The 670,628-nt window shown below is 73.2% G+C and carries 599 protein-coding genes, 13 tRNA genes, 1 other RNA gene and 2 pseudogenes; 379 read left to right on the top strand and 236 right to left on the bottom strand.

Annotated elements, in window-relative coordinates; translation table 11 throughout:
• Nucleotides 1-99: 99 nt before the first annotated feature.
• Entirely contained in the window at nucleotides 100-3,621 is a 3,522-nt protein-coding gene (locus ACLWS4_RS09270) for a PAS domain-containing protein (RefSeq protein ID WP_416873748.1), read from the bottom strand.
• A gap of 177 nt (nucleotides 3,622-3,798) precedes the next feature.
• Here ACLWS4_RS09270 and ACLWS4_RS09265 point away from each other — a divergent pair.
• The 6 genes from ACLWS4_RS09265 (at nucleotide 3,799) to ACLWS4_RS09240 (ending at nucleotide 9,382) form a co-directional block, all read left to right on the top strand.
• Nucleotides 3,799-3,892: transfer RNA gene (locus ACLWS4_RS09265), tRNA-Ser, on the top strand.
• 217 nt (nucleotides 3,893-4,109) lie between these two features.
• Nucleotides 4,110-4,182: transfer RNA gene (locus ACLWS4_RS09260), tRNA-Arg, on the top strand.
• Nucleotides 4,183-4,216: 34 nt separating this feature from the next.
• Nucleotides 4,217-4,292 (top strand) — tRNA-Arg (locus ACLWS4_RS09255).
• Nucleotides 4,293-4,644: 352 nt separating this feature from the next.
• Nucleotides 4,645-6,921 carry an Ig-like domain-containing protein gene (locus ACLWS4_RS09250; protein WP_416873747.1) on the top strand — a complete coding sequence of 759 codons (2,277 nt, stop codon included), beginning with the start codon at nucleotides 4,645-4,647 and terminating at the stop codon, nucleotides 6,919-6,921.
• Between the two features lie 194 nt (nucleotides 6,922-7,115).
• Nucleotides 7,116-8,390, top strand: coding sequence for an SPFH domain-containing protein (locus tag ACLWS4_RS09245; protein ID WP_416873746.1), 1,275 nt, complete (start codon nucleotides 7,116-7,118; stop codon nucleotides 8,388-8,390).
• On the top strand, nucleotides 8,387-9,382 hold the full coding sequence (locus ACLWS4_RS09240) for a C40 family peptidase (RefSeq protein ID WP_416873745.1): 996 nt from the start codon (nucleotides 8,387-8,389) through the stop codon (nucleotides 9,380-9,382). The genes ACLWS4_RS09245 and ACLWS4_RS09240 overlap by 4 nt, the downstream gene beginning before the upstream one ends.
• 98 nt (nucleotides 9,383-9,480) lie before the next feature.
• Here the strand turns inward: ACLWS4_RS09240 and ACLWS4_RS09235 are convergent, their stop codons facing one another.
• Entirely contained in the window at nucleotides 9,481-10,434 is a 954-nt protein-coding gene (locus tag ACLWS4_RS09235; RefSeq protein ID WP_049650145.1) for an aldo/keto reductase, read from the bottom strand.
• 143 nt (nucleotides 10,435-10,577) lie between these two features.
• Between ACLWS4_RS09235 and ACLWS4_RS09230 the strand changes: the two genes are divergently transcribed.
• Nucleotides 10,578-10,778: a hypothetical protein gene (locus tag ACLWS4_RS09230; protein WP_049650146.1), complete on the top strand. Its 201-nt coding sequence runs from the start codon at nucleotides 10,578-10,580 to the stop codon at nucleotides 10,776-10,778.
• A 54-nt stretch (nucleotides 10,779-10,832) separates the two neighbouring features.
• On the opposite strand, the gene ACLWS4_RS09225 is transcribed toward ACLWS4_RS09230, so the two are convergent.
• From ACLWS4_RS09225 to ACLWS4_RS09190, 8 genes and pseudogenes are all read right to left on the bottom strand, one after another.
• Nucleotides 10,833-11,855 (bottom strand): endo alpha-1,4 polygalactosaminidase, encoded by a 1,023-nt coding sequence (locus tag ACLWS4_RS09225; protein ID WP_049650147.1) that lies wholly within the window; start codon nucleotides 11,853-11,855, stop codon nucleotides 10,833-10,835.
• A gap of 22 nt (nucleotides 11,856-11,877) precedes the next feature.
• On the bottom strand, nucleotides 11,878-12,573 hold the full coding sequence (locus ACLWS4_RS09220; RefSeq protein ID WP_074001827.1) for a spherulation-specific family 4 protein: 696 nt from the start codon (nucleotides 12,571-12,573) through the stop codon (nucleotides 11,878-11,880).
• Complete coding sequence (locus ACLWS4_RS09215) at nucleotides 12,570-13,487, bottom strand: NAD-dependent epimerase/dehydratase family protein (RefSeq protein WP_416873744.1); 918 nt, start codon at nucleotides 13,485-13,487, stop codon at nucleotides 12,570-12,572. Before ACLWS4_RS09215 ends, ACLWS4_RS09220 begins: the two co-directional genes overlap by 4 nt.
• Before the next feature lie 125 nt (nucleotides 13,488-13,612).
• A pseudogene (locus ACLWS4_RS09210) lies at nucleotides 13,613-14,314 on the bottom strand (nucleotidyltransferase family protein); the annotation flags it as partial.
• Between the two features lie 75 nt (nucleotides 14,315-14,389).
• Nucleotides 14,390-15,382 (bottom strand): SDR family NAD(P)-dependent oxidoreductase, encoded by a 993-nt coding sequence (locus ACLWS4_RS09205; RefSeq protein ID WP_074001825.1) that lies wholly within the window; start codon nucleotides 15,380-15,382, stop codon nucleotides 14,390-14,392.
• A gap of 159 nt (nucleotides 15,383-15,541) precedes the next feature.
• Entirely contained in the window at nucleotides 15,542-17,074 is a 1,533-nt protein-coding gene (locus ACLWS4_RS09200; protein ID WP_416873743.1) for a hypothetical protein, read from the bottom strand.
• Between the two features lie 73 nt (nucleotides 17,075-17,147).
• Nucleotides 17,148-18,662: a GT4 family glycosyltransferase PelF gene (gene pelF, locus ACLWS4_RS09195; protein WP_049650152.1), complete on the bottom strand. Its 1,515-nt coding sequence runs from the start codon at nucleotides 18,660-18,662 to the stop codon at nucleotides 17,148-17,150.
• An 82-nt stretch (nucleotides 18,663-18,744) separates the two neighbouring features.
• The gene (locus tag ACLWS4_RS09190) at nucleotides 18,745-21,105 is read right to left on the bottom strand and encodes a hypothetical protein (RefSeq protein WP_416873742.1); all 2,361 of its coding nucleotides are present in this window, start codon (nucleotides 21,103-21,105) and stop codon (nucleotides 18,745-18,747) included.
• Between the two features lie 354 nt (nucleotides 21,106-21,459).
• Here ACLWS4_RS09190 and ACLWS4_RS09185 point away from each other — a divergent pair, with 354 nt between their 5' ends.
• On the top strand, nucleotides 21,460-22,449 hold the full coding sequence (locus tag ACLWS4_RS09185) for a tyrosine-protein phosphatase (protein ID WP_082345351.1): 990 nt from the start codon (nucleotides 21,460-21,462) through the stop codon (nucleotides 22,447-22,449).
• On the opposite strand, the gene ACLWS4_RS09180 is transcribed toward ACLWS4_RS09185, so the two are convergent.
• The 8 genes from ACLWS4_RS09180 to ACLWS4_RS09145 all read right to left on the bottom strand — a co-directional run bounded on the left by ACLWS4_RS09180 (nucleotide 22,436) and on the right by ACLWS4_RS09145 (nucleotide 27,543).
• Complete coding sequence (locus ACLWS4_RS09180) at nucleotides 22,436-23,344, bottom strand: RNA polymerase sigma factor SigF (RefSeq protein WP_049650154.1); 909 nt, start codon at nucleotides 23,342-23,344, stop codon at nucleotides 22,436-22,438. The two genes, ACLWS4_RS09185 and ACLWS4_RS09180, sit on opposite strands and share 14 nt — an antisense overlap.
• A gap of 144 nt (nucleotides 23,345-23,488) precedes the next feature.
• Nucleotides 23,489-24,334 carry an RNA polymerase sigma factor SigF gene (locus ACLWS4_RS09175; protein WP_375876738.1) on the bottom strand — a complete coding sequence of 282 codons (846 nt, stop codon included), beginning with the start codon at nucleotides 24,332-24,334 and terminating at the stop codon, nucleotides 23,489-23,491.
• Nucleotides 24,335-24,648: 314 nt separating this feature from the next.
• A complete protein-coding gene (locus ACLWS4_RS09170; RefSeq protein WP_049650156.1) occupies nucleotides 24,649-24,942 on the bottom strand; it encodes a Dabb family protein in 294 nt (97 codons plus the stop codon).
• A 94-nt stretch (nucleotides 24,943-25,036) separates the two neighbouring features.
• On the bottom strand, nucleotides 25,037-25,201 hold the full coding sequence (locus ACLWS4_RS09165; RefSeq protein ID WP_181970620.1) for a hypothetical protein: 165 nt from the start codon (nucleotides 25,199-25,201) through the stop codon (nucleotides 25,037-25,039).
• 487 nt (nucleotides 25,202-25,688) lie between these two features.
• Nucleotides 25,689-25,775: transfer RNA gene (locus ACLWS4_RS09160), tRNA-Ser, on the bottom strand.
• 67 nt (nucleotides 25,776-25,842) lie between these two features.
• On the bottom strand, nucleotides 25,843-26,370 hold the full coding sequence (tadA, locus tag ACLWS4_RS09155; RefSeq protein ID WP_416873741.1) for a tRNA adenosine(34) deaminase TadA: 528 nt from the start codon (nucleotides 26,368-26,370) through the stop codon (nucleotides 25,843-25,845).
• A gap of 50 nt (nucleotides 26,371-26,420) precedes the next feature.
• On the bottom strand, nucleotides 26,421-26,978 hold the full coding sequence (locus tag ACLWS4_RS09150) for a tRNA adenosine deaminase-associated protein (RefSeq protein WP_049650157.1): 558 nt from the start codon (nucleotides 26,976-26,978) through the stop codon (nucleotides 26,421-26,423).
• A 361-nt stretch (nucleotides 26,979-27,339) separates the two neighbouring features.
• Nucleotides 27,340-27,543 carry a hypothetical protein gene (locus ACLWS4_RS09145; protein WP_049650158.1) on the bottom strand — a complete coding sequence of 68 codons (204 nt, stop codon included), beginning with the start codon at nucleotides 27,541-27,543 and terminating at the stop codon, nucleotides 27,340-27,342.
• 195 nt (nucleotides 27,544-27,738) lie between these two features.
• Between ACLWS4_RS09145 and upp the strand changes: the two genes are divergently transcribed.
• Nucleotides 27,739-28,374, top strand: coding sequence for a uracil phosphoribosyltransferase (gene upp / locus ACLWS4_RS09140; RefSeq protein WP_049650159.1), 636 nt, complete (start codon nucleotides 27,739-27,741; stop codon nucleotides 28,372-28,374).
• A gap of 99 nt (nucleotides 28,375-28,473) precedes the next feature.
• Here upp and ACLWS4_RS09135 read toward each other — a convergent pair whose 3' ends face one another.
• On the bottom strand, nucleotides 28,474-29,157 hold the full coding sequence (locus ACLWS4_RS09135; RefSeq protein WP_049650160.1) for a LytR C-terminal domain-containing protein: 684 nt from the start codon (nucleotides 29,155-29,157) through the stop codon (nucleotides 28,474-28,476).
• A 271-nt stretch (nucleotides 29,158-29,428) separates the two neighbouring features.
• Complete coding sequence (locus ACLWS4_RS09130; protein WP_030061387.1) at nucleotides 29,429-29,725, bottom strand: type II toxin-antitoxin system VapB family antitoxin; 297 nt, start codon at nucleotides 29,723-29,725, stop codon at nucleotides 29,429-29,431.
• A gap of 192 nt (nucleotides 29,726-29,917) precedes the next feature.
• Here ACLWS4_RS09130 and ACLWS4_RS09125 point away from each other — a divergent pair, with 192 nt between their 5' ends.
• Nucleotides 29,918-31,498 (top strand): helicase HerA-like domain-containing protein, encoded by a 1,581-nt coding sequence (locus ACLWS4_RS09125; protein ID WP_074001822.1) that lies wholly within the window; start codon nucleotides 29,918-29,920, stop codon nucleotides 31,496-31,498.
• 28 nt (nucleotides 31,499-31,526) lie between these two features.
• Here ACLWS4_RS09125 and ACLWS4_RS09120 read toward each other — a convergent pair whose 3' ends face one another.
• Both ACLWS4_RS09120 and ACLWS4_RS09115 read right to left on the bottom strand, forming a co-directional pair.
• The gene (locus tag ACLWS4_RS09120) at nucleotides 31,527-32,693 is read right to left on the bottom strand and encodes a hypothetical protein (protein ID WP_074001821.1); all 1,167 of its coding nucleotides are present in this window, start codon (nucleotides 32,691-32,693) and stop codon (nucleotides 31,527-31,529) included.
• Between the two features lie 115 nt (nucleotides 32,694-32,808).
• Complete coding sequence (locus ACLWS4_RS09115; protein WP_416873740.1) at nucleotides 32,809-33,468, bottom strand: rhomboid family intramembrane serine protease; 660 nt, start codon at nucleotides 33,466-33,468, stop codon at nucleotides 32,809-32,811.
• A gap of 99 nt (nucleotides 33,469-33,567) precedes the next feature.
• On the opposite strand from ACLWS4_RS09115, the gene ACLWS4_RS09110 reads away from it, so the two are divergent.
• Both ACLWS4_RS09110 and ACLWS4_RS09105 read left to right on the top strand, forming a co-directional pair.
• Nucleotides 33,568-34,086, top strand: coding sequence for a YbhB/YbcL family Raf kinase inhibitor-like protein (locus tag ACLWS4_RS09110; protein ID WP_416873739.1), 519 nt, complete (start codon nucleotides 33,568-33,570; stop codon nucleotides 34,084-34,086).
• Between the two features lie 26 nt (nucleotides 34,087-34,112).
• Nucleotides 34,113-34,997: a hypothetical protein gene (locus ACLWS4_RS09105; RefSeq protein ID WP_416873738.1), complete on the top strand. Its 885-nt coding sequence runs from the start codon at nucleotides 34,113-34,115 to the stop codon at nucleotides 34,995-34,997.
• Between the two features lie 23 nt (nucleotides 34,998-35,020).
• On the opposite strand, the gene ACLWS4_RS09100 is transcribed toward ACLWS4_RS09105, so the two are convergent.
• The gene (locus ACLWS4_RS09100; RefSeq protein ID WP_380779886.1) at nucleotides 35,021-36,019 is read right to left on the bottom strand and encodes a helix-turn-helix transcriptional regulator; all 999 of its coding nucleotides are present in this window, start codon (nucleotides 36,017-36,019) and stop codon (nucleotides 35,021-35,023) included.
• 129 nt (nucleotides 36,020-36,148) lie between these two features.
• Here ACLWS4_RS09100 and ACLWS4_RS09095 point away from each other — a divergent pair, with 129 nt between their 5' ends.
• Entirely contained in the window at nucleotides 36,149-37,657 is a 1,509-nt protein-coding gene (locus ACLWS4_RS09095) for an MFS transporter (RefSeq protein WP_375876733.1), read from the top strand.
• 107 nt (nucleotides 37,658-37,764) lie between these two features.
• Here ACLWS4_RS09095 and ACLWS4_RS09090 read toward each other — a convergent pair whose 3' ends face one another.
• Nucleotides 37,765-38,409 (bottom strand): HhH-GPD-type base excision DNA repair protein, encoded by a 645-nt coding sequence (locus ACLWS4_RS09090; RefSeq protein ID WP_049660490.1) that lies wholly within the window; start codon nucleotides 38,407-38,409, stop codon nucleotides 37,765-37,767.
• A gap of 412 nt (nucleotides 38,410-38,821) precedes the next feature.
• Here ACLWS4_RS09090 and ACLWS4_RS09085 point away from each other — a divergent pair, with 412 nt between their 5' ends.
• The 3 genes from ACLWS4_RS09085 (at nucleotide 38,822) to ACLWS4_RS09075 (ending at nucleotide 42,790) form a co-directional block, all read left to right on the top strand.
• A complete protein-coding gene (locus ACLWS4_RS09085) occupies nucleotides 38,822-41,326 on the top strand; it encodes a terpene synthase family protein (protein ID WP_416873737.1) in 2,505 nt (834 codons plus the stop codon).
• Between the two features lie 126 nt (nucleotides 41,327-41,452).
• The gene (locus ACLWS4_RS09080; RefSeq protein ID WP_416873736.1) at nucleotides 41,453-42,250 is read left to right on the top strand and encodes a VOC family protein; all 798 of its coding nucleotides are present in this window, start codon (nucleotides 41,453-41,455) and stop codon (nucleotides 42,248-42,250) included.
• Between the two features lie 36 nt (nucleotides 42,251-42,286).
• Nucleotides 42,287-42,790, top strand: a complete 504-nt coding sequence (locus ACLWS4_RS09075; protein WP_049660190.1) for a DinB family protein — start codon at nucleotides 42,287-42,289, stop codon at nucleotides 42,788-42,790.
• 24 nt (nucleotides 42,791-42,814) lie between these two features.
• Here the strand turns inward: ACLWS4_RS09075 and ACLWS4_RS09070 are convergent, their stop codons facing one another.
• The gene (locus ACLWS4_RS09070; protein WP_074001816.1) at nucleotides 42,815-43,510 is read right to left on the bottom strand and encodes an ArsR/SmtB family transcription factor; all 696 of its coding nucleotides are present in this window, start codon (nucleotides 43,508-43,510) and stop codon (nucleotides 42,815-42,817) included.
• A gap of 163 nt (nucleotides 43,511-43,673) precedes the next feature.
• Between ACLWS4_RS09070 and ACLWS4_RS09065 the strand changes: the two genes are divergently transcribed.
• Nucleotides 43,674-45,140: a hypothetical protein gene (locus tag ACLWS4_RS09065; RefSeq protein ID WP_416873735.1), complete on the top strand. Its 1,467-nt coding sequence runs from the start codon at nucleotides 43,674-43,676 to the stop codon at nucleotides 45,138-45,140.
• A complete protein-coding gene (locus ACLWS4_RS09060; protein WP_416873734.1) occupies nucleotides 45,137-45,910 on the top strand; it encodes an isocitrate lyase/PEP mutase family protein in 774 nt (257 codons plus the stop codon). Before ACLWS4_RS09065 ends, ACLWS4_RS09060 begins: the two co-directional genes overlap by 4 nt.
• Before the next feature lie 102 nt (nucleotides 45,911-46,012).
• Here the strand turns inward: ACLWS4_RS09060 and ACLWS4_RS09055 are convergent, their stop codons facing one another.
• On the bottom strand, nucleotides 46,013-46,777 hold the full coding sequence (locus ACLWS4_RS09055) for a TetR/AcrR family transcriptional regulator C-terminal domain-containing protein (RefSeq protein WP_416873733.1): 765 nt from the start codon (nucleotides 46,775-46,777) through the stop codon (nucleotides 46,013-46,015).
• A gap of 310 nt (nucleotides 46,778-47,087) precedes the next feature.
• Here ACLWS4_RS09055 and ACLWS4_RS09050 point away from each other — a divergent pair, with 310 nt between their 5' ends.
• The gene (locus ACLWS4_RS09050; protein ID WP_074001812.1) at nucleotides 47,088-48,602 is read left to right on the top strand and encodes an MFS transporter; all 1,515 of its coding nucleotides are present in this window, start codon (nucleotides 47,088-47,090) and stop codon (nucleotides 48,600-48,602) included.
• A 125-nt stretch (nucleotides 48,603-48,727) separates the two neighbouring features.
• Nucleotides 48,728-49,468, top strand: coding sequence for a helix-turn-helix domain-containing protein (locus ACLWS4_RS09045; RefSeq protein WP_416873732.1), 741 nt, complete (start codon nucleotides 48,728-48,730; stop codon nucleotides 49,466-49,468).
• On the opposite strand, the gene ACLWS4_RS09040 is transcribed toward ACLWS4_RS09045, so the two are convergent.
• The 4 genes from ACLWS4_RS09040 to ACLWS4_RS09025 form a co-directional block, all read right to left on the bottom strand.
• Nucleotides 49,465-49,878 carry a VOC family protein gene (locus tag ACLWS4_RS09040; RefSeq protein ID WP_416873731.1) on the bottom strand — a complete coding sequence of 138 codons (414 nt, stop codon included), beginning with the start codon at nucleotides 49,876-49,878 and terminating at the stop codon, nucleotides 49,465-49,467. The genes ACLWS4_RS09045 and ACLWS4_RS09040 overlap by 4 nt on opposite strands.
• A 69-nt stretch (nucleotides 49,879-49,947) precedes the next feature.
• Nucleotides 49,948-52,398 (bottom strand): helicase C-terminal domain-containing protein, encoded by a 2,451-nt coding sequence (locus tag ACLWS4_RS09035; protein WP_416873730.1) that lies wholly within the window; start codon nucleotides 52,396-52,398, stop codon nucleotides 49,948-49,950.
• Between the two features lie 209 nt (nucleotides 52,399-52,607).
• Nucleotides 52,608-53,717, bottom strand: coding sequence for a hypothetical protein (locus ACLWS4_RS09030; protein WP_416873729.1), 1,110 nt, complete (start codon nucleotides 53,715-53,717; stop codon nucleotides 52,608-52,610).
• A gap of 127 nt (nucleotides 53,718-53,844) precedes the next feature.
• Nucleotides 53,845-54,471 carry a TetR/AcrR family transcriptional regulator gene (locus ACLWS4_RS09025; protein WP_416873728.1) on the bottom strand — a complete coding sequence of 209 codons (627 nt, stop codon included), beginning with the start codon at nucleotides 54,469-54,471 and terminating at the stop codon, nucleotides 53,845-53,847.
• A 108-nt stretch (nucleotides 54,472-54,579) separates the two neighbouring features.
• Between ACLWS4_RS09025 and ACLWS4_RS09020 the strand changes: the two genes are divergently transcribed.
• On the top strand, nucleotides 54,580-55,263 hold the full coding sequence (locus tag ACLWS4_RS09020) for a hypothetical protein (RefSeq protein ID WP_387973487.1): 684 nt from the start codon (nucleotides 54,580-54,582) through the stop codon (nucleotides 55,261-55,263).
• Nucleotides 55,264-55,535: 272 nt separating this feature from the next.
• On the opposite strand, the gene ACLWS4_RS09015 is transcribed toward ACLWS4_RS09020, so the two are convergent.
• The 6 genes from ACLWS4_RS09015 to ACLWS4_RS08990 all read right to left on the bottom strand — a co-directional run bounded on the left by ACLWS4_RS09015 (nucleotide 55,536) and on the right by ACLWS4_RS08990 (nucleotide 62,043).
• Nucleotides 55,536-55,952, bottom strand: a complete 417-nt coding sequence (locus ACLWS4_RS09015; protein ID WP_416873727.1) for a hypothetical protein — start codon at nucleotides 55,950-55,952, stop codon at nucleotides 55,536-55,538.
• A gap of 235 nt (nucleotides 55,953-56,187) precedes the next feature.
• Nucleotides 56,188-57,456, bottom strand: coding sequence for a hypothetical protein (locus tag ACLWS4_RS09010; RefSeq protein ID WP_416873726.1), 1,269 nt, complete (start codon nucleotides 57,454-57,456; stop codon nucleotides 56,188-56,190).
• A complete protein-coding gene (locus ACLWS4_RS09005) occupies nucleotides 57,453-58,202 on the bottom strand; it encodes an ABC transporter ATP-binding protein (RefSeq protein WP_375876716.1) in 750 nt (249 codons plus the stop codon). Before ACLWS4_RS09005 ends, ACLWS4_RS09010 begins: the two co-directional genes overlap by 4 nt.
• A gap of 103 nt (nucleotides 58,203-58,305) precedes the next feature.
• Nucleotides 58,306-58,659 carry a hypothetical protein gene (locus ACLWS4_RS09000; protein ID WP_049652311.1) on the bottom strand — a complete coding sequence of 118 codons (354 nt, stop codon included), beginning with the start codon at nucleotides 58,657-58,659 and terminating at the stop codon, nucleotides 58,306-58,308.
• Between the two features lie 1,203 nt (nucleotides 58,660-59,862).
• Nucleotides 59,863-60,813 (bottom strand): hypothetical protein, encoded by a 951-nt coding sequence (locus ACLWS4_RS08995; RefSeq protein WP_416873725.1) that lies wholly within the window; start codon nucleotides 60,811-60,813, stop codon nucleotides 59,863-59,865.
• 1,145 nt (nucleotides 60,814-61,958) lie between these two features.
• Nucleotides 61,959-62,043 (bottom strand) — tRNA-Ser (locus tag ACLWS4_RS08990).
• A 111-nt stretch (nucleotides 62,044-62,154) separates the two neighbouring features.
• On the opposite strand from ACLWS4_RS08990, the gene ffs reads away from it, so the two are divergent.
• The 10 genes from ffs (at nucleotide 62,155) to ACLWS4_RS08940 (ending at nucleotide 72,545) form a co-directional block, all read left to right on the top strand.
• Nucleotides 62,155-62,245: signal recognition particle sRNA small type (gene ffs / locus ACLWS4_RS08985), an RNA gene on the top strand.
• 80 nt (nucleotides 62,246-62,325) lie between these two features.
• Complete coding sequence (locus tag ACLWS4_RS08980; protein ID WP_416873724.1) at nucleotides 62,326-64,539, top strand: DNA polymerase III subunit gamma and tau; 2,214 nt, start codon at nucleotides 62,326-62,328, stop codon at nucleotides 64,537-64,539.
• A gap of 159 nt (nucleotides 64,540-64,698) precedes the next feature.
• The gene (locus ACLWS4_RS08975) at nucleotides 64,699-65,040 is read left to right on the top strand and encodes a YbaB/EbfC family nucleoid-associated protein (RefSeq protein ID WP_074001802.1); all 342 of its coding nucleotides are present in this window, start codon (nucleotides 64,699-64,701) and stop codon (nucleotides 65,038-65,040) included.
• Nucleotides 65,041-65,306: 266 nt separating this feature from the next.
• Nucleotides 65,307-65,906, top strand: a complete 600-nt coding sequence (gene recR / locus ACLWS4_RS08970; RefSeq protein ID WP_049658152.1) for a recombination mediator RecR — start codon at nucleotides 65,307-65,309, stop codon at nucleotides 65,904-65,906.
• Nucleotides 65,899-66,612: a DUF5063 domain-containing protein gene (locus ACLWS4_RS08965; protein ID WP_241852803.1), complete on the top strand. Its 714-nt coding sequence runs from the start codon at nucleotides 65,899-65,901 to the stop codon at nucleotides 66,610-66,612. Before recR ends, ACLWS4_RS08965 begins: the two co-directional genes overlap by 8 nt.
• Before the next feature lie 342 nt (nucleotides 66,613-66,954).
• On the top strand, nucleotides 66,955-68,235 hold the full coding sequence (locus ACLWS4_RS08960) for an aspartate kinase (protein WP_074001801.1): 1,281 nt from the start codon (nucleotides 66,955-66,957) through the stop codon (nucleotides 68,233-68,235).
• A 60-nt stretch (nucleotides 68,236-68,295) separates the two neighbouring features.
• Nucleotides 68,296-69,363 carry an aspartate-semialdehyde dehydrogenase gene (locus ACLWS4_RS08955; RefSeq protein ID WP_117488551.1) on the top strand — a complete coding sequence of 356 codons (1,068 nt, stop codon included), beginning with the start codon at nucleotides 68,296-68,298 and terminating at the stop codon, nucleotides 69,361-69,363.
• Nucleotides 69,364-69,817: 454 nt separating this feature from the next.
• Complete coding sequence (locus ACLWS4_RS08950) at nucleotides 69,818-70,363, top strand: SigE family RNA polymerase sigma factor (protein ID WP_049658157.1); 546 nt, start codon at nucleotides 69,818-69,820, stop codon at nucleotides 70,361-70,363.
• A 184-nt stretch (nucleotides 70,364-70,547) separates the two neighbouring features.
• Nucleotides 70,548-71,639, top strand: coding sequence for a hypothetical protein (locus tag ACLWS4_RS08945; protein ID WP_416873723.1), 1,092 nt, complete (start codon nucleotides 70,548-70,550; stop codon nucleotides 71,637-71,639).
• A gap of 126 nt (nucleotides 71,640-71,765) precedes the next feature.
• Nucleotides 71,766-72,545 carry an SURF1 family protein gene (locus ACLWS4_RS08940; protein WP_049661142.1) on the top strand — a complete coding sequence of 260 codons (780 nt, stop codon included), beginning with the start codon at nucleotides 71,766-71,768 and terminating at the stop codon, nucleotides 72,543-72,545.
• 70 nt (nucleotides 72,546-72,615) lie between these two features.
• Here the strand turns inward: ACLWS4_RS08940 and ACLWS4_RS08935 are convergent, their stop codons facing one another.
• From ACLWS4_RS08935 to ACLWS4_RS08920, 4 genes are all read right to left on the bottom strand, one after another.
• The gene (locus tag ACLWS4_RS08935) at nucleotides 72,616-73,227 is read right to left on the bottom strand and encodes a hypothetical protein (RefSeq protein WP_117488547.1); all 612 of its coding nucleotides are present in this window, start codon (nucleotides 73,225-73,227) and stop codon (nucleotides 72,616-72,618) included.
• Entirely contained in the window at nucleotides 73,224-75,080 is a 1,857-nt protein-coding gene (locus ACLWS4_RS08930; protein WP_375877592.1) for a S9 family peptidase, read from the bottom strand. Before ACLWS4_RS08930 ends, ACLWS4_RS08935 begins: the two co-directional genes overlap by 4 nt.
• 195 nt (nucleotides 75,081-75,275) lie before the next feature.
• Entirely contained in the window at nucleotides 75,276-76,793 is a 1,518-nt protein-coding gene (locus tag ACLWS4_RS08925) for an MFS transporter (RefSeq protein ID WP_416873722.1), read from the bottom strand.
• A 112-nt stretch (nucleotides 76,794-76,905) separates the two neighbouring features.
• Nucleotides 76,906-77,283, bottom strand: a complete 378-nt coding sequence (locus ACLWS4_RS08920; protein ID WP_117491817.1) for a nuclear transport factor 2 family protein — start codon at nucleotides 77,281-77,283, stop codon at nucleotides 76,906-76,908.
• Nucleotides 77,284-77,462: 179 nt separating this feature from the next.
• Here ACLWS4_RS08920 and ACLWS4_RS08915 point away from each other — a divergent pair, with 179 nt between their 5' ends.
• Entirely contained in the window at nucleotides 77,463-80,288 is a 2,826-nt protein-coding gene (locus ACLWS4_RS08915; RefSeq protein WP_416873721.1) for an AAA family ATPase, read from the top strand.
• A 59-nt stretch (nucleotides 80,289-80,347) separates the two neighbouring features.
• On the opposite strand, the gene ACLWS4_RS08910 is transcribed toward ACLWS4_RS08915, so the two are convergent.
• Entirely contained in the window at nucleotides 80,348-81,289 is a 942-nt protein-coding gene (locus tag ACLWS4_RS08910; protein WP_416873720.1) for a YDG/SRA domain-containing protein, read from the bottom strand.
• A 213-nt stretch (nucleotides 81,290-81,502) separates the two neighbouring features.
• Between ACLWS4_RS08910 and ACLWS4_RS08905 the strand changes: the two genes are divergently transcribed.
• Complete coding sequence (locus tag ACLWS4_RS08905; RefSeq protein ID WP_416873719.1) at nucleotides 81,503-82,603, top strand: MrcB family domain-containing protein; 1,101 nt, start codon at nucleotides 81,503-81,505, stop codon at nucleotides 82,601-82,603.
• Between the two features lie 279 nt (nucleotides 82,604-82,882).
• Here ACLWS4_RS08905 and ACLWS4_RS08900 read toward each other — a convergent pair.
• The 4 genes from ACLWS4_RS08900 to ACLWS4_RS08885 all read right to left on the bottom strand — a co-directional run bounded on the left by ACLWS4_RS08900 (nucleotide 82,883) and on the right by ACLWS4_RS08885 (nucleotide 86,145).
• Nucleotides 82,883-82,956, bottom strand: a tRNA-Pro gene (locus tag ACLWS4_RS08900).
• A 100-nt stretch (nucleotides 82,957-83,056) separates the two neighbouring features.
• A complete protein-coding gene (locus ACLWS4_RS08895) occupies nucleotides 83,057-84,001 on the bottom strand; it encodes a metallophosphoesterase (protein WP_049658238.1) in 945 nt (314 codons plus the stop codon).
• Nucleotides 84,001-84,711 (bottom strand): CGNR zinc finger domain-containing protein, encoded by a 711-nt coding sequence (locus ACLWS4_RS08890; protein ID WP_388044976.1) that lies wholly within the window; start codon nucleotides 84,709-84,711, stop codon nucleotides 84,001-84,003. Before ACLWS4_RS08890 ends, ACLWS4_RS08895 begins: the two co-directional genes overlap by 1 nt.
• A gap of 168 nt (nucleotides 84,712-84,879) precedes the next feature.
• Nucleotides 84,880-86,145: a helix-turn-helix domain-containing protein gene (locus tag ACLWS4_RS08885; protein WP_255357465.1), complete on the bottom strand. Its 1,266-nt coding sequence runs from the start codon at nucleotides 86,143-86,145 to the stop codon at nucleotides 84,880-84,882.
• Between the two features lie 816 nt (nucleotides 86,146-86,961).
• Here ACLWS4_RS08885 and ACLWS4_RS08880 point away from each other — a divergent pair.
• Nucleotides 86,962-87,414, top strand: a complete 453-nt coding sequence (locus ACLWS4_RS08880; protein ID WP_049658244.1) for a GatB/YqeY domain-containing protein — start codon at nucleotides 86,962-86,964, stop codon at nucleotides 87,412-87,414.
• Nucleotides 87,415-87,581: 167 nt separating this feature from the next.
• Here ACLWS4_RS08880 and ACLWS4_RS08875 read toward each other — a convergent pair whose 3' ends face one another.
• On the bottom strand, nucleotides 87,582-89,873 hold the full coding sequence (locus ACLWS4_RS08875) for a transglycosylase domain-containing protein (protein WP_416873718.1): 2,292 nt from the start codon (nucleotides 89,871-89,873) through the stop codon (nucleotides 87,582-87,584).
• 501 nt (nucleotides 89,874-90,374) lie between these two features.
• Between ACLWS4_RS08875 and ACLWS4_RS08870 the strand changes: the two genes are divergently transcribed.
• Nucleotides 90,375-90,698, top strand: a complete 324-nt coding sequence (locus ACLWS4_RS08870) for a WhiB family transcriptional regulator (RefSeq protein ID WP_030240986.1) — start codon at nucleotides 90,375-90,377, stop codon at nucleotides 90,696-90,698.
• A 112-nt stretch (nucleotides 90,699-90,810) separates the two neighbouring features.
• Here ACLWS4_RS08870 and ACLWS4_RS08865 read toward each other — a convergent pair whose 3' ends face one another.
• Both ACLWS4_RS08865 and ACLWS4_RS08860 read right to left on the bottom strand, forming a co-directional pair.
• Nucleotides 90,811-91,980: an ArsA family ATPase gene (locus tag ACLWS4_RS08865; RefSeq protein ID WP_388044974.1), complete on the bottom strand. Its 1,170-nt coding sequence runs from the start codon at nucleotides 91,978-91,980 to the stop codon at nucleotides 90,811-90,813.
• Entirely contained in the window at nucleotides 91,977-93,050 is a 1,074-nt protein-coding gene (locus tag ACLWS4_RS08860) for an ArsA-related P-loop ATPase (RefSeq protein ID WP_416873717.1), read from the bottom strand. The genes ACLWS4_RS08865 and ACLWS4_RS08860 overlap by 4 nt, the downstream gene beginning before the upstream one ends.
• 212 nt (nucleotides 93,051-93,262) lie before the next feature.
• On the opposite strand from ACLWS4_RS08860, the gene ACLWS4_RS08855 reads away from it, so the two are divergent.
• The 5 genes from ACLWS4_RS08855 to ACLWS4_RS08835 all read left to right on the top strand — a co-directional run bounded on the left by ACLWS4_RS08855 (nucleotide 93,263) and on the right by ACLWS4_RS08835 (nucleotide 95,997).
• Nucleotides 93,263-93,421: a DUF4177 domain-containing protein gene (locus ACLWS4_RS08855; protein ID WP_158835332.1), complete on the top strand. Its 159-nt coding sequence runs from the start codon at nucleotides 93,263-93,265 to the stop codon at nucleotides 93,419-93,421.
• Nucleotides 93,418-93,885 (top strand): RidA family protein, encoded by a 468-nt coding sequence (locus ACLWS4_RS08850; RefSeq protein ID WP_049656835.1) that lies wholly within the window; start codon nucleotides 93,418-93,420, stop codon nucleotides 93,883-93,885. Before ACLWS4_RS08855 ends, ACLWS4_RS08850 begins: the two co-directional genes overlap by 4 nt.
• Before the next feature lie 115 nt (nucleotides 93,886-94,000).
• Nucleotides 94,001-94,867: an NUDIX hydrolase gene (locus tag ACLWS4_RS08845; protein WP_074001790.1), complete on the top strand. Its 867-nt coding sequence runs from the start codon at nucleotides 94,001-94,003 to the stop codon at nucleotides 94,865-94,867.
• 126 nt (nucleotides 94,868-94,993) lie between these two features.
• Nucleotides 94,994-95,167, top strand: coding sequence for a hypothetical protein (locus ACLWS4_RS08840; RefSeq protein WP_158077682.1), 174 nt, complete (start codon nucleotides 94,994-94,996; stop codon nucleotides 95,165-95,167).
• A complete protein-coding gene (locus ACLWS4_RS08835) occupies nucleotides 95,164-95,997 on the top strand; it encodes an MBL fold metallo-hydrolase (RefSeq protein WP_049656840.1) in 834 nt (277 codons plus the stop codon). The genes ACLWS4_RS08840 and ACLWS4_RS08835 overlap by 4 nt, the downstream gene beginning before the upstream one ends.
• A 103-nt stretch (nucleotides 95,998-96,100) precedes the next feature.
• Here ACLWS4_RS08835 and ACLWS4_RS08830 read toward each other — a convergent pair whose 3' ends face one another.
• On the bottom strand, nucleotides 96,101-96,775 hold the full coding sequence (locus tag ACLWS4_RS08830) for a Crp/Fnr family transcriptional regulator (RefSeq protein WP_030288117.1): 675 nt from the start codon (nucleotides 96,773-96,775) through the stop codon (nucleotides 96,101-96,103).
• 309 nt (nucleotides 96,776-97,084) lie between these two features.
• Between ACLWS4_RS08830 and ACLWS4_RS08825 the strand changes: the two genes are divergently transcribed.
• The 3 genes from ACLWS4_RS08825 (at nucleotide 97,085) to ACLWS4_RS08815 (ending at nucleotide 100,677) form a co-directional block, all read left to right on the top strand.
• Nucleotides 97,085-98,725, top strand: a complete 1,641-nt coding sequence (locus ACLWS4_RS08825) for an FUSC family protein (protein ID WP_416873716.1) — start codon at nucleotides 97,085-97,087, stop codon at nucleotides 98,723-98,725.
• Between the two features lie 51 nt (nucleotides 98,726-98,776).
• Nucleotides 98,777-99,277, top strand: a complete 501-nt coding sequence (locus ACLWS4_RS08820; protein ID WP_049659810.1) for a MarR family winged helix-turn-helix transcriptional regulator — start codon at nucleotides 98,777-98,779, stop codon at nucleotides 99,275-99,277.
• A 266-nt stretch (nucleotides 99,278-99,543) separates the two neighbouring features.
• Complete coding sequence (locus ACLWS4_RS08815) at nucleotides 99,544-100,677, top strand: sensor histidine kinase (protein WP_416873715.1); 1,134 nt, start codon at nucleotides 99,544-99,546, stop codon at nucleotides 100,675-100,677.
• Nucleotides 100,678-100,723: 46 nt separating this feature from the next.
• Here ACLWS4_RS08815 and ACLWS4_RS08810 read toward each other — a convergent pair whose 3' ends face one another.
• A complete protein-coding gene (locus ACLWS4_RS08810) occupies nucleotides 100,724-103,264 on the bottom strand; it encodes an ABC transporter permease (RefSeq protein WP_416873714.1) in 2,541 nt (846 codons plus the stop codon).
• Nucleotides 103,265-103,474: 210 nt separating this feature from the next.
• Entirely contained in the window at nucleotides 103,475-104,107 is a 633-nt protein-coding gene (locus tag ACLWS4_RS08805; protein ID WP_380778627.1) for a response regulator transcription factor, read from the bottom strand.
• A 123-nt stretch (nucleotides 104,108-104,230) separates the two neighbouring features.
• Between ACLWS4_RS08805 and nth the strand changes: the two genes are divergently transcribed.
• From nth to ACLWS4_RS08785, 4 genes are all read left to right on the top strand, one after another.
• Nucleotides 104,231-105,124, top strand: a complete 894-nt coding sequence (gene nth / locus ACLWS4_RS08800; RefSeq protein WP_082345768.1) for an endonuclease III — start codon at nucleotides 104,231-104,233, stop codon at nucleotides 105,122-105,124.
• Entirely contained in the window at nucleotides 105,121-105,894 is a 774-nt protein-coding gene (locus ACLWS4_RS08795) for an NUDIX hydrolase (protein ID WP_049652149.1), read from the top strand. Before nth ends, ACLWS4_RS08795 begins: the two co-directional genes overlap by 4 nt.
• A gap of 46 nt (nucleotides 105,895-105,940) precedes the next feature.
• Nucleotides 105,941-107,128, top strand: a complete 1,188-nt coding sequence (locus tag ACLWS4_RS08790) for a MarP family serine protease (RefSeq protein ID WP_049652148.1) — start codon at nucleotides 105,941-105,943, stop codon at nucleotides 107,126-107,128.
• 153 nt (nucleotides 107,129-107,281) lie between these two features.
• Entirely contained in the window at nucleotides 107,282-107,983 is a 702-nt protein-coding gene (locus ACLWS4_RS08785) for a metal-dependent hydrolase (protein WP_049652147.1), read from the top strand.
• A 103-nt stretch (nucleotides 107,984-108,086) separates the two neighbouring features.
• On the opposite strand, the gene ACLWS4_RS08780 is transcribed toward ACLWS4_RS08785, so the two are convergent.
• The 7 genes from ACLWS4_RS08780 to ACLWS4_RS08750 form a co-directional block, all read right to left on the bottom strand.
• The gene (locus tag ACLWS4_RS08780; protein ID WP_159028462.1) at nucleotides 108,087-108,296 is read right to left on the bottom strand and encodes a hypothetical protein; all 210 of its coding nucleotides are present in this window, start codon (nucleotides 108,294-108,296) and stop codon (nucleotides 108,087-108,089) included.
• 222 nt (nucleotides 108,297-108,518) lie between these two features.
• Nucleotides 108,519-109,598 carry an alpha/beta fold hydrolase gene (locus tag ACLWS4_RS08775; RefSeq protein WP_416873713.1) on the bottom strand — a complete coding sequence of 360 codons (1,080 nt, stop codon included), beginning with the start codon at nucleotides 109,596-109,598 and terminating at the stop codon, nucleotides 108,519-108,521.
• Nucleotides 109,599-109,808: 210 nt separating this feature from the next.
• Nucleotides 109,809-110,285, bottom strand: a complete 477-nt coding sequence (locus ACLWS4_RS08770; RefSeq protein WP_049652144.1) for a phage holin family protein — start codon at nucleotides 110,283-110,285, stop codon at nucleotides 109,809-109,811.
• 249 nt (nucleotides 110,286-110,534) lie between these two features.
• A complete protein-coding gene (gene nhaA / locus ACLWS4_RS08765) occupies nucleotides 110,535-111,941 on the bottom strand; it encodes a Na+/H+ antiporter NhaA (protein WP_416873712.1) in 1,407 nt (468 codons plus the stop codon).
• 430 nt (nucleotides 111,942-112,371) lie between these two features.
• On the bottom strand, nucleotides 112,372-114,330 hold the full coding sequence (gene acs, locus ACLWS4_RS08760; protein WP_387822486.1) for an acetate--CoA ligase: 1,959 nt from the start codon (nucleotides 114,328-114,330) through the stop codon (nucleotides 112,372-112,374).
• 264 nt (nucleotides 114,331-114,594) lie between these two features.
• Nucleotides 114,595-117,027 carry a SulP family inorganic anion transporter gene (locus ACLWS4_RS08755; protein ID WP_416873711.1) on the bottom strand — a complete coding sequence of 811 codons (2,433 nt, stop codon included), beginning with the start codon at nucleotides 117,025-117,027 and terminating at the stop codon, nucleotides 114,595-114,597.
• Nucleotides 117,028-117,480: 453 nt separating this feature from the next.
• Nucleotides 117,481-118,488: an ATP-binding protein gene (locus tag ACLWS4_RS08750; protein WP_049652142.1), complete on the bottom strand. Its 1,008-nt coding sequence runs from the start codon at nucleotides 118,486-118,488 to the stop codon at nucleotides 117,481-117,483.
• A gap of 216 nt (nucleotides 118,489-118,704) precedes the next feature.
• Here ACLWS4_RS08750 and ACLWS4_RS08745 point away from each other — a divergent pair, with 216 nt between their 5' ends.
• The gene (locus ACLWS4_RS08745) at nucleotides 118,705-119,595 is read left to right on the top strand and encodes an oxidoreductase (protein ID WP_074001781.1); all 891 of its coding nucleotides are present in this window, start codon (nucleotides 118,705-118,707) and stop codon (nucleotides 119,593-119,595) included.
• Nucleotides 119,596-119,975: 380 nt separating this feature from the next.
• Here the strand turns inward: ACLWS4_RS08745 and ACLWS4_RS08740 are convergent, their stop codons facing one another.
• A complete protein-coding gene (locus ACLWS4_RS08740; RefSeq protein ID WP_049660070.1) occupies nucleotides 119,976-120,773 on the bottom strand; it encodes an HAD family hydrolase in 798 nt (265 codons plus the stop codon).
• 840 nt (nucleotides 120,774-121,613) lie between these two features.
• Between ACLWS4_RS08740 and ssd the strand changes: the two genes are divergently transcribed.
• The 7 genes from ssd to ACLWS4_RS08705 all read left to right on the top strand — a co-directional run bounded on the left by ssd (nucleotide 121,614) and on the right by ACLWS4_RS08705 (nucleotide 127,513).
• The gene (ssd, locus tag ACLWS4_RS08735; protein ID WP_074001780.1) at nucleotides 121,614-122,738 is read left to right on the top strand and encodes a septum site-determining protein Ssd; all 1,125 of its coding nucleotides are present in this window, start codon (nucleotides 121,614-121,616) and stop codon (nucleotides 122,736-122,738) included.
• The gene (locus tag ACLWS4_RS08730; RefSeq protein ID WP_117488511.1) at nucleotides 122,738-124,075 is read left to right on the top strand and encodes a TadA family conjugal transfer-associated ATPase; all 1,338 of its coding nucleotides are present in this window, start codon (nucleotides 122,738-122,740) and stop codon (nucleotides 124,073-124,075) included. Before ssd ends, ACLWS4_RS08730 begins: the two co-directional genes overlap by 1 nt.
• Before the next feature lie 151 nt (nucleotides 124,076-124,226).
• Complete coding sequence (locus tag ACLWS4_RS08725; protein WP_416873757.1) at nucleotides 124,227-125,261, top strand: type II secretion system F family protein; 1,035 nt, start codon at nucleotides 124,227-124,229, stop codon at nucleotides 125,259-125,261.
• A gap of 137 nt (nucleotides 125,262-125,398) precedes the next feature.
• Nucleotides 125,399-126,034: a type II secretion system F family protein gene (locus tag ACLWS4_RS08720; RefSeq protein WP_416873710.1), complete on the top strand. Its 636-nt coding sequence runs from the start codon at nucleotides 125,399-125,401 to the stop codon at nucleotides 126,032-126,034.
• 54 nt (nucleotides 126,035-126,088) lie between these two features.
• Nucleotides 126,089-126,382, top strand: coding sequence for a DUF4244 domain-containing protein (locus ACLWS4_RS08715; RefSeq protein WP_416873709.1), 294 nt, complete (start codon nucleotides 126,089-126,091; stop codon nucleotides 126,380-126,382).
• Nucleotides 126,383-126,548: 166 nt separating this feature from the next.
• A complete protein-coding gene (locus tag ACLWS4_RS08710; protein ID WP_416873708.1) occupies nucleotides 126,549-126,998 on the top strand; it encodes a TadE family type IV pilus minor pilin in 450 nt (149 codons plus the stop codon).
• A complete protein-coding gene (locus ACLWS4_RS08705) occupies nucleotides 126,986-127,513 on the top strand; it encodes an Rv3654c family TadE-like protein (protein WP_416873707.1) in 528 nt (175 codons plus the stop codon). Before ACLWS4_RS08710 ends, ACLWS4_RS08705 begins: the two co-directional genes overlap by 13 nt.
• Here the strand turns inward: ACLWS4_RS08705 and ACLWS4_RS08700 are convergent.
• Entirely contained in the window at nucleotides 127,508-129,928 is a 2,421-nt protein-coding gene (locus tag ACLWS4_RS08700; RefSeq protein WP_416873706.1) for a DEAD/DEAH box helicase, read from the bottom strand. The genes ACLWS4_RS08705 and ACLWS4_RS08700 overlap by 6 nt on opposite strands.
• Before the next feature lie 221 nt (nucleotides 129,929-130,149).
• On the opposite strand from ACLWS4_RS08700, the gene bldG reads away from it, so the two are divergent.
• The 13 genes from bldG to ACLWS4_RS08635 all read left to right on the top strand — a co-directional run bounded on the left by bldG (nucleotide 130,150) and on the right by ACLWS4_RS08635 (nucleotide 148,871).
• Nucleotides 130,150-130,491: an anti-sigma factor antagonist BldG gene (gene bldG / locus ACLWS4_RS08695; RefSeq protein WP_049659132.1), complete on the top strand. Its 342-nt coding sequence runs from the start codon at nucleotides 130,150-130,152 to the stop codon at nucleotides 130,489-130,491.
• Nucleotides 130,492-130,651: 160 nt separating this feature from the next.
• Nucleotides 130,652-131,071, top strand: a complete 420-nt coding sequence (locus ACLWS4_RS08690) for an ATP-binding protein (RefSeq protein WP_049659131.1) — start codon at nucleotides 130,652-130,654, stop codon at nucleotides 131,069-131,071.
• Nucleotides 131,072-131,457: 386 nt separating this feature from the next.
• On the top strand, nucleotides 131,458-132,234 hold the full coding sequence (locus ACLWS4_RS08685; RefSeq protein ID WP_416873705.1) for a hypothetical protein: 777 nt from the start codon (nucleotides 131,458-131,460) through the stop codon (nucleotides 132,232-132,234).
• Nucleotides 132,235-132,512: 278 nt separating this feature from the next.
• The gene (locus ACLWS4_RS08680) at nucleotides 132,513-134,045 is read left to right on the top strand and encodes a methyltransferase (protein ID WP_416873704.1); all 1,533 of its coding nucleotides are present in this window, start codon (nucleotides 132,513-132,515) and stop codon (nucleotides 134,043-134,045) included.
• 260 nt (nucleotides 134,046-134,305) lie between these two features.
• On the top strand, nucleotides 134,306-134,764 hold the full coding sequence (locus tag ACLWS4_RS08675; RefSeq protein ID WP_387973403.1) for a DUF3592 domain-containing protein: 459 nt from the start codon (nucleotides 134,306-134,308) through the stop codon (nucleotides 134,762-134,764).
• Nucleotides 134,765-135,153: 389 nt separating this feature from the next.
• The gene (gene topA / locus ACLWS4_RS08670; protein WP_074001774.1) at nucleotides 135,154-138,036 is read left to right on the top strand and encodes a type I DNA topoisomerase; all 2,883 of its coding nucleotides are present in this window, start codon (nucleotides 135,154-135,156) and stop codon (nucleotides 138,034-138,036) included.
• Between the two features lie 157 nt (nucleotides 138,037-138,193).
• Nucleotides 138,194-141,712 carry a dTMP kinase gene (gene tmk, locus ACLWS4_RS08665; RefSeq protein ID WP_416873703.1) on the top strand — a complete coding sequence of 1,173 codons (3,519 nt, stop codon included), beginning with the start codon at nucleotides 138,194-138,196 and terminating at the stop codon, nucleotides 141,710-141,712.
• A gap of 270 nt (nucleotides 141,713-141,982) precedes the next feature.
• Nucleotides 141,983-143,194: a DNA polymerase III subunit delta' gene (locus tag ACLWS4_RS08660; protein ID WP_049660729.1), complete on the top strand. Its 1,212-nt coding sequence runs from the start codon at nucleotides 141,983-141,985 to the stop codon at nucleotides 143,192-143,194.
• A gap of 235 nt (nucleotides 143,195-143,429) precedes the next feature.
• Complete coding sequence (locus tag ACLWS4_RS08655; RefSeq protein ID WP_416873702.1) at nucleotides 143,430-144,677, top strand: hypothetical protein; 1,248 nt, start codon at nucleotides 143,430-143,432, stop codon at nucleotides 144,675-144,677.
• 132 nt (nucleotides 144,678-144,809) lie between these two features.
• Entirely contained in the window at nucleotides 144,810-146,495 is a 1,686-nt protein-coding gene (locus ACLWS4_RS08650) for an alpha/beta hydrolase (RefSeq protein ID WP_416873701.1), read from the top strand.
• Nucleotides 146,496-146,604: 109 nt separating this feature from the next.
• Complete coding sequence (leuE, locus tag ACLWS4_RS08645; RefSeq protein ID WP_049654420.1) at nucleotides 146,605-147,255, top strand: leucine efflux protein LeuE; 651 nt, start codon at nucleotides 146,605-146,607, stop codon at nucleotides 147,253-147,255.
• A gap of 81 nt (nucleotides 147,256-147,336) precedes the next feature.
• Nucleotides 147,337-147,410, top strand: a tRNA-Thr gene (locus ACLWS4_RS08640).
• 303 nt (nucleotides 147,411-147,713) lie between these two features.
• Nucleotides 147,714-148,871 (top strand): SEFIR domain-containing protein, encoded by a 1,158-nt coding sequence (locus ACLWS4_RS08635; RefSeq protein WP_416873700.1) that lies wholly within the window; start codon nucleotides 147,714-147,716, stop codon nucleotides 148,869-148,871.
• A gap of 2 nt (nucleotides 148,872-148,873) precedes the next feature.
• On the opposite strand, the gene ACLWS4_RS08630 is transcribed toward ACLWS4_RS08635, so the two are convergent.
• From ACLWS4_RS08630 to ACLWS4_RS08615, 4 genes are read right to left on the bottom strand one after another with little or no spacing between them, the layout of a single operon-like run.
• The gene (locus ACLWS4_RS08630) at nucleotides 148,874-151,366 is read right to left on the bottom strand and encodes an RNaseH domain-containing protein (protein WP_416873699.1); all 2,493 of its coding nucleotides are present in this window, start codon (nucleotides 151,364-151,366) and stop codon (nucleotides 148,874-148,876) included.
• The gene (locus tag ACLWS4_RS08625; RefSeq protein ID WP_416873698.1) at nucleotides 151,360-154,647 is read right to left on the bottom strand and encodes a hypothetical protein; all 3,288 of its coding nucleotides are present in this window, start codon (nucleotides 154,645-154,647) and stop codon (nucleotides 151,360-151,362) included. The genes ACLWS4_RS08630 and ACLWS4_RS08625 overlap by 7 nt, the downstream gene beginning before the upstream one ends.
• On the bottom strand, nucleotides 154,644-155,801 hold the full coding sequence (locus ACLWS4_RS08620) for a hypothetical protein (RefSeq protein WP_416873697.1): 1,158 nt from the start codon (nucleotides 155,799-155,801) through the stop codon (nucleotides 154,644-154,646). The genes ACLWS4_RS08625 and ACLWS4_RS08620 overlap by 4 nt, the downstream gene beginning before the upstream one ends.
• Nucleotides 155,798-157,441: a PD-(D/E)XK nuclease family protein gene (locus ACLWS4_RS08615; protein ID WP_416873696.1), complete on the bottom strand. Its 1,644-nt coding sequence runs from the start codon at nucleotides 157,439-157,441 to the stop codon at nucleotides 155,798-155,800. The genes ACLWS4_RS08620 and ACLWS4_RS08615 overlap by 4 nt, the downstream gene beginning before the upstream one ends.
• A gap of 150 nt (nucleotides 157,442-157,591) precedes the next feature.
• Here ACLWS4_RS08615 and ACLWS4_RS08610 point away from each other — a divergent pair, with 150 nt between their 5' ends.
• Nucleotides 157,592-160,726: a DEAD/DEAH box helicase gene (locus ACLWS4_RS08610; RefSeq protein ID WP_416873695.1), complete on the top strand. Its 3,135-nt coding sequence runs from the start codon at nucleotides 157,592-157,594 to the stop codon at nucleotides 160,724-160,726.
• Nucleotides 160,727-161,282: 556 nt separating this feature from the next.
• Here the strand turns inward: ACLWS4_RS08610 and ACLWS4_RS08605 are convergent.
• From ACLWS4_RS08605 to ACLWS4_RS08595, 3 genes are all read right to left on the bottom strand, one after another.
• Nucleotides 161,283-163,496: a tetratricopeptide repeat protein gene (locus ACLWS4_RS08605; protein WP_416873694.1), complete on the bottom strand. Its 2,214-nt coding sequence runs from the start codon at nucleotides 163,494-163,496 to the stop codon at nucleotides 161,283-161,285.
• Nucleotides 163,497-163,655: 159 nt separating this feature from the next.
• Nucleotides 163,656-164,300: a LuxR C-terminal-related transcriptional regulator gene (locus tag ACLWS4_RS08600; RefSeq protein ID WP_416873693.1), complete on the bottom strand. Its 645-nt coding sequence runs from the start codon at nucleotides 164,298-164,300 to the stop codon at nucleotides 163,656-163,658.
• Nucleotides 164,252-165,604 carry a sensor histidine kinase gene (locus ACLWS4_RS08595; RefSeq protein ID WP_234348490.1) on the bottom strand — a complete coding sequence of 451 codons (1,353 nt, stop codon included), beginning with the start codon at nucleotides 165,602-165,604 and terminating at the stop codon, nucleotides 164,252-164,254. The genes ACLWS4_RS08600 and ACLWS4_RS08595 overlap by 49 nt, the downstream gene beginning before the upstream one ends.
• A 240-nt stretch (nucleotides 165,605-165,844) precedes the next feature.
• On the opposite strand from ACLWS4_RS08595, the gene ACLWS4_RS08590 reads away from it, so the two are divergent.
• From ACLWS4_RS08590 to ACLWS4_RS08580, 3 genes are all read left to right on the top strand, one after another.
• Nucleotides 165,845-166,228, top strand: a complete 384-nt coding sequence (locus ACLWS4_RS08590; RefSeq protein WP_049654416.1) for a hypothetical protein — start codon at nucleotides 165,845-165,847, stop codon at nucleotides 166,226-166,228.
• Nucleotides 166,229-166,260: 32 nt separating this feature from the next.
• Entirely contained in the window at nucleotides 166,261-167,163 is a 903-nt protein-coding gene (locus ACLWS4_RS08585; RefSeq protein WP_117488493.1) for an ABC transporter ATP-binding protein, read from the top strand.
• A gap of 71 nt (nucleotides 167,164-167,234) precedes the next feature.
• Nucleotides 167,235-168,881, top strand: a complete 1,647-nt coding sequence (locus ACLWS4_RS08580) for a hypothetical protein (RefSeq protein WP_416873692.1) — start codon at nucleotides 167,235-167,237, stop codon at nucleotides 168,879-168,881.
• Nucleotides 168,882-169,004: 123 nt separating this feature from the next.
• Here ACLWS4_RS08580 and ACLWS4_RS08575 read toward each other — a convergent pair whose 3' ends face one another.
• From ACLWS4_RS08575 to ACLWS4_RS08565, 3 genes are all read right to left on the bottom strand, one after another.
• Nucleotides 169,005-169,589 (bottom strand): TrmH family RNA methyltransferase, encoded by a 585-nt coding sequence (locus ACLWS4_RS08575; RefSeq protein WP_416873691.1) that lies wholly within the window; start codon nucleotides 169,587-169,589, stop codon nucleotides 169,005-169,007.
• Nucleotides 169,586-170,230, bottom strand: coding sequence for a class I SAM-dependent methyltransferase (locus ACLWS4_RS08570; protein WP_049654410.1), 645 nt, complete (start codon nucleotides 170,228-170,230; stop codon nucleotides 169,586-169,588). Before ACLWS4_RS08570 ends, ACLWS4_RS08575 begins: the two co-directional genes overlap by 4 nt.
• Nucleotides 170,231-170,449: 219 nt before the next feature.
• Nucleotides 170,450-170,962 (bottom strand): carboxymuconolactone decarboxylase family protein, encoded by a 513-nt coding sequence (locus ACLWS4_RS08565; protein WP_416873690.1) that lies wholly within the window; start codon nucleotides 170,960-170,962, stop codon nucleotides 170,450-170,452.
• Between the two features lie 228 nt (nucleotides 170,963-171,190).
• Here ACLWS4_RS08565 and ACLWS4_RS08560 point away from each other — a divergent pair, with 228 nt between their 5' ends.
• Complete coding sequence (locus tag ACLWS4_RS08560; RefSeq protein WP_049654408.1) at nucleotides 171,191-171,391, top strand: hypothetical protein; 201 nt, start codon at nucleotides 171,191-171,193, stop codon at nucleotides 171,389-171,391.
• Between the two features lie 43 nt (nucleotides 171,392-171,434).
• Here ACLWS4_RS08560 and ACLWS4_RS08555 read toward each other — a convergent pair whose 3' ends face one another.
• The gene (locus ACLWS4_RS08555; protein WP_416873689.1) at nucleotides 171,435-174,203 is read right to left on the bottom strand and encodes a lysylphosphatidylglycerol synthase domain-containing protein; all 2,769 of its coding nucleotides are present in this window, start codon (nucleotides 174,201-174,203) and stop codon (nucleotides 171,435-171,437) included.
• A gap of 68 nt (nucleotides 174,204-174,271) precedes the next feature.
• Nucleotides 174,272-175,033 carry an SDR family oxidoreductase gene (locus ACLWS4_RS08550; RefSeq protein ID WP_416873688.1) on the bottom strand — a complete coding sequence of 254 codons (762 nt, stop codon included), beginning with the start codon at nucleotides 175,031-175,033 and terminating at the stop codon, nucleotides 174,272-174,274.
• A 195-nt stretch (nucleotides 175,034-175,228) separates the two neighbouring features.
• Between ACLWS4_RS08550 and ACLWS4_RS08545 the strand changes: the two genes are divergently transcribed.
• From ACLWS4_RS08545 to ACLWS4_RS08525, 5 genes are all read left to right on the top strand, one after another.
• Nucleotides 175,229-176,161: a helix-turn-helix transcriptional regulator gene (locus tag ACLWS4_RS08545; RefSeq protein ID WP_416873687.1), complete on the top strand. Its 933-nt coding sequence runs from the start codon at nucleotides 175,229-175,231 to the stop codon at nucleotides 176,159-176,161.
• A gap of 38 nt (nucleotides 176,162-176,199) precedes the next feature.
• Nucleotides 176,200-176,466 carry a UBP-type zinc finger domain-containing protein gene (locus ACLWS4_RS08540; protein WP_049660172.1) on the top strand — a complete coding sequence of 89 codons (267 nt, stop codon included), beginning with the start codon at nucleotides 176,200-176,202 and terminating at the stop codon, nucleotides 176,464-176,466.
• 190 nt (nucleotides 176,467-176,656) lie between these two features.
• The gene (locus ACLWS4_RS08535; protein WP_049660170.1) at nucleotides 176,657-176,929 is read left to right on the top strand and encodes a hypothetical protein; all 273 of its coding nucleotides are present in this window, start codon (nucleotides 176,657-176,659) and stop codon (nucleotides 176,927-176,929) included.
• A gap of 275 nt (nucleotides 176,930-177,204) precedes the next feature.
• Nucleotides 177,205-178,482, top strand: a complete 1,278-nt coding sequence (locus ACLWS4_RS08530; protein ID WP_416873686.1) for a serine hydrolase domain-containing protein — start codon at nucleotides 177,205-177,207, stop codon at nucleotides 178,480-178,482.
• A gap of 122 nt (nucleotides 178,483-178,604) precedes the next feature.
• A complete protein-coding gene (locus tag ACLWS4_RS08525) occupies nucleotides 178,605-179,582 on the top strand; it encodes a sigma-70 family RNA polymerase sigma factor (RefSeq protein WP_416873685.1) in 978 nt (325 codons plus the stop codon).
• Here ACLWS4_RS08525 and ACLWS4_RS08520 read toward each other — a convergent pair.
• Nucleotides 179,490-179,891: a hypothetical protein gene (locus ACLWS4_RS08520; RefSeq protein WP_416873684.1), complete on the bottom strand. Its 402-nt coding sequence runs from the start codon at nucleotides 179,889-179,891 to the stop codon at nucleotides 179,490-179,492. The genes ACLWS4_RS08525 and ACLWS4_RS08520 overlap by 93 nt on opposite strands.
• A 118-nt stretch (nucleotides 179,892-180,009) precedes the next feature.
• On the opposite strand from ACLWS4_RS08520, the gene ACLWS4_RS08515 reads away from it, so the two are divergent.
• Nucleotides 180,010-180,501, top strand: coding sequence for an NUDIX domain-containing protein (locus tag ACLWS4_RS08515; protein WP_380780593.1), 492 nt, complete (start codon nucleotides 180,010-180,012; stop codon nucleotides 180,499-180,501).
• Nucleotides 180,502-180,615: 114 nt separating this feature from the next.
• Here ACLWS4_RS08515 and ACLWS4_RS08510 read toward each other — a convergent pair whose 3' ends face one another.
• From ACLWS4_RS08510 to ACLWS4_RS08495, 4 genes are all read right to left on the bottom strand, one after another.
• Nucleotides 180,616-181,374, bottom strand: a complete 759-nt coding sequence (locus tag ACLWS4_RS08510) for a Clp protease N-terminal domain-containing protein (RefSeq protein ID WP_117488476.1) — start codon at nucleotides 181,372-181,374, stop codon at nucleotides 180,616-180,618.
• 76 nt (nucleotides 181,375-181,450) lie between these two features.
• Nucleotides 181,451-182,194, bottom strand: coding sequence for a tyrosine-protein phosphatase (locus ACLWS4_RS08505; RefSeq protein WP_416873683.1), 744 nt, complete (start codon nucleotides 182,192-182,194; stop codon nucleotides 181,451-181,453).
• Between the two features lie 138 nt (nucleotides 182,195-182,332).
• The gene (locus ACLWS4_RS08500; RefSeq protein ID WP_416873682.1) at nucleotides 182,333-183,091 is read right to left on the bottom strand and encodes a VC0807 family protein; all 759 of its coding nucleotides are present in this window, start codon (nucleotides 183,089-183,091) and stop codon (nucleotides 182,333-182,335) included.
• Nucleotides 183,092-183,254: 163 nt separating this feature from the next.
• Nucleotides 183,255-183,956: a hypothetical protein gene (locus ACLWS4_RS08495; RefSeq protein ID WP_416873681.1), complete on the bottom strand. Its 702-nt coding sequence runs from the start codon at nucleotides 183,954-183,956 to the stop codon at nucleotides 183,255-183,257.
• Between the two features lie 374 nt (nucleotides 183,957-184,330).
• On the opposite strand from ACLWS4_RS08495, the gene ACLWS4_RS08490 reads away from it, so the two are divergent.
• The 4 genes from ACLWS4_RS08490 to ACLWS4_RS08475 all read left to right on the top strand — a co-directional run bounded on the left by ACLWS4_RS08490 (nucleotide 184,331) and on the right by ACLWS4_RS08475 (nucleotide 188,612).
• Nucleotides 184,331-185,224: an RNA polymerase sigma factor gene (locus ACLWS4_RS08490; protein WP_416873680.1), complete on the top strand. Its 894-nt coding sequence runs from the start codon at nucleotides 184,331-184,333 to the stop codon at nucleotides 185,222-185,224.
• On the top strand, nucleotides 185,221-186,330 hold the full coding sequence (locus ACLWS4_RS08485) for a hypothetical protein (RefSeq protein WP_416873679.1): 1,110 nt from the start codon (nucleotides 185,221-185,223) through the stop codon (nucleotides 186,328-186,330). Before ACLWS4_RS08490 ends, ACLWS4_RS08485 begins: the two co-directional genes overlap by 4 nt.
• A 474-nt stretch (nucleotides 186,331-186,804) precedes the next feature.
• On the top strand, nucleotides 186,805-188,457 hold the full coding sequence (locus ACLWS4_RS08480) for a protein kinase domain-containing protein (RefSeq protein WP_416873678.1): 1,653 nt from the start codon (nucleotides 186,805-186,807) through the stop codon (nucleotides 188,455-188,457).
• Nucleotides 188,458-188,477: 20 nt separating this feature from the next.
• Nucleotides 188,478-188,612, top strand: coding sequence for a hypothetical protein (locus ACLWS4_RS08475; protein ID WP_416873677.1), 135 nt, complete (start codon nucleotides 188,478-188,480; stop codon nucleotides 188,610-188,612).
• Between the two features lie 66 nt (nucleotides 188,613-188,678).
• On the opposite strand, the gene ACLWS4_RS08470 is transcribed toward ACLWS4_RS08475, so the two are convergent.
• From ACLWS4_RS08470 to ACLWS4_RS08450, 5 genes are all read right to left on the bottom strand, one after another.
• Complete coding sequence (locus tag ACLWS4_RS08470) at nucleotides 188,679-189,203, bottom strand: ion channel (protein ID WP_053112473.1); 525 nt, start codon at nucleotides 189,201-189,203, stop codon at nucleotides 188,679-188,681.
• Nucleotides 189,204-189,290: 87 nt separating this feature from the next.
• Complete coding sequence (locus ACLWS4_RS08465; protein WP_416873676.1) at nucleotides 189,291-190,628, bottom strand: hypothetical protein; 1,338 nt, start codon at nucleotides 190,626-190,628, stop codon at nucleotides 189,291-189,293.
• A gap of 184 nt (nucleotides 190,629-190,812) precedes the next feature.
• A complete protein-coding gene (gene tatA, locus ACLWS4_RS08460; protein ID WP_049659292.1) occupies nucleotides 190,813-191,103 on the bottom strand; it encodes a Sec-independent protein translocase subunit TatA in 291 nt (96 codons plus the stop codon).
• A gap of 221 nt (nucleotides 191,104-191,324) precedes the next feature.
• The gene (locus ACLWS4_RS08455; RefSeq protein ID WP_380744322.1) at nucleotides 191,325-191,894 is read right to left on the bottom strand and encodes a methyltransferase family protein; all 570 of its coding nucleotides are present in this window, start codon (nucleotides 191,892-191,894) and stop codon (nucleotides 191,325-191,327) included.
• Nucleotides 191,895-192,126: 232 nt separating this feature from the next.
• Nucleotides 192,127-193,677 carry an MFS transporter gene (locus ACLWS4_RS08450; protein WP_416873675.1) on the bottom strand — a complete coding sequence of 517 codons (1,551 nt, stop codon included), beginning with the start codon at nucleotides 193,675-193,677 and terminating at the stop codon, nucleotides 192,127-192,129.
• Between the two features lie 83 nt (nucleotides 193,678-193,760).
• On the opposite strand from ACLWS4_RS08450, the gene ACLWS4_RS08445 reads away from it, so the two are divergent.
• Nucleotides 193,761-194,351 (top strand): TetR/AcrR family transcriptional regulator, encoded by a 591-nt coding sequence (locus ACLWS4_RS08445; RefSeq protein ID WP_049659214.1) that lies wholly within the window; start codon nucleotides 193,761-193,763, stop codon nucleotides 194,349-194,351.
• Between the two features lie 76 nt (nucleotides 194,352-194,427).
• Here ACLWS4_RS08445 and ACLWS4_RS08440 read toward each other — a convergent pair whose 3' ends face one another.
• Nucleotides 194,428-194,745: a hypothetical protein gene (locus ACLWS4_RS08440; protein WP_049659213.1), complete on the bottom strand. Its 318-nt coding sequence runs from the start codon at nucleotides 194,743-194,745 to the stop codon at nucleotides 194,428-194,430.
• Nucleotides 194,746-194,880: 135 nt separating this feature from the next.
• On the opposite strand from ACLWS4_RS08440, the gene ACLWS4_RS08435 reads away from it, so the two are divergent.
• Nucleotides 194,881-195,144, top strand: coding sequence for a hypothetical protein (locus tag ACLWS4_RS08435; protein ID WP_049659212.1), 264 nt, complete (start codon nucleotides 194,881-194,883; stop codon nucleotides 195,142-195,144).
• 82 nt (nucleotides 195,145-195,226) lie between these two features.
• Here ACLWS4_RS08435 and ACLWS4_RS08430 read toward each other — a convergent pair whose 3' ends face one another.
• On the bottom strand, nucleotides 195,227-196,384 hold the full coding sequence (locus ACLWS4_RS08430) for an acyl-CoA dehydrogenase family protein (protein ID WP_049659211.1): 1,158 nt from the start codon (nucleotides 196,382-196,384) through the stop codon (nucleotides 195,227-195,229).
• A gap of 197 nt (nucleotides 196,385-196,581) precedes the next feature.
• Between ACLWS4_RS08430 and ACLWS4_RS08425 the strand changes: the two genes are divergently transcribed.
• The gene (locus tag ACLWS4_RS08425; RefSeq protein ID WP_416873674.1) at nucleotides 196,582-197,742 is read left to right on the top strand and encodes a TetR/AcrR family transcriptional regulator; all 1,161 of its coding nucleotides are present in this window, start codon (nucleotides 196,582-196,584) and stop codon (nucleotides 197,740-197,742) included.
• Nucleotides 197,743-197,775: 33 nt separating this feature from the next.
• Here ACLWS4_RS08425 and ACLWS4_RS08420 read toward each other — a convergent pair whose 3' ends face one another.
• The gene (locus ACLWS4_RS08420; protein WP_074001750.1) at nucleotides 197,776-198,150 is read right to left on the bottom strand and encodes a hypothetical protein; all 375 of its coding nucleotides are present in this window, start codon (nucleotides 198,148-198,150) and stop codon (nucleotides 197,776-197,778) included.
• Nucleotides 198,151-198,405: 255 nt separating this feature from the next.
• Here ACLWS4_RS08420 and ACLWS4_RS08415 point away from each other — a divergent pair, with 255 nt between their 5' ends.
• The 6 genes from ACLWS4_RS08415 to ACLWS4_RS08390 all read left to right on the top strand — a co-directional run bounded on the left by ACLWS4_RS08415 (nucleotide 198,406) and on the right by ACLWS4_RS08390 (nucleotide 208,295).
• On the top strand, nucleotides 198,406-200,310 hold the full coding sequence (locus ACLWS4_RS08415; protein ID WP_416873673.1) for an ATP-binding protein: 1,905 nt from the start codon (nucleotides 198,406-198,408) through the stop codon (nucleotides 200,308-200,310).
• A 61-nt stretch (nucleotides 200,311-200,371) separates the two neighbouring features.
• Nucleotides 200,372-202,732 carry a hypothetical protein gene (locus ACLWS4_RS08410; RefSeq protein WP_074001748.1) on the top strand — a complete coding sequence of 787 codons (2,361 nt, stop codon included), beginning with the start codon at nucleotides 200,372-200,374 and terminating at the stop codon, nucleotides 202,730-202,732.
• 205 nt (nucleotides 202,733-202,937) lie between these two features.
• Complete coding sequence (locus tag ACLWS4_RS08405) at nucleotides 202,938-203,591, top strand: DedA family protein (protein WP_049659017.1); 654 nt, start codon at nucleotides 202,938-202,940, stop codon at nucleotides 203,589-203,591.
• 119 nt (nucleotides 203,592-203,710) lie between these two features.
• Nucleotides 203,711-205,537, top strand: coding sequence for a threonine/serine ThrE exporter family protein (locus tag ACLWS4_RS08400; protein WP_259316639.1), 1,827 nt, complete (start codon nucleotides 203,711-203,713; stop codon nucleotides 205,535-205,537).
• 89 nt (nucleotides 205,538-205,626) lie between these two features.
• Entirely contained in the window at nucleotides 205,627-206,700 is a 1,074-nt protein-coding gene (locus ACLWS4_RS08395; RefSeq protein ID WP_181970613.1) for a hypothetical protein, read from the top strand.
• 296 nt (nucleotides 206,701-206,996) lie between these two features.
• Nucleotides 206,997-208,295 (top strand): C40 family peptidase, encoded by a 1,299-nt coding sequence (locus ACLWS4_RS08390; RefSeq protein ID WP_416873672.1) that lies wholly within the window; start codon nucleotides 206,997-206,999, stop codon nucleotides 208,293-208,295.
• Here ACLWS4_RS08390 and ACLWS4_RS08385 read toward each other — a convergent pair.
• Together ACLWS4_RS08385 and ACLWS4_RS08380 are read right to left on the bottom strand one after the other, a co-directional pair.
• Entirely contained in the window at nucleotides 208,280-208,708 is a 429-nt protein-coding gene (locus ACLWS4_RS08385; protein ID WP_375876615.1) for a type II toxin-antitoxin system VapC family toxin, read from the bottom strand. The genes ACLWS4_RS08390 and ACLWS4_RS08385 overlap by 16 nt on opposite strands.
• Before the next feature lie 122 nt (nucleotides 208,709-208,830).
• Nucleotides 208,831-209,154: a hypothetical protein gene (locus ACLWS4_RS08380; RefSeq protein WP_387822594.1), complete on the bottom strand. Its 324-nt coding sequence runs from the start codon at nucleotides 209,152-209,154 to the stop codon at nucleotides 208,831-208,833.
• Between the two features lie 124 nt (nucleotides 209,155-209,278).
• Between ACLWS4_RS08380 and ACLWS4_RS08375 the strand changes: the two genes are divergently transcribed.
• Both ACLWS4_RS08375 and ACLWS4_RS08370 read left to right on the top strand, forming a co-directional pair.
• Nucleotides 209,279-209,800, top strand: coding sequence for a GNAT family N-acetyltransferase (locus ACLWS4_RS08375; RefSeq protein WP_380745196.1), 522 nt, complete (start codon nucleotides 209,279-209,281; stop codon nucleotides 209,798-209,800).
• A gap of 40 nt (nucleotides 209,801-209,840) precedes the next feature.
• Nucleotides 209,841-211,121: a GNAT family N-acetyltransferase gene (locus ACLWS4_RS08370; RefSeq protein ID WP_416873671.1), complete on the top strand. Its 1,281-nt coding sequence runs from the start codon at nucleotides 209,841-209,843 to the stop codon at nucleotides 211,119-211,121.
• A 79-nt stretch (nucleotides 211,122-211,200) separates the two neighbouring features.
• Here the strand turns inward: ACLWS4_RS08370 and ACLWS4_RS08365 are convergent, their stop codons facing one another.
• Both ACLWS4_RS08365 and ACLWS4_RS08360 read right to left on the bottom strand, forming a co-directional pair.
• Nucleotides 211,201-211,662: a hypothetical protein gene (locus ACLWS4_RS08365; protein WP_416873670.1), complete on the bottom strand. Its 462-nt coding sequence runs from the start codon at nucleotides 211,660-211,662 to the stop codon at nucleotides 211,201-211,203.
• Between the two features lie 250 nt (nucleotides 211,663-211,912).
• On the bottom strand, nucleotides 211,913-212,713 hold the full coding sequence (locus tag ACLWS4_RS08360; RefSeq protein WP_416873669.1) for a TetR family transcriptional regulator: 801 nt from the start codon (nucleotides 212,711-212,713) through the stop codon (nucleotides 211,913-211,915).
• Nucleotides 212,714-212,893: 180 nt separating this feature from the next.
• On the opposite strand from ACLWS4_RS08360, the gene ACLWS4_RS08355 reads away from it, so the two are divergent.
• Nucleotides 212,894-213,466: a GNAT family N-acetyltransferase gene (locus tag ACLWS4_RS08355; protein WP_416873668.1), complete on the top strand. Its 573-nt coding sequence runs from the start codon at nucleotides 212,894-212,896 to the stop codon at nucleotides 213,464-213,466.
• 98 nt (nucleotides 213,467-213,564) lie between these two features.
• On the opposite strand, the gene ACLWS4_RS08350 is transcribed toward ACLWS4_RS08355, so the two are convergent.
• Nucleotides 213,565-214,044 carry a macro domain-containing protein gene (locus tag ACLWS4_RS08350; protein ID WP_074001740.1) on the bottom strand — a complete coding sequence of 160 codons (480 nt, stop codon included), beginning with the start codon at nucleotides 214,042-214,044 and terminating at the stop codon, nucleotides 213,565-213,567.
• Nucleotides 214,045-214,053: 9 nt separating this feature from the next.
• Nucleotides 214,054-215,385 carry an MFS transporter gene (locus tag ACLWS4_RS08345; protein WP_416873667.1) on the bottom strand — a complete coding sequence of 444 codons (1,332 nt, stop codon included), beginning with the start codon at nucleotides 215,383-215,385 and terminating at the stop codon, nucleotides 214,054-214,056.
• A gap of 114 nt (nucleotides 215,386-215,499) precedes the next feature.
• Here ACLWS4_RS08345 and ACLWS4_RS08340 point away from each other — a divergent pair, with 114 nt between their 5' ends.
• Nucleotides 215,500-216,486 (top strand): LysR family transcriptional regulator, encoded by a 987-nt coding sequence (locus ACLWS4_RS08340; RefSeq protein WP_416873666.1) that lies wholly within the window; start codon nucleotides 215,500-215,502, stop codon nucleotides 216,484-216,486.
• Nucleotides 216,487-216,598: 112 nt separating this feature from the next.
• Here ACLWS4_RS08340 and ACLWS4_RS08335 read toward each other — a convergent pair whose 3' ends face one another.
• A complete protein-coding gene (locus tag ACLWS4_RS08335; RefSeq protein ID WP_074001737.1) occupies nucleotides 216,599-217,213 on the bottom strand; it encodes a YceI family protein in 615 nt (204 codons plus the stop codon).
• 184 nt (nucleotides 217,214-217,397) lie between these two features.
• Here ACLWS4_RS08335 and ACLWS4_RS08330 point away from each other — a divergent pair, with 184 nt between their 5' ends.
• The 8 genes from ACLWS4_RS08330 (at nucleotide 217,398) to ACLWS4_RS08295 (ending at nucleotide 225,425) form a co-directional block, all read left to right on the top strand.
• The gene (locus ACLWS4_RS08330; protein WP_416873665.1) at nucleotides 217,398-220,613 is read left to right on the top strand and encodes an SNF2-related protein; all 3,216 of its coding nucleotides are present in this window, start codon (nucleotides 217,398-217,400) and stop codon (nucleotides 220,611-220,613) included.
• Between the two features lie 25 nt (nucleotides 220,614-220,638).
• Nucleotides 220,639-220,839, top strand: coding sequence for a hypothetical protein (locus tag ACLWS4_RS08325; protein ID WP_375876607.1), 201 nt, complete (start codon nucleotides 220,639-220,641; stop codon nucleotides 220,837-220,839).
• Between the two features lie 33 nt (nucleotides 220,840-220,872).
• The gene (locus ACLWS4_RS08320) at nucleotides 220,873-221,859 is read left to right on the top strand and encodes an RNA polymerase sigma-70 factor (protein WP_380777193.1); all 987 of its coding nucleotides are present in this window, start codon (nucleotides 220,873-220,875) and stop codon (nucleotides 221,857-221,859) included.
• A 34-nt stretch (nucleotides 221,860-221,893) separates the two neighbouring features.
• Entirely contained in the window at nucleotides 221,894-222,991 is a 1,098-nt protein-coding gene (locus ACLWS4_RS08315) for a MerR family transcriptional regulator (protein WP_416873664.1), read from the top strand.
• 82 nt (nucleotides 222,992-223,073) lie between these two features.
• Nucleotides 223,074-223,877 carry an alpha/beta fold hydrolase gene (locus tag ACLWS4_RS08310; RefSeq protein ID WP_416873663.1) on the top strand — a complete coding sequence of 268 codons (804 nt, stop codon included), beginning with the start codon at nucleotides 223,074-223,076 and terminating at the stop codon, nucleotides 223,875-223,877.
• Nucleotides 223,878-223,980: 103 nt separating this feature from the next.
• Nucleotides 223,981-224,388 carry a helix-turn-helix domain-containing protein gene (locus ACLWS4_RS08305; protein ID WP_416873662.1) on the top strand — a complete coding sequence of 136 codons (408 nt, stop codon included), beginning with the start codon at nucleotides 223,981-223,983 and terminating at the stop codon, nucleotides 224,386-224,388.
• Between the two features lie 2 nt (nucleotides 224,389-224,390).
• Nucleotides 224,391-224,933 (top strand): hypothetical protein, encoded by a 543-nt coding sequence (locus ACLWS4_RS08300; RefSeq protein ID WP_117488427.1) that lies wholly within the window; start codon nucleotides 224,391-224,393, stop codon nucleotides 224,931-224,933.
• 138 nt (nucleotides 224,934-225,071) lie between these two features.
• On the top strand, nucleotides 225,072-225,425 hold the full coding sequence (locus tag ACLWS4_RS08295; RefSeq protein WP_049654152.1) for a DUF2516 family protein: 354 nt from the start codon (nucleotides 225,072-225,074) through the stop codon (nucleotides 225,423-225,425).
• 121 nt (nucleotides 225,426-225,546) lie between these two features.
• Here ACLWS4_RS08295 and ACLWS4_RS08290 read toward each other — a convergent pair whose 3' ends face one another.
• Nucleotides 225,547-227,040 (bottom strand): PP2C family protein-serine/threonine phosphatase, encoded by a 1,494-nt coding sequence (locus tag ACLWS4_RS08290; protein ID WP_416873661.1) that lies wholly within the window; start codon nucleotides 227,038-227,040, stop codon nucleotides 225,547-225,549.
• Between the two features lie 248 nt (nucleotides 227,041-227,288).
• Between ACLWS4_RS08290 and ACLWS4_RS08285 the strand changes: the two genes are divergently transcribed.
• Nucleotides 227,289-227,852, top strand: a complete 564-nt coding sequence (locus ACLWS4_RS08285) for an O-acetyl-ADP-ribose deacetylase (RefSeq protein WP_049654154.1) — start codon at nucleotides 227,289-227,291, stop codon at nucleotides 227,850-227,852.
• 148 nt (nucleotides 227,853-228,000) lie between these two features.
• On the opposite strand, the gene ACLWS4_RS08280 is transcribed toward ACLWS4_RS08285, so the two are convergent.
• Nucleotides 228,001-228,834: a class I SAM-dependent methyltransferase gene (locus ACLWS4_RS08280; protein ID WP_416873660.1), complete on the bottom strand. Its 834-nt coding sequence runs from the start codon at nucleotides 228,832-228,834 to the stop codon at nucleotides 228,001-228,003.
• 216 nt (nucleotides 228,835-229,050) lie between these two features.
• Here ACLWS4_RS08280 and mshA point away from each other — a divergent pair, with 216 nt between their 5' ends.
• Nucleotides 229,051-230,421, top strand: a complete 1,371-nt coding sequence (gene mshA / locus ACLWS4_RS08275) for a D-inositol-3-phosphate glycosyltransferase (protein ID WP_369808316.1) — start codon at nucleotides 229,051-229,053, stop codon at nucleotides 230,419-230,421.
• Between the two features lie 79 nt (nucleotides 230,422-230,500).
• The gene (locus ACLWS4_RS08270) at nucleotides 230,501-231,055 is read left to right on the top strand and encodes a YbjN domain-containing protein (protein ID WP_416873659.1); all 555 of its coding nucleotides are present in this window, start codon (nucleotides 230,501-230,503) and stop codon (nucleotides 231,053-231,055) included.
• 12 nt (nucleotides 231,056-231,067) lie between these two features.
• On the opposite strand, the gene ACLWS4_RS08265 is transcribed toward ACLWS4_RS08270, so the two are convergent.
• Nucleotides 231,068-232,408, bottom strand: coding sequence for an MDR family MFS transporter (locus ACLWS4_RS08265; RefSeq protein WP_416873658.1), 1,341 nt, complete (start codon nucleotides 232,406-232,408; stop codon nucleotides 231,068-231,070).
• Between the two features lie 149 nt (nucleotides 232,409-232,557).
• Here ACLWS4_RS08265 and ACLWS4_RS08260 point away from each other — a divergent pair, with 149 nt between their 5' ends.
• The gene (locus tag ACLWS4_RS08260) at nucleotides 232,558-233,316 is read left to right on the top strand and encodes a phosphoglyceromutase (RefSeq protein WP_049657900.1); all 759 of its coding nucleotides are present in this window, start codon (nucleotides 232,558-232,560) and stop codon (nucleotides 233,314-233,316) included.
• Nucleotides 233,317-233,592: 276 nt separating this feature from the next.
• Nucleotides 233,593-234,189, top strand: a complete 597-nt coding sequence (locus tag ACLWS4_RS08255) for a lytic polysaccharide monooxygenase auxiliary activity family 9 protein (protein WP_416873657.1) — start codon at nucleotides 233,593-233,595, stop codon at nucleotides 234,187-234,189.
• Nucleotides 234,190-234,297: 108 nt separating this feature from the next.
• Here ACLWS4_RS08255 and ACLWS4_RS08250 read toward each other — a convergent pair whose 3' ends face one another.
• On the bottom strand, nucleotides 234,298-234,477 hold the full coding sequence (locus ACLWS4_RS08250) for a hypothetical protein (protein ID WP_074001727.1): 180 nt from the start codon (nucleotides 234,475-234,477) through the stop codon (nucleotides 234,298-234,300).
• A 194-nt stretch (nucleotides 234,478-234,671) separates the two neighbouring features.
• Nucleotides 234,672-235,361, bottom strand: a complete 690-nt coding sequence (phoU, locus tag ACLWS4_RS08245) for a phosphate signaling complex protein PhoU (protein WP_049657907.1) — start codon at nucleotides 235,359-235,361, stop codon at nucleotides 234,672-234,674.
• A gap of 306 nt (nucleotides 235,362-235,667) precedes the next feature.
• Between phoU and ACLWS4_RS08240 the strand changes: the two genes are divergently transcribed.
• On the top strand, nucleotides 235,668-237,104 hold the full coding sequence (locus tag ACLWS4_RS08240; protein WP_375876597.1) for a sensor histidine kinase: 1,437 nt from the start codon (nucleotides 235,668-235,670) through the stop codon (nucleotides 237,102-237,104).
• Nucleotides 237,105-237,106: 2 nt separating this feature from the next.
• The gene (locus ACLWS4_RS08235) at nucleotides 237,107-237,802 is read left to right on the top strand and encodes a response regulator transcription factor (protein ID WP_031069385.1); all 696 of its coding nucleotides are present in this window, start codon (nucleotides 237,107-237,109) and stop codon (nucleotides 237,800-237,802) included.
• Nucleotides 237,803-237,904: 102 nt separating this feature from the next.
• Here ACLWS4_RS08235 and ACLWS4_RS08230 read toward each other — a convergent pair whose 3' ends face one another.
• Nucleotides 237,905-238,588 (bottom strand): DUF461 domain-containing protein, encoded by a 684-nt coding sequence (locus ACLWS4_RS08230; protein ID WP_416873656.1) that lies wholly within the window; start codon nucleotides 238,586-238,588, stop codon nucleotides 237,905-237,907.
• A gap of 450 nt (nucleotides 238,589-239,038) precedes the next feature.
• Between ACLWS4_RS08230 and ACLWS4_RS08225 the strand changes: the two genes are divergently transcribed.
• The 7 genes from ACLWS4_RS08225 (at nucleotide 239,039) to ACLWS4_RS08195 (ending at nucleotide 246,062) form a co-directional block, all read left to right on the top strand.
• A complete protein-coding gene (locus ACLWS4_RS08225) occupies nucleotides 239,039-239,521 on the top strand; it encodes a CarD family transcriptional regulator (RefSeq protein ID WP_014136563.1) in 483 nt (160 codons plus the stop codon).
• 308 nt (nucleotides 239,522-239,829) lie between these two features.
• A complete protein-coding gene (ispD, locus tag ACLWS4_RS08220) occupies nucleotides 239,830-240,585 on the top strand; it encodes a 2-C-methyl-D-erythritol 4-phosphate cytidylyltransferase (RefSeq protein WP_074001725.1) in 756 nt (251 codons plus the stop codon).
• Nucleotides 240,575-241,075 (top strand): 2-C-methyl-D-erythritol 2,4-cyclodiphosphate synthase, encoded by a 501-nt coding sequence (ispF, locus tag ACLWS4_RS08215; RefSeq protein ID WP_049657183.1) that lies wholly within the window; start codon nucleotides 240,575-240,577, stop codon nucleotides 241,073-241,075. The genes ispD and ispF overlap by 11 nt, the downstream gene beginning before the upstream one ends.
• A gap of 141 nt (nucleotides 241,076-241,216) precedes the next feature.
• Complete coding sequence (locus tag ACLWS4_RS08210) at nucleotides 241,217-241,609, top strand: PPOX class F420-dependent oxidoreductase (RefSeq protein WP_049657181.1); 393 nt, start codon at nucleotides 241,217-241,219, stop codon at nucleotides 241,607-241,609.
• Between the two features lie 95 nt (nucleotides 241,610-241,704).
• Nucleotides 241,705-243,099 (top strand): cysteine--tRNA ligase, encoded by a 1,395-nt coding sequence (gene cysS / locus ACLWS4_RS08205; protein ID WP_049657179.1) that lies wholly within the window; start codon nucleotides 241,705-241,707, stop codon nucleotides 243,097-243,099.
• A gap of 137 nt (nucleotides 243,100-243,236) precedes the next feature.
• Nucleotides 243,237-244,229 (top strand): 23S rRNA (guanosine(2251)-2'-O)-methyltransferase RlmB, encoded by a 993-nt coding sequence (rlmB, locus tag ACLWS4_RS08200; RefSeq protein ID WP_049657177.1) that lies wholly within the window; start codon nucleotides 243,237-243,239, stop codon nucleotides 244,227-244,229.
• 168 nt (nucleotides 244,230-244,397) lie between these two features.
• The gene (locus ACLWS4_RS08195; RefSeq protein WP_117488413.1) at nucleotides 244,398-246,062 is read left to right on the top strand and encodes a DoxX family membrane protein; all 1,665 of its coding nucleotides are present in this window, start codon (nucleotides 244,398-244,400) and stop codon (nucleotides 246,060-246,062) included.
• A 91-nt stretch (nucleotides 246,063-246,153) separates the two neighbouring features.
• Here ACLWS4_RS08195 and ACLWS4_RS08190 read toward each other — a convergent pair whose 3' ends face one another.
• The 3 genes from ACLWS4_RS08190 to ACLWS4_RS08180 all read right to left on the bottom strand — a co-directional run bounded on the left by ACLWS4_RS08190 (nucleotide 246,154) and on the right by ACLWS4_RS08180 (nucleotide 248,798).
• On the bottom strand, nucleotides 246,154-246,954 hold the full coding sequence (locus ACLWS4_RS08190) for a nucleotidyltransferase family protein (RefSeq protein ID WP_107086556.1): 801 nt from the start codon (nucleotides 246,952-246,954) through the stop codon (nucleotides 246,154-246,156).
• Nucleotides 246,955-247,042: 88 nt separating this feature from the next.
• On the bottom strand, nucleotides 247,043-247,498 hold the full coding sequence (locus ACLWS4_RS08185; RefSeq protein WP_416873655.1) for a hypothetical protein: 456 nt from the start codon (nucleotides 247,496-247,498) through the stop codon (nucleotides 247,043-247,045).
• Nucleotides 247,499-247,706: 208 nt separating this feature from the next.
• A complete protein-coding gene (locus ACLWS4_RS08180; RefSeq protein ID WP_049656383.1) occupies nucleotides 247,707-248,798 on the bottom strand; it encodes an ABC transporter ATP-binding protein in 1,092 nt (363 codons plus the stop codon).
• A gap of 284 nt (nucleotides 248,799-249,082) precedes the next feature.
• On the opposite strand from ACLWS4_RS08180, the gene ACLWS4_RS08175 reads away from it, so the two are divergent.
• Nucleotides 249,083-249,156, top strand: a tRNA-Thr gene (locus ACLWS4_RS08175).
• Between the two features lie 362 nt (nucleotides 249,157-249,518).
• Nucleotides 249,519-249,695 carry a hypothetical protein gene (locus ACLWS4_RS08170; protein ID WP_158077680.1) on the top strand — a complete coding sequence of 59 codons (177 nt, stop codon included), beginning with the start codon at nucleotides 249,519-249,521 and terminating at the stop codon, nucleotides 249,693-249,695.
• Nucleotides 249,696-249,792: 97 nt separating this feature from the next.
• On the opposite strand, the gene ACLWS4_RS08165 is transcribed toward ACLWS4_RS08170, so the two are convergent.
• The 6 genes from ACLWS4_RS08165 to ACLWS4_RS08140 form a co-directional block, all read right to left on the bottom strand.
• Nucleotides 249,793-251,001 carry a sensor histidine kinase gene (locus ACLWS4_RS08165; protein ID WP_375876595.1) on the bottom strand — a complete coding sequence of 403 codons (1,209 nt, stop codon included), beginning with the start codon at nucleotides 250,999-251,001 and terminating at the stop codon, nucleotides 249,793-249,795.
• On the bottom strand, nucleotides 250,998-251,780 hold the full coding sequence (locus ACLWS4_RS08160) for a response regulator (protein ID WP_416873654.1): 783 nt from the start codon (nucleotides 251,778-251,780) through the stop codon (nucleotides 250,998-251,000). The genes ACLWS4_RS08165 and ACLWS4_RS08160 overlap by 4 nt, the downstream gene beginning before the upstream one ends.
• Nucleotides 251,777-252,670, bottom strand: a complete 894-nt coding sequence (locus tag ACLWS4_RS08155; protein WP_416873653.1) for a hypothetical protein — start codon at nucleotides 252,668-252,670, stop codon at nucleotides 251,777-251,779. Before ACLWS4_RS08155 ends, ACLWS4_RS08160 begins: the two co-directional genes overlap by 4 nt.
• Before the next feature lie 165 nt (nucleotides 252,671-252,835).
• On the bottom strand, nucleotides 252,836-253,564 hold the full coding sequence (locus tag ACLWS4_RS08150) for a class F sortase (protein ID WP_416873652.1): 729 nt from the start codon (nucleotides 253,562-253,564) through the stop codon (nucleotides 252,836-252,838).
• Nucleotides 253,565-253,646: 82 nt separating this feature from the next.
• Complete coding sequence (locus ACLWS4_RS08145; RefSeq protein ID WP_416873651.1) at nucleotides 253,647-254,093, bottom strand: sortase-dependent protein; 447 nt, start codon at nucleotides 254,091-254,093, stop codon at nucleotides 253,647-253,649.
• Nucleotides 254,094-254,423: 330 nt separating this feature from the next.
• On the bottom strand, nucleotides 254,424-255,233 hold the full coding sequence (locus tag ACLWS4_RS08140) for a hypothetical protein (RefSeq protein ID WP_416873650.1): 810 nt from the start codon (nucleotides 255,231-255,233) through the stop codon (nucleotides 254,424-254,426).
• Nucleotides 255,234-255,448: 215 nt separating this feature from the next.
• Between ACLWS4_RS08140 and ACLWS4_RS08135 the strand changes: the two genes are divergently transcribed.
• The 3 genes from ACLWS4_RS08135 (at nucleotide 255,449) to ACLWS4_RS08125 (ending at nucleotide 257,904) form a co-directional block, all read left to right on the top strand.
• Nucleotides 255,449-256,735, top strand: a complete 1,287-nt coding sequence (locus ACLWS4_RS08135) for an MFS transporter (RefSeq protein ID WP_416873649.1) — start codon at nucleotides 255,449-255,451, stop codon at nucleotides 256,733-256,735.
• 168 nt (nucleotides 256,736-256,903) lie between these two features.
• Nucleotides 256,904-257,137, top strand: a complete 234-nt coding sequence (locus ACLWS4_RS08130; protein WP_049661653.1) for a hypothetical protein — start codon at nucleotides 256,904-256,906, stop codon at nucleotides 257,135-257,137.
• Between the two features lie 218 nt (nucleotides 257,138-257,355).
• Nucleotides 257,356-257,904, top strand: coding sequence for a methylated-DNA--[protein]-cysteine S-methyltransferase (locus ACLWS4_RS08125; RefSeq protein ID WP_304414273.1), 549 nt, complete (start codon nucleotides 257,356-257,358; stop codon nucleotides 257,902-257,904).
• 12 nt (nucleotides 257,905-257,916) lie between these two features.
• Here the strand turns inward: ACLWS4_RS08125 and ACLWS4_RS08120 are convergent, their stop codons facing one another.
• Complete coding sequence (locus tag ACLWS4_RS08120; RefSeq protein WP_117488360.1) at nucleotides 257,917-258,990, bottom strand: ATP-grasp domain-containing protein; 1,074 nt, start codon at nucleotides 258,988-258,990, stop codon at nucleotides 257,917-257,919.
• Nucleotides 258,991-259,319: 329 nt separating this feature from the next.
• Between ACLWS4_RS08120 and ACLWS4_RS08115 the strand changes: the two genes are divergently transcribed.
• A complete protein-coding gene (locus ACLWS4_RS08115) occupies nucleotides 259,320-260,738 on the top strand; it encodes a family 2B encapsulin nanocompartment shell protein (RefSeq protein WP_074001715.1) in 1,419 nt (472 codons plus the stop codon).
• 271 nt (nucleotides 260,739-261,009) lie between these two features.
• Nucleotides 261,010-262,059: a family 2 encapsulin nanocompartment cargo protein polyprenyl transferase gene (locus ACLWS4_RS08110; RefSeq protein ID WP_049657139.1), complete on the top strand. Its 1,050-nt coding sequence runs from the start codon at nucleotides 261,010-261,012 to the stop codon at nucleotides 262,057-262,059.
• Between the two features lie 119 nt (nucleotides 262,060-262,178).
• Here the strand turns inward: ACLWS4_RS08110 and ACLWS4_RS08105 are convergent, their stop codons facing one another.
• Nucleotides 262,179-263,219 (bottom strand): NAD-dependent epimerase/dehydratase family protein, encoded by a 1,041-nt coding sequence (locus ACLWS4_RS08105; protein ID WP_416873648.1) that lies wholly within the window; start codon nucleotides 263,217-263,219, stop codon nucleotides 262,179-262,181.
• 293 nt (nucleotides 263,220-263,512) lie between these two features.
• On the opposite strand from ACLWS4_RS08105, the gene ACLWS4_RS08100 reads away from it, so the two are divergent.
• Nucleotides 263,513-264,847 carry a DUF1254 domain-containing protein gene (locus tag ACLWS4_RS08100; protein ID WP_117488356.1) on the top strand — a complete coding sequence of 445 codons (1,335 nt, stop codon included), beginning with the start codon at nucleotides 263,513-263,515 and terminating at the stop codon, nucleotides 264,845-264,847.
• A gap of 715 nt (nucleotides 264,848-265,562) precedes the next feature.
• Here the strand turns inward: ACLWS4_RS08100 and ACLWS4_RS08095 are convergent.
• Nucleotides 265,563-267,386: a BACON domain-containing protein gene (locus ACLWS4_RS08095; protein WP_416873647.1), complete on the bottom strand. Its 1,824-nt coding sequence runs from the start codon at nucleotides 267,384-267,386 to the stop codon at nucleotides 265,563-265,565.
• Nucleotides 267,387-267,692: 306 nt separating this feature from the next.
• Here ACLWS4_RS08095 and radA point away from each other — a divergent pair, with 306 nt between their 5' ends.
• Together radA and disA are read left to right on the top strand one after the other, a co-directional pair.
• Complete coding sequence (radA, locus tag ACLWS4_RS08090) at nucleotides 267,693-269,216, top strand: DNA repair protein RadA (protein WP_074002122.1); 1,524 nt, start codon at nucleotides 267,693-267,695, stop codon at nucleotides 269,214-269,216.
• A 200-nt stretch (nucleotides 269,217-269,416) separates the two neighbouring features.
• Nucleotides 269,417-270,475: a DNA integrity scanning diadenylate cyclase DisA gene (gene disA, locus ACLWS4_RS08085; protein WP_049659060.1), complete on the top strand. Its 1,059-nt coding sequence runs from the start codon at nucleotides 269,417-269,419 to the stop codon at nucleotides 270,473-270,475.
• A 204-nt stretch (nucleotides 270,476-270,679) separates the two neighbouring features.
• On the opposite strand, the gene ACLWS4_RS08080 is transcribed toward disA, so the two are convergent.
• Nucleotides 270,680-271,543 (bottom strand): hypothetical protein, encoded by an 864-nt coding sequence (locus ACLWS4_RS08080; protein ID WP_074001711.1) that lies wholly within the window; start codon nucleotides 271,541-271,543, stop codon nucleotides 270,680-270,682.
• A gap of 193 nt (nucleotides 271,544-271,736) precedes the next feature.
• Here ACLWS4_RS08080 and ACLWS4_RS08075 point away from each other — a divergent pair, with 193 nt between their 5' ends.
• Nucleotides 271,737-272,663 carry an A/G-specific adenine glycosylase gene (locus ACLWS4_RS08075; RefSeq protein WP_416873646.1) on the top strand — a complete coding sequence of 309 codons (927 nt, stop codon included), beginning with the start codon at nucleotides 271,737-271,739 and terminating at the stop codon, nucleotides 272,661-272,663.
• Nucleotides 272,664-272,728: 65 nt separating this feature from the next.
• On the opposite strand, the gene ACLWS4_RS08070 is transcribed toward ACLWS4_RS08075, so the two are convergent.
• Entirely contained in the window at nucleotides 272,729-274,321 is a 1,593-nt protein-coding gene (locus ACLWS4_RS08070) for an MDR family MFS transporter (protein WP_074001710.1), read from the bottom strand.
• A 222-nt stretch (nucleotides 274,322-274,543) separates the two neighbouring features.
• Between ACLWS4_RS08070 and ACLWS4_RS08065 the strand changes: the two genes are divergently transcribed.
• Nucleotides 274,544-275,176 (top strand): TetR/AcrR family transcriptional regulator, encoded by a 633-nt coding sequence (locus tag ACLWS4_RS08065; RefSeq protein WP_053112112.1) that lies wholly within the window; start codon nucleotides 274,544-274,546, stop codon nucleotides 275,174-275,176.
• 37 nt (nucleotides 275,177-275,213) lie between these two features.
• Here ACLWS4_RS08065 and ACLWS4_RS08060 read toward each other — a convergent pair whose 3' ends face one another.
• Nucleotides 275,214-276,146, bottom strand: a complete 933-nt coding sequence (locus ACLWS4_RS08060) for a M23 family metallopeptidase (protein WP_416873645.1) — start codon at nucleotides 276,144-276,146, stop codon at nucleotides 275,214-275,216.
• A 354-nt stretch (nucleotides 276,147-276,500) separates the two neighbouring features.
• Here ACLWS4_RS08060 and ACLWS4_RS08055 point away from each other — a divergent pair, with 354 nt between their 5' ends.
• Nucleotides 276,501-277,742 carry a threonine aldolase family protein gene (locus ACLWS4_RS08055; RefSeq protein ID WP_416873644.1) on the top strand — a complete coding sequence of 414 codons (1,242 nt, stop codon included), beginning with the start codon at nucleotides 276,501-276,503 and terminating at the stop codon, nucleotides 277,740-277,742.
• Nucleotides 277,743-277,842: 100 nt separating this feature from the next.
• Here ACLWS4_RS08055 and ACLWS4_RS08050 read toward each other — a convergent pair whose 3' ends face one another.
• The 7 genes from ACLWS4_RS08050 to ACLWS4_RS08020 form a co-directional block, all read right to left on the bottom strand.
• Entirely contained in the window at nucleotides 277,843-280,191 is a 2,349-nt protein-coding gene (locus tag ACLWS4_RS08050; protein ID WP_416873756.1) for an immune inhibitor A domain-containing protein, read from the bottom strand.
• 344 nt (nucleotides 280,192-280,535) lie between these two features.
• Nucleotides 280,536-283,055, bottom strand: coding sequence for an ATP-dependent Clp protease ATP-binding subunit (locus ACLWS4_RS08045; RefSeq protein WP_049652522.1), 2,520 nt, complete (start codon nucleotides 283,053-283,055; stop codon nucleotides 280,536-280,538).
• 677 nt (nucleotides 283,056-283,732) lie between these two features.
• Nucleotides 283,733-284,086 carry a histone-like nucleoid-structuring protein Lsr2 gene (locus ACLWS4_RS08040; RefSeq protein ID WP_049652521.1) on the bottom strand — a complete coding sequence of 118 codons (354 nt, stop codon included), beginning with the start codon at nucleotides 284,084-284,086 and terminating at the stop codon, nucleotides 283,733-283,735.
• Between the two features lie 91 nt (nucleotides 284,087-284,177).
• Entirely contained in the window at nucleotides 284,178-284,714 is a 537-nt protein-coding gene (locus ACLWS4_RS08035) for an amino-acid N-acetyltransferase (protein ID WP_049652520.1), read from the bottom strand.
• Nucleotides 284,715-284,724: 10 nt separating this feature from the next.
• Nucleotides 284,725-285,162, bottom strand: coding sequence for a BlaI/MecI/CopY family transcriptional regulator (locus tag ACLWS4_RS08030; protein WP_074001706.1), 438 nt, complete (start codon nucleotides 285,160-285,162; stop codon nucleotides 284,725-284,727).
• Between the two features lie 243 nt (nucleotides 285,163-285,405).
• Nucleotides 285,406-286,962: a bifunctional lysylphosphatidylglycerol synthetase/lysine--tRNA ligase LysX gene (gene lysX / locus ACLWS4_RS08025; RefSeq protein ID WP_074001705.1), complete on the bottom strand. Its 1,557-nt coding sequence runs from the start codon at nucleotides 286,960-286,962 to the stop codon at nucleotides 285,406-285,408.
• Between the two features lie 95 nt (nucleotides 286,963-287,057).
• Nucleotides 287,058-287,798, bottom strand: a complete 741-nt coding sequence (locus ACLWS4_RS08020; RefSeq protein ID WP_074001704.1) for a hypothetical protein — start codon at nucleotides 287,796-287,798, stop codon at nucleotides 287,058-287,060.
• Between the two features lie 162 nt (nucleotides 287,799-287,960).
• On the opposite strand from ACLWS4_RS08020, the gene ACLWS4_RS08015 reads away from it, so the two are divergent.
• Entirely contained in the window at nucleotides 287,961-288,515 is a 555-nt protein-coding gene (locus ACLWS4_RS08015) for a SigE family RNA polymerase sigma factor (protein WP_049661170.1), read from the top strand.
• 50 nt (nucleotides 288,516-288,565) lie between these two features.
• Nucleotides 288,566-289,429 carry a hypothetical protein gene (locus tag ACLWS4_RS08010; RefSeq protein ID WP_416873643.1) on the top strand — a complete coding sequence of 288 codons (864 nt, stop codon included), beginning with the start codon at nucleotides 288,566-288,568 and terminating at the stop codon, nucleotides 289,427-289,429.
• A 7-nt stretch (nucleotides 289,430-289,436) separates the two neighbouring features.
• Here the strand turns inward: ACLWS4_RS08010 and ACLWS4_RS08005 are convergent, their stop codons facing one another.
• The 8 genes from ACLWS4_RS08005 to ACLWS4_RS07970 form a co-directional block, all read right to left on the bottom strand.
• The gene (locus ACLWS4_RS08005; RefSeq protein ID WP_074001702.1) at nucleotides 289,437-290,225 is read right to left on the bottom strand and encodes a type III pantothenate kinase; all 789 of its coding nucleotides are present in this window, start codon (nucleotides 290,223-290,225) and stop codon (nucleotides 289,437-289,439) included.
• Between the two features lie 47 nt (nucleotides 290,226-290,272).
• Complete coding sequence (nadC, locus tag ACLWS4_RS08000) at nucleotides 290,273-291,241, bottom strand: carboxylating nicotinate-nucleotide diphosphorylase (RefSeq protein WP_049660205.1); 969 nt, start codon at nucleotides 291,239-291,241, stop codon at nucleotides 290,273-290,275.
• A gap of 4 nt (nucleotides 291,242-291,245) precedes the next feature.
• Nucleotides 291,246-292,916 carry an L-aspartate oxidase gene (locus ACLWS4_RS07995; protein ID WP_416873642.1) on the bottom strand — a complete coding sequence of 557 codons (1,671 nt, stop codon included), beginning with the start codon at nucleotides 292,914-292,916 and terminating at the stop codon, nucleotides 291,246-291,248.
• A gap of 15 nt (nucleotides 292,917-292,931) precedes the next feature.
• Nucleotides 292,932-293,381, bottom strand: coding sequence for an aspartate 1-decarboxylase (gene panD / locus ACLWS4_RS07990; RefSeq protein WP_416873641.1), 450 nt, complete (start codon nucleotides 293,379-293,381; stop codon nucleotides 292,932-292,934).
• A gap of 53 nt (nucleotides 293,382-293,434) precedes the next feature.
• Nucleotides 293,435-294,340 carry a pantoate--beta-alanine ligase gene (panC, locus tag ACLWS4_RS07985; protein WP_074001699.1) on the bottom strand — a complete coding sequence of 302 codons (906 nt, stop codon included), beginning with the start codon at nucleotides 294,338-294,340 and terminating at the stop codon, nucleotides 293,435-293,437.
• A complete protein-coding gene (locus tag ACLWS4_RS07980; RefSeq protein ID WP_074002121.1) occupies nucleotides 294,327-295,271 on the bottom strand; it encodes a Rossmann-like and DUF2520 domain-containing protein in 945 nt (314 codons plus the stop codon). Before ACLWS4_RS07980 ends, panC begins: the two co-directional genes overlap by 14 nt.
• 103 nt (nucleotides 295,272-295,374) lie before the next feature.
• The gene (locus ACLWS4_RS07975) at nucleotides 295,375-296,064 is read right to left on the bottom strand and encodes a response regulator (RefSeq protein ID WP_074001698.1); all 690 of its coding nucleotides are present in this window, start codon (nucleotides 296,062-296,064) and stop codon (nucleotides 295,375-295,377) included.
• A 37-nt stretch (nucleotides 296,065-296,101) separates the two neighbouring features.
• Entirely contained in the window at nucleotides 296,102-297,298 is a 1,197-nt protein-coding gene (locus tag ACLWS4_RS07970; RefSeq protein ID WP_380739296.1) for a sensor histidine kinase, read from the bottom strand.
• A gap of 165 nt (nucleotides 297,299-297,463) precedes the next feature.
• Between ACLWS4_RS07970 and ACLWS4_RS07965 the strand changes: the two genes are divergently transcribed.
• On the top strand, nucleotides 297,464-298,480 hold the full coding sequence (locus ACLWS4_RS07965) for an SAM-dependent methyltransferase (RefSeq protein ID WP_074001696.1): 1,017 nt from the start codon (nucleotides 297,464-297,466) through the stop codon (nucleotides 298,478-298,480).
• The gene (locus tag ACLWS4_RS07960; RefSeq protein WP_074001695.1) at nucleotides 298,477-299,646 is read left to right on the top strand and encodes an NADH-quinone oxidoreductase subunit D; all 1,170 of its coding nucleotides are present in this window, start codon (nucleotides 298,477-298,479) and stop codon (nucleotides 299,644-299,646) included. The genes ACLWS4_RS07965 and ACLWS4_RS07960 overlap by 4 nt, the downstream gene beginning before the upstream one ends.
• A gap of 68 nt (nucleotides 299,647-299,714) precedes the next feature.
• On the opposite strand, the gene ACLWS4_RS07955 is transcribed toward ACLWS4_RS07960, so the two are convergent.
• Nucleotides 299,715-300,611, bottom strand: a complete 897-nt coding sequence (locus ACLWS4_RS07955; RefSeq protein ID WP_074001694.1) for a hypothetical protein — start codon at nucleotides 300,609-300,611, stop codon at nucleotides 299,715-299,717.
• A gap of 252 nt (nucleotides 300,612-300,863) precedes the next feature.
• On the opposite strand from ACLWS4_RS07955, the gene ACLWS4_RS07950 reads away from it, so the two are divergent.
• The 8 genes from ACLWS4_RS07950 (at nucleotide 300,864) to ACLWS4_RS07915 (ending at nucleotide 312,743) form a co-directional block, all read left to right on the top strand.
• Nucleotides 300,864-301,334, top strand: a complete 471-nt coding sequence (locus ACLWS4_RS07950) for a hypothetical protein (RefSeq protein WP_416873640.1) — start codon at nucleotides 300,864-300,866, stop codon at nucleotides 301,332-301,334.
• Between the two features lie 38 nt (nucleotides 301,335-301,372).
• Nucleotides 301,373-304,180: a toxin glutamine deamidase domain-containing protein gene (locus tag ACLWS4_RS07945; RefSeq protein WP_416873639.1), complete on the top strand. Its 2,808-nt coding sequence runs from the start codon at nucleotides 301,373-301,375 to the stop codon at nucleotides 304,178-304,180.
• Between the two features lie 1,163 nt (nucleotides 304,181-305,343).
• Nucleotides 305,344-306,654: an SUKH-4 family immunity protein gene (locus ACLWS4_RS07940; RefSeq protein WP_416873638.1), complete on the top strand. Its 1,311-nt coding sequence runs from the start codon at nucleotides 305,344-305,346 to the stop codon at nucleotides 306,652-306,654.
• A 130-nt stretch (nucleotides 306,655-306,784) separates the two neighbouring features.
• The gene (locus ACLWS4_RS07935; protein ID WP_049652204.1) at nucleotides 306,785-307,747 is read left to right on the top strand and encodes a Ppx/GppA phosphatase family protein; all 963 of its coding nucleotides are present in this window, start codon (nucleotides 306,785-306,787) and stop codon (nucleotides 307,745-307,747) included.
• 602 nt (nucleotides 307,748-308,349) lie between these two features.
• Nucleotides 308,350-309,177, top strand: coding sequence for a sugar phosphate isomerase/epimerase family protein (locus ACLWS4_RS07930; RefSeq protein ID WP_079272395.1), 828 nt, complete (start codon nucleotides 308,350-308,352; stop codon nucleotides 309,175-309,177).
• Between the two features lie 46 nt (nucleotides 309,178-309,223).
• Nucleotides 309,224-309,994: a class I SAM-dependent methyltransferase gene (locus ACLWS4_RS07925; RefSeq protein WP_117488324.1), complete on the top strand. Its 771-nt coding sequence runs from the start codon at nucleotides 309,224-309,226 to the stop codon at nucleotides 309,992-309,994.
• A 224-nt stretch (nucleotides 309,995-310,218) separates the two neighbouring features.
• Nucleotides 310,219-312,063 carry a dihydroxy-acid dehydratase gene (gene ilvD / locus ACLWS4_RS07920; RefSeq protein WP_074004027.1) on the top strand — a complete coding sequence of 615 codons (1,845 nt, stop codon included), beginning with the start codon at nucleotides 310,219-310,221 and terminating at the stop codon, nucleotides 312,061-312,063.
• Between the two features lie 149 nt (nucleotides 312,064-312,212).
• Entirely contained in the window at nucleotides 312,213-312,743 is a 531-nt protein-coding gene (locus tag ACLWS4_RS07915) for a hypothetical protein (RefSeq protein ID WP_117491793.1), read from the top strand.
• Between the two features lie 6 nt (nucleotides 312,744-312,749).
• Here ACLWS4_RS07915 and ACLWS4_RS07910 read toward each other — a convergent pair whose 3' ends face one another.
• The 3 genes from ACLWS4_RS07910 to ACLWS4_RS07900 form a co-directional block, all read right to left on the bottom strand.
• Nucleotides 312,750-313,979 carry a hypothetical protein gene (locus tag ACLWS4_RS07910; protein ID WP_416873637.1) on the bottom strand — a complete coding sequence of 410 codons (1,230 nt, stop codon included), beginning with the start codon at nucleotides 313,977-313,979 and terminating at the stop codon, nucleotides 312,750-312,752.
• A 124-nt stretch (nucleotides 313,980-314,103) separates the two neighbouring features.
• A complete protein-coding gene (locus ACLWS4_RS07905) occupies nucleotides 314,104-314,553 on the bottom strand; it encodes a hypothetical protein (RefSeq protein WP_416873636.1) in 450 nt (149 codons plus the stop codon).
• A 60-nt stretch (nucleotides 314,554-314,613) separates the two neighbouring features.
• Complete coding sequence (locus ACLWS4_RS07900) at nucleotides 314,614-314,757, bottom strand: hypothetical protein (protein ID WP_416873635.1); 144 nt, start codon at nucleotides 314,755-314,757, stop codon at nucleotides 314,614-314,616.
• A gap of 78 nt (nucleotides 314,758-314,835) precedes the next feature.
• Here ACLWS4_RS07900 and proC point away from each other — a divergent pair, with 78 nt between their 5' ends.
• Nucleotides 314,836-315,663, top strand: a complete 828-nt coding sequence (gene proC / locus ACLWS4_RS07895; RefSeq protein ID WP_049652199.1) for a pyrroline-5-carboxylate reductase — start codon at nucleotides 314,836-314,838, stop codon at nucleotides 315,661-315,663.
• 175 nt (nucleotides 315,664-315,838) lie between these two features.
• Nucleotides 315,839-317,014, top strand: coding sequence for an MFS transporter (locus ACLWS4_RS07890; RefSeq protein ID WP_416873755.1), 1,176 nt, complete (start codon nucleotides 315,839-315,841; stop codon nucleotides 317,012-317,014).
• A 53-nt stretch (nucleotides 317,015-317,067) separates the two neighbouring features.
• Here the strand turns inward: ACLWS4_RS07890 and ACLWS4_RS07885 are convergent, their stop codons facing one another.
• Both ACLWS4_RS07885 and ACLWS4_RS07880 read right to left on the bottom strand, forming a co-directional pair.
• Complete coding sequence (locus tag ACLWS4_RS07885; protein ID WP_107418826.1) at nucleotides 317,068-317,601, bottom strand: hypothetical protein; 534 nt, start codon at nucleotides 317,599-317,601, stop codon at nucleotides 317,068-317,070.
• 124 nt (nucleotides 317,602-317,725) lie between these two features.
• Nucleotides 317,726-318,190 (bottom strand): DUF11 domain-containing protein, encoded by a 465-nt coding sequence (locus ACLWS4_RS07880; protein WP_049652197.1) that lies wholly within the window; start codon nucleotides 318,188-318,190, stop codon nucleotides 317,726-317,728.
• Between the two features lie 238 nt (nucleotides 318,191-318,428).
• On the opposite strand from ACLWS4_RS07880, the gene ACLWS4_RS07875 reads away from it, so the two are divergent.
• The 5 genes from ACLWS4_RS07875 (at nucleotide 318,429) to ACLWS4_RS07855 (ending at nucleotide 322,637) form a co-directional block, all read left to right on the top strand.
• On the top strand, nucleotides 318,429-319,625 hold the full coding sequence (locus ACLWS4_RS07875; RefSeq protein WP_049652196.1) for an acetoin utilization protein AcuC: 1,197 nt from the start codon (nucleotides 318,429-318,431) through the stop codon (nucleotides 319,623-319,625).
• Nucleotides 319,626-319,850: 225 nt separating this feature from the next.
• A complete protein-coding gene (locus ACLWS4_RS07870) occupies nucleotides 319,851-320,060 on the top strand; it encodes a helix-turn-helix domain-containing protein (RefSeq protein ID WP_045699258.1) in 210 nt (69 codons plus the stop codon).
• A gap of 189 nt (nucleotides 320,061-320,249) precedes the next feature.
• Nucleotides 320,250-320,348 (top strand): 30S ribosomal protein bS22, encoded by a 99-nt coding sequence (locus tag ACLWS4_RS07865; RefSeq protein WP_003948845.1) that lies wholly within the window; start codon nucleotides 320,250-320,252, stop codon nucleotides 320,346-320,348.
• A 152-nt stretch (nucleotides 320,349-320,500) separates the two neighbouring features.
• Entirely contained in the window at nucleotides 320,501-321,622 is a 1,122-nt protein-coding gene (locus ACLWS4_RS07860) for an NAD-dependent epimerase/dehydratase family protein (protein WP_049652195.1), read from the top strand.
• Between the two features lie 7 nt (nucleotides 321,623-321,629).
• Nucleotides 321,630-322,637, top strand: a complete 1,008-nt coding sequence (locus ACLWS4_RS07855) for a lysophospholipid acyltransferase family protein (RefSeq protein ID WP_416873634.1) — start codon at nucleotides 321,630-321,632, stop codon at nucleotides 322,635-322,637.
• Between the two features lie 103 nt (nucleotides 322,638-322,740).
• Here the strand turns inward: ACLWS4_RS07855 and ACLWS4_RS07850 are convergent, their stop codons facing one another.
• From ACLWS4_RS07850 to ACLWS4_RS07840, 3 genes are all read right to left on the bottom strand, one after another.
• Nucleotides 322,741-324,036 (bottom strand): DUF5667 domain-containing protein, encoded by a 1,296-nt coding sequence (locus tag ACLWS4_RS07850; protein ID WP_074004022.1) that lies wholly within the window; start codon nucleotides 324,034-324,036, stop codon nucleotides 322,741-322,743.
• Between the two features lie 280 nt (nucleotides 324,037-324,316).
• Nucleotides 324,317-325,090, bottom strand: coding sequence for an ECF subfamily RNA polymerase sigma factor, BldN family (locus ACLWS4_RS07845; RefSeq protein WP_049660260.1), 774 nt, complete (start codon nucleotides 325,088-325,090; stop codon nucleotides 324,317-324,319).
• Nucleotides 325,091-325,797: 707 nt separating this feature from the next.
• The gene (locus ACLWS4_RS07840) at nucleotides 325,798-326,829 is read right to left on the bottom strand and encodes an HAD family hydrolase (RefSeq protein WP_416873633.1); all 1,032 of its coding nucleotides are present in this window, start codon (nucleotides 326,827-326,829) and stop codon (nucleotides 325,798-325,800) included.
• Between the two features lie 102 nt (nucleotides 326,830-326,931).
• Here ACLWS4_RS07840 and ACLWS4_RS07835 point away from each other — a divergent pair, with 102 nt between their 5' ends.
• The 7 genes from ACLWS4_RS07835 to hemB all read left to right on the top strand — a co-directional run bounded on the left by ACLWS4_RS07835 (nucleotide 326,932) and on the right by hemB (nucleotide 334,309).
• A complete protein-coding gene (locus tag ACLWS4_RS07835) occupies nucleotides 326,932-327,225 on the top strand; it encodes a glutaredoxin family protein (protein ID WP_049650473.1) in 294 nt (97 codons plus the stop codon).
• A 205-nt stretch (nucleotides 327,226-327,430) separates the two neighbouring features.
• On the top strand, nucleotides 327,431-328,186 hold the full coding sequence (locus ACLWS4_RS07830; RefSeq protein ID WP_416873632.1) for an exonuclease domain-containing protein: 756 nt from the start codon (nucleotides 327,431-327,433) through the stop codon (nucleotides 328,184-328,186).
• Nucleotides 328,187-328,293: 107 nt separating this feature from the next.
• Nucleotides 328,294-329,190: a redox-sensing transcriptional repressor Rex gene (locus tag ACLWS4_RS07825; protein WP_049650497.1), complete on the top strand. Its 897-nt coding sequence runs from the start codon at nucleotides 328,294-328,296 to the stop codon at nucleotides 329,188-329,190.
• Nucleotides 329,191-329,215: 25 nt separating this feature from the next.
• Nucleotides 329,216-330,556, top strand: coding sequence for a glutamyl-tRNA reductase (locus tag ACLWS4_RS07820; RefSeq protein WP_375877607.1), 1,341 nt, complete (start codon nucleotides 329,216-329,218; stop codon nucleotides 330,554-330,556).
• Between the two features lie 41 nt (nucleotides 330,557-330,597).
• On the top strand, nucleotides 330,598-331,605 hold the full coding sequence (gene hemC, locus ACLWS4_RS07815; RefSeq protein ID WP_049650476.1) for a hydroxymethylbilane synthase: 1,008 nt from the start codon (nucleotides 330,598-330,600) through the stop codon (nucleotides 331,603-331,605).
• A complete protein-coding gene (locus tag ACLWS4_RS07810; protein ID WP_049650477.1) occupies nucleotides 331,602-333,254 on the top strand; it encodes a uroporphyrinogen-III synthase in 1,653 nt (550 codons plus the stop codon). Before hemC ends, ACLWS4_RS07810 begins: the two co-directional genes overlap by 4 nt.
• 74 nt (nucleotides 333,255-333,328) lie before the next feature.
• Nucleotides 333,329-334,309: a porphobilinogen synthase gene (hemB, locus tag ACLWS4_RS07805; RefSeq protein ID WP_416873631.1), complete on the top strand. Its 981-nt coding sequence runs from the start codon at nucleotides 333,329-333,331 to the stop codon at nucleotides 334,307-334,309.
• 87 nt (nucleotides 334,310-334,396) lie between these two features.
• Here hemB and ACLWS4_RS07800 read toward each other — a convergent pair whose 3' ends face one another.
• The 3 genes from ACLWS4_RS07800 to ACLWS4_RS07790 form a co-directional block, all read right to left on the bottom strand.
• Entirely contained in the window at nucleotides 334,397-334,666 is a 270-nt protein-coding gene (locus ACLWS4_RS07800; protein ID WP_049650479.1) for a hypothetical protein, read from the bottom strand.
• A 191-nt stretch (nucleotides 334,667-334,857) separates the two neighbouring features.
• Complete coding sequence (locus ACLWS4_RS07795) at nucleotides 334,858-335,202, bottom strand: rodlet layer protein (RefSeq protein WP_074004017.1); 345 nt, start codon at nucleotides 335,200-335,202, stop codon at nucleotides 334,858-334,860.
• Between the two features lie 84 nt (nucleotides 335,203-335,286).
• The gene (locus ACLWS4_RS07790) at nucleotides 335,287-335,631 is read right to left on the bottom strand and encodes a hypothetical protein (RefSeq protein WP_049650481.1); all 345 of its coding nucleotides are present in this window, start codon (nucleotides 335,629-335,631) and stop codon (nucleotides 335,287-335,289) included.
• A gap of 298 nt (nucleotides 335,632-335,929) precedes the next feature.
• On the opposite strand from ACLWS4_RS07790, the gene ACLWS4_RS07785 reads away from it, so the two are divergent.
• Entirely contained in the window at nucleotides 335,930-336,595 is a 666-nt protein-coding gene (locus ACLWS4_RS07785) for a hypothetical protein (RefSeq protein WP_049650482.1), read from the top strand.
• A 93-nt stretch (nucleotides 336,596-336,688) separates the two neighbouring features.
• On the opposite strand, the gene ACLWS4_RS07780 is transcribed toward ACLWS4_RS07785, so the two are convergent.
• The 3 genes from ACLWS4_RS07780 to ACLWS4_RS07770 all read right to left on the bottom strand — a co-directional run bounded on the left by ACLWS4_RS07780 (nucleotide 336,689) and on the right by ACLWS4_RS07770 (nucleotide 337,801).
• A complete protein-coding gene (locus ACLWS4_RS07780) occupies nucleotides 336,689-337,066 on the bottom strand; it encodes a hypothetical protein (RefSeq protein WP_079272386.1) in 378 nt (125 codons plus the stop codon).
• Nucleotides 337,067-337,178: 112 nt separating this feature from the next.
• Entirely contained in the window at nucleotides 337,179-337,448 is a 270-nt protein-coding gene (locus ACLWS4_RS07775) for a chaplin (RefSeq protein ID WP_049650484.1), read from the bottom strand.
• Between the two features lie 110 nt (nucleotides 337,449-337,558).
• Nucleotides 337,559-337,801, bottom strand: a complete 243-nt coding sequence (locus ACLWS4_RS07770; protein WP_416873630.1) for a chaplin — start codon at nucleotides 337,799-337,801, stop codon at nucleotides 337,559-337,561.
• A 571-nt stretch (nucleotides 337,802-338,372) separates the two neighbouring features.
• On the opposite strand from ACLWS4_RS07770, the gene ACLWS4_RS07765 reads away from it, so the two are divergent.
• The 4 genes from ACLWS4_RS07765 to ACLWS4_RS07750 all read left to right on the top strand — a co-directional run bounded on the left by ACLWS4_RS07765 (nucleotide 338,373) and on the right by ACLWS4_RS07750 (nucleotide 342,592).
• Nucleotides 338,373-338,612, top strand: coding sequence for a chaplin (locus ACLWS4_RS07765; RefSeq protein WP_049650486.1), 240 nt, complete (start codon nucleotides 338,373-338,375; stop codon nucleotides 338,610-338,612).
• 243 nt (nucleotides 338,613-338,855) lie between these two features.
• Nucleotides 338,856-340,529 (top strand): RICIN domain-containing protein, encoded by a 1,674-nt coding sequence (locus ACLWS4_RS07760; RefSeq protein WP_416873629.1) that lies wholly within the window; start codon nucleotides 338,856-338,858, stop codon nucleotides 340,527-340,529.
• A gap of 227 nt (nucleotides 340,530-340,756) precedes the next feature.
• Complete coding sequence (locus ACLWS4_RS07755; RefSeq protein ID WP_117488307.1) at nucleotides 340,757-342,037, top strand: glycosyltransferase family 39 protein; 1,281 nt, start codon at nucleotides 340,757-340,759, stop codon at nucleotides 342,035-342,037.
• 63 nt (nucleotides 342,038-342,100) lie between these two features.
• Entirely contained in the window at nucleotides 342,101-342,592 is a 492-nt protein-coding gene (locus tag ACLWS4_RS07750; RefSeq protein ID WP_049650488.1) for a MarR family winged helix-turn-helix transcriptional regulator, read from the top strand.
• 166 nt (nucleotides 342,593-342,758) lie between these two features.
• On the opposite strand, the gene ACLWS4_RS07745 is transcribed toward ACLWS4_RS07750, so the two are convergent.
• Nucleotides 342,759-343,241: a hypothetical protein gene (locus tag ACLWS4_RS07745; protein WP_074004012.1), complete on the bottom strand. Its 483-nt coding sequence runs from the start codon at nucleotides 343,239-343,241 to the stop codon at nucleotides 342,759-342,761.
• A 439-nt stretch (nucleotides 343,242-343,680) separates the two neighbouring features.
• Between ACLWS4_RS07745 and hemL the strand changes: the two genes are divergently transcribed.
• The 7 genes from hemL (at nucleotide 343,681) to ACLWS4_RS07710 (ending at nucleotide 350,772) form a co-directional block, all read left to right on the top strand.
• Complete coding sequence (hemL, locus tag ACLWS4_RS07740) at nucleotides 343,681-345,009, top strand: glutamate-1-semialdehyde 2,1-aminomutase (protein ID WP_063780097.1); 1,329 nt, start codon at nucleotides 343,681-343,683, stop codon at nucleotides 345,007-345,009.
• Nucleotides 345,010-345,083: 74 nt separating this feature from the next.
• Nucleotides 345,084-345,734, top strand: coding sequence for a histidine phosphatase family protein (locus ACLWS4_RS07735; protein WP_049650499.1), 651 nt, complete (start codon nucleotides 345,084-345,086; stop codon nucleotides 345,732-345,734).
• A gap of 143 nt (nucleotides 345,735-345,877) precedes the next feature.
• On the top strand, nucleotides 345,878-346,495 hold the full coding sequence (locus ACLWS4_RS07730) for a TlpA family protein disulfide reductase (RefSeq protein ID WP_049650491.1): 618 nt from the start codon (nucleotides 345,878-345,880) through the stop codon (nucleotides 346,493-346,495).
• Entirely contained in the window at nucleotides 346,492-347,265 is a 774-nt protein-coding gene (locus ACLWS4_RS07725; RefSeq protein ID WP_234348286.1) for a cytochrome c biogenesis CcdA family protein, read from the top strand. The genes ACLWS4_RS07730 and ACLWS4_RS07725 overlap by 4 nt, the downstream gene beginning before the upstream one ends.
• A 2-nt stretch (nucleotides 347,266-347,267) precedes the next feature.
• Nucleotides 347,268-349,109, top strand: coding sequence for a cytochrome c biogenesis protein ResB (locus tag ACLWS4_RS07720; protein ID WP_074004011.1), 1,842 nt, complete (start codon nucleotides 347,268-347,270; stop codon nucleotides 349,107-349,109).
• A 3-nt stretch (nucleotides 349,110-349,112) separates the two neighbouring features.
• Entirely contained in the window at nucleotides 349,113-350,243 is a 1,131-nt protein-coding gene (gene ccsB, locus ACLWS4_RS07715) for a c-type cytochrome biogenesis protein CcsB (RefSeq protein WP_049650493.1), read from the top strand.
• 142 nt (nucleotides 350,244-350,385) lie between these two features.
• Nucleotides 350,386-350,772, top strand: a complete 387-nt coding sequence (locus ACLWS4_RS07710; RefSeq protein WP_143204614.1) for a hypothetical protein — start codon at nucleotides 350,386-350,388, stop codon at nucleotides 350,770-350,772.
• A 16-nt stretch (nucleotides 350,773-350,788) separates the two neighbouring features.
• On the opposite strand, the gene ACLWS4_RS07705 is transcribed toward ACLWS4_RS07710, so the two are convergent.
• Nucleotides 350,789-352,000, bottom strand: coding sequence for a ScbA/BarX family gamma-butyrolactone biosynthesis protein (locus ACLWS4_RS07705; RefSeq protein WP_416873628.1), 1,212 nt, complete (start codon nucleotides 351,998-352,000; stop codon nucleotides 350,789-350,791).
• 348 nt (nucleotides 352,001-352,348) lie between these two features.
• Here ACLWS4_RS07705 and ACLWS4_RS07700 point away from each other — a divergent pair, with 348 nt between their 5' ends.
• Nucleotides 352,349-352,987, top strand: a complete 639-nt coding sequence (locus ACLWS4_RS07700; RefSeq protein ID WP_074004008.1) for a ScbR family autoregulator-binding transcription factor — start codon at nucleotides 352,349-352,351, stop codon at nucleotides 352,985-352,987.
• 32 nt (nucleotides 352,988-353,019) lie between these two features.
• Here ACLWS4_RS07700 and ACLWS4_RS07695 read toward each other — a convergent pair whose 3' ends face one another.
• The 4 genes from ACLWS4_RS07695 to ACLWS4_RS07680 form a co-directional block, all read right to left on the bottom strand.
• The gene (locus ACLWS4_RS07695) at nucleotides 353,020-353,631 is read right to left on the bottom strand and encodes a ScbR family autoregulator-binding transcription factor (RefSeq protein ID WP_049661418.1); all 612 of its coding nucleotides are present in this window, start codon (nucleotides 353,629-353,631) and stop codon (nucleotides 353,020-353,022) included.
• A 263-nt stretch (nucleotides 353,632-353,894) separates the two neighbouring features.
• Nucleotides 353,895-354,104, bottom strand: a complete 210-nt coding sequence (locus tag ACLWS4_RS07690) for an acyl-CoA carboxylase epsilon subunit (protein WP_049651530.1) — start codon at nucleotides 354,102-354,104, stop codon at nucleotides 353,895-353,897.
• 95 nt (nucleotides 354,105-354,199) lie between these two features.
• Nucleotides 354,200-355,801 (bottom strand): acyl-CoA carboxylase subunit beta, encoded by a 1,602-nt coding sequence (locus ACLWS4_RS07685; RefSeq protein ID WP_049651531.1) that lies wholly within the window; start codon nucleotides 355,799-355,801, stop codon nucleotides 354,200-354,202.
• 452 nt (nucleotides 355,802-356,253) lie between these two features.
• Nucleotides 356,254-356,676, bottom strand: coding sequence for a PLD nuclease N-terminal domain-containing protein (locus ACLWS4_RS07680; RefSeq protein WP_049651532.1), 423 nt, complete (start codon nucleotides 356,674-356,676; stop codon nucleotides 356,254-356,256).
• 92 nt (nucleotides 356,677-356,768) lie between these two features.
• Here ACLWS4_RS07680 and ACLWS4_RS07675 point away from each other — a divergent pair, with 92 nt between their 5' ends.
• Both ACLWS4_RS07675 and mqnP read left to right on the top strand, forming a co-directional pair.
• Complete coding sequence (locus ACLWS4_RS07675; protein ID WP_049651533.1) at nucleotides 356,769-358,226, top strand: menaquinone biosynthesis decarboxylase; 1,458 nt, start codon at nucleotides 356,769-356,771, stop codon at nucleotides 358,224-358,226.
• Nucleotides 358,223-359,119: a menaquinone biosynthesis prenyltransferase MqnP gene (mqnP, locus tag ACLWS4_RS07670; RefSeq protein ID WP_369808292.1), complete on the top strand. Its 897-nt coding sequence runs from the start codon at nucleotides 358,223-358,225 to the stop codon at nucleotides 359,117-359,119. Before ACLWS4_RS07675 ends, mqnP begins: the two co-directional genes overlap by 4 nt.
• A gap of 75 nt (nucleotides 359,120-359,194) precedes the next feature.
• On the opposite strand, the gene ACLWS4_RS07665 is transcribed toward mqnP, so the two are convergent.
• The 4 genes from ACLWS4_RS07665 to ACLWS4_RS07650 form a co-directional block, all read right to left on the bottom strand.
• Nucleotides 359,195-359,989, bottom strand: coding sequence for a nucleoside-diphosphate sugar epimerase (locus tag ACLWS4_RS07665; RefSeq protein WP_387822771.1), 795 nt, complete (start codon nucleotides 359,987-359,989; stop codon nucleotides 359,195-359,197).
• Between the two features lie 180 nt (nucleotides 359,990-360,169).
• On the bottom strand, nucleotides 360,170-360,808 hold the full coding sequence (locus ACLWS4_RS07660) for a hypothetical protein (RefSeq protein WP_416873627.1): 639 nt from the start codon (nucleotides 360,806-360,808) through the stop codon (nucleotides 360,170-360,172).
• A 38-nt stretch (nucleotides 360,809-360,846) separates the two neighbouring features.
• Nucleotides 360,847-361,602, bottom strand: a complete 756-nt coding sequence (locus ACLWS4_RS07655) for an alpha/beta fold hydrolase (RefSeq protein WP_375876946.1) — start codon at nucleotides 361,600-361,602, stop codon at nucleotides 360,847-360,849.
• Between the two features lie 79 nt (nucleotides 361,603-361,681).
• Nucleotides 361,682-362,905, bottom strand: a complete 1,224-nt coding sequence (locus ACLWS4_RS07650; RefSeq protein ID WP_416873626.1) for an FAD-dependent oxidoreductase — start codon at nucleotides 362,903-362,905, stop codon at nucleotides 361,682-361,684.
• Nucleotides 362,906-363,006: 101 nt separating this feature from the next.
• Here ACLWS4_RS07650 and ACLWS4_RS07645 point away from each other — a divergent pair, with 101 nt between their 5' ends.
• Nucleotides 363,007-363,813 carry a TetR/AcrR family transcriptional regulator gene (locus ACLWS4_RS07645; protein ID WP_049651539.1) on the top strand — a complete coding sequence of 269 codons (807 nt, stop codon included), beginning with the start codon at nucleotides 363,007-363,009 and terminating at the stop codon, nucleotides 363,811-363,813.
• 104 nt (nucleotides 363,814-363,917) lie between these two features.
• Here ACLWS4_RS07645 and ACLWS4_RS07640 read toward each other — a convergent pair whose 3' ends face one another.
• Nucleotides 363,918-364,634: an MOSC domain-containing protein gene (locus ACLWS4_RS07640; protein ID WP_387967165.1), complete on the bottom strand. Its 717-nt coding sequence runs from the start codon at nucleotides 364,632-364,634 to the stop codon at nucleotides 363,918-363,920.
• Nucleotides 364,635-364,705: 71 nt separating this feature from the next.
• Complete coding sequence (locus ACLWS4_RS07635; RefSeq protein WP_416873625.1) at nucleotides 364,706-365,458, bottom strand: cyclase family protein; 753 nt, start codon at nucleotides 365,456-365,458, stop codon at nucleotides 364,706-364,708.
• 89 nt (nucleotides 365,459-365,547) lie between these two features.
• Here ACLWS4_RS07635 and ACLWS4_RS07630 point away from each other — a divergent pair, with 89 nt between their 5' ends.
• From ACLWS4_RS07630 to ACLWS4_RS07605, 6 genes are all read left to right on the top strand, one after another.
• Complete coding sequence (locus tag ACLWS4_RS07630; RefSeq protein ID WP_049651542.1) at nucleotides 365,548-366,222, top strand: UbiX family flavin prenyltransferase; 675 nt, start codon at nucleotides 365,548-365,550, stop codon at nucleotides 366,220-366,222.
• Between the two features lie 119 nt (nucleotides 366,223-366,341).
• On the top strand, nucleotides 366,342-366,800 hold the full coding sequence (locus tag ACLWS4_RS07625) for an Lrp/AsnC family transcriptional regulator (protein ID WP_049651543.1): 459 nt from the start codon (nucleotides 366,342-366,344) through the stop codon (nucleotides 366,798-366,800).
• A gap of 3 nt (nucleotides 366,801-366,803) precedes the next feature.
• Nucleotides 366,804-367,766: a threonine ammonia-lyase gene (locus ACLWS4_RS07620; protein ID WP_049651544.1), complete on the top strand. Its 963-nt coding sequence runs from the start codon at nucleotides 366,804-366,806 to the stop codon at nucleotides 367,764-367,766.
• Between the two features lie 52 nt (nucleotides 367,767-367,818).
• Nucleotides 367,819-368,982: an aminofutalosine synthase MqnE gene (gene mqnE / locus ACLWS4_RS07615; RefSeq protein WP_049651548.1), complete on the top strand. Its 1,164-nt coding sequence runs from the start codon at nucleotides 367,819-367,821 to the stop codon at nucleotides 368,980-368,982.
• A gap of 116 nt (nucleotides 368,983-369,098) precedes the next feature.
• Nucleotides 369,099-370,313: a L,D-transpeptidase family protein gene (locus ACLWS4_RS07610; RefSeq protein WP_338016324.1), complete on the top strand. Its 1,215-nt coding sequence runs from the start codon at nucleotides 369,099-369,101 to the stop codon at nucleotides 370,311-370,313.
• A gap of 135 nt (nucleotides 370,314-370,448) precedes the next feature.
• Nucleotides 370,449-371,396, top strand: a complete 948-nt coding sequence (locus ACLWS4_RS07605; RefSeq protein WP_049651545.1) for a beta-ketoacyl-ACP synthase III — start codon at nucleotides 370,449-370,451, stop codon at nucleotides 371,394-371,396.
• Nucleotides 371,397-371,644: 248 nt separating this feature from the next.
• On the opposite strand, the gene ACLWS4_RS07600 is transcribed toward ACLWS4_RS07605, so the two are convergent.
• Nucleotides 371,645-372,292, bottom strand: coding sequence for a TetR family transcriptional regulator (locus tag ACLWS4_RS07600; RefSeq protein WP_049651546.1), 648 nt, complete (start codon nucleotides 372,290-372,292; stop codon nucleotides 371,645-371,647).
• A 449-nt stretch (nucleotides 372,293-372,741) separates the two neighbouring features.
• Here ACLWS4_RS07600 and ACLWS4_RS07595 point away from each other — a divergent pair, with 449 nt between their 5' ends.
• Nucleotides 372,742-375,114 (top strand): PQQ-binding-like beta-propeller repeat protein, encoded by a 2,373-nt coding sequence (locus tag ACLWS4_RS07595; RefSeq protein ID WP_074003998.1) that lies wholly within the window; start codon nucleotides 372,742-372,744, stop codon nucleotides 375,112-375,114.
• A 37-nt stretch (nucleotides 375,115-375,151) separates the two neighbouring features.
• On the opposite strand, the gene galE is transcribed toward ACLWS4_RS07595, so the two are convergent.
• Nucleotides 375,152-376,138 carry a UDP-glucose 4-epimerase GalE gene (gene galE / locus ACLWS4_RS07590; protein WP_416873624.1) on the bottom strand — a complete coding sequence of 329 codons (987 nt, stop codon included), beginning with the start codon at nucleotides 376,136-376,138 and terminating at the stop codon, nucleotides 375,152-375,154.
• Between the two features lie 204 nt (nucleotides 376,139-376,342).
• On the opposite strand from galE, the gene ACLWS4_RS07585 reads away from it, so the two are divergent.
• Entirely contained in the window at nucleotides 376,343-377,458 is a 1,116-nt protein-coding gene (locus tag ACLWS4_RS07585; RefSeq protein WP_074004053.1) for a S1C family serine protease, read from the top strand.
• Between the two features lie 135 nt (nucleotides 377,459-377,593).
• On the opposite strand, the gene ACLWS4_RS07580 is transcribed toward ACLWS4_RS07585, so the two are convergent.
• Nucleotides 377,594-378,763 (bottom strand): sensor histidine kinase, encoded by a 1,170-nt coding sequence (locus ACLWS4_RS07580; protein WP_049657675.1) that lies wholly within the window; start codon nucleotides 378,761-378,763, stop codon nucleotides 377,594-377,596.
• Nucleotides 378,764-379,104: 341 nt separating this feature from the next.
• Here ACLWS4_RS07580 and ACLWS4_RS07575 point away from each other — a divergent pair, with 341 nt between their 5' ends.
• The 11 genes from ACLWS4_RS07575 (at nucleotide 379,105) to htpX (ending at nucleotide 390,269) form a co-directional block, all read left to right on the top strand.
• A complete protein-coding gene (locus ACLWS4_RS07575; RefSeq protein WP_049657666.1) occupies nucleotides 379,105-379,521 on the top strand; it encodes an NADH-quinone oxidoreductase subunit A in 417 nt (138 codons plus the stop codon).
• Nucleotides 379,512-380,240 (top strand): NADH-quinone oxidoreductase subunit B, encoded by a 729-nt coding sequence (locus tag ACLWS4_RS07570; protein WP_416873623.1) that lies wholly within the window; start codon nucleotides 379,512-379,514, stop codon nucleotides 380,238-380,240. Before ACLWS4_RS07575 ends, ACLWS4_RS07570 begins: the two co-directional genes overlap by 10 nt.
• Nucleotides 380,237-381,280 carry an NADH-quinone oxidoreductase subunit C gene (locus ACLWS4_RS07565; protein WP_416873622.1) on the top strand — a complete coding sequence of 348 codons (1,044 nt, stop codon included), beginning with the start codon at nucleotides 380,237-380,239 and terminating at the stop codon, nucleotides 381,278-381,280. The genes ACLWS4_RS07570 and ACLWS4_RS07565 overlap by 4 nt, the downstream gene beginning before the upstream one ends.
• Nucleotides 381,277-382,236, top strand: coding sequence for an NADH-quinone oxidoreductase subunit NuoH (nuoH, locus tag ACLWS4_RS07560; RefSeq protein ID WP_375876941.1), 960 nt, complete (start codon nucleotides 381,277-381,279; stop codon nucleotides 382,234-382,236). Before ACLWS4_RS07565 ends, nuoH begins: the two co-directional genes overlap by 4 nt.
• On the top strand, nucleotides 382,233-382,790 hold the full coding sequence (locus ACLWS4_RS07555) for a NuoI/complex I 23 kDa subunit family protein (protein ID WP_049660446.1): 558 nt from the start codon (nucleotides 382,233-382,235) through the stop codon (nucleotides 382,788-382,790). The genes nuoH and ACLWS4_RS07555 overlap by 4 nt, the downstream gene beginning before the upstream one ends.
• Nucleotides 382,787-383,515, top strand: a complete 729-nt coding sequence (locus tag ACLWS4_RS07550) for an NADH-quinone oxidoreductase subunit J (RefSeq protein ID WP_074003993.1) — start codon at nucleotides 382,787-382,789, stop codon at nucleotides 383,513-383,515. Before ACLWS4_RS07555 ends, ACLWS4_RS07550 begins: the two co-directional genes overlap by 4 nt.
• Complete coding sequence (gene nuoK / locus ACLWS4_RS07545) at nucleotides 383,515-383,907, top strand: NADH-quinone oxidoreductase subunit NuoK (protein ID WP_049660586.1); 393 nt, start codon at nucleotides 383,515-383,517, stop codon at nucleotides 383,905-383,907. The genes ACLWS4_RS07550 and nuoK overlap by 1 nt, the downstream gene beginning before the upstream one ends.
• On the top strand, nucleotides 383,904-385,973 hold the full coding sequence (locus tag ACLWS4_RS07540) for an NADH-quinone oxidoreductase subunit L (protein WP_416873621.1): 2,070 nt from the start codon (nucleotides 383,904-383,906) through the stop codon (nucleotides 385,971-385,973). The genes nuoK and ACLWS4_RS07540 overlap by 4 nt, the downstream gene beginning before the upstream one ends.
• Nucleotides 385,974-386,026: 53 nt before the next feature.
• Entirely contained in the window at nucleotides 386,027-387,583 is a 1,557-nt protein-coding gene (locus ACLWS4_RS07535) for a complex I subunit 4 family protein (protein ID WP_049656601.1), read from the top strand.
• Nucleotides 387,584-387,639: 56 nt separating this feature from the next.
• Complete coding sequence (locus tag ACLWS4_RS07530; RefSeq protein ID WP_416873620.1) at nucleotides 387,640-389,184, top strand: NADH-quinone oxidoreductase subunit N; 1,545 nt, start codon at nucleotides 387,640-387,642, stop codon at nucleotides 389,182-389,184.
• Nucleotides 389,185-389,405: 221 nt separating this feature from the next.
• Nucleotides 389,406-390,269 (top strand): zinc metalloprotease HtpX, encoded by an 864-nt coding sequence (htpX, locus tag ACLWS4_RS07525; RefSeq protein ID WP_380776514.1) that lies wholly within the window; start codon nucleotides 389,406-389,408, stop codon nucleotides 390,267-390,269.
• Between the two features lie 12 nt (nucleotides 390,270-390,281).
• On the opposite strand, the gene ACLWS4_RS07520 is transcribed toward htpX, so the two are convergent.
• Nucleotides 390,282-391,736 carry a PLP-dependent aminotransferase family protein gene (locus tag ACLWS4_RS07520; protein ID WP_049656596.1) on the bottom strand — a complete coding sequence of 485 codons (1,455 nt, stop codon included), beginning with the start codon at nucleotides 391,734-391,736 and terminating at the stop codon, nucleotides 390,282-390,284.
• Between ACLWS4_RS07520 and ACLWS4_RS07515 the strand changes: the two genes are divergently transcribed.
• The 3 genes from ACLWS4_RS07515 to ACLWS4_RS07505 all read left to right on the top strand — a co-directional run bounded on the left by ACLWS4_RS07515 (nucleotide 391,735) and on the right by ACLWS4_RS07505 (nucleotide 394,243).
• Nucleotides 391,735-392,643, top strand: coding sequence for a DMT family transporter (locus tag ACLWS4_RS07515; RefSeq protein WP_074003988.1), 909 nt, complete (start codon nucleotides 391,735-391,737; stop codon nucleotides 392,641-392,643). The genes ACLWS4_RS07520 and ACLWS4_RS07515 overlap by 2 nt on opposite strands.
• 205 nt (nucleotides 392,644-392,848) lie before the next feature.
• Nucleotides 392,849-393,274 carry a BlaI/MecI/CopY family transcriptional regulator gene (locus tag ACLWS4_RS07510; RefSeq protein ID WP_049656591.1) on the top strand — a complete coding sequence of 142 codons (426 nt, stop codon included), beginning with the start codon at nucleotides 392,849-392,851 and terminating at the stop codon, nucleotides 393,272-393,274.
• A gap of 3 nt (nucleotides 393,275-393,277) precedes the next feature.
• Nucleotides 393,278-394,243, top strand: coding sequence for a M48 family metalloprotease (locus ACLWS4_RS07505; protein ID WP_416873619.1), 966 nt, complete (start codon nucleotides 393,278-393,280; stop codon nucleotides 394,241-394,243).
• Between the two features lie 30 nt (nucleotides 394,244-394,273).
• Here the strand turns inward: ACLWS4_RS07505 and ACLWS4_RS07500 are convergent, their stop codons facing one another.
• On the bottom strand, nucleotides 394,274-394,969 hold the full coding sequence (locus ACLWS4_RS07500; RefSeq protein WP_416873618.1) for an FMN-dependent NADH-azoreductase: 696 nt from the start codon (nucleotides 394,967-394,969) through the stop codon (nucleotides 394,274-394,276).
• An 89-nt stretch (nucleotides 394,970-395,058) separates the two neighbouring features.
• Between ACLWS4_RS07500 and ACLWS4_RS07495 the strand changes: the two genes are divergently transcribed.
• Nucleotides 395,059-395,976, top strand: coding sequence for a sigma-70 family RNA polymerase sigma factor (locus tag ACLWS4_RS07495; protein WP_416873754.1), 918 nt, complete (start codon nucleotides 395,059-395,061; stop codon nucleotides 395,974-395,976).
• 39 nt (nucleotides 395,977-396,015) lie between these two features.
• On the opposite strand, the gene ACLWS4_RS07490 is transcribed toward ACLWS4_RS07495, so the two are convergent.
• A complete protein-coding gene (locus tag ACLWS4_RS07490; protein ID WP_117488268.1) occupies nucleotides 396,016-397,020 on the bottom strand; it encodes an NADP-dependent oxidoreductase in 1,005 nt (334 codons plus the stop codon).
• 149 nt (nucleotides 397,021-397,169) lie between these two features.
• Here ACLWS4_RS07490 and ACLWS4_RS07485 point away from each other — a divergent pair, with 149 nt between their 5' ends.
• Nucleotides 397,170-398,195: a LysR family transcriptional regulator gene (locus ACLWS4_RS07485; RefSeq protein WP_416873617.1), complete on the top strand. Its 1,026-nt coding sequence runs from the start codon at nucleotides 397,170-397,172 to the stop codon at nucleotides 398,193-398,195.
• On the opposite strand, the gene mug is transcribed toward ACLWS4_RS07485, so the two are convergent.
• The 3 genes from mug to ACLWS4_RS07470 all read right to left on the bottom strand — a co-directional run bounded on the left by mug (nucleotide 398,135) and on the right by ACLWS4_RS07470 (nucleotide 401,089).
• Nucleotides 398,135-398,677 (bottom strand): G/U mismatch-specific DNA glycosylase, encoded by a 543-nt coding sequence (mug, locus tag ACLWS4_RS07480; protein ID WP_416873753.1) that lies wholly within the window; start codon nucleotides 398,675-398,677, stop codon nucleotides 398,135-398,137. The two genes, ACLWS4_RS07485 and mug, sit on opposite strands and share 61 nt — an antisense overlap.
• Nucleotides 398,678-398,691: 14 nt before the next feature.
• Nucleotides 398,692-399,840: a phosphatase PAP2 family protein gene (locus ACLWS4_RS07475; protein ID WP_416873616.1), complete on the bottom strand. Its 1,149-nt coding sequence runs from the start codon at nucleotides 399,838-399,840 to the stop codon at nucleotides 398,692-398,694.
• A 169-nt stretch (nucleotides 399,841-400,009) separates the two neighbouring features.
• The gene (locus tag ACLWS4_RS07470) at nucleotides 400,010-401,089 is read right to left on the bottom strand and encodes a M24 family metallopeptidase (RefSeq protein WP_375876952.1); all 1,080 of its coding nucleotides are present in this window, start codon (nucleotides 401,087-401,089) and stop codon (nucleotides 400,010-400,012) included.
• A gap of 693 nt (nucleotides 401,090-401,782) precedes the next feature.
• Here ACLWS4_RS07470 and ACLWS4_RS07465 point away from each other — a divergent pair.
• Nucleotides 401,783-402,277 carry a hypothetical protein gene (locus tag ACLWS4_RS07465; RefSeq protein ID WP_416873615.1) on the top strand — a complete coding sequence of 165 codons (495 nt, stop codon included), beginning with the start codon at nucleotides 401,783-401,785 and terminating at the stop codon, nucleotides 402,275-402,277.
• Nucleotides 402,278-402,404: 127 nt separating this feature from the next.
• On the opposite strand, the gene ACLWS4_RS07460 is transcribed toward ACLWS4_RS07465, so the two are convergent.
• On the bottom strand, nucleotides 402,405-402,893 hold the full coding sequence (locus tag ACLWS4_RS07460) for a YajQ family cyclic di-GMP-binding protein (protein WP_049652087.1): 489 nt from the start codon (nucleotides 402,891-402,893) through the stop codon (nucleotides 402,405-402,407).
• A 220-nt stretch (nucleotides 402,894-403,113) separates the two neighbouring features.
• Between ACLWS4_RS07460 and ACLWS4_RS07455 the strand changes: the two genes are divergently transcribed.
• A tRNA-Tyr gene (locus ACLWS4_RS07455) sits at nucleotides 403,114-403,194 on the top strand.
• A gap of 153 nt (nucleotides 403,195-403,347) precedes the next feature.
• Here ACLWS4_RS07455 and ACLWS4_RS07450 read toward each other — a convergent pair.
• Entirely contained in the window at nucleotides 403,348-404,673 is a 1,326-nt protein-coding gene (locus ACLWS4_RS07450; RefSeq protein WP_416873614.1) for a tyrosine-type recombinase/integrase, read from the bottom strand.
• A 388-nt stretch (nucleotides 404,674-405,061) separates the two neighbouring features.
• Here ACLWS4_RS07450 and ACLWS4_RS07445 point away from each other — a divergent pair, with 388 nt between their 5' ends.
• The 13 genes from ACLWS4_RS07445 (at nucleotide 405,062) to ACLWS4_RS07385 (ending at nucleotide 421,298) form a co-directional block, all read left to right on the top strand.
• Nucleotides 405,062-405,910 (top strand): GntR family transcriptional regulator, encoded by an 849-nt coding sequence (locus ACLWS4_RS07445; protein WP_416873613.1) that lies wholly within the window; start codon nucleotides 405,062-405,064, stop codon nucleotides 405,908-405,910.
• On the top strand, nucleotides 405,907-406,593 hold the full coding sequence (locus ACLWS4_RS07440) for an HAD family hydrolase (RefSeq protein ID WP_416873612.1): 687 nt from the start codon (nucleotides 405,907-405,909) through the stop codon (nucleotides 406,591-406,593). Before ACLWS4_RS07445 ends, ACLWS4_RS07440 begins: the two co-directional genes overlap by 4 nt.
• Nucleotides 406,594-406,937: 344 nt before the next feature.
• On the top strand, nucleotides 406,938-407,504 hold the full coding sequence (locus ACLWS4_RS07435) for an HNH endonuclease (protein WP_416873611.1): 567 nt from the start codon (nucleotides 406,938-406,940) through the stop codon (nucleotides 407,502-407,504).
• Nucleotides 407,501-408,166: a hypothetical protein gene (locus ACLWS4_RS07430; protein WP_416873610.1), complete on the top strand. Its 666-nt coding sequence runs from the start codon at nucleotides 407,501-407,503 to the stop codon at nucleotides 408,164-408,166. Before ACLWS4_RS07435 ends, ACLWS4_RS07430 begins: the two co-directional genes overlap by 4 nt.
• 452 nt (nucleotides 408,167-408,618) lie before the next feature.
• Nucleotides 408,619-409,032: a hypothetical protein gene (locus tag ACLWS4_RS07425; RefSeq protein WP_416873609.1), complete on the top strand. Its 414-nt coding sequence runs from the start codon at nucleotides 408,619-408,621 to the stop codon at nucleotides 409,030-409,032.
• An 810-nt stretch (nucleotides 409,033-409,842) separates the two neighbouring features.
• Nucleotides 409,843-410,313 carry a hypothetical protein gene (locus ACLWS4_RS07420; RefSeq protein ID WP_416873608.1) on the top strand — a complete coding sequence of 157 codons (471 nt, stop codon included), beginning with the start codon at nucleotides 409,843-409,845 and terminating at the stop codon, nucleotides 410,311-410,313.
• 719 nt (nucleotides 410,314-411,032) lie between these two features.
• Nucleotides 411,033-412,865, top strand: a complete 1,833-nt coding sequence (locus ACLWS4_RS07415; RefSeq protein WP_074003983.1) for an APC family permease — start codon at nucleotides 411,033-411,035, stop codon at nucleotides 412,863-412,865.
• Between the two features lie 399 nt (nucleotides 412,866-413,264).
• Nucleotides 413,265-413,354 (top strand): K(+)-transporting ATPase subunit F, encoded by a 90-nt coding sequence (gene kdpF / locus ACLWS4_RS07410; RefSeq protein WP_045693083.1) that lies wholly within the window; start codon nucleotides 413,265-413,267, stop codon nucleotides 413,352-413,354.
• 1 nt (nucleotide 413,355) lies between these two features.
• Nucleotides 413,356-415,020 (top strand): potassium-transporting ATPase subunit KdpA, encoded by a 1,665-nt coding sequence (gene kdpA, locus ACLWS4_RS07405; protein WP_117488258.1) that lies wholly within the window; start codon nucleotides 413,356-413,358, stop codon nucleotides 415,018-415,020.
• Nucleotides 415,020-417,185: a potassium-transporting ATPase subunit KdpB gene (gene kdpB, locus ACLWS4_RS07400; protein ID WP_416873607.1), complete on the top strand. Its 2,166-nt coding sequence runs from the start codon at nucleotides 415,020-415,022 to the stop codon at nucleotides 417,183-417,185. The genes kdpA and kdpB overlap by 1 nt, the downstream gene beginning before the upstream one ends.
• Nucleotides 417,186-417,205: 20 nt before the next feature.
• Nucleotides 417,206-417,841, top strand: a complete 636-nt coding sequence (gene kdpC, locus ACLWS4_RS07395) for a potassium-transporting ATPase subunit KdpC (protein WP_416873606.1) — start codon at nucleotides 417,206-417,208, stop codon at nucleotides 417,839-417,841.
• 121 nt (nucleotides 417,842-417,962) lie between these two features.
• A complete protein-coding gene (locus ACLWS4_RS07390; protein WP_416873605.1) occupies nucleotides 417,963-420,554 on the top strand; it encodes an ATP-binding protein in 2,592 nt (863 codons plus the stop codon).
• Between the two features lie 69 nt (nucleotides 420,555-420,623).
• Nucleotides 420,624-421,298 carry a response regulator gene (locus ACLWS4_RS07385; RefSeq protein ID WP_049652081.1) on the top strand — a complete coding sequence of 225 codons (675 nt, stop codon included), beginning with the start codon at nucleotides 420,624-420,626 and terminating at the stop codon, nucleotides 421,296-421,298.
• Nucleotides 421,299-421,567: 269 nt separating this feature from the next.
• Here ACLWS4_RS07385 and ACLWS4_RS07380 read toward each other — a convergent pair whose 3' ends face one another.
• Nucleotides 421,568-422,836 carry a hydrolase gene (locus tag ACLWS4_RS07380; RefSeq protein WP_074003979.1) on the bottom strand — a complete coding sequence of 423 codons (1,269 nt, stop codon included), beginning with the start codon at nucleotides 422,834-422,836 and terminating at the stop codon, nucleotides 421,568-421,570.
• Nucleotides 422,837-423,116: 280 nt separating this feature from the next.
• On the opposite strand from ACLWS4_RS07380, the gene ACLWS4_RS07375 reads away from it, so the two are divergent.
• The 8 genes from ACLWS4_RS07375 to ACLWS4_RS07340 all read left to right on the top strand — a co-directional run bounded on the left by ACLWS4_RS07375 (nucleotide 423,117) and on the right by ACLWS4_RS07340 (nucleotide 427,889).
• Nucleotides 423,117-423,189: transfer RNA gene (locus ACLWS4_RS07375), tRNA-Thr, on the top strand.
• A 43-nt stretch (nucleotides 423,190-423,232) separates the two neighbouring features.
• Nucleotides 423,233-423,305: transfer RNA gene (locus ACLWS4_RS07370), tRNA-Met, on the top strand.
• An 83-nt stretch (nucleotides 423,306-423,388) separates the two neighbouring features.
• Nucleotides 423,389-423,553 (top strand): 50S ribosomal protein L33, encoded by a 165-nt coding sequence (gene rpmG, locus ACLWS4_RS07365; protein WP_006604855.1) that lies wholly within the window; start codon nucleotides 423,389-423,391, stop codon nucleotides 423,551-423,553.
• A 117-nt stretch (nucleotides 423,554-423,670) separates the two neighbouring features.
• Nucleotides 423,671-424,129: a MaoC family dehydratase N-terminal domain-containing protein gene (locus tag ACLWS4_RS07360; RefSeq protein ID WP_049651991.1), complete on the top strand. Its 459-nt coding sequence runs from the start codon at nucleotides 423,671-423,673 to the stop codon at nucleotides 424,127-424,129.
• Nucleotides 424,130-424,134: 5 nt separating this feature from the next.
• Complete coding sequence (locus ACLWS4_RS07355) at nucleotides 424,135-424,557, top strand: MaoC family dehydratase (protein ID WP_049651990.1); 423 nt, start codon at nucleotides 424,135-424,137, stop codon at nucleotides 424,555-424,557.
• Nucleotides 424,558-424,655: 98 nt separating this feature from the next.
• Nucleotides 424,656-425,219: a TetR/AcrR family transcriptional regulator gene (locus tag ACLWS4_RS07350; protein WP_234348396.1), complete on the top strand. Its 564-nt coding sequence runs from the start codon at nucleotides 424,656-424,658 to the stop codon at nucleotides 425,217-425,219.
• A gap of 103 nt (nucleotides 425,220-425,322) precedes the next feature.
• Nucleotides 425,323-426,768: an MFS transporter gene (locus ACLWS4_RS07345; protein WP_416873604.1), complete on the top strand. Its 1,446-nt coding sequence runs from the start codon at nucleotides 425,323-425,325 to the stop codon at nucleotides 426,766-426,768.
• A 77-nt stretch (nucleotides 426,769-426,845) separates the two neighbouring features.
• The gene (locus ACLWS4_RS07340; protein ID WP_049651994.1) at nucleotides 426,846-427,889 is read left to right on the top strand and encodes a UDP-N-acetylmuramate dehydrogenase; all 1,044 of its coding nucleotides are present in this window, start codon (nucleotides 426,846-426,848) and stop codon (nucleotides 427,887-427,889) included.
• Nucleotides 427,890-427,897: 8 nt separating this feature from the next.
• On the opposite strand, the gene ACLWS4_RS07335 is transcribed toward ACLWS4_RS07340, so the two are convergent.
• Entirely contained in the window at nucleotides 427,898-428,962 is a 1,065-nt protein-coding gene (locus ACLWS4_RS07335) for an adenosine deaminase (RefSeq protein ID WP_049651987.1), read from the bottom strand.
• 128 nt (nucleotides 428,963-429,090) lie between these two features.
• Nucleotides 429,091-430,338 (bottom strand): pyridoxal phosphate-dependent aminotransferase, encoded by a 1,248-nt coding sequence (locus ACLWS4_RS07330; protein ID WP_375876145.1) that lies wholly within the window; start codon nucleotides 430,336-430,338, stop codon nucleotides 429,091-429,093.
• 291 nt (nucleotides 430,339-430,629) lie between these two features.
• On the opposite strand from ACLWS4_RS07330, the gene ACLWS4_RS07325 reads away from it, so the two are divergent.
• The 17 genes from ACLWS4_RS07325 (at nucleotide 430,630) to ACLWS4_RS07245 (ending at nucleotide 451,184) form a co-directional block, all read left to right on the top strand.
• Nucleotides 430,630-430,702 (top strand) — tRNA-Trp (locus ACLWS4_RS07325).
• Between the two features lie 145 nt (nucleotides 430,703-430,847).
• Entirely contained in the window at nucleotides 430,848-431,174 is a 327-nt protein-coding gene (secE, locus tag ACLWS4_RS07320) for a preprotein translocase subunit SecE (protein ID WP_049651985.1), read from the top strand.
• Nucleotides 431,175-431,383: 209 nt separating this feature from the next.
• Entirely contained in the window at nucleotides 431,384-432,277 is an 894-nt protein-coding gene (gene nusG, locus ACLWS4_RS07315) for a transcription termination/antitermination protein NusG (protein ID WP_416873603.1), read from the top strand.
• 167 nt (nucleotides 432,278-432,444) lie between these two features.
• Nucleotides 432,445-432,879, top strand: a complete 435-nt coding sequence (rplK, locus tag ACLWS4_RS07310; RefSeq protein ID WP_049651984.1) for a 50S ribosomal protein L11 — start codon at nucleotides 432,445-432,447, stop codon at nucleotides 432,877-432,879.
• Between the two features lie 77 nt (nucleotides 432,880-432,956).
• A complete protein-coding gene (rplA, locus tag ACLWS4_RS07305; RefSeq protein WP_049651983.1) occupies nucleotides 432,957-433,679 on the top strand; it encodes a 50S ribosomal protein L1 in 723 nt (240 codons plus the stop codon).
• 234 nt (nucleotides 433,680-433,913) lie between these two features.
• Entirely contained in the window at nucleotides 433,914-434,693 is a 780-nt protein-coding gene (locus ACLWS4_RS07300) for a hypothetical protein (protein ID WP_049651982.1), read from the top strand.
• Nucleotides 434,694-434,797: 104 nt separating this feature from the next.
• The gene (locus ACLWS4_RS07295; RefSeq protein ID WP_049651981.1) at nucleotides 434,798-435,715 is read left to right on the top strand and encodes a hypothetical protein; all 918 of its coding nucleotides are present in this window, start codon (nucleotides 434,798-434,800) and stop codon (nucleotides 435,713-435,715) included.
• A gap of 163 nt (nucleotides 435,716-435,878) precedes the next feature.
• On the top strand, nucleotides 435,879-436,757 hold the full coding sequence (locus tag ACLWS4_RS07290; protein WP_117488240.1) for a hypothetical protein: 879 nt from the start codon (nucleotides 435,879-435,881) through the stop codon (nucleotides 436,755-436,757).
• Between the two features lie 399 nt (nucleotides 436,758-437,156).
• The gene (rplJ, locus tag ACLWS4_RS07285; RefSeq protein WP_045693068.1) at nucleotides 437,157-437,720 is read left to right on the top strand and encodes a 50S ribosomal protein L10; all 564 of its coding nucleotides are present in this window, start codon (nucleotides 437,157-437,159) and stop codon (nucleotides 437,718-437,720) included.
• A gap of 85 nt (nucleotides 437,721-437,805) precedes the next feature.
• Complete coding sequence (rplL, locus tag ACLWS4_RS07280; protein ID WP_198959424.1) at nucleotides 437,806-438,189, top strand: 50S ribosomal protein L7/L12; 384 nt, start codon at nucleotides 437,806-437,808, stop codon at nucleotides 438,187-438,189.
• 699 nt (nucleotides 438,190-438,888) lie between these two features.
• Entirely contained in the window at nucleotides 438,889-442,365 is a 3,477-nt protein-coding gene (gene rpoB, locus ACLWS4_RS07275; RefSeq protein WP_074003975.1) for a DNA-directed RNA polymerase subunit beta, read from the top strand.
• Between the two features lie 98 nt (nucleotides 442,366-442,463).
• On the top strand, nucleotides 442,464-446,357 hold the full coding sequence (locus ACLWS4_RS07270; protein ID WP_074003974.1) for a DNA-directed RNA polymerase subunit beta': 3,894 nt from the start codon (nucleotides 442,464-442,466) through the stop codon (nucleotides 446,355-446,357).
• Nucleotides 446,358-446,547: 190 nt separating this feature from the next.
• Nucleotides 446,548-446,621: transfer RNA gene (locus ACLWS4_RS07265), tRNA-Met, on the top strand.
• Between the two features lie 131 nt (nucleotides 446,622-446,752).
• Complete coding sequence (locus tag ACLWS4_RS07260) at nucleotides 446,753-447,493, top strand: SIR2 family NAD-dependent protein deacylase (RefSeq protein ID WP_375876148.1); 741 nt, start codon at nucleotides 446,753-446,755, stop codon at nucleotides 447,491-447,493.
• Between the two features lie 90 nt (nucleotides 447,494-447,583).
• Entirely contained in the window at nucleotides 447,584-448,798 is a 1,215-nt protein-coding gene (locus tag ACLWS4_RS07255) for a cytochrome P450 (protein ID WP_387829476.1), read from the top strand.
• Nucleotides 448,795-449,817, top strand: coding sequence for an ADP-ribosylglycohydrolase family protein (locus ACLWS4_RS07250; RefSeq protein WP_416873752.1), 1,023 nt, complete (start codon nucleotides 448,795-448,797; stop codon nucleotides 449,815-449,817). The genes ACLWS4_RS07255 and ACLWS4_RS07250 overlap by 4 nt, the downstream gene beginning before the upstream one ends.
• 47 nt (nucleotides 449,818-449,864) lie before the next feature.
• Nucleotides 449,865-451,184: a serpin family protein gene (locus tag ACLWS4_RS07245; RefSeq protein WP_416873602.1), complete on the top strand. Its 1,320-nt coding sequence runs from the start codon at nucleotides 449,865-449,867 to the stop codon at nucleotides 451,182-451,184.
• Nucleotides 451,185-451,220: 36 nt separating this feature from the next.
• Here the strand turns inward: ACLWS4_RS07245 and ACLWS4_RS07240 are convergent, their stop codons facing one another.
• Nucleotides 451,221-452,333: an ADP-ribosylglycohydrolase family protein gene (locus tag ACLWS4_RS07240; protein WP_416873601.1), complete on the bottom strand. Its 1,113-nt coding sequence runs from the start codon at nucleotides 452,331-452,333 to the stop codon at nucleotides 451,221-451,223.
• 113 nt (nucleotides 452,334-452,446) lie between these two features.
• The gene (locus ACLWS4_RS07235) at nucleotides 452,447-453,718 is read right to left on the bottom strand and encodes a DUF2786 domain-containing protein (protein ID WP_074003970.1); all 1,272 of its coding nucleotides are present in this window, start codon (nucleotides 453,716-453,718) and stop codon (nucleotides 452,447-452,449) included.
• A gap of 509 nt (nucleotides 453,719-454,227) precedes the next feature.
• Here ACLWS4_RS07235 and ACLWS4_RS07230 point away from each other — a divergent pair.
• Nucleotides 454,228-454,884 carry a DUF3800 domain-containing protein gene (locus ACLWS4_RS07230; RefSeq protein ID WP_416873600.1) on the top strand — a complete coding sequence of 219 codons (657 nt, stop codon included), beginning with the start codon at nucleotides 454,228-454,230 and terminating at the stop codon, nucleotides 454,882-454,884.
• A 177-nt stretch (nucleotides 454,885-455,061) separates the two neighbouring features.
• Complete coding sequence (locus ACLWS4_RS07225) at nucleotides 455,062-457,293, top strand: hypothetical protein (protein ID WP_416873599.1); 2,232 nt, start codon at nucleotides 455,062-455,064, stop codon at nucleotides 457,291-457,293.
• A 50-nt stretch (nucleotides 457,294-457,343) separates the two neighbouring features.
• On the opposite strand, the gene ACLWS4_RS07220 is transcribed toward ACLWS4_RS07225, so the two are convergent.
• Together ACLWS4_RS07220 and ACLWS4_RS07215 are read right to left on the bottom strand one after the other, a co-directional pair.
• The gene (locus ACLWS4_RS07220; protein ID WP_375876151.1) at nucleotides 457,344-458,942 is read right to left on the bottom strand and encodes a transporter; all 1,599 of its coding nucleotides are present in this window, start codon (nucleotides 458,940-458,942) and stop codon (nucleotides 457,344-457,346) included.
• Nucleotides 458,943-458,953: 11 nt separating this feature from the next.
• Complete coding sequence (locus ACLWS4_RS07215) at nucleotides 458,954-459,775, bottom strand: ABC transporter ATP-binding protein (protein WP_416873598.1); 822 nt, start codon at nucleotides 459,773-459,775, stop codon at nucleotides 458,954-458,956.
• A 259-nt stretch (nucleotides 459,776-460,034) separates the two neighbouring features.
• Between ACLWS4_RS07215 and ACLWS4_RS07210 the strand changes: the two genes are divergently transcribed.
• From ACLWS4_RS07210 to ACLWS4_RS07170, 9 genes are all read left to right on the top strand, one after another.
• The gene (locus ACLWS4_RS07210) at nucleotides 460,035-460,586 is read left to right on the top strand and encodes a DUF1707 and DUF4190 domain-containing protein (RefSeq protein ID WP_375876152.1); all 552 of its coding nucleotides are present in this window, start codon (nucleotides 460,035-460,037) and stop codon (nucleotides 460,584-460,586) included.
• A gap of 186 nt (nucleotides 460,587-460,772) precedes the next feature.
• Nucleotides 460,773-462,461 carry a hypothetical protein gene (locus ACLWS4_RS07205; RefSeq protein ID WP_049649028.1) on the top strand — a complete coding sequence of 563 codons (1,689 nt, stop codon included), beginning with the start codon at nucleotides 460,773-460,775 and terminating at the stop codon, nucleotides 462,459-462,461.
• Nucleotides 462,462-462,508: 47 nt separating this feature from the next.
• Complete coding sequence (locus ACLWS4_RS07200; protein WP_049649029.1) at nucleotides 462,509-464,110, top strand: DUF2142 domain-containing protein; 1,602 nt, start codon at nucleotides 462,509-462,511, stop codon at nucleotides 464,108-464,110.
• Nucleotides 464,111-464,487: 377 nt separating this feature from the next.
• A complete protein-coding gene (gene rpsL / locus ACLWS4_RS07195; protein ID WP_014144289.1) occupies nucleotides 464,488-464,859 on the top strand; it encodes a 30S ribosomal protein S12 in 372 nt (123 codons plus the stop codon).
• A gap of 2 nt (nucleotides 464,860-464,861) precedes the next feature.
• Nucleotides 464,862-465,332, top strand: a complete 471-nt coding sequence (gene rpsG / locus ACLWS4_RS07190; RefSeq protein WP_030055803.1) for a 30S ribosomal protein S7 — start codon at nucleotides 464,862-464,864, stop codon at nucleotides 465,330-465,332.
• Between the two features lie 39 nt (nucleotides 465,333-465,371).
• A complete protein-coding gene (fusA, locus tag ACLWS4_RS07185) occupies nucleotides 465,372-467,477 on the top strand; it encodes an elongation factor G (protein ID WP_049649030.1) in 2,106 nt (701 codons plus the stop codon).
• A 200-nt stretch (nucleotides 467,478-467,677) separates the two neighbouring features.
• Nucleotides 467,678-468,871, top strand: a complete 1,194-nt coding sequence (tuf, locus tag ACLWS4_RS07180) for an elongation factor Tu (protein WP_049649031.1) — start codon at nucleotides 467,678-467,680, stop codon at nucleotides 468,869-468,871.
• 188 nt (nucleotides 468,872-469,059) lie between these two features.
• On the top strand, nucleotides 469,060-470,022 hold the full coding sequence (locus ACLWS4_RS07175) for a glycosyltransferase family 2 protein (protein ID WP_049649032.1): 963 nt from the start codon (nucleotides 469,060-469,062) through the stop codon (nucleotides 470,020-470,022).
• Nucleotides 470,019-470,468 carry a GtrA family protein gene (locus ACLWS4_RS07170; RefSeq protein WP_416873597.1) on the top strand — a complete coding sequence of 150 codons (450 nt, stop codon included), beginning with the start codon at nucleotides 470,019-470,021 and terminating at the stop codon, nucleotides 470,466-470,468. The genes ACLWS4_RS07175 and ACLWS4_RS07170 overlap by 4 nt, the downstream gene beginning before the upstream one ends.
• An 85-nt stretch (nucleotides 470,469-470,553) precedes the next feature.
• Here ACLWS4_RS07170 and rfbC read toward each other — a convergent pair whose 3' ends face one another.
• Both rfbC and rfbA read right to left on the bottom strand, forming a co-directional pair.
• The gene (gene rfbC, locus ACLWS4_RS07165; RefSeq protein WP_049649033.1) at nucleotides 470,554-471,153 is read right to left on the bottom strand and encodes a dTDP-4-dehydrorhamnose 3,5-epimerase; all 600 of its coding nucleotides are present in this window, start codon (nucleotides 471,151-471,153) and stop codon (nucleotides 470,554-470,556) included.
• Complete coding sequence (gene rfbA / locus ACLWS4_RS07160) at nucleotides 471,150-472,025, bottom strand: glucose-1-phosphate thymidylyltransferase RfbA (RefSeq protein WP_049649034.1); 876 nt, start codon at nucleotides 472,023-472,025, stop codon at nucleotides 471,150-471,152. Before rfbA ends, rfbC begins: the two co-directional genes overlap by 4 nt.
• Before the next feature lie 81 nt (nucleotides 472,026-472,106).
• On the opposite strand from rfbA, the gene rfbB reads away from it, so the two are divergent.
• From rfbB to ACLWS4_RS07130, 6 genes are all read left to right on the top strand, one after another.
• Entirely contained in the window at nucleotides 472,107-473,084 is a 978-nt protein-coding gene (gene rfbB, locus ACLWS4_RS07155; protein ID WP_117488227.1) for a dTDP-glucose 4,6-dehydratase, read from the top strand.
• A complete protein-coding gene (gene rfbD / locus ACLWS4_RS07150; RefSeq protein WP_074003961.1) occupies nucleotides 473,081-474,016 on the top strand; it encodes a dTDP-4-dehydrorhamnose reductase in 936 nt (311 codons plus the stop codon). The genes rfbB and rfbD overlap by 4 nt, the downstream gene beginning before the upstream one ends.
• A complete protein-coding gene (locus tag ACLWS4_RS07145; protein WP_181970608.1) occupies nucleotides 474,013-475,350 on the top strand; it encodes a lipopolysaccharide biosynthesis protein in 1,338 nt (445 codons plus the stop codon). Before rfbD ends, ACLWS4_RS07145 begins: the two co-directional genes overlap by 4 nt.
• A gap of 68 nt (nucleotides 475,351-475,418) precedes the next feature.
• A complete protein-coding gene (locus tag ACLWS4_RS07140) occupies nucleotides 475,419-476,108 on the top strand; it encodes a glycosyltransferase family 2 protein (RefSeq protein WP_049649036.1) in 690 nt (229 codons plus the stop codon).
• Nucleotides 476,105-476,503 carry a DUF2304 domain-containing protein gene (locus tag ACLWS4_RS07135; RefSeq protein WP_049649037.1) on the top strand — a complete coding sequence of 133 codons (399 nt, stop codon included), beginning with the start codon at nucleotides 476,105-476,107 and terminating at the stop codon, nucleotides 476,501-476,503. Before ACLWS4_RS07140 ends, ACLWS4_RS07135 begins: the two co-directional genes overlap by 4 nt.
• Nucleotides 476,504-476,507: 4 nt before the next feature.
• Entirely contained in the window at nucleotides 476,508-477,413 is a 906-nt protein-coding gene (locus tag ACLWS4_RS07130; RefSeq protein ID WP_220450048.1) for a glycosyltransferase family 2 protein, read from the top strand.
• An 87-nt stretch (nucleotides 477,414-477,500) separates the two neighbouring features.
• Here ACLWS4_RS07130 and ACLWS4_RS07125 read toward each other — a convergent pair whose 3' ends face one another.
• Entirely contained in the window at nucleotides 477,501-479,261 is a 1,761-nt protein-coding gene (locus ACLWS4_RS07125; protein WP_159028300.1) for a hypothetical protein, read from the bottom strand.
• Nucleotides 479,262-479,548: 287 nt separating this feature from the next.
• Between ACLWS4_RS07125 and ACLWS4_RS07120 the strand changes: the two genes are divergently transcribed.
• From ACLWS4_RS07120 to glmM, 37 genes are all read left to right on the top strand, one after another.
• Nucleotides 479,549-481,360 (top strand): hypothetical protein, encoded by a 1,812-nt coding sequence (locus ACLWS4_RS07120; protein WP_416873596.1) that lies wholly within the window; start codon nucleotides 479,549-479,551, stop codon nucleotides 481,358-481,360.
• Between the two features lie 393 nt (nucleotides 481,361-481,753).
• A complete protein-coding gene (rpsJ, locus tag ACLWS4_RS07115; RefSeq protein WP_012785157.1) occupies nucleotides 481,754-482,062 on the top strand; it encodes a 30S ribosomal protein S10 in 309 nt (102 codons plus the stop codon).
• A gap of 14 nt (nucleotides 482,063-482,076) precedes the next feature.
• Nucleotides 482,077-482,724: a 50S ribosomal protein L3 gene (rplC, locus tag ACLWS4_RS07110; protein ID WP_030055817.1), complete on the top strand. Its 648-nt coding sequence runs from the start codon at nucleotides 482,077-482,079 to the stop codon at nucleotides 482,722-482,724.
• A gap of 4 nt (nucleotides 482,725-482,728) precedes the next feature.
• A complete protein-coding gene (gene rplD / locus ACLWS4_RS07105; RefSeq protein ID WP_049649040.1) occupies nucleotides 482,729-483,406 on the top strand; it encodes a 50S ribosomal protein L4 in 678 nt (225 codons plus the stop codon).
• The gene (gene rplW, locus ACLWS4_RS07100; RefSeq protein WP_030280768.1) at nucleotides 483,406-483,723 is read left to right on the top strand and encodes a 50S ribosomal protein L23; all 318 of its coding nucleotides are present in this window, start codon (nucleotides 483,406-483,408) and stop codon (nucleotides 483,721-483,723) included. Before rplD ends, rplW begins: the two co-directional genes overlap by 1 nt.
• 43 nt (nucleotides 483,724-483,766) lie before the next feature.
• Nucleotides 483,767-484,603: a 50S ribosomal protein L2 gene (gene rplB / locus ACLWS4_RS07095; RefSeq protein ID WP_030393297.1), complete on the top strand. Its 837-nt coding sequence runs from the start codon at nucleotides 483,767-483,769 to the stop codon at nucleotides 484,601-484,603.
• An 11-nt stretch (nucleotides 484,604-484,614) separates the two neighbouring features.
• The gene (rpsS, locus tag ACLWS4_RS07090) at nucleotides 484,615-484,896 is read left to right on the top strand and encodes a 30S ribosomal protein S19 (protein WP_030055821.1); all 282 of its coding nucleotides are present in this window, start codon (nucleotides 484,615-484,617) and stop codon (nucleotides 484,894-484,896) included.
• A gap of 57 nt (nucleotides 484,897-484,953) precedes the next feature.
• Nucleotides 484,954-485,301 carry a 50S ribosomal protein L22 gene (gene rplV, locus ACLWS4_RS07085; protein ID WP_030055822.1) on the top strand — a complete coding sequence of 116 codons (348 nt, stop codon included), beginning with the start codon at nucleotides 484,954-484,956 and terminating at the stop codon, nucleotides 485,299-485,301.
• Complete coding sequence (gene rpsC, locus ACLWS4_RS07080; protein WP_049649041.1) at nucleotides 485,301-486,125, top strand: 30S ribosomal protein S3; 825 nt, start codon at nucleotides 485,301-485,303, stop codon at nucleotides 486,123-486,125. Before rplV ends, rpsC begins: the two co-directional genes overlap by 1 nt.
• Before the next feature lie 5 nt (nucleotides 486,126-486,130).
• Nucleotides 486,131-486,550: a 50S ribosomal protein L16 gene (gene rplP, locus ACLWS4_RS07075; protein WP_030055824.1), complete on the top strand. Its 420-nt coding sequence runs from the start codon at nucleotides 486,131-486,133 to the stop codon at nucleotides 486,548-486,550.
• Complete coding sequence (gene rpmC, locus ACLWS4_RS07070) at nucleotides 486,550-486,774, top strand: 50S ribosomal protein L29 (protein ID WP_049649042.1); 225 nt, start codon at nucleotides 486,550-486,552, stop codon at nucleotides 486,772-486,774. Before rplP ends, rpmC begins: the two co-directional genes overlap by 1 nt.
• A complete protein-coding gene (rpsQ, locus tag ACLWS4_RS07065; protein WP_030055826.1) occupies nucleotides 486,774-487,046 on the top strand; it encodes a 30S ribosomal protein S17 in 273 nt (90 codons plus the stop codon). Before rpmC ends, rpsQ begins: the two co-directional genes overlap by 1 nt.
• 102 nt (nucleotides 487,047-487,148) lie before the next feature.
• Entirely contained in the window at nucleotides 487,149-487,520 is a 372-nt protein-coding gene (gene rplN / locus ACLWS4_RS07060) for a 50S ribosomal protein L14 (RefSeq protein ID WP_030393301.1), read from the top strand.
• A gap of 15 nt (nucleotides 487,521-487,535) precedes the next feature.
• Nucleotides 487,536-487,847 (top strand): 50S ribosomal protein L24, encoded by a 312-nt coding sequence (rplX, locus tag ACLWS4_RS07055; RefSeq protein ID WP_030055828.1) that lies wholly within the window; start codon nucleotides 487,536-487,538, stop codon nucleotides 487,845-487,847.
• Complete coding sequence (rplE, locus tag ACLWS4_RS07050) at nucleotides 487,847-488,416, top strand: 50S ribosomal protein L5 (RefSeq protein ID WP_030393302.1); 570 nt, start codon at nucleotides 487,847-487,849, stop codon at nucleotides 488,414-488,416. Before rplX ends, rplE begins: the two co-directional genes overlap by 1 nt.
• A gap of 3 nt (nucleotides 488,417-488,419) precedes the next feature.
• Nucleotides 488,420-488,605 carry a type Z 30S ribosomal protein S14 gene (locus tag ACLWS4_RS07045; protein ID WP_030055830.1) on the top strand — a complete coding sequence of 62 codons (186 nt, stop codon included), beginning with the start codon at nucleotides 488,420-488,422 and terminating at the stop codon, nucleotides 488,603-488,605.
• A 283-nt stretch (nucleotides 488,606-488,888) separates the two neighbouring features.
• The gene (gene rpsH / locus ACLWS4_RS07040) at nucleotides 488,889-489,296 is read left to right on the top strand and encodes a 30S ribosomal protein S8 (RefSeq protein ID WP_030055831.1); all 408 of its coding nucleotides are present in this window, start codon (nucleotides 488,889-488,891) and stop codon (nucleotides 489,294-489,296) included.
• 22 nt (nucleotides 489,297-489,318) lie between these two features.
• Nucleotides 489,319-489,858 carry a 50S ribosomal protein L6 gene (gene rplF, locus ACLWS4_RS07035; protein WP_049649043.1) on the top strand — a complete coding sequence of 180 codons (540 nt, stop codon included), beginning with the start codon at nucleotides 489,319-489,321 and terminating at the stop codon, nucleotides 489,856-489,858.
• 3 nt (nucleotides 489,859-489,861) lie between these two features.
• Nucleotides 489,862-490,245: a 50S ribosomal protein L18 gene (gene rplR / locus ACLWS4_RS07030; protein ID WP_030280785.1), complete on the top strand. Its 384-nt coding sequence runs from the start codon at nucleotides 489,862-489,864 to the stop codon at nucleotides 490,243-490,245.
• 48 nt (nucleotides 490,246-490,293) lie between these two features.
• Nucleotides 490,294-490,917, top strand: coding sequence for a 30S ribosomal protein S5 (gene rpsE, locus ACLWS4_RS07025; RefSeq protein ID WP_030055834.1), 624 nt, complete (start codon nucleotides 490,294-490,296; stop codon nucleotides 490,915-490,917).
• On the top strand, nucleotides 490,917-491,099 hold the full coding sequence (gene rpmD, locus ACLWS4_RS07020) for a 50S ribosomal protein L30 (protein ID WP_049649044.1): 183 nt from the start codon (nucleotides 490,917-490,919) through the stop codon (nucleotides 491,097-491,099). The genes rpsE and rpmD overlap by 1 nt, the downstream gene beginning before the upstream one ends.
• A gap of 2 nt (nucleotides 491,100-491,101) precedes the next feature.
• Nucleotides 491,102-491,554: a 50S ribosomal protein L15 gene (gene rplO / locus ACLWS4_RS07015; RefSeq protein ID WP_030280790.1), complete on the top strand. Its 453-nt coding sequence runs from the start codon at nucleotides 491,102-491,104 to the stop codon at nucleotides 491,552-491,554.
• A gap of 309 nt (nucleotides 491,555-491,863) precedes the next feature.
• A complete protein-coding gene (gene secY, locus ACLWS4_RS07010; RefSeq protein ID WP_030055837.1) occupies nucleotides 491,864-493,174 on the top strand; it encodes a preprotein translocase subunit SecY in 1,311 nt (436 codons plus the stop codon).
• Nucleotides 493,174-493,827, top strand: a complete 654-nt coding sequence (locus ACLWS4_RS07005; protein WP_049649045.1) for an adenylate kinase — start codon at nucleotides 493,174-493,176, stop codon at nucleotides 493,825-493,827. Before secY ends, ACLWS4_RS07005 begins: the two co-directional genes overlap by 1 nt.
• A gap of 117 nt (nucleotides 493,828-493,944) precedes the next feature.
• The gene (gene map, locus ACLWS4_RS07000) at nucleotides 493,945-494,784 is read left to right on the top strand and encodes a type I methionyl aminopeptidase (protein WP_380775138.1); all 840 of its coding nucleotides are present in this window, start codon (nucleotides 493,945-493,947) and stop codon (nucleotides 494,782-494,784) included.
• A 141-nt stretch (nucleotides 494,785-494,925) separates the two neighbouring features.
• Complete coding sequence (gene mscL / locus ACLWS4_RS06995) at nucleotides 494,926-495,351, top strand: large conductance mechanosensitive channel protein MscL (RefSeq protein ID WP_049649047.1); 426 nt, start codon at nucleotides 494,926-494,928, stop codon at nucleotides 495,349-495,351.
• A gap of 194 nt (nucleotides 495,352-495,545) precedes the next feature.
• Nucleotides 495,546-495,767 carry a translation initiation factor IF-1 gene (infA, locus tag ACLWS4_RS06990; protein WP_003956442.1) on the top strand — a complete coding sequence of 74 codons (222 nt, stop codon included), beginning with the start codon at nucleotides 495,546-495,548 and terminating at the stop codon, nucleotides 495,765-495,767.
• A 33-nt stretch (nucleotides 495,768-495,800) separates the two neighbouring features.
• The gene (gene rpmJ / locus ACLWS4_RS06985) at nucleotides 495,801-495,914 is read left to right on the top strand and encodes a 50S ribosomal protein L36 (RefSeq protein WP_003956441.1); all 114 of its coding nucleotides are present in this window, start codon (nucleotides 495,801-495,803) and stop codon (nucleotides 495,912-495,914) included.
• A 176-nt stretch (nucleotides 495,915-496,090) separates the two neighbouring features.
• Entirely contained in the window at nucleotides 496,091-496,471 is a 381-nt protein-coding gene (gene rpsM, locus ACLWS4_RS06980) for a 30S ribosomal protein S13 (RefSeq protein WP_049649048.1), read from the top strand.
• 72 nt (nucleotides 496,472-496,543) lie between these two features.
• Complete coding sequence (gene rpsK, locus ACLWS4_RS06975; protein ID WP_030232513.1) at nucleotides 496,544-496,951, top strand: 30S ribosomal protein S11; 408 nt, start codon at nucleotides 496,544-496,546, stop codon at nucleotides 496,949-496,951.
• 144 nt (nucleotides 496,952-497,095) lie between these two features.
• Nucleotides 497,096-498,118 (top strand): DNA-directed RNA polymerase subunit alpha, encoded by a 1,023-nt coding sequence (locus ACLWS4_RS06970; RefSeq protein ID WP_049649049.1) that lies wholly within the window; start codon nucleotides 497,096-497,098, stop codon nucleotides 498,116-498,118.
• Between the two features lie 126 nt (nucleotides 498,119-498,244).
• Nucleotides 498,245-498,718: a 50S ribosomal protein L17 gene (gene rplQ / locus ACLWS4_RS06965; RefSeq protein ID WP_049649050.1), complete on the top strand. Its 474-nt coding sequence runs from the start codon at nucleotides 498,245-498,247 to the stop codon at nucleotides 498,716-498,718.
• An 89-nt stretch (nucleotides 498,719-498,807) separates the two neighbouring features.
• Nucleotides 498,808-499,719: a tRNA pseudouridine(38-40) synthase TruA gene (gene truA / locus ACLWS4_RS06960; RefSeq protein WP_416873595.1), complete on the top strand. Its 912-nt coding sequence runs from the start codon at nucleotides 498,808-498,810 to the stop codon at nucleotides 499,717-499,719.
• 41 nt (nucleotides 499,720-499,760) lie between these two features.
• Nucleotides 499,761-501,419, top strand: a complete 1,659-nt coding sequence (locus ACLWS4_RS06955; RefSeq protein ID WP_074003956.1) for an ABC-F family ATP-binding cassette domain-containing protein — start codon at nucleotides 499,761-499,763, stop codon at nucleotides 501,417-501,419.
• 243 nt (nucleotides 501,420-501,662) lie between these two features.
• Nucleotides 501,663-502,106: a 50S ribosomal protein L13 gene (gene rplM / locus ACLWS4_RS06950; protein ID WP_030055846.1), complete on the top strand. Its 444-nt coding sequence runs from the start codon at nucleotides 501,663-501,665 to the stop codon at nucleotides 502,104-502,106.
• Between the two features lie 45 nt (nucleotides 502,107-502,151).
• Nucleotides 502,152-502,661, top strand: a complete 510-nt coding sequence (rpsI, locus tag ACLWS4_RS06945) for a 30S ribosomal protein S9 (protein WP_049649053.1) — start codon at nucleotides 502,152-502,154, stop codon at nucleotides 502,659-502,661.
• 169 nt (nucleotides 502,662-502,830) lie between these two features.
• On the top strand, nucleotides 502,831-504,195 hold the full coding sequence (gene glmM, locus ACLWS4_RS06940) for a phosphoglucosamine mutase (RefSeq protein ID WP_049649054.1): 1,365 nt from the start codon (nucleotides 502,831-502,833) through the stop codon (nucleotides 504,193-504,195).
• A gap of 142 nt (nucleotides 504,196-504,337) precedes the next feature.
• On the opposite strand, the gene coaA is transcribed toward glmM, so the two are convergent.
• Nucleotides 504,338-505,333 (bottom strand): type I pantothenate kinase, encoded by a 996-nt coding sequence (coaA, locus tag ACLWS4_RS06935; RefSeq protein ID WP_049649055.1) that lies wholly within the window; start codon nucleotides 505,331-505,333, stop codon nucleotides 504,338-504,340.
• A gap of 99 nt (nucleotides 505,334-505,432) precedes the next feature.
• Here coaA and glmS point away from each other — a divergent pair, with 99 nt between their 5' ends.
• Entirely contained in the window at nucleotides 505,433-507,289 is a 1,857-nt protein-coding gene (gene glmS / locus ACLWS4_RS06930) for a glutamine--fructose-6-phosphate transaminase (isomerizing) (RefSeq protein WP_416873594.1), read from the top strand.
• Nucleotides 507,290-507,326: 37 nt separating this feature from the next.
• Here the strand turns inward: glmS and ACLWS4_RS06925 are convergent, their stop codons facing one another.
• Nucleotides 507,327-507,851, bottom strand: a complete 525-nt coding sequence (locus ACLWS4_RS06925) for a Uma2 family endonuclease (RefSeq protein WP_259316627.1) — start codon at nucleotides 507,849-507,851, stop codon at nucleotides 507,327-507,329.
• 107 nt (nucleotides 507,852-507,958) lie between these two features.
• Here ACLWS4_RS06925 and ACLWS4_RS06920 point away from each other — a divergent pair, with 107 nt between their 5' ends.
• From ACLWS4_RS06920 to ACLWS4_RS06900, 5 genes are all read left to right on the top strand, one after another.
• On the top strand, nucleotides 507,959-509,434 hold the full coding sequence (locus ACLWS4_RS06920; RefSeq protein ID WP_416873593.1) for an NAD(P)H-hydrate dehydratase: 1,476 nt from the start codon (nucleotides 507,959-507,961) through the stop codon (nucleotides 509,432-509,434).
• Between the two features lie 186 nt (nucleotides 509,435-509,620).
• Nucleotides 509,621-510,820 (top strand): alanine racemase, encoded by a 1,200-nt coding sequence (gene alr, locus ACLWS4_RS06915; protein ID WP_049655958.1) that lies wholly within the window; start codon nucleotides 509,621-509,623, stop codon nucleotides 510,818-510,820.
• Nucleotides 510,817-512,049: an alpha/beta fold hydrolase gene (locus tag ACLWS4_RS06910; protein WP_117488211.1), complete on the top strand. Its 1,233-nt coding sequence runs from the start codon at nucleotides 510,817-510,819 to the stop codon at nucleotides 512,047-512,049. Before alr ends, ACLWS4_RS06910 begins: the two co-directional genes overlap by 4 nt.
• Nucleotides 512,050-512,165: 116 nt before the next feature.
• Nucleotides 512,166-512,663, top strand: coding sequence for a tRNA (adenosine(37)-N6)-threonylcarbamoyltransferase complex ATPase subunit type 1 TsaE (gene tsaE, locus ACLWS4_RS06905; protein WP_049655956.1), 498 nt, complete (start codon nucleotides 512,166-512,168; stop codon nucleotides 512,661-512,663).
• Between the two features lie 145 nt (nucleotides 512,664-512,808).
• A complete protein-coding gene (locus ACLWS4_RS06900) occupies nucleotides 512,809-513,024 on the top strand; it encodes a hypothetical protein (protein WP_049655953.1) in 216 nt (71 codons plus the stop codon).
• Between the two features lie 72 nt (nucleotides 513,025-513,096).
• Here the strand turns inward: ACLWS4_RS06900 and ACLWS4_RS06895 are convergent, their stop codons facing one another.
• Nucleotides 513,097-513,663, bottom strand: coding sequence for a hypothetical protein (locus ACLWS4_RS06895; protein ID WP_049655963.1), 567 nt, complete (start codon nucleotides 513,661-513,663; stop codon nucleotides 513,097-513,099).
• Nucleotides 513,664-513,817: 154 nt separating this feature from the next.
• Here ACLWS4_RS06895 and tsaB point away from each other — a divergent pair, with 154 nt between their 5' ends.
• The 5 genes from tsaB to ACLWS4_RS06870 all read left to right on the top strand — a co-directional run bounded on the left by tsaB (nucleotide 513,818) and on the right by ACLWS4_RS06870 (nucleotide 517,310).
• Nucleotides 513,818-514,474 (top strand): tRNA (adenosine(37)-N6)-threonylcarbamoyltransferase complex dimerization subunit type 1 TsaB, encoded by a 657-nt coding sequence (gene tsaB / locus ACLWS4_RS06890; RefSeq protein ID WP_074003951.1) that lies wholly within the window; start codon nucleotides 513,818-513,820, stop codon nucleotides 514,472-514,474.
• 23 nt (nucleotides 514,475-514,497) lie between these two features.
• Nucleotides 514,498-514,986 carry a ribosomal protein S18-alanine N-acetyltransferase gene (rimI, locus tag ACLWS4_RS06885; protein ID WP_049655961.1) on the top strand — a complete coding sequence of 163 codons (489 nt, stop codon included), beginning with the start codon at nucleotides 514,498-514,500 and terminating at the stop codon, nucleotides 514,984-514,986.
• Complete coding sequence (gene tsaD / locus ACLWS4_RS06880; protein ID WP_049655951.1) at nucleotides 514,979-516,070, top strand: tRNA (adenosine(37)-N6)-threonylcarbamoyltransferase complex transferase subunit TsaD; 1,092 nt, start codon at nucleotides 514,979-514,981, stop codon at nucleotides 516,068-516,070. The genes rimI and tsaD overlap by 8 nt, the downstream gene beginning before the upstream one ends.
• The gene (locus tag ACLWS4_RS06875) at nucleotides 516,067-516,327 is read left to right on the top strand and encodes a hypothetical protein (protein ID WP_074003950.1); all 261 of its coding nucleotides are present in this window, start codon (nucleotides 516,067-516,069) and stop codon (nucleotides 516,325-516,327) included. The genes tsaD and ACLWS4_RS06875 overlap by 4 nt, the downstream gene beginning before the upstream one ends.
• Before the next feature lie 80 nt (nucleotides 516,328-516,407).
• Nucleotides 516,408-517,310 (top strand): polysaccharide deacetylase family protein, encoded by a 903-nt coding sequence (locus ACLWS4_RS06870; RefSeq protein WP_107418825.1) that lies wholly within the window; start codon nucleotides 516,408-516,410, stop codon nucleotides 517,308-517,310.
• 34 nt (nucleotides 517,311-517,344) lie between these two features.
• Here ACLWS4_RS06870 and ACLWS4_RS06865 read toward each other — a convergent pair whose 3' ends face one another.
• Genes ACLWS4_RS06865 through ACLWS4_RS06850 form a run of 4 tightly spaced genes read right to left on the bottom strand, consistent with a single transcriptional unit; the run spans nucleotide 517,345 to nucleotide 519,547 of the window.
• Nucleotides 517,345-518,511 (bottom strand): THUMP-like domain-containing protein, encoded by a 1,167-nt coding sequence (locus ACLWS4_RS06865; RefSeq protein ID WP_416873592.1) that lies wholly within the window; start codon nucleotides 518,509-518,511, stop codon nucleotides 517,345-517,347.
• A 57-nt stretch (nucleotides 518,512-518,568) separates the two neighbouring features.
• Nucleotides 518,569-518,898 (bottom strand): hypothetical protein, encoded by a 330-nt coding sequence (locus ACLWS4_RS06860; protein ID WP_117488207.1) that lies wholly within the window; start codon nucleotides 518,896-518,898, stop codon nucleotides 518,569-518,571.
• Nucleotides 518,895-519,215 carry a hypothetical protein gene (locus tag ACLWS4_RS06855; protein ID WP_375876165.1) on the bottom strand — a complete coding sequence of 107 codons (321 nt, stop codon included), beginning with the start codon at nucleotides 519,213-519,215 and terminating at the stop codon, nucleotides 518,895-518,897. The genes ACLWS4_RS06860 and ACLWS4_RS06855 overlap by 4 nt, the downstream gene beginning before the upstream one ends.
• Entirely contained in the window at nucleotides 519,212-519,547 is a 336-nt protein-coding gene (locus ACLWS4_RS06850) for a hypothetical protein (protein WP_380775149.1), read from the bottom strand. Before ACLWS4_RS06850 ends, ACLWS4_RS06855 begins: the two co-directional genes overlap by 4 nt.
• A gap of 250 nt (nucleotides 519,548-519,797) precedes the next feature.
• On the opposite strand from ACLWS4_RS06850, the gene groES reads away from it, so the two are divergent.
• From groES to ACLWS4_RS06835, 3 genes are all read left to right on the top strand, one after another.
• On the top strand, nucleotides 519,798-520,103 hold the full coding sequence (gene groES / locus ACLWS4_RS06845) for a co-chaperone GroES (protein ID WP_049654366.1): 306 nt from the start codon (nucleotides 519,798-519,800) through the stop codon (nucleotides 520,101-520,103).
• 115 nt (nucleotides 520,104-520,218) lie between these two features.
• Nucleotides 520,219-521,844, top strand: coding sequence for a chaperonin GroEL (gene groL / locus ACLWS4_RS06840; RefSeq protein ID WP_049654364.1), 1,626 nt, complete (start codon nucleotides 520,219-520,221; stop codon nucleotides 521,842-521,844).
• Between the two features lie 141 nt (nucleotides 521,845-521,985).
• Nucleotides 521,986-522,984, top strand: a complete 999-nt coding sequence (locus ACLWS4_RS06835; protein WP_375877209.1) for a LysR family transcriptional regulator — start codon at nucleotides 521,986-521,988, stop codon at nucleotides 522,982-522,984.
• A gap of 99 nt (nucleotides 522,985-523,083) precedes the next feature.
• Here ACLWS4_RS06835 and ACLWS4_RS06830 read toward each other — a convergent pair whose 3' ends face one another.
• Nucleotides 523,084-523,410 carry a WhiB family transcriptional regulator gene (locus ACLWS4_RS06830; RefSeq protein ID WP_049654358.1) on the bottom strand — a complete coding sequence of 109 codons (327 nt, stop codon included), beginning with the start codon at nucleotides 523,408-523,410 and terminating at the stop codon, nucleotides 523,084-523,086.
• A 563-nt stretch (nucleotides 523,411-523,973) separates the two neighbouring features.
• Here ACLWS4_RS06830 and ACLWS4_RS06825 point away from each other — a divergent pair.
• The 4 genes from ACLWS4_RS06825 to ACLWS4_RS06810 all read left to right on the top strand — a co-directional run bounded on the left by ACLWS4_RS06825 (nucleotide 523,974) and on the right by ACLWS4_RS06810 (nucleotide 528,706).
• Nucleotides 523,974-524,585: a response regulator transcription factor gene (locus tag ACLWS4_RS06825; RefSeq protein WP_014136228.1), complete on the top strand. Its 612-nt coding sequence runs from the start codon at nucleotides 523,974-523,976 to the stop codon at nucleotides 524,583-524,585.
• Nucleotides 524,586-524,920: 335 nt separating this feature from the next.
• On the top strand, nucleotides 524,921-525,637 hold the full coding sequence (gene shbA / locus ACLWS4_RS06820; RefSeq protein ID WP_074003945.1) for an RNA polymerase sigma factor ShbA: 717 nt from the start codon (nucleotides 524,921-524,923) through the stop codon (nucleotides 525,635-525,637).
• Nucleotides 525,638-525,915: 278 nt separating this feature from the next.
• Nucleotides 525,916-527,418 (top strand): IMP dehydrogenase, encoded by a 1,503-nt coding sequence (gene guaB / locus ACLWS4_RS06815; RefSeq protein WP_074003944.1) that lies wholly within the window; start codon nucleotides 525,916-525,918, stop codon nucleotides 527,416-527,418.
• A 160-nt stretch (nucleotides 527,419-527,578) separates the two neighbouring features.
• Entirely contained in the window at nucleotides 527,579-528,706 is a 1,128-nt protein-coding gene (locus ACLWS4_RS06810; protein ID WP_049654353.1) for a GuaB3 family IMP dehydrogenase-related protein, read from the top strand.
• A gap of 113 nt (nucleotides 528,707-528,819) precedes the next feature.
• Here the strand turns inward: ACLWS4_RS06810 and ACLWS4_RS06805 are convergent, their stop codons facing one another.
• Nucleotides 528,820-529,383 (bottom strand): hypothetical protein, encoded by a 564-nt coding sequence (locus ACLWS4_RS06805; RefSeq protein WP_117488203.1) that lies wholly within the window; start codon nucleotides 529,381-529,383, stop codon nucleotides 528,820-528,822.
• A gap of 252 nt (nucleotides 529,384-529,635) precedes the next feature.
• On the opposite strand from ACLWS4_RS06805, the gene ACLWS4_RS06800 reads away from it, so the two are divergent.
• A complete protein-coding gene (locus ACLWS4_RS06800) occupies nucleotides 529,636-531,642 on the top strand; it encodes a serine/threonine-protein kinase (RefSeq protein ID WP_416873591.1) in 2,007 nt (668 codons plus the stop codon).
• An 11-nt stretch (nucleotides 531,643-531,653) separates the two neighbouring features.
• Here ACLWS4_RS06800 and ACLWS4_RS06795 read toward each other — a convergent pair whose 3' ends face one another.
• On the bottom strand, nucleotides 531,654-532,187 hold the full coding sequence (locus ACLWS4_RS06795) for an SHOCT domain-containing protein (RefSeq protein WP_053112601.1): 534 nt from the start codon (nucleotides 532,185-532,187) through the stop codon (nucleotides 531,654-531,656).
• 57 nt (nucleotides 532,188-532,244) lie between these two features.
• Between ACLWS4_RS06795 and ACLWS4_RS06790 the strand changes: the two genes are divergently transcribed.
• The 7 genes from ACLWS4_RS06790 (at nucleotide 532,245) to ACLWS4_RS06760 (ending at nucleotide 544,873) form a co-directional block, all read left to right on the top strand.
• Complete coding sequence (locus ACLWS4_RS06790) at nucleotides 532,245-533,375, top strand: protein kinase domain-containing protein (RefSeq protein ID WP_079272376.1); 1,131 nt, start codon at nucleotides 532,245-532,247, stop codon at nucleotides 533,373-533,375.
• A 161-nt stretch (nucleotides 533,376-533,536) separates the two neighbouring features.
• Nucleotides 533,537-535,348 (top strand): serine/threonine-protein kinase, encoded by a 1,812-nt coding sequence (locus ACLWS4_RS06785; protein ID WP_416873590.1) that lies wholly within the window; start codon nucleotides 533,537-533,539, stop codon nucleotides 535,346-535,348.
• A 96-nt stretch (nucleotides 535,349-535,444) separates the two neighbouring features.
• Nucleotides 535,445-537,076 (top strand): succinic semialdehyde dehydrogenase, encoded by a 1,632-nt coding sequence (locus ACLWS4_RS06780; RefSeq protein WP_380778607.1) that lies wholly within the window; start codon nucleotides 535,445-535,447, stop codon nucleotides 537,074-537,076.
• A 93-nt stretch (nucleotides 537,077-537,169) separates the two neighbouring features.
• The gene (locus tag ACLWS4_RS06775) at nucleotides 537,170-538,975 is read left to right on the top strand and encodes a GMC family oxidoreductase (RefSeq protein ID WP_049657027.1); all 1,806 of its coding nucleotides are present in this window, start codon (nucleotides 537,170-537,172) and stop codon (nucleotides 538,973-538,975) included.
• Nucleotides 538,976-539,305: 330 nt separating this feature from the next.
• On the top strand, nucleotides 539,306-540,991 hold the full coding sequence (locus ACLWS4_RS06770; RefSeq protein ID WP_416873589.1) for a proline-rich domain-containing protein: 1,686 nt from the start codon (nucleotides 539,306-539,308) through the stop codon (nucleotides 540,989-540,991).
• Nucleotides 540,992-542,018: 1,027 nt separating this feature from the next.
• Entirely contained in the window at nucleotides 542,019-543,614 is a 1,596-nt protein-coding gene (guaA, locus tag ACLWS4_RS06765) for a glutamine-hydrolyzing GMP synthase (RefSeq protein WP_049659666.1), read from the top strand.
• A 215-nt stretch (nucleotides 543,615-543,829) separates the two neighbouring features.
• Nucleotides 543,830-544,873: a Rieske 2Fe-2S domain-containing protein gene (locus tag ACLWS4_RS06760; protein ID WP_074003935.1), complete on the top strand. Its 1,044-nt coding sequence runs from the start codon at nucleotides 543,830-543,832 to the stop codon at nucleotides 544,871-544,873.
• Between the two features lie 27 nt (nucleotides 544,874-544,900).
• On the opposite strand, the gene ACLWS4_RS06755 is transcribed toward ACLWS4_RS06760, so the two are convergent.
• Both ACLWS4_RS06755 and ACLWS4_RS06750 read right to left on the bottom strand, forming a co-directional pair.
• Complete coding sequence (locus ACLWS4_RS06755; protein WP_049661234.1) at nucleotides 544,901-545,110, bottom strand: hypothetical protein; 210 nt, start codon at nucleotides 545,108-545,110, stop codon at nucleotides 544,901-544,903.
• Nucleotides 545,107-546,558 carry a PspC domain-containing protein gene (locus tag ACLWS4_RS06750; RefSeq protein WP_416873588.1) on the bottom strand — a complete coding sequence of 484 codons (1,452 nt, stop codon included), beginning with the start codon at nucleotides 546,556-546,558 and terminating at the stop codon, nucleotides 545,107-545,109. The genes ACLWS4_RS06755 and ACLWS4_RS06750 overlap by 4 nt, the downstream gene beginning before the upstream one ends.
• Nucleotides 546,559-546,692: 134 nt before the next feature.
• Between ACLWS4_RS06750 and ACLWS4_RS06745 the strand changes: the two genes are divergently transcribed.
• The 3 genes from ACLWS4_RS06745 to pcrA all read left to right on the top strand — a co-directional run bounded on the left by ACLWS4_RS06745 (nucleotide 546,693) and on the right by pcrA (nucleotide 551,553).
• Nucleotides 546,693-548,156, top strand: coding sequence for a PspC domain-containing protein (locus ACLWS4_RS06745; protein WP_380717728.1), 1,464 nt, complete (start codon nucleotides 546,693-546,695; stop codon nucleotides 548,154-548,156).
• The gene (locus ACLWS4_RS06740) at nucleotides 548,149-548,826 is read left to right on the top strand and encodes a LuxR C-terminal-related transcriptional regulator (RefSeq protein ID WP_049658372.1); all 678 of its coding nucleotides are present in this window, start codon (nucleotides 548,149-548,151) and stop codon (nucleotides 548,824-548,826) included. Before ACLWS4_RS06745 ends, ACLWS4_RS06740 begins: the two co-directional genes overlap by 8 nt.
• A 99-nt stretch (nucleotides 548,827-548,925) precedes the next feature.
• Nucleotides 548,926-551,553, top strand: a complete 2,628-nt coding sequence (pcrA, locus tag ACLWS4_RS06735) for a DNA helicase PcrA (protein WP_049658374.1) — start codon at nucleotides 548,926-548,928, stop codon at nucleotides 551,551-551,553.
• Between the two features lie 40 nt (nucleotides 551,554-551,593).
• Here pcrA and ACLWS4_RS06730 read toward each other — a convergent pair whose 3' ends face one another.
• Nucleotides 551,594-552,385 (bottom strand): M23 family metallopeptidase, encoded by a 792-nt coding sequence (locus ACLWS4_RS06730; RefSeq protein WP_074003933.1) that lies wholly within the window; start codon nucleotides 552,383-552,385, stop codon nucleotides 551,594-551,596.
• 347 nt (nucleotides 552,386-552,732) lie between these two features.
• Here ACLWS4_RS06730 and ACLWS4_RS06725 point away from each other — a divergent pair, with 347 nt between their 5' ends.
• Entirely contained in the window at nucleotides 552,733-553,137 is a 405-nt protein-coding gene (locus tag ACLWS4_RS06725; RefSeq protein WP_049660544.1) for a cobalamin B12-binding domain-containing protein, read from the top strand.
• Nucleotides 553,138-553,249: 112 nt separating this feature from the next.
• Here ACLWS4_RS06725 and ACLWS4_RS06720 read toward each other — a convergent pair whose 3' ends face one another.
• Entirely contained in the window at nucleotides 553,250-554,845 is a 1,596-nt protein-coding gene (locus tag ACLWS4_RS06720) for a DUF5691 domain-containing protein (RefSeq protein ID WP_380740831.1), read from the bottom strand.
• 11 nt (nucleotides 554,846-554,856) lie between these two features.
• On the bottom strand, nucleotides 554,857-556,152 hold the full coding sequence (locus ACLWS4_RS06715; RefSeq protein ID WP_049659199.1) for an SWIM zinc finger family protein: 1,296 nt from the start codon (nucleotides 556,150-556,152) through the stop codon (nucleotides 554,857-554,859).
• A 179-nt stretch (nucleotides 556,153-556,331) separates the two neighbouring features.
• Here ACLWS4_RS06715 and ACLWS4_RS06710 point away from each other — a divergent pair, with 179 nt between their 5' ends.
• From ACLWS4_RS06710 to sucD, 5 genes are all read left to right on the top strand, one after another.
• Entirely contained in the window at nucleotides 556,332-557,414 is a 1,083-nt protein-coding gene (locus ACLWS4_RS06710; protein ID WP_049659200.1) for an ATP-binding protein, read from the top strand.
• Nucleotides 557,411-559,816, top strand: a complete 2,406-nt coding sequence (locus ACLWS4_RS06705) for a DUF5682 family protein (protein ID WP_416873587.1) — start codon at nucleotides 557,411-557,413, stop codon at nucleotides 559,814-559,816. Before ACLWS4_RS06710 ends, ACLWS4_RS06705 begins: the two co-directional genes overlap by 4 nt.
• A gap of 97 nt (nucleotides 559,817-559,913) precedes the next feature.
• Nucleotides 559,914-561,095 (top strand): VWA domain-containing protein, encoded by a 1,182-nt coding sequence (locus ACLWS4_RS06700; RefSeq protein WP_049659290.1) that lies wholly within the window; start codon nucleotides 559,914-559,916, stop codon nucleotides 561,093-561,095.
• 302 nt (nucleotides 561,096-561,397) lie between these two features.
• Nucleotides 561,398-562,570 (top strand): ADP-forming succinate--CoA ligase subunit beta, encoded by a 1,173-nt coding sequence (sucC, locus tag ACLWS4_RS06695; protein WP_049659288.1) that lies wholly within the window; start codon nucleotides 561,398-561,400, stop codon nucleotides 562,568-562,570.
• Nucleotides 562,571-562,588: 18 nt separating this feature from the next.
• Nucleotides 562,589-563,479, top strand: coding sequence for a succinate--CoA ligase subunit alpha (sucD, locus tag ACLWS4_RS06690; RefSeq protein WP_074003930.1), 891 nt, complete (start codon nucleotides 562,589-562,591; stop codon nucleotides 563,477-563,479).
• A gap of 76 nt (nucleotides 563,480-563,555) precedes the next feature.
• Here sucD and ACLWS4_RS06685 read toward each other — a convergent pair whose 3' ends face one another.
• Nucleotides 563,556-565,631 carry a sigma factor-like helix-turn-helix DNA-binding protein gene (locus ACLWS4_RS06685; RefSeq protein ID WP_416873586.1) on the bottom strand — a complete coding sequence of 692 codons (2,076 nt, stop codon included), beginning with the start codon at nucleotides 565,629-565,631 and terminating at the stop codon, nucleotides 563,556-563,558.
• 132 nt (nucleotides 565,632-565,763) lie between these two features.
• On the opposite strand from ACLWS4_RS06685, the gene ACLWS4_RS06680 reads away from it, so the two are divergent.
• Complete coding sequence (locus tag ACLWS4_RS06680) at nucleotides 565,764-567,257, top strand: DUF6350 family protein (protein WP_416873585.1); 1,494 nt, start codon at nucleotides 565,764-565,766, stop codon at nucleotides 567,255-567,257.
• A gap of 36 nt (nucleotides 567,258-567,293) precedes the next feature.
• On the opposite strand, the gene ACLWS4_RS06675 is transcribed toward ACLWS4_RS06680, so the two are convergent.
• The gene (locus ACLWS4_RS06675; protein WP_416873584.1) at nucleotides 567,294-567,947 is read right to left on the bottom strand and encodes a hypothetical protein; all 654 of its coding nucleotides are present in this window, start codon (nucleotides 567,945-567,947) and stop codon (nucleotides 567,294-567,296) included.
• Nucleotides 567,948-568,363: 416 nt separating this feature from the next.
• Here ACLWS4_RS06675 and purN point away from each other — a divergent pair, with 416 nt between their 5' ends.
• Nucleotides 568,364-569,023 carry a phosphoribosylglycinamide formyltransferase gene (gene purN, locus ACLWS4_RS06670; RefSeq protein ID WP_387829541.1) on the top strand — a complete coding sequence of 220 codons (660 nt, stop codon included), beginning with the start codon at nucleotides 568,364-568,366 and terminating at the stop codon, nucleotides 569,021-569,023.
• The gene (purH, locus tag ACLWS4_RS06665; RefSeq protein WP_380744980.1) at nucleotides 569,020-570,594 is read left to right on the top strand and encodes a bifunctional phosphoribosylaminoimidazolecarboxamide formyltransferase/IMP cyclohydrolase; all 1,575 of its coding nucleotides are present in this window, start codon (nucleotides 569,020-569,022) and stop codon (nucleotides 570,592-570,594) included. Before purN ends, purH begins: the two co-directional genes overlap by 4 nt.
• A 96-nt stretch (nucleotides 570,595-570,690) precedes the next feature.
• Here the strand turns inward: purH and ACLWS4_RS06660 are convergent, their stop codons facing one another.
• Nucleotides 570,691-571,302: a hypothetical protein gene (locus tag ACLWS4_RS06660; RefSeq protein WP_049654791.1), complete on the bottom strand. Its 612-nt coding sequence runs from the start codon at nucleotides 571,300-571,302 to the stop codon at nucleotides 570,691-570,693.
• A gap of 555 nt (nucleotides 571,303-571,857) precedes the next feature.
• Between ACLWS4_RS06660 and ACLWS4_RS06655 the strand changes: the two genes are divergently transcribed.
• From ACLWS4_RS06655 to ACLWS4_RS06630, 6 genes are all read left to right on the top strand, one after another.
• On the top strand, nucleotides 571,858-572,712 hold the full coding sequence (locus ACLWS4_RS06655) for a bifunctional methylenetetrahydrofolate dehydrogenase/methenyltetrahydrofolate cyclohydrolase (protein WP_049654792.1): 855 nt from the start codon (nucleotides 571,858-571,860) through the stop codon (nucleotides 572,710-572,712).
• 19 nt (nucleotides 572,713-572,731) lie between these two features.
• Nucleotides 572,732-573,157: a DUF3017 domain-containing protein gene (locus ACLWS4_RS06650; RefSeq protein WP_049654793.1), complete on the top strand. Its 426-nt coding sequence runs from the start codon at nucleotides 572,732-572,734 to the stop codon at nucleotides 573,155-573,157.
• Between the two features lie 215 nt (nucleotides 573,158-573,372).
• Nucleotides 573,373-574,365, top strand: a complete 993-nt coding sequence (locus tag ACLWS4_RS06645; RefSeq protein ID WP_049654798.1) for a malate dehydrogenase — start codon at nucleotides 573,373-573,375, stop codon at nucleotides 574,363-574,365.
• A 180-nt stretch (nucleotides 574,366-574,545) separates the two neighbouring features.
• Nucleotides 574,546-575,871 carry a hemolysin family protein gene (locus ACLWS4_RS06640; RefSeq protein WP_049654801.1) on the top strand — a complete coding sequence of 442 codons (1,326 nt, stop codon included), beginning with the start codon at nucleotides 574,546-574,548 and terminating at the stop codon, nucleotides 575,869-575,871.
• Nucleotides 575,872-575,901: 30 nt separating this feature from the next.
• On the top strand, nucleotides 575,902-576,942 hold the full coding sequence (gene trpS, locus ACLWS4_RS06635) for a tryptophan--tRNA ligase (RefSeq protein ID WP_049654802.1): 1,041 nt from the start codon (nucleotides 575,902-575,904) through the stop codon (nucleotides 576,940-576,942).
• A gap of 62 nt (nucleotides 576,943-577,004) precedes the next feature.
• Nucleotides 577,005-577,493 carry a 2'-5' RNA ligase family protein gene (locus ACLWS4_RS06630; protein WP_375877443.1) on the top strand — a complete coding sequence of 163 codons (489 nt, stop codon included), beginning with the start codon at nucleotides 577,005-577,007 and terminating at the stop codon, nucleotides 577,491-577,493.
• Here the strand turns inward: ACLWS4_RS06630 and ACLWS4_RS06625 are convergent.
• Together ACLWS4_RS06625 and ACLWS4_RS06620 are read right to left on the bottom strand one after the other, a co-directional pair.
• On the bottom strand, nucleotides 577,478-580,039 hold the full coding sequence (locus ACLWS4_RS06625; protein ID WP_416873583.1) for a CDP-glycerol glycerophosphotransferase family protein: 2,562 nt from the start codon (nucleotides 580,037-580,039) through the stop codon (nucleotides 577,478-577,480). The genes ACLWS4_RS06630 and ACLWS4_RS06625 overlap by 16 nt on opposite strands.
• 218 nt (nucleotides 580,040-580,257) lie before the next feature.
• Nucleotides 580,258-583,830, bottom strand: coding sequence for a bifunctional glycosyltransferase/CDP-glycerol:glycerophosphate glycerophosphotransferase (locus ACLWS4_RS06620; RefSeq protein WP_416873582.1), 3,573 nt, complete (start codon nucleotides 583,828-583,830; stop codon nucleotides 580,258-580,260).
• A gap of 134 nt (nucleotides 583,831-583,964) precedes the next feature.
• Here ACLWS4_RS06620 and ACLWS4_RS06615 point away from each other — a divergent pair, with 134 nt between their 5' ends.
• Both ACLWS4_RS06615 and ACLWS4_RS06610 read left to right on the top strand, forming a co-directional pair.
• The gene (locus ACLWS4_RS06615) at nucleotides 583,965-584,963 is read left to right on the top strand and encodes a glycosyltransferase family 2 protein (protein WP_117488177.1); all 999 of its coding nucleotides are present in this window, start codon (nucleotides 583,965-583,967) and stop codon (nucleotides 584,961-584,963) included.
• Nucleotides 584,964-585,010: 47 nt separating this feature from the next.
• Nucleotides 585,011-586,024 carry a YihY/virulence factor BrkB family protein gene (locus ACLWS4_RS06610; protein WP_416873581.1) on the top strand — a complete coding sequence of 338 codons (1,014 nt, stop codon included), beginning with the start codon at nucleotides 585,011-585,013 and terminating at the stop codon, nucleotides 586,022-586,024.
• A gap of 27 nt (nucleotides 586,025-586,051) precedes the next feature.
• Here ACLWS4_RS06610 and ACLWS4_RS06605 read toward each other — a convergent pair whose 3' ends face one another.
• Nucleotides 586,052-587,239: a D-alanyl-D-alanine carboxypeptidase family protein gene (locus ACLWS4_RS06605; RefSeq protein ID WP_380781448.1), complete on the bottom strand. Its 1,188-nt coding sequence runs from the start codon at nucleotides 587,237-587,239 to the stop codon at nucleotides 586,052-586,054.
• 136 nt (nucleotides 587,240-587,375) lie between these two features.
• Between ACLWS4_RS06605 and ACLWS4_RS06600 the strand changes: the two genes are divergently transcribed.
• Nucleotides 587,376-587,633 (top strand): SCO4848 family membrane protein, encoded by a 258-nt coding sequence (locus ACLWS4_RS06600; protein WP_049649180.1) that lies wholly within the window; start codon nucleotides 587,376-587,378, stop codon nucleotides 587,631-587,633.
• Nucleotides 587,634-587,707: 74 nt separating this feature from the next.
• Here the strand turns inward: ACLWS4_RS06600 and ACLWS4_RS06595 are convergent, their stop codons facing one another.
• From ACLWS4_RS06595 to ACLWS4_RS06570, 6 genes are all read right to left on the bottom strand, one after another.
• A complete protein-coding gene (locus tag ACLWS4_RS06595; RefSeq protein ID WP_049649181.1) occupies nucleotides 587,708-588,481 on the bottom strand; it encodes a succinate dehydrogenase iron-sulfur subunit in 774 nt (257 codons plus the stop codon).
• A complete protein-coding gene (sdhA, locus tag ACLWS4_RS06590) occupies nucleotides 588,481-590,223 on the bottom strand; it encodes a succinate dehydrogenase flavoprotein subunit (protein WP_049649182.1) in 1,743 nt (580 codons plus the stop codon). Before sdhA ends, ACLWS4_RS06595 begins: the two co-directional genes overlap by 1 nt.
• 51 nt (nucleotides 590,224-590,274) lie before the next feature.
• Complete coding sequence (gene sdhD / locus ACLWS4_RS06585; protein ID WP_049649183.1) at nucleotides 590,275-590,766, bottom strand: succinate dehydrogenase, hydrophobic membrane anchor protein; 492 nt, start codon at nucleotides 590,764-590,766, stop codon at nucleotides 590,275-590,277.
• Between the two features lie 8 nt (nucleotides 590,767-590,774).
• The gene (gene sdhC / locus ACLWS4_RS06580; protein ID WP_074003919.1) at nucleotides 590,775-591,155 is read right to left on the bottom strand and encodes a succinate dehydrogenase, cytochrome b556 subunit; all 381 of its coding nucleotides are present in this window, start codon (nucleotides 591,153-591,155) and stop codon (nucleotides 590,775-590,777) included.
• Nucleotides 591,156-591,482: 327 nt separating this feature from the next.
• Nucleotides 591,483-591,968: a 2-oxo-4-hydroxy-4-carboxy-5-ureidoimidazoline decarboxylase gene (locus ACLWS4_RS06575; protein ID WP_049649185.1), complete on the bottom strand. Its 486-nt coding sequence runs from the start codon at nucleotides 591,966-591,968 to the stop codon at nucleotides 591,483-591,485.
• A gap of 280 nt (nucleotides 591,969-592,248) precedes the next feature.
• On the bottom strand, nucleotides 592,249-593,004 hold the full coding sequence (locus tag ACLWS4_RS06570; RefSeq protein WP_387830571.1) for an SDR family oxidoreductase: 756 nt from the start codon (nucleotides 593,002-593,004) through the stop codon (nucleotides 592,249-592,251).
• A gap of 136 nt (nucleotides 593,005-593,140) precedes the next feature.
• Between ACLWS4_RS06570 and ACLWS4_RS06565 the strand changes: the two genes are divergently transcribed.
• The 8 genes from ACLWS4_RS06565 (at nucleotide 593,141) to ACLWS4_RS06530 (ending at nucleotide 603,646) form a co-directional block, all read left to right on the top strand.
• Complete coding sequence (locus ACLWS4_RS06565; RefSeq protein ID WP_416873580.1) at nucleotides 593,141-594,730, top strand: acyl-CoA mutase large subunit family protein; 1,590 nt, start codon at nucleotides 593,141-593,143, stop codon at nucleotides 594,728-594,730.
• A gap of 213 nt (nucleotides 594,731-594,943) precedes the next feature.
• Nucleotides 594,944-596,197, top strand: coding sequence for an amidohydrolase (locus ACLWS4_RS06560; RefSeq protein ID WP_079272373.1), 1,254 nt, complete (start codon nucleotides 594,944-594,946; stop codon nucleotides 596,195-596,197).
• Between the two features lie 276 nt (nucleotides 596,198-596,473).
• The gene (locus tag ACLWS4_RS06555; RefSeq protein ID WP_380744362.1) at nucleotides 596,474-597,538 is read left to right on the top strand and encodes a BMP family lipoprotein; all 1,065 of its coding nucleotides are present in this window, start codon (nucleotides 596,474-596,476) and stop codon (nucleotides 597,536-597,538) included.
• A 350-nt stretch (nucleotides 597,539-597,888) separates the two neighbouring features.
• On the top strand, nucleotides 597,889-599,415 hold the full coding sequence (locus ACLWS4_RS06550; RefSeq protein ID WP_375877444.1) for an ABC transporter ATP-binding protein: 1,527 nt from the start codon (nucleotides 597,889-597,891) through the stop codon (nucleotides 599,413-599,415).
• Nucleotides 599,416-599,418: 3 nt separating this feature from the next.
• Nucleotides 599,419-600,576, top strand: a complete 1,158-nt coding sequence (locus ACLWS4_RS06545; RefSeq protein ID WP_375877438.1) for an ABC transporter permease — start codon at nucleotides 599,419-599,421, stop codon at nucleotides 600,574-600,576.
• Complete coding sequence (locus tag ACLWS4_RS06540) at nucleotides 600,573-601,865, top strand: ABC transporter permease (RefSeq protein ID WP_049649191.1); 1,293 nt, start codon at nucleotides 600,573-600,575, stop codon at nucleotides 601,863-601,865. Before ACLWS4_RS06545 ends, ACLWS4_RS06540 begins: the two co-directional genes overlap by 4 nt.
• Nucleotides 601,862-602,272, top strand: a complete 411-nt coding sequence (locus ACLWS4_RS06535; protein ID WP_049649192.1) for a cytidine deaminase — start codon at nucleotides 601,862-601,864, stop codon at nucleotides 602,270-602,272. The genes ACLWS4_RS06540 and ACLWS4_RS06535 overlap by 4 nt, the downstream gene beginning before the upstream one ends.
• 96 nt (nucleotides 602,273-602,368) lie before the next feature.
• Nucleotides 602,369-603,646 carry a thymidine phosphorylase gene (locus ACLWS4_RS06530; RefSeq protein ID WP_049649193.1) on the top strand — a complete coding sequence of 426 codons (1,278 nt, stop codon included), beginning with the start codon at nucleotides 602,369-602,371 and terminating at the stop codon, nucleotides 603,644-603,646.
• Nucleotides 603,647-603,823: 177 nt separating this feature from the next.
• On the opposite strand, the gene ACLWS4_RS06525 is transcribed toward ACLWS4_RS06530, so the two are convergent.
• Together ACLWS4_RS06525 and ACLWS4_RS06520 are read right to left on the bottom strand one after the other, a co-directional pair.
• Complete coding sequence (locus ACLWS4_RS06525; RefSeq protein ID WP_063780018.1) at nucleotides 603,824-604,378, bottom strand: Uma2 family endonuclease; 555 nt, start codon at nucleotides 604,376-604,378, stop codon at nucleotides 603,824-603,826.
• Between the two features lie 26 nt (nucleotides 604,379-604,404).
• On the bottom strand, nucleotides 604,405-605,685 hold the full coding sequence (locus ACLWS4_RS06520; protein WP_416873579.1) for an MFS transporter: 1,281 nt from the start codon (nucleotides 605,683-605,685) through the stop codon (nucleotides 604,405-604,407).
• 92 nt (nucleotides 605,686-605,777) lie between these two features.
• Between ACLWS4_RS06520 and ACLWS4_RS06515 the strand changes: the two genes are divergently transcribed.
• From ACLWS4_RS06515 to ACLWS4_RS06505, 3 genes are all read left to right on the top strand, one after another.
• On the top strand, nucleotides 605,778-606,746 hold the full coding sequence (locus tag ACLWS4_RS06515) for a LysR family transcriptional regulator (RefSeq protein WP_082345153.1): 969 nt from the start codon (nucleotides 605,778-605,780) through the stop codon (nucleotides 606,744-606,746).
• A gap of 199 nt (nucleotides 606,747-606,945) precedes the next feature.
• The gene (locus ACLWS4_RS06510) at nucleotides 606,946-608,103 is read left to right on the top strand and encodes an adenosine deaminase (RefSeq protein WP_049649196.1); all 1,158 of its coding nucleotides are present in this window, start codon (nucleotides 606,946-606,948) and stop codon (nucleotides 608,101-608,103) included.
• 230 nt (nucleotides 608,104-608,333) lie between these two features.
• Nucleotides 608,334-608,720, top strand: a complete 387-nt coding sequence (locus tag ACLWS4_RS06505; RefSeq protein ID WP_049649197.1) for a hypothetical protein — start codon at nucleotides 608,334-608,336, stop codon at nucleotides 608,718-608,720.
• Between the two features lie 129 nt (nucleotides 608,721-608,849).
• On the opposite strand, the gene ACLWS4_RS06500 is transcribed toward ACLWS4_RS06505, so the two are convergent.
• Nucleotides 608,850-609,035 (bottom strand): PspC domain-containing protein, encoded by a 186-nt coding sequence (locus tag ACLWS4_RS06500; protein WP_049649198.1) that lies wholly within the window; start codon nucleotides 609,033-609,035, stop codon nucleotides 608,850-608,852.
• Nucleotides 609,036-609,370: 335 nt separating this feature from the next.
• Here ACLWS4_RS06500 and ACLWS4_RS06495 point away from each other — a divergent pair, with 335 nt between their 5' ends.
• Nucleotides 609,371-610,771 carry a hypothetical protein gene (locus tag ACLWS4_RS06495; RefSeq protein ID WP_416873578.1) on the top strand — a complete coding sequence of 467 codons (1,401 nt, stop codon included), beginning with the start codon at nucleotides 609,371-609,373 and terminating at the stop codon, nucleotides 610,769-610,771.
• A 92-nt stretch (nucleotides 610,772-610,863) separates the two neighbouring features.
• Here the strand turns inward: ACLWS4_RS06495 and ACLWS4_RS06490 are convergent, their stop codons facing one another.
• Nucleotides 610,864-611,439 carry a hypothetical protein gene (locus ACLWS4_RS06490; RefSeq protein ID WP_416873577.1) on the bottom strand — a complete coding sequence of 192 codons (576 nt, stop codon included), beginning with the start codon at nucleotides 611,437-611,439 and terminating at the stop codon, nucleotides 610,864-610,866.
• Between the two features lie 149 nt (nucleotides 611,440-611,588).
• On the opposite strand from ACLWS4_RS06490, the gene ACLWS4_RS06485 reads away from it, so the two are divergent.
• Nucleotides 611,589-612,269, top strand: a complete 681-nt coding sequence (locus tag ACLWS4_RS06485) for a PhzF family phenazine biosynthesis protein (RefSeq protein ID WP_380779931.1) — start codon at nucleotides 611,589-611,591, stop codon at nucleotides 612,267-612,269.
• Here the strand turns inward: ACLWS4_RS06485 and ACLWS4_RS06480 are convergent.
• From ACLWS4_RS06480 to ACLWS4_RS06465, 4 genes are all read right to left on the bottom strand, one after another.
• Nucleotides 612,239-612,787 carry a VanZ family protein gene (locus ACLWS4_RS06480; protein ID WP_074003908.1) on the bottom strand — a complete coding sequence of 183 codons (549 nt, stop codon included), beginning with the start codon at nucleotides 612,785-612,787 and terminating at the stop codon, nucleotides 612,239-612,241. The two genes, ACLWS4_RS06485 and ACLWS4_RS06480, sit on opposite strands and share 31 nt — an antisense overlap.
• Before the next feature lie 247 nt (nucleotides 612,788-613,034).
• Entirely contained in the window at nucleotides 613,035-613,367 is a 333-nt protein-coding gene (locus ACLWS4_RS06475) for a hypothetical protein (protein WP_416873576.1), read from the bottom strand.
• Nucleotides 613,364-614,908 (bottom strand): sensor histidine kinase, encoded by a 1,545-nt coding sequence (locus tag ACLWS4_RS06470; protein ID WP_049654103.1) that lies wholly within the window; start codon nucleotides 614,906-614,908, stop codon nucleotides 613,364-613,366. Before ACLWS4_RS06470 ends, ACLWS4_RS06475 begins: the two co-directional genes overlap by 4 nt.
• A 63-nt stretch (nucleotides 614,909-614,971) precedes the next feature.
• Complete coding sequence (locus ACLWS4_RS06465; RefSeq protein WP_049654100.1) at nucleotides 614,972-615,649, bottom strand: response regulator transcription factor; 678 nt, start codon at nucleotides 615,647-615,649, stop codon at nucleotides 614,972-614,974.
• Nucleotides 615,650-616,029: 380 nt separating this feature from the next.
• Between ACLWS4_RS06465 and ACLWS4_RS06460 the strand changes: the two genes are divergently transcribed.
• Nucleotides 616,030-616,902, top strand: coding sequence for a SigE family RNA polymerase sigma factor (locus ACLWS4_RS06460; RefSeq protein WP_416873751.1), 873 nt, complete (start codon nucleotides 616,030-616,032; stop codon nucleotides 616,900-616,902).
• Nucleotides 616,903-617,087: 185 nt separating this feature from the next.
• Here ACLWS4_RS06460 and ACLWS4_RS06455 read toward each other — a convergent pair whose 3' ends face one another.
• The 5 genes from ACLWS4_RS06455 to deoC form a co-directional block, all read right to left on the bottom strand.
• The gene (locus ACLWS4_RS06455; protein WP_375876652.1) at nucleotides 617,088-617,726 is read right to left on the bottom strand and encodes an ATP-binding protein; all 639 of its coding nucleotides are present in this window, start codon (nucleotides 617,724-617,726) and stop codon (nucleotides 617,088-617,090) included.
• 56 nt (nucleotides 617,727-617,782) lie between these two features.
• Nucleotides 617,783-618,199: a hypothetical protein gene (locus ACLWS4_RS06450; protein WP_416873575.1), complete on the bottom strand. Its 417-nt coding sequence runs from the start codon at nucleotides 618,197-618,199 to the stop codon at nucleotides 617,783-617,785.
• A gap of 258 nt (nucleotides 618,200-618,457) precedes the next feature.
• Nucleotides 618,458-619,360 (bottom strand): aldehyde dehydrogenase family protein, encoded by a 903-nt coding sequence (locus ACLWS4_RS06445; RefSeq protein WP_416873574.1) that lies wholly within the window; start codon nucleotides 619,358-619,360, stop codon nucleotides 618,458-618,460.
• Entirely contained in the window at nucleotides 619,353-620,849 is a 1,497-nt protein-coding gene (locus ACLWS4_RS06440; protein ID WP_416873573.1) for an aldehyde dehydrogenase family protein, read from the bottom strand. Before ACLWS4_RS06440 ends, ACLWS4_RS06445 begins: the two co-directional genes overlap by 8 nt.
• Nucleotides 620,850-620,854: 5 nt before the next feature.
• Nucleotides 620,855-621,841: a deoxyribose-phosphate aldolase gene (gene deoC, locus ACLWS4_RS06435; RefSeq protein WP_079272367.1), complete on the bottom strand. Its 987-nt coding sequence runs from the start codon at nucleotides 621,839-621,841 to the stop codon at nucleotides 620,855-620,857.
• A 106-nt stretch (nucleotides 621,842-621,947) separates the two neighbouring features.
• Between deoC and ACLWS4_RS06430 the strand changes: the two genes are divergently transcribed.
• Nucleotides 621,948-622,628, top strand: a complete 681-nt coding sequence (locus ACLWS4_RS06430; RefSeq protein ID WP_049654090.1) for a PH domain-containing protein — start codon at nucleotides 621,948-621,950, stop codon at nucleotides 622,626-622,628.
• Nucleotides 622,629-622,699: 71 nt separating this feature from the next.
• Here ACLWS4_RS06430 and ACLWS4_RS06425 read toward each other — a convergent pair whose 3' ends face one another.
• Both ACLWS4_RS06425 and ACLWS4_RS06420 read right to left on the bottom strand, forming a co-directional pair.
• Nucleotides 622,700-624,424, bottom strand: coding sequence for a phospho-sugar mutase (locus ACLWS4_RS06425; protein WP_049654088.1), 1,725 nt, complete (start codon nucleotides 624,422-624,424; stop codon nucleotides 622,700-622,702).
• 190 nt (nucleotides 624,425-624,614) lie between these two features.
• On the bottom strand, nucleotides 624,615-625,436 hold the full coding sequence (locus ACLWS4_RS06420; protein WP_049654087.1) for a purine-nucleoside phosphorylase: 822 nt from the start codon (nucleotides 625,434-625,436) through the stop codon (nucleotides 624,615-624,617).
• Nucleotides 625,437-625,764: 328 nt separating this feature from the next.
• Here ACLWS4_RS06420 and ACLWS4_RS06415 point away from each other — a divergent pair, with 328 nt between their 5' ends.
• A complete protein-coding gene (locus ACLWS4_RS06415) occupies nucleotides 625,765-626,685 on the top strand; it encodes a hypothetical protein (RefSeq protein WP_416873572.1) in 921 nt (306 codons plus the stop codon).
• Here the strand turns inward: ACLWS4_RS06415 and ACLWS4_RS06410 are convergent.
• Nucleotides 626,652-627,089 carry a gamma-glutamylcyclotransferase gene (locus ACLWS4_RS06410; RefSeq protein ID WP_049660023.1) on the bottom strand — a complete coding sequence of 146 codons (438 nt, stop codon included), beginning with the start codon at nucleotides 627,087-627,089 and terminating at the stop codon, nucleotides 626,652-626,654. The two genes, ACLWS4_RS06415 and ACLWS4_RS06410, sit on opposite strands and share 34 nt — an antisense overlap.
• Before the next feature lie 99 nt (nucleotides 627,090-627,188).
• Here ACLWS4_RS06410 and ACLWS4_RS06405 point away from each other — a divergent pair, with 99 nt between their 5' ends.
• On the top strand, nucleotides 627,189-628,643 hold the full coding sequence (locus tag ACLWS4_RS06405; RefSeq protein WP_049660024.1) for an NAD(P)H-quinone dehydrogenase: 1,455 nt from the start codon (nucleotides 627,189-627,191) through the stop codon (nucleotides 628,641-628,643).
• 236 nt (nucleotides 628,644-628,879) lie between these two features.
• On the top strand, nucleotides 628,880-629,836 hold the full coding sequence (locus tag ACLWS4_RS06400; RefSeq protein WP_241853005.1) for a DeoR/GlpR family DNA-binding transcription regulator: 957 nt from the start codon (nucleotides 628,880-628,882) through the stop codon (nucleotides 629,834-629,836).
• 85 nt (nucleotides 629,837-629,921) lie between these two features.
• On the opposite strand, the gene ACLWS4_RS06395 is transcribed toward ACLWS4_RS06400, so the two are convergent.
• From ACLWS4_RS06395 to ACLWS4_RS06370, 6 genes are all read right to left on the bottom strand, one after another.
• Nucleotides 629,922-631,697, bottom strand: coding sequence for an acetyl/propionyl/methylcrotonyl-CoA carboxylase subunit alpha (locus ACLWS4_RS06395; protein ID WP_049655764.1), 1,776 nt, complete (start codon nucleotides 631,695-631,697; stop codon nucleotides 629,922-629,924).
• 236 nt (nucleotides 631,698-631,933) lie between these two features.
• Entirely contained in the window at nucleotides 631,934-632,668 is a 735-nt protein-coding gene (locus ACLWS4_RS06390) for a hypothetical protein (RefSeq protein ID WP_049655766.1), read from the bottom strand.
• Between the two features lie 65 nt (nucleotides 632,669-632,733).
• Nucleotides 632,734-633,336, bottom strand: a complete 603-nt coding sequence (locus tag ACLWS4_RS06385; protein ID WP_074003898.1) for a nucleoside triphosphate pyrophosphatase — start codon at nucleotides 633,334-633,336, stop codon at nucleotides 632,734-632,736.
• 47 nt (nucleotides 633,337-633,383) lie between these two features.
• Nucleotides 633,384-633,524: a morphogenic membrane protein MmpB gene (gene mmpB, locus ACLWS4_RS06380; RefSeq protein ID WP_181970605.1), complete on the bottom strand. Its 141-nt coding sequence runs from the start codon at nucleotides 633,522-633,524 to the stop codon at nucleotides 633,384-633,386.
• Between the two features lie 138 nt (nucleotides 633,525-633,662).
• The gene (locus tag ACLWS4_RS06375) at nucleotides 633,663-633,881 is read right to left on the bottom strand and encodes an acyl-CoA carboxylase epsilon subunit (RefSeq protein ID WP_049655770.1); all 219 of its coding nucleotides are present in this window, start codon (nucleotides 633,879-633,881) and stop codon (nucleotides 633,663-633,665) included.
• A 29-nt stretch (nucleotides 633,882-633,910) separates the two neighbouring features.
• Nucleotides 633,911-635,500 carry an acyl-CoA carboxylase subunit beta gene (locus ACLWS4_RS06370; protein ID WP_416873571.1) on the bottom strand — a complete coding sequence of 530 codons (1,590 nt, stop codon included), beginning with the start codon at nucleotides 635,498-635,500 and terminating at the stop codon, nucleotides 633,911-633,913.
• A gap of 233 nt (nucleotides 635,501-635,733) precedes the next feature.
• Here ACLWS4_RS06370 and ACLWS4_RS06365 point away from each other — a divergent pair, with 233 nt between their 5' ends.
• From ACLWS4_RS06365 to ACLWS4_RS06355, 3 genes and pseudogenes are all read left to right on the top strand, one after another.
• Nucleotides 635,734-636,627: a biotin--[acetyl-CoA-carboxylase] ligase gene (locus ACLWS4_RS06365; protein WP_074003897.1), complete on the top strand. Its 894-nt coding sequence runs from the start codon at nucleotides 635,734-635,736 to the stop codon at nucleotides 636,625-636,627.
• A 173-nt stretch (nucleotides 636,628-636,800) separates the two neighbouring features.
• Nucleotides 636,801-637,925 carry an adenylate/guanylate cyclase domain-containing protein gene (locus tag ACLWS4_RS06360; RefSeq protein ID WP_049655773.1) on the top strand — a complete coding sequence of 375 codons (1,125 nt, stop codon included), beginning with the start codon at nucleotides 636,801-636,803 and terminating at the stop codon, nucleotides 637,923-637,925.
• Between the two features lie 376 nt (nucleotides 637,926-638,301).
• Nucleotides 638,302-639,528, top strand: a pseudogene (locus ACLWS4_RS06355) (diguanylate cyclase domain-containing protein); the annotation flags it as partial.
• A gap of 623 nt (nucleotides 639,529-640,151) precedes the next feature.
• Here ACLWS4_RS06355 and ACLWS4_RS06350 read toward each other — a convergent pair.
• A complete protein-coding gene (locus tag ACLWS4_RS06350; RefSeq protein ID WP_049659404.1) occupies nucleotides 640,152-640,772 on the bottom strand; it encodes a TetR/AcrR family transcriptional regulator in 621 nt (206 codons plus the stop codon).
• 128 nt (nucleotides 640,773-640,900) lie between these two features.
• Here ACLWS4_RS06350 and ACLWS4_RS06345 point away from each other — a divergent pair, with 128 nt between their 5' ends.
• Both ACLWS4_RS06345 and hutH read left to right on the top strand, forming a co-directional pair.
• Nucleotides 640,901-642,070 carry a macrolide family glycosyltransferase gene (locus ACLWS4_RS06345; protein ID WP_416873750.1) on the top strand — a complete coding sequence of 390 codons (1,170 nt, stop codon included), beginning with the start codon at nucleotides 640,901-640,903 and terminating at the stop codon, nucleotides 642,068-642,070.
• Nucleotides 642,071-642,202: 132 nt separating this feature from the next.
• Nucleotides 642,203-643,780, top strand: coding sequence for a histidine ammonia-lyase (gene hutH / locus ACLWS4_RS06340; RefSeq protein ID WP_107418822.1), 1,578 nt, complete (start codon nucleotides 642,203-642,205; stop codon nucleotides 643,778-643,780).
• Between the two features lie 46 nt (nucleotides 643,781-643,826).
• Here the strand turns inward: hutH and ACLWS4_RS06335 are convergent, their stop codons facing one another.
• Nucleotides 643,827-644,252, bottom strand: a complete 426-nt coding sequence (locus tag ACLWS4_RS06335) for a hypothetical protein (protein WP_049650040.1) — start codon at nucleotides 644,250-644,252, stop codon at nucleotides 643,827-643,829.
• Nucleotides 644,253-644,572: 320 nt separating this feature from the next.
• On the opposite strand from ACLWS4_RS06335, the gene ACLWS4_RS06330 reads away from it, so the two are divergent.
• Together ACLWS4_RS06330 and ACLWS4_RS06325 are read left to right on the top strand one after the other, a co-directional pair.
• Nucleotides 644,573-645,442, top strand: a complete 870-nt coding sequence (locus ACLWS4_RS06330) for a MurR/RpiR family transcriptional regulator (RefSeq protein ID WP_074003893.1) — start codon at nucleotides 644,573-644,575, stop codon at nucleotides 645,440-645,442.
• A 69-nt stretch (nucleotides 645,443-645,511) separates the two neighbouring features.
• Nucleotides 645,512-645,835, top strand: coding sequence for a hypothetical protein (locus ACLWS4_RS06325; protein WP_074003892.1), 324 nt, complete (start codon nucleotides 645,512-645,514; stop codon nucleotides 645,833-645,835).
• A 1-nt stretch (nucleotide 645,836) separates the two neighbouring features.
• Here ACLWS4_RS06325 and ACLWS4_RS06320 read toward each other — a convergent pair whose 3' ends face one another.
• The gene (locus ACLWS4_RS06320) at nucleotides 645,837-646,409 is read right to left on the bottom strand and encodes a Uma2 family endonuclease (RefSeq protein ID WP_074003891.1); all 573 of its coding nucleotides are present in this window, start codon (nucleotides 646,407-646,409) and stop codon (nucleotides 645,837-645,839) included.
• Between the two features lie 182 nt (nucleotides 646,410-646,591).
• On the opposite strand from ACLWS4_RS06320, the gene hutU reads away from it, so the two are divergent.
• The 9 genes from hutU to ACLWS4_RS06275 all read left to right on the top strand — a co-directional run bounded on the left by hutU (nucleotide 646,592) and on the right by ACLWS4_RS06275 (nucleotide 655,606).
• A complete protein-coding gene (gene hutU, locus ACLWS4_RS06315) occupies nucleotides 646,592-648,262 on the top strand; it encodes a urocanate hydratase (RefSeq protein WP_049650036.1) in 1,671 nt (556 codons plus the stop codon).
• A gap of 20 nt (nucleotides 648,263-648,282) precedes the next feature.
• Nucleotides 648,283-649,464: an allantoate amidohydrolase gene (locus tag ACLWS4_RS06310; RefSeq protein WP_416873749.1), complete on the top strand. Its 1,182-nt coding sequence runs from the start codon at nucleotides 648,283-648,285 to the stop codon at nucleotides 649,462-649,464.
• Nucleotides 649,455-650,822 (top strand): formimidoylglutamate deiminase, encoded by a 1,368-nt coding sequence (locus ACLWS4_RS06305; RefSeq protein ID WP_416873570.1) that lies wholly within the window; start codon nucleotides 649,455-649,457, stop codon nucleotides 650,820-650,822. Before ACLWS4_RS06310 ends, ACLWS4_RS06305 begins: the two co-directional genes overlap by 10 nt.
• Before the next feature lie 32 nt (nucleotides 650,823-650,854).
• Complete coding sequence (gene hutI / locus ACLWS4_RS06300) at nucleotides 650,855-652,030, top strand: imidazolonepropionase (protein ID WP_416873569.1); 1,176 nt, start codon at nucleotides 650,855-650,857, stop codon at nucleotides 652,028-652,030.
• 345 nt (nucleotides 652,031-652,375) lie between these two features.
• Complete coding sequence (locus ACLWS4_RS06295) at nucleotides 652,376-652,573, top strand: hypothetical protein (RefSeq protein ID WP_117488133.1); 198 nt, start codon at nucleotides 652,376-652,378, stop codon at nucleotides 652,571-652,573.
• Nucleotides 652,557-653,081 carry a DUF6879 family protein gene (locus ACLWS4_RS06290; RefSeq protein ID WP_416873568.1) on the top strand — a complete coding sequence of 175 codons (525 nt, stop codon included), beginning with the start codon at nucleotides 652,557-652,559 and terminating at the stop codon, nucleotides 653,079-653,081. Before ACLWS4_RS06295 ends, ACLWS4_RS06290 begins: the two co-directional genes overlap by 17 nt.
• A complete protein-coding gene (locus ACLWS4_RS06285; protein WP_117488129.1) occupies nucleotides 653,072-653,911 on the top strand; it encodes a helix-turn-helix domain-containing protein in 840 nt (279 codons plus the stop codon). Before ACLWS4_RS06290 ends, ACLWS4_RS06285 begins: the two co-directional genes overlap by 10 nt.
• 211 nt (nucleotides 653,912-654,122) lie before the next feature.
• Nucleotides 654,123-654,575 (top strand): NUDIX domain-containing protein, encoded by a 453-nt coding sequence (locus ACLWS4_RS06280; protein WP_117488127.1) that lies wholly within the window; start codon nucleotides 654,123-654,125, stop codon nucleotides 654,573-654,575.
• 77 nt (nucleotides 654,576-654,652) lie between these two features.
• Nucleotides 654,653-655,606, top strand: coding sequence for a hypothetical protein (locus tag ACLWS4_RS06275; RefSeq protein ID WP_416873567.1), 954 nt, complete (start codon nucleotides 654,653-654,655; stop codon nucleotides 655,604-655,606).
• A 302-nt stretch (nucleotides 655,607-655,908) separates the two neighbouring features.
• Here the strand turns inward: ACLWS4_RS06275 and ACLWS4_RS06270 are convergent, their stop codons facing one another.
• Both ACLWS4_RS06270 and ACLWS4_RS06265 read right to left on the bottom strand, forming a co-directional pair.
• Nucleotides 655,909-656,109 (bottom strand): DUF397 domain-containing protein, encoded by a 201-nt coding sequence (locus ACLWS4_RS06270; RefSeq protein WP_049650029.1) that lies wholly within the window; start codon nucleotides 656,107-656,109, stop codon nucleotides 655,909-655,911.
• On the bottom strand, nucleotides 656,102-656,962 hold the full coding sequence (locus ACLWS4_RS06265) for a helix-turn-helix domain-containing protein (RefSeq protein ID WP_416873566.1): 861 nt from the start codon (nucleotides 656,960-656,962) through the stop codon (nucleotides 656,102-656,104). Before ACLWS4_RS06265 ends, ACLWS4_RS06270 begins: the two co-directional genes overlap by 8 nt.
• 293 nt (nucleotides 656,963-657,255) lie before the next feature.
• Between ACLWS4_RS06265 and ACLWS4_RS06260 the strand changes: the two genes are divergently transcribed.
• On the top strand, nucleotides 657,256-657,621 hold the full coding sequence (locus ACLWS4_RS06260) for an ATP-binding protein (RefSeq protein WP_416873565.1): 366 nt from the start codon (nucleotides 657,256-657,258) through the stop codon (nucleotides 657,619-657,621).
• On the top strand, nucleotides 657,618-657,872 hold the full coding sequence (locus ACLWS4_RS06255) for a hypothetical protein (protein ID WP_416873564.1): 255 nt from the start codon (nucleotides 657,618-657,620) through the stop codon (nucleotides 657,870-657,872). The genes ACLWS4_RS06260 and ACLWS4_RS06255 overlap by 4 nt, the downstream gene beginning before the upstream one ends.
• Before the next feature lie 150 nt (nucleotides 657,873-658,022).
• Here ACLWS4_RS06255 and ACLWS4_RS06250 read toward each other — a convergent pair whose 3' ends face one another.
• From ACLWS4_RS06250 to ACLWS4_RS06240, 3 genes are all read right to left on the bottom strand, one after another.
• Complete coding sequence (locus ACLWS4_RS06250) at nucleotides 658,023-658,538, bottom strand: DUF6879 family protein (RefSeq protein WP_416873563.1); 516 nt, start codon at nucleotides 658,536-658,538, stop codon at nucleotides 658,023-658,025.
• A gap of 66 nt (nucleotides 658,539-658,604) precedes the next feature.
• Nucleotides 658,605-660,632 carry a prolyl oligopeptidase family serine peptidase gene (locus ACLWS4_RS06245; protein ID WP_416873562.1) on the bottom strand — a complete coding sequence of 676 codons (2,028 nt, stop codon included), beginning with the start codon at nucleotides 660,630-660,632 and terminating at the stop codon, nucleotides 658,605-658,607.
• A 109-nt stretch (nucleotides 660,633-660,741) separates the two neighbouring features.
• Nucleotides 660,742-662,265 (bottom strand): peptide MFS transporter, encoded by a 1,524-nt coding sequence (locus tag ACLWS4_RS06240; RefSeq protein ID WP_074003878.1) that lies wholly within the window; start codon nucleotides 662,263-662,265, stop codon nucleotides 660,742-660,744.
• Between the two features lie 330 nt (nucleotides 662,266-662,595).
• Here ACLWS4_RS06240 and ACLWS4_RS06235 point away from each other — a divergent pair, with 330 nt between their 5' ends.
• Both ACLWS4_RS06235 and ACLWS4_RS06230 read left to right on the top strand, forming a co-directional pair.
• Nucleotides 662,596-663,270 (top strand): response regulator transcription factor, encoded by a 675-nt coding sequence (locus ACLWS4_RS06235; protein WP_030058577.1) that lies wholly within the window; start codon nucleotides 662,596-662,598, stop codon nucleotides 663,268-663,270.
• Between the two features lie 58 nt (nucleotides 663,271-663,328).
• A complete protein-coding gene (locus tag ACLWS4_RS06230; RefSeq protein WP_049650022.1) occupies nucleotides 663,329-664,573 on the top strand; it encodes an ATP-binding protein in 1,245 nt (414 codons plus the stop codon).
• A gap of 131 nt (nucleotides 664,574-664,704) precedes the next feature.
• Here ACLWS4_RS06230 and ACLWS4_RS06225 read toward each other — a convergent pair whose 3' ends face one another.
• Nucleotides 664,705-665,265, bottom strand: a complete 561-nt coding sequence (locus ACLWS4_RS06225; protein ID WP_049650021.1) for a GtrA family protein — start codon at nucleotides 665,263-665,265, stop codon at nucleotides 664,705-664,707.
• Nucleotides 665,266-665,524: 259 nt separating this feature from the next.
• Here ACLWS4_RS06225 and ACLWS4_RS06220 point away from each other — a divergent pair, with 259 nt between their 5' ends.
• The 3 genes from ACLWS4_RS06220 to ACLWS4_RS06210 are packed head-to-tail and all read left to right on the top strand — an operon-like array spanning nucleotide 665,525 to nucleotide 668,436.
• Nucleotides 665,525-666,664 (top strand): 5-(carboxyamino)imidazole ribonucleotide synthase, encoded by a 1,140-nt coding sequence (locus ACLWS4_RS06220; RefSeq protein WP_049650020.1) that lies wholly within the window; start codon nucleotides 665,525-665,527, stop codon nucleotides 666,662-666,664.
• Nucleotides 666,661-667,185, top strand: a complete 525-nt coding sequence (gene purE, locus ACLWS4_RS06215; RefSeq protein ID WP_416873561.1) for a 5-(carboxyamino)imidazole ribonucleotide mutase — start codon at nucleotides 666,661-666,663, stop codon at nucleotides 667,183-667,185. Before ACLWS4_RS06220 ends, purE begins: the two co-directional genes overlap by 4 nt.
• A gap of 36 nt (nucleotides 667,186-667,221) precedes the next feature.
• Entirely contained in the window at nucleotides 667,222-668,436 is a 1,215-nt protein-coding gene (locus ACLWS4_RS06210; RefSeq protein WP_117488111.1) for a dipeptidase, read from the top strand.
• A gap of 11 nt (nucleotides 668,437-668,447) precedes the next feature.
• Here ACLWS4_RS06210 and ACLWS4_RS06205 read toward each other — a convergent pair whose 3' ends face one another.
• A complete protein-coding gene (locus ACLWS4_RS06205) occupies nucleotides 668,448-668,861 on the bottom strand; it encodes a CoA-binding protein (RefSeq protein WP_049650017.1) in 414 nt (137 codons plus the stop codon).
• Nucleotides 668,862-668,903: 42 nt separating this feature from the next.
• The gene (locus tag ACLWS4_RS06200) at nucleotides 668,904-670,241 is read right to left on the bottom strand and encodes a UDP-glucose dehydrogenase family protein (protein ID WP_416873560.1); all 1,338 of its coding nucleotides are present in this window, start codon (nucleotides 670,239-670,241) and stop codon (nucleotides 668,904-668,906) included.
• Between the last annotated feature and the right edge of the window lie 387 nt (nucleotides 670,242-670,628).

Raw genomic sequence — 670,628 nt, 5'->3', positions numbered from 1 at the left:
GGCTGCCCGACACGGCCCGCGCCACCCCGACACCGCCCCACGGCCCGCCCGCCCCCCCCCCCCCGGGGGCGGCCGGCCCTTCCACGTGTGCGGCGCGCTTCAGCCGGCGGCGGCGACGCCCGCCTCGCCCATCGCGCCGATCCGCCCGAGCAGGTCGACGATCCGGGACTGGACGTCCTCGCTGGTCGAGCGCTCGGCGAGGAACAGCACCGTCTCGCCGGTGCGCAGCCGGGGCAGTTCGCGCGGGTCGAGGTCCACCGAGGTGTAGACCACCAGCGGGGTGCGGTGCAGCCGGTCGTTGGCGCGCAGCCAGTCCAGCAGGCCGACCCGGCGGCGGCGGATCTGCAGCAGGTCCATCACCACCAGGTTGGGCTGCACGCTGCTGGCCCGGGCCACCGCGTCGTTCTCGTCCACCGCGTGCTCGACGTGCATGCCGCGCCGCTCCAGGCTGCTGATCATGGCGGCGGCGATGTCCGGGTCGCCCTCGACCAGCAGCACCCGCGGGGCGTGCTGCTCGCCGTCGCGCGGCGCGAGGGCGCGCAGCAGGACGGCCGGGTCGGCCCCGTACGCGGCGTCCCGGGTGGCCTGGCCGAGGCCGGCGGTGACCAGCACCGGGACTCTGCGGTTGAGCGCCGCGGTGCGCAGTGACTGGAGCGCGGTGCGGGTGATCGGGCCGGTCAGCGGGTCGACGAAGAGGGCGGCGGGGAAGCCGGGGACCTGGGCGTCCACCTCCTCGCGGGAGCGGACGATCACCGGCAGGTAGCCGCGCGCCTGGAGGGCCTGCTTGGTGGCCGGGTCGGGTTCGGGCCAGACCAGCAGCCGGCGGGTGTTGGCCAGCTCGCCGGTCGGGGCCGACGGCTGCTCGGGTGCGGGCCGCTCCTCGGCGGGCGGGAGCTCGGCCATCGGGCGCGGCGCGGTCCGGGCGGCGTCGGCCGGGACGGGCGGCTGCGGCGCGGCGGCGGGCACCGGGCCGAGCTGGCGCGGCGGGGCGAGCTCGCCCAGTCCGGTGCCGACCGGGCGCGGGCCGGACGGCTCCTCGGCGGCGGGCAGCGCGGCCCGGGCGGGCGCCAGCGCGGTGCCGGGGGAGGGCTGCGCCTGGCCGGCCTGGCCTCCTTGGCCTCCCTGTCCGGACGGGCCGGAGGCGTTCACCAGGGCGTCCGGGCCGGGCCCCGGCGGGACGGCCAGCCGGCGGCGGCGCCCGGTCGGGGCGGCGGCCGGTTCGGGCGGCGCGGGCGCGGGGCCGGCCGGCAGGGCGTGCTCCAGACCGGGGTAGACCGGGGTGTCGGCCGCCCCGGGCAGGGCGAAGCCGCCGGAGGACTCCTCGGCCGAGGGCAGCGCGCGGCGGCGGCGGTGCCTGGTCTCGCCGGAGGCCTGCTCCTGGGCCGCCTCGGCGGTCGGGGTGCCGCCGGGCGGGGTGCCGTCCGGGGCGGTGGGCGCGGGTGCGGGGGCCGGACCGAGGGCGAGCGGCTCGCGCCCGCCGGGGCGGTTCGGCTGCGCCCGGTGGCCCTCGACGGGCACGGCGTAGGCGGGGCCGGAGCGGCCGTCGTCCTTGCCCCACGGGTCGCTCTGGGCGCCGTTCGGCCCGGCCAGGCCCTGGCGGCCGTACGCGGGGTCGTTGCCGGTGCCGTTCCACTGCTCGGGGACGGCCCGCTCGACCCGGGCGGGGGCGTTCGGCCACTGGTCGGCCGGGATGTCGGGGTTGCCGGGAGCACCGGGGACGCCGGGGGCACCGGGGGCGTCGGACGCCGGGGTCTCGGCGGCCGGGCGGCCGCGGCGGCCGCGCCGCTCGGCGGGCGGCTCCTCGGCGGGCGCCCGTTCCGCGGCGGGGGCCGCGGCGGCCTCGGGGGTCTCGGAAGCGGGCTGCTCGTCGGCCGCCGCGGGCTCGGCGCCCTCGCCGCTGCTGGGCAGCTGCGGGATGCCCGGGAGCTCCGGCAGGACGGCGCTGTCGCTCTCCTTGGGCCGGTCGGAGCGGCCTTCGGCGGCGGCGCGCTCGGCGGCGGCCTTCGCGGCGACCGGGTCCAGCGGCAGCTCGACGACGTACGTGGTGCCGGCCTTGCCGGGCAGCTCGTGCGGCTGGAGCACGCCGCCGTGGCGCTCGACCACCGCGCGGGCTATCGGCAGGTGGACGGGGCTGCCGCCGACGCCGGGGCCGCGGATCTCGACCCGGGCGACCTCGCCGCGCTGGGCGGCGGCCAGCACGACGGTCGGCGGCTCGGGGGCGGGCGGCAGCGCGGGCGCGGCGGCGCCGTTCAGCCCGGGCACGGTCAGACCGGGGGAGGGGGCGACGGGGGCGTCCAGGGAGAGTCCGACGCCGCTGACGTCGGCGACCAGGTGGGCCAGCGCCTGGGCCAGCCGCCGCTCGTCGGCGATCACCTCGACCGCGGCGGCGTGCACCGAGAACCGCACCCGGCCGGGGCCGACCAGCTCGCCGGCCTCCTCGACGGCCCGGCGGACCACCTTGTCCAGGCCGACCGGGACCCGGGACGCGGCCTTCGGCCCGTCCTTGCCGTCCTTGGCGCCGGCCTTGGGCTCCTTGCCGTCCTTGCCGTCCTTGGCCTCGGCGGCGCCGCTCTCGCCGGCCTCGCAGCGCTGGTGGTCGAGCACCCCGTCGATCAGCTTCCCGTACCGGCGGCACTCGGCGGCCAGCCGGCGCAGCGTCCAGTTGGCCTCCGGCCAGAGCTGGCCGGCCGGGTCGGCGGCGAGCGCGTCCAGCCGCTCGTTCAGTGCGTTCAGGGCACTGCCCAGCTCGCTCTCCAGGACGGCGGTGAGGTGCTCGTTGCGGGCGACCAGGGCGAGTTCGCGGCTGCGGTCGGTGAAGGTCATCACCGCGCCGACCAGCTGGTCGCCGTCCCGGACCGGGGCGGTGGTGAGGTCGACGGTGACCGGCCGGCCGTCCTTGCGCCACAGCACGGTGCCGCGCACCCGGTGCTTGCGCCCGGAGGTGAGGGTGTCCAGCAGCGCCGACTCCTCCAGCGCCAGCGGGGTGCCGTCGGCCCGGGAGTGCTGGATCAGCGGGTGCAGCTCGCGCCCGCCCAGCTCGCTCGCCCGGTACTCCAGGATGTGCGCGGCGGCCGGGTTGACCAGCACACAGCGGCCTTCGAGGTCCACACCGAGCACGCCCTCGGCGGCGGCCCGCAGGATCATCTCGGTCTGCTTGTGCTGGCGGCGCAGCTCGGCCTCGACGCCCAGCCGGCCGGAGAGGTCGCGGACCAGCAGCAGGAGCAGGTCGGAGGAGGAGGGCGAGTTCTCGCGGTACGAGTCGTACGGGGAGCGCGCGTAGCCGCGGCCGTCGCCGTCGTCGGCGAAGTCGTTGCCGGAGACCTCGACCGGGAAGGTGGTGCCGTCGGTGCGGTGGGCGGTCATCCGGACCGGGCGGTCGAGGGCGTCGCCGTCGCGGGTGGCCGGTCGCATCGAGCCGGGGATGCGGCTGGGGTCGAACTCGGGCAGCAGACCCAGCACGCCCATGCCGACCAGTGAGGTGCCCGGCGCCTGCAACGCCTGGACCGCCGCGCTGTTGGCGTCCACGACGGTGCCGTTGCTGTTCACCAGCAGCAACGCGTCGGGCAGGGCGTCGAGTATGGCGGCGAGGCGAGCAGCGCCTCGGATCGGCCTGCTGCTCACGTCGACAGGTCTCCTCGGCTCGGGGCAGCTCCTCCGGAGACGGCAGTATCTCATTCTTCTTTGCGGCGGAGTCGACCCGCCTAGTAACGTTGGCGGCGGTTGGTGCCGAGCCCCACGGTTGTGGCATCATCACTGACACACGGAACGGCTCCGCTCGCGCGGGTACGATCCCTGTGGGGAGGCTTCGCCTAGTCCGGTCTATGGCGCCGCACTGCTAATGCGGTTTCGGGGTTATTCCTGATCGAGGGTTCAAATCCCTCAGCCTCCGCCAGTCGGGAGCCCCCGTCGACGATCTCGTCGGCGGGGGCTCTTCGCGTTCCCGGCTGCGGTCCGGCTGCGGTCCGGGACGGCCCGGAGCGCGGCCTCGGCGGGGCCGGGAGGAGGTCGGGAGGGGTCGGGCGGGGCCCGGAACAACCGATTTCGTCCTACGCCGCAGGTCATGTAATGTTGTCCCCGCAACGCCCCGGCGGCAACGTTCACCAGGGCGAGCGCTCATAGCTCAACGGATAGAGCACTTGACTACGGATCAAGAGGTTGCAGGTTCGAATCCTGCTGAGCGCACTCAACTCCGCAAGATCGGGTTCGCCCGTTCCTTGCGCTCATAGCTCAACGGATAGAGCACTTGACTACGGATCAAGAGGTTGCAGGTTCGAATCCTGCTGAGCGCACCATCGAGAAGCCCCCGGCCACCGGCCGGGGGCTTCTCCGTTTCCCCGGCGTACCCGACGAGTGATTCGAACACAGGCCACGGGTGGGTGGCCGCGTCCCGGAGGCCGGTGCCCGCCGAATGGGCCTGGAGGTGCCATTCCCGCGTCCGTTCGGGTGGCGCCGATTGCCGCCTAATGGATGAAATGCAGCCGTTTCGGGTACATCCCGTCCTGCCGCCCGGATGACCGCCGAACGGGTGGGACACGGCCAAAAGCACCGGTGTCGCAGTATGACCGGCCCAGGATCGTGATTCCTTTTTGTCGGATCTTGTGCAGACTGCCCACCCCCCGGCAGCCGACCGCGAAGGAGAGCCGGATGAGCCGACAGTTTCCCCGTACGGCTGTCGCCCTGGCCGTCCTCGCGAGCGGGCTGCTGACCGCGTGGAACGTCCCGCTCGCGGCGGCCTTGCAGTCCCCCGACACCCGGTCCGCCGAACACCGGGCGGTGCCGCCCTCCGGGCTCCCGGCCCGGGTCGACCTCGACGCCGCCCCGCAGGAGTACGGCATCGCCACGCACGTGGCCTCCGACCTCCTCCTGGGCGCCGGCGCGACCGCCCCGGCGCGCACCGGCCGCAGCGGCGCCGACGTGTCGATCGCCCTCCCCTTCCCCACCGAGGCGGCGATCGGCCGCTACTACCGGCTCACCGTCCCGGTCGCGGTCGGCGACCGGCCCGCCACCCTGGCCGGCTGGATCGACTTCGGCCGCACCGGCCGGTTCGACCCCGCCCAGCGGGTGCAGACCGAGATCCCGGCCGGCGCCGCCACTGCGACCCTGGAGTGGACCGTCCCGCCCGGCGCGGCCTCGGGCGAGACCTGGGCCCGGCTGCGGATCGGCCGCGACGCCGGACAGCTCGTCTCCTCCGGCGGCTTCGCCGACTCCGGACAGGCCGCCGACCAGCGGATCGAGCTGACCGTCGGCGCCGCCCGGCCGGAGATCGCCGAGCCGGTCGCCGGTGCCGTCCTCGCCGACGCCCGCCCGCAGGTCAGCGGCCACGGCGCGGTCGCCGGCGCCACGGTGGAGGTCCGGGAGGGCGACACGGTCCTCTGCCGGACCGAGGTCGGGAGCGGCGGTGACTGGTCCTGCCGCCCCGGCACGGAGCTGGCCGTCGGTCCGCACGCCCTCACCCCGGTGGAGACCACCGGCGGCGGCGTGGTGCTGCGCGGCGATCCGGTCACGGTCGACGTGAAGACCGTGCCGCCGGGCGCTCCCACGCTCACCGTCCCCGCGTACACCAACGACCCGGGGCTCCGGCTCACCGGCACCGGCGAGGCGGGCAGCACCGTCTCGGTCCTCGACGAGGGCTCCAGCGACGAACTGTGCATCACCGGGGTGCCGGCGGGCGGCGCGTGGTCCTGCCTGCCGGTCGAGGACCTGACGGACGGGAAGCACTTGCTCACCCCGGTCGCGGTCGACCGGGCGGGCAACCGGACGGCCGGGCTGCCGGTCTCGCTGGTCGTCTCCACCGCCCTGCCGGGCCGGCCGGTGCTCACCTCGCCGGCCCCGGGGGAGACCGTGCGGGTCAGCCGGCCGAAGCTGGCCGGCCGGGCGGATCCGGGCACGGACGTGCTGGTCACGACGGGGGCCGACGCGGGCGCGGAGCCGGAACGGCGGACGGTGCTCTGCGGGGCGACGACGGCGTTCGACGGGAGCTGGAGCTGCACGGCCAACCGGGACCTGGCGGCCGGGGAGCAGTGGCTGACCGTCACGGCGACCGACCGGGCGGGGAACGCGGCCTCGGCGGAGCCGGTGCCGGTACGGGTCGCCACGACAGAGGCGGCGCCCGCTCCGGGGGCATCGAGCCCGGCGGTGCCGAGTGCGGCGGCGCAGAGTTCGGTACTGCCGAGCCTGGTGCTGCCGAGCGCGGCGGCTCCGAGTGCGACGGCAACGGCAACGGCGACGGCTTCGGGTCCGGGGGCGTCGAGCCCGACGGCGGCGGTGTCGGCGTCGAGTTCGGCAGCGAGCCCGGTGGCGGCGAGGCCGGGGTCGCCGACTCCGGTGGCGTCCGGTGCGGCGGCGGTGCCCTCGGGCCCCGCCAAGCCGAGCCCGAGCGCCCAGGGTGCGGCGGTGGCCTCGCCGACTCCGTCCGTCGTGGCGGCGCCAGCGGAGGTGCCGGTCGCCGTTCCGCCGTTGGGCGCACGGCCGGTGACGGCGAGTCCGGTGGGCTCCGGTCCGTCGGCGGGCCCGTCGGCGGGGCCGTCGAGGGCGACTCCCGGGCCCGCGAAGACCGTGGCGGCCGCGTCCGCCGCTTCCACCAGGCCCGTCGTCCCGACCCTTTCGACCGCCGAGGCCTTCTCCCCGAGCCTGACGCCGGCCCCCGCTACCGGCCACGGCGCCCCGGCCGCGGCGGTCGTCGCGGTGCGGCCCGGGCCCTCACCGGCCGGAGCCGCCGACCCGGTCGACTCCGCCGGGCCCGCCGGGGACGCGGTTCCGCCGTTGGCGGCGCCGCCGGTGGAGACCGCGCAGGGCGCGTCCGGGCGGTCCGGGGCGACCGGCTGGCGCGGTGGAATCGCCGGATTCCTGCTGGTGCTCACCGGCCTCGGGCTGATCACCCGTCGGGTGTTCGCCCGCAGGCCAGGTGCTCCTCGGCGCTGAACTGCGCCGAACTGTCCCGACCATCAGTTCATGTGCCTGCGCGTCAGGTCGGCTTTGGATGATTCGTCAGTAAATGTCGACACACCTCGGCTCAAATGTCGCATTTGATGACGTATGAACTTAGCCTGACCCTGGCACTGCCCGTCAGATCCGGGCCGCCCGTTGCGCGACACACCGACCCAGAGGATCCGTGCATGGACGTCACCCGCGATTCTTCGCAGCGACCCGACAACCTGCCCAAGGCACTCCCGCCGGCCCTGCCGGAACGTTCCGCCGTCGGCTCCGGCCCGCTGGCCGGGACCACCGCCGTCAAGACCCTCAAGCTGGGCGGCCCGGCCGACAGCGGTCCGGCGACCACCCCGCTGGCCGTCGTCCCGAGCCCCTCCCACGGCGGCTCGGCGGACCTGCGGGACCCGCTGGAGTCGGCCGCCCCGGAGACCATCGAACTCCCGGACCCCACGGTGGCCGGGGCCCTGACCGCCACCACCTCCCGGCGCCCGCCGCGCGCCGACCAGGCGCTGCGCGAGCAGCGCGCCACCGCGCTGCCCGGCTGGCTGGCCCTGCTGGCGGTGCTGATCGGCGTGGGCGGCGTGCTGCTCGTGCTGCTGCGCACCGGCGTCATCCCGTACTGGGACGCGCTGCCCGACCTGCGCGGCAGCGCCGCGCGGGAGAGCGGCCGGGTGGAGGTGGACGCGCCGTGGATCGCCGCGGTGGCCGCCGCCGGCCTGCTGGTGGTGTTCACGCTCGCCGGGCTGCTGGCCAACGCGGGCGGCGAGACCCGGGTGCTGACCCGCTGGGGCCGCTACCGGGGCACCGTCCGCCGGACCGGCCTGGTCTGGGTCAACCCGCTGCTGCGCCGCCGCCGGGTGGACGTGCGGCTGCGGCACTGGCGCAGCGAGCCGGTCAAGGTGGTGGACCGCACCGGCACGCCGATCGTGGTCCGGCTGCTGATCGTCTGGCGGGTCAAGGACACCGCGCGGGCGCTGCTCGCGATCGAGGACCACGAGAGCTACCTGCGCGAGCAGGTCCAGGCCGTGCTCACCCGCACCGCGTCCACCCTGCCCTGCGACAGCAACGCCGCGCCCGGCCCCGCGCTGCGCGACGGGCAGTGGTTCGCCGACGAGATGACCAGGGCGCTGGCCGCCGAGGTCGCCCCGGCCGGCCTGGAGGTCTACTCGGTGCAGCCGCTGGCCCTGGACTACGCGCCCGAGGTGGCCGAGTCGATGCGCCGGCGCAGACTGGCCGACCTGGACGCGGGCCTGCGCACGGTGCTGGTGGACGACGCGGTCGAGGCCGCGGCGCTCGCCGTCCGCCGGCTGGAGCGGGCCACCGCGCACGAACTGGACGAGGCCGCCCGCAGCGCGCTGATGGAGCAGCTGCTGGTCGCCTTCGTCGCCCCGGCCGGAGTGGCCGCCTCGGTACCGTCCCCGGCCGCCCGTGCCGGGCGGAAGGAAGGACGACCCGCATGAGGATAGCCACCGGCGCGTACGCCGAGTCCGGTATCGGCCCCGACGGCGATCCCGGACTGATCGGCTTCGAGGAGCGCCTCGGCAGCATCCCCGCGCTCGCGGGCTGCGGCTGCCCGAACTGCGTCGTCCGGCCGCGCACCGCCCGCTCCGCGGCGGCGGCCGGCGGCAGCCGAATACACCGGGCCGTGCGGGGCACCTGCCTGGCCACCACCGTGCTGGCGGGCGCCGGCGTCGTCGGCCTGACGGCCGGCGCCGGATCCGCGCACGCCGCGGCCGGGAAGCAGGGCTGGGACGGCTCGAAGTACTGGTTCAAGAACGGCTCCGGCGAGTGGCGTTGGACCAGCCACTACGACGTCTACGCGAGCCGCACCGGGCAGTCCGGCGGCTCCGCCGGTTCCTCTGGTTCCTCCGCTCAGGCCGTCTCCAACGGCTCGGCCTCCTCCGCCGGGGTGCGCCAGGGCTGGGACGGCTCGAAGTACTGGTTCAAGAACGGCAGCGGCGAGTGGCGTTGGACCAGCCACTACGACGTCTACGCGAGCCGCACCGGGCAGTCCGGCGGCTCCGCCCGGACCCCCGCGCAGCCCGCGCCTTCCGCGAGCCGTCCGTCGGCGAACCCCGCACCGGCCTCCGGGAGCATGGAGTCGGCCATCGACTACGCGCTCGCCCAGCTGGGCAAGCCGTACGTCTGGGGCGGCAACGGCCCGTCCGGCTACGACTGCTCGGGGCTGGTCCAGCAGGCCTACCGGCGCGCGGGGATCAGCCTGCCGCGGGTGGCCGACGACCAGTACGCGGCGACCACGCCGATCAGCGCCGGGCAGCTGCGCCGCGGCGACCTGGTGTTCTGGTCCGACAGCGGCCGGGCCTCGGGGATCCACCACGTGGGGATCTACCTCGGTGGCAACAAGTTCGTGGAGGCTCCCCGGCCGGGCACGACCGTCCGGATCTCGACCCTCAGCCAGGGCTACTACCCCACCCACTTCGGGCGGCCGTGACCGCGCGGCCATGACGGCGAAGGCCGTACCGGGCCCCGACAGCGCGCCGCTGTCGGGGCCCGGACCGCGTTCGGAGCGGCCGCGGTGCCGGATCCGGCTCAGGCGGAGGCGGCGTCCAGCAGGGCGGTCTGCTCCGGGGTGAGCTGCAGGGTGGCGCCGACCAGCAGCGGCGGGAGCTGCTCGACGGTGCGGGCGCTGGCGATCGGGGCGGCGACCGTCGGACGGGCGGCGAGCCAGGCCAGGGCGACGGAGGCGGGCTCCACCCCCTGCTCGGCGGCGACGGTGTCCAGCGCCTCCAGCACCTTGGGGCCGCGCGGCTCGGCCAGGTAGCGGGCGGCGCCCTCGGCGCGGGCGCTGGCCACGCCGTCGGCGCCCGGACGGTACTTGCCGGTCAGGAAGCCGGAGGCCAGCGCGTAGTACGGGACGGTGGCCAGGCCGTGCTCGGCGACCACGTCGGCCAGCGGGCCCTCGAAGGTGCCGCGCGAGACCAGGTTGTAGTGCGGCTGGACGGCGACGTACTTCGCCAGGCCCTCGCGCTCGGCGAAGGCCAGCGCCTCGGTGAGCCGCTCGGCGGAGATGTTGGAGGCGGCGACCGCCCGGACCTTGCCCTCGCGGACCAGCTCGTCCAGCGCGGTGACGAACTCCTCGACCGGGGTGTCGTCGTCCCGGTGGGTGTAGTAGAGGTCGATCCGCTCGACGCCCAGGCGGCGCAGCGAGTCCTCGGCCGCGGCCTTGATGTTGGCGGCGCCCAGGCCACCGCGCTCGGCGAGCATGCCGACCTTGGTGGCGATCACGACGTCCTCGCGGTTGCCGCGGCTGCGCAGCCAGTTGCCGAGGACGGTCTCGGACTCGCCGCCGGTGTTGCCCGGGGCCCAGGAGGAGTAGACGTCGGCGGTGTCGACGAAGTTTCCGCCGGCCGCCGCGTAGGCGTCCAGGACGGCGAAGGACTGCTGTTCGTCGGCCGTCCAGCCGAAGACGTTGCCGCCGAGGGAGAGCGGGAAGACGGACAGGTCGGAGGTGCCGAGGCTCACCCGGCTGTGGTTTCCGGTCATGAAGGCAGTCAACCCCATGGCCCGGCCCGGCATTCCGGGAACCCCGCGGTCTTCACGAGGCTGTTGCACGGAAGGGTGGTGTGGTCCGCGCGACGGGGGTCCGGGGTGTGCCCGAGGTGGGCCGATTCGTTAGAGTCCGTGCCATGGCTGACAACGACTACGACCCCGCCGGCAGCACCCAGATGTTCCGGGCGTTCGTCGACGAGAGCCCGGCGCCCCAGGCCCCGGGCAACGTTTCCACCTACGGCAGCAGCAAGAGCAGCGGCCGCACCGGCGTGATCGCGCTGGTCGCCGTCGTCGTGCTGGTCGTCCTGGGCGCCGTCGTCTGGCTGGCGGTCAAGTGACCTTCGCGCGGGTGGCCCTCGTCCGGGTCACCCGCGCGACGGAAGACGAACACCTCAGCAGGGCTTGCGCCAGGCGTTCAGTTCGAGCTTCTTCCGCATCGAACTGAAGCCCAGCGACTTGGCCTTGCCGCAGAACTGGTCCGTGTCGAGCTTGTACTCGACGTGGAAGACCGCCTTGCCCGCCTTGACGAAGGGCGCGACCCGGTCGCACTCGTCGAACTGCGCGCACTCCTCGTTGACCGCGAAGTCGAAGTCCGGGAGCAGGGCCGGGATCTGGTCCAGGTCGTTCTTCAGGCCGATGGCCAGGCCGCGTTCGTGGGCGAGCTGGGCCAGCATCCGGTTGTACTTGAGCTGGTCGTCCGGGGTCAGCGGGAAGCCGCTGTTCTGGTTGTACGCCTCGATGGTGTCCGGCTCGACGGCGTCGAAGCCCTTGCTCCGGCACATGTCGAAGCGGGCGGCCATCAGCGGCTTCAGCTGGTCGAGCTTGCGGATGTCGAACCACTTCTCGCCCTTCCAGCCGGTGTCCGAGCCCTGGAGGGACTTGGCGAAGGCGGCGGAGTCGGGGCGGAAGTCCTCCCAGGAGCCGGCGTTGATGTAGCAGATCACCTTGCGGCCCTTGGCGTGCAGCGCGGCCACCACCGAGGCGTCGTTCTCGAAGCCGTCGATGTCGTAGACCGGGACGTCCACCGACTGGTCGACGCCGCCGCCGAGTTGCCACTGCCAGGCGAGGCCCGGGGCGGGCTGCCAGCGGGCGCCGGCCGGTGGTGCCGGGTTGCCCGGCGGGGTGCCGGTGCCCTGCGGGGTGCCGGGAGGCGTGCTGCTGCCGGGCGTGCCCGGGGCGGGCGCGGTGGTGCCGGGAGCGGTGGGCGCGGGGGTCGGCGTGCCCGGCTCGGTGGTGCTCGGGTCGGGGGTGCCGGGGGTGCTCGGCGCGGTGGCCGCGGGGGAGTTGCTCGGGGTGCCGTCGGCCGAGTCCTGGTCGTCCTCCGATCCCGAGCTGCTGCACGAGCTGACCAGCAGGGCGGTGGCGGTGGCGAGGGCCAGGGCGGCCGGGAGGTGCCGGTGGTTGCGGCGGTTCACGGTAGTCGGACTCCGGATCGGGTCAGGTCAGTTCGGCGGCGTTCAGGCCGTACGGCAGGGTGCGCCAGGGGTTCTCCCCGGCCCCCGGTACGGCGCAGCCGACGCCGGCTCGCCGGGCGGCGATCAGGGCGGCGGCGTCCTGGGCGTGCTCGGAAGGGACGTCGTAGACCAGGTGGCAGAAGCGGGAGGCCGCGTGCCGGCCGGTCCACAGCGGCAGCGTCATGGCGCGGTAGGCGTCCCAGTCGCCCTCGAAGGTCACCAGCAGGTCGGCCAGGCCGACTTCGGCGTAGCCCGGGTCCGGGTGCTCGCCGTGGCCGAACACCACGGTGCCGCAGCCGGCCGCGCGGGCGGCCGTGGCCAGCCGCCGGTAGTGCGCGAGCGCACCCGGGTGGGTGGAGACCTGATCGAGGTAGACGCCGGTGATGCCGTGGCGCTGACGGTACGTCAGGATGTCGGCCACCACGGCCGCGTGCGGCCGGCGGCCGTAGTCGGTGTCGGTGTAGCCGACCAACGGCAGTCCGGCGGCGCGGAGTTCGTCGGCGGCCTCGGCGAAGACGTGGTCCGGGAACTCGCCCGGACCGTCGGCGAGGTTGAGCACGACGGCGGCGATCCGGGCGGGGTCGGCGGCGGCGACCGCCTGCCAGGCCGCCGGGTCCACCGCGGGGTGGACGTACAGCGGCACCAGCAGGCGGCCGTCGGGGGTGTGCCCGGCGGTCATGCGACCACCGGGTCGGGCGTGGGCCCGGCGGTGCCGAGCCACAGGTCGCGCAGGGTGTCGGCGAGGTCCGTCTCCGGCCGCCAGCCGAGCTCCCGGTCGGCGGCCGACACGTCGGCCTGCTGCCAGGAGACCGCGGCCGAGCGCTCGGAGCCCGCCCCGCTCTCGTCGATCCGGCCGGTGAAGCCGGCCGCGGCGACCAGCCCGTCCGCGATCGCCCGGACCTGCCGGGCGTGCCCGGAGGCCAGGTTGAGCACCCGGGGGAGCGGACGGTCGGCGGTGACGGCCAGGCCGACCGCCTTCGCCACGTCCCGGGCGTCGACGAAGTCGCGGTAGGCGGAGAGGTCGCCGACCGTGATCACGCCGTCGGCGCCCTCGGGCGCCACCCGGCGCAGCTCGGCGGCCAGCCGCCCGGGCAGCGAGCCCGCCGGGGCGCCGGGGCCGACCGGGTTGAACACCCGCAGCACCACGGCGTCCAGCGGCGAGCCGGCCACCGCGAGGGAGCCGGCCAGCTTGGTCGCGCCGTACACACCGACCGGGCGGGCGTCGGCGTCCTCGGCGAGGGACTCGCCCCGCGCGCAGACGCCGTACTCGCCGGCCGAACCGATGTGCACCAGGCGGGCCTTCGGGGCGCCGAGGGAGAGCGCCTCGCAGAGCACCGCCGGGCCGCGGGCGTTCACCTCGGCGAGCTTGACCGCGCTGCCGGCCACCGCGCCGGCGAAGTTGACCACCGCGTCGGGGGCCAGCGTGGACAGTTCCTCGCCGAGCGGGCCGGCCTGGGCGGTGGCCAGGTCCAGCCGGAGGTCGTGGGCGGGCCGCCGGCCCGCGGTCAGCACGGTGGCACCGGGCACTGACCGCAGGACGGCGGTGGCGTGACGGCCGAGGAAGCCGTCGCCGCCGAGGAGCAGAATTCTCACGCGGCCCGTCCGTCGCTCTCGGCGCCCGCGGTGGCGGGCTCGGTGGTCGCGTCGTCCGGGGCGGTGCGGGCGGCCGGGATCGGCAGCTCCGCGACACCCGGTGTGATGCCGCTCGACTCGAAGGGCATCAGGACCGGACGGATGGTGGAGAACTCGGCGTTGGCCCGGTCGTAGTCGTCGGGCCGGCCGATGTCCAGCCAGTAGCCGCCGAACTCGTACGCGGCGGGCGGGGTCTCGGCGGCCAGCAGGTCGAGCACCAGCTCGTCGAAGCCCAGCGGCAGGCCGGGGGTGTACTTGGCCAGCGCCGAGCGGGAGACGCCGTACACGCCCATCGAGACGCGGTAGTCGATGCTGGGCTTCTCCTGGAAGCCGGTGATGGTGCCCTCTTCGGAGGTCAGCACGCCGAAGTCGATCTTGACCTGGCGGGCGTAGGTGGCGATGGTCAGCGGGGCGCCGGACGCCTCGTGGTGCTTGAGCACCCCGGCGAAGTCCAGGTCGGTCAGGATGTCGCCGTTCATCACCAGGAAGTGCTCGGGCAGGCGCTCCTGCATGGTGAGCAGCGGGCCCATGGTGCCGAGCGGGCTGTCCTCGACGGCGTAGCCGACCCGCAGGCCCCACTGCGAGCCGTTGCCGACGTAGGCGCGGATGATGTGGCCGAGGTGGCCGATGGCCAGGGTGACGCTCTGGAAGCCCGCGGCGGCGAGCTGGCGCATCACGATCTCCAGGATCGCGTGCTGGTCGCCGATCGGGACGAGCGGCTTGGGAAGCGCGGTGGTGTACGGGCGGAGACGGACGCCCTTACCGCCGGCCAGGATCACTGCGTGCATGGTGTTTCCCCCACGGAAAGGATGTGCAGGACACGAACCTTGGTTACCAGGACGAGCAAGATCGGTCGGGGCGGGTCAGACGTTGTAGATGTCGGTCTTGTAGCGGGCCAGGTTGGCCGGGTCGCGGAAGAACTCGATGGTCTGCTCCAGGCCCTGCTCCAGGCTGAAGTTCGGGGCCCAGCCGGTGGCCTCGCGCAGCCGGGTCGCGTCCGCGACCAGGCGCATGACCTCGGAGTTGGTCGGACGGATGCGCTGCTCGTCCTCCTTCACCACCAGGTCCACGCCCATCAGCTTGCCGACCAGGGTGACCAGGTCGCCGACCGAGATCTCGCCGCCGGTGCCGGCGTTGAAGGTCCGGCCGACCACCGTGTCGGCGGGCGCGGAGCCCACCGTGCGGAAGGCGTTGGCGGTGTCCTTGACGAACGTGAAGTCGCGGGTCGGGCGCAGGTCGCCGAGGGTGATCTCGGTCTGGCCGGCCGCGACCTGGGCGATCACGGTCGGGATGACGGCGCGCATCGACTGGCGCGGGCCGAAGGTGTTGAACGGGCGCAGGGTGACGACCGGGGTCTCGAAGCTGGCGTGGTAGCTGTCGGCCAGCCGGTCCCCGCCGGCCTTGGAGGCGGCGTACGGGGACTGGGTGTTGATCGGGTGGTCCTCGGTGATCGGCACGGTCTGCGCGGTGCCGTAGGTCTCGCTGGTGGAGGTGTGCACCAGGCGGGGGATCTCCTGGTGGCGCACCGCCTCCAGCACGTTCAGGGTGCCGGTGACGTTGGTGTCCACGTACGAGTGGGGGGCGCGGTAGGAGTACGGGATCGCGATCAGGGCGGCCAGGTGGTAGACCGCCTCGGTGCCCTTGACCAGGCCGTTGACCGAGCCCGGGTCCCGGACGTCGCCGAGGACGATCTCGACCGAGTCCAGCACCTCCTCGGACAGGGTCTCCAGCCAGCCGAAGGACGAGAACGAGTTGTACTGGACCATCGCGCGGACGTGGTGCCCGTCGGCGACCAGGGTCTCGACGAGGTGGGAGCCGATGAAGCCCTCGGCTCCGGTAACCGCAACGCTGCTCATGCGGATGTCGCTTTCTCGATCTGCCGGGGCGGCCGGACGCACTGGGGTGGCCGGCCGCCGTTGGCCCGGTGGGTGTCTCAGGTGGAACGGGTACGGCGGTGCACGCGAAGGAGGCGTGCGGGATATTCGATGTGTTCAGCGGTGCTGGGTGGTGCGTTTTCAGCGGTGCTGGGTGGTGCGGCCGAGCGCGGGCCCGGCCAGTGCGGTGAGGACGAAGGCGGCCGTCCCGCAGCCGATCAGCTGCAGGACGATCGGGTCCGCACCCGCCAGCAGCCCGGCGCTCTCGGCGACCGCGGCGGCCAGACAGACGAGGGCGGTGCTCCAGCTGAACCCGAAGGCGTTCAGCAGCAGCGCCAGCCAGAGCGAGCCGCCGAGGAGCAGCATCGCGCCGAGCTGCGGCACGCCGAGCGCGGGGGCGCCGGGCCACAGCACGGTCGCGGCGGCGTCCAGCGCGGCCACGGTGGTGAGGTAGATGAAGAGGCAGCCGAGCAGGATCCCGCCGGTGCGGCGGGTGAACTGGCCGCTGGTGTGGCTGGTGCGCAACGCGGCCACCGCCATCGCCCGGTAGCGGAAGAGCAGCCACTCGGCGAGGCCCAGGCTGAGCGTCAGCGCGATCATGGCCGGCCCGGTCGGGGTGGTCGACGTGGCCTGCGCGGGGAGGCCGCCGGACTGCACGGCCTGGTGGATCGTCCCGCCGAGGCCGGCGATCAGCGTGAGCGCGCCGCAGGCCAGGCCGAACAGCAGGTGCGGGACCTCCTGGCGGACCGGCAGCCTCAGCTCGACGGACTCGCGTTCGCCGCCGCGGATGCAGACCAGCAGCTCCCGGACGGCCAGTCCGACCGCCAGCACCAGCGACACGAGCAGCACGACCGTACGGACCGGCTGCGGGACGTCCGCCGCCAGCACCACGCCCGCGCCGACCGAGGCCGGGGCCAGCGCCAGCAGCAGGAACTTCTCCCGCCCGAGCACCAGCAGCACGGTCGCCGCGCCCAGGTAGCAGGACTGCCCGGCGGCGAAGCACAGCGCGCCCAGCGGCCCGCCGACCACGTACGCGGCGGCCGCCGCGACCAGCGCGCCGACCGGGGCGCCGACGGCCAGGCAGACCGCGGCCTCGCGGCGGCGCAGCCGGCCCAGCCAGCGGTAGGAGCGGTGCGCCAGCGCCTGGTTGAAGCCCCAGCTGACCAGCGTGGCGACGGACAGCGCGAGCATGCCCGAGGGCAGGCCGAAGCGCATCCGGGTGGTCGCGAACAGGTTGGCGCCGAGCAGGTAGCCGAGCCCCGGCAGGGCGAACACCAGGCCGCGCACCACGCAGCGCCAGGGGTCGGCCCGCCAGGGGTTGGCGAACTCGGAGCTCGGGCCGGGGTAGCGGCGCTCGACCTTCTCGAACAGTTCCTCGGCGACGGTGAACGCGTCGGGGCGGCCGTACAGCAGGGCGGCCTGCTCGTCCGACAGGCCGTCGGACTCCAGGAAGGCCGCGATCTCGTACGGGTGGACGGCGTCGGCGCAGACGTCGCGCAGGCGCTCGGCGAGCTCGTCCAGCGGGTCCGCGGGGAGGTAGAGCGAGTCATCCTGCTCCGGCTCCGGCTCCTGCTCCGACGGGGCGGGACGGCGGCGCTTGAGCGGCAGGGCGCGCAGCTGCACGGTCTGGTCGGGGCCGGCCTCGCCCGGAATCAGTCGCAACGGACCGCTCATGCGTCCACCTCGCTGTGCTCGGCGGCCGCTGAGCGGGACACGCGCCTCTCGATGGTTCTGTCGCCGTGCCCGTTCACGCGCCGACCTCGCTCGGCTCGGGGCGGGCGGCGGCCAGCTGCTGGTCCCAGTCGGGGCTGGGGACCTGGTCGGTGACGGCGACCATGCCGCCGGGCATCCAGCGGGCGGTGCCCAGGAGCTCGGTGTAGATGCCGCGGAAGCCGTCGATGTTCTGGCGGAGGGTGAACTGCTCGATCACCCGCAGCCGGGCGCCCTCGCCGAGCCGGGCGCGCCGTTCGGCGTCGCGCAGCAGCTCGATCGCGGCGGCCGCCATCGGTTCGGGTTCGCGCGGCGGGACGACCAGTCCGGTGTCGCCGACGGCCTCGCGCACGCCGCCGACGTCGGTCGAGACGGTCGCGCGGCCGCAGGACATCGCCTCGATCAGGGTGAACGGGAAGCCCTCGCTGATGCTGGAGAGCATGACCACGTTGCCCGCCGCGTACGCGTCGGTGATGTCGGCGACGCGGCCCTCGAAGGCCACCGAGTCGGCTATGCCGAGCTCGGCGGCCAGGGCTATGCAGCCGTCCCGGTACGCCTCGCCGCCCTTGGGGGTGCCGCCGAAGAGCCGCAGACGCGCCTCGGGGATCTCCCGCTGGACGATGGCGAAGGCCCGGATCAGCGTCTCCAGGTCCTTGATCGGGTCGACCCGGCCGGCCCAGCTGAGGGTCGGCGTCTCGGGCTCGGGGCCGGCCGGCGGGAAGGCCGCCGGGTCCACCCCGTTGTAGACGGTGCGGATGTGCGAGGACGGCGTGCCGCCGCGCTCCTCCCAGCGCCGGTTGTACCGGTTGCCGGGGGTGACGAGGGCGGCCTGCCGGTAGCTCTCCTCGGCGAGCATCCGGTAGAAGCCGAGCAGCAGCGCCTTGACCGGCCAGCGGTAGGGGCCGGTGCGGTAGCCGAGGTAGCGCTCGCGCAGGTAGATGCCGTGCTCGGTGAGCAGAAACGGTACGCCGTACTGCTGGGCGGCGATCAGCCCCGGCAGGGTGGCGAGGCCGCCGCTGGCCGCGTGCGCGACGCCGTCCTTGGGCGGCTCGACCGAGAGCGGCCGCAGGGCGTGCTCCAGCAGGTCGGTGGCGTTCAGGGCGTCGTGCAGGGTGGGCCGGGAGACGGCGGTCGGCAGGTAGTCGCGGGTCCAGACCTGCTGGAGGGTGCGCAGCGCGCGCTCGCTGCGCAGCGCCGGGCTGAGCAGCCCGTGCCGGGCGAGGTCGGCGAAGTTGTACAGCTCGGTGCCGAAGTGGGTGGTGTAGACCGGGTCGAGGATGGAGTGCAGGAAGCGCTCGTACGCGTTGAGGAAGCGCCGCATCTCCTTGCCGCGGGGCGCTCGGCCCTCCGAGGCGGGCCCCCACAGCGGCGCGGTGGTGACCGACCGTACGTTGGCGGGCAGTTCCCAGGCCAGTGGCTCGTGGCCGGTTCCGGTGACGGCGATGACGTCGAACTCGACGTCCGGCATGCCCTGAACGAGCTGGTCGCACCAGACGCTCACGCCGCCGTGCTGGTGCGGATACGTCCCCTCGGTGAGCAGGGTGACGCGCATTCCTGTCCCCCCTCCTGTTCTTGCGTAGGTTCCGGCCTGGATGACCGGAACGGGAGCCGTGGCGGGTGGTGCTGGTTACCGGTTACCGGTTGCCGGAGCGTCCGGTGGTGCTGCTCGGCGTGGCCGTCCCCCCAGAGGCCTTGCCGTTCTTCGTCGCAGCCTTGTCGTCGTGGCCGTTGCCGCCCTGACCGATGGTGCCAGCGAGGACATCCTTGCCGGGCACCGGGGTTCCGCTACCCGGGACCAGGGACGGAGCGGGCTTGCGGGTGGTGTCGCTCGGCCCCACCGGGACCGGGGTGGCGACACCCTGCGGCACGACCTTCTTGTCCGCCGGCGCCGGGGCCGGGACGGACTTGGCCGCGACGCCCGGCGCGACGGGGGCCGGGGCGGCCGGCGCGGACGGCAGCTGCAGGGTGACGCTGCTCTGCAGCGCGCCCGGGGACACCCAACCCGAGAGGGTACCGGCGTAGGACGAACCGAACCCGCCCGTTCCGATGGCCAGCTTCTGAGCGGTTCCGGTCGGCATGGTGGCCTGGACCTGAACGCCGGACGGCGCGTTGACGGTGACGGTGCTGCCGACCCGGTAGGCGGTGACCTGGCCGGAGGCGAGGGCGGTGTTCCAGGCCGCGCGGCGCTGGAACTCCTGGCCGATCTCGCGCTGGCTCAGGTTCACGATCGGGGCGCTGTCCGCGTGCAGCGAGCGGTAGGTGCCGAGGATCTTCTCCAGCACCGGGTACAGGATGCGGTCCTCGGACAGGTTCGACTGGTGCACGAAGTGCGGCCGCGGGTCGTTGCTCAGCACGTGGCCGAGGTCGATCCGGGCCTCCAGCGGCACGATGTACGACTGGTAGCCGGTGGTGGTGTCCAGCGGCTGGGGCAGGCAGGTGGAGTTGGCGTTGTTCTCGCAGACGCCGCTGCCGCCGTTGGCCTTGCTGGTGTAGATCCAGTTGTACTCGTCGGCCTCCTCCTTCGCCGTACCGGCGTTGTAGAAGACGTTCATCGGGTACCGCGGCACGGTCAGGGCGGCGCCGACGGGCCGCTGGCCGGTCTCGCGGGAGGCGTCGCTGGCGGTGAACTTGATGCCGTTGGCGGCCAGCGCCGGCGCCAGGTTCGGGTTGTCGCTGGTCTCCTGCGGGGCGGTCAGCAGGCCGGAGTGCTCGCCGGTGACCAGGGACTGCGGGTCGAAGCCCAGGCCGTTCGCGGTGGCCCAGTCGGCGTTGGTCTTGATCTGGGATGAGATGGTGTTCTGGTCGACCCAGACGGTGGCGCCCGCGGTGTTCTTGGCGCAGACCCACGGCACCACGGTGACGTTCTGCTCGCAGCCCAGGTACGGGTGGGTGTAGGTGTGGTTGACCCACCGGTAGTTGCTCTGGTCGGCGATCATCTGGTTCGCCGTGGGGTCCACCGTGGTCTGGTGGTCGGCCTTCCAGTCCTCGCTGCCGCCGCCGTTGAACACCATGTCCAGGGTGAAGTTGTTGGCGGCCTGCCACTGCTTGAGGTGGTTGGCGTCGTCGACGGTCATCCGGATCGGGTTGGCGGTGTCCGGGGTGCCGGGCGGGCAGGTGACGTCGCCGGGGGTGCACTTGAGCACGGTGTCCCAGCGGTCGTCGGCCAGGAAGACGTCGTCCACGTGGGTGGCGAAGTAGTTGCGGTCGTAGCCGAGGTGGACGCCCTGGGTGAGCCAGTCGACCATGCCGCGGGCCAGCAGCCGGTACTGCTGCTGGTACTGGTTGTAGACGAACGTGACGACCAGTTCCTTGCGGCCGTCGTGGGTGTACTCGCCGACCAGCGAACCGCGGCTGGCCGTGTTGGGTATCGGCGCGTCGACCAGCGGGACGAACGAGGCGCCGGCCGGCAGGCTGGCGAGCGGAGTGGCCAGGTAGCCGTAGCTCTCGCCGACGTTCGGGTCGTTGTCCTCGAACGGGACGCTGCCCTTGAGGTACCCGAACGGGCCCGAAGTTCCGGCCGCGGTGGTGGCGCCCTGGAATCCGTCGAGAGTGCCCACGAATCCGGGATTCTGGGCGTAGTTCAGCCCCACCGCCGGGTTGGCCCACGTGTACGCGTCGATCTGGCGGACGTTGAATGCGGCTTCGTAGGTCGCGATCGCCGTCATCTCGGTGGCACTGTTGGGGAAGGGGTTTTCGTTGGGCAGCACGATGCCCTGGAACTTCCCGCGGGGCTGGCCGTTCAGCGTGTCGCTCAGGAAAGCGGAGTTGATGACGGGGCGGTTGGGGTCATTGAGGCTGATGACCTTGTAGGGCGTGCCCTGGCTCTTCAACTCGGCGGTGATGGCAGCGACGGACGGGCCGCCGTCGTCGACGACCAGGACGGTGAGGTCGATCCTGGGCGGCGCCGCGTCGGCGTGGGCCAGGGTGGTCTGCAAGCCGCTGGCCAGCAGGACTGCCGCCGCGCACGCGGCGACTCTTCGGGTCGCTCGACCCATGGTGATCCTCCCCTTGGTGCAGGCGTCACGCTGCTCGGCGCTCGCCTGCCCGTGTAGCTGTTCGCGGGCAGCAGGCTGCCCGGGCCCATCCTGGTCGAGGGACGGTGGTGCGAGGGACCAATTGGGCGAGAGTGCAGCGAACCTGTTACCAACGTTCATGGCGAAGCCATGAAGGCGCTGATTGTGACCGGAACCGGACCGGCGGCGCAAATAGTGAATTGAAAATGAAAAACCGGAAGCTGACTGCTACACGTGGTTACCGACGGTGCGGCCCAGTGGGGCGGGCGGGACACCTACACTGTCGTCGTTGCGCATGACACTCTTGCACATCTCGCCGCCCAGTTGGGCAGGTTCATGCAATATCGGGCACGGCTGTGCCATGTGACAGTCCGAATATGCAATGGAGGTGCTCACATGGTCGATCAGCATACCGAGTCCGGGGGATTCCCGAGCGTACGGAATGCGTCACCGGAGGCGGGCGGAACGCCGCTGGTCGGACGCAGTCTCGGTTTGCGCGGTGCGCTGAATGCCCGTGATCTGGGCGGGTACCGGACGGCTGACGGGCGGATTCTCCGGCCCGGGGTGGCACTGCGCAGCGATGGCCTGAACCGTGTCACCGCCGAGGACCTCGGCCCGCTCGGCGCGCTCGGCCTGCATAGCGTGGTGGACCTGCGGAGCATGGCCGAAGTCCGCGAGACCGGTCTGGACCATCTGCCCGGCGGTGTGACGCTCCACCATCTCCCGCTGCTGGCACCGGACTTCGACATCGTCCTGCTGGTCCGCGACGCGCTGGCGGACCACGACCCGGAGCGCCAGCGGGCGCTGCTCGGCGACGGCCGGGCGGCCGCCCGGATGGCCGGCCTCTACCGGTGGTTCGTCACGGACCGGGTGGCGCGCGAGCGATTCGCCGCCCTGCTACGGCTGCTGGCGGATCCTCAGGGGCCGCCGCTGCTGTTCCACTGCTCGGCGGGCAAGGACCGCACCGGCTGGGCCGCGGCCCTCCTGCTGACCGCCCTGGGGGTGGACCGGGAGACCGTCCTGGCCGACTACCTGCTCACCAACGAGCGCTCCGCCCCGGTCGTACGGCGGGTGCTGGACGACTTCGGGGCCCGCGGCCTGATGCGCGAGCCCGAGCTGCTCCTGCCGGTCTTCCGCGCCGACGGCGGCTACCTGGACGCGGCCTTCGCCGAGGTCGCGGCCGGCTGGGGCGGCTTCGACGCCTACTGGCGGGACGGACTCGGACTGGACGGGGAGGTGCTGGCCGGGCTGCGCGCCAACCTGCTGGACGACCCGGGAGCCGAGCGGGGCGGCCCGGCTCCCGGCGGTCGGCTCAGCCCTCGTTGATCAGCCCCTCGCGCAGCTGGGTGAGCGTCCGGGTGAGCAGCCGCGAGACGTGCATCTGGGAGATCCCGATCTCCTCGCCGATCTGCGACTGGGTGAGGTTGCCGAAGAACCGCAGCATGATGATCCGGCGCTCGCGCGGCGGCAGCTTGGCCAGCAGCGGCTTGAGCGACTCCCGGTACTCGACGCCCTCCAGCGCGAGGTCCTCGTAGCCGAGCCGGTCGGCCAGCGGGCCGTCGCTGTCCTCCTCGCCGGTGCTGGAGTCGAGCGAGCTGGCGGTGTACGCGTTGCCGACCGCGAGGCCCTCGACCACGTCCTCCTCGCTGACCCCCAGGCAGGCCGCCAGCTCGGCGACGGTGGGGGAGCGGTCCAGCCGCTGGGAGAGCTCGTCGCCGGCCTTGGTGAGCGCCAGCCGCAGCTCCTGGAGCCGGCGCGGAACGCGGACCGACCAGCTGGTGTCCCGGAAGAAGCGCTTGATCTCGCCGACCACGGTGGGCATCGCGAAGGTGGGGAACTCCACCCCGCGCTCCGGGTCGAACCGGTCGATCGCCTTGATCAGGCCGATCGTGCCGACCTGGACGATGTCCTCCATCGGCTCGTTGCGGCTGCGGAAGCGCGCCGAGGCGTACCGGACCAGCGGCAGGTTGAGCTCGATCAGGGTGTCGCGGACGTAGGTGTGCTCGGCGCTGCCCGGGTCCAGCGCGGCCAGCCGCAGGAACAGCGAGCGGGAGAGCGTCCGGGTGTCCAGCACCGAGCCGGGCGGCGTCTCCGGTCCCGTGTCGGGGCCGGGCGGCCGGGCCGGTTCGACCCGCTGCCGCGGGACCAGGTCCTCGACGACGGCCGTGCCGTTGGCCTGGCCGCCAGCGTGGATCTCCGCAGTGCCCAGCTCTCCGGACATGCACCCACCCCCTTGTGACTGTCAGTTGAACGGGGGCCGTCGCGCGGTGGTTCCCGGCGAGGGCCTTCCCCCTGCATACCGGAACACGGTCCACGGCAAACCCGAACGTCGCAAGATGTCACGCCGGGGTAACTCGCTGCAATCTCACTCTTCCCAGGAGTTGCCGGTCCGAAGCCTGGTCAGGATCCGGGAGAGCAGCCGGGACACGTGCATCTGGGACATCCCCAGCTCGGTGCTGATCTGGGACTGGGTCAGGTTGGCGAAGAACCGCAGCATCACGATCCGCCGCTCCCGCTCGGGGAGCTGGACCAGCAGGTGGCGGACCATGTCCCGGTGCTCGACCTCGGCCAGCGCGGAGTCCTCGTAGCCGAGCCGGTCGAGCAGGGCGAGCCCGCCCTCGTGCTCCTGCGCGGCCTCCAGGGACGCCGCGTTGTACGCCCGCCCGGCGTCCAGGCAGGCCCGTACGTCCTCCTCGGGGATCCGCAGGCTGGCGGCGATCTCGGGCACCTTGGGCACCCGGCCGTGCAGCACCGTCAGCTCCTCCATCGCGCCGCTGACCTGGACCCACAGCTCCTGGAGCCGGCGCGGGACGTGCATGGTGCGGACGTTGTCCCGGAAGTAGCGCTTGATCTCGCCCAGGATGGTCGGCAGCGCGTAGGTGGGGAACTGGACGCCGCGGCCGGGGTCGAAGCGGTCGATCGCGTTGATCAGGCCGATGGTGCCGACCTGGACGACGTCCTCCATCGGCTCGCTGCGGCTGCGGAAGCGGGTGGCGGCGTAGCGGACCAGCGGGATGTTCACCTCGATCAGGGCGGCCCGGACCCGCTCCCGCTCGGGGGCGTCCGGGGGCAGCTCGGCGAGCCGTTCGAACAGCACCCGGGTCAGCGTCCGGACGTCCACGGCGGGGCGGCCGCCGGGGCCGCGCAGCCGGTCCGGTCGGAGCTCGCCGGCCGGGCTGGTGATCGCAGCCAGCACTTCGTCCACGGACACCTCACCCCTCCCAAAGTCGTCAACGGCGGGCCCTGCGGAGCGGGTGCCACGGCGGGTTCACGACCTCGCCATGTCCGGCAAAACCGGTCATAGCATCACAAGGTGGGCACAGGTCGGGCAAGCACCCGATGGAGGTGTGTTGGTGGGCCGTTCAACCTTTCCCGGGCCGGCCGGCGAACGGCCGCGCGGATCGTTCCGGGACGGAGCAAGGCGCCCCGCCCGGAAGCCGGACGGGGCGCCGCGGTCCGTCCGGGGGAAGCACCGGGGTCGGGCTTCGGGTGGTCCGGGTCGGACGGGTGGGGCCGGACGGGTGCTCAGACCTCGACGTCGGCGATCACCCAGGTGGCGAACTCGCGCCAGAGGCCGGCCGCGGCCTGGTGGTCCGGGTGGGTCAGGTAGGCCTGGAGGGCGTCGCGGTCCTCGACCAGGCTGTTGATCGCGTAGTCGTACGCGATGTCGCGCTCGGTGGTGTTCCAGCCGCACTCCCACTCGCGCAGCTCGGGGATCACCGAGCCGAGCGCGTCGAAGGCCTTGGCGCCGGCGAGCACGCGCTCTTCGTCCTTGCTGACGCCTTCGTTGAGCTTGAACAGGACCAGGTGGCGGATCACGATTGCCGCTCCTCGCGGACGGGGACAGAGGGTCCCGCTCACCGTAGCCGGTGCCAGGGGGCCGACCGCTACCCGAATGGGTGCGGGCCGTCCGTCACTTGATCAGACCGGTCATGAAGGTGCCGACGGCCTTGGCCGCGTTCGAGATCCCCTCGAAGCCGAGCTGGACCAGCTCGGCGGACCGGGAGGGTGAGGTGATGATCGAGTAGAGCACGAAGATGAGCAGGAGGGCCATGCCGATCTTCTTCGCCTGCGCCATCGGGTGACCTCTTCCTCCCAGCTGTGGGCCGCCGTCATCCGGTCCCCGAGCGGCCTGCAGGGGGCAGCTTATCCACCCGGACGGGCTATCAAGTGTGCGACGCGTTCGGCCGGCGGGACGAAGGTCCCCGCGAGTGGGGCCTTTCTCCGGATGCCCGCTCGCGGACCGGACGGCAGGATGGAAGACGTACCGAGGATCTGGCAGGAATCCCCGGTGCATGGATCCGGAGCTCCCCGCTGTGGGACCGGTCGCCGCGGCTTCCCCCCGACGCGGCGCCGGTTGTGGGACTCCGCCGGGGGAGCGGTCAGTCCCCCCGAACCGCTCCCCCTCCAGGCTCCGTACGGACCGGGCACCGGTGGTCATCGGCCCGGGGTACGGAGCCGTTCCCATGTCCGGGGCCGTTCCGGAGATGCCCCGCGGCTCCCGCGACGTGGGCGGACAAACGCCGAGGGCCCGTCCGGATCGGACGGGCCCTCGGGCTTTCGAGCGGTAGCGGTGGGATTCGAACCCACGGTGGAGTTGCCCCCACACACGCTTTCGAGGCGTGCTCCTTTGGCCGCTCGGACACGCTACCGAGAGGAACTCTACCGGAGGGGTGGCGCAGTCACGAAATCCGTATCACCGCGGTGCCCGGCGGGCCCTCAGCGGTGGGTGTCGAAGAAGGCGCGCAGCTGCGCGCCGCACTCCTCGGCGAGGACGCCCGGGATCACCTCGGGCCGGTGGTTGAGCCGGCGGTCGCGCATCACGTCGAAGAGCGAGCCGGCCGCGCCGGCCTTCTCGTCGAGGGCGCCGTAGACCACCCGGTCGATCCGGGAGAGCACGATGGCGCCGGCGCACATGGTGCACGGCTCCAGCGTGACGACCAGCGTGCAGCCGCTCAGCCGCCACTCCCCGGTCTTCTCCGCGGCCTGCCGGACCGCGACCACCTCGGCGTGCGCGGTCGGGTCGCCGACCGCCTCGCGCTCGTTGTGGCCGCGTCCGATCACCTCGCCGTCCGGGTCCAGGACGAGCGCCCCGACCGGTACGTCCCCGGTGGCCGGCGCCAGCGCGGCCTCGGCCATGGCGAGGCGCATCGGCGCCGCCCAGCGGTCGCGGACCGGGTCGGGGCGGACGGGGGCGGGCAGCGGGGGGACGTGCGGGACGGTCAGCGGAGTGGATGCGGGCTGCATGGCATCCAGTGTCGGGTATCCGGTGGTGGACACCGGCATGGCCGACGCCGCTACCGGACGGCCTCCAGGACCTCGCCGCAGCCCAGGGCCTCGGCGATCTCCTCCAGGGCGTCGCCCGGGACCGCGCCCTCGCCGCTGAGCGCCAGCAGCTCGTCGGCGGCGAGGCCGAACTCGGTGAGCAGGTGGGCGTCGCCGAGCGGGCCGACCGGGACGCCGCCGCGGGCGTCGGCGTCCTCCTCGTCCTGCTCCTCGGCCTCCTCGGCCTCGTCCAGCAGGTGGTCCAGGTCGCCGAACTCGCTCTCGCCGGCCTGGTCGACCAACTCGTCGGTGAGGACGGAGCCGTAGGAGCTGCGGGCGGCCGCGGCGCCGTCCGACACGAAGATCCGCGGGTCCTCCTCGCCGTCCACGCGGACGACGGCGAACCAGGCGTCCTCCTGTTCGATGAAGATCAGGACGCTGTCGTCGTCCTGGGCGGATCCGCGGGCCAGGTCGGCCAGATCGGCGAGGGTTTCGACGTCGTCGAGCTCCGTCTCGCTCACATCCCACCCGTCCTCGGTGCGAGCAAGCACTGCAGCGAAGTACGCCACCAGGGACACTCCCAAGATCATCGGTCTCGGCTGTCGGCGCGCACGGGCAACGCGGAAATCTGGCCGCCCCCGCGCCAGAGGCGGTCCGCTTGTTCGGACCGTCCCATCGGAATCGTGACAGAAAGCCCGCCCTTGCGGGGGGTGTTCTGCAGCGCGTCTTTGCAGGTCGTGTCGGAAGGACCGGGTGGCGGACGGCGAAGCCGGGCCGGGGCGGTCCGAGGCCGGTCGAAATTTGCTCCGAACGCCCGGCGGGGCCGTTCGGGTCCCTTCCCGGGGCCGTCCGGGTGTCGCGCCGGACGGGCGCCAGGGTGGCATCAGGGTGGTCCGGGGGTGCCACCCGAGGCGGTTCCCGAGGCGGTTCCGGGGGCGGTCCCGGGCCCGGTCAGATCCGGAAGGTCCGCATCCGCATCGCCTCGCGCATCCGCCGCTCCTTGGTCCGCCGCGGCTGGACCCGCTCCCGCAGCTCGCGCGCCTCGGTGAGCTCGCGCAGGAAGACGGCCCGCCGCTTGCGGCGCTCCGCTTCCGTCTCGGGGTGGTCGTACGGCGGGCCCGGGCTCCGGCCCACCCCGTCGACGGGCTCGTCCATCGAGCCGTCCCCAGGGTTCGGGTTGCTCGTCATAAGAGGTGACATTCCCAGAACGGCCCGGTTGATACCACAGGAGGCACTTCCGTCCGGACGACCGCGCCGGGTCACGGCGGGTCACGGGAGCGTCACCCGGACCGGCGCCCCGGTGGGCACGGCGAGTCGTACACCCGTCCAGGACCGGGCTAACCTCGATACATGCGTCTCCACGTTGTTGACCACCCCCTGGTCGCCCACAAGCTCTCCACCCTGCGCGACGAGCGCACCGACTCGCCGACCTTCCGTCGCCTGACCGACGAGCTGGTGACCCTCCTCGCCTACGAGGCCACCCGGGACGTCCGCACCGACGAGGTGGAGATCACCACCCCCGTGGCGGTCACGCTGGGTACCCGCCTCAGCTACCCGCGCCCGCTGGTGGTCCCGATCCTGCGGGCCGGCCTCGGCATGCTGGACGGGATGACCCGGCTGCTGCCGACCGCCGAGGTGGGTTTCCTCGGCATGGTCCGCAACGAGGAGACCCTGGAGGCCTCCACCTACGCCACCCGGATGCCGGACGACCTCTCCGGCCGCCAGGTCTACGTGCTCGACCCGATGCTGGCCACCGGCGGCACCCTGGTCGCCGCGATCAGGATGCTGATCGAGCGCGGTGCCACCGACGTCACCGCCGTGGTGCTGCTGGCCGCCCCCGAGGGCGTCGAGGTGATGGAGCGGGAGCTGGCAGGCCTGCCGGTCACCGTCGTCACCGCCGCCGTGGACGAGCGGCTCAACGAGAACGGCTACATCGTCCCGGGCCTCGGCGACGCGGGCGACCGGCTGTACGGCACGGCCGGCTGAGCCTCCCCACCCGAACCACCGAACACCGAGAGCCCCCGGCACTGCGTCTGCCGGGGGCTCTCGGTGTTCGGTGGTGCCGCGCGTCCGGTCGGTGCCGTCTCAGCAGCTGCCGGTGGCGGTCGGGGCGGGGGAGGGCTTGGTGGCCAGCGCGAGGGCGGCGGCCGCCTGGGTCTCGTCCAGCAGGGCGTTGTAGCTGTCGCCGATCACGAAGTCCACGGTGGTGTCGGTGCGGGCGTCGGCGGTGACGGCGGCCCCGGCGATCTGCGAGCCGACCAGGGTGCCCGCGCCGGCGCCGGCCGGACCGGCGATCACCTGGGCGGTGCCGGGCACCTTCTTGTCCAGCTCGGCCGGGGCGTTGCCGACCTTGCCGATGACGAAGCCGCGCTTCTTGAACTCCTCGGCCGTCCGGCCGGCCAGCCCGGCCTTGGTGGTGGCGTTGTAGACGTTCACGGTGACGGCGGAGGCCTGCGGGACGGCGTGCGGGTCGCCCTGCGCGGCGGCGGGCGCACCGGAGGCGGCGGGGGTGCCCGGGGCGGCCCCCGGCGTCGGGGCGGCCAGCGGCTTGCCGGACGGGTCCGCGCAGGCCTGGGCCGAGGCGTTCTTGTTCCTGCCGGTGAAGATGTCGTACAGCTGCACGCCGCCGAGCGCGACCAGGGCCAGGGCGAGCAGGCCGGCGAGTGCGGCGATCACCTTGCGGCTCTTCTTCGGAGGCCGGCCCAGGCGCGGGTAGGTGTTGCCGGTGACGCGGTACTGCTTCCCCTTGAGGCCTTGGGGAGTCAACATGCTCACGGTTTGTCTCCCCCTCGTACCAGGGCGGGGTCGGGATGACGGATCGGCCGGGTGGGGGCTTCCCCCGGTGCGGGCGGAATCCCCTGGTCGCGGCCGTAGTCAGCAGCGTAGTGCCGGACAGCCTCGAAGGTACTAAACGATCATCATCTGGCGTACCCCGGTACCCGAAAGGGGGTACCGGGGTACGCGCGGACCGCCCTCCGCCGGGTGGCGAGGGGGCGGTCCGGAAAGCCCGTGGGGGTCCGACGGCCCGGTCGGGGGTCCGTCACTCCATTTCGAGGACGCGGGCGTGCAGCACCTGGCGCTGCTGCAACGCCGCCCGGACGGCCCGGTGCAGGCCGTCCTCCAGGTAGAGGTCGCCGTGCCACTTCACCACGTGGGCGAAGAGGTCCCCGTAGAACGTCGAGTCCTCGGCCAGGAGGGTTTCGAGGTCGAGTTGGCCCTTGGTGGTCACCAGCTGGTCGAGTCGCACCGGGCGCGGGGCGACGTCAGCCCACTGGCGGGTGCTCGTCCGGCCGTGATCCGGGTACGGCCGCCCATTGCCGATGCGCTTGAAGATCACACGGAAAGCCTACCGTTCGGACGGCGGATGGCGCAGCAGCCGAGGCTCCGCCACGCGCGCCGGTGTGAACTGCGCATGGACGAATGCCGCTGTTTGATGGGAAATGTCGCGAACATCGCCCGGTGCCGATCGGGTTCCGTGCCGATGCCGAAGCGTTCCGAAGCGTTCCGATCCGCTCAGGAGTGTGCACCGATGGACTCCGACCTCACCCCGCAGGCCGTCCGGGAGATCGCCGCCGGGTACGCCTTCACCGGCCCTGCCCTCGACCTCGGCGCGGTGCTGCTGGACGGCACCGCGTACCCGGACGCCCAGGTGCGCATCCCGCTGGGCGTGCTCAACCGGCACGGGCTGGTCGCCGGGGCCACCGGCACCGGCAAGACCAAGACCCTCCAGCTGATCGCCGAACAGCTCTCCGCGCAGGGCGTGCCGGTGTTCCTGGCCGACATCAAGGGGGACGTCTCCGGTGTCGCCGCGCCCGGGACGCCGAGCGAGCGGACCGGTGCCCGGGCCGCCGAGGTCGGGCAGCAGTGGGAGCCGCGCGGCTGCCCCGCCGAGTTCTACGCGCTCGGCGGACAGGGCGCGGGCATCCCGATCCGGGCCACCGTCACCAGCTTCGGGCCGCTGCTGCTGGCCAAGGTGCTCGACCTGAACGAGACCCAGGAGTCCTCGCTCACCCTGGTGTTCCACTACGCCGACGCCAAGGGCCTGGAGCTCTACGACCTCAAGGACCTCACCGCGGTGATCGCCTTCCTCGCCTCGCCCGAGGGCAAGGAGGAGCTGCGGACCATCGGCGGGCTCTCGGCGGCCACCGCCGGGGTGATCCTGCGGGCGCTCACCGTGCTGGAGAACGAGGGCGCCGGGGCGTTCTTCGGCGAGCCCGAGTTCGACACCGCCGAACTGCTGCGGACGGCCCCGGACGGCCGGGGCGTGGTCTCGGTGCTGGAACTGCCCGCCGTACAGGACCGGCCGCGGCTGTTCTCCACCTTCCTGATGTGGCTGCTCGCCGACCTCTACCAGGAGCTGCCCGAGGTGGGCGACCCGGACAAGCCCAAGCTGGTGTTCTTCTTCGACGAGGCGCACCTGCTGTTCAAGGGCGCCTCCAAGGCCTTCCTGGAGGCGATCACCCAGACCGTGCGGCTGATCCGCTCCAAGGGCGTCGGCATCTTCTTCGTGACCCAGACGCCGCGGGACGTCCCGTCCGACGTGCTGGCGCAGTTGGGCAACCGGGTGCAGCACGCGCTGCGCGCCTTCACCCCCGACGACGCCAAGGCGCTGAAGGCCACCGTCTCGACCTTCCCGCGCTCCTCGTACGACCTCGGCGCGGTGCTGACCTCGCTGGGCACCGGCGAGGCCGTGGTCACCGTCCTCTCCGAGAAGGGCGCGCCGACCCCGGTCGCGGCGACCAGGCTGCGGGCGCCGCAGTCGCTGATGGGGCCGATCGAGGCGGCGGACCTGCGGGCGGTGGTGGACGCCTCGCCGCTGACGGCGCGCTACCGGGACGCGATCGACCGGGAGTCGGCGTACGAGAAGCTGGCGGCGCGCGCCCCCCGGCCGGAGGCGGCGCCGGCCGGGCCTCCCGCGTCGGCTCCTCCCGAGCCGGCGGCGCGGCGGGAGGAGCGGGAGGGGAAGGCGCGGGAGCAGGCGGGCGTGGGCGGGCTGCTCGGGTCGCTGCTGAACAACCCGAGCGTCAAGTCCTTCGCGCGCTCGGCCGGGAAGCAGCTCGGGCAGGAGATCTCGCGCAGCCTGTTCGGGACGTCCAAGCGGCGGCGGTGACCGGTTCCGGGGCGGGCGGCGGCCGGCCTCAGGAGGAGAGCGCGGCGCCGATCCGGTCCAGGGAGGACAGCCGCATCAGGCCGTAGTGGTAGAACTCGACCTCGGGGACGCCGAGTTCGCGCAGGGTGGCGATCTTGGCGGCGAGGTTCTCCGGGCCGTCGCAGTCGGAGGACATCGGGCGCAGGATCACCGCCATGGACTTCGGGTGGACGCCGTGCAGGGCGAAGGCGGCGAGCTTCTCCCGGACGGCCTCCGGGGTCTTCGCGTAGCCGAGGGTCTCGATCTGGTCGGCGGCTCCGGCGAGGGCGGGCAGGTCGATGCCGGCCAGCCAGCCGGTGCCCGGGCCGCCGCCGTCCATGAAGCTCAGCCGCATGCCGTGCCGGCGGGCCTGCTCGGAGAGGTCGGCGGCCAGCGAGGTGACGGTGGCGGCGGAGGCGTCCACGTAGGCGGCGAAGGCGCCGTCGGCGAGGGCGCTGAGGTCGGCGGGCCGGGCGGCGGCGGACTCGTCGGCCAGCCGGTGGCGCAGCTCGGCGCGGACCGCCTCGGCCACCTCCTCGGCCGGGACCCCGGCGGCGGTGGCGGCGGCGCGGCAGTGCGGGCAGAAGCAGACCCCGAGCAGGGCCTCGGCGGTCGGGCCCAGCTCCTCGAAGTAGCGCTCGTGGTGGTAGCCGTGGCGCAGCCCGTGGAAGTGCAGGGACTCGGCGCGGACCGCGTCCACGCCGTACCGGGCCAGCTCGGCCACCAGGGTCAGCGCGTACTCCCGGACCTCCGGGTTCGCCGGGCAGAGCTCGGTGAGGTGGCGGTCGCCGAAGGCGTTGGCCGGGGCGCAGTCGGGGTGGGCGAAGCCGAGCCGGTCGTTGTGGCAGAAGACCGTCCAGGCGTGCAGCTTCAGGCCGCGGCGGCGGGCCTCCTCGCCGGCCTCGGCGAAGGGGTCGCGGTCGCCGATCGCGGTGGACGGCGCCGGGGCCAGCCGGCGGCCCCGCCAGGCGGCCGGGTCGGGGCGGAAGTACGCCGCGCCCGGCTCCAGGTAGCGGACCACCCGGCGGGGGTTGTGCGGGAAGACGTCGCGGGCCTCGTGGTAGACGGAGGCGAGGGTGACGCCGCCGACCCCGGCGCGGTCGGTGAGGTTGCCGAAGAAGGTGTCGGCGCCCTCGTCGAGCAGGTCGGTGGCGAAGGCGAGGACGGACGACTCCACGGTGCGGCTCCGGAGCTGGGGGAGGGTGAGCCGTCCACGCTAGCCGCAGGGGTGGGATTGGTCTATACCTGATGGCCCGGGTGGGCTACCGGGCCGACAGCCGCCGGGCCGGGGGCTACAGGCCCAGGTCGTCCAGCTGCTTGAGCAGGGCGGATCCGGGGCTGTCTGGGGCGGCGGCGGGCTTCGGGGCCCGCTGCTCGGCCGGCCGGCTGCGGAGCAGGAAGGCGGCGGCCAGCCCGCCGATCAGTCCGCCCAGGTGGCCCAGCCAGCTGACGCCCGGGGTGACCGGCAGCACGCCGATCAGGATGGTCGAGTAGACCGCCGCGATGACGATGCCGACCGCCGCGTCCAGCACGTTGCGGTCCAGGACGCCGCGCAGCACCACGTAGCCGAGGTAGCCGTAGACCAGGCCGCTCGCCCCGGCCGTCACGGTGTTTGGGCTCTCCAGCAGCCAGACCAGCAGCCCGTCGGACATCGTGATCACCAGGCTGGCCAGCAGGAACTTCTTCATGCCCCGGTAGGCGGACAGGAAGCCGAGCAGGAACAGCGGCCAGGCATTGGCCGCGATGTGGTCCCAACTGAAGTGCAGGAACGGCGAGGTGAAGATCTCCGGCAGGTCGCCGATCCGCTCCGAGCGCAGGCCGAACTCCTGCGACAGCCCGTAGTCGTCCAGCCAGTTGACCACCTGGACGGACCAGATGACGGCCTGGAGGCCGATCATGGTGAACAGCGCGTCGCGCGAGTCGGAGAGCAGACGGGTCATTCTGGAGGCCATGCCGTCGACTCTAGGGGCGGCGGGATCGCACACGCACCCGATTACGGCGAGCCGTTTAGAGTGACCTGTGTCATTCCGACCGTGAGAGGTGACCAGCCCATGAGCAAGCGCGCGCCGCTGCCGTACGAGTTCCTTCCGCAGGTGCCGTCCTTCCCGCTGAGCAGCGAGGACATCACCGAAGGCGGCACGCTGGGCCCGGAGTTCGTCCACGCCGACGGCAACCTCTCGCCGCAGCTGGCCTGGTCGGGCCTGCCGGAGGGCACCCGGAGCATCGCGGTCACCTGCTACGACCCGGACGCGCCGACCGGCTCCGGCTGGTGGCACTGGCTCGCCCTGAACCTGCCCGCCGACACCTCCGGCCTGCCGCGCGGCGCCGGCTCCTCGGACGCCGGCCTGCCCGGCGAGGCCTCCTTCCACGGCCGCAACGACTTCCCGGGCAACCGGTACGACGGCGCCGCCCCGCCGCCCGGCGCCCCGCACCGCTACGTCTTCGCGGTGCACGCGCTGGACGTGGAGAAGCTGGACGTCGCCGCCGACACCCCGCCGGCCCAGGTGGGCTTCAACCTCACCTTCCACACCCTGGGCCGGGCGCTGCTGACCGCCGAGTACGGGGTCTGAGCGGGGCCCGATCGATGTCGATACCGGTGTCCGACCGTCCGGTCGAGGTCTGGCGGCTGCCCGCGGAGGACGTCCGGGCCGGCCACCGGGCCCTGACCTGGACGGTCGGGCCGCAGGGGGAGCTGGCCGTCCTGGTGGTGCCGGAGCGGTACGCGGCACCGGCCGGTTCGTGGCCGTGCGCCCGGCTGCCGTTCGACGGCGAGGTGGTGGTGCGCGGCCCGCGGGGCGAGTGGCGGGTGCCGCTCACCGGGGTCGGGGTCCCGCCGGACTTCCTGGCGCTGCTGCCGGGCGGCCGGGTGCTGCTGGTCGGAGGCAGGGCCGAGGAGTCGGCGGACGGCTGGGAGCGCAACGGCCAGGTCTTCGGGCCGGACGGCCGGCTGACCCGGGAGCTGCAACTCGGCGACGCCGTCCAGGCGTTGACCACCGACCGGGACGGCCGGATCTGGCTCGCCTTCGGGGACGAGGGCAACTACGGGGACAACCCGCTCGGCCAGTACGGCCTGCTCGGGCTGGACACCGCCGGACGGATCGTCTGGCGGCCGGACTTCGGGCAGCTGGGCGACCAGCCGCTGGAGGGCCTCGCCGCCGCCACCGAGGGACGGCGGGCCTGGCTGGCCTGGTACGGGGACAGGAGCCACCTCACCGGGATCGACCCGGGCGGGGGCGAGCCCGTCGTCATGCGGCTGCCGGCCCGCCAGCCGGTGGGCTTCGCGATCGCCGGGGACCGGGCCGTGTTCCTCCAGCCCGGCGGCGAGCTGATCCGGTGCGAACGGGAGAGCCGGAAGGGCTGGCGGGAGGTGCGCCGCGAGCGGGTCGGCGTCCCCGGCGGCCTCGACCGGGGGCGCGCGCACGGCCGGGACGGGGCGCTCTGGTTCCGCTCCGGCAACGGCTGGTTCCGGGTCGAGGCCTAGGTTCCGGCCCTCAGGTCGCGGCCTCAGGTGCCGGCCTTCAGGGCGGGGCCTGGGGTCCGAGCCTCCGGGCCGGCCGCGTGGTGGGCGCGGTCGGCGAGCCGGCGCAGGTGCTCGCGCAGCGCCGGCGGCTCGTGCACCTCGAAGGGGCAGTCCAGCGACAGCAGCCGCATCGCCGTCCACTCCAGCGAGTCGGAACGGGAGCGGAGCCGGCAGCTGTGCCCGTCGATCGGTTCGACCTCGGAGTCGCCCGGCCGGAGGCTGTCGCGGACCCGCTCGGCGGGGGCGTGCACGGTGGCGACCACGGTGCCGCTCGGTGACGGGCGGCGCAGCTTGCCCGCCACGTACGCGGCGGCGTCCTCGGCGGGGAGCGGGCGCGGGGTGAAGCGGACGCCGGTGGCGGCCGGGCCGCTCAGCCGGTCGACCCGGAACAGCCGCCAGTCCGCGCGGTCCAGGTCGTAGCCGACCAGGTACCAGCGGCGGCCGACCGAGACCAGCCGCTCGGGCTCGACCTGCCGACTGGTCTCGGCGCCGTCGTACGCCCGGTAGCCGAAGCGCAGCCGCTCCCGGGCGGTGACGGCGCGGGCGAGCACGGTGAGGTCCTCCGGGTCGACGGTCGGGCCGTCCCCGGCGAGCAGCGGCACGGTCGCGGAGTTGAGCGTCCCGACCTGGTGCCGCAGTCGGCCCGGCAGCACCTGGAGCAGCTTGCCGAGCGCCCGTACCGAGGCCTCCTCGATGCCGACCACGGCGTGCCCGGCCGCCGCGCGGAGCCCGACCGCGATGGCCACCGCCTCCTCGTCGTCCAGCAGCAGCGGGGGCATCGCGGTGCCCGCGACCAGCCGGTAGCCGCCCTCCGCGCCCATGCTGGCCCGCACCGGGTAGCCGAGCTCGCGCAGCCGGTCGATGTCGCGCCGGATGGTGCGGGGGCTGACGCCGAGCCGTTCGGCGAGCTCGCTGCCGGGCCACTCGCGCGGGGTCTGGAGCAGCGAGAGGAGGTTCAACAGCCGTGCCGGGGTGTCGCTCATGTGCGCCTCTCGATGCTTCGCTCGCTCGTGCCGTCGCTCGTGCCGTCCAGAATGCCGGACCAACTGGGACAGATTCTGACCTAGATGCCCGCTACTGTCGTGGACGTGGAAAAGGTAGAGGAGTACGGAATGGGCACCGCGGCAGCGGAGCGCCGGAGGTGGATCGCGCTGACGATCGTGATGGTCGCCTCCTTCATGGACCTGGTGGACGTGACCATCGTCAACATCGCCATCCCGAGCATCCAGCAGGACACCGGCGCCTCGTTCAGCGCCGTCCAGTGGGTCACCGGGGGCTACGCGCTGGCCTTCGCGATCGGGCTGATCACCGGCGGCCGGCTGGGTGACATCCACGGCCGCAAGCGGGTGTTCCTGATCGGGATCGGCGGCTTCACGCTGGCCTCGGCGCTGTGCGGGCTGGCCTCCAGCCCCGAGATGCTGATCGCGACCCGGGTGCTCCAGGGCGGCACGGCCGCGCTGATGGTGCCGCAGGTGCTGTCGATCATCCACGCGACCTTCCCGGCGGAGGAGCGCGGCAAGGTGTTCGGCCTGTTCGGCGCGGTGGTCGGGCTGGGCGCGGTCTCCGGTCCGATGATCGGTGCGCTGCTCACCGAGTGGGACCTGTTCGGCCTGGCCTGGCGGCCGATCTTCCTGATCAACCTGCCGGTCGGCATCGCCGGACTGCTGCTGGGCCGCCGCTTCATCGACGAGTCCAAGGCCGACCAGGCGCTGAAGCTGGACCTGGTGGGCGTGGCGCTGGCCAGCCTCGGCCTGCTGATGCTGATCTACCCGCTGACGCACGGCCGGGAGGCCGGCTGGCCGCTGTGGGGCTACCTGTCGATGGCCGGGAGCCTGCCGGTGTTCGCGCTGTTCGTGGCGTACGAGAAGGTCAAGACGCGGCGGGACGGCTCTCCCCTGGTGGAGCTGGCGCTGTTCCGGGTGAAGTCCTTCGCGGCCGGGATCTGCGTGCAGCTGGCCTTCGGCGTGGCACTCGGCATCTACTTCCTGGTCTGGACCCTCTACATGCAGATCGGGCTGGGCTGGAGCCCGCTCAAGGCCGGCGCGACCGGCATCCCGTTCTCGATCGCGGTCTCCACGGCGGCCGGACTGTCGGTGCAGAAGCTGGTGCCGCGGTTCGGGCGGAAGGTGCTGCAGACCGGCGCGCTGGTGATGGCGGCGGGCGTGCTCGTCTACATCTGGGAGGCGGACCGGTACGGGACGACGATCACCGCCTGGCAGATGGCGCTGCCGCTGGTGGTGATGGGCCTCGGGATGGGGCTGATCGTCGCGCCGATCACCGACGCGGTGCTGGCCGAGGTGCCGCGTGAGCACGCCGGTTCGGCGTCCGGGCTGATCAACACCGTGCAGCAGGTGGGCAACGCGCTCGGGCTCGGCCTGGTGTCGGTGGCCTTCTTCGGGGCGATGGACGACGTGGTCGCGCCGGAGGCGGTCGGGACGGCGTTCGGCGGGGCCTTCGTGCACGCGATGTGGTGGGTCGCCGGGGTGCTGCTCGCGGTCTTCCTGCTGATGTTCGCGCTGCCGCGGCGGCGCAAGGCGCTCGGGGCGGTGGCCGGTTCCGGGGGCGCGGGTGGCTCCGCGGACGGTTCCACCGCGGAGCAGCAGGCGCCCGTCGTGGCCTGACGGAGCGCTCCCGTTCACGGGCCCGGTCGCGCGGCGCGGCCGGGGCCCGCGTCGCGCTCTGGGCGGGGCCGGCCCCGGTACGGCCGGCCGGGTGGGTCAGCGGGTGCTCAGCGCACACCGGTCGGGGTGGGGGCGGCGGACGCGCGGGTGGTGGTGCGCGGCTTGGCGGCGGCCTTGGCCTCCTTCGCGGCGCGCTTCACCTCCTGCTTGAACTCCCGCACCAGGGTGAGCGATTCGGGGCCGGTGATGTCGGCCACCGAGCGGTGCGCGCCCTCCTCGCCGTACACCCCGGCCGCCTCGCGCCAGCCCTCCGGCCGTACCCCGTACTGCTTGCCGAGCAGGGCCAGGAAGATCTGCGACTTCTGCTTGCCGAAGCCGGGCAGGGCGTTGAGCCGGCTGAGCAGCTCCTTGCCGGTGCGGACGTTCTTCCACAGCGCGGCCGCGTCGCCGTCGTACTGCGCGACGAGGAACTGGCAGAGCTGCTGCACCCGTTTGGCCATCGCGGCCGGGTAGCGGTGGACCGCCGGTTTGGCGGAGAGGAGCGCGACGAACTCCTCCGGGTTGTAGGTGGCGATCTCGTGGGCGTCCAGGTCGTCGTGGCCGAGGCGCTGGGCGATGGTCAGCGGGCCGGTGAACGCCCACTCCATCGGGACCTGCTGGTCCAGCAGCATGCCGACGAGTGCGGCGAGCGCGCTGCGTCCGAGCAGTTCGTCGGCCTCGGGCTGCTGTGCGAGCCGGACGGTGACGTTCATGGGCTTGCCCTCCTCGGAGTTGACGTCGGGTCGGCGCCCAGTCTGGTGGAAGCGGCGTTGGCGTACGCGGTCAACACGCCCGTAGCCGGGGAAGTCTTGTCTGTTCAAGGCCTTGCCAGAGCTGCATTGTTCGTTGGCGGAGCGGTTGCCGGGGGTGCCGGCGGGGGCGCGAGGGATATTTTTTGCCCGCGCCTGTCGCATCCGCCGGGGGTCCAGGGTCGGGGGCGGTGCGGCGTCCGTGGGGCGGCGGGCGCGGGGGCGTGGGGGGTTGGGGAGGGCGCTCGGCCGGGTGGGTGGTTCTGGACGGGGGGAACGAGTCATTTCATATGACTGTTTCTGTTGTGACGGTGCGGCGAGCTGACGGCGGGTCATTCTTGGTCCAATTCGACACGTCCAGAAAGGCCCGCCCGCCGTGACCCAGCCGTTCGAACTGCCGTCCTTCTACGTGCCGCACCCGGCACGCCTCAACCCGCATCTGGACGAGGCACGGGCCCACTCCACCGGCTGGGCCCGGGAGATGGGGATGCTGGAGGGGTCGGGGATCTGGGACCAGGCCGACCTGGAGGCCCACGACTACGGACTGCTCTGCGCGTACACCCACCCCGACGCCTCCGCCGAGGCGCTGTCCCTGGTCACCGACTGGTACGTGTGGGTCTTCTTCTTCGACGACCACTTCCTCGACATGTACAAGCGCACCAACGACCGCGGGGCGGGCAAGGCCCACCTCGACCGGCTGCCGCTGTTCATGCCGGCCGACCCGGCCGCCGAGCTGCCGGAACCGGAGAACCCGGTCGAGGCGGGACTGGCCGACCTGTGGCGGCGCACCGTGCCGGTGATGGGTGAGGACTGGCGGCTCCGGTTCGCCGCGAGCACCCGGAACCTGCTCAACGAGTCGCTGTGGGAGCTCGCCAACATCAACGAGGGCCGGGTGGCCAACCCGGTCGAGTACATCGAGATGCGCCGCAAGGTCGGCGGCGCGCCCTGGTCCGCGCAGCTGGTCGAGTACGCGGCCGGTGCCGAGGTGCCGAAGGAGGTGTCGGGTTCGCGGGCGCTGCGGGTGCTGATGGACGCCTTCTCCGACGGGGTGCACCTGCGCAACGACATCTTCTCGTACCAGCGGGAGGTGGAGGACGAGGGCGAGCTGAGCAACGGCATCCTGGTGCTGGAGCGGTTCCTGGAGTGCTCCACCCAGGAGGCCGCCGAGGCGGTCAACGACCTGCTCACCTCGCGGCTGCAGCAGTTCGAGAACACCGTGTTCACCGAACTGCCGGTGCTGTTCGCGGAGACCGGGCTGGACCCGGCGGGCCGTGCCCGGGTGATGGCGTACGTCAAGGGCCTCCAGGACTGGCAGTCCGGCGGGCACGAGTGGCACCTGCGCTCCAGCCGGTACATGAACGGCGGTGGGGCGGCCGCGAGTTCGTCCGGTTCGGCGGCCTCGGGCGGCGAGGTGGCGCCCGGTTCGGGCGGTGGGCTGCCGGGGCTGCCGGGTGGGCCCGGTGGCGGCAACTGGTGGGACCAGTACGCGATCGGCGGCATCGGGACCTCGGCGCTGGACATCCTGCGTAGCACGGCCGCCGGGGCCTCGACGGCCGCGGCGGAGGCGGCAGCGGCGGAGGCGAGCCCGGCGGAGGCGAGCCCAACGGGTGCGGCCGAGGGTGCGGCGGGCCCGGCAGTGCGGCGGGCGCGGTCGCACGGCCACGTGCCGCACCAGGCCGTCGGGCCGTCCCTGCTGCCCGAGTTCGAGCTGCCGTACGAGCTCCGGCTGAGCCCGCACCTGGACGGCGCCCGGGAGCGCGTGATCGAGTGGGCCGGGCGGATGGGGCTGCTGGCGGCGGAGCCGGGCGTCCCCGCGTCCGGCATCTGGGACGCCGAGTCGATGCGCGACTACGACCTCCCGCTCTGCGCGGCCGGCCTCCACCCGGACGCCACCGCCGACCAACTCGACATCGCCTCCGCCTGGTTGGCCTGGGGCACCTGGGCCGACGACTACTACCCCCGGGCCTTCGGACGCACCCGCGACCTGGGCGGCGCCAAGGCCGCCAACGCGCGGCTGTCCCTGTTCATGCCGGTGGACGGCACCCCCGCGCCGGAGCCCGTCAACGCGCTGGAGCGCGGCCTCGCCGACATCTGGGAGCGCACCGCCGGCCCGATGGCCGTCGAGGCCAGGGGCCGGTTCCGGGTGGCCGTCGAGGTGATGCTGGACAGCTGGATCTGGGAGCTGGCCAACCAGATCCAGAACCGGATCCCGGACCCGGTGGACTACCTGGAGATGCGCCGCTCCACCTTCGGCTCCGAGCTCACCACGAGCCTCTCCCGCCTCGGCCACGGGCAGACCGTGCCGCAGGAGGTGTACGACCACGGCTCGATGCGCGCGCTGGAGAACTCCGCGATGGACTACGCGTGCATGATGAACGACCTCTTCTCGTACCAGAAGGAGGTCGAGTACGAGGGCGAGCTGCACAACGCCGTCCTGGTGGTGCAGAACTTCTTCGGCTGCGACTACCCGTCTGGGGTCCGGATCGTCGACGACCTGATGCACTCGCGGCTGGGCCAGTTCCAGCACGTCGCGCAGAAGGAACTCCCGGTCATGTACGAGGACTTCGGGCTGGAGCAGGCGGCCAGGGAACTGCTCGACGGGTACGTGGGGGAGCTGGAGAACTGGCTCGCGGGCATCCTCAACTGGCACGGGGGCTGCCTCCGGTACGGCACGGCCGATTTGGAGCGGCACTTCGGCGCCGAACGGGACCTGGTGGAGGCCTCGCAGGCCCGTCGGGCGGCCACGGCGGCGGCCGCCGAGGCTCCGGCGGCGAGCACCGCCCCGGTGGTTCCGAGCGTGCCGGTGCCCTCGGCGCCCCCGGTGCCGCTCGGGCCGACCGGCCTGGGCACGGCCTCGCTGCGCCTGTCGGCGGGCGGCTGACCTCGGAGGTCCGCACCCGCGCGGGTTCCAGCCCGCGCGGGTGCGGCGCGTCGTGGCTAGGCTGACGAACCGGGGGCCGGCGTGCGCCCTCCCGGCGCGCGCTTCGCCACACACGAGGGCAGAGAGATGGCTGCGCTACCTGAGGGCACACCCTGTTGGGCCGACGCGATGTTCACCGACCTGGAGGGCGCCAAGGCCTTCTACGGCGACGTGCTCGGCTGGACCTTCGGCGAGAGCTCGTCGGAGTTCGGCAACTACACCCAGGCGTACTCGGACGGCAAGGCCGTCGCCGCGGTCGTGCCGCCGATGCCCGGCGCGGAGGCCCAGTCCGCCTGGTGCCTGTACCTGGCCTCACCGGACGCCGGCGCCACCGCGGCGCGGATCCGCGCCAACGGCGGCGAGGTGGTCATGGGGCCGATGCAGGTCGACGACTTCGGCACGCTGGTGATCGCCAGGGACCCGGGCGGCGTGGTGTTCGGCGTCTGGCAGGCCGGGCGGCACGAGGGCTTCGAGAAGCAGGGCGAGCCCGGCGCGTACAGCTGGGCCGAGGTGGTGACCCGCGAGCCCGCGAAGGCGGACGCCTTCTTCCCGGCGGTCTTCCCGTACGGCGTGCAGAAGATGGTGGGCGGGGACTTCGACTACCGGATGTTCCAGGTCGGCGGCCGGCCGGTGCTGGGCCGGATGGGAGCGGAGGGCGACTTCCTGCCGCCCGAGGCCCCCTCGTACATCAGCGTCTACTTCGCGGTGGACGACACCGACGCCGCGATCGGGCGGCTGACGGCGCGCGGCGGCACGGTGTACTTCGGGCCGATGGACAGCCCGTTCGGCCGGTTCGCGGCGGTCGGCGACCCGCAGGGCGCGGCCTTCGGGTTGATCGACCTCGACCGGCGGGTAGGGGAGCAGCCGGAGACGGAGGACGTCTGATGCGTCCGACGGGACGACGAGCGACAGGGGTGGCCGATGGGTGAGCGCGAGGAACTCGTCGAGACGCTGGACAAGCACCGCGGACTGCTGCGGCACACCGTACGGGACCTCACCGACGCGCAGGCGGCCGAGCGCACCACCGTCAGCGAGCTGAGCCTCGGCGGCCTGATCAAGCACGTGGCGGGGGTCGAGGCGCGCTGGGCGCGGTTCATCACCGGCGGTGCGGAGGCGATGCGGAGCGGGGACGCGGGCGCCGCCGACCCGGACGCCTGGGCGGCCCAGTTCCGGATGGCGGAGGGCGACACCCTGGCCGGGCTGCTCGCCGAGTACGAGCGGACGGCGCGCGGAACGGACGAGCTGGTCCGGAGCCTGCCCGACCTCGACGCCGCCCACGACCTGCCGCCCGCGCCCTGGTTCCCGCCGGGCACGGCCTGGTCGGCCCGGCGGGTGCTGCTGCACCTGATCGCCGAGACCGCGCAGCACGCCGGGCACGCGGACATCATCCGGGAGGCGCTGGACGGGGCGAAGTCGATGGGCTGAGCGGGAGCGGCGCCGGGGCGGCCGTCAGGGCAGCTCCACGCCGAGGAGTTCGCGCAGCGCCCGGCCGCCGTCCGGGGTGACCCGGAGGGCCCGGCCGGAGCCGATCCGCTCCACCCAGGCGCGGTCCAGGGCGGCCCGGCAGAGGGCCGCGCCCAGCGCCCCGCCCAGGTGGCCGCGGCGCTCCGTCCAGTCCAGGCAGCTGCGCACCACCGGGCGTCCGCCACGGCGGCCCGCGCCCGGCGGCAGCTCGATCGCCTGCGCGGCCAGCCAGTCCCGGCCGCGTCCGGTGAGGGCCAGCCCGTCCTCCTCGGTGACCAGGCCGCGCGCGAACAGCGCGTCCGACACGGCCACGCCGAGGCGTCCGGCCAGGTGGTCGTAGCAGGTGCGGGCGCGGGCCTCGGCGCTCAGCCGGGTGGCCTCGGTCAGGTTGCGGGGCGCGGTCGCGGGGCCGGGACCGGACTCCGCGAAGACGGTGAGGTCCTCGATCAGCGTGGCCACCGCGGGCGAGGCCAGCCGGACATACCGGTGCCGGCCCTGCCGCTCCTCGGCCAGCAGCCCGCCCGCGATCAGCCGGGACAGGTGCTCGCTGGCCGTGGACGGCGCGACGCGCGCGTGCCGGGCCAGCTCACCGGCCGTCCAGGCGCGGCCGTCGAGCAGGGCGGAGCAGATGGCGGCCCGGGTGGGGTCGGCGAGCAGGGCGGCGAGGGCGGCGAGCGTCATGCCTCCATGGTCGGGGCACGGCGGTGCGTGGACGCCCTGGTGCGGGGGACGGGGCGGTCGCGGCGGCGGGGCCGCGTGGGGGAGCGGAGCCGGGGACATGCCTCCAGAGTCGCCCCGGCACGGTTCGGCCGGGGCCGAAACGACCCGGGGCCACGATGACGGCATGAGCGAAACCACGGTGGTCCCCGGGGCGGCGACCACGACCTTCTCCCGCTACGACGATGTGACGGCGGCCCTGGCCGATCCCGCGCTGGTGCCGCTGCCCGCGGCGGCCCCCGCGCCTGGTGTGCCGGGCGGTGCCCCCGGCACGGTGGCCTGGCTGCGGTCCGCCGTCGCCCGGTTCAGCTCCGGGGAACCGCACGCCCGGCGCCGGGCGCTGGTGCTGGCCGACCTGGAGCGGCTGGACCCGGACCGGCTGCGGGTGGCCGCGGCCGGCGGCTTCGAGTCCGACGTCCGGCTGCGGGTCGTCCGGGTGCTCGCGGCGGAGCTCGGCCTGGCCGACCCGGAGGCCGTGGCGCGGGACGTCGCGACGGTGTCCCGGGCTTACTTCACCGACGCGCCGGCCTGTTCGGCGCTGGACGGCCCGGTGGCGGACCCGGCCGTGGACCCGGCGGTGGACGGCGCGTCGGCCGACCCGGTGGCCGATGCGGCGGTGGCCCGGCTGCTGCCCGCGATGGGGGACCGGGACGAGGAGACCGCCGCGAACCGGATCGGCCTGCTGGTCCAGGCCTGCGACGCCACCGCCGCGCTGGTCGAGGGCGCCCGCCGGCACGAGGACGGGTTGGCCGGCGTGCTGCGCACGGACCCGCCGGTCCGGACGATGCGGCGGATCGCCGTCCGGGCGACCGAGGTCGGCGGGGTCGCGGTGCCGGTCGGGACGCGGGTCCTGCTCGACATCGCCGCCGCCCAGGCCGGGGCGCCGGCCGGGGTCGCGCTCACCTTCGGCGCCCCGCCCCGGAGTTGCCCGGGCCGCTCGCAGGCCCTGGTGATCGCCGAGGGCATCCTGTACGGCGCCTCCGATCCGGCGGACACCGGGACGCCGCCGTCGACCCCGGACCTCGACAAGGCCGAACTGGCCGCCCTGGTGCCGGAGATGGTCACGTACGTGCTCGCCCTGGCGGTCGGCTGGACGGCCTGGGACGGCCGTCCGATCGTCAACACCGACGGCCGAACCTACGCGCCGCACAAGGCCGTTCGCCGCATCACCGACCATCTCGTCGACCACCTCGCCGAGGTGGAGGCCCGGCTGGTCGGCGAACCGACCGAGCCCGACCGCTGGCACGCCTCCAACGCCACCACCCCGGCCGACCTGGCGCCGTTCACCACCGCCGACCTGGACGAGGCCCGCAGCCGGCTGACCCGGCTGGCCGGGATCTGGTCCCGGCGGGTCGCGGCGCTGCCGGACGAACGGCTGGACGACTCCCCGGGGACGGGCTGGAGCTTCCGGCAGATCGTCTGCCACGTCTCCGAGGCCGGGTACTACTACGCGGACTCGGTCGGGAGCCTGGCGGGTGCGAGGGGCGGCGCCGCGGATCCGGCGTGGGTCGCCGACGGCCCGACGTGTGCGACCGACAGTCCGGCGGACCCGTCCGGACACCGTGCGAACGAGCCGATGGAGACGACCCGATGACCCCCTTCGCCGCCCTGCACCACCGCCCCGGGCGCCCGCTGCTGCTCCCCAACGCCTGGGACCACGCCTCGGCCGTCGCCCTCGCCGCCCAGGGCCACCCCGCGATCGGCACCACCAGCCTGGGTGTGGCGGCCGTCGCCGGCCTCCCCGACGGCGCCGCCGCCACCCGCGCGGAGACCGTACGGCTGGCGCGCCGGCTCGGGCGCGACGGCTTCCTGCTCAGCGTCGACGCGGAGTCCGGGTTCAGCGACGACCCGGACGAAGTCGCCGAGCTGGCCGTTGAGTTGGTCGAGGCCGGCGCGGTCGGCATCAACCTGGAGGACGGCCGGGCGGACGGCACGCTGGCCCCGTCCGCCCGCCACGCCGCGAAGATCGCCGCGGTGAAGGCGGCCGCCCCGGAGCTGTTCGTCAACGCCCGTACCGACACCTACTGGTGTGGGCAGGACGCCCCCGAGGCGGAGACGCTCCGCCGCCTGGACGCCTACCAACAGGCGGGCGCGGACGGCGTGTTCGTCCCCGGGCTGACCGGTCCGGCGGCGATCGGCCGGCTGGTCGGCGCGCTCGCCGTCCCGCTCAACATCCTCTGGACGCCGACCGGCCCGGGCCTCGCCGAGCTGGCCGCGCTCGGGGTGGCCCGGGTCAGCCTCGGGTCGCTGCTGTACCGCGCGGCACTGGCGGCGGCGGTGGCCACGGCGGCGGCCGTCGCGGCGGGGGAGCCGGTCGGTCCGGTGCCGGGGTACGCGGAGGTGCAGGCGCTCAGCGGGAGCTGAGCCGCGCGGTCGGGGCGGCGCCGGGCCGGGCGGCCGGGACGGCGCTGTACCGTGCGGCCGGGCGGGAGGCGGCACGTCGGGCGGGGGCGGCCCCCGGAGGGCTCAGTGCTGTCCGCGGGCCGTCCTGGCCGCTTCGATCCCGTCCAGGATGACGTTGACGCCCCGGGCGAAGGTGCTGTCCCGGCCTCCGGCGACCTCGTCCGGAACCGAGGTGGTGTACAGCCGGTGCAGCCGCGGGAAGTCCTTGGTGGCCTCCGTGACGACGGGCAGCAGCTGGTTCATCCACTCCTGCTCGTCCTGGCCGCTGCGGGCCAGCGCGGCCAGCCAGGCGGCTTCCACGCAGGCGGTCCCGATGGTGTAGCCCATGACCGCGTTCATCGCGTCGTTCGCCTCGACGATCTCGAAGCCGGCCGCCTCCAGGACGTCCAACAGGGCTTCGGAGAGCCGCATCCAGTTGGGGCCGAGGTAGATCATCCCGACGTCTCCGATCACCCCGACCATCCACGGGTGGCGGATGATGGCCGTGCGCATGCTCTCGGCGCACTCCGCGATCTTCGCGCGCCAGACCTTCGGCTCCTCGGACCCCTCGGCCGAGGGGTGCGGGAGGGTGCCGAAGACCTGGTCGACGACCAGGGCGAGCAGCTCGTCCTTGTTGGCGACGTGGGTGTAGAGCGAGGTGGCGCCGGCGTTCAGCCGGGCGGCGAGCTTGCGCATGCTCAGCGCCTCGATGCCGCCGGAGTCCAGCAGCGCGAAGGCCTCGGCGACGATCTGTTCGCGGCTGAGGGCGGGCTGTTCCCGCCGTCGCTCGGGGCGGTTCCACGGCATGGGGATGCCCGGGGTCGTGCCGTCCTCTGTCCTGGCCGCCATCGGGCCCTCCTCACCAATCGTCCGGATCCGGTCCGGTTCGGCGCTGCTCGCCACGGGTTGATACGAACAGTGTACGGCGCGACGAACAGCGTGCGGAGATCGAACGGTGTGCGGCGTTGCGAACAGTGTGCGGTGTCCGTACAGTGTTCGGAGCGGCGCACACCGTTCCCCTGGGGACGGAGGACGGTGTGCCCGCGACGACTTCCGCGCGGCTCCGGCGTCACAGCCCGGCCCGCGCGCCCGTTCCGACGCTCGACGCCCGAGCTCGGAACCCGACGCTCGAAGCCCGAAGTTCGAAGGGGGAAACGCCGTGGAACGTCATCCGCAGCGCTGGCTCATCCTGGTCGTGCTCTGTCTCAGCAGCCTGGTGCTGGTGATCGACAACATGGTGCTCACGGTGTCCATCCCGCCGATCGCGGAGGACCTCAAGGCCGGGGCGCAGGACATCCAGTGGATCATCGACTCGTACATCCTGGTCTTCGCCGGCCTGCTGCTCACCTCCGGCAGCCTCTCCGACCGCTTCGGACGACGGAAGGTGATGATCGTCGGGCTGGCGCTGTTCGGCGCCGCCTCACTGGTCGCGGCGTACGCCGGCAGCCCCGGTGAGCTGATAGCCGGGCGCGTCCTGATGGGCGTCGGCGGCGCGCTGGTCATGCCGAGCACGCTCTCCATCCTGATCACCGTCTTCGACGACGAGGAGCGCCCGAAGGCGATCGCCGCGTGGACCGCGGTGGCCATGGTCGGCCTGGTCGGCGGTCCGGTGCTGGGCGGCGCGCTGATCGCGCACTTCTGGTGGGGCGCGGTCTTCCTGCTCAACGTGCCGATCGCGGCCGTCGCCATCGTCGCCGCGGTGCTGCTGATGCCGGAGTCCAAGGGACCGTGGCGCCGCCCCGACCTGCTCGGCATGGTGCTGTCGATGGTCGGCATGACGGCGTTGGTGTGGTCGATCATCGTGCTGCCCCAGGACGGCTTCACCAGCGTGAGCACCCTCGGCGCACTCGCCCTCGCGGTGGCCTCGCTGGTCGGCTTCGCCGTCCGGCAGGTCCGCACCGACTCGCCGATGGTCCCGATCAAGCTGTTTCGCAACCGGGTCTTCACCGGCGCCAGCTTCTCGCTCATCCTGCTGACCTTCGCGACCGGCGGGCTGATGCTGGTCCTCACCCAGTACCTCCAGTTCGTGCTGGAGTTCTCGCCCACCGACACCGGCCTCGCCTTCATCCCGCTGGCCATCGCCTCGCTGGTGTTCAACGCGCTGGGCGCGGTGCTCGGCAAGAAGGTCCCGGCGCGGGTGTTCACCTCGATCGGCATGCTGATCATCGCGGGCGGCTTCGGACTGCTCGCCACCCTCTCGGTCGGGGACGGCTTCACCAAGGTCTCCCTGGCCATGCTGGTGCTCGGCATCGGCTCCGGCCTCGCCATGCCGGCCGCCTCCAACGCGCTGATGAGCGCCATCCCCAGTGAGCACGCCGGCGTCGGCTCCGCGCTCAACGACACCATCCAGCAGTCCGGTGCGGCGCTCGGCGTGGCCATCCTCGGCACCGTGCTCTCCAGCACCTACACCGGCGCGATGCCCGCGGCCGCCCCCGCCGCCGCCCGCCACGACATCACCGGCGCGCTCGCGGTGGCCGGCTCCACCGGGGACGGCGGCCTGGTCGCGGCCGCCCGGGAGGCGTTCAACACCGCCACCTCCACCACCTTCACGGCGGGCGGCATCGCGGTCGTCGCGGCGGCGGCGCTCACCCTGGTGCTGATGCGCGACGGCCGGAAGACCGCCGGTACGGGGGCCGAGCCCCCGGCGGTGCCGGAGGCCGAGCCGGTCGCCTGACCGGCCCTTCTCCCCGGGCAGATCGCCCCGGCCGCCTCGTGCGGCCGGGGCCGTCGGCGTCCGCCCGCCGTCCTGCAGCCGTCTGCCCGCCCGCCGGGTCCCTGCGGGGCGCGTAGCCTCGGATCATGGAACCGTCCACCTCGTACCAGGAACGCGCGTGCCGGCTGCCCGGCGCGGTCCTGTGGACGAAGCCGGCCCTCGGGCGTACGGGCGGGCATGCGCGTGCCGGGCATACGGGCGCCGCGCGGGCCGGGCTCGTCCTGCCCGACGGCTGCATGGACCTGCTGTGGACGGAGGGCCGGCTGCTGGTCGCCGGACCGGACACCCGCGCCTTCCACCCCGGCCCCGGACTGCGCGGCCCCTGGGCGGGCGTACGCTTCCGGCCCGGCGCCGCCCCCGCCCTGCTCGGCGTCCCCGCACACGAACTGCGGGACCGCCGCGTCGAGTTGGCCGACCTGCGGCCAGCCGCCGAGGTCCGGCGGCTGACCGGACACATCGACGCGGCCCCCGACCCGGCCGTCGCCCTGGAGGCCCTGGCCCTGCGGCTGTCCGCCGACGCCCAGCCCGAGGACCGCCTGATCCGGGCCGTGGCCGCCTCGCTCGCCGCCGGCCGCTCCGTCGCCGCGACGGCTGAGACGGTCGGCCTCGGCGCCCGCCAACTGCACCGCCGCTCCCTGGCCGCCTTCGGCTACGGGCCCAAGACCCTCGCCCGGATCCTGCGCCTCCAGCGCGCCCTGGCCCTCGCCCGCTCCGGCGTCCCGCAGGCCGAGACGGCGGCCCGGACCGGCTACGCGGACCAGGCCCACCTGGCCCGCGACGTACGGGAGTTGGCGGGCCTGCCGCTGACCGCGCTGCTCTCCTCCTAGGGCCTGTCCTCGAGCGGCGCGAGCAGGTCCACCCCGTTGCCGTCCGGATCGTGCACCACGGCGTACCGCTGCCCCCAGAAGGCGTCCCACGGCTCCAACTCCCCGTGGTACCCGGCGCCGGTCAACTCCCCGTACACCGCGTCCACCTGCGCGGGACTCGCGCAGCGGAACGCCAGCGCGGACCGGCTACCGCCGCTCGGCGGCCGCCAGGCGGGATGGAACGACCGGATGGTGGCCTCGGAATCGAGCACCAGAAGCGGCCCGCCCGGCACCTCGCCCTCGACGTGCGGGTCCCCCTCCGCCCCCTCGGGAAACCCCACCCCCAGCCGCCGGTAGAAGCCGACCGAGGCGGCCACATCCGCAACGGCCAGCCCGACGAACGCGAACTGCGGTACACCTGTGCTGTTCATGCCCCCACGCTAGGCACCCCCGCCCCACCCGGTCTTGAACGAATCGGACACCGGCCGGCCGGGGCCCGGCTACGAGGGCATCACCCCGTGGATGCGGGAGAGGGTGAAGACCCGTTCGGCGTCGCGCAGGTGGCACCAGGCGTGGAGGTAGGGCGCGTCGAGTTCGAGGCGGCTCAGGGTGCGGACGGTCGTGTTGCCCGAGGTGGCGGTGTACTCGACGGTGATCGGCTGCTTCTCGTTGACGGCGTGGGCCAGTTGGCGGACGTCGGTGAAGGACAGGTTGCGCGCGTACCCGGCGATGATCTCCTCGGTGTCGCTGGCGTAGGGGCGGCCGTCGTCGGGGTCGGGCTCCGGAGCCTCCTGCGGGGCCACCAGTAGCCGGGCGGCGACGGCTGCCAGGTCGGTGGCGGTCCGGGCGCCCGCGACGTGGACGGCCTTCCGCCGCGTGCCGGCGGGTCGGCGCGGGGTCGGGAGCGGGTTCGTTGCCCGGTGTCGCCGGGTCCGCTCGATGCGGACGGATCCGTCCTGCTCCTCGGCGACGGGGGCGTAGCCCGCCGACCGCAGGGCCGCGAGCGTCTCGTCCGGTGAGGTCCGGCTGATCAGCACCGTCGGTGCCAACTGCCGTAGGCCGAGCGGGGCGAGCCTGCGGTGGGCGGCCAGTTCGGCGAGGAGGGCGGGCTCCGCGCCGTGGATCACGCAGGCCGCGGAGACGACGCGCACCCGGCCGTGGCCGCGCGCGGTGTCGCGGATCAGGTACGCGAGCGGTTGTGGCAGCGGTTCCGTGGTGGTGGTGGCGGCGGTGGCGACGGCGACGGCGGCGAGGTCGGCCGTCAGCGTGTCGGCGGTGTGGCCGGCGTCGAGGGCGCGGCGGACGCTGTCCGGGCTGAACCGCCACACCGACGCCGTACCGGTGGCCTCCCGGTCGGCGACGGAGTCCAGCAGGGTGACGAGGGGCGTCGAGGGCGTGCCGGCGACCACGGCCGTGAGATCGCTGCCGAAGCGGGCGGACCCGGTGGAGGCGGGCAGCAGCCGTCGACAGGCGGCGGCCACCGCGTCCGGGCCGTCGGCGTCCAGGGCCGCCCCGAGCGGGGACAGGGCGCCGAGGGCGAGGACGCCGAGCAGCTCCGATTCGCCGACCAGGGTGGCGAACGGGCTGGCGTCCTGGGCGAGTTGGTCGACGAGCGGGCGCTGCCACGCGATCAGCGCCCCCAGGTCCGCCGGGTCGGTCGCCCCCTCACCCGCCGGGAGCCGCGCCGCGGACGCGAGCAGTCCGTGCCGGGCCTGGACGCAGCCCCCGCGGGGCGGGGCTCCGGCGAGGGCGGGCAGTGCCTTCCCCTCCTCGTCGCGGCTCCCGCCGGGGGTCAGCGGCAGTGTCCACCAGGCGCGGAGGAGCACGGCGAGCCGGTCGGCGGGTTCCCCCTCCGCCCAGCCGTCGTAGGCCTCGGTCGCCGCGACCCGGTCGCCGTCCCGGGCCAGCAGCCCGGCCGCGGCGGCCGACTCCAGCGCGATGCGCACCACGGTGTCGTCGCACTTCGCGGCCTTGCCGAGCCGGGACAGCTCGCGGGCTCCGATCCCGCCGGACTTCAGCCGGGCCGGGGGAGCGGCGGCGCACGCCGCGAGGACGGAGGAGGCGTGGGCGGCGAACGCCATCGCCGCGGCGGCGGCCTCCCGGTCGACCGCCGATCCGGTGACGGGCCGCGTCCGGACCGCGGGCGGGACGGGCGTGAACGGGGCGTGCCAGCCGGTGCCGCGCAGCGCGAGGGCCACCTCCGAGGGCATCCGGTCAGGCCCGTACCAGCGCCCGTCCCGGATCAGCAACCCCCGTTCCAGCGCCCACCGTTCGCCCGGCCCGGGATCCGGCCGCGGGAGGCCGTACAGGATGCGGGCCGACCGCTCCGGTGCCTGCCGCGCACGTTGCTCCAGGAGTTTCCGAGTAGCCGCGGGGGCCTTGGCGACCAGCGCGGTGACCCGGTCCGGATCGCCGTGGTGGTCGATCAGCGCGGCCAGCCGCTTCTGCTTGGTACCCGTCGACGTGATGCCGACGGCGGCGAGCATGCGGCCCAGATCGGTGGAGGTCGTGTCCGCGAGCAGCCGTGCCAGTGGCGCGTCCAACCCGAGGGGTGCGGCCCACACCTGCCGCAGCGGCGCCGCCACGTGCAGCCGCCCGTCGCCGCCCGGCCACACCAGCGCGCGATCGGCCAACTCCCGTAGTACCGCTTCCAGTTGGTGAGCGAGCTCCCCGTCCGTCGCGTCGAGGAGGTTCGCCAGTACGTCCCGGGCGGCAGGCGCCAGCGCGGCGGCGCCCTCCGCCACCTGGAGCTCGGGCAGCGTGAGTCGGGGGATCGCCAGCGCGACCGAGGCCGGGCGCTGGAGCCGGTCCGCCAGTTCGCCGACCGATCGCGGCTCCGGCTCCACCGCGGCGTCCGGGCGCGAGGCCAGGACCCGTACGACCTGTGCCGCGTCGGCGCCGCGCAGCCACGCGACCAGGGTCGATCCACTTGTCTTGCCGATGGGGAACACCTCACCACAGAGGACGGACGCCGTCCCAGGTCGGAACCGGCCGGGGCTCAAGCATGGCAAACACGGTGTGCCGGCGGGCGGTTCGGGCCGCACGGCGAAGCGACCGGCGGGCGGTTCGGGAGACAGCGAGGGCCCGGGCCGCGGTCGGTGGTCGCGGTCCGGGCCCTCGGGGGCGGGAGCGTACGGGAGCAGCACCCGCGGCAGGGCGGTCAGTGCAGGACGTTCAAGGAGTTGGTGGCGTCGTCGACGAAGTACACGGCGTCGCGGTCGAGGTCGACCGCGAGCCCGAACAGGGCGCCGGCGCCGGGCGGGGTGCCGCTGTCGTCGAGCGTGCGGACGGCGACCTGGTCGCCGGCGGGGGTGGTCTCGACCAGGTTGCCGTCGCCGGAGTTCACCGTGAGGACGTCGCCGCCGGGGGCGACGGCCAGGCCGAGCGGCCCGTTGAGGTTGCCGCCGGTGCTGACGGTGGTACCGGTGCCGGCGTCGGAGACGCGGTGGACGGCGTCGGGGATCGCGGCGATCCGGTTGGCGAGGGTGTCCGCCACGTAGAGCGTGTCGTCGTGGCCCAGGCCGACGCCGGTCGGGCCGATCACCAGGGCGGCCGGGTCGGTGCGCTGGCCGAAGCCCGAACCGATCCGGGTGGTCGCGATCCGCTGCGGCGGCGCGCCGCCCGGCCGGCGCAGGGTGATCCGCAGGACGGTGCCCTGGTCGACCTCGGCCCCGCCGCCCGCGACCGTGCCGTTCAGCAGGTTGGTCACGAACAGCTCGTCGCGGTCGCCGGAGCTGACGGCCGTCATGTCCCACGGGCCGTTGATGCCGTCGCCCGCGATGGTCTCGCGGACCGTTCCGTTGCTGTCCAGCACCAGCAGGCAGCCGGCCTGGACGGTGGCGGAGGTGCCGTCCGTGGTGGGCGTGCTGCCGACCAGGACCCAGCCGCCCGGCAGGACGGTCAGCGCCGTCGAGAGCCCGACTCCGCCGGGGCACGGCCCGGGCAGGTGCGCCGGGTCGATCTGGGCGAACGTGCTGACGGCGCCGTCCGGACTCACCTGGACCAGGGTGGTCCCGGTGCCCTGCTGGTTCTGCGCGTTGTTGAAGTTGCTGATCAGGACGTTGCCGCGGTGCAGCCTGCCCGTGCTGTGCCGGATCACGAACGTGCCGTACGGGTTCACGTCCCCGTTCGCGGGCACGGTCGAGGCGACCGGGGACACGGTGTTCAGCGGCCCGAGGAACGGTGCTCGGCCGACGGCGCCCCCCGCCGCCGTGGCGCCGAGCACCACCACGGCGGCGGCGACCACGCCGGCCTGCCCCCAGAACCTCATGCGCGAAGAGTGAAGTCTCATAACGCGAAGTTATGTCGCGGTCGAATCGCCTGGCGCGCGGAGTTCACCCAGCGGGGTCCCGCGAGGACGCCAGGGGTCCGGATCCGCCTCGCCCGGGAGGGCGCCGCTAGGAGAGCGCCGCGAAGCCGGTGCAGAGCAGGCGGACGCTCCGGGTGAACTTCTCGTCCTGGCCCACGCGCGGGATCAACGGGCCCATGAGCAGGGGGAACCGCTCGCACAGCTCGGCGTACTGCTCCGCGGTGACGGGCGGTGGCGCCGCCGGCTGGTTCTGCTCCTGGAGCACGAAGCCGGTGACGTGGCTGAGCAGGGTGTCGGCGGCGATGCCGCAGTGCTCGGCGGGGAGGCCGGCGTCGAGGAGGGTGCGCAGCAGGCGTTCCATCAGGGAGAGGGCACCGGGGCTGAGCACGCCGGGGCTCTCGGCGAGGAGCTGGGCGCCGCCGGGGTGCTGTCTGAGGCTCAGGCGCAGGGCGGCGGCCTGGGCCTCGACGCGGTCCTGCCAGGTGGCGGTGGGCGGGAGGGCGGCGAGGGCCTCGGTGCCGGCGTCGTACGCGCTGCGGCAGACCCGGTCGGCCATCAGGGCGAGCAACTCGTCCTTGCCGCGCACGTGGTAGTAGAGGCTGCCCGCGTGAGCGTCCAGGCGGTCGGCGACCTGGCGCATGGACAGGTTCTGGTAGCCGACCTCCGCGAAGACGGCCATGCCCGCATCGACGATGCGCTCCTTGGTGAGCTTCATGCGGTCCACCGTACAACGTTTTCCAACACTGTTCGAAAACTGTGCTAGCTTGGCGTCATCAGGTTTTCGAACGGCGTTGGAAAACGTCGGAACCGGGGGGAGCCAGACATGGGAGCGATCGTCTTCAACGTGACCACGGCCGCGCTGATGGTCATGATGGTCAACTGCGGGCTCGGCGTCGTCGGCCGCGACACCCTGCGCGGACGGCCGCTCCCATGGACGGCGGTCGCCCTGACCGCGCTCGCCGTCGGCGGCGTCCTGCTCCAGCTGCTCTGGTCCGGCGCCATGGACGCGCTCGACGCGGACCCCGCCAAGTCCGGCTGGTGGCGCGAGCTCACCTCGGTGTTCATGCAGAACGGCGGCCTCTTCGGCGGCCTGTGGAACCTCGTCACCCTCGCCGCCGTCGCCGCCCTCGCCCAGTGGTACTGGGGCGGCCCGCTCACCCTCGGCTTCTTCCTCGCCGGCATCCTGCTGCCCGGCCGCGTCGACAGCCTGCTCGGCCTCGGCGGCGGCCCCAGCACCGACCCCCGCAACTTCGCCGGCAGCTCCGGCGCCACCTACTTCCTCGGCGCCACCCTCGCCCTGGCCTTCCTCACCCGCACCCGCCTCCCCAAGGAGCTCGCCCTGGCGGCCGGCGTCCCCGCCCTCGGCCTCGCCATGTGGATCGCCCAGGAGAACGGCCACGGACTCGTCTCCGTCTACGGCTTCGCCCTCGCGGCAGCCGCCTGGGCCGTCCGCCGCCGACTCCGCCCGGCCGGCGCGTCCCACCCGGCCCCCGGCCGGGCGGCCTGACCCGCGGCCCTCCGGCGTCTGTCCGGTGCCCACTCGCGGCACGACGGCAAGCGGCGCACGACTGCGACCCCGAGGAACGCCGAAGGCCCGGACCGCTCAGCGGTCCGGGCCTTCGGCCAGGCGGAGGAGATTCGAACTCGCGAGTGGTTGCTCCGATACGCTGTCCAGCTCTCCTCGGCAGTGCCCGTCCGGGACCGGGCGAGTCCTGACCGGCCTTGCGCGCTGTCGGCGCCCGCGCGTCGGGCCGCGCCTCGAGCGCTTGCAGATTCGCGTCAGACGGCGCCGCGCCGTCGTGGTGACCTACGTCGCCGGCGCCACGGAGTGGACAGCAGACCGACCACCACCAGCAGGACCGCGGCGACCGCCATCAGGTTCGCGGCCGTGTCGCCGGGCGCGCCCCTGCTCCAGTCCCACCACTGCGGATCGGCGCTGCTGCCGAAATAACTCAGCGGAAAGACCGTCGCGAGGGGCAGGACCCAGCCGAGGGCCCAGCCCATGCAGAGGCCGGAGAGCACGGCGATCCCGAGCCAGACCACCAGGGCCCGTACCGCCACCACACCGACCGCCACGCCACCGTGCCTGCCCTCCAGCACACCGACCACCACCCCGGACAGCACTGCGGCGGTGATGAGGTGGAGTGCCCGCATCCGCTGCAGCGACCCGGCCGCCACGGCCTCGAGGCCCTCCATCGGACCGTGAAGGCTGCTGACTGCCAACGCCGCGTAAGCGAGTGGTAGTTCACGGCGGAACGGCACGTCCACATCGCCCGTCCGGGCCGTTGGAAGTACCAGTCCGATCGATCCCCACATGGCCTCCATCACCGCGAGCGCCAGCAGGCTCAGCGCCAGCACGTGCAGGCGGCGACTGCGCGCATAGCGCAGTGCGTGGGCGAACCGGAGGTACCTTCCACCCGAATGGCGGGGCTCATGCACAGGGCATCTCCCGCAGGACGCTCAGGCGTTCATTCACCCAGGAGATCTGCTCGGCCTGCGGCGCACCTGCCAGCTGGTCGATCGAGGCCGTGTCGAGGCCCGGCGGGCCACCGTGAACGTCGTCCGGCTGCGGCCCGCCCGTGATGGTCACGTTCAGCCACCTCCCGAGCTCCCACGAGGCCTTCACCATGCGTTCGGTGTTCGCCTCCGTCAGGTTCTTGCACCGTGGAGGGGCAGTCGCGCTGAGGATCTGAATCGAGATGCTCTCGGCCACGGTCCACACCGAGCCCTCACTGATGGGGAAGTCCGTGTACTGGTGGGCCGGTCCGCGCAGCCCTTGTTCGTAGAAGGTGTCGGGCACGACGAACAGTCCGGCGGGCAGCAGGGCGATCCGGTCCGATAGCGAGGCGAGCTTCGGAAGGTATTTGCGCTCCTCGGGCCAGATGCACAGCTTCGGCGTTGTGGTGGTGCACAGCGGCTGCGCGGGCGCGCTCCGTGACACCTGCACCCTGCCCGCCTGCGGTGCCGCTGCCACCAGTGCCACCAAGAGGGCGCCGAAGCCGACTGCGGCGAGGCCTGACCGTGCCTGGAACAGGACCGACCGTCGAGCCTGCCACCAGTCCGGCAGTGTCAATGCCAGTCCTGCCGCCGCCAGCGCGAGCCCCACACGAAGTGCGACCGCGGCCGGCGCAGCCTGCGCCTGAGGGCTCCCGGAGAGCACGAAGAGCCCGAAGGCGTGTGGGCTGCCGACCCACGCGAGGACAGCCAGGCTGCCGAGGCCGGCCACCGAGGGTGCAAGGAAGGTGGAACGAATCGTCTTGCCCACCAGTTGTCCTGCGGCAGCGCACCCGGTCATCACGGTCAGGCCGATGACCAGATATCCCGGCCACAGGAATCCGGGACCCGCCTCCGACCAGCTGACGGCGGCCGCGACCAGGGCTCCGCACGCGTACACAGCGGTGCCGTACACCAGGGTTGCGGTCAGCAGGAGCAGCTCGGGCAGGAAGCGGGGCCTGGTCGACGTGGGGGTGGCGGGCATCGCGCCGCCGCGGCCCTCGCGGCCGGCCGCCCAAGCCGCAGCCGCGGCCAGCGCGGGGCCGAAGTAGAAGGAGGGTACCTGGGCGGCGACGCTGGTTTCGGGCCAAACCCCGATCCAGGACCGACTCCGGCCGAAGAGGGCGGCGAGGTCGATCAGCAGGAGTGCCGGCAGCCACCAACGCAGCGGGGAGCGACGCAGTTCCATGAGCAGGACGCGGATCATGCGCCGACCTCACTCCGTAGCACGGCCATGTAACCGCGTTCGAACTCACTGTCCCCGGGCGCATCCGCGCTGGCCTGGCCCGCCAGATCTTCGGGGGTGCCGTCGTACACGAAACGGCCGTCCTGCATCACCACGACGCGGTCGCACACCGCGGCCACGTCCTCCACCAGGTGGGTGGAGAGCACGATCGCGGTGTCCGGCAGCGACCGCAGCAGGGTGCGGAACTCCAGACGCTGGGCGGGGTCGAGGCCGACCGTGGGTTCATCGAGGAGCAGCACCGCGGGCTCGCCCACGACGGCGGCGGCGATGCCCGCCCGGCGCAGCATGCCTCCGGAGAGCGACTTCATCTTGGCGCCGGCCCGGTCGGCCAGCCCGACGGCTTCGATGGCTCGTCTGGTGGCGTCGCGGGCCTCGCCGCGCGCGACGCCGCGCAGCCAGGCGCAGTACTCCACGAAGTCCTGCACCGTGAATGACGGGTAGAAGCCGAAGTCCTGTGGAAGGTAGCCGACCTGACGGCGAACCACGCGGGCTTCGCGTTCGCTGGTCACCGTCGTCCCGGATACGGTGACGCTGCCCGAGCGCGGCGGCGTCGCGGTGGCCAGGGTGCGGAGCAGGGTGCTCTTGCCCGCGCCATTCGGGCCGAGCAGTCCCAGCACCCCCTGGTGTACCGCGAGGTCGATTCCTGACAGTACGGTGCGGCTGCCGTATCCCTGAATCACTGATGACAAGCTGGCGATGGGCGCCATGTTCGCCTTCCACGTACGGGAAGGGCGCTCCCGGCACACCGGGAGCGCCCACGGTTCACTGACGGCGCGACCCGGACCGGGGCCCGCTCCGCGCCGGTTCGACTCAGCCGCCGGAGTACTCCACCCACGAGCTGTTGATCTTGAAGGTGCAGTCGTACTGACCGAAGCCGCCGATGTTGGCGTTCTTGTAGAAGTAGCTCCAGCCGCTGGAGCCATCGGGCTCGAGGTTGCAGTCGGCCGAGACTCGGAAGTTGCCGTCGGCCGTGACGGGGTAGCAGTGCCCGTTGGTCCCCGTGGTTCCCCAGGTGCTGTAGCATCCATTCGTCTTGCCACTGGTGCCGCTGGCGCTGGCCAGCGGGGCCACACCGAGGGCCACAACGGTGGCCAGGCCTGCGACCGCAGCCACCTTGGTCGCCAGGCTGTGAGCCCGTGCGGGCGCGCCGAAGAGCTTCGCCATCAGTTTCCTCCTGAGCTGGGATGCGATGGTGGCGAGGAGGGGCCCCGGTGTGACAGCACTGGGGCCCGATCGCCTTGAGCGGGAGAAGTGCTGACGCGGAACTCTTGATGCGCATGTGACGTCTTCCCCCGGCTCAGATTCTGACAGTGCCTCAAGAGCGGCCGCAAGAGCGGTCGATCGGCACCGTCGGGATGCCTATGAGCGAGTCGCTCTGTGTGACGACATGAAGTTCGCATCGGAGCTATATGAAGCTCACTTGTCCAGGTTGATCACTCATCGGCATGCTCGTTGTGTCACGTAACAGTTGCGTAACGTGGTGTCATGAACTCCGTTGAATGGGCCGTGAAGCCCTCTCGAATGGGTGTACGCCTCGTCCACTTGATGTGATGAAGCGTCATATACGTTGCTGTGTACCAATTGGGGACAAGGTCCCGAGCGTGAGTGCGCCGAGCAGTTCTGCCTCCCGGGTCGGGGTGGCGAACGGTGTGGCGTCCTGGGGGAGTTCGTCGACAAGAGGGCAGATCCACACGAGTAGCACTCCCGGGTCCGCGGAGTTTGCTGCGTCTTCCTTGCCTGAGGGGCGGTTGAGATGGTCGGCAGCGAAGGCCAGGCGCTCCGAGGTGTGGACTGAGAGGTCGGTCTCCTTGGGGAAGTGCCGCCGTAGCAGGCCGTTCGTGTTCTCGTCGGAGTCGGCGTTGCCAAGGGCCGGCCATGTCGCAGAAGTAGATCGGGGTTGTCGGCGGCGAGGGTGAACTCCCGGTGGCGGTCCATCTCGCCGCCCTGATCTCAGGTCAGGGGTCAGGGACAGCCTCAGCTGTGTCGGAAGAGTTCGGGCAGTGGTCATCTGGCGTCACGGACGGCCTCGGCGTCATGGTCGCCGGTCGGGAGCTGTGCCCGCTGACCGTGGCGTAGCCGCTCCGGGCTCCACTTCTCGTCCGGCATCGCCTGGACGGCATCCCGAAAACTCCGGCTTCGACAGGATCCTGCGGGCGCCGTCGGTGCGGTTGCGGCGGATCGCCTGGCTGATCGTAGAGGGGCTGTGGGCTGGGCTCGGCGGCGATGCCCGGGCTGTGCTGGTGCCTGGGCCATCCGGCGCTCGTGGATCCCGAAGTCCAATGCATCCCCTGAACTGGGGCGTTGTAACGACTCCTGGAGCCCAAGTCCGCACCGGCTGGTCCAGGCCCTTTGGCGGGGTGGCCGTGCTCAGTCCGTACCGCCGCCCCTGAGCCACGTGTCACTGACGTCGAGCGTCTGCGGAACGACGTCCGGGTACCGGTCTGCGAGGTACTCCTGCTCGATCTCCTCGCCGGTTCGCCGATCCATGACGGTCTTCACGCCACCCATCTTCATCTTCTTCAGGGTGCCGATGGACTCGCCCGTGACGAGGGCATTGAAGGCCTTGATGGCCTGGGCCGACTGCTGCACGCTGTCCCGGCTGACAACCCCGCGGTTCACGTTGGTCATGGTGTTCGTGTAGAGGGCCCGGGGGTCCTTGCCGACGAACTCTTGACTGGCTTCACCGATGCCGTCGAAGAACGAGTTCGCCACGGGTTCCGGCCATTCCTCGGTGATGATCTTGTAGGCGACGACCAGCCCGGTCGCGCTGGCGTGACACTGCTTGCCCTTCCCCACCATGCGGATGATCAGGTCTTCCTCGATCGGCCATTTGACCACCAGCTCCTGCAGCTTTTCCGCCGTCAGTCGGCCGGTGGTCCAGCGGGTCCAGTGGAGCTGTGCGCTGCGGTTGGCGAGGACCTTCAAGGCGGCCGCGTACACGTTGGAGTTGGCCTGCTTCATCTCGGTGATCTGCGCGACGAAGTCCCCCGCGGTGCGGATGCGGCCGCCGTCGATCGCGGCGAACGTGTCCGGGTTGAGGTTGTACGTCACCTGGGCGGTCACGGTGGCACCGGTCTCGATGATCGCGGCGGCGCGGTGCTGCCCGTCGATCAGGCAGCCATGCCAGTCGAGCGCGAATCCCTGGTGCGTGGTGCGGTACTGGCCGTTGCGCAGAATGGTCTTGAATTTGTCCACATTGGATCGCTTCAGGGGGACACGGTTGCATGTCCTCTTGCTCATCCAGCTGCTGCACTTGTCGGGATTCACTTCGGTGATCTCGGTGTAGACGGGCGGGCTGGTGCGGACTTCATCGGCCATCGTGCTATTTCCTTCTCGGAGCGTGGTGAAGAGATCTACGCGACTCGAAGGCGCTCGTCGGCCGTTCGTCTCGCTTCCCTCGGGGCGAGGCTAGAGGCAGATGTCGTCAGATAGTGAATTAAGTCAACTCTTGCAAAGAGACGATCGATCTCAATGGGTGCCCTGTCGTAAGTGCTGCGAACTCTGATCGACTGTGATCGCAGGTGGGTGCTTATTTCGGAAGGGGCGGGAATCACGGCAGTCTGACACCTGCGGGCGGCGTCATCTGGCGGGCGGCCCGCGCCGCCGGGGTCGAGGCTGAATCCATGGCAGCTGGTCCTGAAGGCCTTGGAACCGGCGTGATGGTCCGGGTCGCACCAAGCCAGACCAGGAATCCTCCGGCCATTTCCCTTCGATTGTGCATCGCTCGGAATCGAGATCGCTTGTTGTTCCGGGTGGATCGCCGGTGCAGGCATCGAAAGGTTGGGGCAGGTGATGCCGCGACCCTGGGGGTGGATTCGTTCGGAGCCCCGCTCTTCCTCTACGCTAAAGTTATTGCAAGACCCCATTCCTGGCGGGCACATGAGTGTCTATCGGCTCTCTCGGTCGCAAACTGCGGGCGGAGTCACGGCGTCCGCTCTGGCGGACGCCGCGATCCCGGCCGCAATGCGCGGGCGGGTATAGCGGGAGAGGGGAGGAGCATGACCGCGCTCGATCAGCAGCGCCCGGCCGAAGATAGGGCTGGGGCGGAGCCGGAGAGTTGTTCGATGGGCGTTGGTCTGCGCTGTTCCACTCGAATTCGGGCAAGGTATCGGTGATGGGCCGCGTGGAGTCCAGGGGAATCACGGCTCTGGTGACGGCAGGCTCGGTGCTCTTTCCCGGCTGCTTGTAGTACCCCGGCTGGCGCTCGCGCATGTGCCCGCCTGTTCGAGCCGAATCGATCAGGGTGGGTCGAGCAACGGCTTGCTCCGGCCGGCCTGTCGGACGTTCGAGAGTTTGTGCAGCGACTCGGTGGCCCGCCCGGGGTCGACCGGATCAAGGGAGGGGTTCGGGTACTGCTGCCGGAGGAGCCCGGTGAAGGGGCCTGGGGAGGACAGCTGGGCCGGAGGCCGTGGAGGGACAACGACGAAGGCCCGGGCCGCTGAGCGGTCCGGGCCTTCTGCCGGCGGAGGATACGAGATTCGAACTCGTGAGGGGTTGCCCCCAACACGCTTTCCAAGCGTGCGCCCTAGGCCTCTAGGCGAATCCTCCGTGGGAGAGCTTAGTACATGTTTCGGGGTGCTCGCGACCACCTGTCCCGCAGGCGGGAGGGTGGGGGTGGCCTGTGGATCGTTGGGGCGGGGATCCGGTACTGTGGGGGCCAGCCCCTCGTGTGGCGTCATCTCTCTGAACCCCCCCAGGGCCGGAAGGCAGCAAGGGTAAGAGGGCTCTGGCGGGTGCGCGAGGGGTCTTTGCGTTCCCGGGGCCGGTCGGGGACGGTCGGCGGGGTGAGGGGCGACGCGTTTGTCGGTCCGTCCCGATATCGTCGGGGGTGTGTCCCTAGCCCTGTACCGCCGCTACCGCCCCGAGACCTTCGCGGAGGTCATCGGGCAGGAGCACGTGACCGCTCCGCTCCAGCAGGCCCTGCGCAACAACAGGGTCAACCACGCGTACCTGTTCAGCGGGCCGCGCGGCTGTGGCAAGACGACGAGCGCGCGCATCCTGGCCCGTTGCCTCAACTGCGAACAGGGGCCGACGCCGACGCCCTGCGGGGAGTGCCAGTCCTGTCGGGACCTCGCGACCGGCGGGCCCGGGTCGATCGACGTGATCGAGATCGACGCCGCCTCGCACGGTGGTGTGGACGACGCGCGCGAGCTGCGCGAGCGGGCGTTCTTCGCGCCGGTGCACAGCCGGTACAAGATCTTCATCCTGGACGAGGCCCACATGGTGACCTCGGCCGGCTTCAACGCGCTGCTGAAGGTGGTCGAGGAGCCGCCGGAGCACCTCAAGTTCATCTTCGCGACCACCGAGCCGGAGAAGGTGATCGGGACGATCCGGTCCCGGACGCACCACTACCCGTTCCGGCTGGTCCCGCCCGGCACGCTGCGCGACTACCTGGCGGAGGTGTGCGGCCGGGAGGGGATCCAGGTCGAGGACACCGTGTTCCCGCTGGTGGTGCGGGCGGGGGCCGGGTCGGTGCGTGACTCGATGTCGGTCATGGACCAGCTGCTGGCCGGGGCCGGCGAGGGCGGCGTGACGTACCAGATGGCCACGGCGCTGCTCGGGTACACCGACTCCGCGCTGCTGGACGAGGTGGTGGACGCCTTCGCCGCGCACGACGGGGCGACGGTGTTCCAGGTGATCGACCGGGTGGTCGAGGGCGGGCACGACCCGCGCCGCTTCGTCACCGACCTGCTGGAGCGGCTGCGCGACCTGGTGATCCTGGCCACCGTGCCGGACGCGGGGGAGAAGGGGCTGATCGACGCCCCGGCCGACCGGGTCGCGGTGATGCAGGCACAGGCGGACGCGTTCGGCGCGGCCGAGCTGAGCCGGGCCGCCGACCTCGTCAACACCGGGCTGACCGAGATGCGCGGCAACGCGGCGCCCCGGCTGCAGCTGGAGCTGATCTGCGCCCGGGTGATGCTGCCTGGCGCGTACAGCGACGAGCTGTCGTTGCAGGCGCGGATGGACAAGCTGGAGCGACGGGCGTCCGCAGGCGGGTTCGCCGCGCCGATGGCGGTGCCCGGGGGCATGCCGATGGCGGCTCCGACGGCGACGCCTCCGATGGCGGTGGCGCCGGTGGCCGAGGTGCCGGTGGCGCCCGCGCCGGTCCAGCCCGCCGCCGTACCGGCCGCGCAGGCCCCCCAGCCCGTACAGGCCGTGCCGCCCGCCGCCGCGCCCGCCGGGCCGGCGCCGGGTGCCTGGCCGATCCCGCGCAGCTTCCCGCCCGCCGGCGGGGCCCCCGCCGCGGCTCCCGCGGCGCCCCCCGTGGCGCAGCCGCAGGCCGCCCCGGCTCCGGCCCCGGCCCCGGCGCCGGCCGCCGCTCCCGTGCCCGCCCCGGCCCCCGCCCCGGTGGCGGCTCCCGGTGGGCAGCCGTCGGCGTCCGCGCAGCAGGGTGCCGCGCAGGTGCGGCAGCTGTGGCCGCAGATCCTGGAGGCGGTGAAGAACCGCCGACGCTTCACCTGGATCCTGCTCAGCCAGAACGGCCAGGTGGCCGGGTTCGACGGCAGTGTGCTCCAGGTGTCCTTCATCAACGCCGGCGCCCGGGACAGCTTCGTCGGCAGCAACAGCGACGACGTGCTGCGCTCCGCGCTGGCCGACGCGCTGGGCGTGGACTGGCGGATCGAGTGCATCATCGACCCGTCCGGCGGCGTCGGCGGCCCGTCCGGCGGCGGCCTGTCCGGCGGTGGCCAGGGCGGCGGCGCACCGGGTGGCGGTGCCCAGGCCGGTGGCGGCTGGGGAGCCCCGGCGGCGCGTCCGGCGGCCGCCGCGCCGTCGATGCCCGCGCCCGCCCCGGCGCCCGTGCAGGCTCCGCCGGTCCAGGCCGCGCCGGCGCCCGTCCAGGCCCCGCCCGTGCAGCCCGCGCCGGTGCAGGCCCCGCCGCCGGTGGCGGCGCAGGCCCGTCCGGTGCGGTCGGTGGCTCCGGAGGACGACGTCCCGGAGGCGGACGACCCGGACCTCAAGGAGGACGTGTTCTCCGGCCAGGAGCTGATCATCCGCGAGTTGGGGGCGACGGTGCTGGAGGAGATCCACCACCAGGGCTCCTGAACCGGCCCCCGGGTCCTCCGGCCCAGGTCTCCGGGCCTACGGGCCCCTGAGCGGACCCTGATCCGGGCCCGATCCGGGGCCCGGACCGGCGGGCAGCACGTAGGCTCGGCGGTGACGGACGAAGCGCCGTACGACAGCCGTGACAGCAAGGAGACAGCCGTGTTCCCCGGTGGTGGCCAGCCCAACATGCAGCAGCTGCTGAAGCAGGCGCAGAAGATGCAGCAGGATCTCGCGAACGCCCAGCAGGAGCTGGCCGAGGCGAAGGTGAGCGGTTCGGCGGGCGGCGGCCTGGTCGAGGCGACGGTGACCGGTGCCGGTGAGCTGGTGGCGCTGAGCATCTCCCCGGCCGCCGTGGACCCGGATGACACCGAGACCCTGGCCGACCTGGTCCTGGCGGCCGTTCGGGACGCCAACCAGACCGCGCAGAAGCTGCAGGCCGAGCGCATGGGCCCGCTGACCCAGGGCCTGGGCGGCGGCGGCATCCCCGGCCTGCCGTTCTGACGTCGTCCAACGGCGGCTTCCAAGGCCAGAAGGTCTGAAGTTCAGACGACAGACCCATGTGATTTATGTGGGAGTCGGGCGTCGGGCGCTGTGTCCGACGCCCGATTCGTTGGATGATGGCACCGGAGCACCACCGGCCGTCCGGCACCACCGGCCCCGGCCGTCCGGCTCCACCAGCTTTCCGGCTCCACGGGCCACCAAGCCCCACCAGCCACCCGGCTCCACCGGCCGTCCGGCACACCGACCATCCGAGGGAAGGCGCGACGTTGTACGAGGGCGTGGTTCAGGACCTGATCGACGAACTGGGCAGGCTGCCCGGCGTCGGGCCCAAGAGCGCGCAGCGGATCGCCTTCCACGTGCTGCAGTCCGACCCGACGGACGTGCGCCGGCTGGCGCACGCGCTGCTGGAGGTCAAGGACAAGGTCCGCTTCTGCGCGGTCTGCGGCAACGTCGCGGAGGCCGAGCGGTGCCGGGTCTGCCTGGACCCGCGCCGCGACCTCGCCGTCATCTGCGTGGTCGAGGAGCCGAAGGACGTCGTCGCCATCGAGCGCACCCGTGAGTTCCGCGGCCGCTACCACGTGCTGGGCGGCGCGATCAGCCCCATCGAGGGCGTCGGCCCGGACGACCTGCGGATCCGCGAGCTGCTGTCGCGCCTCGCGGACGGCACGGTCACCGAGCTGATCCTGGCCACCGACCCCAACCTGGAGGGGGAGGCGACCGCCACCTACCTGGCCCGGCTCTGCAAGCCGATGGGCCTGAAGGTGACCCGTCTGGCGAGCGGCCTGCCCGTCGGCGGGGATCTGGAGTACGCGGACGAGGTCACCCTCGGCCGCGCCTTCGAAGGGAGACGACTGCTCGATGTCTGACCGGACGATCAACCAGCAGCCCCACACCCCCCACCAGCAGTCCCACGGGGAACCGGGGGCGCACGCCCCGCACGTCCACGGCCACGGCTCGGAGCCGGACGACTTCGCCGTGCAGATCGCCGACTCGGTGGAGAGCTTCGTGCTCGCCGTCACCGAGGTCGCCAAGGGCGACGAGCCCGGCAGCGCGGTCTCGCTGCTGCTCCTGGAGGTCTCGCAGCTGCTGCTGGCCGGCGGCCGGCTGGGCGCGATCGAGGACGTCGTCCCGGAGGACCGGTTCGAGCCGGACACCGGCCCCGAGCCGGACGGCGAGCAGCTGCGCGAGCGCCTCGCCGAGCTGCTCGCGCCGATCGACGTCTACCACGAGGTCTTCGACCCGTACGGTCCGCCGGAGAAGCCCAATGCCTTCCGGATCTCGGACGACCTGGCCGGCGTGGTCAGCGAGCTCCAGCACGGCCTGACCCACTACCGCGAGGGCCGGGTCAGCGAGGCGCTGTGGTGGTGGCAGTTCTCGTACCTCTCCAACTGGGGCACGACCTGCACGGCGGTGCTGCGGGCCCTGCAGTCGCTGATCGCCCACGTCCGGCTGGACAGCCCGATCGGCGCGGCGCCGGACGGCGCGGACACCGACGACGACGGGCTCACCGACGAGCAGCTGGAGCAGCAGGCGGGCGACCTGATGGCGGCCGAGCTCGGCCTCGGGCGGTAGTTTCCCAGGCGGAAATCCGGCAGATCCCGGCACGGATCGCGGGCTGATCGAATGCGCCCTCGGATTGTGACGAATGCCTCAGCGCCCCGGCCGGAAAAGAAATCCGGCCGGATCGCCGTCCCCCGGTCGGGCGATTCTTCGGAGCGGTACCGAATCGCCCGCAGACCTGACGGCGGAGCCGCCCGTACGGCCGCTCACGTGCTGAAACTACCGTCTCACGATATGGAAAGCGCCGGTCGGAGCACCCCTGCTCGGTAGACTGACGACGACCGCACCCCCCTCTCCCCCGGGGGGTACGGGGGCCCGTAGCCCCCGGAAAAGACTTCGAGTCGAGGAGCGCACGTGGGCCTTGTCGTGCAGAAGTACGGCGGCTCATCCGTTGCGGATGCCGAAGGCATCAAGCGCGTGGCCCGCCGAATCGTTGACGCCAAGAAGGCCGGCCATGAGGTCGTCGTCGTGGTGTCCGCGATGGGCGACACGACGGACGAGCTCATCGAACTCGCGGAGCAGGTGTCACCGCTGCCTGCCGGCCGTGAGTTCGACATGCTGCTGACCGCTGGAGAGCGCATCTCCATGGCGCTGCTCGCCATGGCGATCAAATCCCTGGGGCACGAGGCGCAGTCCTTCACGGGCAGCCAGGCCGGTGTCATCACCGACTCCGTGCACAACAAGGCGCGCATCATCGACGTGACGCCCGGTCGCATCCGCACCGCCCTGGACCAGGGCAACATCGCGATCGTGGCCGGCTTCCAGGGCGTCTCCCAGACCAGCAAGGACATCACCACGCTGGGCCGGGGCGGCTCGGACACCACCGCCGTGGCGCTCGCCGCCGCGCTGAAGGCCGAGGTCTGCGAGATCTACACCGACGTGGACGGCGTGTTCACCGCCGACCCGCGCGTGGTGAAGAAGGCCCGCAAGATCGACTGGATCGCCTACGAGGACATGCTGGAGCTGGCCTCGTCGGGTTCCAAGGTGCTGCTCGATCGGTGTGTCGAGTACGCCCGTCGCTACAACATCCCGATTCACGTACGCTCGTCCTTCTCGGGTCTTCCCGGGACGATCGTCAGCAACGACAACCCGAACAAGCCCGAAGGGGGCGAGATGGAGCAGGCCATCATCTCCGGAGTCGCCCACGACACCTCCGAGGCCAAGGTCACCGTCGTCGGCGTGCCCGACAAGCCGGGCGAGGCGGCGCGCATCTTCCGCGCCATCGCCGACGCCGAGGTCAACATCGACATGGTGGTGCAGAACGTCTCCGCCGCGTCGACCGGCCTGACCGACATCTCCTTCACCCTGCCCAAGACCGAGGGCCAGAAGGCCATCGACGCGCTGGGCCGGGTCAAGCAGGGCATCGGCTACGAGTCGCTCCGCTACGACGACGCGATCGGCAAGATCTCGCTGGTCGGCGCCGGCATGCGCTCCAACCCGGGCGTCACGGCGACCTTCTTCGAGGCGCTGTCCGCCGCGGGCGTCAACATCGAGCTGATCTCCACCTCGGAGATCCGCATCTCGGTGGTCACCCGCGCCGACGACGTGCCGGAGGCCGTCCGTGCCGTGCACAGCGCCTTCGGCCTGGACAGCGAGAGCGACGAGGCCGTCGTCTACGGCGGCACCGGGCGATGACCCGGGAACGGAGCGGGAGCACCGGGCGATGACCCGGGCACCGGGCCGGGACGCCGGGCGATGACCCGGCGTCCCAACCTCGCCGTCGTCGGAGCCACCGGCGCGGTCGGCGAGGTGCTGCTCGGGCTGCTCTCCCTCCGCCAGGACGTCTGGGGCGAGGTCCGACTCGTCGCCTCCCCGCGCTCGGCCGGCCGTACGGCGGTGGTGCGCGGGGAGACCGTCGGGGTCGTCCCGCTGGCCGAGGAGGCCTTCGCGGGGATCGACGTCGCGGTCTTCGCCGTCCCCGACCAGGTCTCCGCCCAGTGGGCGCCGATCGCGGCGGCCAAGGGCGTCGTGGTGGTCGACGACTCGGCCGCCTTCCGCACCGCGGAGGACGTACCGCTGGTCGTCCCGGAGGTCAACGCGGCCGCGCTGCGGATCCGCCCGCGCGGCATCGTCGCCAGTCCGGCCGGCACCACCCTCGCGATGATCGCCGCGGTCGGCGCGCTGCACGCCGAGTACGGGCTGGCGCAGCTCGTGGTCGCCTCCTACCAGGCCGCCGGCGGCGAGGGCCGCGACGGCGAGGCGGCGCTGCGCGCGCAGACCGGGCTGGTGGCGGGCACCGCGGTCGGCCGGCAGACCGGCGACCTGCGCGCGCTGATCGCCGATCAGGGGCCGTTCGCCGCCCCGCTCGCGCTCAACGCCGTGCCCTGGACCGGCGGGCTGCGCGACGGCGGCTGGTCCGCCGAGGAGATGGGCATCCGCGACGAGTCCCGCAAGGTCCTCGGCCTGCCCGCCCTGAAGGTCTCGGCGACCTGCGTCCACATCCCCGTCGTCCGCACCCACGCGCTGGCCGTGCACGCGCGGTTCGAACGCGAGGTCACCCAGGAGCACGCGCAGGAGATCCTGCGGGACGCGCCCGGCGTGGTCCTCTACGACGACCCGGCGGCGGGCGAGTTCCCGACGCCGAACGACGTGGTCGGGACGGACCCGGTCTGGGTCGGGCGGGTCCGGCGGGCGCTGGACGAGCCGGAGGCGCTGGACCTCTTCCTCTGCGGGGACAACCTGCGCAAGGGCGCGGCGCTCAACCTGGTGCAGCTGGCCGAGCTGGTGGCGGCGGAGCTGACGGCGGGAACGCCGACGGATTAGGTCCTCTCTTTCGGATCACGTCGGATCAGCGCGCGGCGTTGGAGTGCGTGCATCGCAAGGCGGAGGAGGGAGTCCATGCGGAGCATCGGCGACCGACGACAACGCGGCGAGGTGCGTGCTCCGGCGTCGTGCGCCCGGCATGATCCGAAAGAGAGGGCCCCGGTCCTGACGGGCTCTCACGGGTTCCGATGTGCCCGCTTGTGTCCACACCTGTGTCCATACCTGTGTTCGCTCCTCGACACAATCTGTCCGGAATCCCGTGGGAATCCCCTGGAGGCCTCTTCAGCCGATGCGGAAGAATGGGCCCCGGGCTGGGCAACCATGACAGGGGATCGAGTGTCCAACGTGCGTGGCGAACGTGATGGTGGGGGCAAGGGCGGGCATCCCGGCAAGAGCCGCGGTGTCCTTCCCCTCGCGCGCCCCGAGGCCTGCGAGTAGGCCGGAAGAAGACCAGATGACGGCGGCCGCACCCGGTGCGGCGGACTCCGGTGCCGGTACCGACGCGGGTACCAGCGAGGACCTGCTCACCGCGACCTACCAGGCGCACTACCGCTCGCTGCTGCGGCTCGCCGCGCTGCTCCTCGACGACCTCTCGACCTGCGAGGACGTCGTCCAGGAGGCGTTCATCCGGGTGCACGCCGCCCGGCGCCGGGTGCGCGAGCCCGAGAAGACCCTGGCGTACCTGCGGCAGACGGTCGTCAACCTGTCCCGCTCCACGCTGCGCCGCCGCATCCTCGGGCTGCGACTGCTGCCGAAGCCCATGCCTGACATGGCCAGTGCAGAAGAAGGTGCTTACGATGCCCTGGAGCGCGACCAGTTGAAGGCCGCGCTGCGTGGTCTGCAACGCCGTCAGCGGGAGGTTCTGGTGCTGCGTTACTTCGTGGACATGACGGAGGCGCAGGTCGCCGAGACCCTGGGCATCTCGCTCGGCTCGGTGAAGGCCTACGGCTCGCGCGGGCTCGCCGCCCTGCGCGTCCAGATGGCGGCCGGACATGGCTGAGGCGGACGGCGACCGACGGCGGCCGGCGGACGGCACTCCGGAGGCGGGCGGGCCTGAGGTGAACGGACCCGGGACGCCCGGGGCGACCGGGCCCGGGGCGACCGGGCCCGGCGCTTCCAGAGCGAGCAGGCCCGGGGCCGAGGCCCCGGAGGAGCTGCTGTCCCTGTCCACCGAGGAACGGGCGGTGCGCGAGCTCCTGCACGGCGCCGTCTCCGGCATCCAGCCCGCGGCCGGCGGGCTGCCGCGGATCCGGCGGGCGGTGCCCCGCCGCCGGGCCGCCCGGCGCGGTGCCTGGACCGGGGCGGCCGCGCTCGCCTTCGTCGTCGCGATCGGCCTGCCCGTCCTGCACGAGGGGGAGCACCTCGGGCTCTCCGGCGGCCCCGGCTCGGCCGACGCCAAGAGCCCGGCCGCCACCTCGCCCAGCGGCACCGCCGGGACGACCGGCGGCACCGGGGCGGCCTCGCACGCGAACCCGAGCGGCCCCGGCGACACCACCCCGCCGCCCGGTACGGCCTCGGCCCCGCACAGCCCCGGCGGCGGGCAGGCGAGCACCGACGGCGGCGTCGCGCCCAGCGGGACCTCCGGCGCCGGTGACGGCGGCATCGTCCCGCTCTGCACCCGGACGGACCTCGGTGAGGGACTCGCCCAGGTCGGCACGGCCGACGGCGACGGGCGGATCTACGGCTCGTTCACCGTCTACAACGTGTCCGGGCGCAGCTGTCGGCTCGGCGGGCCGGGCTCGGTGGCGGTCACCGCCGTCAGCGGCGGCGACCGCGGCCGCATCCGCACCGCCGACCACGCCCCGGGCGACCCGGCCGCCGGCCTGCCCGCGATGGACGGGGAGCCGCCGGTGCTCGCGCCGCGGGCCGGGTACCGGGTGCCGTTCGCCTGGGTCCCCGACCAGACCTGTACCGGCTCGGGCACCCTGAGCACCCCGTCGAACAGCGTCAACCAGGTGGCCCTGCGCTCGGACGTCCCCGCCGCCGAGTCCGGCGCCCCGGCCTCCGTCCCCACCAGTGAGGTCAGCGCCAACCCGCCGGCCTCCTCGTCCCCGTCGGCGGGCCCCACCACGGCCCCCAGCCCGACCGCGACGCCGACCGGCAACCCGACCACCGCGCCGCCCGCCGTGACCATCGCCCACACCCCCGCCCCCGGCAGCCCGGCGGCCGCCACGGCGACCCTGCCGGTGGCGTGCAGCGGCACCGTCTACCGCGGCGGCGTCCAGGGGCTGGGCGGCCCGGCGCCGCAGCCGTCGGGCTCGCCGACGGCTCGGTGACGGCTCGGTGACGACGGCCTGAGCGTGGCCGCCGATGTAGAGGAGAGGCCGGGGCGACCGCCCGGAGGCGGCCGTGTGCGGGGCCCGGGGGACGGGGCGGGTGTGAGGAGTGGATACCGTGGGGGTGTGTACCGGTTCCTCCTGACTCCGCGCTGGCTCGGCGGCACCGTCGTGGCCGTGGCGGCCGTGGCGGTCTGCCTGTGGCTGGGTTCCTGGCAGCTCGGCCGCTTCGAGGACCGGGTGTCCACGCACCAGGAGGCCAAGCAGGCGGTCACCGCTTCGGGTGACGCCCGGCCGATCGACGCGCTGCTCAACCAGGCGACCCCGCAGGTGAGCACGGAAACCGTCGGCAGGACCGTCACGGTGACCGGCAGCTACGACGGCGAGCACCAACTGCTCGTCCCCAACCGGGTGGTGGACGGCAAGCAGGGCTACTACGTGCTCACCCCGCTGCGCACCGCCGACGGACACGCCGTCGCCGTGGTGCGCGGCTGGTCGGCCGGGGACCCGGCCGTCGCCGGGCCGCCGCCGGGCGGAGAGGTGACGGTGACCGGGCGCCTCCAGGCCAACGAGTCGGTGGGCAGCAACGGCGCGGTGGCGGGCGGTCTGCCCGCCGGGCAGCTCGGCATGATCAACCGGGCCTCGCTGCTGAACGTGCTGGAGTACGACGGCTGGTACGACGGCTGGGTGGCCGCCGACGACGCGCCCGCCGGGCTGGCCTCCGTACCGACCGTGCAGCCCCAGGGCGGCGACGGGCTCACCCTGCGCGCGTTCCAGAACCTGGGCTACACCCTGGAGTGGTTCGTCTTCGGCGGGTTCGTGGTCTTCATGTGGTACCGCCTGGTGCGCCGGGAGGCGGAGGCGGAGCAGGACCGGGCCCTCGGGCTGGACCCGGTCCTGGACTGACCGGCGGCGCCTTGACGCCGACGCCGGCTCGGCGTTCGGCCGCCCCGGCTCGGCGTTCGGCCGCCCCGGCTCAGCGCTTGGTCGGCAGGGCCGGTGCCGGTGTCGGCTTGACCGCCGGCGGGGGCGTCGTCGGCGTCGGCGTCTGCGGGGGGAGCAGCGGCTGGGTCGGGGTCGACGAGCCGGTGGGCAGCGGCGTCGGGTCGCTGTGACAGTGGCCGTTGCCGTTGCCGCCGCTGCCGTTGTGGTCGTCGGAGTCGTAGTGGTCGATGTGGTGGTGCACGCTGCGACCGGTCTTGGAGCCCTTGGACCCCGACCCCTTCGAACCGGACGAGCCGCTCTTGCCACCCCCCTTGGCGAGCTGGACCGGGTCGCCCCCGTCCGCGGGCGGCGTGTACACCGCCCGTGCGACGGCCGCCCCCGGACCCGCCGCGCCCGCCTTGGTCGCGGTGCCGGCGTGCGGAGTGACGGGCGGCGCGGCGGGCGGTGTGGCGCCGGCGGGCGGCGTCGCGGCGGCGGTCGGTGACGCGGGCACGGCCGGCGCGGGCGCGACGGCCGAGGAGCTCGGTACCGGCGGGCCGGTCGGGGGCGGGCAGGACGCGGTGTTCCGCTGTGAGCCCGAGCAGCCGGTGAGCACCAGGGCTCCGGCGACCGCCACCCCCGCGAGCATCAGCAGGCGTCTCACGCAGCCCCTCCGTCTCCGTCACGCCCGGCCGTGCCCAGGTGCCGCCGCACGAAGTCGATCTCCAGTCGCAGCTGCTTGATCCGCTCCTCCACCACCAGCGAGCCGTGCCCGGCGTCGAAGCGGTACACCTCGTGCGGCTTGCCGAGCCGCTCCAGCCGCTCGACGTAGTTGTCGATCTGCCGGATCGGGCAGCGCGGGTCGTTGACCCCGGCGCTGATGTAGACCGGCACCCGCACCCGCTCGACGTAGGTCAGCGGCGAGGAGGCGGTGAAGCGCTCCGGGACCTCCTCCGGGGTGCCGCCGAAGAGCGTGCGGTCCAGCGACTTGAGCGCCTCCATCTCGTCGGCGTACGCGGTGTGGTAGTCCGCGACCGGGACGGCGGCGAGGCCGAGGGCCCAGTCGTCGGGCTGGACGCCGAGGCCGAGCAGGGTCAGGTAGCCGCCCCAGCTGCCGCCGGTGAGGACCAGCCGGGCCGGGTCGGCGAGGCCGCTGTCGACAGCCCAGGCGCGGACCGCCGCGATGTCCTCCAGCTCGATCAGGCCGACCCGCTCGTGCAGCGCGTCCGTCCAGGCCTGTCCGTAGCCGGTCGAGCCGCGGTAGTTGACCCGGACCACCGCGAAGCCGTGGTCCAGCCAGGCGGCCGGACCGGCGGCGAAGGAGTCGCTGTCGTGGTGCGTCGGGCCGCCGTGGATCTCGAACACGGTCGGGTACGGGCCCTGCGCGGGCGTCGCCGGCCGCTGCACCAGGGCGTGCACCCGCCCGCCGGGCCCGTCCACCCAGACGTCCTCGACCGGCACCGAACCGGGCGGCACCGCGCCGGGCGCCCGCAGCACGACCGTCCCTGCGGTGGAGCGGACGGCGGAGGGCTCGGCGGCGGAGGACCACAGGTACTCGACGGTGCCGTCCGGACGGGCGGTGGCGCCGCTGACGGTGCCGCGCGGGGTCTCCAGGCGGGTCAGCCGGCCGTCGGCGAGCGCGTACGAGAACAGCTCGCTGCGCGCCTCGTACTCGTGCTCCACCAGCAGCGCCTCGGCGCCGGGGCGCCACTGCGCGGAGACGTCGCCGGGCAGCTCGCGGCCCTGCTCGTCGCGCAGCGGGAGGGCGGTCTCGGCACCGGTGGCGACGTCCCAGATCATCGGCTCCCAGCGGCCGGTGCGCTGGTGGGCGACCAGCAGGCGGGTGTCGCCCTCGACCGGGGCGAAGCCCAGGCAGGCGACGCCGCGCGGCTCGTCCCGGCCGGTGACCTCGTCCAGCTCGGCGACGGTCTCGACGCCGCCGTCGGCGGTGATGCGCACGACCCGGATCGCGGAGTGCATCGCGTCGCCGTGCTCGGTGTGGTCGATGGCGAGCAGGGTGCTGTCGTGGCTGAGGTCGCCGATGCCGCCGTACTCCTCGTGCCGGTAGACCTCGACCGGCACGGCGGCGCCGGGGCGGCGCAGGTGCAGGGTGGTGCCGTCCTCGTCGGTCGAGCGGCCGACCACCACGGTGCCGTCGCGGCCCAGGGCCAGGCCGGCCGAGTAGGAGGCGGCGAGGCCGGGCACGGCCTCCTCGTCGGGGCCGCCCGCGAACGGCTGGCGGCGCCAGACGCCGAACTCGTCGCCGTCGTGGTCGTCGAACCACCAGACCCAGTCGCCGTCGGGGGACAGCTCGGCGTCGGTGGTGCCGTTCGGACGGTCGGTGACCCGACGGTGGGCGCCGGTGGTGCGGTCCCAGGCGTAGACCTCGTAGGTGCCGGTCGCGTTGGACACGTACAGCGACCGGTCGGGGGCGTCCTCGGCCCAGTCGGGCAGCGACACCCGGGCCGCCCTGAACCGCTGCTCCCACGCCGGTACGGCGCTCTTCTCCTCGCTCATCCGACCATCCAACCCGATCGGGGGGAGGGAAGGGAACGGGCGGGTGGGCTTCGGCCCACCCGCCCCGTGCCGCCGGGGTGGCGGCGGGGTGCCGGCGCAGGTGTCGCCGTGCGCGGTGGCCGGGGCGTCCACGAACGCCCGGCCCGGGGCCCGGGTTCCGTGGGGCCGGGGCGGGTGCCCGGGGCCATGCCGGGGTCAGCCCTCGTGCGGTGCTTCGTGCGCTCGGTGCGCTTCGGCCGCTCCGGGGGCCCCGTGTGCTCCGCGCGGCAGGAACCGGACCAGGCCCACGAGCACCAGCTCCAGCACCGCCAGGGCCAGGACGCTGCGGCCGAAGGCGGCGGCCGGGTCGCCGGCGCCGTAGTAGACCAGGCCGATCAGCGCGATCCCGAGCGCCCCGCCGACCTGCTGCACGGTGGACACCACCCCGGCCGCGGAGCCGGCCAGCCGCGGCTCGACGCCGGCCAGGACCACCGAGGTCACCGGGGCGATCACCAGGCCCATGCCGAGGCCGTCCACGAACAGCCCGGGCGCCAGCCACCGGACGCCGCCGTCCGCGGCGCCGTACGCGGTGAGGGCCAGCAGGCCGAGCCCGAGGGCCATCAGCAGCCCGCCGAGGGCGATGGTGCGGCGCTCGCCGAGGCGGGCGGTGACGCGGTGGGTGGTGTTGGAGGTGATCAGGTAGCCCAGGCCGATCGCGGTGAATACCAGTCCGGCGCCCAGCGCGTCCAGGCCGCGGCCGAACTGGAGGTGCAGGGCGAGCACCAGGAAGAAGGAGCCCTGGCCGAGCCAGAAGGCGAGTTGGGCGAGCAGGCCGGCGCTGAAGGCGCGGTCGCGGAAGAGCCGGGTGTCGACCAGCGGGGTGGTCGCGGTGGTGGCCGTGGCGGCGGCGGTGGTGGCGGTGGCGGCGGCGGTGGTGCGGTGCTGGTGCACGGCGAAGACGGCCAGCAGGGCGAGCGAGCCGCCCAGGCAGAGCCCGGTCCACAGCGGCCAGTGCAGCTGCGGGCCCTGGATCAGCGGCAGCACCAGGCCGGTCAGCGCGGTGGTGACCAGCAGCACGCCCACCGGGTCCAGGCCGGGCCGCTGCGGGGCGCGGGACTCCGGCAGGCTGCGGCGGACCAGCGGGAGGGCGGCCAGTCCGATCGGCAGGTTGATCAGGAAGCAGCTGCGCCAGCCGAGGCCGAAGAGGTCCGCGCGGATCAGCAGCCCCCCGATCAGCTGGCCGAACACCGCGCCGACGCCCATGGTCAGCCCGTACCGGGCGAAGGCCCGAGCCTGGGCGGCGCCGCTGAACGCGGTCCGCAGGATCGCCAGCACCTGCGGACCCATCAGCGCCGCCGACAGGCCCTGCGCCACCCGGGCGCCGACCAGCGCGGCCGCCGTGGGGGCGAGGCCGCAGGCGGCGGAGGCGAGGGTGAAGAGGGCCAGGCCGAGCCCGAACACCCGGCGGCGGCCGTACCGGTCGCCGAGGCGGCCGGCGGTGACCAGGCCGGCCGCGAGGGCCAGGCTGAAGCCGGCCATCACCCACTGGACGGCGGCCGGGCCGGTGCCGAGGTCGCCCTGGAGGGAGGGGAGGGCGACGTTGACGACGAAGATGTCGAGGGCGGTCATGAAGGTGGCGGTCAGGACGACCGGCAGCAGCCCCTTGGGGGCCGTCGGCGCCGTTGCCTCGGTCTCGGCCGGGGCGGGCCGCCGGGCGTTCAGGGCGGTGCTCATCTCGGGCTCTCCTCAAGGGGGTTGGCGACTCAAGCGGGTCGGCGGCCGGTGCCGAGGGGCGGGAGCGGTGGGGAGCGCCCCGCCCCTCGGCCGGAGTGGCGGTCTGAGGGGGTCAGGCGCCCGGCACGCGGTCGAGGAAGCCGTACACCGCGCCGATCCGGCCGTCCGGGGTGGCCGCCAGCACGTCGAAGCCGATCACCACCGGCTCCGCGCCGGCCGGACCCAGGTTCCAGGTGAAGCGGGCGACGTCGTGGTGCGCGTCGACCGGGCCGAGGGTGAACTCCAGCCCCGGGAACTGGGCCTGGGCGGCGCCGATCAGCGCGTCGATCGCGTCCCGGCCGGTGACGGCGGCCAGCGGGTCGGTGTAGCGGCCGTCCTCGGCCCACACCTCGTCGACCAGCTTGCGGCGGGCCGCCGGGTCGGTCTCGTTCCACACCGCGAGGTAGCGCTCGGCGAGCTGCTGGAGGGCGGCGGTGGTGATCTCGGTCATCGTCATCTCCCGTGTTCCGGTGGGTGGTTGGCCGGGTCGTTCCCGGTGCTCACCACGGTAGGGACGGGCGGCCGACGGCGAATCCGTCACGTATGGGTATGGGGGTACGTAGCCTCCGCGGAGGTGTACCGGTGCGCTGGCCGGCAGTGGTGCGCGGCCCCGCTGGGTAGGGTCGGGGCATGCTGTACGGGAGGGAAGGCGAACAGGCCGCCGTGGACGGGCTGTTGGACGGGGCGCGGGCCGGACGCAGCGGAGTGCTGCTGCTCCGGGGCGAGGCCGGCATCGGCAAGACCGCGCTGCTGGACGACGCCGTCGCGCGGGCGGGGGAGGCGTTCCGGGTCGTCCGGGCGGCCGGCGTCGAGTACGAGGCCGAGCTGCCGTACGCCGGGCTGAGCCTGCTGCTCGCGCCCGGCCTGGATCGGCTGGACGTCCTGCCGGACCCGCAACGGCGGGCGCTGGAGGCGGCGTTCGGGCTCTCCGACGACGAGCGGACGGGCGACGGCCGGGCGGGCAACCGGGCAGGCGACGGCGGTGGGGCGGGCGGCGGTGGGGCGGGCGCCGACCGGCTGCTGGTCGGGCTCGCCACGCTCGGCCTGCTCGCCGAACTCGCCGCCGACCGGCCGCTGTTGTGCGTCATCGACGACGTGCAGTGGCTGGACCGGGCCTCCCTGGACGCCCTGCTGCTGGCCGCCCGGAGGCTCCAGGCCGAGGGGGTCGCCCTGCTGCTCGCCGCCCGCACCGGCGGCCCGTCCGGGGCCGACGGCAGCCCGGCGGAACGCCCGCTGGGCCTGCCCGAACGGCAGGTGACCGGCCTGCCCGAGGCCGACGCCACCCGGCTGCTGGCCCGGCGGGTCGGCCCCGACCTGCCGTCCACCGTCCGCGACCGGCTGCTCGCCGAGGCGGCCGGCAACCCGCTCGCGCTCACCGAACTCCCGGTCGCCGCCGGGCCGCAGCCGCCGGCACCGGGCGGCCTGCCGCTCACCAGCCGGCTGCTGATCGCCTTCCACGGCCAGGTCACCGGCCTGCCCGCGGCCACCCAGACACTGCTGCTGGTCGCCGCCACCGAGGAGGGCGGGGCACTGGACGTCGTCCTGCCCGCCGCGGCCGCCCTCGGCGTCACCGCCGAACACCTCGCGCCCGCCGAGGCGTCCGGCCTGGTGACGGTCACGGCCGACTGCCGGATCGCCTTCCGGCACCCGCTGCTGCGCTCCGCGATCCTCCAACGGGCGCCGTACCACCAGAAGACGGCGGTCCACCGGGCCGTCGCCGGCGCGCTGCCGGACGGCGACCGCCGCACCTGGCACCTCGCCCTCGCCGCCACCGCCCCCGACGCCGGCCTCGCCGACGCGCTGGAGCGCACCGCCGTCCGCGCCGGCCGCCGCGGCGGCCACGGCGGCGCCGCCGCGTACGAGCGCGCAGCCCGCCTCACCCCGGACCGCGACGGCGCCACCCGCCGGCTCGTCCTGGCCGCCGAAGCCGCCACCGAGGAAGGCGAGTTGGTACGGGCCGAGGCGCTCGCCGACGAGGCCTCCGGCCGTACCGACAACGTCCTGGCGCACGCCCTGCTCGACCAGGTCCGGGCCACCGCCCACTTCTGGCGCGGCTCCTACCCGACCGCCCACCGGCTGCTGCTCGACGCCGCCGGCACCGACATCGACCCGCCGTACGCCGCCCGGATGCTGCTCCAGGCCTTCCATGCCGCCTGGTACGCGGGGGAGGAGCCGGTGGCCGCCGTCCTGGACCGCCTGGCGGTCCTGCCGCTCGCCGCCGAGGACCCCCTCGCCCCGCTCGCCCGCCACCTGCCCGCGGCGGTCCTGCCCGCGCTCGGCCGCCCCGCCAGCCCGCTGCCGCCCGTCCGGGAGGCCGCCGAGGCCGCCCGCCGGGCCGGGGCCGAGAGCCCGGTCGACCTCGTCCAGCTGTGCGGCGCCACCCTGGTCCTCGGACGCGACGAGGAGACCGCCGAACTCGCCGCCGAACTCGTCGCCGAGGCCCGCGCCAAGGGCACCGTCGGCGTGATGCCCACCCTGCAGTTCTTCCTCGCCGAGGCCGAACTCTTCCACGGCCGCCACCGCGACGCCGAACTCACCGCCACCGAAGGCCTCGGCCTCGCCCGGGACACCGGCCAGCACCAGTGGGTCAGCCAACTCACCGCGCTGCTCGCCCACCTGGCCGCGCTCGACGGCCGCACCGACCACTGCGCCGAACTCGCCGCCACCGCCCTCGCCACCACCGGCCCGCAGACCGCCGCCCCCGCCGCCGGCCAGGCCTGGGCCCAGTGGGCGCTCGCCCTGCGCGACCTCGGCCAGGGCCGCGCCGGCGACGCCGCCGACCGGCTCCACACCCTCACCACCGGTCCGCACCGCCACCACGTCAGCGCCACCCGGGCCGTCCCCGACCTCGTCGAGGCCGCCGTCCGCCTCGGCACCCCCGAACGCGCCGCCGAAGCCTACGAACGCTTCGCCCGCTGGACGGCCGCCGCCGACCGCCCCTGGGCCGAGGCCCTCCGCCTGCGCTGCCAGGCCCTGCTCGGCCCCGACGAACTCGCCGAGACCACCTACCGCGCCGCCCTCTCCCGGCACGAAACGGCCCACCGCCCCTTCGAACAGGCCCGCACCGCCCTCCTCTACGGTGAATGGCTCCGCCGCACCCGCCGCCGCACCGACGCCCGCCCCCACCTGCGCGCCGCCCTGGAGACCTTCGACCGCCTCGCCGCCCACCCCTGGGCCGCCCGCGCCCGCACCGAACTCTCCGCCACCGGCACCCCGGCCCCCACCCCGGCCACCCCCACCGGCACCCCGCAGTCCCCCCTCACCCCCCAGGAACTCCAGATCGCCCCCCTCACCCCCCAGGAACTCCAGATCGCCCGCCTCGCCGCCCAGGGCCTCACCAACCGCGACATCGCCGCCCAGCTCTTCCTCAGCCCCCGCACCGTCGCCCACCACCTCTACAAGGCCTACCCCAAGCTCAACATCACCTCCCGCACCGAACTCCCCACCGCCCTCTGACCCGCCCCCGAAACCCCGGGGGCCCTGCCGAGGAGTTCGGCAGGGCCCCAGAGACTTCTCTATTTGTCGGAGTCTGGAGAGTGCTTCCAGCCTTCGGAGTAGTGGTCCCGGTGATAGGCCAGGTGCGCCTGGTCCACCCGATGGCCGGGAGCTTCCCGCAGCCTCCCGATCTCCGCACCCGTGGCGCGGTCGGTGATGGTCAGGTCCTCCGCAATGGCCAACGTGCCGAAGTCGAAGAGCGTGTGGTGGTTGGGGCAGAGACAGAGCACATTGCTCGCGACATCGGGCCCGTTGTGCGGCTGCCCCAGCCCCCGGATGTGAGCCGCCTCGGCGTATGCACCCGTGGGCGTGCGAAGCCGCTCGCCGCAGACCTGACAGGCGAAGTCGTGGGCCCGCTTCACGAAGTTCGCCACCTTGGTGCTGCGAACGATTCGGCGGACCTTGGCTTCAAGTCGTGTGGGAGTGTCCCGACCGGCCGGTTCCTGCAGTGTCGGCTCCCGGTGGGCCGGCACGTAGCCAGAAAGACTCACGAGACGGTAGCGCCAGATCCGGAATCCGGATCGGCCGATGTCGTGCCAGGAGTCTTCAACCCGGAAGAGTCCGTCATAGCGGTAGCTAGGGTTGGCGGACCGCTTGGTACTGTGTGGCACCGCACGGACCACGCGGACCGGCGAGTCGATGGTCCGGCTGGTTACCAGGGCGGCATTGCCAAGGGTGAGCTCTTGGTCCCGCACCTGTCGACCCGATTCCGGATCGCGCCCACCCTGCCCGGTGTAGACGATGACGTCACCGTCGTCCTCGTCGTCCTCGTAACCTCCGGAGACGACGATGGACTCGGCTCCGAGTTCCGCCGTGCCACAGATTCCGGCCTGAAACGGCCGGTGCACCTTGGCTGCTGCCAGTTCCCGTCGGCTGGCGAAGGAGCGTCCGACTTCTATACCTGGCACCTCTCCATAGCCGTCGAAGTCGATGGGTGTGATGGTGGGGACTTGTTCCTGCAAAGTTCGGACCTCTCGACGTCAGAGGATCGATGGACTCATCGATGGACCAGGGGTTGAGCTTCGTATCGCGAACGTTCACGCGTACCGCACGGTTCCACATCCTTCGGTGACGCCTGCCATGGCGAGGTCGTTGGGCTAACTGGCCAACGGCCAGATCGAATTGGATGAGAGCGAGCGGAGCCGATGTCGTGGCTGCGGCCTACGATGCCCTCCATGGCGCTTCGAGATTTCTTGCATGAGGTTGGCACGACGTACGACCGTCTTAAGGGGACCAGCACACCAACTGCACGTCTCCTCAGAGATGCACCGTCCCACTTTGCCGGTTATGTGCAGGGCGAATACATCATCAAGGGGAGTGCGGGCGCCGGTGCAGCCGCCTTCTGCCCGTGGGTTGCGTTCTTCGACCCTGACGAGACCACCACGGCTCGGCACGGCATGTACGTGGTGTACCTCTTCGCCGAGAACATGGAGACGGTGTCGCTCAGTCTCAACCACGGTGTCACTGAACTTCTTGAGAAGTACAAAACCGCAGAGGCGAATCGCAAGCTCGCGGTGGAAGCGGGCGCCATCCGTGGAGCATTGTCCGAAGGCAGCGGCCAGGACCTGGACGCCGGCATCGATCTCGGCGGTCGCCCGGGGCTGCCCCAGTCGTATGAGCGCGGGAACGTCCTTGCCCGCACCTACAGGGTTGACGATCTACCTGATGAAGACGTGCTGTGCGATGACCTCCGGCGGTTCATCGCGCTCTACCAAGATGCCCTGGCCGCCCGGGAGTACCTGCGGCAGACGACGCGCGACGTCATCTTCACGGTTCGGGCAGAAGGCACGTGGCCGCACGAGCAGAGCGAGGACACGCTGCTCCACTTCGCTCCCAAGAGCGACGAAGACTACGTGCAGACCATCAAGAGCCGCGAGATCGTGAAGACCAGGAAGCACGAAACCCTGGTCAGGGACTACGGAACTCACCTTCGCAGCAACGGATTCGAGGTGGGAACCAACGTGCATCCGAGAGACATCGTCGCACGCAATGGGTCTGCGCACTGGTTGATCGAGGCCAAGGTCGTGAAACAGGGGAATGCCACCCACGCTGTGCGAGAAGCACTCGGGCAGTTGGCGACGTACTCCTTCCTGCTCTATCCGCCTGAGGAGCAGCCCAGGCAGCTGGCACTCTTCACCGAGGGGATCGGCGACGTCTACGTCCGCCTTCTGGAACACCACGGCATCGCTTCCGTTTGGCGTTCTGCAGCCGGATGGTCGGGGTCGCCCAGTGCAGTCGTAGCGGGACTGGTCGAACCGTCGGTAGCCGGCGCATAGGCCTGCTCTGTGGATCACCCAACCTTGGTCGATGGGTGTCGTTGGCCCGCCACTAGTGCATGGAGGTCCCGGACCGGTCCGACGCCGAGGGTGACCTGGGCAGGGCCGTCACCGCTGGTCCGATGATCTTGCCTGTCCGAGTGGGAGGGAGGAGGTGGCGTGTGAGCTGCGCCACGCCTGCGAATCTCTTCTTCCCAGCTCGGGGTTGGCTGGTGATCTGCAGTCACGCACAACGACAGAGGGCCTGCCGGATTTCTCCGGCAGGCCCTCTGTACTGGGTCGGGGTGGCGGGATTTGAACCCACGGCCTCTTCGTCCCGAACGAAGCGCGCTACCAAGCTGCGCCACACCCCGGTCTTGCGGTTTGTCGCTCCGTCTCCTTCGCGACGAGTAGAACTCTACCGGACGCTCGCCGAGACACGAAATCCGGTTTCGAGCGGGCGTCCGGTGGGGGTCAGCGGGCTGCCGGGACGAGGGTGAGGAGGGTGGCCTCGGGGGGGCAGGCGAAGCGGACGGGGGTGTAGCGGTTGGTGCCGCAGCCGGCCGAGACGTGGAGGTGGGAGCGGTGGCCGCCGGCGGTGTGGGTGGAGAGGCCCTTGACCCGGCGGGTGTCGATGTCGCAGTTGGTGACCAGGGCGCCGTAGAAGGGGATGCAGAGCTGGCCGCCGTGGGTGTGGCCGGCCAGGATCAGCGGGTAGCGGTCGGCGGTGAAGGCGTCGAGGACGCGCAGGTAGGGCGCGTGGACGACGGCGAGGGAGAGGTCGGCGTCGGGGGACGGGCCGCCGGCGACCTCGCTGTAGCGGTCGCGCCGGATGTGCGGGTCGTCGAGGCCGGTGAACTCCAGGTCGAGCCCGTTCACGGTGAGCCGGCCGCGGGTGTTGGTGAGGTCGAGCCAGCCGGCCGCGTCGAAGCCGTCGCGGAGCTTCTCCCAGGGGTTGTGGACGGCGCCGGTGATGCCGCGGCGGGCGGTGCCGTCGGGGTTGTTCATGCCGTGGGCGCCGCTGCGCATGGCCTGGAGGTAGCGGGCGGGGTTCTTGCGGGCCGGGCCGTAGTAGTCGTTGGAGCCGAAGACGTAGACGCCGGGGAACTCCATGAGCGGTCCGAGCGCGTCGAGGGTGGCCGGGACGCCGAGCGGGTCGGAGAGGTTGTCGCCGGTGTTGACCACCAGGTCGGGGCGCAGGCCGGCCAGGCTCTTCAGCCAGCGCTGCTTCTTGCCCTGCCCGCTCACCATGTGGATGTCGGACACCTGGAGGACCCGGATCGGGCGGGCGCCGCGCGGGAGGACGGGGACCTCGATCCGGCGGAGGCGGAAGGCCCGGACCTCGTACCCGACGGAGTAGGCGAGACAGGCGGCGCCGGTGGCGGCGATGCCGAGGGGAACGGAGTACAGCGGTCGCATCAGCCCATGCTCTCAGACGGTCGATCAGCCTGTGTACGCCCGGAGTCGGGGGTGGGGGCGGAGGTCGGCGGGGCCTCCTCGGAGTCCCGGCGGGCGCGTAGCGCGCGGACCTTGTGGCGGTTGCCGCAGCGCTCCATGGAGCACCAGCGGCGCCGGCCCGGCCGCGAGGTGTCGACGAAGATCAGTTGGCAGTTGTCGGCGCCGCATTCCCGGACCCGGTCCGCGTACGGGCCGGTGAGCAGGGCGATGGCGTCCCGGGCGAGGGTGGAGACCAGCTGGGCCCCGTCGGCGGGCAGCGGGGCGGCCGCGGTGCCGTCGGGGGCGATCCGGGGGACCAGCGGCGGGTGCTCGGCGGCCCGGTTGAGGACGGCGTGGTCCGCGGGCGTGCCCCGGCCGCCGTGGGCGCGGGCGGCGGCCAGGCGCCAGAGGGCGTCGCGCAGGGTGCGGGCGGCGGCGAGCTGGGCGGGGGAGATCCGTACGGCGTCGGCGGGCAGTCGCAGCCGGGACGGCGGGAGCCAGGCGGCGAGGTCGGCGGGCCGGTGCAGCACCTCGTACCGGGCGTACGGGCCGGGGCCGCCGGTGGTGAGCAGTTCCAGGCAGAGGGCGCCGGGGTCGAAGTGGAAGCGGCCGCCCCCGGGGGTGGTGAGGAGCAGCCCGGGCGGGGTGGCGGGCGGTCCGTCGGCGGCGCTGCGGTCGGCTGCGTCGGTCATGCGGCCCAGGATAGGTGTAACCGGGATGAAGGGTTACGGGCCGGGAGGGCGGGCTATCAGGCGGGGGCGGCGGTCCGGTCCGACCGCGGCGAGCTGACCCGCGCTCAGAAAGCCCGTGCCGCCCGTGCCAGGAGCAGTGCTCCAGCACGGGCGGCACGGGGCCGGCCCTCAGGCCGGGATGGCGTTGACGTACTCGCGCATCATCCGGGGAACCCGGTACGCGTACTGGTGGCCGCGCTTCACCTGGACGACGGAGAAGTCGACCAGCTCGGCCAGCACGTCGAGGTTGCGGGAGGGCTCCCGGCCGCCGTCGACCGGCTGCTGCCGGACGTCGTCGATGGAGAACTCCTCGGGGAACCGGGAGAACCGTCTGAGCGCCCGGCGCTGCCGTTCGTCGAGGAGCCCGTACGCCCAGGCGAGGCTGCGGTGCAGCGAGCGGTGGTGGGAGAGCCCGCCGACCTCCTCCTGGCCGAGGATCGGGAGCACCCGGCACTCGTCCACCAGGACGTGCAGGGGCACCGAGCGCATCCGGACGGCGGCGTTCTCGATCGCGAGCGCCAGGCCGCCGAGGCGTCGGCAGAGCTCGACCACCTGCGGCATCTGGTCGCCGAGGTCGAGCGTCGGGACGACCGAGTGCACCCGGCGGCAGAACAGTTCGGCGGCGGGCGGGCAGCCGTAGGGGCCGTCCGGGTGGTCGACCGACAGCGGCGCCACCTCCCACAGGTCGGCCGGGACCCCGGCGGGCGCCCGCAGCGAGGTGATCATGATGTGGAGCGCCGGGTGCCGCGCCAGCAGTGCCCTGACCTGCCGGGCCACCGTGTCGATGACGTGCTCGGCGTTGTCGACGACCAGCAGCAGCTGCGGCTCGGGGTCGGTCCGCGGGTCGCGGCCGACGCCCCGCAGGAGGGTGTCGAGCGCGCGCTGGGCCTGGGCCGAGGCGGCGGCGGGGTCGACGGCCTCGGGGGTGACCGAGCCGAGCTCCAGGACCGCGACACCGTCCCGGAAGCGGTCCAGCAGGTGGGCGGCGGAGTCCAGCGCCAGCCGGGTCTTGCCGACCCCGGCCGGTCCGGTGAGCACCAGCGGGCGGCCCGGCCGCAGGGCGGTCACGACGTGCAGCAGGTCGGCCTGGCGGCCGACGGTGACGTCCGTCTTGGGCCGCAGCCCCTGCCAGCGCGCGTTGTCCGGGAGTTCGGCGACGCGGACCGGCGGTCCGGGCTCCGGCCGGGCGGGCAGCAGCCCGGCCGGGGCGCCCGCCTGGACGGCGTGGGAGAGCAGGGGGTCGTCCCGGTTGGTCGCCGCGGAGAACAGCGCGCCCACCAGGAGTTCCACGGAACTGCGCCGCGGATTCCTGATGGCGCCGGTTTCCAGATTACGAATGGTGCGGACGCTGACGGTGGAGTGTTCGGCTAATTGCTCCTGGCTCCATCCGACCATCTTCCGTTGGGTTACCAACATCGAGCGAAGCTGATTGTTGTCCATTCCCCCGCGCTTCCTGCTGTCGTGAGCAGAATAAAAGTCAGAAATCAGTGCGCCGTGCTGCGGCGCCAATCACTCCGAAAAACGATCGCCGTCGGCCGTCCGGTGGAGCGCAGGCGTGAGCGCCCGCGCCGACCGGGACCGCAGGGCGCCCGGGCCGCAAGGTGTCAGGGTTGCAGGGCGCCTGGCCGGCAGTGTGTCAGTGCCGTGGAATAATGAATCGGGGACGTGGTGACGGTTTGTCGCGGCTGATCGTGGCGGCCTTCGGCGATGATTCGGGGATGATTCGACGGTGAGGTGACCGCCGCCTTCGGGCTGCTCGGGCGACGCGCGAACGAGTGTACTACGCGGACTATTTTCGGCGAAGCGGTCGCAGTGTTCGATGTACCCCTGCGGAACCGGCAACTTCGCTCCGGAACAGGCAGTTCTCGGCATTTCGGCCGAGAATGTGCGGGCATTATCGGCCACCTTGGCCGAATCCCGTCGTCCGTTCCCGACCGGGGGCATCGATTGTTCACGGACTCGACCGCCGCCCGTTCCCGGGCCGGACCGTTTCCCTGACCGTTTCCCGGGCTGCTTCCCCGGCTGCTTCCCGGGTCGGCCGGCTACCGCCCGCCCCGCCGCGCCCACAGCCGTCAGCGGGGCGGCAGCGGCGCGCCGACGGGCGACGGTCGGCCGTACTTGTCGGGGATACTCGTTCAACTGCGGAAACCCCGGTGGATGCCCACGGGAAACCGGTTGAGCCCACCCACAGCCGAAGGATAAGAAGAGGAAATGACAACGCTCAAGGAGCAGCTGCACGAGGACCTCACGGCTGCCATCAGGGAACGGGACGAACTGCGCTCGTCCACCATCCGGCTCACGCTGTCCGCCGTCACCAGCGAGGAGGTGGCGGGCAAGCAGAAGCGCGAGCTGTCCGACGCCGACGTGCTGAAGGTGATCGGTCGCGAGGCGAAGAAGCGCCGGGAGGCGGCCGAGGCCTTCGGGAACGCCGGCCGGACGGAGCAGGCGGCCCGGGAGCTGGCCGAGGGCGAGGTGCTGGCGGGCTACCTGCCCAAGCAGCTCTCCGACGAGGAGCTGGCCGCGATCGTGGCGGCCGCCGTGGCCGAGAGCGGCGCGACCGGCCCCCAGGCGATGGGCGCCGTCATGAAGCTGGTGAAGCCCAAGGTCGACGGCCTGGCCGAGGGCAGCCGGGTCGCCGCCGCCGTGAAGGCCGCCCTGGTCTGAGCCGCGGCTCAGACCAGGGCCCGCCCCGGGCCGTCCAGGGTCGAACCCTGGGCGGCCCCGGCCCCGCCCCCTGGTGCCCCGGCAGCACGCCGAAGGGGCGCCCTCCGCACTGGAGGGCGCCCCTTCGTCATGTTCCGCGGCGCGGGTCGCCCCGCCGGGAGGGCGGGTCAGCCGTTCCCGTTGCCGCCGCCGTGGCGGCCGCCGTTCCCGTTCCCGGGGCCGGGCGGGAAGGTGAACCCGCCGGGGAAGCCGCCGGGCAGCCCGCCGGGCAGACCGCCGGCCTGGTTGCCGGGCAGCCCGCCGGGCTGGCCCGGGTTGCCGCCCTGCTGCGGCGGCGGGGGGTTGCCGGCCGGCGGCTGCTGGGCGTTCGGGTCGGTGGCCGGCGGGGTGGTGCCCGGCGGGGGAGTGGCCGGCTGCGGGTCCGGGATGTTGGCGGTCTGGATCGGCTCCACGGGCGTGCCCTTGAGCGCCTGGTTCATCGCCAGCTGCCAGATCGGGCCGGGGCCGTCGGCGCCGAAGACCTCGGGGAAGTACTTGCCGCCGATGGTGATGTTCTTCATCTTGACGCCGCCGGCCGGGCCGCCGAGCCAGACCGAGGTGGCCAGCGACGGGGTGTAGCCGCTGAACCAGGCGGCCTTCTTCTCGTCGGTGGTCCCGGTCTTGCCGGCGATCTTGCGGCCGTCGTCGAGGCCGAGGGAGGCCGCGGTGCCCTTCTCGGTGACGTTGAGCAGGACGGCGTTGAGCGAGTCGGCGGTCTGCTCGGAGAAGGCCTGGCTGCACTGGGACTGCGGGACGGGGACGTCCTTGCCGTCGACCGTGGTGATCTTGTTGATCGCGATCGGGGTGCAGTACTTGCCGCGCGCGGCGAAGGTCGCGTAGACGTTCGCCATGGTCAGCGGGGAGAGCTCCAGGGTGCCGAGGACCATCGAGGGCACCTCCTGGAAGGCGTCGCCCTTGGCGGACTGGGTGATGCCCAGCTTGTTCGCCATCTGCTTCATCGCGCAGAGGCCGACCTGCTGCTCCATCTGCACGAAGTAGGTGTTGACCGAGCGGGCCATCGCCTCCTTCAGCTGGTACGGCCCGACCTCGCTGTCCTGCTCGTTCTTCACCGTCTCCTTGGGCTTGACGGTGTTCTTCCAGGTGCCCGAGCAGGTGGACATCTGCGGGTACTCGATCTTGTTCTCGGACGGGAACGCCTGGGTGTTCGACATGCCCGACTCCAGCGCCGCCGCGGCCAGGATCGGCTTGAAGGTCGAACCGGTCTGGAAGCCGTTGCCGCCGCCCATGGCCGCGTCCACGTTGAGGTTGACGACGGTCTGGTTCTTGTTCGGGTCCAGGCCGTACGGGCGGGTCTGGGCCATCGCCAGGATCTTGCCGCTGCCCGGCTCCATCATGGTCACGGCGGCCGACACCGGGTCGGTCACGTTGACCTTCTTGGTGACGGCGTTCTGGGCGGCGGCCTGCTTGTCCGGGTCCAGCGTGGTGTAGATGTTCAGGCCGCCGGTGTTCCACAGCTTCTTGCGCTCGTCGGCGCTCTTGCCGAAGGCCGGGTCCTGCTTGACCACGTGGCGCACGTAGTCGCAGAAGAAGCCCATGCCGGCCTGGGCGGTGATGCAGCCGTTCTGCGGGTCCTTGTACTTCAGACCCAGCGGGGCGGCCTTCGCCTCCTTCGCCTGGTCGGCGGTGATGTGCTTGTTCTCCAGCATCTTGTCGATCACGACGTTGCGGCGCTTGAGCGTGTTCTCGGGGTAGCGCACCGGGTCGTACTGCGACGGGTTCTGGACCACGCCGGCCAGGGTGGCGGCCTCGGCGACGGTGAGGTCCTTGTTGCTCTTGCTGAAGTAGCGCTGGGAGGCGGCCTCGACCCCGTAGGCCTGGTGGCCGTAGAAGGTGATGTTGAGGTAGTTGGTGAGGATCTGATCCTTGCTCAGGTCCTCCTCCAGCTTGATGGCGACCTTGAGCTCCTGGATCTTGCGGCCCAGGGTCTTGCGCTGGGCCTCCAGGACGGCCGCCTGGTCGTCGCCGGCCTTCTCCACGTTGACGTTCTTCACGTACTGCTGGGTCAGCGTGGAGGCGCCCTGGGAGGCGGTGCCGCTCTCCGCGTTCTTGCTGATCGCCCGGAGGACGCCCTTGAGGTCGACGGCGCCGTGCTCGTAGAAGCGGGCGTCCTCGATGTCGACCTGGGCGTGCCGCATGAACGGCGACATCTGGTCCGCGGTGATGACGGTGCGGTCGCGCTCGTAGACCTTGGCGATCAGGCCGCCCTTGGCGTCGAAGATCTGGGTCGCCTGGGTGAGCGGCGGGGTCTTGAAGTCGTCGGGGATGTTGGCGAAGCTCTCCGCCGTGTCCTTGGCGGTCAGCCCGATGGCGCCGACGGCGGGCAGGGCGAGGCCTGCCAGCAGGACTCCGGAGAGCACGCTGACGCCCAGGAACTTCACGCCGTTGCCGGCGTGCTCCATCGGGGATCCGCCGGTCCGGCCGCGCGGAGCTCCGGTGTTGCCTGGGGGCTGGGTTGCCTGGGGGCGCTTCGGTGCCATGGGGAGAACCCTACGTCGCGGATTCCCGCACACCGGGGCAGGTGTTCGCCTAGGCTTGTCACAAGCTTGCGACAGCTTCGGTGCGTCAACATCGTTCACTCTTGTGGGCGAGAAGACTTGCCCGAATTACCCGCTGATGTCCGGGTTTTGAGGCAGCTGTGGCCTGCTGTGCCGGTGTGGTCGGTCGCACTCAGTGACGACTCCTGTGGCGAGAGTGGGGGTTCCGCTCTTGGCAAGGTGTGCGACCTGCGATCACTCCAACGAGTGAGCTGATCGCCACCCATAGTCCAATTGGGTCATTCGAGATTGAGCCCGAAGGGGCTGTTGCAAGCTGTCGTTCTTCCGTAACGTCCTCAACTGGCAACGGTGAATATGCCGTTGCCGCCGTGGGGGAGCCTCGATACGGGAGAGGACGGCGCCGGCATGGGCTGGGTTGACGACTGGAGTGCGCAGGCCGCCTGCCGCACGAGTGATCCGGACGAACTGTTCGTCCAGGGGGCGGCACAGAACCGCGCGAAGGCGGTGTGCAGCGGCTGCCCCGTCCGGACCGAGTGCCTCGCGGACGCCCTGGACAACCGGGTGGAGTTCGGGGTGTGGGGCGGGATGACGGAGCGCGAGCGCCGGGCGCTGCTGCGCCGCCGTCCGACCGTCATCTCGTGGCGGAGGCTGCTGGAGACGGCGCGCACCGAGTACGAGGAGTCCCTCGCGACCGGGGTGATACTGACGGACTACGCCCAGGCGGGCTGAGCCCGGCCGCACCACGCGGCCCGGGCCGGTCGGCCCCGCGGACGGGGGGCCGAGCCGCGCAGGGCCGGTGACCGCGCCGGGTTGTACCGCGCGGGGTCGGTGACCGCGCGGGCTAGACCGCGCCGTTGAGCCGGTCCCCGATGGCCCGCAGCCCGTCCAGGTCGTGCACGTCGCCCGGCAGCGCCGGCACCTCCACGATCGGCACGTCCGGGTACACCGAGACGAAGCGGTCGCGGGTACGGCGCTCGCGCCCCATGATCTGCATCCGCTCGGCGTGCAGCCGCAGCAGCCCGGCCGCGAGCAGCTCGGCCTCGGGCGAGGCGTGCTCCGAGCCGTTCTCCTCCAGGGCCTCGGCGGCCGCCAGCGCCCGTTCCGCGGTGAGCTGCGGTGCGCCCGTGCCGTGCACCCGGTTGAGCACCAGCCCGGCCAGCGGCATCCGGTCCGCGGCCAGCCGGTCCACGAAGTACGCCGCCTCGCGCAGCGCGTCCCGCTCCGGCGCCGCCACCACCAGGAACGCCGTACCCGGCGCCTTGAGCAGCTGGTACGTGCGGTCCGCGCGCTCCCGGAAGCCGCCGAACATCGAGTCCATCGCGCTGACGAAGGTCTGCACGTCGGTGAGCAGCTGGGCACCGAAGATCTTGCCCAGGGTGCCGGTGAGCAGGCCCATCCCGGCGTTCAGGAAGCGCATCGCGCTGCGGCCGCCGACCTTGGCCGGGGCGGTGAGGATCCGGATCACCCGGCCGTCCAGGAAGGACCCGAGCCGGTTGGGCGCGTCCAGGAAGTCCAGCGCCGAGCGGGACGGCGGGGTGTCCACGACGATCAGGTCCCACTCCTCGGCGGCGCGCAGCTGCCCGAGCTTCTCCATCGCCATGTACTCCTGGGTGCCGGCGAAGCCGGCCGACAGGGACTGGTAGAAGGGGTTCTCCATGATCGCCCGGGCCCGTTCGGGCTCGGCGTGGGCCAGCACGACCTCGTCGAAGGTCCGCTTCATGTCCAGCATCATGGCCTGGAGCTCGCCGGTCCCGTTCACCCCCTTGACCACCCGGGGGGTGTTGTCGAGCTCGGTCAGGCCCATCGACTGGGCGAGCCGGCGGGCCGGGTCGATGGTCAGCACCACGACCTTGCGGCCGCGCTCGGCCGCCCGCAGGCCGAGGGCCGCGGCGGTGGTGGTCTTGCCGACGCCGCCGGAGCCGCAGCAGACGATGATCCTGGTCCCCGGGTCGTCGATCAGCTCGTCCACCGCGAGCCGCCGTCCGGTGCTCCGCACCCCGTTCGAGGTCATGCCGCCCCCTGCCGCTTCAGTTCGCCCGCCAGCCGGTACAGCCCGCCGAGGTCCACGCCCTCGCCCAGCAGCGGCAGTTCGTACGTCGGGAGCCGCAGCTGCTGGATGTCGGCGCGCTGCGCGCGCTCCAGCTCGACCCGCTCGGAGTGCTCCCTGGCCTGTTCCAGCAGCGGGTCGAGCAGCGGCTCCACCGCCGCCCGGACCCTCTCCCCGGTGCGGGTGCGGCCGCCGAGCCCGGCCTCGCCGAGCGCCAGGGCGACCTCCTCGCGGTGGTCCCCGTCCACCGCGGCCACCGCCGCCGCGTCCAGCACCGGCGGCCGGACCATGTTGACCATCACCCCGCCCACCGGGAGCCGCGCCTCGCGCAGCTCCTCGATGCCGTCGACCGTCTCCTGCACCGGCATCTCCTCCAGCAGGGTGACCAGGTGCACCGCGGTCTCCGGCGACTTCAGCACCCGCATCACGGCCTGCGCCTGGGTGTGTATCGGGCCGATCCGGGCCAGCCCGGCGACCTCGGCGTTGACGTTCAGGAAGCGGGTCAGCCGCCCGGTCGGCGGGGCGTCCATCACCACCGCGTCGTAGCGCCGCCGGCCGTCCGGGTCCTTGCGCCTGGTCGCCTCGCAGGCCTTGCCGGTGAGCAGGACGTCCCGTACGCCGGGCGCGATGGTGGTGGCGAAGTCGACGAATCCGACCTTCTGGAGCGCCTTCCCGGCCCGGCCGAGCTTGTAGAACATCTCCAGGTACTCCAGCAGCGCCAGCTCGGTGTCGATCGCCAGCGCGAAGACCTCGCCGGGCCCGCCCTCCGCGGCCGGCAGCCCGAGCTGGGCGCGGGAGACCGAGGCGATCCGGCGCTCCTCGTACGGGAGCGCGGCGATCCCGAAGAGCTCGGCGACGCCCTGCCGGCCCTCGACCTCGATCAGCAGCACCCGTCCGCCGTCGGCGGCGAGGGCCAGGGCCAGTGCCGCGGCCAGCGTGGTCTTCCCGGTGCCGCCCTTGCCGCTGACCACGTGCAGCCGGACGCCCTCCCAGTCGGGGTCGCGCCGGGCCGCCTGGCCGGGGGTGCGTGCCACGCTCCGTCTCCGTCCGTCTCCGTCCTACGGGCGTCCCCTCCTGACGAGGGTGCCCCTCGCCAGGGTGCCCTCCCGCGAGGGTAACCAGGGAGCGCACCGGATGCCCGGAGCACCTGGGCCGTCAGGCCGGATCATGCCCTGTTTGTGCCCCACCTCACACGCCTCGCGGCGGGCGGCGCGGATCGCCGCGACGGCTCGTCTAGAGTCTGGCCATGACCAAGTGGGAATACATGACGGCGCCCCTGCTGGTGCACGCGACCAAGCAGATCCTGGACAACTTCGGCGAGGACGGCTGGGAGCTCGTCCAGGTCGTGCCCGGCCCGAACCCGGAGCAGCTGGTGGCCTACTTCAAGCGGGAGAAGAGCGCATGAGCAAGGTCGAGTCGAAGCTCGCCGAGCTGGGCCTGACCCTGCCGGAGGTGGCCGCCCCGGTCGCCGCCTACGTCCCGGCCCTGCGGACCGGCGACCTCGTGTTCACCTCCGGCCAGCTCCCGGTCGTCGGCGGCAAGCTGCCGAGCACCGGCAAGGTCGGTGCCGAGGTGTCCCCGGAGGAGGCCAAGGACCTCGCGCGGATCTGCGCGCTGAACGCCCTGGCCGCCGTGAAGTCGGTGATCGGCGACCTCGACCAGGTCGAGCAGGTCGTCAAGGTCGTCGGCTTCGTCGCCGCCGCCCCCGACTTCATCGGCGTCCCGGCCGTCGTCAACGGCGCCAGCGAGCTGCTCGGCGCGGTGCTCGGCGAGGCGGGCGTGCACGCCCGCAGCGCCGTCGGCGTCGCGGTGCTGCCGCTGGACTCCCCGGTCGAGGTCGAGATCCTGGTGCGGGTCAAGAGCGCCTGAGCGTGATCGCGGAGGCGGGGCCGGGCTCGTCCGGCCCCGCCTCCGTGGTGCCCGGGTGGGCCCGATCCACTCGTGAGCCTGGCGGGAATCGTCGGGCACGCCCTAGCATCCGGGCATGGACCATCGAGCGACGACGCTGCCGATGCCGCCCGGCTGGCCCGCCCGGATCCGGGCGGTCGAATCCGGCGCGGTGACCCCGCCGGTGCCCAGGGCCGCCGCGACCGTCGTGCTGCTGCGCGACGCCGCCGAGGGGCCGGAGGCCTACCTGCTGCGCAGGCGCACCTCGATGGCCTTCGCGGCCGGGATGTACGCCTACCCGGGCGGCGGGGTGGACCCGCGGGACGCCGAGGTCGAGCCGGGCTGGGCCGGTCCGTCGCCCGAGGAGTGGGCCCGGCGGCTCGGGGTGGACGCCCGGACGGCGCGGGCGGTGGTCTGCGCGGCCGTCCGCGAGACCTTCGAGGAGGCCGGCGTGCTGCTGGCCGGCCCGGACGCCGACAGCGTCGCCGCGCCGCGCGACTGGTCCGCCGAGCGGGCCGCGCTGGAGGCCCACGAGCTGTCCTTCGCCGAGTTCCTCCGCGACCACGGGCTGGTGCTGCGCAGCGACCTGCTGGGCGGCTGGGCCCGCTGGATCACCCCGGAGTTCGAGGAACGGCGCTACGACACCTGGTTCTTCGTCGCCGCGCTGCCGGCCGGCCAGCGCGCGGCCCTGGAGGTCGGCGAGGCCGACCGGGTCGCCTGGCTGACCCCGGCCGAGGCGGTGCGGGGCCACCGGGAGGGCCGGTTCGGCATGCTGCCGCCGACCGTGACGGTGTTGCGCGAGCTGTCGTCGGTACGGACCGCCGCCGAGGCCCTGGCCGCGGCCGCCGACCGCCCGCTGGCGCCGGTCCTGGGCCGGGCCGAGGTCCGCGGCGACCGTCTGACGGTCCGCTGGCCCGGCTACGAGGAACTGACCATCGACGGGGAGTTCCCCGAGGGGTCCTGAGCGTTCCACCGACGGGGACCGGTCGTACGAGCCGTACGGCCGGCGCGCTCCGCACGACCCGCACGACCCGCACGACCCGCACGACCCGCACTTGCCGTACCGACGCAGAGAAAGGACCGACGCCCGATGACCCACGACGACGTGGCTCGCCGGACGGCACCCGAGCTGCCCGCCCGCCGCCTGAACCCCCGTGACCTCGCCTGCGACAGCCAGGTCCCGTTCGTCGAGGTGGCGCAGCGCGCCCTCGTCCGGGCGCTGCCGCTGCGGGCCCTGCACCGGCACGTCGGAGGCGGTCGGTGAGCGGACTCCTGCCGGGCGACCCCGCCGCCGCCGTCGGCGGCGAGGCCACCCCTCGGGCGCTGTGCGTGCTGGCACCGAACCCGTCGCCGATGACGCTGGACGGCACCAACACCTGGCTGCTCTCCGAGCCGGGCTCGGACCTCGCGGTGGTGATCGACCCGGGCCCGCTGCACGAGGGGCACCTGCGCCGGGTGGTCGACCTCGCGGAGGAACGGGGCAAGCGGATCGCGCTGACCCTGCTCACCCACGGCCACGCCGACCACTCCGAGGGCGCGGCCCGCTTCGCCGAGCTGACCGGGAGCGAGGTACGGGCCCTGGACCCGGCGCACCGGCTGGGCTCGGAGGGCCTGGTCGGCGGCCAGCGCCTGGACGTCGGCGGCCTGGACCTGCGGGTGGTGGCCACCCCGGGGCACACCTCGGACTCGCTGACCTTCCACCTGCCGGACGACGGCGCGGTGCTCACCGGCGACACCGTGCTCGGCCGCGGCACCACGATGGTCGCGCACCCCGACGGCCGGCTCGGCGACTACCTGGACTCGCTGCGCCACCTGCACACCATGGCCTCCCAGCACGGCGTGCGGACCGTGCTGCCGGGCCACGGCCCGGTGCTCGCGGACGCGCTCGGCGCCGTCGACTACTACCTGGCCCACCGGGCGTCGCGGCTCGCCCAGGTGGAGACCGCGGTCGAGGCGGGCTGCCGGAGCGCCTCCGAGGTGGTCGCCCGGGTCTACGCCGACGTGGACCGGGCGCTCTGGCCGGCCGCCGAGCTGTCGGTGCGGGCCCAGCTGGACTACCTGGAGGAGCACGGGCTGATCCAGGGCGCCGACTGATTCGGTGGACGCGTAGGGCCCGGTGAACGCGTAGGGCCCGGTGAACGCGGAAGGGCCCGTCCGGATTCGGACGGGCCCTTCCGCGTTCGCGGGTTCGCTGGTGTCAGCGCGAGCGGCGCGACAGCCGCTCGACGTCCAGCAGGACCACCGCGCGGGCCTCCAGCTTCAGCCAGCCGCGGCCGGCGAAGTCGGCGAGCGCCTTGTTGACCGTCTCGCGGGAGGCGCCGACCAGCTGGGCCAGCTCCTCCTGGGTGAGGTCGTGGGCGACGTGGATGCCCTCCTCGGACTGCACACCGAACCGGCGGGAGAGGTCCAGCAGGGCCTTGGCGACGCGGCCGGGCACGTCGGAGAAGACCAGGTCGGACATCACGTCGTTGGTGCGGCGCAGGCGGCGGGCGATGGCCCGCAGCAGTGCGATGGAGACCTCGGGGCGGGCGTGCAGCCAGGGCTGGAGGTCGCCGTGGCCGAGGCCCAGCAGCTTGACCTCGGTCAGCGCGCTGGCGGTCGCGGTGCGCGGGCCCGGGTCGAACAGCGACAGCTCGCCGATCATCTCGCTGGGGCCGAGCACGGCGAGCATGTTCTCGCGGCCGTCCGGGGAGGCGCGGTGCAGCTTGACCTTGCCCTCCGCCACGACGTACAGCCGGTCGCCCGGGTCGCCCTCGTGGAACAGCGACTCCCCACGGGCGAGGGTGACCTCGGTCATGGAAGCGCGCAGCTCGCCGGCCTGTTCGTCGTCGAGTGCCGCGAAGAGTGCGGCGCGCCGCAGAACGTCGTCCACGTGCTTCCTCCTTCTCGGCCGTACGGCGGGTGGGCCGTCCGGCGCAAGTTCCGTTCAGTGTTCTGCATCACCAAGCATGGCGCATGTCGCTCCGATCATATGAGGAGGGGGTGTGTCGGGGTGTGCCGTGCGGGGCCATTCGTACCGGCGGACCACTGGTCGGGCCCGGGAACGGGAGGCCTCCGGCGGCTGTCGGTCGAACTCTTGTCCGTCCGACTCGAACAGGGAATCGCCCTCACCGTGCGGGTGTCCGGTGCGCGGCACCGCGGACATATGTTTCACGGATAAATTACCTGTTAATCTTTTTGCATGGTCACCACCGCCCAGTTCCGCCAGGCACTTCGGGTCGGTCCGGCCGGGGACGGCTGGCACAAGCCCGCGCTCAGCGCCGTGGTCACCCTCGGCGCGCTCAACCTCACCCTGCTCGGCCTCGGCCGGCTCGACCTCGCCCTCTACACCTCGGCCGGTGGCCTGGGCGCGCTGTACGGGCACGGCCTGCCGTACCGGGCCCGGGCCCGGATGCTGGTCGGCGTGTTGCTCGGGACCGTGCTCAGCACCGGTGCCGCCCTCACCGCCGCCGCGCTGACCCGCGACGCCGCCGTCCTGGTCGCGGTCGCGGCGGTGCTCGCCGCCCTGCACAAGCTGCTCTGCGACGCTGCCCGGGTCGGCCCGCCCGGCAGTCTGATCATCACCTTCACCTCCTCCAGCTGCGCCTTCGTCCCGCAGCGGCTCGGCGAGGTCCCGCCGCACCTGGCGCTCACCGCGCTCGGCGCCGCACTGGCCTGGCTGGTCTGCATGGCCCCGGCCCTGGTGCGCCCGTACGGGCCCGAGCGGATCGCCGCCGCCCGCGCCCTGGAGGCCGCGGCCCGGCTGCTGCGGACCGATCCAGGCCGGCCGGACGCTGCCGCCCGTACCGCCCTGGTCGGCGCGGTCGAGGCGGCCCGGCAGAGCCTCGCGCTCTCCGCCCCGGCCCGGCGGCGTGCCCTCGGCGACGCGCCCGAGCGGCTGCTGGTCCGCGCGGAGGCCGCGCTCGTTGGACCGGCCCGGCCCGAGGACGCCGGGTGGTACCTCGACCGGGCCCGCGAGCTCCGACGCGGCTGGCCGCTGCCGTCGCCCGACCTCACCGAGGCGGAGGCGGCGGAGACGGAGGCCGCGGCCGCCCGCCGGCCCGGCCCCCGGCCGCCGCTGCGGCATGCGCTGCGACCCGGCTCGGCGCTGCTGCCGATCGCGCTGCGGGTCGCGGTCGGCTGCGCCGCCGCCGGGTGGCTCTCGCTGGCGCTCGGCGTCGGCCGGCCGTACTGGGCGGTGGTCACCGCCGCCTCGGTGTTCCAGGCCAACAGCACGCTGTCCTGGCAGCGCGCGCTGCAGCGGGTGCTGGGCAACCTGCTCGGCCTGCTGCTGTTCACCGCCGCGCTGCCCGTCGCCCACTCGGGCCCGGTGGCGCTGATCGGGCTCGGGCTGCTCTGCCAGTTCGGGGCCGAGGCGACGATCGCCCGCAGCTACTGGCTGGCGACGGTCTTCGTGACCCCGATGGCGCTGCTGATGACGGAGTTCGCGGGCCCGCAGCCAGCCGGGACGCTGGTCGCCGACCGCTGGCTGGACACCTGCGTCGGCGCGCTCACCGGCCTCGCGGCCTGCCTGCTGGGCACCAACCGCCGCACCGCCACCCGGCTGACCCACGCCCTGGCCGGAGCCGAGGCCGCCGGCCACCGGGCCCTGGCCGCCGTCTCCGCCGTCTCCGCCGCGAGCGCCCCGGAAGCGCGCGCCGCCCGCACCGGCCTCGCCGCCGCCCTGCTGGAACTGCGCGAGGCCACCGACACCGCCGCCGGAGAGTGGCGCCGCCCCGCCCTCCCGCACCAGCGCGCCGCCGCCACCGAGCAGCGGTCCCACCACCTGCTGGCCGCCCTGCTGGAACGCCGCGGCCGAGGGGACCAACCGGACACGCCCTAGGATCGACAGGGTCGAAGCCGACCGGCAGGCCGCAGAACGGGAGCAGCACGCGTGGAGGACGTCGTCGCAGGTGTGCTGCGCCAGTGGGAGCGGGCCTACCCGGGGCTGGACACCGGTCCGATCGCCGTCCTCGGCCGGATCAACCGCTGCGCCGCCCTGCTCCAGCAGACCCCCGACCCGCTCACCCGGGCCGGCCTCACCCGCGCCGAGTTCGACATCCTCGGCGCCCTGCTCCGCCTCGACCGCGAGCTGACCCCCACCCAGCTCGCCCGGGAGAGCTTCGCCTCCGGCGCGGCCGTCACCAAGCGGCTGCGGCTGCTGGAGGAGCGAGGCCTGGTCAGCCGCCGCACCGACGACCGGGACCGCCGGGTCGCCCACCTCGCGCTCACCGAGCAGGGCCGCACCCTGGTGGACGGGCTGATCCAGGAGCTGGTCGCCCACGACCGCGCCCTGCTGGCCGGCCTCACCCCCGCCGAGCAGGACCGGCTCGCCGAGGCCCTCAGCGGCCTGCTGAACAGCCTGGAGGGGACGATCGGCCGCACCCCGGGCTGAGCCGACGGGCCCCGGCTGCCGGCTCGACGGACTCCGACGAAGCGTCAACGGCGCTGCTCCGGTGGGAACGTATGCTCGCGGTGCGGTGTACGGGGGCGCGTCGGGTACGAAGCGGGCTCCGTACGTCGCGTGCGGCGTGTCGAGTCGTCTACCGGGAGCTCCCCTTGGGCCACAGCGCGGACCGAACCGGCGGCGATCGTCTCCGGCCGAAGCGCCCGGACGGCTCGGCCGACCCCCTCACGCGGCTCACCCGGGGCATCGTGGTCATGACCGCCGTCGGCTTCTGTGCCGCCTCGGCGGTGGCCACGGTCCGCAACCACGACGGTCTGGCCTACCAACTGCCCGCCGTCGCCCTCCTGTTGGTCCTGCTCGGCTTCCAGATCGGGCACGCCGGCCCGTGGTGCCTGGCGCGGCGCTGGTGGCCGTGGAGCCTGGTCGCCCACGGGGTGCTCACCTACCTGCCCTTCCTGCTCCTCGACGGGACGTGGGTCGGCATCCCGGGTTCGTTCGCCGGATCGGTGCTGCTGACCGTCGCGGCGCCGCGTTCCTGGGCGCTGGCCGCCGCGCTGGTGGTCGCCCAGTACCCGCTCTGCGCGGCGCTGGGCGGGAACACCGGCCAGTGCGTCAACGCGTCGGTGTCCATCGTCGTGGGTGGCATCGTGGTGTACGGGATGGCCCGACTCGCCGACCTGATCACCGAGTTGCGGGCGGCCCGGACCGAGCTGGCCGAGCTCGCGGTGGACCGGGAGCGGCTGCGCTTCGCGCGCGACCTGCACGACCTGCTCGGCTCCAGCCTCTCGGTGGCGGCGCTGAAGTGCCAGCTCGTCGAGCGGCTGGCCGCGGAGCACCCGGAGCGGGCCCGCGCGGAGCTCGCCGAGGTGCTGGCGCTGGTGCGGCAGGCGATGGCGGACACCCGCCGGCTCTCCAGCGGCGACGTCCGGATGTCCCTGGCGCGGGAGGCGCGTTCGGCGGTCGCGGCGCTGCGGGCGGCCGGGATCGAGGTCGAGGCCGACCTGGACTGCGAGGGGCTGCGGCCCGAACTCGACGCGGTGCTGGCCACCGTGCTGCGCGAGGCGGTCACCAACCTGCTCCGGCACAGCACGGCCCGGCGCTGCGGGATCCGGGCCGGCCGGGACGACCTCGGTACGGTGCGCCTGGTGGTCTCCAACGACGGCGTTCCGGACGAAACCGGCGACGTGCAAGGCGAGTTGGGCGAAGGTCCGGACGAGCCCGGCGGCGTAGCGCGCGAACCGGGCGGCGGGCGCGGCATCGGGAACCTCACCGAGCGGCTGCGGTCGGTCGGCGGCCGGCTGACCGCCGAGCGGGACGGAGCGGGCTGGTTCCGCCTCGCGGCCGTCGTCGAGGCCGCGCCCGCCCGGCCGGCCGCCCGCGCCGCCTGACCGCGGTCCGCCTGCCCGGTACGGCCGACAGGTCCACGCGGCCCGGCTATTCGCGCATCCCCATCGCCTCGGTCGGCTCCCGCCGCAGCGCCAGCCAGGTGGTCAGCAGGACGGTGCCCGCCCCCAGCAGCGCCGCCCCGCCCAGCACCGCGGCCACCCAACTCCCGGGCGGCGCGGGCCAGGCCGGGCCGCCGAGCGCCAGGCCGACCGGGACCAGGACGGCGGCGGTGACCGCCGCGCCGAGGAGGAGCGCCACGGCGACCGTGATCCCGCCCTCCCAGGCCATCATCCGCAGCACCTGGCGGCGCGTGGTCCCCACCATCCGCAGCAGCGCGAACTCGCGCAGCCGTTCGGACGTGGCCATCACCATGGTGTTGACGACGGAGATGGCGGTGAACAGGCTGATGACGCCGAGCAGCAGCCGGGCCACCGCGGTGGCCGCCTCCTGCTGGTGCCGGCGTGCCGCGTCGTAGTCGGCCCGGTCGCTGATCCGGGCCATCGGGTAGGCCGGGGCGAGCCCCTGGAGTTCCCGGGTCACCTGCCCGGGGTCGGTACCGGGGGCCGTGCGGACCAGTACGGTCGCCGCGAGCAGGTGCGGCAGGTGGGCGGCGGCGAATCCGGTGGGCAGCAACGCGTCGGCGAAGCGGTCCTCGCGCTCGTAGACGGCCGCCACCGTGGCGGTGCTGGCACTGCCGTCATCCCAGCGGATCCGGACCGGGGCGCCGACGCCGACCTTGAGGCGGGAGGCCGTCCGCCGCCCCAGGGCGATGCTCTCGCCGCGCAGCCGGTCCAGCGAGCCGGCCGTCACCCCGGGGTCGAGCAGCTGTTCCAGTCCCTGCGGGTCCACGATCCGGGCGTCCGCCCCGGCGACGCCGCCGCCGTCCGCCGCGGAGCCCGAGGACACCATGACGAAGCCGGGGACCAGTCCGCCGGCCGCCGCGACGCCGGGCAACCCGCGGACGGCTTCCGTGAATTCCGTCGGCAGTCCGATGCCCCTCGCCTGGGCAACGTGGTCGGCCAGCAGCCGCCGGCCCTCCTCGGCGGCGCCGGCCTGCGCCTTGACGACCGGGACGAGCAGCATGCTGCCGTTGAAGGCCACCGCCAGCACCAGCGGGGTGACGGCGGCCGCGAAGCGGCGGGGCTGGGCCCGCAGGGAGGCGGAGGCGAGGAACCCGGCGACCGGGAAGAGCAGGCCCACCGGCCCGCCGATCACCACACCGGCGACCCGGCCGATCAGCGGCCCGAGCAGGGCCACCCCGAGCAGTAGCGGCACCACCATGCCCTCGGCCGTACCGGCCCCGTCGCGGCCGCCCGTCGAGTGGGCCAGCACCACGCCGCAGACGGCGAGCGTCGCCAGCCCGAGGCAGGCACGGAGCCGGCCGATCCGCGGCGGCGGCGCCGAGGCGTCGCGCAGCGCCCGGGTGGGTTCGACCCGGGAGGCCCGGCGCGCGGCGGCCCGGACGGCCAGCTGGGCGGTGACGACGGTGCCGCCGAGGACGACCAGTGGGGCGGTCGGCCCGATGTGCAGCGGCAGGTCCGGGCCGACCACCCCGCGGTCGACCAGTACGCCCCGCAGCAGTGCGGCGAGGCCGGTCCCGGCCGGGAGGCCGACGACCGCGGCCGCGAGGGTCAGCAGCAGCGTCTCCAGCGCGATCATCCGCCGCACCTGCCCGGTGGTGGCGCCGACCGCCCGCAGCAGGGCCATCTCGCGCAGCCGCTGCTGGACGGAGAGCGCGAGCGCCCCGGCCACCACGAAGGTCGAGACGAGCAGCGACAGGACGCCCATCGTCCCGGCGAGCGAGGAGAGGCCGTCCCCGGGCCCGGACGTGCCGGTGAGCTCCAGCTCGCCGCGCTCGTCGCCGGTGTGCACCCGGGGCCCGGACCAGTCCGCCTCGCCGTCGCGGGCCCGCGCCTCGGCGAGCGCCCGCCGGGCCTGCCCGGCCAGCGCCCGCAGGTCGGTCCCCTCCGTGACGGTGATGCCGATCGCGTCCGCGCCGGTCGTCGTCCCGGCGAGCCGGGCGGCCTGCCCGGGGCTGAAGAAGAGCGCGCTCTGGCGGGACAACTCCCGTGGCGGCGCGGCCAGTCCGGACACGGTGTAGTCGCGCGGCGCCCCGGTGGTGGCCAGCCGTACGGTGCCGCCGGGCGCGATCCCGGCGCGGGCGGCCGTCGCGGTGTCGAGGACCACCTCGTCCGGTCCGGCCGGGGCGCGGCCGGAGGCCAGCCGGAACGGGGCGAGGGCGGCGCTCGTCCAGGAGTGCCCGAGCGAGGGGCCGCCCTGCGGTCCGGACAGGACCCGCCCGTCGGCGGTGGCCACGGCCGCCGGGAAGGAGAGCTCGGGGAGGGCGGCCGAGACGCCGGGCAGTTCGGCGAGTGCGCCGGTCAGCGGTCCGGCGTCCGGGAGGCGATGGCCGTGGCCGATCACGAGCGGGGCCGCGGCGTACCGTTCGGTCGGCGTGCCCGCGCGCAGGCCGGACTCCAGCAGGACCCCGCAGGCGGTGGTCAGGACCAGGGCGCAGAGGAGCGCGGTGAAGGCTCCGGCGAAGCCCGCCTTCCGGGCCCGTACCGTCCGCCAGGCCAGCTTCAACACGTGGCTCAGCCCCCCGCCGGTACGCCCTCGATGACATCGCGAGCCTAGCTCCGGGCGCTTCGGACGGAATTCCCTTCGTCGACGAAGGAAGGCCTCGGTGAGCCGCGCCGTGGGCCGTCCACGGCCGGATCCATGGGAAACGCACGGTCCGTCGCCCCGTCGCCCCGTCGCCCCGTGGATCCGGTGCCCCGGCGCCTCCGGGTCGGCGGATCACCGGGAACGATCCGGACCCACCGTCGGCAGCCAGCCCATCTCCTCGGCGATCCGGATCGCGTCGACCCGGCCGCGGCCCCCGGTCTTGGCCACCGCGGCGGCCAGGTGGTTGCGCGCTGTGCCCGTCGAGACGAACAGCCGGGCGGCGATCTCGCTGACGGAGTCCCCCCGCGCCGCGAGTCGCAGGACCTCCGACTCCCGGGGCGTCAGCGGGTTCTCCCGGGTGTCCAGGGCGGCCAGCGCCAGCTCCGGGTCGACGACGCGCTCACCGGCGGCCACCTTGCGGATCGCCGCGGCCAGCTCCCGGGCCGGGGCGTCCTTCCCGAGGAACCCGAGCGCACGGGCGGAGAGCGCGGCGCGCAGGTGGGCGGGTCGCACCAGTCCGGTGAGGACCAGCGTCCGGCAGCCGGGGAGCTTCTCGTACAGTTCGGCGGCCGCCCGCAGCCCGTCCAGTCCGGGCAGGTCGATGTCGAGCACCGCGACGTCCGGGCGCACCTCCAGGGCGGTCGGCACCACCTGGTCCCCGCGCTCCACGTCGGCGACGACCTCCAGGTCCTCCTCGTACGCGAGGAGGGCCATCAGCGCGCCGCGCACCATGCTCATGTCCTCTGCCAGCAGGACCCTGATCATCCGCACACTCCCCCTGTCAGGTGACGGCCACGGGCGGAGTTCATTAGACAACAGGCCTTGCCAGGGCGGGTTTCCGTGCTTGATCGGCCCCGAGCGGTCCTCCGGTCGGCGTAGCCTTCGTGCATGGCAGAGAGCAAGGTCCGGAAGGCCGCGGCGAAGAAGCCGGTGGCGGGGACGGCGGCGGTGAAGACGGCGGCGGTGAAGCCGAGGAAGCCGGAATCGCACCTGGCGATGGTGCGGCGGGCCCGGCGGATCAACCGCGAGCTGGCGGAGCTGTACCCGTACGCGCACCCGGAGCTGGACTTCGAGAACCCCTTCCAACTGCTGGTGGCCACCGTGCTGTCGGCGCAGACCACCGACCTCCGGGTGAACCAGACCACCCCGGCGCTGTTCGCGAAGTACCCGACGCCGGAGGACATGGCGGCGGCGAACCCGGAGGAGCTGGAGGAGGTCATCCGCCCGACCGGATTCTTCCGGAACAAGGCGAAGTCGCTCATCGGCCTGTCGATAGCGCTGCGCGACGAGTTCGGCGGCGAGGTCCCCGGTCGGCTGGCCGACCTGGTGACCCTGCCCGGCGTCGGCCGCAAGACCGCCAACGTCGTCCTCGGCAACGCCTTCGGGGTCCCCGGCATCACCGTGGACACCCACTTCGGGCGGCTGGCCCGCCGGTTCGCCTGGACCACCGAGGACGACCCGGTGAAGGTCGAGGCGGCCGTCGCCGAGATCTTCCCGAAGTCGGAGTGGACGATGCTCTCGCACCGGGTGGTCTTCCACGGCCGCCGGATCTGCCACTCCCAGAAGCCCGCCTGCGGCGCCTGCCCGATCGCGCCGCTCTGCCCCTCGTACGGTGAGGGGGAGACCGACCCGGAGAAGGCACGCAAGCTGTTGAAGTACGAGATGGGCGGCCAGCCCGGGCAGCGGCTGCGGCCGCCGGCCGACTTCCCCGGGGAGGCGGCCGCCCGTGCGGACGCCGCCGTCCACCACGGACAGGTCGCGGACCTGGCGGTGGACGCGTGAGCGGGCGGTGCGGGCACCCCGGGCCGGAGGCCGGGGGAGTCGCGCGGGGCATCGAGCTGGACGGGCTGCCGGCCTGGCTGGAGCCGGTCCGGGAGGCGGCCGAGCGGGTGATGCCGGAGCAGCTGAGCCGGTTCCTGCCGCCGGCCGAGGGCGGCCGTCCGGCGGCCGTGCTGATGCTGTTCGGCGAGGGGCCGCAGGGCCCGGACCTGCTGCTGATCGAGCGGGCCCGCTCGCTGCGCTCGCACGCCGGGCAGCCGTCCTTCCCGGGCGGCGCGCTGGATCCGGAGGACGGCGACCCGAACGGCCCGGGCCCGATCGCGGCGGCGCTGCGCGAGGCCTGGGAGGAGACCGGCCTGGACCCGGCCGGGGTGCAGGTGTTCGCCGAGCTGCCCCGGCTGTACATCCCGGTGAGCAGCTTCGTGGTGACCCCGGTGCTCGGCTGGTGGCGCGAGGAGTCGCCGGTGCGCCCGGTGGACGCGGCGGAGACCGGCGCGGTGTTCCGGGTCACCGTCGCGGAGCTGGCGGACCCGGAGAACCGGGTGCGGCTGCGCCATCCGTCCGGGCACGTCGGGCCCGCCTTCGCGGTCGCCGGGCGGCTGGTCTGGGGCTTCACCGCCGGGGTGATCGACCGGGTGCTGCACCACAGCGGCCTGGAGCTGCCCTGGGACCCGTCCAAGGTCGTCGACCTGTCGGACGAGGCGCTGGCCCTGGTCCAGGGCGACCTCGAACACTCCCGGGTGCTGCCGGGCGGCGACGCCGACGCTTCGTGACGGGCCGCCGGCGCGTCCGGCGCGCGGGCCGTGGGAGGGTGTCCGAGTGAACGTCCTGGATGTGCTGCTGATCGCCGCGGCCGTGGCATTCGCCGTGTCGGGCTACCGGCAGGGCTTCGTGGTCGGCGTGCTCTCACTGGTCGGCTTCCTCGGCGGCGGCCTGCTCGCCGTCGAGCTGCTGCCGCTGCTGCTGCTCGACCACATCGGCCCCGGCACGACGGCCTCGGTGGTGGCCGTGGTGGTGGTGATCGTCCTCGCCGCGATCGGCCAGGCGGTCACCGCGCACTTCGGCTGGAAGCTGCGCGGGCACATCGGGCGCCGCCCGGCCCGGGTGCTGGACGCGAGCGGCGGCGCGGTGGTGAACGTCGTCTCGATGCTGCTGGTGGCCTGGCTGATCGGTTCGGCGCTGGCCGGGGCGTCGCTCCCGACGGTCTCCAAGCAGGTCCGGTCCTCGGCGGTCCTCGGCGGGGTGCAGAACGCGCTGCCCGACGACGCGCCGAACTGGTTCTCGGACTTCTCCAAGGTGCTCGCCCGCAACGGCTTCCCGCAGGTCTTCAACCCCTTCGAGCACGAGCCGATCACCCAGGTCGACAGCCCCGACCCCGCGCTGGCCGGCAGCCCGGCGGTGGCGCGGGCCCGGCAGAGCCTGGTCAAGGTGGTCGGCACGGCGACCTCCTGCGGCAAGACCCTGGAGGGCAGCGGCTTCGTCTTCGCCCCGCACCGGGTGATGACCAACGCCCACGTGGTCGGCGGGGTCAACGAGCCGACCGTGCAGATCGGCGGCGTCGGCCAGCTGTACGACGCGACGGTGGTCCGCTACGACTGGCAGCGCGACATCGCCGTCCTGGACGTGCCCAAGCTGAACGCGCCCCCGCTGGCCTTCGCGGGCGAGGCCAGGACCAACGACAGCGCGATCGTGGCCGGCTTCCCGGAGAACGGCGCCTTCAACGTCCAGCCGGCCCGCATCCGCGGCCGGATCCAGGCCAACGGCCCGGACATCTACCACCGCGGCCAGGTGGTCCGCGACGTCTACTCGGTGCGTTCGCTGGTCCGGCAGGGCAACAGCGGCGGACCGCTGCTCACCCCGGACGGCGAGGTGTACGGCGTGGTCTTCGCCAAGTCCCTGGACAGCGCGGACACCGGCTACGTGCTGACCGCGGCCGAGGTGCGCGAGGACGCCGTGCAGGGCGGCGCCGCGACCGCCCGGGTGGACACCCAGGGCTGCGCGCTCTGACCGGGGGCCGGAGCCCGGGGGAGTCGCGCCGGGCCGGAGCGGCCGATATCCGTCGCTCCGTCAGACGGCACTGGTAGCCTCGGCCGCGCTCACCCGTTCGGCTCAACCGGGCGCCGTCCCGGGGTGGGCCCGACAGGAGGTCGTGGCAGTCCGATGATGGGTCACTCGCACGCGGTGAGCGGGGCGATGCTGTACGCGGCCTCGGCCCCCTTCCTGCCCCCGCTGCTGCTGCACACCACCCTGCAGCCCGCGGACATACTGATGGGCACGGTGCTGTGCGCGGGCGCGGCCCTGCTGCCGGACCTCGACCACCACGACGGCTCGATCGCCAACTTCCTCGGTCCGGTCTCCAAGATGCTCTGCCGCTTCGTGGCCTGGATCTCCGGCGGCCACCGGCACGCCACCCACTCGCTGCTGTTCGTCGCGCTGATGGGCGCCGGCACCTGGGCCGGGGTCACCTACCTGGGCCGCTACTTCACCCTCGGGCTGACCTTCTTCCTGCTGGCGCTCGCGATCCGGGCACTGCGGCTCTGCCCGCCGGGCGACGGCCCGGAGGCGTGGATCACCGTCATCGGCCTGGCCGCGCTCGGCACCTTCGGGATGAACACCTGGATGCCCAACTCGCCCGGCTGGCTGCCGTACGCGGTGGCCCTGGGCACGCTGGCGCACCTGCTCGGCGACTGCCTGACCAAGAAGGGCGCGCCGCTGCTCTGGCCGCACAAGGAGCGCTACGAGGTCGTGCTGATCAAGCGCAGCGGGAACAGCGTCGAGACCAAGGTGCTGGTGCCGATCATGTCGGTGGCGACCTTCGTCCTGCTCTGGTTCACCGCGCTGTCGCCGACGATCGTGAACTGAGGCGACGGTGTCTGTGACGACGGTGAACTGAACGGGCCCGCCGGGCCCGCCGGGCGCTTCCGGCGCCCGGCGCACCGGCCGATGGTGGACGCGGCGCGAGGCCTCAGGTCTCGCGCCGCAGTCGTGCGCCCACCCAGCGGGCGCGCCGGCCGAGGATGCGGGGGATGCCGAGCTGCCGCCGCTCCGTGCGCTGACGGCCGTCGGGGCCGTCGAAACCGAGGTCGTCCGCCCGGTCGGGCCGGTGGGCGGAGCGCTGGGGGCTGTTGTGACGTCGGCCGCGCGGGGCGCCGCCGCTTTCGGGCATCCAACTCATACCGGAAGGGATGCCCCTGGGCCGGTGGAGGTAACCGCCCGGGCCTCGCCGAAATTGGCCTATGCGGTTGTCATATGAGCGTAAAGATAGGGGAGTTGGGGCCGAGAGCCCGCCCCGTGGACCGCACGTACGGCCGCGTCCCCGCCCGGTGCGACCGTGCCCCCCGTTCCGTACGGCCGTGCCCCCGGTTCGTGCGGCCGCACCGGGCGGGACCGTACCGGGTCACTCCTTGTGGCGGCCGATCCAGTCCATCAGCTCGGCGGTGAACTCCTCCGGCGCCTCCTCGTGCGGGAAGTGCCCGACCCCCGGCAGCAGCCGCCAGCGGTACGGCGCCGCGACGTACTCGCCGCCGCCGAGCGCGGTGTGCGACAGCAGCACCGGGTCCGCGGCGCCCTGGACGTGCAGGGTCGGCGCGGTGATCGGCTTCTTCATCCGCCGGGCGAACTGGATGCCGTCCGGCCGGGCCATCGAGCGCAGCAGCCAGCGGTACGGCTCGATCGAGCAGTGGGCGGTGCTGGGGATCTGGATCGCCTGCCGGTACGCGTGCAGCGCGGCCTCGTCCAGGCCGTTCGGACCGGTCCAGGAGGTCAGGTAGCGGCCGACCAGCTCGGCGTCGTCGGCCACCAGGCGGCGTTCCGGTATCCACGGCCGCTGGAAGCCCAGCACGTGGTCGAAGGCGGCGAACTGCCGGCGGTCGGTCAGCAGCGCGCGGCGCAGGTCCCGCGGGTGCGCGGCGGAGACCACGGTGAGGCTCTGGATGACGGACGGCCGCATCACCGCCGCCACCCAGGCCAGGGTGCCGCCGGAGGCGTGCCCGACCAGGTGCGCCCGGCGCTCGCCGAGCGAGCGGATCACCCCGGTGATGTCCAGGGCGAGGTTGCCCGGGTCGTACCCCCGCGGGGTGCGGTCGCTGCCGCCTATGCCGCGCAGGTCGAGCGCCACCGCCCGGTAGCCGGCCTCGGCGAGCGCGGTCAGCTGGTGGCGCCAGGCCCACCAGTACTCGGGCCAGCCGTGCACCAGCAGCACCAGCGGGCCGGAGCCCAGCTCGGCGATGTGGAAGCGGGCGCCGTTGGCCGCGAGGTCGCGGTGCGTCCACGGGCCGGGCTGCCGGACGTTCCAGGCCTCGCCGCTCTCCGCCGAGATCCCGGCGGAGGTCGGACTGTTGTCCTCGGGGCCGGTGTCCTCGGAGGCGGCACCGGGGCCGCCGGGGCCTTCGGGGCCTTCGGGAGTGAGCCCGGCGCCGGAGTCAGGACCGGAGTCGGCGGACGGCTGCGCGGGCACGGGCGTCTGGTCAAGCGGCATACCGAGAGCGTGTCACATCCGCGCGTCGGACACGTGCCCGGCACTCGTTGTCGGCCGGTCCGGCGCCCGTCGACGCGGCGCCGTCCGCCCCCTGCCGTTGCCCTGCTGCTGCCCTGGCGTCCTCCTGCCGCAGCCCCGGCGGCGCCTGGTCGGTGACGGGACGCCGGTTATGGGGCGCCGGTTACCGGGCGCCGGTTGTGGGACGCCGGTTTACGGGATGCGGCCGAAGGCCCGGTCGATCTCCTCCTGGGTGGCCGGGCGCGGCCGGGCGTTCTTCAGCACGTCGGCGGTCTTCTGGGCGCCCTCGATGGTGCGCACCGGCTTCTCGATCTTCTTGAACGAGCGCCAGGCCAGCATCCCGAGCAGCACCGCGAGCAGCAGGTAGGCGCCCGCCACGATCAGGAAGGACCAGCCCAGCGACAGGCCCAGCGCGTGGATGCCGAAGGCCGCCGCGGCGCTCAGCATCGGGATGGAGAACAGCGCCACCACGCCGGCGACGATCAGCGAGACGCCGCCCGAGACGCCGCGCTTGACGTCCGCCCGGATCTCGGACTTGGCGAGCGCGATCTCGTCGTGGACCAGCGCGGACAGGTCGGCGGTGGCCGCCGCGAACAGCTGCCCCACCGAACGCTCGCCCTCGTAGGGCGCCCGGCCGTTGCTGGACGGGTCTGCGGCTCCTGCGGGCATCAGCGGTTCTCCTCTGCGGCTGTACGGCGTGACGCCGCCGCGGGTGTGCGGTTCCGGGGGCCGGTGGGGGGTCCGGAGGCGTCTGTGGGTTGTCGACAGCTCAGAATCATGCCCCTACCGGTCAGTCGGACACCACTCCGGGGCCCCGCCGGAGGGACGTGTCCCGGCGGCCGGGGCGCTCCGGAGGCATCCCGGAGGGGTTTGCGGGGCGCTTTTCCGGAGGGGTTCTCCAGGGGGCTCCCAGGTGCCTCAGCCGGGCTGGCCGGGCCGGTCGCGGGGGCCGGGGGCGGGGTCCTGCCCCTCGTCGGTCGTCGGGCGGGCCGCCTCGCCGACCCGTGCCCGCCAGGCCGGGTCGTCCTCCTGGTAGACGTCCGGGACACCGTCCCCGTCCAGGTCCCGGTCCTCCTCCTCGCACAGCTCGCGGTAGTGCCGGTTGCGCAGCTTCAGCAGGACCGTGGCGACCGCCGCGGCGAGCACCGAGCCGACCAGCACGGCGGTCTTGGCCCGGGCGGCGAGCGCCGGGTCGTCCGGGAAGGCCAGCTCGCTGATCAGCAGCGAGACGGTGAAACCTATGCCCGCGAGCACCGAGACCGCGACCATGTCGGCCCACTTGAGCCGCGGGTTCAGCTCGGCCCTGGTGAACCGGGCGGTCAGCCAGGCGCCGCCCAGCACGCCCACCGACTTGCCGACCAGCAGACCGATCACGATGCCGAGCGGTGCGGCCTGGGTGAACACCTCGCGCAGCTTCGGGCCGGAGACGGCCACGCCGGCCGAGAACAGGGCGAACACCGGGACGGCCAGGCCGGCCGAGAACGGGCGGACCAGGTGCTCGATGTGCTCGCCGGGGGAGTGCTGCTCGTCGCCCTCCCGGTGGCAGCGGAGCATCAGGCCCATCGCGACGCCCGCCACCGTGGCGTGGATGCCGCTCTCGTGCATCAGCGCCCAGTTCACGACGGCCAGCGGCACGAAGAGGTACCAGCCGTGGACACCGCGCCGGTGCAGGAACCAGAACAGCACCAGCCCGGCGAAGGCGAGGCCGAGCGCCCAGAACTTGATGCCGTGGCTGTAGAAGATCGCGATGATCAGGATCGCGATCAGGTCGTCGACGACCGCCAGGGTGAGCAGGAAGGCGCGCAGCGCGGACGGCAGGTGGCTGCCGACCACGGCCAGCACGCCGAGCGCGAAGGCGATGTCGGTGGCGGTCGGGATCGCCCAGCCGCCGGGGTGCCCGCCGGGGCCGGAGTTCACCAGGGCGAAGAGGATCGCGGGCAGCGCCACCCCGCAGACGGCGGCGACCACGGGCAGCAGCGCGGCACTGGGCGTGCGCAGCTCACCCGCGACGAACTCGCGCTTGAGCTCGATCCCGGCGACGAAGAAGAAGATCGTCAGCAGGCCGTCCTTGGCCCAGGTGGCCAGGGAGAGGTCGAGGTGGAGCGGGGCGGAGGGGCCGACGGTGTAGTCGAGCACGCTCTGGTAGGCCTGCGGCCAGACGTTGGCCCAGATCAGCGCGATGACGGCGGCGCCCAGCAGCAGCATGCCGCCGACGGTCTCGGTGCGCAGGGCGTCGGTGATGAAGGTGCGCTCGGGCAGTGACAGCCGGCCGAGGAACTGCCGGCGGCGGTTCGTCGGCTCGTGGACGGGCGGCTGGTCGGTCACGGGGACCTCCTGGGGCTGGGAGCGGCAACGGATGCACGGGTGGTGCAGTTGCCGACCAGACTTCCCGGCGCGCCCTGTGACGCCCGCGACTCCCGTCAGGGATCTTGATGCGTCCTTAATAGTCTAGCGGGACGTTTGGGTGACATCCGGATTGTCCTATCCAAGGACTTAAGCCCTACGGGCCGGTTCTGCACTCCGGAGGAGCAGCGACCCGGCACCCGAACGGCCGCTCTGTACCCGAACGGGTGCGGAAGCGGCGGTTGACGGAACGACCGGCGGAACGACCGGCGAGACGGTTGTCGTACGGCTGACGAAGCGGATGGCGAAACGGCTGTGCCCCGGACGGTGATCACCGTCCGGGGCACAGCCGTTGTCTCAGTGGGTCAGCCGTCGCGGACCCGGAGGGTCAGCGGCCGCCGGCCCGGTGGGCTCAGCCGTTGCCGTTGTCCGAGGACGGCAGCTGGGCCTGGATCTGGCTCATCACCGTGCTGTCCGCCAGGGTGGTGGTGTCACCGACCTCGCGGCCCTCGGCGATGTCGCGCAGCAGGCGGCGCATGATCTTGCCGGAGCGGGTCTTCGGCAGCTCGCCGACCACCTTGATCTGCTTCGGCTTGGCGATCGGGCCGAGCGTGCGGCCGACGTGGGCCCGCAGCTCCTCGACCAGCTCGGGGCTCTCGGTGGCACCGCCGCGCAGGATCACGAAGGCGACGATGGCCTGGCCGGTGGTGGCGTCGGTCGCGCCGACCACGGCGGACTCGGCCACGGACGGGTGGCCGACCAGGGCCGACTCGACCTCGGTGGTCGAGATGTTGTGGCCCGAGACGAGCATGACGTCGTCCACCCGGCCGAGCAGCCAGATGTCCCCGTCCTCGTCCTTCTTGGCACCGTCACCGGCGAAGTAGCGGCCCTCGAAGCGCGACCAGTAGGTGTCGATGTAGCGCTGGTCGTCGCCCCAGATGGTGCGCAGCATGGACGGCCACGGCTCGGTGAGCACCAGGTAGCCGCCGGAGCCGTTCGGCACCTCGGCGGCGTTGTCGTCCACCACGGTGGCCGCGATGCCCGGCAGGGCGCGCTGGGCCGAGCCCGGCTTGGTCTCGGTGACGCCCGGCAGCGGGCTGATCATGATGGCGCCCGTCTCGGTCTGCCACCAGGTGTCCACGATCGGACACGTGCCGCCGCCGATGTGCTCCCGGTACCAGATCCAGGCCTCGGGGTTGATCGGCTCGCCGACGCTGCCCAGCACCCGCAGCGAGGACAGGTCGAACTTCGCGGGGATGTCGTCGCCCCACTTCATGAAGGTGCGGATCGCGGTCGGCGCGGTGTAGAGGATGGTCACGCCGTACTTCTGGACGATCTCCCAGAACCGGCCCTGGTGCGGGGTGTCCGGGGTGCCCTCGTAGATGACCTGGGTGGCGCCGTTGGAGAGCGGCCCGTAGACGATGTACGAGTGGCCGGTGACCCAGCCGATGTCGGCGGTGCACCAGTAGACGTCGGTCTCCGGCTTGAGGTCGAAGACCGCGTGGTGGGTGTAGCTGGCCTGGGTGAGGTAGCCCCCCGAGGTGTGCAGGATGCCCTTGGGCTTACCGGTGGTGCCCGAGGTGTAGAGGATGAACAGCGGGTGCTCGGCGTCGTGCGCCTCGGGGGTGTGCTCGGTGGACTGGCGCGCGGTGATCTCGTGCCACCAGACGTCGCGGCCCTCGGTCCACGGGATGTCCTGCCCGGTGCGGCGGACCACCAGGACGTGCTCGACGCCGTCGACCTTGGTGAGCGCCTCGTCGATGGCCGGCTTGAGAGCGGAGGGCTTGCCGCGCCGGTAGCCGCCGTCGGCGGTGATGACGAGCTTGGCCTCGGCGTCCTGGATGCGGGAGGCGACGGCGTCGGAGGAGAAGCCGCCGAAGACCACCGAGTGGGTGGCGCCGATCCGGGCACAGGCGAGCATCGCGACGACCGCCTCGGCGATCATCGGCAGGTAGACGGCGACCCGGTCGCCCTTGCGGACGCCGAGCTCCAGCAGCGCGTTCGCGGCCTGCGAGACCTCGTCCTTGAGCTGGGCGTACGTGATCGAACGGCCGTCGCCGGGCTCGCCCTCGAAGTGGATGGCGACCCGGTCGCCCAGGCCGTTCTCCACGTGGCGGTCGACGCAGTTGTACGCGACATTGAGCTTGCCGTCGGCGAACCACTTGGCGAAGGGAGGGTTGGACCAGTCGAGGGTCTCGGTCGGCTCGACGGCCCAGGTGAGGCGACGGGCCTGCTCGGCCCAGAAGCCCAGACGGTCCTCGGAGGCCTGCGCGTACGCGGCCACGGTGACGTTGGCGGCGGCGGCGAGCTCTGCCGGAGGGGCGAAGCGCCGCTCCTCCTTGAGCAGGTTGGCCAGGCTCTCGTTGCTCAACGCGCACTCCTCATCGAGTCATGATCGGGGGCGATCCCGTGCGTGGGGATTGTCCCGTGTGTCCCAGCGCACAGCTCACCAGGCGAACGGGGCAGTTGACAAGAGGCTCCTGTGAATTGGTGTAGACCTTTGACCGACGGCCGGGCGGCGGCCGACCGGCGACCGGCCGGCCTCGCGTCCGGTCCGCCGCGGAGGACCGGACGGCCGTTCGGGGGTGGGTGGGCCCGTGCCCCGGCCCGCCCGGCGGGGACACGGACCCGGCTCTCAGGCGGCCAGCCGGGGGCCCTCCTCGCCGCCCTCGACCGGAACCCGATCATCCTCCCTCACCCGTTCGGCCGATGCTGTGTTCGGCCGGACATCGGGGCCGGTTCCGATGGGGGCCTCGGTGTGGTGTTCGATTCCGTTCGCGTCCTTCCCGGTGCGGGCCTCGACCGGGCTGAACGTCCCGGCGGCCCGGTCGAGGACGTAGGCCTGGGCCGTCGCGAGGTCGAAGTACATCCCGACCAGCCGCAGGGTGCCCTCCTCGACCCGGCGCTCCACCGCCGGGTTGGCCAGCAACTGGTCCAGCTGCTGGACCACGTTGGTGATGCAGAGCTGCTCCACGACGTCCACCGCGGGCCGGGCGGCGAACTCCGCCGGGACCCGTCGGAGCCGGTCCAGCGAGCCGCGGCCGTTGCGCAGCCAGCGGGCCAGCGGGGTGGGCGGCCCGGGGCGCTCGTGCACGCCGTCCAGCAGGGCCTGCATCGCGCCGCAGCCGGAGTGGCCGCAGACCGTGATCGAGCGCACCTCCAGCACCTCGACCGCGTACTGCACCGCGGCGGCCACCGAGTCGTCCGCCGCGCCGGGTTCGTGCGGGGCCGGCACCAGGTTGCCCACGTTCCGCACGGTGAACAGGTCCCCCGGACCGCTGTTGGTGATCATGCTGGTGACCATCCGGGAGTCCGCGCAGGTCAGGAAGAGCTGGGAGGGCGTCTGCCCCTCGCGCGCCAGCCGGGCGAGTTCCGGCCGGACCAGCGGGGCGGTGTGCAGCTGGAACACCCGGACGCCGTCCAGCAGTCGGCCGTGCGGGTCCTCCTGCTGCTCGATGCAGTGGTGGCCGACCCAGGGCGTCCAGGCCCGGCAGCGGTGCGGGCCCGGTGAACTGCCCGCACGCACGGTGCCGTCCGGGTCGAGCACCTCGTCGTCCTGGCGGCGCGTCACCATCGAGACCAGGCCGCCCGCCTCCTGGTGCCCGGCCCGCCAGGTGTGCAGCGTCTCGTACGCGGCGTGGTCCAGGAAGGAGCCGTCGTGGACCACGGTGACCTCGGCCCCGGCCGGGATGCCGGCCAGTGCCCGACCGAGCCGGGGCACGGTGGTGAAGGTGAGCGGGCCGTGCGTCCGGACGGTGACCGCGCCACCGGGGCCGGTCTCCACGTCCACATGGGCGCGGGTCAGCCGGTAGAGGGCGAGCAGGACGGCGGTGCCGGCGCCGATCGCGACACCCCACAGCACGCCGCCGGCCACCACGCCGAGCACGGTGATCAGGTAGACCGGGAACTCGCGGTGCCGGTGCACCTTGCGGATGTGCGCGAAGCTCACCATCTGCAGCCCGACCACCAGCACCAGCGCGGCGAGCGCGGCCAGGGGGATCCGGCGCAGTCCGCCGGTCAGCGCCAGCGCGGCGGCCAGCACCCAGACGCCGTGCAGCACCGAGGCCCACCTGGTCTGGCCGCCGGCCCGCACGTTGGCGGTGCTGCGCACCGCGCCCCCGGCGACCGGCAGCCCGCCGACCAGTCCGCTCACCAGGTTGGCGAGGCCCTGCCCGCGCAGTTCGCGGTCGAGGTCGCCGGTGCGGCGGGACATCCGGTCGGTCGCGACGGCGGACAGCAGCGACTCCACGCTGGCCACGGCGGTGACGGTGAGGACGGCGGCGAGCAGCCCGAGGACCGGGCCGTGCGGCAGCGCGGGCAGGAGCGCCTGCGGCCGCCAGGCGGGCAGCTCGATGTGGGCGAGCCGCAGGTCCAAGGCGAACACGAGGGCGGTGGCCAGTGCGACCCCGGCCAGCGGGCCGGGGACCCTGGCCAGCCGGGCGCCGAACTCGCCCGCTCGGCCGGGCAGTCGGCCGAGCCGGGGCCAGCCGACCAGGACGGCCACGGTCACCGCGCCGGCCAGCAGCGCGGGTGGGTGCGGGCCGGCCAACTGGCCGGGAAGGGCCAGGATGTCGGCGATCGCGGAGCTCTGCGGCGAGCCGCCGAGGACGACGTGCAGCTGCGCGATGGCGATGGTGATCCCGACCCCCGCCAGCATGCCGTGCACGATCGCGGGCGAGACGGCGAGCGCGGTCCGGGCCACCCGGCGTGCGCCGAGCAGGAGTTGGAGCAGTCCGGCGGCGACGGTGATGGCGCAGGTGGCCCGCCAGCCGTACTGGGCGATCAGTCCGGCGGTGATCACCGTCAGTGCCGCCGAGGGGCCGCTGACCTGGAGCGGTGTGCCGCCGAACAGCCCGACCACGATGCCGCCCACGGCCGCGGCGGCCAGGCCGGCGGTGAGCGGGGCGCCGGTGGCGAGCGCGATGCCGAGGGAGAACGGCACGGCGATCAGGAAGACCACGAGGGACGCGGAGAGGTCCTGGGCCCACCGGATGCGGGGGCCCGCGCCCGGCGGCGCGTGGTCGGTGGTGTCGGAGGCGATGGGGGCACTGGAGATGTCGAGGGTCATTGTCTTCCCGTCTGTCCGGGGGAGCGAACGCAGTCAGGTCCGGCGGTGAATCCGGGGTGGGGCTCCGGGGCGGATCGGCTGTCGTGGGCGCGACGGTGTGGCGGGATGGCGTGGGCGCGGCGGGGGAGTGCGGGTGTCACCGGCCGGCGTTGACCATCAGGCCCGCCAGGGCTTCGGGCGAGGTGCGGGACGTCTCACCGGGGGCCACCGGGCGAACCATCAAGACTCGGTAAACCGAGGGTAATGAAAGCTTTGCACAGCGTGGTTCCGGGAGGGAAGCGGAAAACCCCCTGATTCACCCCAATGGGTGGTGGCCTAACGGTCGGGAATCTGCTGGTCGCAGCGGTCGTGGCTCCCGTCCGCCGGGGTCGGCTCCGGGGTCGGGCGCGGCGAACGGGCCGCGACCTCCCGGAGCGGGGGAGGTCGCGGCCCGTTCGGCGGCGGTGGTGGGGGTCAGGCGCGGGCGCCCGCCGGGGCGGTGCGCGTGTCGCCGTCCGCGAACCCGCCCAGGACGAAGTCCTCGTCCACCTGGGTCGCGAGGTCGATGCCGACCTTGGAGTTGGCCCAACTCTCCGCGTTGCGGCGGTGGAAGAGCACCGCCTGCTCGGTGTAGCGGCGCGCGTCCCGCCGCCCGTACGCCGCGTCGGCCTCGATCCGCAGCTCCTCCAGCACGGCCCGGTCGGCCGTCTCCAGGGACTTCAGCGGCGGTTCGGCGCCCTGCTCCAGGCGGCGCACCCAGTCCGACTGCCGGAAGGTGGTGAGCAGGTCGTCGCCGACCTCGCGGCGCAGGAAGGCCAGGTCGTCCGGCCCCTGCACCTTGTTGCCGACCACCCGCAGCCGCACGCCGAAGTCGCGGGCGTAGTCCTTGTACTGGCGGTAGACGGAGACGCCCTTGCGGGTCGGTTCGGCGACCAGGAAGGTCAGGTCGAAGCGGGTGAACAGGCCGGAGGCGAAGGAGTCCGAGCCCGCGGTCATGTCGGTCACCAGGTACTCGCCCGGGCCGTCCAACAGGTGGTTGAGCAGCAGTTCCACCGCGCCGACCTTGGAGTGGTAGCAGGCCACCCCGAGGTCCTCCTCGGTGAACGCGCCGGTCGCCAGCAGCCGGACCGAGCCCTCGTCCAGCGCGATCGGGCGGGCGCAGGCGGCGTAGACCGGGTTCTCCTCGACGATCCGCAGCAGCCGCGAACCGCGGCCGGGCGGCGTGGTTTTGATCATCTCGTCGGATGAGCGGATGAGCGGGTTGCTGCCGCGCAGGTACTCCTTGATCTCCGGCAGGTGCCCGCCCAGTGAGGGCAGGGCAGCGGCCTGATCGTCCGTCAGGCCCAGCGCGGGGCCCAGGTGCTGGTTGATGTCGGCGTCCACGGCGACGACCGGCCGGCCCAGGGCTGCCAGGTGGCGGATGAACAGCGCGGACAGCGTGGTCTTCCCGCTGCCGCCCTTGCCGACGAAGGCGATCTTCATCTGGGGACTCCGGCTCTCGCTCAGGGCCCTCGCTGCGGGCCGTCCGCCCAGGGGCCGCGCGACGCCGCCCCTAGTTGGAAATCGTTATCGTCTCCGATAGCGGCCATGCTAGCCGGGGTTTGGGCGTCGCCGGGGGCGGGAAGTGAGGATTGCCTCTAACGGGTGATGCGGGGTTGCTGTTCCGGGAGGGGCGGCCCGTTCATTACTCTCGGGTAGGTGAGCACTGGAACTGATCCCCTCGCCCCGCTGGCCCAGCTCCCCGGGGTGCCCGACGCGGTCGCCGAGGTGCGCAAGGCCGTCGACCGGCTCTACGGCCACCGGGTGATGCGCCGCCGCGCGGCCGAGGTCACCTCCGAGTCCGCGCTGCGCGGCGCCCGCGCGTCGGCGGCCCTGGCCGGGGCCGACTGGCCGCTGGAGGAGGTCCGCCGCCGCAGCGACTTCGGCGCGGACCCCGAGGCCCGGACGGTCGGCGCGGCCCTGCGGATCGCCGCCGAGGCCGGCCAGCTGCTCAGCATCTGGCGGCACTCGCCGCTCCAGGTGCTGGCCCGGCTGCACCTGCTCGCGGTCGGCGACGGCGATCCGGCCGCCGGTCGCCCGCGGCGGGCCGGGGAGGGCGCGGAGGTGCTGTTCCCGCAGGAGCTGGAGCCGGTGGAGAGCGTCGAGGTCGAGGCCGTCGACGGGCCGCCGCCCGTGCTGCCGCCCGCTCCGGGCGCGGAGGAGGTCGCGGCCCGGCTCGACCAGCTCTCCCGGCTGCTGGTGGCGCGTGCGGAGGGCCAGGGCGTGGGCACGCCGGCCCTCGTCGTGGCCTCGGTGGTGCACGGCGAACTGCTCGCGCTGCGGCCGTTCGGCGCCCACAACGGCGTGATCGCGCGGGCCGCCCAGCGGATCGTGCTGATCGCCGAGGGGCTCGACCCGAAGTCGATCTGCCCGGCCGAGGTCGGCCTGGCCGAGCTGGGCACCGCCGCCCACCGCCGAGCCCTGGCCGGCTACCTGGCGGGAACCCCCGAGGGGATGGCGGCCTGGATCGCGTACAGCGGTCGGGCGCTGCGGCTCGGGGTGCGGGAGAGCACGGCGGTCTGCGAGGCGATGCAGCGCGGGATGGTCTGAGCGCCCCGCTCGGGACGGCGCGCGCGGCCCCGAGGGGGCGCGCGGAGACGAGGATGCGGCGGCACCTGCTCCTGCCGGGTGCCGCCGCTGGTGCAGATACCGGGTGACCATGCATGCACCGGAAGTGCCGATCAGACGGGGATCCTGCCCGTTCGTCTGGTCCGGCGGCCCGACAGCGGGTCGGCTGCATGTGGGTGCCCGGATATCTGTACGTGCGGTCCGTGGGGCCTGAACTGCGTTGTCGGTTTGACCTCTTAAGGTCCTGACCGGGTCTCGCGGGCCGTGCTTCATTTGTATCGCGTTTCGGGGGAAAGGGGAACCCGAAAAGAGAAGTCTGTCCCGATTGACCGTTTTGTCCAAGGGCTGCCGGGCCGCCCGCCTCAGGCGAGGGGGCGCCTCCGGCGGGCCAGGTACCAGATCACCCCGGCGGTCACCACGGCCGTCCCGACCGCCACCGCGGTCAGCACCGAGCCGCTCGGGGCCGAGAACTCGGGCAGTCGGCGCCGCAGTTCCACCGGCTTGTCGAAGACCAGCACCGGCCACTCCCGGGCCTGCGCCTCCTTCCGCAGCGCGCGGTCCGGGTTGACCGCCGACGGATGGCCGACCGCCTCCAGTAGCGGCAGGTCGGTGGAGGAGTCGCTGTAGGCGAAGGAGGCGGCCAGGTCGTAGCCCTCGGTCGCGGCCAACTCCCGAATGGCCGCGGCCTTGTTCTCGGCGTAGGCGTAGTACTCGATCTCGCCGGTGTAGCAGCCGTCCTCGACCTGGAGCCGGGTGGCGATCACGTGGTCCGCGCCGAGCAGCCGGCCGATCGGCTCGACCACCTCGGAGCCGGAGCTGCTGACGATCACCACGTCCCGGCCGGCCGCGTGGTGCTGCTCGATCAGCGAGGCCGCCTCGTCGTAGATGATCGGGTCGATCAGGTTGTGCAGGGTCTCGGCGACGATCTCGCGGACCTGCTGGACGTTCCAGCCCCGGGTGAGCGCGGAGAGGTACTGGCGCATCTTCTCCATCTGGTCGTGGTCCGCGCCGCCGACCAGGAAGACGAACTGGGCGTACGCGCTGCGCAGTACGGCCCGACGGTTGATCAGTCCGCCCTGGTAGAAGGGGCGGCTGAAGGCCAGTGCGCTCGACTTGGCGATGATGGTCTTGTCGAGGTCGAAGAAGGCCGCGGTGCGCAGCCCGCCGGGTCGGGGGCGAACGGGCGGGCGGAGCTCTTCGGGCCCGGTGGCGTCGCCCTGGGACTCGTCGGCGTAGTCGTCGGCGTTCTCGGTGGTGTCCACGGGAACCGAGGATAGAGGGAGCCGCAAAAGACCCCGCCATTCGGCGTACTCGCGGGCGTGCGGGTTTGTGTTTCTGGCCGCTCGGGTACACCATGGAAGTCACGGATCGTTCGCGACCGTGCTAACCCGGTCCGGCTCCTCCCCCCCGAGCCGGGCTGTGGATAGACGACCCCCGCTCTCCCCCCCGGCGGGGGTCGTCGCACGTCCGGGGCCATTTTCAGGGCTTGAACGCCCCTCGCCGCGGGTGCGCCGCCGTCGTGTCGACGGCTTACAGGGGGTGTCGCCACTCCGGCCCGTCGATCGACTTTCGTCACTCTGTGTCGCCATTTGCTCATGCCCGTCGAGGATCGAACGGCTGGTTCCGATCGGTGGTGCGAGCCCGTTCGGAAGCCGTTCGGAAGCGCTGTCCGGAAGGCGGCGGGTGGAGGTCGGGAGAACGGCTGAACGGGACGGGGCGGGTCGCCGGTTCATCTCGGTGACCCCCTTTCGTCAATTCTTCGCCGAATAGCCCCCCGCCCGGGTGAACGTTTTCCTCCACAGCACACGAGTTATCCACAGGCAATCGGAACCCGGATGACGAAATCCGGATCTCCCCCCACCGTGATGACCGGCGGCGGTCGCCGGGCAGGGCCTCACCCCCTTCCTCCCTCAGAGGCCTGTCGGGCGGCCGTCCGCCGGAACCGTCCGACGTGCGCCGTCGGCCACCTCCGGTGGTCGGCGGCGCGGAGGGGAGCAACCATGTCGACGCCGATCGCCGACCACATCACCGCCGAGGGCCCCGCGGTCGCCGGGCCGCTCGTCGTCACCGAGGACGAGGGCCTGGCCGAGCACCTGCTGCGGATCTGCGCGGCGGCGGGCACCGAGCCGAGGCTGGTCCGGGGCGCGCCGCCGACGCGGGACCTCTGGGAAGGGGCCTCGCTGGTCCTGGTCGGGGACGACCAGGCCGTCCGCTGCTCCGGGCTGGGGCGGCGCGGCGGGGTGCTGCTGCTCGGGCTGGACCTGGACGACCCCGGGGTGTGGGTCAGAGCCGTCCAACTCGGGGCCGAGCACGTGCTGTTCCTGCCCGACGCCGAGGCCTGGCTGCTCGACCGGATCGCCGACGCGGCCGAGGGCGTCGGCTGCCCGGCAGTCACCGTCGCGGTGCTCGGCGGGTCCGGCGGGGCCGGGGCCTCGACCCTGGCCTGCGCGCTGGCGGTCACGGCCGCGCGGGCGGGCCGGCGGACGATGCTCCTGGACGGCGATCCGCTGGGCGGGGGCCTCGACATCCTGCTCGGCGGCGAGCGGGTCAGCGGGCTGCGCTGGCCCGATCTGGCCGGCTCCCGCGGGCGGGTCAGCGGGGCCGAGCTGGCTCGGGCGCTGCCCGCGCTCAAACGGCTCTCCGCGCTGTCCTGCCTGTCCTGGGACCGCGGCGACACCCTGACGGTGCCGCCGGAGGCCATGCGCAGCGTGCTGGCCGCCTCCAGACGGCGCGGCGGGCTGGTGGTGGTCGACGTGCCCCGGCACCTCGACGCGGCCGCCGGGCAGGCGCTGGAGCAGTCCGACCTGGCGCTCCTGGTGGTGTCGGCCGAGCTGCGCGCGGTCGCCGCCGCCGACCGGGTCGCGGCGGCGGCCCGGATGCGGCTCGGGGACGTCCGGGCCGTGGTGCGGCCGGTGCGGGCCGGCGGGCTCCCGGCCCGGCAGATCGTCCGCGGGCTGCGCTTGCCGCTGGCGGGGGAGCTGGAGCCGGAGCCGGGCCTGGCCCAGGACGTCGTGAAGGGCGTCCCGCCCGGAAGCCGGGAGGGCGGCCCGCTCGCGCGCTTCTGCGCGAGCTTCCTGACCGAGGTGCTGCCGCCGGTGCCGGTGGCCGGAGGAGGTGTGTACTGATGGTCCGTCTGCGCAGAACGGTCCTTCGGAGCGGATCGCCCGGTCCGGGCGGCGGTGCGCGGGAGCACCGGCCGCTGCGGAGCGTGCCGCCGCCCGGCGGGCCGCCGGAGCCCGGGCACGGGCCCTGTCCGTACGGTCGTACGGCCCGCGAGCAGCGGGCGGCGGCCCTGGTGGACGCGGTCCGGCTGCGGCTGGCCGAGTCGGGGGCCGCCCCGACGGCAGGCTCGGTCGCGGCCGCGCTGCGGGCCACCCGCCCGCCGCTCGGCGGGGACGAGGTCCTGGACACCGTGCGCTCGCTGCGCGCCGAACTGGTGGGTGCGGGCCCGCTGGACCGGCTGCTGGCGGCGCCCGACGTCACGGACGTCCTGGTGAACGGTCCGGACGAGGTGTGGGTCGACCGTGGCGGCGGCCTGCAGCGAACCACCGGAGTCCGTTTCGCCGACGCCGAGGCGGTGCGGCGGCTGGCCCACCGGCTGGCCACGGCGGCCGGCCGGCGGCTGGACGACGCCCGCCCGTGGGTGGACGCCCGGCTGCCGGACGGCACCCGGCTGCACGCCGTACTGCCGCCGATCGCGGCCGGCTGCACGCACATCTCGCTCCGGGTCTGCCGCCCCCGGCCCTTCACGCTCGACGAGCTGGTGGCGGGCGGGTCGCTGCCACCGGAGGGTGCGGAGCTGCTCGCGGGCATCGTGCGGGCCCGGCTGTCGCTGCTCGTGTCCGGCGGGACGGGCTCGGGGAAGACCACGCTCCTGTCGGCCCTGCTCGGTCTGGTCGGGCCGGACGAGCGGATCGTGCTCGCCGAGGACTCCGCCGAGCTGCAACCGGCCCACCCGCACGTGGTCCGGTTGCAGAGCCGGCCGCCAAATCAGGAGGGGCTGGGCGAGTTCACCCTGCGGGACCTCGTCCGCCAGGCGCTGCGGATGCGTCCGGACCGGCTGGTGATCGGCGAGGTCCGCGGGCCCGAGGTGTCGGACCTGCTGGCCGCGCTGAACACGGGGCACGAAGGCGGTTGCGGCACGGTCCACGCCAACACGGCGGCGGACGTGCCGGTCCGACTGGAGGCCCTGGGCGCGCTCGCGGGCCTCGACCGGACGGCGCTGCACGGCCAACTGCGGGCCGCGCTCGACGTGGTGGTGCACCTGGTCCGCGATCCGGGCTCGGGGCGGCGCCGGGTGGCGGAGATCCACACGCTGGCCGGGGCCGGTGACGGGTCGGCCGTGACCACACCCGCGGTGGCCTTCCCGGCGTCCGGTGGCCTGAGTCCCGGTGCGGGGTGGGAGCGGCTGGTCGGACTGCTGGCGGCGCGCGGGGTGTCGCTCGGGCGGGGGCGCCCGTGATCGCCGTGACGGTGGCCGGGCCGGTGGGCGCGGACGTGCGGGTGGTGGAAGTCGCCTTCGCCCTGTTGGTGGGCGGGTGCGCCGTGGGAGCTCTGGTGCTGCTCGGCGGCGCGGGCCGGAAAGACCGAGGTCAACGGAGGTGGGTGAAGTGATGCAGAGTCAGCTCGCGTTCTGCTGGGTGCTGGCGTTGTTCCTGGTGGCCGTCGTCGCGTGGCGTGCGGTGCAGGGGCAGTTGCCGGGCGGGCAGCGCTCCAGGCTGGTGTTGGCGGGCAGCGGGCCTCCGGTGCGGGGGCCCGGCCCGGAGATCGCGGTGCGGTCCTGGGCCGGGGGGCGGCTGCCGGGCTTCCTGGTTCCCGAACTGCTGCTCCTTCCACTGGGGTTGGCCGCTGGGCAGGCCACCGCCTCGCCGGTGCCGGTGCTCGCGTCCGCGCTGGCCGTCCTACCGCTGCGCAGGTGGCGGCTGCGGCGACGCCTGGTGGTGGAGGCCCGGCACCGGGCCGCGGCCGTGGTGGAGCTCTGCGCGGGCCTGGCAGGGGAGTTGCGTGGTGGTGCGACGCCGGAGCAGGCGCTGCACCTGGTCACCGCGCGGCTCGCCGCCGACCCGGAGGGGCTGCGCAGGCTCGGCGAGGAGCCGGTGGCCCGACTGGCGGCGGGCCGTTACGGCGGGGACGTACCCGCCGCGCTGCACCTGCTGGCCGAACTTCCGGGCGGCAGTGGGGCCGCGGCCGTCGCGGCCTGCTGGCGGGTGGCCGAGGGCAGCGGGTCGGGGTCGGCCGATGCGCTGGATCGGGTCGCGGAGGCGCTGCGCGGCGAGCGGGCGCTCGCGGAGGAGATCGCCGGGGAACTGGCAGGGCCGCGCGCGACGATCGCCGTCCTGGCCGCGCTGCCGGGCGTCGGGCTGCTCCTCGGTGCGGCGCTCGGGGCGCACCCGCTGGAGGTCCTGCTGCACACCCCGGCCGGGCTGGGCTGCCTCGTGGCGGGGGCGGTCCTGGAGGGGCTGGGCGTGCTCTGGACGGCACGCATCGTCCGGGCGGCGGCCCACGGCGCGCTGGAGGCGCCGGCTGGGCGGGGTGGGCGGTGTGCGGCCCCAGGTCGTGCGGGGCCCGCTCTTCGGCCGGGCGAGCGGAACCGCGGGCTGTCGCGGGTGCGCGCACGGGCGCTCGGGGTGGAAGCGGGGGCGAGGTGATGCGGGGCATCGAGTGGGCGGCTTTCGCCCTCACGGCAGGCGTGGTTGCTGCGGGGTGGGCGTCGGTGCGCGGCCGGGTGAGACGCCGACGGGTACTCGTCCGGGCCCGGGGCGGAGAGGGGATCGGAAGGCGAACCATGGCTGCTGCCTTGGTGGTTGAGCGTCGCCGACGACTGGTGGTGGCGGGCGTCGCCGGGATCACGGCGGCGGTGCTGCTCGGTGGCGGCCCCGGGCTGGCCGTCGGGGTGCTGCTCGCGGTGGGCGTCCATCGCTGGTCGGCCCGGGTACGCTCGCCGGCCGATCGCAGGGCGGCCCGCGAGGAGGAGCTGCTGACCAGGCAACTCCCGCTGGGTGCTGAGCTGTTGGCGGCCTGCCTCGGCTCGGCGGCGCTCCCCTCGGAGGCCGTGTCGGCGGTGGGTCGGAGCGTGGGGGCGCCGCTGGGGCCCCGGCTGGCGGCGATCGGGGCCGAACTGGCGCTGGGCGCACCGCCGGAGCTGTGCTGGCACCGCCTGGGCGAGCAGCACCCGTCGCTGGCGCCGCTGGCCCGCTGTCTGGAGCGCAGCAGCCTCGGCGGCGTCCCCGCCGCCGGCCCGCTGATCGGGTTGGCGCAGGGGCAGCGCACGGCGGCCGCCCGCGCGGCCCACGCCCGGGTCCGCCGGGCCGCGGTGCTCGCCACCGCGCCGCTGGGGCTCTGCTTCCTCCCGGCCTTCGTCCTGATCGGCGTGGTGCCGGTGGTCGTCGGCCTCACCAGCCGCTTCGCCGAGGCGATGTGAAGGATCGTCGGCCGCACGAGCGGCCGTCGTACGTCGAGTGACAGGAGAGTTTTCATGACCGCAGTGATCGCGATTCGGCCCAGTGCCGGGCGTCCGCTCCGCCCGTTGGCCGAGGAGTGGCAGCGGAGGAGCCACCGGTCGGCCTGTCGGGTGCGCTGGGCAGCCCGCCGGGTCCGCCGGGTGGCGCGACTCCGAGGCCGCTCGGACGCCGGGATGACCACGGCCGAGTACGCCGTCGGGACGCTGGGCGCGTGCGCCCTCGCGGCCGGGCTGTACAAGGTGGTGACCAGCGACGCCATCACCGGTGCGCTGACCGACATGCTGGTACGGGCGCTCCATGCGACCTGAGGCCGGCTGCCGAACTCCCGCCGGTGGGCCGCCTTCGGCCGGTGGACCCCTGGGGGCGGGCGCGCCCCGTGGGGCTGCCTCCGGTCGTCGGCGGCCCCCGGCCGGGCGGTCGGGAGGAGGTTCTGTCCCCGCCTCGCGAGGCACGCGCCCCGGCATCGCCCCGCCCGTGCTCAGGGCGGGCGGCAGGGGCCTGAGAACGGACCCGGACCGGGCGTGGTCGCTGCGCCCGGGGCGGCGCGGCGACGCGGGCTTCGTGACGGCGGAGACGGCGGTGGCACTGCCGGCGCTCCTCCTGCTCGCGGCGATGCTCATCTGGGGCGTGCTCGCGGCGGCCGCGCAGATCCGCTGTGTGGACGCCGCCCGGGTCGGCGCCAGGGCGGCCGCTCGCGGGGAGGCGGACGCCGCCGGGCTCGCCCGCGCGGCGGCCCCGCCGGGCGCACAGGTCCGGGTCGCCCTGGCGGCCGACACGGTCCGGGTCGAGGTGGAGGCGCCGTGCGCTGGGCCGGGCAGGCTCGGCGGGCTGCTCGCCGTCCGGCTCACTGCGGCGGCCGTGGCGGCCCGGGAGGACGTCCTGGTGGCGGGCGCGGAGGCAGGTGGTGGCCCGTGGCCGTCCTGACCGGGCTGCGGGAGGCGGCGGAGCGGCTGGCACGCGCCCGTGCGGCCCGAGCGGTCGCGGTAGGCGGCCGGGGGCCGGACGCCGGCTCAGCGACGGTCTGGCTGCTCGCCCTGGCGATGCTGGGCACGGCGGTGTTCGCCGGGACGATCGCGGTCGGCTCGGTGGTGGCCGCTCGGCACCGGGCCGAGTCGGCGGCCGACCTCGCGGCCCTCGCCGCGGCGGACCGACTGCTGCTGGACCGGGACGGCGGCTGCGCCCGGGCCGCCGGGATCGCCGCCGTCCAGGGCGCCGGGCTGGTGTCCTGTGCGGTCGACCGGTCGGCGGACGCCGTGGAGGTGGTGGCCGAGGTGGAGGTCCGCGGGCTCCCGGCCCGACTGCCGGTCGGCCCGGCGCGGGCGAGGGCTCGGGCCGGGCCGGTACGGGCCCCGGTCACCGGCCCCGAGGACGCGTCGGAGGGCGGGCCGGGCGGAGCTCCGGGCGGAGCCCCGAGCGCGGCTGCGGGGGCGGCCTCATGAACCGGCTGGTGCCCCACCGTCCGGTCCCGGGACCGCTTCCGGTCCGTCCGGTGTCTCCGACCCGCCCGCCCCCGGCCCGTCGTCCGGTGCCTCCGTGGCTTCGGGTGCCCCGGCCAGCAGGACGCCCAGGAGCCGGATGGCGGCGGCCTTGTCCAGCGGGTCGTTCCCGTTGCCGCACTTGGGCGACTGGACGCAGGACGGGCAGCCGCGCTCGCACTCGCAGGAGGCGATCGCCGTCCGGGTGGCCGTCAGCCACTGGACCGCCCGCTGGAAGCCGCGTTCGGCGAAGCCGGCCCCACCGGGGTGGCCGTCGTAGACGAACACGGTCGGCAGGCCGGTGTCCGGGTGCAGCGGGACGGAGACGCCGCCGATGTCCCACCGGTCGCAGGTGGCGAACAGCGGCAGCAGCCCGATCGAGGCGTGCTCGGCGGCGTGGGCGGCGCCGGGCAGCTGGTCGGGCGGGATGTCCGCGTCGAGCAGCTGGTCCTCGGTGACGGTCCACCAGACCGCCCGGGTGCGCAGTGTGCGGGGCGGCAGGTCGAGCTTGGTCTCGCCCATGATCTCCCCGGTGGAGATCCGCTTGCGGAGGTAGCCGACCACCTGGTTGACCACCTCCACCGAGCCGAAGCTGAGCCGGCCCTCGCCCCAGTCCACGGTGGTGTCGGTGTCGAGGACGGAGATGGAGGTGATGTCGCGGGCGGCCGTGGTGTACGGCGGGTCGGCCGGTTCGACCAGGGCGACGGAGTTCTCCAGGTCGAACTCCCGGACCAGGTAGGTGCGGCCCTGGTGCAGGTGGACGGCGCCGGTGTGGACGGTGGTGTGCGCGGCCGCGGCGTCCACCGTGCCGAGCAGCCGGCCGGTGTCGGCCTCGACGATCTGCACCGGGCTGCCGCCGCTGCCGCGCAGGTCCACCGCGTCGGCCGCGCGCTCGCGACGGGTCCAGTACCAGGAGCCGTCACTGCGCCGGCGCAGCAGGCCGCGCCGCTCCAGGACCGGCAGCAGTGGTGCGGTGGACGGCCCGAACAGCTCCAGGTCGGCATCGGTGAGCGGGAGTTCGGCGGCGGCCGCGCACAGGTGCGGGGCGAGCACGTGCGGGTTGTCGGGGTCGAGCACGGTGGCCTCGACGGGGGCCGCGAACAGCGCCTCCGGGTGGTGCACCAGGTAGGTGTCCAGCGGGTCGTCCCGGGCGATCAGGACGGCCAGCGCGCCCTGGGCCTCCCGCCCCGCGCGGCCCGCCTGCTGCCAGAGCGAGGCCCGGGTGCCGGGGTAGCCGGCCATCAGGACGGCGTCGAGGCCGGAGATGTCGACGCCGAGTTCGAGAGCGGAGGTGGAGGCGAGGCCGAGCAGTCGTCCGGAGTGCAAGTCGCGTTCCAAGGCCCGGCGTTCGTCGGCGAGGTAACCGCCGCGGTAGGCGGCCACCCGTCCGGCGAGCGGGCGGCCGAGCTGGTCCTGGGCTTGGAGCGCGACGAGCTCGGCGGCGCGCCGGGAGCGCACGAAGACGACGGTGCGGGTCTCCCGTTCGACCAGCTCGGTCAGCAGGTGGGCCGCCTCGGCGGTCGCGGTGCGGCGCACGGGCGCGCCGTGCTCGCCGACGTTCTCGGTCAGCGGCGGCTCCCAGAGGCCGAAGACCATCGGCCCGCGCGGCGAGGCGTCCTCGGTGACGGCCACGGCGGGCAGGCCGGTCAGCCGCCGGGCGGTCGCGGCCGGGTCGGCGGTGGTGGCGGAGGCCAGCAGGAAGGCGGGTGACGAACCGTAACGGGCGCAGATGCGGCGCAGCCGCCGCAGCACCTGGGCGACGTGCGAGCCGAACACGCCCCGGTAGCTGTGGCACTCGTCCACGACCACGTAGCGCAGCGCCTTGAGGAAGGAGGACCAGCGGGCATGGCCGGGCAGGATGCCCCGGTGCAGCATGTCCGGGTTGGTGAGCACGTAGGAGGCGTACTGGCGGACCCACTCGCGCTCCTCGGGCGGGGTGTCGCCGTCGTAGAGGGCGGCGCGCACCCTCGGCGGGGCGAGTTCGGCGGCCCGGCGCCGCTGGTCGGCGGCGAGCGCCTTGGTCGGGGCCAGGTAGAGCGCGGTGGCGCCGCGGCCGTTGCGGGCCTCGGTGCCGTCCAGCAGGTCGCTGAGCACCGGGGCCAGGTAGCCCAGCGACTTGCCCGAGGCGGTGCCTGTGGCGATCACCACAGTCTGGCCGCTTTTGGCCAGATTCATCGCTTCTGCCTGGTGCGCCCACGGCTGTTCGACCCCGACGGCACGAGCCGCGGCCACGACCTCCGGACGGATCGAGTCCGGCCATGGTGAATAACGCGCAGGTCGGGCGGGAAGGTGCTCCGTATGGGTGAGTCGGTCGGACCGCCCCCGGCCGGCGGCCAGGGTCGTGAGCAGTGCCTCGGGCGGGCTGTGTCGGGGCGGCATGAGGACCCAGTGTGTCACCGGCGTGACGGAGAATCGTCGTAAGCCATCGTGCGGGCATGGTCGCAGGTGGTTGAATGTGGCCGTGACGGCCGTATGGCCGTGGGTCGCAGCGCCGAGGCTTGCCACGCGTGGCTGGGCGCGCCCGGGCTCGCGACCATGCGGTGGCGGCCGTCCGGCCGAGGATCGCACATGACGTAGCAAGGCAAGGTGCTGGAGGTTCCGTGGACCTGTCCCTGTCGACCCGTTCAGTCGGCGATCGTACGGTCGTCGAGGTTGGCGGCGAGATCGATGTGTACACCGCCCCGAAGCTGCGGGAGCAGCTGGTCGAGCTCGTCAACGACGGCAAGTACCACCTCGTCGTCGACATGGAAGGCGTTGACTTCCTCGACTCGACCGGCCTCGGTGTGCTGGTGGGCGGTCTGAAGCGAGTGCGTGCCCACGAGGGCTCGCTGCGCCTCGTCTGCAACCAGGAGCGCATCCTGAAGATCTTCCGCATCACCGGCCTGACCAAGGTCTTCCCGATCCACACCTCGGTGGACGACGCGGTCAACGCGACCGACTGACGCGGCCGGGCCGGCCCGTGCGGCCGGCCCCGCTCGTTCTTCGCGTCCGGGTGCCCGGGTCCGTGTGGCCCGGTGCGTCCCCCGGGCGCCCCTGGGCCGGTTCCGCCGGCCCGCAGGGGCCGGGTCTCCGGCCCCGGTCGGAGCACCCCGAGGGGGAGAGATGGCAACCGTCGAACTTCGATTCAGCGCGCTTCCCGAGCACGTGCGGACGGCCAGGCTGGTCGCCGCGGCCGTCGCCAGACGGGCCGGGGTCGACGAGTCGGTGCTCGACGAGGTACGGCTCGCGGTCGGCGAGGCGTGCTCCCGCGCGGTCGGACTGCACCAGCGCGGCGGCATCGGCGGCGCGGTCCGGGTCGCGTTGACCGATCAGGAGAAGCGTTTCCTCATCGAGGTCGAGGACGAGGCCGGCCCCGCCGCCGTCCCGGCCTCCGGCGACGCCGAGGGCGGCGAGCCGGACGAGGACACCCTGGGCCTCGCCGTGATCACCGGCCTGGTCGAGGACCTGGAGGTCACCAACGGCGCGGCCGGTGGCCTGATCCGGATGAGCTGGCCGGTTTCGGTCGCCTCCATCGCGGTCTGAGGCGCTGCCTCGACGTCTCCTCGCGTCCCCGCCGCCTCGCGGGCGCTTCCTCGCGCCCGAGAGCGGCCGGGGTCCTGTTCCCGGGCATGCGGTGACACACCGCTGATCCCGGCGGTTCGCCGCGTCGCGGACGAGGACGTCCACGCGGATCCGCGCCGTGCGGCCGACCTGGCCGCTCGCGCGGACCACCCCACCGCCGAAGCACCCCACCGCCGAAACACCCGGGCCGGGACGAGTGCGAGCGGGCCTGACCCGGGCCGGGGCGTCGAGAGGGCGGCCCCTGGAGGGCGGGGGAGCCGGGAATCGGGGGACGGACGAATCGGGGGACGGACATCGGCCGTGTAGGTTCGACGACCGATGACGACCGAACCGAAAGGCTTCTCCCGGTGAACAAGCGACTGCTGGCCGTACCCGCCCTCGGCGTGCTGCTCGCGTTCGGCGCCGTCGGCTGCGGCGGCGACGACAACAACAGCAAGCAGCTGGAGTCCTGGGCGTCGAACGTCTGCGGCGCTGCCAAGGACCCGATCGCCCAGGCGCAGACCGCGCTGGCCGACACCGGACAGGTGAAGACCGGCGAGGCCCCGGCCGACCTCCAGAAGCGGCTCTCCACGGACATCGGGCGGCTGGCCAAGACCAACCAGGACATAGCCGCCGCCATCGACGCGGCCGGGGCGCCCAAGGTGCAGGACGGCGCGGCCCTCCAGAAGGACACCGTCGAGGAGCTGAAGAAGGCGGCCGACGGGTACGTGGAGGTCCAGAAGAAGGTGGACGCGCTGCCCAACAACGACCAGGCCAAGTTCGCCGACGGGCTGCGCAGCGTGGCCGACCAGGTGCAGCAGCTGGCCTCGCTCTCCACCCAGGCGCAGAGCAAGCTCCAGCGTGGTGAGCTCGGCGCGGCGATGGCCAAGCAGGAGGGCTGCAAGCCGTCCCCGACCACCGCCTCGAGCGGCGGCGCCACCGGCGGTGCGGGGGCCGGCGCGAGCGGCACCCCGGCCCCGGGCGGCACGACCCCGGCGCCGGGCGCCACCGACACCCCGAGCGCCCCGGCCACCACCCCGGCGCCCGGCGCGACCGACGGCACGAGCCCGGCCGCGGCCGGTGCGACCACCGCTCCGGCCGCCCCGCCCACCACCCCGGCGAACCCGGCCCCCAGCGCGAGCTGAGCCCGGGCGGACCGGACGGTCCGACGCGCCCGTCCCCGGTACCGGGGACGGGCCCGGTGACGGGGACGGCGAGCCGCCGCCCCCGGAGTCGCCGTCCCGCGAGTCGCCGTCCCGTGATCCGGCGCCCCTGTCACAGGCCCGCCGCTGAACGACTCGGTGCCCCCGGCAGGGCGGCGCGTGGTGGCTTCCAGGGGGCGCGCGGGGTGGTGCGGGCTTCCGTCCGCCGGCCGCGGGGCGCAGCGGCGGCCACCGGGTGGGAGGCGGGGGACAATGGAGGGGTGATCAGTAGCCCCGTTCTCGACCCGACCCGCCTCGCCAAGTTCCGCGAGGCGCTGCTCGCCGCCTCGTTCACCGCCGACGGCTGCCTGGACCTGCTCGGGCCCACCGGCTATTCGGCGTTGGCCCGCAGCGAGGCGGTCCCGGCGCTGCGGGCGACCCGCGGTGGCAGCCCGCTGGAGACGCTGGTGCGGCTGTTCCTGCTGCAGCAGCCGGTCCTGTACCGGGCGGCCGCCGCCGCACTGCCGGTGGAGGACTGCCTGGCGGACGGCTGGCTGCGCCCCGACGGCGATCTGGTGCGCGCCACCGTCGACGTCCGGCCGTACGCCAACGAGGTGGCCGGGATGCCCAGTTCGGACGCCTGGGTGGTCTCCGACCTGGGCTGCGCGGTGGGCGGTGCGGGCGGCATCGGCTCCGGTGAGACCGCGCACGGGGTGGCCCGCAAGGACCTGGTGCTGGGCGTCGGCGGCGCCTCCACCACGCTGGCCAACATCACCGTGCGCCGCCCCGTCCGGGCCGCGCTGGACCTCGGTTCGGGCTCCGGCGTGCAGGCGCTGCACGCGGCCCGGCACGCCGGGACCGTGACCGCCACCGACCTCAACCCGCGCGCGCTGCGCTTCACCGAGCTGACCCTGGCGCTGTCCGGTTTCGACAGCACCGAGGTGTCCGCCGGAAGCCTCTTCGAGCCGGTCGGGGAGCGGAAGTTCGACCTGATCGTCTCCAACCCGCCGTTCGTGATCTCTCCGGGCGGCCGGTTCACCTACCGCGACGGCGGCATGGCCGGCGACGACCTGTGCCGCGGCCTGGTCCGCTCGGCCGCCGACCACCTGGAGCCCGGCGGCTACTGCCAGCTGCTCGCCAACTGGCAGCACGTCAAGGGCGAGGACTGGCACGAGCGGCTGGCCGGCTGGGTCGCGGGCACCGGACTGGACGCCTGGGTCGTCCAGCGCGAGGTCCAGGACGTGGCCCAGTACGCCGAGTTGTGGCTGCGCGACGGCGGCGACCACCGCGGCCCCGGCGGCGACTACCAGGCCCGGTACGGCGAGTGGCTGGACGCCTTCGAGGCGGGCCGGGTCGAGGGCATCGGCATGGGCTGGATCACCCTGCGGGCGAGCGGCGCCGAGCGTCCGACCGTCCGGGTGGAGGAGTGGCCGCACCCGGTGGAGCAGCCGCTCGGCCCGCACATCGAGGCCTGGTTCGACCGGCAGGACTTCCTCCGCTCGCACGACGACGCGGGCCTGCTCGCGGCCCGTTACGTGCTGGCCGACGAGGTGGTCCAGGAGCAGGTCGGCGCGCCCGGTGCGGAGGACCCGGAGCATGTGATCCTGCGTCACAACCGCGGCATGCGGCGGGCCACCAAGGTGGACACCGTGGGCGCCGGCTTCGTCGGGGTCTGCGATGGGACGCTGTCGGCGGGCGAGATCGTGGACGCCATCGCGCGGCTGCTCGGCGAGGACCGGGTGGTCCTGCGGGACCGGGTGCCGGAGTCGCTGCGCCTGCTGACCGAGCAGGGGTTCATCGACCCGGTCCGCTGAGACCTGGTCCGCTGAGACCCGGTCCGCTGAGACCGGAGCCGCTGAGACCGGAGCCGCCGAGGCCCGCCCCGCCCGGGCCTGCCCCGCCGGGACCGGAGCCGCTGATCGCGGCGGGACCGGTTCCGCCGCGACGCGGCCGGTTCACCGGTCCGTACCCCCTGGTTCGTCCGACCGCCGCCGGGCGGCTGTCTCCCGTTGGCCCTCCGCTGTGAAGCTCTGTCCACAGGCTGTGGACAGAGCTGGGGAGCCGGGGGCCAGAGGTGGACACGACGACGGCGATGGTGGGCGGGTCGGTGCTCGCCCTCTTCGGTGGCGTGCTGCTGCTCTGGTGCGCCGCCGAAGTGGGCCTGCGCCTGCGGGTGCGCCGCCGGGGGGCGTCGGCGGTGGCCACCGTGGTGGCCGAGGACGACGTGCACGGCCAGCTGGACAGCGCGCCGCTGCTGTCCTTCTCGGTGCCGCCCTCGGTGGGCGGCTCCGGCGCGTGCGGGATCGCGGGGCTCGTGATCGCCCGCCCGCGCGGGCACACCCCGCTGCGCCGTCCGGACCGTTTCGCGCCAGGTGCCTCGGTGCGGATCTGTTACGACCCGCAGCGCCCGAGCCGGGTGGTGCTGGCGCCCGGGGAGGTCGGCCGGGCGGCCGTCGTCGACCTGTTGTGGAGCGTCCTGGGCGTGGGGTGCCTGGCGGCGGGCGCCGGGCTCCTGGTCGCGGTCGGCGGCTGAGCCCCGCGCCCCGCGAGGGATCCGGGAGAGGCCGGCAGCAGATCCGGGGGCGGGCGCCCAGGGCGGATTCACGCCATCCCGCGCCGACCTGTCGATTTTCCGTTGACAGATCTTGAAATCCGTCATTCCATCCTCCGGAACCTGCCGAAGGCCCCCCTCCACGGGGCGCGAACCTCCGTCATCGGGTTACCGTTCGAGTGGCGTCGGTGAGGCCGGCAAGTGAAAAAGCGGGATCCGTCCGTTTGACAAGGGTGGCCGGGGTACGGTCACACTCCGCTGGTGGGGGTGTCGTGCCGCGGCAGCCCCGGGACGGTGGAGGGGTCGGGCGGAGCGCAGCCCGTGCGGCCGGCGCCGACCAGCCACATAAGGACCGGGAGAGAAGAGCGAAGGTGTCCCCGAGCAGCGAGACCGCGCACGGACAGCGACTCGTCATTGTCGAGTCGCCGGCCAAGGCGAAGACGATCAAGGGCTACCTTGGCCCCGGCTACATCGTCGAGGCGAGCGTCGGGCACATCCGCGACCTCCCCAGCACCGCGGCCGAGGTGCCGGACAAGTACACCGGCGAGGTGCGCCGCCTCGGGGTGGACGTCGATCACGACTTCGCGCCCATCTACGTGGTCAACGCGGACAAGAAGTCCCAGGTCAGCAAGTTGAAGTCGCTGCTCGCGGAGTCCGACGAGCTCTTCCTCGCCACCGATGAGGACCGCGAGGGCGAGGCCATCGCGTGGCACCTCCAGCAGGTGCTCAAGCCCAAGGTGCCGGTGCACCGCATGGTGTTCCACGAGATCACCAAGTCGGCGATCCAGGAGGCCGTGGCCAACCCGCGCGAGCTCAACCAGCGCCTGGTCGACGCCCAGGAGACCCGCCGCATCCTCGACCGCCTGTACGGCTTCGAGGTCTCGCCGGTGCTGTGGAAGAAGGTCATGCCGAAGCTGTCGGCGGGCCGCGTGCAGTCCGTCGCGACCCGCCTGGTGGTCGAGCGCGAGCGCGAGCGGATGGCCTTCCACACCGCCTCGTACTGGGACCTGGTCGGCACCTTCGGCACCGGCCGCACCCCGGCCGACGCGGCCAACCCGGAGACCTTCGGCGCCCGGCTGGCCGCCGTCGACGGCAAGCGGATCGCCAGCGGCCGCGACTTCGGCCAGGACGGCCGGCTGAAGGCCGCCAGCGCGAACACCCTGCACCTGGACGAGCAGGCGGTCCGTCAGCTGGCCGCCGCCCTGGAGCAGACGGCGTTCGCCGTCCGCAGCGTCGAGTCCAAGCCCTACCGCCGCTCGCCGTACGCGCCGTTCCGCACCACGACGCTCCAGCAGGAGGCCAGCCGCAAGCTGGGCTTCGGCGCGAAGCGGACCATGCAGGTGGCCCAGAAGCTGTACGAGAACGGCTTCATCACCTATATGCGTACCGACTCCACCACGCTGTCGGACACCGCGGTCTCGGCCGCCCGGGCGCAGGTCACCCAGCTGTACGGGGCCGACTACCTGCCGGACGCGCCGCGCACCTACGCCAGCAAGGTCAAGAACGCGCAGGAGGCGCACGAGGCCGTCCGCCCGTCCGGCGACCGCTTCCGCACCCCCGCCGAGACCGGTCTGACCGGTGACGACTTCAGGCTCTACGAGCTGATCTGGATGCGCACCGTCGCGTCCCAGATGAAGGACGCGGTCGGCCAGTCCGTCACCGTCCGGGTCGGCGGCACCTCCGCCGACGGCCGGGACGTCGAGTTCTCCGCCTCCGGCAAGATCATCACCTTCCACGGCTTCCTCAAGGCCTACGTCGAGGGCGCCGACGACCCGAACGCCGAGCTCGACGACCGCGAGCGCCGGCTGCCGCAGGTCGCCCAGGGCGACCCGCTGGCCGCCGACCGGATCACCCCGGAGGGCCACGCCACCAAGCCGCCGGCCCGCTACACCGAGGCCTCGCTGGTCAAGGAGCTGGAGGACCGGGAGATCGGCCGCCCCTCCACCTACGCGTCGATCATCGACACGATCATCCAGCGCCGCTACGTCTTCAAGAAGGGGACGGCGCTCGTCCCGTCGTTCCTCTCCTTCGCCGTGGTCAACCTGCTGGAGAAGCACTTCGGCCGGCTGGTCGACTACGACTTCACCGCCAAGATGGAGGACGACCTCGACCGGATCGCCGCCGGTGAGGCGAAGTCCGTGCCATGGCTGAAGCGCTTCTACTTCGGCGAGGGCGAGGGCAGCGCCGCGGGCGGCGCCGCCGAGGCCGGCAACGGCGACGGCGACCACCTGGGCGGCCTGAAGGAACTGGTCACCGACCTCGGCGCGATCGACGCCCGGGAGATCAGCTCGTTCCGGGTCAGCGACGACATCACCCTGCGGGTCGGCCGCTACGGCCCGTACGTCGAGCGCGCCTCGACGGTCGAGGGCGAGCCCGGCCAGCGTGCCGACATCCCGGACGAGCTGCCGCCGGACGAGCTCACCGTCGAGCTGGCCGAGGAGCTGCTGGCCAAGCCCAGCGGCGACTTCGAGCTCGGCGCGGACCCGGTCAGCGGCAACATGCTGGTCGCCAAGGACGGCCGCTACGGCCCGTACGTGACCGAGATCCTGCCCGAGGGTACGCCGAAGACCGGCAAGAACGCGGTCAAGCCGCGCACCGCCTCGCTGTTCAAGACGATGTCGCTGGACACCGTCACGCTGGAGGACGCGCTGCGGCTGCTCTCGCTGCCGCGGGTGGTCGGCACCGACGCCGAGGGCGCGGAGATCACCGCGCAGAACGGCCGCTACGGCCCGTACCTCAAGCGCGGCACCGACTCCCGCTCGCTCACCGACGAGGACCAGCTCTTCACGATCACCCTCGACGAGGCGCTGGCGATCTACGCCCAGCCCAAGCAGCGCGGCCGGGCCGCCGCCGCCCCGCCGCTCAAGGAGCTGGGCAACGACCCGGTCAGCGAGCGCCCGGTGGTGGTCAAGGACGGCCGCTTCGGCCCGTACGTGACCGACGGCGAGACCAACGCCACGCTCCGCAAGGACGACGAGGTCGAGACCATCACGCCGGAGCGCGGGTACGAGCTGCTCGCCGAGAAGCGGGCGCGCGGACCGGTGAAGAAGGCGGCGAAGAAGGCCCCGGCGAAGAAGGCCGCGGCCAAGAAGACGACCACCGCCAAGACCGCGGCGACCAAGACCGCCGCGAAGAAGACCGCGGCGAAGAAGACCACCACCACCAAGACGGCGGCGGCGAAGAAGACGGCGGCAAAGAAGACCACCGCGAGCAAGACGGCGGCCGGCCAGGCCACCGCCACCGACGAGGGCTGATCCCAGGTCACGGCAGCCGGGCCCGTGCCCCCGATCCCGGGGGTGCGGGCCCGAGGTCCGTCGGGTCCGTGCGGGCTACGTCACAACCCGGTGATGAGCGCGATCCGGAAGCCCGTTCGCAGCGTTCCGGCCAGGCCCCGCCCGCTACGCTGACCGTATGACGAGCGAGGAGCAGCCCACCCCCAGCGCCGTCCCGGCCGCCAGAGCCCGGGCGTTCGACCTGCCCGAGGTCGCGCCCGCCGGGAGCCCGGCGGACCGGGCCAGGGCCCTGCTGCGGACACGCGCCTACCGGCGCCTGTGGACCACCCAGCTGATCGGCGGCACCGCCGACCGGCTCGGTCTGCTGGTGCTGCTCGCGCTCACCGTGATCGCCGCCGCCCAGGGCGGACAGTTCGGCAGCCTGCCGCGCAGCCTCGCCTTCGCCCTCGCCGCGGTCCTCGCCGTCCGGGTGCTGGCCACCGGGCTGGTCGGCGTCGCGCTGCTCGGCCCGGTGCACCGGCTGGTCACCGGCCGGCTGGACCGGCGCTGGACGCTGTTCGGCGCCGACGTGCTGCGCGCCCTGCTGATCGGCCTCGCGCCCTGGTGGAGCGTCTGGCTGGGTTCCGCCGCCAAGCCCTCCGGGGCCGCCGTCTACGTCCTGCTCGCCACCGTGTTCGTGACCGGTGCCGCCGAGCGGGTCTGGGGGATCGCCAAGTCCGCCGCCGTCCCGGGCCTGCTGCCGCCGGCCAACCCGCACCTGCCGGCCGCCGAGCAGCGCCCGGCCGCGGCCAACCTGGACAGCGTCCGGAGCATCGACCGCTTCACCGGCTGGGTGACCGTGCCGCTCGGCGCCGTCGGCCTGGTCGCCTTCACTCTGCTCAACAACATCGGCGCGGCCGTCGGCTCCGACTGGCTCCGCGCCCACCAGCTCACCTTCGCGGCGCTCGGCGCGGCCGGGCTGTTCGCCGCCTCGGCGGTCCGCGGCTACCTCCAGCAGCTGCCCGGCGGCCCGGTGACCGTCGCCCCGGTCTCCCCGTTCCAGGGCCTGCGCGCCCCGACCGACGCGACCCCCGGCCCCGCGCTCGGCAAGGGCCGCACCGGCAGCGCCCCGTACTTCACCTTCGCCGTCGCGGCCGGCTACGCCTCGATGGCGGGCGTCGCCGCGCTCGCGCTGCTGACCGCCGCCGAGCACCGCGCCGGGCCGATCGGCTACGGCCTGCTGGTGCTCGCCGCCGCCGGGACGCCCGCCCTGGGCACCCGGCTCACCCGGGCCACGCTGCCCTCGCTGTCCCGCCGCCGACTGCTCGCGCTGGCGCTGCTCACCCAGGGCGTCGCGCTGATCCTGGCCGGCCTGGTGCTCGACTTCGTGCTGGTCCTGCTGCTCACGGTGCTGGCCGGCCTGGCCGCCGGGATCGTGGTTTCGGCCGGGCGCACCCTGCTCGCCCAGGAGGTCGAGGAGGCCCGGCTGCCGAAGGTCACCGAGCACCTGTTCGCGGTGCTCCGGGCCGTGGTCGCCGCCGCGCTGGTCGTCGTCCCGCTGATCGCCGCCGCCTACGGGGACGTCGAGTACGGCACCGTCGAGCCCGGCTCCTTCACCTTCATCCACGGCGGCGCGGCCCTGGCCGTCGCCACCTCCGGGCTGCTCACCCTGGTGCTCGCCGCGGTCGTGCTGCTGCGCACCGACGACCGGCGCGGCACCGCGCCGTTCGTCCGGGACCTGGTGGACTCGGTGCGCGGCGCGGGCGGCCCGGTGCCGCACCAGGGTGCGGGCACCGGCTTCTTCATCGCCCTGGAGGGCGGCGACGGCGCCGGCAAGTCCACCCAGGCCCAGGCGCTCGCCGAGTGGATCCGTGGCAAGGGGCACGAGGTCGTGCTCACCCGCGAGCCCGGCGGCAGCCCCGTCGGCCAGCGGCTGCGCGGCCTCGTCCTGGACGTCGGCAACACCGGCCTGTCGCACCGCGCCGAGGCGCTGATCTACGCCGCGGACCGCGCCGAGCACGTCGAGAACGTCATCCGGCCGGCCCTCGCCCGCGGCGCCGTGGTCATCACCGACCGGTACATGGACTCCTCCATCGCCTACCAGGGCGCCGGGCGCGACCTGGCCGCGACCGAGGTCTCCCGGATCTCCCGCTGGGCCACCGGCGGGCTGCTGCCCGACCTGACCGTCGTCCTGGACGTCGACCCGACCAGGGCCCGCGAGCGCTTCACCGAGGCGCTGGACCGGCTGGAGTCCGAGCCCACCGAGTTCCACCAGCGGGTCCGGGCCGGCTTCCTCTCCCTCGCCGCCGCCGACCCGGCGCGCTACCTGGTCGTGGACGGCAGCCAGGCCCCCGACTTCGTCACCACCGCCATCCGGCACCGGCTCGACCGCGAGCTGCCGCTCTCCGAGCAGGAGAAGGCCGCCCGCGCCGAGCAGGAGCGGCTGGCCAAGGAGGAGGCCGAGCGCCGCGCCGCCGAGGAGGCCCGCAAGAAGGCCGAGGAGGAGGCCGCCGAGCGCAAGCGGCAGGAGGTGCTGGCGCAGCTGCGGGCCGAGCAGGCGGAGAAGGAGCGGCTGGCCAAGGAGGAGGCCGAGCGGGCCGCCGCCGAGGCCCGGCGCAAGGCCGAGGAGGAGGCGCGCCGACGGGCCGCGGAGGAGGCCGAGCGCCGCGCCGCGGAGGAGGCCAAGCTCCGCGCGGCCGAGGAGGCCCGGCTGGCCGCGGAGGCCGTCGAGCGCAAGCGGATCGCCGACGAGGCGGCCGCCCAGGCCGAGCTCCAGCGGCAGCGCGAGCTCGCCCGCGAGGAGCAGCGGCGCCGGGCGGAGGAGGCGCTCCAGCGGGCCGAGGAGGCGCGGCTGGCGCAGGCCGCCGCGCTCGCGGCTGCGGCCGCTGCGGCGGAGTCGGCGGAGGGCCGGGCCGAGGGGCGGCCGGGGTCGGGTTCTGGCTCGGCGGGTTCGGGTTCGGCGGCGGGTTCGGGCTCGGGTTCGGCGTCGGGGGAGGCGACCACGGAGCTGCGGGCGGTCCGGGACATCCCGAAGGACGCTCCGCGGGACGCGGCTCAGGCCTCGTCGGGCGGGCTCGGGGACGAGGCGACGCGCGAGCTGTCGCCGCGGGACCGGCAGGCCGCCGTTCGGGCGGCCGAAGCCGCAGAGGCGCGCAAGGCTGCCGAGGCGCGTCGGGCCGCCGGTGCGGTCGACGAGACCACCAGGCTGCCGGTGGTACCGGCCTCGGCGGTGGACGAGACGGCCGTGCTGCCGAAGGTCCCGGCGGAGGCCGATCGGACCGCGGTGCTGCCGCGGATCGAGCCCGGGCGCGTTGAGGGCCGTACGGACGGCCGCGGCGAAGGGCGGGCCGAGGGCCGGGCGGCGCAGGCGCCGAGGCGCGCGGAGCCGGTCGACAGCACCCGTGAGCTGCCGGTGGTCGGCGCGGAGCCGGCTTCCGGGCTGCAGTCGCCGTCGCAGCCGCAGCCGGCCGCCGAGCGGCCGCGGCCGGAGTGGGCCGAGGAGACGCCGATGGACGACCTGCCGAGCCTCACTGACACCCTGCTCGGCTCGCACGACGAGTGGGCGCGCTGGGAGCACGGCGGCCCGGGCCAGGGCGGTTCGTACGGCGGCCCGCAGAGCGGCGCCCAGGGCGGTGCGGAGCGGCCCGAGGGCCGTGGGAACGCCCAGGGCGAGGGTGACGGCAAGGGCAAGGGCCGTCGCTGGGGCCGCCGGGGCTGACCGGACACGCGTGCGCGGCGCCGTCGGGGCGGGTCCCCGGCGGCGCCGCCGCGTTCCGTCGGGCGGTCGCCGGTGGGGCCGCGGTCCGTCGCGTGTCGGTTCGGCGGGTGTCGGTCCGTCGCCCGCGGAACCGGCCTTCCCGTCCACCTTCCCGTCCGCCGTGTCCTCCGCCGTCCCCCGGACGGAGCAGTGGGTGTCGGAGCGGAGACGTATGCTCGACGGCGGGGAAGAGGCGCCACCGGCGCTGCCGTACGGAGCTTGGGAGCAGCAGTGGCCGTCTGGGACGACCTGGTGGGCCAGGAGCGGGTGGTCGAGCAGCTGACCGCCGCAGCCCGGGCGGCCGGGGCGACGATCGAGGCCGGTCGCGGGGCCGCCCCGGTCGAGGGCGTGAACGCCTCCCTGATGACGCACGCCTGGCTGTTCACCGGCCCGCCCGGCGCCGGGCAGGTCACCGCCGCGCGCGCCTTCGCCGCCGCCCTCCAGTGCACCAGTCCGGACCTCGCGCTCGGCGGCACGCCCGGCTGCGGGTTCTGCGACGGCTGCCACACCGTGCTGGCCGGCAGCCACGCCGACGTCAAGTACGTCCGGACCGACGGCCTCTCCATCGGCGTCGGCGACATGCGCGACCTGGTCATGCGCGCCTCCAGCTACCCGACCGGCGGCCGCTGGTCGGTGATCCTGGTGGACGCCGCCCACCGCCTCACCGAGGCCGCCGCGAACGCGCTGCTCAAGGGCGTGGAGGAGCCCTCCCCGCGCACCGTCTGGCTGCTCTGCGCCCCCTCCGTCCAGGACGTGCTGCCGACCATCCGTTCGCGCTGCCGCCTGCTGGTGCTGCGCACCCCCGCGGCCGAGGCGGTCGCCGACACCCTGGTCCGCCGCGACGGCGTCGACCCGGAGACGGCCCGGCTCGCCGCGCTCGCCGGTCAAGGCGACATCGAGCGCTCGCGCCGCCTCGCCGTCGACGAGCAGGCCCGGACGCGCCGGACGGAGGTGCTGCGCATCCCGCTGGAGGTCGGCGACATCGGCGGCTGCCTGACCGCCGCCCAGCGCCTGGTCGACACCGCCAAGGCCGATGCCGAGGCGCTTGCCGAGACCCAGGACGCCAAGGAGACCGACGACCTCAAGGCCGCCTACGGCGCCTCCGAGGGCAGCAAGGCGCCGCGCGGCATGGCCGGCGCGGTCAAGGAGCTGGAGAAGCGGCAGAAGAGCCGGGCCACCCGCACCCGCCGGGAGACCCTGGGCGTCGCCCTGCTCGACCTGCTCGGCTTCTACCGGGACGTGCTCGCCATCCAGCTCGGCTCCACCGGCGCGCTCGCCAACGAGGACCAGCGGCAGGCGCTGAACCGGGTGGCCCAGGCCGGGCCCGCGGAGGGCACGCTGCGCCGGATCGAGGCGGTGCTGGCCTGCCGCCAGGCGCTGGACCGCAACGTGGACCCGCTGCTCGCGGTCGAGGCGATGACGGTGGCGCTGCGCGCGGGCTGAGGGCCGGGCGTGGCCGTTCTTCCTGGATTGCTCCGGCGGGCGGTACCCGTACGCCTCCCGGGGCGATACGCCGTCCCACCTTCGAGTGAACGAGCGACACTCGCCGGGCACACCGTCGTGTGACGGTCCGCCCGTTGTGCACGCTGGGGGCCGACTGCGCCCGCTGCCGGGGCGGTCGCCTCCCGTACGCGCCGGTTCCGGTTCGGTGCGGCCCCCTCCAGAGGTGGTGCGTCCCGTGGTTCGTTCGCTCCTCGTCATTCCCCTGCTGGCCGCCGCCCTCGGCGGGATCTGGCTGGCCCGGGGTGCCCAACAGCGCTGGCGCGACCTGCGCGCCGCCGAGACCTACGAGCTGGCCGGCGACCGCCTGCCGATGCTGGTGCGGGCGGCCGGGGCGATGGTCTGCGGGGTGTGCGTCACCGCCCTGACGGTGCTCACCACGCTCGGCGCCTTCGGCGGCCTCGGCCGGGACGTCCAGGCGCCGGACCGGGCGGAGCCGGTGGTGGACGCGGGGAGCGCGGGCGCGGGCTCGGGGTCGGGGGCAGGGTCGGGGTCGGGCGGCGGGACCGGTGCGGGGGCGGCGGCCCGGCCGCAGCAGGCGGCGCCGCCGGTGGCCGCCGAGTCGGCCGCTGCTGCCGGTGCCGGCGCCGCCCCGGTCGCCCCTGCCGCCGTCGGAGCGGCCGGAGCTGTCGGAGCGGCTGGACCCGCTGCGGCTCCCGCCGTGGCCAGCCGCTTCGACAGCGTCGGCCACCCCGGCGGCGGCGAGCTGCTCCAGTCCGCCGTGCTCGGCCCCGACGGCCACCCCCGCAACGTCCGGGTCTGGCTCCCGCCGCAGTACGCCAAGGAGCCGAACACCCACTTCCCGGTCGTCGTGATGCACGCGGCCGCGCCCCAGAAGACCGCCGACGCCGAGGTCCCGGACGTCTTCGAGGGCATCGGTTCGGCCCTCCAGGCCGGCAGGACCCGCCCGTTCATCCTGGTCGCCCCCGAGGCGCCGAACGGCACCGCGCACCCCTGCGAGCTGGTCGCCGCCGCCCCGGCCGCCGTCGCCGACGACGCGACGCTGCGCGGCACCATCGCGGCCTCCTTCCGCACCCTGCCGCCCGGCCCGGCCTCCTGGGGCGCCCTCGGCGTCGACGGCGGCGCGCCCTGCGCGGCCGCCGCCGGACTGTCCCGGCCCGACCTGTACGGCGCGGCCGCGGCGGTCTCCGGCCGCTACGACGCCATCGCACTCACCCAGACCGGCGCCGAGGCCCCGGCCGGCAGCTCCGCCAAGCTGCTGCTGGCCGCCGCCAAGGCCGACTCCGCCGGGCTGGACGCGGCCCGCAAGCTCCAGTCCGCGCTGAAGGCCGGTCCCGGAGCGGCGGCCAAGGCCGACGTGCGGATCTCGGACAACGTGCAGGACTTCACCCCCGACCGGGAGCGGCTGCGGCTGGTCCGGCAGGCGGCGCAGTTCCTGGCCGAGGCGCTGGCCAAGCCGTCCTGAGTGCCCGTCCGGCGGCGCTACGCTGCCCGGTACCCCGGGGAGGGGTGCCGGGCAGCGGCGTTTCCTCCGGGGTGCTCCACTGGTTGTTCCACGGGTTGTTTTACGTGCTGGTCGATTGCGGAGTGGTGGCGGATGAGGGCCTTCGGGCGGGCGCCGGTACGGGCGTGGGCACGGACGCGGGCACGGACGCGGGCACTGGCCGCGGCGCTGGTCGTCGCCGGGCTGCTGGCGGGCGGGTGCGGCGCCGATCCGTCCGAGGCGCCGGGAGCGTCCCCCTCGGACCCGGCCGGCTCCGGCAGGCCCTCCGCCCAGGCGGCCGCGGCGGCGTCCGGGGCTGCCGGGGATGCCGGGGCGACCCCGTTGGAGCCGCTGCCCGCCGCCGTCCCGGCCGCGCTCGCGCCGTACTACGCGCAACACCTGGCCTGGCAGCCCTGCGACAGCGGGTTCGAGTGCACCACGTTCCGGGTGCCGCTGGACTACGACCACCCGGGGGACGGCGATCTCACCCTGGCGGCCGCCCGCGCGGCGGCGGAAACCGCCCCCTCCGCCTCCCCTTCCGCCTCCCCGGGCGCGCGGCTCGGCTCCCTGCTGCTCAACCCGGGCGGGCCCGGCGGCTCGGCGATCGAGTACCTGGAGGCCGCCGCCCGGACGTACGACCACGGGGTGCGCGCCCGGTACGACCTGGTCGGCCTCGACCCGCGCGGGGTGGGCCGCAGCAGCCCCGTCAGCTGCCTGAGCGGCGACCGGATGGACGCCTACACCGCCGTCGACCTGACCCCCGGCGACCAGCACGGGATCGACGCGCTGATCGCGGCCGACAAGGAGTTCGCCGAGGGCTGCCGGAAGCAGGCCGGGGCGGCGCTCGGCCACCTCGGCACCGTCGAGGGCGCCCGCGACATGGACGTGCTGCGCGCCCTGCTCGGCGACGAGAAGCTGAACTACGTCGGCAAGTCCTACGGCACCTTCCTCGGCGCCACCTACGCCGGGCTGTTCCCGAGCCGGGCCGGACGGCTGGTGCTGGACGGCGCGATGGACCCGGCGCTCGACTCCGCCACCGGCAACCGCACCCAGGCGGGCGGCTTCGAGACCGCCTGGGCCGCCTTCGCCCGGGACTGCGCCACGCGCGAGGACTGCCCGCTCGGCCGCACCGAGCAGCAGGTCGGCGAGCAGCTCACCGCCCTGCTGGAGGGCGTCCGAGCCGCCGCGCTGTCCACCACCGAGGGCGGCCGCCGGCTCACCGGGTCCCAGGCGACCACCGGCGTCATCCAGGCCATGTACGCCGACTTCCTCTGGCCCAAGCTGCGCGCCGCGCTCGCCGACGCCAAGGCGGGCGACGGCACCGGTCTGCTGAAGCTCTCCGACGACTACTACGGGCGCGAGGCGGACGGCTCGTACCCCAACCTGATGTTCGCCAACACAGCGGTGAACTGCCTCGACCTGCCCGCCCCGTTCCGCGGGCCGGAGGACGTCCAGCGGGCCGTGCCGGAGTTCGAGCGGGTCTCGCCGCACTTCGGGCGCGACATGGCCTGGATGGCCCTGACCTGCGCGTACTGGCCGGTCCGGGCCACCGGTACGGCGCACACCATCCGCGCGGCCGGCGCCGCCCCGATCGTCGTCATCGGCACCACCCGCGACCCGGCCACCCCGTACGCCTGGGCCCGGTCGCTGGCCGACCAGCTGGAGTCAGGCCGCCTGCTCACCTTCGACGGCGACGGCCACACCGCGTACGGCCGGCACAGCACCTGCGTGGACGGAGCGGTGAACCGCTTCCTGCTGACCGGGGAGGCCCCGGAACAGGGCAAGCGCTGCGACCGGTAGGGCGTGCCCGGAGCCGGGAGACCGACAGGTGGTTCTCACTTCAACCGATTACCGGTACGACGTTACGATGAGCGCCCCCCTGCCACCCTCCCCTGCACCGGAGCTCATCGTGCTCGGAGTCAACGACCTGGCGACGTACGTCCTCGGCGCCCTCGTCATCATCCTGCTGCCCGGCCCCAACTCCCTGTACGTGCTGTCCGTCGCGGCCCGCAAGGGCATCCGCACCGGCTACCGAGCCGCGGCCGGCGTCTTCATCGGCGACCTCACCCTGATCAGCCTCACCTCGCTGGGCGCGGCCTCCCTGCTCAAGGCCAACCCGGCCGTCTTCGCCGTGGTCAAGTTCGGCGGCGCCGCCTACCTGCTCTGGATCGGCTACGGCATGCTCCGCGCCGCCCGCCAACTCTGGCGCGACCGTCGGGCCGCGGCCGACCCCACCGCCGAACCGGCCCCCGAATCCACCGAGAACCCCTTCCGCCGGGCCCTGGTGATCAGCCTCCTCAACCCGAAGGCCATCCTCTTCCTGCTCTCCTTCTTCACCCAGTTCGTCGACCCCGCCTACGGACAGCCCGCCCTCTCCTTCGCCCTCCTCGGCGGCATCCTCCAGACCTTCAGCTTCCTCTACCTCTCCCTCCTCATCTTCGCGGGCACCACCCTCGCCACCGCCTTCAGCCGCCGCAAGCGCCTCTCCGCCACCCTCACCAGCGGCGTCGCCGTCCTCTTCGCCGGCTTCGCCGCCAAACTCGCCGTCTCCTCCGCCTGACCACCGCCCCCGGATACCGGGTACGGATCACCCGCGAACCTGTGTAGACTGGCCCGCGTTGCCGCCACACACGGCAGCGGTGCCGCCTTAGCTCAGTTGGCCAGAGCAACGCACTCGTAATGCGTAGGTCGCGGGTTCGAATCCCGCAGGCGGCTCCGAGATGAAACCCCAGGTCGGAATTCCGACCTGGGGTTTCGTGTTTTCGGCGGCCAGGGGAGTCCGTCGGGGCCTCGCGGCGGGCCTCGTGTGTTCAGGGGCGAGGAAAGGTGACAGATTGCTGGCAGCTGATCGCTAGTGGCCCCAGGGCTCTGGGGGCGCGTCTAGGGTGTCGCTACCGCAGTGGAACACCGAAAGGCGCGTCAGTGGAATCACGGAACGACGTCCGCATCGACCTCACCCTTGTTCGGGATGGGGGGCGAAGGATGGACTCGGCGCCGAATGGTGCCAGGGTCGGTGCAGTGCTCCTGCGGAACTGGCAGATCGACCGCATTGATGCGCGCGAAGGAATGTTCGACGGGTGTGCCACTTACCTTGTGAAGATCAACTACGAGCTGGAGTTGGAACTCGCATCACCTCCGATGCCCTGGTTCGAAATCGCCTTCGATTTCCTTTCCGGTGATGAGGAGGCCGACTCCGTCGTCATCGACGCGCTTCCGATCTCCGCGACATCCGTGGACGGTCCCACGGCCTACGTGCTCAACCGGTTCCTGAACTTCATGCCGACGGAGGACGGTGCGTCGGCGCACGCGCTGCTCCTTGCGTCCAGGGACAGGATCGACCGGTTCGGAACCGGCAGTCAGGGCGTGCGGTGGCGGCACGTCTCGCCCGACGGAGCCGGTGTCCTTCCCGGTTCGTACGCCGCCTGGGTCGCCCTGCAGGTGCCCGCCGGCCGGTCGGAGCAGCGTGTGGAATTCTCGGCCCGGTACGACCTCGATCTGGGGGCCGTGGGGATTTCCGGCCGACCGGCGCAGGCGCCCACGGAATTCCACCTGGGCCTCTCCGGGCCAGCGGAGGCACCGAGGGCCGTCGCCCCTTCGCTTTCCGCCGCACAGTCCGGCCGGAGCGTGGTGGACCACCCGTCGGCCTTCATCTGCTACGCGCACGATTCAGACCGGCACAAGGAATACGCCAGGGAATTCGGGAACCTCCTCGTCCGGAACGGGGTCGACGCCCATATGGACCAGTGGGACGATGATCGCCGAAAGGACTGGGGGGCCTGGTCCCGTGCGCTCATCGGCAACGTCGACTACGTCATCGTCCTTGCCTCCTCCGTCTGCCGCCGGGCATTCGACAAGGAACTCACCGGACCCGACCACCCGGGTATCAGGAGTGAGGCCGTTTTCATCAATGAGTTTCTGCACAGCAAGCGCGAGCAGTGGACGCCCAAGGTTCTACCCGTCGTCCTGCCGCACGAGGTGGTGGAGCACATTCCCGACGCCCTGCTGCCGTGGACGACGGACCACTATGAGGTCGAGCAGCTGACGTCCGAGGGCATCGAGGGGCTCCTGAGGGCGATGACCGGAGTCCCCAGGCATACTCGGCCGCCGCTCGGGAAGCTGCCGTCGAGCGTCGTCGAGCCGCTGGGCGACGCTGGGCCGGGCGACCGGACCGGGTGACGTCAGGCCTCCTCGCCGGAGACCCGGTAGTCGGGGTGGTCCTCGTCGATGACGGTCGCGATGTGCAGCGGGACGGGCATCTGCGTCCGGTCGTCCCAGGAGACGGCCTGCTCGCAGAGGCCCGCCGTCAGGCCCGCCAGCTGTTCCGGGGTCCATGATCCAGGGTCCACCACCACGATTTCCTTGGCGGTGTACGAGTGCCAGGGCACGGTGAGTTCGGAGCGGGCCGGCTCCGGTACGGTCCAGCGCGTGTAGAGCGCGCCCCGATCACCTCCCTTGGCCTTGATCGACGCAGATCGACCTGCGAAGAGCCAGCAGTTCGGGTCGTCGCCCGAGAGCCGGTACACCTTCCGGTCCGGTGCGGCAGGTTTGTTCGGATCGGCCGGCATGTTTGCCTTCTCACGGCGCGTGACGGGGCGTCCGATCTCGCCGATCGCGGTGTTCAGCCGGACGATCGCGACATCGGCGCCTGCTTCGCGCAGGGTGTCCGCAGGGAGAGGGCCGTTGCCCAGCAGCGTGTTCTGCAGTCCGGGCCAGATGGTCCTGGTCTCCTGAGTGTCGACGAAGATCACCATCGGGGTGCCGACGGGCATCCGGTCCATCAGTTCGGCGAGCCGGGCTTCGACCACGGCGCGGGTCAGTTCGGCCTTCTCACCGGTGCGGCCGAAGCGGGTGGTTCCGATGGGACCGGCGTGGAAGTCCGCGATGCCTCGGGCACCAGGGAGCCACGCCTGCTGTCGATCGCCGTACACCAGCAGGCGGCAGTTCCCGAGTTCTTCCGGGTCGACGTAGAGCGCGACCATGGTGAGGACCAACGGCGAGCTTTCCGTGTGGGTCTGCTGCCTACGGGCGTGGATGCCGACCAGCAGCGTGCCCCTGGTCAGTCCGTGGGGCCGACCGCCCGCGATCACGGCCTCCAAGAGGCGGTCGTCCAGGACACCGGCGGCCCTCAACAGGTCCCGCAGGGCGGCTCTGGCGGCATGCTCCTTGGTCTCGGGACTGCTCGGGGTGGCCTTCTCCGGCAGGACCGCGGGCTCGGTGGCCAGGAACTGCGTCGGTACCCCCAGGTGGGCCAGCAGCCGTCGCAGGTGAGGCTTGGCGTCGAGTTCGGGGCGAGGGGCACTGGGGTGGTACTCGGTTTCCAGCCAGGCGGCGACCAGATGGTCCTCGCCGGAGGGCAGGTCCATCGAGTGCAGTGAGGCCGCGCGGTTCGCGGTGTCGTGGGCAAGCAGGTCGGGACAGTGACGGGCGATGATGTCCAGACGGGCATTGACGGGAACGGCGGGCCCACCCGCCACCGGGTCTACCGTTCGGCCGGTCAGCTTCGCGAGTTCGGCGAGCATGCGCTCGCGCCCCGAGGGGGTGCGGTAGAGGCAGGCCAGGGTGACCCGCCCGAAGCCGCTCGGTCCGACGGCTGCGGACGGCAGACCGTCGGCGGCATAGCTCTTGATGCGGCGTGCCAGCCTGATCCGCTTGTCGACTTCGTAGGACAGCGGAACGAGCGCCGGCAGGGTGCGCACGATGTGGTCGTGCAGCCGCAGCATGAACCGGGGCCCCGGCCCGCTTCCCAAGGCGTGGAACCGAGTGCTCGCCAGCTGGGGCCTGATCTCTCCGGGCACGTCCGGGAGTTCGTCGGGGACCTCCAGCGCGGACAACTGGCACGCTTCGAGGATCTTTGCGATAGCGGGGTCGAGGTGGCTGCGCCATGTGCCGGCGGCCTTGTCGTGGCGGTGCCGGAGCGGAAGCCTGAGAAGCGGTGCACCGTCCTCGCCGCGATCGATCCACACGTGTTTGGCCCAGGCTCCTTGGACCGAGATCCTGGACAGGTGGGCGTCGAAGCAGATGACCGGGTCCTCGACACCGACCCGCGTGGTCAGCCGCGCCGTCACCCGGTGCATGCTGAAGGCCGTGCCGGAGCGGTTGACGATGAGGTCGTCCGGGTTCCAGGCCAGCAGCGATCCATCGGTGTCCATCGTCAGCGCAACGGGGGAGCGGCCGTCCACCAGGAGTGGGGCCGCGGCCAGTTGCCGCATGACCTGCCATTCCGCGGTACGGAACACCCAACCGGGCATCACCGGCACCTGCCCCGGCCGGAACCGCACGAAGTCGGCGAAGGCTCGCGGCCGTTCGGGGTCGGGAAGCAGACCGGAGAGCACGGCTGTTCCTTTCCCGTCCCGGATCTGCCCCTCCCAGGCCCGCACGGCGATCCTCAGCCGGGCGTCGAAGGCACCGTCGCTGGTGAGGAGCAGCATCCGGCTGCCGGCGCGCTGCTCCTCCTCCGCCAGGTCGTGCTCACCGAAGAGCTTGACAGGTCGGCCGGTGGCGGCGACGAGTCCGGTGGCCAGGGCGGAGTAGCGCGGGCGACGCTGGGACCCACGCTTCGGCAGGCCCTCCCAGGCGGCTTTGAACTCCTCGGTGAGCGGGTAGGCGGTGACGGTTCCCAGCAGGGCCTCCATGTCCTGCTGTCGGACGCGGTAGGCGAGCGTGATCAGCATGGGGTGCCCTTCCTGGTGGCCTGTTCCGCGTACCGCAGGAACGCTTCGAGCGTGGTGCCGTAGTACTGCTGCATGGCGGGCAGGACCCCTTCGCGCTTCCACTTGTCGCGCAATCCGATGATGAGGGTCGCCAGGTCGGTACCGCCCGTGGGGTCGAGCATGGCCCCGTCCACGAGGTGCAGGGTCGCGCTGGTGCCTCCTCGCCGGGCCCGGCCGATGAGTTGGACGGCTCCGTTGATGATCTCGGCGACCACCCCGAGCTTGACGTCGACGGGCTGGGCCTGGAAGTAGGCCGGTCGGCGGACGATCTCGTCGAGGTACTGGCCGGCCAGCGTACGGCGGTCCGCGAGCAGGGCCCGCGGGTTACTGGACGGGCCGCGGTGTTCGGCCAGCGCCCGGGCCTGGATGTGCGCGACGAGCTCTTCGGGTTCGTCGATCAGCGGGATCGGACGCACGATCAGCCACACGGAGCCCAGCGCGGACTTGTCGTTCTCGCCGATGATGTTGACTCCTCGCTGGACCCGTGCCAGCGGAGCGATCAGGATGTCGGCGTCCGCGATGGCGGGAAAGCTCTCCAGCCGGTCGGCCGGCAGTTCCCGCCACCGGTTCACGTCGACGGCCGACTCCTGGTCGGTGACGTGGGCGCCCGGTCGCACCGCCAGGCAGATGCGGGCGGCGTCGACGCCGGCGGCGGACAGCCCCTCCGCCACGAGCCGGGCCGCCTCGTAGGACGTGGTGGCAAGGAGGACGCGCTTCCGGTCGGGCTCCTCCTTCCCCAACCGCGCCAGCTCGGGCTGGAGGTACCTGTCCCACATGGTCGCCGCGATCCGTCGGATCGCCTCGGCGCGTTCGAGTCCGTCCAATCCGGAGATTCGCTGCGGCCGGTCGTCCTGGCCCTCGATCGGCGCGGGCAGGACCCGGACCGCATCGGGATTGTTGTCCGCGACCCACCATTTCGGAGTGGTGTGGATGTGATGGTGCGGCGCGCCCGGGAAGAACGAGGTGGCGGACAGCCCGATCACGATGCGACGGACCCCGGCGTGCGCCAGGGCGGTGATGTCGCCGAGTCCCACGGTGTAGGTGTGCGGGTCGCCGCCGAACGCCGACGTCGACAGGCGTGCCGGTTCGCCACCGGTGTCGTCGTAGTGCTCGGTGAACGCGAAGACCAGTCGCCCCAGGGGCCCGGTCGGGGTGACGCGCCAGTGGCCGTAGCTTCCCAGTGCTTCCGCGATCTCACGGGCGGATTCGATGCCGATGTCGACGAGTTGGGCGTTGTTCGCCATCAGCTGGTGCAGGAACCGCCGGATGCGTTCCAGGATGGCTCGACGCAGCATCCGGTTGACGACCTTGGTCCGGTTCTCCTCGGACACGCCCTTGGCGAGCCGTTCGAGGGCGGCACGGGCCGGAGGGATGGACCGCCCGCCGGAACCGCCGGTAACCACCGACGCGAGGTGTTGACGCGCGTCCCTGAAGGCGTGGGCGTTTTTCGCGAAGGCTTCGGGTACGTCGTCGCCGGACGTCCCCTCGTCGAGGAAGAGCGAGCGGAAGGCTTCCAGCTGCTCCGGCTCGACGCTTTCGCTTTCCACTCCGAGCAGGCGGGCGGTCAACCAGTTGTCCCAACGCTGGGGAACCACCCAGTAGCGGCCCGGGCCGCGGGGACGCCGCCCCTTGGCCGGCGTTGTGGCGCCCAGCCGTGAGTAGGTCAGGTGGCTCACGTAGTTCTCGGACAGGTAGCGGAGGGTGAAGTAGGCGTCGCGGACGCCGGCGTCCACCTCGTCCTGGAGCCGACCGAACGCCGTTGCGAAGTCCTGGTCGAACTTGCGCAACGGGGTGTTGGTCCGTCCCGCGTGGTCGAGGACCAGGTTGCGGCCCGCGTGACTGATGGCCGTGCTCTGGAAGACGTCCACCTCGTCGATGACGACGATCTGGCAACGTCGCAGGATCAGTTCCTCGACGGGCAGACGATCATTCCTGCCGTATCCGTCCTCCACCGGGGTCTGGAGGACACCCAGCAACAGGTTCGCGTGCGAGGTGACGATGACGTCGGCCGCGCAGGCTTGTCGGGCGGCCCGGTAGCGTCCGCAGGTGGTCCGCCAGGGGCAGGAGACCGTATGGCTCCTGCGGCTCCGGGAAGGCTTCCGCAGCTTCGCGCACGGCTCGTTGCCCGGCTGCCACTGCTCGGCGCCCTCCTCGGACTCGGCCACCGCGGCGAGTGCGCAGCCGTACCCGAAGCGGCGCCAGATCCAGTCCGCGTCCGGGCCGTCCTCGGTGACGCGGGCCGCTGCGGTCTCGGCCGTCTTGATCAGTGCTCGGGGAGAGATCAACGGAACGACTCCGCCCTTTGACTCCACCGCGCACAGTTCCAGGGCCCGTTCGATGTCGTGGACGGTCCGGACGACGTTGGCGTTGGTCGGCAGAACGAAGGCCACGGGGATGTCGTTGCGGACCGCCCAGCAGGCGAAGGTCTCGACGAGGACGACCGACTTCCCGAAGCCGGTGTAGGCGAGGAGCTCGTTGAGGTCGCCCGCGGTCAGGTCCAGCCCGTCGATGCGCTGACCGCTCCGGGAGCGGATCTGCTCGGCGAACCGCCTCACCGCCTTCGCGCGGTAGGCGCTTCCGCCCCGCCGCTGGTGGCCCCGGTCGATCTGGGTCGCGATCGCCTCCAACTCGGCGAAGGGGACCACGCGGTCGAGGAGCGCGGGGGCGTCCCGGACGTCGGGGACCTGGTGTCCGCTTTCGACGTGGTGCGAGCGGATGTCGTAGTGGAAGTCGACGAAGGTCTGCTGACGGCCGTTCGGGGCGGGGATCCTCGTCGTGGTGGTGTGCAGGCCGACCCCGGCCGGCGGGAGCGAGCGGTCCTTCGCCCGGTGCAGTTCGTCGAGTTCACGCAGGAAACCATCGACGAAGTCGGCCAGCGGCATGCCGGGGTCGACGGTGATCCGGTCGGCCTCCGCCGTTCCGTCGTCAACCGCACTGCACCCAGGGATCAGGCCGTCCCGCAGCAGGCCGTCCAGGACCGAGTCGGCCGCCTCCGCGTTGGCGAGTTGGTTCGGGCGTCGACGCAGCAGCTTGGCGAACCGGCGTGCGTCCGGCTCGGAGAGGCCGCGCCAACCGGTCCAGTCCGTGACGTGGCCGTCCAGCACGAAGTGGACGGCATCGCGGGTGGTCGTACGCCTGAACCCACCACTGTCCTCGATGGGAAAGAAGTCGGCAGCCAGCCCGATCGCGGCCCCCATGATGCGGGGGAAGACCCGGTCGGATCCCTGCGCAGAGGTGTTCATACCGTCCTCAGTGCTCGTCGTACCTCGGTGCAGAATTTCGTCTCGGTGGTGACCCGGAGCGAGGGCAGAGCGGTCCTCAAGGTCTCCAGCTGGTGCTCGTGCGTCTTCGGGAGGAGGATCCGGACCTCCGGCGGGCGGGATCTCAGATCGGCGATCAGCCGGTGCGCGGAGTGGTACTCCTTCAGGTCGACCGTGAACTCCTCGTCGGCGGCCCGTACGTGCAGGTCGTAGCGGTCGAGCCGGGGCCAGAGCTCGACGGTCGCCCCGAGCTCCTCGAGGCTGCGCTTGACCCTGAGCTCGCTCACGCCGGGCACCACCACGGACCGCCAGATGCCGGAGTCCACGCACAAGGAGTCGGCCGTGGGTCGAGCGACCGGTCTGGCCAGGCGCGGACGGCCCTCGTCGATCCGGCTCAGCGAGGGCCGTGAAGCGGCTGTCGTGGCCTCGGTCAGTCGGTAGACGGCGGAATGCGGCCGGTGTCGACAGCGCACGGTCGTCCCTGCCACCGCCATCGGCCAGTGGCAGACCGCGCAGGGCCACCACCAGCTCCGGCCGTCGGGTGAGCGATGGACGTGCCCGGACGGGATCGCGGTGTACCCACGGGGAGGCGGGCGCACCCCCGATTCGGCGATCAGCTCACCCAGTTCGGAGCGCAGCCCCGCAGGGTTCTCCACGAGGAAGCGCCGGGAAGCGACGTACCTCTCCTGGTCCCTGCCGTCCATCAACGTCTTGAAGGTGTGGCGCCGGATCTGGTCCGCGTGCATCCAGGTCCAGGTCGGCATCCACTGCGGGGCGTCGGGCGCGCCGTGGACCGGAAGCGCGTACTCGCAGGCGAGGTCGTACGCGTCAGGGGTGAGCCGGTCGTCACTGCCGAGGAGTACGACCTGGGAGATCTCCGTGTTCCTTCCCCCGGCAAGTGCCGGCAGCAGGCCGAGCCGCCGCCGAAGACAGCTGATGAGCCCGATCGGGGTTGTGGGCCCATGGCCGGGGCCGTGGGCCTCCATGACGACGCCGGTCATGCGCGCGACCTCCCGCATGGCGTCGTGGTGTTCATGCCGGACGGTCCATGCGTAGGCGGCGCGCAGGGCGGCCGGCACCACACGGTGCGCGCGCTCGGCCGGGTCGTCCCGCGCTCCGGTCAGCCAGCGGGTCATGCGCCGGTCCTCTCCACTGCGTCGGGGCACCACCGCGTGAAGGGGCAGTCCGCGCACGCCTCACCCGCCCTGGTCGGGTAGCGGGTGTCGGTGTGCCACGGGGCGACGTACGTCTCGAGGACACGCTGCGCCCGGGTGGCAACGTCCGCCGCGGTGACATCGAGTTCGCTCATGACCGACCCGCTGGCGGTCAGCCGTTCCAATTCCACCCGGAAGCGTCCGGCCCCGGGCAGTACTTGCGCGCGGGCGAGCAGGACGGCCAGGGCCAACTGAGGGTGGCGCTCCAGGGGATCCGCCTCGCCCGCTGTCCGGGCGGTCTTCGTCTCGCGCACGGTCCACCGGTCGGCCGAGCGGTAGAGCAGGTCGGTCTTGGCGATGACCACCACGTCGGCATCGGGGTCGTACACGACGACCGGTTGCTCCGGATGGACCTCGATGTCGTCGGACGGTCCCCGCAGGGGGCAGACGAGGGAATGGTCACCGATCATCTGGAGGCCGAGCCGGGCCTCGAACCCGCTCACTGCCAGCCCTTCGTACTGCCACGCGTCAGGCCGGCCGGGGGTGTCGTCCGGCGTACAGGCCTGCGGTGGGACGCGGCGGTGCCGGCTCTCGATCCATGCGTGCACGGCCCGCCCGCGCACGGTTGCCGCGGTGTCTTCGGACGAGTTCTCCCTCGGCAGGAAGAGGTCCGCCATGTGGGCACGGGCCGGGCACGAGCGATGGGCACGTCCCGTTGTCATCGACCAGGAGCGACGCGGCAGTTCGGACCCGCTGATCCCGAGGAGGCCCGGGCGTGACGGGACCGCGGGGCACTCGGCCACGGTCGGGCACCTGCCACAGTCCTGCCCGGGGCGGTACGAGCCGTCCGTGATCACCTCGGCGATCCGGGCCTCGACGGCGGAGTCGTAGAGCGCGTACGCCTCGTCCGGAGTCCCCTCGAAGAGGACCCGGTGGGAGGCATCGACGCAGCCGATCTCCACGAGGCGCACCAGGCGGGCAGGTTCGTACGCACCGAGCCGGAACGGGCTCTTGCTCCACCTGGAGCTCAGGACCGGGCTGCCACCCGCCAGGACCCCCGCGGCCACCGCGATCTCCGCTTCGTCCCGGGGGCGGTCGTGCACCGATCCCGTTCGCACGATGCGCAGCTCGCGGACACCCTGTCCGGCGTAGCGCCGGTCGGTCACCATCTCCTCGTAGACCTGGGGATCGCCGGGCTTCGACGGGCCGCGCTGGCGGGCCCACAGCCGTGACACCGGGGCTGGGGGCTCACCGCTCGGCACTCCGGGCGGCGTTGGGATCGTCGCGCAGGCCGAGAGGTAGCCGTGGACGGCGTGCTCGGTCCATCGGCCGAGCGCGGGATGGAAGGGCCGTCCGGGCGCGGATCGCCACTTCGTCAGGGCGTCCTCGACGGACAACCCCGAGAACTCGACGAGATCGAGTACGTCGTGCAGCGGGCCGGACGCCCACGTGGTCAGGGTGCGGCTGGGCGCCGCCGATCGGTACGGGCGCGGTGTGGCGGGACGCGCCTTCGTCGCCCAGTGCCGAGGGCAACGGTTTTTCCTGCTTCGAACGTCCGTTGGACTGATCCGCACCGGGCCGCCGTGATCCGGCAATGTGCCGATGATGTGCGTGCTATTCATGGCGCTCCCCCTCGAAATGCTCCGAATACGTCCGTGGGTCCCGAAATCACACTTCCCCTCCCTGGTCGCGCTGCTCTAACATACCGTTCTCCCCGGTAATCATCCGGAGGCATGGGATATTTCTTGGTCCGCAGAACCCCGGGAAGTGGAATGACGTTTTACGGACTCTTCGTCGGTATCGACCGATACGAAGCGGAGTTCGATCGCCTGCGCTTCGCAAAGCGAGACGCAACGGTCCTCGCTGCTCTGTTCGATGACAACCTCGAAGGGAGCTCGACACTACTCCTCGACGGCGACGCCACCAAGGGGAAATTCGTGACAGAAGTGCGGCGTCTCGCCGAGGTGAGCACGGGCGAGGACGTCGTCGTGATCGCCTTCTCCGGCCACGGCATCGCCGGCGGGGCGCTGGCCACGTACGACACCATGCCGGAACGGATGGCCGAAACCTCTTTGTCGTTGGACGAACTGGCCGACCTGACGCGTGGAATCCGTGCGGGCACCCTGCTCCTGGTGCTGGATTGCTGTTTCTCGGGTCACGCCGTGGACAAGGTCCTGCGTGTTCCGCAAGGCGGATACACCAGTCGGGAGGTCTCCACGTCGGTGACGGACAGGCTCAACGGACTGCGCGAAGCGGGATGGGCTGTCATCGCCGCGTCCGGCAGGGACCAGCAGGCCTTCGAGGAACAGGTTCTGCGCCATGGTCTGCTCACCCACTACCTCATCCAGGGACTGCTGGGCCACTCCGATGCCGTCGACGACGGCAAGGTCTACCTCATCAAGCTGATCCACTACGTTTTCAAGAATGTCGGAGCCCATGGGCGGTCCAAGCCCGAGCGAGCCCAGGATCCGGTTCTGGGCGGAAATATCTCGAACATTTCTCTGGAAATCTTCAAGCGGGGACCGAACTACCTGGCGACCGTCGACGGCGTCCGACCACAGCCGGCCACCGCAGAGCTCTCGTCGCTCGCGGAGCACAAGATCCCGCACTCGGTCCTGGAAGCGTGGCAGGGCCGTATCAGAAAGCTGAACAAGGTCCAGCTCGAGGCCATCAACGCCGGTGCCCTGTTGGAGGGCATGAACGTCTTGGTCAGCGCGCCGACGTCGACGGGAAAGACCATGGTGGGCGAACTGGCCGCCATGCGCGCGGTGGCCGAGGGGAAGAAGGCGGTCTTCCTGCTCCCCACGCGGGCTCTGGTGTACGAGCAGTACGAGAGGTTCCGGTCCCTCTACGAACCCCTCGGGTTCATCACGGTCCGTGCCACCGGCGAACTGCGGGACCAGATGGCGGACCTGGTCACTCGCAAGTTCGATCTCGCAGTTCTCACCTACGAGAAGTTCATCGGCTTGATGTCCAGGCGTCCGGACCTGCTGGGCGTGGGCGTCCTGGTCATCGACGAGATCCAGTCCCTCATGCAGTCCGACCGGGGGCCGTTGCTGGAGACGCTGCTCACCCGGCTGAGGCTGCGAGCCGACTCCGCCGGGACACCCCAGATCGTCGGGCTGTCCGCCGTGCTCGGGCAACCGGAACAGCTCGCCCGGTGGCTCGGAGCGAACCTGGTGGAGGTCGACCGCCGCTCCGTTCCGCTCCTTGAAGGCGTCCTGGGGCCGGACGGCTGCTACCGGTACCGGGACCACCAGGGACACGAGGCGTCCGAGCAACTGTTGGAACCCGAGAACGCCAACGAGCCCGGCGGGGAGGAGCGGTTGGTCGTGCGCCTGGTGGAGAGGTTGGTCGCGGAGGGGCAGCAGGTCATCGTCTTCCGAGGCACTCGCGGCGAAGCCCGCCGACTGGCGGAGAGCCTCGCCCGCACCTTGGGCCTTCCCGCCGCCGAGAGCACCCGCGCAGCGCTGTCGGACGAGGACGGCGGGCGGGCCACGGATCTGCTGCGCGGCTGCCTGGAAGGCGGAGTCGCCTTTCACGTGTCGGACCTGACGCTCGAGGAACGCGGCCTGCTGGAAGGCTCCTTCAGGAGGCCGGGTAGCGAGCTGAGGGTGCTCGTGGCCACAACCACCCTGGCGCAGGGCGTCAACCTGCCCGCGGACGTCGTCGTCATCTGTGAACTGGAGCACCCCGAAGGCAGGGGCCCGTACTCGGTGGCCGAATACAAGAACATGGCGGGACGGGCCGGCCGCTCCGGGCTGGTGAAACGGGGCCGCGCCGTCATCCGGGCCCGAGGGGCGGCCGATGCGGACCGACGATGGCAGCGGTACGTCCAGGCGGAGCCCGAGGAGGTGCGCTCCGCCCTGTCGGAACCCACCACAGACGTACGGGCCGTGATCCTCGCGGCCCTCGCCGGACCCGCGGTCCTCGCCCACAACGGGTCGGGCTCGGAGATCGAACGGTTCCTGGCTGCCACCTTCGCGGCACACCTGTGCAGGGCGACCGGCTCGGCCGGTCCCTTTCCCCCGGAAGTGGTTCGGAGCGCAGTGGACCGGCTCATCAGTGACGGCTTCCTCGCCCGCGTGTCGAACGGATCGACGGTACTGCCAGGCGGACTCGTCCTCACGGACCTGGGCAAGATCACGGTGCGCAGCGGACTCGGTGTCGATTCCGTCACCGCAGTGGCAGCGGCGCTGCAGGCCGTACCGGGCGACAGGATCAACGGGTCCACCCTGGTCTGCGCGGCCCAGCTCGCTTCCGAGCTGGACGATCCCCGGTTCGTCCAGCACTCCCAGCGGCTGCGCGAGGAGCACGTACGGCTCGCCGGACGGCTCGGGGCGCGGACCGTCGCCGAACCGGTCCTCGCCAGGCTCATGGGCACGATGTCCAGGAACGACGTCGGGGCCGGTATCGGTCGCGCCCGTCGCGGCCTGGCCTGCGTGATGTGGATCGAGGGGATCAAGATCGCCAACATCGAGAACGAGATCCGCAGGTGGAGCAGAGCCACGGGCCAACTGCTTCCGGGGCCGGTTCAGCACGCGGTGCGGCGGACGGCCGATGTGATCGCGACGGTCGTCGACATCGCCTACCACCTTCACCCGGACGCCGACCTGGCCGGCTTGGCCGATGTTCTTCCCGCTCAGCTCGAACTCGGTATTGTCGCCGGTCTGGTTCCCATTGCCTGGAAGGCGGAAGCTCCGCTCGGGCGGCCGGTCTACCTCGCCCTGGCCCGGGCTGGCCTGACCTCGCCCGGAGCCGTCGTCGCAGCTGGTCACGACCACCTCCTCGCATGCGTCGGGGGTGACCTCGAGCAGCACCGCGTCGTCCGGGCAGCCGCGGTCGCCGCACAGGAAGAGATCGACGGGCTCGACCCCGGGGATCAGGCGTCGCCGTCGGGGGACTGACGTCCGGCGGCAATCGGATCGGCGTGCGCCAGGAGACCCGTTCTGCGGGCGGAGAACGGGTCGGCGGGACCGAGGGGCAGAGCATCGGCCACGGGACGGGGAGATCTCCGCCCCAGCCGCTGAGTTCACCTGGTCACCGGTCGGGGCCGGACGCGCTGATGCGGTCATCACGGCCCGCTCCGCCAATCGTTCGAGCGCTGCGTCCACGCGTCGGCGGGCGGTGCGCGGATCACGGTCAAGCTGTGCTGCGATCTGCGTCAGCCGTTGTCCGAAGCGTTCTGTGCCCGAGCCGTCCAGGGCAAGCGCCCGTCGACCGATCGAGGCTGTCTCTGGCGGCAGGGCCTCGAGGAGCTCCAGCAAGCGTGCGGCGAGTTCCGAGCGCTGCACCGCTGGACCGTCGTCGTCGGCCACGCCGACCGCCCGGAGCAGATCGTGGCCGGCCCGGGACAGGGCGCTGGGGTCGTCGATGCCGAAGCCTCTGCGGACGGCCTTGAGCCCCGCGAGCACTTCGGCCACGGTCGACTCCCGGTCCCGCGCAGGAGGGGAACGCGTGAGGTCAGGATGCCAGGCGGACACGCGCTTCCCCGAGCATGACCGGTTCGAGTCCGCCGTACAGGGAGTCGGCCCTCGCCCACAGCTCGGCCGCCCGCTCCCCGTGTCCGGCAGCGTGGCTGATGTTGCCGAGGCCGGTCAGGGCGCGTGCCTTCTCGTACCGGCTCCCGCAGTTGTCGGCCAGCGTGACGGCCTCCTCGTAGACGTCACCGGCAGCCCGGTGGTTTCCCGACCGGAAGTGCACCCACGCGGCGCAGTTGACCGACATCACGACGTCGAGTTCGAGCCCCAGGGAGTGGAACTCCGCGCGGGCCTCCTGCGCGTGTTCCACGGCTGCGAGGCAGAGACCCAGCTCGGCTTCCAGCAGCGCCATCCCCCGGAGTGTGATGGCGGAGTTGCGCCTGTTCCCGAGTCGCCGGTAGTGGTCCAACGCCGTGCGCAGACCATCCAGGGACCTGCCGTAATCGCCCAGGTAGAGTTCGGTCCAGGCGAGGTTGGAGATGGTGTTGACCACCCCGTGTTCGTCGCCGAGCTGTTGGTACAAGGACAGGGACCGCTGGAAGCAGTCGACCGCCATGGTCAGGTCCCCTCGGTCTGAGTGGGCGATGCCGAGGTTTCCCAGGCTGATGGCCTGCCAGGCGCGGGCGCCTGCCACGCGTGCGGCTTCGGCCGCGATCACATGGGTTTCGATCCAGGGGCCCCAGAGTTTCGTCAGGAAGAAGTAGTCCCGCAGCGCGAACGCCAACTGCCAGCACAGGGAATGCAGTTTGAGTGCGGCGGCCTCGCGGCACAGCGCCACGAGGGAACGCCACTCGGATTCGAACCACGCGATCCCTGCTGTGCGGTCATCGAACGGAGCCGGCCTCGGTGGAAAGTCGTCGAGGATGACGGGCGGTCGGTACCGTTGGGGCGTGATGACGGTGTCCGCCGCCACGGCGAGGTCGAGGCAGGATTCGAGCAGGCGTCGGACGGCGCTGTGCTGCTCCCTGATCGTGACCTCCGGAAGGAGCAGCTGACGGGCGAACTGGCGAACCAGACCGTGCATCATGATCCGGCCGGACGCATCGTGCTCCACGAGGTGCATGTCCGCGAGGCGGTCAACCAGCATTCTGGCGCGCGGCAGGACGATGTTTGCCAGGGCCGCAACTGCGCGGGGTTCGACGCTCACCCCGGGGTGCAAGGCCAATAGTGCGAGCAGCCTGCGCATTTCCGCGGTCAGCCCGTTGCAGGAGATCGCCAGTGCGGAGGCGATGCTGCGATCCCCGTCATCGAGCAACTCGAGGCGGTGGGCTTCGTGCGACAACAGTTCCTCGAGTTCCGCCACGGTTCGGATCGAACCGCTGCAGATGCGGGCGGCGGTGATCCGTACCGCCAGAGGAAGCCGGCCACAGTGCTCGACGACCGAGCGGACCTTCTCGTCCGCCGCACGCGCCGCTCGTTCCCCGCCGACTGCGCGGAACAGGGCGTCGGCGTCTTGCGGGCCCGGCACGCCGACGGGAAGGTGCACCGCATCGTCGAGGGCACTCAGCCGCTTCTGGCTGGTCACCAGGAACCTGCACCCGGGCTCGGCCGTCAACAGCGGCGCGATGTCCGAGGCGTGACGGACGTTGTCGAGGACGAGCAGCACACGCCTGCCGCGAAGGGTGCTGCGCCAGAGGTTGGCCAGCGCGTCCGGCCGGGACGGCAGGTCCTCCGCAGGCACGCCGAGCAGCCTGAGCAAGGAGTCGAGTACCTCTCGCGGGCTGCCGGGTGACTCGTTCCCGAAGTCGAAGAAGAAGCAGCCGTCGGGGAAGGACTCGGCGCTGTCCCAAGCCCCTTGGAGGGCCAGCGCGGTCTTGCCCACGCCCGCCAGGCCGCTGAGCACACACACGGTGGCGCGGGATTCGCCGGCGAGATGGTCGGCGATGCGGGCCAGTTCCTCCGAGCGTCCGACGAAATGGGTGGGCGCATCGGGAAGTCCGAAAAGAGTGTCCATGGTGCTGAGCCCCGTTTCCCTGGATTCTTCATCGCTGAAGAGGGCCACTAGTTCGCCGCGTGCTTCCAGCGCCATATCGCAGGCTTCGGCGAACTTCCGAGAGGCCCTTTTTCCGTTCGTTTCCACTCTGCTGATGTGGCCCCTGCTGTACGCGACTCGGCGGGACAGTTGGGCCAGGCTGAATCCCCGCTCGCCACGTCGCCGGCGGAGCTCGCTGCCGAAATCACTACTGGTCTCTTCCATGGCTCCGAGTGCCTCTGCAGGGTGGTCCGTCGAGAGTGAAGGCAGCATCCCATACGAGGGGATGCAGACGGCAGGTGTTGTCTGTTGTCAACGAGAATTGGAAACAGACAACACCTGGGGCCGGATTCTTCTACGGATGGCTTCGACTGCCGGGCGGGGTTACTGGTCGAGGTAGGTGAGGACGGCCAGGATGCGGCGGTTGGCGGTGTCGGTGGGGTGGAGGCCGAGCTTGGTGAAGATGTTGGTGATGTGCTTGGCGACGGCCTTCTCGGTGATGAAGAGGGATTGGGCGATGCCGGTGTTGGAGCGGCCCTGGGCGAGGGATTCGAGGACTTCGCGTTCGCGGGGGGTGAGGGTGACGAGGGCGGTGTCGCGGTCCTTGCGGACCAGGAGTTGGGTGACGACCTGGGGGTCCATGGCGGTGCCGCCGGCGGCGACGCGGTGGATGGCGTCGAGGAACTGGGTGCCGTTGGTGACGCGGTCCTTGAGCAGGTAGCCGACGGCGTGGCCGCCGGTGGCGAGGAGTTCGCGGGCGTAGAGGGGTTCGACGTACTGGGAGAGGAGCAGGACGGGGAGGTCGGGGGTGGCGCGGCGGGCGGTGAGGGCGGCGCGCAGGCCCTCGTCGGTGAAGGTCGGCGGCAGCCGGACGTCGACGATCGAGACGTCCGGCCGCTGCTCGGTGAGGGCCCGGAGGAGGTCGGGGCCGTTGTCCACGGCGGCCGCCACCTCGTGGCCGTGGGCCTGGAGGAGGCGGATCAGGCCGTCCCGGAGGAGGAAGTGGTCTTCGGCGAGGACAATGCGCACGGAAGCTCCAGGGTCACCGTGGTCGGACCGTCGGGGGGACTGCTGACGGCGACGACCCCGTCGAAGGTGGCGAGCCGCCGTTCGACGCCGCGCAGGCCGGTGCCGCGGCGGGCGTCCGCGCCGCCCCGCCCGTTGTCGGAGACGGTGATGCGCAGTACGCCGCGATCGTAGCGGAGTTCGATTCCGGCGCGGCCGGCGTCGGAGTGCTTGACGACGTTGGTGAGGAGCTCCGAGACGGCGAAGTAGGCGGCGGACTCGACGGGCATCTCGGGGCGTCCGGGGAGGTCCGCCGAGACCTCGGTGGGGACCGGGCAGACCATGGCCAACGCCCGTACCGCGTCGGTGAGTCCGCGGTCGGCGAGGACCGGCGGGTGGATGCCGCGGACCAGGTCGCGGAGCTCCTCCAGGGCCTTCGCGGAGGACTGGCGGGCCTCGACCAGCAGGGCGCGGACGGCCTTCGGGTCGGTCTCCAGGAGGTGTTCGGCGGCGTCCAGGGTCATGCCCATCGCGACCAGTCGGGCCTGGGCGCCGTCGTGCAGGTCGCGCTCGATCCGGCGGATCTCGGCCATCCGGGTGTCGACGGCGGTGCTGCGGGTGGCGGTCAGGTGGGCGATCCGGCCGGCCAGCAGCTCCTGCTCGCCCGGGGCGAGCATCGAGCGGATGTGGCGGGCGTGCCGGCGGACCGTGCGGGGCGCGAGCCAGAGCGCGAGCGGGAATTGGAGCAGTCCGAGGACGCCGGCGAGGACGGCGGTGGCGGTGCCCTCGATCGGGATGAACTGGTACCAGAGGCCGTCCCACTCGGTGGACAGCTGGACGCCGAAGAAGGCCAGGAAGACGCCCCAGAGGCCGTTGAGCAGGACGGCGACCGGCAGGAAGGCGAGCAGGCTGCCGACGAACGGCTCGGCGAAGACCCAGCAGAACTCCCGACGGGTCTGCGGGTCGCGGGTGATCCAGCGGTAGCGGGCGAGGATGCCGGAGGCCCACTCGGGCACCGGCGGCAGCGGGCCGGGCGGTCCGGGGAACCGGACGTCGGACCACTCGGCGGCCAGGGCGCGCTGACGGTCGGCCAGGTCGCGCACCCCGGCCATGGCGCGGGGGACCAGGCCGAGGCCCGGCCCGACGAGGGAGATCGCGCACGTGACGCCGAGGGAGTGGACGAGGGCGAGGGCGGAGAGCCGACTGAGGGTCAGGGACCGCCGGAGGGCGGTGAGTCCGGTGGACACCGAGAAGCCCGTGGCCCTGTTCGGTGTGGTGCCCTCCTCGCTCGGCGCCGGGCCCTCCCCGTTGTGCATCGTGCTGTTCACGGACGCGATCCCCTCCCGGTGGTGCCGTTGTGCGGCCCGGTCGCGCCGGCCCGTGAGGCCATTCTGACGACTGCGGGGAGGCCTTGTCGGTGGGAGAAACTCCCCCTTTGGTCATACGGGATATCTGCCGAACGGCAGATGGCAGAAGCCCGCGGACCGGCCAGGCTTACGAGCGTGCTCACGTGCCCCAGGAAACGCGCCCGGAGCGGCGCATCCGACCCCGACCGCAAGGAGGACGACGTGGACCGACGTACGAGAACCGGATACGGGCCGGTCGTTCTCGTGGTGGCCGCGCTGCTGTCGCTCGCCGGCTGCGCCGACGCGATGGACGCCGCGCCCGAGGACAGGACCTTCGAGTTCGCCGCCCAGAGGCTGAACGTCGTGTCGCACGGCGCCCCCGCCGACCTCGTCGCGGTCGACCGGAAGGACGTCAAGGTCACCCGCTGGTTCGAGACCAGCGGCAAGGTCGGCAGCGCCAAGGCCTCCTGGGAGCTGAAGGACGGGGTCCTCGACCTCCGGGCGGGGTGCTCGGGGATCGCCAACTGCGACACGAAGTACCGGGTCGAGGTGCCCAAGGGCGTGGCGGTCCTGCGGGACGGGCGCGAGACGGAGCTCAAGGGGTGAAGGCGATGACTCCTGGCGGAGGGACGGGGAACATGCTCGAACTGGTTGATGTCACCAAGGTCTACAAGGGCGGCAAGCGGGCCGTCGACGGCGTCACGATGCGCCTCGGGCCGGGAATGGTCGGGCTGTTGGGGCCGAACGGCGCCGGGAAGTCGTCGCTGATGCGCATCGTGGCGACGGTCACCCGGCCCACGGGCGGGCAGGTCCGGTACCAGGGCGCCGACGTGGTGGCCGAGCCGGACCGGTTGCGCCGGGAACTCGGATACCTGCCACAGGACTTCGGGGTCTACCCGAACCTGACCTCGCGGGAGTTCCTGTCCTACCTGGCGGCCGCCAAGGGGATCGGAGCCCGTTCCGCCCGGGCCCGGATCGACGAGCTGATCCAGCTGGTCAACCTGACCGAGGCGGTCAGGCGCCCGCTCGGCACCTACTCGGGCGGCATGCTCCGCCGGGTCGGCATCGCGCAGGCCCTGCTGGCCGACCCCAGGGTGATCGTGGTCGACGAGCCGACCGCCGGCCTGGACCCGGAGGAGCGGGTGCGCTTCCGCAACCTGCTCAGCGAACTCGCGGCGGAGCGGGTCGTGATGCTCTCGACCCACATCGTCTCCGACGTCGAGTCGGTGGCCTCCGACATCGCCGTGGTCGCGCACGGCCGGCTGCTGCGCCGGGGCGCGCCCGACGAGCTGCTCCGGGAGATCGACGGGCAGGTCTGGGAGGCGGTGGTCGCACCGGCGGACCTCCTGGAGGTCCAGGCCCGCCACGTGGTCAGCCGGATGGTGCGGACCGGGAACGGCGTGCGGGTGCGGCTGCTCGCCGCCGAGCCGCCGCGGCCCGACGCGGTCCGGGTCGTGCCCGATCTGGAGGACGCCTACCTGGGCGTCATCCACCGGCCCGGCGGCTCGGCCCGGACCGAGCAGCGGGCGGTGCGGCGATGAGGGCGACGGTGACGGTGACGGGTCCGGCGGTCGGGTCGGCTTCGGGGTCGGGGTCGGGGCTCGGGTCGGCGTTGGCCAGGCTGGCGGTCGGCGACTTCCGGGACCGGGTGCGCCGACCGGTGTACGCGGTGACGCTGCTCGCCGCGGTCGGGCTCGGCTACCTGGCCGTACCGGACGCCGGCGGCCACTGGACGATCATGGACGTGGGCGGCCACCGGGGCATCTACAACAGCGCCTACGTCGGCGCGGTCACGGCCCTGGCCGGTGCGCTCTGGCTCACCTTCGGCGGCTTCTACGTGGTGCGCAGCGGCATCGCGCGGGACGAGGCGAGCGGGGTCGGCCAGGTCCTCGCCGCCACCCCGCTGCGCAACTCCCGCTACCTCCTGGCCAAGTTCCTGAGCAACCTGCTGGTGCTCGCCTCCATGGTCGGCGTGCTGGCCGTCACCGCGCTGCTGATGCAGCTCGCCCGCGGCGAGGACCGCGCGGTCGACCCGATAGCCCTGGTGGTGCCGTTCCTGCTGCTCGCGCTGCCCCTGATGGCGCTCACCGCGGCGGCGGCGCTGCTGTTCGAGACGGTGCCGCCACTGCGGGGCGGCTTCGGGAACGTCGTCTGGTTCGTGCTGGCCATGGTGCTCGCGCTCGGCGGGCAGTCGGCCTCCGCGCCGCTGGACGGCCTCGGCGTGCACCAGGTCGCGCGGTCGATGGGCGCGGCGCTGGAGGCCCGGCACGAGTCGGTCGGCGACGGCGGGTTCAGCCTCGGGCTGACCAAGGTCGACAAGCCGCTGGGCACCTTCCTCTGGGACGGCTTCGACCCGTCCGCCGGGTTCGTCCTCGGGCGGCTGGCCCTGGTGCTGCTGGCGATCTGCCTGGCGCTGCTGCCGGCCCTGTGGTTCGGCAGGTTCGATCCGGCGCGTGCCGCCGGCGGTGCGACCGGGGGCGCGGCTGCCGCCGGGGCCGTGGCCGGGGCCGTCGCGGAGGTGGTGGCCGGGGAGTCGTCCGGGGCCGAGGGGACGGAGACGGCGGGGGCGCGCTGGCCGACCGTACCGGGCGCTCGGCTACGGGCCGAGCCGCAGCGGACCGCCCTGCCGCAGGCCGAAGCGCGGCGGGCCGGGGCGTTCGGGCGGCTGCTGGCGGGGGAGGCCCGGATCCTGGTGCAGGGCGTCTCCCGCTGGTGGTGGCTGGTCGCCGCCGGGCTGACGGTGGCCGGGTTCGTGCTGCCGATGGACGCCGTCACCGGCCTGCTCCTGCCCCTGGCGTGGCTGTGGCCGGTCCTGATCTGGTCCCGGCTCGGCAGTCAGCAGGTCGAGAACGGTCTGGAGGTGCTGCTCGGCGCCTACCCGTCGGCCCGGCGCAGGCTGCTCGCCGAATGGGCGTCCGGGCTGGTGCTCACCGCGGTGACGGGTGCCGCCCCGCTGATACGCATGCTGGCGGCGGGCGACGGCGCGGGGACGGCCAGTTGGCTCGGAGGCGCGCTGTTCGTCCCCTCGCTGGCCATGGCGCTCGGGGTGGTGAGCCGGAGCCACCGGCTCTTCCAGGTGGTCTACCTGCCGCTCTGGTGGGTCCTCGTCAACAACGTCGCCGCCGTCGACTTCATGGGGGCCGTGCGCGTGAACGGCAGCCCGGGCGGTCCGGGGCCGCTGCTGGTCGGGGCGCTGTCCGCGGCCATGCTCGCGGTGGTGTTCCTGGTCGGCGCCGCCCGACGGAACGTCAAGGGCTGACCGGAGACGGGAGCCCGGGCCGTCGGCGGACGGTCCGGGCTGCCCTCGGGCTTCGGGGCACACCCAGGGGGTGTCGCCCGCCTGCCCGTCGTCTCCTTCTCGCCGTCTCCTGCGCGCCGTCTACTACTCGTCGTCGCCGAGGTCGCCCGCGAGGTCACCCGAGAGGTCGCCGTCCGGGGTGCCGCTGATCGCGTAGCCCTGCCGGCGCGCCTCGTAGCAGGCCACCGTCGCGGCCGCCGAGACGTTCAGCGAGCCGACCCGGCCCAGCTGCGGCACGAACACGACCAGGTCGCAGAGCGCCAGCGCCTCGGGGGTGATCCCGCGGTCCTCGTGCCCGAGCATGAAGGCCACCGCCGGGGTCAGCTCGGCGGCGAACATCGGCACCGCCTCGTCCGCCAGCTCCAGGCCGACGACCTTGAAGCCGTCCGCCTTGGCCGCCGCGACCGCCTCGGCGATGGTCGGGAAGTGCTCCACCTTCAGGTACTTGTCGGTGCCCATCGCGGCCTTCTGCGCGCCGGAGGAGCGCACCGACGGGGTGTCCCCGACCAGGTACAGCTTCTCGGCGCCCATCGCCGCGCCGGTGCGGACCACCGAGCCGACGTTGAACGGCGACTGGAGGTTCTCCAGGATCATCGCGAGCCGGAACTCGTTGCTGCGCCGCCACGAGCGGTGCAGACGCTTCAGTTCGGTCCCGCGCAGCTGCTTCACGTCGTCGTACCTCGTCCACTCTCGGAGCCCTCGCCCACCTCGGGGCGGGGCCGCGCTTCCAGAATCCGGCACCCGTTGACCGACGTGACCCGACTGGTCGGGTAGCCCTGCTCGTTCAGCCACTTCTGGAGCGAGTCCGAGCCCAGGTGCTTCTGCACCACCAGGAACGCCGAGCCGTCCGGGGTCAGCCGGTCGAGCCAGTGCGTGAGCAGGCGGCGCAGCGCGGCCTTGCCGATCCGGATCGGAGGGTTGGAGTAGATGGTGGCGAAGCGGACGTCCTCGGGGACGTCGTCGGGCAGGGAGGCCTGGACGTTGCCGAGCCCCAGCGCCTCGGCGTTCAGCCGGACCAGCTCCAGGGCGCGCTCGTTGACGTCCACCGCCCAGACCGGGAGGCGCTTGCGGCGGCTCGCCCAGGTCAGCGCGATCGGACCGTAGCCGCAGCCGATGTCCAGGATCGGGCCGCGCACCCGCGGCTGCGGGGCGTGCTCCAGCAGGATCCGGGTGCACGGGTCGAGCCGGGTGCGGGAGAACACCCCGGTGTCGGTGGTCAGTTCCAGGGTGAGGTCCGGCAGGGAGACCGTGATCGGCCGGCGGTCGCTGGCGACCTCGGGTGCACCGGTGAAGTAGTGCGAGCCGGACATGATTTCCCCGTCGTTCGTATGGGCCTCGGGGCCACCGGGTGGGTGTGGGTTAGCCCTTTGTACGGCACCGATCGTACCCCCGGTGGCCCGGACGGCGTTCCGGCCGCCGCCCGGGACGGGTGCTCCCACCGGTGCACTCGCCGTCGCCCGGGACGCGGCTCGGGAACGGCGGTGCGGACGGCGGTGCGGACGGTCGTGCGGCGCGGACGGTGGGCGCGGTCAGGCGGTGCCGGGGGTCTTGCGGGTGGCCACGTTGACGCGGTTCCAGGCGTTGATGGTGAAGCAGACCGAGATCAGCTGCGCCAGCTCGGCCTCCGCGAAGTGTGCGGCGGCCCGGGCGTACACCGCGTCCGAGACGCCGCCGTCGATCCGGGCGACCTCCTCGGCCAGGGCCAGGGCGGCCCGCTCGCGCTCGGTGTACACCCCGGCGGGGGCGTCCGGCCAGACCGGCAGCAGGTAGATCCGCTCGTCGGTCTCGCCGGCCTTGCGGGCGTCCTTGGCGTGCATGTCCAGGCAGTACGCGCAGCCGTTCAGCTGGGAGGTGCGCATCTGGACGAGCTCGACCAGGGCCGGGTCGAGGCCCTCGCGGGCGGCGGCGTCCAGGGCGATCATCGCGCGGAACACCTTGGGGGCGGTGCGGGCGTAGTCGAGGCGGGCGGTGCCCGCGAGGGCCTCGGTGGTCCGGGCGGTCCGGGTGGCTTCGGTGGCCCGGGTGCTCTCGTTCGTCGTCATGGCTACGACCCTAGGAGCGGAATGCACCCGTCCCTGGGTCATTCACGATGCTGTTTCGTGGGTCAATCAGGCCGGTCGGCCGGGGGTCCGCCGGAGTCCTGGCAACGCCGGAGCGTCGTCGGCGCGTCGCGTCCCGGCGCCGGGCGGCGGATACTGCGAGTACGCCAGCCGGGCCCGTGAAGGCCTCCGAACGCCCGTGAAGGCCTCCGAACAGTGAGGACGGATGCCATGCCGCAGGAACAGCACGAGGAATACCTGATCGACGAGACCGCCGAGACCGTCGAGCCCGACGAGCAGGCACCCGAGGGCGACACGTACGACGAGGTGGCCGAACGCCGGGCCGTCGGCGCGGACCCGGCGACCAACGTCGCGGACGTCGTGGAACAGACCCAGCCGGTCCGGCACGACGAGGAGGAGTACCGGGAGTAGCGGGGCCCCCGGGAGCGGAGCGGGAGCAGAGGGCCCGGAGCGGCTACAGGGCCCGGCGCCGTTGCAGCCAGGCCAGGGCCGCCCAGCCCGGCAGCACCGGGAGGATCAGCGTCAGCAGGCGGAACAGCGCCACCGCGGCCAGCTCGCCGCCCGGCTCCATCGACGTGGTCTGCTGGAGCAGCGTGAGCAGCATCCCGTCCACCGCACCGGCCCCGCCCGGGGTCGGCGCCGCGCTGCCCACCGCGTTGCCCACCAGGAACACCACCGCGACCGCGGCGAAGGACGGCTCCCGGCCGATCGCCCGGACACAGCAGTACAGGCAGGTGATCAGGCAGATCGACACCAGCAGCTGCCCGGTCACCCCCACCGCCAGTTTGGACGGGCTGCGCAGCAGGTCCAGCAGGCGCGGCACCACCTCGGCCGTCAGCGGCCGCAGCCGCGTCGCCAGCCACCGCCGGGCCGCCGGGATCGCCGACACCACCGCGAGCAGCGCCGCCGCCCCCGCCAGCCCGCCGACCACCGCGGGCAGCGCGTCCAGCTCGGAGCTGCCCGGGACGAAGTCCAGGAGGTAGACGAAGGCGCCGAGCTGCAACAGGTGCAGCACCAGCCCGATCAGGTTCCCGACGCCGACGCTGGACAGCGCCTGCGCGGTCGGGATCCCGGCCCGCTGCAACAGGCGGGTGTTCAGCGCGATCCCGCCGACGCCGCCGGGCGACACCAGCTTCACGAACGACCCGGCCACCTGCGCCAGTACCGCGTTGCGGAAGTCCAGCCGCTCCGGGACGAAGCCCACGAAGCCCATCGCCGCCGCGACGTGGCTGGCCGCCGCCGCGGCCAGCGCCAGCAGCAGCCACCAGGGATCGGCGTCCGCCAGCGCGGAGACCGGGTTGTCCTCCGCCGCGAACAGCTGCGGGATCAGCAGCCAGCCGGCCACCACCCCGCCCACGACGACCAGCAGGGTCCGCGGCCGCAGCCGCTCCAGCCGCACCGGCCGGCCCACCACCCGCGGGCGGGTGCGCAGGACCTCGGCGCGGATCTCGTCGAGCAGACCGCTGGGGGCGGGGGTGTGGTGCTCGGGGGCCGGCTCGGTGGTGGTGGCCTCCGGGGGCGCCGGGGAAGCGGTGGTGGCGACGGGCCCGTTGCCGCCGGTGGGGGAGCCGGCCTCGGCCGCAACGTCGACACCGGGAGCACCGCCCGACGGCTCGGCGGCCCGGGCGCCGGTGTGCTTCGCGTGCTGCTTGAGGGCGCGGCGGGTGGTGTGGGTGAGGGCGATGGGCTGGAGCAGGGGGAGCGCGGCGCCGACGGGGTCGGGGCCGAGGACGGCGGTGGCCGTGCGGACGGAGCGGGCGGCGCCGGCGCGCAGGGCGAGGGTGGTGAGGAGCTGGGCGAGGTCGCAGTGGAGGACGAGTTCGGTGGCGGCGATGTCGCCGTCGGCGAAGTCGACCAGGTGCACCGCGCCCGAGTCGTCGATCAGCAGGGAGGAGGGGACGAGCGCGCGGTGGGCGATCTCGCGGCGCTGGAGCAGGGCGAGCTGCCGCCAGGCGTCGGTGAGCAGCTCGTCGGTGATCTCCTCGTCGGGGAGCTCGTCCAGGGTGCGCCCGGCCAACCGCTCGTACGCGATGAGGGCGGTGTCCTGGCCGATGCCGGCGGTGGCGGCGATGCGGCGGGTGCGGACGCCGGCCGCGAGGGCCGCGTACGCGACCAGGGCCTCGTGCTCCAGCCCGGTGCGGGGGGAGCGCAGGACGCGCGGGTCGGGGGCGGTGCGCAGCCGCAGCCGGCGCCAGGCGCGCTGGACGGCGGCGGCGGTGACGGCCTGCCGGTCGAGGAGCTGGACGTCGAGGTCGGGGCGGTCGTCGGCCTGTCGGACCAGGTAGCGGTCGGGGCCGGCCGGCTGGGCCTCGACCGGGCGCAGGCCGCTGTCGCGCAGGGCGCGCAGGACCTCGCCGGGCCGGGGGCAGGGGTCGGGGGTGCCGACCGCGTACAGGGTGCCGTGGGCGCCGGTCCAGCCGATCAGCAGCCCGAGCAGGAGCGCGGTGGGGGTGGCGTACCCGCCGGTCAGTCCGGCGAGGCCGGAGAGGGCGAGGACGGTCCAGGGCAGGCGGCGTTCCCGGCTGCCGGAGGCGGTCATGAAGGCGAGGACCGGCGCGAGGTAGCCGTAGACGGGCTCGGTGTGCCCGAGTCCGCCGTCGGGCAGCGCGTGGGTGAGCGCGGTGAGCAGCGAGAGCGGGGCGAGGTCGTCGGCCCACAGGTCCAGGCCGAGGGTGGCGCCGTACGCGAGGACGGCGGCGAGCAGTCCGTCGGAGACCTGCTGGACGGCGCGCCGCCGGTCGGGGCCCAGCAGCCGGCGGACGGCGAGGCCCACCGGGAGCAGCAGGACGGCGGCGGTGGTGAGCCCGCCGGCCAGGCTCGCCAGCGGGCGCGGCACCAGCGCGGCCGCCTCGGCGACGTCGGCGGCGATGCCGCCGGTGGTGGCGCGGGCGTAGTCGGCGAGCAGCAGGGTGAGGGCGATGGCGAACAGGCCGCCGATCAGCCGGATCAGGGCGACGGGCTGCCGGACCCGGTCGGTGGCGGGCAGCGGGCGGGCCCGGAACCGGCCGGGTCCGGGGCCGGTCTGCTCGGGTATCCGGGCGGTGGCCGTTCCGGTGCCGCCGTCGGCCGGTACCCCGGTCCGTTCGTCGCCGCCGTCGGCCGGTACCCCGGTCCGTTCGTCGTCGCGGGCGCTGTCACCGCTGCCGCGCTTCCGCCGCGCGGGCGCACCGCCCGGGTCGCCCCCGCCGGTGTCGCCGTCCGTTCTCCCCGTCACGATCGCCACGGATGGCATGCTCCCATGCCACCCGTGGGCGAGGAGTGGGGATTGCGCAGTGCCGCTACGACGGGGCCTTAGGCCTGGCGGGTCGGCAGGACGACCAGGTGGCGCAGGTTGACGTGCCGGGGGCGGCTGACGGTGTACGCGATGAGGTCGGCGACGTCCTCGGCCGCGAGTGCCGGGATGGCGTCGAACATGCCGCCGAGCTGTTCGCGCAGCACCGGGTTGTCGATGTGCCCGGCGAGTTCGGTGTCGGTCAGTCCGGGCTCGATCGCGCTGACCCGGACGTCGCGCGGGCCGAACTCGCTGCGCAGGGCGGCGGACAGCTGGGTGAGCGCGGCCTTGGTGGCCCCGTACACCGCGTAGTCGGGGAAGACCACGTGCGAGGCGATCGAGGAGACGTTGACCAGGTCGGCGGTGCGGCCCTCGGCGGCGGCCGCGGTGAGGTCGGAGCCGAAGGCGCGGACGATCCGCAGCGCGCCGGTGAGGTTGGTGTCCACCATGCGGGTCCACTCGTCGATCCGGCCGTCGGCGAGCGGGTTGGGCAGCATCACCCCGGCGTTGTTGACCACCAGGTCGACCGGGCCGTAGGCGTCGTGGACGGCCTTCGCGGCGGCGTCCACCGAGGCCTGGCCGGTGACGTCGGCGGTGACGGCGAGGGCCTGCCCGCCCGCGGCGGCGATCTCCTCGGCGAGGGAGTCCAGCCGCTCGGTGCGGCGGGCGAGCAGGGCGACCCGGGCGCCGGAGGCGGCGAGCAGCCGGGCGGTGGCGGCGCCCATGCCGCTGGCGGCCCCGGTGACGACGGCGGTGCGGGCGGCGAGGGACGGGTGGCTCATCGGGGGCTCCAGAGGGTTCGGCCGGGCTGACGCCGATCACTCTGCGCGGGCCGCGACCGGCTACCCAGGGGTGCGTTCCTCCCGGGCACCGCCGTCCTGGGACGGGCCTACCCGGGACGGGCCATCCCGGGACCGGGGAGCCTGGGAAAACCGGTGCCACCCTCGGGACGCCCCTCCGCGGCTAACCTGCCCGGCATGGAGAACACCCTGGGGGACTTCCTCCGCTCGCGCCGGGCTCGCATCCTGCCGGAGGAGGTGGGCCTGCCGTCGCACGGCCGCCGCCGGGTGCGGGGCCTGCGCCGGGAGGAGGTGGCGCAGCTCGCGGGCGTCAGCGTCGACTACTACGTCCGGCTGGAGCAGGGTCGGGGCGGCAGCGCCTCGGACGCCGTGCTGGACGCGGTGGCCCGGGTGCTGCGGCTGGACGGGGTGGAGGCCGCGCACCTGCGCTCGCTGGTCCGTCCGCCCAAGGCGCCGGCCGCCTTCGCCGCCCGGGTGCGGGGGCGGGGGCGGCAGCGGGTCCGGCCGGGGACGCGGCTGTTGCTGGACCTGATGACCGGGGTGCCGGCCTTCGTGCTGGGCCGCCGGATGGACGTGCTGGCGTGGAACGCGCTGGGCGACGCGGTGAACGGTTTCTCCACGCGTTCCGACGCCGGCCCGGACGGCCTGCCCAACCAGGCCCGGCACGCCTTCCTCGACCCGTCCGCCCGGGAGTACTACGGGCAGTGGGACGCGGTCGCCGCCGAGACCGTCGCCTTTCTGCGCCGGGACGCCGGACTGCACCCGGAGGACCCGGAGCTGGCCGCCCTGGTGGGCGAACTGTCGCTGCGCAGCGCGGAGTTCGTCCGGCTCTGGGCGGACCACCTGGTGCGGGAGAAGACCCACGGGGTCAAGCAGGTGAACCACCCGCTGGTCGGCGGACTCGACTTCGGCTACGAGACCCTGGGCGTCAACGGCTCGCCGGAGCAGCTGCTGGTCGTCTACACCGCCCCGGCGGACTCGCCCACCGCCCAGAAGCTGGCCCTGCTGGCGAGTTGGACGGCTCCGGGAGCGGCGACCGGGGGCGCGGGAGCGGTGACCGAGGGTGCGGGAGCGGACGGGGCGGCCGCCGAGGGGGCGGAAGCGCCCTGAGCGGGCGATCCGCGCCGGGGCGGCATAGCCTTTCAGTCATGAGCGCCTGCGAAGACCTCGCTCTGGCTCCTCAGGACATCGAGCCCCGGCCGCCCGCCGACGGTTGCGCCGACTGCCTGGCGCAGGGCCGCCGGGACTGGGTGCACCTGCGGATCTGCCTGGACTGCGGTCACATCGGCTGCTGCGACTTCTCGCCGCAGCGGCACGCGACCGCGCACTTCCACAACTCCTCCCACCCGGTGATCCGCTCGTACGAGCCGGGGGAGGACTGGCGCTGGTGCTTCGTCCACGAGGTCATGGGCTGAGGCGGCCGGCCCCGTACGGCGCCTCCGCCTGCCCCCGCGCGTACGGTGCCCACCCCTGCCCCCGTAGCGGCAGGTCGGCTTCTCCGCGGTGGCACGGGCCCGCAAGCCGGATAAAATCCGGACATAACGCCCGTGCGGCCCCTCCGGCCGGCATCCGTCCGGTCCGGAGGCCGACGAAGGGAGGCCGACGATGACCAAGCGAACGCCCGGCAGCACCGCCAAGCTCCGCCAGGGCACCCAGGACCTGCTGGAGCGCCGGGGCATGGCGAGCCCGCCCACCCGGCTCGCGCCGGAGCCGAGCGCCGGCTCGATGTCCTACGCCGCCGCCGGGTACGGCGTCGGCGAGGCCTTCCGGCACGGCGGCCGGGACGCGGCAGGCGCGACGGCGCACGCGGCCCCGGCGATGCACGCCGAGCTCAAGGGGCACCGGCACCGTGGCGCGGAGAAGCACTCCGCCCACTGAGTCGCGACGCGTGCGGGGGCGGGTGGCCGGATCGCGGCCGCCCGCCCCCGCCGCGTGATCCCCCTGCGCATGTCCCCGATGCGCGATCCCTTGACCCCTGACGCGTGGTCAGGGGTGCGCTCGGGGAAGGTTCGGGGCCGTTCCCGGATGTCGCGGCCCGAGGCCGTCCCGAAGACTCTCTCCTGTCCGAGTGCCCGAGCCGCCGTCGGCCGGGCGGGCCGCCGACCAGGGCGGCCCGATACCCGCCGGGCGAGCCGCCGTTGGAGAGACCCCCCATGAACAGCCCTGCCCGTACCGGTCGTTGGTCCGTCCTCGTGGCGACCGGCGCGCTGCTCGCCGCCGCCACCGTCGGCGTCGCCACGATCGGCGCCGCGACCCCGGCCCTGGCCGCGGCCGCCTCCCCGACTACCTCCCCGGCCACCTCTTCGAGTGCCGTCGACACCACCGCCTCCGCCACGGCCCGACCCGGTCCGCTGGACCGGGAGTCGCTCGCCGAGACCCTCCACTCGCTGCCCGCCGGCGTCACCGGCGCGCTGGTCCGGGTCGGCGGCCAGGACGCCCGGTGGCGCGGCACCTCGGGGGAGGACGTGCCGGCGAACGCCCGGTTCCGGATCGGCAGCGTCACCAAGGTGTTCACCGCGACGGTGCTGCTCCAGCTCGCCGGCGAGGGCAGGGTGGACCTGGACGGCACCGTCCAGCAGTACCTGCCCGGACTGCTGCCGGCCGGCTACCCGCCGGTCGCCGTACGGCAGTTGCTCAACCACACCAGCGGCCTGCCCGGGGGCGGCGGGATGACCTCCGGGGACGGCAGCACGGCGTGGTTCGCCGCGCACAAGGCGGTCTCCTACAGCCCGCAGCAGGTGGTGGCGGACATGCTCACCCAGCCGAGGAGCTTCGAGCCCGGCGCCGCCCAGCAGTACAACGGCAACAACTACTTCGTCGCCGCGCTGGTGATCGAGAAGGTCACCGGCGACGACTACGCCGACCAGGTGCGGCGGCGCATCACCGGCCCGCTCGGCCTGCACGCCACCTACGTCCCGGCCGCCGACGACCTGACCATCCGCGGTCCGCACGCCACCGGCTACGTGGACGTCCGGAACGCCGACGGCAGCACCGCCCGGGTGGACGTCACCGAGCAGAGCCCGTACCCGTGGGCCGAGGGCGGCATGATCTCCTCCGCCGCCGACCTGGAGCGGTTCTTCGAGGCGCTCTACCGCGGCCGGCTGCTGCGGCCCGCCCAGCAGGCCGAGGCGTTCGCCGTCCCGGACCTGCCGAACGACCACAACAAGAACTGCGAGATCGGCCCGACCGCCGGGCACGCCTGCTACAGCACGGCCGGCCTGCTGCGCACCGTCCTGCCGAACGGCACCGAGGTCTGGGGCAAGAACGGCTCCCGGCCCGGCTACACCACCGGCGTCTTCGCCACCCGCGACTTCTCCCGCAGCGTGGTCATCGGGCTCAACCCGACCGGCATCACCGGCGAGGAGTTCCCCACCCTGTGGAAGCTGGTGACCACCGGTTTCGGCTCCGGCCAGGCGTACGGGCAGCACTGAGCCCCGCCGCTCCCGGGCGACCGGAGCGGCCGAACCCGGTCGCGAGCGCCGCTGTCAGTGGGGTGCGCTACGTTCGTCGCGTTCACCAGGGCACACGGCAGGACGACGGGGGCGGGCGCACGATGGCCGACGTGATGACGGAGGAGCCGGTCGAGCTCCAACTGGAGCGGTACCGCACCGAGCTGACCGGCTACTGCTACCGCATGCTCGGCTCGGTCTTCGAGGCCGAGGACGCGGTGCAGGAGACCATGGTCCGCGCCTGGCGCGGGCACCGGGGCTTCGAAGGGCGGGCCGCGCTGCGCTCCTGGCTGTACCGAATAGCCACCAACGTCTGCCTGGACGCGCTGAACGGCCGCAACGGCCGGGCCCGGCCGATGGACCTGGCCGGCCCGGTCACGGTGGCCGCCGCGCACGGCACCCAGCTGCCCGAGGTGACGTGGATCGGCCCGGCGCCGGACGGCCGGGTGCTGCCCGAGACGGGGGATCCGGCCGAGGTGGCCGCCCAGCGGGAGTCGGTGAAGCTGGCCTTCGTCGCCGTGCTCCAGCGGCTCGCGCCCCGGCAGCGGGCGGTGCTGATCCTGCGCGAGGTGCTCGGCTGGAAGGCCGCCGAGGTGGCCGAACTGCTCGGCGTCACGGTGGCCTCGGTCAACAGCGCGCTCCAGCGCGCCCGGGCGGTGCTCGCCACCGACGCCCCGGCGGTCCGGCCGGCCCCCGCGCTGGACGAGGACCACCGCGCGCTGCTGGACCGCTACGTCCGCGCCTTCGAGGCGTACGACATGGACGGCCTCGCCGCGCTGCTGCACGAGGACGTCACGCTCAACATGCCGCCGTTCTCGATGTGGCTGCGCGGGCAGGAGGAGATCCGCGACTGGATGCTGGGCCCCGGGCACGGCTGCCGCGGTTCCCGGCTGCTCCCGGTGACGGCCAACGGCGCCCGGGCCTTCGGCCAGTACCGGCCGAGCCCGGCGGGCGGGTACGAACCGTGGTCGCTGATCACGCTGGAGGTGTCAGGGGGCCGGATCACCGGGGTCACCAACTTCCTGGACACCGAGGCGCTCTTCCCGCTCTTCGGCCTCCCGCCCCGGCTGGCGGCCGAGTAGCTCCACCAGGGCCGCGTCGTCCAGCGGGTCGTCGCCCAGCGGGTCGTCGGCCATCGGGTCGTCGTCCAGCGGGGTGCCGTTCAGCGGGTCGTCGGCCAGTGGACCGTCCGGCCCCGGGAACAGCGCCGCGAGCCCGCTGAACACGAGCAGCTCCCGCAGCGGGCCGCTCGCGTTCAGCAGCACCACGCCCACCCGGTGCCGGGCGGCGGCCAGCCGGAGCCGGGCGAGGGCGTCGACGAGGGCGAGGTCGGGGGCGGTCAGCGCGCCCAGGTCACAGGTCAGTACGGCGTCGTACGGTGTGGTCCTCATGCGGGTTGGACCGTCGCGGCGCCGCCGACTCATCGGTCCGGGGGCGAATCCGCCGCTCGGGTCCGGCGTCCGGTGGCAGAGTGGGACGACCGAACCGCCCTGCCCCAGGAGAAGCACCGTGACGGCTGAGCCCTTGAAGTCCCGTGAGGAATGGCTGGCGTCCCTGCCCCGGATCTACGCGGCGGCGGGCTGCCTGCTGCGGGACGAGTCCGGCCGGATCCTGATCGTGAAGGCCGGGTACCGCGAGCACTGGCAGTTCCCGGGCGGCACGATCGACCTCGGCGAGGGCCCGGTCGAGTGCGCCGTGCGGGAACTGGAGGAGGAGACCGGGATCGTCCAGGAGGCGGGCGACCTGCTGGCCATCTCCTGGACCCACGCCTCGGCCGAACTCGACCACCCCGCCCAGCACTTCATGTTCGACTTCGGCACCGTTCCGGACGGCACCCCCGTGACCGTCCCGGCCGGTGAGCTGGACGACTACCGCTGGGCCGCCGTCGAGGAGGCGCTGGACCTGCTCGGCCCGGCCCGTTCGGCCCGGCTGCGGGCGGCGCTGGAGGCGGCGGCCGACGGTCGGGTCCGTATCGTCACCACCCACGTCTCCGGCTTCTGATCCGACGGCCGACCCGGGTTCCGAGCCGGGTTCTGCGCCGGGGTCCGAGCCGGGTGCTGGGCGGAAGTGCCCTGCGCCGGACGGGAGTTCCGTCCGGCGCAGGGCTCCGGCGGCTCACTGCTGAGGATCGGACTCCGTGTTCCGGGCGGCGATGACGGCGGCGATCGCCTCCGCGACGAAGGTCTCCGCCTCCGACTTGTCGACCTTCAGCCCGGCCAGCACGCCCTGGCCGTTCTCCTGCTCCAGCAGCGCGAGCAGGATGTGCTCGGTGCCGACGTAGTTGTGCCCGAGCTTGAGCGCCTCGCGGAAGGTCAGTTCCAGCGCCTTCTTGCTCTCGGCGTCGAACGGGATCAGCGCGGGCAGTTCGTCGGCGGCGGCCGGCAGGGCGGCGCCGGCCACCGCCCGCAGGGCCTCTGGGGTGACGCCCTGGGCGGCGAGCGCCTTCGCGCCGATGCCCTCGGGTTCGGTGATCAGGCCGAGCAGCAGGTGCTCCGTGGTGATCTCGGGGTTGCCCGCCTTGCGGGCCTCCTCCTGTGAGGCCACCACGACCTTGCGGGCCCGGGGGGTGAACCGGCTGAAGCCCTGGCTGGGGTCGAGGTCGTTGGGGGTGCCCGGGTCCTTGGGGACGAACCGCTTCTGGGCGGCCTGCTTGCTGACGCCCATGCTGCGGCCGATGTCGGTCCAGGACGCGCCGGAGCGGCGGGCCTGGTCGACGAAGTGGCCGATGAGGTGGTCGGCGAGGTCGCCGAGGTGGTCGGCGGCGATGACCGCGTCGGAGAGCTGGTCGAGCGCGTCGGGGTGGACCTTCTTGATCGCGGCGATCAGGTCGTCGAGGCGCAGCGGAGTGCTGTTGGGAACAACGGGATTCTCCATGCGTCAACCGTAGGTTGTCGATCCGGGGATCGTCAACCATCGGTTGACGCTATTCGCGGGCGGTGTTCCGGCGTCCTCAGGCGTCCGGCAGCAGTCGCTGTCGGACGGCGGCGATCCGCTCGGGCGCGACACCCGCCGCGAGCAGGTAGCCGTCCGGGTCGAACCCGTCGAGCGCCGCCGCCAGCGCGGCCTCGGCGGTGGTCCCGGCCTCGGCGAGCGCCGCGTCGATCCGGCGGAACGGGTCCGGCAGGCCCAGCATCCCGTACAGCGGGCGGATGTTGGGGCCGCTCAGCAGGTAGTCCCCGGCGATCGCGTCCCGGTCGACCCCGGCCAGGGCGAGCAGCAGCAGGGCGGCCAGGCCGGTGCGGTCACGGCCGGCGCCGCAGTGCACGACCACGCCGCCGGGGCGGGCGCCGGCGATCGCGGAGACCAGCGCGGCGGCGGCGTGCGGGCAGTGGTCCAGGTATGGGCGGAGCGCGAGCGGGGTGCCGTCCAGCTGTCCGTGGGCCTCCCACCAGGCGGGGCCGGCCAGCTCGTCCAGCGGGACGCGGATCAGCTCGACGTCGTCGGGGAGCGGGAGGAGCGGCTTGTACTCCTCGGCGTTGCGCAGGTCGACCACGGTGCGGACGCCGTGGTCGAGGAGGGCGTCCCAGCCCTCGGCGGTGAGGCGGTCCAGGTTGTCCGCCCGGACTATCGCGCCCCGGGCGGTGGGCCGGCCGGAGGCGGTGGGCAGTCCGCCCAGGTCGCGGACGTTCAGGCAGCCGTCCCAGACGAGCGTGCGGTCCTCGGTACTGCTCGGCGCGTGCGTCGTCCGGTTCATGGGGCTCCCCGTTTCCTCGTCGGGGGTCCCGTTACCCCCTCGTTATGAACGACTCCCGGGAGATCCGGATGGTTCCTCGCTGTTCGAGTCCTCGGAACCGGCTGTTCAGAGAAGGAGGCGGGAGGAGCGGCCGCCCGCTCAGGCGGCGGTCGGGGCCTCGGCCTCGGCGCCGACCAGCCGCTCCATCGGCTCGACCGCGATCTGACCGAGCATCGAACCGCCCACGATCGCGCCGATCAGGAAGACGGTGGACAGCCAGGCCATGGTCGACACCGGCAGGGTGAAGGCGCCGACCACCCGGGCCGCGCACTCGGCCAGCAGCGCGGTGCCCCAGATGGCCGAGAACAGGCGCTCGTGGCGGTGGAAGGCCCGCGACCCGGCCGCCCGGCCCTCGACCAGGCGCTGCCAGGCGGCGGCGCGCTCCCGTCGGCCCTTGGTGACGAAGGGCATCAGCATCGGGGTCATCACCGGCCGGCCGATCAGCGCGGAGACCAGGATCGCCACTGCCACGGTGCCGCTCAGCCCGCCGTCCTTGGCGATCATCATCCGGGCGTCGCCGGTGACGAAGGTCAGCGCCAGGCCAGCCAGGTTGACGGCCAGCATCAGGGAAGCCCACAGGTTGAGCCTGCGCTCGGACAGCAGGCCGAGGACGGTCCGGGCGGCCGGGAAGGCCGTGCTCCAGGCCAGTGCGGCGAACTCGCTCAGGCCGAGGGCCGAGTGCAGCAGGTAGTAGCCGGCCAGCGGGGCGACCACGTCGAGGGCGAGCGGGCGGAGCCCGGAGACCAGCGGGTTGGGGGCCTTGGCGTGGGCGGCGCCGGTAGCGGCGGTTCCGATGGCGGGGGCGACCGGGGAGGCGACGGTGCTGGTGACGGCGGCGGCACTGACGGTCTGGCTCACGGTGGGTTCCTCCCCGGCTGGTGGCCGCGGGCCACTGCCCGCGTCGTGCCTCCAGTCTTTCCGTCCGACCCTCCGTCAGAGCAGTGCCGTCCGTTGCGTCATCCGCGTGACAGTTGTCATGGTGAGCGCCGTGACACCGCCTCCGACCTGCGGATTTCCGACCCTAGTCCTCGGCGGGGAAGGTCCACAGCTCGCGGCCCAGGGTGTCCAGGCAGCGGACGGTGCGGAAGCGCTCGTCCCCGGCGGACAGGAAGCCCCGCGCGACACCCGCCAGGACGGTCCGGGCGACACCGTCGCCCCGGGTCCAGGCGCCGGTCAGCAGCAGGGCCTTGTCGGCCAGCTCGGCGCGCCGCACCCGGGCCACCGAGGCGGCCTCCAGCGCGGCGTTGACCGTCTCCAGCTCGGCGGGGAGGAGGTACGTCTCGCCGGTGGGAGCGCGGTCCGCCTCGGCCCGGCGCCGCAGTTCGGGCAGGCCGTAGTGGCGGACGGCGGCGACGGCGTCGTCCAGCGGGAGCTGCCAGCGCGGCCCGGGCAGCACCTCCCACCAGACGTCCTCGCCGACCGGCAGCACCTCGCCGATCCTGGCCCGCCAGGCCTCGAAGCCGTACCGGGTGCGCGGGTCGGGCCGGTGGCCGGGGAGGTCCGCGACGGTCCAGTCGGTGCGGCGGACCACGCTGAGGTCGAAGGTGAAGGGCACCCGGTCGGCGGTGGGGCGCTCGACCAGGCCGAGCAGCAGCCAGTGGGTCTCGTCCGGCAGGCTGAAGGTCCGGCGCCACCCGGTGAGGCCCAGGGCGCGCAGGGCGGGGGCGAGGTGCTCGCACAGGCCCTTCGCGTGGAGCTCGCGGAGCTCGTGGGCGGTCGTCATCGCGGTCTTTCCCTGCTGGTCGGGCTGCCGGTGGAGGGCGTCGGCGGTGCCGGCTCCCCGCCCCTGCCGGGCCGGCCGGTGGCGGTCCCCGGCGCGACGGCTCGTACCGCCGGGGAGGGGCGTGCGACCGGGGCCCGCACGGGTCGTGCGTGCGCCCTCGGGCACGGCGGGGCCGGGTGGCGGGCCGGGTGCGTCGGCGGACCCGGCGTCCGGGGCGTCGGCGGCCCGGACTGCTTCGCCTACCGACAACGTAGGCCGGGCGGGCCCCTTCGGGCCGTGGGCGAACGGCAGCAGTCCTCGGGACCTTGGCCCCGGCCGGACCGGTCCTTCGGCCGGAGCCGAAGTGTTCGCCCGAATGGCGCATCATGTGGCGGGTGCAGAGTGCAGAGCGCCCCGGAGCGGGCACCGACGGCCCCGTCGGCCGGTCCGGACCAGTACCACCCGCCGGCCTGCCACCGGGCCCGGCGGCCGCCGCTCCCCCCGATCTGACGGAGGCGGTGCGGGCCGCGCAGGGAGGGGACGAGGAGGCGTTCCGGCTGCTGTTCCGGACCGTCCAGCCGGGCCTGCTGCGCTACCTGCGGGTGCTGGTCGGCGGTCGGCCGGAGGGTGCCCAGGACGCCGAGGACATCGCCTCCGAGGCCTGGCTGCAGATCGCCCGCGACCTGCGCGGCTTCTCCGGCGACGGGGACGGCTTCCGCGGCTGGGCCGCCACCATCGCCCGCCACCGCGCCCTCGACCACCTGCGCGCCCGGCGCCGCCGTCCGGTCGCCGACCTGCCCTTCGAGCAGCTGGTCGAGCTGGCGGCGGGGGACGACACGGCGCGGGCGGCGCTGGCCACGGTCGGCACCGCCGACGCGCTGGCCCTGATCTCCCGGCTGCCGCGCGACCAGGCCGAGGCCGTGCTGCTGCGGGTGGTCATGGAGCTGGACGCGGAGAGCGCCGCCCGGGTGCTCGGCAAGCGGGCCGGCAGCGTCCGGATGGCCGCCCACCGGGGGCTGCGGCGGCTGGCCAAGCTGGTCGAGCCGCTCGCGTCCGGGGGCGGCATCCCGGCGGCCCGGAGCGGCGAGGCGGCGACCCGGGGCGGCGGGGTGACGGGCGGCGCCGGAGCCGGAACGGCCGAGGGAACGGTGGACGGAACGGCGGACACGGCGGCGGCTGGAGTGGGCGCGGGCGAGGCCGCCGGGCGACCTGCGGGGAAACCCGCGAAAAAAAGTTCTCCGCAGGGTGTGACAGAACGCCGGGCCGCGACGCTGAAGGACATGAGATGAGCACCAACCGATCCCGTCGGATCGACCGTGATGCCGCCGAGCAGCTGCTCGGTGGTGCCGTGGGCGGCCCGTCGGCCGGGCAGGACGCCTCGCTCACCGGACCGGACGGCGGTCCCGGGCAGCTCGCCCGGGTGCTCGCCGCGGCCGCCGCCCCCGCGACGGCCGGCGAACTGGCCGGGGAGGAGGCCGCCCTGGCCGCGTTCCGGGAGGCGAGTCTCACGCCCGACCCGACAGTGACCCCCGTCCGGAGACGATCGATGGCAACCGCCGCGCTGGCCAGGGCCTTCAGCACGAAGGCCACCGCCGTCGTGCTCGGCGCCACCGCGCTGTGCGGTGTCGCCGTCGCCGCCGGCACCGGCAACCTGCCGTCCGCCCTGGGCGGTGGCCCGTCCGCGCCGGAGCACACGCTCGCCGGCCAGGACGCGGCCACCGGTCCCGCGGCGGGCTCGCCCGCTGCCGGACCGTCCGCGGGTGCGGCCCCGTACGGTGCCGTGGCGTCCGGCTCCGCCCGTCCGTCCGGCAGTGCCTCCGCTGGACCGCAGGCGGTCGTCCCGTCCGACCCCGCGACGCCCGGCACCCCCTCCGCCGAGAGGCGCGGCGGCCGTTCGGCCGTCCCGCCCGCACTGCTCGGCCTCTGCACCGGCTTCACCGACCGTACGGCCAAGGGCGACCGCCCGGCCCGGCTGGTCGGCGATCCGCTGTACGGCCCGCTGGTCACGGCGGCCGGCGGCGCGGACCGGGTGGCGGACTACTGCGAGGCCGCGCTCGACGACGAGGACGGCGACCACCAGGGCGCCGGCACCCCGACGGGCGACCCCGGCCGCGGCGGCACCGGCAAGGGGAACGGCAGCGCCAACAGCGGCGGCAACGGCAACGCCAACGGCAACGCCAACAGCGGTGGCAACGGAGGCAATGCCGACGGCAACGCCAACGGCAATGCCAACGGAGGCCGTGGCAACGCCACCAGCGGCGGCAACGGCGAGGACGGCGGCGGCAGCGGGACCAGACCGGGCAAGCCCGGCGTGACCGTGCCCCCGCCACCGGGCGCCGTCCCCCCGTCGGACGTCCGCCCGAGCAGGTCCGCCCGGCCCGGGAACGAGCAGTAGGCCGGGAGGCCCCCAGGACTCCGGGTGGGCGGCGAGCGACTCCCCCCGGGCTCGCCGCCCACCCGGAACAGCACCACCCGAAGTACCGCACCACCCGCAGGAAGCAGTACCACCCGAAGACCCCGGGTGGCCGGTCGGCTCCCCCGTGCCAACCGGCCGCCCGGCCGGCTCCGGCCGGACCGGTCGGCGCACCCCGGACGCGCCACCGGCCCGGCCGGCCCGGAAACGTGGCGGCCCCCCCCGGCCCGGCCCCGGGGCCCCCCCCCCGCTTCCCTAAGGCCCCGCCCCGGCGCCCCCCCCCCCCCCGCGGGGGGGGGGCCCCCCACCCCCGTGCCGGCGGCCGGGGGACCGCTGCCCGGTCCCCCGACCGCCACCCTCCGCCCCCGGCGGACCCGCTCGGCGGTGCGGCTATCGTGCACGGGTGCACGAGGCGGCCCGGGACCCCGGGGCCAGGGCACGTGAGGGGAGCTCCAGGTGATCGGACGGGCGCTGAACGGGCGTTACGAACTCGTCGGGATACTCGGCGTCGGCGGCATGGCGACCGTCTGGCGCGGGGTGGACCGGGTGCTGGGCCGTCAGGTGGCCGTCAAGGTCCTCAACGGCGGCCTCGCCGACGACCCCCGCTTCGCCGAGCGCTTCAGCCGCGAGGCCCAGCACGCGGCCATGCTGGTGCACCCGAGGATCGTCATGGTCTTCGACTCGGGCGTGGACCAGGGCACCCCGTTCATCGTCATGGAGCTGGTCACCGGCCGTTCGCTGGCCGCCCTGCTGGCGGAGCAGCAGGTCCTGCCGGTGGAGCGCGCGGTCGGCATCGCGGCGGCGGTCTGCGAGGCGCTGTCGGTCGCGCACGCGGCCGGGCTGGTGCACCGGGACATCAAGCCCGGGAACATCATGATCACCGACGACGGCGGGGTGAAGGTCGTCGACTTCGGCATCGCCCGGGCCGGCTCCTCCAGCAACCTGACCCAGACCGCGAGCGTGCTCGGCACGGCCGCCTACCTCTCGCCCGAGCAGGCCACCGCCTCGGCGCTGGACGGCCGGACCGACCTGTACGCGGTCGGCTGCGTGCTCATCGAGATGCTCACCGGCGCGACCCCGTTCACCGCCGAGACCCCGGTGGCGATCGCCTTCAAGCACGTCAGCGAGCAGCCGCTGCCGCCCTCCGTCCGGCGCCCCGGCCTGCCGCCCGCGCTGGACGCGGCGGTGCTGCGGCTGCTGGCCAAGAACCCGGCGGACCGCCCGGCCGACGCGACCGCCGCCCGGGCCGAACTCCTCGGCACGGTACCGGGACTGATGGTCGGGGACCCGACGGCGGAACTGCTCGCGAACACCGCCGGCGCCGCCACCCAGCTGCTGCCGCCCGTGCCCTTCTCCCCGCCGCCGAACCAGCCGTACCAGCCGAACCAGCCGTACCAGCCGAACCAGCTGGGCCAGCCGGACCAGCAGCACACCACCCTGCTGCCGCCCCAACCCCCGGCCGCCACCTCGGTGATGGCGCCCATTCCCGGCCCGGTCCCCGCCCCGATGCGCGCCCCGGCGCCCGCCCCCGCCGCCAGGCCCGCGCCCGCCCGCGGCCGCCGAAAGCCGCTGGTGCTCGGGGCGTTGGGCGTGGCGGGCCTGGCCGGCGTCACGGCGCTGGCCCTGACCGCCTTCGACGAACCGGCCGGCAACGCGGCCGCCGCCAAACCGGCCGGGGCCGCCGCCCCCACCACCCCCGCTGGTTCGGCCGCGACGCCCACCCAGAAGGCCTCCCCGACCGCGACCTCGGCGGCCCCCACCACCCCCTCGGCGCCCCCGTCCGCGCCCCCGGCCCCCACCCAGGCCGTCCCGCGCAACCAGCCCGCCGCGCTGCAGATCCAGGCCTTCCGCCAGGCCGTCGCCCAGGCCCAGGTCGGCAAGGAGCGGGACAAGCAGGCGGAACTGCTCAGGATCCTCGACACCACCGCCGCCCGCCTCAACGAGGGCAACCCGGACGACGCCGCGCAGGAGCTCAAGGACGCCCAGAAGGTGATCCGGGACATGGGCAAGAAGCACGCCGTCGACGTCCCCACCTACGCCAACTGGAACGCCCGCCTCTCCGCCCTGTACGCCACCCTCCACACCACCGCCGACTTCCAGGACGACTGACGGGCCGCCACGATGGCGGTGTGCCGACGCTCGGTACCGTCGCCCTCGGCGCCGAGCGCGTCGACTGGAAGCGCTACCCCGAGGACCCGGACTTCGTGGTCCTGGCCGACACCGAGGGCAATCGCTTCCGCGTGATCGACGCCAGCCGATCCTGAGCCCACAGTGTTGTCCACAGGCTGTGGACAACACTGTGCGGCAACCGGTCCGTACGTCGGGCCGGTTCAGCCCCGCTCGCGGATCCTGCGTTCGACGTTGCCGCGGATCGCCCGGGAGGCCGTTCCGGCGGCCGCCGCGAGGAAGACGAAGTTGTACCCGATCTGGAGCACCACCACGAGCCGTGCCGTCTGCCCGGCCGGGGTGATGTCGCCGTAGCCCACCGTCGCCATCGTCACGACGGTGAAGTAGAGCGCGTCCAGCCGGGTCTCCAGTCCGGCGAACTCCGCCTTGTGGGCGCCCAGGACGTAGTACGTGGCGGCGAAGATGGTCAGCGCCAGGAAGATCAGGAAGGCCAGCCAGAGCACCGGCTGCCTGGCCGTCCCCCGCATCACCCCGACGATCTTGGCGAGCATCAGCCAGGTCAGCCCGACCAGCGCCCCCGCGAACACCAGCCAGCTCAGCAGCGGCCGGCGCTCACCCAGCAACTGCAGCGGCAGCAGGAAGTACCCGAGCATCAGCAGCGTGGACGCGCCGAGCAGCCAGGACCAGGCCCGCAGGTCGGCGGGCGGCGGCAGCGGGTTCTCGGACATCCCGCTCAGCCTCGGCCACCGCACCCTCCGGCGCGCGTCGGACTGCTCCGCTCAGGCCAAGCCCGGTGCCCGGGCGGGCCGGCCCGCTCAGGCCGGGGCCTGGGTTCCTTCCCCGGGCTGCCCCGGCTCGTCCAGCAGCTCCAGCACCGCCAGGACGGCGACCAGCCCGAGCGCCAGACAGAGCGTCACCAGCACCGTCGGGTAGCTCCACAGGACGAAGGCCAGCGCCGCGAGCGCCACCGCCAGCCAGCCCAGCGGGGCCTTCCAGCGGTGGACGAACCGGCCGACCGGCCCGAGTCGCAGCCCGGACCGTCCGGCCACCCGCCGTACCGCGCCCAGTCCGGCGCGCCAGCCGCCCCGGACGGCGCGTGCCCAGCGCCCGGGGCCGATGACCCAGGCGCCGAGCGCGACCAGCAGCCCGAGGGTGACCACCACCCGGACGGCCGAGCGCAGGTACCGCACCAGGGAGTCGTACACCGCCTGGGCGACGGCCTGGTCGACGTCGGCGGGGAGCCGGTCCAGGTAGACGGCCCGGAACACGCTCAGCCCGATGCCCAGCAGCAGCGCACCGCCCGCCATGCCGAGGGCCGTCGTCACCACCGCCTGGCGTCGCCGGGCCGCGAGCAGCACCCCGCCGAGCGCGCAGGCGCCGGCCAGCACCGGGACCCAGAAGCCGGCCAGGTCCAGCACCCGCAGGGCGGTGCGGACCTTGGGGATGGCGTCGGACTGCACCAGCGGGTAGGAGGTGTGGATCTCCGGGATCCGGGAGGCCAGCGGGACGCCCTGGTCGACCAGCGCGGACTTCACCCGGGCGATCACCGGGGCGAGGTCCAGCACCACGGTGTCGTTGCGGACCTCGACGGCGCCGCCGCCCTGTCCGGTCACCATCTTTTCCAGGGCGGCGTGCGCGTTCCGGTTGACCTCCGTCCAGAGGGCGACGAAGGCGTCGCTGTCCACGAGCCGGGCGACCTGGGTGTGGACGAGGCCGCTGAGTCCGTCGGTCAGGGCCTGGCCGATGCCGCCCAGCAGGGCGCCGAGCTGGGGCCGGTCGGCCGGGGCGAGGCCGTCGAGCAGCGAGTCGAGCGGGAGCTGCTTCACGATCTCGGCGGTCACCCGGTCGGTGATGGCCGTCTTGATCCGGGGGTCCCTGGCCAGCGGGGCCATCGTCGCGAGGTAGCGGTCGGTGTCGCTGATCTGGGACCTCGCCCAGAAGGCGAGGGCGCTGAGCGGGGTGAGCACGCAGGCCAGCACGATCAGCAGGGCGGCGAGGAAGGAGCGCACCCGGTGCCGGGGCGGCGGACGGTCCGTCGGGTGCGGCGCCGGGCCGGTCGCCAACTGTCGGGCGAGCCGTGCCTCCTGGGCCTCGACGGCGCTCAGCCGGGCCCGCAGCTCGGCCAGCTCGTCGCCGGGCCGGTCGGTCGGCATGCCGGGACTCCGTTCCTCCGGGGGTGCAATCCAGGAGACAACGGATCAGATCGGACGGCCAGTCGGGAGGCGCGGTGGCGCGAACGGCCCCGCGACCAGCACGTGAGCGGCCCTGCGCACGGCCCCGGAACGGCGGAAAGCCCCTGGTGGGGTCACCAGGGGCTTTCCGGAGGAGAAAGGAGGATCAGGCGGTCGTCTCGGGCCGCTTGGTCTCGGTGGCCTTGGTCACGTTGGTCGGCGTGACGGCCGGGCGGTCGGCGCTCTGCTGGGGAGCGGCGGTGCTCTGCGCGGTACCGGCGGCAGCGGCGTCCGCCGGGGTGTCGTCCTCGCGCATGGCCTTCGTCTCGGCCTTCAGGATGCGCATGGACTTGCCCAGACCGCGGGCCATCTCGGGCAGCTTCTTCGATCCGAACAGCAGGATGACGACCGCCAGCACCACGAGAATGTGCCAGGGCTCAAGACCGTTCCGCAGCATCCCTGGCCACCGGTCCCTTCTTGTCTAGAGTCGTGGCGGGCGCCAGCGCCCGTGTTGGCCAGTATGCCTGGCCATGACGGAGAACGGATACACCAGCTGGGAAACGCTGGCCAAAAACCAGGTGCCGTTCGAGCGGATCGCGAGCGCCGCGCCGTCCACCTGGCCGAATGCGGGTGCCGAAGCTCACACCCGCCGACCGCTCCGGTCCGATCGGTATCCGATCAGTAGATGAACGGCACCAGACGCTTCGACACCCGGCGGTACTCCGCGTACTCGCTCCCGAGGGCGTCCAGCAGCAGCCGCTCCTCGGCGGAGATCCGCCAGCCGTACGCGGCGAGCAGCAGGGCCGCGACCACCAGGGCGGCGGCCCAGCTGCCGGTGCCGACCGCGTAGCCGACCCAGACCAGCAGGCTGCCGGCGTAGCCGGGGTGCCGGATCAGCCGGTACGGGCCGGTGCGGACCACGCGCTGGGTGTCCACGGTGCGCAGGGTGCGGGTGTAGTAGCGGCCCAGGGTGCGCATGCCCCAGGCCCGCAGCGCCAGCCCGGCGGCGACCGCGGCCACCCCGAACCAGCGGGCCCAGGTGGGCAGTTCGCCGACCGCGGCGCGGTCGAACAGCACCACGGCCAGGACGGAGAGGGCGTAGCAGCCGAGCAGCAGCCGGGTCGACCCGCGGTCGCCGCGGTCGGCGTGCCAGCTGCCGGCGGAGGCGTCCTCGCGCCGGCGCAGCAGCAGCTCGTAGGCGATCCAGCAGAGGAGGCCGAGGAGGGAGAGGAGGGCGGGCAGGGACATGAGGGGCTCCCGGCGGTCGGGTCCGAGGTGTGCCTCCACGGTCCTCCCCGGCGGGCGGCCGGGGCACGCACCCGGGGGTGGACCCACCGCGGTCCACCCCCGGGTGGAGGTCCGGCGCGGGCGGCACGCGGGGATCGGCGCCCGGTGCGGGGTTCGGAGCGCGGAACGGCGGAGAGCCCCCGCCCGGGTGGGCGGGGGCTCTCGATGACTCGCGTGGATCGGGCCGGCCGGGTCAGACGGTGACGGGCTCCGGGGCGGGGGCGGGGGCGGCGGCCGGGAGGTGGCGCATCAGGCGGTAGGCCAGGGCCGCGGCGCCCAGGGCGAAGAGCAGGCCGACCACGGCGGCGACGTGCAGGCCGTCGGTGAAGGCGGTGCGGGCGGTCTCCAGCAGGTCGGCGCCGAGCCGGTCGGGCAGGTGGGCGGCGACGGTGGCCGCGCCGCCGAGGGTGTCCTGGGCGGTCCGGGCGGCCTCGCCGTCGACGCCGGCCGGGAGGGCGCCGTCCAGCCGGTGGTGGTAGACGGCGGCGCCGGCCGCGCCGAGCAGGGCGATGCCGAGGGAGCTGCCGAGTTCGACGGCGGTCTCGGAGGTGGCGGAGGCGGCGCCGGCCTGCTCGACCGGGGCGGCGGAGACGACCATCTCGGCGGTCATCGTCATGGTGCCGACCGTCCCGGCGGCCAGCACGCCGGCCGCGGTGAGGACGAGTGCCAGCGGGGAGTGCGGGCCGACCTGGGTCATCATCGCGAAGCCCGCCGAGCCGACCAGGAAGCCGCCGCCCATCAGCACCGCCGGGCGGACCCGGCCGGCCAGCGCCGAGCTGACGCCGACCGCCGCGCCGACGCCCAGGCTCGGCACCAGCGACCAGAGCGAGGCGGTCAGCGGGCTCATGCCCTTGACCAGCTGGAGGTACTGGGAGGTGAAGAGCGCGAAGCCCATCATCGCGAACATCGCGATGCTGTTGACGCTGATCGCGCCGCTGAAGGTGCGGATCCGGAACAGGCCGAGGTCGAGCAGCGGGTTCGCGGCGGTGCGCTGGCGCTGGACGAAGGCGCCGGCCAGCAGGAGTCCGGCGGCGACGGCGAGCCCGGGCAGGAGGCTCCAGCCCTCGACGGCGATCGTCTTGACGCCGTAGACCAGCGGCAGGATCGCGGCCAGCGACAGCGCGGCGCCGAGCAGGTCGAAACGGCCGGTGCGGCGGGTGGAGCGGTACTCGGGGAGCAGGACGGGCGCGGTCAGCAGCACCAGGGCCATGACCGGGACGGCGAGCAGGAAGGCCGAGCCCCACCAGAAGTGCTCCAGCAGCAGGCCGCCGGCGACCGGGCCGAGGGTGGCCCCGGCGGTGAGGATGCCGCCCCAGGCGCCGAGCGCGACCTGCCGCTGCCTGGGGTCGTGGAACATCGTGCGGATCAGCGCGAGGGTCGAGGGCATCACGGTGGCCCCGGCGGCGCCGAGCACGGCGCGGGCCGCGATGAGCTGGCCGGCGTCGTGCGACCAGGCGGCCAGCAGCGAGGCGCCCGCGAAGCCGGCGGCGCCGATCATCAGCAGCCGGCGGCGGCCGATCCGGTCGCCCAGCGCGCCCATCGTGATCAGCAGCCCGGCCAGCAGGAACGAGTACATGTCCATGATCCACAGCTGCTGGGTGCCGCTCGGCGCCAGCGTGGTGGAGATGTACGGGACGGCGAAGAAGAGCACGCCCATGTCCATGGTGAGGACGAGGGTCGGGAGCAGGAGGACGGCCAGGCCGATCCATTCGCGACGGCCTGCGCGGCCGGTGGTTGCGGTCATGGGGAAGACGGTACGGATGTGTCAGACGCTTGTCTAGTACATATGTGCAAGACATCTGTTCAGTTCTTCCGTAGGATCGGGGCATGGGAAACCGCGAAGACCTGATGGCCGGCGCCAAGCGCTGCCTGTACGAGAAGGGCTACGGGCGCACCACCGCCCGTGACATCGCGACCGCCTCCGGCGTCAGCCTGGCCGCGATCGGCTACCACTTCGGCTCGAAGGAGACGCTGCTCAACGCGGCGATGATCGAGGCGATCGGGGAGATGGGGGAGGCGCTCGGCGCGGTGGTGATCGCCGCCAACCAGGTGTCGGACGACCCGGAGGTGCGCTTCGCGGCCGTCTGGGACGGGCTGCGGGACGTCTTCGTCGAGCACCGCGGGCTCTGGGCGGCCCAGTTCGAGGCGCTCGCCCAGGCCGGGCACGCCCCCGAGCTGGCGCAGGCCTTCGCGGCGGCGCAGAAGGAGGGCCGGCTGGGCCTCGCCGCGGTGTTCCGGGGGCTGCCGGAGGTGCCGGACACCGAGGAGGAGGTCGCCCGCGGGAGCTTCTACCAGACCCTGCTGGCCGGTTACTGCGCCCAGTGGCTGGCCGCGCCCGAACTCGCGCCCAGTGGGCAGGACTTCCTGCGCGGGCTGCGGCTGGTCAGCGACAGTGTGTTCAACCCCGTGCGGCCGTAGGGAACGTCCCGCCCGTAGGGTGCGCCCCGCCCGCGGGGAGCGCCCCGCGCGCCCGTAGCGGGTGTTCCGCCGCCCGCTACGCGGTGACGGCGGTCAGCAGCACCACCGAGTCGACGTGCGCCAGCAGCCCGTGCCGCTCCTGCGGGACGGGCTCCAGGCGGCCGGCCGCCAGTTCCAGCCGCCGGCCGGCGATGGTCAGCGAGACCCGGCCGCGCAGCACCTGGACGCTGCCCGCGGTGGGCGGGTTGTGCTCGTCCAGCGCGGTGCCGGCGGTCAGCGCGATCACGGTCTGCCGCAGGATCCCGTCGTGCAGGACCAGGTGGGCGCTGCGCCCGTGCGGGCTCTCGGCCGCCCGGGCGGCGTGCTCCACGGCGAGCTGTTCGAGATCGGGCATCGCGCCTCCTCCTCGCTCCGGGCGCACTCCGTGTGCCCAGGGTCGCGGACGCCCGGGGGCCCCGCACCCGGAAGCGCTCCGCACCCCGGAGCGGCCCGAGGTGCAGCCCCCGCCGACTGCCCGCATCGTGGAGGCATGGCGACCAACCAGATCTTCAACGGGCTTCAGGTCAACCGCTCGCTGCTGGCCGGCGGCGTGGTGCTCACCGGCGTCGGTTCGCTGCTCGGCGCGGCCGGCGCGGCGATGGTGTGCGCCGCGCTGTTCACCGCCGGCCGCGGCTGGCTGCGGAACCTGGAGACCGCTCCGACCGCGCTCGCCCAGCGGGCCCTGCACGACGCGAAGGTGGCGTCCTCGGCCGGCTGGGACGCCTGGCGTGCCCAGCACGGCTCGCCCAACTGAGCCGGTGCGGTTGTCGGTCCGGCTGCGGCGGGTCACGCCTCCGGGTGGCCCGCCGCACCCGGCCCGAACGACCCGAACGGCCCTACAGCCCGAGCGACTTGGCGATGATGCTGCGCATGACCTCGCTGGTGCCGCCGTAGATCCGGAACACCCGGTTGTCGGTGTAGAGCCGGGCGATCGGGTACTCCAGGATGTAGCCGTAACCGCCGTGCAGCTGGAGGCACTTGTCGATCACGGTGGAGGCCGACTCGGTGCAGAACAGCTTCGCCGCGGCCGCGTCCGCGACGGTCAGCTCGCCGTCCTGGTACAGCTCCAGCGCCCGGTCCACCATCGACTGCTGCGCCACCACCTGGGCCTCGCAGTCGGCCAGGGTGAACTTGGTGTTCTGGAACTCGGCCACCGCCTTGCCGAACACCTTGCGGTCCTTGACGTACTGCACCGCGAACCGCACCGCCGCCGCGGACGCCGCGTAGGCGCCGACGGCGATCGCCAGCCGCTCCTGCACCAGGTTGTGGGTCAGGTAGGAGAACGCCCGGCCCTCCTCGCCGAGCAGGTTCTCCACCGGCACCCGGACGTCGCTGAACGCCAGCTCGGCGGTGTCCGAGGTGCGCAGGCCGATCTTCTGGAGCTTGCGGCCGACGGTGTAGCCCGCGGAGGAGGTGTCCACGCAGAGGATGGACAGCCCGGCCCGGCGGTTCTCCGGGTCGTACGGGGCGGTGCGGCAGACCACCAGGACGAGGTCGGCCAGCACGCCGCCGGTGATGAAGGTCTTGGCGCCGTTCAGGACGTAGTGGGTGCCGTCCTCGGAGAGCCGCGCGGTGGTGGTGATGCCCGCGAGGTCGGAGCCGGCGCCCGGCTCGGTCATCGCGATCGCGGTCATGATGTCGCCGGAGACGAAGCCGGGCAGCCAGCGCCGCTTCTGCTCCTCGGTGGCGTACTCCAGCAGGTACGGCAGCACCAGGCCGGTGTGCACGCCGGAGGAGCCGAAGCTGACGCCCGCCCGGGCGGTCTCCTCGGCGACCACCGCCTGGTACTTGAACCCGCTCTCGCCCGCGCCGCCGTACTCCTCCGGCACCTCGATGCCGTAGACGCCGAGCGCGCCGAGCTGCCGGTAGAAGTCGCGCGGCGGGTGGCCCTCGGCCTCCCAGCTCTCGTAGACCGGGACGACCTCGTTGGCGATGAAGTCCCGGATGGTCTCCCGGAAGGCCTCGTGGTCCTCGTTGAACACGGTGCGGCGCACGGCGGCGCTCCCTTCGACGGCACCGGCCGGGGCTGCCGGCCGGGGCGGAACGTGCCTGGTGATGGCCCCACAAGTTAATCCGGGGTAGCTTCGACTGTCCAGCGTCCGAAGGCTATTGGAGCACGGGCGGCGGGGGCGGCAAGTGAATCCTTGCTAGCCTGCCGGGAGTGTCCGGGGAGACAGCGGGGAGGCGCGCCATGGTGGTCCGACGGCCGCCCGGGCGGCGCGCCCAGATCCTGGCCGTGGCCGCCGACCGCTTCCACCGCAGCGGCTACCACCAGGTCTCGATGACCGAGGTCGCCGCCGGTGTCGGCATCACCGCGCCCGCGCTCTACCGGCACTTCCGCGGCAAGCCCGAACTGCTCGACCGCGCCGTCCGGTTGGGCCTGGACGCGCTCGCCGAGGGCCTGCGCCCGGCCCGCACCACCGCCGACCTCGGGGCCGCGCTGGCCGCCGTCGCGGTCGGCCACCGTGCGCTCGGCACCCTGGTGCAGCGCGACGCCCGGCTGCTGCCGCCGGCCCGGCGGGCGGCGCTGCGCCGCGAGCTGCGCGCGGACGTCGCCCTGATGGTCGCCGTGCTGCGCGCGGAACGGCCGGAACTCGCCGTCGGGGACGCCGAGTTGCTCTGCTGGTCGGCGCTCTCGGCCTGCGCCGGGCTCTCCTACCAGTCGGCGGCGCCGCAGCCCCGACGGGCCGAGGCGCTGCTGCGCGAGGTGGTCGCGGCCGTCCTCGCGGTCTCCCCGGGCGGTACGGCCGCGGGGCCCGCCGCCGTGGCCGGGCCGCGGCCGACGCCGGAGCCCGGGGCGCGGGCGCGCCGGGAGGAACTGCTCGCGGCGGCCGTACGGCTGTTCCACCAGCGCGGCTTCGACAACGTCAGCACCGACCAGCTCGGCGCCGCCGTCGGCATCTCCGGCCCCAGTGTGTACCGGCACTTCGACAGCAAGGCCGAGCTGCTCGCCGCCTCGCTGGTGCGCAGCCGCGAGCGGCTCTGGCACGAGGTGGACGGCGCGATCGCGGCCGCCGCCGGGCCCGGGGCGGCGCTCGACGCCGGGCTGGGCGCGTACGTCGACTTCGCGCTGCGCAACGGGGACTACCTGGGCGCGATGCTCAGCGAGACGGAGCGGCTGGCCCCGCCCGACCGCCGGGCCGCGGTGGACTTCCGGCGGGACTTCCTGCGCACCTGGGTCGGACTGCTGCGGCAGGTGCGTCCCGGGTACGACGCGGCGGCCGCCCGGATCCGGGTGCACGCGCTGTTCGCGCTGGTCAACGACGGGGTGCGGAACCGTCCGCACAACGCCCGGCCGGACCTCGGGGACTGCCTGCTGCGGCTCGGCCGGGCGGTGCTGGGGCTCTCCTGACCGAGGCTCCCCGGGGCGAGTCGGCGGCGGGGCCTAGTAGAGGACGTGCGGGTAGTAGACCTGCGCGTCGACGCCGCGGTCGCGCCGGGGAGCGTCGCGCCGGAGGGACTTGTGCTGGACGGTGTTGCCCTGGTCGGCGCTGACCGTCCCGCCGTTGCCCGTCACCGCGACGCCGTTGTTCTGGTTGCCCGCACCCGAACCGGTGGCCGTCTGCTGGGTGTTGACCACATTGCCGTGGACGGTGCCGATGATGTTGCCGGAGCCGGAGTCGCTCACCACGCTGCCGTTGGAACGGTCGCCCGCACCGGCGCCGGAGCCGCTGTCGGCGTGCGCGGTGGCGGCACCGAGGCCGACGAGGAGGAGTGCCCCGAGGGCGGTGACGGCGGCGGCTGCGCGAATACGGGACACGCTGGTCTCCCTGGCGAGAAGCGAATGGTGGTGCCGCCCGGAGCGGCCGCCCCGGGGCGCCGGGACCTGGCGTCGCGCCTTCAGCATTCACCAGTGGGGTGGACGAACTCCACCGAACGGGTGGCAATTCCCCCGATGGTGGAGGGGTGGTCAATTCGACGTTGTCGAAGTTGACCGCATTCCGTCATTCCATCGGGAAGGCGTCAAGAAGAAAGAAATGGTCGCCAGATAGTCGCACTGGCACACTGAGGACCCATGTCTGATGGTGCCCCGCCCGAGTTCACCCCCGCCGAGGAGCTGCGCACGACCGAGGTCGATCTCGGCGGCCTGGTGAACGTCCTCGCCACCCACCTCTACTCCACCCCGCTGGTCGCCCTGCGCGAACTCGTCCAGAACGCCCACGACTCGCACACCCGCCGGCTCCTGGAGGACCCGGACGGCGACCACCGCCCGCTGATCCGGGTGCGCGCCGACGCCGCCCGGCGGACCGTCGCCATCGAGGACACCGGCGCCGGCCTCACCGAACCCGAGATCCACTCCTACCTGGCCACCGTCGGCACCGGCTACACCCGGATGCTGCGCGACCTGACCGGCAACCAGGAGCTGATCGGCGCCTTCGGCCTGGGCTTCCTCTCCGCCTTCTCGGTCGCCGACGAGGTCACCGTCACCACCACCTCGCACCGCGAGCCGGGGCTCGGCCACCGCTACCGCAGCCGCGGCGGCGAGCAGTACCAGGTCGAGCCGGTGCCCGCCCGGCCCCGGCCGGGCACGGTAGTCGAGCTGGCGCTCAAGGCCGAGCACGGCCACCTCGCCGACGAGGACGTCCTGCGCGACGTGCTCGGCCGCTACTGCGTGCTGCTGTCGGTCCCGGTCCACGTCGGCGAGGACGAGCGGCCGGTCAACTCCGTCGAGGTGCCCTGGCGCGGGCGTCCGGAGGGCGACCCGTACGCCGCCCGGATGCGCTTCGCCGCCGCCTTCGGCCGCCGCTTCGAGCCGCTCACCGCCTTCCCGGTCGAGCCGGTCGAGGGCGCCACCGACGCGGTCGGCCTGCTCTGGGTCCAGGACGGCGGCAGCTACGGCAGCAGCGACAACCGCGACCTCGCCGTCTACCTGCGCGGCATGCTGCTCGCCGAGGACGCCCGCGACCTGCTGCCCCGCTGGGCCGGGTTCATCGGCGGCGTGGTCGAGTCCGACCGGCTCACCCCCACCGCCAGCCGCGAGGACCTCCAGCGCGACGAGCACTACCACGCGCTCCGGAAGGCCCTCGCCGACGCCATCGTGGACGGCCTGTACGAGACCGCCCGGCTGCGGCCCGCCGCCTGGCGCCGCATCCTCACCCGGCACGGCAACGACCTGCTCGGCGCCGCGCTCTGCGACGAGCGGCTGTTCACCCTGCTCGCCGACGACGTCCCGGTGCCCACCTCCCAGGGCGACCTCACGGCCGGCGCGCTGCGCGCGGCGGGCGGCGGCGCGGTGCACGTCGCGCTCGGCAGCGGCGGCGGCTTCGAGGAGATGCTGTACCGGGCGATGCGGGTGCCGATCGCGCGCGGCGACCGCTACGCCGTCCTGCCGTTCCTGCACCGCTACGCCGAACTGCGCGGCTGCCGGGTGGTCGAGCTGGGCAGCGAACGCGGCAACCGCGAGCTGTTCCGCGACCCGGAGCGCCCGCTGCCGGAGCACGAGGCGGCCTGGCTGGCCGGCGCCCTCGCCGACCCGGGCGAGCAGCTCGTCCCGGCCCGCTTCGACCCGCCCGGCCTGCCGCTGGTGCTGGTGCCGGACCGCGAGGCCGAGCTGAAGGCCCGGATCGAGGACGACCAGGCGGACGCCCGGATACCGTCCGCCGCCCTGCGGCTGGCCCGCGCCTTCACCGCCCGCACCGACGGCGGGATTCGGGCCCGGCTCTACCTCAACCTCGCCAGCCCGGCGGTCCGGGACCTGCTCGCCGCCTACCGCGCCGGGCACACCGGCAGCGCGACCGCGGCCGGGCTGCTCCGCTCGATCAAGGTGATCATGGCCGCGGCCTCGTCCGGCCCGTCCGAGGGCGACCTCACCGCCGCGCTGGCCGGCATCGGCACGGCGGTCTCCGCGCTGACCGCCGCCGTCCCGGCCGGGCTGCCGGAGGTCCCGGACAGCCCCGGCGCGCTCACGGAGGAGCCGTGACGGACGGACTGTCAGTGGGGTGCGGTAGACAACTCATCAGCACGACGCAGGGGGAACAGCCATGACCACCGACATCTGGGCCTGGGTGCGGGACACCCACCGGCAGCTGGCCGAGGCCGGCCACCACCGGCTGGCCGACGCCATCGTCGAGCTGCCCGAGCACGCCACCGAGGGGCGCAACGAGCAGCTGGACGCGCTCTACCCGGAGGCGGTGGCCGCCGCCCGGGCGCTCGGCCTGCCCTGGGTCGAGGTCTACCTGCGGCACTGGCGGATGCAGAACCTGCTGAACAAGCGCCAGCAGGGCGAGGCGGTGCTGCCCGAGGCGGTCGACCTGCTGGAGTTCGCCCACCGGGAGGACACCGAGGGCTGCCCGCAGTCCGTCTGCGTGGTGCAGGACTTCGCGATCTGCCACGCCCGGGTCGACGGGCCGGGGTACGTGGCCGAGCGCCTCGCCGTGGTCGGCGAGACGCTCGACCGGATCGAGCCCGACCGGGCCTGCTACGACTGCCTCTCCCGCGAGTACTCCGACGCCCTGGAGGACGACGGCCGGGCGGCCGAGGCGCTGGACCACCTGGACTCCGCGGCCAACCGGATGCGGGCGGCCGGCCAGCCGGTCTCGCTCCGCTTCCACCAGGCCCGGGCCGGCACCCTGCACCTGCTGGGCCGGCACGAGGAGGTGCTGGAGCTGCTGGCGACGGCCGAGCGGGCCGAGCAGACGCAGGGGCGCCGGCTGGACGAGCGGGACCAGCGCTGGGGCGCCCTGCTGCGGGCCCGCGCGCTCGCCGCGCTCGGCCGCACCGAGGAGTCGCTCGCCCTGCTGCCCGAGCGGGCCGAGGCCGAACGCCACGCCGACCTGCGCGGTACCTGGGCGGAGACGGCCGAGCTGCTGGTCGCGGCCGGCGCCCGGGAGAACGACGCCGAGCTGGGCGCCGTCCTGGCCGGCTGGGTCGGCTACCTGGACGGCGTCGGCGCGCACCGCCCCTGTGTGGACCTGCTGCTGGCGGCGGGCCGGCTCGCGCTCGCCCGCGGCGCCCGCACGGTGGCCCTGACCCTCGCCGCGACCGGAGAGCGCAAGCTCACCCGGCTGCGGCGCACCGACGGCGTGTCGGAGCAGGTCGCGGCCCTGCGCGCGGCCGCCGAGGCACTGCCGGAGCCCGAGCTGCCCGTCCCGCCGGGCGAGCTGGCGGCGCACCTGGCCGAGGTCGGGGTGCCCTACGAGACCGGCGCCGACCTGCTCTCCGTCGCCCTGGACCGGTACCGGGGTGAGCAGGCCGGCGCCACCGAACTGGCGGTGCTCCTGGCCACCGTGCTGGGCGGCCTCGGCCACGCCCGCGCCGCGGCCGACCTGCTGTGGCGGCACCTGGAGGACGACCCGGCCGACCGTGAGCTGACCGGCGCGCTCGGCGAGATGCTGATCGACGCCCGGGACGCCGAGGGCATCCGCCGCCTCGCCGACCGGGTGGCCGTCACCGCCCCGGCCGACGGGCACTGGATACGGGCCCGCTGGGCCGCCGCCGAGGGCCGCTGGGACGAGGCGCTGGAGCGGTGCCAGGAGATCCTGGCGCTGGACGACGAGGTGCTCAACACCCGCCGCCTCGCCGCCCACGCCGCCACCGAACTGGGCGACCACGCCACCGCCCAGCGGATGTACCTGGAGCTGCTGGAGCGCGCGGCGCCGGCCGACGGCGCCGCCGAGGAGGAGGACGGCCACCGGACGGTCCAGGAGCCGGACCTCTGGCACCTGATCACCGCCGCCACCGCCAACCGGGACTGGGCCGTGGTCCGCTCCACCGGCGCGCTGCTCGACATCGAGTTCGACGAGCCCGAGGGCCCGGTGGACGAGGAGTGGCAGCTGGTCACCGTCCGCGCCACCCGCACCAACGGCGCGACGTCCGACCTGCCCGCGCTCCGGACGGGCCCGGCCACCGCCCGCATCCTGCCGGTGCTCGGCGACGACCTGACGCTCAACCACGGCGACGTGGTGGTCTTCGCCCCGGCCCTGCTGGAGCGCCCGCCGGCCGAGGACGCCCCCGAGGAGGAGCGGCAGCGCTGGCGCCCGGTGTTCGAGCTGCTCACCCTGCTCGACCCGGCCGGGTACACCACGTACTGGATCGACGGCGGCTGGCCCGGCGACGAGCCGTGGTCGGCGCTGCGCGAGGAGCTGCACGAGGCCGGGTGCGCGGTCTGGGTGTACAGCGGCGACGAGTACCGGATCACCGACCCGGCGGAGGGCGGCGACACCCTGCCCGGCGTCTACGCGGCCCTCGGCGTGCCGCCGACCGCCTCGGCCGCTGAGGCCGACGCCCTGCTGCTGCGGCTGACCGGCGGCTGGGCGCACCCGCTCGCCTGGCCGGAGCTGGCCAAGGCGGCCGGCGCGGACCTCGCCCGGCACGAGGAGACGGTCGAGCGCTACGGGCTCTGACCGCCCCCGACCGTACGGCCCCGGCGGGCCGGCCCTCCCGGGCCCCGCCGGGGCCGCACGCGTTCCCGGGCTCTTACCGCGTGCGGCCCGCTCCCTGCCCGCGCCGCGTCCGTCCGTCCGACGGGAACCATCCGGTGCCGCCCCGAGTCTTTGTCAATGCTTTACCATTCCATTGCCAAGACCCGACCTTCGGAGTGCCCGCACCGTGACCAGCCTCGCCCTCGGCCCGTCCTGGCTCGATCCGACCACCCTGATCTCCACCTTCGGCCTGATCGGCATCCTGGCCATCGTCTTCGCCGAGTCCGGCCTGCTGATCGGCTTCTTCCTGCCGGGTGACTCGCTGCTGTTCACCACCGGCCTGCTGGTGGCCGGCGGCACCTACCTGCACCAGCCGCTCTGGCTGGTCTGCGCGCTGATCGTGGTCGCCGCGGTGGCCGGGGACCAGGTCGGCTACCTCTTCGGCCGCAAGGTCGGCCCGAGCCTGTTCCGCCGCCCCGACTCCCGGGTCTTCAAGCAGGAGAACGTGGAGAAGGCCGCCGCCTTCTTCGACCGGCACGGGCCCAAGGCGATCGTGCTGGCCCGCTTCGTGCCGATCGTGCGCACCTTCACCCCGATCGTGGCCGGGGTGAGCAGGATGAACTACCGCGGCTTCGTGGTGTTCAACCTGGTCGGCGGCGTGCTGTGGGGCGGCGGGGTCACCGTGCTCGGCTACTTCCTGGGGCAGATCCCGTTCGTCCGGGACAACATCGAGGCCATCCTGGTCGGCATCGTGCTGGTCTCGGTGATCCCGGTGGCGGTCGAGCTGCTGCGGGCACGCCGCTCCGGTGCGGCCGCCGCCGACCGGCACCGCGCCGGGTAGGCGTCCGCCGCTCCGGCCACGGGACGCCGCGTACATGTGCGTCGGGCTGTTCGATCAGGCAAGGTGTAACCCGAGATCGAGCGGTGGCCGGCGGCCGCCAGGGGCGGCAAGGAGTGGAAGTGCCTAAGCGGGGCCGACCGGGTGCGGGCAAGCGGGCGAGGGGAGGCCGGGCGGCCCGACAGCCGCGGCAGGCGTCCCCGAAGCCGGTGCACCCCGCCGACGCCCCGCCCACCGAGGGCCTGCTCGGCCACCCCGCCCCGGTGGTCGAGCCCACCACCGTCGTGCCGCTCGTGCCGCCCGTCCCGGAGACCAGGGGCCTGCTGGCCCCGGAGCCCGAGCGGGTGTCCGAGCCGGTGCCCGCGTCCGTGGCCGGGCGGGTCGAGGCCGGGCGGGTCGAGGACGAGCGCCCGGTCCGCCGCCGCTCGGTCGCCGAGGACACCCTCACCCCCGAGGAGTGGCGGGCGGCCGGCTACACCCCGCCCACCGGCATCCCGGTCCCGGACCTGACCGCCGGCGCCCCCGGCGAGGCGCCCTGGCCGGACCGGATGCGCACCCTGCTGCGCACCCCGATGTCCGAGCGCCCCGCGTTCGAGCGCACCGCCCGCGAGATGCACCCCTCCGCGGCCGTCACCCGCAACGTCCCGCGCATCCTCGACCTGACGCTGCGCATCGGCGAGCTGCTGCTGGCCAGCGGCGAGGCCGCCGAGGACGTCGAGGCGGCGATGCTCGGCATCGCGCACGCCTACCGGCTGGACCGCTGCGAGCCGCAGGTCACCTTCACCCTGATCGGCATCTCGTACCAGCCCTCGCTGGTCGAGCCGCCGGTCACCGCCGACCGCGTGGTGCGCCGCCGTACCTCCGACTACACCCGGCTCGACGCGGTGTACGCGCTGGTCGCGGACATCACCGCGGAGCAGGTGACGGTCAACGACGCCTACCGCCGGCTCGCGGCGATGCGCCGCAACCGGCACCCGTACCCGGCCTGGTTCCTCGCCCTGACCACCGGCCTGCTGGCCGGCGCGGCGACCTTCCTGGTCGGCGGGAAGATCGACGACAAGGCCTGGCTGGTGTTCGCGAGCGCCTTCGTCGCGGCCGTCCTCGGCGACCGGCTGGCCTCCGCCCTGGCCAAGCGCCGGCTGCCGGAGTTCTACCAGTTCGTGGCGGCCGCGATGCCGGCCGCGGCCTCCGGCATCATCCTCTCGCTCAACGACTGGGGCCTGCGCGGCTCGGTCGTGATCACCGGTGGCCTGTTCGCCCTGCTGCCCGGGCGCGCCCTGGTCGCCGCCGTGCAGGACGGCCTGACCGGCTTCTACATCACCGCCGCGGCCCGTCTGCTGGAAGTGGTCTACCTGGTCGCGGGCATCGTGATCGGGGTGATGGTGATCCTCTACCTGGGGGTCGGCTTCGAGGCGAACCTGCGCCCGGACGAGAGCCTGGTGGGCGTCAACTACCCGCCGGTCCAGATGGTCGCCGCGATGCTGCTGACCCTGGCCTTCGCGACGCTGCTCCAGACCGACCGCCGGACGCTGGCCCTGGTCACCGTCAACAGCGGCATCGGCTGGGCCAGCTACGGCGCGCTGGTGTACAACGCGGGCGTCAACCCGATCGCGGCGACCGGTGTGGCGGCCGGCCTGGTCGGCCTGTTCGGACAGCTGATGGCGCGCTACCGCAACGGTTCGGCGCTGCCGTACGTGACCGCCGCGATCGGCCCGCTGATGCCCGGTTCGGCGCTCTACCTCGGGATGCTCGCCTTCGCCCAGGGGCACTCCAGTGCCGGTCTGGTGTCGGTCTTCCGGGCGGCGGCGATCGCGATGGCGCTGGCGGTCGGGGTGAACCTCGGTGGGGAGATCGCCCGGCTGTTCCTGAAGCTGCCGGTCGGCGCCGAGCGCCCGTCGCTCTACCCGGTCATGCCCCGCCGGGCGGCCAAGCGCACCCGGGGCTTCTGACCGGACGGCGACCCGGTGTTGGGGGAGACGTGGGCCCCGGGCCACGTCACGGCAGGCAGGACGCAGGACCAGGAACGAAGGTAAGACCCATGACGACACTGCTGGACGGCTACCGCGAGCACATCGTCGCCGCGCACAAGCAACCGCTGTTCCTGCTGCTGGTCGGATTCATCACCTCCTTCGTCTTCATCCGGTTCAGCGTCCGGATGATCCGCGCCCAGGTGCGCTGGTGGCCGGGCAACGTGACCCCGGGCGGCCTGCACATCCACCACATGGTGTTCGGCCTGGGCTTCCTGCTGCTCGGCGGCATCGGGGTGTTCGCCACCTACGGCGGGCACCCGTGGATCGACTGGTTCGGGCTGGCCTTCGGCATCGGCTGCGGCCTGGTGCTGGACGAGTTCGCGCTGATCCTGCACCTGGACGACGTGTACTGGAGCGAACAGGGCCGCAAGTCGGTGGACGCGGTGATCTTCGGCATCCTGTTCACCTCCCTGCTGCTGGTCGGGTACGTGCCGCTCGGCGTGGTGCCCGGCGAGGAGACCAGGTGGGGGCTGATCACGATCATCTCGGTGAACTCGCTGGCCTCGGTGGTCACCCTGCTCAAGGGCAAGGTGTGGACCGGCCTGCTCGGGATCATGGTCCCCGGCCTGTCCTGGATCGGGGCGATCCGGCTGGCCCGCCCGAGCAGCCCCTGGGCCCGCTGGCGGTACGCCACGCGCCCCCGGCGCCGGGCGCGTGCGCTGCGGCGTGAGCGCCTGCTGCACCGGCGCGCGGACCGGGCCCGCACCTGGCTCTTCGACCTGATCGCCGGGGCCCCCGACAAGGTGCCCGCCAACCACCCGGCCGCGCACCGGGTGGCCGAGCGGATGGCCGCCCGGGCCAGCGCCCACCTCGACGCGCACGCCGCCCGGGCGCTGGCCCGCCGTCAGGCCCGCCTGGCCGACCGCCGCTCGGCGGCCGCCGCCGGGACGGCGGGGCGGGCCCCGGGTGCGGCGGACCCGGCGGTCGGGCCCGGTCCGGACCGCTCCCGCCTGGCGCAGCAGCGTCGCCGTACGGTTCGGGCGGGGCGCAGCCGGGCCTTCGCCGTCGGTCCGACCGGGCTGGAGAGCCGGCCCGCGCGGCACCCCAGGCTGCGGACGCACACCCGCCGGATCGGCCGGTAGTCCGTCCGCCCGGTCGGCCCGCTCTCGTCCGCCCTGCTCGGCCCGCCTCGGGCGCCCGGTCGGAGCCGACATTTGGTCAGATCATCTGATCGTCACCCGACCGGCGGAGCACTTTTCCAGGTGTGAAGCCTGCCGGAATTGAGAACATGAGCGTCATGTGACCGTTCTGTCACGTGATGGGATGATTCATCGGACTCCCCGCCACCACCGGGCCGCCGGGCCGTCGCCCGCCCGCCCCGATGCCGCGCACCGTCCGACGCCGTCCCCTCCGGACCCGTCAGAAGGGATGATGTCGCGTGGCTCGCAGGCTCCTGCCGACCCTCCTGTTGTCCCTCACCGCACTGCTCGGACTGCTCCCCGCCGCCCAGGCCGCCCCCGCGCTCGGCGAACCCGTCACGGGTGTACCGGCGGTCGGCCGGCCCGCGGACGAGGAGCCGTACCCGACCACCGAGGAGATCGACCGGGCCCGGACCGAGGCCGAGGGCAAGGCCTCCTCGGCCGCCGCCCTGGAGGCCGCCCTCACCGCCGCCCGGGCCGAGCTGGACCGGGCCGGGCGCACCGCCGAACAGGCCGTCGAGGCCTACAACGGCGCCCAGCTGGCCCTCGCCCGGGCCCGCGCCGAGGAGGCCGCCGCCGCACAGCGCGCCGCGGCCGCCGAGACCGAGCGGGTGGCCGCCGCCGAGGACGCGGCCCGGCTCGCGGCCGAGACCTACCGGCAGGGCGCGGGCGCCGAACTGTCCGCCCTCAACGCCCTGCTCGGCGCCCACGGCCCGCGCGAGGCGGGCGAGCGCGCCGCCGCGGTCGGCCAGGTCAGCGAACGCACCCGGCAGATCCTGGACGCCGCCACCTCCACGGCCGCCGCCGCCCGCCGCGCCTCCGCCGAGGCCCGGGCCGCCACCGGGGCCGCCGGGAAGGCCGCCGCCGAGGTCGGCGCGGCCAAGGCCCGGGCCGAACAGCGGCTGGCCGCCCAGCAGAGCGAGGTGGCCGCCGCCGGGCAGCGCCGCGAGCAGCTGCTCGTCGAACTGGCCGCCGCCCGGAACACCACCGTCGAGCTGGAACGCCGGCGCCGCGAGGCCCTGGAGGCGATCGCCGCCCGCGAGGCCGAGGCCGCCGCCCGCGCCGCCGCCGAACAGGCCGCCCGGGAAGCCGAGGCCGCGGCGGCGGCAGAGGCAGCGGCGGCGGCCGCCGCTGCCAGGGCCCAGGCCCCGCCCCCCGCCCGTCCGTGGTCCGCCGAGGGCGCGGCCGCCGCCATCGCCTTCGCCAAGTCCAAGATCGGCCTGCCCTACGTCTGGGGCGGCGAGGGCCCGGGCGGCTACGACTGCTCCGGGCTGACGATGATGGCCTGGCGCGAGGGCGGCCGGCAGCTCAACCACTTCGCCGCCGACCAGTACGCCCAGAGCACCCCGATCGGCTACCGCCAGCTGCGCCCGGGCGACCTGGTCTTCTGGACCGACACCGGCCGCGCCGCCGACATCTACCACGTCGGGCTCTACATCGGCGACGACCAGATGATCGAGGCCCCGCGGGCCGGCATGCCGGTCAAGCAGGCCAGCCTCTGGATCATGGGCACCCCGAACTTCTACGCCCGCCCCTGACCCCCGGGCCGGCGAGCCGCGGTCAGCACCTCGACGGGGGCGGTCGGCACCACCCCCTCGGCGGCGGCCGCGAGGGCGGGGTCGAGGGTGACCAGGGCGTCCGCCTGGAGCCGGGTCAGCGCGAGGTACTCGGCGTCCGGGGTGTCCGGCAGGCCGAGCCGCTCGGCGATCCGCCAGGCGGTGGCCTGCAGGACGCGGTCGCCGAGCAGCCGGATCCGCAGTGCCCGCACCGCGTCGAGCGCGCGTTCGGCGTCCCGCTCGGCCAACTCGCCCCGCCGGACGGCCCCGTAGAGGAGCGACAGCAGCTGTGAGCGCAGCAGGGTCGGGGCCGGCAGCTGGTGCCCGGCGGGGGCCGCGGCCCCGTCCCGGACCAGGTGGAGGGCCACCTCCGGAGTGATCACGTACGTGGCCATGGCGGTGGCGGCCTCCTCGGGGCGCGGGGATCGCCGACCAGTCAACTCCGGCGGGCGCCGCCCGTGGTGGACGCCACGAGGACCGCCGTGAAGGCCGTCATGAAGGCCGCCGCTCCGGCGGGCTACCGGTCGGCCAGGTCGGCCAGGGCCTGGCGGCTGTCGCGCAGCCGCACGACGGTCCAGCCCCAGGCGGCGGCGAACGGGAGCGACACGAGGAACACGGCGAGCGCGCCGCCGATCCGGCCGATCATCTCGGAGTCGCAGGCCTCCGCCATGTGGAAGCCGGTCGGCTCGTAGAAGGCCGGTGTGCCGCAGATCCCCGCGGCCGGGAGGAAGACCAGCCACAGTGCCCAGAGCCAGCCGGCCACGGTCAGCCCGCCGACCAGCTTCGCCGCCAGCGACCAGCTCTCGTAGTCCTTCAGCCGGCGGACGTACTGGTCCTCCATGGTTCCCCCCGAAAACGGATCGTTTGTGCCTGAACCGGCACGAGGATGCCAGGTCGGGCCGCCGGGACGCCACTGTCGGCGGGTCGCGCTAGCGTGGCCGCCGGACCGGCACTGAGGAGGCGTCATGCGGCTGCGGGATGTTCGGGCGGGGGACGTCGAGGCGTACGTCCGGATGCGGTGCGACCCGGTGATGATGGCCGAGCTGGGCGGGCCGCTGCCCCGGGAGAAGGTGGAGGCGCGGCTGCGCAAGGACCTGGCCGAGGTGGCCGCGGACGGCGCCTGGATCAGGATGATCGTGCCGGACGGCGCCGGGGGCGACGAGGCCGCGGGCGTCGTCACGCTCTGGTCGGACGAGGAGGACGGCGTGCCGGTCTCCGAGATCGGCTGGATGGTGCTGCCCGAGTACCAGGGCCGCGGCCTCGCCAAGGCGGCCGTCCGCCTGGTGCTGGACGCCGCCGCCGAGGACGGCCGCTGGGGCGAGGTGCACGCCAACCCGGGGACGGCCAACGGGCCGTCCAACGGGATCTGCCGGGCGCTCGGCTTCCGGCTGCTCGGCGAGCGGGACCTGGACTTCGCGGACCGCGTCCTGCGGACCAACCACTGGGTCGTGGTGCCGGGCGAGCACACCGGGTCGCGCACGGAATAAATCGGATGCCGCCCCCGAAAGGCCGCCGTACGGTGGCCCCATGGGCAACAGCAACGATCACGCGGCCGTCGACACCGTGAGCGGGCTCCAGGTCCGGGCCGTCTCGGTGGACGAGGTCGCGGAGTGGAACCGGGCGCTCAACTTCGGCTTCCTGCGCCCCGAGGTGGCCGTCGCGGAGGACCTGCGCCGTCGCTACTGGGAGCCCGGCCGGATGCTGGCCGGCTTCGACGGCGAGCGCCAGATCGCCACCTTCCGCAGCTTCGACACCGAACTGACCGTCCCGGGCGGGGCCGTCGTGCCGGCCGACGCCATCACCAACGTCGCGGTCACCGCCACCCACCGCCGCCGCGGCCTGCTCAGCGCGATGATGCGGCGGAACCTCGCGGCCGCCGCCGAGCGCGGCAGCGCGGTCGCGATCCTGGCCGCCGCCGAGTACAACATCTACGGCCGCTTCGGCTTCGGCCCGGCCACCCAGGGCGCCGGCTGGAACATCGAGCTGCGCCGCACCCGCGGTCTGCGCGAGGGCCTGCCGGGCGTCCCCGGCGGCCGGACCGACTTCGTGACCATGGCGGAGCTGCGCGAGCTGGGAGCAGACCTGCACGAGCGCTGGCGGCGCACCCAGCCGGGGGCGATCGAGCGCGACACGCTCTGGTGGGAGCGCACCTCCGGCGAGGTGCGGGCGCCGGGCGACGAGTTCAAGGAGCCCTTCGCCGCCGTCCACCGGGACGCCGCCGGGGAGGTCACCGGCCTGGTGCTCTACCGGATCGCCAACAAGTGGGACGGCGCCTACCCCGACTGCAAGCTCACCGTGAGCGAGTTCATCGCCCTCGACCTGCCCACCGCCGTCGAACTGTGGCGCCTGGTGCTGTCGGTCGACTGGGTGTCCCGGGTCGAGGTGCCCAAGCTCGCCCCGGACGACCCGCTGCCGCTGCTGCTCCAGGACCCGCGCGCGGCCACCCCGCACGAGGACAACGGGGACCTCGTGTGGCTGCGGGTGCTGGACGTCGAGGCCGCGTTCGGCGCCCGGAGCTACGGCGCCCCCGGCCGGGTGGTGCTGGAGGTCGACGACAGGCTCGGCTACGCCTCCGGCCGTTGGGCGCTGGAGACGGCCGAGGACGGCACCGGCCGCTGCGTCCGGACCACGGACGACGCCGACCTCGCGCTCGGCGCCTCGGAGTTGGGCTCGCTCTACCTGGGCGCGGAGACGGCGTCGAGGCTGGCCGCGGCCGCCCTGCTCACCGAACTGCGCCCGGGCGCGGCCGCCGCCGCCGACCTGCTGCTGCGCACCCCGCTGCGGGCCTGGACGCCGACCGAGTTCTGATCCCGTGCGCACGCCGGAGGCCGACCCGTTCGCGGGCCGGCCCTCCGGCATGGCGGCGGACGCAACAGCCGCGCGGGGCTCAGGAGATGGTGTAGACCTGCTTGGCGCTCGCCCGGTAGGCGTCGATCGCCCAGGCACGCCAGGAGCTGACGCGCAGCTCCAGCTTCTTGCCCTTGTTCAAGGTCCCGGAGACCTTCACGTCGGTCGTGATCGGCGTCTTCGTGCAGTCCGCCTCGGCGGACTTCTTCCAGCTCTCGCCGGCGCCTCCGTACTCGAGCCACGCGGTGACCCGGGTGGCCACGTCGCAGGTCGCCCTGGCGGTTCCTTCGAAGGTGTATCCGCCCTCGCCGTCCCAGGACAGCGTGCCCTTGACCGTGCCCACACCCTGGGCGTTCTGCACGAGGAGATCGACGGCGGTGGAGCCGGGTGCCACCGAGTTCGGGGCCGCCACCGCGTGGGGCGCGGCCAGGGCCGTCGTGCAGGCGGCGAGCAACACCACGGGAGCCATACGGGACTTGAGAGTCGAGGCCAGGGAACGCATGTGAACTGATCTCCTTGTCTTCCTGTCGGATTTGCATGTTCACGCTAGATCGCTGCGGTGGGCGTTTCCATCCCTCGAACGGGTGAATGATCTTCGGCCACATCGAATCCCGGGCCGTCTCGATCCGGCGAGGGAGGGGCGATTGACGATGAGTCAGGACATGGAGGGCGGGCCCCCGAACGCATCCGGCCGGGCACTCCCGGTGGGGGAGTGCCCGGCCGGAGCGTTCCGTCCGTGGCCGGGGCGGGCGCTACTTGACCGCCGCCTTGCCGATGGTGGGCAGGATGAAGTCCTGGATCAGGCCCTTGGCGTCGCGGACGATCGGCCGGAAGACCCGGTAGCGGGACAGGTTGATCATCCGCGCCGCGAGCGGCGTCGAGCGCCGGACGAACTCCCTGGTCCGCTCGGTGTCCGGGGTGCGGTCGAAGACCCAGTACAGCACCACGATCATCAGGTAGAGCCAGAGCACGTCCGGCAGCAGCTCGACCAGTTCGGCGTCCAGCTTGGGCGCCAGCTCCGAGCCCTGGAGGACGTCGCGGAACAGCTCGACCGCCGTCGCCCGGGCCGGGTGGGACTCGTTGGAGAACGGGCTCAGCGAGCTGGTCGGGTCGGCGGCGGTGCGGAAGAACTGCGCGGAGAACTCGTGGTACGGCGCGGCCGTGTCGAGCCAGGAGTCCAGCGCGATCCGCAGCCGCTCGGAGAAGTCCCGGGTGTGGGCCATCCGGCGCCTGGCGTCGGCCGCGTGCTCGTAGGTCATCCGGTCGTAGAACCCCTGGATCAGGAATTCCTTCGCCGAGAAGTAGTAGTAGGCGTTGCCCACCGAGACGCCGGCCTCGGTGGCGATGGCGCGCATGGTGGTCTTCTCGTAGCCCCGTTCCTGGAACAGCCGCATGGCCGTCTCCAGGATCAGGGCACGGGTCGCCTCACTCTTGTCGGTCTTCGGCTGGGCCCGGCCGCCGGGCAGGGGCCCGCCCTCCGGTGCGGGCACGGCCGGAGCCCCGGCCGTGCCGTTCCCGCCGTCCGTTCGGTTCGTCGCTGCCAGGTCGTCCACGAGGACGAGCCTAGCCGGAGACGACGTTCCATCCGGTGTCGGTGTTCGTGGCACCGGATGCCCCCTCCGCACCCGGTACCACGATGACCCCCCGAATTTCGAACGCGTTCAAAAGCTGAGTGGAACTGTAGACGCTTCGGTTGAACATGTTCAACTCCATCTCTGTGGGAGGCTGGTCACATGATCAGTTCAGGACAGATCGTCATTCGGCGCGGCGGAGTGCGGGACGCCGAGGCCGTCGCCGAGCTGCACGCCCACAGCTGGCGCACCACCTACCGGGGGATCGTCCCGGCGGAGGGGCTGGGCGACGGGATGGCGGCCCAGCGGCGCGAGCTGTGGGAACTGCGCCTGGACGCCGACTACGGGGAGCCGGAGAACACGCCCGAGCTCCTGATCGCCGAACGGGCCGGTGCGGTGGTCGGGTTCATCTACCTCGTCCCGCAGCTGGACGGCGGGGTGCTGATCGACAACCTGCACGTGCGCCCCGGCCTGAACGGTGGCGGCATCGGCCGCGAGCTGCTGACCGCAGGCCGCGCCCATGTCGCCGAGCGGCACCCCGGGGCCGCACTCTCCCTGGAGGTGCTGCGGGACAACACCCGCGCGATCGCCTTCTACGAGCGCGAGGGCGCCGAGCGGGTCCGGGCGCAGGAGGGGGAGTTCCCCGGCGGATTCCTGCTGCCCGAGTACGTGTACGCCTGGCCGGCCGAGCGCGTGGCGACCGGGGCCGACCGGCCGGAGCCGGCGGACCGGTAGGAACGGACCGATGGGAACGGATCAGTAGGAACGGATCAGTAGGAACGGATCAGTAGGAACGGATCGGTGGACGTGGAAGCGGCGCCGGAGCGGCCCGGTCAGTCGAAGTCGTAGACCGTCACCGGGACGCCCCGGTCCGTCAGCCGGGCGGTGACCAGCGGCTCGACCCGCTCCCAGCGCCCGCCCGCCAGACCGCAGCCGATCCGCGGCATGTGGACGGAGGCGCCGAGCCGGAGCGCGTGCCCGCCCAGCGCGTCCAGCCCGGTGTCGATCGCCTCGTACCGCACGGGCACCCCGGTGGAGCGCCCCGTCCGGATGCCGCGCTGGCCGACCAGGTTGGCCACCCAGACGTGCGGATCGACCTGCACCAGCTGGACGGCGCCGAGCCCGAAGTCGTTCGTCGCCCGCTCCCGGTGCCAGCGCCGGTACGCCGCCTCCGGCTCGGGCCAGCGTCTGGAGAGCGCGAGCACGAAGCCCTTGCCCCAGCCGCCGAGGTCGTTGCAGACGTGCGCGATCACCTTCACGCCCTTGCCGTGCGGCGTGGTGGCATCGCCTCGGACGTAGGTGATTTCCTCCATGCCTCGACGTTAGAGGGAGGCACTGACAATCCGCTCGGAATTATCCGCCGCAGCCGAACCCGCCGAGGCCGCCGCACGTGACGCACCGTCCGAGCCGGGGCCCGAGGCGCCGCCCGGCGTCGCCAGGTGCCGCCGCCCCGCCAGCGCGATCAGCAGCGCGAGCCCGGCGGCCGCGGCGGGCAGGGCGTAGCCGGTGCCCGGAGCGGCCCGCTCGGCGACCGCCCCGGCGAGCGCCGCCCCCGCCGAGATGCCGACCACGATGCCGGACACCGCCATCGCCATCCCCTCGTTGAACTGCCGCCGCGGCAGCAGCTCCTGGACCAGCGTCATTCCCGTCACCATGGTCGGCGCGGTCGCGGTGCCGGCCGCGAACAGCGCCACGCCGAGCAGTCCGAGCCCGGCCCCGCCCAGTCCGGCGGCGAGCGGCAGCAGCAGCACCGCGACCATCGCCGTGGCGCCGAGCAGGAAGCGCGGGCCCGGCGCCCGACGCGGGGCCAGCAGTCCGAACAGCAGCCCCGCCAGGCAGGAGCCGGCCGCGACCAGGGCCAGCAGCAGGCCGGCCGACGCCTTGTGGCCGAGCGCGTCGGCGTACGCCACGGTGGTGATCTCGGTCGCGCCGAAGACCATGCCGGTCGCCAGGAAGGTCAGCACCAGCACCCGCAGCCCGGGCACCCGCAGCGGGGAACCGGCTGGGTCGGCCGAGCCGACAGAGCCGGCCGAGACGGGCGGCGGCAGCGGCGGTTCGGTGCGCCGCTGGGCGGCGAACAGCAGGGCGCCGGTGGTGCCGAGGGCGCCGGCGGTGACCAGTCCGGCCTCCGGGGCGAACGTGGTGCAGAGCACCATCGCGAGCACCGGTCCGGCCATGAAGCAGAGTTCGTCCAGCGCCTGCTCGAAGGAGTTGGCCAGGTGCCGGGCGGCCGGGTCGTCCCGGTGCAGGTGCGCCCAGCGGGAGCGGGCCATGCCGCCGAGGTTGGGTGCCGCCGCCCAGGCCGCGGAGCAGAGGAGGAGCGTCCAGTCGGGTGCGCCGAGCCGGACGCAGAGCAGCAGGCCGGTCAGCGGAACGGCGTTGTACAGCGCGGCCGGTACCGTCACCCGCGCCTGCCCGTACCGGTCCACCAGCCGTCCGATCAGCGGCATCCCGATCGCGCCGGTGACCAGCCCGGTCGCCGAGACCGCCCCGACCAGCCCGTACGAGCCGCGCCGTTCGGAGAGCAGCACCACCAGTGCGACGCCGTTCATCGACAGCGCCAGCCGGCCGAGCAGTCCGGTCAGGGTGAAGGCGACGGCACCGGGGGCCGCGAACAGCCGCCGGTAGGAGGTGAGGAGGGCGCGCGAGGGCATCGGGCTCCTGTGAGCAGGTGGGAAGGGGGTGCCCCCAGCCTGGTGCCGGCGGCGGGCGGCCGTCCAACACCTGTTTCGCCGCACTCACAACACCCTGTTGTTAATCTGCCGCCCATGCCCCGTGACCTGCACCCCCGTCTGCTCCGCGGCTTCGTCGCGACCGCCGAGACCCTGCACTTCGGCCGGGCCGCCGAGCGGCTGCACACCGCCCAGCAGGCGCTCAGCCGGGACGTCCGGACCCTGGAGGGGCTGCTCGGCGACGCGCTGTTCACCCGCACCACCCGCAGCGTCGAACTCACCCCGGCCGGGCGGCGGTTGCTGCCCCGGGCGCGCCGGTTGCTCGCCCTGCACGACGAGATCCTCGCCGAGGCGGCGACCGGGGCCGGGGCCGCGGCCCGGCCGCTGCTGCTCGACCTCAACAGCGACGTCAACGGCCCGGACCTCGCCGCCGACCGGGTGCTCGAACGGGCCCGCGCCGCCTGGCCGGAGGGCGAACTGCTGGCCCGCTTCCACGGTGGGCTGGCCGCGGCCGCCGCCGAGCTCCTGGCCCACCGGCTGGACGCCTCCTTCGGGCGCTTCGCCGGACTGCCCGCCCTGGTGCGCGGTCAACTCGTCCAGCTGCCGGTGCGGTTGGAGCGGGTCTCGGTGATGATGGCGGACACCCATCCGCTGGCCGACCGCGCCGCGCTGCGCCTGTCGGACCTGGTCGGGCACCCCGTCGACGTCTGCGTGGGCAACCCGGCCACCACCGAGTGGGCCGACCTCGGCACCCGGCTGCTGCGCGAGCACGGCCTGACGGCGGCCGCGCCGTACGCGCCGCCGGTCGGCGTGGACGAGACCGCCCGCTACCTGGTCCGGCACGGCGATCCGATGCTGACCACGGTCGGCGGTCCGCGGATGCCGGGGACGGTGAACGTGCCGCTGGTGGAGCCGGTGCCGCTGACCCTGGTCAGCCTGGTGCACCGGCCCGGCGAGCGTCACCCGGGGCTGCGGGCGCTGGCCGCGGCGGCGGACGAGCTCGGCGCGGCCGAGGGCTGGCTGCGCCGCCCGCCGGGCAGCTGGCTCCCCGCGGCGGACGCGGCGCTGCTGCCCCCGGGGTAGGCGAAAACCGCCCCTGCCCCCGGGGGGAGGGGCAGGGACGGTGCTCAGGGGGCGGCCCGCGACGGGGCGAGGCCGGCCGCGACGGGGGCGACCCGCGACGGGGACGGCCGGCTCAGGCCGCCTTGACGGCGGAGATCTCGAAGCTGAGCTTGACCTTCTCGCCGATCAGCACGCCACCGGTCTCCAGCGCGGCGTTGTAGGTCAGGCCGAACTCGGTGCGGTCGAGGACGGCCTTGCCCTCGAAGCCGACCCGGTCGGCGCCGTACGCGTCGGTGGCGCTGCCGGTGTACTCCAGGTCGAGCACGACCGGGCGGGTGGTGCCCTTGATGGTGAGGTCGCCGGTCATCCGGTACGAGTCGCCGCCGACCAGCTGGGCGGAGGTGCTGCGGAAGCGGATCTCCGGGTGGGCGTCGGCGGCGAAGAAGTCGCCGGTGCGCAGGTGCTCGTCGCGCTGGGCCTGGTTGGTATCGACGCTCGCGACCTTGATCACCAGCTCGGCCGTGGAGTTGCCCGGGTGGGTCCCGTCCAGGTGCAGCGCGCCGTCGTACTCGGTGAAGCGGCCCTTGACGTTGGTGACCATCGCGTGGCGGACCGAGAAGCCGATCTCGCTGTGCGTGGTGTCGATCGTCCAGTCGCCGGTCAGGTGGGCGAGGTCCGGGCCGGCCGGGGTCCGGACGGTGGCCGCGGCGGGGGCGGTGACGGTCTTGGTGCGGTTGAACAGGCCCATGGCTTCCTCCTTGGTTCGAAGCCAGTTGTTTAGGCTTCAACTTGTTGGCTCCAGCGTAGGACAACTTCGTTCAACTTTCAACCATGGCGTCCGGGCTTCCCCCGAACGGCTCAGCGGACCGGTCCTGTCGGCCCTCCCGGTTAGGCTGCGAAGGACGGTTCCCACCCCGCCCGGAAGGCCCCCGATGTTCGTCCTGCACGCGCTCTGGCGGGCGGACGGGCGGCTGGCGCTCTGGGCCGAGGACGCCCGCGCCCACCCCGGCGCCCCCGAGCCGCACCCCGACCGGCCCGCCCCGCGCGCCCACCCCTACGCCTGCCCGGCCGGCGAGCTGGCCGCCGTGCTCGGCGGCATCGGCCCGGGCCTCGGCTGGCTCGCCGGCCAGGCCCCCGAGCGCTGGGCCACCCTGCTGCTGCCCACCGTCGGCACCGCCCCCGCGCCCTCGCCCGACCTGCCGGTCACCCCGCCGCGCGGCGGCGCCGTGCTCACCCCCTGGCGCGTGCCGGCACTGCTCTTCGACGCCGGGGCCGCCGCCCAGCTGCTCGGCGAGGTCTTCGACCCGGTCTGGGCCGTCACCGGCACCGACCTGCCCGGCGCCGGACGGGTCGAGGTGGTCCACGGCCCCTCGCTGCGCTGGCTCACCGGGGTGCACGACCTCGCCTGGCGGACGGTCGGCCGGGGCCGGGTGCTGCCGCTGCCCGTGACCGCCGCCGACGGCCGGCCGCGGGCCCGGTGGCGGCCCGACCCCACCCCGGCCGGGCGCCGCGAGGCCGCCGCCCTGGCCGCCGGCTGCCCGCCCGTCCTGCTGGGGGAGTGGCCGCACGGCCCCGGCGGCGGCGAGGCGCTGCTGGGCGCCGCCCTGGGCGCGCTGGTGGACGCCGAGGCCCGCGCCGCACTGGCGGACACCCCCTTCCCCGCGCCGGGGGAGGCCGTCGCCGAGCGCTGGCTGCACGCCCTCACAACCCCCGACGGCGCGATCGACGGCGCCCCGGCCGGGGAGGTCGCCGAACTGCGCCGCCGGCTCGGCGCCTGGTACGCCGCCGCCGAGCCCGTCGACCCGGCGCTGCGGCTCTGCTTCCGCCTGGTCGAGCCGCTCGGCCCCGACGCGGACGACCCCGAGGGCCGCCCCTCCGACGACGCCTGGCGGCTGGAGTTCCTGCTCCAGGCCGTGGACGAGCCCTCCCTGCTGGTCCGCGCCGCCGACCTGCACGAGGGCGGCGCCGCCCACGCCGCGCTCGCCCGCAAGGCCGCCGACCCGGTCGACGTCCTGGTCGCCGAACTCGCCCGCGCCGCCCACCGCTGGCCCGCCCTGGACGGGCTGCGCCACCGCTCCCGCCCGTCCGCCCTGCCGCTCGACCGGGCCGGTGCGCTGGACTTCCTGCGCACCGCCGCGCCCGCCCTCGCCGAGGGCGGTTTCGGGGTGCTGCTGCCCGCCTGGTGGCGCCGCCGCCCCCGGCTCGGGCTCGCCCTGCGCGCCACCACCCCGCCCGCGCCCGGCACCCTCGCGGTCACCAGCCAGGTGGACCGGGATACCGTGGTCGCCTTCCGGTGGCAGGCCGCGCTCGGCCCGGAGGGGGAGCCGCTCACCGAGCGCGAACTGGCCGAACTCGCCGCCGCCAAGCAGGGGTTGGTCCGGGTGCGCGGCACCTGGCTGGAGGCCGACCCGGCCCAGATCGCCGCCGCCCTCGCCTTCCTCGCCGACCGGCGCGACGGCGTGCTCGCCGCCACCGAACTGCTCCGGCTCGCCCTCGACCCGGACGCGACGGTCGCCGGGCTGCCGGTCACCTCGGTGCGCGCGGACGGCCCGCTCGGCGACCTGCTCGCCGGGCGGGGCGGCGCCGCGGTGGCGCCGGAGCTGCCGCCGGACTTCCGGGCCGAGCTGCGCCCGTACCAGGAGCGCGGGCTGGCCTGGCTGCGGACCATGTCCGGGCTCGGCCTCGGCGCCGTGCTGGCGGACGACATGGGCCTCGGCAAGACCGTCCAGACGCTCGCCCTGCTGGCCGCGGAGAAGGCCTCCGAGAAGGTCCCCGAGCAGGCCTCCGGGAGGGCCCCCGGGAGGGCCTCCGGGAGGGCCTCCGGGAAGGCCTCCGAACGGCCCGGTGACGCCGCCGGCCCGACCCTGCTGGTCTGCCCGATGTCCCTGGTCGGCAACTGGCAGCGCGAGGCCGAGCGCTTCGCCCCCGGCCTGCGGCGGTACGTCCACCACGGGGCCGGCCGCCTCGGCGCGGAGCAACTCGCCGAAGCCGTACGGGGCGTGGACCTGGTCATCACCACCTACGGGCTGGTCCAGCGTGACCTCGCCGCCCTGCGCGCGATCCGCTGGCGCCGGGTGGTCGCCGACGAGGCCCAGCACATCAAGAACACCGGCACCGCGCAGTCCCGGGCGATCCGGTCGCTGCCCGTCACCCGGCACCGGATCGCCCTCACCGGCACCCCGGTGGAGAACCGGCTCGCCGAACTGCACGCCGTCCTGGACTTCGCCAACCCCGGCCTGCTCGGCCCGGCCGAGCGCTTCAAGGAGCGCTACGCGATCCCGGTCGAGCTGCACCGCAACCCCGAGCGCACCGCCGAACTCCTGCGCCGCACCGCCCCGTTCGTGCTGCGCCGGGTCAAGTCCGACCCGGCGGTGGCGGCCGAGCTGCCCGCCAAGCAGGAGATGACCGTCTGGTGCAACCTCACCGCGGAGCAGGCCGGCCTCTACCAGGCCGTGGTCGCCGACCTGCTGCGGCGGGTCGAGGGCATCCGGGGCGTGGAGCGGCGCGGCACGGTGCTGGCCTCGATCGGCAAGCTCAAGCAGGTCTGCAACCACCCGGCCCAACTGCTGCACGACGGTTCGGCGGTGGCCGGGCGTTCGGGCAAGGTCGCCCGGCTGGCCGAACTGCTGGAGGAGGCGCTGGCCGAGGGCGACCGGACGCTGGTCTTCACCCAGTACGCCGAGTTCGGCGCGATGCTCCGCCCGTACCTGGAGCGCCGGCTCGGCGAGGAGGTGCTCTACCTGCACGGCGGCCTGGCCCGGGCGCGCCGCGAGGAGCTGGTCGACCGCTTCCAGTCCCCGGACGGGCCACGGGTGTTCCTGCTCTCGCTGCGGGCCGGCGGCACCGGCCTCAACCTGACCGCAGCCAACCAGGTGATCCACCTGGACCGCTGGTGGAACCCGGCGGTCGAGGAGCAGGCCACCGACCGCGCCTTCCGGATCGGCCAGCGCCGGGACGTCCAGGTCCGCCGACTGGTCTGCGTCGGCACCGTCGAGGAGCGGATCGACGAACTTCTCACCGCCAAACGCTCGTTGGCCGAGGCGGTGGTGGGGGAGGGGGAGCGCTGGCTCACCGACCTGCCGGTCGACGCACTGCGCGAACTGGTCGCCCTCACCCGGGAGGACGCCGTGGCCGAGGAGGACCTATGACCGGTTCCGGCACCGAGGAGGACGTGTGACCGACGAACCGAGACCGCCCGTGGTCAACGTCGCCGCCTACTGGCGCGGCGACTTCACCCTGAGCCCCGCCCCGGCGGAGGAGGAGGACGGCCCGGAGGAGCCCTCGCTGCGCCGCCTCGGCCGCTCCGGCATCACCGCGTACGGCCGCGACCTCTCCGCCGTGCTGGCCCCCGCCTACGAGGCCTTCCGGAGCTGAGCGCGACGACTACCGTGCGGTAGCGTCGCGCGGGTGACCGACACCCACGAGACCGGGCCGGCCGGTGAAGCCGGGCAGACCAGCGCGACCGGGCCGACCGACCCCCGGCTGGCCGACTTCGAGCGGCACCGGCGGACGGTCTTCGGCATCGCCTACCGGATGCTCGGCAGCGTCGCCGACGCCGAGGACCTGGTCCAGGACACCTGGCTGCGCTGGAGCGGCGTCACCGGCCCGGTCGCCAGTCCCGGCGGTTTCCTGGCCCGTACGGTCACCAACCTCGCCCTCAACAAGCTGGACTCGGCCGCCGTCCGCCGCGAGTCCTACGTCGGCCCCTGGCTGCCCGAGCCGCTGGTCGCCGAGCCGGACGCGACCGACGGCGTCGAGCGGGCCGAGACCGTCTCGGTCGCCCTGCTGGTGGTGCTGGAGAGCCTGTCCCCGCTGGAGCGGGCGGTGTTCGTGCTCAAGGAGGCCTTCGGCTTCTCCTACCAGGAGATCGCCGAGGCCCTGGACCGCACCGAGGCCGCCTGCCGCCAGGTCGGCAGCCGGGCCCGGGCGCACGTGCGCGCCCGCCGGCCGCGCTACGACGCCCCGCCCGAGCTGCGCCGCCGCGCCACCGACGAGTTCCTGGCGGCCTGCGTCGGCGGCGACCTCAACCGGATGCTGGAACTGCTCGCCCCCGACGTCACCAGTTGGACGGACGGCGGCGGGGTGATCAGCGCCGCGCTGCGGCCGGTCACCGGCGCCGACAACGTCGCCCGCTTCGTCCTCGGGGTGCTCCGCCGGCTGGGCGAGGGGGCCGGTGTCCGTCCGGTGCTGGTCAACGGCGTGCCCGGCGTGCTGGTCACCGTGGACGGCGCGGTCGACTCCGTCACCGTCTTCGAGTTCGCCGAGCAGCCCGACGGCGCCGTGCGGATCTCCGAGATCCGGGCGGTCCGCAACCCGCGCAAGCTGGCCCACCTGGCCGGCCCGGCCCCCGCTCCCGGCGCCGACGGCAGCGCCGACCGCTCCGGCCCGGCTTGACCCTCGACCAGGTCGAGCCCGCAGAGTCACCGGCATGGAGAGCGAGCTGCACAGCATCGGCGAACTGGCCCACGCCAGCGGCCTGGGCGTCGGCACCCTGCGCTACTACGACGGCGCCGAGGTGCTCACCCCCGCCTGGGTGGACCCGCAGACCGGCTACCGCTGGTACCGGCCCGGCCAGCTCGCCGACGCCCGGCTGCTGGCCCGGCTGCGCCGGGTCGGCCTGCCGCTGGCCGGCATCCGCGCCGTGCTCGGCGCCGCGCCCGGCAGCGGCGAGGCCCGGCAGGTGCTCGACGCACACCTGCGCCGGCTGGAGGACGGCCTCGCCGACGCCCGCCGCGAGCTCTCCCTGATCCACGCGATGATCGACCAGAGGGAGCAGCCGATGACCACCACCCCCGCCGGACTCCGGCTCACCGTCCCGGCCGAGGAGCTCGCGGCCGCCCTGGACGCGGTCCGCTTCGCGGTCTGCGGGCGCCCGGAGCTGCCCTCGCTCGCCGGCGTGCTCTTCGAACCGGACGGACCGGTGCTGCGCCTGGTCGCCACCGACCGCTACCGGATGGCCCTCGCCGAGGTGCCGGCCACCGGCGACACGCCCGAGCAGCCGGTGGCCGGCACCGTCGTCCCGACCGCGCTGGTGGACGCGCTGCGCGCACTGCTCGGCGCGGGCCCGGCCGAGGTGGCGCTCACCCTCGGGGACGGACCGGTCCGGGCCGAGGTCGGGGAGCACCGCATCGAGGGCGTCGCGTTGGACGTCGACTACCCCGACCACCGGGCCGTCACCCGGCTCGAACCGGAGCACCGGATCACCCTGTCCGCCGCCGCACTGCGCGCCGCCGTCGAGACCGGCGCCACCCGCACCCTGCCCTCCGGCCCGGACGGCGCCGACTGCGAGGTCACCGTCCTGACCCTGGCCGGGGACGGAAGCCTGACGGTCGCCGACGACCCGGCCCCCGAGGGCTACCGACTGGCCGTCAACCGGGACTTCCTGCTCGACGCCCTCGACGCCGGGCGGCCCGGACAGCTGCTCCTCGAACTCGGCGGCCCGATCGCCCCGTTGGCCGTCCGCACCCCCGGGCGGGCGGGCACCTTCTCGGTCCTGATGCCCGTCCGGCTGCCCGAGTCCGCCTGACCGCCTCGGCCTGACCGCTTGACGGCCGCGGCCTGACCGGCCTGACCGGCCGGGCCTGCGCGGGCTCTGGAAGGATCACCGCATGAGCCCGCACACCGACCCCCGCGCCTCCGAGGTCCACGTCCCGGCCCCCGGCAGCGGCCGACTGTGGGCGGAGCGCCGCGGGACCGGCAGCCCGGTGGTCCTGCTGCACGGCTCCGGCATGGACTCCCGGCTGTGGGACGCCGTCGCCCCGGCGCTGTCCCGGCACCACGACGTGATCCGCTACGACGCCCGCGGCCTCGGCCGGTCCGCCGCGCCGGAGCGGGCCTTCGACGACGTCGCGGACCTGCTCGCCGTCCTGGACCACTTCGGTCTGCGCCGCGCCGCGCTGGTCGGCCTGAGCATGGGCGGGGAGACCGTGCTGGACTTCGCCCTCGCCCACCCTGGCCGGGTCGCCGCGCTCGGCCTGGTCGGCGCCTCGGTCAGCGGCCACGACTGGCCGCCGTCCCCGGAGACCACCGCCTACGCCGAGGCCCGGCGCCGGGGCGACACGGCGGCGCTGGCCGCGCTGGAGCTCTCCGTCTGGGCCGCCATGGGCCGCGACGCGCCGGGCGGCGAGCTGGTCGCGACGATGGTCGAGGAGAACGCGGCCCGCCGGATCGTCAGCGAGCACCACCTCGCGGGCGCGCCGGCCCGGGCGGCCGAACCGCTCCTCGGCACCGTCGCCGCGCCCGCCCTGGTCGTCCACGGCGACCGCGACCACCCGGAGATCGCGGCGATCGCCCGGCGGCTCGCCGCCGACATCCCCGGCGCCCGCGGCCACCTCGTCCCGGACGCCGACCACTACCTCCCGCTGCGCACCCCCGAACGGCTCACCGAGCTCCTCCTCGCCCACCTGGCCTGACCCCCGGCCCCGGCCCGCCCACCCGGTCGGCCTCCCGGCAGGCCCGTTTGCTGCCGCTAGCACCCTGCTTGCATTTGCAAGCAGGGTGTTGCAGGCTGTCCGCATGGCCTCACTGAACGTCGGCTCGCTGGGCGAGTACATCCGCGAGCAGCGCCGCAGCGCCCAGTACTCGCTGCGGCAGCTGGCGGAGGCCGCCGGCGTGTCCAACCCGTACCTCAGCCAGATCGAGCGCGGGCTGCGCAAGCCGAGCGCGGAGATCCTCCAGCAGATCGCCAAGGCGCTGCGGATCTCGGCGGAGACGCTGTACGTCCAGGCCGGGATCCTGGAGGAGCGGCGGGGCGAGGGCCTGGAGCTGCGGGCCTCGATCCTGGCCGATCCGCTGATCAACGAGCAGCAGAAGCAGGCGCTGCTCGCGGTCTACGACGCCTTCCTCAAGGAGAACGCGTCGTCGGCTCCCAAGCCGACGGCCGACGGCCCAGCCACCCAGAACACCCACCGGGAGGACCGGTAACCATGCCCATCACCGACGAGATCAAGAAGACCCTCGGCGACCCGACCCCGCTGTACGCCCTGGCCGGCGCCGGGGACCTCGCGTACGAGAAGCTGCGCGAGGTGCCGGGCCGGGTCGAGGCGCTGGCGGCGGACCGCAAGGGTGCGCAGGAGAAGGCGACCGCCAGGCTCCAGGAGGCGCAGTCGCTGCTGACCGGGGCGCAGGCCAAGGTCACCGAGACCGTCACCACCCTGCCGACCGACCTCAAGGCCCTGCAGGAGCGGGCCCAGGGCTTCGCCCTGCAGCAGGTGGCCCGCGCGGTCGAGCTGGCGGTGAAGGCCAAGGAGACGTACGACGAGCTGGCCGAGCGCGGCAAGGTCGTGGTGGACAAGGCCCGCCCGGGCACGCCGGACGAGGCCGAGCGGCCCGAGCCGGCCGCGGAGCTGGTCGAGGCCGAGCCGGTGGCGGAGGTAGCGGAGGTCGTGGAGGCCACGGAGGTCGACGCCGAGCCCGCCCCGAAGAAGTCCGCGCGGGCCCGCAAGGGCGCCGCCGACGCCGCGGAGTGACCCGGGGCGTGTCCGACACGCCCCCGTACCCCGTGGGGCACATCCGGTGACCACGGGACGTTGAGCCCGTCGCGGACGGTCGTCGTGCCAGGATGGGCAGCGGTCGCAGCGCCGGAGTCGAGAGCAGAGGAGATCGAAATGGTCGGAGTGTTGCAGATTCTGGCCTTTTCCTACCTGAACCCGATCTGGTGGGCGACCATCGCCATCCTCGCCTACAAGCTGTTCGCCCTGGCCGACGCGGTCACCCGCCGGGAGGACGCCTACCGGGCGGCCGACAAGAAGACCAAGGGCTTCTGGGTGGCGATCCTGGCGATCTCCTTCGGCTGGGACTTCCTGTTCGGGGTGAACTTCTTCACCGGCATCGGCACCCTGGCCGGCCTGGTCGCCTCGATCGTCTACGTGGTGGACGTCCGCCCGGCGATCCGGGCGCTGACCGGCGGCAGCGGCGGCCGGGGCGGTCGGAGCAACACCGGGCCGTACGGCCCCTGGTAGGAGCGGCAGCCGACAACGCGACGGCCCGGGCGGGGAGTTCACCCGCCCGGGCCGTCGCGTTGTCCGCCCTCGTTCTTCGTCGACCGCTTCCGCGCCCGTTCGCGCGTCCCTCGGCCGGGGATCAGCCGAGGATCAGCTGCACCGGGTTGCGTTCCAGCAGCAGCACCGCGACGTCGTCGGTCAGCGCGCCGCCGTTCAGCTCCTCGACCTCGGCGATGGCGCTGTCGATCAGCCGCCCCCGGGTCAGTCCGGCGGCCTGGTGGTCGCCGATCAGGTCCGCGAGCCCGTCCTGGCCCAGCCGGCGCGATCCGGCCCCGACTCGGCCCTCGATCAGTCCGTCGGTGTAGAGCAACAGCCGCCAGCCGGCCCGCAGTTCGATCTCGTGGGCGGGCCAGGCGGACTGCCCGTCGTGGCACGGCAGCAGGCCGAGCGCGGGCCCGGCGAGGTCGGCGGGCAGGGTGATCGGCTCGTGGTCCCGGCCGAGCAGCAGCGGCGCCGGGTGCCCGGCGAGGTAGAGCCGGGCCCGCTCGCCGGTGCCGAGCGAGTCGAGGCCGCTGCCGGGGCCGCCGGGCTCGATGACCAGCATGCAGAGCGTCGCGAAGATCTCGTCGCTGCGCCGTTCGTGTTCCAGCACGTGCTGGAGGGTGGTGAGCAGGGTCTCGCCGGTGAGGCCCGCGAAGACCAGGGTGCGCCACGCTATCCGGAGCGCGACGCCGAGTGCGGCCTCGTCCGGGCCGTGGCCGCAGACGTCGCCGATCACGACGTGGACGGCGCCGTCGTCGGTGCGCACGGCGTCGTAGAAGTCGCCGCCGAGCAGTGCGCGGCGGCGGCCGGGGCGGTAGCGCCGGGTGAAGGAGAGCCCGGCGCCGTCGAGCAGCGGGGTGGGCAGCAGGTGGCGCTGGAGGCGGGCGTTCTCCTGGCCGCGCAGCTCGGCCTCGACCAGGCGGCGCTGGGACTCGTCGGCGCGCTTGCGCTCGACGGCGTAGCGCAGGGCGCGGGCGAGCAGCGGGCCGTCCGTCTCGTGCTTGAGCAGGAAGTCCTGGGCGCCGGCGGCGACGGCGGCCGCCCCGAGTTCGGCCCCGGCGGCGTCGGTGAGCACCACGACCGGGGTGTGCGGGGCCCGGCGGAGCAGCTCGTGCAGGCCCTCCAGCCCGTCCGAGGAGTCGGTCGGGTGCGGCAGGTCGGCGGGCGCGGCGAGGTCGAGCAGCACGCAGCCGAACTCGGGGGTGCGGGAGCGCCCGCGCCGGGCCCAGTTCACGGGCGGGGCGAGCAGTTCGGTGGCCTGGTCCAGGCCGCGGGCCCAGTGGATCTCGATCGAGGTGCCGCTGTCGGCCACCGCCGCCTTGATCAGCTGGGCGTCCGAGGCGTCGTCCTCGATGACCAGCAGTCGCAGCGGGGCGCCGTCGGCCGGTCCGTCCGCCGCCGGGCCGCCCGGGTCGGAGATGTGGGACGGGTGGGAGGCGTGCGCGGCCCGCGAGCGGGGGTGGGGTATCGGGGGAGCCGCCGAGGCCGGTCCGGTCGTGACGCGGCTTCGGGCATGACCGACGGGGGCGCCGTCATGGGCGCCCGGCAGGCCCGCGGCACCAGGTGCCCGCCCGTCTCCCGTTGCGGGCATCGGTGGTTCCTCCCTTTCCCCGACTGCGTAACGGTCGACGTCCGTCCGCAGTGCCCGCCTGGCACCGCGCGTCGGGGAACTTCTCGCGACCATAACGTGATCTCCGGGGATTTCTCTGGCCGACCGGCGCCGTTGTGGCTATTGCCACGCCGGTGGTGGTGTGGTGACTGGACTCGGACGAGCACCCGGGCTCCGTCGGGTGGCTGCCGGAAAGGCTGCCGGGCGGCTCCGGGAAAGGGGAGAGGGCGATGGTTGCGCGGATCACCCTGGTGGAGGGTGACATCACGGAACAGCCGGTGGACGTCGTGGTGAACGCCGCCAACTCGTCCCTGCTGGGCGGTGGTGGGGTGGACGGCGCGATCCACCGCAAGGGCGGACCGCAGGTCCTGGAGGAGTGCCGCCGGCTGCGCGCCTCGCACTGGGGCAAGGGGCTGCCCACCGGTCGGGCGGTGGCGACGACGGCCGGACGGCTGCCCGCCCGGTGGGTGGTGCACACCGTCGGGCCGGTGTACCGGGCGGAGGAGTACGAGGAGCGGGCGGAGCTGTTGGCCTCCTGCTATCGCGAGTCGCTGCGTGCCGCGGCGGGGCTCGGCGCGCGCACGGTGGCCTTCCCGGCGGTGTCGGCCGGGATCTACGGCTGGCCGCCGGCGGACGCGGCCCGGATCGCGCTCGGCACCGTCGCGGAGGTGCTGGACGGCGGTGACGCGGAGGCGGGCGCGGAGCTGGCGGAGGTGCGGTTCGTGCTGTTCGGGTCGGAGATGTACGGGGTGTTCGAGCGGGCCCGGCGGGAGCTGTTCGGCCGGGAGGTCTGAGGGCGGGGGTCTGAGGGCGGGACCATCGTGGCGTGTCGGGGCGTCAACACGCCAGAGATATTCGATAACTCGTTCGAGTGAACGTATCGAATCGCTCACCGGCTCCCGGCGCGCACCGCCCGCACGACGGCCACGACGGCCACGGCGGCTACGGCGCGAGCGCCGACCAGGGCACCGTGACCTCGCCCTGCCGCCACCGCCCGCGCGCGTCCACCAGCGGCCAGCTGCCCGCCAGCGCCGTGCAGGCCGCCACCCAGCGCTGCCGCGCCCCGAACGCCCCGTACGGCGCGGCCGCGGCCCAGGCCCGGTCGAAGTCGGCCAGGAAGGCGTGCACGGGCCGCCCCGGCACGTTGTGGTGGATCAGCGCCTTCGGCAGCCGCTCGGCCAGGTCGGAGGGCTGGCCCAGGCCGCCCAGCCGGGCCGCGAAGGTCACCGTCCGGGGCCCCTCCGGGCCGAGCGCGACCCAGACGTGCCGCCGCCCGATCTCGTCGCAGGTGCCCTCCACCAGCAGCCCGTCCGGGGCGAGCCGCGCGCACAGCCGCTCCCACACCCCGGCGACCGCCGACTCGTCGTACTGCCGGAGCACGTTCGCGGCCCGGATCAGCTGGGCCGGCCCGCCGCCGTCCAGCGGCACCTCGAAGCCCCCGCGCCGGAAGGTGAGCAGCGGCGGCTCGGCGTACGGCAGTGCGGCGGCGACCCGCTCCGGCTCGATCTCGATCCCGACCACCCGGACGTCCGGCCGCACCGTGCGCAGCCGTCCGGCCAGTTCGACGGCGGTCCACGGCGCGGCGCCGTAGCCGAGGTCCACCGCGACCGGCGGCCGTCCGGCGGCGCGCAGCTCGCGGCCGAGGGTGTGGGCGATCCAGCGGTCCATCCGGCGCAGCCGGTTGGTGTTGGTGGTGCCCCGGGTGACCGTCCCGACCGGGCGCCCGGTCCGTCCGCGGGCGGGCGCGGCGGGAGCGGGGTCGAAGGAGGCAGCCATGCCCAGAAGGGTAGTCGGGTCGCCGACGGCACCGTGCTGACCTGGGGCGATGGCAGCCGTTCCGGCCGGTGGGCCGGGGCGGGAATGCCGGGCGCGGTCCGTGTGGTTGGCACCCTGATGGTGATGTGTGCCCGGACGGGGCTGCGCACACCGGACAACGGGCGGCCCGGCGCGGACCGCCTCGACGGGCCGCACAGAGGAGGCTTCAGCCAGGTGATCCAGCACCCCGTCCGTTCGGTACGCCGGGCCCAGCCCGCCGCCCCCGCGCGCGGCCGGCTCCAGTCGCTCGTCCCCGGTCGCCGCCGCCCGCGCCGGATAGCCATGCTGAGCGTCCACACCTCGCCGCTGCACCAGCCCGGCACCGGGGACGCCGGCGGGATGAACGTCTACATCGTGGAGCTGGCCAAGCGCCTGGCCGACCTCAACATCGAGGTCGAGGTGTTCACCCGGTCGATCTGCTCGGACGACGCGCCGACGGTCGAGCTGGCCCCGGGCGTGCTGGTCCGCCACGTCACCGCCGGTCCGTACGAGGGCCTGGTCAAGGAGGACCTGCCGGCCCAGCTGTGCGCCTTCACCCACGGGGTGCTGCGGACGGAGGCGGGCCACCGCCCCGGCCACTACGACCTGGTGCACTCGCACTACTGGCTCTCCGGGCAGGTCGGCTGGCTGGCCGCGCAGCGCTGGGGGGTGCCGCTGGTGCACACCATGCACACCATGGCGAAGGTCAAGAACGCCGCGCTGGCCGAGGGCGACACGCCCGAGCCCGCGGCCCGGGTGATCGGCGAGACCCAGGTGGTGGAGGCGGCCGACCGGCTGATCGCCAACACCACCGAGGAGGCCGCCGAGCTGGCGCTGCACTACGCCGCCCGGCCGGACCAGCTGGCCGTCGTGCACCCCGGGGTCAACCTGGACGTCTTCCGCCCCGGCGGGCCGCGGACGCCCGCCGCCGCGCGGGCCCGGCTGGGCCTGCCGCAGGACGCCGCGGTGCTGCTGTTCGCGGGCCGGATCCAGCCGCTGAAGGCCCCGGACGTGCTGCTGCGGGCGGTCGCCGCGCTGCTGGGCCGCCGCCCGGAGCTGCGCGAGCGCCTGGTGGTGCCGGTGGTCGGCGGGCCGTCCGGCACCGGACTGGCCCGGCCGGAGAGCCTGCACAAGCTCGCCGCCCAGCTGGGCATCGGCGACGTGGTGCGGTTCCACCCGCCGGTCGGACAGCCGGACCTCGCCGACTGGTACCGCGCGGCGTCGGCGCTGGTGATGCCCTCGTACAGCGAGTCCTTCGGGCTGGTCGCGCTGGAGGCGCAGGCCTGCGGCACCCCGGTGGTGGCGGCCTCGGTGGGCGGCCTGCCGGTCGCGGTGCGGGACGGCGAGACCGGCACCCTGGTGCAGGGCCACGACCCGCTGGACTGGTCGTACGCGCTGGAGCCGTACGTCACCGACCGGGGCCTCGCGGCCCGGCGCGGCGAGGCGGCGGCCCGGCACGCGTCCCGCTTCGGCTGGGACACCGCCGCGGCGACCACCGCCGAGGTGTACGCCGGGAGCATGGCCCGCCCGGCGGGCCGGCTGGCCGGGGTCCGTCGCCGACCGGCCTGAGCGGAGGCCCGGGCGGAAGCCCCGGGGCCGACCGGCCTGGGGCTGCGCCCGCCCGGTACCGACGAGTAACGTCACCCCCATGGCAATCCGCACCAAGGACGAGGCCCTGACCCTCCTGCGCGCCGCCCTGGGCGACGCCGGGGTGGCCTGGGAGCCGGCCGCCACCGACCCGTACACGCTGGTGGCGGCCCTCCCGGGCACCCGCAAGCTGAGCACCACCTGCGCCCTGCGGGTCGGCGACCACACCCTGTCGGTGAACGCCTTCGTGATCCGCCGTCCGGACGAGAACCACGAGGCCGTCTACCGCTGGCTGCTGGAGCGCAACACCCGGCTGTACGGCGTCGGGTACGCGATCGACGGGCTCGGCGACGTCTACCTGGCCGGCCGGCTGCCGTTGGAGGCGCTCACCCCGCAGGTCGTGGACCGGCTGCTCGGCACGGTGCTGGAGAACGCGGACGAGCCGTTCAACACCCTGCTGGAGCTGGGCTTCGCCACCGCGATCCGGCGCGAGTGGGAGTGGCGGACCAAGCGCGGGGAGTCCACCCGCAACCTGGCCGCCTTCGCCCACCTGGCCGCCCCGCGGGACCCGTCGGCCGAGGCCCCGGTCACTCCGGACACCCCGGCCGCCGGCTGACCCGCGGGCCGGTCAGGCGCCCGCCGGGGCCTTCCCGGCCGGCTCCACCGCGGGCGCCGTGGCCGTGCGCGCCGGAGCCCCCACCGCGGGTGCCGGGACCTCCGTGGCCACGGGCCGACGGCGCCCGGCCGCGCCGGTCCGGCGGGCCAGCACCACGTACCCGAGCGCGGTGACCGTCCCGACCGCCCCGCAGGCCGTCCAGAGCACCGCCGGCCCCGCGTGCTGGAGCAGCAGCCCGCCGCCCGCCGGGCCGAGGAACGAGGCGAGCGACCAGGAGAGGCTGTGCACGCCCTGGTAGCGGCCGCGCCCGTGGGTCGGCGCCAGCTCGGCGACCAGGCCCATCATCACCGGCGTGTTGAGGATCTCGCCGACCGTCCAGACGGCCACCGAGAGCGCGAACAGCCAGGCCGAGGACCCGGCCAGCGCGGCCAGCCCGAAGCCCCAGCCGGTGAGCAGGCAGCTGGTGATCAGCAGTCCGGTCCGTGAGCGGCCCTCCATCCAGCGGGTCAGCGGGATCTGCAGGACCACGATCAGCAGCCCGTTCAGGCCGATGACCAGGCCGTACTCGGTGGAGGTGATGCCGGAGGCGCCCATGTCCACGGCCAGCGTGGTGCTGCCCTGCTGGAAGACCAGCGCGAGCAGCAGGGTGAGCCCGACCAGCGCCATGAACGGGGCGTCCCGGAACACCGAGAGCAGGCTGACCGGCGGTTCGGCGGAGCCGTCCGCCCGGCCGGGCGCGGCCTGCGGCCTGGTCTCCGGGATCCGGATGAAGATCACCACCGCGCAGACCAGGGTGGAGAACGCGTCCAGCAGGAAGAGCGTGAGGTAGCCGTGGGTGGCGATCAGGCCCGCCACGGCCGCCGAGAGGCCGAAGCCGATGTTGATCGCCCAGTAGTTCAGCGAGTACGCGCGGACCCGGTCCTCGGCCGGCACCAGGTCGGCGATGATCGCCGAGGTGGGCGGCCGGGTGGCGTTGTTGCACAGGCCCACCAGGAAGGCCACCACGGCGATCGCCACCTGGCCGTCCGCGAAGCCGAGCACGGCGGTGAACAGCGCGGTGCCGAGCTGGGCGGCGAGCAGGGTGGGCCGGCGCCCGATCCGGTCGGCCAGCACGCCCGCGAGGATCGCCGCGACGGCCGAACCGAGGCCGAACAGCGAGGCCACCAGGCCCGCGTAGGAGGCCGAGTACCCCCGGTCGACGGTCAGATACAGCGCCAGGAAGGTGACGACGAACGCGCCGAGCTTGTTCACCAGCGTGCTCACCCAGAGCCACCAGAACTGTCGCGGCAGCCCGCCCACGGTCTCCTGTACGAGTCTTCGGATCCGGGGGTTGGCGACCAGGGCGACGAGCATGTGGGGGCTCCCGTGGGCAGGCGTCCGCCGAACGGTGCGGCAGGCCCGGTCAGCCGACGCATGTAAGTGTCAGATGCGCGGAGCACACATTACACATCGGCCGAAGGTCCCCACCAGGGGTTTTCCGACCCCCCACTAAGCTGGGGGCCATGGCTGACACGACGTACCGACTCATCCTGCTCCGCCACGGCGAGAGCCAGTGGAACCAGAAGAACCTGTTCACCGGTTGGGTCGATGTCGACCTCAACGAGAAGGGCGAGAAGGAGGCCGCCCGCGGTGGCGAGCTCCTGGCCGCCGAGGGTCTGCTCCCCGACGTGCTGCACACCTCGCTGCTGCGCCGCGCCATCCGCACCTCCCAGATCGCCCTGGACAAGGCCGACCGGCACTGGATCCCGGTCAGCCGCAGCTGGCGGCTGAACGAGCGCCACTACGGCGCGCTCCAGGGCAAGGACAAGGCCCAGACCCTGGCCGAGTTCGGCGAGGAGCAGTTCCAGCTGTGGCGCCGCTCGTACGACACCCCGCCGCCGGTGCTGGCCGACGACGCCGAGTACTCGCAGGCCGGTGACGCGCGCTACGCCGACATCCCGAGCGAGCTGCGTCCGCGCACCGAGTGCCTGAAGGACGTCGTCGACCGGATGCTGCCGTACTGGTACGACGCCATCGTCCCGGACCTCGCCGCCGGCCGGACCGTCCTGGTCACCGCCCACGGCAACAGCCTGCGCGCGCTGGTCAAGCACCTCGACGGCATCTCCGACGAGGCCATCGCCGGCCTGAACATCCCGACCGGCATCCCGCTGGTCTACGAGCTGGACGCCGACTTCAAGCCCGTCACCCCGGGCGGCCGCTACCTCGACCCGGACGCCGCCGCGGCCGCCATCGAGGCGGTCAAGAACCAGGGCAAGAAGTAGGCCGCTTGCCGCTACGGCCCCGCCACCCGGTCCGACCGGGCGGCGGGGCCTTCGTTCGTTTTCGGTCGGTTCGGGGTCAACCAGCTTGCCTGGTGGGGGAGTTGGGTAGGTGGGAAAATGGTTCAGACCATTGACGGCCGCAGTCGGCGGCTCCTACCGTGAGGGCACCGGACTGGCGCAGGCATGCCAGGATCTCCCCGTCCGGGCCGCCGCACCCCCACGCGCGCGCGTCTGTGCCCCCGGCGCACACTCCATCCACCCCCACGGAGGAGCACCATGCGCACACGCCACATCGTCGGGGCGGCCGTCGCCGCGCTGGCGATCCCGCTGACCCTCGCCTTCCCGGCCTCGTCCCACGGCTGGATCACGACCCCGCCCAGCCGCGCCGCGCTCTGCGACACCCACGTGGACGGCGTCCCGTGGGACTGCGGTGACATCCAGTGGGAGCCGCAGAGCGTCGAGGGCCCCAAGGGCTTCCCGGCCCTCGGCCCCTCGGACGGCACCATCTGCGCCGGCGGCAACGCGCGCTTCGCCGAGCTGGACGACCCGCACGCGGGCGCCTGGCCGACCACGCCGGTGACGGCGGGCGGGCAGCTCACCTTCACCTGGAAGTTCACCGCCCGGCACGCGACCACCGACTTCCGGTACTACATGACCAAGCCGGGCTACGACGCGAGCCAGCCGGTCACCCGGGCCAACCTGGACCTGACGCCCTTCCTGACCGTCCCGTACGGCGGGCAGCAGGTGCCGAGCACGCTCAGCCACACCGCGACCATCCCGGGCGGGCGCACCGGCCACCAGGTGGTCGTCGCGGTCTGGACGATCTCCGACACCGGGAACGCCTTCTACTCCTGCACCGACGTCGCGTTCTGACGTCCGGTCCCGACGCCCGGCCCGACGCGGACGCGGACCCGGACGCGAACGAGGTGCACGGCCGCCGGAAGACCGTGCACCTCGGGGACTCCTCGGACGGCGGCGCGCTCAGTGGCCGCCGCAGCAGCCGCCGTCGGCACCGCCGCACTGGCAGGGCGCGCCGGACTGGCAGCCGCAGCCGCAGCCCGGGCCGCAGCCGCAGCCGGCGGCGAGGACGGGGAGCAGCTTCGGGGCGGGTGGCTCGACGGTGGTGTGGGCGGATGCCGGTCGGGTCGGGTGGGCCTTCATCGAGCTTCCCTCCTTGTGACGGGCACAGTCCTGTGCCCCCAACGTCGAGTGAAGCCGCCGAATGGACGGAGCGTCAACGGGCGCGCGGTGGTGGGGCGCACGGAGTGCCGTGCGCCCGCACCACCCTCGTCGCAGGTTTACTCGCCCCGGGGGGTGAGCCGGGAGCGGCCACGAAGCACCGCCCGGACCGGAGGTCAGTCGACCGGCGCAGCCTCGGCGGCCTCGGTGGCGGCCACGAACTCGGCCACGTGCTCGCCCGTCACCAGGTACACCACGCGCTTGGCGACCGACACCGCGTGGTCCGCGAAGCGCTCGTAGTAGCGGCCGACCAGGGTGATGTCGACGGCGGTCTCGATCCCGTGGTGCCAGCGCTCGTCGATCAGGTGCGACAGCAGCTCGCGGTGCAGGGTGTCGATCGCGTCGTCGTCCTGCTCCATCTCCAGCGCCTTGTCGACGTCCTTGGTGGCGATGACCAGGCCGGCCTTGGCCACCAGGCGCTGGGCGAGCTGGCCCATCTCCAGGACGGTGGAGTGCAGGTCGCTCGGCACGGCGGTGTCGGGGTAGCGCATCCGCGCGACCTTGGCGACGTGCCGGGCGAGGTCGCCGCAGCGCTCCAGGTCGGCGCTCATCCGCAGCGAGGTGACGACGATGCGCAGGTCGGTGGCGACCGGCTGCTGGCGGGCGAGGAGGTCGATGGCCCGGTTCTCCAGGTCGTGGTGGAGCTCGTTGACCTTCTCGTCGGCGGCGATCACGCCCTCCGCCAGGGCGAGGTCCGCGTCGAGGAGGGCGGTGGTGGCGCGGCCCATGGCAGAGCCGACCAGCCGGGCCATCTCGACCAGGCTGTCGCCGATCGCATCGAGTTCCTCGTGGTACGCGTCGCGCATGTTCTCTCCTCAGTAGCTGTGTCGGTGGCGGTGCCGACCGGTCAGCCCGTCCGACCGTCGTTCCGGTGTCCGGGTGACCGCTGCTGGTGGCGCGCATCGTACGCGCACACCCGAGCCGGTGGCCGCTGTTCGGCACACCGATCTCTCCCACACGGGCTGCCTGGCCAACTTTCGGCCGCCTGGGCGACGGTGCACGGCCGCTCCGGTGAATCGGCGGCTACCTGAAGGTGAATTCTCGGCAACGCGTGGTCGATGCCTTGATCGGGTGCTTGGGGACTGGCCTGGCCGTGCGCTTACGCTGGCCACATGGACGTGAACGTGGCCGCCGCCGCTGCCTGTGCCATAGCCGGGCTCGGTGTCGGCCTCACCGCCTCCATCGCCTTCCGCTGGAGCGAGCGCGAGCAGGCCAAGGGCAGGTACAGCGCAACCGGCGGCAGGAACCCCGGCCGGTACCAGTCACTGGGTACCGGCAACCCCGAGCCGCCGCTGCCGCCCGGGGTCGACACCGTGCTCTCCGTGCTCCGCTCCTGCGCGATCGTGCTGGGCGAGGGCGACGAGGTGGTCAAGGCCAGTTCGGCGGCGTACGCGATGGGCTTGGTGCGCGGCGGTGCCGTCGCGGTGGACCAGATGCTCGCGCTGGCCCGCTCCACCCGCCGGGACGGCGAGATCCGCCAGGTCGAGCTGGAGGTGCCCCGGCCGGGCGCGGCCCGCGCGGCCGAGCCGCTCGCGGTCTCCGTCCGGGTCGCCCCGCTGGGCTCCCGGCTGGTGCTGGTGCTGGTCGAGGACCAGACCGAGCGCCGCCGGGTGGAGGCCGTCCGCCGGGACTTCGTGGCCAACGTCAGCCACGAGCTCAAGACCCCGGTCGGCGCCCTGTCGCTGCTCTCCGAGGCGGTCGTGGACGCGTCCGACGACCCGGAGGCGGTGCAGCGCTTCGCCGGCCGGATGCAGGTCGAGGCGGCCCGGCTGGCCAGCCTGGTCCAGGAGATCATCGACCTCTCCCGGGTCCAGGACGACCGGCTGATGATCGACCCGGAGCCGGTCGCGGTGGACGAGCTGATCGCCGAGGCGATCGACCGCTGCCGCCAGCAGGCCGCCGCCAAGCAGATCCTGATCGCGGCGGGCGGCATCGCCGGCCTCTACCTGCACGGCAACCGCGGCCAGCTCGCCGCCGCGCTCGGCAACCTGGTCGAGAACGCCGTCAACTACAGCCCGCCCCGCACCCGGGTGGCCATCGCCACCCGGCGGATCTCCAGCGCCGCGGCGCTCGGGGAGGCGGACGGCGAGCTCATCGAGATCTCGGTCACCGACCAGGGCATCGGCATCTCCGAGAAGGACCGCGAGCGGGTCTTCGAGCGGTTCTACCGCGTCGACCCCGCCCGCTCCCGGGCGACCGGCGGCACCGGCCTGGGCCTGTCCATCGTCAAGCACGTCGCGGCCTCGCACGGCGGCACCGTCTCGGTGTGGAGCGTCGAGGGCCAGGGGTCGACCTTCACCGTCCGCCTGCCCGCCGGGCAGGCACCCACGGAGGACGAGCCCGACGACGCGTTCGACGACGAGTTCGGCGACGAGCCGGACCACACGCCGGACGGCGGCCCCGCCGGCCCCGCCGCCGCACCCCGAACCCTCACCACGGACCGGACGGACCGCGCTCCCCGCGCGCCCCGCACGGACCGTTCGCTCCCCACCGGGGAGCGGGCACCACACCTGTCAGACACAACCCCGCAGCTTGCCCCGGAGGCCTGATCGTGACCCGAGTACTGGTGGTCGAGGACGAGGAGTCGTTCAGCGACGCCCTCTCGTACATGCTCCGCAAGGAGGGCTTCGAGGTGGCCGTGGCCGCCACCGGCCCCGACGCCCTGGAGCAGTTCGAACGGAACGGCGCCGACCTCGTCCTGCTCGACCTGATGCTGCCGGGCCTGCCCGGCACCGAGGTCTGCCGCCAGCTCCGGGTGCGTTCCAACGTCCCGGTGATCATGGTGACCGCGAAGGACAGCGAGATCGACAAGGTCGTCGGTCTGGAGATAGGCGCTGACGACTACGTCACCAAGCCGTACTCCACCCGCGAGCTGGTCGCGCGGATCCGCGCGGTGCTGCGCCGCCGCGGCGAGGACGGCGGCGCGGGCGACAACGGCGGCGGCCCGGGCGCCCTGGAGGCGGGCCCGGTCCGGATGGACGTGGACCGCCACGTGGTGACCGTGGACGGCGCCAAGGTCGACCTGCCGCTCAAGGAGTTCGACCTGCTGGAGATGCTGCTGCGCAACGCGGGCCGGGTGCTCACCCGGATGCAGCTGATCGACCGGGTCTGGGGCGCGGACTACGTCGGCGACACCAAGACCCTGGACGTCCACGTGAAGCGCCTGCGGGCCAAGATCGAGCCGGACCCGGGCGCGCCGCGCTACCTGGTCACCGTTCGCGGCCTGGGCTACAAGTTCGAGCCGTAAACCGTCCCCACCACGCGGAAGGCCCCCGCCGGCAGCAGCCGGAGGGGGCCTTCGCGTCGCTCCGGCGGGCCCTGGAGGGCCCGCCGGGGGCGGGGTGCGGCGTCAGTGCGCGGCCGGGACGGCCGGGGCGGTGGTGCCGGCCGGGACGGTGGCACCGGTGGCCGGCGCGCCCGGGGTGGTGGCGCCGGGGGCCGGAGCGGTGGCACCGGGGGTGGCGGCACCGGGGGTGGTGGTCTTGGCCGGGGTCGCGGTCGGCGACGGGGTCGGACCGAAGCCCTTGTACAGGCCGCGGCCGTCTGCGCCCGAGTCCGGGCTCACGGCGGCCTGGGCCTCGACCTTCTGGCCGTCCTTGAAGGTGAACACGGTCGGGGCGAAGCCGCCGACGTGGACGGTCGCGGAGGCGGCGGTGGCGGACGGGTTGCCCTGGCCGCCGATCACCACCGCGCCGCGGGCCGGGACGACGATGCCGGACAGCGGAGCGCCGGCGGCGTCCGCGAAGGTGGTGGCGGCACCGCCGACGGTGACGGACTGGAGCTCGGCCGGGGCGTCCGCGGTGTTCGCGATGTTCACGACCACGTTGGCGGGACCGGTGTGGTCGCCCGAGGCGCCCTCCCCGGTGACGACCACGATGTTGTTCAGCCGGAGGTTCGTTCCGAGGGTCGCCGCCGCGTTGTCCGGCTTGATCTGCAGGGTGTCCGGCGTGTTGCCGGCGGCGCAGGAGGACAGCGAGGCGATGGCGATGGCGGCGAGGGCGGCGATGCTGCCGCGTCGAAGGCTGCGGCTCACGGCGGCGGCTTCTCCCTAGGTCACGTGTCGGGTGGTCAGGTCTCAGATTATCGACCTCGCTTATGCGCTCCTCACGGGGTGGTCCCCGTGTCGCACTCCCGGGGGCCGCCGGGGGCCGTCCGGCCGTACGCCGGGGGTGCGTCCGGCGGTACGTCGACATGTCCGGGTCACGCGGAGGACAAGGTTCGACCAAGATCGAATAACGATTCGGCCGCGACTCGAAAAGGGGTGAAAGCTCAAGATCCAATCATGGTTGCGGGGGTGTTGCGCAAGGGTTTCGTCGAACCCCGGAACCGCCTCCGACCTGCGGGAAGCCCCTCTCGAACACCGGTCGCAGCACGTCATGGGGGTCCTTGTCAAGCCCCGAGACCGGCCCTGACCTGCGAAAACGCCCTTCGGGTGGGCCGAGAAGCGTGTTATTCTGGAAAGCCACGGAAGGGGTCCTGTCACATGACGTTCAAGGTTGGCGACACGGTGGTCTACCCCCATCACGGGGCCGCGCTGATCGAGGCCATCGAAACTCGCCAGATCAAAGGTGTGGACAAGACCTACCTGGTGCTCAAGGTGCAGCAGGGAGACCTGACGCTCCGCGTGCCCGCCGAGAACGCGGAGTTCGTCGGTGTGCGCGATGTAGTCGGCCAGGAGGGTCTGGACCGGGTCTTCGAGGTGCTGCGGGCACCGTACACGGAAGAGCCGACCAACTGGTCCCGTCGCTACAAGGCGAACCTGGAGAAGCTCGCCTCGGGTGATGTCATCAAGGTCGCCGAGGTCGTCCGCGACCTGTGGCGCCGCGAGCGCGAGCGCGGCCTCTCGGCCGGCGAGAAGCGGATGCTCGCGAAGGCGCGCCAGATCCTCGTCAGCGAGCTCGCGCTGGCGGAGAACACCAACGAGGACAAGGCGGAGACGCTGCTCGACGAGGTCCTCGCCTCGTAGCGCGCCACCGCAGTGCGGTCGGGCTGCCGCCCAACGCTCACAGCGCCCGGTGCCGGCGCGCCACTCCTCGGACGAACCGTCCGGGAGTGGTGCAGTGGCACTCCGGGCGCTGAGGCATGTCCGGACCACGCCACCCACCCGAGCCGGCCCAGGCCTGCAAGACCGTTTCCGCACCCGTTCTTGCGCGGAACCGTTGCGCGGAACTTGCGGAGCTGTGCGGCGGACGGTGGACCGTGGTTCTTCGGAAGGGGCCCGGTGCGCCCGCCGGGCACGCCATGGCCATACCCACTTCGCCGAAGGAGTGAAACCTGAACGCGTCAGGAGCAGTCGCAGCAGCAGTGGTGCCCGCCGCCGGACGGGGTGAGCGGCTGGGGCCCGGGGCCCCGAAGGCCCTGCGGGAACTGGGGGGCGTGCCGCTCCTGGTGCACGCCGTCCGGGCCCTGGCCCGCAGTCGGGCGGTCGGCCTGGTCGTGGTCGCCGCGCCCGCCGACGGGGTGGCCGAGGTGGTCGCCCTGCTGGACAGCCACGGGCTGGACGACAAGGACATCCGGGTGGTGGCCGGCGGGGCGACCCGCCAGGAGTCGGTCCGGCTGGGCCTGGCCGCGATCCCGGACGAGGTCGGGATCGTGCTGGTGCACGACGCGGCCCGCCCGCTGGTCCCGGTCGAGGTGGTGGACGCCGTCGCGGCCGCCGTCCGGGCCGGGGCGCGGGCGGTGGTGCCCGCGGTGCCGCTGGCCGACACGGTGAAGCGGGTCGAGCCGAACCCGGGCGGCCCCGAGCCGGTGCTCGACACGCCCGAGCGCGCCACCCTGCGCGCGGTGCAGACCCCGCAGGGCTTCGACCGCGCCACCCTGGTCGAGGTGCACGCCAAGGCGCTGGCTGAGGAGAGCGCGGGCACCGCCGACGCGCCCCCGGTCACCGACGACGCCGGCCTGGTGGAGCGCTACGGCGGCCGGGTCGTCGTGGTGCCCGGCCACGAGGAGGCGTTCAAGGTCACCCGTCCACTGGACCTCGTGCTCGCCGAGGCCGTACTCGCCCGCAGGAGGGCCGCCGATGCCTACTGACCCGCAGACCCCCGTGATCCCCCGCGTGGGGATCGGCACCGACGTGCACGCCTTCGAGGCCGGCCGCCCGCTCCGGGTGGCCGGGCTGGACTGGCCGGACGCCGAGGTCGGCCTCTCCGGGCACTCGGACGCCGACGTCGCCGCGCACGCCGCCTGCGACGCGCTGTTCTCGGCCGCCGGGATCGGCGACCTGGGTGCCCACTTCGGCACCGACCGGCCGGAGTGGGCCGGCGCGTCCGGGGCGAAGCTGCTCGGCGAGGCGGCCCGGCTGGTCCGCGAGGCGGGCTTCGAGATCGGCAACGTGGCGGTCCAGGTGATCGGCGTGCGGCCGAAGATCGGCAAGCGGCGGGCCGAGGCGCAGGCCGCGCTGTCCGAGGCGGTCGGCGCCCCGGTGTCCGTCTCCGGCACCACCACCGACGGGCTGGGGCTGACCGGCCGGGCCGAGGGCCTGGCCGCGATCGCCACCGCCCTGGTGTACGAGCGGCGTTGAGCCGGTCGCGGTGAGCGGTCGGGAACAACCCGGACCTGACGGGTGTTCACCGGGTGTTCCCGGGGCCCGAGTCGCTAGTGTTCGGCTCGGGCCCGGACGGGGCTTCCGCTCGGGCCGAACGCCGACGTGAAGGGGTTTCCGATGGGTGTCGAACTTGCGGACAAGGTCAAGGAACTGCTCGACAGCACGAGCTTCGCCGTGGTCTCCACCATCCAGCCCGACGGGGGCCCGCAGGCCTCCGTGGTCTGGGTCAAGCGGGACGGCGACGACATCCTGTTCTCCACCGTCGAGGGCCGCCGGAAGCACCTCAACCTGGTCAGGGACCCGAGGGTGTCCCTCGTCATCAACGACAAGGACAACCCGTACGAGTACTTCGAGGCGCGCGGCGAGGCGACGCTGACCACCGAGGGCGGCCGGGAGCTGATCGACGAGCTGTCCCGCAAGTACCTGGGCAAGGACTACACCTTCGACGGTCCGGAGGCGGTCCGGGTGGTCGTCCGGATCTCCCCGGACAAGGTGCTCGGCAACATCTGAGTCCCGTCCGCGTCCCGCCGTTTCCCCGGGATCACGCCCCCGTTGTCCCGGGGAATGTGGCGGGGCACCCCCCGGTGCCCACTACGCTTGACGCTGTGAGCATTCGTCTGTACGACACCAGCACCCGCCAGGTACGCGACTTCGTCCCGCTTGTACCGGGTTGTGTCTCGATCTACCTGTGCGGCGCTACCGTTCAGTCGGCGCCACACATCGGGCACATCCGGTCGTACCTCAACTTCGACCTCATGCAGCGGTGGTTCGCCTACCGCGGCTACCAGGTGACCTTCGCCCGGAACGTCACCGACATCGACGACAAGATCATCGCCAAGGAGCGCGAGCTCGGCACGCCGTGGTGGCAGATCGCCTACGAGAACGAGCGCGCCTTCAACGACGGCTACGACGCGCTCGGCTGCCTGCGGCCGACGGTCGAGCCGCGGGCCACCGGGCACATCCCCGAGATGATCGCGATGATGCAGGGGCTCATCGAGAAGGGCCACGCCTACGCGGCCGACGGCAACGTCTACTTCGACGTGCGGTCGTACCCCGACTACCTGGCGCTCTCCAACCAGAAGCTGGACGACCTGCGCCAGCCCGAGGGCGAGGGCGAGACCGGCAAGCGGGACCAGCGCGACTTCGCGATGTGGAAGGCCGCCAAGCCGGGCGAGCCGAGCTGGGAGACCCCGTGGGGCCGCGGCCGTCCGGGCTGGCACCTGGAGTGCTCGGCGATGGCCCACAAGTACCTGGGCGCGGCCTTCGACATCCACGGCGGCGGGCTGGACCTGATCTTCCCGCACCACGAGAACGAGATCGCCCAGTCCAAGGCCTACGGCGACGACTTCGCCGGCTTCTGGGTGCACAACGCCTGGGTCACCATGGCCGGCGAGAAGATGAGCAAGTCGCTGGGCAACTCGGTGCTGGTCTCCGAGATGGTCCGGGCGTGGCGGCCGATCGTGCTCCGCTACTACCTGGCGGCCCCGCACTACCGCTCGATGATCGAGTACAGCGAGGAGTCGCTGCGCGAGGCCGAGGCCGGCTTCGGCCGGATCGAGGGCTTCATCCAGCGCGCCGTCGAGCGCTGCGGCACGGTCGACGCGGCGCCCGAGGTGCCGCCGGCCTTCGCCGAGGCGATGGACGACGACTTCGGCGTGCCGCAGGCGCTGGCCGTCGTGCACACCGCCGTCCGCCAGGGCAACAGCGCCCTGAACGCGGACGACAAGGAGAGCGTGGTGGCGCGACTGGCCGAGGTCCGTGCGATGCTCGGTGTACTGGGCCTCGACCCGCTCGACCCGCACTGGGCCGGGACGGAGCGCGGCGAGGACCTCCACGGAGTGGTCGACTCGTTGGTCCGTCTGGTCCTGGACCAGCGGCAGGCCGCGCGCGAGCGCAAGGACTTCGCCACCGCGGACGCCATCCGCGACCAGCTCGGCCTCGCCGGGCTGGCCATCGAGGACACCCCGTCCGGCCCGCGCTGGACGATCAACAGCCAGTAACCCCATCCGACGATCGGGGTGATGGGTGGGCCGTACCGGACCGGTGCGGCCCTCCCGCATGACGTAGCGCATGCCGTCGGCCGCCACCGGGCAGACCGGGACGGCCGGGGCATGCCGGACAGACAGGAAGTACAGCCATGGCCGGCAACAGTGCACGCAGGAACCGTCGCAACCCCGGATCGAAGAAGGGCGCGTCTGTCGGTACCGGCGGCCACAGCCGGAAGGCGCTCCAGGGCAAGGGCCCGACGCCGCCCGGTGCGGAGCGCAAGGGCCACCCGAAGCAGCGCGCCGCCAACGCCGCGATCAAGCGCGAGCGGGACGCCAAGGCCCGGGCCGGCATGCGCCGGGCCGGCGGCGGCGGCCGTGGTGGCCGCGGCGGCGCGGGCAGCGCCGAGCTGGTCTTCGGCCGCAACTCGGTGGTCGAGGCCCTGCAGGGCGACGTCCCGGCCAACGCGCTGTACGTCCAGCAGTTCATCGACACCGACGACCGGGTCCGCGACGCCTTCCAGGCCGCCAACGACCGCGGCATCCCGCTGATGGAGGCCCCGCGGCCCCAGCTGGACCAGATGACCGGCGGGATGAACCACCAGGGCCTGGTGCTCCAGGTGCCGCCGTACGAGTACGCGCACCCCGACGACCTGCTGGTCGACGCCGCCGACGCCGGCCAGGACGCGCTGATCATCGCGCTGGACGGCGTGACCGACTCGCGCAACCTGGGCGCCGTGGTCCGCTCGGCCGCCGCCTTCGGCGCGCACGGCGTGGTCATCCCCGAGCGCCGCGCGGCCGGCATGACCGCCGGTGCCTGGAAGACCTCCTCCGGCGCCGCGGCCCGGCTGCCCGTCGCCCGGGCCACCAACATGACCCGCACCCTGGAGGCCTACCAGAAGGCCGGTCTGATGGTGGTCGGCCTGGCCGCCGACGGCGAGGCCGAGATCGGCGACCTGGAGCTGCTGACCGGTCCGGTCGTGATCGTCGCGGGCAGCGAGGGCAAGGGCCTGTCCCGGCTGGTCTCGGAGACCTGCGACATGCGGGTCCGGATCCCGATGTCCGGCCTGACCGAGTCGCTGAACGCCGGTGTCGCGGCGGGCATCGTGCTGTACGAGGCCGCGCGACTGCGCGCCAAGCGCTGAGCACGGCCGGGTCGCGGCGCGCAGGAGATCTTCCGAATTCCCCGCAATCCGAGTGAAGGCGATCGGGCCCCGACCGGGCCCGATCGCTTTTTTCATGATCACTTCAAGTGTGCGCCGGACATCCACCCGGGAGAGTGTCCTAAGCGGGCGTCACCCGGTTAGACGGGCGTGGACACCAGAACACCTCGGCGCCCCTTGTTCGGCGACGGCAGCACCGGGATAGACGCGGGCCCCGGCCTCAACACCGTCAAGGTGGAGTCGGACCCTTCGCGGCTCAGCAGCACCCAGGCGAGCTTCCGGCTCCGGCTCGGCGGCCCGGTGGCGCCGCTGATCGATGCCCCGGCCGGACTGCTGTCCACCGGTGCCGCATTCGGCGACCCGTACGCCAACCAGGGCCTGATCCGCCGTCCGCTGGTCACCCCGCAGGTCGTCGTGCCCTCCTCCGCCGTCCCGGCGCTGGCCGGGGCCGGGGCCGGCGGCGCACCGCGCCGCAAGGGCCGGGTCACCGCCGTCACCTGGACCGGCCAGGCGCCCCCCGGGGACCTCGCGGCCACCCGGCTGCTGGAGGCGGTGCGCCCCGGCGGCACCCCGGCCGGCGGCGTCCGCCTGATCGAGGCGGACACCCAGGCGCTCCCCTCCCTCGCGGGCGCCCGCACCCTCCCGCGCCAGCCCCGCGAGGGCGCCGGCACCGCCACCGACGCGGGCGTCGGCCCGGTCGGCGAGCCGCACGGCTGGACCCCGAGCGGCGAACTGCCCGAGGTCTCCGCCGTCGACGCCGCGGGCAGGCAGCCCTGGTACCCGGGCCGCCGGGTCGACCTCGGCCTGGTGCTGCTGCCGCTGCGCGCCGTCCTCGGCTCGCTCTCCGTCTACGCCGGGTTCAGCAAGCTCTGCGACCCGGTGTACTTCGACGGCGGCGAGCGCGGCTCGATGATGCGCTGGCTCTCCTCGCTGCACCCCTGGAAGGTCGCCGAACCGCTGCTGGCCTTCGCCATGGCGCACCCGGTGGGCGCCGGCCTGGTGGTGTCGTTCACCCAGATCGTGGTCGGCGTGCTGACCGTCCTCGGCCTCTGGCAGCGGCTCGCCGCCGGCGCCGCGATGGCGCTCTCCGCCGCGCTGCTGTTCACCGTCAGCTGGCGGGCCGTCCCGGTCTACGACACCCCGGACCTGATCTTCCTCGCGGCGTGGAGCCCGCTGCTGATCGCCGGAGCGCCGTTCGCCTCGCTGGACGGGCGGCTCAGCCTGGAGGCCTGGCGCCGGTACGGCGCGGACGCGCCCGGGGCGCTGCGCCGCCGGGTGCTGCGCCGCGGCACCGTGGTCACCACGGTCGTCGTCGGCCTGACCCTGCTGCTCGGCTCGATGCTCGGTGCCGCCGTCCGTACCGGCGCCCGGGCGCACCAGGCGCCGGACCGTCCGGCCACCGACTACGGCACCCCGGTCTGGCCGTCCGGCAGCCCGTCCGGCGCCCCCGGCGGCAAGGGCACGTCCACCACGCCCCAACCCGCCGCCCCGCACCCGGCCACCCCGACGCCGAGCGCGACCACCCCGGCCGCCACGCCGTCCACCAAGCCGGCCACCCCGACGCCGAGCGGCAAGGCGCACTCGGGCAAGCCGGAGGCCGGGTCGGGCTCCTCCCCGGCCGCGCCCGCCCCGTCCGGCGGCTCCGGCGGCACCGCCCCCGCCTCGCGCGGCACCCCGGGCACCGGCGGCTCGGGGCCGGCGGCCAAGTCCAGCCCGAGCTCCGGCGGGCTGCTCGGCGGGGTGCTGGGCAGCGCGCCGCTGGCCGACCTCTCCGGCGGCCGGACCTCCCACCCGGGGGTGCCGACCGCGACCTGAGGCCCGCGTGACGGCGGTCGGCCGGGTGCTCCGCGGGGAGCACCCGGCCGACGCGTGTCCGCGGGCGGCCGTACGGCTCGCGGCCCGCTGGTTACCTGGGGGACCGGCCGGCGCCGGAGGCGAGCTCCTTGGCCGCCTCGGTGAGGTCCTTGGCGGTGTCGATGGCCCGCCAGTACACGCCCTGCGGCAGCTGGTAGCCCGCCAGCCGCTTGCCGCGGGCGAGCTGGGGGAAGGTGGTGCGCTCGTGGTCGCCCACGTCCGGCAGCAGCTCGGCGAACTCGGGGCTGAACACGTACAGGCCGGCGTTGATCAGGAAGGGCGAGGGCGGCGCCTCGATGAAGTCCAGCACGTTGCCGAACTGGTCGGTCTCCACCGCGCCCCAGGGGATCCGCGGCCGGGCCAGCGCGAGCGTCGCGACGGCGTCCCGCTCGTGGTGGAAGGCGGCCATCTCGCGCAGGCTGAACCGGGTCCAGATGTCGCCGTTGGTGGCGTACCAGGGCTCGTCCGGGCGGGGCAGCGCCTTCGCCGCGTACTTGAGCCCGCCGCCGCGCCCGAGCGGCTCCGCCTCGACCACCGTGCGCACCCGCAGCGGCAGGTCCGCCTTGTCCAGCCACTCCTCCAGCACGTCGGCGAGGTGCCCGCAGGAGACCACGACGTCGGTGACGCCCTCCTCGGCCAGCCAGGCCAGCTGGTGGCCGAGGATCGGTGTGCCCGTCCCGGGGATCTCGACCAGCGGCTTCGGGCGGTCGTCCGTGTAGGGGCGCAACCGGGAGCCCTGGCCGCCGGCCAGGATGACGGCCTGGGTGACGGGCGTCGTGGTCGGCCGCGGCGGGTGGGGCTGCGGGGGCCGGGCGGACGGGAGGTCGGCGGTGGGGCCGGAGTCAGCGGTCATGCCTGAACAATAAGGCGGCGGACGGGGGCGTCCGCCGCCTCGGGGGCCTGCCTCGGCCCCCTTGCCTTCCCTTGCGTTCCCGGCCGCCTCAGCCGACGACGCCGGCCGCGAACGCGCCGTCGCAGACCGGGCGGGCGAAGGTGCGGGCCCGCTGGACGTCGCCCTGGTACTTGCGCACCGCGGCCTTGCCCAACTCGGTGGCCAGCGAGGTGCAGTACGGCGTCAGCGAGGGCTGCTCGCGCATCGAGCGCTCCAGCAGGTCCAGCGCGGCGGAGGGGTTCTTCGCCCGCAGCTCGTCCAGCAGCACCACCCGCAGCGACTCCTGCGGGGCGAGCCCGTCCGAGGCCTTGGCCATGGCGCCGGCCGCGTTGTTGGAGCGTCCGATCCCGGCGCCGTCGCCGCTGGACGCCGCCACGACCTGCTGGTCGAGCCCGGTCGGCGGGGCCCACGGGACCCTGGTCACGGCGAGGGTGCCGGTGGTCACCAGGACGACCGGCAGGGTCAGGGCGACGGTCTGGCCGATACGGCGCAACAGCTGCTTCACCCTCAGGAGAGTAGCGGTGGGTACGGGCCGGATCGCCCTCCGTTACCCCATCGAGTGACACGGTGTCTGGGTTTGTCCCCTTGCCGTGTTGACGCGGGGGCGTCCGGACGGGGTCGAAGGGGCGGGGGTACGGACGGAGCCCGCCGGACCACGAGGGTCCGACGGGCTCCGGGTGCCGCGCTGGCCGCGGCTGTCGCGCGGGGTCGCGTCAGTTGCTCAGGCGCAGGCCGGAGCTGGTGGAGAAGACGTGGGTCTCGTTGGCGATCGGCACGACGTGGACGGTCTCGCCGCGGGCCGGGATCTGGCGGCCGGGCACGCGGACGACCAGGTCGTGGTCCTCGCCGCCGATCTGGGTGGTGCCGTAGACGAAGCCGTCAGAGCCGAGCTCCTCGACCACGTTCACGGTCACCGCGACGCCCTCGATGCCGCCCGCCGGGACGATCTCGAAGTGCTCCGGGCGGACACCGACGGTCACCGTCTTGTCGGTGCCGGCGCCGGCCAGGTCCTCGCGGGAGATGTTGACGACCGAGCCGCCGAACTTCACGCCGCCGTCCACCAGCGGCACCTCGACCAGGTTCATGGCCGGCGAGCCGATGAAGCCGGCCACGAAGAGGTTCGCGGGCTTGTCGTACATGTTGCGCGGGGTGTCGACCTGCTGGAGCAGACCGTCCTTGAGCACCGCGACCCGGTCGCCCATGGTGAGCGCCTCGGTCTGGTCGTGGGTGACGTACACCGTGGTGATGCCCAGGCGGCGCTGGAGGCCGGCGATCTGGGTACGGGTCGAGACGCGGAGCTTGGCGTCCAGGTTCGACAGCGGCTCGTCCATCAGGAAGACCTGCGGCTGGCGGACGATCGCGCGGCCCATCGCGACGCGCTGGCGCTGACCGCCGGAGAGCGCCTTCGGCTTGCGGTCCAGCAGCGTGGTGAGGTCGAGGATCTTCGCGGCCTCCTCGACCTTGGTGCGGATCTCCGCCTTGTTCACGCCGGCGATCTTGAGCGCGAAGCCCATGTTGTCGGCGACGGTCATGTGCGGGTACAGCGCGTAGTTCTGGAACACCATGGCGATGTCCCGGTCCTTCGGCGGCAGGTGGGTGACGTCGCGGTCGCCGATCCGGATCGCACCGGCGTTGACGTCCTCCAGACCGGCCAGCATGCGCAGGCTGGTCGACTTGCCGCAGCCCGAGGGGCCGACCAGCACGAGGAACTCGCCGTCCGCGATCTCCAGGTCCAGCGCGTCCACCGAGGGCTTGTCCGCCCCGGGGTACACGCGGGTCGCCTTGTCGTACGTGACAGAAGCCATGGTTGTTTGTCTCCTTCACCGGCAGGAACGTGCCGGACGATCCGAGTAAAGGGGGTCTGTTCTGCTCCGCCGGCCCACCAGTGGTCTGAACCACTGCCACGAACCGGCTCCCGGCGACGCTACCTGCGCGTCCGCCGCTTGTCAGCCCCCACCCGACCCGATTTCGGCATCGGTTCCATCACGCCCACCCATCCCACCAACCCCCGGATATACCCCCATCCCGTCACCCGGGCCCGGTAGACTGCCCCCCGGTGCCGCCGTGATCCATCGCGGACGGCCACCGTGCCTCCTTAGCTCAGCTGGCCAGAGCACCGCTCTTGTAAAGCGGGGGTCGTCGGTTCGAACCCGACAGGGGGCTCCGGGGCGGAGACGCCAGAAGGGCCAGCTCGCCGGGGTGATCCGGGAGAGCTGGCCCTTCGTCGTTGCTGCGGTCCTGCTCGGGCTGTGCCACGGGCGTGCCAGAAGCGTCCGGTGTGCCGGACGTCGTGGAAGTGGATGTCCGGGGAGACACCGGCCTTGGCCTTGGCGGCTCCTGGAGAACCCGGGTGCGGCGAAGCTGCCCGATCGAGGAGGGAACCACCCGCTCAGCCCGAAGTGTGCCGGCGGCGCTCGGCACTGTCGACCTTGGCCCGGACGGGACATCCGCCGAAACAGCGCCGCCGCCCGGTGTACATCCGTAGGCTTCGCACAAACTTCGTGATCATCCTCAGGGGGGCCTGCATGAGTGACTACGTTGACCACGCCAACGCTGCCCGCGCGTACCTGGACCGGCTGCCAAAGCATGTGTCGCCCGATGCTCTCGTCGGAGCCGCGAAGATCGAGGCGTACCTCGCGTTCGCCGCCATCCTCGCGCGCCATCTTGAAGCCCCGGCCGACAGGTCCCGTCCGGCCCAGTAGCGGGGGTCGTCGGTTCGAACCCGGCAGGGGGCTCCGCGCAGAACGGGAAGGGCCGGTCCGACGGGTTGTCGGGCCGGCCCTTCCGTCGTGTCCGGGGTCAGTTCGGGGGGAGGGTGAGGGTGGCGAGGGCGCCGCCGGCGGGGTGGTTGGCGAAGGTCAGGGTGGCGCCGATGACGCGGGCGTGGCCGGTGGCGATGGTGAGGCCGAGGCCGTGGCCGCGGCCGCGTTCGGGGGCGTTGGTGCGGAAGCGCTGCGGGCCGTGGCGGAGGAGGTCCTCGGGGTAGCCGGGGCCGTGGTCGCGGACGGTGATCCGCGGGCCGTCGACGTGCAGGTGGACCGGGCCGGTGCCGTGGCGGTGGGCGTTGAGGATGAGGTTGCCGAGGATGCGGTCCAGCCGGCGCAGGTCGGTGCGGACCTGCCGGTCGGCGGTGATCTCGACGGTGACGTCCAGGCCGGTGAGGGTGACGGTGCGGCGGGCCGCGCGCTCCAGGGGGACGGCGGAGAGGTCGGGGGACTCGGCGTCGGCGTCCAGGCGGGAGACCTCCAGCAGGTCCTCGACCAGGCCGCGCAGTGCCTGGACCCGGTTCTGCACGAGCTGGGTGGGGCGGCCGGGCGGCAGGAGTTCGGCGGCGGTGACGAGGCCGGTGAGCGGGGTGCGCAGTTCGTGGGCGACGTCCGCGGTGAAGCGCTGCTCGTCCTCCAGCCGGCGGTGCAGGGTGCGGGACATCAGGTCGACGGCGGCGGCGAGGTCGGCGACCTCGTCCTTGCCGTCGACGAGTTCGCCGATCCGGGTGTCCGTCCCGCCGGCCGCGATGCCGCGGGCGGCGGTGGCCGCGGTGCGCAGCCGGCGGCTGATCCGGTCGGCAACGAGCACGCCGGCCAGCACGGTGGTGAAGACCGCGGCGACGACGGTGAGCAGGATGATCCGGTCCAGGTCGGCGATGGCCTGGCGGTCCTGGGTGAAGTCCACCCGGACGGACACCACCCCGTCCGGCACCGGGCCGGCCGCCCACATCGACTCGCCGGTGCCGTCGGCGACGAGCAGCGAGCCGTGCCGGTCGCCGGCGGCGAGGGCGCGCAGCCGCTCGGGCAGCGCTGGGTCGTTCAGGACGGCGCCCCGGCCGACCGCCTTCCCGCCGCCGCGCTCGTAGTCGTTCAAGGCGGAGTCGAGGGTGGCGAGCGAGGAGGAGCGGGCCTGGTCGACGTGCTGGCGGATCATCGCCTGGTGGACCAGCAGGCCGACGGCCACCGCGACCAGGACGGCGATGGCGGCGACGGCGGCGGCGATCTGGCGGCGCAGGGTCATGCCGGGCGCCGCAGCTTGTAGCCGAAGCCGCGGACGGTCTCGATCCGGCCGGAGCCGATCTTGGCGCGCAGCCGCTGCACGTGGACGTCCACGACCCGGGTGTCGGCGCCCCACTCGTAGTCCCAGACGCGTTCGAGCAGGGTGGAGCGCTCCAGCACGATCCCGGGCGCGGCGCTGAACTCCAGCAGCAGCCGCAGTTCGGTGGGGGTGAGCGGGACGAGGCGGCCGTCCACCCGGACCTCCATGCTGTCGGTGTCCACCCGGAGGCCGTCGAAGCTGCGGACGGACGGAAGGGTGGGCGGGGACGGCGGAGCGGGCGACGGGGCGGGCGGGGACGGCGAGGACTGCGGGGGCGGAGCGAACGGGGCCGGCGGGGCGTCGGCCGCCGGGGCGACCGGGACGCGGCGCAGCACCGTACGGATCCGGGCGACCAGGACGGCGCTCTCGAAGGGCTTGACCACGTAGTCGTCCGCCCCGGCCTCCAGCCCGGAGACCACGTCCACCGGGTCGGTCCGGGCGGACATCATCAGGATCGGCAGCTGGCTCTCCTCCCGGATCCGGCGGCAGAGGCCGACCCCGTCGAGCAGCGGCAGCATGACGTCCAGCAGGAGCAGGTCGGGCCGGACGGCGTGGAAGGCCTCCAGGCCCTCCAGGCCGTCGGCGGCGGTGGTGACCGGGAAGCCGTAGCGCTCCAGGGCCATCCGGGTGGCCTCGCGGATCACCTCGTCGTCCTCGACCAGGAGGATGTGCGGGTGGGCGGGGGTGGCGGCGGGGGTCATCGCTTCGCTTCCGGGAGCACGGCGGGGACGGAGGGCGCGACGGGCGCGACGGACGCGCCGGGCACGGAGGGGGCGGAGGGCACGGAGGACGGCCGGGCGCCGCGCGGGGACGGGACGGCGGCCTCGGGGGCCGCCTGCTTCGGCGCGTACGGGGCGGGGCGGGGCGCCGGTCCGGGGTCGGGGACGGCGGTGGCCGGCCGGCCGGCGTCCGGGCCGGTGGACGGGAGCGGTATGACGCCCTCGTCCCTGCGTTCGTTCAGGGTGAGCCTCTTGCCGTCCCACGCGTAGTGGCTGGTGGTCCGGGCGTCGACGCTGGTCGGCTCGATCAGCCACAGGTCGGTGCCGATGGTCGAGGCGTTGAACGCCGGCTGGACCCGCACCCGGAGGACGGGCAGCAGCCGGTCCTCGGCGAGGGCGTAGACGTGCAGCACGGCCCGCCCGGGGGTGGTGACGACGGTGATCAGCTCGGGCTGCCCGTCGCCGGTGAGGTCGCGGAACTCCGGGGCGCGGACCTCGCAGCCGGCGCAGGAGCCGAGTGCCTGGCGCTCCTCCTGGTCGACGTCCGGGTCCTTGGCGAGGACGGTGCGGACGTCGACCGCGGTGATGTCGCGCCCGGGGACGGTCACGTCCGGTACGGGCTGCGGCGGTTCCTGGGTGGTGTCGGTCGCGGACGCGGCCGGCGGCGGGGAGGTGGGCAGGTCCGGCCAGAGCGGCTGGGACACCGCCGGCGGCCTGACGGCCCGGGCCGGGCCCTGGTCGCGCAGCTCGCCGGGGGTGGCCCGGCCGAAGGCCAGGGCGGCGAGGGCGAGGACGACGACCAGGCCGGCCAGGGCGGCCACCGGGACGGCGCCGGGACGGCGGCGGGGTGGTGGGGGTGCTGTTGCTGCCACGGTCGGTGCTCGTCCTCCTGCCGGGCCCGCGCTGTCCGCGCTGCCTGCTCTGCCTGCTCTGCCTGCGTCCACGGCGACGGTCCGGCTCGTCGCCTCCCGTCGCCGCCCCGGTGGTAGGTCGTGCGGGCGGTGGCCGGCGGTTCCCCGACGGCGGTTCGTGCACCGTCAGGCCAGGTCCGCCAGCACGATGATGTTGTCCGTCCAGTGGCCGTCCGAGCCGATCCGGCCACCGCAGGTGATCAGCCGGAGCGCGGGCGCGGGCGTGTCGCCGTACACCTGCTCGGTCGGGAAGCGGTCCTTGGCGGCCTGGAGCAGCTCGCGGACCTTGAAGTCCACGGTGCCGCCGTCCGCGCGCCGGATCCGGATGAGGTCGCCGGGGCGCAGTTTCGGCAGCTGCTTGAAGACCGCCGGGCCGTGCACGGTGTCGTAGTGCCCGATGAGCACGGCGGGGCCGGCTTCGCCGGGGGTGGGGCCGTTGCGGTACCAGCCGACCTCCTCGCCCCGGTCGGCCGGCGGCACCTCGACCGTGCCGTCGGGGTTGAGGCCGAGGTCGGTCACCGGTGCGTCCACTCCGACGGAGGGCACCAGCAGGCGGGTCGGCGGCGAGGAGGCGTACGGCTTCGGGGCGGTGGGTGCGGTGCCGGTCGTGGCCGGGGTGCCCGGGGTGCCCGGGGCCGCCGCCGGGGTGTCGGCGCCGGTGCCGTGCCCGGAGGTCTCGACCCGCACCACCGGGGTCTCCCGGCCGGACAGCGCGAGCGAGGTGCCGAGCACCAGGCAGAGCAGGCCCGCGGTGCCGAAGGCGGTACGGCGCAGCGGGCCGGGGCCGGGCCGGGCGGCGCGTCGGCGCCCCCGCCGGTGGCCCGGGGCGCGTCGGTGGCTGTCGGTCCCCGCCACCGGGGCGGCCCCGGCGCCGCTTCCCCGACTGGCCGGGTACGGGGAAGCGGCGCCGGGGTGCCCGGCGGACTCGGGACCGGTGTCAGCCGCGCGCACCGGAGCGGCGGCGCAGGAGGGCGAAGCCCAGGCCCGCGGCGCCGACGGCCGCGACGGTGCCGCCACCGGCGAGCATCAGGCCGGAACCGTCGGAGGCGGTGGAGCCGTCACCGGCCTGCGCGGCGCCCTTGGGCACCTCGCGGACCTGCGGCTGGGCGCCGCCGGGGGCGGCCGGGGCCGGGGCTGCGCCCTTCGGGGCGGCCACGGCCGGCGAGGCCTCGGGCTTCGGGGCGGCGGAGGGCGCGGCGGGCGCGGGCGGGGCGGTCCGCACCGCGGCGTCGCCGGCCGGGGCGGCGGAGGGCACGGCCGGCTTCGGCGCGCCGTCGGCCCAGGCCTGCCCGCCGGTGACGGTGGCCAGCAGCGCGGCGCCGGTCAGGGCGCAGGCGGCCAGGACGCGGCGGGCGGGGGAGTGGTGGGTACGGCTCCTGCTCATACGGGGTGTCTCCATCGTGCGTCGGTTGGTGGGTGGTGGCCGCCGGTCCGCGGTGCGGTCCGCGGTGCGGTTTCGCGGGCCCCGGCGGGCCGGTGTCGCGGGACGTCCGTCGTCGGCGCCGGACGCGTACGTCCTCGTCGCGGACGCCCTCCGGCCGCTTCACCCGGTTCGACGGGTTCGGCCGGTGGCGTCGGGGATGACGCTAGGAGGGCCGTGTCGCGGTCCTCGGCCGGTCGTGTCACGGCCGCCCATCGGCTGCGTAACGGCGCGGACGGGGCCTCCGGAAAGCCCGACGCTGCCGCCACCCCCGCCCCGCCCTACCGGCCCGCCCTACCGCCCCGATCGCAGGCGGCGGAGGGTCCAGCCCGGGCCGAGCGGCCGGGTGTGGGCGGTGAAGAGTTCGGCGGCGCGGCGGTAGGAGAGGCGGGCGTGGCCGGTGTACGGGCAGCGGTCGCGGTCGGGGGTGCCGGCGGGGGCGCGGCGGTCGGTGAGGAAGAGCGGGCCGGTGGCGCGGCCGGCGACCAGGAGGGGGAGCAGCCGGGCGGTGCCGGACTGCCAGTGCACCGGGGTACCGGGCGGGCGGGTGCGTCGGCGGGGCGGGTCGAGGTGGTCGGTGTCCAGGGCGAGGACGGTCTCGATCGCGGCGCCGGACTCGTGCAGCAGGTGCCAGAGCGCCTGCTCGCGCAGCGGCGCGCGGAGGGTGAACAGGGCGCGCAGTTCCTCGGGGCTCAACGGGCCGGTGGCCGTGGCGGGTTCGGGCAGTGGGCGGGGGAGCAGGCCGGTGGTCGGGTCGCCGTCGAGCCAGCCGCGGGCCCGCCACCAGGCCACGGCCGCGCGCAGGGTGGAGAGCTCCCGGTTGAGGGTGCGCGGGTCGGTGTCGGCGCCGCGCCGGGCGGCCGCGGCGCGGAGCCGCTCGGCGGCGTCGGGGTGGTCGAGCAGGGCGAGCGGCAGGACGGGCGGCCGGGCCCGTCGCCGTTCGGGGCCGGTGGGGGCGGGCCGGTTGGCGAGTGCCCAGGCCCAGGTGTCCAGTGCGATCCGGTAGATCCGCCGGGAGCCGTCGGCGAGCCCGGAGGCGGCCAGGTAGCGCTCGACGGCGACGGCGTATTCGACCGGTGGGAGTGCTGTCGCGGTTCCTGTCACGATCGCCTTCTTCCGAAATCCAAGTGCCGCAGTAAATCACTGTTCCGGGACATCTGAACCATAGTCGCCTGGCGCGGTAAACGGCAGGTGGAGAGCCATAGAGGTGTGAATTTACTGCGGTAGATCGAATCCTCGTCGAATTGATTCCCAAAGGCTCAACTTTTTTCCCGCAATCCCTTGAATCCACCCTCCGTCGACGCGCAGACTTTCTGCACATGGCAGTGCAGACCGAACGGATCCCGGCCCGCCGAAGGCGCCTGGGAGACCGGCTCGCCGTGTTCGGCGAGCGCGAGTTCACGTGGTTCTTCCTGGGGTACACGACCTCCCTGATCGGCTCCTCGATGGCGCCGGTCGCGGTCGCCTTCGCGGTGCTCGACGGCGGTGGTGGTGGAAGCGGCAACGGCGGAGGCGGCACCGCCCTGGGGTGGGTGATGGCGGCCCGGATCCTCCCCGTGGTGCTGGTGCTGCTGGCCGGCGGGGCGATCGCGGACCGGATCGGCAGCCGCCGGGTGATGCTGGGCTCGGACCTGTTGCGCGGCGTGGTCCAGGCGCTGTTCGCCGGGCTGCTGGCGGCCGGGCACGCCCCGGTCTGGGCGATGGTCGCGCTGGTGGCGGTCTGGGGGGTCGGCGAGGGGCTCTTCATGCCGGCCTTCGGCGCGATCGTGCCCGACCTGGTGCGCCGTACGGGACTGGTGGCGGACGCCAACGCCCTGCTGGGGCTGGCCCGTTCGGTGTCCACCGTGGTCGGCCCCGCCACCGCCGGCCTGGTCACCGCCGCCTGGGGCCCGGCGACGGTGCTGCTGGCCGACGCGGTGACGTACGGCGTCGGCGCTTTCGCGCTGGCCGGGCTGCGACTGCCGATGCGGGCGGCGGCCGGCGAGGGGTCGATGGTCCGGGACCTGCGGGCCGGCTGGTCGGAGTTCGCCTCCCGCCCGTGGCTGTGGGTCACCACCGTGCAGATGGGCCTGTTCAACCTGCTGGTCTGGGCCCCCTTCCTGGTGCTCGGCCCGCTGCTCGCGCAGCGGGACCTCGGCGGTGCCCGCGCCTGGGGCCTGGTGATGGGCGTCTACGGCGTCGGCGCGGTGCTGGGCGGCCTGCTGGTGCTCGGCCGGTCTCCGGCCCGCCCGCTCGCGGTGGCGTCCCTGGCGGCGCTGGCCTGGGCGCTGCCCTCCGCGGCGCTCGCGGCCGGGGCGGGGCTGCCCTGGGTGGCCGCCGGCGCACTGGTGGCCGGGGTCGGCTCGGCGGTCTGCGGGACGCTCTACGGCACCACCACCCAGAAGTGGGTGCCGGTGGAACTGCTCGGCCGGGTGACGGCCTTCGGCGTGCTGGGCTCCTTCGCCCTCGGCCCGCTCGGGCTGGCGGCGGCCGGTCCGCTGGCGGGCCGGTTCGGCGCGGACACCGTGCTGCTGATCGGAGCGGTCTGGCAACTGGCGGCCGGGGCCGTAGTGTTGGCCGTACCGGCGGTACGTGACCGTCGCTGGGAGGAGGGCCCGGACAGCTGACCAACCCCTCGGACGGCTCCGGGGCGCACCCCCGGCCCACCGCGCACCGCGCCCGGCCGGCCCCGGAGCGCAACCGGCTGCCCCACCCGCGCACGTACGCCTCCGCGGCGGGCGGGGCGGCCGACCCGGTCGTACGGTGGAGGACGGGGGTGACGGAGGAGGTCGATCATGCCCGGCTCGCTCACCATCAGCCATCACGGGTCCGCGGTCACCCTGGACCACGCGGACGCGGAGCGGCTCGCCACCGTACTGGCGGACCTGGCGTACCTGCTGGAGATCCCGGGGCCGAACCGGATCAACGACGAACAGCTCGCCGTGCTGTGCGAGGGCCGCGCCCCGGACCGTGCCGAGCTGGTGCACTGGTGCGCGTCGAACGCGCGCGGACTGAAGGGGCAGTTCTGACCGGAGCGGCCCGGGCCCGGGCCGCGGACCGTCCGCACCCGGGCCGGCCGCCGGAGCCCGTTGTCCGCCCGCCGGAGCCCGCTGCCGGCCCGCCCGAGCCCGTGGATCGCGCGCCGTGGCCTGTCGGCCGCCCGCCGTACGATGGCGCGCGGGGCGGGGACGCCCCCCGGACGCCGGGGTGGCCGGCGGCCGGTCCGGCGGAGGGTGGGGGCCCGAACGTGCCGCAGTCCTGGTCGATGTCCTGGCTGACCGTGCCCACGCCGCTGCCCAGCGGGCCGATGCACATCGCGGTGACCCCGCTCGGTGTGGTGTCGGCCGGCTACCGGGGGCCGCGCGAGGGCGAGGCGCCGCCGTGCACCGACGAGTCGAAGATCGCCGCCGTGACCGAGCGGATCGGCGCCTACCTGGCGGGCCGCACCCGCGACCTGGGCCTGCCGATCGACTGGAGCCTGAGCTCCGGCCCGCACCGCGCGGTGCTGCAGGCGCTCTGGCGCGAGGTGCCGTACGGCCGGACCATCACCTACGGCGAACTGGCCGCCCGCAGCGGGGTGTTCGAGGACGTGACGGAGCCCGGCCTGGCCGCCCGCACGGTCGGGCAGATGATGGCCGCCAACCCCGTCCCCCTGCTGGTGCCCTGCCACCGGGTGGTGGCGGCGGACGGGATCGGCGGCTTCGGCGGCGGCCGGGTCGGGATCGAGGTGAAGCGCTGGCTGCTCACCCTGGAGGGCGTGCTGGAGCCGACCCTCGACTGGAACGGCCCGCTCTAGGGGCTCGGCCGTTCACCGGTGCAGCGCCCGGACCAGTGACACCCGCCCCGGCGCCCGGCGCTGAAGCACCGGCCGGATGCCGGACACCAGCGTGTACTCGATGCCGCGCACGTCCGGTTCCGCCCCCGGGTACTCCGGCCGCTCCCCGAGTGCCAGCCGCACCGCGTCCCACGGCAGGTTGAGGCCGCACAGCCGCAGCTGGTGGAGCCCGGCGGCGGGGCGGGTGTTGACGTCGATGACCACCGGCCGGCCGTCGAAGCGGCGGAACTGCACGTTGGACAGGTACGCCATGCCGGTCGCCCGGACCAGCCGCCGGACCGGGTCCAGGTAGCACTCCTCGGTGGTGAAGCCGCGGCGGCGGCCCTCCTTGGTGCGTCCGACCGCGGTGAGCGGGCCGCCGTCCCGGTCGGCGAGGCAGTCCACCGAGACCTCCGGTCCGTCCAGGTACGGCATCACCAGCAGGTCCACCGGCTCGCCGTCCGGGCCGCCCTCGGCCAGTGCCGCGGCCACCTGATCGACCTGCACCCGGTGGTCCCAGCCGGTCAGCCGCCGCGCTCCGTACGGTTCCCGGGTGAGCACCCGGAAGCCGGCGCCGCCCGCACCGGCGGTGGGTTTGAGGCAGGCGGTGTGCCCGGCGTCCTCGATCCGCTCGACGGCGTCCCACAGCTCGCCGGGGGTGCGCACCCGCCACCAGGGCGGGGTGGGCAGGCCGGCCCCGGCGATCACCGCGTAGCCGTCGGCCTTGCTGGTGAAGGCCGCTATCGCGGTGGCCGGCGGGCAGAGCAGCGCGGTGCCGATCGCCTCGAACTCCGGCCGGGCGAGGGCGATGGCGAGCTGGTGCAGCTGCGGGACGAAGACGTCGACGGCGTGCCGGGCGCAGTAGTCCAGCGCGTAGCCGACGTAGCCGTCCGCCGGCAGGTCGGCCGGCTCGGCGCTGCCGTGGTCGGCGGCGGCGAGCACGGGGGAGTCCGGGTCGCCGTGGGTCGCGTGGACCACCACCGGGCGCGGGGCGGCGCGCAGTTGTTCGATGAAGAAGACGTTCTCGGCGTAGGTGCGGTTCAGCCAGACACGTACGGGTGCACTCATGTGACCCTCTCCGGAAGAGAGTTGACGAAAGGTCAGCGCACCCTAGCGGCCTGTTCGAACGGTCCGGACGGCGGGGGCGCCGCCTGTGGATCGTGGCGCGGGGTGGCGCGGTTCGGGGCGCGGATGGGGGAGGATGGGGCGCCGCGCTCCGAGTTGTTCGAATGGACGGTCGAACAGATATCGATCGGGTGATCTATTCGTACTATTTGTTTAGGCATTCCGAACCACTCGAACGAGTGATTGCGGGGCACCCTCGACAGGGCCCACCATGAAGCTGCAACACGCATGTGCAAGGCGACACTTCATCGGGATATGCGAAGGGCTCCCCCATGTCGACCGAAACCAATGCCGGAATTCCCGCGCCCAGTGCGCAGTCGGAGATCCGGCAGCAGCAGAGTCTGAGCACGGCCGGCGCGCGGAACCTCGCGACGACCACCAAGTCCGCGCCCCAGATGCAGGGCATCAGCCCGCGCTGGCTGCTCAGGAAGCTGCCCTGGGTGCAGGTGTCCGGCGGCACCTACCGGGTGAACCGCCGCCTGCGCCACTCGGTCGGCCGCGGCCGGGTGGGTTTCGTCAAGACCGGTGCCGAGGTGCGGATCGTCGCGCCCACGCTGGCCGAGGTGCCGGTGCTGCGCGGGTTCCAGGACGAGGCCGTGCTGGAGGAGCTGGCCTCGCGCTTCGTGCAGCGGGAGTTCGCCCCGGGCGACGTGCTGGTCCAGGCCGGCGCCCCGATCACCGAGGTGTTCCTGATCGCGCACGGCAAGCTCGACCGGCTGGGCACCGGCAAGTACGGCGAGGAGACGGTCGTCGGCACCCTCGCCGACGGCGACCACCTCGGCGACGAGGCGGTCCGGCAGGACGGCGGCGCCTGGCCGTACACCGTCCGCGCCGCGACGGCCGGCACCGTGATGACGCTGTCCTGGCCCGCCTTCCAGGAGCTGCACGACCGCTCCGAGGCGCTCCAGCTCCAGATCATCGAATACCTGAACGGCTTCCAGCAGGCGCAGAACAAGCACGGCGAGGCCGCGATCGACCTCTCCGCCGGCCACCAGGGCGAGTACGAGCTGCCCGGCGCCTTCGTGGACTACGAGCTCAAGCCGCGCGAGTACGAGCTCAGCGTCGCGCAGACCATCCTCAAGGTGCACAGCCGGGTCGCCGACCTCTACAACCAGCCGATGAACCAGACCGAGCACCAGCTGCGGCTGACCATCGAGGCCCTGCGCGAGCGCCAGGAGCACGAGCTCGTCAACAACCCCGACTTCGGCCTGCTCGGCAACGCCGCGTACGACCAGCGCTTCCAGACCCACTCCGGCCCGCCCACCCCGGACGACATGGACGAGCTGCTCAGCCGCCGCCGCGGCACCAAGCTGTTCCTGGCCCACCCCAGGGCCATCGCCGCCTTCGGCCGGGAGCTCAACAAGCGCGGCCTCTACCCGGACACGGTCGAGGTCGACGGCAAGCAGATCCAGTCCTGGCGCGGCGTCCCGGTCTTCCCGTGCAACAAGATCCCGATCGTCGGGAGCACCAGCTCGATCCTCGCGATGCGCATCGGCGAGGACAACCAGGGCGTCATCGGCCTCCACCAGACCGGAATTCCGGACGAATACCAGCCGAGCCTTTCGGTGCGGTTCATGGGAATCGACGACAAGGCCATCATTTCCTACCTGGTGAGCGCCTACTACTCCGCCGCGATCCTGGTGCCGGACGCGGTCGGCGTCCTGGAGAACGTGGACATCGCGCAGTACTGACGGTTCGCGCGGCCGGTCGCGGCGCCGCGCCGTCGTGCCGTCCGTCGGGGCCGCCCATCCGGCCCCGGCGGACGGCGGCCCCGGCGCGTACGGACCCGGCCGGTACGACCCCGGTGCGTACCGACCCGGCCGGTACGACCCCGGTGCGTACCGACCCTGCCGGCACGGGCCCGGCCGGGGCGAGGCGCGACCGCGCCCGGCACCGCAGCGCAACTCCGGTCCGCCGTCGGCGGGCCGTCCCACGACAGGCGCCCGACAGGGGGAGAGACCCATGACGAGTCCCACGCTGGAGCGGGACCACAAAGAGGGGCACGAGGCGGCGGACATCCTCGCCCGGACCCGCGCCTTGGTCGACCCGGTCCTGCGGGCCGCCGTCGACTCGCTGCCCGGCACCATGCGCAAGGTGTCCGGCTACCACTTCGGCTGGTGGGAGGCGGACGGCACCCCCGCCGAGGCCCCCGCCGGCAAGGCGATCCGGCCGGCCATGGTCCTCGCCGCCACCCAGGCCCTGGGCGGCAGGCCCAACGAGGCCGTCGCCGCGGCCGCCGCGGTGGAGCTGGTGCACAACTTCACCCTGCTCCACGACGACGTCATCGACCGGGACGACACCCGGCGCCACCGGCCCACCGCCTGGCGGGTGTTCGGCACCACCGAGGCCATCCTGGCCGGGGACGCCATGCACTCCCTCGCGCTGCGCCTGCTCGCCGAGGACACCCACCCGGCCGCCCAGGGCTCGATCCGCCGGCTCGCCGACTGCGTGGTCGAGCTCTGCGAGGGCCAGCAGATCGACTGCGCCTTCGAGCGGCGCGACGACGTCTCGCTGCCCGAGTGCCTGGCGATGGCGGAGGCCAAGACCGGCGCGCTGCTCGGCGCGGCCTGCTCGATGGGCGCCCTGTACGGGGGCGCCTCCGAGGAGGCGGCGCAGGCGCTGGACGGCTTCGGCCGGGAGATCGGCCTGGCCTTCCAGCTGATCGACGACCTGATCGGCATCTGGGGGGATCCGGCGGTCACCGGCAAGCCGGTCGGCGCGGACCTGGTCGCCCGGAAGAAGTCGCTGCCGGTGGTCGCGGCGCTGGGGTCCGGCACCGTGGACGGCAAGCGGCTGGCCGAGCTGTACGCGATCGAACGCCCGCTGAGCCCCGAGGAGTTGGCGCAGTGCGCGGCGGCCGTCGAGGCGGCCGGCGGGCGTGGCTGGGCGCAGGGCGAGTCCTGCGAGCGGATGGCCACGGCGATGGCGCAGCTGGCCGCCGCGGTCCCGGAGCCGGCCGCGGCCGACGAGCTGCTGGCGCTCGCCGAGCTGGTCACCCGCCGCACGCACTGAGCGGGCTGCCCGGGCCGGATGCGTCCCCGGGCCTTTCCCCGGTGTCTCCCCGGGGGTGGGAGGCCGGCCCGGCCGGCTTCCCACCCCCGGCCGCCTCCACGGCCCGGCCGACCTCGCCGTCAGCCGAAGGCGGCCAACAGCCGCCGCTCCTTGGCGGGTTCGATGCCGTGCCGCACCGCCGCCCCCGGCCGCCCCTTGCGCCCCTCGGCGTCGGTGTCCTCGACCGGCCCGCGCGTCCGCAGCCACTCCCAGGTGTCCCGCGCCGTCTCGGCGAACGGCCGGCAGCGCAGCCCGGCCGCCTCCGCCCGGCCGGTGTCGGCCAGCCAGACGCCCGCCAGCTCGGGCAGGTCCGGTGCCCAGAGCGGGAGTTCGGTCCACCAGTCGACCCGGTCCGGCCCCTCGGCGAGCAGCTGCCCGTCCGGGACCCGGACCAGCTCGGTGTCCGCGGCGCCCGCCACCTCCCGGCAGGTCTCCAGCCACTCGCCGAAGCGGAGCCGCCCCGGCGGCGCCGTCGTGACGAACCGCCCCGCCGTCCCGGCCGTCAGCAGGTCCAGCCCGAAGGCGGCGAAGTCCCGGACGTCGATCACCTGCATGGTCCGCCGCGGATCCCCCGGGGCGAGCACCCGCCCGCCGCGCGCCATCCGCTCCAGCCACCAGGGCAGCCGGCCGCCGAACTCGTACGGCCCGACGAGCAGCCCGCTGTTCAGCACCAGCGTGCGCCCGGCGCCGAACCCCGCCAGCACGGCGCGCTCGCAGCCGGCCTTCAGGGCGTTGCCGGGCGGCTGGTCGGGCGGGGTGTCGGCGGGGCAGGGGCGCGGCGCGGAACCCTCGTCGACCACGTGGGCGGGCCAGTCGGCGAAGGCGTGCACGGAGGAGACGAAGGTGTAGTGCCCGGCCCGCCCGCGCAGCAGCCGGGCGCTGAGCGCGGCCTGGGCGGGCTGCTGGGCGGAGGTGTCGACGACGGCGTCCCAACTGCGGCCGTCGACCAGCCGAGCGAGGTCCCCGGCGCTGTCGCGGTCGCCCCGGACGGCCTCGACACCGGGCAGGTCGGCGGCGCTGCGGCCGCGGTTGAAGGTGGTCACCCGGTGGCCCCTGGCGAGGGCCTCGGCAGCGTAGGCCCGTCCGAGGAAGGACGAGCCCCCAAGCAGGAGGATCTTCATACCGACGACCCTCTCCCGGCCGCCCCGCCGGTACGCCCGGATCAGCGCACAGCAGATCCCGGCGGGCGGAAGCCGCGCGGCGTCCGGTCCGACGTGCCGCCCCACCCGGCCCCGCTTAGCATCCGAGGTGTACCGCGGTCGGCGACCGCACCCCGGCCCGGTGCGCGCCCCGCACGGCGGACCCGCCCGCCGCGCCGGCACCGACGGCCCGCCGGCGTCGAGCGTCCCACCGGTGCCGCGCCGGCGCCGCCGCCCCCGCCGACCGGCTGCCCGCCCCGGACGAAGGACCCGTGATGAACCAGCCCGAGCTGGAGGCCCTGGCCGCCGACGCGTACGTCTACGGCTACCCGCTGGTCGCCGGCCTCACCATGGTCGAGCGCTTCGACCGCGGTGGCCTGGGCACCCTGCCGGCGGCGCCGTTCAACCACCTCAGCCACGCCACCCGGCTGGCCGGTCCGGCCGACCGCTTCGTCTCGGTCAACAACGACACGGTCTACTCGATCGCCCAGCTCGACCTCTCCGAGGGCCCGCAGGTGCTGCGCGTCCCGGACACCGCCGGCGCCTACTACGTGCTGCAGATCATCGACGCCTGGACGGACAACGTCGCCTACCTCGGCCGCCGGGCCACCGGCACCGGCGCGCAGACCTGGCTGATCGTCCCGCCCGGCTGGCACGGCACCCCCTCGGACCCCGACCGGGTGATTGAACTGCCGACCACCGTCGGCACCCTCGTCGGCCGCTTCGCCTGCGCCGGCCCGGACGACTTCCCCCGGGTCCGGGCCCTCCAGGCCGCCCTCGAACTGGAACCGCTGGAACCCGGAGGCCTGGTCGCCGGACTCCCCGAACCGGACGCGGACGTCCCCGAGCGGCTGGCCTTCTTCGAGCGGCTGCGGGTCTGGATGCAGGCCTTCCCGCCCGCCACCGCCGACATCGAGTACCAGCGCCGCTTCGCCCCGCTCGGCCTGCTCGACGACGGCGCCTCGCCGTACCGCGCGGCCGCCGCCGAATGGACACTGGCGCTGGCCAAGGGCCTGGCCGCTGGCCGCGAACGGGTCGAGGACGCCACCCGCCCGCCCGAGGACCACCCGCCCGGCGAGTGGCGCAGCGCCCTCCACCTCTTCGACTACAACACCGACCACCTGGGCCCCGGCACCCTCGACGACCCCGAGTGGCGCATCCCCGACCGCCGCGCCGCCTACCTCAGCCGGGCCGCCGCCGCCCGGGCCGGCCTCTGGGGCAACCACGCCTACGAGGCCTCGTACGCGATGACCTACGACGACTCCGACGGCCGGCCCCTCACCGGCCTCCACGACTACACCCTGCGCTTCGACCAGCCGCCCCCGGCCGGGGCGTTCTGGTCCGTCACGATGTACTCCGTCCCGGACTACTACCTGGTGGAGAATCCGATCGACCGCTACTCGATCGGCGACCGCACCCCAGGACTGGTCCACGGCGAGGACGGCTCCCTCACCCTGACCCTCCGGCACGACCAGCCCGAGGACCCGACCGCCGCCGCCAACTGGCTCCCCACCCCACCCGGCGAGTTCCGCCCCATCCTCCGCATCTACCAACCCGAACCCGCCGTCCTGGACGGCACCTACCAAGTCCCCCCGATCCACCGCCTCTGACCCCGGGCCCACCAACGCCCCGCCGCCCCTGGACCCCAACCCGCCGCCACCCCGGCCCCTACCGCGCACACCCCGCAAGCCGCGCTGCCCCCGGGACCCCGCCGCGCTCGCCCCGCCAGCACCCCAGCTCCCACCCCCGCCCGCCCCGCCGCCCCCAGACCCCAACCCGCCGGCCCCGGACCCCAGCCCGCCAGCACCCCGGATCCCGCCGCGCACGCTGCGCCGCCATCTCGGACCTACCGCGTACACCCCGCGTGCCGCGCTGCCACCCCGGGCCCCTGCCGCGCCCGCCCCGCCGCCACCCACCTCGGGCCCCACCCCGCACGCCCCGCCAGCACCCCGGATCCCGCCGCGCACACCCCCGCACGCCCCGCCGCCCCTTGATTCCTGCCCCCGCCGGCCCCGGACCCCAGCCCGCCAGCAAGCCGGATTCCGCCGCGCACGCTGCGCCGCCATCTCAGACCTACCGCGCGCACCCCGCGTGCCGCGCTGCCATCCCGGCCCCTGCCGCGCCCGCCCCGCCGCGCACGAGAAGTCGGGTGGGCCGACTTCTCGTGCGTTCTCGGTTTTGCGGGCGGGATTATGGCGGTCGGTCTACATATTCGGCTCCTGGCCCGCCCTCGGCGCGCGCGAGAAGTCGGCCTGATCGACTTCTGGCGCGCTCCCGGCTTCGGGTGCCGGCCGGGAGGGAGGACTGCCGCGTTTGCGTGGGCCGTTAGCGCTGCGACGGGGAGGCCGTTGCCGTGCCTGTCGGATGTGGCGAGGAGCTCGTCGCTGTGCCCGAGGGGGACGGGGTGTTCGTCGGTGGGTCGGAGGGCGACGGGGACGCGGTGGGTGCCGCCGTGGGCGAGGTGGTGGTGGAACCGCTGGGCACCGGTGTCGCCGGCGCCGAGGACGGTGTCGACGACGGTGACGGATCGGCCGGGGAGGAGGCGGAGCCGCCACGGTTGTGCGGCCCGCCCTCCAGGGTGACCACCGCCTGGGAGGGCGGCAGCGCGATCCGGGCGGTCCAGTGGGTCGTCGGCGCCTGGTCCTCGTCCACGGTGACGATCACGGTGATCCGCTGGCCGGGCGCCAGGGTGCCGGCGTCGCGGCTGAGCCGGAGCCAGCCGGCGTCCGTCACCGCGTGCCAACGGATCTCCGTGGCGCCGGAGTTGGTGAGGGTGAGGATGGTCCGGTTGCCGTACTCGCCGGCCTCGACGGTGAGCAGCCCGGCCGGGGCCGGCTCGCCGGTGCCCGTCGCGGAGGCCTGGTCGGCAGCCGGGGCCGGTGCGGCGACCAGGGTCGGGCTGCTGAGCGGGGTGGCGCCGTGGGCCGGGACCGGGATGGCCGCGCCCTGGAAGGTGAGCCGCGGAAAACCGGGAGGCAACGTTTCTGCATCGCTTCCGCGGGCACCGCCCGCGACCATCCCGGGCCCGGCTCCCGCCAGCTCCATCCCGGGCATGCCGGGCGCACCCGCCCCAGCCGGGCCGTCCACCGTGGGCCGGGGCCGCTGCCCGGTCGGCTGCCCGGCCGCGTCCACCCGTACCGCCGACACCGAGGCCGCCGACCCCGACCCGACACCGCCCCGGTGCCCGGCCCAGAGCGCGATCACCGGCGCCGCCAGTACGGCCGCCAACACACCGGTGGTCACCACCCGCCGACGCACCGCCAACCCGCGCCCCGCGTCCGGCGCCCGGTGCCGGGGGAAGCCGCTCTGGTCGAACCGCAGCCCCGGCTCCGCGCCCCGAGCACCCGCTACCCGAGGACCCACAGCCCGAGCAGCCGCCGCCGGAGCGGCCGCCCCACCGGTGGCCGCGACGGCCCCGAGGAGGTCCGCCGGAGCCCGCAGCAGCGCCAACCCGGACAGCCCCGCCGCCCCCGCCGTACCCTCCGCCGCCTCGCCCGCGGCCACCCGCTCCGCCGTCCCCCGGCAGGTCGGGCAGTCCACCACGTGCTGCACCAGCTCCCGGCGCAGCGCCGGGCCGAGCACCCAGTCCCGCCAGGACTCCGCCCCGGCCCCGCCGAGCCGGTCCAGTTCCGGGCAGCTGCCCACGCCGAGCACCAGCAGCGCCGCCCTGGTCCGGGCGACCTCGGCCTCGGCCCCGGCCAGCAGCGCGCGGGTCCGTTCGAACGGCTGGCCCAGTACGGCCGCCACCTCCAGCGGGGTCAGCCGGTGCCGGACGGAGAGTTCCAGCGCCTCGCGCTGTTCCGGGTCGGTGCCGGCCGCCTCGGGCCAGGCGAGCGAGGAGAGCTCGCGCCGCCGTCGGGCCGCCTCGGCCTCGCCGGGCTCGGCCGGGGCGGTCCGCCCGGCCTCGGCACCGGTCGGACCCGGGGCGTCGCCGGCGAGCCGGCGCAGACAGCAGTACCGGGCGAGGGAGAACAGCCAGGCGCGCAGCAGCCCGGGCTCGGCCAGCCGGGCGCCGTGCCGTCGTGCCAGCTCGCGGACCTCGCGCAGGGCGTCGGCGGCCGCGTCGTGCTCGCAGAGCACCGAGAGGCAGTAGGTGAACAGGCCGTCCACCTGCCGGTCGTACGCCGCGAGCACGGCGGCGGCCCGCACCCCGGCCGACCCGCCGGACCCGCCGGACCCGCCCGACCCGGCAGGTCTACCCGACCTGCCCGGCCTGACCGATCGGGTCGACCGGGCAGGCCCGTCCGGCCCCACAGTTCTCGTCGTCACCCGTCCGACGGTAGAGAACGCGGACGGCTGACCCCGGCCATTCGCCGCGTATGTACTTCTTTCGGGTAACAACATCGCCCATCTGTGTGGACGCGCGGTCGGCCCGCCCGCGGACCCTGGTCGCCGGCCCCGACCCGGCCCGCCTGCGGACCGCCGTTGTCGGACCCGGACGCTACGGTGGGCGGCATGCCTCCGCGTTCCAAGACCACCGCCAAGCCCCGCCCGGCGTACCGCTGCACCGAGTGCGGCAATCAGCTGCCCAAGTGGGTCGGCCGCTGCCCGGAGTGCAACGCCTGGGGCACGGTCGAGGAGTACGGCGCGGTGCCGATCCGCACCACGGCCGCCGGCCCGGTCAGCGCGCCCGCCCGCCCGATCGCCCAGGTGGACGGCCAGGTCGCGACGGCCCGTTCGACGGGCGTGCCGGAGCTGGACCGGGTGCTCGGCGGGGGCCTGGTGCCCGGCGCGGTGGTGCTGCTGGCCGGCGAGCCCGGCGTCGGCAAGTCCACCCTGCTGCTGGACGTCGCCGCCAAGGCGGCCACCGCGCAGCACCGCACGCTCTACGTCACCGGCGAGGAGTCGGCCGGCCAGGTCCGGCTGCGCGCGGACCGGATCAACGCCCTCTCCGAGCACCTCTACCTCGCCGCCGAGCAGGATCTCGGCGCGGTGCTCGGGCACATCGAGGCGGTCAACCCCGGCCTGCTGATCCTGGACTCGGTGCAGACCATCGCCTCCGCCGAGCTGGACGGCGCCCCCGGTGGCCCGGCGCAGGTCCGCGAGGTGGCGGGCGCGCTGATCCGGGCGTCGAAGGAGCGCGGCATGGCCACCCTGCTGGTCGGCCACGTCACCAAGGACGGCCAGATCGCCGGTCCGCGCCTGCTGGAGCACCTGGTGGACGTGGTACTGAGCTTCGAGGGCGACCGGCACGCCCGGCTGCGGCTGATCCGCGGGGTCAAGAACCGTTACGGCGCCACCGACGAGGTCGGCTGCTTCGAGCTGCACGACGAGGGCATCGTCGGCCTGGCCGACCCGTCCGGCCTCTTCCTGACCAGGCGTGACAAGCCCGTCCCGGGCACCTGCCTCACCGTCACCCTGGAGGGCAAGCGCCCGCTGGTGGCCGAGGTGCAGGCACTGATGGTGGATTCGCAGATCCCCTCCCCGCGGCGCACCACCTCGGGCCTGGAGTCCCCCCGGATCGCGATGATCCTGGCCGTGGTCGAGCGGCACGGCGGGGTGAAGCTCGGCAAGCAGGACATCTACACCGCGACGGTCGGCGGGGTGAAGCTGACCGAGCCCTCCGCGGACCTCGCGGTGGCGCTCGCGGTGGCCAGCTCCTCCACCGACACCCCGCTGCCCAGCAACCTGGTGGCGATCGGCGAGGTCGGCCTGGCGGGCGAGGTACGGCGGGTGACGGGTGTGCAGCGGCGGCTCGCCGAGGCGCACCGGCTGGGCTTCACCCACGCCCTGGTCCCGCCGGACCCGGGCAAGGTGCCGCCGGGCATGAAGGTGGTCGAGGTGGCCGACATCGGCGAGGCGCTGCGGGCCATCCCGGGCCGCCGCCGTTCGGCCGCCAAGCCGCGCACCGAGCCGCGCGGTGAGGCACCGTCGGCGCCGCCGTCCCCGCGCTCCGCCCGGTCCGCGGACCGCCCGGCGGCGTACCCCGAGGAGCTGATGGACGGCTGGGAGCCGCTCGACTCCGACGAACTGCGCTGACCCAAGCCCTGCCGAGGCCACACACAGTTAGACTTTCCCCAGTCTCATTGGCCAGAAGGCAGTACCGAGCGGTACTGAGCGACAGAGCAACAGACCGCGGACCGGCGCACGGCGTGAGGCGCGCGGCACGGGTCGACCGGAGGAGTCACGTGGCAGCCAGCGACCGGGGGGCGGACAAGGCCTCCCGCGAGGAGGCCCTGCTGCGGGCCTCCCTCACCGCCATCGCGCCCGGTACCGCGCTTCGTGACGGCCTGGAGCGGGTCCTGCGGGCCAACACCGGCGGTCTGATCGTGCTGGGCTTCGACCGGACCGTCGAGTCCCTGTGCACCGGCGGCTTCGTCCTGGACGTCGAGTTCAGCGCCACCCGGCTGCGCGAGCTGTGCAAGCTGGACGGCGCGGTGGTGCTCGACAAGGACATCACCAAGATCGTCCGGGCCGGCGTGCACCTGATGCCGGACTCGACCATCCCGACCGACGAGACCGGCACCCGCCACCGCACCGCCGAGCGGGTCAACCGGCAGACGGGCTACCCGGTGGTCGCGGTTTCGCACTCGATGCGGCTGATCGCGATGTACGTCAACGGCACCCGCCGGGTGCTGGAGGACTCCACCACCGTCCTGTCCCGCGCCAACCAGGCGCTGGCCACCCTGGAGCGCTACAAGCTGCGCCTGGACGAGGTGGCCGGAACGCTCTCCGCGCTGGAGATCGAGGACCTGGTGACGGTCCGGGACGTCACCGCCGTGGCCCAGCGCCTGGAGATGGTCCGGCTGATCGCCACCGAGATCGCCGGCTACGTGCTGGAGCTCGGCATCGACGGCCGACTGCTCTCGCTGCAGCTGGACGAGCTGATCGCGGGCGTGGAGCCGGAGCGCGAGCTGGTCGCCCGGGACTACTTCCCGGAGCGGGCCGCCAAGAAGGGCCGGACGGTCACCGAGGTGCTGGCCGACCTGGAGGCGCTCACCCACGCCGAGCTGCTGGACCTCCAGACCGTCGCCAAGGCGCTCGGCTACTCGGGCTCGCCGGAGTCGCTGGACTCGGCCGTCTCGCCGCGCGGCTACCGCCTGCTGGCGAAGATCCCGCGCCTGCCCAACACGGTCATAGAGCGCCTGGTCGAGCACTTCGGCGGCCTCCAGAAGCTGCTCGCCGCGAGCATCGACGACCTGCAGACCGTCGAGGGCGTCGGCGAGACCCGTGCCCGCTCGGTCCGCGAGGGCCTGTCCCGCCTTGCCGAATCGTCCATCCTGGAGCGCTACGTCTGACCGGACGCGCCACCGTACGGACACCCGAACACCGCGACGGCCCCCGGGGGAACCTCCCCGGGGGCCGTCGCACGTCCGCACCGCACCTCGGCCCGCCCCGCGCACCCCGTCCGCGTCCGCCGTCCGCCCCCGCCCGGCACCCCGGACACGGCGGAGCCCCCGGCCGAGCGACGGCCGGGGGCTCCGAGGGAAGGTGACCGGTTCTCAGCCGTCCAGCCGGATCGAGGCCCGCGCCGAGACCTTGTCCCCGGAGAGCCCGGTGAGCTCCGCGAGCACCACGTAGGTGCCGCTCGGCGGCGGCGTCTGGTCGGCGGTCGCGCACTGCGGCTTGCTGCGGCTGCGGTCCCAGGTGAAGGTCTCGGTCTGGTTGCCGTTCGCGCCGAGCTGCACCCAGATGCTGCCCTTGTCGGTCGGGCAGTCGCCGGAGGACCAGACCCGGTCGTTGTTGCTGCCGCTCACCGTGATCACGGAGGCGGTGCGGCCCAGGTCCACCCGGCAGTTGGTGCCGGAGGAGTTCTTGACCGTCAGCGCCAGTCGGGGCTTGTCCTTGGGCTGGTACGAGTTCTGGGTGCCGGCCAGCTCCAGCGCCACCTGCGAGGAGGCGCAGACCGGCAGCGCCATGACCTCGGGGGTGTTCACCGGCGGAGCGCCGCCGCCCGTACCGCCGGAGCCGCCCGTGCCGCCACCGGTGCCGCCGCCGGTCGCCGGCGCGGCGCCGCCCCCGGGGGCCGGGTTGGCCCCGCCGGCGCCGGTGCCGCCGCTGAGGTTGACCTCGGTGCCGCCACCGCCCGCCACCGGTCCGCCCCCGGAGCCGCCGCCCGGGCGCGCCGCGGGGCCGCTCGGTGAGGCGCCGGGCGTGATCGCCTGAGCCGGTGTCTGGTTCTGGGACTGGGAGGGAACGGCCTGTGCGGCGTTGCCCGGTGAGCCGCCGTCACCGCCCCCGCCCTGATCGATCATCAGCCAGGCGATCAGGGCGACGACCGCCGCGACGGCGACGAGCACGATGACGCGCCGACGCCAGTAGATCGAGGCCGGCAGTGGTCCGACGGGTTGACGCAGAGAAGGCACGACCAAACTCTACGAGACTGTGTGTGGCGATTGACTCACCAACACCGCACAGTCGCCCCTTCCTTCACATGATCCGCCATTTGATCCGTTCGAGCGAGCCCCAATCGGACGATTTCCGGTCGGTCCCCCGGTCGGTCCGGAGCAGACTGATCCACTTCGGCCCGGTCGGCGGGCATGGGAGGATCGAAGGGCCATGACTGCCATCACCACCCCTGCCACCGCCGCCGACGCCGCCTGGCCGCCGATGCCCCTGCCGCTGTTCCACTCGACCGTCCTGGACTGGTACGAGGCGAGCAAGCGGGACCTGCCCTGGCGGACCCCCGACGCCACGCCCTGGGCGGTCATGGTGAGCGAGTTCATGCTCCAGCAGACCCCGGTCAAGCGCGTGCTGCCCGCCTGGGAGGCCTGGCTCACCCGCTGGCCGACCCCGGCCGACCTCGCCGCCGACGCGCCCGGCGAGGCGGTCCGGATGTGGGGCCGGCTGGGCTACCCGCGCCGGGCGCTGCGCTTGCACGCGGCCGCGGTGGCGATCACCGAGCAGCACGACGGCGAGGTCCCGGACGACCACGCCACCCTGCTCTCGCTGCCCGGCGTGGGGGAGTACACCGCCGCCGCCGTCGCCTCCTTCGCCTTCCGCCAGCGGCACGTGGTGCTGGACACCAACGTCCGCCGGGTCTTCGCCCGCGCGGTGACCGGCGTCGAGTACCCGGCCCAGGCCACCACCGCCGCCGAGCGCCGCACCGCCACCGCGCTGCTGCCGGACGACGCCGAGACGGCCGCCACCTGGGCGGTCGGCGTGATGGAGCTGGGCGCGCTGGTCTGCACCGCCCGCGGCCCGGAGTGCGGGGACTGCCCGCTGTTCACCACCTGCGCCTGGCAGCGGGCCGGCCGCCCGCCGTACGAGGGACCGGCCCGGCGCGGCCAGTCCTACGAGGGGACGGACCGCCAGGTGCGCGGCAAGCTGCTCGCGGTGCTGCGCGAGGCGCACGGGACGGTGCCGCAGGCCCGGCTGGACGCGGTCTGGCCGGACTCGGTGCAGCGGGCCCGGGCGCTGGACGGCCTGGTGGCGGACGGCCTGGTCGAGCCGGTCGAGCAGGGCGTCTACCGGCTGCCCCAGTAGGCGGCGGAACACGAAGGCGCCCCCGGGAGAGGACCTCCCGGGGGCGCCTTCGTGCGCGGGGACCGTCAGACGGCCGCCGCCTCCAGCGAGGACTCGGCCGGAGCCTCGCCCTTGCCGGTGCCGCGCAGCGGCACCTCGCGGAGGAACACCGCCGCGGCGATCGCGATCACGGCCACCCCGGCGCCCCACAGGAAGACGGTGTGCATGCCGTTGGACACCGCGTGGTGGTAGGCGTCCTGGACGGGAGCGGGCAGTGCGCGCATCGCGGCCGGGCTCATCTGGCCCGGGTCCTTCGCGCCGCCCGCCGAGGCCTGCTCGCCGAGCCGCTCCTTCATGGTGTCGGCCACCCGGTTGTTGAACAGCGCGCCGAACAGCGCGACACCGAAGGAGCCGCCGATGGTGCGGAACAGGGTGGCGGTGGAGCTGGCCACGCCCATGTCCTTGAGCTCGACGCTGTTCTGCGCGACCAGCATGGTGATCTGCATCAGGAAGCCCATGCCGGCGCCGAGCACGACCATCCAGCAGGCAGAGGTGAAGCTGCTGGTCCCGACGCCCATGGTGGAGAGCAGGATCATGCCGCCGGTCATCACGATGGTGCCGATGATCGGGTAGATCCGGTACTTCCCGGTCTTGGTGACGGCCTGGCCGACCACCAGCGAGATCACCAGCATGCCGAACATCATCGGCATCAGCAGCAGGCCGGAGTTGGTCGCCGAGGCGCCCTGGACGATCTGCTGGTAGAGCGGCAGGAAGACGGTCGAGCCGAACATCACGAAGCCGACGATGAAGCCGATGATCGAGACCAGGGTGAAGTTCAGGTTGCGGAACAGGCTCAGCGGGAGCATCGGCTCCTCGACCCGCTGCTCCACGTAGCAGAAGGCGATCAGCGAGGCGGCGGAGAGCGCGGCCAGGCCGAGGATCTCCTTGGAGCCCCAGGCGTACTGCTGGCCGCCCCAGGTGGTGATCAGCACCAGCGAGGTGATGCCGACGGTGAGCAGGATGGCGCCCAGGTAGTCGATCTTGGCGGTGCTGCGGACCTTCGGCAGCTTCAGGGTGACGACGACAACGGCGAGTGCGACGACGCCGAGCGGCAGGTTGATGTAGAAGGTCCAGTGCCAGCTCAGGTGGTCGGTGATGAAGCCGCCGACCAGCGGGCCGCCGATGGTGGCGAGGGCCATCACCGCGGCGAACATGCCCTGGTACTTGCCGCGGTCGCGCGGCGGGACGAGCGCGCCCATGATCGACATGACGCCGACCATCAGTCCGCCGGCGCCCAGGCCCTGCACGGCGCGGAAGCCGATCAGCTCGTTCATGTTCTGCGACAGGCCGGACAGCGCCGAACCCACCAGGAAGATCACGATCGAGGTGAGGAAGGTGCCCTTGCGGCCGTACATGTCGCCGAGCTTGCCCCAGATCGGGGTGGAGGCGGCGGTCGCCAGGGTGTACGCGGTGACCACCCAGGACAGGTGCTCGGCACCGCCGAGGTCGCCGACGATGGTCGGCATCGCGGTGCCGACGATCAGGTTGTCGAGCATGGCCAGCAGCATGGTGACGACCAGGCCGACCATCACGAGGCGGATCTCGCGGGGCGACCGCGGCTGCTCCTCCTCGGTCGTCTTGTCCTCCGGCACCGGGCCGGCGGTCTTGGACTGTGACATGAGGTGGGGTCTCCCGGAGGGTGGTTCGGACGGAGCGTCGTGCCGTGCGGCGGCTCACTTACTTGTCGCCCGGCTAGTTTATCGACCGTCGGCACGGTAGGTTGTTTCCTAGCCGGTCGTCAAGCCAGTTTCCCGACCGGCCTTCTGGGCAGGGAGAATGGGCCCGGGGCGAACACCGCTCCGGGGTCCGCAGTAGTCACCGACGCAGTCATGAGGCAGGCCATGGGCACTCCGCACAGCCCCCGCAGCGACACCCGGGCTCGCATCATCGAGGTGTCACTGGAGCTCTTCGCCGAGCAGGGCTACGAGCAGACCTCACTGCGCGAGATCGCCGACCGCCTGGGCGTCACCAAGGCCGCGCTCTACTACCACTTCAAGACCAAGGACGACATCGTCCTGGGCATCGTCGAGCGGATGGCCGCGCCGATCGACGAGTCCATCGCGTGGGGCCGCAAGCAGGCCTGGAGCCCGGAGATGCGCGACGAGCTGATCCGCCGCTTCGCGGACGGGATGGCCGAGCGGGCCCCGCTGCTGCGCTTCTTCCACGAGAACCAGCCCGCGCTGCGCGAATCCCCGGCCGGGCTGGCCTTCCGGGACCGCATGATCACCATGATGCAGCTGGTGCACGGGCCGGGGGCGGACTTCCACGACCGGCTGCGGGCCGCGATGGCGCTGTTCACCGTCCACTCGTCGCTGTTCCTGCTCAAGCAGGACAAGGCGGACTGCGGCCACACCCCGAACGTGTGGGGCGAGCAGCCGCCCCCCGCCGGCCTGGACGAGGCGATCGGGGCGGCCCGGGACATCGCGCTGGAGATCGGCGCCGGGATCAGCCACCCCGCCCGCACCACCGGCTGAGGGCGCCGGTCCCGCAGGGCCCGGCGCCCGGGGCGGCTCAGAAGTCCGTGACGCCGTGCCCCGCCAGGTACGCGATCGGGTTGACCACCGCGCCGTAGCGGTTGCTGGTGCGGATCTCGAAGTGCAGGTGCGGGCCGGTCGAGTTGCCGGTGCTCCCGGACAGCCCGATCCGCTCGCCCGCGGACACCCGCTGGCCCGCCGAGACGGTGACCGAGGACATGTGGGCGTACTGCGCGAAGTGCCCGTCCGCCAGCCGCAGCACGACCTCCTTGCCGTACGCGCCGTCCCAGCCGGCCGACACCACGCTCGCGTCGCCGACCGCCAGCAGCGGCGTGCCCGGGGAGACCGCGAAGTCCACCCCGGTGTGGTACCCGGCGGCGTAGCTGCGGTTGGCCTTCCCGTACGGGTTGCTGGTCGGCGCGTTCGGCACCGGGGCCGACCACCCGGGAGTCGGCGCGGGCCCAGACTCCGGCGCGGGTCCGGCCTCCGGGGCCGGCTCGTCGGCGGGATCCGGCTCCGGCTCCGGTGCCGCCGGTTCGAACGGCAGCAGGTTGGGCGCCACCGTCACGAACTCCTGCGCCGAGTCGCCGTCGTCGGGCAGCTTGTACGGGCTGGGGCCGGCCACCTGGACCAGCCCCGCGCTCGGCACCTCCGCCCGCGGCACGGTGAAGGCCGAGCTGCCCGGCGTGGTGGGCCGTACGGTCTGCGCCGAGGCCGTGCCCGGGGTGGCCACCAGCAGCACGCCGGCGAGCAGCGTGGCGACCGCTCCGGCCGAGGCCAGCGCGTGGTCGTGCTCGGCCCGCTGACGGCTGCCGGGCAGGGTGGTATGCCGGGGCGCCCCGAGGGCGCGCAGCGGCGCGGCCTGGGTGCGGACGGCGTGGCCGATCCGGGGCTGCCAGACGGCGGCCCGGGCCGCCGCCTGGGCGGCGAGCCGGCGCAGGGCCGGCCCCACGGGTGGGACGGTGGACATCTGCCGTACCTCACGGATCGTACGAGGGCAGCACGAAGCGCCCGTTCGGGCGCGTGCTGAGCGGGGGACCACTCAGGTGTAACGGTCACCGGGCGGAGTCCCAAACGCGGTGATGTACTACGGCGTGTAGTCATCGTGGCGCCGGAGATTCAAACCGACGGAGCAATGATCATGAGATCGGATCGCGCATGACCGCTCCGGGCCGTCCGCCGCTTCCCCGGCCCCGCTACTACCGCCGGTCGTACCGTGCCGGAGGCCTGTGACCAGCACCACGCGCGGTCGGGGTTTCGCGGGCTCGAACCGCTTTCCGTCCGCACCGCTGACCGGTCCGGCCCGCTGCGGGACCATCGAGCCATGTATGGCAACAGGAGCGAAGACACCGACGCCGGTGACCGCCCGAGCCTGCCGGACCGCCGCTTCGCCGCCCTGCGCGGCTGCGAACGGCTGCTGTCCGGGGCCCGGCCGCAGAGCATCCGCGAACGCCTCGCCGACCTGGCCGGCCCGCCGCCGGGCGCCGCCCCCGACCCGGACGCTGCCGGTCCGGACAGAGCCCCCGACCCGGACGCCGCCCCCGAGCCGCACGGCGCCCCCGACCTGGACGGCCGCCCGGACCAGTACGGCGACGGCGTGGTCCGCACCCTGGAGCACCGGGTCGCCGAGCTGCTCGGCACCGAGGACGCGGCCTTCTTCCCGACCGGCACGATGGCCCAGCAGATCGCCCTGCGGATCCACGCCGAGGCCGCCGGGTGCCGCACCGTGGTCACCCACCCGCTGGCCCACACCGACCGGCACGAGCGGCACGCGCTCGGCGTGCTGACCGGGCTGCGCAGCCTCTGGCCGACCGCCGAGCCGCGCCAGCCCACCGCCGAGGAGCTGCGCGCCCTGGACGAGCCGTACGCCGCGCTGAGCCTGGAGCTGCCGCTGCGCGACGCCGGGTTCGTGCTGCCCGGCTGGCCGGAGCTGGTGGAGCTGGCCGCGGTGGTGCGGGAGGAGCACGGCGCGGCGCTGCACCTGGACGGCGCCCGGATCTGGGAGTCCGCGGTCGCCCTCGGCCGGCTGCTGCCGGAGCTCGCCGGCCTCGCCGACTCGGTCTACGTCTCCTTCTACAAGACGCTCGGCGGGATCAGCGGCGCCGCGCTGGCCGGCCCGGGCGGCTTCGTCCGCACCGCCCGGGCCTGGCGGCACCGCTACGGCGGCCAGCTCTACCAGCAGTGGCCGTTCGCGCTCGCCGCGCTGGCCGGGCTGGAGCGCGAACTGCCGCGGCTGGCCGGGTACGTGGCGCACGCCCGGACGGTCGCCGGGGCGCTGGCCCGGGCGTTCGCGGCCGTCCCCGGTGCCCGGGTGCATCCGGCCCCGCCGCACACCCACCAGTTCCAGCTCTGGCTGCCGTACCCGGTCGGGGAGTTGGAGGAGGCCGGGCTGGGGCTGGCCGAGGACACCGGGATCGGGCTGTTCGGCGCCTGGCGCGCGGGCGGGCCGCCGGGGCTGTCGGTGACCGAGGTCACGGTCGCCGCGTCCGCCCTCGACTGGACCGCCGCCGACGTCGCGGTGGCTTCCGCCGCCTTCCTGGACCGGCTGCCGGCCGTCCGGGCCTGACAAAGCGTCCGGCCCGCCCCCGCGCGCTGCGGGGACGGGCCGGACGTGGAGTTGTCAGAGCTGCCTGGTCACAGGCCGATCGCTACCCGGGGGGTGACGATCAGTAGTTGTCGACCGGGCGGACCCGGATCCAGGTCTCCAGGTAGTTCGAGGACTCGTTCTCGACCTCGATGCTGGTCCCGGTCTTCGGGACGTTGACACCGCTGTACTGGTCGTCCTTGCTCCACCACGACTTCAGGTCGTTGAACTCGTCGACGCCCTTGGCCTTCGGGATGACGGTCTCGACACCGGCCTTGTGCAGGGTCAGACCGGAGGTGCGGCGCGAGCCGAAGGTGGAGTCGTAGCCCTGCATGCGCGGACGCATCAGGGTGCCGTCGGTCCACTTCATCGGAGTCGGGTGCGAGTCGACCGGCAGGATCAGGCCCTGGCCCGGGTGGGCGCTGACGTTGTTGTCGGTCTGCGACTCGTCCCAGTACCAGATCAGCAGGCCGGGCTGGTACGAGTAGTGCTCGACCCAGTTCGGCTTGTCGGCGAAGCCGAAGTTGTACGGGCCGGTCTTCAGGGTCTGGTCGAAGGACACGTACTGCCGGTTCTCCGCGATGTAGTACTGCGCGTAGTCCTTGGTGTACGAGCCGCCGAAGCGGGAGAACCCGTCGGCCACCCAGCCGTTGTCACCGTTCTCGACGTCGTCGCTGAACACGGTGGCGCCGTCGGCGACGACCGCGATGTTGTCCAGCGTCAGGCCGCGGAAGTGCAGGCCGCCGTCGGTGGTGTTGTGGTAGCGGAACTTGACCTTCTGGCCCGCGTAGGCGTCCAGGTTGAAGGACAGGTCGCCCCAGGCGGCCACCTGGCCGCTGATGGCCGGACGGCCGTTCTCGCGCGGCAGCGCGGTCCCGTTCCAGGTGCCGTCGACGACGGTCCAGGTCTTGCCGCCGTCGGTGGAGACCTCGCCGAACGCGTAGTCGAAGTCCTGCTCCAGCTCGTACCAGGCCTTGGCGTTGATGCTGGCCTTGGTCTTGCCGGTCAGGTCGATGTCACGGGTGAGCGTGACGTTCAGGTTGTCGGCGCTGCCGCTCCACCACTCACCGGTGCCGCCGAACGGCTTGTTGATCTCGGTGGTGATGCTCTTCTTCGGCAGGTCGACGATCAGACCCTGCGGCAGGTTGCTGTTGTACTCCGCCGGGCCGATGTGGTGGGTCGACTCGGTGCCCGCCTTGGCGTGGTCGGCCTTCAGCCAGCCCAGCTTGTACTTGCTCCAGGCGTCGAGGTCGTTCGGCATGTCGCCGATGCTGTCCTTGCCCTCGCCGAGCCAGGAACCGGAGGACATCAGCGACCAGAAGCCGACCGAGTTGTCGATGCCCTTGCCGGCGGTGTCGTAGAGGTCCGGCAGACCGAGGTCGTGGCCGTACTCGTGGGCGAAGACGCCGAGGCCGCCGTTCTCCGGCTGCATCGTGTAGTCGCCGATCCACAGGCCGCTGTTGCCGACCTGGACGCCGCCGAGCTTGTTGCCCTCGGGACCGGCCGTGCCCTGCAGGTTGCCGTAGACGTACGAGCGGTGCGCCCACAGGGCCTTGCTGCCCTGCTTGCCGCCACCGGCCGACTTGTCCTCGCCGGCGTGCACGATCTGGAAGTGGTCGATGTACCCGTCGGGCTGGTTGAAGTTCCCGTCGTGGTGCGAACCGTAGCGGTCCCACTGGTCGTACTGGGCCAGCGTGGCCTTGATCTGGGCCTCGGTCTGGCCCTTGGCCTGCTGGTCCTTGTACCAGATGTCCACGGCGTCGCGGATCAGGTCCTGGGCGCTGGCGCAGACGTTGGAGCCGCAGTAGTCGGAGCCGTACCGGGCCTCGTTCCACGGCACCCGGACCCAGTCCGAGACCACGCCGTCGACCGAGTAGCGGCCCGAGGACTGCTTCTCGTAGTAGGTCTTCAGCGAGGGCTTGTCCTTGGCGAAGTACAGGTCCTGGTAGTGCTGCTGGTTGTAGTCGGCCTGCCACTCGGTCGAGTTGTTGGTGGCCGGGTCCGGCTTCTCGATCTCGTTGTGCTTGGGGCCGGCCTCGCCGCCGTACTTGACCTTGCCGTCCGGCGTCTTGGTGGTGTTGTCCACCTGGTCACCGAAGTCGACCAGGATGGTGAAGATCTTGTCCGTGCGCTCGCGAGCGAGCTCGACGTACTTGTCCTTGCCGAGCTTCACGCTGGTGCTGCCGTTGTGCTGCTCGACCTCGGCGGTGCCGTTGAGGAGCTTCTCGGTGGCGGCCTTCTGCTCCGCCTCCACCTTCGCGGTCAGCGGACCCGGAAGGTTGTGCTCGGTGTTCTGGACGGCGTCGGCCGGGTCCCGCGGGACCGGGGCCGAGCCGGCGGCGACGGCGGAGGCCGGGAACAGGCCCGTGCCGAGCGCGACTATGACCGCTGCGGCCGTGGCAGCCGCAGCGGTTCTCCTGGTGTTCTTCAACGTTGTGACGTCCTCCCCGACCAGGGCCCAGCTCTTGGCCAAAGCCCGGCAAACCAAAATGAAAGACAGGTGGACGTCATTTGATCCAAGCGTGCACGGAAAAGATAGACCTTGACCATGACATGGTCACGGCGCTATCCTCCGCGACTTCCCATCATCTGACCGCCTGTCAACCGTATGTTCGTGAAAGGTCGGTGAGAAACCGAGCGCACCCGCACCAGCCAGCGCGGGGGCCAGCCGACCCGGCCCGCACCGGTTCGGTTGGCGGCGGGAGCGAACGCACCGAGCCCCCGGCGTCAACGCCGGGGGCTCGGTGGCTGTGAAGTTGTCTGTTAAAAGTTGGGTTACTTCGTCAGGTCCGGACCGGACGAGGCGACCGCGGCCGGGGTGTCCGCGACGGCCGACTTCTCCTCGCCGCGGAAGGTGAACTTGGCTTCCTTGCCCTCGCCCTCGACGTCGACGACGACGATGTGGCCGGCCCGCAGCTCGCCGAAGAGGATCTTCTCGGAGAGGTGGTCCTCGATCTCGCGCTGGATGGTGCGGCGCAGCGGACGGGCACCCAGGATCGGGTCGTAGCCGCGCTTGGCCAGCAGCTTCTTGGCCTCGACGCTGAGCTCCAGGCCCATGTCCTTGTCCTTGAGCCGCTCGTCCACCTTGTCGATCATGAGGTCGACGATCTGGATGATGTCTTCCTCGGACAGCTGGTGGAACACCACGATGTCGTCGACACGGTTCAGGAACTCGGGGCGGAAGTGCTGCTTGAGCTCCTCGCCGACCTTCGCCTTCATCCGCTCGTACCCGGTCTGGGTGTCACCCGCGGCCGCGAAGCCGAGGTTGAAGCCCTTCGAGATGTCCCGGGTGCCGAGGTTGGTCGTCATGATGATGACGGTGTTCTTGAAGTCGACCACGCGGCCCTGGGAGTCGGTCAGGCGACCGTCCTCCAGGATCTGCAGCAGCGAGTTGAAGATGTCCGGGTGGGCCTTCTCGACCTCGTCGAAGAGGACGACCGAGAACGGCTTGCGGCGGACCTTCTCGGTCAGCTGGCCGCCCTCCTCGTAGCCCACGTAGCCGGGCGGGGAGCCGAACAGCCGGGAGACGGTGTGCTTCTCGGAGAACTCGGACATGTCGAGCGCGATCAGCGCGTCCTCGTCGCCGAACAGGAACTCCGCCAGCGTCTTGGACAGCTCGGTCTTACCGACACCGGACGGGCCGGCGAAGATGAACGAACCGCCGGGGCGCTTCGGGTCCTTGAGGCCCGCACGGGTGCGCCGGATGGCCTGGGAGAGCGCCTTGATGGCGTCCTTCTGGCCGATGACGCGCTTGTGCAGCTCGTCCTCCATGCGCAGCAGGCGGGACGTCTCCTCCTCGGTCAGCTTGAAGACCGGGATGCCGGTGGCGGTGGCCAGGACCTCGGCGATGAGCTCCTCGTTGACCTCCGCGACGACGTCCATGTCGCCGGCCTTCCACTCCTTCTCGCGCTTGGCCTTGGCCTGCAGGAGCTGCTTCTCGTCGTCGCGCAGGGACGCGGCCTTCTCGAAGTCCTGCGCGTCGATCGCGCTCTCCTTCTCGCGGCGCACGTCGGCGATCTTCTCGTCGAACTCGCGCAGGTCCGGCGGCGCGGTCATCCGGCGGATGCGCATTCGGGAGCCGGCCTCGTCGATCAGGTCGATCGCCTTGTCCGGCAGGAAGCGGTCCGAGATGTACCGGTCGGCCAGGGTGGCGGCGGCGACCAGGGCGGAGTCCGTGATGGAGACCCGGTGGTGGGCCTCGTAGCGGTCGCGCAGACCCTTGAGGATCTCGATGGTGTGGGGCAGCGAGGGCTCGGCGACCTGGATCGGCTGGAAGCGGCGCTCCAGCGCGGCGTCCTTCTCCAGGTGCTTGCGGTACTCGTCCAGGGTGGTGGCACCGATGGTCTGCAGCTCGCCACGGGCCAGCATCGGCTTGAGGATGCTGGCGGCGTCGATGGCGCCCTCGGCGGCGCCCGCGCCGACCAGGGTGTGCAGCTCGTCGATGAACAGGATGATGTCGCCGCGGGTGCGGATCTCCTTGAGCACCTTCTTCAGGCGCTCCTCGAAGTCACCGCGGTAGCGCGAGCCGGCCACCAGGGCGCCCAGGTCCAGCGTGTAGAGCTGCTTGTCCTTGAGCGTCTCCGGGACCTCGCCCTTGACGATCGCCTGGGCCAGGCCCTCGACCACGGCGGTCTTGCCGACGCCGGGCTCACCGATCAGCACCGGGTTGTTCTTGGTGCGGCGGGACAGCACCTGCATGACCCGCTCGATCTCCTTCTCGCGCCCGATGACCGGGTCGAGCTTGGCCTCGCGGGCGGCCTGGGTGAGGTTGCGGCCGAACTGGTCCAGGACCAGGGAGGTCGACGGGGTGCCCTCGGCGGGCCCGCCGGCCGTGGCCGACTCCTTGCCGCCGCCGGTCTGGTAGCCGGAGAGCAGCTGGATGACCTGCTGGCGCACCCGGTTGAGGTCGGCGCCCAGCTTCACCAGGACCTGGGCGGCGACGCCCTCGCCCTCGCGGATCAGGCCGAGCAGGATGTGCTCGGTGCCGATGTAGTTGTGGCCGAGCTGAAGGGCCTCGCGGAGCGAGAGCTCCAGGACCTTCTTCGCCCGGGGGGTGAAGGGAATGTGACCGGACGGGGCCTGCTGGCCCTGGCCGATGATCTCCTCGACCTGCTGGCGAACGGCCTCAAGAGAAATCCCGAGGCTCTCCAGGGCCTTGGCGGCGACGCCCTCGCCCTCGTGGATCAGACCCAGGAGGATGTGCTCGGTGCCGATGTAGTTGTGGTTGAGCATCCGGGCTTCTTCCTGAGCCAGGACGACAACCCGCCGCGCGCGGTCGGTGAACCTCTCGAACATCGTTTATCGCTCCTCAGAGCGGTCGGGCAGTTCGGGGTCCGTCCCCGCCCTGTCCTTCCGCATGCTAGTCCCGCTCAGCGGCGCGGCCCACGGATTCACTCCCCGGTAGAGGAGCGAGATGCTGCGCGACCAGCCGACACCAATCCCAACCTGGTGTTGGGAAACGGTGTTCCCACAGGTGGGCCGGATGCACCGGATTCCGCTACGCCATCGGCGAACACGTGCCGCCGACGCCGCCGCCGGAACCCCTCCGGCCGGTCGCACATACTGCCCCTGGACGGGCCGAAGAACCCGTCCACCTGCATTCATACCCGGTATCGGGGCGGTTCTCGCGCAGTTTCCGCGGTGGCGGTGTTCGCCTGGCGAGAAGTCGGGCCGCGGTGACGGCGGTTCGACGGCGGACGGGGTGCCGGGCACGTCGCCCCGGTGTCGTCCGCGTTGCCGCTTCGCCCCTACAGCGTCGCACGGCCCGTGATTGTTCCGCCGCCCGAGCCGGTGCCCGAGCCGCTGCCCGGGACGCTGCCCGGGACGGCCCCCGGGGCCGGCCGCGGCGGGCTCCTCCGGGCACGCGCCGCGGGGCGCGGAGGAGACCCCTCCGCGCCCCGTGCGTGTGATGGTGGCGGCCGTCCCCGGCCGCCGGGCCCCGCACCCGCTCCGGCGGGCCCGCGGCGCCGGGATCAGGACGCGTTGGCCTTCTCGTAGGCCTCGCGGACGTTGCTCGGAACGCGGCCGCGGTCGTTGACCTCCAGGCCCTGCTCCTTGGCCCACGCGCGGATCTTGGCGGTGTCCGGGGCGCCGCCGCCGGCCGGACGCGCCGCGGTGCCGCGGCCCGGACGACGGGCACCGGCGAGCCGGCCGCTCTGCTTGCGGCCCTTCTCCACGTACGGCGCCAGCAGGCCGCGGAGCTTGTCCGCGTTGGCGCTCTTCAGGTCGATCTCGTAGGCAACGCCGTCGAGGGCGAACGTCACCGTCTCGTCCGCCGAACCGCCGTCGAGATCGTCTTCAAGAATGACCTGCACCCTCTGTGCCACGGGCTTCCCTTTCCGCTAAACGACCCATTGCCTAAGGAAAGGAAAGCGCCTTTCTCCGGAAAACACAAACCCTTGACCCGGTTGGAGCGGCTCAGAGGTGCAGCAGCATGCGCGAGTTGCCCAGTGTGTTGGGCTTCACCCGCTCCAGGTCGAGGAACTCGGCGACGCCTTCATCGTACGAGCGGAGGAGTTCTTCATAGACATCCGTAGCGATCGCCGCCGGGTCTGTCGTACCATCATCGGTTTCCTGGACCTCGCCGATCTCGACGAAACCGTGTTTCGCGAAGAACGCGACCTCGAACGTCAAGCAGAAAATCCGACGGACGCCCAGCCAGCGCGCGGTCTGCACCAGCTTCTCCAGCAGCAGGTGCCCGATCCCGGTGCCCCGGGCGACCGGATCCACCGCGAGCGTGCGGACCTCGGCGAGGTCCTCCCACATCACGTGCAGTGCGCCGCAGGCCACCACCACGCCGTTGTCGTCCCGTTCCGCGACCCAGAACTCCTGGACGGATTCGAACAGTGTGACTGTGGGCTTGTCCAGCAGAATGCCGTCGCGTGAGTAGGTGTCGATGAGCCTGCGCACTGCCCGCACGTCCGTGGTCCGCGCCCGGCGGATGGTGACCTCCATGGTCGGGACGTTATCGCGCCGCTCCCGGTTCCGTCCCACCGGTATCCGGTCCGCCGTCCGCGGAATCCGCGCCGGCCGGATCGGGCGGGAACAGAGCGGCCACCCGCAAGGCGTCCCGGAGCGCTTCGCGTTGCTCGGGCGACATCAGGCCGAAGAAGTGCACCAGGGCCGCCGCCGGATTGTCACCGGTGGCCCAGGCGTCGTTCATCAGGGCCGCCGTGTACGCCTCACGCGAGGAGACCGGTTCATAACGATAGGCCCGGCCGACCCGCTCGCGGCGCAGCCAGCCCTTTCTGTGGAGCTTGTCCAGGACGGTCATCACCGTGGTGTACGCGATTTCGCGTTCCGACCGCAGATCCAGGAGAACCTCGCGAACCGTGACCGGTCGGTTCCACTGCCACACCCGGGTCATGATGGCGTTCTCAAGTTCGCCGAGTTGCCGGACCATAGTGCGGCCAGGATAGGGAGTGAATGGGGCAAATCTTGTGAAGTGCGCCAAACCGGCGCGCCGCCACCCCCGGGAATCGGGAATGGCGGCGCGCCGGTCGTTCGGGGCGGCTGACGGGGTCAGTCGAGGTCTTCCTTGGCCCGCTGGGCCCCGCCCTGGCTGCGGACGATGGCCCGCACCAGGAATCCGAAGCCGATCGCCATGACCAGCGGCGGCACGATCGCGCTGACGTAGTCCATCAGGTCACTCCTCCTCGGTCTTCTCCGCCGTCGCGGCGGAAGCCTTCGGCTCCGGCTTCACCAGCGGGAAGAGCACCGTCTCCCGGATGTTCTTGCCGGTCAGCAGCATGATCAGGCGGTCCACGCCGAGGCCGAGGCCACCGGTCGGGGGCATCGCGTACTCCAGGGCGCGCAGGAAGTCCTCGTCCACCTGCATCGCCTCGACGTCGCCGCCGGCCGCCAGCAGCGACTGGGCGGTGAGGCGGGCGCGCTGCTCGACCGGGTCGACCAGCTCGGAGTAGGCGGTGCCGATCTCGGTCCCGAAGATCACCAGGTCCCACTTCTCGGCCACGCCGGGCCGCGAGCGGTGCTGGCGGGTCAGCGGGGAGACCTCGGTCGGGTAGTCCTTGATGAAGGTCGGCCGGACGGCGTTCTCCTCCAGCAGGCGCTCGACCATCTCCAGCACGATCTGACCGTGGCCCCAGTCCTTCTCGAAAGGGATGCCGTGCTCGGCGGCCAGCTTGCGCAGCTCCTCGACGCCGGTCTCCGGGGTGACCTCGACGCCCAGGCGGGCCGAGATGCCCGGGTAGACGCCGATCTCCTCCCACGGCTCGGCCAGGTCGATCTCGTGCTCGACGCCGTGCGCGTCCACGCCCCTGATCACCGTGGTGCCCAGCGCGTCCCGGGCCGCGTTGACGATCGTCTCGCGGATCAGCTCGGCCTGGGTGTCGTAGTCGCCGTACGCCTCGTACGACTCCAGCGAGGTGAACTCCGGGTTGTGGGTGGAGTCCGCGCCCTCGTTGCGGAAGTTGCGGTTGATCTCGAAGACCTTCTCGGCGCCGCCGACCACCAGCCGCTTGAGGTACAGCTCGGGGGCGATGCGCATGTAGAGGTCGATGTCGTACGCGTTGATGTGCGTCTTGAACGGACGCGCGTTGGCGCCGCCGTGCACCGGCTGGAGCATCGGGGTCTCGACCTCGATGTAGCCGCGGTCCTCGTAGGTGCGGCGGATCGAGCGGACGACCTTGCTGCGCAGGTGCAGGATCTCGCGGGCCTCGGGGTTGACGATGAGGTCCACGTAGCGCTGGCGGACCCGGGCCTCCGGGTCGGTCAGGCCCTTGTGCTTGTCCGGCAGCGGACGCAGGCACTTGGCGGTGAGCTCCCAGCGGTCCACCATCACGGACAGCTCGCCGCGCTTGGAGGTGATCACCTCGCCCTCGACGCCGACCTGGTCGCCGAGGTCGATGTCGGCCTTCCAGGCCGCCAGCCGCTCCGGGCCCAGCTTGTCGAGGGAGAACATCACCTGGAGGTCGCCGGTGCCGTCGCGCAGGGTGGCGAAGCAGAGCTTGCCGCCGGTGCGGGAGAGGATCACGCGGCCGGTGACGCCGGCCCGCTCGCCGGTCGCGGTGTCCGGCTCCAGGTCGGGGTGCTTGGCACGCAGGTCCGCGATGGTGGTGGTGCGGGGGAAACCGACCGGGTACGGGTCGACACCGGCCGCCCGGAGCCGGTCGAGCTTCTCGCGCCGGACGCGCATCTGCTCGGGAAGGTCGTCGGTCGCGGGAACAAGGCTCTGATCGCTCACCCCACAAGGGTAGCCAGCCACACACGGTGCTCCGCGCCGGGATTGCCGCGGGGGAGGCCGCGACGGCGGCCTCCCCCGGATCGGACGCGGACGGCTCAGCCGGTGCCGGTGGCGAGTTCGACGTCCTCGGGGGCGTCGTCGGCGGGCGGGGCGGGGTGGGCGGGGGGCTTGGGGCGGCGGCCGAACAGCTCGGCGGGGGTGGGCATCCGGTGCGGGCGGGGCGGGGTCTTCGCGGCGGCGGGCTGCTCCGGGCGGGAGTCGGTGCTGCTCATGGGGGTCCGTCCTCCTACAGGGGTGGGGTGACTGTGCGGCGGTGCGGCGGGACTCGGTACGGCCACCAGGTGGCGGGGCGGTCCGCTGTGGAGGGCGAGCCGCTCGCGGACGGCGGCCTCGGCCAGCGCGTGGCAGCGCCCGGCCAGCCGGGAGCGGCGGGCCCGCTCGCCCTGGCCGCAGGGCTGGCGGCTCAGTCCGCGCAGTGCGGTGAGGTCCTCCGGCCCGGGCAGGTACCCGTCGGACACCGCCTCCTCCAGCCGTTCCAGGTAGCCGGGGGCGCTGCCGGGCAGGGCGGAGCGGTAGCGTCCGAGGTCGGCGAGCAGGAAGGCGCGCAGCCGGCCGCCCTCCTGGACGGCCTCGTCGATCGCCTCGGTGAGGCGCAGGGCGTCCTGGACGTCCTCCGCCCAGAGTTCGGCGCCCGGCCCGGCGAGGGCGGGCCGGACGGGCCCCTGGAGGTGGACGGGCACGGCGGGGTGGAGGGCTTGGGCGAGGGCGCGGCGCAGCACGCGGACTTCGTCGGCGCTGAAGGCCATGCCGCCGCGCGATCCGTGTGGCGTAGGCATGGGCTGACACTACGTGACGAATATCCGATTTGTCGGTAACGTCGCGCCGAACCACCCACGGTCGGCCCGGCGAAGAAGCCTTTCGCCGCCACCTGTAACGCCACCCGGGGCGCACCTGGTCATCCAGGTGTCAGGGGAGAACGAGCGAGGGGGCCGGGCAGGATGCGACCGGACGGTCAGGGGAAGGCGGCCCGGGGCGGGCGGCGGGACGAGGACTTCCAGGCCTTCGCGGCCGCCCGCGCCAGACCGCTCTACCGGTCGGCCTGCCTGCTCACCGGCGGGGACACCCACCTCGCCGAGGACCTGGTGCAGGAGGCCCTCGGGCGGATCTACGCCCAGTGGCACCGCACCTCCTGGTTCGGGGCCAAGCGCCGGATCGACAACCCGGCCGGGTACGCGCACACCGTGCTGGTGCGGGCCTTCCTCTCGCACCGCGTCCGCCGCTCCAGCGGCGAGCGGCCGGTCGAGGCGGTGCCGGACGGCGCGGCCCCGCAGGGCGACCCGGAACTGCGGCTCGCCCTGGTGGACGCGCTCGGCCGGCTCGCCCCGCGCGACCGGGCGGTGCTGGTGCTCCGCTACTGGGAGGACCGCAGCGTCGAGGAGACCGCCGCGGTCCTGCACAGCACCCCGGGCGCCGTCCGGACCCAGGCCTTCCGCGCGCTCGGCCGGATCCGCACGGTGCTCGGCAGCAGCCTCGACGACCTCGCCGAGCGCTGAGCCGGCGCGTCACGTCACGTCAACCCACTTGGTAGAGAGGTTGGTTCAGCATGTCCGCAGAGCACGACGGGCCCGAGGAGCGGTTCGAGCGGGCCTTCACCGAGGCCCTCGGCCGGGCCGGCGAGGCCTACGACGCCGAACCCGGCCCGCTGGTCGACACCGGCTGGTCGTACGGGCGGCGGCTGCGCCGCAGGCGGCGGATCGGCACCGTGGCGGGCGTCGCCGCGCTGGCCTTGGTCGGGGTGGGCGCGGCCGGGATCGGCGGCTTGCTGCCCGGGCTCGGCCCGACGTCCGCCAGCTCGGTCTCCTCCGGTGCGGCCGTGGGCCAGCCGGTCTCCGGCGCCGAGTTCCAGCGGATGCTCACCGAGCTCCTGCCCCCGGGGACGGTGCAGGTCGGCGAGGCCCGGGGGACCGAGAGCGACATCCCGCAGCTGCGGCTGGTGCTGGACGACGGGAACGGCCCGGTCCAGTACCTGTTCTGGATCATGCGCAACGGCGTCGAGCCCGGCTGCCTGGGCCCGCTTCCGGGCGACGCCTGCAGCGAGACCGACCTCCCGGGCGGCGAGCACCTGACCCTCTATCAGGCCGGGACGCGTCCCGGCGAGCCGGCCGGCTCCAAGACCTGGTCCGCCACGTTGACCGGGACCGGCTACGAGATCCTGCTCCAGGAGTGGAACCGCAAGCCGCTGGATCAGGGCACGCCGATCACCCGGACCGACCCGCCGCTGACGCCGGACCAGCTCACCGCGGTGGTGAAGGACCCGCGCTGGAAGAAGGTCGTGGCGGCGCTGCCGAAGGGCCCGGTGATGGGGGTGGTCGTCACCCCCGCCCCCGGAGCCGCCTCGACGTACGGGCCGGACTCGGTGGTCACCGGTCCGGTCACCCTGCCGGCCTTCCCGAAGCCCGGCAGCTGAGCGCCGCTCAGCTGGCGGGGCGGTTGCGCTCGTACACCAGGCGCAGGCCGATCAGGGTCAGCCAGGGCTCGTGCACGTCGATGGTGCCGGCCTCGCCGAGGACGAGCGGGGCCAGGCCGCCGGTGGCGATCACCTGGACGTCGTCCGGGTCCTTGGCGAGCTCCCGGGCCATCCGCTCGACCAGGCCGTCGACCTGGCCGGCGAAGCCGTAGAGGATGCCGGACTGCATGCCCTCGACGGTGTTCTTGCCGATCACGTTGCGGGGGCGGGCCAGTTCGATCTTGCGCAGCTGGGCGCCGCGGACGCCGAGCGCCTCGACCGAGATCTCGATGCCGGGGGCGATCGCGCCGCCGACGTAGTCGCCGCGCGCGTTGACGGCGTCGAAGGTGGTCGCGGTGCCGAAGTCGACCACGATGCACGGGCCGCCGTACAGGTGGTTCGCGGCCAGCGCGTTGACGATCCGGTCGGCGCCGACCTCCTTGGGGTTGTCCATCAGGACGTGCACCCCGGTCTTCACGCCGGGCTCCACGATCACCGCGGGGACGTCGCCGTAGTAGCGGCGGGTCACCTCGCGGAGCTCGTGGAGCACGGCGGGGACGGACGAGCAGATCGCCAGGCCCTCCACCGCGGCCTCCTTCACCGCGGTGTGGCTGCCCATCAGCCCTTGCAGCAGCACCGCCAGTTCATCGGCCGTGCGGCGCGGATCGGTGGAGATCCGCCAGTGTTCCACCACGTCCTCGCCGTCGAACAGGCCGAGCGTGGTCTGGGTGTTGCCGACGTCGATGGTGAGGAGCACGGGGACGCTTTCTGCGAGTCGGGACGGGACTGCGGCCGACCTGACGGTCAGGCGCGCAGGTCCAGGCCGATGTCCAGGATCGGCGAGGAGTGGGTGAGCGCGCCCACGGCCAGGTAGTCGACACCAGTCTGGGCGACCTCGCGCGCGCTGGCCAGGGTCAGACCGCCGGAGGCCTCCAGCTTCGCCCGGCCGGCCACCAGCGCGACGGCCTCCTTCAGCTGACCGACGGTGAAGTTGTCCAGCAGGATCAGGTCCGCCCCGGCCTCCAGCACCGGCGTGATCTGCTCCAGGGTGTCCACCTCGACCTCGACCGGCAGCTCCGGGTACGCGGCCCGGACGGCCCGGAAGGCCTCGGCCACGCCGCCGGCCGCGACCACGTGGTTGTCCTTCACCAGCGCGGCGTCCGAGAGCGCCATCCGGTGGTTGGCGCCGCCGCCGCAGCGCACCGCGAACTTCTCCAGCGCGCGCAGGCCCGGGGTGGTCTTGCGGGTGTCCCGGACGACGGCGCCGGTGCCCTCCAGGGCGTCCGCCCAGGCGCGGGTGGCGGTGGCGATGCCGGACAGGTGGCAGAGCAGGTTGAGCGCGCTGCGCTCGGCGGTCAGCAGGTCGCGGGTGCGGGAGCGGACCGAGAGCAGCACCTGGCCGGCCTCGACCCGGTCGCCGTCCTCGACGTGCCGCTCGACCTCGAACTCCTCCTCGCAGACCAGCGAGACGACGGCCTCGGCGACCCGCAGGCCGGCCACCACGCCGGCCTGGCGGGCGGTGAAGTCGGCGGTCGCGACGGCCTCGGCGGGCACGGTCGCCACCGAGGTGACGTCCTCGCCGCCGGCCAGGTCCTCGGCGAGCGCCAGGGTGGCGATGTCCTCGACCTCGACCGGGTCCAGCCCGGCCTGCTCCAGCAGCTCGGCCAGCTGCGGGTCCAGACCGGTCTCGTAGCCCTCGCCGTCCCCGCAGGCGCAGCCGTCGCCGCAGCCGCCCTGGTCGGCCAGGGGGAGTTCCTCGTGGGAGTGGGTCATGGTTCTACTGCTCCTCAGGGGTGCTGACGGGACCGCCGGTGGCGGCGAGGGTGGTGATCAGGTGGCGCCGCCAGTGGGCGTCGTCGCGCTCGGGGAAGTCCTCGCGCCAGTGGCAGCCGCGGGTCTCCTCGCGCTGCGCGGCGGCCGCGACCAGGGCGGTCGCGACCAGCAGCAGGTTGGCGGCCTCCCAGGTCTCCACCCGGGGGTCGGCCGGCTTCTCCTCGGCCACGTGGGAGCGGGCCTGCTCGGCGAGCAGGGCCAGTCCGGCCGCGGTGTCGGCCATCGACGCGGCGGAGCGCAGGATGCCCGCGCCGCGCGACATCAGCCGCTGGATCTCGGCGCGCGCCTCCGACGGGGGCAGCGGGACGGGCTGCGCGGCGCGGGCGGCGGCGACGTCCACCGCGCGCTCGGGCAGGTCGCCGGCCGCGTGCAGCCCCGCCAGGTCGGCGGCGATCCGCTCGGCGAAGACCAGGCCCTCCAGCAGCGAGTTGGACGCCAGCCGGTTGGCGCCGTGCACCCCGGTGCAGGCGACCTCGCCGCAGGCGTACAGGCCGGGGACGCTGGTGCGGCCGTGCCGGTCGGTGCGGACGCCGCCGGAGGCGAAGTGCGCGGCCGGGGCGATCGGGATCGGCTCGGTGACCGGGTCGATGCCGTTGGCGCGGCAGAAGGCGAGGATGGTCGGGAAGCGGTGCTCCCACATCTCGGCGCCGAAGTGCCGCCCGTCCAGGAACATGTGCTCGGCGCCCTGCTCCTGCATGCGCCGGGTGATCGCCTTGGCGACGATGTCGCGCGGGGCGAGTTCGGCCAGCTCGTGCTGTCCGACCATGAAGCGGACGCCGTCCGCGTCCACCAGGTGGGCGCCCTCGCCGCGGACCGCCTCGGAGACCAGCGGCTGCTGGCCCTCGGCCTCCGGACCGAGCCAGAGCACGGTGGGGTGGAACTGGACGAACTCCAGGTCGGTGACGGCGGCGCCGGCCCGCAGGGCCAGGGCCACGCCGTCGCCGGTGGAGACCGCCGGGTTGGTGGTGGCGGAGAAGACCTGGCCCATGCCGCCGGTGGCGAGCACCACCGCGCGGGCCCGGACGGCGCCGACGCCGTCGCGCTGGCCCTCGCCCATCACGTGCAGGGTGAGCCCGGCGGCGTGGCCCGCCGCGTCGGTCAGCAGGTCGAGGACGAGCGCGTGCTCGATCAGCTCGATGCCCGGGTCGGTGCGGACGGCGGCGACCAGGGCGCGCGATATCTCGGCGCCGGTCGCGTCCCCGCCCGCGTGGACGATCCGGCGGCGGTGGTGGCCGCCCTCGCGGGTCAGCAGGACCTCGCCGTCCTCGCCCCGGTCGAACAGGGCGCCGGTGGCGATCAGCCGGCGGACGGCGTCCGGGCCCTCGGTGACCAGGGTGCGGACGGCCTCCTCGTCACAGACGCCGGCGCCGGCCACCAGGGTGTCGTCCAGGTGCTGTTCGGGGGTGTCCCCCTCGCCCAGGGCGGCGGCGACGCCGCCCTGGGCCCAGCGGGTGGAGCCTTCGTCCAGCACGGCCTTGGTGACCACCATGGCCCGCAGGCCGGCCTTGCGGACGTTGAGCGCGACGGTGAGGCCGGCGACCCCGGAGCCGACCACGACCACGTCGGTGGCGGCGGTCCAGCCGGGGGCCGGTGCGGTGAGGCGGTGCGTGGACATGGGTGGCTGGCTCCTTCAGCGCGAGACGGCGTCGGCCGCGCCGTTGCCGTCACCGTACGCCCTGTCACCCCGGAGCAGTCCGCTGCCCTCCGGGGCCTCCGCCGGGTCCCCGCCCAGGCCGGTGATCCGGTTCCGCCCGTCCACGAAGATGATCTTCGGCTCGTAGCCCTTGGCCTCGGCCGTGTCCATCTGCCCGTAGGCGATGAGTATGACGAGGTCGCCCGGGTGGACGAGGCGGGCGGCGGCGCCGTTGATGCCGATCACGCCGGAGCCGCGCGGGCCGGCGATGGTGTACGTCTCCAGCCGGGCGCCGTTGTCGATGTCGACGATGTGGACCAGCTCGCCGGGGAGCAGGTCGGCGGCGTCGAGCAGGTCCTCGTCCACCGTGACGGATCCCACGTAGTGCAGGTCGGCCTGGGTCACGGTGGCCCGGTGGATCTTGGACTTGAGCATGGTGCGGAGCATTGCGGGTCACGCCTCCTGTGAGTGCATGCCTGAAGGGGGTTCTTACTGCGGTACTACCGAACGATGATGCGGACGTTGTCGATCAGGCGGGTCGGGCCCACCTTCGCGGCGACGGCCAGCACCGCCTCGCCCTGGAAGTCGTCCGCCGCCTCGGAGAAGTCGTGCGGGTCGATCAGGGCGAGGTAGTCCAGGGTGACGCCCTCGGCGCCGTCCAGGGCGGCCGAGGCGGCCTCGCGGACGGCCTTCGGGCCCTGCGCGGCGGCGTCCCGGCCGGCGAACAGGGCCTTGGACAGGGCGAGCGCGTGCTCGCGGTCCTCCGCCGAGAGGTAGCGGTTGCGCGAGGACAGCGCCAGGCCGTCCTCCTCGCGGACGGTCGGCACGCCGACGATCTCGACGTCGAAGTCCAGGTCGGCGACCATCCGCTGGATGATCGCCAGCTGCTGGGCGTCCTTCTCGCCGAAGAAGGCGAAGTCCGGGTCGGTGATGTGCAGCAGCTTGGCGACCACGGTCAGCACGCCGTCGAAGTGGCCGGGCCGGGTGGCGCCCTCGAAGCGCTCGCCCATCGGGCCGGCCGCCATCCGCACCTGCGGCTCGCCGTTCGGGTAGACCTCCTCGGCGGACGGCGCGAAGACCACGTCGGCGCCGTGCTCCTCGGCCAGCCGCACGTCGTCGTCGAGGGTGCGCGGGTAGCGCTCCAGGTCCTCGCCCGGGCCGAACTGGAGCGGGTTGACGAAGACCGTCACCGCGACCCGGCCCTCGCGGCCGACCTGCTTGCGGGCGGCCCGGATCAGCGCGGCGTGGCCCTCGTGCAGCGCGCCCATGGTCATCACGACGGCGTTGTCGACCGGCTGCTCGTCCGGCCAGAACGCGGCCTCGAAGTCGTCCACGGTGCGGGTGACGACGGCCCGGTGGACCTTCGGCGTCCGCTGGGGCTTGTTCGGCTGCTTACCGCGTGCCATCAGTGCTCTCCTCGTTCAGTACGTCCAGCAGTGCCGCCGCCGACGTTTCGTCGATGGTTCCGTTGGCGAGCGCCCGCTGCGCGGTGGCGCGGGCCATCGCCCGGTAGGCCGCCGGGATGTCCGGGGACACCGTACTGAGCTGCGCCAGGTGGCGCCGCACGGTGCCCGCGTCGCCCCGGGCGACCGGGCCGGTGAGGGCCGCGTCACCGGAGCGCAGGCTGTTGTCCAGGGCGGCGCCCAGCAGCGGGCCGAGCAGCCGCCCGGGCTCGGCGACGCCGGCCGAGCGCAGCAGCTCCATCGCCTGCGCGACCAGGGTGACCAGGTGGTTCGAGCCGTGCGCGAGGGCGGTGTGGTAGAGCGGGCGGACCTCCTCGGGCACCCACTCCGGCTCGCCGCCCATCTCCACCACCAGCGCCTCGGCGACCGGCCGCAGCTCCTCGGGGGCGGTCACGCCGAACGGGCAGCCGGCCAGCCGGGCCAGGTCCACCGAGGTGCCGGTGAAGGTCATCGCCGGGTGCAGGGCCAGCGGCAGCGCCCCGGCCCGGGTGGCGGGCTCCAGGACGGCGACGCCGTGGGCGCCGGAGGTGTGCACGACCAGCTGGCCGGGGCGGACCGCGCCGGTGGCGGCCAGCCCGGCCACCAGGTCGGCCAGCGCGTCGTCCGGGACGGTCAGCAGCACCAGGTCGGCGGCGGCCAGGACCTGCGGCGGGGTGACGATCCGCACGCCCGGCAGCAGCGCCTCGGCGCGGCGGCGGGAGACGGCGGAGACCCCGGAGGCGGCGACCACGGTGTGCCCGGCGAGCTGGAGCGCCGCGCCCAGCGCGGGGCCGACCCGGCCGGTGCCGACCACGCCGACGGCCAGCCGGGCGGGGCGGTTGCCGGGGTCGCCTGGGTCGCCGAAAGCCTGGTCGGCGAAGTCGGACGGATTCACGTCCACCCTTGTCCTGCCTTGTCCTGAATGACCGTTCCAGTCCGCTCCACGGGTACCGGACGTACCGCCCCAGTCTACGGGGGCGCCCGGACGCCGAAGCGGCTCAGTCGCCGGCCCCGGCCCGGATCAGCCCGGCCTCGTACGCCAGCACCACGGCCTGGACCCGGTCGCGCAGCCCCAGCTTGGCCAGGATCCGGCCGACGTGGGTCTTCACGGTGGCCTCGGAGAGCACCAGCCGGGCCGCGATCTCGCCGTTCGACAGGCCCTGGGCGACCAGCAGGAACACCTCCCGCTCGCGCTCGGTCAGCGGGCCGAGGACGTCCGAGCCGGGCGCGCTCTGCGGGGTGGGCAGCACCTCGGCGAAGCGGTCGATCATCCGGCGGGTGGTGGTCGGGGCGACCACCGCGTCCCCGCCGTGCACCGCGCGGATCGCGGCCACCAGCTCGGTCGGCGGGACGTCCTTGAGCAGGAAGCCGCTGGCGCCGGCCTTGAGCGCGGCGAAGGCGTACTCGTCCAGGTCGAAGGTGGTGAGGATGAGCACGTGGGGGGCGTTCGGCAGCGGGCTGCCGTCCTCGGCGAGGCAGATCCGGCGGGTCGCCTGCACGCCGTCCAGCCGCGGCATCCGGACGTCCATCAGGATCACGTCCACCTCGGTGCGCCGCAGCTGCTCCAGGGCCTGCGCGCCGTCGCCCGCCTCGGCGGTGATCTCGATGTCGCCCTGCGACTGGAGGATCATCCGGAACCCGGTGCGCAGCAGTTCCTGGTCGTCGACGAGCATCACGCGGATGGTCAAGGTGGGACTCCTTGGAGGGGGTGGACGGCGGACGGGGCTAGTGGGCCGCCTTGAGCGGCAGGACGGCGCGGATCCGGAAGCCGCCGCCGGGGCGGGGGCCCACGTCGAGGCTGCCGCTGACCATGCCGACCCGCTCGCGCATGCCGATCAGGCCGTGGCCGAGGCCGTCCGCGCCGCCGGCGGCCAGGTGCTCGTCGGTGCTGCCGCGCCCGTCGTCCTCCACCAGGACGGCCAGCTCGCGCTCACCGAAGTCGACCGCGACCCGGGCGTGCGCGTCGGGGCCGCCGTGCTTGCGGACGTTGGTGAGCGCCTCCTGGACGATCCGGTAGACGGTCAGCTCGACGCCGCGCGGCAGCTCGCGCGGGTGCCCGGAGGTGGCGTAGTCCACGTCGAGCCCGGCGGTGCGGACCTGCTCCAGCAGCTCCGGCAGCTCCTCGACGCCCGGCTGCGGCACGTACTCCTCGGCCTTGGTGTCGGCGGTGCGCAGCACGCCCAGCAGGCGGCGCATCTCGACCAGCGCCTGGCGGCCGGTGGAGGCGATCGTGCCGAGCGCCTCCTTGGCCTGCTGCGGGGAGTTGTCCAGCACGTACGCGGCGCCGTCGGCCTGGACGATCATCACCGAGACGTTGTGCGCGACCACGTCGTGCAGCTCGCGGGCGATCCGGGCGCGCTCGGCGGCGACCGCCACCTTGGACTGGGCGTCCCGCTCGCGCTCCAGCCGGGCGGCGCGGTCCTCCAGCTCGGTCAGGTAGGCGCGGCGCACCCTGGTCAGCCGGCCCCAGGCCCAGCAGAGGATGAACGGCGTGCTCATCAGCAGCGTGATCAGCGCCGCCTCGCCGAAGGTGTACGGGCGGGTGTGGGCGTCGCCGGCCCGGTCGAAGACCGTCTTCACCGGCATCATCTGCCAGAACACCAGCGGCCCGGAGGCCAGGCCGGCCGTCAGGGCCAGCCGGGAGATCCACTTCTGGCCGAAGGCGGCGCCGGTGTAGGCGAAGACCAGGTAGGCGATCGAGGAGCCGGCCGGCGAGATGTCCACGAGTACCTGGCCGACGCCGATGGCGGCGGCGGCGGACACCGTGAGGTCGGGGAAGCGCCGCCGGACGACCATCAGCAGCGGCAGCACCACCGCGATCGCGAGCGAGACGTCGAAGCGCCAGCCGTCGTCGATCGGGCCGTCGTTCGGCACCAGGCCGGCGAAGAGCACCATCGCCGCCCAGGCGGCGTCGACCACCATGGGGTGACGGCGGAGCCAGGCGTTGAGTCGATGCACGTGTCCAGCGTAGGCAGTCGCTCCGTGTGCCCAGGTCCGCCGGTAGGGCGATCCGCCCTACTCCGTAGGTCGGAGAAGCACCCGATCCGATGGGGAGGGTCGACCGGGCGCCGGGTAGCGTCCAGCCCCATGACTTGGATGCGGTGGGCGCCCGCCATGGAACGGGCCCTGTACGACCCCGGGCAGGGCTTCTACCGCAGGCCGGAGGGCCCCGCCGGCCACTTCCGCACCTCCGTGCACGCCTCGCCGAGGTTCGCCCGTGCGGTGGCCCGGCTGCTGCTGGAGGTTGACGAGGCCCTCGGTCGTCCGGAGGAGCTGGCCCTGGTCGACATGGGGGCCGGGCGGGGCGAACTGCTCACCGGCGTCCTGGCCGAACTGCCCGCGGAGGTGCTGGCGCGGCTGCGCCCGTACGGCGTGGAGGTCGCCGACCGCCCGGCCGGCCTGCCGTCCACAGCCCTGTGGACGGACCGGCCGCCGCGCGGGGTGACCGGGCTGCTGTTCGCCAACGAGTGGCTGGACAACGTCCCGCTGGACGCCGGGGAGGTCGACGAGGACGGGGTGCTGCGCTACGTCGAGGTGGACACCGCGACCGGCGGGACCCGCCTCGGCGAGCCGGTCTCGGCGGCCGACGCGGCCTGGGCCGGCCGCTGGTGGCCGGTCGCGGAGCCCGGCGACGCGGTGGAGTTCGGCGGCCCCCGGGACGCCGCCTGGGCGCGGGCGGTGGCCGGGCTGGAGCGCGGCCTGGCCGTCGCCGTCGACTACGGGCACACCGCCGGGCGGCGGCCGCCGTTCGGCACGTACGCCGGATTCCGGGACGGCCGGGAGGTGGCGCCGGTGCCGGACGGCTCCTGCGACGTCACCGCGCACGTCGCGCTGGACTCCGTCGCCGTGCCCGGTCTCCACAGCCTGTGGACAACGCAGCGGGAGGCGCTGCGGGCGCTCGGCGTGAGCGGCGGGCGCCCGGCGCTCGCGCTGGCCACCAGCGACCCCGTCGGCTACCTGCGGGCGCTCAGCGGGGCGGGGGAGGGGGCCGAGCTGACCGACCCGGGCGGGCTGGGCGCCTTCGGGTGGCTGGTGCAGGCCGTCCGCATGACGGAACCGGTGAGCCTGGCGGGCCTGCCGGGATGGCAGACTCTGGGGGCATGAGGGAGACCACGGTCGGCATCGGGGCGGGAGCCGAGAACTTCACCGGCGCGGCGGGCACCACCGACATGGTGCTCAACATCGGCCCGCAGCACCCGGCCACCCACGGCGTGCTGCGCCTGAAGCTGGTGCTGGACGGCGAGCGGATCGTCAGCGCCGAGCCGGTGATCGGCTACATGCACCGGGGCGCGGAGAAGCTGTTCGAGGCCCGTGACTACCGGCAGATCATCATGCTGGCCAACCGGCACGACTGGCTCTCCGCCTTCTCCAACGAACTCGGCGTCGTCATGGCCGTCGAGCGGATGCTCGGCATGGAGGTCCCGGAGCGGGCGGTCTGGGTCCGCACCCTGCTCGCCGAACTCAACCGGGTGCTCAACCACCTGATGTTCCTCGGCTCGTACCCCCTGGAGCTGGGCGGGATCACCCCGGTCTTCCACGCCTTCAACGGCCGCGAGGACCTCCAGCACGTGCTGGAGGAGGCCTCCGGCGGCCGGATGCACTACATGTTCAACCGGGTCGGCGGCCTCAAGGAGGACCTGCCGGCCGGCTGGCTCGGCCGGGTCCGCACCGCCGTCGCCACCGTGCGCTCGCAGCTGCCCGTCTTCGAGGACCTCGTCCTCGGCAACGAGATCTTCCGCGCCCGCACCGCCGGGGTCGGCGTCCTCACCCGGGCGCAGGCCGAGGCGTACGGCGTCAGCGGCCCCATCGCCCGGGCCAGCGGCCTCGACCTCGACCTGCGCCGCGACGAGCCGTACCTGGCGTACGGCTCCGAGGAACTGCGGCAGGTGCTCACCGTGGTCACCCGCGAGGAGGGCGACTGCCTGGCCCGCTTCGAGTGCCTGCTGGAACAGACCCTCAACGCGCTCGACCTCGCCGACGCCTGCCTCGACAAGCTCGCCACGCTGCCGCCCGGCCCGGTCAACCAGCGGCTGCCCAAGGTGCTCAAGGCACCCGAGGGCAGCACCTACGCGTGGACCGAGAACCCGCTCGGGATCAACGGCTACTACCTGGTCTCGCGCGGCGACAAGACGCCGTGGCGGCTCAAGCTGCGGTCGGCGTCCTTCAACAACATCCAGGCGCTCACCGAGCTGCTGCCGGGGACGCTGGTCGCGGACATGGTGGCGATCCTGGGGTCGATGTTCTTCGTGGTCGGGGACATCGACAAGTAGGCCAGCGCCGGGGGCCGGTGCCGGCGGTGGGCCGGTGCCGCCGCGTGGGGCGGGCACCGGGGGGCGGGTCAGTCCTTCTTGGACTTCCTGACCGGGTCCGCCGGGTGCGGGGCCACCTTGCGGTCGCCCTTGGTGGCGATCCGCTCCTCGCACAGCCGGGCCAGCACCTCGTACCCCTTCCGGCCCATCAGCTCGGTGAGCTCGGGGCGGTAGCTGACGTACACCGCGTCCGCGCCCTGGTGGGCCGCCGGGGCGCCGGTGCACCACCAGTGCAGGTCGTGGCCGCCCGGGCCCCAGCCGCGGCGGTCGTACTCGCCGATCGTGACCTGGAGGTAGCGGGTGTCGTCGGGGCGGTCGATCCAGTCGTAGGTGCGGCGGATCGGCAGCTGCCAGCAGACGTCCGGCTTGGTCTCCAGCGGCTCGCGGCCCTCCTTGAGGGCGAGCGCGTGCAGGGCGCAGCCGGCGCCGCCCGCGAAGTCCGGGCTGTTCACGAAGATGCACGCGCCGCCGACCCGGCGGGTCTGGCGGTCGCCGTCCTCGTCCAGCATGGTGATGCCGCCGTCGGAGACGATCCGGCCCTTGGCGTCGGTGCCCTCGGCGAAGTTCTCCCACAGCTCGGGGGTCAGCCGGGTCGCGTGCCCCAGGACGCGCTTCTCGTCGTCCTCGTCCGAGTAGTGCGCGCCCAGCGTGCAGCAGCCGTCCGACTCGCCGCGGCCCTCGCGGATGCCGTGGCAGCCCTGGCCGAAGACGCAGGACCAGCGGGAGGTCAGCCAGGTGAGGTCGCAGCGGAAGACCTGCTCCTCGTCGGCGGGGTCGGCGAACTCGACCCAGGCGCGGGCGAAGTCCAGCGGGACCTCGTCGCGCGGGATCTCGCGGCGCAGGCTCGGCATCGCGAGGTCGACGGGGGCGGGGGAGGCCTTGGGCTTCGCCTTGGACTTCTTCTTGGACGTTTCTGCTGGTGCCACCCGGCAAGGGTAGAGCTTTCGGGGGCGGGAGCGCGGTGGCGGGACCGGTGGCGGGGTCGGTGGCGGGGTCGGGGCGGGTTTGCGGCGGGGCCCGGCGGAGCACGGGGCGGGGTCGGTGGTGGCGGGGTCGGCCGGGGTGAAGGCGGGGTGAAGAGGTCCGTCGGGCGCTGCGGGCGGGCCCGGGGGCGCGCCTAGGATGGCGGCCGGTCCGCGGCGGGGTCCGCGACGGGACCGCTACGGGGAGGTACGGGGATGGCAGGCGGCAGCACCGGGGCGTCCGGCGGCGCGGGCGGGGAGTTCGTCCTCAAGCCGTGGGAACTGCACGGCGAGGGCCGGGAGTTCGAGAAGCTCGGCGGCGAACTGACGAAGGCCGTCGCCGCCCTGGAGCAGGGCCTCGCCGCGCTCGGCGCCCCCTGGGGCGCGGACCAGCCGGGCAGCGGGTTCGCCACCGTGTACGGGCAGGCGCGCGGTGAACTCGTCGGCGGGTTGCGGGGGTTGGCCGGGCGGGTGGCCGGGGTCGGGGCCGGGCTGCACACGATGGCCGCGCGGACGGCGGACGCGGACAGCGCGGCGGCGGGCGGGTTCGGGGCGACGGCGGTGCCGGGCGTTTCTGGGGCGTCGGCGGTGCCGGGCGTGGCGGTGCCGAGGGTCGCGGGAGTTCCCGGGGTGCCGGGGGCAACCCCCGGGGTGGTGCCCGCCGTCCCCAAGGACATGTCGGTCTGACGGACCCGGCCCGAAGCCCGGCTCGAAGGGGGAAGCGCGTGTCCCGGAAACTGCCCGAGGAACTGGTCCCGGTGCTGGCCCGGACCGGCCGGCTGTGGCCGCAGGCCGATGAGGAGGGCCTGCGCAAGGCCGCCGGAGTCTGGCGCGAGTTCGGCAAGGAGGCCGACCGGCTCACCCGCCGCTGCGGCGAGTCCGTCCGGCGGGTCACCGCCGACAACTCCGGCCACGCGGTCGAGGCCTTCGGCGCGTACTGGCAGGCCTTCAGCGGCGGCGGCAAGGGCCACCTGGACGACGCGCACAGCGCGGTCGGGCTGGTCGCCGGGGCCTTCGACACGTCCGCGCGGGCCGTGGACACCTGCAAGGCCGAGATCATCGCGACCCTGCGGCAGCTCGCCGCCGAACTCCGGCAGGCCGAGGAGCAGGCGGCCAAGGCCAAGGAGGCGGCCGGCAAGATCGCCGCGGCGGCGACCGGCGGCGACCCGGCCGGGAACGGGGTGGCCGGGAGCGAGGTGGTCGGGAACGGGGTGGCCGGCGGACTGCGGAAGGCCGTCGGCGGCCTCGCGGCCACGGTGGAGAACGCCGCCACCGAGCAGGTCGCGGCGGGGGTGGCGGCCGTCGCCGTCGAGACCGCCGCGCTGAAGATCGGCGGACTGCTCGCCGAACTCGGCCGCGCCATGAAGGACGCCCTGTCCGGCGTGCTCGAGGAGCCGGCCGCGGTCGCCCTGCTGAAGCTCGGCAGCACGCCGGGGACGGAGGTCACCGCCGCCTCGTACCGCAACGGCGCGTTCGACCCGCTCGCCGCCGGGCTGCCCGCCGCCCTCGGCGAACCGGGCGTGCTCGGCGCCGACGGCTCCGGGCTGGTGCTGCTCGCCGGGAAGGACGGCAAGCCGCTGGTCGGCGTGCCCGGGCTGACGGTCAAGGTGGACGAGCAGGGCAAGCCCGTCCTCGGCCCGGACGGGCAGCCGGTCATCCTCCGCGCCGACGGCACGCCGGTGGCCGACGCCACCGGGCTGCTGGTCGTCCCGGGGCCGGACGGCAAGCCGGTGGTCGGGGTGGCGGACCTGGCGGTCCGGCTGGACGAACACGGGCAGCCGGTGCTCACCGACGAGGACGGCAAGGCGCTCCGCGGGGTGCCGCTCGCCGGGCTGACACCGGGGGCGGACGGGCCGGGGGTGGTCGGGCCGTCGGCGGTCGGGCCGGGTGGCGACAAGCCGCTCGCGGGTGCGGCGCCCGACGGGCCGACGGTGCCGACGGTGCCGGGCGCGGTGACGGTGGCCTCGGTCGCGGTGGCGGACCCGGGGGCGGTCGTCGGCGCGCCGGACGTGGCGAGCGCGGCGAGTGCTCCCGTGGGCGCGTCGGCGGGCGGTTCCGTGGCGGCCGGGGGCTCGCCGGGGCAGCACCGGGCGACGGGCGGTGGGGGCGGCGGTGACTGGGCACCGCCGGCACCGGCCATTGCCGCGCCGGCCCGGCAGAGCGGCGGGTCGGCGGGCTGGTCGGACGGGGACTACCCGCTCCAGGCGCCCGCGGCCGCCTCGCACAGCGGCGGGAGTACGGGCGGGCCGGTGGCCGTACGGACGGACTCGGTGAGCGCTCCGGCCGCGCCCGCCACCGCGCCCGCCACCGCGCCCGTCACCGCACCGTCCGCCGGAGGACCCGCGTACGGCCCGGCGCCGGAGACCCCCTCGGCGGTCCGGCCGGTCGGGGTGCCCGGGCAGTTCGGGACCCCGGCGTACGGCGGCGGGTACGGCACGTACCAGGCGGCCGGTCCGGTCGCCACCGTCGGGCCGGGGCCGCTGGCGGGCACCGGCGGCGGACCCGCGAACGTGGCGGCCCCGTTCGGCAGCGGCGTCGGGGCGGGGGCGACCGGCAGTCCAGGCGGCCCCGGCGGCGTGGTGGGCGGTGGGCAGGCCGTCGGCGGTCCGGCCGCTGGAGGGCCGCCGACCGGCGCGCCGGTGGCCCGGACCCCGGTCGGCGCGGCGCCGCACCCGGTCGTCGGACCGCCGCCGGTCCACGCCGCGCCGCCTTCCCCGGCCGCACCCCCGGTCGTCGGGACCACCCCGGTGATCGGACGCCCCGAGGCTCACCCGGTGGAGGCCCGACGGCGGGAGAACGCGGCGGTCCCCGCCGACCCGACCCTCGCCTGGGGCGCGGTCCCGGTCGCGACCGCCCACGCGATGACCCTCCAACTCGCCCTGCGCGCCCGGCGCGGAGCCCAGCCGGAGGATCCGGCGTTCCGGCCGCGCAGCATCGCCGACAGCCGTCCGTACGGCCTGCCGGGCGGGCTCGCACCGGTCGACCCGGAGCACCAGGCCGAACTCGAACGCCGCGCCCCCCGGGACGCGGACGGCCTGCCCGCCCGCCACCCCGACCCGGCCGCCGGCGGCTGGGCGGAGGCCGTCAACGACGGCGGCCACCGCGAACCGGGCCGGGCCAACAACAGCCTGGAGATCGCCCTCTCGGCGGTCGAGTGCTACACCGGCCGCCCCACCTGCGCGGCCCCGCGCATCCCCACCGAGGGCGACGCCGGCGAACGCGGGGGCCGCGACCGCGCCGAACGCGAACTCGGCGCCCCCTTCCGGGACCTGGGCGACGGCGCCCCGGCCTTCGACCGCCTCACCGACGACCTCCGCCGCGCCGGCCACGGCTCCCAGGCGGTGCTCCTCACCCTCGACGCCTACGGCCGTCCGCACGCCTGGAACGCCGTCAACCACCAGGACGCCGTCACCTACCTCGACCACCAGCTCGCCCGCCAGGCCCCCACCCCCCTCCACCCCGCCACCCACGGCCTCTGGGCCATCGCCCTCACCCCCGAAGGCCGCCCCCTCCCCCTCACCCCCGCCGCCTGACCTGCGCCACTGACCCGCACCCCACACCCCGCGCAGGAAGTCGGCCCGCCCGACTTCCTGCGCAGCCGGACGTCGTGCCCCCTGCCACCTCGCCTCCTGAGCCGCACCCCCGCCGCCTGACCCGCCCCCTGCCACCTCGTTTCCTGACCCGTACCCCACACCCCGCGCAGGAAGTCGGCCCGCCCGACTTCCTGCGCAGCCGCACTCGACACCCCTTCTGCGGAGAAATCTGTAGACCGGTCGCCATATTCGCCACACGGGAACCGGGGGTAGCCCGCGCGAGAAGTCGGCCCGGCCGACTTCCTGTGCGCGATCGGGCCGGCCAGGTCGAGGTTCACCAGGTGCTGCATAGGAAGTCGGCGGAGTCGACTTCTCGTGCGCAGAGAGGCGAGGCCGGCGGCGATCTATGTAGTCCGACCGTCATATCCCTCGCGCGTGCATTGGACGGGCTCGCATGAGAAGTCGGCCCGGCCGACTTCTTGCGCGCTTACGAGCGGGTTGGGCCTGGCTGTGCCCATAACTATGTAGACCGGCCGTCATATTTTCCCAGGTCCTGCACAGGAAGTCGGCTGGGCCGACTTTTCGTGCGCAGGGTGGGGTGCGGGTCGGCAGGATCTGTAGACCGGTCTGCATATTTCTCCCAGAGGTGCATGGAAGGTCGGGCTGATCGACTTCTCGTGTGCGGAGGGGCGGGGGCGGCGGCAGGCTATGTGGCCTGGTCTTCGCCCGCGTTGGAGCAACTCGCGCGAGAAGTCGGCTGGGCCGACTTCCTGTGCGCTTTCGGGCTGGCCGGGCCAGGGTGTACCTGGGGCCAGGTAGGCCGGCCGTCGTATTTGCCCGGGTTCTGCATAGGAAGTCGGCGGGGTCGACTTTTCGTGCGCGGGGGAGGTGTGGGGCGTCCCCCAGGGGTGCATGGAAGGTCGGGCTGATCGACTTCTCGTGCGCGGAGGGGTGGGGTCGGCGGCAGAGGGAGCTACGCCAGAAGTCGGCGGGGCCGACTTTTCGTGCAGGGGGTGTGGGCCAGTAAGGGCGTGCAGGCCGGTCGTCGCATACCTCGTGGGGGATGCGTGAGAAGTCGGCCGGGCCGACTTCCTGTGCGGGGCGGGGGGTCGGTGGGGGCGTAGGGTCGCGGGTCGGGCAGGGTCGGGGTCGGGGAGGGCCGGATGATTTCGCGGGTGCAGGCGGTGGAGGCGGGGCAGCGGTGGATCAACGGGGATCTGCCGCAGGGGGCCGGGGTGGTGCGGCGGGTGTGCACCCATGAGTTCGAGCTCGGCTGGGTGGTGTGGGCGGAGCCCGCCCGGGTGGTGGTCGACCCGCGGACGGGGGAGCGGCGGGCGCCCGAGGAGGTGGGGGCGGCCTGCGCCGTGGTGGACCGGGAGAGCGGGCGGTTCACGGTGTGGCCCTCGGTGCCGGTGGACGAAGTGGTGGGGCTGTACCGGGACTTCGTCGGCGCGGGCGGCTACGACCCGACCCTCCCGCCGGCGACCGGCCGGGGCGCCAGGGCCGAGCTGACCTACCGGGACGGCACCGGCGAGGAGCGGTCGCTGGCCCTGCGGTCCGCGGCGGGCCTGCCGCACCCGGCGCTGCGCGGCTGGTGGTGGCTGCGCGAGCAGGGCGTCGCCGCCGAGGACGTGCTGGCCGTCCGGACCGACCTGCGGCCGAGCGCCCTGCCCGGCGGCTACTGGTCGTACGCGCTGGCCGCCGAACTGCCGGACGTCCGGGTCGACTTCGAGCTTCCGTACGGTCCGCGCTTCGACCACCGGGCCGCCGCCGTACGGGCGCTGCCCGCGCCGCCGGACGGTCCGGCCCGCAACCGGGTGCCCTTCCCCCGCGCGGTGCGCGACGCATCCGGCGGTCCCGGCATATCCGGCGAGCCCGACGCCGTGCTCGCCGCCCGGCTCGCGGAGCGGTTCGGCCCGGCGGGCGTCCAGCGCTTCGAGCCGGCCGACGTCGCCCGCGCCGAACTGCCCGGGGACGCGGCCGCGCTGCTGCTGGCGGTGGGCGTCCCGGTGGCCGTGCCGGGGTTCTTCGCGCTGCACCACCCGGGCGCGGAGGCGATCGCCGACGGCACCCGCCAGGGCACCGTCCTGCCCCCGCTCGCCGCGCACCTGGCCGGACTCGGCCGCGGCACCCGGGTGGCCGAGCGGGAGCGCCTGGCGCTCGCCGGGCAGCTGGTGCTGGGGACGGACGGCTGGGCGCTGCTGGCCCTCGACCCGGTGGACGGCGCCGTCCGGGCGGTGGACCCGGACTACGCGACCGCCCGCCACTGCAACGCGGACCTGCGCGCCTTCGTCCGCTGCCTGGAGGCGTTCGCCGGCTGGTGGCCGGCTCTGCGCGGGCTCGACCCGGTGGCCGCGGGCGGGGCGGTGGACGCCCTGCAGCGCGCGCTGGCGGCCGTGGACGGCACGGTCTTCGCCGACCCGGAGAACTGGTGGGCCGTCATCGTCGAGCAGCTGTGGGACGGCCTCCTCTGACGGACGGCGGACCGCCGGAAGACCGGCCCGCCCACCGGCCCGCCCACCGGCCCGCGGACCGGTTCCGGACCGGCGCGAATACCGTCGCACCCCCTCTCACCAGGGCCCGGATCGCGTAGCGTGGAGAGTTATGCGACTCGGTGTGCTCGACGTAGGTTCCAACACGGTCCACTTCCTCGTGGTGGACGCCCATCCGGGCGCTGCTCCGCTGCCCGCGTACTCGCACAAGGCCGAGCTGCGTCTGGCGGAGCTGCTGGACGAGGACGGTGCGATAAGCGAGGCCGGGGTCGAGCGGCTGGTCGGCCACGTCGCGTCCTCGCTGCGGGTCGCCGAGGACAAGGGCGTCGTCGACATCCTCCCGTTCGCGACCTCCGCCGTGCGCGAGGCCGCCAACGGCGAGGAGGTGCTGCGCCGGGTGGCCGCCGAGACCGGCGTCGAGCTGCGCGTGCTCTCCGGGCAGGACGAGGCCCGGCTCACCTTCCTGGCCGTCCGCCGCTGGTTCGGCTGGTCCTCGGGCCGGCTGCTCAACCTGGACATCGGCGGCGGCTCGCTGGAGATCGCCTGCGGCCTGGACGAGCAGCCGGACGTCGCCTGCTCGCTGCCGCTGGGCGCCGGCCGGCTGACCGCCCGCTGGCTGCCGGGGGACGTCGCCGACCCGGAGGGGCTGCGCGAGCTGAGACGCCACATCCGGGCCGAGCTCGCCACCGTGGTCGGCGAGATCACCCGGCTCGGCCCGGCCCGGCACGCGGTCGCCACCTCCAAGACCTTCAAGCAGCTGGCCCGGATGACCGGCGCCGCCCCCGCCGACGCCGGTCCGTACACCGACCGTCGGCTCACCCGCAGCGGGCTGGCCGCCTGGCTGCCCCGGCTGTCGGCGATGACCGTCGCCGAGCGCGCCCGGATCCCGGGCGTCTCCGAGGGCCGGGCCAAGCAGCTGCTGGCCGGCGCGCTGGTCGCCGACGCCGCGATGGACCTGTTCGGGCTGGAGGAGCTGGACGTCTGCCCGTGGGCGCTGCGCGAGGGCATCATCCTGCGCCGCCTGGACACCATGGACAGCCCGGCCGACCGCCGCCGCCCGGCGCTCACCCCGTAAGCCGGGCGCGCACCCCGGGGCGCGCACGCGGGCGGCCGCCCGGACAGTCGTCCGGACCCGTCCCGACCGACCGCCGACCGACCGCCGACCGACCGCCCCGGGGCAACGTGCCGATGGTCACTGCGCCGGTCATCCCGCCCCGTTCGCCGCGTGCTCCGCTTACGCTGTCTCCCGTGGTGCAACCAGCGGGCGAGGACGGAACGCAGGAGGACCGCACTCCCGGGAGCGGGCAGTCGCGGCCGGACGGCCCGCGCCGCAGGCTCGGCAAGGCGGTCACGGGCGCCACCGCCGCCCAGGCCGCCAAGCAGGCCTCGAAGGCGGTCAAGGCCGCCCAGCGCACCGCGAAGACCGCCGCGGCGAAGACCAGCGCGGCGAAGACGGCGCGAACGGCGAAGACGGCGCGAACGGCGAAGACGGCGAAGACGCCCACCGCGAAGCAGCCCGCCCCGAAGGCGAAGCAGCCCGCCGCCAAGGCCGCCCCGAAGGAGACCCGCACCGCCCGGGCCGCCGGCGCCGCCAAGGCCGCCGTCCAGTCCGTCCGCTCGGTCAAGGCCGCCAAGCGGGACGCCGCCCGCCCGCCGCTGCTGCGCACCACCGACCGGCTGGTGCTGCCCCGGCACCCGGCCCTGCACATCCCGGACACCAAGGTGGCGCTGTCCACCGCCTCGGTGTACCCGGCGAGCACCGCCGTCGCCTTCGAGCTGGCCGCCAAGCTCGGCTACGACGGGGTCGAGGTGATGGTCTGGAACGACCCGGTCAGCCAGGACATCGACGCCCTGCGCCGGCTCTCCGACGCCCACCGGCTGCCCATCCTGGCCGTGCACGCGCCCTGCCTGCTGATCACCCAGCGGGTGTGGAGCACCGACCCGTGGACCAAGCTGGTCCGGGCCCGGGCGGCGGCCGAGAAGCTCGGCGCGAGCGCCGTGGTCGTCCACCCGCCGTTCCGCTGGCAGCGCCAGTACGCCCGGGAGTTCGTCGAGGGGATCCACCGGATGGCGGGCGAGACCGACGTCCGCTTCGCCGTCGAGAACATGTACCCGTGGCGCTACCGCGACCGCGAGATGCTCGCGTACGCCCCCGGCTGGGACGTCACCGACGAGGAGTACCGGCACTTCACCATCGACCTCTCGCACGCGGCCACCTCCCGGATCGACACCTTCGCCATGGTCGAGCGGATGGGCGACCGGCTCGCCCACGTCCACCTGGCCGACGGCAGCGGCTCCGGCAAGGACGAGCACCTGATCCCCGGCCGCGGCAAGCAGCCCTGCGCCGAGCTGCTGGAGCACCTCGCCCGGACCGGCTTCGACGGCCACGTGGTGCTGGAGGTCAACACCCGCCGCTCGGCCTCCCCCGCCGAACGCGAGGCCGACCTGGCCGAGGCCCTCGCTTTTACCCGCTTGCACCTGGCCACCCCCTCGCGCGTACGCTGAGCCGTCCGGTCCGCCCGGGCGTCAACTGCCGTACGAAGGGGGACGCATGACGGAGAGTCGGAACTATCGCGAGGCCGCCGCGAGCTTCGGCGGGGTCGCCGCCGAGTACGAGCAGGGCCGCCCCGGCTATCCCGACGAGCTGTTCGAGGCGCTGGAGCGGCTCTGGGGCCGCGGCCTCGCCGGTGCCCGGGTCCTGGACGTCGGCGCCGGGACGGGCATCGCCACCCGGCTGCTGGCCGCGCGCGGTGCGGAGGTCGTCGCCGTCGAGCCCAGCCCCGGGATGGCCGCCCGGTTCCTGGCCTCCTCGCCGGGCCTGCCGCTGGTCCGGGGCACCGGCGACGACCTGCCCTTCCACGACGGGTCCGTCGACCTGGTCGCCTACGCCCAGGCCTTCCACTGGACGTACCCCGAGAAGTCCGTCCCCGAGGCGGTCCGGGTGCTGCGGCCCGGGGGCGCCGTCGCCGCCTGGTGGAACGTGTACGACGAGACCGTGCCGTGGATCCGGGCCAGGAGCGAGCGGATGGCCGCCGCCCTCCCCGGCCGCTTCCACGGCTACGGCGGGATCAGCGGCCACGTCGGGCACTTCGCCCCGGCCGGCCTCGCGGTCGAACGGACGGCACTGCGCTGGGAGCGGCGGGTCACCGTCGAGCACGTGCTCACCGACCTCACCTCCCGCTCCTACCTGGCCTCGCTCAGCCCCGAGGAGCGCGCGCCGGTGCTGGCGGCCGAACGGGAGGCCATGGTCGCCGCGTTCCCGGACGGCGTCGTGGTCGAGCCGTTCAGCCTGGACCTCACCGTGGCCGTCAAGCCCGGCTGACGCCCGGAGCCCGCACCGCCGTCCGCCGCCTGCCCGCACCGCCGTCCGCTCGCGTTGCTGCCCGCCCGCCCGAATCACTGCCCGTCCGCCAGCGCCTCCGCCTGCCCGCATCGCGGACGGACCGTCCGCCGGCCGGACGGCGGGCGTAGGCTCGGTACCCACAGCGGCCCCCGAACCCTCCCAGCAGCGGGGTGCCCGCGAGAGCCCCGAAGGAGTGGAGCACAGTGCCCGAGCTGAGGTCCCGTACGGTCACCCACGGTCGCAACATGGCAGGCGCCCGGGCGCTTCTCCGGGCGGCCGGCGTAGCCCGCGAGGACTTCGGCAAGCCGATCATCGCGGTGGCCAACTCCTTCACCGAGTTCGTCCCCGGGCACACCCACCTCCAGCCGGTCGGCCGGATCGTCTCCGAGGCGATCAAGCAGGCGGGCGGCATCCCGCGCGAGTTCAACACCATCGCCGTGGACGACGGCATCGCGATGGGCCACGGCGGCATGCTCTACTCGCTGCCCTCGCGCGACCTGATCGCCGACTCGGTCGAGTACATGGTCAACGCGCACTGCGCCGACGCCCTGATCTGCATCTCCAACTGCGACAAGATCACCCCGGGCATGCTGATGGCCGCGCTGCGCCTGAACATCCCGACCGTCTTCGTCTCCGGCGGCCCGATGGAGGCCGGCAAGGCCACCCTGGTCGACGGCACCGTGCGCAAGCTCGACCTGGTCGACGCGATCTCCCAGGCGGTCAACGAGAACGTCTCCGACGAGGACATCGCGATCATCGAGGAGAACGCCTGTCCCACCTGCGGCTCGTGCTCCGGCATGTTCACCGCCAACTCGATGAACTGCCTGACCGAGGCGATCGGCCTCTCGCTGCCGGGCAACGGCTCGGTGCTCGCCACCCACACCGCCCGCCGGGCCCTGTACGAGCGGGCCGGGCAGAACGTCGTCGAGATCGCGAACCGCTACTACGGCGGTGACGACGCCTCGGTGCTGCCCCGGGCGATCGCCACCCGCGCCGCCTTCGAGAACGCCATGGCCCTGGACATCGCCATGGGCGGCTCGACCAACACCATCCTGCACCTGCTCGCCGCCGCCCAGGAGGCCGAGCTGGACTTCGACATGCGGGCCATCGACGCGATCTCCCGCAAGGTGCCCTGCCTGTCCAAGGTCGCGCCGAACGGCTCGTACTACATGGAGGACGTGCACCGGGCCGGCGGCATCCCGGCCATCCTCGGCGAGCTGTACCGGGCCGGGCTGCTCAACGAGGACGTCCACACCGTGCACGCCGACTCGCTCGCCGAGTGGCTCAAGACCTGGGACGTGCGCGGCGGTTCGCCGTCCGCCGAGGCCGTCGAGCTGTGGCACGCCGCCCCCGGCTGCGTCCGCTCCGCCGAGGCCTTCTCGCAGTCCGAGCGCTGGGAGTCGCTGGACACCGACTCGGCCAAGGGCTGCATCCGCGGCGCCGAGCACGCCTACTCGGTCGAGGGCGGCCTGGCCGTGCTGTACGGCAACCTCGCCGAGGACGGCTGCATCGTGAAGACCGCCGGCGTGGACGAGTCGATCTGGACCTTCAGCGGCCCGGCCGTCGTGGTCGAGTCCCAGGAGGACGCGGTCGAGGCGATCCTCGCCAAGCGGGTCAAGGAGGGCGACGTCGTCGTCATCCGCTACGAGGGCCCCAGGGGCGGCCCGGGCATGCAGGAGATGCTCTACCCGACCTCCTTCCTGAAGGGCCGGGGCCTGGGCAAGGCCTGCGCGCTGGTCACCGACGGCCGCTTCTCCGGCGGTACCTCGGGCCTGTCCATCGGCCACGCCTCCCCGGAGGCGGCCTCCGGCGGCACCATCGCGCTGGTCGAGGACGGCGACACCATCGCCATCGACATCCCCGGCCGCCGGATCTCCCTGGAGGTCCCGGACGAGGTGCTGGCCGAGCGCCGCCGCGTCCTGGAGGCCACGGGCGGCTACCGGCCGAAGAACCGCGAGCGTCAGGTCAGCCAGGCCCTGCGGGCCTACGCCGCGATGGCCACCTCCGCCGACAAGGGCGCCGTCCGCGACGTGTCCAAGCTCGGCTGAGCCCGAGGCGAACACCGGGCCCGCAGGGAACCGGAACGCCGGGCCCGTACGGCACCGGAACACCGGGCCCGCACCGAACGAGGAGGAGCCGTCCCACCGGCCGGGACGGCTCCTCCGCCGTGTGCGGCGCTCGGGTGATAATCGACGGCGTGAGCGAGCAGCCCCCCACCCCCGCCCCCACTCCCGCCGGCGCCCCCGAGCCGGAGCCGATCCGCTTCTTCGGCACGTCCTGGCTCAACCGGGACAACGGCTACTGGCCGCGCCGGGTCGGTGTCTCGGTCGGTGCCCTGGCCGCGACCGCCGCCGCCGTGCTGGTGCTGCGCTTCGGCATCGAGGGCATCGCGCTCTCCGAGGACGGCACCTTCCTCAACGGGCTGCTGACCGCCGCCATCGCGGTCTGCTCGATGATGGCCGTACGGCGCACCTGGAAGGTGCTCACCGAGGGCCGGGACCAGCTGACCGGCTGGATGGCCGAGGACAAGTCGCTCGGCGCGGTATGGCTGATCGGCGGGGCCGGCAGCCTGGCCGCCTACTTCGTCCGCAGCCTGGTCGAGGCTCCCGGCGAGGCGGTCCGGCGGGCCGCCCACGAGCGGGCCGTCGCCCAGTACGAGAAGCGCCAGGCGGGCCGCGGCCGCCGGCCCGACACCAAGGCGCCGGGCCGGGCCAGGCGCAAGCGCTGACGTCGGTCAGGTCCGGCTGGCGGAGCCGCAGTTCCCGGTGCCCGGCGGCACCCGGTCCCGGTCGTACGGGTCCGTGGTCGGCCCGGTCGGTACCGGGCCGGGCCGGGTGGACCGGTCGAACTCCGGGTGCAGGAAGCCGTCGTAGCGGCCGCAGGTGCTGTTGCCGAAGCTCTCCACGGTCTCGTCGATCGCGAGCTTCCCCGGATCGACCTGGTACTTGGCCGGGTCGTAGAAGTGGAAGGTGTCCACCTGCCGGACGATGGTCCGGACCGTCTCCGCGAGGTCCGCGGAGCCGTTCGCCGAGGCCGCCTGGTCGGCCGTCTTCGGGCCGGGGCGCAGCGCGTACACGTAGCTGACGTCGGCCCGCATCAGGACGCCGTTCTCCCCGTCGGCCGTGACGTCGATCCGGCCCCGCACCTTGACCACGTCGGTGACCGGGACGGCCTCCCGCGGGTCGAAGCGGGTGAACCAGGCGGTGGGGTCACTGGTCGCCGAGGGGTGGTCCAGCGACGCGGCCGCGGCCTCCCGGGTGCGGCCGTCGAGCATCGCCAGCGCGGCGTCCGGGCGGCCGCCGGACACCACCTTCGGGTCCAGGTGGGCCGCCGCCAGGTAGGCCCGCACCGACTGCAGCCGGGCGGCCACCTCGTCGGCACCGAACGCGCCGGTGGCCCGGGGGGTCTTCGGCAGTTCGATCCCGTCCGTTCCGGCGGCCCAGTCCTCGGCGGGGGAGCCGGCCCACGGGTGGTCGGGGGTCGGCTGCCGTCCGTCGCGCTCCGCCGCCGGGCTCGCGGAGACCGGGTGGTCGGAGGCGTAGCCGAAGTGGGTGGAGTACCAGAGCTTCAGCCCGTCGATGTTCAGTGCCACGAGCAGCACGGCGACGGTCAGCAGGACGTAGAGCGGCGTGCGCCACTCCAGGCGGCGGCGCGGACGCGGGTCGCCCCACGCGTCGACCGCCCGCGCCGGGCGGACGGGCTTGCGGCGGAAGCGGCGCCCGCGCGCCGGGGGGCCGTCGTTGACCGAGCGGCGGCCGCCCGGATCGACCGGCGGGGTGTGCTTCCAGCGGGCGGACAGCATGCGGGTGCGCCCGCTCTGCTCCTTGACGGTGGCGCTGCGGACGAACTCCTCGTCCAGGACGAGGTCGGCGAACGGGTCCTTCCGGCCCGCCCCGGACGGGTCGGACCCGTTCGGCTCGTCGCCCCCGGCGGGGCGCGGTTCCGGTTCTTCGGCGATCGGCATCGCGCCAGTATGCCGACGGGGTCTGACGATCCCTCGATCGGGGGCACACCGTGTGGTGAACACCTGTGCGTCGTCCGCGGGACCGGTGCCGTTCGTCCGGAAGCGCGCCGGTGCGGGCGCCCGCTCAGTCCTTGCCGCGGGCCTGCTTGACCGAGCCGACCACCCCGGCGATCGCCAGCAGCAGGCCGGCCGGCAGCAGCGAGATGAAGAAGGCGCCGAACAGGCCCTCGTCGCCGAGGAACAGCTGGGCCAGCGTGTTCAGGACCAGCAGCCCGCCGACGGCCGGGAGCGCCGACTGCCAGGGGTGCTCGTTCGCCCAGCGGCGCAGCCTCCGGTCGGTGGTGTCGCGCCGCAGCCGGCCGCCGACGGTGCCGACCAGGAAGAAGAAGAACAGGCCCCAGCCGGCCGGTGAGGCCAGCATGCTCAGCGACCAGTCCCCGGTGATCGCATCGATCCCCAGGGCCGTCGCCCCCACCACCGCACCGACCCCCGCGGCGGTCCGCCACGGGCCCACGGTCGCCGAGGCGACGGCGAGTTGCCGGTTCTCACGTCGGGACATTTCGTCGTGTGCCATGGCTCCACGGTGCGCCCGTGGGAGCCGGGAGGCCATAGGGGAAACCCCCGAGATTTCTCCCTAGGGGCCTGTCCTCCGCCAGGCGGCCGGGTGGGCGGCGACCACGGAGCCGACGGTCCCCGCGCGGGCCGCGACCACGGAGCGGACGGTCCCCGGGCGGGCCGCGACCACGGAGCCGATGGTCCCCGCGCGGGCCGCGACCACGGAGCGGACGGTCCCGGCGCGGGCCGCCGGGCGGTGCGAGGATGGCGGCAGTACCGAGGCAAGGAGCGGGAGCGGACCATGGGCAGCAGCGGAGCACACGGACAGAAGATCGCCTTCCTGGGCACCGGCAAGATCGGCGAGGCCCTGCTCTCCGGTCTGCTGCGGGCCGGCAAGGACCCGGCCGACGTCCTGGTGACCGCCCGCCGTCCCGAGCGGGCGGCCGAACTCGCCGACCGCTACGGCGTGGTGGCCGTCTCCAACGCCGAGGCCGCCAAGCTCGCCGACACCCTGATCCTCGCGGTCAAGCCGCAGGACATGGGCGCCCTGCTGGAGGAGCTGGCCCCGCACGTCGGCGCGGACCGGCTGGTGATCTCGGCCGCGGCCGGCGTTCCCACCGCCTGGTTCGAGGAGCGGCTCGCGGCGGGCACCCCGGTGGTCCGGGTGATGCCCAACACCCCGGTCCTGGTGGACGAGGGGATGAGCGTCATCTCGGCGGGCTCGCACGCGGGCGAGGAGCACCTGGCGCGGGCCGAGGAGATCTTCAGCTCGGTCGGCAAGGCGCTGCGGCTGCCCGAGTCCCAGCAGGACGCGGCCACCGCGCTGTCCGGCTCCGGGCCGGCCTACTTCTACTTCCTGGTGGAGGCGATGACCGACGCCGGCATCCTGCTCGGGCTGCCCCGGCAGGTGGCGCACGACCTGATCGTGCAGTCCGCGATCGGCGCCTCAGTGATGCTGCGGGACTCCGGCGAGCACCCGGTGAAGCTGCGCGAGGCGGTCACCTCCCCGGCCGGCACGACCATCGCGGCGATCCGCGAGCTGGAGAACCACGGGGTGCGGGCCGCCCTGCTCGGCGCCCTGGAGGCGGCCCGGGACCGCTCCCGGGAGCTGGCCTCGGGCGGGAAATGACCGCTGCGCGACCCCTCCCGTAATCGCGGCGCACCCCCTACGCTCTCGCCAACATCGTCCTACCGGCCGGTAGCGCGGTTCGTGTGGAGTCCGCCTGGAGGTCCGCTTGAGTGCCGCCCCGCCCGTGGTCCCGCCCGTTCCGCCCGCCGCGTCGCCGCCCCCGGTGGCGCCCGGTCTGCGCACCGGGCGGGCCGCGCTCGCCGCCGCCTTCCTGCTCCAGGGCGTCACCTTCGCCCTGCTGGTCACCTGCATCCCGGAGATCCAGCACCGGTACGGGCTGAGCGACGGGCTGCTGCCGGTCTTCCTGGCCGCGGTGCCGGTGCTGGCCGGGGTCGGGTCGATCGCCTCCGAGCAGCTGGTGAAGCGCACCGGCGCGCGGGTCGTGCTGCGGGTGGTCCAGCCCGCCGTCTGCCTGAGCCTGGCGGCCGCCGGACTGGGCGGGGCACTGTGGCAACTCGCCCTGGCACTGGGCGCGTTCGGGCTGCTGGTGGGTGCGCTGGACGCCAGTATGAACATGCTCGGGGTGGGGCTCCAGCACCGCTACGGCCGCTCGATCATGATCGGTTTCCATGCCGCGTTCAGCCTCGGCGGCATCCTCGGCGCGGCCCTCGCGGGCCTCGGCTCGCACTACGACCTCGGGCTGCCGCTGCTGTTCGGCACGGCCGCGGCGGTGATCGCCCCGCTCGCCCTGCTGGCCGGCGCCTTCTTCGCCGGTCCGGCCGAACTCGGCGACGCCGTCCGGGAGGCCGCCGAGGCCGCCGCCCGGTCCATCCCCTGGCGTCCGCTGCTGCCGCTCTGCCTGGCGATGGCCTTCGCGTACATCGCGGACTCCTCGGTCTCCAACTACAGCGTCAAGTACCTCACCGACGGGCTGGGCAGCCGGGAGGACCTCGCCAAGCTCTCCTACCTGGGCTACATGGTCGCGATGCTGCTCGGCCGGGCCCTGGGCGACCGCGCGGTGCAGCGCTTCGGCGCCGTCCCGGTGGTCCGCGTCGGTGCCGCGCTGGCGGCGCTCGGCTTCGGCCTCGCCGCGGTCGCGCCCGCCGCCTGGGCGGGCATCGCCGGCTTCACCGTGCTGGGCTTCGGCATCTGCGCGATCATCCCGCAGGTGTTCGCGGCCGGCGGCCGGCTCTTCCCGGCCGACTCGGACGCCGCGGTGGCCCGGCTCAACCTCTTCAACTACGTGGGCTTCCTGGTCGGTTCGCCGCTGGTCGGGGCGATCGCGGACGCGAGCTCGTACCGCTGGGCGCTGCTCGCCCCGATGCTGCTGGTGCTCGCCGTCCTGCCGCTGGCCGACCGCTTCGCCCCGGCGCCGGCGCAGGCGCAGGCGGTGGCCCCCGCCGCCGGGTGACGCTCCCGGCCCCCGCCGCCGGGTGACGGCGGGGGCGGTCGGCGGGGTGGGGGTCAGCTGATCACGGTCTGCAGGCCGGGCATGCCGTCGAGGAAGGGGCCGCTCCTGGTCTTGACGACCGGGTAGCCGTACTCGGCGTAGACGTACGGGGCCCAGTTCAGTGTGTACGACCCGGTCCAGGGCGGCGTGGAGGTGATCTTGACGGTGGCCGTGACGGTGCGGGTGGCGCCCGGCGCGATCGGCACCGTGGGATGGAAGTTGACGGAGTTGCCGCCGAACACGCAGTCCACCTGGTCCCCGCCGCAGCCGGTGAAGGTGAACGCGCCGGTCAGCTGGTTGGAGGGGAAGCTCGGTCCGATCCACTCGTACGCGAAGGTGATGGGGGCGGATTCGGTGTTGGTGAGGGAGAGGGTCAGGGTCAGTTCATCGCCCGGTGCCGCCGTCTTCTTGTCGACGGAGGCCGAGACGCCGGTGATCACGCCGTCGTCGCGGGTGGTGGCGGAGGCCGGCTGGGCGGCGAAGATCAGGCCAAGTCCCAGTACCGTGGCGAGAATTACCCCGACGCGTTGCATGCTGAATGGCTTCATGGCGGATGAGAATAGGGAGTTGTGAAGGCCGCGTCTGCGGCTCCTTCACGCCATCTTCAACCGTTGCCGGAAAGCCCTTGCCCCCGCCGCCGGGTGACGGCGGGGGCGTTCGACGGGACGGGGGTCAGCTGATCACGGTCTGGAGCGAGGGCACCCCGAAGGTCCAGGTCTGGTCCTTGGCGGTACCGGTGGTGCCCACCTGGCCGAACTCGTAGTAGACGTACGGCGCCCAGTTCAGCGTGTACGGGGCGGTGCCCCACGCCGGGGTGTCGGTGATCTTGACGGTGAGCGTGACGCTCTTCGTCGCGCCGGGTGCGATCGGCGCGTTGAAGTGGAAGTTGGCGCTGTTCCCGGTGAACGCACAGTCGGAGGTGTCACCGGTGCAGCCGGTGATGGTGAACGCTCCGGCCTGCGTGTTGGCCGGCCAGGTCGGCTGGACGGCCTCGTAGGCGAAGTAGATGGGACTGTTCTCACTGTTGGTGAGCGACAGCGTCAGGGTCAGCTGGTCTCCCGCCTTCGCCGTCGACTTGTCGACCGCGAAGGTGGTGCCGCTGACCGCGGCGGAGGCCGGCTGGGCGGCAAAGAACACGCCAAAACCCAGTATTGCAGCGAGAATTACCCCAAGGCGTTGCACGCTGAATGGCTTCATGGCGGAGAGGATATGGAGTCGCAAAGCTTTTGTCTGCACCGCCTCAACACCCGCCTCCACAGTCGCCCCACAACTTCCGTAGTTTCATCGCGCACCTGCCGCCCGGCCGTCCCCACGAGCGCCGCCCCGGCGCGCCCTGACGGCGGCCCGGCCACCGCCACCCGCTACGGTGGAGGCCATGCCCGAAGCCGAGCGTGACACCCCCTGCGGCCTGCACCTCTTCTGGGACGAGGCCGTCACCGCCTACGACTTCGGCCCCGGCCACCCGATGGACCCGACCCGGCTGGCCCTCACCATGCGTCTGGTCGAGGCCCTCGGACTGGACACCGGCCCCGGGGTGACCGTCCGCTCCGCGCCGCCCGCCGGCGACTCCACCCTCCGGCTGGTGCACACCCGGGAGTACGTCGAGGCGGTCCGGAACGCCGCCGCCCACCCCGACCGCTCCGACCCGCTGCACGGACTCGGCACCGACGACAACTGGTCCTTCCCGGCGATCCACTCGGCCTCCGCGCTGATCGCCGGCCAGTCGGTGGCCGCCGCCGAGGCGGTCTGGCGCGGCGAGACCCCGCACGCCGTCAACTTCGCCGGCGGACTGCACCACGCGATGCCCGGCAAGGCCTCCGGCTTCTGCGTCTACAACGACCCGGCGCTGGCCATCGCCCGGCTGCTCGAACTCGGCGCCGAGCGGGTCGCCTACGTCGACGTGGACGTCCACCACGGCGACGGCGTCCAGGCGGCCTTCTGGAACGACCCCCGGGTGCTCACCGTCTCGCTGCACGAGCACCCCGCCACGCTCTTCCCGCAGAGCGGCTGGTCGATCGAGACCGGCGGCGAGGACGCCCCCGGCTCCGCCGCCAACCTGCCGCTGCCCGCGGGCACCGGCGACGCGGGCTGGCTGCGCGCCTTCCACGCCCTGGTGCCCGAACTGCTCGACGCCTTCCGGCCGCAGGTCCTGGTCACCCAGCACGGCGCCGACACCCACCTGGAGGACCCGCTCGCCCACCTCGCCGTCACCGTGGACGCCCAGCGGCTGATCGCCGAGGCGCTGCACGACCTCGCCCACCAGCACGCCGGCGGCCGCTGGGTGGCCACCGGCGGGGGCGGCTACGCGGTGGTGGACGTCGTCCCGCGCACCTGGACCCACCTGGTCGCCACCGCCGCCGCCCGGCCCGTCGACCCGGCCACCGAGACCCCCGAGTCCTGGCGCGCCGAGGTCTACCGCCGCACCCGCCGCCCGGCCCCGCTGCGGATGACCGACGGCGCCCGCCCGGCCTGGCGCGACTTCGACTCGGGTTACGATCCGGCCGACCGACTCGATCAGGCCATCCTCGCCACCCGCCGCGCGGTGTTCCCCCACCACGGACTGCTGGCCTGAACCCGCCGTCCCGGAAGTGCCCAGCCCGGGAGGTGCGTACGCCGGGCGGTGCCATCCGCAGAGCGGCGACGTACTGCAACCGTCCTATCTCCCACCGTACGAGGACTGCACTTCCCCTCTTCCCACTGGTACCACCCATAACTACTCTGGGGATACACGTGTGCCGGTGGAGTCACCGGAGGGGAAGCCGGTGCCTTGCACACGGGTAAGGGTCGGGTGATGGTCATGAGTTCCGTCGAGCGCCCCCTTCAGGAAGTCGTCTTCCTGACCGTGGCGGAGGTCGCCGCGGTCATGCGGGTGTCCAAGATGACGGTGTACCGGCTGGTGCACAGCGGAGAGCTGCCGGCCATCCGGGTCGGACGGTCCTTCCGGGTGCCCCAGCAGGCGGTGCACGAGTACCTCAAGGAGTCCTACGTGCGGCTCGAGAGCGCGTAGCGGCGGCGCGCGGGTGCGGGTCCACGACCGTTGGACCCGCCCCCGTTCGCCGTGGATTTCCCGCGAGTTTCCCGGTCCCGGGGAACACGATTACGGCCTTCGCACCATCGACGGTAGGCTAGGCCCTCACGTCAGTCGTATGGACTCCGTCTCTCACGGGCGAGAGTCTCAGTGAGCGAGGGTTGTTCCGTGGGCTCTGTCATCAAGAAGCGTCGCAAGCGTATGGCCAAGAAGAAGCACCGCAAGCTTCTGAAGCGGACTCGCGTTCAGCGTCGTAACAAGAAGTAAGCGGCCCCGGCCGCGCCTAGCGCGCCCAGCGCTTCCACCGCCCGTCCAGGCCCGTCGTGGCCTGGGCGGGCGGTGTCGTTTCACGGCCCCGTGGGGCGGCGCGGTACGGTGCACGCAGGCCGCTCGGGCCGAGGGAACGGGGGTGCAGCACCGTGGGCGTGGTCGTGCTCGTCACCGGCGTGGCGCGCCGGCTCGGTGCCCGCTTCGCCGCCGAGGTCCGCCGCCGGCCGGGCGTCGACCTGGTGGTCGGCGTGGACGTGCAGCCGCCCCGGCTGCCGCCCGAGGAGCCGTCCGGCCCGGCCGCCCCGTACCGCTTCCACCAGCTCGACCTGCGCCGTCCGGCGCTCTCCCGGGTGCTCGCCGAGCACCGGGTGGACACCGTGGTGCACCTCAGTGTCAGCGCCACCGGCCTGGGCTCCACCAACCGCTCCGCGGTGAAGGAGTCCAACGTGATCGGCACCATGCAGCTGCTCGGCGCCTGCCAGAAGGCCCCCGGGGTGCGCCGGCTGGTGGTGAAGTCCACCACCGGCGTCTACGGCTCCGCGCCCCGCGACCCGGCGGTGTTCAGCGAGCGGATGCAGCCCAAGGACCCGCCCGGCGGCGGCTTCGCCAAGGACGCGGCGGAGGTCGAGGGCTACGTCCGCGGCTTCGCCCGGCGCCGCCCGGACGTCGCGGTGACGGTGCTGCGCTTCGCCAACATCGTCGGCCCGAACGCGGACACGCCGCTCAGCGAGTACTTCGCGCTGCCCGTGCTGCCGACCGTGCTCGGCTACGACCCGCGGCTGCAGTTCGTGCACGAGGACGACGCCGTCGCGGTGCTCTGCCGGGCCGCCGACGAGCCCGAGCCGGGCACCGTCAACACCGGGACCTTCAACGTGGCGGGGGAGGGCGTCCTGCTGCTCTCCCAGTGCGCCCGCCGGCTCGGCCGGCCCACCCTGCCGCTGCTGCTGCCCGCGGTCAGCTGGATGGCGGTGCTGGCCCGGCAGACCCGGCTGGTGGACGTCTCGCCCGAGCAGCTGCGGCTGCTCACCCACGGCCGGGTGGTGGACACCGCGCGGCTGCGCGACACCTTCGGCTACCGTCCGGCGTTCAGTACTCCGGAGGCCTTCGCCGACTTCGCCGCCGCCGGAGGGCCGGGCCTGCTGCCGCCCGAGCGGCTGGCCGCCGTCACCGACCGGCTGACCGCCCTGCTCGGCCCGGAAGCCGCCGGGCCCGCCGGGCCGGGCGCCGGTCCGGACGCCGTACCGAACCGCCCCCGCCGACCGAGGAGCTGAACCCGCGATGAGTGCCGCAGCCGAGAACGCGCCGGGCGAGGCCAAGGTCATCCCGATCGAGACGGCCCCCAGCTGGACGTCGCCCGAGGGGCCGAATCCGGCCGACCGGCTCGCCGAGGCCGTCGGCGGGGCGCTGGCCGGCCCGCTCGGCCCGGTCGCCACCCGGCTGTTCGGCAAGGGCTGGGAGAGCCGCGCCGCCGAGCGGCTGGCCTTCCTGCGCCGCCGGGTGACCGGCGACTACGAGGTGGACGAGTTCGGCTTCGACCGGGAGCTCACCGAGGAGGTGCTGCTCTCGCTGCTGCGCCCGCTGGCCGAGAAGTACTTCCGGATCGACGTCCAGGGCGCGGAGCACATCCCGGCCGAGGGCGGCGCGCTGATCGTCGCCAACCACTCCGGGACGATCCCGCTCGACGCCCTGATGACCCAGGTGGCCGTCCACGACCACCACCCCGCCCGGCGGCACCTGCGGATGCTCGCCGCGGACCTGGTCTTCGTGCTGCCCGGCGTCAACGAGCTGGCCCGCAAGGCCGGCCACACCCTGGCCTGCAACGAGGACGCCCAGGCCCTGCTGGAGCGCGGCGAACTGGTCGGGGTCTGGCCGGAGGGCTTCAAGGGCATCGGGAAGCCGTTCTCCGAGCGCTACAAGCTCCAGCGGTTCGGCCGCGGCGGCTTCGTCTCCTCGGCGCTGCGGGCGCGGGTGCCGATCGTGCCCTGCTCGATCGTCGGGGCGGAGGAGACCTACCCGATGATCGGCAACGTGAAGACGCTGGCCCGGCTGCTGGGCCTGCCGTACGTGCCGATCACCCCGACCTTCCCGTGGCTGGGCCCGCTCGGGGCGCTGCCGCTGCCGACCAAGTGGACGATCCGCTTCGGCGAGCCGATCGCCACCGACACCTACCCGGTGGAGGCGGCGGACGACCCGATGCTGGTCTTCGACCTGGCCGACGAGGTGCGCGAGACCATCCAGCACACCCTCTACGAGCTGCTGGTGCAGCGGCGTTCGGTGTTCTTCTAGGAGAACCCGAGGGTTCCCGGGGTTCCCGGGGTTCCCGGGGTTCCCGGGGGACGGCGAGGGCCCGGCGGATATCGCACTCCGCCGGGCCCCCACCGCCCTGCTGTCAGCCGCCCAGGATGCGCAGCCCGGGCAGCAGGTCCGGAAGCAGCGGGGGAACCTCGACGCCCTGCGGCTGGGCCGCGTTCGGGGCGCTGGGCGAGGCCTGCTGCGGTCCCTGCGCCGGGGCCGCGTCGGCGCTCGGCGAGGGCTTGGTGCCGGTGAGCCCGCTGGTGAGACCGCCGACCAGGCCGTTGACGGCGTCCGGGGCGCTGCTGGGCAGGGTGTCCGGCAGGACGCCGCCCTTGCCGCCGTTGCCGGAGGCACCGGCGCCGGGGTAGGCCGGGGCGTGCTCGGTGGCGCCGGGGCGGTTGCCGGCGGCGCCGGAGCCCGGGGCCTGGTCGGTGCCGGCCGAGGTGCCGGAGCCGGCCGCCGGGGAGCCGGCCGGGGAACCACCGGTCGAGTGGGACGAACCGTCGCCCGCTCCGTCGCCGGCCGCGCCACCGCTCTGAGCGGGGGGCAGGACCAGGCGCAGGGGCGCGACGTCCTCGCTTATGTCGTCGAAGAGCCGGTTCACCAGGTCGGCCTGCTGGGTGAGCTGGACGGGCAGCCGGCCCTGCAGCTCGCTCCACCGGCCGTCCTCGTCGTGGGCGAAGCCCGCGAGGGCCCGCATCGGGTCGAGCGAGCCGTTGCTGCGGTAGACCGAGCGCAGCAGCTCGCGGCCCTTGAGGGCGTCGGCGTGCATGTCGTCCAGGGCGCGGCGGACCTGTTCGACGGTGGCCGGGCTGAGCGCGCCGGCCTGGTCGGTGCGGCCGACCAGGGTCTTGGCCTCGCCGAGCCGGGTGGCCGCGTTGTCGAGCAGCATCTCGCCGCGTTCGGAGTCGGAGCCCGCGAAGTCGAGCCGGAGACCTTCCAAGCCGCGTTTGAGGCCGTACAGGCTGTCCCCGGGGAGGGCGTTGGAGCTGGCCGCGGCGACGCCGGCCAGGCTGCCGACGGCGAGCCCGGCGACCAGCCCGCCGATCGCGAACCGGCGGCTCCAGCGGCCGCGCGGCGCCGTCCGGATCGCCCGGTGGCGGCGCTGGCGGGGCACCGGGGTGCCCGTCCCGCCGGCGAAGGCCTGCTCGAACGCGGCCATCAGCTGGGCGCGTTGGACCGTATGGACCTCCCGGTCCAGCACCGGCCCGGGCAGTGCCCCCAGTGCGTCGGCCAGTCCGACCAGCCCGGCCATCGCGGCCGAACCCGCGCCGGTGGCAGCGGTGTTGTCCGATTCGGCGTTGGCCGCAGCGCGTTGCTCCGCCTGGTGGGCCTCCAGCGCCTCGGCGAAGGCCTTCGCCCGCCGGTGCTCAAGCACGTTTGCCGTCACGGGCCACACCTCCCTTCGTCGTTGTCGACAGCCCGGCCCGCCGGACGGTTGCCCCGGCTGGCCAAAGCCACTCCATCGGGTGATAGGCCGCAATTCGACTTGACCGTACGCCTGGTGGGGGCTTGCACGTTGGCCAACGAGCGGTGCGGGCGGTCGGTTACGCACGGCAGATCATCGGACCTACCGTTCACCCTGACGTGTCGGCCGGGCGCGAACGATGACGGCCGGCCGGACCGTACGGTGCCGGACCGCACGGAGCCGGTGCCGTCCTCGGCGCGGTTCATCGCGCGTCGGGCGGGAGCAGCCGGGCCAGGGTGCGGACGGCGCGGTACTGGAGGGTCTTGATGGCGCCCTCGTTCTTGCCCATGATCCGGGCCGTCTCGGCCACCGACAGCCCCTGCAGGAAGCGCAGGGTGACGCACTCCTGCTGCTGCGGGTTGAGCCGGCGCACCGCGTCCAGCAGGGCGGCGTTGGAGAGCGACTCCAGCACCGACTCCTCGGGGCTGCGCTCGCACTCGTTGGAGTCGAGCATCTCGCCGGTGGTGACCTCCAGCCGGAAGCGGCTGGACTTGAAGTGGTCGGCGACCAGGTTGCGGGCGATGGTGACCAGCCAGGCGCCGAAGTCCCGGCCCTGCCAGGTGAAGGTGCCGATCCGGCGCAGGGCGCGCAGGAAGGTCTCGCTGGTGAGGTCCTCGGCGGTGGCCCGGCTGCCGACCCGGTAGTAGATGTAGCGGTAGACGGTGTCCGCGTAGTGGTCGTAGAGCCGGCCGAAGGCCTCGCTCTCGCCGGCCTGGGCCCGTTCGACCAGCTCCATGACCGGGTTGTGCTCGGTCTCGTAGCCGGGGCTGGGCGCGGTCCGGGCGCGGCCCCGGCCGGCGCTGCCGGTGCGGCCGCGCGAGCCGGTGCCGGTCGAGCCGGCGGCGGTGGTGCGCAGTGCCAGGCCGGGCGGCTGCGGCTGCGGCTGGACGAACGGTCCGCCGGCGAGCGCGAGTTGGGGCGTGGCGGCGAACTGGCTGCGGAGCAGGGTGCGCAACAGGGTCAGGCCCGTGGAGATCTGCCGCTCGGCGGTCGGCCGGTCGCGGAGGCCGGTGCGGGGACGCAGGGGCGCGGACGACGGGCGGGAGGGTGCAGGCGCGTCGTTCCGGACGGGTGGGTACACGGGACTCCCAGAGGCAGAACTGTGGACGGATCACCTCCGCCTGCGCGGAGAGCACTCCCCGAAGCGTCCGTTCGAGCGGGACGCGTGGTGACGTGCATCCAGGAGAGAATAACGCTTTGTGCAATGACAGCTACACCGTGTGGTCGAAGTGGTCGTTTGGGATCCATTTGTTGCGCATGTTCGGCTGACATTGACCGGAGCTGTCATCGTTCATCCGGCTTAACGTGATCGAACGGGCGCTCAGGGTGACCAATTTGGCGGCCTGGGGGGCGGTTTCCCAGCCTTGGGGCTCGGCAACCCCTGACTTTCCCGGCCTGGCGAACGATCAGAACCGGTCACCGGGCGACAGGTTCGAGCAGGTGACGCGGACTGCCCTGTGACGGCGGGGAGTTCGCCCGTAAGAGGGGCCAGGTCAGAGGCCTTGTTGACGACCGCTCACCCGCCGGGGCGAGCCCGACCGGGCGGCCTCCGAACGGCCCCGGAGAGCCCCGGAGCGCCTCGGAGAGTCTCCGGAAAGCTTCCGGAAAGCCTCCGGCGGCCCGGACGGCCGTCCGGCGCGAGGCTCGGGGCCGGGGTTCCGGGCCGGGGTTCGGGCGGGTGGTTCAGGCCCGGTGGCGGCGCCGGTTCAGCGCCACCCCGGCCGCCGCCGCGCCGGCCAGCACCCCGAGCGCGGCCGCCGCCGGCAGCCCCACCCGGGCCGCCTTGCGCCCGGTCCGGAAGTCCCGCACCCGCCAGCCCTGGGCCCGGGCGTGGCGCCGCAGCGCGCCGTCCGGGTTCACCACGTACGGGTGGCCGACCAGCGAGAGCATCGGGATGTCGTTGGCCGAGTCGCTGTAGGCGGCGCAGCGGTCGAGGTCGAGGCGCTCGCGCCGGGCCAGGGCCCGGACGGCGGCGGCCTTGGCCGGGCCGTGCAGCAGGTCGCCGACCAGTCGGCCGGTGTAGCGGCCGTCCCTGGCCTCGGCGACGGTGCCCAGCGCGCCGGTCATGCCGAGCCGCCGGGCGATGATCCGGGCCACCTCCAGCGGGGCGGCGGTGACCAGCCAGACCCGCTGGCCGGCGTCCAGGTGCATCTGGACCAGGGCGCGGGTGCCCGGCCAGATCTTGTCCGCCACGACCTCCTCGAAGATCTCCTCGCAGATCGCCTCCAGGTCGGCGGTGGGCTTGCCGGCCACGATGCCGAGGGCGGACTGCTTGGCGTCCGAGATGTGGTCCGGGTCCTCGGTGCCGTGCAGCCGGAACCAGGCCTGCTGCCAGGCGAAGCGGGCGATGTCGCGGCGGGTGAGGAAGCCGCGGCGGTAGAGGCCGACGCCGAGGTAGAAGATCGCGGCGCCGCGCAGGATGGTGTTGTCGCAGTCGAAGAAGGCGGCGGCGCGGGGGTCGTCCGGGTCCGGGGTGTGGTTCTCGGCGGGGGCCTTGGGGGTCCGTCCGGGCTTGGCCGCGGCCGGTGCGTCCGGCCCGGCGGCGTCCCCGGGGCCGGTGGTGTCCCCGGGTCCGGCGGCGTCCCGGGGCCCGGCGTCGGGTGCCGGCTCGGCCCGCAGCGCGGCCTCGGCCGCCTCGGCCGCGGCTTCGCCGGCCAGGGCGCTCCGCTCGCTGCTGGAACGCCTTGCCTGGGTGAGCCTTCTGAGCACGGCCATGTCATCGAGGATAGCCAGCCGGGCGCCCGGCGGCCGTGACGCAGCCGTGCCCGCGGGGTGAACAGCTCCACCGGGCGCAGGCCCCGGGGGCGGGTGGGCGCCATGGCGGAGAATGGGGTGGTGAGCCCACTGCTGCGACGTAAGAGCCCCGAGCCCGCGGGCCGGACCGTGACCCTGGTCGGCAAGCCCGGCTGCCACCTGTGCGACGAGGCCCGCGAGGTGATCCTCCGGGTGACGGGCGAGTTGGGCGCGTCCTTCGAGGAGCGGGACATCACCCGGGACGAGGAGCTGTACCGCCGTTACTGGGAGCAGATTCCGGTCACCCTGATCGACGGTCGCCAGCACGACTTCTGGCGGGTCGACGAGCGCCGGCTGCGCACCGCCCTCGGCGGCTGAGTGCGCGGCCGGGCGCGGCCGGGCGGCGGCTGAGCGGGGTCTGACCGCGCGTTCGTCCGCGCACCGGCCCCCCGCCGATCGGCGGGGGCGGTTCGCCGAATCGTTGCCAAAGACACTCCGTTCCGGCTTGGGACGGGGCGGGTTGGTCGGCTTACGATCGAACGCGTTTGCGCCCGTGGGGGGCTGAGCACACGAGGAGTGCGCCATGCTTCCCGGTCCTGTCCCTGGGGTCCCCGGAGCCCCGGAGTTCCGGACGGCCCCCCGGGGCTTCGCCGTGGTGGACGTGGAGGCGACCGGCCGCAGCCCGTGGCGGCACCGGGTGGTCGAGGTCGCGGTGGTGCTGCTCGACGAGCGGCTCCGCCCCGAGGGGGAGTTCGCCACCCTGCTGGACCCGCTGGGCCCGGTCGGCCCGACCCATGTGCACCGGATACGCCAGTGCGACGTCGAGGGCGCCCCGCGCTTCCGCGAGATCGCCCCGTGGCTGCTGGAGCTGCTGGCCGGCCGGGTGCTGGTCGGTCACCACGTCAGCTGCGACCACGCGTTCCTGGATCGCGAGTTCGCCCGGATCGGGGTGCCGCTGCCGCCCGTCCCGCTGCTGTGCACGATGCGGCTGGCCCGCGCCCACCTGCCGGAGGCCCGGAGCCACGGCCTGGCGGCCTGTGTGGAGGCGGCGGACCTCGGCTGGTACCCGGCGCACACCGCGTTGGGCGACGCCCGGGTGACCGCCGAGCTGCTGCGGTACTGCCTGGACGCCCCGTCCTGTCCGTCGGACGACTGGACCGGCCCGCTGCGGGAGGCCGCCCGGCTGCCCTGGCCCCGGCTCGGCCGGGCCCGTTCCCGCCCGTCCGGCGCCGCCGTCCCGCTGCTGCGCCGGGAGGCGTCGTACGGCCCGTGGCTGCCCGATTCCCAGGCCCCGGAGGTCGTGCTGACCCAGGCCGGTGCTATGCGTTCGATGGCGTGATGCGCATCACTGTGCGGGGACAAAACGGACACCATCTTTGTGCACACGTTCACAAACACATAGCCTGGCTGCCTAAGCCCAGCTTCACCCACAGGAGCACCGTGGCAATCGGCCGATCACCACAGAGCAGTTCGCAGACGCCCGACCAGGGCGCCGCGCGCCGACCCTCGCGTGCCCGGGGCATCCCGGAGGCGACGGTCGCCCGCCTGCCCCTCTATCTGCGGGCCCTCACCGCGCTCTCCGAGCGCTCGGTGCCGACCGTCTCCTCCGAGGAGCTGGCCGCCGCCGCCGGCGTGAACTCGGCCAAGCTGCGCAAGGACTTCTCCTACCTCGGCTCCTATGGCACCCGCGGCGTCGGCTACGACGTCGAGTACCTCGTCTACCAGATCTCCCGCGAGCTCGGCCTGACCCAGGACTGGCCGGTCGTCATCGTCGGCATCGGGAACCTCGGCCACGCGCTCGCCAACTACGGCGGGTTCGCCTCCCGCGGCTTCCGGGTGGCCGCCCTGTTGGACGCCGATCCCCACGTGGTCGGTTCCACCGCGGCCGGACTGCCGGTGCGGCACATGGACGAGCTGGAGTCGATCGTCGAGAGCCAGCACGTCTCCATCGGCGTGATCACCACCCCGCCCGGCGCCGCCCAGCAGGTGTGCGACCGGCTGGTGGAGGCCGGCGTCACCAGCATCCTGAACTTCGCCCCGACCGTGCTGTCCGTCCCGGACGGCGTGGACGTGCGCAAGGTGGACCTCTCCATCGAGCTCCAGATCCTGGCCTTCCACGAGCAGCGCAAGGCCGGCGAGGAGCCGGACGACCGCGCCGAGTCGGTGCTGGACCGCGCCCCCGGTCCGGTCCGGGCGGCCGCCGCGAAGCTGCGCCGCGCGGCCGGCGGCAGCGGCAAGGGCCGGGGCGCCGCCGAGCCGGCGGCCAAGGACCAGGCCGAGCAGGCCAAGGGAAAGTCCGCCAAGGGCGGCGACGGGGATCTCTCCGCGGTGATGCCCGCATGAACACCGAGAGCTGTGGGGGGCGGGCATGAGCCTTCTCGTCGTAGGGCTGAGCCATCGCACGGCCCCGGTCGGGGTACTGGAGCGCGCCGCGCTGACCGGTGACGTGCCGACCCGGCTGCTGCACGACGCGGCCGCCACCGCGACGGTCGGCGAGGCCGCGCTGCTGAACACCTGCAACCGGATCGAGCTGTACGCGGACGTGGACAAGTTCCACGCCGGCGTCGCCGAGCTGTCGCTGCTGCTGGCCCACCACAGCGGGGTGGACCTGGAGGAGCTGACCTCCCACCTGTACGTCCACTACGAGGACCGCGCCGTCCACCACCTCTTCTCGGTGGCCTGCGGCCTGGACTCGATGGTCGTCGGCGAGGGCCAGATCCTCGGCCAGCTGCGCGACGCGCTGGCCAAGGCCCAGGAGGAGCACACCGCCGGGCGCGGCCTGAACGAGCTGTTCCAGCAGGCGCTGCGGGTCGGCAAGCGGGCGCACAGCGAGACCGGCATCGACAAGGCCGGCCAGTCGCTGGTCACCTTCGGCCTGGAGCAGGTCGCGGCGGGCGCGGGCGAGATCGCCGGCAAGCGCGCGCTGGTGGTCGGCGCCGGCTCGATGAGCTCGCTGGCCGCCGCCACCCTGGTCCGCTCCGGCGTGACCGACCTGCTGATCGCCAACCGGACCCCGGCCCGGGCCGAGCGGCTGGTCGAGATCCTCGGCCCGGACGTGGCCCGGGTGCTGGACCTCGCCAAGGTGCCGGAGGCGCTCGCCGACGTGGACCTGGTGATCTCCTGCACCGGCGCGGCCGGTGTGGTGGTCCGGGCCGAGGACGTGGCCGCCGCCGTCGCCTCCCGCAGGTCCCCCGAGCCGCTCGCCCTGCTGGACCTGGCCATGCCGCGCGACGTCGACCACGCCGTGCACGAGCTGCCCGGCGCCCTGCTGGTCGACCTGGAGAGCCTCTCCCACGCGCACGCCGCCAGCCCCGGCGCCGGCGACGTCGACCAGGTGACCCGGATCGTCTCCGACGAGGTGACGGCCTTCGGCGCCGCCCAGCGGGCCGCCCGGATCGCGCCGACCGTGGTCGCGCTGCGCTCGATGGCCTCCGACGTGGTCGCCGCCGAGCTCGGCCGGCTGGACTCCCGGCTGCCCGACCTGGACGAGCGCTCGCGCGCCGAGATCACCCAGACCGTCCGCCGCGTCGTCGACAAGCTGCTGCACGCCCCGACCGTCCGGGTGAAGCAGCTGGCCGCCGAGCCCGGCGGCGCCTCCTACGCGGAGGCGCTGCGGGAACTGTTCGACCTCGACCCGGCGGCCGTGCACGCCGTGTCGGGCACGCCCGTCGGCGGCGCGCCCCAGCCCTCGGCCGGGGGCACCAGATGAACCGTCAGCCATCCCACGAGTACCACCGGGACGATCACCTCATGAATGGTCAACCGATCACGGAGCAGCCCTCGGCCACCGCGGCCCTGCGGCTCGGCACCCGGCGCAGCGCCCTCGCCATGGCGCAGTCGGGCATGGTGGCCCGCGAGGTGACCAGGGTCACCGGGCGCCCCGTCGAGCTGGTCGAGATCACCACGTACGGCGACACCTCCCGGGAGTCGCTGGCCCAGATCGGCGGCACCGGCGTGTTCGTCTCCGCGCTGCGCGACGCGCTGCTGGAGGGCCGGATCGACTTCGCCGTGCACTCGCTCAAGGACCTGCCCACCGCCGCCCCCGAGGGCCTGGCGCTGGCCGCCGTCCCCGAGCGCGAGGACGTCCGGGACGCCCTGGTCGCCGCCGAGGGCCTGGCCCTGGAGGAGCTGGTCGAGAAGCTCGCCGGCGCCGGCCGCCCGGCCCGGATCGGCACCGGTTCGCCGCGCCGGATGGCGCAGCTGAACGCCTGGGCCAGGGCCCGCGGCGCCCAGCTGGAGACCGTCGCGATCCGCGGCAACGTGGACACCCGGATCGGCTTCGTGACCAGCGGCGAGCTGGACGCGGTGGTGCTGGCCACGGCCGGCCTGAACCGGCTCGGCCGCAGCGCCGAGATATCCCAGCACCTCGACACCGAGGTGATGATCCCGGCCCCCGGCCAGGGTGCGCTCGCGATCGAGTGCACCACCGCCGACGAGGAGCTGACCGCCGCGCTCGCCGCGCTGGACCACGCCCCCACCCGGGTCGCCGTGGCCGCCGAGCGCGCCCTGCTGGCCACCCTGGAGGCCGGCTGCTCGGCGCCGGTGGCCGCGCTGGCCACCTGGGGCCGGGAGAACGAGCTGCGGCTGGACGGCGTGGTCGGCGACCCCGACGGAACCGCCCTGCTGAAGATGTCCGCCAACGGTCCGATCGTCCTCGACGAGACCGCCGAGCAGCGGGCGGCGGCCCTCGGCCGCACGCTGGCTGACCGGCTGCTCGCCGCGGGCGCGGCCGCCCTGATGGGGGAGCGAGCCCGATGAGCCCCACCACCGCCGCCACCGACGCCCTGTTCCCGGCGGGACAGCCCGCCACCGGACGGTGCACCTTCCTGGGCGCGGGCCCCGGGGATCCGGGGCTGCTGACCCTGCGCGCGGTCGAGGTGCTGTCCACCGCCGACGTGCTGGTCGCCGACCCGCTGACCGCCGCCGCCGTGCGCAGCCACTGTCCGGCCGGCGTGCAGGTGCACGCCCCCGCCGCCGAGGGCGCCGACTTCGACCTGGCCAAGGTGGTCGCCGAGGCCGTCCGCTCCGGCAAGCACGTGGTGCGCACCGTCGACGGCGACCCCGGCCTGGACGGCTGCGCCGCCGAGGAGATGCTCAGCTGCGCGGGCGACGGGATCCCGTTCGAGGTGATCCCGGGCGTCGCCCAGTCGGTCGGCGTCCCGGCGTACGCGGGTGTCCCGCTGCGCGCCGGTTCCGGCACCGACGTGCGCTTCGTGGACGGCGCCGCGCTGCTGGCCGGCAGCCCGGTCGACCTGGGCGCGCCGGAGACCACCCTGGTGGTCCGCACCACCCTGGGCCAGCTGCCCGCCACCGCCGCCGCGCTGGTCGCGGGCGGCCGCAAGCCGGAGTCGGCGCTGAGCGCCACGCTCTCCGGCACCACCACCCGCCAGCGGACCTTCACCTCCTCGCTGTCCGGCATCGCGGCGGACCTGAAGGCCGCCCGGGTGCTGCCCTCGCCGGTCTCCGCCCCGGTCGACCCGGCCACCTCGGTGATAGCCGTGGTGGGCGAGCAGGTCGCCCACCGGGCCTCGCACTCGTGGTTCGAGACCAAGCCGCTGTTCGGCTGGAACGTCCTCGTGCCGCGCACCAAGGAGCAGGCCACCGGCCTGTCCGAGCAGCTGCGCTCGTACGGCGCGGTGCCGCAGGAGGTGCCGACCATCGCGGTCGAGCCGCCGCGCACCCCGCAGCAGATGGAGCGGGCCATCAAGGGCCTGGTCACCGGCCGCTACGAGTGGATCGCCTTCACCTCGGTGAACGCGGTGCGCGCCGTCCGGGAGAAGTTCGAGGAGTACGGCCTGGACGCCCGCGCGTTCGCCGGGATCAAGGTCGCGGCGGTCGGCGAGACCACCGCGCAGGCCCTGGTGGACTTCGGCGTGAAGCCGGACCTGGTGCCCTCCGGCGAGCAGTCCGCGGCCGGGCTGCTGGAGGACTGGCCGCCGTACGACCCGGTCTTCGACCCGATCGACCGGGTGCTGCTGCCGCGCGCCGACATCGCCACCGAGACCCTGGTGGCCGGCCTGGTCGAGCTGGGCTGGGAGGTCGACGACGTGACGGCGTACCGGACGGTGCGCGCCTCGCCGCCGCCGGCCGAGACCCGCGAGGCGATCAAGGGCGGCGGCTTCGACGCGGTGCTGTTCACCTCGTCCTCGACCGTCCGGAACCTGGTCGGCATCGCGGGCAAGCCGCACAACGTCACGGTCATCGCCTGCATCGGCCCGGCGACCGCCAAGACCGCCGAGGAGCACGGCCTGCGGGTCGACGTGATGGCCCCGGCGCCGTCGGCGGCCGCGCTGGCCCAGGCGCTGGCGGACTTCGGTGCCAAGCGCCGGGACACCGCGACGGCCGCCGGTGAGCCGGTCTACCGGCCCAGCGAGCGCCGCCCCGGCTCGCGTCGCAAGGCCCGCTGAGGATTCTTAACTATGCTGCCGGGGGCGGCCGTTCGTCGCCCCCGGCACTGCACAACCGTTCGGAGAGAGAAGCCGTGTCCGCTGAATTCCCGTACGTTCGCCCCCGCCGGCTGCGCCAGAGCCCGGCGATGCGCCGGCTGGTGGCCGAGACCCGGCTGCACCCGGCGGAGCTGATCCTGCCGCTGTTCGTCCGCGAGGGCGTCAGCGAGCCCGTCCCGGTGACGTCGATGCCGGGCGTGGTCCAGCACACCCGGGACACCCTGCGCAAGGCCGCGGTGGAGGCGGCCGAGGCGGGCCTGGGCGGCCTCATGCTGTTCGGCGTCCCGGAGGTGCAGGACGCCGTCGGCAGTGAGGGCACCAACCCGGACGGCATCCTCCAGCAGGCGATCCGGGACGTGGTCTCCGAGGTCGGCGACTCCCTGGTGGTCATGTCGGACCTCTGCCTGGACGAGTACACCGACCACGGCCACTGCGGCGTGCTGGCCGCCGACGGCAGCGTCGACAACGACGCCACCCTGGAGCGCTACGCCGAGATGGCCCGGGTGCAGGCCGCCGCCGGCGTCCACCTGGTCGGCCCGTCCGGCATGATGGACGGCCAGATCGCCGTGGTCCGGCGGGCGCTGGACGAGGCCGGGCACCAGGACGTGGGCATCCTCGCCTACACCGCCAAGTACGCCTCGGCCTTCTACGGCCCGTTCCGCGAGGCCGTCGGCTCCTCGCTCAAGGGCGACCGCAAGTCGTACCAGCAGGACCCGGCCAACGCCCGCGAGGCGCTGCGCGAGCTGGAGCAGGACCTCGCCGAGGGCGCCGACATGGTGATGGTCAAGCCGGCCATGGCCTACCTGGACATCCTGCGCCAGGTCGCCGACGCCTCCCCGGTGCCGGTCTCCGCGTACCAGGTGTCCGGCGAGTACGCGATGGTCGAGGCGGCCGCCGCGAACGGCTGGATCGACCGGGAGCGGATGATCATGGAGACGCTCACCTCGATCCGCCGCGCGGGCGCCGAGCAGATCCTCACCTACTGGGCCCTCGAAGCCGCCGCGATGCTCAAGTAGCGGACCCCGTACGGCGGAAGGCCGGGCCGCTCCCGTGGGGGAGCGGCCCGGCCTTCCCGGTTCCCGCTAGGCCGTGTCCGGCAGGCCTCAGAAGCCCACGTCGCCGGCGTGCCCGAAGCCCGCGCCGCCGCCGACCAGGTCGGTCGAGGTGGCGGCGCCGCCGCCGAAGCCGCCGGCGGCGGTGTCCCCGGCGTGGGCGAGGCCGAAGCCCCCGCCGGCCAGGAACGGCTGGTCGGCGGAGGCGACGAGCTCGCCGCCGCCGACGAAGCCCACGTGGGCGAAGGCCGGGGTGGCGGCACCGGCGAGCGCCAGTGCGGCGGCGGCGGTCAGGGCGGCCTTGGCCAGCTTGCTCTTCATGGAACTGCCCTCTCTCTGGGAGCGCCCCCGCGGGCGCTCTGACACGTGTTCACATCCGGCGGTCCGGACCGGCCCGCCGCTCACCCGGCCGGACCGCGCTGCGGCGGTCGGCCGGACACTTCGTCCGCACAGCCCGGAGGGCCCGGGGAGGTGTTCCTCCCCGGGCCCTCCGACCGTGCCGTGCCCCGTGATCAGCCGATCAGGTGCGAGACACCCGCGTCGCCCGTGGACTGGGTGTTCTGGCCGACGTTGCAGATCTGCTTCGGCTGGTTGTTCAGGACCGGGACCTCGACCGGAACCGCGATGCCGATGACGGCGACCGCGATGTTGTGGACCTCCGGCAGGCAGATGTTCGGGTTGTCCAGAACGTGGCTGTTCGGGCTGCCGTTGCCGGCGGTGCCGGTGTGGTTGGTGCCGCCGTTGCCCTGGACGGAGGTGGCGGCGCCGTCCGAGTCGACGATGGCGGAGGCCGAGCCGGCGGACATCGCGAGGGCGGCGGCGGCCAGGCCGGCGGCGGCGAGGGACTTCTTGATCATTTCTGGTTTTCCTCTCGGGGTGAATCGGGGGGCGATTCGAAGGTGGAACAGCGGGTGGTGCAGGGAGATCAGGGCGGCGACCGATCAGCCGATCAGGTGGGACACGCCGCCGTCGCCCTGGCTCTGGGTGCCCTGGCCGACGGTGCAGTACTGCCGACCGCCGTTGTTGGCGATCGGGACCTCGACCGGGACTGCCACACCGAGCACGCCGACGGCGATGTTGTGGATCTCCGGCAGGCAGATGTTCGGGTTGTCCAGGAAGTGGAAGTTCGGGCTGTTGTTCCCGACCGTGCCCGTGAAGTTGGTGCCGCCGTTGCCCTCGATCGAGGCGGCGGCGCCGTCCGCGTCACCGATGGCCGAGGCCGGGCCGGCGGCACCGGCCAGCGCGGCGACGGCCAGGCCGGCGGCGGCGAAGGACTTCTGGATCATGGGAGATCCCTCTCTGAAATGCTCTTTGGATTCCTTGCGTACGGCGCTGAGAACGCTCAGACCCGGTCGGCAGTCACTGACGTTCAGATCAAAGAATGACGGCACGGAAGGTTACGGGGATTCTGGAAAAGAGTCCCGGAGGCGCGACGGTCAACGGAATCCGGTCGGATTATTAAGCCGAACCGGTTAACGGCCGCAATCCGAGCTCCCGGTCACTCGTTGAGCAGAACGCTTTCCGGCTGCGCCCCCGCAGCCGCTCCCAGTGATCCCCAGTACGGACAGCAGAACGGTGAAAAGCATGAAGTTCTCCAAGCGGGCCGGCGTGATGCTGCTGGCGGTCGGTGCCGGTGTGCTCGCCTCCCAGGGGGCGGCCTCTGCCGCCGCCCCGATCGGCCCCGACCAGGTGGGCGCCCTGGAGGACTCGCTGGCCACCCAGCAGGTCCCCGCGGACATCCCGCTCGCCCCACTGGGCAGCCGCCTCACGGCCGGCATCCCGACCTCGCTGCTCATGCCGCCGGCGCCCGGCCGGACCACCAGCTCCGACGGGGCGCTGCTCCCGGAGCAGATCGTCCCCCAGCTGACCACCGGCAAGGTTGGTCCGAGCGCCAAGGCCGAGCTGCCGCTCCCGCTGGTCGACCAGGGCGCCGACCTCGGCAAGGTGCTGCTGGACGCCCCGGCTGCCCCGCTGCACGCCAAGACCCCCGGGCTCACCCTCGGGCAGCCGCTCTCGCTCGCCCGGGACGGCGCCGGCCAGCTCGCCGACGGCCGGCTGAAGGTGGACGAGATCGACCCGCGGCTGGTCTCCGGCGCGGTGCAGGTGATCCCCGGGGCCAAGGCCAGCCTCGGCGGCGACGACAGCCGGCTCTCGCTCACCGACACGGCGGGCGCCCTGGCCGGGACCACCACCACGACCGCCACCACCGTGGTGGGGCAGACCGGCCTGACCGACCTGACCCAGCTCTGACCCGGCTCTGACCCCGGGATCCCATCCGGTACGAGAGCCCGGCACCCCGGCCGCGCGGCGGGATGCCGGGCTCTCGCGCGCCCGGTGGGGTGCTCAGCCCGGCAGGACGCCGGTCAGCCCGCCGACCAGCGGGAGGTCCTTGACGCCGCCGCCGGCGCTCAGCGGGCCGGTGAGCGTCCCGGTGCCGATCGCGGGCAGGCCCTGGTCCGGCTGGAGGGCCGCGCCGTTGTTGAGGAAGTCGGCCGAGGAGTTCGCCCACGGGTCCAGCCGCAGGCTCTTGATCGGCGCGATGCCGTAGCCGAGGCCGGTGGTCGTCCCGCCCAGCGCCTGGCCGAGGTCGGTCTTGGTCAGCTTGGCCGGGCCGGCCGGGGCCTCGCCCGGGGCGGTGGCGGCCTGCGCCGAACCGGCGCCGAGCAGCACCGCGGCACCCACGGCGGCGGCCAGGCCGGCCGCGCTCTTCTTCGAAACCATCGTGATCACCCTTCGGTGGATCGGAGGTACCGGACGGTTGTCCGGAGACGCCGAACTGCCCCCCGGCCGACTGGTCGGGGGGCAGGACGGCCGGTACGCGTGCCGATCGGGATCAGCAGTCGTCCGCGGGCTGCGGGACGGCCTCGACGTTGGCGCAGGCGTTGCCGAAGGCCGGGTTCAGCAGACCGATGACGTTGATGCTGTTGCCGCACAGGTTGATCGGCACGTGCACCGGGATCTGGATCTGGTTGCCCGAGACGACACCGGGGGAGTTGGCGGCCACGCCCTCGGCGCCGGCGCTGGCGGCGGCGGAGCCCGCCGCGCCCAGCACCAGGCCGGCTGCGGCGGCGGAGAGGACGGCGGCCTTCTTCATGTTCTGCATGGGGGGTTGATCTCCTCGATCACACACGGGTGGAGCGTGCCGCGCCCCGGCGCTGCGGGGCACGGCACGGGCTCGGTGAATCAGCTGTCGCCGACGTGGCGACCGCGGGTTCAGCCGACGTTGGCGCACTGGTTGCCGAAGGCCGGGTTCAGCAGGCCGATGATGTCGATGCTGTTGCCGCACAGGTTGATCGGGATGTGGATCGGGATCTGGATCTGGTTGCCGGAGAGCACACCGGGGGAACCGGCGGCGACGCCCTCGGCACCGGAGCTGGCGACCGCACCGCCGGCGGCGCCGAGCACCAGGCCGCTGGCGGCCAGCGACAGGATGGCGGCCTTCTTGAAGTTGCGCATGTCATTCCTCCGATTTCTGCCCGACGGAAGGGAAATGTCGGGAGTCGGGCGAGCACGAATACTCACCCGAAGGCTGTAGGGATTTCCGTGATTGTCACTCGGGCGGCGCACACCGGCGTGTTCCGCCCATGGCTCGGGCGTGGCCGCGGCCGCCGTGTCGCGATGCCCCGCGAAGCGATTCCCGCACGGCCGGGAAAGGCTTCGGACAAAGGCGCGACGGTTGGAATTCCGGTCAGGCGTTCCGGCACGGATTGCCGGACGCCGGGTAGGGGAGGCCCGCCGCGCCGACCGAGCCGCCGGTGGCCGCGATGCCGACGACGGCGTGGGCGTGCTTGCGCATGGGCGGTACTCGATTCGTGCGTAGGGGCCGGTGGAGACCGGGTTCCATCAGGGAGAACGAGGCACCGCGGGCGGGGAAACGGTCGGACCCTCCGATCACCCGAATGCCCGGTCCGCGGCGCCGTTGCGCCGGATGGGTGACAGTGCGGGGAGCGTCGCAACCGGTCCGGTGGGGTCTCGTTCTAGATGTCGCACTCCCCGTGCATATCTGTCGAACAGTCAGGAGGCTCGTATGAGCATCAAGAAGACCGCCGCTGTCGGCGCGGCCGTGGTGGGCATCGTTGCCACCGGCGCCGGTACCGCGATGGCCAGCTCCGGCGCCCAGGGCGTTGCCGCCGGTTCCCCCGGTGTCATCTCGGGCAACCAGATCCAGGTCCCGGTGCACGTTCCGGTCAACGTCTGCGGCAACACCATCGACATCATCGGCCTGCTGAACCCGGCCTTCGGCAACAAGTGCGCCAACGTGGGCTGAGCCCGCACCCGGTTCGGCCGGTGCGAGCCGCCGTTCCGCGCTTCCCTCCTGGGGCGTGGGGCGGCGGCTCTTCGTCGTGCCGGGGCGGCGACGCCCCGTCAGTTCCCGGTGGTGTCACAAGCCTTGTTGCGTTACTTGTCAGTACCTAGAATGCGAGACCTGCTCACCTTTCCTGCTCCTCTCTTGCTCCGCGCCGCTCGGCGCCCCGCCCGGGCGGCCCCCCACCCCCGCAAGGAGTCGCGTGTGACCAGGTCCCCACGGTCGGCGGCGCGGCGGACACGCACCGGGTCCTCCCGGTGCGCCGCACTGCTCGCCACCGGAACCCTCCTCGCCACCCTCGGCCTGGCCGGCGCCCCCGCCGCCCTGGCCGACCCCGCCCCGGCCGCGCCCGCGGCCACCCGACCGGCCGCGGTCGTCGCCCTCGGCGACAGCGCCATCTCCGGGGAGGGCGCCGGCACCGACACCAACGACGGCTACTTCCCGGAGACGGACAGCCCCACCAACTACTGCCACCGCCACCCCAAGTCGGAGATCTTCGTCACCGACATCCCCGGGGTCACCCCGATCGACCTCGCCTGCTCCGGCGCCCAGACCGGCGACCTGGTCAGCGACCCGGAGCTGGCGAAGGTCACCGGCCCCGGCAGCGGCGACTTCGGCGAGCCCAAGCAGGACGTCAAACTGGCCGACACGGCGGCGAAGTACGACGTCAAGATGGTCGTCGTCACGATCGGCGCCAACGACGACTTCGACTTCAGCGGCATCATGATGCACTGCCTCGCGCAGTACTTCCCGATCCCCAAGGACCAGGGCTGCCGGGGCACCATCGGCAGCGACGAGATCCGCCGGCGCGCCAAGGGCGTCCAGCCCAAGGTGGTCGCGGCGCTCCAGAACATCCGTCAGACCATGCGCCGGGCCGGCTACGCCGACTCCTCGTACCAGCTGGTCTACCAGTCGTACTTCAACCCGATCACCCCGGACATCCGGCGCAACGACTACCTCGGCAAGGTCGCCGACGGCTGCCCGGCCTTCCCCGAGGACCTCGCCTGGGGCCACAACTGGGTGGTGCCGACGCTCAGCGACGCGCTGCGCGGCGCGGCCGAGCAGGTGCCCGGCGTCCGGTACCTCGACCAGCGGCGGGTCGCCTTCGGCCACGAGGTCTGCGCGGAGTGGACGAGCTCCCCGTACGAGTACACCAACGGGGACGTCATCAACCTCTCCGAGTGGGTGCGCAACGGCTGCGACTCGCAGATCGGCATCCCCGGGCTGTGCATGAACATGGTCCGCCAGTCGTACCACCTGCGGGTGGCCGGCTACCGCGGCGAGGGCGTCTGCCTCGGCCAGTTCTACGCCCGGCCGGAGCTGGCGCAGGCGTACTGCACCCTCAACCAGCAGAACACCACCTCGATCCAGCCGCTCACGCCCGGACAGCCGTTCGGCGACGTCCCCGAGGACGGCGCCTGGTACCAGCTGACCAACGCGGCCAGCGGCAACGCGCTCGACCTCACCGGCGGCGGCAGCTACGGCGACTCGACCAACGGCCGGGCCGCGATCACCTATCCGGCCACCGGCGGGCTCAACCAGTCCTTCGTCCTGGAGGCGAAGGCCGGCGGCAGCTACGAGCTCGACTTCAGCGGCAACCGGAACATGTGCCTGGACGCCAACGCCGCCTCCACCGCCCCCGGCACCCGGATCCAGCAGTGGGGCTGCACCGGCGGCGGCAACCAGCACTGGGTGTTCAAGCCGGCCGGCAACGGCCGCTACAAGATCGCCGACTCCCAGGACCAGGGCAAGGTCCTGGCCGCCGGCGCCACCCTCGACGCCAAGGGCAACCCGTACGTCGAACTCGCCGCCGACACCGGCGCTGCCAACCAGCTCTGGCAGCTCACCAAGCTCGGCATCGTCTACGTCCACGGCTGATCCGCCCCGCACGTCCTGAGGCCCCGGCCGCCGCCGCCCCCACCCGGGCGGCGGCGGCCGCGTGCACGACCGGGCCGGTGTGGTGCTCGGCACGGGTGGCGTGGTGCTGCGCGCCGGTCCGGAGGGCGCCAGGGGCCGTCGGTTCGGGGTCGTGCCGTAGGCTCACGGGAAAATCGTTGCGCCGGAGCCGCGCGGACCACGAGCGGGGCGGGGAGTACCCAGACCAGATGAGCACGGCATCGAGCACCGAGTCGTCCAGCACCCAGCCCGGAGCGCCCGGGGCGGCGCCCGCGGAGGCCCCCGAGGAACGGACGGGCCCGGCGTCCGGACGGTTCGGGGCACTGGTGGACCGCTTCGCGCCCGCGCTGGGCGCGTACGCGGTGGTCAAGGCCATCGGCCTGACCGTCTTCCTGCTGCTGCTCTCGCACACCGGCGACTACCTGAAGAAGCAGCCGGGCCGCGGCGGCGGCGCCCACGCCTGGGACGTGCTGGGCACCTGGGACGGCATCTGGTACCAGCGGATCGCCGAGAACGGGTACGACCCGCAGCTGATCCCGCTGCACGGCTTCCCGCTGGCCACCTACTACGAGAACTCGGCCGCCTTCTTCCCGCTCTACCCCTGGCTGATGCGGCTGGTCGGCGCCGTCACCGGGCTCGGCCCGTACGGCTCCGGGATCGTCGTCTCGGTGATCGCCTCGCTGGTCGCCGCGGCCGGGATCTTCGCCGTCGCCGAGCGGCTGGGCGGCTTCCGGGCGGGCGTGATCGCCGCGGTGCTCTGGGGCCTGTTCCCGGGCTCCGGCGTGGAGTGGGCGGTCTACTCGGACTCGCTGTTCGTCGCGCTGTCCGCCTGGGCCTGCTACTGCGTGATGACCCGCCGCTGGGTGGCGGCCGGCCTGCTGGCGCTGGTGGCGGGCCTCAACCGGCCGACCGCCGCCGCGCTGATCGCCGCCGTCTCGATCGCCGCGCTGGTCGCGCTGGTCCGCCGCACCGACGGGGTGGCCCGCCCGCTGACCGCGATGCTGATCACCCCGTGGGGCCTGATCGGCTACGTCGCCTGGGTCGGCTGGAAGATGGGCGACTGGGGCGGCTACTTCAAGCTCCAGCAGGGCGCCTGGAACCGCTACTTCGACGGCGGCGCCTCCACCCTGCGCACGATCATGGACGTGATCACCGGCCACTGGGACTTCTGGCAGTCCAACCCCGTCCCGGACCTGATCGCGATCGCCCTGCTGATCGCCCTGCCCGGCTTGCTGGTGCTGCTCTGGCGCACCCGGCCGCCGCTGGTGCTGTGGGTCTACACCGCGCTCACCATCATCACCGCGCTGAGCAGCAACCAGATCTTCGGCAACATCTCGCGCTACCTGCTGCCCGCCTTCCCGCTCTGCATCGGCCTGGCGGTGGCGCTGCGCAAGCTGCGGACCTCCTCGCTGGCCGGGCTGCTGGCCATGCCGGTCCTCGCGGCGGGCTGGTACGCGGGCTATGCGCTGTTCGAGTTGGGCATCCCGTAGACCCGGCGTTGGTTGGCAACGGGATCATCCGGCAGCAGACGGGCCGTTGCTAACCTCGGACGTATGACGACGACCCCGCCGCCCGTGCGCCAGATCCGCGACATCTCCGGGCTGATGGACCACGCGAGCCACGTGCTGGCCACCCGGATGGCGGCCGCCTTCACCGAGCTCGGGATCACCCCGCGCGCCTACTGCGTGCTGTTCCATGCACGGGCGGGCGAGCGCACCCAGATCCAGCTGGCCGAGCTGGCGGACCTGGACAAGACGACCATGGTGGTCACCGTCGACGAGCTGGAGAAGGCGGGCCTGGCCGAGCGCCGCCCGTCCGCGACCGACCGGCGGGCCCGGATCGTCTCGGTCACCGAGGCGGGCGAGCGGGCCGTGGTGCGGGGCAGCGCGATCGCCGACCGGGTGCACCGCGAGCTGCTGGAGTCGCTGCCCCAGCCCGAGCGCGAGGTGTTCCTCTCGGCCCTGACCCACCTGGTGGACGGCCACCTCGCGGAGCCCGTCGAGGTCGAACGCACCGTCCGCCGCGCCCGCCGCTCCCGGGGATAGTCGCCGGCCGCCCGCCCCGGACCGCTTCCGCGGGCTCGCCGCCACCGTCCCGTGGTCGACCGGGTGCGAGAACTGACCGTCCGTCAACTCGCTTGAATGCGACCAATGTTCGAAGGGTCAGCCTGGATTCGGCCCGCGTTCGAACGGCGGACCGGACCCCGGGGTGCTACGGCCAGACCAGGCAGTACAGCTGGTGCCCGGCCTCGTGCAGCCGGTTGGCGAAGTCCTGCCACTCGTGCAGCATGCTGTAGATCACGAACGCGTCCCGCGGCCCGCGCCGGTCCGGCACGGTGGACCAGATGAAGGCGGCGGCGCCGAGCTCGGTCTCGTCGGCCTTGCGCAGCGGCTCGACGACGTTGTGGGGGAGCTGGACGACGGCGTAGTCGGGGTGCAGCACCACCAGTTCCAGCGGCGGCACCTGGTGCAGCGGGACGCCCTGGATGCCGGTGAGCACCATGGCGCTCATCGTCTCCGGTTTGATCTTGGTGGAGAGGTGGCCGGTGGGGGAGCCGCTGGTCTCCATCAGGTCGCCGAGGCGGCCCAGTGCGCCGAGCTCGCCGGCCTCCAGGCCGAGCCCGCCCGGCCCGAGGGCGGTGGGGACTCTGGCGGCCGTCGCGCGGTCCGGGGCTCCGAAGTACTTGTAGGTCACCCCCACGCGTCCCTCACTCCGCCTCTCACCGCCGCGACGACCACGACCCGTACCCGCTCCCGTACCCCCGCGTGCGGTCTCGGCGGGCCTGCGGGAGCCCCCCGCGGCCTCGTCGTAACCGTCCTGCGCCTCGGACACTCGGACCATCCTCACCGGAATTCGCCGGAATCGACAGACCCCCGCACGTCCGGCGCCCACCGGACGTGCTCCTTACCCGTCATGCGCCGCCGTACCCATTCGCGGTACGCGGCAGTCCTCTCCACACCCCTGCACACAGACCGGAGGTCCTGTGCACTCTGTGTACACAGTCTGACTGGTCCCCGGTCCGGTGAAGTCAGCGGCCCCTGCTGTACGGACAACCGTACAGACAACGGTGCCCGGATCATCGTTCCAGATGATCGGGTCGGACATGCAGAGCGTGAGGACACGATTTGAGACCATGTCTTTTGTGAGCTACCCCTACGAAGCCCCCCAGTCCCAGTCGCTGTTCGACCGCGCCTCCGTGGTGACGCCCGGCGGCGTCAACTCCCCGGTGCGCGCCTTCCGCGCGGTCGGCGGCACGCCGCGCTTCATGGTGTCCGGCACCGGTCCCTACCTCACCGACGCCGACGGCCGCGAGTACGTCGACCTGGTGTGCTCGTGGGGTCCGATGATCCTCGGCCACGCGCACCCCGCGGTGATCGACGCCGTCCAGCGGGCCGTCTCCCGCGGCACCTCCTTCGGCACCCCCGGCGAGGGCGAGGTCGAGCTGGCCGAGGAGATCGTCGCCCGGGTCGCCCCGGTCGAGCAGGTCCGCCTGGTCTCCTCCGGCACCGAGGCCACCATGTCCGCGATCCGGCTGGCCCGCGGCTTCACCGGCCGCGCGAAGGTGGTGAAGTTCGCCGGCTGCTACCACGGTCACGTGGACGCGCTGCTGGCCGCCGCCGGTTCCGGCGTCGCCACCTTCGGCCTGCCGGACACCCCGGGCGTCACCGGCGCCCAGGCCGGCGACACCATCGTGCTGCCGTACAACGACCTGGCCGCCGTCGAGCAGGCGTTCGCCGCCCACCCGGGCGAGATCGCCTGCGTGATCACCGAGGCCTCGCCCGGCAACATGGGCGTCGTCCCGCCGCTGCCCGGCTTCAACGGCGGCCTGGCCCGGCTCTGCCGGGAGAACGGCGCGCTGTTCATCTCCGACGAGGTGATGACCGGCTTCCGCGTCTCCAAGGCCGGCTGGTACGGCCTGGAGGCGGCGCACGAGGGCTGGGCGCCGGACCTGCTGACCTTCGGCAAGGTCATGGGCGGCGGCTTCCCGGCCGCGGCCTTCGGCGGCCGCGCCGACGTGATGGCGCACCTGGCCCCGGCCGGCCCGGTCTACCAGGCGGGCACCCTGTCCGGGAACCCGGTCGCCACCGCGGCGGGCCTGGCCCAGCTGCGCGGCTGCACCGACGAGGCGTACGCGACGGTGGACAAGGTCGCCGCCGAGGTCTCCGGCCTGGTCGCCGACGCGCTCGCCAAGGAGGGCGTCGCGCACCGGCTGCAGACCGCCGGGAACATGTTCTCGGTGTTCTTCACCGAGGCCCCGGTCACCAACTATGACGAGGCCAGGACCCAGGAGGCGTACCGTTTCACCGCCTTCTTCCACGCGATGCTGGCCGAGGGCGTCTACCTGCCGCCGTCCGCCTTCGAGTCCTGGTTCGTCTCGGCGGCCCACGACGAGCGGGCGATCGAGCGGATCGCCGCCGCCCTGCCGGCCGCCGCGCGCGCCGCTGCCGCCGCCACGGCCTGACCGCCGCGGCCCGTACCCCGATTCCCAGGAGTAGTCGAGAAGTGAGCGCCAAAGAGATCACCGTCGTCCACGTGATGCGGCACGGCGAGGTGCACAACCCGGAGGGCGTCCTGTACGGGCGCCTGCCGGACTACCACCTGTCCGAGCTGGGCCGGAAGATGGCCGAGCGGGTCGCCGAGGACCTGGCCGACCGGGACGTCACCCACGTGGTGGCCTCCCCGCTGGAGCGGGCCCAGGAGACCGCCGCGCCGATCGCCGAGGCGCACGGCCTGGACATCGCGGTGGACGCGCGGCTGATCGAGGCGGAGAACGTCTTCGAGGGCAAGACCTTCGGGGTCGGCGACGGTTCGCTGCGGAACCCGGGCTACTGGAAGTACCTCACCAACCCGTTCAAGCCGTCCTGGGGCGAGCCCTACCTCGACCAGGCGGTGCGGATGATGGGCGCGATCGGCGCGGCCCGGGACGCCGCGCGCGGGCACGAGGCGGTCTGCGTCAGCCACCAGCTGCCGATCTGGATCCTCCGCTCCTTCGCCGAGCGCCGCCGGCTCTGGCACGACCCGCGCAACCGGCAGTGCTCGCTGGCCTCGCTGACCAGCTTCACCTTCGAGGGCGACCGGATCGTCTCGGTCGGCTACCGCGAGCCGGCCCGCGACCTGCTGCCCGCGCACCTGGTGGGCAAGGGCCGCAAGGGCGACAAGCCGGTGGGCAAGAGCTTCGGCGCCTAGCCTCCCGTAAGCGGCGTGTAAGTATGACTTCGGGTCACCCGGCGACTGCCGGGTGACCCGATTTCGTCGCAGGTCAGAAGGGGTGCGACGCGCAAGGGAGGACCCCGGCGAACCGGCCCGGAACTCCATGCGAAACTTTTCACATGTCTGCCATGACGCGCCCCCGTCCCCGTGTCGCCGCAGCAGCCGCCGCCACCGTCGCCGCCGCTGCGCTCGCCCTCACCGGCTGTTCCTCCTCGGGCTCGTCGGGCGGCGGCGAGGGCCAGGTCGGCTTCGTCACGGTCAAGGGCACCAACCTGTCGAAGGCGGACGCCGGGAAGCGCGGGGACGCGCCGGACATCTCCGGGGACACCCTGGAGGGCACCCCGGCCAAGCTCTCCGACTACCGGGGCAAGGTCGTCGTGCTGAACGTCTGGGGCTCCTGGTGCGGCCCGTGCCGGGCCGAGGCCAAGAGCCTCCAGAACGTCTCGGAGAAGTACAAGGACCAGGGCGTCCAGTTCCTCGGCATCAACACCCGGGACACCGAGAAGCAGAACGCCGTCCGCTTCGAGCAGGAGCAGGGCGTCACCTACCCGAGCCTCTTCGACCCGGCCGGCACCCAGCTGCTCAAGTTCCCCAAGGGCAGCCTCAACCCGCAGTCCATCCCGACCACCCTGATCGTCGACCGGGACGGCAAGCTGGCCGCCCGCGCCGTCGGCGGCACCACCGAGGACGCGCTGGAGTCGATCCTCCAGCCGGTGGTCGCGGAGCAGAAGCAGTGAGCCTGCCGCAACAACTCGCCGACAACACCGGGACCCTCCAGAGCGGAGCGCTGCTGGTCGCCGCGCCGATCGCGCTGGCGGCCGGACTGGTGTCGTTCTTCTCGCCCTGCGTGCTGCCGCTCGTCCCCGGCTACCTGTCGTACGTGACCGGCTTCTCCGCCGCCGACCTCGCGGACGCGCGCGGCGCGCGGCGCGGCCGGATGCTGCTCGGGGCGACGCTGTTCATCCTCGGCTTCACCGCCGTGTTCGTCTCGGGCGGGGCGCTGTTCGGGCAGTTCGGCGACACCCTCCAGGAGCACAAGCGGGTCATCTCGATCGTGCTCGGGGCGGTGACGATCGTGATGGGCCTCGCCTTCATGGGCCTCGTCCCCGGTCTGAGCATGCGCGAGGTGCGCTCCCACCGCCGTCCGTCGGTCGGCCTGCTCGGCGCGCCGCTGCTGGGCGTGGTCTTCGGCGTCGGCTGGACCCCCTGCATCGGTCCGACCCTGGCGACCGTCCAGAACCTCGCCCTGAACCAGGCCGACGCCGCGCGCGGCGCCCTGCTGATGACCTTCTACTGCCTGGGCCTCGGCGTACCGTTCATCGTGGCCGCGCTGGCCTTCCGCCGGGCGCTGGGCGCCTTCGGCTGGGTCAAGCGGCACTACCCGCTCGTCATGAGGATCGGCGGCGGCATGCTCGTCGCGGTCGGTCTGCTGCTCGTCACCGGGATCTGGGACTCGATGCTGAGCCAGCTGCAGTCCTGGACCGCCGACTTCCAGATCGGAATCTGACCGTGAGCAACACCACGACCGAGACCGAGCAGCCCCCGGCGCCGGACGACGTCGCCGCCGAGCGGCTCAGCACCGCGCCGGTCGAGTCCGACGGACCGACCGGCATAGGGGCGTTCGGCTGGGCGCGCTGGATGTGGCGCCAGCTGACCTCGATGCGGGTCGCCCTGATCCTGCTCTTCCTGCTGTCGCTGGCCGCCATCCCCGGCTCGCTGATCCCGCAGTACCAGAACGGCCAGGGCCAGCTGAAGGTCGAGGCCTGGAAGGCGCAGCACGCCACGGTCGCGCCGATCTACGAGAAGCTCCAGCTGTTCGACGTCTACAGCTCGGTCTGGTTCTCCGCGATCTACATCCTGCTGTTCGTGTCGCTGGCCGGCTGCATCGTCCCGCGCACCTGGCAGTTCGTCGGCGTGCTGCGCTCCCAGCCGCCGGCCGCGCCGCGCAACCTGACCCGGATGCCGGTCCACGCGGCCTGGCGCACCGAGGCGGACGCCGACGCGGTGAACGCCGCCGCGCACCGGCTGCTGCGCAAGCGCGGCTTCCGCGCCCACCTGTCCGGCGGCGCGGTGGCGGCCGAGAAGGGCTACCTGCGCGAGGTCGGCAACCTGCTGTTCCACCTGTCGCTGTTCGCGCTGCTCGGCGGCTTCGCCTGGGCCAGCCTGGCCTCGGGCACCGGCGGCAAGCTGATGGTCCAGGGCGAGGGCTACTCCAACACCATCACCCAGCTCGACGACTTCAACGGCACCCGGTTCTACGGCAACCAGGACCTCGACCCCTTCTACCTGAAGCTGGACAGCTTCACCTCGAAGTTCCAGACCAAGGGCGACCAGATCGGCGCCGCCCGGCAGTTCACCGCGAACGTCGAGTACTACGAGGGCAGCGACCAGTCGAAGCTGAAGAAGTCGACGATCGAGGTCAACCACCCGCTGGAGATCGGCGGCAGCAAGGTCTACCTGATCGGCCACGGCTACGCCCCGTTCGTCAGCGTCAAGAACGGCAAGGGCGAGGTCGTCTACCGCGGCGCCGTCCCGTTCCTGCCGCAGGACGGCAACCTGACCTCCACCGGTGTCGTGAAGGTCTCCGACTACGGCGTGGGCCCCGACGGCAACAAGACCCAGATGGGCTTCTCCGGCTTCTTCCTGCCGACCGCTCCGCTGAGCTTCGAGGGCACCGGCCCGGTCTCGCTGTTCCCCGGTGACGCCGAGCCCGAACTCGTGCTGAACGCCTTCGCGGGCGACCTCGGCACCGACTCCGGCCTGCCGCAGAACGTCTACCAGCTCAACACCCGCAAGCTCACCCAGCTCACCCAGGACGGCCAGCCGGCCAAGGCCCGGCTCAAGCCCGGCCAGGCCTGGGATCTGCCCGACGGCTACGGCTCGGTGACCTTCGAGGGCTACAAGCAGTGGGCCAGCTTCAACATCTCGCACCGTCCGGGCAACGCGATCGCCCTGAGCGGCGGCGTGCTCGCGATCCTCGGCCTGATCGGCTCGCTGTTCATCCAGCGCCGCCGGATCTGGGTGCGGGCGGTCGCCCTGCCGGGCGGCGGCACCCAGGTGGAGCTGGCCGGCCTGGCCCGCAGCGAGTCGGCGAAGATCGCCGAGGAGCTGGCGGAGCTCGCGGTCGACCTCCAGGACGACGCTCCCGCCTCCGAGGACGAGGAGGACGACGCCCCGGCCCCCGAAGGTGAGGACGGCACCCCGGCCTCCGCGGACGAGGACGGCACCCCGGCCTCCGCGGACGAGGACGCCGACACCGAAACGGACGTACCCGAGGAGACCGGGACCCCCACAGTCCCGGCGGCCTCCCCGGAACCCGCAGTCCCTGCCGACCAGAACTCCAAGGAGTAGACGGTGCATCTCGCCTCGGCGGTCGACCCACAGCTGGCCGACCTCTCCAACAAGCTGATCTATTCGGCGATGGTGGTCTACACCCTCGCCATGTTCGCCCACATGATCGAGTGGACCTTCGGCAGCAAGGGCGCCGTCGCCGTCCGCTCGACCGAACAGGCGGGCAGCCTGGGCGAGACCGTCGCCGCGGCGGACAAGAAGGCCGCGAAGAAGGTCACCGTCACGGTGGCCGGGGCCGGCGGCGGCACCACGACGCTCACCCGCACCGCGATCGCGGGCGAGGGCGCGACGGTGGTCACCACCGGGCGCGGCGCCGAGGAGGAGGACGGCCCGGGCGCGGCCGGCACCAGCGTGCGGGCCGACCTGGCCGGCCGGATCGCCGTCTCGCTCACCGTGCTGGCGCTGGCGCTGCACGGCGGCGGCATCATCACCCGCGGCCTGTCGGTCTCCCGCTGGCCGTGGGGCAACATGTACGAGTTCTCCTGCGCCTTCGCCTTCGCGATGACGGCCGCGTACCTGGTGCTGCTGGCCGCGAAGAAGAAGGTCCGCTGGCTCGGCCTGCCGGTCGTGCTCGCGGTGCTGCTGACCCTCGGCATCGCCACCACGGTGCTGTACACCGACTCCGAGCAGCTCGTCCCGGCGCTGCACTCGCCGTGGCTGGCGATCCACGTCTCCACCGCGATCTTCTGCGGCGGCGCCTTCTACGCGGCGTTCATCGCCACACTGCTGTACCTCGGCAAGGAGTCCTTCGAGAAGCGGACGGCGGCCGGCCTCACCACCGGCCCGCTGGGCACCTCGGCCTCGATCTGGCGCCGGCTGCCCGCCGCGTCCACCTTCGACAAGCTGTCCTACCGGATCAACGCCCTGGTCTTCCCGCTGTGGACGTTCACCATCATCGCGGGCGCGATCTGGGCCGAGGCGGCCTGGGGCAAGTACTGGGAGTGGGACCCGAAGGAGACCTGGTCGTTCATCACCTGGGTCGCCTACGCCTGTTACCTGCACGCCCGTGCGACGGCCGGCTGGAAGGGCCGCAAGGCCGCCTACCTGGCGCTGGCGGCGTTCGCCTGCTGGCTCTTCAACTACTACGGGGTGAACATCTTCGTCACCGGAAAGCACTCCTACGCGGGGATCTGACCGGGGCACACGATCACCCACCGGCCCGGCTCTCTCCCACAGGTAGCCGGGCCGATGTGTGAAACGGGGTAGTGCGCGCCGGCCGCCGGCCGGTGCGAGAGGGAACTGAGGAGGAAATCGCGCAATGGAGTGCGACGAGGTCATGCTGACCGTCCGAATCACCGCCGCCGAGCGCACGCTGCTCCGCAGGCTCGCCCAGGGACACCGGAGCGACGTGTCGGAGGTGGTGTCCGACGCGCTGCTGGACATCATCCCGACGCTCAGCGCGCCGGGGGACGCCTACCGGTTGCTGGGGGCGCTGGCCGTGCCCGCGCCGTGCGCCCTGACGGTGTGGCTGCCGACCCCGCTGGCCGATCTGCTGGTGCCGGGCGCGGCCCGGATCGCGCAGATCACCGACGTCCGGGTCGAGTCGGCCAGCGCGGCCCTGGGCGCGGCGCTGCGGCTCTGGCTGTCCCAGGACCCGGTCCGGCTGGCGACCAACCTCAGCGTGATGCACGCGGGCCGGCCGGCCGCCCTGGTGGCCGCCTGACGGGCCCGGGGTGTCCCTAACTCGCCAGCGGCAGCCGGGCGCCCCCGAGGCCCGGCAGGGGAGGGCCGGGTACGGCGGGGCCCGGGGCGGCGGGGCGGCCGTCGTAGGCGTCCCGCCGGACCGGCACCCTCGGGCCCTCGGCCGGTCCGTCCACCGGCACGGTGAGCAGCAGGCACTCGGCCGCCGTCCGGCCGTCCTGGAGCAGCTCGACCCGTACCGCGAGCCGCCCGTCCGCCGCGGCCGGCCCCTCGGCCGGCCCGGGCGCCGGTTCGGGGGCGGCCCGGACGAAGCAGGGCCGGTCCAGCTCGATGTAGTGGTCGAAGGAGGTCACCAGCTCGACCGGGACCACCGGCTCGGGGTGGCGCAGCCGCTGGGCGGCCTGCCGGGCGGCCTCCAGCACCAGCATCCCGGGCACGTGGTCCAGCTCGTGGTCGAACAGCACCGGGTGGGTGGCGTCGGCGCGCAGCAGCCAGGTGTCCGGCGCCAGGGTCGGGCTGAGCACCACGTCCGCCGGCTGTGCGCGGCCGACCAGCTCGGGCGCGGCGGGCGCCGGCGGGCGCGGCGGGAGGGTGCGCCGCGCGGGGCCGCGCAGCCGGGCGTACGAGGCGGGGGACACCACCCGCAGCCGTCCGCTGCCGCGGCCGATCGGCCGGCCGTCCCGGGTGACGTCGACGCAGACCCGGAGCGAGGCGAGCTCGCCGTGCCGCATCCGGACGTCCTCGCAGCCGACGGCCAGCATCAGTGAGGCGGGGCCGGCGGTGACGGCGAGGCCCGCCAGGCCGGTCCCGTCGAGCGCGTAGGAGAGGTCCTCCATCATGAAGTGGTGGCCGCGCGGCACCCCGAACCCGGCGTGGCCGATCAGCAGCCCGGTCTGCCGGATCGTTTCGGCCAGCAGCACCGGGTCGTGGTAGCGGTCCCCGGGCAGCCGGTAGAAGCCGTGCAGTCGGGGCCACTGGGCGCCGAGCAGGAAGTCGTACGGGCCGGTGGCCTGCCAGCCGGTGAGGAACACCTCGGACACCGAGGCGCGGTGCACCAGGTGCCGGGAGACGGTCCGGTCGTGGAAGTCGTAGCCGGTGGCGGGGCCGTGGTGGAAGCCGTAGCCGGTGGCGGGGCCGTGGTGGAAGTCGTAGCCGGTGGCGGGGCCGTCGTGGAACCCGAAGCCGCCGGCGCTGCCCGGGCCGGGGTGGGCGTACGGATCGTGCGGGTCCGGCTCTACGATCGATGGCATGACGGGCCCCCGCTTCAGGGTGTCGGTCGGAGCGGCCGCCACGGCCGTCCGAGCAAAACATACATACCACCCGGTTTGTGTTCGGCGGCTGGGGTGCCCAGGCCGAACGCTCCGGCCCGGCCACGCTACCTGCCCCCTGGGCTGCGGGAATGCCCGTTCGGGAGGCCTCGGACCATCGGTGGGGGGCCGTCCCCGCTGGACGGCGGGGGCGAAGCAAGCGCTAGATTAGATACCAACCATGCGGTTTCGGAGGGTGCCGCCCGCATGCGAGCGCCGCCCCCGCAGGGGCCGCGCCGACAGCAGCCGGGTGGGGCGGGGATCGCGCCCGGCCGAGTCCGGAGGGGGCCAGTGGTCAAGCAGGAGCGGGCTGGGCGGACCCGGCGGGCCGTACTGCTCGCCGCCGCGGAGACCTTCGCGCGGGTGGGCTTCGAGGCCGCCAGCCTGGTCGACATCAGCCGCCGGGCCGGGGTGAGCAAGGGGGCCCTCTACTTCCACTTCGTGTCCAAGCAGGCCCTCGCCGACGGGGTGCGCCGCGCCTCCGGGCGGGAGGTCGGCTCGGCCGCGCTGCGCGCGCTGCGGGCCGACGGCCCGGCCCTCCAGGGGCTGATCGACTTCTCGCACGAGCTGGCCCGGATGCTGCGCGAGGACGTGGTGGTGCGGGCCGGCGTCCGGCTCGGCCGCCAGGGCCCGCGCCGGGACGGCGCCCAGGAGGGGCCGGACGGCCCGCCCGTGGCCTCCGACGTCGCCTGGCGCAGCCTCACCGCCGTCGTCCACCGGCTGCTGGACCGCGCCGCCGAGGCCGGCGAGCTGCGCCCCGGGGTGGACCGGCGGGCCGCCGCCGAACTGCTCACCGCGGTGGCGGCCGGCCAGGTGCTGCTCGCGGGCGAGGAGACCGGCCGGCCCGGTCCTGAGGCGGTGAGCCGGCTCTGGACGGCCGCGCTGCCGGCCCTGGTGACGGCGGAGCGCCGGGCGGGCTACCGGGTCTGAGGCCCCGGCCCCGGGGCTCCCGGAGTCGGGGCTCAGGCGCGCTCGGCGACGCTCAGCCGGGCGAGCGCGTGCGGCTGGACCAGGCCGGGCAGCAGCAGCGTCCAGAGGTCGGACAGCCGCTGGATCAGGTCCTGCCGGTCGGCCAGCACCTGGGAGCTCAGCTGGATGCCGGTGACGGCCCCGGTGATCACCCCGGCGGCCGCGGTCAGGTCGACCCCCGGGTGGAGGTCGCCGGCCTCCCGGGCGTGCTCCAGCAGGACGCGGACGGTGTCCATCCAGCCCTGGTAGGCCGCGAGCTGCGGCTGGGTGAAGCTGCCGTGCTCGATCGTCAGCCGGATGCTGCCGCGCACCAGCGGGTCGGTCTGGAGCGCGCGGGCGAAGGCGTACCCGAGGTCGATCAGGTTCTGCACCGGGCTGTCCGAGGCCGGTGTCCAGCCGGAGATGAAGACGCCCTGTCCCTCGATGACGGCGAGCGCCAGCTCCTCCTTGGAGCGGAAGTGGAAGTACAGCGCGCCCTTGGTGACGCCGGCGCGGTCCAGGATCTCGGACATCGTGGCGGCGGCGTAGCCCCGCTCGTCGAACACCTCGGCCGCCGCGACGAGTACCGTCTGGCGGGTCGCCAGCGCGCGGGCCTGCCTGGCCATCGCAGCCTCCCTGGAAAGTTCTGGTCTCGGCAGCGGCCGATCCTATGGGGGCGGACGGGGCGGCGGACGCATACCGTCCAGTAGGCATCCTACCGAGCCCGCCGCGGGCCCCTCCGGCCCCGGCCGACCGGGCGGGAGCACCGCCGACGCGGCCCCGGACCAGCGCCGACGCGGCCCCGGACGAAGCCCGAGGCGGCCCGGGCAACGCCGGACGGCCGGTCACCCGAGCGGGGTGACCGGCCGTCGGCACGGGCCGTGGGCCGTCAGGCCGCCTGCTGCCAGCTGAACGGCGAGTAGTACGCCGGGCGGCGCTCCAGGCGCTGCCAGTTGGCGATCGGCTCGATCGGCGCGGCGGCGGCGGCCTGCTGCGCGACGGCGGCGCGCGCGGCGAGGACGGCGGTCAGGGCGGCGAGTTCCTCGTCGGTGAGGCTGCCGCGGACGATGCGGACGAGGGGTTCGGCGGAAGCGGTCATGTCCTGGTTTCTCCCCCGGGTGGCTGCGGTCTGAGGTGGTGGCGCGTCGGTGCGGGCTGCTGCTGCGGTGCGGGCTGTCGCGGCGGTGCGCGCCACTACATCGGCGGGTTGCCGTGCTTGCGGCTGGGCAGGTCGGCGTGCTTGGTGCGGAGCATGGCCAGGGCGGAAGCGATCACCTGGCGGGTCTCGGCCGGGTCGATGACGTCGTCCACGAGGCCGCGCTCGGCCGCGTAGTACGGGTGCATCAGCTCGTTCTTGTATTCCTTGATCTTCTGGGCGCGCATGGCGTCCGGGTCCTCGGCGGCGTTGATCTCGCGCCGGAAGATGACGTTGGCCGCGCCCTCGGCGCCCATCACGGCGATCTCGTTGGTCGGCCAGGCGTACGACAGGTCGGCGCCGATCGAGCGGGAGTCCATCACGATGTACGCGCCGCCGTAGGCCTTGCGCAGGATCAGCGAGATGCGCGGCACGGTGGCGTTGCAGTACGCGTACAGCAGCTTGGCGCCGTGGCGGATGATGCCGCCGTGCTCCTGGTCGACGCCGGGCAGGAAGCCGGGGACGTCGAGCAGGGTGACCAGCGGGATGTTGAAGGCGTCGCACATCTGGACGAAGCGGGCGGCCTTCTCGCTCGCGTTGATGTCCAGCACGCCGGCCAGCGACTGCGGCTGGTTGGCGATGATGCCGACGACGTGGCCGTCGATCCGGGCGAGCACGCAGAGCACGTTGGTGGCCCAGCGCTCGTGGACCTCCAGGTACTCGCCGTGGTCGACGATCTCCTCGATCACCTTGCGCATGTCGTACGGGCGGTTGCCGTCGGCGGGCACCAGGTCCAGCAGGCTGTCGTTGCGGCGCTGGACCGGGTCCTCGGTCACCACGGACGGCGGCATCTCGCGGTTGTTCTGCGGCAGCAGCGACAGGAGGTAGCGGACCTCCTCGATGCAGGACTGCTCGTCGTCGTAGACGAAGTGCGAGACGCCGGAGACGCCGGCGTGCACGTCGGCGCCGCCGAGGCCGTTCTGGCTGATCTTCTCGCCGGTGACCGCCTGGACCACGTCCGGGCCGGTGATGAACATCTGCGAGGTCTCGCGGACCATGAAGACGAAGTCGGTCAGCGCGGGGGAGTACGCGGCGCCGCCGGCGCACGGGCCGAGCATCACCGAGATCTGCGGGATGACGCCGGACGCCTTGGTGTTGCGCTGGAAGATGCCGCCGTAGCCGGCCAGGGCGGTGACGCCCTCCTGGATGCGGGCGCCGGCGCCGTCGTTCAGCGAGACCAGCGGGGCACCGGCCGCGATGGCCATGTCCATGATCTTGTGGATCTTCTGGGCGTGGGCCTCGCCCAGCGCGCCGCCGAAGATCCGGAAGTCGTGCGCGTACGTGAAGACGGTGCGCCCGTGGACGGTGCCCCAGCCGACGATCACGCCGTCGGTGTGCGGCTTCTTGGCCTCCAGGCCGAAGCCCTGGGCGCGGTGCCGGCGAAACGGCTCGACCTCCTGGAAGGAGCCCTCGTCCAGCAGCAGCTCGATGCGCTCGCGCGCGGTCAGCTTGCCCTTGGCGTGCTGGGCCTCGGTGGCCTTGTCGCTGGGGCCGCGGCGGACCTTCTCGCGCAGCTCGTGCAGCTCGGCGACCCGCCCGCGGGCGTCGGCCGGGACCTCGGGGACCTCGCCGTCGACCGGCGCCTCATGCACAACCGTCATCTCGAACCACTCCAAGGGTGAGGGAACTGTCCGACAGCCAACGTCTGCTGTGCCCCCGGCTGCGAATCACTTTCTTCACTTATGACTGTACGAGGGGCCGTGCGCTGGTTTCGGCGTCGATTCCGTACAAGGTCGAGTTCGTTTAGCTGTCAGGCCTGGACAGAAGCGGTCGGATCGTTGACTGAGCGCTCGGTGTTCATTCGGATACCGGGGGTTGTCGGACAGATGATGGTCCGATGATCTGAGCATGAAGGAAAGCGCAGGTCAGGGCCGTCTCCCAGTACTGTAGGCCGGTCCTCTTGGGCACCGCTCAAGGTCCGCTCAAGCCCGGCGGGCAGGGGGTCGCCATTCGGGTTAGGGGTTGCGCAGTCGTAGGGAAGCACCAAAAATGCCGCAGCCCACCCCGCACGGTGGGGGTGGGCTGTCCGGGCGAGCGGGCGGACCCGCTCCGATCAGCTCTTCCTGCCGTCCTCGGGCTCGTCGCGGTCGCGCAGCTCCCGCTCGCGACGGCGCAGATCGGCCTCCCACTGCTTGAGCATGGACTCGTGGTCTTTGTCGTCCTTCTTCAACGAGGCGAGGAACTCGGGGTCGTCGTCCGGCGCCAGCGGGCGCCCGCCGCGCGCGGCGGGACGGCCCGCCCGGTCGTCGGCCGGGTACCCCGGGTGGGCCCCGGCGGGCGCGGCCCGCAGGAAGCCGCGCTGCTTGCCGGCGATCAGCCAGGCGATCGGGCCCAGCGGCGGGAAGAGCAGCACGATCAGCACCCAGACCACCTTGGGCAGGTGCTTCACCTCGTCCTCGGGCGTGGTCAGGCAGTCCACGAACGCCCAGACCCAGAGCGCGAGCGGAAGGATGATGGTCAGAAGAATCCTCGGCACGGCTGGGATCTCCCCCCGGGCGGCGATGGTGGCGGGCGCCTTCCAGGGGCCCTTGACCCGGCCAGGCTATCGGGTGGCGGATACTGACAGGCATGGCATACGACGATCTCCGCTCGTTTCTCCGGGCCCTCGACCGTGAGGGCGACCTCAAGCGCATCAAGGCGGAGGTGGACCCGCACCTGGAGATCGGCGAGATCGTCGACCGGGTGCAGAAGGCCAAGGGCCCGGCGCTGCTCTTCGAGAACGTCAAGGGCTCGTCGATGCCCCTGGCGATGAACGTCTTCGGCACCGAGCGGCGGCTGGCCAAGGCGCTCGGCCTCAAGGGCCCGGACGACATCTCCGAGAAGATCGCCGGCCTGCTCAAGCCCGAGCTGCCGCAGGGCTTCACCGGCTTCCGGGACGCCTTCGGCAAGCTCGCCTCGATGGCGCACGTCCCGCCCCGGCACGTGAAGCCGGGTGACGCCCCGGTGCAGGAGGTCGTGCTCACCGGCGACGACGTCGACCTGGACGACCTGCCCGCGCTCTTCACCTGGCCGCAGGACGGCGGCTCCTTCTTCAACCTGGGCCTGACCCACACCAAGGACCCGGACAGCGGCATCCGCAACCTGGGCCTCTACCGGCTCCAGCGGCACGACCGCCGCACCATCGGCATGCACTGGCAGATCCACAAGGACAGCCGCAACCACGCCGCGGTGGCGGCCAAGCGCGGTGAGCGCCTCCCGGTCGCGATCGCCTTCGGCTGCCCCCCGGCCGTCACCTACGCGGCCACCGCGCCGCTGCCCGGGGACATCGACGAGTACCTCTTCGCCGGCTTCGTCGCCGGGGAGCGGGTCCGGATGGTCGACTGCAAGACGGTGCCGCTCCAGGTCCCGGCCGACGCCGAGGTGGTCCTGGAGGGCTGGCTGGAGCCCGGCGAGATGCTGCCCGAGGGCCCGTTCGGCGACCACACGGGCTTCTACACCCCGCAGGAGCCGTTCCCGGCGCTGAAGATCGACTGCGTGACGATGCGCCGCCGCCCGATCCTCCAGTCCATCGTGGTCGGCCGCCCGCCGACGGAGGACGGCCCGCTGGGCAAGTTCACCGAGCGGTTCTTCCTGCCGCTGCTGAAGATCATCATCCCGGACATCGTCGACTACGACCTGCCCGAGGCCGGCGGCTTCCACAACTGCGTGATCGTCTCGATCGACAAGAAGTACCCCAAGCACGCCCAGAAGACGATGCACGCGATCTGGGGCGCGCACATGATGTCGCTGACCAAGCTGATCATCGTGGTGGACGCCGACTGCGACGTGCACGACTACCAGGAGGTCGCCTGGCGGGCCTTCGGCAACGTCGACTACAGCCGGGACCTGACCGTGGTCGAAGGCCCGGTGGACCACCTGGACCACGCCTCGTACCAGCAGTTCTGGGGCGGCAAGGCGGGCATCGACGCGACCCGCAAGCTGCCGGAGGAGGGGTACACCCGGGACGGCGGCTGGCCGGAGATGGTGTCCTCCGACCCGGCCACCGCCGAACTGGTGTCGCGTCGCTGGAAGGAATACGGACTGTGAGCACGGCCGCTGTCGAGACACCGGGGCGCACCAGGGCGTTCCTCCGCCTGGTGATGATCGAGCACTCGGTCTTCGCGCTCCCGTTCGCGTACATCGCCGCGCTGACGGCCATGTTCCTCGCGGACAAGCGGGTGCACTGGGGCGAGCTGTTCGTCGTCACCGTGTGCATGGTGGGGCTGCGCACCTTCGCCATGGCGGCGAACCGGATCATCGACCGGGAGATCGACGCCCGCAACCCGCGCACGGCCACGCGTGAACTGGTCACCGGAGCGGTGTCCTTGAAGACCGCGTACGTCGGCTCGGCCGTCGCGCTGGTGGTCTTCCTCGGCGCGGCCGCGATGCTCAACCCGCTCTGCCTGGCGCTCGCGCCGGTCGCCGTGGTGCCGATGGTGGTCTACCCGTACGGCAAGCGGTTCACGAACTTCCCGCAGGCGATCCTGGGCATCGCCCAGGCGATGGGGCCGGTCGGCGCCTGGCTCGCGGTCACGGGCAGCTGGTCGTGGGAGGCGGTCGTGCTGGGCGTGGCCGTCGGCATCTGGATCGGCGGCTTCGACCTCGTCTACGCCTGCCAGGACGTCGAGTCCGACCGCGAGCACGGGGTCCGTTCGGTGCCCGCGCGGTACGGCGTGCCGGCGGCCATCCGGGGCGCGCGGGTGTGCCACGTCCTGACGACGCTCCTGCTGGGCTGGTTCGCGCTCCTGACGGACGCCGGAGCGGCGTTCTGGATCGGCCTCGTGGTCGTCGCGGGGGCCTTCGTGTACGAGCACACCATCGTGCGGCCGAACGACCTGTCGAAGCTCAACCGGGCGTTCTTCCAGACCAACAGCTTCGTGGGGATCTCGCTGTTCTTCTTCGCGCTGGTGGACCTGGTCGTCCGGGGGCTCGGGATCTGATCCGCGCGTCCGCCGGCGGGCTCACGGGGCGCTCCTCCCGCCTCGTCCGGGCCCGCCCGCCGCTCGTGGACCGGCTCAGCGGAACAGGGCCGCGTGGTCCCTCGCCCAGGCGTGGAAGCTGCGGGCCGGGTGGCCGGTGACGTCCTGGACGGTGCTGGTGGCCGGCTCGGGGGCGGTGAGGCGGGCGTGGACGAGGTCCAGGGCGCCGTCGACGGCGGCCGACGGGCGGCCGGCGGCGGACAACCGGTGGCGGGCGGTCTCGCGGGGGACCTCCTGCCAGCTGGCCGGGCGGCCTGCGGCCGCGCCGATGATCTCCACCTGCTCCGCCTGGGTCGGCGACTCCGGGCCGGTGAGGACGTACCGGGCGCCGTCGTGGCCGTCCTCCACCAGGGCCCGGACGGCCACCGCCGCGACGTCCCGCTCGTCCACCGGGTTCAGCCCGGCCGCGCCGCCGTAGCCCCGCACCGTGCCCCCGGCCCTGATCTCCTCCGCCCACTGCAGCGCGGCGGCGAAGCCGTGCGCCCGCAGCACCGTGTGCCGCACCCCGCTGCCGGCGAGCAGCGCCTCGATCCCGCCCTCCGGCCGGCCGGGGACGGCCGAGGACAGGAACACCACCCGCCCGACCTCCCGGGCCAGCACGCCGACGGCCTCCGTGGCCCCGTCCGCCGTCGGGAACGGCCACCCCAGCAGCACCGCGCCGGCGCCCTGCACCGCGGCCTCCAGCGACGCCGGGTCGCGCAGCTCCCGCCGGGGCAGTGTCCGCACCCGCACGCCGGCCGCCGCGAGCTGCAGCCCGACGTGCCGCCCGACCGCTCCGGAGACGCCGATCACCAGCACCGGCGACGTGTCGTCAACTCGCTCATCTGTCATGCATCGAACGTAAGCGAGAAGGATGAGACGCCCAATGCGCACGGGTCTCGGGTCCATGCGCCAGCGTCTACCCCGCGGCGCGCGCCAACTCCCGCACGCCCCCTGATGCTTCGCGCTCTGGGCGGCCGCCGCCCTCCTCGGCCCCGCGGTGCGGGGTGCGGGTCCGGAGGTGCTGCGGGGTCAGTCGCCCAGGTGGGGGGCGTCCGGGTGGTAGGTCCGCTGGCGTTCGACCGGGGCGGCGGCGAAGTCGCCGTTGCCGTTGACGACCTCGCCGACGCCGACCCGGGTGCCCCGGGCCCGGCCGTGGCCCTTGAGGACGCCGCCGCGACCGTCCGGGTCGGGGTGGGTGTACGGGCGGCCGGCGGCGAGCTCGACCGCGCGGGCGGAGATCGGGCCGAGGACCTGGGCGCCGGTGCCGAGGCGGCAACGGCCCGTCAGCTCGGCGCCGTTGGCGATCCTGACCTCGTCCCCGAGCTCGATGGCCTCGCCCGCCCCGGCCCTGACCACGGCGCCGCCCTCGCCGATCCGCGCGCGGCGTCCGACGGTGATCCGCCCGCCGCCGGTCGCGACGATCCGGGCGCCGCCGTACAGGACGGTGCCCGGGCCGATCGCGCAGTCGCTGTCCGCGTCGCACTCGACGGTCGCGCCCGGGTACAGGACGGTCTCCGCCGACAGCGTCACCTGCCGCGCGACCAGTACGGAGAACGGGTCGAGGACGGCCACGCCCCGGTCGGCGAGCAGCACCAGCTCGCCGGGGGTGAGGAGCCCGCGTTCGTGGCGGATGCGGTCCAGTCGGTGCCAGAGCTCGTGATCAGTCATGATCGTCGGATCATACGGAGGCCCCGGCCGGGCCGGCCTCAGTTGTGCAGGAAGCCCTCCAGCGCCGTCGCCAGGGCCACCGGGGCCTCGTACATCGGGTAGTGCCCGCTGCCGGCGAGTTCCTCCAGCTCGGCGTTGGGGTAGTGGGCGAGGAAGGTGCCGCGCATCACCTCGGCGGTGAGGGCGAGGTCGTGCTCGCCGACGATCACCTTGACCGGCACCGGGTTGCCGTCGATCCGGCGCCGCAGGTCGGCCGTCGTCCAGTCGTGGACGTAGCGGCCGAAGGCCTCGGGGGTGGACTGCCGCAGGGACTGGTCGACCATGCGGTCGAGCCAGACCCGGCCGGCCCGCTGCCCGGTGACCAGGTCGAGGATCGCGAAGCGCTTCTCCCGGTCCTCGGCCGCGCCGTAGAACAGGGCCTCGCCCGCCGCGTCCATCGGGTACTCCCCGGCCGGCACCGGGGCCAGGCCGACCAGCTTGCGCACCCGCAGCGGCGCCTCGGCGAGCACCTGCTGGGCCGCCTTGCCGCCCATGGAGTGGCCGACCAGCGAGAAGCGGTCCCAGCCGAGCTGGTCGGCCAGGGCGAGCGCGTCGGAGGCGATCTCGGCGAGCGTGTACGCGCCGGTGACGCCCTTGCGCAGCCCGTAGCCGCGGTAGTCGAGGAAGGCGTAGCCGAAGGCCTTGCCGTCGAGGTAGTCGAGGAACGGGCCCCAGCCCGCGCTGGTGCCGAACCAGTCGTGCAGGACCAGGACGTGGTGGTCGCCGGTGCCGATCAGGCGGTGAGGGATCGTCATGCCAACGGTCGTTCCCCGCGATCCGCCCGTCCGAACGGACGGTTCGCGGGGATCCGGGGCGGATGCCGCCCGCCGGGGCTCAGGCGTCGCGCCGGGCGAAGGCCGGTGCGTGCTCGGGGAGCGGGCCGAAGGCGATCAGGCGGGAGAGCAGTACCGGGAAGCCGGGGACGTGCCGGGCGAGGGCCACCAGCCGGGCGGGCGGGCCGGCCCGCTCGCCGGTGAGGACCGGCTCGAACAGCACGCTGTGCAGGACCCGCTGCATCCGCTGCATGATCACCGTCGGCCGCAGCCGGCGGTGCTGGACCCGGGCCAGGGCCGCCACGGTCGGACGGCCGCGGCGCAGCGGTTCGGCGAGCAGGGTGGCGGCCGCGACGGCGTCCTGGATGGCGAGGTTGATGCCCACCCCGCCGGCCGGGGACATCGCGTGGGCGGCGTCTCCGATCAGCAGCAGCCCGTCGGTGTACCAGCGGTCCAGCCGGTTGAGCCGGACGTCGAGCAGGTGCAGGTCGTCGAGGCTCGCCAACTGGTCGACCCGGTCCGCGTACTGGGGCAGCAGCCGGGCGATCCGCTCGCGGAACCGCTCGATCCCCTCGGCGCGCAGCTGCGGGTCGGCGCCCTTGGCGCGGAAGTAGGCGATCTGGAAGTAGTCGGTCCGGGCGAAGCTCAGCACCATGTCGCCGGCCCCGAACCCGGGGACGAGGCTGGGCGGCTGGGCCTGCTCGTGGGGGTGCCGGGGCAGCCGGAACCACCAGGTGTCGAAGGGCACCGGGAACTCCTGGGCGGCCAGGCCGGCCGCCCGGCGCAGGGTGGAGTGCCGGCCGTCGGCGGCGACGGTGAGGTCGGCGCGCAGCTCACCCTCCTCGCCGTCCCGGGTGCGGTACCGGACTCCGGTGACCCGGCCGCCGTCCCGGAGCAGTCCGGTCGCCTCGGTGTTCATCCGCAGGGTGAAGGCGGGCTCCTGCCGGGCCTCCGCGACCAGGAAGTTCAGGAGGTCCCACTGCGGGATCATGGCGATGTAGTTGTACGGGGGCCGCAGCCGCTCGTAGGCGCTCAGCGCGACGGGGGCGGAGCCGGGCGGCTGCACCACCAGGTTGCCGAGGCGGCTCTGCGGCAGCGCGGCGAACTTCCGGCCGAGGCCGAGCTCGTCCATCAGCCGCACGGTGGAGGCGTGGACGGTGTCGCCGCGGAAGTCGCGCAGGAAGTCCCCGTGCTTCTCCAGCACGGTCACCTCGACACCGGCGCGCGCCAGCATCAGGCCCAGCATCATTCCGGCCGGCCCGCCCCCGGAGATCACGACGCTCATGGCTCTCCCCTTTCAGTGCTCGATCGATCACTGTCCGTGTGGAACCTGCATATACAGAATCTCTGGAACCGTCCCAGGTGTCAAGTAGTACGATGCTTCACATGAAGGAGCTGGTGACGGCCGCCCTCACGGCGGCGAAGGAACGGGGCCAGGACGTCGCGGACGTCCCGCTCACGGCGATCGCCGCGACGGCCGGCATCTCCCGCAGCACGCTGCTGCGCAGGCTCGGCGGCTCCCGGGCGGTGCTGGACGAGGCCGTCCGGGAGGCGGGCGTCGACCCGGGCGGACGGCCGCCGGTGCGCGAGCGCGCGATCGCGGCGGCGGCGCTGCTGGTGGCCGAGCGCGGCCTGGCCGGGGTCACCCTGGACGCCGTGGCCGACCGGGCCGACTGCTCGCTGCCCAGCCTGCACACCGTCTTCGAGGGGCGGGACGGCCTGCTCGCCGCCGTGTTCGAGCGGCACTCCGCGCTGCCCGACCTGGAGGCCCTCGCCGCCGACCCGCCGGAGACCCTGGAGGAGACCGTCCGGGCGCTCCACGCCACCTTCGCCGCGGCCTTCGTGCACGAGCCGCGGATCGTCCCGGCGGTCTTCGCCGACCTGCTCGGCCGCCCGGACGGCCCCGCCGCCCGGGTGATGGCCGCCACCCTGCCGCAGGCGCTCGCCGGCCTGGACCGGCTGCTGCGCCCGCACGTGCGGGCCGGCCGGCTGAGACCACTGCCCACCCCGGTGCTGACCCAGCTGATGATCGGCCCGCTGCTCAACCACGCGCTGATGCGGCCGGTGCTGGAACCCGCCCTGGGGGACGGGCTGCCGTCGACGGACGAGACCGTGGAACTCTTCGCCCAGGCCTACCTGCGCGCGGTCGCCCTCCCCGCGGCGGAGTCCGGGAGCGTCGGCGACACCCCCTGAGGGGGCCCGTGACCGGCACCCCGCGGCGCCTCGTCCTCGGCTGCCGGTTCGCGAGGGTCAAGTCGCCCTTCGGGCAAGGGCGGTGACGGCCGCGGGGGCCGTGGTCAGCCGAGGAGCAGCCGGTCGCCGACCCGCAGGCGGCCCGGGGCGGCGACCTCGGCGAGGGCGTCGAGCCGGCCGTCGTGGGCGTGCACGACGGCCTTGAGGATCTCGGGGGCGTGCGGCAGTCCGGGCTGCGGGGCGCCGGTCATCGCGCAGCGCTCGCTGGAGGCGACGAAGGAGAGCTTGGCACTGCCGGGGGCCTCGCCGGAGGCCTGGCGGCCGAGCCAGGCGTCCTCGACGAACGGCGGGGTGCCGGGCGGGGTGCGCAGCACGATGTTGGGGCGGAACCGCCGCTCGTCGACCACGGTGAAGGGGACGGCCTCGCGGACCCAGTCCAGGGTGGCGGTGCTGAGCACGCTGACCGGCAGCCGGTCGAAGTGCGAGACGGCGTCCTCGCGGGCGAGTTCGACGTCCTCGCGCTGGAGGTAGGCGCGCAGGAAGGAGTTCGGCCGGTCGACCGGGCGGCCGAGCGGATCGAACAGTTCGGGGCCGTCGATCCGGTGGCCGAGCCGGGCGGAGAGGCGGAGCAGGCCGTCCATCCGGCGGAAGCGGCGGGTGTTCTTGCCCGAGCCGAGCTTCCCCGCGGCGTCGCGGACGGCGTAGAGGCGGTCGCCGGCCAGGCCGCGCTCGTCCACCTCGACGGAGTCGAGCCGCTCGCCGCCGGTGGACTTCACGGGGTAGCGCCAGAGTCGCTCGATCACTCCGATGATCTCAGCCATGGCCGGAAAGCGTACTGGCGTTGACGGGGGATGGTCTAGACCAAGTCCCCGGCCCGGGCGGAGAGTCCGGCTCAGCCCAGCCGGGCCACCGCCCGTACCGGTGCGCCGTCCGCCGCGACCAGCCGCAGCGGGAACAGCGAGACCTCCACCGGCAGGCCGGCCTCCTGGGCCGCCAGCAGCGGCCGCAGGTCGGTCAGGTTCTCGGCGATCACCCCGCCGCCGGGCGCCCCCAGCAGCACCCGGTGCGCGGCGAGCGTGGGCTCGTCGGCGGTGCCGTGGTCGTGCTCGTCGGTGAGGTCGGCGAGCAGGGCGGCCACCGCCGGGTCGCCCGGGCCCGGGTCGGGGGTCGGGTCGACGCTGAGCGCGTCCACCCCGACCGTCCGCACCCCGGCGGCGACGATCGCCTCGGCGGCGGCCGGGGTCAGGGCGGGGTGGGCGAGGTAGGCGTCGGTGCCCCAGTGCCGGGCCCAGCCGGTGGCCAGCAGCAGGACGGTGCCCTCGCCGGAGTCCGCGACCCGCTCCAGCGCGGCCGCCAGCAGCCCGGGGGTGACGGCCGACCGGGGCCCCAGCCCGCGCAGGTCGGCGACCACGGCGGGGCCGGTGAACCGCTCCAGCGGCAGCCCGTCCAGGGTCGGCCAGGTGACGTCCACGTGGTACGGCGCGTCCACGTGCGTCCCGGACTGCGAGCCGAGGTGCAGGGCCAGCACGTTCACCCCGGCGGTGGCCGTGGTGAGCGCGGGCTCCAGCAGGACGGCCGGATCGCCGGGGTAGACCGGCATCGCGGTGGTCACCTGATGGGTGAGGTCGACGAGGGTCGCTGCCATGCGCCCATCCTCCCAGGGGCGGGCGCTCCCGGACCCCTCCCGGTCGGCCCGGTCCGGAACCACGGGTGGAGCCGGGACAGAATTGCCCCATGGGAACTGCGAAGCGTCAGCCGTGGGTGGTCGGGGTCTCAGGTGCGTCGGGGACGCCGTACGCGGCCTCGGTGATCCGCGCGCTGCTGGCCGCCGGCGAGGCGGTGGACCTGGTCGTCAGCCGCGCCGCCCGGCTCACCATCCTGGACGAGACCGGCATCTCCTTCCGGGACGCCCACTGGCGCACCGACCTCGCCGCCTGGCTCGGGAGCGACGAGGGCCTGGACGACGTCCGCTACTGGCCCGCCGGGGACTTCGCGGCCGGTCCGTCCAGTGGCTCCTACCCGGCCAAGGGCATGCTCGTGGTGCCCGCGACCACCGGCGCGGTGGCCGGGATCGCGCTCGGCCTGAGCAAGGACCTGCTGCAGCGCGTCGCCAGCGTCACCCTCAAGGAGCGCCGTCCACTCGTCGTCTGCGTGCGCGAGACGCCACTCAACGGGGTGACGTTGAAGCACCTGGTGGAGCTCGACGCGCAGGGGGCGGTCGTCCTGCCCGCTTCGCCCGGTTTCTACGCCGGCGGCTCCACCGTGCGCGAACTCGTGGATTTCGTGGCCGGACGGGTGCTGGACGCCGTCGACGTGCCGCATTCCCTGTACCTGCGCTGGGAAGGGGAGTTGGGGGCGGCCGCCCGCAAGACGGCCGCCGGCGAGGGCGCACCGGCTGAGGGGGAGTAAGGAGACCCGGGGCGGGAGAGTATCTTCTCTGCGATATCCGGGTCGTTCGGCGCACGGCGCCTTTGAATCCGGATAATGATCTGTGGGTCTGGTGAGGTTCGGAAGGACGCGGACGGTATATGGACACGGTGGACAGACAGCTCATCCAGGCGCTCCGGGAGAACGGCCGTGCGTCCTACGCCGAGTTGGGCCGGCTGGTCGGGCTCTCCGGCCCGAGCGTCACGGACCGGATCAACCGCCTGGAGCAGGCCGGGGTGATCACCGGCTACCGGGCGACGGTCAACCCGGCCTCGCTCGGCTTCGGCGTCACGGCCCTGATCGGCCTTCAGCTCACCGACGCCGCGGACCACGAGGACGTCGCGCACCGGCTGAAGGACCTCAACGAGGTCGAGGACTGCTGGTTCATCGCCGGTGACGACTCCTACATGCTGAAGGTCAGGGTGGCCGACGTGGCCGGCCTGGAATCGGTGGTCAAGCGGATCTCGGGCACGAAGGGCGTGGCCCGGACCCGCACCACCGTCGTACTCTCCACCAAGTGGGAAAACCGGGTGAGTGAACTTCCTCCTGTAGGAGAGTGACGTATGGCACTGGTCGGACTGGAGGAGCTGCGCGCGGCTCGGCAGCGGATCGCGGGGGTCGCCGTGCGCACCCCGCTGGTTCCCGCCCCCTGGGCGGCCGAGGGGGAGCGGCGGCTCTGGCTGAAGCCCGAGAACCTCCAGCCGACCGGGGCCTTCAAGACCCGCGGCGCCTACAACCGGCTGGCCGCGCTCACCGAGGACGAGCGCGCCCGGGGCGTGGTGGCCCAGTCCAGCGGCAACCACGCGCAGGCGGTGGCGTACGCGGCCCGGGAGCTCGGCATCAAGGCCGTGATCGTGATGCCGGACACCTCGCCCGCGGTGAAGGTGGAGGCCACCCGCTCGTTCGGCGCCGAGGTGATCCTGGTGGCGCCGGAGGAGCGGGACACCCTGCCCGCCGAGCTGGCCGGGAAGCACGGCTACGTCTGGGTGCCCCCGTACGACGACCCGTTCATCATCGCGGGCCAGGGCACGGTCGGCCTGGAGATCGCCGAGGACGCCCCGGCCGACCTGGACACCGTCCTGGTGCCGGTCAGCGGCGGCGGCCTGATCGGCGGGACGGCGGCGGCGCTCAAGCTCACCCGCCCCGGCATCCGGGTGATCGGCGTGGAGCCCGAGCTGGCCGCCGACGCCCGGGCCAGCCTGCGGGCCGGCCGCCGGGTCGAGTGGCCGGTCGCCGACACCTACCGGACCATCGCGGACGGGCTGCGCACCCCGTCGCTCGGCGTGCTGCCGTTCGAGCACGTCGCCGCCTACGTGGACGACATCGTCACCGTCACCGAGGACGAGATCCGTGCCACCGTGGCCGTGCTGGCCCGCCGCGGCCGGCTCGTCGCCGAGCCCTCCGGGGCGGTCGCCCCGGCCGCCTACTTCCACCGCGCCGCCGAGACCGGGGGCCAGTCGGTGGCGGCCGTGGTCAGCGGAGGCAACATCGACCCGACACTGCTCGCCGAGCTGCTCTCGGCATAGGCGTACGCTCATTCCGGCAAGGAATCGAATGTCGGAGGAGGCGGGTCACCGCATGGACGCAGGGCTCAAGCGCGAGCTGGAGGCGAAGGTCTACGCGGGTGAGCGGCTGACCCGCGAGGACGGGATCGCGCTCTACGAGAGCGACGACCTGGCCTGGCTGGGCGGGCTGGCCCACCACGTGCGGACGCGGAAGAACGGCGACGTCGTCCACTTCAACGTCAACCGTCACCTCAACATGACCAACGTGTGCAGCGCGTCCTGCGCGTACTGCTCGTTCCAGCGCAAGCCGGGCGAGAAGGACGCGTACACGATGCGCATCGAGGAGGCCGTCCGCCTCGCCAAGGCGATGGAGGTCGACTCCCTCACCGAGCTGCACATCGTCAACGGGCTGCACCCGACGCTGCCGTGGCGCTACTACCCGCGCTCGCTGCGGGAGCTGAAGGCGGCGCTGCCGAACGTCTCGCTGAAGGCCTTCACCGCCACCGAGATCCACTGGTTCGAGAAGATCAGCGGCCTGCCCGCCGACGAGATCCTGGACGAGCTGATCGACGCCGGCCTGGAGTCGCTGACCGGCGGCGGCGCGGAGATCTTCGACTGGGAGGTCCGCCAGCACATCGTCGACCACGACACCCACTGGGAGGACTGGTCGCGGATCCACCGCCTCGCGCACGGCAAGGGCCTCAAGACGCCGGCCACCATGCTGTACGGCCACATCGAGGAGCCCCGCCACCGGGTGGACCACGTGCTGCGGCTGCGCGAGCTCCAGGACGAGACCGGCGGCTTCCAGGTCTTCATCCCGCTGCGCTACCAGCACGACTTCCACGACTCCAAGGACGGCGTCGTGCGCAACAAGCTGATGGCCCGCACGGAGATGGCCACCGGCGCCGAGGCGCTGAAGACCTTCGCGGTCTCCCGGCTGCTCTTCGACAACGTCCCGCACGTCAAGGTCTTCTGGGTGATGCACGGCGTCACCACCGCCCAGCTGGCGCTCAGCCACGGCGCGGACGACATGGACGGCTCGGTGGTCGAGTACAAGATCACCCACGACGCGGACAACTTCGGCACCCCGAACAAGCTCGGCCGCGACGACCTGCTCGGGCTGATCCGCGACGCCGGCTTCCGCCCGGTGGAGCGCAACACCCGCTACGAGGTCATCCGCGAGTACGACGGCCCCGACCTGGAGCGTCGCGAGACCCCGCAGGCGATGCGCCTCTGACCTGCGAAGATCCCCGCCGCCCGGACCGCTCGTCGGCCCGGGCGGCGGTTGTCTTCACGGCCTCCGCACCTGACCCGGGTTTACCAACGGGTACGGCGTTTGGCAGGATCGACAGCATGTCCGGTTCTCATCGCGCCACCGAGTACCCGTCGTACGAGCCGATGCGGGAGCCGGTGTACGGGGTGCCGCAGCAGTCGTACGAGCAGCCGTACCCCGAGCACGAGGCGTACCGGCAGCCCGTTCCGCAGGAGTACGGCCAGGGCGTGTACCAGCCGTACCAGCAGACTCCTGACGGCTACTCCGAGGCGTACGACCAGCCGTTCCAGGCCTACCAGGGTGAGCCGGAGGGCGGCTACGAGGCGGCGTCGGTGTACCAGCCGGTGCCCGCGCCCGAGACCGTCCCCTTCGAGCCCGGGCCCGTCGTGCTCGCCGCCGCTCCCGCCGCACCCGTGGCGGGTTCCCGGACGGCCGCGCGGGGACGCCGGCGCAAGGCCAAGCAGAAACGTCACGGCAAGGCCGTGATGGCCGGCACCGCGCTGCTGGTCGCCGCCACCGCCGGCTGGTACGCCGTCGGCCAGGACGGCGCCAAGCCCGGCATCGCCGCCGCCGACGGCCCCGGCCCGGAGGGCGTCAGCAAGCCCGACCACCCCGCCCCGGCCCCCGCGGCCGCCCAGGCCGCCTCCGACCGGCAGGCCGCGGCCCCCGCCGCCGACCGCAGCCAGACCCGTACGGACGGCTCGGTCGCCGCGATACCCGGCCTCGGCGCGAAGTTCACCGCGCAGATCCCCGCCGAGACCGCCCAGGTGCTGGTCGCCTCCGGCCAGGACAAGAACACCGACAAGAACGCCGTCACCCTCTGGACCCGCACCCCCGAGGGCCGCTGGCTGGCCGGCGAGACCTGGCAGGGCCACAACGGCAAGAGCGGCTGGACCACCGACCACAACGAGGGCGACCTGCGCAGCCCGATCGGCGTCTTCAGCCTCACCGACGCGGGCGGCCGCAAGGCCGACCCGGGCAGCAAGCTCCCGTACGACAAGGACCCGAGCTTCGTGGTCTCCGGCACGGGCTTCTTCGGGGACCAGCTGGCCGGCTCCTTCGACTACGTGGTCGCGATCAACTACAACCGCGTCCCCGGCAACTCCCCGCTCGACCCGCGCCGCCCGATGGGCTCCAAGAAGGGCGGCGGCATCTGGCTCCACGTGGACCACGACGGCCCGACCCACGGCTGCGTGTCGATCCCCGAGGACAAGATGGCCCAGCTGATCCGCACCCTGGACCCGGCCGCCCACCCCGTCGTCGTGATGGGCGACGCCTCCACGCTGGCACTCTGACCCCGGAGTCCGCGGAAGCCGGGCACGGAACCCGGGCGCCCCAAGGCCCCTTGTCCACCTCCTACAGATCGAGGGGGCGGATCCTGTCGCCGGTCATACCATGCTGACCAGCGGGTAACCCGGTTCCATGGCAGTATGAGCGGTTCGCGCATTGTGGCACTCGGCCACTACCAGCCCCCCAAGGTCCTCACCAACGACGACCTGGCGGGGCTCGTCGACACCGACGACGAGTGGATCCGCACCCGTGTCGGCATCCGCAGCCGGCACATCGCCGAGGACGAGACCCTGGTCGACCTCGCCACCGAGGCCGCGCAGAAGGCGCTCGCCAACAGCGGCCGGACGGCGGACGAGATCGACCTCGTCGTGGTCGCCACCTGCACCGCGATCGAGCGCAGCCCCAACACCGCCGCCGCCGTGGCCGCCCGGCTGGGCGTGCGCTCGCCGGCCGCGTACGACATCAACACGGTCTGCTCCGGCTTCTCGTACGCCCTGGCCACCGCCGACCACGCGATCCGGGCCGGCTCGGCCCGCCGCGCCCTGGTGATCGGCGCCGAGCGGATGTCCGACACGCTCGACTGGACCGACCGCTCCACCTGCGTGATCTTCGGCGACGGAGCGGGCGCCGCGGTGGTCGAGGCCCAGGAGGAGGGCGCCGAGCCCGGCATCGGGCCGGTGGTCTGGGGCTCCGAGCCCGAGCGGGGCGACGCCGTGGTGATCACCGGCTGGGACCCGGTGATCAGCCAGCAGGGCCAGTCGGTCTTCCGCTGGGCCACCACCCAGCTCGCCCCGCTGGCCCGCCAGGCCTGCGAGCGGGCCGGGATCGCCCCGTCCGAGCTGAAGGGCTTCGTCCCGCACCAGGCCAACCTGCGGATCATCGACGCGATCGCGGGCAAGCTGGGCCTCGGCGAGGACGCGGTGGTGGCCCGGGACGTGGTCCACTCCGGCAACACCTCGGCCGCCTCCATCCCGCTGGCCTTCTCCAAGCTGGTCGAGCGCGGCGAGCTCTCGCCCGGCGACCCGGTCCTGCTCTTCGGCTTCGGCGGCGGGCTGGCCTACGCCGGCCAGGTCGTGCGCTGCCCCTGACCCCGACCCGGCGGCGCCGCGAGGCCGCCTGAGGGCCGCCACAAGGCCGCCCGAGGGCGCCGCGAGGCCGTCCGGACCCGAACAACGCCGCTGGGCGGGCACCCTGTCACGGGTGCCCGCCCAGCGGCATGTCTGGCGCGCTTGCGGTACGTCGGCGGACCTCCCCCGAGGACACGGCCGCCGTCCGTCGTTCCCCGGACAGGAGGCCGGGGCTGCGCGCGGAGCGGATGGTGGGTCGGTGGACGGTCCTACTTGGGCGCCTTCTTGCCGGTGACGCCCAGGTACACCAGGGGAGCGAGGTTGGGCTTGAGGTCCTTGACCTTGACGCCCCAGGAGGTGAAGGCCTTCTGGTGCTCGGCCGCCGAGGCGAGCAGCGAGACCAGGGCCCCGGCCACGGCGTTCGGGTCGAGCGACTTGTCGGCCTGACCCTTCGCCTGGAGTTCCCTGACGGCCTCCGCGAGCGGCTTGGCGACCGCGTTGAGGACCGTCATGCGGATCTTGAAGAACCGCTTGTCCCCTTCGGCGGCACCGAGCGTGACCACTCGGAGAATGGCGTCGTTCTTGCGCCAGAAGGCGAGGAATCCGTCGACCAGTTCTTCCGAAGTGGTCGGTCCGGACTTCCCTGCCCAGGACTTTCCGGCCACCAGCTCTTTGAGCTGGTCGGCGTCCTTGGCCATTTCCTCGGCGATTTCGAGGACAGCGCCCTCGACATCCGGGAAGTACTGGTAGAAGGTCGCGGGGGAGGTACCCGCCATACGGGCGACGTCGATGACCTTGACGTCCCGATAGGGCGACGTGCTGAGCATCTCGCGGAGGCAGTCGAGCAGCTTCTGCCGCGTCTCCTGTCCGCGTCGCCCGGCGACGCGACCGTCGACGGTGCGAACTTGTCCTGTCATGCCGTCAGCTTACCGTGGCACGATCTTGGCGCGATTCGGTGATGCGACTATTACTCCGCACGGGGGTTGGTATAGCGGCATGAACCACTTCGGACGGATATTCACCGGGGTTCGAAGCCCCTGTTTGAAGCCCCCCCGTGTGCTTGCGATCTCACAGCGTGACGGCGAGTCCGCTGAGGGGTGGTCGGGTGACAGAGCGTGACGATGACCGAAGAGTGCGGTGCCGTCCGGAAGTGGACGGTCCGGAGCCCCGAGCGCAAGCCGCCCCCGGAGCGGGCGTCAGGATCCGGTCGTTCCGTCCTCGCTGGTCAGAGGCCTGTCCGGGGCGTCCTCCGGGCCGGGACGACGTGTTTCAGGGGGTGGGGGAGGTTGGATATGCGCGGGACGGCATTGGAGAATCGGGTCCGGCACCACGCGGCGGGTGCGGACAACGGGGAGGTGGCAGCGGAGTGGACCAGCTGACGGCGCACGATCCGAGGCGGATCGGGCCCTTCGAGGTGCTGGGGCGGCTCGGCGCGGGTGGGATGGGGCTGGTCTACCTGGCGCGTTCCGCGGCCGGGCGGCGGGTGGCCATCAAGACCGTGCGGGGTGAGCTGGCCGAGGACGAGCTGTTCCGGGTCCGCTTCGCCCGGGAGATCGCGGCGGCCAAGACGGTCGGCGGCTTCTACACGGCGGCGGTGGTGGACGCCGACGCGGACGCCCGGGTGCCCTGGCTGGCCACCGCCTACATCCCGGCGCCCTCGCTGGAGGACCTGGTCGAGGAGTGCGGCCCGCTGCCGGTGGAGGCCACCCGCTGGCTGGTCGCCGGCATCGCCGAGGCCCTGGAGTCCATCCACGCGGCCGGGCTGATCCACCGCGACCTCAAGCCCTCCAACGTCCTGGTGGTCGAGGACGGCCCGAAGGTGATCGACTTCGGGATCGCGGCCGGGGTCTCCAGCACCCGGCTCACCATGACCAACGTCGCGGTCGGCACCCCCGCCTACATGTCCCCCGAGCAGGCCCGGGACAGCCGCACCGTCCGGGGCGCCAGCGACGTCTTCTCGCTCGGCTCGCTGATGGTCTTCTGCGCCACCGGGCACCCGCCCTACCGGGGCACCAACCCGGTCGAGACGGTGTTCCAGCTGCTGCGCGAGGAGCCGGACCTGACCGGCATGCCGCCCGAGCTGATGGACCTGGTCCGCCGCTGCATGCAGCAGGCCCCCGAGCGCCGGCCCACCCCGGCGCAGATCCAGACCGAGCTCGCCCCGCACCTCTTCTCCCGGGACGACGCCACCGGCGAGGCCGGGGACTGGCTGCCCGCCCACGCGCTGGAGCTGATCGAGCGCAAGCGGGGCCGGCGCCCGGCCGCCCAGCCGCCGCGCCCGCCCGCCGAGCCGGCCCAGCCGCCCCCGCACCCCCAGGCGCCGCCCGCGCACGTCCCGCCGCAGCACCCCGGCCCGGCCGACCCGCGCACCAACCCGGGCGGGCGGCACGCCCAGCCGCCGGCCGGGCCGGTGCACAGCCTGCCGCAGCGCGCCCCGGGCTCGGACGCCGAGATCCCGACCGCGAAGATCGCCTCCCCGAACCGGCACCGGGCGCCCACCGGCGGCGCCGTCGAGGTGCAGCTCTCCGGCGCCTCCGTCCGGATAGGCCCGGGGCCGCGGGCCGAGCACGAGCAGCCCGGCCCGAGCACCGCCCCGGCCACGACCGACTGGGTCCGCCGGGCCCCCGTCCCGCCGCCCCCGCCGGTCGCCCGCTGGCGCCCCTGGCGGTTCCGGATGTCCAACGACGTCTGGGGCACCCCGGTGGTCGCCGACGGGACGCTGTTCGTCTCCAGCTTCGAGGTGCACGCGCTGGACATCGCCTCCGGCGAGCGCCGCTACAAGACCCGGGACGTGGCCTGGGCGCTCGCGGTGGACGCCGGCCGGGTGCACGCCGCGGACGGCCCGCACCTGTACACCGTGGACGCCGCGGACGGCACCGAGCGCTGGCGCACCTCGCTGGACGGCTGGGTCTACTCGCTCTCCGCCGCCGACGGCGTACTCTGCTGCGGCATCAGGGGCGGCGGCGTCCAGCTCCGCTCGGCCGCCAACGGCGCCGAGCTGTGGCGCGCCGACGACGCCCAGCAGGACTTCGAGAACCCGCAGTCCGGCCCGGTCCTGGTGGGCGGCGCCGCCTACTACTACGGCGGCGGGCGGCTGCGCTGCGTCGACCCGCGCGGCGCGGGCCTGCGCTGGTCCTTCCCGGTCGGCGAGGAGGTGCCCTCGCACCCGGTCGAGCGCGGCGGCGTGCTGTACGTGTCGGCCGGCACCCGGGTGTACGCGCTGGACGCGGCCAGTGGGGCCGAGCGCTGGCGCTTCGACGCCCCGGTGGTGCTGTTCACCCCGCCCGCCCTGGACGCCGACGCGGTCTACGTGGCCGACTACCTGGGCACGGTCTACGCGCTGGACGCGGCCACCGGCCGGGACCGCTGGCGCGGGGTCACCGGCCGCCGCCAGGGGGCCGACCCGGTGGTGGTCTCGGACGGCATGGTGCTGGTCGGCAACGGCGAGGTGCTGTACGCCTTCGAGGCGGCCACCGGCCGGGAGCGCTGGCGCTACACCGCCCGCGGCGAGATCGTCGGCTCCCCGGCGGTGGCCGACGGCCTGGTGCACCTGGGCAGCCGGGACCACTCGCTGCACACCCTGGACCTGGCCAGCGGTCAGCTGCGCTGGGAGCTCGGCACCAAGGGCGAGCTCACCGGCTCGCCGGTGGCGGTCGGCGGCCGGGTCTTCGTCGGCTCCAAGGACCGCTGCGTGTACGCGCTGGACGCCTTCTATGGCACGGCGGTGCCCGCCCGCTGAACCGCGGGGCGGACACCGCCGGACGGGCGCCGTCGGATCAGGCCCTGCGGGCCCCGGGGTGGCGGCTGCACCAGCCGTCCCACGCGGAGGAGACCATCTCGGTCACGTCGTGGCGGGCGGTCCAGCCCAGCTCGCGGCGGATCAGGTCGGCGGAGGCCACCACCCGGGCCGGGTCGCCGGCGCGGCGCGGGGTCACCTCGGCGGCGGTGTCGTAGCCGGTGACCTTGCCGATCACCGCCAGCATCTCCTTGACGCTGACGCCCTCGCCGCGGCCGATGTTCAGCACCAGGGAGGTCGCGCCGGCCGGGTCGGCGGCCATCCGCTTGGCGGCCGCCACGTGCGCCGAGGCGATGTCGGAGACGTGGATGAAGTCGCGGACGCAGGTGCCGTCCGGGGTCTGGTAGTCGTCGCCGAAGACCCGCGGGGCCTCGCCGGCGGTGAGCCGCTCGAAGACCATCGGGATCAGGTTGAACACCCCGGCGTCGGAGAGCTCGGGGGAGGCGGCGCCGGCCACGTTGAAGTAGCGCAGGGCCACGGTGGACATGCCGTGGGCCTTGCCGGCCGCGGCGACCAGCCACTCGCCGGCCAGCTTGGTCTCGCCGTACGGGCTCATCGGGGCGCAGGGCGTGGACTCGGTGACCAGGTCGACGTCCGGCATGCCGTAGACCGCGGCGGAGGAGGAGAAGAGGAAGCGCTTCACCCCGCCCTCGGCGGCGGCCTCCAGGACGGTCTGGAGGCCGATCATGTTCTCGCGGTAGTACAGGAACGGCTGCTCGACGGACTCGCCGACCTGCTTCTTGGCGGCGAAGTGCAGGATGCCCTCGACGCCGTGCTCGCGGATCGCGGCGTCCAGGGCGGCGCGGTCCAGGGTGGAGCCCTCGATCAGGGGGACGCCGGCCGGCAGCCGGGAGGCGTCGCCGGTGCTGAGGTCGTCCAGGACGGCGACGCGCTCCCCGGCGTCGAGCAGCTGTCGGACGACGTGTCCGCCGATGTATCCGGCACCGCCGGTGATCAACCAAGTCATGTGCCGATCCTAGGGGCGCGCCTCGGGGATCTCCGGCGCACCCGCGTTCGGATCCGACCGCCACGTTCGGGCGAGTCGAAGCCACAAAGCGGACAAAACGGTGAAAAGCTGACAAGGATTTCCGTGCGCTCATGCCCGCGCCCCCCGGCGTGGTGACGAATCGGAGGCAGCCAGGTGCACCGTCGCAAGGAACACACCAGCCCCCTGCCCGGCGGGCGGCTGCCGGCCGCGGCCGTGGTCGCCGTGGCGGCCGCGCTGGCGCTGGCCGGCTGCAGCAGCGGCACGTCCTCCTCCGCCACCGTCGCCGCCACCGGCTCGCCCTCGTCCCCCGGCTCCACCCAGGCCTCCGCGGCGTCCGGCCAGTCGAACGGCGGGACCCAGCTGCAGGACGCCTACCAGGCGGTGATCGCCAACGTGCTGCCCTCCGTGGTGCAGATCACCACCGGCGACAGCCTCGGCTCCGGGATCGTCTACGACGACAAGGGCGACATCGTCACCAACGCCCACGTGGTCGGCTCCGCGAAGACCTTCACGGTGACCCTCGCCAACAGCACCACGACGCTGGACGCCGGCCTGGTCGCCAGCTACCCCGACTCCGACCTCGCGGTGATCCGGCTGAACAACCCGCCGAGCGGTCTCCGGCCGGCCAGCTTCGGCGACTCGGGCAAGGTCCAGCTCGGCCAGATCACCCTCGCCATGGGCAGCCCGCTGGGGCTCTCCAGCAGCGTCACCCAGGGCATCGTCTCGGCCACCGGGCGGACCGTCTCCGAACCCCAGGGCCCCGGCTCGCCGGGCGCCACCATCGGCAACATGGTGCAGACCTCGGCGGCGATCAACCCGGGCAACAGCGGCGGCGCGCTGGTGAACCTGGACAGCAAGGTGATCGGCATCAACACGCTCGCCGCGACCGAGCCGCAGAGCAACGGCGCGGCTGCCCCCGGCATCGGCTTCGCCATCCCGGCGAGCACCATCACCAACATCGCCGACCAGCTGATCAAGCAGGGCAAGGTCACCAACTCCGGCCGGGCCGCGCTCGGCATCACCGCCCGGACCAGCTTCAACCAGCAGTTCCAGCCAGCCGGCGCGGTCATCGTGGCGGTCACCCCGGGCGGGGCGGCGGCCTCGGCGGGGCTCCGGGCCGGCGACGTCATCACCAGGATCGGCGACACCCAGGTCGACTCGCTGAACGCGCTCACCACCGCGCTCGCCTCGCTCACCCCGGGCAGCAAGGTCACCGTCACCTACACCCGGGACGGCGGCAGCAAGACCGCCGACGTCACCCTCGGCGAACTGGAAGGCGCCCAGACCTCCTCCCCCTGAGCCCCGGTACGGGGACGCCGGGCCGCACGCCGCGCAAGGGTTCAGCGGGCCGGGTGCCGTACCGGAACGGCGCCGGGACCTCGTCTTCGCCTCGACGAGGTCCCGGCGCCCTACTGTGCCGTGCTGTTCCCGTGGTCAGCGGCGGGCGGTGCGGGTGCGCCAGGGCAGCTCGACGGTGACGGTGGTCGGGCCGCCGTCGGGGCTGTCCACCAGGAAGACCCCGTCCACCGCGCGGATCCGCTCGGCCAGCCCGGCCAGGCCGCTGCCCGGGTACGGGGCCGCGCCGCCCTTGCCGTCGTCCTGGACCAGCACCATCAGCTGGTTGTCCGAGCGCCAGACCTCGACCGTGGCGGAGCGGGCGCCGGCGTGCTTGGAGACGTTGGTCAGCAGCTCGCTGACGGTGAAGTAGGCGATGCCCTCGACCGCCGAGTCCGGGCGCTCGGGCTGCCCGTCCGGGCCGCTCAGGTCGACGCTCACCCGGACGCCGCCGGGGACGGTGCAGCGGGCGGCGACCGAGGACAGCGCGGCGTCCAGGCCGCGGTCGGTGAGCACCGCCGGGTGGATGCCGCGGGCCAGGTCGCGCAGCTCCTGGAGGGCCAGCTTCACCTCGCCGTGGGCGTTGTCGACCATCTTCGCGGCGGCCGCCATGTCGTCCTCGGACTCCACCTCGCGCAGCCGCTCCTTGGCCATGCCGAGGTCCATCGCCAGGGCGACCAGCCGGGCCTGGGCGCCGTCGTGCAGGTCGCGCTCGATCCGGCGCAGGTCGGCGGCGGCGGTGTCGACCACGGTGCCGCGGTCGTCCTCCAGCTCGCGCACCCGCTCGGCCAGGGCGCCCGGGAAGAGCAGCGACTCGATCAGGATGCGGTCGACCGAGGCCAGCCCGCGGATCACCCAGGGCAGCACCGGCCAGAGCACGATCACCGAGACCAGGGTCAGGGCGAAGCTGAGCACGCCCCAGGGCAGCATCAGCACGTTGTAGAGCGCCGAGCGCCAGTTCAGCAGGTCGGTGAGCTGGGCGATGGTGTAGCCGACCACCCCCGGGCGGCGCGGCTTCACCGGCTCCGGCTCGTCGATCGCGGAGCCGTACGCGGCGCGCGCCCGCCGCCGGCCCAGCGTGCCCAGGGAGCGCGAGACGGCCAGGCCGCCGGCCAGCATCGGCAGGCCGAGCACGGTGACCGACAGGCCCAGGCCGACCGACAGCGCGGTCATGGCCAGCACGAAGCCGAAGATGCCGAGCGGCAGGTTCAGCAGCAACTGGCCGACCTGGTGCCACATCCTCGTGCCGTACAGCGGTGGGCGCTCCATCCGGGCGTCCTGCTCCTTGATGGCGTCCACGGCGCGGTGCAGCGGCTTCATGCGGATCTACCGTCCCTACTTCGTCGTGCGGCTGGACCAAGCTTCCCGAACCGGGAGCGGTGGGGGCCATGGGGGTGATACATCTTCCCGGCCGGGGGTTAACCCCACCCCCGCGCCCGGTCACCGGACGCCCGCCCGGGTGTCCACCGGCCGTCTTGCGGAGCGGGCAGGGTTCGGGCGGAGCGGAGCGGTCCCCTTAGACTCACGCTTTGGCCATGGTTGGGCCGGTGAGAGCAAACGTCGTAGAACTGTCTTGAGGGCGGGTTCACGGCCGAGGTGGAGGCGAAGGCATGGAGGGGAAGCACGCGGCTGCCGTCGCGGCCGACCCGGCGGTCGGCAGCGGCTACTTCGACGCGTACGCCGCGATGGGCCTGATGGCCGTCGTCGGGGTGCTCTTCGTCGCCGTGGCGTTCACCGCCAACCGGCTGCTGCGGCCCGTGGTGTACTCGCCCGAGAAACTCCTCGCCTACGAGTGCGGGGTGGACCCGGTGGGCGAGGACTGGGCGCACACCCAGATCCGCTACTACGTGTACGCCTTCCTGTACGTGATCTTCGCGGTGGACGCGATCTACCTGTTCCCCTGGGCGACCGTCTTCGCCACCGCCGGGTACGGCGCCGGGACGCTGATCGAGATGTTCCTGTTCATCGGCTTCCTCGCGGTCGGGCTGCTCTACGCCTGGAAGAAGGGCGTTCTGGAATGGACGTGACGCACTCCCACTCGCACGGCGGCGCACAGGGCGGTCCCGTCCCGCTCGGCCTGCCGGACCCCGCGCGCCCCGGCGCCGTCGAGCGCCGCGGCCTCGGCCCGCTGGCCCGGCTCGCACCGGACCCGGTCAAGGTGGTGCTCAACTGGGGGCGCCGCTACAGCCTCTGGTGCTTCAACTTCGGGCTGGCCTGCTGCGCGATCGAGTTCATCGCCGCCTCCATGGCCAAACACGACTTCATCCGGATGGGTGTCATCCCGTTCGCGCCCGGACCCCGTCAGGCTGATCTGATGATCGTCTCCGGGACGGTCACCGACAAGATGGCGCCCGCCGTCAAGCGGCTCTACGAGCAGATGCCCGAGCCGAAGTACGTCATCTCCTTCGGCGCCTGCTCCAACTCCGGCGGCCCCTACTGGGACTCCTACTCGGTCACCAAGGGCGTGGACCAGATCATCCCGGTGGACGTCTACGTGCCCGGCTGCCCGCCGCGGCCGGAGGCGCTGCTCCAGGGCATCCTCAAGCTCCAGGAGAAGATCGCCGCCGAGTCACTGCCGGACCGCTACACCGTGCCCGCGCCCGCGGCGGCGCTGCGCCGACCGCTGGTGGCCGGGCCTTCGGGGGCTTCTGCGGCCGGTACCGCGAGCGGCTTCGCGACAGGCTCCGCACCCGGGACCGCGGCCGGTTCCGCGGCCGGCGCTTCGACCGAGGGAGGGGTCTCGTGACATCCGCCGAGCAGTACGCGGCGTCGGTCGGGGAGTGGGCGACCGGCGCCGAGGCGTACGGGCTGGTCACCGTCGACGTCCCCGCCGAGCACTGGACCGAGGCGCTCACCAACGCCCGGGACGTCCTGGGCCTGGGCTTCTTCGACTGGCTGAGCGCCGTCGACGAGCTCGCCGAGGGCTTCTCCGTGGTCGCCCACCTGGCCGCCGTCGAGGCGCCCGGCGTCCGGCACCTCGCGCTGCGCACCCGGGTGCCGCGCGACCGGGCCGCGCTGCCGACCGCCGTCCCGGTGTACGCCGGTGCCGCCTGGCACGAGCGCGAGACCCACGAGATGTTCGGCATCGACTTCCCCGGGCACCCCCACCTGGCCACCCTGCTGCTGCCGGACGGCTTCGAGGGGAACCCGCTGCGCAAGGAGTTCGTGCTCGCGGCCCGGGTCGCCAAGGACTGGCCGGGCGCCAAGGAGCCCGGCGAGTCCGACCACGGCGGCGGGCCGGCCCGGCGCAAGATGCAGCCGGCCGGCGTGCCGGACCCGAACGAGTGGGGGCCGCTCAAGGGCACCCTGCCGCCGGTCGCCGAGCGGCCCGCGCGCGGTGCGCGGGCGGCGGGGGCGGCGGCGCGGACGCCCCGGGCGGCTGCGAGCGCTGGTGCGGGTGCCGCTGGTGCGGCCGGCGCTGGCGCCGGTGCGGCTGCCGCGGGCGCCGAGGCTCCCGCGGCCGCTCCGGCCGAGGGCGCCCCGCCGGTGCGGGCGGACCGGCCGCGACGGACCCGGTCGGTGTCCGAGGGGTCGGCCAGTCAGACGGCCGCCGAGGCTCCCGCCGAACCGGCCGCCGAGCCGACGGCCGAGCCCGCGGCTCCCGTACGGCCCCGGCCTTCCGACGCGCCCCGGTCCTCCGACGCGCCCTGGCACAACCCGGTGCCCGCCCACGAGGAGAAGCCGTCGGGCGAGAAGCCGGGCGAGCCCGGCAAGTTGGGCAAGCCGGTCGAGCAGAAGGACGAGACCTCGGCCGGACCGGCCGACCAGGACGGAGAAGGCGCGTGAACCTGCTCGACACGGTGCTGCGCTGCGTCGCCACCCTCGTCGTCTTCCTGGTCCTCCCGCTGGTCATCGGCCAGACCGAGCACAAGGTCATGGCGCACATGCAGGGCCGGCTCGGCCCGATGTACGCGGGCGGCTTCCACGGCTGGGCGCAGCTCGTCGCGGACGGCGTGAAGTTCGCGCAGAAGGAGGACATCGTCCCGGCCGGGGCGGACCGCCGGGTCTTCCAGCTGGCGCCCGCCGTCTCGCTGCTGCCGTACCTCTTCGTGCTGCTGGCGATCCCGGTCGGCCCGGACGGCTTCGTCGGCCAGGCGATCGACGCCGGGCTGTTCTTCGTGCTCGCCGTGATGGGCGTCGGCGTGATCGGCAAGCTGATGGCCGGCTGGGCCTCGGCGAACAAGTTCTCGCTGCTCGGCGGCCTGCGCACGGCCGCGCAGCTGATGTCGTACGAGCTGCCGCTGGTGCTGGCGGCGGCCTCGGTGGCGATGGCCGCCGGCACGCTGTCGCTGCCCGGGATCGTGGACGCCTGGGAGTGGTACTGGCTGCCCTGGCAGCTGATCGGGGCGTTCGTCTTCTTCACGGCCGGTCTGGCCGAACTCCAGCGCCCGCCGTTCGACATGCCGATCGCCGACTCGGAGATCATCTTCGGCGCGTACACCGAGTACACCGGCCTGCGGTTCGCCCTGTTCCTGCTGTCCGAGTACGTGGGCATCCTGGTGGTGTCCGCACTGACCGCGGTGCTCTTCCTGGGCGGCTGGCACGGACCGCTGCCGGACCAGCTCGGCTGGCTCTGGATGCTCCTCAAGACCTTCGCGCTGGCCTTCGTGGTCATCTGGCTGCGGGTCACCTACCCGCGTCTGCGCGAGGACCAGCTGATGCGTTTCGCGTGGACGGTGCTGATCCCGCTCGCGCTGGTCCAGCTGGCCCTCACCGGCATCATCAAGGTGGCGATCTCATGAGTTTCCCCGGTATCGGGCTCGCCAAGGGCCTGGCCGTGACGCTGCGGACGATGACGAGGAAGAGCGTCACCGCGCAGTACCCCGACGTGCAGCCGGTGCTGCCGCCGCGTTCGCGCGGCGTCATCGCGCTGCTGGAGGAGAACTGCACGGTCTGCATGCTCTGCGCGCGCGAGTGCCCGGACTGGTGCATCTACATCGACTCCCACAAGGAGACGCTGCCGGCCGCCGAGCCGAACGCCCGGGCCCGCACCCGCAACGTGCTGGACCGGTTCGCCATCGACTTCTCGCTCTGCATGTACTGCGGGATCTGCATCGAGGTCTGCCCCTTCGACGCGCTGTTCTGGTCGCCGGAGTTCGAGTACGCGGAGACCGACATCCACGAGCTGACCCACGAGCGGGAGAAGCTCCGCGAGTGGATGTGGACCGTCCCCGCGCCGCCGGCGCTGGACCCGGCGGCCGAGGAGCCCAAGGAGATGGCCACCGCGCGCAAGGCCGCGGACAAGCTGGCGGCCGCCGCCGCGGCGGCCCTCGAGGAGAAGGGTGACGACGCGTGACCGGTGCCACCACGCTTCTCGCGGCGACCGGCTCCCTGGAGCCGGCCGCCCGTTCGTTCCTGTCCCCGACCGGGCAGGAGATCGTCTTCCTGCTGGTCGGGATCGCCGTGCTCGGCTCGGCCGTGGTCTCGGTGACCACCCGGCAGCTGGTGCACGCCGCGCTCTGGCTGGTGGTCGCGCTCGGCGGGCTGGCGGTGGAGTTCCTGCTGCTCACGGCCGAGTTCATCGCCTGGGTGCAGGTGCTGATCTACCTCGGCTCGGTGGTCGTCCTGGTGCTGTTCGGGCTGATGCTCACCAAGGCGCCGATCGGGCGCTCGCCGGACGCCGACTCCAAGAACCGCTGGGTGGCCCTGGTCGTGGCGCTGGCCGCGGCCGGGACGCTGGTCACGCTGGTGGTCGACGCCTTCCGGACCTCCTGGATCGACCTCGGCCAGGGCGGCGGCTCGGCCGCCGTCACCGGGGCCAGCCTGTTCCGGCACTGGGTGCTGCCCTTCGAGGCGCTGTCCGTGCTGCTGCTGGCGGCGCTGGTCGGCGCGATCGTGCTGTCGCGCGGCTCGGGGCGGCGGGTGCCGCCGCCCCGGGCGGGCAGGCTGCGCGCCGGGCGGCCGGTCGGGTCCAACGGGACGGTCGCCGCGAACGCGGCCGCGAACGTGAACGCGACGACTACGGCCGCTCCCGCTGCTCCGTCCGCGCCGTCCGCGCCGTCCGCGTCGGAGGAGAGCTGATGCACCTCGCCTACCCCGCCGTCCTCGCCGCGCTGCTGTTCAGCGTCGGCGTGTACGGCGTGCTCGCCCGGCGCAACGCCGTCCTGGTGCTGATGTCCGTCGAGCTGATGCTCAACGCCGTCAACCTCAACCTGGTCGCCTTCGACGCGTGGCTGCGGGACTCGCTGCACGCCGGGCAGGCGCTCACCCTGTTCACCATCACCGTCGCCGCCGCCGAGGTCGGGCTGGGGCTCGCCATCGTCCTGCTGCTGTTCCGGGCCCGGGGCACCGCGGACATCGACCGGGCCACCGCGCTCGGCGACCCGGGCGAGGCGCTCGCCGTCGAGGAGACGCCGGTCGGCGCCGGGACGCCGACCGGAGCCGAGGCACTGAAGGGCCAGGCCGCCGCATGAACCTCGCCCTGCCCGTACTCGTCCCCGCGCTGCCCGCGCTCGGCGCCGCCGCGACCCTGGCCGTCGGCCGGAAGGCGCCCGGGCTGGCCCGGCCGCTGGCGATCGTCCCGGTCGCCGTCGCGGCCGTGCTCGCCCTGGTGGTCGCCCTCCAGCTCGGCACCGGCCGGACCCTGGACGCCGGCACCCGGCTCACCCCGACCGGCGGCCCGGACATCACGCTCGGCCTCCACCTGGACGGCTTCAGCTCGCTGATCTCCGTGCTGGTCGGCCTGGTCGCCACCTGCGTCCAGGTCTACTCGACCGCGTACCTCAAGGAGGACCCGCGCTACCCCTCGTACGCGGCGCTGGTCTCGCTGTTCACCGCGGCGATGTTCCTGGTGGTCTACTCGGGCGACCTGATCGTGCTGCTGGTCGGCTGGGAGGTCATGGGCCTGTGCTCGTACTTCCTGATCGGCCACCACTGGGAGACCGCGGACGCCCGCTCGGCCTCGCTGAAGGCCTTCCTGGTCACCAAGCTCGGTGACGTGCCGTTCCTGTTCGGGATCTTCCTGCTCGGCGCGGACGCCGGCAGCTTCCGCGTCCCGGACGTGCTGGCGGCCGCGACGGAGGGCCGGCTCGGGCACCCGACGCTGACCGCGCTGCTGCTGCTCGCCGGCGTGGCCGGCAAGAGCGCCCAGTTCCCGCTGCACACCTGGCTCCCGGACGCGATGGCCGGCCCGACCCCGGTGTCCGCGCTGATCCACGCCGCCACCATGGTCGCGGCCGGCATCTACCTGGTCGCCCGGCTGCTGCCGGTGTTCCTGCTGTCGGGCGCGGCGCTGGTCGTGCTCGCGGTGATGGCCGCCGTGACGATGATCGGCTCGGCGCTCTGCGCGCTCGCCCAGGACGACCTCAAACGGGTGCTCGCCTACTCCACCGTCGGCCAGCTCGGCTACATGGCCGGCGCGCTGGCCAGCGGGGACCGCGAGGCCTCGGTCTTCCACCTGGTCAGCCACGGCGCATTCAAGGCGCTGCTGTTCCTGGCCGCCGGTGTGGTGATCCACGCCGCGCACACCAACTCGATTTCCGCGATGTCCCGCATGCCCGGGCTGCGCAAGCGGGTGCCGGACGCCTACTGGACGACGGGCATCGCGCTCGTCGCCCTGGTCGGGCTGCCGCCGTTCTCCGGCTTCTTCAGCAAGGAGGCGGTGCTGACCGCCGCCGAGCACGCCGCCAACGGCGAGGCGCTGACCAACGGGCTCGGCCCGGCCTCGGCGGTGCCGCAGACGGCCGGGTGGATCGTGCTGATCTCCGCCGGGCTCACCGCGCTGCTCACCGCCGCGTACGCGACCAGGCTCTTCCTGCTGGCGTTCCACAGCCCGGCCGGGGCCGCCGTGCCGACGGCCGCGGCCGCCAAGGCCCGGGTCCAGGCCCCGGTACCGGCACCGGCCGATCACGAGGCCGGCGCGCCGTACTCGCCCGAACTCGACGAGGCCGACCCGGCCACCGCCGAGCCGCCCGCGATGCGCTGGCCGCTCTGGGTGCTGGCCGTGCCGACCATGGGCTTCGGCATCGTCGGCCTGCGCTCGGACTGGCTGCCCGCGCTCCTGGACGGCGGCTCGCTGCGGCCCTCCGCGGTCACCGCCGTCACCGGGACCGGGCTCGCCGCGGTCGGCGTGATCGCCGCGTACGGTGCCTGGCGCTCGGCGACCGCCCGGCTGGGCACCGGCCGCCCGGCCCCGGCCGGAGGCTGGGGGAGGGTGCCCGAGCAGGGCGGAGCCCCGGCCGCCGAGGTGATCGTCGCCGACCCCGGGCGCACCCTGCTGGGCCCGCTGTTCGGCCCGGCCCGGCACGGCTTCGGCGTCGACCGGCTCTACCACGCGCTGTTCGTCCGCCCGGTGGGCGCCGCCGCGAAGCTGGTCCGCTTCCTCGACCGCGAGGTCGTCGAGACCTACGTGCGCGGCAGCGGAGCGGGCGCCAACCTGCTCGGCCGGGCCGTCCGGCTCGCGCAGACCGGCAACGCGCAGACGTACCTCAGCGCCCTGCTGGCCGGCGTCGTCCTGCTGGCCGTCCTGGTGGCGGTGTAGCCGGTGCTGCTGTCCTCGACCTCCGCCACCTCGACCGCTGCTGGGAGCCCCCGATGAACGCAGTCCTCATCGCCCTCCTGCTGCTGCCGCTGCTCGGTGCCGCACTCACCCTGGCGCCGGTGTTCGGGCCGGACCGGGCCGTGGCCGACCGGCGGGCCCTGCGGCTGAACACCGTCGTCACCGGCGCGGTGCTCCTGCTCGCCGTCGCCCTCGCGGCCGGCTTCGACCACGACGAACCCGCCCGGATGCAGGCCACCACCGACGTGTCCTGGATCCCGGCCCTGCACGTGCGCCTCCACCTCGGCGTGGACGGCGTCTCGCTGCCGCTGGTCGTGCTGACCGCGCTGCTCACCTTCCTCTGCGCGCTGTACTCGGAGAAGCGGCTGCCGGACGGGGAGACGGTACCCTCGGCGCAGGCCTTCGTCGGGCTGTTCCTCCTGCTCGAGGTCGGCATGCTCGCCACCTTCGCGGTCCTGGACCTCCTGCTCTTCTTCCTGGCCTTCGAGATCGTGCTGATCCCGATGTACTTCCTGATCGCCCGCTGGGGGAGCGGCGCGAAGGTGCCGTCCGCCAACCGCTTCATCCTCTACACGCTGCTCGGCTCGGCCGTGATGCTGCTCGGCTTCCTGCTGATCGGCAGCAAGGCCGGCACCTTCGACATGCAGGCCCTGGCCGCCGCGCACGGCAGCGGCCTGAGCCACACCACCCAGGTGATCGCCGCGCTGGCGATCCTGGTCGGGCTCGCGGTCAAGGCCCCCGCCTGGCCGCTGCACAGCTGGCTCCCCGACGCGCACACCGCCGCCCCGACGGTGGGCTCGGTGCTGCTCGCCGGCGTGCTGCTGAAGATGGGCACCTACGGCCTGGTCCGCGTCCTCCTCCCGGTCGTGCCGGACGGCGCCGCCACCCTGGCCCCCTATCTGGGAGCCTTCGCGGCCGTCGGCATCGTCTACGGCTCACTGGCCTGCCTGGCGCTGGCCCGCCCCGGCGCCAAGGGCGACCTCAAGCGCCTGATCGCGTACTCCTCCGTCGGCCACATGGGCTTCGTGCTGCTCGGCATCGCCTCCCTCACCCCGGTGGGCGTCAACGGCGCGCTGTTCGCCAATATCGCCCACGGCCTGATCACCGGCCTGCTGTTCTTCGTCGTCGGCGCGCTCAAGGACCGCTACGGCACGGCCGACCTCGACACCCTGGCCGGCACCACCGGCGCCGCCCTGTACGGCCGGGCCCCGCGGCTCGGCGTACTGCTCGCCTTCGCCGCCGTCGCCAGCCTCGGGCTGCCCGGCCTGGCCGGCTTCTGGGGCGAGCTGCTCGCCATGTTCGGCGCGTTCGACCCGGCCGCCGGCCTGTCGCGCCCCGCGTTCGTCACCTACATGGTCCTGGCCGGCCTCGGCACCCTCCTCACCGCCGCGTACCTCCTGATCGTGGTCAAGCGCGTCTGCATGGGCGACCCCGAGCAGCCCGCCCCGGTGGCCGAGCTCGCCGACCTGCGCCCGTACGAGGCCGTCAGCTGGACGCCGCTGGCAGCGCTCACCCTGCTCGCCGGACTCTGGCCCGCGCTGCTGCTCGGCCTCTCCGACCCCGCCGTCAAGCACCTCCTCGGGGGTGGCTGACCGTGCTCGCAGCCCAGACCGCCGCACTCGGACCTCACTCCACGGGGCAGCACACTGTGACCTCCCTCGCCGTAGCCAACCCGGGCAGCCTGATCCAGTCCGTGGACTGGGTGGCGATCGCGCCCCCGCTGATCGCCGCCGTGGCCGCCCTCGCGGTGCTGCTCACGGACCTGTTCCTGCCCGAGCGGCACAAGAAGTGGCTCGGCCGGCTCACCGCGGCCGGACTCGCTCTCGCCCTCATCGCGCTCCTTCCCCTCACCGGATCGTCACCCCGCGCCACCTTCTGCGTGCAGAACGTAGCAGGGGGGTCCGACAGCGGCGGCTGCTCGTACGTCGCCGACCACTTCGCCCTGGTGTTCCAGCTGCTCGCCCTCGGCGGCGCGCTGATCGCGGCGCTGCTGTCGACGCACACCGTGGAGGACGAGAAGCTGCCGCGCGGCGAGTACTGGTTCCTGCTGCTCTCCAGCGCCACCGGCGCCGCCCTGCTGCCCGCCTCCCGGGACCTCGCCACCATGGTGATCGCCCTGGAGGTCGCCTCGCTGCCCGCCTTCGCCCTGGTCGCGCTGCGCCGGGACGGCCGGGGCGCCGAGGCCGCGTTCAAGTTCTTCGTCTCCTCGGTGACCGCGACCGCCGTGATGCTGCTCGGCGTCGGCTTCGTCTACGCGGCGAGCGGCAGCCTGCACCTCGGCGCCGTCGCCCAGGGCCTGGAGCACGCCCCCGGACAGCTCAGGCCGCTGGCCGAGGCGGGCGCGGTGCTGACCCTGGTCGGCTTCGCCTTCAAGGTCGCCGCCGTCCCGTTCCACTTCTGGGTGCCCGACACCTACACCGGCGCCCCGCTGCCGGTGGCCGGCTACCTCTCGGTGGTCGGCAAGGCGGCCGGCCTGTCCGGGCTCGCGCTCGCCACCACCGTCGCCTTCCGCCCGTACGCCCACACCTGGGGCCTGGTGCTCGCGGTGCTGGCCGCCGTCACCATGACCGTCGGCAACGTCGGCGCGCTGCGGCAGCGCTTCGACACCCGGTACAGCGCGGTGCGGCTGCTCGCCTGGTCCTCGGTCGGCCAGGCCGGGTACCTGCTGGTGCCGCTCGCCGCGGCCGGCTACGCGCCCACCGGCGTCGACCCGCTCGGCGCCACCGCCGCGTACGCGCTGATCTACGGCGTGGTGAACCTCGGCGCCTTCGGGGTGGTCGCCGCCGTCGGCCGCCGGGCCGGGACCAGCGTGGACGACTTCCGCGGCCTGTTCGCCCGCAACCGCTGGACGGCGCTGGCGCTCGCCTTCTTCCTGCTCTGCCTGGCCGGGCTGCCGCCGGGCGTGGTCGGCCTGTTCGGCAAGGTCGTGGTGTTCCGCGCGGCGGTCGACGCCGGGCTGGGCTGGCTCGCCGTGGTGATGGCCGTCAACGTGGTCGTCGCCCTGTACTACTACCTGCTCTGGACGGCCCGGCTGTTCGCCCCGGCGGGCGACGCGCCCCTCGACGGGGCCGCCGCCGGGCACCGCCTGCCGGTGAGCCTCACCGCGACGCTCGGGCTCACCGCCTCCGCCGCCGTGGTGCTCTCGGTGGCGCCGCAGCTGGTCCTCCAGGTGGCGGGCGGCTCGCTGTTCTGAGCCCGGGCCGGGCCGTGGTTCCGGGCCCGGGTCGGGCCGATCCGGGGGTGAGGCCGGGCCGCTCCGCCGTGACGGCCCGGTGACGGTGCGGTGGTACCGGGGGTGCGGCCCGGCGGTGTCACGTCGGTCACAAGGGAACAAGGTCCCCGGCCCCACCCGTTGACCGGGCAAGAGGGACGAGGCAGAAAGGGCTTCCCCACCGCACCATTGGAGGGCCTGACGTGCACAGCCGGCACAACGGACTGAGGACCGCCGTCCTGCTCGGAGGCCTCTCCGCGCTGATCCTGGTGATCGGCGGCCTCTTCGGCCGCACCGGCTTCGTGATCGCCCTGCTGGTCGCCCTCGGGACCAACGCCTACGCCTACTGGAACAGCGACAAGCTCGCGCTGCGGGCCATGCGGGCCCGGCCGGTCAGCGAGTTCGAGGCACCCGGGCTGTACCGGATCGTCCGCGAGCTCTCCACCTCCGCCCGCCAGCCGATGCCCCGCCTCTACATCTCCCCGACCCCGGCCCCGAACGCCTTCGCCACCGGCCGCAACCCGCGCAACGCGGCGGTCTGCTGCACCGAGGGCATCCTGGGGATCCTGGACGAACGCGAGCTGCGGGGCGTGCTCGGGCACGAGCTGAGCCACGTCTACAACCGGGACATCCTGATCTCCTCGGTGGCCGGGGCGCTCGCCTCGGTGGTGATGTTCCTGGTGAACTTCGCCTGGCTGGTGCCGTTCGGGCGCAGCGACGACGACGACGGCCCGGGGCTGTTCGGGATGCTCGCCATCATGATCCTCGGCCCGCTCGCGGCCGGGCTGATCCAGATGGCGGTCAGCCGTTCCCGCGAGTACCAGGCCGACGCCGACGGGGCCCGGATCACCGGCGACCCGCTCGCCCTCGCCAACGCCCTGCGCAAGCTCGACGCGGGCACCCGTCAGCTGCCCCTGCCGCCCGAGCCGCAGCTCCAGACCGCGAGCCACATGATGATCGCCAGCCCGTTCCGGCCCGGCGAGGCCGGTGCGCGGCTCTTCTCCACCCACCCGCCGATGGCCGAGCGGATCGCCCGCCTGGAGCGGATGGCGGGCGGGCAGGTCTAGGGCCCCGGGGCGTCAGTCCGCGAGCTCCTCGTACGCGAGCCGCAGCCGGTGGACGCCCTCGGCGACCTGGGCGGAGCTCTCGGCGGCGGCGTAGCTGAGCCGGAGGTGGGGGGCCGGGGGCTCGGCGGGGTGGTACGGGCGGCCGGGGGAGAGCTGGACGCCGGCGCGCAGGGCGGCCCTGGCGAGGGTGGTGTCGTCGACGCCGTCGGGGAAGCGCAGCCACAGGTGGTACCCGCCGGGGCGGTGGGTGCCGACGACGCCGGGCAGCTCGCGGTGCAGGGCGGCGACGGCGGCGGTGCGGCGGTCGCGCAGTTCGGCGCCGAGGGTGCGCAGGTGGCGGGCCCAGGCGGGGTCGGAGACCAGTTCCAGGGTGGCCTCCTGGAGCGGCCGGGGCACGAAGAAGCTGTCCACCACCTGGGTGGCCCGCAGCCGGGCCAGTGCCGGGCCGCGCGCGGTGAGGGCGCCGACCCGCAGGTTGGGGGAGGCCGCCTTGGTCAGCGAGCGCAGGTGCACCACGACCCCGTCCCGGTCGTCGGCGGCGAGCGGGCGCGGCAGCGCGGGGGCGTCCGCGTGGACCAGCAGCCGGGCGAAGTCGTCCTCGACCACGAAGGCCCCGGCCGCCCGGGAGATCCGCAGCACCTCCTCCCGCCGTACGGGCGACAGCACCGCGCCGGTGGGGTTCTGGAACAGCGGCTGGCAGAGGAAGACCCGTGCCCGGGTGGCCGCGAAGGCCTCCGCCAGCAGGTCGGTGCGCACGCCGTCGGCGTCGACCGGCACCGGGACGGGCCGCAGCCCGGCCGCCCGGACGACCGCCAGGATGCCCGAGTACGTCGGCGACTCCACCAGCACCGGCGAGCCGGGCGCGGCGAGCGCCCGCATGGCGACGGTCAGCCCGCTCTGCCCGCCGGCGGTGATCAGGACGTCCCCGGCGCCGATCGGCCCGCCGTGGCCGCCGATGTCGCGGGCGAACCAGCCGCGCAGTTCGGTCAGCCCGTCGGTGGGCGGGCGGTCCCAGGCGCCCGGCCGCCGGCCGGCCCGGGCGAGGACGGCGGCGAGCAGCCGTTCGGGCAGCAGCGAGGCGTGCGGGTAGCCGCTGTTGAGGTCGATGACGTCGGGCGCGGGCACCCGGAGGGTGTCGAACACCGGGGCGGCGAGCAGGTCGCGCGGGCCGGAGTCGGCGCTGAGCGCGATCTCCTGCCAGGAGAGGTCGCCGGTCCGGCCGGCCGGCGGGGCGGGGACGGCCGGGGCAGCGGCGAAGGCGGCCGCCCGGAACACCCCGGCGCCCGGCCGGGAGACCACGAGCCCCTCGGCGACGAGCACCGCGATGGCCCGGGAGACCGTCACCGGGCTGACCTGGTGGCGTTCCACCAGCGCCCGGCTGGCGGGCAGTTTCCGCCCCTCCGGGTAGCGCTCCACTTCCCGCCGCAGGATGTCGGCGAGTTCGGTCACGCTGCTACGCTCGTTCATGACGGCACAAGATAGCGCTATCCGCCCGAAGGCGATAGCACCTCGACCGGCCCCCGCTTCCGGCACCGCCCTCGCGGCCCTCGGGGTGGCCTCCTTCTCGCTCACCTTCCCCGCCACCGCGTGGGCCCTGACCGGCTTCGGCCCGTGGACCGCGACCGGTCTGCGCGGCGTCCTGGCCGCTGTGCTGGCCGCGCTCTACCTGCTGGCCGTCCGCGCCCGGCCGCCGCGGCGGGGGCAGTGGCCCGGGCTGCTGGTGGTCTCGGCCGGCTGCGTCCTCGGCTTCCCGCTGCTCACCACGCTCGCCCTGCGCACCTCCTCGACCGCCCACTCGGCGGTGGTCATCGGCGTGCTGCCGCTGGCCACGGCGGTGGTCTCGGCGCTGCGCACCGGCCGCCGGCCGTCCGGGGCGTTCTGGGCGGCGGCGCTCGCCGGGGCCGCGGCGGTGCTCGCCTTCACCCTGGTCCAGAGCCACGGCCGGCCGACCGCCGCCGACCTCTACCTCTTCGTGGCGGTGCTGCTCTGCGCCGCCGGGTACGCCGAGGGCGGGCGGCTCTCCCGGGACCTGCCGGGCGGGCAGGTGATCGCCTGGGCGGTGCTGGTCGCGCTGCCCGCGACGCTGCTGACCGCCGTGCTCGGGCTGGGCGCCGAGCCGGTCCGGCTCGGGGCGAAGGCGCTGGCCGGGCTGGCGTACACGGCGGCGGTCTCGCAGCTCGGCGGGCTCGTGCTCTGGTACCGGGGCATGGCCGCGATCGGGGTGCCGAGGGCCAGCCAGCTCCAGCTCGCGCAGCCGCTGCTGACGCTGGTCTGGTCGGTGCTGCTGCTCGGCGAGCACCTGCCGGCCGCGGCGCCGGTCACCGCGGTGGTGGTGCTGGTCTGCATCGCGGTGACCCAGCGGGCCCGGAGCTGACCGGGCGGACGGCACCGGCCCCGGAGCTGACCAGGCGGGCGGCACCGGCCCTGGAGCTGACCAGGCGGGCGGCACCGGCCCCGGAGCGGAGCGGCGCCGTACGCCCCCGAACCCTCGCTCCGACCGGATCGGCGCGGCCCCGCGCTCGTTAGGATGAACCCGCGCCCGCCGGTCCGGGCGCGGCATCCGGAGGGAGTGGGCCGTCATGGCAGACCAGAGGCACGCCCCGACGGCCGGGGACGCGCCGCCCCGACGACGAGGCCAGGGCGAGCTGGAGGCGCAGGTGCTCGCGGTGCTCCAGCAGGCGCCCGGCCCGGCCGCCGCGGGGTGGGTCCAGGAACGCCTGGAGGGCGACCTGGCGTACACCACCGTGATGACCATCCTGTCCCGGCTGCACGCCAAGAACGCCGTGACCCGGACCCGCGCCGGCCGTTCCTACCTGTGGCAGGCCTCCGCGGACGCCGCCGGGCTGGCCGCGCTGCGGATGCGCCGGATGCTCGACGGGGAGGCCGACCGGGACGCGGTCCTGGCCAGCTTCGTCAGCGCGCTGCTGCCGCACGACGAGGAACTGCTGCGGGCGCTGCTGGACGCCGCGTCCGCCGATCCGGCGGCGCCCGACCGTGAGAGCTGACCCGTGGGCTTCTTCGTCTTCCTCCCGCTCGTCCTGCCGCTCACCGCGGTCCCGATCGCGCGCCTGACCGAGCAGCACCTGCATCCGCGCGGCGCGGCCCGGCTGATGACCGTGATCAGCGCGGTGATGGCGGTGTGCAGCGTGCTCTGCCTCGGACTGATCGGCGTGGTCGGCACCGCGCAGATCCCCGGCAACCCGCTGCCGGACAGCTGGTCCGACCCGGAGGTGCGGGCCGCGCTGCCGTACCACGAGACGGTCGGCACGGCCGCGATGTGGCTGCTGGCCCTGGTGGTCCTGGCCTGCGCCCGGACGGTCGTCCGGCACCTGCGGGTGCGGAACCGGGCCCGCCGGGCGCTGAGCGGGCTGCCCGCCGGGCCGGGGGAGTCCGGCGACCTCGCGGTGCTGCCGGACCACAGCCCGTACGCCTACGCGCTGCCCGGCTCGCCCGGCCGGGTGGTGGTCTCCACCGGGATGCTGGCCGGCCTGGCCGCCGACGAGCGCGAGGCGCTGCTCGCGCACGAGCGGGCGCACCTGCGCCACCGGCACCACCGGTACCTGCTGACCACCCAGCTCGCCGCCTGCGTCAACCCATTCCTGCGGCCGCTGCAGCACGCGGTGGCGTTCAGCGCGGAGCGGTGGGCGGACGAGGAGTCGGCGCAGGCCGTGGGGGACCGCCGGATCACCGCGCGGGCGGTGGCCCGGGCGGCGCTGGTCTCGCACGCCGCCCCGGCCCCCGGCTTCGCGGCCTTCGCCACCCCGGCCGCGGCGGCGGCCTCGGCCGGCCCGGTGCCGCGCCGGGTCGCCGCGCTGCTCGGCCCGGTGCCGACCTCCCGCAACTGGCCGCCGGCCAAGACCCCGGCGGGCCTGGCGGCGATGGTCGCGGCGATCGGCACGGCGGTGTCGGCGCTGTGCGCGCTCAACGCCGCCGTGGCCCTGCTGGTGGTGCTCAAGGCCGTCACCCCGCTGTAGCGGCCGCCCGGCCAGGCCTGTCAGGGCGGCTCAGAGCGTCGCGGCCAGCTCGTCGAGGGCGGCCTCGGCCGCCGCCAGCGACTCGGCGGCGAGCGGCTGGAGGGCGTTCAGCGCCGGGACGTCCGCGGCCCTGGTGAGCTCGGCGGTGACCACGTGCAGGTGCTCCGGCGCGACCCCGATCCGGTCGAAGTAGGCCCGCAGGTACGGGACCTGGAAGTCGCAGTGGGCGCGCGGGGTGCCCGGCGCGTAGCCGCCGCCGCGGACGGCGACGACCGCCACGCGGGTGTCGCGCAGCAGCGGCTCGCCGGTCTCCGGGTCGTGGTGGACGCCGGGGAAGGTGACCCGGTCGATCCACGCCTTGAGGCCGGCCGAGACGGTGTAGTTGTACATCGGGCTGCCGACCAGCAGGGTGCCGGCGGCCCGCAGCTCCTCGATCAGCGGGCGGCTGAGCGTCCACTCGTGCGCCTCGTCCGGCCCTTCGGCGAGGCGGCCGATGTCGTCCAGCGGGAGTGTCCCCTTGCGCTCGGTGCGGCGGCCGAGGGCGTCGTAGGCGGCGCGCACCGGGGGCACCGGGTCGGCGGCGAGGTCGCGGTACCGGTACCGGTCCCGGCCGGCGGTGCCGTGCCGGGCGTGCCAGGCGTCGGCGAAGCGGGCGGTCAGGGCGCGGCTTACCGAGCCGGACGGGCTGATGCTGGAGTCCAGGTGGAGCAGCGTGGTGGAGGTCATGGTGGTCTCCCGGTCACCTCGGAGGAGGACGGATCGTCATAGCGGTGACGGGCCGCGCCGAGGAAAGGTGACCGATGGACCGGGACGCGATGTCGGGAGCGGCGGCCGGGGCGGCGGCGGCCCCGGGGCGGCGGGCCGAGGCGCCGGAGGAGCGCTTCGAGGCCGAGCGCGGCCGGCTGCGGGCGATCGCCCAGCGGATGCTCGGCTCGACCGGCGAGGCCGAGGACGCCGTGCAGGAGGCCTGGCTGCGGCTGGTCCGCACCGGTCCGGCGGAGATCGACAACCTGCCCGGCTGGCTGACCACGGTGGTCTCCCGGATCTGCCTGGACCTGCTGCGGGCCCGTGCCGCGCGCCGCGAGGAGCCGACCGACGAGGCGCTGCCGGAGGCGGCGGGCGGCGGCCCGGAGCCGGAGCGGGAGGCGCTGCTGGTCGAGTCGGTGGGCCGGGCGCTGCTCGTGGTGCTGGACCGGCTGGGCCCGGCCGAGCGGGTCGCCTTCGTGCTGCACGACGGCTTCGCGGTGCCCTTCGACCAGATCGCGCCGATCGTCGGGCGGACCCCGGTGGCCGCGAAGAAGCTGGCCAGCCGGGCCCGGCAGCGGGTCCGCGGGACGGCCGCGCTGCCCCCGGAGCCGCTGGCCGGGCACCGGCGGGTGGTGGAGGCCTTCCTGGCCGCCGCCCGGGGCGGGGACCTGGCCGACCTGCTGGCCGTCCTGGCGCCGGACGTGGTGCGCCGGGCCGATCCGGCGGCGCTGCCACCGGGCCGCGCCCTGGTGGCCCGGGGCGCGCAGGCCGTCGCCCGGGAGACCACGGTCTTCGGCCGCCGGGCCCGGTACGGCGCGGTGGCCCTGGTGGACGGGGTGCCCGGGATCCTGATCGCCCCGGACGGGCGGCTGCGGCTGGTGCTGCGGATGGCGGTCGCGGACGGCCGGGTGGCCGGCTACGAGGTGGTGGCCGACCCGGCCCGGCTCGCCGCGCTCGACCTGGCCGTGCTGCCGTGGCCCGGGTGACTGCCGCCGGGGTGGGCGCCGCGGCGGGGCACGGGGTGGTCAGTCGGCGATCCGGACCAGCATCTTGCCGGTGTTCTCGCCGCGCAGCATGCCGAGGAAGGCGTCCACCACCCGGTCGAAGCCGTCCACGACCGTCTCGTCCGGGACGACGGCGCCCGAGCGCAGGTGCGGGACGAGGAAGTCGTACAGCTCCGGCCGGGCGTCGAGGTGGTCGCGGACCAGGAAGCCCTCCAGCCGCAGGCTCTTCCCGACCACGTCGAACAGGTTGCGCGGCGCGGCCGGCGGGTTCCCGAGCCGGTTGTACTGGGCGACCGCGCCGCACCAGGCGATCCGGCCGCGCTCGCGCAGGGCGCCGATGGCGGCCTCCAGGTGGTCGCCGCCGACGTTGTCCAGGTAGACGTGCAGCCCCTCGGGCGCGGCCTCGCGCAGCCGGTCCGCGATCGGGCCGTCGTGATAGTCGAAGGCGGCGTCGAAGCCGAGCCGCTCGGTGAGGCGGGCGGCCTTGGCGGCGGAGCCGGTGCTGCCGACGATCCGTCCGGCGCCGAGCAGGCGGGCGAGCTGTCCGGCGGCGGTGCCGACGCCGCCCGCGGCCGCCGAGACGAAGAGCGTCTCGCCGGGCTGGAGCCGGGCGATCCTGGTCAGCGCGACCCAGGCGGACAGGCCGGTGCCGCCGAGCACCGACAGGTGGGCGCTGAGCGGGACGCCGGCGAGGTCGGGGAGCAGGCTCGCCCGTTCGGCGGTGACCACCGAGAGGGTGCGCCAGGCCTGGCGGTGCTGGACCAGCGCCCCGACCGGCAGGGCGTCGGCCCGGGACTCCACCACCCGGCCGAGGGTGCGCCCCTCCAGCGGGGCGTGCAGCGCCCAGCCGCCCTCCTCCATCTCCTCGCGCATGTACGGGTCGACGGACTGGTAGAGGTTCTCGACGAGGGCCTCGCCCGCCGCGAGGGCCGGGACGGTCTCGTCGACGAAGGCGAAGTCCGCGGCGGTCGGCGCGCCGTCGGGGCGGGCGACCAGGTGGACGGCGCGGGCGGTGGGACGGGACATCGGGGCTGCTCCAGGTGCGCGGGGGGCTCGGCGGGACGTGATCACCGTAGGAAGCGCGGGAGCGGCCGGGCAGGGGCGGCGGTCGATGGAACGGGCCGGTCCATGAGCGGGATCGATGGATCGCGGGCCCGCGGATTAGATTCGGGCGCATGACCGATCTCGCCCCGCACGAGCTGCGGACCCTGGTCGCCGTCGAGGAGGAGCGGAGCTTCACGGCGGCCGCCGCACGCCTGGGCACGACCCAGTCCGCCGTCTCGCACGCCGTCCGCGCCTGTGAGCGGAAGCTGGGCACGGTGCTCTTCGACCGCGGGCGCCACGGCGCACGCCCCACCGAGGGCGGCGCGCGGGCGGTGGCGTACGCCCGCCGGATCCTGCGGCTGCTGGACGCGATGGGCCCCGAGGTGCGCGGCGCGGGAGCGGACGGGCCGCTGACCGGCACCCTGCGGATCGCCGCCTTCCGCAGCGCCGCCGCCCACCTGCTGCCACCCGTCCTGGCCCGGCTCGCCGAGCGCCACCCCGGGCTCGGCACCCGCGTCCGGATCGTCCGGGAGCTCGGCCGGGGCAGCGCCGGGGAGGTCGCCGACGGGCGCGCCGACCTCGGGCTGGCAACGCTCGACGCGGGCGGCCCGCCGCCCGTCCCGGGCCTGGTCGCGGTGCGGCTGTACGAGGAGTCGTACGCGCTCGCGCACCCGCAGGGCCACCCGGCGCCGCGCGAACTCCCGCTGGTCGACTGGGACGAGAACTGCGGCTCGTACACCCGGGACTGGTGGCAGCGGCAGGACTGGATCCCGCCCGCGACCGTGGACGTGGAGGACGACACGGTGGCCGTCTCGCTGGTCGCCCAGGGCCTCGGCATGGCGATCATGCCCCGGACCGCCCTGCTCGGCGCCCCGGCCGGCCTCGCCGTCACCGACCTCGGGCCGCGGCCGCCCAGCCGCTCCGTCGGGTACGTCACCACGCCCGAGCTGGCCGGGACGGCCGCCGTCCGGGCGCTGATCCGGGAACTGCGCGAACTGCCGCTGCCCGCCGGGCTGGTGGCGGCCCGGCCCGCGGGGGCGGCGCGTCCTTCGGCACCGGCCGGGGCTCCGGAAGAGGCCCCGGCCCCGGCGGCCGCTCAGCCCCCGACGGCCTCCCGGAGCCTGCGGAACTCCTCGGCCAGCCCGTCCAGGGTGTAGTGGGCGTTGAGGCCGCTGGGGTTCGGCAGCACCCACACCTCGGTGTTGCCGATGCCCTCCGGCTGCCGCCCGAGCGGGGCCCGGCGCTGCCCGAAGGCCGTCCGGTAGGCGCCGATGCCGAGCACGGCCAGGGCGCGCGGGCGCAGCCGCAGCACCCGCTCGCGCAGCGCGGCGCCGCCCTCGCGCAGCTCCTCGGTGGTCAGTTCGTCCGCCTTGGCGGTGGCGCGCGGGGCGACGTTGGTGATGCCCAGCCCGAGCGCGAGCAACTCCCGCTGCTCGTCCGGGCGGTACTGGCGCCCGGTGAAGCCGGAGCGGTGCAGGGCGGGCCAGAAGCGGTTGCCCGGGCGGGCGAAGTGGTGGCCGGTGGCGCCGGACCACAGGCCCGGGTTGATGCCGCAGAACAGCACCCGCAGCCCGGGCCCGGAGACGTCCGGGATGGTGCTGTCCTTGGCGGCCAGCAGCTGCTCGGCGGTGGGCTTCATCGGTGCGCTCGGATTCACCCGGCCAAGTCTGCCGTGCCCTTGGCGGGGGCCTCCGTCCGGGCCGTGCCCTCGGCCGGGGCCTCGGTCGCGTCCTCGGCCGTGGCCTCCGTACGGACCGGGGCCTGGGCCTGGGTCGTGCCTTCGGCCGTCGCCTCCGTACGGACCGGGGCCGGGGCCGCGAGCCGGGCCGAGGCCCTGGCCGCCCGGCGGTCGCGCAGCCGGCGCAGGCCGAACACCACCGCGGCCGCGTACGCCCAGCCGACGAAGACGTCGATGATGAAGTGCTCCGCGCCGTACACCAGGGTGAAGGTCATCGCGAGCGGGTAGGCGACCAGCACCGCCCGCAGCCAGCGCTTGGCGGTGGGCCAGAAGAAGAACAGCAGCATCGCCGGGTAGGCGGAGTGCAGCGAGGGCATCGCGGCGACGTCGTTGGCGAACTGGCTGCCGTTCTCCAGCAGTGAGTCGGCCTGCGGCAGCCCGCTCACCGAGATCACCTCCCAGACCACCCGGGACAGGTGCGGCAGGTTGCCCTCCTGGGCGACCAGCCACGGCGGGTCGGCCGGGTAGAGGAGGTAGGTGGCGAAGCCCGCGAAGGTGAGCGTCAGGTAGGCGGCGAGCAGTTGGCGGAAGCGCTGGTGGGCGCGCCGCCAGAGCACCGCGAGCAGCAGGAAGACGACGAAGAAGTGCGAGAGGTAGACGGCCACCGCGGCGTAGTCGTACCAGTGCGGCGAGCCGGCGGTGTAGAGGGCGCGCTGGAGCCGGACGGTCCAGGTCTCGCCGAAGCCGAGCACCTCGTCGAAGCGCAGCTGCGGCAGCCAGTGCGGGGCCCACGGGGTGTGCGCGCCGTAGCCGCGCAGCAGCGAGTACGTCCACACCACGGCCATCACCGGGACCCAGTCGCGCAGGACCAGGAGGAAGCCGCGGGGGCCGTGCCCGCTGTGCACGGCGCCGGTCAGCAGGGCGGCGATCAGCCAGAGGAACAGCACGTCGTTGGCGGCGGGGATGCCCTCGGTGCGCAGGAACCAGAGGAGGCACGTCAGGTAGAGCGGCCAGGCCAGCCATCGGAGTCTCGACCAGCCCGTCACGCGGGGGCGGGGCGGAGGCACCGGGCGCGGCTGCCCGGCCCGCACGTCGTGCGGGGCCGGGGAGAGGGTCTTGGTCATGCGCACTGAAACTAGCAACCCAAACTTGGAGGTCTCTGGGTGAAATATGACCGGATCGTAAGAACGTCCGACCCGGTCGTCACCCGGTTCGACACACGGTCAGGCACCGGAAGGCGCCCTCGGGCACCTGCGGACACCGTCGGGCGCCTTCCGGCACCGTCCGGCGGCCTCAGGCCACGATGCCCAGCTCGTGCGGGGTGTTGTTGAAGCGGCGGCCGCCGGCCGGGGTGACGGTGACGATGTCCTCGATCCGCACCCCGAACCGGCCGGGCAGGTAGATCCCGGGCTCGATGGAGAAGCACATGCCGGGCACCAGCGGCCGCTCCTCGCCCTCGACCAGGTACGGAGGTTCGTGCGTGGTGGTGCCGATGCCGTGGCCGGTGCGGTGGATGAAGTACTCGCCGTACCCGCCCTCGGTGATCACCCGGCGGGCGATCCGGTCGATCTCCTGGCAGCCGACACCGGGCCGGACCGCCTCGAAGGCGGTCTGCTGGGCCAGCCGGACCAGCTCGTGCACCGTCCGCACCTCGTCCGGGACGTCCGGGCCGACGTGCACGGTCCGGGTGGTGTCGGAGCCGTAGCCGTCCTTGAGACCGCCGAAGTCCAGCACCACCGTGTCACCCGTACGGATGACCCGCTCACCGGCCTCGTGGTGCGGGTCGGCGCCGTTCGGGCCGGAGCCGACCACGGTGAAGTCGACCTGGCTGTGCCCGTACTGGATGAGCAGCGCGCCGAGGTCGGCGGCCACGTCGGTCTCCCGGCGGCCGGCGAAGGGGACCTCCAGGATGCCCCGGTAGGCGGCGTCCGCCGCGCCGCCGGCCGAGGCCAGCCGCTCCAGCTCCTCGGTGTCCTTGACGGCGCGCAGCATCGGCAGGCTGTCGGTGAGCGAGGTGAAGGAGACGCCGGGCAGCGCGGCCTGGAAGCCGAGCAGGTGCAGGGCCCAGGTGTTGTCGGAGACGCCGTACCGGCCGGCCGGGTCGAGCAGCGGGCCCGCGGTGGCGAACGGGTCCTCGCCGTCGGACCAGTCGAGCAGCCGGACGGCGGGGGCGCCGACCGCCTTCTCGGCGTCCGGACGCTCCAACTTGGGCACCACCAGGGTGGGTTCGCGTCCGGCCGCGAGTACGAGGGCGGTCAGCCGCTCGGTGATCGCGGTGGGCGAGTAGCCGCACAGGTAGGCCAGGTCGGGGCCGGGGGCGACGACCAGGCCGGCCAGTCCGGCGGCGGTCGCCTCGGCGGTGGCACGGGTCATCCGGTCGGTGTGGTCCTGCACGGTGAAGGGGCGGGGCACGGCGGTTCCTCCTCTGGGGCCGGATGGGCTCTGCTGAGCCTCCGTCGCGTCAACTCCATCACTTCCGGGAGGAGTTGGTGAAGCCCTCGGGGGAGCCCCGGCGGGCCGGCGCGGTGCCGGCGGGTCCGGCGCTCCCCGGCCGGGGCCGCCGCGGCCCCCGGCGGAGGCCGGTCCTGCCGGTCCTGTTGGTCCTGCCGGTGCGATCGGCGGGGTCGGTGCGATCGCTCCCGCCGACAGCCGGAGCGCGAGCGCCGGGACGAGGCCGAGCAGGATGCGGGTCGGCCCGCGGAGCGCCAGGGCCGGTGCGGCGGCGGCCGTCCGGTTCGGCGGGGGTCTGTCCGGCGCATGCATGCGGTCCTCCTCCGTACGGCCCCGGCCGGGAGCGCCCGACCGCGCGGGAGCCGGGGGAGGGGTCGGGAAGAGAGGCCGTACCCGGCCAGTCCACCGGGGCGCCGCGGCCGCCGCATGCCGCGAGCACCCGAGCGGGTGACCGGCGACAGGACCGGAGGAGCCGCGGCCGACGGCGCGATCCGGGCCCCGCGGACCGGCCGCGGACCGCTCCAAAGGCCCCGCAGCCTGCTCTACGGTCTCCGACCGGGCACGGAATCATAAATTCCGGGCCGACTGTCGGTGCGGTGGGACACCATGGCCGCCATGTCCTATGAACTCCAGGCGCTGATAGGAACACGGGAGCTGCTGACGGTGGCGGCCGCGGAGGTTCCGGCGGCCCGGGTGGTGCCCTTGGCACAGGGGCTGGCGATGATCCCGGTCACCTCCGCCGTCCTCGCCGCGCTCCAGGGGGACGGCAGCGTGCGCAAGCCGCGCGGCGGGGCCGGGTTCGGCTGGCACTCGGACGGCTTCGAACTCCGGCTGGCCGCCTGGTCGAAGGCCGGCCCGATCGCCTGCGTCGAGGCCGAGTACTTCGGCGGCAGCGGCACCCAGCGCGCCGCCGTCTGGGCGGACGGCACGGTCACCCTCGGCCCGCTCACCATCGGCGAGTTCGAGCCCGCCCCGGCCGACGGCACCCCGATCTCCCACGTCCTGCGACGGATCGGCGCGCGCACCGAGGAGGGCCGGGCGGACGAGTTCGAGTCGGTCGGCCTGGGCCGGCACCGCAGCACCGCCGGCTGGGCGGAGTCGGCCGGCTGACCCGACCCCCGCGCCCCACCGCCCGTCGGCCCCGCCGCCCGCCCCGGCCCCGCCGACGCGAACGGCCCCGCCCCCGAAGCGGGGAGCAGGGCCGCGCCGTCGTCCGTCGAACCGGCCGACCGGAGGGTCAGCGGTAGTTCACGTACTGGATCGCGAAGTCCAGGTCCTTGCCCTTGAGCAGGGCCTGCACGGCCTGGAGGTCGTCGCGGCTCTTCGAGCTGACGCGCAGCTCGTCGCCCTGGACCTGCGCCTTGACGCCCTTCGGGCCCTCGTCACGGATGATCTTCGCGACCTTCTTCGCGTCCTCCGTGGTGATGCCCTCCTTGACGTTGGCGAAGATCTTGTACTCCTTGCCGGACAGCTGGGGCTCGTTGGCGTCCAGGGCCTTCAGCGACAGGCCGCGCTTCACGAACTTGGTCTGGAGGATGTCGAGTACGGCGCGCACGCGCTCCTCGCCGTTCGCCTTCATCTCGATCTTCTCGCCCGAGCGGCTGATCTCGGCGCCCACGTTCTTGAAGTCGAAGCGCGTCGCGATCTCGCGGGAGGTCTGGTTGATCGCGTTGTCGACCTCCTGCCACTCGACCTTCGAGACGATGTCGAAACTGGAGTCGGCCATGGGTATTGGTCTCCTTGATGCTCTGGTCTTCACTGGCACGGGCCCGCCCCTCGGGGGCGCCCGCGACCCCAGCCTATCCAGCGCCACACCGGCCCCGCCCGTAGCGGGCGCCCGCGGTTTCTTGATCGTCGCGTGATCTATCGAGTGGCGGAGCACCCCCCGGCATCGGGTATGGTTTACCAAGTCGAACGGGGTGAACACCTCGGGAAACGAAGATCCTGGCTGGTTGCCCGAGCGGCCAAAGGGAGCAGACTGTAAATCTGTCGCGCAAGCTACGCAGGTTCGAACCCTGCACCAGCCACAGGATAGAGAAGCGGTCCCTGACCTGCGGAAACGTAGGCTAGGGACCGCTTTTTCGTTTACTTGCAACTGGGGACGAGTGCTGCCCCGTTTGGGCGGCTTGTCTCACTTTGCGCCACCCGAATCCCAGCCCTGACCAGCGCGTACGGACCAGCTACGGACCAGGATCCGGGGCCGGCGGCGCCGGACGGTTCCGGTTGAGCCGCTTCGAGATCAGCTCATTCGCGTACTCGACGGTGCCGTGCAGGCACTTCGCGTAGACCCGCAGCAGGACGGCCACGCTGTGCCCCGCCCGCCGGGCGACCTCGGTCGGGTCGACCCCGGAGTTCAGCCCGAGCGAGATCCCCGCGTGCCGCAGGTCGTACGGCCGCTTGCCGAGCTTCGTGGCGCAGTCTGCCGGCGACAGCACCTCGGCGCGGGCCCGCTGCCAGACGACCCCGTACCCGCTCTCCTGCACCATGCCGCCCCGGGACGTCCGGAACAGCCGACCGTCGGGCGCGGCGCCGAACGCGGCGACGTGCTCCCGCAGGATCGCCACCAGCTCGGGCGGGATCGGAACGCGCCGGGTCGCCTTCTCGGCCCGGTGCTTCAACCCGCGCTTGTCGTGCGACGTCCCGTCGTCCGTCCAGGACGACGGGACCCGCGGCCGGGGCTCGTCCAGGACGACGTAGCCCCACCCCTCGACCGGGAGGTGGCAGCGGGCGAGCGTGAGGAACACGGCCTCGGCCGGCCGCAGCCAGCCGTAGTAGAGACAGGCGAAGGAGGCCCGGAGGTGGGCCCCGCGCTTCCCCTGACGTCCGGCCGCCTCGATCAGCGCCGCGGCCTGGTCCTCGTTGACCACCACGCTGGGGTCGACCTCCTCCTCGGCCTCCGGCGGTTGCCACTGGACGGTCGGGAGGAGATTGGCGGTCAGGTAGCCCTCCTCCACCGCGTAGCCGAAGAGGTGGCCGAGGATGCGGCGCTTGCGCAGGATCACCGAGGGGGCGGCCTTCTTGCCGTCGAGCTTCACTGCGAGGGCGTTCAGCAGGCGGCGCACCATCGGTGGCTCCTCGAAGGCGGAGACCGCCACGGACTGCTTCTGCACCCACGCCAGGGCCTTGGCCCAGTCCGCCGGCGGCTCCTCCTCCCACTGGTGCACGTTGAACGCCCAGCTGTAGAGCGCCCGGCGGACGACCCGCTTGTCCGGCATGCCGGCCTCCGACTTCACCAGCTCGAACGTGACCGTGGCGAGGGCATCGGCCCACGTGGTGCGGGTCTTGGCCGGAGCCCCCTCCCAGCGGGCCTCGACGTACCGTCGGCCGAGCTCGTACCAGGTGATCTGCTTCTCCTTGCGGAGCTCGGAGAGCGGCAGGCCCCGGTTGACGTCGAACGGCTCGCCTGACCGGGCCGCGGTGATCAGCTCGGCCTTGCGACCGTCCGCCTGGGCCTTGGACAGGTAGGACTCGGAGAACTCTCGCCCGGCGACCGTCCACCGGACCATCCACGGCTTGCGGCGGTCCGGGCAGTGGCGTGGTCCCAGAACACGCTCGGGCCCCACCCTGCCGAAGCGGAGCAGGGCCCGAAGTGCCGTCCTCTTGGGGAGCGAGCTCCCGTTCAGGCGTGGTCGGCGTGACCTTTCGGTCTTGCCCTCCGGACTGCCCAGGTGCCGGGTGCCTCGGCCCGATCTATCCCGGGCCCCTTCGCCCTGGATACGGCTGTAGCCAGCCGTCCATGGGCGCATTTGTGCAGCTCAGAGCAGCCCCAAGAAGGCCCGTCTGTGTCGCCCCTGTCTCACTTGGTGCGACACCCACAACATAGACAACTCGCCTGGGCAGGTTAAGAGAGTCGGGTTTCTCGCGCCTGTTGGGCACCTCCCCTAGCATCGGTCCATGGCCCTAGACCCGGATGACTCTCGCCCCCCGTACCAGCAGGTCCGCGGCTCTCTGCGGGCCTCGATCCTCACGAAGCAGCCAGGGTTCGAGCCCGGCGACAAGCTCCCCTCCGGCCCCGAGCTGGCCAAGCACTTCGGCGTGGCGCGCGGCACGGTGGACAAGGCGCTCGACCTGCTCCGCACCGAGGGGCTGATCGTGACCCGGCAGGGCAGCGGCTCCTTCGTGCGGGAGCGGACATCCCGGCCGGTCGGGCTGCGGCCACACCTCGAAGCGGCCTTCGAGCAGCAGCAGGTGACCCTCGACTTCGCCGGCTTCTCCAGCGGGACGCTGCACAACGCGCTCCAGGAGCCGCTCGACAAGGTCCGCTCCGGACGGCTGGCGCCGGAGTCCATCATGGTCCGGCTCCTGCTGCCGGACACCACGGCGCCCATGGCGGTGCCGGTCCTGGTCGACGGGCTCCAGGACGAGGCCGCCCTCCTGCAGCGCGCGCGCAACATCGCCCTGACGAACGTCGGCGGCATCGCCCACTCGGTGGAGATGCTGGCCGAGCTGGGCCTGGTCCAGAAGGCGAGCGTCCAGGTCAAGGTGCACCGGGCGTCCAGCCTGTTCAAGCTGTACATCCTGAACCGGCAGGAGGCGTTCTTCGGCTTCCACCCGCTCCGCGAGCGCACCGTGGCGATCGATGACACCGACCACACCTTCTACGACGTGACCGGCAAGGACACCACCCTGTTCCACCACGCCGCCGGCCCGGACGACGCCTCGCTCGGATCGCAGTACGTCCAGCAGGCCCAGATGTGGTTCGACAGCGTGTGGAGCACGATCGCCTACGAGCGGCAGGCATGACCACCACCCCTCAGCAACTCGCCGACATGCTGCGGCCGGTGAAGCACGTGCTCCTCGACTTCGACGGCCCGGTGTGCTCGGTCTTCGCCGGCCTACCCGCCCCGGAGGTCGCGCGGCGACTCCGTGAGGGCCTGCTCGCCGCGGGCGAGCAGGCCCCGGCCGGGGCGGCGGAGGAGAGCGACCCGCTCGCCCTGCTCCGCCTGATCTCGGACGCCCGCCCCGATCTCACGACGGGCACGGACGCCGCACTGGCCGCGCTGGAGGCCGAAGCTGTTCGGGTCGCCCGCCCGACCCCGGGCGGAGAATCGGTTCTGCGCGCTGCTGCCCGTTTCGGTCGACTGGTCTCCGTGGTCAGCAACAACGCGGGCGCGGCTATCGAGACCTACCTCACTGAGCACGGTCTCAGCGGCTACGTGGCCGGCGTCTTCGGGCGTGCCCCTGGCGAGCCCTCGTCCATGAAGCCGAACCCGCGCCTCCTGCTCGAAGCGATGGAAGCCGTAGGCACGGGACCGGAGCACTGCATCTTCATCGGCGACGCGGCTCGCGATGTCGAGGCTGGGGATGCCGCCGGAGTCTCGACGATCGGCTACGCCAACAAGCCAGGGAAGGACATCAAGCTGGCCGTCGCTGGCGCCGCGGTGATCGTGGACTCGATGGAGCTGATCGCGGACGCCTTGGCCTGATGTCCAAGTTCTGATCCAGTCGTGACTGGTCAGCGGGTTGGGCACTCCCTCGACCCGTCTCGGCCTTGGGAGCGCCGGAGCGGTCGCCGACTGATGCTTACTCAACGCCTTGCGAAGTGCTCAGATCCCATGCAGGGGCGTCTTAGTCAGTGGGATAGTGACACTCAGCGCTCGCCGGTGGGGTAGGTGCGGCTGTTCGTGGAGGTTGAAGGATGGCAGCAAGCTCGACAAATCGGATTAGTCTCTCACAGTCCGCAAAAGACGTACTATGGTCAGAATCTGGCGGACACTGTCAAAATCCGGGATGTCGACTTGATCTACATGCATTGATAGACCGGGCGCACGTGGCAGAGCTTGCACACATCATTCCAGCAAGCACCAATGGGCCACGCGCAACAGAGGGCGCGGATCTCACAGAGTCGGAGCGCGCTGATCCAACAAACATTCTTGTGCTGTGTCCGACATGCCATACCATGATTGACAAGGGATACAGCCAGTATCCGGCAGGCGAGTTGCGTCGCTGGAAAGAGCGGAGTCGGCGAGCTCGCGCCGTCGCTTTCGGAACTCCGCAGTTCACGTCAAGGGCTGAAGCACGAGCAGCCGTGGAGCCCCTCCTAGGTGCCAATCGGACAGTTTTTCAACTGTACGGCCCACTCGATGACGTATTCGATGACACTCGTGCCGATCAGTGGGGTCGGCATGTGGTGGATACGGTCATTCCGAATAACAGGACTTTGCTGCAGCTGCTGCAATCAAATCGCGACTTGCTGACAGACGGCGAGAAGGCAACGGTCGACATTTTCGCCATACATATGAAGCAGCTGGAGGAGCGCCACTTGGAGGGGAACTGGACTCCAGGATCAATGCGATTTCCGGATGCGATGAACGTTATTCTGAAGGGTGACGGATGAGCATCCGATCCTGGGTGATTAAGCAGCTTCAAAAAGAGTTCCACTCCTCTCATAGTTCCATTCAATCCATCGGCGAAAACGGCGTGAGGGTGACGCGTCTGGGGCGGCCGGATGCTACGGGGTACTGCGTGGAACCGGACGGATCGCCATTTACCGCGCCAATGCTGGATGAGGCGATAGCGGAGCTTCCCGAGGTGGGAATGGTCATCGTGACCAGGCGCGTGGTTGACGCCGACGTCTATTCGCGGGCGCTGGAACTTGGCGTCTGCGTGGAGACTTTCGGCGGCTTTAGTCGTGCGGTCACATTCCTTGATGACATTTCTAGCTACATGCATCCCGAAGAGGAATATTTCCGGAGGCGCATTTCTCGCACGAGGATTGTGAGCTCTGTGAGTCGTCGAGGCCACCGAGCATGGGAGCTGCAAAGAATTAACGGGCTTCGGCCGTTGACTGTGGTGACCCATGATCGCTATGAGCTGACCGATGAAGGATTTGCCGGAGTTCTCGATCAGTATCCAGGAATTGATATCGATGCGCTGGTTATCACGAACCCTTCAGCGCAAGGCTTTGGGAAGCGAGTAGTCACTAGCGCGCGCGAAGCAAACATTCCGCTGTACAAGCTAGATGACTTTATTGGCAAGATCCGCGAGAGATGGACCTGAGGCGGCGCTGGCCCATCCTCGATGAGCTGTGCGAGTGTGCCGCTGGATTCCCTGCCGTGGAGATCTGGGCGTTCGGGTCTATGCTTTGGTCGGATCGACCAGGAGATTTGGATGTCTTGATTATATACAGCCATCGAGAGGATGTGGCCAGCATTCGAAAAATGGGCTTTTGGGAGCTCTCGTTGCCACCTGTGGAAATCATTGCTATGACTCGGGATGAGGAGTCTCACTATGACTTCATAAAAATAACTGGAGCTAGGCGGATAATTCCAGTTTGAGTCCTCTACTGGGAGCCGCCCGCCCGGGCCCGGGTGAGGTTGGTCCTGACGTTTGCGTCCCCCGTTGTGTGGTGGAAGTTGGACCTTCCCGTTTCTGCCTCGGCCGGAGGGGAAGAGGAGGGCAACCCGCTTGCCCTGCTCCGGCTACTCTCGGATACCCGGCCTGATCTCGCGGTGAGCACGGACGCTACCCAGGCCGCCCTGGAGACGGAAGTTGTTCGGGTTGGCGATCCGCCCCCGGGCGGAGAATCAGTTCTGCTTGCCTGTGTCTGGTCCAGTCGGCTGGTCTCTGTGGTCAGCAAGAATGCGGGCGCGGTCATCGAGGCCTACCTCGCCGAGCAACGGTCGCAGCGACTATGTGGCCGGTGTCTTCGGGCGCGCTTCAGTCGCCCTCTCCTCCATTCAGCCGAACGACGCCTCCTGCTCGAAGCATGGGGGTCGGAACACTGCATCTTCATCGCCGACGCGGGTCGCGACGTCGAGGCTGGGAAGGCTGCTTGCGTGCCGACGATCGGCTACGCCAACAAGCAGGGGAAACGCCAGTTGGCCGCCGCCAGTGGCATGGTGATCGTGGACTCAATGGAGTGAGTCGCAGATGCTCTTCCTGAGGGAGTGGTGGACTAGGCGGCGAGCAGCGGGGCCCTCGGATGTGACTGACATCACCTTCATGTGTGCCATGGATGCCTCGAACGACACGCCGAAGCCCTACAAGGCCTACAGGGCGAGCGTTCTGCAGTCCCGGAAGCAAATCACACCAGCACACTCCGCACTTTTACTATGCGGGTAAATCGAAGTCGTTTTAAAGATTCAGCGGCCGCTCCGCCCGTCGATGAAGCCGCGCACCAGCGGCAGTGCGCGACGCTAGGCTTCTCGTAGTCAGGTCCCCGACGCTCCCCTCGTTTCGGGCTCAACCGGGCCCGTACTGCACCCCGCTGGGGTAGCACCCGGCGGGATCGAGTAGGAGGGGTCCTGGCATGGCGCGTAGGTCACGAAGGTCGAGCAAGCGGATGAACAGTCCCGAATGGTGGCTGGTCTTCATCAGTGGGCTCGGAGTCCTGGTCACGATTGCCGAGCATGCGGGGAGGTTCATCCGTTAGGTGAGCCGAGGACGGACGGCAACGGCGTGGGCAGCAATAGGCCCGGCCGGTAGGAAGTCGGCCGGGCCTACTTAACCCGCGCTGAGGGCCCGGTTCTGGTTGCCGCCAGGGCCGGGCCCGCACGTGCGCGGAAGCTCTCACTGTGTCGGACGGTCCGACAAGGTTGCCGTCGAATGCAGTCTCGCGCTCCTGTCCAACAAAGACAACTTCTCCAGCGGAAGTTGTCTATGGGAGTGCCTAGCCTCAGGACTGCCGCCCTGGGCACTGTCGCGCGGTGCGAGGCGTCGGTAGGTTCTGGGCGGTGATTACTCAGATCGTCACGCTGGTGGGCGTCCTGCTGGGGGCGCTCACCTCGTTCGTGGCCACCGGGTGGGCGGAGCGGGCCAAGCACCGGCGGGTGCTGGCCACGCGGTGGGATGAGCGGAAGCTCGACACCTACGTGCAGTACGCGACCTGCGTGAAGGAGATCGCGGCGGTGGCCAAGCGGGCCGTCGACGCCGAGGCGGGGTCGACGGCGCGGGCGGAGTTCCTGGCCACGATGGAGCAGGCGGAGATCCAGCGGTCGGCGCTCTTTGAGACGCTCGTGCTGCTGGCGAGTCCGGCCGCGGTGGAGGCGGCGAAGGCGGTGAACGCCGCGCTGTGGGAGACCGAGATCGCGGCCCGCGGGCACGCCGGCGGGCCTGACGGCGTCGTCCTGATCGAGTTGCTCAACGCCTACCACTCGCAGGCCCGGCTCGACCTCGGCGTCGGCAACCCGGTCGGCGGAGCGTGACCGGAAACACAGAAGGGCCGGGGGGGGGGGGGGGGGGGGGGGGGCGCCCGCGCGCCCCGGGCGGGGGGGGGGGGGGGGGGGGGGGGGGGGGGGGGGGGGGGGGGGGGGCGGGGCGGGCAGCGGAGACGCTGCCCGAGCCCGGCCCTTGGGGTGCTCGCGGGGGTGGGGTGGTCGGGGGTTCCGGGATCATGATCCGGACCAGTGGCGGACCAGGTCCGGTCCGCGATCAAGAGTCCGCAGGTCAGGGCGCCTCTGGTCAGCGGCCTGTAAATCTGTCGCGCAAGCTACGCAGGTTCGAACCCTGCACCAGCCACAGGATAGAGAAACAGCCCCCGATCTGCGGAAACGCGGATCGGGGGCTGTTTCGTTTTGCCGGGGCGGCCTTGCCGGGGGCGGGGGAGCGGGGAGTCGGGAGGGCGGGCGCCGGGCCGACTTATTGCACATTGCTTGCAATTACGGGTGCCAGGCAGCAGAGTGGGGCCCGGGGGTGGGAGTCCTTCGACAGAGCTGATCGTCTTCCCAGCCGGCGACCGCCGGGACAAACGGCTCGCCCCACCCCCGCCAACAGCCACCCGACGGAGGCCGACGCGGCGTGACGGCCGCGTCAAGGGCGCGTCAAGGCCGCTCGTGGCGGCGTCAGGAACGCGTAGGGGCCCGGCGGGCGACGGGCGCGCGGACCGCAGGATCGGAGCAACTACCGACTGCGGAGGTCCCGTCCGATGTCCAGCGCCATCACCACCCCGGCCGTCACGGCCGACTCCGAGCCGCCTGGCACCGGCGCGGGAGACGAGCGGCACCGGCTCAGCGCGCTCGGCGGGCTGGCCGCGCTCTCGCTGGACGCCATGGCCTCGGTCGCGTACGGGCCGGAGTCGATCGTGCTGGTGCTGGCCGCCGCCGGGGCGTACGGGCTGGGCTTCACGCTGCCGGTCACCGCGGCGATCGCCCTGCTGCTGGCGGTGCTGGTGGCCTCCTACCGGCAGGTGATCGCGGCGTTCCCGGACGGCGGCGGCGCCTACGCGGTGGCCAAGGCGCACCTCGGCCGCCGGACCGCGCTGACCGCGGCCGCCTCGCTGGTCGTCGACTACGTGCTGAACGTCGCGGTCTCGGTCACCGCCGGCGTCGCCGCGCTCACCTCGGCCGTCCCGGGCCTGTACGACGACCGGGTCTGGCTCTGCCTGGGGGTGCTCGCGCTGGTCACCGCGGTGAACCTGCGGGGGATCGCCGAGTCGGCGCGCTGGTTCATGGCGCCGACGGCCGTCTTCGTGCTCTCCATCCTGGCGATCGTCGTGGTCGGCCTGTTCCGGGACGCCCCGGCCAGCACCGCGGCCGCCGCCGGCCACGCCTCGACGCTCGCCGAGAACGCCACCACCGTCGGCGCGCTGCTGCTGCTCAAGGCCTTCGCGGCCGGCTGTTCGGCGCTGACCGGGGTGGAGGCGGTGGCCAACGCCGTCCCCTCCTTCCGCACCCCGCGGGTCAAGCGCGCCCAGCACACCGAGGTCGCGCTCGGCGCCCTGCTCGGCGTGATGCTGATCGGACTGGCCGTGCTGATCGGCCGCTTCCACCTCCAGCCGGTCGAGGGCGTCACCGTGCTCGCCCAGCTCGCCGACGCCTCGCTCGGCCACGGCTTCGGCTTCTACGTCGTCCAGTTCGCCACCGTGGTGCTGCTCGGGCTGGCCGCCAACACCTCCTTCGGCGGGCTGCCGGTGCTGCTCGACCTGCTCGCCCGGGACAACCACCTCCCGCACCTGTTCGCGCTGCGTGCCGACCGCCAGGTGTACCGGTACGGCGTGCTGTTCCTGGCCGCGGTCTCGGCGGCGCTGCTGGCCGGCTCCGGCGGGGACGTCAACAGCCTGGTGCCGCTGTTCTCGATCGGCGTGTTCGTCGGCTTCACCATCTGCCAGGTCGGCATGGTCCGGCACTGGCTGCTGCACCGGCCGTCCGGCTGGCGGTGGAAGGCCGCGCTGAACGGCTTCGGGGCGCTGCTCACCGGCGTCGCGGCGCTGGTCGTCACCGGCACCAAGTTCACCGAGGGCGCCTGGGGCATCGTGGTGGCCCTGCCGCTGCTGGTGGTGCTGTTCGAGGCGGTCCACCGCAGTTACGGGCGGATCGGCGAGCGGCTGGAGCTGGGCCGGGTGCCCGGCCCGGTGACCAGGCAGCGCAGCCTGGTCGTCGTCCCGGTGACCGCGATCACCCGGCTGACCAGGGACGGCCTGTCGGCGGCGCTCTCGCTCGGCGACGAGGTCATGGCGGTGACCGTGGTGCACGAGCCGGCCGCCGCCGAGGCGCTGCGCCGGGACTGGGAGCTGTGGCGGCCCGGCGTGCCGTTGGTGGAGATCCCGGACGTCCACCGCCGGCTGGGCCGGCCGATCGCCGACTTCGTCAACGAGCTGGGGGCGGAGCACGCCTACGACCGGCTCACCGTGCTGATCCCCGAGGTGGAGCCGGCCCGCTGGTGGCAGCGGGCGCTCCAGAACCGGCGCGGCGCCGTGATCGACCGCGCCCTGCGGCGGCACACCGACGCGGTGGTCTGCCGGCTGCGCATGCGGATGTGATCAGGGGACGGGTACGGAACGGCCCCGGACGGCAGCCCGCCGCCCGGGGCCGTTCCGTACCCGGACGTGCCCCCGGCGGCCCGCCGCCGAACGCGCCCCCGGCCCGCCGCCGTGTCTCGGCCCGATCACGACGGTCTCGGTCCGGTGAAGCGCCCGTCAAGGCCGCGTCAACGTCGCGCTGTCACCCGTATGGAGGGCGTCAGGGCCCCATAACGCGCCGCTGACGGCTGGTTTGCTGCATCTGCCGGTCGTCCGCCGGCGCCGCGCGAGCCCCTTCGGCCCAGGTCGCGGCATCTCCCGAACCACTTTGGTGGAGCCCATGTCCGATCTCATCTACGTCGGTGTCACGGTCGCCGTGTTCGCCGTCATCGCCCTGATCGCGCGGGGGGTGGAGAAGCTGTGAGCGCCGAGAACATCGCTGGTCTGGTCGTGGCCGTCGCGCTCGTCGGCTATCTCGTCGTGGCGCTGATCTTCCCGGAGAAGTTCTGACATGGGATCCACTCTCGCGGGCTGGCTCCAGGTCATCGCCCTCGTCGGCGCGCTGGCCCTGTGCTACCGCCCCCTCGGCGACTACATCGCCAAGCTCCTCACCTCCGCCAAGCACCTCAGAGTCGAGCGCGGCATCTACAAGCTGATCGGCGTCGACGGCGACGCGGACCAGCGCTGGCCGTCGTACCTCCGCTCGGTGCTGGCCTTCTCGGCCGTCTCCGTCCTCTTCCTCTACGGCCTGATCCGCCTCCAGGGCTACCTGCTGCTGAACCTGGGTGTTCCGCAGATGGAGGGCCACCAGGCCTGGAACACCGCGATCTCGTTCGTCGCCAACACCAACTGGCAGTCCTACGGCGGCGAGTCCGCGATGGGCCACCTGGTGCAGATGGCGGGCCTGGCGGTGCAGAACTTCGTCTCCGCGGCCGTCGGCATCGCCGTCGTCGCCGCGCTGATCCGGGGCTTCACCCGCAACCGGACGGACCGGATCGGCAACTTCTGGGTGGACCTCACCCGGATCAACCTGCGCCTGCTGCTGCCGATCTCGATCGTCTTCGCCCTGGTGCTGGCCGCCAACGGCGTGATCCAGAACTTCCACGGCTTCCACGAGGTGACCTCGCTGGCCGGCGAGGTCCAGAAGATCCCGGGCGGCCCGGTGGCCTCGCAGGAGGTCATCAAGCTGCTCGGCACCAACGGCGGCGGCTTCTTCAACGCCAACTCGGCGCACCCGTTCGAGAACCCGACCGGTTTCACCAACCTGGTCGAGATCTTCCTGATCCTGCTGATCCCGTTCGCGCTGCCGCGGACCTTCGGCCGGATGGTGGGGGACAACCGCCAGGGCTACGCGATCGTCGCCGTGATGGGCCTGTTCTGGGCCGCCTCGGTGGCCCTGCTGACCCTCGCCGAGTCGCAGCACCACGGCACCGCCCTGCAAGCCGCGGGCGCCGCGATGGAGGGCAAGGAGCAGCGCTTCGGCATCGCCGCGAGCTCGCTGTTCGCCGCTTCGACGACGCTGACCTCGACCGGCGCGGTGAACTCCTTCCACGACTCGTACACGCCGTTCGGCGGCGGGCTGACGGTCTTCAACATGATGCTGGGCGAGATCGCGCCCGGCGGTGTGGGCTCCGGCCTGTACGGGATGCTCGTGCTGGCGGTCATCGCGGTGTTCGTGGCGGGCCTGATGGTCGGCCGCACCCCCGAGTACCTGGGCAAGAAGCTCGGCGGCCGGGAGATGAAGTTCGCCTCGCTGTACATCCTCACCACGCCGACGATCGTGCTGGTCGGCACGGGTGTGGCGATGGCCCTGCCGGGTGAGCGCGCCGGGATGCTCAACTCGGGCGCCCACGGCTTCTCCGAGGTGCTGTACGCCTTCACCTCGGCGGCCAACAACAACGGCTCGGCCTTCGGCGGCATCACCGTCAACACCGACTGGTACGACACCGCGCTCGGCCTGGCGATGATCTTCGGCCGGCTGCTGCCGATCGTCTTCGTCCTGGCGCTGTCCGGCTCGCTCGCCCAGCAGCAGCCGGTCCCGGCCACCCCGGGCACCCTGCCCACCCACAAGCCGCTGTTCGTGGGCCTGCTGTCGGGCGTGATCCTGATCGTCGTCGGCCTCACCTACTTCCCGGCCCTGGCTCTCGGGCCGATCGCGGAAGGTCTGTCCTCCTGATGTCCACCCCTACGCTCAACCCCGCACCGGCCGACAAGGCGGAGCCCGCCGCGCCGCACAGAGTGTCGAGCGGCCTGCTCGACCCGAAGCTGATCCTCGCGTCCCTGCCGGACGCGGTGAAGAAGCTCGACCCCCGGGTGATGGTCAAGAACCCGGTGATGTTCGTGGTCGAGGTCGGCTCGGTGGTCACCACCATCGCCGCGATCGCCGACCCGTCCGTGTTCGCCTGGGCGATCACCGTCTGGCTCTGGCTGACCACGATCTTCGCCAACCTGGCCGAGGCCGTCGCCGAGGGCCGCGGCAAGGCGCAGGCCGACACCCTGCGCAAGACCAAGAGCGACACCATGGCCCGTCGGCTCACCGACTGGCCGGCCACCGGCGCCGAGGAGGAGGTGCCCGGCACCGCGCTCCGGCTCGGCGACCACGTGGTGGTCGAGGCCGGGCAGGTCATCCCCGGTGACGGCGACGTGGTCGAGGGCGTCGCGAGCGTCGACGAGTCGGCGATCACCGGCGAGTCCGCGCCCGTCATCCGGGAGTCCGGCGGCGACCGCAGCGCCGTCACCGGCGGCACCAAGGTGCTGTCCGACCGGATCGTGGTGAAGATCGCCTCGGAGCCCGGCAAGTCGTTCATCGACCGGATGATCGCCCTGGTCGAGGGCGCCGCCCGGCAGAAGACGCCGAACGAGATCGCGCTCAACATCCTGCTGGCCTCGCTGACCATCGTCTTCCTGGTCGCGGTCGTCACGCTCCAGCCGATGGCCACCTACGCGGGCGCCCCGCAGTCGATGATCGTCCTGGTCGCCCTGATCGTGGCGCTCATCCCGACCACCATCGGCGCGCTGCTCTCCGCGATCGGCATCGCCGGCATGGACCGGCTGGTGCAGCGCAACGTGCTGGCGATGTCCGGCCGCGCCGTCGAGGCCGCCGGCGACGTCAACACCCTGCTGCTCGACAAGACCGGCACCATCACCCTGGGCAACCGCCAGGCCGCCGAGTTCCTGCCCGCCCCGGGCGTCTCCACCGAGGACCTGGCCAGTGCCGCGCAGCTCTCCTCGCTCGCGGACGAGACCCCGGAGGGCCGCTCGATCGTGGTCCTCGCCAAGACCGAGTACGGTCTGAGGGCCCGCGCCCAGGGCGAGCTGACCCACGCCACCTGGGTCCCGTTCACCGCCCAGACCCGGATGTCGGGCGTCGACCTGGACGAGGAAATGGAAGGGGCGGAGCGCAGCGACTCGGACAAGGGCGGTGGTGGGCGACGGGTGGGCGTCCACCAGGTCCGCAAGGGCGCCGCCGGCGCCGTCTCCAACTGGGTGACCGGGAACGGCGGTTCGGTCGGCGACGAGGTCTCCGCCCTGGTCGACGGGATCTCCGCCGCCGGTGGCACCCCGCTGGTCGTGGCCGCGAAGACCGGCAGCGCGCCCGCCCGCGTCCTGGGGGTCATCCACCTCAAGGACGTGGTCAAGGAGGGCATGCGGGAGCGCTTCGACGAGCTCCGCCGGATGGGCATCAAGACCATCATGATCACGGGCGACAACCCGCTGACCGCCAAGGCGATCGCGGAGGAGGCCGGCGTGGACGACTTCCTCGCCGAGGCCACGCCCGAGGACAAGATGGCCCTGATCAAGAAGGAGCAGGAGGGCGGCAAGCTGGTCGCGATGACCGGCGACGGCACCAACGACGCCCCCGCGCTCGCCCAGGCCGACGTCGGCGTCGCGATGAACACCGGGACCATGGCGGCCAAGGAGGCCGGCAACATGGTCGACCTGGACTCCAACCCGACCAAGCTGATCGAGATCGTGGAGATCGGCAAGCAGCTGCTGATCACCCGCGGCGCGCTGACCACCTTCTCGATCGCCAACGACGTGGCCAAGTACTTCGCGATCATCCCCGCGATGTTCGCCGGGGTCTACCCGGGCCTGAGCCACCTCAACATCATGGGCCTGCACAGCCCGCAGTCCGCGATCACCTCGGCGATCATCTTCAACGCCCTGGTCATCATCGGCCTGATCCCGCTCGCCCTGCGCGGTGTGCGCTACCGCCCGTCCGACGCCAGCTCGCTGCTGCGCCGCAACATCGGCGTCTACGGCTTCGGCGGCCTGGTGGTGCCGTTCGTCGGCATCAAGCTGATCGACCTGATCGTCCAGTTCATCCCCGGCCTCAGCTGAAGCGGGAAGGAGAGAAAACCATGTCCAAGCCCCTGCCGACGATCCTCCGCACCCACTTCACGGCCCTGCGAGCGCTCCTGGTGCTCACCGTGATCCTCGGGGTCGTCTACCCGCTCCTGATCACCGGTGTCTCCCAGGTCGCCTTCTCCGACAAGGCGAACGGCTCGCCGGTGACGTCCGGCGGCAAGGAGGTCGGCTCCAGCCTGATCGGCCAGAGCTTCAACCTCCCGAAGACCAACCCGGACGACCCGAAGGAGGAGGCCCAGCCGGACCCGAAGTGGTTCCAGCCCCGCCCCTCCGCCGCCGGGACCGGCTACGACGCCTCCTCCTCCAGCGCCAGCAACCTCGGCCCGAACAGCGAGGACCTGCTGAAGGCCGTCAACGACCGCCGCGCCGCCGTCGCCGCGTTCGACGGCGTCGACCCGGCGAGCGTCCCGGCCGACGCGCTGACCGCCTCCGGCTCCGGCCTCGACCCGCACATCTCCGTCGCGTACGCCAAGGAGCAGGTCGAGCGGGTCGCCAAGCACCGCGACCTGCCGGTGGAGACGGTGGGCAAACTGGTCGAGAAGTACACCGAGAGCCGCTCGCTCGGCTTCCTCGGCAACGAGGGCGTCAACGTCGTGCTGCTCAACAAGGCGCTCAGCGAGCAGAAGTGACACCACCTCGTACAGACGGGTGACCGGGCCGGCCCGGGCACGGGGGCACGCCTCCCGCGCCCGGGCCGGCCGACCCGCGTCCGCAGACGTGCACCACCTCCCGATGGAAAGAGCAGTGCCCATGGCCCGCGACCTCACCCCCGGCACCGGCATCCGCGGCGGCCGGCTGAGGGTGTACCTCGGCTCCGCGCCGGGGGTCGGCAAGACGTACCGGATGCTGGACGAGGCCCGGCGCAGACAGGAGCGCGGGGCCGACGTCGTGGTCGGGTACATCGAGTGCCACGGCAGACCGCACACCGAGGCCATGCTGGCGGGCCTGGAGGTCGTGCCCCGCGTCCACCGCGACTACCGGGACGCCGGGTTCGACGAGATGGACCTCGACGGCGTGCTCGCCCGCCGCCCGTCCGTCGTGCTGGTGGACGAGCTGGCGCACACCAACATCCCCGGCGGCCGGCACGCCAAGCGCTGGCAGGACGTCGAGGAACTGCTCGCCGCCGGGATCGACGTCGTCACCACCGTCAACATCCAGCACCTGGAATCGCTGAACGACGTCGTCCGGAAGATCACCGGCATCCCGCAGCGGGAGACCGTCCCGGACGAGGTGGTCCGCCGGGCCGACCAGATCGAACTCGTCGACATGGCCCCGCAGGCGCTGCGCCGCCGGATGGCCCACGGCAACGTCTACAAGGCGGAGAAGGTGGACGCCGCGCTCTCGAACTACTTCCGGGTCGGCAACCTCACCGCCCTGCGCGAACTCGCCCTGCTCTGGGTGGCCGGGCGGGTGGACGAGGGACTGCGCGACTACCGGGCCAGCCACAACATCGACCGGGTCTGGGAGACCCGCGAGCGGGTCGTGGTCGCCCTCACCGGCGGCCCCGAGGGCGAGACCCTGATCCGTCGCGCCGCCCGGATCGCCGACCGCACGGCCGGCGGCGAACTGCTGGCCGTCCACGTCTCCCGCAGCGACGGCCTGGCCGGCGCCTCCTCCGGCGCCCTCGCCCAGCAGCGGCAGCTGGTGGAGACCCTCGGCGGCAGCTACCACGTGGTGGTCGGCGACGACGTCCCGACCGCGCTGCTCACCTTCTCCCGCGCCCACCACGCCACCCAGCTGGTGCTCGGCACCAGCCGCCGCGGCCGGATCAACCGCTTCCTCACCGGCCCCGGCACCGGGCAGACCACCGTGGACGACTCCGAGGACATCGACGTCCACATGGTCACCCACGAGTTCACCGGCCGCGGCCGGCTGCCCTCGCTCGGCCGCCGCCACTCCCGGCGCCGCACCATCGCCGGCTACCTGGCCGGCCTGGCGGTGCCCTGGCTGCTCACCGTCCTGCTCTCGCAGGCGGACCACAGCATCAACCTGACCACCGACGCGCTGATCTTCCAGCTCGGCGTGGTGATCGTCGCCCTGCTCGGCGGCGCGGTGTCGGCCCTGCTGGCCTCGGTCGTCGCCTCGGTGCTGCTCAACTACTACTTCATCCCGCCGGTCCACAGCCTGACCATCGGCGAGACCAACAACATCGTCGCCCTGGTGGTCTTCGCCGCGATCGCGCTCACCGTCTCCACCGTGGTCGACCACGCCGGCCGGCTCACCAGCCGGGCCGCCCGCGCCACCGCCGAGGCCGAGACCCTCTCCACCCTGGCCGGCAGCGTGCTGCGCGGCGCCGACGCGCTGCCCGCCCTGCTGGAGAAGTCCCGGACGGCCTTCGGCATGCGGGCCGTCGCGCTGCTCTCCCGGGGCGACGGCGAGGTGCTCGCGCACAGCGAGGGGGACCACCAGGGCGACGGCGAGGGGCCGCACGAGACCGCCGAGGTCCCGGTCGGCGCGGACGCCCTCCTGGTGCTCACCGGCCGCCGGCTGCCCGCCGCCGACCAGCGGGTGCTGACCGCCTTCGCCGCCCACGTCGCCGCCGCGCTGGAGCGCGACCGGCTGGCCGTGGTCGCCGCCGAGGTCGAGCCGATCAAGGCCGCCGACCGGATGCGCACCGCCCTGCTCGCCGCCGTCAGCCACGACCTGCGCACCCCGCTGGCCGCCGCCCGCGCCTCGGTCGGCTCGCTGCGCAGCCCCGACGTCGAGTTCTCGCCCGAGGACCAGGCCGAACTCCTCGCCACCGCCGACGAGTCGCTGGTCAAGCTCACCCGGCTGGTCGACAACCTGCTCGACATGAGCCGCCTCCAGGCCGGCGCGCTCACCCTGCACCTCACCGAGACCCACCTCGACGAGATCCTGCCCCGGGCGCTCGACAGCCTCCCCGACCCGTACGCGCCGGTGCAGCCGCTCGACCTGGACACCGCCCCGCCGGTGCTCGCCGACCCGCCGCTGCTGGAGCGGGTGCTCGCCAACGTGATCACCAACGCGCTGCGGTACAACGCCCCCGGCGCGCCCGTCCTGGTCACCGCCAGCCACCACGCCGACCAGGTGGAGATCCGGGTGATCGACCGCGGCCCCGGCATCGCCCCCGAGGACCGCGACCGGGTCTTCCTGCCCTTCCAGCGCCTCGGCGACACCGACAACACCACCGGCGTCGGCCTCGGCCTCGCCCTCTCCCGCGGCCTCGCCGAGGCGATGGGCGGCAGCCTGGAGGTCGAGGACACCCCGGGCGGCGGCACCACCATGCTGCTCACCCTGCCCGCCGCCACCACCGCGCCCAGCACCACCGAGCCCGGCACCACTGAGCCTGGAGCTTTCGGGGAGGAACCTCCACATGAGTGAACGAAGTGAACGAACCATCGAAAGGTGCGCGTCTCGCGAAGCGACTGCCGAGCGAAGCGAGGCGGGCGCATGAGTGAGATTCTGGTCGTCGACGACGAACCCGCCCTCCTGCGCACCCTGCGGATCAACCTCAGCGCCCGGCACTACGCCGTCCGCACCGCCGCCAGCGGCGGGGAGGCGCTGGACCGCGCCGCGCACAGCGCCCCGGACGCCGTCCTGCTCGACCTCGGCCTGCCCGACCTCGACGGGATGGACGTGCTGCGCGGCCTGCGCACCCACAGCGCGGTGCCGATCATCGTGCTCTCCGGCCGGACGGACGCCGCCGACAAGGTGGGCGCCCTGGACGCGGGCGCCGACGACTACCTCACCAAGCCGTTCCTGATGGACGAGCTGCTGGCCCGGCTGCGCGCCGTGCTGCGCCGGCCGCTGGGCGACGTGCCGCTGGGCCGGCCGGTGATCGGCGACCACACCGTGGACCTCGCGGCCACCGCGGTGCACGGCCCGAACGGACCGGTCCGCCTCACCCCGACCGAGTGGCGCATCCTCGCCCTGCTGCTCGCCAACCCGGGCCGGCTGGTGCCCGGGAGGCAGATCCTGCGCGAGGTGTGGGGCCCGGCCCAGGAGGGGCGCGGCAACTACCTGCGGGTCTACTTCGCCGGACTGCGCCGCAAGTTGGAGCGCGATCCGGCCCGGCCGCGGCACCTGGTCACCGAGCCGGGGATCGGGTACCGGTACGTGCCGTGACGGACCGGCGCACCGGTGCCGGCGCGCCCCCGTCAACGAGCCGTCAAGAGCGGCCCGGTGGGCGACAGGGGGGCGTCAAGGCCGCTCGGGGGCGGTGTTCCGCGGGCGTAGTGTCGGTGTCGAACGAGCGGCCCCTGCTCCGTGTGGGGGAGGTCCGGGGCCGCTCCAGCCGCCGCCCGAGGCGGCCAGCAGGTGGGGGAGGGGCGCGCGACACCAGTCGCGCGCCCCCATCTGCCGTCAGGGGCCATCAGGCCCACTCCGGGACCGGCTCAGCCGTCCCCGCCCCCGGACTGTCGGGGCAGCGCCAGCGCCACCGTGTCCGCGAACTCCCGGACCGCGCTGGTCCGGCTGACCACCCGGCCGCTGTGCACCACCAGCCGGCTGTGCCCGCCCGCGAGCGCCCCGGCCAGGCTGTCCCCGCGCACCGCCAGCAGCTCCGCCGGGAACCCGGCGTCCACCCGGACGGGTGCCAGACCGAGCGCCGCCCGGGCCTGGTTCGCCACCGCGTCGTACGCCGCCTCCGGGGTCAACTCCCCACCGGCCGCCAGCAGGTAGGCCGACTCCAGCGGATCCGCCCGGCCGACCGGGTTGGACGGGTCGCGCAGCGCCCCGCTGCCCGCCGCCAGCGGCACCCCGGCGGCCGCCAACTCCCGTACCAGGCCCGGCCGCAGGCCCGCCGAGCGGCCCTCCATGCCGGTGCAGCAGCCGTTCTGCGGCAGGCAGACCACCCGGACCCCGCTGGTCGCCAGCACCGTCGACGCGCCCCGGGGCAGCGCCCCGCACGGGCCGAGTGCCACCCGGGGCCGCAGCGGGGCCAACGCCCCGGTCATCCGGGCGAGTTGGGCGGCGTCGCCGGCGCCGGTGTGCAGGTCCACCGGGCAGTCCGCCTCCCGGGCGGCCTCCAGCAGCAGCTGCACGTACCCGGCCGGGTCCGGGTCCAGCTCCGGGCAGCCGCCGGCCGCCGTGGCGCCCAGCTTGAGCGCCTCGCGCAGCTGCGCCCGCCCGTCCGCGCCGGCCCGTCCGGTGAGCAGCCGGGGCATCGCCACCGCCTGGAGCTCGGCCAGCCCGCCCAGCGCCTGCCGGGCGGTCAGCACCGCCTCCAGCCGGCGCAGCCCGTGCACGTCGCCGATCCGGACGTGGGTGCGCTGGGCGGTGGCGCCGTAGCCGAGCGAGGTCAGCGCGGCCTCGGTGACCCGGCGGGTGAGGTCGGCCGGGGTGTCCGGCGGCGGGGTGGGCAGGGCGGCGGAGAAGGCGGTGTCGTAGTGGGCGTGCGCCTCGGCGGGGGCCGGGAGCAGCAGGTAGCCGCGCAGGTCGATCCGGGCGCCGGTGGTGACGGTGGGCGCGCCGGGCAGGGCGGGCAGCGGGCCGAGGCTGCCGACGGTGCCGACCGCCTGGATCCGGTCGCCGCTGATCCGGACGTCCACCACCCGCCCGTCCGCCAGCCGGGCGCCGGTGAGGAGCAGGACCGGGCCGTGCCCGAGCGGGTTGGCCGCCGGGCCGGGCCCGGAGTGCGGCCCGTCGGCGGCTGCGCTGTCCATCGCCCGGCTCCTTCTCGGGCCGGCCCGTGCGGTCGGCCCCGTACGGCTGGCCCGTACCGCCGGCCAGTCCTCCCGATCAATGAGCGTCGAGCCTATGGGCCCGGGGGGCGGGTCGCCGGGAGGCGGGCAATAGTCGTATCGGGTCGGGCCGTGCGGCTCGCGGGCCGATCGAACGCCGGGCCTTGGATCGTCCGTCCGTACCCCTCGCCCCACCTGCGGTCTTCGCCGCGGGATACGGATTTCACCTCCGGGCGCGAAACGTGTAATCTCTTCCTCGTTCGCCCCTATAGCTCAGTCGGTAGAGCGTCTCCATGGTAAGGAGAAGGTCTGCGGTTCGATTCCGCATGGGGGCTCTGGTGAGAAGCGGTCAGCTCCGGCTGTGCCGCGGATCACTGTGGCGGTGTAGCTCAGTTGGTAGAGCAAGCGGCTCATAATCGCTGTGTCACCGGTTCAAGTCCGGTCACCGCTACCCCGCGTAGTCGGTCGGGAGATCGCACTCCCGGTCGGCTACTCTTGTTGTGTTCTTATTCGTTGTCCAAGGAAGGCACTCCCGTGGCTGCCACCGACGTCCGCCCGAAGATCACGCTGGCCTGCGTGGAGTGCAAGGAGCGGAACTACATCACCAAGAAGAACCGGCGTAACGACCCGGACCGTCTTGAGATGAAGAAGCACTGCCCCCGCTGCAACTCGCACACCGCGCACCGCGAGACCCGCTGACCCTCTTGCAGGGCGACGGGCCTGTGTGAATTCAGGTCTCTTGCTCCGGGCCGCATCCCTCACAGGGGGTGCGGCCCGGAGTTTTTTTCGTATCCACCCGCGTTCCGAGGAGCCGCCATGGCGCTCGACCCCTCCTTCATCGGGCGTAGCTACCCGCCCACCGAGCCGTACGAGGTCGGCCGGGAGAAGATCCGCGAGTTCGCGACCGCGGTCGGCGACGCCAACCCGGCGTACACCGACCTTGAGGCGGCGAAGGCGCTGGGGCACCCCGACGTGATCGCCCCGCCGACCTTCCCGTTCGTGATCACCTACCGCGCGGCCGGCCAGGTGGTCGAGGACCCGGAGCTGGGCCTGGACTTCAGCCGGGTGGTGCACGGCGACCAGAAGTTCGCCTACACCCGCCCGGTGCGGGCCGGTGACCGGCTGTCGGTCACGGTGACCATCGACAACATCAAGTCGCTGGCGGGCAACGACGTGCTCACCGTACGTGGCGAGGTGACGGACGCGACCGGCGGGCACGTTGTGACGTCGGTCATGACCCTGGTGGCCCGGGCCGCCGACGAGGCGGGGGAGTGAGCGCGATGGCGATCGACTACGACGAGGTCGAGGTCGGCACCGAGCTGCCGGCGCAGTCCTTCCCGGTGACCCGCGACACACTGGTGCGGTACGCGGGGGCCTCGGGCGACTTCAACCCGATCCACTGGAACGAGAAGTTCGCCCTGGAGGTCGGCCTGCCGGACGTGATCGCGCACGGCATGTTCACCATGGCCGAGGCGATCCGGGTGGTCACCGACTGGGTCGGCGACCCGGCCGCGGTGGTCGAGTACGGCGTGCGGTTCACCCGGCCGGTGCCGGTGCCGAACGACGGGGTCGGCGCGGTGGTCGAGGTCTCGGCCAAGGTCGCCAAGAAGCTGGACGACCGCAGGGTGCAGGTCGACCTGCTGGCCACCACGGGTGGCCAGAAGGTGCTCGGCATGTCCCGGGCCGTCGTCCGGCTCGGCTGAGCGGCCCCGAGGGTCGCGGCGGCCGGGGTCCCGTACGGGATCTCCGGCCGCCGGCGCGGGCCTTGCGTAGATAGTGATTGGCCACTAACTTGGGATCCATGGCGAAGTCGAGCATCCGGATGAGCGCGGAGGAGCGGCGCGAGAGCGTCGTCCGGGCCGCCCTGACCGAGTTCGCCCGGGGCGGGTACCACGGCACCTCCACCGAGGCGATCGCCCGCCGGGTGGGCGTCTCGCAGCCGTACCTGTTCCGGCTGTTCCCGAGCAAGCAGGCGATCTTCGCCGCGGCCGCCGAGCGCTGCGTCGAGGAGACCTGGCGGGTGTTCGACGAGGCCTCGGCCGGGCTGTCCGGCGAGGCGGCCGCGGAGGCGATGTCCACCGCGTACCTGGGCCTGGTCGAGAACGGCGACCAGCTCATGATGCAGATGCAGCTCTACGTCTCGGCGTCCGCGGCCAGGGCGGCCGGTGAGGACGAGGTCGGGGAGACCGCCCGGCTGCTGTGGGAGGACCTGTTTGACCGGGTCAGGATCCGGATCGGCGGCGGAATGAAGGACGCCACGCAGTTCTTCGCGTACGGGATGCTGATCAACACCCTGGTGGCGCTCGGCTATCCGCCGGACCACCGGATCTGGGCCGGCTTCGACGGGTGCGAGCCGCCCGAGTAGGCGCGCCGCCCGGATGGACGGGCCGCACGGGGTGTCCGTGCGGCCTCTTTTCGGCCCAAAGAAGTTATTGAGCAATAACTACCTAAGGAACCTGGGGGACGTCATGACGGAGAAACCTGCCATGGGCAGAGCGGCGGTCTGGACCCTGGTGATCGTCAGCGCGGCCAGCTTCATGGCCGCCCTGGACAACCTGGTGGTCACCACCGCGCTGCCGTCGATCCGCGAGGAGCTCGGCGGCGGACTGTCCGACCTCGAATGGACGGTCAGCGCCTACACCCTGAGCTTCGCCGTGCTGCTGATGTTCGGCGCCGCCCTCGGCGACCGCTTCGGCCGCCGCCGGATCTTCCTGGTCGGGCTGGCGGTCTTCACCGCCGGCTCCGCCGCGGCCGCGCTGTCCCCGGGCATCGGCGAACTGATCGCCGCCCGCGCCGTCCAGGGCACCGGGGCCGCGGTGATGATGCCGCTCACCCTCACCCTGCTCACCGCCGCGGTGCCTGAGGGCAAGCGGGGGATGGCCTTCGGCATCTGGTCGGGGGTCAGCGGCCTCGCCGTCGCCGCGGGGCCGCTGATCGGCGGCTCGCTGACCGAGCACTTCTCCTGGCAGTGGATCTTCTGGGTGAACGTCCCGGTCGGCCTCGTCCTGCTGCCGCTGGCCTACCTGCGGCTCGGCGAGAGCCGGGGCCCGGGCCGGGCCCTGGACGTGCCCGGAACCCTGCTGGTCAGCCTGGGGATGTTCGGCGTCGTCCTCGGCCTGATCCGCGGCAACCCGGACGGCTGGACCAGCCCGCTGGTCCTCGGCGCCCTGGTCGGCGGCACCCTGCTGCTGGCCGCCTTCGTCCGGTACGAGCAGCGGGTCGCCGCCCACCCGATGCTGCCGATGCGGCTGTTCCGCAGCCGGGCCTTCTCCGCCGTCAACGCGGCCAGCCTGCTGATGTACCTGGGGATGTTCGGCTCGATCTTCCTGATCAGCCAGTACCTCCAGGGCGTCGGCGGCTTCAGCCCGCAGGAGGCGGGCATCCGGATGCTGCCGTGGACGGCGATGCCGCTGCTGGTCTCGCCGATCGCGGGCATCCTCTCCGACCGGATCGGCGGCCGGCCGATCGTGGTCGCCGGGCTGGCGCTGCAGGCCGCGGGCCTGGCGCTGTACGGCCTGGTGGTGGACGGGAGCACCGGCCTCGACTACGTCGCCCAGATACCGGCCACCGTGATCTGCGGGATCGGCATGTCGCTGTACTTCGGCCCGACCGCCCAACTGGTGATGGCCAGCGTCCGGCCACAGGAGCAGGGGATCGCCTCCGGCGCCAACAACGCGCTGCGCGAGGTCGGCGGGGCGCTCGGGGTCGCCGTGCTCGCGGCGGTGTTCTCGGGGCAGGGCGGCTACCAGTCGGTGCGGGCCTTCACGGACGGGCTGGTGCCCGCGCTGTACGTCGGCGCCGCCGCCGTCGGGCTCGGCGCGCTCGCCGCGGTGTTCATCCCGCGGCGGCGGAAGGCGCCGGTCGCGGCGGCGGGGGAGCGGGCGGCGGACCGGGCCGAGCCGGCCCGGGTCTGAACGGGGGCGTAGGGGAGGGGCCCGCCGACGGGAATCGCGTTCCGGTCGGCGGACCCCTCCCCCGTACGCTGGTGGGCGTGCTGGTAGAAAACGACGCCCCCCTCGCCCCGCTGACCACGCTCCGGCTCGGCGGCCCGGCCCGCCGCCTGGTGACCGCCCACACCGACGACGAGGTGATCGCCGCCGTCCGCGAGGCCGACGCGGCCGGCGAGCCGCTGCTCGTCCTCGGCGGCGGCTCCAACCTGGTGATCGGCGACGCCGGCTTCCCCGGCACCGTGCTGCGGATCGCCACCGAGGGCTTCGCCCTGGACGGCACCGCGCTGGAGGTCGCGGCCGGCGAGACCTGGTCCGAGGTGGTCCACCGCACCGTGCGCGACCACGGGCTGGCGGGCATCGAGTTCCTGGCCGGCATCCCCGGCTCCGCGGGCGCCACCCCGGTGCAGAACGTGGGCGCGTACGGCCAGGAGGTCGCCCAGTCGATCACCGAGGTGGTCGCGTACGACCGCACCGCCGACGAGGTCGTCACCCTCTCGAACGCCGAGTGCGGGTTCTCCTACCGGCACAGCCGCTTCAAGGCCGAGCCGGACCGCTACGTGGTGCTGCGGGTGCGGTTCCGCCTGGAGGACAACGACGGGCTCTCCACCCCCGTCCGCTACGCCGAGACCGCCCGGCACCTGGGCGTCGAGCCGGGCGCCCGGGTCGCGGTCGGCACGGCCTGGACGGCGGTGCTGCTGCTGCGCTCCGGCAAGGGCATGGTGCTGGACCCGGCGGACCACGACACCTGGTCGGCGGGCTCCTTCTTCACCAACCCGGTGCTCACGGCCGCGCAGTACGAGTCCTTCCGCACCCGCCCGGGCACCGAGGACGCCCCCGCCTACCCGGCCCCGGAGGGCTGCACCAAGACCTCGGCGGCCTGGCTGATCGACCGCGCGGGCTTCGGCAAGGGCTACGGCGGCGGCCCGGCGACGCTCTCCACCAAGCACACCCTGGCGCTCACCAACCGCGGCTCGGCCACCGCCGAGGACCTGCTGGCACTGGCCCGGGAGATCCGGGACGGGGTCCGCGCGGCCTTCGGGGTGGAGCTGGTGAACGAGCCGGTGATGGTGGGCGTCAAGCTCTAGCAGCGACCCTAGGCGGGTACGGCGGCCGCTTCCGCGGGGGCGCGGTCGCCGACCAGCCAGGCGTCGATGTCCGCCAGCAGCTCCTTGCGGACGGCCTCCGGCGCGACCGAGCCGCGCACCGACTGCCGTGCCAGCTCCGCGAGTTCGGCGTCGGAGAAGCCCAGCACGTCCCGGACCAGCTCGTACTGGGCGGCCAGCCGGCTGCCGAACAGCAGCGGGTCGTCCGCGCCCAGGGCGAGCGGCACCCCGGCGTCGAAGAGCCGGCGCAGCGGCACCTCCTCGGGGCGCTCGTAGACGCCGAGCGAGACGTTGGAGGACGGGCAGACCTCGCAGGTGACCTGCCGGTCCGCCAGCCGCTCCATCAGCCGGGGGTCCTCGGCGGCCCGTACGCCGTGGCCGATCCGGGCGGCGCCCAGGTCGTCCAGGCAGTCCCGGACGGACTCCGGGCCGGACAGCTCGCCGCCGTGCGGGGCCGCCAGCAGCCCGCCGTTGCGGGCGATCGCGAAGGCCCGGTCGAAGTCCCGGGCCAGGCCCCGGCGCTCGTCGTTGGAGAGGCCGAAGCCGACCACCCCGTGGTCGGCGTAGCGGACGGCCAGCCGGGCCAGCGTCCGGGCGTCCATCGGGGACTTCATCCGGTTGGCCGCGACCAGGACCCGGATGCCCACCCCGGTCGCCGCGGCGGCGTGCTCCACCGCGTCCAGGATCAGCTCCAGGGCGGGGATCAGTCCGCCCAGCCGGGGCGCGTAGGACGTCGGGTCGACCTGGATCTCCAGCCAGCGGGAGCCGTCCCGCCGCTCGTCCTCGGCGGTCTCCAGGACCAGCCGGCGGATGTCCTCCTCGTCCCGCAGCACCGAGCGGGCGGTGTCGTACAGCCGCTGGAAGCGGAACCAGCCCCGCTCGTCGGTGGCCCGCAGCCGGGGCGGCTCGCCGGAGCTGAGCGCCTCCGGCAGCCGGACGCCGTGCTTGTCCGCCAGCTCCAGGAGGGTGGCGGGCCGCATTGAGCCGGTGAAGTGCAGGTGCAGGTGGGCCTTCGGGAGGCCCCTGACGTCTCGCGGGTTCAACAGGCGTTCCATTCACCGATACTGCCGTATACGGCCCCTGAACGGGAACCGCCCCCTCTACATCCCCTGAAGGGGTGAAAGGGGGCGGTGCGCCGGGTGAAACCCTGGCGTCGGGTTGACGTCGGTGGACGGACCCGAGGTCAGTCGCGGGCCTCGCCGAGCAGCTTCTGGACCCGGCTGACGCCCTCGACCAGGTCGGCGTCGCCGAGCGCGTAGGAGAGCCGCAGGTAGCCGGGGGTGCCGAAGGCCTCGCCCGGGACGACCGCGACCTCGGCCTCGTCCAGGATCAGGGCGGCCAGCTCGGCGGAGGTCTGCGGGCGCCGGCCGCGGATCTCCTTGCCCAGCAGGCCCTTGACCGACGGGTAGGCGTAGAAGGCGCCCTCGGGCTCGGGGCAGAGCACGCCCTCGATCTCGTTGAGCATCCGCACGATGGTCTTGCGGCGGCGGTCGAAGGCCTCGCGCATCTCGGCGACCGCGTCCAGGTCGCCGGCCACGGCGGCCAGGGCGGCGCGCTGGGCGACGTTGGAGACGTTCGAGGTGGCGTGCGACTGGAGGTTGGTCGCGGCCTTGATGACGTCCTTCGGGCCGACCACCCAGCCCACCCGCCAGCCGGTCATCGCGTAGGTCTTGGCGACACCGTTGACCACGATGCACTTCTCGGCCAGCTCGGGCAGCAGGGCGGGCAGCGAGGTGAAGGTGGCGTCGCCGTACACCAGGTGCTCGTAGATCTCGTCGGTGAGCACCCACAGGCCGTGCTCCAGCGCCCAGCGGCCGATCGCCTCGGCCTCGGCCTCGGTGTACACCGCGCCGGTCGGGTTGGACGGCGAGACGAACAGCACCACCTTGGTGTTCTCGGTGCGCGCGGCCTCCAGCTGCTCGACCGAGACCTTGTAGCCGGTGGTCTCGTCGGAGACGACCTCCACCGGGACGCCGCCGGCCAGCTGGACCGACTCCGGGTAGGTGGTCCAGTACGGGGCCGGGATGATGACCTCGTCGCCCGGGTCCAGGATCGCCGCGAACGCCTCGTAGATCGCCTGCTTGCCGCCGTTGGTGACGAGCACCTGGGAGGCGTCCACCTCGTAGCCGGAGTCGCGCAGCGTCTTGGCGGCGATCGCGGCCTTCAGCTCGGGCAGGCCACCCGCCGGGGTGTAGCGGTGGTTCTTCGGGTCGCGGCAGGCCTCGACGGCCGCCTCGACGATGTAGTCCGGGGTGGGGAAGTCGGGCTCGCCGGCACCGAAACCGATGACCGGGCGGCCGGCGGCCTTGAGGGCCTTGGCCTTGGCGTCCACGGCGAGGGTCGCGGACTCGGCGATCGCGCCGATCCGGGCGGAGACCCGGCGGTCGGCGGGGCGGATGGACTGGTCGGGCTGCGGGGTGGAAGCGCTCATGCCTGCATCGTCGCAGAACCGGGACCTACCGGGCATCGGGGTATCGGCATCCGTACGTTCCCGTCCGAATCGCGGCCCGACGGTCCGTCGGAAGGGGTCCCGCCGGACCGGACGTCCGCCGGGGACCGGCCGGTCCGGAAGAGAAGCCGGAAGAAGAAGTTCGACCAAACACCCCTCGACCACGTACACTCGCTGCTCGACGGCCCGCCGGCAACCGGAGCTTTCACCGCCTGTGCAGACAGCGGGGGGAGATACGGTAGGTTGGTCGCCACCGGAGCCGCGAGGCACCGTAGGGCAATAGCTCAATTGGTAGAGCACCGGTCTCCAAAACCGGCGGTTGGGGGTTCGAGTCCCTCTTGCCCTGCTGCTAGATCCGTTTTCAGCCCGTTCGCTCCACAGGAGTGAGCGGGCTTGATGCGGAGATGGCACCGATCAGCACCGCTAGCCGACTGGCCGCCCCCACCGGGTGCGCGGCGAAGCCGGCAGGACCCGGATTCAGGTGAGGACGAGTGACGGAGACCACGGGCTCCACCGCAACGCCTGAGAGCGGCAACCCCGAGGGTGCCGACGGCGCTGCCGAGATCGCATCGGCCGAGGGCGACAAGAAGTCCGGCAAGCAGAAGAAGTCGGGCAAGCGGGCCAAGAAGGGCCTGTTCGCACGGACCGCCCTCTTCTACCGCCAGATCATCGCCGAGCTGCGCAAGGTCGTCTGGCCGACCCGCGGCGAGCTCACCAACTACACCGCCGTGGTCGTCACCTTCGTGGTGGTCATGATGGCCTTCGTGGCCGGCCTGGACTACGGCTTCTCCAAGCTGAGCCTCCTGGTCTTCGGCTGACCGGCCGCCCCACCTCTCGAACAGCCTCCCGACCCGGGCCGATTACTCGGCCCGGGTCGAGCTGTCGGCGCCGGACGTACGCGCGGCTACCGTGGACTCGGTACTGTTGAAGTCTCCGAGACCTCACCTGGCGCCCGCGCGAGCGGCCGTCCGCCGGGCCGGTCGAGGAGCGCGCCACCTTCACCATCTCCAGGAAAGAAGCCGCCACCGTGTCTGAGTCCCCCCTGTACGACGCCGACGAGACCGTCCGCGAGGCGGATGGCGCCGCCGAGCTGGACGCGGCCGAGCCGGCTGACGACGCCGAGTCCGCCGAGCAGATCGTGGACGCCGCGGACAGCGACGAGGACGAGGTCGAGGCGTACGACGAGGCCGAGGCCGGCGAGCCCGCCGAGGAGGCCGCGCTGCACGTGGAGGGCGACGCCGAGGCCGAGGAGTCCGTCGAGGACGCCGAGGAGGCCGAGGACGCCGAGGAGGCCGAGGAGGAGTCGGCCGACGAGGTCGACCCGGTCGCCAAGTTCCGCGAGGACCTGCGCTTCATGCCGGGCGAGTGGTACGTGATCCACACCTACGCCGGCTACGAGAACCGGGTGAAGCAGAACCTGGAGCAGCGCGCCGTCTCGCTGAACGTCGAGGAGTACATCTTCCAGGCCGAGGTGCCGCAGGAGGAGGTCGTCCAGATCAAGAACGGCGACCGCAAGACCATCCGCCAGAACAAGCTCCCCGGCTACGTCCTGGTGCGCATGGACCTCACCCCCGAGTCCTGGGGCGTCGTGCGCAACACCCCGGGTGTCACCGGCTTCGTCGGCAACGCCTACGACCCGTACCCGCTGACCCTGGACGAGGTCGTCAAGATGCTCGCCCCCGACGTCGAGCGCCAGGCGGCCAAGGAGGCCGGCAAGCCCTCGCCGATCAAGCCGAGCGAGATCCAGGTGCTGGACTTCGAGGTCGGCGACTCGGTCACCGTCACCGACGGTCCGTTCGCGACCCTCCAGGCGACCATCAACGAGATCAACCCGGACTCGAAGAAGGTCAAGGGCCTGGTCGAGATCTTCGGCCGGGAGACCCCGGTCGAGCTCTCCTTCGACCAGATCCAGAAGAACTAGTCATACCGTCTTCGGGTTCGGGGCGGGGGCGAGGAGCCTCCGCCCCGAACCCGTTTTGGTCCAGCGGCGCTGACGCGTTAGCCTGGTCCGATGTGTGTGCTGGCGGCCGGGTGTCGCCCCGGTTTCGCACGCACCAGCAATCACCTCTCGGAAGGACCCGGAGAGACATGCCTCCCAAGAAGAAGAAGGTCACGGGGCTTATCAAGCTCCAGATCAACGCCGGTGCGGCCAACCCGGCGCCGCCGGTCGGCCCCGCGCTGGGCCAGCACGGCGTCAACATCATGGAGTTCTGCAAGGCCTACAACGCTGCGACCGAGTCGCAGCGCGGCATGATCGTGCCGGTGGAGATCACGGTCTACGAGGACCGTTCCTTCACCTTCATCACGAAGACGCCGCCGGCCGCGCGCCTCATCCTGAAGGCCGCGGGTGTCGACAAGGGCTCCAGCGAGCCGCACAAGACCAAGGTCGCCAAGCTCACCAGCGCCCAGGTCCGCGACATCGCCACGACCAAGATGCCCGACCTGAACGCCAACGACCTGGACGCCGCGGAGAAGATCATCGCCGGCACCGCCCGGTCGATGGGCATCACCGTCGAGGGCTGAGTTCCCTTCTCGTCCCCTGTGGTAGGGCCCGCGCAGGCCCGTGACACCACAACTCCATTCATCATTCAGGAGCAGCCATGAAGCGCAGCAAGGCCCTGAAGGCCGCGGACGCCCAGGTCGACCGCGAGCGCCTTTACGCCCCCCTCGAGGCCGTCCGCCTCGCCAAGGCGACCAGCACCACCAAGTTCGACGGCACCGTCGAGGTCGCCATGCGTCTGGGCGTCGACCCGCGCAAGGCCGACCAGATGGTCCGCAGCACCGTGATCCTCCCGCACGGCACCGGTAAGACCGCTCGGGTCCTGGTCTTCGCGACCGGCGAGCGTGCCGAGGCCGCGCGTGCTGCGGGCGCCGACATCGTCGGCTCCGACGAGCTCATCGACGAGGTCGCCAAGGGCCGCCTCGACTTCGACGCCGTCGTCGCCACCCCGGACCTCATGGGCAAGGTCGGCCGCCTCGGCCGCGTGCTCGGTCCCCGTGGCCTGATGCCGAACCCGAAGACCGGCACCGTGACCCCGGACGTGGCCAAGGCCGTGAACGAGATCAAGGGCGGCAAGATCGAGTTCCGCGTCGACAAGCACTCGAACCTGCACTTCATCATCGGTAAGGCCTCCTTCACCGACGAGCAGCTGGTCGAGAACTACGCCGCCGCGCTGGACGAGGTGCTCCGCGCCAAGCCGTCCGCCGCCAAGGGCCGCTACATCAAGAAGACCGCGTTCTCGACCACCATGGGCCCCGGCGTCCTGGTGGACCCGAACCGCACCCGCAACCTCCTCGCCGAGGAGGACCCGGCCGCGGTCTGAGCCCCAGTGCTCTAGAGCAGTCCGTACGACGGGCCCGTACCCCCTTCACCGGGGGTGCGGGCCCGCCGTCGTTCCCGGGGAAGGAGCCGGTACGGGGCCCGGCGCGGGCCGGTCGGGCCGACGGGCCGGAACGGTTGCCGGATCGGGACACCGGCGGATGGGAACGACGGGCCGAACCGTCGTACGCTCTGCCGGTCAGACCATGTGGAGCACCTGTGACCGCCGGAGTGTGCCGTGCTGCCCGCCCCTCGCCCCACCGTTCTCGTGGCGGCCCTGCTGCTGCTCACCACCACCGGGTGCAGCCTGCTGGCCGTCCCGACCACCCGCACCCCCGGGGGCCCCGCGCCGGTGCCGCCCAAGCAGGTGGTGCTCTCGGCCGCGCAGGGGCTGGACGACGCCGGCGGCGCCCGGATCGACGTGGTCCAGGAGGGCCCGGCCGGCCGGCGCACCGCGAGCGGCTCCCTGGTCTGGGGCGCCGCGGACGAGGCCGGGCTGGCCGTCACCGACGAGCTGGGCACCGGACGGCTGACCGTGAAGGACGGCGCGCTCGACCTCGTCTACCAGGGCGGCGCGGCCAAGCACGCGGAGCGGAGCACCGCAGAGTCGGTCGACCCCGCGGCGGGCCCCGACCCGGAGGGCTTCGCGGGCGGCTGGACGACCGCGCTGATCACCAACCCGGGCAGCCGGGCGTACGAGGTCGCGCAGGGCGTCAAGCTCACCTCGCTCGGCGGCGAGCAGCTGGCCGGGGTGACCGTGGCGCACTACCGGGGCTCCGCGCCGGTGGCCGAACTGTTCGGCAAGGACGACGAGTTGAGCCCGCAGCGGCGGGCCGCCACGCTGGACTGGTACCAGCGGCACGGGGTGACGGCGATCGGCTACGACGTCTGGGTCGGCCCCGGCATGCAGCTGCTGCGGCTGCGCGAGACGGTCCGGGGGAGTGCGGGAACCACGGTCACCACGACCGATGTCTCGGCTCCCGGAGCGGCGGACGCGACGCCCGCCGCCGGCGGGTGACGGGGGAGCGGATATCCGGCGCGTGGGGCTTCCGGCGATCCGTTAGAGTCCGGATGAGAAACGCATGAGAAGAGCTGACAATCAGCTCTTCGAGGGGGGAAGTCATGGCTGGAACCCGCAAGGCCGCCGTCACCGTCGTCCTCGCCGCCCTGGCGCTGACCGCGACCGCGTGCGACAACGACAAGTCGGCGGACAAGAACGCCGCCCCGGCCGCGCCGACCACGGCCGCCGCCCCGGCCACCCCGTCGGCCGCCGCCCCGACCGGCGCGAAGCCGGAGAAGGTCAGCCCGGCGGTCTTCCTGGAGCAGGTCACCCAGAAGACCGGTGCGGCCAAGTCGGCGAAGGTCGACGAGCTGATCCAGGTCGGCGAGATCACCATGAAGGGCCAGGGCGCGCTGTCCTGGGCCGACGGCCTGGAGGCCGACCTCGCGATGGACCTGTCGGGCTCCCCGCTGGGCAAGGTCCTGGCGCCGATCACCGGCGGGCCGAAGGCGCACTACCTGTACACCAAGGACGCGGTGTTCCTGGGCCTCGGCGGGGAGCTGCTGCAGAACAGCGGCCCTCGCTGGGTGCGCTACACCATGGCCGACATGGCCAAGGCCTCCGGCGGTGCGACCGACCAGCTGCAGAGCGCGGACCCGGTGCAGGGCGTCCGGACGCTGATCGCCGGCGGCAAGGTCACCGAGGTCGGCCCGGAGACGGTGAACGGCAAGGCGACCACCCACTACTCCGGCGTGATCAGCGCCGCGGACCTGGCCATCGCCTCCACCCAGGGCATCACCCAGGCGCAGGCCGACCGGATCAAGAAGGGCCTGGACGCGGCCGGCATCGCCAGCGAGCAGGTCGACGTCTGGGTCGACGCCGACAAGCTCGTGGTCAAGCGGACCGAGCAGGCGGAGAGCAAGGTCGGCGCGGTGAACGTCTCCGTCAGCTACTCGGACTACGGCACCCCGGTGATCGCCGCCACCCCGGTGGACTACATCGACCTCGCCGACCTCCAGAAGGCCGCCGCCGGCAGCTGATCCCCGCCGCCCCGGACCGGAGCCCCGGCGCCGGTCCGGGCTCGGCCGACCCGGTGGACCCGCCCGCCCGAGGGGGGCCGCCACCGGGCCGGTCGGAGACGGGTGGCAAGGTGGCCGGAACGGGGCCGCCGTCGGACGGGGGCGGGCGAGAGGGGAACGGACGATGGCGGCACGGCAGCGCTTGGCGGCGGTGGCCGTCGTCGCCCTGCTGACCAGCGGGCTGAGCGGGTGCGGCGGGGGCGGGGAGACGTCCGCCACGCCGTCCGGCAGCCCGAGCCTGAGCACCGCCTCGCCGTCCACCGCCTCCCCGAGCGCCCAGGCCAAGCCCACCGACCGCTCGCCGCACGGGGTGCTGCTCTCCGCCCAGCTGGCCATGCAGACCGCCCGCCGGGCCAAGGTCAGCTACCGGCTCGGCCCGGACGCCGGGTCCGGCCCGCTGTTCTGGCAGCCCAAGACCGCTCTCCAGATCAAGCGCTCCACCCCCGCCGAGGCCGAGCAGCTGATCGTCGTGGACACCGTCGCCTACCAGGGCGGGGACGCCGCCACCGCGGCCAGGCAGGGCGGCCGGCACTGGGAGCGCTTCACCGTCCCGCCGGACGCGGACGGCCACAAGGAGGTCCCGTACGCCGGGCTGATCGACCTGCTGAACCCGGTCGAGGCGCTGACCGCGGCCACCGCCGAGGGGACGGACCCGGTCTTCGTCGGCGAGGAGAAGTTCGAGGACTCGACCGTCGAGCACTACCGGGTCGCCACCACCGCCGAGAAGTACGCGGCCGCTCAGGCCCAGCTGACCGCGGCCCGCCGGGACGGCCTGCGGGCCGCGCTCTCGCCCGGCGGCTCGGCCTCGCTCACCCTGGACCTCTGGCTCAACGACAAGGACCAGCTGGTCCGGCTCCAGCGGACCGGCACCGGGGACAGCGGCCGGCAGGACGACTCGGTGCTCTACACCGACCTCGCCGGGGCGCTGCTCTCGGCGCAGGCCCCGGCCGAGTCGGACACCGTGGACACCGGCGTCCGGACGGTCTCCCCGCTGGCCCGCTGAGCCGTCGGCCCGCCGAGCCGTCGGCCCGCCGCACTGACGACCCGTGCCGCGGCGACCCCGGGGGATGCCCCGTCCGAGGGCGATTTGCACCTGGTGAGGGGCTCCGGTTACTGTTGCCGAAGCCAAAGACCGCTGGTTGTCGCCGCGCCCGTCAGGGATCGGTGGCCGAAGGATCTGCGCTTCGTCGCAGGCAGCCCGCGCAGGTGTGTCTGGAGCTTCGACTTCCGGGTCCGCGTTCGCGCGATCGCCCGTCGAGGTCGTCACGAGCCCCGTGCGCCTGCGCACCGGGGCTCATTGCGTTTTCGCAGGAGCTTTCCTTCCCTCCAGTCGGTCCGCGGCGACCCAGGTCGACTTTTGCGGTCGGCCCGACTTCGACATCACGGAAGGAGGCGTAAGCCTATGGCCAGGCCCGACAAGGCTGCCGCCGTCGCCGAGATCACGGACAAGTTCCGTGGCTCCTCCGCGGCGCTGCTGACCGAGTACCGCGGTCTCTCGGTGAAGCAGGTCAAGACCCTGCGTCGCTCGCTCGGCGACAACGCCGAGTACGCCGTGGTGAAGAACACGCTGACCAAGATTGCGGCCAATGAGGTCGGGATCACGGAGCTCGACGACCTGTTCAACGGTCCGACGGCTGTCGCCTTCGTCACCGGTGACCCGGTGGAGTCGGCGAAGGCTCTGCGTGACTTCGCCAAGGAGAACCCCGCTCTCATCATCAAGGGCGGTGTCCTTGACGGTAAGGCGCTGTCCGCCGATGAGATCAAGAAGCTCGCGGACCTCGAGTCCCGCGAGGTGCTGCTCGCCAAGCTGGCGGGTGCCCTGAAGGCCAAGCAGTCCCAGGCTGCCGCGCTCTTCCAGGCCCTGCCGTCGAAGCTCGTCCGCACTGTGGACGCGCTGCGCGACAAGGTCGAGCAGGGCGGTGCCGGTACGCCGGCTCCCGCCGCCGAGGACGCGGCCGCCGAGTAATTCGGCAGGCTCACGCCTCGCTGCGGGCCCGTGCCCGCCCAACCCGTACATACGGCACCACCTGCCGATTTAGTGGAAGGACGCCATCATGGCGAAGCTGACCCAGGACGAGCTGCTCGCGCAGTTCGAGGAGCTCACCCTCATCGAGCTCGCTGCCTTCGTGAAGGCCTTCGAGGAGAAGTTCGACGTCACCGCTGCCGCCCCGGTCGCCGTTGCCGCCGCCGGTGGCCCGGCCGCCGTTGAGGCCGTCGAGGAGCAGGACGAGTTCGACGTCATCCTCGATGGTGCCGGCGACAAGAAGATCCAGGTCATCAAGGAGGTGCGCACCCTGACCTCCCTCGGCCTGAAGGAGGCCAAGGACCTCGTTGACACCGCTGGTGCCAAGGTCCTGGAGAAGGTTGCCAAGGACGTTGCCGAGAAGGCCAAGGCCGCCCTCGAGGGTGCCGGCGCCAAGGTCACCGTCAAGTGACTTCTCGCCCCCTCTGAGGGGGCCTGAAGCCGGGCCGATCACCCTTGCGGGTGGTCGGCCCGGCTTTTTCGCGTTCCCGGGCCCCTGGGCCGGGCGCGGGGCCCCGTTCCGCCGTCCCCGGCCGGCCCGGTCCACCGGTGTGGCCGAACGCCCACTCGGCACCGTCGGTGCCGGACGGTATGGTGATCACCGTCGTCGAGGGCGGCCCCACCACGGCTTCTGTAACGCCGAGGGGGTCGCGGTCGATAGACCGGTCGAGGCCCGCACCGTCGGCGGGCCCTTGACGAACCCGGCGGGGCGCGCGATTCTCAAGGCGCGAGTCCGCCCGGTTGGTCCGCTACTGGATGCATAACCAGTGGCTCCGGCGGGAAATGACTCCACGTGAGTTAGAGCAGTACCCGGTGGGCGTCCGCGCTCGCCGGCTACCGGGAGGAGTCTCCGATTCGGTCTCCGAATCAGAGCTGGACAGCAGTGTGGCCATTGGCTACACTGTCCCTTTGCGCTGCCTGTTAGCTGCTCCGTGACTCGTCGCCCGGAGTTTGCGTTGCCCTGAAGGGGTCTGGCATCGCCTCCGCAAAGCGGCTCTGACCTGGGACTTCGATCCCGGCGGAGGCCAGTGGCGAGGAGGCGGGACCAAGCCCGTGAAGGCCCGGCTGGTACGCGCGTAGTGAGCTCCGAGCCCTCGGAAGGACCCCCCTCTTGGCCGCGCCGCGCAACGCCTCGAACAATTCCGCCGCATCCACCGCCCCGCTCCGCGTCTCGTTCGCGAAGATCAAGGAGCCCCTCGAGGTCCCCAACCTCCTGGCCCTGCAGACCGAGAGCTTTGACTGGCTGCTCGGCAACGCGGCCTGGAAGTCCCGGGTCGAGGCGGCCCTGGAGAGTGGTCAGGACGTCCCCACGAAGTCCGGTCTGGAGGAGATCTTCGAGGAGATCTCCCCGATCGAGGACTTCAGCGGGTCGATGTCGCTGACCTTCCGCGACCACCGTTTCGAGCCGCCGAAGAACTCCATTGACGAGTGCAAGGACCGCGACTTCACGTTCGCGGCCCCGCTCTTCGTCACCGCCGAGTTCACCAACAACGAGACCGGTGAGATCAAGTCTCAGACGGTCTTCATGGGCGACTTCCCGCTCATGACCCACAAGGGCACGTTCGTGATCAACGGCACCGAGCGTGTCGTCGTGTCGCAGCTGGTCCGCTCCCCGGGTGTGTACTTCGACTCCACCCTGGACAAGGTGTCCGACAAGGACATCTACTCCTGCAAGGTCATCCCCTCGCGTGGTGCCTGGCTGGAGATGGAGATCGACAAGCGCGACATGGTCGGCGTCCGCATCGACCGCAAGCGCAAGCAGTCCGTCACCGTGCTGCTCAAGGCGCTCGGCTGGACCAACGAGATGATTCTCGAGGAGTTCGGCGAGTACGAGTCGATGCGCGCCACCCTGGAGAAGGACCACACCCAGGGCCAGGACGACGCGCTGCTGGACATCTACCGCAAGCTGCGCCCGGGCGAGCCGCCCACGCGCGAGGCCGCGCAGACGCTTCTGGAGAACCTCTACTTCAACCCGAAGCGCTACGACCTCGCGAAGGTCGGCCGTTACAAGGTCAACCGCAAGCTGGGCAACGCCGAGTCGCTGGACTCCGGCGTGCTCACCGAGCCCGACATCATCGGTGCGATCAAGTACCTGGTGAAGCTGCACGCGGGCGAGACCGAGTGGCGTGACGACGAGGGCCGCGACATCGTGGTCGAGGTCGACGACATCGACCACTTCGGCAACCGCCGCCTGCGCAACGTCGGCGAGCTCATCCAGAACCAGGTCCGTACGGGTCTCGCCCGTATGGAGCGCGTCGTGCGCGAGCGCATGACCACCCAGGACGTCGAGGCGATCACGCCGCAGACCCTGATCAACATCCGGCCGGTCGTCGCCTCCATCAAGGAGTTCTTCGGCACCAGCCAGCTGTCGCAGTTCATGGACCAGACGAACCCGCTGTCGGGCCTGACCCACAAGCGTCGTCTGTCCGCGCTCGGCCCCGGCGGTCTCTCCCGTGAGCGCGCCGGCTTCGAGGTCCGTGACGTGCACCCCTCGCACTACGGCCGCATGTGTCCGATCGAGACGCCCGAAGGCCCGAACATCGGTCTGATCGGCTCGCTGGCCTCGTACGGCCGGGTCAACGCGTTCGGCTTCATCGAGACGCCGTACCGCAAGGTCGTCGACGGTGTGGTCACCGAGAAGGTCGACTACCTGACGGCCGACGAGGAGGACCGCTACGTCATCGCCCAGGCGAACGCCCCGCTGACCGCGGACCTGCACTTCGCCGAGCCGCGTGTCCTGGTCCGCCGCCGTGGCGGCGAGATCGACTACATCCCGGGCTCCGAGATCGACTACATGGACGTCTCGCCGCGCCAGATGGTGTCGGTCGCGACCGCCATGATCCCGTTCCTCGAGCACGACGACGCCAACCGCGCGCTCATGGGCTCGAACATGATGCGCCAGGCGGTGCCGCTGCTGAAGAGCGAGGCCCCGCTGGTCGGTACCGGCATGGAGTACCGCTGCGCCGTCGACGCCGCGGACGTCATCACCGCCGAGAAGGCCGGTGTCGTCCAGGAGGTCTCGGCCGACTACGTCACCGTGGCCAACGACGACGGCACGTACACCACGTACCGCGCCGCCAAGTTCACCCGCTCCAACCAGGGCACCGCCTTCAACCAGAAGGTGCTCGTGGACGAGGGCGCCCGGGTCGAGGTCAACCAGGTGCTGGCCGACGGCCCGTGCACCGACGAGGGCGAGATGGCCCTCGGCAAGAACCTGCTCGTGGCGTTCATGTCGTGGGAGGGTCACAACTACGAGGACGCGATCATCCTGTCGCAGCGCCTCGTGCAGGACGACGTCCTCTCCTCGATCCACATCGAGGAGCACGAGGTCGACGCCCGTGACACCAAGCTCGGCCCCGAGGAGATCACCCGGGACATCCCGAACGTCTCCGAGGAGGTCCTGGCCGACCTCGACGAGCGCGGCATCATCCGCATCGGCGCCGACGTCGTCACCGGCGACATCCTGGTCGGCAAGGTCACGCCCAAGGGCGAGACCGAGCTGACCCCGGAGGAGCGCCTGCTCCGCGCGATCTTCGGCGAGAAGGCCCGTGAGGTCCGCGACACCTCGCTGAAGGTGCCGCACGGTGAGTCCGGCAAGGTCATCGGCGTCCGCGTCTTCGACCGCGAAGAGGGCGACGAGCTGCCCCCGGGCGTCAACCAGCTGGTCCGCGTCTACGTGGCCCAGAAGCGCAAGATCACCAACGGTGACAAGCTCGCCGGCCGTCACGGCAACAAGGGCGTCATCTCGAAGATCCTGCCGGTCGAGGACATGCCGTTCCTGGAGGACGGCACCCCGGTCGACATCATCCTCAACCCGCTGGGTGTCCCGTCCCGAATGAACCCGGGACAGGTCCTGGAGATCCACCTCGGATGGCTCGCCAAGCAGGGCTGGGACGTCTCCGGCCTCGCCGACGAGTGGGCCCAGCGCCTCCAGGCGATCGGCGCCGACACGGTCGAGGGCGGCACCAACCTCGCCACCCCGGTCTTCGACGGCGCCCGCGAGGACGAGATCACCGGCCTGCTGGACAACACCACCCTCACCCGTGACGGTGAGCGCCTGGTGAACTCCACCGGCAAGGCCCGGCTGTTCGACGGCCGCTCCGGCGAGCCGTTCCCGATGCCGGTCTCGGTCGGCTACATGTACATCCTCAAGCTGCACCACCTGGTCGACGACAAGCTGCACGCCCGCTCGACCGGTCCGTACTCGATGATCACCCAGCAGCCGCTCGGTGGTAAGGCGCAGTTCGGTGGTCAGCGCTTCGGTGAGATGGAGGTGTGGGCCCTCGAGGCGTACGGCGCCGCCTACGCGCTCCAGGAGCTGCTCACCATCAAGTCCGACGACGTCCTCGGCCGCGTCAAGGTCTACGAGGCCATCGTCAAGGGCGAGAACATCCCCGAGCCCGGCATTCCCGAGTCCTTCAAGGTCCTCATCAAGGAAATGCAGTCGCTCTGCCTCAACGTGGAGGTGCTGTCCTCGGACGGCCAGTCCATCGAGATGCGGGACTCCGACGAGGACGTGTTCCGCGCCGCCGAGGAGCTCGGCATCGACCTGTCCCGGCGCGAGCCCAGCAGCGTCGAAGAGGTCTGACGGAGGTTGGGCCGGCCGCAGCAGCGGCCGGCCCGCCCCCAGGCCCCCCTCAGACCACATGAACGACTCTCGACTTACGAAAGAGGGCTTGACGACCAGTGCTTGACGTCAACTTCTTCGACGAGCTCCGCATCGGCCTGGCCACCGCCGACGACATCCGCCAGTGGTCGCACGGCGAGGTCAAGAAGCCGGAGACCATCAACTACCGCACCCTGAAGCCGGAAAAGGACGGGCTCTTCTGCGAGAAGATCTTCGGCCCCACCCGGGACTGGGAGTGCTACTGCGGTAAGTACAAGCGCGTCCGCTTCAAGGGCATCATCTGCGAGCGCTGCGGCGTCGAGGTGACCCGCGCCAAGGTGCGCCGTGAGCGGATGGGCCACATCGAGCTGGCCGCCCCGGTCACCCACATCTGGTACTTCAAGGGCGTGCCGTCCCGCCTGGGCTACCTGCTGGACCTGGCGCCGAAGGACCTCGAGAAGGTCATCTACTTCGCCGCCTACATGATCACCTGGGTCGACGACGAGCGCCGCCAGCGCGACCTGCCGTCCCTGGAGGCGCACGTCTCGGTCGAGCGCCAGCAGATCGAGAACCGCCGCGACTCCGACCTCGAGGCCCGCGCCAAGAAGGCCGAGACCGACCTGGCCGAGCTGGAGGCCGAGGGCGCCAAGGCCGACGTGCGCCGCAAGGTGCGCGAGGGCGCCGAGCGCGAGATGAAGCAGCTGCGCGACCGCGCGCAGCGCGAGCTCGACCGCCTCGACGAGGTGTGGGCCCGCTTCAAGAACCTCAAGGTCCAGGACCTCGAGGGCGACGAGCTGCTCTACCGCGAGCTGCGCGACCGCTTCGGCACCTACTTCTCCGGCTCGATGGGCGCGGCGGCCCTCAAGGACCGCCTCGAGACCTTCGACCTGGCGGAGGAGTCCGAGCGCCTGCGCGAGATCATCCGCACCGGCAAGGGCCAGAAGAAGACCCGTGCGCTCAAGCGCCTCAAGGTCGTCTCCGCGTTCCTGCAGACCACCAACAAGCCCAACGGCATGGTGCTGGACTGCGTCCCGGTCATCCCGCCGGACCTGCGTCCGATGGTGCAGCTGGACGGTGGCCGCTTCGCGACCTCCGACCTGAACGACCTGTACCGCCGCGTCATCAACCGCAACAACCGCCTGAAGCGCCTGCTCGACCTCGGTGCCCCCGAGATCATCGTGAACAACGAGAAGCGCATGCTCCAGGAGGCCGTCGACGCGCTGTTCGACAACGGCCGCCGCGGCCGTCCGGTCACCGGCCCGGGCAACCGCCCGCTGAAGTCCCTCAGCGACATGCTGAAGGGCAAGCAGGGTCGTTTCCGTCAGAACCTCCTCGGCAAGCGAGTCGACTACTCGGCCCGTTCGGTCATCGTCGTCGGCCCGCAGCTCAAGCTGCACCAGTGCGGTCTGCCGAAGGCCATGGCGCTGGAGCTCTTCAAGCCGTTCGTGATGAAGCGCCTGGTGGACCTGAACCACGCGCAGAACATCAAGTCGGCCAAGCGCATGGTCGAGCGCGCCCGTCCGGTCGTGTGGGACGTCCTCGAAGAGGTCATCGCCGAGCACCCGGTCCTGCTGAACCGTGCGCCCACCCTGCACCGCCTCGGCATCCAGGCCTTCGAGCCGCAGCTGGTCGAGGGCAAGGCCATCCAGATCCACCCGCTCGTCTGCACCGCGTTCAACGCGGACTTCGACGGTGACCAGATGGCCGTCCACCTGCCGCTCTCCGCGGAGGCGCAGGCCGAGGCCCGCATCCTGATGCTGTCCTCGAACAACATCCTGAAGCCGGCCGACGGTCGCCCCGTCACCATGCCGACCCAGGACATGGTGCTCGGTCTGTTCTTCCTGACCTCGGACCGCGACAACGTGAAGGGCGCCGGCCGCACCTTCTCGTCGACCGCCGAGGCGATCATGGCCTTCGACGCCCGCGACCTGGACGTCCAGGCCCCGATCGAGCTGCGCCTGCCGGCCGGCACCGTCCCGCCGCGCGGCTGGACCCCGCCGGTGGACGAGGAGGGCCAGTCCGGCTGGTTCGACGGCGAGCCGTTCCGCCTGACCACCACCCTGGGCCGCGCGCTCTTCAACGAGCTGCTGCCCGAGGACTACCCGTTCGTCGACTACGAGGTGGGCAAGAAGCAGCTCTCCGCGATCGTCAACGACCTGGCGGAGCGCTACCCCAAGGTCGTCGTCGCGGCGACGCTGGACAACCTGAAGGCGGCCGGCTTCCACTGGTCGACCCGCTCGGGTGTCACCGTCTCGATCTCGGACGTCGTCGTCCCGCCGAACAAGCCCCAGATCCTGGAGGGCTACGAGGCGAAGGCGGAGAAGGTCCAGCGTCAGTACGAGCGCGGCCTGATCACCAACGACGAGCGCAAGCAGGAGCTCATCGGCATCTGGACCCAGGCGACCAACGAGGTCGCCGAGGCCATGAACGAGAACTTCCCGAAGACGAACCCCATCTTCATGATGGTCGACTCGGGTGCTCGTGGAAACATGATGCAGATGCGCCAGATCGCCGGTATGCGTGGTCTGGTGTCGAACGCCAAGAACGAGACCATCCCGCGACCCATCAAGGCGTCGTTCCGTGAGGGTCTGTCCGTGCTGGAGTACTTCATCTCCACCCACGGTGCCCGTAAGGGTCTGGCCGACACCGCCCTCCGTACCGCCGACTCCGGCTACCTCACCCGTCGTCTGGTCGACGTCTCCCAGGACGTCATCATTCGCGAGGAGGACTGCGGCACCGAGCGCGGCCTGAAGCTGGCGATCGGCTCCGTGGGCCCGGACGGCGTGCTGCGCAAGGCCGACGACGTCGAGACCAGCGTCTACGCCCGCATGCTGGCCGAGGACATCACGGTGGACGGCAAGCTCCTCGCCACCGCCAACACGGACCTCGGCGACGTCCTGATCGACGAGCTGATCCGCCACGGCATCGGCGAGGTCAAGACCCGCTCGATCCTGACCTGTGAGTCGGCCGTCGGCACCTGCGCCATGTGCTACGGGCGCTCGCTGGCCACCGGCAAGCTGGTCGACATCGGTGAGGCGGTCGGCATCATCGCCGCCCAGTCCATCGGTGAGCCCGGTACCCAGCTGACCATGCGTACCTTCCACACCGGTGGTGTGGCCGGTGACGACATCACCCAGGGTCTGCCGCGTGTCGTCGAGCTCTTCGAGGCCCGTACCCCCAAGGGTGTGGCCCCGATCTCGGAGGCGCAGGGCCGGGTCCGGATCGAGGACACCGAGAAGACCCGCAAGCTGGTCGTCACCCCGGACGACGGCAGCGACGAGATCGCCTACCCGGTCTCGAAGCGCGTGAAGCTGCTGGTCAGCGAGGGCGAGGCGGTCGAGGTCGGCCAGAAGCTGACCATGGGTGCCACCAACCCGCACGACGTCCTGCGCATCATGGGCCAGCGTGCCGTCCAGGTCCACCTGGTCGCCGAGGTCCAGAAGGTCTACAACTCGCAGGGTGTGTCGATCCACGACAAGCACATCGAGATCATCATCCGGCAGATGCTCCGCCGCGTGACGATCATCGAGTCGGGCGACGCCGAGCTGCTGCCCGGCGAGCTGGTCGAGCGCGGTCGCTTCGAGCAGGAGAACCGCCGCGTCGTCGCCGAGGGCGGTCACCCCGCCTCCGGCCGTCCGCAGCTGATGGGTATCACCAAGGCCTCGCTGGCCACCGAGTCCTGGCTGTCGGCCGCCTCCTTCCAGGAGACGACCCGGGTCCTCACCGACGCGGCGATCCACGCCAAGTCGGACCCGCTGCTGGGCCTCAAGGAGAACGTCATCCTCGGTAAGCTCATCCCGGCCGGTACGGGTCTGCCCCGCTACCGCAACATCCGGGTCGAGCCGACCGAGGAGGCCAAGGCCGCGATGTACTCGGCCGTCGGCTACGACGACTACGACCTGTCGCCCTTCGGCGCCGGCTCCGGCCAGGCGGTCCCGCTGGACGACTACGACTACGGCCCGTACACCGGCTGAGTCGCGCGTCACTGACGCAGGGCGGTCACCCCTCACGGGGTGGCCGCCCTGCGGCGTTCCCGGGGGCCGTCAGGGGCCTTCGGGGCAGGCCGGGCAGCCGGACCCGCCGGGGGCGGCGGGGAGCCTTCAGGGGGCGGACGGAAGCCGATTAGGTCATTCGGCGGAAGTCGCGTAGAGTCGTGTTTACCGACGCGGGGTGGAGCAGCTCGGTAGCTCGCTGGGCTCATAACCCAGAGGTCGCAGGTTCAAATCCTGTCCCCGCTACAAAGAAGAAGGGCCCGGAGGCATCAAGCCTCCGGGCCCTTCGGCGTTTCCCGGGGCCGGCGGCGCTCCCGGGCCGGCGCCCCCGGAATTTCGGTGGCCGGGGCCGGGCCGCCGCCCGTACCGTCCGGGGTATGAACGCGAAGCGCCCCCTGATCGCCGTGCTCACCGGCGCGGGCATCTCGACGGACTCCGGCATCCCCGACTACCGCGGCCCGCAGGGCCTGTGGCAGAAGGACCCGTCGGCCGAGGAGCTGGTCACCATCGGGCCGTACCGGGACGATCCGCAGGTGCGCCGGCGGGCCTGGCGGATGCGGCTGGAGACGGGCGCACTGGCCGCCGAGCCGAACGCCGGGCACCGGGCGCTGGTCGACCTGGAGCGCTCCGGTCTGCCGCTGCGGGTGCTCACCCAGAACATCGACGGGCTGCACCAGAAGTCCGGGCTGCCCGCCCGCAAGGTGCTCGAACTGCACGGCACGGCCCGGGAGACGCAGTGCCTGCGCTGCCGGGTGGTCGGGCCGATGGCGGAGGCGCTGGCGCGGGTCGAGGCGGGGGAGCCGGACCCGGCGTGCCGGGCCTGCGGGGGGATCCTGAAGCCGCGCGTGGTGATGTTCGGCGAGAACCTCGACCCGGAGGTGCTCGGGCAGGCCGACGCGATCGTTCGGGCCTGCGACGTGTTCATCGCGGTCGGCACCAGCCTCCAGGTGTTCCCGGTGGCGGCGCTGCCGCTCGACGCGGTGCGGAGCGGGGCGGAGCTGATCATCGTGAACGGCGAGCCGACGCCGTACGACGGGGCCGCGGCCGAGGTGATCCGGGAGCCGATCTCCCGGGCGCTCCCGGAGCTGGTGCGCCGACTTGTCCTGGAGCGGGCCTGAGCAGGGGCCGGAAGGGTCATATTCCCGGACGTACCGCGTGCGTACGATGATCCTTCCGGCTTCCCCCCTCTGGCCTGGAGTGATCGACCGATGACGACGACGGCGAAGTTCGACCCCTGGTCGGCGGCGTTCGTGGCCCACCCGTACGACGCGTACGCCGAGCTGCGCGAGCACGCGCCGGTGACGTACTTCGAGCCGACGAACCAGTGGCTCGTCTCCCGCCACGAGGACGTCAGCGCCCTGCTGCGCGACCGCCGGCTGGGCCGCACCTACACCCACCGCTTCAGCCACGCGGAGTTCGGCCGCCCCGAGCCCGACCCGGCGCACGAGCCCTTCCACACCCTCAACGACAACGGGCTGCTGGACCTGGAGGCCCCCGACCACACCCGGATCCGCCGGCTGGTCTCCAAGGCCTTCACCCCGCGCATGGTTGAGGGCCTGCGCCCCACCGTGCGGCGGCTGGCCGGCGAGCTGGTCGACGAGCTGCTCGCGGCCGGCGGCGGCGACCTGATCGCCACCGTCGCCGAGCCGCTGCCGGTCGCCGTGATCGCCGAGATGCTCGGCGTGCCGGAGGGCGACCGGCACCTGCTGCGGCCGTGGTCCGCCGACATCACCGGGATGTTCGAGCTCAACCCCGGCGAGGAGGCCGCCCGCCGGGCCGTCACCGCCAGCACCGAGTTCTCCGACTACCTGCGCACCCTGATCCGCGAGCGCCGGGCGGCCCCGGGCTCGGACCTGATCAGCGCGCTGATCCAGGCCCAGGAGGGCTCCGACGCGCTCAGCGAGCAGGAGATGATCTCCACCTGCGTGCTGCTGCTCAACGCCGGCCACGAGGCGACCGTCAACACCACCGGCAACGGCTGGTGGGCGCTGTTCCGCAACCCCGGGGAGCTCGCCCGGCTGCGCGGCTCGGTGGACGAACTGCTGCCCACCGCCGTCGAGGAACTGATGCGCTGGGACACCCCGCTGCAGATGTTCGAGCGCTGGGTGCTGGAGGACATCGAGGTCCGCGGCGTCACCGTCCCGCGCGGCGCCGAGATCGCCCTGCTCTTCGGCTCCGCCAACCGCGACCCCGAGCGCTTCGCCGACCCGGACCGCCTCGACCTCGGCCGCACCGACAACCCGCACATCACCTTCGGTGCCGGAATCCACTTCTGTCTCGGCGCCCCGCTTGCCAGACTGGAGCTCACCGAGTCCTACGGCACCCTGCTGCGCCGGGCGCCGGGCCTGCGGCTGGTCCGCGAGCCCGAGTGGAACCCGGGCTACGTGATCCGGGGGCTCAAGGAGCTGCTGGTCGAGGTCTGACGACTGAGGGGGAGAGGGCCGTGGGCAAGGCGACAGGGGCGCTGCTGGGGCTGGCGATCGGGGACGCGCTGGGCCACCGCACCGAGTTCGACGAGATCGAGCACATCGCCCAGTACTGCGAGGACTGGCGGCAACTGCCCTTGCCCAAGCCCGCGTTGGTCACCGACGACACCCAGATGACCCTCGCCCTCGGCCGCGGCCTGCGCACCGCCCTGGCGCGCGGGCCGCTCACCCCCCTCCGGCTGGTGCGGCCCGTCCGCGAGGAGTTCGTCGACTGGTGGCGCTCCCCGCAGAACAACCGGGCCCCCGGCATGACCTGCCTGCGCGCCTGCGAGCGGCTCAGCCACGACGAGTACCGCTGGCAGCAGGCCAGCGATGTCGGCTCCAAGGGCTGCGGCGCCAACATGCGGGTCGCCCCGATCGGGCTGATCCGCGAACTGGACGCCCGGCAGCTGTCCGGCGCCGCCCAGCTGCAGTCCGCGCTCACCCACGGCCACCCGACCGCGCTCGCCGCCGGCGACCTCACCGCGTACGCCGTCCGCAAGCTGGCCGAGGGCGTCCCGCCCGCCGGGCTGCCGGCGGTGCTGCGGGCGTACGCGCTGGCGAGCCGCGAGCGCTACGACGAGTTCTGGCTCGGCGACCTCGCCGACCGCTGGTACGGCAGCTCCCCGCAGGCCGTCATCGCCCGCGGCTGGGACGACTGCCTCACGGTGCTCGACCAGCTGGAGGCCGCCCTCGCCGCCCCCGACGTCGAGGCCGACCCCTGCCTGGCCACCGGCGAGGGCTGGGTCGCCGAGGAGGCCTTCGGCACCGGCCTGCTCTGCTTCCTGCTGCTGCCCGACGACCCGGTCGCCACCGTCCGGAGGGCCGCCTACTCCAGCGGCGACTCCGACTCCCTCGCCTGCCTGGCCGGCGCCTTCGCGGGCGCCCACCACGGCGAGGCGGCCTGGCCGGCCGACTGGGTGGAGCGGATCGAGCACCGGGACGAACTGCTGGAGCTCGGGGCGCTCTGGGACTGACGCCGTACGGGCCGGAACCCGATCCGGGGGCGGCGCGTCGAAGGGCCATGACGAACCGCAGCACCGGAACCCGTCGCACCCTCCGCCGCCCGGCGGCGCTGCTCCTCGCGGCCGCGCTCGCCACGCCGCTGCTCGCCGGCTGCGGCGGCACCGGAGCCGCCGCGCCCGTGGAGCTCCGGGCGGCCGCGCCCGCGAGCCGCCCGGCCGTCGACCCGGCGCAGGTGGCCGCCACCGCGGCCGCCACCGACGCCTTCGGCCTCGACCTCCTGCACGCCCTGACCGCCCAGCCGGACGCCGCCGGCGGCAACCTCGTGGTCTCGCCGTCCGGCCTGGCCACCCTGCTCGCGATGCTGCTGCCCGGCGCCCGCGGCGCCACCGCCGGGGAACTGGCCAAGGCCTTGCACACCGAGCTCGACCCGCTGCAGTACGCGCTCGCCACCGGCGCGCTGAACCGGCCGGTCCCGGCCACCGACCGGCTCACCCTGCGCCGCAGCGACGACCTCTGGACGCAGCAGGGCCTGGCCGTCGAGCCGGGCTACCTGGCCGACCTGGCCGCCGCCTTCGACACCGGCGTGCACCAGGCCGACTTCGCCAAGGACCCGGACGGGGCCCGCAAGACCGTCAACGCGGCCGTGGAGAAGGCCACCGACGGCCGGATCAAGGACCTGTTCGGCCGGGACGCGATCACCCCGAGCACCCGGCTGGTGCTCACCGACGCGCTCTACCTGAAGGCCCGGTGGGCCGCCGCCTTCAAGCCCTCGCACACCGCCGACCGCCCGTTCCACAAGCTCGACGGCTCCACCCCGGCCGTCCCCACGATGGCGCAGACCGGGGAGTTCAAGTACGCCGACGGCTCCGGCGGGATCCTCGGCGAGCCCTGGCAGGCCGTCGAGCTGCCGTACGCGGACGGCGCACTGGTGATGGACCTGATCGTCCCCGCGCAGGGCGGCTTCGCCGCCTTCGCCAAGGGCCTGGACCAGCCCCAGCTCGACCGCGTCCTCGGCGCCCTCGCCGAGCGGCCGGTCGACCTCCGGCTGCCGCGCTTCCGCTTCGGCACCTCGAAGGAGCTCACCCCCGCGCTGCGCTCGCTCGGCGTCTCCTCGGCCTTCGACAAGGCCGATCTCACCGGCATCGCCAAGGAGCCGCTGGTCGTCGGCACGGTGGTGCAGAAGGCCACCGTCGAGGTCGACGAGGAGGGGACGGTCGCGGCGGCCGGCAGCGGTGCCGGGGTCGAGGCGGCGGCGGCGCCGAACGCCGACCGGCCGGTCCAGCTGTACCTGGACCGGCCGTTCCTGTTCCTGATCCGGGACGCCCGGGGCGGGGCGCCGCTGTTCCTCGGCCAGGTCACCGACCCGCTGGCGAAGTAGCCGACGGGCCGGGGCGGCGTCCGAGGGGCCGCGGGCTCACCAGGCCGGGTAGCGCCCGCCGAGCGCCGGGTGCCGGGGGTCGCGGCTGCCGAACAGCACCAGCAGGTCGTCCGCGACCTGCCGCAGCTCCGCCCGGCCCTCGACCGCCCCGGCCCATTCGGCGGGCAGCGCCGCGGCGCCGTACGCCGCCCCGACCAGGTTGCCGCAGACCGCGCCGGTCGAGTCGCTGTCCCCGGAGTGGTTCACCGACAGCAGCAGCGCGGTGCGCACCGGGTCGGGGTCCAGGGTGGCCGCCAGCAGCGAGTACACGGCGATGGCCAGGCACTCCTCGGCGATCCAGCCGAGCCCGACCCGCTCCACCGTCTCCGCCGCGGGCTCGGCCTCCTGGGCCAGCCGCACCGCCCGGGCCAGCGCCTGGACGGTCTCCTTGGAGCTCGGCAGCTCGCGGATCTGCTCCACCGTCTCGCCGACCGCCGCCCACGGCTCGGTGCCGTGCGCGAGCCGCTCGACCAGCGCCGCGAAGGCGCCCGCCGCGAGGTAGCCGGTCGGGTGGCCGTGGGTGAGCTGGGCGCACTGCACCGCCAGCCCGAAGGACTGCTCGACGCCCAGCCGGGCCAGCCCGAACGGCGCCGAGCGCATCACCGTGCCGCAGCCCTTGGAACCCGGGTTGATCGGCCCGGTCAGCCCGATCGCGGACGGCGCCTCGAACACCGGGTGCTCGGACACCCCGCTCAGGCAGGCGTTGCCCGGCGCCCGCCGCGCGTACAGGAAGGGCCGGCTCAGCAGCCAGCCGTCGTACGGGCGGGGCTGCGGCCCGGTGTCCGGCGTGTCCTGGAACTGGGTGCGCAGCCAGCGCCGGTAGGCGTCGTGCACGGCCTCCGGCACCGAGCCGCCGCCGCCCGTCCAGCCGCGGACGAAGCCGCGGATCAGGCCCTCGGCGGTGAACAGCGTCATCTGGGTGTCGTCGGTGACCTCGACCGGCCCGGACCCGGCCGGCAGTGTGGTCACGCCCTGCGGCCCGTACCGGTCCTGGATCTGGTGGAGCTGCTGGAACTCCACCGGCCAGCCCAGCGCGTCGCCGATCGCTCCGCCGAGCAGCGTTCCGCGCACCCGGTCCCGGTACCCCGACTCCGCCGCCGGTTCCGTCACGTCGAGCCCCCCTTTGTTCGTGGCGGACTACGTTCTATCAGGTCCCCCGGGAGGCGGGGCGACTCCTGTGGATCTTGCGCGGGTCGGCCGGGGGACCGCCGGGGCGTGACCGCCTACCGGCGGATCGCCCCGGCGCGCCCGTGCAGCGCGGCCCGGTCGGCGGCGGCGCGTCCGGCCGCCCAGCCCACGCCGTCGCTGACCCGCACCCGCTGCGAGACCAGCTTCGGGAACAGCCGGCCGATCTCCTGGTCCACCGCCTCGGAGCGGGCGGCGAGCGCGGGCAGCAGCCGCGCGTCGGGCAGCAGCTGCTCCTCGGTGCCGTCCTCGCGCAGGTGCCGTCCGGCCGCGGCGGCGCTGGTGGCGCGCTCGGTCGCGGCGGTCAGCCGCTCGCGGATCCGCGCCGCGTACGCGACCAGGAAGGACTGCCGGAACGCCTTGCTGCGCGAGTCCTTGCGGGAGCCCGCCTTGTTGAGCGCGTGGGTGGCCTGCACCAGCAGCGAGGTGTAGAGCAGCTCGACGCCGTCCAGGTCGCCGTCGAAGCCGACCACGGTGCAGAAGCCGAACTCCTTCGCCCACACCACCCGGCACCGGTTGGCCGCCGCGACCGCGTCCAGCAGCATCGTCTTGGGGCCCTCGTACGGGTTGTCCACCCCGATCCGCAGCGCCGCCGGGGTGTCGCGGTCGGCACCGGACGCGGCCAGCAGCGCGTCGTCGATGCTGTGCTGGGCCATCAGCTGCTGGGCCTTGGCGGTCAGCGCCTCGGCCTCCTCCGGGTACTCGGTGGACTCGGCCTTGGCCAGCAGCGCCCGGATCCGCGCCAGCATCCGCGGCTCGCCGCTCACCGGCCCCGCGTGCTGCGGCCGCACCGCCTGCCCGGGGGCGGGCCCCACCGGGGCGATCGGCGGCAGCCGGCCCCAGGTGCGCAGCAGCTCCAGGGCGGCGGTGGCGAGCGCGAAGCGGTCCAGCCGGTGCCGGTCGGCGAAGGCGCCGAGGTACTCGTCGTCGCCGGACCACCACACCTCGGCCTCCAGCTCGCGCAGCTGCTCCAGCCAGCGCCGGTCCAGGGCGGCCGCGGGGTGGCGGCGGCCCTCGGCGGCGATCAGGTCCACCGCGAGGGCCAGGTGGACGGGCTTCAGCTCGCGCCGCACCACCCGGGCCAGGTCGGCCGGCCGCCACCCGGCGGACCAGCAGCGGCCGACGGCCGTGTCCGCGTACCCGAGCAGCGCCCGGCCGACCTCCGGCCACTGCCCGGCCGAGGCGGCCAGCAGCGAGGCCCCGGTGTCCAGGGCGAGGTCCAGCGCCTCCTCCGGCGCCGTCACCACCGACCGCACCGCCTGCTCCAGCAGCGGTCCGGCGGTCCCGGCCTGCTGCGCGCGCTCGCCCACGGTGTGTCCCTGCTCTCCTCGACGGTGCCACGACGGCCCGGCTCCTCCTGCCCATGATGCCGGAGTGGGCGGGGTTGCCGACGAGGTTCTGAGCGGGCGAACGAGCTGATCAGCTCAGGGGTGGCCGTGGGAATGGACCAGTCCTCGACAGTCAATAAGATGACAAATAGTCAAGGATCCTGGCGTGTAGAGGTTTAAGGATGTTGAACCAGTGGACCGAGCCCGGCCCGGCTGGCTAAACTCATGATTCGAACGAGCCCTCCGGTGATTGTGTGGCCGGTGTCCGGGAAGTGTCCTGGGTGCCTCCTCGGGGCTCCGCGCTGATCTTGCGAACGCCGTCCATACGGTGCTTCTCCTGATCGAGAGCGGGTCCGGTCATGTCGTCGTCGGAGCGACGTAGCACGTGTACGAGCCGACGTGCCCCCGGGGAGCGCTTTACGCGAGGGGGAGGGCCCCGACAAGCGGTTTGTCGGACCAGGTCAATTGGCTCACGGTGGGGGCTTCCCTTCATGGACCAGCAGTCGGTGGACCGGCATTTCTACCTCGACGACTCGGGCGCGCTCGACCAGGGGGTCTGGCTCTATGCCTGGTTGGGTGTACCGGCCCGCGACGAGGCGCGGTTTGTCGGCGAGATCGACGCGTTCCGGGCCGGCCTGCTGACTGAGTACGGCATCCCGGTCGAGTTCGAGCTGCACGCCACCAAGTTCCTCACCGGCCACGGTCGCCCTGGAGGCCAAGAGCTGGCGCCGATGGATCGCAAGCACATCGCCCAGCGGATGCTCGACCTGCTCGACGCCCAGTCCGATCTTTCCGTCGGAGCGGTCTACGCGCAGCGGGAGCTCAGGTACCGCCTGCTCCGCCGTGAGACCTTCGCCGGGACGCTTCGGCGGATCGACGTCCAGCTGGCGGCAGCGGGAGAGCGCGGGCGGCTGGTGATCGATGGCGACGGCACCGACCCGATCTACCAGGCCGTGTTCGACGAGGTCCGGCCCGCGCGGGTCGACGGGTTCGAGTTCGTCGCGGCGCACGAGAGCGGGCCCGTCCAGTTCGCCGACCTGGTCGCGTACACCGCGTTCCAGTGGGTGGTGCGGGCCCCGAAGCGGGCCTTCATGCACCACTGGTACCCGGCCCACCTGGCCAAGGCACATGGCCCCGAACGGGTCTGAGGCGGGCCCCGAGACGACGAAACCCCGGCACATGGCCGGGGTTCGTAAAAGCAGACCTGACAGCAGCATTCACAGTCATCAGGACCACGGACCTACTGTACCGCCGCCCGACGGCAAAGGCCATGCCATAGACCCCAGGATTCCAACCCAACATGCTCGACAAGCGAAGGGACTGCTGTGACTGCACCCATTGAATTCAAGGAACCAGGCCGTTCTGGGCAGGAGATCGGCAACCCGACGCTGCCCGAGCAGCGAGGGCCGGAAAGCCTGAACTTCGTCCTCAAGGGCGAGGAGTTCACCATCAGTGGCTTCGAGCGCCAGCTCCCGGAGCTCTCCTCCGCCACCGCCCGCGGCAGGCTGGTCAGGGCCGGCCTCGCTGATTCCGGAACGGCCCTCGACGAGGACGGCTGGCACACGGTTGCCCGCGCTGTCGTTCACCCCGAGGCCATTGCCGCACAGCTGCGCACCCAGACCGGTCTCGCTTCCGCGCTGATCGAGGAGCACGTCGAGGGTGCGACCCTGCGGTCCATCCATGCGCGGGTCTGGCTCACGGAACTGTTCCCCGGGCTCCAACCCAGGACGGGACAGGAGGCGCTGCCGATTCCGGACCCGGTGGTCCGAGGGGTCCTGGACAGCGCCGAGGGGCAGCCGATCGGCCAGCCACTGGCCATGGTTTCGTACCTCTACAAGGACCAGCAGCACCTGCGGGACCACCTGCGGCAGACCATCGTCTATACGCGGGACGCTAATCCGAATCCGTACGACCAGTCCATCTTGGCGCGCCGGATCACACGCGCGGTGATCGCGCACCCGTGCCGGCTGGAGTTTGAGGACGGGACCGACAGCATCAACGTGCTGGTGGTGAGGGATGGCATCACCCGGATCACCAGCGCGTGGGCCCTGCTGGCCGGTGACGATGCCAAGCCGGACGAGATTGCCCGGGCTGCGTCGGACCTGTTGCTGGCCGAGAAGCCGACGCGCCGCAATGCGGCCGAGCGGAGCCTGAGCCAGCGGCATGCGTTGGGCCGCCAGGACGAGCTGGAGCAGCTCCGCGGCGAGTTCCTGCGCGGGCTCGGCGATCCACCCTCCGATCGGGCGGTGCGGATCGGTCAGACGCTCGTCGTGCCGGCGCAGATCGCGGTCGGCCTGCAGGCCTACCCGGGTGGTGTCTTGCCGGATGCCGAACTTTTCGACGACGCGGTGCGGAGCATCCTCGCCGCAGTGCACGTGGAGTTCAAGGGCTGGGACTCGGCCGCGCAGAACGTCGAGGTCGGGTCTCGCGCGTTGCGCCGCGTGCTGCTCTCTAAATCGGTGAGGCGAACCGCCGGATCGGCGGATCTGGCCGAGGTCGTGGATCTCGCGGTCGGCCGGATCAGGCCTGACCAGGTGCCCCGAGTGTTTGGTGATCGAGAGATTCCGCCGACGCCGCTCTGGCGGGCCGTCTACCTGGTGCACGCGCTGACCCGGTCCGCGCTTTACCGGGAGGTGAAGCGTCACGCGATGGACATCAAGGGCACGCGGGCAATGACCTTCCGTGGCTATGCGGAGCTGCTCGGCCCGGTCGTCGACCACCCGTGGCGGGCGGCGAAGAAGGCGGTCCTCCAGCAGGCACGCAACGCCTGGGGCAACGGCGGTGTGCTCACCGACGATGTACTCAAGAAGGATTGGGAGCCGGTGCCGACCGCCCGCTTCACTGATCTGGTGCCGGACGCCCTGGAGGGTGACCTTGACGCTCGGATGACCCTCGCGGTGGCCGGCGGCATCGCGCTCATCACGGACAAGCTGCTGACCAGGAACGTGGGATCGGCGGTGGGGCGTACCGTCCCGTTCCGTGCTGACGTGCACGCTGTGGTGGCAGGGCTGTCCGGGCCGGGGAACGAGGCCGGCCTCTGGCTCCTGGCGTACGCAGCCGACCGCTTCGAGCCGGACCGCCAGGCCAAGAACTCCCTGACCGATGCCCAGCTGAGCCGGGTGACCGATCTGACCACGTACTACACGTACGTCGATGTCGACCTAAGGCAGCCGGACCGGGTGGCACGGGACGCGTCCGGGGTGGAGATAGCGCTGGGTCAGTACCGGGTGGTGGCGGCCTCCGACCCGGTGCTCACCGAGCAGATGGAAGCCAAGCGGCGGGAGGAGTCCGGGGGCCAGCCGCTCTCGCTCAACGAGCAGATCGCGCAGGAGCGCTCTGGTCTGCTGAAGGCTCTGGAGACCGCCGAGGACCGTCTGAACAACCTGACGGAGCTCACCACGAGCAGCACGCTGAACGCCTTCGGTTCCAAGGCTGAATGGGAACCGCTCTACAAGCTCTCCCTGAAGCTCCAGAACGCCATCTACAACGGTGGGACCACCATCCCCGGCACCGAGGTGTTCGCGGGCGATGAGGAGTACGAGGAGGAGGAGGAGTAGCAGATCCACGACGGTGGGCCCGGGCCTCAGGTTCGGGCCCACCGTCGGGCTCAGCGCTCGACGGCCTTGGCGAGGATCTCCGGGGTGCGGTCCAGCAGGCGGGCCGCCGCGAGGCGGACGCCGAGGGCCGCGACCAGGGCGCCGTACAGCGGGCCGACCAGCAGCACCGGCCAGCTCGGGCCGTCGGAGACCAGGGCCCAGGCGAGGTAGCCGCCGACCGGCAGCGCCAGCAGGGCGACGCCGAGCATCGAGCCGAACTGGTTGAGCAGGATCAGCCCGCCCTGGCCCGGGGCGGCGTTGCGCATCGGGTTGCTGTCGGCCGGCATGGTGTACGGCGCCAGGACGCTGAACATCGCGCCCAGCGCGATCCCGCAGCCGAGCAGCGTCAGCGCCAGGCCGAGCGCGGACGGCAGCTCGCTCCACCGGCCGGTGACGGCCGCCAGGACCAGCCCGAGCAGCAGCGTCACGGGGACGGCGTACGACAGCACCGCGTACGCCCGGCCGCGCAGCTCGGAGCGGGCGTCGGCCGGGGTGCGCAGGGTGGCGGCGACCATCCAGAACGCCGAGCCGTCCATGCCGAACAGGTTGAGCATCTGCAGCCCGAGGAACACCCCGGTCATCGCCAGCAGGTAGACGCTCGCCCAGCCCTGGACCATCGACAGCACGCAGATCACCAGCGTCATCCCGATGCTGGTGAACAGCGCCGCCTTGGCCCGCGGCTCGCGCCAGGCGTACCGCAGGTGCCGCTGCATCACCGCGCCGGTCCGGCCCTGGGGCAGGAACCGCCAGCCGCGCGAGTCCTGCACCCCGCGGGCGACCTCCAGGGTGGAGGAGTCGGCGGTCACCATCAGCTCCTGCAGGCTCCGCCGCCACCAGCGCAGCAGCAGCGCCAGCAGCGCGGCGGCCGCGGCGAGCTGGAGCAGCGCCAGCCCGTACCGGCCCTCGCCGGCGGTGCGCGGCGCGTCCGCCGCGCTGATCGGCGGGATCCAGCGCAGCACGGAGGCGATCGGCTTGAGCGGGCTGAGGTCGATCGGTCCGCCCCGGCGGCCGAGGATGCTCTGCGAGCCGACGTTGGCGACCTGCACCAGGAGGGCGAAGGCCAGGCCGCCGAAGATCGCGAAGTCCTTGCCGCGCCGGCTGGAGAGCATCCGGGCGTTGCCCGCCGCGACCGCCCGGGAGAGCGTGACCAGGCAGAGCAGCGCGAGCGGCACGCCGAGCACCGCGACCGCGGCCGAGGCGCCGCCGGTCGCGCCGGCCAGCACCGCGGCGGTCACCAGCACCAGGCTGACCAGCGGCCCCGGTCCGATCAGCGCGGCCAGCAGGGTGCCGCGCAGCAGCGGGCCGGGGCGCAGCGGCAGCATGGTCAGCCGGGTCGGGTCGGCGCTCTCGTCGCTGGAGAAGAGGAACAGCGGCAGCGCGGCCCAGCTCAGGGTCAGCACGCCGAGCAGCATCACCCCGGCGTCCCCGGAGCCCGCGTAGCGCCCGTTCAGCGCGGTCATGGCGACGGCGACGCCGGCCGCGAGGGCCAGGCCCGCGACGCCGCCGATCACGTAGACGGTGGTCCGGCCGGGGCTGCGCCGCAGCCCGTTGCGCAGCAGCCGCAGCTTGAGCGCCACCAGGGCACGGACCACCGTCCGCCCGTCGGGCACCGGGGCATTGTTCACAGGGTGCCCCCGGCCTGCCCGCCGCCGAGCCAGCCGAGCGCCTGCCCGTCGTCCTCGCGGACGCCGATCAGCTCCAGGAAGGCCTCGTGCAGGCTGCGCCCGCCCCGGACGGAGTCCAGCGGCCCCTGGGCTATCACCTGCCCGGCGTTGACCACCGCGACCCAGTCGCAGAGCTGCTCGACCAGTTCCATCACGTGGCTGGAGAAGATCACCGTGGAGCCGGCCGCGGCGTACCGCTTGAGCACGCCGCGGATGGTCTGGGCGGAGACCGGGTCGACGCCCTCGAAGGGCTCGTCCAGGAACAGCACGTCCGGGTTGTGCAGCAGCGCGGCGGCCAGGCCGATCTTCTTGCGCATGCCGGTGGAGTAGTCGGCGACCAGCTTGTCGGCGTCCCGGCCGAGGTCCAGGACGGCCAGCAGCTCCTCGGCCCGCCGGTCCACCTCGGCGCCGGGCAGACCGCGCAGCCGCCCGGTGTACTGGAGCAGCTCGCGCCCGCTGAGCCGCTCGAACATCCGCAGGCCCTCGGGCAGGATGCCGATCCGGGCCTTGACCGTGACCGGGTCCGCCCACACGTCGGCGCCGTGCACCAGGACGGTGCCCTGGTCGGGCCGGAGCAGCCCGGTGACCATCGACAGCGTGGTGGTCTTGCCGGCACCGTTCGGCCCGACCAGGCCGATGAACGCCCCGGCCGGCAGCTCCAGGCTCAGCCCGGCCACCGCGGCCTGGGGGCCGAAGTGCTTCCAGAGCCCCCGGATGCTGACGGCGGACGGGGTTCCCGGCCCGGAGAGGTCGGGGGACGGCGGCGCTGACGCCTGCATGGCGGCCTTCTCTGCTCGTGGTGGTGGACGTCGTCGTGGTGCGGGTCTCTCCGGGCTCAGCCTGTCACCGTGCGGACCGGCTGTCGCCCGAGTTGAGCATCCCCTGAGAGTGTCCGCCGAACGGGTGAGGCACGCCGCCCGTTTTCCTCGTCCGGGCGACTACTGGGCCGATTTGGCAACTACTCAGTTCGGCTGTTCGTCCTGCACTATGAGGGAGCAGTGACGTGCGCGGGGGTGCCGCGCTACCGGGAGGTGGCGGATGTCCGTACAACCATGGGGCGAGCCTGGTTCCGGCTATCCGCCCGGCAGGCCGGCGGGTGGCTGGCAGCCGGCGCCCGCGCCCGCGGTGGCGTCGCAGGCCGCGATGCGGGCGGGCCACGCGGACCGGGACCGCACGCTGGACGTGCTCAAGGCCGCGTTCGCCGAGGGGCGGCTCACCGTCCAGGAGTACGAGCAGCGCCACGAGGCGGTGGCCGCCGCGCAGACCTACGGCCAGCTGGCCGTGCTGGTGGCCGACCTGCCCTCGGGGCCGATGACGGCGCCGCCGCCCACCGCGGCCACGCCCGTTCCGGCCACCTTCATGCCGGTCCCGCCGCCGCCCCAGGCCCGCCAGACCAACGTGCTCGCCGTGGTCTCCCTGGTGGCCGGCCTGGTCGGCCTCTCCGCCCCCGCCGTGGTCACCGGCCACATCGCCCGCGCGGAGATCCGCCGCCGCAACATGGACGGCGACTGGGCGGCCGTCCTCGGCCTGGTCATCGGCTACCTGGGCTGCGCGTTCTGGACCCTGATGATCCTGATCGGCATCGCCTGAGGCGGGCCCGCCCGGGCGGCCCGGGGGCGGTTCGTCCATCTTCCCGATGGGGTCTTCCTCAGGCGTAGGACCTATGATGCCCGGGGCTGCCGCCGTGCGCCCGGAAGCAGTACGGTCTCCGTCACCGGCCGACGCCGAAGGGTGGGGCGGGCCGAGCGAGCGACCACGAGCTGAGGACCGTTACCAGTGACAGTCAGTGCCCAAGAGGCCTCCAGGATCCCGCCGATCGGAGGGCGTCCGCTGATCCCGGGATCCGCGCGCCGCTCCGCGGCTCGGCTCTGGACGTCGGCCCCGGCACTGCTCGCGGGTGAGGCCCTGATCGCCTTCCTGGCCGCACTGGTGCTCCCCGTGATGGCGAGCAAGTTCCACATGGACCCGCTGGACCGGATCGCCCAGGTGAGCGGTCTCGCCGCGCTGCAGCTGCGGTTCGCGGTCATCGGCTTCCTCCTGCTCGGCGCGGTCGTGCTCGCGATGCGCTTCCGCTCGGGCCGGCACTTCGGCCTGGTGGCCCGGTTCTCCGCGGCCGCCATCGCGGGCCTCGCCAGCGGCTTCGTGGCGGCCGGCGCGGTGATGGCGCTGCTCGGCACGCCCTGGCCGATGTTCGGCCTGAACGGCGACAGCGGGCGCATCGTCGAGTGGGCCCACGCCCTGGCGAACGGCCAGCCCTCGGGCTCGGCGGTCTACCCGCCGGCGCCGCTCTACACCCTGGGCTACTACGCCGAGTGGTTCCGCGGCGGCAACACCGCGTACGCCTTCAAGGACCTGCAGATCCTCGGCGCCGCCGCGTTCGGCCCGCTGGTCTACCTGTCGTGGCGGATGCTGCTCAGCCCGGTCCGGGCGCTCGCCTTCGGCGTGCTGCCGGCCTTCGCCCTGATCGACGCCTACAAGCCGTACAGCCAGACCGTGCTGGTCGTCCTGGTGCCCGTCCTGGTCGCCGTGGTGGTGCACCTGCGCCGGAGCGGGACGGACGGCTGGCGGCTGCTGCTGCTGAAGGCGGCCGGCTTCGGCGCGCTGCTGGGCCTGCTGTTCCTCACCTACTCCGGGTGGTTCCTGTGGAGCGCCATCGGCGTGGTGGTCGCGGCGCTGGCGTACTTCCCCTGGCGTGACAGCCGGCTCAAGGGCCTGGTCTACCTGGCCGCCACCGTGGGCGCGTTCCTGCTGGTCTGCGGCAGCTACCTGGTGACCATGCTGACCGACGGCCAGGACACCAAGGACCCCAACTTCCGCTTCGACAACTTCACCGACCCGGCGTACTTCCTGATGTGGCGCACGGACATGCCGGGCAAGGTGGGGGACTGGCCGATCCCCGGCGAGTTCGGCGGCATGGACCTGTTCGCCGTGGTGATGTTCGTCGCACTGGGCGCCGCCCTCTGGCTGGGCATCCGCAAGCCGGTGGTCGTCACCATCAGCTGCATGTTCGCGAGCGCCTGGGTGATGCGGATGTACATCGCCTCGCACATGTACGAGACGCAGACGGTCCAGCTCTACACCCGGACCAACAACCAGCTGCTGTACTGCGGCCTGCTGCTGTGCGCCCTGCTGGTCCACCTGGTGTCGCTCCGGCTGGCCGAGCACCGCCGGGTCGCGGGGGCCGACGGGACCGGGGAGGCCGCCGGGACCGGGGGACTCGCCGGAACGCCCCTGCCGGGCCCGCAGGCGGCCGTCGTCGGTACGCTGTTCGCTCTCCTCTTCCTGTTCGGTACGGTCTCGTCGTCGATGTCGGACCGCTACCTGCCGGCCAAGGAGAACACCTACCGCATCCTGCCGTGGGTGTCGCACACCGTGCAGAACCTCGACGGCACCTGCCCGAAGTTCGCGCCGGGTGGGCACTGCTCCAAGACCGGTGACCAGTCATGGCTCAGCATGATCAAGTAACCAGTTCCCGCCCATGAGCCCGAACTGACCCCGAAGGCCCAATCCTGATGATGATCACCGCCGTCAAGAGCCTCGCCGACCGGCTCGTCTCCTCGCCGAGGCGTCTGTGGGCAGTGGCTTTCGCGATCCTGTTCGCCCTGAGTGCGTCCTGGTCGATCGCCACCCCGATCGGCGCCTCGCCGGACGAGCACGCCCACCTCATCCGGGCAGCGGCCGTCGCCCGGGGGCAGGTCGAGGGCCGCGAGGTCATGGTCCCGCACCTGGTGGGCGGCATCGAGGGCCAGTTCGCCGAGACCGGGGTCGAGCTCCCGCGGATCTACCAGGAGCTCAAGGACGTCAACTCCTGCTACGTCTTCAAGCCCGAGACCCCGGCCTCCTGCGCGCCGCGGCTCATCGACCGGCCGGGCGAGGCCCTGGTGACCACCGCGGCCGGCCGCTACCACCCGGCGTACTACTTCGCGGTGGGCTGGCCCAGCCTCCTGGTCCCGGGGGCGAAGGGCTTCTACCTGATGCGCCTGATGTCGGCGCTGATCTGCTCCGCCCTGGTGGCGAGCGCGGTGGTCTCGGCGGCCGAGTGGCGGCGGCGGTCCTTCACCCTGCTGGGCACGGTCACCGCGGCCACGCCGATGGCGCTGTTCCTGTTCGGCATGGTCAACCCGAGCGGTCCGGAGATCGCGGCGGGCATCCTGGTCTGGAGCGCCGGGCTGCCGATGCTGATGAACCCGGACCCGCACCTGCTGAACCGTCGGCTGGCCCGGCTGGGCATCGGCGCGCTGGTGCTGATCAGCATCCGCCCGCTGGGCATGATCTGGTTCGCCGGGGCCCTGTTCTTCGCGCTGCTGCTGAGCCAGAAGGGCGCGGTGCGGGAAGTGGTCCGCCGCAAGGTGACCTGGCTCTGGGGCGGCCTGGGCGCCGCGTCCGCCGTCGCGGCCCTGGCCTGGTCGTCGAGCCACCCGGACAACTCGATCATCAACACCCCGAGCGACCTCACCCCGCTGGCCGCGGCCCGGAAGACCTTCGACTTCGGCCTGCTGTACATGAAGCAGATGATCGGCTACTTCGGCTGGCTGGACGCCGAGGCGCCGGCCGCGACGCTGCTGGTCTGGTGCGGGGTGGTGCTCGCCCTGGCGATGTTCGCGCTGTGCTACGCCCGGTTCCGGGACGCCCTGGCGATCGTCGGGGTGATGGTCGGCATCGTGGTGATACCGATAGCGGCTCAGGCCATGCAGGCGCGCCAGCTGGGCATGATCTGGCAGGGCCGCTACCTGCTGCCGTTCGCCGTCGGGCTGCCGATCCTGTGCGCCGCGATCTGCCACGAGCGGCTGCCCTGGGGCGGCTTCGCCTGGCGCCGGCTGCTGGTGATCTCCGGCTTCTCGCTGTCCCTGGTCAACGCCGCGGCCTTCCTCTGGGCGCTGCGCCGCAACACGGTCGGCAGCACCGGCCCGCTGCTGATCAACCCGGCGCACTGGTCCCCGCCCGGCACCTGGATGCTGTGGCTGGCCGTGTACACCCTGGCCGCGCTCGCGCTGGGGCTGTTCGCGGCGGTGTCGGACAACCGGGACCGTCCGCTGCCGCAGTCGGCCGGGGCGGCCGACGGCGGTGCCGCGCAGGATCCGCCCCGGCTCGCCGGGGCCCACGCGGAGGCGTAGGGTCGCGGTGCGGGGGCTGCCCGGTTGTGGTAGGGAGCCCCGCCCCGGCCCGGTTCCCGGGCCGCTTCCGGTGCCGGCCCCGCGACCTGCGGCGTTGCATTTGTTTTGACCGAGCCCGATGCGCTAGGTACGCTCTGACCTTGTGCCTGGGGTGTCCCCGGGTCCTTGTGCGTGCATGCACACCGGTCGCCGCGCCGAGCCGGAGCGCTTCCCAGCGTCCCGCGCGTAGAGCGCCGTCGCTGTACAGCAGCCATGGGATTCCGTGTCGTAACAAGCCCAACACACCCGACCGCGTGGGTCGACCACGGGGCCGTGTGTGAGGGGAGACACCGCAGGTTAGTTCCACCAAGCCTTGGCACACAGAAAACGGAGAAACGGTGCCTACGATCCAGCAGCTGGTCCGAAAGGGCCGGCAGGACAAGGTCGAGAAGAACAAGACTCCCGCGCTGAAGGGTTCCCCGCAGCGCCGTGGGGTCTGCACGCGTGTGTACACGACCACCCCGAAGAAGCCGAACTCGGCTCTCCGCAAGGTCGCCCGTGTGCGCCTCACCAGCGGGATCGAGGTCACCGCTTACATCCCGGGCGAGGGCCACAACCTGCAGGAGCACTCCATCGTGCTGGTGCGCGGTGGTCGTGTGAAGGACCTTCCTGGTGTCCGCTACAAGATCATCCGCGGTTCGCTTGACACCCAGGGTGTCAAGAACCGCAAGCAGGCTCGCAGCCGCTACGGCGCCAAGAAGGAGAAGTAAGAATGCCTCGTAAGGGCCCCGCCCCGAAGCGCCCGGTCATCATCGACCCGGTTTACGGCTCCCCGGTCGTCACCCAGCTGGTCAACAAGATCCTGCTGCACGGCAAGCGTTCCACCGCTGAGCGGATCGTCTACGGCGCCCTCGAGGGCGTCCGTGAGAAGACCGGCTCGGACCCCGTCGTGACGCTGAAGCGCGCGCTGGAGAACGTCAAGCCGGCCCTCGAGGTCAAGTCCCGCCGTGTCGGTGGCGCGACCTACCAGGTTCCGGTCGAGGTCCGTCCGGGCCGCGCCAGCACCCTGGCGCTGCGCTGGATGGTCGGGTACTCCCGCGCCCGTCGCGAGAAGACCATGACCGAGCGCCTGATGAACGAGATCCTCGACGCCAGCAACGGCCTGGGCGCTTCCGTGAAGCGTCGCGAGGACACCCACAAGATGGCCGAGTCCAACAAGGCCTTCGCGCACTACCGCTGGTAGTCCGTACCCCGTCACTAGACAGAGAGAGAACGAGCCACAATGGCTGCAACCTCCCTTGACCTCGCCAAGGTCCGCAACATCGGGATCATGGCGCACATCGACGCGGGCAAGACCACCACCACCGAGCGGATCCTGTTCTACACCGGTGTGTCGTACAAGATCGGTGAGGTCCACGATGGCGCTGCCACCATGGACTGGATGGAGCAGGAGCAGGAGCGCGGCATCACGATCACGTCGGCCGCGACGACCTGTCACTGGACGGTCGACGACGCCGACCACACCATCAACATCATCGACACCCCGGGTCACGTCGACTTCACCGTCGAGGTGGAGCGTTCGCTGCGCGTCCTCGACGGTGCCGTGACGGTGTTCGACGGTGTCGCCGGTGTCGAGCCCCAGTCCGAGACCGTGTGGCGGCAGGCTGACCGCTACGGCGTCCCGCGCATCTGCTTCATCAACAAGCTGGACCGCACGGGCGCGAACTTCTTCTTCTGCGTCAAGACCATCGTGGACCGCCTCGGCGCCACCCCGCTGGTCATGCAGCTCCCGATCGGTGCCGAGTCGGACTTCCAGGGCGTTGTCGACCTGGTCCGCATGAAGGCGCTGGTCTGGTCCGCCGAGGCCGCCAAGGGCGAGATGTACGACATCGTCGACATCCCGGCCGAGCTGCAGGAGCAGGCCGACGAGTACCGCGAGGCGCTCATCGACACGGTCTCGAACGTCAGCGACGAGATCATGGAGCTCGCCCTCGAGGGCGAGGAGATCCCGGTCGAGCTGCTGCAGGCCGCGATCCGCAAGGGCACCCTGAACTCGGACTTCACCCCGATCTTCTGCGGTACCGCCTTCAAGAACAAGGGCGTTCAGCCCCTGCTCGACGCGGTCGTCAAGTACCTGCCGTCCCCGCTGGACATCGAGTCCATCGAGGGCACCAAGCCGGGCGACGACAGCGTCAAGATCTCCCGCAAGGCCTCGGACGACGAGCCGCTCGCCGCGCTCGCGTTCAAGATCATGTCGGACCCGCACCTCGGCAAGCTCACCTTCGTCCGGGTCTACTCGGGCCGCCTGGAGTCCGGCACCTCGGTGCTGAACGCCGTCAAGGGCAAGAAGGAGCGCATCGGCAAGATCTACCGCATGCACGCGAACAAGCGTGAGGAGATCGACTCGGTGGGCGCCGGCGACATCATCGCCGTCATGGGCCTGAAGCAGACCACCACCGGTGAGACGCTGTCCGACGAGAAGAACCCGGTCATCCTGGAGTCCATGGACTTCCCGGCCCCGGTCATCCGCGTCGCGATCGAGCCCAAGTCCAAGGGTGACCAGGAGAAGCTGGGTGTTGCCATCCAGCGTCTCGCCGAGGAGGACCCGTCCTTCCAGGTCAACACGGACGAGGAGACCGGCCAGACCATCATCGCGGGTATGGGCGAGCTGCACCTCGAGGTGCTGGTCGACCGTATGCGCCGTGAGTTCAAGGTCGAGGCCAACGTCGGCAAGCCGCAGGTCGCGTACCGCGAGACCATCCGCCAGGCGGTCGAGCGCATCGACTACACCCACAAGAAGCAGACCGGTGGTTCCGGTCAGTTCGCCAAGGTGCAGATCGCGATCGAGCCGCTCGAGCAGGCCGAGGGCTACGAGTTCGTCAACAAGGTCACCGGTGGCCGCGTTCCGCGGGAGTACATCCCGTCGGTCGACGCCGGTTGCCAGGAGGCCATGGAGTTCGGCATCCTCGCCGGCTACCCGCTGCAGGGTGTCCGCGTGAGCCTGCTGGACGGCCAGTCGCACGACGTCGACTCCTCCGAGCTCGCGTTCAAGATCGCCGGCTCGATGGCCTTCAAGGAAGGCGCGAGGAAGGCCAAGCCGGTCCTCCTCGAGCCGATGATGGCCGTCGAGGTCACCACGCCCGAGGACTACATGGGCGACGTGATCGGCGACATCAACTCTCGCCGTGGCCAGATCCGGTCCATGGACGAGCGTCACGGTGCCCGCGTCGTCACGGCGCTGGTGCCCCTCTCCGAGATGTTCGGCTACGTCGGTGACCTGCGCAGCAAGACCTCTGGTCGCGCGAGCTACTCGATGCAGTTCGACTCGTACGCCGAGGTTCCGAAGAACGTGGCGGACGACATCATCGCCAAGGCCAAGGGCGAGTGACGTCCCGATAATCGGGACGATTGCGAAGCCTTAGGCTATTCGGAGGCGTCTCGGGAGGATCCGGTCGGATCCTCCCGGGAGCCTCCGGCCCCCCCACCAGCGGGACGGCACGGGATGTCCTCCGGGCAACCCGCACCAAAACCGATCAAAGACCAACTGGCGTCAGCACGGCGTACAGGAACTGTCCTCAGGAGGACTCAGTGGCGAAGGCGAAGTTCGAGCGGACGAAGCCCCACGTCAACATCGGCACCATCGGTCACATCGACCACGGCAAGACCACGCTGACCGCGGCCATCACCAAGGTGCTGCACGACGCGTACCCGGACCTGAACCCCTTCACGCCGTTCGACCAGATCGACAAGGCCCCGGAGGAGCGTCAGCGCGGTATCACCATCTCGATCGCGCACGTCGAGTACCAGACCGAGGACCGTCACTACGCGCACGTCGACTGCCCGGGTCACGCCGACTACATCAAGAACATGATCACCGGTGCCGCCCAGATGGACGGCGCCATCCTGGTGGTCGCCGCCACCGACGGCCCGATGCCGCAGACCAAGGAGCACGTCCTCCTGGCCCGCCAGGTCGGCGTTCCGTACATCGTTGTCGCCCTGAACAAGGCCGACATGGTGGACGACGAGGAGATCCTGGAGCTCGTCGAGCTCGAGGTCCGTGAGCTGCTCTCCGAGTACGAGTTCCCGGGCGACGACCTGCCGGTCGTCCGCGTCTCCGCGCTGAAGGCCCTCGAGGGCGACGCCGAGTGGGGCCAGAAGCTCCTCGGCCTGATGAAGGCTGTCGACGAGAGCATCCCGACCCCGGCCCGCGCCGTGGACCAGCCGTTCCTGATGCCGATCGAGGACGTCTTCACGATCACCGGTCGTGGCACCGTCGTCACCGGTCGCATCGAGCGCGGCATCCTCAAGGTCAACGAGACTGTCGACATCATCGGCATCAAGGAGACCAAGACCACCACCACGGTCACCGGCATCGAGATGTTCCGCAAGCTGCTCGACGAGGGCCAGGCCGGTGAGAACGTCGGTCTGCTGCTCCGTGGCATCAAGCGCGAGGACGTCGAGCGCGGCCAGGTCATCATCAAGCCGGGTTCGGTCACGCCGCACACCGACTTCGAGGCCCAGTCGTACATCCTGTCGAAGGACGAGGGTGGCCGTCACACCCCCTTCTTCAACAACTACCGCCCGCAGTTCTACTTCCGTACCACGGACGTGACCGGCGTCGTGACCCTCCCCGAGGGCACCGAGATGGTCATGCCGGGCGACAACACCGCCATGACGGTCGCGCTGATCCAGCCGATCGCCATGGAGGAGGGCCTGAAGTTCGCCATCCGTGAGGGTGGCCGCACCGTCGGCGCCGGCCAGGTCACCAAGATCATCAAGTAATTGACGATCTGACCTGCCTGCCTCGTACAGGCTCGTCCGAAGGGCCCCGCGCACCGCACGGTGCGCGGGGCCCTTCGGCGTCTCATGGGCAGTTCACCGGAGCGCACCGCCTTTCAGCGGCCGCTCATCGCAGACTGTTATGGTCGGGCCACCATCCAGCCCGCCGTCGCGGAAAGTGGGACCAACGCATGTCAACGGCACCGCTGTTGTCGGTCGTGATGCCGATCTACAACGAGCAGGAGGCGCTCCCGCTGACCGTCGAACGGCTGCGGCCGATCCTCGACGGGCTCGACGTGGCCTACGAGGTGGTCGGGGTGGACGACGGCAGCACCGACGTCACCCCGGTGCTGATGCAGAAGATCCGCCAGGACTGGCCGGAGTTCCGCATCGTCCGCTTCGCCCGCAACTCCGGGCACCAGGCCGCCCTCACCGCCGGCATCCACCGCGCCCACGGCGACTACGTGGTCTCCATCGACGCCGACCTCCAGGACCCGCCGGAGAAGATCCCCGAGATGCTGGAGCTCGCCCGCGAGCAGCACCTGGACATCGTCTACGGCGTGCGCGGCGACCGCGGCACCGACACCTTCTTCAAGCGGCACACCGCCGGCGGCTACTACTGGCTGATGCGCAAGCTGGTCGGCAAGCGGATGCCCAACCAGGCCGGCGACTTCCGGCTGCTCAGCCGGGCGGCGGTGGACGCGCTCAAGGCGATGCCCGAGCACCAGCCGGTCTACCGGCTGCTGGTGCCGTGGCTGGGCTTCCCCAGCGGCGAGGTGGTCTACGTGCGCGAGGAGCGGGTCGCGGGCAGCACCCACTACCCGCTCTCGAAGATGCTCCGGCTCGCGCTGGACAGCGTCACCAACTTCTCCGCCGCCCCGCTGCGGCTGGCCACCTGGCTGGGGCTGTTCAGCTTCCTGGTCTGCCTCCTGCTGGCGATCTACACCACGGTCGCGTACGCCGTCGGCTCCACCGTGCCCGGCTGGTCCTCGCTGTTCATAGGGATGCTCTTCATCGGCGCCGTGCAGCTGGTCTGCGTCGGCCTGCTCGGCGAGTACGTCGGCCGGATCTACTCGGCGGTCCAGGCCCGGCCCGCGTACTTCGTCGGCTACGACTCCGCCGAGGAGCAGGACCGGTACGGTACGGGCGCGTGAACGAGACCCTCTCCGCGGACCGGGGCGAGCGCGACGAGCCCGCCGGGGCGGCCCGGCCGGTCCGCCGGCAGCTGCCGTCCTTCCTGGTCATCGGGGTGCTGAGCACCCTCTTCTACCTGGCCCTGTTCGTCCTGCTGCGGCTGGTCGCCTCCTCGCAGACGGCCAACCTGGTGGCCCTGGCGGTCAGCGCGGTGGCCAACACCGCGGCGAACCGCCGCTTCACCTTCGGCATCACCGGCTCGGACGGCGCGGTGCGCCACCAGCTCCAGGGCGCGGTCGCGTTCCTGATCGGGCTGGGCCTCAGCAGCGGCGCGCTGGCGCTGCTGGACGCGGCGCTGCCGCACGCCTCCCGGGTGGTCGAGGTGGCCGGGCTGGTGGCGGCCAACGGCCTCGCCACGGTGGCCCGGTTCGTGCTGCTCAAGCTGTGGGTCTTCCGGAGGAGCTGAGCCCGGCGCGCGGCCGGCGGCCGGTACGACGACGGAGGGGACGCGTGCCGCTGCACGCGTCCCCTCCGTGGGTCGGGCTCCGCCGTTACTGCTGCTTCAGCGAGTCCGTGTAGGCCTTGCAGGCCTGGTAGTCCGGCAGCAGGCCGGTGGCGAGCGCCTCCGCGAGGGTGGGCGCGACCGCGTCACGGGCCGAGAGCTGCGGGGCGTCGGTCGGCCACTCGATGCCGAGGTCCGGGTCCAGCGGGTGCACGCCGTGCTCGCCGGTCGGGTTGTACGTCGCCGAGCAGAGGTAGGTCAGCGTGGCGTCGTCGCTCAGGGCGCAGAAGCCGTGGCCGAGGCCCTCCGGGATGTAGACGGCCGTGCGCTCGGTGTCGTCCAGCCGGACGAACTCCCACTTGCCGAAGGACGGCGAGCCGACCCGCAGGTCGACGATGACGTCCAGCACCGCGCCGCGGGTGCAGGCCACGTACTTGGCCTGGCCGGGCGGGACGTCGGCGAAGTGGATGCCGCGGACGACGTCCTTGGCGGACAGCGACAGGTTGGCCTGGGCCAGGTCCAGCGGGTGGCCGACGACCTCGGCGAGGAGGTCGAAGCGGTACCACTCGGTGAAGTGGCCGCGGGCGTCGCCGTGCACCTGCGGGGTGATCTCGAAGGCGCCCTCGATGGAGAGCTCGCGGAACTTCACTTGGCGGCCGCCTCGTCGAGCAGGTCCACCAGGTACTGGCCGTAGCCGCTCTTCAGCAGCGGCTCGGCGAGCTCGCGCAGCTGGGCGTCGTCGATCAGCCCGGCCCGCCAGACGGCCTCCTCGATGCAGCCGATCTTGAAGCCCTGGCGCTCCTCGATGACCCGGACGAACTCCGAGGCCTGGACCATCGACACGAACGTGCCGGTGTCCAGCCAGGCGGTGCCGCGGTCGAGGGTCGTCACGTGCAGGTCGCCGGTGCGCAGGTAGGCGTCGTTGACGGCGGTGATCTCCAGCTCGCCGCGGGCGCTCGGCTCCAGGGTGCGGGCGATCTCGACGACCCGGTTGTCGTAGAAGTACAGGCCGGGGACGGCGTAGCGGGACTTGGGCTCGGTCGGCTTCTCCTCGATGGAGATGACCTGGCCGCTCTCGTCGAACTCGACCACGCCGTACGCGGTCGGGTCGGCCACGGGGTAGGCGAAGACCCGGCCGCCCTTGATGTCGGAGTGCTCGGTGAGCGAGGTGCCCAGGCCGGTGCCGTGGAAGATGTTGTCGCCGAGGATCAGGGCCACCGGCTCGTCGCCGATGAAGTCCGCGCCGAGCACGAAGGCCTGGGCGATGCCCTCGGGCTTCTCCTGGACGGCGTACTGCAGCTTCAGGCCGAACTGGGAACCGTCGCCCAGCAGCCGTTCGAACTGGTCCCGGTCGTTCGGGGTGGTGATGATCAGGATTTCGCTTATCCCGGCCATCACGAGGGTCGAGAGGGGGTAGTAGATCATCGGCTTGTCGAAGACCGGGAGGAGCTGCTTCGACACCGCACGGGTCAGGGGCCACAGCCGCGAGCCGGTGCCGCCGGCCAGGAGGATTCCACGCATGGGAGCACCCTATTCGAGATCGGTGAACGCGGGAGGGGCCGGGTCGGAGGGGCGTTCGGGCGGCGGTAGACTACGCGCATTATGCGCATCCTCGTGACCGGCGGCGCCGGGTTCATCGGTTCGGAGTTCGTCCGTCAGCTCCTCGGGGCTGACGAGAACGCCCGGATCACGGTCTTTGACAAGCTCACCTACTCGGGCGTCCTGGAGAACCTCGCCCCGGTGGCCGACCACAAGGGCTACACCTTCGTCCAGGGCGACATCTGCGACGCGGACGCCGTCGACCAGGTCATGCCGGGCCACGACGTGGTGGTGCACTTCGCCGCCGAGTCCCACGTGGACCGCTCGATCGCCGGTGCGGGCCCGTTCGTGCTGACCAACGTCGTCGGCACCCAGGTCCTGCTCGACGCCGCGCGCAAGCACGGCGTCGGCCGCTTCGTGCACATCTCCACCGACGAGGTGTACGGCTCGATCAGCGAGGGCTCCTGGACCGAGACCTGGCCGCTGGAGCCGAACTCCCCGTACTCGGCCTCCAAGGCCTCCTCCGACCTGCTGGCGCTGGCGTACCACCGCACCCACGGCATGGACGTCGTGGTGACCCGCTGCTCCAACAACTACGGGCACTACCAGTTCCCGGAGAAGGTCATCCCGCTGTTCACCACCAACCTGATCGACGGCAAGAAGGTGCCGCTGTACGGCGACGGTGGCAACGTCCGCGACTGGCTGCACGTCTCCGACCACTGCCGGGGCATCGAGCTGGTCATGCGCGGCGGCCGCGCGGGTGAGGTCTACAACATCGGCGGCGGCACCGAGGCCACCAACAAGGAGCTGACCGGCCTGCTGCTGGAGGCCGCCGGCGCGGGTTGGGACATGGTCGAGCACGTCGAGGACCGCAAGGGCCACGACCTCCGCTACTCGATCGACATCAGCAAGATCCGTGAGGAGCTCGGCTACGAGCCGCAGGTCCGCTTCGAGGACGGCCTCGCCGCGACCATCGCGTGGTACCGCGAGAACCGCGCCTGGTGGGAGCCGCTGAAGCAGAAGGCGGCCCTGGCCAAGTGACCGCGAACGCCGCCGCGCCCGTGCGCTGGCTGGTCACCGGCGCGGCCGGGATGCTCGGGCAGGACCTGCTCTCGGTGCTGGGCGCCGACGGGACCGCCGAGATCACCGCGCTGCGCCGGGCGGACCTCGACATCACCGACCCGGCGGCCGTCCAGGCCGCCGTCGAGGGCCACGACATCGTGGTCAACTGCGCCGCGTGGACGAACGTCGACGCCGCGGAGGCCGAGGAGGACGCCGCCACCGCCGTCAACGGCACCGGTGTGCGCCACCTGGCCGAGGCCTGCGCCAAGAGCGGCGCGCGGCTGCTGCACGTCTCCACCGACTACGTCCTGCCGGGCGACGCCACCGAGCCCTGCCCGGAGGACGCCCCGACCGCGCCGGTGAACGCGTACGGCCGCGGCAAGCTGGTGGGGGAGCGGGCGGTCGCCGAACTGCTCCCCGAGCACGGCTACGTCGTGCGCACCGCCTGGCTGTACGGCGAGCACGGCCCGAACTTCGTGGCCACCATGCTCAAGCTCGCCGCCCAGCGCGACACCCTGGACGTGGTGGACGACCAGCACGGCCAGCCGACCTGGTCGTACGCGCTGGCCGGCCGCCTGGTCGAGCTCGGCCGGGCCGCGCTCGCCGGGCAGGCCCCGGCCGGGGTCTACCACGGCACCGCGAGCGGCCGGACCACCTGGTGCGGACTGGCCCGCGAGACCTACGCGCTGAGCGGGCTGGACCCGGAGCGGATCCGCCCGACCACGTCGGAGGCCTTCGTCCGCCCGGCCGCCCGCCCCGCCTTCAGCGTGCTGGCCCACGACCGCTGGGCCGCCGCCGGGCTGGCGCCGCTGCCCGAGTGGCGGACCATGCTGGCCGAGGCCCTGGCCACGCCCGTCTTCGCCGAACTGGCCGCCACGGCCCGGACCACGGAGAGCGACAGACCTCAGTGAAGAACGCACTGACGAAGGTGGCTGCCGCGCTACCGCCGGGAACCCTGGCGGTGGCCGGCGGCACCGTCGTACTGGGTGCCGCCTCCTACATCCACCTCGGAGTGGCGGGCCACAGCCTGTCGGTCGACGACATGGCGAACGTCTCGCTGCTGTGGACGATCGTGATGTCGGTCGGCATCGGCGTCTTCTTCCCGATCGAGCAGGAGCTCACCCGGATCGTCTCGGCGCGCGCGGCGCTCGGCCACGGCGCCGCGCCGGTGCTGCGCCGGGCGACCCTGCTCACCGGCGGGATCCTCGCGGCGACCCTGGTCGCCCTCGGCGCCGCCTCCGGCCCGATCGCCCGGTCGATGTTCCACGGCGACCGCTCGCTGGTGCTGGCGCTCGGCGGGGCCTTCACCGGCATGGCCGTCTGCTACCTCACCCGCGGCGTGCTGGCCGGCCTCGGCCGCTTCGGCGCGTACGGCACCCAGCTCGGCCTGGACGGCGGCCTGCGGATCGGCCTGGCCTTCGCCTTCGCCGTGGCCGGTGTGCACTCGGCGCTCGCGTTCAGCCTGATCCTGGCCGTCGCGCCGATCATCGCCACGATCGTCACGCTGCCGCCGCTGCTGCGCGCGGTGAAGCCCGGCGAGCAGGTCGGCTGGTCCGAACTCTGCTCCGGGCTCGGCCTGCTGATCTGCTCGACGCTGCTCTCCCAGGTCGTGGTGAACGCGGCCGTGGTGAGCACCAAGCTGCTCGCGCCCTCCGACTCCGCGCTGATCGCCGCCCTGCTCAACGCGCTGGTGCTGGCCCGGGTGCCGCTGTTCGTCTTCGGCTCGCTCCAGGCCTCGCTGCTGAACGGCCTCTCCGCCGCGATCGCGGTCGGGGACCGGGCCGCCTTCACCGGGATGCTCAAGAAGATCGGCGCCGTGGTCGGCGGACTCGGCGTGCTCGGCGGCATCCCGGCGGTCGCCCTCGGCCCCTGGCTGATCCAGGTGCTGTTCGGCGCCAAGCCGGTGCTCGGCTGCCTCGACTTCTTCTGGATGTCCGCCGGAACCGTGGCGTACATGTTCGCGATGGTGCTCGGCCAGGCGCTGATGGTATTCAAGCGGCACAACCTTCAGCTGCTCTGCTGGGCGGTCGGCACGGCGGTCCTCGCCGCGATCACCTTCATGCCGGGCGACGTGTCCACCCGCGTGGTCGTTGCGTACACGGCGGGTTCCGTGGCCACCGTCCTCGGTATGCTGGCGGTCCTGAGGCAGAGTTTCGCCCGTTCGGCGACGAACTCCGCCGGCCTCGTCCAGCAGTCGGGGGACCCGAACGCCGCGGTGTTGAGCAGCCGGACGGCCGGTGACTGACCGTGTCCGCCCCTCATCTTCAGATCGCCGCGCAGCAGCGCGGGCCAGACCCCATTCATGGAGCCTCCGTGTCCCAGTACGACGATGTTTGGCTGGTGATCCCGGCCTACAACGAGGGCCAGGTGATCGCCGACGTTGTGGAGGGGGCGCGAAAGACGTTCCCGAACATCGTGGTCGTCGATGACGGCAGCGGCGACGACTCGGCCAAGCACATCATGGAGACGGGCGCGCACCTGGTGCGCCACCCGGTCAACCTCGGCCAGGGTGCCGCCCTCCAGACCGGCCTCGCCTACGCCCTGGCCCAGCCGGGCGCCAAGTACTTCGCCACCTTCGACGCGGACGGCCAGCACCAGACCGCCGACGTCGAGAAGATGGTCGCCCTGCTGCGGGAGGGCGACACGGACGTCGTCCTCGGCTCGCGCTTCATCGAGCAGAACGGGCAGGTGCCGTGGATCAAGCGGGTCGTCCTGCGCACCGCGGCGACCGTCAGCCCGACCGCTCGCAAGCTCAAGCTGACCGACGCCCACAACGGTCTGCGCGTGCTGAACCGCGAGGCCGCCGGCCGGCTGCGGATCACCATGAACGGCATGGCGCACGCGTCGGAGATCGTCAGCTTCCTCGCCGGCTCGGACCTCCGGGTCGCCGAACTCCCGGTGGACATCCTGTACACCGACTACTCACGCGCCAAGGGTCAGTCCCTGATCAACGGCGTCAACATCATCTTCGACATCTCGCTGCGGGAGCGTAGCCGCCGATGAAATTCTTCTGGATCCAGCTGGTTCTCATTCTCGGCTCGGTCACTCTCGCCTTCATGTTCATCCGGCGTTGGGACCGTGCCAACACCCGCGCCTGGAAGCGCATCGCGTTCTCGGTCTTCGTGGTCGTGAACATCTACGCGGTGCTGCGTCCCACCGACGTGACCTGGCTGGCCCACCAGCTCGGCGTCGGCCGCGGCACCGACCTGGTGCTGTACGGGATGGTGCTGGGGATGGGCTTCCTGACCCTGAACACCTTCCTGCGCTTCCGCTCGCTGGAGAAGAAGCTCACCGACCTGGCGCGGACCGTGGCGATCAACGAGGGCGCCCGTCTGAACGAGGAGCGCTTCGACCTGGACCTGCCGGTCTCGGCGCCGGTCGACCGCAGCAAGGCCTGATCCCGTGGCGACCTTCGAGTTCATGCTGCCGTACTACGGCGACGTGGCACTGATGCAGGCCGCGGTGCGGAGCATCCTCGCGCAGACCGACCGGGACTTCCGGCTGACCGTCATAGACGACGGCAAGGAGCCGGACGTCCCGGGCTGGTTCGCCTCGCTCGGCGACGACCGGGTGAGCTACCTGCGCAACGAGCACAACCTCGGCATCACCAAGAACTTCCAGAAGTGCGTGGAGCTGTCCACGGCCGACCACGTGGTCATCATGGGCTGCGACGACCTGCTGCACCCGCACTACCTGGAGACCGTCCGGGCGATCGTCAAGGACAACCCGGACCTGGGCATGGTGCAGCCGGGCGTCGAGGTCATCGACGGCAACGGCGAGGTCAGCCGCTCCGGCCTGGCGGACAACGTCAAGGAGAAGATCTACGCGCCGACCGTCAAGGGCCGGCGGCTGATGGGCGGCGAGGAGCTGGCCGCGAGCGTGCTGCGCGGCAACTGGCTCTACTTCCCGTCGATCTGCTGGCGGGGCGAGGCGCTGCGCGCGGTCAACTTCCGCGACGAGTACTCGGTGATCCAGGACCTGGCCCTGGTCGTCGACCTGCTGGAGCGCGGCGAGCAGATGCTGGTGGACAACACCACCGTCGTCTTCCAGTACCGGCGGCACGCCGTCAGCGAGTCCTCGGTGCAGGCCTTCTCCGGCACCCGGTTCACCGAGGCGGAGCGGTACTTCAACGCGGTGGCGGAGCGGATGGACGCCCGCGGCTGGCCGAAGGCCGCCCGTGCGGCCCGGTTCCGCAGCGCCTCCCGCCTGCACGCGCTGACCATGCTGCCGGGCGCCCTGAAGCGCGGCGAGCGGGCCGGCGCCAAGGTGCTGGTCCGCCACGCGCTGACCGGCGGCGACCGGCACTGACCGCTCGCACCCACTGGTACGGCACTGGGCCGGTAGTCCGAGTTCGGACTACCGGCCCAGTGGCGTTCGCGGGCGGCCCGCCGGGGGCTACTCGCCGAAGCCGGAGGGGCCCAGCGGGTCGGGCTGCCGGGGCGGGTACGGGTTGACCTTCGGGCACATCAGCTTCCCGGGGTCGGGCAGCGGCACGAGCAGGTCGCTGATGTCCCGCGGCTGCTTGCACTGGCCATTGGGCGCGTAGCGCGAGCAGTGCCCCTTGGTGTCGGCGGTGCTCTGCGCGATCCAGGCCAGCGCGCCGGGGCCCCAGTGCGGGTCCGGCATGTACTTGCTGGCGGTGGCGGAGCCGGCCATGCCGAAGAGCAGGCCCAGCGCGCAGATGGCGCCGACGGCCACACCGCGCGGGTTGAGGCGCAGCGGCAGCCGGCGGCCGGTGTCCTCGGCCGACTCGGCGGCGGGGGCCGCGGCGGGGCCCTGGCGGCGGCGGACGACCAGGTAGCACGCCAGGCCGACGAGGACCAGCAGGCAGTAGAGCAGCTGGGCGCTGGTGCGCGGGTAGAGCATGACGGCCTGGTCGCGCTCCATGTGGGAGGCGTACCAGTAGCGCATCAGCAGGGCGCTCGCGGTGCAGGCGGCGGCGGTCAGGACGGTGGTCCGGCCGATCCCGAGGGCCAGCGCCACACCCAGGCCGACCAGCAGCAGGATCGTGAAGAGGCCGACCCCGCCGATCTCACCGGGGACCGGCCAGGTGCTCTGGCCGTCGGTGCCGGGGAGGTCGTCGCGCCACATCGCGAAGTAGGTCGGCTCGGTGTAGGTGTCGAAGTAGCAGTACCGGTCGATGGTGCTGCCCGCGGAGCCGAGCAGCCGGACCAGGTAGACGCCGGAGACGAGCAGGAAGACCCCGCCGGCGGCGCCGATCGCGCACAGGCCGTTGAGCAGGCCGCGGGTGCCGCCGGTCCGGCGGGCGCGCAGCAGCAGCACCACGGTGAGCACCACCACTCCGGCCGCGGACCACACGAACCAGCCGGAGTAGAGGAGGAACAGCAGCCCGATCCCGAGGCCGAGCACGGCGCCGCGCACGGCCGCGGTGCGGCGCGGGAGCTCCGGGGCGCGCTGGAGGAGCTGCATCAGCTTCGCCAGCACGGGGAGGAAGGCGACGAGCACGAAGGTGGTGTACGGCTTGTACGGCTGCGCCATCGGCAGGGCGGCGGTGACGCCGATCCCGAGCGCCCAGAGCGGGGGCAGCAGCAGGCGCCAGGACAGGTAGGCGAGCGGGCCGAGCATCGCGACGAACAGCAGGTCGACGAGCTTGAGCGCGTAGCCGACCTGCCCGTGGGTGACGTGCTCGGCGACGAAGGCGACGATGTGCGGGAACAGCGGCGGGTAGGCGCCGTCGAGGGACTTGCCGTCCATCAGGGCGCCGACCCAGGCCTGGAGGCTGCCGGAGTCGCCCTGCTGGGCGTACAGCGGCCAGTTGGTGTCGCGCAGCGCGAGCGAGATGCCGGCGGCCAGGACGCCGGAGGACAGGCCGGCGACCGCGGCGGCGGCGAACCGCACCGGGAGGTCCGCCCAGCGGCGCATCGCCGGCACCAGGACCAGGACGACGACGCCGATCAGCAGCAGGAGCCGGAGCTGGAGCGCGGCGAGGCCGCTGACCTGGCCGACCCTCGACATGGGGTTCAGCCGGACGGACCAGGCCAGCCCGGTCATCAGCAGCGCCGCCGTGGCCGCGGTCAGGATCTCCGCGGTCCAGAGGACGGCGGGGAGGCGAAGAGCGGCGGCCCGTCTCCTCTGACTGGGCGGTATGCCCTGATGCCTGCCCTCGGCGGGGGCGGGCTGGACGCTCGTCGTCACTGTTCGGTCCTTCTGCTCTCCCGCAGCGGTTCGGATGCGGGGGCGGTGTGTGGTTTCGGTGGCCGGACACCGCGATTCTGCCAGCACCTCGGTCGGGGGATCCGCACGGGCCGAACCACCGTTCCCGTACGGGCCGTTGTCGTCAACGGGGGAGGAGCGCGTTGGCTCCGGCCGATCACCGCGTGGCACACTGCCGATGCGCTTCGACGAGTGGTGGGAACCGTGGCGCGCCGTCCGGAGCCGGCCATGACGAGATCGTCAACTCATACAAGTAGGGAAGTGTCTCGGTGCAGCCGCTGATCGACTCTGCCCACACGTCCGACGGGCCGGGCCGGGGTGAGGAAGGCGGCGGGAGCGCGCCCGCCACCCGGGCCCTGGCCGTGCCGCCCCGGCTGCGGGCGCTGGCCGCCCACCGCTGGTTCTGGCCGGTGGTCCTGCTGCTCGGGTACGGCGGCCAGGTGGCGTTCCGCCTGGTGCTGTCGATCCACAACTACTTCCCGTCGGTGCACGCCGACGAGGACTCCTACCTGGTGATCGCGCGGGTGCTGGCCGGACGGCCGACCACCGAGATGCCGGTCGGCGTGGTGATCCCCGGCGGGTACCCGCTGCTGATCTCGCCGGCGCTGCGGATCGCCGACACCCCGGCCGCCGCGTACCACCTGATCATGGGCATCAACGCGCTGCTCAACGCGCTGGTGTTCCCGCTCGCCGTGGCGGCGGCGCGCCGGGTGGGCCTGTCCCGGCCGCACGCGTACCTGGTGGGCGCCGCCGTGGCGCTGGTGCCGCCGGTGGTCTTCTACTCCCAGTTCGTGATGTCGGACACCGTGCTGCCGGTGGTCCTGCTGGCCTGGCTGCTCGCGATGCACGGCTGGCTCTCGCCCGGCACGACGCGCCGCCGCGCGCTGTACGCGGCCGGGACGGGCCTGGCGGCCGGCTTCTCGATGGCCACCCACGACCGCGGCGGCGTGGTCGTGGCGCTGACCGCGCTGGTCCTGGTGGTGGTGCTGGCGCTCGGCTGGGCGCCGCGGCTCGCCTCGCTGGCCGGCGTCGGCGGGCTCGGGCTGTCGTACCTGGGCGCGAAGCTGCTGGCGCGCTTCGTCGAGAACCAGTTCAAGGACGTGCCGCCGAGCACCGTCGGCAACAAGGTCTTCGAGAACCTCGGGGACAGCAAGTACATCGGCACGATCATCGCCCGCACCTTCGGGCAGCTCTGGTACTTCATGACCTCCACGTACGGCTTCGGGGCGGTCGCCCTGGTGCTGTGCGTGGTGGTCGTCTTCCGGCGCCGGTACACGGTGGCCGAGCGGGTGGTGGCCTTCACCATGGTGGCCCTGCTGTTCGGCACCGCGCTGGCCTCGGCGGCCGGGCTGGCGGACAACGACCGGACCGACAACTGGGTGTACGCCCGGTACTGCGCGGTGCTGGTGCCGATGTTCATGGTGGTCGGCCTGGCCGCGCTGTGGCGGGCCGGGGTCCGCGCGCTGCTGTGGACGGCGCTGGCCGGCGTGGCGGCGATCGGGATCATCCAGCTGTCGGTCGGCGCGTACGCGGGCGCCGCGCTCAAGCTCTGGGTCAGTCCGTGGACGGTGCCGGACGCGATGTTCCTGGCCTCGACCTGGGACGACCTGCACATGGTCCGGACGAGCTTCGGCGCGCTGGCGGTGCTGGGCGCCTGCCTGCTGCTGCGGGTGGCCGGCGGGCGCCGGGTGGTGGCCGCGGTGGTGGGGTGCGTGACGCTGTTCGCCGCCTACGCGACGGTCGCCGTCACCGACAACGTCTCCGAGCCGCACGCCAAGGCCCGCAAGTACCAGGCGGTGGGCGTGGCCAAGGAGGCGGGCCTGCGCAAGGGCGACAACGTCGTCCTGGACATGGACCTCGACTGGGACACCCGGATGTCGATGGCCTACGAGGTCTACTGGGGCCGGGTCTGGTCGGACGACCTGAAGGACGGCTCCGCCCCGCCGGAGGCGGCCACCGCGTACCTGGCCGGCTGGAGCAAGGGCGACCTGCCGCAGACCAGCTGGCCGGACGCGCGGCCCGGCTGGCACGTCGCGAAGTTCAACAAGGACCGGGGCTGGGTGCTCTGGCGCAAGGACTGAGCGGGGACGTCACCCCATCGGGGCCGGTGAGGAGCGCCTCACCGGCCCCGATTGGCATCCGGGCTGCTCCATGTGGCAGTATGTCCAAGTTGCTCGGTTGAGTGCCGATGCTGCGCGCCTCCCGCCGGGAGGACCGGAAGCGAGTCCCATGTACTCGTCGTTCCCGTGATGGCCGTCAAGCGTGAGTTCTACGCCACGGCAGCTGCGGGGCGAAAGTACGGGAATCTTCCGGGAAGCGTGTGCGGGGCCTCGACCCGGCACCCCTCACCCCGAAAGTTTTAAACCGACGAATTACTTCGCCGGTTTTTTGCAAGCGCGAGTGCGACACGCCCGAGCGCGGGGGTCGGAGGGGGAGTCGCGAAGTGACTAAGGACAAAGGACTACTGAGTAGCCATGGCGGGACAGAAGATCCGCATCCGGCTCAAGGCCTACGACCACGAGGTCATCGACTCCTCGGCGAAGAAGATCGTCGAGACGGTGATTCGTACTGGTGCGCAGGTCGCGGGCCCGGTGCCGCTGCCCACTGAGAAGAACGTGTACTGCGTCATCCGCTCGCCGCACAAGTACAAGGACTCGCGCGAGCACTTCGAGATGCGTACTCACAAGCGTCTGATCGACATCCTCGACCCCACGCCGAAGACGGTTGACTCGCTCATGCGTCTCGACCTGCCGGCTGGCGTCGACATCGAGATCAAGCTCTGAGAGGCGCACCGAAGATGGCTAAGCAGATTAAGGGCATCCTGGGCGAGAAGCTCGGCATGACCCAGGTCTGGGACGAGAACAACCGGGTCGTCCCGGTGACCGTCGTCAAGGCTGGGCCCAATGTCGTGACCCAGGTCCACACCGCCGACAGCCCGGCCGGCTACGACGCCGTCCAGATCGGCTTCGGCGAGATCGACCCCCGCAAGGTGAACAAGCCCCTCGCGGGCCACTTCGCCAAGGCCGGTGTCACCCCGCGCCGCCACCTGGTCGAGCTCCGTACCTCGGACGCCTCCGAGTACACCCTGGGCCAGGAGATCACCGCCGAGCTGTTCGAGGCGGGTGTCAAGGTCGACGTGACCGGCACCTCCAAGGGCAAGGGCTTCGCCGGTGTCATGAAGCGCCACAACTTCCGGGGCCTCGGCGCCGGTCACGGTGTGCAGCGCAAGCACCGCTCGCCCGGCTCGATCGGTGGCTGCGCCACCCCGGGTCGCGTGTTCAAGGGCGTACGGATGGCCGGCCGGATGGGCCACGAGCGTGTGACCACCCAGAACCTGACCATCCATGCCGTTGACGCGGAGAAGGGGCTGCTCCTGATCAAGGGCGCAATCCCGGGCCCGAACGGCGGCCTCGTCCTCGTCCGCACCGCGGCGAAGGGGCTGTGAGGATATGAGCACCATTGACATCCTGTCGCCCTCGGGCGACAAGACCGGCAGCCTCGAGCTTCCGGCCGAGATCTTCGACGCGAAGGTCAGCGTTCCGCTGATGCACCAGGTCGTCGTGGCGCAGCTCGCTGCGGCCCGTCAGGGCACCCACAAGACCAAGACTCGTGGCGAGGTCCGCGGTGGCGGCAAGAAGCCGTACCGCCAGAAGGGCACCGGCCGCGCCCGTCAGGGCTCGACCCGTGCGCCGCAGTTCGCCGGCGGTGGCGTCGTGCACGGTCCCGTGCCGCGCGACTACTCGCAGCGGACCCCGAAGAAGATGATCGCCGCCGCTCTGCGCGGTGCGCTCACCGACCGGGCCCGCCACAACCGCATCCACGTCGTCACCGACGTGGTCGCGGCCGAGGTGCCGTCGACCAAGGCCGCCAAGAGCCTGTTCGGCAAGATCACCGAGCGCAAGAACGTCCTCCTGGTCGTCGAGCGCGAGGACGAGCTGGGCCTGAAGTCCGCTCGCAACCTGCCGCACGTGCACATCCTGGACGCCGGTCAGCTGAACACCTACGACGTGCTCGTCTCCGACGATGTGGTCTTCACCCAGGCCGCCTTCGAGCGTTTCGTGGCCGGTCCGGCCGCGTCCGCCAAGGCCGTTGCCGCTGAGGGCGAGCTCGAAGGGAGCGCCGCCTGATGAGCGACGTTACGAGCAAGACGTTCACGGACCCCCGTGACGTCCTGGTGAAGCCGGTCATCTCCGAGAAGAGCTACAGCCTTCTCGACGAGAACAAGTACACGTTCATCGTGTCGCCGGGCGCCAACAAGACCCAGATCAAGCAGGCCGTCGAGGCGGTCTTCTCGGTCAAGGTCGAGGCTGTCAACACGATCAACCGTCAGGGCAAGCGCAAGCGCTCCAAGACGGGCTTTGGCAAGCGCAAGGACACCAAGCGCGCCATCGTGACGCTGGCCGAGGGCAACCGCATCGACATCTTCGGTGGTCCGGTCTCCTAACGGAGATCGTGATCGTCGATAAGGACGAGGACGAGAGAGCCAAATGGGCATCCGCAAGTACAAGCCGACTACGCCGGGCCGTCGTGGCTCCAGCGTGGCCGACTTCGTAGAGATCACGCGGTCCACCCCGGAGAAGTCGCTGGTTCGCCCCCTGCACAGCAAGGGCGGCCGTAACAACGCCGGTCGGATCACCGTTCGCCACCAGGGTGGCGGTCACAAGCGCGCCTACCGCGTGATCGACTTCCGTCGTCACGACAAGGACGGCGTGCCGGCGAAGGTCGCGCACATCGAGTACGACCCGAACCGCACCGCGCGCATCGCGCTCCTGCACTACGCGGACGGCGAGAAGCGCTACATCATCGCGCCGCGCGGCATCACGCAGGGCGACCGGATCGAGAACGGCGCTGGCGCCGACATCAAGCCGGGCAACAACCTGCCGCTGCGCAACATCCCGGTCGGTACCACCATCCACGCGGTGGAGCTGCGTCCCGGCGGCGGTGCCAAGCTGGCCCGCTCGGCCGGCTCCGGCATCCAGCTGCTGGCGCGTGAGGGCAAGATGGCGCACCTGCGCATGCCCTCCGGCGAGATCCGCCTGGTCGACGCGCGCTGCCGCGCCACCGTCGGCGAGGTCGGCAACGCCGAGCAGTCGAACATCAACTGGGGCAAGGCCGGCCGCATGCGCTGGAAGGGCGTTCGCCCGACCGTGCGTGGTGTCGCCATGAACCCGATCGACCACCCGCACGGTGGTGGTGAGGGTAAGACCTCTGGTGGTCGCCACCCGGTCTCGCCGTGGGGCCAGAAGGAGGGTCGTACCCGTCGCCCGAAGAAGGCGTCGGACGCTCTCATCGTGCGCCGCCGCAAGACCAACAAGAAGCGCTAGGAGCAGGTCAGATGCCGCGCAGTCTCAAGAAGGGCCCCTTCATCGACGGCCACCTTCTCAAGAAGGTGGACGCGCAGAACGAGGCGGGTACCCAGAACGTCATCAAGACCTGGTCCCGCCGCTCCGTGATCTTCCCGGCCATGCTCGGCCACACGATCGCGGTTCACGATGGTCGCAAGCACGTCCCGGTGTTCGTCACCGAGTCGATGGTCGGCCACAAGCTGGGCGAGTTCGCTCCGACCCGCACCTTCCGCGGCCACGTCAAGGACGACCGCAAGTCGAAGCGTCGCTAGTCGCCTGAGCTTCACCGCCAGAACGACTCAATGACTTACTCCATTAAGGGGACAACCATGGAAGCCAGGGCCCAGGCGCGGTACATCCGCGTCACGCCCATGAAGGCCCGCCGCGTGGTGGACCTCATCCGTGGCCTGCCGGCCACGGAGGCCCAGGCCGTCCTGCGTTTCGCTCCGCAGGCCGCCACCGTGCCGGTCGGCAAGGTGCTCGACAGCGCCATTGCCAACGCCGCGCACAACTACAACCACTCCAACGTGGACGACCTCGTCATCAGCGAGGCGTACGTTGACGAGGGTCCGACCCTGAAGCGGTTCCGCCCGCGTGCCCAGGGCCGCGCCTACCGGATCCGCAAGCGGACCAGCCACATCACCGTGGTCGTCAGCAGCAAGGAAGGGACCCGGTAATGGGCCAGAAGGTTAACCCGCACGGGTTCCGCCTCGGCATCAGCACGGACTTCAAGTCCCGCTGGTACGCCGACAAGCTGTACAAGGACTACGTCAAGGAAGACGTTGCCATTCGTCGCATGATGACGAAGGGCATGGAGCGCGCCGGCATCTCGAAGGTTGAGATCGAGCGCACCCGCGACCGCGTCCGCGTCGACATCCACACCGCCCGCCCCGGCATCGTCATCGGTCGCCGTGGCACCGAGGCCGACCGCATCCGCGGCGACCTCGAGAAGCTGACCGGCAAGCAGGTCCAGCTGAACATCCTCGAGGTCAAGAACCCCGAGCTGGACGCCCAGCTCGTGGCTCAGGGCGTCGCGGAGCAGCTGTCCTCCCGCGTCTCCTTCCGCCGTGCCATGCGCAAGTCGATGCAGGGCACCATGAAGTCCGGCGCCAAGGGCATCAAGGTCCAGTGCTCCGGTCGTCTCGGCGGCGCCGAGATGAGCCGGTCGGAGTTCTACCGCGAGGGTCGTGTGCCGCTGCACACCCTGCGTGCGAACGTCGACTACGGCTTCTTCGAGGCCAAGACCACCTTCGGCCGCATCGGCGTGAAGGTCTGGATCTACAAGGGCGACGTCAAGAACATCGCCGAGGTCCGCGCTGAGAACGCCGCTGCCCGCTCGGGCAACCGCCCGGCCCGTCCCGAGGGTGGTCGTCCCGCCCGCGGTGGCGACCGCCGTGGTGGCGAGCGCGGTGGCCGTGGCCGTCGTCCCGCCGCTGCCGAGGCCCCCGCGGCCCCGGCCGCTGAGGCGCCGGCTGCCGAGAACACCGGAACGGAGGCCTGACTCCCATGCTGATCCCCCGTCGGGTCAAGCACCGCAAGCAGCACCACCCGAAGCGTCGTGGCGCTGCCAAGGGTGGCACCGAGCTCGCCTTCGGCGAGTACGGCATCCAGGCCGTCACCCCGGCCTACGTGACGAACCGGCAGATCGAGTCCGCTCGTATCGCCGTCACCCGTCACATCAAGCGTGGCGGCAAGGTCTGGATCAACATCTACCCGGACCGTCCGCTCACCAAGAAGCCGGCCGAGACCCGCATGGGTTCCGGTAAGGGTTCGCCCGAGTGGTGGATCGCGAACGTGCACCCGGGTCGGGTCATGTTCGAGCTGTCGTACCCCAACGAGAAGGTGGCTCGTGAGGCGCTGACCCGCGCAGCTCACAAGCTCCCGATGAAGTGCCGGATCATCCGGCGCGAGGCAGGTGAGAGCTGATGTCGGCCGGCACCAAGGCTGCTGACCTCCGCGAGCTGGACAACGAGGGTCTCGTTGCCAAGCTCCGTGAGGCCAAGGAGGAGCTGTTCAACCTCCGCTTCCAGGCGGCGACCGGGCAGCTCGACAACCACGGACGGCTCAAGCTCGTCCGTAAGGACATCGCGCGGATCTACACCCTGATGCGCGAGCGCGAGCTGGGCATCGAGACGGTGGAGAGCGCCTGATGACTGAGAACACCAACGAGACGCGCGGTTTCCGCAAGACCCGTGAGGGTCTCGTCGTCAGCGACAAGATGGACAAGACCGTCGTCGTCGCCGTCGAGGACCGCGTCAAGCACGCTCTGTACGGCAAGGTCATCCGCCGTACGAACAAGCTGAAGGCGCACGACGAGGCGAACGCCTGCGGCATCGGCGACCGGGTCCTCCTCGCGGAGACCCGCCCGCTGTCCGCGACGAAGCGCTGGCGCGTCGTCGAGATCCTCGAGAAGGCCAAGTAACGAAGTTGATGCGGTACGGCCGTATGTGCACCAGGTCCCTCGCGGGCGCTGGTGTGAGCAGCGGCCGGCCCGTCAGCTCTCGTTGACGATCAGGAGAAAGCTGTGATCCAGCAGGAGTCGCGACTGCGTGTCGCCGACAACACGGGCGCGAAGGAAATCCTTTGCATCCGCGTTCTCGGTGGTTCCGGTCGCCGCTACGCCGGTATCGGGGACGTCATCGTCGCGACCGTCAAGGACGCGATCCCCGGCGGTTCGGTGAAGAAGGGTGACGTCGTCAAGTGCGTCGTCGTCCGTACCGTGAAGTCGCGCCGTCGTCCGGATGGCTCGTACATCCGCTTCGACGAGAACGCCGCGGTCGTTCTGAAGAACACCGATGGTGACCCCCGTGGTACCCGCATCTTCGGCCCGGTGGGCCGCGAGCTGCGTGACAAGAAGTTCATGAAGATCATCTCGCTTGCGCCGGAGGTGCTCTAACTCATGGCGAACAGCATGAAGATCAAGAAGGGTGACCTGGTTCAGGTCATCACCGGCAAGGACCGCGGCAAGCAGGGCAAGGTCATCCAGGCCATGCCCGCCGAGAACAAGGTCCTGGTCGAGGGTGTGAACCGGGTCAAGAAGCACACCAAGCCGGGCCCGGGCACTCAGGGTGGCATCGTCACCGTCGAGGCGCCGGTGCACGTCTCCAACGTCCAGCTGGTCGTGGAGAAGGACGGCAAGAAGGTCGTCACCCGCGTTGGCTACCGCTTCGATGACGAGGGCAACAAGATCCGCGTTGCCAAGCGAACCGGTGAGGACATCTGATGTCTGAGACGACTGTTGAGAAGGTGACCCCCCGTCTCAAGGAGCGTTACAACTCCGAGATCAAGGGTCAGCTGCAGGAGCAGTTCTCGTACGAGAACGTCATGCTGACGCCCGGCCTGGTCAAGGTCGTCGTCAACATGGGTGTCGGCGAGGCCGCCCGTGACAGCAAGCTGATCGAGGGCGCGATCCGCGACCTGACCGCGATCACCGGTCAGAAGCCGGCCGTGACCAAGGCTCGCAAGTCCATCGCGCAGTTCAAGCTGCGCGAGGGCCAGCCGATCGGCACCCACGTCACCCTCCGTGGTGACCGCATGTGGGAGTTCCTGGACCGTCTGGTGTCGCTGGCCCTGCCGCGTATCCGTGACTTCCGTGGCCTCTCCCCGAAGCAGTTCGACGGCCGTGGCAACTACACCTTCGGTCTGACCGAGCAGGTCATGTTCCACGAGATCGACCAGGACAAGGTCGACCGTCAGCGCGGTATGGACATCACCGTCGTGACCACCGCCCAGACCGACGACGAGGGCCGGGCGCTCCTGCGCGCTCTGGGCTTCCCGTTCAAGGAGGCGTAACACATGGCGAAGAAGTCCCTCATCGCGAAGTCCGAGCGCAAGCCGAAGTTCGGCGTCCGGGCCTACACCCGGTGCCAGCGCTGCGGCCGTCCGCACTCGGTGTACCGCAAGTTCGGCCTGTGCCGTGTCTGCCTTCGTGAGATGGCGCACCGCGGCGAGCTGCCGGGCGTGACCAAGAGCTCCTGGTAGTCCTCTCCCAACAGAGGGACCAGGCACTTTAGGCACACAGCGAAGCAGAGGTGCCCGATCCCACACCGGCCCGTTTTGGGCCTACCGTACGGATTCCCGTAAGGTAGTGGGGTCGGGCCCCCTGCCACGGCTTCCCCATGGACGCCCGTGGCCCTTCTGGAGGGCTCGCACCCAGTCTTACGACGTCGCAGGTCCCCTGCGCTTGTGCCCCTGACGAACTCGCAAGAGTGCGGCAGGGGGACCTGGCGCGGAGAAACCGCGGCGAGAGAGGCCTGAGGCCATCATGACCATGACCGACCCCATCGCAGACATGCTCACGCGTCTGCGTAACGCGAACTCGGCGTACCACGACTCCGTGGCGATGCCGGCCAGCAAGATCAAGGCGCACGTCGCCGAGATCCTGCAGCAGGAGGGGTACATCTCCTCCTACAAGGTTGAGGAGCCCGTCGAGGGCGAGGTCGGCAAGAAGCTGACCATCGAGCTCAAGTTCGGCCCCAACCGTGAGCGCTCCATCGCCGGCATCAAGCGCATCAGCAAGCCGGGTCTGCGCGTTTACGCAAAGTCCACCAACCTGCCGAAGGTGCTCGGCGGCCTGGGCGTGGCGATCATCTCCACGTCTTCGGGTCTCCTCACCGACAAGCAGGCCGCCAAGAAGGGCGTAGGCGGAGAAGTTCTCGCCTACGTCTGGTAATTCGGGAAACGGAGGTACAGCAATGTCGCGCATTGGACGGCTGCCCATCCAGGTCCCCGCTGGCGTGGACGTCACCATCGATGGCCAGGCGGTCTCGGTGAAGGGCCCGAAGGGCACCCTCACCCACGTTGTCGCCGCGCCGATCGAGATCGGTAAGGGCGAGGACGGCACGCTGCTCGTCACCCGCCCCAACGACGAGCGTCTGTCGAAGGCCCTGCACGGCCTTTCCCGCACGCTGGTGGCGAACATGATCACCGGCGTGACCGCGGGCTACCGCAAGTCGCTGGAGATCAGCGGTGTCGGCTACCGAGTTCTGGCGAAGGGCTCCAACATGGAGTTCCAGCTGGGCTACAGCCACCCGATCCTCGTCGAGGCCCCCGAGGGCATCTCCTTCGTCGTCGAGTCGGCCACCAAGTTCCACGTGGACGGCATCGACAAGCAGAAGGTCGGCGAGGTCGCCGCGAAGATCCGCAAGCTGCGCAAGCCGGACCCGTACAAGGCCAAGGGTGTCAAGTACGCGGGCGAGGTCATCCGCCGCAAGGTCGGAAAGAGTGGTAAGTAAGCGATGAGTGTCTCTGTCAAGATCGGCAAGGGCAACGCCTACAAGAGCGCCGCTCGCAAGCGCCGCGCGATCCGCGTTCGCAAGCGCGTCGTCGGCACCGAGGTGCGTCCGCGCCTCGTCGTGACGCGTTCGAACCGTCACATGGTCGCCCAGGTCATCGACGACGCCAAGGGTCACACCCTGGCGTCGGCGTCCACCCTCGACGTGTCCATCAAGGGCGCCGAGGGCGACAAGACCGAGCTGGCCAAGAAGGTCGGGAGCCTGGTCGCCGAGCGCGCCAAGGCCGCCGGCATCGAGTCGGTCGTCTTCGACCGCGCGGGCAACCGGTACGCCGGCCGCATCGCCGCCCTGGCGGACGCGGCTCGTGAGGCCGGGCTCGACTTCTAAGCCGCTCGTCGGCTCAGTCGACGGACGTAATCGAGAGAGGTAATTCCAATGGCTGGACCCCAGCGCCGCGGTAGCGGCGCCGGCGGCGGCACCGGCGGTGGCGAGCGGCGCGACCGTAAGCGTGACGACCGGGGCAACGCCCCCGCCGTCGAGAAGACCGCTTACGTCGAGCGCGTTGTCGCGATCAACCGTGTCGCCAAGGTTGTCAAGGGTGGTCGTCGTTTCAGCTTCACCGCGCTGGTCGTGGTGGGCGACGGTGACGGCACCGTGGGTGTCGGTTACGGGAAGGCGAAGGAGGTTCCGGCCGCCATCGCCAAGGGTGTTGAGGAGGCCAAGAAGAACTTCTTCAAGGTCCCCCGTATCCAGGGCACCATCCCGCACCCGATCCAGGGTGAGAAGGCCGCCGGCGTCGTGCTCCTGAAGCCCGCCGCCCCCGGTACCGGTGTTATCGCCGGTGGTCCGGTGCGCGCCGTCCTGGAGTGCGCCGGCATCCACGACATCCTGTCGAAGTCGCTCGGCTCGGACAACGCGATCAACATCGTGCACGCCACCGTGGCTGCTCTGAAGGGCCTCGTGCGCCCCGAGGAGATCGCCGCTCGTCGTGGCCTGCCGCTGGAGGACGTGGCCCCCGCCGCTCTGCTGCGGGCGCGTGCTGCTGGGGTGAGCGCCTGATGGCTCGCCTGAAGATCACGCAGACCAAGTCGTACATCGGCAGCAAGCAGAACCACCGTGACACCCTGCGTACGCTTGGTCTCAAGCGCATGCACGACGTCGTGGTGAAGGAGGACCGTCCCGAGATCCGCGGGATGGCCCACACGGTCCGTCACCTGGTGACGGTTGAGGAGGTGGACTGATCATGGGCGACAACCCGATCAAGATCCACAACCTGCGTCCCGCCCCGGGTGCCAAGACCGACAAGATCCGCGTGGGTCGTGGTGAGGGCTCCAAGGGTAAGACTGCCGGTCGTGGTACCAAGGGCACGAAGGCCCGCTACCAGGTTCCGCAGCGCTTCGAGGGTGGCCAGATGCCGCTCCACATGCGCCTGCCGAAGCTGAAGGGCTTCAAGAACCCGTTCAAGATCACGTTCCAGGTTGTCAACCTCGACAAGCTGGCCGAGCTCTACCCGCAGGGTGGCGAGGTCACTGTCGAGGACCTGGTCGCCAAGGGCGCGGTTCGCAAGAACTCCCTCGTCAAGGTGCTCGGCACCGGCGAGGTCTCGGTTGCGCTGCAGGTGACGGTCGACGCCGTCTCCGGCTCCGCCGCCGAGAAGATCAAGGCCGCCGGCGGTACGGTCACCGAGCTCGTCTGAGCCCGCTGAGATCCGCCTTCGAGCCCCGCACCTCCTCCGGGAGGTGCGGGGCTCGTGCCGTTCCCGGGGACATCGGGCCGGAAGGCGCTCGTTCTTTTGTGTGGCAAACCCGGGCATCCCGTACCCCGTGAGTGGGGGAGGGGCGGTACGCGCTTCTTCCGAGTGGCTGCGCACTGTTAGAGTCCGTGGAGTTCCCTTGTAGGCTGCGCGTAGGCTCGCCTGTGCCGTCTGTACGGGGGCCCGAACCGCAAACTCCCCATTCAGGACCGACCCTCCCGCCGACGACGCGCGGGAGGCGCAGGAGGCACCGTGCTCAGTGCGTTCGCGCGGGCGTTCCAGACGCCCGACCTGCGCAAGAAGCTGCTGTTCACGCTGGGCATCATGGTGCTGTTCCGCCTGGGCTCGCACATTCCGATGCCGGGCGTGAGCTTCACGGCCGTGAACGAGTGCGTGAAGGAGACCAAGAACAGCGGTCTCTTCGGGCTCGTCAACCTGTTCAGCGGCGGCGCGCTCCTCCAACTGACGATCTTCGCCCTCGGCATCATGCCGTACATCACGGCGAGCATCATCCTCCAGCTCCTCACCGTCGTGATCCCGCGACTGGAGATGCTGAAGAAGGAGGGCCAGGCCGGCCAGGCCAAGATCACCCAGTACACCCGTTACCTGACCATCGCGCTCGCCGTGCTCCAGGGCACCGGCATCGTGGCGACGGCCTCCAGCGGCGCGCTGTTCTCCGGCTGCCCGCTGGCCAACCAGATCGTCCCGGACACCAGCGTGTTCCGGATCGCCGTCATGGTGCTCACGATGACGGCCGGCACCACGGTCATCATGTGGCTCGGTGAGCTGATCACCGACCGCGGCATCGGCAACGGCATGTCGCTGCTGATCTTCACCTCGATCGCGGCGCAGTTCCCGTCCTCGATGTGGGCGATCAAGACCTCCGGCACCATCGGCGGCGGCTGGGTCGAGTTCCTCTCCGTGGTCGCGGTCGGCGTCATCGTCGTGATGCTGGTCATCTTCGTCGAGCAGGCCCAGCGCCGGATCCCGGTCCAGTACGCGAAGCGGATGATCGGCCGCCGCGCGTTCGGCGGGACCTCGACCTACATCCCGCTCAAGGTGAACCAGGCCGGTGTCATCCCGGTCATCTTCGCCTCGTCGCTGCTGTACATCCCCGCCCTGGTGGTCCAGCTGACCAACAGCCAGGCCGGCTGGGCCACGTGGATCCGGACGAACTTCGTCAAGGGTGACCACCCGATCTACATGGCCACGTACTTCCTGCTGATCGTCTTCTTCGCCTTCTTCTACGTCGCCATCTCCTTCAACCCCGAAGAAGTTGCCGACAACATGAAGAAGTATGGTGGGTTCATCCCGGGCATCCGGGCCGGCCGACCGACGGCCGAGTACCTGAACTACGTGCTGACCCGAATCACGTGGCCGGGTTCGCTCTACCTGGGCCTGATCGCGTTGATCCCGATGATCGCCCTGGTCGCCTTCGGACAGCAGACCAACTTCCCGTTCGGCGGCACCAGCGTGCTCATCGTCGTCGGCGTCGGACTCGAAACTGTGAAGCAGATCGAGAGCCAGCTCCAGCAGCGCAATTACGAAGGGTTCCTCCGCTGATGCGTATCGTCCTCGTTGGTCCTCCCGGGGCCGGGAAGGGTACTCAGGCGCACCTGCTCGCCAAGACCCTGTCCATCCCCCACATCTCCACCGGCGACCTGTTCCGTGCGAACATCAGCCAGGGCACCCCGCTGGGCCTCGAGGCCAAGTCCTACATGGACGCGGGGCGCCTGGTGCCGGACGAGGTCACCATCGGGATGGCCAAGGACCGCATGCTCCAGGCGGACGCCGTCAACGGCTTCCTGCTCGACGGCTTCCCCCGCAACCTGGGGCAGGCCAAGGCGCTGGACGAGTTCCTCGCCGAGCAGGGCATCAAGCTGGACGGCGTGCTGGACCTGGAGGTCCCCGAGGACGAGGTCGTCCGCCGGATCGCCGGCCGCCGCCTGTGCCGCAACGACGGTGGCCACGTCTTCCACGTGGACTACAACCCGCCGAAGGTCGACGGCGTCTGCGACGAGTGCGGCGGCGAGCTGTACCAGCGCTCGGACGACACCGAGGACAAGGTGCGCACGCGCCTGGAGGTCTACCACACGGAGACCGAGCCGATCATCGACTACTACGTCCAGCAGGGCCTGGTGGCGACCATCTCGGCCCTCGGCAAGGTGGACGAGGTCACCGCCCGCTCGATCGAGGCGCTGAAGCAGGACAGCTGAGTCTCTCGGCGAACGTACGACGGTACGGCCGGGTCGCCCGCCCCACGCGGGTGGCCCGGCCGTTTCGGCGTCGTACGGTGGTAGCAGTGGTAATCCGGACTTGGAAGGCGTGACCAGATGGTGGAGATCAAGACCCCCGAGCAGATCGCGAAGATGCGAGCGGCCGGGCTGGTCGTCGCCGAGGCCCTGAAGGCCTGCCGCGAGGCGGTCGCCCCCGGGGTGACCACCCAGGAGCTCAACGACGTCGCGGACAAGGTCATCACCGACCACGGCGCCACCTCGAACTTCCGGGCCAACCACGGCGGGCTCTGGTTCCCGGGCGTGATCTGCGCCTCGGTGAACAACGAGGTCGTGCACGGCATCCCCGGCGACCGGGCCCTCCAGGAGGGCGACATCATCTCGATCGACTGCGGCGCCATCCTGGACGGCTGGCACGGCGACTCGGCCATCACCGTGGCGGTCGGCGAGGTCCGCCCGGAGGTCGAGATGCTGAGCCGGGTGACCGAGGGCTCGATGTGGGCCGGCATCGCCCAGATGAAGAAGAACAACCGCCTGGTGGACGTCTCCAAGGCGATCGAGGGCTTCATCCGCCGCCAGCCGCTCCCGCCCAAGGGCAAGTGGGGCATCACCGAGGGCTACGGCGGCCACGGCATCGGCACCGCGATGCACATGGAGCCGCACGTGCTGAACTACGTCGAGCGCGGCCGCGGCAAGGGCCCGAAGCTCGTCCCCGGCACCGTGCTGGCGATCGAGCCGATGGTCTCGCTCGGCACCCCGCACACCACCGTGCTGGAGGACGACTGGACGGTCGTCACCAACGACGGCACCTGGGCCTCGCACTGGGAGCACTCGGTGGCCGTCACCGAGCAGGGCCCGCTGGTGCTGACCGCCTTCGACGGCGGCAAGGCGGAGCTGGCGAAGCTGGGCATCACCGCAGCTCCGGACCCCCTCGGGTAGTCCTGACGGCGCTCAACTGCCGCTGCTGACAAGGGATCAGGGCCCTGGAGGTTTGGACCTCCAGGGCTTTTGTCCTATTTTTATGCGCTGGCAGTGGTCGGCTCCGGCCGGTCCGGTTACGAGCGATGCAGGAGAGAGCACGTGCTCAAGGGATTCCGCGACTTCATGATGCGCGGCAACGTCGTCGACATGGCGGTCGGTGTGGTCATCGGTGCCGCGTTCACCGCGGTGGTGACCGGCTTCGTGTCCGCCTTCCTCACCCCGCTGGTGGGTGTGGTGGTCGGCGCCGCCGGCGACTTCAGCTCGTACAAGGCGCACATCGCGGGGGTGACCTTCCCGTACGGGCAGTTCCTCAACGTGCTGATCGCGTTCTTCATGACCGCCGCGGTGCTGTACTTCTGCGTGGTGCTGCCGATCACCAAGGCGACCGCGCGCTACATGCCGAAGAAGCCGAAGACGCCGAAGCGCCCGTGCCCCGAGTGCCTGACCGACATCCCCGAGGCCGCCCGCCGCTGCTCGGCCTGCACCGCCCACGTCGAGCCGCTGACGGTCCTCAGCAAGGCCTGACGTAGCAGATGTGACGGCGACCGCTTTCCGGGACCCCCGTTTTGGTGCACCGGACGCGCTGGCGTAGGATGGACCGTCGGCTCACTCGTAGCGTGCTTCAGCGCGCCCTCTTCCCCCCGGGGAAGGGGTGAACCCAGGTTCGCACGAGCGTTCCGCATACGGTAGCCGGTCCCGGAAGGTGGATCTCGCAGTTCATGGCTAAGAAGCAAGGCGCCATTGAGATCGAGGGCACCGTGATCGAGTCTCTGCCGAACGCGATGTTCAAGGTCGAGCTGCAGAACGGTCACAAGGTCCTCGCGCACATCAGTGGCAAGATGCGCATGCACTACATCCGCATCCTGCCGGACGACCGGGTCGTCGTGGAGCTCAGCCCCTACGACCTCACGCGCGGGCGGATCGTCTACCGCTACAAGTAAGAACGTCAGATCTAGACCCGGAGAACCTGAAACATGAAGGTCAAGCCGAGCGTCAAGAAGATCTGCGACAAGTGCAAGGTGATCCGCCGCCACGGCCGGGTCATGGTGATCTGCGACAACCTGCGCCACAAGCAGCGCCAGGGCTGATCACTCTTCAGCATTTCTCGTAGTACTTCGCGCGACGCGAAAACGTCATAAGCGGGCTACCCGATCCGTCCGTTCCCGGACGGACTGCCACCCCCGGTCAGAGGCCGGGGCTCCCTCACCGTGAGGTGTCGGAGTAGGTAGCACGCAAGACCTCTGAAGAACCACAGGAGCCTTGAATGGCACGCCTCGCCGGCGTTGATCTCCCCCGTGAGAAGCGGATCGAGATCGCCCTTACGTACGTGTACGGCATCGGCCGTACCCGCGCCCAGCAGACCCTGGCCGAGACCGGTGTCAACCCGGATGTCCGCGTTCGCGACATCTCCGAGGACGACCTCGTCAAGCTGGGCCAGTACATCGACGCCAACTACACGGTCGAGGGTGACCTCCGCCGTGAGGTGGCCGCCGACATCCGCCGCAAGGTCGAGATCGGCTGCTACGAGGGTCTGCGTCACCGCCGCGGCCTGCCGGTCCGCGGCCAGCGCACCCACACCAACGCGCGTACCCGCAAGGGCCCGCGTCGCGCGATCGCCGGTAAGAAGAAGCCGGGCAAGAAGTAGTCCGTCCCGTAACCGGACATCCCTCCGGCCCGCGGGTCAGCGGACCGACCACCTCAGTAGGAGAACAGACTTATGCCCCCCAAGGGTCGTCAGGCTGCCGGCGCGAAGAAGATCCGCCGCAAGGAAAAGAAGAACGTCGCTCACGGCCACGCGCACATCAAGAGCACGTTCAACAACACCATCGTTTCGATCACCGACCCCGCGGGCAACGTGATCTCCTGGGCCTCCGCCGGCCACGTCGGCTTCAAGGGCTCGCGCAAGTCGACCCCGTTCGCCGCGCAGATGGCCGCCGAGGCCGCTGCCCGTCGCGCGCAGGAGCACGGCATGCGCAAGGTCGACGTCTTCGTCAAGGGTCCGGGCTCCGGCCGCGAGACCGCGATCCGTTCGCTCCAGGCCACCGGCCTGGAGGTCGGCTCGATCCAGGACGTCACCCCCACCCCGCACAACGGCTGCCGTCCGCCGAAGCGCCGCCGCGTCTGACGCAGCGCCTTCGGGCACGCGGGTGATGTTTTAAACCTCGTACGGGCTCCCACGCAGTGATTGGTCGCTGCCTACGGGAGCCCGTACGCTTGGTCCTGTCGGCATCAAATAGTGGGTGCCGAAGACAACTGGAGGATTCCCCCCATGCTTATCGCTCAGCGCCCCTCGCTGACCGAAGAGGTCGTCGACGAGTTCCGCTCGCGGTTCGTGATCGAGCCGCTGGAGCCGGGCTTCGGCTACACCCTCGGCAACTCCCTGCGCCGCACGCTCCTGTCGTCGATCCCGGGTGCCGCTGTCACCAGCATCCGCATCGACGGCGTCCTGCACGAGTTCACCACCGTGCCGGGCGTCAAGGAGGACGTGACCGACCTCATCCTCAACATCAAGCAGCTGGTCGTCTCCTCGGAGCACGACGAGCCGGTCGTGATGTACCTGCGCAAGCAGGGCCCGGGTGTCGTCACCGCCGCCGACATCGCCCCGCCGGCGGGTGTCGAGGTGCACAACCCGGAGCTGGTCCTCGCCACGCTGAACGGCAAGGGCAAGCTGGAGATGGAGCTGACCGTCGAGCGCGGTCGCGGCTACGTCTCCGCCGTGCAGAACAAGGCCTCCGGCCAGGAGATCGGCCGCATCCCGGTCGACTCGATCTACAGCCCCGTGCTGAAGGTCACCTACAAGGTCGAGGCCACCCGTGTCGAGCAGCGGACCGACTTCGACAAGCTGATCGTCGACGTCGAGACCAAGCCCGCCATGCGTCCGCGCGACGCCATGGCCTCGGCCGGCAAGACCCTGGTGGAGCTGTTCGGCCTCGCCCGCGAGCTGAACATCGACGCCGAGGGCATCGACATGGGCCCGTCCCCGACGGACGCCGCCCTGGCCGCCGACCTGGCGCTGCCGATCGAGGAGCTGGAGCTCACGGTCCGCTCCTACAACTGCCTCAAGCGCGAGGGCATCCACACCGTGGGTGAGCTCGTCGCCCGCTCCGAGGCCGACCTGCTCGACATCCGCAACTTTGGTGCGAAGTCGATCGACGAGGTCAAGGCGAAGCTGGCCGGCATGGGCCTGGCCCTCAAGGACAGCCCGCCCGGGTTCGACCCGACCGCTGCCGCCGACGCCTTCGGCGCCGACGACCTCGACGACTCGCACTTCGCCGAGACCGAGCAGTACTGAGAGAATTGGCCGCGGGGGCGGTTCCACGAACCGCCCCCGTCGTCGTGAAAGTCGTACGGGCAACAGTGCCCGTACGCCCGCTGCGGTACCTGATACGGCCGTAGTCGGAGATTCAAGGAGTAATCCATGCCGCGTCCCACCAAGGGTGCCCGCCTCGGCGGCGGCCCGCACCACGAGCCGCTGCTGCTCGCCGGTCTGTGCCGGGAGCTGTTCCAGTACGGCCGCATCACCACGACCGAGGCCAAGGCCCGTCGGATGCGCCCGCTGGCGGAGAAGCTGATCACCAAGGCGAAGAAGGGCGACATCCACAACCGTCGCCTGGTGCGCAAGACCATCACCGACGTGTCGGTGCTGCACACCCTCTTCACCGAGATCGCGCCGCGCTACGAGAACCGCCCGGGTGGTTACACCCGTATCACCAAGATCGGTCCCCGTCGTGGCGACAACGCCCCGATGGCCGTGATCGAGCTGGTCGAGGCGCTGACCGTCGCGCAGACCGCCGTCGGCGAGGCCGAGGCCGCCACCAAGCGTGCCGTCAAGGAGGCCGACGCCAAGGTCGAGGAGACCAAGGCCGACGCCGCCGAGGCCGAGCAGGCCTGACACCTCTAGGTGTGTTGCGGGCCCGCTTCCCCAGTGATGGGGGAGCGGGCCCGTTCCTTGTTCTTCGAGGTCCCGGGAGAAGAGAAGCAGTGGTCAACGAGTGCGCCGAGCAGCCGCCGGTGAAGGACGGCCCGGCCGACGGGTACGTCCGGGTCCGGCTCGACCTCGCCTACCAGGGTGCCGAGTTCTCCGGCTGGGCCCGCCAGAAGGGCGGCCGCCGGACGGTCCAGGAGGAGATCGAGAGCGCGCTGCAGGTCGTCACCCGCAGCCCGGAGCTGTTCCCGCTGACCGTGGCCGGCCGCACCGACGCCGGGGTGCACGCCCGCGGCCAGGTCGCCCACGTCGACCTGCCGGCCGAGCTGTGGGCGGAGCACCGGGAGAAGCTGCTGCGCCGGCTGGCGGGCCGGCTGCCCGGGGACGTCCGGATCTACCGGGTCGGCGAGGCGCCGGCCGGGTTCGACGCCCGCTTCTCGGCCGTCTGGCGCCGGTACGCGTACCGGGTCTCCGACCACCCCGGCGGGGTGGACCCGCTGCTGCGCGGCCACGTGCTCTGGCACGACCGGCCGCTGGACGTGGAGAAGATGAACGCCGCCGCGAAGCTGCTGCTCGGCGAGCACGACTTCGCCGCGTACTGCAAGAAGCGCGAGGGCGCCACCACCATCCGCACCCTGCTGGAGCTGCACTGGGACCGCGTCCCGGTGGACCCGTACGCCGCCCAGGAGGGCTCGCTCGCGGTCGCCACCGTGCGGGCCGACGCCTTCTGCCACAACATGGTCCGGGCGCTGGTCGGCGCGATGCTGCTGGTCGGCGACGGGCACCGGCCGGTGGAGTTCCCCGGCGAGGTGCTGGCCGGCGGGGTGCGCAACTCCGCCGTCAACGTGATCCGGCCGTACGGGCTCACGCTGGAGGAGGTCGGCTACCCGCCGGACGACCAGCTGGCCGAGCGCAACCGGGCGGCCCGGCGGATGCGGACCCTGCCCGGTCAGCCGGCCATCGGTTAATCCGTTTTGGCCCGGCGCGTCCGCTTGGGAGAATCGTTCCCATGGGACACGTCGAGATTTCGCACCTGGAGTACTACCTGCCGGACGGGCGCGTGTTGTTCGACGACGCGTCCTTCCGGGTCGGAGAGGGCGCCGCGGTCGCCCTGGTCGGTGCCAACGGCGCCGGCAAGACCACCCTGCTCCGGATGATCGCGGGGGACATCCAGCCGCACGGCGGCACGGTGACGATCAGCGGCGGGCTCGGCGTGATGCGCCAGTTCGTCGGCACCACCGGCCGCGAGGACCAGCAGTCCACCCCGGGCGCGCTGCCGGCCGACGCCTCGGTGCGCGACCTGCTGGTCTCCGTCGCCCCCGAGCGGATCGCCAAGGCCGCCCGCGCGGTGGACGCCGCCGAGCTGGCGATGATCGCCCAGGACGACGAGAAGACGCAGATGGCCTACGCCCAGGCGCTCTCCGACTGGGCCGACGTCGGCGGCTACGACTACGAGACCGACTGGGACGTCTGCACCATGGCGGCCCTCGGGGTGTCCTTCGACAAGGCCCAGTGGCGCGGCCTGAACACCCTCTCCGGCGGCGAGCAGAAGCGGCTGGTGCTGGAGGCGCTGCTGCGCGGCCCCGAAGAGGTGCTGCTGCTCGACGAGCCCGACAACTACCTGGACGTCCCGGCCAAGCGCTGGCTGGAGGAGGCCCTCAAGGCCACCTCGAAGACCGTCCTGTTCATCTCGCACGACCGCGAGCTGCTCTCCAAGACCGCCGACAAGATCATCTCCGTGGAGTCCGGCGCGGCGGGCAGCAGCGTCTGGGTGCACGGCGGCGGCTTCGACTCCTTCCACGAGGCCCGCAAGGACCGCTTCGCGCGGTTCGAGGAGCTCGGCCGGCGCTGGGACGAGGAGCACGCCAAGCTCAAGAAGCTGGTCGTCACCCTGCGCCAGGCCGCCGCCGTCAGCCACGCCCTGGCCACCCGCTACGCCGCCGCCCAGACCCGGCTGAAGAAGTTCGAGGAGGCCGGGCGGCCGGAGGAGCCCCCGCGCGAGCAGAGCATCACCATGCGGCTCAAGGGCGGGCGCACCGGTGTGCGCTCCTTCACCCTGGAGCAGCTGGAGCTCACCGGCCTGATGCGGCCCTTCGACCTGGAGGTCTTCTACGGCGAGCGGGTCGCGGTGCTGGGCGCCAACGGCGCCGGCAAGTCGCACCTGCTGCGGCTGCTCGCGGGGGACGAGACCGTCGAGCACACCGGCGCCTGGAAGCTCGGCGCCCGGGTCGTGCCCGGCCACTTCCGGCAGACCCACGCCCACCCGGAGCTGTTCGGCCGCACCGTGCGGTCGATCGTCGAGGAGGAGCACGCGCTCAGCCGCGGCGCCGCGATGGGGGCGCTGCGCCGGTACGAGCTGGACCGCCAGGAGGAGCAGAAGTTCGAGTCGCTGTCCGGCGGGCAGCAGGCCCGGCTGATGATCCTCAAGCTCGAACTCTCCGGTGTCACGGCCCTGTTGCTGGACGAGCCGACCGACAACCTGGACCTGGAGAGCGCCGAGGCCCTGCAGGCCGGCCTGGAGGCCTTCGAGGGCACCGTGCTGTGCGTCACCCACGACCGCTGGTTCGCCAAGACCTTCGACCGTTTCCTGGTGTTCGGCGCGGACGGCCGGGTGTTCGAGTCGCCGGAACCGGTCTGGGACGTGACCCGCGTGGAGCGCGAACGCTGAGTGACGGCCGGGCCTCCGGCCGGAAGGAGCCGACCCATTTTTGACCCCTTCGGATCCGGCCGGTAACCTGGACGCTTGATGTGCGTATTGGCTCGCTCTATCTCACGTGAGAGGTCGGTACGCCGGAGACATCAGGTCGTCGACCAGCGGTCACCCTTGAATTGCGTCCAAGGTTGGCCAGGCTGCTCTGCCGTCCGGGTGCTCCTGTCAGGACTCACTCACTGAAAAGCGAAGGCTACGACCGTGCGTACGTACAGCCCCAAGCCCGGCGACGTCCAGCGTCAGTGGCACGTCATCGACGCGACCGACGTCGTGCTCGGCCGCCTGGCCTCCCAGGCCGCCAACCTCCTCCGGGGCAAGCACAAGGCGATCTACGCGCCGCACGTTGACACTGGTGACTTCGTCATCATCATCAACGCCGACAAGGTGCACCTGTCCGGTAACAAGAAGACCCAGAAGCTGGCCTACCGCCACTCGGGCTTCCCGGGCGGTCTGCGCTCGGTGCGCTACGACGACCTGCTGGCGAACAACCCGGAGAAGGCCGTCGAGAAGGCCATCAAGGGCATGATCCCCAAGAACAGCCTGGGCCGCCAGATGCTCTCGAAGCTGAAGGTCTACTCGGGCGACCAGCACCCCCACGCTGCCCAGCAGCCGGTGCCGTTCGAGATCACCCAGGTCGCGCAGTAATTCGGCCACCAAGCCCCCCAACACTGAAAAGAGCTGAGGAACACCGTGGCCGAGACCACTGAAACCCTTGAGGTCGACTTCGACGAGGCCGTTGAGGCCGTCGAGGGCGAGTACACCTCCGAGGAGAGCTACACCTCCGAGTCGCTGGCCGGCCGCTTCGGCGAGGCCGTCCCCGGCGCCGGCCTGGGCCGTCGCAAGGAGGCGATCGCCCGCGTGCGCATCGTCCCCGGCACCGGCCAGTGGAAGATCAACGGTCGCACCCTCGAGGGTTACTTCCCCAACAAGGTGCACCAGCAGACCGTGAACGAGCCCTTCAAGCTCCTCGAGCTGGACGGCCGTTACGACGTCGTCGCCCGCATCAGCGGTGGCGGCGTCTCCGGCCAGGCCTACGCGCTGCGCCTCGGCGTCGCCCGTGCCCTGAACGAGGCCGACGTGGACAACAACCGCGGCGCGCTGAAGAAGGCCGGCTTCCTGACCCGTGACGCCCGCGCCGTCGAGCGCAAGAAGGCCGGTCTGAAGAAGGCCCGCAAGGCGCCGCAGTACAGCAAGCGCTAATCGCCTCCCCCGGGGGTGCGGTCCGCCCTGGCGGCGCACCCCCTGGTTGCGCGAAAAACCGTCGCCCCGGAGTACCTCGCGTACTCCGGGGCGACGTGTTCCCCGGCTACTGCGCGGCGGCCGGGATCATCGGTTTGGGTTCCGAGCAGTGGTGATGGAGGACGGGACAGTGGGACGACTCTTCGGTACGGACGGCGTGCGCGGGGTGGCCAACGAGGGCCTGACGGCGGAGCTGGCGCTCGGCCTGTCGGTCGCCGCGGCCCATGTGCTCGGCGAGGCCGGCGCCTTCGACGGCCACCGGCCGGTCGCGGTGGTCGGCCGTGACCCGCGCGCCTCGGGCGAGTTCCTGGAGGCCGCCGTCATCGCCGGTCTGGCGAGCGCCGGCGTCGACGTCCTGCGGGTCGGCGTCCTGCCCACCCCGGCCGTGGCGTACCTCACCGGCGCGCTCGGCGCCGACTTCGGCGTGATGCTGTCCGCCAGCCACAACGCCATGCCGGACAACGGCATCAAGTTCCTCGCCCGCGGCGGCCACAAGCTGGACGACCGCATCGAGGACGCGATCGAGACCCACTACCGCAAGCACACCCTCGGCGACGAGGACTGGAACCGTCCGACCGGCGCGGCCGTCGGCCGGGTGCGCGAGTACACCGAGGGCTTCGACAAGTACGTCGCCCACCTGATCGGCGTGCTGCCCAACCGCCTGGACGGCATCAAGGTCGTCATCGACGGCGCCCACGGCGCGGCCGCCTACGTCGCCCCCGAGGCCTTCGCCCGGGCCGGCGCCGAGGTGGTCCACACCCTGGGGGCCGAGCCCACCGGCCTCAACATCAACGACGGCGTCGGCTCCACCCACCTGGACCGGCTGCGCGTCGCCATGAAGGAGCACCGGGCCGACCTCGGCATCGCCCTGGACGGGGACGCCGACCGCTGCCTGGCCGCCGACGCCGAGGGCAACGAGGTGGACGGCGACCAGATCATCGCCATCCTCGCGATCGCCATGAAGGAGGCCGGCACCCTGCGCGGCAACACCGCCGTGGCCACCGTGATGTCCAACCTCGGCTTCAAGCTGGCGATGGAGCGCGAGGGCGTCGAGCTGGTGGAGACCGCCGTCGGCGACCGCTACGTGCTGGAGGCGATGAAGGAGCACGGCTTCGCGCTGGGCGGCGAGCAGTCCGGCCACGTGATCCTGCTGGACCACGCCACCACCGGTGACGGCACCCTGACCGGCCTGATGCTGGGCGCCCGGCTGGCCGCCACCAAGCAGCCGCTGGCCGACCTGGCCGCCGTGATGACCCGGCTGCCGCAGGTGCTGATCAACGTCAAGGGCGTCGACAAGTCCCGGGTGAGGACCAGCACCGAGCTGGCCGCCGCGGTCGCCGAGGCCGAGGCCGAGCTGGGCTCCACCGGCCGGGTGCTGCTGCGCCCGTCGGGCACCGAGCCGCTGGTCCGGGTGATGGTCGAGGCCGCCGACCCGGCACAGGCCGAGACGGTCGGGCAGCGCCTGGCCGAGGCCGTGCGCACCCACCTGGGCTGAGCCCCGGAGACACGGTGAAGGGCCCCCGCGCGCCGCGGGGGCCCTTCGTGTCGTGCGCTCCTCCGGAGGTGCCTCCCCGGGCGCGCCCCTCGGGGGGCGCTCTTCGGGACGCGCCCGTCGGGGTGGGCTCGTCGGGGTGGGCTCAGAGCTTGCGCAGCAGGGCCCGGCGGACCTTGTGGTCCTGGCCCTTCTGGAGGATCAGGGTGGCCCGGCCGCGGGTCGGCAGCACGTTCTCCAGCAGGTTGGGCTTGTTGATGGTGCGCCAGACCTGCCGGCCGTACTCCATCGCCTCCTCCTCCGGCACCTCGGTGAAGCGGCGGAAGTAGGAGTTCGGGTCCTGGAAGGCGGTCTGCCGCAGCTTGCGGAAGCGGTCCAGGTACCAGTGCTCGATGTCGTCGGTCCGGGCGTCGACGTAGATCGAGAAGTCGAAGTAGTCGGCCACCGCGAGGCGGGTGCGGCCGTCGCTGCCGGGCAGGGCCGGCTGGAGCACGTTCAGGCCCTCGACGATCAGGATGTCCGGGCGCTCCACGGTCAGCCGCTCGCCCTGCACGATGTCGTACACCAGGTGCGAGTAGACCGGCGCGCTGACCCGCTCCTTGCCCGCCTTCACATCCGCGACGAAGCGCATCAGCGCCCGGCGGTCGTACGACTCCGGGAAGCCCTTGCGGGCCATCAGGCCGCGGCGGCGCAGCTCGGCGTTGGGGAGCAGGAAGCCGTCGGTGGTGACCAGTTCGACCCGGGGGTGCTCGGGCCAGCGGGCCAGCAGCGCCTGCAGCAGACGGGCGGTGGTGGACTTGCCGACCGCGACGGAGCCGGCCACGCCGATGATGAACGGGGTGCGGGTGCGCTCGGTGTCCGGGGTGTCCAGGAAAGTGCCCAGCGTCCCGCGCAGCTCGTGCGTGGCGTGGATGTACAGGTTCAGCAGGCGCGACAGCGGCAGGTAGACGTCGCGGACCTCGTCCAGGTCGAGGGCGGTCCCGAGGCCGCGCAGCCGTTCCACCTCCTCGGCGGTCAGCGGCAGCGGCGTACGCTCGCGCAGCGCGCTCCACTCGGCCCGGCTGAGGTCCACGTAGGGGGACGGGGACGGGCCGGGCGTGGCGGCGCCCGGCGTACAGAGTTCGGTCAGCACATGCTCCATTGTGAGCCGTCGCGGCGTTCACGGTGGCTGTGGTGTCGGTCACGCAGTGTTCCCGCGCGGCGGGAAAACGGCCACAGAACCGCCCTTATGCTGGCACGCATGTGCGGAATTGTTGGATACGTGGGCGCTCAGACCGCCCTCGACGTAGTAATCGCAGGCTTGCAGCGACTGGAGTACCGGGGCTACGACTCGGCCGGTGTCGCGGTGCAGGTCCAGGACTCCGAAGGGCAGTGGAGCCTGGCCACCGACAAGCGGGCGGGCAAGCTCGCCAACCTGGAGAAGTCGCTCGCCGAGACCCCTCTGCCCGGCGGCACCACCGGCATCGGCCACACCCGCTGGGCCACCCACGGCGGCCCGACGGACGCCAACGCCCACCCTCACCTGGACGACCGCGGGCGGGTCGCGGTGGTGCACAACGGCATCATCGAGAACTTCGCCCAGCTGCGCGCCGAGATCGCCGAGCGCGGCCACACCCTCCGGTCCGAGACCGACACCGAGGTCGTCGCCCACCTGCTGGGCGAGGCCTACGCGGGCGACCTCGCCGAGGCCATGCGGGCGGTCTGCCGTCAGCTGGAGGGCGCCTTCACCCTGGTCGCCGTGCACGCGGACGCGCCGGACGTGGTCGTCGGCGCCCGCCGCAACTCGCCGCTGGTGGTCGGCCGCGGCGAGGGCGAGAACTTCCTCGCCTCGGACGTCGCCGCCTTCATCGCCCACACCCGTGAGGCGATCGAGCTGGGCCAGGACCAGGTGGTCGAGCTGCGCCGGGAGGGCGTGACCGTCACCAACTTCGACGGCACCCCGGCCGACGTGCGCGAGTACCACGTGGACTGGGACGCCTCCGCCGCCGAGAAGGGCGGCTACGACTACTTCATGCTCAAGGAGATCGCCGAGCAGCCGAAGGCGGTCGCCGACACCCTGCTCGGCCGGATCGGCACCGACGGCCGGCTGACCCTCGACGAGCTGCGGATCTCCGACGCCGACCTGCGCTCGGTCGACAAGGTCGTCATCGTGGCCTGCGGCACGGCCTTCCACGCCGGCATGATCGCCAAGTACGCGATCGAGCACTGGACCCGCATCCCCTGCGAGGTCGAGGTCGCCTCCGAGTTCCGCTACCGCGACCCGATCATGGGCCCGGGCACGCTGGTCATCGCCATCTCGCAGTCCGGCGAGACCATGGACACCCTGATGGCCCTGCGGCACGCCCGCGAGCAGGGCGCCAAGGTGCTGGCGATCTGCAACACCAACGGCTCCACCATCCCGCGCGAGTCGGACGCGGTGCTGTACACCCACGCCGGTCCGGAGGTCGCGGTCGCCTCCACCAAGGCGTTCCTGACCCAGCTGGTCGCCTGCTACCTGGTCGCCCTGTACCTGGGCCAGGTGCGCGGCACCAAGTGGGGCGACGAGATCTTCGCCGTCATCAAGGAGCTCGGCGACGCGCCGAAGCAGGTCGAGCAGGTCCTGGAGACCATGGAGCCGGTGCGCGAGCTGGCCCGCTCGCTGGCCGACGCCCGCTCGGTGCTGTTCCTCGGCCGCCACGTCGGATTCCCGGTGGCCCTGGAGGGTGCGCTCAAGCTCAAGGAGCTGGCGTACATGCACGCCGAGGGCTTCGCGGCGGGCGAGCTCAAGCACGGCCCGATCGCGCTGATCGAGGAGGGGCTGCCGGTCGTGGTGGTCGTGCCCTCGCCGCGCGGGCGGTCGATCCTGCACGACAAGATCGTCTCCAACATCCAGGAGATCCGGGCCCGCGGCGCCCGCACGATCGTGATCGCCGAGGAGGGCGACGAGGCCGTCGTCCCGTACGCGGACCACCTGATCCGCATCCCGGCCACCCCGACCCTGCTCCAGCCGCTGGTCTCCACCGTCCCGCTGCAGGTCTTCGCCTGCGAGCTGGCCACGGCCAAGGGCCACGAGGTCGACCAGCCGCGCAACCTGGCGAAGTCGGTCACCGTCGAGTAGCCGCTCGGCCGTACGGCGCCCCTGCGGTGGCTGCGTCCTACCGCAGGGGCGCCGTGTCGAGTGCGAACGAGAAGGGGGCGGGCAGGTCGATCGTTCTGCCGAAACCGGTCTCGACGAGGGCGGTGTAGTCCCCGTTCTCGGGCTCGGTGAACAGCGTGACCCTCCCTTCGTCGCGGTCGGCCAATAGATAGCAGGGGATGCCTGCGGCGGCGTAGCCAAGCCGCTTCGGCTCGCGCTCCTTGAGCGGATTGGTCGACGTGATTTCCAGGACCAGCGCGACGCCCGTCGGTGGTGACCACGGTTCCTGGCCCCGGAAGCGGCCGACGGGGGCTACGGTCGCATCCGGGATGAATCGGCCGGTCGGGGTGATCAGGCCCTTGTGCGTGCTGACGTACAGGTCTCCGGCTGCTTCCCGTGCCACGGTACGGGCGAACCGGGCGACGACGTCCTCGTGCGCACCGCCCTGATGAGGAGTCACGATGATCTCTTCCCAGGCCTGGAAGAGTTCGATCTTGCACCCCTGGGGCACGTGCAGCCTCAGGAACGACTGAAGGATGTCCACAGGCGACAACGTAGGCGTACAGCCGGGTGTGCGCGGGGGATCGTTGTAGGGGTCACTCGAAAGTGCGCCCAGGTCTGATACCGGCCGGCTTCTGAAGGAGTCCCCGAATGCGTCATGCACACCCTGTGGAAACCGTCCGGGCCGCCGAGGCCGAGCTGATGGCGCGGCTGCCGGAGGGCACGCTGATGCAGCGGGCGGCCGTGGGGCTGGCCGCGACGTGTGCGCGGCTGCTGACCGGGCGTCGGGGGCGGGTGTACGGCAGTCGGGTGACGGTGCTCGCGGGCAGCGGGGACAACGGGGGTGACGCCCTGTACGCGGGGGCCGCGCTGGCCCGGCGCGGGGCGCGGGTGACGGCGGTGCTGCTGGTGCCGGAGAAGGCGCACCCGGGCGGGCTGGCCGCGCTGCGGGCCGCCCGTGGGCGGGTGACGGTGGAGCAGGAAGTCGGCCTGGCCGACTTCTCGCGCGCGGACCTGGTGCTGGACGGCATCGTCGGCATCGGCGGCCGCGGCGGGCTGCGCCCCGCGGCGGAGCCGTACGTGCGGGCGGCGCGACGCGGGGCGGTGGTCGCGGTGGACCTGCCGAGCGGGGTGGACGCCGACACCGGCGAGGTGCCGGGCGTGGCGCTGCGCGCGGACGTCACGGTCTGCTTCGGCACGTACAAGCCCGGTCTGCTGATCGACCCGGGGGCCTCGTACGCGGGCGCCGTGCAGCTGGTCGGCATCGGGCTGGAGCCGCCCGCCGCGGAGGTGACGGCGCTCCAGCACGCGGACGTGGCGGCGCTGCTGCCGGTGCCGGGCGCGGAGAGCGACAAGTACCGGCGCGGCGTGGTCGGGGTGGCGGCCGGCTCGGCGACCTACCCGGGGGCGGCGCTGCTCGCGGTGGCCGGGGCGCTGCACGGGGGCGCGGGCGCCGTCCGGTACGTGGGCACGGCGGCCGAGGAGGTGGTGCGGCGCTTCCCGGAGGTGCTGGTCACCGAGGGCGGTCCGGCCGGGGCCGGGCGGGTGCAGGCCTGGGTGGTCGGGCCGGGCGGCGGCGAGGGGGCGCGGCAGGCGCTGGCCGAGGCGCTGGCGAGCGACGTCCCGGTGCTGGTGGACGCGGACGGGCTGACCGAGTTGGGCCGGCTCGGCCCGGACGCGCTGGCCGGCCGCACCGCGCCCACCCTGCTCACCCCGCACACCGGCGAGGCCGCCCGGCTGCTCGCGGGTGCCGGGGGCGGCACGCCGCCGGCCGCCGACCACCTGGCCGCGGCCCGGCTGGCCACCGCCCGCCGGCTGGCGGCCGCCTACCGCGCGACGGTGCTGCTGAAGGGCTCCACCACGGTGGTCGCCGACCCGGGCGGGGCCGTCCGGGTGAACCCGACCGGCACCTCCTGGCTGGCCACGGCCGGCAGCGGCGACGTGCTGGCCGGGCTGGCCGGCTCCCTGCTGGCGGCCGGTCTCGCGCCGCTGGACGCCGCGTCGGCGGCCGCCTACCTGCACGGCCTGGCCGGCCGCGAGGCGGCGGGCGAGCCGGGCGCCCCGACGACGGCGCTCGCGGTGGCCGGCGCGCTGCCGGCGGTGTGGCGGGCGGTCCGGACGCCCTGACCGGGAAGGCCGGGAAGGCGCCCGGAGGGCCGGCAACCGGAACCGGACGGTCCGTCGAACGCGTCCGTGCAAGGGACGGACGAGCGGTTCGCCGCAGGTCGGCGCGGTGCGCGCGGCCCGGTCGTCGGCCGCCGCGCCGACGGGCCGTTCGGCGAGGACTCCGGGACGTCTGGGAGACTGACCCTGATGACAACTGCGAACACGATCGGCACAGCCACCCTCACCGACGGCGTACGGGCCGAGGCGACCATCGATCTCGCCGCCCTGCGCGGCAACCTCGCCGCGTTGCGCGAGCGCGTCGGCAGCACGGCGGTGATGCTCGCGGTCAAGGCGAACGCCTACGGCCACGGCGCGGTCGAGTGCGCCCGGGAGGCGGTCGCGAACGGGGTCGGCTGGCTCGGCTGCGCGACGCCGGACGAGGCGCTGGCCCTGCGGGCCGCGGGCATCCGCCCCGAGCAGGCCCGCATCCTGTGCTGGCTGTGGACGCCGGGCGGGCCGTGGCGCGAGGCGCTGCGCGCGGGCCTGGACATCTCGGTCAGCGGCCAGTGGGCGCTGGACGAGCTGCTGCCCGCCGTGCGCGAGACCGGCATCCCGGCCCGGGTGCACCTGAAGGCCGACACCGGCCTCGGCCGCAACGGCTGCCAGCCGCACGACTGGCCGCGGCTGGTGGCGGCCGCCCGCCGGGCCGAGGCGGAGGGGCTGCTGACGGTCGTCGGCGTCTGGTCGCACTTCGCCGCGGCGGACGAGCCCGGCCACCCGTCGATCCAGGCCCAGCTGGACTCCTACCGCGTCGCGCTGGCCACGGCCGAGGCCGCCGGGCTGCGCCCCGAGGTCCGGCACCTGGCGAACTCCCCGGCCACCCTGCTGCTGCCGGAGTCGCACTTCGACCTGGTCCGCACCGGCCTGGCCGCGTACGGGCTGTCGCCGGTGCCCGAGGTGGGCTCGCCGGCGGACTTCGGGCTGCGCCCGGTGATGGCGCTGACCGCGCGGCTGGCGCTGGTCAAGCACGTCCCCGGCGGGCACGGGGTCAGCTACGGCCACCACTACACGACGCCGGGCGAGACGACGCTGGGCCTGGTCCCGGTCGGCTACGGCGACGGCATCCCCCGGCACGCCAGCGGCACCGGCCCGGTGCAGATCGACGGCAAGTGGCGCACGGTGGCCGGCCGGGTCGCGATGGACCAGTTCGTGGTGGACCTCGGCGGCGACGCCCCGGCGATCGGCGACGAGGTGCTGCTGTTCGGCAACGGCGAGCGCGGCGAGCCCACCGCCGAGGACTGGGCCCGCGCCTGCGGCACCGTCTCGTACGAGATCATCACCCGGATCGGTGCCCGGGTGCCCCGCCGCTACCTGGGCGGCAGCCACGCCGAGGTCCGGTCGGCATGACCGGGGGGCCGGCCGAGGGCAGTCCGGTCGCGGCGGTCGCCAGGGCGGCCGGTGCCGCCTCCGGGGTGAGCCGGGCGGGTGTGATCGGGATCTCGGTCGGCGTGCTGGCAGCCGGGGCGGCCGCGGGCGTCGCGATCGAGCGGCTGACCGTCGGCCGGGCGATGCGCCGCCGGGCCCGGGCCGAGCTGGACGCGAACGCCCCGTACGGTTCGCTGCGCGGGCGCCCGAGGACGGTGGCCGCGCCGGACGGCACCGAGCTGTACGTCGAGCTGGACGGCACCGGCTGGAGCGGGCCGGACGGCGGGACCGGTGCCGAGCCGCTGACCGTGGTGTTCTGCCACGGCTACTGCCTCAACCAGGACAGCTGGCACTTCCAGCGGGCCGCGCTGCGCGAGGGCCTGCGGCTGGTCTTCTGGGACCAGCGCAGCCACGGCCGCTCCGAGCGCTCCCGCTCGTACCTGGCGGGCGAGCCGGCCGGCATCGACCAGCTGGGCGGCGACCTCAAGGCGGTGGTCGACGCCGTCGCGCCGACCGGGCCGCTGGTGCTGGTGGGCCACTCGATGGGCGGCATGACGGTGATGGCGCTGGCCGACCAGCACCCGGAGCTGTTCCGCGAGCGCGTCGCCGGGGTGGCGCTGATCGGCACCCTCGCCGGGGACTGGAACGAGGTCAGCCTCGGCCTGCCGAAGGCCGGCGCGAAGCTGTTCAAGAAGGTCGCGCCCGGGGTGGTGAAGCTGCTGGGCCGCCAGGTCGACCTGGTCGAGGCGACCAGGCGGCTGGGCTCGGACGTGGCCGCCGTGTTCTACCGGAGGTTCTCCTTCGGCGGCCGGGACGTCGACCCCGGTGTGGTGCGCTTCGCCGAGCAGCTGCTGGACGCCACCCCGATCGACGTGGTCGCCGAGTTCTACCCGGTGTTCGGCGCGCACGAGAAGTACGGGGCGCTGGACGCCCTGCGCGGCCTGCCCGCACTGGTGCTGGCCGGGACGAAGGACCTGCTGACGCCCTCGACGCACAGCGAGGCGATGGCCGAGCGGCTGCCCGGCGCAGAGCTGGTGCTGGCCGAGGGCGCCGGGCACCTGGTGATGCTGGAGTGCCCGGAGCTGGTCGACCACGAGCTGGCCCGGCTGCTGCGCCGGGCCGTCGGCTTCGCCGGGGCCGCGCCGCTGCCCGCGGCCGTCCTCGACCTGGCCGGGGAGCGGACCGCGGAGACCGTCGTCGACCCCGCCTGAGGCCCGGGTGCCCGTCCGAAGGGCCCACCCGCCGCGCGGGTGCCCGCCGATGTGGCACGGTAGCGGTGGCGGCCGGTGGTCGGCGCGCCGTACGGACCGAAGGGCAAGACACGCGCATGGGCTCGCACGCCACTCTCACCGTCCCCACCCCGGAGCGGATGGGCCGGCTCGGCCGGGAGCTGGCCGCGCTGCTGCGGCCGGGTGACCTGGTGCTGCTCTCCGGCGAGCTGGGGGCGGGGAAGACCACGCTGACCCGGGGCCTGGGGGAGGGGCTGCAGGTCCGCGGGGCGGTGACCTCGCCGACCTTCGTGATCGCCCGGGTGCACCCCTCGCTGGTCGGCGGCCCGGCGCTGGTGCACGTGGACGCGTACCGGCTGGGCGGGGACCTGGACGAGATGGAGGACCTCGACCTGGACGTCTCGCTGCCCGAGTCGGTGGTCGTGGTCGAGTGGGGCGAGGGCAAGGTCGAGCGGCTGTCCGAGGACCGGCTGGAGGTCCGGATCGAGCGCGCCATCGGCGGCACCGAGGGCGGGGACGACCAGGACCCGCGCCGGGTGGTGCTGACCGGCATCGGCCCGCGCTGGGCGGACGCGGCGCTGGCGGAACTCGGATAGCCGGGAGGGCGCCGACGACCCGCCGACGGGGCTCGGACGACTCGCCGACATCTTGCCGACAGACTGTCGGCAAGATGTTGCGGCCGGGGTGCCGGGCGTGGTGGGATGGGTGCTGCGGTTAGGTCTGCCTAACTAGGGAGGCGCCATGTCGAGCACCACCCCCGCCCCGCAGCGCGCGGTCACCGCCGCCGGGGCCGGAGAGTCCGCCCGTCGCGTTCCGGGAGAGCCGATGCGGGCGCTGCTGGCCGCCTGCGCGGCCGCCGAGGCGGTGTCCACACCGCCCGGACCGCGCCCCCGGCAGGACGGACCGCGGCCCGGACACGACGAACGGCCCGAGGCGCGGACGCCCCGGGCCGCCTGAGGCCGCTCCTCCCGAAGCCGAAGCCGAACCCGAATTCGAACCCGAATCCGGGCCGCCCGGTCCCGTCCGGGCTCAGGCGATCACGACCACCTTGGTGTCCTTCGGCGCGAAGTCCCAGAGCAGCTGCCCCTCGGCGCGGCCGCTGCGGATGCCGCCGGTCTTGGCGCTCGGGTCGGTGGTCGGCGTCGCGCCGTCCACCGCCGCGCTGAAGCCGAACACCACGCCGTTCTGCTGCGCGAAGCGCACCACGTGCTCGATCTGCTTGCCGTCCGTCCCGGTGGTGGTCGGGGTGCGGCTGTACACCGCGTAGCTGCCCGGGGCGGGCTCGACCGAGCCCGGGGTGACCGGGAAGGCGGCCGCGACCTGCGGGCTCTTCTTCGGGTCGACCAGCCAGACGTAGTGGCTGCCGACCGAGTACACCACCCGGGTGCCGGTGCCCGAGGTGGCCGGCAGCGGGGGGACGGTCGGGGTGGCCGCGGCGGTGGGCGCCGCGGCGGTGGCCGTGCCGGTCGCCGTGGTGGTGGCGGTGGGCTTGGGGCCGCCGGCCCGGTCCTGGGCGCCGTTGGCCTGGAAGGCCAGCAGGCTCACCACCGCCAGGGCCCCCAGGGTCAACCCCGTGACCACCACTCCAGGACCCATCTTCGCCACGTTGCCGCTCCCGCCGCCGTCCCTTTACGTACGGCCCCATCGTGCCAGGTTCATCCGCGCGGGTCGCAGTGCCTCGGATCTGTGTTCCCGCCTGGTACACCCTGCCGATCGGCCGGTCGGCCCAACGTCGGTCTAACCTTGACCCGTGCTGCTGCTCGCGTTCGACACCGCTACCCCCGCCGTCACCGCCGCCGTCCACGACGGCACGGCCGTCCTCGCCGAGACCCACCAGGTCGACGCCAGGCGCCACGGCGAACTGCTGCTGCCCGCGATCGACCAGGTGCTGCGGGCCGCCGGGGTGGACAAGCACCGGCTGACCGGCATCGCGGTCGGCGTCGGCCCCGGCCCCTACACCGGCCTGCGGGTCGGCCTGGTGACCGCCGCCGCGCTCGGCCACGCCCTCGGGCTGCCGGTGCACGGCGTCTGCACGCTGGACGCGATCGCCTTCCAGGCCCGCGCCGAGGGCCTGGCCGGGCAGCCGTTCACGGCCGCCACCGACGCGCGCCGCAAGGAGGTCTACTGGGCCTCGTACGACGCGGAGGGCCGCCGCACTGAGGGCCCCGCCGTGGACCGCCCGGCCGAGCTGACCCCGCAGCCGCGCTCCGTCGGCGCCGGCGCGCTGCTCTACCCCGACGCCTTCCCGGGCGGGCACGGCCCCGAGCACGTCTCGGCCGGCGCCCTGGCCGGCTTCGCCGCCGCCGAGCTGGCCGCCGGGCGCGAGCTGCTGCCCAACCACCCGCTGTACCTGCGCCGCCCGGACGCCCAGGTCCCCGCGGGCTACAAGGCGGTGCTCCCGGCGTGAACCACGGCACCACCCTGCGCCCGATGCGCTGGTGGGACATCGCGCCGGTGCTGGAGCTGGAGCTGCGGCTCTTCCCCGAGGACGCCTGGTCCGCCGGGATGTTCTGGTCCGAACTGGCCGAGTCCCACCCCGGCGGCACCCGCCACTACACCGTCGCGGCCGCCCCGGACGGCAGGATCGTCGGCTACGCCGGACTGATGGCGATCGCCGGCGAGGGCGACGTCCAGACCATCGCCGTCGACGAGCGCCACCAGGGCGCCGGCCTCGGCACGGCGCTGCTCACCGACCTGATCCGGGAGGCCGCCCGGCGCGAGTGCGCCGAGCTGCTGCTGGAGGTGCGGGTGGACAACCCGCGCGCCCAGCGGCTGTACGAGCGCCACGGCTTCGAACCGGTGGGCATCCGGCGCGGCTACTACCAGCCCGCCAACGTCGACGCGCTGGTGATGCGCCTCGACCACCCGAGCACTGACAGCACTGACCCGAAGGACATTGAGGACACCCGCCATGGCTGACGAACCGCTCGTCCTCGGCATCGAGACCTCCTGCGACGAGACCGGCGTCGGCATCGTGCGCGGCACCACGCTGCTGGCCGACGCGGTCGCCTCCAGCGTCAACGACCACGCCCGCTTCGGCGGCGTCGTCCCGGAGATCGCCAGCCGCGCGCACCTGGAGGCGATGGTCCCGACCATCCAGCGCGCCCTGGACACCGCCGGGATCAAGGCGAGCGACCTGGACGGCATCGCCGTCACCGCCGGCCCCGGCCTGGCCGGCGCGCTGCTGGTCGGCGTCAGCGCCGCGAAGGCGTACGCCTGGGCGCTGGACAAGCCGCTGTACGGGGTCAACCACCTCGCCTCGCACATCTGCGTCGACCAGCTGGAGCACGGCCGGCTGCCCTCGCCGACGATGGCCCTGCTGGTCTCCGGCGGGCACTCCTCGCTGCTGCTCAGCGAGGACATCACCAGCGACGTCCGCCCGCTCGGCGCGACCATCGACGACGCGGCCGGCGAGGCCTTCGACAAGGTCGCCCGGGTGCTCGGCCTCGGCTTCCCCGGCGGCCCGATCGTCGACCGCACGGCCCGCGAGGGCGACCCGAAGGCGATCGCCTTCCCGCGCGGGCTGAGCGGCCGCAACGACCCGGCGTACGACTTCTCCTTCTCCGGCCTGAAGACCGCCGTCGCCCGCTGGGTGGAGGCCAAGCGCCGGGCCGGCGAGGAGGTGCCGGTCGCCGACGTGGCGGCGTCCTTCCAGGAGGCGGTCACCGACGTGCTCACCCGCAAGGCCGTCAAGGCGTGCAAGGACAACGGCGTCGACCACCTGATGATCGGCGGCGGCGTGGCGGCCAACTCGCGGCTGCGCGAGATGGCCCAGCAGCGCTGCGACCGGGCCGGCATCCGGCTGCGGGTGCCCCGGCCGGGCCTGTGCACCGACAACGGCGCGATGGTCGCGGCGCTGGGCGCCGAGATGGTGTGGCGCGACCGCACGCCGTCCGCCCTCGACCTGTCGGCGGACTCCTCGCTGCCGGTGACCGAGACCCACGTGCCCCACACGGACTTCCACGGCCAGGCCTACGACGCCCTCGGCGGCGGCGCGGCATGACCGTCGCCGCGATGTGGGAGGCCCGGGCGGCGACCGGCCGGGGCGACGAACTCGCCGCCTGGGTACGGGAGTCGGTGCTGCCCGCGGTCCGCGGCTCGGCCGGTCTGGAGCGCCTCGAACTGCTCTCCGCCCCGGGCGAGCGGGTGCTGCTGATCACCTGGTGGAACGGCGAGCCGGTGCCCGTCGCCGACCCGCCGGCCGGGCTGCTCGGCCGTCCGGTGCACCGCTGGTCCTTCACCAGCGAGCACGTCGAGTAGCCCCTGGCCGGGAACCGCCGCGGCGGTCGGTACCGTGCATAGCTGAGAGAAGGCTGGACGGGAACCGGGAGCGCGCAGCGGTGATCAGGCGGAGCAGGACCAGGACGTACGGGGTGGGGGCGCTGGCCCTGCTGGCCTTCGCCACCGCGTGCGGGGACAACGGGGGCGGTGGCGGTGCCGCCCCCGCCGCCACGACGGCGGCGGCCACGCCCCGGCCCACCGGCGCGGCGCCGACCAGCGCCTCCGCGCCCCCTTCGGCGGGCGCCCCGGCGGGCGCCGACGCGGCGGCCTGGGCCAAGTGGAACCTCACCCCGCTCGCCCCCGCCCCGGCGCCGCCCGCCGACAAGCCGATCAAGCTCGAACGGACCGGCCCCGTACCGGTGTTCAGCGATGTGAAGACCAGCGACAAGGTCGTCTTCATCACCATCGACGACGGCGCCGAGAAGGACCCGAAGTTCGTCGAGATGCTCACCGACCTCAAGGTGCCGATCTCGATGTTCCTGACGAAGGACATCGTCAAGAACGACTACGGCTACTTCAAGCCGCTCCAGGCCCTGGGCAACCACATCCAGAACCACACCGTGGACCACCCGGTGATGAGCAAGCTGTCGGCCGACAAGCAGAAGGCCGAGATCTGCGACGACCAGGCCGCGCTCACCCAGCAGTACGGCACCGCCCCGCTGCTGTTCCGCCCGCCGTTCGGCGACGGCGCCAACACCCCGATGCTCAACACCTCGGTGCAGCAGTGCGGCCCGCGCGCGATCGTGCTCTGGCGCGAGTCGATGCAGATCCACGACATGCAGTACCAGGCCGCGGACAAGAAGCTGAAGCCCGGCGACATCGTCCTGGCGCACTTCCGCGGCCCCAAGGAGCTCAAGGGCGCCACGATGACCCAGATGTTCGGCGACCTGCTGGCCCGGATCCAGGAGCAGGGCTTCTCGGTGGCCCGGCTGGAGGACTACATCCAGGCGCCCGCCTCGTAGCCCCGTCCCGGTCCTGGGGCCGCCGCGTCGGGGGTCAGACCGGCTGCCCCAGCATCATCAGCGGCCCGTTGTCGGTGCGGCTGAGGATCACCGTGACGGTGTTCGGCCCGGAGGGCTTGAGCTGGCGGCGCAGCTCCTCCGGGGTGATCGCCATCCCGCGCTTCTTGATCACCACCGTGCCGACCGCCCGCTCGCGCAGCAGCGCCTTCAGCTTCTTGATGTTGAACGGCAGCACGTCGGTGAGCTCGAAGGCGTGCGCGTACGGCGTCGCGACCAGCTCGTCCGAGGTCAGGTAGGCGATCTTCGGGTCGATCAGCCGGCCGCCCACCTGCCCGGCCACCTCGGCCACCAGGTGGGCCCGGATCACGGCGCCGTCCGGCTCGTACAGGTAGCGCCCGACCGGGCCGGCCGGCGGGTCGGGCAGGTCGCCGCCGGTCAGGCTGGCGCCGTGCGGCAGCAGGGTGGCGCGGTGCGGGCTGGTGGCCCTGGTGCCGAACCAGAGCACCGCCTCCTTGACGTCGCCGTGGTCCGAGACCCACTCGGCCTCGGCGTCCTCCGGCACGGCCTCGTGCGGGATGCCCGGCGCGACCTTCAGCGCGCCGATCGGGGTCCGCCGGCCGGCCTCGATCGCCCAGGAGAGCGGCGGGGCGTACGCCTCCGGGTCGAACACCCGGCCGCGCGCGGTGCGCCGGGCCGGGTCGGTGAACACCGCGTCATAGCCGGCGACGTCCACCTCGGCGACGTCCGCGCAGCGCACCTCGACCAGGTCGGCCAGGCCCAGCGCGGCCGCGTTGGCCGCGGTGGCGGCGCAGGCCGCCGGGTCCCTGTCGACGGCCAGCACCTCGATGCCGGCCCGGGCCAGCGCCAGCACGTCCCCGCCGATGCCGCAGCACAGGTCCGCCAGCCGCCGTACGCCCAGGTCGGCGAACCGCCGGGCCCGCCACTCGGCCACGCTGCGCCGGGTGGACTGCTCGACCCCGTTGGGCGTGAAGTACATCAGGTCGGCGTCCGCCCCGAACTTCGCCCGCGCCCGCTGCCGCAGCCGCGCCTGCCCGAACGCGGCCGACACCAGCTCCGCCGGGTGCTCCCGCCGCAGGCGGGTCGCCAGCGCGAGCTCCTCCTCGGGGGTGAACTCGCGCAGCTCGGCGAGCAGGGCCTGGCCCTCGGGGGTCAGCAGCGGCTGGAGGTTCTCGGTGTCCACGGGGCCATTCTCGCGGGTCGGCCGGGTGGCCGGTCGGCCGGAGCGGCCGCGCGGCGTTCACCGGCCGATGACGGGGACGTCGGAGGTCAGCCAGAACACCAGCGGCATCAGCGGCGCGGCCGCCAGCGCGGCGTACGGGGTGATCCGGTACCCGAGCCGCCGGGTGCCCCGGCCGGTCAGTGCCAGCAGGACGAGCATCACCACGACGCCGAAGACGTCCAGGGCCTCCACCCCGGGGCCGTACAGGGCGAGCAGCTTCAGCCAGTTGAGCACGAACGACCCGACGGACGCCGCCGCGACGGCCCCGGCGACCACCACCGCGGCGAGCACCAGGTCCGGCGCCCAGTGGACCGGCGGCCGCCCGGGCGCGCCGTGGGGCCGGCTCACCGGAGCCACCCCGCGCCGGCGAGGGCGGTCAGCAGGGCGGGGCTGACCGCGGCGGCGACCGGGGTGATCCGGTAGCCCCGCCGGTGGGTGTACCGGGCCACCGCCACGACCGGGACGAGCAGCAGCGCGGTCGCGGCGCCCCGGGCCGCCCAGCCGCCGATCGCGGGGTGGGCCTCCAGCGCGAGCGCGGCCAGGAAGGCCGCGATCCAGCCGAACCCCAGCAGCGAGGCGGCCCCCAGGACCGTCAGCAGCGCGAGCAGCAGGTCCGTCGGACGGCCGACCGGGCGCAGCGGGTCGGCGGGCGGCAGCCGGTTCACCGCCACAGCACGCCCGAGGAGAGGACCGCCGGCAGCGCGAACGGGGCGAGCCCGGCGGCGACCGGGAGGAGCCGGTAGCCGGACCGCCGGCTGCGGAAGGCCACCACGAGGCCCGCCGCCAGGGCGACCACCGGGGCGGCCAGCATCCCGATGCCCAGGAAGGCCCACCCGCGCCCGTCCCCGTCGTCCCCGTAGCCGGGGATGCTGCCGAGGCAGGCGACGAGGAGGAAGGCGACGAACGGCAGCACGCCCCCCAGCAGGGGCAGCGACAGCAGGGCGAGGGCGGCGTCCTTGGGCCGGGACGGGCCGATGCGCACCGGGATCGAGGTCATGGCAGGAGTCTGGTGGGGCCGGGCCCGGTCGTACATGAGTACGGCTACTCATTCGCGAACCGGGGACTTCCGGGACTCGCCGTTGGCACTCTGGTTGACTGAGTGCTAACACGGCCCTATGGTCATCCTTGGCACTCACCACTAGGGGAGTGCTAACGCGACGACGTGTGTCTGACCCCCGCGACGGCAGGCCCGCAGGATCGCCCCTACCCGTTAGAAAACCCCGTAATCTCCGAAGGGGAGCTCGGACGTGACCACCAGCAGCAAGGTTGCCATCAAGCCGCTCGAGGACCGCATCGTGGTCCAGCCGCTCGACGCCGAGACCACCACGGCCTCCGGCCTGGTTATCCCGGACACCGCCAAGGAGAAGCCCCAGGAGGGCGTCGTCCTGGCCGTCGGCCCGGGCCGCTTCGAGGACGGTCAGCGTCTGCCGCTCGACCTCGCCGTCGGCGACATCGTCCTGTACTCGAAGTACGGCGGCACCGAGGTGAAGTACAAGGGCGAGGAGTACCTCGTCCTCTCGGCCCGCGACGTTCTCGCGGTCATCGAGAAGTAAGACGTACCGACCCGCCCCGGATCCGTGTCCCAGTGACAGGGGCCCGGGGCGTGGTTGTTGGTTCACGTAGTTCGGCGGCCGGTGGGCCGGCCGCAGCCCCGAGGGAATAGGGAACATGGCGAAGATCCTGCAGTTCGACGAGGACGCCCGCCGCTCGCTGGAGCGCGGTGTCAACAAGCTGGCCGACACCGTCAAGGTGACCATCGGCCCCAAGGGCCGCAACGTCGTCATCGACAAGAAGTTCGGCGCCCCGACCATCACCAACGACGGTGTCACCATCGCCCGCGAGGTCGAGCTGGACGACCCGTACGAGAACCTTGGCGCGCAGCTCGTCAAGGAGGTCGCCACCAAGACCAACGACGTCGCGGGTGACGGCACCACGACCGCCACCGTGCTGGCCCAGGCCCTGGTCAACGAGGGTCTGCGCAACGTCGCCGCCGGTGCCGGCCCGGCCGCCCTGAAGAAGGGCATCGACAAGGCCGTCGCCGCGGTCTCCGAGCACCTGCTGTCCGTCGCCCGCGAGATCGAGGGCAAGGACGACGTCGCCGCCGTCGCCTCCCTCTCCGCGCAGGACACCCAGGTCGGCGAGCTGATCGCCGAGGCGATCGACAAGGTCGGCAAGGACGGTGTCATCACCGTCGAGGAGTCGAACACCTTCGGCGTGGAGCTGGACTTCACCGAGGGCATGCAGTTCGACAAGGGCTACCTGTCGCCGTACTTCGTCACCGACGCCGAGCGCCAGGAAGCGGTCCTCGAGGACCCGTACATCCTGATCAACCAGGGCAAGATCTCCTCCATCCAGGAGCTGCTGCCGCTGCTGGAGAAGATCCTCCAGGGCGGTGCCTCCAAGCCGCTGCTGATCATCGCCGAGGACGTCGACGGCGAGGCGCTGTCGACCCTGGTCGTGAACAAGATCCGTGGCACCTTCAACGCCGTCGCCGTCAAGGCCCCGGGCTTCGGCGACCGCCGCAAGGCGATCCTCGGCGACCTGGCCGTCCTGACCGGTGGCCAGGTCATCTCCGAGGAGGTCGGCCTCAAGCTCGACCAGGTCGGCCTGGACGTGCTGGGCACCGCCCGCCGCGTGACCATCACCAAGGACGAGACCACGGTCGTCGACGGTGCCGGTGACTCCGAGGCCGTCGCCGGCCGCGTCGCCCAGATCAAGGGCGAGATCGCCGCGACCGACTCCGACTGGGACCGCGAGAAGCTGCAGGAGCGCCTGGCCAAGCTGGCCGGCGGCGTCTGCGTCATCAAGGTCGGCGCCGCCACCGAGGTGGAGCTGAAGGAGCGCAAGCACCGCCTGGAGGACGCCATCTCGGCGACCCGCGCCGCGGTCGAGGAGGGCATCGTCGCCGGCGGTGGCGCCTCCCTGGTCCACGCCGCCAAGGTGCTGGACGAGGGCCTGGGCCTGTCGGGTGACGAGGCCACCGGTGTCGCCGTGGTCCGCAAGGCGCTGCACGAGCCGCTGCGCTGGATCGCCCAGAACGCCGGCCTGGAGGGCTACGTCATCACCTCCAAGGTCGCCGAGCTGGAGATCGGCCAGGGCTACAACGCCGCCACCGGCGAGTACGGCGACCTGGTGAAGGCCGGCGTCATCGACCCGGTCAAGGTCACCCGCTCCGCCCTGGAGAACGCCGCCTCGATCGCCTCCCTGCTTCTCACCACCGAGACCCTCGTGGTGGAGAAGAAGGAGGAGGAGGCCGACAACGGTCACGGCCACGGCCACGGCCACTCGCACTGAGGCTCCGACGCCTGACCGGAGGCCCGGTCCGCTCCCCCCGGGGGGCGGGCCGGGCCTCCGGCGTTCCGTCCGAGGTTCCGCTTGAGGCTTCAACTATCAGCAGAATTTTGCAGAATGCAAAGATTGCCTTATAACTAAGGCATGATCGAGGCCCGCCATCTGCGCGTTCTGCGTGCCGTCGCCCGCACCGGCTCCTTCTCCGCCGCCGCCCGCGAGCTGGGGTGTACGCAGCCCGCCATCAGTCAGCAGATGAAGGCCCTGGAGAAGTCGGTGGACACCCCGCTGGTGGTCCGCTCGGGCCGCGGGATGCAGCTCAGCGAGGCCGGCCGGGTCCTGCTCAAGCATGCCACCGGAATCCTGGCCGGGCTCTCCGCCGCCGAGGAGGAGGTGGCCGCGATCGCCGGGCTGCGGGCCGGACGGGTGCGGCTGGTCTCCTTCCCGACCGCGAGCTCCACCCTGGTGCCGCCCGCGGTCGCCCGCCTGCGGGACAGCCATCCGGGGGTGCGCGTGTCGCTGGTCGAGGCCGAGCCGCCGGAGTCGCTGGCGATGCTGCGCGGCGGTGAGTGCGAGATCGCGCTGGCCTTCCGCTACCCGCAGTCCGACGGCGCCGTCGCGCTCCCGGCGCCCGCCCACGGCACGCCGCGCGAGGCCCGGGCCGAGGCCAACCTGGAGGCGCAGCAGCTGACCGCCGGGACCGACTGGTCCGACCTGGTGGTCACCCCGTTGCTGGACGACCCGCTGGTGGGCGTGCTGCCGGCCGCCCACCCGCTGGCCGGGCGGGGCGGGGCGGTGGGGCTGGCCGAGCTGGCGGAGGAGCAGTGGATCGCCGGCTGCCCGCAGTGCCGGGGGCACCTGGTGGAGCTGTGCACCGGGGCGGGCTTCGAGCCGCGGATCGACTTCGCGACGGACGACTACCCGGCGGTGGTCGGCCTGGTGGCGGCCGGTCTCGGGGTGGCGGTGCTGCCCCGGCTGGCGCTGCGGTCGGTGCGTCCTGACGGCGTGTCGACGGTGCCGGTGCGGACGGCCTCCGGGGCGCCCGCGGTGCGCCAGGTGGTCGCGCTGACCCTCCCGGACCTGGCCGAGGTGCCGGCCGTGGCGCTGATGCTGGAGCGGCTGGCGGGGGCGGCCGCCGACCGCTGACGCTGGGTGACGGGGCTGCCCGGGCCCGGTACGTACGGTGAGCCAGAAGACTGAAGCGCCGCGAAGAAACGTTTCTTCACGGCGCTCAAGGAGACGGGTCTACCGCTGGGCGACCGCCGGCGGGGCCAGCGGAACCTCGACCAGTCGGTGTCGCGAGCGCCCCAGCATCTCCTCGCGTTCGTCCTCCGTCATCCCGCCCCACACGCCGTACGGCTCGCGGACCGCCAGCGCGTGCGCCGCGCACTCGGCGATCACCGGGCAGCGCATGCAGACCTCCTTGGCGCTGGCCTCGCGAGAACTGCGCGCGGCCCCGCGCTCGCCCTCGGGGTGGAAGAAGAGCGAGCTGTCCACGCCACGGCAGGCTGCGGAGAGCTGCCAGTCCCAGAGGTCCGCGTTGGGACCGGGGAGGCGGGAGAAATCTGCCATGGCTCATTCCCTTCAGAGGCTGTCGGCCGTCGGCCGGGCGTTCGGCGGGGCTGCTGCCGAGCGGTGCGGCGGGGCTTCGATGCACTGGTGTGGACACCTGGAAATATGACTTAAGGCAACTCCATGGACAAGTCACCCACACACTGGCACAACAGTCAATGACCATACGAAAGCTATAAAAACGGGCATAGTGGGCAAGGGGCTCCAGCGGGCGCGGACGTGGCAATCGGGTGGTCGACGGGCGCGCGGGGTGCCGAATCGATGTGCGGGTCGTACGCCGACCGCGCGCGAGCTGCGCAAAAGAGCGGCGTGTGCACCGCGATGCGGCTGATCGGTAATGGGTTGGCCACGTACAGTGGTGGAGATGGCCCCGAAGGCCGTAACTCATTCGAGTGACGGTCGTTGGAAGTGCGGAGGCGGTTAGCGGGCGCCGGACGTCGGGAACGATCGCGGGCAGGTTGGGGCGATCACCGCGGAGTCCGTCGCCGATCGGCCGTGTCGTAGAGGTTCGTACCAGCCAGGAGGCTCAACGTGACGCGGATCAGCTGCGGAGGACGACGGTCATGACTTCCGTTCTCGTTTGCGACGATTCCCCGCTCGCCCGCGAGGCGCTTCGCCGCGCGGTCGCGACCGTACCCGGTGTGGACCGGGTCACCACCGCGACGAACGGGGAGGAGGTCCTCCGCCGCTGGGTGGCCGACCGCTCCGATCTCGTTCTGATGGACGTCCGGATGCCCGGCCTCGGCGGGGTCGAGACGGTCCGGCGGCTGCTGTCCGCCGACCCGGGCGCGCGGATCATCATGCTCACCGTCGCCGAGGACCTCGACGGGGTCGCGCTCGCGGTGGCCGCGGGCGCCCGCGGGTACCTGCACAAGGACGCCTCGCGCGCCGAGCTGCGGGCCACCGTCACCCAGGCCCTCGCCGACCCGACCTGGCGGCTCGCTCCCCGCCGGCTGCGCAGCCCCGACATGGGCGCGGCGCCCACCCTGACGGCGCGTGAGATCCAGGTGCTGGAGGGCATGAGCCACGGCCGCAGCAACGCCGAGATCGGCCGCGAGCTGTTCCTTTCCGAGGACACCGTGAAGACCCACGCCCGACGGCTGTTCAAGAAGCTCGGGGCCTCCGACCGGGCGCACGCGGTGGCGCTGGGCTTCCGCTGGGGCCTGGTCCGCTGACCACCGGCGGCGCCGCCGGTTGCGGCGTGCCGCCGGAGGTTCCCGGAGCGGGCGCCGCACGGGCGTGTGACGTTACGGTCCCGAGGTTGCACCATGGAGGAGTGGAGCACCTCGGGGACCAGCGGACAGGCACTGCGGCGAACCACGCAGCCGCAGGACACTCGGCGGACGGCGCGACGGACGGGACCGCCGACGGCGGCGGGGCGGGAGGCGGCACGGTGCAGGAGGGGCCGGTGGTGCGCGGGACGCCGGACGGTGCCGCAGCGCATAACGTTCCGGTGCACAACTCCGGACGCGGTGCCGCGTTTTCCCGCTCGACCAGGCACCATGGACCGATGCGCGACGACGTCGCCGGTGCGACCGGCCAGGCGGACCCGGTGGAGGCCGAGCCCTCCGGTCCGGGCCACGGTCCGTCGTACGCCGAACCCGGCGGTTCCGCCGGTGGGACCGGGCCGGGCCGCCGGCCGGTGCTCGGCACGGGCGGCTCGCCGCTGGTGGGCGAACTGGTCGCGGCCGCGGTGCGCGGCGAGAACCCGGCGATCGACGCGCTGCTCGCCTACGTCCACCCGCTGGCGCTGCGGTACTGCCGCGCCAAGCTGGTCCGGCTGCCCGGCGGGGCCCGCCACCACGTGGACGACGTCGCGCAGGAGGTCTGCGTGGCGGTGCTCTGCGCACTGCCCCGGTACAAGGACCAGGGGCGCCCGTTCGAGGCCTTCGTGTACGGGATCGCCGCGCACAAGATCGCCGATCTCCAGCGGGCCGCGATGCGCGGGCCCGGCTCGACCGTCGTGCCGCAGGACGACCTGCCGGAGGTGCCGGACGAGGCGCTCGGCCCGGAGGAGCAGGCGCTGCTGAGCAGCGACGCGGCCTGGGCGAAGGAGCTGCTCTCCAATCTGCCGGCCCGTCAGCGCGAGCTGGTGCTGCTGCGGGTGGCCGCCGGGCTGTCGGCGGAGGAGACCGGCGAGGTGCTCGGGATGTCACCGGGTGCCGTCCGGGTGGCCCAGCACCGGGCGCTCAGCCGGCTGCGGGCGCTCGCGGAGGAGTCCTCCTGACCACTCCTCCCGTTGCGTGCCGTTTCCGCCGGTTGCGGGCGGAATGATCCACGGGGCGGGGTTGTTGTCAAGGGCACACGAGGACACATTCGCGGTGCCAGTACCATGGGGTATCGGCGCCTGGGCGGGTTGCCAAAGTTTGACGGGTGCGCGCGGGGTCCCCTTGGAGGATCCTCCTATTCGTACCCGGCTTCGGCGGTCTGCGCGAGTGAGCGATGAATGCGCCCCCACCCTCAGGGCGTGAGCGGATTAGGCCGGCCACGGAAGGTACCCCCCAAATGTCTTACAACGCCGCAGGCGTACCCGAGAAGTTCGCCATGCTCGGGCTCACGTACGACGACGTCCTGCTGCTGCCCGGGGCCTCCGAGGTGCTGCCGAACCAGGTGGACACCTCCTCCCGGGTCTCCCGGAACGTGCGCGTCAACATCCCGCTGCTGTCCGCGGCGATGGACAAGGTCACCGAGTCGCGCATGGCCATCGCGATGGCCCGCCAGGGCGGCGTCGGCGTGCTGCACCGCAACCTCTCGGTCGAGGACCAGGCCAACCAGGTCGACCTGGTGAAGCGCTCCGAGTCCGGCATGGTCACCGACCCGATCACGGTCGGCCCGGAGACCACCCTGGGCGAGGCCGACGCGCTGTGCGCCAAGTTCCGCATCTCCGGCGTGCCGATCGCCGACGAGGCGGGCAAGCTGCTCGGCATCGTCACCAACCGCGACATGGCCTTCGAGTCGGACCGCACCCGCCAGGTCCGCGAGATCATGACCCCGATGCCGCTGATCACCGGCAAGGTCGGCATCTCCGGCGTGGACGCGATGGCCCTGCTGCGCCGCCACAAGATCGAGAAGCTGCCGCTGGTCGACGACGAGGGCCGGATCAAGGGCCTGATCACCGTCAAGGACTTCGTCAAGGCCGAGCAGTACCCGAACGCCGCCAAGGACGCCGAGGGCCGGCTGCTGGTCGGCGCCGCCGTCGGTGCCAGCGCCGAGGCGTTCGACCGGGCCCAGGCCCTGGTCGAGGCCGGCGCGGACTTCCTGGTGGTGGACACCTCGCACGGCCACAGCCACAACGCGCTGGCCTGGATCGCGAAGATCAAGTCGGCCGTCGGGATCGACGTGGTCGGCGGCAACGTGGCCACCCGGGACGGCGCCCAGGCGCTGATCGACGCCGGCGTGGACGGCGTCAAGGTCGGCGTCGGCCCCGGCTCCATCTGCACCACCCGCGTGGTCGCCGGCATCGGCGTCCCGCAGGTCACCGCCATCTACGAGGCCGCCCAGGCCTGCCTGGCGGCCGGCGTGCCGGTCATCGGCGACGGCGGCCTGCAGTACTCGGGCGACATCGGCAAGGCGCTGGCCGCCGGTGCCGACACCGTGATGCTCGGCTCGCTGCTGGCCGGCTGCGAGGAGTCCCCAGGCGAGCTGATGTTCATCAACGGCAAGCAGTTCAAGTCCTACCGCGGCATGGGCTCGCTGGGCGCCATGCAGTCCCGCGGCCAGGGCCGCTCGTACTCCAAGGACCGCTACTTCCAGGCCGAGGTGGCCTCGGACGACAAGCTCGTCCCCGAGGGCATCGAGGGCCAGGTGCCCTACCGCGGCCCGCTGTCGGCCGTGCTGCACCAGCTGGTCGGCGGTCTGCGCCAGACCATGGGCTACGTCGGCGCCGGCACCGTCGCCGAGATGGAGAGCAAGGGCCGCTTCGTCCGGATCACCTCGGCGGGCCTCAAGGAGAGCCACCCGCACGACATCCAGATGACCGTCGAGGCGCCGAACTACTCGGCCCGCTGAGCCACCGGCCACCGAGGGGCCCGCTGCCGCACCGCGGCGGCGGGCCCCTGCCGGTGCGCCCGGGCGCGGGCCGTCGGGGCGGGACCAGCGGCAGTACGGGATACTGGGGGGCGGCCGGGGTGACCCGGCGGGCATGAGCAACAAAGCAGAAGGGCTCGAAGTGACTGAGATCGAGATCGGGCGAGGCAAGCGCGGCCGACGGGCGTACGCCTTCGACGACATCGCCGTCGTCCCCAGCCGCCGGACCCGGGACCCGAAGGAGGTCTCGATCGCCTGGCAGATCGACGCCTACCGCTTCGAGCTGCCGTTCCTGGCCGCCCCGATGGACAGCGTGGTCTCGCCGCAGCAGGCCATCCAGATCGGCCGCCTCGGCGGTCTGGGCGTGCTGAACCTCGAAGGCCTGTGGACCCGCTACGAGGACCCCCAGCCGCTGCTGGACGAGATCGCCGCGATCACCGACGAGTCCACCGCGACCCGCCGGCTCCAGGAGATCTACGCCGCGCCGATCCGCGCCGAGCTGATCAAGCAGCGGATCCAGGAGGTCCGCGACTCCGGCGTGGTCACCGCCGCCGCGCTCTCGCCGCAGCGCACCGCCGAGTTCTCCAAGGCCGTGGTGGACGCCGGCGTCGACGTCTTCGTCATCCGCGGCACCACCGTCTCGGCCGAGCACGTCTCCAGCGCCGCCGAGCCGCTCAACCTCAAGCAGTTCATCTACGAGCTGGACGTCCCGGTGATCGTCGGCGGCTGCGCCACGTACACCGCGGCCCTGCACCTGATGCGGACCGGTGCCGCCGGTGTGCTGGTCGGCTTCGGCGGCGGCGCCGCCCACACCACGCGGAACGTCCTGGGCATCCAGGTGCCGATGGCCACCGCCGTGGCCGACGTGGCGGCCGCCCGTCGCGACTACATGGACGAGTCCGGTGGCCGCTACGTGCACGTGATCGCGGACGGCGGCGTCGGCTACAGCGGGGACATCCCGAAGGCCGTGGCCTGCGGCGCGGACGCGGTCATGATCGGTGCCGCGCTGGCGCGGGCGACGGACGCCCCGGGCAAGGGGATCCACTGGGGGATGGAGGCCGTCCACGAGGAGCTGCCGCGCGGCAAGCGCGTGGACCTCGGGACCGTCGGTACCACCGAGGAGATCCTGACCGGGCCCTCGCACACGCCGGACGGGACCATGAACCTGTTCGGCGCGCTGCGTCGGGCGATGGCCACCACGGGCTACACGGAGCTCAAGGAGTTCCAGCGGGTCGAGGTCACCGTCAACCCGGCGCTCGACCACCGCTGAGTCCTGACCTGACCTGATCGAGGGGCCCCTGCCGGGTGACGGCGGGGGCCTTCTCCCTTTCCCGGTGCGGGAGGCGGGTGCGGTGCGGTGCGGGGAGGGGACGGGGCGGGCGGTCAACTCCGCGTGGCGCTGCGGCGGGTGAGGAGGAAGCCGCCGATGAGGGCGATGGCGTAGAAGGCGGCGTCGAGGGGGCGGAGGTCGGCGCGCCAGGCGGTGACGGTGTCGTGCAGCAGGCCGCCGGGGGCGGGGCCGTCGGCGTGGACGCGGCGGAGGTGCTCGATCAGCTGGCCGAGGAGCAGGGCGCCGGCGGCGAGGAGGGCGCCGAGCGGCGGGAGTAAGCGGCCCTGGCCGCCGAGCCGGCCGAGCGGGAGGGCGACCAGGCCGGCCGGGGCGATGGCCAGCCAGCCGAGGCTGTCGGCGGCGCGCAGCGGGGCGCTGCCGTAGGCGAGGCCGCCGAGGAGCATGGCGAGGAGGGCGAGGGAGACGGCCAGGGCGGTGCGGTGCCGGGGGGTGGTCCTGGGCGTGGGTTCGACGGGGTCGAAGCCGGCCACGGGGGCGCCGGGCATGCCCGGGGCGACGTAGCCCTCGGGGGAGACGGGGGGTGGTGCGACCGAGTAGTGCTGGGCGGTGTGCGGCCGGATCGATGGGCCGTCAGTGCCCGGTGCGGGTGCGGTCATGGGCGTCGAATCCCCCCGGAATACGATGAGCTGCCGAACGGTAGCAGTGGTCCGGACAGATCTTGGCGAGTTTTCGATCACAGATCGGGCACGGAGCGCCGCCTCCGTTCCGGTTCGTACCGGCTCGATGCGGGGGCCGGGTGGTCGCGGGCCCTCCGGACAGGAGATGATGGAGGCTTGGGCGTCCGGGCCCCAGGTCGGGCCGACGCGCCGTCACCACGACCGCCAGCAGCACATGGGGGAACGTTCCGAATGACCCAGGCGCAGGGTTCCACCGGCCGCCTCCTGGCCGGCCGCTACCGCCTGAACGGCGTGCTCGGGCGCGGCGGCATGGGCACCGTCTGGCGCGCCGAGGACGAGATGCTGGGCCGGACCGTCGCGGTCAAGGAACTGCGGATGAACGCCAGCGTCGACGAGGAGGAGAAGCACCGGCTGATCACCCGGACGCTGCGCGAGGCCAAGGCGACCGCGCGGATCCGGCACAGTTCGGCGGTGACGGTCTTCGACGTGGTCGACGAGGACGACCGGCCGTGGATCGTCATGGAGCTGGTCGAGTCCCGCTCGCTGGCCGACGTGGTCCGGGAGGACGGGCCGCTGGCCCCCGCCCGGGCGGCGGAGATCGCGCTCGACGTGCTGGGCGTGCTCAGCGCGGCGCACGCGCTCGGCATCCTGCACCGGGACGTCAAGCCGTCCAACGTGCTGATCGGCGAGGACGGCCGGGTCGTGCTCACCGACTTCGGCATCGCCAGCGTGGAGGGCGACGCCTCCGTCACCTCGACCGGGATGCTCGTCGGCGCGCCCTCGTACATCTCCCCGGAGCGGGCCCGCGGGCAGAAGCCCGGGCCGCCGGCCGACCTGTGGTCGCTGGGCGGCACGCTGTACGCGATGGTCGAGGGCCGGCCGCCCTACGACCGGGGCTCGGCGCTGGCCACGCTGACCGCGGTGATGACCGAGGACCTGATCGCACCGGTGAACGCCGGGCCGCTGCAGCCGGTGATCGAGGGGCTGCTGGCGAAGGACCCGGCCGAGCGGCTGGACGCCTCGCAGACCCGGTCGATGCTCAAGCGGGTGGTCGCGGAGGCGACCGCGCGGGCCGAGTCCACCACCGAGCACGCGGTGCCGCTGGAGAAGCCGGCCGAGGAGCCGGAGCCGAAGGCGTCGAAGGCGTCGGGGCTGTCGAAGGCGGCGGGGCCGGCGGAGGCGTCGAACGCCGCGGAGCCGTCCGAGTCGTCGGCGTCGGCGTCGACCGCGGCGGAGTCCGCGGAGCCCTCGGAGTCTTCGCCGAAGGAGCCGGAGCAGACTGGGAGCGGCCGCAAGCGGTCGGTGGGCGGGCTGCTGGGGACGGTCCGGGTCGGGAGTCGGGCCCAGGACGCGGAGCCCGCCGGGACGCCGTCCGAGGAGCCGGGCGCGGAGCCGATCCGGCCGGTGACCAGCGAGTGGACGATGGGCGCGACCCAGGCGGCCGGGGCCGATCCGCGCACCGGCCGGCGACGGCTGGCCATCGCCACCGTGATCGTGGTGCTGCTGCTGATCGCGGGAGTGGTGGCGGTCGTCCGGATGGTCGGCACCGACGACGGCGGCGCGAACGGCGCGGCCTCGCAGAGCGCGGTCGCCACCTCGCCGGGGGCGACCGGTACCGAGCCGGTGCCGACGTCGGCACCGACGGGCGAACCCGCGCCCGCCCCGGCGCCCGCCCAGCCGACCGGCGACCCGGCCGCGGCGCCGGACGCGCCCGCGCAGTCCGCCGGTGCGCCGGCGGCTCCCGTCCAGCCCCCGGCGGCACCGGCGCAGCCCGCGCCGGCCGCGCCGGGTGCCGTACCGGCCGGGTACCACGAGTACAAGGACCCGAGCGGCTTCTCCGTCGTGCTGCCGGACGGTCTGCAGCCGACCGGGTCGGACGCCAACCGGCGGATCTTCAAGAACGCGGCCGACGGCAGCCAGCTGCGGATCGAGTGGACCACGTCGCCCGGGGCGAGCGCGGTCGCGGACTGGCAGGAGTCGGAGCCGAACGTCCGCGGTCAGGTCAGCAACTACCAGCGGCTGAACCTGGCGGCGATCACCTACCGGCAGTGGACCAACGCGGCGGACTGGGAGTGGACCAACGGCACGCCCAGGATGCACTCGCTCAACCGCGGCTTCGTGACCGGGACCCCGCCCAAGTACGGGTACTCGATCTACTGGATAGTCCCGGACGCGGAGTGGGCCGCCCAGGCCCCGCTCCGGGACGTCGTCTTCAACAGCTTCCAGCCCGCGCCGTAGGGCGGCAGGTCCTAACCGATCAGGCGCTGCTTGGCGCGGGTGAACTCGTCCTCGGTGAGCGCACCGGAGGCGCGCAGGGCGGCCAGCCGTTCCAGCTGGCCGATGAGCTGCTCGCCGGCGGACGCCTCGACCGGGGCGGCGGCGGGCCCGGCCTTCGGGGCGTTCCGGGCGGCCCGGGCGGAGGCCCGGAGCTGCTCGGCGAAGAACTCGGCCTTGGCCACGTCCTCGAAGCGGTGCGAGCCGCTGAGCGCCACCACCAGGAGCACTTCGCCGTTGAGCTTGGTGCGGGTCACGGTGACGTCGGTGACGGCGGCGAGCGGAACCGGGACCGGCGGCTTCCCGTCCTTCAGGAAGAGCAGCCGATGGGTGGTCAGCACGAGCACTCCCTTGCGGAAGTGGTCGGGGTGGCGCCCGGCGGTGGAGGCGACCGGCTTCTCGCCGTCGATGACGGTCGCCTCGACGGCGCGGACGGCCTCGGCCTGGTTGGCTTTGCTGCTGTTCCCGGATGCCTCGAAGGCGGTGTCGATCAGATCGGTCCAGTCCATGGGATCGAGCCTAGAGGAGCCGCTCAGTAGGCTGCTCGGTGAGTGAGAGGAACTGGCATGCGAGGCGGCCCCGGTCAGTTGCTGGCGGGGCGGTACCGGCTGACGGACCGCCCCGAACCCTTGCGCGCCCAGGCGGTGGACGAGCGGACCGGTGAATCGGTGCTGCTGGGCGCCCTGGAGCTGCCGGGGGTGCTGACGGCGGGCCAGGATCCGGAGGCGGCCGCCGCGGCGCAGGCGGACCGGATGGTGCGCCGGGTGGCGGCGGTCGGTTCGACCGCGCCGGTCGCGCATCCGCGGCTGCTGCGCGGGGTCGGCGCGTTCGTCGAGGGCGAGCTGCTGTGGACGGTGGAGGAGCGGCCGGTCGGGCGGACGGTGGCCGAGCTGCTCGCCGAAGGGCCGCTGCCGCCGTACCGGGCGGCCGAGTTGGCGGCGGACCTGGCCGGGGCGCTGCGGGCGCTGCACGCGGCCGGGCTGACCCACGGCGCGCTGACCGCGGAGGCGGTGCTGGTCTGCGAGGACGGCGCGGCGATGCTCGGCGGGCTGCTCGCCGGGGTGGCCGAGGAGGCGCTGGCCGAGGAGCTCGGCGGGCCGGGCGGGCGGCGCCGGTACGAGGTGCGGGCCACCCTGGTCGGCCCGGTGGCGGAGCGTTGGCCGCTGGACGGCGGCCCGGCGGGCGACTGCTGGGCGCTCGGGGTGCTGGTGCACCGGCTGGTCACCGGCCGTTCGCCGTACCCGGAGCGGGACGTGCCGGAGCTGGTGACGGCCGTACGGGACGGGCGGCGGGAGCCCTCGGTGGTGTGCGGGCCGCTCGCGCCGCTGGTGGAGCGGCTGTTGCAGCCCGATCCGGTGCTGCGGCCGACGGCGGAGGCGGTGCGCGAGGAGCTGGCGGGGCTGCTGGCGGGGGCGCCGGAGCCGGTCGACGGGGAGGCGGAGGAGCGGAGCCGGGCCGCAGGGGGGCCGGTGCCGGTGCCGGAGACGCCGGCGGTGCCGCGCGGGCGCGGTGGGAGGGCCGTCGGCTCCAGGGCCGGGAGGAGTGCCCGAAAGGGCCGGAACGGTGGGGACTTGGGGGCAGGGAGCGGGGCGAAGCCGCCCCGGATACCCCCCTCCCTGTGGGGCCCGCTGCTGGTGGGCGGAGTGTTCGTGCTGCTGGTGCTGGGAATCGTCGCGGTGGTGCTGTTCGCAGGCTGACGGCCCGCCCGGATTCCGTTCCACCGGTCCGGGGGGTGGGCGTGATTACCGGGGGCGGCAAGGTGCGCCTAATGTGTGCGTGGGATTTGTTCGAACAGTGGTCTGCACCAGGCCCTCCGTCGCGGTGACGGCAGGCGGAATGTGTGGGGGAGCGGGCGCAGATGGGCGTGCAGGACCGGCCGGAGGCGGCCGAGGCGGAGCGTTTGCTGGCCGGGCGGTACGAGCTCGGCGAGCGGCTCGGCCGGGGCGGCATGGGCACCGTCTGGCGGGCCTGGGACCGGATGCTCGACCGGGAGGTCGCGGTCAAGGAGCTGACCGTCAACCACCTGCCCGAGGAGGACCTGCAGATCCTGCACACCCGGATGAAGCGCGAGGCCAGCGCGGCCGCGCGGATCAAGCACCCCGGTGTGATCACCGTGCACGACGTGCTGGAGCAGGACGGCCGGCCGTGGATCGTGATGGAGCTGGTCGACGGCCGCTCGCTGGCCGACGTGATCAGCCAGGACGGCACCCTGCAGCCGCGCGCCGCCGCCGAGGTCGGCAGCCAGGTGCTGGCCGCGCTGCACCGCGGCCACCAGCTGGGCGTGCTGCACCGGGACGTGAAGCCGGCCAACGTGCTGCTGGAGCGCGGCACCGGGCGGGTGGTGCTGCTGGACTTCGGCATCGCGAAGTACGAGGGCTCGACCGAGCTGACCCGGCCGGGCGACCTGGTCGGCTCGCCGGACTACCTGGCGCCGGAGCGCGCCCAGGGCGAGCGGCCCGGTCCCGCCTCCGACCTGTGGGGCCTCGGGGCGACGCTGTACGCGGCGGTCGAGGGCCAGTCGCCGTTCCGGCGGGACTCGCCGATCACCACGCTCGCCGCGGTGGTCGACGAGCCGCTGCCGGAGTCGCGGCGGGCCGGGCCGCTGGGGCCGGTGCTGGCCGCGCTGATGGCGAAGGACCCGGCCGAGCGGCCCACCGCGGACGAGGCGGCCGCGATGCTGGCCGAGGTGCGGGCCGGGCACACGATGGGCCTGAAGTCGGTTCCGTCGGTGCGTACGCCCACCCGGTCGGTGCCGGTGGTGGACCGCACCGAGGGCCCGGTGGCCGTGGCAGAGCCGGTCGAGGGCTCCGAGGAGCCGACCGAGCCGAAGGCCTCCGGGGCCGCCGTCCCCGCTGTCCCCGCTGTCCCCGCTGTCCCCGCTGTGCCCGCCGTCCCTGCGGTCGCCGCTGTTCCTGCCGCGCCCGTCCTCGCCGAACCGGACACCGCCGGGGGCGCGCAGGACGCTGCCCGGGCGCACACCGGGCCCGTCGCGCCGGTGCCGCACTCCATTGCGCCGGAGCGGGGACCGGCCAAGCGCCGCAACCTGCTGAAGATCGTCGGCATAGCGGTGGCCGTCGGCCTGCTGGCCGCCGCGGGCACCTTCCTGGTCACCCGGCACGTGGTCGGCGGCGACACCCCCGACGACCCGACGCCGACCGCCGCCGAGTCCACCGGACCGGAGCCCACCAGCGACGCCACCCCCGCGGCGGCGCCGCCCAGCGGCTACCACTGGGTCGACGACCCGGCCGGCTTCCGCTTCCCGCTGCCGAACGGCACCCCGTCCTGGCAGCGGATCAGCGCCGGGGACAACCAGATCTACTACAGCCCCGACGGCAAGGTGCACTACCTCCAGTTCGCCGTCACGGTCGGCCAGTCGGTCAAGCCGCTGGAGCACATGCGGCAGATGGAGGCCACCGTCGCCAAGTCGCTCAAGGACTACAAGCAGCACCGGATGGCCGGCACGGCGGTGAAGGGCCAGGAGGCGGCGGTCTGGGAGTTCAGCTACCTGGCCAAGGAGGGCGGCCGCCGGCGCGCGATCGAGACCGAGTTCATCAGCCAGGACGGCACCAGCTACGCGATCTACTCGTCCAGCCCGGACCGGGGCAACGAATGGAACGAGGCCGAGCAGCGCTTCTACGCGGTGCTCAACAACTTCGCCCCGAGCCGCTGACCGGGTCGGGCGGGGGCGCCCGCTTTCGCCCGACTGCGGCAGATTCTTGTTACCGACGGGTACCGGACCGGCCGCCGAGCGCCTAGGCTGCGCCGTATGTCGGACCTCACAGCAGACGCAGTGGCCACCGAACCCTCCGGCGCCGGCAACCCGGCGGCCCCCGGCGGCGGCCGGACCGTCGCCGCGGCCGTCCCGCCGTCCCTGGTCGCCAGGCTGGCCACCGGCGTCACCGCCACCGGTGAACCCGACCTGGTGGAGACCGTCGCCCCGCTGACCGGCGAACGGCTGGCCAGCCTGCCGCAGTCCACCCCGGCCGACGTCGAGGTCGCCTTCCAGCTGGCCCGCCGCGCCCAGGGGGCCTGGGCCGCGCTGCCGGTGCGCCGCCGCGCCGCCGTCCTGCTGCGCTTCCACGACCTGCTGCTCAAGCGGCAGGACGAGGTGCTGGACCTCGTCCAGGCGGAGACCGGCAAGGCCCGGCTGCACGCCTTCGAGGAGGTGCTGGCCGTCGCCATGGCCGCCCGGCACTACGGGCGGGCCGCGCACGGGTACCTCAAGGACAAGCGGCACGGCGGCGCGCTGCCGGTGCTCACCCACGCCGTCGAGGCCCGCCGCCCCAAGGGCGTGGTCGGCCACATCTCGCCGTGGAACTACCCGCTGGAGCTGTCCGTCGGCGACGCCCTGCCGGCCTTCGTGGCCGGCAACGCGGTGGTCAACAAGCCCGACACCCAGACCGCGCTGACCGCGCTGTGGGCCCGCGAGCTGCTGATCGAGGCCGGACTGCCCGCCGACCTGTGGCAGATCGTGATCGGCGACGGCCCGGTGATCGGCCCCGCCGTGGTGGAGCACGCCGACTACGTCTCGTTCACCGGCTCCACCCGCACCGGCCGCGACGTCGCCCAGCGCGCCGCCGCCCGGCTGGTCGGCGCCTCGCTCGAACTCGGCGGCAAGAACGCCATGCTGGTGCTCGCCGACGCCGACCTCGACGCGGCCGCCGCGGGCGCCGTACGGGCCTGCTTCTCCTCCGCCGGACAGCTCTGCATCTCGATCGAGCGGCTGCTGGTGCACCGCTCGGTGGCCGACGAGTTCCTGGAGCGCTTCGCCGCCCGCACCCGGGCGCTGCGCCTCGGCGGCGGCCTCGCGTACGGCGCGGACATGGGCTCGCTGGTCTCCGCCCGCCAGCTGGAGACCACCGGCCGGCACGTGGAGGAGGCGGTCAAGGCGGGTGCCACCGTGGTGGCCGGCGGGCGCGCCCGGCCGGACCTCGGCCCGCTCTTCTACGAGCCGACCATCCTCGACGGCGTCACCCCGGAGATGGCGGTCTGCGCCGAGGAGACCTTCGGCCCGGTCGTCTCCCTCTACCGCTTCGACACCGAGGAGGAGGCGGTGGCCGCCGCCAACTCCACGCCGTACGGCCTGAACTCCAGCGTCTGGACCAGGGACCTGCGGCGCGGCCGGGCGGTCGCGGCCCGGCTGCGCACCGGCACGGTCAACGTCAACGAGGCGTACGCCGCCGCGTACGGCTCGGTCGGCTCGCCGATGGGCGGCATGGGCGACTCCGGGCTGGGCCGCCGGCACGGCGCGGAGGGCATCCTGCGCTTCACCGAGGCGCAGACCGTCGCGACCCAGCGGCTGATGCCGATCGCGCCCTCGTTCGGCCTGGACGACAAGCAGTTCGCCGCCCTGATGACCGGCGGGCTGCGGATGCTCAAGGCGCTGCGCTTCAAGTAGGCCCCCGCAGACAGGTCCAGGGCCCCGCACCTGCGGCGGGGCCCGGTTCGCGGTACCCACAGGCAGGTTCACCCGGTGAAGGAGCGGTGGCAGATGGTGCAGTCCGGCGGTGCGGCGGAGTTCGACTACGACGTGGTGGTGGTCGGGTCCGGCTTCGGCGGTTCGGTCGCGGCCCTGCGGCTGACCGAGAAGGGCTACCGGGTCGCCGTCCTGGAGGCCGGCCGGCGCTTCGACCGGGACGAACTGCCCAGGAACTCCTGGGACCTGCCGAACTACCTGTGGGCGCCGGCGCTCGGGCTGTACGGCATCCAGCGGATCCACCTGCTGGCCAACGTGCTGATCCTGGCCGGCGCCGGGGTCGGCGGCGGCTCGCTGAACTACGCCAACACCCTGTACGTGCCGCCGAAGGCCTTCTTCGAGGACCGCCAGTGGCGCCACATCACCGACTGGCAGCAGGAGTTGGCGCCGTTCTACGACCAGGCGCAGCGGATGCTCGGGGTCCGGCTCAACCCGACCCTCACCCCCTCCGACGTCCACCTCAAGGCGGCCGCCGAGCGGATGGGCGTCGGTGACACCTTCCACATGGCGCCGGTCGGGGTCTTCTTCGGCGACGGCGAGGACACCGACGGCACCGCCAAGGCGGCCCCCGGGAGCGAGGTCGCCGACCCGTACTTCGGCGGCGCCGGCCCGGCCCGCAAGGCCTGCGTGGAGTGCGGCGAGTGCATGACCGGCTGCCGGCACGGCGCCAAGAACATGCTCACCGAGAACTACCTGTACCTGGCCGAGCGGGGCGGGGCGGAGATCCACCCGCTCACCACGGTGGCCCGGATCCGGGAGATCGAAGGGGCCGACGGGAGCGGCGGCTACGCGGTGGACGTGCGCCGCACCGACGCGCGGTCGAGGACCGACCGGGTGAAGGCGGGCGCGCGGACCGTCACCGCGGCCCGGGTGGTCGTCGCGGCCGGCACCTACGGCACCCAGTCGCTGCTGCACCGGATGCGGGACGGCGGCCACCTGCCCCGGATCTCGGCGCGGCTGGGCGAGCTGACCCGCACCAACTCCGAGGCCCTGGTGGGCGCGCAGACCACCGACCGGCGCTACGGCGGCAAGGCGGACTTCACCAAGGGCGTGGCGATCACCTCCTCGATCCACCCGGACGCCAACACCCACATCGAGCCGGTCCGCTACGGCAAGGGCTCCAACGCGATGGGCGCGCTGTCCATCGCCCAGGTCAGGGGCGGTGGGGCGGTCCCGCGCTGGCTGCGCTACCTGGGCAACACGGCGCTCCACCCGGTGACCTTCGCCCGCTCGATGAACCAGCGCCGCTGGTCCGAGAAGACGATCATCGGCCTGGTGATGCAGTCGCTGGACAACTCGATCACCGTCTCGCTGAAGAAGGGCCCGCTCGGCAAGGCCCGGCTCACCTCCGGCCAGGGCCACGGCGAACCCAACCCGACCTGGATCCCGGCGGCGGAACAGGGCGCCCAGGCGCTGGCCGACGAGATCAACGGCTTCCCGGGCAGCACCGTCGGCGAGATCTTCGACATCCCGATGACGGCGCACTTCCTCGGCGGCTGCCCGATCGGCGACGCCCCCGAGACCGGCGTGGTGGACCCGTACCACCGGCTGTACGGCTACCCCGGGATCAGCGTGGTGGACGGTTCGGCCGTCTCCGCCAACCTGGGCGTCAACCCCTCGCTCACCATCACCGCCCAGGCCGAGCGCGCCATGTCGATGTGGCCGAACAAGGGCGAGGCGGACCAGCGCCCGGCCCAGGGCGCGGAGTACCTGCGGGTGGCGGCGGTGGCGCCGGCCCGGCCGGCCGTGCCCGAGGGCGCGTTCGGCGCGCTGCGGCTGCCGCTGCTGCCCGTCCCGGAGGTCCCGAAGAAGCGCGGCTGAGACCGGCCCGACGGGCCAATCCGCCTGCCCCGGTTCCCGGTTGACATCCGTTCGGGTCCGATGGGATAAACGGGCTCCCTGGAGCGGCCAGGGACTCGTCGAGCGGGGGGAACGCGGGCCATGGCCAACTGCACATCGTGCGGGGCGACTTCGGAGGAGGGGGCGCCCGCCTGCGGGTCGTGCGGTCGGCCGTTCGCGCCCCCTGCCCCGGCGGCCGCCGCCCCGCCCGCCGCCCCGCCCGTCCCGCCGCCTCCGCCGGGTGCGGCTCCGCCCGTCCCGCCGCCGTACGGACCGCAGCCCGGGTACGGACCCCAGCCGGGGTACGGGCCGGTGGCCGCGGTCCCGCCCGCCCTGGGCAGCTGGGGTGCCGGGCAGGAGTACGACAAGCAGCCCGCCTTCCAGCGCCTGCTGACCGCCGCGGACTGGCGCCCGGCCGTCAAGGTCGCCGTCGCGCCGACCCTCGTCCTGCTGGCCGCCGCGCTCATCGCGGCGATCCCGAGCGACTACCAGTACGAGTACCGGTTCCAGTCGGCCGGCTTCGGCGAGCGCTTCGGCTCGGCGGTGTCGATGGCCCTGAACGCGCTCGGCGCACCGTTCCGGCTCGGCTACCAGAGCCCGCTGGGCCACGACCGGACCGACCGGCTGGAGATCGCCCTCCGGGTGCTGCCGATGACCGTCACCGTCCTGTGGTGCCTGGCGCTCTGGCTCGGCCTGCGGGCCGGGCTGCGCCGGCGCAAGGCCGTGGTGGGCCAGCTCACCCGGGGCCAGGCCGCCGCCGAGGCACTGCGCACCGCCCTGGTCCTCGCGGCGGTGAGCGGACTGCTCGGGCTGCTCGGCGGCACCGAATGGAACCCCTCGGGCCGCGCCGCGAAACCCGACTACTTCGGCGACTTCGGCTCCGGCGCCCAGAAGTCCGGTCAACCGCTGATCACGGCGGGCTCCGGCTGGCTGGAGGCGGTCGCCTGGACCGCGGTGCTGGCCGGCCTGCTGGCCTTCCTCGTCCACGGCACCGACGCGCTGCGCTGGGCCGCCTGGCGCAGCCGCGCGGTGCGCGGCTGGGCGGTGTCCGCGCTGGCCGCCGGCCAGGCGCTGGCGGTCACGGTCGGGCTGTCCTCGGTGACGGCCTTCGTCCTGGTCGCGGCCACCAGCGAGAGCGGGGCGCAGACCGGGATCTCGCTGGCCTTCCTGCCCAACCTCGGCCTCAACCTGCTCGGCTTCGGCTCGGGGGCGACCTTCCGGGCGCACTCCGGACTGTCCGGCAGCGACGGCTCCCGCGGCGACTCCTCCTGGGGCGACCGCAGCAGCGAGACCGACTTCTCCTTCTTCGACCTGCACGACCTGACCGGCGACTGGCGCTGGGCCGGGCTGCTCGCGCTCGTCTCGGCGGCCCTGCTCGGCCGGGTGGCGTTCCGGCGGGGGCTGGACTCGGCCGACCGGCTGCGCCTGGCCGCCGTGCACGCCGGGGCGCTCACCCTGCTGATGACGGTCTCCGGGGTGCTGATGACGCGGACCACGTCCAGCTCGGGCTGGATCGGCTCGGCGCGGATGGAGATCTCCCAGGAGGAGTCGGGCGGGCTGGCCTTCGTGAGCGTGCTGGTGGCCAACGCGGTCTGGGCGCTGGCCGGCGCGCTGCTGGTGCCGCCGCTGCTGGCGGCCTTCCGCGGCCGGGGCGCGGGTGCGCCGCAGGGCGCCGTGCCGTACGCCGAGTCCCCGTTCGCCCCGGGGCGGGGCACGGTGCCCCATCCGGCGGTGCCGCCGCAGGTGCCGTACGCGACGCCGCCGTACGGCGTTCCGGCCCAGGGGGTGCCGGCTCAGGGCGTTCCGGGGCACGGGGTGCCGACGCAGGCCGCCGCGCCGCAGGACGCGCCGTTCGCCCCCGGCGGCGGGGTGAGCGAGGTGCTCGGCTCGCACGAGGAGCCGCCCGCCCCGGCCGGCGGGAGGCCGGTGCCCGGCGCGGTGCCGCCGCCTCCGGCCGAGGAGCCGGTCGACCCGAGCGTGTGGCGCGAGCACCCCTGAGCGGGTGCCCCTGAGCGCGCATCCCTGAGCGCGCATCCCTGAGCGCGCATCCCTGAGGAAGAGGAAAGGGCAAAGGGCCCCGCGGGGGAACGGGGCCCTTTGTCGTTCAGCACTCGGCGTCAGGGCCGCGCCGGTGCTGGGGTGACGGCGCCGGGGGAGGAGCGCCGTCGGGTCGGTCGGCTTCGGGGCGCGCCGCGCGGCTCCGGCGTGGGTGGCCGGCCGCGCGGGGCGCGCACGCCCGTGCGCGGTGGCTCGGCGCACAGGTCTGCGCCGGTCCTACGCTCACGGAGCGTGAACTGAGGAACCGCGGCCGCCTTCCGTGGCGCGGCTGCGGAGAACGCCGTCGCGGGCCCCCTCGGTGAGCCGTGAGGCGCCGGGAGAACCGCGTACAACGAGCATCGTGCTGGACGGAGGGCTCGCTCTGCAACCGGTTCGGCACAGTTCGGCACAGAGCATTTCCTGCCGGGGCCGCCGCCGATGATCACGGTGCGTAGTGGTCCGGATGGTTGTGGCGCACGGGGACGCGCGTAGCGGCGCGGGGCGGAGGGGGGAGTGCGCCCGGGCGCGCACCGGACCGGACCGGGGGTGCGACGGCCGGCCCCGGGCGTCCCCGGACTCCGGCCGTCCCACCTCTCGGCCCAGTCGCGGCCGGGGTCGCTGTCCCCTGCTGGCCGGCCGCGGCACCCGCGCACGGTCCCACGGTGCCGCTGCCCGGCGGGCCGGGCGGCGGCACCACGTGCGCCGGTGGACTGGGATGGAACTCCACGCGTGGTCCTGCTGCCGTACGGCGGTGCCCCCGCGGGGGCGGGCGGCGCGTCTGGCGGACGCGGCGCGGCCGTACGTTCGTAGGAAGCAACGAACCGCCGCCCCGCCCGGTCACGGTCGTTCGGACGGGCAGACGAGTGAAACCGGACAGCCCGGTAGAATCGGTGTCCAGACACCCCACACCGTCCGCCGCAGCCGCAGCCCCCCTGCCGGGGAGGCGGTCACGCGCGGGCACCTCGATACCGCTGCCGGAAGGCCGTCTGTGTCCTCTGCAATTCCCGTCCAGTCCGCGCCGGACAACGACCCCGTTCTGGTGGTCGACTTCGGCGCCCAGTACGCCCAGCTCATCGCCCGTCGGGTGCGTGAGGCGCGGGTCTACAGCGAGATCGTGCCGAGCAGCATGCCGGTCGCCGAGATGCTCGCCAAGAACCCCAAGGCGATCATCCTCTCCGGCGGCCCGTCGTCGGTCTACGAAGAGGGCGCGCCGCAGATCGACCGCGCGATCTTCGAGGCCGGTGTCCCGGTCTTCGGCATGTGCTACGGCTTCCAGCTGATGGCCAAGACCCTCGGCGGCACCGTCGACAACAACGGCGCCCGCGAGTACGGCCGCACCCCGCTGACCGTCTCCCGCAGCGGCTCCACCCTGTTCGAGGGCGTTCCGGCGCAGCACTCGGTGTGGATGTCGCACGGCGACGCCTGTTCGGCCGCCCCGGAGGGCTTCGCCGTCACCGCCTCCACCGACCTGGTCCCGGTCGCGGCCTTCGAGAACGACGAGGCCCGGCTGTACGGCGTCCAGTACCACCCCGAGGTGCTGCACTCCGACCACGGCCAGCAGATCCTGGAGCACTTCCTCTACCGCGGCGCCGGCATCGCCCCCACCTGGACCACCGGCAGCGTGGTCGAGGAGCAGGTCGCCCTGATCCGCGAGCAGGTCGGCGACAAGCGCGCCATCTGCGGCCTGTCCGGCGGCGTGGACTCCGCGGTCGCGGCCGCGCTGGTCAACCGCGCCATCGGCGACCAGCTGACCTGCGTCTACGTCGACCACGGCCTGATGCGCAAGGGTGAGACCGAGCAGGTCGAGAAGGACTTCGTGGCCGCCACCGGCGTCCAGCTGAAGGTCGTCGACGCCTCCGAGCGCTTCCTGAACGCGCTGAAGGGGGTCACCGACCCCGAGGAGAAGCGCAAGATCATCGGCCGCGAGTTCATCCGCGTGTTCGAGCAGGCCCAGGCCGAGATCATCGCCGAGGCCGGCGAGCACGGCGAGTCGGTCGACTTCCTGGTCCAGGGCACCCTGTACCCGGACGTGGTGGAGTCCGGCGGCGGCGAGGGCACCGCCAACATCAAGTCCCACCACAACGTCGGCGGCCTGCCCGAGGACCTCCAGTTCCAGCTGGTCGAGCCGCTGCGCAAGCTGTTCAAGGACGAGGTCCGGATGGTCGGCCAGGAGCTGGGCCTGCCGGAGGAGATCGTCCAGCGCCAGCCGTTCCCGGGCCCGGGCCTGGGCATCCGGATCGTCGGCGAGGTCACCAAGGAGCGTCTGGACCTGCTCCGCGACGCCGACGCGATCGCCCGCGAGGAGCTGACCGCGGCCGGTCTGGACCGCGAGATCTGGCAGTGCCCGGTCGTGCTGCTCGCCGACGTCCGCAGCGTGGGCGTGCAGGGCGACGGCCGCACCTACGGTCACCCGATCGTGCTGCGCCCGGTCTCGTCCGAGGACGCCATGACCGCCGACTGGTCGCGCCTGCCGTACGACGTGCTGGCGAAGATCTCCACCCGGATCACCAACGAGGTCCGCGACGTGAACCGCGTCGTCGTCGACGTCACCAGCAAGCCGCCGGGCACCATCGAGTGGGAGTGACCCCTCCCACCGGTCGCCGGGGCGCTTCCTCGTCCTGAGGCCGATGCCTGAACGGCCGCGCCGTCGTTCCCGTACTGAAGGGAGCGACGGCGCGGCCGTTTCGCGGTGCGGGCGCCGCTCTCCGGGAGGGACCTCCCACCGAAAGCGGTCGGGAGCGGGCAGAATGCGGACCGGACCTGTCAGGGAGTGGCGGGCGGCGAGGGAAGGTGTGAGGGATGTCGGAGGCCAGCAACCCGGTGCCGGCCGGTGGGGGAGCGGCCGGCCGGGCCGCCCGGGCGGCGCAGCGGAGGGCGCTCGCGTCCAGGTACGCGCTGCTGCCCCTGCGGCTCTTCCTCGGCGTCACGTTCGTCTACGCCGCCCTCGACAAGCTCTCCGACGCCCACTTCCTGGCCGGAGCGGGCGACCCGGCCTCCTTCGTCTCGCAGACCCAGGCCGCCAAGGCGGGCGGCAGCCCGATCTCCTTCCTGCTCGGCCCCGCCCTCGACCACCCGACCCTGTTCGCGCTCGCCATCGCCTTCGGCGAGCTGGCGGTGGGCCTCGGCACCCTGGTCGGCCTCTGGGGCCGGGCCGCCGCGCTCGGCGGCGCCCTGCTCAACCTCAGCCTGTGGCTGACCGTCAGCTGGAGCGTCTCGCCGTACTACCTCGGCAACGACCTGGCCTACCTGATGGCCTGGACGCCGCTGCTGCTGGCCGGCACGCCGTACCTGTCGGTGGACGGCTACCTGGCCCGCCGGGCCGGGCGGGACCGCGAGCGCGGGCTGGGCGAGGACCACGTCAAGCGCCGGGCCCTGGTGGACGGCGGGATCGCGGCCGTCGCGATCGGCGGGGCCGGGCTGCTCACCGGCTCGCTGACCCGCACCTTCGGCCGGGACCGGACGGCCGCGCCCAAGCAGTCGGCGGCCCCGGCCTCCGGCGCCCCGGCCCCCGGTGCTCCGGCCGCCACCGCCCCGGCCCCCGCGGTGCCCGCCGCGAGCGTGCCGGTCGGCGGCTCGGCCCAGGTCAAGGACCCGGCCACCGGGGACGCCGTCTACATCGTCCAGCCCAAGGCCGGCCAGTACTGCGCCTTCTCCGCCGTGTGCACCCACGCGGGCTGCGCCGTGGACGCGCCGAAGAACGGCCAGCTGTACTGCCCCTGCCACGGCTCCCGGTTCGACGCCGCGACCGGCGCGGTGGTCAACGGGCCGGCGGTCAAGCCGCTGCCCAGGTACGCCGTCAGCAAGGACGGGGACCGGCTGACCCTGGGCCCGCAGCAGAGCTGACGGCCCGGGGCGGTCGGGCGGGGCGGGTCACTCCTCGCGGTCGGGCCGGCCGCGCCGGGCCACCGCCGCGACCGCGCCGGCCAGGCCGCCGACGCCGAGCACGATGAAGGTGACCGGGATGACGATCCGCCCGTTCACCGACTGGTCGTTGAGCGCCGCGACCAGGTAGAGCACGGCGATCACCGTGAACAGCGCGCCCGCGATCAGCGAGAACAGGTCGAGCCGGTGCTTCCTCACTGCTGGACCACCTTGATGTTGCCGAGCCCGATCCCGAGTTCGAGATTGAGGGTCCCCTTGGCCGGCTGCCCGTTGGCAGGGCCGATCAGGTAGGTGTGCCGCCCGGTGCCGTCGCTCCGGTCACCGGGGAGGGCGACGTTGCCGAGGCCGATCCGGGTCACCAGGTTCACCGTCACGTCGTCCGGCACGGTGACGGTCATGTCGCCGACGCCCAGGTCGACCTTGGTGGCGAGGGCGGCCCCGGCCGGGTCGAGTCCGGACAGGTCCAGCCTGATCTCCCCGGCGCCCAGGTTGTACCGGTCGTGCAGGTCGGAGACCGAGGCGACGGTCCAGGCGCGGTCGCCCACCGCGTCGCGCACGGAGTCCGGCGAGTGGCCGACGAAGGCCAGCGCCAGGGTGAGCAGCAGACCGGTCACCGCCAGCCGCCGGGCCCGGCCGAACTTCGCGCCGACCAGCAGCGTCAGGCCCACCACCAACAGCGCGGTGGCCAGCACCGTCGCGCTCAGCACGGTGGGGTTGTGGCCGCGGTCGACGGAGGCGGACCAGACCGCGGCGGCGGCGCCGATCGCCAGCAGGAAGCCGAAGAAGCCGAGTGCCGAGCGCTCCCGGGGGCGCCGTGCGGCGGCGGCCTCGGGGCGGCGCTTCGCGCCCTCCTTGCGCAGCGGGTCGCCCTCCGGCAGGTCGGCGCGCTGCCACCAGGGCTGGGCCGGGGTGCCGGCCGGCGGCACCGGGGTGCCGTACGGCGGGGTCGGCGTGCCGTGGGGCGGGGTCGGGGCGGCCGGGGCGGTGGCCCCGTACGGGTTGCGCTCCGGGTGGCGCGGGTCCCACAGGTAGCCGCCGGCGCCGTCGGCGGGGGCCTTCCCGGCGGCCCGGGCGGACCCGTCCTGCTCCGGCCGCGGCCAGCGGTAGGCCCCGGCACCGTCCGCGGCGGTGCCGCCGGTGCCCTCGGACCCGGGGAAGTGGCGGTCGTACGGGCCGCCGTTCCGGTGCTCGCGCCCCCGGCCCCGGCGGCGGTCCGGGTCGTAGCGCACCGCCAGGAAGACCAGGGCGGCGAGCAGCAGCAGCGGGAACAGCTGGCCGCCGTCACCCATCGAGGAGAAGAAGACCCCGGTGCCGATCACGGTCAGCAGCACCGCGCCGACCGACTGGCCGTCCACCCGCCCGGTGAGCACCCGCTGGAGCTCGGTGCGCCCGCCGCGGCCCTTGGCCCCGTCGTCGGTCGGGACGATCAGCCAGGCCAGGCCGTACAGGAACAGCCCGAGGCCGCCGGAGAGGCAGAGCACCACCGTGACGACCCGGAAGACCACCGGGTCGATGTCCAGGTGCCGGCCGAGGCCGCCGCAGACGCCGGCCACCACGCGGTGGTGCTCGGTCCTGGTCAGTGGCGGGCGGTCCGGTTCCGGCGGGGCGGCGGGCCCGGTTTCCTCGATGCGGGGGTCCTCGGTCATGGACACCATCCTTCCGGCAGAGGACCGCCCGGCCCAACCGGGTCGAGCCCTGTCCGTACCCTGACTTGTCCCTGATACGGGATGGGGACACACCCTGATGCGCCCGCGGGTGCCCGCGTGGAACCATCGGTGGCGTGGCAGCCCCCGGTACCGATCCCCGATCCATCGCCCCCGACACCGCGTCGTCGGCCGGCGCCGACCCGAGCGCGCCCGACGACGGGCGGCCGCCCTACCGCCGGCTCTACCGCAGCCCGCAGGGACGGATGCTGGGCGGCGTCGCGCACGGCCTGGCGGTGCACCTCGGGCTGCCGGTGCGGTGGGTGCGGATCGCCTTCGTCGTGCTGTTCTTCGCGCAGGGGATCGGCGCGCTGCTGTACGCCGCGTTCTGGTTCGTGGTGCCGATCGGCATCGGCGAGCCCTCGCAGCGCGCCGGCGCCCAGTGGGTGTACTTCAACGGGGCGTTCGTCCCGGCCTCGCCGGGGGTGCAGGGCGGCCTGCTGAGCAAGGCCGGCCAGGCCGGCGGCTGGGTGGGCCGGATGCGCCGGCTGCTCCAGCTCACCCTGCAGGGCGAGCCGGTGGGCGCCCCGGCGGAGGGGGAGGAGGCCGAGTCGGCCGGCAAGGCCGGGCAGGGCGGCCTCGGCCAGCTCGCCGCCCTGGTGATGACGGTGGTCGGCGTGATCGCCCTGCTCAACGTGCTCGGCTGGCAGACCGCCAAGCCGTACACCTGGCCGCTGCTGGCGATCGGCGTCGGCGTGGCGCTGGTCTGGCGGCAGGCCGACGACTCGCGCTGGCAGCGCTGGTTCGGCATCGAGGAGGGCGAGAAGCGGCGCGGCGCCTACACCCGGGTCGGCGCCGGCGTGCTGCTCGCGGTCGCGGGCACCATCGCGCTGCTCGCCATGCAGGGCAGCGGCTCCACGCTCGCCTCGGTGATCGAGGCCTCGCTCGCCGTGCTGGCCGGTGTGCTGGTGCTGCTCGGCCCGTACGGCCTGCGGCTCTGGCAGGACCTCGGGGCCGAGCGCACCGCCCGCATCCGGGCCCAGGAGCGCGCCGAGATCGCCGCGCACATCCACGACTCCGTGCTGCACACCCTGACCCTGATCCAGCGCCGGGCCGAGGACCCCAAGGAGGTACTGCGGCTGGCCCGCTCGCAGGAGCGCGAGCTGCGGCTGTGGCTGTACCGCCCGGAGGCCGCCGCCGAGGCGGCGCCGGACACCATGGCGGAGAGCCTGCGGGCCGCCGTCGCCGAGGTCGAGGACCGGCACGGCGTCCCGGTCGAGCTGGTGATCGTCGGCGACTGCCCGATGGACGAGCGGATCGCGGCCCAGATGCAGGCCGCGAGGGAGGCGACCGTCAACGCGGCCAAGTACGGTGGCGGGGGACCGGTCCAGGTCTATGCCGAGGTCGAGGGGAGGACGGTGTCGGTGTTCGTCCGCGACCACGGCCCCGGCTTCGACCCCGACACGGTGCCCGAGGACCGGATGGGCGTACGGGAGTCGATCATCGGCCGGATGAAGCGCAACGGCGGCACCGCACGGGTGCGGCCGGCGGCGGGCGGCGGCACCGAGGTCGAGCTGGAGATGGAGAGAACGAATGACTGAGGCAGCTCCGGAGCGCACGGCCCGGGTCGTGCTGGTGGACGACCACCGGATGTTCCGGACGGGGGTCAGGGCCGAGATCGGCCGCACCGAGGTGACCGGCATCGACGTGGTCGGCGAGGCCGACGACGTGGACTCGGCGGTCCGCGTGGTCGCCGAGACCAGGCCGGACGTGGTGCTGCTCGACGTCCACCTGCCGGGCGGCGGCGGCGTCGAGGTGCTGCGCCGCTCGGTCGGGGTGATGGGCGAGCAGGGCGGGGTGAAGTTCCTGGCGCTGTCGGTGTCGGACGCCGCCGACGACGTCATCGGCGTCATCCGCGGCGGCGCGCGCGGCTACGTCACCAAGACCATCACCGGCACCGACCTGGTGAACGCGATCTTCCGGATCGCCGACGGCGACGCGGTGTTCTCGCCCCGGCTGGCCGGCTTCGTGCTGGACGCCTTCGCCGCCACCGACACCCCGCCGGTGGACGAGGACCTGGACCGGCTCACCCAGCGCGAGCGCGAGGTCCTGCGGCTGATCGCCCGCGGCTACGCCTACAAGGAGATCGCCAAGCAGCTCTTCATCTCGGTGAAGACGGTCGAGAGCCACGTCTCCGCCGTCCTGCGCAAGCTCCAGCTCAGCAACCGCCACGAGCTGACCCGCTGGGCCACCGCCCGCCGCCTGGTCTGAGGCACCCCGGCGTCCTGGGGCGCCGCCACGGAGCCCGCCCGCCCCGGATCGTCCGGGGCGGGCGGGCTTGTCGGTGGGTGGCCATAGACTCGATGTGCCATGAGTAGCCTCTTTGACGACCTTCCGCTCCCCGGTTTCGAGGCACCCGCCGCCGGGTCGAAGCAGCCCGACGCGCCCGTCGACGCCATCGGTGAGGAGCCCCCGCCGTACGAGGAGGAGGCCCCGTACGACGCGTACGAGGAGGCCATCCCGGACGGCCTGTTCCAGACCGACCACGCCGCCGAGGCGGAGCGGGACGCCTGGTACCGCAACGGTGCCGCGCGGACGGTGGTGGACCCGGCGCAGCTGCTGGAGGGGATGAACGACCCGCAGCGCGAGGCGGTGCTGCACGCGGGCTCGCCGCTGCTGATCGTGGCCGGCGCCGGCTCGGGCAAGACCCGGGTGCTGACCCACCGGATCGCCCACCTGCTGGGCGCCCGCGGGGTGCAGCCGGGGGAGATCCTGGCGATCACCTTCACCAACAAGGCGGCCGGCGAGATGCGCGAGCGCGTCGAGGCGCTGGTCGGCCCGCGCGCCCGGGCGATGTGGGTCTCCACCTTCCACAGCGCCTGCGTGCGCATCCTGCGCCGCGAGTCCAAGCAGCTGGGCTTCACCTCCAGCTTCTCGATCTACGACTCGGCCGACTCGCAGCGGCTGATGTCGCTGGTCTGCCGCGACCTCGACCTCGACCCGAAGCAGTACCCGCCGAAGTCGTTCACGGCGAAGGTCAGCAACCTCAAGAACGAGCTGATCGACGAGGAGACCTTCGCCGACCAGGCCGCCAACCCGATGGAGAAGAAGCTCGCCGAGGCGTACGCGCTCTACCAGCGGCGGCTGCGCGAGGCCAACGCGCTGGACTTCGACGACATCATCATGACGACGGTGAACCTGCTGCAGGCCTTCCCCGACGTCGCCGAGCACTACCGGCGCCGGTTCCGGCACATCCTGGTCGACGAGTACCAGGACACCAACCACGCCCAGTACATGCTGGTCCGGGAGCTCAGCGGAGGATCCGTCGCCGCCGCGCCCAGGCGCACCGTGGACGGGGAGCTGGTGAACCCGGCGGCCGGGCGGCTGGCCGAGGTGCCGCCGGCCGAGCTGTGCGTGGTCGGTGACGCGGACCAGTCGATCTACGCCTTCCGCGGCGCGACCATCCGCAACATCCTCCAGTTCGAGGAGGACTACCCGAACGCGACCACGATCCTGCTGGAGCAGAACTACCGCTCCACCCAGACCATCCTGAGCGCCGCCAACGCCGTCATCGAGCGCAACGCCAACCGCCGCGAGAAGAAGCTGTGGACGGCCGGGGACCACGGCGAGAAGGTCGTCGGCTACGTCGCGGACGACGAGCACGGCGAGGCCCAGTTCATCGCCGACGAGATCGACCGGCTCACCGACAAGGGCGAGGCCAAGCCCGGCGACGTCGCGATCTTCTACCGGACCAACGCCCAGTCCCGCGTGTTCGAGGAGGTGTTCATCCGGGTCGGCCTGCCGTACAAGGTGGTCGGCGGGGTGCGCTTCTACGAGCGCAAGGAGGTCCGGGACGTCCTGGCGTACCTGCGGGTGCTCTCCAACCCGGAGGACACCGTGCCGCTGCGCCGGATCCTCAACGTGCCCAAGCGCGGCATCGGCGAGCGGGCCGAGGCGATGATCGACGCGCTGGCCTCGCGGGAGCGGATCTCCTTCGCCCAGGCGCTGGTGCGGGTCGACGAGGCGTACGGGATGGCCGCGCGCTCGGCCAACGCCGTCAAGAAGTTCAACACCCTGATGGCCGGACTGCGCCAGGTGGTCGAGTCGGGCGCGGGCCCGGCGGCGGTGCTGGAGGCCGTCCTGGAGGAGACCGGCTACCTGGCCGAGCTCCAGGCCTCCACCGACCCGCAGGACGAGACCCGGGTGGAGAACCTCCAGGAGCTCGCCTCCGTCGCCCTGGAGTACGAGCAGGACCCGGGCGAGCGGCCGGACGCCGACGAGGAGGGCACGCCGCCGGTCGGCTCGCTGGCCGACTTCCTGGAGCGGGTCGCGCTGGTCGCCGACTCGGACCAGATCCCGGACGACGACGAGGACGGGCAGGGCGTCATCACGATGATGACCCTGCACACCGCCAAGGGCCTGGAGTTCCCCGTCGTCTTCCTGACCGGCATGGAGGACGGGATCTTCCCGCACATGCGGGCGCTCAACCAGGTCAAGGAGCTGGAGGAGGAGCGCCGGCTCGCGTACGTCGGGCTCACCCGGGCCCGCGAGCGGCTGTACCTGACCCGCTCGGTGCTGCGCAGCGCCTGGGGGCAGCCGGCCTACAACCCGGCCTCGCGGTTCCTGGAGGAGATCCCGGAGACGCTGGTGGAGTGGAAGCGCACCGGGGCGGCCCAGGCGCCGGTCCAGCGCGGCTACTCCTCGGGCTCGTCCTGGGGCAAGTCCTCGTCCGGGGGCGGGAGTTCGCGTTCCTCCTCGTCGGCCGCGGCGGCCAAGCCGAAGGCCGGCTGGGGGCAGTCGGCGCGGCGCGGCGGCCAGCTGGTGGAGCGCGAGGCGGTCTCGCTCGCGGTCGGCGACCGGGTCACCCACGACAGCTTCGGGCTGGGCACGGTGGTGGCCGTCACGGGCGTCGGCGACCGGGCGCAGGCCACCGTCGACTTCGGCACCGACGGGCGCAAGCAGCTGCTGCTGCGCTACGCGCCGGTGGAGAAGCTCTGAGCGGCGGAGCGGCTCTGCTCCGCGGAGCCGCTCCGACCCGCTAGCGCGGGTCCAGCCCGTTCGAGAGGAGCCAGGGCAGCGGGTCGATCGGCCCGTTGCCCTGCGGCCGGATCTCGAAGTGCAGGTGCGGGCCGGTGCTGTTGCCGCTGCTGCCGACGAAGGCGATCACGTCGCCCTGCTTCACCGGGCCCTTGCGCACCTTGTACGCCCGCAGGTGGCAGTACCAGGCCTCGGTGCCGTCGGGCATCTTGAGGATCGTCATGTAGCCGTAGAACGGGTTCCACTGGGTGCGGATCGTGCCGTCGGTCACGGCGTAGACCTCGGAGCCGCCGTCCACCGGGAAGTCGATGCCGGTGTGGCGGTTGGCCCAGTGGGTGCCGGCCTCGCCGAACAGTTCGCCGAGGCCGTGCCGGGCGACCGGCATGACCACCGTGGGCTTCACCGGTTCGGGGGCCGGCTCGGCGGTGGGCTGCGCGGTGGGGGCCTCGGTGGGCTGGGCGCCGGCCAGCGGCTGGCGGGCGTCGCCGCGCGAGGCCTGGGCCGGCGCGCCGGCCGCGAGCGCCTGGGTCGCCGCGTGCGCGGCCGCGGTGTCCGGCGCCGTGGCCTGCGGAGTCCGTCCGGCGGCCTGGGCGCGCTGCTGATCGGCCTCCCCCTGCACGGTGACCGCCGCGGCGGCGGCGACCCCGAGCGCGGCCACCGACGGCAGCGCGACCCGGAACAGGGCCGTCCGGGTGGCCGCCTTGGCGGCGCCGCGGCGCTGGGCACGGGACTGCTCGCGGGCGGCGAGGCGCAGCTCCGCGCGGGTCGGACGGGCGGCTGCATCGGGAGCCATCGGGGGCTGCCTCCTCGGTGGGCCTCGGGCGTCGTCGGACGAGGGGAGAACAGCCGTGACTGTAGTCCCAAGGGCAGCCGTGACTGTAGTCCCAAGGACGACGCCCCGGAAAAACCTCCGGATGTCAAGGGGTCGGCCGGGGGGTCTGTGCGGAGGTTGCGGGAAGGACGGGTATACCCGCTGGTAGCAAGGCCCGGAGCTGTGACTTTGCCCTCCTCTTCGGGGGCGGCGCGGTCAACCGTGCCGGGTGGCGCTAACCTCCCCTCAGGTTGGTTATCGACCGTTAACCGCGCCGGCGGCCCACGAGGCCCGGTCGGATGGTGGACGACGAGGTCCAGGAGGCAGTCATGAGTGTGTCGGGGCCGATCCGTGTGGTGGTCGCCAAGCCCGGGCTCGACGGTCACGACCGTGGTGCCAAGGTCATCGCGCGAGCCCTGCGCGACGCCGGTATGGAGGTCATCTACACCGGACTGCACCAGACGCCCGAGCAGGTCGTCGACACCGCGATCCAGGAGGACGCGGACGGCATCGGGCTGTCGATCCTCTCCGGAGCCCACATGACGCTGTGCGCCCGGGTGTTGGAGCTGCTGAAGGAGCGCGACGCGGAGGACATCAAGGTCTTCTGCGGGGGGATCATCCCGGACGAGGACATCGCCGAGCTCAAGGCGCTGGGCGTCGCGGACATCTTCACCCCGGGCACGCCGACCCGGGACGTGGTCGCCTGGGTCGAGTCGAACCTGCGGGCCGGCTGAGCCACGGCGCGTCGAGCGGGCCGGCCCTCCCGGGGGCCGGCCCGCTCCGTCGTCTCCGTCGTCTCCGTCGTCTCCGTCGTCTTCGGAGGCGTACCGCGGGCCCGGCCCGCCCTCAGCCCGCCAGCTCCGCGAGCATCGCCGCCCGGAAGCGCAGGGTGCCGGCCAGCCGGGAGAAGGTCTCGGACCACGCGGAGTCCGGGGCGGCCCCGGCGGCCAGCTCCTCCACCGCGGCGGCCGTCTCCGGGGCGAGCGCGCGCTCCGTCATCCCGAGCACCCCGCTGTGGCTCCACGGGTACGCCCCGGAGGCCGCCGCGCGGGCCAGGGCGGTCACCACGGCGGTGGACAGCGGCGGCGTCCACGGGGTGGCGCAGGCGCCGAGCAGCTGGAAGGCCTCGCCCAGCCCGTGCACCGTGATGAACGCGGCCGTCCAGACCGCCCGCTCCTCCGGCGGGAGGACGGCCAGCAGCTTGGCCGGGGCGCCGGTGGTGCGCAGCGCGCGGGTCCGGGCGCCGCGCCCGGACGGGACCGGGGCCGGGCCGAGCAGCGCCCGGGCCCAGTCGGCGTCCTGCTGGCGGACGGCGGCCCGCGCCCAGGCCTCCCGCAGGTCGTCGGCCCAGCTGCTGCTGGTCTCGTCGATGCTGTCGCCGACCCGCAGGGCGAGCAGCTGCCCGGGCGTCAGCCCGGTGCTCTCCGGCCACAGCGACAGCGGTGCGGCGGCCACCAACTCGCCGAACCACCAGGCCCGTTCACCGCGCCCGGTGGGCGACTTGGGGGCGATCCCGTCGCGCTGCATCTGTGCGTCGCACGCGGTGGGCGGGGTGACCAGCAGGTGCGTGCCGGTGTCGGCGAGCCGGACGGCGGCCCGCGCCCGCTCGGCCATCCGGCGGGCCAGCGCGGAGCCGGGCAGGGTGGAGAGCAGCTCGGCGGCGGTGGCCCGGACGTTCTTGCTGCGGTCGCCGAGGGCGGCCTCCAGGAACGGTTCGTCGGCGGGGGAGAGGCCGTCCTGGAGGGCGTCCAGGAAGAGCAGGCGGTCCTCGGCGCGCTCGGTGGACCAGGTGCCGCGCAGCAGCTCCAGGCCGGCCGCGGGATCGCGGCGGCGCAGCTGCGTGAGGTGGGTGACCCGTTCGGCGAACAGGCCCTCGTGCCAGAGCCGGTCGTCGGTGGGCCGCTGCGGCAGCTCGGGGGCGGTGGTGCGCAGCACGAACCGCCAGTCGGGGTTCTGCTCGGCCAGCCAGCGGCCCGGCGGACCGGCCAACGCCACGGCGTCGGAGCGCAGTTCGCTGCGGGCGCGGGCGGCGTCGAGCAGGCCGGGGATCAGCGCGGCGGGCGGGCGCAGGCCGCTCGCCCGGGCGGTGGCGAGCCACTGCGGCAGCAGCTCGGACAGGTTGGCCAGGGTGCCGCCGGCGCCGGTGCCGCCGCCGGTGCGCCCCGAGAGCAGGACGGCCAGCCGGCGGGCGGCCGGCTCGGGCAGCTCCGGGCGGGTGTCCTCGGCCGCGGGCGGGCCGGGCGGCCCGTCGGCCGGTACGGGCAGCGCGCCGGCCCGGCGGCGGACGGCGGCCAGCGCGGCCAGCTCCAGCAGGGCGGTGGCCGGATCGCCCTGGTCCACGGCGTCGGCGAGCGGCAGGGCGGTGGCCGGGAGCGGACGGCGGTCGGTGCCGAGCAGGGCGCTGGTGTGCAGGGTCTCCCACGGGTCCTGGGTGATCGTCATTCCTGGTGCTCCTAAACGTTGGTGAGGCCGACCGGGCGCTGGTCGGCGGCCCAGGCCGTGACCGGGGCGAAGCCCTGGTGGCCGTACTCGCCGAAGACCGTCAGCGGGCGGCCGGTGGAGACCGCGGCCAGCCGCCACAGCGCGGCCTCCGGGACGGCCGAGGCGCGGACCGGCACGGTGTGGTGGCCGTCCGTCAGGAACCAGCCGTCCGGGGTGCGGACCGGGACGACGTCGCCGAGCACGGTGGGCCGGCTCTCCAGCCACGGGTCGTCGGCGACGGCGGTGCCGTAGCCGGCCACCGCCTCGGCGACGGTGAGCCCGGCGGGCGGGCCGGCGGGGCCAGGCTCGGGGGCGCCGTAGCGCTCGCGGAGGTCGGCGCGCAGCGGGTGGGCGGCGGGGAAGTAGGCGAGGTCGGCCTCGACCAGGCGGCCGGTGGGCAGGGCGAGGGCGGGGGCCTGGCCCTGGTGGCCGAAGGAGAGCAGCAGGGCCGGGCGGCCGGTCTTGGCGCCGCGCAGCCAGACCCGGCGGGTGGTGAGCCGCTCGTCCGTGGTGTCCCGGGTGCCGAGGACCAGCCAGCGGTCGCGGACGGTGGGGCCGGCCGTGCCGGGGTCCGCGGGGAAGCCGACCCGGGTGCGGACGGTGGCGGCCAGTTCGGCCGGCAGTTCGTCCATCCGGGTGGCGGCGGTGGCGAGCAGGTGCAGCATGGCGTACTCCTCCAGCAGCCGCTCCTGCGGCAGCGCGTCCAGTTCGCGGACCCGGGCGGCCAGGCCGGGGGCCTGCGCGTCGACCATCCGGGCGGCGACCTCCTCCCAGGGGCCGGCGGTGGACTGGTCGGCCAGGCCGTGCCGGACCCGGTCGGCCAGCCGCAGCCGCAGCTCGGCGGCGCCGACCGCGACCTTGGCGCCGCGCTTCTCGAGCCGGCGCCGGGTGGCCTCCGGGTCCTCCTCCTTCTTCTCCGCGCGCTTCTCGGCGCGCTCCTGGCGGGAGGCGAGCCACTCGGAGACCCAGTCGGCGGGCTCGCCGGCCGGGACGGCCGCCGGGGTGCCGCTCCACAGCAGGAGGAGCCCGAGCGCGTGCTTGCACGGGAACTTCCGGCTGGGGCAGGTGCACTGGTAGGCGGGCGTGGCGAGTTCGATCGCGGTGCGGTACGGCGTGCGGCCGCTGCCCTTGCACTCGCCCCAGAGCGCGGTGCCGTCGGTGCCGGTGCCGGACCACGGCGCGGGCGCGGAGAGCTTGCCCGCGGCCTTCTGCGAGGCGGCGTCAGGTGCCAGGGACAGGACGTGTTCGGTGCTCCAGCGTTCCTCCATGCGACCGACCGTAGGCGGCGGCACTGACAGTGGCTGACGGCCCGTCCGCGGCCCCCGGCGGGTTGTCAGTGGCTCGGTGCAGGGTTGGTTCCACAGGCCGGGACGCCGACCTGGCTCCCCCCGATCACCACTCCGCCCGGGGCACCCGTGTGCCCGGCGGCCGACCCGAAGGAGCCCCCATGACCGACGTTCTGCGGCAGCACGCCGAGGACGCGTTCGCCGGTGAACTGGCCGCGCTGGCCGCGCAGGACGACCGTCCGCGCCCCGAGCGCTGGAAGCTCTCGCCGTGGGCCGTGGCGACGTACCTGCTCGGCGGCGAACTGCCCGACGGCACCCGGATCACCCCCAAGTACATCGGCCCGCGCCGGATCGTCGAGGTCGCCGTGACGACCCTGGCGACGGACCGGGCGCTGCTGCTGCTCGGCGTGCCGGGCACCGCGAAGACCTGGGTGTCCGAGCACCTGGCCGCGGCGATCAGCGGCGACTCCACGATGCTGGTGCAGGGCACGGCCGGCACCCCCGAGGAGGCCGTCCGCTACGGCTGGAACTACGCCCAGCTGCTCACCAACGGGCCCAGCCGGGACGCCCTGGTGCCCTCGCCGCTGATGCGGGCGATGGCCGACGGGAAGATCGCCCGGGTCGAGGAGCTCACCCGCATCCCGGCCGACGTGCAGGACAGTCTGATCACCATCCTGTCCGAGAAGACGCTCCCGATACCGGAGTTGGGCGCCGAGACGCAGGCCGTGCGCGGCTTCAACGTGATCGCCACCGCCAACGACCGCGACCGCGGCGTCAACGAGCTGTCCAGTGCGCTGCGCCGCCGCTTCAACACCGTGGTGCTGCCGCTGCCGGGCTCGCTGGACGAGGAGGTCGACATCGTCACCCGGCGGGTCGGCCAGCTCGGCCGCTCCCTGGACCTGCCCGAACTGCCCGGCGGCGCCGAGGAGATCAGGCGCGTGGTCACCGTCTTCCGCGAGCTGCGGGCCGGGATCACGGTGGACGGCCGGACGAAGGTCAAGACCCCGAGCGGCACCCTCTCCACCGCCGAGGCGATCTCGGTGGTGACCAACGGGCTCGCGCTGGCCGCCCACTTCGGCGACGGCGTGCTGCGGGCCGGGGACGTGACGGCCGGCATCCTCGGCGCCGTCGTCCGCGACCCGGTGGCGGACCGGGCCGTCTGGCGCGAGTACGTCGAAGGAGTGGTGCGCGAGCGCGACGGCTGGAAGGACTTCTACCGCGCCGCCCGCGAGGTGACCGTATGACGAGCCCTGAGGTCGCCCTGCTGGGCATCCGCCACCACGGTCCCGGTTCGGCCCGGGCGGTGGCCGCCGCGCTGGCGCAGTGGCGGCCGGACGCGGTGCTGATCGAGGGCCCGCCGGAGGCCGACGCGATCGTCCACCTGGCGGCCGAGAAGGACCTGGTCCCGCCGGTGGCGCTGCTCGCCCACGCGGTGGACGACCCGGCGAAGGCCGCCTTCTGGCCGTACGCCGAGTTCTCCCCGGAGTGGGTGGCGATCCGGCACGCCGTGGACCACGACCTGCCGGTCCGCTTCATCGACCTGCCCGCCGCGTACGGCTTCGCGCCCGCCGAGCCCGTCGATCCCGCCGTTCCTGCCGAGGACGGTGAGGCCGGCGACGCCGAGGAGGACGACGCCGAGGAGGCCGGCGCCGACCCGGTCGCCGACCCGCTGGCGCTGCTCGCCGAGGCGGCCGGGCACGACGACGCCGAGCGCTGGTGGGAGGACGTGGTCGAGCACCGCGCGCCCGGCACCGACGCGCTGGCGCCGTTCGCCGCCGTCGCCGAGGCGATGGGCGCGCTGCGCGCCGAGGGCCTCGGCGAGTCCCGCCGGGACCAGCTGCGCGAGGCGTACATGCGCCAGCAGATCCGCGCCGCCCGGCGCGCCGGGCACCTGCGGATCGCCGTGGTCTGCGGGGCCTTCCACGTCCCCGCGCTGGAACGGATGCCCACCGTCGCCCACGACCGGGCGCTGCTCGCCGGCCTGCCGAAGAAGGTGCGCACGGACATCACCTGGGTGCCGTGGACGCACCGCCGGCTCTCCCAGGCCACCGGCTACGGCGCGGGCGTGCAGTCGCCCGGCTGGTACCACCACCTGTTCACCACCGACGGGGACCCGGTGCCGCGCTGGCTCACCCGGGCCGCCGACCTGCTGCGCGCCGAGGACCACCCGGTCTCCTCCGCGCACGTGATCGAGGCGGTCCGGCTCGCCGAGACCCTGGCCGTGCTGCGCGGCCGCCCGCTCGCCGGGCTGACCGAGACCCTGGACGCCGTGCGCGCGGTGCTCTGCGAGGGCTCGGACGTCGCCCTGGAGCTGGTCCGGGACCGCCTGGTGGTCGGCGACGCGCTCGGCGAGGTCCCGGACGCCGCACCGGCGGTGCCGCTCCAGCGCGACCTGACCCGCTTGCAGCGCTCGCTGCGGCTCAAGCCCGAGGCCGCGCCGAAGGACGTCGACCTCGACCTGCGCAAGGAGAACGACGCGGCCCGCTCCCGGCTGCTGCACCGGCTGCGGCTGCTGGGCGTGGACTGGGGCGTGCCCGCGCGCTCCTCGGTGAACTCGACCGGGACGTTCCGGGAGAGCTGGCGGCTGTGCTGGCAGCCCGAGTTCGCGGTCCGGATCGCCGAGGCCGCCCAGTGGGGCACCACGGTCGAGGAGGCGGCGGCCAACAAGGCCGTCGGCACCGCCCGGGCCGCCGAGGAACTCGCCGAACTGACCGGCCTGGTGGAGACCTGCCTGCTGGCCGGGCTGTCCGGCGCCCTGCCCGCGGTGATGCGGGTGCTCGCCGACTGCGCGGCCCTGGACACCGACGTCGCGCACCTCGCGGGCGCGCTGCCCGCCCTGGTCCGGGCGCTGCGCTACGGCGACGTGCGCGGCACCGACCACGGCGCGCTGGCCGGGGCGGCCTCGGGCCTGGCCGAGCGGATCTGCGTCGGGCTGCCGCCCGCCTGCGTCGGCCTGGACGCCGAGGGCGCGGCGACGATGCGCGGCCGCCTCGACGAGGTGCACGGCGCGATCGGCCTGCTGGCCGCCGATCCGGGCACCGCCGCCGACACCGCTGCCGCCACCGCCGGCACCGCCTCCGACGCCGTGCCGGAGCCCGACGGCCTGGCCGGCCTGGCCGACCGCTGGGCCGCCGCCCTGGGCTCGCTGGCCCGCCGCGAGCCGGCCGGCGGCCCGGCCACCGGAGCCCCCGGGCTGCTGCGCGGCCGGGCCGTGCGACTGCTGCTGGACGACGGCCGGCTCGACTCCGAGGAGGCCGGCCGCCGGCTCCGGCTGGTGCTCTCCGTCGCCAACGCCCCGGCGGACGCGGCCGGTTGGGTCGAGGGCTTCCTGACCGGCGGCGGCGCCCTGCTGCTGCACGACCCGCGGCTGCTCGCCCTGCTGGACGAGTGGCTGACCGGGGTGGGCGACGAGGTCTTCACCGACGTCCTGCCGCTGCTGCGCCGCACCTTCGCCGCCCTGGAGGCGGGTGTGCGCACCACCATCGGCGGCCGGGTCGCGGCCGGTCCGCTCGACGAGCTCCCGGCCGTCCGGGCCGAGGCCGGCGAGCTGGACCGGGCCCGCGCCGACGCCGCCGTCCCCGTGGTGGCCCTGCTGCTCGGGATCCGTCCGACGATCCCCCGGCAGGCCGCCGGCCGGGACACCTGACCCCCGGCCCACGACCCCCGGCCCGCACACCCCACCCGTGACACCCGACACCCACGACACCCGACCCATGACGCCCGACCCGGCGAAGGAGGACGAGATGGCAGCGCCCACGACCGACGAACGGCTGCGCCGCTGGCGGCTGGTGCTCGGCGGTGAGGCCGACGGCACCGGCTGCACCCTGCGCGGCCGCGACGCCGCGATGGACGGCGCCCTCGGCGCGCTCTACCGCGGCGCCCCCGAGGAGGGCGCCCGGGCCGCCCGCGGCGGCCGCCGCAGTGCCGGGCTGGGCGGCTCGGCCCCGCAGGTGGCCCGCTGGCTGGGCGACATCCGCACGTACTTCCCGTCCACCGTCGTGCAGCTGATGCAGCAGGACGCGATCTCCCGGCTCGGCCTGGACCGGCTGCTGCTGGAGCCGGAGATGCTGGAGGCCGTCGAGCCGGACGTGCACCTGGTCGGCACCCTGCTGTCGCTCAAGCACGCGCTGCCCGAGACCACCCGGGAGACCGCCCGGGCGGTGGTCGGCAAGGTGGTCGCCGACCTGGAGCGCCGGCTCGCCGACCGCACCCGGGCCACCCTCGGCGGCGCCCTCGACCGCAGCGCCAAGGTCAACCGGCCCCGCCACCGCGACATCGACTGGGACCGCACCATCCGGGCCAACCTGAAGAACTACCTGCCCGAGCACGGCACCGTCGTCCCCGAGCGGCTGGTCGGCTACGCCCGCGCCCAGCGCGCCGTGAAGAAGGACGTCATCCTCTGCGTCGACCAGTCCGGCTCGATGGCGCCCTCGGTCGTCCACTCGGCGGTCTTCGGCGCGGTGCTCTCCTCGATGCGCACCCTGGACACCCGCCTGGTCGTCTTCGACACCTCGGTGGTCGACCTCACCGAGCAGCTCACCGACCCGGTCGACGTCCTGTTCGCCACCCAGCTCGGCGGCGGCACCGACATCAACCGCGCGCTCGCCTACTGCCAGTCGAGGATCACCCGGCCCTCCGAGACCGTCGTGGTGCTGATCAGCGACCTGTACGAGGGCGGCATCCGGGACGGCATGCTCAAGCGGGTCGCCGCGATGAAGGCGGCCGGCGTCCAGTTCATCGCCCTGCTGGCGCTCTCCGACGAGGGGGCCCCGGCGTACGACCACGCGCACGCCGCCGCCCTGGCCTCGCTCGGCGCCCCGGCCTTCGCCTGCACCCCGGACGCGTTCCCGGAGATCATGGCGGCGGCCATCGAGAAGCGCCCGATCCCGCGGGGCCTGATCAGGGGGGCCGACCAGGGGGCGTGAGGAATTCACCCGGACGCGCTAATCCGCGTGATCGGCGGACCGGCCGTCCACCCCGTCCCGCCGGGCTGTTTGTGACGGTTCTCACCCGGGGCGGACAGGCCCCGGGCGGAACTGCCCGGCCCTGCGGGGATAACCTGCCAGACGGACGTGACGCGCGTGTTGATTGACGTGAGCGCCCGTGGCTGTGTGGGCCGCAAGGCCGTACCTCTGCGTACCCGCACCGCCCCGACGACCCGCAGCGAAGATCCTGCCGTGGCACGCTCGTAGAGACACAATCCGCGACCACGAACAAGGACAAACACGTGGACCTGTTCGAGTACCAGGCGAGGGACCTCTTCGCCAAGCACGGTGTGCCCGTGCTTGACGGCGATGTCATCGAGACCGCCGCAGACGCTGCCGCCATCGCGGAGCGCTTCGGCGGCCGCGCCGTCGTCAAGGCTCAGGTGAAGGTGGGCGGCCGAGGCAAGGCCGGCGGCGTCAAGCTCGCCGCCGACCCGGCGGACGCCGTCGCCAAGGCCGAGCAGATCCTCGGCATGGACATCAAGGGCCACACCGTTCACAAGGTGATGCTGGCCCAGACCGCGGACATCAAGGACGAGTACTACGTCTCGTTCCTGCTGGACCGCACCAACCGCACCTTCCTGGCCATGGCCAGCGTCGAGGGCGGCGTGGAGATCGAGGTCGTCGCCGAGCAGAACCCCGAGGCGCTCGCCAAGATCCCGGTCGACGCCAACGAGGGCTGCACCCCGGAGAAGGCCGCCGAGATCGTCGCCGCGGCGAAGTTCCCGGCCGAGGTCGCCGACCAGGTCGCCGAGGTCCTGCAGAAGCTGTGGACCGTCTTCATCAAGGAGGACGCCCTCCTCGTCGAGGTCAACCCGCTGATCAAGTCCGGTGACGGCAAGATCATCGCGCTCGACGGCAAGGTCTCCCTGGACGAGAACGCCGAGTTCCGCCAGCCCGAGCACGAGGCCCTGGAGGACAAGGCCGCGGCCAACCCGCTGGAGGCCGCCGCCAAGGCCAAGGGCCTGAACTACGTCAAGCTCGACGGCCAGGTCGGCATCATCGGCAACGGCGCGGGCCTCGTCATGAGCACCCTCGACGTGGTCGCCTACGCCGGTGAGAACCACGGCGGCGTCAAGCCCGCCAACTTCCTCGACATCGGTGGCGGCGCGTCCGCCGAGGTGATGGCGAACGGCCTGGAGATCATCCTGGGCGACCCCGACGTCAAGTCGGTCTTCGTCAACGTCTTCGGCGGCATCACCGCGTGCGACGCGGTCGCCAACGGCATCGTGCAGGCCCTGGCGCTCCTGGAGAGCAAGGGCGAGAACGTCTCCAAGCCGCTGGTCGTCCGCCTGGACGGCAACAACGCGGAGCTGGGTCGCAAGATCCTCGACGACGCCAACCACCCGCTGGTGCAGCGCGTGGACACCATGGACGGCGCCGCTGACCGCGCCGCCGAGCTGGCCAACAAGTAAGGAAGGGGACTTAACACCATGGCTATCTTCCTTACCAAGGACAGCAAGGTCATCGTCCAGGGCATGACCGGCGCCGAGGGCATGAAGCACACCCGCCGCATGCTCGCCTCCGGCACCCAGATCGTCGGCGGCGTCAACCCGCGCAAGGCCGGTACCACGGTCGACGTCGACGGCACCGAGATCCCGGTCTTCGGCACCGTCGCCGAGGCCATGGAGAAGACCGGCGCCGACGTCACGGTCCTCTTCGTCCCGCCGGCCTTCACCAAGGCCGCCGCGATCGAGGCCATCGACGCCGAGATCGGCCTGGCCATCGTCATCACCGAGGGCGTCCCGGTGCACGACACCGCCGCCTTCTGGGCGCACGCCGGTGCCAAGGGCAACAAGACCCGCATCATCGGCCCGAACTGCCCGGGTCTGATCAGCCCCGGACAGTCGAACGCCGGCATCATCCCGGCCGACATCACCAGCTCCGGCAAGATCGGCCTGGTCTCGAAGTCCGGCACCCTGACCTACCAGCTCATGTACGAGCTGCGGGACATCGGCTTCACCTCGGCCGTGGGCATCGGTGGCGACCCGGTCATCGGCACCACCCACATCGACGCGCTCAAGGCCTTCCAGGAGGACCCGGAGACCGAGCTCATCGTCATGATCGGTGAGATCGGTGGCGACGCCGAGGAGCGTGCCGCGGCCTTCATCGCCGAGCACGTCACCAAGCCGGTCGTCGGCTACGTCGCCGGCTTCACCGCCCCCGAGGGCAAGACCATGGGCCACGCCGGCGCCATCGTCTCCGGCTCCTCGGGCACCGCCCAGGCGAAGAAGGAGGCCCTCGAGGCCGCCGGTGTCAAGGTCGGCAAGACGCCGTCCGAGACCGCCCGCCTGGCCCGCGAGATCATCGCCGCCCAGGGCTGATCCCGCCCCGCGCGTGACGAGCGCCCCCGCCCTCCCCGGGCGGGGGCGCTCGCCGTTTCCGGCGCGCCCCGGTCGCTCAGCGCTCCCTCGGCCCCGTGGTGCAGGGCAGCGGCGACCACAGCGGACAGGCCACCGGGCCCTGCGGCGGGGGAGCGGCGCCCCGGGCCGCCGCCGGCAGCTCCCAGCGCGCGGCCGCCTGCGGCCGCGGATCCACCAGGACGGCCTCCAGACCGGGCGCCGGGCTGCACCAGATGCTGGTGATGCCGTTCGGCGCCCCGCCCGGCAGCAGCGGCACACCCGGCCCCGCCGCGTTCGCCGCGTCCGCCGATTCCGCCGCCTCCGACCCGGGGGCGGGCGGAGCGGCGGGCAGACAGGCCGCGGGCGTCGGCGGGGCGGACGGCCGGAACAGCCCCGCCGGGCGCACCCCCGCCAGGGTCGCCAGCACCGCCCCGCCCACCGCGAGCGTCAGCAGCGCCGCCGCACCCGTCCGGCTCGCCGTCCAGAGCCGGTGCCGGGCCCGCAGCACCGCCACCGGCGCACGGTGCGGCTCCGGGCAGCCGCGCACCGCCGCCCGGTGCAGCAGCCCGCTCAGCCCGTCCGCGAAGCCCGGCTCCGCCGGATCCGGCCCGACCAGCTCCGGCACCCACTGCGCCAGCGCCGCCCGCGCCGCCCACACCCGCCCCTCGGCCGCCGCCCGCGTGGACTCCACCTCCACCGCGACCGCCGCCGCCGGGAACCCCAGGCCGTCGTGCAGCACCAGCGCCCGGCGCTGGGGGCGGGACAGCCGCTTCAGCGCCTTCAGCAGCGCCCGGTCCCGGTCGGTCAGCCGGTCGTGGTCCGGCAGGACCGCCTGCGACTCGTCGGCCGGCCGCACCCTGATCCGCCGGTGCGGCAGCCCCCAGGCGTGCGACCGCCGGGGCCCGCCCCGGTGCCACGGGGACAGCGCCAGCTCGCAGGCGCGCACCCGCACCCACCCCTCCGGGTTCCCCGAAGCGGTGACCGCGCCCCAGCTCCGGCGCGCCTCCCCGAACGCCCGCCGTACGCAGTGCACCGCCCGGTGCCGGCAGGCGGTCAGCAGGAACACCTGCTGCACCAGCCGGGTGTGGACGGTCTCGTAGAGCTCCTCGAAGGTGACCGCCGGGGCCTCCGCGTCGAGGTCGTCCTCCGCGCTCGAGGGCGCGGCGGCGGCCAGCGCCGCCCGGCCGGGGCTGACGGGGCCGCGCCCGGCGGGGGTGGCGTGCTCCTTCGGTGCCTGCCCGGGGTCGGCGGACGCGCGCTCCACGGGGGCGGGTGCCGGCTGTCCTCCGTCGGCATCCTGCGCGGCCGGGGCCCGGTACGGTGCGCCGCCGCGGGCGTCCGCGTCCGGGGCGGCCATCGGCGCGTGGCCGGGGCCTGCGGACGGGGAGTTCTCCGTCCGGCCCTGTCCGGTGTCGGGGGCGTCAGCGTGCCGACCGGGGTCGGCAGGGGGCGCCGACTCGCTTCCGCCGCCGGGTGGGCCGGGGTCGGCAGGGGCCGTCGGCTCGTGGTCCGTGGCGGCGCCTCCGGTCGGGAGCGCGGGCGTGCACGCCCCCTGTGCGCGCCCGGGGGTGGCGCCCCTTGTGGAGGCCTGGCGCGGATCCTCGGCCGGAGCCCCGGGGCTCGCGTCGCCGTCCACGCCCCGCGTCGGCCGGGTCGTCCGCGCGCGCTCGTCGGCGGTGGCCCGCGGGGTGCCGCCGGAGGGTGCCGGGGCGGGCTTCCCGCTCCGGGTGCGGCGCCGCTTCCCGGTCGCGTCCCCGCCTGCCCCCGTCCCCGTCCCCACCCCCGCTCCGGGGCCGGCAGCGGCCGGGTCGAGGCCGGCGGGGTTCGCCGGGCGCCCGGTCGGGCCGGGGTCCGGGGGGTGCGGCAGCGCGCCCGCCAGCAGGGCGAAGGCCTCCGCCTCGGTGCGGGTGCCGAGCTTGCGCAGGGCGCGCTGGAGGTAGCTGCGGGCGGTGTTCGGGGTGACCCCGAGGGCGGCGGCGGTGCGGGGGAGGTCGTGGCCGGCCGCGAGGTGGGCCAGGGTCTGGGCCTCACGGGGGGTCAGTTTCCGCAGCAGGCGGCCCGCGTCGGTCCCGGCATGGTCGGGCTTGCGGTGGCGCTCCGGGGTGGGGGAGTCGGCGGTGGGTGGCGTGGTCATCAGACGCTCCGGGCCGGGGCGCCGGCGGCTTGGGGGCAGGGTCTGAAAATGCGCATAAGCCAATAATCTGGGACACGGCGGCGGTTTGGCGCTTCACGGAGCATGGCGAGTCGCCTTGGCACCATGTGGCCCATGACGCAGCTGATGGGTCGTCCGATCCTGGAACCGCCCGGCGTGTTGGGCGGACGCCCCGCGCTGGCCGACCTGTTGGCGGGAGTGCGGACGGCGCTGGTCGGCCTGGCGGCGGTCGGGCTGCCGGTGCTCGGGCTCTGGATCGCGACGCCGTACGCGGACGACGGCGCGGCCGCTGTCACCCGGTTGGCGGGGGTGCTCTGGCTGCTCGGGCACGGGGCGCCGCTGCTGCGCGGGCCGACGGACGCCCCGCTGACCGTCACTCCGCTGCTGCTCGGCGTGCTGGCCGTGGTCCGGCTCCACCGGGCGGCCGCCGGGGTGGCGGCACGGCGCGGGCCGCGCCCGCGCTGGGGCGGCCCGGCGGCGGTGTGGGCGGGGTACTGCGCGGTGGCCGTGGGGGTGGCGCTGCACTGCGCGGGCGACGGGCTGTTCCGCAGCCGGGTGCTGCTGGACGTCCTGGTGGTGGCGTCGGTCGCGGGCCTGGCGACGGCCGCCGGGGCCCGTTCGGTGACCGTCCTCGACGTGCCGGCCGACTCCCCGCTGGACCTCCTCCCGCCCCCGTACCGCCCGGTCGACGGCGCGCCGGTGGTCCGGGCCGCGGCGCTGGCGGCCGGGGCCGGGCTGGTCGCGGCGGGCGGCCTGCTGGTGGTGTGCTCGGCGGTGCTGGACGCGGTGGCCGGCGGCGGGCGCGGGATGGCGCTGCTGGGGAGCGGGCCCGTCGCGGTGGTGGGGCTGCTGCTGCTCGCGCTGGTGCTGCTGCCGAACGCGGTGCTGTGGGGCGCGGCGTACGCGCTGGGTCCGGGCTTCGCGGTGGGCGCCGGGACGGTGGTGTCGCCGGTCGGTACGGCGCTGGGCCCGGTGCCGGAGTTCCCGCTGTTCGCCCTGCTGCCGGCGGACGGGCCGGGCGGCTGGCGGCTCGCGGTGTCGGTGCTGCCGCTGCTGGCCGGGGTGGTGCCGGCGGTGCTGCTGGGGCGGGCGGCGGCGGGCCGGCGGCTGCCGGGCGCCGGGTCGGGGGAGCGGCCCGAGCCGTGGCCGCCGGCCGCGACGGCGGTGGCCGCGCTGGCGGCGGCGCTGTCGGTCGGGGCCGGGGCAGCGGTGCTGGGCTGGCTCTCCGGCGGGGCGCTGGCGGGGGAGCGGCTGGCCTGGGTGGGGCCGGTGCCGTGGACGGGCCCGGCGGCGGCGGGCTGGATCGCGCTGGTCGCCGTCCCGGGCGCGCTGCTGGTCCGGTACCGCACGCTGGGCCCGGCGGACGGCGGGGGCGTGTACGCCCGGCTCGTGCGGCAGGCCCGCCGGGGCGCACTGGAACTGCGCGCCGGTACGTACGCCCTGGTGCTGCGGCTCTCCGGACCGGGCGTCGGGACCGCCGACGAACCGGGCCCCGAGGACCGGGACCCGGCCGGCCCTGAGGATCAGGCCGTCCGTACGGATCAGGCCGTCCGTACGGATCAGGCCGTCCGCACGGATCAGGCCGCCCGCGCGGACCGGACCGAATGAGCCGCCCGGGAGACCCGACCGGTCCCGGAGGCCCGGCTACTCGGCGTTCCCGGTGAAGTCCACGTACCACTGCGGCGCGTACCGGTCGCAGTTCTGGGCGCCGACGGAGGTCAGCGAGTCCTGGACGCAGGTGACGTACTCGCGGTAGTGGTACCCGAGGCCGATCACCGAGGTGGCGACCACGATGGTCATCGCGCCGGTCAGGATGCCGGCGAGCGCGGCCGGGGTGAGCGGGTTCGACGCGGGGGCGACGGGGTACGGGCCGCCCGGCCCGGCGAGCGCGCCGGCGGCCGGGGCGGGCCGCCGGGCCCGCAGCGCGCCGACGCCCCAGACGATGCCGAGCGCCCCGGCCAGCAGGGCGATCCAGTGGAACCCCGTGAACAGGCAGACCAGCGCGAACGGTCCGGCCAGCGCGGCGTTGCGGGCCTTGCGGTGGGCCGGGTCCGCGGGGTCGAGCCGGGGCGGCTGCGGGGCCGGCGGCCGCTGGCCGGGGCGGCCGTCGCCGCCGGGGCCCCACGGCGGCGGAAGCTGCGGGCGCCCGCCGTCCTCGCCGCCGGGGCCTGCGGGTCCGCCGGGGCCGTCCTGGCCCCCGCCGGCCCAGGGGCTGCGCGGCTGCCACGGCTGGTCCGGGGTATCCGCCGGCGGCGGCGCGAAGGGGTTGCGCTCGCCGGTGTCGTCGCCGCTGCTCATGGGTTCAGCCATTCCTTCTCGGTCGGGGCTCGTTCGGAGGTTCTCGGGTCGGAGCGGTCTTCCGCGCCCCAATGATCCCGCAGGCCGATCCGGCGGCCGTCCGGCGGGATGGTCCCGCGGCCGTCCGTCGGGCCGCCCGCTGCCCGTCGGCGGGCCGGTGCGGGCCGGGGCAACTCCGGTGCGGCGGGCCGGAGGAGATCCCCGTCTCAACTACGCGCGTAGCGCCGCCGGGAGGGTGCGGAGGCCGTCCGACCAGCCGTTATCGTGGTGACGGTCAGCAGCCCACAGAGGTTCCCCCGGGCCCGCGTCGCGGCGGGTTTCCCCGGAGTTCCCCCTCGCTCGACCTGCCGTTCGTAGTGGCCCCACCGCCGGTGGACGTACCAGCGGACGGCGCCCGACCTACGGAGAAACGCGCAGTGGCCGCCGCCCCCGCCCAGCACTTCCCGCCCCGTACGCCCGGACCGGCCCGCCTGGTCGTGCTGGTCTCCGGCTCCGGCACCAACCTGCAGGCGCTGATCGAGGCCGCCGCCGATCCGGCGTACGGCGCCGAGATCCTCGCCGTCGGTGCGGACCGGGACGGGATCGCCGGTCTGGAGCGGGCGGAGAAGGCGGGCCTGCCGACCTTCGTCCACCGGGTGAAGGACCACCCGGACCGGGCCGCCTGGGACCGCGCGCTGACCGCCTCCGTCGCCGAGTACCGGCCGGACCTGGTGGTCACGGCCGGTTTCATGAAGATCCTCGGCCCCGAGTTCATCGCCGCCTTCACCGGGCGGATCGTCAACACCCACCCCGCACTGCTGCCCGCCTTCCCCGGCGCCCACGGCGTCACCGACGCGCTCGCGTACGGGGTGAAGGTCACCGGCTGCACCGTCCACCTGGTCGACTCCGGCGTGGACACCGGGCCGATCATCGCGCAGGGCGTCGTCGAGGTCGTCGACGCCGACCACGCCGATGGCGGCGAAGCGCTGCACGAGCGCATCAAGACTGTCGAGCGCAAGCTGCTCGTCGACATCGTGGGCCGGCTGGCCCGCGAGGGTCACCGCATCGAGGACCGAAAGGTATGGATTCCGGCATGAGTGCCAGCTCCACCACGCCCGTTTCGGAGAACGTTCGTCCGATCCGTCGCGCGCTGATCAGCGTGTACGACAAGACCGGTCTGGAGGAGCTGGCCCAGGGCCTGCACGCCGCCGGGGTCGCCATCGTCTCCACCGGCTCCACCGCCGGCCGGATCGCCGCCGCCGGCGTCCCGGTGACCGAGGTCTCCGAGCTGACCGGCTTCCCGGAGTGCCTGGACGGGCGCGTGAAGACGCTGCACCCCCGCGTGCACGCCGGCGTGCTGGCCGACCTGCGACTGGAGTCGCACCGCGCCCAGCTGGCCGAGCTCGGCGTCGAGCCCTTCGACCTGGTCGTGGTGAATCTCTACCCGTTCAAGGCCACCGTCGCCTCCGGCGCCACCCCGGACGAGTGCGTCGAGCAGATCGACATCGGCGGCCCGAGCATGGTGCGCGCCGCCGCCAAGAACCACCCCTCGGTGGCCGTGGTGGTCGACCCGGCCCGCTACGGCGACGTGCTGAAGGCCGCCCAGGAGGGCGGCTTCGACCTGGCCACCCGCAAGCGCCTGGCCGGTGCCGCGTTCGCCCACACCGCCGCCTACGACGTGGCCGTCGCCTCCTGGTTCGAGGCCGGCTACGCGCCCAGCGACGAGCGCTTCCCCGAGTTCCTCGGCGCCACCTGGGAGCGCCAGAACGTGCTGCGCTACGGCGAGAACCCGCACCAGGGCGCCGCGCTGTACAGCGACGGCACCGGCGGCCTGGCCGGCGCGCAGCAGCTGCACGGCAAGGAGATGTCGTACAACAACTACGTCGACACCGACGCCGCCCGCCGCGCCGCCTACGACCACGCCGAGCCGGCCGTCGCGATCATCAAGCACGCCAACCCGTGCGGCATCGCGACCGGCGCCGACGTCGCCGAGGCGCACCGCAAGGCCCACGAGTGCGACCCGGTCTCCGCGTACGGCGGCGTGATCGCCGTCAACCGCCCGGTCACCGTGGCGCTGGCCGAGCAGATCGCCCCGATCTTCACCGAGGTCGTCGTGGCCCCCGGCTACGAGGAGGGCGCCCTGGAGGTGCTCACCCGCAAGAAGAACCTGCGGGTGCTGCTCGCCCCCGAGGCCCCGGCCAACCGCCAGGAGGTGCGCCCGGTCTCCGGCGGCGTGCTGCTCCAGGACGCCGACCGGGTGCACGCCGAGGGCGACGACCCGGCGAACTGGACCCTCGCCACCGGCGAGGCGCTGACCGCGGCCGAGCTGGCCGAGCTGGCCTTCGCCTGGCGGGCCTGCCGGGCCGTCAAGTCCAACGCGATCCTGCTGGCCAAGGACGGCGCCTCGGTCGGCGTCGGCATGGGCCAGGTCAACCGGGTGGACTCCTGCAAGCTCGCGGTCGAGCGGGCCGGCGAGCGCGCCAAGGGCGCCTACGCGGCCTCGGACGCCTTCTTCCCGTTCGCGGACGGTCCGGCGATCCTGATCGCGGCCGGCGTCAAGGCGATCGTCCAGCCCGGCGGCTCGATCCGTGACGAGGAGGTCGTCGCGGCGGCCGCCGAGGCCGGCGTGACCATGTACTTCACCGGCGCGCGGCACTTCTTCCACTGATCCCGCCGCCGGCGTGACGGCGTGACGGAACGACAGAGCGGCCCGGCCCCCTCCGAGGAGGGAGCCGGGCCGCTCCGGCGTGGTCCTGCGGGCCGGTCAGTACCGCGGCCGGTTGAACCAGTTGACGCCGTCCTGGACGCACATGGCGGTGATCCAGATGATGCTGATCGCCAGCCAGAGCAGGGCCATGACCAGGCCGACCGCGGTGCCGCCGGTGATGGCGCCCAGCAGGATCAGCAGGCCGATCAGGGCGCCGAGCGAGCCGTACACGATGGTGGTGACCCGGACGGCGTTGCCGCCCTTGCCGAACTTCGCGCCGAGCGTGATGGAGAGCGCGGCGAACAGGCCGAACAGCACGGCGACGACGATCAGGACGCCGGCGGCGGCGTCGCCCAGCGCGGTGAACGGGTTGTCCTCGCTCGCGGCCCGGGTGGCGTTGGTGGCGTCCTTGGCGACCGCCCCGATGACCATGTAGAGGATCGCGAGCAGCGTCTGCACGCCGCCGACTATGAACAGCAGCACGCGGGCGGTGGTCACCAGGCCCGGCATGGACGGCGGGGCCATCGGCGCGTAGCCGTAGGCCGGGGCGGCCTGCGGGTAGCCGTAGCCCGGGGCGGCCTGCGGCGGCGGGGCCTGCTGCGGGTAGCCGTAGCCCGGGGCGGCCTGCGGCTGGCCGTACGGGTTGTTCGGGTCGGGCGGGTAACTCATGGATGCCTCCGGGCAGTTGCGGGGACGCGGGGACGGGACGCTGACGGCCCGGTGCCGACCGGTGACAAGGGTCACCGGCCGAAGGGGACGTTAGCCGAGCGGGGTGACAGCCCGGCGGCGGTGACGGGCGCCGCGGCTCGGCAGCGTGGTGAGCGTCAGGGGCGCGAGGCAGCCGACGGGTGCGGTGCGGGCGGGACGGTGCCCCCGCGGTCGGACTGCTGGCTCTGCTCTGGTCGGCTCACTGGCTCTTTCCCCCGGGTACGCCCCACCGCGGGTCCGTCGGCCCGTCACCGGGCCGGTTCGCGGCGGGAATGCGCTTATCGTCATCCGGACGACGGCGCCCTGTCCAGCCGGTTCCGCGTGCCGCGCCGAGACTGTGGCGCAACCGCAATGTGCGGTGGACCTTCGTACCCGTCCGTTCACCCGCCGGTTCCCCCACCCGGCCACCAGCCCGGCCGGGCGCCCGTTCCCCGGCCCGGCCACCCCCGGAACCGTGGCCCGAGCGGTCGGACGCCCTCGGTACGGAGACCCCCGGCGATCCGGGAGAATGGGGTCATGACTGCCCAGATTCTCGATGGCAAGGCCACCGCCGCCGCGATCAAGTCCGAACTCGCCGCCCGCGTGGCGGCCCTCAAGGCGAAGGGCGTCACGCCCGGCCTCGGCACCGTCCTGGTCGGCGACGACCCGGGCAGCCGCTGGTACGTGAACGGGAAGCACAAGGACTGCGCCGAGGTCGGCATCGCCTCGATCCAGCGCGAGCTGCCCGCCACCGCCACCCAGGAGGACGTGGAGAACGTCGTCCGCGAGCTCAACGCCGACCCGACCTGCACCGGCTACATCGTCCAGCTGCCGCTGCCCAAGGGCCTGGACCAGAACCCGGTCCTGGAGCTGATGGACCCGGACAAGGACGCCGACGGCCTGCACCCGACCTCGCTCGGCCGGCTCGCCCTGGGCATCGACGGCCCGCTGCCGTGCACCCCGCTCGGCATCGTCGAGCTGCTGCGCCGCCACGACGTCGAGATCAACGGCGCCGAGGTGGTCGTGGTCGGCCGCGGCATCACCGTCGGCCGTTCGATCGGCCTGCTGCTGACCCGCCGCAGCGAGAACGCCACCGTCACCCTGTGCCACACCGGCACCCGGGACCTCGGCGCCCACCTGCGCAAGGCCGACATCATCGTGGCCGCCGCCGGCGTGCCGCACCTGGTCAAGCCGGAGGACGTCAAGCCGGGCGCGGCGGTGCTGGACGTGGGCGTCAGCCGCAGCGAGGGCAAGATCGTCGGCGACGTGCACCCGGGGGTGGCCGAGGTGGCCGGCTGGATCTCCCCGAACCCCGGCGGCGTGGGCCCGATGACCCGCGCGATGCTGCTCAACAACATCGTCGAGGCGGCCGAGCGCCGCGCCGGCATCTGACACCCCAGGGACGGCGAGCATGACTGAACCGCGATCGGCCCGGTCCCGCCGCAGGCCGGTCAAGACCACCGGCACCCTGCCGCCCGAGGGCTCGGCCGCGGCCCTCGGACGCGATCACGCCCTGCCGGTCCGGCAGTGGCCGATCACGCTCGTCCTGCTGGTCGTCGGCGCCGGCCTCGCGGTCACCTGGTTCGCCGACTTCAAGGACGGCTTCAAGTACGGGCTGCTGATCCTCGGCGGCGGCGTGCTGCTCGGCGCGGTGCTGCGGCTGGTGCTGCCCGAGGTCGGGATGCTGGCGGTGCGCAGCCGCTTCACCGACGTGATCGTGCTGAGCTTCCTGGGCCTCTCGATCGTGCTGCTGACCCTGGTGGCGCAGCCGAACCCGTGGGTGCAGATCCCGTTGCTCGACAACATCGGCCAGCTGATGGGCCGGCCCCGGCACTGACCCGCGGCCCGTGACGGCCCCCGCCCGACGCCATGGAAATCCAGGGCCCGGGCGGGGGCCGCCTTTCTTCTGTGACGCATCAGCCACGCCGGGACACCAGGCGTACGCTTCCCTTTGCGATAACCTGACGCCGGTCTCTCGACGTCGAGAGAGATCATCCTGGCTCCAGTGCCGGTGTGCCTGGGGCGCCTGGCGATTTGCTGGAGAAGGTAGAAATGACCCGCACCCCCGTCAACGTCACCATCACCGGCGCGGCCGGCCAGATCGGCTACGCGCTGCTCTTCCGCATCGCCTCGGGCCACCTGCTCGGCGCCGACGTGCCGGTGAACCTGCGCCTCCTGGAGATCCCGCAGGGCCTCAAGGCCGCCGAGGGCACCGCCATGGAGCTCGTCGACTGCGCCTTCCCGCTGCTGCGCGACATCACCATCACGGACAACCCGAACGAGGCCTTCGACGGCGCCAACGTCGCGCTGCTGGTCGGCGCCCGTCCGCGCACCGCGGGCATGGAGCGCGGCGACCTGCTGCAGGCCAACGGCGGCATCTTCGGCCCGCAGGGCAAGGCCATCAACGACCACGCCGCGGACGACATCAAGGTCCTGGTCGTCGGCAACCCGGCCAACACCAACGCCCTGATCGCCCAGCGCAACGCCCCGGACGTCCCGGCCGAGCGCTTCACCGCGATGACCCGCCTGGACCACAACCGCGCCGTCGGCCAGCTGTCCGCCAAGACCGGCGCCCTGGTCTCGGACATCAAGCGCGTCACCATCTGGGGCAACCACTCCGCGACCCAGTACCCGGACGTCTTCCAGGCCGAGATCGCCGGCAAGCCGGCCTTCGAGGCCGTCGGCAGCGACCTGGCCTGGCTGGAGAACGACTTCATCCCGACCGTCGCCAAGCGCGGCGCCGCCATCATCGAGGCCCGTGGCGCCTCCTCGGCCGCCTCGGCCGCCAACGCCGCCATCGACCACGTGCACACCTGGGTCAACGGCACCGCCGAGGGCGACTGGACCTCCATGGGTGTCGTCTCCGACGGCTCCTACGGCGTTCCGGAGGGCCTGATCTCCTCCTTCCCGGTCACCACCAAGGACGGCAAGTTCGAGATCGTCCAGGGCCTGGAGATCTCCGACTTCTCGCGCGCCCGCATCGACGCCTCGGTCAAGGAGCTGACCGAGGAGCGCGACGCGGTCCAGGAGCTGGGCCTCATCTGAGCCCGCCCCGCACGGCTCCACCGGCGGCCCGCCGCTTCCTTCCCGGAAGCGGCGGGCCGCCGCCGTGTCCGGACCGGGCTCCGCCGTCGTGCGGGCCCGGGTTCCGCGGCGGCGTCCGGACCGGTGCTCCGCCGTCGTGTCCGGCCCCGGCCGGTACCGGCCGTCCTACACTGGCCCGCTGTGAACGAAACACTCGGGGACGCCGCGCTCGTCCTCGTCTTCATCCTGCTGGGCGGGTTGTTCAACGTCGCCGAGATCTCGCTGATCTCGCTGCGCGAGGGCCAGATCCGGACGCTGGAGGCGCACGGCACCCGCCGCGCCGCCCGGGCCGCGCACCTGGCCGCCGACCCCAACCGCTTCCTGGCCGCCGTCCAGGTCGGGGTGACCTGCATGGGCTTCCTGTCCGCCGCCTTCGGCGCGGACACCCTGGCCGGCAAGGTCGCCCCGCTGTTCGTCCGGGCCGGGCTGTCCGAGGGCGTGGCCGCCGCGGTGGCCCTGGTCGGCCTCACCCTGGTGATCAGCTACGCCTCGCTGGTGCTGGGCGAGCTGACCCCCAAGCGGATCGGCCTGCAGCGCGCCGAGTCGATCGCGGTCGTCGCCGCCCCGGTGGTGGACGTGATGTCGGTGGTGCTGCGGCCGGTGATCTGGCTGCTCGGCCACTCCACCAACCTGATGGTCCGGCTGCTCGGCGGCGACCCGACCGCGGGCCGCGGCTCGATGAGCTCCGAGGAGCTGCGCGGCCTGGTCGCCGCCAATACCGAACTCGGAAGCGACGAACGGGCGTTGATCGCCGACGTGTTCTCCGCCGGGGAGCGCCAGCTGCGCGAGGTGATGGTCCCGCGCACCGAGGTGACCTTCCTGGACGCCGAGCGCCCGCTGGCCGCCGTCCGGCACCAGGCCGACACCTCGCCGCACTCGCGCTACCCGGTGGTCGAGGGCAGCGCCGACGCGGTGGTCGGCTTCGTCCACGTCCGCGACCTGTACGGCGCGCGCGGCGAGCAGGCCGTCAAGGTCCGTGACCTGGCCCGCCCGGTGAAGCTGCTGCCCGGCACCAAGCGGGTGCTGGAGGCGATGGGCGAGATGCGCCGGGAGGGCCACCACCTGGCCATCGTGGTGGACGAGTACGGCGGCACCGCCGGGATCGTCACCCTGGAGGACCTGGTCGAGGAGGTGATCGGCGAGATCCGGGACGAGTACGACAGCCCGGCGGCCGCCCCCACCCGGCGGCTGGCCGGCGGCGGCATGGAGCTGGACGGTCTGCTCAACCTCGGCGACTTCGCCGAGGAGACCGGCGTCACCCTGCCCGAGGGCCCGTACGAGACGGTGGCCGGCTGCCTGGTCGCCGCGCTCGGCCGGCTGCCCCGGGACGGCGACCAGGTGCGGGTGCCCGTCGAGGGGGGCGGCGGGGTGCTGCTGACGGTGGCCAAGGTCGAGGGCCGGCGGATCGCCCGGGTGGGGGTGAGTGCGGTCACACTGGCCGAGCCCGCGGGGGCGGAGGTTTCCTGAGCGGTCGGTGGAACTGGAAGAATGGCCCGCATGGTCAACGCAGCGGTCACTGGTCCGGTCAAGGACCGTCCCCGGGTGCTCTCCGGCATCCAGCCCACTTCCGGCTCGTTCCACCTCGGCAACTACCTGGGCGCGGTGCGCCAGTGGGTCGACCTGCAGAAGGACAACGACGCCTTCTACATGGTCGTCGACCTGCACGCGATCACGGTGCCCCAGGACCCGGCGACGCTGCGCGAGAACACCCGGGTCTCCGCCGCCCAGCTGCTCGGCGCGGGCCTGGACCCGGACCACTGCACGCTGTTCGTCCAGTCGCACGTGCCCGAGCACGCGCAGCTCGCCTGGGTGATGAACTGCCTCACCGGCTTCGGCGAGGCCTCGCGGATGACCCAGTTCAAGGACAAGTCCTCCCGGTACGGCGCCGAGGGCACCACGGTCGGCCTGTTCACCTACCCGATCCTCCAGATCGCGGACATCCTGCTCTACCAGGCCGACGCCGTCCCGGTCGGCGAGGACCAGCGCCAGCACGTGGAGATCACCCGCGACATCGCCGAGCGCTTCAACACCCGCTACGGCCGGACCCTCACGGTGCCGAAGCCGTACATCCTCAAGGAGACGGCGAAGATCCAGGACCTCCAGGACCCGGCCGTCAAGATGAGCAAGTCGGCCTCCTCGCCCAAGGGCCTGGTGAGCCTGCTGGACGACCCGAAGGCCAGTGCCAAGAAGTTCAAGAGCGCCGTCACCGACACCGGCACCGTCGTGTCCTACGACGAGGAGGGGAAGCCGGGCGTCTCCAACCTGCTGCGCGTCCACTCCGCGCTCAGCGGCCAGTCGGTCGAGCAGCTGGTCGCGCACTTCGAGGGCAAGATGTACGGCGCCCTGAAGACCGAGCTGGCCGAGCTGTTCACCGAGTGGGTCACCCCCTTCCAGGAGCGCACCCGGCTGTTCCTGGACGACCCGGCCGAGCTGGACCGGGTGCTGGCGATCGGCGCCGAGAAGGCCCGCGAGGTGGCGTCGGTGACGCTGGAGACGGTGTACGACCGGATCGGCTTCCTCCCGGCCGCCAAGCGGTGAATCCCCTCACACGCCTGCCCGGTGGTGACGGCCTCCCCGAGGTCGTCACCATCGGCGTGTCCGTGAGCGTCCCGGACCCGTACGGCACGGCGATCCAGGACGCCCGGGCCGGGCACGGCGACCCGCTGGCCCGGTCGATACCCACGCACGTCACCCTGCTGCCGCCGACCGAGGTGCCCGCGGGGGAGCTGCCGAAGATCGAGGAGCACCTGGCGGCGGTGGCGGCCGCGCACCGGCCGTTCCGGATGCTGCTGCGCGGCAGCGGGACCTTCCGCCCGGTCTCCCCGGTGGTGTACGTCCGGGTCGAGGAGGGTGCGCAGGAGTGCCGGCTGCTGGAGGCGGACGTCCGCTCCGGCCCGCTGGCCCGCGAGCTGGCGTTCCCGTACCACCCGCACGTGACGGTCGCCCACGGTCTGCCGGAGGACGTGCTGGACCAGGCGTACGAGCAGGCGCGCGGCTTCCGGGCGGACTTCCCGGTGCCGGGCTTCGGCCTCTCCCGCTTCGACGCAGACGAGGTCTGGCGGCCCTGGCGGAGCTACCCGTTCGGGTGAACCGGGGTGTGCTCCGGGGCGTGTCCGAGGGTGTGTCCTAGCCCTCCCCGGCCGCCGAGTTCGAGCATCCGGTCGACCACCCGGCGGGCCGCGCCGCCGTCGTCCAGCGCGCAGTGCTCGGCCCGGAAGCGCCGGTAGCGCTCGGCGTAGCCGGGCGGCGGTCCGCCGTCGCCGTCGGCCAGTTCGCGCAGCGCGCCGAGGAGTTCGGCCGACGTGGGCACCAGCGGGCCGGGGGCGTTCGACTCGAAGTCGAAGGAGAAGCCGCGCAGGGTGTCGCGGTAGTGCTCCAGGTCGTAGGTGAAGAAGTACATCGGGCGGCCGGTGATGGCGAAGTCGAACATGATCGACGAGTAGTCGGTCACCAGCACGTCCGCGACCAGCAGCAGTTCCTGCGGGTCGGGGTAGTCCCCGCAGTCGTACAGGAAGCCGTCTCCGGCGCCCGGCAGCGGCTCGCGGACGTGCGCGTGCGGACGGACCAGCAGCACGTGGTCCGCGCCGAGCAGGCGCCGCGCGTGGCCGAGGTCCAGCCGCAGGTCGAGCCGGAACCCGTCGCCGTCGCCGCGCTGCTGGTCCTCGCGCCAGGTCGGCGCGTACAGCACGATCCGCCGGCCCTCGGGGACGCCGAGCCGGCGGCGGACGGCCGCGGCGGCCCGCGGGTCCGGGCGGGCGAGCACGTCGTTGCGCGGGTAGCCGGACTCCAGCAGCTCGCCGCCGTAGCGGAAGGCACGCCGGAGGATCGGGGTGGCGAACGGGCTGGGGGAGAGCAGCAGGCTCCACTGCGGGGTCTCCCGGTCGAGCGCCCGCAGGTAGCCGCGGTCGGCCAGCCAGGGGCTCTCGACGTCGTGGGCGATCCGCTTCAGCAGGGAGCCGTGCCAGGTCTGCACGACGACCTGGCCGGGGCGGCGCTCCAGGAAGTCCGGGAAGTGGGTGTTGCCGACCAGGTACCGGCAGGTGGCCAGCGCGCGGTACCACTCCGGGCTCCAGCTCCGCACCGGGACGACTCCGGGCGGCAGCGCGGCCTGGGCGTCGTCGACCACCCACAGGTGCTCCAACCGGCCGTCCCGGCGGGCGAGTTCGGCGTGCACCGCGCGCGGGGAGTCGGCGTAGCCGCGGCCGCCGAACACGTCGTACAGCACCGCCTCGCGCAGCGGCGCGCGGCGGGCGGCCGGGTAGCGCTCGGTGCGCAGCCGGTGCTGGGTCCAGGCGCTGCGCTCGGTGGCGGTGAGCACCGGGGTGGAGTCCACCACCAGGGTGTCGTGCCACCGGCGTTGCAGCAGGATCCGCTTGCCGCCGGCGGTGGTGGCGGCGGGGACGGCGGTCAGCGCGGCGGGGGCGGCGAGCAGCGGCCGGCCGTCCCCGGGGCGGCCGACCGGCTCCAGCGCGGCCTCCCAGACGCCCTTGCGCAGCGGCAGCGCGACGCCGTCCGAGCCGGTCCGGGTGGCGGGCACCCGGGCCCGGAAGCGGCCGTCCGGGCCGGTGCCGACCGGGGTGCGGACCTCGCTCGCGGAGCCGGGGTGGCGCAGCACCAGCTCCAGTGCCGAGGCCGGGCCCGGGCAGTGGCCGGACAGCTCGAAGCCGCCGTCCCGTACGGCGATCCGGTCGACCAGGCCGGCCGCGGGCTGGACGCAGAGCTGGAGCCGGCCGTCGGCGAGGTGCTTGAGGTAGAGCACCCGGTCCGGGGCGTCGGGCAGCGGGTGCTGGCCGGCCACCGGGCCGCCGCGCTCGTCGAGGCAGGGCTGCACGGCGGCGCCGTCGGGGTACAGGAGTTCGGCGTCCCAGTGCTCCAGTCGGCCGCCGCCCCGCCCGTCGGCGGTGAACGGCCGGTACGGCACCCGGACGGTGAAGGTGTTGCCGGTTCGGGCGAGCGGCCGCTCGACCACCGCGTCGCTCTCCCGGTGGCGCAGCCGCAGCACGGTGCCGGAGGGGCAGGTGTCGGCGACCCCGTCCAGGTCCAGGCCGTCGGGGGCGGGGGCGGCCCGGGTGACCAGGACGGCCGGGCGCTCCAGCCGCAGGTGCAGCCGGCCGTCGGCGAAGAACGGCTGGAGCCGGACGTCGTGGTCCACCCAGTGGGCCGGCGGGTACTCGCCGGACCCGCACCAGTACGGGGCGAGGGCGCCGTACCGGCGGCGCACCCGGGCGGGGCGGGGGCGGGTGAAGAGCGTGGCCTCGATCCGCCAGTCGCCGAGCAGCCAGTGGCCCCCGCGGCGCAGCCGGCCGGGGGCTATCAGGGCGGTGAAGCCGGACCAGTCGTGGTTGTGCTCGGACTGGGCGCTGTCGTCGGTGACCTCGGGCATCCGGCGGGGGCGGGAGCGCAGGTGCAGCGGCGGCTGGGAGCGGTTCTGGTGGCGGAGGGTCAGCCAGGTCCAGGCGGAGCCGGGCCGGCCGGTGTCCTGGCCGTCCGGGCGGGCGAAGCCGGTGAGCTCCAGGCCGCGGCCGTGCCAGCGGGCGCGCAGCAGGCCGAAGGCGACGTCCTCGTCGGCGGCGGGGTGGTCGGCGGCCACCCGGGGGGCGGCGTGCGGCAGGACCAGCCGGGTGAGCACAGGCATGGCGGTGGGAGCCCTTCGGGAGGGAGATCCACATCCCATCCAGAAATGGCGCCGGGGTCAATTGCACGCTTTTTCGAATGCCCCGGGGAATTGCGTTTCCGGGAACGCCCATTCGACATTCGAAATCGGTTTTCCGGTCTTTTCCGGATCCGACTCCGGAAACGCGCGGGCGCCCGGCACCGATCGGTGCCGGGCGCCCGCCGGATCGTGCGCCGGGGCTACTCCTTGCGGAGCATCGCGTCGACCACCCGGGCGGAGGCCTTGCCGTCGTCCAGGTCGCAGTAGGCCTCGCGGAACGCGGCGGCCCGGTCCGCGTACTTCGCCGCGACCTCGTCCACCCGGCCGAGCACCGAGAGGAGCTCCTCGGAGGTGGCCGGCATCGGGCCGGGCGCCTCGGCCTCGAAGTTCAGGCTGAAGCCGCGCAGGTTGTCCCGGTAGTGCTCCAGGTCGTGGGTGAAGAACACGATCGGCTTGCCGGTCGACGCGAAGTCGAACGCGCTCGCCGAGTAGTCGGTCACCAGGACGTCGGCGATCAGCAGCAGCTCCGCCATGTCGGGGTAGGTGCCGACGTCCCAGATGTAGCCGTTGCCGGCGCCCGGGATCTGGCCGCACATCAGGTGGTGCCGGCGCACCAGCAGCACCTGGTCGTCGCCGAGCGCGGCCCTGGCCGCCGCCAGGTCGATCCGCAGGTCGATCTGGTAGCCGCCCTGCGGCCGGCGCCGGTCCTCGCGCCAGGTCGGCGCGTACAGCACGACCTTCTTGCCCTCGGGCAGGCCGAGCCGCTCCCGGACCTGCTCGGCGGTCTTCTCCCGGTCGGTCGCGAACAGCAGGTCGTTGCGGGGCGAACCGCTCTCCAGGATCTCGCCCTTGAAGTCGAAGGCGCGCCGCAGCACCGGGGCCGACCAGCGGTTGCCGGCCACCAGCAGGCTCCAGTTCGGGACTTCCCGGGCCAGGCTCTTGAGGTACTTGGAGTCGGTGAACCAGACCTTCTCGAAGTCGAAGCCGATCTGCTTCAGCGGGGTGCCGTGCCAGGTCTGGACGACCACCTGGTCGGGGCGGCGGACGAAGAAGTCGGGCAGGTGGGTGCTGGCCACGACGTACTTGGCGGTGGCCAGCGCCTCGTACCACTCCGGGCTGCGGTACCGGAGCGCGGTCGCGCTCTGCGGCAGCTTGGCCTGCATGTCGTCGTTGCCCCACAGGTGCTCCAGCGACAGGCCGCGGCGGACCAGCTCCTCGTGCACCGCCCGGGGCGAGCCGGAGTACGTGCCGTACTTGCCCGTGTGGTACAGCACCGTGTCGCGCACCGGCAGCCGGCGGGCGGCCGGGTAGTCCACGCTCTGCAGCTGGCGCTGCCGGTAGCCGGCCCGCTCCTCGGGCAGCAGCACCGAGTGCGACTCCAACGACAGGGCGTCGTGGTCGCGGCGCTCCAGCACTATCCGCTTGCCGCGGGACTCCACCTCGACCGGCAGGACGTCGAAGCAGTCCGGGGTCACCAGCGCGGCGGCGTCCGGCAGTTCGGGCACCGGCACGCCGACCGGGCGGAAGACGACGTTCCAGGTGCCCCGGGAGAGCGGCACCCGGCCGGCGAAGGAGGCCGTCGGCACGGCGGGCAGCGCGGTGCGGAAGCGGCCGTCGGAGATCTCCACCGGGTAGGCGTGCTCCTCCTCGCGCCACTCGTGACGGACCACCAGCTCCCAGCGGTGCGCGCCGGGCAGCGGGAACGAGCCGCTCAGCAGGAAGCCGTCGGCGCCGCGCGAGGACACCTCGTCCACCAGCGGCTGGAGCACCTGGTCGGTGAACTGGAGGTGCCCGTGGGGGGAGGGCTTGGAGTAGAGCGCCCGGCGCTCGGCGACCGGGGCCTGCGGGTTCAGCGCCAGGTGCAGCCGCTCGGGCGCGTTGCGGTCGTCCCAGGCCAGCTGGACGGTGCTGCCGTCGGCGAGCAGCAGCGCGCCGTCCCAGTGGTCGCGGCTGCGCTCGGCGGCCACCGGGTCCAGCTCGGCCCAGGCCTCGCGGACGGCGGTCAGCTCGGCGACCGGGAAGGCCGCGGTGAACGGCTGGAGCGAGCCGACCGGAGCGCCCAGCTCCAGCGGGAAGGTCAGGTGGCGGTCCGACTCGGTGTGGGTGAGCCGCAGCCGCGCCCCGGCGAAGCTCGGGCCGGAGCGGGCCGCGCCCGAGACCTCCAGCCGGTCGCCGTGGGCGGCCAGGCCGGTCACCCGGGCCTTGACCGTCTCCACCCGGAGGTAGACGAAGTTGTCCCGGATCCACGGCACGATCCGCACGTCCGGCTCGACCCAGTGCGACGGGAGGTACAGCGCGCTGTCGCTCCACCCGGCCGAGATCCGGCCCTTGTAGACCCCGCCCTTGCCCGCGCCGGCCACCAGGAGGCGCCAGTTGCCGTCCTTCCACTGGCCGCGGTGCCTCAGCTTCTTCGGGTCTATGGCCACGGTGAAGCCGGACCAGTCGCAGCTGTACAGGTCGTGGTGGCAGCTCGCGGTGGCCTCGGGGCTGTACGTCGTCCGCATCGGCACCGCGATGACCCGGCGGCCCTTGGCCTCGCGCAGCACCAGGGTGCGGACCATGTCGTGCTTGCCGGCCGCGCCCAGCTGCTCCGGGTACGCGTGCCCGGTCAGCCGGAGCTTCCCGTCCTCCCAGGTGCTGCGGTACAGCCGGCTGCGGATCACCAGCGAGTTGTCCAGCTTGAGCACCCCGGCCGGCACGCTCTTGCGCCCGCCGCGCAGGAACGGGTAGTCGGCGTACGGGCGCAGCAGGCCGCGGGCCTGGACACCGCCGCCGCTCTCGCGCTCGTACGTGATCTGCTCGACCAGCTCGTCCATCCGGCCGGACAGGGTCAGGTGGTACTTCAGCCGCAGCGGTGCGCGCAGCCGGGCGACGTGCTCGGCGCCGATCGACCGGAGCAGCCGGCCGACGTGCTGGAGGTAGGCGTCCCGGTACTCCTTGTCCCCTTCGACGAGGGACGAGAAGAACATCGGGATCTCCTCGACGAGGGTGTTCTCGTCGTAGGAGCGCAGGTACTCGGCGAAGCGCGGCTCGGTCTGCTTCGTCAGCCAGGCGCGGACCAGCTCGACCGAGGCGACCCGGTCGATCAGGCCCCTGGGGTTGGTGCGCATCTGCGTGATCGACATCTCGCCGACCTCGCGCTCGCGCCAGTGGTAGATCGGCTCGGAGAGCACGTCCACGCTCTTGGCCAGGTAGTGGTGCGGCACGCTGACCGGCGCGTCCTCGTAGAGGATGCCCTCGGGGTAGAGCAGGCCGGCCGCGTCGAAGAACGAGCGGCGGTACACCTTGTTCCACGCGGTGCGGTCGGTGACCAGCGCCGGGATCTCGGTGATGTGGGTCTTGAGCCTGGTCTCCTTGAACGGCTTCAGGTGGCCGCCGGACTGGTAGTAGCCCACGGCGCGGAAGCGCAGCACGTTGCCGGTGCAGAAGTCCGAGCCGGTCTCGTCCAGCGTGTTGATCATCAGCTCGTACGCGCTCGGCGGCATCGAGTCGTCGCTGTCCACGAAGCAGAGGAACTCGGAGTCCGGGTCGATGTGCCGGATGCCGGTGTTGCGGGCCGCGCCGAGGCCCTTGTTCACCTGCCGGACCAGCCGGAACCGGGAGTCCTGGGCCGCGTACGCCTCGGCGAGCGCCGCGCTGCCGTCCTTCGAACCGTCGTCGACCATGACGCACTCGAAGTCCGTGAAGGTCTGGGCGGCGATCGAGTCGAGGCATTCGACGAGGTAGCGCTCGACGTTGTAGATCGGGACGACGATGGAGAGGCGGGGAGCCATCGGCTACGCAGGCCTTTCTCTGGAGGAGCGTGGCAGCCCGTACGGGGTCTGACCGCACTTGGATCGGTGCGTACGTGCGCCCCCGATCCTACCTCCGGGGACCTCGCCCACCCGGGGACCACTACGCTGGGTCCGTGTCCCGTTTCAGCGTGATCGTCCCCGTGTACCAGGTCCAGGACTACCTCGCCGAGTGCCTCGATTCGGTGCTCGGCCAGGACGGCCCGGACGTCGAACTGATCGCGGTGGACGACCGCTCCCCGGACGGCTGCGGCGCGATCCTGGACGGGGCCGCCGCCGCCGACGCCCGGGTCCGGGTGCTGCACCTGCCGGAGAACGTCGGCCTCGGCCGGGCCCGCAACGCCGGCCTGGAGGTCGCCACCGGGGACTACGTGGTCTTCCTCGACAGCGACGACACGCTGACCCCCGGATTGCTGAAGAGCATCGACGAGCGGCTCACCGCCACGGGTGACCCGGACATCCTGGTTTACGACTACGCCCGCACCTACGCCGACGGCCGGATCACCCGGGCCGCCTCCGCGCACGTCTTCGGCGCCGCCTCCCCGGACGTCTTCGACCTCGACGCCCGCCCCGACCTGCTCGACCTGCTCCAGGTCGTCTGGAACAAGGCCTACCGCCGTGATTTCATCACCGAGCAGCGGCTGGTCTTCCCGGCCGGCTACTACGAGGACACCCCCTGGACGTACCCGGCGCTGCTCGCCGCCGCCCGGATCACCCTGCTCGACCAGGTCGGCGTGCACTACCGCCAGCGCCAGGAGGGCGGCAACATCCTGGCCACCGCCAGCCGCAAGCACTTCGACGTGTTCGCCCAGTACGACCTGGTCTTCGCCTTCCTCGACGGCCGCCCCGACCTGGACCGCTGGCGCCCGGTCGTCTACGGGCGGATGCTGCACCACCTCAACACCGTGGTCTCCAAGCCCGGCCGGGTCCCGCCCGGCGACCGCCGCGAGTACTTCCGCCGGGCCGCCGAGCACTGCGCCCGGCTGCGCCCGGCCGGCTACCGGCCGCCGGCCGGCGTGGACGGCGTGCGCACCGAGCTGCTCAGCCACGGCCGCTACGGCGCCTACCAGGCCGTCCGGGCCCTCGCCAAGGCCCGGCGACTCGTCAAGCGCTGAGCGCGAACTGACGCCCGTTCGGGGGACGGACCGGCTATAACCGGTAGGTGGACTTCCTGACCCGCCTGCCGGTCGTCGGCCCGCTCGTGGCCCGGGTGCTGCGCAGCCGCCCGTACCGGGTGTACGAGTACTTCTCCGCCGCCCGGGGCAACCGGCTGGCCGGCGCCGTCACCTTCTTCGGCTTCCTCGCGCTCTTCCCGCTGCTCACGGTGGGCCTGGCGGTCGCCGCCGCGACACTGAGCGACAGCCGGGTCCACGAGCTGCAGGAGCACATCTCCGACCAGCTGCCGGGGCTCTCGGACGCGCTCAACCTGCCCGCCCTGGTGGCCAACGCGGGCACCGTCGGACTGGTCGGCGGGGCGCTGCTGCTGGTCTCCGGCCTCGGCTGGGTGGACACCATGCGCACCTCGATCCGCGACCTGTGGCAGCTGCCCCAGGAGGAGGGCAACCCGGTCCTGCGCAAGGGGTGGGACGTGGCGGTGCTGGCCGGCCTCGGCCTGGTGTCGCTGTTCTCGCTGGCCACCTCCGCCGCCGGCACCACGCTCGCCGGCCGGATCGCCGACGCGATCGGCCTCAACAGCGGGTACCTGCTGACCGCGGTCGGCGTGCTGATCGCCATAGCGTGCGACATGCTGCTCTTCGCCTACCTGCTGGCGCCCTTCCCCGGGATCACCGACCAGCGCCGGCGGGACCTGCTGCAGGCCGCGCTGATCGGCTCGGTCGGCTTCGAACTGCTGAAGCTGCTGCTCGCCTCCTACCTGGGCTCGGTCGCCGGACGGAGCCTGTACGGGGCGTTCGCCACCCCGGTGGCGCTGCTGCTGTGGATCAACTTCGTCTCCCGGCTGCTGATGTACTGCGTGGCCTGGACGGCGACGGCGGACCCGGTGGCCGCCCGGGACCGGACCAGGGCGCACGGGCGGGCGCTGCTGGAGGCGGCCGACGAGGCGGAGGCGGCGGCGGAGGCGGACGCGGCGGAGCGGGCCGCCCGGTCCGAGCAGCGGAAGAAGGAGCAGGAGATCGGGGAGGACGAGGACGAGGGGAGGGCCCGGCCCCGGGACTGAGGCCGAGCCCTCCCACCCGTCGGCGGGTCAGCCGGCGGAGCGGCGCCGCAGCAGCACCAGCGAGCCGTACCCGGCCGCGGCCCCGGCCAGCACCACGGCCGACCAGCCGCCGAGGCCGAGCCCGCCGCGCGTGCCCATCGCCGCCGTCGGGGCGGTGGTGGCCGCGGGGTGCGGCGGCGGTGCGGGCGTGCCCTCGGCGCCGCCGGCCTGGCCGGTCGGCTCGGCGCCGGCGGGCGGGAGCTCGTCGACCAGCCTGCCGACCGGCTGGACCTTGCCGGCCGCGGCGAAGCCCCAGTCCAGCAGGGCGGCCGTCTCGTCGTACACCCGCTGGTAGCTGGCCGGGTGCATCACCGTCACCAGCAGGGTGCGGCCGTCGCGCTCGGCGGCGCCGACGAAGGTCGAGCCGGCGTTGGTGGTGGTGCCGTTCTTCACCCCGATCAGGCCGGGGTACTTGCCCAGCAGCCGGTCGGTGTTGGCGATCCCGAAGCTGCCGCGCTGGCCGGTGTTCCGGTCGACGGCGCCCGGGAACATCGCGTCCCGGGTGGCGCAGTACGTCCGGAAGTCCGCGTTGCGCAGGCCGGCCCGGGCGAACAGCGACAGGTCGTAGGCCGAGGAGACCTGGCCGTCCATGTCGTAGCCGTCCGGGGAGATCACCCTGGTGTCCCGGGCCTGGAGCGCGTCGGCGCGCGCCTGCATCTCGGTGACGGTCTGCTGGACGCCGCCGTTCATGTGCGACAGGACGTGCACCGCGTCGTTGCCGGAGCTCAGGAACACCCCGCGCCACAGGTCCTCGACCCGGTAGTCCAGGTTCTCCTTGATGCCGACCAGGCTGCTGCCGGGGCCGATCCCCTGGATCTCCTCGTCGGCCACCCGGTGCACCGCGTTGCGGTCGAACTTGGGCAGCACGGTGTCCGCGAAGAGGATCTTCAGGGTGCTCGCCGGGGGCAGCCGCAGGTGCGGGTTGCTGGCCGCCAGCACGTCGCCCGACGCCGCGTCGGAGACTATCCAGGACTGGCCGGTGAGGTCGGAGGGCAGCGGCGGGGCACCCGCCATCGGGGCGACCTGGACCCCGGGGAGCCCGAGCCGCTCGCCGCCGACCGCGGCCGACGGGGGCGGCTGCTGCGGGGTCGCGCCCGCCGGGGCGGCGAGCAGGACCGGGAGGGCCGCGGTGACCGCGGCGCACAGGCGCGCGAACGTGAGTCGGGGTGTGGGCACCAGCTGACCGTACCCACTCGGGGCTCCCGCTGCCCTCCCCTCGGAGCCCGTCCTCCGCAGGAGGGGCCCGCCGTACGCCGATCGGCGGCCCGCGCATACTGGGGACGCACACCGCCTTCACAAGCCGAGGACCCCCATGAAGCTCAGCCGTCGCACCTCCTGGTTCCTGACCGCCTTCGGGGTCTGGTCGATCATCATCTGGACGACCTTCGTGAAGAACCTCTGGAAGGACTCCGGCGGCCAGGCCTTCACCAACGGCGACCACTCCCAGCCCACCGCCTTCTTCTGGGTCCACCTCCTCCTCGCCGTCACCTCCTTCGCCCTCGGCATCGCGGTCGGCGCCATCGGCCTGCGCGGCCTGCGCGCCACCCGCCGCACCCCGGCCACCGACTGACCCGGAGGACGGCAACGCGAAGGCCCCCGCCCGATCCGAGGATCGGGCGGGGGCCTCCGGTGTGGCGGGTGGGATCAGAAGCGGCGGGTCACCAGGGCCCGCTTCACTTCCTGGATCGCCTTGGTGACCTCGATGCCGCGCGGGCAGGCCTCCGAGCAGTTGAAGGTGGTGCGGCAGCGCCACACGCCCTCACGGTCGTTGAGGATCTCCAGGCGCTGCTCGGCACCCTCGTCGCGCGAGTCGAAGATGAAGCGGTGCGCGTTGACGATGGCGGCCGGGCCGAAGTACTGGCCGTCGTTCCAGAACACCGGGCAGGACGACGTGCACGCGGCGCACAGGATGCACTTGGTGGTGTCGTCGAAGCGCTCGCGGTCCTCGGCGGACTGCAGGCGCTCGCGGGTCGGCTCGTTCCCCTTGGTGATGAGGAACGGCATGACGTCCTTGTACGCCTGGAAGAACGGGTCCATGTCCACGACCAGGTCCTTGAGGACCGTGAGGCCCTTGATGGCCTCGATCGTGATCGGCTTCTCCGGGTTGACGTCCTTGATCAGGGTCTTGCACGCCAGCCGGTTGCGGCCGTTGATCCGCATGGCGTCGGAGCCGCAGATGCCGTGGGCGCAGGAACGGCGGTAGGTGAGGGTGCCGTCCTGCTCCCACTTGATCTTGTTGAGCGCGTCGAGGATGCGCTCCTTCGGGTCCATCGTCAGCTGGTAGTCGACCCACACCGGGTCCGGGTGCTCCTCCGGGTTGAACCGGCGGATCCGGACGGTGACGGTGATCGGCTGGACGGCACCGGCTTCGACCGCGTCCAGAGCGGCCGAGTGCTTCTCCACGGTCGGAGTGCTCATCAGTACTTACGCTCCATCGGCTGGTAGCGGGTCGTGACGACCGGCTTGTAGTCGAGGCGGATGGAGGTGCTGCCGTCGGCGGCGACCTCCTGGTACGCCATGGTGTGCTGCATGAACTTCACGTCGTCACGGGTCGGGAAGTCCTCGCGGTAGTGGCCGCCGCGGGACTCCTCGCGGGCCAGCGCGGAGACGGCCAGCACCTCGGCCAGGTCGAGCAGGTTGCCCAGCTCGACGGCCTCCAGGAGGTCCGTGTTGTAGCGGAAGCCCTTGTCCTGGATGGAGACGTTCTTGTAGCGCTCCTTCAGCGCGGCGATGTCCTCGACCGCCTGCTTCAGGGTGGCGCCGGTGCGGTACACCATGGCGTTGGTGTCCATGGTCTCCTGCAGCTCCTTGCGGATCTGCCCCACGGACTCGGTGCCGGTGCCCTCGCGCAGGCCGTCGACCAGGGCCTGGACCTTCTCGGCCGGGTTCTCGGGCAGCTCGACGAAGCCGTTCGCGTTGGCGTAGTCGGCGGCGGCGATGCCCGCGCGGCGGCCGAACACGTTGATGTCCAGCAGCGAGTTGGTGCCCAGGCGGTTGGCGCCGTGCACGGACACGCAGGCGACCTCGCCGGCCGCGTACAGGCCCGGGACGATGTCGGTGTTGTTGCGCAGGACCTCACCCTCGACGTTGGTCGGGATGCCGCCCATGGCGTAGTGCGCGGTGGGCTGGATCGGGATCGGGTCCGTGTAGGGCTCGATGCCGAGGTAGGTGCGCGCGAACTCGGTGATGTCCGGCAGCTTGGCGTCCAGCTGCTCCGGCGGCAGGTGGGTCAGGTCCAGGTAGACGTGGTCGCCGTCCGGACCGCAGCCGCGGCCTTCGCGGATCTCGGTGTAGATCGCGCGGGAGCAGACGTCACGGGACGCGAGGTCCTTCATGACGGGGGCGTAGCGCTCCATGAAGCGCTCGCCGTCCTTGTTGCGCAGGATGCCGCCCTCGCCGCGGGCGCCCTCGGTGAGCAGGATGCCCATGCGCCAGATGCCCGTCGGGTGGAACTGGAAGAACTCCATGTCCTCCAGCGGCAGGCCGCGGCGGTAGACCAGGGCCTGGCCGTCACCGGTGAGGGTGTGGGCGTTGGAGGAGACCTTGAAGAACTTGCCGGTGCCGCCGGAGGCGAACACGACCGACTTGGCCTGGAAGACGTGGATCTCGCCGGTGGCCAGCTCGTACGCGACGACGCCGGCCGTCTTGCCCTCGTTGATCAGCAGGTCGAGGACGTAGTACTCGTTGAAGAACTCGACGCCGTGCTTGACGCAGTTCTGGAACAGCGTCTGGAGGATCATGTGGCCGGTGCGGTCGGCCGCGTAGCACGAGCGGCGGACCGGGGCCTCGCCGTGGTTGCGGGAGTGGCCGCCGAAGCGGCGCTGGTCGATCCGGCCCTGCTCGGTGCGGGAGAAGGGAAGGCCCATCTTCTCCAGGTCGAGGACGGCGTCGATGGCCTCCTTGCACATGATCTCGGCGGCGTCCTGGTCGACCAGGTAGTCACCACCCTTGACCGTGTCGAAGGTGTGCCACTCCCAGTTGTCCTCCTCGACGTTGGCCAGGGCGGCGCACATGCCGCCCTGGGCCGCGCCGGTGTGGGACCGGGTCGGGTAGAGCTTGGTCAGGACGGCGGTGCGGCTGCGCTGCGTCGACTCGATGGCCGCGCGCATGCCGGCGCCGCCGGCGCCGACGATGACGGTGTCGTACTGGTGAATCTGCATGGGGGGTTAACTCGCCTCTGGCCTCTGCCGATGGTCGATGGTGCTCGCGGCTCAGATGTTGGGGTCGAAGGTGAAGATCACCAGGGTGCCGAGCAGCACGGTGAAGACCGTGGCGGTACCCATGAGCCCCTTGAGCCAGAGCCGGGTCGAGTCCTTCTCGGCATAGTCGTTGATGACCTGACGCATGCCGTTGGCGCCGTGCAGCATGGCGAGCCAGAGCATCAGGAGGTCCCAGCCCTGCCAGAACGGCGAGGCCCAGCGGCCGGCCACGAAGGCGAAGCCGATCTTGGAGACGCCGCCGTCGAGCACCAGCATGATCAGCAGGTGGCCGAGGATCAGCACGACCAGAACGACACCGGACAGGCGCATGAAGAGCCAGGCCAGCATCTCGAAGTTGGTGCGGGTGCGACGCGGGGTCTTCGTGGTCCGCTTGCGCGGAGGTTCGATGACGAACGCGTCGGCCGGGTTGCCGGTGCCCAGTCCCTTGCCGGTGTGCGCCTGCTTCGAGGGGACGACGATGGCGTCGGAGTATTCCGTGGACATGTCTCGGCTCACTTCCCGAACCAGGAGATCAGCGTGTGCTGGAGGATCCCGTAGAAGGAACCGGCCATCAGGACGACCCAGACGCCGACGACGCTCCAGAGCATCTGCTTCTGGTACTTCGGGCCCTTCGACCAGAAGTCCACTGCGACGACGCGCAGGCCGTTCAGGGCGTGGAACAGGATGGCGGCCACCAGGCCGTACTCCATCAGGTTCACGAGCGGAGTCTTGTACGTCTGGATGACGGTGTCGTAGGACTCCGGCGACACTCGCACGAGGGCGGTGTCGAGGACGTGGGCGAACAGGAAGAAGAAGATGAGGACGCCGGTGACTCGATGAGCCACCCAGCTCCACATGCCTTCCCGGCCGCGGTACAGCGTTCCAGCCGGCACGGAAAAACCCTCCGGAAGCGATTGGGGGCTCGGCCGGCTTCGGTGTCGGTCAGCCCGGCCGGGTACGGTCCACCGGCCGCCAGCATCCTATCGACGCCTTGTCGTGAACCGCCTCCGGGGGCCCCAGGTGTGATCAATCAGGCACTTCTGGCCTAGTGGGGCGGGAACCAAACCCGGAGTCATCACGATGGGTGACGGCATGCTCGCGCCCCGCGTCGGTGGGCGCGGGGCGCGGCGGTCGGATCCGGTGGCGGGGTCGGTTCACTCGTCCGGGCGGTTTCGTGATCGTTGTCACCCGGCAGGGTGAAGAGGGGGCGTGATGCGGGTTCAGCGCGCCGCGGTCTCCGGGTGGGTGGCGACCAGGTGCTCCAGTCGGGTGAGGGCGATCCGGCGGAGTTCGTCGGACGCGATCAGCCGCTCCTCGTCCGGGTCGTTGGCGAGGCGGGTGCGGATCGAGGAGAGCACGGTGTCGAGCATCTCCTCCGGGGCGACCCCTTCCAGGCAGACCACGAAGACGTGGCCGAACCGGGCCTCGTACGCGGCGTGCGCCGCCCGCAGCGCGGTGTGGGCGGCCTGGCTGCCGGGAGCCCGCATGCCGAGCAGCGGCTGCGGCATCCAGCTCTCGTCCGCCAGGGCCTCGGTGAGGTCGGCCGGTCGGAGGTCGTAGGAGGCCTCGCTGGCGGCGGCCAGCAGGGACTCGATGTCGGGGTAGGGCCGGTGCGCGGTCAGGCGCAGGGCCCAGCGGTGGCTGCCGCAGCAGGCCAGGAGGGCCTCCTCGGCGGCGCCGGCGTCGGCTTCGTTGAAGCGGTGCAGCCCGAGGAGGGTCGGCTCTGTTCTGACGTCGAGCCGCTGTGACGGGATGTCGCTGGCCAGCGGGTCCTCCTCGTGAGGGCGGGAAGGTGCCGGTGGAACGGGGTGGTGCGCAGGTGGGATGGGGGCTGCCGAGGGGCGCGCGAGCGCCGGTCGTTCAGCGCCTCAAAGGTAGTTGAGCGGTCATCAGTTGGGGAGGGCGCGCGCCGAATTCATCCGGACGAGCTATCAAGTTGTGACGTTGACACCTGCACGTCAGCGCCCTCCCTGCCCGTTCCCGGGCTCAGTCGCGGTGGACCTTGTGGTTGGCGGCCTGCGCCCTCGGGCGGACCACCAGCAGGTCGATGTTCACGTGCGAGGGCCGGGTGACCGCCCACGCCACGGTGTCCGCGATGTCCTCCGAGGTGAGCGGTTCGGCCACGCCCGCGTACACCGCGGCGGCCTTCTCCTCGTCGCCGCGGAAGCGGGTGACCGCGAAGCCCTCGGACTTCACCATGCCGGGGGCGATCTCGATCACCCGGATCGGCTCCCCGCACAGCTCCAGCCGCAGCGTGGCGGCGATGGTGTGCGCGGCGTGCTTGGCGGCGACGTACCCGCCGCCGCCCTCGTACGCGGCCAGCGCGGCGGTCGAGGAGAGCACCAGGACCGTGCCGTCGCCGGTCGCCCGCAGGGCCGGCAGCAGGGCCTGGGTCACCTGCAGCACGCCGAGCACGTTCACCTCGTACATGGCCCGCCAGTCGGCCGGGTCGCCGTGCTCGACGGTCTCGGCGCCGATCGCGCCGCCGGCGTTGTTCACCAGGACGTCCACCCGGCCGACGGCGGCCGCGAAGGCGTCCACCGCGGCCCGGTCGGTGACGTCCAGGGTGACGGCCCGGGCGGAGCCGCCCCGGTCGGCGATCTCCTTGGCCAGCGCCTCGACGCGCTCGGTGCGGCGGGCGGTCAGCACCACGTCGAAGCCCTCGGCGGCCAGCCGGCGGGCGGTCGCCGCGCCGATTCCGCTGCTGGCACCGGTGACCACGGCCACCTTCTGCTCGGTCATTGCCACTCCCTGGGGCTCATCGGTCGTTCACCCGATCATCTCAACCGCGCCGGCGCTCCGGCGGGCCGGTCGCCTCCCGCACGGCGGGGAGCCCGATAGTGCGAGGACCCCGTTCCCCCAGCCCCGGAGGGCCCCCATGGCAGCCGAGCCGCGCCGCGCCGAGTCCGGCTTCGAGATCGAGCCGGTGTACGGCCCCGGGTCGCCGGCCGGCTGGGACGCCGAAGCCCGGCTGGGCCGGCCGGGGGAGTACCCCTTCACCCGGGGCGTCTACCCGACGATGTACACCGGCCGCCCGTGGACGATGCGCCAGTACGCGGGCTTCGGCACCGCCGCCGAGTCCAACGCCCGCTACCGGCAGCTGATCGCGGGCGGCGGCACCGGCCTCTCGGTCGCCTTCGACCTGCCCACCCAGATGGGCTACGACTCGGACGCGCCGCTCGCCGCCGGGGAGGTCGGCCGGGTGGGCGTCGCCGTGGACAGCGTCGAGGACATGGCGGTGCTGTTCGACGGCATCCCGCTCGGCGGGGTGTCCACCTCGATGACCGTCAACGCGCCCGCCGCGCTGCTCCTGCTCCTCTACCAACTGGTCGGCGAGGCCCAGGGGGTGGCGCCGTCGGCGCTCACCGGGACGGTCCAGAACGACGTGTTGAAGGAGTACATCGCCCGCGGCACCTACATCTTCCCGCCGGAGCCCTCGCTGCGGCTGGCCGCCGACGTGTTCCGCTACTGCCGGGCCGAGGTCCCGCGCTGGAACACCATCTCGATCTCCGGCTACCACATGGCCGAGGCCGGGGCCGATCCCGCGCAGGAGGTCGCCTTCACCCTGGCCAACGGCATCGCCTACGTCCGCACCGCGCTCGCCGCCGGGATGGCCGTGGACGACTTCGCCCCCCGGCTCTCGTTCTTCTTCGTGGCCCGCACGACCCTGTTGGAGGAAGTGGCCAAGTTCCGCGCCGCACGCAGGATTTGGGCCAGAATCATGCGGGAAGGATTCGGCGCCCGGGACCCGCGCTCGCAGATGCTGCGCTTCCACACCCAGACCGCGGGGGTGCAGCTCACCGCCCAGCAGCCCGAGGTCAACCTGGCCAGGGTCACCGTCCAGGCGCTCGCCGCGGTGCTCGGCGGCACCCAGTCGCTGCACACCAACGGCTTCGACGAGGCGATCGCGCTGCCCACCGAGAAGGCCGCCCGGCTCGCCCTGCGCACCCAGCAGGTGCTCGCGTACGAGACCGACGTGACGGCCACCGTCGACCCGTTCGCCGGCTCCTACGCCGTCGAGTCGCTCACCGACGGGGTGGAGGCCGCCGCGCGGGCGCTGATGGACCGGATCGAGGAGCAGGGCGGCGCGGTGGCCGCGATCGAACGCGGCTACCAGAAGGGCGAGATCGAGCGCACCGCCTACCGGCTCCAGCAGGAGACCGACTCCGGGGAGCGGACCGTGGTCGGGGTCAACCGCTTCCGGTCGGACACGGAGGAGCCGTACCAGCCGCTGCGGGTGGACCCGGCGATCGAGGTGCGGCAGGCGCGGCGGCTGGCCCGGCTGCGGGCCGAGCGCTCGGCCGGCGCCGTCACCCGGGCGCTGGACGGGCTGCGCCGCACCGCCGAGGGGACGGGGAACGTGCTGTACCCGATGAAGGAGGCGCTGGCCGCCCGGGCCACCGTCGGCGAGGTGTGCGACGCGCTGCGCGGGGTGTGGGGGACGTACGCCCCGGTGGAGCGCTTCTGACCACCAGCTGAACGGCCGTCAACCCGTCGGTGCCGTCAGGGGGGTTGGCGGCCGTGACCGCCGGCCCGGGGGATCGTTGCACAGGGCACGCAACCCGGGGAAGGCGGCTGAAACAAGATGTCATACCCACGTGTCCGGCCGGTATGCGCCCATCCGGGGACTAGTTTTCCGGAAGTCGGGCCAAATCCCCCCAACAGGCCTACGATTGGGGAGATGAACCGTCCTGAGCCCGCTCAGTCGGGCGCCACTCTGGCCGCCGTACGCCCCGCCGCCGATCTGCGCGACCGGGTCCGGGCGCTGGAGCCCGAGCTGATCGCCTTCCGTCGTGATCTGCACCGGCACCCGGAGCTGGGCCGCCAGGAGTTCCGAACCACCGGGCTGCTGCGCGACCGTCTGGTGGCCGCCGGCCTCGAACCCCGGGTGCTGCCCGGCGGCACCGGCATGCTCGTCGACATCGTCCCGCCCGGCACCACGCCGGGGACGGAGTTCCTGGCCTTCCGCGCCGACATCGACGCGCTGCCGATCGACGACGCCAAGACCGATGTGCCGTACCGCTCCACCGTCCCCGGCCGGGCCCACGCCTGCGGCCACGACGTGCACACCTCGGTGGTGCTCGGCACCGGCCTGGTGCTGGCGGAGGCCGTCCGCACCGGCGAGCTGCGCCGGCCCGTCCGGCTGGTGTTCCAGCCCGCCGAGGAGGTCATGCCGGGCGGCGCGCTGGACGTGATCAAGGCCGGCGGGATGGCGGGCGTCGGGCGGATCTTCGCGGTGCACTGCGACCCCAAGGTGGAGGTCGGCCGGATCGCCCTGCGGGTCGGGGCGATCACCTCGGCCTGCGACCGCCTGGTGCTCCACCTGGACGGCCCCGGCGGGCACACCGCCCGTCCGCACCTGACCACCGATCTGGTCACCGCGGTCGCCAGGATGGCCGCCGACCTCCCGGGCGCGCTGGCCCGCCGGATGGACCCGCGCTGGGGCGTCAGCCTGGTCTGGGGGCGGATCGCCTCCGGCTCCGCGCCCAACGTCATCCCGCAGCACGCCGAACTGGAGGGCACCGTCCGCTGCCTGGAGCTGGACGGCTGGCGCGAGGCGCCGGACCTGTTGCACGAGCTGATCGCCAAGGTGTCCGAGACCTACCGGGCCAAGTGGACGCTGGACTACCACCGCGGGGTGCCGCCGGTGGTCAACGAGGCGGTCTCGGTCGCGCGGTTGGACGAGGCGATGAACGCCCGCTTCGGCGCGGACGGGGCCCAGGTGGTCGAGGGAACCGAGCAGAGCCTGGGCGGCGAGGACTTCTCCTGGTACCTGGAGCACGCCCCGGGCGCGCTGGCCCGGCTCGGTGTCCGGGCGCCCGGCGACGCCACCGTCCGGGACCTCCACCAGGGCCGGTTCGACGTGGACGAGCGGGCGATCGGCATCGGGGTGGAGCTGTTCTCGGCGCTGGCCCTGGAGGCGGACGGCAGCTGACGGCGGGCCGGGCGCGGCGGGGCGGGGTGACGGTTCCGGGGGCGGCGCGGGTGAAGCGGAACGGTCGGATCCGGGGGGTCCGGAACGGTTCCGTAAACTGTGCCGCACCGACCTCGGATCACCGTCCGCGCATGGGATAGAGCCTCAGGAAGAACATCAGACCACGGTTTGATAACAACCCGAACGCTCTGGCACCCCGTAACACAACCGTGTTCTACGCGCGTTACGGTGGCGACCGACCACGCCAAACGGTTGCGTGTAGAAGGAGATATCCCCTTGCGCCGTTCAATGAAGCTCGCCGCGGTTGTGCTCTCGGGTTCCCTGGGCATGGCCTCGCTCGCCGCTTGCGGCGCAAAGAGCACCGACAACTCCTCCTCCGCCGGCTCGGGCGACGGTTCGCTCAAGGTCGGCATGGCCTACGACATCGGCGGCCGCGGCGACCAGTCGTTCAACGACTCCGCCGCCCGTGGCCTCGACAGGGCCAAGTCCGAGCTGGGCGTCTCCGTGACCGAGGCCGAGGCCAAGCAGGGCGAGGCCGAGGCCGACAAGGAGACCCGTCTCAAGAACCTGATCGACGCGGGCTACAAGACGATCGTCGCGGTCGGCTTCGTCTACCAGCCGGCCGTCAACAAGGTCGCCAAGGACAACCCGAACGTGAAGTTCGCGATCATCGACTCGAACGACAAGGACCAGCCGGCCAACGTCACCTCGCTGCTCTTCGCCGAGCAGGAGGGTTCGTACCTGGCCGGTGTCGCCGCCGCGAACAAGTCGAAGGCCAAGCACGTCGGCTTCATCGGCGGTGTGCAGTCCGAGCTGATCAAGAAGTTCGAGGCCGGTTACAAGGCGGGTGTGAAGTCCGTCGACCCGAACATCACGGTCGAGACCACCTACCTGAGCACCCCGCCGGACTTCACCGGCTTCGCCTCGCCCGACAAGGGCAAGGAGTCCGCCCAGGGTCAGCTCGACAAGGGCGCGGACGTCATCTACACCGCCGCCGGCTCCTCCGGCAACGGCGCCATCGAGGCCGTCGCCAACAAGCAGGGCGCCTGGGCCATCGGCGTCGACTCCGACCAGGCCAGCCAGCCGGCCCTGGCGAAGTACAAGAACAGCATCCTGACCTCGATGGTCAAGAACGTCGACACCGCGGTGTTCTCGTACGTCCAGTCGGTCAAGCAGGGCCAGACCCCGACCGGCATCAAGCTGTTCGACCTGAAGGCCGACGGCGTCTCGCTCGCCACCACCGGCGGCAAGATCGACGACATCCAGGACAAGCTGAAGGCCGCCGCCGACGCGATCAAGTCCGGCGCCACCACGATCCCGACCGCGCCGGCCGGCCAGTAAGGCCCGCGCGTCCCGGACGCCGCAGCGCCTGCCGCCTGCCCGGCAGCGCGACGCAACACGACACAGTTCACGGGAGGGGCCCGGCAGGGTGCGCTCAACGCGTACCCCCGGGCCCTGTTCCGTCTCCCCATGTTCCCCCTTGGCCCTCCCAGCGCAACGACGCGCCTCCAGACCACCAGGAGATCGCCATCACCGCATCCGACCCCGTCCCCCCGCGCGAGGACGGCACCCCCAGCGCGGGGACGGCGACACCGGCCGTCGAGCTGCGCGGCATCACCAAGCGCTTCCCGGGTGTCGTGGCCAACCACGACATCAACCTCACCGTCCGCACCGGCACCGTGCACGCCCTGATGGGTGAGAACGGCGCCGGCAAGTCGACGCTGATGAAGATCCTCTACGGCATGCAGAAGCCGGACGAGGGCACCATCGCGATCAACGGCGAGCTGTGCGAGTTCCACACCCCCGGCGACGCCATCTCCCGCGGCATCGGCATGGTGCACCAGCACTTCATGCTCGCCGACAACCTCACGGTGTGGGAGAACGTCGTCCTCGGCGGCGAGAAGCTCCACGGCATCGGCGCCAAGGCGAAGGCGAAGATCAAGGAGATCTCCGACCAGTACGGCCTGGGCGTGCGCCCGGACGCCCTGGTCGAGGACCTCGGCGTCGCCGACCGCCAGCGCGTCGAGATCCTCAAGGTGCTGTACCGCGGCGCCAAGATCCTGATCCTGGACGAGCCCACGGCCGTGCTCGTCCCGCAGGAGGTCGACGCGCTGTTCGACAACCTGCGGGACCTCAAGTCCGAGGGCGTCACCGTCATCTTCATCTCGCACAAGCTGCACGAGGTGCTCGCGGTGGCCGACGCGATCAGCGTCATCCGGCGCGGCACCACGGTCGGCGACGCCGACCCGAAGGCCGTCACCGCCCGCCAGCTCGCCGAGCTGATGGTCGGCGCCGAGCTGCCCTCCCCGGAGAGCCGCGAGTCGACCGTCACCGACACCGTGATGCTCGACGTCGAGGGCCTGCGGATCGCCAAGACCGACGCCGAGGGCATCGAGCGCGTCGTCCTGGACGACATCTCGCTGCGCATCCGCAAGGGCGAGATCCTCGGCATCGCCGGTGTCGAGGGCAACGGCCAGGCCGAGCTGGTCGAGGCCGTCATGGGCATGCTGCCGCTGAACGCCGGCACCGTCACCCTGGACGGCAAGGACCTCTCCGGCACCCTGACCCGGGCCCGCCGCGAGGCCGGCATCGGCTACATCCCCGAGGACCGCCACAAGCACGGCCTGCTGCTGGAGGCCCCGCTCTGGGAGAACCGCATCCTCGGCCACGTCACCGAGGCGCCCAACTCCAAGGGCCTGCTGCTGGACCCGGCCGCCGCCCGGACGGACACCTGGCGGATCGTCGAGGAGTACGACGTCCGCACCCCCGGCATCGAGGTCACCGCGGCCTCGCTCTCCGGCGGCAACCAGCAGAAGCTGATCATCGGCCGCGAGATGAGCCACCAGCCCAAGCTCCTGATCGCCGCCCACCCCACCCGCGGCGTGGACGTCGGCGCGCAGGCGCAGATCTGGGAGCACATCCGGGTCGCCCAGCGGGCCGGCCTGGCCGTCCTGCTGATCTCCGCGGACCTGGACGAGCTGATCGGCCTGTCCGACACCATCCGGGTCATCTACCGCGGCCGCCTGGTCGCCGACGCCGACCCGGCCACCGTCACCGCCGAGGACCTCGGTACCGCGATGACCGGTGCCGCCAGCGGCCACCTGGAGTCCGAGCCGGAGGCCGTCGCCGAGGCGCAGGCCGTCGCGGCCGAGGGCACCGGGGCCGAGGCCGGGCACCAGCCCACCGACACCGCCGACGACCCGCAGGCGGGGGAGTAACCCATGACCAGTCCCAATCCCGCAGCCGCGAAGCCCGGCCTGGCCCAGCGGTTCAGCGGTGAGCGGATCGTGCTCGCGCTGGCGGCGCCGGTGCTCGCGGTCCTGCTCTCCGTGGCGATCTGTTCCGTCCTGCTGGCGACCTCGGGAAAGAACCCGTTCGACGCCTGGAACGTGATGCTCACGTACGCCAGCAAGTCGGACGGCCAGGTGGGCATCCTCAACCGGTCCACCACCTACTACCTGGCCGCCGCGGCCGCCGCGTTCGGGTTCCGGATGAACCTGTTCAACATCGGCGTCGAGGGCCAGTACAAGGTCGCGGCGCTGTTCGCGGCCTTCGTCGGCGCCAAGGTGGACCTGCCGGCCTTCATCCAGATCCCGCTGCTACTGGTCACCGCCATGCTGGTCGGCGGCCTGTACGCGAGCGTCGCCGGTCTGCTGAAGGTCTACCGCGGCGTCAGCGAGGTCATCTCGACCATCATGCTGAACTCGATCGCGACCGCGATCATCGGTCTGCTGCTCGTCCCCGGCATCTTCGCGCCGAAGACCAGCGGCACCACCAACTCGATCCAGACCGAGCCGATCTCGCAGTCCAGCCACTTCTTCGCGATGGAGACGGCCGGCGGGACGCTCTGGGGCTTCATCTTCGTCGCCGCCCTGGTCGGCGTGGTCTTCCAGTTCGTGCTGACCCGCACCCGCTTCGGCTTCGACCTGCGCGCCACCGGCCGCTCGGAGTCCGCCGCGACCGCCTCCGGCGTGAACGTCAAGCGCATGGTGGTCATCTCGATGGTCGTCTCCGGCGCCATCGCCGGTCTGATCGGCCTGCCGGAGCTCCTGCAGAACTCGCACTACTTCGGCCAGAGCTTCCAGCCCGGCCTGGGCTTCCTGGGCATCTCGATCGCCCTGCTCGGCCGGAACAGCCCGATCGGCATCGCCTTCGCGGCGCTGCTGTTCGCCTTCCTGGACGTCACCGGCTCGGTGCTGCCGCTCCAGGGCGGCTTCCCCTTCGAGATCGTCGACGTCATGAAGGGCACCATCGTCATCTGCGTCGTCGTCGCGTACGAGCTGGTGCGCCGCTACGGCCTGAAGCGCCAGCAGCAGAAGGTCGGCGCCCAGCTCGCCGCCCAGGCCGCCGCGACCAGCAACAAGGAGGTTGCGGCATGAGCCAGAACTTCACGGTCGATTACTGGAAGCGGATCGTTTTTCCGCTCGGAGAGCCGTCGGGCGGACCCGCGAAGAAGCGCAAGCTGTCCTGGCCGGTCGTCCTGCTGCTGATCGCGGGCGCCCTGGTGCTGTTCTCCGCCGTGGGCATGGCCACCGGCAACCACTCGCTGACCTCCTCCGGGCAGATCACCGCCGCGCTCGGCGCGGCCGTGCCGATCGGCATGGCCGGTCTGGGCGGTCTCTGGTCCGAGCGGGCCGGTGTGGTCAACATCGGTCTCGAAGGCATGATGGTCGCCGGCACCTTCTGCGGTGCCTGGGCGGGCTACCTGGTCAACCCGTGGGTCGGCCTGCTGGCCGGCATGCTGGGCGGGGCGCTCGGCGGCCTGCTGCACGCGGTCGTCACCGTCACCTTCGGCGTCGACCACATCGTCTCCGGCGTCGGCATCAACCTGCTGATCCCCGGCATCTGCGCGTACGTCAACCGGATCTACTACAAGGACTACGTCTCGGCCGGTGCCGGCCAGAACCAGTCCCCGCCGGCGGACCCGCTGCCGTACATCACCGTCCCGGGCCTGTCCTCCGGGCTGAAGAGCATCGAGAACCACCACTGGTTCCTGGTCTCGGACGTCGCGGGCGTGCTCGGCGGCCTGGTCACCAACATCTCGGTGGTCGTGCTGGTGGCCGGCGCGCTGATCGTGGTCAGCTACTTCGCGCTCTGGCGCACGGTGTTCGGCCTGCGGCTGCGCTCCTGCGGCGAGAACCCGACCGCCGCCGAGTCGCTGGGCGTCAACGTCTACAAGTACAAGTACCTCGCGGTCATCGCCTCCGGTGCCTTCGCCGGGCTCGGCGGGGCGTACCTCTCGCTGGTCGCGGCGCACTTCTACAAGGACGGCCAGACCCTCGGCCGCGGCTTCATCGGCCTCGCCGCGATGATCTTCGGCAACTGGATGCCGGGCGGCCTCGCCATGGGCGCCGGCCTGTTCGGCTTCACCGACAGCCTCCAGCTGCGCGACCCGGAGTCGGTGCACGTGATGATCCTCATCGTGGGCATCGCGATGGTGCTGCTCGCGCTCTGGCACCTGTACCGCCGCAAGTACACCGCGACGGTGGCCTCCTTCGTGGTGGCGGCCGGCCTGATCGCCTGGTACTCGTTCACCGACGAGGTGCAGCGCCCGCTGATCGTCGCCACGCCGTACCTGATCACCCTGGTGGTGCTCTCGCTGGCCGCGCAACGGCTGCGGATGCCGAAGGCGGACGGCCAGATCTACCGCAAGGGCCAGGGCAAGTGACCGCCGACGGGCCCGCGGCGCCGCCCGCGATCGACTGGGAGCTGCTGCGTTCGGCGGCGCGCGAGGCCATGGGCCGCGCGTACGCGCCGTACAGCAGGTTCCCGGTCGGCGCGGCCGCGCTGGTGGACGACGGCCGGGTGGTCACGGGCTGCAACGTCGAGAACGCCTCGTACGGGCTGGGGCTGTGCGCCGAGTGCGGGCTGGTGTCCGCGCTGCACTCCTCCGGCGGCGGCCGGCTGGTCGCCTTCACCTGTGTGGACGGCGCCGGCGAACTGCTGATGCCGTGCGGGCGCTGCCGCCAGCTGCTGTACGAGCACGGCGGGCCGGGGCTGCTGATCGAACTGGCCTCGGGCATCAAGCCGATGAGCGAGGTCCTGCCCGACGCGTTCGGGCCGGAACGGCTCTAGCCTCCCTTTCTGTTACGCGCGTAGAGTGTCGCGAGTGGGCCGGAACCCGGTCATCTCGCGACACTCTTCGCTTTTGAAACCCCTCTTGGAGCACGCATGGACGCCATCTCCGTCATCAGGACCAAGCGCGATCGCGGAGAACTGAGCGACGCTCAGATCGACTGGGTCATCGACGCCTACACCCGCGGCGAGGTCGCCGACGAGCAGATGTCCGCACTGGCGATGGCGATCCTGCTGAACGGCATGAAGCCGCACGAGATCAGTCGCTGGACCGACGCCATGATCCGCTCCGGCGTCCGGATGGACTTCTCCTCGCTGCCGCTGCCCACCAGCGACAAGCACTCCACCGGCGGCGTCGGCGACAAGATCACCCTGCCGCTCGCCCCGCTGGTCGCCGCCTGCGGCGCCGCCGTCCCGCAGCTCTCCGGCCGCGGCCTCGGCCACACCGGCGGCACCCTGGACAAGCTGGAGTCCATCCCCGGCTGGCGCGCCCTGCTCTCCAACGAGGAGATGATGGACGTGCTGGGCTCCGTCGGCGCGGTGATCTGCGCGGCCGGCGACGGCCTCGCGCCCGCCGACAAGAAGCTGTACGCGCTGCGCGACGTCACCGGCACCGTCGAGGCCATCCCGCTGATCGCCTCCTCGATCATGTCGAAGAAGATCGCCGAGGGCACCGGCGCGCTCGTCCTGGACGTCAAGGTCGGCTCCGGGGCGTTCATGAAGAACCTGGACGACGCCCGCGAACTCGCCCGCACCATGGTCGGCCTGGGCACCACCGCCGGGGTCAACACCGTCGCCCTGCTCACCGACATGTCCACCCCGCTCGGCCTCACCGCGGGCAACGCGCTGGAGGTCCGCGAGTCCGTCGAGGTGCTCGCCGGCGGCGGCCCGGCCGACGTCGTCGAGCTCACCCTCGCGCTCGCCCGCGAGATGCTCGCCGCGGCCGGCGTCCACGGCAAGGACCCGGCGGACGCGCTGCGCGACGGCACCGCGATGGACCACTGGCGCCGCATGATCGCCGCCCAGGGCGGCGACGTCGACGCCCCGCTCCCGGTCGCCCGCGAGCAGCACGTCATCCCGGCCCCCGCCTCCGGCGTGCTCACCACGCTGGACGCCTACGCGATCGGCGTCAGCGCCTGGCGCCTGGGCGCCGGCCGCGCCCGCAAGGAGGACCCGGTGCAGGCCGGCGCCGGCATCGAGATGCACGCCAAGCCCGGCGACACCGTGGTGGCCGGCCAGCCCCTGCTGACCCTGCACACCGACACCCCCGAGCGCTTCGACTACGCCGTCGAGGCCCTGGCCGGCGGCATCGAGGTCGCCCCGGCGGGCACCGCCTTCACCCCGAACCCGATCGTCCTCGACCGCATCGCGTAGTCATACGGCCACCGCGTGTGCGGCAGCGTGCTCTACGCTGCCGCACACGGGAGTCGACCGCTTCAAGAGGCGTATGCGGGGGACTGCCGAGGTCACCCGGGCGCTGTGGGCCCGGAAGGTCTGCGAGCCGGGTGACGAGGAGCCCGCACCCGCCACCCGGGTGCGGGCTCCTGTGCGTCAGGCGTACGTGAGCAGACTGCCGGTGTCGAGCGTCCAGGGGCCGACGGCGATCGTGTCGCCGAAGGCGAACTTCTCCCGGGACTCGTAGCCGGGTTCCGAGTGCACGACGCCCGTGCCCGTGCGGGGATCGACGAGCAGGTAGAACGGGATCCCCATGGCCGAGTAGTCGCGCACCTTGTCGTGGTAGTCGTTCTCCGGGTTGGACTTGGAGACGATCTCCACGACGAGCAGAACCTCGTGCGGGAGGACCGCCCGCTGCTCGCCCTCCAGGGTCGCCTCGGGGAACACCATCAGGTCCGGGTTGCGCAGTCGGCCGAGCCCTGCGTCCTGGAGGTCCGCGCCGTGGTAGGCGATGTGACCCGGGTGGGTCGTCGGCAACTGGGCGTTGAGCTGCCGGGAGAGGCGCAGCACGGCGAGCTCGTGGCGCTTCACGGGCGACATCATCATGACGATCTGGCCGTCGGCGATCTCGATCTTCCCTATCCCCGGCACCTTCGGCAGCTGATCCGCGATCTCGAGCAACCGGGCGTACACAGCAGGATCGATGCTCATATTCCGGAGTGTATCGGCGGCCGCCGTCAAGCGTCCGCGACCGTTCGCCGGGCGGTGGTGTGGGCCTGGCGGGTGGCGTAGAGGGTGACGGCGGCGGCGAGGGTCATGGCGGTGAGGCCGACGGTGGCGGCGCCGGGCCAGCCGGTGGCGTGGTAGGCGTCGGCGCCGAGGGTGCCGCCGAGGCTGTTGCCGAGGTAGTAGGCGATCAGGTAGAGGGCGGAGGCCTGGGCGCGGCCCTCGGTGGCGGTGCGGCCGACGGAGGAGGAGGCGGTGGCGTGGCCGGCGAAGAAGCCGGCGGTGATCAGGACCAGGCCGAGCAGGGCGCAGGTGAGGGATTCGGCGAGGGAGAGCAGCAGGCCGGCCGCGGTCACGCCGATGGAGACGTAGAGGGCGCCGCGCCGGCCGAGGCGGCCGGCGAGCCGGCCGGCCGCGGCGGAGGTGCCGGTGCCGACCAGGTAGACCACGAAGATCGAGGCGGCGATCGACTCCGGCAGGTGGAAGGGCGCGGCGATCAGCCGGTAGCCGACGGTGTTGTAGACCGCGCCGAACACCGCCATGAACAGCATGCCGAGCAGGTACAGCCGTAGCAGCAGCGGGTTGCGCAGGTGCCGTCCGACGGTGCGGGTGAGCGCGCGGGCGTCCACCGGGGCCGGGGTGAAGTGCCGGGCGGCGGGGATCAGCAGCCGGAAGGCGAGGGTGGCGAGCAGGGCGAGGACGGCGGAGGCGGCGAGGCCCCAGCGCCAGCCGAGTCCGGCGGCGGTCCAGCCGGAGAGCAGTCGGCCGCCCATGCCGCCGATGCTGTTGCCGGCCACGTACAGGCCCATCGCGGAGGGCAGGGCGCTGGGGTGGACCTCCTCGGCGAGGTAGGCCATGGCGGTGGCGGGGAGCCCGGCGAGGACGGCGCCCTGGAGGACGCGCAGGACGACGAGGGTGGTGAGGTCCGGCGCGAAGGGCAGGGCGAGGGCGAACGCGGAGGCGGCGAGGGTGGAGGCCGTCATCACCGCGGTGCGGCCGTACCGGTCGGAGAGCGCGCTGGCCGGGAGCAGCCCGAGGGCGAGGCCGAGGGTGGCGGCGGAGGCCGTCCAGCTGGCCTGGCCGGGGGTGAGGTCGAGGTCGGCCGAGAGGATCGGCAGCAGGCCCTGGGTGGAGTAGAGCAGGACGAAGGTCGCGACCCCGGCGGCGAACAGGGCGAGGTTGGCGCGGCGGAAGGCGCGCTGGCCGGGGCGGTGGCGGTCGTCGGCGGTGAGGGTGGCGGTGGCGGGGGCATCCGGGGTGGTCACGGATGCCCCGGTATCGGCGGGCTGCATGTCGTCGACCGTAGGCCTGTCGGCGTTGATGCGTCCAATGCATGAAGTGTGGATGATCGATGCACTGGCGTATGAGTCGAGGTGGTGCGGGGATGTCCGGTCCGGAATCGGTGGACGGCGGGGAACAGCGGTACCGGGTGGCCGAGTTGGGGCCGGAGGAGCCGGCCGTGCTGCTGGCGCCCCGGCTGGCCCGGTTCGCGGCGGTGGCCCGGCTGGAGCACGTGACCCAGGCGGCCGCGCTGCTCGGGGTGCCGCAGCCGACGTTGTCGCGCGCGGTGGCCGGGCTGGAGGAGGAGCTGGGGGTGGACCTGCTGGCCCGCCAGGGCCGTACGGTCCGGCTGACCAGGGCGGGCCGGCTGCTGCTGGCCTCGGTGGAGCGGGCGCTGGCCGAGCTGGAGCGGGGTGCGGAGGCGGCCCGGGCGGAGGCGGACCCGGCGGTGGGCCTGGTGGCCTTCGGGTTCCTGCACACGATGGGGCCGGACGCGGTGCCGGCGCTGCTGCGAGGCTTCCGCGCGGAGCACCCGCGGGTGCGGTTCCAGCTGGTGCAGGACTACGGCGCGGCGATGCTGGAGCGGCTGCGGGCCGGGGAGTTGGACCTCTGCCTGGTCGCGCCGCTGCCGGAGGACCCGGCGTTCGCCGCCCGGCCGCTGGACGAGCAGCGGCTGCACCTGGTCGTCCCGGCGGACCACCGGCTGGCCGGGCGGCGGCGGATCCGGCTGGCGGAGGTGGCGGAGGAGCCGTTCGTCGGGCTGGAGCAGGGGTACGGGCTGCGCGCGATCACGGACGGCTTTTGCGCGGAGGCCGGGTTCGTCCCCCGGCTGGCGTTCGAGGGGGAGGAGGCGGAGACGCTGCGCGGGCTGGTGGCGGCCGGGCTGGGGGTGGCGCTGCTGCCGCCGGCCCTGGTGCCGCGGCCGGGGGTGGTGGAGCTGGAGGTGACGGCGCCGCGGACCCGGCGGGCGATCGGGTTGGCCTGGGCGGCGGGGCGGCCGCTGGCCCCGCCGGCGCGGGCGTTCCGGGACTTCGTGCTGTCCCGGCGCGGGCGGCTGCTGCAGCACGACTGAGAACGCCGTCGTGCGGCGCGACTGACGTCGTGGTGCGGTAGGGCCGGCGCCGTCGTGCGGCGCGACCGGGCCCGTCGCGGCGGCGGGTTGACGCTTTGGTGGATCGTATGGACCGGTCGGTGGAATTCCGGGTGGAGTTTGGACCATCCGGCGGTGTTCGCGGTGGTCGGTCTACGCGCGTAGGGGCTATATTTCCGCAATGGAACAGCAGATCCCCGTCACCACCGCGGGCACCGGCCCGCGCATCCCCACTCCCGACCAGATCCGCCGCGCGCCGAAGGTCCTCCTGCACGACCACCTGGACGGCGGGCTGCGCCCGGAGACCGTGGTCGAGCTGGCCGCCGCCTGCGGCTACCAGGGCCTGCCCACCACCGACCCCAAGGAGCTCGGCGAGTGGTTCCGCGAGGCCGCCGACTCCGGCTCGCTGGTCCGCTACCTGGAGACCTTCGCGCACACCTGCGCCGTGATGCAGACCCGTGAGGCGCTGATCAAGGTCGCCGCGGACTGCGCCGAGGACCTGGCCGCCGACGGTGTCGTGTACGCCGAGGTCCGCTACGCCCCCGAGCAGCACCTGGAGGCCGGACTGAGCCTGGACGAGGTCGTCGAGGCCGTCCAGGAGGGCTTCCGCCTCGGCGAGGCCAACGCCCGCGCGGCCGGCCACCGGATCCGCGTCGGCACCCTGATCACCGCGATGCGGCACGCCGCCCGCTCGCAGGAGATCGCCGAACTGGCCAACCGCCACCGGGACTCGGGCGTCGTCGGCTTCGACATCGCCGGTGCCGAGGCCGGCTACCCGCCCACCCGCCACCAGGCCGCCTTCGACTACCTCAAGGGCGAGAACAACCACTTCACCATCCACGCGGGCGAGGCCTTCGGCCTGCCGTCGATCTGGGAGGCCCTGCAGTGCTGCGGCGCCGACCGGCTCGGCCACGGCGTGCGGATCGTCGACGACATCACGGTGGGCGAGGACGGCACGGTCGAGCTCGGCCGGCTGGCCGCGTACGTGCGCGACAAGCGCATCCCGCTGGAGATGTGCCCGACCTCCAACATCCAGACCGGCGCCGCCGCCTCGTACGCCGAGCACCCGATCGGGCTGCTCAGCCGGCTGAAGTTCCGGGTCACCGTGAACACCGACAACCGGCTGATGAGCGGCACCAGCATGAGCCGGGAGTTCGGCCACGTGGTGGACGCCTTCGGCTACACCCTGGGCGACCTGGAGTGGTTCACGGTGAACGCGATGAAGTCCGCGTTCCTGCCCTTCGACGAGCGGCTGGCGATGATCAGCGACGTGATCAAGCCGGGCTACGCCGAGCTGAAGGCGGAGTGGCTGTTCAGCGCGGGCACCGGCGGCAACTGAGCCTCCGGGGCGCGGCGCCCCGGCGCGCGCCGGTCGGATGAACTCCAGGCTCCTGCAAGGGGGTTGGTGTTCATCCGACTACTCACTCGGGTGAGTGAACGCCCTTTGGCTCCCGCGTGACCTGCTCACTACGGTGTGCCAGTCATGCCGAAACGTCGCGGCGGCGGTCGCCCGTCCGCCGGTCCCGTGCGCGAAGTCGGCGACCGACGAGGACCCAAAGGGGACCAACCATGAAGCAGGCTCTCAAGGCCGCCGGTACCGCGGCGCTCGGCATCGCCATCGTGGCGGTCGGCGCCGGTGCCGCCTCCGCGGCCGACGGCCAGGCGGCCGGCGGCCTCGGGCTGCCCACCGGCGCGTTGACGAACCCGGCGGTGACCGGTGCGGTCACCGACACCGCCGCCAAGCTGCCCGCCGCAGGCAAGGTGACCGAGACGCTGGGCACCCTCGCCCCGAGCGTCGGCAAGGCCGTCCCCGCCGGGGACACCCCGCTGGCCGGCGTCACCGAGCAGCGCGCCGCCCAGCAGCGCGCCGCGCTCCCGACCATCCCCGGTCTGGACAAGACCCCGATCGGCGGGCTGACCAGCACCCTCCCGGCCATCCCCGGCCTGACCGGCTGAGCCACGGCCCACGGCACGGCGACGGGCCGCCCACCCCGGAGACCCCGGGGCGGGCGGCCCGTCGCCGTGCGGTGAGGCCCGGTCGCCCCCGGGCCGCTTGGTCGAGGGCGGGTCCCCGGGCCGCCGGGCTTACGGCTCCTGGGGGAGCAGCACCCAGAGGGCCAGGTAGAGCAGGAACTGGGGGCCGGGCAGCAGGCAGGAGAGCAGGAAGATCACGCGGACGGTCCACGGGGTCAGGCCGAAGCGTTCGGCGATCCCGGCGCAGACACCGGCGAGGACGCGGTTGCGGCGAGGACGGGCGAGGCGCGCACTCATGATTCTCTCCCTGTGGTGGCGGCCCGGTCCGGCAGGTCCGGTGGGCTGGTTCCATCCTCCGCCGCCGTCGGCCCCCGGGCCTCAGCCCGGCAGGTGATTCCCGGCCCCGAAGGGTCACCGGTGAGTCGTAGCCGGATGTCGGGGTTCCCTCGGGGTGGTCCCGGGGAACCGAGTGCGGTCCTCGGTCCGGACCGCCGGACGGGGCTCGGTAGGATGCTGCCGATCGCGGTCGGCCGGGGGGCGGACGAAAGCCCGACACTGTTGCGAAACGATCTCCCGTGCAAGCGATTTCACGTCCTGATGGGTTCTCTCCCGCATTCTCCCGTGAGGTTGGATTGCACATTCGGCAGCGCAGATTCCTGACCGCGACCACCGCCGTCACCCTGGCCTCCGGCCTGGCCGCCGTCGGGGTCGCGGCCGTCTTCGCCGCGCCGGAGGCCGTCGCGCTGTCCCCGGGCGCCCGGACCCGCCCCTCGCCGGTCACGATCGCCTTCGGCGGCCTTCCCGGCACCGTCACGGCGGGGGGCGCGCCGGTGGAGTTCACCGCGACGCTCCGGAACACCGCCGACCACCGGCTGGACGTGCCGTCCTCGGCCTTCGTCGTCGCGGACGCCGGCGCCGGCGCGGGGCAGGGCCACTTCCGGCTGGAGTACCGGGCGCCCGGCGGCACCCGGTGGCAGGACGCCAGGGCGAACCCCGCGGGCACGGGCGCCGTCTGGGCGCTCGACCAGCCCGCCGTGCTGTCGCTGCCGGCCGGCGCCGAGGCCGTCTACCGGCTGCGGCTCACCGTCACCGCCGACGCCCCGGCCGGCCGGGTGGCACCGGGCTTCGACTCCGTGGTCTCGGACCCGGCCCTGCCGCCGGAGCAGCGCGCCACCGACGCGAGCAGCGGCCGCCCGGAGCTGGTCATCGTTCCGGCGGGGGCGCCGACCACCGCGCCGGCCACCGCACCGGCCACGGCGCCGCCCGCCCCGGCGGCCACCGCGGAGGTCGGGCTCCACGGGGTGCCCGTCGTGTTCACGGTGGGCGGCGAGGCGAAGCCGTTCACACTGGTCCTCACCAACCGGAGCGGCCGGGAGCTGCGGGTCGTGCCCGCGGTCGTGTTCCAGGGGGCGGCCGAACTTCCTTCGGACACGGTCGAGTTGGAGTTCCGTGCCGCCGACGGGCAGTGGCGGGGCGCCACCCCGGGCCGCGGCCCGGACCACCCGAACCGGCTCGACTTCGCGCTGCGGACCGGGGACGGGGACGCCGACGTCATCACGCTGGCGAAGGGCGAGAGCCGCACCGTCGACCTCCGGCTGGCCTTCACCAAGGACGCGCCGATCCTGTTCGAGTCCCTGACGGCCGTGTCGCGCACCCTGCCGGAGCGGGGCGAGAGCGCGGCCGAGGCGGCCGGTCCGGCGGCCGACTTCATCACCGTGGCCGCGACGGGCGCCACCGCCGCACCCGCTCCGACCTTCGTGGACGCCGCCCCGGACCCGGACGTGCCGGAGCGGGCCGCCGCCCCGGTCCTCCCGGTCGTGCGGGCCACCGGCACGTCGCCGAGCCCGGCGGGGGCCGGCTCGCCGATGGTCACCGCCGCCGCCCCGGCCGGGGACGGCGGGCTGGCCTCCACCGGCGGCGGCAGGGCCACGGAGCCGATGGCGATCACCGGGGCGACCGCGATCGCCCTCGGCCTCGGCACCCTGGTGGTGGCGTGGCGCCGCAACCGCGTGCGGGGCGGCACCGGGGACTGAGCCGGACACGCCGGAAGGCCCGTCCGTCGCCGCTTCGCAGCGGGTGACGGGCGGGCCTTCCGGCGTTCGTACGGCGGTACGGCTCGGCGCGATCAGCCGGCCGGGTGCTGCGGCGGCTGCGGCTGCGCGTACGGGTTGTCCGCCACCGGCTGCGGCGGGACACCCGGCTGGTACGGCGAGGCGCCCGGCGCCGGGGCGGGCGGCACGGGGGCACCGGCCGGCGGCGGGACGGGCGCGCCCGGCTGCGCGGCGTACGGGGCCTGCGGGGCGTTGGGGTTGAACGGCGCCTGCTGGGCGGCGTTCGGGTTGAACGGCGCGTTCGGGTTGAACGCCCCCTGCGGCGCGTTCGGGTCGAACGGGGCGGCCGCCTGCGCGGGCTGCTTCTTGGCGTTGCTGCGCTCCACCAGCGCCTTCACCGAGGCGACGATCATGCCGACCGGCAGGATGAACGCCTTGAAGAAGATGGTGTACGTGCCGCCCTCGAAGACGAACGCCAGGTAGTAGGCGTACCCCAGGAACGCGAGGCCGAGGACGAGGTTGAGGATGCGCAGGCCGACCTTCAGTCCGCCGGCCGCGACCCCGAGGGCCACCATGATGGCGCCGCTGAGGGCCAGCAGTACGACGTACCAGGAGAAGAGCGGTTCGGCGCTGAAGTCGAGATTGTTCACGGGGGCTTTCCTGGGAGGGGAAGGAGAAAAACGGCGGGAACCGTTCGGGGACGACAGCGCACAGTACTGGAGGCGGCCGACATCCGTCGCCGCCTTTGTGTCACGGTGTCATTGCGCCGGTCCGGAGCGGGAGTAGACGAGGTGGGGAAATGACGGGGTTTGAGGTGCTGCGGGTCTTTTGCGGGCCCGACGGGAGCCACGGGAACGCGCTCGGGGTGGTGCGCGACGGCGCCGCCGTGCCGGGTCGCGCGGACCGGCAGCGGGTCGCGCGCGAACTGGGCTTCAGCGAGACGGTGTTCGTCGACGACCCGGAGCGCGGGGAGATCGACATCTACACCCCGTCGGTGCGCCTGCCGTTCGCCGGCCACCCTTGCGTGGGCGCCGCCTGGCTGCTCGGGGTGGACCGGTTGGTCACGGCCGCCGGCGAGGTGGCCGTGCGGCGCGAGGGCGGGCTGATCCGGATCGAGGCCCGGCCCGAGTGGGCCCCGGGGCGCACGCTGCGGCCGTACGGTTCGGCGGCCGAGGTGGAGGCGCTGGAGGTGCCGCCGCCGGGGGAGTGGGTCTACGCCTGGGCCTGGCAGGACGAGGCGGCCGGCACCGTCCGGGCCCGGGCCTTCCCCGGGCGGGGCGACGGGATCGACGAGGACGAGGCGACCGGTGCGGCCGCCCTGCTGCTGGCCGCGCACCTCGGCCGGGCGCTGACCATCACCCAGGGCCGGGGCTCGCGGCTGCTGGCCGGGCCGCGCCCGGGCGGGCTGGTCGAGGTCGGCGGCCGGGTGGTCCGGGACCCGCGGCCGGATCAGCCGGCCGGGGGCGTCGGCTCCGCGTAGGCGCGCCGCCGGGCGGCGGGCGTGACGGCGGCGACCGAGGTGGCGGCCGCGGCCGAGGTGGCGGCGGCGACCGAGGCGACGGCCGGCGGCACCGAGAGCACCGTCATCCGGGGCACCCGCGGCCGCCGGTCCCGCAGCAGGTGCCGCAGGCCCGGGACGAGCGCGAGGTGGACGACGGCCACGCCGACCACGGCGAGCAGGATGTGGTCCACGTTGAGGACGTGCCCGGGTGCCCAGGAGGAGAGGAACTCCAGCGCGGTCGCCAGCAGCGCGGAGGCGCCGGTGGTGCGCAGGAAGGACGGCAGCCAGGGGGCCCGGAGCCGGCCGCCGGCCAGCGGCAGCAGGACCCCGAGCGGGGCCAGCAGCAGGAGTTCGCCGACCACCTGCCAGCCGCTGGAGGAGCGGAGCGAGGCGAACGGCGTCAGGTTGGCGTCGTACACCCAGGCCACCGGCAGCGGTCTCAGCACCAGCCAGAGCACCAGTGCCAGGTGGCCGGTGAGGCCCGCCAGTCCGGCCAACCGGAGGGGACGGTGGACGGCCGCCGCCGGGTTGCTCTCGGTCCCCGCGCCGGAACGCTCGTCGCGTGTCCTGGTGCCATCTCGCTGCACGGGGGGAAGGACGTGGGCCGACGTCACGTCGGTTCCACACCCGGCGTGAACATTCCCAAACGCGCCCCCGAACCCCCTTCCCGCCCCCCTCCCGCCCCTTGCCGGCGGCCTGCCCGCAGGGCGGCCCACTTACTGGGCGGCCCACCCCCAGGGCGGGCTACCGGCAGGGCGAGGCCGTCGGCACCGCGCTGAACACGTTGTCCGGCGGCGGGCTGCCCGGCGCCACCGGGGTGGGCGACGGGCTCGGGCTCACGCCCGCCTTGGTGCCGCGGGTCGGGGACACGGTCGGGGCCGGGCCCGGCGGGGTGGCCAGGGCCGCCGGTATGTGCGGGGAGGTCGGGCAGGCCGTCCGGCTGGCGGGCGCGCCGGCGTCGACCGGCACGGCGGTCGGCCGGATGCCGCAGCCGGAGGCCAGCGCGACCAGCAGCAGCACGCCGGCGCCGCGGCGCAGGACGGTGCGGGGGGCAACGGTGTCGGTGGGGCTGGTCACGTGGCGTCCTTGTCCTCGGCGGCGTCGCCGGCGGGGCCGCCCTCGGCCTCGCCCGCGGACGGCGGAGGCGGCGGGGCCAGCGGCAGCGTCAGGGTGAACACCGCGCCGACCTCCCCGTTCGCCGCCGTGATCGTTCCCCCGTGTATCTGCGCGTTGGCCATCGCGATCGACAGGCCGAGGCCGCTGCCCTCCGAGCGGGCCCGCCCCCGGTCCGCCTTGTAGAAGCGGTCGAAGACGTGCGGCAGCACGTCCTCCGGGATGCCCGGGCCGCTGTCGGAGACCTCGACCACGACCGACTCCCCGTCCTGCCGGACCTTGACCCGCACCGGCGAGCCGCCGTGCTTCAGCGCGTTGCCGATCAGGTTCGCGAAGACCACGTCGAGCCGGCGCGGGTCGACCACGGCCAGGATGCCGCGCGGGGCGTCCAGTTCGACCGCGTCGTACCAGGCCCGCCCGTCGATGCAGGACATGATCAGGTCGGCGATGTCCACCTCGTCGGCGACCAGCCTGGCGGTACCGGCGTCGAAGCGGGTCACCTCCATCAGGTTCTCCACCAGGTCGGACAGCCGCCGGGTCTCGCTGACCACGAGCCGGACGGCCGGCTCGATCATCGGGTCCAGCGACTCGGCCTCGTCCTCCAGGATGTCCGTCACGGCGGTCATCGCGGTCAGCGGGGTGCGCAGCTCGTGCGACATGTCGGCGACGAACCGCCGGCTCTGCGCCTCGCGCGCGCTCAGCTCCTCGACCTGCTCGTGCAGCTGCTCCGCCGTCCGGTTGAAGGTCCTCGCCAGGTCGGCGAGCTCGTCCGAGCCGTCGACCTCCAGCCGGGTGTCCAGGTGCCCCTCGCCGAGCCGCCGGGCGGCGTCGCCGAGCCGCTTGACCGGCCTCAGCACGGTGGCCGAGGCGGCCTGGGCGAGCAGCGCCGAGCCGATCAGCGCGAACAGCGTGGCGATCGCCAGCGACCAGCCCAGGGTGTTGAGGTCGGCCCGCTCGTTCTCCAGCGACTTGAACATGTACGCCGTCGGGCCGTTCGGCACCACCTTGGTGCCGCCGATCACGAACGGCCGGCCCTCCAGGTTCTGCCGCTGCCAGTACAGGTGGTACGGGTACGGGTTGTTCTCGGTGATCTCGCGCGGCTTGGCGACGGTGGACTGCAGCGCGGTCGGCACGTCGGCCAGCGTGAAGTGCGCGGGGTCGGAGGAGGCCGGGCACTCCGGGTGCGCCGCGTCGACCACCACCACGTCGTACGTCAGGCCGGAGCTGGCCACGGTGGACGCCAGCGAGGCCAGCTCCTGGCAGGTCGCGTTCAGCGGCAGGTCGGAGACGTTGCGGGTGAGCGAGACCCGGAAGTCGTTCAGCACGGTGTTCTGGGCGCGCTTGAGCACCGCGTCGCGGTTCAGCCAGTACGCGATGCCGGAGGCCGAGACGGCGGCGAGCAGCGCGACGGCCGCGAACACCGCGATCAGCCGCACCCGCAGGGAGCGCAGCCGACGCCACCGGCCCGTCGAGAACCGCCGGGCAGTCGTCTGATGGTCAGTCACAAGAGCCTGTCGTGGTACGGGAGTTCAGAGGTCGGAGGAGGGGCCGGCGGCCGGGTCGCGGGGTCAGGCCGGCGGGTCCAGCCGGTAGCCCACCCCGCGGACGGTGCGGATCAGCGTCGGCGCGGACGGCACGTCCTCGACCTTGGCCCGCAGCCGCTGCACGCACGCGTCCACCAGGCGGGAGTCGCCGAGGTAGTCGTGCTCCCAGACCAGCCGCAGCAGCTGCTGGCGGGAGAGCGCCTGGCCGGGGCGGCGGCTGAGCTCCAGCAGCAGCCGCAGCTCGGTCGGGGTGAGCTGGAGGTCGAGTCCGTCCTTGGTGACGGTCATCGCCGCGCGGTCGATCACCACGGTGCCGTAGGCCGAGGAGTCCGAGCTCTCCCGTTCGCCGCGCCGCAGCACCGCCCGGATCCGGGCGTCCAGCACCCGCGGCTGCACCGGTTTCACGACGTAGTCGTCCGCGCCGGACTCCAGGCCCACCACCACGTCGATGTCGTCCGAGCGGGCGGTCAGCAGGATGATCGGCAGCTGGTCGGTGCGGCGGATCCGGCGGCACACCTCGAAGCCGTCGATGCCGGGCAGCATCACGTCGAGCACGATCAGGTCGGGCCGCTGCTCCTTGAAGAGACGCAGACCGTCCTCACCGGAGGCAGCGGTGGCCACGCGGTGGCCCTGGCGGGTGAGGGCGAGTTCGAGGCCGGTCCGGATGGCGTCGTCGTCCTCGATCAGAAGGAGGAAAGGCACGGCCCCATTTTGGCCCACCGGCAGCGCCGAATCACCCCCCGGACCACCCACCGTCCCTTCTGGAACCGGAACGCGTGCCACCGGCGTCAGGTTCACAGGGGGGCGGTCCGGGACTTTCGGACGGCTCCTGTGACACCCCTGTGACAGTCGGCGGACAGCGCCATCACAACCGGCGGGCAGGATTTTCCATGTCGCCGCAGGACAGCGGGCCGCAAGGCCGGCTGAAGGGCGGCTACCGGAACCGCTCGTACCGACCCAGGGGGCGCACGATGAACGCCACGCTTCAGACCCGGACCAACCCGGCTGTCCGCACCGCGCGTTCGTCAGCCACGTCCCACCGGACCCGGTACGAGGTCAGGACCGACGAGAACTCCGGTGCCGTGACCGTGCGGGGGTGCGCGCACAGCACCGGTGGAAACCCTGTCGCCCGTCGGGTGAGCGGCGGCGGCAGGACGGGGGAGCTGTACGGGATCGGCCGTCTGGGGAGTTCGGCCGACTCCGCCACCACCCTCACGCTGCGGGGGATCCTCCCCGTCCGCGTCGAGGGCAAGGACGCCCCGGGGGGGAACCGGGGGACCGGGGGGAACGGTCTGCGGACGGTCGGTTCGGGGGAGCCGACCGGTCGCGAGGCCGCCGGTGCGACGCTGCTGCGGCTGAACCCCGCGGCGGCCCGCACCACCGAGGCCGGGCAGGGAGGCGCGCAGGGGGAGCACCCGGCCGTCGCGGAGGACCACATCACGGAGTTCACCGCGTACGTGCGCGAGCGCCGCGCCTCCCTGTACGCCACGGCCTACCACCTGACCGGTGACCGCTACGAGGCCGAGGACCTGCTGCAGAGCGCGCTCTTCAGCACCTACCGGGCCTGGGGCCGGATCACCGACAAGGCCGCGGTCGGGGGCTACCTCCGCCGCACCATGACCAACCTGCACATCTCCGCCTGGCGGCGCCGCAAGGTCAACGAGTACCCGACCGAGGAGCTGCCGGAGACGGCCGGCGACACCGACGCGATGGGCGGCACCGAGCTGCGCACCGTGCTCTGGCAGGCGCTGGCGAAGCTGCCGGAGAACCAGCGCACCATGCTGGTGCTGCGGTACTACGAGGGCAAGACCGACCCGGAGATCGCCGGCGTGCTGGGGATCAGCGTCGGCACGGTCAAGAGCAGCATCTGGCGCGCCCTGCGCCGGCTGCGCGAGGACGAGCACCTGAACAAGTCCGGCGACACCGTCCGGGCGTTCGGCGAGCTGGTCGCGTAACGAGGACTCCCGTCGGGGGACGGGAAGCGGACGGTCACGGTCCGGGGGCAGCGGCTCGGGGGAGCACGCCCGTGGGGGAGCCGAAGACCGTTCGGGGAAGGCGAAGGGCCCGGTGCGGGGGAGACGCACCGGGCCCTTCGTCATGCCCTGGGGGTTCGGCCGTACCGGGCTCGGCCGTACGGGGTTCAGGCGGCGGAGAGCTCGCCGGCCCGGGTCGCGGCGCGGATCCGCCGCTCGGCCTCCGGCCCGGCGCACGCGTACGAGCCGAGCGCGACCTGCCGTCCGACGATGGACCGCTCGGCCCGCATCAGCCGCAGGCCCCGGCGCAGCAGCACCGGCAGCGACTTGCGGCCCTCCCGGACGTCCCGGCGCAGCCGGCGCCAGGCCGTGGTGAGCGCGCCGTTGCGCAGGCACAGGGCGTCGCCGAGCAGGCCCTGGTCGGCGCACTCGGCGGTGATCTCGGCGGCGAAGATGCCCTCCGCGATGAACGCGTCCGCCCCGTCCAGCTCCAGGCCGCGGGTGCCGATCCGGCCGTTGTCCGGGATCGAGTACACCGGGACGTCGGTGCGGCCGTGCTCGTGCAGGGCGCGGATCGCGGCGACGGCCTGGTCGCGGTGCCAGGCCAGCGGGGAGTCCCAGTCGACGGCGCCATCCGGCAGCCGCGGCAGGGTCGGGTCGTCCCCGTCCTTGTAGAAGTCGTCGAGCTGGAGCACCGGCAGGCCGCTGCGCTCGGCGAGCGAGGACTTCCCCGACCCGGAGGGCCCGGAGAGCAGGATCACCCGGGCATGCCCGGTCGGTGCGGGGTTCATGGGGGAGTCACTCACGGGACACCAGTCTGACGCATCCCGGCCGGTTGCCGAAACCGGCCGGGGCGGACCTTCTACCGCGCCCCTGCCCCTGGCTTCGACTGTGACGCCGGGTCGGCGAGGGCGACGTGGACCATCGGCAGGTAGCGGCTGTCCACCTGGAGGTAGACCGGTTCGTCGGCGCCGGGCGGCTGGTAGGCGGTGGCGGCCCAGTCCGGGCTGTGCCAGGTGTCGGGCTCGGGCTCGTGGAAGGTCCCGCCGGCGGGCAGTTCGCACCGGCCGGTGTCGCGGGTGACCAGGGCCACGGTGTCGGCGCCGGGCCTGATGCGCAGGCTGCCGTTGACGTAGTCGGGCTGCCGCTCGGACCGGGCCGAGCAGGGCACCCTGACCGGGCGGCCCGCGGCCAGCCGCCGCCTGGTGCGGGCCACGTGCCACGTGCGGTAGAAGCCGTCCGCGAACAGTGCCGTCAGCTCGCCGATGAACTCGCCCATGCGTCCCCCCGGTCGTTCCCCTGGCCGTCTCCGTCACCGGTGATTCTGGCCGGGCCGGTGGGGCGGGCGGGAGCGTCGAAAGTCGGCGGCGCGGGTGACGAAAGTCGACGGGCCGACGGCGGGAGCACCCCGGGAACGCCGACGGACCCGCGCCAGGGGGGGAGAGGCGCGGGTCCGTCCTGTGACCGTCCGGGCCCTGGGGGGGTGAGGGCACTGGGGACGGCCAGTCTGTGGAGTTGTTACCCGGAGTACCGGAGGTCAGATCCCCTTCGGGTGCCAGACCGTCTTCGTCTCCAGGAACGAGAGTAGCCGCTTTGTACCCGGCGCATTGGTCCAGTCCTGGGCGAACGGGTCCAGCGCCGGACGGACCACCCTCTTCAGGGTATCCGCGGCGGCCGCCTCCAGCGCGTACGCCGCGCCGGGACCGTCGGCGGCGATGGCCCCGGTGAGGTCCAGCGCGTTGACGTCCTGGTGCGAGGCCAGGATGGGGGCGATGTCCGCGGTCCGGCCCGAGACGATGTTGACCACGCCGCCCGGGACGTCCGAGGTGGCCAGCACCTCGCCCAGCGACAGCGCGGGCAGCGGGGCGTCCGCGGCGGCCGCGACCACGACCGTGTTCCCGGTGGCGATCGCCGGGGCGATCACCGAGACCAGGCCGAGCAGCGAGTGCCCGTACCCGGCCTGCGGGGCGACGACCCCGACCACACCGGTCGGCTCCGGGGAGGAGAGGTTGAAGTACGGACCGGCGACCGGGTTGGCGCCGCCCGCGATCTGGGCGACCTTGTCGGTCCAGCCCGCGTACCAGACCCAGCGGTCGATCGCGGCGTCCACCAGCGCGGCGGCCTTCTTCGGGCCGATGCCCTCGGAGACGGCCACCTCGGCGGCGAACTGCTCGCGCCGGCCCTGGAGCATCTCGGCCACCCGGTACAGCACCTGGCCGCGGTTGTACGCGGTGGTGCCGGCCCAGCCCTTGACCGCCTTGCGGGCGGCCAGGACGGCGTCACGGGTGTCCTTGCGGGTGCCCAGCGGGGCGTTGGCGAGCCACTCGCCCTTGGAGTCGGTCACCTCGTACACCCGCCCGCTCTCGGAGCGCGGGAACTTCCCGCCGACGTACAGCTTGTAGGTCTTGAAGACGTCAAGACGCGTTGCGACATCAGACATCGAGGGCCTCGACATTCAGGTAGGGCTCCAGACCGTGGCGGCCACCCTCGCGGCCGTAGCCCGACTCCTTGTAGCCGCCGAACGGCGAGGTCGGGTCGAACTTGTTGAAGGTGTTGGCCCAGACCACGCCGGCCCTGAGGCGGTCCGCCATCCAGAGGATGCGCGAGCCCTTCTCCGTCCAGATGCCGGCGGAGAGGCCGTACGGGGTGTTGTTGGCCTTCTCGACCGCCTCGGCGGGGGTGCGGAAGGTCAGCACCGACAGGACCGGGCCGAAGATCTCCTCCTGGGCGATCCGGTGGGCCTGGCTGACGCCGGTGAACAGGGTCGGCTTGAACCAGAAGCCGGTGCCCGGGAGTTCGCACTCCGGCGACCAGCGCTCGGCGCCCTCGGCCTCGCCGGCGTCGGTCAGCGCGGTGATCCGGGCCAGCTGCGCGGCGGAGTTGATGGCGCCGATGTCGGTGTTCTTGTCCAGCGGGTCGCCGACCCGCAGGGTGCCCATCCGGCGCTTCAGGGCGTCCAGCAGCTCGTCCTGGACGGACTCCTGGACCAGCAGGCGCGAACCGGCGCAGCAGACGTGGCCCTGGTTGAAGAAGATGCCGTTGACGATGCCCTCGACGGCCTGGTCGATCGGCGCGTCGTCGAAGACGATGTTCGCGGCCTTGCCGCCCAGCTCCAGCGAGAGCTTCTTGCGGGTGCCGGCCAGCTGCTTGGCGATGGCGCGGCCGACCGGGGTGGAGCCGGTGAACGCGACCTTGTTGACGTCCGGGTGGGAGGTCAGCGCGGCGCCGGTGCGGCCGTCGCCGGTGATGATGTTGACGACGCCCTTCGGCAGACCGGCCTGGCGGCAGATCTCGGCGAAGCGCAGCGCGGTCAGCGGGGTGGTCTCGGCCGGCTTCAGGACGACCGTGTTGCCGGTCGCCAGCGCGGGCGCGATCTTCCACGCCAGCATCAGCAGCGGGAAGTTCCACGGGATGACCTGGCCGGCCACGCCCAGCGGCTTCGGGTTGGGACCGAAGCCGGCGTAGTCCAGCTTGTCGGCCCAGCCCGCGTAGTAGAAGAAGTGCGCGGCGACCAGCGGCAGGTCGACGTCGCGGGTCTCGCGGATCGGCTTGCCGTTGTCGATCGACTCCAGCACGGCCAGCTCGCGGCTGCGCTCCTGGATGATCCGGGCGATCCGGAACAGGTACTTGGCGCGCTCGCTGCCGGGCAGCGCCGACCAGTCGGCGAAGGCCTTGCGGGCGGCGGCGACCGCGCGGTCCACGTCCTCCTCGGTGCCCTGGGCGAACTCGGCGAGCACCTGCTCGGTGGCCGGGTTGACCGTCTTCAGGGCCTCGTTGCCGGAGGAGTCGACGAACTCGCCGCCGATGAAGTGGCCGTAGGAGGTGGCGATGTCGCCCGCGGCGGCCGGCGACTCGGGGGCCGGGGCGTAGGCGAAGAGGCCGCCGGCGGGCTTGGCCACGGGCTCCTCGGTGTTCTTCTTCTTGGCCATGGTGATCAGTCCACCGTCACGTAGTCGGGGCCGGAGTAGCGGCCGGTGGCCAGCTTCTGGCGCTGCATCAGCAGGTCGTTGAGCAGGCTGGAGGCGCCGAAGCGGAACCAGTGCTGGGTCAGCCAGTCGTCGCCGAGGGTCTCGTTGACCATCACCAGGTACTTCATGGCGTCCTTGGTGGTGCGGATGCCGCCGGCGGGCTTGACGCCGACCTGGACGCCGGTGGCCGCGCGGAAGTCGCGGACCGCCTCCAGCATCAGCAGGGTGACCGGCGGGGTCGCGTTGACGGCGACCTTCCCGGTGGAGGTCTTGATGAAGTCGGCGCCGGCCAGCATCGCCAGCCAGGAGACCCGGCGGACGTTGTCGTAGGTCTGGAGCTCGCCGGTCTCGAAGATCACCTTGAGGTGGGCGGAGCTGCCGTCGGGGCGCTTGCACGCCTCCTTGACGGCCACGATCTCGTTGAAGACGTCGAGGTAGCGGCCGGAGAGGAAGGCACCGCGGTCGATCACCATGTCGATCTCGTCGGCGCCCGCGGCCACCGCGTCGGCGGTGTCGGCGAGCTTGACCGGGAGGGCGGCGCGGCCGGCCGGGAAGGCGGTGGCCACGGAGGCGACCTGGATGTCGGTGCCCTCCAGGGCGGCCTTCGCGGTGGCGACCATGTCCGGGTAGACGCAGATGGCGGCGACGCGGGGGGTGGTCGGGTCGGTCGGGTCGGGGGTCCTGCCCTTGGCGCACAGTGCGCGCACCTTGCCGACCGTGTCCGCGCCCTCCAGCGTGGTCAGGTCGATCATCGAGATCGCCAGGTCGATGGCGTACGCCTTCGCCGTGGTCTTGATCGAGCGGGTACCGAGAGCGGCGGCACGCGCCTCCAGGCCGACCTGGTCGACGCCGGGCAGGCCGTGCAGGAACCGGCGGAGCGAGGCCTCGGACGCAGCAACGTCCTGAAGGCCGCTGCCCGCAACGCCGAGGGCATTGGCTGCAACAGTGGACATAGTCACCAGAGCAGCATATCTACGCGCGTAGTGGGCCGCCAGGGCACCTGCCATTCGTGGCCGGACCGAGACCTCAGGGTGAGGGGCATGGGGCAGAATCGTCGACATGACCGATTCCGACGGCAAGCCCGGCCAGGGCCCCGCCGCCCCCGACGGGGAGCCCGAGTACGCGGACCGCGTGTACCGCTCTGTCCCCGGTGTGATCTCCGGAGTGCTGCTGCTGGTGGTCGCCGCCTGGCTGATCGGCGACGCGGTGGTGAGCGGGACGGGCAAGACGCCGTACGTCTCGCTCGCCGCGGTGCCGGTGTTCGCCTTCCCGGTGATCGCGTACACGCTGCGCCCGGCCGTGACGGCCGGCCGCGACCGGCTGGTGGTGCGCAACCCGTGGCGGACCGTCGTCGCGCCGTGGGCCTCGGTGGACGCGCTGCGCGCGGGGTACTCGGTCGAGCTGCTCGCGGGCGGGAAGAAGTTCCAGGTCTGGGCGGTGCCGGTGTCGCTGCGGCAGCGCAAGCGGGCCACCCGGGCGCAGAACCCCAGCGCCGCCGAGCACGCCTCCCGGACCGGTCTGGGGCTGGGGATGGCCAAGCGGACCAACCCGGTCGTCCAGGGCTCGCCCGACCCCACCCGCGCCTGGTCCGACCAGGTCACCGCCGTCCTCCAGGAGCTGGCCGAGCGCAACGCCGCCCGCCCCGCCGCCGCGGGCCCGGTCGAGGTCCGCTGGTGCTGGTGGGTCATCGCCCCCACCCTGCTCGGCCTGGTCGCGCTGATCACCGTCATCGCGGTCTGACACCGCGCAAACGCGACGGAGGGGCCCGCCGGTCACGACCGGCGGGCCCCTCCGTCGCGTTTGCGCGGGGATCAGGCGGTGATGCCCGCCGCGTCGGCGAGGTCCCGCTTGACGGTGGCGAGCAGGGCGGCGGCGCGCTCGCGGACCGGGGCCAGGTCGGCGGCCGAGGCGACCGGGAGGACGACCTCCAGGTAGCACTTGAGCTTGGGCTCGGTGCCGGAGGGGCGGACCACGATGCGGGCGGAGCGGACGCCCTCGCCGGCCAGGTAGTAGCGCAGGCCGTCGGTGGGCGGCAGCTCGGCGGAGCCGGCCGACAGGTCGTCGGCGCGGGTCACCCGGAGGCCGGCCAGCACGGTCGGCGGCTGCTCGCGCAGGCGGCGCATGGCGTCGGCGATCAGCGAGAGGTCCTGGACCCGGACGGAGAGCTGGTCGGTGGCGTGCAGGCCGTGCTCCAGCGCCAGGTCGTCCAGCAGGTCGGACAGGGTGCGGCCGGACTTCTTGAGGGTGGCGGCCAGCTCGGCGACCAGCAGGGCGGCGGTGATGCCGTCCTTGTCCCGGACGCCCTGCGGGTCGACGCAGTAGCCGAGCGCCTCCTCGTAGCCGTAGCGCAGGCCCTGGGCGCGGGAGATCCACTTGAAGCCGGTCAGCGTCTCGGCGTAGCCCAGGCCCGCGGCCTCGGCGATCCGGCCGAGCAGGGTGGCGGAGACGATGGTGGTGGCGAAGGTGCCCTCGGCCTTCTTCGCGACCAGGGCCGAGCCGAGCAGCGCGCCGACCTCGTCGCCGCGCAGCATCCGCCAGCCGGAGGTGCCGTTGCCGGCGCCGGCCGCGTTGCCGTTGACGGGGACGGCCACCGCGCAGCGGTCGGCGTCCGGGTCGTTGGCGATCACGATGTCCGGGCCGACGGTGGCGGCGGTGCGGAAGGCGAGGTCCATCGCCCCCGGCTCCTCCGGGTTGGGGAAGGCCACGGTCGGGAAGTCCGGGTCGGGCTCGGCCTGCTCGGCGACCACGGTGGGCGCGGGGAAGCCGGCCCGGCGGAACGCGGCGACCAGGGTGTCGCGGCCGACGCCGTGCATCGGGGTGTAGACCACCTCCAGGTCGCGCGGGCCGTGCTCGTCGACGATGGAGACGGCCCGGTCCAGGTAGGCCTCGACGACCTCCTCGCCGAGCACCTCCCAGCCCGACGCGGCGCGCGGGACGTCGTCCAGCGAGCCGATCGCGTCGATCCTGGCGGCGATCCCGGCGTCGGCCGGCGGGACGATCTGCGAGCCGTCGCCCAGGTAGACCTTGTAGCCGTTGTCCTGCGGCGGGTTGTGGCTGGCGGTGACGGTGACGCCGGCGGCCGCGCCCAGGTGGCGGACGGCGAAGGCGAGCACCGGGGTCGGCAGCGGGCGCGGCAGCAGCGCGGCGCGCAGGCCGGCGCCGACCACCACGGCCGCGGTGTCGCGGGCGAAGTCGTACGACTTGTGGCGGGCGTCGTAGCCGATGACGACCAGGTCGCCCAGGCCCTGCTGCTTGACGTACGCGACCAGGCCGGCGGCGGCCCGGATCACCACGGCGCGGTTCATCCGCATCGGACCGGCACCGAGTTCGCCGCGCAGGCCGGCGGTGCCGAACTGGAGCCGGTCGGAGAAGCGCTCGGCGAGCTCCGCCCAGGCGAGCTTGCCGTCGGTCTCGACCTCCGGGGCCTCGGCCCGGGCCAGCAGGGCGGCGAGCTCCTCGCGGGTCTGCGGGTCGGGGTCCTCGGCCAGCCAGGTCCGGGCCCGGGCGAGGAGGTCGGTGGTGGGTGCCTGCGTCATGCCAGCTCCATGGGGACGTGCGTCGGTGTGTCGGCCGGAGGTTCCGCTGTGGGTCGGGAGGGTTCCGCTGGGACCGGAGGGTTCCGCAAGGAAGGGGGTCGCGCATGCGGACGGGGCCCACGGGAGGGCGTGATCAGCGGATCACGCCGCCCGTGGGCCCCGTCAGTCATGATTCTGCGCCCGCCGGGCGTCAGATCCGCTCAAGGACCTTCGCCAGCAGCTCGCCCATGCGCTCGGCGGAGGCCTTGCCGGCCTCCAGCACCTCGGCGTGGTTGAGCGGCTCGCCGGTCATGCCGGCGGCCAGGTTGGTGACCAGGGAGATGCCGAGCACCTCGCTGCCGGCCTCGCGGGCGGCGATGGCCTCCAGGGTGGTGGACATGCCGACCAGCTCGCCGCCGATCACCCGGGCCATGTTGACCTCGGCCGGGGTCTCGTAGTGCGGGCCGCGGAACTGGACGTAGACGGCCTCGTCCAGGGACGGGTCGATCTCGCGGCAGAGCTCGCGCAGGCGCTTGGAGTACAGGTCGGTGAGGTCGACGAAGTTCGCGCCGACGATCGGGGAGTCCGCCGTCAGGTTGATGTGGTCGCTGATCAGGACCGGCTGACCCGGGGTCCAGCCCTGGCGCAGGCCGCCACAGCCGTTGGTCAGCACGATGATGCCGCAGCCGGCCGCGGCGGCGGTGCGCACGCCGTGGACGACGGTGGCCACGCCGTGGCCCTCGTAGTAGTGGTTGCGGCCGAGGAAGATCAGGGCGCGCTTGTCGCCGATCTTCACCGAACGGATCGTGCCGGCGTGGCCGGCGACGGCGGGGGCGGGGAAGCCCGGGAGCTCGGTGACCGGGAACTCGGCCACGGTCTCGCCCAGGGCGTCGGCGGCCGGCACCCAGCCGGAGCCCATCACCAGGGCGACGTCGTGCCGCTCGGCACCGGTCAGCTCGCGCAGGCGCTCGGCGGCGGCCTGGGCGGCGGCGTAGGGGTCGGCGGAGACGACCGACTGAGGAGAAGCGTTCACGGGTCAGAGGATAGACGGGTTTCGGCTACGCGCGTAGAAATTCAGCCGCGGCATGCCGGATCGTTACCCGGTTGACCCGAAAACACAGCTCGGTGACGCTTTTCGGGTGAGCGGGCCGTCGGATCGCACACAACCCGGGTGCCGCGCCGGGCCTTTCCCTCCGGGCGGTCGCTTCGTGCGCGTGCCGTCGTGGCCCGTTTCCCGGGGGGCCGGTCCGGGGCCGGCGGCGTTACGGTGACGGTCGGGGCCCGAGGGGCCGAGGGGGCCGATCCTTCGTCGCCGGTCCGGTCCGCGGCTCCGGCGGGGTACCAGGACGGGGTCGACCGCCATGGGGAACACGGACAGCCGGTACCCGCCGCCCGCGGCGCCGCCCGGGCCCGCGCCGGTGGACCTGGCGGCCCGGGTGGACGCGTTCACCGCGGACTTCTTCCCGAGCGGCCGGTACACCGTGCCGGGCGCGGCCCAGCGCCGGGCGGTGGCCGACGGCGTGCTCGGCGCGCTGGACGGCCGGACCGGGGACGCCGAACGGGCGCTGGCCCGGGCCGGGTACCGGATCACCGGGTTCACCGAGGCCGTGACCGGCCGCCCGGTCACCGAGATCGCCGAGACGGGCGCGACCGCCGCCGACGACGGCGGCAGCGGGGACGGCCGCGGCTGGGGCCGGGTCTACCTGGACCGCTCGGTCCGCCCCGCCTGGTCCGTACAGGTGCCCCACCCGGCCTCGGACGTCCGCACCGAGGCGCTCGGGGTGGAGCTGTTCCGGGCCGTGCCGGGCGGCGTGCTGGTGCTCGCCGGGGCGCACCGCCGGGCCGGGGCGGACGGCTCCTCGGACGTCGCGCACCGCAGTGACACCGTCTTCGCCGCCGTGGTCGAGGCGCTCACCCTGCGCGGCCTGCCCGGCATCCAGCTGCACGGCTTCGGCGCGGCCAGTCTGCCCGGGCGGGACGCGGTGGTCTCCAGCGGCGCCGGGCGGCCGGGCCCGGCCGCCGAGCTGACCGCCGCGGGGCTCGGCGGGGCCGGCCTGGTGGTCCGCCGGGCCTGGCGGGAGCCGGGTGCGCGGCTGGCCGGCGCCACCAACGTGGCCGGCCTGTTCGCGGCCGGGCTCGGGGTGCCGTGGCTGCACGTCGAACTGGCGTACGGGGTGCGCGCCGACCCGGCCCGGCGCGCGGCGGTGGCGCGGGTGCTCGCGGAGACCGTGCGCGGCTGGGACGCGGATCAGCAGGGGCGGCGGCGCAGGTCCATCACGTAGTCGTGCGGGGCGCCGGCGCTCTCCGCGGCGTCGGCGACCAGGCCGAGGTAGCGGGCCGCGGGCAGGCCGCCCTCGTAGTCGTTGAGCACGTACGTCCAGACCGGGATGTCCCCGTCCAGGGTCTGCGCGCGCAGCTTGATCTTGCGGTAGATGCCGAGCTGGACGCCCTCCCAGCGGTCCAGGCCCTCCTCGTCCATCGGCGCGACGTCGTACAGCGAGACGAAGACCTGGTCCTTCTCGTCCTCGACCACGGTGGCCAGCGAGCCCTCCCAACCCAGCTGCTCGCCACCGAAGGTGAGCCGCCATCCGGCTAGCCACCCCGTGCCGCGCAGCGGGGAGTGCGGGGCTCGGCGGGTCATCTGCCGGGCATCGAGGTTGGTGGCATACGCGGCGTAAAGGGGCATGGGGGCCAGGGTAGCCCGGGCGGCGGGCGGGCCGGGGCGACTGGACGAACGTACGGGAGCCCCGACCCCGGCGTGGCGGCGCCGCGGGCGTGCGGGACAATGGGGAACGTGACTCGGATCGTGATCATCGGTGGCGGACCCGGCGGCTACGAGGCGGCCCTGGTCGCCGCACAGCTCGGCGCGGAGGTGACCGTCGTCGACACCGACGGTCTGGGCGGATCGGCGGTGCTCACGGACTGCGTTCCGTCGAAGACCCTGATCGCGACCGCGGAGGTGATGACCACCTTCGACAGCTCGTACGAGGAGCTGGGCATCCTGGTCGCGGACGACACCCCGCCCGTCGAGCAGGCGGCCCGGGTGATCGGCGTGGACCTGGGCAAGGTCAACCGCCGTGTGAAGCGCCTGGCGATCGCGCAGTCCCACGACATCACCCAGTCCGTCACCCGGGCCGGCGTCACCGTGCTGCGCGGCCGCGGCCGGCTCGGCACCGGCGGGCAGGCCGTGGACGGCTCCCGCGAGGTGCTGGTGGACGCGCCCGACGGCACCGTGCAGTCGCTGCACGCCGACGCGGTGCTGATCGCCACCGGCGCCCACCCGCGCGAGCTGCCGGACGCCCAGCCGGACGGCGAGCGGATCCTCACCTGGACCCAGGTGTACGACCTGGAGGAGCTGCCCCGCGAGCTGATCGTGGTCGGCTCCGGTGTGACCGGCGCCGAGTTCGCCGGCGCGTACCAGGCGCTCGGCTCCAAGGTGACCCTGGTGTCCAGCCGCGACCGGGTGCTGCCGGGCGAGGACCCGGACGCCGCCGAGGTGCTGGAGGACGTCTTCCGCCGCCGCGGCATGAACGTCATGGGCCGCTCGCGCGCCGAGAGCGTCAAGCGGATCGGCGACCGGGTCGAGGTCATGCTGGCCGACGGCAAGGTGATCGAGGGCACCCACTGCCTGATGGCGGTCGGTTCCGTCCCCAACACCTCCGAGATGGGCCTGGAGGAGGCCGGGGTCAAGCTCAACGACTGGGGCCAGATCCAGGTTGACCGGGTCTCCCGCACCACCGCCCCCGGCGTGTACGCGGCGGGCGACTGCACCGGCGTCTTCATGCTCGCCTCGGTGGCGGCCATGCAGGGCCGGATCGCGATGTACCACGCGCTCGGCGACGCGGTGCAGCCGCTGAACCTCAAGACCGTGGCCTCCAACGTCTTCACCGACCCGGAGATCGCCACCGTCGGCTACACGGCGGCCGACGTGGAGTGCGGCAAGATGGACGCCGTCGTGGTCAAGCTCCCGCTGCGCGGCAACCCGCGGGCGAAGATGCAGGGCATCCGGGACGGCTTCGTGAAGCTGTTCTGCCGCCCGGGCACCGGCATCGTGGTCGGCGGCGTGGTCGTCGCCCCGCGGGCCAGCGAGCTGATCCACCCGATCTCGCTCGCGGTGGACGCCAATCTGACGGTCGAACAGGTGGCCAGCGCCTTCACCGTCTACCCGTCCGTCTCCGGCTCGACCGCCGAGGCCGCCCGGCAGCTGCACATCCGCAAGCGGGTCGACGGCGAATCCTGAGCGTCCGGCGCACAGTTGAGGGCGGTTGCCGATCGGCGACCGCCCTTCGCGCGGGCATGGCCGTCACCCGGACGGCGGGCGCAGTTCCGGGCCATTGACGGCGCGTATTCTACGGTCACGCGCCGCTCGTGCGTGAGCAATTCCCGCTACTAGCTGCAAACGCCTGAAAGCAGACGGTCACGCAGGTTACCGTCGGTTCTGTGTTTGCAGCAGAACGTCGCCAGTTGATCCTCGAAATGGTGCGCGCCAACGGAGCCGTCTCGCTCCGGGAGTTGGCCCGCGTCGTCCAGACCTCCGAAGTGACCGTGCGCCGTGACGTGCGGGCGCTGGAGGCAGAAGGGCTCCTCGACCGCCGGCACGGCGGCGCGGTGCTCCCCGGCGGCTTCAGCCGCGAACCCGGATACCCGCAGAAGACCCACCTGTCCGCGGCGGAGAAGAGCGCCATCGCGGACTTCGCCGCCGGCCTGGTGGAGGAGGGGGACGCGGTGGTGGTCGGCGCCGGCACCACCACCCAGGAGCTGGCCCGCCGGCTGGCCCGGGTGCCCGGGCTGACGGTGGTCACCAACTCGCTGCTGGTCGCCCAGGCCCTGGCGCACGCCAACCGGGTCGAGGTGGTGATGACCGGCGGCACCCTGCGCGGCTCCAACTACGCGCTGGTGGGCAGCGGCGCGGAGCAGTCCCTGCAGGGGTTGAGGGTCAACAAGGCCTTCATCTCCGGCAGCGGTCTGACGGCCGAGCGCGGGCTGTCGACGGCGAACATGCTGTCCGCGAGCGTGGACCGGGCCATGGTGCTGGCGGCCGCCGAGGTGATCGTCCTCGCCGACCACACCAAGCTCGGCGCGGCCGGCATGTTCCAGACCGTCGCCACCGAGACCATCACCCGCCTGGTCACCGACGAGCAGGCCACCGCGGACGACAGCACCGTCCGCGAGCTGGACGCGCTCGCCGACTGCGGGGTGCAGGTCGACCTGGCCCCGCTGGGCGCCGGCCCGGGCGGTGACGCCCCGGTGCACGGCACCGGCAGCGGCCCGATGCACCAGCCCCAGCCCGGCCCGATGGCCCGCCGCGGCGGCCCGCCCCCCGGCGGCGCCCCGCTGCCCGGCCAGCGCCGCCCCGGCGCGCACGGCGGGCCCGTCGCCCCGGGCGGCATGCCCGCCAGGCTGGCCGAACTGGGCCTGCCGCGCGGGCGCTGAGCCCGTACGGTTACGGTCCGCGGAAACGGGACCGGTCCGCACACCCCCGAGGGGCGTACGGACCGGTCCGGGGTCAGGGACGGTGTCAGTCCTTGATCTCGCAGAGCGCGGCGCCGCTGCTGACGCTCGCGCCGACCTCGGCCTTGAGGCCGGTGACGGTGCCCGCCTTGTGGGCGTTCAGCGGCTGCTCCATCTTCATCGCCTCCAGGACCACGATCAGCTCGCCCTCGGCGACGACCTGGCCCTCCTCCACGGCGACCTTGACGATGGTGCCCTGCATCGGCGAGGCCAGGGTGTCGCCGCTGACGGCCGAGCCGGCCTTCTTGGCGCCCACCCGGCGCTTCGCCTTGGCGGAGCCCGCCGCACCGGCCGCCGGGGCCGCCGTGACGCCCAGCGAGGACGGCAGCGAGACCTCGATCCGCTTGCCGCCGACCTCGACCACCACGGTCTCCCGGGTCTCGGCCTCCTCGCCGTCACCGGCCGCGCCGGCGAACGGCGGGATGGTGTTGTCGAACTCGGTCTCGATCCACCGGGTGAAGACCGTGAACGGCCCGTCGCCGCCGTGCACCTCGGGCGCGAACGCCGGGTCGGTGACGACCGCCCGGTGGAACGGGATGGCGGTGGCCATGCCCTCCACCTTGAACTCGGCCAGCGCGCGGCGGGCCCGCTCCAGGGCCTGCTTGCGGTCGCGGCCGCTGACGACCAGCTTGGCCAGCAGCGAGTCCCAGGCCGGGCCGATGACCGAGCCGGTCTCCACGCCCGAGTCCAGGCGCACGCCCGGGCCGGACGGCGGGGCGAACAGCGTCACGGTGCCGGGCGCGGGCAGGAAGTTCCGGCCCGGGTCCTCGCCGTTGATGCGGAACTCGAAGGAGTGGCCGCGCACCTCGGGGTCGCCGTAGCCGAGCTCCTCGCCGTCGGCGATCCGGAACATCTCGCGGACCAGGTCGAGGCCGGTGACCTCCTCGGTGACCGGGTGCTCCACCTGGAGACGGGTGTTGACCTCCAGGAAGGAGATCGTGCCGTCCAGCGCGACCAGGAACTCGCAGGTCCCGGCGCCCTCGTAGCCGGCCTCCTTCAGGATGGCCTTGGACGCCCGGTACAGCTCGGCGTTCTGCTCGGCGGTCAGGAACGGCGCGGGCGCCTCCTCGACCAGCTTCTGGTGGCGGCGCTGGAGCGAGCAGTCACGGGTGGAGACGACCACCACGTTGCCGTGCTTGTCGGCCAGGCACTGGGTCTCCACGTGCCGCGGGTTGTCCAGGTAGCGCTCGACGAAGCACTCGCCGCGGCCGAAGGCGGCGACGGCCTCGCGCACCGCGGACTCGTACAGTTCGGGGATCTCCTCCAGCGTGCGGGCGACCTTGAGGCCGCGTCCGCCGCCGCCGAAGGCCGCCTTGATGGCGACCGGCAGGCCGTGCTCCCGGGCGAAGACGACGACCTCGTCGGCGCCCGAGACCGGGTCCGGCGTGCCGGCCACCAGCGGGGCACCGGCCCGCTGGGCGACGTGCCGGGCGGTCACCTTGTCGCCGAGGTCGCGGATGGCCTGCGGCGGCGGGCCGATCCAGATCAGACCCGCGTCGAGGACGGCCTGGGCGAAGTCGGCGTTCTCCGACAGGAACCCGTAGCCGGGGTGGACGGCGTCCGCACCGGAGTCGGCGGCCGCCTTGAGGACCTTGGCGATGTCCAGGTAGCTGGTAGCGGGGGTGTCACCGCCCAGCGCGTAAGCCTCGTCGGCCGCGCGGACGTGCAGCGCATCCCGGTCCGGCTCGGCGTAGACGGCGACGCTGGCGATACCGGCGTCCGAGCAGGCACGGGCGACGCGGACAGCGATTTCCCCGCGGTTGGCGATGAGCACCTTGCGCACTGTGGCTCCCTTCTTGAACCTCGTTGAGTTTATGGATTCCTGGGCAGTACCGGCGAGTAGCCCCGGGTTGTGAACTATCCCACACGCTCGGTGATGGGTTTTCCGGGCCCGTGGGCGGTCCCGTGGACGACGCCGCAGGTCGGCGCCGGTCCGCCCGGATCGGCGGGGGCCACAGCGGGTGACCGGCCCGCGGCGCGGCGGGAGGGTGGCATGGGCCACAGTCTCGCGCGGGCCGCTCAAGCGGCGCCGGAGCGGGCGGCGGGCCGCCGCAGCGCCTCGGCCGTCACGTCGGCCGCCACCTCGACCATGTCCGGCCCGTACGCCTCCGGATTGACCACCCGCAGAACGAGCGCGAAGGTGCCGTCCTGCCCGTGCCTCCGGGCGAGTTCGCGGTGGTGGGCGACCAGGTAGCGCACCCCGGCCTGGTTGGCGGTGCCGGTCTGGCCGGAGACCAGGAACACCGGGCGGCCGCCGTCCGGGGTGGCGATCCGGGCGAGCAGGACGTGCGTCTCGTCCGGGCCGGCGGTGAAGTCCCGCTCGCCCACCACGAGGACGTTGCTGCCCGGGCCCGGCCCCGAGGTGATCAGCACGCCCGGCAGGCCCCAGGCCAGGTGCGCGGCCATCCGCTCGTTGCTGACCGGACCGCCCAGGCACAGCTCGGTCTTGGCGCCCAGGCCGCGGTGCGCGGCGTCGTGGGCCACCAGCTCGGGCCGCGCCCCGCACTCCTCGACCAGCCCGGCCAGCCACATCAGCGCGTACGCGTCGCGCCGGGTCACGGTGTGGGCGTGCGAGCCCGTCCCGATGCTGCGCGGCACCACGATCAGGCACTCGCTGCCGCCCGGCAGCCCGAAGAACGCCCGCACCCGCTCGACCCTGCGCCGCCGCCGCAGCGCCTGGGCGAGCCAGCCGAGGCCGGCGCTGATCGCGCTGGCCACCAGGCCGAGCACCACGTTGAGCACGCTGTCGGTCATCTGCCGCGTCCCCTCCCCGTTCGAACGCCGGTCAGCTTAGGGGCACCGCCGCGGTGTTCGGCAGGTCAGTTCGCCCACAGATCCGTGATGCGCACGTCGAGGTCGGCGAGCAGCCGGCGCAGCAGCGGCAGGGAGAGGCCGATGACGTTGCCCGGGTCGCCGTCGATGCCGTCGATGAAGGGCGCGGAGCGGCCGTCCAGGGTGAACGCCCCGGCCACGTACAGCGGTTCGCCGGAGGCCACGTACGCGGCGATCTCGGCGTCGTCCGGGGTGCCGAAGCGGACGGTGGTGGAGGCGGTGGCCGAGGACTGCCGGCCGGTCGCGGTGTCGATCACGCAGTGGCCGGTGCGCAGCACGCCGGAACGCCCGCGCATCGACTGCCAGCGGGCCAGCGCCTCGGTGGCGTCGGCGGGCTTGCCGAGGGCCCGGCCGTCCAGTTCCAGGACGGAGTCGCAGCCGATCACCAGCTCGCCGTCGGCGAGTTCGGCGGCGACGGCCTTCGCCTTGGCCTCGGCCAGGACGAGGGCGAGCTCGGCGGGGGTGGCGGCGGTGATCGCGTCCTCGTCGACGCCGCTGACCACCACGCGCGGGTCGAGGCCCGCCTGGCGCAGCAGCCCGAGGCGGGCGGGGGAGGCGGAGGCGAGGACGAGGGGGCGCTGGTCGGTCATGTCCACCAGCGTAGGGGGTGCCGGTGTCCGCCGTTCGGGTGAACGGCTCAGGTGAAGGAGCGGGAGATCATGATCAGCACGGCGCCGACCAGCACGAGGGCGGCGAGCACCTTGCCGGCCCGCTGCATCCGCTCCTGCATCCGACGGGCCTCGGGCGAGGGCTCGTCACGGGGGTCTGACCAGAGCACCCGTCCAGAGTGCGCCGCGCGGGGGTGCGGGCGCCTGAGTATCCGTACTCAGGTTTCGGGCAAAGCGGGCGCCGGGCGCCCGGTACGGCACGGAGGGGGAGGGCGGCGGGGCCGTCCTCCCCCTCCACGCCGCGGAGTTCAGTGCGCCCAGCCCGAGGTCCGCCAGGCGTTCGGGCCCGGACGGGCGGCGAGACGGAGCCGGCGGGCGCGGTCGCCCCAGGGGGAGTCCGGGCCGGCGCCGGCCCTGCGGGCCGCCTCGGCGGCGGCCTGTGCGGCGGCGGCCCGGGCCTGGACCACCGCCAGGACGGTGGCCAGCTCCTCGGGGGTCGGCTGCCCGTGCAGCACGTGGATCGACATGGCTGGTTCTCTCCCGACAGGGACGGGGCCTACAGGGGGATGTTGCCGTGCTTCTTCGGCGGCAGCACCTCGCGCTTGCCGCGCAGCGCCCGCAGGCCGCGGACGATGTGCCGGCGGGTCTCGCTCGGCGCGATCACCGCGTCCACGTAGCCGCGTTCGGCGGCCAGGTAGGGGTTCAGCAGGGTTTCCTCGTACGAGGCGATCAGCTCGGCCCGCTTCTCCTCGGCGGTGCCGGCCGCCTCGGCCTCGGCGATCTCCCGGCGGTGCAGGATGTTGACCGCGCCCTGCGCGCCCATCACGGCGATCTGCGCGGTCGGCCAGGCCAGGTTGAGGTCGGCGCCCAGGTGCTTGGAGCCCATGACGTCGTAGGCGCCGCCGAAGGCCTTGCGGGTGATCACGGTGATCAGCGGGACGGTGGCCTCGGCGTAGGCGTAGATCAGCTTGGCGCCGCGCCGGATGATGCCGTCCCACTCCTGCTCGGTGCCGGGCAGGAAGCCGGGCACGTCCACGAAGGTCAGCACCGGGACGTTGAAGGAGTCGCAGGTGCGGATGAAGCGGGCGGCCTTCTCGCTGGCGTTGATGTCCAGGCAGCCGGCCAGGTCCATCGGCTGGCTGCCGACGATGCCGACGGACTGGCCCTCGACCCGGCCGAAGCCGGTGATGATGTTGCCCGCGAACAGCGGCTGGGTCTCCAGGAACTCGCCGTCGTCGACGATGTGCTCGATCACCTCGCGCATGTCGTACGGCTGGTTCGCCGAGTCCGGCACGATGGTGTCGAGTTCGAGGTCCTGCTCGGTGACGGTGAGATCGGCCTGCTCGGGGTAGGACGGCGGGTCGCTCAGGTTGTTGGAGGGCAGGTACGAGAGCAGGCTCTTGACGTACTCGATCGCCTCCTTCTCGTCTGCGGCCAGGTAGTGGGCGTTGCCCGACTTGGTGTTGTGGGTGCGCGCGCCGCCCAGCTCCTCCATCGCGACGTCCTCGCCGGTGACGGTCTTGATCACGTCGGGGCCGGTGATGAACATGTGCGAGGTCCGGTCGGCCATCACCACGAAGTCGGTGATCGCGGGGGAGTACACCGCGCCGCCCGCGCAGGGGCCCATGATCAGCGAGATCTGCGGGATGACGCCGGAGGCGTGCACGTTGCGGCGGAAGATCTCGCCGTACAGGCCGAGCGAGACCACGCCCTCCTGGATCCGGGCGCCGCCGGAGTCGTTGATGCCGATGACCGGGCAGCCGGTCTTCAGCGCGAAGTCCATCACCTTGACGATCTTCTCGCCGAAGACCTCGCCGAGCGAGCCGCCGAAGACGGTGAAGTCCTGGGCGAACACGGCGACCTGGCGGCCGTCCACGGTGCCGTAGCCGGTCACCACGCCGTCGCCGTACGGCCGGTTCCTCTCCTGGCCGAAGTTGGTCGAGCGGTGCCGGGCGAACTCGTCGAACTCCACGAAGGAGTCCTCGTCCAGCAGTTCCACGACCCGTTCGCGGGCGGTCAGCTTGCCCTTGGCGTGCTGCTTCTCCACGGCCTTGGACGAGCCGGAGTGCACCGCCTCGTCCAGCCTGCGCCGCAGGTCGGCGAGCTTGCCGGCGGTGGTGTGGGGGTCGTACGGCGCCTCGGTCATCCGGTGGCTCTCCCTGATCCATGGCCGCGACCTGTTTCGAGTGCGCGCGGGGCCGGGTGGTGGGCCCGCGCATGAGGGCAGGGCGGCGCTACGAACTACCGCTGGGTAGCGTAGCCAGCGCGGAGGGCTATCCGGCACGTCCCGGCGTCATGACCATCGACACAGTTCTGTTGACGGGTGTTCTGCGGGACGATGGGGCGGCCTACGTCCCGGACCCGCTCTAGGGTTTTCCCATGACCGCACCCGAGACCCCCCGCCGCAGCGGACTGCGCGGCTTCGGCCACGCCGGACCGTCGCCCTGGACCGACCTGGACCGTCCGCCGCTGGACGAGGAGGCGCTGCGCCGCGACCTGCTCGTCCCGGGCGGCCTGTGGACCTCCCTGGACGTCGTCGCCGAGACCGGCTCCACCAACAGCGACCTCGCCGCCCGGGCCGCGGCGGGCGCCGGGCAGGGCGCGGTGCTGGTGGCCGAGGCGCAGAGCGCCGCCCGCGGCCGGCTGGACCGGCGGTGGACCGCCCCGCCCCGCTCCGGGCTGTTCCTGTCCCTGCTGCTGCGCCCCGAGGAGGTGCCGGTCGAGCGGTACGGCTGGCTGCCGATCCTGGTCGGGGTGGCCGCGGCCAGCACGCTGGGCCGGGTCGCCGGGGTCGAGGTCGGGCTGAAGTGGCCCAACGACCTCCAGACGGAGATCGACGGCGCGGAGCGCAAGCTCGGCGGCGTCCTCACCGAGCTGGCCGGCGGCGCGGTGGTGGTCGGCATGGGCCTCAACGTCTCGCTGCGCGCGGAGGAGCTGCCCGTCCCCACCGCCGCCTCGCTCGCGCTGGCCGGCGCCACGACCACCGACCGGGGCACCCTGCTGCGCGCCCTGCTGCGCGAACTCGCCGAGCTGTACCGGGAGTGGACGGCCGCCGCCGGCGACCCGCACGCCAGCGACCTGCTGCGCGCCTACGTGGACCGCTGCACCACGCTCGGCCGCCAGGTGAAGGTGCACCTGCCGGGCGACCGCGAGCTGGTCGGCGAGGCCGTCGCGGTGGACGGCGACGGGCGGCTGGTGGTCCGCACACCCGACGGCGTACGCCGGGCGGTCGGCGCGGGCGACGTCGTCCACGTACGCCCCGAGCCCCGCTGAACGGCACTCTTCACCTCTCCTTGACCCGGGCTGATGCCCCGGATCCGACGATTCCGTGCGAACATTCCACCTGGCAGCGGTGTGAGGCGCGCCACTGCCCGCCCGGGTGGCGGAGTGCGCGCCCGGACAGGTAGGACACGAGGCGAGTGCGGCGATCGCACGGGGACGGACCGGTGGCAGAGGACGGCAGCAGCGGCGCGACGGCGGGCAGCAACGACCCCACGGTCGCGCTCGAACTGGAGCGCCTGATCCTGGACGCGCCGCGCCGCTACACCCCGTACCAGGCCGCGCGCGCCGCCGACGTCCCGATGGAGCTGGCCACCCGCTTCTGGCGCGCCATGGGCTTCCCGGACATCGGGCAGTCCCGGGCGCTCACCGACGGCGACGTGATCGCGCTGCGGCGGCTGGCCGGCCTGGTCGAGTCCGGGCTGCTCAGCGAGTCGATGGCGATCCAGGTGGCCCGCTCCACCGGCCAGACCACGGCCCGGCTGGCCGGCTGGCAGATGGACACCTTCCTGGAGAACCTCACCCAGGCCGTCGAGCCCGGGCTGACCCGCGCCGACGTCGCGTACCCGCTGGTCGAGCTGCTGCTGCCGGAGCTGGAGCAGTTCCTGGTGTACGTCTGGCGGCGCCAGCTGGCGGCCGTCACCGGCCGGGTGGTGCAGGCCGCCGAGGACCACGAGATCACCAGCGGGCGGCTCGCCGTCGGCTTCGCCGACCTGGTCGGCTTCACCCGGCTGTCGCGACGGCTGGAGGAGGAGGAGCTCGGCGAGCTGGTCGAGACCTTCGAGAACACCTGCTCGGACCTGATCGCCGGCCAGGGCGGCCGGGTGATCAAGACGCTCGGCGACGAGATCCTCTACGTCTCCGAGGACCCGGCGACCGCCGCCGAGATCGCGCTGAGCCTGATCGAGGCGCTGGCCGGGGACGACACCATCCCGCCGCTGCGGGTCGGCATGGCCTTCGGCACGGTCACCTCGCGGATGGGCGACGTCTTCGGCACCACCGTCAACCTGGCGAGCCGGCTCACCTCGATCGCGCCCAAGGACGCGGTGCTGATCGACGGCGAGTTCGCCGCCGCGCTGGAGCAGAACGGCAGCGTCGCCCCGGCCGACGCGGAGGGGCCCGGCCTGGCCGAGGCGCTGTCGGCCGCGGCCGGGATGCCCGCCTCCGGGCTGCCGATCCCGGGACCGGACGCCGGGGCGCGGTTCCACCTGCAGCCGATGTGGCGGCGGCCGGTGCGGGGGCTCGGCCTGGTCGAGCCGTGGCTGCTCACCCGGCGGCTGAAGGCCGAGTAGCGCCCGCGCGCGGGGCTGTACGCGGCGGTGGCCGTAGGCGGGTGGTGGCCGTACGCGGGTGGCGCGCGTACGGCGGGCCCGCGCGGGGAAGACGCATCCGGTGGACGTACGGGGACGCGCGCTTCGGCCGGCTGCGGGCAGACGCATGCGGTGACGGCGTTCGTGGGCACGCTTCCCCACGGCGGACGGGCGGTTGCGGGTGCTGAACGGTTGAAACCCGTACGTTCTGCTGCGGGTCCGCCCGGGCAAACGGGGCATAAGCGAACGAAACCGCCCTAGTCTTGGTGCAAGCGGCCGGTCGGGTGCGGCCGGCCGACGGGGGTCCGGCAGGACCGAGCACAGGGAGCGAGGCGAGCCGGTGAGCAGTGAGGCGATCATGACGGACCGCGACTGCGACTGCGGCGGCTCGCGGCACTCCGACCCGCTGCCCGACCTGAGGCTGCAGTCCGTGGTCGAGCTGGCCCAGGACATGGCCGCCGCGCTCACCCCGCTGGAGGCCGTCCGGGCCGCCGCCGCCCGGGCCACCGAGGCGCTCGGCGCCACCATGGCCGCCGTCTCGGTCTGGGACCGCGAGTCCGGCCGGCTGCGGGTGCTGGTCAACCACGGCGACCTCGCCCCGGGCGAGGAGGAGCTGCCCGAGGACGAGTCGTACCCGGTCGCCGACTTCCCCGAGATCGTCACGTACCTGGAGGAGCGCTGGACCACCGGGCGGCTGCCGCGCGCCTGGCTGCAGAGCGCCGAGAACAGCGTGCAGCACGCCGGGCACGCCCACCCGACGGCCGGCGCGTACTGCCAGGAGCGCGCCGCGGCGCTGCGCCGGCGCGGGCGGGCCTGCTGCGTGGTCGCGCCGGTCGTGCTGCACGGCCAGGCCTGGGGCGAGCTGTACCTCGCCCGGTCGGCCGGGATGCCCGAGTTCACCGAGGCCGACGCCGACTACGCGACCCTGCTCGCCGCCCAGGTCTCCGCCGGGCTGGCGCAGACCGAGCGCCTCGCCGACCTGCGCAGGCTCGCCTTCTCCGACCCGCTCACCGGCCTGGCCAACCGGCGCGCCGTCGACGCCCGGCTGGAGAGCGCGCTGGAGGCGCACAACCGGGACAACACCGTGGTCTCCCTGGTGGTCTGCGACGTCAACGGGCTGAAGCGGGTCAACGACCAGCTCGGCCACGAGATGGGCGACCGGCTGCTGGAGCGGTTCGCCCACCAGCTCTCGCTGGCCGCCGCCAAACTCCCCGGCAGCCTCGCTGCCCGGCTCGGCGGCGACGAGTTCTGCCTGCTCGTGGAGGGGCAGAAGGCCGACGAGGTGGTCTCCGTCGCCGAGGAGCTGTGCGCCCGGGCGCTCGCGCTCTCCGAGGGCGAGGGCGTGGCCTGCGGGGTCGCCTCCACCGGGGACTCGATCGGGCCCGTCACCACCCCCGACCGGCTGTTCCGGCTCGCCGACGCCGCCCAGTACCGGGCCAAGGCCGCCCGGGCCGCCCACCCCGTCGTCGCCGGGCGCAGCCACGGCCCCGGCTTCTCGCCCGACCCCACCGTGCTGCTCGCCGACGCCGCCGACCCGCACCACCGGGCGGACGGGCGGCGCGGGCCGAACGGCCGGGCCGGGGCGGGCGACCGGCGGCGGTTCCGCGGCGCCGCCCACAGTGCCGACCCGGGGCAGCTGCTCACCGCCGTGCTCGCCTCCCTCGACCAGGCCGCCACGGCCCGGGCCGTCCACCCCGCGGACACCCTCGGCAAGCTGGTCGTCGTCGCCGAGGCCTCCGCCCGGCTGCTGGACGCCGTCGGCTGGTGGGTCTCGTACGTCCCGCCCGGCTCCCACCTCATGCGCACCGCCCAGCACGCCGTCTACCGGATGACCAGCGGCCCCAGCAGCGTCCGCGCGGAGACCCAGCGGGCCCAGATCGAGGCCCCCGACGCGGTCTTCGACCTCCGGCACTACCCGATGACCCGCCGCGCCGTCCGCGGCGGCTCCTTCGCGCTGCGGGCGGGCGCGGCCGGCAACGACCCGGCGGAGGAGGCGATGCTCGTCGTCTCCGGGTACCGGGGCATGGTCGCCGCGGGCGGCCAGAACCCGGCCGGCGGCTGGCTGGTGGAGCTCTTCGCCGACGACGCGACGCTGCCGCTGGGGCAGGCCGCCTCCGCCATGCGCGCCCTGGTCTCGGTCGCCCTGGCGGGGCCGGCCTCGCCGCCGGTGGTCTGAGGGGCCGGCCGCGGTGGTGGCCGTCCGCTGGTTCAGGCGCCGGAACCGCCGCCGGCGGACGGCGGGTTGAGGGCCCGCAGGGCGGCGTCGACCAGGCGGTCGGCGTGCTCGTGGGTGAGCGGGCCGAGCCGGTACTGCCAGCGGTAGTAGAGCGGGCCGTAGACGATTTCGACGGCCAGGTCGAGGTCGGTGTCGGGGGCGATCTGGCCGGCCTCGCGGGCGCTGCGGAGGCGGTCGCGGGTGACGGCCAGCAGGGGGTCCAGCAGGCGGGTGCGGTGCTCGGCCTGCAGTGCCGGGTCGTTGAGGATCTCCGCCATGATCGCCCGGTAGGTGCGGTCGGTGTCCGGGTCGGCCAGTTCGTCGCTGGTGGGGCGCAGGACGGCGCGGAGGTCGGCGGCGAGGTCGCCGGTGTCGGGGAGCGCGATGCCGCCCTCGTGCTCGCCGGCGGCGAGGAAGGCGTCGAAGACCACGGCGCCCTTGGAGGGCCACCACCGGTAGATGGTCTGCTTGCCGACGCCGGCCCGGGCGGCGATCGCCTCGATGGTCAGCCTGCCGTAGCCGATCTCGGCGACGAGTTCGGTGGTGGCGGCGAGGACGGCGGCGTGCGCGCGCTCGCTGCGTCGGGCGGGGTCGGGAGCTGTTCTGGAGGCCATGGAAAAAATTCTATGCGAAACAACGAGACGAGACGTATTGTCTTCCCATGCCATCGCGAGACGGATCGTCTCGTCTCATCCCCCGTTCCCCGGAGGTGCCCGTGAACCGCCCCCCTGCACACATCCTGATGGTCTCCATTCCCGCTCATGGGCATGTCAATCCCAGTCTCGCGGTGATCACCGAGCTGGTCGCCCGGGGCCACCGGGTCAGCTACGTCAACGACCCCTCCTTCCGGGAGGTCGTCGAGTCCACCGGCGCGACCTTCGTCCCGTACCCGACCAAGCTGCCGCTCACCGACGACCCGGCCGGCTGGCCGTCGGACCTGGTGGCGATCCAGGAGGTGTTCCTGGACGACACGCTGTCGATGTGGCCCGTCCTGCTGGAGGCCTTCGAGGACGACCGCCCCGACGTGGTGCTCTACGACATCGGCGGCTTCGCCGGGCGGGCGCTCGGCGAGCGGCTGGGCGTGCCGGTGGTGCAGCTGTCGCCCGCCTTCGTCGGCTGGGAGGGCTTCGAGGAGGACCTCGCGGCGATGTTCGAGCCGATGCGCAACGGCCCGGGCGGCCCCGAGCACTACCGCCGGTACGCCGACTGGCTGGCCGAGGCGGGCGCGGTGCAGCGCGACGTGGAGGGCTTCAAGAACCGCCCCGAGCGGTGCGTCGCGCTCGTCCCGCGCGCCCTCCAGCCCAACGTCGACCGGGTCGACGAGCGGCGGATCAGCTTCGTCGGGCCCTGTTTCGGCGACCGCGCCCACCAGGGCGAGTGGCAGCGGCCGGCCGGCGCCGAGAAGGTGCTGCTGGTCTCGCTCGGCTCGGCCTTCACCCACCAGCCCGCCTTCTACCGGGCCTGCGTGGAGGCCTTCGGCGACCTGCCGGGCTGGCACACAGTGCTCCAGGTCGGCAAGCACACCGACCTGGCCGAGCTCGGCGAGGTGCCGGACACCGTCGAGGTGCACCGGTGGGTGCCCCAGCTGTCGGTGCTCTCCCAGGCGGACGCCTTCGTCACCCACGCGGGCATGGGCGGCTCCAGCGAGGGGCTGTTCCACGCCGTGCCGATGATCGCGGTGCCGCAGGCCGCCGACCAGTTCGCCAACGCGGACGCCCTGGTCGGCCTCGGCGTCGCCCGCCGGCTGGACACCGAGCAGGCCACCGCGGAGGCGCTGCGCGCCGCCCTGCTGGAGCTGACCGGCGACCCGGCGGTGGCCGAGCGGCTGGCCGAGCTGTCCGTCGCCGGCCGGGCCGAGGGCGGCACCACCCGGGCCGCGGACCTGATCGAGGCCGAGCTGCGCGTGTCGTGACGCCGCCCGTGCCGTGATGCGGGGGGCGGTCGGGGGCCGCGGTGTGCGGCGCCGATCCGGAGGGCGGAGAATCCGGATGGCGAGCACCTGTTGTCATATCTTCATTCACCTGATGAGATGGTGTATATGGATATGCACAGTGCTGTGGCCCCCGACGCTCCGCTGGTCCTGGTCGGCAAGGCCGACGTCGGTGCCGAGGACGTCCTGGCCGTCGCCCGGGGGAACGCCCGGGTCGAGATCGGTCCCGACGCGCTGGCCGAGATGGCGGCCGCCCGTGCGCGGATCGACGCCCTCGCGGCCGAGCCGCGCCCCGTCTACGGCGTGTCGACCGGCTTCGGCGCGCTCGCCGTGCGCCACATCAGCCCCGAGCTGCGCGCCCAGCTGCAGCGGTCGCTGGTGCGCTCGCACGCCGCCGGCATGGGGCCGGCGGTCGAGCGCGAGGTGGTCCGCGCGCTGGTGTTCCTGCGGATGAAGACGCTGGCCTCCGGCCGTACCGGCGTCCGGCCGCTGGTCGCGCAGACCATGGCCGCCCTGCTCAACGCGGGCATCACCCCGGTGGTGCGGGAGTTCGGCTCGCTCGGCTGCTCCGGCGACCTCGCGCCGCTCTCGCACTGCGCGCTGGTCCTGATGGGCGAGGGCACCGCCACCGGCCCGGACGGCGTGGAGAAGCCCGCCGCCGAGCTGCTCGCCGCCGCCGGCATCGAGCCCGTCGAGCTGCTGGAGAAGGAGGGCCTCGCCCTCATCAACGGCACTGACGGCATGCTCGGCATGCTGGTGATGGCCATCGCCGACCTCCAGCGGCTGTTCACCACCGCCGACATCACCGCCGCGATGAGCCTGGAGGCGCTGCTCGGCACCGACAAGGTGCTCGCCCCCGAGCTGCACGCCCCGATCCGCCCGCACCCGGGCCAGGCGCTGAGCGCCGCCAACATGCTCGCCGTCCTCAAGGACTCCGGCCTCACCGGCCACCACCAGGACGACGCCCCGCGGGTCCAGGACGCCTACTCGATCCGCTGCGCCCCGCAGGTGGCCGGCGCCGGCCGGGACACCCTGGCGCACGCCCAGCTGGTCGCCGCGCGCGAGCTGGCCGCCTCGGTCGACAACCCGGTGGTGCTGCCGGACGGCCGGGTGGAGTCCAACGGCAACTTCCACGGCGCCCCGGTCGCGTACGTGCTGGACTTCCTCGCCATCGCCGCCGCCGACCTCGGCTCGATCTCCGAGCGCCGCACCGACCGGCTGCTCGACAAGGCCCGCTCGCACGGCCTGCCGGCCTTCCTGGCCGACGACCCGGGCGTGGACTCCGGCCTGATGATCGCCCAGTACACCCAGGCGGCGCTGGTCAGCGAGAACAAGCGGCTCGCCGTCCCGGCCTCGGTCGACTCGATCCCGTCCTCCGCGATGCAGGAGGACCACGTGTCGATGGGCTGGTCGGCCGCGCGCAAGCTGCGCCAGGCGGTGGCCAACCTCGGCCGCATCCTGGCCGTCGAACTGACCGCCTCCGCCCGCGCGCTGGAGATCCGCCGGCAGGCCGACGGGGCCGGCGGGCTCGCCCCGGCCACCGCGGCCGCGCTGGCCGCCGCCCGCGAGGCGGGGGTCGGCGGCGCCGGCCGCGACCGCTTCCTCTCGCCGGACCTGGAGGCCGCCGCCGAACTGGTCGCCTCCGGCGAGCTGGTGCGCGCGGTCGAGCGGGTCACCGGTCCGCTGGCCTGACGTCCGTCCGACCGGGCCGGTGGCGCCGCCGCGGGGTGACGGGGACTCAGTCCCAGTCGTCGCTCCGCGGCGAGCGCTCCCCGCGGCCCCCGCGGTTGCGCAGCTCGCCCAGGGCGGCGGCCAGGTTGACCCCGACGATGCCCGCCCAGCAGACCACCAGGCCGGCGAAGCCGCCGCTCTCCGGACTGCCCGCGATCGCCGTCAGCGGGACGCCGATGACCAGCGAGGTCACCGCGAGCCCGGTGTTGGAGCGCTTGCCGAAGCCCGAACGGCGGGGGTGGCCCCGATGCTCGGAGCGCGGCTCGTCGTCCAGCCGCTTGGCCACCGAGCGCTCGACCCGGGCGTCCAGACGGGCGTCGAGCCGCCTCATGAAGGAGTCGACGAGTTCGTCCTCGTACTCCTTGCCGAGCTCCTTGCGGGCCTGGAGGGTGGCGTCGAGGTCGCGCCGCAGTTCGTCCTGACGAGTGTCCATAGGACCAGAGTGGGGCCGCGGGGGCGTCCGGTCCATCCGTTCGCGGGAGGAATCCGGGCGGGCTCAGGGAGAAATCAGGGTTGCCCCGCCCCGGCCCGGGTTTGTCCGACCCCGGCCCGGGTTTGTCCGACCCCGGCTCAGGTTTGTCCGACCCCGGCCCGGGTTTGTCCGACCCCGGCCCACCCGGCCCGGACCACCGCCGGGCCGTCCGACCCGCGGGGCGTCCCACCGGACGTCCCGCCGTACGAGACGTCTTTGCCAGGCGCCGCCCGCTCCTGCACAGTCGTCGTCCGAACCGCACGCACCCGGAGGTACCGCTGATGACCGCCACCGACGAGGCCGGCAGCGTCGGCCCCTCCGCCCGGCTGCTCCAGCTCTTCGAGGGGCACCGGCTGACGCCGACCCAGCGCCGGATCGCCCACTCGCTGGTGCGGCACGCCACCGAGGCGCCGTTCCTGTCCAGCGTGGAGGTCGCCGAACTCGCGGGCGTCAGCCAGCCGTCCGTCACCCGCTTCGCGGTCGCGCTCGGCTACGACGGCTACCCGGCGCTGCGCAAACAGCTGCGCGAACTCGGCGGCGGCGAACCGGCCGCGCCGGAGACCCCGGACGACGCGGTGCGCAACGAGCACCAGCAGGCCGTCCTCGCCGAGATCGCCCACCTGCGCCACCTCGCCGAACTCCTCGCCGACCCGGAGCCGATCATCCGGGCCGCCCGGCTGCTCGCCGCCTCCCGCCCGCTGCCGGTGCTCGGCCTGCGGGCCGCCTCGGCGCAGGCGCGCGGCTTCGCCTACTTCGCGTCCAAGGTGCACCCGGACATCCGGCTGCTGGACGAGGGCGGCAGCATGCTCGCCGACCGGCTGGAGCAGGCCCGGGCGGCCGGTGCCAGCGCGCTGCTCTGCTTCGCCCTGCCGCGCTACCCGCGGGAGCTGATGGACGCGCTGACGGTGGCCCGCGAGTGCGGGCTGACGGTGCTCACCGTCGCCGACAGCGCCTTCGCGCCGGTCGCCAAGCTGTCCGACCTGATGCTGCCGGCCGCCGTCGGCACCGGGCTGGTCTTCGACACCGCGTGCGCGCCGATGATGCTCGGCCGGGTGCTGCTGCAGTCCATGTGCGACGAACTCCCGGGCGCGGAGGCCCGGTTGGAGGCGATCGAGCAGTCGGCGGCGGCGCGCGGACTCTTCCTGGAATAACCGCGGCCCGCGGCGGCGGGGGAGTAGCCGCCACGAACCCGGGCATCCCCCCTGCAGGGGGTGCCGCCCATGCGCGTGATCCACGAGATGAAGTTCGTCGCCCGCCTCTCCTCGGGTGCCGACGAATGGTCCTGCCCCACCTGCGGACGCCGCGTCACCCTGCGGCGCCTGCCCGAACCCGAACTGACCGTCCTCGACCCGGGCGACGAGTCCGCCGTCCACGTCGGCGTCATCGAACCCGACGCCCGCGCCGCCGCGGCCGCCGAGAAGTACGGCCTCGGCCCCGTCCAGAACATCCCCCGCCCGCCCTCCCCGCCCACCCCCGACGCCGACGACCGCCGCTGGCTCGCCGAGATCGGCATCGACTGGGACGGCGGCGACGCCGCGGCGTGACTCAGGCGCGCGGCGCGTACAGCGGAAGGCCGGAGGTGTCCAGCTCGGCGGGCAGCGGTGCGGGCAGCGGGACGGGCTCGCCGTACTTGCCGAGCAGGATGCCCTGGTACGCCCCGTCGCGGGGGTGGGTGTGGAGTGCCCAGGTGCCGTTGCGAGGGTCGAGTGCGAGCAGGGCCGGGGCGCCGGCGCTCGCGTACCAGTCCGTCTTGGTGGAGACGGCCTTCACACCCTCCGAGTTGGAGATCACCTCGACGACGAGGGCCGCCTCGTGGGGGTCGGCGAGCCACCGGTCGTCGTTCTCCCAGTCGACGGGGAGGACGATCAGGTCGGGCGTGGCGTAGTCCTCGTCGTTGCCCGGCATGTAGATGGACGACACCTCGTAGGCGCCCAGGTCGGCGGGCAGTCGGGGGTCCAGCTGGATGCGCAGCCGTCGGACGGTTCCCGCGTGCTTGCCGCGAGGGGTCGGGGACATCACCAGGGTTCCTCCGATGATCTGGACGCGAAGTCCCGTGCTCTCCTCGATCTCCTCCGCCGCATCCCGGAGTCTGCCGGGCCGCACGGTGATGGCCGTCATCGTGTCCTCCGCTCTCTGGTGCTGGGCCGAGTGGCTGGTGTCCGCCGGGTTCAGGCTAGCGCGCCAAGTGGGCCGGTGCCGGGGCTGATCGGATGCCTTCGGGGTCTGGTCGAAAGCCGACTGTTTAGTTATATTCAATCGAACATAGCTTGAATGAATCCATCCGCAGGGAGGCCGTGACTATGGTGCAGCAGCAGGCGAGCGGGCCGCGAGAGGTGCGCGCGGCGCGGGGGACGGGGCTGACGGCGCAGGGGTGGCAGCAGGAGGCCGCCCTGCGGATGCTGATGAACAACCTCGACCCGGAGGTGGCCGAGCACCCGTCGAAGCTGGTGGTGTACGGCGGGACGGGCAAGGCGGCGCGGGACTGGCGGTCCTTCGACGCCATGGTGCGGACGCTGGAGGGGCTGAAGCAGGACGAGACCATGCTCGTCCAGTCCGGCCGGCCGGTCGGCGTGATGCAGACCCACGAGTGGGCGCCGCGGGTGCTGATCGCCAACTCCAACCTGGTCGGCGACTGGGCCAACTGGGAGGAGTTCCGCCGGCTGGAGAGCCTCGGGCTCACCATGTACGGGCAGATGACCGCCGGCTCGTGGATCTACATCGGCACCCAGGGCATCCTCCAGGGCACCTACGAGACCTTCGCGGCCGTCGCCGGCAAGCGCTACAACGGCTCGCTGGAGGGCACCATCACCCTCACCGCCGGCCTCGGCGGGATGGGCGGCGCCCAGCCGCTGGCCGTCACCATGAACGGCGGCGTGGCGATCTGTATCGACTGCGACCCGTCCCGGATCGCCCGCCGGATCGAGCACCGCTACCTGGACGTCGAGGCCAAGGACCTCTCCCACGCGCTGGAGCTGGCCACCGCCGCCCGCGACAAGAAGCAGCCGCTCTCCATCGGCGTGCTGGGCAACGCCGCCGAGCTGGTCCCGCAGCTGCTCGCGATGGACGCGCCGATCGACATCGTCACCGACCAGACCAGCGCCCACGACCCGCTGGCCTACCTGCCGGTCGGCGTCGCCTTCGAGGACATGGCGGACTACGCCGCCGCCAAGCCCGCCGAGTTCACCCAGCGGGCCCGCGAGTCGATGGCCGCGCACGTCGAGGCGATGGTCGGCTTCCTGGACCGCGGCGCCGAGGTCTTCGACTACGGCAACTCGATCCGCGGCGAGGCCCAACTGGCCGGGTACGACCGCGCGTTCGCCTTCCCCGGCTTCGTCCCGGCGTACATCCGCCCGCTGTTCTGCGAGGGCAAGGGCCCGTTCCGCTGGGCGGCGCTGTCCGGGGACCCGCAGGACATCCACAAGACCGACAAGGCCGTCCTCGACCTCTTCCCGGAGAACGAGTCGCTGGCCCGCTGGATCAAGCTGGCCCAGGAGAAGGTGCACTTCCAGGGCCTGCCGGCGCGCATCTGCTGGCTCGGCTACGGCGAGCGCGACAAGGCCGGCGAGCGCTTCAACGACATGGTCGCCTCCGGTGAGTTGTCCGCCCCGATCGTCATCGGCCGCGACCACCTGGACTGCGGCTCGGTGGCCTCCCCGTACCGGGAGACCGAGGCGATGCTGGACGGCTCCGACGCGATCGCCGACTGGCCGCTGCTCAACGCCATGGTCAACGTCGCCTCGGGCGCCTCGTGGGTCTCCATCCACCACGGCGGCGGCGTCGGCATCGGCCGCTCGATCCACGCCGGCCAGGTCACCGTTGCCGACGGCACCGCGCTGGCCGGGGAGAAGATCCGCCGGGTGCTCACCAACGACCCGGGCATGGGCGTCATCCGGCACGTGGACGCCGGCTACGACCGGGCCACCGAGGTCGCCGCCGAGCGCGGTGTCCGCGTCCCGATGGGCGAGCTGTGACGGTCCCGTCGTTCGAAGAGATGTGGGCGGAGCTGCTCCCCGTGGGCCGCTCCGCCGCCTCCGGCGGCTACCGCCGCTTCGCCTGGAACTCCGCCGACGCCGAGTGCCGCGCCTGGTTCGAGCAGCAGGCCCGCAGTCGCGGCCTGGCGTACGAGCTGGACCGCAACGGCAACCAGTGGGCCTGGCTGGGCGATCCGACCGCCGGCGGCGCGGTCGTCACCGGCTCGCACCTGGACTCCGTCCCGGACGGCGGCGCCTTCGACGGCCCGCTCGGCGTGGTCTCCTCCTTCGCCGCGCTGGACGAACTGCGCTCCCGCGGCGCGGAGTTCACCAGGCCCCTGGCGATCGTCAACTTCGGCGACGAGGAGGGCGCCCGGTTCGGCGTGGCCTGCATCGGCTCCCGGCTGACCGCCGGGGTGCTCTCCCCGGAGCAGGCGTACGGGCTGCGCGACGCCGACGGCGTCCGGCTGCCCGACGCGATGGAGAAGGCCGGCTACGACCCCACCGCGATCGGCGCGGACGAGGACCGGCTGGCCCGGATCGGCGCCTTCGTCGAGCTGCACGTCGAGCAGGGCCGCTGCCTCGCCGAGGGGCAGCCGGTCGGTGTGGCCGGGGCGATCTGGCCGCACGGCCGCTGGCGGTTCGACTTCCACGGCGAGGCCAACCACGCCGGCACCACCCGGATCGAGGACCGCCGCGACCCGATGCTGACCTACGCCAACACCGTGCTGGCGGCCCGCAAGAAGGCGAAGCAGGCGGGCGCGCGGGCCACCTTCGGCAAGGTCGCGGTCGAGCCCAACGGCACCAACGCGATCGCCTCGCTGGTGCGCGGCTGGCTGGACTCCCGGGCGGCCGACGAGCGCACCCTCACCGAGCTGGTCGAGGCGATCGAGCGGGCCGCCGCCGAGCGCGGCGAGCGCGACGGCGTCCGGGTCGAGCTGACCCGCGAGTCCTACACCCCGGTGGTGGACTTCGACGGGCCGCTGCGCGACCGGCTGGCCAAGCTGCTGGACGCCCCGGTGCTGCCCACCGGCGCGGGACACGACGCCGGCATCCTGGCTTCGGCGATCCCGACCGCCATGCTGTTCGTGCGCAACCCCACCGGCGTCTCCCACTCCCCGGCCGAGCACGCCGAGCAGGCCGACTGCCTGGCCGGGGTCGCCGCCCTCGCCGACGTACTGGAGGACCTGGCGTGTCAGTGACCCCGTCGAGCCCCGTGGCGTACTGGGCCCAGTACGCCTGGCTGCCGCACGACAACGGGCCGGTGGTCGAGCGGGACGTGCTGATCACCACCGGCCCCGGCGGGACGATCGCCGCCGTCGTCCCGGACAGCGGCCCCTGCCCACCCGGCGCCGTCCGGCTGGAGGGGCTGCTGCTGCCCGGCCAGGCGAACGCCCACTCGCACGCCTTCCACCGGGCGCTGCGCGGGCACGTCCAGGTCGGCTCCGGCACCTTCTGGACCTGGCGCGACACCATGTACCGGTTCGCCGGCGCGCTGGACCCGGACCGCTACCTGGCGCTCGCCACCGCCGTCTACGCCGAGATGGCGCTGGCCGGCGTCACCGCCGTCGGCGAGTTCCACTACCTGCACCACGCGCCCGGCGGCGCCCGCTACGCCGACCCGAACGCGATGGGCGAGGCGCTGATCGAGGCCGCCGCCCGGGCCGGCATCCGGATCACCCTGCTGGACACCTGCTACCTGTCCTCCGGCTTCGGCGCCGAGCCGACCCACCCGCAGCTGCGGTTCAGCGACGGCGACGCCGAGGCCTGGGCCGCCCGGGCGGACGCGCTCAAGCCGCGCGAGCACGCCCGGATCGGTGCCGCCATCCACTCGGTGCGGGCCGTCCCGGCCGAGCAGCTGGACACCGTCGCGCACTGGTCGGCGGTGCGTGGGGCGCCGCTGCACGTCCACCTGTCCGAGCAGACCGCCGAGAACGACGCCTGCCTGGCCGCGCACGGCGTCACCCCGACCCGGCTGCTCGCCGACCACGGCGCGCTCGGCCCGCGCACCTCGGCCGTGCACGCCACCCACCTGACCGACGAGGACGTCAGGCTCCTCACCGACTCCTCCACCACGGTCTGCATGTGCCCCACCACCGAGCGGGACCTCGCGGACGGCATCGGCCCGGCCCGCCGGCTCGCCTCGGCGGGCTCCCCGATCACCCTGGGCAGCGACAGCCACGCGGTGATCGACCCGTTCGAGGAGGCCCGCGCGCTGGAGCTGGACGAGCGGCTGCGGACGCGGACGCGCGGCCACTGGACGGCGAACGCGCTGCTGCGGGCCGGCACCGAGGACGGGCACGCCTCGCTCGGCTGGCCGGAGGCCGGACGGATCGAGGCCGGGGCGCTCGCCGACTTCACGGTGATCGCGCTGGACACCGTCCGTACGGCGGGCCCGCCGCCCCGGCTGGGCGCCGAGATCGCTGTCTTCGCGGCCTCGGCGGCGGACGTGCGGCACCTGGTGGTCGGCGGCCGGCACGTCGTCCGGGACGGCGTACACCTGCTGGTGGACGACGTGCCGGGTGCGCTGCGCTCCGCGATCCGCGCACTGGACTACTGACCCCCGTTCAACCCCCTTCGGAAGGCGTTGTCTTGAGCACCACGACCACCCTGATCACGGGCATCGGCAGCCTGGTCACCAACGACCCCGGGCAGGGCGCCGGGCCGCTCGGCCTGCTCACCGACGCGGCCGTGGTGGTCGACGGCGGCACCGTCGCCTGGGTCGGCCCGGCCGCGCAGGCCCCGGCGGCGGACGAGCGCTTCGACGCCGGGGGCCGGGCGCTGCTGCCCGGCTTCGTCGACTCGCACGCCCACCTGGTGTTCGCGGGGGACCGTACGGCCGAGTTCAACGCCCGGATGTCCGGGCAGGCGTACTCGGCGGGCGGCATCCGGACCACGGTGGCGGCCACGCGGGCCGCTTCGGATGCCGAACTGGAGGCCAACCTGGCCCGGTTCGTCCGGGAAGCGGTGCGGCAGGGCACCACCACCATCGAGTGCAAGTCCGGCTACGGGCTGACGGTCGAGGACGAGGCCCGGGCGCTGCGGATCGCCGCCGGGTACACCCCGGAGACGACGTACCTGGGCGCGCACGTGGTGGCGCCGGAGTACGCCGAGGACCCGGCGGGGTACGTGGAGCTGGTGACCGGCGAGATGCTGGACGCCTGTGCCCCGCACGCCCGTTGGGTGGACGTGTTCTGCGAGAAGGGCGCCTTCGACGGGGACCAGGCGCGGGCCGTCCTGACGGCGGGGATCGAGAAGGGCCTCACGCCGCGCGTGCACGCCAACCAGCTCACGTACGGGCCGGGCGTGCAGCTGGCGGTGGAGCTGGGGGCCGCCTCGGCGGACCACTGCACCCACCTGACGGACGAGGACGTGGCGGCGCTGGCGGGGTCGGCGACGGTCGCGACGCTGCTGCCGGGGGCGGAGTTCTCCACCCGGGCCGAGTACCCGAGCGGGCGCCGGCTGCTGGACGCGGGCGCGGTGGTGGCGCTGTCCACCGACTGCAACCCCGGTTCCAGCTTCACCAGTTCGATGGCGTTCTGTATTGCCGTGGCGGTGCGCGAGATGGGCATGACCCCGGACGAGGCGGTCTGGGCGGCCACCGCGGGCGGCGCCCGCGCCCTCCGGCGCAGTGACGTGGGGGTGATCGCCCCCGGTGCCCGCGCGGACCTGCTCCTGCTGGACGCCCCCTCGCACGTCCACCTGGCCTACCGCCCGGGCGTGCCGCTGACGGCCGCGGTCTGGCGCGCGGGCGTCCGCGAGGTCTGAGCGGTGGGTTCGCGTCGCCCCGTCGAGCAGCTGCTCGACGGGGCGACGTGCTGTTCAGGGGGTGACGGTGCGGTGGTCGAACTCGCCGGCCTTGGCGGGGGCCTCACGGACTTCGCGGTCCGAACGGGCGATCACGTGGCGGGGGCCGGTACACGTGCCGACGTGTCCGTCCGCGGTCGCCAGGGCGGGCGGGTCCTCGGCCGGGGCACGGCAGCGCTTCCGAGCGGGGCCGTGATCATTAGTCCAGGACGGGAATACTGCCCGAACCGTGTGGACAGGACGCGCGGCCAGTCCATAGCGTCTCGCCCAGGCGGTCCAATCCGGGCCGAGCTGAAGGGGGTTGGCATGGCTCACCAGCGGCTCACGGGTGTCGGCGTCGGAGACTGCAAGGAAGGAGACTGCCCGAACGTCTACCGCACCGACCGGGGCACCCTCGTCTTCCAGGGGGACCAGTACGCGGAGCTGGCGGTGCCGGTACACGAAGGCGCCGTGGAGCTGCCCGAGCATGTTGTGAAGGAGGCCATTCGTGTTCTTGGATGGTGAGGACTGGCAGAGGCTTCTGCACGGTTTCTCGCGGTCGGCGTTCCGGCTTGAGACCCTGCCCGCTTACAAGGTCGCGGGGGAGGCGGAAGAGATCGAGGAGTTCCTGAACGGGTACCGGATCGACCCCGGTACCTACACGTCCGGCTGGACTGACAAGCTCAGGGCCCATACCGCGGCCGGTCGTACGGTTCAGCGCGTACACATCGTCACCCGGCCGCTGAGCGACTACCTGCGGTACGAGTTTATGTACTACGCGCCGCATGCCAGGGCCGGTGAGGACATCTACATTCTCGACCTGACCGACAGGCCGAACCCGGGCCTTCCGGCTCAGGACTTCTGGGCATTCGACGATTCGACCGTGGTCCTGATGAACTACGAGCTCGACGGAACGCAGATCAACCGCGTGCTTGTCGAGGACGACGTCGAGAAGTACCGGGAATGGCGGCGGATCGCTGTGGCCGAGTCGGTGCCCTTCGTGGACTATGTGGAAGAGCACGGGTGGCAATAGACCCGGAAGAGCTGGGGCACAGTAGAAGTGACCTGGCAAAGGCATTGAGGGAACTACGGGTTCAAGCCGGTCTCGCAGGAGACCGGCTTGCTCGGCGTTGCGGCATGACGCAGTCGAAGATCAGCAAGATCGAAACAGGCAGGACCGTGCCGTCCCTGGTGGACGTGGAGCTGATCCTGCGGGCCCTCGAAGTGCCGGCCGAGTTGGCGCGACAGGTGTTCGACCTGGCCCGTGTGGCGAATACCGAGTGGCAGGACATCCGCGCTCTGAGGAAGAAGGGCCTGGAGAGGAAGCAAGCCGAGCTCGCGGCGCTCGACCAGTCCTCCAGCGAGATCCGCTACTTCCTGATCTCGATGCTCAACACGCTGCTCGCCTCGCCCGAGTACGTGCGAGCGAGCCTCGCCCATGTGCCGGGAGACACCAGCAGGGCCGCCATGAAGAAACTGGAGCGCCAGACCGTCCTGTACGACGAGTCGAAGGCCTTCACCTTCGTACTCACCGAGCAGGCTGCCCGGTGGGCGCTCCTGCCGCCTCGGGCCATGGTCATGCAGATCGAACGACTCGTCTCCGTTTCCAGGCTCCCGAACGTCCGGCTCGGCGTGATTCCACTCGGGAAGCACATCCCGGAGAGCCCGCTGAACACCTTCACGGTGTACGACAGCAGCCTTGCCACGGTCGAGACGGAGACCGGAATCATCACGCTCCGGGACCGGCGGGACATCAAGGCGTACCGGGACGCGTTCGCCATGTACGAAGGTTATGCACTGTTCGGTGAGGAAGCCCGAGAGAAGCTGGCTGAGTGGTCGGCCCTCTTCCTCGGCGGTCTTTAGTCGCGCACGGGAATAATCGCCTTCCTCCCCTTTCGGTCCCCTTACTGTGGACTCCTCGCCTTGCGGCTGCTCTCCCGTGCGGTACCAGCGTCTCCGCTGACATCATCCCGATCGGTCTGATAATCGCGGATTTGGTGTCGGCGGTGCCGGTTGCGGGATCGTGGGCCCGCGCGAGCGGCGCGCGGGACCCCGTCAACGAAAGGGCGAACCCATGAAGAAGATCGCTGCGAAGCTCTGGCGGATCATCCGCGGCCCGATGCAGTGGCGCGTGCTGTGGCTGTGGCACTCGAAGTTCATGGTCGGGGTGACGGGCATCGTCCGCGACCAGGACGGCCGTGTGCTGCTGCTGAAGCACCGGATGTGGCCGGAGGGCCGGCAGTGGGGTCTGCCGACCGGCTACGCCGACAAGGGCGAGAGCTTCGAGGACACGATCGTGCGTGAGGTCCGGGAGGAAACCGGACTCACGGTGAAGGTGTGCGAGCTGGCGCACCTGAAGAGCGGCTACAAACTGCGTGTCGAAGTCGCCTACGAGGCCCTGTACGTCACTGGGCAGGTCAGGGCGGCTTCGTTCGAGATCCTGGAGGCTCGATGGTTCTCGCCGGACGAACTCCCCGGGGGAGTGCAGGAATCACATCGGCGACTGATCAGTCGTCGGCCGTACTGACCCTTGGTCGATCACTCACCCCCTCCTGCCTGGCGCCGAACGAGCACCTGTCCGGAGACCCCGCCGAGCGGGCCGAGTTGGCTCACCTGCTGGCCGCGCGACGGGCGACGGCAGCGCTCGACCGGGCCCATCCGCACATCACGTTCTCACTGTTGCACTGGGTGGTCGACACATCGTCCGACGAGTCGGCCCGCGAAGTCTTTCGACAGGGTGCTGCCCTTCTGGCCGACCGCTACGGGGAATTGGGGCTGAGTCGACTGCTGCCGACTGACCGGGTGTGGGTGGGGGTGCGCTCGACCCGGCCCGACGCGTTCGGCGGCTTCCACCATCCGAACCAGGGGTACCGGCATGTGCAACTGGCGTCCGTGGTCACGAGGTACGGGCGGCTGAACGATCCCCGACCGGCGGCACCGGAACTGGTGGCGCTCGACCTCCTCCGTAGCTACGCGCACGACTGCCTGCACTGGGGGTCGTTCCGGGAGTACCGGCTCCAAGGCGAGCAAGTGATCCGGAGCCGTTACGGCATCAACCGCCGCGACCAGCACGGCCGGACGTACTCGTCCCAGGACAGGAGCGATGCTTCGTCGACGCGGAATCTCGGCATCGTGATGGAGGGGGCCACGGATCGGGAGGCCCGGATGATCTCCGCTGCGGTGGCCGACCGTCTCGGCCTGGCCGAACGCATCGCGGCGGCCGATCGCCTGGCGTTCCGCGACACCACGGGACGGCTGGAGCCGAGCGATTTCGACCACGCAGAGCCTGGTGTTGCCACCCGCTTCCACCTGGCCATGGCCGGATATGAGCACGGCGTCGGCGCTCGCTACCAGCGCTTCCTCGCCGACATGGGCGGCCCGGAGGCGGACACGCTGCATGCGCTGATCATCGCGGCGGTGATCAGCGGCAATCTGTTCGGCCTTTCGAGCTGGCTCGATCAGCGGCACGGCCCCGAGGCTTTCCGTCGCACCTTCCGCTCGTCTGCCTACTCGGGTCCTGACCCCGATGAATGGACGACCACGGCACGTCGTGCCTGATCCTTCGTGCTCAGCAGTCTCGTGCCCTGACTCTTCGAGCCGGCCGGCAAGTACGACCGGCGGGTCCGCTGGGGTGGGCCCGCCCACAACCGGACCGAACCGTTCGCCTCGCGCAGGAGGTCGGGTGGGCCGATTTCCTGCGCGTTCAGGTACTGCAAGCGACCATCACTTCGACTACGAGAACAGCCGCGCTGGACACGCCGTCGCACGTCCACCTGGCCTACCGGCCGGGCGTTCGGGAGGTCTGAACGGTGGGTTCGCGTCGCCCCGTCGGGCACCGGCTCGACGGGGCGACGTGCTGCTCAGGGGGTGGCGGTGAGGTGGTCGAACTCGCCGGCCTTGGCGCCCTGGAGGAACGTGGCGAACTTGAGGGACGTGGTGCGGACGATGACGTCTCCCTCATCGGACTCCCGGAGCTCAACTACCCCGTCGGCAGCCCGGACCTCAACGCATGCGTTGCTGGAGCCGGAGTAACTGGACTTCTGCCATGCGGGGCTACTCATGATTGCCCTCTATCTCCTTCTTGATGGATCGGATGAAGTCGCGCGAGTCATCTTCGGAGAGGGCTACGGACGCCATTCGATCGAGGATCTCGCGGTAGCTTGCAAGGTCGGAGGGTGCATCGAAGAGCGGACACCCGAAGCTGATGTCGATCTGCACTGTGTCCAACTCGGGCACCGGACCGGCGATATAGACGAAGTTCTCGCTGGGGCCGGGCAGCGATTCGATCTTAAACGGCACGACCCGAACTGAGATGCCAGGGCTCTCGGAACGGTCAATGAGGGCGCCGAGTTGCTCGGCAAGTGCCTCTGGCCCGCTGAACTGCATCCGCAGTGAGGCTTCATGGATGAACGCAGTGTAGGGCGTAGCGTCGTTGCGGATGATCTGCTGCCTCCGCAGGCGGAAGGCGAGGCGGAGATCGACATCAGCCTGCGGCAATGGCGGGATCGCACGGGCGAACACCGAAGCGGCGTAGGCGGGAGTTTGAAGCAGTCCGGGCAGGAAGGTGATCGAGTAGGTGGCGATCCGCCGGGCATGGGCCTCGATCGCCGCCACATCGAGCAGGTCGCTGGTCAGACTCGGGCTGTACTCCTCCCACCAGCCAGTTTCTCGCTCCCGGGTCATGTCAGCGAGCGCGGCGATCAGGGGCTCGTTGCCACACGCGCAGGCCGCCGCGATCTCACGCAGACGTTCCTCGCTGACAGCCGACTTCCCATTCTCCATCTGACTCACCAAGGCAGCAGTCACCCCAAGCAGACGGGCAAGGTGGCTGCCGCCGAAGCCGGCTTGCTCTCTCATCCTCCGCAGTTCGGCGCCGAGGCGCCGCTGACGGAGGGTGGGGACTCGAAGGGCCATGGCGTCCTCTCAACAGGTGCAGAGGCCAGTGTGCCGCGCCGGTTGCCGGTGGATCCATCCGGGCTCGGCGAAGCGCGTCCCCCGATGGGAGGACACTTCTCTCGTTCGAATTTAATTAAAGAGCGGATGCGCTATCGTCGTTCACAGCTTGATCCGACGGATCGTCAGTAAGGCCTGCATCCAAGGCAGTAGGCGCCTGCTGCCCGCACGCCGAAGAGCAACCGCCGCCCCGGCCTGGCTCACGGCGACGACCGTCATCCCCCTCCCCACGCCACAGCCTCACGGAGGTTCCCGTGTGCACCCGTAACACCCCCTCGCTCACCCTCTCCCGCCAGGCCCTGCGGGACGCGATGACCCGTAGCGGCGGCTGGGACGCCGACAGCATCTTCAACGCCGAACTCGCCCTGATGGAGCTCGTCGTCAACGCCTGGCGGCACGGCGACACCCCCGCGCCCGTCGTCTGGTTCTCCGTCCTCGGCCGCACCCTCCGGGTCACCGTCTCCGACGAGAGCGACGCCCTCCCCCGGCGGCGAACCCCCGCCGACTCCGCCGAGTCCGGCCGGGGCCTCCAACTCGTGGAGGGCCTCACCCACCGCTGGGGCGTCGACCCGCAGAAGCGCGGCAAGGCCATCTGGTACGAGCTGGACTGCCGCGCGTGACCGGCTACCCCGTCCTGCCGGAGGACCCCCGGATGCGTGACTACACCAAACCCCACCTCATGGCCCTCCTGGGCGAGTTGCACAGGCGCGGCCTGCCGCACGGGCTCCTCTGGGGGTCCGCCTCGCCGGGTGAGACCACCATCGACGGACGCATCCTGATCGACTTCGGGAACGCTCCGGTGAGCACTTTGCTCAACCTCCTCCGCCTGCTCCGGGACCTGGACGATGACGACGAGGGAGGGCAGCCGTGAGGTTCTTCATCGGCGCAGGCCTCCTCGCCCTCGGCGTCCTCGCGACCCTCAGGATGCCCTGCCCCGAGGCGCGCGACGAGCAGTACTGAAACACGCGAAGGCCCTCGCCCACCCAGGGCGAGGGCCTCGCGGGCATGGAGCCGGTCTTCGTCAGATCTCGTACAGATGGTGCGGGAGCGCTCGCTCCCAGACTGCTTCGAACGCGGTGGTGCACAGCTTTACGGTGTCCGGGTCTGTTGTGATCTCGTCCTCGACCACGGCGCCGTCCCCGGAGAAGTGGTGCACTCGAAGCAGCGCACTGTCGAACAGCCAGAAGTCGTTCCCGGGCAGGGGGATGCTCGTGGCCTGCCGCCGTGGCAGCCAGCGGACCTGCTCGCCGGCCGTGACGTTGGCGTGGGTGACGTAGTGCTCCCACCGGATGTACTCGGACACGGGCTCGGAGACCACCCGGGCTCGGCGAATGACCACGCCCCGCGCCACGGCGTCCGTGATCAACTGGTCATAGGGATGCCACCAGGACGCCTGGTCCTCCCAGTTGATCCGCTCACCGCGCTGCCAGGCCTCGAACCGATCCGTCGGGGCGTACGAGTCCCGCAGCTCCAGATGGACGGCGGACCGCCGGCACTGCTCAAGCAGCTCAGCGAAGCCGGGCACGCTCGACGGCATCACATGCCTCCCTGATCATGGGCACCGGCCCGTTCGCTGGGCAGGCGTTCGGTGGCGCGGTGCTGATCACTTCATTCCCAACGAGCGGCGCAGGAAGTGCAGTTCGTGGTGCAGCAGGTTTTCCACCACCGCCTCGTCGGTGGGCCGGTGGCCGGTGGCGCGTAGGGGGAGGACCTCGTGCGGGCGGCCGGCGGCGAGGAGGGCGGCGGAGAGCCGCAGGGTGTGGGCGGGGTAGACGTTGTCGTCGGCGAGGCCCTGGATCAGCAGCAGCGGGCGGCGCAGCTTCGGCGCCTCGGCGATCAGCGAGCCGCTGTCGTAGTGCTCGGGGTGCTCGTCGGGGTGGCCGAGGAAGCGCTCCTGCCAGTGGGTGTCGTAGAACCGCCAGTCGGTGGGGGCGGCTCCGGCGGAGGCGGCGTGGAAGACGTCCGGGCGCCTCAATACGGCGAGGGCGGCGAGGTAGCCGCCGTAGGACCAGCCGCGGATGCCGACCCGGTCGAGGTCGAGCAGCCCGGGCCGCAGCCGGGCGGCCGCCCGCAGGCCCTCGACCTGGTCCGCCAGCGGGAGCGTCGCCTTGTCGCCGTACACGGCCTTCTCCCAGCGCGGCCCGCGGCCGGGGGTGCCCCGGCCGTCCACCACGAGCACCGCGAAGCCCTGGTCGGCGAACCACTGGGAGACCTGGTCCCACCAGAGGCCGCCGGTGGTGGCCTTCTGCGTCGCGGGCCCGCCGTACGGGTCGAGCAGGACGGGCAGCGGGCCGTCCCCGGGGCGGTGGCCGGCGGGGAGGAAGAGCGTGGCGCGCAGGGCGTGTGGGCCGAGCCTGAGCAGCTCGGGCGCGGCAGTGACGACGGGCGGCTCGGCGTACGAGGTGAGCGGGCGGGGTGCCGAGCCCTCCCGCAGAGCGGTTGTGAAGCCGCCGGGGTGTCCCGGGGTGCGGGTGGTGAGCACCAGCGTGCCGCCGCGCCGCACGCCGGTGTGCAGCCCGGGGCCGTCGCTCAGCCGACGGATGCCGCCGTCCGGTCCGTACGTCCAGAGGTGGGTCTCGGTGGGCTCCTCGGAGGCGGTGAACAGCACCTGCTCGCCCTCCGTGCCGAGCACCGCGCGCAGCTGGAGCCCGGGCGGGGTGACCGGTTCGCCGTCGACGGTCAGGTGCCGGGTGTCGCCGAGGTCGGCGGTGTCCACCAGGGCGCCGCCCGCGGTGCGGGCGGGCAGGCCGGGCAGCAGCTCGACCCAGTGGGCGTCCCGGCGCTCGGCGAGCGGCCGGGTGGTGCCGTCCGGCTCGACGGCCACCACAAGGACGGTGCGCTGGTCGCGGCTCTGCACGGCGGCGTACGGGCCGTGGCCGTCCCAGCCGGCGGCGGTCAGGTACTCGAAGGCGGCGCGGTCCCAGCGGACCTCGGTGTCGCTGCCGTCGAGGCCGAGCAGCCGCAGCGAGACCTCGGCGTTGGCGGTGCCGGCGAGCGGGTAGCGGACGGCGCGCGGCGGGCGGTGCGGGTCGGCGGGGTCGGCCGGGAAGAGCCGGGCGAGCGGGCGGTCGTCGACCCGGGCGACCAGCAGTGCGGTGCCGTCGGGGGACCACCAGTGGCCGCGGTCGCGGTGCATCTCCTCGGCGGCGACGTACTCGGCGAGCCCGTAGGAGACGTCCTCGGCCTCGGGTTCGGCGAGCGGGCGGTCGTCGGTGCCGTCGACGCCGACCACCCGCAGGGCGCCGCCGCGGACGTAGGCGATCCGGCGGCCGGTCGGGTCGAGCCTGGGGTCCTGCGGCGGGCCGGGGACGGGGACGGCGCGGACGGTGCCGGCGGCGGTGTCGGCCAGCCACAGGGCGCCGTCCAGGGCGAAGGCGGCGAGCGTGCCGGTGGCGTCGGTGCTGTACGCGGCGATGCCCTCGTCGGCGCCCAGCGCGGCCGGGTCGGCGAGCAGCCGTTCCTGGCCGGTGGCGGTGTCCAGGGCCCAGAGGCAGGCGAGCGGGTCGGTGCCGGAGCGGCCGCGCAGGAAGAGCACGGTGGCGCCGTCCGCCGAGGGCTCGGGCCGGGTGGGGACGCCCAGGGTGAAGCGCCGGGTGCGGGCCAGCTGGCGGGGTAAGGAGGGGGTCGTCATGCCGGGCACCATAGGCACGGCCGACGGGCTCCTGTCGAGCGGGAAAAGCACTCGGGGCCGCCGCGGATCCTGGAATCCACGGCGGCCCCGGAGCGGGCGGGGACGGGCGTCAGTGCACGTCGCCCATGAGGGCCTGGACCTTCTTGCGGTAGGTGAAGATAGCGAACCCGGCGAGGGCCGCGAGCGACGCCTGCATCGCGATGATCCCGGTGCCGTTGAGGCTGACGCCGGCCAGCGAGAGCAGGCTGGTGGTGCAGTCACCGGCGGTGACGGCGAGGAACCAGACGCCCATCATCTGGGAGGCGTACTTGCGCGGCGCCATCTTGGTGGTGACCGAGAGGCCGACCGGGGAGAGGCAGAGCTCACCGATGGTCTGGATCAGGTAGATCGAGACGAGCCAGAGCGGGGAGACCAGGGTGCCGTTGTCCGCCATGGTCATCGGGATGATGAAGACGAAGAACGAGACGCCGACCAGGAGCAGGCCGATCGAGAACTTCACGATGGTGTTCGGCTCCTTGTCCCGGCGGGACAGCCAGAGCCACAGCCAGGCGAAGACCGGCGCGAACGCCATCACGAACAGCGGGTTCAGCGACTGGTACCAGGTGGCCGAGAAGCCGAGGCCGAACAGGGAGTCCGCGGTCTTCTTGTCCGCGAACAGGGAGAGCGTCGACCCGCCCTGGTCGTAGATCATCCAGAAGATCGCGGCCGCGGCGAAGAACCAGATGTACGCGGACATCTTGGACTGTTCGTCGGAGGTCAGGTCCTTGTCGCGCTTGATCCGGGTCAGCACGGTGATCGGGATCAGCAGACCGGCGATGGTCAGCGGGACGAGGGCCCAGTTCAGCGTGTAGACGCCCAGGCCGGCCACGACGCCGTAGAAGGCGGCGACGCCGAGCACCGTCAGGCCGGCCTTCTTCAGCAGGCGCTTGCGCTCCTCGGGCAGCAGCGGGTTGGGGACCTCGCTGCTCACCGGGTTCAGGTGGCGGCTGCCGAGCAGGAACTGGGTCAGGCCGAGGGCCATGCCGATCGCGGCCAGACCGAAGCCCAGGTGCCAGTTGTACTCCTTGCCGATCGTCCCGATGACGAACGGGGCGACGAAGGCACCGAGGTTGATGCTCATGTAGAAGACGGTGAACCCACCGTCGCGGCGCGGGTCCTCGGGGCCGTTGTAGAGCTGGCCGACCATCGTGGAGATGTTGGCCTTCAGCAGCCCGGAACCGAGCGCGACCAGGAGCAGGCCGAGGAAGAACGCCGCCTGGCCCGGGACGGCCAGCGCGATGTGGCCGGACATGATCACGAACCCGGCGATGGCGACGGTCTTGCGGGCGCCCCAGACCCGGTCGCCGAACCAGCCGCCCGGGTAGGCCATGAGGTAGACCATCGAGACGTAGACGGAGTAGATCGCCGTCGCCGTCGTCGCCTTCATGGCGAGGCCGCCGCCCTGGCTGCCGACGGCGGCGTCGGCGCCACCGGAGACCAGGTAGTAGATGAGCAGGGCGCGCATGCCGTAGTAGGAGAAGCGCTCCCACATCTCGGTCATGAACAGCGTGGCGAGACCTCGGGGATGCCCGAGGAAGGTCTTGCCGCTGGGAGATGCCGACGTCGCGTCGGTGTCCAGGGTCTTAGACGCCATGAGTAGTGGTTCCTTGCCTGACAGCGTCCGCGTAGGGGGGTGGGCGGCGGACGTGGACCAAACCACTCTACGTGGCGACATTTGGCTCTATCAGATGACAAAAGTCTTGAATCAGGTATGTGAATGGCAAAGTTGGCGACAAATCTGCCCGATCTATCGATGGTAGATGGGCGTGTCTTCCTTCGGTTTCAAGATCCAACAGGCGATTCTTCACCGAAGGGCCGGTCTGTTGCGCCCTGTTGAGCCCGATTGCGGCCTTGTATAACGATCACGCTCTGTGAACTACCTCACAGGGCGTACGGGGATACCCCGGCGGACTACCATCACCACATGACCTGTGTGCTGCTCGCCGAGGACGATCCGGCGATCTCCGAACCGCTCGCCCGGGCCCTGCGACGCGAGGGCTATGAGGTGCTCGTCCGCGAGGACGGTCCGACCGCACTCGCCGCCGGCCTCACCGAGGAGGTCGACCTCGTCGTCCTGGACCTCGGCCTGCCCGAGATGGACGGCCTGGAGGTCTGCCGCCGCCTGCGTGCCGACGGCAAGAGCTGCCCCGTCCTGGTGCTCACCGCCCGCGCGGACGAGGTGGACACCGTGGTCGGCCTGGACGCCGGTGCCGACGACTACGTCACCAAGCCCTTCCGCCTGGCCGAACTGCTCGCCCGCGTCCGGGCCCTGCTCCGGCGCGGCAACGTCGACCAGCTCACCACCGGCGCGCACGGGGTGAAGATCGACATCGAGTCCCACCGCGCCTGGCTCGGCGACGAGGAGCTCACCCTCTCCGCCAAGGAGTTCGAGCTGCTGCGCGTCCTGGTCCGGGACGCCGGCCGGGTGGTCACCCGCGAGGAGATCATGCGGCAGGTCTGGGACACCACGTGGTGGACCTCCACCAAGACCCTGGACATGCACATCTCCTGGCTCCGCAAGAAGCTCGGCGACGACGCGGCCAACCCGCGCTACATCGCCACCGTGCGCGGCGTGGGGTTCCGGTTCGAGAAGAATTGACCCTGACGGAGACCGGGCCCTCGGCCCGCGGCGGCGGAACACCCCGGGGAGCGGCAGCGTGAAGCGCAGGATGATCAACTCGCTGCTGGGCGTCGTCCTGGTGGTCGTCGTGGTGTTCTGCGTGCCGCTCGCCCTGGTCGAGAAGCGGACCATCGTCAACTCGGCCCAGGACCGGGTGGACGCCGCCGCCGTCCGGGTGCTCGCCCTGGTCGAGAGCCGGCTCGCCGCGGGCGAGCCGGTCACCGGGCGGGCCTTCGAGAGCCAGGTCACCGAGGGCAGCTACGTCGAGGTGCAGGTGCCCGGCCAGCCGGTGGTCTCCGCCGGCGAGCGCCCGGCCGGGAACCACCTGCTGAAGGCCGTCGAGCGGGGCAACAGCGGCGAGACCGTCACCGTCGAGCAGTCCCGCGAGGACGTCGACCACGAGATCGCCAACAACCTGTTGCTGCTCGGCGTGGTCGCCCTGCTGGCCGTCCAGGCCGCGGTGGCGCTCGCCGTCTGGCAGGCCAAGCGGCTCGCCCGGCCGCTCACCGACCTCGCCGAGACCGCCGAGCGGCTCGGCTCCGGCGACCCGCGCCCGCGCGACCGCCGCTACGGGGTGCCCGAGCTCGACCGGGTCGCCGAGGTGCTGGACACCAGTGCCGAGCGGATCGCCCGGATGCTCACCGCCGAGCGCCGGCTCGCCGCCGACGCCTCGCACCAGCTGCGCACCCCGCTCACCGCGCTCTCCATGCGGCTGGAGGAGATCACCGCCCTCGCCGAGGAGCCGGAGACGGTCAAGGAGGAGGCGACCATCGCCCTCCAGCAGGTCGAGCGGCTCACCGACGTGGTCCAGCGGCTGCTCACCACCCAGCGCGACCCGCGCAGCCCCACCGCCGTCGCCTTCGACCTGGACGAGGTGATCAAGCAGCAGGTGGAGGAGTGGGGCCCGACGCTGCGGGAGCAGGGCCGGGTGCTCTCCCTGGAGGGGCTGCACGGGGTCACCGCGGTCGGCACCCCGGGGACGGTCGCCCAGGTGCTGGCCACCCTGATCGAGAACTCGCTGATGCACGGCGCCGGGACGATCACCCTGCGGATCCGGCCCTCCGGCACCTCGGTGGTGGTCGAGGTCCAGGACCAGGGCGCCGGTGTGCCGCCGGACCTCGGCAACCGGGTGTTCGAGCGCGCGGTCAGCGGGCGCAACTCCACCGGCATCGGGTTGGCCGTCGCCCGCGACCTCGCGGAGGCGGACGGCGGGCGGCTCGAACTGCTCTCGCTGAAGCCGGCGGTGTTCGCGCTCTTCCTCGGGCGCAGCCACCAGGACTGAGGGCCTGAGGCCGGCCGGGACACGGCAGGATCCGGCAGGGGTATACGGCCGGGGATGCGGCGAGCCCCGGCGGCCGGGTTCGGCGCGCCGGGGCTGCGCGGGGTACGAGGGCGGTGCGAGGACCGCGGGGCCTACTCGGCCTTGGCGAGCCGGATCCGCTCGGTGGCCAGCATCAGCTCGGCCTGCGCGGCCAGCTCCTGGCCGGCGGCGGCGCCCACCGACTGCTGGGCGGGCAGCTCGACGGTCTCCGGCACGGCCTTGAACACCCAGGTGCGGTACGAGACGAAGCGGAACACGGTGGCCACGGCGAGGCCGATCACCTTGGCGCCGATCTGCTCGTAGTGCGAGCGCAGGTCGAGCACGTACACCGAGAAGCCGAGGACGCCGGTCTCGATCAGCATGCCGATGCCGCTGTAGACCAGGAAGAGCGTGATCTCCCGCTTGCGGGAGGCGGCGTCGCGGTCCCGGTAGAGCCAGTAGCGGTAGCCCAGGTAGTTGGTCGCGATCGCGATCACCGTCGCGACGATGTTCGACCGCACCGAGGCCAGGCCCATGCCGTTGAGGCAGACCCAGAACACGGCGAAGTTGACCACCACGCCGCTCAGGCCGACGATGCCGAACTTCACCACTTCGCCCTTGAGCCCACGCAGCTTCTGCGCGAGTGAGGGTTCCGAAGCCGCGTTCGTCGCCATACCGGAGTGCCTCCATGTGCCTGCTGGTCGAAAGGGCCGGTCGCGGTCGCGCGGCCGCCCCTTGAGCCCTGCGTGCACGCACATGATCGGACCGCGCAGACCAGGACCTAGCCGTCCAGGCTACCCGCTTCCATCGAACGGCTCAGCCCCCAGGGCGCCAGGTTGACATCTACGCGCGTCCGCTCCAGTGGCCCCACCTGCGGCTCCACCGCCCCCGACCGGCCCGGATATCCTGGGCCGCGTGACTTCCCCGGGCAATGTGAATTTTCCAGTGGTGGGCATGATCGGTGGCGGGCAGCTGGCCCGCATGGCACACCAGGCGGGCATCCCGCTCGGGGTCAGGTTCAAACTCCTCGCCGACACGCCCCAGGACTCCGCCGCACAGGTGGTCTCCGACGTCGTCCTCGGTGACTACCGCGACCTCGACACCCTGCGCGCCTTCGCCGCCGGCTGCGACGTGATCACCTTCGACCACGAGCACGTCCCCACCGAGCACCTGCGGGCCCTGGAGGCCGACGGCATCGCCGTCCGCCCCGGCCCGGAGGCGCTGGTCAACGCCCAGGACAAGGGCGTGATGCGGGCCAAGCTGGACTCCATCGACGTGCCCTGCCCCCGGCACCGGCTCGTCGCCGACCCGGCCGACGTGACCGCCTTCGCGAACGAGGGCACCGGCTACCCGGTCGTCCTGAAGACCGTCCGCGGCGGCTACGACGGCAAGGGCGTCTGGGTCGTCGACGACGAGGAGCAGGCGCACGCCCCGTTCCTGGCCGGCGTCGCGGTGCTGGCCGAGGAGAAGGTCGACTTCGTCCGCGAGCTGGCCGCCAACGTCGTCCGCTCGCCCAGCGGCCAGGCCGTCGCCTACCCGGTGGTGGAGAGCGTCCAGGAGAACGGCGTCTGCGCCGAGGTCACCGCCCCCGCGCCGGACCTCGACCCGGCCCTGTCCGACGAGGCCCAGCAGCTCGCCCTGCGGATCGCCGGGGACCTCGGCATCGTCGGCCACCTCGCCGTCGAGCTGTTCCAGACCCGCGACGGCCGCATCCTCGTCAACGAGCTGGCCATGCGCCCGCACAACTCCGGGCACTGGACCCAGGACGGCGCCGTCACCTCGCAGTTCGAGAACCACCTGCGGGCCGTCCTCGACCTCCCGCTGGGCGACCCCCGCCCGCGCGCCAGGTGGACCGTCATGGTCAACGTCCTCGGCGGCGACTACCCGGACATGTACCACCCCTTCCTGCACTGCATGGCCCGCGACCCCGGGCTGCGGATCCACATGTACGGGAAGGACGTGAAGCCCGGCCGCAAGGTCGGCCACGTCAACGTCTTCGGGGACGACCTCGAAGACGTCCGCGAGCGCGCCCGCCACGCGGCCGCCTACCTGCGAGGAACGATCACCGAATGACCACCCCCCTCATCGGCATCGTGATGGGCTCGGACTCCGACTGGCCGGTCATGGAGGCCGCCGCCCAGGCCCTGGACGAGTTCGAGGTCCCGTACGAGGTGGACGTCGTCTCCGCCCACCGGATGCCCCGCGAGATGGTCGCGTACGGCGAGCAGGCCCACGGGCGCGGCCTGAAGGCGATCATCGCGGGCGCCGGCGGCGCGGCCCACCTGCCGGGCATGCTCGCCTCCGTCACCCCGCTGCCCGTCATCGGCGTGCCGGTGCCGCTGCGGTACCTGGACGGCATGGACAGCCTGCTGTCGATCGTCCAGATGCCGGCCGGCGTGCCGGTCGCGACCGTCTCGGTGGCCGGCGCGCGCAACGCCGGCCTGCTCGCGGTGCGGATGCTCGCCGCCTTCGACCCCGAGCTCACCGAGAAGATGACCGACTTCCAGGCCGAACTGAACAACCAGGCCACCGAGAAGGGCCGGAAGCTGCGCGCCAAGGTGGCCGGTTCCGCGTCCTTCGGCTTCGGCAAGTAGTTCGGCCACCCGCGGGCGTGGGGTAGAACAGCACGCATGACCGCTGACCTGGACTCCCCCACCCCGCTGGACCGCGCCCGCGCCCTGCTGCGCACCGCCCCCGTGGTGGACGGCCACAACGACCTCCCCTGGGCGATGCGCGAGCAGGCCGGGTACGACCTCGGCGCGCTCGACCTCGCCGCCGACCAGAGCGACCGGCTGCACACCGACCTCGCCCGCCTCGCGGAGGGCGGCGTCGGCGCCCAGTTCTGGTCCGTCTACGTCCCCTCCTCGCTGGCCGGCGACCACGCCGTGAGCGCCACCCTGGAGCAGATCGACTTCGTCCACGCCCTGGTGGAGCGCTACCCGGACCGGCTGCGCCTGGCCCGTACCGCCGCCGACATGGAGGCCGCCCGCGCCGAGGGCCGGATCGCCTCCCTGATGGGCGCCGAGGGCGGCCACTCCATCGACTGCTCGCTGGCCACCCTGCGCGCCCTGTACGAGCTGGGCGTCCGGTACCTGACGCTCACCCACAACGACAACGTGCCGTGGGCGGACTCCGCGACCGACAAGCCGGCGGCCGGCGGGCTGACCCGGTTCGGCGAGGAGGTCGTCCGGGAGATGAACCGGCTCGGCATGCTGGTCGACCTCTCGCACGTCTCCGCCGACACCATGCGCGACGCCCTGCGGGTGACCGAGGCGCCGGTGGTCTTCTCCCACTCCTCCTCGCGCGCGGTCTGCGACCACCCGCGCAACATCCCGGACGACGTGCTCGCCCAGCTGCCCGCCAACGGCGGCGTGGCGATGGCGACCTTCGTGCCGAAGTTCATCCTGCCCGCCGCCATCGAGTGGACCGTCGCCGCGGACGGGAACATGCGCGCCCACGGCTTCCACCCGCTGGACACCACCCCGCCGGCCATGGAGCGCCAGCGCGCCTTCGAGGCCGCCAACCCGCGCCCGATCGCCACCCCGGCCACCGTCGCCGACCACCTCGACCACATGCGCGAGGTGGCCGGCATCGACCACATCGGCATCGGCGGCGACTTCGACGGCACCGCCTTCCTGCCGGACGGCCTGGACTCGGTGGCCGGCTACCCCAACCTGGTCGCCGAACTCCTCGGCCGCCACTGGTCGGAGGCCGACCTGGCCAAGCTCACCTGGCACAACGCCGTCCGCGTCCTGCGCGACGCCGAGTCGGCGGCCGCCGGGCTGCGGGCGGGCCGCCGCCCGTCCATCGCCACCATCGCGCAGCTGGACGGCCCCTCGGCCTAGACGGACAGGCCCTAACCGAGGCGCGGGATCTCGATGGCCGGGCACCTGTCCATCACCATGGCCAGCCCGGCCTCCCGGGTCCGCCCGTAGGCGGCCTCGTCCACCACGCCCAGCTGGAACCAGACCGCCTTCGCCCCGGCGGCGACCGCCTGGTCGGCCACCTCCCCGGCCAGCGCGCTGTTCACGAACACGTCCACCACGTCGACCGGGAACGGGATCTCGGCGAGCGAGGCGTAGCCCCGCTCGCCGAGGACCGTCTCGGCCTTCGGGTGCACGGGCACGATCCGCTTGCCGTACTCCTGGAGCACCCGGGCCACCCCGTACGCGGCCCGGGCGGTGTTGGTGGACAGGCCCACCACCGCCCAGGTGTCACCGGTGCGGGTGAGGATCTCGCGGACCGCCGCGTCGTCGCCGTAGCTCGTCATGCCGGTGGGAACGCCGGGCGGCGGTGCGGGATTCCTGCCCGGTCAGCTCGGGCGGCCCAGGGCGCGGTAGGTCCAGCCGGCGGCGCGCCAGGCCTCGGCGTCCAGGACGTTGCGGCCGTCGAGGAGGCGGCGTTCGGCGACCACGGCGCCGAGGACGGCCGGGTCCAGCTCGCGGAACTCGGACCACTCGGTGAGGTGGAGGACGACGTGGGCGCCCTCGGCTGCCTCCAGGGCGGAATGGGCGTAGGCGAGGGAGGGGAACATCTTGCGGGCGTTGTCCACGGCCTTGGGGTCGTAGACGGTGACCTGGGCGCCCTGGAGCTGGATCTGGGCGGCCACGTTGAGGGCGGGGGAGTCCCGGATGTCGTCCGAATTGGGCTTGAAGGCGGCGCCGAGGACGGCGACCCGGCGGCCCAGGAAGCCGCCGCCGCACTGCTCGCGGGCCAGCTCGACCATCCGGGAGCGGCGCCGCATGTTGATCGAGTCGACCTCGCGCAGGAAGGTCAGCGCCTGGTCGGCGCCGAGTTCGCCGGCCCGGGCCATGAACGCGCGGATGTCCTTGGGCAGGCAGCCGCCGCCGAAGCCGAGGCCGGAGTTGAGGAACTTGCCGCCGATCCGCTCGTCGTAGGCGAGCGCCTTGCTGAGCTGGGTGACGTCCGCGCCGGCCGCCTCGCAGACCTCGGCCATCGCGTTGATGAAGGAGATCTTGGTGGCCAGGAAGGAGTTGGCGGCCGCCTTGACCAGTTCGGCGGTCGCGTAGTCGGTGACCATGAACGGCACCCCGGCCGCGATCGGCTCCGCGTACACCTCGCGCAGCAGCCGCTCGGCCCGCTCGCTGTGGGCGCCGACCACGATCCGGTCCGGCCGCAGGGTGTCCTGCACGGCGAAGCCCTCGCGCAGGAACTCCGGGTTCCAGGCGAGTTCGGCGCCCTCGCCGACCGGCGCCAGCGCGGCCAGCCGCTCGGCCAGCCGGGCCGCCGAGCCGACCGGGACGGTCGACTTGCCGACCACCAGGGCGGGGCGGGTCAGGTGCGGCGCGAGCTCGTCCAGCGCGGTGTCGACGTACGACATGTCGGCGGCGAACTCGCCCTTGCGCTGCGGGGTGTTGACGCAGATGAAGTGCACGTCGCCGAACTCGGCGGCCTCCCGGGCGGAGGTGGTGAAGCGCAGCCGTCCGGTCGAACCCTCGTGCCCTGCCACGTGCTTGAGCAGCAGTTCGGACAGCCCGGGCTCGTACATCGGGACCCGCCCTGCGGTCAGCATGGCGATCTTGTCCGGGTCGATGTCCAGGCCCAGCACCTCGAAGCCGAACTCGGCCATCGCGGCGGCGTGCGTGGCGCCGAGGTAGCCGGTGCCGATCACGGAGATGCGGAGGGTCACGGGTTCTCCTTGGATGCGGACGCGACCAGTACGGATGCCCTGATGCTATCCGCCCGCCGGGGGCGCCCCGGGATCACCTGCACGCCGGAGGGGCCGTCCCGCCGGTCGCCCCCGGGGCGCGGACATGAACGACCGGGCGGCCGCTGGACGCTAGGCAGCCGCAGGTCGGCGCCCTAGGATCTCTACTGAACGGTAGTTAACCGCGGATTCGACTCGCACCGGGCGTCGATCGGACCTCGATCGGGCCTCGCCCGGGCGTCGGTCACTGAACGACGAGGCAGGCATCATGGCGGGCAGCGCAGGGGCGGCTGACTTCGATCTCTTCCGGATCTCCGAGGAGCACGGGATGCTCCGTGAGGCGGTGCGTTCGCTGGCCGAGGCGAAGAT

The organism is Kitasatospora sp. SC0581 (genome assembly GCF_048159585.1).
Taxonomy (GTDB): domain Bacteria; phylum Actinomycetota; class Actinomycetes; order Streptomycetales; family Streptomycetaceae; genus Kitasatospora.
This window is presented reverse-complemented; position numbering and strand designations above follow the sequence as displayed.

Bases quoted from the DNA above. Each gene is read 5' to 3' on its own strand.
- ACLWS4_RS09250 (WP_416873747.1), top strand. From the start codon at position 4,645: ATGAGCCGACAGTTTCCCCGTACGGCTGTCGCCCTGGCCGTCCTCGCG.
- ACLWS4_RS09245 (WP_416873746.1), top strand. From the start codon at position 7,116: ATGGACGTCACCCGCGATTCTTCGCAGCGACCCGACAACCTGCCCAAG.
- ACLWS4_RS09240 (WP_416873745.1), top strand. From the start codon at position 8,387: ATGAGGATAGCCACCGGCGCGTACGCCGAGTCCGGTATCGGCCCCGAC.
- ACLWS4_RS09235 (WP_049650145.1), bottom strand. From the start codon at position 10,434: ATGACCGGAAACCACAGCCGGGTGAGCCTCGGCACCTCCGACCTGTCC.
- ACLWS4_RS09230 (WP_049650146.1), top strand. From the start codon at position 10,578: ATGGCTGACAACGACTACGACCCCGCCGGCAGCACCCAGATGTTCCGG.
- ACLWS4_RS09220 (WP_074001827.1), bottom strand. From the start codon at position 12,573: ATGACCGCCGGGCACACCCCCGACGGCCGCCTGCTGGTGCCGCTGTAC.
- ACLWS4_RS09205 (WP_074001825.1), bottom strand. From the start codon at position 15,382: ATGAGCAGCGTTGCGGTTACCGGAGCCGAGGGCTTCATCGGCTCCCAC.
- ACLWS4_RS09200 (WP_416873743.1), bottom strand. From the start codon at position 17,074: ATGAGCGGTCCGTTGCGACTGATTCCGGGCGAGGCCGGCCCCGACCAG.
- pelF (WP_049650152.1), bottom strand. From the start codon at position 18,662: ATGCGCGTCACCCTGCTCACCGAGGGGACGTATCCGCACCAGCACGGC.
- ACLWS4_RS09190 (WP_416873742.1), bottom strand. From the start codon at position 21,105: ATGGGTCGAGCGACCCGAAGAGTCGCCGCGTGCGCGGCGGCAGTCCTG.
- ACLWS4_RS09185 (WP_082345351.1), top strand. From the start codon at position 21,460: ATGCAATATCGGGCACGGCTGTGCCATGTGACAGTCCGAATATGCAAT.
- ACLWS4_RS09180 (WP_049650154.1), bottom strand. From the start codon at position 23,344: ATGTCCGGAGAGCTGGGCACTGCGGAGATCCACGCTGGCGGCCAGGCC.
- ACLWS4_RS09165 (WP_181970620.1), bottom strand. From the start codon at position 25,201: ATGGCGCAGGCGAAGAAGATCGGCATGGCCCTCCTGCTCATCTTCGTG.
- tadA (WP_416873741.1), bottom strand. From the start codon at position 26,370: ATGCAGCCCGCATCCACTCCGCTGACCGTCCCGCACGTCCCCCCGCTG.
- ACLWS4_RS09150 (WP_049650157.1), bottom strand. From the start codon at position 26,978: ATGATCTTGGGAGTGTCCCTGGTGGCGTACTTCGCTGCAGTGCTTGCT.
- ACLWS4_RS09145 (WP_049650158.1), bottom strand. From the start codon at position 27,543: ATGGACGAGCCCGTCGACGGGGTGGGCCGGAGCCCGGGCCCGCCGTAC.
- upp (WP_049650159.1), top strand. From the start codon at position 27,739: ATGCGTCTCCACGTTGTTGACCACCCCCTGGTCGCCCACAAGCTCTCC.
- ACLWS4_RS09135 (WP_049650160.1), bottom strand. From the start codon at position 29,157: ATGTTGACTCCCCAAGGCCTCAAGGGGAAGCAGTACCGCGTCACCGGC.
- ACLWS4_RS09125 (WP_074001822.1), top strand. From the start codon at position 29,918: ATGGACTCCGACCTCACCCCGCAGGCCGTCCGGGAGATCGCCGCCGGG.
- ACLWS4_RS09115 (WP_416873740.1), bottom strand. From the start codon at position 33,468: ATGGCCTCCAGAATGACCCGTCTGCTCTCCGACTCGCGCGACGCGCTG.
- ACLWS4_RS09110 (WP_416873739.1), top strand. From the start codon at position 33,568: ATGAGCAAGCGCGCGCCGCTGCCGTACGAGTTCCTTCCGCAGGTGCCG.
- ACLWS4_RS09100 (WP_380779886.1), bottom strand. From the start codon at position 36,019: ATGAGCGACACCCCGGCACGGCTGTTGAACCTCCTCTCGCTGCTCCAG.
- ACLWS4_RS09095 (WP_375876733.1), top strand. From the start codon at position 36,149: ATGGGCACCGCGGCAGCGGAGCGCCGGAGGTGGATCGCGCTGACGATC.
- ACLWS4_RS09090 (WP_049660490.1), bottom strand. From the start codon at position 38,409: ATGAACGTCACCGTCCGGCTCGCACAGCAGCCCGAGGCCGACGAACTG.
- ACLWS4_RS09080 (WP_416873736.1), top strand. From the start codon at position 41,453: ATGGCTGCGCTACCTGAGGGCACACCCTGTTGGGCCGACGCGATGTTC.
- ACLWS4_RS09075 (WP_049660190.1), top strand. From the start codon at position 42,287: ATGGGTGAGCGCGAGGAACTCGTCGAGACGCTGGACAAGCACCGCGGA.
- ACLWS4_RS09070 (WP_074001816.1), bottom strand. From the start codon at position 43,510: ATGACGCTCGCCGCCCTCGCCGCCCTGCTCGCCGACCCCACCCGGGCC.
- ACLWS4_RS09065 (WP_416873735.1), top strand. From the start codon at position 43,674: ATGAGCGAAACCACGGTGGTCCCCGGGGCGGCGACCACGACCTTCTCC.
- ACLWS4_RS09060 (WP_416873734.1), top strand. From the start codon at position 45,137: ATGACCCCCTTCGCCGCCCTGCACCACCGCCCCGGGCGCCCGCTGCTG.
- ACLWS4_RS09055 (WP_416873733.1), bottom strand. From the start codon at position 46,777: ATGGCGGCCAGGACAGAGGACGGCACGACCCCGGGCATCCCCATGCCG.
- ACLWS4_RS09045 (WP_416873732.1), top strand. From the start codon at position 48,728: ATGGAACCGTCCACCTCGTACCAGGAACGCGCGTGCCGGCTGCCCGGC.
- ACLWS4_RS09040 (WP_416873731.1), bottom strand. From the start codon at position 49,878: ATGAACAGCACAGGTGTACCGCAGTTCGCGTTCGTCGGGCTGGCCGTT.
- ACLWS4_RS09030 (WP_416873729.1), bottom strand. From the start codon at position 53,717: ATGAGGTTCTGGGGGCAGGCCGGCGTGGTCGCCGCCGCCGTGGTGGTG.
- ACLWS4_RS09025 (WP_416873728.1), bottom strand. From the start codon at position 54,471: ATGAAGCTCACCAAGGAGCGCATCGTCGATGCGGGCATGGCCGTCTTC.
- ACLWS4_RS09020 (WP_387973487.1), top strand. From the start codon at position 54,580: ATGGGAGCGATCGTCTTCAACGTGACCACGGCCGCGCTGATGGTCATG.
- ACLWS4_RS09015 (WP_416873727.1), bottom strand. From the start codon at position 55,952: ATGGAGGGCCTCGAGGCCGTGGCGGCCGGGTCGCTGCAGCGGATGCGG.
- ACLWS4_RS09010 (WP_416873726.1), bottom strand. From the start codon at position 57,456: ATGATCCGCGTCCTGCTCATGGAACTGCGTCGCTCCCCGCTGCGTTGG.
- ACLWS4_RS09005 (WP_375876716.1), bottom strand. From the start codon at position 58,202: ATGGCGCCCATCGCCAGCTTGTCATCAGTGATTCAGGGATACGGCAGC.
- ACLWS4_RS09000 (WP_049652311.1), bottom strand. From the start codon at position 58,659: ATGGCGAAGCTCTTCGGCGCGCCCGCACGGGCTCACAGCCTGGCGACC.
- ACLWS4_RS08995 (WP_416873725.1), bottom strand. From the start codon at position 60,813: ATGGCCGATGAAGTCCGCACCAGCCCGCCCGTCTACACCGAGATCACC.
- ACLWS4_RS08965 (WP_241852803.1), top strand. From the start codon at position 65,899: ATGTCTGACCGGACGATCAACCAGCAGCCCCACACCCCCCACCAGCAG.
- ACLWS4_RS08955 (WP_117488551.1), top strand. From the start codon at position 68,296: ATGACCCGGCGTCCCAACCTCGCCGTCGTCGGAGCCACCGGCGCGGTC.
- ACLWS4_RS08950 (WP_049658157.1), top strand. From the start codon at position 69,818: ATGACGGCGGCCGCACCCGGTGCGGCGGACTCCGGTGCCGGTACCGAC.
- ACLWS4_RS08930 (WP_375877592.1), bottom strand. From the start codon at position 75,080: ATGAGCGAGGAGAAGAGCGCCGTACCGGCGTGGGAGCAGCGGTTCAGG.
- ACLWS4_RS08925 (WP_416873722.1), bottom strand. From the start codon at position 76,793: ATGAGCACCGCCCTGAACGCCCGGCGGCCCGCCCCGGCCGAGACCGAG.
- ACLWS4_RS08920 (WP_117491817.1), bottom strand. From the start codon at position 77,283: ATGACCGAGATCACCACCGCCGCCCTCCAGCAGCTCGCCGAGCGCTAC.
- ACLWS4_RS08915 (WP_416873721.1), top strand. From the start codon at position 77,463: ATGCTGTACGGGAGGGAAGGCGAACAGGCCGCCGTGGACGGGCTGTTG.
- ACLWS4_RS08905 (WP_416873719.1), top strand. From the start codon at position 81,503: ATGGCGCTTCGAGATTTCTTGCATGAGGTTGGCACGACGTACGACCGT.
- ACLWS4_RS08895 (WP_049658238.1), bottom strand. From the start codon at position 84,001: ATGCGACCGCTGTACTCCGTTCCCCTCGGCATCGCCGCCACCGGCGCC.
- ACLWS4_RS08890 (WP_388044976.1), bottom strand. From the start codon at position 84,711: ATGACCGACGCAGCCGACCGCAGCGCCGCCGACGGACCGCCCGCCACC.
- ACLWS4_RS08885 (WP_255357465.1), bottom strand. From the start codon at position 86,145: ATGGTCGGATGGAGCCAGGAGCAATTAGCCGAACACTCCACCGTCAGC.
- ACLWS4_RS08880 (WP_049658244.1), top strand. From the start codon at position 86,962: ATGACAACGCTCAAGGAGCAGCTGCACGAGGACCTCACGGCTGCCATC.
- ACLWS4_RS08875 (WP_416873718.1), bottom strand. From the start codon at position 89,873: ATGGAGCACGCCGGCAACGGCGTGAAGTTCCTGGGCGTCAGCGTGCTC.
- ACLWS4_RS08870 (WP_030240986.1), top strand. From the start codon at position 90,375: ATGGGCTGGGTTGACGACTGGAGTGCGCAGGCCGCCTGCCGCACGAGT.
- ACLWS4_RS08865 (WP_388044974.1), bottom strand. From the start codon at position 91,980: ATGACCTCGAACGGGGTGCGGAGCACCGGACGGCGGCTCGCGGTGGAC.
- ACLWS4_RS08855 (WP_158835332.1), top strand. From the start codon at position 93,263: ATGACCAAGTGGGAATACATGACGGCGCCCCTGCTGGTGCACGCGACC.
- ACLWS4_RS08850 (WP_049656835.1), top strand. From the start codon at position 93,418: ATGAGCAAGGTCGAGTCGAAGCTCGCCGAGCTGGGCCTGACCCTGCCG.
- ACLWS4_RS08845 (WP_074001790.1), top strand. From the start codon at position 94,001: ATGGACCATCGAGCGACGACGCTGCCGATGCCGCCCGGCTGGCCCGCC.
- ACLWS4_RS08840 (WP_158077682.1), top strand. From the start codon at position 94,994: ATGACCCACGACGACGTGGCTCGCCGGACGGCACCCGAGCTGCCCGCC.
- ACLWS4_RS08825 (WP_416873716.1), top strand. From the start codon at position 97,085: ATGGTCACCACCGCCCAGTTCCGCCAGGCACTTCGGGTCGGTCCGGCC.
- ACLWS4_RS08815 (WP_416873715.1), top strand. From the start codon at position 99,544: ATGACCGCCGTCGGCTTCTGTGCCGCCTCGGCGGTGGCCACGGTCCGC.
- ACLWS4_RS08805 (WP_380778627.1), bottom strand. From the start codon at position 104,107: ATGATCAGGGTCCTGCTGGCAGAGGACATGAGCATGGTGCGCGGCGCG.
- nth (WP_082345768.1), top strand. From the start codon at position 104,231: ATGGCAGAGAGCAAGGTCCGGAAGGCCGCGGCGAAGAAGCCGGTGGCG.
- ACLWS4_RS08785 (WP_049652147.1), top strand. From the start codon at position 107,282: ATGATGGGTCACTCGCACGCGGTGAGCGGGGCGATGCTGTACGCGGCC.
- ACLWS4_RS08780 (WP_159028462.1), bottom strand. From the start codon at position 108,296: ATGAGTTGGATGCCCGAAAGCGGCGGCGCCCCGCGCGGCCGACGTCAC.
- ACLWS4_RS08775 (WP_416873713.1), bottom strand. From the start codon at position 109,598: ATGCCGCTTGACCAGACGCCCGTGCCCGCGCAGCCGTCCGCCGACTCC.
- ACLWS4_RS08770 (WP_049652144.1), bottom strand. From the start codon at position 110,285: ATGCCCGCAGGAGCCGCAGACCCGTCCAGCAACGGCCGGGCGCCCTAC.
- ACLWS4_RS08755 (WP_416873711.1), bottom strand. From the start codon at position 117,027: ATGACCCTCGACATCTCCAGTGCCCCCATCGCCTCCGACACCACCGAC.
- ACLWS4_RS08750 (WP_049652142.1), bottom strand. From the start codon at position 118,488: ATGAAGATCGCCTTCGTCGGCAAGGGCGGCAGCGGGAAGACCACGCTG.
- ssd (WP_074001780.1), top strand. From the start codon at position 121,614: ATGTCGACGCCGATCGCCGACCACATCACCGCCGAGGGCCCCGCGGTC.
- ACLWS4_RS08730 (WP_117488511.1), top strand. From the start codon at position 122,738: ATGGTCCGTCTGCGCAGAACGGTCCTTCGGAGCGGATCGCCCGGTCCG.
- ACLWS4_RS08725 (WP_416873757.1), top strand. From the start codon at position 124,227: ATGCAGAGTCAGCTCGCGTTCTGCTGGGTGCTGGCGTTGTTCCTGGTG.
- ACLWS4_RS08720 (WP_416873710.1), top strand. From the start codon at position 125,399: ATGGCTGCTGCCTTGGTGGTTGAGCGTCGCCGACGACTGGTGGTGGCG.
- ACLWS4_RS08715 (WP_416873709.1), top strand. From the start codon at position 126,089: ATGACCGCAGTGATCGCGATTCGGCCCAGTGCCGGGCGTCCGCTCCGC.
- ACLWS4_RS08700 (WP_416873706.1), bottom strand. From the start codon at position 129,928: ATGCCGCCCCGACACAGCCCGCCCGAGGCACTGCTCACGACCCTGGCC.
- ACLWS4_RS08690 (WP_049659131.1), top strand. From the start codon at position 130,652: ATGGCAACCGTCGAACTTCGATTCAGCGCGCTTCCCGAGCACGTGCGG.
- tmk (WP_416873703.1), top strand. From the start codon at position 138,194: ATGACGAGCGAGGAGCAGCCCACCCCCAGCGCCGTCCCGGCCGCCAGA.
- ACLWS4_RS08650 (WP_416873701.1), top strand. From the start codon at position 144,810: ATGAGGGCCTTCGGGCGGGCGCCGGTACGGGCGTGGGCACGGACGCGG.
- ACLWS4_RS08630 (WP_416873699.1), bottom strand. From the start codon at position 151,366: ATGCTGATCACGCTCGCCTACCGCGTCCGACAGCAGGACATGGAGGCC.
- ACLWS4_RS08625 (WP_416873698.1), bottom strand. From the start codon at position 154,647: ATGAACACCTCTGCGCAGGGATCCGACCGGGTCTTCCCCCGCATCATG.
- ACLWS4_RS08620 (WP_416873697.1), bottom strand. From the start codon at position 155,801: ATGACCCGCTGGCTGACCGGAGCGCGGGACGACCCGGCCGAGCGCGCG.
- ACLWS4_RS08615 (WP_416873696.1), bottom strand. From the start codon at position 157,441: ATGAATAGCACGCACATCATCGGCACATTGCCGGATCACGGCGGCCCG.
- ACLWS4_RS08610 (WP_416873695.1), top strand. From the start codon at position 157,592: ATGACGTTTTACGGACTCTTCGTCGGTATCGACCGATACGAAGCGGAG.
- ACLWS4_RS08605 (WP_416873694.1), bottom strand. From the start codon at position 163,496: ATGGAAGAGACCAGTAGTGATTTCGGCAGCGAGCTCCGCCGGCGACGT.
- ACLWS4_RS08585 (WP_117488493.1), top strand. From the start codon at position 166,261: ATGCTCGAACTGGTTGATGTCACCAAGGTCTACAAGGGCGGCAAGCGG.
- ACLWS4_RS08570 (WP_049654410.1), bottom strand. From the start codon at position 170,230: ATGTCCGGCTCGCACTACTTCACCGGTGCACCCGAGGTCGCCAGCGAC.
- ACLWS4_RS08565 (WP_416873690.1), bottom strand. From the start codon at position 170,962: ATGACGACGAACGAGAGCACCCGGGCCACCGAAGCCACCCGGACCGCC.
- ACLWS4_RS08560 (WP_049654408.1), top strand. From the start codon at position 171,191: ATGCCGCAGGAACAGCACGAGGAATACCTGATCGACGAGACCGCCGAG.
- ACLWS4_RS08550 (WP_416873688.1), bottom strand. From the start codon at position 175,033: ATGAGCCACCCGTCCCTCGCCGCCCGCACCGCCGTCGTCACCGGGGCC.
- ACLWS4_RS08545 (WP_416873687.1), top strand. From the start codon at position 175,229: ATGGAGAACACCCTGGGGGACTTCCTCCGCTCGCGCCGGGCTCGCATC.
- ACLWS4_RS08540 (WP_049660172.1), top strand. From the start codon at position 176,200: ATGAGCGCCTGCGAAGACCTCGCTCTGGCTCCTCAGGACATCGAGCCC.
- ACLWS4_RS08535 (WP_049660170.1), top strand. From the start codon at position 176,657: ATGACCAAGCGAACGCCCGGCAGCACCGCCAAGCTCCGCCAGGGCACC.
- ACLWS4_RS08530 (WP_416873686.1), top strand. From the start codon at position 177,205: ATGAACAGCCCTGCCCGTACCGGTCGTTGGTCCGTCCTCGTGGCGACC.
- ACLWS4_RS08525 (WP_416873685.1), top strand. From the start codon at position 178,605: ATGGCCGACGTGATGACGGAGGAGCCGGTCGAGCTCCAACTGGAGCGG.
- ACLWS4_RS08520 (WP_416873684.1), bottom strand. From the start codon at position 179,891: ATGAGGACCACACCGTACGACGCCGTACTGACCTGTGACCTGGGCGCG.
- ACLWS4_RS08510 (WP_117488476.1), bottom strand. From the start codon at position 181,374: ATGGAGAATCCCGTTGTTCCCAACAGCACTCCGCTGCGCCTCGACGAC.
- ACLWS4_RS08505 (WP_416873683.1), bottom strand. From the start codon at position 182,194: ATGAACCGGACGACGCACGCGCCGAGCAGTACCGAGGACCGCACGCTC.
- ACLWS4_RS08495 (WP_416873681.1), bottom strand. From the start codon at position 183,956: ATGACGACCGCCCACGAGCTCCGCGAGCTCCACGCGAAGGGCCTGTGC.
- ACLWS4_RS08485 (WP_416873679.1), top strand. From the start codon at position 185,221: ATGAGCACCAACCGATCCCGTCGGATCGACCGTGATGCCGCCGAGCAG.
- ACLWS4_RS08470 (WP_053112473.1), bottom strand. From the start codon at position 189,203: ATGTCCGAGAACCCGCTGCCGCCGCCCGCCGACCTGCGGGCCTGGTCC.
- ACLWS4_RS08465 (WP_416873676.1), bottom strand. From the start codon at position 190,628: ATGCCGACCGACCGGCCCGGCGACGAGCTGGCCGAGCTGCGGGCCCGG.
- tatA (WP_049659292.1), bottom strand. From the start codon at position 191,103: ATGCTGCGGAACGGTCTTGAGCCCTGGCACATTCTCGTGGTGCTGGCG.
- ACLWS4_RS08455 (WP_380744322.1), bottom strand. From the start codon at position 191,894: ATGTCCCTGCCCGCCCTCCTCTCCCTCCTCGGCCTCCTCTGCTGGATC.
- ACLWS4_RS08450 (WP_416873675.1), bottom strand. From the start codon at position 193,677: ATGACCGCAACCACCGGCCGCGCAGGCCGTCGCGAATGGATCGGCCTG.
- ACLWS4_RS08445 (WP_049659214.1), top strand. From the start codon at position 193,761: ATGGGAAACCGCGAAGACCTGATGGCCGGCGCCAAGCGCTGCCTGTAC.
- ACLWS4_RS08440 (WP_049659213.1), bottom strand. From the start codon at position 194,745: ATGCCCGATCTCGAACAGCTCGCCGTGGAGCACGCCGCCCGGGCGGCC.
- ACLWS4_RS08435 (WP_049659212.1), top strand. From the start codon at position 194,881: ATGGCGACCAACCAGATCTTCAACGGGCTTCAGGTCAACCGCTCGCTG.
- ACLWS4_RS08425 (WP_416873674.1), top strand. From the start codon at position 196,582: ATGGTGGTCCGACGGCCGCCCGGGCGGCGCGCCCAGATCCTGGCCGTG.
- ACLWS4_RS08415 (WP_416873673.1), top strand. From the start codon at position 198,406: ATGTCTGATGGTGCCCCGCCCGAGTTCACCCCCGCCGAGGAGCTGCGC.
- ACLWS4_RS08410 (WP_074001748.1), top strand. From the start codon at position 200,372: ATGACCACCGACATCTGGGCCTGGGTGCGGGACACCCACCGGCAGCTG.
- ACLWS4_RS08395 (WP_181970613.1), top strand. From the start codon at position 205,627: ATGACGACACTGCTGGACGGCTACCGCGAGCACATCGTCGCCGCGCAC.
- ACLWS4_RS08385 (WP_375876615.1), bottom strand. From the start codon at position 208,708: ATGGCCACGTACGTGATCACTCCGGAGGTGGCCCTCCACCTGGTCCGG.
- ACLWS4_RS08380 (WP_387822594.1), bottom strand. From the start codon at position 209,154: ATGGAGGACCAGTACGTCCGCCGGCTGAAGGACTACGAGAGCTGGTCG.
- ACLWS4_RS08375 (WP_380745196.1), top strand. From the start codon at position 209,279: ATGCGGCTGCGGGATGTTCGGGCGGGGGACGTCGAGGCGTACGTCCGG.
- ACLWS4_RS08370 (WP_416873671.1), top strand. From the start codon at position 209,841: ATGGGCAACAGCAACGATCACGCGGCCGTCGACACCGTGAGCGGGCTC.
- ACLWS4_RS08365 (WP_416873670.1), bottom strand. From the start codon at position 211,662: ATGCGTTCCCTGGCCTCGACTCTCAAGTCCCGTATGGCTCCCGTGGTG.
- ACLWS4_RS08355 (WP_416873668.1), top strand. From the start codon at position 212,894: ATGATCAGTTCAGGACAGATCGTCATTCGGCGCGGCGGAGTGCGGGAC.
- ACLWS4_RS08350 (WP_074001740.1), bottom strand. From the start codon at position 214,044: ATGGAGGAAATCACCTACGTCCGAGGCGATGCCACCACGCCGCACGGC.
- ACLWS4_RS08345 (WP_416873667.1), bottom strand. From the start codon at position 215,385: ATGCCCTCGCGCGCCCTCCTCACCTCCTACCGGCGGCTGTTCGCGGCC.
- ACLWS4_RS08340 (WP_416873666.1), top strand. From the start codon at position 215,500: ATGCCCCGTGACCTGCACCCCCGTCTGCTCCGCGGCTTCGTCGCGACC.
- ACLWS4_RS08335 (WP_074001737.1), bottom strand. From the start codon at position 217,213: ATGGGCCTGTTCAACCGCACCAAGACCGTCACCGCCCCCGCCGCGGCC.
- ACLWS4_RS08330 (WP_416873665.1), top strand. From the start codon at position 217,398: ATGTTCGTCCTGCACGCGCTCTGGCGGGCGGACGGGCGGCTGGCGCTC.
- ACLWS4_RS08315 (WP_416873664.1), top strand. From the start codon at position 221,894: ATGGAGAGCGAGCTGCACAGCATCGGCGAACTGGCCCACGCCAGCGGC.
- ACLWS4_RS08310 (WP_416873663.1), top strand. From the start codon at position 223,074: ATGAGCCCGCACACCGACCCCCGCGCCTCCGAGGTCCACGTCCCGGCC.
- ACLWS4_RS08305 (WP_416873662.1), top strand. From the start codon at position 223,981: ATGGCCTCACTGAACGTCGGCTCGCTGGGCGAGTACATCCGCGAGCAG.
- ACLWS4_RS08300 (WP_117488427.1), top strand. From the start codon at position 224,391: ATGCCCATCACCGACGAGATCAAGAAGACCCTCGGCGACCCGACCCCG.
- ACLWS4_RS08295 (WP_049654152.1), top strand. From the start codon at position 225,072: ATGGTCGGAGTGTTGCAGATTCTGGCCTTTTCCTACCTGAACCCGATC.
- ACLWS4_RS08290 (WP_416873661.1), bottom strand. From the start codon at position 227,040: ATGCCCGCAACGGGAGACGGGCGGGCACCTGGTGCCGCGGGCCTGCCG.
- ACLWS4_RS08285 (WP_049654154.1), top strand. From the start codon at position 227,289: ATGGTTGCGCGGATCACCCTGGTGGAGGGTGACATCACGGAACAGCCG.
- ACLWS4_RS08280 (WP_416873660.1), bottom strand. From the start codon at position 228,834: ATGGCTGCCTCCTTCGACCCCGCTCCCGCCGCGCCCGCCCGCGGACGG.
- ACLWS4_RS08270 (WP_416873659.1), top strand. From the start codon at position 230,501: ATGGCAATCCGCACCAAGGACGAGGCCCTGACCCTCCTGCGCGCCGCC.
- ACLWS4_RS08265 (WP_416873658.1), bottom strand. From the start codon at position 232,408: ATGCTCGTCGCCCTGGTCGCCAACCCCCGGATCCGAAGACTCGTACAG.
- ACLWS4_RS08260 (WP_049657900.1), top strand. From the start codon at position 232,558: ATGGCTGACACGACGTACCGACTCATCCTGCTCCGCCACGGCGAGAGC.
- ACLWS4_RS08255 (WP_416873657.1), top strand. From the start codon at position 233,593: ATGCGCACACGCCACATCGTCGGGGCGGCCGTCGCCGCGCTGGCGATC.
- ACLWS4_RS08250 (WP_074001727.1), bottom strand. From the start codon at position 234,477: ATGAAGGCCCACCCGACCCGACCGGCATCCGCCCACACCACCGTCGAG.
- phoU (WP_049657907.1), bottom strand. From the start codon at position 235,361: ATGCGCGACGCGTACCACGAGGAACTCGATGCGATCGGCGACAGCCTG.
- ACLWS4_RS08240 (WP_375876597.1), top strand. From the start codon at position 235,668: ATGGACGTGAACGTGGCCGCCGCCGCTGCCTGTGCCATAGCCGGGCTC.
- ACLWS4_RS08225 (WP_014136563.1), top strand. From the start codon at position 239,039: ATGACGTTCAAGGTTGGCGACACGGTGGTCTACCCCCATCACGGGGCC.
- ispF (WP_049657183.1), top strand. From the start codon at position 240,575: ATGCCTACTGACCCGCAGACCCCCGTGATCCCCCGCGTGGGGATCGGC.
- ACLWS4_RS08210 (WP_049657181.1), top strand. From the start codon at position 241,217: ATGGGTGTCGAACTTGCGGACAAGGTCAAGGAACTGCTCGACAGCACG.
- rlmB (WP_049657177.1), top strand. From the start codon at position 243,237: ATGGCCGGCAACAGTGCACGCAGGAACCGTCGCAACCCCGGATCGAAG.
- ACLWS4_RS08190 (WP_107086556.1), bottom strand. From the start codon at position 246,954: ATGACCGCTGACTCCGGCCCCACCGCCGACCTCCCGTCCGCCCGGCCC.
- ACLWS4_RS08180 (WP_049656383.1), bottom strand. From the start codon at position 248,798: ATGGCTTCTGTCACGTACGACAAGGCGACCCGCGTGTACCCCGGGGCG.
- ACLWS4_RS08170 (WP_158077680.1), top strand. From the start codon at position 249,519: ATGAGTGACTACGTTGACCACGCCAACGCTGCCCGCGCGTACCTGGAC.
- ACLWS4_RS08165 (WP_375876595.1), bottom strand. From the start codon at position 251,001: ATGACCCTGCGCCGCCAGATCGCCGCCGCCGTCGCCGCCATCGCCGTC.
- ACLWS4_RS08160 (WP_416873654.1), bottom strand. From the start codon at position 251,780: ATGACCCCCGCCGCCACCCCCGCCCACCCGCACATCCTCCTGGTCGAG.
- ACLWS4_RS08145 (WP_416873651.1), bottom strand. From the start codon at position 254,093: ATGAGCAGGAGCCGTACCCACCACTCCCCCGCCCGCCGCGTCCTGGCC.
- ACLWS4_RS08135 (WP_416873649.1), top strand. From the start codon at position 255,449: ATGGCAGTGCAGACCGAACGGATCCCGGCCCGCCGAAGGCGCCTGGGA.
- ACLWS4_RS08130 (WP_049661653.1), top strand. From the start codon at position 256,904: ATGCCCGGCTCGCTCACCATCAGCCATCACGGGTCCGCGGTCACCCTG.
- ACLWS4_RS08120 (WP_117488360.1), bottom strand. From the start codon at position 258,990: ATGAGTGCACCCGTACGTGTCTGGCTGAACCGCACCTACGCCGAGAAC.
- ACLWS4_RS08115 (WP_074001715.1), top strand. From the start codon at position 259,320: ATGTCGACCGAAACCAATGCCGGAATTCCCGCGCCCAGTGCGCAGTCG.
- ACLWS4_RS08110 (WP_049657139.1), top strand. From the start codon at position 261,010: ATGACGAGTCCCACGCTGGAGCGGGACCACAAAGAGGGGCACGAGGCG.
- ACLWS4_RS08105 (WP_416873648.1), bottom strand. From the start codon at position 263,219: ATGAAGATCCTCCTGCTTGGGGGCTCGTCCTTCCTCGGACGGGCCTAC.
- ACLWS4_RS08100 (WP_117488356.1), top strand. From the start codon at position 263,513: ATGAACCAGCCCGAGCTGGAGGCCCTGGCCGCCGACGCGTACGTCTAC.
- radA (WP_074002122.1), top strand. From the start codon at position 267,693: ATGCCTCCGCGTTCCAAGACCACCGCCAAGCCCCGCCCGGCGTACCGC.
- ACLWS4_RS08075 (WP_416873646.1), top strand. From the start codon at position 271,737: ATGACTGCCATCACCACCCCTGCCACCGCCGCCGACGCCGCCTGGCCG.
- ACLWS4_RS08070 (WP_074001710.1), bottom strand. From the start codon at position 274,321: ATGTCACAGTCCAAGACCGCCGGCCCGGTGCCGGAGGACAAGACGACC.
- ACLWS4_RS08065 (WP_053112112.1), top strand. From the start codon at position 274,544: ATGGGCACTCCGCACAGCCCCCGCAGCGACACCCGGGCTCGCATCATC.
- ACLWS4_RS08060 (WP_416873645.1), bottom strand. From the start codon at position 276,146: ATGTCCACCGTCCCACCCGTGGGGCCGGCCCTGCGCCGGCTCGCCGCC.
- ACLWS4_RS08055 (WP_416873644.1), top strand. From the start codon at position 276,501: ATGTATGGCAACAGGAGCGAAGACACCGACGCCGGTGACCGCCCGAGC.
- ACLWS4_RS08045 (WP_049652522.1), bottom strand. From the start codon at position 283,055: ATGTTCGAGAGGTTCACCGACCGCGCGCGGCGGGTTGTCGTCCTGGCT.
- ACLWS4_RS08035 (WP_049652520.1), bottom strand. From the start codon at position 284,714: ATGGAGGTCACCATCCGCCGGGCGCGGACCACGGACGTGCGGGCAGTG.
- ACLWS4_RS08030 (WP_074001706.1), bottom strand. From the start codon at position 285,162: ATGGTCCGGCAACTCGGCGAACTTGAGAACGCCATCATGACCCGGGTG.
- ACLWS4_RS08020 (WP_074001704.1), bottom strand. From the start codon at position 287,798: ATGCCTACGCCACACGGATCGCGCGGCGGCATGGCCTTCAGCGCCGAC.
- ACLWS4_RS08015 (WP_049661170.1), top strand. From the start codon at position 287,961: ATGCGACCGGACGGTCAGGGGAAGGCGGCCCGGGGCGGGCGGCGGGAC.
- ACLWS4_RS08010 (WP_416873643.1), top strand. From the start codon at position 288,566: ATGTCCGCAGAGCACGACGGGCCCGAGGAGCGGTTCGAGCGGGCCTTC.
- nadC (WP_049660205.1), bottom strand. From the start codon at position 291,241: ATGACCCACTCCCACGAGGAACTCCCCCTGGCCGACCAGGGCGGCTGC.
- ACLWS4_RS07995 (WP_416873642.1), bottom strand. From the start codon at position 292,916: ATGTCCACGCACCGCCTCACCGCACCGGCCCCCGGCTGGACCGCCGCC.
- panD (WP_416873641.1), bottom strand. From the start codon at position 293,381: ATGCTCCGCACCATGCTCAAGTCCAAGATCCACCGGGCCACCGTGACC.
- panC (WP_074001699.1), bottom strand. From the start codon at position 294,340: ATGGCACGCGGTAAGCAGCCGAACAAGCCCCAGCGGACGCCGAAGGTC.
- ACLWS4_RS07970 (WP_380739296.1), bottom strand. From the start codon at position 297,298: ATGGTGGTCGACGCCGCCTGGGCGGCGATGGTGCTCTTCGCCGGCCTG.
- ACLWS4_RS07965 (WP_074001696.1), top strand. From the start codon at position 297,464: ATGACTTGGATGCGGTGGGCGCCCGCCATGGAACGGGCCCTGTACGAC.
- ACLWS4_RS07960 (WP_074001695.1), top strand. From the start codon at position 298,477: ATGAGGGAGACCACGGTCGGCATCGGGGCGGGAGCCGAGAACTTCACC.
- ACLWS4_RS07950 (WP_416873640.1), top strand. From the start codon at position 300,864: ATGGCAGGCGGCAGCACCGGGGCGTCCGGCGGCGCGGGCGGGGAGTTC.
- ACLWS4_RS07940 (WP_416873638.1), top strand. From the start codon at position 305,344: ATGATTTCGCGGGTGCAGGCGGTGGAGGCGGGGCAGCGGTGGATCAAC.
- ACLWS4_RS07935 (WP_049652204.1), top strand. From the start codon at position 306,785: ATGCGACTCGGTGTGCTCGACGTAGGTTCCAACACGGTCCACTTCCTC.
- ACLWS4_RS07925 (WP_117488324.1), top strand. From the start codon at position 309,224: ATGACGGAGAGTCGGAACTATCGCGAGGCCGCCGCGAGCTTCGGCGGG.
- ACLWS4_RS07910 (WP_416873637.1), bottom strand. From the start codon at position 313,979: ATGCCGATCGCCGAAGAACCGGAACCGCGCCCCGCCGGGGGCGACGAG.
- ACLWS4_RS07905 (WP_416873636.1), bottom strand. From the start codon at position 314,553: ATGGCACACGACGAAATGTCCCGACGTGAGAACCGGCAACTCGCCGTC.
- proC (WP_049652199.1), top strand. From the start codon at position 314,836: ATGGGCAGCAGCGGAGCACACGGACAGAAGATCGCCTTCCTGGGCACC.
- ACLWS4_RS07885 (WP_107418826.1), bottom strand. From the start codon at position 317,601: ATGAAGCCATTCAGCATGCAACGCGTCGGGGTAATTCTCGCCACGGTA.
- ACLWS4_RS07875 (WP_049652196.1), top strand. From the start codon at position 318,429: ATGCCCGAAGCCGAGCGTGACACCCCCTGCGGCCTGCACCTCTTCTGG.
- ACLWS4_RS07870 (WP_045699258.1), top strand. From the start codon at position 319,851: ATGAGTTCCGTCGAGCGCCCCCTTCAGGAAGTCGTCTTCCTGACCGTG.
- ACLWS4_RS07855 (WP_416873634.1), top strand. From the start codon at position 321,630: ATGAGTGCCGCAGCCGAGAACGCGCCGGGCGAGGCCAAGGTCATCCCG.
- ACLWS4_RS07840 (WP_416873633.1), bottom strand. From the start codon at position 326,829: ATGGCCGTGCTCAGAAGGCTCACCCAGGCAAGGCGTTCCAGCAGCGAG.
- ACLWS4_RS07835 (WP_049650473.1), top strand. From the start codon at position 326,932: ATGGCGGAGAATGGGGTGGTGAGCCCACTGCTGCGACGTAAGAGCCCC.
- ACLWS4_RS07830 (WP_416873632.1), top strand. From the start codon at position 327,431: ATGCTTCCCGGTCCTGTCCCTGGGGTCCCCGGAGCCCCGGAGTTCCGG.
- ACLWS4_RS07820 (WP_375877607.1), top strand. From the start codon at position 329,216: ATGAGCCTTCTCGTCGTAGGGCTGAGCCATCGCACGGCCCCGGTCGGG.
- hemC (WP_049650476.1), top strand. From the start codon at position 330,598: ATGAATGGTCAACCGATCACGGAGCAGCCCTCGGCCACCGCGGCCCTG.
- ACLWS4_RS07810 (WP_049650477.1), top strand. From the start codon at position 331,602: ATGAGCCCCACCACCGCCGCCACCGACGCCCTGTTCCCGGCGGGACAG.
- ACLWS4_RS07800 (WP_049650479.1), bottom strand. From the start codon at position 334,666: ATGAAGAGCAAGCTGGCCAAGGCCGCCCTGACCGCCGCCGCCGCACTG.
- ACLWS4_RS07795 (WP_074004017.1), bottom strand. From the start codon at position 335,202: ATGATCAAGAAGTCCCTCGCCGCCGCCGGCCTGGCCGCCGCCGCCCTC.
- ACLWS4_RS07790 (WP_049650481.1), bottom strand. From the start codon at position 335,631: ATGATCCAGAAGTCCTTCGCCGCCGCCGGCCTGGCCGTCGCCGCGCTG.
- ACLWS4_RS07785 (WP_049650482.1), top strand. From the start codon at position 335,930: ATGAAGTTCTCCAAGCGGGCCGGCGTGATGCTGCTGGCGGTCGGTGCC.
- ACLWS4_RS07780 (WP_079272386.1), bottom strand. From the start codon at position 337,066: ATGGTTTCGAAGAAGAGCGCGGCCGGCCTGGCCGCCGCCGTGGGTGCC.
- ACLWS4_RS07775 (WP_049650484.1), bottom strand. From the start codon at position 337,448: ATGCAGAACATGAAGAAGGCCGCCGTCCTCTCCGCCGCCGCAGCCGGC.
- ACLWS4_RS07770 (WP_416873630.1), bottom strand. From the start codon at position 337,801: ATGCGCAACTTCAAGAAGGCCGCCATCCTGTCGCTGGCCGCCAGCGGC.
- ACLWS4_RS07765 (WP_049650486.1), top strand. From the start codon at position 338,373: ATGAGCATCAAGAAGACCGCCGCTGTCGGCGCGGCCGTGGTGGGCATC.
- ACLWS4_RS07755 (WP_117488307.1), top strand. From the start codon at position 340,757: ATGAGCACGGCATCGAGCACCGAGTCGTCCAGCACCCAGCCCGGAGCG.
- ACLWS4_RS07750 (WP_049650488.1), top strand. From the start codon at position 342,101: ATGACGACGACCCCGCCGCCCGTGCGCCAGATCCGCGACATCTCCGGG.
- hemL (WP_063780097.1), top strand. From the start codon at position 343,681: ATGTCTTTTGTGAGCTACCCCTACGAAGCCCCCCAGTCCCAGTCGCTG.
- ACLWS4_RS07735 (WP_049650499.1), top strand. From the start codon at position 345,084: ATGCGGCACGGCGAGGTGCACAACCCGGAGGGCGTCCTGTACGGGCGC.
- ACLWS4_RS07730 (WP_049650491.1), top strand. From the start codon at position 345,878: ATGTCTGCCATGACGCGCCCCCGTCCCCGTGTCGCCGCAGCAGCCGCC.
- ACLWS4_RS07710 (WP_143204614.1), top strand. From the start codon at position 350,386: ATGCTGACCGTCCGAATCACCGCCGCCGAGCGCACGCTGCTCCGCAGG.
- ACLWS4_RS07705 (WP_416873628.1), bottom strand. From the start codon at position 352,000: ATGCCATCGATCGTAGAGCCGGACCCGCACGATCCGTACGCCCACCCC.
- ACLWS4_RS07695 (WP_049661418.1), bottom strand. From the start codon at position 353,631: ATGGCCAGGCAGGCCCGCGCGCTGGCGACCCGCCAGACGGTACTCGTC.
- ACLWS4_RS07690 (WP_049651530.1), bottom strand. From the start codon at position 354,104: ATGACCGCTTCCGCCGAACCCCTCGTCCGCATCGTCCGCGGCAGCCTC.
- ACLWS4_RS07685 (WP_049651531.1), bottom strand. From the start codon at position 355,801: ATGACGGTTGTGCATGAGGCGCCGGTCGACGGCGAGGTCCCCGAGGTC.
- ACLWS4_RS07675 (WP_049651533.1), top strand. From the start codon at position 356,769: ATGGCATACGACGATCTCCGCTCGTTTCTCCGGGCCCTCGACCGTGAG.
- ACLWS4_RS07665 (WP_387822771.1), bottom strand. From the start codon at position 359,989: ATGACAGATGAGCGAGTTGACGACACGTCGCCGGTGCTGGTGATCGGC.
- ACLWS4_RS07660 (WP_416873627.1), bottom strand. From the start codon at position 360,808: ATGACTGATCACGAGCTCTGGCACCGACTGGACCGCATCCGCCACGAA.
- ACLWS4_RS07655 (WP_375876946.1), bottom strand. From the start codon at position 361,602: ATGACGATCCCTCACCGCCTGATCGGCACCGGCGACCACCACGTCCTG.
- ACLWS4_RS07650 (WP_416873626.1), bottom strand. From the start codon at position 362,905: ATGAGCGTCGTGATCTCCGGGGGCGGGCCGGCCGGAATGATGCTGGGC.
- ACLWS4_RS07645 (WP_049651539.1), top strand. From the start codon at position 363,007: ATGAAGGAGCTGGTGACGGCCGCCCTCACGGCGGCGAAGGAACGGGGC.
- ACLWS4_RS07640 (WP_387967165.1), bottom strand. From the start codon at position 364,634: ATGGCTGAGATCATCGGAGTGATCGAGCGACTCTGGCGCTACCCCGTG.
- ACLWS4_RS07635 (WP_416873625.1), bottom strand. From the start codon at position 365,458: ATGGCAGCGACCCTCGTCGACCTCACCCATCAGGTGACCACCGCGATG.
- ACLWS4_RS07630 (WP_049651542.1), top strand. From the start codon at position 365,548: ATGGGAACTGCGAAGCGTCAGCCGTGGGTGGTCGGGGTCTCAGGTGCG.
- ACLWS4_RS07625 (WP_049651543.1), top strand. From the start codon at position 366,342: ATGGACACGGTGGACAGACAGCTCATCCAGGCGCTCCGGGAGAACGGC.
- ACLWS4_RS07620 (WP_049651544.1), top strand. From the start codon at position 366,804: ATGGCACTGGTCGGACTGGAGGAGCTGCGCGCGGCTCGGCAGCGGATC.
- mqnE (WP_049651548.1), top strand. From the start codon at position 367,819: ATGGACGCAGGGCTCAAGCGCGAGCTGGAGGCGAAGGTCTACGCGGGT.
- ACLWS4_RS07610 (WP_338016324.1), top strand. From the start codon at position 369,099: ATGTCCGGTTCTCATCGCGCCACCGAGTACCCGTCGTACGAGCCGATG.
- ACLWS4_RS07605 (WP_049651545.1), top strand. From the start codon at position 370,449: ATGAGCGGTTCGCGCATTGTGGCACTCGGCCACTACCAGCCCCCCAAG.
- ACLWS4_RS07600 (WP_049651546.1), bottom strand. From the start codon at position 372,292: ATGACAGGACAAGTTCGCACCGTCGACGGTCGCGTCGCCGGGCGACGC.
- galE (WP_416873624.1), bottom strand. From the start codon at position 376,138: ATGACTTGGTTGATCACCGGCGGTGCCGGATACATCGGCGGACACGTC.
- ACLWS4_RS07580 (WP_049657675.1), bottom strand. From the start codon at position 378,763: ATGGAGCGCCCACCGCTGTACGGCACGAGGATGTGGCACCAGGTCGGC.
- ACLWS4_RS07575 (WP_049657666.1), top strand. From the start codon at position 379,105: ATGGAGGGGAAGCACGCGGCTGCCGTCGCGGCCGACCCGGCGGTCGGC.
- ACLWS4_RS07570 (WP_416873623.1), top strand. From the start codon at position 379,512: ATGGACGTGACGCACTCCCACTCGCACGGCGGCGCACAGGGCGGTCCC.
- ACLWS4_RS07555 (WP_049660446.1), top strand. From the start codon at position 382,233: ATGAGTTTCCCCGGTATCGGGCTCGCCAAGGGCCTGGCCGTGACGCTG.
- nuoK (WP_049660586.1), top strand. From the start codon at position 383,515: ATGCACCTCGCCTACCCCGCCGTCCTCGCCGCGCTGCTGTTCAGCGTC.
- ACLWS4_RS07540 (WP_416873621.1), top strand. From the start codon at position 383,904: ATGAACCTCGCCCTGCCCGTACTCGTCCCCGCGCTGCCCGCGCTCGGC.
- ACLWS4_RS07535 (WP_049656601.1), top strand. From the start codon at position 386,027: ATGAACGCAGTCCTCATCGCCCTCCTGCTGCTGCCGCTGCTCGGTGCC.
- ACLWS4_RS07515 (WP_074003988.1), top strand. From the start codon at position 391,735: ATGACGGCACAAGATAGCGCTATCCGCCCGAAGGCGATAGCACCTCGA.
- ACLWS4_RS07520 (WP_049656596.1), bottom strand. From the start codon at position 391,736: ATGAACGAGCGTAGCAGCGTGACCGAACTCGCCGACATCCTGCGGCGG.
- ACLWS4_RS07510 (WP_049656591.1), top strand. From the start codon at position 392,849: ATGGCAGACCAGAGGCACGCCCCGACGGCCGGGGACGCGCCGCCCCGA.
- ACLWS4_RS07500 (WP_416873618.1), bottom strand. From the start codon at position 394,969: ATGACCTCCACCACGCTGCTCCACCTGGACTCCAGCATCAGCCCGTCC.
- ACLWS4_RS07495 (WP_416873754.1), top strand. From the start codon at position 395,059: ATGTCGGGAGCGGCGGCCGGGGCGGCGGCGGCCCCGGGGCGGCGGGCC.
- ACLWS4_RS07490 (WP_117488268.1), bottom strand. From the start codon at position 397,020: ATGTCCCGTCCCACCGCCCGCGCCGTCCACCTGGTCGCCCGCCCCGAC.
- ACLWS4_RS07485 (WP_416873617.1), top strand. From the start codon at position 397,170: ATGACCGATCTCGCCCCGCACGAGCTGCGGACCCTGGTCGCCGTCGAG.
- mug (WP_416873753.1), bottom strand. From the start codon at position 398,677: ATGAAGCCCACCGCCGAGCAGCTGCTGGCCGCCAAGGACAGCACCATC.
- ACLWS4_RS07475 (WP_416873616.1), bottom strand. From the start codon at position 399,840: ATGACCAAGACCCTCTCCCCGGCCCCGCACGACGTGCGGGCCGGGCAG.
- ACLWS4_RS07470 (WP_375876952.1), bottom strand. From the start codon at position 401,089: ATGACCCGTGCCACCGCCGAGGCGACCGCCGCCGGACTGGCCGGCCTG.
- ACLWS4_RS07465 (WP_416873615.1), top strand. From the start codon at position 401,783: ATGTCCTATGAACTCCAGGCGCTGATAGGAACACGGGAGCTGCTGACG.
- ACLWS4_RS07460 (WP_049652087.1), bottom strand. From the start codon at position 402,893: ATGGCCGACTCCAGTTTCGACATCGTCTCGAAGGTCGAGTGGCAGGAG.
- ACLWS4_RS07450 (WP_416873614.1), bottom strand. From the start codon at position 404,673: ATGGTCCGGTGGACGGTCGCCGGGCGAGAGTTCTCCGAGTCCTACCTG.
- ACLWS4_RS07445 (WP_416873613.1), top strand. From the start codon at position 405,062: ATGGCCCTAGACCCGGATGACTCTCGCCCCCCGTACCAGCAGGTCCGC.
- ACLWS4_RS07440 (WP_416873612.1), top strand. From the start codon at position 405,907: ATGACCACCACCCCTCAGCAACTCGCCGACATGCTGCGGCCGGTGAAG.
- ACLWS4_RS07430 (WP_416873610.1), top strand. From the start codon at position 407,501: ATGAGCATCCGATCCTGGGTGATTAAGCAGCTTCAAAAAGAGTTCCAC.
- ACLWS4_RS07415 (WP_074003983.1), top strand. From the start codon at position 411,033: ATGTCCAGCGCCATCACCACCCCGGCCGTCACGGCCGACTCCGAGCCG.
- kdpA (WP_117488258.1), top strand. From the start codon at position 413,356: ATGGGATCCACTCTCGCGGGCTGGCTCCAGGTCATCGCCCTCGTCGGC.
- kdpB (WP_416873607.1), top strand. From the start codon at position 415,020: ATGTCCACCCCTACGCTCAACCCCGCACCGGCCGACAAGGCGGAGCCC.
- kdpC (WP_416873606.1), top strand. From the start codon at position 417,206: ATGTCCAAGCCCCTGCCGACGATCCTCCGCACCCACTTCACGGCCCTG.
- ACLWS4_RS07390 (WP_416873605.1), top strand. From the start codon at position 417,963: ATGGCCCGCGACCTCACCCCCGGCACCGGCATCCGCGGCGGCCGGCTG.
- ACLWS4_RS07385 (WP_049652081.1), top strand. From the start codon at position 420,624: ATGAGTGAGATTCTGGTCGTCGACGACGAACCCGCCCTCCTGCGCACC.
- ACLWS4_RS07380 (WP_074003979.1), bottom strand. From the start codon at position 422,836: ATGGACAGCGCAGCCGCCGACGGGCCGCACTCCGGGCCCGGCCCGGCG.
- ACLWS4_RS07360 (WP_049651991.1), top strand. From the start codon at position 423,671: ATGGCGCTCGACCCCTCCTTCATCGGGCGTAGCTACCCGCCCACCGAG.
- ACLWS4_RS07355 (WP_049651990.1), top strand. From the start codon at position 424,135: ATGGCGATCGACTACGACGAGGTCGAGGTCGGCACCGAGCTGCCGGCG.
- ACLWS4_RS07350 (WP_234348396.1), top strand. From the start codon at position 424,656: ATGGCGAAGTCGAGCATCCGGATGAGCGCGGAGGAGCGGCGCGAGAGC.
- ACLWS4_RS07345 (WP_416873604.1), top strand. From the start codon at position 425,323: ATGACGGAGAAACCTGCCATGGGCAGAGCGGCGGTCTGGACCCTGGTG.
- ACLWS4_RS07335 (WP_049651987.1), bottom strand. From the start codon at position 428,962: ATGGAACGCCTGTTGAACCCGCGAGACGTCAGGGGCCTCCCGAAGGCC.
- ACLWS4_RS07330 (WP_375876145.1), bottom strand. From the start codon at position 430,338: ATGAGCGCTTCCACCCCGCAGCCCGACCAGTCCATCCGCCCCGCCGAC.
- rplK (WP_049651984.1), top strand. From the start codon at position 432,445: ATGCCTCCCAAGAAGAAGAAGGTCACGGGGCTTATCAAGCTCCAGATC.
- rplA (WP_049651983.1), top strand. From the start codon at position 432,957: ATGAAGCGCAGCAAGGCCCTGAAGGCCGCGGACGCCCAGGTCGACCGC.
- ACLWS4_RS07295 (WP_049651981.1), top strand. From the start codon at position 434,798: ATGGCTGGAACCCGCAAGGCCGCCGTCACCGTCGTCCTCGCCGCCCTG.
- ACLWS4_RS07290 (WP_117488240.1), top strand. From the start codon at position 435,879: ATGGCGGCACGGCAGCGCTTGGCGGCGGTGGCCGTCGTCGCCCTGCTG.
- rplJ (WP_045693068.1), top strand. From the start codon at position 437,157: ATGGCCAGGCCCGACAAGGCTGCCGCCGTCGCCGAGATCACGGACAAG.
- ACLWS4_RS07260 (WP_375876148.1), top strand. From the start codon at position 446,753: ATGAACGCGAAGCGCCCCCTGATCGCCGTGCTCACCGGCGCGGGCATC.
- ACLWS4_RS07255 (WP_387829476.1), top strand. From the start codon at position 447,584: ATGACGACGACGGCGAAGTTCGACCCCTGGTCGGCGGCGTTCGTGGCC.
- ACLWS4_RS07245 (WP_416873602.1), top strand. From the start codon at position 449,865: ATGACGAACCGCAGCACCGGAACCCGTCGCACCCTCCGCCGCCCGGCG.
- ACLWS4_RS07230 (WP_416873600.1), top strand. From the start codon at position 454,228: ATGGACCAGCAGTCGGTGGACCGGCATTTCTACCTCGACGACTCGGGC.
- ACLWS4_RS07215 (WP_416873598.1), bottom strand. From the start codon at position 459,775: ATGCAGGCGTCAGCGCCGCCGTCCCCCGACCTCTCCGGGCCGGGAACC.
- ACLWS4_RS07210 (WP_375876152.1), top strand. From the start codon at position 460,035: ATGTCCGTACAACCATGGGGCGAGCCTGGTTCCGGCTATCCGCCCGGC.
- ACLWS4_RS07200 (WP_049649029.1), top strand. From the start codon at position 462,509: ATGATGATCACCGCCGTCAAGAGCCTCGCCGACCGGCTCGTCTCCTCG.
- rpsG (WP_030055803.1), top strand. From the start codon at position 464,862: ATGCCTCGTAAGGGCCCCGCCCCGAAGCGCCCGGTCATCATCGACCCG.
- fusA (WP_049649030.1), top strand. From the start codon at position 465,372: ATGGCTGCAACCTCCCTTGACCTCGCCAAGGTCCGCAACATCGGGATC.
- ACLWS4_RS07175 (WP_049649032.1), top strand. From the start codon at position 469,060: ATGTCAACGGCACCGCTGTTGTCGGTCGTGATGCCGATCTACAACGAG.
- rfbA (WP_049649034.1), bottom strand. From the start codon at position 472,025: ATGCGTGGAATCCTCCTGGCCGGCGGCACCGGCTCGCGGCTGTGGCCC.
- rfbB (WP_117488227.1), top strand. From the start codon at position 472,107: ATGCGCATCCTCGTGACCGGCGGCGCCGGGTTCATCGGTTCGGAGTTC.
- ACLWS4_RS07135 (WP_049649037.1), top strand. From the start codon at position 476,105: ATGAAATTCTTCTGGATCCAGCTGGTTCTCATTCTCGGCTCGGTCACT.
- rpsJ (WP_012785157.1), top strand. From the start codon at position 481,754: ATGGCGGGACAGAAGATCCGCATCCGGCTCAAGGCCTACGACCACGAG.
- rplC (WP_030055817.1), top strand. From the start codon at position 482,077: ATGGCTAAGCAGATTAAGGGCATCCTGGGCGAGAAGCTCGGCATGACC.
- rplD (WP_049649040.1), top strand. From the start codon at position 482,729: ATGAGCACCATTGACATCCTGTCGCCCTCGGGCGACAAGACCGGCAGC.
- rplW (WP_030280768.1), top strand. From the start codon at position 483,406: ATGAGCGACGTTACGAGCAAGACGTTCACGGACCCCCGTGACGTCCTG.
- rplB (WP_030393297.1), top strand. From the start codon at position 483,767: ATGGGCATCCGCAAGTACAAGCCGACTACGCCGGGCCGTCGTGGCTCC.
- rpsS (WP_030055821.1), top strand. From the start codon at position 484,615: ATGCCGCGCAGTCTCAAGAAGGGCCCCTTCATCGACGGCCACCTTCTC.
- rplV (WP_030055822.1), top strand. From the start codon at position 484,954: ATGGAAGCCAGGGCCCAGGCGCGGTACATCCGCGTCACGCCCATGAAG.
- rpsC (WP_049649041.1), top strand. From the start codon at position 485,301: ATGGGCCAGAAGGTTAACCCGCACGGGTTCCGCCTCGGCATCAGCACG.
- rplP (WP_030055824.1), top strand. From the start codon at position 486,131: ATGCTGATCCCCCGTCGGGTCAAGCACCGCAAGCAGCACCACCCGAAG.
- rpmC (WP_049649042.1), top strand. From the start codon at position 486,550: ATGTCGGCCGGCACCAAGGCTGCTGACCTCCGCGAGCTGGACAACGAG.
- rpsQ (WP_030055826.1), top strand. From the start codon at position 486,774: ATGACTGAGAACACCAACGAGACGCGCGGTTTCCGCAAGACCCGTGAG.
- rplX (WP_030055828.1), top strand. From the start codon at position 487,536: ATGAAGATCAAGAAGGGTGACCTGGTTCAGGTCATCACCGGCAAGGAC.
- rplE (WP_030393302.1), top strand. From the start codon at position 487,847: ATGTCTGAGACGACTGTTGAGAAGGTGACCCCCCGTCTCAAGGAGCGT.
- ACLWS4_RS07045 (WP_030055830.1), top strand. From the start codon at position 488,420: ATGGCGAAGAAGTCCCTCATCGCGAAGTCCGAGCGCAAGCCGAAGTTC.
- rpsH (WP_030055831.1), top strand. From the start codon at position 488,889: ATGACCATGACCGACCCCATCGCAGACATGCTCACGCGTCTGCGTAAC.
- rplF (WP_049649043.1), top strand. From the start codon at position 489,319: ATGTCGCGCATTGGACGGCTGCCCATCCAGGTCCCCGCTGGCGTGGAC.
- rplR (WP_030280785.1), top strand. From the start codon at position 489,862: ATGAGTGTCTCTGTCAAGATCGGCAAGGGCAACGCCTACAAGAGCGCC.
- rpsE (WP_030055834.1), top strand. From the start codon at position 490,294: ATGGCTGGACCCCAGCGCCGCGGTAGCGGCGCCGGCGGCGGCACCGGC.
- rpmD (WP_049649044.1), top strand. From the start codon at position 490,917: ATGGCTCGCCTGAAGATCACGCAGACCAAGTCGTACATCGGCAGCAAG.
- rplO (WP_030280790.1), top strand. From the start codon at position 491,102: ATGGGCGACAACCCGATCAAGATCCACAACCTGCGTCCCGCCCCGGGT.
- ACLWS4_RS07005 (WP_049649045.1), top strand. From the start codon at position 493,174: ATGCGTATCGTCCTCGTTGGTCCTCCCGGGGCCGGGAAGGGTACTCAG.
- map (WP_380775138.1), top strand. From the start codon at position 493,945: ATGGTGGAGATCAAGACCCCCGAGCAGATCGCGAAGATGCGAGCGGCC.
- infA (WP_003956442.1), top strand. From the start codon at position 495,546: ATGGCTAAGAAGCAAGGCGCCATTGAGATCGAGGGCACCGTGATCGAG.
- rpmJ (WP_003956441.1), top strand. From the start codon at position 495,801: ATGAAGGTCAAGCCGAGCGTCAAGAAGATCTGCGACAAGTGCAAGGTG.
- rpsM (WP_049649048.1), top strand. From the start codon at position 496,091: ATGGCACGCCTCGCCGGCGTTGATCTCCCCCGTGAGAAGCGGATCGAG.
- rpsK (WP_030232513.1), top strand. From the start codon at position 496,544: ATGCCCCCCAAGGGTCGTCAGGCTGCCGGCGCGAAGAAGATCCGCCGC.
- ACLWS4_RS06970 (WP_049649049.1), top strand. From the start codon at position 497,096: ATGCTTATCGCTCAGCGCCCCTCGCTGACCGAAGAGGTCGTCGACGAG.
- rplQ (WP_049649050.1), top strand. From the start codon at position 498,245: ATGCCGCGTCCCACCAAGGGTGCCCGCCTCGGCGGCGGCCCGCACCAC.
- ACLWS4_RS06955 (WP_074003956.1), top strand. From the start codon at position 499,761: ATGGGACACGTCGAGATTTCGCACCTGGAGTACTACCTGCCGGACGGG.
- coaA (WP_049649055.1), bottom strand. From the start codon at position 505,333: ATGGAGCATGTGCTGACCGAACTCTGTACGCCGGGCGCCGCCACGCCC.
- glmS (WP_416873594.1), top strand. From the start codon at position 505,433: ATGTGCGGAATTGTTGGATACGTGGGCGCTCAGACCGCCCTCGACGTA.
- ACLWS4_RS06920 (WP_416873593.1), top strand. From the start codon at position 507,959: ATGCGTCATGCACACCCTGTGGAAACCGTCCGGGCCGCCGAGGCCGAG.
- alr (WP_049655958.1), top strand. From the start codon at position 509,621: ATGACAACTGCGAACACGATCGGCACAGCCACCCTCACCGACGGCGTA.
- ACLWS4_RS06910 (WP_117488211.1), top strand. From the start codon at position 510,817: ATGACCGGGGGGCCGGCCGAGGGCAGTCCGGTCGCGGCGGTCGCCAGG.
- tsaE (WP_049655956.1), top strand. From the start codon at position 512,166: ATGGGCTCGCACGCCACTCTCACCGTCCCCACCCCGGAGCGGATGGGC.
- ACLWS4_RS06900 (WP_049655953.1), top strand. From the start codon at position 512,809: ATGTCGAGCACCACCCCCGCCCCGCAGCGCGCGGTCACCGCCGCCGGG.
- ACLWS4_RS06895 (WP_049655963.1), bottom strand. From the start codon at position 513,663: ATGGGTCCTGGAGTGGTGGTCACGGGGTTGACCCTGGGGGCCCTGGCG.
- rimI (WP_049655961.1), top strand. From the start codon at position 514,498: ATGCGCTGGTGGGACATCGCGCCGGTGCTGGAGCTGGAGCTGCGGCTC.
- tsaD (WP_049655951.1), top strand. From the start codon at position 514,979: ATGGCTGACGAACCGCTCGTCCTCGGCATCGAGACCTCCTGCGACGAG.
- ACLWS4_RS06875 (WP_074003950.1), top strand. From the start codon at position 516,067: ATGACCGTCGCCGCGATGTGGGAGGCCCGGGCGGCGACCGGCCGGGGC.
- ACLWS4_RS06850 (WP_380775149.1), bottom strand. From the start codon at position 519,547: ATGACCTCGATCCCGGTGCGCATCGGCCCGTCCCGGCCCAAGGACGCC.
- groL (WP_049654364.1), top strand. From the start codon at position 520,219: ATGGCGAAGATCCTGCAGTTCGACGAGGACGCCCGCCGCTCGCTGGAG.
- ACLWS4_RS06835 (WP_375877209.1), top strand. From the start codon at position 521,986: ATGATCGAGGCCCGCCATCTGCGCGTTCTGCGTGCCGTCGCCCGCACC.
- ACLWS4_RS06830 (WP_049654358.1), bottom strand. From the start codon at position 523,410: ATGGCAGATTTCTCCCGCCTCCCCGGTCCCAACGCGGACCTCTGGGAC.
- ACLWS4_RS06825 (WP_014136228.1), top strand. From the start codon at position 523,974: ATGACTTCCGTTCTCGTTTGCGACGATTCCCCGCTCGCCCGCGAGGCG.
- shbA (WP_074003945.1), top strand. From the start codon at position 524,921: ATGCGCGACGACGTCGCCGGTGCGACCGGCCAGGCGGACCCGGTGGAG.
- guaB (WP_074003944.1), top strand. From the start codon at position 525,916: ATGTCTTACAACGCCGCAGGCGTACCCGAGAAGTTCGCCATGCTCGGG.
- ACLWS4_RS06805 (WP_117488203.1), bottom strand. From the start codon at position 529,383: ATGACCGCACCCGCACCGGGCACTGACGGCCCATCGATCCGGCCGCAC.
- ACLWS4_RS06800 (WP_416873591.1), top strand. From the start codon at position 529,636: ATGACCCAGGCGCAGGGTTCCACCGGCCGCCTCCTGGCCGGCCGCTAC.
- ACLWS4_RS06795 (WP_053112601.1), bottom strand. From the start codon at position 532,187: ATGGACTGGACCGATCTGATCGACACCGCCTTCGAGGCATCCGGGAAC.
- ACLWS4_RS06790 (WP_079272376.1), top strand. From the start codon at position 532,245: ATGCGAGGCGGCCCCGGTCAGTTGCTGGCGGGGCGGTACCGGCTGACG.
- ACLWS4_RS06785 (WP_416873590.1), top strand. From the start codon at position 533,537: ATGGGCGTGCAGGACCGGCCGGAGGCGGCCGAGGCGGAGCGTTTGCTG.
- ACLWS4_RS06780 (WP_380778607.1), top strand. From the start codon at position 535,445: ATGTCGGACCTCACAGCAGACGCAGTGGCCACCGAACCCTCCGGCGCC.
- ACLWS4_RS06775 (WP_049657027.1), top strand. From the start codon at position 537,170: ATGGTGCAGTCCGGCGGTGCGGCGGAGTTCGACTACGACGTGGTGGTG.
- ACLWS4_RS06760 (WP_074003935.1), top strand. From the start codon at position 543,830: ATGTCGGAGGCCAGCAACCCGGTGCCGGCCGGTGGGGGAGCGGCCGGC.
- ACLWS4_RS06750 (WP_416873588.1), bottom strand. From the start codon at position 546,558: ATGACCGAGGACCCCCGCATCGAGGAAACCGGGCCCGCCGCCCCGCCG.
- ACLWS4_RS06740 (WP_049658372.1), top strand. From the start codon at position 548,149: ATGACTGAGGCAGCTCCGGAGCGCACGGCCCGGGTCGTGCTGGTGGAC.
- pcrA (WP_049658374.1), top strand. From the start codon at position 548,926: ATGAGTAGCCTCTTTGACGACCTTCCGCTCCCCGGTTTCGAGGCACCC.
- ACLWS4_RS06730 (WP_074003933.1), bottom strand. From the start codon at position 552,385: ATGGCTCCCGATGCAGCCGCCCGTCCGACCCGCGCGGAGCTGCGCCTC.
- ACLWS4_RS06725 (WP_049660544.1), top strand. From the start codon at position 552,733: ATGAGTGTGTCGGGGCCGATCCGTGTGGTGGTCGCCAAGCCCGGGCTC.
- ACLWS4_RS06720 (WP_380740831.1), bottom strand. From the start codon at position 554,845: ATGACGATCACCCAGGACCCGTGGGAGACCCTGCACACCAGCGCCCTG.
- ACLWS4_RS06715 (WP_049659199.1), bottom strand. From the start codon at position 556,152: ATGGAGGAACGCTGGAGCACCGAACACGTCCTGTCCCTGGCACCTGAC.
- ACLWS4_RS06710 (WP_049659200.1), top strand. From the start codon at position 556,332: ATGACCGACGTTCTGCGGCAGCACGCCGAGGACGCGTTCGCCGGTGAA.
- ACLWS4_RS06705 (WP_416873587.1), top strand. From the start codon at position 557,411: ATGACGAGCCCTGAGGTCGCCCTGCTGGGCATCCGCCACCACGGTCCC.
- ACLWS4_RS06700 (WP_049659290.1), top strand. From the start codon at position 559,914: ATGGCAGCGCCCACGACCGACGAACGGCTGCGCCGCTGGCGGCTGGTG.
- sucD (WP_074003930.1), top strand. From the start codon at position 562,589: ATGGCTATCTTCCTTACCAAGGACAGCAAGGTCATCGTCCAGGGCATG.
- ACLWS4_RS06685 (WP_416873586.1), bottom strand. From the start codon at position 565,631: ATGACCACGCCACCCACCGCCGACTCCCCCACCCCGGAGCGCCACCGC.
- ACLWS4_RS06680 (WP_416873585.1), top strand. From the start codon at position 565,764: ATGACGCAGCTGATGGGTCGTCCGATCCTGGAACCGCCCGGCGTGTTG.
- ACLWS4_RS06675 (WP_416873584.1), bottom strand. From the start codon at position 567,947: ATGAGCAGCGGCGACGACACCGGCGAGCGCAACCCCTTCGCGCCGCCG.
- purH (WP_380744980.1), top strand. From the start codon at position 569,020: ATGAGTGCCAGCTCCACCACGCCCGTTTCGGAGAACGTTCGTCCGATC.
- ACLWS4_RS06660 (WP_049654791.1), bottom strand. From the start codon at position 571,302: ATGAGTTACCCGCCCGACCCGAACAACCCGTACGGCCAGCCGCAGGCC.
- ACLWS4_RS06655 (WP_049654792.1), top strand. From the start codon at position 571,858: ATGACTGCCCAGATTCTCGATGGCAAGGCCACCGCCGCCGCGATCAAG.
- ACLWS4_RS06650 (WP_049654793.1), top strand. From the start codon at position 572,732: ATGACTGAACCGCGATCGGCCCGGTCCCGCCGCAGGCCGGTCAAGACC.
- ACLWS4_RS06645 (WP_049654798.1), top strand. From the start codon at position 573,373: ATGACCCGCACCCCCGTCAACGTCACCATCACCGGCGCGGCCGGCCAG.
- trpS (WP_049654802.1), top strand. From the start codon at position 575,902: ATGGTCAACGCAGCGGTCACTGGTCCGGTCAAGGACCGTCCCCGGGTG.
- ACLWS4_RS06625 (WP_416873583.1), bottom strand. From the start codon at position 580,039: ATGCCTGTGCTCACCCGGCTGGTCCTGCCGCACGCCGCCCCCCGGGTG.
- ACLWS4_RS06620 (WP_416873582.1), bottom strand. From the start codon at position 583,830: ATGGCTCCCCGCCTCTCCATCGTCGTCCCGATCTACAACGTCGAGCGC.
- ACLWS4_RS06600 (WP_049649180.1), top strand. From the start codon at position 587,376: ATGAAGCTCAGCCGTCGCACCTCCTGGTTCCTGACCGCCTTCGGGGTC.
- ACLWS4_RS06595 (WP_049649181.1), bottom strand. From the start codon at position 588,481: ATGAGCACTCCGACCGTGGAGAAGCACTCGGCCGCTCTGGACGCGGTC.
- sdhA (WP_049649182.1), bottom strand. From the start codon at position 590,223: ATGCAGATTCACCAGTACGACACCGTCATCGTCGGCGCCGGCGGCGCC.
- sdhD (WP_049649183.1), bottom strand. From the start codon at position 590,766: ATGTCCACGGAATACTCCGACGCCATCGTCGTCCCCTCGAAGCAGGCG.
- ACLWS4_RS06570 (WP_387830571.1), bottom strand. From the start codon at position 593,004: ATGACCGAGCAGAAGGTGGCCGTGGTCACCGGTGCCAGCAGCGGAATC.
- ACLWS4_RS06565 (WP_416873580.1), top strand. From the start codon at position 593,141: ATGGCAGCCGAGCCGCGCCGCGCCGAGTCCGGCTTCGAGATCGAGCCG.
- ACLWS4_RS06560 (WP_079272373.1), top strand. From the start codon at position 594,944: ATGAACCGTCCTGAGCCCGCTCAGTCGGGCGCCACTCTGGCCGCCGTA.
- ACLWS4_RS06550 (WP_375877444.1), top strand. From the start codon at position 597,889: ATGGGTGAGAACGGCGCCGGCAAGTCGACGCTGATGAAGATCCTCTAC.
- ACLWS4_RS06545 (WP_375877438.1), top strand. From the start codon at position 599,419: ATGACCAGTCCCAATCCCGCAGCCGCGAAGCCCGGCCTGGCCCAGCGG.
- ACLWS4_RS06540 (WP_049649191.1), top strand. From the start codon at position 600,573: ATGAGCCAGAACTTCACGGTCGATTACTGGAAGCGGATCGTTTTTCCG.
- ACLWS4_RS06530 (WP_049649193.1), top strand. From the start codon at position 602,369: ATGGACGCCATCTCCGTCATCAGGACCAAGCGCGATCGCGGAGAACTG.
- ACLWS4_RS06525 (WP_063780018.1), bottom strand. From the start codon at position 604,378: ATGAGCATCGATCCTGCTGTGTACGCCCGGTTGCTCGAGATCGCGGAT.
- ACLWS4_RS06520 (WP_416873579.1), bottom strand. From the start codon at position 605,685: ATGCAGCCCGCCGATACCGGGGCATCCGTGACCACCCCGGATGCCCCC.
- ACLWS4_RS06515 (WP_082345153.1), top strand. From the start codon at position 605,778: ATGTCCGGTCCGGAATCGGTGGACGGCGGGGAACAGCGGTACCGGGTG.
- ACLWS4_RS06510 (WP_049649196.1), top strand. From the start codon at position 606,946: ATGGAACAGCAGATCCCCGTCACCACCGCGGGCACCGGCCCGCGCATC.
- ACLWS4_RS06505 (WP_049649197.1), top strand. From the start codon at position 608,334: ATGAAGCAGGCTCTCAAGGCCGCCGGTACCGCGGCGCTCGGCATCGCC.
- ACLWS4_RS06500 (WP_049649198.1), bottom strand. From the start codon at position 609,035: ATGAGTGCGCGCCTCGCCCGTCCTCGCCGCAACCGCGTCCTCGCCGGT.
- ACLWS4_RS06485 (WP_380779931.1), top strand. From the start codon at position 611,589: ATGACGGGGTTTGAGGTGCTGCGGGTCTTTTGCGGGCCCGACGGGAGC.
- ACLWS4_RS06450 (WP_416873575.1), bottom strand. From the start codon at position 618,199: ATGGGCGAGTTCATCGGCGAGCTGACGGCACTGTTCGCGGACGGCTTC.
- ACLWS4_RS06445 (WP_416873574.1), bottom strand. From the start codon at position 619,360: ATGTCTGATGTCGCAACGCGTCTTGACGTCTTCAAGACCTACAAGCTG.
- ACLWS4_RS06440 (WP_416873573.1), bottom strand. From the start codon at position 620,849: ATGGCCAAGAAGAAGAACACCGAGGAGCCCGTGGCCAAGCCCGCCGGC.
- deoC (WP_079272367.1), bottom strand. From the start codon at position 621,841: ATGTCCACTGTTGCAGCCAATGCCCTCGGCGTTGCGGGCAGCGGCCTT.
- ACLWS4_RS06430 (WP_049654090.1), top strand. From the start codon at position 621,948: ATGACCGATTCCGACGGCAAGCCCGGCCAGGGCCCCGCCGCCCCCGAC.
- ACLWS4_RS06425 (WP_049654088.1), bottom strand. From the start codon at position 624,424: ATGACGCAGGCACCCACCACCGACCTCCTCGCCCGGGCCCGGACCTGG.
- ACLWS4_RS06415 (WP_416873572.1), top strand. From the start codon at position 625,765: ATGGGGAACACGGACAGCCGGTACCCGCCGCCCGCGGCGCCGCCCGGG.
- ACLWS4_RS06410 (WP_049660023.1), bottom strand. From the start codon at position 627,089: ATGCCCCTTTACGCCGCGTATGCCACCAACCTCGATGCCCGGCAGATG.
- ACLWS4_RS06405 (WP_049660024.1), top strand. From the start codon at position 627,189: ATGGGGAACGTGACTCGGATCGTGATCATCGGTGGCGGACCCGGCGGC.
- ACLWS4_RS06400 (WP_241853005.1), top strand. From the start codon at position 628,880: ATGGTGCGCGCCAACGGAGCCGTCTCGCTCCGGGAGTTGGCCCGCGTC.
- ACLWS4_RS06390 (WP_049655766.1), bottom strand. From the start codon at position 632,668: ATGACCGACAGCGTGCTCAACGTGGTGCTCGGCCTGGTGGCCAGCGCG.
- ACLWS4_RS06385 (WP_074003898.1), bottom strand. From the start codon at position 633,336: ATGACCGACCAGCGCCCCCTCGTCCTCGCCTCCGCCTCCCCCGCCCGC.
- ACLWS4_RS06375 (WP_049655770.1), bottom strand. From the start codon at position 633,881: ATGTCGATCCACGTGCTGCACGGGCAGCCGACCCCCGAGGAGCTGGCC.
- ACLWS4_RS06370 (WP_416873571.1), bottom strand. From the start codon at position 635,500: ATGACCGAGGCGCCGTACGACCCCCACACCACCGCCGGCAAGCTCGCC.
- ACLWS4_RS06365 (WP_074003897.1), top strand. From the start codon at position 635,734: ATGACCGCACCCGAGACCCCCCGCCGCAGCGGACTGCGCGGCTTCGGC.
- ACLWS4_RS06350 (WP_049659404.1), bottom strand. From the start codon at position 640,772: ATGGCCTCCAGAACAGCTCCCGACCCCGCCCGACGCAGCGAGCGCGCG.
- ACLWS4_RS06345 (WP_416873750.1), top strand. From the start codon at position 640,901: ATGGTCTCCATTCCCGCTCATGGGCATGTCAATCCCAGTCTCGCGGTG.
- hutH (WP_107418822.1), top strand. From the start codon at position 642,203: ATGCACAGTGCTGTGGCCCCCGACGCTCCGCTGGTCCTGGTCGGCAAG.
- ACLWS4_RS06335 (WP_049650040.1), bottom strand. From the start codon at position 644,252: ATGGACACTCGTCAGGACGAACTGCGGCGCGACCTCGACGCCACCCTC.
- ACLWS4_RS06330 (WP_074003893.1), top strand. From the start codon at position 644,573: ATGACCGCCACCGACGAGGCCGGCAGCGTCGGCCCCTCCGCCCGGCTG.
- ACLWS4_RS06325 (WP_074003892.1), top strand. From the start codon at position 645,512: ATGCGCGTGATCCACGAGATGAAGTTCGTCGCCCGCCTCTCCTCGGGT.
- ACLWS4_RS06320 (WP_074003891.1), bottom strand. From the start codon at position 646,409: ATGACGGCCATCACCGTGCGGCCCGGCAGACTCCGGGATGCGGCGGAG.
- hutU (WP_049650036.1), top strand. From the start codon at position 646,592: ATGGTGCAGCAGCAGGCGAGCGGGCCGCGAGAGGTGCGCGCGGCGCGG.
- ACLWS4_RS06310 (WP_416873749.1), top strand. From the start codon at position 648,283: ATGTGGGCGGAGCTGCTCCCCGTGGGCCGCTCCGCCGCCTCCGGCGGC.
- ACLWS4_RS06295 (WP_117488133.1), top strand. From the start codon at position 652,376: ATGGCTCACCAGCGGCTCACGGGTGTCGGCGTCGGAGACTGCAAGGAA.
- ACLWS4_RS06280 (WP_117488127.1), top strand. From the start codon at position 654,123: ATGAAGAAGATCGCTGCGAAGCTCTGGCGGATCATCCGCGGCCCGATG.
- ACLWS4_RS06270 (WP_049650029.1), bottom strand. From the start codon at position 656,109: ATGAGTAGCCCCGCATGGCAGAAGTCCAGTTACTCCGGCTCCAGCAAC.
- ACLWS4_RS06265 (WP_416873566.1), bottom strand. From the start codon at position 656,962: ATGGCCCTTCGAGTCCCCACCCTCCGTCAGCGGCGCCTCGGCGCCGAA.
- ACLWS4_RS06250 (WP_416873563.1), bottom strand. From the start codon at position 658,538: ATGCCGTCGAGCGTGCCCGGCTTCGCTGAGCTGCTTGAGCAGTGCCGG.
- ACLWS4_RS06245 (WP_416873562.1), bottom strand. From the start codon at position 660,632: ATGACGACCCCCTCCTTACCCCGCCAGCTGGCCCGCACCCGGCGCTTC.
- ACLWS4_RS06240 (WP_074003878.1), bottom strand. From the start codon at position 662,265: ATGGCGTCTAAGACCCTGGACACCGACGCGACGTCGGCATCTCCCAGC.
- ACLWS4_RS06235 (WP_030058577.1), top strand. From the start codon at position 662,596: ATGACCTGTGTGCTGCTCGCCGAGGACGATCCGGCGATCTCCGAACCG.
- ACLWS4_RS06225 (WP_049650021.1), bottom strand. From the start codon at position 665,265: ATGGCGACGAACGCGGCTTCGGAACCCTCACTCGCGCAGAAGCTGCGT.
- purE (WP_416873561.1), top strand. From the start codon at position 666,661: ATGACCACCCCCCTCATCGGCATCGTGATGGGCTCGGACTCCGACTGG.
- ACLWS4_RS06210 (WP_117488111.1), top strand. From the start codon at position 667,222: ATGACCGCTGACCTGGACTCCCCCACCCCGCTGGACCGCGCCCGCGCC.
- ACLWS4_RS06205 (WP_049650017.1), bottom strand. From the start codon at position 668,861: ATGACGAGCTACGGCGACGACGCGGCGGTCCGCGAGATCCTCACCCGC.